We start from the raw sequence: 693716 nt of genomic DNA on the forward strand, positions 1-693716 counted from the left end.
TGCAGCACGTTCTAACAATCTTGAGTGTAAGAAGAATACATCTCCAGGATACGCCTCACGTCCCGGAGGACGACGTAAAAGAAGAGAAACCTCACGGTAAGCTACCGCTTGTTTTGATAAATCATCATAAATAATCAAGGCTGGACGACCAGTATCTCTAAAAAACTCACCGATAGCTGCACCTGCGAAAGGAGCATACACCTGCATTGGAGCAGGATCTGATGCGTTAGCCGCAACAATCGTGGTATAAGCAAGAGCACCTTTTTCTTCTAATACTTTAGCGATAAGAGCTACCGTTGAAGCTTTTTGTCCAATTGCCACATAAATACAATAAACAGGTTCCCCTGCATCGTAAAATTCTTTCTGATTCAAAATGGTATCGATACAAACAGTAGTCTTACCTGTTTGACGGTCACCAATTACCAATTCACGCTGACCTCTACCTACAGGGATCATCGCATCAATAGATTTTATACCAGTTTGTAAAGGTTCGGTTACCGGCTGACGGTAAATTACACCCGGTGCTTTACGCTCTAATGGCATTTCATAAGTTTCACCAGAGATTGGTCCTTTTCCGTCGATTGGTTCACCCAGTGTATTTACAACACGACCAACAATTCCTTCACCTACTTTTAGGGAAGCAATTCGCTGTGTACGTTTTGCTGTAGATCCTTCTTTAATTCCTTTTGAATGCCCTAACAATACAACACCAACATTGTCTTCTTCCAGGTTCAAAACGATCCCTTCAAGACCACCTTCGAATTCTACTAATTCTCCGTATTGCACATTTGATAGTCCGTAAACACGTGCAATACCATCACCTACAGTTAATACAGATCCAACTTCGTCTAAAGAAGCTGTTGCTTCAAATCCTGCAAGTTGTTGTTTTAAGATTGCTGAAACTTCAGCTGGTTTAACTTCTGCCATTTCTATTTAAGATTTTAGATGCCTGACTTAAGACCTGAGCCTTCACTTTAAGCACCCGCTATTATAATCACTTTATTATTTTGTTCGAGTAAAAAGAATATTTCCTTTATACTAGATACTTTTACTAAATTCTCTTTTTATATTTTCGAATTGATTTGCAATACTTGAATCATACTGTAAATCGCCTACACGAAGGATAAAACCTCCAATAATATCTTTATCTACTTTGTTTTGAATCGTCACCTGATTACTTCCGGTTAATTCTTTCACTTTAGAAAGCACTAACTCTTCAAGTTCCGGTGTCAATTCAACAGCAGTGGTAACATTTGCAACCTTTACACCTTTAGCTTCATTGTATAAGTCAATAAAACTTTCTGCAACATTGCCAAGTAGATCAATTCTTTTGTTAGCTGTTAATACTTCGATAAGGCCTTTGGTTACTTCCGAATTATTCTCGAATATTTTCACCAAGGCTGCTTTCTTATCTTCGGCTTTAACCACCGGACTTTTTAGCACATTACGCAATTCCTTACTCCCTTGAATGGTTTTATAAACGGACTGCATATCGCCAAAGATAACGTTCTCTAAATTGCTTTCGCTAGCATGTTCTAAAACCGCTTTTGCATATCGTATGGCTGCTCTGTTGCTCATTGGTTCCTTAATTTAAAGTTGCATTGTTCAACATATCTTTCACTAGATTCAATTGCTTGTCGTTTTTAGACAATTCGTCTTTTACAACTTTTTCAGCAATTTCTAATGAAAGGCTAGCCACTTGATTTTTGATTTCAGCAACAGCTGCTTTCTTTTCACTTTCGATAGCTACTTGTGCATTGGCAATCATTTTGCTCCCAACTTCTTGTGCTTCCTCTTTCGCTTCTGAAATCATTTTTGTCTTCAATTCGCGAGCTTCCTTCATCATAGCTTCACGTTCTGCACGGGCTTCTTGCAACAACTTTTGATTATCTGCCTGAAGATTTGCCATTTCCAATTTAGCTTTTTCAGCCGCATCAAGCGCATCTCTAATTCCTTGCTCACGTTCGTTTACCGCGTTTAATATAGGCTTCCATGCAAATTTCCGAAGCAAAAGAAGTAATAATATAAATACAACTGCTTGCCAGAAGAAAAGTCCAATCGAAAATTCAGTAATTAATTTTTCCATCTTGTAAAATCACGCTAGACGTGAGAATTAGTTAATGATACTTTTTGTTTAATCTAAAAATGACCCGACTCAAGTCGGAGTCCAAACCACCTCTTTTTAAGGAGAGGTCGAAATTGCAAAATAGCAATTTCGGCTTAGGTAATAAGATACATCCCTGTAACCAACCGTCACAGCGATGTATCTAATTGTTTTGATTATCCTGCGAAAATCGCGGCGAAACCAATACCTTCAATAAGCGCTGCTGCAATAAGCATTGCTGTTTGAATTTTTCCGTAAGCTTCTGGCTGACGTGCGATAGCTTCCATAGCTTTCCCACCAATCATACCAATACCGATACCGGCACCGATTACTGCTAATCCTGCTCCGATAATAGAAGGAATTACAGTACCTCCTGCTTGTACAATCATTGGAATTGTCATAATATATATATATTTAAAAATTAAACACTCAATTCAAGTTTATTGAAACACTTAGACTGGCTAAGCATTACAATAGGATCATGTCCTTATAAATGCGCTACTTCTCCGTCATGTTCTTCAGCATGCTCGTGAGTTTCACTTGCAAATCCGAAGTACAATGCTGCCAGCATCGTGAAAATATATGCCTGTAGCAACGCTACTAATATTTCAATTAATGAGATTGCGAAAGCTAGTCCGAAAGACAAAGTTCCACCAATCCAATTTTGGAATATGTAAATTAGACCTAATAAACTTCCTAATACCACGTGTCCCGCTGTCATGTTTGCATACAAACGAATAAGCAGTGCAAATGGCTTAATGAAAAGTCCTAAAATTTCAATAGGTACTAATATAATATAGATAAGGATTTTTCCTGCCCATGGCATTCCATCACCTAATGGATCAAAAACGTGCTTCCAGTAATCTTTAGTTCCGGTAAAGGTTGTAATCAAGAAAACGATGATCGCCAATGCTGTTGTAATTGCAATGTTTCCTGTTACGTTAACCCCAAGTGGCGTTAATCCGAACATATTCAGAAACCATATAAAGAAAAATACCGTTAATAGAAACGGCATATATTTTTTGTATTTCTGTTCTCCAATGTTAGCGATTGCGATATCATCTCTAATATAAAGGACGATAGGTTCGAAGAAACGCCCCGCGCCTTTTGCGATACCCCCATTCTTCGCATAACTCTTTGCCAAGCCCATAAATAATAGGATCATTAAAAGGGAGGTAAGCAACATCATAAACACCCCTTTTGTAATAGAGATATCAAGCGGCTTATCGTTTGTAGCGTGATCCTTATCGTCGTAGTTTATAGTTCCAGCGGCATCAGTTTTGTAGATCTTCGCATGGTCAATTTTGTAGTAGTTGCCATCAACTTCCGCAACTGTTTCACCGTGGTGAAATTTTGAAGAAGAGAACACTTTTAAACCGTTATCCCAAAGAATAATAGGTAATGGAAATCCAACATGATGCACCTCACCGGCATCATCGGTATAAGAATACAATCCAAAATCGTGAGAATCCAGTAAGTGATGCGTTACATAATCCTTAACATCCTGTTTTCTGTCTAGTTTCGCTTGCTTGTCCTGAGGTGTCTCTTTCGCACAGGAAAACGAAGTGAATGCTATAACTAATACTAAAAGTAATCGAACCAATATTTTTCTCTGCATTTCCGAACAAGTTAAAAGGTGTCCTTAAAATCGGTGCAAAAATACTGTTCTTTTACAGAAAGAAAAAACAATTTTATTTCTTTTTTTCTGAAGCTTTATCTTCGGAATAAGTCTGATTATTAAGTAGTTTGGAGAGATAGATCACTTCCAGTATTAAACAGACTGCGTAGGGCGTGAAAAACGCTGCAAATTCAGCGGTTTGCATAATTTCGTCTTTTTGATAAAAAGGATAAAAAATTAGAAAGAAAATTAGAAATTTTACACCACTTCCTGCCATAAAAATAAAGCCGGTGTTCAAGGATTGTTTATTTAGATGGGATTGTATCACCAATAATACAATCACAGCAAGCGCATAATTAAGCACATAAGACAATAAAATCCTATTATCTAATAGGTTCAATTCTAAGGTCCAAAGTATAAAAAGATGGACGCCAAAAACTAAAACGATTACTAAAAAAAGTAATATTATAAACGCATTTCTTTGCTTTTTCATAGCAAAATTAAGAATTCAGTCGATTGGTTTGTTTGACCACTAGAAATAAAGAAATTCCTACTCCGGCAAGTGTACATATAATGGTAAAAAGTTTTCCATCACTGTAATTGAGGTCCAGCCATTTGCCTAATTGCACAAAAAGATAGATAATAACTCCCATTTCAATGGCGATTGCAGATAGAACTGCCCATCGTTTGAGATTATTATTCCCTTTTTTGTCCATACTATTTTGAAGGTTCTGCCGCTTTCTTGGCACGTTGCTGGCGATCGAAGTGATTACTACCGGCAGTCGATTCATTTGGTGTGGCTGTTTGATTAACCTTGTTCTTTGCTCCACCTTTCATCGTGCAGCTCGCATTAAAAGTAGCGCCCGGCTCAACAGCAAGTTTTCCTACAACTACTTCACCATCAATGTGAGCAGTAGATTTAAGGCTTAAAGTTCCGGAAACATCTAAGTTTCCTTCAAATTTTCCTTCAATATCGGCGTTTTCGCAGGTGAGAGTTCCTTTAATAAAACCCGTTTTACCCAAAACAACTTTAGAGGGTGTGTTTACATTGCCTTCGATATGGCCGTCTATTCTAAAAAATCCCGAAGAGTGGATATCTCCTACGAGTTTTGTTCCTTCGTTTATTCGATTCTGTCCGGTGCCCGGCTCAACAACATTCTTGTCTTTTTTTTCTGAAAACATGGTCGTTTATTTTTGAGGATCAGGGTCCTTCTCTTCAGAGTTCCCTGGGTTTAAATATTTAGTTAGGTTTTTGTGTATTTGAATTGTCTTATAATTTGGGGAAGAGATTTCAAAATGTGTGTTTGTAATTTTATAGTCTTTATGTTCTTTTAACACTTCTCCAAATCCACGAGCTCCAAGCTTGGTGTTGAAACCATGAACTACAACTAGCTTTGTGTTTGGATCATAATAATCGATAGAAATGCTAAGGTTTGAATAATTAAAGAAGCCTAATGCCTTATCTAATTTTTCTTTTAATAGTTGCGCAGATTGTGTGTCATTCGCGCCAAACTGATAGATCATCTTGAAGTTTTTAGCCTCTTCATCCGACTCAAAATCCTTTTTAGCTAACTTCGGAATGACAGTCGAATAAATCGTCTGTGCCTGTTTCCCTTCTTCCGAATTCGGGTAGGTTAAAGAAACAAAATTTAATGCTTTTTTATAGGCTTCAAATCCCTGCTGACGCCCAATGGCAGTTGCCTTCAACAACTCCAACTTCGGAACGATATCATTTCCATTATAAGTGGTGATATACTCATCTGAAGTGTCGATCACCTGTTGATACTTCGAAGCTTCAAAATCTTTGTACAATTGTTTATACTTAAACTCCGGACTAGATTCGTCGGTAGCGAGCGAAGTGTTTGGATTACGAAGTATTTCCGCGTACCTGGAATCGCTATGATTATTTAAAATATCATTTTTGTATTGAGTGGCCAACGTACTATTCTCCAATTCCTCATAAATTCTGAAGAGATTGTATTTTGAAGGTAAAATCAGTCTTTCTTCAGGATTGTAAGTAAATAATTTCTCCAATCGGTTGGCCGCCAATTCGTATTCTTTGAATTTCTCTTTGTAAATCAAGCCAAGTTGATAATACGCGAAGTTACGCTCCTTACCTAGGCTGTCGATTACTTTCTGATCTTTTGGAATTCGTTTCAAATAGGTTTCCACATTAAACATTTCGTTCTCGGCTATTGGAGCCACCGGAGATGCTTCAACATCATCGACTGTTTCCAGACTACTCTTTTTGGCAGAACGTCTCCAGTTATCTTCCAATTTACGTTCGCCCCAAATTTTTCTGAATTCCTGCTTCCCATAAGAAACCGTAGATGAATTATAAAAATAAAATCTCCCACCTGCCTCTTTCGGATTGTCTTTTCCTGTTTTCGTATAAAATTCGTTATTAGCGATACTTCCTTCCGCTTTTGCACTTTCAATAGAATCTCTTACTGCCTTTGCTTTTAGTTTCTCTGTATACTCAGTAAAAAATGCAGTTTGTTGAGCTTCAGACATGGCTGCGATGCGCAAAATACTGTCGTTCATAGTTGCGATATCTTCATATTTGATGACATCATCCAAGTTCTCACGTTTCTTTTTGATACGTCTCCATTGACGCGAATTTTCTTCAAGACTTGTAAGCGTACTATCGTAATACGAACCAGCTCGTTTGTATTCGGCATTATTGAAATTGATTTCAGCTAAAGTCTGATAATCAACTGCTCTTAAAATAGCGTCACGGGTTACTGCTTTCAAAGACTTGTTGTAGTACGTTACCGCAGTATCAATAACCTTGCTGTTTCTATAAAATTCACCTATAGTGTAATAAATCTTGTCGAGAAAAGGTCTGTTTTCTCTGTCTTCTTCCAAATCGGCTAGCAGTTCTCGCAAGGCAATGCGATCTTCTTTTTCAAAGTCGAAATTATTGGCTTTTGCCAAATACGCATTGATCATATAAATTCGAGGAGATTTTCTGTTAAGTTCAATCACCTCATCAAATGCCAAATTAGCACTGTCTTTAATTCCTAGTTTGTTGTACAGTTGTCCTTTTATAAAAAGATATCTTCCTTCAAGCTCTCTATCCTCTACATTAGCTGCTGCCTGTTTCATAAATGGCAATGCTTCTTCAATAGAATCCATATTGATATATGCTTGTGCCATCATTGCTGAAGCATCTGCTAATACATCGTCCTCCAATTCATCCTTCTCAAACATTTTATGAAGATTTTCCAAGGCAACCTCTTCATTTTTCAGACGAATATTCGTCTTCGCTTTCCATATCTTCGCTATGTTAATACTGTTACTGGTTGGATATCTGTCTAAAATAAAATTAAAAGCATCCAATGCCGGTACAAATCGGGAGTCATAATAACGTGATTTACCCAATAACATATAGGCCTCATCGATTTGAGGATTATATTCTTTACCGTCGATGTATATAGAATGTTTCTGAATCGCCTTCACGGCTTTTTCTTCAGCCCTATTGAAATTAGGATCCTTTGCCTCTCCAGGCAACCCAAGACTCTCTTCAAGTTCAATTCTTTCTACCGGAAGAATCTCCCAAAAATTGTCGTTATAGGTAAGTGATAATTCTTGCTTTCCTTGGTCGTATGCAACGCCACCGTTATAAAGTGTATTATATTCGGCTGTCACTGCATGCACATTCCTATTTAAAAAGGTGTTTTTTTTGCGCGAACACGCTGCCAAAACTAAGACTGCAAGAAGTACGATTGTAATTTTATGTATGCCCTTCAAAATTCTATGAATTATTTGTTATACTAACTTAAAAGCTACGCTTTTAGTATAAAAACCGCTACTGGAACGGTAAAAATACACTTCTTTTTATTATCTCCTTAAAAATTGCTTTAAAAATTGAGAAGGTTTCCCGCTTCAATTGCTTTGTAAACTTAAATTCCTTTGTATTTTTACGCAAAAATATATAGCATCTTGAATACATTTCACACTTTAACCATTTCCGAAGTAAAACAAGAAACTCCAAATGCAGTTTCTATTACTTTTTCCATACCCGTTTCCCTTTCCGAAGCATTCTCATTTAAGGCGGGACAATACGTAACCATAAAGCATATCGCTGAAGGAACTGAGTTAAGAAGAGCCTATTCTATTTGTAGTCTTCCGGGCAGTGACAGCTTCACTATTGGTGTTAAAAGAGTAGAGGGTGGAAAGTTTTCAGGCTATGCAAACGACGTTTTAAAGGCAGGTGATACTTTGGAAGTTATGCCTCCGGGAGGAAAATTTGTACTTTCTCCTGTGGCAGATGTGGCTAAAAATTACGCCGCTTTCGCTGCTGGAAGTGGTATTACCCCTGTGCTTTCAATTATTAAAACGGCCTTATCGAAAGAACCTAATAGCACCTTTTTATTGGTGTATGGTAACAAGACAGCCGAAGACAGTATGTATTTGACGGACCTTGCAAGTCTTCAGGAGAAATATCCGAACCGTCTAAAAATACAGATGGTTTATAGTCGCAAGGAAGCTGATAATGCACTCTTCGGAAGAATAGATCGTTCTGTTGTGAATTTTCTTCTGAAAAACAAGTACAAAGACACTACTTTCAATGAGTTTTATCTCTGCGGACCAGAACCTATGATCGACGATGTGGCTTCTACTCTGAAAGAAAATCATATCAATACCAAACAAATTCATTTTGAACTTTTCACTACTTCTGAAGGAGATTTGCTAGTACAGGCTCACGATGGCACCACAACCATTACGGTAGTTTTAGACGATGAAACCGAAACTTTTAGCATGCCACAATCAAAATCGGTGTTGGATGCGGTTCTCGAAAATGATCTGGATGCTCCGTATTCTTGCCAGGGCGGAATTTGTAGCACTTGTATTGCTAGGATCAAGGAAGGTAAAGCCGAAATGCGAAAAAACCAGATTCTTACCGATAGTGAAATTGCAGAAGGTCTCATTTTAACCTGTCAGGCGCATCCAACAACAGCTACATTAATTATAGATTATGATGATGTGTAGATAAAATTTACTTAAAGTGAATTGTTAATTGCTTATTTGGTGAAGGTACTAAGCGGTAGCGTTCATTAATATTCGATACTTATAATTTCAAAAATCCTATCTTCAGTTGCAAGCTTTAAAACTGTTTGCTCTCCAACTTTCTTATTTATCAATATTCTGGCGATTGGTGAGATAAATGAGATTTTACCTTTTGAAATATCCGCTTCATCTACTCCTACAATTTGATATTGTTGCAGTTCTGTTTCTTTTTCAATTTTTAAGGTTACTAAAGCACCAAATCGTATTTCATTTTGTGGTTGTTTGTCAAGAGCTACAATTTTTGAGGTAGCAATTCGGTTACTCAACAATTGCAATTTTGCATTTATAAAATTCACAGCAATGCGTCTTTCTTTTTCATTCGCTATTTCTAGCTGGCTTATTTCATTAATGAACATTTCTTTTTCAGTTAATAGTTCATCCATCCCAACTTGAGTAACGTAATTTGTCATTCCTTCTGGCAAATCGGCTCTTGGTGGTATCATAGGAATTTCTTCCTGATCGTCTTCTTTAACAAATCCTCTACTCATGGTTTACTTCATTTTAATAACGACCTTTCCTTTAGTTCGTCCTTTATCAACATAAAGTATGGCATTTAATGCATCTTCTAAAGGAAATACTTTGTCAATATTCGTTTTAATTTTTCCTGTTTCTAAAAGATTGGTGACTTCATTGAGTTGCTTAACGTTGGCTCTCATAAGGAGAAGACTATAATAGGCAGACTTAAGCTTTATATTTTTGGTAATTTTTCTTCTTTTCCATGCTAAATAGAGTTTGGCAATTTTATTGAGTTTCATTCGGTTTGCAGTCTCTTTATCAACCGGACCGACAAGTGTGATTACTTTACCACCTTTTTTAATAACTTTAAAAGCGTCTTCAGTATACTGATTTCCAAGCGTGTCCAGAACCACATCTGCATCTTTTACAATGGTTTTGTAGTCTTCAGTTTTATAATCGATCACACGATCTGCTCCAAGTTCTTTCACCCATGCTACATTACTCGTACTTGTTGTGGTATAAACATAAGCCCCTTTTGCCTTTGCTAATTGAATTGCCAAAGATCCAACGCCACCGGAGCCTGCATGAATTAATATTTTATCACCCGATTTTAAATTAGCTCGTTTTAAAACTTGAGAAGCCGTAAGGCTAACCAGTGGTAAACTTGCAGCTTCCTCAAAGGTGGTGTTTTTGGGTTTTATACTTACAATGTTTTGCTTAACAGCCACAAACTCGGCAAAGGAACCTTGCTTATCTACATAGGCGTAAACTTCGTCTCCGATATTAAAATCTGAAACATTTTCACCTTTTCCCACAATTTTTCCACTTACATCATAACCCATTGTTGCTGGCAAGCTATATTTGCCAAGTCCTTTTAATTTGCCTTTTATAACTTTAATGTCTAACGGATTTACACTAGCGGCATAAGTTTCAATTAAAACTTCGTCTTTGTTTATTGTGGGTTTTTCAATTTCAGTAAATTTAATATTTTCTGAAATTTCTCCATATCCTATATGTTGTATGGCTTGCATAATCTATTATTTTTTAGCGTTATCAACTTCTTCTTTATTGAGACTTAAAAATTTTAAACCAAGAGCCAATAGAAGTATGGAAAAAGGAAGTATTGCTATTTCCCATTTGAGATTGTCAATGTTTACGAATACGACTTCAAGAAACTTTACAAAAAGAATAATGACAATCACCTCTGCAAGTACATTTTTTAAATGGCCAATATTTGGTGTTCTTATCCATTTTAATACGTTTTTTTCATCATCATACTTCTTGTTTGAAATGAACAAGGAATAAACACCATGTGCAAAAATGAATAGTACCAAGGCAATCAAAAATGTATCTAGAGATTTAATAAGATATGTAGTGGCAATATCTGCAGGATGTAAATGTGCTTTGTCTTCTGGTATGTAATTGAAGATAACTACCCTAAAAGCATTAACAGTTTTTAAAGCACCCACTATAAAAAGCAACAACGAACCAAGAAGTGAACCTATTATCGCAGTCCAACTTACATAACGAAATAAATAGAATATTTTTTTCATAATTGTTTGAAATAAAAAGAGGATAATTGAAACTAATTATCCTCTTTCAAAATTATTAGAATTTATTTAGATTGCTTTTGTTCCAGCTTCAGCAACTGCATGGTCATTTTCAACTGAACTTCCGCTTACACCAATGGCTCCAATAATTTCACCTTTGGCATTTTTAATTGGAATTCCACCTGGAAAAGTAATTAAACCTCCGTTAGAATGTTCAATATTGTATAAAGAGCCTCCTGGTTGAGATAATTCACCTACAATCCCCGTATTCATATCAAAGAAACGAGCTGTTTTTGCTTTTTTAATTGAGATGTCAAGTGAACCTAACCAAGCTCCGTCCATACGTGCAAATGCTACTAAATTTGCTCCCGCATCTACAACTGCAATGTTCATTTTAGTGTCTATTGCTGTTGCTTTTTGTTTTGCTGCTACTATTGCTTTTTCTGCTTGTGCTAATGTAATGTTCATAATGTATTGTTTTAGTATTGTTATTATTATGGTGCAAATATACCTTAAGAATTAGGGTATTGAGTTACCAAAACAGCTCAATAACTTATGAAAAAAGGTCAAATTATCGAGCTATCATACCATGTGGGTCAATAACAAACTTTTTAGCAACTCCGGTATCAAATTCGGCATAGCCTCTAGCTGCATCTTTCAGACTTATCACTTCTGCGTTTACTGCTTTAGCAATATCTATTTTTTCGTATAAAATAGCATTCATTAGTTGCCTGTGATATTTCATTGTGGGTGTTTGGCCAGTGTGAAAAGAATGGGATTTTGCCCAACCCAATCCAAAACGAATTTTTAGACTTCCTTGCTTTGAGGCCTCATCTGTAGCTCCTGGATCTTCCGTTACATACAAACCTGGAATTCCGATGGATCCACCAGCTCTAGTAATTGCCATAGCTTGGTTTAGCACAATAGCAGGCATTTCTTTTCCAGCATTTGCGCCATGCCCACTAGCTTCGAAACCTACACAATCCACAAAACAATCTACTTCGGGGATACCAACAATCATAGCAATTTGCTCTTCCACCGGAATACCATTGGTCAAATTAATGGTTTCGCAACCAAAACTTCTGGCATGAGCGAGACGTTGTTCATTAAGATCGCCTACTATGACAACGGCTGCACCTAATAACTGGCAACTTGAGGCACAGGCTAATCCTACTGGCCCTGCACCTGCAATATACACGATTGAACCAGCCGTCACACCTGCCATAACCGCTCCGTGAAATCCAGTCGGGAGAATATCGGTAAGCATAGTCAGACCCAATATCTTTTCCATGGCTTGATCCTTATCAGGAAATTTTAATAAGTTAAAATCGGCATAAGGCACCATTACATATTCTGCTTGACCTCCAACCCATCCTCCCATATCGACATATCCATAAGCGCCTCCCGCACGATCTCCATTGACATTTAAACAGATACCAGTTAGACCGTTTTTACAATTTCGACAACGACCACAGGCAACATTAAAAGGAACGGAAACCAAGTCTCCTTTTTTGATAAACTCAACGTCTCGCCCTAATTCTATAACCTCTCCTGTAATTTCATGCCCTAAAACCAGCCCTTTTTCGGCAGTAGTTCTTCCTCTAACCATGTGTTGGTCTGAACCACAAATATTGGTAGCAACAATCTTTAAAATAACGCCGTGTTCACACTTTCGATCTCCCAATGCTAGTTTGGGATAGTCTATTTCTAATAATTCTACTTTTCCTGCTCCCATATAGGATACGCCATGATTTTTACACATAATTTTCTGATTTTATTGTGATTAACTAATAATTTCAATTGAAACGAATTGAAAGTTACTGTTATTTTTTTGACTATCACTTATGAAAAAAGGTCAATACTTATGAGAAAAGGTCAGATAGTCTGTACTTAGAGAGGAATTAACTATCTAGGTTTGTTTATTTAGTTGATAATGAAGAATATGCAAAATACAAAAAAAATCGTCAAGCTTCTTTTGGACTGATTCCAAATTTATTCTTAAAGGCAATGCTAAAGTTGGAGAGGTTATTGTACCCATATTCCAAGTATATCTCAGATGGTTTACAAATTCCTTGCTCTAACGTTTTTTTGGCGTTTTGAAGTCGTTTGTTTTGTAGCCATTTACCGGGTGACTCCCTGTATTCCTTTATAAATTGCCTTTTGAAGGTAGATAAACTCATATTGCATAAAAATGCTATTTCTTCTAATTTTAAGTTAGAATGTATTTTACTTTCTACAATCTTTTTAAAAGAAGAGTTTTCTATAACGATTAGAGAGTGTAGATATAATTCAAATTTTCTTCCATATTTCTGCAGGAAATAAAGCATCAATTCTTCAAATTTTACGGAAAGGAGCGTCTCCATAAAAATCGCAGGCGCATTACTAATTGTTGATAATGAATTGAGATATGAGTTGATATACGCATCATTCTTAATAATAAAATATGGTGTTCCGTCTTTTACTACCTCATTGTTTAAACCATGCTTTTCTAAAAATTCTTTGAGTATTTTTTCGGAAAAAAAGAAAAGTTTACAATAATAACTTGTATCAACATCTAGCAGTTCAGTCCATAGCCAATTTCCTTTTTTTAGCAATAGTGATTGGTCTTTATTAACTGCAACCGACGTACCTGCGAAATGAACCTGCTTTTTCCCAACTTGTAAAAAGCTAAACATATTCATACCTAAATTAACCTTACTCTTAACAACATCACTGGTCATTTTAAAATCATATACAAATAAATCTGGACTTGCTGTTTTGTCCTTAATATAGATTTCAGGTATGTTTTCTATTGGCATTTAGAGTTCTTTCGGCTTATATATTTCGCTTATGACGCATTGTACAAGGCAGGTCTCCATCTTCCAAATATTGTTCGAAGCGACAACCCTTTCAAAGTTAGTCTTTTTTCAAATTATTTAGGAGTTGTACGAGTTTAAAAAAGGCAATCTAGACTTATTTCAAGGTTAAATCACAATTAATTTATAAGTAGATCCTCTAAGTCTCAATGTCTCCAGACAACCCTTTCAAAGTTTTTTACGTCTTTATAATAAATACCCACGCTGTTCATTTATTAAACAAGAAATCTTATGCTAGAAAATCCGAGAATCAATATTCGAATCAAACTTGCAGTTTTATGGACGTCATTGATGTTCTGTTATATTTATGGTGATTATTTTGAATTATATGCCCCCGATAAAGTCGAGAGTCTTTTAAACGGTATGAATATTTTGGATAGTCCAACGAAGTTGTTTTTCGCTTCTTTTATATTGGCGATTCCAGCTTTAATGATCTCGTTGTCCGTTTTTCTAAAACCAAAAATATGTAAATGGCTAACTATTATTTTTGGAGTTTTCTTTACGCTAGTGGTTACCGTAGTAGCAAGTACGGCATTATACGCTTGGTATACATTTTATGTATTCTACGCCGTTTTAGAAGCTTTGATTACAATAAGTATTGTCTGGCTTGCCTGGAATTGGCCTAAGGAAAAATTGTGATAACTTCAAGAAACCACTGCTTCTCGATACAGATTTTAATTCCCTGTTGGTCATTAAAATCCACTCCTTCTCGATACAGATTTTAATTCCTTGTTGGTCATTAAAATCCACTCGAAGTGACATCAAAGTATTCAGTTTCATGCTTCCAGCTTCCCGCCCCTTTTAAATAATCTCCATTATCTTCTTCGCCACTTCTTCCGAAGGAATGGTCGCAATGGCATCATCATAACCTTTTGGAAATTTATTACCATATACCGAAGTTGGCAACAACGGATACTTAGAACGATCTGCGAACAACTGATTTTCTGGAGCTTGCATAAAAGGAGCAAAACCTGCATGAGAATGCGTCACTCCCCATAAAGTTACCGTTGGTACTCCATACATGGCCGATAAATGTCCGTTGCCACTATCCATTGCCAACATGACATCGAGATTGGAAATCAACGCTAATTCTTCTTTAAGACTTAGTTTTCCAGCCACAGAAGAAACACTTTCGTAATGACTCTCAATCTTTTTTAAAACCGAAATTTCCTGGTCACCACCTCCAAATAGAAAGATTCTGTATTTGTTGGTGTTGTTTAAACTGGAGATGACTTCCTTCATCAAAAACAAAGGATACATTTTACTTTTAAAGGCAGCGAAGGGTGCGATCCCAATGAGTTTTTTTGGTTCTACTCCAATGAGTGCGTTTAATTGCGGACTTAACTTTTTGCGTTCCGGAAAATGATGTTTTGAAAGATCGATCTTTAAACTCAAGGCATCGAAAACATCTGCATAACGTTGGTGAGTGGTTTTTAAAGGCAGAAACACCTTATCCTGGGATCTCGTGAGCGCCTTTTTTTCTGCTCTTCCCTTATCGATTGTAGCTGTCGGAATTCCTTTAAGACTAAGATATTTTGTGAGGACCTTAGATCGAATCACAGAGTGTAAATCGGCTACTGCGTCTATTCCGAGATTCTTTGCTTCTTTGGCTAATTTTAAAAGCCCAATTCTTTTATGTTCGCCGTACACATCCGCCTCCAGAATTTCTAAATTCGGAATATCATCGAACAAAGGCTTGTAAAAAACTCTTGTAACGACTGTGATTTTAAGCGAAGGATAGGTCTGAGTAAGTACTCGTAATACAGGTATTGTCATCGCAACATCACCCAAAGCCGAAAGACGAATTACGAGTATGTGACCTGGATGTTTCATAGCGATCTGTTGTTACTACAGAAAATGAATCTTAAATCAATATATGAGAAAATACTATTTTTCGCCTCTTAAAACTGGGTTCAATTCGTCATCGTTGTACATTTTCATTTGCTTGTACACCTTCATATATTTTCTCCCAGCCGAAATATCTACCAACAATTGATCGATAGCAGTGCTTAAATCAACTCTTTGCTCCAAAAGAATGTTCAATTTTATTGCGCATGCTTCTCGATGTGCTTCTGTTGCATTGACGCGAGTGGTTTCTTCGTTCATATGATATACTTTTAGTGCAAGTATAGATAAGCGATCTACTCCCCATGCCGGACTTTCGGTATTAATCGTGGCGTCTTTATTTACAGACACAGCTTTATATTTGTCAAGAAAATAGCTGTCAACATATTCCACCATATCTGTACGATCCTGATTGGAAGCATCGATTTTTCTTTTTAAGGTAAGAGCTGCAACTGGATCAATTTGAGGGTCTCTAATAATATCTTCATAATGCCATTGTACTGTATCTATCCAACATTTTCTGTACAACAAATGCTCCAACAAATGCTTGTCTTTTTTGTAGGGATTAGAAAATTCCTGATCTACAGTGTTAATGACATGATATTTTACAATCACTTCTAGAAAAATTTTATTTGCTAATTCTGAAAACATGATATCTAATTTGTGCACTACTCTTGAAATGTGTTTAACTATTTTCTGAGCGCGATTTTATGAGATACAAAGGTATCATATTTTGTGTAAGATTTGATGCGGTATTTTTGTGAAGTATTTCTGAAACCTAACTAGAATCTTTCCTGTTTCTATAATCTAAACGAAAAATAAAATAGGATGTCTGGTAGCTTCGGAAGTATCCGTAACTCAATCAAATTCCGAGGTAATTGCAATCTTTCCGAAGCTAATAAACCCTATAAAAACAGCATTGATATAGGAAGTAAGGCGGCTAACCAAAGCAATAATTCTCTAAACCAAAATTCCTTACTGTTTTCGAGATAATTAGTAATAATTATAGCTAATGGGCCAATGATGAACAATAATTCGGAGCCATTTTTTAATGGGCTTGCCAAAGAAATGAAAACGCAAATAACAATCGCGATTAGTATTAAAACGGCATTCGGACGCTCTTTTTTTTGCATGGATGTCAATCTAAAAAACCGAAAGAGTCCCATCCACAATAACATTGTAATTACCAAGGTTGCAGGAAACAAGATGCTAGGGTCATTGTATGCCGAAAAATTCAGGCTAATCTCCGATTTCCATTCATAGAACCAAGCGAAGGAGTCGCTTATAAGAAAATTAATTGCAGTTGCTAAAACAAAAAGCGCGCATGCTCCTACAATAGGAATGAGTAAATCCTTGTATTTTAAGTTTCCCTTGCGAAATAAAGCAAGATATAAAAGCACGAATAATAATAGGCTCCAGAAGTAAAAGAACGACGCAAACATAACCCAAAGTGAGGCATCAAGAATTTTCTTTTCTATATTTTTTTCAGAAGTGAAAGTCAGAATGCGCCGTATTGCAAAAAGCATACAAACTGCTGCAACGACATAAGACTTTTCAGAGAAAATCTCGGGAACCGCCAATAAAAAACACGAAAAGAAGAAGATGGCGTAGGTGTTATTTTTCGTTAGACCGTTTTTGCGTATTATAAAATCCAGTAAGAGCATCATAAATACGGCAAACACTGAAAACAGTAGGTTTTCTATGATGCCGGTAATTTTAAGAGTATCATAACTTTCAGAAAAAGTCGCAAAAAAAGAGCTTACAAAAATAAAAATCCCCAGAATGAAGTAGTTAATAGGATTAGATTTACCGAAAAAGCTTGTAAGCATAAAGGTTAATTTATATTTTTGCTTTGTAAATATAAAGATATGAGTTGGAAAGCGATTTTTGAAGGGATACAATCTTTTACCGAAGATGTACTATTTATTCCATTAAATGCCCTACGTAGCGAAGAGTTAGATAACTGGTGGTTAGCAAATAGTGTTTCATGGATCTTAATGGCCATTGGATTTGTTGCCTTTCTTTATTGGATGAAGCAGTTGAAGACTTTTAACGATAACAATGAAGAGGATAAAACTTCTACTTCGCATCCTTATCTTTAAATTTCCTCTTTTTTAGAGATCAAAACCGATATCGGTTCTATAATACATCCTGTCAAAAGATAGTTTTTCTATGTTTTGGTAGGATTTTTTTATCGCTTGTCTGAAATCATTATCCATTGAAGTAACCGCGATAACACGACCTCCATTGGTCACTATTTTTCCGTCTTTTAATGTAGTTCCTGCGTGAAAAACAATTGAATCTTTTACGGTATCGATTCCGCTAATTTCCTTGCCCTTTTCGTATGCTTCCGGATATCCGCCAGAAACCAGCATTACTGTTGCAGCCGAACGGGAATCTGTTTTTAATTCAATTTCATTGAGTTTTTGATGGAAAGTCGCTTCAAACAAATCGACTAGATCGGTTTCTATTCGAGGAAGTACCACCTCTGTTTCCGGATCTCCCATACGAACGTTATACTCAATTACCATTGGCTCGTCGCCCACTTTGATAAGTCCAATAAACACAAAGCCTTTATAATCAATGGCTTCTTTCTTAAGTCCGTTGACCGTTGGTTTTACAATGCGTTCTTCAATTTTTTTCATCAACTGCGAATCTGCAAAGGGTACAGGGGAAATTGCACCCATTCCTCCGGTATTTAAGCCTTTATCACCTTCACCAATTCGTTTGTAATCTTTGGCGGTAGGAAGAATTTTATAATTTTCACCATCGGTTAACACAAAAACACTTAGCTCTATTCCGTCGAGAAATTCTTCAATTACCACTTTAGAACTCGCATTTCCGAACTTACTATGAGCCAGCATATTTTCCAGTTCCTGTTTTGCTTCGTCAAGATCTTGCAAAATGAGCACTCCTTTTCCTGCAGCCAAGCCATCTGCTTTTAGCACATAAGGTGCTGATAAGCTCTCCAGAAATTGTTTTCCTGCATCGAGAGATTCCTTTGTGAAACTGGCGTAAGCGGCAGTAGGAATGTTATGTTGCATCATAAACTCCTTGGCACGTTCTTTACTTCCTTCCAATAAGGCGCCTCGTTTTGACGGACCGATTAGCATGACATTTTTTAGGGAGTCTGTTTCTGCAAAATAATCTGCAATTCCTTCCACCAAAGGATCTTCGGGACCAACCACTACCATAGTAATCTCATTGTCGATAACACAATTTTTTATGGCTTCAAAATCGGTTACTGACAAGGCAATATTGGTTGCGATCGCTGCGGTTCCTGCATTTCCAGGGGCTACAAACAATTTGTCACAACGTTTACTTTGTGCGATTTTATAAGCAAATGTGTGTTCTCTTCCTCCGGAACCTAAGATTAAAATATTCATGCGGCTAATTTGAATTGTTTCTAATATTCCTCAAAGTGTTTCAGCTTCTTTTAAAGCTGTGAAGCTCTGAAACATGCTATTGAAAAATATCTTGCAAAAATATATCATTTTGAAGCGACCACCTTCCTTATCGTAAAGAAAATTGAAGGAGTTATTTGCGATTCCTTTTAACAAAGTGAACCCTAGCTTCGGCAAAGTTTGTAACTTTGAATTTTAATTTTCTCTTTTGAATTTATTCGAACTCACTTTGCGATTTAACGGCTTTCCAATTGCTGAGGCAAAACGGAAATTAGCGGCAATTCAAGCTATTTCAGAAGCTGAGTATGAAAATTATGTTCTTGATACCAGACAGACAATTGTAGAATATCACCTTAAGGAAAATTCTAATTATCGGGAATTCGTGGGTAAGTTAGACCGTTTTTCCTGGGAAGATATACCGGTAATGCAGAAATCGGATTTGCAAAAACCCTTGCAGGAACGACTTTCTAAAGGGTTTACTACAAAAAATAGCTACGTCAACAAAACATCAGGTTCTAGCGGGCATCCGTTTATTTTCGCAAAAGACAAATTTTGTCATGCGCTTACCTGGGCTGAGATTCTGAATCGCTTCGGATGGTACGGGATTGACTTCAACAGTTCGTTGCAAGCTCGTTTTTACGGGATTCCACTCGATACGCTGGGGTTTCAGAAAGAACGCTTAAAAGATCGTCTTAGCAGTCGTTATCGCTTTCCCATCTTTGATCTTTCCGAAGAAAAAATGGAAGGGTTTTTAAAGACTTTCCGAAGAAAAAAATTCGATTACATCAATGGTTATACCAGCTCTATCGTGTTATTTGCAAAGTTTCTAAAGCAAAAAGGCATCGTTCTAAAAGAGGTGTGTCCTAGTTTGAAGCAATGCGTAGTTACTAGTGAAATGTTGTACGAGACAGATAAAAAATTGATGGAAGCTACTTTCGGCGTTCCTGTGATTAACGAATACGGAGCCAGTGAGCTCGACCTCATCGCATTTACCAATCCGAAAGACGAGTTTGTTGTAAACAGCGAAACTCTCTTTGTAGAAATATTGGATGAGAATAACAAGACCGTGCCTCATGGCGAATCCGGTCGCATCGTGATTACTTCTTTGTACAACAAAGCGCATCCTTTAATTCGCTATGATCTGGGCGACACTGGGATTTTGTCAAAAAACAGCACTTTCAAAAAACCTATATTGCAGGAATTGGTAGGCCGTACTAACGATGTAGCTGTATTACCAGGAGGACGTACAGTTCCCGGACTGACTTTCTATTATGTCACCAAAAGTGTGATAGAAGACGATGGAAACGTAAAGGAATTTGTCATCGAGCAAACAAAATTAGATACTTTTAAAATTATCTATGTTTCTGAACAGATTTTAACTTCGGAAGAGATTGCGGATATTAAAAAAGCTCTTTTTACATATTTGGAGAATGATCTTACCCTCGAGTTTGAAAGAGTTACCGTGCTCGACCGAAAGAATCGCGGGAAACTAAAGCAGTTTATTTCGAGGATTTAGTCTACACCTACACTTATTTAAAGGAAATACACTAACGATTTGCCAGGTAGAGCCCTTCAACTGTGCATAGAATAGACTAAAGTCGTGACCTACATGATCCTCTCCAACATAAAGTTCTCGACTGCGCTCGAACAGACAGAAAAATCTTAATTTTTATAAGCCTCAATTTGCTTGGGGCGAACGAAGAAATACTCGAAAAAGAAACGGAGCAAATAGAGAGCCGATTTTGGCCATGAATAACCCAGATACTCTCTGTAGAACTTAAAATTATACTTAACAAGATCGAGTTTGTCGGAACTTATGGAGCCGCTTCGGACCCTGTAATAGGCAAGGTCTTCTTGTAATCCGAGTGCAGGTTTTCCACTCTTCTCGATCGCGTCCAACCATACTGCCCAGTCCTGTCTTTTACGAATGTTAGGCGCAATGATTTTACCTAAAACGGCAGCATTATAAATTCCCGTGAGGTTCCCAATATAATTATTGAGTCGCTGTTTTTTAAATGATAATTTAGGCAGTGCTTTAATACGTTTGCCTAGTTGAGTACCGGCCTCATCAATGTGCAAATAACTGGTAAATGAGACATTACAATCGTTGTCCAGCATAAACTGTAGTTGCTTTTGCAGCTTTTCGGGATGCCAAAGGTCATCGGAGTCTAAAAAGGCGATAAAGTCTCCCTTGGCGAGCTCCGTAGCCTTATTCCGGCATACTGCGGCACCAGCGTTTAAATCGCGTTTAAATAAATGAATCCGTTTGTCTTCCAAAGAAAAATTTTCAACAATTTCAACGGAAGTATCTGTGGAAAGATCATCGACAATTATAAGCTCCCAATTGGTATAGGATTGCTTTTGAATACTTATAATGGTTTCGGAAATAAAACGCTCGGCATTATAAAGAGGAGTGATAATAGAAACCAAAGGCTGCTTCTCCATTTTTAATAGGCTTTTTCTTCTCCGCGTAAGGCGTTATAAACAGTTTGGAAAACAATTTTAATGTCGAGAAGCAACGACCAGTTTTCCATATAAAATATATCGTATTTTACTCGATTAATGATATCATCATCACTTTCGACCTCTCCTCTATAACCACTTACCTGCGCCAATCCGGTGATTCCCGGTTTAATAAAATGTCGTACCATGAATTTATCAATTCGTTCGGCATACATATGTGTGTGACTTACCATATGAGGTCGAGGACCTACTACAGACATCTCTCCTTTAAGCACATTTATAAACTGAGGTAATTCGTCGATACTGGTTTTGCGAATTATTCTACCTACCCTTGTAACCCGTTCATCTTGCTTGGTTGCCTGATAGATATTAGCTAGCGGACTTGGTTTCATAGACCTGAACTTGTAGCAATAGAATTCCTTATAATCGAGGCCGTTCCGTTTTTGCTTGAAAAACACAGGGCCTTCAGATTCCATTTTAATTACTAAAGCCAATAAAGGTGTTAACCATGATAAAACCCCAACAATAATTGTCAGTGAAAGGATGATATCGAAACTTCTTTTTATGAACTTGTTAAAAGGTTCATCCATAGGAATCTTCCGAAGAGAAAGAATTGGTAAAACTCCATAGTAAGTAAAGTCCAGTTTCTTAGTGTAAATCTCCTTGTTATCTGGAAGGAATTTTAGAATTTTAAGGTTGTTGTCTGAAAAATCAATAAGTTTCAAAAGGTTCTCATTGTTTAATTCTGCAACCGAAGAATATATTTCGTCTATTCCATGCTCCAAAACATAGGCGAAACACTCTTCCAGCTCTACCTTGTTTTTTCCTCTCACGTCGAAAGTTCGCTCTAACTGATACCCTAATTCAGGCCGATCTAAAAAGAGTTTTCGTAATTGTTCTGTTTTTTGATTTAGACCAACAATGACCACTTTTCTTATGTTTCCCTTAAAGAAAAGTCTGTACTTTTTAAGTAGATAGTAAATCGCGAACTTGATAATACCAATACAAAGCATCACCAAACCGGCATACTCAAGAATACTTATTGGTTTTATTTTAAGTTCGTTGTAAAATCCGAAGAATGCGAATACAATCAATAAGAAAAAGACGCCTTGTTTTCCAAGGAGCGATAAAATCCTTGCAACATGTGTAAATCTATAGATCTTATAAAAATGTGACCTGACTGAAAATATGATCCAGGCGATGGAAATAAATAGTATGTAATTGAGGTAAATAAAATCCTGTTCGAAGAAATGATAAGCCATAGCGAGAATAATAGACAAGTCTATCCCGTATGAAATGGGTCTTAAAAACCCTGAATATCTTCCGCTTCTAAATATCATTCAACTACTTCTGTTTTTTCTATTTCTTCTTTTTAATTTCAGCCTGCAAAAATACAATTTGTTAGGCTTCTTCCGACTCTTTTATCGTTTTGTTTAAATTCCTACTATTTTCGGTAATCAACAAGATGAGAATCAGTCCTGCATAATACGCCCCTAACTGTCTATGAAAGATGTTTTCCATAAAACAATAAGCAATCAACACAACTACCAGTGCCGTGGCAAAGAACACTTTCCTATTACTAACAATCAGATACACTAAAAACCCGACAAACAGTATTAATCCTATAAGTCCGGTGCTTAGGTAAAAATCAAAATACTGGTTGTGGGTGTTATATCGATCTGACACAAAACGGTTCTTTTTTTGTGGATCTACAATTTTCTCTTCATAACAATCGGCCAAACGATCCTTGGTTTCTTTAAAGCCAATTCCGAAAAGATTAAGGCCTGTTTCTTCTGAAATCACTCCCGCACAATGCCAGACAATGGTTCTTATATCCCAGGTTAGTGTTTTCTTAAAAAAATTAGTTTCAGTATTTTGAGAAGATTTTAGAAAGTCCTGCTGGACAATCTCTTTGTTGAATTGTAGATAACCGAAAACCATTACGGTTAGTGCAATAACAGTAACAAGTATCCTTACTTTTTTCGTTTTCCCATAAAACTGCCTTGTAATCAAGACCGCCAATAAGATCAATAATGCAACTTTCGAAACTATCAATATTAAGAAAAGCAAGTTGATAATGATATAAACAACATAATATCGGTTCTCCGGATGGAATTTTGGACGAAGAAAATCAAAACAGATCAAAATACTAAGTACCGATAGAAATCCTAGATAGATTCGATCGATAAGTAAAGATTCAATCAATAATGGATAGCTTTTAAATAGTAATTCTTCGCTGGTATTGTATACAATTATAACATTAATCACCGAAAACAAGATGGTCGCTAATGACGAAAAAATAACGATCTTTTTGAGCTTGTCCACATTCCGAACAGGGAAGTAAAGAAGCAGCAATCCAAAGGCTATTAGTACTTTTTTAATAATATTAATATCTGTTTCCAATCTGCCTTGGATTAAAGCATTTCCGAGGAGAAACAAGATAAATCCCAATAAAATGAGAACTGGAATTGTTTTTACTTTCTGAATATCCTTTTTGGTAATTACAAAGGGGAAAGCAGCCACAAGGACTATTAGAAGTATATTTGGTAAGGCGCGTACATAATTATCGAAGGGTAAAATTAAGTACAACAGCAGAAACGCGTATGGATAAATGGCTCTAAGCAGTATTTTCATAAGGTCGTTTTTGCAATTTACTTCTAATCTGACACGCTTATACTATTTTATATGTTTTGAAAAATCCTTGTGCTCGCTTTTAAATAATTCTTCTTGCGACAAATTTTTGAAATAGTCGTATGTTAATTTCATTCCTTCTTCTCTGGAAACCTTTGGCTCCCAATTTAAGATTTTTTTCGCTTTTGAAATATCCGGCTGTCTTTGTAAAGGATCATCCTTAGGCAAAGGTTCATATATTATTTTTTGGGAAGATCCTGTTAGTTTAATGACCTCTTTCGCGAAATCTAAAATTGTGATTTCGTGCGGATTTCCAATGTTTACCGGTAAAGAATAGTCACTTAAAAGTAAGCTATATAATCCTCTTACCTGATCATCGACATAACAAAACGAACGTGTTTGTAAACCATCGCCAAATACGGTGAGATCCTCTCCACGAAGGGCTTGTCCTATAAATGCAGGTATTACCCTTCCATCATTGAGGCGCATTCTAGGGCCATAGGTATTAAAAATTCTAGCGATTCTAGTCTCTACACCGTGAAACCTGTGATAGGCCATGGTAATCGATTCCTGAAATCGTTTTGCCTCATCATAAACACCTCTTGGACCAATGGTATTTACGTTTCCGTAATACTCTTCTGTTTGTGGATGCACCAATGGATCTCCGTATACTTCCGAAGTAGAAGCAATTAAAATCCGTGAATTTTTCTCCCTAGCCAAACCAAGCAAGTTGTGAGTTCCTAACGATCCAACTTTTAGGGTTTGGATTGGGATTTTTAAATAATCTATCGGACTTGCAGGTGAGGCAAAATGTAGGATATAATCTACTTTTCCCGGGATGTGTACAAATTTAGTAACGTCGTGATGATAAAACTCAAAGAACTCATTTTTAAAAAGATGTTCAATGTTTTTTAAGTCGCCCGTTATTAAGTTATCCATTCCGATAACTTCGTATCCTTCAGAAATAAACTTATCACATAGATGAGAACCTAAAAACCCGGATGCTCCTGTTATTAAAACTCTTTTTTTCATTAGTTTATTTGTTTTCTTCCGACGGAAAAATAGGTGAAGCCTTCGCTTTCCATATCGTCTAAATTATATAAGTTTCTACCGTCAAATATAGCAGGTCGAATCATCTGTTCTCTTAATTTCTGAAAGTTTGGTGTTCTAAAAATACTCCATTCTGTACAAATAAGAAGCGAATCAGCGCCTTCTGTCGCTTCATACATTGAATTAGCGTAGTTTAGAGAATCTCCAAACATTTTTTTGATGTTCGGCATCGCTTCCGGGTCAAAAACGCTTAAATGAGCTCCTTTATCGAGCAAAGCTTTCATCATATAAAGCGATGGTGCTTCTCGTATATCATCGGTTTCAGGCTTAAAAGCCAGTCCCCATATTGCTATTTTTTTTCCTGAAACATCGTTGTCAAGATACGCTTCAATTTTTGGAAGTAAGGTCGTTTTTTGAGTGTCGTTTACTTCAATAACAGCGTCTAAAATTTTAAAATCATAATCTGAATCAGATCCTGCTTTCTGAAGTGCTTTTACATCTTTCGGAAAACAAGAGCCTCCATATCCTATTCCTGGAAACAAGAAACGTTTTCCGATTCGTGAATCAGTTCCCATTCCAACTCTCACTTTATCAACATCGGCGCCTACTTTTTCGCAATAATTTGCGATTTCGTTCATAAAAGTGATCTTGGTGGCTAGGAAAGCATTTGCAGCATATTTGGTTAATTCGGCCGATTTCTCATCCATTATAATAATTGGATTTCCGGAACGAACAAACGGGCTGTACAGTTTCTGCATTATTTTTGTTGCCTTTTCACTACTTGATCCAACAACGATACGCTCTGGTTTTAGGAAATCGTCCACAGCAAAACCTTCTCTTAAAAATTCAGGATTTGAAACCACGTCAAAATCACAAACTGCGTTCGCGGCAATTACTTTTTGTACCTTCTCGGCGGTACCAACCGGTACGGTGCTCTTATCGACAATAACTTTATACGTTTTTATTTTTTTTCCTATCTCTTCGGAAACATTTAAAACATAAGAAAGATCTGCAGAACCATCTTCGTCTTCCGGAGTTGGAAGTGCTAAAAATATAATTTCTCCATGCTCAAGACCTTCGTCTAAAGAAGTTGTAAATTTTAATCGATCGGCATTAATATTTCTTTCAAAGAGTACGTCAAGGTGTGGTTCGTATATGGGAACAACACCATTTTGCATTTTCAATACTTTTTCGGCATCAATATCTACACAAACTACTTCATTGCCTGTTTCAGCAAGACATGTTCCAGTTACTAATCCGACATATCCAGTTCCAACAACGGTTATTTTCATTTTTTTCTTTCTTTAATATAAATGGCCTCCAGGGAGGAAATTGTATTTTCTATGTTGAAATTCTTATCAAAAATTTCTAGTGAAGCATTTTCAAACTCAGTACGTTTTTGATCATCCTTTAAGAGTGAATCGACTTTATTTGCAAACTCCTTTACGTTTTCATCAAAAATAACATATCCATTGGTATTATGTGTAATTAAATCCCGGTTTCCATCGGCATCTGTAACGACACACGCCTTTCCTAAGGCAAGTGCCTCAATAACCGAATATGGTAGCCCTTCATAACGAGCGGTTGATATATATAATTTTGAGTTTTTGATAATGTTAAAAATATCTTCACGCTGCGTCCATTCCAGCAATGTAATATTAGATTCTAAATTATAGTTGGCTATAAGTGATTTCACTTGCCCCAAATTTGGTGCGTGATAACCTACCCCCATTAAAACCAAATGTATATTAGGTTTTGTTTGTTTGATTTGATGCAAGATTTCGATCATCAATTCAATATTTTTTTGAAATGATGGGCGTCCTACCGAGCAGATATAATCATCAGGCCAGGTTTTTTCAATACTTAAATTTGAAATATTATCAATTGCATTAATAGAGTTATTGAAAAGTAATACCCGATCAGTATTATATCCTACCTCTTCTAATGCTCTATTTTTTTCTGAATTGGAAGAAGCAAGGATCTTATTATTCCATTTTGAAAGAAATTTTTCCAAAGTAAGAAAGACATTCTTTTTAAATTTGGAATTGGCGCTTAAAAACGAATAGGCCTGTGGCGTATGTAGCACCGGAATATTGTTCATTTTACCTACAATTTTACCAATAACACCTCCCTTGGCGCTGTGTACATGAATTAATTCCGGCTTTTCGTTTTTAATAATTTTATTTGCTTCTTTAATTGCTTTGTAATCTTTGGAAGGGTTTATGTTCCTAATAATCGAAATTGGATAATTTTTTATGGGAATATTTTTATCGTTTAGAAAAGGTTCATTCTTATCAGAATCACCATGAATCACGATAGACTCAAATTTATCTGAATCGATATTCGCTAGAATTAATCTTAATGATACATCTACACCGCCAACTGCATGAAGAATATGGACAATTTTAATTTTCAAAGTATAGATGTTAAGAATATTAAATGAAGGCGCAAAAGTAAAAAAAACAAAGCTGAAAAATGTAAAATTTCAACTGTAAACTGTTATTCCTGAAAAACATCATTTCAACACCGCAACAGAAGGTTGAAATAATATTTATTTATTGGTTGATTTTGACAAAACTGGATTCCATATTAAAAGCGAGGTGATAACACAAAAGTAAAAAAGTCCTTGTTGCAATTCTAGATAGCTTTCTGTAATCATTGAAATAAACATAACTACGACAATTAAAATTCGGGGTAAGTTTTTGTTTTTTATTGTTGTCCTAAACAAAAGAATGAAAACGATTAATAGCCAAGTGATTCCAAAAACACCATATTGGATTATAACTGATAGAAATTGATTGTGTGAATTATATGTTGGTGGAATATCATAACCCTTTCGTTTATTTATAATAGCCAGAGGCTTTTTCTCAACTCCAGCACCTCGACCCAAAATCGGTCTTTCCTTAATTAAATCAATACTGGAGGTCCATATTTTTTCCCTCAATCCTATTTTATGATATTTTGCGCCAATTTCTGAAACTTGATCTCCGGTATTAAATCCTATTTTTTGAAGGGTATCATAAAATTTATCGTTCGCATACCTACTCTGATTAATCAAAACTATTGAAAAAAGCACGATGCCAATTAAAGTAACTACACTTCTTAAATTGAATAAGGTTTTAATATTTGATATAAAATATACCGCTATTATTAATACATATACAAACAGTCCTAAGCGAACCGCGAACAATACTATTACCGAGAGAAAGAGTATCCCGATAAAAAGTTTAAAGTTTTTAGAATAGTTTCCGAAGAGTAAAAAAACCAGCCCTGTATTTAAATACATAGCATCCTCTGGCATATATTTATGGTACATAGAATCCTGTAAGAAATTGTACCAGTTTCTATTATCGAAGTTGACAATGTAATTATACCCTAGCTTAAGCAATGAAAAGGCACAAAATGCGATAAGGGCATATAAGAAAACCTTTTTTGCTTTTTCAATCAATTCATTTGAAGGATTTACCAATAAAAAGAGCAATGGAACTAAAATAAAGGCAATGAGCCTTGACAATTTTTTAAAACTTTCAGGAAAGTCCTGGGAGTAAGAGAGGCTTACTGTAGCAAGAAGAAAATAAAAAAACAGTAGATAGAACTTTCTATTACCCGCTAATCGTTTCAGAAATCCCTTTTGAGATTTAAAGAAAAGAGCAAGAACTAATGCAATGCCTAGCACTATTGGAGATAATACATCTACAAAAGGCAAGACGGCAAAGAAAGTCAGAAAACTATAATCTGCAATTTTAGTTTTGGAGTTCTGGAAGGTGTGAGTCATTTTTTCTTTTTCTGAAATACACGTAAAATCCATAAACTACAAAAAAGAATATGGTAAAGTAAAGCTTATAAAAGTAACCCATAACAAAGGCATAAAGTACCCAGTTAAATAACTGATATGCTATAACTGATAAAAACCATGCGCCTTGAGTCATGAATTCTTTTAACATCCATCCCATTAATGCTAAGAAACAAATTGTTAAAAATGTATGAAACACTAAAGCCATTGAAAGGGGAAAGATTTGAAAAAGAATTCCTGGATAAGCATTTGTGAAATTATATCCTCCTTCGGCATTAGCATTCAAAACCATTTTTTTATCTTTTGCATATTCTTTCATCATAACTGGCATCCCATAAAGCAAGTCGGTTGGATTAAAAGATTTAGGGTTATCGTTTATAACATATCGCTCTGTCGCACCCCACAAAAGATGTCCTTGTAAGCCAAAAATTCTATAAACCATTGCTTCATTGGGATCATAAATTTGAATATTCGCGAAAGGTCGAGTCTCTTCGTATTTTGTATATGTTATTTGATACATGACCCCTACTAAAATAACGAAAATTAGAAACAAGGGTAGTAATGCTCTTTTTATATAAACTGTAAGATTTTTTCGATAATAAAAAACAAGTGGCAATAGGAAAGAATAAGTTCCAGCTAGAATTGGAGAGAATTTTTGTCCGATTAAAAAATTATACCCATAAAATAGGAATAACATAAAGATTGAAAATTTCTTATATTTTGGAAAGAGCACTCCCAAAGCAAATGGTATAAAAATTCCAGTATTTCCGAATATTTTATTCAAAAACGGAAGCCTAGAACTAGACCAATATGTAAAGCGGTCTACCGAAGAACTGAACATAGGCAATGGCGACAATGCAGCATTTAAAAGTAACAACGCCATGGAGATTATTACTATGACTACAAGTAAAGTGAGGTCAATATTTCTTCCTTTAGATACTAAATTGAATGTTGGCAGTTTCTTTTTATTAAAACTTTTAAAAGCCATTGCAATGATTATCAAAGTAAAAATGAAATACAGGACTGATAAGATTGTTGCGCCCGTAAAAAAACTATACCTACCTTGTTCGTTGATGTATATCCCTTGTTCCAAATAAATAAGGGATGGTATGGTACTAAAGGCTTGGTAAAAAATTAAACCGTACAAAAATGATAATGTAAAGCTATTCTTAGCATAAAAATAGGCAAAGACCCCGAAAAGCACTGCAAATAATATGTTTATTAAGAATTCCATTGACAGTTTTTTTCTAATTTAAAAATTTAAAGTTAAGCTTTTTAAACAAGGGAGAGAGTTCATCTTTCCTAAGCGGATATATATAAAACTCGAACAAATCTCGCTCTTCTTTTCGCAATTTTGAAAAGATATTAATCAGGGTACTTGAGTTAAAACTTGAAATATACGCACACTGAATTTCTTCAAAATACACTTCCTCTGATGTTTTTGTAGTATTTAAAAAAACAACTTCTTTTTCAGGAAAGAAATCCGATATATACTCTTTACTCAATCTAATCCCATTCCTATGAGGTTTATAATATATTTTAGAAACCGTGTCATAAAAATCTTGTTTACGCAATTCGGAGAAGTAATTTGCCAATTCTTTCAAAAAGTACTCATTTCCTACTATAGCCCCAAAAGCTTCCTGACCAATAATATATAATTCCGGTACTGGATTCTCAATAGTTTCTTTAATTATAGGGAGCTGCTTTGCGTTTTTGGAGACATAAGCCTCTTCCGGAAAAGTTAAATACTGCTCTACTACTTTCGAATATGCTGCACCAGAAGAATGACCCTCATATTCCTGAAACCGCAAACCATGCAATTTAGCAATCAGTTTTTTTAGTTTGAATTTTAACCCATCAATATTTGACATTGTGTGATTATAATAATTCAAGGTCCCATCTTCAACAACTACTATTTCAGCCTCCTTATTAAAATTAAAGAACAAATAATTGCTTAAAACATCTTCAATATAAGCCAGATAGATTCGACAAGGTTGATTCCTATAAGAATTCAGTTTTTTAACAATAACTGAATATTCCTTTACCTTAGAATACATTGTTTGCAATTGCTTATACTTAGAAACCGCATTGTTGTTAAATGAGACTTTTGAAACTATTGTATGGCTCCAAAGTTTTGCGTTATAGGTGATTCCTGCTCCGCAGATTAATACATATTCCCCCCCTTCGACGACTTTATTTATAAGCAGTGTTTCAAAGTTGTTTAGGTGATTTTGTCCTAATGCAAAAAATATGTGTTTCATACACTAAATGCTTTATTTTTAGCTGCATTTCTTCGCAGTAAATACATTAATACGGCAGTTATTAAAAATGCTCCAGCTGCACCATAAAGACCATAAAATTTGCATAGCCCGTAGGTAATAACAACATTTATAATTCCTGATATAACTACAATTTCAAGTAGTTTCTTTTCTTTGTGTTTTATATAAAGATAGGAATGATAAACTAATGAAATGTTCATTAAACACATTCCAACTGTAAACAATACAATCAACGGCCAATATGAAATAAACTCTGGTTTACCCTGCCAAATTAGGATCGGATACATAAAAATAAGTACTGCAAAAGATGCCACTAAAGAATGAACGATTAATAGTTTTTTAAAATTTTTCAATTTAGAATTGAAGTTGTCGCCTGTACTACTTTCTATTAAATCCGGCAGTTCGTATGAAACAACAATGGTGCTCACATAAATTCCAATTACCATAGCAAAATTTGAGTAAAAAGAAAAGATTCCCGCCGCGGCTTCTCCTAAAACTCCTTCGACTATATACCGATTCGAATATTCAATGATTTTTAAAAATATGGTTGCTACATAAAAGATCATACTAATTCGAATTCCCTTTAAAAGCCAATCCTTTTTAAAACGAATTGAACTTAACGCACTTGATATGATTTTCCAAAATAAAACGAAAGTTAAAAGAAGCGTCATAATATTGAACCACATCCAAATTAATAGAACGTCTCTAATTGTAACTTCAATTCCAACAGCATAAATTTGATATAACACAAACAATGTCCATCCAGCTACTCTCACGAATAATAATATATTCGCAACTAGTACCTTCTTAAAAGCCAAAAGAAGTCTATAAATTTCTTGGTTTAAGTGTTCGGTAATACAAATAATGATGAGTAAAAATGTAAAATCGGCAAAATAATCGATACTTGTAAATAGAAAATACCCAATAATTGTAAAGAGTAAATAACTAGTAACATATAGCGATAATGAAGTAAAAATCTTCGAGGAGGTATTTTCTTTATTTATTAAAATATCTCGAATCGTATAGTTATAAAAATCGAAACCCAATATGAAAATTGCAATGGTAATTGTTGTGGCCTGCAGAGAATAAACACCGTAGGTCTCTGTATCGAAGTATTTAGAAAGAATTGTGAAAATAATAAATTTAGATGCCATTGCCGATATCCTCAGAAAGAAAGATGATAATTTATTAAAGGGCAGGCTTCTAAGTTTAATTGGCATTTCTGAAACTTTCGATATTATTTTCTCGATTAAAGGAGTTGTAGCTGTTAGTTTTTAAAACTTTTTTTAGATAACCTTTCTCCTTTTTTTACATCACTACTAAATTTTTTCCCAAGTACTTCTTTATAATATTTTGGGTGCATTCCAAAACCAGGTCGGATTATTCTAATATTTTCTTCGGAAACTAATTCCCCGGCTTTACTGTCTTTAACCACATAAATAGATCTACTGAACTCTCGTCCCTTTTCTTGCTTTTTGGTTAAAGAATAATCTATTTTTCCAATGGCCATTTCAGCTTCACGCACTGCTTTTACCATTCCGGTGAATTCTTCCAGATTCATTGAAAATGAAGCGTCAGGGCCTCCAATTGCTCGATCTATAATGAAATGTTTTTCGATGATTTTTGCTCCAAAGCAGGTTGCAACCACCGGTGCTGTACTGCCCATAGTATGGTCAGACAATCCTGAAATTACACCATACCTTTCTGCCAGATCTTTCACCATAACCATATTTGCTTCTTCTATTGGAGCAGGATATGATGATGTACATTTTAACAATGCAATATTTTTATTTCCCATTCTATGACAAGCGTCCAAAGCCAACTCAATATCTTCAGTTGTCGCTATTCCGGTTGAAATAATAACAGGTTTCCCTTTTGAAGCTACATACTCTATTAAAGGAATATCGGTAATTTCAAAAGAAGCTATTTTATAAGCAGGCACATTAAGCTCTTCCAAAAAATCTACCGCTGATTTATCAAAAGGAGATGAAAAACAAATGAGTCCTTCGTCTTCTGCAACCTTAAAAAGTTCTTTGTGCCATTCCCATGGCGTATAAGCTTCTTTATATAGGTCGTGAAGATATTTTCCATCCCATACGGTTCCTTGTTTAAGCAGAAAATCATCAGATTTTGCATCTATGGTCATGGTATCTGCAGTGTAAGTCTGCAGTTTTATAGCATCAGCACCGGTTTTTTTAGCGGCTTTAATGGTTTCAATCGCTGTTTCTATGCTTCCATTATGGTTCGCGGATAACTCCGCAATTATGAAAACTTTGTTTCCAGTAAGGTCAAAATCTTTAATTTTCATTGTTCTAATTTATAATTCGCACTATGGAAAAAGCTTCAGCATAATTTTTCCCAACTACAATTCCCCATCTTTGAGCCTGTATTTTTAAAGCCTCAGGAGATCTGGGATGCGGATATCCTCTTTTTTCAAACTCGTAGGACTCCATTCCTTTTATTTTTGCGTCAATATCCTCTTCTAATACTTCCACAAAAAAGTTTGGTATAAAGTGTTTTGGATCTGTGGCTGCGCGCCATTCAGTTCCAGAAGGCGTTTCAAAAGAAATTATAGTCGTCACATTTTCATGTTCCAATGGACGCGTTGCTGTAACAACTGCTTCAAAAGTACGTTGGTGGTCTATGTTAACATCGCCTCCGTGATGTGTAAATATTACTGAAGGCTTGAAACTTTCCTTTTCTTTTTCTATGATTTTTACAATATCCAACAAAGCCACCGTATCGAATCGATTATCCGGAAAATCATAAACACCAACAGATTCATATCCAATAGCTTTTCTTGCAGACTCAATGTTTTCTTTATGGATTCTCAAGCTTTCTGCCCACTTCTCAGTATCTCTATTATCAGATCGTGATGTTATTCCTTCACCTAAAATAACAACCCTTATTTTGCATGAATAGGATTTGATCAATTTGTGCATAGTGGCTCCTAAACCCAATAACTCATCATCGGGATGTGCAACTACAACAAGTATTTTTTTACTTCTTAATGATTCTAACATTGGCTATTATTTCGTTGTTTGATGACTCTGTCGCATTGAAAAATTCGAATTTAAAAGATTCATTTTCAAGGTATGCATTTGGATAGCCCTCGCAGTCCAACATTCTAATATAATCATAAACCTCTTTGGTTTCAGAAATGCTTTCAATATTACTCTCTTCAGGTTTTCGTCTTTGAAACAATACTATCTCACCCTCTTGTTTTTTTGGTGATGGATTTTCTGAAACTATTTCTTCAATCATTTGTTCTATAATACTTGAACTACGTATAAAGATCTCTTCTGCAGTTCCGGATAGACTTAACGGCTTCTTTAAATATATATCTCCAGTATCCAATCCTTTTTCAACACGTAACGCTGATATTTTAGTTTCAGTTTTCCCTCTAACAATAAGATTTTGAAGCGGACTTCCACCTCTTCCATAAGGCAAATCTGTCATATGAAAAACGATACATTCGTAATTTTCATATATAGAAGCAGGAATGATATAGGACCAATGGGGTATAAAAATTTTCTCAGGTTTTAAATTTTCAAGATTAACAAGATTAAATTCTTCCTTTTGGTCTATTAAAACCCATTTAAACTCACCAAATTTTAATTTTAGTGCTGCGTATACCTGCTTATGCCATTTCTTTTCAGAAAGTACTATGAACGTCTTTTCCATTTTTTTTGATATACGTTTATATTTCCTTCATTCGTATTGGTAAAGCCGAGGTTCTCGAAAACTTTGCATGAACCTATGTTATCAACTTTTACAATTGCTTTTACGTCTTCCTTCAAATGTTCTATTCCGAGTTCAATAATTCTTCCTCCTAAACCTAAACCTCTGTATTTTGCGTCTATGGAATAATCGATTGTCCAATTGTCATCTGTCTTATCAAACCTAATTTGACCTAAAGGAAGTTCGTCCTTCTCCAATATAAGAATCTTAGTGTTTGCATCTTTAATTTTGTTTGAATACCATTTTTTATGGTTCTCCAGTTCTATTTTTTCTGAATTAAAAGCGTTTTTTCGCACATCCGGATCATTCGCCCAATCAAACAACAAGAGCATGTCTTTTTCATTTGCTGGTCGTAAACTGACTGAATATTTAAAAAATACAGCTTTAAATCGTTTTCCCGACAAGCCGTCAATCGTGACTTCCTTTTGTTGAGTTTTCGTTTGAAAAAACTTGTTAATAGCCTTTTTAAGGTCATTTTCACTAAAATGCTTAGTGTCTATTATTAAATCGGCTTTTTTGGCGCCATCATATAGAATACTTTGATTATCCACATAAGTACCAGCAATCACTGTTAATTTTAACGCTAGTGCTTCTAGTAAAATTCCGCTACAAGGTAAGATTGCCAATTGAGTCATTTTCATTAAGGAAATCATCTCATCTGCGTCGAGAGCTTCATGTATTTTTACATTTCTATGTGCCTTACTTAATAATTCTAAACTCGTTTTGTGACTATAAGAGGAGCCAACTACTACATTTATCTCATTGAAACGAGAATCATTTAATACGATAGATACAGTTTTTTCGGTTAGATTATTAACATCACTTCCCCCAAAACAAATAAATACCGAATTTTCCTTTTTTGGAAGTTTTGCTTTTTTTGCAGCTTCAATAAAAGGAGTTCTTAATAATACATAATCTAAACCAAGAGCAAATTTAGTATAAGGTTGAGCCTGATACATTGCTTTGGTAATATTTGGTGCGTGGTTTATAATTAAATCTGCATAGAATTCTTTATCAAAAACATCATCAATACATACTAGCTTATTTCCTTGCGATTTGATTCTCTTTTGAAATTCAGTGTTTAAACCATAATGATCTAAAACTACAGTTTCGTCACCTGTGAGTATTTTTATAAAATCGTCATTATTATCAATACACTTAACTTTAAATCCTTTAGATGTAAAGTCATTTGATATTTGTTCTGGAATATGAATGCAATAGAAGCTTATTTCAAAATCTGACAAAAGCATTTCGGCCAAAGCTGAACATCTTATAAGATGCCCTAGTCCTATATCTGTATTCCCGTCAGCTCGTATAAATAATTTCCGCTTCATTTTTCAGAATTTAAATCGATTGTACTCCCTAGAAACTGCCCTACTTTTGATTTACTTTTTTAAGGATTTGAGCCAATTCTAAATCTTCAAAATTATCAATATCAACTGCTCGTTTCCAATCGATTGGATGAAATCTATGCCCAGAACCGTAGAATGTTCCTTCGCTTTTTAACTTTTTAACATTGGCAATCCAAATGGCGCCTGTTGGTGAATAGAGTTCCGGCTGATCTTGCGACCTTTCCTTAACGGTGTCAAATATCCATTCTGGCTTACCACTTTTGTCTAGTTTAACAGCCCACCACGGGTTCATCCATGTGTATTTATAGCAGGATATCTGTAATTTTAAGTCGTTTTCTTTAAAATTTGAATATGCCTCAATTATATCTTGCTCATTTCTAAGAGGACAAACCGCAAATAATTGGATAACCTCATCAAAATACAATCCATTTTCCTCAAGTTGCCTAATTGTTGAGAGCGTCCCTTCGCTAACTGGACTATGATCGTCTGCATGCTGATCTCTTAAAAAGGGTACTTCTGCTCCGTGTTCTATGCTAACTTTTGCAATTTTTTCACTATCTGTACTTACAACTACTTTATCAAATAATCCGCTTTTCAATGCGGCTTCAATAGTCCAAGCTATTAAAGGTTTTCCATCAAAATCTATAATATTTTTATGCGGAATTCTTTTAGATCCACCTCTTGCTGGAATTATAGCAACTATTTTCTTTTTTACCAAATCGTCCATCCTCCATCAATTTTAATGTTTTCACCTGTAATAGGTAATTCTGCATTGTCAAGAAGCATTTTTATAGGGGGATAAATATCATCAAGCTTCAGCATTCTTGACAAGGGTGTTAAACGAGCATATCTTTTCTTAAATTCTACATCTACGCGTCCTTCAATTCCTCCATAGGATATTGTATTACACCTAATCTTTGAAGGAGCCAACCTTACCGCCAGTTCTTTTGATAAATGGATTTGAGCTGCTTTCGCGATTCCATAATTTATTGGAGATTGACCCTCGAAATTGTCATAAAGCTGCGGATTTGGAGCAACAGAACCATACATAGAACCAATAAATATGATATCTCCTACTTTATGTCCTTCATCAAGAATCTTATTGGTAATGAGGTATGGAATAGTCACTGCCATTGCAAATTCATCTTGAAATTGTTTAGCGCTTACTTTTCCATTGTTGTCTATTTTCAGATTATCCAAATTTCGGGCATTAAAAATAAGAACATCAAACTGAATAGAAATTTGACTCATCAATTCATCTTCAAAGTTTTCCGAAGAAAAATCAATTTCAATTACACTAACATTTTTGCGGTCAAGATGATTTTCATCTAATAAGTTATCTGCCTTCTCTTTGCTTCTTGTGGTAAAAACAACTTTATGGCCTTCATTAAGCATAGATTTAACCATATGAAATCCTAACAAACCTGTTCCTCCTGTAATTAAAATGTTAGCCATTGATTCCCTTTTCTATAATGTTAATAATTTCAAGTGTTTCATTCCTTGGGATTGGTAAATCGTTCTTCCCAATATTTAAGACAAAAGTCTCTAAGGATTTTTTGAATGAAGGAAAAGCGGATGTAAACCTATTCGTCTGTGCTTGTCCATTTGAACCAAAATATTTAATTTCAATAGGGCTAGAAAAAACACCATACGCACTAATAACTGCCGTAAGATTTTCCCATTCAACCAAGACTTTTTTTAATCCTTCGCGTTTATATATAACCTTAACATTGAGCAAATTTCCTCTACTCGGATTTCCAGCAATTATAGGCTCAATAACATGGATAGCGTATTTTTCCCAACTTTTAGGAACTGTAGCCTCGATAAAGTAAACATCTCCCAGAGTCTTGATTTGCTCTTCACTTAACAAAAGCTCAGTAGAATATCTTAAAGAAGAACAGGTGTAAAGCTGTCCTTCATATGTTTGATAGCTTAATATGTCTTGAGCCGTCTTTAAAGAGTACGCCAATGGTTTATCAATAAATATCGGTATTCCAGCCTGAAGAAATGATTTTGACATTCTTAAATGATTTTCGGCATCATCACGGGCTAAAAGAACGGCATCAACATTTCCAATCATATCTTCAAGTTTGTTGACAACATGTGGAATTTTGGCAGATTTAGCAATCATATTTGATTCTTCAACATCTTGAGACCAAACATGGGTAACCTCACCCAAATCCACTAGAAAGTCCTCGGGATATTTTTCTTCGGAAAGATATTGAGGTATAACAGGAAATGGACATTTAGACATCTCATCATGGTCAAAACCGTTAAAAATGGCCGCCCAGGAATAAGGATGTCCATTCCCTTCACTAATTCCGATAACGCCTAAATTTAATTTTTTCATGCCGTGGGCCACTTTGAAGGTGTTAAAATATCTGGATTGAAACTCATGTTCTTTGGTCTGTCCAGGATTAGAGCCTTATTAAGTCCTTCAATATTGGATTCTAATTGAGCCAAGCTATTTACTCCAAAAACTACACAATCAATATTTTCATTACTCAGTGCGTATTTTAAAAGTGAACTCGCAAGAGACGAACCTAATTTTTGTACTTCTTGAATTTCAGCTTTCACTGGCTCAAAGAATGAATGAAGTTCGCTGGTTTTCATAAAAAATAGACCTTGTAAAAAAACAGACCTCGTGTGTATTTCGCAGTTATATTTTTCTTTTAGCTCTAAAAAACCGGGGGCAAATCGGTTGTCAAAAAAATTATACGGTACCTGAATTAAATCTGGAATCATTTTCTTTTCTAACAATGCCCTTAATTCTTGTGGCTCATTAAATGAAAAACCAATTTTCTTTACTAATCCTATACTTTTTAATCTATTTAGTTCTTCCCATTGTTCACTGTTTTCGCATACATCTAAGGATCTATGAGCTAAATATCCATAAAGCGAATTTTGGTCTAAATTGGCCAGAGATTTCAATAATTGCTGTTCAATATTTAGTCCGGTATCCTTAAATGGGAGGAATTTCGAGACAATTTTAAAAGACTCTAAATTATTCTTTCCTAGCTTAATTTCACTTTCCCCATAACCAAAAGCGGTATCTAATATGTTGATTTGTTTTTGAGAGCAATACTCTAAAATATTACTTATCTCGCTTAATGGTGTGACACCTGTTGTATTTGAAATTCCATATTTTTGCCCAAACTGTACTGTACCTAAACCTATTTTGTTTAATAGATTCATAAGAAACTTTTTACCGTTTCAATTACATAATCCTGTTCATCATTAGTAAGACTCGGATACATAGGTAAGCTTATACATTTTTTATAATAGTTTTCTGCATTTGGGAAATCTCCTTCTTTCCACCCAAATTTTTTGTAAAATGGCATTAAATGTACCGGAATGTAGTGGATCTGTGCATAGATATTTTTAACTCTCAAGTGATCATATAAACCTTTTCTATCACTGACTTCAATTACAAAAAGATGATGAGCATTATATGCATCTTTGCTTCTCTTTTGTACTTTAATACCTTTGTTTTCTGAAAAAGACGCGTAATATTTTTCTGCTATTTCTTGTCGCCTTTCTAAGCCTTCATCTGCTCTTTTTAGCTGACTGTTCCCTAAAGCAGCTTGAAAATCTGTAATTCTATAATTATACCCTAGTTCCTGCATTTCATAATACCAACCACCCTGTAATTCGGGGTTTGGAAAATCTTTGATAAGATTCTCTCTAGTGATCCCATGAGTCCGCAAAACCAAAAGTTTTTCATATACCTCTTTACTATTGGTGGTAATCATTCCTCCTTCACCTGAAGCAATATGCTTTACTGGATGAAAGGAAAAAATTGCAGCATCAGCGTAGTTCGAATTACCACAACCTTGTTTTTGTCCTTTACTATCAATGAAAAAGCCTCCTGGTGCATGACAGGCATCTTCCAAGATCCACATTCCATATTCGTTAGCCAATTTTTTTAATTCTTCAAGATTGACAGGATAACCTGTAAAATCAACAGGAACAATACCCTTAAAATATCCTTTGGGATGCGCTTTTAATAACTTTTCTACTGCTTCTAATGAAATTGTATATGTTTCTGGATCTATATCAGCAAAATAAACCTCACCTCCACAATACAGAACACAATTTGCAGAAGCGGCAAAAGTAATAGGTGTTGTAATAATTCTATCGCCGGGCTCAATTCCTAAAGCCATAGCGGCTAAATGCAAGGCGGCAGTACCATTAGACACTGCTACAGCATAGCTTGAACCGATATAAGTAGCAAAATTTTCTTCGAACTCTGCTATCCTTGGGCCTTGGGTTAAAAAATCAGCCTTAAGAACGTCTACTACAACTTCTATATCTTCTTGAGTAATGTTTTGTTTTCCGTAAGGTATTGCTTTCATTATATGGTAAATGATGGGTCTACATATTTTTTTATTTGTTCACGTAAGGACTCTATTGTTTCCCATTCTGAGTTTGAGCCAGAATTGTAATAAAATCCTTCTTCAACACTTTTAGCATTGAAATTAGCAATATAATTTTCTAAATTGAAAATTGGTTTTTGTGGCAAAATTGCATAGTATTTGCCTAAATCCCAAGTGTTAAAAGAATCTGAAGCAGTTATCATCTCTTCATGTAGTTTTTCCCCTGGTCGAATACCCACAATTTTTAATTCACAGTCTGGAGCTATTGCCTTGGCCACATCTACAATTTTATAAGAAGGTATTTTTGGTACAAAAATTTCTCCTCCCCAAGCATTTTCTATAGCGTAAAACACCATTTCACAACCATCTACAAGACTAATGTTAAAACGCGTCATACGTTCGTCTGTAATTGGCAAAACTCCTTCTGCTTTTTTATCCAAAAAGAAAGGCATGACTGAACCATTAGATCCCATTACATTCCCATAACGTACTACAGAAAATTTTAGTTTTCTATTACCTTTTATATTATTTGCTGCCACAAAAAGCTTGTCTGAAGCTAACTTTGTTGCCCCGTAGAGATTTATTGGTGCCGCAGCTTTATCTGTTGAAAGTGCAACAACATTTGAAACGCCACAAGCAATCGCAGCATTTATAACGTTTTCAGCACCGAGAATGTTTGTTTTTATACATTCCATAGGATTGTATTCGGCAATATGAACATGTTTCATTGCCGCCGCATGTATTACAATATCAACACCTTCAAATGCACTAAAAAGTCTATCCTTATCTCTTACATCCCCTACAAAATATCTTATCGCAGGATACTTTGTGTCTGGAAATTCCATTGCCATCTGATAATGCTTCTGCTCATCTCTGGATAATATAACTAGTCGTTTAACATTAGGATATCTCTCGAAAATCAATCGTGTAAACTCTTTACCAAACGATCCGGTACCTCCCGTAATTAATACGGTTTTATCATTTAAATCTAACATTTAATTTATTTTTGAATAGTCTCCTAGTTTTAATCGTTGTCTTCTGCTAAAATTCTTAATTGCAAATAAAGAAATCGAAAAAAGAAAATGATTGAAAAGAAAACAACAAGTAGTAATGGAATTTTAATTATGCTTTTTATAGTTGCAAATCCACCTTCCAAAATATTATAATTTATACTTACAGGTTTTATAATCTCCCCTTCATCTTTACTCCTTTTTAATAACTCCAATTGATCTGTTAGTAATACTTGTTTATAACGAAATATACTGTAAAAATCGTTGTTGAAACTGGCATAAACCGGAGGGTTAGCTGAACTTCCATCACTGGCCGATGCTATCGATTTAATCACTGAATCAGCCTGAGCAAGCATTTTATCCGTTTCGGATAATCTTTTTGAAGTATTCTGAATATAAATATCCTGATATTGTTTAAAGTGCTCATTCTCATTCAAATAACTCAAAAGGCTATCCATTAATTTTTCTGAATCTTTACCCGCTATAAAAACCTTGAGTTTTTGATATTTATACTGTTTGCTTGTTGTCAAATCATCAACAAACTCTTTCATGTCCTGGTTTTCAAAAAGTATTCTGAATACATCAATGTTTTCACGTGACTTTGTGGTAAAACTATATATGTCAATGATTGGTTCTATTTCTATCTTTTTAACGGCTTTGTAATTATCTCCAAATACCATTTTTAAACCCAATGAATCCCCTGAGCGCATTTTGAAATTGAGTTCTTCCGTTTTATCGTAAAGATATTCAACACTCTCAAAATTTGGAATGACAATCAATCGATTTTCATAAACCTGTTTTGAATTTCGATCAAGAAAATATCCCAAAATAACACCCACTACTATGATTCCGATGAATAAGAATAGATACTTTTTGAAAAAAGCAATTACAAGAAAAAGTAACTTTGCTAATTTTTTAAAAAAACCACCAATCGATTTAAACAAATATCCCAAATCAACCTCTTCTGGTGAATTATGCTGTGTCATAAATAAGATTATTATAGATTACTAACTGTATTTTTTATTAATGATTGTAAGCTCCTAGTCCAATCCCTGTTTTTTATAGCCAAGTTTTTATTCGTCTTTGTATTATCCAAAATACTATACTTAGGTCTTCTCGCAAAAGTACGGTAATGGTTGGTTTTTGCAAGAGTTGTTTTTTCTAAATTAGAATATTCCAATATCTTTTTTGCAAAATCATACCAGGTCGCTTCTCCTTCATTGCTGAAATGATACAAGCCATAATCCTTAGAATTGGATTTAATAATTTGCACCAAGCAATTTGCAAGATCATTCGCGTTAGTCGGAGTCCCGGTTTGCTCTGTGGTGATGCTAAGCGATCGTCCTTCCTTTGCCCAATTTAAAACCGAATTCAGAAAGTTATGTCCATATTGAGAATACAACCATGAAGTTCTGATTATAAAGTACTTATCGCATATTTCCTGAATAAAAACTTCACCCTCTAATTTAGAAGCTCCATACACATTAATAGGATTCGTTTTGTCTGTTTCTTTATACGGAATCGAGCTTTCTCCATCAAAAACATAGTCGGTAGATATATGAAACAAGGTCGTATTACTTTTTTTACACGCTTCGGAAAGGTCCTTCACCCCATAAGCGTTGATGGCAAAAGCAGCATCCGATTCACTTTCTGCCTTCTCCACATTAGTGTAGGCCGCAGTATTAATGCAATAATCAAATGTATGCTGACTGAAGATTTTGTCAATCGAAGATTTTGAAGCTATATCTAAGTCGTTTCGTGTTGCAAATACCATCTCAAATTCAGGATAGGCCAGAAACGCGTCTTTTAAACACTGTCCTAATTGTCCGTTAGCTCCTGTTACTAGTATCTTTATCATGAAGTTACTTCCTTGAATGTAGGAAGTTGTTTGTCTTTTTCTGAAACTATAAATTCATTATCAGACAGATGCCAATTCAGTGCTAAGGTTGCGTCGTTGTAGATTATTCCACCTTCGGAAGGGCCATGATAGAAGTTATCACATTTATAGGCAAATACAGATTCTTCAGACAACGTAATAAAGCCATGTGCAAAGCCTCGCGGTACGAATAGTTGCATCTGGTCTACGTCATCAAGTATTACCGAAAAACTCTTTCCGAAGCTCACAGAATCCTTCCGAAGATCCACAACTATATCCAATACTTTACCTTTTATCACCCGAACAAGCTTCGCCTGAGCCATCTTTCCGGTTTGAAAATGAAGTCCTCGAAGCACGCCATAGGTAGATTTCGACTGATTATCCTGTACAAAGTCAATATCAAGTCCTGTAACTTCCTTAAAGGTGTTGGCGTTATAGGTCTCGTAGAAAAATCCGCGCTCATCCTTAAAAACTCTGGGTTCTAGTAAAAAGCAATCGGTAAGTGGTGTTTGTTCTATTTTCAAAGCTAGTCCAGTTGTATAAGGTGTTTTCCATAGCCACTTTTTAAAAGTGGTTCGGCTAATGCGATTAATTGTTCTTTGTTGATAAAGCCCATTTCATAGGCAGCTTCTTCAATTGCTCCAATTTTAAGCCCCTGACGTTCTTCAATCACTTCCACAAATTGAGCGGCTTGCATCAACGATTCAAAAGTTCCTGTATCCAACCAGGCCGTGCCCTTATCGAGTATACTCACATTCAATTTTCCCTTCCGTAGGTACACATTATTCACATCAGTAATTTCTAATTCTCCTCTGGCACTTGGCTTAATGTTTGCCGCAATTTCGACTACAGAATTATCATAAAAGTAGATTCCGGGAACTGCGTAATTGGATTTAGGATTAACCGGTTTTTCCTCTATTGACAAGGCTTTACCGTTGGCATCGAAATCCACCACTCCATAACGCTCCGGGTCATGAACATGATAGGCATATATCATTCCACCATCCGGATTGCTATTAGATTGAAGTAATTCTTTAAGTCCCGAGCCATAGAAAATATTGTCACCAAGAATCAGTGCTACTTTATCATTTCCAATAAATTCTTTACCAATAATAAAAGCTTCGGCCAGTCCATTTGGATCTGCTTGCTCAGCATACTTAAACGTACAGCCCAGCCTTTTCCCGTCGCCCAAAAGTTTTTCAAATAAAGGAAGATCCTGAGGTGTAGAAATAATTAAAATCTCTTTAATCCCGGCATACATAAGGGTTGACAAAGGATAATAAATCATCGGCTTGTCGTAAATCGGCATGAGTTGCTTACTTACAGCTAGGGTAATTGGGTGTAATCGCGTACCGGAACCTCCGGCGAGTATGATTCCTTTCATAGTCTATCTGTGTTTTTTAAATACCAGGCTATCGTTTTTTTGATTCCGCTTTCAAAATTCTCTTCGGCCTTCCAACCTAGATTATTTTCTATCTTATTGGCATCGATCGCATACCTAAAATCATGTCCAGGTCTGTCGGTGACAAACGATATTTGCTCTTTATACGACAACTTTTGTGGCTTCATTTCGTCTAATAGATCACAAATTGTGTGCGCTATATAAAGATTTTCTCGTTCGTTACGTCCGCCAATATTGTAAGTTTCACCAAGTTCTCCATTATCAATTGCCAATTTGATTCCGGTACAATGATCTTTCACATATAACCAATCCCGAATATTCTTGCCATCACCATAAATTGGTATAGGTTCTCCCGAAATTGCTTTTCTAATAATCGTCGGAATTAATTTTTCTTTATGCTGATTAGGGCCGTAATTATTGGAGCAGTTAGTAGTAACCACAGGCAGTCCGTACGTATGGAAGTAACTTCTGACAATAAAATCTGAGGATGCTTTCGATGCGCTATACGGGCTATTTGGTGCGTATGGAGTCTCTTCAGTAAAAAGCCCGGTGGCTCCTAAAGTTCCATAAACCTCATCGGTCGAGACATGTAAAAACCGCGCATCATTAAAGTCGGGTTTCAAGTCGTTAGGACCATTCATCCATAATTTGTAGGCTCCTTGTAACAAATTAAAAGTACCAACGATATTTGTTTCAATAAATGCTCCGGGGCCGGAAATAGAATTATCCACATGGGATTCGGCTGCAAAGTGAATCACTTTATTGAAGCGGTGTTTTTTAAACAATTCCATAATACTAGCTGCTTCACAGATGTCTATTTGTAGGAAATTGTAGTTAGGGTAGTGCGAAAATTCTTCGAGATTTCTTACATCTCCTGCGTAGGTAAGTTTATCCAACACGAATACCTCATCCTTGGTATCTTCTAGGATATATTGCACATAATTGGACCCTATAAATCCTGCGCCGCCGGTAACTAAGACTTTATTGTTTTCCAAAACTTTTTTTTAGATTAAGCTAAAATTGACCTTAACATTTTATCAGTGATTAGATATGTAGGTTTTACCCCACTTGCTCCCAATCCGCCGGATGCGAGTGTACTTCCGGTCTCTAAAGGGTTATCTGAGGCATAATATGCATACATTACCTTCACTTTTTCGTTGATACTTCCTCTTATTTTTGCCGCGGCTTGTATTGCCTTTTGATAGTGTGCACCCTCCATTTCGAGTCCAATTACATTCCATGTGGAATTATGAAAGAAACGAAGTACATCTCTGTTCTGTAAGGATGTTCCCAGAACGGTAATCATAGTTCCGGTACAAACTGCTACATCGTCATCTGCAAAATCACTCTTTTTCAGTTTATTTTTAAAAGGATAATTGTCTGCTGTCCCTTCAAATACGTGGGCTGAAGGGATCATGATGTCGCCTTTCCCTCCAACAAGTATCCCAGCTTTCCCCATAATAGAGATCGAAACTACGTCCAGAAAGTGTCGTGTACCATTTTCATATGGTTTTAACAGCTCATCCATTGTTTCATAGGCTTGCTCGCCAAAAGCATAATCCATTACAATAATAACTGGTTTCTTATCCGTTGGAGTGTCATTTCCGGAAGAATAGACAGTGTTATTTAACTTTGCTGTATCAAAAATTTGCACATCGATATTGGTTCCACTTGTGTCGTCAATAAAAGTCATGCCGTTCTTCTGCGCCAGTTTTAACACCTTATCACGCTGCTTATGACTCCCAGATTTGCTTAACAACTCGTACAGCTTCATACGATCCCCCGATTTTGCTTCCGAAGGAAGCGCTTCAGCGGCGAATAGCGTGTTCATTACACTGTGCATATTTGAACTTACAATATGTAATGGCCGTTTTAAAAGCCCTTTTTCGTCCAGAATATGCTTAATCTTTAATGCCCATCGTTCTCCATGTAAATGGTGTCCCAATCGCTCGCGTAACACGGGACTAAACGTAATTATCCTTTTGTTATCATCAACAATCTCCTCAATTGCCCTCTTTCCGAGGTAATAAATAATATTTAAAAAACGATCTTCATTTTTACTGTCGGCAAAGGCTCCATAGACTTCGCTAACCTCTTCGAATGTGCGTCCCAGGAAATTGGCGGTGTGCGTAAGTGCAATTTCTTTCTCCTTCTGCGTTAGCTTTCCTTCCTTTAATACCGCAGCTTCCAGCTTTTTCCAATCTCTTATAACCCCTCCCGATTCATCGATCATTACTTGCTTCATGATCTTATGCGATTCAATATACAAAAAGGTAAGGTGGGTTAGAATATCATAGATTTCAGAACGTCCACGCGTAATTTCAATGTTCATCTGCTCATCATCAATTCGATAGCAATTTCTTCTACGTTTGGCTGGAATTATCGCTTCAAAATGAGAGTTTTTATAGCCTTCGTCGCTTGTTAAGTTGATAAAACGACATTCTTCGATACCCATGGGCAATCGATCAATCACGTACAGCAAACCTTGTAATTCAATTTTATCTTCGGCAATAGACCCATAGATTTCAGGCCGTAGAATAAGTAAGGATTCTCGCAGACTATCTCCTGAAACGCCCATTGGCTTGTAAAACCCACGGTTGTATAAATGGCGCATGGTGATATAGAGCCTTTCAATGGCTCCCGTACTTTCCTGTGCTCGAGTTCTTGTATGTTTCTTTTTCTGAGTCATTGAATGCAAAGATAGTATTATTTTAAGCTTGTAATTGGATTAGTTGATCTGCAATTATACGGTCGTTAGAGAGCCTCGGCACTTTATTTTGGCCTCCCAGTTTTCCCTGCGATTTCATGAAATGATGAAAACTATCTTTTTTAAGGGCGGTTATTTTTAACGGTTGAAGCACCTTACCAGTGATCAAGTCTTTATAGTAGCTATTTTGTTCCTGCATTAAATTATCCAGCGTTAGGGCTATCTTCGGAAGGTCTTTCGGCTCCGTTTCAAATTCGACCAACCATTCATGATAAGGCAATTCGTTTTGCTTCGGAAGGATTTGCGGCGCCACAGTAAATTCTGAAATAGAAAATTGAAACTGTTGCATTGCATCTTGCATACTTTGTTCCACTTCCTTGCCTATAACATGTTCCCCAAAAGCCGAAATAAAGTGTTTTATTCGCCCGGAAACTATTACACGATAGGGTCTAGTAGAAGTAAATTGCACAGTATCTCCCAAATTATATGCCCATAATCCGGCGTTTGTAGAGATAATCATCACATAATTTACATCCGTTTTAACTTCACCAATGGTGAGTCGCCTTGGATTCTCGTCAAAAAAAGAGGCTGCTTCAACAAACTCATAGAAAATTCCGCTATCGAGCAATAACAACATCCCTTTCACATCTTGTTTATCCTGATACGCAAAAAAGCCTTCACTTGCAGGATAAAGCTCAATACTATCCACTTTTCTTCCGATTAATGCTTCAAATTTCGCTCGGTATGGTTCATAATTCACCCCGCCATAAATGAAAAGGTTGAAGTTTTTAAATAATGTTCCTACATCTTTTTGTGTGACCTTCCGAAGGCGTTCAAAATACATTTGAACCCAGGAAGGAATTCCGCTAATGACGGTCATATCACGGTCTTTGGTTTCTTCCACAATTACATCCACCTTGGTTTCCCAGTCTTCAATGCAATTGGTTTCCCAACTAGGTAGTCGGTTCTTCTGAAGGTAAGAGGGTACAAAATGTGCTACTATTCCTGATAATCTTCCAATTTTAACTCCGTTTTTTTCTGTCAGCTCCGGACTTCCTTGCAAAAAAATCATATTGCCATCTACAAAATCAGATTTCCCGGTTTCATGTATATAACATAGAATCGCATCTCGGGCTGCTTCCATATGAAAAGGCATAGATTCCTTAGTAAGCGGAATGTACTTAGCACCTGAAGTCGTTCCTGAAGTCTTCGCAAAATACAGTGGTTTTCCCGGCCATAGCACGTCGGCTTCCCCATCAACCATACGATTTACATATGACTTTAACGCTTCGTAATCCCTTATGGGTACGCGGTTCGCGAAATCTTTAGGTGATAAAATTGCTTCGAAATCGTGATCCCTTCCGAAGCTGGTATCCTTCGCATCTGAAATTAGAGAATTAAATACTTTTTGTTGTGTTTCAATCGGGTTCGATGCCCATTTATCGATTCGTGAAACTACAATCTTAGCGAAAATTTTTGCTCCAAAAGATTTTAAAGACATAGGCTATTAATCAAAATCAATGAAATTAGTTGGATTTATTGGGTAGCCATTGCTCCACAATTCGAAGTGCAAATGCGGTCCGGTAGTATGCTCACCACTATTACCTACGATGGCGATCACTTCACCCTCTTTTACTTGTTGTCCCTGCTGTTTATTAAGAACGGCGTTATGCTTATACACCGATAATAAATTATCTTTATGCTCCAAAATAATCACATAACCCGTTTCTGCCGTCCATTCTGCGAAGATAACCGTGCCATCTGAAGTGGCTTTCACCGGTGCATCTTTTACAGCAACAACATCTACACCGAAATGCTTTTTCAAGGGATCGTATTTTTCTGAAATCATGCCTTTAACTGGCGCAAACAATCTGTAGTTTACTTCAGAAACATTGGTTAATGGATTGTATTTATCCTCTTGAGCCACTTTGTCCCTTAGCAGTGAATCCTGCTTGGACGCTGTTAGAATAGCAATTGTTGTATCTCTCTTCGCAGCCTCGATGATCGAATCCTTGTTGAAATCAACCATTTTAACGTCCCCAGTGAGCACTTTGCGTATAGAAGCGACGTATTGCTCATTTATGGTAATAAGTCGCTGCAAAGAGTCTGTTTTGAAGGTAAGGTCGGTCGCCTTCTTCTTTAAAGCAGTAGAAGAATAGCCGGGAATATACTCTCGTAAGGGTGTAAATGCAATGAGTAATGTAGTAAAGCCAATTAGAAAAAATGCCAGAATTGTACTGAAAACAAAGACGTTAAGCCTGTTTAGCTTAAAGGAAAATCGTTCTTCAAAAGTGTCTTCATTAAGCACTACCAGGCGGTACTTATGAAGCAGCTTTTTCCTTATTTTTCTCGATCTCTTTTCTTTTTCAGCCATTTTTTGAGCTTGTGGATTACAAATATAAAATAAACTGCTTGGCCTGTACGCTAAACTTTATTTGAAAACGTTCTTTCTTAGTATTTCTTATTATCTTTGTGCTTTAAAATTAAATACAATGAGCTTAGCAATAATACCATTAGTGATAGGTTGGCCACAAATAGTGCTCATCGCAGTTGTAATATTACTGTTATTTGGTGGAAGAAAAATCCCTGAATTGATGAGAGGATTAGGAAGTGGTATCAAAGAATTTAAAGATGCTTCAAAAGAAGATGAAGCTGGAAATAAAATAGACGATAAAAAATAATTTCTTCTGAAATAAGAATCGTTTTATGGTTCTCTTCGGAATAAAAAACCCTGCTGGATACTGTATCAGCAGGGTTTTTTATTTTAGTCTTCTGAAAATGACAACGGTAAAATAAAGAGGGCTTAATTACTCCTTCCCTTCGAAGGGGAGGCCGGGAGCGGATGTTTTTAATTTATTTTTGCCGATTTCAGAATAGATTCCAACTCAAACTGAAGGTCTCTTTTTTCAACTGAAGGGGCATAGGTAAAGCCTTCCAGAATCAAATATCTATTGTGAGCTTCATCACGGATGGCATAATTAAGAAATGGTCCTGCCATAAATTGATCTTTTACCTGCCAAATTCCTTTTGTTTCGAATGCGGGTTTTCCATCTATCTCAGATGTAAAAAAGTAAGGTGCATAATCGTCTGCGGTCATAAAAACGCCATCATCCTCCACAGGAAGAAACTTCAAGCCAATTGAATCTCGCACTTTTATTATATCAGCAACGGTAGTACTGTCATTTCCTATCATATTGAGAGGTACTTGATAAACAATGATATTTGTGCTTCCCGACTTTAACTCTTTTCTTATCCAATAGAAATTATCTTCTGCCTTGGCGATATGGTATGCCGATGGAATTTTCATAGTAACTCCCATTTTTTCTCCCAGCGAATCCAATTTCATCATAGATACAGTAGTTCTACGTTGTCGTTCCTCAATTTCAGAATTAAGAAATGCTTTAATCATTCTGGCGTGATTCTCCTTTATTAATTTTGCTAATCCTTCCTTTGTAGTAGCGGTAACGAAAGCAATGGTTTGAGGTTTAGAATAAGCGTCTTTTTTTAGAATAACCGTATCCTCATTCGCCAGAGTAGCATGTAATACTAACCTATATTTACGCGCGAATCCCGTATAGGTTTCCGGCGGCATCTGATTCATAGAAAACAATGGCTCATCCTGAGGAAGTCCGTCTGCCGGAGCAGCAAAATAAGTTCTGATTTCTTCTCCAACCTCTCCATTCCAAAGATCGTTTGGAGTGATAACTTGTAAGGTATTGATATTTCCAAGTGATGTTGGTAAATAGGAATTGTCTTTCTTAGCCCCATCGTTGCAGGAAACTAAAAACAAAACTGTAAGAAGAGTGTAAAATATGGGTTTCATAAAGCGGTATAATATAGTTCTACTTTGCGATGGTGCTTCCACGCCTAACTTTTGAATACAAATTAAGGGCTTTGAAAAGGAATTTCCTTGAGAATAAAAGTAGAAAATTAACCTTTTTGAATTTTGAGTTTCGTGCCCGGTTTTAAATTGTTACCACTAATATCGTTCCAACTTTTAATTTTATCGACAGTAACACCAGGATATTTTTGAGAAATACTCCATAAAGAATCTCCGTTTTTAACGGTATAGGTGCTCGCAGTTTCATCTGCCTTAGGTTTAGCGCTGGATGTCTTTGGTTTAGATGAAGCTACTGTTTTTCTAGGATGAATGGTTAGTCTCTGACCTATTTTTAATCTATTACTCCGCAATCCATTCCATCGCATAATTTGTGATACTGAGACGCCATAACGGTTCGCGATTTTACCTAAATAATCTCCGCTTCTTACTCTATAACGAATACGATCTGATTGTTCCAATAATTCGGGCATTGCCTTTTCACGTTTATTGAATTCTGAATCGGCGTAGGCGTAAATAGCCTCCTCATTAGTTATGAATTTGCCTACCAAATCTACCGGTAAACGCAACATATACTCTTCATCTTTTACAACCGGAATAATCCCTAGTTTATACGACGGATTTAAAAACTCTAATTCCGCCAGGTCCATATTGGCTACCTGAGAGACTTGTTCTAATGATATTCTTTTCTTTACTCGAATTGTATCGGTTGCGATATAAGGAATTCTGGGGCCATTGCTTTCAAAACCATGTTCTTCGGCAAATTCGAAGATATACATGGTCGCCAAAAAAGCGGGTACATAACCTGCTGTTTCACGTGGAAGATGTGGTCTTAGATTCCAGTAATTGGTCTTTCCGCCAGATCTTCTTATGGCTTTAGAAACATTTCCGGGACCCGAATTGTAGGCTGCCAGCGCCAAATCCCAATCCTCTAAACTACCATAAAGACTTTTTAGATACTTACAGGCCGCTTCGGTCGCCAAAATAGGATCCGAACGCTCATCTACATACGAACTTACGTCCAATCCAAACATTTTACCGGTAGCGTACATAAATTGCCAAAGACCCGTAGCGCCAACCCTGGACTGGGCCCGTGGGTTTAATGCAGACTCGACAATGGCGAGATATTTCATTTCCAATGGTAAGTTGTGCTTATCAAGTTCCTGCTCGAACATAGGAAAGTAATAATCGCTCAATGCCATTAAGTTCGCAAATGATTTGCGACGATGTTTTAAATATCCCTTGATCACACTCTCCAAAGAAGGATTGTACTCTACGTTAAATGGAGTTCGTGCATTTAGTTCTTCAAGGCGTTGTTTCAGAAGTTCGGTGGGTAATTCTTCGTAGTCGACCGGCACAAAATTCTGATTGGAAACGAGACCATAAACTTCCTCAAATAATTCAGAATTATACAATTCCTTTAGCCAAAGACTGTCGTATTTTCTGGCATTTGCCATATCTTCCAAAGCAAAAACCATTGTGTCCTTTACTTTAGTTGCGATCACAGTTGTAGGTAAATCACTCGAAACTTGTTGAACGGTGATCGAATCTATAATTTGTATGTGTTTTTTCGGAAGGGAATCGGTTTTAACAACAACTTCTTGAGCCATGCTAACGCCAAAACTAAAAAGAAGTATACCAAGAATTGATTGTAGATTCATAGGGGAATTATAACGTAGGGAAATGTTTTAAATTTTGCTAAAAATAGGAAATTGAAATTTAAAGACAAATATATGTCACAAATAATTGAAAACTAAGCTTTTATATTGCTTATTAATCGAGAATTGCCTGAATTCCGGGAAGTGTTTTTCCTTCCAGCATTTCCAACATAGCACCTCCTCCAGTAGAAACATAACTAACTTTTTTGTCAAAATTGAACTTTTTAACAGCTGCAACAGAATCACCTCCACCCACTAACGAGAAAGCACCATTGGCAGTTGATGCTGCAATCGCTTTTCCCAAAGATATCGTTCCAGCGGCAAATGACTCCATTTCAAAAACACCCACCGGACCATTCCATAGGATGGTCTTCGATTCTTTAATGACATTAGCAAAAATTTCATTTGTTTTAGCACCAGTATCTAATCCCATCCATCCATCAGAAATTTTATCTATAGGCTCGGTCATTATATTGGCCATATCTGAAAAGCTATCGGCCACTATCGCATCTACTGGTAAATGAACAGCGACATTCTTCTTTTTCGCCATTTCAAGAATCTCTAACGCAAGCTCTTGCTTATCTTCTTCCACAAGCGAACTTCCAATACTTCCTCCTTTTGCTTTTATAAAAGTAAACGCCATTCCGCCACCTATAATAAGGTGATCTATTTTATCTAGAATATTTTCAATAATGGTTATTTTTGAAGAAACTTTTGCGCCGCCAATCACTGCTGTCACTGGTTTCACACTATTATTAAGAACCTTATTGATATTGTTTATTTCTGAAGCCAATAGTAAACCGAAGCATTTATCTTCAGGGAAAAATTCTGCAATAACAGCTGTAGATGCATGTGCTCTGTGAGCTGTTCCGAAGGCGTCATTTACGTAGATATCCCCTAATTTTGAAAGACTTTCAGCAAAATCTTTGTCGCCTTTTGTTTCTTCTTCATGATATCGAAGGTTTTCCAGCAAGATAATTTCACCCGGATGACAGGAACTAACGGCTTCTTCGGCCATCGGCCCCACACAATCATCAACAAAGCGCACACTAACGCCCAGAATGTCACTTGTAGTTTCGACGATATTTTTTAAAGAAAATTCAGCCTCTTTATTTTTTGGACGACCTAAATGAGACATAAGAATCACACAGCCTCCATCTTCAAGTATTTTAATAATTGTTGGTTTTGCAGCTTCAATCCGACTTGCATCTGTTACCTCTAAATCATCATTCAACGGGACGTTAAAATCGACTCTTATTAGTGCTTTTTTATCTTTAAAATCAATGTCATTAACTGTTTTCATAGGCTTCAATTGAGATGCAAATATAGCTTTTTTTTAGACCACAATTTGATTAGTTTTGTGAATGGATTTTTCCGAAGTCATAGGTCAGAAACACCTCAAGTCACATCTTATAAAAACCATTGAAAATGGCCGTATTCCACACGCTCAATTGTTTGTTGGGAATGCCGGAAGCGGACTGCTACCACTGGCCATTGCTTATGTGGCGGAATTACTTTGTAGTTCACATGAAAAAAGCAGCGAATCCTATAAAAATTGTAGAAAAAAGGTGGATAACTTATCGCATCCCGACCTACATTTTATTTACCCAGTAAACACTAACGATTCTATTAAAAAGAACGCCGTTTCAGCCAACTTTTCTCAGGAATGGAGAAGTTTTGTTCTCAACAACCCCTATGGATCACTGTTTGATTGGTTACAATCTTTAGGAATAGAAAATAAGCAAGGAAATATTAGTGTAAATGAAGCCCAGGATTTACTAAAAACCCTAGCTTTAAAGTCGTATGAAGGAGGTTATAAGGTAATGATCATTTGGATGGCTGATAAAATGAACACCGAATGCTCTAATAAAATTCTAAAAATTGTCGAAGAACCGCCTGCTAAAACATTGCTTCTTTTACTTACTGAAAGCGAAGAACAAATAATAACTACTATAAGGTCCCGATGTCAAAAAATCCAACTTCCATTGCTTTCGGAATCTGATATTCTTAATTCTTTAGTAGAGAAACGTTCAGTTCCAGAAGCAAAAGCCGCAAATATTAGCAGACAAGCGAATGGAGATTTTAATAAAGCCTTGCATATACTCGAAAACGACAGCGACGATCTTGTCTTCGAAGAGTGGTTTGTTTCCTGGGTTCGAACTGCCTTTAGAGCCAAAGGAAATAAAGGGGCCATAAATGAATTGTTGGTCTGGAGTGAATCAATCGCCGGAAAAGGAAGAGAAACACAAAAGAAATTTCTTTCGTACTGTAACGAAATATTTAGACAGGCCTTATTAAAGAATTATAAGGCTGACAGCTTGTTGTATTTTGAATCTGCCAATTCTGGCTTTTCAATCGAAAAATTTGCTCCATTTATACATCAGAACAATATTTTTGAAATTACCGAAGCTATCGAAGAAGCGAGCTATCATATTGAAAGAAATGGAAACGCGAAAATAATTCTAACCGATCTTTCCATCAAATTAACCAGGCTAATTCACAAAAAGGAATTGGCATAAGTACTATTTATTCAACATCTGGTTTGATATAAATAATTTTTATTGAAAACAATTGAAATCCGACGGCATATTAAGCCTGTTCCAGAAAATAAGGCGCTGATTGTCCAACGTCAAGTAAAATTCGTTTAAAACACCCTAAAAACGTCTAGTTTGCCTTTCTGAAGCAATAAATATGAGAAGAATACTCTTTTGTTCTAATTCCGGAGACATTCGACCACAAACCAACTAAAAGTGCCTTTATGGAAAAATTGTTCTTTGTTTTGTATTTCTCTGAAAGTAGGCTCACATAAAAAGAATCGAAATACATTGGTTTGATCTTTTCGAGTTTCATTTCCGAAGAAAATAATCCTTTCATTGACTCCTTAGAAAAATGCCATAAATGTCGGGGGACATCATAGGCCGCCCAAAATTCTTTATAATAGTTAGCATCGTAAGATTTATAATTCGGAACAGCGATAATTAAAACTCCACTCGGCTTCACCAAGGCTTCAATCTTTTTAATGGTAGTTTCCAAATCCGGAAGATGTTCCAAAACATGCCATAAGGTAACCACATCAAATTCGGAAGATTTAAAATCATCGATTTGCGATTTCAAATTCATGCCTTTTGAGTTTGCTAGCATGCGAGCTTTTTCATTGGGTTCTACTCCGGCAATTTCCCAATTTCGATCGGAAGCTAATTTTAAAAATTCACCAGTACCTGCGCCAATATCCAAAACGGAAGTCGTTCCATTATTTCGAGATTCAATTAAACTCATCTTAGATTCCAGGGCGTAGCTTTTAACTTTTTGATAGAGCCAAGCCATCAAACCTTTAGTGTCATCTGTATGAGAAATATAAGAGTCACTCTCGTAATACCTAGCTAAGTTTTCAGCTTTGGGTTGCGGAGATGTACACAGTAAATTCTTCTGGGGGTTGTATATTAAATCGAAAGACTCCCCACTAACAAGGAAGTCTTTTGTGCTCAAATGTTTTTTATTCTGAAGGTTTTCCAATTCTTTATTTTAAACGTTCCACGTGGAACATATACGCTAACGCCCCATATAGACTAACAACACGGAAATGTCGTTTGGAGAAACGCCACTTATACGTGATGCCTGTGAGATGGTTGCGGGTTGAATAGCAGTTAGCTTTTCCCTTGCCTCATACGATAAGGATTTCAGTTTCGTATAATCAAAATCTGAAGGGATCTTTAATCCTTCCAAACGATTTAATTTATCGGCATTATTCTTTTCCTTGTTTATATATCCGGCATACTTTACTTGTATTTCTGCCTGTTGTAAAATATCATAATCCAATTCATTTTCCGAAATAAACACATCGACATCTTCTATCTTTCGCATATCATCCATGGTGATTTCCGGTCTGGAAAACACCTTAAACATCTTATCACTTTGATGAACTGTTGCCGATTCCTTTGATTCCAAAATCGGATTTATAACTTCAGGAATAACACTTGTGTCTTTAAAAAACGTTACAAAAGCATCCGACTTTTTCTGTTTCGCTTCCATCTTTTTCATTCGCTCATCACTAGCTAAACCAATTTTATGCGCCATCGGTGTAAGTCTGAAATCGGCATTATCCTGTCGCAACAAGGTTCTATATTCAGCTCTGGAAGTAAACATTCGATATGGTTCTTCTGTTCCCTTCGTAATTAAATCATCAATCAAAACTCCGATATAAGCTTCATTTCTTTGTATGATAAATGGATCCTTTTCCTGTACTTTTAAGTGTGCATTTATTCCAGCCATCAATCCCTGAGATGCCGCTTCTTCATATCCAGTTGTACCATTAATTTGTCCCGCGAAGAACAAACCATCAACCAACTTTGTTTCTAAAGTATGCTTTAATTGCGTAGGCGGGAAATAATCATACTCAATCGCATAGCCTGGTCTGAAGAATTTTACATTCTCAAAACCTACCACCTGACGTAATGCTTTAAACTGAACATCCTCAGGTAAAGAAGTAGAAAATCCGTTGATATAATACTCAACTGTATTCCAACCTTCCGGTTCGACAAACAATTGATGTCTGTCTTTATCTGCAAATCGATTGATCTTATCTTCTATGGATGGACAGTAACGCGGCCCAATACTTTTTATGGAACCATTAAACATGGGTGAACGATCGAACCCTTCTTTCAACATCTCATGCACCAATGTACTAGTATAAGACATATGACAAGGACGTTGTGTTTTTAGTGCTTGTGTTTCATCTGAAAAAGAGAATTTTTCAGGTCTTTCATCTCCTGGCTGAATGAGCATTTTTGAAAAGTCTAAGGATCTACCATCAACTCTTGGAGGCGTCCCGGTTTTCATTCGGCCACTTTCAAAACCTAGATCGACCAATTCCTTTGTAATACCTGTAGAAGCAGATTCACCTGCTCGACCACCGCCAAATTGTTTTTCACCAATATGTATAAGTCCGTTTAGAAATGTACCGTTTGTAAGAACTACAGTTTTTCCCCGAACTTCTAAACCTAAAGAAGTTCGAACCCCGACAATCTTTCCATCTTCCACAATAATACCTGACACCATTTCCTGATAAAAATCAAGATTCTTCGTTTTCTCTAACATCAATCTCCAGGTTTCAGAAAAACGCATGCGATCACTCTGTACTCTCGGACTCCACATTGCAGGTCCTTTAGATTTGTTGAGCATCTTAAATTGTATAGCAGTCTTATCAGAAATAATCCCGCTATAACCACCTAGAGCATCAATCTCACGTACTATTTGACCTTTAGCAATTCCTCCCATAGCAGGATTGCAGGACATTTGCCCAATATTCTGAAGGTTCATGGTAATTAGCAGTGTGCTAGAACCCATATTTGCAGCCGCAGCCGCAGCTTCAGAACCAGCATGACCGCCACCTACTACAATTACATCGTACTCTTGTCCAAACATATTTTATAAAATGTTCCACGTGGAACATCGATTTCGTTAAAAGGGGTGCAAATATACGCTAAATTACTTATAATCAGCAAGTTAAATGTTTAAAATGTTGAATATCAGCTAACTACAGGAATGTTCGTGACTTTAATGCCGAATTTTCCTTTTCCCGCATCAAAGTCGCATCAGCTTTAGATTTATCTTTGTAACCACAATAGTGAAGTATTCCATGAATCATTACGCGGTGTAATTCATCAATAAAAGCAGTTTCAAAAGTCTTAGAATTATCCAGTACCCTATCAACTGAAATATAAATTTCGCCATGAATTTGCTTTCCGAGGGAATAATCGAAACTAATAATATCGGTAAGCGTGTCGTGGTCTAAAAACTCCTTGTTGAGATTATGAAGATAATCATCATCGCAAAACACATAACTAATATCTCCTTCTGCAAATTCTTCCGAAGCAATTATAGTCGAAATCCATTTTGAAACTTCTCCTTCTTGCTGAAGTTCATAATCTGTCTGACTCGAAAAATCAATCATCTTTAGTTTTAAAATAAGTCTGTACTTTCTGCTTATATTCCTGGCGCAAAGGTAAAGCCTCCCGATTCAAAATCTCTGTAGTATTGAAGTATTTTTTTACGTCTTCAGGCGACATTCTAAGTTTGTTTTGAAAACTGTTCCTGTTGGTTTGAGATTCTCGTTTAGTCTCTTGGCCTTGTTCAAAATCTGCTTTGTCCAATTTCAATAACTCATATTGCAATTCTAGCATCTTTTTAAGAGTTTGCTCATTAAACCCTTTATCTAACAACTGCTGTTCTACACCTTCCATTTGCCTCAAGAGGTCACTATTGCCTTTTAAACCTTCCTTGCTCAATCTGTCTTCTAATTGCTGTCTTAATTGCTGTTGTTGCTTATATATCTCATAGAGCTCGCCGTTCATGTCTTCATTATCTCCTTCTCCTTTACCCTCTTTTCCGTCCTTGCCTTCTTTTCCATCGCGACCATTTTCGCCTTCCTGACCTTCCCCGTCACCATCTCCATCACCTTCACCTTTACCTTCTCCTTCACCCTTGCCTTTGCTACCTTTACCTTCTTTTCCCTGTCCTTCCTTCTTTCCCTTTTCCATTCCTTCTTTCATTTTTTCTGAAAGACTTTCCTGCTTTTTAATAATGTCGGGTAACTGAAAACCTTGTCCGCCCTCACCATCACCCATTCCGGGTTTTCCCTTTCCACCACTACCCGAACCTTGTCCCATCATCTGCATCTGCATACTGTTAAGCAAATCACTCAATAAAATTGCCAATTCGTTGGCACCTGTAACAGTGTATTGCTGACTAGATATTCCCTGACTCATCTGGTTTTCTGCCAATCGCTCCAAAGACTTTTCGAGATTGTATTGAACATCGGTCAGCGACTCGTTGATTTTCGTACTAATTAAGGGCTGTCGTAATGATAAAGAAAACAAGCTGTCATCAATATGTTCGAAATTCAGTTTAAGGTCATTCTGTACATTCAACTTTTTCCCAAAGATCGGATTTCCATAATCCGTCTTCTTAAATTCTTTCATCAAATCTTCCTGTTCGAAAGAAAATACCACAAGGTTGTCGAGAATTTGTCGCAGCATTTCAACATCTTCTTCCAGGGTTTCCCCTTGTCCCTGTTTCATGCTCGCCTGCATCTTTTTACCCATCGCCTTCATCTTCTTCCCGGCTTTCTTCTGACTACCTTTCGCAGCTTCCTTCTTCTCTTGATCTAGGCTTTCAGTAGCCTTTTGCTGTTCTTTATCCACTTCTTGTTCATCACCCTTATCATCGGGCATGTCCATAGGTTTCTTTAATTCCTCATTTTCCTTTTCAAGTTCTTCTTTTTCCTTCTTATACTCATCGAACTTCTCGTTCAATTTCTCTTGCTCCTCTTTAGTGTTTTTTTCCTCAGGTTCGTCAGCTAGTTTTTCCTGCTCTTCTCCTAATTTAAAAATCTCTTCAGCCAATTTCTCAGCCTTTTTAGTTACATAATACCGCTTAGTTAACTCAAGTAGCTGCTCCAGATTCTTTTCCTGATTTTTATTCTGTTTGTCTAGTTTATCGAGTTTATCGCCTAATTCTTCCTTTTCTATTTTCTCCTGAAGTTTTTCTAACTCGTCCAAAAGCTTTTCATTCTCCTTAAGTTTCTCTTCGTTCTCTTGTAAGCGATCTTTTAGTTGTTCTTTGAAAGGATCTTTCTCTTCATTCTCCGGCTGAAAATTCTCCAAATTCTCTTTCAATTCTTTGGAAAAATTTTTCATCATTTCTTCCTGTTGCTTCTGCCTCTTGATGAAATTCTCAAGTTTCTTTTTGTCATTCCAATTCAGTTCCTTTTTCTCTTTCTGAGTTCTTTTCAGTTCTTCTAAAGTTTTATCCTGATCTTTTAATTGTTCTAAAGTTTTATCTAATCCTTTTATAGAGTTATCCTGATTCTGAAGCTGCTCATTCTCCAATTCATCTTTAGTTAATTTTCGGTACGAAAAAATTGCCGATTTACTGGATTTGTATTTATGAATAGCATCATTGTCGAACACTTCGAAATAGTATTCATAGGCCGTTCCTTCAGTGAGAGGCAAGTTCCCCGGGAATGTATAAACAAACTGATCAAAATTTGTTTTGTTTAACTGAAGCGGCTGCGATTTCATTTGTTGTTCTTCCCCTTCAGGAAAATAAACCAATCGCAGTTTTGTCAGCCCGTAATCATCACTCACACGTCCTAAATAATAGATTATCTGACTTTCGGTACTGTCTTGTTTTGATTGTACGTCTATTTCAGGATAGGCATCCTTTACCACCCCTAAAGTAAACGACAAATTTTCATAATCTTTTAATCGCTCGTTCGAAGTAGTAATGGCATAATCCAGTTTTGAATAAATCCCTTTCTGAAAATTGAATTGTCTGTCTTTTTCTGAAAATTGGTAGCTTGTATCTTTTACTTTCAATGCGACACTAGAAGTGTTTTTTGTATTTACATTCCAGGTGACTCTAGTCCCTTCAGGAACTGTTGCATTTCCGGAGCTTTTAAGCACTTCATCTCGTTTTCCTGTATAGCCGGGGTAATCAAGAACCATCTCGAACCCAAGTAAAGACGGGGTTTTAATCACGTCCAAGTGATAATCTTTAGAAGTGACTTTATTTCCAATTAATTTAAAATCAATTGCTTCCGAAGGTTGTAAAAAGGTGTATTCGAACATCCCCGGAGCAGTCTGTTGTAGATAGTAAGATTCATCGTTAAAACTTATGCTGGCATTTTCGGGCAATACCGTTCCTTCTGTTCGCACCTTGATAGTATAACTCTTGTTTTCTATAGCACTTAGCTCACTATTTAAAACATAAAAGCTGAAAGGTGCAGGTGGTTCATAAGCAGTATCGTAATTAACCACTCTTTTGTAGCTACTTGAAAAAGTATCTTTGTCACCTATCACACTTACCAAAACGAAAATAAGAACCGGGATGGCAGCATATTTTAGGTATTTAATGTTTTTTCTGAAGTTGATGGCGCTTTTAAAAGGAACCGGTTGTATTTCTGAAGCTTTTTGATCGATACTAGCCAAAAGCAACTCAGATTCTCGCTGATTCTGATTTAACTGTATGACATTCAACAACTTATCACTTACCTGCGGAAAATGACTGCCAATAATTGTTGAAGCTTCTTCGTGAGTTATCCCTTTCTGAAGCTTAAACAACTTAGCCAGTGGTTTTGCGATAAACCGAAAAAATAAGCCTGCTTCCACCACGACAAAAGTCCAGAAAAGAACCGTCCTTCCTGTTGGGCTTAACCATAGAAAGTACTCCACAAGTAATGTGAGCAAAAAGTATAGCAGTCCAATCGCGAAAAAAAGAATAGTTCCTTTAATCAACTCATTAGTATAGTACTTCTTTATAAATTGTTCCAGCTTTTGCTGAATGACGCCAAATGTGCTCATAGTTCAACTCCTTAAAAGGAAAACTTCTAAATTACAATTTTATTTCAACAGCAAAAATTACTCCACAAGCTATTCTACGATCATTTTTATGGTTGCTTCGGAAGTATTAGAAACAACATTCACAAAATAAACCCCAGCTGTGAAGTTATGATCTATTTCAAAAGTACTACTCGGGATATTTCTTTCAGAATAAACAATCTTCCCTATAGCATCAACAACTGTCACTGCGGTAATATCAATTTCTTCAGAAAAATTAAGAGAAAACCTGCCGTTGTTTGGGTTGGGAAAGAGTTGTATTCCAAATTCAGAAGAACTCAGATTCGGAATTGAGAGAATACTGTCATTTTCATAAACGATCACACTCCCTACATTACTTGAATTTATTTTCTTCAGGGGTACACCCACTGCAATTTTATTTCCAAGATCATTTATTGCAGTACACCAACCAAATGCTGTGGGCGGTGACTCATTAATGGTAGAAAGTGTCTCACCCGCCTGCATCCAAATTGATCCATCGTACCTAAAAACACGTGCACTACCATGGGGATCAGTCCCATCGAACGGAGCGCCAATTGACACAATATTTCCCAGTCTATTTAATTCTACCGACTGACCAAAATTACCACTTTCGACAGTACCCGGGATACTAGTGCCCAACTGATTCCAGATTGCATTTTGAAATTCGAAAACCTGAACTTTTCCATGGATATTGTTTTGGTTATGCCCCATGGATGAAATTGCTAGTATCGTTCCATTATCATTTAGGTCGATTGCACTCCCGCCAACAATACAATAACCCATAACTTCATCTTCATTCTCACCATAAATCGAATTTCCTTTTAAGGCCCAACTGTTACCATTAAACTCAAAGACCTCTACTTTGCCAGCATTTGAGCCTGCAGTATCATTTTCTGGTGAAGAAACGGCAATAATCTCACCATTATCACTTATTGAAACAGAGGTTCCTGTATTATCTTCATTGGCCGTCCCAACAATACGCTGACCTTTCAGTATCCATACGTTGTTGTCAATTTCAAAAACTTCTGCAAAACCAGGTGCTGAAACAAAAGCAGTAGTTTGATTCGCTCCAACAATTATCGTAGTTCCTGCTTCGTCAATCCCTACATCAATGCCATACCAATAATCTTGCTCAGCACCATATAATGTATTGCCTACTTGTACCCAAAAATCGTTCAGTAATTCAAAAACACGCACACCACCTGAGTATTCTCCATTAAACTCGTGATTCGAATTGCCAAGAATAATGTGTGTTCCCGAGGAATTCATTTGCACCCGTCCATCGCTTAGTCCATTACCGAGCAAACCTGGAATATCGTTGCCAATTTGTGTCCAAACATTATTCTGAAGCTCAAAAACTCTAACGCGACCTGCATTTGTTCCATTAATGAAAGAATCGTAAACAGCTACTACATCCCCTGTACCATTCATAGCTACGGAAGTCCCAGTGAAAAAATCATCGGTCTCTCCAAAAATTTCTTGTCCCAATTCTACCCATTGAGCCGTACAAATGGAGGCAATAGAAAATAATAATAAAGTGAAAAGAGTTTTCATACATCAAATTTAGATAGCGAAAGATAACAATTCCTACAAAATAGTCTCTTACATAATTATTACCTTTGCCGCTTCAATTAAGTTTCATCTTTTAAACAGTTTCTGTGCTTGCTGCAGATGACTAGGTTTAATTAAAAAAGATACCTGCTTTCGCAGGTAGTTATTATGTCTCAAAAAGTACGTGTACGTTTCGCTCCAAGTCCAACAGGCCCCCTTCATATTGGTGGGGTAAGGACCGCCTTATTCAATTATTTGTTTGCTAAGAAACATGGGGGTGATTTTCTATTGCGAATAGAAGATACCGACCAAAACAGATATGTAGAAGGCGCCGAAGATTATATCGTTGAAGCGTTAAACTGGATGAATATTCCTTTTGATGAAGGTCCAGGAAAGGAAGCCGATTGTGGTCCTTACCGCCAAAGTGAGCGTAAGGATTTATATAAGCAATACGCCGATGAGTTGATTAACTCCGGAAATGGGTATTATGCCTTTGATACTTCGGAAGAGCTTGACGCACACCGAAAAGATCACGAGGCAAAAGGAAAGACCTTTATTTATAATTGGCACAATCGTCTAAAACTAAAGAACTCTTTGGCTCTTTCTGAAGCTGAAGTACAAGAACTACTAAACAAAGGTACTGACTATGTTATTCGTTTTAAATCTCCGGAAGCTGAGACTTTGCATTTAAAAGATATGATTCGTGGAGATATTCAAATCGACACTAATGTATTGGATGATAAAGTGTTATTTAAAAGTGATGGGATGCCAACTTATCATTTAGCTAACATAGTTGATGATCATTTAATGAAAATCAGTCATGTGATTCGTGGGGAAGAATGGCTTCCTTCGATGGCATTGCACGTTTTATTGTATAGAGCTTTTGGGTGGGATGCGCCTCAGTTTGCACATTTACCTTTGATTATGAAGCCTGAAGGAAAAGGGAAATTAAGTAAGCGCGATGGCGATAAAATGGGCTTTCCGGTATTTCCTTTGGAATGGAAAACTGCAGATGGTGATGTTTTTTCAGGTTATCGAGAAGACGGGTATTTACCGGAAGCTGTGCTAAATATGTTGGCATTTTTAGGATGGAACCCGGGTACGGAGCAGGAAATTTTTAGTTTAACTGAATTGGTAGAAGCTTTCGAAATAGAACGTGTTCACAAGGCAGGTGCGAAGTTCGATCCCGAGAAAACGAAGTGGTTTCAGCATCAGTATCTTCAGCAAATGGACAACGATGTATTAGCTGCGCAATTCAAAGGTCTATTAAAGGAGAAAGAGGTTTCGACTGTGCTCAACCTGACATTGATAGTCTCTATGTTAAAAGAGCGGGCCACCTTTGTTGAAGATCTGTGGGAGCAAGGAAGTTTCTTTTTTGTCACTCCTGAAAACTATAACGAAAAAGCTTCAGCTAAAGCATTCAAGCCAGAAACACCCGAACTATTAAACAGTGTTTTAGACATTGTAAAAAGTACAGAAGATTTTTCCGCAGCAAATCTTTCCGAAGCTATAAAAGGATGGATCACTTCAAAAGATATTGGTTTTGGAAAAGTAATGATGCCTCTCCGACTTGCTTTAGTTGGTGATATGAAAGGCCCTGATGTTTTTGAAATTGCTTCACTTTTAGGAAAAGAAGAAACGATCAAGCGTATTGAGAATGCGTTAAAAGTAATTTAACTGCTTAAAAATAGAAGGTTGCAGCAAATACTATGGTGCTACTGTGACCTTCAAAATCCTTGCTCTCCAGACCCTGGTCGCTTAGTTTTCCAAGCATGTTTGAAACGCCATATTGGTACATAGCACTTAATCTAAATACTTCTAGTCCAGCTGTAATTCCAGCGGCAGCACGAAAATTAATTCTGTTGATATCCTGAATATCTTTCGCTGTTAGGGTAGAATAGCCCTCTAAAATGTAGTCGTTAAATCTATCGTTATCTACTTCTAACTTACTATTTACATTGAGGATAGGGCCAAATTCTAAACTCAGATGGTGTTTAATAATATTTAAACTTCCAAGTATTCCAACCTGTGCAGCCATTAAATTGTAATTTATAAAAACTGGATCGCCAGTTAGAATGGGTCTTCCCTGTATCCCAATATTACTATCGTAAAAGCTAACCCCAAAAATGAGGTCGAATGGTCCCCTGAAAGAACCTCTGGTTGTAAGTCCGCCCTCAAATCCATTTCCTTGTTCTGTCACCAAATTATCGGTATTAATGTCGAACAAGATGAGTCCTCCAGTTAAACCAATCCGGTTGTATTCTTCGTAATTTCGTTGTGCGTTCGCTTGTTGAAATAAAAGGAAACAAATAGTAACAAACGTAAGAGATTTAAGACTCATATAAGGATGGAATTTAGAGCTGATAAAAGTAGCTTTATTTTTGTATCTTCAAAAATGTAACCAATTTAAAAATTATAATATGGGATGGTCAATTTTATTAATACCTTTTTTACTGTTCGGATTTTTTGTTCTAATCGCTAGTGTATTTACCGTTAAGCAGCAAACATCTGCAATTGTAGAACGCTTCGGAAAGTTTTTAAGTATTAGAAACTCGGGACTTCATTTTAAAATTCCTGTTTTTGATCGGATTGCAGGAAGAATTAATTTAAAAATTCAGCAGTTAGATGTGATGGTTGAAACTAAAACGAAAGATGACGTTTTTGTTCGACTAAAGATTTCCGTACAATTTCAGGTGCTAAAAGAGAAGGTATATGATGCTTTTTATAAGCTTGAAAGTCCTCACGATCAAATTACTTCCTACGTGTTTGATGTAGTACGTGCCGAAGTTCCTAAAATGAAACTAGATGATGTTTTTGAAAGAAAAGATGATGTTGCCATTGCAGTTAAAACGGAGCTGAATGAAGCTATGATCAATTATGGTTACGATATTATTAAAACTTTAGTGACGGATATTGATCCGGATATACAAGTAAAAGCCGCTATGAATCGTATAAACGCTGCCGAACGAGAAAAAGTGGCCGCCGAATACGAAGCTGAAGCTGAACGAATTAAAATAGTTGCTAAAGCACGTGCCGAAGCAGAGAGTAAACGCTTACAAGGACAGGGTATCGCAGATCAACGACGAGAAATTGCCAGAGGACTAGAAGAAAGTGTAGATGTATTAAACAATGTTGGTATTAATTCTCAGGAAGCTTCAGCATTAATTGTGGTTACACAACACTATGATACACTTCAATCCATAGGAGAACATACCAATAGCAATCTTATTTTACTGCCTAATTCTCCACAGGCAGGAAGTAATATGTTAAATGAAATGATCGCTTCTTTTGTTGCGAGTAATCAAATTGGGGAACAGATGAAAAAGGACAATGAAGCAAAGGGTATTACCAATAAACAGAAAAGAACACCGCCGCCACCGAGAGCACCAGAAGGTGAAGATCTAACGTATTAAATCAAAAAACCCTTCAGTTAAACTGAAGGGTTTTTTTTGCTGGTAAACATCCCCTTAGGATTTGCGTCTTAAATATCTATTTATTGCAAACCCAATAATTGGGGTTAATAATTTTAAAAGAATTGCACTTGTTGTTAAGCTTCCAACAAGACCAGTTATCAGTTTAGATGGAGATAAGCTTTCTTTTGTCTCCGATAAGTTAAGTTTTAACTCTTCCTTATTGATTTCAGATTGCAACTGAAGTATTTTCAGGTCTTTATCTACCTCCTCGAATGTTCTATATCTCCTCATTCTTTTCCTCTTTCTTTTCCTCTTTGTTGGCCATAATACTAGTTAATACATCCGGCTCCGGATCTGAATCATTATCGAAGAAAATATCTGAAAACTTCGTCAGTATAAGTTTTTCAATTGATTTTTTACCAAATAGTAAAATGATCAGTATGATTAAAATATAAAATCCACCGACAATAAAATATCCAGCATATCTACTGTCAATGATATCTCCTAACCAAAGAGCCGCACCTACCGAAAAAAAGAATAAAACCAACAATAGAAAAATCCCTACTGTTAAAAAGGTTACCAAGGATATTACTGTCTTGGAAATGGTTTTAAAGGATCGAAGCTTATAATACTCCGAACTGTTTTTTAGGTACTCTTGTGCTTTACTCCCCGACTTTTCTATGTTGTCTGAAAGGGAATCAAATGCCATATTAAACTGTCGCCTTTTTTATTTTTGCTTTTGCATTAGCAAGAGTCGAATCCTTCTGAAGTCTTGCATTCTGTACTCGCAATGCTTCTAATTTCTCTTCCATTGCAACTAAAATGTCATCTGCCTTATAACTTGCAGAAGACAAAGTGCTTTCTAGTTTTTGCTCGAAGTTTAATCTTGCTTTCTGAGCTTTTTCACTTAAGTTTTCGGTCGTTGCCTTCACTTGTTTGTTAAGCTGTTTTTGAGCTTTTTTTGTCTCTTTGCTTATTTTGCTTCTGGTTTTTGAACCCTTATCTGGAGCGTATAAAATTCCTATTCCTGCTCCAATTGCTGCTCCTGTTAAGATAGCCAATAATGTTTGTCCGGTATTTGATGCCATGTTTTTTGTTTTAATTGATTAATAACTGTCTCTCAAAGATACAAATGTTAAAACTCAGGCATTGTTAATAACCGGTTAATAGTTGAATTACAATGTATAAAATTGTCTTAAAATCAGAGTTTTATAGCCAATTATTCTTAAACTCTTCCCTAAACAAATCATTCAATGTTAAAACCGTAACCCAATTAACTTTACTAATTCAGCTTTGCCCAGGAGTCACGAAGTGCGACCGTTCTATTGAAAACTATTTTATCTGGCCCACTATCTTTGTCAACGACGAAATATCCTAACCGCTGAAACTGAAATTTATCTTCCGGTTTTGCCTCTTGTAAACTGGGTTCTGCGTATCCGGTAATAACTTGAAGAGAATCCTGGTTTATAAACTCCATAAAATCCTTGTCCTTATGAGTATCCGGTGAAGGATCGGAGAACAAACGGTCATAAATTCTAACTTCAATTTCTAATGCTTCCTTAATAGAAACCCAGTGTAATGTACCTTTTACTTTCCGAAGAGAAGCTTCGCTACCACTGCCACTTTTGCTATCAAGGTCGTAGGTACAATGTATTTCTGTAATATTTCCTTCGGAATCTTTTACAACACTTTCACCTTTAATAATATAAGCATTCTTCAATCTAACCTCTTTGTCGATAGTAAGTCTGAAGTATTTTCTATTCGCTTCTTCTTTGAAATCTTCTCTTTCAATATACAATTCTCTAGAAAATGGTACTTTTCGGAAGCCAGCAGCTTCATCTTCCTGATTGTTCTCTGCATCTAACCATTCTGTTTCACCTTCAGGATAATTGGTAATCACCAATTTCACAGGGTCCAGCACTGCCATTACTCTTGGTGCTATCTTGTTTAAATCCTCCCGAACATTAAATTCCAAATGTGATACATCTATAAGATTATCACGCTTTCCAACGCCAATACTCTCAACGAAATTCCGAATCGATTCGGGTGTATATCCTCTTCTCTTTAAACCGGAAATTGTAGGCATACGAGGATCATCCCAACCGTTAACAACACCTTCTTCTACCAATCTAGCCAGTTTTCGTTTGCTAACCACTGTATGACTTAAATTCCTGCGGGCAAATTCACGCTGCTTAGGGCGTAGTTTATCACTATCGTACACTTGGTCCAAAAACCAATCATAAAGCTCTCTATGAGGCTGAAATTCGAGTGTACAGAACGAGTGAGATACCTGTTCTATGTAATCACTTTCGCCATGGGTCCAATCGTACATTGGGAATATTTTCCAATCGGTTCCCGTTCGGTGATGATGCTTGTGCAACGTTCTATACATTACTGGATCTCGCATCAACATATTAGGTGAGCTCATATCGATTTTTGCGCGCAAAACATGTTCGCCAGCTTCCGATTCACCATTCTTCATTTTCTCCAAAAGCGAGAGGTTTTCTTCAATAGGACGATCGCGAAAAGGGCTTGCGGTTCCTGTGGTTGTTGGAGTTCCTTTCTGTTGTGCCATAGCTTCGGAAGTTTGAGAATCTACGTAAGCTTTACCTTCTTTTATCAATTGAACAGCCCAATCATACAACTGTTGGAAATAATCTGAAGCATAACATTCGGTATCCCATTCAAATCCCAGCCATTCAACATCTCTTTTTATTGCATCGACAAATTCCTGTTCTTCCTTTGCCGGATTCGTATCGTCAAACCTTAGATTTACAGGAGCATTATACTTTTTTCCTAATCCAAAATTTAGACAGATAGCCGAAGCATGTCCAATATGCAAATAACCATTGGGTTCAGGCGGGAATCTAAATCGGAGTTTGTCCTTGGAATGTGTGGAAGATAAGTCGTCTTCAATGATATGCTCAATAAAATTGAGGGATTCTGTTTCGTTTGCCATAGTATAAAAATAATGCACAAAGGTAACTATTTCACTAATAACTTAACGCATTAAATACCCCAACTACAACGGGATTCGTATCTTTGCCAAAATGCCATTTATGAGTACCATACGTTTAAAAAACATAAAGATCTATGCTTTTCACGGTTGCCTAATTGAGGAAGGTAAAATTGGATCAGATTATTTAGTAAATCTTTCAGTAAAAGCCGATCTCACTCATGCTGCAAAGAGTGACGAGTTAAATGATACAGTTGATTATGTTCACCTTCAGAAAATAGTTAAAGTAGAAATGGCAAAACGGTCCAAATTACTAGAGCATGTAGGACAGAGAATTATTGACAGCATATTTACTCAACTTGAATTGGTTACCTCTGTAAAAGTAACTGTGGCTAAGGTCAACCCACCTATTGGAGGCGATGTTGCAGAAGTAAGTGTGACTATGAAAGCCAAACGGTAATTGAAATAAAATGCGGTATTTGTATTAATATTTTTATATTTGCAGCCATCTTTTGAGCCTCGGTTTAGGAGATTCCTGCCTTCGCAGGATTTTAAGGCATCATGGCCGAGTGGCTAGGCAGAGGTCTGCAAAACCTTCTACAGCGGTTCGAATCCGCTTGATGCCTCCAAAGAACCTTCAGTGAAAACTGAGGGTTTTTTTATGGAGTTGAGTGGTTATTCTACAGTGGTTCCCCCGAGGCGTCGGGGCGCTTGATGCCTCCAAAGAACCTTCAGTGAAAACTGAGGGTTTTTTTATGGAGTTGAGTGGTTATTCTACAGTGGTTCCCCCGAGGCTTCGGGGCGCTTGATGCCGCTACTATAGTTTCAGAAAAAATAAAACAAATTAATGGGATACATCTTCCACCGGTGGAATTGGTTTTTCTAAAGGATGTTCTTGTCCTGGAATTCGCTCAAGGCCTGCTTTCACTTCATTTGGAAAAATACCCTGTAATAACATTAATACACCAAAACCAGCGATAAGTATACTTACCCATTTTTTTGTTTTAAAGATAAAACGAGGCGTCATTTTACTTTTCAATTTTTTAGCTAAAGTTATCTTCAGAAGGTCGGTTGAGAAAAATGTAACTAGGACAGTAGTAAGAAACCAAAACACCCCGTTATCTGAAGTTGTTAATGCATTTGCCATTATAATTGTTCCTATCCAACCGGCTAATACACCAAAATTTACGAAATTGAGGAGAAAACCTTTCAGAAATAAACCTCCTAAATTCTTCTTTACGTTTACAGCGTAATGTTCCCTTGCTATTTTTATAAAAGATTTGGCAGTTCGGATATAAGATATGATTCCATAAGCGATTAAAACAGCACCTCCAAAAATGAGTAATCCTGGATCATCTTTTACTTTTTCAAGAATTTTACTTGTACTATAAAAGGCAATTAAAATAAAGATTATATCGGCTGCCATAGCCCCAAGATCGAAGAATAATCCTGCTTTAAAACCTTTGGTAATACTGGTTTCTATAAGTGTAAAAAAGACAGGTCCTATCGCAAACGCCAATAGGAATCCGTAAAATGCCGCATACAACAAACCATCAAACATATTTCGTAAAAATACAAATTTGTTTTTTCTGAAAGTGGCTTTCTAACGAATTATCGAATTAATTGATAACTCGAATCCTTCCTCCGGCAAACTTCTTTTTGTTTACTTCTTTTGGGTTACCGTAGATATCAATATCTCCTCCAGCAGTAACCTTTGCAGTAACTTTTTCCGAAGCATTTACTTCAGCTTCACCTGCTGCGGTCACTTTAACTGTAGTATCCTGAGTTTGTAGTTCTCTTCCCTCAAAAATTCCACCTGTGTTTAATACAATATTTTGACTTTCAGCCATACCGGAAGCTTCAATAATACCTCCCGATACGGCCTTTATTTCTGCATGATTCACTTGTAAACCAACTTTTATCCTTCCACCCTCCTGCGATCTCAACTCGATCTTTTCCTGTTCTATCGCTTCATTAGACACGATTTTGGCACCTTCATTAGCGTCCAGGATATCAATGCTTGTGTAATAGACCTCAACAAAGGTTTTGTTTCCGTCGAAACGCTCGTCGAGATTCATGCGTATTTTAAGTGTGCCGTTGTCATTTATCACCTTTACACTTTCCGTTTTTTCTCCTTTAATTGCTACCTGATTTACATCAGATTTAATAAAGTTTACTTCAATAAGATCATATACTTTGAGCTCATTAAAATCTCCGATATTTTTTTCAACTGTAGATTGTGCAAAAAGTGTTGCAGAAATAAAGAAGACTAATAAAAGTTGTGCTGATTTCATACCAATAGTTTTTAGTTTCTATAAAGACCTTTGAGTACTGGAAATGTTACAGTTAATTCTCGTAATCTTCTTTAGATCCCAGCATAATGAAGTCCAAATGTTTCTTTACCAGATCTGCATTTTTCACCTTCACATACACTTCATCACCCAGAACATATGTATTATTTGTTCGTTGACCCACTACAGCATACTGTTCCTGGTCGAAGGTATAATGATCGTCTCTTAAATCCTGTAAACGAACCATTCCTTCGCATTTATTAGAAACGATTTCTATATAAATTCCCCAATCAGTTACACCCGAAATTACTCCTAAAAAGTCCTGATCCTTGTGATCCTGCATATACTTAACCTGCATGTATTTTACACTGTCTCTTTCGGCATTAGCTGCGAGGTTTTCCATTTCACTGGAATGCCCACATTTTTCCTCATAATCATCCTGTTTGGCAGATTTTTTACCGTCTAAATATCGTTGTAATAATCGATGTACCATTACATCCGGATATCTTCTAATTGGTGAAGTAAAGTGAGTATAATAATCGAAAGAAAGTCCGTAATGCCCAATATTATTAGTAGTATACACAGCCTTACTCATACTTCGTATTGCCAAAGTATCGATTAAATTTTGTTCTTTTTTACCTTGTACATCACTCAATAATTTATTCAAAGATTGAGAAGTAGATTTTCTATCTCGCGTATCCAATTTATACCCAAAACGTTTGATTATATTCTCCAAAGCTGCAATTTTCTGATCATCCGGTTCGTCATGAACTCTATAAACAAAGGTCTTTTTCTCTCCTCCTTTATCGTGTTTTCCGATAAATTCGGCAACCGATCGATTTGCTAAAAGCATAAATTCTTCAATTAGCTTATTAGCATCTTTACTTTCTTTGAAATACACGCCGGCTGGATTACTATTTTCATCCAACTTAAATTTTACTTCCACTTTATCGAAAGAAATAGCACCATCCCGCATCCTATCTTTCCGAAGAATCTTAGCAAGGCGATCCATTTCTAAAATAGCCTCTGCAATTGGTTTATCTACCGCGTATTCTTTGTCGATAATCGAAATATCTGCAGGTATTTTTAATTGTAGATTATTATTATTTTGGTTTGAAGAATCATTTGTTTCAATAATATGTTGTGCTTCCTCATACGCAAATCTCGCATCACTGTAGGTAACCGTTCTTCCATACCATTTTTTAACAACTTCTGCCTTTTTATTCATTTCGAAAACTGCAGAAAAAGTGTATTTTTCTTCATTAGGACGCAACGAACAAGCGCCATTTGATAATACTTCAGGCAACATTGGAACTACTCTATCTACTAAGTAAACTGAAGTTGCTCTTTCGTAAGCTTCATCGTCCAGAATTGTTCCTGTTTGTAAATAATGCGATACATCTGCAATGTGAATTCCGATTTCATAATTACCATTCTCCATTGTTTCAAACGATAAAGCATCATCGAAATCCTTAGCATCTTTTGGATCAATCGTAAACGTCAGCGTTTTTCGCATATCCCGACGTTTTTTAATTTCTTCGGAATTGATTTTCGTATCTATCTTATTTGCGAATTCTTCAACTTCAGCTGGAAACTCATAAGGTAAACCATACTGTGCTAAGATTGAATGAATCTCTGTATTATGCTCTCCCGGCATTCCAAGAACTTTCAGAACAGATCCAAAAGGAGAATCGGCTTTTTCGGGCCAATCTTCCATAAGAACCAACACTTTTTCACCATTTTTAGCGCCATTGATTTTATTCTTTGGAACAAAAATATCGGTGTGCATTTTATGATCGGTAATATCCACAAAAGCGAAATTTTCCTGAACTTGAATAGTTCCTACAAATTCAGTTTTCTTACGTTCGATTATTTTAGTAATCTCACCTTCAGATTTACCTCCCTTTTTTCGTTTGAAAACGTAGACTTCAACAATATCACCGTTTAAGGCTTTATTTAGATTTTTATTGCTAACAAAAATATCGTCTTCCAGATCTTCAACAATAATATAACCTTGACCACGTCCTGCAATATCAACCCTTCCGGTATAATAATTTTTGGAAGGTGTAAGTATATATTTTCCCCTTTCAATTTCTTGAATGGTTCCTTTTCCTTGAAAATCTTTGAGTTTTTTAATGATTTGATTGCGGCTACTTGCATCGTCTACTCCTAATTTTGCTGCAATCTGTTTGTAATTGTATGGCTGAGAATGGTCCTTCCGAAGAATCGCTAATATGCTTTGTGAAAGGTTTCCTATTTTCTGTTTCTTAGCCGTTTTTTTATTTTTTGGCATTGTTTTAATTTAATTCCGGTAAAAGTACGCTTTCTAAATCAATAGAATAGCGATATTAATAAAGATTTAGTACCTTGTTAATGCCTCAGTAATGATAGTATGGAAGACTTTGAAACCATTGCAATATTTACTTTTCCCAGCGAATACGTAGTACTTAAATTACTTTTCGACCAGCACGAAATTCGGTATGTTTTTTTACACGAAACTATGATAGGTGTACTACCTTTTCACTCAAACGCTTTTGGCGGAATTAGATTACAGGTGCATAAAAACGATATAGAAGAAGCTAAACAAATTATGAGTGATCTCAATAATCCTTCAGAAATGAGAATTGTTTAAATCTTAGTTATCAACATCTATTACATATACATCTTTCTTTTTTTAAAAATTAAAATATAAAATGGTGATGATGATAGGGTGTTAATATGTAGTATAACTTTTTCTATGTTTCCTTTGAATGAAAGTTTTCGCTAGTTACAGATAGCTTATCAACAAGTTGTGAGTTGTATTTTCTTCTGAAAAATAAGTGTTTAGCATATTTAATGAACAACTGTTTATAACCTTGTTGAACAACTCATTTTTAATAAGATTTTTCATTAAACTTGTTTGAAAATTACAATTTAGACCTCATAAGTTGAACATAACTGAAGCAGTTAAAAATTGTATTATCTACTTATTAATTGGTATTGTAAATAAAAGGGAACTTAGCAACTTTAGTTTTAATAATCGCAACCTTATATATCAACAGCCTTGTTAACTAAATTGAGAGCTAAAGGTTAAGAACTAGTGAACGCTATGAAATTGAAATAATTTACTGTGCCAATCCCTTCTAATTGGGTACTTATTAGAACTAAAGAGTATATTTGTAAAAACTTTCAAGATGAAAATAGCAATTGGTAATGATCACGCTGGAACCGAGTATAAAAATACAATTTCAGATTTTCTTAAAAAGGAAGGTCATGAGGTTGTAAATTATGGAACCAATACTAACGATAGTGTAGATTATCCAGATTTTGTGCATCCGGTTGCCCAGGATGTTGAAAATGCAAAGGTAGATTTCGGAATTATTATCTGCGGAAGTGGAAATGGAGCGAATATGACTGCTAATAAACATCAAAAAGTTCGTTCAGCGCTTTGTTGGACTAAAGAAATTACAGCCTTAGCCAGAGAACATAATGATGCGAATATTTTAAGTATTCCAGCACGTTTTACAAGTGAACACCAAGCTGTGGAAATGGTTCAAACATTTTTAGACACTCCTTTTGCCGGTGGCCGTCATAAACTTCGTGTTGAAAAAATAGCCTGTTCATAACTATAATGTATGGCGCATTCTCATGATCATGCATCAACCGATTTAAAAGGTAGAAAACTTCTTGTTTCTATATTTTTAAATATTCTTATTACAGTGGCGCAAGCTGTTGGAGGTATCATTTCCGGTAGTTTGTCTTTACTATCCGATGCGCTTCATAACTTTAGTGATGTCCTTTCACTGATAGTGAGTTATGTAGCCGATCGCTACTCAAAAAAGGATGCTTCGACATCAAAGACATTTGGTTATAAGCGGGCTGAGATTATGGCGGCATTTATAAATGCTGCATCCTTAGTTATTGTTGCAATATATCTTATTTATGAGGCAGTGCTTCGGTTTCTTGATCCGCAAGAAATTGAAAGCGGGATTGTTATCTGGTTAGCATTATTAGGCATTATTGTGAACGGATTAAGTGTTTTATTGCTTCGGAAAGACTCTAAAGACAATATGAATATGCGTTCAGCATATCTGCATCTTTTTACTGATATGGCTGCATCTGTGGCTGTTTTAGTGGGCGGTTTGCTTATGAAATACTATGGTTGGTTTTGGGTAGATAGTGTTCTTACAGTTCTAATTGCCGCCTATCTATTAATTATGGGTTACGATTTATTAAAAAGCTCATATCGGGTACTAATGCTTTTTACACCTAAAGAAGTTGATCCTGAAAAAATAAATACAGCACTTTCAGTAATCCCGGAAATTAGTAATCTCCATCATATGCATATCTGGCAGCTCAATGAAAGTGAAACTCACCTTGAAGCTCATGTCGAATTTAAAAAAGATATCACTATTTCTGAATTTGATGGCATTTCAGAAGAAATAGAGGAGATTTTATTTCATAAATTTGGCATAAATCACGTGACAATTCAGCCGGAATACAACAAAGATGATCCCAAGGATATTATTGTACAGGATTAAGCTTTAAATCTAAGTCCTAAAGCAAGTCAATAACCACCTAGGATTTAGCTTAAACTAAAAATATATTTAAGACGGTTTAAAATGGATATAAGTATACAAGAGTTCGATGCGCTAGATATTTATGAGCTGTATGACCTGCTACGACTTCGTTCTGAAGTCTTCGTTGTTGAACAGGACTGTGTGTACCAAGATCTCGATGATAAAGACAGTAAAGCCTTACACATTATAGGTAAAAAAGAAGGTAGGGTTGTTGCTTATACCAGATGTTTTAAACCCGGAATCTATTTTGAAGAAGCGTCAATTGGTAGAGTGGTTGTAGATGAAAAAGAGAGAAAATACGGATACGGACATGATATTATGAAAGCCTCCATAAAAGCCATAAATGACCTATATAGAGTTAAAAAAATTAAACTTTCAGCTCAGACATATCTTATAAAATTCTACGAATCTCACGGATTTCAAACTACTGGCGAGGGATATTTAGAGGACGGTATCCCCCATATTGCAATGGTTACAGCTTGATGAGTTTTTTCTGAAGGTTTAAATCTTCGAGCATTTCCTGAGTGAATTTATAATGTCCTTTCCGCGTAATTATTTTGAAACGCTGATTTCGCATCCGTGAAATAACGTCTAAGAACCTCCATTTTGATTTTAGTAAAATGGGCTTTTTAGACTTCAAACTAATTTCAAAGTAATGCTTAATTCCTGCGCGTTCTGCGACTATATCCGGTGTGATAGTTTCATCACTACCTTTTTTGTGATAGGATTTTGGAGTTTCGAATCCTTCAAAATCGGCTTTAATGTTTTCGAAACCGTGATTTTCTAAATATGTAATTGAATCTTGGAGAATTTCTTCATTCTCAGCTTTATCTACTTGTACCATAACCTACATGATACGAAAAATAAGGTGGAATCACTGTTAACGCGCTGTTAACTCTTTTTTGAACGTACCTCTCGATTAAAAGGAATTCCTAATTGTACTCCAATATTTTCGTCATCAGTAAGATCTGAAATATCAAGTCCGTATTGTATTTGAGAAGTATCGCTATAAACAAAAGTACCAAACATCCTATCCCAAATAGAAAGCATGTTTCCATAATTAGAATCGGTCCATGGAAGTTGGTAGTGATGGTGAAATTTATGCATATCAGGTGTGACAATTACATAGCTAAGCCCTTTGTCCATCCAAATTGGCAAGGAAATATTGGCGTGAGTAAAGTAGGTGAAAATTACAGACAGTATGCGATAAAAGAAATAGAATGCAATTGGCATTCCGGTTATTATTACCGCAACCAAAGCAAAACTCTCACGGATAATAAAATCGAATGGATGATGCCTCGTTCCCGTGGTAGCATCCACATTTTTATCGCTATGATGAACAATATGAAGTCGCCACATCCATTTTACCTTATGCAGTAAATAATGAACACCATATTGAGCAATAAGATCTAAAATCATGATGGATACCAGTAATTTTATCCAAACAGGCGCTTCAAAAAGGTGTAAAAGACCAAATTTACTTTCGTCCAACCAAATAAAGATGCCCACGGTAGTTATTCCGAAGAGGGCATTGATAATCATTACAAATAGAAGTAAAACAAGGTTTGTTCTTGCATGTCGCCATTTTTTGTAGGGAAGCTTCACTAAGCTGTAATAACCTTCTAATAGCCAGAAAAACGCCAGACAAAAAAACACCCATCCGGCTTTCATCCAAATGGGCATGGTTTCAAAAAAGTTCAAAAAAGACTCCAAATTAGCTTTTCATTTTGTTTACTGATATAAATATAAAGCATGTCAGTTCGAGTGAATTGGAAAGAGCGTTACGAATTTCCAATAAGTATCGAGGACCAGCTTACTTCAATATTTTCTGATATCGTTTTTCGTTGTTCAAAACCGAAACAGCCTCCAAAATTTCAGGATTATGTACGATTTGATAATTATATAAACCCTCACGGTAGAAATAACGCTTCAGAATCTCATCTGAAAGTAAGGACATAATCTCTGCTTTTTTAGCAACAACAGCCTTGTCCTTGGCCAAATCAACAGCAGCCATTAATTGGTTATAACTCGCAGCAATTTCAGTGTTTAGATCATCATCTTCCGCGCGACGAAGCGCTTCTGCAAATTCTTTCTCGGTTTCCGTCTCATATTCGAAGCTATTGTTCTTCAGAAAACGTATAAATTTCTGAAATTCGGCTTCATCAAATTTAAAATTGTTCCAGTCGCTTAGTTCATGACCATAATAATATTCCGTGGCATAATCGAAAATAGCATTGTCTTTTAGCAAAGCCGTGGTCACCGGACTAAAAACAGCCGTTTCCAATTCAATATCAGGTAAAATTCCACCGCCGTCAAAAACGGTTCTACCCCCTTTAGTTTTGAACGAATTGTATTCTTTGGCATCCTTACGAACCGGATCACCATTTTCATCGCGATTCCAGTAATCTAAAGCCTGAATACATCTTCCACTAGGCGTATAATATCGAGAAATTGTAACCTTTAATTGAGTACCATAGGTTAGTTTTTTGGGACGTTGTACCAAGCCTTTTCCAAAACTTCTGGCACCCACAACTACAGCACGGTCCAAGTCTTGTAAGCCTCCTGAAACAATCTCACTGGCGGACGCACTTCGACCATTTACAAGAACAACCAGAGGAATTTCAGTATCTATAGGCTCGTTGCGGGTTTTATAGGTCTTGTTGTATTTTTCAATTACCGATTTCGTGGTCGTAATAACTTCGCCTTTGGGCACAAAAAGATTAACCACATCAATAGCTTCGTTTAAAAGTCCGCCGGGATTTCCTCTAAGATCTAAAATGATCTTCTTCGCTCCTTGAGTCTTTAATTCCTGAAGAGCCGCCTTGGTTTCGGAAGTAGTTTTACGGTTGAATTTTGTAAGAACGATATACCCAATATCATTGTTAATAAGCTTAAAAAACGGAACCGCGTGAACATCGATAGCCTCCCTTGTAAGTGTTGTAACATTTGTTTTTCCTTGTCTTAGGTATGTAAGTTCTACTTTAGAGCCCGGAGCACCTTTTAGTAATTCTCCCGCATCATCTTCAAAATCTGATACGTTCACAGCGCCAATTTTAATAATTTCATCACCAGCCTTTAATCCTGCTTTATCTGCCGGATAATCTTTAAAAGGCTCCATGATAATGATCTTTTTATCTATCGTTCTGGCCGTCGCACCTATCCCGGTATACACCCCTGAATTGTTGATTCGTGCATCTTCCACTTGCTGCTCATTCCAATATACGGTATACGGATCGAGATCGTCCAGCATTCCTTTTATCGCTTTATCCATAAGGGTTGCAGGCGTTACCTCATCCACATAATTCATGTTTAATTCCTTATATAGGGTAGTAAAAATTTCAATCTGTTTGGCAATTTCAAAGAAATCACTTTTAAAACTCACAGTTGTCAAAAGGATTCCTAAGGCGAGAATGGGTAGTAATATTTTCTTTTTCATAATGAGGTTTTTTAGCACCGATTTTAAAATAGGTGTTGATTTTTTTCCTTCGGAAGGAAACGAAACTGAATTACAATTTTTTTCTTGTGTACTTCGGAAGCGATTGAAACTGACTACTTTTTATTGCGTTTCAAGATTTTCCGAAGCACAAAAACAACTATCAATGCAACGACAAAAAGTGGCCAAAGGTATAAAACACCCAATAAAAATACTGAAACACCATCCCATCCACCTTTAAGGGAATTGATCATTTTCTGACCATAGGATTGTGTAATTCCCGTTTCTGCAGTCAATTTATAAAATTCTAAGCTAATAGTACTCATGGAAACCCGGTTTTCGAGAAATTGCAAACGTCCTTGTTTGGCTTCGATCTCTTCCCGAATAGTAGAAAGCTCCCTTTCTATCTCCAGCATTTCCTTTACATTTTTAGCTTGTTTCAACAATTCAAGATAGCGGTTTTCGAGCTCACGCTTTGCTTTTAAACGAGCCTGTAGATCTACAAATTCTTCGGAAACATCCTGACGATTAATCTCCTTTTGATCGAAATACGAAACGCCTTCAGAAATACCATCAATAAAAATTTGAAAACTCTCTGTAGGTACTCTTATCACCATATTCCGATACAATCTGTTATAGCTTTTCCCCGAATTATCACTTTGAATAAACCCTTTATACTGGCCCGCAACTTTTAAAATATTTGTTTGAGTTGCCTCCACATCTTTAGTTTCGAACACTAAGCGGGCGGTTTTAATGATTTTTTGTTCTTGAGGTGTTGGAACCAGACCTTGAGTAAAAGCGTCGTCTGAAGCTTCTATCATAGATACTTCCGATTCCGACATCTCTTTATGTGAAATTTCGTTTGTTTCTCCCAGAGGGCCGGGAGTGCTTGAGTTGTCGTTGCACGACAAAAGAATTACGAATAATAAAACACTAACTATTTTCATCCTCTAATTTTTTAAGCAAGGCTATCATGGATTTTTCCAATTGAGCATATTGCGGTTTATCTTTACCTACGAATAGAATGAGCAATGCAAAATTCTTGCCGCTATTTAACAAGTAATGAGGTTTTTGGAGACGGTAGACTTCGCGAAGTTGTCTTTTTATACGATTTCTAGTTACTGCGAATTTAAAATTACGCTTTGGTACCGCAAACGCAGCTCTTGTTTTTTGAGTGTTTTCGAGAGGAATAAAAATAAACTTAATAGGAAATTTTGAAAAAGACTTCCCCTCATCGAAAATTTGTGCGATGGTTTTTGAACTTTTTAGTTTTTCGGACGGAGGGAGACGAAAATTCATTGGGTAAAGGTACAATTTTAGGATAATAAAAAACCCCGTAATCTATGGAGAACGGGGTTTTTCAGAATTTAAAAAAAGAATTATTGCTCTTCGTAAATGTTATTTTCAGGATTGATATCTGCCATTCTAAGACTCGCGTCAATCATCATATTTCTTACTTTTTTACCATTGTTGATCTCGAAAACATATTCGGGATACGACCAGGCCCAATCACTTAAGACAACCCGTGTAAGATTAGGAAATGGATTCGGTTTTTCGGCACGTGCCATTTGTAACGGAATGTAAAAAGACTCCTGAGAGCCGTCTTCATACGTTACATAAAGATCGATAGGCATTGGCATTAGGCCATTTCTCCCTAGAGTTACCGTTGTTTTGTTGCCATCATTTACCACACTTTTTATTTCATAATCAATAGTGTTAGTAGTTTGAGTCCAGTCTGTTAAATACCAACCCAATTCGAATCCTGAAACTTTTTCAGCAACTCGAATGAAGTCATTCGGCGTTGGGTGCTTAAATGCGAAATCTTTAAAATAACGTTTAATTGTTTTCTTTAAGTTCTCATTTCCTATTACATATCCCAATTGTGCCAAAAACACAGATCCTTTTGAATAGGCGGTGATTCCATATGCACGATTACTGGCATAGCGATCCGCCTGTGTCGATTGTGGTTGTTCTTTACCACTCGTGGCCAGATATAAATAACCTCTGTAAGAACCTGCATGAGGGTTAGGATTTTCCTCCTTCATAATCACGTTCATGGCTTCATCAGAAATATAGGAAGTGAAACCTTCGTCCATCCATTCGTGTTTAAGTTCGTTGGTAGCCAATAAGAATTGAAACCAAGAGTGAGCCATTTCATGTGCAGTTACACCAACCAAACTTTCAAACTTTCGGTTTCCGGTGATTAAAGTACACATCCCATACTCCATTCCACCATCACCTCCTTGAATTACAGAGTACTGTTTGTATGGATAAGGACCAATGTTTTCATTGAAAAACACCATCATTTCGGCAGTTTTCGCTTGCAAATTTTTCCAATTCTCTTTTATCTCAGGATTGTCCTTATAGAAAAAATGAAGTTCAACATCATTCGGACCAGTAATCATATCATGAATATACTCGTTATCGGCAGCCCATGTAAAGTCATGTACATTGGGAGCTACAAAATGCCAGGTATATTTGCCTTTTTTAGGCTTCATGGTCTTTTGTCCTGGTAATGAATAACCGTGTCCAACGGCTGCAGGATTTTGTAAATATCCGGTACCTCCAATAGTATAGTTTTCATCAATTGTAATGGTCACATCAAAGTCACCCCAAACACCGTGAAATTCACGTCCGATGTAGGGATCGGCATGCCATCCTTCGAAATCGTATTCGGCCAATTTAGGGTACCATTGTGCCATAGACAAAGCAACTCCTTCGGCATTATCGCGACCACTTCTTCGTATCTGAAGTGGAACTTGTGCATCCCATTCCATTTTGAAAGTAGTACTTGCTCCGGGTAAAATAGATTTGTTCAAACTTACTTCAAGTACAGTTCCAACTACTTCATAATCTAAAGCAACTCCATCTTGAGTTAAAGAAAGTGGTTTGATAAAGCCAATTTCCGAAGGCATTAACTTCGCAATACGATCTGCTACTCGACCATCAGGATCTTCGATGGTTCGCGAACGAACATCCATCTCACTTCCCGGTTGAAAAGCATTAAAATACAAGTGATAAAAAACCCTGTTTAAAGTATCGGGTGAATTATTCGTGTACACTAATTCCTGTTTTCCTTTATACTGATGGGTTTTCACATCCATATCGATTTCCATCTTGTAATCGACTTTTTGTTGCCAGTAAGAGAAATTATTTTGTGCAACAGCCGGAGCCATTAGCACTATTGTTAATATACTGCTTAAAAGTAATTTCATTATTTAGACATTTTATCAGCCATAATCAAGGCGTTGTAAAGATTTACCATTTTTCCAGACTTCGAAATATTCGAAAAGTTGTCCTGGTTTGAAGGGTCACCACCAAGAATAACAGGTGAGTTTGATGATAATCCGCTATTCATTAAGATCTGCTTCACTTGTTTTGCTGAAAGGTTTGGGTATTGAGACCTTACAACTGCGGCAACACCAGCTACTGCTGGAGAAGCCATAGAAGTTCCCTGTAAGTATTCGTAAGTATTTAAAGGAGTTGAAGACCAGATTTTTACACCTGGAGCAAAAGCGTCTACATTCGATTTTCCAAAGTTAGAAAAGGTCGCTACCAATTCACTTCCGTATTTATAATTGAGAGCTCCAATTGTGATAAAAGTATCACCCATTTCAGCTCCGGTACCTTCTTGATCGTTCGGATAAACTTGTTTAGCATCTAAATTGATTCCTTCATTTCCAGCAGCGTTAACAATTAACACATCCTTTGAAGAAGCATATTTTATAGCATCCCAAACCCATTCAGGATGAGGAGAATAATATTTTCCGAAGCTGGTATTAATCACTTTTGCGCCATTATCTACTGCATATCGAATTGCGAGTGCGATGTCCTTATCGTACTCATCACCGTCAGGAACAGCACGAACTACCATGATTTCAACATTGTTTGCTACACCGTCCATTCCAATACCGTTGTTACGTTGTGCAGCGATAATTCCTGCTACGTGAGTTCCATGTTTAGCATCTTCTTTTTTAGGATCTGGTCCGTCAACATCGTTGTTACCGTAATATTTGTCATTTATATCTTCTGGATTATCTCCCAATACACTTCTAAAATTAGATGTCATACTAAAGTGAGAATCAAGTCTTCCACCAAAATATTCAATCCCTCCTTCAAGTTGTTCAATTACTTCCGGAACACTGCCACCAAAGCTCAGCATTTGCGTTAAGCTTGCGATTTGCTGTTGTTCCTCTTCCGAAGCATTTGTAATAGCATTTAAGTCTTTTGTAGTATAATCTGCTTTCCCTAATTTTTTAGTAATAGCGGCATGAGCCGGCTTTACCTGCGAAAGTATCTGTTCGTAACGCGCTTGATTAGCCATTGCCTCCTGAGCGTCTTTTTCGTATTCGGCCATTGCTTGTTGGTACATCGCGAATTCGGCTCTATCTGAAGCTCCAATAGAACTGTCAGTTTTTCCTTCATATTTTGGCTTAAGTTTCTTTATGATACGAACATACTCCATATTCTCGGCTACAATATCACCAAGAAAATTCCAGCCATGAATATCGTCTACGTATCCATTTTTATCATCATCTATACCATTTCCGGCTATCTCCTTTGGATTAGTCCAGATTATATTTTTAAGGTCTTCATGTTCGATATCAATACCACTATCAATTACTGCAACAATTACTTTCTGTCCCGTTCTTTTACTTAAGATTTCGTTATACGCCCTGTCAACACTCATTCCTGGAATAGTGTCTCGTAAAAGGTCGAATGCGCCCCATTTTTTGGTTTGAGATTCCGTTAAAGGAGCCACTTTCAATGGAAGCGTGTCTATATTAGCAATAGGAGTTGAAATAATGGGAGCTACACCTCCACCACAACTGGTAATAATTGCAGCAGCGGCTACAAGCAATGCAGATTTGAAAATTTTCATAAGATTCTTAATTAATTAAAAAGTTCGCTAAAAGTAAATGATTCATTCAGTCTTACACCTTTTTCAGTGTGTTTAACTGTAATTATTTGATTATGAGCATCATGCTCTAGAAATAAATAGTAATTATTGTCGGCAGCCTTATTCAGAAAAATCTCCTTTTCGGGCATGGTTAATAAAGGTCTGGTATCGTATCCCATCACAAAAGGAAGGGGTAAATGTCCGGCGGTAGGTAATAGATCTGCCATAAAAGCAACAGTTTTACCTTTATAATTGATTTGGGGTATCATTTGCTTTTCGGTATGTCCGTTTGCAAAGAAAATACTGAAATCCATTTCTTTTGCTTCGGAAAAATTCGCATCTCCATTGTTTTTTTCCGAAGAAAGAAAACTATGTGCATCGCCTACAAAACGCAGTTGACCACTCTCTTGCATAGGAAGAATGTTCTCTTTCAGAAAAGAAGCCTGCTCACGACGATTCGGCTTGGTTGCCCATTCCCAATGACGTTCATTACTCCAATAAGTAGCATTTTTAAAAGCTGGTTCGTAGCCGGTTCTATCTTTATTCCATTGTACGCTTCCACCACAATGATCAAAATGAAGGTGCGTCATAAAAACATCGGTTATATCATCTCGATGAAAACCATGTTTTTTTAAAGAGTCATCGATATTGAAATCACCCCATTGGAAATAATAACCAAAGAATTTATCACTTTGCTTATTTCCCATACCGGTGTCGATAAGAGTTAGGCGATCGCCGTTTTCAATTAGTAAACAGCGGGCTGCAATATCGATCATATTATTGCTATCTGCAGGATTGGTTCTGGACCAAAGGGACTTCGGAACAACACCAAACATGGCGCCTCCATCTAATTTAAAATTCCCCGCTTCAATTGGATATAACTTCATCTTCAATATTAGAAGTCGCAAAATACTAAAACTGTTGTAAATGAGGTAGGACGTTAAGGGTTTATTAAGAAAAAAGAACGTCCCAACGCCCTATAAAAACGCAATAATGAAATATTTTCTTTCCGAAGAGAACAAAAACAATCGAGAAAATTTGAAAACTAGTTAAGGAATTACTTCTCGCAGTCTTCTGCCAAAATCATATAAAGCTTTGATTTCTTTCACACCCGCGACACGTTCTTTACCAAAAACAAGCAGTGAAGCTCCATTCGATTCTACGTGATAATAGGGATTGCTTTCAAAAAATTGAACGATTTTATCACTAAAAAACATCTGAATTTCGGTGCGATTTTCACCTAGCAGATAAAAGCGCTTTGAGAAGTCACTATGATTGTGAATAGGAATATCTGCAAATCCGGCCAATGCATAAACCCGCTCCAAAAACCCCTCCCTGTCAAGTGTAAACTGTGGAATTTCATGATTCAATTTTATATGAAGCATAGTAGTTTTTACATTTTCCTTGGCTATAAATTCTCCTTCTGAATAATTGATATCAAAAATACGAAATGTGTTTTCTGTATTAAACAAACGGTTGTAAACGTTTTCAACTTTTTTAGTTCTAAAAAAATGAAAATTATCTAAAAAATGTGAATTCTGTGTCTTTTCTGATTCGTAATTAAGATTGAAATTGTCTGCTATTTCCTGAAGTGTTTTTTGCCTTTTCGTTAAATTACTCGTCAGGAATCCCAAGTCCGGGATCATTCTTCGCTGTGCAAAAGGATGGTTTGAATCTGCTCCATGAAGATCCAGACCAATCAATTCGAAATGACCGCCTCTTTTTAAGAACAGATCTTGATATCCATGAAGGTTTTCCATTACCGTGTGATCCACAAATTCGCAAATTGAAAAATCGACCACCACATCGGCACTTTCTGGAATGGCATTGAGCTTTTCTTTTAGTTTATAATAATTAAGAAAGCTGCAAAAATGTTTTACACTTAGATAGTAATTACCATTTTCCTCCCGGTACATAAGGACATTTGGTTTTAAGACATTTCTAAAAAACATCTGAAAACTTCTGTTCACGAGAATATGGAGGATAAATGTAACTAATACTCCGGCTGCTATACCTGTGATTAAATCCACAAATAGAGTGACAAATAGCGTTACGAAGAATATTATTAGCTGTTCTTTTCCCACAGAAAATATCTTCCGAATCAACTTTGGAGACGCTAATTTGTATCCAGTATATACTAAAATCGCCATTAACGCAGGTAATGGAATCCGCGTTAATTGGGTTGAAAACAACGCTATGAAAAGTATAAGAAACAGGGCATGTGCCATGTTCGAAGATCGGTTAGTACCTCCGTTATTAGCGTTCACCGAACTTCGGGCAATTACGGTGACTACATTAAGACCTCCTAAAAAACCACTCCCTATGGTTGCCAGTCCTAGGGCCTTGAGATCACGATTTACGTTGGACCTCCTTTTAAGCGGATCGAGTTTATCCACCGCTTTTATGCTTAATAAAGACTCTATACTCGCAATTAAGGTTAAAGCGAAAACACTGGCCCAAAAGGGGATGGTTGCAAAAAGTCCAAATTGCGGTGTTGGCAAATCTGATATAATTTCATTGGCCGAAGGAATTCCCGAAAGCATGTATATAGGAGATATGGGATTGGGTTGTTGTAAAATATATTCGTAGTAATAACTAAATCCGATAGTAATAATAACGATCCACATTGGAGCAGGAATCAGCTGCAGGTATTTATTGCGAATACGGGCATAAAATATCATGATAAGCAAGGAAATCACTCCTACGATAGCGGCATAAATAAGACCTTTATCCTGAAAGTGGATTACCGTTAGTAAGGTTTCAGGAATAGCAATTAAATAATCAATACTCGCTTCCAAAGACAACTTATTTGCAAGCATAATATGAAACTGTTTCCCTAAAATTATTAATCCAATTGCAGCCAACATCCCTTGAATGGCAGAGGAAGGGAAGAAATCTGCTAACTTTCCCATTCGTAAAAAGCCTAATAAGATCATCACTACACCCGAGCAAATAATCGCGGCATAAGCGCCTTCTAAACCAAGTGTGGTTACGGCAACAAGCACAACACCAACCATTCCGTTCCCGGGACCGGTAATTGTAATATGACTGCCTCCTAGTATCGATACGACCAACCCTCCAACCACAGCAGTGATAATCCCGGCGATAGGTGGTGCTTCACTAGCCATCGCTAATCCCAAACCAAGTGGGAGCGCGATAAGGCTTACTACAAACCCCGAGAATATATTTTTTGGGAGTGTACTTAGAAAAACTTTTATGGAGCTTTGTTTTTTACTCATTGAATAATTAACACATCTGTAGGTAATTCTGTGAGAATATGCTCAATGTCATGTGGAAAAAACCGATCCCAAAAGCCTATTTTTCCGGGGGCGTTCATCACAAGTAGATCTGCACGAACTACTTTAGCATAGTGCCCGATAGAATATCCCCTTTTTCCAAATATAGGCTGGGTTTTTATGTACATGTTTTTTTTATGCTCCTCAGGAATTGTTTCAAGGATCTCTTTTATTCGATAATCTTCTCGTCTGCGAAGTTTTTCTTTCATTAGCGTGGCTCTTCTCAAAGATTTGTCATCGTCAACCTTCACCGCAATTTCTTCTTGTGATATTTCTTCAACGATGGTAAGCTGCTCACTTTGTAGAGCGTGCCCCATATAAAATGCCGCGGCGATTGCATCTTGGGTTCTTTCGTCTTTTAAGCCGTTAACGACTATGTGTTTGCAAGGTATGCGCTCAATCGAAGGATTAATGTGCAATAACACAGAACAAAGCGCCTTACGAGTAATTTTACGTGCTATTGAACCGACATAATATTTTAGAAAATTTTCTCTCTGAAGCGCTCCAAGGATAAGCAAATCTACCTTTTTCTCAATTACACAAGCTAAAATGATTTCAACGGGATCGCCAGCTCTAAAAAGTAATTCGGTGGATATTCCTTCTTTAATAAAGGGTTCCAGAATTTCGTTTATCTTGCTTTTTTTCTCTTCGGAAGGCTCTCCAACGTGGATCAACACCAATTTTGAATTAAAAAAACCACTCAGACGTGCCGCCTCGTAAAGGTTAGCCTTCAAGTTGGGTGAAAAAGCTACTCCTATTGCAATGGTTTGAAAGGGGTTGGAGTTCAAGTGAGTTTTTTTGATTTTTTTGAAAGATAAGACTTTTTATAAAAACAGTTGGCAGATCGGCTTTTGATAATGTTTAGTTAAAATAAAAGCGCATATTTAAACAATTCCTGTAAATTTAATTTTTAAAGTTTAAAAGTAAAAAATGGTAGAATTAGCGGGAATTATAATATTGGGAATATTCGCACAATGGGTTGCCTGGAAATTTAAAATACCGGCAATCTTGCCACTTATTCTCATCGGATTATTTGTAGGTCCGATTTCCACCTTACTTTCTGATGACGGACAGCAATGGATCCAACCTATTTGGAACTCCGAAAAAGGTTTGTTCCCGGGAGATGGACTCTTTTATTTTGTATCGCTTGCTATAGGAATCATCCTATTTGAAGGAGGACTAACTCTAAAACGAGGAGAAATTACTAAAGTAGGTTCTGTTATTGGTAAACTTATTAGCTTAGGCTCGGCAATAACCTTTATAGGCGGTGCGCTAGCAGCACACTTTGTTTTTGGGTTAAGTTGGAAAATTTCTGTGCTATTTTCTGCCTTGATCATTGTAACCGGTCCAACTGTAATAACACCGATTTTAAGGAATATTCCTCTTAAGAAGGATGTTTCGGCAGTGCTTAAATGGGAGGGAATTCTCATTGATCCCATAGGTGCATTGGTAGCCGTTTTGGTGTTCGAATTTATCATTATTGAAGATCATTCAGGAGGATATACTAAGGAAGCCCTATTAGAATTTGGAAAAATCGTTCTTATTGGTTTTGCTTTCGGAATATCTGGTGGCTTTGCATTATATCAGGCCATAAAACGAAAGGTAGTGCCTCATTATTTATCAAATGTGGTTTCATTGTCGATGGTACTTATGGTTTTTGTCGTGAGCGACTTATTTGCTCACGAATCGGGTTTACTTGCCGTGGTGGTTATGGGAATGTTTTTAGGTAATAGTGACCTTCCAAATTTGAAAGAATTACTTTATTTTAAAGAGTCACTAAGTGTTTTACTTATATCAATCCTTTTTATATTATTGGCGGCGAACATCAGTCTGGATGATCTGTTACTTGTATATAATTGGCAAACAGCGGTACTTATGGCCATTATTATTTTTGTACTTCGGCCGTTAGGAGTTTTTCTAAGTACAGCAGGATCTACCTTAAAATTGAACGAGAAAATATTTATAAGTTGGGTAGGTCCAAGAGGTATTGTAGCGGCAGGGATTGCCTCTCTTTTTGGAACAAAACTAGTTCAAGCAGGTGAACCGGGTGCTGAGTATATCACACCCTTAGTATTTGCGGTAGTTCTTATCACAGTGCTTTTAAACGCTACGACAGCACGTTTTGTAGCAAAAATAGTAGGGGTGTTTCTGAAAGAATCTGAAGGAATCATGATAGTTGGAGCATCAAAAGTATCAAGACTTATAGCCAGCTATCTTCTGAAAAATAAAAGACATGTAGTACTTATTGACTCCAATCGTTTAAATATTGACAAAGCAAAAGAATTGGGCCTTGACGCGATTAATGCCAATATATATGTAGACGATCTCACAGACAATATAGAGCTGAGTGATGTTGGTTTCTTACTTGCAATGACTGGCAATGATGAAATTAACAGACAAGCTTTGAATCGCTTCGGAAAGCTTTTCGGAGAGAATGGAATGTATAGATTAATGACTACAGGAGAAGCTAATAACCCAAATTCAAACAATGCATCCTCCAAATTATTTTCGTTAAGTCATGATTACGTCAAGTTTTCGGAAGTAGCCAGAGATTTTCCTTCTATTCAGGAAATCAAAGTGAATAATAACAGTCAGTTCTCAAGAGTGCTTTCAATAATCGAAGAAGAGGGAAATGCTATTGCGCTGTTTTTAAAGAATTCTGAAGGACATCTCGATCTTATAGATGATCCTTCCGAAATGACAGTAGAAGCAGATAGTCATGTAGCTTATCTTGGAAAACCAATGGACTTTGAAGATGTCTTAAATGCCACAAAGGACGAAAATCAACTTAATCCGATAGAATAAAATAACATATCAATCGTTTTCTTAGCATATAAATTTATGATGAACCACAAATTTACCTTTCTAATTTTTGCACTATCCATTAGCTTTATAATCTCTTCTTGTGGTAATGATGACGGGAGGTCGTGTACGACTTGCAATTCAGATCAAACCCCCGATTTTACAGTCTGCCAGGAAAGTAACGGGAACGCGTCAGTCAATGGACAGGATACAGGAACAAATTATGACACCTACATTAGTGGGTTGGTGGAAGCCGGTGCGACTTGTGGCGGATAAGATTTGTAGGTTCAAATAACGTTAATCATAAGCTGTTTGATAAAAACTAGTGGTATTATTAAAGTGATTCCAAAGGTCAATTAAGTTTAAAATGTCAGTCTGAGCTTGTCGAAGACACTTATCGTTTGCATTTTGACCCCGAAACAATTGGGAAATGTGATAAAGTAAAATCAAATTAACGGTTAAAAACAATGACATCCAATGAGTTAGTCCTTTTCAAATATGATGTTTCTTGTATCAAGCTTTTACTTAGTTTAAAAGGGGAAAAACCCTGTTTTTTAAGAAAAAATTAAGAAATTTTTGCTCAACTTCTTGATTATCACAATATTTGCCAACTTAACGTAAAAACAAAAACATGAAAAAATTAATTTTTACAGCCTTGGTAATCGGATTAGTTGCAACTTCTTGTAAAAAAGATGATAATGGAGATGAAGGTAGCGGTGCTTGCCAAACATGTGTTCAAGCACAATCGGGTGCTTCGGTTGAGTATTGTGATAATGGTGACGGTACTTATTCTGCTACTACAAGTGGAACTACGATCAATTCAACTTTAGGAGGTCTAACATTTGGGGAACTTATAACCTCATTGGAACTTGCAGGTGTTGACTGTAATTAATTTCTAAAACAAAGTAAATAAAAAAGGCTGTCTATTAATAGACAGCCTTTTTTATTTATAATAGTTATTAGTCATTAAGCTTCAAAACAGCCATAAATGCTTCTTGTGGGATTTCTACATTCCCCACTTGTCGCATACGTTTTTTTCCTTTTTTCTGCTTTTCAAGTAATTTACGCTTACGAGAAATATCTCCACCATAACATTTAGCGGTTACATCTTTCCGAAGTGCTTTAACCGTTTCACGAGAGATGATTTTCGCTCCAATTGCAGCTTGTATTGGAATATCAAATTGCTGCCTTGGGATTAACTGACGTAATTTTTCACACATCTTTTTTCCAATGTCATAGGCGTTATCCTTGTGTAATAAAGCGGATAAAGCATCTACTATGTTTCCGTTAAGTAATACATCTACCTTCACTAATTGTGAGGTGCGTAATCCTATGGGTGAATAATCGAAAGATGCATAGCCTTTTGAAACTGTTTTTAATCGATCGTAGAAATCGAAAACAATCTCTGCCAACGGCATATCGAAAGAAAGTTCTACTCTCTCGGTAGTTAAATATGTCTGATTGGTAATTTCACCTCTTTTTTCAATACAAAGTGACATAACGTTTCCAACAAAATCGGATTTAGTAATGATAGTCGCTTTTATATAAGGTTCTTCGACACGATTTAAAGAAGAAGGTTCTGGTAAATCGGAAGGGTTGTTCACCAAAATAGGTGTTTCGGGATCTTTATGAGTGTATGCCTGGTACGAAACATTGGGAACCGTTGTGATTACCGTCATGTCAAATTCCCGTTCCAAACGCTCCTGAATAATCTCAAGGTGCAACATTCCGAGGAAACCGCAACGAAATCCGAAACCAAGAGCTGCGGAGCTTTCTGGTTGAAACACCAAAGAAGCATCATTAAGTTGTAATTTTTCCATAGAATTTCTCAATTCCTCATATTCTTCAGTGTCTACAGGATAGATTCCTGCGAAAACCATAGGCTTTACATCTTCGAAACCTTCGACCATATTAGTCGTAGGGTTCTTAGAATCTGTAATGGTATCACCTACTTTAACTTCTTTTGCTTCTTTAATTCCAGTAATTAAGTACCCTACATCACCGGTTTTAATTACCGTTTTTGGCACTTGTTTTAGTTTTAAAGTACCTACTTCATCTGCAAAATATGACTTGCCAGTGGCCATAAATTTAATATGTTGTCCTTTGGAAATTTCTCCGTTCAATACTCTAAAGTAAGTTTCTACCCCGCGGAATGGGTTGTAAACCGAGTCAAAGATCAATGCCTGTAACGATTGGTTCGGATCTCCTTTTGGAGGAGGAACTCGATCAATAATAGCGGTTAAAATTTCTTCGATCCCAACACCTGTTTTGGCGCTGGCCGGAATCACTTCTTCAGGGTCACAGCCCAAAAGATCTACAATATCGTCTGTAACTTCTTCTATATTGGCCGATGGCAGATCCACCTTATTCAAGACAGGGATGATCGTAAGATCGTTTTCGAGAGCCAAATATAAATTTGAGATCGTCTGTGCCTGTATACTTTGAGCAGCATCTACGATTAGTAAAGCGCCTTCGCAAGCTGCTATCGAACGAGAAACTTCGTATGAGAAGTCTACGTGACCCGGAGTATCTATAAGATTTAAAGTATATTTTTCACCCTTATGGACATAGTCCATTTGGATAGCATGACTTTTTATGGTAATACCACGCTCCCGTTCCAAATCCATACTATCTAATAGCTGATCTTGCTTTTCCCGGGAAGTAACTGTTCCTGTTGCATCCAACAATCGATCGGCCAATGTACTTTTACCGTGATCGATATGTGCAATAATGCAAAAATTTCTAATATTCTTCATATGCGTGTACCTTAGAGTACTTTGAGCTTGCAAATATAGCTTAAAAACTAAGCTTTCTTACCAAGATCTAATCAAGTAACGTAAATACTGTGACTTTTTTAGCAGAAAGATTGTAATATTTTTATGTTAGCTAATTATGATTGCTACCTTTGTAATCATTCAGTATAAGGAACGTAAGAAAAAGAAAAGATAAACCCAGTCAAAAAATGTCCGAAGCCGGCGGTTTCGCTATACAATTGTGAAAAATTATATCCTCTCCATACTGCTATTAACTGCAGTGAATATATTCTCACAAAGCGCTACTATTTCTGGTATCGTTGAGGGATCGGATGGGTTGCCCATATCTTTTGCAAACGTTTTATTGTACGAACTAGAAGCCGATTCAGCATTTACTGGTGTTACTACCGATGAAGACGGCAGTTTTCAGATATCCAATTTACAAGCAGGAAAATTTAAAATCAGTTTTAGTTTTGTGGGCTACGAAACTGTAGATCAGATAGTCGAAGTAGTTTCAGAAAAAAAACTCGGAATCATCATTTTAAATGAATCTACCGAATTTCTGGATGAAGCAATAGTTACCGCCAAGCGTCCTACCATTCAGAAAACAGCTGGAAAATTAGTGTTCAATGTTGAAAACACATCCGTGTCCGTTGGTAGCACGTTCGATCTGCTCAAAAAAACACCGGGAGTGGTGGTAATAGGAGAAAGTATAAAAATTAAATTTACCACGCCTACCATCTATATTAATGGAAAAAGGGTTTATTTATCTTCTTCAGAAGTGATTTCGCTGCTTCAGAATACAGATGCTTCAACCATAAAATCGATCGAAGTTATTACAAGTCCGTCGGCGAAATATGATGCTGAGGCAGGCAAGGTGTTAAACATAATTACTTCAAGAGCAATTTCTATTGGTTATAAAGGGAATGTTAACGGCAGGTATGAACAGGCAGAATTTCCGAAGTACAACTTTGGAACTTCTCATTTTTATAAGAATAAATGGATTAATTTCTACGGAAGCTATAGTTTTAGCCCACGGTTTGAAATTAAGGAGGATGATAATCATATTCGATATTTCGAACCGGACGGAAGCACAAATTCAATTTGGGAGACTAATTTTACCAGAAAAACCAGATCTAAAGCGCATCAAGCTAACATTATTGCCGACTTTAAACTTTCAGAAAAACAAACACTGGGGCTTACTGCTACCATATTTATATCTCCAAATATTTCGTATAAAAATAATGGAATAGCCGAAATTTTTAATTCTCAACATGAGCTCGATTCCATTTTTAAAACCCATAGTGTTCTGGAAAACGACACCGACAATCTATCTTATGGACTTAATTATACATTGGATTTAAACGATGAAGGATCCAAAATAACTGCGGCGGTCAATTATATTGACTACGATAAAGATCAAACACAAAATGTGGGAACTACTTATAGATTACCTAATGGTGTTTTTCTACGTAATAATAGTTTTTTCACGAATGCCCGTCAGCGAAGTAATATTATAACCGGACAAGCAGACCTTATCACTGCTTTATTTGGGGGAACAATTGAAGCAGGGATAAAGTACTCTGATACAGATACGGAAAGCGGCTTAGATTTTTTTGATATAGAAAATAGAATTCAAACATTTAATAAGGATTTATCAGATGATTTTAATTATAAAGAGAATATTTATGGTGAGTATTTAAGTTTTGCGAAAGAATGGGATAGTTGGAATTTTGAAGCAGGAATGAGAGGAGAATATACTCACATCGACGCGATATCACTTTCTTTAGGTAAAATCAATACCCAAAAGTATTTCGAATTTTTCCCTTCGGCATCATTAAATCATGCAATCAATGACAACAATAATGTAGGCGCCAGCTATAAAAGATCCATACACAGACCGAGATATCAAAGTCTCAACCCTTTCCGTTATTTTATAACCGAGAATAATTTTAATGGCGGTAACCCAGAATTAGTGCCGGCGATTGAAAGCACATTTACCTTGAGCTATAATTATAAGAATAAGTTGTTTATTGAAGCATACTATCAGGATATTGAAAACAATCTGGATATACTTACATTTCAAGATAATGAAAATAGAATCATTCGTAATATCGACAGCAATCTTATTAATGAGTTTCAATACAGCCTCGATATTATGTATTACGACAACCTTTTGCCTTGGTGGTTAGTTCAATTAACAACTTCGACCTTTTATCTCGAAAACAAATTCTTTTCCGTAGAAAGCGACGAAAACACCTACAGTAATAGCACCTTCGGGTTTTATGGTTATATCTATAACGGTGTTACACTCTCTAAAAAGAGCAATTTATCATCAGATATAACTGCGACTTATATATCCAATCTCATTTCCGGATCTTATAAGTATGAAAATCAGTTTAATCTATCTATTTCTTTCAGAAAAACGTTTTGGGATAATCGGGCAAGTATCAACATAGGCGTCGATGATATTTTCGACACCAATAATATCCCGCTAAACTCCAAATATTACAATCAGGATAACGGGTATTTTGCCAAGTCAGAATCCAGATTATTTCGTGTTGGTTTTCGGTATAACTTCGGAAACGCCCGCCTTCACGACAATAATAAGAACTTAAATACCGAAGAAAAAGACCGCTTGAACTAAAGAATGGTCTCTTTGCGTACTTCTACCATCTGAAGCTTTTTATTATTTTTTGATAGCGTTTTACTTTAATTTTCCTTCGCGTTCGCTTTGTCGGGTGAGAATATTTAGGTTTTACTCACTAATTAAGTTAATGGAATCCTAGGTAATATTTTACCTCTCCATTAGGAGAGGTCGGAACTGCTTTTTCGCAGTTCCGGGTGAGGTAAGTTTTTGGAATTTTAAGACCTTATGGCAGAGCCGTTAAGGTATTTTATTTATTTTTGCAGCAATTATGGCAAAGATTGGTGATATAGACGTTGGAGATTTTCCACTATTGCTTGCTCCTATGGAGGATGTGAGCGATCCCCCTTTTCGTGCACTTTGTAAAGAGCAGGGAGCCGATGTGGTTTATACAGAATTTATCTCTTCGGAAGGTCTTATTCGTGATGCTGCTAAAAGTGTTATGAAACTTGATATTTACGAAAAGGAACGCCCAGTAGGCATACAAATATTTGGTGCGATACTCGAATCTATGCTTCGAAGCGTGGAGATTGTAGAAGCAAGTGGCCCGGATATTATCGACATAAATTTTGGTTGCCCTGTAAAAAAAGTAGTGAGTAAAGGTGCGGGAGCTGGAATTTTAAAAGATATCGACCTTATGGTGAGCCTTACCGAAGCTATGGTAAAACACACAAAATTACCAGTTACCGTGAAAACTCGTCTAGGTTGGGATCATGATTCGATTAGAATCGTTGAGGTAGCTGAGAGGTTACAGGATGTGGGATGTAAAGCAATTTCTATTCATGGTCGCACCCGTGCTCAACTTTATAAAGGAGATGCCGATTGGGCCCCAATTTCCGAAGTGAAAAACAACTCAAGAATGCACATTCCAGTGTTTGGAAACGGCGACGTCGATACGCCTGAAAAAGCGATGGAAATGCGTGACAAATACGGTCTTGACGGTGCAATGATAGGTCGCGCCAGTATTGGCTACCCTTGGTTTTTTAAAGAGGTTAAGCATTATTTCAAAACCGGAACTCACTGTGCACCTCCAACAATGACAGAACGTGTAGAAGCGGCCAGACGCCACCTTCAGATGTCGATCGACTGGAAGGGTGAAAAGCTAGGTGTTTTTGAAACTCGCAGACATTATACGAACTATTTTAAAGGAATTCCAAACTTTAAGGAACATCGCATGAAAATGGTGACCAGTGATGATTCAGGGTCAGTATTTGCTGCCTTTGATGAGGTGTTGGAGAAGTTTGAAGATTTTCAGTTTGCAGCCTACTAACTCAGTAGTTTTTCTCGCACCCTGCTTGAAGCAATTTTTGAAGCGATAAGCCCAAGAATCACAATTGTTCCTAGTACTACCATTACATTTACTGCTTTTAGTTTTACCGGATAAGGTAGCGTTGAGGTTATATTAATGAATTCAAATTCTAGCTGTGCCCAAACTGCCAACACACCTAACAGAATTCCTAAAGTACCTCCAAGAGTTGTCATTAAAGTGCCTTGCAGAAAGAAAATACTCCTAATTTCTTGAAGCGTTGCCCCCATATTATAAAGGGTTTTCATGTTTTTCCTCTTATCGAGTATCATCATTATAATTGAACCAATTACATTGAATAGCGCAATTATAAGAACGAGTGTAAAAATAAGATAAACCGCGATGTTTTCGGTGTTAAGCATCTTGTAAAGGGCATCGTTTTGTTGAATTCGGTTTTTTACCAAAATGTCTTCAGAAAATACAGAAATAAGAGCTTCTTTCACTTTATCTTCGGAAGTGCCTGGCGACAATTTGAACTCTATTGAAGACAACTGAGTACTGTCTAAACGAAGTAAATTTCTAGCAAAATCAATATCTGAAAACACATATTTACTATTAAGATCTTCGTTAACTTCATAAATTCCTGATACTACGACACTTTCTTTATTGAACACTTGAGTCGGGTCCAGGGTTTGTCCGGTATATGGTTTGGGCACATAAATTTCCAGCAGGCTGCCATAATCTCTGGTGCCAAGCGACAGTTTTTGTGAAGTACCTATTCCAACAACGACTTCATTCTGATTGGGAATCAGCCATGAATCGTAAATCAAAATACTATCAACGGGATTAACAGCATCGTAATTAACATCGACACCTTTTATATATGCGATTTCGTTTTTTTCTCTGAAATGTAAAAATACACGCTCTTCAATTATTTTTGAATAAGCTGCTATTCCGGGAATTGCTTTTAATTTCTCTTCGGAAGCTTCAGAAAAAGTAATTGTCTTTCCACTAGCTGGAAACACTTTCAAGTCGCTATCGAACACGTTGGTGAACTGAAGACTAAAATCTTTCAGACCAGAAAAACCTGAAAGTACTATAAATAAAGACATAGCGCCCACAACCACTCCTATAGCGGCAATAATGGTGATTACATTGATGGCGTTGTTGCTGCTCTTTGAAAACAAATAACGTTTGGCAATATACAGCGGGAATTTCAACTTAAGATTTTTTGCGTTTAGATAAAAGTTCCGGATTTTTTATAGGATTATCTTCACCTTTTACAGCCCTGTCGATCGTTTCAATGTATTCGAGAGAATCGTCATTATAGAAAGTTAAATCGGGCATTTTTCGAAGCTGATGTTTAGTGAGCTGAGCGATTTGATGCTTAATTTTAGGCTTTACTTCGTTAAGTTCGGCTACAACTCCTACCGCTTTGTCTGATGGAAAAACACTTACATAAACCTTCGCGATGGAAAGATCAGTCGTGATACCTACCTTACTTACAGAGATAAGTATTCCTTGTTGCCCCATTTCTCGAAGCATGTTCTGTAATACGTTCGCAAGATCATTTTGCAGTACGCCAGCGATCTTTTTTTGTCTGTTGCTTTCTTCCATGGTGCAAAAGTAGTACAATATTTGCTTTTTAATGATTTATATAAGGTGTAGTTCAAATTGTAAGAGCAATCTTAACAGAAATTAGGAAACTTACTGAGCTTATATTAATTGGGAGGCTGAAAGATTTACTATTTTTGAATTATCACAAAATACATATGAACAAGATAGAGCACATTGGAATTGCGGTAAAGGATCTCGAAGCAGCAAACGAAATTTATAAGAATCTGTTGGGGTATGAGCATTATAAAACCGAAACTGTGGAAGGAGAGGGTGTAGTTACTTCATTTTTTAAATGTGGGGACTCTAAAATTGAACTCTTAGAAGCGACTCGTGATGATAGCCCAATAGCGGGATTTATTGAGAAAAGAGGGGAAGGAGTGCACCATATTGCATTTGCCGTGGATGATATTGAAGCTGAGGTTAAACGCTTAAAAGAATCTGGATTCAGAGTATTAAATGAAACGCCAAAAAGAGGCGCCGATAATAAATTAGTAGTTTTTTTACACCCAAAATCTTCACATGGAGTGTTAGTGGAGTTATGTCAGGAAATAAAGATTAACGACAAATAGTTTGGAAATTTTATAAAGAGCTTTACCTTTGCAAACTATTTTTGGCCCCAAGGCTCAGCGGGTTACCCGCAAAACCTTGCTTTTTGCAGCAAGTTGGGGCACTTACAAAGGCCTTAAATAGGTTTAGATTAGCAACTAAGTTCTTTTTAAAATATTGATCAAATATATAGGTCCTATAGCTCAGCTGGTTAGAGCACCTGACTCATAATCAGGGGGTCCATGGTTCGAGCCCATGTGGGACCACTATTAATTTACGCTCTTTGCATTAACAGTAATTTTTGTGTTCTACCTTTATTTGGTGGGCGAGAAGTTTATGCTGAGCGGAGTCGAAGTGAGCCCATGTGGGGCCACTATTAATTTACGCTCTTTGCATTAACAGTAATTTTTGTGTTCTACCTTTGTTTGGTGGGCGAGAAGTTTATGCTGAGCGGAGTCGAAGTGAGCCCATGTGGGACCACTATTAATTTACGCTCTTTGCATTAACAGTAATTTTTGTGTTCTACCTTTATTTGGTGGGCGAGAAGTTTATGCTGAGCGGAGTCGAAGTGAGCCCATGTGGGACCACTATTAATTTACGCTCTTTGCATTAACAGTAATTTTTGTGTTCTAATTTTATTTTGGAGGGCGAGAAGTTTATGCAGAGTCCCGTTATTTATCGTGATCGAAGTGATCATGTTTGTGACCATTTATTAGTTTTAGTTATTTGATTTTATGAATTATCGTTAGAGAATATAATTTTTATGCAAAAGCTACGTTCTAGTTTCCATAAATGAAGAAGACCTAAGATATTAGGAATGAACTCGATATTAAATATTAAATAATTGTAATTTTTGACAAAAACGGTATTATGTCGTTTTTTTTTGTACTTTGCCGACCTTTTAATAAGAGAAAAAGTTAATAAATCTGTTGATAAATTATTTTTTTTCTTTGTAGTTTAAAATAAATCATTACTTTAGCCGATAATATGCGACCCCAAATCGTTAAAAACATACTAGCCCCTGCAGCACTCTATTTATTTTCGTGTGCTACTATGCTTGGACAAGCCGACTCTGGCAGTTCAGGTCCGCCTGAACCTAGCCGAGGGCCAACTCCTCCAGAATTAGGACTTCCTATAGACAATGGCTTGCTTGTTTTGCTTATCGCTGGTTTAATTTTTGGAATTTACACCGCGAATAAGATAAGAGCTAAACGTACGGTTGCATAAACTTTTTTAGATATTTTCCGATAATATCAAACTCCAAATTTACTTCATCTCCAATTTTTAATGTGTTGAAATTCGTGTGCTCATGTGTATACGGGATAATTGCCACACTAAACTCAGATATTTTAGAGTCAACAACCGTGAGGCTTACACCATTAATGGTTATAGAGCCTTTTTCAACAGTCGTATTTCCTTGTTCACTTTGGTAGGAGAACGTATAACTCCAGCTACCGTCACAATCTTCGATCTTCTTACAAACTCCCACCTCGTCAATATGTCCTTGCACCATATGTCCGTCTAATCTATCTCCTAATTTCATGGCGCGTTCCAGATTAACCTTGCTTCCGACCATCAATTTCTTCAGATTTGTTTTATCGAGAGTCTCTTTGATAGCTGTTACCTTATAAATTTGATCATTGATCTCAACTACTGTTAGACAAATTCCATTATGTGAAACACTTTGATCAATTTTAAGTTCAGAAGTAATGCCACTAATCACTGAAATATTCAAGTTTTCACCCTCTTTAGTTAGATTCGTGATTTCGCCAATCGATTCAATTATTCCTGTAAACATGAATTCATTTAATTACATTTGTGTGGTAAAAGTAATAATAAGTACCCATTTAAACGTTTTTAAAGAAAGTCGAAATAGATTTGTTCGGATAATGAAAATTTCAAGCTCCAATGGAAGCAGATAAAATTCAGTTCAGAAAAAAATAGCAGCAAAACCGTAATGAGTAAACAGGATAAAATAATAGTTGGAATTTCAATTGGGGATCTAAATGGAATAGGCAGTGAAATTGTTCTTAAAACTTTTTTAGATTCACGAATGATGGATTTTTGCACTCCGGTGATTTTTGCATCGGTTAAGCTTATTTCATTTTTTAAAAAAGAATACGAGCTTGATATTAACTTGCATGGGATAGATTCTTTAGATGATATTATCCATAAGAAAATAAACGTGCTTAATGTGTGGAAGGAAACGGTTGATATTAACTTCGGAAAAGAGGATAAGACCATTGGTGAATATGCAGTTAAATCTTTGGCCGCAGCAGTTTCAGCCTTAAAAGAATCGCAAATTGATGTGCTCGTAACCGCACCTATAAACAAGTCTAACGTACAGTCTGAAACTTTTTCATTTCCGGGCCACACAGATTATTTAGCGAAAGAATTGGAAGGAGACAGCCTTATGCTAATGATTTCTGAAACTTTAAAAGTTGGTTTGTTAACGGATCATGTAGCGGTTAAAGATGTTGCAAAAAACATTACACGAGAACTTATCGAAAAAAAGATTAATACTATTCATCATACACTAATTCAGGATTTCGGAATTGAAAAACCAAAAATTGCGGTATTAGGAATTAATCCACATAATGGTGATAATGGTGTTATAGGAGATGAAGATGATACAGTTTTAAGACCTGCCTTAGACAACATTCGCAATAATGGAAAAACAGTCTTTGGTCCATATGCGGCCGACAGCTTTTTTGGTTCCGGGAATTACAAAAATTTTGATGTGGTAATTGCATCTTATCACGATCAGGGATTAATTCCTTTTAAAACTCTTGCCTTTGGAAGTGGTGTTAATTACACAGCTGGTTTAAAAAAGATAAGAACTTCTCCCGATCATGGCACAGCTTACGATATCGCAGGAACCAATACAGCAAATCCAGATTCCTTCGTAGAGGCTGTTTTCAGTGCGATAAAAATATTTGAAACCAGAAACGAGTACATGGAAATCTCCAAAAATCCATTAAAAACTAACAGGAAAAAACCCTTTGTAAAAAAGAAGTGATAAATTAATTTGCTATTCAATTAATTTTTTATCTTTGCACCCGCCTTATTCGTAAGGTGGTGCAGAAAAAACAGGTGGGAAAATGAAGGAACTGAAAGAATTTACGATTCCCTTCGTGGGATTAAAAACAGGAGAACACCGGTTTAATTTTGAAATTGGAAAACCGTTCTTTGAACATTTTGAGTATGACGAGTTTAATGATGCATCTATTAAGCTTGAAGTAGTACTGGATAAAAAAACTACTTTACTTGAATTTACACTCTTTTTTGAAGGGTCAGTAAACGTAAATTGTGATATAACAAATGAGCCCTATAATCAGGAAATCTCGGGAGATTATCACTTTGTAGTAAACTTTGGTGAAGAATTTAATGATGAGAATGAAGATTTGTTAATCCTACCTCATGGAAGTTATGAAGTTTGTATCCAACAATACATTTATGAATCTATAGTGTTAGGCTTACCTAGCAGAAGGATTCATCCAGGTGTAAAAGATGGATCACTAAAAAGTGACATACTCGAAAAATTAGAAGAATTGAGCCTTTCAGATAAAGAAGACAAAAAGTCGGACTCGAAAGGTAATACAACAGACCCACGATGGGACACATTAAAAAAACTATTAACGGATAAATAATATATAGTAATGGCACATCCTAAAAGAAAAATCTCGAAAACGAGAAGAGACAAGAGAAGAACGCATTACAAAGCTACAGCTCCTCAAATTGCTACCGATCCAACAACAGGAGAGGCACACCTTTATCATAGAGCTCACTGGCATGAAGGAAAACTTTACTACCGCGGACAGATTGTTGTTGACGCAGTGGAAGAAGTAGAGGCGTAGACTGAAAAATCTCCAAAAATTTAAACTCTCACAGACGATGTGAGAGTTTTTTGTTTTTTTACTTTCTAAAAGTCAAAAACAATTCAATTTTGGATCGTTTTTGATTAAAATTTAGTAATTTTCCTTCCCTTTAGAGACTTTTTGTACTCTTTTTGGTGAATTTAATTCAATTTTATGAGTACTATCACAGCAGCAATTACCGCTGTAGGGGGCTATGTTCCAGACTACGTTTTAACAAATCAGATTCTGGAAACAATGATGGATACCAACGACGAATGGATTACCACCCGTACCGGAATTAAAGAACGTAGAATTTTAAAAGATAAAGGCAAAGGAACTTCCTTTCTTGCCATTGAAGCAGCGAAAGATCTGCTTAAAAAAAGTAATACCGATCCAAAAGATATTGACCTGCTTATTATGGCAACGGCCACACCGGATATGCCGGTCGCAGCAACAGGCGTTTATGTAGCTACCGAAATCGGTGCCGTAAACGCTTTCTCTTTTGATCTAGTTGCAGCCTGTTCCAGTTTTCTCTTCGGAATGTCGAATGCAGCCAGATATATAGAATCAGGAAAGTATAAAAAGGTGCTACTTATTGGTGCCGATAAAATGTCTTCTATCCTTGATTATGAAGATCGTACAACTTCTATTATTTTTGGTGATGGTGCCGGTGCAGTACTTTTTGAGCCAAATACAGAAGGGTTCGGACTTATTGATGAGTACCTTCGAACCGATGGAGTTGGCCGACCTCATCTCAAGATAGATGCCGGAGGGTCAATTCTTCCAGCTTCAGCCGAAACAGTAGCCAATAAACAACACTATGTCTATCAGGATGGCAAAACGGTTTTTAAATTTGCTGTTTCTAATATGGCAGATGTTTGCGAAAAAGTAATGCTTAAAAACAATCTTAGCGGAGATGATGTAGACTGGTTGGTTCCACATCAGGCAAATAAGAGAATTATTGATGCCGCCGCAAGAAGGATGAATCTTCCAGAGGAAAAAGTGATGATTAATATTCATAAATATGGTAATACCACTTCTGCTACTTTACCATTATGCCTTTGGGATTACGAAAAACAACTAAAAAAAGGAGATAATTTGGTACTGGCCGCCTTTGGAGGAGGCTTTACCTGGGGTGCCATTTATTTGAAATGGGCTATAGATCCAATCCAATAACTAACAAAGTATATTTAAACCAAAAAAACATGGAATTAAAGGATATTCAAAACTTAATAAAATTTGTTGCAAAATCCGGAGCCAGTGAAGTTAAACTGGAAATGGAAGATATAAAAATTACCATTAAAACCGGAAGTGATGATCATAAAGGGGAGATGACTTATATTCAGCAAATGCCTTCTATGTCTGTTCCTCAGCAACAAATGGTAGCTCAGCCTCAGTCACAGGCGACTACATCGGAAACAAGTCCTGCTGCAACTGAAGACTCAAAATATGTGACCATAAAATCTCCAATTATTGGAACTTTTTATCGTAAACCATCTCCAGACAAGCCTATGTTTGTTGAAGTAGGTGATAATATTGGTACGGGGGATGTTTTATGTGTTATTGAGGCTATGAAACTTTTTAATGAAATTGAGAGCGAGATGTCCGGAAAGATCGTAAAAATATTGGTGGACGATGCGTCACCAGTTGAGTTCGATCAACCACTATTTTTAGTGGATCCTTCGTAATGTTCTAATCCTAATACGCTTCCAAAGTTTAGGGACTAATTCCATCGCAAGAAGGTTTATCTTTTCGACTTTAGAAGAGAATTAAAATTTCAGAAACGTATGTTTAAAAAAATATTAATTGCAAATAGGGGAGAGATTGCACTACGAATTATTCGTACCTGTCGTGAGATGGGAATTAAAACGGTAGCCGTATATTCTAAAGCAGACGAAGAAAGCCTGCATGTTCGTTTTGCAGATGAAGCCGTTTGTATAGGACCCCCACCAAGTAGTGAAAGCTATTTGAAAATTTCAAATATTATCGCAGCTGCCGAAATCACCAATGCCGATGCAATACATCCAGGTTACGGATTTTTAGCTGAAAACTCTAAGTTTTCGAAGATCTGTGCCGAACACAATATCAAATTTATTGGGGCTTCTCCCGATATGATCGATAGAATGGGTGACAAGGCTTCCGCCAAGGAAACCATGAAAGCCGCCGGAGTACCTTGTATTCCAGGAAGCGAAGGAATAATAAAAGATTTTGCTGAATGTGAAAAACTGGCAAATGAAGCTGGGTATCCAGTCATGTTAAAAGCTACCGCTGGTGGTGGTGGAAAAGGAATGCGTGGCGTTTGGAAAAAGGAAAATCTAAAAAAAGCTTGGGACGACGCCCGACAGGAAGCAAGTGCAGCCTTCGGAAATGACGGAATGTATCTTGAAAAATTGATTGAAGAACCACGCCATATTGAAATTCAAGTTGTTGGTGATAGCACAGGTAAAGCATGTCATTTAAGCGAACGTGATTGCTCAATTCAAAGAAGACACCAAAAATTAACTGAGGAAACTCCAAGTCCGTTTATGACAACTAAGTTGCGTAAGGATATGGGTAATGCCGCGGTTAAAGCAGCCGAATTTATAAAATATGAAGGTGCAGGAACAGTAGAATTTTTAGTGGATAAACACCGTAATTTCTATTTTATGGAAATGAATACACGTATTCAGGTGGAACACCCAATCACAGAACAAGTAATCGATTTCGATCTTATTCGTGAGCAGATTCTTGTTGCTGCCGGAGTACCAATTTCAGGAAAAAATTATACTCCAAAACTGCACTCTATAGAATGTCGTATTAATGCCGAAGATCCTTACAACGATTTTCGCCCATCTCCAGGGAAAATAACTGTTTTACATGCTCCCGGAGGACACGGAGTTCGATTGGATACTCATGTTTATGCAGGCTATACCATTCCTCCAAATTACGACTCTATGATTGCTAAGTTAATCACGACGGCTCAAACCCGCGAAGAGGCTATTAGCAAGATGAAAAGAGCATTGGATGAATTCGTAATTGAAGGAGTGAAAACGACCATTCCATTTCATAGACAGTTAATGGATCATCCCGATTATGTGGCCGGAAACTATACAACTGCCTTTATGAACGACTGGCATATGAATCCGCCGGAAGAGGAATAAATTAATAGTCGGCAGTTGTCAGTCACAGTTGGCAGTTAATTCCTTATACTGCCAACTGTGACTGAACACTGTTAACTTATGAATCTTTCTTATTGGGAACGAAAAAGCTGGTTTACCGACATCGATTTTGCCATAATCGGAAGTGGGATCGTGGGATTAAGCTGTGCTCTTTCTCTTCGGAAAAAGTACCCTAAGCATAAAATCGTTGTTTTTGAAAAAGGCATGTTGCCAAGTGGCGCAAGTACAAAAAATGCGGGCTTCGCATGCTTTGGAAGTCTTTCTGAAATATTAGATGATCTTAAAACTCATTCTGAAAAAGAAGTGGTTTCACTGGTTAAGAAAAGAATGGATGGGCTTCGATTATTGAGAAACACGCTAGGCGATGCGAATTTAGAGTATCAGGAGAATGGGGGTTATGAGCTATTTACAAAAGAAAATGAAGATCTTTTCGAAGCTTGTTACCATCAAATGAGCTATGTAAACGATTTATTAAAACCAGTTTTCAAGGATACTATTTTTTCAGTATCGGCAAACAATTTTGGATTTGGCAATGTTCACCCAAAGCTTATTTTCAATCAATTTGAAGGGCAGATTGACACTGGAAAAATGATGTTAGGCCTTGTTAAAAAAGCTTCAGAAGCATCGATATTAATTGTGAATGCTGCTGAGATTACTTCACTTTCCGAAGAAGAAAAAGAAGTAAGATTTCGGCTTAATCATTCCGAAGAAATTTCAGCAAAGAACATTTTAATTGCGACAAACGGATTTGCAAAACAGCTTTTAAAAGAAGATGTTCAACCCGCAAGGGCGCAGGTGCTCATTACAAAACCGATTAAAAATCTTCATATAAAAGGTACTTTTCATTTGGATAAAGGCTACTATTATTTCCGTAATATCGATAACAGAATTCTCTTTGGAGGTGGAAGAAATCTCGATTTTAAATCAGAGGAAACCACAAAAACAGGCCTTACTACAATAGTTCAGGATAGACTAGAAGAGATCCTTCGCACAACAATTTTACCAAATACTCCGTTTGAAATAGACCACCGTTGGAGCGGGATAATGGGCGTGGGACAACAAAAGAAGCCTATTGTAAAGCAACTTTCGGAACGAATTTATTGCGGAGTCCGTCTTGGAGGAATGGGCGTTGCTATTGGCAGTTCCATTGGGGACGAGCTGGCGAAATTGACTTGGAAAACATAGCGATCGAGCTTCAGTTCCAGAATGAGGAATCAAATATTTCAATTAGATGCTGAAAAGGGTTTTTACAATACTTTTTAAAACGATACTATGGTTTTTGGTGATCACGGTTTTATGGGTCCTGGTATATTCGATAGTACCTGTACCTTATACACCGCTAATGGCTATACGATCTTTTGAAGGCAATACTAATTATCAAACGAAACACAGTTGGACACCATTAAAGGATATATCATCCGAATTACAATTAGCAGTGATTTGTGCTGAAGATCAATTGTTTCTTGATCATAATGGTTTTGACCTGAAAGCTATTGAAAAAGCTTTTAATAATAATAAAACAGGAAATCGAATTAAAGGAGGGAGTACAATTTCACAACAAACCGCAAAAAATGCGTTTTTATGGCCCGAACGTAGTTGGCTTCGGAAGGGAATGGAAACCTATTTTACCTTTCTTATAGAAAATTTATGGACTAAAGAACGCATTCTAGAAGTATATCTGAATAGTATCGAGATGGGGGATGGAGTTTTTGGAGCGGCTGCTGCATCCAACTATTGGTTTCATAAACAACCAAAACATTTAAATCGTTATGAAGCAGCTTCAATTGCCGCCATATTGCCGAATCCCAGAAAGTTCTCTGCCAATCCCAGAACTGCTTATATTGAAAAGAGAAAGACATGGATTGTTAATCAGATGCGGAATTTTGGTACTTTTGTAATAGCTGAAAACTCAAGCAAATGATTTTAAAAGAGCTCAAGTCCGCCTTATTAGCACAATGTGTTCAAGAAGTGGAAAACCGACATCAAAAAATTAGAAAGACAATTTCTGATATCGAAGAATCCTTGCTGGAAGAATCTAAAAGTAGTAGTGGAGACAAACATGAAACGGGCAGAGCAATGCTTCAAATTGATCGCGAAAATGCCGGCAAACAGCTAAAAGAAATTGAAAGTTTACAGAGCCTGATTCCACGAATTGATATTAAAACGGTTTCAGATTATATTCGTCTGGGCAGTTTGGTTTATACCAATCAGGGCAATTATTTTATTTCCATTTCCATTGGCCTGGTTACACACAGTAAAACTAATTATATCTGTATAGCGCTTCATTCTCCAATTGGTAACTTCCTTGCTGCCAAGAAGAAAGGAGATTCTTTCGCCTTTAATGGAAAGGAATATAAAATTACTAGTGTTAAGTAAGCGTATTAAGGGTTCAGTTTTATAACAAAACAACTGCTGTTAATGCTCACTGGGCCACTTTGTGTATCAGTATCGCAGGTTGCGAACCAGGTGTATACATCATAAGGCAAATCGGGAATAGTCACAGAAATAGTTTCATTACAACTTGGAGTTCCCGGATTTACTGAACTTCCATTTAATTGAGCGGTAGTATACGTTCCATTAGCGTTGGAAATTCCAATGTTGATGATAGCACATGGAAAGACATCGTTGATATAAAAAGTTAAGTTTCCTTTTTCAATTGGTGGAGTATCATCTCCATCATCCCCTTTGTTACAACCAACGAACAATAATGAAAGTACTGTTCCGACTAAAAATAATTTTCTTGCTAACATGATTTTATAATTTAAGATTTCTCAAATTTCTAAAAATCACTTTTTTCGGAGGTGTCAAATAATGCGATTGGTGAAAAATTAGGACATATTTGGTGAATATTCTTGAGCTTATCTACAACATAGGAGACAGTAACCCTATGGTTTTCTCGATTAGCTTAACATACATAGGTCTATTTTTCCATGCTTCAAAATCAATTTGTTCAGCGAATTTTAAATCTTCGTAAAAGATCTCACTAAGTTCCTTTCCAATTTCCTCATCGTAGATAAGTGCATTTACTTCAAAATTCAGATCAAAACTCCTAATATCCATATTTGCAGTTCCCACGATGGATAGTTGCCGATCTGTGACCATTGTTTTGGCATGTATAAATCCCTTTTGATATAAATAAATTTCAACACCCGCCTTGAGTAATGGGCCATAATATGACCTGGCTGCATTATTTACCAATCTGGAGTCTGAAACTCCCGGAACCAACAGCTTTATATTAATTCCGCTTCCGGCTGCAATAATAAGTGCGTCCATTAGATTTTCTCCGGGAATAAAATATGGTGTTGTTATTAGTATTTCTTCTTGAGCAAGATGAATTGCCTGAATTAAAGAAAATTCAATATGAGGATGGTCTGAGTCGGGGCCACTTGCCGCTATTTGCGCCACTTTATTTTCTTGAGTTATATGTGTGTCGAATTTCGGAAAGTAGGCTTCATTTGGCTCTAATTTAGCTGCAGCGCAATAATTCCAATCTGTTATAAAGATATACTGAAGATAACTCACAACAGGTCCCTTTAGCTCGAGATGAGTATCCCTCCAATATAACTCTTTGCCGTCCTTGTTTACATAATTGTCGCTTACGTTAATTCCACCCACAAATGCGGATACACCGTCTATTACTATAATTTTACGATGGTTTCTATAATTGATTCGATTGGCGAAAGCATATAGTTTTATTTCATAGAATGGAAATATATCAACACCTGCTTCTCTCATTCTAGGCAATTGTTTCTTACGAATATTTCGACTGCCAAAGTCATCGTACATAAAACGAACCTTGACACCTTCTTTAGCTTTTTTGATAAGTATTTCTATAAATTCGCGTCCGATTTCGTCATCATTGAAAATGTAATACTCAATGTGGATGTGATTTTTAGCTGTTTCTAATATTTCAAATACCTTAGGGAATTTAGATTCTCCATTTACCAGTATTTTTACTGAATTATTTTCGGTTAATGGACTTAGACACTCATTGATCAAGAAGTTGATGAGTTTTTTGTTTTCTCGGACGGCCTTATTTCCGTTATCCAGTATTTTTGATGAGCTTAGTTTGATTCGATCTTCAATTTCTTGTTCCAGAAGCTCATTAACAATAAGCTTCTTATCGTATATTTTTCGTTTTCTATAATTAATTCCGAAGGAAAAATAAAGTAAAATTCCTACGATCGGCAAGAAGATTACAATGAGCAAATAAGCAAGTGTTTTAGTCTTATTGTGGGTATCGAAGATAATTCGAATACCGGTTAAGATTACAATAATAAAATAAACGACTTGCGCTATAAAGATCCAATTCATTCAATGTTTGTTTGGAGGACTGTTAATGGGGTAAATATTGCTTCGGAATAGGGTACTTATCAGATTCTTGCATCCAATAGATGTTCACGACCCACCATCGCTTACCGTCGTTTAGCATTTGAATACTGTTAATTCCTCTCATAAATGGTTTTGTGTCATTTACACTTTTAAACGATTTGTAAGTACTAAAAACTTGCGCGATATTTCCGAAGCTATTTACTTCCCGATTAATTTCTACTTCGTAAAAGCCTTGTTTTAAAAAATCATTGGCAATCTTGATGTATTCCTCTACAGACATATATCGGGTCTCGATAATGCCGTTTTTATCGTCGCCGGTTGGGATTAATTTAGCTTCCGGTTTAAACAAATATTGAAAAAGCTCCCAATTCCTTTCCTCATCTTTTTCTCCAGATATTACTTCATAAAGCGCATCCAGGGTACTGTCCATGCTTTGAACTTTATCAATATACTTTGTATCCAAATCTTGAGCAAAAAGTGTCAAGCTGAAAATAAAAAAGCAGATAGAAATGAAGAGTTTCATGATAATTTCAGGTATATCGTTAGTTCGGGTTTTATCTTTTCTGAATGTTCGAAAAATAGATCCTGACTGTTAAATCTACAGGCTATCAAATAATGAGTTCCTCTAAAGTACGATTTTTTTACTATAGCTGCTAAGTTGGTTTTGGTTTTTGAAAGTTTCAATTGATGTGGCAACAAAACTCTTTCCTTATTCTCTTCGGAAACGTCTTCCGAAGCAAAAAAATGGGAAGGTAAAATGGTAACTTCTCCAAAAAACCCAGCTTGATAGGGGGTATCGATTTCCCTGAAGATCTTTTCAGGAGAACCATAAGCTTCAATTTTTCCATCTTTCAGAATCAAAATAGTATCTGCAAAAGCCAATGCCTCCTCACTATCATGCGTGGCTGTGATACAGCTAATTTCATTTTTCTTCAAATAATTGAAAAGATCTCTTCTTAGGGCATTCTTCCGAAAGACATCGATGCTGCTAAAGGGTTCGTCCAATAGTAGTAGTTCAGGTTTATTTGCGAGTGCCTTTGCCAGTACAACACGCTGCTTTTGACCACCACTTAATGTTTTTACCATGCTTCTTTCAAAAGTTTCTAAATCCACCACCTTAAGGAGCTCCGCCACACGTTGATCATCACTTTCCTGATCTCTCCGATCAAGATGAGCGGCAATATTTTCAGAAACACTTATAAACGGCATAAGATCATATTCCTGAGCTACTAATTTTACAAAAGCTTCCCCCGGTATCAGATTGTGTTTTGGACCCCTCAATTGCTTCTTTTTCCAGAAAATTTTGCCATGTTCCAAATGCAACAGACCATAGATCAAGTGAAGCAGGGTTGACTTTCCGCAGCCACTTTCACCTAGAATAACCAAGTGATCGCCCATTTTCAAATTAAAGGAGATATCTTTTAAGATTTGTTGCTCTTTATATGAAAATGACTGAATATCTACTTTTAGCATTATTCGATGTTATCTGAATGAAAAAAAGCCCGCCTTAGTTATTAACCTGACGGGCCTGAGAATTTTAATTAATTGAAAAATTATTCTTTAATATCGTCATTTACTTTTTCTGGTAATACGTTGTATCCCATATTGTATAGCGTGAATCCGAAAATATCTGCATACTGCTCAATAGTCTTACTAACAGGCGTTCCAGCACCATGACCTGCATCAGTTTCTATGCGAATTAGTGTTGGATTGTTACCGGATTGATGCGCTTGTAATTCTGCGGCAAATTTAAAACTATGTGCCGGCACTACTCTGTCATCATGATCGGCTGTGGTAATAAGTGTTGCGGGATATTCTACTCCGTCTTTTATGTTATGAAGTGGAGAATATGCTTTAAGGTATTCGAACATTTCTTTATTGTCTTCGGAAGTACCAAAGTCGTATGCCCATCCGGCACCTGCTGTAAATGTATGGTAACGTAGCATGTCTAAAACTCCAACCGCGGGTAAAGCTACCTTCATAAGATCGGGTCGCTGTGTCATGGTAGCTCCCACCAAAAGTCCTCCATTAGAACCCCCACGAATCGCAAGAAAATCGCTGGATGTATATTTATTCGCTATCAGATATTCGGCTGCTGCGATAAAATCATCGAAAACATTTTGCTTTTGCATTTTAGTTCCGGCCTTATGCCATTCCTTCCCATATTCACCACCACCTCTAAGATTGGGTACAGCTAAAACTCCTCCTTGTTCCATCCAAACAGCATTAGCGATATTAAAGCTAGGTGTGATACTAATATTAAATCCGCCATAACCATAAAGGATTGTCGGATTCTTTCCGTTCATTTTTAACCCTTTCTTATAGGTGATTAGCATTGGCACCTTAGTGCCATCTTTGGAAGCATAGAATATTTGTTTGCTTTCGTAATTTTCAGGATTGAAGTCGATCTCCGGTTTACTGTAAACTTCAGAAGTACCTTTTTCGATATTGTATTTATAGATACTTCCAGGTACGACATAATTTGTAAAAGAGTAATAGAGTTCTTTTTCTTCTATTTTAGCACCAAAACCACCTACACTTCCTACGCCCGGTAATTCAACTTCACGAATCAATTTTCCATTATAATCATATTGCATCACTTTGGAAACTGCATCGACCATATATTCGGCAATGAAGTATCCTCCTGCGGTATTTGGTGAAAGGACATTTTTAGTTTCCGGTATTAAATCGACCCAGTTTTCAGGTCCCGGATTTGCAGCGTCCACGGTTACGATCTTTTTGTTGGGAGCATTCCTATTTGTAACGATATACAGTTTACTACCTACATTTTCAATAATATAAGAGTCGTAATCTGTGTTGTCCAAAATGGTAACAAACTTACTAGAAGGTTTGCTGAGGTCCTTGAGGAAAAGTTTATTTCCTGAAGTAGAAGTACTAGCTGTCACTTGAAGGTAGCGATTATCTTCACTAACACTTCCCCCAACATATCTGTGCTTTTCTGAAGCAATACCCCCAAAAACAAGTTGATCGTTTTTTTGTGACGTTCCTAATTTGTGGTAGTACAGTTTATGCTGATCGGTCTTGGCCGATAACTCACTTCCTTTGGGTTTGTCATAACTGGAATAATAGAATCCATCGTTTGCTTTCCATGCGAGTCCGCTAAATTTAATATCGATTAGTGTATCTTCTATGATTTCTTTAGTTTCGGCGTTCATTACTAGAATTTTTCTCCAGTCGCTTCCTCCTTCAGAAATACTGTAGGCAGAGACTTTACCGTCTTCAGAAAAACTTAAGTTTCCTAAAGAAATTGTGCCTTCTTCGTTAAATGTATTCGGATCTAGAAATACTTCGGCGGTATCGGGATCTTCTGCCGTTTTATAGCGATAAACAACATATTGATTTTGGAGCCCATCGTTTTTAAAGAAATAGGTATAATCACCTTCTTTAAAGGGTGCTCCTATTTTTTCATAATTCCATAATGATGAAAGTCGCTTTTTTAGTTCCTTACGAAAAGGAATCTTATCGAGATAATCGAAAGTTACTTTGTTTTCGGCCTCTACCCATTGAGAGGTTTCTTCGCTTCGGTCGTCTTCCAACCAACGGTAAGGATCCTTTACTTCGACACCAAAATAGGTATCTACTGTATCTACTTTTTTAGTTTCATTATAATTCACAATAATTCGGTCGCTTTTTGTAGTATCGTTTTTACAGCCTATAAAAATCACTGAAAGTAAAATAGCTAAAGATAATTTTTTCATTATTTAAATATTTACGATTGTAAAAGTAGTAAAAACTACCCTTTCAAAGTGTTATAAGATTTTGCTAAAATGAATCTATACAAAATCACACCATTAATAAAGAGTTTAAAGGTGTAGGTCAAAATTATTGTTTGAAACTATTATCTAGTTCCCGAAGCCATTAGTGGAAAAGTGGTCGATACACTTTCCAATGCTTATAAATTAAGACGACGTTGATAATGGCAATCACAAGTGCTCCACCAATTCCCGGGAGGTCCAGAAAAACATGGAACAGGAGAATATTTACCGAGATTGGCGCTAAAAGCAAAAGTGCGAACGGCACTGCTTTGTTGAATAACAATAGTAGTCCAATAATTATTTCCAATGCTCCCACAATTGGTAAAACATACCCTGTCGCTTGAAGCGATGACATAAAATCTGCTGCGTTTTCCGGCAATTGCGGCATAGTCATAAAGCTAAACTCTATAAATTTATTTAGGCCGAAAAAAAGTAATCCCAACGCAAGAAGAATGCGTAGGATCTTAGTAAAGGATGAATTCATATGAATGGCTTTTAAGTGTTATGTCTTACAATATACTTAAAAAAACAAAAATCGCCTTCAATTATTTGAAAACGAGTTTTGTAAGCGTAAAGAATATTTATTCAGGTGAAAATAGATCTGTAGGAGTCCCAATTCTTGTAAATCATATACGTATTTAAAATTGCTACCAAAAGAGCGGGACCAATATTAGGAATGTTTAGAAAAGCATGAAACAACACTATATTGACGGAGATAGGAACTAGCAGCAATAAAGCAAATGGAACCCATTTTTTTAGGATTAGAAGTAATCCTGCTACCGTTTCTGTTATACCCACAAGTCCCATTAAATAGCCTTTGTTAATGCTCTCAGACCAGGAATATCGCATGGAGTTAAATAAGTACTCAGCTTGTGGATACCCGGAAAAATCGAAATCGGGTAAAATCCAGAAGAATTTGTTAAGACCAAAAATTAATAACATAAGGCCTAATCCAATTCGAAGGATTGTATGGAAGATTTTCATATAAGTATTTTTATGGTTGCTTGGATTTAGACGAGCACTATAAGAAACACTTACAAATGATTTTAGTAGTTATACTAGTTTGTGCTTTACCAGATATTCGGCAATCTGAACAGCATTAGTTGCAGCTCCCTTGCGTAAGTTGTCACTCACAATCCACATATTTAATGTATTTGGTTGTGTTTCATCGCGACGGATCCGGCCTACAAAAACATCATCCTTGTCGTGAGCATATATTGGCATAGGATAGGTATTGGTGTCAGGATTATCCTGCACAGTGATTCCCGGTGATTCATGAAGTATTCTTCGAACCTCACCTAGATCAAAATCATTTAAAAACTCAACGTTTACGGCTTCGCTGTGACCTCCGGCTGTAGGAATTCGCACTGCGGTTGCAGAAACAGAAAAGGTCCGGTCATCTAGAATTTTCTGTGGCTCACGTGCTAATTTCATTTCTTCCTTAGTATACCCATTGGCTTCAAATACATCGCAATGAGGAATGGCATTTCTGTGAATCGGATAAGGATACGCCATTTCGCCTCCAATTCCGGCCATTTCATTTTCCATTTGTCGCACTGCTTTAACGCCAGTACCGGAAACCGACTGATAAGTTGAAACTACCACACGCTTCATTTTATATTTTTTATGAAGTGGTGCAAGCGCCAATACCAATTGAATCGTGGAACAATTAGGATTCGCTATGATTTTATCGTTTTTTGTGAGAAGGTGTGCATTTATTTCAGGGACAACTAACTTTTTGGTCGGGTCCATTCTCCATGCAGAGGAATTATCTATCACTGTGGTACCAGCTTCGGCAAATTTTGGCGCCCAACTTATAGAAGTGTCGCCGCCAGCAGAAAAAATCGCAATTTCGGGCTTAGCCTCGATTGCCTGTTGCATGCTTATAACTTTATAATTTTTACCTTTAAAACTCAATTCTTTACCAATTGATGCTTCAGAGGCGACTAAAAGGAGATCAGTTACAGGAAAATTACGTTCCTCCAGAATTTTTAACATGACTGCACCAACCATACCGGTGGCTCCAACAACTGCTATTTTCATAATCAAACGAATAAAGCCTCAAAAGTAGTAGATACTTTATGATTATTTCAGAATAAAAGCATAAAAATAACCCTCATCACTTTTTGGTGATGAGGGTTTATTAGAATTAGTAGTGTAGCGGTTAGCTATCATCTTTTCCCTTATGTGGGTAAGTTGTCAAAGATGAAGTTGAAATCTAATCAATACTTATTTTTTTCTTAATGCGTCTCGAATTTCAATAAGCAATTCTTCCTGTGTTGGTCCAGCAGGAGCTGCAGGAGCTACTACTTTAGGCTTTTTTGCTTTGTTGTAAGCTTTTACAATCATAAACAAAACAAAACCTACAATCACTAAATTAATTATTGCATTTACCCATTTACCATACATCACGGCATTTTCAGGTTTGGCTACAACTCCGTCTGCACCAACAACGGCTTCGTCTAAAACGACTTTCATATCGGCAAAATCAACGCCACCTGAGAAATGACCAACTACTGGCATCATGATGTCCGTTACAAAACCATTGACAACTAGGCCAACTGCACCGGCGAGGATAACGGCAATTGCCAAATCAATGACATTACCGGTCATAATAAAATCTTTAAATTCTTTTAACATGTTAATTATGGTTTAGGTGTTAATACCCCCCTAAAATAAGCAAAAAGAAAATCTGTTAACATAAGTATAAGAATTTTCCTATTTATTTTCGACAAATAACTCTTTTTACACGTTGAGAGACTGCGGTAATAAGCTCGTAACTAATAGAATTTATTGCATTGGCAAGAGATTCGGCAGTAGGATTTTTCCCAAATACAATGACTTCATCACCTTCCTTACAATCAATGTCACTCACATCGACCATAATCATATCCATACAAACATTGCCGGCAATAGGAGCCTTTTTTCCATGAATTGTCACCCAACCATTTCCATTTCCATAGGCGCGACTTAGTCCGTCCGCATGGCCAATTGGTAAGGTCGCGGTTTTCATAATTTTATTAGCTTTTAGACCACGATTATAGCCAACGCTTTCTCCTTTGTTTATCTCGTGTATTTGAGAAATCACTGTTTTTAATGTAGTTACAGGTGTAAGATGTTTATTCTGCTCGGGATCATTTCCAAAGCCATAAAGGCCTATTCCGGTGCGGATCATATCGAGTTGTGCTTCTGGATAATTTAAAACACCCGACGTGTTCACTACATGGAGCATAATAGGATTATTTATTTTTTTCTTGAGTTCTTCTGAAATGCTTCGGAAGGACTTCAATTGTTCTCTTGTAAATTCTTCTTCTGAAGCATCCTCACTGGCGGCAAGGTGAGAAAAAGCTGACTTCACCCGAATCGCTTCAGTCTTTGAAATAGTTTCAGAAATGAAGGAAATTTCATTCTTTCTGAAGCCCAACCGATTTAACCCTGTATTAAACTTTAAATGAACGGGATAGTCTTTTTGCTTCCTTTTTTCAGAAAAAGAAATAAAATCTGTCAGCATTTTTTGAGAGTAGATACTAGGTTCCAGGCAGCGGTCGATAATAACATCAAAATTTGCGGGTAGCGGGTGTAATACTAAAATGGGAGTTTCAATACCTGCAATTCTCAGCACTTCCCCTTCCGAAGCATAAGCCACAGCAAAATAATCTACTCCAAGCGAAACAAGTTCTTTCGCGACTGCGACTGCGTCACTACCATATCCGTATGCTTTTACCACGGCCATGATTTTGGTTTCTGGCTTTAATCCGGCAGTTATAAAATTGTAATTATTTGCCAGAGCGTTTAGGTCAATTTCAAGCGTAGTTTCGGTAGCTATTGGCATTTGTTATGCTTCTTTTTTGGTAGGAAATTCTTGAGGGTCTTTTACTTCAATCTTGCTTATTTTTTCCCGAAGCATGGCTTTGTAATATGCAGCTCTACTTAAAGGTTCGTAGTCTTCGGTTTCACCCAACAATACTAAATTATCACTTTTTGCTTTTCGGTAACTGTAATTGGCAAGATTTCCCGTTCGTGTACAAACGGCATGTACTTTAGTAACATATTCGGCAGTAGCCATAAGCGCAGGCATGGGGCCAAAAGGATTTCCTTTATAATCCATATCTAATCCGGCCACGATTACTCGAACGCCCCGATTAGCAAGATCGTTACACACTTTTATAATCTCCTCATCAAAGAATTGTGCTTCGTCGATTCCTACCACGTCGCAGTTATCTGCCAGAATAGGAATGTTTGCCGCTGCAGGCACAGGAGTTGACCGTATTTCATTACTATCGTGAGAAACAACATGTTCATCGTCGTAGCGAATGTCGATAGCAGGTTTAAATATTTCGACTTTCTGTTTGGCGAATTGGGCGCGTTTTAAACGTCTTATTAATTCTTCCGTTTTACCCGAGAACATAGAGCCGCAGATCACTTCGATCCAGCCAAATTGCTCTTTCTGATTTACAGTATTTTCGAGAAACATAGGTAAAAATAAATTGAAAATTGCTACACTTTAATTCGAATCCGGCAATGCTTCTTTTAGGAGCAAATCAGGATAATCGCCAATAAGTCTGCTGCCAACACAAGAAAACAAAAATAGTTGACGTTTACATAAAGGATGCGTAAATTTATAAAAACAAAACAGAGTATACGCGAATAATTTTAAAAGTTGTATTTCACTTAAAATCTTATCAAAGTTGTGAAGCCTTTTGGAAGCTAAATTTGCCCTTTAATTCTCTAAAAACGATTTAAAATCACCCCATGAAAAAGAAGATAAAGTCCCAGATAATCGCTTTGGCGAATGAATTAATCAACAAAGAAAATTCGTTGGATGTTGTCGATATGAAGCAAAGAGTAGGTAAACTTTATGAAAAATTGTCGATTCTTGAATATCTGGAAAAGCAATTGAAAGATGGATCAGAAGATGAAAAATCTAAATCTCTGGATTCTAAAAGCTTTAGGGAAGAAAACTGGTTTACCGAACCAGAACAGCTACCACAATCTGAACATAAGGATGATTTGGTAGAACCCTTGATGGAAAAGATTAAAGACATCGTAGCACAAATGCCTCAGGAGTCGCAACAGGTAGATTCGATGATTCAAGAGGTAATTTCAAAAAGTAATCATAGCAGAAATGATCTGGAAGAATTTGCCTCCAGATATCAGCAAACGCCTACTTTCGAGCGAAAAGAACCTGCGAAAGGCGTTGATGTAGCTGAGAAAAATGTTTCTGAATTATTTCCGAAGGACAAAAACACAAAACACTCTCCAACTTCGGTAGATTCGGTTTCTATAAAACCAAAATCAATCAACGATAGTATTCATAAGGGATTAAGCATTGGACTTAACGACCGTCTGGCATTTATAAAACATTTATTCGATGATAAATCTGAGGATTATACCCGGGTATTATCGCAGGTAAGCACAATGAAAACATACGAAGAAGCTGCTACTTTTATTAAAGGACGCGTAAAACCCGATTATAATTACTGGCTTGAGAAAGACGAGTACAGTGAGCGGTTTATGGCGATTGTTGAAAAAAGTTTTAACTAGAACTTCCAACCTATTCTAAACTTAGTAGCGAAGATCTTCAGAATCTATTAATACTAACCGAACCATCTATGAAAGCACAAAAAATAGTGTATTGGATCGCTACCTTTTTGTTATCGGCCTTGTTTTTATATTCTGCCGTTATGTATTTAAAAGACACAGCGGTAATTGAAGGCTACTATCAGGATTACCAATATCCTACTCATCTGGTTATTCCAATGGCGGTTGCAAAAATTCTTGCCGTGATCATGATCTTATGGCGCAGCAGTAAATGGCTTACCGAATGGGCTTACGCAGGCTTATTTTTTGATATGGCTCTGGCTTCACTCGCGCATTTTTATGCAAACGATTCTGAAATGACTTTGCCACTTCTTGGAATTATAGTATTATTAATTTCTTATTTCTTCGGAAAAGTAGTTCGAGAATAACCATGGGAAAATTATATCTGGTACCAACACCAATCGGAAATTTAAAAGATATTACCCTTCGAGCAATTGAAGTATTGCAGGAGGTAGATCTTATTTTGGCAGAAGACACTAGAACCAGCGCCAAACTTCTGAAGCATTTCGAAATCACTACGCATATGCATTCTCACCATATGCACAATGAGCATAAAACCACAAAAGGCATTGTAGATCGAATGCAAGCAGGTGAAAATATTGCCTTAATCAGTGATGCAGGGACTCCAGCCATCAGTGACCCCGGATTTTTACTCACCAGAGCCTGTGTAGAAGCAGGAATCGAAGTTGATTGTTTACCTGGAGCTACAGCATTTGTACCGGCCTTAGTGAATAGTGGATTACCTAACGATAAGTTTGTTTTTGAAGGCTTCCTTCCGGTAAAAAAAGGTCGACAAACCCGCCTTAAAGTCTTAGCAGAAGAAACCCGTACCATTATCTTTTATGAATCTCCACATAAATTATTGAAAACTCTTGCCCAATTAGTAGAATACTTTGGAGAAGATCGTAGTATTTCAGTTTCCAGAGAGCTCTCAAAATTACACGAAGAAACCATTCGAGGCACAGCAGCAGAGGTTTTAAAACACTTCGAAGAAAAACCTCCTAAAGGAGAAATAGTGATCGTGGTAGGAGGGAAGAAGTAAGTTTCTTTAAAGTTATATCTTTATGACGCTAAAAGAGAATCTTAGCCAATGCAAACTTTACTTAAAAATATTCGGGCATGTGAAATATGCAAAGCACATTTACCATTAGGACCACGACCAATTGTAGCAGCTCATCCCGATTCGCGGATTGTAATTATTGGGCAGGCACCGGGGACTAAAGTTCATAAAACTGGTGTTCCTTGGGATGACCCAAGTGGAAAACAACTTCGGAAATGGTTGGATGTTACCGACGAGCAGTTTTATAATGCTTCCAAAATAGCGCTTGTACCTATGGGATTCTGCTATCCAGGAAAAGGAAAAAGTGGAGATCTACCTCCCAGACCCGAATGTGCGCCTCAATGGCACGATCAGTTACTTCAGAAGATGCCCAATTTAGAACTTATCATTCTAATAGGGATGTATGCCCAAAAATATTATCTGAAAGAAAAAACTCAGAAAACACTGACCTTAACGGTTGAAAACTACCAAGAATACCTTCCGAAGTACTTTCCATTGCCACACCCTTCACCAAGAAATCGTTTTTGGCTCTCTAAAAACCCGTGGTTTGAAAAGAAAGTTATCCCAGTACTTCAGAAAAAGGTAAAAGAATTACTTACTTAGTTAATTACAAAAGCACACATTTGACCACTGACCACTGACCACTGACCACTGACCACTGACCACTGCCTCTTCTCGATATTATTTTTAATTCCCTCTTGGTCATCAAAAATCACTCGAAGTGACAAAAGAAGTTTTATTTTTTGCCTACAGCCTACAGATGTTTCCCTTCATTCCACCCGTGTTTTCCTAAGTATTGATCACCACTTTCCACGGCTCCGTCTTCAATACTTGTTCCCATAGAGTCGTTCCAGCGGTTGAGGTATCCAAAAAGGGAGATTACTCCCAGCATTTCCACAATTTCACCTTCATTCCAATGCTCGTAAAGCCTCTTTTTTATGACTTCATCCACATTATTTGGCACTTGAGACGCTTGTAATGAGAAGTCTAAAGCCGCTCTTTCCGCTTCTGAAAAAGCAGGATGAGTTCGGTATTCCCAAATATTATCGAGTTGTTCTTGCTCCGCTCCGTAGCGTTCTGCCGCTCGAATAGCATGCGCCTGACAATACCTGCATCCGGTTGCATTACTACTTACCCAAGCGATCATTCGTTTTAATGCAGAGGTTACTCGACCTTCATTGGCCATTACAGCCTTGTTAAGGTTTATGAACGCTTTACTTATTGCCGGACGATGCTGCATGGTGAGCACACTGTTGGGGCAAAATCCGAGAGTTTCGTTGAAGAATTCGGCTAATTTTTTGGTTTCGTCATCGTGATCGGGTGATAGTGGAGTTACTAATGGCATAGGATATTTTTTTGTAGGTTCCGAAAATACAAATACCCTTTTAAATACCCAATGATCAATGTTCAATATTCAATGCTCAATTCTTAAGTAGTTTAAATGTCGCTTCGGAAACTTTTAAGAAATAGAGTCCGTTGGATGCTTCAGAAAGATTGATATCTGTGTGAATGTCTGTTATTGTTGACTTCTGAAGGATTTTGCCACTCACATCGGTCACCACGAAAGTCATTTCCGAAGTGAAACCTGACATTGATTTTAAAGTAAAAATTCCATTTGAAGGGTTTGGGTAGAGAACGAAGTTTTCCAATTGGCTTTCAGAAACATCTAAAACGTCATTGTTTAAGCGGGCAATAACAAAATCTACAGGGCCAGAATACCAATATGTACATCCAGTGATCAAAATCTTATGGTCGGACTGCATAATTATTTCTCCACTTTCAAAGCCTAAGATCGTTTCTCCATTGCTCCCAAAAGTAGGATCCAATTCACCATCAGGGTCAAATCGAGTTAAATAATATGAGCCTATCTCGAACCCGAATTCATTCCCGCTAATTAGGATATTTTCATTTTCGTCTAGTAGCAACTTAAATGGGATTCTCGAAGGAACATCAATTGATTTTCTTCCGTTTGTTCCAAATGATATGTCGGGCTCACCATTAGGTAAAAATTGTGCTAGTATAGGATCACCTAGCCTAATAGCTGCTAAAATATTACCATTCGATTTTAAAGCAATCGTACCATAAAGCAATCCGGCAACGATATTAGTTGTAACAGTTCCGGCATTTCCGAAACTTGTATCCAACTGTCCGTTTTCCAAATACCTCTGAAACATCAATGTACGAAGATTGTTGGATTCTTGTTTTCGATATGCTATTAAGATTTTTCCATCAGGTTGTAAAACAAGGGGGAAAGCATAAGTCGGGTAATCGTTAATATAAGAAGTTACCATTCCATTAACTCCAAAACTAATATCCAGACTTCCATTTGATAAATATTTTGCCACTAATAAATATCTTGAATCTCCAACAGTACTAGTGCCACCTACAACAATTTTTCCATCTGGAAGTAATAGGGTTGAAGCTATTTCGTCAACTCCAAAATGAGTCTTTACGAGGCCATCGATTCCAAAAGAGGTATCAATGTTGCCGTTTTCAAGATAACGAACCATAATGATATCTTGTTCTCCGTTGGTATTGAGATAGGTGGCGGCGGTAATAATTTTTCCATCGCTTTGCTGATGTAACGAAGTATCTACATAGAATATGTATCCATGATCACTATCAAGGTCATGTACTACTTTTCCATTCGTTCCAAAAGTGACATCAAGATCTCCATTAGGTAAATAGCGAGCCAAGATGTCAATGTTGCCATACTCTGCAAAACCGAAACTCACGATTTTACCATCACTTTGCTGTATGATGGAATGACTTTGATCATGTTCTCCATAAAAGTCGGTAACAACAAAACCATTACCTCCAAAAGCAGTATCTAGCGTGCCATCCTGAGAATAAATGACCATCGAAAGGAGTGAGAGGAGTATAAGTTGAATGTTTTTATTCATAGTTTAATTTTTTATAAGTCGTAAAACAGTATTTCCAGCTTTAAGAAAATACATTCCGTTAGCAGCTTCAGAAAGATCGATTTCGGTGTTGCTGTATGTAATTGTTGATTTCTGAATAATTTTACCACTTACATCGTTCACCATGAAAGGAATTTCCGAAGAGAAACCAGAGATTGTTTTTAGTGTAAAAATTCCATTTGAAGGGTTGGGGTAGACTTGAAATTCCTTCACAATATTTTCGCTAACTTCAAGAGGGTCATTATGAAAACGTTGTAAGACGATATCAGTTTCTCCATTGTACCAGATGTCACTTCCCGCGACCAGTAATTTACCACTGTTTAAAACGATTGGATGAGCCGAACCTAACACATAATAATTGGTGCTAAACTGAAAAGTGGTGTCACTATTACCGGTAGAATAAAGTCTCATATAGAGTAGGTATAAGCCACCTTCCCAATCACTACTACTGTTATCAGAAATAATTCGTTGATTTTCCTGAATAAGCGCTCCATAATAATTTTCGATATAACCACTGTTACCAAAGCTTGTATCTAGACTGCCATTGGATTGAAGCTTCAACATTTTTTTAAAATCACGTTCCAAGATTTGATCCCAATAAATACAGCTTGCCAAAACACTTCCGTCATTAAAACTTAAGGCAGCACAGGAGTACTCTTCTTCAATTGGAATTAATGCATGACCATTAGTCCCAAAAGAAGTATCGATTGTTCCATTAGCAAGTACGCGCGCTATATAGTTGGACTCAATATTGTTTAGTGTTGTATTGTAACTAATAATACTATTTCCATTTTCCAGTAAATCAATGGATCTAACTTCTAAATTTTCCACTGAACTAAAAGGAATAGTCATGGTACCATTGGCCCCAAAAGTTACATCCACACTACCTTCTGAGAGATAACGTTTTAATACTAGATATCGATTACTTACACTGTTATTGTATCCTAATAGGACGATTTCTCCATTGTTGGTTAGAGAAAAACTGTTTACATGTCCTTCCGCTATTATAGGAAATAGAATGCCGTTTGTTGCAAAATCTATATCCAGCGTTCCATCTGCTAATAATCTTGAAACAGCATAGTCGACCCCATAACCATTGCTTAGGAGAATTTTATTATCACTTTGTGCCTTGACCTGTTTGTAGAATGAGCCATTTACAATATCCCCAATTATCACCCCTCCATCCCCAAAGCTGGTGTCGAGACTCCCATCTTCTAAGCAAACCATTAATAAATTGTCATATCCTTGCACACCATCTGTAAAACCCGCCATCACAATTCTATTATTTCCGTCTTCGGTTGCAGCCATTATATGTTCTGAATCACCTGCAATATCAATCGTCACAATACCATTATCACCAAAAGTGAGATCGGGACTTCCATCTTGTGAGAATACTGGATTAAAAAGAGAGAGGCATAAAACAAAAAGAAAGTAGAGATTCGGTTTCATAATAGTTGCTTTTAAAATAATAGACTACTAACCGGGGAGTAGTAAAAGGTAAGCATAAAATTTCAAAAATCTTGATTTAGGTTACGATTCGCATAAATTGAAAATCTATTTTGTAATTTTATAACTTCTGCTCCCTAAAAATACATTTTACTTATGCGTTGGACTCTTTCTCCCAAACCTGATCCTCAGTTAACGAACGATTTGGCAAAGTCTCTGGGTGTTGATTCAATAATCGCTTCTCTTTTGTTGCAACGAGGGATCACGACTTTTGAAGAAGCCAAAAAGTTTTTTAGGCCAAGTCTGGATGATCTTCATGATCCGTTTTTAATGAAAGACATGGACAAGGCAGTTTCACGAATCGAGCAGGCCATTGAGAACAATGAGAATATTCTTGTCTTTGGCGATTACGATGTGGACGGCACTACGAGTGTCGCTTTGGTTTCTTCTTTTCTGAAGTCTTATTATCCTAATGTTCATACCTATATTCCCGATCGCTATGAGGAAGGCTATGGTGTTTCCTATATGGGAATCGATTTCGCAGCCGACAATGATTTTTCTTTGATTATTGCTTTGGACTGCGGAATTAAGGCAATTGACAAGGTGTTATATGCTTCGGAAAAAGGGGTAGATTTTATCATCTGTGATCACCACCGCCCTGGCGCGAACATTCCTGAAGCGAAAGCGGTTTTGGATCCAAAGCGGGAAGATTGTGAATATCCTTACAAGGAATTGTGCGGTTGTGGTGTAGGATTTAAGTTAATTCAGGCGCTTGCTGAAAGAAAAGGACAAACTATCAACGATCTGCTACTTTATTTGGACCTGGTCGCTACTGCAATTGGCGCTGATATTGTTCCTATTACAGGTGAAAACAGGATATTGGCCTATTACGGGTTAAAAGTGATTAATAGTAATCCGCGGAATGGCTTTAAGGCAATCCTGAAGCAACTGAAAAAGACAACTCTTACCATTACCGATGTAGTTTTTATCATTGCACCTCGTATCAACGCCGCCGGAAGGATGAAACATGGAAATCATGCCGTTGCTCTCCTTACGGAAACAAATATGAAGATGGCTTTGCAGTTTGCTTCGGAAATCGAACAGTACAATAGTGATCGTAAAGAAGCCGACAAAAAGATCACAGCCGAAGCTTTGGAATTGATCACAACAAACAAAGAAGAAGATCGTAAAACGACAGTCGTTTACAACGAAAACTGGCATAAAGGTGTCATAGGAATTGTAGCTTCGAGGTTAACTGAAACTTATTATCGACCAACCCTTGTATTTACAAAAAGCGGTGAGAAATTGGCTGCTTCGGCAAGATCAGTGAAAGGTTTTGATGTTTATAATGCCTTGGAAAGTTGTTCAGAATATATTGAGCAATTTGGAGGTCATATGTACGCCGCCGGACTTACCTTATTGGAAGATGATTACGAAAATTTTAAGGCTGAATTTGAGAAGGTAGTTTCAGAAACCATAGACCCCAGACTTCTCATTCCAGAAATAAAAATAAATGCTGAGCTTAATTTTAATGAAATTACAGCAAAATTTTATAGAGTTTTAAAGCAATTTGCACCATTTGGCCCCGGAAATATGACGCCGGTATTTATGAGTAAGGAATTAACAGATACAGGTTGGGGGAAATGTGTTGGGGAGGATAAAACACATTTACGATTGACGATGCGGCAGGGAAAATCGAACCAGTTTGTGGGAATAGGATTTGGATTAGGTGACAAGGAATCGATTGCTTGTGAAGGGAAACCTTTTAACGCGGCTTATGTAATTGATGAAAACGAATGGCAGGGAAATGTAAGTCTCCAACTTCGCTTAAAAGACATAAAGGCTTAATTTAAAAAAACCGTATTTTTACCATAACCAACCATACCGATTAGTTTATGAAACAAATCATCATATTTCTGTTATTGATAATCGTAGGCCTTATAGGTTACGGTCAGTATAAAAAACACAAACGTTACTCTTTTTCGGAATACGAGTATAAGGTGCCGGACGGAATTGACGTGGCGAATGCCAATAAGGGACTTTTGCTCGATTATTATGAGGCAGTTGAGACTGTGAATGGATTTGTAGCAACAAAGTGGAGTGCAGAGAATATCGATGTGCGTAACCCTTCAGATGATGATGCAGAAGATATGGCGGCAGTTTCAGAATATCGAAATAGACTTGCGAATGTAAAGTTTTATGAAGCTCAGTTAGTAAATCCTAAAACTGAAGTTGCACCTGTTAAGGATTCTTCCGAAGCTGAAAAGAAAAAACAGTTGATTAAAAGTATATTTAATAGTAATCCAATAGGAAATTCATTGAGATTGGGAGAAAGAAGCGCGATGGTGTATGAAATTCAGGGTTTATTGATTGCCAAAGGAGACTCTATTGTGCACGACGGCTTGTTTAGAGCAGAGACATTCACTTCATTAAAAAACTTTGAGGAGAAGCACAAACTCTTTCCTGACGGGCGTCTGGACGCAATTACTTTAGAATATTTACTAAAATAGCTACTCGAATTTTTTGATTTCAAAGGTATTTCCGTCAAAAACGCCATAGGTGTATTGATGAATCCAATCGCCCAGATTGTAGTACATGGATTTATCACCAACTTCAATTTCCATTGATAGATGACGGTGACCAAAAATGAAATAATCGTAGTGTTTGGATTCTAATTTTCGTTTAGAGTACTGTGCCAACCATTCTTGTTCTGCACCTAAAAATTTCTTGTCATCATCGCCGGAGATCAGTTTGCTTTTAACCGACATATGCTGTGCTAATCGCATTCCTAATTCAGGGTGAAACCATCTAAAAAGCCAACGTGCAAATGGGTTGGTGAATAACTTCTTCATGCGTTTATAGCCTTTATCGCCAGGACCTTTACCGTCTCCATGCCCAATAAGGAATACTTTGTTGTTGAAAGTAAATTCTTTTACATCTCTATAGGTAGGAATATTGAGTTCTTTCTCGAAATAATCCTGCATCCATAGGTCGTGATTTCCTACGAAAAAATAGATTGGAATTCCGCTGTCACTAATTTCTGCTAGTTTTCCGAGGACACGCACAAATCCTTTTGGAACAACTGTTTTGTATTCGAACCAGAAATCGAAAAGGTCTCCTAATAAAAAAATTGCGGCAGCATCCTCCTTGACCTCATCCAGCCAGCGAACGAACTTTTTCTCACGTGGAAGACTAGCTTCGCGAGTGGGAGCACCAAGGTGATTATCGCTGGAAAAGTATATTTTTTTGCCTTCCGGAATTTGCATTTGGCAAAGATAGTGAAAGCAGTTGGCAAAATTGAAGGCTTATTTTTTGAAGCGTCTTTTTCTATATTTTGATCATGCTATAAATAAGGGCAACTCCATGTTCAGTAAATGCCATTGTAGGATAGCGCGTTCCACCCCAATTTGAAGAGGCAATTTGACACCTCAAGTTTGTCATCTCCTCCTTGGTAAGGATAAACATAAAATCTTCCGGGAAGCGATCCGGGTATCGTTTTAGAAGAATCTTTGATAAGATATTACCCTCGCTAATTGGATAGTTTGTTCGCATAATTTATTCAATAATGCGGGGAGTTGACGATTTAAACTGGAAGTATTAATTATCGGAAGCAAACCACTCTGCATAGCTACTAGCTGTTTCCTGAAGTCTCAAGGAGTGAAGTAATATTGACTTCGGAAGGCGGTTTTTAATCTTTTCAGCAAAATCGATTACCATCATTTCACTTGTAGGTTGATAATCCACTAGTAATACATTGTGACCGCGATCACTTAGCTCCTTTGCTAATTCTACATGTGGGGTATTCTTATTAAATACGGTTGCATGATCGAATACGTCAACAATTTCCTCTTTTACTATTTTTTTGAGGTCAGTAAAATCGATTACCATTCCGTATTTGACATTGTCGGAATTGTCAATAGGGGTTCCAATTACAGTAACTGATAGCCGGTAACTATGTCCATGAACATTTCTACATTTCCCATCATAGCCATATAAGGCATGACCGGTTTCGAAAGAAAAAAGTTTTGTGATTCGGATATTGCTCATAGTTAAATGCTTACTAATAATGCAGCTCAAGGACTTGAACGCAGAATTATAAGTTTCAAAGATACTATATTAGTCAGGAAACAGGCTTATTTTTTCCTTTTTGAAGAGGACTTTAAATAACGCCAGTGTTTGTATTTATTGTAGAGAAAAAGCACAACAACAATAAGTGCGAGGATCATAAACCCTCCTTTTCCCGTTAGATATTCAAAAAATTCCATAAAGGTATTTTATTTATTAAAACTTGAAAGTTAACGTCGTTTTTTAAATTTATTAAAAATCACGACACCAATCACTAATATGGCAATGATAAGCCAAAACCCAGGGCCTCCTATAAATTCTAAAACATCCATGGCATTAATTTTTGTAAATGTATTTAATTTTGAATTAAAGGAATATACTTGCGTTTAAATTTAACAACTAATGCAATAGCTCGGTATGCTACCCATGCTAAAATGGCACCCCAAATTCCTATAATCCCCCAATCCATATACTTGGCAAAATAAAGAAAGGGTATAAATCCAAGAAAGGTAGCTCCAAGCAACACATTTCGAAGATATCCCATTTCTCCTAAGCCTTTGAAAATTGCATCCAATGTAAATGCAATAGCACTAATGGGTTGACAAATTAGGACCATAAAAAAGATGCCGTTATATATGAGCAATACTTGAGGATCCTTGTTAAATAGACGCCCCAGAGGTTCATAAAATACAAGACCAATTATAATAAGTAGGAAAGAAACCACGATGTTGTATGACACAACTTTTTTTGTAAGCATCCAAAGGGATTTATAATTTCTTTCACCTAACAATTTGCCGCTTAAAATGTTTCCTGCGGCGCCATAACCATCGATGAAAAACGCAGTAAACAGCCAGATATTAACTGCGATAGCATGTGCAGCCATAAATTCCGTTCCTAATCCTGTTGCTTCCCGAACCGCCAGAAGTAACGCAATGTTAAGTGCGATGGAACGTATAAAAAGATTAAAACTCATAGTTACCAATCGCCGAACTTCCGGATGAAGCGGGAATCGAAGTTTTAATGAAACCTCGGTTTTTTTCAGAAGAAAAAACAATGCAATAATTGCCATTAATGCTTGTGAAATAAGACTTGCCCAGGCGGCTCCTTTAATTCCCATGGCAGGAATGTAGTCCTGAATACCATAAACTAAAGCGAAATCAAGCCCAATATTTACAGTCGCCCCTATTCCTGCAATAATCATTGGCCAGAATGTATTTTGAAGTCCTCGAAAGAGTCCAAATACTGCAAAAGTGAAGAGGGTTAATGGAAATCCCCAAACCCGGATATTGTAGTAATCTATACTGTATTCCAGAATGATTCCTTCTGCATTTAATAAGCTGAAAATCTCTTCCACAAAAAAATAGGTTGAAAAAAGAACGATGATGCTAAGAATGATATTGAAATAAATGGCTTGTGCCGGAAAGTTGTTAAGATCACTCAATTTGCCCGCTCCTAAATTTTGAGAAACAATAGCTGAAATCGCAGAACGCGTTTGTCCGAGAATCCAGATTAGCATTGAAAGAAAGGCACCGACAATTCCGACTGCTGCTAGTGATTCGGTACCAAAATCGGGTATGTTTCCCACGATAGCAGCATCGGTACTGGAAAGCACCGGCTCAGCAATACCTGACACTATCGCTGGAATTGCCAATTGCTGAATACGTTTGAAGGAGATGTTGGTTTTTTGCATTTCGAATTGCAAAACTACTCAATTAAGCTATTGTAGCCATCAAAATATGTCGGCATTCACAGTTATGAAATCACATTACTTTTTCATAGCAATAGAAAGGAAATTCACTCTGTTTAGGAAAGTAGATGTTCCCAAGTCTAGTATATCCACGTGCTTCATAAAATTTCTGGTTGCGCTTGTTTTGACTAAAAGTGTCGAGTCGAATTGAAGTGATCTTATTTTCCTGAGCGAGAGTTTCAGCAAAATCCATAAGTCTTTTAGCGTTTCCTTTTTTCTGAAAATCGGGATGAATTGCCACCCGATGTATGTAATACTGCTTGTTATCTTCAGATAACCAGGTGATATCATTGTATTCTGAATCTTTTTCCGAAGAAATAACCATACAACCTATTATAGTAGCTTCCGAAAGCAAGACATACAGTTCATCGCGTTCGATATCCTTCTGAAACGCCTGAGGATTAGGATAGTGATGGTTCCATTGAAAAATCCCTTCCGAAGCCATTTTAGCCCCACATGCACGAGTAATAGTTATAATTTGCTCAATTTCTGATTGTTTTGCCTTTCGAATCATTTTTAAAGAATTAATTTTGCATCTCAGATTTTAAAGATAATCGAATTTAAACAGTGATAGAATGTCTTTCTGCAATTTGTAGATCACAATTTATTACGGTTTAAGTAAATAATAATTACGGATGAAAAATATATTAGTTCCCATTGGGTCTTCAAAAAGTGCGGTTAGTAATTTGCAATATGCAATCGATTTGGCGCATGAAATGGAAGCGTATGTGTATTTAATTTCAGTATTTCAGGAAGTGTCGAAGGTGGGCGGACTTACAAAAGTGAATGCGATCATTAAGGAAGACACCCAAAACCGTTTAGATGAGGTGTTGGCACAGGTAGATAAAAAAGACGTCACCATTATTGCACATCCAATTAAGGGTTCATTTTTGGAGAGTATTAATCGGGTGAGCCAACATGTAGATATTGATCTTATGGTGCTTTCGCCTAGAAGTAATTCGATTCGTGAAGAAGTGTACTTAGGGAATGTTTCGGGGAAACTGCTGAAAGGGACAGATATACCAATCCTTATTGTTCCCGAAGGAGCGAAATTCAAACAGCCAGCATCCATGTTATTGGCCTTTAAAAACGGAAATTTTGAAAAGAAGAAAATGCTGGAACCTGTACGACAATTTACCAAACATTTTGGTACAGAACTGCATTTATTACATGTAGAAACTCCAGAAACGACCGAGGAGATGAAGGAAGTGAGTAAAAAACTTACCAAATTACAGACTTCGTATGCAAAGGCAGAAAATGGAACAACATATCAGGCTGTCTTAGCACATTACCACGATCATAATGCTGATATGCTTTGTGTTGTTCGAAGAAAAAGAGGCTTCTTTAAAAAGTTATGGGAAAAGAATGTGATCTTAAAAAAAGAATTTTATACCGATAAACCATTGTTGGTTTTACAGGTTCAGGATTAGAAATAGGCAATTTTATACATTGAGAAGTAAATTGTCTTAGATTAAATTTAAAAAGTGATATATTAAAAAGCAAGATTTTCTGATCTTGCTTTTTTTGTGGGAAATATCGGAGTTCCTTCGTCAATTTGCTCCGTTGTCGCAAAAGCTCAGGATAAACTTCTCCTTCGAGGCATTACTCTAAAAAAAAGGACAAACCATGAAGTTTGTCCTTTTCTGTGGAGAATATCGCCCCGAAATTTCGGGGGAACCGATGACACGAAATTGCATAAAAAAACCACAGCCTAAACTGTGGTTTTGTGGAGAATATCGGAGTCGAACCGATGACCTCTTGGCTGCCAGCCAAACGCTCTAGCCAGCTGAGCTAATCCCCCAATTTCTGAATAGAATGCGAAAGTAATAAATTTATTGATATGCTACTGTGCTTTTTAAAAATTCTATTGTCAAATCTGTCGCTTTTTTTAAGTCGGAAGGTAGTGTTTTCGATTCCCATGGATGGGAGGCACCAAAAACATGATCTCCACCTTCAATGATTTCCAGTCTGCTTTTAGGGTTCCAATCGTGCATGGCTTGCGCTTCCTTTAAAACGACATTTGGATCTTCACTTCCCTGCAAGATTAAATGTGGTTTTTTTAATTTCTGAAGGGCTTGTTTAATTGTGAAACGATCCTCATTTACTTTAAAGTCGTTATAAAACTGGATATTGTGTGGCATTTGTTGTTTGGTGCGACCGTTTTCAACATGTGTGATTCCGGTTTCTTGCCATGCATTAAATGCCGGACTACCTTCCTGAAACCTAGCTTTAAAATCTGAAACCCCAGCCCAGGTTACTACTTTGGAGATTCGTTCGTCTTCGACAGCTTTAATTAAAACGATGCCTCCACCACGACTATGTGCTATAAGGTTGATATTGGAGACATCAGTTTCAGTTTGGTAAGATGTTTCCGAAGTTAGAAAGTTAAGTACTCTATCGAGATCATCCATTTCCAAACTGAAGTTATTTTTAGCAAAAGCTTCCAGATCGGGAAAATCAATAGGCTGTTCTATTGTCCCTCCATTGTGTGAGAAGTTGAATTTCAGAAAAAAGAAACCTGCATCTGCAAAAGTTTCGGCCACTAAATTCCAGGCTCCCCAATCTTTAAATCCTTTGTAACCGTGGCAAAAGATTACAATAGGCTTGATTAATTTTGAAGCGTTGTAATAGACATCATAGACTATTGGTTTTTTGCCTTCTGCACTTAGGACTTCGTTTTTTCTTATAATCATTTTAAACTTCTTTTTCAATAAACGGAATTGTGGGATCACAGATTTCCATAATTAGTTTTTTAAGCTCAACAAGATAGAGCCCCAGTGTTTCCTGACTTACGAGCGAGTTTTTTTGGCCTCTCACTTCCAATTTTTCAGCAAATTTTAAGAAGCCCGCATTGAGATTTTTAAAAGATATGATACCCGCTTCAGCTTGGTCAATTGGGGATTTATCATTCATCATTAGTGCATATGCAAGTACCTGTATGACTTTACTGTATTTATAATCCAGCGAGATTTCTTCCCAATCCATAATCTCCAAATGTCCTTGTTCTACACGCCCTGTTTTGTAATCTACTATGCGCAATTGCCCATTGTATTCGTCCACTCTATCAACTTTTCCGCCAATATGAACGGGAAAATCCAACTCCGGTATTTGAATTTCAACTTTTAGATTTTGCTCTACACTGATAATTTTTATTTTATTCCCAGCTTTTAATTCCCCCAATTCGAAATTGATGAAGTTGGTGATATAGCGCTTAGCAACCTCGAAAACAATAAGGTTTTTACCTTTCGAAAAGTCACCGCCCTTGAATGTTCTTTTAAATTGAAGTCTCACTTCTGTATCGATATGTTGTTTCATATCCGAGAGCTTTTCCGAAGATAGAAAAGATCCTTCCAAGGGCTTATAAAAATTTTCTAGAGTGTCATGTACAATTGTACCTAAAGTATTCGCGGCTACTGTTTCTTCTACCTCTTCAAATTCTTTGATTCGCAATATTTTCTGAAAGTAAAAATCTAATGGATTACGTATATAACTTGTTAATGCAGAAGGTGAGAATCCTTTTTGAGCAATTTCACGTAACCTAAGCATCAAAGAATCTGTCTTAGCCACGGTTTTTAAGACTGAAGTGGACAGAGTTACTTCGGGAGACAAGACTATCTTATCAATTTTATGATTTGGAAGTTTGTCTATTTCAAGTTGAAGAATAAACCGACTTTTTTCGCCGGCATTTAGGCCGTCACTATGATTGCTATAAAGCAAATGAATATTTTGAGACCTGTGCAATAAATGATAAAAGTGGTAGGTATAAATAGCGTCTTTTTCGGAGAACTGTGGTAATCCAAATTGTTGTTTTAAATCGAAGGTAATAAAAGAAGCATTCGATTTCCCGGCAGGGATAATTCCTTCATTCACGGAAGTGACAATCACATTTTTAAAATCAAGGACACGGGTTTCCAATATCCCCATAATTTGAAGTCCGCTATACGCATCACCTTTAAAATCGAGCGTAGTGTGTAATATAAGATCGGTAAACAAACTGTGAACAGTTCGAACAGTTTTTAAATGCGAATATCGCTCATTTAACGCCGTTATTCTATTAAATATAGCATATAGATGATGGATTACAGTACGGTCCACCATATTGTCTGAATTGGCGTCTCTTAATTTATATATTAGTTCCGTACAATTTTTTAAGGCAATTTTACTGTTATTTGCCCAGTCTCCAAAAATGAGTTGGACTAACCCATTTTTACTATCGTCGAGCAATTCCACGAGATTTTGTACTGTTATATTCGACAGGTTTTGTGTGTTTATCTTTTCTGAAACAGATCTTGCATCAGTAAGCAATGATTGCATTGTTGGATGGTTAAGCAATGCAAGGACATCTTTATAGTAATGGCTTTGTCCGGAATGGAGATGAAAATTTAATAGGAGTTCAAAAAAGGTAGCCGTAGGAAAAGTTTTAAGGCCTACTCCCATGGTGATATTTACAGTAGTAATGTTCTTAGGCAACGAGTATAGAATGGGGATTAGCAGTTGCTCGTCGGCAAGTACAATAGCTGTATTGTCTAAATCTTCGGAAGTGTATTCTGAAAGGATTTCACCGACATATTTTGCTTGACCAATGTTTTTTTGAACCTCAATGATCTGAATGTTTTTTTCTTTCTGAAAATTATCTGCAATTATTTCAAGAGGATGTGATTGAAAATACTTCCATTCTCTATGGTAGTTCCTTAAAAATACCGAAGCACTATGTTGTTGATCGTTATACAAATAGGCATCAGTATCCCAATAGACCTTATTGTGTTCTAGTTCCAGTAATTCCTGAAATATGTGTTGTTCGGCTTTATTCAATGCGTTAAAGCCAATAAAAATGTGAATTTTGGAATTGTGTGCGTTGCGATAATATTCAATATCCTCTACTGCTTTTCTATACACCATTCCTTGATACCCTATTGACTCGTTCAACAGTGAAGTTTTAAGTCGGTCATAGAACTCATTCAAACTATTCCAGAACTTCAAGTAATTCTCTATTAGCTCGGTTTTCTGATCTTTTACGTACCAGTGATTGATATCCTGTATATTACTGAGATAATTAAAAAACGGTTTTGGATCTACTAGGAAACGATCAATTTCATTGAAATCGGCTAATAGTGTAGTAGCCCAGGAAGCGTAAGTTTCGAAGTCTTCTTTTTCCTGAATGGCATCTGTATGGAGATAAGCTTGATAACTTTTAAAGAGAAGTTCGGTGGAATCGATAATTTCCAATCCGGAAAGTTCTTCGATAAACTCTTCTATACTTATAATTTTAGGAGCGAAATAGGTTTCTGTAGCCGTTGTGCGTAATAGGTTCTTAAGAAAGCCGCCAGCGCGTTTACTAGGAAGTATAAACGTAATAGTTGAAAGATCCTTATGATCTTTTTTTATAGCAAGTAGTGTTTCTTGAAGAAATGTTAGCATGTTATAAAAATAAGAAACGCCTCCGGTTATGGAGGCGTTTCTATTTATTTATTTAGTGGGATTCTTATTTTCTCAAAGAAATCTCAACACGTCTGTTTTGTTGTCTACCTGCTTTGTTAGCATTAGTAGCAATTGGTCTAGACTCACCGTAACCGATAGAAGATAATCTGTTTCCGCTCATACCAATTGTAGTTAGGTATGTTCTTACAGATGCCGCTCTATTGTCAGATAACTTCTGATTCGTAGCGTCACTTCCTTGACTATCTGTGTGACCTTCGATCACAAAGTTCTCGTTAGGGTATTCTTTCATGATATCAGCGATATTTTGAAGAATAGCGTAAGACTCTTGACGGATAGTAGATTTTCCAAGGTCGAATAAGATAGTTTTAGAGTAATCATTCAATTGCTTGATGATTTCTACAGAAACTTCTGGACAACCTTTGTTTGCTACAGTACCAGGAACATCTGGACAAGCATCATCTTTGTCAAGTACACCGTCACCATCTTTGTCTGGCCATGGGCATCCTTTGTTAGCAGCAGGACCAGCTACATCCGGACAAGCATCAACATCGTCGTTTACACCGTCACCGTCTCTATCTAAGATAGGACAACCGTTATTTGATTTTGGACCAGCTTCAGTTGGACACTCATCTTGAGGATCAGGAATTCCATCACCGTCAGTATCAGGACAACCATTATACTCAGCTACACCAGGAGTGTTAGGACAAGCATCATTTCTGTCTTCGATTCCGTCACCGTCAGTATCAGGACATCCATTGTATTCTGGAAGACCTGGAGTTTCAGGACACTCATCGTCTTGATCGTAGATTCCGTCACCATCGGTGTCTTTTCCACCAAATTTAAACACTACACCAGCAGAATGTTGGAAGTGCTTTTGACCGTAAGTATCTTCGAAAGCGTGCTTGTAAGTAGATTGGAAGTTTAAAGCTAAGTTTTCACCTAACCAAAATCTAACACTAGCAAGAGCGTTAGCAGTTCCAAATCCGATATCGTCAACCCAAGTGTAACCTCCACCAATACCTAAAGATGGGTCAAACCATCCACCAGGACCGTTAAGAAGGTCTCTTAAGCTATATTTAATTTCACCATCTACACCGTAATAGGTAAGATCATCAACTGGCACATCACCAACTGTGTCAATTCTGTTGATAGTACCAACAGCAGCAAATGTGAATCCGCTACCAAGATATCTCCCGATAGACAATTTTGAAACCGATGGAAGAATATTCCAGTGGTCTTCTACGTTAAAATACTCATCGAAGAGTCCGCCACGACTGGCGCTATTGGTTGTTTGACCGTCTGCTAGTCCAATTGGGTAAAGGTCAACAGCGTTTACACCAACTTCGATTGCCCAAGGATTGTTTTCGTCCTGAGCATTTGCTACACCTACCATAAGGAAGAAAAGTGCAGCAACTAAAATACTGTTAAGATGTTTCATATTCGATTGTTTAATTTTTTTAAGTGTTAATAGAGGCAAAAGTAAGTTGTTAAAACTTATAAACAAAAGCAAATCTATTAAATTTTTTATAAATATCAAGGTATTTATTGGCAAATAAGTAAGATTAAGCTTTCAGAATTTCCAGTTGTTTCCCTATTTTAATAAATGCTTCTATAGCCTTGTCCAGATGCTCTTTTGAATGAGCAGCAGATAGTTGTACCCGAATTCTTGCCTTATCTTTTGGCACTACAGGGTAGAAAAATCCGATGACATAAATTCCTTCATCCAACAATAAATCGGCCATTTTCTGTGATAGTTTCGCATCGTATAGCATAACTGGTACGATTGCCGAATCTCCTTTAACGATATCGAAGCCAGCAGCAGTCATTCCTTTCTTAAAATAATTTGTGTTTTCCTGTAGTTTGTCACGCAGCGTTGTATCGGTGCTTAACATCTCGAACACCTTAATAGAAGCTCCTACTATAGCAGGTGCCAATGAGTTTGAAAAAAGATATGGTCTGGAGCGTTGTCGTAATATTTCAATAATCTCTTTTTTACCGGTTGTATAACCACCCATAGCGCCCCCAAGTGCTTTTCCTAAAGTTCCTGTAATGATGTCTATACGACCCATTACATTTTTTTCTTCCAAAGTCCCACGCCCCGTTTCTCCTATAAATCCAGCCGCATGACACTCATCGATCATCACCATAGCATCATATTTATCGGCCAAGTCACAAATTTTATCCAATGGAGCTACAATACCATCCATCGAAAAGACACCATCGGTTACAATAATTTTATGTCTTGCACCTTTCTCATTAGCAGCGATTAATTGTTGCTCCAGATCAGCCATATTACTGTTTTCGTAACGATATCTAGCGGCTTTACACAATCGCACTCCATCAATAATAGAAGCGTGATTCAATGAATCGGAGATAATCGCATCTTCAGGACCTAATAAAGGTTCAAAAACACCTCCATTTGCATCGAAAGCTGCAGCGTATAAAATGGTATCTTCCGTTTGGTAATAATCGGCAATTTTTTGTTCCAGTTCCTTGTGAATATCCTGAGTTCCGCATATAAATCGCACCGAGGACATTCCGAAGCCATGTGTATCCATAGCATCCTTAGCAGCCTGAATGACTTCTTTATTGGATGATAATCCTAAATAATTGTTGGCACAAAAATTTATTACTTCTTCTCCTGTCGAAATTCTTATTACAGCATCCTGAGGGGATGTGATAATCCGTTCTTTTTTATAAAGTCCGTTGTCCTTTATTTGTTGCAATTCCTGTTCTAAATGTTCTTTAATTTTACCGTACATAATTTAATTTTATTGCAGATATTACTTTGTTTTACATCCCGCATGTTACCAGAAATTCTAGTGCATTGCAGTATGGCAATTGACCCTCAATCTTTGAGACAAATTTATACTTTATTTATCACAATATTTGGTTGATTGGTATAGACCAATATTTTTTCTGAAACTTTTTTACCCATTTCTTCCAAAGCCTTAGCATAGCTGTTAATTTGATCTTCATGATGATAATCGGGAGTACCCGTTTTATAGTCCACGATAGTTACAAGATTATTGTCAAAAAGGTTTATTCGATCGGGACGCAATAACATGCCGGAAGCAGTAATAATATCTTTTTCATTTTCTGCATTTGCGGTAGCTTCAAATAGATGCCGAAGTTCGGGATGAGACACAATCGCCTCTACTTTTTCTCTGTAATTCGCGATAGATTCACTTGTGATAATTCCTCTTTCCAATATTCCTTCAAAAACAGTAACTATGTCTTCCGAAGCTATTATCATAGACATTATATCGTGCAATTCGTTCCCTAAAGCAATTGCTGCTTCCGCATCAGTATTCCAGAGTGAAGCCTCGTTTGTGATAATTTTTAGGTGATGATCTAATGGAGTGGTCGCTAAAAAAATAGGTACTTTGTTTACGGGGATTACTTTATTGTCCTTACTACTTATCCGTTCTGGTTTTCCAAATTCGTAGATTGAGGGCGCAGTTAAATTTCCTTCATATTGTTGTAGAAAATTGTCGAGAAGTTGATTATAAGTGGTCGTTAAGCTTACCTTTTTTCCAGGTTCTTCAGCAAAAATATAGAGTTGTTCTACCGCGCGAGTTAGGGTAACATATAATAAATTTATACTGTCCAATTCCATCATATTTTGGCGCTCCCGGAAGAGCCCATTACCTAATTCGCCAAAGCTTTCAAGTTCCTGATTGTATTTTATTTGTGTTTCACGGAAGCCCGAATTTTCATCCATATCAAGTGGAAACCATGCCATTTCGTGTTTGGAATTGTAAATTTTTAGATCGGCATAAGGAAATATAACAACTGGAAATTCAAGTCCTTTAGACTTGTGAATTGTCATGATACGAACAGCGTCATTACTTTCAGTGGCAGGGATAGAAGCCTTTTCCTTTTGAATTTCCCAATGATCTAAAAACGATATTTTTGTCGCTTGTGGCTTTTGTTCAAACTCAAAAACCAAATCCATAAAACTAAATAGAAAGGCATCTGCTTTTGACTGTAAATTAAGCTTTCTGATGCAATATTCACAACTTTCATATATGGATAACGACCTTATAATAGCAATGTTGAAATCAATCCCATACTCTTGCAATATTGCTTCAAATTCGTCATCTGATTTCTTTACCAATTCTGAAAAAAAGTGGTGTTTTTCCTTCGGAATATTTAGGTGCTCATGAAGGAAATCCAGCCATGCGATTTTTGCCTCATCGTTTTCAGGATATACACTGATTTTTAGCGCATTTACGATACATTTTACTAGAGAGGAAGATTGTAACATCAATGTTTCCGAAGAAATTACCTTAATATCATTTTCCATAAGATGTTTCCCTATGGTAATACCATCACTCTTAAAACGCGTTAATATACAAATGTCACTATGTGAAAAGCCCTTATTTATTAGCGCTTGTATCGTTTCTTGTATTTTAATAGCATAAACCTCATCTTTAGTTACCTTCACTTGTTTTTCTACAAACTCAATTTTAACATAGCCATCTTGTTTTGTAGTGAATTTTTGGTGGTTTCCGGTTATGTATAAATCTTTGTGTATGTTGTCGCCAAATACATCTGCTACATATGTAAAAAAACGATTGTTAAATCGAATAATCTCTTCACAACTTCTGTAATTTGTATCCAGATTTAATAACTTTTTTTCTACTGAGGGAAACGGATTTAGACCTCCATAAAGATCCATAAATTGTTCCGGAAGACCTCCTCTCCATCGATAGATAGACTGCTTCGCATCGCCTACCAACATTAGTGTTCCCGATTGTTGGTTCTGATCAAATTGAGATACTGCATTTTCTATTAATGGAATCATATTCTTCCACTGTAATTGTGAGGTGTCCTGAAATTCATCAATAAAGAAATGACGAAACTTTTCTCCAAGGCGTTCGTAAATAAAAGGCGCAGGCTGATCTTTTATTTCATTATTTATAAGTGCATTAAATTCGGAAATTGGGATGATATTCTTTTCTTCTTTAATCAATGAAATTTCGTGGTTAATTAAATTGATTACCGATAACTGGGTTAGGTTTTTTAAAATAGCATTTATAAGCTGTATCTGATGAACATTATTCTTTGATGAATCGAAGTTAGTTTTCAAGAAGTAAGCGATTTCATCAATGATGGCAGCGGTTTGGCCATCTACTCTTTTGGGATAAAGGGGTTTCTGGTCTATGTCTTCCTGCCATTTTGCAGAAAAATTCAAATCGGTCCTTCCGGATTCAAGATTTAGAAAATGTTTTGGTAAATAACTGCTGCTAAAATCATTGTGTGCTATGCCTCGGGTTTCGATTAAATTTAGAGTCTCTTGAGCGGTTTTTATAATTTTTTCTGAAAGATTCTTTTTCCGAAGCAGGAGTTGTTTTTTAAAAGCTGCAAAGTCACCTAGATTTTTGTCTTTTAATAAATTTAGGTGCGGAATTTCGTTTTCGACAAATAGAATTTTTGCCGTATTAATAATATCATTGGTGATATCCCACGACTTGTCATCATCGGCTTTTTCTAAGGCAAATTCTAGCAATACTTTTGTAATTTCCGGATCTTCTCCAGCCTTGTTTATTAATTGGTCAACGGCCTCTGAAAGTAGCAGTGAAGTATCTAAACTAACCTCAAAATTAGTGGCGAGCTTAAGATCTCTGGCAAAGGTTCGAATAAGTCGGTGATTAAAACTATCTATGGTTTCTACACTAAAACTCGCATAATGGTGAAGTAGATGTTTTAGAATTTTTTTTGCTTTTGCCTGGATTTCTTCGGAAGTAAGGTTTAATTCGGCTGCTATCTGAAGCAGCATTTCTGGCGGGGAATTTACTGCTTCCGGTTGAGAGAACGATACCAGACTATCGAGAATACGATCTTTCATTTCTGCCACGGCCTTATTCGTAAAAGTAATTGCCAATAAATGTTGGTAATAACCTTCCTTCGGAACCTGAAATAGCTGTGAGAGAAATTGTTTTACAAGGGTGAAGGTCTTGCCGCTTCCTGCCGAGGCGTTGTATATTTTAAAAGGGGTAGAAGTGTTCAAGCGGAGTTTTTTTACTAAATTAATGAAAAGTAAAGCTTAAAATGATGATAATTGAAAATATCTATAGTTCAATCAAAAATCTTATAAATTCTATAACATATTAAACCCAATCTTATACGTAACTTTGGATTAATTTATAACTTAAAACTTAGAATCATGTCATTTGAACTACCGCAATTACCTTATGCATTCGATGCATTAGAACCACATATCGATGAGCGAACAATGAAAATTCATCATGGAAAGCACCATCAAGGTTATACAGACAAGTTAAACAGTGCCATTGCAGGTACAGAGTTGGAGGGAAATAATATCGAGAATATCCTTTTAAATTTAGATAAAAGCAATAAAGCTGTACGTAATAATGGAGGTGGGTTTTATAATCATGGCCTTTTTTGGAAAGTAATGTCTCCTAATGGTGGAGGAAAACCTTCTGGAGAGTTGGCTAAAGCAATTGATGCGGAATTTGGGAATTTCGATTCTTTTAAAGAAGCATTTTCAAATGCAGCGAAAACGCAATTTGGTTCAGGTTGGGCGTGGTTATGCGTTCATAAAGGAGGAAAAGTTGAAGTATGTTCAACAGCTAATCAGGATAATCCATTAATGCCTGGAATAGGATGTGGAGGAGCACCAATATTAGGATTGGATGTATGGGAGCATGCTTACTATTTGCATTATCAAAATAAGCGTCCTGACTATGTTTCTGCTTTTTTTAATGTAATTAACTGGGAAGAGGTTTCTGCAAGATACCAGAAGAACAAGTAATATAAATCAATTTATATTAATTAAAACCGTCTTTCAATACTGAAGGACGGTTTTTTAGTTAGTAATGGTTTTGTGTCGTTTCGAAAGAATATTATAATAGGTAGATTGAACGTTGCAGCTGCTTAAGTATTTCAATTTCTTGGAATAACGAGCGACAATCAAGATTTTAAATGTAATAAAGCAAACAACTATTTTTGTGAGGATGAAGCGGCTCACTATTGATTTTTATACTTCGGACTTACATCAATTGGGCATTGTTAATTAGTCAATGATAAATGAACATTGATATTCGCTCGCCACCCCGACTTTAAATTTAGCGCATAAAAAAAGGTAAACAAGTGTTTTTGTGAGGGTGAAGCGGCTCACTATTGATTTTTATACTTCGGACTTACATCAATTGGGCATTGTTAATTAGTCAATGATAAATGAACATTGATATTCGCTCGCCACCCCGACTTTAAATTTAGCGCATAAAAAAAGGTAAACAAGTGTTTTTGTGAGGGTGAAGCGGCTCGCTCGTGATTTTTATACTTCGGACTTACATCAATTGAGCATTGTTAATTAGTCATTGATAATTGAACATTGATATTCGCTCGCCACCCCATCATTAAATTTAGCGCATAAAAAAAGGTAAACAAGTGTTTACCTTTTTTTGCCCCAAATCTACCATGAACTTAACCTACTTATGCTATGGTATGGTTCAAATATAATGTATTATTCAATTGTTAAATCCAACTTTTAGACCAACAACGTTTATTTTCGTTTAAACGTGAATTTTTTGATAATTCTTACAAAATCAGTGGAAATTATGAAGAAATTGGCAGGAATTCCTACGGTCCAATGTTACCTTAATGTTAAGTAAAGGTTACTTGAATGTTATTGGATGTCTATTTTTTGTATCTTTAAGCTTTAATATGAATGTTTTATGAAAAATGAAGATAAAAAAATCTATTTGTTAAAAGTAGAATGCTCAGCGGTAGAAATAAACAAGCATCGGAAAAAAAAGACTGTTCGTAAGATCGAAAAAAAGTATGTTTTTAGAAGTCTTGATTCTTTGAACGACAAAATAGAAAATCTAAATGGTTCAATTCCCGTATATGAGGAAACCTTAACCCGCAATTGGATTACCCAGTTTACATCGTACCTAAAAAAATATGGTGACAGTTGCAAAGAATCGTATCAGGCAATGCTCAGAACATAGTTGCTTGGCTATATAAAGAGTAAAAGATTCTGCTTTAGTCTTTAAGGAGATAATGCGGCTCACTAATGATTTGTTATTACATGGGCGTTTTAGTTGCTCATTGATAATTAGTCATTGAACATTCAAATTCGCTCGCCACCTTATCGAATCATAATTTTACAGAGTAAAATCAATTGTCCGGTGGACAATTGGATGAGATACCCGCATGAGCGGACGTAAGTGATGATTATAAAAAAGGCAGACTTTCGTCTTTAAAGAGATGATGCGGCTCGCTAATGATTTGTTTTTACTTGAGCGTTTTAGTTGCTCATTGAACATTCATATCCGCTCGCCACCTTATCGAATCACAATTTACAGAGTAAAATCAATTGTCCAGTGGACAATTGGATGAGATACCCGCTTGAGCGGACGTAAGTGATCATTATAAAAAAGGCAGACTTTCGTCTTTAAAGAGATGATACGGCTCGCTAATGATTTATTTTTACTTGGGCGTTTTAATTGCTCATTGAACATTCATATCCGCTCGCCACCTTATCGAATCACAATTTACAGAGTAAAATCAATTGTCCAGTGGACAATTGGATGAGATACCCGCTTGAGCGGACGTAAGTGATGATTATAAAAAAGGCAGACTTTCGTCTTTAAAGTGATGATACGGCTCGCTAATGATTTATTTTTACTTGGGCGTTTTAATTGCTTATTGATATTTAGTGATTGCTCATTGAACATTCATATCCGCTCGCCACCCCATTCAGATTTGGAAAATAAAAAAGGCAGACTTTCGTCTACCTTTTTTGCCCCAAATCTACCAATAACTTAACCTACTTATGCTATGGTATGGTTCAAATATATGTCAATAAGCTGTACTAAAAGAAGATTTTTCCTACTTTTAGATAAAAGGGTTTAATTTTCGATTAAAGACCTAATTTTGCTGGATTTCCAACAAATAATCTAATAAGCTCTTTCAGGATTACCTTCTATAAAGTTTATATAGGCTCTATTTACTACTCGATTACCTCCTACGGTTGGATAGTTTCCTGTGAAGTACCAATCACCAAGATTTTTCGGACAAGCCTTATGTAAATCGTCTACAGATTGGAAAATCAATTTTACTTTCGCATTGATGGTGTCATCGCTTAGTAAGGTTGAAATCTTATCTGAAATCTCTTCATCACTAAACGGTTCGTAGAGTTCCTTCACAAAATTTACCACCTTATTATCCTTCAATTCAGTTTGTTTCTTGCATTTTTTGTAGATTTCATCCACTATATCATATGTGCCACGATCCTTGTGTAACGCTAATGCAGCTTGAAATGCTATAAGACCTTCTAAACGGGCCATATCGATACCATAACAGTCAGGGTAACGAATTTGTGGCGCAGAAGACACGACCACAATTTGCTTGGGATTTAAGCGGTCCATCATTTTAAGTATACTTTTCTTAAGTGTAGTTCCTCTAACAATACTATCATCGATAATAACAAGATTGTCGGTTGGCTTTACTACCCCATAAGTTACATCATAAACATGGGCGACTAAATCATCACGGCTACTATCATCGGTAATAAAGGTTCTTAATTTGACATCCTTTATCGCAATTTTTTCCGTACGTATTTTATGTGCTTGTATTTGTAAAAGACGCTCGGGGGTAAGCGTTTCTTTCTCTTTTAAAATGGCTTCGTTTTTCTGTTTGTTTAGTTCATTTTGAGCCGCGTCTAGCATTCCGTAAAAGGAAGTTTCTGCAGTATTTGGTATAAAGGAGAACACAGAATTTTCTGTATCATAATTTATGGCTTCAAGTACTTTTGGCATTACCAATCGCCCTAGTTCTTTTCTCTCTTGGTAAATCTCTGCATCACTTCCTCTTGAGAAGTAAATGCGTTCAAAAGAACAGGATTTACGTTCTAAAGGGGGTAGTATTTCTGAAACACTCATGCTTCCGTCTTTCTTCAGAAGTAAGGCGGTGCCAGGGTCAATTTCTTTTACAGATTCAAATGGAACATTAAAGACAGTCTGTATTACGGGTCTTTCCGAAGCTACCACAATAACCTCATCATCCTTATAATAATAAGCCGGACGAATACCTGCCGGATCTCTTATTACAAATGCATCTCCGTGTCCAAGCATACCTGCCATGGCATATCCTCCATCCCAGTCCTTTGCAGATTTCCGAAGAATCTTAGCCAGATTCAGATTTTCAGCTATATAAGGAGAGGCTTCAATTTTTGTCATGCCCTTCGCCTTTGCTTTTTTGTAAAGTTTCCTAACCGCATCATCAAGGAAATGACCTATTTTTTCCATTACCGTAACGGTATCGGCTTTTTCCTTTGGGTGCATTCCAAGACGAATTAGATTATTAAAAAGCTCGGTAGTATTGGTCATATTAAAATTACCGGCGATAATCAGATTTCTGTGCATCCAGTTATTTTGACGAAGAAAAGGGTGAACGGCTTCTACACTATTTCCACCAAAGGTTCCATAACGTACGTGACCTAGAAATAATTCGCCCAGATAAGGAATCTGTTTCTTTTGTGCCGCGACATCCTCTTTTAGATTAGGATGGGCATCAAATTCATTGTTTATACGCTCATTAATCTGCGCAAAAATATCCTGTATTGGTTGAGCTGCATTAGACCGCACCCGACTAATATAGCGTTCGCCCGGATCTACATTAAGTTTGATACTTGCAAAACCGGCACCATCTTGTCCGCGATTATGCTGTTTTTCCATCATTAGGTACATTTTATTTACTCCGTAAAATGCTGTACCATACTTTTCTTTATAGAATTCCAACGGTTTCAATAACCGAACCATTGCAATTCCACATTCGTGTTTTAAAGCGTCGCTCATAATTATATTTCGGAAAAAATGATAATCAAAAAACGCCCCATAAGGGCGTATAATTTATGTTAATTCTATATCGAATTGTGTCAAGCTTTTAAATTGTTGCAAGCGTTGATGCACTTCTTTTTTGGATAATTTTAGCATCCTTTCAGTCCCGAATTTTTCTACACAGAAGGACGCCAGAGCCGATCCATAAATTAAAGCGGTTTTCATGTTTTCATAACTGAAATCACCTGTCTTTGCCAAATATCCCGAAAATCCACCTGCGAAGGTGTCGCCTGCTCCAGTTGGATCAAAAACTTCGGCCAAGGGCAAAGCAGGAGCATAGAAGATATCATCCTTGTGAAATAACAAGGCTCCATGCTCTCCTTTTTTAATCACTACATACTTAGGACCCATCTTCATAATTTTTGCGGCAGCTGTTACCAACGAATATTCTCCGCTTAATTGTCTAGCCTCCTCATCATTAATAGTAATGACATCTACCTTAGCAATAACTTTTTTGAGATCTTCTAACGCACAATCCATCCAGAAATTCATAGTGTCCAATACGATTAATTTCGGATTATTCATTTGCTCGATCACACCCATTTGGACGATTGGATGTAAGTTTCCTAACATAACTACTTCAGCATCCTTATATTCCTGAGGAACCACCGGATTAAAATCTGCAAGTACATTTAGCTCTGTCGCTAAAGTGTCTCTGGAGTTCATGTCGTTATGGTATTTCCCACTCCAGAAAAATGTTTTCCCCTCTTCTACAATTTCCAGTCCGTCAACATTCATTCCTTTTTCTTCGAGCATTGAGATGTATTCCTTCGGAAAATCACCGCCTACAACAGAAACAATCGCGCCATCCACGGCAAAATTAGAAGCACTAATACCTATATAAGTAGCAGCACCACCTAATATTTTATCGGTTTTTCCGAAAGGAGTTTCAATAGCATCAAAGGCAACGGTTCCAACAATAACAAGTTTACTCATATAAGGGCCCGAAAAGCCGGGTAACGATTTAATTAAGGGATAATTACAAGATTTTCGCTCACAATATTCTTATCTTCAGTGAACGAGGCTGCAAAGATAGGATTTTGTTACGTATTAATCAATGAAAAAAGAAGACTCTGTTCTTTGTAGAATTGAAAAATATTTTCCGATCTTTTTATACTATTTCCGCCCAAAATCGGCTGGAATTTCACCCCATGCTTTTGTTTCCCATTTTACGATAGTCGTAGTGTAGGTGTTATTTTTTAACCAGAATTCGGCTCTTGAAATAAGCTCAAACACTTTCTTGTTTTTTGCCGATTGTATCAATTTAGTATTGCACTTTTTCTTTTTAATCCACCCCATTGCAATTCGTGAATCGGTGTATAAAATTCTGTCGCTCTTTTGTTTTTGCAAGTATGCGAGACCGTGAACCAATGCCAAAAACTCCCCAACATTATTGGTGCCTTGTTGAAACGGCCCTTGATGAAAAAGTTGTTTATGTGTTTGTGTATCGATACCGCGATATTCCATAATCCCCGGATTCCCACTGGAAGCGGCATCCACGGCAATTGAGAACAAATTGGGCTCGCCAATTTTTGCCAGTTGATCTTTTGTAAGGGTTTTCTTCTTTGTGTTTTTCCCTTTATAATCTGCGTACTCTTTGTTATATGCTGTTTTAGCTTCGGCAAAGCTTTCGAATGATTTGTATTGTGCTCCTTTTACACCCTTTATAGAAAGTTGACATTCTTTCCAGCTTCCAAAAATACCAGCTGGATTTCCGAACCAAACCACATAAAACTTTTCTTTTTTTGCCATAGCTAAGAAGATATTTTATCTTCCCCCTTCTTCGAAGAAGGGGAATCGAGGGGAAGATGTTTTTTCCCTCATCCCCAGCCCTTCTCCCACTGAGAAGAGAGTGTTATTTACTTATTATTTTTTCTATCACCTTCGGAAACCATTCATATTCTAATTCATGTACTTTTTTAGCCACGGATTCTGGGGTGTCTTTTTCTGAAAGTTTTACGCTTTTCTGAAAAATGATAGCTCCTTCATCATAATGCTCATTCACATAATGAATACTTATACCCGTTTCAGTTTCTTTATTGGCTACTACTGCCTCATGAACATGTTGCCCGTACATTCCTTTTCCGCCATACTTCGGAAGCAATGCAGGATGCAAATTAATTACTCTTTTTGGAAACTCCTTCAGAATGTGTTCCGGGAATTTTAAGAGAAAGCCTGCGAGAATAATATAGTCTGTTTTTAAGGTAATTAGTTGTTTTAGAATGTTTTCCGAAGAAAAAAGCATTGCTTTGTCAAAATATAATACGCTTACATTCAGGTCATTAGCTCTTTTTAAAACTTTGGCATCCTTCTTGTTTGACAGCACTAGAACAACCTCAGCAATCTCACTGTGCTGAAAGTATTGAATTAAGTTTTGAGTATTGGTACCGCTACCCGAAGCAAAAATAACTATACGCTTCTTCATATTGAATTTGTTTCCGATTTTTGTTTGTAACCAAGTCCCGACATATCGGGATAGCTTTTACACTATCGCAAAGTTAATTTTTTAAAGGATAGATAAAACTACGGTTTCAATAAAATAAAGAAGCAAGTGCGAGAAATGTGCAATTCGTAGGTAAAAGAAAAACCTGGAACGAATTCACAGATCATTGGGTGTTTACAGAAGTAATTAATATAATAAATAACAAAAGTAAGGTAATAGAGTTTCACTTCGCTCAAAATTGTTTAAATTGGGTTCACATTTTAAATATTAAATGGTGTTTTCAATTAAAAAATTTTATTTTTGCCACTTATAATTAAATTAAAAAACAAGAATTATGTCAGACATTGCATCAAGAGTAAAAGCTATCATCGTTGATAAATTAGGTGTAGACGAGAACGAAGTTGTAAACGAAGCTAGCTTCACAAACGACTTGGGAGCAGACTCACTAGATACGGTAGAGCTTATTATGGAATTTGAGAAAGAATTTGATATTCAAATCCCAGACGATCAAGCTGAAAATATCGCTACTGTAGGTCAAGCAGTTTCATATATCGAAGAAGCTAAGAAATAATATTTCTATATGGAATTAAAGCGAGTTGTAGTTACAGGCCTAGGAGCCCTTACACCTATTGGTAACAATATTGAAGAATATTGGGACGGTTTAATAAATGGGAAGAGCGGTTGCGCACCTATAACGTATTTTGATGCTGAAAAGTTCAAAACCAAATTCGCTTGTGAAATCAAGGATTTCGATCCACTACAACATTTTGATAGAAAAGAAGCCCGAAAATTAGACAAGTTTGCCCAATACGCTTTAGTTTCAAGTGATGAAGCTATAAAAGATGCCGGATTTAACCTCGATGAGGTCGATAAATTCCGTGTTGGAGTTATTTGGGGAGCTGGAATTGGAGGAATCGAAACTTTTCAAGATGAAGTAATAAACTTTAATGAAGGGGATGGAACACCGCGTTTCAACCCCTTCTTTATTCCTAAAATGATAGCCGATATTGCCCCTGGTAATATATCTATCAAACATGGGTTTATGGGACCCAATTACACTACGGTTTCTGCATGTGCATCAGCGGCAAATGCGATTATTGATGCTTTAAATTATGTTCGCTTAGGACAGTGCGATATCATCGTAACCGGAGGAAGTGAAGCAGCGATAACCAAAGCCGGTGTTGGTGGTTTTAATGCAATGCATGCACTCTCAACCCGTAATGAAAGCCCTGAAACAGCATCCAGACCTTTCGATGCAACCCGTGACGGATTTGTATTAGGTGAAGGAGCTGGAGCGTTAATCCTAGAAGAATATGAACATGCTAAAAAGCGTGGCGCTAAGATTTATGCCGAAGTTGTAGGTGGTGGTATGTCTAGTGATGCATATCATATGACGGCTCCACACCCAGAAGGAATAGGAGTAGAGCGTGTAATGATCAATTGCTTGGAGAATGCCGGACTAAAGCCGGAAGATGTCGATACTATCAATACTCACGGTACTTCAACTCCATTAGGAGATGTGGCCGAGTTAAAAGCGATTACAAAGGTATTTGGTGATCATGCTAAAGATATTAATATCAATTCGACCAAGTCTATGACGGGTCACTTGTTAGGAGCAGCAGGTGCGATCGAAGCTATTGCCTCAATTTTAGCTATGAAACACGGTATCGTTCCTCCTACTATTAATCATACTACGGTCGATGAAAATATCGACCCATCTTTAAATCTTACCTTAAACAAAGCACAAAAACGCGACATTAAAGTAGCCCTGAGCAATACATTTGGCTTTGGCGGCCACAATGCTTGCGTTCTTTTCAAAAGACTGGAAGAGTAACAATCCATGGCTTCTATTAGAAACATATTTAATTCTCGCACCGAAAAGGACGAGAATTTTTTTTTAGAGGTAAAAAGGATCATTGGTTTTAAACCCAAAGATATCAGCATATACGAGAAGGCCTTTACCCATCGTTCTACTAATGAAAAAAACACCAAGGGGCAACCTCAAAATTATGAGCGCATGGAGTTTTTGGGTGATGCTATGCTTAGTTCGGTAATTGCGGCACATTTATTTAAAAAAGTTCCAGGTGGTAATGAAGGCTATCTCACTAAAATGAGATCGAAAGTGGTAAGTAGGGAGCACCTTAATGAATTAGGCCGAGATCTCAAATTGATTCGATATGTGAGAACTACTATTCCAATAGAACAATTTGGAGGAAACATACACGGTAATGTATTCGAATCTTTAGTTGGTGCCATTTATCTCGATCGAGGTTATAAGTACTGTGAAAAATTTATTGGGAAACGTGTTATTAAGCCCTATGTGGACATTCAAAAACTAGAAGGCAAAGTAATTAGCTATAAAAGTTTGTTCATTGAATGGTGCCAGAAACATAAAAAAAACTTCAAATTTTCGGTCTATGAAGATACCGGAAATGATGCGCTAAAGCATTTCGCTGTAAAACTTCAACTTGAAAATAAAGTGGTGGGAAAAGCAAGAGCAACATCGAAAAAGAAGGCCGAAGAAAGTGCGGCTAAGAGAGCATATTACAAACTTCAGACAAGAATAGACGGCGAATCTGATTGATGCTTTTTATTCTCATAACGAAAGGTTACTTTTACAATACAGATTAATTATTTCTTCTATAGATAACAATGAGCTAACCGTTCATTTGTCTTTTAATATTATCTTTCGGCTATGGCACTTTACAAAATTGTTTTGGATGATGATTTTAAGGAAGAATATTCCCTTATTGCCATTCATTGCAGTGAAGAAGCTTATAAAATGGCTTATTTAATGAACAAGTCACTTAATTGGCAATTGAAAAGAGAAAGTACAGATCTCGATTGCTCTAAGGATGGGTTGAAACATTCCTTTCCTTTATTTGTCTATGAGGATGTACAGCAATACATGACATGCCATCTTGTTGCAAACAAATGCAAGACTGTAGTATCACAAGATAAAAATACAGAAGGTTTATTTATCGGAGTTACTTCGGAAAGAATAGTGACTTCAAATTTGCTTCCTGAATACAAAAAAGTGGATTATTTTCTGAAAATCTTTTCAGAATTTGAAAGTATTCCACTTCGGAAGATCATTGCAGAAATTAATGAAATTACTCAGGTCATATCTGCCTATGAGGTAGCTTCAGAAACACTTAAATCTAAGAACAATTTAATATTTAACTAATGCCAAATCAGAAGAGAACAAAAATAGTAGCCACCTTAGGTCCCGCAACTTCAAAGCGCGAGACTCTGAAGCAGATGATACTGGAAGGTGTTGACGTTTTTAGAGTGAATTTTTCACATGCCAACTACGAAACAGTTAAAGAAAACATAGCCACAATTAGAGAACTCGGTAAAGAAACGGGAATAACAACCGCTATTTTAGCCGATCTGCAAGGTCCCAAACTACGTGTGGGCGTGATGAAAGAAGAGGTGGTTGTGGAGCCTGGCGATATCATTTCATTTTGCACAGGCAAAGAATTTGAAGGTACAGCCGAAAAAGTCTATATGAACTACGATAGCTTTCCGAAGGACGTAAAAAAAGGAGAAAACATTCTCCTTGACGATGGAAAACTTATGTTCAGAGTACTCGAAACTAATGGTAAGGATACGGTAAAAGCAGAAGTTATACAAGGCGGACCTTTACGATCTAAAAAAGGAGTGAATCTTCCAAACACCAATATCTCACTGCCCGCACTGACTCAAAAAGACAAAGAGGATGCTATTTTTGCTATTTCACTGGAAGTCGATTGGATTGCCTTGTCTTTTGTAAGACATGCAGAAGACCTACAAGAACTTCGAAAAGTGATCGAAGCTAACTGTAAATATAAAATACCAATCATTGCCAAAATTGAAAAGCCAGAAGCCGTTGCGAATATTGAAAAAATCGTTGCGTATTGCGATGGGTTAATGGTAGCAAGAGGTGATTTGGGTGTAGAAGTTCCGGCAGAAGAAGTGCCGCTAATTCAAAAAGAACTGGTGCGTACGGCTAAACGCGCGAGAATCCCTGTGATTATTGCGACGCAAATGATGGAAACTATGATTTCCTCCTTAACACCAACAAGAGCGGAAGTAAACGATGTGGCGAATTCTGTGATGGATGGCGCCGATGCTGTGATGCTTTCAGGAGAAACTTCGGTGGGTAAATATCCTGTGCAGGTAATCCAGAAAATGTCGAAAATTTTACGCAATGTCGAAAATTCACCTCTAATTCGTGTGCCTCAAGAACCACCACATATTCGAACCAACCGATATATCACAAAATCGATCTGCTATCATGCAGCAATCATGGCAAATGAAATTGAAGCTAAGGCCATTTGTACACTTACAAATAGTGGCTATACCGCCTTTCAGATCTCTGCCTGGCGACCTGCCGCACATATCCTTGTCTTCACTTCCAATTATAGAATACTGTCGAGATTAAATCTGTTATGGGGAGTAACCGCATTCTTTTACGATAAATACGTTAGTACAGACGAAACTGTGGAAGACGTAAACAGAATTGCCTACGACCGCGGATTTGTAACCAAAGAAGATTACTTAATTAACTTAGCAGCCATGCCAATTGTGGATAAAGGAATGGTGAACACTTTGAGGGTTTCACAAGTAAAATAGTGTCATTTAGCATTATTTTACTTCCCCGAATTAAAACTTTTAAAAAAAATCCCGCTCATAGGCGGGATTTTTTTTATCACTTTTGTGTTGTTTATTCTACCGTTTCTGTTTTTTCAATTTTCATTTTATCACCATTTTGAGTGATGGTCACATCGTAGCCGAAGTTTTTAGTTTTATAATGATATGCAATTTTTGTTAGTGCATCATCCTTTCTGTTCACAATTAATTCACTAGTCCAAACATCCTTTTCGGGCATTTTGTCTTTAATCACTTGTTCATCTTTTCCTGTAGGGTTTGGAAAGGCAAAGTCTTTTGGAAAGTCGAATAATCGTTGTGCAACAAAAAATGCTTCATGCCATTGATCTGTTGGTAATTCTAATGTTTCAATGTTTATAGGTTTGCTGGCCGTACCGCCAACGCTTTCAGAATAAACAACTGAAGGAAAAAGTGCTTTTAAGTCGTCTGCATATCCTTTGGCTTTGCTATTCTTTTCAGGAGGAAAAAACTTCGATAAATAACCATTAAAAGCGAATCCCTTTTTATGATTGAATTCTATTTCATCCATGGCGCCTTTTATTCCTCCAACGGTCATGGTATTATTATTTTCTGAAGAAATCACTTTTACTTTCGTACCATAAGGCATTTTAGCAACACGTTCACTATTCAGATTGTTGAATTCCCGAAGGCTGAGTCCGCTATACGCTGTGACGTATAAAAATTCGGGACTCGACATTTCTGAAGCCGTATCGGCCAAAGCAATATCAGCTGCGGTTGCTAAAGGTTGTACTTCTTTTGTTTCGGATTTGCAGGACACGAAAATTAAGGCCACTGCGAGAATTGAGAAAACTACTTTTTTCATAACATAAAGGGTTTAGAGTTAATAAAATTTATAAGTAGTTTTTTTACATAATATATTTGAAATAAGTTTTAAAATTCAAGCTTTAATTGAACATCAATCGATTTTTCAGGTTTAGCTGCCTTTTTCTTTTCGTTGTTGAGGTTTGATAATGAAATTCCCAATAAACGTACCGAATCTTTCATCGACGATTGAAATAACAATTCTTTAACAATCTCCATGATCAGCGCTGCCGCCGAAACATACATGTCTAAGGTCTTGCTTCTGGTTTGTAACGTAAAATCACTGTATTTAATTTTAAGGGTGATCGTTTTTCCTGCGATTTTACTTTTTAGAAGTCGTCGCTCCACCTCCTTGGCGATTTCTTCCAGTCGTTCGAGCATATAAATTTCACTGGCGATATTTTCATTAAACGTCCGTTCTGCTGCCAGAGATTTTTGAATCCTGGACGGTTTTACACTACCTTTTTGAATCCCTCGAACTATATTGTAATAATAACCACCGCTTTTCCCGAAATGCTCCGTAAGAAATTCTTCTGTTTTTGACTTTAAATCCATTCCTGTGAAAACCCCAAGCCGATACATTTTTTCCTTAGTGACTTTACCAACTCCATAAAACTTTTTAACGTCCAATTTTTCCAGAAACTCAATTACCTCTTCGGGAGGAATGGTTTTTTGTCCGTTGGGTTTATTGATATCACTAGCGACCTTGGCGACGAATTTATTTATTGAAATTCCTGCCGAGGCATTTAAACCGGTACGTTCTTTTATTTTGAGCCGAATTTCGGTTGCAATTAAAGAGGCACTCGGATTTCCTTTTTTATTTTCGGTAACATCCAGATACGCTTCGTCTAAAGAAAGAGGTTCGACCAGATCGGTATATTCATAAAAGATCTTTCGTATGGCAGAAGAAACTTCTTTATAGCGAGCAAAATCTGTTTTCACGAAAATAAGATGCGGACAAAGTCGTTTAGCCATTGCCCCACTCATGGCACTTCGCACACCAAATTTTCTAGCTTCGTAACTAGCAGCGCTTACCACGCCTCTTATTTCACTTCCGCCCACCGCGATTGCTTTTCCCTGAAGTTCGGGATTGTCCAATTGTGCTACCGACGCGTAGAAGGCGTCCATATCAACGTGGATAATCTTTCGTATAAGTATGGCGGCATCCATGATGTAAATTTAATATCTTTATATCAGAAACACTCGAAGTTATAAGAAGCTTAAAATCATTAATGAATATTGTTTTAAATGCCCAAAACAGCTATTATTTTAGGAGCCACAGGATTAACAGGAGGAATGTTACTCGACAAATTAGTATCGGATACTTCCTTTTCAAAAGTAAAAGTCTTTTCTAGGTCTTCCGTAGAAAAAAAACATCCTAAAATTGAAGAACATCTTATCAACCTCTTTCACTTAAAAAAACATAAGGCTGAATTTCAAGGAGATGTAGTTTTTTGCTGTATTGGGACTACAAAGGCTAAAACTCCCGATAAAGAAACCTATAAAAAGATCGACTACGGAATTCCTGTTGCCGCTGCCAAATTATGTAAGGAGAACGGAATTAATCAATTTATAGTGGTTTCAGCTATGGGAGCAGATGTGGAAAGCAGTATGTTTTATAATAAGGTAAAGGGTGAAATGGAACGCGATGTCCTGGCGCAGGGAATCGATAAAACCTTCATACTTCAACCCTCCATGATTGGTGGAAAAAGAGATGAAAAACGAATGGGCGAACACTTAGGAAAGATATTTATGCGAAGTTTTGGTTTTTTAGTTCCGAAGAAATACAAGATCATTGAACCGGAAACCATCGCCTTAGCGATGCGTAGGTTATCGAAGAAAGGTTATGACGAAACTATCATCACTTCAGAAAAAATAAAAGAAATTGCCAATGCTAGAAATTGAACGAAAATTTTTAGTGACATCAGATTCTTATAAAAAAGAAGCCTTCAAAAATAATCGAATCGTGCAAGGCTTTTTAAACACAAATCCCGAACGTACAGTTCGCGTGAGAATTAAAGGAGATCAAGGTTTTATTACGGTCAAGGGAATTTCAAACGAGGCAGGCACTATTAGGAAGGAATGGGAGAAAGAAATTACATTGGAAGATGCCGAAATGTTACTGGAATTATGCGAAGAAGGAGTGATCGATAAAATGCGATATGAGGTAAATGCAGGAAATCATATCTTTGAAATTGATGAGTTCTTCGGAAAAAACCTAGGTCTCGTAGTAGCAGAAATAGAACTTTCAGAAGAAAACGAAACCTTTCTGAAACCTTCTTGGTTGGGAGAAGAGGTTACTGGTCAAGTAAAATATTACAATTCACAGCTAAGTAAAAACCCATATCAATTATGGAAAAAATAAAGATAAAAAAGTACATTACTCTAGTCGTACTTCTATGCTTAATCTTCGTCGGCTGCAACACTAAAATGCATGAGGAGCATAGTCATACTGCCGAGCCATGCCCTGAAAAAGAAGTCAAATCAGCTTCAGAAATAAAAAAGGAGTTGACCGAAAAAGGTTTTCAAATCTTTGACTATGTCGATGATAAGACCGGAGATACCATCATCATGCAGCAATATTTCATGGCTTATCTCAAAAGAGGTCCCAATCGTTCACAGAGCAAAGAAGTTGCAGACAGCCTGCAAACACTGCACTTGGCACATTTAGGGCGAATGTATGAGGAAGGCTTTGCCGATATTTCCGGACCTTTTGGAGACGATCAGGATGTGAGAGGAATTACGATCTATAATGTTCCAACCATGAAAATGGCCGACAGCCTTGCGAATTTGGATCCTATGGTTAAATCAGGTAGGCTGATGATTGAAATTCGTCCTTGGTGGGCTGGCAAAGGATTTCCGTTGCGTTAGATAAGAGTTTTTAACGTACTTTTTTGATGATTTCCCTAATCAATTCAGCGTTCGATTCCATAAGAACGCCTTCTTCAAAAAAAGCGGAACTGTGCATAGAAACTTTCGGGGGATTGGTGAGCAGCTGTTTTTTCAGAGTTGCTGAAAAGTGAACGCTTGTAAATCCTGCTTCTTTAAATTCCAGTATATTTTGAAGGTTTATTCCGCTTCCTGGCATAATTGCTATAGTGGCTTCGGAAAGGTTTAGTAATTGTTTTAATAATACGATGCCTTCAATCGCCTTTGGTTGTTGCCCGGAACTTAGTATTCTGTTAACCCCTAATTTCTGAAGGATTTGCAATGATTCAAAAGGATCTCTGCACCAATCGAAAGCCCGATGAAAAGTCAATTCCATTTCTGCGCTAGCGTCTAAAAAACGTTTCACAGTGACTTCATCCACTTCATTTTCCGAAGTAAGCGCTCCACAAACCACTCCCGCACAACCCATCTTTCCGCAGAATGAAATATCCCGCAACATCACTTCGATTTCATCTTCAGAATAGGTAAAATTCCCACTCCTCGGACGAATAAGCACATGCACTGGAATACATAATTCAGACATCACTTTTTCTATCAACCCATATGAAGGAGTTAACCCGCCAACCGAAAGTTCTGTACATAATTCAATGCGATCGGCGCCTGCATCTTGGGCAGCCTTTGCACTGGTAAAACTATTTGCACAAATTTCTATTTTCATATTTTGTTCGGCTGAGCGCAGTCGAAGCCTCTTTTACTATTATATTACTTAATTACAACTTCATCAATAAAGGTCCAGGCATTATTTTCTGAACCTTGCGATCCCTCCGGAATCATACCGAAACTAGGAACTTTAATAAGTAGTTTTTTTGTCTTTACAGCTTCAAATTCTAGCAAAACTTCGACTATAGTTGTATCATTTTTAGGAGCAATCGCTACTTCAGAACTAACTAAATTACCATCTAAAAGTTCAACACAAAGACTTGCTTTTTTCGGCGCATATATCCATTGTCCGTTCGCATTATAAAACCGAAGAGCAACAGAATTCACCTCAGTTTCTTCAGGAAAATCGATTGAAATCTCTACATCATCTCCCCAGAAACCTAACCATTCCTTATCTCCATATCGGCTGTTACTACCTTGAATTCCGTTGATAAGCGCCTCTTTTCCTCCCGCACTATAAGAGGCATGAGGGTTAACATTTAAGTGAACTTTTCCCAAGATTCCTTTATGATAGTGAATTGTATCTGTAAATGGACGTCCTAATACTTTACCCACTTTATAGACCCTTGCTTTAATAACAGCATCTTTAGAAATTGGAATTGGCGTTTTGTATATTTTCTCTTCCGAGGCATTTAAAGAATAACGTATTTCCTTTCCTGAAGTAGGTGTTGTTAATTCATAAAGCACCTTATCATCTTCTTTTAAAACACGACCCTCAATTTCATACAAATGATTGGCATAATTGACTCTCAGGGCATCAAGTCGTTCTAAAAACGGTTCTACTCTTAAAAGAAAATTTGCATAATCTTCTTCAAGATTTTCCGAAGGACCACTCCAAACCACTTCGCTCATCGCCAGTATTCTGGGGAATACCATATATTCAACCTGTTCTTTAGTTGCTATGTATTCGGTCCAAATGTTGCCTTGAGCGCCCAAAATAAACTTAGAATCAGCAGCGTCTAGTTCATCGGGAATCGGATTAAAACTGAAGACTTTCTTTAATGGCAAATATCCTCCAATTGCCAAAGGTTCGTCTGAATTTTCAGATTGGTAGTAATCAAAGTAAGCGTGTGATGTAGGCGTCATGATCACCGGATGCTTTTGCTTGGCAGCTTCAATTCCGCCAGAGGTTCCACGCCAGGACATTACGGTAGCGTTGGGGGCAAGCCCGCCCTCTAGAATCTCATCCCAGCCAATAATCTTTTTTCCTTTGCTATTTAGAAATGTTTCTATCTTCTTAATGAAATAGCTTTGCAATCCTTTTTCGTCTTTTAGGTTGTGCTCTTTGATTAATTTCTGACAATGAGCGCAGGTCTTCCATTGCACTTTTGGTGCTTCATCACCGCCAATATGTATATATTCTCCGGGAAATAATTCCGCGACTTCTGTGAGAACATTCTCTAAAAAGGCAAATGTTTTTTGGTTCGGACAAAAGATGTTTTCGAAAACACCCCATTTAGTCGCTACTTTCACATCTTTCCCGTTGCAACATAATTCGGGATAGGCACTAATGGCTGCCTGTGCATGTCCGGGCATTTCGATCTCGGGAATAATAGTGACATTGTGCTTCGTTGCAAATTCAACAATCTCTTTGATGTCTTCCTGAGTATAGAATCCGCCATACCTTTTCCTATCGAATAGCTGTGGGTTTTCATTGTAATGTCCAATAAGCGTTTCGTCTCGATATGCGCCATTATTAGTTAGATCGGGATATTGCAATATTTCTATACGCCAACCTTGGTCATCGGTGAGATGCCAATGAAAATAGTTCATTTTTAGTAATGCTAAGTACGATATATATTCTTTGATAAATTCCTTCGGAAAGAAATGACGGGAAACATCCAAATGCATACCTCTGTAAGGAAATTTCGGTGCATCCTGGATTTTTAACTGCGGAATTACAGCCGTCTGATTATGAATATTGTTTTGTGTTTCAAAAAATACAGGAAGCAATTGTCGTAATGTCTGTACACCGTAAAAAGCACCTGAAGCATCTGAAGCTTTTATAATGATGTTGTTTTCTGAAACGATTAAAGAATAAGCTTCCATCGCTTGAGCTGCATCTTTTAAAATTTTAATCTGTGCCGTTTCTTCGGAAGCCTTTTCCATCGGGATTCCAGCTCCCATTTGAAGAAAGCCACTAAGGAAATTAGCAACTACCTCAAATTCTTGATCGGCAAATAGGGTAGTTTTATTATCTAATGTAAATGTCCCGTCCATTACCTCAATTTGCTGAGGTTTTGGAATTAATGCATTCGTGAGATCCGTTGTTGTTTCTGATTTACAACCAATTATTAGTACAGACACTAAAAGAAAAAGGATCACTTTTTTCATGGGTTCAGGATTTTATTGAGCGTTTTCATTTTTACGACAACTTCGGAAGCTTCGGTGTATAACTCAATCTCTTTTGCTTCTCCGGGCAGGAGATCGAAGAAGTTGTCACTAAAATCACCACGGCTTTCAGAAAATAAAAATACGTCTTTTTGAAGGGTTTCAGAAGTAAGGGAAATTAAAAAACCATAGCTCGTTTTCACTACGTCCATACTAATATCCTGTATTGGCAATTTCAAATCTTTAGGCTTTCCGAAGAAATAAACCTCTTTTAAATCCCCAAAATGAATCTCTGCATAACTGGCGTTTCTATCAAAATTGAGATCTTTAAGAAAAACTTCAAATACGATTTCATTTTTGTCATAAAAAGAATGCACCACTGCTGTACCTGATTCGAACAAATTCCTGCCTGAAAAATCACGAATTATCACAAACATATCGGCAGCCATTGAAGTGAGATTGTCATCTACTACCGCAATCTTCAGGATATTATTTTCAACTTTCGGAATAATTAAAAGGTTCTCAAATGCTTTTTTCACTTTGTAATGAAGCGCTTTCTCACGTCCTAGTCCGTCAATTCCCGACCAGGAAACTACCGGCCAACAATCGTTTAATTGCCAGTACAAACTTCCCATATTGTAAGGCTTCGCAAGTCTGTGCGCTCGAATTCCTTTGGTGATTCCGTAGGCTTGTAACAACTGACTCACATATACATAATCTTCATCGTTCTCGGGAACAGGAAAATCACGTTCCATATATTCGCGAATAAGTTGAAAACCTCTTTTGTGTTTTTGATGCGTCTCAAAAGCGGGGTGATCTAGATCGATATTCTCTTGCTCAGTAAAATATTGGATAGCTTCTATCGACGGAAAAGATTGAAATCCGAACTCACTCATAAACCGCGGTACTTGTTCCTCAAAGTGCTCGAACGGATACCCGTCGTGCCATACCCACCAATCATGGGCATCGCCTTCAAATTCAAAACGTTTATTACCCCGACCGTATTTAGGAGAGGTTTCCCAATAATCAATCGAAGGATTTAGACTATCCACCACTTTTGGAAGGATATGATTAAAAAGCGCATAGTATCCATTCCAGATTTCCTGCTTTTGAGTCTCAGTTTTACCATCTTTCCATCCCCATCGATGCCAGCCCTCACTATTTTCGTTATTACCACACCATAATGCAATGCTGGGATGCTGTCGAAGCCGTTTCACATTATCAATTGCCTCCTGCTTTGCATTTTCCAAGAAGTCGTCGTCGCCGGGATACATGGCGCAGGCGTACATAAAATCCTGCCAGAGAAGAATTCCTTTTTTGTCACAGAGGTCATAAAAAGCATCGTCTTCATAAACGCCGCCACCCCAGATTCGGAGCATATTCATATTTGCATCCACGGCCTGATCTAATAATGTTTCTCTTTGATGCTTTGTCACATCAGCTAAAAATATGTTCTGCGGAATGTAATTCGCACCCTTCATATACACAGGAATTCCATTGAGTTTAAAGTAAAAACTTTCTCCGATGCTGTCTTTTTCGGCAACCAATTTGATGGTGCGTAAACCCACTTTTTTTGAAATAGAATCAATAATACTATTGCCATGTTTTACATAAACAGTGATGTCATATAAAAAAGGTTCTCCTAGATTGTGAGTCCACCACAGCTTGGGGTTTTTAATCTGAAACGGAACAGCATATTCATCTTTTGAACCATAGACTTCAACACTTTGATTAAGACGTTCTCCGGTCGTATTATTTACAATTTCGATGGTATTGATGTCATGTTGAGGTGTGTCCAGATCGAGAAAGGCGGTTAGCGTTGCAAGTGAATCTAAAACATTAATTGATTCTGTCTTTAAAAACACGTCTTTAAGTCGGATGTTGTCGTAAGAAATGAGCGAAATATCTCGCCAAATACCCATAGTTTTTATGGTAGGACCCCAATCCCAACCATATTGAAATTGTGGTTTTCGTGTAAATACTCTTAGGCCTTCAGGAAGGGTATAATCGAGTTTATCTGCCTGGATTTTTTCGATAGAATCGGTGCTTTTAAAGATAATTTTAAGTTCATTTTCTTCGGAAAGGATATCGCTCACATCTGCTTCCCAGCTTCTGAAAGCATTATTTGCAGTGAGAATTAGGGAGTCATTCAGAAAAACAGAAGCATAGGTGTCGAGACCTTCAAATTTTAGAAAATGTTTGGTTTTTTTCTGAAGCGCTTCAGAAATAGTAAAGACTTTTTTGTACTGCCAGTTTTTTTCAGAAATCCACTGAATGGAATCTTCATTATTCAGTTTAAACGAATCTGGAATCTTTCCGAAGGACAAAAGATCGGTTTGCACCGTCCCGGGAACAGTAGCTTTTTGCCAATCATTGGAGTTTAATTCAGAAAATTGCCAATTATCATTTAATAATAAAGTATTATTTGAAGACTCATAGCAAGAAGTCAGCAGAAGGAGCAAGAGAAGAAAAGGAATTATTCTCATGCCACTAAAATAGGCATTAAGTTTGAGGCCGGAAATTCGCTTGGCAACTTTCCGATTAGGCAGCGAAATGATTTACTCTTCGATTGGGAAGTAAATAGGCATTTGTTCAGGCTTCACCAAAATACCTCGCAGATTAAAAATGATGAGATGATTTAGCATTTGTTGTGTACCGTAATGATTGTTAAAATCGGGGTTTGCTAAAATTTTATCGATTTTATAAAGATGTAATTGGCAGAAGAGCTCTAAGTTAACATCCTTTCTAATCTCATTGACTTTCTGGGCTTCCTCCAATAAACCTTGAATAATGTCGAAAACGATTGTCTTTTTATTGTTTTCATAGCAAATATGAGTGGCTACATGGTATTTTTTAAGTTCTGAATAGAAAGCAGGATCGTAAGAAAGTAATCTATTTATCCCGTAATGATAAATGAGGATAATTTTTTCAAGTGGTGAAATGATCTTTTCTAGAATTCGTCCGATTTTCTTAAAATGCTCACTAAAAATATAGTTAACAGTTTGTTCAATGAGGAGTTCCTTACTTCCGAAATGGACATATAGTGTCTTTTTTGAAATACTCAATTCATGCGCAATATCATCCATCGAAACACTCTTCACGCCATACTTTTTGAATAAGGCGAGTGTTTTTATAATAATTCTATCACGCTCATTTTGCATAGTGTTTCATCTTAAAAACAATCCCCGCACTGTATTGCTACAGCACAGGAATTATCAACCAACCAATCATGAAATCATTGTATTCTTTTTACTGCCATCCACCTCCAAGGGCTTCGTATAGGGTTACAACAGTTGATAGTTGTTGTAGTTTGCTATCTATAATATTGAGCTCTGCACTTAATGCGCTTTGTCTTGCAGTTAATAAATCTAAATAGTTGGCATAACCATTTTTAAGCAATTCTTCTGAATTTGCTTCGGCAGTACGTAAAGCTTCAACCTCGTTTTTTCTAAATTCAAATTTTTTAGTTTCGGCTTCATAAGAAAACAATGCGTTAGACACTTCACTACCTGCAACCAATAAGGTTTTCTTAAAATTTAACAACGAATTTTCTTGATTAGCAAGTGCGACTTCTGTTTGAGTTTTAAGGCTTCGTTGATTTAAAAGCGGTTGAGTTAAACCACCTACTACTGTAGCGAACAAAGAATTTATATTTAATAACTTATCTAATTCTAAACTTTGTAACCCTCCGGAAGCAGTTAATGTTAATGACGGATAAAGACTACTTCTAGCCACGTTTGTTAGCTCGAAATTTTTAATTAAGGCAAATTCGGCAGCCATAACGTCTGGTCTGTTTCTAAGCAATGTTGTTGGAACACCCAGCTTTATTTCTTGATCAATTTTTTGAAGATCCAAAGTGCTTCTATTAAAATCCTGCGACGCTTTCCCTAACAAAATACTTAGTGTATTTTCCGTTTTAAAAATGGCCGTCTCAATATCTACTTCTAATGCTCTTGCATTATTATATTGCGCTATATTTTGATCTACTGCAACCTGAGTTACTTGCCCTGCGTCTTTTAATGCTTTAATTGTTTCTACACCACTTTCTCTAGTTACTAAGGTTTGCTTTGTCACTTCTAACTGTGCATCGAGCGCTAATAAGTTGTAATAGGTATTTGCAATGCTGGAAATCAATTGTGTCTTCACGGCTTGATGCCCTGCGACATTTTGCAAATATCCTGCTTGTGATGCTCTTTTATTACTTCTTATTTTCCCCCATATATCAGCTTCCCAAGATAAGTTTGCAGTAATATCATAAGTATCTAAACTTCCATTAAATAAAGTGCCAAACTGACTGTTCTCTGAATATTCTTGATGTGTAAAGTTAGGGCCTACGCTTAATGTTGGCAAATAACCTGCCTTACCTTGTTTTGCATAAGCTTCGGCCGCTACTATTTGCTGAATTGCAATACGAATGTCCATGTTATTTTGCAGACCTTCCTCTATATATTGTTGAAGATATTGATCTGTAAATAAGTCTTTCCAAGATACCTCTGCTATTGAAATACTATCAGTTGGAAGGTTTTCGGTTCTATAAAGCGCTTCGGTTTCTATATCTAAATCCGGCCTAACATAATCCTTTGCTACAAAGCAACTTTGTAATGTTAAAGCAACGAATAGTAATAAAGCACCTTTGCTAAAATTTCTATGTTTTAAAATTGATTTCATCGTTTTATTCTTCAATAGTTTGAACTGCGGGTTTACTAGAAACTTTTTCTTGTAACCACTGAAATAATATAAATAAGATTGGAATTACAAAGACACCTAGGATGGTTCCAATAAGCATTCCTCCAGCCGCTCCTGTTCCAATTGAGTTGTTTCCTTCAGACCCAACACCTTTTGCTAACACCAAAGGCATTAATCCTAAAATAAAGGCAAACGATGTCATTAAAATCGGGCGTAAACGAGCCTTTGCTCCATGGATGGCAGCATCTACAATACTCTCTCCATTTTTTCGTCTTTGTAATGCAAACTCGACAATAAGGATGGCATTTTTGGCCAATAAACCAATAAGCATGATTAAAGCGATTTGGAAATATATGTTGTTTTCTAAGCCTAAAAATTTTGTGCTTATATAAGCACCAAATACACCAAATGGTAATGAGAGTACTACTGCAAATGGCAGTAAATAACTTTCGTATTGTGCACTTAATAAGAAGTAAATGAACAGAATACTTAGTATAAATATGAAGGTTGTTTGGTTTCCCGCATTAACTTCTTCACGAGTTAAACCAGAATAGGCAACTGTATAATTACTTGGCAGTTTTGCAACCTCTTCTTCAATAACTTTAATGGCATCTCCTGTACTAAACCCGTCGTTTGTTGCACCGGAAATTGAAGTAGAGTTAAATAAGTTGAAACGCGTTACCGATTGTGGACCATAAACACGTTTTAAATTTACAAACTGTGTAATTGGCGTCATTTCGCCTGTATCTGTTCTCACATACATGCTGTTCAAGGCGCTTTCATCTGCTCTGTCTTCTGGTAAAGCTTGAATGTAAACTCTAAATTGTTTTCCGAATCTAGAAAAATCTGAAGCATAAACTCCCCCAATATAACCTTGTAATGTTGAAAAAATACTAGTGATCGACACTCCTTTTTCTTTAGCTAAAGGCACATTAACTTCCATCTCGTATTGTGGATAGTTAGTGTTGAAGGCAGATGTGGCGTATTTAATTTCCGGGTGCTTCATTAAAGCCATAGTAAGGTCATTCTTGGCTTGATCTAAATCTGCAAATTCACCTCCAAATTTATCTAATAAATTAATCTCAAAACCAGACGAATTACCAAAGCCACGAATACTTGGTGGCGAAAAGAAAATAATATTAGCATCTGGAATTGTCGCTGCTATACCAAATAATTTTCCTGTAATAGCTTGCACTGAAAGAGAAGGGTCTTCACGATCTCCCCAATCTTCAAGTTTTATAATTCCAAAACCAAAATTACTACCAGCTCCACTAATTAAACTTCTACCTTTAATAAAATTTACACCAACGATTCCATCTATACCTTCAACTTTATCATATAATTGTCTTGCCACAGCATCTGTTCTGTCAAGAGATGCTCCTGGAGGCAATTCGATATTCGCAAAAATAATTCCTCTATCTTCATTGGGTACAAAACCTGTTGGTGTTGTATTTGCTGCCCAAAAAATTCCAACAATAGCAATGACTAATAATAAAACAGAAACAATTTTTCTTTTGTATAAAAACTGAAGTGATTTACCGTATCTATCTACTGTTGCATTAAACCCTCGGTTAAAAAGTGTGTAAAAACGTTTTAACGGACTTTTACCCTTTAGTTCTTCGTCCTCTTTATGCGGTTTTAATAACAAAGCACATAATGCCGGACTTAAGGTTAAGGCGTTTACTGCCGAAATCAGAATCGCAATGATTAGTGTCACACCAAATTGCTCGTAGAATACACCAGTTGGTCCAGTTACAAATGTTACGGGAATAAATACTGCTGCCATTACCAGAGTAATTGAGATGATGGCTCCGGAAATTTCATTCATCGCAGTAAGCGTCGCTTTTTTCGGGTTCTTTTCACCTTGATCCAATTTAGCATGAACAGCTTCAACAACGACAATGGCATCATCTACCACAATTCCAATAGCAAGTACTAACGCGAATAGCGTTAATAAGTTAATCGAATACCCAAAAACATTCAGGAAAAAGAAGGTTCCTATAATTGAAACCGGAACTGCAATTGCTGGTATTAAGGTTGAACGGAAATCTTGTAAGAATAGAAACACCACTAAGAATACTAGTAAAAAAGCTTCCAGTAAAGTAGTAACTACTTTTTCGATGGAGGCATTTAAAAATAAACTCGTATCATAGGGCACGAAAATATTTAAACCTTCTGGAAGGTCTTTTTCTACCGATTCTAAAGTAATTTTTATGTTTTCAATAATCTCTTGTGCATTTGACCCCTTTGTTTGGAAAATACCCATAAACACAGCCGGATGCCCTAAACTCATCGCGTTAGACGCATACGATTGTGCATCTAGCTCTATAGTTGCAACGTCTTTTAATCTTAAAAACTCTCCGTTTCCTAAGGCTTTAATTATAATATCACTGTACTGACTTTCATCTTTAAAACGACCACTATACGTTAATGTATATGAAAATGATTCTCCATTATTTTGACCTAGTGAACCAGCTGCTGCTTCTAAATTTTGCTCTGCTAATGCTGCAGAAATATCGGAAGGAATTAAACCGTACGATGCTAATTTTTCTGGATTCAACCAAATACGCATCGCGTAATCTTGTTGTGAGAATACACTAACATCTCCAACACCGCTAATACGTTGCATGGCTGGAATAACATTAATTTTTAAGTAATTCTGAATAAACGTAGCGTCGTAATCTTCGCTTTCAGAATACATAGATATAAACATTAATGCACTAGTTTCCTGCTTTTGTGTGATTATACCTGTTTGTGTTACTTCTTGAGGTAATAATGGCGCTGCTCTTGCAACACGGTTTTGTACATTTACAGCAGCGATATCTGCATCAATTTCTTGATCAAAATATACAGTGATTTCTGCTGCTCCTGTATTAGATGCAGTTGAGGTAATGTATGTCATACCTTCAACACCGTTAATTTGCTCTTCTATAGGAATGATAACACTCTCTAAAACGGTTTCTGCATTTGCTCCAGTATAACTTGCAGACACCTTTATGGTAGGGGGTGCAATATCGGGATATTCCTCTATGGGTAAGCTTGTTATACTGATAACTCCAAGTAAAACTATGATAATGGAGATTACTGTCGAAAGAACAGGTCTTTCAATAAATGTTTTTAACATGACTACTATTTTTGTTAGTGAGTGATTAGTTTTTAAATAATGTAGCGACCTGTTTAATGGCATCTTCAAAAGAAGTTTCTTGAGGAGAGATTACCATTCCGTTTCGTAATTTACCAACACCGGAAACTATTATTTTATCATTTTCATCTATACCAGATTCTACAACGTATAAGTTATCTACTGTTCCCTTAACTTGTAAAATTGAAGTTTCAACTTTATTGTTCTCACCAAGTTTAAAAATCATAATATTACCCTGTTGCTCAAATGTGGCTGTTTGAGGGACTACAATAGCATCCTTATACTCTATTGGAAATCTTATTTTACCGCTGTTTCCGTTGGTTAAAATTTCGTTTGGATTGTTAAAAGCAGCTCTAATTTTAATGGTTCCCGTACTTTGGTTTATCTGACCCGTACTCGTTTGAATTCGTCCTTTTTCAGAATACATTTTACCATTCGCTAAAATCAAACTTAAATCTGGTGAATTTTTAATACGCTCTGCTTTCGTTTTTCCTTCAGATCGTTGTAAGTGGTCTATGTATTGCGCTTCATTAAAACTAAAAAAAGCATATACTTGATCAATCTCACTAACTGTTGTTAAAGGTTTAGAATCACTTGGACTAATTAAAGCACCTTCTCTAAAATTAATAGAACCTACATAACCATCAATCGGACTTTTAATAGTTGCATAACCAATATTTGCAGAAACTCCGCTATAATTGGCTCTTGCTTGTGCTAAGTTGGCCTTAGCTGTTTCTAATTGGACCGGACTAATAATGTTTTTTTCGACAAGCGGAATCAATTTATCTACTTCTACTTGTGCTATATTAATACGCGCTTTGGCCGCGCCGGCATCCTGACTTAATGACTGTGTTTCTAATTTGAATAGCACCTGTCCTTTTCGTACTTTTTGACCTTCGTCTACAAACACTTTCTCAATATAACCTGATGTTTTAGCTCTAACGTCACTATTTACCATGCCTTCGATGGTTGCTGGATAATCTGTATATCCTGTTACAGTTTTGCTTTGAATTTTGGCTACAGGAAACGATGCAGGTGGTGCTTCTGCTGCTGGTTGATTTTGTTCTGTGTTTCCACAACTTATAACAACTAAAAATACACTTAGTGCAAGTAAGGTTGATACTTTATTATTTCTCATTTTATATTAGTTAAATATTGAATTTATTGTTTGCTAGGTTTGTTCTTAATTCTTCTACAGAAGCAGTAGCGCCATCTATAAATTTGATGTAATCATCATGAAAACTTAAATCAAATTTTTCATCTTCATTTTCAATGCTATTGTTGTTTATAGTTTCTTTGTAATTTTTTAATTCTAAATGTATCTCACGTTCTTCCTTCCATTTATTTATCATAAAGTCAATATGTTGAACAACCACGCCTCTATTAATTACAAAATATTTTTTTCGATCTCCTGTTTTTGTGAAATACTGAATTTTGTTTAAATCTTGCAAATGATTGAGGTGCGTAGAAATTGTACTTTTACTTGCGCAAAGGATAGTTACCATATCTTCAAAGGTGGTTCCTTTTTTACCTGTTAAAATTATATAAGATAAAATACGTGCTGCTACAGGCGCTAACTGTTCTCTGTTTTCTAAATGCACACCTAGTTTTTCAACTAAACTCATTTTTTTTTGGCAGATTTTTTCTTTCATTTTTATTTGCTTTATTACTGTTTAGTGAAAACAAAATATTCACTAGCAGTAAAACTCTATGCAAATTTATATTTTAGTTCGGAACAATCCGAACAAACCGAAGTTAAATAATTGTTAATTGTGTTATTTGGAGTTTTATAGTGAGGCTTTACTAATCTCGACCTGCTGTCTTAGCTCGTTACCCAATTGATCGGTAGCCGTTAAGAAATGCGTTCCCGATTTCGGACTAAGTGCTATCTCATGAAAGGTTTGAGTGCTCCCTATAAATTGGGAGTCTAAATACCAATATACCGTCGTGTCGGGCGATCGATGTGCCAACTTAAAAACAACCTCACTTAGATTTTCATCAAAATCTTTTGGAAGTAATATGGTTTCATTTTTCTTCGGAAAGATAAACTCCATTGTATGTTCTCCTTCTCTTAGACAGCCTTGAGCAAAATCTGGTAAAGGTTTATATTCGGGATGTTGGCTAGCATAATAATATTCCATAACAGGTGGTAGTGCAAACCAGCTTTTTTGTTTCATTTCTGAAAGTTCAAAGCATGATGAATTCACTCGTAGCTTTTCTGAAGCATCTAAAAATACCTTTTGATGGTAGGTACATGCGGTTGTCTTAATTCCCTCTTTCGGAATCCATTGAGAAGTAAAATCATCACAAAAAACACCGGCTAAATGTCCACTTTTAGTACAAACTTTCGCTTCAATCAACTCATCGTAAGGTGTCGCAAACCAATCTGATTTAGGAAGAACATCCAGCACGTCAAAAAGTATAGGTGCCGCAGTCTGAATTCCAGTGAGTCCCGGGCGCCCTTCTCCGTCTGCATTTCCTACCCAGACTCCAATTGCATATTTGGAAGTTACCCCAACCGCCCATGCGTCCTTAAAACCATAACTTGTCCCGGTTTTCCATGCAATGGGCTGCGAATTACTAAAAAAACTCCAATTCTCCTCTCCTTGTGGGCGATTTACTTTCTGAAGTGAGTTTAATGTATTGTAAATCGCTCCGGCATTATATAATGGAGAGCTGTTTCGAATCTTTCCGAAGTCCGCAACCTCATTCCGAATGTAAACTGGATCAATAAATTCGTTGGTTCTATATTCGCTGGAAGAGTTATTAAAAAATGAGAGACCAGAAGCCATTCCCGCATAGGCTTTGGTGATATCCCAAAGTGAACTTTCTGCACCTCCCAGAATTAAGGTAAGTCCGTAATAATCTGAAGGATGTGATATATTCGAAAAATTCATTTGTTGCAATTCATTGTAAAAACGTTCCAAACCATGGGATCTCAGCATTCTAACCGCAGGAATATTGAGTGATCGCGATAGCGCAACACTTGCCGGAACTGCACCACTAAATTTTTTATCGAAATTTTGAGGGCTATAGCCATTCACAATAGTAGGAATATCGGCAACTAATGTGTTTGGGAGCAATTCTCCACTATCTAACATCGCAGCGTATAAAAAAGGTTTTAAAATGCTTCCGGTGCTTCGAGACTTAGAAATGATATCAACATAATTGTTGTTTTCCCGGGTAGTGGGAGCATTGCCTATATACGCCAGAACTTCCCGACTTTCAATGTCCAATACCAATACCGCCAGATTGTTGATTTGATTCTGACTTAATATATTGTAGTGCTCTTTGCTTATTTGGTTTATTTTTTTCTGAAGGGAATAATCAATGGTACTTTGAATTCGCTCACCTCGATGCGATTGACGAATCTTTTCGGTTAGATGTGCTGCCAATTCGGGCAATGGAAATGGTTTTCCAGGTAAACGCTCGTCTAAAGCCAATTCATAAGTAGTTTGACCTATTATTTCTTTCTGAAACAACTTTAGTAAAAGACGATCTCTCTTTGTTTTTAAAATGCTTTCATTCTTTCCCGGAAAAATGAGCGAAGGCGCGTTGGGTAAAACAGCCAATGCAGCCGATTGCCCCCAGCTAAGTTCTTCCGAAGGAATTCCGAAATAGCGCCATGAAGCCGTTTCCAAGCCAACCACATTTCCACCAAAAGGAGCATAGGACGCATACAACCCTAGAATCTCCTCTTTCGAATAACCAGCTTCTAACCTTGTCGCTTGCACGATTTCGATAAGCTTTTCGCCATAATTTCGACCTTTATTCTTACGTGAAATTCGGATTACTTGTTGGGTTATAGTACTTCCACCTCGACGCTTATCGGTAGTTAGATTTCCCCAAAGTGCTTTCCCAATCGACACCGGATTAAATCCCGGATGCTTATAAAAATATTCGTCTTCAAAATGTAAAATAGATTGCTCAAAACGATAAGGCACCGAATCCATTTTTGGGAAACGCCATTGTCCGTCATCTGCAATTCGAGCGCCTAACATAATACCTTCTTTACTTTCTACAACGGTCGCGGTTGGAACATCAAATACTTCCGAAGGCAAACAAAAAAACCACAATACAAATCCAATAAACAAAAACCCAAGCTTGAATTTATGCTTTTTAAGATTAGATTTTATGTAAGTTTTTTTATTCATGTTTTAAGTCAAACCTCTTTTTTATTACATCTATTATAAATGATTAATCATTTTAATGATTAAACCTTCCTCTCAGCGGGAAAGGGCCGGGGTGAGGGACCTACTGCTCCACCGTCACCCAAATTCCTTTGTTCCGCGCATAATAATTATTATCGTACATAGCTTCCACTTGAGTTCCGGGTAAATAATATTTCCCGAGATACGAAGCGTTTAATTTTACTGTGAATGTTTTAGATTCCTGTCGGTTCAAATCGAAATAGAAATTCACTCTATCATCTCGTATATCTGTATATCTTGCCGATCCGGTTGCACCCCCACCATGTTCTGTAAAACTAGTGTTTACGATCTCCCATCCGCCTGGGAAAATCTTCGTTAGCGCAATATTATTTACCCAATCATTGGAGGTATTAGTAACAGTAACCTTCGCATTGATTTCTGATCCCTGACGTAAATTAGTTACGTCCAATTTTTTTCCTTCACCATCAAAATATTGTGCGTTGATACTTAGATTTCGTTTCTCTGCCAATTCATCTCCTAATGGAAGTTTTCCTTTCTGAATCAAAGTAACATAGACCACATTGCCTTTTTTGTTGGTAACGTTTACCGAGTTTTTTCCCATCGTAAGACCAATTTCTCTTTGCGCGACGGCTTTATCTGTAGTAAGCGAATTTGCCTTTCCATTTTTACTAAAAGTGAGCTCCATTGCTTTTCCGCCGTTCTTTTGAATCATTTTTGCCATTGCTAATAACCCATAGGATGTTTCCTGAGTACTATACCAGCGTTGAGACGACAACTCCTTCGCGAGTGAAATCGCCATATCACGTTGTCTCGGGTCTTCCGTAATGACCATAGTTTCTAACGCCATCGCTTTATTTCTAAAAGGCGATCCATAAGAGTAGTAATCGTATTGTAGAGGAACAAAGTTGATGTTTGCCTTCTGCGATAAGTCTGTTGCGACTTGCTTTTTACCTGCTAAAGCGTAGGCGGCTGCTAATCTCCACTTTGCGTCATTACTTAGATTTTTTGATTCGCGAAGACGATTCATAGCTGCTAACTCCGGCTGACCGGCGAGTGCCAAAGTATATAGACGATATGCCTGCGTTAGACTTTGATCGTATGGTGTGTCACTATTTCGCCATTGTCGCGCTGCATTTTTCTGATACTTCAGCCAATTACTCATAAATGTAATAGGTAATGCATAGCCTTTTTGTTTTGCTTCCAACATAAAATGCCCAGCGTAATTAGTGCCCCAATCATCAGCATTTCTTTCACCTGGCCAGTAACTAAGTCCGCCGTCGGTTCCTTGAAAATTACTCAACCTTTGAACTGCTCCTTTTATATTGTTCTCAATTTCTTGTTTTTTGTTGAAAGTGATATCGAAAACATCTGCTAAATATAATTGCGGGAACGCCCCTGAAGTAGTTTGTTCAATACAACCATGAGGATACTGAATTAAATATTCGAGTCGTTTTCCAAAATCCATTGGTGGAACTGTAGAGAATTCTAGCATCGCACCATTCGTTCCTGATACTCCATATGTGCTAAATTCTATATTTTGAGAACCATTTTCTGAAAGTGTAAATTGAGTTGTCTTTTGGGTTATCGGATTAGGGTTTTCAACATCAATTTCTACCTTATAAGAAGCTTTTTCACCATTACCTGAGGCTAAAACCTCTATAGTTTGAATGTTAGATGTTCCATTTTTCTCTTCGGAAGGAGTTGCCAATACTTCGAAGTCGAAATTTACAATCTGCTCTCCGGGTTCAGAGAATGAAATAGTTTTTGAAACTCCGTTAACTGGTTTCAGAGCGTCACCAAGCTTCAGAGAAACAGTAGCCGATTTTATTTTCTTCTCCATCGCAAATACCGTCACTGGAAGGGTGATTATTTCCCCAGGCGATAGTTTCCGAGGAAGCGATGCTAATACCATTAAAGGTTTCCGAACAGGAGTGGTTTTATCGGTTTTACCATAGGCACTATTTGGATTATTTCCGGCCACTATCATGGTACGAACCGAGCCAACATAATTGGGCATCGTAAGCTGATGTGTTGCTTTTTCACCTGCCTTCAGGCTAAAAGGACCTATATATCGAACCACCGGCTTAAAACGATCTGCCTTACGATTTTTTGCTCCCGCTGCTTCATCTCCACCACCAATGGCGTAAATATTATTTACACTTCCGGAGTATGCGCCAATCACGTAGTCGTATATATCGAAAGTTCGCACACCAAGTGCTTCCCGCGTATAAAATGCATCATGGATCTTTGGAGTTTCGAAACGGGTTAAATCTAACAATCCTTCGTCTACCATAGCAATAGTATAGGTCATGGCTTTTCCTTTTTCTTCGGAAACTTTTATCGAAAATTTTTCTTCAGGCTTCAACACTTCGGGCATTTCGAGTTTTGGATGAAGAACAGTCGATGGGTTTTCAACCAATAATGGGATCACACCGTACAATCTAATTGGTAAGTCGTTCTTTGTTTGTGCGTGTGGCTGAAGCAACGAGATATTGACATATACGTTGGGAGCCATATATTCTTCAAGCTTGATTGTTGCTTTGGTTTCACCTTTTTGAGTGGCGATCCATTGCGTTGACAAAACCTCTGTACCATTTTCAATACTTATCAAAGCTCGTCCTTCGCTTCCGGATGGGAACGTAATTACAGCTTCTTCACCAACATTGTATTTTTCTTTATCGGCTGAAAAAACAAGCATTTTAGAACTTTCAGAGTCGCCATCCATTGGTGCCTTCCACCAGTTGCGATAAAAATAGGTAATGCGCCCGGTTGCATGTCCGCTTTTTTTATCGACCACTCTAATTAGATATCGGCCGCCTTCCTCTTCAGGAATATTTACTGTGAAATTCGATTTCCCACTTCCATCGGTTGTTATTGTAAATTCTTTTACGGGCCGATGAACTGTGGAGTTTTCATAACGGGAAAGATTGTCACCGCCGCGGTTCCACCACCAGCGCCATTCTATTCTAAATACTTTTACTTCCAATTCTCTATTGCCTGCAGCATTTCCTTGTGCATCAACTGAAGCTAGATTAAAAACGGTGTTTTGATCCGTAAAGTAGGACCCATAACGATGGGCTTCAGGAGAACGGAGGCCAACAAAATGACTATACGGAGATAAATTTTTAGAAAACACATCTATGGAAAAATCGCCACCTCCTTCATAAACCTTGGTCAAAAAAGTAGCTCGTAGCATTCCCGGAGCTTTCTCGCTGAGGTCTAACTTCTGATTAAAATTAGCAATCCCTTCCGAAGATAAATCCATTTTTAAAATAGGTAATTCAACCTCATTAAAACTGCGAACAGGATCGTTAAAGGTATAATTAGGAAATTTAGTAAATGCAGTTCCCGTAGAACGTAGTGTCGCGTCCATTTCTATTTTTAAATTTCTGGCGGGAGAACCGTGTAACCATGTTGCCGTTGCAACTCCTTTTATAGGCTTACTAGCATCCAGGATCTCATCTTCGAAATCTAGCTTAATCTTTAGGCGGTTTGGTTTAATAGTGGCAACTTTCAAAGACGTGGCAAACTGAACGCCACCAACCGTTACTGTTGCATTCCATGTACCTGTTGGAGCGGTAGATTCGGTCGCAATAGGAAAATAGTAAAAATTTCCGTTTTCGCGAGCACCTTCCAATGTCGGTTTCGATGTTACTACAGAGGATGAAACTATGGTTCTTTGAACTAACTTTCCTCTGGCATCAGTTACTTCGAGTTTCACGGGATGATCTTTTGGTAATGGATTGGCAACATCATTCAATACAAAGGTAAGATGGATACTATCCCCAGGACGATGTACTCCTCTTTCAGAATATAAAAATCCTTTTAATCCTTTTTGCAGTTGCTTTCCTGAAACATCAAAATTACTAAGCGAAAGTGCATGGCCATCTTCCAATTTTAAATAGGCATAATTCTTTCCTTTTTGTGCCACTGCGAAGGCAATACTTCGATCACTATCGAAAAGTGCAAAGCCTTCAGAATCTGTTGTCACTGTTTCTATTAATTGCTGTTGGTAATTGTAAAGTTTAATTTTTACTCCGCTTTCAGGATTGGTTGTTAAGAGATTATTTGCAATAAAATGATAGGTTCGATTGTTGCCTTTTTTTACGATAAACCCAAGATCTGACCCCAATATATTGGTGCTTGCCATTCTATCTTCATTGTAATAGGCATTGTGGCAAGGGTTGTCCATTTGTTCCCAGTTGTAGGAATAATTACGCCAGTTATACAATTCATTATCCCAATACCGTTCTTCGCGTTCGTCTTCATCACCCGAGCCGTCGTCATTGTAACCACTCTCTTCGTAATAGTAATCGTCTTCGTAGTAATCTTCCGAATCATTGGAGGCAATATCGTTTGCGCCTGCATCACAATCATACAGGATATATTCCTTTTTAAAACTGAATTCCACTCTATATAAAGCACCTGGATCTGCCTTGAATAACTCAGATAGATTTAGTGCGTGTGCTTTCCATAGTCCGTCAGAATCTAGGTTTTTATTCTGAAGGGATATCGTTTTTTTTGCAATTCGTCTTCCTACAGTTCGTATGTTGTACGAATTATAATTGTCCAGATTCGAAGCCTGCATAAACTGAAGCATATTCGATTCATAAATCTTGATCACACGTACATCGACTGCGGAAAGATTAACAGCCTCAAAATTCAAGGGGGTTGAAGCGGCATTAGGTAGGATTACACCTTTAGAAAGTAAGCGAACCGCCGGTTTTAGCTGTTCGAAGGAAATTAATTCTGAAAACTCCTTTTTGAGCTTGAAATCTTCGGTGTTTGAAATCCCATTAAACAAGGTTACCCTCACGTTACCTATAATTCTGGTTGAAGGATATACAAAAAGCATATTACCATTGACTTCAAAACGAAGATTCTCGGCACCCTCTATCGAGACAAGCCCGGCAAAATTCTGATTTTCTTTTAATGGATCCGAAAAATTGATTTTCAGCGAAGCTTGTGGAGCCACAGTACTTTTAATACCAACGACCGTAAAATTATTCTGTCCTGGAATGGCGAATTTATTCTCTCCTTGGTTTTCGGCTTTTATTGCTTTTCCGTTCCATGAAATAATAATTTCACTATCATCTTTTTTTCGTTGAATACTGTCAATAACGAAGCTAAAAAAAGCAGCATCGTCTGCTTCCGAAGGCCATTTAACACTTAGTTTCTTATCATTTTGATTGGCTGTAACAAGTCGCTTGGCTTTCTCGAGAGAGATGATATCACTTGCTTCAATTGTTCCCTCGAGGTATTGCCATTGTTTGCTATAGGATTGCAAATTTTGCACGTTCAATTTAAATGCAGGCTTAATAGTTTTAAAAGCGAAAGTGTAATTTTTAAATTCCTGCCCAATATCATCGTAAAGTTTAGAGAGCTTAACGGTTACATGATATTCTGTGTCAGATTGCAGATGCTCTGTAGGTTGAAAAACAAGTGTTCTTCCGTTATCGATAGTGACTTTTCCTTCGGTTTTAGGACTTATCTTAAGATACTCTGAAGAAATTTCCTGGGATATTTCGAACTGTTCCAAAGGTTGAGCAAGGTCAATTCGGATGGCTTCAGAAATAGAAATGTTTCCATTGGTATTATACGAAATGAACTCTTTGAACTTAAAGAGATTGTCGGTGTCGGAAAGATCATTTTTCTTAGTACAGGAGGAAATTGCTACGATAAGCAAGAGAATGAGAACACGATGCAGAATTTTCATAAAAGATGGTTTAGAAATAATTAAAATTACGGTAAATAGTGGTTTTTCGCAATGGCAAAGCCATCTCAAAATTCCTACATATCTAGGACTTGAACGCGTAATTTATAGAATTAAGGGAGGGAGATATAGGCTGAAAACGAAAGATTTAATGAATATCGTATATCGATTTTAACATTTGGCAAGAGTTTAACAATTGGGCACAATATGTTGTAAGTATGCGAAAGACACTAACTATACTATAAATTAAAAGCTTACTCCTTATATATTCCAAGGGTTAGTTCCCCTTCAGAATTCATATGTGCGCGGTACATTCCGGCAGTGTTGAATTCCATAGCGACATTTCCATCTTTATCGATGGCAACAATACCACCATCACCACCTAAAGCGGGAACTTTCTTTTGTATTACCTCTTTGGCGGCTTCATTAAGTGAAACTCCTTTATATTCCATCATGGCGGAAATATCATGTGCAACCATTGCTCGGATAAAATATTCACCCCAACCTGTGGACGAAACTGCACAGGTGGCATTATTGGCATAGGTCCCAGCACCAATGATAGGTGCATCCCCAATCCGATTCCATCTTTTATTGGTCATTCCACCGGTGGAAGTCCCGGCAGCCAGATTTCCATTTTTATCTAAAGCAGCATAGCCGACCGTTCCGAATTTTGAGTTTTTAATGTACGGATCTTCAAAAACACTGCCTAGCTTTTTGGCTTTCTGCTTTTCTCTGTTTTTTATTTTCTGAAGCGATTGGAACCTATTTTCGGTGTAGAAGTATTCTGGATCTACAAGCAGGAAGCCTTTTTCCTGTGCAAAGATTTCAGCTCCTTTTCCACTTAGCATAACATGAGGGGAGTCGTTCATAACTACCAATGCAAGGCTTATCGGATTTTTAATTCTGGTAACTCCGGCAACAGCACCGGCATTTAAATCGGCACCATTCATGACTGAAGCATCCATCTCGTTGGTTTCATCATGCGTGAATACAGATCCTTTTCCAGCATTAAATAGAGGGGAATCCTCCATTACATTAATAGTTGACACCACGGCCTCCATTGAAGTTCCTCCGTTTTTCAAAATGGAGTAACCTACGTTAATTGCTTCAGTGAGTTTTACTTTATAGGCGTTCTCGAGCGAATCGCTCATATTTTCTTTTAGGATGGTTCCGGCACCTCCATGGATTACAATTCCGAAGTTTTGATCGGTTTTTGTCGTTTCAGAATGAGAATTTGAATCTTTTGAAGCCGTTTTTCTATCATTTTTACAGCTGAAAAGCACAAAAAGCAGGATTAAAAGTGTTAAAGTTTTATACATATCATATTTTATTTTGACAGTCAATTCTTTACAAGTATCGCATATATAATGCGGGATTTGTAGGAATTTTACTTGTAGGAATTATCGGATAAATCGAATTAATTTACGATTAAAGACATAATTAATACGATAAACTGTAATTGATGTAAGAAAATTCTTTACATTTGATTCAACATCATGCCCCAAATTTGATGCCCCCCAAATTATGAGACTACTACAACTTAACCTACTTGCAATGGTTTTTCTTTTTCTTGCAACTTCTTGTCAGAAAGATGAAAGCTTTACTTCCGAAGAAGCAAATTACACAATTGACCTAAATCTAGCTAATGAAACCGATTGGAAAATGGCAGATGAGATTTTGGTATTGGTAAATGAATATAGAAATACTCTTGGGCTAACTCCTATTATATCAGATAAACAATTCGCATCGGCTTACGCTGTAGATCATTCTCATTATATGATGGCGAAATCACAAATCAATCATGACAATTTTGGTGTTCGCGCACAGGCACTTAGAGATAACGGAGCCGAAAGAGTTGGCGAAAATGTAGCTTTTGGATACAATACCGCAGAAGCTGTTGTTCAAGCCTGGTTAAACAGCGAAGGCCATAGAGAAATTATAGAAGGCAACTTTTCACACTCAGGTTTTGGAGTGCTAAAGGCAAGCGATAACAGATACTACTTTACCCAACTTTTCTACAAAAAGTAATTCCCAACTTAACTTTTTCTTTTGCGTCAATTGCCTTATTTTTACGTGTACTCTTAAAAATAAGGCAATGGCAATTAGAAAACCTTTCAATCTAAATAAATGGATCGACGAAAATAGAGATCTGCTAAAACCACCTGTAGGAAATAAAAATCTTTATATAGATGCTCAGGATTACATAGTAATGGTCGTGGCGGGTCCCAACGCTAGAAAAGATTATCATTATAATGAAACGGAAGAATTATTCTATCAACTGGAAGGAAATATTCAAGTGATTATACAGGATAATGGAGAGAAAAGAGTATTGGAATTGGGTCCAGGGGATATGTATCTTCATCCTTCAAAAACACCACATTCACCGGTTCGCGGAGATAATTCAATAGGTTTAGTCATCGAACGCAAACGCGCCGGACAAGGCTACAAAGACGGTTTACTTTGGTTTTGTGATAATTGCAATAATAAGATTCACGAAGTCTATTTTGAATTACATGATGTCGAGAAGGACTTCCTTCCACACTTTAAAGATTTCTACAATTCGAAAGATCATCGCACCTGCAACAACTGTGGAACCGTAATGGAAACAGATCCTAGATTTACTGGAGAATAATATAATGATAGTATCAGACAGCCCTAATCCGTTTTACGTGTTTAGTTCATGGCTGCATGAACATATAACTTCTACAGCACTAAATCATCCCTCAGCCTGTGTTCTGTCAACAATAGGATTAGATGGTTTTCCAAATGCACGAAATGTTGCGCTAAAAGAACTGCAGCACCCATACCTTATTACCACAGGACCATTATCCTCACGAAAGGGTCAGGAAATTGATCAGAATCCAAAAGTTGCACTTACTTTTTGGTGGGATGAGAGTGGCCGACAAATAAGAATTCAAGGGGTCGCTAGCTTACTAGATGACCAATCCTCCGATTTTTATTTTTCCAATAGGAATAAAAACTCCCAGATAATTAGTGTTGCTAGTAAACAAGGAGAAATTTTGACCACTACAAGTTTGTTTCAAGATTCTATTGAAAAAACTAAACAAGAATTTAATAATAAAGAAGTGGTGAGACCACTCAATTGGGGAGGTTTTAAAATTGAACCACTGAGATTCGAATTTCTGGAATTTAAGGAATCCAGAGAGCATATCCGTACGTTATTCACTAAAAATAATCGAAACTGGAATGTTTGTATGTTACAACCTTAATAAGTCCCGTATCAAAACTTTATAAATTTTAAGCTTCATTTAAGCGAGATTTGTGCTTTCGTTTGTTCTTCGGAAAGACCTTCGTATTCATTTCAAATTCTATACAGTATTATGTACCTTTGCAAACTCATAATCTGAAGCGCTTTTTACAGCTTTCAGCAAAAATGAATTAAGAACAAAAACATAACAATATATGTCAACTGTAGCAACATCCTTCGGAATTGAAGAAGCATTACAAAAATTGGGAATAAAAGAAGTCAACCCGGGAACTTCAACTGGAAATAAATGGTTTTCAGGAGAAGATACCATTGCTTCTTATTCGCCAGTAGACGGAAAACTTATTGGTAAGGTAACCGTTACTACAAAAGAAGATTACGAAAAAGTTATGGAATCGGCCACTGCTGCTTTCAAAACATTTAGAACTATCCCTGCACCTCAACGAGGTGAAATAGTACGGCAGTTTGGAAATAAACTAAGAGAATTGAAAGAACCGTTAGGGAAGTTAGTTTCATACGAAATGGGGAAATCTCTTCAAGAAGGTTATGGAGAAGTTCAAGAAATGATCGATATCTGTGACTTCGCAGTTGGATTGTCTAGACAATTAAATGGACAGACGATTCCTTCAGAGCGTCCCGGACATGTTATGAGAGAGCAATGGCACTCTTTAGGTGTTGTAGGTATTATTTCTGCCTTTAATTTTCCAGTAGCCGTTTGGGCATGGAATACTGCCTTAGCATGGGTATGTGGTGATGTATGTGTGTGGAAAGCTTCGGAAAAAGCTCCTTTATGCTCAGTTGCTTGTCAGAATATTATTGCCGGAGTCTTAAAAGAAAATAATCTACCGGAAGGTATTTCTTGTATCATCAATGGAGACTACAAAATAGGTGAAATGATGACCAACGACACAAGAATTCCTTTAATTTCAGCAACAGGATCTACCCGAATGGGAAGAATTGTAGGTGCTAAGGTAGCTGAGCGCTTTGGAAAATCACTATTGGAGTTAGGAGGAAACAATGCAATTATCATTACTCCAACGGCCGATTTAAAAGTAGTGGTGCCTGGAGCAGTATTTGGCGCTGTAGGAACTGCAGGTCAACGTTGTACTTCTACTAGAAGATTGATTATTCATGAATCTGTTTACAATAAAGTTAGAGACGCCATTGTTGGTGCATACGCTCAAATTAAGATCGGGAATCCATTAGACGAAACTAAACATGTTGGTCCACTAATCGATAAAGACGCTGTGGCAATGTATTTGAACGCTATCGAAAAGGCAAAAGCTGAAGGCGGAAACGTTTTAATTGAAGGAGGCGTAGTAAAGGGAGAAGGCTTTGAAAGCGGTTGCTACGTAAAACCTGCGATAATTGAAGCAAAAAATCATTATGAGATTGTACAACATGAAACATTCGCTCCTATTTTATATCTAATGAAATACAGCGGGGAAGTTGAAAATGCAATTGATATGCAAAATGGTGTTGCACAAGGATTATCATCTGCAATCATGACAAATGAAATGAAAGAAGCAGAGAAATTCTTGTCGTATTCTGGTTCCGACTGTGGAATTGCGAACGTAAATATTGGAACTTCCGGTGCCGAAATTGGAGGTGCTTTTGGAGGTGAGAAAGAAACCGGTGGAGGACGTGAATCTGGATCTGATGCTTGGAAAGTATATATGAGAAGACAAACCAATACGGTGAACTATTCTGATGAATTGCCTCTGGCACAAGGGATTAAATTCGATTTGTAGTAATTGAAAAATCACATATTTCGAAAAACCCGTTTAACAATACCGTTGAACGGGTTTTTTTATTCTTAAAACGAATAAACATTCCTTTAGTGCTTACCGCCTGAAAATCAACAGTTTTATTTTGTAACTTAGAAGTACAGTAACCATTAACAAACCAACCTCATGGGTAAGAAAACGGTATATCTTCTGGGTATTCTGCTTACAATCCTCATTGGTACTTACTTCTATTGGAAACATTGTTGCGGCGGGAAATTAGCCGCTCAAACTGAAAAATCTGTAGTAAGCGATACCGAGAATAACAATGCGAACAGAGGGATCGAAGCAACGCTACGTAATTCTTTTAAACTAAGTGACCCGAACGGAAATTTTTCATTCCGAACTGACAATAATTTTAATTTTAATAGCTCAGATTTCAAGATTCTTTTACCTGTTTCTGAAGATCTAAATACAGGCATCGACGATTTACAGCTTTATTTAGATGAACATGAGGTTAAACAGATTGATATTACTGGATTGTATGCTTTGGCAGAAGATAATACCTCTGCTTTCCCAAATCTAGGAATGGCCAGGGCAACTTCAGTAAAAAATTATTTTGTTTCAAGAGGGATTGATGCTTCCCGTCTTAATCTCTTCGGAAAAAGTAGCGACGCCATAAGCGCAAGCGATAATATCTACTATGGCCCTTTGAATATCTCATTTTCTGAAGCCGGAATCTCTTCCGAAGAAAAAGAAAAAGAATCAATGAATGCATTGAAAAAAAGTATTCAGGACGATCCGTTGATTCTAAACTTTGCTAATGCTCAAACACAGATAAATCTTTCCGAAGCACAGCGTCAAAAGATTGCGGATATTGCGCGTTATTTGGATAAAGTCGAGGACGGAAAAGCTTTGGTTACAGGTCATACTGATAATACCGGAAGTAGAGAAGGAAATATATTAATCGGTCAAAAACGGGCTGATTTCGCAAAAAGCTACCTTATAAGTAATGGAATATCGGCAGCAAATATCGAATCCATCGGAAAAGGATCGGATGAGCCTATTGCTACTAACGATTCCGAAGAAGGGCGATCGAAAAACAGACGGACTGTAGTTACCGTAAATTAAATAAACTATAAACCTAAACAGATATTAACTATGGACTTGTGTATATTAATTCCATTATTGGTAGGCCTTATATGTGCTTTGCTTGGTTACTTATTGGGAAGAAGTTCTTCCGGAGATACTAAAGAAATATCCAGCGATATAGAACTTTGGAAAAACAAAAATGCGCAGTTAGAAAATGACCTAAGAGCTTGTAGATCACAACTTACTAAGGCTGATACCAAAGCCACAACAAAGGCTTCGACCACATCTTCGTTTGCCGCAACCACATCAACTGCTGCAGCTTCAATAGTTTTTAATGCTGCGGCTGCCAAGACAGTCTTTGGAAAAAAGGTGAAACAAGATGATCTTACCCTTGTTGAAGGCATCGGTCCTAAAATAAGTCAGTTGTTTCATAACCATAATGTTACTGCCTGGAAAGGACTATCTGAAACAAGTGTAGCTCGTTGTCAGGAAATATTAGATACTGGTGGGGAACGATATACTGTTCATAATCCGGGAACATGGCCAAGGCAGGCAAAAATGGCCTATGAAGGAAAATGGAAGGAATTAAAAGATTGGCAGGATATTCTGGATAAAGGAAAAGAGTAAATAGGATTTTTAATTTAGTTAATAGGCTGCCTGAGACGCAACATTTTTGTCAAACCTCACAATTAATTTGTCGGTTAGCCGGCATTGACAATTTGCAACAACCATCTTTCAGGCAGTTTTTTGTTAATTATTTTTTAAGCAAAAGGAAATTTTTAAACGACACCATTAGCTTCTACCCATTTAAATTTGGTAATATCTGTAGGCACGGCAATTCGTTCGGCAACACGCGTCATACGTGCCGGAAGCGTCATTAGATAATCACGGGCTTTTTCGGCCTCATCTGTTAGGGAATTCATTTTCCCGATCTCCCAATATTCATTTAATTTATCTAGAATATCTATATAATCGAATGTTGTATAAACGCCTAAGCGCTGTGCTGCGTTCGAGAAGTTCTCAAAGGCGGAAGCAATCCCATCCCCGGATTCACGAAGAAACTGAGCAGGCATCACAATTTTTTTCTTCATCATATCCTGAAAAGCCAGCATCATTTCACTGGGATCATAATCGAAAATAATCTTCACAAATTCGCGATACGCCAGGTGGTGTCGCATTTCATCTCCGGCAATCACAGTACACATTTTCCCCAACATTTTATTCCCTTTTTGTTTGGCTAACTGCCCAACTCGTTTGTGGGAAATGTTGGTTGCTAACTCCTGAAAACTTGTGTAAATAAAATTACGATACGGATCTCTGGCAGTGCCTATGTCAAAGCCATCATTAATTAAATGTTGTGTTGTTTTTTCAACTTCCCTCATATTCACCCTTCCGGAGAGGTATAGGTATTTATTAAGTGCATCACCATGGCGATTCTCCTCACCAGTCCAATGTCGAACCCATTTTGACCAGCCGTTATTAGCTACCTGATCTACTCCTTCTACATCCATCAGCCAGGATTCGTAAGTAGGAAGTGCTTCTTCAGTCACCATATCTCCAACTAGTACAACCCAAAAGTCGTAGCCTAGTTCTTTGGCTTCTTCCCTAATCTGAATGATGCCATCCATATAATTCTCCTGCTGTAAATTAGGAAGTAAGTCGCTAGGTTGCCAAATCTCCTCTACCGGGATAAGATATTTTTCCACAAAACTATCGATAGATTTCTCCACAGTTTTCATCACTTCCAATCGAATATTTTTTGTAGCCATTTTCTTATAATTAAGATTTTTTCAGAAACAATCTTAAATCCGAACCAAAAGGGGGAAATAGATGGAGTTTTAGAAGAAATTTGATTTTTAATAATCTATTAATCAAAGATAAAAAGAAAGGTTAAGACCCTTGTTTAAAAATCTCTTAATTTCTTCCCATTTCTTCGGGATATAGTGTCCAAACAGGTTTGCTTTGCCATATTTCTTTGCTTTCTGCGTCCAAAATGGATAAAGGACCTTTGAATGCGGCTCCTGTATCTACATTCCAAACATTGGCGAAATTGGTTGGTTTAGACTTTCCAACTCTAGTAACTGGTGTATGTCCAATAAAAATTTCATTGAAAAGTGAGAGCCGTTTTGGGTATTGTAGTTCTCCTAGTCTTAGTGATTGATCCATGCTATATGCCATTTCCCAAAGCGTACGGTCCCAATAGACATTTCGAGGGTAAAATTCATGCTGAGGCCCATGGATACTGGTAAAACCGGCGTGTACAAACAATCGATTTTTAGTATCTACATGATAATTCTCTAGCTTTTCCAAAAAATGCATATGTAGTTGTATCTCTTCTTCGGAAAGATTAGCATAGCTATACATACTTGAAATTCCACCACTGGCTAACCAGACTGGATTTTTGTCACCCTTTTTCAGAAAATTGTAAAGTAGTTCATCGTGATTACCACGTAAAAAGATGCAATTATTTGCTTCAGAAAAATCCAAAAGAAAGGCAATCGTTTCAGCATTATCGCTCCACCCATCCACATAATCCCCTACAAAAATGAAAAGGTCTTCCGAAGAGAAAGGAACCTTATCTAAAACTTCTTTTAGTGCATGTAAACCTCCATGTATGTCTCCAACTACATAAGTTCTAGCCATTTTGAGCAAATATTAAAATGACAGAAATAATGGTAATAATAAGTAAAATGAAAAGAAAAATTTTCCAAAATGAATACGGGCGTTGTCCCGAAACTATACCAGTTTGTCCATTCACAAAAAAGTTATATCGCTTGCCATTGAAGCTGTAAGCACTTATGTAAACAGGAAGTAGAATATGTTTAAAAGTTTCATCACTTAATCGCATGTTCAGCGAACTTACTTGCTGAGTGTCGCCGCCAATATCACGACAAGCCCAATTAGTTGCAATTACTTTTGCCTCCTTATTCGCTTCAAGATGTCCCTCTTTTAATGGAATAGTATATTTTTCAGTTACAAAACCAGCTAAAAAACTACTGTCAAATGGCTGTAGTGCCTGTAGATTCCATAATGCCACTTTTTTTGGTATAACTCCTGTTTTCTGTTTAGAAGCTTTAATTAAAGTATCGTCAACAAATCCATTTACAGAACCACTAGCGGGAGTCCATCGCGTTCTTCGTTCCTGTCGATTTTGGGTTACTCGCTTGCCATTTACCGTGGAAGTATAAGGAACAGTCACATAATAATAATCTCCACGTTGTCCAGTATAGTTTGCATAAAGCTGCGCATCGAAGGTCCAAAACGGCGAATAAAGCCCTTTAGTGTTCTGCGGATCGATAGCTGCTTTTTTTAGATTATTTGGCGCAAACCATAATCCGTCGACCCATTTTTTAAACACAGCATGTGCTTTTGCCTGATCAATCTGAAATGGAAGCACGGCTCCCGGAAGTATCCAATCTTCTTTGTAGGCATCTTCAATAATCAATGGCATACTGCAATACACGCAATGAAGTGATTTATAATTTTCCTCAATATGCTGATTGGCTCCACAATTCTTACAATGCAACATTGTTATTTCCTCACTATGTGATTGTGACCCCATTTGATTGAGATAAGGAGCTAATTCGAGTTCTTTAAAACTATCTTCGGAAGGGGAAATTTGCTGCGTATGTCCGCAATAATTACATTTCAGTTCGGTTGTCCCCGGGGCATAGGTAAGTTCTGCGCCACAATTGACGCAGGATTTTTTAAGTTCAGATTTTTTTGAAGTATTTTCTTGCATTTTAAGACAATGGAAGATTCTTTTTAATAATACACACCCCTTAATCCCCTCTTATTAGAGGGGAGACTTTACGACTCCCTCCTAATAAGGAGGGACTGAGGGAGGTGTTTTTTTTAAGATCCCGGAAGTGGTGGCGGAGTATTTCCTCCTAAAAAGGCCTTTAATTCTTCCACCTCCAGCAATGGAGACCAATTTGTCATTCCCTGTTTCCAGATTAAGCTGTCTTTATTCACCGTCCGATTTGCGAAAAGTGCCTTTAGCTGTTCGAAAGCAACCGGTCCGGCTTGCTGCCCATTGGCAGAGTAGAAATACTGAATTGCTTGAGGCATTGGAGGAGGCATCGTGTTTACTTGTTGCATTGGAGCCTGTTGTTGGCCTCCCATTTGAGGTGCCATCATACCGCCCATTTGTTGTGCGAGTACAAATCCCATTCCCATACCCATTCCGGCACCTGCTGTTCCACCTTCGTTGGTAGCTGCAGCTTCAATTGCCTTAGCAGTTTTAAACTTAGTTAATTTGTCAAGATCTATTTTGTCAAGTCGGCTGTATTCGAAGATCTCTTTTTTAAGATCTTCAGGCATGGATACGTTTTCAATAAAGAATTTCTCCAACGAGATTCCCACGCTATTAAATTCCGGCTGCATTACTTCCTTACAAGTTTCTGAAAGCTCTGTGGTATTAGCAGCATAAAGTTCGATAGGTAATTTGGCTTCACCAACCGTATCTGTAAAACGCGTAGCGATTAAACTTTTAAGATGTTCGTTGATTTCAAAATTGGTAAAGTTGTTATCGGTTCCAACGATGTCCACAATAAATTTACCAGCATCATTAATCTTAAAAGCATAAGATCCAAAAGCACGAATCTCTACAAGTCCGAAGCGTTCGTCGTTTAAAGTAATTGGGTTTTTGGTACCCCATTTTTCGTCGGTGAACAAATGTGTATTTACAAAATATACTTCAGCTTTGAATGGACTATCGAATCCGTATTTCCAACCTTTTAGTGTAGTAAGAATCGGAAGGTTTTGAGTGCTTAATGTATAAGTTCCGGGTTTGAAAACATCCGCCAACTGACCTTCATTTATAAACACAGCTGTTTGCCCTTCACGGACGATAAGCTTCGCATTGTTTTTTATTTCGTTTTGGTAACGTTCAAAACGGTGGCAGATAGTGTCGTCTGTGTAGTCCAACCATTCGATAATGTCTATAAATTCGTGACTTAGTTTTTCTTTAATCTTGTCGAAAATGCCCATGAGGTTTAAAGTTTAATAATTGAGGTTTAAAGATATAAAAATAGGATGGAAGTGTGTTAATTGTACTTCACTTTCCGAAGAATGCGAACCGATTCTTTAAAAGAATGATACACCTCATCACTAAAATTCTTCAGATAAGGTTTGGCTTCGAATAATTTTTCTTTGGCTTCTGAAAAATCGTTGAGATAACAAATTAAGTAGGTAGCCGGCAGCTTCCGAAGATCTTTTTCTTCCGAAGGGATTAAAGGAATATTCTTTTTTAATTTTTCAACCAAAGCGTTGTTGGAATTGTAAATATGAAAGAGCGTCTTTTTATTAAAACGGGGAGCTTCAAAAACGAGTTTAGAGTCAATTTTGTGAGAGCCGTTCTCCTCAAAACCAATGGTCACTTCTTCCAAGGGATAATAACGGAATTGGTTGTTTAAGCCTAAATGTACATATTCAGTGATCTTAAATTCATCTTCGGTAATTTCAATACTAACTTCATCAAGAGCCGAATAAAAAAGACGTACCTGCTCATTGATCAACTCAATATCCACACGAGAATAATAGGTTTTATCCTTTAGTTTTTTAATATTTCCCGCCCAGCAAACCACGAAAAGCTCTTTGAAAACCTTGTAGTGAGATTCCAGATCTTTGTGGCGATGGTTGATAAAATCGATCACTCCATCAAGGGTCAATTCTATATTATTTTTAGCGTTGTTCTCAATGGATTGTACTATTTCAGAATTCACATCTTTGATCTCAATATCGAAATCTTTTGGCATAGAAATACTCCCATCTCTCAAAAAAATAGAGCCTCCCCAATACTTCCAAATGTTTTTCCGAAGCGAAGTGATTTTACCATTAGGGCGAATGGTAACCAAGCCCACTACTTTGTCTGCTGGCAACTTAGGAAAAGCAACATTTTCATAAATTATCAAAGGTGCATTCGTGAGATAAGCATTGATGAGGTTTTGAATTTTACTATCATCGAAAAAATCGGTACCGGTAATCTCGTTGGTTTCGTCCTCTACTCCAATTACTATAAACGAATTGTTTTTTGGATTGCTATTACTTAAAGCGCAGATATGTTTTAAAAATTTGGCCTTTCCTTCCTTAGTCCCCAGATCGATTTTTCGCTTTTTATCATAGAAACTACTCTCATCGTTGTGAGCCAAAAGATTCTTGATTAAAAGTCGTTTGTTAATCATATCATTTCCCGCGGAGGCGGGAATCTATTTTTATTTTGTTGCTAAATTGAAAAAACCCTCACCTCGGTCCTCTCCCAGAGGGAGAGGAGGCTTGGTTCATTATAAGTTTTCAATTTAGGTTTTTTATATGTTACGTCTGTTTTACAATAATCGTTGCCCTCACCTCGGTCCTCTCCCAGAGGGAGAGGAGGGTTTATTGTTATCATTTTAATCAAATTTTAACCTCAGTCCTTAACCATGGGGAGAGGAGGGTTTATTTTTTATTCACAATTGTGCTGCTAGCTTGATCCAAACACATGACGGTGAGATCGGCAATATTCACATGTGGAGGTCGTGTCACTGCGAACCAAATAATTTCTGCAATATCTTCTGCTTGTAATGGTGAAAAGCCTTCATACACTTTATCGGCACGCTTGCTATCTCCTTTAAAACGCACTTCGCTAAATTCTGTTGCCACCAATCCGGGATTTATTGCACCCACTTTTATTCCTTTTCCGTTGAGGTCAATTCGCATTCCTTGATTAATCGCATCTACAGCATGTTTACTTGCACAATACACATTACCTTTTGGATAAACTTCTTTTCCAGCCGTCGAACCTATATTAATTATATGGCCACTTTTGCTCTTTATCATATTTGGTAGTACGGCCTTCGTCACATATAACAAACCTTTCACATTAATGTCCAGCATAGCATCCCAATCATCGACCGACCCATCTTGAATAGTATCCAGACCATGTGCATTCCCAGCGTTATTGATGAGAATATCTATTTCTGAAAATGCTTCGGAAAGACCTTGGATCTGTTCAAATACATGAATTCTATTTCGCACATCGAAATTTAGGACGTAGACTTCAGTGAATTTTTGCAATTCTGAAGCCAATGCATCAAGTCGTTCTTGCCGCCTTCCGCAGAGAATAAGTCGGATGCCATTTTTAGCAAATATCCTTGCCGTGGCCATCCCAATTCCTGAGGTCGCTCCTGTAATAAGTGCTGTTCTGTCTTTCATTTTTTGTTTAAAAGTAAAGTTTCTGAAACATTTGTTGAAGTTAAACACTAGTTAATTCAATCGTTAAAGCATGTTAAAGATTTAAAAGACTAATGAATTCTGAAATATGTTTACACCAAAATGTAAAATAACGAATAACTATGAAGAATTTAATAAAATTATCAGTTCTTACCATATTGTTACTTGGATTTGTAGCTTGTAGTGATGATGAAAATTCTAACTCTACGGAAGGTACTTCCAGAATGTCGGTAAAATTAGTAGATGCTCCCGGAGATTATGATGCGGTCTTTATTGATGTTCAAGATGTAGTCATAAAGTATAACGGAAATGAAAATGATGTCTCGATTGGAGCTATTAATGCCGGTGTCTACGATTTACTTGAACTTACAGCTGGGGTATCGGGATTATTAGTAGACGATGAAATCCCTGCGGGTTCTATTAGTCAGATTAGACTAATCTTAGGCGAGAATAATTCCATTGTAGTGGATGGAGAAACTATTCCATTAAACACACCTAGTGCGCAACAATCGGGTCTCAAAATACAGGTGAATGAAACACTTGAGCCCGGAATATTCTACGAATTTATACTAGATTTTGATGTAGAGCAGTCGATTGTAGCTCTAGGAAATGGTGGATATAATTTAAAACCAGTAATAAGAGCAAGTACTGTAGCTGAAACAGGTTCTATTTCAGGAAACGTACTACCTCTAGGCGTGCAAACGCTTATTACAGCGAACAATGGAGTGAATGAGATTTCTACTTATGTCAACCCAATTACTGGAGCTTTTGTATTGAGCGGTGTACCAGACGGCACTTACACTATAACTTTTGAAGCAGACATAGCTGTTGGCTTGCCAGTATTGGTTTTGGAAGATGTAGTAGTAACCAATGGAAACATTACAGCGTTAGGTACTGTTGATTTGAATCCTTAGACCGTAAAAAACACTTTTATAAGAGGTAAACACATTGTGTTTACCTCTCTTTTTTTAACCAAACCTTAACAGGGATTTTTGCAATAATTCTCCAATTTGCGAGTCTATTTAAACACCCCTAGTTCATTTGAAATAATCACAATATGGAACAAACAACAACTGCCCTGGATATTGGCGCGTTAAATGAAAAGATTGAAAAGGAAAGTGCCTTTGTAGACATTCTAACTTTAGAGATGAACAAAGTAATCATCGGTCAGAAACATATGATCGAACGCTTAATGATTGGATTGCTAGGACAAGGTCATATATTATTGGAAGGAGTCCCGGGATTGGCAAAAACACTCGCCATCAATACGCTGTCAAAAGCAGTACACGGAAGCTTCAGTAGGATACAGTTTACACCAGATTTACTTCCGGCCGATGTAGTAGGAACGATGATCTATAATATGAAACTGAATGATTTCAGTATTAAAAAAGGACCCATTTTTGCAAATTTCGTATTGGCTGATGAGATAAACAGGGCGCCTGCAAAAGTACAGTCGGCTTTACTAGAAGCGATGCAAGAAAAACAAGTTACCATTGGGGATAAAACTTTTATTCTCGACCGTCCGTTTTTGGTAATGGCAACTCAGAACCCAATAGAACAAGAAGGAACCTATCCATTACCTGAAGCACAGGTAGATAGATTTATGCTAAAAACGGTGATAAAATATCCCCAGATGGCAGAAGAACAACTTATTATTCGTCAGAATTTAAAAGGGGCTTACGATCAAATTAATCCTGTTGTGACTTTAGAACAAATTACCAGAGCGCAAGCTTCAGTTCGTGAGGTTTATATGGATGAAAAGATAGAGAAGTATATTCTAGACATTATTTTCGCAACTCGTTCTCCCGAAAATTACAGACTTGCCGACCTTAAACCGTTGATTAGTTTTGGGTCTTCACCTAGAGGTAGTATCAACCTGGCAATGGCAGCAAAATGTTATGCTTTTATCAAGAGAAGAGGTTATGTGATTCCTGAAGATGTTCGAGCTGTAGTTCACGATGTATTACGTCATCGTATCGGGATTACCTACGAAGCGGAAGCAGAAAATGTGACTTCAGAAGATATTATTAACAAGATTGTAAACGAGATTGAAGTACCGTAATCAGCGCCCAGTTTACAGTGTTCAGTAAGCGGTATTTAAAATTTACTCCAAACTGAGACTGCCAACTATTACTGCCAACTGTTTACTCAAAGGAAAATGGATACTAAAGAACTTCTTAAAAAAGTACGAAAAATCGAGATTAAGACACGTCGCTTAAGCGATCATGTGTTTGGTGGCGAGTATCACAGTACTTTTAAAGGTCGTGGGATGACTTTTAGTGAAGTGCGACAGTACCAGTTTGGTGATGATGTTAGAAATATCGACTGGAATGTTACTGCGAGATATAACGAACCCTTTGTAAAGGTTTTTGAGGAAGAACGGGAATTAACCTTGATGTTGGTTGCCGATATTAGTGGCTCGGAGTTCTTCGGAACTGACGCCCAATTCAAAAATGAAATTATTACTGAAATTTCCGCAACCCTTGCGTTTTCAGCCATGCAGAATAATGATAAGATTGGTCTCATCTTGTTTTCAGATGAGATTGAACTCTACATTCCTCCGAAAAAAGGAAAGTCACATGTGCTTCGAATCATTCGTGAATTATTAGAGTTTCAACCAAAAAGCAAAAAAACAGATATCGCAATGGCGTTGAAGTTTTTAAGCAATGTAATGAAGAAAAAGGCGATCGTTTTTGTGTTATCCGATTTCATCACCGATGGTTACAGAGATTCCTTAAAAATTGCAGCGAACAAACACGATGTTACGGGAATTCGAGTATACGATAGAAGAGAAGAAGAAATTCCTAATCTGGGAATGGTACAAATGCAGGACGAAGAAACAGGAGAGTTACTATTGGTAAATACAGCCTCCAAAGCGGTACGAAATAACTACTACGCCTACCACCGCGAGCGGGTTGATTATTTTCAGGAGGCATTTTTAAAGAGCGGAGCAGGAGCGATGAGTTGTCGGGTGGACGAAAGCTACGTCAAGAAATTACTAGGTTATTTTAAACGAAGAGGATAATAGAATTTAGAAATGGCGATGTACGATTTACGAAATAGGGTGTTTAATTTAAAGAGAAGAATTATGCTTTCTTTTCTCTTATGTCTAATCCCTGTTGTCTCTTTTTCTCAAGTAACTTCTTCCATCGATTCAACTAGTGTCAAGATCGGAGAAGAAATTCAGTATAGTATTCAGGTAATGGTCGACACGACAGATGTAGTTATCTTTCCTGAAGGACAAAGCTTCTTACCGCTGGAAGTAATCGAATCCTATAAGATAGACACCACCATTGAGCAGGCAAAATATCGCTTGATTAAAAAATACGGACTTACGCAGTTCGATTCTGGAAAATTTACGATTCCGGCGCAAAGAGTAATGATTAACAACAAAGCATTCGTGACCGATTCGACAAAGGTTGAAATTAGGGATGTTGTTGTTGACACGACTAAACAAAAAATGTTCGACATCAAACCCGCTGTAGATGTTGATCGCCCACCATTCGATTTTAAGAAATTCCTTCTTTGGGTAGTTCCTATACTTGCTATAATTGGGATTTTGGTTTTTATTTTCTTCCGAAGGAAAAAGCGAAAAGAAGCGAAGGAAGTCATTTTACCCCCTTACGAAGAGGCCATTTTTGCATTAAAAAAACTGGATGATTCTCATCTTCTGAAGGAGCACAAGTCCAAAGAATATTACTCGAATCTTACCGAAATTGTAAAACGCTATCTCGACAGGGAAGTTGACGACACTGTTTTGGAGAGCACAAGTGACGAGTTGATTGAACGACTCATTTTACATAAAGATGCAGGACATTTCGACTTTGACAGGGAGACGATTCGTCACTTAGATCAGATCCTTAAAAGAGCAGATTTGGTGAAATTTGCGAAAATGCAGCAAGCAGAAGGGCAGGCACAGGCAGATAGATCAACAATAGAAGAAATTATAAATGAAACACATGAGGTGATCCCCGAACCTACAGAGGAAGAATTGCTTGAAAACGAACAATATTTAGAAGCATTACGTAAGAAACGAGAACGTAAAAAATGGATGGTCGGCGCAACTACGCTGATTGGAGCTTTATTAGTAAGTGCTTTGGTTTATGGAGGTGTAAAAGGATTCGACAATTTGAAGGATTTGTTATTTGGAAATGAGATTCGTGAATTAGCTGAAGGGCGATGGGTAAAAAGTGAATATGGGAATCCTATGGTGATTATTGAGACACCAAAAGTACTTCTAAGAGCCGATATTCCTACGCCCGAAGGATTACAAAGCACTGTAAAAGATTTGAGTGTGTTTACACTCGGAAAAAAAGGAGATGATTTGTACATCGTACTTACCACTTCAAAATTCAGACAAGCGCATGAAGTTGATCTTCAGGAAACGCTTGAAAGTTCACTTACGGAACTTGAAAAAGGAGGTGCCAAGAATATGGTGGTAAAGCAAGATGAATTTGAAACAAATAAAGGAATTAAAGGCTTAAGAGCCTATGGTGAGTTTAATATTCAGGTCTCGAATAATGAAGTGCTTAAAGACGCTAGTTCCTATGAACTTTTATTGTTTGCCCAGCCGGAAGGGGTGCAGCAAGTGTTAATCGTATATAACGATGATGGGCGTTTCGCTGAAGGAATTAAGAAACGAATCGCAGAATCAATAGAACTTGAAATTTCAGAAACAAAACGCTAATGTTCGAAAATTTTGAATTTGTTAATCCGCAGTTTTTCTGGTTGTTTTTATTACTTCCGGCGCTAATGCTATGGTATTATATAAAACGAAAACAACAGACAGCAGCGCTAAAAATTTCCAGTATCAAAGGCTTTAAAACCGGTAAAAACTGGTTGGCAAGATTACGTCCGTTATTATTTGTACTTCGTTTGTTAGCACTTTCTGCTTTAATTGTTGCTATGGCGCGACCCAGAACGGTGGACGAATCTACACGAATTAAAACGACACAGGGAATCGACATTGTAATGGCGATTGATGTTTCTGCTTCCATGTTGGCAAGAGATCTAAAACCAAATAGGCTTGAAGCTCTAAAAACGGTTGCAGCAAGATTTATAAATGACAGACCCAATGATCGTATTGGTCTCGTTGAATACGCCGGCGAAAGCTATACAAAAACACCACTTACCAGCGATAAGACAATAGTACTTTCGGCCTTAAAAAGCATTGTTTACAATACTATAATTGAAGGTGGAACGGCTATTGGGTCTGGATTGGCTACAGCTGTAAATCGGTTAAAAGAAAGCCGTGCAACAAGTAAGGTAATTATTTTACTAACAGACGGAGTTAATAATACAGGTTTTATAGATCCTAAGATCGCAAGTGAATTAGCCGTGGAGTTCGGGATTAAGGTCTATACCATCGGACTTGGTTCTAACGGAATGGCTTTGTCGCCGATTGGCATTCGTGCAGACGGCGGATTTCAATACGGAAATGTGCAGGTAGAGATCGATGAGGCGCTTTTAAAGGAAATCGCTAAGATCACAGGAGGTCAGTATTTCCGGGCGACAAGTACGACCAAGTTGAAAGAAATTTACGACGAGATAAACAAATTAGAAAGAACCGATATTGAGGAGTTTAAATATACCAATTACGATGAGAAGTTTCGTCCCTGGGCGTTGTTTGCCTTAGGAATGTTAGCTTTCGATCTGTTATTGCGATACACGCTCTTTAGAAGTTTTGTATAGATTGTAAAAAAAGGGCAAAACATCCCCGCCTAGCCTCCCCTTCGAAGGGGAGGAATAGAGATTTGTTAATAGTGCAAAGCACTTTATGTTTAAGTAGAATAAATATTAGTTAATTAAAAAATATTAGAAAGTGTACCAATTAGAACAACCCATATATTTTTATGTTTTAATCGCCATTCCGGTGGTGGTGGTACTATTTCTATTGGTGGTTGTTTGGAAAAATCGCACTCAGACAAAGTTTGCGGACTATACCCTACTTAAGAAATTAAGTCCGAATCGATCGGTGTTTAAATCTGTTTTAAAAGTCTTGGTAGTTTGTCTCGCAATTGCGTGTATGAGTTTTGCACTGGTGAATCCGAAGATCGGGACCAAATTGGAAACGGTAAAAAGAGAGGGTGTGGATGTGGTATTTGCAATCGACGTTTCTAAAAGTATGCTAGCCGAGGACATTGCTCCAAACCGTATCGAAAAATCTAAACAGTTGGTTTCTCAGATTATCAATAGTCTTGCGGGAGATCGTATAGGGATTATTGGGTATGCAGGTAGTGCGTTTCCACAAGTACCAATTACCACCGATTTCTCTTCTGCTAAGCTATTTCTCTCTGGAATGAATACGGATATGGTATCTTCACAGGGAACCGCGATCAATGAGGCAATACGCATGGCTCAGACCTATTATAATGATGAAGAACAAACCAATAGAGTATTGTTTCTTGTTTCCGATGGGGAAGATCATGAAGGAAATGTGGCTGCAATAGCTTCCGAAGCAAATAAGATGGGAATCCGCATTTTTACTATTGGTGTAGGTACTTTGCAGGGCGCGCCGATTCCTTTAAAGAGAAATGGCGTTTTACAATCTTATAAGAGAGACCAAAATAATGAGCAGGTGATTACTCGATTAGGTGAAGAAACCTTAAAAGAGATTGCCAATGCTGCCGATGGCGAATATATTAATGGGACGAATACCAAAGAAGTGGTTGATAAGGTGCGTGATATTTTAAATGGCATGGATAAAAAAGAGTTTGATTCCAAGCAGTTTACCGATTTTAAAGATCAATTTCAGTGGTTTTTAGGTGGGGCATTGTTTTTGCTGATAATTGATCTCTTGTTGCTGGAAAGAAAAACAGCATGGTTAAAAAAATTGAATTTATTTAATGAACGCTAAGTCGAAAAATATGGAGAAGCTTATGATGCTGAAGACGGCTGTTTTGTTTTTTGTCTTCGGAATTATTTCTGTTGGCATCAATGCTCAGGACGCCGATGAGAAACGTAGTGAAGCTCGTCAAGCTCAGGAATTGCTGAGTGATGCGAGTCTTGCACTTCAGAAGGATAAGTTTGCTACGGCTGAAGCAGATTATCGTAGAGCTATTTCGCTGCATCCTTCAGAAGAAACCGGAAAGTACAATTTAGGAACAGCCTATTATGGAAAAAGTAAGAACGAAGAAGCTATGTCCCGCTTTAAGCAGGCTGCTTCCGTAGCTACAGAAAAAAAAGTTAAACATAAGGCATTTCATAATTTGGGGAATACCTATATGAACGAAAAAAAATACACCGAAGCGGTTGAAGCCTATAAAAATGCGCTTCGAAACAACCCTACAGACGACGAAACGCGCTATAATCTTGCGTTGGCAAAGGAGCTGTTAGAAAAGAATCCGCCTAAGGATGATAAGGGCGACGATCAGAATAAAGACCAAAACAAGGAAGATAATAAAGATCAGCAGGATAAGAAGGACCAAGGCGACAATAAGGAAGGGGATGACGGTGATCAAAAAGAAGATAAAGATAAGGGAGACCAAAAAGACGATAAGAAAGAAGGAGATGATGAAAAAGACAAAGGAAAACCTGAAGAACCCAAAGAAGGTGAAGGCGATAAACCCCAGCAACAACAGCAACAACCTGGAAAATTGTCTCCACAACAAGTGAAAAGTTTATTGGAAGCAATGAACAATGAAGAGGAAAAAGTACAGGATAAGATAAATGCTCAGAAACAAAAAGGAGCAAAGGTAAATCCGAATAAAGACTGGTAATATCATGAAGCTGAAAAATCTCATATACATCTTACTTTTTATGTTTGGCTGTGGCTTTGCACAGGCACAGGTAAACTTTGATGCCAAGGTGAGCAAAAAACGCTTGGGAATTAACGAACGTCTTCGAATCGATTTCGAAATGAATCAGGATGGCGATAATTTTAATCCGCCCGATTTTGATGGATTTCGCGTTGTTGGAGGCCCCAATCAGTCGGTGAGTAATTCCTGGATTAATGGGAAAAGAAGTTACTCTAAGACTTATTCTTATTTTTTATCGCCTCAGAAAAGAGGAAAACTTCGTATAGCACAGGCGACGATCGAAATTGAGGGTCAAACCTATAAAACTTTGCCAATGGACGTAGAAGTGACTGCCGCGGTTGAGGTGCCAAAAGATGGTAACAATGCCGAATATGTGGCTAGTGAGAATGTGCATTTGGTGGCGGAAGTTTCGAACGCAAATCCTTATTTGAACGAAGCGATTACTGTGGTGTATAAAATGTATGTTTCACATGATGTGAGTATTACTAGTAATTGGCGGGAAATTGACACTCCAAAATACTCCGATTTTTGGAGTCAGAATATCGATAATCAAGGAAGTTTTAAGATATATGAAGGCAAATACGATGGTCAGGATTACCGCTATGTAATTTTAAGAACTACGGTTTTGTATCCTCAGAAAACTGGGAAATTGGACATTGAACCTCTTACATTAGATGTGCCAATCGATGTTCCCGGAAACCGACGTGATCTTTTTGGACGTCGTTTAACCACCCGAGTAAACAAAACGATTTCTGCGGGTAATCGCACGATTAATGTAAAACCACTTCCTGTCGATGGTAAACCTGTAGATTTTGCTGGAGCGGTGGGTAGTTTTCAATTTAAGGTAGGAACTAATAAAACGGTTTTGGATGCCAATGAAGCATTAGAATTGACAACCACGGTATCGGGTACAGGAAACTTAAAATTATTTGAACTTCCTACTGCCAAACTTGCAAGTTCTTTGGAGGTATATGATCCTGAGCGTAACGAAAATGTGAGAACTAATCGTACCGGAATGACGGGTTCTGTGACCGAAACCTATACGGTGGTTCCGCAATACAAAGGGAATTACCCAATTCGACCGATTACTTTTTCGTATTTCGATCCTAAGACTGAAACTTATAGAACGCTGGCTTCGGATGAGATTGTGATCAATGTAGAAAATGGTCCGGTGACGGCCCAGAAGCAAAATGAAAGCCAGGATCCAACTATCAAACAAGAGATAGCGCTTTCGAAAGAGAATTTTAAATTTATAAAACTGAAGGCAAATCTTGAATCCATGGATAAGACTGTTTTCTTTGGATCGACCTTGTTCTGGTCCTTATTAGGAGGCCCTATTTTGTTGATTCCCTTGTTTATTATCGGCGGAAAGAAACGGAAAGAAAGGTTTGATGATGTGGAAGGAAATAAACTTCGGAAGGCAAACAAACTTGCTAAAAAATATCTTTCCGAAGCAAAGAAAAATACTGGAAATCAGATGGCGTTTTACAATGCGCTTGAAAGAGCATTACACAATTATCTGAAAGCGAAGTTAAACATAGAAACTTCCGAGTTTTCGAAGGAAGGGATTTCAAAATTACTCGCGGAAAGAAGTGTGGCTCCAGAAAAAGTGAACGAATTTATAGGCTTGCTTAAAAGTTGTGAGTTTGCTCGATATACGCCAACTTCAGACGTGACCATACAATCGGATTACAACAAGGCAGTTGAAGTTATTTCAGCCATAGACAAACAAATACAGTAAGCATTCCGAAGAAAATGAAAAAAATACTGTACATCTCAATCCTCTTATTTTCGGTCTTCTGCTTTGGGCAGAATAACCCTCTATTTGAGCAAGGAAAAGAACGTTATAAAGAAGGAAAATTTCAGGATGCCATCGAAAATTGGATGAAAATTCTAAAAGATGGGGAACATTCTTCTAATTTGTACTTTAACCTTGGGAATGCGCATTATAAATTGAATCAAATTGGACCGAGTATCTATTATTATGAAAAGGCTCTGCAACTAGATCCACTGGATTCTGACATAAAGACCAATCTTGCCTTTGCAGAAAACACTCGCATAGACGCCATAGAACCACTTCCGAAGACGATATTCGCAAAATGGCATAAAACACTGGCCGGAATTCTCGATTTTGATGGCTGGGCCATAGTATCGGTAGTTTGTTCCATGTTGTTCGTACTATTGTTTTTACTGTATTATTTCTCGGCATCTGAAAAAAGGAAGCGATTATTATTCGCAGGATCTTTGCTTTCCGTGCTTTTATTGTGCCTATCGCTAGCGATGGCATTTCAGGTGCAATCGGAGGTAAAGAACGATAAGCCTGCTATTATTTTTGCTGAAAGTGTAGAGGTAAAAAGCGAACCAAATTTAGGAAGCGCGGTTGCATTTAGACTGCATGAAGGCACCAAGGTTCAGGTATTGGCAGAAGACAACGACTGGGTGCGTATTCAGCTTGTAAATGGAAAAGACGGATGGATGCCAGTCAACGACTTAAAGAAGCTTTAGACAATAGGAGGCTGCTATTAATTAATTGAATCTTTTATAGCTGTTGCTTCGGAAGGGGTAGCGTCTTGATCTTCTTCAGGTTCTATGTTTCTTAGCTTATCCACTTCGGAAAGAAGATTCGGTAAAAAGATAGGTGCGATTGAAGCCACCGGTTCATAAAGAACAGAATCTGCTTTTTTATCTTCGGAAATAATCATACCACTAATATCGGTCGATGCATTTATAAACATAAATATCACACTGATAATAAATGCAAATTTAAGTACGTTGAAAACACCACCTAATATTTTATTGATAAACCCGAGAGCTGCGAAATCGGCAATTTTTGTTAGGAGCTTACCCGCTAATGATACTACGAAAATGATGATTAAAAAAGTAACTGCAAATGCAGCTAGATTCAAGGTTTGCTCACTCCAATCGAAGGACTTGGCAAGATAGGCACCGGCAAAGTGCGAAAAATAAATGGCGCCATAAACTCCGGCGATCAAGCCTACGAGGGAGGCAAGAGCAACGAACAGACCTTTTTTCCAGCCGGTATAAAAAGAAAACAAAAGAATAACTCCTAAAACGATATCTACCGCACTCATAGAAAATGGATTTGTGGTAAATATAGCAATTCTTGTAAAAGAGGAAAGAGGAAAGAGCAATAGGGGAAGAAGAAAGAAGTATGAGGAAAGATTCAAGATCCGTGTTTAGGAGCTGGAAAGTTTTATACTTTTAACAATCCAACAATCCAACAATCCAACAATCCAACAATCCAACAATCCAACAATCCAACAATCCAACAATCCAACAATCTAGTAGAAGTTTGATTCATTTTTTAAAACGATAGAACTATCTTTGCAACTTAGAAAAAACTATGGCTAGAGACGAACAATTGAAGGAACGCTGGGAGGCATTGGTAAAGATGCTAAGCGATCGTTTTGCAGATGGAGATCGACTCGATCTGGATGCGATAATTTATTTGGTGGGAGTTCAGGAATTGGGGCAATTGCATAGAAAGTTTAAGAAAGATGAGAAGATCAATCTAATGCATATCGCGATTTGTCGTTTGCTAGAACCTTTCGGATATTACGAGTTTGAGTATTTCGACGAAGCAGGTTGGCCACATTATAAAATGCTGGAGCAATTACCACCTTTAAAAGCAGGGGAACAATCCGTATTAATGAAAGATGCCATTGTGCAGTACTTTGTAGAAAAGGAAGTTATTGAATAATAAATAAAAGCGTAATTTTGCCTGCTGAAGAATAGTACCATGCTGGAAAAAATAAAACAACATATTGCCGAAGTAGAAGCGTTTACAGCCAATACAAAAGAGGATGTAGAGAATTTCCGTATTAAATACCTCGGAAAAAAAGGCTTGCTCAATGATTTCTTTGCGGAGTTTAAGAACGTCTCTAATGAGCAGAAAAAGGAATTCGGTCAGGTGGTAAATAAACTGAAGAATACTGCCGAAGAAAAGGTAGAGCTTTTAAAAGATGCGCTCGAGAACAAAGAGGAAGCAAAAGGCGTTTATGGCGATCTTTCCCGCCCAGGTGAGCCTATTGAAATTGGTTCCCGACACCCTATTTCCATTGTGAAGAATAAGATTATTGATATTTTCTCTCGCATTGGGTTCAATGTTTCTGAAGGTCCCGAAATCGAAGATGATTGGCATAATTTTACAGCCTTAAATCTTCCTGAATATCATCCGGCACGAGACATGCAGGACACCTTCTTTATTCAGACAAATCCCGATGTTTTATTACGTACCCATACCTCTTCGGTGCAGGTGCGATATATGGAGAATAATAAACCGCCAATAAGAACAATATCACCCGGACGTGTTTATCGTAATGAAGCAATTTCTGCGAGATCTCATTGCTTTTTCCATCAAGTTGAAGGTTTGTATGTGGACAAAGGTGTGAGCTTTGCAGATTTAAAGCAGACGTTACAGTATTTCACTACTGAAATGTTCGGTAAGTCGAAAATTAGACTACGACCTTCTTATTTTCCATTTACTGAGCCAAGCGCTGAGGTTGATGTGTATTGGGGACTGGAAACTGAAACCGACTATAAAATGACCAAGGGAACCGGATGGCTTGAAATAATGGGATGTGGGATGGTAGATCCAAATGTTTTGGAAAACTGCGGAATAGACTCTGAGGAATATTCGGGTTTTGCCTTCGGAATGGGAATCGATCGTATTGCGTTGTTACTACATCAGATTCCAGATATCCGAATGTTTAGTGAAAATGATATTCGCTTTCTTGAACAATTTAAAAGCTCACTTTAATCTCCAATTTTTTTAGAGAATAGTTATGAGAAAGGATATTGAAATTCCTGAGGTAAAAGACATCTATGTAGCTGCGGTTCTCGATTATAATGAGGATTTCGAAACCCACGATTGGAATGCTTATATCATTAACGATGGTGATGAAGCAATTGAAACAGTCCTGATTGTAGCACAAGGTTACGACGATAAGGATATGACCGCACCCATGCGACATTCCATTAAAATAGTGCCCGCAAAAGGATTCGCCAGAATAGAATTCCTTGAAGAGAGTGTACTTCGGCTTAATAACTTCTTTACAGTCACTTATTTTCAAGGCGACAAGATGTTTGATAAGCGATTCGAACTACCTGCCAACTCAGTAATGAGTGATAATGCTGTGACACTTCCCGTCATGGATAAAGAAGGGATACTAGCTCGCTAATTAATTCAACTTTTCTGTTAGTTTACTAAATACCTGTTTTGGGTCATTACCGTCATAAAGTATGTCGTAAACGGCATTGATAATGGGCGTTTTTGCTTTTTTCTTCCCCTTTTGTTGATTGAGGTTGTAGGCACTTTTTGTTGCGTAATAGCCTTCCGCAATCATACTCATTTCCATTTGAGCACTTTTAACGGTATACCCTTTTCCAATCATATTTCCGAACATTCTATTCCGACTAAAAACCGAGTATCCGGTAACCAATAGATCACCCAAATAGGCAGAATCGTTGATGTCACGCTTCATTTTATGTACCTTTTTCACATAGCGCTTCATCTCCCTTATTGCATTACTCATCAAAACCGCCTGAAAATTGTCTCCGTAACCAAGGCCGTGTGCAATTCCGGCAGCAATCGCATAAATGTTTTTTAACATGGCAGCGTATTCTGTGCCTTTCACATCATCGCTAATATTGCATTTTATATAATCGTTACTGAGGTTTTTAGATATTATTTTGGCCTTTTTTTCATCCGCGCAGGCAATAGTGAGGTAAGAAAGTTTCTCGAGAGCAACTTCTTCGGCGTGACAAGGGCCGGTGATTACGGCTATATCTTTAAAGGGAATTTTATAGTTCGTATAAAAATGATCCCCAACGATGAGACTTGTCTCGGGAACGATACCTTTTATGGCGGTGACAATCACCTTGCCTTTTAAAGAAACAGTAAGTTTTTGTAATTCTGAATCTATAAATGCCGAGGGGATTACAAACACCAAATAATCGGCATAAGTCACCATCTCATTGATGTCGTTACTCAGCCGAAGCTTTGACGTATCGAATTCAACCGAGCTCAAATAATTTGGATTGTGCGATCTTTTCTGAATGTGCTCCAAGGCAGTTTGAGACCGCATATACCAGCCTACTTCATCCAGATTGGAAGTCAGCATTTTCACAATAGCCGTCGCCCAACTTCCTCCTCCAAAAACTGCAAATTTAGGTTTCCCTGCCATAGTCGTGAGATTTAATTCAAAAATAAGGAAATAAGGGTCGAAATCTTTGAATTTTTATAGATAGGCACATAAAAATTAACATCCAAAATTACGGTTAATCAGATCCTCCCCTTTTTTTAAGGGGAGGTGCCAAAGGCGGAGGGGTCTTTTTTGGATGTTAAAAACCTACAAACAAGCAACTTACAATTATGGCACGTCTTTTGGAATTATCTAAACAGAAATAATAAAGAATCTCATTATGAAAACACTTAAATTAATTTTCAGCTTCGCAGTATTGGCAACGCTCTTTACATCCTGTTATCAGGAAGTAATAGTAGAAGAGCAACATTCAGATCCCGTACCGGTGATTACTTTGGAAGAAGTGCTTTCAAATTATGAGTTATGGTATGTGGATATTGAGCAGACAACGGGTAATGGGTCTATTCCTTTTATGCAGATTGCTTTTACGATGTCGTTTAGAAACGGAAACGTCTTCGCCAACAATAATTTGGTTGGAATCGGGGAGCAGGGAAATGGCTTCGGAATAAGAACCGGATACTATGACACTTATGGCTTCGATTTGGACATATCTGATGATATTGATGGCTTCTACAGTTTTGAAGTTACACGATTAAGCAATAACGAAATTGAACTCTATAACCGTTCAACGAATGTGTCTTATTTGTTAGTAGGTTATCAACGTGCTACCTTCGATTATGACAAGGTATTTTACGATAATATACATTATTTCCTACAAGAGTACAGCGCATGGGAAAAGACATTTACCAGCGAGTATGGTGCCATCAATGAATTCGACAATGAGAACTTCGTTCAGTTCTTGCCTGGAGGTGGTGATGGGAATTTCCAGAGCTCGCAGGATAACATTGGAACCAATATAAATAACCTGTATTGGGACTATAGTGGCATCTATAATGTGGACGATGTTCCGGGAAATTCTTACATGAAATATTTAACACTAGATTATGACTTCATGGGCAATGAATATTTCGATCTCAGCGTTATTAATGATAGAAAGATTGAATTGCTGCATCCGGCCTCAGGAACGGTTTATCAGTTCACCGGACGAGGATATATTCAGTATAAAAATAAAAGAAAGCTACGTGAATCAAAAGCTGCAATCGCTAAGCAAATGGTGAAGATTAGCAACTTTTAGATAACAATTTTTTGGTTGGTTAGTTAGTTGAAACCGCTCGCAAGTGTCATAACTTGAAGGGCGGTTTTTCTTTTAAATTTTATACTGTAAACAAATTGTCGAGTAAGTTTTAGTTTTGCTTCGAGCTTCCAGCCTCTTCTCGATACTATTTTATAATTCCTTGTAGTCATTCTAAAATCAAGCGAAGTGAGAAAGTAATCTTATTTTACTACTTACATCTACCTATAAAAATTCATCTCATCCAGATACTTCCAAACCGAATGTGGCAACATAGGACGAATATTCTTCCCGGCTGCGATTCCTTTTCTAATAAACGTAGATGAAAGCTCCATAATAGGAGCATCGACCTTGGTTATTTTTGAGTGATCCTTAAATTGAGTTTCTATTTTTCCTTCCGAAACTCTTGGATAAACGTAGATAGCATAGCGCTCTAAAATCACTTCGAAATTCTTCCATTTATGAAAGCTCTTTAAGTTGTCTTCTCCCATGATAAGGCAAAAATCGGCATCAGGATGTTGTTCTTCGAGATGTACTAATGTATTTACGGTGTAATTAGGTTGTTCGAGGTCAAATTCAACATTGCTAGCCTTTAGTTTGGGATAATCCTCCAGCGCGATTCGCACCATTGTCAGTCGATGGTTGTCGGCTAAAAGCGTGCTTTTTTTCTTATGTGGATTATGAGGTGTAACCACCATCCAAACCTCATCCAGATCACTAAACTCCACCATATAATTGGCAATGGTTAAGTGTCCTACATGAATGGGATTAAAGGTCCCGAAGTATAATCCTATTTTTTTCTGAAGACTCATTTGTTAGCTTTCATACTAATTGTCTGATGAAGAATTTCAATTTTCTATTCCTCTTCGGAATTCGGTTTTTTTGCTATAAATTCTGAAACCAAGGTTTTTGCCTCTTCCAATGCCGTTTCCAGGTCGTTATTCTCGATAATATAGTCAAATTGTGGAGCGGTCGCCAATTCGATTGAAGCTTTTGCGATGCGCATATTTATACGTTCTTCGCTTTCTGTTTTGCGTTTCTTCAAACGTATTTTCAATTCGTCAATGCTAGGAGGTTTCACAAATACAGCCAAGGTTCTATCTGGATATTTCTTTTTTATTCTCAATCCGCCAACCACGTCAATATCGAAGATCACGTTCTTTCCCATCGCCCAAATGCGTTCTACTTCTGATTTTAAGGTTCCGTAGAAATTATCACGATACACCTCTTCCCATTCTAGGAAATCGCTGTTTTTGATGTGTTGTTTAAAATCTTTCAGACTTATAAAATAATAGTCTTTTCCATGTTTTTCGTCTCCTCTGGCGTCTCTGGAAGTTGCCGAAACCGAAAAATCTAAATTAAGTTCTTCTTGCCTCAACAAATACTGAACGATGGTCGTTTTACCACTGCCCGAAGGTGCCGAAAAAACAAATAATTTTCCTCCCTTCATTACAATACATTTAAAGCCTGTTCCTTAATTTTTTCAAGCTCGTCCTTCATCTGCACCACCAATTGTTGCATAGCCGCAAAATTCGCCTTAGAACCAATGGTATTAATCTCCCGACCTATTTCCTGAGTAATAAATCCAAGTTTTTTACCATTCGAATCCTTAGATTGAATGCTTTCATTGAAATAGTTAAGGTGATTTTTTAGACGTACTTTTTCTTCAGTGATATCGTATTTTTCAAGATAATACACCAATTCCTGTTCGAATCTATTTTCGTCAACGGTTTCTTTAAGATCACTTACCGCCTTCCGAAGTCGTTCTTTTACCCCCTCAATTCTCTGAGGATCGATCTCGATGACATCCTCGAGCAAAGCAGCAATATTTTTGGAGCGCATTATAAAGTCATTTTCCAAAACTTTTCCTTCGTCAGACCTGTAATTATTAATGTTTACAAGTGCTTCATCTATTGCAGTTAGTATAATATTAAACTCCTCTTCGTCGATCTCTTCGCGCTCTGTTTTTAATGTATCCGGCATACGCATTGCCATTTTAAGCAATTCTACCTCTTCCCCATCCACGACAGACCGAAGCTGTTTCATATACTGTTTCACCACGGTTTCGTTAAGCTGTGTAGTAGTTTCCTCGCCGGTTACTTCAACATAAAGATTAAAATCCACCTTTCCACGAGTCAGCGATTTCGCAAGTTTATCGCGCATCACCAGTTCTTTTTCGCGATAAGAAGAAGGAACACGTGTGTTAAGGTCGAGACCTTTGCTGTTTAATGATTTTATTTCTACCGTTATTTTTTTTGAAGGTAGCTGTACCAAGGCTTTACCGTAGCCGGTCATGGATTGAATCATAGTTCGAATTTAGATTCGCAAAGGTACTAATTTTAGTATTGAGAAATTAAGATTCAACAGCATTTGGAATTGGATTGCCAAATACTAAGAAATATTGGAAAGAAGTAATCGAGGACAATTTGGCACAACCTATTGTATAAATTCTAATGCGCGTTTTTCGTTGTAATACAGCTTATTGTTTAAATGGAAGCCTACGTGCCCGCCATATTTTGGCATTTCCAAAAAGATGTTTTTAGATTTTTCGGCCAGTTCTTTTGGATAGCAATCGGGTGATAGAAAGCTGTCATTTAAGGCGTTGAGGATAAGCACCGGAATTTTTATACTAGATACATACTTTATACTACTACTTTTTTCGTAATAATCGTAGGCATCCTTAAAGCCGTGAGCAGGAGCCGTGTAAAGGGTATCGAAATCTAGAAGCGAACTAATTTTTTTATATTCTGAAGCCCCCATTTTTTCAGGAAACTTAAGCATCTTTCGTTTGTACTTTTTCTTTAGATCGAAGACAAAATTTTTGTTATATAACCAGTTTTCCGGCTTTTCTAAAGAATCCAATGAACCTTTTAATTGTAGTGGTGCGGATATGGCTACCCCTTTTACTAATTTCTTCGGAAGGGTTTTCTGCTCTCCCAGATATTTTAATACCAAATTGCCACCCAAACTGAAGCCAATTAGTGAAATTTCATCGTACTGATCTTTTTTCTGAAGTATTTCCACCAAAGTTGCAAGATCATCGGTTCTTCCAGAATTGTACGAATGATACTTTAAATTATCTTCCCCACTGCATCCGCGATGATTCATAGCAATTACATCCCAGCCGTTTTCGACCATAACTTTACCCTGTCCGGTAATATAACCTCGATGTGAATTGCCTTCCAAACCATGCAGTATAACAACCACTTTATTAGATTTCTTTTTAGCGAAGGACCAGTCGATATCCAGAAAATCACCATCAGGCAACGAAATACGCTCACGTTGCTGCTCTAATTTAGGAGTAGGTCGAAGCTTAGCCGAATAGATCGTTGAAAAATGACCATTTCGAAACGGAAAGGCGGGTTGATATTTACTTTCTATAATTGGCATACAAGCACTAAAAATTTTAACAAAAATCTATGCAAATATATTATGCAAGCATAGCAAAAGTAAAGTAAATTTGCATAAAAATTGATTATGTATACGAAAGAGTTTGAAATCAGATGGAGTGATGTAGATGCCAATCGTCATCTGCGTAATAGTGCCTATATAGATTTCATGAGTCATACACGCATGAGCTTTTTTATGGATATTGGTTATGGACAAAGAGAGTTGGCTCAGCTTAACTTAGGCCCCGTGGCATTACATGAGCATATGTATTACTTTAAGGAAGTGTTCCCGGGAACTCCTGTAAAAGTTTCCTTGCAATTAAAGAGTATTTCTGAAGACGGTATGTTCTTCGAGTTTATACATAACTTTTACGATGCTAAAGGTAGAAACGTAGCTCGTTGTGAAATGATGGGCGCATGGATAGATCTAACCACCCGTAAATTAACTGGTTTGCCAAAAGAACTTTTTGGTTATTTGGAAGGTCTCGATAAAACAGATGATTTTAGAATCATGACTAAGGAAGATACCCGAAGATTCGGACAAGTTCCTAAGGATTTAGTAACTGTATAATTAATTATCAATGTCCGATTGAGCCTGCCTGTTACACAGATTCTATCGGACATTTAGTTTGTTTTATATTTACGGTTGATCGTAGAAAAACTGCTCTTTTACAATTTTCCCATCTTTTACCTGATACACACCAATTTCGGCCATTGTACTGCGATGACCACTTGGTTTATGTGTTGTGTCCATTTCATGACGTACGCTAAACCAGTTGTCGGCAACGGTAGGTGCACTAGCCTTAGTACTATGAGTTTCGAAGGTTTCTTTCCACCATTCACCTTTTTTCTTAACTTCATCCATCCCTTTAGCTATAGGGTTTTCTCCGCCAGATTCTACACTTACGATATTTGGACTATACAATTCTTGGTAGCAACGTGCTTCTTGTCCGCTATTGCACCATTCTACAAGGTTGTTTGCGATTTCTTGAGTTTTCATTCTTGAGGTTTTTATATTAGGAAACTAAAGATACGAAATTGTAAAGGCTATAGTGTTAAGAAACCTTTAAGCTCTGAAGTTTTTAATCATCTAGATTATTTGGCTGTGCGAATCAATGATTTTTTTCGCGTGGAAAGAAATACCCCTATAAATATGAGTAGTGCGGCACCCAATCTTAGAGGGCTAAGCGTATCGGCACCTGCAAGGATCGCGAAGACAGCTGCTATAAGAGGTTGTAAGTAGATAAATGCACCAATGGTCGACGGACTTAGCTGTTTTAAGGCATAAATATTAAACAGATAGGTGAGTACAGTTGTAGCAATAACAACAAATACTAATTTCCAAATAGCATCGAAAGAAAGCTGCGTCCAGGCAACATCGTTGAACTCATTTATACCAATGGGAAGATTCATGATCAGCGCAAACAGAAAAAACAGCTTCATCAAGGTAATTGCATTGTATTTGGCCACTAATGGTTTTACCATAATGAGGTACACCGAATAGGAAGCTGCATTAACTATAAATAGTAAATTCCCCAGAGGGATATTGGGAGCGTTAACCTGAGTTTTTACCCCAAACAATATGAGCACAAGTGCACCCAGTAAACCGAGTCCAATACCAATCGATTTTAACCAGGTAATCTTTTCCTTCAGAAAAATGGCGGACAATATTAGAAGCAGTACTGGCGATAAAGTAATCACCACCGAACTATTGATAGGGGTTGATAGACTTAAGCCTTTAAAAAACATAAGCATATTAAGTACCATTCCGAAGAAAGCACAGGCAATAATTCGCAGCCAATCCTTTTTATCGATCTTTTCCGAAGCATAAAAAAAACTGATAATCCAAAAAACCACTGCTGCACCCGAAACCCGCAGGAGAATGAATCCATAAGGTTGGATAACATCCGGCATTAGACCTTTCGCTATGGTATGATTAATACCATAGATCGAACTAGCAAGTGTAGCTGCAATTAAAGCAAGAATGCGTACGTTCATTGGCTAAGAATTGATCGATATTTTAGCAGCATCGACGGTTTTTTTACTGTTGCCAATAAAAATTTCACTGCCATTTACAATCACAGGTCTTTTTAGAAAAGTGTAATGTTCCAGTATCATATTTCTATAATCCCGCTCTTCCAGTTTTTCATTTTTGAGGTTACGTTCCTTGTACAATTTTGCTCGTTTACTAAACAGCGCCTCATAGCTTCCAGCCAAACTGTGTAATTTTTCTAACTGTTTCACCGTAATCTCCTCATTTTTAATCTCCTGTTTTTCGAAGGAAGTGGGAAGTCCGACCTCTTTAATAATTCGTTTACAGGTATCGCAGGTGGCTAGATAATATACTTTTTGCATGGTGAAGAATTAAATGACTAAACAACCGCAAAATAACCTCTTTTATAAGGAAAATCCCTTAATTTTATCTAAAAATAACAGCTATGGACTTTAGTTTTGATACTACATTAAAAACCCGAATTATCTTTTTACAGCAGTTGGAGACGCTGTCTTTGGAACAATTAAATGCAATTCCAACAGGTTTTAGCAATAATATTTTTTGGAACATTAAGCATGTAGTAGTTACCCAACAGTTGTTGGTTTATGGCTTATCGAATTTACCAATGCAGGTTTCAGAAACCGAAGTCAATGCTTTTCGAAAAGGAACCAAGCCAAATCAAGAAGCTACTAAAGAAGATGTTGAATTGCTAAAAAATCAGTTGCTTTCAACCTTGGAACAGACAAAAAATGACTACAAAAACGGCATATTTAAAACCTATAATGAGTACACTGTTACAACAAAGTCAACGTTAACAAGTGCTGAGGATGCCATTATTTTTAATAATTTTCATGAAGGTATACATTTGGGTTACATTCTTGCCCTCAAGCATTTGATTTAAAAATTAAGAAAAGGCTCCACATCTTTTAATGGGATCTTTAATTCAATAGGTCCGTCGGCATAGCTCGCGATATCATATTGATTGTACAGCAAAAGCAATGCACTTTTTGAAACACCTATGGATTCGGGCAGGTGAAATTGATCGTTTTCAAACGAAAACCCGTTAGAATTGATATTTTCATTCTTGGCAATTCCGAATTTCTCTCTAAATCTTTCTTCAGCAAATTGAGTGAAGCGATTAATATCCTTTATAATTTCTTCGGAAGGAATTTCTTCTCCGGTTTGAGGGTCGATATTTAAAAATGAAAGCTTTTCATACCCATGCGCCCCACCTGTATATAGATATTTTCTGAAGCTTAATGAGATTAGATCTGAGGTGTGGAACATTTCAGAAACGGTAATTTCAGCGAAATAATCGGTTGCCATATCGGGAAATTCGGCGCTGTGTAGGCGGTAAGTCTTAATAAAATCTGTGGCAGCTTCGGAAATAGTTGCGGCATGGGCAATGCTATCGTCGCCAATATTAAGCGCCTCAATGATAAATTTATTGATCTTAGCGTTTATCTTTTCAGAAACTTCTCCTTCCGAAGAAACAGACAGATAATTTATAGTAATCTCCGGACAGCCAATGGTTTTACAGCTTTCAAGAGCGTTTTCTGTAAAGTTTTCCGAAGAAAAAACGACGAACGAATTCCTTTTACAACCATGGAGGGTTATTATTAGAACAAGTAGTAGGGCAATTTTATTATTCATTCGTTAAAAATACTCAAGATTTAATAATATAAGTTGAAACAGTTACTTTTGTTGCTTTAAAATTATATATGAAATTTAACACCAAAACGATACATGGAGGACAACATGATGTCGACCCTGCTTATGGCTCGGTTATGCCTCCTATTTATCAAACAACTACCTACTCTCAAACTACACCCGGCGGCCACAAAGGCTTCGAGTATTCCCGAAGTGGTAATCCAACCAGAGCGGCCCTTGAACGTGCGTTTGCGAGCTTGGAAAATGGAGAATTCGGACTAGCTTTCGGAAGCGGTTTGGCTGCGATAGATGCAGTTGTGAAATTATTGAAACCTGGAGATGAAGTAATTTCTACCAATGATCTTTATGGCGGATCTTATCGTTTGTTTACTAAGATCTATGAGGATTTTGGCATCAAATTTCATTTTATTGGAATGGAAAATGCCGCAAACATAGAGAATTTTGTAAATGATAAAACCAAATTGATTTGGGCAGAAACGCCTACCAATCCAATGATGAATATCATCGATATAAAAGCAGCAGCAAAAATTGCTAAAAAACATAAATTGTTGCTTGCCGTAGACAATACCTTTGCTACACCGTATCTGCAACAACCTCTTGAGCTTGGAGCCGACATTGTAATGCACAGTGCCACCAAATACCTTGGAGGGCACAGTGATGTAGTAATGGGCGCATTAATTGTAAAAGATAAAGAGCTTGCAGATCGGTTGTATTTTATACAAAATGCAAGTGGTGCGGTTTGTGGACCACAAGACAGTTTTTTAATGCTTCGTGGTTTAAAAACCTTACATGTACGTATGCAACGTCACTGTGAGAATGGAAAGAAAATTGCTGAATACCTTGGCAGCCATCCAAAAATTGAAAAAGTATATTGGCCAGGGTTCGAAAATCATCCTAATCATGCCATTGCAAAGTCACAGATGAATGATTTTGGAGGAATGATATCATTCGTTACTAAGGGGAACAATTATAAAGATGCTATTCACATCGTTGAGAACTTGAAAATTTTCACCCTGGCAGAAAGCCTAGGTGGTGTTGAAAGTTTGGCAGGACACCCAGCTAGTATGACACATGCGAGTATTCCAAAAGAGGAGCGTGAAAAGATAGGTGTTGTAGATGCCTTGATACGTTTAAGTGTTGGAATTGAAGATGCAGATGATTTAATTGCCGATTTGAAACAGGCTATTGGATAACTGAATATCATAAAATAAAATAAAAAGCCCGATTTCATTTGAAATCGGGCTTTTTTGTATGTTATTTAAAATACTAGCTTTTTTAATCCAGATAATAGATATATCCAAGATTTAACCAGTAGATCCAGTCGTTTGCTTTGTTTTCAGGTACTGCAACTACTCCGTTGTTCTCTAGACTTGGATTTAAACCATCGACCCAATTTGAGAAGTAATATTCCCAACGGCTGTCGAGCATTAAATCACTAACAGGTGTTAACTTATATCGAACCCCAATACTCGTAACAAAACTCCAGGTATTGCCCGGTTCTTGTTGAAAAGAGTTTAAATATTTTGGTGGAGTTGTAAGCGGAGTATTAAGTTGTCCTAAATCTGAAGATATCTCAGGATCGTAGCTTACCCAGTGAAATCCAAGACTAATAAACGGCGCAACCTTATAGGCTCCAGCGGCATGGTCACGAATACTCATTGGAAAGAATTCAAGTTGAGATCCAATTTCAAAAACTGTCGTCGACCCATGCATAGCACGTAACTGATCTGCAGTAATTGATGTTTGAGAAGGATCTACAAATTCACCGAAATGCTCCAAGTTTGTTTTATGGTAGTCAATTTCGTTCCGTATTTTAAAGTGATCGTTAAAGAATTTATCTTTTGTGTAGCAATTACAATCTGCTCTATAAGAGAAATTAAGGTAATGGACTAGACCAATACCAAATCCAACGTTTCCGGAATTTGTTTCGAAATCATTTCGAACACCGAAATCGGAGTAAAAAGCAACAGGACCGGTAATGAGTCCTACTTCGTGAGAGAAGCCAAATTGGCTATATACTTCCTGATTAGAAACAGCAAAAAGTAAAAATACCAATAGCAAAGTTCTGGTATTCATTGTAAATTAGGTTTAGATTGAGACGGAACAAATATATAAAAACATATGAAATGGGGAAATTTAATGTTGATATTTCGCTTATTTATATAATTTTAGCAAACTTTTTTTTACATATAACTTATATTTGCCTTCTAAATTAACGAAAACAATTTCAATAAATTATTTGATTTTAAAGAAAGACTAGATTGAATTTTGAAATTTTTCTTATAGATCAAAGTAATACTCTAATTAAAATGGGTTGTGGCCCAAAAAATATTAAACCAAAAATAAACAGATGAAACAAAGCATTAAAGAGTTCATTGCCGGAGTTGAGAAAATGAATCCCAATGAACCGGAATTTCTTCAGGCGGTTACTGAGGTGGCCGAAACAGTAATTCCTTTCATTGAAAAAAATGAAAAATATCAGGGAAAGAAATTACTGGAACGAATGGTTGAGCCGGAACGCACCTTAATGTTTAGAGTACCATGGACCGATGAAAAAGGAGAAATTCAGGTGAATCGTGGTTACAGAATCGAATTTAACTCAGCTATCGGACCTTATAAAGGTGGATTGCGTTTTCACCCATCTGTGAATTTGAGCATCTTGAAATTTTTAGGATTCGAACAAACATTTAAAAATAGTTTAACTACGCTACCAATGGGAGGTGGAAAAGGAGGATCCGATTTCGACCCTAAAGGTAAAAGTGATGCTGAAGTAATGCGTTTTTGTCAAAGTTTTATGACCGAACTTTCAAGACATATAGGGCCAAATACAGATGTGCCTGCAGGTGATATAGGTGTTGGAGGACGAGAAATTGGATATATGTTTGGACAATACAAGCGTATTAGAAATGAGTTTACTGGTGTTCTTACCGGTAAAGGTATGTCTTACGGTGGATCCCTAATTCGTCCTGAGGCAACTGGTTATGGAAATGTTTATTTTGCAAAAAATATGCTTGCAACTCAGGGAGAGAGCTTTAAAGGAAAAACGGTAGTAATATCGGGATCTGGAAATGTGGCTCAATACGCTGCCGAAAAAGTAATTGAATTTGGCGGAAAAGTGGTGACCATGTCAGATTCTGATGGATTTATTCATGATGAAGATGGTATCAACGAAGAAAAGTTGGCATACATCATGGAATTAAAGAATGAAAAAAGAGATAGAATTAAAGCCTATGTTTCAAAATATCCTTCTGCTAAGTTTAAAGAAGGTAAACGACCTTGGGCTGTAAAATGTGATATTGCACTTCCATGTGCCACTCAGAACGAGTTAAACAAGGAAGAAGCAGCTACATTGGTGAAAAACGGATGTATCTGTGTAAGTGAAGGAGCAAATATGCCTACTACGCCAGACGCAATTGAAGTATTCCATAAAGCAAAAATTTTGTTTGCCCCAGGAAAAGCATCAAATGCCGGTGGAGTTTCGACTTCAGGGCTTGAAATGTCTCAGAATTCGTTACGGCTAAACTGGACAGCCACTGAGGTTGATGAGAAGTTACATACTATAATGAACGATATTCATGCAGCTTGTGTAAAATATGGAAAAGACGGTAATGGATATGTGGATTACGTTAAAGGTGCAAACGTAGCAGGTTTTGTAAAAGTGGCTGATGCAATGTTGGCTCAAGGGGTAGTATAACGTTGCCTTGTTTTTAATAATAAAAAAGGTTGTCTCAGTATTGACAACCTTTTTCATTTATAATTTGCAATAAATAATATTTTAGATTGTTATCTTTTCTGAAGGAACCTCAGACCATATGAAACATTTAGTAACTATTATTATGATTTTGACTGCCGCAACTTTTTTGCAGGCTCAAAATTTTGAAGATTTATGGACTGGGCATTTCTCTTATGTTTCGGTGAAAAGTATTTCTCAGGGAAATGATAAAATATATGTAGCTTCTGAAAATGCTATTTTTACTTATGACCTCTCAACTCAAGAGGTAAGCACCATATCTACAGTTAACGGTCTTTCGGGAGAGTTAATCTCTACAATTTATTACAGTGAAGCTAATTCGGTTTTAGTAATTGGATATGAAAATGGATTAATGGAAGTCGTGATCGATGATGAAGAGAATATTCTTACCGTTGTCGATATTTTTGATAAAGCTAATATTCCTCCAGATAGGAAAAACATCAACCATTTTAACGAGTATAACAACAATCTTTATATTTCTACCGAATATGGAATCTCTGTTTTCGATTTGGCGGCTCTCGAATTTGGGGACACTTATTTTATAGGGGATTTAGGAGGACAGATTGATATTTCACAAACAACCGTAGAGGAACCCTATATTTTCGCTTCGACTTCAAACAATGGAATAAAAAGAGCGTTGGTAGAAGATGACGATCTAATCGATTACCAAAGCTGGGAGCCTATTGTTCCTTCCGGGGGATTCACAGGAGTTCAGAATTTAAATGGGGAGTTGTATGTTGCAAATACCGTGAATCAAGTCGCCAGAATGACTATTGATGGAACGTTGAACAATGTTGAAAATTTTCCATCAAATATTGTTGAATTCAACTCAAACGGGATTTATTTAACAATTGCTACCGCCTCTACAATAAAAGCATTTACCGCTGGATATGTGCAAGTAGCTGCTGTAAACAACTTACCCGAATTCGATTATGAATTGCAATCGGGATTTGCTTTTAATCAGATGATGTATCTTGGAACTACAGAAAATGGGATACTTGCTGTTCCCTTCGGAACAAATACTGCAGAGCAAATACTTCCCGATGGTCCTTTGTTTAACAATTCGTTTGCCATTGATGCTTCTGCAGGTCAACTTTGGACTGCCTATGGTGATGTCGACGTTGGTTATGATCCGTCGCCACCAGTCTTTAAAGGAATAAGCAATTTAAGAGATGGAGCATGGAATAACATCACCTACAGCGAATTGTTTGCGGAAGTTGGTAGAATTAACGAATTGGTTTATGTAACCATTAACCCGCAAGCGCCCAATGAAGTCTACTTTTCTTCCTATTCGAATGGATTGCTGAAAGTTGATGGCCTTGATGTTTTCACCTTGTTTAATGAGAGTAATGGATTATCACTTCCATTTAATGCTGCTGCAGGGATTCGTATTTATGGTTCAGATTTCGACAGACAAGGGAACTTATGGTTTGTACAATCACTTTTGAAGGAAGGCTTAATAAAAATGAGCCCCGGCGGACAGTTTCAAATGATCGATCTTACTCCTATTATTATCAATGAAAGTGAACAAGCGTTGTCTGATGTTGCAGTTAGCAGAGAAGGGAATGTATTCTTCGGTTCGGGAGAAAGTGGATTGATGGGTTATAATCCAAATACTAATCGTTTTAACAGACTAGAAGATGGAGAAGGAAACGGTAATATTCCTTTAAACAGCGTTAGGGCCTTATCGTTTGATGCTCAAAACAGACTGTGGATTGGTACTGCTAGAGGGTTGCGTGTATTATTTAATGTAGGTGGCTTCTTTGAACCGGATGCAGAAATTGATGCCCAGCCGATTATTATTTTAGAAGACGGGGTGCCACAAGAGTTATTGTTCGAGCTATTTATCTCAGATATCGAAACAGATGGTTCCAATAATAAATGGATAGCGACCTCGACTTCAGGCGTATTTCAGGTTTCACCTAATGGACAAGAGACTTTAAATAGATTTACAAAGAGTAATTCACCGCTTCCGTCGGATGTGGTGTTGGATATTACGATCGATCCATTTACAGGGACTGTGTACTTTGCCACACTTAATGGTCTCGTTGCATTTAAAGGTACTGCTACAGCTCCAAGGGATAATTTAGATGAGGTTTATGCTTTTCCGAATCCGGTGCGTCCCGGTTTTGAAGGCAATGTTACAATAGATGGATTAACAGCAGATGCCAATGTGAAAATCACAGACATTACAGGGAATCTTGTTTTCGAGCAAACTTCGGAAGGTGGGAGCGTTCTATGGGATACCACTGCTTTTGGAAAATATAAAGTGGCTTCAGGGGTGTATCTGGTGCTAATTACTACTGATGATGCATTGGAAACAAAAGTTTCAAAAATCATGGTGATCAGATAATGTTAGTTTCGACCAACGCAATTGTATTTTCAAGTTTAAAGTATTCCGAAGCCGATTTAATTGTAAGTTGTTTTACGGAAACTGACGGAATTAAAAGTTATCTACTCCGCGGCATTCTGAAATCCAGAAAGGGAAAACTTAAAAGCTCTTTCTTCCAGCCGCTTACACAACTCGAACTTATAGCTTTCCATAAAAATAAAGGCACTCTCGAGAGTATTCGAGAGGCCAAAGTGATCAACCCTTACCAAAGTTTACATACAGATATTGTTAAAACAGGAATGGTGATGTTTCTTTCTGAAATGCTTAAGAATTGCATTAAAGAGGAAGAAAAAAACGAATTACTTTATGAATATCTGGAACATGCTTTTTATTGGTTGGACCAGCATGATGAAATAGCAAATTTTCATATTCTTTTTCTTCTGAAATTATCAAGTCATTTAGGCTTTTATCCGGATGCGTCAGACATTGAAACTGAGTATTTTAATCTTTTAGAAGGATGTTTTCAGAAAATTGAAACCAACAATTACTGTCAAAACGGAAGCACCATCCAGTTTTTTAAAAGATTCTTCGGCATAAATTTTGATGGTATCAGCAGCATAAAATTAACCAAAAAAGAACGATTAGAGGTGCTTAATTTGTTGCTGACGTATTATCAATTACATTTGCAAGGCTATAAAAAACCAAAGTCTCTTTTAGTCCTTAACCAACTATTTCAATAAAGTATCTATGCGCTTACTAATACTTCTTGCTGTTGTATTTTTTCTACATCTAACAGCCTTTGCACAACAAATTCAAGTGGTGGAAAATGAAAGTCAGACCCCAATAATGGGAGTGGCGGTTTTCAATGAATCTAAATCTAAAAGTGGAATAACAGATTTCGATGGAAATGTAGATATTACCGCGTTTTCAGATTCTGAAATTATTGTTTTTCAGCATATTTCTCATCAATCTTTAAGCCTTAAAAAGAGTGAAATTGTTTCAGAAAAAAACATTGTTCACTTACAATTAAGTGCTAGTAATCTTGATGAAGTAGTGCTTTCAGTAGCTAAATTTGGACAAAATAAGCGTGATATTCCACAGCAAGTAGCAAGTGTTACCAGTGAGGATGTGCTATTTAACAACCCTCAAACAGCAGCCGATCTTTTAGAATCCACCGGTAAGGTTTATATTCAAAAAAGTCAGATGGGCGGAGGAAGCCCAAATATTAGAGGGTTTTCTACTAATCGTTTGCTAATTACAGTCGATGGCGTTCGTTTTAACACGGCAATTTTCCGAAGCGGAAATGTACAAAATGTGATTTCTATCGATCCATTTTCAATCGAAAGAACCGAGGTAATTTTAGGACCTGGATCAGTAGTCTATGGAAGTGATGCTGTAGGTGGCGTTATGAATTTTTATACTAAGAAGCCAAAATTCTCACTAGTTGAAGGCAGCTCATTTTCGGGAAATGCAGTGGCGAGATATGCCTCTGCAAGTGAAGAAAAGACCGGTCATTTCGATTTTAATATTGGCACTAAAGAATGGGCTTTTCTAACAAGTGTGAGCTATACAGATTTTGGGGATTTACGTATGGGGAAAAACGGCCCGGATGATTATTTACGAAATGAATACGTAGAAACTATCAATGGAGAGGACGTCCAAGTTGAAAACGATAATCCGCTTATACAGGTTGCGACGGGCTATCATCAAATCAATGCTATGCAAAAAGTTCGATATATGCCTTCGGAAAAATGGGATTTCAATTTGGGGCTTTTTTATTCTACGACAGGAGATTATCCAAGATATGACAGATTAATTCGTAAAAGAGGTGATAATTTAAGATCTGCCGAATGGTACTACGGACCACAAGAATGGCTCGCTGGAAACTTGCAAGCGGTAAATAAAGCCTATAATGAAGGAATCTACGATGAAAGTCTTATCACGATTTCGTATCAACGGTTTAAGGAAGGCCGGAACGACAGGGATTTTGGTGAAACGACACTTTTTGAAACTGATGAAAAGGTAACCGGTTATAGCGGTGCCTGGGATTTTGAAAAAGATTTGAATTTTGGGAAACTACATTACGGCGTAGAATATGTTTATAATAAAGTGAATTCTGAAGGCAAGAAAACTGATATTACAACGGGTGCTTCGGAAGAGGATGCCTCCAGATATCCGGATGGGTCTACCTGGCAGTCGCTAGCGGCCTATAGTAGTTTGCTTTATAAGTTAGCTGAAAATTTATCTCTTCAAGGAGGTTTGCGATATAATCATATTTTGGTAGATGCTACTTTTGATAATAGGTTTTATGATTTCCCTTTTTCCGAAGCAAATATCAATACAGGCGCATTAACGGGAAGCTTAGGGCTTTCTTGGAATCCAAATAAAGTTCTTGGATGGCGAATGAACTTCGGAACCGCTTTTAGAGCACCAAATATTGACGATGTAGGAAAAATTTTCGATAGCGAACCGGGAAGTGTTGTGGTCCCAAATCCTGATTTAAAACCTGAATATGCAACCACAGGAGAAGTTGGTGCCACATTAAATTTTGATAATGTTTTAAAATTTGACGCTGCTGTTTATGTGACGCATTTAAAGGATGCTTTAGTGCGTCGCGATTTTGAAATTGAAGGAGAGACTGTAATTGACTATCAGGGAGAACCTAGTAATGTTCAGGCTATTCAAAATGCAGCGAGAGCAGAAGTATATGGTTTTGAAGTGGGAATGGAAGTGAATTTTACTAAACAACTCAAACTAACCAGTCAGTACAACATCACAGACGGATTTGAAGAAGACGACAACGGAGATCGCAACCCTGTGAGGAGTGCGGCACCTCAATTTGGTAACAGTCATTTGATATTTAAAGCTAAGAAGTTAAAACTTGATGCCTTTGTGGAATATAATGGTCAGTTTGATTTCGAAGACCTCGCGCCATCACAACAAAGCAATGATTATTTATACGCAGCAGATGAAAATGGAAACCCGTATTCACCAAATTGGCACACTTTAAATTTGGCTGCACAGTACAACATTACAGCTGCACTTCAAATCAATGCAACACTAGAGAACATTTCTGACCAGAGATATCGTCCTTATTCCAGTGGAATAGCTGCTCCTGGCCGAAACTTAATAGTTGCGGCTAATTATACGTTTTAGAAATAACGAATGGCAAAAAAGGGAAAAGCAAAGAATAGTAAGAATAAAGCAAAGCATTCCAAATTGATGGACCGCAAGCAAAACAAACTCCGAAAGGAGAAGGAGACGCGGGCCACCAAATTAAAAGAGATTATCCAAAAAGCTAATAATACCCAAGGGCAAGATTTATAATTTATTCAGGATTGTCAGAAGAAGCTTCACGAGCTAATGGGACAGAATCTTTGGCTTTACCTAGTGCTTTATCCAGTATGAATAATGATTCGTTAGATGCTTTTAGACCTCCGGCAATTTTAAGTTTGTCCAGTAAATCCATGATTAATTTCTCCTCTTCAATTTGTTCTTTCACGAACCATTGTGCAAAATTATAGGTTGCCCAGTCTTTTTCCTCATGTGCAAGATTAACAATGCCGTAAATGGCAGTGGTATTATCAACCTCGTGGTTGAATGTTTTTTCAAAACAATCCTGTAAGTTTTTAGGGTCTTTTGAAGGGGCAGCTATAGCAGAAATTTTTGGTCTTCCACCACGTTCCATGATATACTGCATTACTTTCATCATATGATTTCGCTCTTCCTGAGCATGTCTAAATAAGAAATTAGCAATACCACCGTAGCCTTCACTATCGGCCCATGAGCCATACGATAAATAGACTTGTGAAGCTTCGGCTTCTTTGGTGATTTGCTTGTTTAAAATGTCTTCGATCTTTTTTGAAAGTCGGTTGGTATTCATAGTAGTCTTTTTTCTTTTAAGTAATAAAGTTACGACAACTAAGGGTGATTCTTAGTTAAAGAGTTGTTAGTGTTTGTAAAAGTGGGGTTAAAGTTTAAGGGTGCAGAAAACGATGAATATTTTGGTAAACAATTGATTTACATTTAATTGTGTAAAAATGATGAACAATTCCAAACACTTACAAGCGTTTGTAAACGACTATAAACGAAAGTAAGTGACTAACAACCAACTATTATTTTGAATGGTTTATATGTTTGTACCATTGAATCGTCGCTCTTAGGTTGTAGTGTACAGATAACTCTCAAGTTGCGATTCAGTTCGATAGATCTGCAGGACGAATCTGTAGATAATACTTAACTGTTTAATTATTAAAATTTAGAAATTATGAGCACACTTAGAAACAAAGTACAGTTGATTGGAAACTTAGGAAATGACCCGGAAATCGTAACATTAGAATCCGGAAAGAAATTGGCGAAATTTAGTATCGCTACCAACGAATCTTATAAAAATAAAGAGGGCGAGCGGGTAACCGATACACAATGGCATAATGTAGTTGCCTGGGGTAAAACCGCCGACATCGTAGAAAGCTATGTTACCAAAGGAAAAGAAATTGCTGTGGAAGGAAAATTAACCTCCAGAAGCTATGACGATAAGGATGGAAACAAGCGATATATCACCGAGGTAGTTTGCAATGAACTGCTGCTTTTAGGTAGTAAATAAGCAAAGAGAAATAGCATCGGAATTTAATGATTCCGGTGCTATTTTATTTTATGATTCTCTATTTTTACCGCCATGTTACAAACGACCTCAATCAAGGATGTATTAAAAAACTATTTTGGTTACGACAGTTTTCGTCCTAATCAGGAAGCAGTGATCTCAAACCTGTTGAGTGGTAAGGATTCTCTTGCAATTATGCCCACGGGCGGAGGAAAATCATTGTGTTTTCAGCTACCCGCTATTTATTTAGAAGGAACAGCGATTGTCATTTCCCCTTTGATTGCATTAATGAAGGATCAGGTAGATGCATTGCATACTAACGGGGTTAGCGCCGCATTTTTTAATAGCAGTCAGCCCGAACACGAGCAACAAAAAGTACTAAAAGATTTAGAAAACGGCGAATTGGATCTCTTCTATGTGGCTCCGGAAAGCCTATTTTTATTGGAAAATGTATTAGGAACGATAAAGATCAACCTCTTCGCCATTGATGAAGCACATTGTATTTCTTCATGGGGTCATGATTTTAGACCCGCCTACACCCGCCTAGGAACTCTCAAGAAACAGTTCCCGGATGTTCCCGTGATTGCCTTAACGGCCACAGCCGATAAAGCCACGCAAACAGATATTTTAAATCAGTTATCTATTCCCAAAGCCAAACGGTTTATTTCTTCCTTCGACCGTGCAAATTTATATTTAGACGTAAGAGCAGGGCAGAATAGAATAAAGCAGATTCTTGGGTTTTTGAAAAACAGAGCTTCCGAAAGTGGAATAGTTTATTGTTTAAGTAGAAAAAGCACCGAGAAGCTAGCAGACAAATTGAATGCTTCCGGTTTTGAGGCAAAAGCCTATCATGCCGGACTCTCTTCCGAAGAGCGAAATAACATTCAGGATGATTTTGTAAATGATCGCGTTCCGGTAATTGTTGCTACGATTGCCTTCGGAATGGGGATTGATAAAAGCAATGTTCGTTGGGTTATACATTATAATATGCCCAAGAATATTGAAGGATATTATCAGGAAATCGGTCGCGGCGGAAGGGATGGCTTAGCTGCACATGCGTTATTGTTTTACAGTTATGCAGATGTTATTCAGCTTCGGAAGTTTGCCGAAGGTACCGCGACTCAGGAGGTGCAATTGGCAAAACTGGAACGGATGCAGCAGTTTTCTGAAGCTTTGAGTTGTCGAAGGAAAGCGCTTTTAAATTATTTCGGTGAGTACATTTATGAAGATTGTGCGAATTGTGATATCTGCAAATCTCCTCCTCAGTATTTTGATGGCACCTTATTAGCCCAAAAGGTATGTTCGGTAATCACGCGATTAAAAGAACAGGAATCCATTGGGATGGTGATTGATGTATTAAGAGGCGCAAAAAATGCTACTGTTTTTAACAAAGGTTATCAGAATATCAAAACATATGGGGCTATTACGGATGTTTCATGGATTGATTTGCAACAATATGTCATTCAACTTTTGAATCAAGGCGTTTTGGAGATCTGGTTTCATGAGAACGGTAGATTACTTCTCACTCCTATGGCGAAAAGGATACTTTTTGAAGGCCACAAAGTACAATTGGCACATCTTGGTGAAAAACAAAAGCAGGAAGTTACAGCCGCTCCAACCGAAACTTCTACAAGTAATTTATTCGATAAATTAAAGTTGCTTCGTTCGGTGTTAGCTAAAGATCTGGGGGTTCCGGCTTATGTGGTTTTTAGTGATGCCAGTTTGAAGGATATGGAGGCGAAATTACCTCAAACAGAAGAGGATTTTTCGGAAATACTAGGAGTAGGAAGGGCTAAGTTAGAAAAATATGCAGCCTCTTTTCTGAAAGTGATTGCACAACATCAATCATTTCCGCAGAAAAAGAAAAAATCTAGAAAAAGAAAAGGGTCCAAAACCGAGACTCATATAGAAAGTTTCGAATTGTTTCAACAAGGACTTTCGGTTCAGGAAATTTCAGAGACTAGAGGATTAAAGGAAAACACCATCTATAGTCACTTAATTAAAGTCCATGAACTGGGAAGTGAAATCGACTTGCATCAGTTAATTCCTTCAGAAGAAATAGAAAAAATTCAAAAAGCGAGATTTGAATTAGAGAATCCGGCTGGATTGCGTTCTTACTATGAGTTTTTTGAAGAGAAGGTTCCTTATTGGAAAATTAAATTGGCATTTGCTTTAATAGATTAGAGTCCGGTAATACAACAAAAAACTATGAACCCAAGATGTTATTCTCTAAGGGTCCATAGTTTAATGACCAATCAACTTGCATTTTTACTTAAGCAACTGCTTCCGTTTCCAGTACGGGTGCTTGTGGAAAATCAATAGGAATTTGTGTGGTGTTGTTGATGTAATTTGAAATCGTTTTATCTCCAACCAGGGAAATAGTATCGATTAAATTTTCTTTCGAAAAACCTGCTGCGAAAAAATTATCTAGAATTTTTGCATCCGTATTTCCCCTGTTTTCAGTGATATTTCTTGCCAATGCAGCCAACGCATTAAATTTAGGATCGAAAGAGGATTTCCCGGCACGCAGCTCTAGAATTTCGTCCTCCGAAAATTTGTTCATTTTGGCAATAGCGGTATGTGCTGACAGGCAATAGAGGCAATCGTTTACTTGGCTAACGGCTAAATTAACAACTTCTTTTTCTCTCGAAGAAAGCGACGTTTTCGCATTGCTAAAATTAAGATAGTTTTCTAAGGCGTTGTCGCTATGGGCGTATGTGGCAAACAAGTTGGGGACGAAGCCGAGTTTAGATTGCAGCGAATCGAAAATTGCCTGATTATTTGTACTTACTTGGTCTCTTGTTGGAATATTCATTGTTTTCGTTTGTTTGAGTTCCGATTTAAATCGGAGCTGATTATTATTATATTTAAAGTCAAAGGTGTAACATAAAGCAGGTCAATTCAATGCATGTATTTCCTTACTTAATGTCAATTTTTCTTTAATTCAATTTAGTTTTGATTTATAAAAGGTCTCTCGGCATCGCAGTAATAGTCATGCAGACTGCTTTTTTCACAATGAGCTAAAGGATTAAATTTTTTGATTGCCTTTCCAGCTCCTTGTCGGAAAATTTCGATAAGATTAAAAAGAGAGATAATGTGTCCAGTGTTCATAATGATTGATTTTTAGAGTGAAAATTCGGTGGCTATATCGTGAAGTTTCCCGTGAAGGGAATTTTTTCTTGAAATTTCATAAAGCTTATTGTTGGTGCTCTCCTGCTCAAGATAAGTTTCGATTTGCGGAAGACGTTTTACTATAAAATTGGTGAAAGAAGTAACACTTTCACTTCTATTTGCAGCTTTTCGAATCATTTTTAAGTATTCCGATTTTTCTATAGAGTAATAGCTGTCTTCATAAAAAAACACTAAAACCTCTTCTGCTTTTTCAGCTTTCTTTATTTGATAACTAAATCTAAAATCTCTCAACGAAATTAGTTCAGTATTATATGCTGTAAGCAAACTTGATTTGATGTCCTGCTTTTTCACAACTGTTAAATACACAGGGGCCAAAGAGTCCTGATATTCCTGTGCTGACGTATGGAATGAAGCTGTTAAGACTAAAGTGATTACGATTAGGGTTTTAAATAGTGTTTTCATGAGTTTGTATTTTTTCTGAAATGATATCAGAATTAAACTTTAATTGAACACTACAAAGATGCGATGAATTGAGAGGTGAAAGAATGGACAGAATTCCCTAGAACATGTCGATTCTTCCCTTTTTAAAAAAAACGAATTAATTAATCGTGGATTTTAACCGAAAGTGAGTTGGAGAGCTCCCGGTTTGCTTTTTGAACATCCTACTTAAATGTGACGCATCATCAAAACCAATATCATAGGCAATTTCTTTGGAGGTTTTATTGGTATAAATAAACTGTCGCTTTGCTTCAAGTATAATACGATCATGGATAATCTTAAGGGGTGTTTTCTTTAATTTTGAAAAAATATTCGAAATAGTTTTTGGAGATTTATTTAGCTTGCCTGCGTAAAATGCAACAGAATGCTCTTTTTTAAAATGCGCTTCCACCAATAAATTAAACTGACGGACTAATTCTTGTTTATTATCTGTAATTGCTTCGGAAGCAGATTCGGATTTCAATAATCTTGTGGTTTTTATAATAAATCTGGAAAGCAACATGCGAAGCATTTCAGACTGAATAGCATCCTTATTCTCAAATTCTTCGATAAATACACTATGTAATGCACTATAGCTTTTTTGTTCTTTATCGTCCAATGGGATAATGGGGCTATACATATCTCCAAAGAATAGAGATCCGGCACAACCAACTTCTTTATCGTGATCCTGAATGCAATAAAAGGAACGATTAAATTGATAAACAATAAGATCTTTCCCAGCTTCAAACTGAAGAAACTGAAGGGGAGTTAGCGCTAAAATACTATGCTGTGGAATCCTAATAGGAATGTTATCTACGATTACTCTTGCCGAGTTTTGTCGGGCCCATATAAATGTAAAAACGCCAAGCTGTTCTCCAACTCGATATTTTTCTAGTAAGCTTTCGTCCCCTATCTGAAACATCGCTTCAGTATTGAATTCTGAAAATTTCATGATCATTATAGATATGTCGATTCTTCCTTCTAAAAATTACAACCTTAATAAATATTCTTTTGAAGTATAGCGAATTAGTGGTGTTAAAAGCAGCTTAGTTGCGCTTATTATCCCTCACCCCAGCCCTCTCCCGCTGAGAGGGAGTTATTGTTGGTCCCTCACCCCAGCCCTCTCCCGCTGAGAGGGAGTTATTTTTGGTCCCTCACCCCAGCCCTCTCCCGCTGAGAGGGAGTTATTTATAAAGCTTTAGTTGAATTCGTTTTCGGGCCACATCCACATCCAATACTTTTACGATGATTTGTTGGTGTAGATGCACATGTTCGCTTACATCCGAAACATAGGCATCTGCGAGATTTGAAATATGAATCAAACCGCTTTCCTTTATTCCTACATCAACAAAACAACCAAAATTGGTAATATTGTTCACGATCCCCGGGAGCAATTGCCCTTCATGTAAGTCGGTAATGGTTTTAATATTTTGGTTAAAAGTAAAGACCTTAGCTTCCTCCCGAATGTCAAGACCCGGTTTTTCCAACTCTTTCAAAATGTCTTTTAAGGTTGGAAGTCCGATGTTTTCATTGCAATATTGTTCCGCTTTTATTTTCTGAAGAATGGTTTTGTTACCTATTAATTCTGAAACTGCTACACTTTGATCTTTTGCCATTTGTTGCACCACCGAATAACTTTCAGGATGTACCGAAGAATCATCCAATGGATTTTTGGCCTCTTTAATTCGTAGAAATCCCGCTGCTTGTTCGAAAGCTTTGCCTCCCAAGCGAGGAACTTTTTTAATGTTATTTCGGGATGTAAATGCGCCCTGATCGTCTCGATAAGCGACTATGTTTTCTGCCAGTTTTGGACCAATACCCGAAACATAACTCAACAAAGAAGTGCTAGCAGTATTAATGTTGACTCCAACAGCATTTACACATAGTTCAACGGTAATGTCCAAGGAACTTTTCAACTTTGATTGATCTACATCATGCTGATATTGCCCTACACCAATGGATTTGGCATCAATTTTAACCAGTTCGGCTAAAGGATCCTGTAATCTACGACCTATAGAAACCGAACCTCGAACAGTAACATCGTAATTGGGAAATTCGTCTCTCGCAATTTTGGATGCCGAATAAATAGAAGCTCCAGCCTCGCTCACCACAAATACTTGGATGTCACGATTAAAGTGAATTCTTCTGATTATAGTTTCTGTTTCCCGGGATGCTGTTCCGTTCCCTATGGCGATTGCATCAATTTTATAGGCTTCAACCAGGGTGCTGATTTTTTTAATGGCACCGGTAGCATCGTTTTTTGGAGGATGCGGGTATATGGTTTCATTGTGTTTTAGTCCGCCTTGTGCATCTAAACAAACAATTTTACATCCGCTTCGAATACCCGGATCGATTGCAAGTACTCTTTTTTCGCCCAGAGGTGAGCCCAGTAATAGTTGTTTTAGGTTTTTGGCGAATACTTCAATTGCCGTCTGATCCGCTTTTTCTTTTGCTATACCTAGGGTTTCATTCGATAAAGCAGGAAAAAGAAGGCGTTTGTAAGCATCCTCGATCGCTAATTTAATTTGAGCGGCGCATTCATTGTTCGAACGAATTATGCGTTCTTCAATTTTATATAACGCCTTTTCATCATCGATCTCAATTTTCATTCTTAAAAAGCCTTCCGAAGTGGCTCTTAAAATGGCCAGTAATCTATGAGACGGAATTCGTGATAAACTCTCGTTCCAATCGAAGTAATCTCTAAATTTTTGAGCCTTCTCATCATCAGCTTTTGATTTTACCACCTTAGTTGCAATTACAGCAAAACGTTCCAGTTGTCTACGCAATGAATTTCGAACGTCAGTACGCTCGTTAATCCATTCTGAAATGATATGTCGGGCGCCTTCCAGTGCTTCTTCTTCGGAAGTGATTTCGCCTTTAATATATTTTAATGCTATTGAAGAAAGCCCTGAAACATTTTGGGTCATGATGATCTTCGCTAAAGGCTCCAGACCATTTTTTCTGGCAGTTTCTGCCTTTGTTTTCCGTTTCTTTTTGAAGGGTAGATATAGATCTTCGAGAGTTATAAGATCGGAGGTATCGTTTATTTTTTTCTGAAGCTCGGGTGTTAATTCACCCTGTTCTTCTATTGCTTTTAGAATGCTTGTTTTACGTTTTTCAAGCGCTTCAAACTGTTCTTTGTACTTTACAATTTCTCCAATTTGCACCTCATCTAGGTTTCCTGTTCGCTCTTTTCGATAGCGAGAAATAAACGGAATGGTGCAGTCTTCATTTAGAAGAGATACCGTATTTTTAATCCCTTCCGAAGGGAGATTAGTATTAGAAATTATATAATTAAAAAGCTGGTTCACAAGCAACGATTTATAGATAAAAAGTGTTAACCCAATGATTGGTATAGGTACGTTTTATTTACATTTTGATTATGCGATAATACTTATCCCGCATATCGAAAAATCCAAAATATAAACTGTCATTATGGAAAAAAACATCTTCAGCCGTGATGCGTTCAATATTTTTCTTATACTCTTGAATTCTATCAAAGACATCGGTCTCAACATCTTTCTTTACATAGTTAAAATCCTGGTCGAAGTGAGTGTTGAAAAAAGTAGATTTTGTTGAAGTATACAACGAATAAGAATAAAACGTTGGGTTGTATATCATAACGGTAACTGCACCACCAACGCCAAAAGACGCACCGCCGCCGCCCATCATCATCATACCTCCTCCTCCGGTTGCAACTTCTTTGTATCCACCTATGGTAGCGTTATAACCCATATCATCTTTGTAGGCGGTAATTCCTATTTTACCGCCAGAAACCTTTCGCAGAAACTTTGAAGTCTCTTCCATTTCTCGTCGGTTGACAAAAGGAATAGCCGTTGTCCCTTCTTGAATAATTGGAGAATTTTTTATGTCAATAGGAGTCTCTTTTTCTAAGTAATGCTCTTTAATAATTCCCCCATCGAAGTTTTTTACTTCAATCTGCATCTCCAAGTTACTACTTCCCAATTGAATGATATGATCGTCCAAAATAAAAGAGTTGTATCTATTAAACTCTTCTAATTTTCCTTTTGGATAATTATATTCACTAGACGTTAATTCTAAGGTTTCAAGATCAATAATGTACAATTTTGTGGCAGTCTCATCATCATCGTCGAAAGTTAAATAGAGCTTGTTATTTTGCTGGTAAAGTTTCGTTTGATTTGCAGCTTGCTCGATCGACGTTGGGACTCTATTGTCGATCTTTGTAATATTCGATTTCAATGGAGCCATAAACATAAAGACGTCTCTTTTTAATAGTCTCTGATTCTTTTCAGTTTTTCCGTCACCAATTTCAATCGTATTGATTATTTCAGCTTCCATTTTATCATTCAGAATACGTAAGACAAATTCGTTGTCCTTATTTGCTGAAATTATATAAAGCTGATTTTTATATTGAACCGTTTCTAAAAATTCTTCTTTGCCAAAATCAATTTCTATTTCCTGGGCTTCTCCCTTTTTTTTGTCAAAATCTAATAAAAGAAGTGCAAATTTTTGAAGCGATCTATTTGACGCCACCAAATAGTATTTATTGTCAATTATCTTGTACCCAAGAACATTGCTGTATTTGCTTTTTAGTGCATCTGTATCAAAGGAAGATATATTTTGAAAATCTTTGTCAAATAGCTTTGCATATACCTTCTTTTTTTCGATTAGTACAATGGCAAGATCTCCATTTATCGTGTTTGAGAACGAGTAGCTCTCTTTATGTTTTATTAAATAAACACTTTCCTCAATTTTAAAAGAAACAACTTCTTCCTGAGCATGACCAAAGGATATGACAAAAACGGTCATAATCAATAGGGAAATAAAATTTTTCATAAGTATGTTTTGGGGTAAAAATATTTTAGTTTATCGTCGCACCATTGTCAACACCGTCTGTGTCCGGATTCACAAACACCAATTTCCCATCGGGAGTTTCGGTCATTAGTATCATGCCTTCACTATCGACTCCACGTAAGGCTCGAGGTGCGAGATTCACTAAAACAGTTACTTTTTTACCAATAATCTCTTCAGCAGTAAAACTCTCTGCAATCCCCGAAACAATCGTACGTATAGCTATACCGGTATCTACTTTTAAAACCAATAACTTTTTCGCTTTCGGCATTTTCTCGGCTTCAATTATAGTACCAACCCTCATGTCTAGTTTGGTAAAATCGTCGAAAGTACAAGTGTCTTTTTGTGGTGTTATGGTTCTATTTGCTGCTTCATTCATCGCTTTACTGGCTTGTAATTTATCTAATTGTTTCTGAATTTGTTCGTCTTCTATTTTGCTGAAAAGTAGTTCTCCTTTTCCAATGGTGTGGCCGGTTGGGAGTAACTCTTGTTTTAAAGAAACATCATTCCAAGCTAGAGACCCCTCGACTGCGCTCGGGGAGACATTGAGCATTTTTTTCAACTTTTCCGAAGTAAATGGCAAAAAGGGTTCACTTAAAACTGCTAATACTGAAGCAATTTGCAATGCGACATACATAACAGTTTTTGTACGTTCCTCATCAGTTTTGATTGATTTCCAGGGTTCTTCGTCGGCTAGATATTTATTTCCTAATCTGGCGACATTCATGAGTTCCATTTGCGCTTCGCGGAAACGATATCTTTCTATCGAACTTTCAATAACGGCAGGATAGGCTTGTAATTCCTTCAAAGTTTGTTCGTCAACTTCAGAAAAATCTGAAGCTGCCGGAACTACGCCATTATAATATTTGTGGGTTAAAACAACCACTCTATTGATGAAGTTTCCGAAGATAGCCACCAACTCATTATTGTTACGCGCCTGAAAATCGGCCCATGTAAAATCATTGTCTTTAGTTTCAGGGGCATTTGCAGTTAATGCATATCGAAGTACATCCTGCTGATTAGGGAAGTCTTCCAAATATTCGTGCAACCAAACCGCCCAATTCTTACTTGTTGAAATTTTATTGCCTTCCAGATTTAAAAATTCATTAGCAGGCACATTGTTAGGTAAAATATAACTTCCGTCGGCTTTTAACATACTCGGAAAAATAATACAATGAAAAACGATATTATCTTTCCCGATAAAATGTAGCAATTTGGTGTCTTCATCTTTCCAATAAGGCTCCCAGTCTTTTCCCTCACGCTTAGCCCATTCTTTGGTGGACGAAATGTATCCAATGGGAGCGTCGAACCAAACATATAAGACCTTCCCTTCAGCACCTGGAGCCGGCACGGGAATTCCCCAATCCAGATCTCTAGTTACCGCTCTAGGGCGTAAACCGTCGTCGATCCATGATTTGCACTGTCCGTAAACGTTGGTTTTCCAGTCTTTTTTATGCCCTTCAACGATCCATTCTTTTAACCAAGGTTCATATTGATCTAAAGGCAAGAACCAATGTTTCGTTTCTTTTAAGGTTGGAGTCGCACCGGTAATGGCACTTTTTGGATTGATTAGATCGGTTGCATTATGAGATGTTCCGCAGTTTTCGCATTGATCACCATAACTTTCTTCAAAGCCACATTTTGGGCAGGTTCCTACAATAAAACGATCTGCTAAAAACTGATTAGCTTCAGCATCGTACAATTGTTCAGTTACTTCTTCGATGAACTTTCCGTCCTTATACAATTTTTCAAAAAAATCGGATGCTGTATCGTGATGAATTTTAGCAGAAGTTCTTGAGTAGTTATCAAAAGTAATTCCGAAGTCTTCAAACGACTTTTTAATGATAGCATGATACTTATCGACTACTTGTTGAGGAGTTATTCCTTCTTTTTTCGCCTTGATTGTGATTGGTACACCATGTTCATCACTTCCGCAGACAAAGGCCACATCCTTCCCTTGCAATCGTTGAAAACGTGCATAAATATCTGCTGGCACATAAACCCCTGCCAGATGTCCAATATGAACGGGACCATTGGTATAGGGTAATGCGGCTGTAATTGTATATCTTTTTGGTGTACTCATAATTCTTCAAATAATGCACAAATGTACCATTTTCATGAAGAATTTTTAGTTGCAAAGACCAACTAAAGACAAAGAATATGATCTATCTATTTTATCAAAATTGATTTGCTGTAAAATTGCCCACCGGTTGCAATTCTGTAGACGTATTGACCATATGCAAGACGGGAGTTGATCTGCGCTCTCACATCTATAGTATGCCTGCCGTTAAACAGTACTTCATTGGCAAGTACTCCTATTTCTTTGCCTAAAATATCATAGAGTCGAATATCAACATTGGCCGTCGCCGGCATGGAAATTTCAATGTAAGTTCGGTCGTTTTGATAGAATGGAGCATGAACCAGACGTGTTGTATTACTAAAATCTGAAGTGGATAATACGTTACAATCGAAACCAAGATCCATATTATCATAGGTCTGATTGAGTAAGATGAGATCCACGACTGAAGGATCCAAACAAAACCAATCGGTTAATACTGTAGAATACACATCTCTAAAGTCGGAGGTTGGGATTAGGTTATCATCTGCATCCCAAACACTTAAATCAGGGTGGTTACCAACAAACCCGCTACCATTTAGTCCTGAGCCAAATAGCATCACCGGAGAAGCGGCACCATGATCTGTACCATCTGAACCATTTTCGTAAGGACGTCGGCCAAATTCTGAAATGGTCATCGTTAATACCTTATTATCTAAGCCAGAACTGGCAAGATCGGTGTAAAAGTTTTTTATAGAATCGGCTAGATCTTCCAATAGAGCTCTATGATCGTCGACTTGGTTGGCGTGAGTGTCGAATCCGTTAAGGGTAACCATATAGACCTTGGTATTTAAACCTCCTTTGATCATTCGGGCGCAAATTGCTAACTGATTCGAAAGTTCTTCATCTTCATATGGTGCGTTATTAGTCGAAGCCATATAAGCATCATTTAGCACTTGAGAGTATAAAAATGTGGTGTTCGCAGTAGATCGCATAAACAACAATTTATCACCGTAAACACAATCGGGAACGTTTAAAACATCATGTACTGTGCCGTTTTCAGCAATAGCTGCTAACTGTGCCGGGTTCGCAACCGAGAAGGAATAATTGCTGTCATTTCCATCAAAAACAAGATTTCCAATCGAACCTATTTGAATAGCAGGCGGGTGTTCCGGGGGATTGATCAAATAGTCTGGATAGAGGTCTTCAAAATAACGTCCCCACCATCCCGTTGGTTCAAAATTTACTTCGTTTGTTGACGCCCATATTTCCGAAGAACGAAAATGCGATAAATTCTGTTGCGGATATCCTACTCCGTGAATCACTTTCATCTTGCCCTCACCCCAAACCGTTTCAAGGCTGTTCATGTAATTGGGAATTCCGAAATCGGCATTTAAGTTGATCAAGTCATTTTGCTGATGTCGAATCGTGGGTCTAAGATTGGCATAGGTTGCATAATCATAAACAGGGACAATGGTGTTAAGTCCGTCGTTACCACCTTTTAGTCTTACAATTATAAGAATATTGTCGTTGTCCACCTGTGATAAAGCAACCGATAATGGAGATGGTTTTGAAGCAGTTATTGCCGCACGGCCTAAAGTCATACTTCCTGCTCCTACTAAACCAAGTGCCTGAATAAATGATCTACGACTCCATGCTGAATGTTCTTTATCGTGAATATTTTTCTCGCTTTTAGCGCTATTTTTTTTGGGAATATCGTGGTTGTTACACATTGCGGTTGTTATTTAAGTTGAAATTCGGGCATTTTTCCAATATGCTGAAGTAGCAGTAACACCTGATAAGGTGCAGAAGACCAGCTAAGATTCCAGAGGCCCTCGTCATAATAGTTTTGAGGTACATCCCATTTAAATATGTCGGTCGCAATAGTATAGTCTAGTGGCGAATGCAAGGGTTTTGCCATAAAATGATCTACAAGAACTTGCGTAATGTAATTGGGATCTATACTATCGTTGGTAAGATCCCTTGCGAGATCGGTTAGTGTAAATTCATTCTGATCGAATAGAAACCAGATATAAAGATCCACTAACTGCCAACGTCCGGTTAAGGTCGAAGAATTAATCCAGGTTTCATCCCGTTGCCATCCCGATACATCTGGGGGATCATAAATATCCTGACCCATAAGACTGTTATAATATACTATGGTTTCGATGAGCTCATCATCGTAGTAAAAACCTGTTTCTTTTAGGTATGCAAGTATTACATCATACGGACTTTTTACGGTAACGCCTAAAGCACGCTCATTGAAAAAATGTTCGCTTTTAAAAAGCTGTTTTAATACAGGAACAATCTCAAAATCATTGTTAATAAATGTGTCCACCAATGGCTGGATAATATCCTGTTCAATAACGGCATCTACAGCCGGACTCACAAAAAAGCGATACAATTTTTCGCAGATATAAAAGGCGATTTCTTCACCACGCTCCTGAAACAGTAAGTTTATAACATCATCGTAGCCCCATTCTCCGGTTTGTCCGAAGATCGTTTTTTCTCCACTGTCGAAAGTACTGGGGTCGAAATAGATAATATCTCCATAATCGTTCCAGTGATTATATCCTGTTAGAGCACGAGCAGTTTCTACTATGTCTTCTTGAGTATAACCATTACCTTCCCCTAGTGTAAATAATTCGAACAATTCACGCGCAAAGTTTTCATTAGGATCGAATTGAGTATTTTGAAAGCCATTGAGATAAATGAGCATGGTGGAATTTACACCTACAGCTCTTACAAACTGCTTAAAATTCCCAACACAATTAAATTGCATGGTATTGTAATACTGAAAAGCATAGGGTGAGTGTCCGTAGGTCTCAAACTCAGTAACAAAATGATTCATCCAAAAAAATGTCATCCGACCTCGAAGATCTTCATTCATAAAATCATTAACCGTTTGAATTCTCCATTCATTAAAAAATGGAAAGTTTTGGTTTTCATAATCGGTAAAATCATTGTACGAATAATAGCCCCAGGGAGGTGCCGGCGTGGTGGGAAGATTAAAAGCGGTATCGACCAGCATATCTATAAAATCACCCGGAGACATAGCCAATGCGGCGTCTATTGTTTGTTGTGAAGCTCCAAATCCTAATCGTCTATAGGCATGTGTTACTTTAGTTGTATTCCATGGATCGGCTGTTGTTGGAATAAAAGGTGCGATAGACGCATCATTACAGGAGGGGGGAGTAGCTGTTATCATTGGTGGGAATCATGTTAGGTTGTGCATAAAGATATTGAAAATAAGCTAATTAGAATAAAAAGGATAGTTATTAAACCCGAAAAATTAAATTTTAGTATTTTCAAACTTTTAAATTTTACTATGAAAACCCCTACTTATTTATCGAAAGGAGATTGTGTTGGTATCGTTTCTACCGCCAGAAAAATTACTGCATCGGAATTGCAACCATTTTTAAATTTGTTGGAGTCCTGGGGGCTTTGTTATAAGTTGGGAAGGACAATTGATGCTTCCTATCATCAGTTTGCTGGTGACGATGAGCTTAGATCGCAAGACCTTCAGCAGTTTCTGGATGATGATGAAATCAAAGCTGTTTGGTGTGCACGAGGCGGCTATGGAACAGTTCGTTTTATTGACACGCTGGATTTTTCAGAGTTTAAAAAGAACCCAAAATGGATTATAGGTTATAGTGATATCACGGTTTTGCATTCGCATATTCATAACTTCGGAATAGAAACCCTTCATGCTAATATGGCAATGGAGTTGGATATTAAGACTGAAGCTACGCGGACTTCGGTGCATGATGTTCTCTTCGGAAAAGAGTACGGGAGCGAAATTGCTTCCGAAGAAAATAAACTAAACAGAATAGGCATGGCTGAAGGTGCATTGGTCGGTGGAAATTTATCGCTACTATATTCACTCATCGGAAGCCCTTCAGATATAAAAACCGACGGAAAAATACTTTTTATTGAAGATCTGGATGAAATGCTGTATCATATTGACAGAATGATGCAAAATCTGAAACGTACAGGTATGCTTAAAAATCTCGCAGGTCTTATTGTGGGAGGCATGAGCGATATGCGGGACAACACAATTCCATTTGGAAAAACTGCAGAAGAAATTATTAATGATGCCATCTCCGAGTATGATTATCCTGTGTGTTATCAGTTTCCTGCCGGGCATATTATGGATAATAGGGCCTTGGTTCTAGGTAGAAAAGTTATCTTAGAGGTAGAAAAAAAGAGTGTAAAATTGAGTTTTTAGAATAATAAATAAAGATCCCTGCCTGCGCTGGGAGTATTATGGCATATCATAACGAACTTGGTAAAATGGGAGAGCAGTTGGCTGTTAACTATTTGCTGCGGAATGGTTTTAGCATTTTGGAACGAAATTTTATATTCCAGAAAGCAGAAATTGATATCATAGCCCAAAAGGATGATAAGATAATTGTTATTGAAGTGAAAACCCGAAACAGTGCTTTTTTTGGGGATCCTCAGGATTTTGTTACCAAATCGAAAATAAAATTATTGGTGAAAGCTGCGAACGAATATTTAGTTTCTAATACCATAGAAAAGGAAGTGCGATTCGATATAATCGCTATTCTAAAAAACAAAAATATTGAGAAAATTGAGCATTTTGAAAATGCCTTTTATCATTTCTGAAGGAAATATTTAATGAACTAAACCGCTCACTTAAAACGTGAAATTACAACTTTAACGCGGCTGAAATTTCGCCTTTATGAGATCTCTAATCTTGTATAAAAGTATAATCTGAAGCAATACGGCCGGGATTAGAAAAATGTATCCCAACCACAACAAAAAAACCATTAAGAAAAAGAATCCGCTTGCAAGGGTTATTCCTCCAGTAATAGTGGCTAGTTTTCCAACAGATAAGTTTAGTCTTAAAAGAACAAATCCGAATATCAAACTTACTATTCCATAAAATAATGAATGAACGACAATAACATACTCTATATAGAATAATTCGGTGCAAAGAGAAATCATATCATATCCATAAAAAATGATATTGACTGAAATCATGGCGATCGCAGCGATTTTAAGCAAGTATTCTTTGAAGATGTTTCCCATTATGAAGAACCCACGCATAAAGTAAATATAACTACCCAGTATAATAAATTTTAGGCTTAAATAACCGGCTTTTCCAAAGATGAGATCGTCCTCATAATAGCGTGCGTAATCCACAGCAAACTCTATAAAACCTGTAAGAAAATAGATAAGTCCACAGATCCAGGCAATATTAAGATGGCTGGAATAAAACGAAGCTTCCTTGATGTCTTTTATTCCTGTAAGAAAAATAGCGGAGTCCTTTTTTTCTTCGGAAGTCGTTTGCATTGCTTCAAAATCGAAATCAAGAATATTGAAAATTGTTTTTAGGGTATAACTTCTAGGCGTCACTTCTCCGGCTTCGATTCGTTGAATAGTGCGCACATTAATATTACACAAGTCAACTAATTCTTCCTGAGTGAGTCCTTTTTGTTTCCGAAGCTCTATTATTTTGCGACCGAGTTCTGGCTGTTTCATTTATAGATCATTATTATGGCAATAGTACGATTGAACTAGAAATCGTGCAAAAAATTAGAAGGAATTTCACCCGACATTCACCCGACATTTCAGTCTGTACTCACAATAGAGGCTCAAAAATTGAATCGTTTTAACTAAAGATCTTTAATGATTATTTATTTTGACGGAGTGTTCAAAAGTTTTAATACGTCTTCAACCATTTCTGGTTTGGCGATGATCTGTTTGTCTTTATCAAGTACAAAGTAAGTAGGCGTTGCGTCAATACCGTAGTCATTACCAATTGGATTCTCCCATTTCCCTAAGCCAAGGATGTTGGTAAATTCAGGAAAGTCGAAAACTTTATTTTGCCAATCGTAAGGTTCGTCTTCAAGACCTATGGCGATCACCTTGAATTTCCCTTTTTCCAAAGTGGTTATTTTAGAATGTAATACAGGCATTTCGGCTAAACAATGAGAACACATGCTGCTCCAGAAAACAATAATATAATTTTCTGCCGTGTCTAACTTGTATAGAGAATTAGGAATTGTTTTACCATCAATGTCATCTTCCCAGTTAAAATCGGGTGCTTTTTCACCAATCGAAGTGTTTTTGAATATCGTAAGTTGTTCTGCAAGTTCTGTGTTGTTAAGAGATTTGCTCAAGGGAATTAAGTACTTTTTGGCAATATAGTTTGCGGTTTCAATTCTGTCGATATCGACGAATTTATTCCAGAGTTCCATTAAGAAAGCCTGCTGAAAGGGTTTTTCACCTTTCTGTAATTTTTTAAACACCTGGTCCATATTCTGTGCATAGGCGATGGGAACATCATCATCTTGACCTACATATACCGTGATATAGTTGAAAACAGTCTCCAATAAGAAATTAGACGATTGTAGGGTCGGATTTGTAAAATCTATATGATCAAAATAATGTTCTTTAGACTTTTCTATATAAGATTTAACAGTCACATTCTCATTAGGAATATATGGTCTGTTGGCAATAATAAAATTCAATACTAATTTATCTTTTGCTGCTGCTTCAAAGGCTCTTTGTTCTTTTTCTAATGTTTCAAAAGCTTCAGAAAGTTCTTTGCCTCCTTTAGAGAATTTATTCTTTATATCAATTTGTAATTTCTGCATTTCATATTGATATGCCGCCAGCAAACTATTCTCTTCCGAAGCTAAAAAACGGATGCCTTTTTCTTCATTGAATGTAAGCTCAATATCTTCTTTTCCGTCGTAAATAATGTCGAAATTATAGATGTCCTGAGGCAACGCATATACCAATCGATACATCCCCTTAGTAACTGTAGAATCAAGCATTAAGGTGAAATTTCCAATAGAATCGGTTTGTGTATCTGCGGCATACAAAGCGTTGGTCGGGGTGACTTTGTAAAGGATAGCCCATTTAAAGTCTTCTGCCGGTGAAAATGTGCCTTTAATAGTGTGCTGGGCAGAAGCTAAAAGGGGGAAAAGAAAGATGGTTAGGAGTGCTTTTTTATACATAATGAACAAATATAGTAAATGTAATGAGTGTATGCCTTAAACAAGAATTAGACCATAAACAATTCCAAAGATTTTAGCGCTTTATCGATCGAATTGATATGATCAAAAGTCATTAGCAATCTAAGTCCGGATCGTGTTTGTTTTTCTTTCATGGTCACTACTTTCGAATGACTTTGCACGTATTGAAGGACCTTTGTAAAAGAATGACTCTGATAAAAAGGACTTTGCTGATCGGCTACAAAATAACCCACCATTTTTCCTTTCTTCATCACAACACGTTCTAATCCCATTGCAATTGCGATCCACTTAATACGAACACTATTTAGCAGATCGTTGACAGGTGTTGGAATTTCTCCGAATCTATCTACCAATTCTTTTTCAAATTTCTCAAGGTCTGCTTCCTTTTTCAAATCACCCAATTTACTGTATAAATTAAGTCGTTCAGTGATGTTATTTACGTAATCATCCGGAAACAAAAGTTCAAAATCTGTGTCTATTACGGTTTCCTTTACGAACTCTTTTTTCTCATGTTCGGTCCCTTCGTATAGGTCTTTGAATTCTTTTTCTTTAAGTTCGTCTATGGCTTCCGCGAGAATCTTTTGATAGGTTTCGAAACCAATTTCGTTGATAAAACCACTCTGTTCTCCACCAAGTAAATCTCCTGCACCTCTTATTTCAAGGTCTTTCATGGCGATATTCAAACCACTTCCCAAGTCGCTAAATTGTTCAAGAGCAGTGATTCGCTTTCGCGCATCGTCGGTCATAGCAGATTCGGGCGGCGTAATAAAATAACAGAACGCTTTTTTATTACTACGCCCCACACGACCTCGCATTTGATGCAAATCTGAAAGCCCAAAATTATTGGCGTTGTTAATAAAAATCGTATTTGCATTGGGAACATCAAGACCGCTCTCGATAATGGTGGTTGAAACAAGCACATCGAATTCATTATTCATAAATGCGAGCATTAGATTCTCCAATTTTTTACCTTCCATTTGCCCGTGTCCAATTCCAATTTTGGCATCGGGGACAAGACGTTGAAGCATTCCTGCTACTTCTTTGATGTTTTCAATCCTGTTGTGAACAAAAAACACTTGTCCTCCACGAGATATTTCATAGCGCACAGCATCCCTTATGGTTTCTTCGGAAAAACGGATCACATTCGTTTCGATTGGATATCGGTTGGGCGGTGCAGTGGTAATGACCGACAAGTCCCGCGCAGCCATCAAACTAAACTGAAGCGTCCGCGGAATAGGAGTGGCAGTCAAAGTAAGGGTATCGACATTCTCCTTAATTGTTTTTAACTTGTCTTTTACCGCAACTCCAAATTTTTGTTCTTCGTCGATAATCAGTAAACCGAGATCCTTAAATTCTACCGATTTATTCACTAATTGATGAGTCCCAATTACGATATCCAACTTTCCTGATTTCAGATTTTCGATGACCGATCTTCTTTCCTTTGTAGTTCGGAAGCGATTGAGGTAATCTACATTCACCGGCATTTCAGATAGTCGTTCTGAAAAAGTTTTGAAATGCTGAAACGCAAGTATAGTTGTAGGCACGAGTATAGCAACCTGTTTTCCGTTATCGACAGCTTTAAAAGCAGCGCGAATAGCCACTTCGGTCTTTCCGAAACCAACGTCTCCACAAACCAGCCTGTCCATTGGAAGATCGCTTTCCATATCTCGTTTTACATCTTCGGTAGAAGTGATTTGATCGGGGGTATCTTCATAAATAAATGAGGACTCTAACTCCAATTGTAAATACGAATCGGGATCGAAAGCAAATCCTTTCTGAAGTCGTCGTTTTGCGTATAGCTCAATAAGATTAAACGCGATTAGCTTAACCCTGGCCTTTGTTTTTTGCTTTAAATTTTTCCAGGCAGCACTTCCTAATTTGTATATTTTAGGGGCTGTTCCGTCCTTGCCGTTGTATTTGGAAATCTTGTGAAGTGAATGAATACTGAGGTATAGAATATCACGTTCGCCATAAATAAGTTTGATGGCTTCTTGTTTTTTTCCTTCTACATCGATTTTTTGCAAACCTCCAAATTTTCCAATTCCATGGTCGATATGCGTAACATAATCTCCCACTTCCAGATTGGTTAGTTCTTTTAGAGTGATCGCCTGTTTTTTGGCGTAGCCATTTTTGAGTTGAAATTTATGGTAACGTTCAAAAATCTGATGGTCTGTATAGCAAACATTTTTACCATCATGGTCTATAAAGCCTTGATATAACGGAAAAACAACCGTTTCAAATTGGGTGACCATTTGTTCGGCATCTTCAAAAATGTCGTGAAATCGCTTGGCCTGCTGTTCGCTACTACAAAAGATGTAATTTTTATATCCATCGTCCGCATTCGTATTGAGATTGTCAATAAGAAGATTGAACTGCTTGTTAAACGACGGCTGCGGTTTTACATTAAAAGGTATATTGCTATTTGACGATGATAATATATTACTGTTGAGTCTAACAGAGGTGAATTCTGCTAATTGTTGTTTAAGTAAGGTTGAGGTACAAAACAATTCGACCGGAGGACTCATTTTAATTTCTCCTTGCTGGGCTTCAAAGGCAGTCGTGGCTTTTTGAAATAGTTTGTCGATACTGCTGCTGAACAATTCTTCATTTTTCAGAAATACAACCGTTTTTGAAGCAATATATTTTAGAAAGCTCTCCCGACTTTCCTGCATCATTTTATTTTCCACATTCGGGATGATGGAAATTTTCTTTAGTTGTTCCAGAGAGAGTTGCGTTTCTACATCGAAGGTTCGAATACTATCCACATCATCTCCAAAAAACTCGATCCGATAAGGTTCGTCATTACTAAAAGAAAACACATCTAAAATTCCTCCTCGGACAGAAAATTCGCCCGGTTCGGTGACAAAATCGGTGCGTTTAAAGCGATATTCGAACAAGACTTCGTTCACAAAATCGATAGAAAGATTGTCGTCTACAGCAATTTTTAGCGTATTCTTTTCAAGATCTTTTCGAGTAACCACCTTTTCGAAAAGCGCTTCGGGATAGGAAACGATAAGCGATGGTTTTTTACGGGAATTGATCCTATTAAGTACTTCAGAGCGCAACAAGATATTTGCGTTATCGGTTTCGTCAATTTGATAAGGACGGCGGTAGCTTCCGGGGTAGAACAATACATTTTGATCACCCAATAAATTCTCAAGGTCGTTGAGATGATAGGCAGCTTCTTCCTTATCGTTAAAAATTAGAAGAAATGGTTTTTCCGAAGTCTTAAAAACGGTGGCGATTACTATTGACAGTGATGAACCTGCTAAGCCCGAAACACTCAGTTTTTCTTGAGTTTCAGAAGCATTTTTAGGATCAGATTGGGCAATAGTTTCCCCTAGTTTCCTGGTTTTTGGAGACTGTGAAAAAAGCGAAGTAACAAGGGCTTTACTCATAAAAGAGGCAAAGATAGTACGTTGCTTTTAGTTTTACTCATTAGGAGCGCAATTTTATCATTTTGATAACACACATACCGTAAAGGATTGGTTAAATTTCTTGAATGGGAATCAAAGAATACGATGTTTTCGTGATCGGTACAGGTACAGCCGGAAAAACAGTTGCTATAGAATGTGCTGCCGAAGGGTTGAAAGTGGCAATAGCCGACAATCGGGAATATGGTGGAACGTGTCCTAATAGAGGGTGCGATCCTAAAAAAGTTCTAGTCGGAATTACAGAGGTGATTCAATTAGCCACAGATTTAAAAGGAAAAGGGATTACTACGGTTCCTGAATTAAATTGGCAAGAATTACAACAGTTTAAATCTACATTTACATCTGCAGTACCTGCTGCCACAGAAAAGAAATTAAAAAAGGCTGGAATAGATTTATATCATCAATCTCCGGAATTTTTAGACATGAACACCTTATCGGTTGAAGGTAAAACAGTGAAGGTTAAGAAAATCGTTATTGCCACCGGACAGAAATCAATGGAATTGAGGATTCCCGGTCGGGAGCATCTTTTACTAAGTGACGCCTTTCTTGACTTAGAATCCTTACCAGATAAAATGGTTTTTATTGGTGCGGGATATATTGGAATGGAATTCGCACATATTGCTGCCCGTTTTGGGGTAAAGGTCACAATCGTTGAGTTTGGGGCAAGTCCGCTTCAAAATTTTGAGAAAGACATAGTTGATCACTTAGTGTCAGCTTCAGAAGAATTAGGAATTCAATTTATTTTCAATGCTGAAGTAACCCAAGTTGAAAAGCTTAGGAAAAATTTCCGAATTACATTTCAGAAAAATGGCAAATCAGAAACCATCACCACACCTATGGTCTTTAACACTGCCGGCCGTGTCCCTTCTATTGATGAACTCGCACTTGAAAAAGGAAATGTAGCTTCAGAAAAAGGGGGTATATCGGTGAACGAGTATCTACAAAGTACAACCAATCCTTCTGTCTATGCCTGTGGTGATGTATCTGCCAGTGGATCCCTTCCTTTAACGCCTACATCTTCTCAGGAATCACGGATTGTGAGTTTGAATATTAGAAAAGGGAATCATACTAAAATGGATTTTCCTCCGGTGCCTTCGGTGGTATTTACCATCCCGCAATTAGCCAGTATTGGACTAACAGAGGCAGAAGCCAAAGAAAAAGGATATCAGTATCAAATAGAATATAAAAGTGTGCCCAAGTGGTTTAATGCCAAGCGCGTTAACTCTAGAACCTATGCTTATAAAACGATTGTGGATACAGATAGAAATCTGATTCTAGGCGCTCATATTATTGCCCCTCATGCAGGGGAGATGATCAATTTATTTGTTCTTGCTTTATGCGGAAAACTTAAACCTGAGGTATTGAAACAAATGATTTTTGCATATCCTACATGGGGGAAAGATATTAAAGGTATGGTTTAAGAATCGTTAATACTCAAGAAAACAATCGAGCAATTTTTCAATTTCATCTTTTGAATTATAGACATTTGGTGAAACGCGAATTGATTTTCCTCTAAAGGAAACAATGATTTTCTTTTCTGAAATTTTTTCCTTAATCTTTTCAAGCTTGTATTCTTCAGACGGAAAAATTCCGAATAAATGATGCGCACGATACTCAGGTTCTTCAATAAATATACCCAGATTTTGAATCCTTAGTATCGATTCTTCGGAAATTTCCCGGCAATAACTTTGAATTGCCTCTGGAGTCCAAAGAATTAACTGTCGGATTGCTTCGGAAAGCATTGGCACTAAATTAAAATTACTGGACTCACCTATATCGTAGCGCGCGGCTTTAGGCTTAAATAGCGGATTGTAATTTATAAGATTCGAGAAGTTTTCGGCACCTTCATGGTTCATCCAGTTATTGTCCAGTGGTACACCATGATCAAAACGTTCGCCAAAGTAGGCTACACCAAGGCTATAAGGTCCTAACAACCATTTGTAGCCACCACAAATAAGGGCATCAGGTTGAATTTCCTTTACTGAAAATGGAAGCGCCCCTACACTTTGAGTGCCGTCAATTATAAGATATGCATTCACCTCTTTAGATCGCTTCCGAATGGCTCTTAGATCGTACTTGGTACCATCGGCCCAATGAACATGTGGAATAGCAATACATTTGGTTTTTGAAGTAATCGCTTCCAAAATACGTTGGTTCCATAATTTACCACGGTCTTTTCCGATTTCCGGGGCATCGATAATCTTTAGTTTCACTCCTATCTCATCAACAAGCGCTGCCCAAGCGTAGTAATTACTTGGAAATTGTTCCTTTAAGAGAATAATTTCGTCATTTCTTCGGAAGGGAATATTTTTCAGAACGGTACCTATGCCAAATGAGACTGATGGTATGATGGCTATTCGTTGTGGATCATCACAGCCAATAAGTTGTGAAAATCTCTTCCGAAGTACTTCTTTATCACTAAAAAAATCATTTTCAGAGATTAAGTATGGCTGTGATTTTTTACGAAGCGCATCTAATCCAACTTGTTCAACCGATTTTAACTGAGGCGACATATAAGAGCCATTGAGATAAGTGATTTCTTCGGAAAGGCTAAAAAGATGTTTTTGATTCGGTATCATTAGCGTTTATAGTGTTGCATGATTTTAGTAAAGGGACTTGTTGAGCGATTTTTTATAGCATGTATTGCTGCACAACTAAGTAAAAAAGCTGCAGTAAAGATAGCAGTAAAAGTAACCGTTTGATTGCTGTCCCAGTTTGCTACGGCAATTGCTGTGAGTGCCCATGAACCAACTAAGGTAAATTCCCGCATATTGCGTTTCAGAATGACCAAGACATTAATAATTCCGGCAATTATTATCATTATTAGGGTCCAGGTAGTTTCAGAAATACCCCAACCATTCCAACCAATACTCGAAAGATAGGCCGAAACATTTGCAATGCTAGCGACGGTAACCCAACCACTATAGACAACAAAAGGCCACCAAAGAAAAAATATTACGGGGAGAGAGGCATCCCATAATTCCATTCGGTTTAGCAAAACAATTTTCAGTAAAGAAAATAAGAGTACAAAGATGGCTAGTATTGAAAACGCGAAATAGCCATATAACCAGAATAGTACCCAGACGCTATTTGCAATACACGAAAGGACAAACCACCAGCCGGTTGTTTCTATAAATGTATCATCTTTTACGGTCGTAAATAAACTCCGACTCTGATAAATGACGAAGCCAAAAAGAAGAAGATAGATCAACCCCCAAATTGAAAACGCATAAGTCGCGGGTGTAAATAACGTATGAACCGATTTTGAAACTTCTCCAATGGTCGTATTGTTTATAAGTCCGGTGTTTGAGAAATAATTGACAAGAATTACAATAACAAACAAGAGTATATTGGCAATTTGAAGTGTTTGTTTCATAGGTATTGATACAGCTTAGTTGCTTAAAATTACATAATTGGAAAGTAATTGCTTCGGAATTAAGGAAAGATTAAGGATATTGGTTGGAGTAAGGGATTTAAAATTTCTTAAAAGATTCCCTTGGGATACTCGGAATATTTGTAGCTTAGATTATATTTGCAGTATAAAATTTTACTATGGCATTTACAGACTTATTTGAGAGCGGAGAACACAGTAGAAATCTTGGACATTTCGCTTCTATTGCCAATCTTGCTTCGATCGACGGGGAAATTAACCCGGAAGAGGAAAAATTGTTAAGACGCTTTGCGAGAAAGCTTGATATCGATGAGATTGAGTACGAAGCTGTATTGAAAAATCCTTCGAAATATCCAATTAACCCACCAAACACTTCCGACAAACGTCTTGAGCGGATGCACGACCTCTTTGAAATGATATTTGTTGATCACACAATCGACGATCACGAACGATTTTTAATCGAGCGATATGCTATTGGTTTGGGTTATTCTGCAGATTTAGCGCAAAAACTAATTAAACGATCTATTAGTATCTATTCTGGAGGACTGGATCTTGAAGACTATAGATATCTTTTGAATAAAAAGTAAGCTTACTTTTTTAGTACGTTATCAATCTTTGCGAAAAGCTCTTTCTTGGTATAAGGTTTAGAAAGGAATTGAGATGCACCAGCTGCAATTACTGCATCTTGTTCATCTTTCATATTGCTGCCACTAACCACAAGGACTGGAAGTGTTTGTAGATTATTGTTGGAATTATTACGTAAGTGACGTAAAATTTCATAACCATTCATATCTGGAAGGTCCATTTTAAGAAGCACCAAATTATACTTTCTGTTTTCAATAAAATCAATTGCCTGTGCACCATCACGGGCAATTTCTATTAAATAGCCATCATCATTCGATAAAAAAGTTTTCATCATTAGCATTTGAGTGATCTCGTCGTTTTCGACTATTAAGATGCGCTTGCTAATTACAATCCCTGTACCTTTTGGAACAGATTTTTTCTTAGTTTCTTTCTTTTGTCTTTCTTCAAAGGGTATGGTAACTGCATAAGTGGTTCCTTCGCCAACAATACTTTCAACTTTTATTTGCCCCTGCATTAACCCTACCAAATCCTTTACTATTTTAAGTCCTAATCCTTCACCAATTGGTTTTATTTGGTCGAACTCTAATTGGTGATAAGAATCAAAAATAAAAGGAAGCTCCTTTTTTGGTATTCCTACTCCCGTATCTGAAATAACAATCGTAAAAAATGTTCTATTTAACTTATCGTCTTTTTTCTTAACCGAAAGATGAATGGAAATCCCTCCTTTTTTGGTATTTCTATATGCGTTTTCAATAAGATTGAATACTATTTGATTAAGTCTTGTAGGGTCTCCTAGTAATCGGATAGGTAAGTCATCGTCCATTTCAAGCTCTAACTGAACTTCTTTCTTGTCGTATTTTAACTTAAAATGCTTTACCAGACTGTTGAACACCTGAGAAAGACTAAAAGGAATATGTTTAACAACGGTGATTCCTTTTTCAATTTTTGAAATATCTAATAAATCATCAAGTAACACTTTTAAATGTGTACCTGTTTTATTCATGATATTTAGTGTCTCCTTTTGCTCATAAGACAGTTTGGTGTTATCGAGTATTTCCATGAATCCCAGCATATTATTCAAGGGGTTACGGATTTCATGATTAAGATGAGCTAGAAATTGATTTTTAAGGTCTTCTTTAGCAATAAGAATATCTCGTTCGAAGGATAGCTTGTGCTTTAGGATAGAGGCTTCGTTTTTTTCCTGTACCAGAGGTTGTGATTCTTGATAATGCGTTGTAAAATCGAAGATGAGAATTATAATCTTGCCATTTTCCGGGATAATATCTATATCAGCAATGATTATTTTTTCAGAGAATTGTAAATTGACACAGGGGAAATTAATTTTTTCTGAAAGCTTTTCAAAAAGAGGCAATATACCCTCAAAAAAGGGATGAACATCCTTGATGTTTTGAGATTTATGAAGCTTAAAAAGTGAATCTTCACTTTCAATTATGCTTCCTTTTAAATCTACTTCAACGATCTGTATTTTACGGTTGTAAATTTCATCTTTATATTTTCCTAACTCCATTATTACAGCATCTGTTTTGTGATCTTTTGAAACACATTTTCAACATTGTTTCCTTCCTTAGCACTCGTAAAATCGCAATCTTTATATTGTTCTTGTTCAAAGAATTCTTTGGCGTTTTCTGTGAGTAGTAAATCCGATTTGTTTCCTATTTTACACACCGGAATGGAAGGGAAATTATTTGCAAGAAAATCCATTTCATCTTCTAAGTTTTCAAAAGTTTCCGGTCGGGTGACATCAAAGACATAAAGAAAACCATGTGTTCCGGTTAAATATGATTTTCGAGCTTTTGAAATGGAAGAATTTCCTTCAATATCCCATATGATAAGCGTTACTTTCGCATCGTCGATCGTTACCACTTTTTTCTTCACTTGAACTCCAAGAGTTACAAGATAGTCCTCGCTAAACATACTGTCTACAAATCGCCGAACTAAACTCGTCTTTCCTACTCCAAAGTGACCTAATATTACAATCTTTTTTGATTGAGAACTATTCATTTTTTAAATTGGATTATATATAAATGGAAAATCGACACTAATATAGCCACAAATAATATTACTTAAGTGTTTTCTCTGATTTGATTCTCAGAAACCCAAAAATACGGTTATAAAACATTAGTTGCACCTATTTTTTTGAGATGCGCATTTAGCTGCTGTTGATTTTTCTGAGATTCGATGTTGTGGAGTTTCTCATATCGCTCTGAGTAGTTAAAAAGTATAAAGGCTAAAAAGCCATTTTCCCGCTTCACTGTTACATCACAATAGCACTTTTTATTATTGATATAGAAATTTACACAAGGGTAAACAAAAAAAGTTTTGTTGGAAGTAAGAAATTGCTCTTTTAAACTTTCAAAAAACGGATCTACTTCAAATAAATTAGAAAAAGATTCTAAATTATAAATGGTATTATTGCCTCCAATAATGGTTCCGTCAGGTTTAATGATGATCTCCTGAAGGACATCTAAAAATGGTTTTTCTATAGTAGACATAACGAGGGGGCGTTTTCGTTTATCTAAACAAGCAAATCTGCTTGAAAGATATTTCTTACAAATATATAATTTATTTTTTAAATGTTGAACTATAGAGATAAATTAGGGCGCTTATTCTAAATTGATTAGAAATCTTGATCTTCAATAAAAACGAATTTGGCTAATCGAGATCTATTTCTACTCCCTTTTTTATTTGTAACGCTTTTGAGTGTAGGATGGCAATTTTCGCTTCAATTTTATGAAAGATGGTGAGTTGATTGTTGTTTAAAGTTGTGTGTTTTAAGTCGTTTAAATCACTGATAATGATTTCCAATTCGCCTACTATTTTAGAATCAATACGCTCACGAATAAATTCCAAATACGCTCTTTTTTCTTCAGAATACTTGGTGTTGAGTTCATGTGCTTGTTCATTGAGCATTGCAGTTTTCTTTACCTGCGCTGCTTCGTGTAAATTTTGATAATGGTTGGAATAATCGAATAGTAGGATTGCTAAAAACCCCAATTCTTTTTTAATTGTAATATCACAAATCAGTTCCTGTTTTTCCATTTCTAATTGAACACAGGGAAATGCCAAACTAGTTTCATTGCATTCTAAAAGGGTTCTTTGCAAGCTTTCAAAAAAAGGATGAATCGTAAAGATATTCTCACCAAGCCTTAAATCAAAAATGGTATCGCTACTTTGTGTTATTTTACCATCCAAATTAGTATGAATCTCCTGAACCTTGTTAGAGAAAAAAGTGTTTCCTTGTTTATTCATTTGAACCAATTTTAAAAGCAATATGTCTAAAAATTTCCTCGACACCTTCTCCTGTTTTAGCACTGCAAAAACCATGAACTTTAAGATTCTTATTTGCTAGATATTCTTCTATACTACTTGAATCCTTTAGGTCATTTTTATTTCCAATGATTTTTAAACATACATTGGGGTAATTTTTTTCAATATAATCTATTTCTTCTCTCAGATTAAAATAGGTTACAGGCCTTGTAAGGTCAAATACATAAATAAAACCATCGGAGCCAATTAAGTAAGAAGTTCTGGTATTAGAAACTGAAGAAAAACCTTCCAGGTCCCAAATAATCATAGATAGTTTTTTACCGGAAGGAAGCGTGATTTCTTTTTTCTTTATCTGAACACCGAGCGTAGTTTTATAATCTACTTCGAACACGTTCGTCATAAATCGCCTGAGAAGAGACGTTTTACCAACGCCGAACTGCCCCAATAACACTATTTTTTTTGTACCCTCCATTTTTTAAAGAATTCAATTAAAACGCCATCAATTGCTTCTTTTGTTAAAGTAGAAATTCTAGGGGAGAGGCTTTTAGATAATTTAAGTAATCGATTTTCAAGTTTGTTTTCAAAACTTTTGGTGTATGTACCTGAAATAACAACTGCAATATAATAGGTGTGAAAATTTTGAATATGAATCGAATATAGCTCGTAATTAATCGCTTCTAGATCTTGTCCGCCACCTTCAAAAGCATCTTCAACAAAACTTTTAATTGCCGTAAGCATTCCGGAAATCATATCTTTATCGACCGTTGCCGTATGGCTAAGGTTACCTAACAAGATACCAGATCCTTTTTGTATAACAAACACTTCATTGACGTTAGGAGCATCAAGCTCACTAAGCATTAAATCGCTTTCTTTTACACCTGTGAATAGTGCGCGAAATTTTCGCTTAACGGCAACGACAGAAAAGGTGTCGTTAACCTTTCTATTCATGTTTTCAGACAGTAATTCTATTTCACTTTGAATATAGCGCTTAATCATTTTACCCATTATAGGGTATAATGCTTCGACTACCTGATCTTTGGATTCGGCGATCTGTTTTTTAAGTGTATCGGTTATAACAGGGCCTAAAGAAAGTGGAATTTCTTCCACAAAAAGTTTAAGCCTTTCTTCAATAATTGGATCCACTTTTTCCGAAAGTTTTTCCCTTCGTTCTATAGTATCTGTTATAGTCTCAATACGTCGATTTATGGCTTGAGCGACCTCTCTGTCGTCAATCAACAGAATGTCTCTTAGAAGCTGTAATTTGTCTTCTTTAACCATAAATTAATTGAAATGTACTATGAGATAATTTTTTCGCCTAGGTTGATAAGTAGCTTGCCAAGTTCTCTACGATCCATTTTCTTTTCTGAAAGAGAATCGGTTTTAGCAGCCAACGAATTTTCTAGGTCAGTAATGCGAATATTCACATCTGTACTAAGAGAATCAATAGATTGCATAAGTTCGTTTCGAACCTCATCTATGTAATTTTCAAGGGTTTCTTTTTTATTCTGAAGGTCCTTTTTGAGCGTGTCAAATTCAGTGTCATATTGAACCATATTTTCACCAAAAATAAGATTCTTGATCGCTTCAATTTTTGAAGCAGAATCTACAGATTCAACCTCTTTTGGTGGTGTAGTTTTTTTGCTCATTGTTACATGTTTGTTAACATAAAATTAAAAAAAAAATAGACAAATTAACTGTTTTCTAGGTTATTCTGCATTTTTCATAAACTCTTCTGCTTTTTCGACCATCAATTTACTTCCGCAGAAAAAAGGAACTCTTTGATGTAATTGTGTTGGCTTAATATCTAATATTCGCATAAATCCATTGCTGGCCTTAGCTCCCGCTTGCTCTGCAATATAAGCTATCGGATTGCATTCGTACAACAACCGTAGTTTCCCTTCAGGATCTTTGGATGTATTCGGATAAATATAAATTCCGCCTTTAATCATATTTCTATGGAAATCTGATACTAAAGATCCAATATACCGTGATGTATAAGGGCGATCACCTTCTTCCTGCTGACAGTATTTTATATAGTTTTTTACTCCCTGAGGGAAATGAATATAGTTCCCTTCATTTACAGAATAGATATTTCCGGTTTCAGGAAACCTCATATTTGGATGTGATAAATAATAGGTTCCAATGGCGGGATTAAGAGTAAATCCATTAACTCCATGCCCAGTGCTGTAAACGATCATTGTGGAAGTTCCATAAACAATATATCCTGCCGCGACCTGTAGATTTCCCGGCTGTAAAAAATCTTCCATGGTAACCGGAGTACCAGACGCAGTAACCCTTCTATAAATTGAAAATATTGTCCCTACAGAAACATTTACATCTATATTTGAAGATCCGTCTAATGGATCAATTAGGACTATGTATTTATTGTCGTTTTTTTCATTGCGCCCTTTAATTGTAATAAAATCATCTTCTTCTTCACTTGCAATCCCACAAACGATTTCACGATTGGTTAAGGTTTTAATAAAAACCTCATTAGCATACACATCCAGTTTTTGTTGGTCTTCTCCTTGAATGTTGGTTTCACCTGCGGTACCTAAGATGTCCACAAGTCCTGCTTTATTTACCTCATGGTTTACTACTTTGGCTGCTAGACGAATAGAGTTGATCAATCTGGAGAGTTCTCCAGAAGAATATTGAAATTCACTTTGATTTTCAATGATAAACTCTCCGAGTGTCTGATTTTTTTTAGGCATTTTGCTGTGTTGTAGTGAATTTCGAACAAATATCGGGATTTTTCAGAAATTGAACCGATATTTGTTTAGCAAAACACCATTTATGAATATTGAGATTCGAAAAGCCACTAAAGAGGATATGACAAAGGTGTTGGAGCTTATTACTGAACTGGCAATTTTTGAAAAAGAACCCAATGCTGTAGAAGTGACAGTTTCTGACCTCCAAAAAAGTGGATTTGGCGAGGATCCCATGTTCAAATGCTGGGTCGCAGAGGTAAATCGCGAAGTGGTGGGAATGGCCTTGGTATATTTTCGCTTTTCTACATGGAAAGGGAAAACTGTACATTTAGAAGACCTGGTCGTAAAAGAAAGCATGCGTGGAAAAGGAGTTGGAGAAGCTTTATACACTGAGGTAATGAAGTATGGACATTCCAAAGGCGTAAAAAGAATACAATGGGAAGTACTTGGTTGGAATGAAGGCGCCATTAAATTTTACGAACGAAGTGGAGCCCATGTTTTAAGAGATTGGCATGTGGTACATATGAGCGAAGAAGGAATTGAAAATTATATCAAAAAATAGGTTTCAGGCGAGTTTAGCTTTAATACCATAAAACAGAACTTTACTAGGTGATTAAAATATTCAAATTTGGGGGAGCATCGGTTAAGGATGCTAAGGGGGTGATAAATCTGGCCTCAGTTATAGAAACAACAGCAGAGAAAAACCTAATCGTCATTGTTTCTGCGATGGGAAAAATGACCAACAGCCTCGAAAATGTAGTTTCTAACTATTTTTCTAATGCTTCGGAAGTAGATGCTGCTGTAAGTGAAGTGTACAATTATCATCATAAAATTCTTTCAGAATTATTTCCAAATAGTTCTCATCCCGTTTATAAGGATATCCAGCAAATATTTAAGAAACTTACTTACTTTCTGAAAAATACGCGATCCAAAAACCACTCATTCGTCTATGACCAAATTGTTTCAGTTGGAGAATTAGCATCTACCACAATTGTTTCCGCATACCTTTCCGAAGTACATATAAAAAACACTTTTCTCGATGTTAGAAGCTGCATTAAAACGGATGCCAATCATCGTGATGCCAATGTCGATTGGGAGGTAACTCAGCAACAAATTAAAGCTCATGTGAACCCTAAAGGAATTACTGTAACTCAAGGATTTTTGGGAGCCGAAGACACCAATAATTTCACCACTACTCTTGGTCGTGAAGGGAGTGATTATACGGCAGCTATCTTCGGATATTGCCTAAATGCAGAAAATGTAACTATCTGGAAAGATGTTCCAGGAGTTCTAAATGCCGACCCGAGGTTCTTTTCTAAAACCCAGTTGCTACATCATATTTCTTACAGGGAAGCAATCGAACTTGCGTTTTACGGAGCATCGGTGATACACCCAAAGACATTACAACCCTTACAACGAAAGGAGATTCCTTTGTTTGTAAAATCATTTTTGAATCCGCTGGATCCAGGAACTTGCGTGGGTAAAGGAGTTACTTTAGATCCGAAAGTTTCTTGTTTCATACTTAAAAAGAATCAAGTACTGATTTCACTGCAGTCGCTGGATTTTTCTTTTATGATGGAAAACAATATAAGTGAGGTTTTTAATCTATTGCACCTTTATAAAATGAGGGTTGAGCTAATTCAAAACTCGGCCATTAGTTTTTCAGTATGTGTAGACAATAAATTTAACAATCTGGAACCTTTACTTTCAGAGCTTCGGAAGAAGTTTAAAGTGAAGTGGAATGAAGGGGTTACTCTTTACACGATACGCCATTCAAAACCTTCAGAAATAAAGGCGTTAACTGACAACAAGCTAGTTATGGTGAAGCAGGAAAGTAGAGATACTGTGCAACTGGTTATAAAGGAATAGTTAGATTGGTTTCGCTATATTTGTGACTCGTATCAACCTTAAAAAATAGATGGGATTAGTTACTGCAAAAGAAATTGCGAAGGCAATTAATGTCGATAAGTTCGGATTTGCGGGCACTACTATGGGCTGGGTATTGATGAAGATGCTCAATATTACCACCATGAACAAAATCTATGATCGCAATAAGCATTTAAACGATCTTGAGTTTATAAATGCACTTCTCGATGAATTCGAAATTAAGTTTGAAATTCCCGAAGAGGATCTTAAACGAATTCCTAAAACCGGATCTTTTGTTACAATTTCTAATCATCCATTAGGAGGGATTGACGGCATCCTACTACTAAAACTGCTTCTCGAACAGCGTACAGATTTTAAAATCATAGCAAATTTTTTATTGCATCGCATTGAGCCACTGAAGCCTTATGTAATGCCGGTAAACCCATTTGAAGAGCATAAAGATGCAAAATCCAGTTTACATGGTATAAAAGCTGCATTGACTCACATAAAGGAAGGGCACCCCTTAGGAATTTTTCCGGCTGGAGAGGTTTCTACATATAGAGATGGAAGATTACTGATAGACAAACCATGGGAGGAAAGTGCCATGAAGATTGTAAAAAAAGCCAATGTCCCGGTGTTGCCTATTTACTTTCACGCCAAAAACAGTAAAATGTTCTATCGATTGGCTAAGTTGAGTGATAAATTTAGAACGGCAAAATTACCGTCAGAATTATTGACGCAAAAAGATAGGGTAATCAAGGTGCGTATTGGGAACCCTATTTCTACAACAGATCAGGATGAACATCAATCTCTTGAAGAGTTTACAGAATTTCTTCGGAAGAAAACTTATGTTTTGGCAAATCCTTTTCAGAAGAAAAAATTATTGGATACCATCCCTAAGAACTTAAAACTTCCAAAGGCTCCAAAAAAAATAGCAGGTGCAGTTCCATTGGCCTCAATGGAAAAAGAAATAGAAATACTTCGCGAAAATGACAAGCGCCTCTTAGTAAGTAAAAATTATGAAGTGTTCTTGGCGCAGGCGGCTCATATTCCAAATATTTTGCAGGAAATTGGACGTTTACGGGAAATAACATTTAGAGAAGTTGGTGAAGGTACAAATAACGCGACCGATCTTGATAAGTTTGATTCTTACTACCACCATATGTTTTTATGGGATACTGAAGCTAAGAAAATGGCAGGTGCTTATCGAATGGGATTAGGGTCTAAAATATTTCCACAATTTGGAATAGACGGGTTTTATTTGCAGGATTTGTTTCGATTTGAACCGGAATTATATCCTATGATGAGTAAATCCATAGAAATGGGACGCGCTTTTATTATAAAGGAATATCAACTCCGCCCCATGCCATTGTTCCTACTTTGGAAAGGAATCGTGCATACTACCTTGCGTTTTCCGGAACATAAATTTCTTATTGGTGGTGTGAGTATAAGTAATAAGTTTTCTGAATTTTCGAAATCATTGATGATTGAGTTTATGAAGTCGAATTACTACGATCCCTATGTTGCTCAGTATATTAATCCTAAGAAAGAGTTCAAAGTAAAGCTGAAGGATGCCGATAAAGACTTTATCTTCGACGAAAGTGAAGCTGATCTTAACAAATTCGATAAAATTATTGATGAGGTAGAACCAGGAAGTTTACGACTGCCGGTGCTGATAAAAAAATACATCAAACAAAATGCGAAGGTGGTTGCGTTTAATGTAGATCCTTTGTTTAACAATGCAGTTGATGGCTTAATGTACATACGTATTGCAGATCTGCCCGAAAGCACCGTAAAGCCGGTGATGGAGGAGTTTCAAGAGGAACTGGAACGCAAATATGCCAACGGACAAAAAGAAGAAGAGTAAATATCCCCACATTTTTAATATTAAATTTCCTTGAAAATGATAGCTAAAACTATTGACGAGGTCATTGTACAATTAAATGAGATAATTGCTGCCGAAACACTAAATGGATCAGCAATGGCCTTCTTCCCTGTATTGTACAAAAAAGTGACCGTACGCATTAAAACCGGAATTGAATCCAATGAATTTGAAAATAACGCTCGAATGGAAAAGCTCGATGTGCTTTTTGCCAATCGATATATAGATGCATATCGACAGTCAACGAACCAAAAACCATGTTCCCTGAGTTGGACGAACGCATTTGGAGCCACAAAAGAGAAAAATCTGTTGATTATGCAACATTTGCTTTTGGGAATCAATGCGCATATAAATTTGGATCTAGGGATAGCTGTAGCTAAAACAGTTGAGGACGATGGAAATCTTATGGATTTTGAGAATGATTTTAATAAAATTAATGAGATTTTAGCGAGCATGGTTAATGATGTTCAGGATCGGATTGGGAAAGTATCTCCAATGTTTTATTTACTGGAAAAAGTTGGAAAGGGAAGGGAAGATAAAATTGCGTCATTTAGCATCAACATCGCACGCGACGGAGCCTGGTTGTTTGCAAACCAATATCACATAGCCAACGACAAAGAGTTCGAAATTGAATGTAGGGATAAAATTATTGGCGCTTTGGCTATAAAATTAACCACATCTAAAAGTTGGTTGCTGCGTTCAACTGTGAAGACTATTCGCTTTTTCGAAACTAAAAATGTTCAAAAAGTAATTGAAATCTTGAACGCTGCTTAGACTTATTTCAATGGCCGTTTTTTAATCATTCCGCCTTTGGCGTCCTTAATACTGTGCATTACAATAAATGCGTTCTTATCTATTTTATCCACTTCCGTTTGAAGTCTGGCAAGTTCGAGTCTTGTAATCAAGGTATAAATAATATCCGTATCCTTTAAACGGTCTCCTCTTTTACCAAAACCTCTTTTACCATTGTATATGGTACAGCCTCTCCCCATTTTTTCTATCACTGCCATACGAATGTCCTCACTAAAATCTGAGATAATAGTAACTCCAATATACTCTTCTATTCCCGATACCACAAAATCTACAGTTTTAGATGCAGAAAGATATGTAAGCATGGCATATAATGCGATTTCAACTGAAAAAATATAGGCAGCGACCCCAAAAATCAAGATATTAAAAACTAAAATAACATCTCCAATGGTTAGAGATGTTTTTTTACTGATAAATATTGCCAGAACTTCCGTTCCATCGATCACAGCGCCACCACGAATTGCGAGTCCGATTCCAGCTCCTAAAAAGAATCCTCCAAAAACAGCTATCAATAACTTATCATCTGTGATGATAGGGGCTTCAAAAAAGTGAACTGCAATTGCTAATCCTAATATGGCCAAAAGACTCCGAATCGCAAATTGACGCCCAATTGTTTTGAAACCAAGTATAATAAAAGGAACGTTTACGATGACTAAAAAAATCGCTAATGAGTAGCCTGTTACATCTGTAAGTATAAGAGAAATCCCTGTAACACCGCCATCTATAAAGGCGTTGGGTAAAAGAAAACCCTTTAATCCAAAACTGGCTGATGCTATTCCCAAAATGATTAAGAAGCTTTCTTTGAGTAAATGTCTAAACTCAACTAGTGTTTCCTTAAAAGTCTTGTCGTATTGATTATTAGGGTGCTGGCGATTTCCTTTTTTCAGCTTATTTTTCGTCGCCTGTGTTACAATATATTGGTAGATAAAATTCATCTTATTTTTTTACGAAGCTAGTAAAAAACAGTATGAATTTATGTGCAATCTTATATTATTACATCATGTTTTCAATGGCCGGTACAATAAAATCATTCATCATTTCATCCGAAAAACTATGTGCATTTCTATTGTTGAAATTTGTTGTGGTAATTACTACTGAAACATTGAGTTCGGGAATGGCTATCATTTTATTTCCGCCATTTCCAGCCATATAATATGCATCGTATTTTTTGTCTTTGCCAAAAGAATTAAGCCATATAAAGTAACCGTAATCAACATTCTCTCGCGCCGATACTTTTGGGGTTGTAGCTTTTTCAATCCAGGTTTCTGAAATAATTTGCTGTCCGTTCCATTTTCCTTTCTGAAGACATAGTTGTATCATTTTTAGAAAATCCCGACTTTTATATTCGCTACCTCCAGCCGTATTAAGAATCTTGGAAGGTGTATAATCAAGCTTATAGTCTGTAATCTCCAAGGGTGTTAAAAAATGCTTTTTGTAAAATTCATCGAGAGGAATTCCAACGGCAGTTTGCACAATTTCTGCTACAGCGGCTGCCTGAGCAGAAGAGTAGTGAAAAAATCGCCCAAAAGGCTGTTCAGACGGTGGCGGATTAAAAGGGTAGGATCGAATAGGCAAATCGAGCAAGAATTGCGTCCAATCTTCTATAAAATACATCCGCTCTTCATGACCGCGCGAAAAGTAGCTACTATCATCAGTCTCTAACATACAACTCATTGTGAGCAGGTCTTCAATAGTGATTTGCAGTTTCCGTGGATCTGGATTTTGAACCGGCAATTTATGCTTCAGATAATCAAAGATTTTATCCTTTTCCGAAGCTATAAAACCCTTGTCTATCGCAATTCCAGTGAGGAAGGTAGCAACAGTTTTGGTGCTGGAACGGGTGTTATGTTTACTGTCTTTGTTAGCATCATTGTAATATTTTTCAAATAGCACTTTTCCATTCTGCGAAATTAAAACGCTTGTAATTTGCTCGTAATCACCATTGGAAATCTTTTGATTCATTTGTGACAAGAGTTCTGTCGTTTTTTTGTTGGCTTCGGAAAAATCCAATTGGGCAAGTAGTGATTGACTTCCAATTAATAATGCGAATATTAATCTAAATAGCTTCATAATGATTGATGTTTATTTCTGAAGTGTAAATATAAACCACACTTTTTTCAGAAAATAGAATGAAATTAACATACGGTCAATTGCAACCGAAAATCTTTAGGGGTTTTCTGAAAATACAACTTAAAGGTACGTGTAAAATGACTCTGATCTGAAAATCCACAGAGATATGCAATTTCGGTGAGCGAATAGTTGGGGTTCATTAAATATCCAAGGGCTTGTTTAATCTTTTGTTGCCTAATATAATCACCGAGTGTAGTAGATAGATATTTGGGAATGGCTCTTGACAAATGAACCGGATGAACTTTCAAAGTGTCGGAAAGTCTTTGTAGGCTTAGATTCTCGCTATTTTCATGAATAAGGTCTTTTAAAGGAGCAATCCAGGATGGTTCTTTTGTTTGCTTCGGAATTTGATCAATATTGGTGCTCTCACATAACTGAAGCAACAACAAATCGATTGAAACTTTAGAGTAATTATCCCTGCAATTGAATTCGAAGTAAATCTTTGCTAATATATGGTGCAGACGAGGATCTTCAATTAAATTGCTTCCCTCCCAAAGGTCAACGTCAATTTTCTTCTCCTGAAACCATTTTCGCTCAAACTCGATATGAAAACCTCTGGCAGCCTTAGATTCCTTAGAGTTGAAATGTGGTTCCTGCCAATTGTGAAAAAGGAAACTCCCCGGCGGACAAGTGGTTTTTTGTTTTTTATTGACATCCAACATATCGCCTTGCAGAACATACATAAAATAAGGGTTTTCGTGAAAATGCCAATCAGTTTTGGGATGGAGATACTGGTATTCGGACAAGATGACGCCACTGCTGTCTACTTCCGAACGCATTTCACCGTAATAAGTACCTTTGGTTAGAATTTTCATTTAAATCCTTTCCTTAAAGATACATTTTATATTGAATTGTTACAGATAGTTACTTTTCAAGCTTCCAAAGATTGACTTTCTGCTCGAAGTTTAAATAGCCAGGAACGGTGATATGTTCTTTAACAAATGTAAATCCGAGTTTCTCTAATGTTCTGTTAGGTGCTGGATTGAGAGCATAAGGCTCGCAGTATAAAGTTTGTAACTGTAAATTTTTGAAAAAAACAGGAATAGATTGTTCTACTAGAGTTTTACCCAATCCTTTTTGTCGATTTTCAGACTCCCAAAGATGCAAATGCATATACGCTTCTTTCCCAAATTGGATTTGATTTACGTTGCAATGACCTACAGCGAAATCGTTCAAAAACCAAATTAAGGCGTAAGATTGTTTTTTATCTAAAGGAAGTTCGATTTGTTCGGTCAAGGATTTATAAAGGCTTTCTTCGGAAGGTAATTTTGTAAGGTCGGCACCCATCGCCAACATATGTGCATCGCTGGAATTTACCCAATAGTGTATTAAAGACGATACATCATTTTTGGTTATTTCACGTACTGAAAGCATAAATAAACTTAATTTCTTAGATTAAATTTACGATTTATTAGCGGTATTCAGGGTTTTCATAATTCCATCGAGTACCGTTATCCCATTCGGCTCTTGAATTCCCATAAGCAGGATATCCACCCTGCTCTTTCAGCATTTTTGCAAGATGTAGTAAGTTGTAGGTCATAAAAGTAGTATTTCGATTGGTGAAGTCGTTATGTTTCGCGTCACTTTCAGGATCCATATAACTTGGTCCCGGCCCTGCTTCTCCTATCCATCCACAATCGGCTTGCGGCGGAATACTGTATCCTACATGTTGCAGCGCATAAAGCATCCCCATTGCGCAGTGTTTAATGCCGTCTTCATTACCGGTAATAATACATCCTCCCACTTTACCATAGAAATAATATTGGCCTTTGTTATTTTGTAAACTGCTCATCGCATACAAACGTTCTATAAGTTTGGTCGCAACCGATGATTTTTCACCCAACCAAATTGGAGTTCCAATAATAAGTATATCGGCCGCATCCACTTTTTTCCAAATCTCAGGCCATTCGTCAATTTTTGCACCGTGTTCTTTCATATCCGGATAAACACCATAGGCAATTTGATGATCGACCAGGCGTATATTTTCGAAAGTAACACCTTCAGCTTTTAAAATATTCTGAGACACATCCATCAAGCCTCGGGTATGACTTTGCTGCGGAGAATGTTTTAAGGTACAATTGATGTAAAGAACGTTGAGATTAGTAAAATCTGGCTTTTTAGCAGTCATAATGTGAGTTTTACGTTAGATTAATTGAGTCGTTTTAAAACAACTATCCTTTCTGCTCGATTATATTCTGCTTCAGAATGTTGGTTTTAAGCTTTAAAAGTTTAATTATAAATCGAACACATCACCAAACTTAGCAACGTTAAAACCATTTTTAATCACAATTTTAAACGCATCACTATTGGTGTTCAAGACAGGATTGGTATGATTGAAATGGATAAATTGTATTTTTTGTTTTTCTTCGGAAGGGAGGTCTTTAAGAAGCTCCATACTTTCAATGATAAAGGGATGCGGTATTCCTGAAATATCCCGGCTGTTGATTTCATCTCCATGGTAAAAGGTAGCATCGATAAATGCGTAATCTACGGTTGAAATAACTTCTTTGATGGAGGAAGACCATTTTTCCCATTTATCGATATCGGGTATAAAAAGTGCCAATTTATTGGGTCCGGCAATAATAAAACCAACAGTTTCTGAAAATTCATCCCGATGTGGAACCTTGAATGGTGTAACAGACAATGAGGATGATAGCGTTATAGGCCATCCTTCTTTTAATTGTGAAATTGCAATATTACTATTTTTAACTAATTGACTCCATGGACCATTGGTTTCAAGATATTCTTTCATCCTTGGCATAGCAAAAACGGGTGCCGAATCGGCATTTGTCGCCTCTTTCCCTAAATACATAAGGCCACTGTAATGACCGATGTGTGCATGAGTTAAAAAGATTCCGTCGGGTAATTCTTTGTTGGAGGCGGTGATATGCTTCAGATGTTTTAGTTGTGTGCTAATGTCGGGAGTTGCTTCAAAGAGATAATTCTTGTTGTTTTTTGAATCAATTAAACCTAGTGATACCACCTTCCGAAGCGGATCGGGGTTTTCAAAAAATGAAGCACAACAGTCTTTATTACAGCCAATATGAGGTGAACCTGCATCCTGAAGAGTACCAAGTACAACCAGCGATGCTTCAGAAGTGGTACGTATAACTTCAAATGTTGTTTGTGATTGCTCGTTTTTTTCCGAAGCCTTTTCCGAACAACTTAAAAAAAGGAGAACAAAGGAGAAAATTAACAAACAACTTTTTATCACAGCAAAGATTTTCCTCTAAGATACCAAAAATGAAATATTTTTAATAATCAAATTTGATACAATTTGAGGAGTATTAAATAGGCTTCCTTTATTTTTTTAAACGAAGTAAAAACGTAGTTCCTTTATTGACTTCGCTTTCAACATCAATAGTTCCTTTCATCACTTCAATTTGATTTTTAGAGATAAAGAGTCCTACACCCTGACTATCTTCGTTGTTGTGGAAAGTTTTATACAATCCAAAGACTTTGGATCCATATAACTCCAAATCGATACCAATACCGTTGTCTTCAAATTTTAAATCAATGTAATTAGTAGATGAGGTAGCGGTTATGTTAAGAAATGAATTAGCTTGTGGGTTTCTGTATTTAATAGCGTTTGTTAATAGGTTTAAGATAATGCTGTCTAAATAAGCCGGAATGGCTTTAACTGTTACATCTTCATCTACGACGATATTTATAATAAAACCGGTTTTAAGAATATTGGACGCAATATTAACCATTACCTTTTCTATTGTCTTTCTAAGGTTTACGCTTCTAAGTTTTTCATTTAATTGTTTATTTATACTAACTACCTCGTTTAATTGTGTGATTGTTTCGTTAAGATTACTAGCCGCTGTGTTCAGTAAAGGAAAATATTCGTTGTCCGTGGCCTCTGGAATATCATCTTTCATTAGGTCCAAAAGCATTGTAAAATTAGCGGAATGAGATCGCAAATTGTGAGATGCAATATGAGCGAAATTTACAAGCCGTTTATTTTGTTCATTGGCAACATTTAATAGCGATTTTATTTTAATTTCCCCTTTCTTCTTTTCTGTAATATTTGTTATTTGAGCAACAAAATGGAGCGGTTCGCCGACATCACTTTTTACTAAGGAAACGGCTAAAAATGCCCACACGATACTTCCATCTTTGTGAATGTACCTTTTCTCTGTTTGATGAAATTCCGTCTCACCACTAATCAATTGTGATTTAAATTTTAGTCCTATGTTAAGATCGTCTTTATGTGTTAGATCCTGGAATTTTAAATTTATAAATTCCTCCTTAGAGTATCCAAGCATATCACAGAGACTTTTGTTTACCCTTAGCCAGGTCCCGTCTAGATCTACTAATGACATGCCGTTCGCAGCATATTCGAATGTCTTACTTAACTGTTCTTCTTTAAAGGCAATTATTTTCGTTGCTTTTATTCTGTCAGTAATATCCCGCATTAGACCATAAAGGCCTGTGCATTTATTGTTTTCGAAAATTGGAATTCCAATAGCTCTAACCCATTTGTTATTCCCTTTAGCAGTTTTAATTTCAACTTCTAAATCATATTTTTCACCCTTGTTTATGCAGTTTTCAAATTTAGTTTTAATGAGATTTAAGTTATCTCCTTCTTTATAAAACATCATAGCATTTTCAACAGTGGGTTGATAGGTGCTTTCTACTTCGTGGATGCCTTTGGTTGTTTTACACCAATCAAGTCGTCCGTTTTCCAAATTGAATTCCCAAGTGCCAATTTTAGCGGCTTCATTACTGCGTTCCAGCAGGTTTTTGTAATGTAATAAAGCTAAATGGTTTTCCTTTTGTTTTGTAATATCTTGATGTGACCCTGCGATCCACTCTGGTTTTCCATCTGAGGTATGGGAAATTATTTTACCCTTGTCATAGATCCAGACCCAATGCCCTTTTTTATGCTTCATTCGCGTCTCAGACTCGTAAAACGGGACTTGACCTTTAAAATGACGCTCTAAAAGCTTGGTCGCTTTTTCTAGATCTTCCGGATGGACTAATGACCTATACTTTTCTTCTGTCACAGGTTCAAGTTCCTCCAGTGTGTAACCAATTATTTGGGCCCAGTGTTCATTCAGGCGAAGTTCTTGAGTTTGCGCATTCCATTCCCAAGTACCAGTATGGGTTCCATCGATTATTGATTCGTATAATTTTAGTTTTTTACTAGCAGACTTCTGCTTGCTTATATACTTGGTAACGTTTGTAAGAGCTATAAGTAATACTGGATTTCCTTGGGCGTCGTAAGATTTTGCGCCTTTAGCGTCCATCCAGATATCGGAGCCGTTTTTATGAATGAATTTTATTTCTTTTGCAAAACTATCCTCACTTTCCCACTTTTTCACAAAGTTCTTGAGGTCTTTCATGAATAAAGAAAGATCATCACCGTTGACTAAAGATTGCCAGGAAACAAGATTAAATTGAAGTTCATTTTGGGAATATCCAAGTAATTTCCAAAAGTTTGAACTCATTGTGCCATTGAATGGAAATACGCTGCTGAGGATCCAAAAACCATCGTGTAAATTCCCTCTCATTGGTGAATTAACATCACTCAACGGGTAGGAATCATAACCAATTCTATTTCCAATATAATTACTCATATTTAACTGTGTAATCCCGAAAAATCGGGAGCGGGGATTTCATTAAACAGTAATCGTGTGTAAAAAGGTCAATGGACCTTAAGTTAATATTTACAAAAATACACAATTTAATCGATTAAAGTCAAATAATATCGATTAAAGTTAAATATAAGCTGTTTTCTTAGAAATAATGGTAAGAAAACTATTTTAGGTTAGAAGTTGCAAATTCCTGACAATATTCCTTAATTTCTTCTCTTGCAGTTACAAAAGCCTTAGCAATTTCCTCTTCAGTTCCTTTTACCTTAGAAGGGTCGTAAAAATTGTGGTGTAATCTCACAGCATTTTTAGAAGGGATGAACGGACAGTTTTCATTGGCGTGATCGCAGACAGTGATAATGTAATCGAAGTCTACTGTGGTATATTCATCTACGTGATTTGAAGTGTGGTTTGAAATGTCAATTCCGTCATCCAACATAGTTTTGACCGCGCCAAGATTGAGCCCATGAGTTTCTATCCCAGCGCTATAAATTGTTGCTTTCCCTTCTGAAAACTTCTTTAAATACCCATGTGCCATCTGACTACGACAACTATTCCCGGTACAAAGGACCAATACATTTTTCATAATTTTGATATTAATTAAAAGCTTGACTTCTTCGTTCCATTATTATATTATCATGCCAAATGTTATCTCGTTTTGCAATTTTTTCTCGCTCGCCTATTGTTCTGAAACCACAATTTTCATGTAGCTTAATACTAGCTTTGTTTTCTGAAAAAATTCCGGCCTGTAAAGTCCAGAAACCATTTTTTTCACTTTCAATAATTAAATGCATTAAAAGCATTTTGCCAAAACCTTTACCTTGACATTCTGGAGCAACATAGATGGTGTCTTCTGCCACTCCTTTGTAGACCGCTCGGTTAGATACCGCACTTAGTGCACACCATGCTTTTACTTGATCATTTTCCAATATAACGAATCTGGATATAGCTAAGAACTTCTTGTTCCAGGTGTCCCAATCAGGAATCTCCGTTTCAAATGTCGCTATCCCGCTTGAAATCCCAAGGCGATATATTTCAGATACCGCTGGATAATGTTCCTTTTGTAATGCAATTATTTTCATATTAACAGCAGCCACTTTCTGGCGAACAGCAAGAAGCTTCGGTCACTAATTCTGACGATTCTGGCAGGCCACAACTTTCTTTTGCTTTGCAATCTGTTTTTTCGACTGCTAATTTAATCACTAAACGACTCTCTTGTATTTCGAAATCGTTAACAAATAGTTGCGCTGTGTGAAATATAGCGTTGCCATATTCAAATTTCACTTCGGAAGTGAGATCGTAAGCCTTCATAGTTCCAACTTTCTTAAGAATACCGATGGCTTTATAAGTACCCATATATTCAGTATTGTTTATTTCTGAAGGGCTTTCCCATAATTGAATTATGGTTTCTTTCCAGGCATCAACACCCGCACCACAATCTACAGAATCGATTGAAATATGCTTTACTTCGGTGATATGATAATTGGCTCCTACAAATTGATTAGGGGCATATTCAAATAATAAGGCCTTATCTTTATTTGCTTCTAGTAGTTGTAATAGCTCTTGTGTTTTCATAATTAGAAACCGAAACTTCGGTGATTTAAGTTAGACTAAAGAGTTGAAGCCGGAAGTTTCAATCAATTAAATATAGACCTCCAGCGTTCTAAAAAATTAACAACATTTTTTTTCTGTTGTTTCAAAAAACTCATGAAATAATTCTTTTAAAGTTCCCAATCGCTCAGGATTAATTCGATAATATTGACTTTTTCCTTCAAACTTACTTTTTAGCAAACCCGATTTTTTAATGATTTGTAAATGTTGAGAAGTGGTAGGTTGCGAAAGTCGAATCTTTTCAGAAATATCTTTACACAAACAACCATCGCAATCTCCAATGTAATTTAAAATGGAAATCCGAGCAGGGTGGGACAAAACTTTTGCTAAATCTGCCAGTTGATTTACACTCATGGAATGAATATGTCTTTTAGATACGCCCATAATAAATGATTTGTTTTAAGTATTTCGATCTATCCCTTTACGGCTAAATCAAAATAAATTAATAATGTATATTGCAATATTACGATGTTAAAATGTAATAAAAAAGTCTTTGAGTGTTTTTCTCAAAGACTTTATATTTTTAGAACCAGCCTTTTTTACCAACCTGGTATGTCTGGTAGAATTCCTCGTCACTTTTGGTAAGATAAATAATCCCTTCGATCAATCCAATAATACCACCAATACCACAGGTCACAACGGTAATTACAATCTGGATAATCCCTTCCTGTGTATATCCTAAGATAAACTTATGAATTCCTAATGAACCAATTACGATGGCAAGAATTCCGGCGATAAGCTTTTTGTTTTCACCATTGTGCGTTGCCTCATTCCAATTTTCTTTAAACTCGTTTGCCGCATCTTTGGCTTCATTACCAAATTCTGTCGCCTTATCCTTTAGCTCATCTCCTAGGTTGTCTTTATTGTCTTCACTCATGATCTTTAATTGTTAGTTGATTAAATTATATCATAAAGCTACAAAAATTATAAGGACGCACTATCAATCGGTTCCCATAATTCTATTTTATTTCCTTCCGGATCCAGAATCCATCCAAATTTTCCATAATCGTACTCTTCAACTTTACCAACAATAGTGACGCCTTCAGATTTTAATAATTTTAGCAATTCATGAAGATTTTCTACCCTAAAGTTCATCATAAACTGCTTTTCACTTGGCTTAAAATAGTCTGTATCTTCCTTAAACGGACTCCATTGCGTAGAGCATTTATTCCCTTCTTCGTCCTTCCACCAGAACGTACAGCCATAATCATCGGTGTTTAAACCAAGGTGTTCGTTGTACCATTTCTTGATGTTCTTCGGATCCTTCGTTTTGAAGAAGAACCCACCTAATCCTGTAACTCTTTTTTTCATAAAATTAGTTTTACCATTTCTTCATATCGATCCACGATCTTTTTAGAAATTCAATTAATACTTCTTTATCTATATCATTCAATCTTTTAATATATAAGCAGCCTTTTCCGGTTTTATGCTTGCCTAAGGTACTCATTAGATCAGCTTCTTTTTCAAATCCGCTAATAGCATAAATCGATATATTTTGCTTTCTAGGAGCAAAACCAATTTTAAACCATTCTCCGGAAGAAGATTTGCCTTTATAGGTATATTTTCCAAAGCCTATAATGGAACTGCCCCACATCTTAGGCTTCTCTTCAGAAATAGTTTCCATAAGCTTCATTAACTCTTCGAAATCTGGGTAGCGATCTTCATCTTGAAATCCTTCAAGAAATTTTGTAACATTCGCCTCATTTTGTTGCGTTATCGGGGTGTACATAATTATTTTCGTTGCAGAATTATTGAGGAAATTAGAGAGATGATAAACCCTATCACCAAAACGGTCGATGCCATAATAGCGAAGTTCATAATCGGACTCATAAAAAGTTCTTTTTCAGCCTCAATTTCCGAACGTTTTATTTCAAACTCTGCTGCCGGCAGCTTTGCTTCTAGTTGTTTAAGGCTTTCGGCGTAGTATTCTGCAGTAAAATCAGGATTTATATATTTAACATATACAAGATCTAATAAGCCGAATGCAACGGCAGTGATCAGACTGATTAAAACTCCAATCAAAAGCGCCTTACCAAATGTAACTTTTCCGTTGTTCTCTTGGTCACGAAAATGCTTTATTCCGAAGAAAACAAAAGACAGTGAAATAAGCATCGAAACATAACCGATAATCTCCTGAGTAGAAAAATCTAAACCGCCTGCAAAAATTAAACTTGCAGAGAATAAGACACAAATTAATAAGGCTCCGTAAAGACCGTAACGTAGAATGGTTGCTTTCATAGTATTTAAGTTAATCGATTTACACAAAGCTACTTTCAGAAATCAATAACGGACTCATACTAAAGTACCAAAGTTCACAAACTTTAGTATTGTTTTACAGTTCGGGAATAATATTCAGGTCTTTTGCAATTTTTATAGCTTGTGTTCTTCTCTTCGCATCTAACTTTAGAAATAGTTTAGAAACGTGTGTTTTTATAGTGCTTTCTGAAACAAATAAGGTGTCTGCAATTTCTTTATTAGAGGCGCCTTTGGCAATTTCACATAAAACTTCGTACTCGCGCGAACTAATCTGAAGCTCTTCAATTTTCTGCTCATCAATTTCAATGGATTCCTGTGATTTCCGATTATTGAGCCTTTTATTAATAAACAATCCTATAAAGAAAAATACAATTGCCATCACCCCAATGGCGAGCTCAATCGATAAATCCCCTTTGTAAATGGCATAGTTACTCAACTTGAAAAGAACTAAAATTGCAAGTATAAGCGCGCCAAATATAAGGATGGTTTTTTCCATTATTTTCTTATGCTTCGGAAGAATTCCTAAAAAAATCTATCATTTTCTCGGCACTTACATAGGCGAGTTTTTTCTTACTTTCTTCCGTCCAACCGGCAATGTGCGGACTCAATAGTACATTGTCGAATGTCATTAAATCACGAAGTGCTGCCGGTAATTCTTCCGAAGAAAAAAGCGATTCGAACGATAGTTTTTCATATTCCAGAACATCTAAACCGGCGCCAAGAATTTTACCATTTCGCAAGGCCGAGACAAGGTCGGCAGTAACAACACTGCGACCTCTTGCCGTATTTATGAGCCAAAAGGGTTTTTTAAATGTTTCAATGAATTCTTTGTTGATCATTTTGTCGGTAAGAGGCGTCCAGGGCGTATGCAAACTGACCACATCTACCATTTCCTGAAATGTTTTTAGTGAAACCTGCGTGGCATCCTTATTGCCGACATTTTCCTTTATATCGTAACAAAGTACGCTGCAGTTAAAACCTCGCAACTTCTCGGCGAATGCCTTTCCCATGTTTCCATAACCGATGAGACCAATGATCTTTCCATCGATTTCGGTACCTCGATTGGATTCTCTATTCCACTGTCCGGATTTTACTTGCTTATCTGCGATATTCAGCTTGTTGAATAAGGATAGTAGCATTGCTAATGAATGTTCGCCAACGGCGTTTCTATTGCCTTCAGGAGCCGAAATTAAATGAATGCCTTTACTTTCTGCATAAGGTATATCGATGCTCTCAAGTCCGGCGCCCACTCTTGCAATACATTTTAATCGCTTCGCAGCATCCAAAAATTGCTTGTCTATAGAAAATCTGCTACGAATCACAATTCCATCGTATTTGCCAATAATTTTCTCAACATCCTCTTTAGACGCAGTATACTCTTCATGATTGGTGAATCCTGCTTTTTGTAACTCTTCTAAGAGTATTGGGTGGTTGTTATCCAGATGAAGTATTTTCACAATTAAATTTTTGGGTAGTGAGTCTGAGTCTTTTCGTCAATTACAGCACCGGTATGTGCCGTTGTTAGTTTTTCAAATAGCAACACATGTACTTCCTCTCCGTTTTTGGTCTTCGGACAGTGTTCTACGCCTTTAGGCACTACAATTATTTCACCTTCTTTAATTATTTCGGTTTTATTTCTGAAGTGCATTTCGAGTGTGCCTTTTTGTACAAAGAACAATTCGTCTTCATCATCATGTTTATGCCATATAAAATCTCCCTGAAGTTTTGCCAATAGCACCTGCATATCGTCTACAACAGCGATTTGATGAGGATGCCAATGTTTTTTGAAACTTTGAAGTTTTTGATGAATATTAATGGTTTCCATTGTTGCTTATTTTAAAAAGTGAATCTCAATTAAAGACATCATAGATACGAATCTTTAATTTTAAGATCGCTTAAACAAACAAGGTAAGAATTTCTTCGGGAATTTTTGTGGGACGAAGTGATTTTGCATCCAAAAAACACCAAAGTGTTTCGGCTTCAACAAGAGTCTTGTTATCGGTTGTCCTCGTTATTCTGTAATGGCGTTTGCTTTTTACACCTTCAGTTTCAGTAACCCAGGTTTCGATGCGCAGTTCCTCTTTTTCAAAGGCTGAAGCTCTATACTGAATGTTGTGACTTAGTACATACCACACATATTTTTCTCTAAGGGCTTCAGATGTTTTCGATTTCCAGTGTGCTTCAGCAATGTCTAGACACCATTGTAAATACACCAAATTATTTACATGACCTCTTTCATCAATGGCGGAGGCAGGGACCTGAAACTGCTGTGTAAATTTTTCCGAAGTCAAAACCCTAAAATGAGTTTTGCAATTAAAAAATAAGTTAGAATTCCGAAGACATCGTTACTAGTTGTAATAAAAGGACCGGTAGCAACTGCGGGGTCAATCCCGTTTCTGTCCAGGAGAATAGGGACAAAGGTTCCAATTAATGCTGCCATAATTATCACAGAAATTAGAGCGATACAAATGCTAATAGATTCGCTATAGGTAGTTCCGAAAATAAAATGACTTATGACAAGTACGACGATTGCGATACAAATACCGTTGATTAAAGCGAGCACAGATTCTTTCAATAAGCGTCTAATAATATGCCCTTTTATGGTGTCGTTTGCAAGTCCCTGAACTACAATGGCACTTGATTGTACGCCTACATTTCCCGCTGTCGCCTGAATAAGAGGAACGAAGAGTAGTAAATTTGGGTGGGAGAGAAAAATAGAATCAAACCCCGAGATAATACTTGCAGCTCCCAAACCACCTAACATCCCAATCATTAACCAAGGAAGTCTTGCTTTGGTAAGTTTCCATAAACTATCATCGGCTTCAACATCTTGTGAAATACCTGCGGCCATCTGGTAATCTTTCTCGGCCTCATCTTTTATAAAATCTAAGATATCATCGATGGTGATTCGCCCTACTAGTATGCCATTTTCATCGACCACAGGAATTGCTTCCAGATCGTATTTTTGCATGATACGGGCAACGTCTTCGTTTTCGGTATGAACGGTAACATAATCTACTTTTGGAATGTAAATCTCACTAATCTTGGTTTTTTCTGAAGCTGTTAAAAGATCTTTAAGTGAAAGTCGCCCTTTAAGTTTGCCTTCTTTGTCAGTGACGTAAATGGAATGAACACGGGTCACATTTTCAGCTTGACGTCTCATTTCTCGAACACAGCCTGCAACGGTCCAGGTTTCTTTTACCTGCACTAATTCCTTTGCCATTAGCGCCCCCGCGGTGTCTTCATCATAGGTTAGCAGCTCAACAATGTCGGCAGCATGCTCCTGATCTTTTATTTTTTGTATTACCTCTTTTTGGATATGATCATCGAGTTCTGCGATAATATCGGCAGCATCATCGGTGTCCATTTCTTCCAACTCATTCGCAATCTCTTTAGGTGATAATCGGTCTAGAATTTTTTCCCTAACATCATCGTCAAGCTCCATTAAGGCTTCGGAAGTGATATCGGTTTCAAGAAGTTTAACTAGATAAGTAGCCTCGTCGCTATTGAGCTCTTCCAGTAATTCGGCTATATCGGCGAAGTGGTATTCATGCAGTAACTCACGAAGGGCGTTGCCATCCTTTTGTGAGATGAGTCCTTCTATTTTCTCAATAAAATCATTCGTGAGTTGAAATTGCATCTTCCTCTAGTTTTAGTGTAAGTGCGATAAATTGCGGAACAGAAAGTTGTTCCGGACGTTGGCCAAAGATAGTATCTTCTTTTATTTTTTCTGAAAGATTGAAGGATTTTAAACTATTTCGTAAAGTTTTACGTCTTTGCTGAAATGCGGTTTTTACTACTTTGTAAAGCATCTTCTCACTACATGGGAGCGAAAAATCTTCTTTCCTGCGCAACCGAAGCACTCCGCTTTCCACTTTTGGTGGAGGGCTAAAAACTGTAGGCGGCACCGTAAAAAGGTATTCAGCATCGTAAAAAGCCTGAGTAAGTACCGAAAGGATACCATAGGTTTTACTGCCTTCACTAGCACAGATTCGCTTAGCAACTTCTTTTTGAAACATTCCCGAAAATTCTGGAATCTGTTCTTTGTTCTCTAAAGTTTTAAAAACGATTTGAGTTGAAATGTTGTAAGGAAAGTTGCCAATAATCGCAAATGATGTTTCTCCAAAAACATCCTTTAAGTCGGTACGAAGAAAATCGGCTTCTAGAAGCTGTAAGTTTTTATTGTGATAAGTCTTGCTCAAATAAGAGATGGATTCACCATCCAGATCCATTGCGATAACTTCAACGTCTTTTTCAATTAGATATTTGGTAAGAACGCCCATTCCCGGACCAATTTCCAGTACATGATTGTATCCTTCTAAAGTAAGCGAATCGCTTATTTTTTCGGCAATATGCTCGTCTTTTAAAAAATGCTGTCCCAGATGTTTTTTTGCACGGACTTCCTTACTCATGGATTGAATTTTATACGGTTTTCAATATAATACGCTTGGGTTTAAATATACAGTCTTTATCCCAAACTAGCCCAAAACTATTAGTTTAAAGTAGCTTTTTTGGATGATAATTTTATTAAAAATGTAGAAAATGGTTTATTCAGAAAACAACAACCATTGAGCGATAAAACCTACCTTTTTAACAATTATATGTAAGAAAATTCTTTTAATTGAAAAATACAAAATATATTCGTCAAGACGATATGGTTGTAATTGCCCCAAATCTACCTGGTTAAATTTCCAGATGATGAAAAAATATTACAGTGTACTCTTAGCAATTGCCCCATTTACATTTCTTTTTGCCCAACCTTCAGTTTTCAACTATGAAAGTAATCTTTCAGAGTATGATAATTTAGTCTATGATGTTGCCCTGAATGAAGATTCTCCGGGGAGCAATGGTTTTAGTTTTGTACTTGAAAATGTAAGTATCAACACAAAATATTCAGATTTTAGTTGTGGCTTGTTTAGAGGGAAGTTCATTTCTTATTCCGCTCGAAAAATAGGCGCGCTAGACAGAAAAGACAGACATACTAATGAACCTTTTACGAAATTATTCTGTTCTGATGTAACTGAAAATTGGAACATTGAAAGACCATTATTATTCTCATATCTCCTAAATAAGAATGAAAATTTGGGTGGGGTGGCATTTTCCGAAGATGAGAAGACTCTTTATTTTACTAAAAGCATTAAAGAAGATACACGTAAGTTTCAGTTATTTAAGGCAACTGCCGACGAAAAAAGACCGGGAAAATGGAAGGATATAAACGGAGTTCATTTTAATAACAGACAATATTCTATAGAAGACCCTTTTCTTTCACCTGATGGCACCATGTTATTCTTTGCTTCCAATATGCCAGGTTCTATTGGAGGATATGATATTTACCAAGCGAGTGTTGGTAAAGATGGGTCACTTGGTGAAGTGAAATCGGTGAGAGGAAATATTAATACAATAGAAGATGAAAAATTCCCACGGACGTCTGCAGATGGCAAGTATTTGTACTTCTCGTCTAAAGGACATGAAAATAATGGTGGATTCGACCTTTTTATGACAAGACGAACTACCCAAGGCTATAGCTCAGTTGTTAATTTAGGGAATACAGTTAATACGGAAAAAGATGAGATTGCATTCTTTCCTGCGGAAGAAAATATAGGTTTCATCACTTCCAATCGTGAAGGTGGTTTAGGAGGATATGATATTTACAAGGTGAGAGAATTCCATCCTGAGTTGCTTCAGAAATTAAACGGACAAGTGATAGATGCCAAAACAAACGAGCCACTTTCCGAAGCCTACCTACATATTATCGACGCTGATGGGGTTGAAATAAAACAACTTAAAACTGACAATGATGGGAAGTTTAATATGCCTATAAAAGCATTTGATGTGTATACAATTACATGCGAGAAGAGTTGTTTTAATTCTGAAACTATTCGTTTAGAAACGAACAATAAGAAAAGTGTGCTTCAACTTCAAATGAAACTCGAGAAGGAAATCATTGAGGTTGAAACTGTAGAGATGATTGTAAAAACCGATAAAAAATATCTAAAGGCAGATAATATTCAATTCGATTATAATAGTGCAGAGATCACTTCCGAAGCACAAAGTATCTTAAATACCATATATCAAACTTTAATAGAACAGCCCGAAATTCGACTGGAGTTAAACGCGCATACCGACAGTCAGGGAGATTTCGATTATAACCTGAAATTATCGCAGCGAAGAGCAAATTCGGCCATGTTATATCTCTTAGCTAAGGGAATTGATCAATCCAGATTAAATGCTTTTGGAAAAGGAGAATCTGAACCATTAATCGATTGTGAGCTTTGTACCGAATCACAACACGAAACAAATAGACGAATCGAATTTCTAATAATCGAAAGCAATTAACAACCAATTTCCATAATGATCAGTTTAAAGTAGCCGGTTACATAAAGTGGCCGGTTTTTTTGTAATATTCTAATTATTAGGTATTTAGTCGAATCTTAAAAAGTTGATCATTTTTAAGCATATTATCGAATATTTTTCGAGTTTAAAGATGAATAAATCGCCATTTGAAGAAATAACCTACAAAATATAAAGACAATTTTCAATATATTAATGTTAAAAAAACGTTAAATCAGCGATCCTTCCAAAACACATGAGTTCTAATGAAAACGGACCTAGCTACCATATTTAAGTACTTAAGCAGATAAACTCCTAAACAATAATAGCCAAATAGTTTCGTATGTACTCTGTGGCAGATTGTTAAAGCTCAATCGGGTTGTGAGTCCGATTTAATTTTAATTAGTTTGCCTCAACAAACAAACCTAATTTTAAATTTTTATCCCCCTAATGAAAATAATCCTCAAAAGTAGCCCAATTTATTTGGTGCTCATGTTTCTATTTTCTTCGTGTACCGAAGATTTAATTGAAACTCCACGTGTACAAGAATATGCAATCGATTTAAGTCTTTCCCTAGAAACAAATTGGCCGTTGGCTTACGAGATTCTGGATGGATTGAACACACATCGTGATTCTATTAATTTACCCACCCTAATCATGGATCAAACCTATGCTTCTGCTTTGGCTGTTGAGCATACCAAGTATATGATTAGCCAGAATACTATTAGCCACAATGGTCTAAACACACGAACTGCGGCGTTAATAAGCAAAGGAGCTACATTCGTTGGAGAAAATGTTGCCAAAGGATTTACCTCAGGTGACGCGGTATTGTTGGGATGGCTTGGAAGTCCAGACCACAAAGCTATACTCGAAGGAAATTACACGCATGTCGGCTTCGGTATTTTACAAGATGAAGAAGGTATTTACTATTATACCATGTTACTCTATCAATAGACCATTAAGGTTATTTATTGTTCACTTATTACTTCAAGCTCGGTTCTGAAGGCTACAAATTTTCCTTCGAACCGTTTGCTTTGAGTGCGTAATCTTGGTGCGTCTTCTGAATAGTATTTGTCTAAGGTCGATTTACTGTCGGTACGATATTGAATGGAGTACGTAATTCCGCCCATTTCTTCATTTATTTGAACTCTTGTCATCAAGGCTTTACTAAATTTTTTAGTCGCAAGCATATCTGGGATATGTTCAGACTTCATCCATTCAAGCCATTCATGATGAATGCTTTCTTCTATGTTGATAGTGACATTATAGATGTACATATTATGGAGTTTAGAAAGTGGAATTCTGTATTACTTTAATTAATTGCATCTCCCCGAAGCATACGATACCTTTTTCGAGCCTCGACAAAGTAGATGCTGTCGGCAAAATTATATATGAGCTTTTCGTAAAGATCCTTTGCTTTGTCTGGCTCATTTAAATGGTTTTCGTATAACTCTGCCAGTCGAAAATGCGCATCATCTGATAAGATATCGTCATTGTAGAATTCGATTAGTTTTAAATAATCTGCCTCGGCTTTTTCATATTGCTCTGTCTTTTCATAGAGTTCACCCTGTTTTAATAAGGCTTCATCTTCAATGCTTTCTCCTTTATGATTTATGATAATTTCATCGAGAACAGCAATGGCTTCTATGTTTTTATTCTGAAAAGATAGAAGATCAGCTCTTGCGTATTTTTTAAGTGCTGTTTGAGTTGAATCTTCCAACGAATTATCGCGGATCATTAAACTAAGCTCCATGGCGTCGTTTGCAATTAATTGTGAAGCAGACTTCCGAAGTACATCCAACTGCACTTGAGCCCATTCAAAATCGCCTTTAAAGTAACTGGTTTGAGCAACCTTAAATCTCGCTTCCTGTGCCAGAACATCACTTTGTACTTTTCTCTGAATTTGTGAATAGTAAATAAGCGCCTCATTAAATTTTTCGTCGAACACCAGAATATCGCCCAATTCCATCTTGATCCGGGCCTCCTGATAGGAAGTAAGTCTTGATTTTGATAATTTCTTTAGATTTGAAATTGCAATTTCTTTTTCCCCCATTTTAAAGGCCAGAAAATGATTGTAATCGATCTGAAGCAAATAGGTTTCCGCTCCGTCACCATAGGTTTCAAAAAGATCTTCGAATTGCTTTTTTACAGAAGCATATTCCTTTTCAGGAGTTGTTTTTAATGCAATTTGCAGCAGATATTGATAGCCTTGTAATTTGGCTTCAGGAGTAGCAGAATTATCAATAATAAACTCAACAACAGGAACAGCATTTTCGTAATCATCGTCGGCAATTGCAATTAATGCCAGGTCACCAAGACCTCTTAAATTATCTCCGGTTCTTTTGTATATGGCCTTTTCCTGTACAAAGGCTTTTTTGTATTCTTTTTGCTGAATAAACAACCAACTCAACAATTCGTTATATAAAATGCTAGGGTTTTTTTGTAGCTTCTGAAGCAGGGTCTTTCTAAGAATAATATTGGCTTCGTTTGAAGGGTCGTTCGTCACATACATACTAAAATTATGCTGCGCTATATTTTTTCCTGAAGGGTTTTTCTCAATGAGGTCGATGTACTTTACAAACATCTCTTCAACTTTACCCTGCTCTCCATAGATCCTGGCGAGTTGAATATTGTAATCCAGTGCTGGATTAATCACCATAGCATTTTCATAGACAGTTGCGGCATATTCCAACAAGCTGTAACTCTCAAATGCTTTACCCACATTATACACATAATTAGGGTATTCGTTAATCATATCGATCGCCTTCTTGTAGTTTTCGATCGCCTCAATATCTTTATTTTGAAGCGAAAAGTTATAGCCAAGATCCACGTATAGTTGCGGCATGATACGTCTCCCATTAATCTGATCTCTCAAAAGCTTTTCGGCAGTCACAAAATCTTCAAGCTGTTGATTTGTTTCTACCAAAGCCATAAAGTAATCAAGGCGTACCGGATTTTTTTCGTATAATTTTTCATACAAAGTGAGCGCTTTCTCAAACTCCCCCTGCTCAAAATAATTCTTAGCCAATAGATCGCTCTGCGCCATAGAAATGGAGCCTATTAGAAGAAAAATAAAAAGTACTAAAAAGCGCATTTGGTAAATATAAGGTTTTAGAGATGGAGTGAAAAGCAAAAATTGAGCCGTAGTCTTTTAGAAAAATGGACAATATTATTTATTCCATGATGCCCACAATATACAAACTAAAATAATTGCCTGTGATAAGATTCAAATCAACTACATCGTGCGAGCTATCATTAAATTTGTAAAGGGAATACCCAATTGTATGATTTCCAATAACGTTCACGCTTTGATTTATATTTGGGTCATGGAATGATTTACCCGTTACATGAACAAAAACATAATCATTATCAGGTGTTAGATCAACGATTGTATTTTGTATAAGATCTATTTCTACCGGAATAATATTTGTGGTTGAATTAACTAATCTAACGGCTAATAATTTATTTGGTTCAGTCGATTTAGACAATCGATAAGTACCTTCTTCAAAATTATTGAAATAATAAAGAGATGCGGTATTTGCGTTTAAGTCAATTTCAACCATATCGCGCTCATAATCCGAATCTATAAAAGTAGATCCATAATAAAGTTTATTATTAGACATGGTAACAGAAAGTATATACTGTCCAGAAGCTGGAGTTACTATTCCCGTGTCTATGACTTCAAAGGTATTGGGATCAATGTTGATTACATGATATTCGGGTTCAGAAGCATACTCATTAGGATTCAACAAACCTGTTAAAACTGAACTCTGTTCATTCCACACTAAAGCAGAAATTGCTTTATTCGGTCCAACAATCGAGTTCGGTAACTCTAAAGCAATTTCGCTGGTCTGCCCAGTGACTTTATCGTAAACTAATAGCTGAAGGTTATCAGCTAAATAATAGGTTGTTATTCCATAAATTTTGGTTGCAGTATTGCACAAGGTATGTGGAGTAATAGCCATTGACCCACTATGTGAAATGCTTCCAATTTCTAAAGTTTCTCCAGAAATATTGCCAATAGTATAAACGGTTCTGTTATTGGCAACAGCAATGTATTTATAATCATCGAGGCTTACAGAGAATGCACCCACCGTTTTACTTATGTCCTGGATATTAAGTGATACGGTTGAATTTCCATTTGGAAGTTGTGGAACTGCAACCTCAAGGGTCGATGGAGTTGCGCTTATGACACTAGCAGAAACACCATCGAAAGTAACTGTATTTTCCGAAGAGATGCTGCTAAAGTTTGTTCCACTAATAGTAATGGTATCTCCCACTTTCCCTTGCTCTGGGCTCATGGAAGAAATTGTGAAATCAAACACTTCAATCTCATCATCGACAACCACCACCACATCATTATCGGATTTACCGCACCCTAGGATAATTAAGCAAGTAAGGAAGCAGAAGAACAGAATATTGTTTTTCATAAAATATTATTAGTCAATCATATTAAAACCACAATACGGCACTAGAACTTCCGGAATTTTAATTCCTTCAGGGGTTTGATAATTTTCTAGAATTCCTGCTAAAACTCTAGGTAAAGCCAACGCACTTCCATTTAATGAATGAGCTAGTTTGTTTTTTCCATCGCTGTCTTTAAATCGTAGTTTTAAACGATTTGCTTGAAATGTCTCAAAATTAGAAACAGAAGAAATTTCCAACCAACGATCTTGTGCAGTAGAAAACACTTCGAAATCATAGGTAAGGGCCGATGTAAACCCTAAATCTCCTCCACATAATCGAAGGATTCTGTAAGGCAATTTAAGCTCTCTAAGTATGTCTTTTACATGATCAACCATGCCATCTAAGGCCGCATAACTGTTATCGGGATGCTCGATTCTAACTATTTCTACCTTATCGAATTGATGCAATCTATTTAGTCCGCGAACATGTGCTCCATAACTTCCGGCTTCTCTTCGGAAACAAGGCGTATATGCAGTACAAGTGATAGGTAGATCTGTAAGATTTAATAAATCCCCACGGAACATATTGGTTACCGGCACCTCAGCTGTCGGAATTAAATACAAATCATCCACTGTACTATGATACATTTGCCCTTCCTTATCAGGCAACTGACCCGTACCATATCCTGAAGCCTCATTCACCAAATGAGGAACTTGAAATTCGGTATAACCCGCTTCAGTGTTTTTATCTAAAAAATAAGAGATTAAAGCACGTTGTAATCGAGCTCCTTTGCCTTTGTAAACAGGGAACCCGGCTCCGGTAATTTTTACACCTAATTCGAAATCGATGATATCGTATTTTTTGGCAAGCTCCCAATGTGGTAATGATCCTTCTTTTAATACTGGAATTTCACCTTCCTTAAATACTTCTTCGTTATCGTTCTCGTCGGTTCCGGCAGGAACCAACTCATTTGGAATATTAGGAAGCGTATAAAGCAATTGTTCCAGACGGTCTGCGGCTTCATTTAATTGCTCCGTAAGCACTTTGGATTTTTCTTTTAATTGTCCGGTCTTTTCTTTTAGCAGATTTGCTTTTTGCGTTTCTCCTTTTTGAAAAAGCATCCCAATTTCTTTAGAAAAGTTATTGGACTGCGCTAATGTTTCATCAAGTTTTGCCTGTGTACCTCGTCTGTCTTCGTCCGCCTGAAGTACTTCCTCGATCACTTGTTTGGTATCTATACCTCTTTTAGCAAGAGCTGTGATCATTTTATCTTTGTGGTCGCGTATATCGTTTACTTGTAACATTATATTGAGCTTTTAAAGGCGTAAATTTACATAAATCGTTGATGTAAGCCACTCAAAATTGGACTCTTTTGAAGGAAATTATTGATCGGACTTAGGTCGTGGTGGAGGTTGCGGTTTTTTATGATAATCTTCAGGCGAAGGTAGAATCCATTCACTATGTTTAAATGGATGCCATTTTTGAGCGGCCAGATCGGTTTCAGGGTCTATAAGTTGAAAATATTTCCCGCCGTTTATTTTTATTCTTACATCCATATAAACAGAAACATCGCGACCTTCTTCGGCTTCTAAATTTTTAATACGTTGTGCGAGTTGCCATAGAATATCGGGTTTTGTCTTCACCGACCTACGTTGTTTTTTAGTTAGAAGCTTGCTGTGATCGTACCGTATGCGTTTTTGGGTCGCCTTATCTTCAGTGTAAATAGTTAGCATTCCGCCTTTGGATCGCAACATCATTCGCCAGCTAAGTCGGTGGCCTTCTTCGGTCCAAAGCACGTCATCTTTGAATGTCCAATGCCGCAATGGTAGTCCGATTTGGAATAAAAAGTAAATGGAAAAGACTGTTATTAGTAAGTTTTTATGCTTCGGAAGGATTATCTCATTTCCTGTATATAATTTTTTCTTCGGAAGAAATCGCTTCTGAAGAGTTTCCGAAGAAAAGAAAAATAAGGCGAAAGCTATCGACATATAAGGAAAAATCCCAATCTGAAATACAATAGAATTGAAGAGGTGGAAAAAGACCGATATTCCGAAGCCAAGCAAACGTGTCCGCTTCCAAAGTAGCAAAGGAACAATAAGCAGATCGAACAGAATTCCTACATAGGCGATCGAATAATGTACCCATTCCAATTGAAGGAATCCACCAATGAGTGAGTAATCCGATTTCCCTTTCATAAATAGTGCAGTGGTGGTGCCATCAAGCCAATCTGGATAGAATTTCGCAACCGATGCAAAGGTGTAAACGAGCCAAACCTGGAGAATAAGGATGAGCAATACCCAACGCGGCATCGAGGGGGATTTTAGTTCGGGATTGAGTTTCGCGTCTATTGAAAACCAACGATGTGCAGGAAGAAATGCCATGATCCAGCAGAGCAGCATCATGAGGTAATAATGGTTGTTATAAGAAGTTTTCTGAATTAAATACACTGCGGTCCACATAATCGCATAGGCCACCATACTAATTCGGTATTTATAGCCAAGCATCACCATAATCCCGAAAATGCCCATCACTGCAAAGTATGCATACATTCCAGGTCCAATAAGGTATTGCAGGAAATCGAATCCTATAAAATTAAAGGTGAATTCAGGTTCTACAACGTTTAATCGTACCCAGCCGGTGATGATGGCACCAAAAGCTTCGATGGCTATAAGTAAGCCAAAAAAAACTCTAAATAGAACGAGCCCTGTGTTGTCAATATGTTTAAAAAGAAACTTATTCACGACTTGCAATAAAATCTCTGGCGAACTTCTCATCTTTTTGAATCGCCAGTTTCAAATCTTCGATGTTTTCGAAGGTTTCTTCATCACGGATATGGGTGAGGAATTCAATTTTCAGGGTAGCATCGTACAAATCTTTAGAAAAATCCAGAAAGAAAGTTTCGATCGTTTTCTGATTATCACCTAAGGTTGGATTGGTACCTATACTAGTAATTCCGAAGTGATAAGTGCCGTCAATTTTTGCCTTTACAACATAGACTCCTTTCTTCGGAATCAATTTATAGGATTCTTTAATTTCGATATTTGCCGTTGGAAAATCCATAGTGCGTCCCAGTTCTTTACCCTTCACTACTTTCCCAGATAGCATAAAAGGGTAACCGAGAAAATCGTTGGCAGCTTCAATGGCACCTAATTTTAGCGCATTCCGAATCTTGGTGGAACTTACTGCAACATCGTCTAATTCCTGAGCATTTATTTCATCGACAGTGAAGCCATAGGTTTTTCCAAACTCTCTAAGGTCCTCTATATTGGCATTCCGATTTCTTCCGAAGCGGTGATCGTAGCCGATAATAATTTTTTTAGCGTGTAGGCTGTGTACTAAAATATCGCGTACATATTCTACAGCGGTAAGTCGGGAAAAGGCATGAGTAAAGGGGTGTACAATAAGATGATCCACTCCTAATTGTTCCAGCAGTTCTTTTTTTTCTGAAAGCGTATTGATGAGTTTAATATTGTTTTCCTTTTGGATCACCATGCGTGGATGCGGGAAAAACGTGAGTAGTACCGAATCTAAATCCTCCTTTTTAGCCGTTGCAACTAAGCGTTTTAAGATGGCAGTATGCCCAATGTGCACCCCATCGAAAGTGCCGATCGTCACAACACTTGGACGATCATTTTTATAAGTAGCAGCCGATTGATATTCTTTCACCTTATTTTCCGTTGTATAAGTTCATGGTATTTGTAATTCCAGCAAGACCAAAAGATACGATAATTTTCGACCCTTTTTCAAGACGTTCTGGTAAGGCTTTTTCTTCTGCTTCAGACCAGTCACCGAGTACATAATCGACTTGTCGACCTTGAGAAAATTCATCACTTATTCCGAAGCGGAATCTATTGTAATTGGTTGTTTGCAAGACATTTTGAAGATCCTTTAAACCATTATGGCCGCCATCGCTACCTTTGGTTTTCACACGGAAGCTTCCGAAGGGTAAATTTAGATCATCTGTAACGACCAATAAGTTTTCTAAAGGAATTATCTCTTTATCCAGCCAGTATTTCACGGCTTTGCCACTTAAGTTCATATAGGTACTTGGCTTTAGAAGAATAAAGGTTCTCCCTTTAAATTTGTAGGTCGTAATATCACCCAATTTGGCAGTTTCCCAAGTCAGTTCTTCTTTTTCGGCTAAAAAATCTAACATTTTAAATCCGATGTTATGTCGGGTGTTGTGATATTTAGGGCCAATATTTCCCAATCCGGCTATTAGAAATTTTTTCATAGATATTTCTTCTGAAGGGTTTTTTAATTCAAAAGTGTCATTCTGAGATGAGCTTACACTCGTAGAATTTTTATTATTCTTATGACCAAATAGTTTCCGAAGAAATGCAAACATAGTTTTGTGTTAACTTCGGTAAAAATAAAAAAAGCATCCCGAATTATCGGAATGCTTTTGTATTATAATATCTAGAAGTGAATTATTCTCCAGCAGGAGCTTCAGCAGCATCAGTAGCAGCATCGGCAGTTTCTCCTTCTTCTCCTTCTTCACCTTCAACAGCTTCTTCATCAGTTTCTTCATCTTCAACGGCAGTACGTGAAGTTCTAACCTGGCAAATTACAGTGTTATCTGCGTGTAAGATTGAAAATTTATCAGATTTTACAGCGGTAACGTACATTTTTGCACCAATCTTCATTTCGGTGATATCGGCTTCGATAAAATCCGGAAGATCTTTTGGTACTGCTTTCACACGAAGTTTACGACTTACTATACGTAATGTACCCCCATTTTTAACCCCACGTGAGTTTCCTATTACACGTACAGGAATTTCCATCATTACTTCTTTATCGTCGAAGATTTGGTAGAAATCCATGTGTAGGATACGGTCGGTTACCGGGTGAAATTGAATGTCTTGTAAGATGGCATTAACTTCCGTACCATCTTCTAAAGCGATTACAACTGTATGCACGTCTGGAGTGTATATCAAGTCTTTAAACGCCAATTCTGGTGCTGAAAAGTGAACAGGCTTATCTCCTCCGTATACTACGCAAGGAACCATTCCAGCATTACGTATGGCTTTGGTAGCTACCTTGCCCACGCTTTCTCTTTGAGATCCGTTGATTGTAATTGATTTCATTACTTAAAATTGTTATTATTAAACACTTTACTTTCTTGCAAAGCGGGTGCAAATGTACTGTTTTTTATGAGAAAAGGAGAAATAATAATAAGAAAATAATTGTAGGTAGGGAGTGGTTAATATTCATGAGGTCCCTCATCCCCGGCCCTTCTCCCGCTGAGAAGGGAGCTTTTTTGAAATTAAAATTTCATTGGTTATTTATTTGCCAAACTACTTCCTTTAAGTAGTGAGCTCATGTACTACATTAAAAACTTGGAGCTAATGGACTTGTTTCCGTGTACGCTTAGCATTACGTCTGCAAACAAGTTCGCACAGGTAAGTACACGAATCTTCTCACTTTCCTGACGTAAAGGAATAGAATCGGTTACAATTAGTTCTTCCAGTTTGGAGTTTTTAAGTTTTTCGTAAGCCCCACCAGATAGGATAGGGTGCGTACAAATAGCGCGAACGCTTAAAGCACCTCTTTCTATCATTAAGTCGGCTGCTTTTGTAAGTGTGCCTGCCGTATCTACCATATCATCTACTAGAACTACATTCTTACCCTGCACATCACCAATAAGTTCCATATGTGAGATAATATTGGCTTTTTCTCGCTGTTTGTAACAGATTACCACATCACTTTCCATTGCTTTTGAATAAGCATATGCTCTTTTTGAACCACCCATATCTGGTGATGCGATGGTTAGATTGTCGAGATTCAGGTTTTTCAAATAAGGCAAAAAGATGGTTGATGCGAAAAGGTGGTCTACCGGTTTTTCAAAGAATCCTTGAATTTGATCGGCATGTAAATCCATAGTGATAATTCGAGTAGCACCTGCTGTTTCCAGCATTTTTGCGACTAGTTTTGCCGCAATTGGAACTCGAGGTTTGTCTTTACGGTCCTGACGCGCCCATCCAAAATAGGGCAATACTGCCGTAATATGACGTGCTGAAGAACGCTTAGCAGCATCCAGCATAAGTAGCATTTCCATAAGGTGGTCACTGTTTGGAAAAGTAGATCCGATAATAAATACGCGACTTCCGCGCACCGATTCTTCAAATGAAGGCTGAAATTCTCCATCACTGTAATGGGAGGTTATTACATTTCCTAAAGGTATACCAAAAGCATTCGCAATATTTTGAGCTAGGTCCTGACTTTGCTTACAGGCAAAAATTTTAGGAGCGGGATTTTGTGATTCAGACATGTTTTAAATTGAGTTGGCTTGCTACAAAAGTAATTGAATCGGTAACGTATCAAAAAAAATGCTATCAGGAATTACTAACAATTTGTAAAGCAATTTGTGAGAGTGGCGACTTTCATTATAAAAAGGTATTTTTATTTATAAAATTGTCTATTTTTGCGGTCCAATTACACCAATGGTGGTCCCGAAGTATAGGGAGCTAGAAACGCTGGATTTTTTTCAATGTTTAATTAATTGCTCGAGTGGCGGAATTGGTAGACGCGCTGGATTCAAAATCCAGTGACTTCGGTCGTGCGGGTTCGATTCCCGCCTCGAGTACTGCATGGAAGCTGAGATGAAAATCTCGGCTTTTTTTTGTTTTGGAGTATTGCGGGTTCCCCCGAAGCATCGGGGCCGCCTCGAGTACTGCATGGAAGCTGAGATGAAAATCTCGGCTTTTTTTGATTAACTATTGAGTCTTGTATTTGCTTTTAAATAAAATTTAATTTTAAAAGCTTAATCAATCGGCACACCTGAATAAAACATTGTAATTACTGTTGCTTGCTCTGCTGCCGACAATCCTGAAGTAGAAATAGTTAATGAATTATAACTAAAAGGAAATTGAGCTGCCTCCTCGATATCGTAAAGATGAATCCGAGTATGGGACTGAGCCGGGTCGATTGGCCTTACAATTTGCCGATATTGTCCTTCAACTTCATCTTCTAAGACTTCGTATTCATCTGATGGTAAATTAGTGGCGGGGCCAGTATACCAACCATAGTCGAATGACATAGAAACAATACCGTTTGTTATATCTCCAACAAGAGAATCGATACCGGTACCTTCAACAACATAAAAATCTCCGGGAGCTGTGAATTCGTAACTGCCAATTTGTAGGGTTGTTGTTCCAACTTCAACCTCTGTATCATCATTTTTCTTGCAACTATAGTTTACAATTAGTGCGAAAACGATTAAAATTTTGGAAACATTTTTCATATTATTTTGTTTTTTAAAAGCGGCTTTTTATAATAATTTACGAATTTTTCTATCTAAAATAATGAAATAAAGTTATTTGACTTATTTCTGAAAAATAAATTTTCCATGGTACTCGTATGTTTCCGAAGAAAAACAAAGTCTACCACTTCTTCTTAAAATCACCTCTCGAAAAGTATTTTTCAATAAAGCAGTACATCAGAATAAAGAAATAGCGACTTCCCATTTCCCTCATTTTTAGTTTAGATTCGCCAAATTTTCGGTTCGTCCAAGAATTGGGCACTACGGTGTACGAGTATCCGCGAATTATAGCCTTGAGTGGCAGTTCTATGGTAAGATTAAAGTGAGGAGATAAAAACGGTTTGATTCCGTCAATGGTTTCCCGTTTATATAATTTGAAAGCATTGGTCGTGTCATTATATTCGATTTGCATTACGAAGCGGATGATCATATTTGCAATACGATTCACAATTTTTTTAAGCCATGGATAATCGATTAATTTACCACCTTTTATAAATCGGCTTCCAAAAACACAGTCGTAATTACCTTCCACCATAGTGTTGTAAAATCGAATAAGATCTTGAGGTGAATCGGACAAATCTGCCATCATTACAGCAACACAATCGCCACTATAACGCTCCAAGCCATAGGTAATCGCATACCCAAACCCATTGGGACCTTTATTGGTTTCAAATTTTAAGGAGGTATATTTTTTTTGCAATTCGGTTAATACTTCCACAGTATTATCTTTCGAATTATCATCCACCACAAAAATTTCCAGATCAATTGGAAGGCTGGAAAATGCATCGTCAATTCCCTTTATCGTTTCTGAAATAGATTCTGCTTCATTATATGATGGGATGACAACACTTAGCTTCATTACTGAATCCGATTTGTGAATTGTTCGAAAATCTGAGAAAGGATATCATTTACATTATAAGTATGCTTCCAGTCCGGGTAGTGTTTTTTGAACTTGCTTACGTCACTAATCCACCAAATATGATCACCAATACGGTTGTCTTCCGAATATTCATAATTCATTTTCTTGTTGGTAATTTTCTCACACATCTCAATAGCTTCGGCCATTGAACAGTTCGAAAAACGACCTCCACCGGCATTGTATACCTCGCCCTGCCTTGGATTCTGATGAAAATGCCAAAACATATTTACCAAATCCCAACTGTGAATATTGTCACGAACTTGCTTCCCTTTATATCCAAAAACAGTGTACTTATCGCCTGTAATGGCACATTTCATTAGGTACGATAAAAATCCGTGCAATTGAGTTCCGGAATGATTAGGACCGGTCAAACAACCTCCCCGAAAAACTCCAGTGTTGAGTCCAAAATACTGTCCGTATTCCTGTACCATTACATCTGCGGCAACTTTCGACGCTCCAAACAAGGAATGTTTTGTACGATCGATGCTCATAGACTCGTCAATTCCTTCTTTATAATACGCATGAGTTTCATCAATTTCCCAACGAGTATCTGTTTCTACAAGCGGCAAATAGTTGGGCGTATCGCCGTACACTTTATTGGTAGATGTAAATATAAAAGTGGCTTTAGGAGCGTGCTTTCTAAGAATTTCGAGCAAATTTAAAGTTCCGTTGGCATTTACCGTGAAGTCTGTGATGGGTTCTTTTGCCGCCCAATCATGACTAGGTTGAGCCGCAGTGTGGATAATCAATTTTATATCTGAACCATAAGGAGCTAAAACTTCTTCAAGTTTTTCTAAATTTCGAATATCGATAGCATGATGTTCAAAATTTGGAATACGATCTATTAGGCTTTCCGTTTTCCATTGGGTAGAAGCATTTTCGCCAAAAAAATACGCCCGCATATTATTATCGATACCAATAACTTTATCGAATTTAGAGGCGAAGAATTCAACAGATTCACTGCCAATAAGCCCGGAAGAGCCTGTTATCACACAAATACCACTCATTCTTTTTCTTTTTTCTGAAATGCATTTATATAGGTAGAAACACCCTCACTATTTTGGAGCGAAGGTATGGCTTTCAATTCTGGAAACCACACATAACAATTTGGGTCTATAATGTACAGACTGCTATCTTTTTTAATATCAGCCCTTTCAAGCAAGTCAGGCATTTTTTTTGTGTCCTGAATAAATACTACCGCTCCAAGCGAGCGATCACCCATGAAATTTGAAGGATACTTCCGAACGGAATCGTATTTTTTGAACCAATCCGGTACAATGAAGGATTTTCTTTTTGAATAAAAGGCAATTACGCTACTCCAATCATTTCCGAAGACAACAATACCACTATTCTCGGGGGCGTATTTATCAATAACATTACCTAAGATCAATGCTCTGGTTTTTAACGGGTCGAAGGACTTTTTTGTAAGTTCGAAATAACCATTATTAAATGCATAGAGATTATAACTAGCAAATGCTAAAATTAGGAAAGGGGCAATAGGAATTTTTTTGATTAGCTTCGGAAGTATTTCTGCTATTCCAATCGCAAGTGCGGCTAATAGAAAACAAGCGCAGGCCGTCTGGTAGTAATTGTGCACCACATGAAGGTTGGTGAAGATTAATATAGGTAGTACAAATAACAAAAGGCATACTAAAATTAACTTCCGGTTTTTTCCACCAACTATTAGTGAGATTATAAGAATCGCTAAGCCGAAGAATCCAGCGAGATTATCTTTTACTACGCGTTCCCAAAATAATAACTTTAGAGTTTCGCCATCTGTTCGTTGTTCTAACGTACCATAATTCCACCACGATAACGCTTTTGAAGTCAAACTGTTTCCAAAGGCACTTTCAGATTTAATAACATCGGTAAAACGAACCCAGAGCAATGCCAGAACCAACGGAATTAAAAACGAACAAATAACAAGTATCGTTTTTTTAGTAGATGGAAATTTAAATCCAACGGTTTTTAAATGCTGAAATAGTATTACAAAAGACATAATTAATAATACGGGTGCTGCGGTTGTTACCTTTTGTAACATCGCCAGGCTAGCAAATACGATGAACAGTACGACCGATTTAATAGTGACTTCAGCTTTTAAGAAGTCGAGAGAATAATTAACAGCCATTAAGGTAAAGAAAAGTACCGACGTCTCTATCATGAAGGTTCTACCCCAAAAAAGATACAACGGACTTGTCCAAAGTAATATTGCAAATACCCAGGCTACCTGTTTTTTCAAGGATAATTTTTGTCCAATTGCTACAGCCGGTAAGGCACAGAGTAGCAAAAATAAAAAGCTGATCACGCGTCCCGTGGCGCTTAACGATAGGTCGAATATTGATGATACAGAAGCAACGATCGCTTGATATATTGGAAACTCAAAAGGCAATTTCCACGGATAACCTCCAACAGGGGTTTCATAGGCAAACTTCCAACCTTCCTGAGTCATCCAAAAGGAGGTCAAAGCCGTTTGAGTTTGCCTGAAAGAATGCTGTTCCAACAGTGGTTGCAAAGCATAATCGAAGCTAATATATGCCGCGAAGAAAGCTGCAATCACCGCTAACAAAAATGCCCAGTTATTCTTAAGTGAAAATTGATTTTTAATATTGGAAACTTCTTCCATATAGAAATATTTAAGTCAGAAGTGGTTTTAATTGTTGTTCATTTTGTTGAATCCATTGATAAATATCCACAAAAATATTGGTAACACTCTTTGTGGGTTTCCAGGATGTTGCGGCTTCGATTTTGGTATTATCTGTAATGAATATCCGCAAATCGGCAGGTCTGTTTACTAATTCGGAAGCGATATCAATTTTATTTCCGGTGATTTTTTCACAGATTTGAGACATTTCAAGTAAAGATGCACTGTTTGCTAATCCGCCGCCTGCGTTGAAAACTTTCCCTAGAAATGGGTTCATATTTTGTATTTGAAGATCGACTAGATCGACTAGATCGTCTATGTGAAGCATATCACGAACTTGTTTTCCGCTGCCTCCATAACCGATATATTTAAGTGGTTTTTTCCAATAATGTCTGGCCATCCATAAAGTAACGACGCCCTGATCAACTTTCCCCATCTGACGAGGACCGGCGATCACTCCAAACCGGATTACTGATGCTTGAAGTCCATAAAAAGAAGCATATTCTTCAATAAATAGTTCGGAAGCCAATTTGGTAGCTCCATAAAAAGAACGGGCTCCATTTAAAGCTAATGCTTCAGAAATACCTAGGTGTGAAATCCCAGGGATGTTTTGGTTTTCAGAAAAGGAAAAACGAGTTTCATCTTCGGTAAACTTTGCAGATTCTATGGTTTCGATTGGATACACTCTGCTGGAAGAGAGAAAAATAAGCTTGGCATTGTGTTTTAAACAACTATTAAAACAATTGATCGAGCCGTTAAAATTATTGTTGATAATATAGGTAGGATCTGAGTCAAGACCGGCCAATACAGATGCTTCGGCCGATGCTTCAATAAGTAGATCGTAACCATTTATGGCATCTAAATCTTCTTTGTTTCGGATATCTCCATGTACAAATTCAATTCCTTTTTCTTTGAAATCGGCTAGGTTCATTTCAGATCCGCGACGCTTTAAATTATCGAAAGCGACGATTTCGAAGCTAGGATATCGCTGTTTTAATTGTAAACAAATAGAAGAACCTACAAAGCCGGCACCTCCGGTAACAAGTATTTTCATTGAGTTCAGTTAGGCGATTGGCTGTGCGATATAATCAAACAACTTTAAACCGCGGGATGAATATAGCTTCAAAAATAACAATTGAATTTGTTCTTAGTGCAGCTGAGGGAAAAAAGTATGATTTAATTTATTTTTTGAATAAAGAATAAAGAATAAAGAATAAAGAAATAGGGCTGAATTATTATTAACTAAACCTTTCGATAAAGGAAATGTAGTATAGAAGCCATTTTTTGATGATGACTATTGCTTTACAAACTTCTGAATCTGTTTCCTTGCTTCGGAAGTGATTTCGATAAAGTATAATCCAGCTGGAAGTGAAGAAACATTGAGTTCTTTCACGTTTTCATTTTCTGAAAGTACCGCTTGTCCCGACAGATTATAAACGGTCAGGTTTTCAATGGGAAGGTTTTCCGAAGTTACAAAAAGGGTTTCTGCAACTGGATTAGGAAAGATTGTAAAACTTACTCTGTTATTTTCCTGTAAGCCTAAAGCAGGAGCTAAATAAATAGCTTGGCTACCAAAATCGTTTATGATTGTTAATTGTCGATCACCACTGGTTGTGGTTGAAACTTCATAAGAATAAGCTTTGTCTACATCATCAAGGTAAATTCCGAAATGTTGATCACTAAAAATGTTGTTTTCATTGTTAGAGCAATTGGAAGGATAATATTCTAAACCATACAAAAAAATCGTGTCATCAGTGAACCAATGTGCCGACTGTGATATATTACCACAATGATGATTATAAAATACATAAACGTCCCAATCCCAATAAATAAGGAGTATAAAATTAGAGGTTTCATTGTTATTTGGCGCTTGATATTCAGTTCCATCAATAACAACTTTACTAATTGTCCAATCGTCCAATATTTCTTGCGCAAACGCTAAGTTGGCCAATAAAAGAATAGAAACAAGGACTATTTTTTTCATGGCTAATGCTTTACAAATTTTTGAATCTGTTTCCCTACTTCGGAAGTGATTTCGATAAAGTATAAGCCTGCCGAAAGTGAAGAAACATTGAGTTCTTCCACTTTTTGATTTTCTATAAGCACAGTTTGCCCGGAAAGATTATAAACGGTCAGGTTTTCAATGGGAAGGTTTTCCGAAGTTATAAAGAGGGTTTCTGAAACGGGGTTTGGAAAAACAATAAAGGTTACAAGCGAATTTTCATCAATAGATAAAACGAGAGGTTCTGTATTATAAATCGCTTGATCCCCATCAATGTTCGTCACGATTAAAGTTTTGGAGTCATTAGAATTGTGGATAATTTCGTAGTTCATTTCTGTTTCGGCATATGAATAATAAAAGGGACTATAAATAACGAAAAAATCTAAACAAGCTTGATTGGAACAAATGCCAAGTTGATAAGCAATGTAGAATAGTAATATAAATGTATCGTTCGAAGGTGCATAGTCAACTAGAAAAGCTTCAATATAATTATCATTTGGAAAATAAAAATAATCGACTCCAACTTCATTTCTAAACGTGCAAATAAGAGCTTGTGCAAGATGATTGGGAATATGATTTTCTCCATTAATTATTAGATTGTGGAGATGCCAATCCTCGTATATCTCAGGATTCTGCGCAAAAGTTTGTACACTTATTAAAATACAAATCAATAGAAGTAGTAATTTTTTCATGGCTAATGCTTTACAAATTTCTGCATCTGTTTCCCTGCTTCGGAAGTGATTTCGATAAAATACAATCCGGCTGAAAGTGAAGAAACATTGAGTTCTTCCACTTTTTGATTTTCTATAAGCACAGTTTGCCCGGAAAGATTATAAACGCTTAGGTTTTCAATTTGAAGGTTTTCCCAAGAGATAAAAAGTGTTTCTGAAACGGGGTTTGGATACATTTTAAATTTAACTATCGAATTTGCGTCAACTGAAAGCGGATAATCTTTAAAAATTGCATGACCAAAAAGGGGGGTTGAGCAATATAAAACCAGACCATTACTATCTGGGTTTATTTGGAATGCATACCAATGTAAAAAATCATAGTAATTATTCTCGAACATAGCATGAGTCGAATTTTCACAATCATCTGATGTTCGTGTTAAACCTGTCTCAGATAGTTCAAAATTTTGGTATGCATAGGTTCCTTCAAAAGTGTTGCAAGCCATGGTTCCACTAAACGACAAGGATTCAGTGATGGTTAAAGTGGGAGTAATTGGCGGATCAATTTCAGAAACAATATAAAGGTCGTCTAGGTCTGTAAGTTGAACTTCATAAAGATACCATGTTCGATACAAATCAGGGTCTTGAGCGAAACTTTGACCACTTATAAGTACACAAAAAGATAAGAGTAATAATTTTTTCATAGCGCAAAAAATTTGAGGGATAAGTTAAAGTTACAAATTTTTCAGCACTTTGTGTATCTTTGGGTAAACCTCGAAATTTTATCCCCAATGTCAGATTTTTGGCTCTTTTTCACCCTAGGCCTGGAGCATGTGCTCGACCTAAATGCCTACGATCACATCTTATTTTTGGTTGCCTTATGTGCTTCCTATTCTTTTGTTTCCTGGCGCAAGTTATTGTTATTAGTTAGTTTGTTCACCTTAGGTCATACGCTATCGTTAGTGTTGTCAAGTTATCAAATTGTAACTGTATCGGGTAGGTTGATAGAATTTCTAATACCACTTACAATATTAGTAGCTGCTATTTATAATCTGTTTACGGCTGGAAGATCCCAAAACACTAATAAACAACTCGTTTTGTATCTGGTTACCTTGTTTTTTGGGTTGATTCATGGCTTCGGATTTGCATCCTACTACAAAATGATTAATACCGAAGGGAATCTCATGCCCTTATTTGAATTTGCCTTGGGAGTTGAAATGGCTCAGATTATTATCGTGTTAATTGCACTTTTATTAGCGTATGTTTGTCAGACGTTTTTCCGTTTTAGTCAGAGAGACTGGGTGTTGGTCATCTCTTCAGTCGTTATTGGAATGGCGATTCCGATGCTGGTTGATAATTGGATTTTTTAGATTCAGAAGAGAGAAAAATGAAAAGCTTTCTGAAATAGTTAACACCACAAATTTTGCAAAACTGTAACTTCGAACTAATTTCGCTACTTATATATGTTTCTAATTATAAGATCTTTCATTCGATAAAATTGCTTTTAAAGTGTTAATAGCTATTTTCGTCTCAAATTAATTAAAGAATAAATGAATCAGAATTCCGAAAAGCAAAACCAATACGATATAGCATACTTACGAATGGCGAGAGAATGGAGTAAGCTCTCTTATTGCAAAAGAAGACAAGTTGGCGCGTTAATTGTGAAAGATAAAATGATTATAAGCGACGGATACAACGGTACACCTACCGGTTTTGAAAACATATGTGAAGATGATTCGGGCGATACAAAATGGTATGTATTGCACGCAGAAGCAAATGCAATTTTAAAAGTGGCGTCCTCTACACAGTCTTGCAATGGGGCTACTTTGTATATTACAATGTCTCCTTGCCAGCAATGTAGTAAGTTGATCCATCAGGCCGGAATTAAACGACTGGTGTATAATGTTGAGTATAAGGATAATTCAGGTATAAAATTTTTAAAGAAAGCAGGCGTTAGTATTACGTATATTGAGGATTTGGAAGTATAAAAGAGGAATGGGGTTTAAGAAAAAATATTTACCGTTGTTACTGGGTATTGCTGCGGCAGTAGGGGTTTTTATTGGGTCTAAGTTAAATTTTAACGATAAGACAGAGAAAATTTTTGCTACAAATTCGAAAAAGGACAAACTCAACCGACTTATAGATTATATCGACTACGAATATGTTGATCAGGTAAACACAGATAGTATCGTAGATGTTACTGTCAATGGAATTCTTGAAAATCTCGATCCCCATTCTGTTTATATTCCTGTTGACGAATACGAAGAAAATGCCGATGATATGCGAGGCAATTTTGTTGGGATTGGTATAAGTTTCTATCCCTATAATGATTCTATTGCCGTGATTCGCTCCATTAGTGGAGGCCCGGCCGAAAAAGTTGGAATCAAAGGCGGAGATCGTATTCTCTTTGCCGATGCCCATAAGCTGTTTGGTGAAGATACCGAAAGAGATAGTATCTCTGAATTCCTCAAAGGTGAGATAAACTCTAAAGTTAAGTTGAAGGTATTCAGAAAAGGGGAAGCAGCATTGCTGGATTTTACTGTGAAAAGAAAACGCGTGCCTTTGGTAAGCGTAGATGCCTCTTATAAATTGAATGAAGAACTTGGTTATATAAAAGTGAATCGTTTTTCTGAAACTACCTACAGCGAATTTGAAAAAGCGCTCGACAAACTTATAGATGAAGGAATTACAAAACTGGTATTGGATTTAAGGGATAACCCCGGAGGTTATATTGCTACTGCCGAACGTATTGTAGATGAATTTCTGGAAAATGATAAATTAATCCTTATCACTCGAAATAAGAACGGAGATGAAAATAAATCTTTTGCCACCCGACGCGGTGATTTTGAAAATGGTAAACTATATGTTCTTATCAATGAGAATTCTGCTTCTGCCAGTGAAATTGTGGCCGGGGCACTTCAGGATAACGATAAAGGAACCATTGTAGGACGCAGGTCGTTTGGAAAAGGATTGGTACAGCGTGAAATGGCCCTGGGAGATGGTAGTGCGGTTCGACTTACCATTGCAAGATATTACACTCCTACGGGGCGCTCTATTCAGAAGCCATACGGAAATGGAAATGAAGCCTATTATAGCGATTATGAAAAACGATATAAAAACGGAGAACTGATAAGTATCGATAGCATTAAGGTTGCAGATTCACTGCGATTTGTCACTCCTAAAGGAAAAGTTGTATACGGTGGAGGTGGTATAATTCCCGATGTGTTTGTGCCTAAAGATACCAGTGTAGAAAATGAGACCCTTCAATATATTTCCAGAAGTGGTTTTATGAGCTATTTTGTGTTCGAATACCTTGACAAACACCGGCATACGTTCGATGATATTTCTTTTACCGACTTCGCCAATGGTTTTGTGGTAGATAAAGAAATTGTAGACGGTTTCTTAGAGTACTCAAAATTCAGTGAAGCACGCCTTGATCTTAAGAAATATTCCGAAGCACTAAAAAAGGCTTTAAAGGCAAACATCGGACAACAATTATATGGTTCCAATGCTTTTGAATACATTTTAAATCAGGATGATCCTATGATCTTAAAAGTGTTAGAGTTGGAAAAGCCTAAGTTGTTGAAAGAGCAATAGGAATTATTTTTTCTTTTTCTCGATTTTCTTCGAGGTGAGTAAAATAAACAGCAGTAAGATAACACAGCCTGAAGCCAAGATTCCAATCGCGGCTACAGAACTTTCTCCTTCAAATAAATTATCGAAATCCAATTTTGTAGTATTAAAAATGGCAAGAGCAGCAGCCAGTGCAATTAGTATATATATAAATATTTTCATAGTCGTTTTCTTTAGTTAAACAGTTCCTGAATGTTAGAAGTGAACAGTTTCACTGCAATAGCCAGTAAGATTACTCCAAATATCTTTTCAATAATGGCAATTCCTGCCTTCCCTAAAATCCGCTGCAAACGCCCGGATGTTCTTAATACGATAAAGACAATCACAATATTAACGATAATAGCAATGATAATATTTTGAATATCGTACTCGGCTCTAAGTGCCAGTAATGTGGTTAAGCTACCCGGTCCCGCGACAATGGGAAATGCGATTGGAAATACGGTTGCCATGTCCATACTATCTTCGCTTTGTTTAAAAAGAGAGATGCCTAAAATCATTTCTAGAGCAATAAAGAAAAGTATAAAGGCACCCGCCACTGCAAATTCGTTTACGTTGATGCCAATAAGTTTTAGAATTTCCTCACCAATAAATAAGAATACAATCATCACAATAGCTGCAATAATAGCCGCACGACCACTTCTTATATTGATCGATTTATCTCGTAGCGATAGAATGACAGGAATACTTCCAATGATATCTATCACGGCAAAAAGCACCATGGTTGCTGTGGCGATTTCCTTAAAATTTAAATTCATAAGGCATGTAAAATTAGGCTGCAAAATTACGTATTAATGCTTGTAAACAAACAAAAATTAAGTTTTAGTTCTATGGTTTTTACTTCGGAAAAGAAATCGATCTATTTGGCGCCTTTCTTGGTTTTGCTTCGGAAAACATTTTATATTTGCAGCATGTTTCAATTAGGAAAAACAATCGTTTCCGAAGACCTTATAGAAAAGGACTTTGTGTGTAATTTAGGTGCTTGTAAAGGCGAGTGTTGTATTGCAGGCGAGGCCGGCGCACCTCTTTCAAAAGAAGAAATTATAATTTTGGAAGAAATTTATCCTAAGCTTAAGCCGTTTCTCCGTTCTGAAGGAATTGAGGCCATTGAAGCACAGGGAACTCACATTATATCTCCTCTAGATGAGCTGGAAACTCCCTTGGTAAACGGAAAAGAATGTGCCTATGTATCATTTTCTGAAAATGGCACTGCAGGCTGTGGAATTGAAGACGCTTATAATGCGGGGGCGGTAGATTTTAGAAAACCCGTTTCTTGTCATTTATACCCGGTAAGAGTTCAGGATTACAGCGAGTTTTCGGCTGTAAATTATCACAAATGGCCTATTTGTAATGATGCCTGTACATTAGGGGCTCAACTTAAAGTGCCTGTCTATAAATTTGTGAAGGACGCACTCATCCGAAAATTTGGGGAATATTGGTATGCCGAACTGGAAAAGGTGGCAGCCAAACACGATTACTAAGTCTATTTTAATGGATAATTTTTGCTTTGTTTTTTCATCTATCGAAGAATTCCTAAATTAAATTATAGGTCAGGATTAAATATCGACCTTTTTCTTCTCTTGTTACAAAGTTGACAGGCTTTGTTACATTTATGATATACTTCAAACTTCGATAAGAATAACTTTACATTCGATGCTTATTTTTCTAGCATTACTAGTTGATAATCATTAATTTAGCAATTAATTAACCATTTAAATTTTCAAATTATGAAAAAATTATTCCTTTCAATACTGGCTTGTAGTATACTTCTGGGATGTGATAATCCGGTTTCTAAAAAAATTAAAGAAGCCAAAGAAAATGTTTCGAATACTACCAGGGCAGTAAAAGAAATGACCAATCTTCAAGATGATATTGAAGAACTTCAAAATGTAGAACCCTTAACCAATGAAGATCTTAAGAAATGGCTTCCAGATGAAATAGACGGCATGAAGCGTATTAGCTATAAAGCCGGACAAATGGGAATGGTTCAGATAGCATCTGCAGAGGCAGTTTATGCCAATGAGGATAAAACCAGAAAATTTAAAATTGAAGTAATCGATGGCGCCGGACAAATGGGAGCAGCGGCGACTGCAGCAATGCGAATTATGTTTACACAAGAATTTGAGGAAGAATCTGAGTATAAAACGAGAAGAACTACAACTAAGAATGGCGTCAAAGCTATCGAGGAGTATCGTAAGAACAACAATAGTAGTACGATCGAATTTATGAAAGACAAACGGTTTTACCTAAAAGCAACCGGTACAAATATGTCTTTAGAAGAAACCTGGGATGCAATTGATGACTTAGATGCAGATGATCTAAGCTGATTTTAATAAAAAATTTATTTAGAAAAGGAGACGATTTTTAATGGTCTCCTTTTTTATTTTCTTGACTGCCTGCAAGAAGGAAGAATTGAAGTTAAAAATGCAAATCTGCGTTTTGAACACCAAATGGAAATATATTTTAATTAAAATTTTGTTTAAAATTTAAGTGCTAAAATTGGCTTCTAAAAAGGCATTAACCACCGTAAAACGGAAGCATCTGAGGCTTATCAACGACAAACTTTGCAATTGTTTATAACTCCAAGCTTTATGTTATAATTAATTGAAAATCAGCATATTATTGGTTTTGTTTAACAAAATGTTGCGAACACTTTAATTTAATGATGTTGAAAACTTTGTTGAAAACCTAAATCAGATTTTCCACTTATAACTATTATTATTTTCCATATTTGTTAGTCCCTAGTAACGACAATAAAATAAAATTTTAAAGCATAAGGACAATGAGCAAAGTAGAACCAATTTTGGAAGAGAATGAGAACAGATTCGTAATATTTCCTATTAAGCATCATGATATTTGGGAATGGTACAAGAAATCTGAAGCTAGTTTTTGGACTGCTGAAGAAATCGATCTTCACCAGGATCTTACAGATTGGACCAATAAGCTTAATGACGATGAGCGTTATTTCATAAAGCACATTCTTGCCTTTTTTGCAGCTTCAGATGGAATCGTAAATGAAAATCTTGCCGAGAATTTTGTAAATGAAGTTCAGTATAGTGAAGCGAAGTTTTTCTATGGTTTCCAAATCATGATGGAGAATATTCATTCTGAAACTTATTCGTTGCTTATCGATACTTACGTAAAAGACGAGAAAGAAAAAGATCAATTGTTTAATGCACTTGACAACTTTCCGGCTATTAAAAAGAAAGCCGACTGGGCATTGAAATGGATTGATAGTCCAAGTTTTGCTGAACGTCTTATTGCTTTTGCCGCTGTAGAAGGTATTTTCTTTAGTGGAGCTTTCTGCTCAATCTTTTGGTTGAAAAAGCGCGGACTAATGCCGGGACTAACTTTTTCTAATGAACTTATATCACGTGACGAAGGAGTACATTGCGATTTTGCCGTTCACCTTCACAATCACCACTTGGTAAATAAAGTGCCTAAAGAGCGTATTCGTGAAATAATTGTGGATGCACTTGATATAGAGCGAGAATTTATTACCGAGTCGCTTCCAGCGAGTCTTATTGGGATGAATTCTAAATTAATGACCCAATATCTTGAGTTTGTAACAGATCGATTATTGGTTGAATTACAATGTGAAAAAGAATATAACACATCAAACCCATTCGATTTCATGGATATGATTTCACTTCAGGGAAAGACCAACTTCTTCGAAAAAAGAGTTGCCGAGTACCAAAAAGCAGGTGTTACCAATATGGACAAAGAGTCGAACAAAATTAGTTTCGACGCAGATTTCTAAAAAAACCTTCCATCCTCAGAAGGAGATTTTATTATAATATTGATTACGTGCAATGTAGCAATTGTGCCTTAGAATTTATTTTCAAAAATTAAAATAACCTCGTAAAGATAAATATATGAATGTAGTAAAAAGAGACGGCCGGAAAGAACCAATAATGTTCGATAAGATCACCGCAAGAGTTCGAAAACTCTGTTATGGTTTAAACGAATTGGTTGATCCTGTGAAAATATCAATGCGGGTTATCGAAGGTCTTTATGACGGCGTTACTACTAGTGAACTAGATAATCTTGCCGCTGAGGTTGCAGCAACGATGACTACTTCTCATCCGGATTACGCCCGATTGGCAGCACGAATTTCCGTTTCTAACTTACACAAGAATACCAAGAAAACTTTTTCCGAAGTAATGATAGATTTATACGAGTATGTAAATCCTCGTACCGGAAAAGACGCACCTTTATTAAGCGATGAGGTTTATAAGGTGATCATGGATAATGCCGAAGAATTAGATTCTACCATTATCTACAACAGGGATTTTGGTTATGATTATTTTGGTTTCAAAACTTTGGAGCGTTCATATTTACTGAAACTTAACGGTAATATTGTTGAGAGACCTCAACATATGTTAATGAGGGTTTCTATAGGAATTCATTTAAATGATTTGGCTGCTGCGAAAGAGACGTATGAGCTAATGTCTAAAAAGTACTTTACACACGCGACACCTACTTTGTTTAATAGTGGAACACCGAAGCCACAAATGTCTTCATGTTTCCTACTTGCTATGCAGGATGACAGTATCGACGGTATCTACGACACATTGAAGCAGACTGCAAAAATCTCACAATCAGCTGGAGGAATTGGATTATCTATCCATAATGTTCGTGCAACGGGATCATATATCTCAGGTACAAACGGAACCTCCAATGGAGTCGTACCTATGCTTCGAGTGTTCAACGATACCGCACGATATGTAGATCAAGGTGGTGGAAAAAGAAAGGGATCATTTGCAATTTATGTAGAGCCATGGCATGCAGATATCTTCGATTTTCTGGATTTAAAAAAGAACACTGGAAAAGAAGAAATGCGTGCGCGTGATTTGTTCTATGCAATGTGGATTCCGGATTTGTTTATGAAACGTGTTCAGGAAGATGGCGAATGGACCTTGATGTGTCCTAACGAATGTCCTGGTTTGTTTAAGTGTCATGGCGATGAATTTGATGCCTTATACCATAAGTATGAAGCTGAAAATAAAGGACGTAAAACCATAAGAGCACGTGAACTTTGGGAGAAGATCATGGAATCTCAAATCGAGACAGGGACGCCTTATATGTTGTATAAAGATGCTGCAAATAGAAAGAGTAATCAAAAGAATTTGGGAACCATTCGTTCTTCAAATCTTTGTACAGAGATTATGGAATATACCTCTTCGGATGAGGTAGCAGTTTGTAATCTTGCATCAATCGCGCTTCCAATGTTTATTAAAAATGGGGAATTCGATCATAAAGAATTATTCCGCGTAACAAAGCGCGTAACTAAAAACTTAAATCGAGTAATCGATCGTAATTATTATCCTGTAAAAGAAGCTGAAAATTCAAATTTCCGTCATCGTCCGGTAGGTCTTGGAATTCAAGGATTGGCAGATGCCTTTATCATGATGCGATTGCCATTTACGAGCGATGAAGCCAAAAAGGTGAATCAGGAGATCTTTGAAACCTTATATTTTGCTGCTTTAACGGCCTCTATGGAAGAATCGAAAGTAGATGGACCATATCAATCTTACAAAGGATCGCCTATTTCTGAAGGGAAGTTCCAACACAATCTTTGGGGAATAGAAGATGAAGAATTAAGTGGTCGCTGGGATTGGGCTAAACTTCGGAAAGAGATTAAGAAAAATGGAGTTCGTAACTCATTGTTAGTGGCACCAATGCCAACCGCATCTACATCTCAAATCTTAGGGAACAACGAAGCATTCGAACCATATACTTCAAATATTTATACACGTCGAGTACTTTCGGGAGAGTTTATTGTTGTAAACAAGCATTTACTTGAAGACTTGGTAGCATTAAACCTTTGGAATGAAGATCTTAAAGAAGAGATCATGAGAGCCAACGGATCTGTACAAAATGTGGATGTTATTCCTCAGGAGTTGAAAGAATTGTACAAAACGGTTTGGGAACTTAGTATGAAGGATATTATCGACATGTCTCGTCAAAGAGGGTACTTTATTGATCAGTCGCAATCGTTGAATCTTTTTATGGAGAATGCGAACTACGCTAAACTTACTTCTATGCACTTTTATGCCTGGAAGAGTGGTTTAAAGACTGGAATGTACTACTTGCGGACTAAGAGTGCAGTAGATGCAATTAAGTTTACACTTAAAAAGGAAGTTAAAAAAGAACCGGTTGCAGCTATGGCTGAGGCCGAAGTCGATGCAACATCGGCGATCTCTAACAAGCCAATGACACCTCAAGAATTGAGGCAGATGCTGGCAAAATCGAAGGCCGCAGATGAGGATGATGACTGCCTAATGTGTGGATCTTAATTTAGGAATAATTCAAAGTAAAAAGGAAGACGAAAGTCTTCCTTTTTTTTATGGAAAGAATTTTCTAAACCTACGACAAAACCATAAAGAAAGAAATTTCGTACATTTATAAAAACCTACTTTTATGTTTACCATCTATCATGACCCCGGATGTGTTTTTTCAGTCACCTGTCTGGTTATTTTAAGAGCCTCAAATGCGGAATACAACAAGGTCGAATACAAAAAAGAACCATTTACGAGAGAGATTCTCGAGTTCATTATTAAAAGTTTAGGAGTTAAGGCTTCAGACTTAATTAATAAAAAGCAACGAACTTGGAAGTATTTGTATGAGCCTCTTGATTTAAATGATGAGGAGCTCATTCAGCTCATGATGGATAACCCCGATCTTATTGTGCGACCCATTATTGTAAGTGGAAATAAAGCCATTATAGGTAGACCGCCGGTAAATTTGATTCGCTTTATGAGAGAGAATAAGAAAGTTGCTTAAAGGCTTTTAATTTTTAATACTATCGGTTCCCAAGTATTGATCATCTTTATTATAATACCAGGCGCGATTTTTTGGCATTTTTATACCTTCTACGACCGTTTCCTCAATTAAGAGGATATATTCTCCTGCGTCTTTCCCTTTTCCGGAGGGATCACCTTTAAAAAACTGATAAATTTCCATGGCATAGTTTTCGGGATTAAAGTAAAAGTACCAAACATCGTTGCCAACCCCTTCATCGTAGCCGGCTTGAAGTACCAGATACTCTTTGCCTTTAAATTTCTTCCGAAGCACTTTTTCTGAAATGATAGTCCCCGGATCTTTAAGTTTCATGGGTAAACCGTATAAGTAGGTATAGTAATTTTTAAAAAGATTAGCTCTTTCGCAGCTTAGATTGTTTTCTTTTTTTATAGCTTCGGAAGGATCCGTTTCACCGTTAAATGCAATTTCACATTGGTCTGCGGTAATTGAATATTCTGTAGTTTTTGTGTCTCTAACTGCCTTCATATAGAAGTATTGCTTCGGAAGGTCTATCTGAACTTCACTAAGTCTTGAAGGTTTTTCGGGTGTTTCCGAAGAAATCAATAATGTTCCACTGAAGCTTTCCCAATTTCCGAAGGGATCGTGATACGCAATGGCCTTATCGAGTAAATCATTAGCCGATAGTTCTTGAGAGATTACAACAAACGGAAAAAGCAAAAGAGATAAGATTAGAGAACGGAATAGCATGTTGGCAGAATTTAATATTACTTTGTCACACTGCCCTGATACTTCAGGGGTCGAAGTGCTAGCGAGAAAAGTCTTCGACAGGCTCAGACTGACATATTTAGTCTTAATTGACCTTTGGAATCACTTCAATAAGTAATCATTTAATGTTAAATATACTCTTTTCAATATCCACAAAAAAATCATAGAGAAACCCCTCCTCCCTCGGCAGCTCCCCTTATTCCAAGGGGAGGATCTATTTATACGTACTTTTACCTTTTATCCTTGCTTATAGCTGGTATAATACTCTTCCATAAGATTCATAAGCGCCGAAACCAAGTCTTTGGTTTCCAATAACAGACTAAAATATAGCGTAGTGTTTTTAGGACTCGATTCTTCAGTTCTAGTACGTGCAATTTGTTTTTCAATTTTCTTCGATACAAAAGCAAATAGAACATCTTTTTTCTTTAAAACATCACCAATCTTCTCGATTTCTCTATTCGTAAAAATCGACTCAATCTCAACTAATAATTCATTCAACGACTGATCAATTTCCTGAAGATCCTTGATTTGATTGAAACGAAGCGCTTTATGATTATTGTTTACATGCTTATAACTGGCTTTCGAAATAAATTCCAGCGACTGAGTAATATCCTGAAGATATCCTAGTACAATGATGTAGAAGTTACTTCCGCGAACACTGGTTTCATCCAATTCTTTAATAAAGTAGAATACATTATCACGAAGTTCGTCTACTTCATCATTTAGCTTTTTAACACCTTTCTTACTCTTTTTAAGTTTAGCAGTATCCAACTTAGCGAGACCGCGAAGCATATCAGAATAGATCTTATTGGTACGACTAACAACATTTACAATGTTATCTGCACTCTCTTCAATAATTCCCTGAACCGTTTTACTTTCGGTTTTCTTAAGGCCAGTTTTATTAAGTTTCGCTGCACTTTTGTTTTTGTGAAGCATATAATTTCTTACTAGAAGTCCGATAGCCAAAAGAAGCAAGATAGCAATAGCGGCTCCTTTACCTAAGTAGATGATATAAGCCAATGTTCCAGCTGCCACAAAAGCACTGAAAGCCGTAAAGAACCAACCTCCAATTACATTAAGAACTCCAGCCACTCTGTAAACGGCACTCTCTCTACCCCAGGCACGATCGGCCAAAGAGGTACCCATTGCCACCATAAAGGTTACATAGGTTGTAGAAAGCGGTAATTTCATTGAAGTTGCAATTGAAATTAAGATTCCTGCTACCACAAGGTTTATTGAGGCCCTAATCATATCGAAAGCAGGAAGCTCGTATGTTTTGTGCTTAGGCATTGTTACTACTGGTTTTTCAAATCGGCTACTCAACTTATCCAGAGTTGCCGCTGGAAGTATAAGGCTAAGTCCGTTAGACAAGGTCGTGGCTCCTTTAACCACAGCACGCGATAACATATTAGGTTGGAACTTCTCATGTCCTTCACCCTGTCTTGATAGACCGATTTCAGTATCGGCAACTGTTCTGGCTTTTTTGGAAAACCATAAAGTCAATACCATAACACCTCCGGCAATAAATAATAACACCGGTTCTGCAGGTACCTTCTCTTCAAGAATACTCATTGAGAACGTAGTTGCCGCCTCACCCGATGCCATCCATGCTTCATAAGAGTGATATGCAGCCATTGGAACGCCTATAAAGTTTACAAGATCGTTACCTGAAAACGCAAGAGCCAATCCAAATGTTCCCACAGCGATCACTACGATCAAGATGCTTTTTTTGAAGATCTTCATAAACAAGAAAGAGAAAAGCGTCCAAAAAATAAAACTTACACCTATTATTAAAGGTGTTTGTTCGGCTAAAATGTCTTTAAAATCACCGTAGAAGGGAGTTCCCTTTAGTCCTTTTAGGAAGATAAAATACCCAATTGCTGTTAAGGCTACTCCTCCAAACAGTGCACCAAAATTCTTAATCTTATTTTCGTAGTGGAAAGTAAATACCATACGTGACAACCATTGAACCAATGCACCCACCGAGAATGCAATTACAACAGAGAGTAGTATCCCGGTAATGATTTCAGTGGCTTTTTCGGTGTTGATGTAATTACCAAGATTCGCCCAGGTTTCAGTTTCATTTGCTCCAATTTTTATTAATGCCATTACTACTGCAGCTCCCAATAATTCAAATACAATCGATACCGTAGTAGAGGTTGGCATTCCAAGGGTATTGAAGAAATCCAGCAATAATATATCAGTAATCATAACCGCCATAAAAATGATCATGATCTCGTCGAAATAGAATTCACCAGGAACGAAAATACCTTTTCTGGCTACCTCCATCATTCCACTGGAAAAAACGGCACCGATAAAGATTCCTAAGCTGGCAATGATCATTATCGTTTTAAACGATATTGCTTTAGAGCCTATTGCCGAATTTAGAAAATTAACAGCGTCATTACTAACCCCAACTACCAAATCGGCAATCGCCAAAACGGCAAGGGCAACTAACATTAACAAATAAATATTATCCATGTTTTGTGTTATTAAGAGCGGTGCAAATTTCTTATTTTAATTAAGATAATTTGTTACCAAATTGTTATTTTCTTTTATTAAAAATGAAGATCGAAGCCCAAGCGAAATTCAAGGCCATCATTCTTATTATCTAATTTGTTATAACTAAAATCACTTTGTACTTTTAATTTGTGACCCACAATATATTTCGAAACTCCAACTGTATATTGTTCCTGTATTTTTCTTTCTGTAACAGGATCGAAGTCCAACGTGGTAAAACGACCCACAACTTCATAATTACATTTAAATAGATATCCGGCCTGAAAATTAAAGGCGCTACCAGTCTCAACAACATCTCCGGTTTCGGTGATGCCATCGGTTTCAACAGCAATTGGTTTTTCCGCATCACGATTGGCATATTCTCCCATAAACGAAAAACCATTGTATTTAAACATTGCATCCACGAAAAACGTGGTGATATCGGTTTCATAGAATCCAGTTGTGGTCGCCATATAAGAACCTGCTCCGCTTCTTGTTTTAACGGCATTATTATTATAATCGTAGGTTGCTCCAAGCATTAATTTTGGCGTCTCTTCACGTTTTAAATCGCTTTGTGAATAATCACCACCGCCTTCAAATTCTCCAAAGGGAAGCATTTCAAACCTAGCGGTGTATTTATGACCGCCAAGGTTTCCACTGGTAATGTTTCTTCCTTCACCCTGAGAAATCGCTATTTTTTCACGTATTATAAAATTTTCTGAAAGATTGTCATGATGACGCAGCTGAAAACCAATATCGCGATCCAAGTTAAACCGACTGTTTAATAAAGATCGGTCGATCAACTGAAGGTTGGCTGATGAAACTACACGTTCCACATTTCCTGGAAGCTTGGTCTGTCCCACCCAGAGTTCAAAATTTTCATAAAAATTCCACATGATTACCGCATCCAGTATCATTCTGGGCGCATCACTAGTAAACTCGCTAGCCCCTGAAAGATCTCTATTTGATAATCCAAGTTCGATCTTGTACTTTAATTTAGGGGAATAGGCAAAACCACTAAATTTTAATCGCGCTCTTCTAATGAGGAAGTCTTGTTCTGGACTTCCATAAGTATCGCCGTTGTGATCCCATGCAGATGAAGCTCTAAACTGAATTCGGGGCGCAAATTTCACACTCCATGAACTGTCTTTTGCAACTAAATTAATCATCCCATTACCAAACTTCGATGAGGTAGTATCTTGTGCTTCAGACGTGTAAATGCCGGCTAAAAAAACCAACATCAAAGCGTAGCTTAATTTCATTAAGATCTCTTTAAGTTTTTGTCGCTGCAAAGAACCTAACTTAATTTAAATCTAATGTTTCGAAATTGTTATCATTTCATTTAGATAAGGCATATTGTCAAGAAGGCCACCCTAAAAAGGGCAGCCTAATTCACAATTAAATCTAGTCGACAAAAACTTAATGATCTAAAATGTGAGTTTTATGTCTAATGACTTCACAAAGAAAGACGATGATCGTGCATTAGGTGTGAAGCTAATATTAAAAAAACATTAAGGAGGTTTGACCGAATAGCTTTTCCTGCGAATAATTTTTTATTTGCAAAAAATTGATAGTCATAGTGATATAACTTTAATGTAAATTTAGAGTTAACTTAATCTCACTTAATTGTTAACTTAACTTCATCTTTTAAGATTTATGTCATTTTTAACAATTAGCACTTGGTAAAATATGATATCGACTGTTATATTTGCAGCAACCCACTTTCTATGCTAAAATCCATTGCGGCAATTTTTTTATCACTATCCTTATCATTCACGATAGTGGCGCCGACGATTTTATTGCTTTTCGACCTTGATAGTACACCTGTGGCTATGGTTGAAATTACTGAGGAAGAACTTCAAAAAAAGCCAAGTAAAGAAATAGAGCAGTCCAAAATACTGGATAACTTGAAATCTGAAGATGGTTATATAAGCTTCGGAAAGAATTCCGCGTTGTTTGGTAATTCACAATTTTTCATAACTTCCTTTAGTATGGAAGTTCATATCCCCCCTCCTGAAGCTATCGCTTAGTTTTAGTCTTTCAGAAAATAATGATAATACAGTCTTTTTGAGTTAAAAATGACTGATCTAAAATATGCATAACATTAATGAAAAATTTATTCAATTTTAAACATTTTAAAGGGGATCTATTTGGTGGTATTACCGCCGGAATCGTCGCCTTACCTTTAGCTTTAGCATTTGGAGTGAGCTCTGGATTGGGGCCTAGTGCCGGATTATATGGAGCAATATTTGTAAGTTTCTTTGCCGCTTTATTTGGTGGAACAAACACACAAATATCCGGACCAACTGCTCCTATGACTGCCGTGAGTATGGTAGTAATTGCAGGAATAATTGCGATTAATGATGGAAACATAGAAAAAGCGCTTCCTGCAATTTTAACTGTTTTTATTCTGGCCGGGCTAATGCAAATTGCATTGGGGCTTATAGGTCTGGGGAAGTATATAAAGTTTATTCCGTATCCGGTGGTGTCAGGGTTTATGACGGCAATTGGGATTATAATTTTAATCACTCAAATTCTTCCGGCTGTTGGTTATTATCCTAAAGAGGATGTAGAGTTTGTAGATCAATTTAAGCCTGAAGCCGAAGAATTGATTTTGACGAATATATTGAAAGAAGAGTCGGGAGAAGGAATTTTGGTTTTAGAGGATTTCAAAGAAACCATTAATAGAGCCGAATATATTTCGCAAGATGATATTTTAAAAGAATCCCAAACATTGGCGGCTGGTGAAGCCTCCGGTGTAATTGGCGCTATTAAGATGTTTCCAAGGGCACTTCAGAATATAAATTGGTTAGAACTATTGCTCGCGCTGGGAACAATTCTAATTATTTACGGATTTAAACGAATTACAACCGCTCTCCCAAGCACTTTAGTTGCATTGTTGGTTGTCTCCGGGATTGCTTATGGTTTCGGTTTAGATTACAGACCTATTGAAGAGATCCCAAGTGGATTGCCTATTCCAAATCTTGGTATATTTACTGGTTTTGATCTTGGAAGCATTACACCTTATATCTTTACTGCTTTAACGTTGGCGTTGCTTGGTGCAATTGATTCGCTACTTACTTCGGTAGTGGCAGATAATATGACGAAGACCAAACACAACCCGAACAAAGAATTGGTAGGCCAGGGTATAGGAAACAGTATTGCCGGTATCTTTGGTGGAATTCCGGGAGCCGGTGCGACTATTCGAACTGTTGTAAATATTAACTCAGGTGGAAAAACACGATTGTCGGGGATGGTTGCAGGAGTGTTATTACTCGTTATATTGTTATTACTAGGTCCTGTCGCCTCTCAGATTCCAGCAGCAGTTTTAGCCGGGATATTAATTACTGTGGGTATTGGAGTAATGGATTATAAAGGGCTGAAGGCAATTCCTTATATGCCAAAAGCGGAGGTTATAGTCATGATAGTCGTATTGGTGCTTTCATCAGTTTGGAATTTGGTGTATGCCGTGGGTATTGGTCTTGTAATTGCATCTCTAATGTTTATGAAGAAAATGGGAGACCTTACTTCGGAAAGATCTGATGTAAAATCATTGCTGAAGGAAAAGTATTGGGAAGATGAAATCAATTTTCCTAAAGCATTAAAAGAAGAGGTATATATTAAACATCTAAAAGGTCCTTTGTTTTTTGGATCGACAAGTGATTTCCAAAATTTGGCTACTCAAATCCCAAATCATGCAAAGGCAGTAATTATAAGGATGGGAAGGATGCAATATATGGATCAATCTGGATTGTATGCTATGGAAGATGTACTTGTGGACCTTGTAAAAAGAGACATAAAAGTGGTTTTTGTTAATGTCTTAAACCAGCCTAAGTATATGATGGAACGAATTGATATCATTCCGGATCTTATTCCGAAGGAAAGAATCTTTAAGACTTTTAATGAATGTCTAGTCTGGATTAAGGCAAATGTTGAGGATACAAAACAATAATCTGTTCGCTTAAATGAGAACTTTAATTTAGAAAAAAACAATGAAAGCACATACAAAAGAAACACAAGCGACAATGACCCCTGCAAAGGCATTGCACTATTTAAAAGAAGGAAATCAACGATTTCAGAATAACCTAAGCGCAAACCGTAACCTTTTACAACAAGTCAATGAGACCGTGGATGGACAATTCCCATTTGCAACGATTTTAAGTTGTATCGACTCGAGAGTTTCGGCAGAATTGGTTTTTGATCAAGGCCTAGGTGATATTTTCAGTATTCGAATTGCTGGTAATTTTATCAATGAGGATATTCTGGGAAGTATGGAATTTGCAAGTAAATTGGCCGGAACAAAATTAATTGTGGTTTTGGGTCATACTAGTTGTGGAGCTATTAAAGGTGCATGCGATCATGCAAGACTTGGAAATCTAACCAAACTTATTCAAAAGATCGAACCAGCAGTTGAAGCAGTTGAAGAGCCAAAAGATGAAAAACTTCGTAATTCTGGCAATTTGGAATTTGTAGATGCGGTGGCTGCAACAAATGTTCATTTGGCAATTGACAATATTAGAATCCACAGCCCTATCCTCGCAGAAATGGAAAAGAATGATGAGATAATCATTGTAGGTGCTATGTACAACATTAGTAATGGTGAAGTGACCTTCGGAATATAATCTCAGTTGTAATTAATATCAAAAAAGCCCGGTTCCATTATTTTGGAACCGGGCTTTTTTATACAGTATGATGCTGTTAGTTACGAGTCCATCCAGAACCCCAGCTTACATAGTTGGTGCCTGTTCCGTTGCCGTCGCCGCTAATAAAATCTTCTTCATTAAATGAAAATTCGGTATCGTTTTTCATTTTTAAAGTAACATCTGTAAAGATGACACCGCTTACAACTAAATCTCCATTAAGTACCCCTTGACCTGTTGGGCTGTTTCCGGTATCTCCGTCAAGATCGAAACCTTCTTCAAAACCTTGAATAGAAATGTTGTTGAAAATTCCTTGTGTTCCGGCTCTTAAACGGATAGCTTCATTAGCTGTTGCAGACCCTCTACCAACGATTGTAACATCAGTTACTGTTGGCTTTGACCAGAATACAGGGCTTGAATTGTTTCCAATATCCGTATTGTAACCATCTGCCTCAATGCCTTTATCGTGTTCTACTCTATGCTCGATATAGATATTGGTTAAATTTCCGGAATAACCTTCTGTCCAGTCTATCGAATCATCCTGAGCTCCAATTACCGAAATAAAACTAGCGTTAACCGTTCCGCCGAAAAACTCGATTCCGTCATCCTTTCCTTCAAAAGCCTGAATATTTTCTACGATAGTTCCGTTTCCTACTCCGTAGAAAGAGAATCCATTATTTTCGGAAGAAGCATCGGCTGCTCCACCAGAATATTCTACTCGTACATATCTCACTTTGCCTGAGCCATCGGCAATATCATCCCCACCGTATGGCAATCCGCCAATTTCACTGGTTGAAGTAGCCGAACCTCCTGCCACAGAATTGATTGGTGCTTTTCCAAGAAGGATTAATCCTCCCCAATCACCAGCGTTCGGAGTTGAAACAGCCGATGTCAATACCACCGGGCTACTTGCGGTTCCTTCAGCTAGTATTGTAGCTCCCTGAGCGATTGCGATATAAACACCAGCACCTGGATTTGCCTTAATAATAACCCCGGCAGGAATGGTAAGCGTCGTTCCTTCGGTCATAATCAATGCTTCTGTAAGCGTGTATTCTTTTCCTAATTCGAGCGTTAAACTTGTGGTTTTCACTCCTCCAATATTCGAATCGCTTGGAATCACTACATCTCCCCCTTGGTTGTTTTCGATTATAATTGGGGCAGTGGTATCACTTTCACATGAGGTAAATGCGAGTGCTGCAATGGCAAGACTCATAATTAAAACTTTTGTTTTCATTGGTTTTTGTTTTTAGTATTTATTATTGTTAAAATTCATATTTAAGTTGAAATGCGAGGTTCACACCTCTTTTATAGCTCGTTAAAGCAATGTCTTCTCCAGAACCGGTTTCGCGAATTCTTTCGATCGTTGGGTCCAGTAAGTTCTTTACACTAGCATTTAATTGGAAATTATCTCCAATCTGATTCTTCCAAATAAAATCTAATGCTGGAATTCCTTTTTCAATGATATTACCTAGTTGTCCCGATCCAATGGCATCGATACGATCACTAAAATAAGAGAAGACTAAATTGGCAATAGGCTTATAAACACCCAGTGTTGGACTATAGCTTAAATCTGCATTTAAGATGATTGGAGATGCTCCCTGAAGTTCTTCAGATCTGCTTTCTTCAAAAGTGGTTGAGAATAATCCTTGTGAACTCTTTAAATCTTGTTGGGTGTACATATATGTAGCATTAAATCCTGCCGAAAGTTGAGCCTTGTCTTCTGAATTGGAAATAATATTCTTTCTTATTTCTAGCTCAACGCCAAATACTTCCGCTTTATCTCCGGTTCTAAAGAATCGCTGAGTCCCGGTTGCATCATTTGCTATCACCTTATTTACCGGATCACTAATTTGTTTTGCGAAGACCGCTAAGGAGAAGATTTCACTTCTTCCGAAGAACCATTCGTACTTTAAATCGGCATTATAAATCTGTGAAAAAGAAGGATCGTTTAATAAATCCGGATTTCCACCCGCTCTTTGAGTTACATCTTCATAAACAAAAGGTGTTACTTCTTTAAATTCCGGGAATGAAACCGTTTTACTGAAAGACAGACGTAAGTTTTGATCTTCATTCAAGGCATATTTTACATTCAAACTTGGTAGAAGATAGGTTTCTTTTGCACTTCGGAAGCCGGGATCGGTAGGAAGCAAATTAATAACATCATATACAATCTCCTGACTAAGATTTTCAATGCGTAGCCCGGGAACAATGGTCCATTTTGAAGCTAATATGATTTCAGAATTGATAAATCCTGCCTGAACCTCTAAAGTACCTTTGTAGGTATTTTCAGGGTTTCCGGGAAGATTGGTGCTTCCTAAACCATTGTCATTATCAAGTGCGTTGATAACAAAGGTGTTATAAACGGAACCAATATTTTCTACATTGAAAACATCGTTTAAATTATTGACATCCAGCACTTCAGTATTTGGCTGAATTAAATCGTAACCGTATCTAATATTCTCAAAATTACGCTCTTTAGTACGTCCGTTAGACCCAAAATTTAGTTTGAATTTTTCTGAAACTGTATACCCTAGTTTCATGCGACCGTTTATTTCTTTGTCGTCTATCTTCTGAAAATATCTCTGATTGTCGAATTCAATATTACTGAAGAAGGATGGGTTTGTAGTTGGATCGTTGTCCAAAGCAAGGTCGTAACGCTCTAAACTAATTCGTTTTCGATCCGGCTGTCGGGAATCTACAACATTGTATCCTGCGCCCCATTCGAAATCAAGAATTTCATCCAGTTTATGACTTCCTACCAACTGATTTACAAAAATCATATCCTGATCAAACTGTACATTCATCTGATAAAAACCTTTATCTGTATCCAGATTGGCATCGCGATTCGCTCCTTGACCATCCGTTCCAAAATAGCCCACTTTGTCACTGGAACTATTAATGAATAATGAATTATAGCTAAGTTTATGGTCGCTATCAATTCTGAAAATAATGTTGGCCATTGCCGTAGATGTAGTCGAATATTCGTATTCTTCGGTTGCATCGAAACGTTTCTTTTCGGTAGTAGTGAAATCGATAGCTGGTCCTTCGCGATATTCGAAATTATTGTCGAAGGAGGCCGTTCCGAAGAAACTCAACTTTGTGTCATCGCTAAATCTAAAAGAAGTGCCACCTGAAAAACTTCCGTTAAAACGAACAGGGTTTCCAGCATCGACGGGATCGATACCATGCGATACAACTAAGGCAAATGGATTGTTGTTGTATCGATTGTAAAAACCAAATTTACCCGTTCCTTCACTTTTAAGGAATTCTTTATTGGCTGCTCTTGAATTTGATCCTGATCCTAATTCGAAATCAATAAACCCCTTTCCAGAGTGTTCTTTTGCAGTAATATCTACGTTTCCAGCGGCAAAGTCACCATAAAACTCGGTGCTATATGCCTTGCTTACCGCTACATTTTGTATTACTTCTGAAGAGAACAGGTTTAAATTCATGTTCTTTTTTTCAATATCATTTGAAGGAAGTGAAAGTTGATTGTAAGTTGTGTTTAGGTATCTGTCACCTAAGCCCCTCACATATACATTGCTTCCGCCTTCTTCACGTGAAACACCCGATATTTTGGTTACAGCTCCGGCGGCATCACTTACTCCTTTTCTGGCTAATTCTGCAGCACCAATACTCTGTTTAATGGTGACAGCTTTTTTCTGTTCTAATAATAGTGCTACTTCACTTTCCTTTTTAGTGGTAGTCTTTATTACCACCTCGTCTAAAGCTGCAGCACTGGCACTTAAAGGAACGTTAATAGTCGTAACTTTATCGGCTATAACAGCAGCTTCAAGTTCGATAGTGGTATATCCCACAAAACTATACTGTATACTATAGGATCCCGGGCTTAGATTTTCAAGTGAATAAAGCCCGTCGAAATCGGATGTTGTTCCTGTAGCTGTATCCTTAATAATTACATTTGCAAAAGGCAATGGTTCGTTATTATAATCCTTATCGGTTAATTTACCAACGATAGACCCTGTGCCTTGGGCAACAGTGATTGCCGTGAAACAAAGTAAAAGAATGTTTAAAAAATAGTTCATTTTCATAATTGATTTCTTGATGCAAAGATGCACCCGGTATGTAAAGACCGTGTTACTTAATAATTAAGAGTTCTTTATAGAAAGGTTATCTAGGTGTTAACTGAAATGGAGGTTTTTTACCAAGAATTGCTTTGTAAAATACTATCTTGCATCTCTAAAATTTCATGTATTATGATGCAATGGGAAGACCTACTGTCATTAAGAAGACAAGGCGATACGAACAAACGATTACGTATAGAGCAGGATGAGACCCGACTAGGTTTTGAGGTTGATTACGACAGGGTTATCTTTTCTTCAGCCTTTCGAAGTTTACAGGATAAAACACAGGTAATCCCACTTTCTAAAACCTCTTTTGTTCACACTCGCTTAACACATAGTTTGGAAGTTTCTGTAGTTGGACGTTCATTAGGGCGTACTATCGGGCGCAGTATTTTAGAGAAGCATCCCCATTTGCAAACGATACATGGGCATCATTTCAATGATTTTGGAGCCATAGTAGCAGCGGCAGCCTTGGCACACGATATTGGGAATCCACCCTTCGGTCACAGTGGTGAAAAAGCAATTGGCGATTATTTTGCCAATGGAAACGGAAAGCGATTTAAGGAGCAATTGAGTAAAAAGGAATATCAGGATCTAGTGGATTATGAAGGAAACGCAAATGGTTTCAGAATTTTAACCGAATCAAAGAATGGGGTAGATGGTGGTTTGCGTTTATCGTTTGCAACCCTCGGGGCCTTTATGAAATACCCAAAAGAATCTCTTCCGAAGAAACCTACAAAAGATATATGCGATAAGAAGTTCGGAGTATTCCAGACTGACTCCCGATTCTTTTCGGAGGTGGCTTTAGAATTGGGACTTCTGAAACGCGGAAATGCCGATGCACTCAGTTATAATAGACATCCACTGGCTTTTCTTGTGGAGGCTGCCGATGATATTTGTTATACGATTATTGATTTTGAAGACGGTATTAACCTGGGATTAATTGAAGAAGAATTCGCTCTTGAGTATCTAATAAAATTGGTGAAAGGTAGTATAAATACTGAGAAGTACGGTGCTCTGACAATGGCTTCAGACCGACTTGCTTATCTTCGGTCATTGGCGATTAATGTGTTAATTGCTGAGGCAGCTAGTATATTTATTGAAAATGAAGAAGCGATTTTAAAGGGAACATTTTCCGAAGCTTTACTCGATAAAAGTAGCTTCAAGGCACAAATTGATGATATTATTAAGATTAGCGTTGAAAAAGTGTATCGAAGTACCGAAGTGATTGATAAGGAAATTGCGGGATACCATATTTTAGCCACATTATTGGATGCATACACGACTGCCTTTGAAAATTTCAGTAATGGAAATCAAAGACATTACGACAAATTGATCCTTACATCTTTTGGTTCTGTTGTTTCTGAAAATGTTTCGGTGTACAAATTTTTAATGGAATGTTGCAGTTATGTTTCTATGATGACAGATGGAAATGCCTTACTTCATTTTCAGAAAATAAAAGGAAATTTGTAATAATTATTGTTTCAAATTACAGTCTCTACTATGGGCGATTAGGTCAATAGTCTCTAGGGTTTGTAGGGTATTGTTTTAGCAAGATTTTAATCAGAATTTGATTTAAAATGAGGCTTTATTATAATGAAAATTTGGAATTTCTCCCCATTGTTAAAATATTCCTCATTTTTTATGTTAAATGTTAAGATATTGCAACAAGTTTGTAAAGATTATGATATTTTTATGAACTCAAGAAAATTAAAATCAATCTTAGTGTGAGGTGCTGAGTTTATTATACATCTTATACGTTAATCGTAATCTTTTAAAATATGAAAAAAGTACTCTACTTACTGGCATTCATTACTGTTGGTTTTGCAAGCGCGCAAGACTTCAGTGGTGTAATTAGCTCTTATCTTAATAGCAATTCCGCCGAGCTGGGATTGCAGTCACAAGATGTTGGTGAAATTTCCATCAGCTCTGAAAGTTTCTCAAGAAGCATGAATTTGAATAACGTCTACGTTAATCAGATGCATAGCGGAATAGAAATTTTTAATTCTACTTCTTCCTTTGCTGTCAAATCAGGGAATGTAGTACACGCAAGTGTTTCGTTTACAGAAAACGTTGCTCAGAAAATAAACACGACTTCTCCAGTAATTACAGCACAAGCTGCTGTTACAAGTGCTGCGAGTGGATTGGGTATTGCTACTCCAACGAATCTTGTAGTTTTAGAAAACACAGGAGATAATTCTTATGTTTTCTCTAACGGTGGAATTTCTTTAGAGAATATTCCTGCTAGATTGGTTTTCCAAACTATAGAGAACGGCAATTTAAGATTAGCATGGGATCTTAGCATCTATTTGCTGGACGGAAGTCATTGGTACAGTGTAAGAGTTGATGCTGTTACAGGTACTGTAATTAACACCAACGACTGGGTTGTGAGCTGTAATTATAGTGGTGGAGATCACACAGCACATGCAGGTCAAAAGAAAAGTAGTGACAATGGATCTAGTGTATTGTTCGCTGAGAAAACATCTTCAGTTGTTTTAACTGAACCACGTTACAGAGTATTCCCTATTCCACTTGAGAGTCCAAATCATGGACCGGAGCAATTAGTATATAACCCTGCTAATGCAATCGCCTCTCCTTTTGGATGGCATGATTTTGATGGTGTTGTTGGTTCTGAATTTACAATTACCAGAGGTAATAACGTATGGGCTCAGGAAGATCAGGATGGTAACAATGGTACCGGTACATCTCCAGATGGTGGAGCAGATCTTCACTTCGATTTCCCTTTTGACTTCGATACAAATCCTGCAAACATGATTGATGCTTGTACTACAAACTTATTCTATATGAACAACATCATGCATGATGTAATGTTTCAATATGGTTTTGATGAAGAAGGTGGTAACTTCCAACAACTCAATTACGGAGGACTAGGATTAGGAAATGATTATGTACTTGCCGATGCTCAAGATGGATCTGGAACGAACAACGCAAATTTCGGTACACCTCCAGACGGACAAAGACCAAGAATGCAAATGTTTCTTTGGGATGGCGCAGGACCTCCGGGAACACCTTTAACAATTAATAATGGTCCATTAGCCGGTGATTATATTGCAATCCCTGCTGTTTTTGGTGCACCACTTCCAGAAATTCCTTTAACTGAAGACTTAGTAGTAGTAGTTGATGATGATGCAGGAACTTCAACAGATCCAAACGATGCTTGTGATACTATCCTTAACGGAGCTGATCTTAATGGTAAAATTGCGGTAATTAGAAGAGGAGATTGTGAATTTGGTTTCAAAGCATTGGCTGCAGAAACTGAAGGTGCAGTTGCGGTAATAGTAGTTAACAATGTAGCTGGTGATCCTATCCCAATGGGTCCAGGTGTTAATGGTGGTAGTGTAACCATTCCTTGTATTATGGTAAGTCAGGCAGATGGTGAGGCAATGATCACAGAATTGATGCTTCCAGCTGTTGTAAATGGATCTATATATGAAACTGGTCCTTATCAGATCGATGGTGATGTAGATAATGGAATTGTTGCTCACGAATACGGACATGGAATTTCAAATCGTCTTACTGCTGGTCCTTCTAATACAGGATGTTTAGGAAACCAAGAACAAATGGGTGAAGGATGGAGTGATTATATGGCACTTATCTTTACACTTGAGCAAGGAGATACAAGAGATGATTCTAGAGGAATTGGAACATACGCTGGTGGTGAGCCTGTAACAGGAGGTGGTATTAGAACCTACCCTTACAGTACTGACTTTGGTATTAATCCACATACGTACGATGATATTAAAACTGAAGTAGCACCTCATGGTGTTGGTTCTGTTTGGGCAATGATGCTTTGGGAAATGACATGGGATCTTATTGATGCTCGTGGAGGTACAATTGGAAATATTTATGATGGTGGTACTAATGGTGCCGGTAATAACTATGCATTGCAATTAGTTACCGACGGTATGAAGTTACAACCATGTGAGCCTGGTTTCGTTGATGGTAGAGATGCTATCTTACAAGCAGACATGATTGCTTACGGTGGTGAATTTAGATGTTTAATCTGGAAAGCTTTCGCAAGAAGAGGTCTGGGTGAAAGTGCAAATCAAGGAAGTTCTGGAAGTAAAAGTGATGGAACTGAAGCATTCGATATTCCTGGAGATTTACCAGCAGGAGACTGTGACCCACTTGCTACTATAGAGCATAACTACGACAACAACTTCAAAATTTATCCAAATCCATCTAATGGAAACATAACTATTGAATCTGTTGTAAAAGCTGGAGATGTAACAATTTCTATCATCGATCTTAATGGAAGAACAGTGTATACACAAGATGTTATTTTAAACAATGGTGTAAACATTAATGCTACTAACTTAAATGCTGGTATCTATGTTGTTCAAATTGATGGTGTAAATTATACTCACAATGCGAAATTGATTATCAAATAAGAATTCATCTTATTAATAAAGTAAAAAGGAGGCTGTTAAGCCTCCTTTTTTTATAGATATTGTTCAAGTGTTTGTTGTATTTTTTCTGAAGAGATACCCGATAGTTCTTGAAGTTCGGCTACACTGCCATGTTCGGGAAAACGATCCGGCACCCCCAGAATTACAAGTGTGTTAATGAAGTTATTTCTGGATGCGAATTCTGAAATACTGCTTCCGAAGCCACCCGAAATAACTCCATCTTCTACAGTTATTATGGTTTTATATTTTCTGAAAATAGTGTGAAGTAATTTCTCGTCCAAAGGCTTCACAAATCTCATATCAAAACACCCAATCTTTTCTGAAGCTGATGTATTTTGAATAGCCTCCATAGCATTAGTAGACATAGTACCCAAAGTAAGGATAGCGATCTTGCTTCCTTCTTTCAATGGTGTTCCTTCCCCAATGTTAATTTTAGAAAACGGCTGTTGCCAATCTAACATTCTGCCTCTGCCACGCGGATATCTAATCGCAATTGGCCCTGGTAATCCAAGTTGTGCGGTAAACATTATATTACGCAATTCGACTTCATTTCTGGGTGCAAAAATGATAATTTCCGGAATGCATCTTAAATAGGCGATATCGAAAATACCATGATGAGTTGGGCCATCTTCTCCCACTAAACCTGCGCGATCCAAACAAAATATTACCGGAAGTTTTTGAAGACAAACATCATGGATAACCTGGTCATAAGCGCGTTGCAGAAAAGTGGAATATATATTACAAAAAACAATATAACCTTGAGTGGCAAGGCCGGCAGCAAAGGTCACGGCATGTTGTTCGGCTATTCCAACATCAAATGCACGTTCAGGAAATGAGTCCATCATATATCTCAATGAGCTTCCGGAAGGCATTGCAGGGGTGATGCCAATTATCTTGACATTGTCTATTGCCAATTCTACGATGGTTTGTCCAAATACATCTTGAAATTTAGGAGGAAGTACTTCATTAGATTTTGGTAATAAGTCTCCAGTTTCGGCATTGAATTTTCCAGGCGCGTGATAGGTCACCTGATTTTCTTCTGCTTGTCGCAATCCCTTTCCTTTTTTAGTAATTACATGAAGTAATTTGGGACCTTCTATATGTTTTAATTTTTCTAGTTCAGAAGTCAATTTTTTGAGATCATGACCATCAACTGGCCCGGAATACTTGAAGTTAAGCGCTTCAAAGATATTATCGGTTTCTGGTGCGCCATTGAGATTTACCTTTGTGAAATAAGCCTTGAGTGCTCCAACACTCGGGTCAATTCCAATGGCATTGTCATTAAGGATAACCAGAATATTGGTATTTGTAACTCCTGCATGATTTAAAGCTTCGAAGGCCATTCCGCTTGCAATCGAGGCGTCTCCAACAACTGCAATATGTTGCCTTGATTGATTGCCATTAAGTTGCGAAGCAATCGCCATTCCTAAAGTGGCTGAAATAGCTGTGCTGCTGTGCCCCGTTCCAAAAGTGTCGTATTCGCTTTCGCTAATTTTAGGGAAGCCACTAATTCCATGTAAGCTTCGGTTTGTATGAAAAAGATCTTTTCGTCCAGTGAGAATTTTATGTCCGTAAGCTTGATGCCCTACGTCCCATACTAATTTGTCTTCTGGTGTATTGAACACATAATGAAGTGCAATTGTTAGCTCAATTACTCCCAAACTGGCACCGAGATGCCCTTCTTTTACGGCAACGATATTTATTATAAACTCCCTCAATTCTTTGGCAAGTTGGGGTAGATTCTCTTTGGAAAGTTTCCGAAGATCTACAGGAAATTGAATTGTATCTAGTAATTTTTTTGGCACCTAACAAAGATACGTTTATTAAGGAATTAGTTAATTAGAGGATAACGAAATTGCAATTTTATTAAATAATAACTAAAATATTCTTGAAGATTAGTTAGCATAAGATAATTTTGATATTTTTCTAAAGACTAAAGACTAAAGACTAAAGACTAAAGACTAAAGAATGATTCAACCTCATGACGATACGTATTTTATGAAACGGGCTTTGCAGGAAGCTGAAGCGGCTTACGACAAAGGTGAAATTCCGGTAGGGGCGATCGTGGTGATAAAGAATCAGATTATTGCCCGGGCTCATAATTTAACTGAAACACTAAACGATGTTACTGCTCATGCGGAGATGCAGGCAATTACCGCAGCGGCAAATTTTCTCGGGGGTAAATACCTAAAGGATTGTACCCTTTATGTCACTTTAGAGCCTTGTCAGATGTGTGCAGGAGCTTTATATTGGAGTCAGATATCAAATATAGTTTATGGAGCGAGAGATGAGCAACGAGGTTGTATTGTAATGGAAACTAAATTGCATCCCAAAACGGTTATGAAAGGTGGTATTCTGGAAAAGGAGGCTTCAGAAATAATGAAAAAGTTTTTTATTGAAAAGCGGAATTTAAACTAAAACTTTCAGAATAAAAAAACCCTCAAGAAAAATTAAATTCGAGAGGGCTAAAGTATTATATGTATATATCACTTAGTCGTGGATAACGCGAACCTGAGCCGCTACCGTTCCTTTTCTTCCTTCTTCTTCTACGTATTCTACTTTGTCACCTTCGTTAAGGGCTTCCCCATTTAAACCGGTAACGTGAACAAAAATGTCTTTTCCGGTTTCATCATTTGTAATGAATCCAAAACCTTTTGATTCGTTGAAAAATTTTACTGTTCCTTCCATTGTTGTAATAAATAAATTAATAAAATGTTGTTAGTTAAGTATAAATGTAGGGTTGTTTTTCAACAAAATAAAAAAATCTATAAAAAATAATTTGGATTTATAGCTTCTTGTCCTTCTGATAGTCCTGCATTTTTTCAATACTTTCCCTAGTTAGCATATAGTCTTTTACGCTTTTATTCTTCCAACGATGGTAAATAAAAGTAGGCATTAACACAAAAAATCCGGCCATAATTGAAAGTCCTATAATCAGGTTTCCGGTTGCCTCATCGTCAGGCTTCAAATAAAAACCAATACCTAAACTAATAAGTACAATAAGAAATAATATAGTTAGGAAATATTTCATGAGATTCTTTTTAATTTTTTCTTCGGAAGAAAAAGCACTCACCTTTATTTTTCTGAATAATCTTTCAACTTTCGTCTATAAGCGGTAAGTAATTTGGATTTTGAAACAAAACCATAATACGTGCCATTATAGATCACAGGCAAATTCCAGGCACCACTTGTTTCAAATTTGTTCATGATTTCTTCCATGGTATCTTCTTTGTAAAAAATCATCGCCGGCGCATTTTCAATAAGGTCGGTTGCCGATATTTTATCATATAACTTTTGGTCGAACATAATTTTTCTAAGGTCATTCAACAAGATGATCCCTAAAAATTTATTATCAGCATCTACGACAGGATAGATGTTCCTATTTGATTTTGCGACCGCATGATTTAGAATTTCGCCAAGTTTCATATCTGGGGTTATAGTAATGAAATTGCGTTCAATAATACGGTCTAATTCCATGAGAAGGAGCGTGTTTTTATCCCTATTGTATGTAAGTAAATCGCCCCTTAACGCTAATTCACGCGTATAAATAGTATGCTCCAACATATTTTTAGTAATTAAAAATGAGATTGCAACGGTGATCATTAATGGTACGAAAAGCTCATAGCCACCTGTAATTTCAGCAATTAAAAATATAGCGGTTAATGGGGCATGAATTACCCCGGCAATTAGCCCAGCCATTCCTATTAGAGTAAAATTAGCTTCAGAAACATGAAAGCCCAGTCCAATATTATTGATAACCTTTGCTACAACATTTCCAAGCGCACTCCCCATCACCATGGTGGGAATTATTACACCACCTACTCCTCCAGCAGCAAATGTAGTGGTCATCGCAATAGCTTTAAAAATGGTAATACCAAATAGCAGTGCAATAACTACCCAAATATTATCTGTATAGTTGTCGAAAGGGGTCGTGCCAAGAGCATCCATATATCGTCCTTCCAATAAATTGTTTATAAAACTTAGACCTTCTCCGTAAAGGGGTGGAATGAAATATAACATGATTCCTATGGCAAGTCCGCCTACAATAAGTTTGAGTAGGCGTGTTTTAAAACGCTCAAATAATTCGTAAATCGCAAAATACATTTTAGTAAAATAAATTGACGCAAAAGCGGTTCCTACCCCTAATATCATATAAAACAGAGTGTCTTCCAACATAAATTTATCGGTCACATCGAGATTAAAAAGTTGTTCGTCTCCTAAAAAGAAATAAGATGTAAGGACCGATGAAATTGATGCGATAAGTAGTGGTAATAATGAAGCAAATGTTAGGTCTAGACTAAAGACTTCAATTGCAAATACAATGGCAGCGATAGGCGATTTAAACATCGATGCCATAGCACCAGCAGTGGCACAAGCGATTAATAACAACCTTGTTTTCTTGTCTACTCGAAGTAATCTCCCCAAATTGGAACTTAAAGCAGAACCAGATGTAATTGCGGGGCCTAATAATCCTACCGATCCACCAAATCCGACAGTAAGAGGTGCAGTAATCAAAGTTTGATAAATCAATCTAGGAGACAATAATCCCTTTTGCCGTAATAAGGAGTATAAAAGTGATGGGATACTCCTTTTTATGAATGGAGGTACAGTGGGAGTCAATATTTTCGTAAAAAAATACTTCTTGATTAAGTACACAAATAGCAACCCAATAAAAGGAAGTATAAAATATAAATGATAATTGGAAATAATAATCCCATGTTCAAGAATGGACTGGATAGAAAACGTTATATTTTTTAAAGTAAGCGTGACGATCCCTGCCAACAAGCCTACCACAAAACTCATCACTAAGACAAAGTTGTCTTGAGAAATATATTTATATCTCCAAGTTAACATTCGGGTAAGAAACGACTTAGATTGCGGCATTGTATAAATTTAGCGATAAACAAGAAACAAACATCATTGTTTAATTTCAAAATGTTATAATCACTTCTTCCTAATAGCGGTTCTTTCTTTTTATTCTGAAGGATGTTAAACTTCAATTAAAATCCTCTAAAAGTTTAAAGATCTAGCTTAAGTTTTAATTCTTTTAATTGTGCTTTATCAATTGGTGCTGGTGCATCGATCATCACATCACGTCCCGCGTTATTTTTTGGGAAAGCGATAAAATCCCGAATCGTTTCCTGTCCACCTAATATAGCCGTAAGTCTGTCCAAACCAAAGGCAATTCCACCATGTGGAGGCGCTCCGTATTGAAATGCGTCCATTAAAAAGCCGAACTGTGCTTTCGCCTCTTCAGGTGTAAAACCAAGATAATCGAACATCATCGCCTGTGTCTTTTTATCGTGAATACGAATAGAGCCACCTCCAATTTCATTACCGTTTAGCACCAAATCGTATGCGTTTGCCTTTACCTCACCTGGCTTGGTTTCTAATAATTCCAACTGTCCGGGTTTTGGTGAAGTAAATGGATGGTGCATAGCGTGATAGCGCTTGCTGTCTTCATCCCATTCGAGTAGCGGGAAATCTATAACCCATAATGGAGCGAATTCATCTGCCTTTCGAAGGCCAAGACGTTCTGCTAACTCCATTCGCAACGCACTTAGTTGTGCGCGGACTTTATTTTTATCTCCTGAAAGCACACATATAAGATCTCCTTTTTGGGCTCCGGTTACTTCTGCCCATTTGGCAAGATCATCCTGATCGTAGAACTTATCTACGGAAGATTTATAGCTTCCATCATCGTTACAACGTGAATATACCATTCCAAGAGCGCCAACCTGAGGTCTTCTTACCCAATCGATTAATTTATCAATTTCTTTTCGAGTGTAAGAGTTTCCGCCGGGTACTGCGATTCCAACTACCAATTCGGCCTGATTGAAAACGTTAAACTCTTTATGTTGAGCAACAGCATTTAATTCTCCGAATTCCATTCCGAAGCGAATATCAGGCTTGTCATTCCCGTAACGCTTCATAGCATCGTCATAAGTCATTCTTGGAAATTCAGCTAGTTCTATATTCTTTATTTCCTTTATAAGATGCCTTGTTAGTCCCTCAAAAGTGTTTAAAATATCCTCTTGTTCGACAAAGGCCATTTCGCAGTCGATTTGCGTAAATTCGGGCTGTCTATCTGCTCTGAGATCTTCATCACGGAAACATTTTACAATTTGAAAATATTTGTCCATACCACCCACCATAAGCAGCTGCTTAAAAGTTTGAGGAGATTGAGGAAGTGCATAAAATTGCCCTTCATTCATTCGAGACGGCACCACAAAATCACGAGCCCCTTCGGGTGTTGATTTAATAAGATAAGGTGTTTCTACTTCAACGAAACCCTTTTCAGACAAATAATTACGAACCGCCATAGTCACTTTATGACGAAAAATTAGATTTTCGCGTACTGGCTTTCTTCTTATATCCAGATAGCGGTATTTCATCCTAAGGTCTTCACCACCATCAGTTTCATCTTCGATAGTAAAAGGTGGTGTTAAAGATTGGTTTAGAATAATCACTTCGGAAACCAATATTTCAATGTCACCGGTAACCATATTCGGGTTTTTAGATTCTCTTTCGATTACCTTTCCATGCACTTGTATAACAAATTCACGACCTAATTTTGAAGCAATTTCCATGACGGCTTTGGCAGTGCGTTCCTCATCGAATATAAGCTGAGTTATGCCATAACGATCTCTTAGATCTACCCAGATCATAAATCCTTTATTTCTGATTTTTTGAACCCAACCAGACAATGTTACTTCCTGATCGATATTTGAGGCGCTCAATTCGCCGTTTGAATGTGTTCTATACATTGTGATTAGTTATGCTTCCTTAATTTACTGAAAGCTGCAAATTTATAAAGATAATCATTGGAAAACATTATAAAAGTAAGAAAGAATCGACCAGACTTATATTTATAAAAGTTGATAAAATTGTGAGTAATATTCACATCTATGCATAAAGTTGACAATTTCTTTGTTAACTTGGGGGGAATTAATATAAAACCACTTAATTATGAAACAAAAAAACTCTTATCGCAGGAGCATTCTGCTTTTGTTACTTGTTTTACCTTGTTTTGTGTTCGCACAATCGACCCTTATAGGAAAGGTAAACAGTGATAAAGGTGAGACCGTCCCCTTTGCAAATGTTATTCAGAAAGGAACGACGAATGGTACCACCACTGGTATCGATGGTAATTTTACCATTGAGGTACCCAGTTTGCCAACGACTTTAGAATTCTCTTCTCTAGGTTATTTAACCGTGGAGTTGAGAGTTACAAATGCAACTCCTATAACAGTAACCATGGGCGAATCTGCTCAGGCACTTGAAGAAGTTGTGGTTACCGGATTGGCAACATCTGTAAAACGAACCAACTCAGCCAATGCTGTTGCCTCGATTTCAGCGGAACAATTAACAGGAACCACCCCGCCACCTACATTAGATGGCGCATTGTACGGGAAATTCGCCGGTGCGGTTGTTAACTCTAACTCGGGAGCACCGGGTGGAGGTATATCGGTTAAGCTTCGTGGAGCAACTTCTCTACAAGGAAATATTCAGCCACTGTATATTATAGATGGAGTCTATGTTGACAACTCTTCCATTGCAGCAGGATTAAACACAGTATCTGGAGCTGCTTCCGGAGGAAGTGCTTCAAACCAGGATAATCCAACAAATAGGATTGCCGATTTGAATCCAGAAGATATCGCGAATATTGAGATATTAAAAGGAGCTTCGGCTGCGGCGATTTACGGATCACGTGCAGCAGCAGGGGTAATTATTATTACCACAAAACGAGGGAAGGCTGGTGAAACTCAATTCAAATTCTCACAATCTGTTGGATGGGTAGAAGCTATAAACCTATTAGGAGTTAGAGATTATACGGCGGCGAGAGTTGAAGAAAGTTTTGGTGCAGCAGATGCAGCGCTTTTCGTAGCGGCTAGTAATGCAGGAACCTTGGTAGATTATGAAAAAGAAATCTTTGGAGAACATGGAATCGTTTCAAATTCCAATTTTAGTATGGCAGGTGGTTCCGATAAAACGAAGTTCTTTGCCGGAATAAGTCATAATAATGAGGCCGGAATTGTATTAAATACAGGTTACGAAAAAACCTCTTTCCGACTTAACTTAGATCACAAACCTCAAGATTGGTTGAAGTTTACGCTAAGTACAAACTATATTTATTCGTCTTCAGATCGGGGATTTTTTAACAATGATAATACTGGTACAACGATCGGTATCGCTTTAACGGCGACCCGACCATGGGATAATTTATTTCCGGATGCCAATGGTATTTATCCCGATCACCCGAACAACTCTTCCAATCCACTCCAAACAAGAGATTTGGTACGAAACAATGAAACGGTGAATCGTTTTATTATGGGAGGTACTGTGAATTTAGATATTTACAAAGCAGATAATTCGAATTTGGAATTGATTCTAAGAGGAGGTATGGATATGTACGCACAGAAAACACGTGCTATCTTCCCAAAAGAATTACAGTTCCAGAAGCTTACTAATGGGGGGTTAAATGGAGTCTCTTCACAAGGAGATACTCAAAATAAGAATTATAATTTATCTGGGTTTTTGGTGCATAATTATTTTACAGATAATGATATTAATTTCCGAACTCAAGCGGGTCTAACAAATGAATTTTTCGACCGAAATACAGTTTTAGTTACAGCAACCGGTCTTGTAGCTTCCGAAACGAATGTAGATCAGGCGGCGAACACAGGAGTTAATCAAACCCGAGTTCAGCAGGAAGATTCAGGATTTTTTGTACAAGAAGAGGTGAATTTTCAGGATATGTTGATTGCCACTATTGGTGTAAGAGGGGATAAATCTTCAAACAACGGTGATGCGAATAAGTTGTCCTACTATCCTAAAGGATCATTAGCGGTGAATATAAACGAATTCGGATTTTGGAAAGAAGATGGTGCTTGGGATCAGTTTAAATTAAGAGCTGCTTACGGAGAGGCTGGAAACTTCCCTCCACCCGGAGCATTGTTTACGTCCTATAATGCATTCTCTACAGGAGGAATTCTTGGAATTAGCCTTATTGGAGTAAGAGGAGATAAAAGTATTGTTTCAGAAAGACAAAAAGAACTTGAATTCGGTACAGATCTTTCTTTCCTTGATGGACGAGCTGGTTTAACTGCCACTTACTATATCAAGACAATAGACGACCTGATTTTACAATCTGCTTTAGAGCCTTCGACGGGATATACTTCAGAATTTGTAAATGCGGGTGCACTAGAGAATAAGGGAATCGAACTTTCGTTAGATTTAGTTCCCGTTAGAACAGAAAACTTTGAATGGAACCTCGGTATTAACTGGTTTAAAAATACTTCTGAAATCACACGATTAGATGTTGAACCTTTTAATATTGGTGCATTTGGAGCAGGTTTAGGTACATTTAGAATTGAAGAAGGTTCAAGTGCCACTCAAATTGTAGGAAGTTTTGCAGGAGAGCTTAGAGTAGTTGGTGATGCAGAACCTGATTTCCAAATGGGGATTAATAATAATTTGAGATATAAGAATCTTGATCTAACATTTTTATGGCAATGGAAAAAGGGTGGAGATAATGTAAACCTTACCACCTTATTAACGGATTTAAACAGAACGAGTCATGATTATGATGATATTACAGTAGATCCAGATGGACTTGTTGTTAACGGACAGTATCGCCCAGGTGCCGCTGCCGATGTGCATACTCAGGATGCTTCTTATTTAAGACTTCGTGAATTAGGATTGTATTACACAATTCCTAAAGCGATGCTTTCAGGAGTAATTGGAGGTACATTCGATTCCATAAGATTAGGATTTTCAGGATCCAATATTATCAATATTTTTGACTATAACAGTTACGACCCTGAAGTATCTAATTTTGGTGGAGGAACTATTTTTAGTGGAGTTGAGGTAACACCATTTCCATCTTCAAAAAGATACTTATTTCACGTAGCTGCTAACTTTTAAAAAAAATAAATTATGAAAAAATATTTATATAAAATCATGTTCTTCGCTCTGGTGCTGGTCACGACAGTTTCCTGTGAGGTTGAAGAATTTTCAGATCTAAACAATGCAGAAGTAGATGCATTTGAAGAAAACCTTACTCGTGGAGATCTACAGGATCTTGTGGGAGGTCTCTTATATAGTTCCCGTTTACGATTAGGGACTTATTATGACGATTGTGGTGTTATTGGAAGAGAGTTTTATCGTTTCTCTGGTTCAGATCCTCGGTTTACCGGAGATTTATTAGGTGGCGGAGAGCTTACCTTGGATAATAATACCTTCTATATCACGGCTCCTTGGGCAAGTCGTTACCTAACTGTAAAGAATGCCAATTTAATACTTGGGTTCTTAGATGGACAAGATACATCGGCTCAATTTACAACGGCAGAGGTAAATGCAACAAAAGGACTATTAAAGACCTTTATTGCTTATGAATTATTGCTAAACCTTAATTTAACTTATGAGAATGGTATCAGATTGGATGTGGCCGATGAAAATAATCTTGGTCCATTTGTTGGATATAATCAATCTTTGACTGGTATTCGCGCATTATTAGTGGAAGCCGCTAGTGATCTCTCAAATGGGGGCTCTGATTTTCCCTTTATTTTGTCATCAGGATTCAGCTTGTTTAATACGCCGGGTACATTTTTACAGGCAAATAACGCTATCGCAGCTCGTGTAGCGACTTACCAAGGAGATGCAAGTGCAACGCTTGCTTTCTTGAATAATTCGTTTATGGTAATGGATTCTGAGCAATTAAACTTAGGTATGTTTTATACATTCTCCTTAGATCAGACCGATATTGCAAATCCATTGTTCTTCTCTATTGAAGGACTTTCTGCTGCAAATGCAAGAATAGCGCAGCCTAATTTCGTTCCTGAAGCAGAGACAGGTGATAACAGACTTAGTAAGGTGGTTCTTTTAGACGATCCTATTATGCAGGATGATCTTTCAGGGAATTATGCTTTATTCAGATATACTAGTAATGTAGATGATATTCCTATTGTTAGAAATGAAGAGTTAATTCTTTTATATGCTGAAGCGAATATTACTATAAATCCTTCCGAAACAGTTAATGCTTTGAACCTTATAAGAAATAGTGCAGGTCTTCCAAATTATACTGGAACAAACGACCCGACTGCGCTTACTAATGAGATGCTTACACAGAGAAGATACTCTTTGTTTGCCGAAGGACATAGATGGATTGATATGAGACGCTATAATAAATTAGGCGACTTACCTATTGATAGAACTGCTGATGATGTTTGGGTTCAATTCCCAATTCCATTAACAGAAAATCAATAATTATTAATAGAGTATAAAAGAAAAACCCTTTCCAATTCGGAAAGGGTTTTTTATTGAAAATAAATTGAATGATATTATTATTCTGCAGGCTCAAGTTTTGTTTCATTACCTTCAGATGTAACAGTCTCCATATTTCTTTTTTTATGAATCCACATCTTCATACGCATGGCTATATAAAATAAAATAGGAACAACGATTAAAGTTAAGAAAGTAGCAATAAAAAGTCCATATATAACTGTCCAAGCTAAAGGTCCCCAAAATATTACGTTATCACCTCCCATGTATATTTTCGGATCAAACTCACTAAATAATGAGAAGAAATCTATATTTAGACCTATAGCAAGCGGTATTAACCCAAGAATAGTAGTGATGGCAGTCAATATAACAGGACGTAACCTTGCCTTTCCAGCTTTTATAATACTACTTAGCAAATCTTCTTTGTTTAGATATTCAGAATCATCCATATCTAATTCATTTTTCTTCCTGTCTATTAAAAGTTGTGCATAATCTAATAGTACTACTCCATTATTAACTACAATTCCTGCTAAGGAGATAATTCCCATCATGGTCATCATTATCACAAATGGAGCTCCCGTTATCACAATCCCTCCAAACACTCCAATAAAGCTAAGAAATATGGCAATCATGATTATCGTAGGCTTGGAAATTGAATTAAATTGGAAAATTAAGATTAAAAAAATCAGTCCGAGGCCACTAAAAAATGCTCCCATTAAAAACGTCATTTGTTTGTTTTGTTCTTCAATCTGGCCCGTAAAATCAATTTTTATATTCTCTGGTAATCCTTCAAAATTGCGCATTTCATTTTGCACTTGACTTACGACTGCACCTGCATCAGTATAGCCTGGAGCTAATGCTGAGTAAACCGTTACAACACGACGGGTGTCTCTATGTTTTATTGCACTAAATCCAGAAGTATTGCTTTTAGAAGCGACAGAAGAAATAGGTATTTCACGCATTTCACCTGAATTTGTTCTAAACGTCAAATTCTGATTAAAAAGAGCGCTATAATTATACCTGCTGTCCTTATTAAATCGAATATAAATATCATAATCTTCTCCAGCGTCTTTAAATATACCGGCTTTAGTTCCAAAAATAGAATTACGTAATTGTTGTCCAACCTGCCCAGCACTAACGCCTAGTTCTCCTGCTTTTTCTCTGTCTACCGTAACTTGCATGGCCGGTTTGTCTTTATTAACATCTATTTTAAGCTCATCGATTGCGGCAATATTTTTACTATTGATAAAATCCCGCATTTTTTCTGCGGTTAATATTAATTCATTGTAATCATCGCCTTCTAATTCAATATTTATTGGGGCTCCACTTGGGGGGCCATTTTGATCTTTCTCAACCGAAATCAATACTCCAGGATATATACCAACTAAAGCTTCTTGTACCTTTTGCCGCAAATGCTCACTATCTTCTCCTCTTCTAAATTTATATTCGCGCATTGAAGCAGTGATCTTTCCTTTATGAGGCATCTCAGCTGCAGAACCACCGTCGGTTTGGGGATTTCCAGCTCCTTCACCTACTTGAGAAACAGCACTTTCAACTAAAAAATTATAGTCTCCATCTCTATACTGCTCTCCATTTATTACTTTATATACTTTTTCTTCAATTTCGTTAGTAATAGCATTAGTTTTATCTATATCCGTCCCTTGCGGATACTCGATATAGACAATTATTTGATTGGGCTTATTGTCCGGAAAGAACTCAACCTTTGTTCTCTGTGTTGCGAGAGAAGCTCCAAAGGTTATAAACGCAACAATTAGTAAAAGAAATGTTCCGCCAATAACTATATAAGGGCGCTTCTTTTTAAATGCTGTAGTTAAATTACGTTCGTACCAATTTTCTAATTTGACTAAAGATTTTTTCTGAAATCTATTAGCCATTTTACGTATTATTAATCTATATACCCATAGCATTATGGCTGTAAAAATCATTAATGTTCCCAGAGCACGATACTCGCCACCAAATAACATAATGAGTATCCCAATTCCTCCAACAATGGTTGTAACTTTTATAATTTGATTAACCGGCATATCTTTATCTTCGGTAGTCATAAATTGAGAAACTAATACCGAATTAAAGAAAATGGCAACAATAAGTGAAGATCCTAATACTACGGATAATGTAATGGGAAAGTAAATCATAAACTGGCCCATTAGTCCAGGCCATAATCCCAAAGGAACAAAGGCCGCAACTGTGGTAGCTGTAGATATAATAATTGGAAATGCAATTTCACCAATTCCTTTCTTGGCTGCTTCAATACGGCTCATCCCTTCTTCGTCCATAAGCCTGTATACGTTTTCGACTACTACAATACCATTATCTACAAGCATTCCAAGACCCATAATTAGCCCAAAGAGTATCATAGTATTCATAGTATAGCCCAATTGGTTTAAAATCATTAAAGACATAAACATGGACATAGGAATAGCAAAACCTACAAATAATGCATTTCTAAATCCTAAAAAGAACATTAAAACTGTTACAACCAAAATAATTCCAAAGATGATATTATTGACAAGATCATCTACTTGACCTATTGTTTTTGATGATTGATCATTTGTGATAGTAACATTTAGATTGGGTGGAAAGACATTTTCTTTGGCATTTTTCACAATCAATTCGATCTGATCTGCTGCTGCAACCATGTTTTTTCCTGAACGTTTTTTTACATCGAGCATTACCACACGATCACCAAATTCTCTCGCAAAAGTGGTACGATCTTTTTCTTTGAAAGAAACGTTAGCAATATCTTTTAGATATACGATATTTCCGTTTTCAGATTTAACAACAAAATCATTTAAATCTGAAGGCGTATCAATTTCGCCAATAATACGAATGGTTCGTCTTTGTCCACTTGCAATAAAATTTCCTGCAGACATAGTCATATTACCATTACTAATGGCACTGCTTATATCTTGAAAACTAACAGAAGACGCCATCATTTTATAGATATCTACCGCAACTTCTACTTCCTTTTCTTGCGCACCTCTTATATCTACTTTTTTAATTTCGGCAAGATCTTCAATGTCATCTTGTAAATATTCTCCAAATTCTTTTAGCTTTTCTACCGTATAATCTCCGGATATATTAATATTTAAAATGGGCATTTCTTCAGACATGCTCAGCTCGAAAATATTTGGTTCAACTTTGGCATTATTAAAAGTTGGCCAATCTTCCCCAGAGGTTTCAGAATCTATTTCATCTTTTACTTTTTGCAATGCAAGTTCAACAGAGATACCTTCATCAAACTCAATAACAATCATAGAATAATCTTCTTGAGAGGTTGATGTAATTTCTACAACATTGCTCACTGTCTTCAATTTATCCTCAAGAGGATTTGTGATCAACTTCTCAATATCTTCAGCAGTATTTCCAGGGAACAAAGCGCTTACGTAAATCTTGGTTTCTCGTATTTCGGGAAAACTTTCTCTAGGCATACTAAAATAAGAGGAAATCCCATAAAATAATATTAACGACATTATAACATAGATCGTTGTCTTATTATTTATCGCCCACGATGAGAGTTTGAATTCTTTCTCAGTGTTTTTTTTCTTTTTCTCCATGTTCGTGGGATTAATAATTGATAATTTTTACTGTCTGACCATCTTTTACACTACGAGCACCTTCTACAATAATTTCATCACCGTTTTTTAACCCTTCTAAAACCTCAATAACATCGCCTTGAGTTTTACCAGTTTTAATAATTACTTGGGTTGCAATGGCTTTATTATCATTTTTTTCTTGAAGAACATAGATATATTGTTCTCCTTCTGCGTTTTCAGAAATAATACTTTGTGGAATTAAAAGGGCTTTCTCACTTGTGTAATCATTAATTTTTAGTCGAGCAGTTAAATTAGGTTTGATAGCTCCATCTTTATTAGGTACCGCAATTTCAATTTTAAATGTCCTATTATCTGGATTAATAAAGTCTCCCGTTTGTCTAATTTTTGCGTCAATTTCTCTGCCTAATACTGGAAAATTTACTTTAACATCTTTACCCACTACTACATCATTTAAATATGTTTCTGGAACATCAGTTTCAATATACATATCGCTTAAATTAACAATACGAAACAATTCTGTTTGTCCAGGAGATACCACGCTACCTTGCTCAGTAATTATATTGTCGATAGTTCCAGAGAAAGGAGCTTTGACACTCGATTTTCCTAACTGACTTTGCATTTGGCTAACAGCTTTTTGCTGACCTTCATAATTAGATTTCGCCTGTAGATATTGAATTTCACTTCCAATTTTTTGATCCCACAATCTTTCTTGTCGCTCAAATGTTGTTTTGGCAAGATCCTCCTGTATTTGTAATTGAGCCACTTGCTGTCCCATTCCACCATCATCAATAGTTCCTAATAATTGTCCTTTAGTAACTTTTTGCCCTTTTTTTACATACACGCGATTTAAAATACCGCCCATTTCTGGGGTAATTACTATGTTCTGTTTGGTTTCTACACTTCCTTGTAGTTCAACAAAATGGTTAAATGATTCTGCTTTTGCAGTAAATGTTGTAATTAAAGGTATTTTCTTTTCAGGATTTAACTCGTGAAGTTTTTCGTCGAGAAGTTTAATTTTATCGTGTATTTCTTGTTGCTGAGTAACAATTTCATCTCTTTTTTTCTGAATTGTCTCCACATCATTTGTGGCGATTACGCTTTCAATGGTGTTTTTTTCTTCGTTTCCACAAGAAGTGAAAAATAAGGCTGCTATAATTAAAGTTAGAATGTTTTTCATATTAATTCTCCTGATTGGCAGGTGTCATTTGGTTAAACTTTTTTTCCTTTTTATTGTATTTGGAAGTATCCTATTAAACTAAGCTCCAATCCTTAATTTAATATCTCCCTTTTATTTCATCCGAACTAATTCTCAGTTCCGGAGTATTCAAAATGGTTTCAATCTCGGCTTTGGAATTAATTAAATTCACCATAGACTGAATGTATTGTTGCTGTGCATTATATAATTGCGTCTGTGCCTGTCTCAAATCGAAACTGGTAGACAAACCTTCCGTAAATTTTATTTGGTTTTTGTTTTCAATTCGTTCGGCTAGACCAATGTTCTTCTTAGCATTTTCATAGTTCTCTAGAGAGAATTGATAGTTGCTCTTTGCAGTATTTAGCTCAAGCTTTATATTCTGCTTAGTTTCTTCCAATTGAGTTTCGGCCTGATCTAAAGCTATTTTAGTCCTCTGTGTAGCAGCACTTCGCATGCCACTACTAAAAATTGGAACATTGAGACTAACGCCTAATATCGAAGACTGATACCACTTTTGATCACCATTGAAAAATGAAAAATCCTCACTATTTGCTGAGGTTCCATAATTAACGAAAGCAGACAAACGCGGCATTGCTTTACTTTTTTCGAACTGCATTTCCAAATCTCGTTGTTCCGTTAAATTCTGTGCGATCTTGTAATCTACGTTTTTCTCAACATTCAAGGACGTATCCAATAACTCCAGACTGATATTTGAACTTGCAAGATCTTCCAGTTTGTCTTCAAAAATCACTGAAGTGTCAACATCCAAACCTAGTGCTACATTAAACATCTGCCTTGCAATAATGGTAGTACGGCGCGCATTACTAAGTTGAGTCTCAACATCCAGTAAGGTGATCTCCAACTGTTCTACACTTTCTTCTTCTGTTAATCCGTTCTCGAAAATCTTTCGGGTTTCGTATAGATTTTTATCTAAGTTCTCCTTATTTTTCTCAAATATTGATATTAGTTCTTCGGAAAGGATTACACTTCCGTAGGCATTAATAACCCCCTTTCTAACTTCCAGATTTGTTTTTTCGTTAATGTTTTCTGAATATCTTAGAAACGATTTTGAAGCTTTCAGACCTACGAGGTAGCTTCCATCAAAAATCAACTGATCTAAGGTTGCCACGGCTGAAGCATTTTGCTTAGTACCAAAGGTAATAGGTACAAATGTTCCAGGTTCCCCTCCTGCAATTTCTCCGGGTAATAAGGTGACCGGTTGTTTAAGATTATTGTTATAGGAAACATTACCACTTATTTGTGGTAGTCCCGTTGCTGTGGTTTCCCACTTTTGTTTCAGAGCTTTCGCAATATCACGTCTGGCATTGATAGCTGTATAATTGCTATCGATGGCAAAAGTGATTGCTTCTTCTAAATCAAAACTATATGTTTCATTTTGCTGTGCAAAACCGAGGTTCGACAGCAAGATAAAACTGAAAATAATACACTTTTTAAGCATTGGTTAATCGTTGTTTATAAATTTGTTTAGTGTTTGTAATCCCTCTTTTGTTACAATTCCCCTTAAATGATATTCCAGATAATTTTCCATTAACTGGGCTTTGGGGAATTTATCACTCGGAAAAAGTGAATCGTCTTTTAAATTTATAACCCCCATAAAATAGAGGCGCGATATAAAATTTACATCCAGGTTATCTCGGTAAAGTCCCTGTTTTACTCCTCTTGTAAGGTTTTTCAAGGTGCAATCTTGCATTTTGTCGAACTGCCTCGATTTTAATTTTTCAAAAATTTCCGGATAGTATTTTTGCAATTGATATTGAGGAGATGATTTTTCGTCTTTCAGCTGAATCATAGCGAACTTCTTTATTTCATAGAGCTCTTCAATGGGGTTCTTATCTAGTGCACAAATACAATCAATTCCATGAACTATGGTATCTAAAATAGATGTAGTAGCTTCACTAACAAGTTCTGTTTTGTTCTTATAATGAGCGTAAATGGTCTTTTTCGATATTCCCAGTTCGTTGGCAATGTCGTCCATTGTAACGCTTTTAAAACCTAGGTTTATAAAGAGTTCCGCAGCTTTCTGAATTATTTTATCTCTCATATTAGTCGGCAAATGTACAATAGGAAACTTAAAAAACAATAAAAGTTTCCAAAGTTTTATGCTTTTCTTAACATTCGTCGCTTTTGGTATTCAAAATATCTACCGAATTTTTACAATTAAGAGGCTTTCAATTGTATTTCTTGTGTTATTTTTGCAGCAAATTTTCCCGAATGATTCCATTAGAAAAATATAGTGAAGCATTATCACAGAAACTAGCAGCTACTGTTTCCGTGAAGGAACCTGAACAATTATATGGCCCTGTGTCGTATATAGTGTCGTTGGGAGGAAAACGCTTACGACCAATACTTACACTAATGAGCTGCGATTTTTTTAGCGGATCCTACGAAAAAGCTATGGATGCGGCAATCGCAGTAGAATTGTTTCATAATTTTTCATTGATTCACGACGATATAATGGATAATGCACCATTAAGAAGAGGCCAAGAGACCGTGCATGAAAAATGGGATATAAATACGGGTATATTGTCTGGCGATGCCATGTTAATTCTTGCATACCAACTATTTGAAAATTATGAACCTGCTTTGTTTAGGGATTTGGCAAAGTTGTTTAGTAAAACTGCTTTACAGGTTTGCGAAGGGCAACAATACGATGTGGATTTCGAAACACGGGATGATGTAACCTTGCCAGAGTATATTAAAATGATTGACTATAAAACGGCCGTTCTTATTGGAGCCGCTATGAAAATGGGTGCAATCGTTGCAGGTGCTTCGGAAAGCTGTACAGAGCACATTTATGATTTCGGACGCTATTTAGGAATAGCTTTTCAATTGCAGGACGATTATTTGGATGCCTTCGGAAATCCTGAGAACTTCGGAAAACAAGTAGGTGGCGATATTATTGCCAACAAGAAAACCTTCCTTTATTTAACTGCATTTCAAAACGGAAGTAAAAAACAAGCCGATGAATTGGTGAATTTGTTCAGCATTGAACCTAAGGACCCTTCAGATAAAATTGAAACCGTGAAACGTATCTTTCAAACTTCGGGAGCTTCCGAAGCTACCAAAAAAGAAATTATTCACTACACCGAAAAGGCAAATCAAGTACTCGAAAAGATCGATATTTCTTCAGAAAATAAAGAAGCACTGCGTGAATTTGGGAAATCACTAATGGCAAGAACAGTGTAAAAGAAATTAATATCTAATAGTTAAGCATTTCTTCTTCAATACTTAATTTTACTGTAAACTGTAAACTGTAAACTGTAAACTGTAAACTAAAAATATACCCTCACAAACGGAACATAGGCGTTCGCATAGACGCTTTTCACCGAATCGTACAGAAGGTCGTACCTAAGTCCGATTGTGAAATTTCCTTGTCGGTAGCCGACACCCACAAAAAGCGCTGGATACCAATAATCGTCATTGGGGCGTTCCAGGAAACCTTCATAGGCTCGGGAAACATGGAGTTCTTCAAATTCGGCGGACACCTGCAGCTGTGGAATTATATTGTAGAGTCCCAATATGCTACCTCCTAATATCGTAGAACTATAGAGATTTTTCTGAGAATTATAGGTACCGCTCAAGCCAACCCCAAGCGCGAATTGGTCGTTAAAGTCATAAATAGCACTAGGTGCCAAAGTCCCACTAAAAAATCCATCCCCGAAACTGAGTCCGATGCCACCGCCAAAATGAACATTCGACCAAAACAAAGATCTATCTTCCTGAGCATAGAGAGTAGTTGTACAAAGTAACAACAGAATAAACATCGTATTTTGTTTCAAATAATCGACAAAGAGGTTATTCATTAGGAATTATTTAAGAGTATTGCCCTATAAATATATAAAATCGACGAATGTAGTTTATGGATTTGTTGTATTTTTGTTGCGTTTTATAAAATACACTCTTATTTTCCTCCTATGGATAAATATTCGTTTCTTAATGCCATTCATCCTGCTTACATCGCAGAACTCTACGATAAATATTTACAATATCCCGACAGTTTGGAGCCTAGCTGGAGAGCTTTTTTTCAAGGATTTGACTTCGGAATTGAAAATGGATCGCTTGAGTCTTTAGGGATTGAGCAGAATGGGCAATCAATTCCAGATAATCTCTTAAAGGAATTTCAGGTCATTAAATTGATAGACGGATATCGAACTCGCGGACATTTGTTCACTCGAACAAATCCTGTTAGGGAACGTAGAAAATATGAGCCAACATTAGATATTGAAAATTTCGGGCTTTCTGAAGGTGATTTAAAAATGACTTTCAAGGCTGCGGAAGTTTTAGGTATAAAAGAAACCACGCTTGGAGATATCATCACTCATCTTAAAAGTATCTACTGCGATTCTATTGGAATAGAGTATATGTACATTCGGAAACCTGAAGAAATTCAATGGATCCAGGATAAACTGAATGTAAATGACAATCAGCCAAACTTTTCCGAAGAGAGAAAAAAGCACATCCTTAAAAAGTTAAATGAAGCGGTTTCTTTCGAGACTTTTCTTCATACAAAATACGTAGGACAAAAACGATTTTCCCTGGAAGGTGGAGAGAGTTTGATTCCTGCATTGGATGCTCTAATAGAAAGTGCAGCAGAAAAGGGAGTGAAGGAATTTGTAATGGGAATGGCTCATAGAGGTCGTTTAAGTACACTAACTAATATCTTCGGAAAAAGCGCAAAAGACATTTTTAGTGAGTTCGATGGGAAGGATTATGCACAGGATATTTTTGATGGAGATGTAAAATATCATTTGGGTTGGACTTCAAAGCGGAAAAGTGATTCTGGAAAGGAAATCAACCTTAATATCGCACCAAACCCATCACATTTAGAAACCGTTGGGGCAGTGGTGCAAGGAATTGCACGTGCCAAGCAAGACGATCATTTTAAAGGAAATGAAAAAGCGGTATTGCCAATTATTGTTCATGGAGATGCTGCAATCGCGGGACAAGGTATTGTCTACGAAATAGTACAAATGGCGCAATTGGATGGATATAAAACCGGCGGAACGATTCATATAGTTGTGAATAATCAAATTGGATTTACCACGAATTATCTGGATGCACGTTCTTCGACATATTGTACAGATGTAGGCAAAGTAACATTATCACCTGTTTTACATGTAAACGCAGACGACGTCGAAGCTGTGGTTCATGCCATGTTATTTGCATTGGATTTTAGAATGGAGTTTGGTCGTGATGTTTTTATAGATCTTTTAGGATATAGAAAATACGGACATAATGAAGGGGATGAGCCAAGATTTACACAGCCAAAGTTGTATAAAGCGATTGCGAAGCACGATAATCCTAGAGATATTTATGCCGAGAAGCTTAAAAAGCAGGGAATTATAGATGATAAACATACTGCAAAGTTAGAACAGGATTATAAAGAGAAACTGGAAGAGAATCTTGAAGACTCTCGTAAAGAGGATAAGACAGAAATTACTCCTTTTATGAAGGACGAATGGGAGGGTTATATCTATGCTGAGGAGGATAAAATGATGGAAGAAGTAGATACCAGCTTCGACTTGAAAGCTTTGGATGAAATCGCTGAGGTAATTACAAAGTTGCCAAAGGATAAAAAATTTCTTCGGAAGATATCTAAGTTGATTGATGCCAGACATCAAATGTACTTCGAAGATGATAAATTGGATTGGGCGATGGGAGAGCTTCTAGCATATGGAACTCTTTTGAAAGAAGGTCATGATGTACGAATGAGTGGTCAGGATGTGGAAAGAGGTACTTTTTCACATAGACATGCCGTTGTAAAAGTGGAGGATAGTGAAGAGGAAATAGTACTGTTGAATCAATTAAAAGGAGAACAGGCCAATTTTTATATTTACAATTCACTTTTATCAGAATATGGAGTGGTAGGTTTCGATTATGGCTATGCCATGGCGAGCCCAATAACACTTACTATTTGGGAAGCCCAATTTGGAGATTTCAGTAATGGCGCCCAAATTATGATCGATCAATATATTTCGGCAGCAGAAGATAAATGGAAGCTTCAAAATGGTTTGGTAATGCTATTGCCTCACGGATATGAAGGTCAGGGAGCAGAACATTCTTCGGCGCGGATGGAGCGTTATCTTCAGATGTGTGCGGCAGATAATATGTTTATTGCAGATGTCACGACTCCTGCAAATATGTATCATTTACTAAGACGACAACTCAAGGTAAAATACAGAAAACCTCTTATCGTTTTTACACCAAAGAGTTTATTGAGACATCCAAAGGTGTTATCGACTAAAGAAGAATTTGCAAATGGAAGTTTTCAAACCTTAATAGATGATCCCGAAGCGGAAGTAGCAAAAATCAAGACCCTTGTGTTTGTAAGTGGGAAATTTTACTACGATCTTCTTGAAAAGAAAGAGAACGACAAACGAAATGATGTTGCATTGGTGCGTGTAGAGCAATTGTTCCCATTGCCGGCTGTCAAAATGAGAGCGGTAATGACAAAGTATAAAAATGCAAAAGATGTTGTTTGGGCACAGGAAGAGCCACGAAATATGGGTGCCTTCTCTCATTTACTCTTACATTTTGAGGAGACTAAAAACTTTAGAGTATGTAGTCGTAAAATGTATGCTGCTCCAGCTTCTGGAAGTAGTGTCCGTTCAAAATTGCGTCATCAAAAAGTAATTGACAGTGTTTTTGATAAAAATAACGATCAGTAGTATTTCTGAAAGAATTGTTTTCAGAAAAAAGAAATAAATAATCAACGCTGCATAGCAGTAAAGTAATAAAAGTACTATGGCATTAGAAATGAAAGTCCCTTCACCGGGAGAGTCCATAACCGAAGTAGAAATAGCACAATGGCTTGTTGAAGATGGCGATTGGGTAGAAAAAGATCAGGCGATTGCCGAAGTCGATAGTGATAAAGCAACGTTGGAACTTCCAGCAGAGGCGAGTGGTATTATTACTCTTAAGGCTGAAGAAGGTGATGCAGTTGCCGTTGGAGCAGTTGTTTGTCTTATAGATACAGACGCAAAAAAACCTGGTGGCGGAGACGACACTCCCGAAACTTATAAAAATCCGGGAGACGAGAAGGGTGAAGGAAATGCTGGTCCGGATTTGGACAAGCAGGATGCTAAGAATAAAAATACAGGGGAGAAAGCTGAGGCACTAACACAGACGCCGTCTAAAAGCTCTACGCCTAATCAGCAACAAGACAATAAAACCTATGCTTCAGGAACGCCATCACCAGCTGCAAAGAAAATTCTTTCAGAAAAAGGAATGGATTCTACAGCTGTAAAAGGAAGTGGTCGTGACGGTCGTGTCACAAAATCTGACGCAGAGAATGCGACTCCTTCTATGGGAACTCCAGGAGCTGGCGGACGTGGTACGGAACGTAAGAAGTTATCAATGTTAAGACGTAAAGTCGCTGAAAGACTGGTAGCCGCTAAAAACGAAACTGCCATGTTAACAACCTTTAACGAGGTTGACATGAGCCCGATCTTTGAACTGAGAAAGGAATATAAAGAAAGCTTTAAAGAGAAGCACGGTGTAGGTCTTGGATTTATGTCATTTTTCACTTTAGCAGTAGTTCGTGCATTAGAGTTATTCCCGGATGTAAACTCTATGATTGACGGGGATTATCAGATAAAACATGATTTTAAGGATATATCTATTGCGGTTTCTGGTCCAAAAGGATTGATGGTTCCTGTAATTAGAAACGCTGAAAACCTAACTTTTAGAGGGGTAGAAGCAGAGGTGAAACGTTTGGCAATTAGAGCAAGAGACGGACAAATAACTGTAGATGAAATGACTGGTGGTACCTTTACTATTTCGAATGGTGGGGTTTTTGGAAGTATGTTGTCCACGCCAATTATTAATCCACCTCAGTCTGGAATATTAGGGATGCACAATATTGTTGAGCGCCCAATTGTACGAGATGGTGCTATTGCGATTGCTCCAATCATGTTTGTGGCATTGTCTTATGATCACAGAGTGATAGACGGGAGAGAATCTGTAGGATTTCTGGTAGCTGTAAAAGAAGCATTAGAAAATCCTGTTGAACTTTTAATGAATAATGATGTAAAAAGAGCTTTGGAATTATAGCAAAACATAATTCTTCAAAAACCCGGCTGAAAAGACCGGGTTTTTTTATGGATACAATTGAATTATATAATTTATAAGATTGAGAACTAAAATCGAAATAACAGAAAACACAAGTACCATAAAAACGATTCGTTTACCGCTTAATTGTTTTTTATCTTTTTCTTCTTCTAGCATATTTGAAAACATACTATAAATGTCGGAAAATTCTGATGAATGTAAAATACGTATTTACACGTAAATTTGAAGACGGGAATTACTAGATAAATTTTTGATGATGCTCTTTAGCCCAGATAAGTAGGCTGTTAGTCTTAGGCTCTAATTTTAGTTTGGTAATAATGTTACTACGGTGTTTTTCTACTGTCCTGTAGGAAATAAACAAGAGCGATGCTATTTCTTTATTCGTTTTATCGGTAGCAATGAGTTTTAAAATTTTCTTTTCTGAAGGTGTTAAGCCTGAAATATCACTGTTTTCAGGAAATTCATCCCCCAACAATTGAAGGATCTTCGGACTGAAATACTGATCTCCATTTGTCACGGTATTGATACAATTTTCGATTTCCTCTAATGCAAACTCTTTTAGCATATAGCCAAAAATGTTCAAGTCTTGAGCCTTTTGGTAAAGTTCCCTCTCCTTGTGTAGGGTGATGAGCACTATTTTAGTAGCAAGGCCATTGGATTTACAATTCTTAGCGATTTCAAGCCCCGACATAAATGGCATTTGAATATCGAGAATGGCAATGTCCGGTTTTTCTTGGGTTATTAAATTATAGGCTTCTCTCCCATTATTACCACTACCTATAAGATTGTACTGCTTTTCAATTAAAAAATCGTTGAGACCTTTTAACAATAGTGGATGGTCGTCTGCAGTAATGATGGTATGTTGATTCATTCAATTGGGAATTTAAACTCAAGCACTGTTCCATTTTCTTTTCTGGAGATAACCTTCATTTGACCATTTAAAAATTTAGTTCTTTCAAGCAATGTTTTTAAGCCCAGAGATTTTTTATCTTCATATTTCTCTGTAAAATCGAACCCTACACCATTGTCTTTTATAGAAATTACAATATTGCCGGTCATTTTTTTCACCAAAACTTTACTGGCTTCAGCTTTTGCATGTTTAATAATATTACTTAGACTTTCCTGAACGATGCGGTATATATTTACTTCTTCTTCAGGTGAAAACAGATTATCTATATTATCGATTTCCGAAGAGATAAACAAAGTAGTGTTTTCATCTATTTGTGTAAGCGTATGTTCGATCGCTTTTGTAATTCCAAGCTCCTGCAATGCAAATGGGTGCAGGTCTCTCGAAATATTTCGAACTTCTTCTATGGTATTATCTACCATTTTTTTGGTAGCGTCATCACCAATTGAAATCAGTTTATTTTTAATTAATAACAACTGCTGCCCAATACCGTCATGGAGATCCTTAGAGATTCGCATCCGCTCTTGCTCCTGAGACACCAGTAATTTCTGGCTAAATCCTTCCTGAAGAATTTTTTTACTTTTCAGGTTTTGTCGGTTCCGATACAAAAGAATCAATCCGAAGGTAAGCATAATTGCGAGACTCACAAAGAACATTAGATTTTTAAAAGTCTGAGTATCTTTTTCAAGCAATTGAATGTTAGTGTTTATTTCGACCAATTGTTTTTCTTTCTCCTGAGTTTCGAAAAGTGTTTGGTAATAGGCTAAAGAATTGACACTTAATTGGTTGTATAAAGAATCTCTAATCACCGAATAGCTGTCTTTATTCTCAAGGCTCTTCTTAAAATTGCCCATTGATTTGTATATATCAGATAGCATTAAATGAGATTCCATCGTTTCATCTTCGTCCCCTAAGCGCTCTGCATTTTCCAGTTTTTTCTGAGCGTAATACAAGCTACTCCTATAGTTTTTAACAGTCTTTAAATAGGTAGCTTTGGCTCCAAAATAAACAAGTTCAACCACATGGTCGCCAGCAAATTTACTGTATAAAGGTTCAATAAGATCGAGCTCTGTTTTTGCGTTTATGAGATCATTTTGGCTACTGTAATATTCAGAAAGTTTTGCATGAATATTAATGTACATATTGTTATTGTGCACTTCAGTGAGACTGGTCATTGCTTTTAAAAGGTATTCTAATTCTAATTTATGGTTTCCAATTTTACGATAGTCAAGCGCCTGATTGTAATATTCACGGGAAAGGTATTGCGTTAAATTTAGTTCGATTAACTTATCAATTAAGACATCCCGTTCTTGTTTGGCTAATTCATAAAAACCGTTGAGACTAAACATAGAAATAATCCCCTGACGGGCGTGGAGCATGTATTTATAGTCCTTTAAGCCCTCATAGTAGAGGTATGCATTGTTGAAATCTTCACCGGCAGCAGCGAAAATTCCTAAATTGACATTGGCTTGTCCTCTGAACAAGTAGGTGTCTGCTACATGGATCGAGTCTTCTTGAGAAAAATTTTCTAATGCTAATGTAAAATCCTTGACTGCTTCGTTTAAATCCAAGCTCCTATTTGCAACTCCTTTCTTTATGTAAAGACCTCCCAGTAAAAAACTATCTTTTATTTTATACTTATGGGCAATTACACCATTAAGTACATTTATGGCCTTTTCAGGATCTTTCTTGTTAAAGGTAAGAATCGATTGAAGGTTCATTGCTTTCCTGGCGGCAGCATCAAAACTATCAATCTTCTTGGCAAGCTCAATATATAAATAGCTGTAGATTATAAAGGTGTTGTCGTCTTTTCTGAAAGTTCGAATAAGGATTGAATCTATAGCCGCGAGGCGCTCCAAATCATTTTTACTCGAATCAACAATTTTTTCATAATGCTGGACATTTTGAGAAAATGATACAGTAGCAAAGAGAAAAACAATTGGTGCTACTATCAGATATTTTATAAGCATTATGCGATCTTCTTAAGAGGAATAAAAGTAATAAAATTATAGAGACTTAAGTTGTTACAGATCAGATTTCTATTTTACGTATAAGCAATTGCGTCCATAATCAATCACGCCTCTTCTCAGTTTTAGAAAATCTGCTCCAATAATTCCATGAATAGTTTGCTCATCGGTCTGCATTAAAGCTTCGTTTATATGACCTAAATCAAAAAGGACAAAATCCATTCCTTTAACATGCCAATTATCAATGGATAGCTTATTGTTTCTTGAAATTCTAGTGTCCATCCCTATTGCTCCGGCACCAGCCGCTTTTATTTTGCTTTCTTCACTAAGTAAATGAAAATGAGTAGTGCTTTTAAAGCCAATACAGCTTGTAGAAGCACCAGTGTCTAATATAAAATCGCCTTTAACACCATTTACTTTTGCTGAAAGCTTATAATGGCCTGTTGCCAGTTTTCTTAAGGGTATTCTGAAATAATTTTTTGCTTCCAGGAAGCCTCTCAATTGCGTCACGCTACTTTTTTTTGTAAAGATAGCAAACAAAATAAGTAGCTTTGCGATTATGTTAACAGATACTCATACCCATTTATATAGTGATGCCTTTGAAGAGGATAGAGAAGCAATGATGCAGCGTGCTTTTGACCAAGGGATTAGACGATTTTTTATTCCCGCGATCGATTCAGGATATACCCAATCAATGTACGATTTGGAAAAAGCATATCCCGAAAACGTATTTTTAATGATGGGGTTGCATCCTACTTCGGTTAAAGAAAATTATAAAGAAGAGTTGCTTCACGTGGAAGCAGAGTTCAAGAAACGTAGCTTCTATGCTGTAGGTGAAATAGGGATTGATTTGTATTGGGATACCTCAACTTTAGAAATTCAAAAAAAGGCATTCCGAAGTCAAATTCAGTTGGCTAAAAAGTATAAATTACCAATTGTTATTCACTGTAGAGAAGCTTTCGATGAAATTTTTGATGTTTTAGAAACTGAAAAAGATGATGATCTCTTCGGAATTTTTCACTGCTTCACAGGAACTTTAGAACAAGCTAAAAGAGCGATTTCTTTTCAAATGAAATTGGGCATTGGTGGGGTTGTGACCTTCAAAAATGGTAAGATAGATACTTTTTTAAATCAAATAGATCTGAAGCATATCGTATTAGAAACCGATTCTCCGTATCTTTCACCGGTACCATATCGGGGCAAGCGAAATGAAAGTAGCTACCTTTCTTTAGTATGTAAAAAACTGTCTCAGATTTATGGTCTTTCCGAAGAAGAAATTGCAAAAATTACTACTAAGAATTCTACAGAAGTTTTCGGAGTATAAAAAGGCGAATTAAGTAAGGCATATGGCAAATAATAAACCCAATATTCTTTTAATTTACACTGGTGGAACCATTGGAATGATCAAAGATTTTGAAACAGGAGCGCTACGAAATTTCAATTTTAATGATCTTCTAAAGCACATCCCGGAATTAAAACTATTAGATTGTGATATCGCCACCACTAGTTTTAAGGAGCCAATCGATAGTTCAAATATGAACCCAGCCTATTGGGTGGATATAGCTACGATTATAGAAGAAAAGTACGATGAATTCGATGGTTTTGTGGTATTACACGGAAGTGATACGATGTCTTATACCGCTTCGGCACTAAGTTTCATGCTAGAGAATCTAAGTAAACCTGTTGTGTTTACAGGATCTCAGCTTCCAATTGGAGATTTGAGGACCGATGCTAAAGAAAATTTAATTACTTCCATACAAATTGCGGCCTTACGTGAAAAAGGGCATTCTAAGATCACGGAAGTTTGTTTATATTTTGAATATAAATTATATCGTGCCAATCGAACCACAAAGATAAATGCTGAGCATTTTGAAGCCTTCGCTTCATTGAATTATCCGGCACTTGCCGAAAGTGGTGTACATCTTACTGTGAACGACAATGCTTTATTGGCGGTTAATAGACGAAAAAAGTTAAAGGTTCATAAAAGAATGGAGTCGAATATACTTCTTGTTAAGATGTTCCCGGGAATTGACGAAACCACGATTACTTATTTATTCGAGTATCCAGAGATAAAAGGATTAGTGCTTGAAACCTATGGAAGTGGGAACATTACCAATGAACTGTGGTTCCTGAAAGCACTAAAGAAATTGATGAGCAAAGGGATACCGGTGATAAATGTAACCCAATGTTCGGGAGGAAGTGTCGCTATGGGGCAATATGAAACGAGCATAGATTTAAAGAAGATGGGTGTAATTTCTGGGAAGGATGCAACTACAGAAGCTGCCTTGGCAAAATTAATGTACTTACTGGGGCAGGAAGTAACGACTAATAGTTTTAAAACAATTTTCGAAACATCACTAAGAGGTGAGATGCAATAAATAATAGGTAAAAATCTTTTTTGGCATTATTTTTTTTTTGTTATTTGCCATCCTGAGATTGAAATTAAAGAACTAGAGAGGTGGCCGAGTGGCTTAAGGCGCACGCTTGGAAAGCGTGTATACGGCAACGTATCGAGGGTTCGAATCCCTTCCTCTCTGCAAATTTTTTGATGTTATTTATAGTTGGATAACGATACTTTTTAGCGATATTGATTTTGTTTTAACATAAATGCCTTAAGAATCTTGATTTTCGTTCTAAGTTTTTATAAAATTACAATAAGATTGAACTATAGAATTACCGTTTAACAGGTTAAATTACTTTTCAGCTTATTATTACTAGGCTAATAGTCTTAATAACAGCAAATACGGGCTTGCGTCAAATATATTATTGCAGATTAATTAAATTATTTTATATCTTTAAACCTTTAACTAAAAACAAACTTTAAGTCGATAGCAATGAAAAAATTATTTACTATTATGGCAATTGCCGCATTAGTTTTTGCGGGAACCTTCACTGCAAATGCAGCACAGTCTATGCCAACCAGCACTCAAACCTTAACTACTGCAGCAACGGTTTCATTTGTACAAGATGAAGAAGCGGCAACTACTGAAGAGCCTCAAGGATGGCATCAGAAATTAAAACAACGTTTTATTGAAGGGGGTCCTAGTTTTATGGGGATTGTACTTTTATGTTTGATTCTTGGATTGGCCATCGCTATTGAAAGAATTATATACCTAAACCTTTCAACTACCAATACTCAAAAATTGGCTGAAAATGTGGAAGATGCATTGAATAGTGGAGGTATAGAAGCTGCCAAGGAAGTTTGTAGAAATACAAAAGGTCCTGTAGCATCTATCTATTATCAAGGTCTGGACCGTGCGGATGAGAGCATTGAAGCTGCCGAAAAAGCTGTTGTGGCTTATGGTGGAGTTCAAATGGGACAATTGGAAAAGAACGTTTCTTGGATTTCTTTATTTATCGCTTTGGCGCCGATGCTTGGTTTTATGGGTACGGTAATTGGTATGATCTTGGCTTTCGATAAGATTGAAGCAGCCGGTGACATGAACCCTTCTCTTGTAGCAGGGGGTATTAAAGTGGCACTTTTAACTACGGTATTTGGTTTGGTTGTAGCAATTATATTACAGATCTTTTACAACTATATCATTGCGAAAATTGACAGCATTGTAAATAGTATGGAAGATGCTTCTATCACATTGATTGATATGTTGGTAGACTACAAAAACAAACGATAATTTAAAAAATACCAAGAATGGGTTTACATAAAATATTAAAAATTATAGCATTGATCCTTAGTATTGGGGGAATTGTATTTCTTGCAATGATCGTAACTAAGGGTGATGATGCTATAAAAGCAACCGGAGAATACCTAGATGGGTTCTTATACGTAGCATATATTATTTTTGCTATCGTTCTTTTCTTTGTGGTCATTTTTGTTCTGAAAGGATTAATGTCCGGAAACATTAAAAACACGCTTATATCAATTGGTGCATTCTTAGCAATCGTCATTATATCTTATGTAATGGCAGATGGTGTAGAAACACCAATGAAGGATGGGAAAATACTATCGGCCAGTGGTTCGAAATTAGTTTCTACTGGATTGTATGTGTTCTATATGTTAGGTATACTTGCTATTGGAGCAATGATTTTTAGCGGATTTAAGAAAATTTCTAACAGGTAACAACATGGCAAGAAGAGCAACACCAGAAGTTAATGCAGGTTCGATGGCGGATATCGCGTTCCTCTTGCTTATCTTCTTTTTGGTAACGACGACCATTGAGAAAGATAAGGGGATCGCCAGACAATTGCCTCCAAACGAAGAAGTAACCGACCCGCCTATTATTAAGCAAAAGAACTTGTTCATAGTAAATGTGAATAAAAATGATCAATTGCTGGTAGAGGATAAATTGATGGAACTTAAGGATCTTAGACAGGCAGCAATTGCCTTTCTAGATAATGGTGGTGCGCCAGCCGGAAGCCCGGAACATTGTAACCATTGTAAAGGTAAAAGAGCCCCGGATTCATCAGATAATCCCGACAAAGCGGTAATATCTGTACAGAATGACCGACTCACTTCTTATAAGATGTATATCTCCGTTCAAAATGAATTGGTAGCAGCATACAATTTTCTAAGAAATAGAGAGTCGCAGCGGCTTTATGGATGGAAATTCACGGAGTTAAAAAAGGCTATCGACGAAGGAAGTTATGCAGGCAACGAAGAGGCTGCTAATTCAAAACTCGAGAATGTTCAAAAATTATTTCCTTTGAAGCTTTCCGAAGCAGAACCAAAATCGTCAGGAAAATAAATCAGGTAAACTATGTCAAAATTCACGAAGAAAAAAAGTAGCGAACTACCTGCGGTTAATACAGCATCCTTGCCGGATATTGTATTTATGTTGTTGTTCTTTTTTATGGTGGTAACCGTATTAAGAAATAACAACCTATTAGTAAAGAATGAGTTGCCGAAAGCAGATCAGGTTGAAAAACTAAAGAAGGATCGTTCGGTGTACATTTTTGCCGGTAAGCCAAGTGCCCGCTACCAAGATAAATACGGGAAAGAAGGAAAGATCCAAATAGGTGATAAATATACAGATGTTACAAATTTAAAATTCGCTCTTACTGAGGCAAGACAAAAATTACTTCCTGAACTTCAGGATAAAGTAATGGTTGCGTTAAAAGTTGACAAGGAAACCAATACAGGGCTTGTTACTGATATTAAACAGGAATTGCGGGATATAAATATGTTGAAATTGATATACATTACTTCACCCGGAACCGAAATAGGTAATTAAGATTTAATCCTTAATTATTATAGAAACGCCTTGTTCTGAATCGTCAGAAACAAGGCGTTTTTTTATTGAGCTATTCCAAAATTACGAGTATATTTAACCTATGTCTCTTAACTTTCGTCTCTTTTTCTTTTTTAACTTGCTATTTACTTCATTGGTAATAATAGCACAGGACACGACTGCTATATCTTCTGGCGATACTAAATATCGTGAGGATCAATTTTATATTGGTGCAACTTATAATCTTCTTTCAAATGTGCCTTCCGGGGTCAAAATTAGAGGCCTTTCCGGGGGCATCCAGTTCGGTTATCTAAGAGATATGCCGATCAATGAAAAACGCACATTTGCGATTGCAATAGGTGCTGGGTTTGGGTTTAATGAATACGGTCAAAACTTATTTATTGGGGAAGTGGAAGGCGAAAAATCAACTTTTACCGTTTTAAACGATGAGGATTTCAATTACAATCGCAATAGATTCAGTATTTCAACCATTGATCTACCTATTGAGTTAAGGTGGCGTGCCTCTACACCAGAAACCTATAAATTTTGGAGAGTGTATGCCGGCTTTAGAGTGGGCTATGCTTATTGGTATAAGGCAACTTTTAAACAAACTGGAAATAACGTAAATCAGACAAATATTCCTGAATTTGATAGATTACGACTCGGAACTACACTAAGCTTTGGTTATAACACCTTTAATTTTTTCGCCTATTACGGTTTGAATCCATTTTTTAAAGGCGCTGTCACTACTTCTGGAGAGGAGGTTAATTTTCAATCCATACGTGTCGGACTTATGTTTTACATATTATAACCAGAAGTTTAATAAAATTAACTGCGGAATTACCCCAACAAAAAAGCCGGCTATTAATTCTGGGTAGTTGTGTGAGTTTGTATGAAGTCTTGAGGATGCAACCCATCCATTTGCTATAAAGAAAAGGGCGATAGTTCCTAAAATGTTAATTTTAAAATGAACCCCTAAGGCAATCAAAAACATGGTGAGTCCCGCAACTCCCATTTGATGCAAACTTATTTTAAATTTAAGAAATACCAGTATTAACGCAGTGACAGCAGCGAATAAAATTCCCACAAAAAAATAATACAATTCCGGACTTTCATATGGGTCGAAAACCATCTTAATAATCAATAAAATAAGCAAACAGTGAATCATCAACGGGTATTTGCGCTCTTTTACCTCTATTAAATGAATGGATTGTACTATGTTCAGGTTTTTCAATAGAAAAAAACTTATTATCGGGATGAATAAGGTAATTATTGCGACAGCAAAAACACGTGCCCGCATTATATCAATCTCAATGAACCTTGGAGTTATCGAAAAATAAATAACACAGCCAATTAAAGGCATTAAAAGGGGATGCAGGATATATGCGCCAAAACGTAGGAAATAGTTCATTAAATCTCCTTTCTAAGACGTGCAACGGGTAAATCCAGTTGTTCTCTGTATTTAGCAATAGTACGTCGTGCAATGGGGTACCCTTTTTCCTTTAATATTTTGGCAAGTTTATCATCTGTTAATGGCTTTCTTTTGTTTTCTTCTCCAATAGTTATTTCTAGAATCTTTTTAATCTCCTTTGTAGAAACATCTTCTCCCTGGTCATTTTTCATCGACTCACTAAAAAAGTCTTTAATTAGTCGTGTACCATAAGGAGTATCGACGTATTTGCTGTTGGCTACTCGTGAAACCGTGGAAATATCCATACTGATCTTGTCTGCAATATCTTTTAAGATCATAGGTCTTAGTTTGCGCTCGTCTCCCGATAAAAAGTATTCTTCTTGCTGATGCATTATAGCATTCATAGTAACAAAAAGTGTCTGTTGTCGCTGTTTAATAGCATCGATAAACCATTTAGCCGCATCAAGTTTTTGTTTTATAAACTGAACCGCATCTTTTTGTGATCTCGACTTTTCTTTTGATTCCTTATAGCCCTTAAGCATATTCGTATATTCTCTTGACACATGTAATTCAGGCGCGTTTCTTCCGTTGAGTGTCAGTTCCAATTTTCCATCAACAATGGTTATTGCAAAATCGGGTACGACATGTTCAACCATTCTGGTGTTTCCTGAATAAGTCCCTCCGGGCTTAGGATTTAAACTTTCTACTTCATGAATGGCACTTCGCAGTTGGTCTTCAGATATGTCGAATTTCTGAAGTAGTTTTTTATAATGTTTTTTTGAAAAATGATCGAATGAATCCTCAAGTATTGAAATCGCAAGTGCTACAGCTGGTGTGGCTTCTTTCCGTTCCAGTTGAAGGAGTAAACACTCCTGAAGCCCTCTGGCACCGACACCTGCAGGATCCAGGTCCTGAACGATACAAAGAACCTTTTCAATCTTTTCTTCACTAGTATAGACATTTTGCGTAAAAGCCAGATCATCGACTATATCTATTAAATCACGTCTTATATATCCACTTTCATCTACACTTCCTACTAAAAACTTGGCGATTTCTTCTTCTTCCTCATCCAGACGATAGGTGCTAAGCTGTTGCATTAAGAATTGATTGAACGATGTTCCGGATGCATAAGGCATTTCTTTTTCTTCATCATCCGCACTATAATTATTTGCAGAAAGCTTATAAGATGGTGTCTCATCATCACTCAAATAATCGTCTACGTTGATCTCTGTTTCGATTACCTCAGTGCCATCGTTAAAGTCATCATCATAATCCTCATTGGAGAGATCTTCATCAAAGGGATCTCCTTCATCTTTTCCACCCTCTAAGGCCGGATTTTCATTCATTTCCTGCGAAATGCGTTGTTCAAACGCTTGCGTAGGCAGCTGTATCAACTTCATCAACTGTATTTGTTGCGGAGATAGTTTTTGAGAAAGTTTAAAATTAAGCTGCTGTTTTAACATAGGTATTTTAATGTACTCATAAAGTTAAAAAAAACTGGCTACTTAATATGTAAAAGCAGCCAGTTTTAATAATATGTTGTGATATTCCGAGGAAAGTTCTCTCTTTGTCAATGGATAAGTTTAGAACTCAGCATTACCCGGTGTTCTCGGATAAGGGATTACATCTCTAATATTCCCCATTCCGGTTACAAACTGTACCATTCGCTCAAAACCTAGTCCGAAGCCACTATGAACCGCAGTTCCAAATTTTCGAAGTTCTAAATACCACCATAATTCCTTTTCATCAATACCCATGGTCTCCATTTTTTGCTTTAACACATCGTAACGTTCTTCTCTTTGAGATCCTCCTACGATCTCCCCAATACCTGGGAAAAGTACATCCATAGCACGAACTGTATTTCCGTCGTCATTTAAGCGCATATAGAATGCCTTAATCTTTGCCGGATAATCAAATAAGATTACAGGGCATTTAAAGTGTTTTTCAACTAAGAAGCGTTCATGTTCACTTTGTAAATCTGCACCCCATTCGTCAATGATATATTTAAATTTTTTCTTCTGATTTGGTTTTGATCGCTTTAAAATTTCAATCGCCTCGGTATAGGTAACTCTTTTAAAATTATTGTCTACAATAAACTTAAGTTTCTCGCGCAATGCCATATCACTCCTTTCTGCCTGTGGCTTGCTTTTTTCATCCTGTAATAATCTATCTTCTAAAAACTCAAGATCATCTGCACAATTTTCAAGTGCGTAGTTTACAATATATTTTATAAAGTCCTCTGCAAGGTCCATGTTTGCATCAAGATCATTGAAGGCTACTTCAGGTTCTATCATCCAGAATTCCGCCAAGTGACGAGAAGTATTCGAATTTTCTGCTCTAAAAGTGGGTCCGAAGGTATATACCTTGCCCAATCCCATTGCGTAAGTTTCTGCCTCTAATTGCCCGCTTACTGTTAAGTTGGTTTCTTTTCCGAAGAAGTCCTCTTTATAATTAATATTCCCATTTTCATCCAAAGGCGGGTTTTTTGGGTCTAAAGCACTTACCCGAAACATTTCACCGGCTCCTTCAGCATCACTTCCTGTAATAATAGGAGCGTGCATATAATTGAAGCCGTTTTTTTGAAAATACTCATGAATTGCAAAGGCTAACTTTGAGCGCGTTCGCATTACGGCACTAAAAGTATTGGTTCGTACACGGAGATGCGCTTGCTCCCGAAGTTTTTCAAGAGAATGTCGTTTAGGAGATAAGATGGTGAGTTTTACATCTTCCGGATTGGCTTCACCCAATATTTCAACAGCCTCGACCTGTATCTCAACAGCCTGACCCTGTCCCTGACTTTCAACTAAAAGCCCTTTCACCTCAATAGCGGCACCCACTGTAATCTTTTTAAGTGTTTCTTCCTCAAATTTTTCGAAGTCGACAACACATTGAATGTTTTTAATAGTAGAGCCGTCATTTAATGCAATAAACCGGTTACTTCTAAAAGATCGCACCCAGCCTTTTACAATAACTTGATGTAGTGAAGGCTCGCTTTGTATTAATGTAAGTATTTCTGTATGCTGCATGGTTTTGTTTTATAAAGGCGTAAAGATAAATTTTTAATTGTGAAATCTCAATATTGAATGATCGAAGAGAATAATGCTGATTCAATTCCTTCAGAAGATGAAATAATTAGTTAGGATTTATTTCATCATCAACCTCAGTCTCCTCATCTTCATCATCCGGAATAATTTTAAGTGCCGGTTTCTTCAATGTCTCCTTATTGGCTATGCTCCTTTCGAGTGATAGTAATAGAGAAGGGAGTAAAAGTAAATTCGCTAACATTGCAAAAAGCAGCGTTGCAGATACCAAAGCACCTAAGGCTACAGTTCCACCAAAGCTGGAAATAGTAAAGACTGAAAATCCGAAGAACAACACTATTGATGTATAAAACATACTAACACCTGTTTCACGAAGTGCTGCATAAACAGATTTTTTAATCTTCCAATTGTTAGCAATTAATTCCTGACGGTATTTTGCTAAAAAGTGAATTGTGTCATCCACCGAGATCCCAAAAGCAATACTAAATACTAAAATGGTAGATGGCTTAATAGGTACCCCTATGAACCCCATTAGTCCAGCGGTAATAATAAGAGGCAATAAGTTTGGGATAAGTGAAACCAGGATCATTCGCATACTTCTAAACATCCACGCCATGAATAATGCAATTAATAAGATGGCCAGTGATAGTGAAATGATTAGATTATTAACCAGATATTTGGTTCCTTTCTGAAAAACAAGTGCCTTTCCGGTAATCGATACATCATATCTCTCTGGAGGAAATATTTTTATAATTTTTGCCTTTAGATCTTCTTCAATTCGGTCGAAACGCTCTGTTTCAGTATCACTCATAAAAGTGGTAATACGGGCATACTGACCAGTAGAATCGACATAACTAGAGAGCAGATTTGTGTTTTTTGCACTGTTCTTAGCATACGACAATAAAAAAGTTCGTTCCTGGCTGTTGGGTAATTGATAGTATTCGGGATTACCGTTGTAATAGGCCTGTTTCGAATATTTAACTAATTCTGCAACGGATAAGGGTCTTGAAAATTCCGGAAATTCTTCAATATATTCCTGAAGTTCGTCAATTCGTTTAAGTGTGGCCAAATTCATAACACCTTTTGGGCGTTTAGTATCGACAAGTATTTCCATTGGCATAATGCCTTTGTATTCCTTTTCAAAATAGCGAATATCCTTATAGAATTCTGCTTGTTTTGGCATGTCCTCAATGAGACTTCCGGATATTTTTATATTAAAAATTCCAATAATACTAGCACATAGTAATAAAATGGCCGAAATATAAATGGCAATTCGATGTCCACGCACCATTTTTTCCATCCAATTCACAAAACCATTAATCCATCCTTTATTTAGGTGTTTTAAGTGCTTGTTCTTCGGAACGGCCATATAACTATATAAAATAGGTATAATTAAAAGGCTGAGTAAAAAGATAGCAATGATATTTATGGAAGCAACGATTCCAAACTCTTTTAACAACTGACTATTAGTAAGAATAAATGTAGCAAATCCTGATGCCGTCGTTACATTGGTCATTAAGGTGGCATTTCCAACTTTAGTAATAACGCGTTGCAAAGATTTGGCCTGATTTCCATGTTGCTTGATCTCCTGTTGGTATTTATTGATCAAGAAAATACAGTTGGGAATACCTATTACAATAATAAGCGGAGGAATTAAAGCAGTAAGTACAGTGATCTCATATTGCAGTAATCCCAATATTCCGAAAGCCCACATTACACCAATTATAACGGTTACCATCGATATTAAAGTAGCACGGAATGACCTGAAAAAGAAGAAAAAGATGATGGAGGTTACCGCTAGTGCAGCCCCGATAAACATTCCTATCTCGTCAATTATATTTTGGGAGTTGAGGGTGCGTATATAGGGCATCCCGGAGGTGTGTACATTAATACCCGTTTCAGCTTCAAAAGCGCGGACTCTAGGGATTAATACAGTGTCAATAAACGCCTTTCGAACTGGAGTGTTTACAATATCCTTATGAAGATAAACTGCAGTCCGAACCGATTTTTTGTCGGGACTATATACCAGACCATTGTAAAATGGAAGTTTTGAGAAAAGCTCGTATTTATATTGCTTTAAATTTTCAGTAGTAAAAACAGTGTCATTTAAAAAAGGCACCATCTTAAAACCGGCTGAGTCAGTTCTTTTTTCTAGTTTCTGAAGATCACTCAATGCCAGTGTGAATTCTACGGCTGAAGCTTTTTTGAGATCATCGGACAAACGATTCCATGCCGAAAATTTTTCGGGTGTAAAAAGTGTTGAATCTTTTACTCCAAGAACTATTAAATTTCCTTCTTCTCCAAACTTGTCTAAGAAATTTTTGTACTCAAGATTGATCTCATGATCATCCGGCAATAAATTAGCTTCAGAATAGGTAAATCGCATATGTTTCCATTGCATTCCGAAGAAAACGGTAATAAGGGCGATCACAATAAGAATCAGTGTTCTATTCCGAAGAATAAATCGGGCAGTTGCACTCCAAAAACCAATACTGAAAAGTTTATTCAAGACTTATCTAATGTTACGAATTGGCAAAGGTATGAATAAGTTATAAGGAAGAAATATTTTTTGACCACATTTTCGGCCATTATAGCTTCAGATAGAAAGTAAATTTGAAGGCGATATTGTCTTCAAATTTAGGTAGGTGATAATAACCATAACGATACGCGAAACTGAGTCCGAAACCATAAAGTATCTTATTTATTTCCAGGCCAGATTCTGAGTAGAATTGCTCTAAAGTTTTAATAGGAATTCCAATGTGGGCATCCTTTTCTGAAAGATCTCCAAGTGCGTGTTTAGTAATAAAAACGAGCTCCGGCTGTATCTTTTTTGAAATATTAAAACGGCGAAGGCTATGTTTTACCTGAAGCGTTGTAAGTCGGTCCGAGAAAAACTCCCCAAAATACATGGTCTCGAAACTTCGCCTTCCTGCTACAGAAAAACGTTTCAGAACTGTACCTTTTGTTGGGCTATTAGGGTAGGCGTGAAACAAATGGGTTAAGGGAACATCTCCAGTTGCCAAAAGTCCTTCCAGTAAAAAATTAGTTGATGATAGATCGGTTCTTTTAATGTAATAATCCAATTTTAAGCCAAACTTAGTGTAATTGAAATCACTTTTAGTAATGCCTTTAATTCCTTGCGTTACCTGAGCACTAATTTTAGGAAAGCCATCAAAGTATTCTATTTTCCCATCATCGGTTGTAAAAAAATTGGTTTTAGGGCTTATACGCACAGATAGCGTAGTTTCGGCGATTTCGTAGCTGTCATAAATAATACCATCCTTCCAAAAAAGATAATTTTCGGTTTGTTCGATTCTACTTCGTGATAAGCGGGCCTCAGCGAGAAATTTTTTCGAAAATTCGTGTTGTATATTTGTTTGCCAGGATCGATGCTTATAGAATTGAGTTACGTTTACTAATCGCGGTTCAAAAACTGAATAGACTCTGGAATCGGTAAGATATTCAAAGGAACCTATTTCTCGTATGTCATCGGTGTAATAGAGGTTTACCCATGTATTTTTTTCTTCTTCTAAGCGAGCACTACCTCCTAATGAAAATTTCACATCTTCATCTTTAAAACCATAAGCTACATACCCACCAAATTTGTAGATTTCCGAAAGACGGTTATTGGTTACTCCTCCAACCCCTAAGCGAAGGCCTTCAAAATTGTTATACTTAACAATGTATTTGAGATCGACATCGAAAAAACCAATAGGGTAAAATCCGGTGTTAAACGGGTTTGCTTTTTTATTAGTATTTGTAGTATCCGGCTTTGTGGTAATTGCTGGTTCTTGCGCAAGTACGGAAAATCCCGTAAAGAGAAGAAGAATCAGTAAAAAGTTGCGCATACAATTTGTTTTTTATTGCAATCGGACTAAATTATAAATAAAGCGGCTATATGCCGCTTTGTTTAACTTTTTGAATGAAAACTTTACTTAAACTGTCATGATTTCTTTTTCCTTTTTGGTAAGAATTGCATCAATTTTGTTGATGTGTTCATCTGTCATCTTCTGGATATCGATTTCAACATTTTTTTGAAGGTCTTCGGAAATATCCAGGTCTTTTAATTCGCTGTTTGCATTTTTACGATCATTTCTTACACCGATCTTCGATTCTTCGGCTTCATGTTTCGCTTGCTTTGCCAAGTCCCGTCTCCGTTCTTCGGTTAAAGGAGGTACATTTATAATAATACTTTCACCATTGTTCATTGGATTAAATCCAATATTTGCCAAGTGAATTCCTTTTTCAATATCAGGGATCAAATTCTTTTCCCAAGGCTGAATGGTGATAGTCATACCGTCGGGAGTACTCACATTTGCTACCTGACCTAAAGGCGTAGGACTGCCGTAATAATCGACCATTACACCTGCAACCATGGATGGAGTTGCTTTACCTGCACGGATGTTGACAAATTTCTTTTCAAGGTGTAATAATGCATCATGCATTGCTTCCTTTGTACTATCGAGTATAAATTTAATTTCTTCTTCCATATTAATGTCAGCTTGAGACTGATATCTTTTTGCGTTAACGTTTAACCTTGTCTTGAAAAGCAAATACACGAAACGTTCAATAAAATATTGGTGTATTCGGCTTGCTTGACGTAGTCAATATAAGATTTTTCAATGATTTTTCAAAAATCGAGCCATTTATTGGGTTGCTTCAGAAGAGAAATTATTAGAGATTTACTTTCGTTCCGATTTTTTCTCCGGAAACAACCTTCATTAAATTGCCTTTGGTATTCATGTCAAACACTATAATAGGCAATTCATTTTCTTGACTTAATGTAAAGGCGGTAGTATCCATCACCTTCAAACCTTTCCGAAGCACATCATCAAAAGTAATAAAATCGAATTTTGTTGCACTTCTGTCTTTTTCAGGGTCGCTGCTATAGATTCCATCAACGCGTGTACCCTTTAAGATTACATCGGCGTGTATCTCGATAGCCCGCAATACAGCTGCCGAATCTGTAGTGAAATATGGATTTCCGGTTCCACCACCAAAAATAACAACGCGACCTTTCTCCAAATGGCGAATGGCTTTCCGACGAATAAACGGTTCTGCAACTTCGTTTATCTTAATAGCAGATTGCAATCTAGTTGGTATGTCTTCATCTTCAAGTGCCGACTGTAATGCTAATCCGTTAATAACGGTGGCGAGCATTCCCATATGATCACCTTGTACACGATCCATTCCGCGACTGGCTCCGGCAACACCTCTAAAAATGTTTCCGCCGCCAATAACTATTGCGACTTCAACTCCTTTATCGATAATTTGCTTTATTTCTTCGGCATATTCTTTAAGTCTTTCGGGATCGATACCGTATTGACGGTTTCCCATTAGTGCTTCTCCCGATAATTTTAAAAGAATTCTTTTGTAGTGCATAATTGAGGTTTGCTTAATAATTTATTCGGCCTATGCCATTGAACAAATGTTGCGCAAAAATAACGAAAAATCTTGTATGAAATATGCAAAATAAAAAAACCGTGTCCACAATTGTGAACACGGTTTTTATTTATTTAAAAAGCGAATCGTTATGCTAACGAAACTCTTTTGAATCCAACAACTGTTGCATCACCTTTACTAGCTACATAGCTGGCAACGCTCAACTTGTCGTCCATAATAAAGTTCTGGTCTAACAATGCTTTTTCATGATCCAAAGATGTGTTGTCTGAAATAAAACGCTCCATTTTTCCAGGAAGAATTTTGTCCCAGATCTGCTCAGGCTTACCTTCAGCTTTCAATTCTGCTTTTGCAGCTTCTTCAGCTTTAGCAAGAATCTCATCTGTTAATTGCGCTCTTGAGATATAAGTAGGCACATTTTTAAGTGTTTTTCCTAATCTTCCTAATTCGATATTATCCTTTTCAATAACTGCGATTCTGGCTTCAGTTTCAGAAGCTACGAATTCAGATGAAAAATCTTTATATGACAGTGTAGTCGCGCCCATGGAAGCAACTTGCATAGAAACGTTCTTAGCAACTTCAGCTGAGTTGTTTGTTTCTTTAGAAAGACCTGTTAAGGCACCAATTTTGTTTCCGTGAATGTAAGAACCTACGAAAGGAGCTTCTAAAGTTTCGAAACCACCGATTTCGATCTTTTCACCGATAACTCCAGTTTGCTCGATAAGCTTTTCAGCAACGGTCATTCCGTCGAAATTAGCAGCTAAAAGCTCATCTTTTGATGAAGTATTTAGAGCGATTTCGGCCATTTTTTGAGCCATTTCTACGAAAGAATCATTTTTAGCAACAAAATCTGTCTCACAATTTAAAGAAACGATTACTCCTCTATTGGCAGCTTCGTTTACTTTTGCGATAACAGCTCCTTCACTAGAATCTCTGTCGGCTCTTTTTTCTGCAATCTTTTGTCCTTTTTTTCTAAGGATGGCGATTGCCTCTTCCATGTTTCCTTCTGCCTCTACTAATGCCTTTTTACAGTCCATCATTCCGGCTCCGGTTTGTTTTCTTAAATTGTTTACTTCTGCGGCGGTTACTTTTACCATCGTGTTAAAGTTTATTAAGGTTATGATTAAAAAAAAGTCGTTTTAATTTATTCAGAAGAAAAAACAAAAACGACCTTTATACTTTATTGAATTGTTATTTTATTCTTCTTCTTTTGTAAGACCTGCTTTTTCCATGGTCTCACTTTTAGACTCAAGCTTTGTAGGCTCTTTAGCCTCTTTCATCGCTTTTTTATCTTCTTTATCTGTTGAAGGCACTTCAGCTTCTGCAGCTACAGCTTTTTTAACTTTCTTTTCTGTTTTTGGTGCTTTCTCTGCTTTAGGCTCATCATTGTCTTTACCCGATTTTCTTTCAGCAAGACCTTCGATGATTGCATTAGAAACAGCAGTCATGATCTTATCGATAGATTTTGAGGCATCGTCATTCGATGGGATTACATAATCAATAACACGAGGGTCACTGTTTGTATCTACCATAGCGAAGATTGGAATATTTAATTTTTGAGCTTCAGCAACTGCAATGTGCTCACGTGTAGTATCTACAATGAACAATGCTGCAGGTAGACGACTCATGTCACTGATAGAACCTAAGTTCTTCTCAAGCTTAGCACGAAGACGATCTACTTGAAGACGTTCTTTCTTAGATAATGTAAGGAAAGTCCCATCTGCCTTCATACGATCGATAGAAGCCATTTTCTTAACAGCTTTTCTAATCGTTACGAAGTTAGTAAGCATTCCACCAGGCCATCTTTCAGTAATGTAAGGCATGTTGGCATTCTTTGCTTTTTCAGCAACAATGTCTTTAGCTTGTTTCTTGGTAGCGACGAAAAGTACTTTTCTTCCGCTGGCTGCGATTTTTTTCAAAGCTTCATTAGCTTCTTCAATTTTTGCAGCAGTTTTGTAAAGATTGATAATGTGGATTCCATTACGCTCCATATAGATATACGGTGCCATGTTAGGATTCCATTTTCTTGTTAGGTGACCAAAGTGTACACCTGCTTCTAGTAAGTCTTTGACTTCTGTGTTGTTTGCCATTTTGTTTTAGTTTACGTTCTGTAATGTTTAGATGTCAATCTCTCCGCTAGGCGAATATGATTTAGATACTAAACTAATTGTCCAACCCGGCAGGATGGGACTAACAGCTGATTTAATAAAAAATTTATGAACTTGATAACATGTTTTGGGTACCCCGGTTGAGATACCCAAACATGTTGGGTATTAACGTTTCGAGAATTGGAACTTCTTACGGGCTTTCTTCTGACCGAATTTCTTACGTTCCACCATTCTTGGATCTCTTGTTAACAGACCTTCCGGTTTAAGGATGATTCTGTGTTCTGGATCTATTTCGCACATTGCGCGAGATAAAGCCAAACGAATTGCTTCTGCTTGACCAGTAATCCCACCTCCAAATACATTTACTGTAATGTCGAAAGTTTCTTCATTATTAGTAAGTACAAGAGGTTGTTTTACTTTGTATTGTAAGGTTGGCGTTGTGAAATAGTTTGCCAACTCACGTTTGTTGATAGTGATGTTTCCTTTTCCTTCGGAAAGGTACACACGAGCAACAGCCGTTTTTCTTCTTCCTATTTTGTGTAGTGTCTCCATTATCTAGTTAGGTTAAGGTTAATTTCTCTTGGCTTCTGTGCTTCCTGACCGTGACCAGTACCTACATATACCTTTAAGTTTCTGAAAAGATCTGCTCCTAATTTGTTCTTAGGTAACATTCCTTTTACAGCTTTTTCAATTACCCTTGCTGGGTCCTTTCCAAATAATTCTTTAGCGGTCAAACTTCGTTGTCCACCAGGATAGCCTGTGTGACGTATATACGTCTTGTCGTCCCACTTGTTTCCTTTAAGAACGATTTTTTCGGCGTTGGTAATAATTACGTTGTCTCCACAATCTACGTGTGGTGTAAAATTTGGTTTGTGTTTGCCACGAAGTAATTTTGCAACTTCACTGGCAAGACGACCCAATGTCTGGCCGTCCGCATCTACTAAAAGCCACTCTTTGTTTACAGTGTTTTTGTTAGCAGATACTGTTTTGTAACTCAATGTATCCATTTCGTTTTTTGTCAATAGGTTAATAATTCATTGATTCCCCTTATTTAAAGGGCTTAGTCCCTTTTATCGATTAATATCGCGTAAGAGGGGTGCAAATGTAGTACTATTTATTTGAATAACAAGGGGTGAGAATTTAATTTTCACTCGTTTTTCTTCGGAAGTATTTGGGAATGTAAAACCGTAAAATTACAAATGTAAAATGTAGAACTGAAAAGTGCCAAATTCATGATTTGCTTTAAGTTTTATAATTATTGTTTCACAAACATTTTTGTCATTATTTTTTCTTCGGAAGAAATCTGAACGTAATAAATGCCAGATGCGAATTTAGAAACATCTATTGTTTTATTGATGTTGCTGTTGGAAAGCTTTTTTATCAACGAACCTTTTGAATCGTAGATTTTTATCTCTGAAACTGAAAGCTCATCTGAAGCTATATTTAAAACATCTGTAGTGGGATTTGGGTAAAGACTTATGTTTGGTTCAAATATATTGTCAACAACCCCTAAATTTCCGTCAAGTCTAACCACCCAGTAATCATATAATCCAATAGCGTCTTCTGTTTTGTCACCTGAAATATTTGAATCTGAAAAGCCGGCAACAACATAGGACCCATTATTAGATTGTATTATAGAGTAAGCTGCCTCTCCACCATTTCCTCCTACAGTACTTTGTCCCTCAATTATTCCTTCTGAATTTAGTTTTACAACCCAATAGTCAGATAAGCCTTCAGAGTTTTCAGTTTTGTCGCCTGAAATATTTGAATCAGACCCGCTAGCTAAAATATAACCTCCGTCCATTGTTTGTATTATTGATTCAAGGAAATCCAGCCCATTCCCTCCAATCGTATTCTCCCATTGAATTTGACCGAAACTGTCTATTTTCACAACCCAAATATCACCATCGCCAATAGCGTTTTCTGTTTTATCTCCGGAAATATCAGACCATGAGGTGCCACCAAATATGTATCCTCCATCTGTTGTTTGAGATATACAATGAACGATGTCACTATCGCTACCTCCAATTGTATTCTGCCATGCTATATCACCTCCAGAGTTCAGTTTTACTGCCCAATAATCCTTTTCACCCATAGAATTTTCTGCTTTATCACCAGAAATGTTAGAAGAAGAATGACCACCGAGAATACATCCACCATCATCTGTACTGACAACCGAATATAGAGAATCTTCGTTATCTCCACCTATGGTATTATCCCATTCTATAATTCCGTTAGCATCTAACTTCACCACCCAATAATCCATTGCATGATTAGGACCAATTCTGTTTTCTGATTTGTCACCGGAAATATTAGAATCTGATGATCCTCCAATAAAATAGCCGTTATCTGGAGATTGAACTACTGAATATAACAGTTCTCGACTAGTTCCACCTATCGTATTTTCCCATTCAATAACGCCACTTGCATCAATTTTTACGATCCAATAATCTGATTCTCCCATGGCATCCTCAGTTTTGTCTCCGGAAATATTAGAGTTTGAAATACCTCCAAGGATATAACCACCATCCAAAGTTTGTTTAATGGAATACAAGTGATCATCAAAAGTGCCTCCAATAGTATGTTGCCATTCAATAGTGTCGTTGCTATCAAGCTTGACTACCCAATAATCTCCATTACCAATAGCATTTTCTGTTTTGTCTCCTGAAATATTTGATGTTGAACGTCCGCCAAGAATAGATCCACCATCAGTAGTTTTATCCATACAATATAGTCGGTCATCATCGCTACCACCGATTGTATTTTGTGAAAGTATATTTAGGTTTTGTGAGTAAGACAATGAAACTGATAAAAGCAATAAAAGAAAGGATAGTTGTTTTTTCATGGAACAATTTTTCACAATAATATAAAAGTTAATAGTAAAACTGCAAAATGTCAAGGCTATAATTTACTTGGTCCTTTTACATTTAGCCTTTAGAATTTTACATTTATTGTTTTTCATCGGAAGTAAACGTGACTCCATATAATAGTAGTAGTTCCTTCGAAGAAATACAGTTTGATAAAATTATTGGTTATATTTAGTATATCATGAAATATCTTCTGTTTGTATATATTTTATTAAGCGCTTGCATTGCTTCTTCCCAAATCGTGGTTATCCCAGATTCCGTTTTTAAAATTGCGCTCTTAGAACATGATCCAGTTATAGATATTAATGAAGATGGGGAAATCCAATTTTCGGAAGCAGAAGCTGTAACACTGCTACAATTAAATCATAAGGATATAGTTGATTTAACAGGAATTGAAGCATTTCTTTATGTAACAGATCTAAATGTCAATGGAAATCTACTTACTTCGGTTAATTTGTCACAGAATACAATGCTCCTACAACTCAATTTAAGTCAGAACCTACTTACTGAACTTAGTGTATCACAAAATGTGTTGCTCGAAGAATTGGAAATTCAGTTTAACGAACTCAATGCAATAGATATTTCTGAAGCAATAAACTTAAAACAATTACACGCTTCGCAGAATTTTCTCACCAGCATCGATTTAAGTAATAACCTTGAATTGGAGCGCTTAGTTTTAAATGATAATTCCTTAACGCAACTCGATCTTTCAAATCAATCGAACTTAAAATTATTAGAGCTTGTTGCCAATTCAATTACAGCATTAGATTTAACTCAAAGCACACCACTTAAGGTGTTGGATCTTTCTAATAACAATTTGTCCTCCATTGATCTTTCGAACAATACTGATTTAAGAGCTTTCCGAATGATGGCCAATCCATTAATATCAGAGGTTGATTTGTCTAATAACCATAATCTATGTCAGGTTTGGCTATCTCATAATGATGCTTTGGCATATATAAATCTTCAAAACGGAAATAATTTGGCTTTAGATGCTACCACACCTTGTAGTACAACAGTAGGAACAACCACATCTGGAGCTTCCTTAATTGAAAACCCAGCTTTGGAAATTGTTTGTGTTGACAATATTTTGTTCGCTGAGGAGCATTTTGACACTAGTTATCCTGTAGATTATATTGAAGACTGCCAATTGGGTCTAAATAATTATTCATTAGCTACGGTAGTATTGTACCCAAACCCGGTAGCTTCAGAATTAAATGTTACTGCAACGGGGATTATCGAAGAAATATCCGTCTACAATATGCTTTCTCAAAAACTACTTTCTCAAAACGTTTCAGCTTCAGAAGAAACTATAGACCTATCTCAATTATCGTCCGGAAATTATCTTGTTAATGTTCAAACATCGCGCGGCACGGCTGTTTTCAGAATAATAAAGAAATAATAAAATATTTCAACGAATTTGCAAAGTCTTCAGGCTAAAAAGGTCACTATTCCAAAAATTTCTTATTGTATTGTTCCATCCAAATTTGAGCTTCCTCCAGAGTATCAAAGGTTTTAAGTGGCATCTTAGAGAAATTCTCCTCAAACTTCACCATTTTTTTTGTAGTAGAATTGATTGCTACAATAGCAAAAGCTGTTAAATCAGGATAATACTCACATTGCATATAAGAAATAGGATTAATTGTGAAATCTGATGTACGATCGAATATGTAACCGTATTGTCTATCACCAAAATATTCTCTATAAATCTTGTGAAGCACAATTACCTTCGCTGTGTCAATAGCTACTCCCTGTGCGATTTTACAAACAACATAAGTGTCGTAAAAATCCAAAGTAGCAAAATCCAGTTTTTTTTGATGTATTAAAGTTGTCATGTAAAATTGATCTCTATATTCCTAATTTTATTATAAGTGGCATTATGTATCTATGATTGGTTTAATTTCAAATTCACGCCAATCATATTGTCAAACCGCAAGACCGCAAGACCGCAAAACCGCAAAATGAAAAAGGCAAGGCAAAACAATGATAGCATAACTTACTTTGACCTTTTACATTTAAAATTTTACATTCTTTACTCCACAGTCACTATCAAATCACCTTTCATCACCATCGTTCCTGGTTTAAGCGTTGCCGACTTAATTTTCCCAGCTTTAGTAGCAGTTACCGTAGTTTCCATTTTCATGGCTTCAATTATAAACAAGTGATCGTTCTTTTTAATCGCCTGACCTTTTTTAACCAATACTTTATATAGCATTCCTTGTAATGGAGCGCCAATCTGATTGGCATCGGCAGCGTCTGCTTTTTCGTTTTCCTCTTTTTTAATATTGAGCGAAGCATCCTTAACTTCCACAAATCGGTTTTCTCCATTCACCGAAAAGAACACAATTCGGTTTCCATCTTTATCTGCATTAGCGACCGATAAAAGTTTTACAATTATCGTCTTTCCCGGTTCCAGATCCACTAAAATTTCTTCACCAACTTTCATCCCATAAAAGAAATTGGGAGTTGGTAAGATAGCAGTACTTCCGTAGCGCTTATACTTTTCATGCGCCTGCTCAAATACTCTTGGATATAAACTATACGACAAGAAATCTTCAAATTCTATGGCTCGCGTGAAGCCTTTTTGGAATTTTTTCTGAAAAATCTTGTACTCGGCATCAAAATCTATAGGCTCTAAATGAGCATTGGGTCTGTCTGTGTATGCTTTGTTGTTTTTAAGCACTATCTTCTGAAGCTCTTTCGGAAAACCACCAATAGGTTGTCCCAGATCTCCTTTAAAAAAATTGATCACCGATTCAGGGAACGAAATTTCATGTCCACGCGCCATCACATCTTCAGGATACAGATCGTTAGTCACCATGAAAATAGCCATGTCACCAACTACTTTAGAACTCGGAGTCACTTTTACAAGATTCCCGAACATTTCGTTCACCCTACCATACATCTTTTTTACTTCATCAAATCGATCTCCTAATCCAAGGGCTTCTGCCTGCGGACGAAGATTCGAATACTGTCCACCGGGAATTTCATGCTGATATACCTCAGCAGTTCCAGCCTTTAATCCAGACTCAAACGGATAGTACATTTCGCGTACATCTTCCCAGTAGTTTGAAAATTCATTGAGTGAATTAATATCGAATTCGTGAGCTCTTTCCTGTTGTTTAATCATTTCCACTACCGAATTGAAATTGGGCTGAGAAGTGAGACCCGATAAACCTCCAAGTGCAACATCTACCACATCAACACCGGCTTCAATGGCTTTTAAATAAGTAGCAGATTGAATGGAAGAGGTATCATGTGTATGCAAATGAATAGGAATTTTGAGGGTATCCTTTAGCGCACCTACTAACTCTGTAGCCGCATAGGGTTTTAGAAGTCCTGCCATGTCTTTAATGGCGATCATATGTGCTCCTGCGTTTTCAAGATCCTTAGCTAATTGTGTATAATATTTTAGATTGTACTTTGTTTGTTTTGGATCCAGAATGTCCCCTGTATAACTAATAGCTGCCTCGGCTATACCACCCGTTTTATTCCGAACATAGTTAATGCTCGGTTCCATTGCTCTTACCCAGTTTAATGAATCGAAAATTCTAAAAATATCGATTCCGTTCTCCCATGATTTTTCGATAAACATTTCAATCAGATTATCGGGATAGGCTTTATACCCAACTCCGTTCGAACCACGAAGTAGCATCTGAAATAAGATGTTAGGCATTAATTTCCGAAGCTCTCGTAAACGAGTCCAAGGACTTTCATTTAAAAAACGCAAAGCCACATCGAAGGTTGCACCACCCCACATCTCTATACTAAAGGTGTTTGGGTGATTCTTAGCATAACTTTCGGCTACTTTTAGCATATCAAAAGTTCGCATACGCGTGGCCAACAAAGATTGATGTGCATCTCTAATCGTAGTGTCTGTATAGTGTATTTTCTTTTCGTCCTTTAACCAGGCACAGAACTTTTCAGGTCCCATTTCGGTTAACAAGTCTTTTGTTCCCTTCGGAAAAGCTGCATTAGGATCGAATTTTGGAATTTTAGGTTTTCTGAAGACTTTAGAACTATCCATTGTTTTCACATCTGGATTTCCATTTACGATTACTTCCCCTAAATATTGAGTAATCTTCGAAGTACGATCCTGTGATAATTTTATATCGAAAAGGACAGGAGTATTCTGAATAAAATTCACTGTTGCCTTCCCTTCTTTGAAGGTGTCATGCTGAATTACATTCTGTAAAAAGTGAATATTGGTCTGTACCCCTCGAATACGAAATTCTTTTAATGCGCGTACCATTTTACGAACGGCTCCGTCTAAGGTTCTACCATGAGCCGAAACTTTTACCAGCATGGAGTCGAAAAACGGACTCACACTATACGACTGATAAATACTACCAGCGTCTAATCGAATTCCCATACCCGAAGCACTTCTGTAAGTGGTAATCGTTCCATAGTCGGGCGTAAAATCGTTGGAAGGATCTTCGGTTGTTAAGCGGCATTGAAGTGCAAAACCATAGGTTGCCAACGAATCCTGATCGTATATTTTTATTTGTTGGTCTGAAAGTTTATAACCTCCGGCAACAAAGATTTGTGTTTTAATAAGATCAATTCCGGTGATCATTTCGGTAACTGTATGTTCAACCTGGATACGTGGATTTACCTCAATAAAGAATACATTGTCCTCACGATCTACTAAAAATTCGACCGTACCTACATTATTGTAATTTACTTCTTCGGCAATCGCAATCGCATATTTATAAAGCTCTTGTTTTACCTTATCTGAAACATTGAAAGAAGGAGCAACTTCTACCACTTTTTGATGTCTTCGTTGAACCGAGCAATCACGTTCAAAAAGGTGTCGCACGTTTCCGTGGTTATCAGCAACGATCTGAACTTCCAGATGTTTGGGATCTTCTACATATTTCTCCAGAAACATAGTGTCATCGCCAAATGCATTGAGAGATTCGTTTCTAGCCGAATCGAAATAAAGCTCAAGATGTTCCGCCTCACGAATAATTCGCATTCCTCTTCCACCACCACCGGATGCTGCCTTTAACATTAAAGGATATCCAATCGTTTCTGCTTCAGAAAGCGCGACCTTAAGCGATGTCAATTTCTTTTTATTGCTTTCAATAATCGGCACCTTACATTTTGTAGCGATTTTCTTGGCAGTGATCTTATCTCCCAAAGCATCCATAACCTCAGGGTCCGGACCAATAAAGATGATACCATTTGCTTTACATTTTCTTGCAAATTCAGAATTTTCAGAAAGGAAACCATAACCTGGATGAATTGCATCTACACCCTTCGATTTGGCTAAAGAAATAATTTGATCACTATTAAGGTAAGGCTTCAATGGCTCATGGTTTTCACCAATCTGATAAGCCTCGTCTGCTTTATATCGATGTTGCGAATACCGATCTTCGTAAGTAAAAATTGCGACGGTCTTGATATTGATTTCGGTACAAGCTCTAAGTACACGAATGGCAATCTCCCCACGATTTGCGACTAACACTTTCTTGATTTCCATGATATAACTATATTAAAATGTAACTGATTGTGAACTTTATGCTAAGATACAATTTGCTATGCACGCATAGTAAAATTTCAAGGTTTATTTCTGAAAAATTTCAATTACCTTATAATATACGGATTTTCATTTTTATAATTTCGAATGATGTAGTCTAGGGCGCTTTTTAGGATCTCACCCATGTTTGAGGATTTTTTGAATTTTACATCACCTGTCAATTTAAAAAGTTCCATTTTTAATTCTTTTATCTTTTCTTTAGTCGAAATGGCATCTGCCGTCATGCAACCCATTAGTTCCTTTAGGCGTTTTTTTTCGCTGGTAGCTCTTTTGGCTAAGAGCGATCGTTCTTCCCGTTTGTATTGCTCAATGGACTCTTCCTGTAACAACGCCAAGGTCATTTGAACGAGTTTATTGTTCTCTTTCAAAAATTGCGGCATATACACTTTAATATTGCCTTCAAAACTCTGCTGGTCAAAATCGATTGCTCTAATCCGGTATTGAATACGATCGAAATCGTGGGTGAGTACCATCACATAGTTATAAGCTCTCATATCGCCTAAAAGTCTTGTAAAACAACGCTCATTGAATTTTACAAATTCTTTAGCGATTTCTTTTTTATCTCTTTCCGAACAGAGGTCGAGATTGTTTGCGATAAAATCATCGCCGGGAATACCCGAAATATGTTCTTCGATTAAAGTGTTTCCATGTACTAAAAAATTGATATGATTGGGTGATAGAAGGTGTTCTAATTCCAGACCATAAACTCTGGAAGAATCCGCTTTTTTTATGTAAAGGAAGATATAATTGTCATTTAATATGTTCCGCACTTTTATTCTGAAAGGTTTCGTATTTCCGAAGGTACAATAGTCAATACTGTCGATATTCAAATAAGGCAGTATAATGTCACTTCCATCTGCATGGAGGATGTTGTACATTTTTTTTAAACTTGTCTGAATTTCCTCCTGCTCAAATTCTGAATAATATGCACTTACCCAAAGAGTGTCTTTTCCGTCCTTATCGAATATGGAAACCACGCCTTGAAACCGAAGCAGATCATCGTAATAGATAGGAATTTTTATGTTCCTTCCATGCTTGGTGAGATAATTCGACAAGCGTTCAGAAATCTCGTAGGCAGGTTTCTTTTTGGAAATGAGTTTCTTCATGTTTTGTTCTAGATAGTTCATAAAGATAAGCCATAAATTGTTGAGAATTATTTTATTTGAAATGTTAAAATTATCTTAAAATTTTTAATGAGCTGTCACGAACTCTTGGTGAATCAGTCTATTTATGTAAACCAATCATTATGCTTTCCAGTCGAATTCTGCATATAATAACTTTTTTATGTGTAACAAGCATGGCGTTTTCTCAAACCGAAGACACTTCCGAAGAAAAAGAACAAAAGATCGAAAAAAGATCTTATACCACCAATTCTATTGGCACTGCCGAAGCACCTAAAATTGATGGCGTTATTGACGAAACATCCTGGGATCTTGTAGAATGGACTTCAGATTATGTTCAAAACCAACCGGATAATGGCAAACCTCCTACCGAGCAAACCAAGATGAAAATAGTCTACGATGATAAAAACCTATATGTGGCTTTTGTTTGTCTGGATAAAGATCCCGATGGCATCGTAAAACGACTTTCCCGTCGTGACGGTTTTGAGGGTGACTGGGTAGAATTTAATATCGATAGCTATAATGATGATCGAACCGGATTTTCATTTACAATCAATGCCGCGGGTGTAAAAGGAGATGAATTTATTTCGAATAACGGTAATAACTGGGATGGCAGTTGGAACCCTATTTGGTATGTGAAAACACAGACCAATGCAGAGGGATGGACAGCAGAAATGAGAATTCCCTTGAGTCAGTTGCGCTTCGGAAATGAGGAAGAACAAATTTGGGGCATTCAGTCAACAAGACGTTATTTTCGTGCCGAAGAACGTTCCCTTTGGCAGCCAATTGCACAGAATGCACCGGGCTGGGTAAGTGAATTTGGAGAACTAAGAGGGATTAAAGGAATAAAGCCACAGAAGCAGATTGAAATTCAACCTTACCTACTTGGACAGCTGGATACTTACAAAGAAGAAGCAGGAAATCCTTTTCGCGACGGAAGTGATATTATGGGCACAGCGGGATTGGATGCTAAAATTGGAATTACAAACGACCTTACTTTAGATCTAACCATTAATCCGGATTTCGGACAAGTAGATGCAGATCCGGGAGCGATTTCATTGGATGGATTCGAGATCTTTTTTGAGGAACGACGCCCGTTTTTTGTGGAGAATAAAAACATCTTCGATTATAGTTTTGGAGGGAATCAAGATAACTTATTTTTCTCACGCCGTATAGGTAGAAGCCCGCAAGGTCGTACAACAACTGATTTCGACAAGGGTGAATTTGAAGATTTCCCCAATAATAGCACCATACTTGGAGCTGCTAAGTTTAGCGGAAAAACTAAAGGAGGCTGGTCTGTGGGAGTTTTAGAGAGTGTAACGTCTAAAGAATTTGTAGAAATCGAATTAGATGAAAGAGATGATATTATCAATGGATTGCCGGAAAAAGGAACATCTAGAAAAGAGTTGGTAGAGCCATTAACCAATTATTTTGTTAGTAGGATTCAAAAAGATTTCAACGACCGAAATAGTTACATTGGTGGAATCTTCACAGCAACAAATAGAGATTTGGAAGACAATATCATGTTTCTACATAAAAATGCATACAGTGGAGGCTTGGACTTTAAACACAATTGGAAAGATCGAAAATACTATCTTGAAGGTAGTGCGGTATTAAGTAATGTGAATGGTAGCGAAGAAGCTATTACCAGAACACAGCGATCTATTGTTCACCTTTTTCAACGTGTGGGTGCTGGCCATGTTGAGATAGATACTTCTAAAACGTCTTTAACCGGTACCGGAGGAAAGCTGGAGATAGGAAAGGGAAGTGGCGATTGGCAATACGAATTTGGAGGTAATTGGCGCTCTCCGGAGTTGGAGCTTAATGACCTCGGATTTCTACGACAAGCAGATGAAGTGAGACAATACTCAAGTGTAGTGCGTCTTTGGAACAAACCGACGAACTGGTATAGACGCGCAAATATATCGGCCTATCAATCTACCACTTACGATTTTGAAGGCAATTTCAACAATGTATATTACCAACTCAATGCGTATGCCAATCTGAAGAATAATTGGTTTGTGGAGGTGGGGTCAGAGAATAATGGGCATAATTTTGATAAATCAGATCTTCGAGGTGGTCCTCGAATTAGAAATAGTAATGATCATTTAGGGTATATCTATACGGGTACTGATAGCCGTAAGAAACTTAGTAGTACTATAGGGTATGTGTATGGTCAGGCAAGTGAAAATGCGTTTTCATTTACACGTTATGAACTTCGTTTCCAATACCAGCCACTTAATTCGTTACGTATAAATATGACAGCCAAATATGAGTCACGTCCTAACAAGACGCAGTATGTATCTCAGCAGGATTTTAACGATGTAACCCGCTACATTACTGGAGCCGTGGATTTTGAAACTATAAGTACTGTTTTAAGAGTAAATTACACTATCAATCCCAATCTTTCCATTCAGTATTATGGCGAACCATTTATTGCACGGGGTAAGTATTCAGATTTCAATTATGTAAAAGATGCTGGTGCCAAGAAATTGAGTGACAGAGTGCAACAATACCCAAACAATCAGATAACATTTGCAGATGAAACTTACTCAATTGATGAAGATTCTGATGGAACTACAGATTACTCTTTTGGCAATCCTAATTTCTCTGCGGCTCAATATAGATCGAATCTTGTAGTTCGCTGGGAGTATATACCGGGATCTGAAGTGTTCTTCGTTTGGTCTCAGGGAATCAATGGATTTGGTGATGGTTCGAATGACTTCGGAAAGATTATCGACGACCAGATCTTCCGTCAACAACCTCAAAATACTTTTTTAATCAAGGCCACATATCGATTTGTGTTATAGGGTACACGAGTTCGACGAATATGTGATGTCGTTGAGCGAAAACCACTTTTCTTGACCACTCTACTTTAGGAATTTCATCCTTTATGCTCTAGTTTTGACTTATACTTATAGTCGTAAATAACAATCAGTTAAGACTTTCGCTTCAAATACTATTATAGTACATGTTTGGCGTTCTTAGTTTTTTACTACTTGACAGGGTTTATGTTAAGAACGTTTTTAATTGAGTGCTTCTCATTCTGAGGAGCACTTTTTTTATGTTTTGATATTAATAGTGATTTTTATAATGATGAATCATTTTCTTTTTGTTTTTTTGCACCTCTAATTTTAAAAAAAAAGAAAATGAAAAATTTATTTATTGTTTTACTAATTACTTTAGTTTTTGTTGGTTGTAATAAAGATGACGATAACAACGACAATAACTCTTCTGTTGAAGGTACTTGGAAATTAACTGCATTTAATACTGAAAATGCTTACGATTTTAATGGAGATGGGACAGCTTCCACGAATGTAATGGATGAGACTGCCTGTTATCAGAATGAAACTGTAGAATTTACATCAAATAGTAGTGGTACTGCAACCAACAGGTCGTATGCTGATATTACTCTAGATTTGATAACAGGTTCTACTACAGAATACGAATATTCAGTTAATTGTGTTCCAGAAGTTGATATTGAAACGTTTACTTGGGCTCAGAACGGTAATAACGTAGTAATTACATCTTTCGACGGACCTTCTACGGCAACTCTTAACGGATCTGAACTTACATTTGTAATTCAAAGTGGATTCTTTGTAGATGTTGAAGATGGTTCAGGAGGTACAACTTCTATAACTGAAGATATCACTATTGTCTACACAAAACAGTAGTATTTATTCATATGAATTGAAAAGCCGAAAGAGAGATCTTTCGGCTTTTTTTATTTTAATGAGCTTCCAGCCAATTGTCACCCACTCCAATTTCAACATCAAGCGGTACTTTCATGATATAAGCTTTTTCCATTTCACTCTTAATCATAGTTTTCATAGCTTCTAACTCAGGTTTATAAACATCAAAAACTAATTCATCATGTACTTGTAATAGCATTTTGGTTTTAAAGCTCCCTTCGGAAAGTATTTTGTGAATATTGATCATTGCAATTTTAATAATATCGGCGGCACTTCCCTGAATGGGTGCATTCACGGCATTTCGCTCGGCAGCACCGCGAACCACCTGATTCCTTCCGTTGATGTCTTTTAAATACCTTCTACGCCCTAAAACCGTTTGTACATAACCATTGTCGCGAGCAAAATCTACCTGTTCGCTCATATAATTCCTAAGCTTTGGATATGTTTTATAATAGGTGTCGATCAATTCTTTGGATTCACTTCTTGATAGATCGGTCTGGTTGCTAAGTCCAAAAGCTGAAACACCGTAAATTATCCCAAAATTCACCGTTTTTGCATTGCTACGTTGTTCGCGGGTTACTTCTTCCAAAGAAATATTAAAAACTTTTGCAGCAGTAGAAGAATGAATATCTTCTCCATTTTTAAAAGCTTCGATCATGTTTTCTTCTTCACTTAACGCAGCAATAATACGCAATTCTATTTGCGAGTAATCGGCAGCGAGTAAAACATAATCTTTGTCCCTTGGAATAAATGCTTTTCGCACTTCCCGTCCACGTTCGGTACGAATAGGAATATTCTGCAGATTCGGATTGTTACTGCTCAAACGTCCCGTAGCCGCAACAGTTTGCATATAATCTGTATGAACCCTATTGGTAGAGGATTCCACTTGTTCTGGTAAAGCATCAACATAGGTGCTTTTTAATTTTGCAAGTCCGCGGTATTCCAAAACATCTCTAATAATCTTATGGTCTTTAGCAAGATAAGAAAGCACATCTTCAGCAGTAGAATATTGTCCGGTCTTTGTCTTTTTAGGTTTATCAATCAACTTCAGTTTATCGAACAAGATCTCTCCCAGCTGTTTTGGCGAAGCAATATTAAACTCTTCTCCAGCAGCTTCATAAATGTGTTTTTCCAGATTCAGAATATCTTTATCCAATTCTACAGAAAGCTTTTTTAAGAAGGCTTCATCCAGATTAATACCTTCCAATTCCATATCGGCAAGAACCCGTAACAATGGAATCTCGATCTCATCGAATAACTTTTGGATATTGGCTTCTCCCAATTCATTTTGAAAGTGTTCTTTTAGCTGAAGCGTCACATCGGCGTCTTCCACGGCATATTCCGTTTGTTTTTCAATTGGAATATCTCTCATAGACAACTGATTCTTTCCTTTTTTTCCAATGAGTTCAGTAATAGAAACCGGTGTATAATTAAGATAGGTCTCTGCTAAGACGTCCATATTATGTCGCATGTCGGGGTTGATTAAATAATGTGCCAACATAGTGTCAAATAATTTTCCTTTTACAACAACATTATATTTAGCGAGCACTTTAATATCGTATTTAAGATTCTGACCGATTTTTTCGATTTTTTCATCTTCAAAGAAAGGCCGCAATTGTTCCAAAAGATGCTGTGTTTCTTCTCTATCATCAGGACAGGGAAGGTAAAATCCTTTTCCTGCTTCCCATGAAAAAGCGATTCCTACCAGCTCGGCAGTCAGTGGATTCAATCCGGTGGTTTCGGTGTCGAAGCAGACACTTGTTTGTTTTAATAAGTTCTGAAGAAACAATTTTCTTCCAATTCCGGCTTGAACTGTCTGATAAAAATGCTCGGTGGTTTCAATAGTTTTTCTAGAGCTGTAAACTTCTGTCGCTACTGAAGGTTCGCTGTCTCCGCCAAATAGAGAAAATTGTCCTTGTCCAGCACTGGAAGAAATAGTCTTTTGCCCTCTCTGTCCTTTGGACATCTCTCCCAGAGGGAGAGAATTATTAGAACCTTTATTTGTTGATGGAGGTTGATGGGAAGTCCCCGGGGCGGCCATCGCCTCTATAGAAAATGCTTTAACAAAATTATCAGTCAATCTTCTAAACTCTAATTCTTCAAAAATCTTAGTAACTTCAGTAACGTCGGGTTCAGACATTTCAAAATCCTTCGCGTTAAATTCGACCGGAACATCCAGCATAATAGTTGCTAATTTCTTCGAAAGGAGTCCGAGTTCTTTATTTGCTTCAACTTTCTCCTTCATTTTTCCTTTCAGCTTATCTGTGTTTTCTAACAAACCTTCCATAGAACCAAATTCAGCCAGAAACTTCTTTGCTGTTTTTTCACCTACACCCGGTAACCCCGGGATGTTATCACTGCTGTCGCCCATCATTCCCAAGAAGTCGATCACTTGTAAAGGATCGGTCACTTCAAATTTCTTTCTAACTTCTGGAATTCCCCAGGTTTCATAGCCACCGCCAAAAACAGGTCGGTACATAAAGATATTTTCAGAAACCAATTGTGCAAAATCTTTATCTGGGGTCACCATAAAGGTTTGATACCCTTCTTTCTCGGCTTTTTTTGCAAGGGTACCTATTACATCATCGGCTTCAAAACCCTCTTTCACCATAATGGGAATATGCATGGCAGTAAGGATCTTTTCAATATAAGGGATGGCTAATCTTATGGCATTCGGAGTTTCATCTCTGTTGGCTTTATAAGCTTCATACATTTCGTTACGGGCATCACTTCCACCTTTGTCGAAGCAAACCGCCAAATGGTCCGGACGCTCTCTTTTAATAACATCGAGAAATGAATTCATAAAGCCCATGATGGCGGAAGTGTCCATTCCCTTACTGTTAATTCGTGGGTTTTTAATAAGGGCATAATAGCCACGAAATATTAAGGCATAAGCATCAATTAGGAAAAGTCTTTTTTTATCGGACATGAGTTGATTGTATAGTTAATGTAAAATTCAAATTGTCGAAGAAAATTGATTTATGAAGTTATAGGCAGCACTTCGACAAGCTCAGTGTGACAATTTGATATTCTTCTTTTCAAAAATAAAAAGAACCCTTCAGATAAAAGGGGTTTCGGAAAAAAGAATTTCAGAAAAAGAAAATAAATTAAGAATACAAACCGTAATTTTGAGGCCTTTAATTTATTAACTGAAAAACGGTTAGTTCGAAACAATCTATGGACAATAAATTCTCAATAGCAATACACGGTGGTGCAGGAACATTAGTAAAAGGTTTAATGACACCTCAGTTGGAAGAGGAATATAAAAATGCTTTAGATCTTGCACTGATAGCGGGATATGAAGTATTAAATCAAGGCGGAACCGCAGTTGACGCTGTTGAAGAAGCTGTACGTTTATTGGAAGATTCTCCATTGTTTAATGCTGGAAAAGGTTCTGTGTTTACTGCCGAAGGAACTCACGAAATGGATGCAGCCATCATGAATGGTAAAAATCGTAAAGCAGGAGCAGTTTCATTAATTACCGGGATTAAGAATCCGGTGTCACTCGCAAGGGATATCATGGATAATAGTTATCATGTTTTTTTAGCTGGGGATGGGGCTATGGAATTTGCAAAACAGCGAGGCTATATTCTCGAAACTCCGGATTATTTTTACGATGAGGTACGTTACCAGCAATGGCAGGGAATAAAGGATAGCGATAATTTTCAACTAGACCATAGTGCGAAAAAAGACGGAAAATTTGGGACAGTAGGCGCTGTTGCATGTGATAAGGAAGGCAATATTGCTGCCGCTACTTCCACCGGAGGTATGACGAATAAAAAATGGGGTCGTGTAGGGGACAGTCCAATGATTGGAGCCGGAAACTATGCCAATAATGCAACCTGCGCCGTGAGTTGCACCGGAAGTGGGGAGTTTTTTATAAGAGGTGTAGTTGCTTACGACGTTTCCTGTTTAATGGAGTTTAAAGGCTGGTCATTAGATGAGGCAGCTTCAGAGGTGATACACAAGAGAATTTTGGAAATTGGTGGAGATGGTGGTTTAATAGCCGTAGATGCTAAAGGAAATATTTCGATGCCCTTTAATACAGAAGGCATGTACCGGGCCTCAAAGACTTCCGAAGGGAAAAAGGAAATTGGTATTTATAAGGAGTAAGAAGAAAGGAGTAAGAAGTAAGAAGAAAGAATAAAGAAGTAAGATTGTCACTTCGAGTGATCTAAAAATGACTGTAAGGAGTTTTTGGATTGTATCGAGAAGGAGTGATTTCTTGGAGTGATAATGTAAAGTCCCGAAGCTTCGGGAGTATCGAGAAGCATTGATTTCAATACGGCTAAAACGAGTTTAGAAATTTGAAGGAGAAAAATAAATTAGGTGCTATTTTATTACTTTTAATATTTGCCCATTTAGAGACCAGACTCTCGTAAACTGCAAGTTGTTCTTCCCACATACTGCTATTGTTTTTCGGCGAATACTTTAAAATTATTTAGCCATTTCTGAGCTTGTTTCTCAAACATCTTCGGAAAAAATAGACCCAGCATTTTTGGAATAAAACCTCGAAAGGCGGTATACTCTCCTTGCGTTTCATATCTTGTTTTTGTAGGGCTTAACGAAGTAAAAGTCGATTTCAAAGTATTGTCCATATGCTTATGCTGATAGCTTGCATAAAACGACTCCGGAAGATTATTAGAGATGATAGTTTCAGTAAGTTCCATTTCTCCTTTTCCATGCTTATAGAACACTTTTGAAACGGCACCATTTTCACCTTTAAGACCATTTATGTACTCTTTTCGAATAAAACCTTCTTGATATTCTCCGAGATATTTTGGGTCTTTGAAGAGCGCTACCACTTTTTCTCGCGGTTGATCAATATCTATTAGGCCTTTGAACTTCATTTGGCAGTTGCTTTGCTCTAAAGTACTAATTTTTTAGAACTATTGTAGCCGGACACTATTTTGTAACATAGATACTTATGGAAGACACTGATGCTAATAAATTAAAGCGCTTGGGCGTCGGTCACTGAGAGTCCGATAGGAGACACTTTAACCCTTTTATTTTCTATGTTCAAACGATCTCCGTTTGCGAGGATGTGTGTTTTTAGATTGGTAAGTGACATAGGCGCCCCTTCTTCGACCTGCAAACGATTATTGTGCATGGCATTTCGGGCGTTAAAAACAATCACCATCCCTGATCCAATTACTTCAAATGTATTACGATCTTTTATTATAAGCCCGGTATCTTCTGCCAAACCAATACCAATTATTTTTGGAAATTTTGAGACTGCTTCCGCCAGCCTTCCGAAGCGCCCACGACGAATAAAGTGTGAATCGATGATTAGATCCGGAATAAAACCCATTCCTTCACCCATAAGAGTCGCACCTTTGGTAAACGCTTCTTTAATCCCACCACCTTTGATCATTTCGGCAGACATGCACATGGCACCGGCACTGGTACCGGCAATTACAAAGGCCTCATTGAGGTACCTGTTCATCATTATTTTATGCAGTTGTGTGCCGCCAATTTTTTCTGTGATCTTAGATTGATCACCTCCTGAGAACATTACACAATCTGCCTTTTTCATCAATTCGAGATTTTCGGGGCTCTCGCTTTGTTCTCGCTCCCGAATGTCCATAACATGTAAATTGGTACACCCAAGTTTGCTGAAAGCTTCAATGTAATTTGGGCCAACTTCGTCGGGAATACTTGATGCAGTTGGTATTATTATAATCATAGCATCTTCGCCACCACTTTCTTTCACCACTCTAGACAGGATGCCTTCTGTGATATATTCCAAATGATAAATTTCACTTGTTTCAATACCTTTATCTTCATTTCCTCCTATGGGGATTAAGGTTCCTTTTACGCTCATGCCATGATTTTTATAAGACGGCAAAAATACGTGTTTCGTTCTTAAAAAAAACATATATTTATAAACTTTCACCAGATTTAAAATCCGAACCATCATGAAAATAATCGAAATAAATGCAATGCGAGGCCCAAATTACTGGTCTGTTAGACGTCACAAATTAATCGTAATGGTGCTCGACCTTGAGAAAATGGAAGAGTTTCCATCTAATAAGGTTCCCGGTTTTAGTGATCGTTTAAAGGCAATGTTTCCGAGTATGTATTCGCATCGATGTAGTGAAGGCTGTGAAGGTGGATTTTTTATGCGGGTCGATGATGGTACATGGATGGGTCACATTATTGAGCATATCGCCTTGGAAATTCAGACGCTTGCCGGGATGGATACTGGCTTCGGAAGGACTCGCGACTATGGTGAAAAGGGGGTTTATAATGTGGTTTTTTCTTATATGGAAGAGACTGTGGGAAAATTTGCTGCTGAAGCTGCAGTACGTATTTGTGAAGCTCTTATCGCTGCTGAAGATTATAATCTGGAACCGGATATTCAGAAAATGAGAGAATTAAGAGAAGCTGAACGATTAGGGCCAAGTACAGGATCGATCGTAGAAGAAGCTGCCAGTAGAGGAATCCCGTGGATTCGTTTAAATAAGTACTCTCTTTGTCAGTTGGGATATGGTGCTAATCAAAAAAGAATACAGGCGACTGTAACCAGTGAAACCAGTAGTATTGGAGTGGAATTGGCATGTGATAAAGAAGATACTAAATACTTATTAGAGCAGGCAGAAGTGGAAGTCCCCAGAGGTGATATTATTAGCCGGGAAAGTAGTCTGGAGGAAGCCTGTCGTTACATTGGATACCCATTGGTGATTAAACCAATTGATGGAAATCACGGTAGAGGAATTACAGTCGATATTCAGAATTATAAAGATGCCGTTGTTGCATTTCACGCGGCAAAGGAGGTTTCGAGTAGAGTGATAGTTGAAAAATTTATTACTGGAGAAGATTATAGATTATTAGTGATTAATCATGTGTTAGTTGCAGCGGCAAAACGTACGCCTGCTCATGTTATTGGGAATGGAAAATCTACGGTTACTGAATTGATCGAGGAAGTGAATAAAGATCCCAGACGTGGTTACGGACATGAAAATGTACTTACTATGATCACTGCAAATGACCTGACTAAGACTATAATAAAGGATGCGGGCTATTCATTAGATTCAGTGATACCGGAAGGAGAATTATTACTTCTAAAAGATACCGCCAACCTGAGTACCGGAGGAACAGCCGAAGATGTAACCGATATTGTTCATCCTGCAAATGTATCAATGGCAGAACGTATTTCAAAAATAATCGATCTCGATATCTGTGGGATAGATATCATGACAAGTGATATAAGTCAGCCGCTTTCCGAAACAGGAGGGGCTATTCTAGAAGTGAATGCCGGACCAGGTTTCAGAATGCATTTAGCACCAACAACAGGATTACCGCGTAATGTTGCAAGTCCTGTGGTAGATAAATTATTCCCTAATCAGGGAGATACAGGAAGGATTCCAATTGTCGCTGTAACGGGGACTAATGGTAAGACTACGACTAGTAGATTAATTGCCCACATTGCAAAAATGAAGGGCTTTCGTGTAGGATATACCACCAGTGATGGAGTGTATATTCAAAACAGGCTTTTAATGAAAGGTGATTGTACAGGTCCCGCCAGTGCCGAATTTGTTTTAAAAGATCCAACGGTGAATTTCGCTGTACTAGAATGTGCTCGGGGCGGATTACTACGCGCAGGTCTTGGATTTGGTAAATGTGATGTGGCAGTTGTTACTAATGTGGAGGCAGATCATTTAGGTCTTAAAGGAATTTATACCGTAGAGCAACTTGCGAAAGTGAAGGGGGTAGTTCCTGAAACTGTACTTCCTGATGGTTACGCCATTTTAAACGCCGAGGACGATCTTGTGTACGAGATGAGAAGAAATATAAATTGTAACCTCGCTTTGTTCTCGATGGATGAAAACAATCCAAGAGTTCAAGCCTTGCAACGAATTGGTGGAATCACTGCCATTTACGAAAATGGGTACGTTACAATTTGTAGAGGAGCATGGAAGATGCGAATTATGAAGGCAGAGAATATCCCGTTAACTTATGGTGGGAAAGCTGCTTTTATGATACAGAATGTGCTTGCGGCCGTTTTGGCAGCGCATGTGAGAGGAATTAGTATAGAAGATATTAAAGCGGCACTTGAGACTTTTATCCCATCAGCTGCACAAACTCCCGGAAGACTTAATTTATTTGAATTTGAAAACTTTAAGGTTCTTTTGGACTATGCACATAATCCTGCCGGAATGCGGGCGCTTAAGAAATTTACTGATACCATAGATTGTACTGTAAAAGTTGGAATTATTGCCGGAATTGGTGATCGTCGACTTGAAGATAATAATGAAATGGGGGGAATAGCGGCTGAAATGTTCGATGAGATCATAATCAGACAGGATAAGCGACTAAGGGGAAAAACGGAAGAAGAGCTTATAAAAATGCTTAATGATGGAATCATGGCCAAGAATCCAAATAAGAAAACGACAATCATTCCTTCTGAAAAAGAAGCTATTACGTTCGCGGTTAAAAACGCTGTAAAAGGCTCGTTAATTATTTTATGTAGCGACGTGATCCCAGATGCATTAGATTTGGTGATGAAGTTTAAAGAGCAGGAATCGAGAGGGGAATTGGTATTTGCCGAATAGAGGCTCCTTGATAAGAATTTTTGCGTTATAATGACTCGTCCTTAAATAAGCGGATTAAAATCGGTCTTTTTATTATTTTCACTTGTGATAGATAAAGATGTACTCTTCGTAAAAAGAAAGATTCTAAATTTAAAACTGACGATCATTTTTCTCACATAAGATGATAGAATTACAATGAATATCCTTCAACAAAGTTTTGAGTTTTAAAAATCCTCAATAAAATATTGTGTTAAAATATATTGAAGTATTTTGCACTTTATCGGAAATATACGTATGTTTGTCCGATAATATGGATCTATTTGTTCGATAAACCTACACAATGAAAAAATATTTTAAATTTTCTGTAGTAAGCTTACTACTATTGTTTATTGCGCTAAGCAATATTGGATATGCCCAAGTTGGCGTTAATACAGCTTCACCAACAAAAGAGCTGGATGTAAATGGCGAACTAAGGATAAGAAACACCCCAGATGGTGACAAGTTATCCGACGTTTTCTTAAGCACAGATGCTTCTGGTAATGTTCAAGATCTTGGAACATTCCGAGAATTGGTTTATGCACATATGGAACAGCCAAAGGCCAGCAATCTTGTTGTACGCGCTACTGGTGGAACAGATTTAGTTTTTGGGAATGGCGATTGGGTAAACAATACGGGGACAACACTCCTTTTAAGTGAAGTCACCGATACTGCAAATCAATACGATCCATTGACAGGGCTCTTTACAGTAGGTGCCGGAAACGAAGGGTTTTACTATATTGAAGGCAGAGTAATCCTTGAAAATCTTCCGGAAGCATCTGCCGTTTTTGACGGAGAATCTGGACAATTTAGAATATTCTTTGGTTATAATTCGAGCTTTGCTTTAGCTCAAAGCTCAATATTGGACGTATTTAGAGGAAGAAAAATTAGTGGAGGTTTTGTTGGTCAAGACGCGAGAGTATATTCCTTTATCTATATGGAGGCAGGTGACAATATAAAATTAAGGTTTCATACGTATGGAACAATGAATATGAATTCCGACCCTGCTGGTCAAAATAATATTAAAATTATTAGAAATAGTTCGAGAATAGATATATATAGACTTTTCTAATTGAGACCCTTATATTACCACATTAATAAACATAATTCCTTTCCATTAAACTTTATGATTTAGTACTCGATTCTTTTAAATATTTCAGAATGTTTGATATATGATTTTCATATTTGTCTTACAAAAATGGCCTTTGTGAATAAACACTGTGCATATCTACAAATATGCAATCATGGTTTAGTGTGAAATTGAACTGAAATCCCTACTTTTAGTTAAATTATGAGTTGTCGCTACGCTCAGAATATAAATCTAATCTAAATTAATCGATACTTTGTAAGTGTCAAATTTTCTACAAATGAAAAGAATATTTCAAAGCTTATTTGTTGCCCTTTTCATAATGGCCTTTATACCATCTATATCAGCGCAGAGCATTACTCAGTACGATTTTCTGGAAGTTATTGTAATTCAAAAAGCGAACAATCGCGGTAAGGTTAAACGTATTAAAGTTGAGGAACAATCATCATTGGTAGGAAAAAATATTTCAATCGATGAAATTGAAGATATCGAGGAAACATCTACTTTATTAAATTATATGAATGCCGCAAACTGGGAGTTTGTTGATCGACAAGCTGTGGTTTCTGATGATAATGATCCGGTATGGATGAGTTATATTTTTAGGAAGCAAAAATGATAGTTTTATAGTATCAAGGCAGTCTGTAGAATTCCGTTTTTGTCATAGGATTTGCTAACAATGTCCATTTAATTTCTTTTGGGTAATGTGTATTAATAAAATACTCCGGATTGGTTTTAAACCAATACATATCCGGGTTTTGCGAACTGCCATGGCTTCGGGCAAGGGTTAAATCCAATAAATACCAGTGATTATCCAGCTTTACAACATTCCAGCTATGATCGGGATTGTTTTTTTTAGATGAATTGGAGGTATACTTTTTACTGAAACCATGCACAACTTCACTTCGAATACCGGCTTCTTTACACAGCTCCCTGAATAGAAATGCATATCCGCCGCAAAGTGCTTTTTTTCGTTTCAAAGCATTTTTCATCACATTTTCTTCGGAAGTATAGATCTCCTTTTGCAATTGAAAGTTGTTTCTTAATTCGTGATCATAAGAGATATTAGTTGCGATCCATCTGAAAATAGCAATGGCTTTATCTTGTTCAGTATGGCTTCGGAAAGTAATTTCTTTCGCTAATGATTTTATTTCTGAACTAAGCTTAGTAGGGTTTTTATGAACCACTTTATGAGCTTCTCTAGAAATAATCGGGCCGCCAATTTGCGCATGAGCTGAAACCCCAATAATCTGAAGTAGAAAAATAATTGAAAGGATATTTTTGATAATTATCATGCAGATTTGTTCGGTATATCATTAACGTATAATTTCAAATATTATTGAAAAACTATAAAGTGGTTCCTAAAAATCAGAATTTTAATTATCACTTTTTCAGTAACTTGTAGAAATGCATGGCTACTCGAAAACACCACTCGCAAAGAAACTGGGAATAAAAGAAGGATTTGTAATTTCCCTCATAAATTCACCAGAGCATTACTTTGATTTGTTCGAGGTTTTCCCGAATAACATTAGCCTTGAGAATAATCCTGTTACCGAATCACTTGATTTCGCACATGTGTTTTGTACTAGCTTTAATTGTTTAGAAAAAGAAACGAAACGCCTCAAACCATTATTGAAAAAAACCGGAATACTATGGGTGAGCTGGCCAAAGGGAACTTCAAAAATAGATACAGAAATAAATCGGGAGTCAATTCGATCTTATGTATTGGATCACATAGGCTTGGTCGATGTAAAGGTAGCTGCCATAGATGTTAATTGGAGTGCACTAAAGTTTGTCTACAGAATAAAAGATCGATAGAAAGTCGCAATAGCGATTGAGGCGGCATCCCCACCTACGCGTAGCGCTATGGTGGGATATAGCCGAAAGCGCGACCGTAAAGTAGTCGTAAAGCGAGCTGCGCTCTGCTTTATCGGCACTATACGGATTGCCCAAAAAAACAAAACCCTCACTCCAAAACTTCAGGAATGAGGGTCTATAATCTATCAGCGCGATTAGCGCGGTCTAATGTCTAGCAGAGCAAAGCTCGGTCTGATTTAGTATCTGTAATACTCAGGCTTAAAAGGTCCTTTTACATCCACACCGATATAAGAAGCCTGATCTTCACGAAGCTCAGTAAGCTCAACGCCTATTTTTGCAAGGTGTAAATAAGCCACTTTTTCATCCAAAATTTTAGGAAGCATATAAACATCGTTTTCGTATTTATCGCTAAATTTCCAAAGCTCAATTTGAGCTAGTGTTTGGTTTGTGAAAGAGTTACTCATCACAAAACTAGGGTGTCCCGTTGCACATCCAAGATTTACCAAACGACCTTCAGCCAAAAGGATAATATCTTTTCCATTTATGGTGTACTTGTCAACCTGAGGTTTGATTTCAACCTTAGAATTTCCGTGATTAGTATTTAACCAAGAAACATCTATCTCGTTATCGAAGTGACCTATATTACAAACGATGGTCTTGTCCTTCATCATTTCGAAATGCTTCCCTTGAACGATGGCTTTATTACCAGTTGTAGTAATTACAATATCGGCGTTCTTTAAAACAGTTTCCAGTTTTTTCACTTCAAAACCATCCATTGCGGCCTGAAGCGCACAAATTGGATCGATCTCAGTTACGGTAACGATAGAACCTGCACCTTTAAAAGAAGCAGCAGTTCCTTTACCAACATCACCATACCCACAAACTACTACACGTTTTCCGGCAAGCATAATATCGGTTGCACGACGAACTGCATCTACAGCACTCTCGCGACAGCCGTACTTATTATCGAATTTCGATTTAGTAACACTATCATTAATATTAATTGCCGGCATAGGAAGTGTTCCTTTTTTTACACGCTCGTATAAACGGTGTACTCCGGTTGTAGTTTCTTCAGAAAGTCCTTTGATGCCATCGGCAAGTTCCGGGAATTTATCTAATACCATATTAGTAAGGTCACCTCCATCATCAAGAATCATATTTAATGGCTTGCGATCTTCCCCGAAGAAAAGAGTTTGTTCGATACACCATTCAAATTCTTCTTCTGTCATTCCTTTCCAAGCATATACAGGTGTTCCAGTCGCAGCAATTGCAGCAGCAGCTTGATCTTGGGTAGAGAAAATATTACAAGAACTCCAAGTCACTTCAGCTCCTAAAGCTTGAAGTGTTTCAATTAGAACCGCCGTTTGAATCGTCATATGCAGACAACCTGCAATTCGTGCACCTTTTAAAGGTTGCTCGTTTTTATACTCTTCGCGTAAGGACATCAAACCGGGCATTTCTGCTTCCGCTAACTCAATTTCTTTACGTCCCCAATCGGCTAGGGAAATATCTTTTACTTTAAACGCTGTGTAAGGTACTGTGTTCGTTGACATATTTATTATCTTTATTCCCACCTTAGCGGAAATCTGTTAAAAATCAGTTTCGTTTTTCAGACTGCAAAAGTACATAATATCTACGATAAATCTATGCCTCTTTACAAAACTATAACAGTTAACGATCACACTAAAGTCCTCATTTGGAAGATAGAAGAATCCTTTGAAGCACTTTCTATTGGAATTTCGCTCACAGATCATTGTCGCATGCGTGTCGATGGAATGAAAAGTGATTTGCACCGAAGAGGTTTTATGAGTGTGCGCCATTTGCTCGCTTTGGAAGGATTTACAGATCATGATTTGTATTATGACGAAAATGGAAAACCTCATTTAACAGGCGATAAACATATATCTATTAGTCATTCTTATATTTTTTCGGCTATAATTGTGAGTGATGAAGAAGTGGGAATCGATGTGGAGAAACAACGTTCTAAAATCTTAAAGATCGCTCATAAATTTACACCCATAGAAGAATATAGAACCCTTGCCAATGATGATGCCATTATGAGAAAGCTCACGATTGTATGGTGTGCCAAGGAATCTCTGTATAAAAGTTTTGCCAATCCCGGTGTAAGTTTTATCGAACATATCTATGTTGAAGATTTTAGGTTAGATAGCGTAGAAACTACTGCGACTATTACGTTTAAAAATTTGAATGCTTCCTACGATGTTCATTTTATTGAGTTTGATGAATTCACCTTAGCGTATGCTTTGTTACAATAGTTGAGGTCTATGATATATTATCAATCTATTCTGAAGTTGGCTTCTGAAAAAAAGAAAGGGCTAGCAATTTTAATCGATCCAGATAAGTTCGATGTTTCTGAAGCCGCTGCTTTTCTGAAGCGAATTCCGAAGGAAACAACACATTTGTTCGTTGGTGGCAGCACAGTGGTTGCCCAATTAACTGAAGGCACCGTGAAAGCCCTTAAAGCTTTGAGTAACCTCCCTGTTATTTTATTTCCTGGGGATTATACCCAGATTACTAATCGGGCGGATGCTGTATTGTTCTTGTCATTACTTTCCGGAAGAAATCCCGAATACTTGGTTGGGCAACAAGTGAAATCGGTGGCGCAACTTCGGATTTCTAAATTGGAGATCATCCCAACAGCTTATATTTTAATTGACGGCGGACATGAATCGGCAGTGGCTCGGGTGAGTCAAACGAAGCCATTATCTCAAGATGATTTAGAAACAGTGATACATACCGCTTTAGCCGGACAGTATATGGGTGCGAAGTTAATCTATCTTGAAGCCGGAAGCGGCGCTAAGTTTTCTGTACAGCCCATGTTGATACGTGCGGTTAAAAGGGTATTGAACATCCCACTTATCGTCGGTGGCGGGATACGAAGTGACATCCAGAAACAGGCAGCTTTCGATGCCGGAGCCGATATGGTGGTAATGGGGACGGTGTTTGAGGAATAAGAAGTGAGAAGTGAGAAGTAAGATGAAAGATGATGGAAGCAAGAAGCCGGAAGTAGAAATCTCAAATCGTTGAAGCAACATTTTACAGGCAGTATTATTCCTTTACCTTTGAACGCTTAAATAAAAATCATGAATATCTCCGTTGAGCTTACTTTTAGTCCGTTGCAAGATGATTACGAAGCTGCGATTATCGATTTTATTAAAAGTTTGAGAGCCTCAGGGCTTAAAGTACTTGAAAATCCTTTGAGTACACAGGTTTATGGTGAATATGATGAGGTAATGAATCTACTACAGAAAGAAATGAAAACGGCATTGGAAGCGATTGAAAGAGGCTTACTTTATATTAAAATTGTAAAATCTGACAGAAGCGATTATGAGCCCCATTTTTGAGTTTCTCTTCGGACAATACAGTGGATATGATACGCTCGATATAGCACTTGAGATTATAGCGGTCATTTTTGGCTTTTTCTCGGTTTGGTTTTCAAAAGAAAATAACATCCTGGTCTTTCCTACAGGGATGATAAGCACGGCAATCTTTGTATATCTTCTATTAAAATGGACATTATTGGGAGATATGATGATAAACGCTTATTATTTTATAATGAGTGTTTATGGATGGTATATCTGGACAAGAAAGGTAGATGAGAGTCATGTTACACCCATATCGGTTGCCACTAAAAAAGAACATTTCTATTCGATTTTTATTTTTATTGCCACCGTTATATTTGTATTTGTGGTATATCAAGCCTTCGATAAATGGAACAATTGGACTGCCTATGTGGATGCCTTTACGACCGGAGTGTTTTTTGTAGGGATGTGGTTAATGGCAAAGCGTAAAACCGAAAATTGGATCTATTGGATTATTGGAGATATTATATCCATACCATTATATTTTTATAAAGGATTTACTTTTACGAGTATTCAATATCTTATTTTTACCTTCGTCGCAGTATTTGGTTATCTCGCATGGAAGAAACACTTAAACAAACCCGAACCGACGGGAATAATTGCTTAAAAGTAGTCTTTTTCGGACCAGAATCGTCCGGAAAGACTACAGTATCAAGACAGTTGGCGTCATATTTTAATACGGTATATGTACCCGAATATATGCGTGTATATCTTCAGAAAAAATGGGACGATTCTAAAGAAAAATGTACAAAAGTGGACCTGATGCCCATTGCAATTGGACAAATGAAGGCCGAAAATGAAGCTTCAGAAAAAGCAAATAAAGTATTGATTTGTGACACTAATTTACTGGAAATCAAGGTATATTCTGAATATTACTATGATGGATTTTGTCCTTCAGAAATAAAAAAATATGCCCAGGAAAATACATATGACCTTTACTTTTTGACGTATATAGACACGAAATGGCAAATCGATGATTTACGTGATAGACCCGATGAACGGGAGGAAATGTTTCGTATTTTTGAAGCTCAACTAATTGATTATAATCTCCGTTATGAAGTTTTAAAAGGCAGTCAGAATGTACGCTTTGGCTTTGCCGTAGAAAAAATTGAAAAATTGCTTAAGGAGAAAAAGAATGCTTACAAATAAAGATCTGCAGCAAATAGAACAACTCGGGCTGCATGAAAATATAATTTCAAGGCAATTAGATACCTTTATCAAGGGGATTCCTTTTACACATGTTGTAACCGCTGCTTCAGTTGGGAACGGTATTGAGGTAATTGGTTTAGAAGATCAGCACCGACTTATAGATCTTTACGATCATAAACGAGAAGGTTTAGACCTAGTTAAGTTTGTTCCTGCTTCTGGAGCTGCGACCCGAATGTTTAGCTTTTTGTATAAGTTTTTGGATGAATTTAATCCTGAAGAGCAGAAGTTAAAGAACTTTCTTAAATCGGGAAACCATAAACAACTGGAAATTTTTCTGGATTCGTTAAAAGAATTCGCCTTTGTAAGTGCTATCCGTAAAAAAGTTAAAAAACATTTTCCTGAATACAAACATGGGACCAAAGGAATGCGTGCTTACCTCTTTGTAAGTTTAATGTTGGGAAATAAAGGGTTGAATTTTAGTAAATTACCAAAGGGATTAATTCCTTTTCATAAATATTCCAAATACTCTACAACAGCCTTTGAAGAACAACTTTATGAAGCTGCGTTTTATGCGTCTTCTGGTAATGAGGTTTTTACACATTTTACATTTTCGAAAATTCACCTCCCTTATTTCAAAAATGAATTTGAAGGAGTTAAAAATCGTGTCAGCAAAAAGACAAAAAAGAAATTTCACGTCTCATATTCCTTTCAAGATAGAAATACAGATACCGTTGCTGTAACTCACGAAAATAAACCCATACGAAACGGTAACGGAGAGTTGATTTTCAGACCTTCCGGTCACGGTGCACTTTTAGAGAATTTGAATCAGGTCGATGCAGACCTAATTTTTATTAAGAATATTGATAATGTTGCCTCCGAAGACTCTGCCGAACATATCGCTTTTTATAAGAAAATGCTGGCGGGAAAATTGTTGTGGCTTCAAAAAAAGCTATTTAATTATCTGGAAATTTTATTAAGCGAGGATTTCAACATTGAAACATTAAAAGACATAAAATCGTTTCTATGGAATGAACTTAATATTAAGAATATTCCTGAAAGCATCACTGAAATTACAGCTATCTTAAACAGACCATTACGGGTTTGTGGGGTTGTTAAAAATACCGGGGCTCCCGGAGGTGGACCGTTTTGGGTGAAGAACGAATCTGGGAACATATCCCTTCAAATTGTAGAATTGGTTCAAATAGATAAAAACAATACCCACCAAACATCTGTGGTAAATGAGGCAACCCATTTTAATCCTGTCGATATTGTATGTGGCATAAGAGATTATAAAGGCAAGAAATTTGACCTTTCATTATTTAGTGATCCTGAAGCAGGATTAATTTCATCAAAAATCCAAAATGGAATTCCACTTAAAATTCTTGAATTGCCAGGGCTTTGGAACGGCGGAATGGCTTATTGGAATACGGCTATGGTGGAAGTGCCATTGAGTACGTTCAATCCTGTAAAAACTGTGAACGATCTGTTAAGCAAAGAACATCGTCCAAAATTATAATGAATGAATCACAGCTTCTTTCTGAAATTTCATTTAAGGCAATTCGAAATAGTGGCCCGGGTGGGCAACACGTGAACAAAACTTCTACTAGAGTTGAATTGAGCTTTCTTCTAAATACTTCGGAAGCGCTTTCAGAAACAGAAAAATTAAGGATTGAAAAAAAACTTGGTAATCGTATTTCTCAGGACGGATATTTGCGATTACAATGCGGTGAGACCAGAAGTCAGCATCGTAATAAGACCCTTGTGATTGAACGTTTTTTGGAACTCATTCGGAAAGGAATTAAGCTAGTTAAACCTCGAAAAAAAACCAAGCCGTCTAAAAACTCCATTGAACGCCGGTTAAAATCGAAGAAAAATCAGGCTTTGAAAAAATCAAATAGGAAACCGCCAAAATTTGATTCTTAAAACTACACAGAAACTGTATACAAATTATACAATTTAGCCTCGGTCTATACAGTTTTTCTTAAAACTAAATATTTTGATTTATTTATAATGTGCTGACATTGTGATGCTTAAATTGATTTTTGATAATACATAATCCTTTGGCACTAATTTTTCTTACTACAAATCAGAGTAAGAAAATTATAAAAATCAAAACAAACAAAAACATGAAAAAGTTATTTTTTGCCTCAGTATTCGCATTAGGAATGGTTACAGCTGTAAATGCTCAAACCGATGAAAAACAACCAACAGCTATGAACGAGACTCCAGTAAAGGCGATGGAAGTTTCTAATGTAAACGTGGCAGCACTTCAGGATTATAAGGAAATCAAAGCAACCGATTTACCACAAGAAGTGAAAGATGCCGTTGCAACATCTTACGATGATGCTACTATTGCAAACGCATATACCAATGAAAAAGGATTATTTAAGTTAGTACTTTCTGGTACTGAAGATGCAGATAGTTTGGACGATACAACCCAAACAGTTTATCTAAATCAAAATGGAGAATTTATAGAGAAGCAGTAAACTGCGGGTATTTAGATTCAATTCTCTAAGGAGTGTCCAATTGGGCGCTCCTTTTTTTATGATAATTTTAAACTACTTACTCTTTTATACTCCTTATTTTTGCCCAATGAACCGATAGGATGAAAAAAAGGATACTTATAGTAGAAGACGATATTGCTTTTGGAAAAATGATAATGGCATTTTTGGAGCGAAATAATTTCGAGGTCTCCTTATGTACCACCGGAAAGGAAGCCAGAGATCATTTAAATAAAAATACCTACGAGTTGCTAATTACAGATCTTAAGTTACCAGAAGATTCCGGTTTGGCTCTACTAGACTACTCAAAGAAAGTTACGCCAAGTACACAAATGATTCTAATGACCGGCTACGCAGATGTAACCACCGCTGTTGAAGCAATTAAAAAAGGAGCGTTAGATTATATTTCAAAACCTTTTCGTCCGGAAGAATTATTGATGATTATAGAACAAGCGACAGATCTTGTAATTGAATCATCTTCAAAAGTTGAGATTGGCCAGAAGAAACCTGATAATGAAAACAACCATGGTTTGCCCAATCGAGAGTTGTCGAGGGATCCAGGCACTTTTATAAATGGAATAAGTGAAGTTTCAAAAAAATTCAATGAATATTTAAAGCTGGTTGGTCCAACTCTTATGAATGTTTTACTTCAAGGTGAAAGTGGAACTGGAAAAGAAGTTGCTGCCAAAGCAATTCATGCATATAGTTCAAGAAGTAAAAATAATTTTGTGGCTGTAGATTGTGGAGCTATCCCAAAAGAAATCGCGGCCAGTGAGTTTTTCGGACACGTTAAAGGGAGTTTTACAGGTGCCGTAAACGATAAAACCGGACATTTTGAAGCTGCCAATAAAGGCACACTTTTTTTGGATGAGGTGGGTAACCTGTCTTACGAAAATCAAATACAGTTGTTAAGGGCATTACAGGAACGAAAAATAAAACCGGTTGGAAGTAATATGGAAATAGACGTAGATGTACGTATTATTACTGCAACAAATGAAGATCTGGTAAAAGCAGTTGCCCTTGGTAAATTTAGAGAGGACCTTTACCATAGGCTTAATGAATTTTCGATAGAAATTCCTTCGTTGAGAGATCGAAAGGATGATTTATTCCTTTTTACGCATCATTTTTTAGAACAAGCAAATGAAGCGCTCGGAAAAAATGTAATTGGACTGTCTAAGCAGGTAGAAGAAGCATTTAAGCGATATGCCTGGCCAGGAAATTTGAGGGAGCTTAAAAATGTAATAAAACGCTCGGTATTACTAACAAATTCAGATCTTATTCCTTTGGATGTCATTCCTCGTGAAGTACTTGTGGCGTCGAACACAGAAACGCCTGTAGTTGATTTCTCGAAAGAATCGAACGAAAAACAACTTATTATAAATGCATTAAAAGAGGCCGGGAATAACAAATCCAGAGCTGCGAAACTTCTTCATATTACTCGAAAGACATTATATAACAAGATTGCACAATATCAATTGAAGTCTTAAGAAATTTCAGATTCAATCTCTTCAACTAATACATTTAACTCTTTGTGTAGTGACCCGACTAGTTTTTTCAGTTTCTTTTCAGGTAAGTTTTGTGGTGTTGCGTGTTCTAATTGTTCCAAAATGGGAATGATCTTCTTGGCTTCCAATTGCCGCTTCATGGTAAGCATTTTATGAGAGACATTTGATATCGCCTCATAGTTATTGGTTGAAATGGCTTGTTCCAATCTAATTCTATCTTCTTCGGTTTCCTTTAGATAATCCTTTAATAATTTACAGAGGGCATCTTTATCTGATACAAATGATTTTAAAAGGGTCAAATTGTAAATGTTCGTGTTGTTGTTTTGAGGTGTTTCTGAAATAGCTTCGGAAGAATTTATGCTCTTCAAAGAAACTTTTTCCGGAAACAGTTTTATTAATGCGTCGATGAGTTGTTCCTTACTGAATGGTTTCCGAAGCATTTCAGCAAAACCTTTCTCAAGATAAATTGCTTTACCAATCTCCCTATTCCCAGTCATGGCAATTATAGGTTGATCTTTATAAGCTTCGAGAGCTCCATTTTTCATCTTTGTTAAAAGCTCGAAACCATCCATATTTGGCATTTGTATGTCCGTAAGTACAAAATCAAACTCTAAAGCCTCGGTATTTTGTGCTTTTTGGAGATCGGTACATGTTGTACTTTCTATTCCCATTTGAAGCAATACCTCTTCTAACAGACGTAACATGGACTGATCATCATCAAAAACCAATGCCTTTAATTCGAATGTTTGGATCGTGTTTTTCGGCTTATGAGCAGTATAGGTTTTCTTTGAAATTTTCAATGGAATTTGAAGCGTAAATGTGCTTCCTTTCCCTAAGACACTCTCTGCGATTAGTTTTCCGTGTAACAATTCACTAAGCTTTTTGGAAATAGCCAAGCCAAGTCCATATCCTCCAAACCTCTTTGCGGTATCCACTTCAGCCTGAGTAAACTCTTTAAAAATGCTTTGTATTTTCTCTTCGGAAATACCTATTCCTGTGTCTTGCACCGATATTTGCGCCAAGATAGTATCACCTTTTACCGTCCCCTTACTTGCTTTTACGGTAATACTTCCTTTCTCGGTAAATTTAAAAGCATTTCCAATTAGGTTATTCAATATTTGCTGAAGACGTAGTGGATCACCAATAAATAAGCTGTCTTTTAAGTCATCGTCCACGTAAACCTTTAACACCACTTCTTTATCAATGTGTAATTCTTTTGAAGCTTTTGCGGTTTGATTAATGAGATTTTCTAATGAAAAAGGGATTTCTTCGATCGTCAGTTTTCCCGCTTCCAGTTTTGAGAAATCTAATAAATCATCAACTAGTTTTGTAACGAAATTTGAGCTACTGGCAATTTGTTTTACATAATGTCGCTGCTTATCGGTAAGTGAAGTGTTCACCACTAATTCAGAATATCCTAAGATGGTATTGAGCGGCGTTTTTAAGTCATGACTCACAGTCGAAATTAACTGTTCCCGACTTTTTAGTAAATCGTCTGAATAATGTTTCTCCTCTTGTAGAATACGCTTGAGTTTTTCGGCCTTAAAGAAATCTGTGATAATTAGATATGAAAAGAGTAGAATAACGAGGCCCCCAATAATCCCTACAATTCTTAAAACAGATGAGGTTCGTTCTATAGCGATAATCCTGTTTGCTTCTTCAGCCTTCTTGTTTCTCTTAATTTCAGTGTCGAGGGCTGCAATGATTTTTCTTAATTGCTCTGAAATTGTAAGATCGTTTCCAATAAGTTCATTTTGTTTTTCTTCAAGAGATTTTCGAATTTTCGAATTTTCCCGTTTGGCTTCTCTAACAATGTAACGTGAGGCTGTGAGCATTGAATCTACAGTGTTTGCTTTTACCTTATTATCATCTTTGAGTACATCCGAATTAAACCAATCGGTGTAAGATTGCCAGAATTCCTGTTGTTTTTTAGAAAGTTTCGAAGGGTTATTAATCATTTCCTTCATAGAAGTTTTACCAATGGACTCTTCCAGTTTTTTAATTTCGTACAGGATATCATCTAAGGAAGAATCTTTACTACTTGTAATCTGTAGCAAACGGAGTTGTTCAATATTTTTATTCTTTTCAACTAGCAATGTCCTCACACAGTCAAGTTGTTTCACCTGATATTCATTTGCAGACAGTTTTTTGATCATTTCAATTTGTGCAAAGAGAGAATCGACTTTTAGTTGATATGTATCAAAGTCATCATCACTTTGAGTAAGTAGCGCGATTCGTGAAAATCCATCAGTTTCATAAACAGAATTGATCAAGGTTCCTGTTTCAATAAACTTTTCGTCTAATGATGTTTCAGAAGTATTACTTACATATTTTTCATATTCAGAATAGATGAACATACTCGCCACCAAGGCTAATGAGCCAATAACCAGGTAGCTCAGTATAATTTTGAAGGTAAATTTATTCTTCAGTCTGTTCATAATATAAAAATACTCACAAATTTAACGTGAACGACGCTCGTTTATGATAAAAATAAATAGTTCAGATAATAAGAAGTTGTATCTTTGCATCCATCTCAAAGGGGTGCTAATTTAATTAAAGTAGATTGGCTGAGATTATACCCATCGAACCTAGAACAGGTAATGCTGTTTAGGAAGCCAAGCGTAAAGAAAATGTCCGGTAGATATTTTTTGGTAAGGCGCGGGCCGACATAATTAAATTTTATGTCAGGCACGGGGAATTTGATTTAAAAGTAAGTCTGTCTTAGTTTATGACTTACAATTAATTTCAAAAATCATTTCATTATTTAATCAAATCACAGAATAATTACCCCTTTTATTCGTAACAAAACCATTACGAATGAAGCAGCTATTCATTGCTATTACCTTATTATTTTCGGCGGGATTAATCAATGCCCAAGAAAAAGTAAAAGACTCTCTATCTATTGAGAAGTTGGAAGAAGTAATTGTAAAATCTGTTCGGGTAGATGCCGATTCACCCATCACTCACTCTAATATTGAGAAGGAAGAACTGGAAGAACGTAATCTAGGACAAGACATCCCCTATATGCTTAACTATTTGCCATCTGTGGTAACTACAAGTGATGCTGGAGCAGGGGTTGGATATACGTATATACGTGTTCGTGGAAGTGATGCATCTCGAGTGAATGTAACCTTAAACGGAATCCCTTTTAACGATGCCGAGAGTCAAGGAACTTTTTTTGTGAACCTTCCCGATTTTACTTCTTCTGTTCAGAGCCTTCAGTTGCAGCGTGGTGTTGGAACTTCTACAAATGGATCTGGTGCTTTTGGAGCAAGCTTAAATATGCTTACAGACGGTGTTTCCGAAGTGGCCTTTGGAGAAATAGCAAACTCAATTGGTTCATATAAGACCAGAAAACACAATGTAAAATTCAGCACAGGATTATTAAATAATCATTTCGAAATTGCAGGTCGCTTATCTACGATTCAGTCTGATGGTTATATCGATCGTGCCGCCAGCGACCTGAAATCTTATTTCGTGCAAGGCGCCTATGTCAATAAAAATACTCTAATAAAAGCATTGGCTTTTGGAGGTCAGGAAATTACTTATCAGGCTTGGAATGGTATTGATGTAGAAACATTAGAAACCGATAGAACTTTTAATCCTTCGGGTATGTATACTGATGTAGAAGGCAATGTGCAGTTTTACGATAAGGAAGTGGATAATTATTCTCAAGATCATTATCAGTTGCTGTGGAATCAACGATTTAACAACAATTGGAGTACAAATGTGTCTTTTAATTATACTTACGGACGGGGTTATTTTGAGCAATATAAAGAAGATGAAGATTTTGAGGATTATGGTTTTGAGCCAATTGAAGTGGGAGGTGAAATTATAAACACCACCGACCTAATTCGTCGTCGCTGGTTGAACAATAATTTTTACGCAGCCAATGCCAATGTGAATTATAAAAATGAAAAGGTTGAGGTAAACGGAGGACTATTTTATAGTTATTATGGCGGTGATCATTTTGGAGAAGTAATTTGGGCTCAGAATGCTGGTGGCTCGGAAATTAGAGATCGTTACTATTCGGGGAATGGAGATAAGAATGAATTCACCGTTTTCGGAAAAATGAGTTATAGATTTAATGACCAATGGAGTGCTTTTGGAGACCTGCAAGGACGTTTTATTAGCTATCGCAGCAGCGGAATCACTTCAGATCTTTTCGAATTGAAAGTCGATGAAACATATAACTTTCTAAACCCTAAGGCCGGTGTTTCACTGCAACTAAATGCTAAAAATCAGTTTTATCTTTCCTACGGAAGAGCAAACCGGGAACCTAGAAGAAGTGATTTTGAACAGGGCATCTTTACAGCTGAAAAACTCGACGACTTTGAATTAGGATGGAGAATTACTTCAGAAAAAACCAAAATCAACACGAATCTTTTTTACATGGATTATAAAGACCAACTAGTACTTACGGGTGCTTTAGACGATGTTGGAGCTCCAATTCGTGCGACCAGTGGAAAGAGTTTCCGTTTAGGTCTTGAAATTGATGCCGATTTAAAAGTTTCAGAAAAAATTAAACTTTACCCTAATATCGCACTAAGTACAAATAAAAACGTTGATTTTGTGACACCCCAAAATGGGGAATTGGTAAATCTAGGCAATACGAATATCTCTTTTTCTCCGGAAATCGTTGTTGGGAACCGTATTGAGTTTAGCCCAATAGAAAAACTTCGACTCATTTTACTTTCAAAGTTTGTTGGAGACCAGTATATGGGGAATATCAACAGCGAAGTTTCTAAATTGGATAGCTACTTTATCAATGATTTTAATGTAGTGTACACTTTAGATAAGCTACCCTTGGTTCGTGAAATTGTATTTTCTGGCTTGGTAAATAATCTTTTTAATGTAAAATATGTGTCCAATGGATATTTCTATACCTTCGATGATGATTATTCAAATCCTGGTGTGATTTCAACTGTTGAAGGTGCAGGATATTATCCACAAGCAGAAATTAACTTTTTGGTAGGCGCGACCATTAAGTTCTAATTACTTATTTGAACTACATCGCCGGTACGAATGGCATTATACCGTTGCATCGGATACAAATTCTGATTTAACATATGCTGTCCGGTTATAATATTGTATTCGTTTGAGTCTGTAGTACATGGGCAGGTAGCAATAATTCCGTCAACTTCCATTTTAGAACAACCACTAGGAATGTGGTTTGGGTCACTGAGTTCGAAAGCAGCATATTGCTCGTTATTAATATTATAGACAACAATACCTTTTAATCCTTCACCAGCAAGCTCAATACTATTTCCAGTAAATTTAAGGGCATTGTACTGTGGTAGGTTTAAATTTAAAGTAATGCCTACCAATGGGTCCAATAAATATGGGTTATTATCATTAGGGCTATCATCTTTATTACAACCCGAAATTAGGAAACAAATTGAAAGGAGGATGAGAATATTTTTCATTGCAGATATAATTTTAATGTCAAAAGTAATACAATTTACAACACAAGTAATTTTTTAGTATATTTGTGTAACGAAATCCCGTCTGTGCATGGGATTTTTTGTATTTAAGGAATCGAATCCGATAGTACGTGATTTGTAATGTAAATGAATTAAACAAGTTTGTAATTGACAAACGAAAATATTATGAGTAAAGTATCTTATTATACAGCCGAAGGACTCAAAAAATTGAGAGAAGAGCTCGATCATTTTAGAGATGTGGAGCGTCCAAATGCGTCAAAGGCAATCGCCGAAGCACGTGATAAAGGGGATTTAAGTGAGAATGCCGAGTATGATGCAGCTAAAGAGGCTCAGGGTATGTTGGAAATGCGTATCTCAAAAATGGAGGAAACCTATGCGAATGCTCGACTTATCGATGAATCTGTCTTAGACACCTCTAAAGTATTAGTACATTCTAAAGTGAAGATCAAAAATCAATCGAATGGGATGGAAATGGTATATAAATTGGTTGCACAAAGTGAAGCTGATTTGAAAACCGGAAAAATTTCTGTGGATTCTCCAATCGGTCATGGATTGCTTGGAAAAAAAGTGGGAGACATCTCCGAAATAGAGGTTCCCAATGGAATTTTAAAATTTGAGATTTTGGAAATATCCAGAGACTAGTTATGGCAACTATTTTTACGAAAATAATTAACGGTGAAATTCCCTCTTATAAAGTGGCAGAGGACGAGAATTTTATTGCCTTTTTGGATATTAACCCTAATGCTAAAGGTCATACTTTGTGTGTGCCTAAACAGGAAGTAGACAAACTCTTTGATCTTGACGAAAATACCTATCTCGAATTAATGAAATTTTCGAGAAAGGTTGCTGAAGCCTTAAAAAAAACGGTGCCCTGCAAAAGAATTGGAATGGCTGTAATAGGTCTTGAAGTTCCTCATGTGCACGTACATCTTATTCCGTTGAATACGATGAGCGAAATGACTTTCACAAATAAGATTTCTATGTCTTCGGAAGCCCTTACAACACTTTCAGAAGAGATTCGGAAGCAACTTAGCCAAACTGTGTAAGCAGCACCAGAATTATTATCAGAATACCTATCCCAAGAAACATAAGTTTGAATGAAATTGGTTTTAGCTTCAATCCGCTTTTCATTGGAATAGCTTGCTTTTTGTGATACTGGTAAATACGATCTAAATCTTCTGTCCAGTTTACAGGATAAATCACCGACTTACATGTTTTACAATAAATCGTGTCTTTAACGTCTTTACCAACTTTGGAATAGAATTTACCAAGCTGTTCCTCCTGTACAAATGAAATTTCGAGACCGTCTTTCTTAGAGCACTCCGGACAATTATTATTTAAGTTCGCGATATGTAAGATATGTTCGGTGGTGTTCATTATAGTTCGTTTAAGCGTAAAGCAATTTCCATGGTTGTTCCTGTTCCCGGATTACTCTTTAGCACCCGAATTTTACCGTTATGGTATTCTGAAATAATTCGTTTTGCCAGTGAAAGACCAAGTCCCCAACCTCGTTTTTTACTTGTGTATCCTGGTTTAAAAATTCTTTTAAAGTATCTTTTCTGAATGCCTTTTCCTGTGTCATGCACATGAATTAATGCGTACTTGGATGACTGAAAGATCGATATAGAAATGGTGCCTTTTCCCTTCATGGCATCAATTCCGTTCTTAACGAGATTTTCGATCGTCCAACTATAGAGCTGCGGATTCAACTTTACATAAATCTCTTCGTCAGGGATGTCTAATTCAAATATAATTAATTTTGAACTTCTACTTTGTAAATAATCAAAAGCCGCTTTTGTTTGCACCACAAGATCTGTACGCTCTAATTTGGGAACCGAACCCACCTTCGAAAAACGTTCAGTTATGGTTTCCAGACGGTCAATGTCCTTCTCTATTTCTAAGATATAATTCGGATTAACATTTTCCGATTTTAATATTTCTGCCCATCCAACAAGCGAAGATAAGGGCGTTCCAATTTGATGAGCTGTTTCTTTCGCCATTCCTGCCCACAATTTATTCTGTTCAGAAGATTTCGATGTTTTATAGAAGAAATAGATGGCTGCTATAAATAGGAAAAGGATTAAAATCAGCGCAGCCGGATAATATTTCAACTTATTGATAATAGGCGAGTTTCCGTAATAGATAGTACCAAGGAGTTCGTCCTTATATCTTATTTCTATGGGTTTGTATTCTGAAGTGAATTGGGTAGCAAGTTTCTCTTTTTTTTCGACAGAATTTACCTGATTTTTTGGAATATTTCTTTCGGTATAAATTTGCTCCTTATGACTATAAACAAGCATTGGAGTTGTATGATTGCTTCGAATAACTTCTAATGCTGTTTCACTTATCACAGCATCTCTATCATCATTCTGAAGCTCTGTTTGTGCAGCAGCCCAAATCTGCATTTTACTACGCTCATTGTCCTTTAACTGATTAAAAAACGTATAAGTGTTAAATAATATAAGTCCAATGATAAGCAGGGAAGAAATGATAAATAACCAACGCGTAAGTATCGTGTAATTCTGCATAGATAAAGCAATAATTTTTGTAAATGTCACAATTTACAGGACATTTTTAGGCTATAAAGCACGTTTTTTTATTCGATAGTTTTAAAAGATACGTAGCTCGATAAATATAATGGAAATATGTTGATATTATTGTATAACCAAATTTTTACAAACATTTAGGATTCAATACATTTGCAGTCCATGATATCAATTAACCCACAGGAAATTAGCACAGCAAAACTACATGGTTACCTTTTGGGGGCGATAGCTCCCAGACCAATTGCTTTTGCGAGTACAGTAGATGCAGATGGTAATGTGAACCTTTCACCCTTTAGTTTTTTCAATGTTTTTAGTGCAAATCCTCCTATCATGATATTTTCTCCGGCTAGAAGGGTACGGGACAATACTACCAAACACACACTGGAAAATGTGATTGCCACCAAAGAAGTGGTAATTAATATCGTGAGCTACAATATGGTGCAGCAAATGTCTTTAGCTTCTACAGAGTATGCCGAGGGTGTCAATGAATTTAAAAAAGCAGGATTTACAGAAGCACCTTCAACACTAGTAAAACCTCCTAGAGTAGCAGAATCGCCTGTACAATTTGAATGTAAGGTCAACGAAGTGATTGCCCTCGGAAAGGAAGGTGGTGCCGGAAATCTGATTATTTGTGAAGTGGTACAATTACATATTGATGAAGCTATCCTCGATGAAGATGGAAGAATAGATCCAGTAAAAATCGATACGGTTGCTCGTATGGGTGGAAATTGGTATAATCGTGCCAAGGAAGGGATTTTTGAAGTGCCAAAACCTTTATCAACACTCGGAATTGGAGTGGATGCACTTCCGGAAGCGATTAAAAAAAGTAATATTTTTACCGGAAATGATCTTGGTATGTTGGCTAATGTTGAAAGCCTACCTATTGATTCGGAAGGATTTGCAAGTGCTTCAGAAGAAATTCATACCTTAGCACAGCAGCAGCTTTGTAACGGGAATATTTCCGAAGCCTGGAAAATTTTAACCAGCCGTTGAAAATCGAAAAATCAGTAAAAAATGAACGCGATGCCCATAAGAAAGGGCCTAGAATAAATAATAATTATAGATAACAGAAAATGGAATTACAAGGAAAAATCAAAATGATAGATGAAACTAAAACCTATGGAAATAATGGTTTTAGAAAGAGAGAGATGGTCATAACCACCGAAGAACAATATCCTCAACATATTCTTATTGAGTTCGTGCAAGATAAAACCGATTTATTGAACTCTTATCAGGTAGGAGCAAATGTAAAAGTAAGCATTAATGTTAGAGGCCGCGAATGGGTGAATCCACAAGGGGAAACTAAATATTTTAACTCTATTACCGGTTGGAGAATTGAAAATGTAGAGCAAGCTGCTTCAGGCGGGATGCCTCCAATGCCTCCGGTAGATGCTTTCGAACCAGCGAATGATCTTAATGAAGAAGAGCACGACGATTTGCCATTCTAATTAATTTTCGAAATGAAATTATTGAATCCCGCCTCTCAAAGCGGGATTTTTTTATTTTTATAAGATGAATATCACCCGTACTATCGAAGTAATATTTAATCGCTTTTTCCTCTTAAATCTTAAATCTTAAATCTTAAATCTGAATACCCAATGCATTACCTCGATCCGTTCATACAATTTCCACCACCTTCCGAAGCAGATCAGGACGGATTATTGGCCGTTGGAGGTGACTTGTCTGTCGAGCGTTTGTTATTAGCATATAATTCGGGGATTTTTCCTTGGTATGAAGATGGACAACCTATTTTATGGTGGAGTCCTGACCCAAGGATGGTGTTGCTTCCTGAAAAGTTGAAAGTGTCTAAGAGCCTTCAAAAGACTTTGAGACAGCAAAAATTTAGAGTAACATTTAACTCAGCATTTTCCGAAGTCATACAAAATTGTGCAAAAATAAAAAGAGATGGACAGGGTGGAACATGGATTACAAATGAAATGCAACGGGCTTATTCTGCTTTACATGAAATGGGACATGCACTATCTGTCGAAGTTTGGTTAGAAGGAGAATTAGTGGGAGGATTATATGGTATGGACCTTCCTGAGAAAAAAATTTTCTGTGGAGAAAGTATGTTTAGCCTTAAAAGTGATGCATCTAAAGTGGGATTTTATCATCTAATTGAAGCTTTAAAAAAGAAAGATTATAATCTAATCGACTGTCAAATGTACACAGCACACCTTGAAAGTTTGGGTGCTGAAGAAATGCCACGAAGTGATTTTTTAGAATATCTTATGTGATAGTGGTCAATGAGTTGCGGTTAATTTATCAAATTAAAGTATCTTCGAAAAATCAACTTATCTTCTATTATGCGCAACTTCTACTTTAAATTCATAACAATCATATTCTTGGTCATTTCCACTTCGCATGTCATGGCTCAGCAAAGCGAATTCCTTCCGAAGGGACTTTCCGAAGCAGAAAAAGAACTAATTACAGAATTTCAGTTTACCAGCAATCGTTTCACGCCGCCGCCCACAGGACCAGTGAGAGCAGCTGCCGAATGGGAGGAAGTCGAATATTTATTAGTTACTTGGGAGTCAAATTTTCAAGGAATACTTCGTCAAATCGTAGCGGCAGGAGTGCAGGAATGTAAGGTGATTATCACTACGCAGAATCAGGCTTCTGTTGAAAATTACTTAACGGCCGGAGGAGTTGATCTTAGTAATGTGAGTTTCCTTAATGAACCATGGAATAGCATTTGGATTCGCGATTATGCTGGAAATACTATCTACTCTGATGATGTTGGAGAACTTGCATTAACAGATTGGATCTATAATAGACCTAGACCCATGGATGATATTATGCCATCGGCTCATGCTTCTTTTACAGGAACAGATATTTATATAACGGATTCGGGGACCAACGATCTTGTGAACACAGGAGGGAATTATATGTCGGACGGATTAGGAAACGCCTTTGCTTCAAGTTTGATCTTAAACGAGAATGAAGCCGGAAATCCTTATGGAGTTTCGGTAAAAACTGAAGCGCAGATAGATGGTATTATGCAGGCGTATATGGGTATAGAAAATTATATAAAGATGGATGTGCTGCCTTACGATGTGATTCACCATATAGATATGCACATGAAGCTATTAGATGAGGAAACACTACTGGTGAGTCGTTATCCTTCGGGCGTGGCAGATGGTCCACAGATTGAAGCCAATATAGATTATGTTCTGAGCAATTTTCAATCGGTTTTTGGCACTCCCTACGATGTGAAATGGATTGATGCCCCTCCAAGTACGAGTGGGAGTTATCCGGACACAGGAGGGTATTACCGAACCTTCAGTAATTCATTAATTCTAAATAAAACTGTATTGGTGCCAACGTATCGTCCTGAGGTTGATGATCCAGCATTGGCCTATTATCAGGAATTGATGCCTGGATACAATATTGTAGGTATTGACGTGGATAATCCGGGAGAGAATCTTATTTCTCAATTGGGAGCGTTGCATTGTATTACCCATACTATTGGTGTGGAAGAACCACTTTGGATCGTACACCAGCCTATTGATGAAGCAATTTCGAACAGTAGTGTTCAAATAGACGCTATGATTAAGCATATTTCAGGAATTAATAATGCAAAGGTGATGTGGCGCGAAGAAGGATCGGGGACCTTTAATGAAACAGTAATGTCGTTTGTTAGCGATGATAATTGGACCGCCAATTTGAATATAGTCGAAACGAATGTTGAGTATTATATAATTGCAGAAGCAAATTCAGGAAAAACATTAGCACGACCTATTGTCGCACCGGCAGGTTATTGGACGATAGAAACCATGTTGCTATCTGTAAATGATTGGGCAGAACAACAAATTTCGTCGGCTTATCCAAATCCTACAACTGGCAAGGTGTTCTTTAATCTTGGAAAACTTGACGGGAATTTTAAGGTATCTATCTATAATATGTTGGGTCAAAACCTGTACACAAAATTTATAGAATCCGACGAAAAGGGGCAACTAGAAATAAGATTAAAAGAAAGCTGGCAAGGCACTTTGATCTTTACTTTTGAAGGAGATTTTGGACGAATTGTCAAAAAAGTTGTTAAGTTTTAATTGTCACAATAAATTTTAACAGATTAGACCGCAACATACTGCGGTTTTTTTTGTTCTATTGTATAACAAACCTAGTATTAATAATAATTTGTAGGAAATTTCCTTATTTCAAAGAATTTTCTTACTTTTATCAAGTAAATTTTAAAAACACCCACCCTATGAAAAGGTTTCCCCACCTTCTAGCTATTCTATTTGCTTGTTTTTCCATTTCAATTAGTGCTCAAACAAGCGCCAAGAAAAAAACCGATGTAAATAAAGATGTTGATGTTGTAAAGGTCTACGAACAGGTTGTCGTGGAAGGCTATGGCACCCCCTTTATTTATCAAGAACTCGCTAATGCTTATTACTTTAAAAATGAGTATACCAAGGCGAAAAAGTGGTTTGAAAAACTATTTAATGTAGAAAAACCGAAAGATGCCACTTTAGCGCATCGTTACAGACAGACCTTAAAGGCATTAGATCTTGAGGTAAATAACAATGAATATCTAGTGGCTTCAAACAGTCAGACCAACTAGAATTTAAACTTTATTGTACCTAAAACAACTAACCACATGGTCATTTACCATGCCGGTTGCTTGCATGTGAGCATACACTACTGTAGTGCCCACAAACTTAAAACCACGTTTCTTCAAATCTTTACTTAGTTTATCGCTAAGTGGCGTATTTGCAGGAGCGTTTTTTAATGAGGCTAGCTTATTTTTAATGGGTTTATGGTCTACAAATCCCCAAATGTACTTGCTAAAGCTTCCAAACTCCTCTTGCACTTTCATAAACGCAATTGCATTACTAACGGCAGCATTCACCTTTAACTTATTTCTTACTATTCCTGCGTCTTCCAAAAGAGAAGCTATTTTTTTGTCACCGTACATTGCTATTTTCTTATAATCGAATTGATCAAAGGCCTTTCTGAAGTTTTCTCGTTTCCTTAGTATGGTAATCCAACTTAATCCGGCTTGAAAGGTCTCCAGAATTAGAAATTCAAATAGAGTTCGATCATCGTAAACAGGAACACCCCATTCATTGTCATGGTATGCCATATAAAGCGGATCATTTCCACACCATCCGCATCTTTCTTTATCCATGTAGTTTAATTATAATTCATTAATTAGATTAAAGATAGTGGTTTTGTAGTATTTCTTCGGAAAAAATAAATCTCCTAATCCTGCCCTTGAAAGTTGTAAGTTATGGATCCAAGCTGCCTGATTTTATCTGAAGCTGTCGTAAAAATAGCTTGTCGCGCATATTCCAATGCACTATCAATTAGACATTCATTTTTGGTAGTAGAAGATGTGTCGTTATATGTGGCTTTAGTCACCTTCCCCAATGCATTTACTTCAATATTGATAACCACTTTGCCGTAATTACCACAGGTATAAACGGGATTTGGCAGATATAATTGATTTCTGTTCACCAACCGATAACTCACCGTACTATTTCTTTTTGAGGACGTAGATTTAGCTATTTCTTTATTCTTGTCGCGTCCATTAGAAATTTCTTTTTTTTCTTCGGAAACTTTTTTCTTTTCTTGAACAATTTTGGAGCCTTCTGCATCTCCGTCTGAATTAGTTTCAGAATTTTGTGCCTCCTGCTTTTGTCCATCTTGGTTTTCGTTAGGATCTAAACGATCTTTTTCCAATTCTGAGATAAATTTTTCGGCTTCATTAAAGGCTCTGTTGGTTTCAACATTAATATCACGTTTCGAGATAGCGGCAATTTCATCTTCAGGAATAATGTCTTCTTCGGAAAATTCTATATCAAAATTTTCTTCATTAACATATTCGTATTTTGAGAGATTTATGCTTTTGAAAGCAAGAAACAAAATTCCGAATAGCATTGAAGTGATAATCAAAGCGCGATATGAATAATTGAAGTTCACTAGTACAAGTACTGAAATTTTTGACTAAAATACATACAAACTCTTGATTTTAAGAGGAAATTAGGACTGTTTTAACGCCCTTATGTCTTTAGTCTAAAGGTTTTTCTTTTTTAAGGGCAGCTTCAAAAGCTTCAATTGAAATTGCTTTTTCCACATCAAACTCTCCAATTTTTGTTCTTCGCAATGCAGAAAGATGTGCTCCATTATTTAAAGATTTTCCAAAATCATAGGCTAGAGATCTAATGTAAGTTCCCTTACTACAAACCACTCTAAAATCAACTTTCGGGAGATCGATATTAGTAATTTTAAATTCTGAAATATTTATTTTTCGCTTCGGAATTTCTACCTCTTCCCCGGCTCTGGCAAATTCATAAAGTCGCTTTCCGTCTTTTTTTAAGGCTGAAAATATCGGTGGTTGTTGTTCGATATCTCCTATAAACTGATGTGTAGCCTGATATATCTCTTCCGAAGAAATCCCTGAAATATCAAAGCTTGCATTTATTTCAGACTCTAAATCATAACTTGGAGTTGTAGCACCTAAAGTAAAAGTCCCGGTATATTCTTTTACCTGCGCCTGATATGTATCAATTTTTTTAGTGAATTTTCCAGTACAAAGAATAAGTAGTCCGGTGGCCAATGGATCTAAAGTACCGGCATGACCAACCTTAATTTTTTTTAGTTGAAATTGTTTGCGAATTAACCATCTAATCTTATTCACCACCTGAAATGAGGTCCATTCCAACGGTTTGTCAATGAGAATTAATTGCCCTTCCTTATAATCTTCAACATCCATATTATTGGTATAATCCTACTGCGATGGCAATGACTCCTACAATAACGCAATAAATAGCGAAGTAACTCAGCTTACTCTTCTTAACTAACGAGATCATCCATGTACAAGCGATCAAGCCCGATACGAAGGCTGCAATAAACCCAAGTCCCATAGTTGAGAAATTTGCACTTTCTGCTGCTAAATCTCCACTTACAATGTCTTTGGCAATTTTTCCGAAGATAAGAGGAACTACCATTAAAAATGAGAATCTTGCGGCCTTACTTTTATCATTTCCCAATAAAACTGAAGTAGAAATAGTAGCACCACTTCGAGAAATTCCCGGGAGCATGGCAATGGCCTGTGAAATTCCAATAATAAAGGCATCTTTAAAAGTTACTGGTTTCCCTGTATTTTTAGATCTATCAGCTAACCATAGAAGAATCGCTGTTACAATTAACATGGCACCGACAAAGGCAATATTTCCCCCAAAAAAGGACTCTAATTGCTCTTCAAACAGCAATCCAATAATTACTGCGGGCAGCATAGAGACTATTATTTTTACAGTGAATTGTGTCTCTTCGTTCCACTTAAATTTTAATAATCCGGATATTATTTCCCAAACATCTTTTCTGAAAACCACCAAGGTACTTAAAGCAGTGGCAAAATGAAGTATAACAGTAAATAGCAAACTTTCTTCCGGTACAGAAGTGTCCCCTAAAATGGCTTTTCCTATTTCAAGATGACCACTAGAAGAAACAGGCAAGAACTCAGTAAACCCTTGAATAATTCCAAGGATAATTGCTTCCCATGCATCCATAAATTAATCGTTTTTGTTTGGATTCAATAGAATTGCGTAGACTTCGATACCAAATCCGATTATAATAATCATCGGAGCTAACCTAATGCGACGCCAGTTATAAATTTCGGGATTAAAGACATTAGGGTCGTCACTTCCACCTCCGGCCATTAGGATAAACCCAAGTACGATCACCGCGATGCCAATAAGCATAAACTTGTAGTTTTTGTGTTCAAAAACAAAGTATTGCTTTTCTGCTTCTTTTCGTTTTTTCTCTCCCATAATTAATCAATTCTGAATAAATACGCTTCTCTTTCAAAGCTTACTACACTATATGGTTACTAGTTTCTATGACTGTTTTAACGAGGTGCAAGATACCGTTTTTATTTAAAATAATCGCCTCAAGCGTCTGATGCATTGAGACTGCTCTTATCAAGTAAAAAAGCTAGATCCAGGCAACAATACTTAATAATAGAGCTCATCGGTTCTAAGGTTTAAGAAGCGTTGTGTAGCAAAATATGTGCTTAACCAGGTAATAAAAAGGCCCATTAGAAAAATAAATGCAAACAAGGCTCCTATCATAACTTTGTCCTGAAGCAACTGCAATTGTGGGAAGGTTTTGTTTAAGTAATAAAGCACTAAAGCCATTCCAATCATTGCCAACACAGCGCCCAACATCCCCAGCTTAACACTTTTCCAAATAAATGGCCGACGAATAAATCGTTTGGTGGCACCTACCATTTGCATGGTTTTTATCGTAAACCTTTTTGCATATACCGAAAGTCGAATCGAGCTATTTATGAGTAATACAGCGATAAATGTAAATAGAGAGCTAATAATTAAAACCCATAAACTTATCTTTTTTACATTGTCATTCAGAAGTGCGATTAAAGGTTTGTCGTATACGACTTCATCCACAAAATTCTTAGAAATTAATTCAGTTGTAATCTCTTCCAGTTTTTCAGGAGAGACATAATCGGCTAATAAATAAACGTCGATGCTATTCTGAAGCGGATTGTAACCCAAAAACTCCATGAAATTTTCTCCAATTGTAGCACTATGTTCTTCGGCAGCCTGCTCTTTTGAGATATATTCGGCAGTTTTAGTGTATTCTGCTAACGCCAGACTCTGTTTCAATTGGGTGATTTCAACCTCCTTGGCTGTATCTTTTAAATAAACTGTAAGTGCAATTTTTTCCTTAAAATGATCTGCTACTTTTTTAGTATTGAGTACCAAGAGCCCCAACAAACCTAATAGAAATAGTACTAAAGAGATGCTTATTACAACAGAGAAATAAGACGAGATAAGCCTGCGTTTTTGATACTTTTCAAAAGATGATGCCATAGATTGTAATTGATTGCCAGCACAAAAATACAAGGATTTTTGTATCTGTGATGTACTAACGATTAATCTTTCAAAATTGTTATAAATTACCTCCACTACTTTGACGTTTTGATCTGATATTTTTCAATAAGATCTATTAAAATTGCCCTACATTTGAAATTGTAAACGTGACCGATATCAATAGAATTCTACAGGATTTAAAAATTTCTCGCCCTGGATTGTGGTTTCCCACGATATGGATATATCTGGTGCCATTTAATTTCGATGATTCCTTTTGGACACATACCAACTTTTGGATTGGTTTCTTCTTTGTGACTTTCCCATTAAATTATTTAGTCTATGGCCTTAATGATTATAACGATATCGAAGCCGATTCGGTAAATGAACGAAAGGGGAATTTCTTGTTTGGCGCTAAGGCTTCCAAGGTACAACTGGCTTCAGTACCACTAAGAATTGCTGTTCTAATTTTACCATTTATTGTTTATTTTACTATTGTTGGCGGTTGGGAAATGCTGTTGTTGCTACTATTTATGATTGCAATAAATATTGCGTATAATTTTGAACCCTTCAGATTTAAAGAAAAACCTCCGTTTGAGATATGTATTCAAATCGGATATGTTTTCACTGCTTTTTTTAGTGTGTTATTAAATGATCTCAGTATGATCCCATGGCAGACAATTGTGTACTTATCGTTTTTTGCATTTCAGGCACATATCGCAGGGGAAATCATGGATATTGAACCTGATCGCCTAGCTGGAAAAAGAACGACTGCAACCCTAATTGGCAGAAAAAGAACAAAATTCCTAATGCTGTTCTTACTATTTATCGAAGTGATAATTTTAATCGTTTGGTTTGAAGATTATGTGTTGTCCGGATTTCTTGCAGTATTTGCACTTTGGTTGTTAATCGATGTGTTTTTTATATTCAAAGATGCCCCGTATAATTTGAATCAAATGAAATTGTTCGGGATTGCCATGAATGTTTCTGCGATACTTTCCATGATCTGGATATTGTACTCCGGAAAATTAATGCATCCAGTCTATTAATTACAATTAAGTTCAACACTTCTACTTAGAAATCCTAAATTTGCACCGATTTGCCCGATAAGGCAGGTCATCTTGAAAATCACAGCAATGAGCAAATATCACTTTAACGATTTAGAAGCCAAATGGCAACAATACTGGGCCGAAAATCAGACTTTTAAGGCAGAGAATAATAGTGACAAACCAAAATATTATGTATTGGATATGTTCCCTTATCCGTCGGGCGCAGGGCTTCATGTTGGGCATCCATTAGGTTATATTGCCAGTGATATTTACTCCAGATACAAACGTCATCAAGGCTTCAATGTGCTACATCCAATGGGCTATGATAGCTTCGGACTGCCCGCTGAACAATATGCAATTCAGACGGGACAACATCCGGCTCAAACCACCAAGGCTAATATTGAAGGTGGGATTGATAATCTGGGAAATAAAATTGAAGGTTACAGAAAACAGCTGGATCAGATTGGATTCTCATTCGATTGGAGTCGTGAAGTTCGGACTTCAGATCCTAATTACTATAAATGGACACAGTGGATTTTCATTCAATTGTTCGAATCCTGGTATTGCAAAACTCACGAAAAAGCTTTTCCAATTTCAGAATTAGTTAAGGTTTTTTCTGAAGAAGGAAATGAGGGTATCGTCGCTTCATGCGATTTGGATACTGCTACCTTTTCAGCCAAACAATGGAATTCCTTTTCCGAAGAGAAAAAAGAAAAAACACTGCTAAAATACCGACTTACCTACTTGGCGGAAACAGAAGTCAATTGGTGTCCGCAATTAAAAACGGTGCTCGCGAACGATGAGATTGTAAATGGCGTATCAGAACGTGGAGGTTTCCCGGTGATTCGTAAAAAGATGACGCAATGGAGTATGCGTATCACTGCCTACGCCCAACGGTTGCTGGATGGTCTGGATAAAATTGATTGGCCACAGCCTTTAAAGGATACTCAAACCAATTGGATAGGCCGATCGAAAGGAGCTAGTGTTACTTTTAAAGTAAAAGATAGGGATGAGGTTATCGACGTATTTACCACGCGCCCGGATACTATTTTCGGAGTGAGTTTTATGACTTTGGCTCCCGAACATGATTTAGTTGATGGCCTTACCACGATTGAGCAAAGAATTGACGTAGGAAAATACATCGATGCCACATCAAAACGAAGTGAACGTGAACGGATGGCAGATGTAAAAACGATTAGCGGTGTGTTTACAGGTTCGTATGCAGTACATCCTTTTTCTGGAGAGGAGATTCCAATTTGGATTGGGGATTATGTATTAGCAGGCTATGGAACAGGTGCCGTTATGAGCGTTCCTTGCGGGGATCAGCGGGATTACGATTTTGCTAAACATTTTGGTCTTTCTATTCCGAATATTTTTGAAGGTGTTGATATTTCTGAAGAAGCTTATTCTGATAAAGATAATACGGTAATCGCGAATAGTGATTTCCTAAATGGTCTCAGCTATTCTGAAGCAACCACCAAAGCGATTGAAGCATTAGAGGCTAAGAACGCAGGTGAAGGAAAAATCAACTATCGACTACGTGATGCTGTATTTTCACGCCAGCGATATTGGGGTGAACCCTTCCCGGTATATTATAAAAACGGGTTGCCTCAAATGATCGATTTAGAACATTTGCCGCTTTCACTTCCTGAGATTGAAAAATATTTACCCACCGATACTGGAGAGCCACCTTTGGGACGTGCTGATGTATGGGCATGGGATATTTCTCAGGCTGCAGTGGTTAGTAACCAGTTGATTGACCACAAGACAGTTTTCCCTTTAGAATTGAATACAATGCCGGGCTGGGCAGGTAGTAGTTGCTATATGTTCCGCTATATGGATGCGCATAATCATAAAGCCTTAGCTTCGGAAGAAGCGATGAACTATTGGGAGAATGTTGATCTGTATTTAGGTGGAAGTGAACATGCTACCGGACATTTATTATATAGCCGTTTTTGGGTGAAGGTCTTGAATGACCTTGGACATGTACCAGTGGAAGAACCTTTTAAAAAGTTGATCAATCAGGGAATGATCCTAGGGGAGAGTGCGTTTGTAAACCGAGTTAATTTTATTACGGATCACAAGGAATTGGGGCAACTATTACCTCGCAATTTGTTTATTTCCAATTCACAAAAGATTTCCTTTTTAGACACTAGTTATGAATTAGGTAATGATGAAGGATTTAAACGTTTAATACATGCCTATCTCGAAGAAAAAGGATGGGTTAATTCTTCGGAATTTGAAAAATTTAAGATTCAGATCGTGCCTCTTCATGCAGATGTTTCTTTAGTAAATCTGCAAAATGAATTGGACCTTGATGCTTTCCGAAGTTGGAGAGAAGAATTTAAAGATGCAGATTTTATTACTGAGACCGATGGAATTTTCAAAGTTTCACGCGAGGTAGAAAAGATGTCTAAATCCAAATACAATGTGGTTAATCCCGACGATATTTGTAAGCAATACGGTGCTGACACCTTGCGCATGTATGAGATGTTTTTAGGTCCGTTGGAGCAGGCAAAACCATGGAGTACTGCCGGGATTACGGGAGTACATAGTTTCTTGAAAAAACTTTGGAAATTATACTATAACGGAGCAGATGAAAGCTTGAATATTTCCGAAGAGAAGGCTTCAAAAGAAAGCTTGAAAATCCTTCATAAGACTATTAAGAAAGTACAAGAAGATATAGAGAACTTTAGTTTTAATACTTCAGTTTCCACTTTTATGATCGCCGTTAATGAGCTTTCTTCCCAAAAATGTAATTCTAAGGAAGTTTTAGAACCGCTATTAGTGCTGATCTCACCCTATGCGCCTCATATTGCAGAAGAATTATGGAGTAAAATGGGACATGAAAAGAGTATTTCGGCTGTGGCTTTTCCAAAATTTGATGCTTCACATTTGGTTGAAAGTAGTAAGGAGTATCCTATTTCTTTTAACGGAAAAATGCGTTTTACGCTCGAACTAGCCTTAGATTTGAGTAAAGATGACATCGAGGCTGCCGTAATGGCACATGAGAAAACACAGCAGTATTTGGAGGGTCGTACCCCTAAGAAGGTAATTGTTGTGCCGGGTAAGATCGTAAACATAGTAGGTTAAAAAATTGCACAGTATTTGCTATCTTTAATGCAAGCAATATACCTTAGATTAATAGCGATCTTTTGTGGATTGTGTTTGAATTAATAATTTAAAAGACCCGTCTTTGCGGGAGTAGATATGATAGGATATTATATTTTAGCAGGAATCATCTTTCTAGTAAGCATGTATGTGAGTAATAAACTTAAAAGTAAGTTTAAGCATTATTCTAAAGTACAATTGCAAAATGGAATGAGCGGTAAGGAAATCGCCGAAAAAATGCTCGCCGATAATGGGATCACAGATGTAAAGGTGATTTCGGTGGCGGGGCAACTTACAGATCATTATAATCCTGCGAATAAAACAGTAAATTTAAGTGAGCCTGTTTATATGGAGCGCAATGCAGCCGCAGCCGCAGTAGCAGCTCATGAATGCGGTCATGCAGTTCAACATGCCACGGCTTATAGTTGGTTAAAAATGCGATCTGCAATTGTTCCTGCTGTCGGAATTTCCTCGAAACTGTCGAATTTTGTGATCATGGCTGGTTTGGTTTTATCGGTCACTGGATCCATGATTGGAAATACTATTTTCTTAGTTGGGATTTTACTTTTTGCAGTAACTACGGCCTTTGCCTTTATAACTTTACCTGTAGAGTTTGATGCGAGTAATCGTGCGTTGGCATGGTTAGAGCAAAAAAACATGGTCACGCAAGAAGAACATGCTGGTGCCAAAGATGCTTTGAAATGGGCAGCCCGCACCTATGTGGTAGCGGCTCTTGGGTCTTTAGCCACCTTATTGTATTTTATAAGTATTTTCTTAAACCGAAGATAATTTAAGAATTCTGAAAATATATGTCAGGTCGAGTCCTTCGACTATGCTCAGGATAGACTAGAGTCGAAGAACTCCACCAGACAACCTAACTAATTTTTATTTCTGGATGCTTCGGAAGAAATTGATTGCTTTTACCCTACAATATTATCAGGATTATAGCCTAAATACATAGTTTCTTTCTCTTTGAAAATAATTCCGAAGTCTTCCAATTCCTTTAGAATAGGTTCGTATACCTCCTTGTTTATTGGAAGCTGAACTCCGGGAGTCGTAATTTCTTCATTGAGTATTTTAAGTGCAGCAATGGCGACGGGTAAGCCAACTGTTTTCGCCATCGAAGTATAGGTTTGGTCTTCACCTACCAATACCATATTGCTGTCGATTTGATGTTTTTTTCCATTAAGCTCGTATCCAAACTTATGGTACATAACGATCATGTCCTTGTCTTTTTTATCGAGCGTCCACTTATCTTCTAATATCTTCTGAAGTGCCATTGCTGGTGTAGCATCTTTTATTCCGATAAACTTGTCTGGATTAAAGATGTCCAGCTCCTCCAGTTTTTCCCACATAAGGTCGTCTTGCTCAATCTTCAAGTTATGCCGAAGCTTAAGTTCCACCGTATCTGTTGGTGAATAGGGTAGAAATGCGTTTACAAATGCACGGTAGGATAAATTTTCAGAATCTGGCATTATATAGCTATCATCTGTCATCCCTAATTGCACGAACATATTCCAAGCTTTACTAAACCCAACTCTTCGTATGGTACCTCTATAAAGCGTTAAAATATCTTTGAGTCCGTATACCGACTGGTATTTTAGTGAATTTCGATTGGCATAGACTTCAAATTTTCCATGACCTTCAATATCAATAAATTCTGTACGTCTAAACAATCTATGGTAAGGAATGTACTTGAATTTCGCTTCCTGTATAAACTCTGCCGCTCCACCTTGTCCTGCAAGTACCACATTTCTAGGGTTCCATGTGAATTTGTAATTCCATAAATTATTATCACTTTCCGGAGCGATTAAACCACCGGTAAATGATTCAAATAAAAGCATTTTTCCGCCTTGCGCACGAATCCTGTCTATCACTTGCATGGCGCTCATATGGTCTATTCCGGGATCGAGTCCGATCTCATTCATAAAAACCAGTCCTTTTGCTTTTGCTTTTGGATGGAGCATCTGCATTTGGTCACTTATATAAGACGCAGTCACCAAATGTTTCCCGAATTCAATACAATCTCTGGCTACTTCTATGTGGAAACGCGCGGGTAGCATCGATATTACTATGTCACTATTTTCAACAGCTTCACGGCGTTGGGGGTCATTGAAAACATCAAGTAGAATGCCTCTTGCATTTGGGTGGTCTGAAGTGAACTTTTGTGCATTTTGTATAGAGATATCGCCAATAGTGATAAATAACTCTTCAGCTTCAGATTTGTCTAATAAGTACTTTATTAAACTAGTAGCCGAGCGTCCTGCTCCAATGATTAAAATGTTTCTCATCCGTAGGTTTTTGGTTAACTTTGTAGCCTTAATCTTAATGCACGAAAGTACTAAAATGTATCGTACACTATGAATAAATTTGATAAAAAAATCGTGGTTGTTGCCTGTATTTTGGCTGCCATAACTATAGGGTTGGGAGCTTTTGGAGCCCATGGATTAAAAGAAATGTTGTCTCAAGAGTCTCTATCTACCTTCGAAACAGGGGTTCGTTATCAGATGTATCATAGTCTGGCCATCTTAATATTAGGCTTATCTACTCAAATACCTTCAAAAGTGAAGAAAATAGTGTTTTGGTTTTTTCTCTTCGGAATTATTTTCTTCTCCGGTTCAATTTATTTGCTTTCTATAAAACAACTGCTATCATTTAACGTTAGTTTTCTAGGGCCTATTACACCAATTGGCGGTCTACTTTTCATTCTAGGTTGGCTGCGATTGGGATATGGATTATTAACAATTAAAAGGGGATAATTATATTTTTTTAAAGAGATTTTCTCTATCAGATTTATTATTTTTGTACCCACAACAATTAAAACTAAGTATGGTCACTAAAAACCAAACTACGAAAACGATTTCGCTTAACAAATACGGAATCAAGAATGCCTCAGTAAAGTATCAACTATCCTCAGAGGAACTTCACAATGAAACATTAAGAAAGGATCAAGGCGAAGAAGCCGACAATGGGACTCTTGCAGTAAATACAGGAGAATTCACCGGTAGATCACCAAAGGATCGTTTCATTGTAAAAGACGATATCACCAGAGATAAAGTATGGTGGGGGAATATCAACATTCCTTTTCCTGTCGATATGTTCGATAGATTGTACGATAAGGTAACAAATTATCTTTCTGAAAAGGATGTTTATGTAAGAGATAGCTACGCATGTGCGGATGAGGCTTATAAGTTAAATATTCGGGTAATAACCGAGTATCCATGGTCGAATATGTTCGCATACAATATGTTTTTACGACCAACAGAGGCTGAGTTAGAGAATTTCGACCCTGAATGGCTCATTGTAAATGCACCTGGATTTATGGCCGACCCTGAAGTAGACGGAACTCGCCAACACAACTTCGCTATTCTTAACTTTACAAAAAAAATTGCCTTGATTGGTGGTACTGGTTATACCGGTGAGATCAAAAAAGGAATCTTTTCGGCTTTGAACTTTATTTTACCGGTCGATAAAAATACAATGCCTATGCACTGTTCTGCCAACGTTGGTAAGAATGGTGAAACAGCAATTTTCTTTGGTCTTTCAGGAACTGGTAAAACCACTTTGTCTGCAGATCCAAAAAGAAAACTGATAGGTGATGATGAACATGGATGGACTGCCGAAAATACTATCTTTAATTTTGAAGGAGGATGTTACGCGAAAGTGATTAATCTTTCCGAAGAGAATGAACCTGATATTTTTAACGCAATTAAGCCGGGTGCGATTCTTGAAAATGTAGTAATGGATGAGAATGGAGTCGTAGACTATGCAGATACTTCCATTACTCAGAACACTCGTGTAAGTTATCCTATTTATCATATTGATAATATTCAAGAACCTTCAATTGGTAAGAATCCAAAAAATATTTTCTTTTTAACAGCAGATGCATTTGGAGTATTGCCTCCAATATCAAAACTTACTCCAGGTCAGGCTGCGTATCACTTTATTAGTGGTTATACAGCGAAAGTAGCGGGTACGGAAGAAGGAATTAACGAACCAACACCTAGCTTTTCAGCTTGTTTTGGTGCTCCCTTTATGCCGCTGCATCCTACAAAGTACGCTGAGATGTTAAGTAAGAAGATGAAAGATGCTGGTGTAAATGTATGGTTGGTCAATACCGGATGGACAGGTGGACCTTACGGAATTGGAAGCAGAATGAAATTAAAATTCACACGTGCCATGATTACTGCCGCTTTAGAAGGAGAGCTTGGTGATGTGGAATATGTAAAGCATCCTATTTTTGGATTGGAAGTGCCTCAAAGTTGCCCAGATGTGCCTATGGAGGTTTTGAATCCGAAAGGAACTTGGAAAAACCAGAAGGCTTACGATATTCAAGCAAATGAATTGGCCGTATCTTTTAAAGAAAACTTCGCCAAATTTAAGGAGTATGCCAATGACGAAATAATGGCAGGAGCGCCTATTTCGAAATAAGTATCAGTTTAACTGTATAAAAAAAGCTTGCCAGAGATGGCAAGCTTTTTAATTTAGACTTTTCAAGTTTTAGCTCAAATAACCCTATCTCGAGTTAGATTACTATTTCTTATTATTAGCTTCTTTGATGTATTTTTCAAGTGCCATCGTCATCGAAGGTGTTTCTGGTGTCGGGGCCTGAATGTCGACTCTAAGTCCTTTTTCTACGGAAGCTTTTACGGTTGTATTACCAAAGACAGCAATTCGCGTTTCCTTTTGTTCGAAATCGGGAAAATTCTCGAATAAGGATTCAATTCCACTAGGGCTGAAGAAGACAAGGATGTCGTAATAAACATCTCTAAGATTGCTTAGGTCGCTTACCACAGTTTTGTAAAAAACAGATGGTTTCCAATCTACTTTCAACTCATTTAGTATTGTCGGAATTTCAGGTTTTAATTTGTCTGATGAAGGTAATAAGAACTGTTCGTTCTTATATTTTTTGATGAGTGGTGCGAGTTCAGAAAAAGTACGTTTTCCAACATAAATTTTTCGTTTTCTATATACCACATACTTCTGAAGATAATAAGCAACAGCTTCACTAAGACAAAAATATTTCATCGAATCGGGAACTTTAAATCTAAGTTCTTCCGCAATTCTGAAAAAATGATCCACAGCATTTCTACTTGTTAGAATGATAGCCGTAAATTTGGTAAGGTCGATTTTTTGTGAGCGAACATCTTTTCCGGAAACTCCTTCCACATGAATAAAAGGAATGAAGTCTATTTTAACCTTCTGTCTTTCAATTAGATCGAAATACGGAGAATTCTCCACCTTTGGTTCAGGTTGCGAGACTAAAATAGTTTTCACTTTCATATAATCAGGGTTTAATGGTCCTTACTACTTTATTGAAACGCCTTATATAAAATAATATAAGGTGAAATTTCAAGAGCGCAAAGATACAAAATAAAATAGAAGAAATTGCTTAAAATCAAATTTCCAAAAGTTTTATAACTGTTATACAAAGCGATACAATTAAGTAGTATGATTAAAACAACAAAAATGGTGATAAGATTTAAGGTTGGATCGACAGCATAAAAGAAAATAAGATTACCTATAAAAAGCAAAATCGACATTAAATTTCGATAACTCAGTTTTTGGTACAAATAAGAATTTATGATGGTATCCAGATTAAAAATTGTGCCAACTATCTTCTCAAGTATTAACTTGATAAGCACAAAAAAAGTATAAGCAGAACAAATCTGTACAAAGAGCCAAGGATTTGATTCTAATATATTCGGACTTTTTATTTTAACGTAAAGAAATATAAATAGGGATACAGATATTACTTGTGCAATAAATAGCAGTAAATTAAAAGGATGCTTTATGTCATCGTTTTTACCGTGTACAAAAAAGTACTTGCTGTTTAAAGGTAGCATAATAAATTCGTGAAACCTTCTGGGATAGCTTGACTTAGCTACAGCATATAGTACCAAACAACTAACTAGCAATAGTGTAATCCAGTCTAATGATTCGATATAACGTTCCAAGATATAGGAGCCTTTATTTTTTGCAAAGGTACTGCAAATTAAATCGTACTAAAAGAGCTTCAATTAGAAATTGACAGGCATATATTTTGCTAAAAAACGGTACATTTGCGTTAAAAAAGGAGCATGTCCAAAGCCTTAGTGGTGATACCTACTTTTAATGAGATCGAAAATATAGAACGGCTGCTTCGCAATATATTTGCTCTTCAGAGGAATTTCGATATTCTAGTGGTGGATGACAACTCTCCTGATGGAACGGCAGATGCAGTTGAAAAGGTGAAGGAAGACTTTCCAAATAATGTGTTTTTGTTAAAAAGGAAAGGTAAATTGGGATTAGGTACTGCCTATATCGCCGGATTTAAATGGGCTTTGGAAAAAGAATATGATTATATATTTGAAATGGATGCCGATTTTTCTCACAATCCGAACGATCTCATCCGTTTGTACAATGCGTGTGCCAGAGATGGATTCGACATGGCAATCGGCTCCAGATATGTGAATGGAGTGAATGTGGTAAACTGGCCAATGAGTCGAGTGTTAATGTCATGGGGAGCTTCAAAATATGTTCAATTTATTACAGGAATGAATATTTACGATACTACCGCCGGTTTTATTTGTTATAGAAGACAGGTGTTAGAGAAAATAAATCTTGATAAAATACAGTTTGTAGGATATGCGTTTCAGATTGAAATGAAATTTAAAACCTACCTCAGTAAATTTAAAATAAAAGAGGTGCCGGTGATTTTCACCGATCGAACCAAAGGTGAATCTAAAATGAGTTCGGGGATTATTTCCGAAGCGATTTTTGGAGTAATCACAATGAAAATAAAAAGTTTATTTAACAGTATCGACATTTAATGAATCCAATTTTAATTAAAAATGCTCAAATCGTAAATGAAGGCAAGATCCGAAGAGGAGATGTGCTTATTCAAGACGATCGTATTGCCGAAGTATCGGATAGTATTAGTGTTAAATCTGCCAATACCAAGGTAATAGATGCGGATGGCTGTTATTTGGTGCCCGGGATGATCGATGATCAGGTGCATTTTAGAGAACCGGGACTTACCCACAAGGCAACGATTGCAACAGAGTCTAAGGCTGCAGTAGCAGGAGGAATCACTTCCTATATTGAAATGCCCAATACTTTTCCACAAGCGACTACTATCGATTTATTAGAGGATAAATTTAAAATAGCAAGTGAAACTTCCTGGGCTAATTATTCGTTTATGTTTGGAGGAACCAACGATAATCTGGAGGAAATCCTAAAAGTTGATGAAAATAAAGTGGCTGGATTAAAGTTGTTTCTAGGTTCTTCAACAGGGAATATGCTTGTGGATGATCCGGATATCTTAGAAGAGATCTTTAGCAAAACAAAATTACTTATCTCGGCACATTGTGAAGATGAGGCGACTATTCGCGAGAATATGGCGAAATACACTGCCAAATATGGTGAAGATATTCCCATTGAAATGCATCCATTAATCCGAAGTGAAGAAGCTTGTTATATTTCCTCTTCAAAAGCCATCGAACTTGCAAAGAAAACAGGGGCGAGACTGCATGTGTTTCATGTATCTACCGAAAAGGAAACGCATTTATTCAGCAATAAAAAGCCTCTTTCAGAAAAGAAAATTACTGCCGAAGTATGTGTACATCATTTATGGTTTACCGATGAGGACTACAAAACAAAAGGGACCAGTATTAAGTGGAATCCTGCTGTGAAAACCCAAAAGGACAAGGATGGGCTTTGGAAGGCACTGAACGATGACAGGATAGATGTGATCGCAACAGATCATGCCCCGCACACTATGGATGAAAAGAACAATGTCTATACAAAGGCTCCTTCAGGAGGACCTCTTGTACAACATGCCCTTGATGCTTTGTTCGAAATGCATCACAAGGGTTATATTTCCGTGGAAAAACTAGTGGAGAAAACTGCTCATAACCCTGCGATTTTGTTTCAGATAAAAGACAGAGGCTATATTAAAAAAGGGTACAAAGCAGATCTTGTTTTGGTGAATCCACAATCACCTTGGACCGTGAATAAGGAAAACATTGCATACAAATGTGGTTGGTCTCCCTTTGAAGGCACTACGTTTAAGTCGAGAGTGACGCATACGTTCGTCAACGGAATTCTCGTATATGAAAATGGTAAATATCCAAATGCAAGTCAGCCGGAGCGACTAACTTTTAACCGCTCATGAAATATTTCCTTACTTTAGTTGTAATCTTGTTTTTTATAGGTTGTCAGGACGTAAAACGTCCGGAAAGACCTGAAAATTTAATACCTGAGAACGAAATGGTCGATATCCTTACTGAGGTATATCTAATCAATGCAGCGCGTAGTACAGACAATCGAGTGCTGTTAAAAAGTAAGATCATGCCAGATTCTTTTATCTATAAGAAATTTCGCATTGATAGTCTGCAATTCGCTGAAAGTAATGCATTTTATACTTCAGAATTGAATACTTATAATGGCTTGTTTATGAAAGTTCAGGAGCGTGTAGAGCTGTTGAAAATAAGAGTTGATAGCATTGCCGAAATTATTAAGAAGCGAGAAGAAGAGGAGAGACGTATAAAGGATAGTATTGACGGTGTAGAAACAGATACTACACAAATAAAGCAGAAAGATACTATTCAAGTACTTTCCGGATTGGGAGAACCAATTCAGAATTAATTTCCTTTTTTTAAGAAATTTTTTGAGACCCTTTCTAAGGTCTTAGGATAGGGTGTAAACTGAAAATCGAGTTCTTTTTCGATTTTGCATGCGTCGTAAAATGATATTTTGTACAAGGAATTGACAGTAGATTTAAGTAATTTTCGCTTGCTTCGGAAGAGAATATGCGACAGCCAATCTAATTTACTAAAAACTGTTAGCACCCATTTTGCAGCTTTTTTTCGTGGTGGTTTTTTATTTAGTTGAAGCGCAATTTCAGTCAGTAATTCTTTGTAATAAATACTTTTACTTACCAGTACAAAGCGTTCATTTTTAACGGGACTTTTCATTAAGGCAATCATAACTTTAACCACATCCTGCACATCGACAATTCCAATCCCGCCAATCGTGTAAAACGGAATTCCTTTGGCAACCGATTTAAAAATAATCCCGCTACCCGAATTCCAGTAGCCTGACCCTAGAATAATTCCGGGGTTTACAATTACCACATTTAAACCCTCTTGAGTACCTCGCCAAACTTCCATTTCGGCACCATATTTTGTGATAGAATACACACTATTCTTTTCTTCGGAATTCCATTCGGTAGCTTCAGAAATTGTGTCACCGTTAAGACCTGCTCCCATAGTTGCAATGGAACTTACATGACACAGTTTTTCAACCTTATTTGAAATACATAGATTCACCACATTGGCGGTACCTTCAATATTTGCTTTTTTAAGCTTGTAAAAATGTTTTACATCAAAACTAATATAAGCTGCTGCATGATAAACATGAGTGATATTTTTAAAGGCTTCGGAAAGAGACGGAACTTCGGTGATGTCTGCTTCAAACCAATCGATCTTTTTAAAAAGAGTTTCGGTAGCTTCTGAAGCTCCAGTATAATAATTAAAAACTTCTTTCACAGCTTCCAAATCACTGGATTTACGATGGATCGCCCTAACAGTTTCGTTGTTCTTCAGAAGAGAATACAACAAATGAGAACCTACCAAACCTGTTCCACCAGTGACTAAAATCATATCACGAAAATAGGTCATTTCAGAATGTTAAACTAGAATCCCCTTTTATCTTTTATAATATCAAACTATCTTTGCGCAAAAGATAAAAAATGCAGCTTAAAAATTTCGTCGAAGAGTTACAATGGAGAGGAATGGTACACGATGTGATGCCCGAAACAGAGGAGCATCTTATGGAACAAATGCGCTCCGCCTATATTGGCTTCGATCCTACTGCAGACTCATTGCATATTGGAAATTTGGTACCTATAATGTTGCTTTCTTTTTATCAACGTTGTGGCCACAGACCTGTAGCACTTGTAGGGGGAGCAACCGGAATGATAGGGGATCCTTCGGGCAAATCTTCAGAACGAAATTTATTGGATGAAGCTACTTTGCGTCACAATCAGGAGTGTGTGCGTACCCAGCTATCGCAGTTCTTAGACTTTACTTCCGGCGCGAAAAATGAGGCCGTAATGGTTAATAATTATGACTGGATGAAGGAATTCTCTTTTCTGGATTTTATTCGTGATGTTGGGAAACATATTACCGTGAATTATATGATGGCAAAGGATTCTGTGAAGAGCAGACTTACAGGAGATAATGTAGATGGAATGTCTTTTACTGAGTTTACTTACCAAATGGTGCAGGGCTACGATTTTCTGCATTTGTACAAAAACCTGGATTGCACCCTCCAAATGGGGGGAAGTGACCAATGGGGGAACATCACCACGGGAACCGAATTAATTCGCCGTATTGGTGGTGGCAAAGGCTATGCGCTAACCTGTCCATTGATAACCAAGAGTGACGGAAGTAAGTTCGGAAAGAGCGAAGGTGGTAATGTATGGCTGGATGCAAAAAGGACATCGCCATATAAATTTTACCAATACTGGCTGAATTCGAGCGATGATGATGCTGAAAAATATATTAAAATATTTACGTTTTTAGACAAACAAACGATCGATGGTCTTGTAGCTGAGCATCAAGAAGCGCCACATATAAGAGTGCTTCAGAAGCGTTTGGCGAAAGAAGTTACCACCACAGTACATGGGGAGGAAGCTTATGAAAAAGCAGTAAAAGCTTCAGAGATATTATTCGGAAAATCCACTTCCGAAGATCTAAAAATGTTGGATGAACAAACTTTTCTAGATGTTTTCGAAGGTGTGCCACAATCGGAATTATCCAAATCTGAATTGGAAAACGGACTTGATATCATAGCGGCATTAGCAGAGAAAACGGGTTTTTTAAAATCAAACGGTGAAGCGAGACGCGCTTTAAAGGAAAATTCTATTTCTGTAAATCGAGAGAAAGTTTCGGAAGGACATTCCTTAACCGCGTCAGACTTGATTAACAATCGTTTCGTACTTCTACAAAGAGGAAAGAAAAACTATTTTATACTAGAGGTAAAATAATATTAGATACAACTCAAAAAAAAGAAATCCCCGATAAACTTACGAATCGGGGATTTCTCAATAACCAACCAAACTATGAACAGGGTCTTAACATCCCTAGTTCAATAGTGCTTTCCAATTGGTGTCGGCTTTTTCTTTCATCATAGCCGATCCTTCTTTATTCCATTTTTTGAGGGTGTTTGCACCCCAGCTGTTGTAAAATAAATACAGCTTACCATCGATAATTTTATATGTTTTGGGGTTGATTCCTACTTTTTTTCCATCATCGGCTATGGCATAAGCACAATAGCCACCATACGCTGGAATATACATTTCCGGGTTTTTTAAAAACGCAGCTTGATTTGATTCACTGGAGAATTTATACTTTACACCCTGATAATCTGAAATGTAATTTTCATTACCTTCCATCGCACCATCATTATAGTACGCCACGACATCATAGCCTTCGGCAGCAAATCCATCTTTTAGATGTACGTCTTGTTGCGAAAACAAAGAAGCACTGAGAAAAAGAAATATTATAGTCGTAACTAACTTCATGACAAACTGTTTAGAACAACTAAGTCGGAAAATTTACTAATTACTTACAGATAGTTTGTCACCTCGGGATACGGTACCATAGAACTTACTAATAAGGCAATCCCGTCTTTAATAATTAAGGTGATGCTTATTAAAATAGCGACTACTAAAATCGCTACAGAAGTGTTGTTTTGCTGAATTTCCCTGAATTCGTTGACCCGTTTTGTAAGCATGGAAAAAAGTAAAAATACAGCTGCGTTGATAAGGATTGCAGCCACAAAGCCGATAAACAAATACAAGCCTGAATATTTTACAATGGACATGGCATTGATAGTTTCTTCATGAGTGGCAGCAATACGAATTACATTGGTAATCGAAGGCAAAATTTCACTCAGGATAATTCCTGTGGATAGAATTACGCCGGAAATAAAAATAGTCACCGCGAGATTATCGTGCGTGAGGTCGTCTTTCTTAAAAAAGAGTAATTTTAGAATTTTATATGAAATGAATAAGATCACTACTGTGGCAATGATGGATATAATTATTTCCAGAAGCGCGAGGGTAAAAAGTTGTGTATTCATAAGTTCATTATTTGCTGGTTAATACAATATTCCAGTGGGTTAAATTGTTAAAATTAGAAGGTAATACACCTGCTTGGTAATATTTGGCTGTGGTTTCCCATACTACATATTTTTTTCCTCGGAAAAGTTTTGATTTCCCTGTAGATGGAAGATTGATTCCGATTATAGAGTGCTTATAAAAATCACTGTTTAAAATGGCGACATCATAATTAAAATGGTTAAGGATCGAATAAATAAGTGCCGTTCTAGTGTCGCAATCTCCTTTCAAACTTTGTATAAATGAGACCGGATTCTGAATTCCGAATAAGACATTACCCACACAGCAATCGGGACATTTTTCCAGAATATCGCGAATTGAGGACTCATAGTAATCTGCCGGAAGACATTCTTCCTGGAACACAAAAGAATACGGAATGTCTTGAATGCAGCTCACTACCATCTCTGCAAATTCCATCTTGTTGAGTTGTTTCGCTGAGTTGATATCACTAAATGTTTTCATTACCAAATCTAACGCCGGACCATCGGTAGTATCTAAATGCTGATAAAGATTACCCCAGAAATTCCCACTTGGAGGAGGAATATAATTTTTCAGTTGGTCTTTTAAGCTGAAATAATCCGCTTGTCGAACGGTTAAGGGGCCGTTAAATCTATTTCCATAATTATCTGTCCAGTTTCGATTGCTGGTAAACACGGCTATAGTGTCATTCGCTTCTAAAATAATATCATGAGTCACGGTTTCTTCCGAAGAAAATTCAGGGCGATCGATTTCGAAATTAGTAATCAGATTTAGTAAATATCCACCTAGTAGTTTTATTCCGAAGAAAACAATGAAAAGTACAATTCCATGCCTAAAAAGCATTCGTAAGGGCGGTTTTCCTAAAAAGAGCGATGTAAGTATAAGTGAGAAAATGATTACGAAAATGAGTAGGAAAGTATCCGGTAGATCGATGATCGATTTTATCACTCCAAATCCAATGACGGTGATAACAATGGTGATAAATGTCCACAGACATCCATCGCTATTTGTCATTCGTTTTTGATTCATTAGAGCACCATTAAATTACAACCGCGAACATCGCTGTTGTCAAATCTACCTAAAATTTCGAAACTTCCATTCGCATGAGTTTTCCCTAGATCCTGAGTGGCAATAAACGAGCAGGAATAAAGATTGGCGAGATCAATTACATTAATTCCGCCGTTTCTTCCGTTAATTAAGGTGAGTGGATCTTCGGTGTCGCGGGTAAGGATTTTCATCCATGGCGGACAAGTAAAAAGACCATTTCCTTTGGAATATGCCTGCGAAAGTAATTCGGTCATACCGTATTCGCCGTGTATTTGTGATACACCAAATCCGGATTTTAGTATGTCGTGCAACTCTTCCTTTACCATTTCCCGTCGTTTTCCTTTCATACCACCGGTTTCCATAATGATGGTGTTTTTTAGCTTAAAAGACTGCTTCTCGATGATATCCAGCAAAGCGTATGAAACTCCTAAAAGAATCGTTTTTTGACCACTGCTATCGAGTTCTGTGACAGTTTTAATTAGCGCGTCGTAATTATTAAGGTAAAATCCGCTATAAGGGTGTTTACTCGCCTTTATAAGGTGCTCGGCCATATAGACAAGCGAAGAACCATCTCTCTCCAAATAGGACGGGAGAAGTGCAAGAATGACATATTCTGAAGGGTCGCCGTATGTATTTTTAAATGCTTCGGAAAAACTTTTCCGATAGAGACCAAGGTCGGCAACATGATGTTTACTAGTTATGCTTCCGGTGGTTCCGCTACTGGTGAAAGTTACTTCTGAAGTCTTTTCCGAAGCTATCACCTTTTGGCTTTTAAAGAACTGAATGGGTAAGAAAGGAATATCTTTAGTTCGATGAATTTTTGAAGGCTTCTTTTTTAAAAGATCGCAATATTGGCGGTAGACAAAGGTATTATTGTATTGAAACCTAAAAACCTCCAAAGCCCGTTTTTCAAAATCTTCGGAAGAAGCAATCGTAAAAATATCATGTTCCAGCATGGGGGTATTTCAGAAAAAGTAATTCAAAAATAAGCAATAAAAAAAAGCTTCTGCAAAAAACAGAAGCTTTAATAAATTGTATAAAAAGTAAGATTACTTAACGACCAATTTTTTAGTCATAGAAGTATTTCCTTGAGAGATCTTCACGATATAGATACCGCTGTTAAGGTCTGATATATCTAATCTGTCACCAGTTAAAGTAGTACTGATAACTTGCTTTCCTAAAACATCATAAACAGCCACATTTTTAGCACCTGAAGTTGTTGAAGAAATATTTACATAGCCTCTAGTCGCAGGATTTGGAAACATAGAAAATTGATCCTGAGCGAAATCCTGAGTACCAATTAACTGATCGAATACGATATTATCTAGATAGATAGCCTCCACTCCAGCGTTGATTCTAGCTTCTACAACAAGTTGAACGGTTGCACCGCCAAGAGTAGAAAGATCTACGTTTGCATTATTCCAAAAACCTTGAATCGCCAAGTCATTAATGTCACTTCCGGTAGTATTAAGAATGTCGATTTCTGTAGTATTGGTAAGGTCTTTAAGGTAGATTCTAAATCTGTCTGAACCAGATTCATTAACAGTTCCGTCACCTTCATATCCTGTGTCAGCGATGAAGTAATCCATAGTCAGGGTAATTACTCCTGTAGCTCCTGTATCGATAGCATCGAATTCTAAGATATAGTTACCATCGGCATCACTAATTTGATAACCTTGCGTACCATCTGTGTAAGGATCTGTTGCTGTAGGAGCAAAATCGGTAACTCCAACAAAATCTCCATCGGTAAGTCCTGAACCGGGAGTGTCGTAAGGTGTATATGAAGCATTGTATCCAATTTCGCCTGAAGTTGCGGCAAAATCAACAAATGGTTCATCTGTGTTATTAATCAAGTCATGTGCTACATTGGCGTCCCCGGTGTCAACATATTGGATAGTAAAAACTCCAGGTTCTTCAAAACTAGTACCTATTTGTGCAAAAGTTGTTGCGGCCATAAAAAAGGCAACAATTGTAGTAATTTTTTTCATCATAAGGTGTTTCTTAAATTAATGTGCAAAGATACATAATTCTAGATGCAATAGTGAGTAAAAGATTATTTTTGAAAAGGTTTAACAATTAAATAATATCCTACCGGTTTTATCAATTAACAAGCCACATAATGTTACCTAATCGTTAACAATTGTATGTGCTCTTTAAGGTAAAGAGTATTTAGTGTTATCTTTAGACCTTTGAAATTAGATCATTATTTATGAAGAAGAAGGATATTAGAATTTTACTAGTTGATGATGAGCCGGATATATTGGAAATAGTAGGATATAACCTGTCTTCGGAAGGTTATGAGGTCTTTACTGCGGCTAATGGAATAAAGGCGATAAGCGCTGCAAAAAAACATTTGCCACATCTTATAATTCTCGATGTAATGATGCCTGAAATGGATGGGATTGAAGCTTGTGAGAAGATTAGAAAGGTGCCCGAACTATCCCAAACTATCATTACCTTCTTAACGGCAAGAGGAGAAGATTACTCGCAATTAGCTGGCTTTGAGGCAGGTGCCGATGACTATATTACAAAACCTATTAAACCTAAAGTATTATTGAGTAAGGTGAAAGCTTTATTGAGACGATACAAAGAATCACACGATGAACAAGGATTAGTGAAACTTGGAGACCTTATAATAAATAGGGAAGAATATAAAATATCCATTGGTAAAAAAGAACTCGTTCTGCCACGAAAAGAATTCGAATTATTATCGCTCTTAGCTTCGAAACCAGGTAAAGTATTTAAAAGAGAGGATATCCTAGATAAAGTATGGGGAAATGAAGTCATTGTTGGCGGAAGAACTATAGACGTACATATTCGTAAATTACGTGAGAAGATAGGTGATACTAAATTTAAAACAATAAAAGGAGTTGGATATAAATTTGTCCTGTAATGGCTACCGATTTTAAAAAGACATATAAATTTGCAGGATATACTTCATCCTATATCACTACTTTTTTAACACTCGTAATGGGTGTTTTTTTTTATTATAATCAAACAATTAGTTATTGGTATTTACTTGCGTTTGCAATAATTTGTTATCTTATTTGTTTTTTTATTATTCAAAGTAGGGTTGAAAATTTTATCTACAAACGAATTCAGAAAATTTACGATGATCTTACCTTATTAGAGGCGACAAGCTTTAGTAAACAGCAAATTACCACAGATATGGAAACGCTAACTAAAGAAGTGGAGCGTTTTGCACAGAATAAGAAATTGGAGATCGAGTCCCTTAAAGGACAGGAAATGTATCGTAAGGAGTTTTTAGGGAACGTTTCACACGAACTTAAAACACCACTTTTTACAGTTCAGGGCTATATTGAAACACTTTTAGATGGTGCCATGAACGATAAAGCCGTACGCAAAAATTACTTGCAAAGAGCTGGAAAAGGAGTTGACAGATTAATTCATATCATCAAGGATCTGGACATGATATCCAAATTGGAAGCAGGGAACCTGGCGATCGAACCGAAACGCTTTAATATTATCGAATTGGTTCAAAACACCATGGATCAATTGGAGATGAAAGCCGAGAAGAAGAATATTCAACTTACGTTCGATATTATCTATAAGGATAGCATCTTTGTGAAGGCCGATCCCGAACGCATCCAGCAGGTGTTGCTAAATTTAATGGTAAATTCTATCAAATACGGTAAGTATGGTGGTACAACCGAAGTGAGTATCGAAGATCTTATAAAAAATAAGGTGATTATAAGAGTGACCGATAATGGCGAAGGGATTCAAAAGGAGAATATCCAACGTCTGTTCGAACGTTTTTACCGAGTAGATAAAACCGGATCTCGAAAAGAAGGAGGAAGTGGATTAGGACTTTCTATCGTAAAACACATTATGGATGCTCATGGTGAAAAGATCTATGTCGAAAGTCAGATTGGGATTGGATCCGAATTCTCATTTACCCTCGAAAAGGCGAAATAAGCTCGCAAAATCTGTAGTTGCTTTGAAATCAGTTAAACCCTTGTATAGTTTTAGTTGTTCCAGCTTTTCTATCTTGAAATTTTCTTGATTACAGGAGGGCACGATTCCAGTCGATTTAAGTCGTTTGGCAAGATATTTTTGTTCGTATTGTCCCGGTGTAGGAATAAAGAATGCTTTTTTCTCTAAAACGGCTAAATCAAGAATAGTGGTATATCCAGAACGTGAGAGGACTAATTCGCTTTCATTTATCGCAGTTTCAAGAGCTTCAGTTTGCATAAAATTTACCACGGTTATAGCATCTATAGTAGTTGTTTTTTGTTTATTTTCTACTACACCCTGAATTAGTAAAATCCTTTTTTCAGAATTTTTAAACATATCTAAGAGTTTTATTTCCAGGATACCGCGTTGAGGTTCGGGACCTGATAGTAGAATTAAAATATCATTTTTAATGGGAAGCTGCTGTTTTTTAAATCTTGAAATCGGTCCAATGTATTTTAAATTGAGTTTGGATTTAGTTAAATGCCCAAGACGACCGCTGAGATTTACCGGCTCATCGACATCGGGAACCCAACATTGGTCGTATTTTGCAATGATTTTCTGATGTATTTTACTTGTAAACCAGGTGGTGCGTCCGGTAAGAACATTAAGTTGATGTGTCATAAAAACGGAAGGGACTTCATTACTACGAATTCCCAATCGATTGTCACTTATTATACCTTGAATTTTCCCTTCGGAAACTAGTTTTTTTACTATTTTCTTTTCTGAAGTCATTGTTTTCTGAATGTTCGGAAGCTTCAGAATTAATTTCCACTTAAAATTTTTAGCCTTTTTTGTGTACGAAATGTTATAGGATGGTAATTCGACACTTTCTAAAGTTGGAAATTCTTTCCGAAGTAATAACAATGCCGTGCCGTCTGAAGCCAATAAAACCTGATAACCATGATCAATCAACGCACGAATAATCGGAATGCAGCGGGTAGCGTGTCCCAGACCCCAATGCAGCGGTGCAACCAATATGGTTTTGGATTTTATCATTAATTAGTTTTCAAGAAAACAAAAGTAGTGATAATAGCTGCCTTATAATATTTCCTTAGTTTTACCAAAAATTTAAATTTGTGGGAAGTAAGAATAAATTAAAGCGCTTTAAAGAGAACGAAACTTTCTCGAATGTCGTGCAGCCAACCCGCTTGGAAGCCGAAAACGACAGCCTGGATTTAAAGGGAAATTGGCGTAAGAATTTCTTTAAAAATAACAATCCGTTAGTGTTGGAATTAGGCTGCGGAAAAGGAGAATATTCGGTGGGACTGGCGCTAGCACATCCCGATAAGAATTTTTTGGGGATCGACATTAAAGGAGCTCGATTCTGGAGAGGCGCTAAAACAGCACTTGAAGACGGACTCGATAATGTTGGGTTTCTTCGCACCCAAATTGAACTTATCGACATGATGTTTGATGAGAATGAAGTAGATGAAATTTGGATCACTTTCCCCGATCCACAGATTAAATTTAAGCGAACAAAACATCGTCTTACCAATATGGAATTTTTGGATAAGTATAAAAAAATTCTAAAACCTGACGGTGTGGTGCATCTTAAAACCGACAGCGAGTTTATGCATGGATACACACTCGGATTATTACATGGATTGGATGAGGACATCGAATATGCACATCATGACGTATACGGCAACTCTCATTCACCTAAGGATGTGACTCAAATTCAGACGTTTTATGAAAAGCAGTATCTTGATGAAAACAAGAAAATCACTTACGTACGTTTTAAATTCCGTTATGAATAAAATTGGTATATTCACATTCCGAACCAAGCTTTCATGGCGCTAATTTTAAATTTTTTAGTAGGCTTTTTAGCAGCACTGATAGGTGTAATTCCGCCGGGATTGCTAAATATGTCGGCCGCGAAAATCAGCATGAAAGAAGGCCGCAAGGCCGCTGTTCTTTTCTCTATTGGTGTTTGTGTTACGGTTTTTATCCAAACGTATATCGCATTATTGTTCGCGAAATATTTGGATCATCATCCCGAGATCGTTGATATTTTACAAAAGGTAGCACTCGGTATTTTTATATGTATTACGATCTATTTTTTCTTTATCGCGAAGGATACACGAAGGGAGATTCCTGAAAACGGAAAACACTCGAAGACCAATCGTTTTTTCTACGGAATGCTCTTGGGAGCGTTAAATTTATTGCCATTTCCATATTGGGTATATATTAGTATCACCTTTGCAGGTTTTGGATGGTTTCAGTTTACGCAGCCTGAATTGTGGGCAGCGGTAATCGCCTCCGGATTGGGAACATTTGTAATGTTGATGCTGTATATTCAATTCTTCAAACGAAAAGAAGCTACTACAAAGATGAAGGTAAACATGAATTATATCATTGGCATTATCACAGCGACTATTTCGGTGATTACCTTTTTAAAAGTATTAAAAGAGATCTAATGAAAACTTCGGATGGGTTTTTTACACAGGTTCATGAAGTTGCAAAACTAATACCTTATGGAAGAGTGACCTCCTATGGTGCAATCGCCAGATATTTAGGTGCGGCAGGGAGTGCTCGTATGGTAGGTTGGGCAATGAATGCCTCTAGCAAAGATGGTGATGTTCCTGCGCATAGAGTGGTAAACCGCATCGGTCTCTTAAGTGGTAAACATCATTTCGATGGCACAAATTTGATGCAACAGCTACTTGAAAGTGAAGGTGTGAAGGTGAAAGAGCATAAAGTTCAAAGTTTCGAGTCCTTGTTCTGGGATCCTACAAAGGAGCTTTAGAATTTTCAATACTAAGTGTTCAAGAAAGTTAAATATTTCCTCCCCTTATTTTTAAGGGGAGGTGCCAAAGGCGGAGGGGTTATGATGATAAAAACATAAATTTTAGATCTTGATATCACTTATCACATCATAAATCAAATCAATCCAACAGCTTTAAAATCCAAACAAATACTCTTATATTTGCATTTTAGAATGATTCTAAATATTGTAGTTTATATTATATGAAAATCAGTAAACAAGATATTATAAAAGCATTGGAAACCATTACGGTTGCTGGGGAAGGAAAGAATATGGTTGAGAGTAGCGCCCTTGTCAATGTTGTTACATTTGCAGATGAAGTAATCGTGGATTTGAAGCTCAGCACTCCTGCCTTACATATTAAAAAACGGGCAGAAGCAGATGTGATAAAGGTGATACAGGAAAAAGTGAATGCCGATGCTAAGGTACAGGTAAACATCAAAGTAGAAGCACCGGAAAAACCACAAGGCGCTAATGCAAACGCAAATCTTATAAAAGGAAAACCCATTCCGGGAATTCAAAACATTGTGGCTGTGGCATCCGGAAAAGGAGGGGTTGGTAAATCTACCGTAACGGCAAACCTGGCTGTGACCTTATCAAAAATGGGGTTTAAAGTTGGAATTTTAGATGCAGATATTTACGGGCCGTCGATTCCAATTATGTTTGATGTTGCCATGGAAAAACCATTGTCTATAACTGTGGATGGTAAAAGTAAAATGAAACCCATTGAAAATTACGGAGTAAAAATACTTTCTATTGGCTTTTTCACCCAACCTGATCAAGCTGTGATTTGGAGAGGACCTATGGCTTCAAAAGCACTGAATCAACTTATTTTTGATGCTGCTTGGGGAGAATTGGATTTTATGTTAATTGATCTTCCTCCTGGAACAGGTGATATCCATTTAAGTATTATGCAGTCGCTTCCTATTACAGGAGCTGTGGTTGTGAGTACGCCTCAGACCGTTGCTTTGGCAGATGCCCGTAAGGGAGTAGCCATGTTTAAACAAGAAAATATCGATGTTCCGGTATTGGGTATCATTGAAAATATGTCTTATTTTACTCCGGAAGAATTGCCGGAAAACAAATATTATATCTTCGGAAAAGAAGGTGCTAAAAATCTTGCTGAAGATTTGGAAGTCCCATTTTTAGGCGAATTACCTTTAGTGCAAAGTATCCGTGAAGCAGGAGATGCCGGAAGACCGGCGGCACTGCAAACAGCATCACTATTAGAGGAAGCTTTCGAGTCTATTACAAGAAATGTAGTAGAACAGACCGTGAGAAGAAATGAATCATTACCCCCTACCGAAGCTATTAAAATTACCACTATGGCGGGATGTAGTGCAGTAAAAAAATAATATGACAACACAGGATAAAGAATTAACAGCAAAAGTAGAGGCAGCTCTCGATGAGATTAGACCTTTCCTTCAAAGTGATGGAGGTGATATTTCATTGCTCTCTATAGACAATGGAAAAATTGTAAAAGTACAGTTACAAGGAGCCTGTGTTGGATGTACGGTGAACCAGATGACTCTAAAAAGCGGTGTGGAAATGACGATTAAAAAACATGCTCCACAAATAGAAAGCGTAATAAATATAGAATAAATGATTGAAATAATTTTCCAATCTTAAAAGTCATTTTATTTTTACCGCAAGTAAAATTTAGCAGATAGTTTTATATGATTAAAACAGACATACTTATAATTGGCGCGGGACCTACGGGTCTTTTTACTGTTTTTGAAGCAGGCTTATTAAAATTAAAATGTCATTTAATTGATGCTTTGCCACAAGCTGGCGGCCAATGCTCAGAAATATATCCCAAAAAACCCATTTACGATATTCCTGCTTTCCCTGAAATTCTTGCAGGTGACTTAGTGGATAACCTTATGAAACAAATTGCCCCGTTTCAACCTGGATTTACCTTAGGAGAACGGGCAGAAACGATAGAGAAATTAGATGATGGGACATTTATTGTGACCACCTCTAAAGGAACAAAACACCATGCGCCTATAGTTGCAATCGCTGGAGGACTAGGTAGTTTTGAACCTCGAAAACCACCGATTCCTAAAATAGCAAATTATGAGGATAAAGGGGTAGAGTACATTATTCGTGATCCAGAGTTGTATCGAAATAAACGGGTTATAATTTCCGGAGGCGGTGATTCTGCGCTGGATTGGAGTATCTTCCTGGCAGATGTAGCAGAAAGTGTCGTACTCATTCACAGGCGTAACGAATTTCGGGGTGCCTTAGATAGCGTAGAGAAAGTTCAAGAGCTGAAAGATATTGGTAAAATAGAATTAATTACACCTGCCGAAGTAATAGAAATTATTGGAAAGGAAAAGGTACAAGCTGTGACTATTAAGCGGGGAGAAGATGAATTCGACAGAGCCTGTGATCATTTTATTCCGTTGTTTGGACTGGCACCTAAATTAGGACCTATAGCCGACTGGGGGTTAGAAATTGAAAAAAACGCCATTAAAGTTGATAATTCTTTGGATTATATGACCAATATTCCAGGCATTTATGCGATTGGAGATGTAAATACCTATCCGGGAAAATTAAAACTTATCCTCTGTGGTTTTCATGAAGCTACATTGATGTGTCAGAGTGCTTTTCAACGTATTTACCCAGAGAAACGATACGTTATGAAATATACCACCGTAGGAGGTGTTGAAGGATTTGACGGGACTAAAAAAGAAGCGCCAAAAGCTGTAATAAAAAGTATAACTTAATCGCGTGAGGGATTGAGCGGTATGTTTGAGCTCTTCTCTGTGCCAACGGCAAAAGAGAAAGCGAGTAGTGAAAGCCCGACCCGTAGAAGCATTTTATTAAAGTGAGTAATGACGATTAAGGGGCACGCCCAAATTATTAGTATGACTGATATTAAAATTACAATTATTGACCGTGAAGGAGTTGCTCATGCCATTGATGCACCTACCGATATGAATATGAACCTGATGGAGATTGTACGTTCGTACGAACTCGCGCCGGAAGGTACCATTGGGATTTGCGGGGGTATGGCGATGTGTGCTTCTTGTCAATGTTACGTTGAAAGTGATCATCAATTACCGGAAGTAACCGACGATGAGGACGCTATGCTAGCTGAAGCATTTAATGTCAAAGACAATAGTCGTTTGGGTTGCCAGATCCAGATGAGGCCGGAAATGGACGGTTTGATTGTCGAACTAGCACCAGAGGCCTAAAATTTTTCATTCAATTTTGTAGGAATTTTTCACTATCTTGAATCAATAACATAAATCTTTTGCTATGAGATATGTATTGATATTCTTTCTTTTCTCGACTTTTTTAAATGCTCAGGAGTTCTATCTACTTAACGGTGAGAATGAAATTTACACCTATGAGTATAGTACGGGAACCACCCAATTTGTTATCGCAGTCAATGTCCCTAGCTCATTACTTTTAACCGATATAGCGTATGCAGATGAAGACCATTTTTATGGAATTGATGCCAACGGAACAATTATTAACATCGATTTAGCAACAGGGGAATATGATACTGTTTATCAATGGCCCGGCGATTTATTTACAAATGGATTAGTGTATAATAATAATCACTTAACTTTTATCAATGCAGCTTTGAATGAATTGGTAGAATACGATATAAATGCGAATACCATTTCTCAAAAGCCTATAGGAACGGGTAATTCGGGAGATATTACTTATTATAAGGGTAATTTGTTATTTCAAGGTACCAATGTTGAAGATGTGCTTGCCTATGATGGAAATGTTGTAAAAAGTGTGGCTTGTGCAGATTCTATCGGATTGTGGGGAATGGCAAATTTTTCAACAAGCTGCGGTACTAATCTATTATTGGCTTTTGGCTCTGGTGGCAAAGTATGGGAATACGATATAGAAGGTCAGACTTATAGTCTAATTGATGATGTGTATTCAGCCGTTGGCGGAATTAATGGAGCCACTACGATCAATGAGCAATTTGCTTATGATTGTAACTTGGTTGCCCTTGAAGAAGTGTATTGTAAATTTCTTCGGGATGATTACGTCTTTGTTTGTGAGTATAATAACAATACGGAAATAAATAGTATTGGATATGTAGATACAGGCTATAACCACTATCCTTTAATCGAAATGGACCTTTCGGGAACTATCATTTTAGATATAGCTTTCTCTTCGGAAGGCTTGCTGTATGGAATCACTGACGGGCAGGAAATTATTCAAATTTTTGGTGATAGCACCACCGAAACTATTGCTCCCGTTGGCGGCATTGAAGGGTATAACGGACTTGTTGGAAATGCTTCAAACCAATTCCTGCTTATTGGAAGTACAGAGAATAAGGTGCTTACATTCGATCTAGCGACTAATTCGATTATTTCAGAATTTGAGATACCTGAAGGTTCTCCCGGTGACGCAACTTTTTTTAAAGGAAATCTACTGTATCAAGGTATGTTAAATGACTTTTATGCTTATGATGGTACAGACTCACAAACCGTTTTCTGTAACGATATTACACCATTTCGGGCGATTTCAAATCGTTTTGTAAATTGTCAATCGAACGATGTTATAGCAATTACAGATGACGGAGTATTATACCGATATCAGGTACAGGGAACTCCGGGATTGTTTTTCGAAAGAAATATTGCTTCTCAGGCTGATGTGATTTATGGAGCGGCAAACAGACTTGAGTATATGGCGTCTGTATGTACGCTTGTACCTTTGGATTATATAAATTGTGATTTGGGAGTTTCTGAAGCAACTTACTTAGAAATTGACCTGTATCCCAATCCGGCTAACAACGTTTTATATATAAATACACACAATTTTAGTGAGGTGCTTTTCTATTCTATGTATAGTATTGATGGAAAGCTATTGGCAAATGGAATTGTTGAGAACGAGTTGAGTATTCGGCAATTGGTTTCCGGGGTTTATTTTCTGAAACTTTACAACATCGATAAAACCGTATCGGCTATTAAGAGATTTATTAAGAACTGATTTTAAGCACGATGAGGTAGTTGAAGAGACCATCATATTAGAAAAACGTTGTAAATTCCTACAAAAGCTGTATATTTATACGGTCCTAAGAATTTTTATGTCTCCGCAAATCAAATGTTTACTTATATTCTCGCTGTTTTTCTTCGGAAATGTAACGGCTCAGGATAAGCAAATTGATAGTCTAAAAGTACTTCTCAGCGCAGAAATAACCACCGCAAAGAAAATAAACTTACTTGCCGATATTGGCGAAGCCTATTTCGATGGTCAAATTCAGCATGATAGCGCTTATTTCTATACTGAACAATCGTATAATCTTGCTAAAGACATGAGACACGAAGCAAGTGAAGGAAGAGCTTTATTTAATTTAGGATTAATTAATACCTCCTTAGGTCAGTTTGATGCTGCTCTTGGGAATTATAAACGGACAAGGGATTTGGTTTTAAAATTAAATTCTACGCGAAATTTAAGTGTCATTTACAGCAATATTGGAGGTCTTTATCTCGATATGGAAGATATGGAGGAGGCCAGATCGAATTATTTGAAGGCCATAGACATATCCGTACAGGATGGTGATAGCATAGGGCTTGCGATCGATTATATAAATTTGGGAGAGACTGAGTTTAAATCCGGGAATATTACAATGGCCAAAGAACATCTTGAATATTCTCTAGAGCTATCTAAACTGCTTCAAATTGAGTTTGCATCCTTACATCTTAATTATGCTAATGTTTTGTTGGCTTTCGATAAAAAAGATGAAGCTGAAACGCAGGCGCAACTTGCCTTAAAACTTTCAAAAGAAGAAGAAGATTTAAATGCCGAAAGTGATGCACATTATTTACTGTCCGATATTTACAGAACTAGTGGCGATTTCGAAAAAGCGCTGTTTCATTTTGAGAATCATGCAGCTATTAGTGATCGCTTAAATACTGCCAAAGAAATGAGCAAGGTCGAAATTCTACAATTAAAGGCCGAACTTAGTAAAAATAAAGACCAACTGAGTCTTATCTCCCAACGCGCCAAATTGATGAAAACGATTTATATTTTAGTAGCGCTAGGAGTGATTTTGATTACAGTATTACTATTTCGACAATTAAAAATTGTGAGAATGACTAATCAAATCCATGAGGTCCAGAAAAGACTGGTAAAAGGGGAGTTAGACAATCGGGAATTGAATAAACAAAATAGAAATGCATCTGCCTATGATGCTGCAGTTTCTCAAGATTTAGAATTGCAAAAAAAATAATGTACTTATTCCGTTTTATAATTTACTAATTTTTGAGGTCCTTCAAGTAGAACCCTTATAACTTTTAAAGTGCCGTCTTCACTGGTAGCAATTTGCCATTTGATCAAAGAAATTGCGCCGTTTTCTATTTCTAAACCAGTAATACTTCTTGGATGTACACAGCTTCCATCGTTAAAGTATGCAATCTCGCCAGGTTCCGGGAAACGAGGTCTGTGTGTATGTCCGGTAATGGTAAATATATTCTTATTATTAATAATCCATTTTTTAGTTCTTCTTTCAACCTTGATCAATTCGGTATAATTCCTTGCGGGACTTGTAGGGTCACTTATGCCAAAAACCTGAAGCTGCCTCCAGAGTGCACGTACCATAAAACGATTAAACTTCCAACCTTTATAATTCATCCAATCGGCTTGATGGCCATGCATAAAAAATAATTCTTGTTTGGATTCTTCATGTTCGAGAACCAAACCTTCTGTAAAGGTTATCCCAGGAAATAAGGGTTCATCTTGTCCTGTTACTTTGTTGAAATAGCTATATAGGTTTTTCTCAACAAAGCGCTGGTTTCTATATACCATATCGTGATTACCCACCACACGATATAAGCGATTTTCATTAAAAAAAAGGCGCATGAGGTCAAACACATTTTTGTGAGCTTCGAAGATAGATTTGAATGTGAGGTTTTCCCAAAGTTCGTCACCATCACCTATTTCACAATAGGTAAATCCATCGATAAAATAATGTCGAAGGGCATGATAATAAATATTTCTGTTGTTGGCGAAATCATCTGCAAAGCTATTATCCCCTCGATGACAATCACTGAAAATAATAAATTTGGAAGCATCGTTAAATGAAATGCGTCGCGCAGTTTCATATGCCCGACTTATCCTTTTTTGTGAAGACATAGGTTTTCTTTGTTTAAAGATACAATTTGACCCAATAATGCCAAACACCTTCCGAAGTTTAAGAACAAAAAAGGCTTCTCCGAGTAGAAGAAGCCTTTTAATACTAGTAGATTCTTTTTATTTAAAAGCGTTCAATCCGGTAATATCCATACCCGTAATTAAAAGATGAATATCGTGGGTTCCTTCATAAGTAATAACACTTTCTAGATTCATCATATGACGCATAATACTATATTCTCCTGTAATTCCCATAGCTCCCAGTATCTGTCTTGCTTCTCTGGCAATTTTCAAAGCCATATCAACATTGTTTCTTTTAGCCATTGAAATTTGTGCAGTTGTAGCCTTACCTTCATTTTTCAATTGTCCCAGTCTCAAGACCAACAATTGCGCTTTTGTAATCTCAGTGATCATTTCGGCCAGTTTCTTTTGTTGTAATTGAAATGCTCCAATTGGTTTTCCAAACTGAATTCTTTCTTTGGCATAACGTAAAGCAGTATCGTAACAGTCCATTGCAGCTCCAATAGCTCCCCAAGCAATTCCGTAGCGGGCAGAATCCAAACATCCTAATGGTGCTCCTAATCCTGATTTATTCGGCAATAAGTTTTCCTTCGGAATTTTTACATCCTGAAAAATAAGTTCTCCTGTCGCACTAGCACGTAACGACCATTTATTATGTGTTTCTGGCGTGCTGAATCCTTCCATTCCGCGTTCTACAACCAAGCCATGAATTCGGCCTTCTTCGTTTTTAGCCCAAACAACGGCTACATCACAAAAAGGAGAATTAGAAATCCATAATTTAGCTCCATTCAATAAATAATGGTCTCCCATATCTTTAAAGTTGGTTACCATGCCTCCCGGGTTAGACCCATGATCCGGCTCTGTTAATCCAAAAGATCCCATCCATTCTCCAGAAGCTAACTTAGGCAAGTATTTATTGCGTTGTGCTTCGTTACCGTATTTCCAAATAGGGTACATTACCAAAGATGACTGTACAGAAGCCGTAGATCGAACCCCACTATCTCCTCTTTCGATTTCCTGCATGATCAATCCGTAAGAGATCTGATCTAAGCCAGCACCGCCATATTCTTCAGGAATATATGGTCCGAAAGCTCCTATTTCTGCCAAGCCGGGAATAATGGATTTTGGAAACTCTGCATTTTGAGCTGCTTCTTCTATAATAGGAGAAACATCGCGTTTTACCCATGCACGAGCTGCATCTCTAATAAGTTTATGTTCTTCGGAAAGTAAATCGTCTATATTGTAATAATCGGGAGCTTCGAATAAATCTGGTTTCATCTTATTGGGTTTTTAATCGGCCCAAATTTAGGTATTGCCAACGAATAACCCATTTATTTCATTGAAAATCTTTTCCTTTTTTCGGAAACTATTTGTTTAAAAAGTCTGCCAACAAACGATGAAAATGATGTACTCCTTTTTCTCTGGTAGGTGAGAAACGTCCCGCTTTGTAAAATGCCGAATTTACCCCTCGTTGAACGTTCTCCACCACAAATTCGTCTTCACGTTCCACCTTTTCTAAAAGACTACCAGCACCTTTATCCATTTTTGAAGCATCATAAACATAGGTAATAAACGATACTTTTGTTCTTTGAAGTGACAAAGGTTTGACAATATTTACTGATAAACCCCAAGGATAAAAATTAAACATCATATTTGGGAAAACCCAATAGTAATAGGCAGCCACATTTTTTCCATGATCCGGATGCCCTTCCGGTAGATCGAATGTTTCGGTAGCATCGTCGGCATAACCAATCTGTAAATTACAATACTCGTATATTTCTGTGGTATAACTTCCGTAATCTAGCACATTGTTCAAGTCTTCGTGTACAAAGGGAACATGAAATCCTTCTAAATAATTATCACAATACAAGGCCCAATGCGCATGTACCAAATAATCCTTAGATAACGATTTGTTTTCTGTAAACTCTTCCAAGGGTAAAAAGCCAACTCTTTCGTTCATTTTTTTAATTACCTGCTCAAAATCGAAATGCGGATTCAATCCAGCAAATAAAAACGAACCCCATTTTTTCAAAGGAAATTTGTGGAGGTTATCACATGGTCTAGGAAAATCTTCTGCAGCTTCGAATTCGGGCATGCTTACAAAATTCCCGTTTAGATCAAATCGCCGACCGTGATACATACATACAAGTTTCTTAACTTTCCCTCCATTAAGTGCGACCAAATTACCTCTATGGGTACACACATTAGTTAGACAATTGATTTCATCTTCTTCATTCCGGGTTAGGAGCAAGGGTTCAGTAAGGTAGCCATCCAATAGTATAAAGGGATATACTGACTGTGCAAGAGGTACCAAATCTTCATTTCCAAGCCATTGCCAGGTTTTTAAGAAAACAGCGTCTTTCAAGGCGTCAAAAACTGTTTGATCTCTATAAAAAGAAGCTGGTAGCGTCTCTGCTTTTGTAATATCCGGGTCGATTGAAAACTTCATTAACTTTTAATTGTACATTTAGGTCTCAATAAATTTAAGTAATATAAAGTTAATCAGATGGATAATTCATGACTGAAGGCTCGAAACCTAAAAAAATTGGTCTCATTACAGCGACCTCCTTAGTCGTTGGTAATATGATTGGCTCTGGTATATTTGTGCTACCTGCTGCGCTCGCATCCTATGGAAGCATTAGTTTGTTGGGTTGGTTCTTTACTGCTGCAGGCGCCCTCATTCTAGCGAAAATATTTAGCAATTTCAGTAAAATTCTTAGAAGTAAAAGCGGCGGTCCTTATGTTTATTCCAGAGCGGGATTTGGTGATTTTATTGGCTTTTTGGTTGCTTGGGGTTATTGGATTTCTTGCTGGGTTGTTAATGCTGCAATTGCAGTTGCAATTGTTAGCGCATTGACAATTTTCTTTCCAATTCTGGAGACAAATTCAATATTGGCGGTCGTAATAGGATTGGCATTTATTTGGTTTTTTACCTGGATTAACTCAGAAGGAGTAAAAACTTCTGGGAAATTTCAAGTAGTAACGACTATATTAAAAGTAGTGCCGTTACTATTTGTTATTTTGTTCGGTGGATTCTTTTTTAGTCTTGATAATTTTCCTGAATTCAATACATCCAATCTAGGAGATTTTGATGCTTTTTCAACAGTTGGTGCTTTAACTTTATTCGCTTTTTTAGGATTAGAATGTGCGACAGTACCTGCGGCCAATGTAAAGGATCCAGAAAAAACAATCCCGAAAGCTACAATGCTGGGAACAACTATTTCGACCTTGATTTATATTTTGGGAACGGTGGTTTTATTTGGCATGTTACCAATAGAAAAACTGAGTACATCTCCTGCACCTTTCGCAGAAGCAGCGAAAATAATAGGAGGTGAATATGCAGGGTATTTTGTTGCAGGAGGTGCGGCAATCGCGGCAATTGGAGCTTTAAATGGATGGATTTTAATGATGGGGCAAATTCCAATGGCATCGGCGACGGACAAATTATTTCCTAGAATTTTTAAGAAAGAAAATAAAAATGGGGTTCCGATTGCCGGATTGGTTATCGGTAGCTTTTTGTCGTCCGTACTAATGTTAATGAATTATACAGAAGGTTTAGTAGAACAATTTGAGTTTATAGTATTGCTCACAACCCTCACTTGTCTTGTGCCATATTTGTTTACTGCCGCTTCATATGCGATGGTTGTCATTAACAAAAAGCTCTATGTTGGCTCGCCTGTATCAGTATTTGTGCTTTCAGGTCTTGGATTTGTATATTCCATGTGGGCCATTTATGGGTCTGGTAATGAGGCAGTGTTTTACGGCTTCTTATTATTGCTTTTGGGCATCCCGTTTTACGTATTAATGAAATGGAACAATAGAAAAGACTTATGAAAACAACGCATCATTCCGAATATTTAAAACTTCATTCACTTTTTATTAAACCTGCTAAGAATGCGTTTTTTTCGGAAGCCACCCTCCATGCTCAATGGGAGGAATTGAATTATTTAGAACAGCCCAAATTCAATTCAGCAATAGATGAATACAACATCTTTGAAGCGAAATTTTTAAAAGAGGATATTCAGATACATCATTTCCCAGCTGATGCAATGCTAACTATCGATTCAATCTATTGTCGGGATGCGTCAATCGCCACAGACTTCGGAATGATACTTTGCAATATGGGAAAGGCAGGGAGAAAAGGTGAGCCCGAAGTTCAAAAAGCAATTTATAAAAGTAAAAACATTCCTATTTTAGGTGAAATCAGATCGCCAGGTACTCTAGAAGGTGGTGATGTAGCCTGGTTGGATCAGAATACTCTTGCAGTAGGGCATACCTATAGAACGAATGAAGAAGGTATTTCCCAATTAAAAAATATGCTGGAACCAAAAGGCATAGAGGTCATCGTTGCAGAATTGCCTCATTTTAGGGGTGAGTCGGACGTATTTCATTTAATGTCTATTTTGAGTCCGGTAGATAAAGATTTGGCAGTTGTATATTCTCCATTAATGCCCATAAAATTTAGAAATGAACTTTTAAAACGAGGGTTTAAACTAGTTGAAGTCCCTGAAGACGAATTCGATTCTATGGGATGTAATGTATTGGCAATTTCTCCTCGAAAATGTATGATGGTTGCTGGAAATCCTAAAACGCAACAAAGACTTTTGGATGCTGGATGTTCGGTATTTGCCTATAAAGGCGAAGAAATTAGTGTAAAAGGGGGTGGTGGCCCAACTTGTTTAACCCGACCAATGCTTCGAAGTTTATGATCACATTTTCAGATAAAAATCTTTCACAAAATTTTTGTAGTCTTCAGTATACTTATGCCGCTCGATTTCGATAGTTAGGGATGAGATTTCTGTTGTTGTACTTCGGAAGGAAAAGCATATAAGACTTCTTTTTTCTTCGGAAGTAGCAGTGCCACGAACACGACAGATTCGGTTTGGGTATAATCCCGCTTCCGAAGCTAACGAAATAAAGTGTTCTTCTTCTTTCCTAGGAAGTATCAAAGCGAATTCTCCTTCTTTAGAAAGCAATGCGTGTACACAACCAATTAGGTGTTCAAAAGGCAGCGAATCTGTAAATCTTGCCATATCTCGAGCCTCACTTTCAGTTTTAAAATCTTCCGAATAGAAAGGAGGGTTCGAAATAATCAAATCATAGGTTTCGTCTATATCTGTAGCAAATTCCTGAGCGGAGGCATGATAACAATACAAACGATCTCCCCAGGGTGAGTTTTCAAAATTTTCGGTGCATTGTTCGAAAGCATCATTATCTATTTCGACGGCATCTATGGTTTCTGCAAAGCTGCGTTGTGCCATTTGTAAAGCTAATATACCTGTCCCGGCGCCTATATCTAGTATTTTTGAAGGATTGTTTTCCAAAGAAATCCAGGCACCAAGTAAAACGCTGTCGGTACCAATTTTCATGGCACAGCGGTCTTGTTCTATTGTGAATTCTTTAAATTGAAAAGGAAGAGACATATTAAAGGTACAGTTCGATCAAACCGTCGGGAACATCCAAAGAGATTTTTTTCACATCGCGATCAACATTTTTAATAAAAGTATCGATAACGGGAATTAGGATTTGCTTACCAGCTCTGTCTATTTCGAATAGTGCTTGAGAGGTAGCGTCGTTTACACCAGTAATTATACCTACCTCGCCAAAACTTTTATCTTCAACTGTAAATCCGATAATCTCATGATAGTAGAAACGATTTCCGGTAAGTTTAGGTAAAAAAGTAAGGGGCAAATAGAGGGCTGCACCCAAGAGTACATCTGCTTCTGCTTCGCTAGAAACATCTTCAAATTTGATACGTAATAGTAGCGATTTATGAAGTGAACTTTGTACAATAAAAAATGGAACCAGAATGTTGTGTTGTTCCACAAAAACTGATTCCATTTTGGTAAATAGTTTGGGTTCGTCCGTATCTAATTTTACGAGCAACTCCCCCTTAAAGCTGTATTTTTTTACGATTTTGCCTAAGTAGAAGCAATTCTCCTTTTGCATCGCTTAAAAAATTACTCTTTAGTTTCTTCTTTAGCTTCTTCAGCAGCTTGTTCAATTGGAGAACCTTCTGCAGCCGGAGCTTCTTCAGTTGTTGCTTCTGTTGCTTCAACAGCCTCACCTTCTTCGGCAGGAGTTTCTTCTACTTCAGGAGCAAGAGCAGCGGCAGCATCTGCAGCACGCTTTTCATTTACTGCTTTTTCAGCAGCCAATGCTTCAGCTTTCTCTTTTTCTTTAACATCAGAAAGTTTTGATTTCTTAGAATCAACAGTTTTTGCTTTTTCTTCTACCCAAGCATTGAATTTTTCTTCAGCTTGTTCTTCGGTTAATGCACCTTTACGAACACCACCAGCTAAATGATTTTTCATCATCGCTCCTTTATAAGAAAGGATTGCTCTTACAGTGTCTGTTGGTTGCGCTCCGTTTTGAAGCCATTTTACTGCTCCGTCCACGTCAAGTTCGATCTGTGCAGGGTTTACAGTTGGATTGTAGATACCTAATTTGTCAAGGTATTTACCATCTCTTTTTGAACGGGCATCGGCCGCTACGATCCAGTAAAAAGGTTTTCCTTTTTTACCGTGTCTTTGTAATCTAATTTTTACAGGCATATAATTAATTTTTGAGGTGCTCGACCTCGATTATAATTTAGCGTGCAAAGATACTATATTTTTTATTTGAAGCTCAACAGATTAAACTTTTTCTTTTACATTTGCTAAAACTCCCTAAGAATAAATATATTATGAAACGCCTGTTTTTTGTTTTTATAATTTCCATAGTAATTGTAGGTTGTGAAAATACTCAAGTTTACGACCCTGCTTTACAAGCGCAACTTGATAATGAATTATTTAGATCATTAGATGCCCAGGCAAAGGAAAATGAGGATGGTACCTATGTTATACAAGGTATCACACAGCATGAAACCCTTACTTTAAAGATTGCTACACTTCAGGTTGGCGAATATCAACTTGGAGGAACTTCTCCTAATTTTGCATCGTTCGAAAATTTTAATGGCGATACCTATTATACAAATCCGAATGGTGAAGGAAAAGTAACAATTTCAAGTTATGATCCGGCAGCTCGTATTGTAAGCGGGACGTTTAATTTTGTTGCTATAATTGAGGGAGTCGACACAATAGCTGTAAATAGTGGTGTCTTCTTTGAAGCTCCAATCCGTGTGCCTGAATTGGAAATTGATGATGATGATGAGCCAAATACAAATGCAGGAACTTTTGTTTCGTATATTAATGACAATCCGTTCAACCCGTTTAGTGTCTCTGCTGAAAGAGTTAGTAATGCGATTGTGATTAAAGGAAGCACTACAAACAGGGAGATTGTAATTAGACTGCCCTTGGATGTGGCTGCAGGAAATATAAGTTTACCTCACAATGGTTATTTTGCTTCATATGAAGACGGAGATGGAACAGAAACTGCAGTTTCCGGAAATATCATAGTATTCGAACATCTTCCAGCTTCAAATAAAGTTAAAGGTACCTTTTCATTTCAAACTGCAACAAAATCTATTTCTCTGGGGCAGTTTAATGTTTTCTATGAGTAAGTACTTGGTATAATTTCTATTAAAATTTAAAGCAAGTTCATTCGAATTGTTGCGTTTTGTCGAATTAATTTGCTTTTTGTCGATATATAGTGTAGGTTTGTTTCACCTACTTATACTATATATATTATGAAAAAGTTACTAGTCCTATTCTGTGCCTCAATTTTATTGATGTCATGTGAAAACACCGAAACCAATTCCCCAGCCCTACAAGCTAATGTTAAATCAGATTTTTTCAAAGCATTTTCTGCATCTGCCACCATGGATTCTGATGATTTATCACTCACTATTTCAGGCTTAACAGATAATCAAGGCATTGTATTATTTACGGAATGGCGTGGTCAGAAAACTTATAAACTAGGACCGGGTGCCAAAAGTTATGCAACTTTTACAGATACTGAGGGAACTTTTTACACAACAGATAGCGAAGGAAGTTCTGGTGAAATCACAATTACCGCGCGATCTGATCACCGTCAAGAAATTATTGGCGAATTTAATTTTACCGCAATTCGACCAGGTTTAGATACTGTTGTCGTGCATAACGGATTTTTCTATAAAGTTCCATTTAAATATGTGGATCCAATTAAGGATTAAAAATTTAAACACCAGTGTAAATCTTAAAAACTCCCAATCTTATATTGGGAGTTTTTTATTGGATATCGTTCAATTCACTTCATTATTCAGGTGATATTCAATCTAAAGCCGAATAAGGGTTAAACTTTGTTAAATAGTGCTAAGCTTCAGTTAAAAACTTTGTAAACACTAGTATTTACTGTAGTTTAAGATTGATCGAAAGAGGAAAGAGCAGAAGGTTCCAGTCGGTTTTTTAAAACTACATTCTGCATAATTAAATAGAAAAGATGATGAAGTATACAGAAAAAATGTCAAAAAGATTAAATGAATTACTTGAGAAAAATTACGATGCCGAAAAAGGGTATAAAAGAGCAGCTGAAATAGTTGACAATTCCAAATTGAAACAATTTTTTGAAAATCAGGCCCAATACAGAAACAAATTTGGGCATGAGTTAAAGACCGAAATTACGAACTTCGGTGAGACTCCTGAAAAAGGAACAAGTATAACGGCCGATGCCCACAGAGTTTGGATGAGCATAAAATCGACCTTTACGTCTAACGATGAAGAAGCAATTTTAAAAGAAGTTCAAAAAGGTGAATTAGCAGCTGTGGAAGAGTATAATGAAATTATTAACGATACTACGCTGCCTCCAACAACTAAAAGCATCCTTTCCAAACAACGTACGGGAATAGAAACCGCATTACAGAGCGTTAAGAACTTTGAAGTTATGGTTTCCTAATTCTTGAAACAATTACAAAATGCTATGAAAAAGAGAGACCGGATTAATTTCTGGTCTTTTTTTATTTGATGTTTTTTACCTTTTAATTTATTCACTTTTGAGATGGAAGGATCGAGAACAATTTTTACCTATCAGAATTTGTATTTATGTGAACAACTCTTCACAACTTTACACGCTAAAAACCCTCATCTTTTTTATTTTTACTTTCTGCCTCCGACGATCCGCTTTTGGCGGCGAGAGGAAGGCATTTAATGGGTATTTCAGCTTATTTAGAAATTCCGCAACTACTTTTTAGTTTAAACAAATTATCAGATGTACTTAATTTTTGATACCGAAACCACCGGTCTCCCACGGAACTGGAACGCTCCCTTAACCGACAGTGATAATTGGCCTCGCTGTATTCAGATTGCGTGGCAATTACACGATGCGATGGGAAATGTGATCGAGAATCAGGATTATCTGGTAAAGCCCGACGGATTCAACATTCCCTTCGATGCCGAGAAGATTCACGGTATTTCAACCGAGTTGGCCGAACAGCAGGGAATTTCCTTAGCGGAGATGATGGAGAAGTTTAACGAGGCGCTTTCCAAAACGAAATTTGTCGTCGGGCAGAACGTAGGCTTCGATCTTAACATCATGGGTGCCGAGTATCATCGCCTCGGGATGGAGAACCCACTTCCCGAACTACCGCTTTTGGATACTTGTACCGAAACTACTGCTCAGCTTTGTCAATTGCCCGGCGGACGAGGAGGAAAATTCAAGCTTCCTACCCTGACCGAGCTCCATGAATTTTTGTTTAAAATACCTTTTTCTGAAGCCCATAATGCAACAGCCGATGTAGAAGCAACGACCCGTTGTTTTTTCGAGCTTATTAGAAGACAGATATTTACTATTGAAGAATTGGACGTACAGCCGGATTATTTCGAAAATTTTTCCGAAGCCAATCCAAAACCAATCGAACTTATTGGTTTAAAACATATCAATCTCAAGAAAGCTTCAGAAAAGATCCGAAAGGAAATTGAAGCCTCGGTCGAAACCATCGAAATCTCTTCCGAAGAGATAAAAGAAAACATTGCAACTCTTGAAGAGACTCCTTTTTCACATCTTCACAATCATTCTCAATTTTCTATTCTTCAGTCAACCATAAGCACTCAGGATCTCGTGAATGCAGCTGTTGCCAACGATATGCCTGCTGTAGCCTTGACAGATAGCGGAAACATGATGGGGGCCTTTCACTTCGTGCGAGCTGTAAATACCTACAACGCGGGGCTTTCCGAAGAAGAACAACACAAAAGCTTAAAGGGAATTGTAGGTTGCGAATACTTTGTTTGTGAGGATCATCTTAATAAATCTCAAAAAGACAATGGCTATCAGATTGTCTTGCTTGCAAAAACTAAAAAAGGCTATCACAACCTCGCTAAAATGGCTTCGATCGCTTATACCGAAGGGTTTTATTATGTGCCGCGAATCGATAGAGAGGTCATAAAAAAATATAAGGAAGACATTATTGTACTTTCTGGTGGAATGTATGGTGAAGTGTCCAGTAAAATTTTAAATATTGGCGAGAATCAGGCCGAGGAAGCACTGCTTTGGTGGAAGGAAGAGTTTAAAGATGATTTTTATCTGGAAATTTTACGTCATGATCAGGAAGATGAGGATAGAGTGAACTCGGTATTGATCGATTTCGCCAACAAGCATCAGGTGAAGTTGGTCGCTTGTAATAACACCTATTATGTCGATAAGGAGAATGCCAATGCGCATGATATTTTGTTATGTGTAAAAGATGGCGAAAAGCAGGCAACGCCTATAGGTCGGGGTCGTGGCTACCGTTATGGTTTGCCAAATCAGGAGTATTATTTTAAGTCTCAGGAGGAGATGAAGGAGATTTTTAAAGACCTTCCGGAAGCCATAAGCAATATTTCTGAAGTGATAGAAAAGATAGAGTCTTATACCCTTGCTCGAGATGTATTGTTACCAAAATTCGACATTCCTGAAGAGTTTTTAGATTCTGAAGATGTAGCCGATGGAGGAAAAAGAGGGGAAAATGACTATCTGAAGCATCTTACCTTTTTGGGCGCCAAAAAACGATATGGAGACCTCACTCCGGAAATAGAAGAACGCATAAAATTTGAATTAAGTGTTATTGAGAAAACCGGTTATCCCGGGTATTTCCTGATTACGGAAGATTTTATTAGAGAAGCGCGCAACATGGATGTTTCGGTAGGTCCCGGACGTGGATCGGCAGCCGGTTCTGTGGTTGCCTATTGTTTGTGGATTACGAATATCGACCCAATTAAGTACGATCTGCTTTTTGAGCGTTTCTTAAATCCGGATCGTGTGAGTATGCCCGATATCGATATCGATTTTGATGATGAAGGTCGATCTAAGGTGATGGATTATGTGATCCAAAAATACGGCTCGAATCAGGTGGCACAAATAATCACTTATGGTACCATGGCAGCCAAATCTGCTATTCGTGATACTGCCAGAGTACTGGATCTACCATTGGGAGATGCCGATCGGATTTCGAAGCTGATTCCGAATATGACGAAGTTGAATAAGATCTTCGGAATGAGCGATCAAGAGCTTCGGAAGAAATTTAGAAGTGATGAACTACCCAAGGTAAATGAGCTCTTAAATCTTTCCGAAGGAAGCGATCTGGAAGCTGAAACTATTAATCAGGCGAAAATATTAGAAGGTTCGGTTCGTAATACTGGGATTCACGCCTGTGGGGTAATTATCACGCCAAGTGATATCACCGATTTCGTACCGGTTGCAACCGCCAAGGATAGTGATTTATACGTCACCCAATTCGATAACTCTGTTGTGGAGAGTGCCGGATTGCTGAAAATGGATTTCCTGGGATTGAAAACGCTGACTTTAATTAAAGACACGGTTAAACTTGTAAAGCACAAACACGATATTGATCTGGATCCGGATGAATTTCCGTTGGACGATGAAAAAACATACGAATTGTTCCAAAGAGGAGAGACGGTAGGGATCTTTCAGTACGAATCTGCCGGGATGCAGAAGTATATGAAAGAGCTGAAACCAACGGTTTTTGCTGATTTAATTGCAATGAACGCCTTGTATCGTCCCGGTCCGTTGGAATATATCCCGAGTTTCATCCGAAGAAAAAACGGAGAGGAAAAGATAGAATATGATCTTCCGGCGATGGAAGGTTACCTTAAGGAGACATATGGAATTACAGTGTATCAGGAGCAAGTAATGCTCTTGTCACAGAGTCTGGCAGGATTTACCAAAGGTGAAGCCGATGTACTTCGGAAAGCCATGGGTAAGAAACAAAAGGCGGTTCTCGATAAGATGAAGCCTCAGTTTATTGAACAAGCAGTCGAAAAAGGGCATGATGCCGAAAAATTAGAAAAAATCTGGAAGGATTGGGAAGCGTTTGCGAGTTATGCCTTTAATAAATCCCACTCTACCTGTTACGCCTGGATTGCTTATCAGACTGCCTATTTAAAGGCGCATTACCCGGCCGAATATATGGCGGCAGTGCTTTCAAATAATATGAGTGATATTAAGCAGGTGACTTTCTTTATGGATGAATGCAAACGGATGGGCATGGACGTTCTTGGTCCGGATGTGAACGAATCCTTTTATAAGTTTACGGTAAACGATCAGGGCAAAGTGCGCTTCGGAATGGGTGCCATTAAAGGAGTAGGTGGAAACGCCGTGGCTACTATTGTAGAACATCGAAAAGATGGAAAATACAAATCTATTTTTGATCTTTCAAAAAGAATTGACCTGCGTTCTGCTAACAAAAAAGCATTTGAAAACTTAGCATTAGCCGGCGGTTTCGACAGTTTCGATACTCATCGCGGACAGTATTTACACGACGACGGTGATGGAGTGATGTTTTTAGAGAAAGTGCTGAAATATGCCAATAAGTATCAGGAGACACAAAATTCATCACAGGTAAGTTTGTTTGGCGATGCTAGTGAAGTACAGATTCCCGAACCGGAAGTGCCACCATGTGAAGAATGGGGCACGATGAAAAAGCTGAAACTCGAAAAGGAAGTGGTAGGCGTTTACATTTCCGGTCATCCGTTGGATGATTTTAAAACCGAAATGAAGAGTTTTACCAACGCCAAAGTTTCAGATTTTAACGAGCTGGAGAAATATGTGAATCGCGAATTGTGTTTCGGAGGAATTGTAAGTGATGTCCAGCACCGGGAATCAAAGGCCGGGAAAGGCTGGGCGATTTTCACGGTGGAAGATTACGACGATAGTTATGAGTTTAAAATTTTCGGGGAGGAGTATTTAAAGTTGCGTCACTTTTTGGTACCTAACTCCTTTATACACGCCAGAGTTTTTGTGAAAGAAGGTTGGACCAACCGCGATACCGGTAAAAAAGGAGAGCCTAGATTACAATACAACAGCATGCAGTTATTGCACGATGTGATGGATACTCAGGCACGCAAACTCACCATCCAAATGCCTTTGGAAGAGTTAAAAGATGAAAAGATCGATATGCTAAAGGATTTGTTCACCACTCATAAAGGTGATAAACACTTACATTTTGTGATCTACCAATTGGAAGACAAATTGAAACTCAATATGCCAAGCAGGAAGCAGAAAGTGATGATCTCGAATGAACTGTTGGAAATATTGGATAAGGAAGAGATTAGTTATAGGTTGAATTAAAAAACGTTATTAACGTATAATACTGAGAATTTGGGCGTTCCCCGCTCGGAGCGGGTCGGGCTTTTCGCACTCGCTTTTTTGTTCCTATCGTCGCAATAAGAGCTCAAACAATTGCTTCAATCCCTAACGTAAAAGGGGAGGTTTTGGGTTTAGATTAGTTGTCGAAACTAAGCAATGTTTCGGTCGTAATAAAAGAGGATAAAATTTATTTAAACTTAATTTTTATGTTTATTCAAAATGGTTAAAAGCTAAACTGAAATTTTTAAGTTAAAACATTAATAATTAGGATATTAAATTATGTATTGGAGGCGGTTGGATAGAGGATTATTAAGGCAATAATTTAATACTTTTGTTAGTATTTTTACAATCTTATAAAAATAGAAAATTTAGGAATGAGTAATAAGAAGTTTACTTTTATTGATTTATTTGCTGGCTGTGGTGGTTTGAGTGAAGGATTCTTATCCTCAAATAAGTTTAAAGGATTAGCGCATGTAGAATGGGAACTACCCATGGTAAATACATTAAGAAAAAGACTTGAAACAAAATGGAAACACACTGAAGATGAAGCATTAAAACACGTTATCCATTTTGATATTCAAAAGACCAATGAACTTTTAAACGGCTCATGGAATATAGACACAAAGAGTCTCTATCAAAAAACGAATCATAATAGTGTAATCAATAAAGGTTTAAAAGGAATTATTGGTAATAAGAAAGTTGATTTTATTATTGGTGGCCCACCTTGTCAAGCATATTCAATTGCAGGAAGAGCTCAAGACAAAAACTCAATGAAAGATGATTATAGAAATTATTTATTTGAAAGTTTTGTTGAAGTTGTAAAAGAATTTCAGCCTAAAGCTTTTGTTTTTGAAAATGTTCCTGGAATGCTCAGCGCTGAACCTGGTGGTATTAAGGTAACAGAAAGAGTATATAAAGCTTTTAATGAAATTGGATATGAAATTACAACTCCAAAAAATTTAAAAAATAGAGTTTACGTTGCTGATGATTTTCAAGTTCCTCAAAAAAGGAGAAGATTAATAATAGTAGGAATAAAAAAAGATAGAAATTATGAGCTTAATGAATTGTATAAAAAAATTGATGTACAAAAATCAGAAAATAAAAAAAACGTAAAAGATGCACTTTTTAATTTGCCTACAATTAGCCCATTAAAAAAAGTAACTAAAGTTAAAGGTAAAAATGTTTCGCACAAACTAAATGAAAATGATGTTGAAATTATGCAACATGAACCTAGACACAGTAATGAGAGAGATGTAAGGGTTTTTAAAGAATGGGTTGAGAATGAAATGAATAAAAAAACTTTAAATGAGAAAATAGAGTTTTATAATAGATTATTAAATAAAGAATCAAAACACGCTAAGTATCGTAATTTAGAATGGGATAAGCCATCTCCAACTGTTGTAGCTCATCTTTATAAAGATGGTTTAATGTTTATTCATCCAGATTCTGAACAAGCTAGATCAATAACTATAAGAGAAGCAGGATTACTTCAATCATTTCCAATGGATTTTGAGTTTGTTGGAAGTAAAGGTTATTGTTACAAAATGATAGGAAATGCTGTTCCTCCTCTTATGGCAAAATCGATAGCAATAGGTATTAATGATTATTTTAAGAATATTAGTTTATGAAAATATTAGTTGCTTGTGAAGAAAGTCAAGCTATTACAAAAGAATTAAGAGCTTTGGGTCATGATGCCTATAGTTGCGATTTATTACCTTGTAGTGGTGGGCATCCTGAATGGCATTTCAACTATGACGTTTTTCAAGTAATAGAAGAAAATGGAGGTACTCTTCAAAATGGAAGCTTAGTAAATGATGGTTTAGATTGGGAATTAATGATTGCACACCCACCATGTACATTCTTAGCAGTTAGTGGTGCAAGATGGTATTATCACCCAGATGATAGCGGTATGCCAACATCTGAGAGAAGACCTCATCCAAGATTTCCTGACAGAGCTGAGCATAGAGAGGAAGCTGTAGAATTTTTCATTAGATTATGTGAAGCACCAATAGAGAAAATTGCTGTTGAGAATCCGGTAGGAATAATTAGTACAAGGTATCGAAAACCAAATCAAACTGTCCATCCTTGGATGTTTGGAGACGAAGCTTCTAAGTCTACTTGTCTCTGGCTAAAAAACTTACCATTATTAGAAGCTACGGATATTGTAGGTAAAGGTGAACGAGTAGTTTTAAGTAGTGGTAAAAGTTTACCTAAATGGTATTCGGATGCTTTAACTAATGCAAAATCTTCTGCAGAAAGAAGAACCTTAAGAAGTAAAACATTTAAAGGAATGGCAGAAGCCATGGCTTTACAATGGACTGTGCAATAAGAACATATGATATATTTAAAAAGAATTCAGAAACAGGATAAAGAAAAAAGCTTTTTTATTTTTAAAGAAGCTTTTGATAAGTTTTTTACTGAAAGTCCAAAAAATGGGACTAAAGAAGAAATTAATCTAATCTATAATAATACAGAGTCTAAAGCTCAGCTCCAAAATAATGGAGGAAGTGACTTTAGAATTATTTATTTTAAGAATAAAGCTACAGGTAAATCTAATAGGCCAAGTTATGAAGAAGGAGATCTTGTGGTATTCAATAAAAGAAATAATGTCTATAACTTAAATATAATTACACCTAGTAACAAAAAATACATAGAGCTAAATTCCCTTTTAGGCACAAATAACAATATAATGATTGAAGCAAAAAAATATTCCTTAAATCAAATATTATTTGGCCCTCCTGGAACAGGAAAAACGTATTCAACTATTCAAAAATCATTAGAAATTTTAAATCAGCACTCACTTGATTCTGATATTACTAATCGTATAATTGAAAACAGAGAAAAATTCAAAAGCCTTTTAAACAAAAGAATATTTTTTGTTACCATGCATCCTTCGTATAGTTACGAAGACTTTGTCCAAGGCTTGAAACCTAAGACTAACAAATCAGGATCATTATTCTTTGAACCTAAAGATGGTGTATTCAAAAATGTTGTAAAAAAGTCAAAAGAACTTTATGAAAACGAAGGAGAAGTAAGCGAGGTTGATATTGACAATAAAGATGTTTTAAAAATATGTTTCTTTTTATCAAAATTTAATACTAAGACCGATAAAAAAGCCAACTTATTTTTTGGAGACAAAAGCCCTGGAAAAGTATTTTCAAAAATTGCAGATAAATTTAATTTGAATACAAACTCTGTAAAAAACCACAGAGATAAATTTGATTTCCTTATGTCTGAAGATCGTAAAGGTTGGAAACCTAATAATGGCAGTAGCGATACTTTAGATAATTCTGATTTATGGCCTTATGATGATATTTATAAAGAATTAAAAGATAAAACATATGGGGAAGTTGAATCTTTAGTTGGTAAGATATATAAAAAGTCTTTAATCGTTAAAGATAAAATAGAAGATAATATCAATTTTGTAATAATACTAGACGAAATAAACAGAGCAAACATTTCAAAAGTCTTTGGAGAATTAATCACCCTTCTTGAAGAAGACAAAAGAATTGATGGAGAAAATGAGTTAACAGCAACTCTTCCGTCGGGAGAAGTTTTTGGTGTTCCTCCAAACTTATATGTTATTGGCACAATGAATACTGCAGACAAATCTATCGCTCTAGTTGATATTGCATTAAGACGAAGGTTTCAATTTGAAGCAATGTATCCTAAACCGGAAATTATTAAAGAATTTGGGAAAGGGGATGCTGCTGTTAAAACAGAAAAAGCTGGTTTTATGACAGTATTAAATACTCGTTTAAGGAAAGACAAAGGTGTCGATTTTCAAATTGGGCATGCTTATTTTATGAAAGACAATTCTTTAGCAGAAGTTATTAATCAAAATATCATACCATTATTGACAGAATATTATAGAAATGATCTTGACAAGGTTAAAAAAATAATGAAAGATCTAGGTAAACCTACAGATAATGATACTTGGGATACATTTGGTTTACTAGAATACAAATTATAATAATGTCTAAAACCATAAATCTTTTTGAATTTGTAAAATACTCTTGGAAGAAATCAGAAGAGTTAAAAGATTTACCTAAAAAAAAGAAGTTCTCAGATGAGCTAGAAAAAGTTCTTGATCATATATGGTTAGAGAGAAATAAATTTATACCTTCAGAAAATCTGTATTACCTTTCTAAATCTAAGAAACAACGTTTTATCGATTTTAGAAAAAATGAAATTGTACCAAGAAATTGGATTGGCACTATTCATTTCAGAGGAAAAGAAGATGAATATATCATTAACCTGCTACCCAAAATATTTCATAATGAGAATAAGAACCTAAATGAAATAGAAATAAACGGGATTTTTACTCATATTTTATGGTGGCTTACTGGAAGCGAAAAACAAAATTATTCTACTGTTGAAAATAGTTTAGAAGCTCTCGAATCTAATTTATTAGAGGTTATGGTTTATCTATTTTCTGAATATACTCTTGATGTTTTTTCAAGTAATTCTTACAACTACTATGAAACGGTTGAAGAAGATCTTCAAACAGTAAAAGGCTATACCGATTTTAATCAGTATGTCAATAATTATGCAAGAGGAAATCACCATATTATTCCTTGTGTGTATGATTCTTTTCAATATAATAATAAATTCAATCAGATAGTAAAATATGTTGCTCGTTTACTCAAAGATTTCACAAAGAATAAAATAACAAAAAGAAATCTTGAAGAGTTACTGTTTATTTTGGATGAAGTAGAATATAAAACCGTTACTATTGAAGATTGCGATCAGGTTATATTAAATCCCATTTATACTGAGTTTAAAACAATATTAGATAATTGCAAATTATTTCTTTCGTCTCTTTCTGTATATAAGTGGAAAGATGACTATAGTGTTTTTGCTTTATTGATTCCTTCTGAAAAACTATTTGAAAACTTCATCTTTAGTATACTTAAAAATAACCAAGGCGATCAGATAAAAAGAGTCAGTAGAAGTAGACCTGGTAGATCATATCTTGCAAAGCAATTACCGGACAAAAATAGATTTAAAATGCTCAGTGACATTGTATTAAAACTTGCTACTAATGACTATCTAATTTTTGACACAAAATACAAGAAAATCTACAACTCAAATATAGATGACGATGAATTAGACCCTATATATAATATATCTCAATCAGATATTTATCAAATGGTTTCCTATGCAATAGCTAGTGGTGTATCAAACATTGGTTTAATCTATCCTAGTCTTCCAAGTGAAGATAAAAATAAAGAACTTCCAATTTATGAAATAAGTGATGCGCTTTCTGATGGGAAATTGATAAGAATTTTCCCTTTTAAGGTAGATATTATTCATAGCAAAGGTTTGGAGTTTGAGGTAATCGGAAAGCTAGAAGATGTTTTTCTAGAGGCTAAAAATAAATTAATTGGCCAACTTCATACTGTTGTTGAAACAATTTATAATTTTAAAATTGAAACCACTAAATAACTCTTTACCAATATTTTACTTTTAAAGGTTCAACACAAATAAATTAGCATTATTACAAATAAACAATATGGATCGAGAAAATATAATTAAAATATTTAAAGTAAAAGTAAGGCCTGAACTTGATTTATATGGTGCTGATTTAACTGAAAATATTATTGAAAGTTTTATAAAAGACTTACCTGTCCAAATATCAATAGCAGGACAAATTTTTGAGTTGAACTCTTTAATAAAAGAAGAACTTATCAATCATACGAAAAAACAGTTTGGTTTTACAAGTGGCACACATGTTTATATAAAAGGCGCAGGAATATATAATGATAGTGAAGAAATTGAATTAGATAAAGAAAATTGGCACTATTACCTAAGGCATAAAAACTACTTAAAAGATAATGTCTTTAAAGATAATATTGATGTAGTTGAATCTTTAGATTATGAAACAGATCAAATCATAAAAAAATTTCCAAAACCTGACGAACATAATATTTTTGATAAAAAAGGGCTTGTTATTGGACATGTGCAATCTGGTAAAACAGCAAATTTCACACATTTAATATCTAAAGCTGCTTCGATAGGTTATCGATTTGTTATAGTATTAGCAGGAATGACAGACACATTAAGAATGCAAACCCAATTTAGATTAGATAAAGAATTAGTTGGGAGAAACAGTGCTGCAATTCCTAATTTAGAAACTATTCAATGGTTAAGAGGTGAAGAGAAATTTCATCCATTAACACAATTACCTGATAAAAGAGTAAAAAATGATAATGGTGACTTTTCTGCACCTATTTCAAATTTTTCAGATCATTTCGATACCACATCTGATGTAACAATAGCGGTTATAAAAAAACTAGCAAGAAATGGCACTAATCAGTTTCAATCAATATTAGGTAATTTAATCAATTGGATTGTAAGAGCATATGATGCTAACACTATCCAATCTGTACCTGTCCTTATAATTGATGACGAGGCCGATCAAGCAAGTATAGATAGTTCAGATGAAGATTCTGACCCAACAGTTATTAACCATGCTATTAGAAAACTAACAAGCCTTTTCCCTAAATCAGTTTATGTGGGTTACACTGCCACTCCTTTTGCGAACGTTTTTATAAATCCAGCAAATGATTATTTAGGCTTACCAGATCTTTATCCAAAAGATTTTATTTATACATTACCTGAGCCCGAAGAGTACTTTGGAAGTAGTCGCTTTTTTGGAATTAAAAATAAAGAAAATGAACTTGCGCTAATAGAACTTCTTGAAGCTAATGAGAAAGAAATTATAAATGATGAAGATCAAGAAATTACATGTAATTTAAGTAATGCTATTGATTCTTTTATTTTCTCCTCAATTATTAGAAAATATAGAGGCAATGATAAATTTTGTGGAATGATGATTCATACAGATCATAGAAACATTTATCATAATACTGTTTATTCTAAGGTTAGAGAATATATATCTAGTCTAGAGTGTGATTTAAATACTTTTGATAAATTCTCTGCTTTTAAAGTAAAAACACAAAGTATTGGTCGATTACAAGGTATAGTAAGCGATGTTCCTAATTATGAATATGTTGATTTTAAAAATAATTATGATACTATCCTAAATTATTTAAAACAAAAGAATGGTGACAAAACCACTAATATCAAAGTTATAAATAGCAGGGAAGATAAACTTGATTACCTCAATGAAGAATTAAAATATTTGATTTGCATTGGTGGAAACATTATGTCAAGAGGTGTAACGATAGAAGGTTTAACTATTACATATTATTTACGCGACACCTTAAACTATGACACTCTTCTTCAAATGGGAAGATGGTTTGGATTTCGTAAAGGTTATGAAGACCTATTACGTATTTACACAACAGAAAGAATTGCTAGACATTTTGAATATGTAATGGCAGTAGAGGATGACTTACGAAATGAAGTGAGAAGGTATATTGAAGAAGGCTTAACTCCAATTGATTTTGCCCCAAAGGTTAGAGCTCACATGAGAATGCAACCTACTGCTAAAATGGGTAATTCATCTTTAACTAAATCTTATTCACAGCAAACAATACAGACCATATATTTTAATAGAGATTTAAGTGTTTTAAATCATAATTATCAACTTGGCAAAAAGCTGGTTGAAAAATATCAAGATTCAATTGATAATACAGATAATTTCGATTACAAGTATATTGCAAAGAATTCAGAAATTGAAGACTTATTAAATTTCATAAAAACATATAAGTACGCTTCTTATAATTCCTTTGAATTAAACGATATTACAAAATATATCGAACAGCGCATTAAAAGTGGAGAAATTAAAAATTTTGACATTCTCATTTCTGGAATTAAGCAATTAAAAGAAGAAACTGAACCAACTCAATTAGGAGATTTAACTATCAATCCAGTAAAACGTAACTTACGTAAAAGTAAAGGAAAAGAACATATACAAGAAAACATTGTTAACATAGGTGTTATTTCGGATACTGCTGATATTAAAATAGCCAATGACAATGATAAATTAACTTTAATATTATATTTCTTAGACAAAAGACATTCCGATGCTTTTAATGAATCTGACGAGAATTATATGTCTGAAAAATTAAATTTTAATCCTATAGGCTTTACAGTTGCTTTTCCTAAAACAACCATTGCTAATGGTGAAATTGATTATTATCAACAAATATTTGAATAAATGATAGAAAACTATATTTCCAAATTAAGTTATACATCTTTAAAAGAAGATAAAATAGAAGCTTTAGAAATACCAATAGAGGGTTTAAAAACTTATATATATTATGATTACTCAAAGCAACTTCATTTTATTATAAAATCACAAGAAACTATTATTGAAAACAGAAAAGGTATAAAAGTAAAACACTCTACTTTAGATTTAATTGATTTTGGTAAAGATTCATTTATTGATATAATATGCACTCATGAAGATTTTAAAAAAGAATTTATTCAAATAGCTGAACAAATAATTAACCATTTCAAACAAAACAATGATATAGTAAAAGCTATAAAGTTTACAATCAATAAGTGGTATTATTTCTTTGAAAAAGATAGTAATGTTGACTTAAATGAATCTGATGTTAAAGGATTAATTGGAGAGCTGCTTTTAATTAAAAATTTATCTACTAAGAAAAGTTACAAAGAAATAATTAAAGCATGGAATGGTCCTGAAAGTGGGCTGAGAGATTTTAATTTTAATACTTTTGATATTGAAGTTAAAACTAGTTCAAAAGAGATAGGGCATGTTCATACTATAAACGGACAAATTCAATTAAAAACCGAAGACATTATACTATATGTTTATTCTGTAAGTCTAAAGAAAAGTGATTCTGAGAATTCTATTACATTAAAAAAATTAATAGACTCTATTTGTTTAGAAATTGGTGATGATGCTTTTTTACTCAATGATTTCTTTGAAAAACTTGAAAAAGTGAATGTTTTAGTGCCTAAAACAGAAAATTACAATCATTTCGCGTATGAGTTGAAAAACATTTTAACCATTAAAATTAACAAAGAAAATTTAGATCAATTTTTGATAGAGAATGAAAATACAAGAATATCAAATTTGAAATATGACTATGATTTTAATGGCTTAATAAACAGTGAAATACTATGAAATCAATAGTTAGTGATGTATACATTAAAAGACTAACTACTCAAGAATTAGGTTACAGAAGAGGAAGACTTATGACTGGTGGTTATTTTTATATATCTAAATCAGCTGTTGGTACATTCTTTAAAGAGTTGGACAAATATGTTTTAAATGATTTTTTAAAATTAGATTTCAACGACCCTTTAGAACCTAATAATATAATACAAGCCTCATATGTTTATCACAATGATAAATACGCGAGAGAAAATGGTACTAGAAATGAATATCGAATATATCACAATAGAGATATAGCAAAACACGAATTGCATTTTCAACCATTTGAAATAGTTGTTTTTATTAAAGAAAATGACGATAATTATAAAATAGAACATTTTACGCCTAGGAATAAGGAATATCAAATTTTACAAAAAGCAATAGAAGAAAGTAAAATCAGAGGAAATCATGCATTACTAACTAAAAGAAAATATTATGATTTAATATCAGCCTATAACTAATATCATAAATTAAATGTAGTTGGGTTTTTAAAAAAATATAATGTATAATTTTAGATTGGGTTCGCGTAACGATAAAATTTTACTTGTCGAAAATTTGGACAAACAAGATCCTGACTTTAACTCCGCTTTTACTGTTAAAACATATTATAGTGAAAAGTCCGTTACTGAAGAAGGTTGGAGTCATCAATTGATATTGCTGAAACCTAGTTCCACTGATAAAAGCTATAATGATATTATCATTTCGGAAGAGAATGCCTCAGATATGATAATTGTGGGTGAGTTTGTTGAAGTGCTCCATTAGAAGTTTAATCCTGCTTGATCAGAAATAGAAATGGACAAATTGATAGTGGGTAATATATTTAAAAATCAAAATTCTAAGTTAAAGAATCAATGCCCAACCAAAACCTCACATCCTACCTCACCCAAAAAGCTGGCCTCACTCAAGCTGAGGTCGACGAATTACAACCTTTGCTAAAATCTGGAAGTTTCAAAAAGGGTGAGAAGTTACTCAATGAAGGCGATATTTGTAAGGACTCTATTTTCGTGGAAAGTGGCTTGTTACGCACGTTTACCTTAGATGAATCCGGGAAGGAACATATCATTCAATTTGCACCGGAGAATTGGTTTACCGGAGATCGTGGGAGTATTTATTTTAATGATCCGGCCTATTTTAGTATTGAAGCGATTGAATATACGCATGCGGTTTTTGTGAATGATGCTTTTATCGATAAAGCTTCAGAAATAAGTGAGAATTTTAGGCAGCATAATAAACGGCTTTTACACAATCATATTCGGCATTTACAGAAACGAATTGATCTGCTTTTGGGTGCTACCGCAGAGACCCGTTATCTACACTTTACAAAACAATATCCCGATCTCTTGCTTCGGGTTCCCCAATGGATGATCGCGTCTTATTTAGGTATTACGCCTGAAAGCTTAAGCCGTGTTCGAAAAGAACTAGCCGATAAGAATTTTAAGAGAAGTTAGAAAGTTTCAGAGTTTCAAAGTCTCAAAGTCTCAAATATTCAAAGCATCGAGATTTAGGATTGAGTTTTTTCGTCTAGATTTTTCCTACCCGTACTGAAAAAGTTTTTTCGGGTGGGTGGGTTCGTTTTTTCATCAACCGCGCTCTGCCATAGCGGCTACGCGATGGCGCAGTGGAAAAAATGAACGAAACATGAATATTACATTGAGTCAAAAGTAAAAAACTTACTTCATCATCGCTTTTTCCAGTTTCCTATCCGGGATTACCCACATGATGGCTACGATTACAAATCCGGCAATGGAAATCCAAACGTTTACAAAGGCCAGCGGGATGGCAACAAGGTAAATTACAGTTGACAGGTTCTCTTTTACACCCATCTTTACAATAGTCTTCAACGGATGGTTATCGTCGTGAAATCGTAATAATGAAATCTCCAAAATGCGATAAGCAACCGAAGACATTAAGAGTACAACACCATAAAGTGCAATGGGGACGGCTGTTAATTGATGTTCGTTGATCCATGAGGTTGCAAAGGGAATCAAGGACAACCAGAAAAGTAGGTGTAGATTCGCCCATAAAATACCGCCGTTTACTTTTTCAGTCACCTGCATTAAATGGTGGTGATTATTCCAGTAAATTCCGACATAGATGAAGCTAAGTACATAGCTTATAAGTATCGGAAGTATATGCAAAATACCTTCTAAGGAAGGTTCTTCAGGGGCTTTCAGCTCTAATACCATAATGGTTATCACAATGGCGAGTACACCATCACTAAATGCTTCTAATCGTCCTGTTTTCATGGTTTAGGTTGTTAGTTGTGTTTATCTAAATTACGAAATTTTGATATATTTTAGAAGTTTCAGAAGTTTCAGAGAACCAAAGTATCAAAGTTTCTCAAATCTCAAATCTCAAATTGAGCATTGAACATTCAATTGTTTATATATGATATGATTTTGTTGGTTATAAAGACTAAAGACTAAAGAATCTCACATCTCCAGTCTCAAATCTTATGTCTCACATCTTAAGTCTAATCCTCCAAATACCCAAATTTCCCCATATTATAGTCGTTGATCGCTTCTTTGAGTTCATCTCTGGAATTCATCACGAAGGGCCCTTGTGCTGCAATGGGTTCGTTGATGGGTTCTCCTGAAAGAATGAGTACAACGGCATCTTCGGAAGCTTCTAATTTGAAATCCTCACCTTTATTTTCGAATAAAGCCAAATGATCTGTCGGGACTTCTTCCGAAGCATTTACGGTGATACTACCTTCGATTACTAATAAACAAGTGCTGTAATTGGCAGGAAACGAAAAATCGGCTACTGCTCCTTTTTCCAGGCGGGCGTTGAGCATATGCATGGGTGTAAATGTAGATGCAGATCCTTTTACGTCTTTGTAGTTTCCGGCGACCACTTCTATTTTTCCGTTTTTCTTCGGAAGGGTGTACACGTTGATATCATCTTTTGATAAAGCCTGATACTTAGGTGTTGACATCTTGTCTTTTGCAGGCAAATTCACCCATAGCTGCACCATTTGAAAGTCACCTCCTTCTTTACTGAAAGATTCTTCATGGTATTCTTTGTGTAATACTCCTGATGCGGCTGTCATCCATTGTACGCCTCCTTCACCAATGATACCGCCGCCACCACTACTATCGTGATGTGCCACTTTCCCTTTGTAGGCAATGGTTACGGTTTCAAATCCGCGATGCGGGTGTACTCCTACCCCTTTAGGTTTTTCTGAAGGCGGAAAATAGAATTTCGAATTGTAATCTAAAAGGATAAAGGGAGTCATTCGCTCCATGTCCAATCTGAATCCGCTAGGGATAAAATTATGCACTCTAAATCCGTCGCCTACAAAATGAGGTGGTCTTGGGGCTGCAACTAATTCTATGTTTTTAGTATTCATGACTTTATTTTTTAATAATATCAAAAATACAACGGACGATAAAAGTATGCATTGATGTATGGTAAGAAAGTTTGCTAGAAGAAAGAAGTAAGAATAAAGAAGCTGGGAGCAGGAAGAATGAAGCGGGAAGATAGTCTTTAGTGAGAACTTACTGTTCTTTTTAGGTTTAGTAAGCTCCATATTTTTAATTTTGCTCCCAGCTCCCAGCTCCCAGCTCCCAGCTCCCAGCTCCCAGCTCCCAGCTCCCAGCTCCCAGCTCCCAGCTCCAGGCAGGGATTGCAGTGGAAATCCCGCTCATGTAGTAGAGCAGAGCTCACTACACGGGCAGGCATAATGATAATTATAGTATTTAGTAATAAGTGTATTGTCTAAACTAATGTTAACCATATACTTTTTGGTATATTTATTGCCTATTTTTGTTTAGTAATTAAAATTGAAATTATGGCTTTAGAAATAACAGACGCAACGTTTGAAGAAACAGTATTAAAAAGTGACAAGCCCGTAGTGGTTGATTTTTGGGCAGCTTGGTGTGGCCCATGTAGAATGGTTGGACCGATCATTGACCAAATTAGTGAAGAATACGAGGGTAAGGCCGTTGTTGGAAAAGTAGATGTTGATGCGAATCAGGAATTTGCTGCCAAGTATGGTGTTAGAAATATCCCAACTGTATTGGTTTTTGACAAAGGTGAATTAGTAGGGCGTCAGGTTGGCGTTGCTCCAAAGAATGTATACGCAGAGGCGATTGATAAGCTTTTGTAGTTATTAAAGAGTTCTCTAACAAAAGTACTTAAGAGGATTCAGTAATTTTATATAGGAAAAGGTTCTCGTTTGGGAGCCTTTTCTTATTTTAGTGCCTTAACTAATCAAATGCTTGTCTGAAAGTCTTGACGGCATTGAAATCAGGTTTAGATCATATTAATAAATACCCGACTTTGATCGGGCTGACAATAAAATAGCATGGAAAAGAAAATGAAAGCTCAGGATTTAATAGATAATCAGCAATTGGAAGACAGAACCATATTTTTATGGGGAATGGTAGACGATAAAAGTGCGCGTCATGTAGTTGACAGGTTATTGTATTTGGATTCATTAAACAATAAAGAGATAAAATTTTATATTAATAGTCCGGGAGGCTATGTAACCAGCGGATTTTCTATGTACGATACGATTAGGTCGATAAAAAGTCCTGTGTCTACTATCTGTACAGGTTTAGCAGCTTCAATGGGAAGTATTTTGTTGTCTGCTGGTAAGAAAGGGCGTAGATTTATTCAGCCACATGCGCGAGTGATGATTCACCAACCCAGTGGTGGTGCACGTGGACAAGCAAGTGATATAGAAATTACAGCTCAGGAGATTATTAAAACCAAAGAGTTAAGTGCAAAGATTCTTGCAGATAATTGCGGACAGAAATTCGACAAGGTGATGAAGGATTTTAATCGCGATCACTGGATGGGAGCCGATGAGTCTGTGAAGTATGGTATTGTTGATGGGGTCATCTAGATATTAGACGTTAGATGTAAGATTTGAGACAAAGCTTCTCGATACATCCTCCAGAGGCGGACACTCGAAGTGAAAATATGGATATAGAGCACGAAATAAATGACTTCTCGATACTATCCCGATAGCTATCGGGATCACTCGAAGTGACAATATGAACATAGAAAACGAAATAAATCAGATAACCGGGTTTAAGAATCTGGAGTTACTCGCTACCCAAGTGGTGGAAGGGTTTATTTCGGGTTTGCATAAGAGTCCGTTTCATGGTTTTTCGGCCGAGTTTGCGGAGCATAAGATTTACAACAATGGTGAAAGCACGAAGCACATTGATTGGAAGCTTTATGCGAAGACCGATAAGCTTTATACAAAGAGGTACGAGGAAGAAACCAATCTACGTTGCCATATTATCATCGACAATAGTAGTTCGATGCATTATCCTAAACTGAAAGAATTCAGTATCGACTCACTTAATAAGATTGGATTCTCAGTTCTTGCAGCAGCTGCAATTATGAACTTGCTAAAGAGACAGCGGGATGCGGTTGGGATGAGTATTTATAGTGATAGCTATGAGTTTTATTCTTCGGAAAAAGGCAGTGAGCGACATCATCAGATGTTACTGGGGCAGATGAACGAGGCGCTAGAAAATCCGAAAGTTCAGGTTGAAACCAAAACCTACGAATACCTGCATTTGATTGCAGAAAAACTGAAGCGTCGATCTTTAGTATTCTTGTTTACAGATATGTTTCAGAGTGACACTGAAGCTGAGAAGTTGTTTGAAGCCTTGCAACATTTAAAGTATAACAAACATGAAGTGGTCCTCTTTCATACCTACGATAAGGAAAAGGAAATGAAATTTGAATTTTCGAATCGTCCGAAACGCTTTGTCGATGTTGAAACCGGGGAACACGTTAATTTATACGCCGACAACATTAAGGAAGACTATGAAAAGGCGGTTAAAAAATACTTCACAGATCTAGCGATGAAATGTGGGCTATACCGAATTAAATACGTTCCAACAGATATTAACGAACATTTCAATAAGATACTCACTACGTATTTGGTGGAGCGACAGAAGTTTGGCTGATGCATGAGAATGTTGCGTTTGCGTTTTTGTGGTTAAAAAAAGAAGCTAAAAAGTTGAAACTTAAATTTGATCGATTTCTTAGTAAGTGTTGAAAGCGTGTAGTTTAAAACAGCTTTGAAAAGAATTAAACCAAGTTATTGAAATTTTTAAAAAAATTGTTTGCGGATATGGATTGTAGTCTTATATTTGCACTCGCTTGTAGCAATATAAGCATGCTAAAAAGCCGAAAGGTGTAGCAACGGTCTGGTAGTTCAGTTGGTTAGAATACCTGCCTGTCACGCAGGGGGTCGCGAGTTCGAGTCTCGTCCAGACCGCTAATTAAAATGTTGTGTTGAAGTATTAATTAAGTTTAATACTTTGTGGTTTAAGAAATTAGACCGATGAGAAGCTTTTCCAAATGGAGAGGCTTTTTTTGTTTACAGGAACAGCGAGTTCCCCCGACGCTTCGGGGTCGTCCAGACCGCAATTAAAATGTTGTGTTGAAGTATTAATTAAGTTTAATACTTTGTGGTTTAAGAAGTTAGACCGATGAGAAGCTTATCCAAGAGCCTGTATCGAGCTGAGTCGAGATAGATGGGCTTTTTTTGTTTTAAGGGGGCGCTAGTTCCCCCCGACGCTTCGGGGTCGTCCAGACCTCTTTTATTCTCCGAAGCCTTGGCGAAGGAGAAAATTAAAATGTTGTGTTGTTCTCCTACGCAAAAGCTACAGAGAATGTGGTTTAGTCCCGATAGATATTGGGAAGAACCGATGAGAAGCTTATCCAAGAGCCTGTATCGAGCTGAGTCGAGATAGATGGGCTTTTTTTGTTTTAAGGGGGCGCTAGTTCCCCCGACACTTCGGGGTCGTCCAGACCTCAATTCCGCAACTAGTGCGGAATGACAAATCTAGAATTTGTCAATTAAAATGTTTTGTTGAAGTATTAATTAAGTTTAATACTTTGTGGTTTAAGAAATTAGACCGATGAGAAGCTTATCCAAGAGCTTATCCAAGAGCCTGTATCGAGCTGAGTCGAGATAGATGGGCTTTTTTTGTTTCTACTTAATTCATTATTCATTTCTCATAAGTCAAGTTTGACAAGGTTTTTTCTTGGAAAAGCTGTGCTTGTAATCTCAAATCTTCAATTATTAGTGCAATTCCAATTAAGAGAAAACCCAAAATTGGATTTGTTTCCTTATCTTTAATAGATTGTAAATCAAATAGTATGAAATCTTTTTACTTATTTGCCTTAGCAGCTTTTACTTTATCATTGGGGGTTAACGCACAATTCATCGAAGATGGTTTTGAAACCTATACATTAGGTGATATGAGCCTTCAAAATCCTGCTGTTTGGTCTACATGGTCTGGTATGCCAGATAATGGAACTAATATTTTGGTGGTTGACGATATAGTAAGTAGTGGAGTTCAATCTGGATATATTGGACCTCGATTAAGTCAAGCAGATGTTCAAGACGTTTTGTTATTGTTAGGAAACGTAAGTTCGGGTGACTATACAGTGACTTTTGACATGTTCGTTTCTGGTGGAAGTACGGCTTATTTAGGCATACAAGGTGAGACTGAAGATGCTGGAATGGGTTATCAAGGTGCTTATAATGCCGGTAGTGCTACTGGTATTAGTGGAATATTTATAGCTGGCAACTTATTTTTCAATGAGGATGGTTTAGAGCCTGGTGTATTTAGAGATGAGTTAGCAGATGAAACGGGTATTTATCCTGAAGATGCATGGTTCCCAATATCTTTCTATATAGATTTAGATGCATTAACCTATGAAATAACTATTGATGGAACATTAGTTCATGCTGTTCCTGTACCTTTTAATGATGGAGATAGTTTGGGAGCGATAAACTTCTTCTCTCCCGATGCTAACACCAACTTCTGGATAGATCATGTAGATTATTATGAAGGTAGTTTAGCAGGTATCGATGATTTCTCTCCTACAAATTTTAGTGTATATCCTAACCCAGTACAAGATGTATTGAACATCCGTACTGTTACATCGATAGATGCGATTGCTATATATGATATATTAGGAAAATTAGTTCTTACAACTACTCCTGACACTATTTCTTCAACAATGGACGTGAGTTCTTTTAACGCTGGAGTTTACTTGGTGAAAGTAACTATTGGAGGTGCCTCAAAAGTGGTGAAAGTTATCAAATACGAAAACTAGATTAAACATTTGTATATGTAAATAACAATCCTTTACATGAGCCTGTATCGAGCTGAGTCGAGATAGAGAGGTTTTATTCTATTGAATTATTCAGAAAACGAATCTTTATTTTACCAAATTTCAGGAAATACGAGAACGATTAAGTCCGGAATTTATTAATTCAATTAGCTCATCCATTTCAAATGGTTTTGATATAAAATAATCGGCTCCCGCTCCACTGGATTCTAGTTCGCCTGAAGGGTGTGCAGACATCATCACTATAGGAATATGTCTTGTTTTAGGTGTCATTTTTATTAGTCTACACGCATCACAGCCATTAGATCCGGATAATAACATATCCATTAAAATAAGATTAGGCTTGATTAATTGAAGATGCTCAATTATGTCGACTGTATTGTCTCGGGAAGAGACTTTCCAGCCATTTATGTCTAGCATCAATTCGAGTAGTGATAGTATATTCTCAGAATCCTCTACAATTAATATATGCGCTTTTTGTTTTTCCATGATTTTTTAGTTAGGTTTCTGAATAGGAATGGTAAAATGAAATATCGAGCCTTTACCTTTTTCGCTCTTAACACTGATGACACCATCATGTCTTTTAATAATATCTGCTGAAATATAGAGCCCAATACCAAAACCGGGGAATGTTTCTTCGTTTTTACCTTCTTCTCTGAAAAATCGATTGAAAATATTTTCTTGATTCTCTTTATTTATTCCAATTCCGAAGTCCTCGATAAAAACCGATGCTGTTTTATCATTAAAAATACTTTTTACTTCAATTTTTTTAGATTGAGGAGAATATTTTACGGCATTGTTGAGAAGGTTTACTGCTACTTGTCTAATTCGCTCTTTATCAGCATAAACATTTATGCTTTGTATATTTTTATATTCAATTCGATGACTAGGATTAACAAATTCACTTTCTCTAATTACTTCAGTGAGTAACTCATTTAAATTAAACGTCTCTTTAGTAAAATCGAGGCCTCCTGTTTTCATTTTGGAAAGGTCAAGAAGATCGGATATTAGTTTAGTGAGAACTCTAATCTGCTTATCCACTATGTCCAAAGAACTGATTAGTAATTTGTCGCCACTATCACCATATTTCCTTTTAAGCACTTGCGTATATCCTTTTATAGAAGTTACAGGTGTTTTCAATTCATGGCTCGCCATTCCAATGAATAAATCCTTTTGATGTTCTTGGGTTTTCATATCATGTATATCCATGCACGCGTGAATATAACCTTCAAATTTCCCATCTTCTGTAAAGCGAGGAACACCAATATTCGAAATCCAACGAAATGCTCCGTCATGCGCACGTATCCTATATTCTGCTCGGTATTCCTTGTGGGACTCAAACACTTTATCATACTGTGATCTGGTAATTTGCATATCATCGGGATGAATCTCCATTAGGGTATCGAGTCCTAAATACCTTTTTAAAGGGTGACCAGTAAAGTCCAACCACATTTTGTTGACGAATGTGATTTTTGCCTCGGAATCGGTCATTTTGATTAAGACGGGAGAACTATCCGCAACTTTTCTGAATCGCTTTTCACTTTCTTCTAACTTGCTGATTCCTTCGTGAATTCGCAACTCTGATTTTTTTTGCTCAGTAATATTGGGACTTGTCGTTGCCAGCGCAATTAGTTGGTTTGTTTTTTCGTCGCGGATGGCTAAACCATTCCATTTAATCCAGAACGGTTCTCCGGATTGTTCGTTTAGCAAACGGAACTCATCCGATACTTGATCTTGTTCAAATAATTTAGCAGTAAGACTTAATGCTTTGGAGAGATCTTCAGGATAAATGCAATCTTCAATCTTACGATCCTTAATGTTTTTCCATCCTAGCATCTTCATTCCAGCCGGATTAATGTATTTTACCCGAGAATCCAAACCTGCTAAACCTATAAACTCATTACTCTTGTCCACTATGGTACTAAGCATCTGGTTCTCTTTTGTAGCATTAAACTGTTCGGTAATATCCTGTACTATTCCATTGAAACGTGAGAGTGATTTATCGGCGTTGAACCAAACCTTTCCTATCGCTCGAACAATTCTTTCCTTCTTTACTTTTACAGGATTGAGCTGATAGGTAATATCGAACATTCCTCCTTTTTCATAGTCCATGGCATTTTTAACAGCCTCCTTAACCCTGTTCTGATCTTTATCAGCTATAACGTCTAAAGCTTCCAAGGGAGTGATTTCTGTTTTTTTTAGATTATACCAATTTCTTAGTCTCTCATTTCCCCTAAATGTTTTTAACTCAGGATGATAGTCCCAGGTAGCCAGATTTGCCGATTCAATAGCGAAATGAAGCTGATTTTTGCTGTCCTCCAATGCATTTAACGTCATCACTTTCTGTGTAGTTTCCATGCAAGTAACCCAAACTCCGGCTACGCTGCCGGATTCATCAAAGACTGGGCTGTAACTAAACGTCCAATATACATTTTCAACAGATCCGTTTCTATAGATTGGAATAAGTTGATCTTCACTCCAAGTAGCTTCTCCTCCTCCAAGAACCTGATCGATTAACGGTTTGATGATATCCCAGATTTCTACCCAGTAATCTTCACCTCGAGACCCCAAAATGTTGGGGTGTTTTCCTTCTTTTCCAAGACTTGGACGGTAGGCATCATTATAAAAACAGACATGGTCTGGTCCCCAAAAAAGAAATTTTGGAAATTTTGAATGTAAGAGAATACTTAATGATGTCTTAAGACTTTGAGGCCAGTATTTAGTCTCACCAATTAATGTTTCACTCCAGTTTTTAGAACGCATCAATTCGCCCATTTCTCCTCCACCTGAAAGAAAGGAGATATCATTTATTGCAGAAAAATTTTTCTTAACGGTTTTACCCATTGCTACCGATTGGTTATGTTTAATAAAGATAGCAATTAAATAAACAACCGTCACTTAAAGAATAGTAAGGGTAAAACAGAATCGGATTTTAAAAACCTTCAAGCTTGCTTGAGTTCAAGATCGACATTGCGTTAGACTTCTTGAGAAAAAGCCTTCTTTAATGATAAACAGCAAATTGAAATTTTAATCTACTTCACAACCCCCGAAATTTTTAACAAAACAGGTTTCTTGTCACCACTGCTTTGCAGATAGATTTTTTCATTGAAGGCACCACTTTTATAAGAGTTGAATACCAATTTTAGTTCAGATTTATCTCCAGGCTTTACAGCTTCTCCGGGAGCTGAAACTTTCATGCATACGCAGCTTGGCTGAATCATGCCTATAACCAATGGCTCGGTGCCATCATTGATAAATGGAAGTGTAAACTCTTTTTCAACTCCGGCTTCGATAGTTCCCAGGTCTATTTTGTTACTATCAAAAGTGATTTTTGAATTATTTTGGGCGAATGCGTTAGTTGCTAATGCTGCAATGAAAAAAATAGATAAAAGATATTTCATAATTAGATAATGTTTGGATACCCAGTAATTGAGTATGGTGAATTGAATTTAAAGATAATATATAATTTGTTCTCTTTATATTGAATGTCAATATTTTAGATAATACATAAAGTGTATAAGATTTGCTAAAATTTAATCGTCATCGATACTTCACTCAGTTTTACTTCAAAGGTCTAGATTCCGAATTAATTTTCAACACCTACTTTTTCAAGTAGGATTCTCAACAGTAGCTTTTGTATCTTTCAGCTTCAAATAAATTCGAATGATTTCAGAAGCAATAAAGAACAGAAGAGCTGTCTTTCCAGTACAATACAATAACGATGCCATTTCCAAAGAAGAAATAAAGGAAATCCTCGAAGCCGCAAATTGGGCACCTACGCATCGACGAACAGAACCCTGGCGTTTTAAAGTGATTTTGGGAGAGACCAAAGGAGAATTAGCCGGTTTCCTTGCGAAGACTTATAAAGAAAAGACAGAGAATTTTTCAGAATTCAAGTTTCAGAAATATCTAAACAACCCGAGAAAAGCAGCTTGTATAATTGCAATTTGTATGCAAAGGGATGCAAAACAAGCTATCCCCGAATGGGAGGAAATAGCAGCAACGGCAATGGCGGTTCAAAATATGTGGCTAATGGCTCATGAACTGAAAATCGGAGCTTATTGGGGTTCCCCCGGAATTGTAAAATACATGGATCAGTTTTTTGAAATGGCAGATGATGAGCGTTGTTTAGGCTTTTTCTATATGGGAAAATACGACGGTGAGCTTGATGCAGGGGTTCGTGCGACTTCTATAGAAGAAAAAACGGTTTGGTTGTGAAATAGAAACCCTCATCCCGGCCTTCTCCCAGGGGGAGAAGGGGTTATTTTTGGATCACATTGTAGCTAAAAGTGCCCTCATCCCGGCCTTCTCCCAGGGGGAGAAGGAGTTATTTTTGGATCACATTGTAGCTAAAAGTGCCCTCATCCCAGCCTTCTCCCAGGGGGAGAAGGAGTTAACTTTTAAACCAAGAGTTCCCAGTTTTCAACTACTTTATATATAAAGAGCCCGAGGTAGATTATGGTGGCGAAAAATTTGATAAATGTGGAGCCAAGGAAGCCGATAAACGATCCAAAAGCTGCTTTTACGGCTTGAGGACCTTCGGTTTTATTGAATATCATTTCTCCAATCAATGCACCAACAAATGGTCCAATTAGAATCCCGAACGGAATAGGTGCAATGATCCCGATTATAAGTCCGATGGTGGTGCCCCAGACTCCCGCGCGACTACCACCAAATCTTTTTGTACCCATGGCTGGGATAATATAATCCAGAATGTATAAGCTAATCGCCACTATTCCTGTAATTGTTATAAAAGTAGTATCGAAAGAGAGAGAAGGTGATAAATACAATACCACAAGACCCGCCCAACTTATTGGAACGCCTGGTAACACAGGGAGAATGCTTCCAATAATACCAATGAACATTAACAATAAGCCACCGATTAAAAAGATTGTATCCATGTGCTATAAGACTACAAAAAGTAGATTTGTTACAAACTTTATAACTAAATAATTAGTTTAAACTAAGTTTTTAGTTATATTTGAACACTGAACACCCCCGAAGCTTCGGGGCTTAATACTGAATACGGAACTATGAAACAACTCACAAAAGCAGAAGAAGACATTATGCAGATCTTATGGGAGATCGAGGAAGGGAATGTAGCGACCGTTATTGAACATTTTCCGGAACCCAAACCGGCTTATAATACGGTGTCTACAATTATCAGAATTCTTGAAAGTAAGGACTTTGTTGATTATCGAAAAGAGGGTCGTGGACATGTGTATTTTCCGAAGGTAAAAAAGACGGAGTATAGTAATCAATCGATGAAGAAACTCGTGGATGGCTACTTTCAAGGCTCATTTAAAAGTATGGTTTCTTTTTTTATGAAGAAGAACGACATTAGCATTCAGGAAATGGAGGCAATTTTGAACGATATCAATAAGGAAGAGAAATGATCCTGTACCTATTAAATATCATTATTTTTCAGCTGCTATTTTTAGTAGTTTACGATCTTTTTCTGAAGAATGAAACGTTTTTCAACTGGAATCGCTTCTACCTACTAATCACCCCCGTCTTAAGTATGATCGTCCCTTTAATTCAAATCGATTATATCCGGCAAAGCATTCCAGAACAGTTTGTGGTTACTTTACCCACATTGATTTTAGGTTCTACGGCTTCGGAAGGTATGTTAGCTTCGGAAACATTAGATTCCATTACAATTGTTGGCGATAAGGGATTCACTATTTCTGAAGTATTCTTGCTGCTATGGGCGGTCGGAATGTGTATTTGTCTACTGATTTTTGTATATAAACTTTATAAAATTTGGCTACTGAAGCAATCTGGAGAAAAAACTTCTATCGATGGAATCATGGTTTACTTATTACCTGAAACCGATACAGCCTTTTCTTTTTTCAACAGTATTTTCTTAGGCGAAATGCTTTCCGAAGCACAAAAAACAAACATCCTTCTACACGAACAAGTTCATATAAAGCATAGACATTCGATCGATCTCTTATTTTTTGAACTTCAACGAATCATCTTTTGGTTTAATCCGTTGATCTATGTGTTTCAGAATAAAATGATCCTGCTTCAGGAATTCATTGCCGACTCGAACGCTGTGATAAAAAATGGAAAAAGAGCTTATTATGAAGGATTACTATCTCAAGTGTTTAAAACTGAATCAATTTCAATAGTTAATACATTTTTCAAACAATCATTAATCAAAAAACGAATCACCATGTTACAAAAATCAAAATCCAGAAAAATTGTGCAACTCAAGTATTTGTTGTTGCTGCCCATCGTGGGAATGATGTTAGTTTATACCGCCTGTTCTAACGAACAAAAGGATATATCGTCCGAAAATGAGTTTGTCTCAGACACCGAAGTGATGGACAAAATCAATGAGCTAGCGGAAGCTATCATGAAAAAAGGAAATCTATCCGAAGACGAAGTGAAAGCCTTAAAATTTCTATCGATGGAAGCTAAACCGGGTGATAAAGTGTATCTGTCGGTGCAGGAGTATTTGGATGATACTGTAAATGCCGATGTGCCTTTTGCGGTAATCGAAAAGGGTCCAACGTTTCCTGGCTGTGAAGATTTAGAGAATGAAGTTGCTAAGAAGTGTATGTCGAAAAAAATCACAGAGTTTGTAGGAGCTAATTTTAACACCAAAGTTCCCGGAACCGAATCACTTTCCGGACGTCAAAGAATATCTGTAAAATTTAAAATTGATGCTTCAGGAAATGTAGTGGATGTGCAAGCTAATGCAGAACATAAAGAGTTAGAGCAAGAAGCAATTCGAGTAGTATCGTCTTTACCTAAAATGCTGCCTGGCGAACATCAAGGTAAGGCTGTAGGTGTATTGTATGCACTTCCAATAATATTTGCATTAAATTAATATTGATCTTTGGGTTAAAAAAAAGTCGAAATCGAATTGGTTTCGACTTTTTTTATACTTCTCAATTTAAAAGATCTTTATGCCACAAAGAATTAAGTTTCAGTAAATTTGTACATTCGACCTATATTTTCTGAAATGAAATACCCCTGGTTATTACTTTGTTTTTGTATCCTGTCAAGCTCTTGTCGGTACTTTGAAACGGAAAAGATTTCCACCGAGACTTTCTACGAAGAAGAGCTACAAACGATAGACTGGAAGGAAGTAGATCAATACCCTGCCTTCGAAGAATGTGAGAATCTATCAGAAAAAAACATTCAGAAAAGTTGTTTTGAAAATACACTTTCAAGTCATTTGCGACAAGCTTTCGATAAGCATAAAGCAGTAGCAATTCGCGACTTGAACGATACGGTAAGCCTCGCTTTTTCTATCGATAACAAAGGTAAGTTGCATGTAACAAGTATAAAAATGCCAGCCACCGTTCAAATTGAATTTCCCTTATTAAATTCCTGGTTAATGGAAGGAATAGACACCCTAAAACCTGTCGCCCCTGCTTATAAAAGAGGGGTGCCGGTAGCAACAGAATTTACCTTACCGATAGTGATAAAAACTACTGATTTATAGATTGAATTTGTAACCCAACGTAAGATCTACTGGAAATTCACCGTTATTATCAACTCCTATCGCAACAATATCGTTATATGAAAAGGTGATATAACCGTTTCCAATGGCGTAATCCGCCCCAATTCCGAAGGCAGCAGGTGTATTAAAACTTCCTCCCGAATTGTCAACTATCGTTATAATATTTGTATCGGGGTCCTGCACTGGAATTTCTTTTTTGGAATAGGTATATGCCAAAAATTTGGTATTTATAAACAGATCGAATTTCTGGGTTTTTACAATTTTAAATCTATAGTTTAATGAAAATTGAGTAAAAGCAGAGTTGTTATCCGGGTTCTTAAAAGTTTGCTTAAATCGAAAGACCATAGCATGTCTTTTTAAACGTACATTATCAACGATCTCAAAATCGACCCCGGCTACAGGCGTAATCGCATTGTTATCATTAGTTGTATAAGCGCTGTTTGAAGCTCCTGCAAATACTCCCAAACGGGTGTTTAGTTTGATGGATTTAGTTTCGTGTGAATAGTTGGCATCTTTTGCTTTGTTATATTTTATCACAAAGGCAGAAAGACCTGGTTTTGTTAAGTTCACATTAGCAACACTTACTTTAGCATCGTCGGTTTGTAGTCTAAGCGCTTCTTTAAATTCTTCCTGATAGCGACCATCAACCTTAGTGTTTTTAAGCTCTACTATATTATTTCCTTTTTTCGAAAAATAGCGATACTCACCTTCTACGGTATTCCATAACAAGGTAAGTGGACCTTCGATTTCGGTATATAGTTCGTAAGATTTCCCATCAACGGTATATTCTTGTTGGGCTTGAAGCGTGGTGACACATAACATTAACGCCAAGATGGTGCATGAAAGTAGGTTTTTCATAAGGGCTTGATTTAGTTAAGGCTAAAGGTAAAAAATAAATTCAATTTAGGCTTGTTTTTCGAATTTACGTCCTTTCCATTCATAAGTGCCGCTTATGCTTCCCAAAACGACTCGGATTACAAGCATGGGATAACTTAATGCACTTAAGATAAAGCGAAGTAGGTTGATCTTAGTTCCGAAGAATCCAGCGGTAGTTTTTAAAACGATATAATCCATGAAGAGTTTCAATACAAGAAATACGATAAAAACTGTCCAATGTTGAGGTCGATACAGACAATAAACAGGGATTATAAGTAAAAACACATTCGCTAAAAAAACCAGAAGTCCCAAAAGGGTCGAAAACGGATTTTTCTGTTTGGAAGTTTTCGACGCCCATCGAATTCTTTGATTGATAACATCTTCCCAACTTTTTTGTGGTTGAGTTACAACAATGGCGTCCTTAGATTTAAGATAACATACCTTTAAAGCGTCGTGTTTAATAAATTTTTCCATTAAAAATACATCATCACCACTGGCAATATGGTCGTTGCCAATAAAGCCTTTAACTTGATTAAAAACACTTTTTTTATATCCCAAATTTGCACCGTTACAAAGTAAAGGGCGACCTAATGCAAAACTTCCAATTGTAACCCCTTGCAGACTGAGTCCATCGAATTTCTGGAATTCCTCTAATAAACTATCATTAGACTCATAACGAACGGGAGCCGTAATCATCATTGGATTATTTTCTTGAATATAAGCATCGAAGGTTCTAAGCCAATTTTTAGGAAGTTCGCAATCGGCATCGGTGGTAAGGATCCATTCGTGTTTTGAAATGGTAATGGCAGCGGTGATCGCATCTTTTTTTGGGGAGGCGGAATGCCTTTGATTTTTTATTATACGAAATGATATATTTTTATTAGTTGTTTGCTCTAAAATAATTGTCTGTATAATAGCTTCGGAAGCATCCGTTGAGGCATCATCAATAAAGATAAATTCGAATAATTCAATTGGATAGTCAAGGTTTGAGATTGATTTTAATAGCTTCGGAAGGTTTTTAGCTTCATTCCGAAAAGGAATCAATACCGAAAAATGTGTTTGTGGCGAAATTCCTTCCGAAGAATAAATACTAAGCCTGAAAAAACCAATAAGAAGTACTATTAACGCAATACAGTAAGCCACTATAAGAAAGCAAAATAGATAGATCATACCGTCGCAGGTTTAAATCTAAGTACATAAAAGCTTCCCCAGATTGCGGGGATTACAAAATTGAGTAGCCACATAGTAAGCACGGTACAGAGTACAGTGAGTTCAGGATATCCCGCCATAGAGAACAGCCACACTGCAACTCCTCCCTTAACAATCACATCAAATACAAAAATTGTTGGAATAATCGAAACCAGTAAATACATGGAGAAAACCAGATATATATCAGAACTCGGTCGTGACTCACCACTAAATAGATACAATAGTAAAAGAAACAATGTGCTAAAAAGTATATATCGTACGAGTGAATAAAGCAACACTTTAAATTTGACCGAAAAAGGAATTTTTTTGATATACTTTTTCAAGTTTGAAACAGATAATCCCTTAACTAACAGTTCTTTCTCTTTGTAAAAGTATGCCAAAAACCCTATAATTAATAAGATTAAAAGGAGCATTGAGATTTTTAAAGGAGAAAAATTTAGCTTGTAAGTTTCTATAATATAGTTGATTCCAACCACTCCAAAGAATGTGGTAACCAACATTTGGGTGCCGTTGGTCACGAGATTTAACACTAAGATTTTTTTGCGTTTATCTTTTGAATAAAACATTGCTTTAGCACCGTATTCTCCAATACGATTTGGTGTTGCCAACGAGGCCGTTAGCGATGCAAGACTCTGTTTTACTGCTTCTACGAACGAAATGGGCTGTAGTGTAGAAACTATGGTTTGCCATTTTAAAATTTCAAATAACCAATTAGAAACTGCCAGAGCAATAATTATTACAAAGTAAATCGGTGAAATAGCTTTAGATTTTAGGATCACCAGAAAATCTGGAATTGAAAGCGCACTATCTGAAGTGAGCTTCACATAAATATATCCAAAAGTCACAGCTACTATTAATACCTTTAGGGCAGACAGTAGATATTGTTTAGATTTGTGGCGGGAGGGTATCATTTGGCTAAAATACTAAAGATATTAGTTATAATTATCCCAGTTTATAATTCCCAGAAACTAATTAAATAGTTTGATAGGCTTGAGCACAGAAAAGATCATATTAGGCATTGACCCCGGAACCACTATCATGGGTTTCGGACTCATAAAAGTTGTGGGAAAAAAGATGCAGTTTTTGCAGCTAAATGAGTTGCAACTTTCCAAATACGATGATCATTATGTGCGTCTAAAACATATTTTTGAACGCACGATAGAACTAATTGACACCTTTCATCCAGATGAGATTGCGATCGAAGCTCCTTTCTTCGGAAAAAATGTACAATCTATGTTAAAGCTGGGAAGAGCTCAAGGGGTGGCAATGGCTGCCGGACTTTCACGCGAAGTACCAATTACCGAATATTCTCCGAAGAAAATAAAAATGGCTATTACAGGGAATGGTAATGCGTCTAAAGAACAGGTGGCGAAAATGCTTCAGAGTTTGTTGGGATTAAAGGAATTGCCTAAAAATCTGGATAGCACCGATGGTCTCGCAGCAGCCGTTTGTCATTTCTATAATGGCAATAAAATCGATACCGGTAAAAGTTATACAGGTTGGGCGGCATTTGTAAAACAGAACGAGAAACGTGTTAAAAAATAACTAGAACATGAGGCGTATAATTTTTTATTAAGACCATAAATTTTATTTTCCAACCACCAACCACCAATCACCAATCACCAATCACCAATCACCAATCACCAATCACTTATCACCAATCACCAATCACCAATCACGATGTCCGGAATTTATATTCATATCCCTTTTTGCAAACAAGCCTGTCATTACTGTGATTTCCATTTTTCAACTTCATTAAAAAAGAAAGGTTCTTTGGTCGAAGCGCTTTGTGTTGAATTAGAGCTTCGGAAAGCTGAGTTACAAGAAGAGGTGGAAACAATTTATTTTGGAGGCGGAACGCCTAGTTTATTAGCTTCGGAAGAGTTAGCGGCTATTTTTGAAACCATTTATAAACATTACAAAGTTTCGAAAAATCCTGAAATCACCCTGGAAGCAAATCCAGATGATCTTTCCGAAGAAAAACTAAAAACGTTTAAATCTGCGGGTATTAATCGCTTGAGTATTGGTGTGCAATCATTTTTTGAGGAGGATCTGCAATTAATGAATCGTGCTCACAATGAAAAAGAAGCATTCGCCAGTATTGAAATGGCACAGCTTTTTTTTGAAAACATAAGTATCGATCTTATTTATGGCATTCCTGGAATGACTAATGAGCGATGGCTTAAAAATCTTGAAATTGCTATTTCTCTTAACGTACCACATCTGTCCTGTTATGCCCTAACGGTCGAACCAAAAACAGCTCTCGAGACATTTATTAAAAAGGGAATCGTGCCTGAAGTTGAAGATGGAGTAGCAGCCGATCACCACAAACTATTAATTGCTGAGACCTCAAAAGCCGGGTACGATAACTACGAATTTTCGAATTTTGGAAAAGATGGGTTTTATTCAAAAAATAACACTGCTTATTGGCAAGGGAAACCTTATTTGGGAATAGGACCATCAGCTCATGGTTACAACGGAAAAGAACGAAGTTGGAATGTGAGCAATAATACCATTTATATCAAAAAAATAAGAGAAGGTGAATTGCCTTTAACAAAAGAATTGCTCTCCATAAACGATCGTTTTAATGAATATGTAATGACCGGTTTAAGAACCAAATGGGGAATTTCAATGAAACGCGTCGAAACTGAGTTTGGTTCTGAATACAGAAAACACATTGATAATCAGTCAAAAAATCACATTAACAACGGAATTTTAAAATTCGATGGAGATATTTTAAAAATCACCGCCAAAGGAAAGTTTCTTAGTGATGGCGTTGCGAGTGACCTCTTTTTTATTGATTAGCCCATTCACTTGAGGTATTGGTAATAGAGCCTTGGGCAATCCAACCCAATATAGTCTGTCTATTTACATATGATTTAGAAGTCCTGCCTTAAATTCTATATCTAAAAAGGGTTTTACATTTCATTTCTATGTAAGTATTTCAGATTGTTGTATCTTGATATCTCTAAAAAACGCACCATGCTCGCTACTTTTAAGGTGGATAAAACACGTCAAACAGTCGATGTATCCAAACCTATTGATATTTCAATTCCTTTGGAAGCTTCAGAGCATAATCCCCTCGCCTGGTATCTTGACCTTCCGAAAATAGAGCCGGTAAAAATGGACGATTGGACGGGAAAAGTAAGTGAAGGTGCATCTGTTAATTTTAATAATATTTATTTTAATCCACACGCTCATGGAACACATACCGAATGTGTTGGACATATTACAAGTAAGTTTATTTCAATAAATGAACAGCTAAAAGAGTTTTTTTTTACTGCAGAATTAATTACAGTTTTACCTGAAACTATAGGGGAAGATCAATTAATTTCGAAACTTAAAATTGAATCGGCATTGGGAGATAATCGCCCGGAAGCATTGATTATACGAACACTTCCAAACGATACAACAAAAAAAAGCAGAAAATATTCTAATACTAATTGGCCGTATCTTCATCATGAGGCTGCAACTTTTATACGTGAAATCGGTGTAAAGCATCTGCTAATAGATCTTCCATCGGTAGACAAAGAAAAAGATGACGGTAAGCTACTTGCTCACAGGGCATTTTGGAATTATCCGAAGGCGCCAAGAATGGATGCCACCATTACAGAATTTATCTACGTTCCAAACTCAGTGAAGGATGACTCTTATATGTTAAACCTTCAAATTGCCTCTTTTAATAACGATGCTACTCCCAGTAAGCCCATCTTGTATAAATTTATTTCTTCTTTATGAAAACCACGCTCAAATTGGAGGAACTTGCCCAGTTTTTCTTCGGAATATTTTTGTTTTCCCAACTAGCATACGAATGGTGGGTGTTTCCGGCATTACTATTGCTTCCGGATGTAGGAATGTTGGGTTATTTAATGAACCCAAAGATTGGTGCGATGACCTATAATCTGTTTCATCATAAAGGAATTGCGCTAGCTATATTAATGATGGGTATGCTCTATTGGGGTGATTTTTATACATTAGTAGGAATTATTTTATTTTCCCATGCAGCCATGGACCGAGTATTTGGTTATGGTTTGAAATATGAGGATGATTTTAAAAACACACATTTAGGAAGGATAGGAAAGGACTAATATGGAATTACTCTTTATAGGATTGGCGGTAGGTGCGATCACGGCGTATTTTGTTTTCTTAAGATTTAGCAAAAGTCGGCGAAAAGGACGAACGCATCAACAATCGGTTATTTTGATGGAAAAGATGAGAAGTGTTTGCAAGCTTATCACGGTCGAAGGGAGTTTTTCTGAAATTTATTATTACGAAAATGTTCGTGAGAAGTGGATTCAGGCGATACTTGGCAAGAAAAAAGCTATATTATTGATCGAAGCTAAAGCGCACGTGGGTTTCGATCTAAATAAGATTCAAATGGAGTCTGATCCCAAAAAAAGAACGATAATCTTAACTAATTTTCCGCAGCCTGAATTGCTTTCGGTCGATACAGATTTTAAATATTACGATAAGAAAGAAGGATGGGCAAATCCGTTTACAAGCGCCGATCTTACCGAAATTACTTCCGAAGCTAAACAACATATCCTCGATAAAGTACCCGAAAGTGGCTTATTTGAGGAAGCATCCAAACAGGCTATGGATAGTATTCAACTTATGGAAACCTTGGTTGAAACTATAAATTGGAAACTCGATTTTTCTGCTTTAACGCTGGATAAAGGCATGATTAATTTACCTTCAGAAACAAAATGAAATATTATTTAAATCTCTTTTTGACGGTATTTTTTGCTACAACATCGGCGTTGATGGCTCAGGACTATGAACGCGTAGATGCGTCTATTTTATTATATCCTGAAACCTTTAAAGCACCAGAACAGTTAGCAAAATTTATAACCCGCGATTTCATTTCCGAAGAGGAAAAAGTAAGAGCAATGTACAGTTGGATTATTCAAAATATTGCATACGATCCCGATGAGTATAAAAAATTCAACTTCAATTTTAAAAACTACCGCGAGCGAAACGAAAAGGAAGAAAAAACCCGTGAGAAGATTATAGAACGAACACTTCAAAAAGGAATTGCTGTTTGTGAAGGTTATGCCATGCTGTTTGAAAAATTATGCGAACTTCAAGGGATAGAAAACTATCTGGTGCGAGGGGATATCAAGACCAATTTTAATGATATTGGAAGACCATTTAAGAAGAGTCATATGTGGAATGTGGTGGTTTTGGAAGGGAAACCCTATTTATTCGATGTAACCTGGGGCGCTGGAAAATACAGAAACAAATTTTTAAAAGAACCTTCGTATTTTTTCTATAAGACAGAACCCGAACTTTTCTTTAAAACACATTATCCCGACATGCAGGAAGATGCGTTTTTAGATCGTTTAGTATCGAAGGAAGTTTTTGCAAACATGCCATTAATTATTAAGGAAGAGATGAAGATGGGTGATATTGAAAGTCCGATGATGGGAATAATTAGTAGGGACGAATATTTTGATCAGATACTCTTTACTGTGAATTCTGAAACTATAGAAAATGTTAGTTATTCGTATGGAAGCGATACTCTTGAGGTACGTGATTTTGAAAGAAAAGGTGATCAGTTGAGATTTAGTATTCCGCTACAGCCGGGAGCCGATAATTTGCTGATTTATTTTGACAGTAAACCCGCCTTAGGATACAAAGTACAGTAATTATGAATATTGAAGAGTTCCGATCGTATTGTTTGAATAAAAAAGGCGTGACCGAGTCATTTCCTTTCGATGAGCAAACCCTTGTTTTTAAAGTGATGGGAAAGATATTTACCATTACAGGTTTGGAACGACTACCACCAGAAGTTAATCTAAAATGCGATCCAGAAAGAGCTATTGAACTTCGAGAAGAGTTCGACGGCGTTATCCGTCCTGGTTATCATATGAACAAACAACTGTGGAATACCATTGAAATTGAAGCCATTCCCAGAGATTTATTGTTAGAATTAATCGATCATTCTTACGATTTGATTGTTAGCAAATTAACTAAAAAACTAAAGGAAGAACTAGATAAGCTTTCTTAATCGTCGATTGACAATCTCATGTTTATAAGGTGAGGTTTAAAGCCCGCTTTCTCATAGGCTCTTATAGCTGGGGGATTGTCATTATAAACATCCAGACGAATTTCAGTAACATTGCGTTTCTTGCACCAATTAATTAGTGCGTCAAGTATCATTTTGTTCAATCCTTTTCCACGATGTTCCTTTGGCACAAACATAAAGCCCAAGTATCCTTGATATTTATGATCTAAGTAAGGCTTTGCCTCAACCATTTTTACATAGCCTGAAGCGACAATTTCTTCATTAATTTCAGCTACATACACTTCGGAAGAAGATGCCTTTATCAATTCTCCAATATCGTAATAACTGATTTTCTCCTTTTTTAGAGTTGGATCCATACTTCGTTCTGCAGCGATAACACCTTGTTCAAACTCTAAAAGAATTGGAAGGTCTTTTACCTTAGCTATTCTAACTTTTGCAACCATAACTTAACAGGACATATCGGCAACTATTTTCCATTCACCGTCGATCTTTTTGAAAATAATTATAAAAACACCATTCGCGTCTCCAACTTCTCGTTTTAGAAAATATTCACCCATTACCCAATAAGAGCCGGTATCGATTTTGGAAATATCGTTTATTTTAAAGTTTAAAATCCCTGAATGTGCCTTAGTTGGATAACTTTTTTTGTAGTTATCGAGCGTTTGTTGCCACCCTTTGGTGAGGCCGCTACTTCCATAAAATTTAAGTGAATCACTCTTCCAGTAACCTTGCATAAAGCCTTCCAGATCATTGGCAGACCATGCTTTTTCTTGTAGATTCAATACAGAAAGGATAGAGGCTTTGTCTTCAGCTTCCGTGGTTTGAGCACAAATGTTGGTGCCTGCTAAAACTAATAAAAGTATCAATATGTTTTTCATAATAGTATTGGTTTTCTGACTGGTATAGCAAAGTTGAGATTTATGTCTCAATATTCCTTAATTACATATCATTAATTAAAAGTAAGACTAAAAAGAAAAGTCACAATCAAAGGTGAGACAAATTTACAATCTAAATGCGCTTTTATCTGTGAGGATTTTTAAACATTGGGATAATAAATGGACTACATTTTGGAACGATTATGCAAAAACTATTTCATAAACTGAAAACTTCGACTAGAACACTATCGCCACTTCGTTTTTTATAAATAATTATAAAAGAGATGTTTAAACAATAAATATTGTATATTTAACATATCTAAATTTCAGCAATGACCAACGAAATGCCCCAAGCTTTTTCGTTTTGATTCCCAAATTTAATCCCCAATTTCATTCCTAATTGATATCTCCCCACAATCGTCCTTACTTCATTGTAGCAGCTTATTAAGGCAAAAGTTAAAAAATTGAATTTTCAACAATTATCAATATACTAACTAATCTTTATGCTTTATGAAAACTAAACACACACCAATTGGAGTACTAATTATCTTTTTATTATTAGTAAACACGGCAATTGTTAATGCTCAGGAAAAACCGGTTATACCGGCCTATGTAGCAGTCACAACAATGCATTGGAATATGGAAATGGAAGATTTTGACATGGACAAATGGAAGGCGACAGAGAAAGAGTATCTCGACAAGGTAACCATGAAGAACGAACATGTGCTAAGTTCATCTTTCTATCTACACTATTTCACTGCAGATAATTCTGAAGTAATCTATGTGCGAACCTACCCATCATGGGATGCCATCGATAAAGCCGTAACCCGTAATGAAGAACTTGAAAAATTGGCATGGCCCAATGAAAGTGCTCGTGACGCATATTTCAAGAAACAAGGAGCTTATTATTCCAATGAACATTCAGATGAGATTTATGCTCCAATTCCCGGTGCTAAATTACTACCTCAAGGGTCTAAAGAAGATTATATAACTTATGTACGGAAAAGTCATTTTGCGTTTCCTGAAGATGGTTCCCGAGAAGATTTCATGGCGCTAAGAACTGAAGGTAACGAGAAGATTATTCAAAAGAATGAATTTATTAGAGCGTATTATCCAAATGTTCATGCTTGGGGATCAGACAGGACCGAATTCATGGAAGCATTTTATGTTGACACCTTAGCCGATCTAGACAAGATGCTTGATAGACAAGGAACACTTGCCGAAGAAGCCTGGCCTAATGAGACTGCTAGGACAGCGCGAAATAAAAAAGTCTCTAAATACTTTACAGGAATTCATGGAGATTTTATTTATAGAAGGATTGGAGTATTGTCAAAATAATTCAAATTAATATTAAGTCTATTTGCGCGCGTCAACTCAATTCGCCCAAATAGACTTAATTTTTAGTATTGCATCATAAAATCTTCTGTAAAAACCGTCTTGAGTCGGAAAATCAGTTCCGAGGCGTTTGCTTTACTGAAAACCATAGGTGGTTTAATTTTTAATACGTTATAATCTGGCCCATCTGTGCTCATAAGAATTCCTAACTCCTTCATTCTGTCTGCCAAATAGGAAGCGTGTTCAGCAAGTGGGTTTTTATTAGCATCATTTAATTCGAAACCGAGAAAAAGTCCTTCTCCACGAACGTCGCCAATAATTGGAAACTCCTTCCGAAGCGATTGTAATTCGGACTTTAAATAGCCTCCCGTTTCTAAAGCATTTTGCTGTAGTTTTTCCTTCTCAATAACGTCAAGCACGGATGTTCCAATGGCGCAGGAGACCGGATTTCCTCCGAAGGTGTTAAAATATTCCATCCCCGTATTAAATTTCTCGGCAACTTCTCTAGTGCAGGCAACTACTGCCAATGGATGACCGTTACCAGCCGGTTTCCCCATGGTAACGATATCAGGAATTACGTCATAGAGTTCAAATGCCCAAAAAGTTTTACCCATTCGTCCGAAGCCCGTTTGCACTTCATCGGCAATACATAGTCCGCCGGCACTTCGAACATGCTTATAAACTTCCTTAAAATAATCTGCATGCGGGACGATTTGCCCGCCACAACTTATCATGGATTCTCCAATAAATCCGGCTATTCCTTCGCCATTTGCCTTTTGATGCTCAATATGTTTTTTGGCATAGGACGCATATTCTTTACCACTATTTTCCCCGGGATGGCGTCCTCGAAATGGATCCGGTAAGGGTAAAATATGGGTTGAAAGAGGTTGACCACTGCCACCTTTACCATCAAATTTATACGAACTAACATCCATAACGGCATTAGTGTTACCGTGGTATCCAACTTCGATAGCAAGAAAATCATTTTGACCGGTACAGATTTTAGCCATACGTAATGCGAGTTCATTGGCTTCACTTCCCGAATTCACAAAATGCAATACACTTAGTTCTTTTGGAAGTTTTTTCAATAATGCGTCGGCATACGATATGATGTTTTCATGTAAATAGCGAGTGTTTGTGTTAAGAAGCGCCATTTGTTGTTGCCCTGCTTTTACCACTTCAGGATGTTGATGCCCAACGTGGTTCACGTTATTTGCGGTGTCGAGATATTTTTTCCCGTCAGAATCTATTAAATACGCACCTTCACCTCGAACGATATGCATTGGTTTGCTATACGACAAGCTTAAACCTTTACCTAAATGTTCTTTTCTGAAAATTTTCATTTTTTCTTCGGAAAGATCTGCCTTTTCGGGAACGAGTTCTTCTAAAAATAGTAGCATAGGATTGGGGCAGACGCTCTTCCATACAGATTCCTCTGAAGGAAACGCGACGCCGGGAAAATTTTCTCCATTTCCCATCAAATCCATCATCAACTGAAAGTGTAAATGAGAAGGCCAGTTTCCATTTTCTGAAAAGGCACCAACATTTGCAATAAGATCACCTTGTTTTACATGCTGCCCAACTTTAAAACGTGAGAGTGAAGCTCTCGATAAGTGACCGTATAGTGTGTAAAATTTCTCTTGGTTGAAGGCATGTTCGATAATAATTGTGGGTCCGTAGTCTTTTACAAAATCGTTATCATGCAATATTACAATTACACCATCAAAAGGTGTATGTATGGGGGTTTCAGTAGGAATCCAAAAGTCAGTTCCTAAATGTACAGTTCGGTATTGCGGACCGTTGTTACTTTCACTTTTAAAAGCTTCGGTTGAATAAAAAGGTCTTGTTTCAAGATAACCATTGGCGAGTAGGGAATTCGGATTTTCTCTTTGTAACCGTTGCAATTTAAATTCCGATAAGGCCGGGTCGTTGTATTCCGAAGCATTCCCTAAAAATATACTACCAACACTCATGTCGATATCTGTGAGCTTATTAAAACTAAGTGTTGGAAATACATTAGAAAGTGATACTTTGTTAGTTAAAGCCCATTCTTTAAATTGGTCATAAGATGGATGTGCCGAATATCCACAAGTTTCTCTAAAACTATACAACGCAAAGTGCGGATGTATGGAGCGCCATTTTTTTAGCAGTAACCAAGCAGATTTTTCACTTATAGTATGGTAGTCTGAACTTCCAACTTCTTTTTTCCGAATAGTCGATTTTGTGACTGAAATAACAAGTCTTATCCCTACTAAAGTGTACAAACACTCTAATTCTTTTTCCGATAAAGGATAGTGTTTATTATATGCTTTTACAATATCCAAAGCAGCCGCTAAAGGATCGGGAATATCCATAATGGCGTAAGTTAACACTATCGCCAGATCGTTGATGGTTTGGGTGTAAACTGCATCACCAAAATCAATTATGCCTGTTACTTTCGGATTTTTTAAGTCTTCGGAGACCAGAATATTGTAATCGTTTGCATCGTTATACACCACACTTTTTGTTAGACTTTTATATGTGGTTTGTATATCTTCAAAACGATCTAGAAAACTCCCTACTAACTTTCGTTCTTCCGCAGTAAAAAGTTGTATAAAATCACGAGTCCAACGTACTTCGGCCAGATTCCATTGGGATGTATGCTTCGAAGCCGGATGTTCAAAATCTAATAATGCCTTGGTGATTTTCCCCGTTTGTTCGCCTAAATTATTTCTAAGCATTTCAGTTTTCGGATTCACTTTCGCCCAAAGCCGGCCATCGATCCAATTGAGTAATCTTATTTTTCGAACTGTCCCATCTTCGGAATTATAATCGCTTAGATATTTGCCGTCCATATTGGGAAGCACAGATGGTAGCTGAACATCCAATTTTTTTGATTGCAGGTGCTTTAGAAGTTCATTCTGAAATTCAAGGATATTGAGATCTTGATCCGTGGGAGAAATTTTCAGAAGATAATAGTCGCCTTCAGCTGTTTTTAGTTTAAAGTTTTCATCGGTATCACCGGGAAGTGTAAATGCTTCAGAAGTTATTCCGAAGAAAAGTAAAGCAATTTCCGAAGCTTTTTCCGAAGAAATTATAATCGCCATAGCATACAATTTAGACTAACAATATTAGTAAAATTTATGCAGCTTGTTCACAAGCAATATGATTGTGTTTAAAGATGGGTTTTTGGTAAATTCATTCATCGAAGGATATTGTAGATTCAACGAACTCAATGACGGATTAATCGATAATTGGTGTCCTTTTACATAAAAAGACACGTACTTTATAGCTAACTTACCTGTCAAATATGTCGAAAAAATTAACGATTCTTTTTCTGGAAGATGATATCATCGAAATCATGAAAATGAATAGGACTATTAATAAATTAGGACTTCCGCATCGTCTGCTCGAGGCTAAGAATGGGGAAGAAGCTATAGAATTATTGAAAAGTATTGAAGTGTTACCGGATATAATTTTACTCGATCTTAACATGCCAAAAATGAATGGTATTGAATTTTTGACTATTTTAAAAACAAATGAATTCCTACAGCACATTCCCGTGATTATGCTAACTACGTCGAATACTCACAGCGATCTCAAGGAATGTTATAAGATAGGAATTGCAGGTTATATGCTAAAACCATTAAGTTATAAGGAATATGTGTTTAAAATTGAAACATTGCTTGCTTACTGGAGTGCCAATGAATTAATATGACGATCATCTTATCGAATCTATTATGATAAAAACGATAAAACAATTAGAGAATGAACTTGTTTTTGAGCGGCAAGCGCGTAAGTTGGCTGAGGATCAATTGAAGGAAAATGAGTTAGAATACAACCGATTAATGAATCAACAGCTCGAAATTTTTTCGGACTTAGAAGAGTTGATTGTGGAGAAAGACAGAATGCTAAATGAACTGTGTAATAAGGTTGTAGACGCTTATTTTATTTTCGATATGGACGGAAATTTTCAAAAAATGAACACTTCTGCCTATGCGCTTTTTGAATTAAATAAGAAACAAAAGGGAAAAAACATAGAGAAGTTAGTATTAAAAGAAGATCATGTTAAGTTTAAAAACGGCTTGAAGACGATCAGGGAAAAGGGGGTTAAACGGAAATTTAGATTTAGAATTCACTCGAAGAACAATAATTATAAGCACTTAAGTATAAATGCTGGTGTTATGTATAATGAAGACGGGGAACCAATAGGAGTCCATGGAATTGCAAGAGATATTTCTGAAGAACTCGAAATGCGAAACAGCCTAATAGAATCTGAAAGCCGTCTTGATGCATTAGTGAATCATCTGGATAGTGGTGTATTTCTTGAAAATGAAAAAAGAGAGGCCGTTATATGGAATAAAAAGGCATTTGAGATCTTCAATATTCCGAAGGACTATAACTACAAGGGAAAAGATGTATCGGGCACGACAGATACGGTGAAAAGTTTTTTTAAGGATCCTGAAAAATTCGCGGTTCGAAATAAAGAAATTGCTGAAAACAAAACCTTGGTTACAGGAGAAAAGGTGAAAACAGCCAACGGAAAGTATATTGAGTTCAATTATATACCTATTTATAATGATGCTGAATTTAAGGGGAATCTCTGGACATTTAAAGACGTGACCACGAGAATGAACAGGGATGAACGGTTAAATATTGAGAAGCAAAAGTACGGGCGGATCATTGAAAACATGAATATGGGTTTTATAGAGTTAGATACAAATGAAACTATAACATTTGTAAATCAAGCGATCCTGAATATATCCGGTTACTCAAAAGAAGAGTTAATTGGAACAAAAGTACCAGATCTTTTTCCTATTAAGGAAGAGGTGTCTAATGCTAAACAAAGGATAGCAAATTCTAATGAAGGGGAATCTGAATCTTTTGAGATTAAAGTCAATAATAAGTTAGGAGAAGAACAGATATGGCTTGTGAGCTCATCACCAAGTTATGACAATAATGGTGAAATATATGGTGGAATAGGGGTGATATTGGACATCACTAAAACAAAAAATCTAGAACTTCAAAAACAAAATCTAGTAATCAATTTAGAAAAGCAAAGGCAGAAATATAGAAGTATTATAGCCAATATGAGTTTGGGAATGATCGAATATGACCCTTCGAATGCCATTACATTAGTGAATCAGAGTCTACTCGACATGTCTGGTTATACTGAAGATGAGGTTTTAGGGAAAAGTATATTGGAAATTTTTCAATTAGGGAAGCAGGTGGAATTTGCAAAACAAAAAATAGCGAATCGACGCAAGGGAATTTCAGAGTCTTTTGAAATTGAAGTACAAAATAAAAAAGGAGAAGAACGAACCTGGTTGGTAAGTTCAGCACCAAATTTAGATGAAAAGGGAGTGTTCACAGGAACAATAGGAGTGATTTTAGATATTACCGATAGAAAAAATCATGAGATTCTGAAGGAAGAGCTTTTGTTCAAACTAGAGAAGAGTAATAATGAACTCCACGAATATGCTCATATTGTTTCACACGATTTAAAATCTCCATTACGGAGTTTATTTGCACTCGTAAGTTGGTTAAGAGATGATAATACAGACAAATTAAATACAGCTAGTCTGGAACATTTGGACTTGATGGAAACGACGCTGGAAAAAATGGATCAATTAATAACAGATATTCTAAGTTACTCGAGTTTGTCTGAGGATACTTCGGAAAATCAAGAGGTAGATTTGAATGATTTAATGACTGAAATTGATAACATGTTGTATGTTCCGAAGCATATTAGTTTACAGGTTCTAAATAGGCTGCCTACTATCAAAGCAGACCCAACGAAACTTCAGCAATTATTTCAGAATCTTATTAGCAATGCTATTAATTATTCCGATAAACCACAGGGTTATATTTACTTAGATTGTGAAGATGAAGGTTCCAAATACCATTTTTCAGTACGAGACAATGGAATTGGGATTGAAACCAGATATTTCGATAAAATATTTGAAGTTTTCCAATCTCTAAGTGATGACACAGATTCATCAGGGATTGGACTGTCAATCGTAAAAAAGATCGTAACCTTATACGGAGGAGAAATATGGTTAGAGAGTGAAATGAGAGTAGGTACTACGTTTCATTTTACAATTAAAAAGTAAAAAATGCAGGAACATCCCAACCTTTTATATGTAAAAGAGCTCGCAAATGGCGATGAAGTATTTGAAAGTAAACTGCTTTCTGTTATTAAAAAAGAATTATTCGAAGAAATTGAAAACTATACAAACTGTTTTAAAAATGAACAATTTGTAGATGCGGCTATTATAGTTCATAAACTTCGTAATAAAATCAGTATCTTAGGTTTATATAAGGGATCCGAAATTGCTAAGGAACATGAAAACGATTTACGAAATGGAAATAATTCATTGCATTTAGTGTTTTTGGATATATTGGAAAATTTAACTCAATTTATGCACAACAAATAACCTCACGATGGAATGCATTATTATTGACGATGAAAAGACATCAAGAATTATTATAAATCAGCTTTGCGAATCATTAGACTCATTAGAGATCAAAGCAGAATTTAGTAATGCTATCGATGCAATTAAATATTTGAATAAATACGAAGTTGACCTAGTATTTCTTGATATACACATGCCCGGTTTTAATGGTTTCGATTTCTTGCAAACCCTTAAGACATCTCCAAAAATAATTCTAACAACTTCCGATACAAATTATGCTCTTAAAGCATTTGAATATGATAACATCGTGGATTATCTTGTCAAACCAATAACGCAGGATCGATTTACAAAAGCCGTTTTGAAAGCCGAAGCGCTTTCTGATTCTATAAAGTCGGATGAGCTCTCTGTACAAAGCAAATTAAACTCGGGAGACGATGAACTATTTGTAAATATTAATGGTCGTTTGGTAAAACTCCGTTTTGATGAAATTATTCTTGTAGAAGCGAAAGGGGATTATATTTTGATTAAAACAGACAATGAAAATTTCACCATACATTCCACGATGAAAAAGATTGAAGAAAAGTTGCCTGTCAATTCTTTTCTGAAAGTACATCGGTCTTTTGTAATAAATACTTCTAAAATAATAGATATAGAAAATAACTCTGTTCTAATCGGTAAAAATGTTGTACCGGTAAGTCGATCGAACCGATCTGAGTTAATGAAACGCCTTAATCTCTTATAAGATACTCTGCTCATATGCCAATTAGTTAGTTCAGGTATTGCGGTGTTAATAGTTAAGGTTTGCTGTAAAATTGCGGCAGTTCTGCTTCAACTTTTACTTTTCTCCATTCAACTTGCGTAAAGTGTTATTCGGCGAATTTTTCGCGAAACAGACCTAGTATGACCCTATTTTTACATCGTAGATAACATGATAGTTAGTTAATTTATTTACGAAAGAGTATGCCTATATTTATTTCGAACAATTAAGATTTTTTATCCCCACCTTGATTGTTTATCAGAAAGCTTCTCAAAACTGGGAAGCTTTTTTTTTAATTTTTCAATACGGGATAGTGACCAGATTGAGATTTAATATAGTTGCATATCCAGGAGTTTAGTATTGCAAATTTAAAAATTCGACTTATGCAAATTGGTATCGTAATTCAATGTTCTCAAATAAAAGACCATTTTCAATTGGATGCTTTAATTAATTTTTTAGCTCGCAACAACGAGTATGTTTTCTGTTTTGTAAATGATAGAAGTAATGTGCCGGTAGTTGTTTTATTGGAGGAGACAAAACACAGTACCGAATTGAACATACACATCATTAATGTTAAAAGAGGAACTACTATAGCTGAATCACTGCTATTTGGTATCGGGTATTTGTCTCGTAATGATGATGTAGATTATTATGGTTATATAAATGAAAATATAATAATCAGTCTTAAGGGCATGAAATGCCTAACGAAAGCTCTAATTACGAATGAAGATGTATCTATAGTTTTTGCACGAACAAGGAATGAAAAGATAAAATTGCAGCTTATAGATGATGAATGTGATATGGCTTCAACAGTAGATACTTTGAAATTTGATCGATATGGAGGGTTAAGAAGAACCATCACTTATGAAGCAGTTGTATTCACTAGTAGCATCATTCCGATTTTATTTACAGAGAGTTTTGTTTCCTATCAGTGTATGGATATTGAACTATTATTGCGTTTGAAATCGTTCGTAGGAAGAAAGAATATGAAGGGACATTTTCGAGTGGTAATAATTCAGGGAGTCGGCAGCACCAAAGAACAAAAGTTAAGTGCCACTGAATCCCTAAAAATGCTCTATATCTTTTACTTAAAATATGGTTTCTTTGATTTTTTGCGAGCAGATAAATCTAAAAGTTTACCCAGTATATCATCTTAAACCATTTTTCAATTTTACCAAGCACGTCATGGCAAATCAAAATCCGGAAAGTGCTTTTAAATAATTATAAGTAACAGATAGTTTATAAAATGCTTTTCTGTTTTTTATAAAATGCATCAGCTTGTAGTTGCATTAATTCCCTGGCTTTTTTACGTTTGTAATCATACAATTCCTGCTCTTCGGCTATATCAGCATACACTCGATTGTTGAGGTCTCGATCTGTAGTAACCAAGACTTCTCGCTGTGCTTTTTGTTGGGTAACCCATGAGTTCAGGGCACTTTCCTGTTCTTCGAGTTTTAAATCGTATGCACCTTTGGGAGATAGTAGTTTTGCTATAATTGGTGAGGTTTCAATGGCTAGAAAAAGCATAAAAATAAAAAAGGAAGGAAGCCAAGGTAACTTATCTAATGCATTCACCCGAGCCATTAATCCGTCGAAGCCATCTATCACTGGCTGCGTTTCTTCCACCTTTGCTTGATATTCGGTAGCAAGAGCTCCAATTTGCGTTTCAATCGCTATAATTTTATCATTATTGGATTCCTTTAAAGCTTGTAAATCGGCCAATGCAGCATCGTGCTTATCCCTCTTTTCCTGATATACCGGTCCTTTTCCTAGTAATTCGGTACCTTTTCTTCCCTCGGCCTCCGCTATGTATGTCTCGTATAGTGCATTGACCTCATTTTCTTTAGTTGTCACTTCACTTTTTAATGTTTCAATTTCGGCATCCAAAGCGGTCACTGCCGGAGTGTATTGCAAAGCTAGCTGGTCTTTATTTGCAAGTGTAAGCTCATTCTTTTGCTCTAAAAGGACTTGATTAATTTCCTTTTCAAAGATTTTTAACTCCAAAGGTTTTGCTATAACGATTGCTATTATTAATGCGAGCAGGATTCTTGGAGTGGCTTGCAAAAATTCATCGAAGAAATTATTCCTTTTTTTGATAGTAGAAACAATAAAGCGATCGAGATTAAATATAAGTAAGCCCCAGATCGAACCGAAGAAAACAGCGGTTAAATAATTATCGAATACTGTATAAAGGGCATATGCCGAAGCAATCGTAGCCATCACAGCTGTGAAAAATACAGTAGCCCCTATCCCGGCGAATTTGGTTTGTTCCCCGGCAGAGCATTCATCTAAAATGTCTGTATCTGCACCGGAGCAGAAGATGAAAAAGCGTTGTAACATATAATGCTGTTTTTAGATTGATGAATTTATATAACGCAAATAGTGACAGATTGTTACAAAAAAAAGCTCCGAAAATCGGAGCTTGTAATTTTAAAAATGAAATGTTTTGCACATTTATTTAGCAGCCATACTCACTTCCTAATAGCACTGATGGGATATCATGTGGAGTATCAACGGTCTTTATCTGAATAGATTTCTCTTTGTTTAATATTTTGAAAGCTTTTTCATTTGAAATCTCTTTGCCTTCGAAAAATATTTTTGCGCCGTTCTTAATCATTAGGTCAAGGAGTATTTTAGGATCCTCGATGTTAGGTTGAGGTCCAAACAATGGCATGTCTACAACAGTCATTATAAATGGACTGTTTTTCTCAATTGTAATTGGAGTTTTAGAAATTCTTACTGTAGGAATGCCTGAGTTTGTATTTTTACTTTCAATATTTAGGTTTTTATTCTTTTTTAGTAATTCTATTGCTTTATCTGAAGTAATTTTCTTGTCATCATGATAAAAAGTAGCTCCTTTTTTTGCCATACTTATTACGTGATCTAAGGGGCTTTCGGGTGCATCCGGCGTGGGCGGTGGTGGAGGAATATCGGAATCGCCATAATCGACTCCCTTTTTAACTTTTGGTGCCTTCGGTGCGTCTGGAGCAGGTGGAGGCGGTGGAATGTTTGGAAATGGTACTGCGTTTTCACGTTGCTTAGCAGACATTAAGTCGTATATATACTGCATTCGGGTTAATTCTTTCCCATTGATGCGCATATTATCCTGTGGCATCGTATTGTATTTTTTAGCCAATTTGTTATATTCTGCAATTTGCTCGGGAGTTGCATCATTATCAAGACTTCTCTTTACTTGTATTGGTACTTGTATGCTCATTCCGCTATTAGCCTTTGAGAAATGAGATTTTTTAAACTCTATATTCACTTTCTGAATAAAAGTCGGCGAGCTACTGGAGATAAGTATTGAAGGATTTGCATCGGTATAATCTGTTTCTTCCCAGTTCTTCGTGTATGCGTCTAGATCACTTTTAAGATTCTCAAGTACAGTGGCTTTTCCGTTAAACATGATCTCGTTTACAGTTATCATTAAGACAAACGTTTTTTCGTCATTATTGGCTGCGCCTTTTAGATATTCTTTTGTGTAATCTTCGTTATTCTTCGGAATACATTCTGGAAATGGTTGTGCTCCTTGTTTTTGTAAAGGAGACATATTTCTATAAATATCTTCTAATTTTTCTAATTCTGAAAGAGGCATGGTTCGGGCTGTCGGGTATTCCTCAAAGCGTGTATTCCAATATTTGGCCATGGAATTAAAAGTGATAATTTGTTGTGGTGTTGCCGTTTCTTGTGAAAACACTTGAGTAGTTTGTGGTTGTAAAGTTGTAATAGTTTTTGAACTACTAAAACCATAGAAAACAAGAACCACCAGAGGTAGTACCAATAGGCTTCGAAACCACACTGTTTTTTTTGATGTCTGATTTTTCATAACTGTGAATCGTTTTTTAATTGATAAATAATTGATTGAATGTGCCATCGATGGCGTTCGAACATTTGATGAGAATGTTAAGACTAATTGTTGATATTGTGTTGCGGGAACCTGGCGATTTAACACAGCCTGATCTGCCAGAAATTCGTGGTTAAGCTTTATTGCATTTTTTAAGAGATACATCAACGGATTAAACCAAAAGATTATCTGTAACAATTCCATAAGTATAATATCTACACTATGTTTTTGTTTGGCGTGGGTTTCTTCATGCCAGAATACTTCTTTTGGAAGTGCACCAGTTTCGTATCGCTGTCTATTGAAAAATATATTATTAAAAAAAGTATGTGGCGCTACCTCTTCGGAAAGAAGGACGTGATACAAGCCATTTTTAACAATTCGCGTATTTTTCTTAATCTTCTTTATAATGTGATGCAAGTTTAAACCGAAACGAATTCCGAAGATACCTACACCTAAAAAATACAGACTCCAAAGTGCATAAGGAATGTAATTGATAGTGTTTTCCGAAGAAATAGGGGTGATTTCATGCGAAGTAGTTGCAGTATAAACAGGCGTTTCAATCAATGGAATTTCCACATAAGTGGTAAAAGTGACTAATGGAATGAGAAATGAGAAGATGAGACCACCCATTAGATAGAAGCGTTTGAAAGTGTGCATTGAGCTATTTTCAAGTAGGGCTTTATAGAATAAATAAAAAAGACCCAGACAAACAGCCGATTTTAAGAGGTACCATTCCATAACTATTTGGTTTTAATTTGTTGATCAATTAAACTTCGTAACTTCTTTAATTCTTCTTTACTCAAATCGGTTTCTTCAGTAAAAAAAGAGGCAAACTGCGAAGCGCTATCGTTAAAAAAATTCTTTATAAGTCCGTTTACATGCTTCGAAAAATAATCTTTCTTTTTCACTAATGGGAAATATTCCCGCGATCTACCATATTGAATATAATCAACAAACTCCTTGTCTTGCATGCGCTTGAGAAGCGTCGCTACTGTGGTAGCTGCAGGTTTAGGGTCATCATGTGCTTCGATGAGGTCTTTCATAAAAGCTCGTTCCTGTTTCCAGAGGATTTGCATAAGTTGTTCTTCGGCGTTTGTAAGTTGCATATTGTTCTACAGAATTAGAATTAACTCTACAAACATAGAACAAATTATTTAATTCTACAAACGTAGAAATAAATAATTTTATTGTTTAAACAATAACGGTGTCAGATCGAGTGTTTTTTTGGAATGAAATGGAGGAAAAATGTATCGAGAACGGCTATTTTGATTGGAAAAGCGCTGTTCTCGATACAAAGTTCTTCCAGAATTTAACTCGAACTGACACGTTTTTCTTAACTCGAATTCACTTTTTTACGAAAAAAGTGAATCCTTAAAGCTTGGATTTAAGGGATGTTTTTACCTTTGTCTACAACTAATTAAAAAAGTCGATGGCAAGAGCTTCTAAAGTTTCTTGCTTTCGCAGGAATTTATGAGTTTAGAAAGACGATTAAAACAACGTAGTGATTCGAAATGTGAGTTTTGTGCTTCCGAAGAAAACCTAAAAGTATATGAAGTCCCAAAATCACCAAAAGGAGATTTAGAAGCAAATATTTTAATTTGTAACAATTGTTTTGGTCAGATTGAAAACCCGGAAACGAGAGATGCAAACCATTGGCGCTGCCTAAACGATAGTATGTGGAGCACTGAACCTCCTGTACAGATTATGGCTTGGCGCATGTTACAGAGAATGAGATCTGAAGGTTGGCCACAAGGCTTGCTTGATATGATGTATCTGGATGAAGAGATGATGGACTGGGCAAAAGCAGAGGGAGATGGTGTAGATAAAACCAATGAGCTGGTGCATAGAGATAGCAACGGAGTTATTTTGCAGGCAGGAGATAATGTGGTTTTAATCAAAGACCTTAAAGTAAAAGGATCTAGCATGGTTGCAAAACAAGGGACAGCAGTTCGCAGAATTTCCTTAGATCACGAGAATGAAACGTATATCGAAGGAAGAGTGGATGGGCAACAGATTGTGATAATTACGGAATACGTGAAAAAAATCTAACTAGCGCTATAGTATATATAAAAAGTCCGATGGAAAATAAACTCCATCGGACTTTTTATATGTCAAAACATACGTTATCGACTCATCTCAGTAAAATAATGATAGAACTGTGGAATGGTTTCAATTCCTTTAAGATAATTCCAAATTCCAAAATGTTCGTTTGGCGAGTGAATAGCATCACTATCAAGCCCGAAGCCCATTAAAATGGTTTTACTTTTCAGTTCTTTTTCGAATAAAGCTACAATAGGAATACTCCCACCGCTTCTTTGAGGAATTGGCGTTTTTCCAAATGTTTTTTCATAAGCTTTCTCGGCAGCTTTATAACCCAAACTATCTATTGGGGTTACGTATGCTTGTCCGCCGTGGTGCGGTTTTACCTTAACACGAACTCCTTTAGGAGCAATACTTTCGAAATGTTTTTTAAACAGCTCAGTTATTTTTTCCCAATTCTGATCTGGAACCAATCGCATGCTTATTTTTGCAAACGCCTGACTAGCAATTACCGTCTTGGCACCCTCGCCGATATAACCGCCCCAGATTCCATTTACATCCAGCGTTGGACGAATGGAATTGCGTTCGTTGGTGGTATATCCTGCTTCTCCATACACATCATCGATATCTAATGCTTTTTTATAGGCTTCTTTACTAAAAGGGGCCTCGGCCATTTTCGCTCTTTCTTCGGAAGATAACTCTTCCACAGCATCGTAAAAACCAGGAATGGTGATATGGTTATTTTCATCATGTAAAGAGGCGATCATCTTTGTAAGCACGTTGATTGGGTTAGCCACAGCTCCACCATACAAGCCACTATGTAGGTCACGTTTTGGACCTGTTACTTCCACTTCAACATAACTTAAACCACGAAGTCCGGTGGTAATTGATGGCACATCTGGCGCTATCATGCCCGTATCACTAATTAAGATCACATCATTTGCAAGCTTTTCTCGGTTTCGTTCTACAAACCAACTAAGACTTTTACTTCCAACTTCCTCTTCTCCTTCAATCATAAATTTTACATTACAAGGCAATTGATCTGTTGCTGTCATATATTCCATTGCTTTCACATGCATATACATTTGTCCTTTGTCGTCGCAACTTCCTCTGGCAAAAATTGCACCTTCCGGGTGGATTTCGGTCTTTTTAATCACAGGTTCGAACGGCGGACTATCCCAAAGATTCATAGGATCTGGTGGTTGCACGTCGTAATGACCATACACAAGAATTGTAGGTAATTTTGGGTCGATTAATTTTTCACCATAAACAATAGGGTAGCCAGGAGTTTCACAAATTTCAACCGAATCGCAACCCGCTTTTTCCAGGCTGATTTTAACTGCTACGGCTGTAGAAATCACATCTTTTTTATAGGCCGAATCTGCACTTATAGATGGAATTTTAAGCAACTCGATCAATTCATCAATAAATCGTTGTTTATGCTGTTCAATATATGTTTTTGCGCTTTTCATAGTTGCATTTTTTTGAAGAATCACGAAGATACCAAAAAAGTTATATTTCTATTAAAAGATAGTTTGTAAATTATAAATCTTGTTTATATTTGCACTCCTTTACGGAAACTACGAAGGCTATTGATTAGCATTGAGCGGGAAGTAAAGGAAATATCTACCGCGGGCGTGATGGCCCCGAAGTGTCGGGAGATAGACCAGCTAGTTTTTAACAAGGGTCTTTAAAGGATTTTATTATCTACCGCGGGCGTGATGGAATTGGTAGACATGCCAGACTTAGGATCTGGTGCCGCAAGGTGTGGGAGTTCGAGTCTCCCCGCCCGCACAATAAGAAAGCTTCTCAAAAACGAGGAGCTTTTTTTATGTAGTATTTTGAAAAAACTTGGGAGACGAGAATCCTGTCCTGAGCCCTTCGACTATGCTCAGGAGAGGCTCTAGTACTAATCGAAGAGAGTCTCCAAGTTTATCTTGAGCTTGACGAAAGGCCCGCACAGCAGAAAAGCTTCTCAAATACGAGGAGCTTTTTTTATGCAATTTGTTGAAAGAAATTAGGAAAGCAAACTTGAATTTTTACTGCTGAACACATTTTCTGTATAAAATTCTATTGGTCTTTAAAGGCTTCAGTTATGAACTGAAGCCTTTTTCCAATCTTAGTTTAAGAATGTTCATCCTAATTTTTTAAAGATGATTCCGGCAAGTAAACCAGTAATTCCGAAGAAAATAAGGTAAATAATAAAATTGATTAAAGTACCCTGGATATCTACAATTGTAGAAGTAGCGTAATCGATAAGACCCGCACCCAGGCCTAGCAAAAGAGTGATCCAGATACCAAAACTCAAACCACTACCCAATCCGAAATTTCCATTGGCCCATCTACTGTAGAGTGTAGAAAACGCAAATCCTTGTATTAGGCAACCTAGTATGAGATGTATCATATCGGGCGGATCTCTCATTATGTCACTAATTAGAATATGTGGTGTCAAGTAGGGTTCGGCGAGCAGACCCCATAAAAGAAATCCTCCGGCTAATCCCCAGATACTGGTAATTAGCGTGCTGACAATATTGGCTTTTGAAAACATATCGAACTGATTAAGTGGTTGTTAACTATAAATTTAACAATTAAATAAAGACGGTGCTTAAAAATATAGGCAATTGTACGCTGAAGATATTAACAAAAATTATTCGTGACCATTGTTGATCAATGTTTTGATGTCCGCCTTTTCTTGAGAAGTGATGGTGCCAGAGGTCGATGCATTTTCATTTTTCTTATGATGAATTTCATAATACATGCCAAAATGATCACTATCGAAATTACGAGTCCGAACCATTTTACCGACAAAAAGATCTTTTGAATGAAAAAGATGATCTAACGGAAATCGCATAAAAAAGTAGCCAGCATGATAGGTCGGAAAAAAGCCTCTTCCTATTCTTGGGTCTATCATATTCGTCATCTTTTTAAAGAGTCTCGTAACACGCGACCATACTACATCGTTCATGTCACCACAAACAATAGCAGCTAGGTTGGATTCTCGAATTCGTTTGCCGGTTATCATTAATTCAGCATCCCGTTCTTTGGAAGATTCATTTTCAGTAGGACTAGGCGGTGCAGGATGTAAACAGGAAAAGAAAACCTTAATAGTTTCATTAATTTCATATTCGAAAAAAATTGAAGGTACTTCCTTTTCAACTTGATATAATGTTTTGGTCGTCTGAAGCTTCCGCTTTGAATAGAGCAACATTCCGTAATAATTTTCCAGTGGAATTTTTATAGAATTCGGATAAAGTGCCTCAATTTCTGAAAGTCCAGATTCCCAATTTTCATTTCCTTCCATGACCAAAACTATATCAGGATCGAACTCATTTATAATCTCGATGAATTTACCGAAACTGGTATTCGTTTGTAAAACATTAGCTGCTAAAACCGATAACATACCATCGCTTTCGAACTTAGGCTTTTTACGTGGGTAGAACGAACTGTAAGGAAAGACTTTTACTATTTGGTACAAAGCGGCTCCTATAAGTCCGATTTTCAATGTCAAAGTAAAGATGGTGTGTGAATCATCAATAAAAAAGAGTAGCAAAAGACAAACAATTTCAATTACTATCGATTGCAATCGCACAAAATCGGCTGTTCTAAAAAACCAATGTGGATTTTCTATTGCAGGCAGAAAGGGAGTGATGATAAAAATAATACTGATAACATATAATACAACAGTCATAAGTATAAATGTAGCCAATTTTTCAGCTTAAAAAGGGTAGTTTTGCATACGGTTTTCAGAAAATAATCTATGCGAAAAAATATCGATACACTAGAATTGCCGAAAGACGAAATGAGGGAATATGGCTATAAAGTTGTGGACGCTATTGTTGAACATTTTTCCACACAAAATGATAAGTTCCCTGTTGTAGTTGGTTCGAGGGAGGAAATGGACCATCTTTTCTTAGAAGAAGCGCCGGAAAAACCTACAGACCCACAAGAAGTTTTGGATTTTGTTTTGAATAAGGTAATTTCAAAAAGTGCCATTGTTTCCCATCCTAAATCGTATTCTTTTGTACCGGGTCCAAGCAACTATATCAGTGCTATGGCAGATACACTTGCAACGGGATTTAACGTTTTTTCTGGTGGTTGGGCGGCCTCGCCTGCTGCGGCCGAACTTGAAATTGTTACTATGAACTGGCTACTTAAAATTTTCGGTTTCCCTGTAAAAAAAGGAGGTGGAATTTTTACAAGTGGTGGGTCAATGGCTAATTTAACAGCCATCGCTACCGCTCGTAGAATAAAATGTGGTGATGATTTTGCAAAAGCAGTAATATACCTTTCAGATCAAGCGCATTCATCTAATATAAAAGCAATTCGTGTTTTAGGGTTTAAGAAAGAACAAATTCGAATCATCCCAACCGATGCGGAGTTCAAATTTTCTATCAATAAACTTAAAAACGCCATTGCAAAAGATCGTTTGGAAGGCTTACAACCATTTTGCTTAGTTGCTACAGCTGGAACAACGAATACAGGAACTGTCGATCCATTATCCAGTCTGGCAAAGATTTGTAAGACTGAAAATATCTGGTTCCATATTGATGGTGCCTATGGTGGTGCAGCAATTTTGGCGAAGGATGGAAAAGCCCTTTTAAAAGGTATAAGTAAAGCCGATTCTCTAACCGTGGATCCTCATAAGTGGTTTTTTCAACCTTATGAAATGGGCTGCTTATTGGTGAGAAATAGTAAATGGTTAAAAAGTACGTTTACCGAAAAACCTGAATACTTACGTGATATTGAGGGAAATGAATCTGAAATTAATTTTTACGATCATGGTATTCAACTTACGAGGAGATTTAGAGCTTTAAAATTTTATATGTCCATCAAAACATTTGGTTTAAAGGCATTTAGAACAGCTATATCATATAACATTGAGCTTGCTGAAAAAGTAGAAGGTATCTTGCGTAAAAGCCCACATTGGGAAGTAATCTCTCCTGCTACACTTGCAGTAATAAACTTTAGATTTAATCCAATTGGTGAAAACTATAGCGAAAAAAAACTTGATAAAATCAATCAGTATATTTCAGAACAAGTGGTAGCTTCACAAGAAGCATTACTAGTTACCACGCTACTTAACGGCCAAGTAGTTTTACGCATGTGCTTAATAAACCCCAGAACGACGATAAATGATGTCAAAGAAACCTTGGCACAATGTAAAACGTTCACCAATATAACTTCTACTTAATTCTTTTTTGCAAAAAAATGTAATCCTTATTTTTGTATTTACTATATCTAAAAATATACCTATGAAAAAACATTTACTTCTTTTATTTACTTCTGTTCTTTTTGTGTTTCCGTTAGTTGCTCAAACATACACAACACCCAATACAGGAGTCACTTGGACACTTACCGATATTGCCAATGCAAGTCCTACGACTATTACGATTTCAGGTAGTGATTTTACCCTTCTTGAAAACCTAATCGTTGCTGAAAATGATACGGTTATCATAGACACTGATCTTAATTTAGGAGTTGAAGATGCCTTATTAATTACTGTTTTTGGTGCTTTTACAGTTTCGGCCGATGCAGTAAATATCTTCGGAATTGATCAAATTGCTTTTGAAGGTTTTCGTTTTGAAGAATTATCACAGATTAGTATTCAAAATACAAGCATAGAATACAGCGGTGGATTACGAGTTCTGACCGAAGATTTTTCGATTGATAATTGTACGCTCACTAATAATGTTGAAGGTGCCACAACTAGTGCTGTTATACAATTGTCGCGTGGGTTACCACAAATAACCAATAACACAATTACGTTTAATCAACTTGCTGCGATAGGATCTGCTGCCAATTCGGAGGTTTCAGCCTATATTTTCAATAATTATTTGGAAGGAAATAATCAAGAAAATTCGAATCGACCACAAATTAACTTAGGAACTACAAGAACAGATGCTCCTTTAGTTATTCTTGAAAATTCAATTATTGGTGATCGTAACCTGGATATGGTAGGAGGAATTGCTGTGGCGAATTTTACAGGAGGATCCATTAACACAGAAATCGATGGTAATATTATTCGAGATAACAGATATGGGATGACCATTCTTGGAAACAACGCTGTTGCATTGATTAGAGATAATATTTTTGAAGATAATGATACACAGGGTAATCCAAATTTAGGTGGAAGTGGGATTTCGCTAAATTCAACCGCACCGGGAATGGATGTCATAGCTCATGGTAATGAAATTAGAAGAAATTTATGGGGAATAACCCTAATAGGAGAAGCTTCCATCAATTTGGGAGATGGTACTACTAATTCACCTGGTGAAAACATTTTTTCTGAAAATGGAAATGGTGGTATCGTTTATGCGCTTTACAATAACACAGCAAACACTATCGAAGCAAAAAATAATTGTTGGGTAGAAGGTGTTGTAAATGATCTGGCCATCGCCGAATCTGTGATTTATCATCAGGTAGACGATGCTACTTTAGGCGAAGTACTTTTCGATCCGGTAGGTTGTGGAGTCTTAGGAGTTGAAGCAAATCAACTAGCAGATTTTAATTTTTATCCGAATCCGGCAAAGAATAGCATTCGTTTTACGAATAACATTGGGTTAAATAATATAACTATAATAGATCTTCAAGGGAAGGTTGTACAAAACGAAATAATTTCTAACAATACCAATGAAATAAGATTTATATTACCCTCAGGAGTTTATTTCGCGCGCTTTACCACCGATACAACCACTCTTGTAAAAAAACTACTTGTTGAATAATCGATAGTATTGTAGTCGCTTTAGTTCGTTAACTAAATCGTAAAAATAAAAAAGGTCGCAGCGTGAAAAAGGATTATGATGTATTAATTATTGGAGGAGGTGCGGCCGGATTTTTTACGGCTATCAACGCTGTAGAGAATAATAATTCACTAAGAGTTGCTATTCTGGAAAGAGGCAAAGAAGTACTCACGAAGGTTAAAGTGTCTGGCGGAGGTAGATGTAATGTCACCCACGCCGAATTTATTCCGAAGGAACTCACCGAAAACTATCCTAGAGGAGAGAAAGAACTTTTAGGTCCTTTTCACACCTTTATGACGGGAGATACGATTGGCTGGTTTGAAGAAAAAGGAGTTGGCTTAAAAATTGAAGACGACGGCAGAATGTTTCCTGAAACTGATTCTTCTCAAACTATTATTGATTGTTTTACTTCTGAAACAGAACGTTTGGGAATAGAAGTGTTAACTAATCATTCAGTAAAAGAAATTCATAAAACGGAACACGGTTGGGAGCTTACTACTTCTGAAGCAATATTCTCCTCAAGAAAACTTGTAATTGCATCAGGAAGTAATCCTAAGGTATGGAAAATGCTGGAAGCACTGGGTCATACTATCGAATCTCCAGTACCGTCGTTGTTTACCTTCAATATCAAGGACGATCGCATTACTGATTTACCAGGTGTTGCCACGCCTGCTTTTGTGACTGTTATCGACAATAATGGTAAACATTTATTAGAAAGTGAAGGCCCATTATTAATTACACATTGGGGAATGAGTGGCCCTTCGATTTTGAAACTCTCCGCTTGGGGAGCGCGACTTTTAGCACCTTCAGATTATCATTTTAAGATTAAGGTGAATTGGTTGCCGAATGTTTCCGAAGAAGAAATCATAAAAAACCTAAAGGAACTTAAAACCAATAATGCGAAGCAATTCCCGCATACGTATAGTCAGTTTGAACTACCCAAACGACTTTGGCAATCACTTTTGAAAGCAGCCGGCTTTAGGGAAGATCAGAAATGGGCGGATATTGGTCATCCATTAATTGATGAACTGGCTAAACAATTGGTTGCCGGGATTTTTGATGTGAATGGAAAAAGCACTTTCAAAGAAGAATTTGTAACTGCAGGTGGTGTAGAGCTTAAAGAAGTAAATTTCAAAACCTTCGAAAGTAGGATCCATAAAGGTCTATACTTTGCTGGCGAAGTCTTAAATATAGATGCCATCACCGGCGGATTTAATTTTCAGAATGCATGGACTGGTGGATTTCTAGTGGCAAAGGCAATTGCTGAGGCCTCCCCTCTAGAAAGAGGGGATTGAGGGGTGTGTTTTGAAATTTAAAGAGGATAATTTTACACCTCCCTCTGTCCCTCCTTATTAGGAGGGAAGTTAATAAATATGAAAGCATAGCTGCTATTTCCAAAGGGTTTAGGAAGCAAATAAGATTACCGAAGCTTCCCTTCAAAAATAGGGGATTGAGGGGTGTGTTTTGAAATTAAAAAAAAGCACTTTTACACCTCCCTCAATCCCTCTTTGTTAGGAGGGAGGTTAAAAAACATGAGAGTATAGTAGTCATATTCGAAAGATTTTGGTGTTAAGGGCGATTGCGAAAACTTCCCCTCTAGAAAGAGGGGATTGAGGGGTGTGTTTTAATAAGTTATTATGAAAATATATTATAATCCTAAACTAAAAGAGTTAGCACGACAACTGAGGAATAATGCTACAAAGTCGGAGATTAAACTTTGGAAATTTTTAAAAAGGGATCAGATGTATGGCTATGATTTTCATCGTCAAAAACCTATTGATGAATTTATTGCTGATTTTTTCTGTAATAAACTGCAGTTAGTTATTGAGTGCGATGGATATTCGCATGAAATTGTTGAAGTGTATCAGAAAGACCTTAGCAAAACAAAAAGATTAAATGAACTCGGAATAAATGTGTTGAGGTTCTCTGATGAACAAATAATGAATGATATTGATAACGTTATAAGGGTAATAGAAGACTATATTTTTAAATTTGAAGAGAATAGTTTTACACCTCCCTCAATCCCTCCTTATTAGGAGGGAAGTTAAGATTTAGGAAGGCATTAATTGGCTAGTAATGTATTATTTTAATGGTTTTTGATTGATTGGCTTCGGAAGTGATTGTCATAAAATAGATACCTCCTGATAGGTTGGAAACATCAATTTCATCAATACTTTGAGAGGCATTATACATTTGAAATAGGGTCTTACCCATAACATCTCTAAAGCTAACTTGCGTAATAAAACTTTCAGAATCTATAAAGAGTTTATCCTGAACAGGATTGGGATATACTTTGGTGTCGTTTAATGCTAACTCGGGTGTCCCTAAGGCGCCAACATTAAAACTATGGCTTACAGTATCACCATTATAAGTCGCTTCAAATGTCCATTGACCTTCCATATCGGCTGGATAATACCACATCCAATAGGCTATGTTTAAATCATCGACCAAAGCGTAATCCCATTCCTGGAAAATTGAATTGTTCGGTCGCGTAATTTTTAAATGTACGCTGGTACCAGCTCTTTGATCTGACAAATAAATACCATAATACACGTCAACACCCAGATCGAATTGATCACTTTCATTAGTAATTTCTGAATTCGGACAAGTTTCCCAATTTGGGAAGTAAGTGTGGGTTAGTACTGCGTTAATTCCTGTGTTGTAATATGGTTTTTGGGCCACCCACCAGCTGTCGCTGTTTATATTATTGCAAGGACCATTACTCGGGTCAATAAGTGAATTACCACTATCGTATACTTCAAAATGCAAGTGAGGCAAGGTAGAACTACCGGAGCTTCCAATAACCCCTAAAAATTCACCCCGACTTACTGTATCTCCAACTTCTTTGGAAGTAAGAGAACCGCTTTTTAGATGTAAATACCAGGATCGACTTCCGTCACTATGTTGTAGATACACGGCGTTCCAAGGATTATTGTTAAAGCTGCAATTTCTGTCGAAATTTCCATCTCCTTTGTAAATTATTTGTCCATCTGCGCCAGCTATAGCAATAGCCTGATTTCTATCCATTTGCTTCCACCAGAATGGCCATGAAATAATATCGAATCCACGATGATTATAACCATTGGAGGTATCGTAAGACCGAGTACCACAATCATAATCGCTTATTTGATTAGGAAAGGCCGGATTATGATCGACGTAGTTGGACAATGTCCAAATATTGTGGTAGTTAAAGCCACTTGCCTGTGCCATCGGCCAATCAAAGAGGGGATGTCCTCCCTCGGTATTTATAGGTACAAGCCTCCCCTCTAATTCGAGCTGTGCTACACTTGCATCAAGCAATAATTTAGTATGTGCTCTTTGAGTTTCGGTTAAACAGGGTTCTGAGTTTCTTGGAATTAGTACCTCCCCTCCGTAAGCTTCCGAAAAGCTGTTTTGTGCGAAGCTGATGTTAATAATTAGTATGCTAATCGCGGTGCATATGATGCGTATTTTTGAAGTCATAATAATATGTTTAGATAGTTAATTTCTTTTCTTTAAACCTCTGAAGCATTTATTTGCTTGACATAAGAATTATGATAAATGTAAAAAAGTATCTAAATCATGACGTCCCAAATATTCACATATAGTAAATATTGAGACTAATTTGTTGGAAGAGACTTGAATTGGGAAGGAGTATAACCAGTTAGTTTCTTAAAAGTGTTATTGAAGGTAGATTTAGAACTAAACCCTGCTTCTAGACCAATTGCGACCATAGTATATTTTTCAAAATCTGGATTTTTTAAATATTCTTTTGCCTCTTCAACCCTAAGTGAATTTATATAATCTGAAAAACTGATATTCAAATCCGAATTAATTATTCTGGACAAGTGGCCTTTGCTAATTTTCAATTCGTCCGCCACCGACTGTAATGTAATATTTGGGTTTAGATAATTTTTATCAGTAGCAAGAAAGGATTCTAAAGCAATAACATGCTCATTTTTACCTTTTTTTTCGACTATTGAGTATGCTTTTGCAGCTGAACTAAAAGCTCGAATATTTCTCCGTTCTTCATGAATTCCTATTTTGTGTATGCCAATATACCCAAGTAAATAGATTAGAGCCGACGTTACCATCAACATGATCAAGTAAGAGACTTCGGTTTGTAATATATAATTGGCTGTAAAGTAAATCCAGAAAAGGGTGGTAATAAATAATATGATCAAAAGTATTTTAAACCATAGTATTTGCATCTTAATTCTTCCACGGTCAAACAACTTATGTTTCTGCTCATATCTTCGAAGTTCGACTAGGGAAACTATAATGACTAATAGTGCCATGACTATATTTACAACGTCACCATAACCATCAACATTAAACATAAAGGAGTCCATGGATTGATTGAAAATGTGGTCTGTGGGGAAAAATAGAATCCCTAATTTATAGCTCAAAGCGCCTAAAATGACTATTAAAAAAGGTATATAAAGTAGTTTTTCAACGCCTCGAATACTATGCTCAGGATAGAGAAATATTACTACGAAAAAATATAAAAATGGTGGTTCTAAAAAGGAGAATGGAAGGTATATTAAATTATGCGTATCCTTTGTAATAATAGCGGCCTCCCAAAGAAAATCCTGTAAATTTGATACCGAAAGACAAAGAAGTAGTAATCCTAAATAAAAAGCGGCACGCGTCTTATGCTTATTAATTAATAATATAAACAAACTCAAAAACAACCCTTGAATAACCCCAGCTATAATTAGGCTACTATAGATATCTAAATCCAATCTTATATATTTTTGGGTATTAAATTCTAGGTTTGCTAGATTTTAAAGATAGTAATTATTTGGCATTCATTTTTTGAAATAAAGAAGTGTGTGCAATGATTTTTAAAAAAAAAGCTCCTTCAAACGTCCTCTCCTCAAAGCACGAACTGAAGGAAGCTTTTAAAAATAACTTAAAATAATTTACCACTTCTGAAGTGTTTACATTTTTAAAATATGTACTTTCTTACTCGATAATTTTAAGTTGTTTGTGTTCTCAAATCTATCCGTCCGTATGCCGACTGAAGCCTCGCCCACTGGAAGGTCAGGTTTAACGGATGAGCAAACAATTACTTGCTCATGTGTAATAGCGTTTGATTTTCATGACCTTTTTTAATTCGGATAGATTAGAAAAAGAAATATCCAACAGAGAATTGAATTACAGAGTTTTTAAATTCTTCTGAAGCATCGTCAGAATTATTGCCGTCTAGAAATCCCAAATTATAGCGAGCGCCAAAATTTATTCCGTTATCTAGCTTGTATCCTAGCCCGAAGACTAGACCTACATCAAGAGACTTTACATCATTTTTCACATCTTCTGTTTCACCCACCTTGTTCCCATCACCCGTTGTAGTTGGATTCAAATCATAATCATCTTCGTCGTACTTATTTTTGGCAGAAAGTAAAAAGCCAAATTGTGGCCCTACTTCCAGACTCAACTCATCCATAACGTAATATTTACCCATAATAGGCACATATAAATAGTTTAAGTTAAATGAACCGATATCTTTATAATTCGCGCCCTGACTTGAAAAGAGAAGTTCTGGTTGTACCGATAGTTTCTCTGAAATAGGAATTTCTGCCATTCCACCTAAATGGAAACCAGTTTTTCCTTTTATTGCCGGATTATCTCCTGTGATGGTTGAAAAATTGACTCCCGCTTTTGCTCCTATTTGAAGGCTTTTTGTTACAGATTTTTCTTGTGCATTAGCTTGAAATATAAAAACAAGAGCGATCATACTGAGTAATAATTTTTTCATAATGGTTGGTTTTAGTGATATTTAATTTTTAATAATTTTTATCGTTTCTGAAAGCCCTTCAGAAGTGCTCACTTCTATGAAATAAATGCCGCTCGCCTCTGAAATAGAAGAAACGATTTGATTTGTAGAATTATATCTTTCTGAAGAAATTATTTGCCCCAGCATATTAGAAATTTGAACTGTTACATCGGTATACTCCTTGCTAAGATTGATGGTGAAATTTCCATTTGTTGGATTGGGATAAACTGTAAATTCAGGTTCAAGATCCATTTCGTTCATACCAAGAGTAATAGTACAAACCGATGTGACTTGTACTGGTATAGTTCTTTCTGTGTTGGTCCCATCACCCAATTGACCATTGCCGTTAGATCCCACTGCCCAAACAGTGCTGTTATTCTTTAGGAAAAGTGAATGATAAAAGCCAGCTGCAATGGCACTAAGACCGCTTTGACCACTAACGGCTATAGGAATATCACGATCTAAATAGGTTCCATCACCCAATTGTCCTGATGCATTTTTACCCACTGCCCAACCGCTGCCGTCATCTTTAAGGAAAAGAGAATGATCTCCATTTGCTGAAATGGAGGTAATTCCGCTAAGACTGGTAATCTGCACTGGGATGTTTCTATCGATGTGAGTTCCGTCTCCCAATTGACCATAGCCATTATATCCTGCTGCCCAAACGGTGCCGTCACCCATAAGAAAAAGGGAATGTTCCGATCCAGCGGAAAAGGCGGTAATGCCACTAATGCCACTCACCTGTACTGGTATGTTTCTATCGGTATTGGTTCCATCACCCAATTGACCATCCTCATTATTTCCTACTGCCCAAATGGTACCGTCACCCTTAAAGAAAAGAGAATGTTTAAAGCCAGCTGCAATTGCGGTTATGCCAGTTAGCCCACTAACTAGTACAGGGGTATTTCTATGGGCGTTGGTTCCATCACCGAGTTGCCCAAAAGTATTCTCTCCCACTGCCCAAACCGTACCATCATTCTTAAGGAAAAGGGAATGAGCTCTACCTGTTGCAATAGCGACAATATCGCTAATACTACTCACTACAGGTATGTTTATATTGGTATTGGTTCCATTACCCAATTGCCCCACTCCATTATGACCTACACCCCATACGCTACCATTATCCTTTAGAAAAAGTGAATAATCTTCACCGCTTGAAACGGAGGTAATGCCGCTTAGGTTACTCACTTGAATAGGGATATTTGTACTTGTGTTAGTCCCATTACCTAATTGTCCATTAAAATTTAAACCTACTGCTTGGACTGTGGTGTTATCACAATTAAAGAGAGAATGCCCTCCCCCTCCGGTAATTTTTTGGGCATAGAGCGCAGTTGATGCCATTGCAGCGATAAGGATGAATGATAGATATAATTTTTTACTTGTTTTCATAATGTTTAGTTTTTAATAATTTTTATGGTTTCTGAAAGCCCTTCGGAAGTGGATACGTTTACAATGTAGATTCCCGTAGCTTTTTCAATTTCGAGTTGCAAATTATTTGTGTTCTCAAATTTTTCCGAAGCAATCACTTGTCCAAGCATATTGGTAATTGTTGTGTTTATTTCTGAATAGCTTTTCCCTAAATTGATGGTGAAACTTCCTGAAGTTGGGTTGGGGAATACCTTAGTTTGTAATTGATTTAAATATTCTTCAGCACTTAATGTTGATGAGAATTTTTGAATAAACAAATCCCCACCTGGATCAATGGCAGTAAGATTGGTAACCCCAGAACCTGGGTCAAAATCACCTGTGTTAGCAAAAGCACCTGATGAGTAAACTTCACCAATAGTAGAAATGTTTAGATTTTTAATGGCATTATACGCTGTTCCTCCTATTGCCAATGCATAAATAAAATTTGTATTCGCGTCTAGTTTTAGAATAAATCCATTATAATCTGCTTCGGGTGTCATATTAAAGACTCCACTATTGGGGTCAAAGTCAACCGTAGTGGGAAACGCCCCTGCACAATACAAATCTCCAGACGAATCGGCGGCGATATCCAGCCCCTCGTCAAATTCTGAACCTCCAATTCTTCTGGCCCAAATAAAATCTCCATTAGCGTTAAGTTTTTGGATAAAAATATCATTGGATCCAGCAGAAGTTAAATTGGTAATACCATTATTTGGGTCAAAGTCAATGGTTCCTGGAAAGCTGCCAATTGAATAAATGTTATCTAAATATACTTCCAATGCACCTATATAATCACCTGTGGAACCTCCGTAGCTCTTTGCCCAAATAAATATTCCATTTGTATCTAGTTTTTGAATATAAATGTCATCACTTCCATTAGATGTAAGATTTGCAATGCCAGCATTTGGGTCAAAATCTACTGTATCTGCAAAGTTTCCAGTAGAATACACATTTCCATTTTGATCCGTTTTAATGTCTACGCCATAGTCAACAAAAGCAGTAGATCCCATGCTTTTGGCCCATATAAAGTTGCCATTGGTGTCTAGTTTTTGAATAAAAATATCGGCGGAGCCATTGGAGGTCAATTCGGTACTTCCAACATTAGGGTCAAAATCTACCGTTCCAAAAAAGGAACCTGTGGTGTAAACATTATCGGCCAGATCTGTAGTAATAGAATAAGCAATTTCTCTTTCCGAACTTCCCATACGTTTTGCCCAGATAAAGTTTCCGTCACTATCTAATTTTTGAATAAATATGTCGCGTTCTGAACCAGGAGCCGTTAATTCAAAAGTCGCTGCACTTGGGTCAAAATCGACCGTTCCTGTAAAACTTCCAGTAGTATAGATGTTGCCGTTTGAGTCTAAAGTAATTGATTCTCCAGCGTCAAGTTCATTACTTCCCATTGCCTTTACCCAGAGAAAATTGCCGTTGGCATCTAATTTTAGAATATAGATATCCCCCAAACCATTTGAAGTTAAATTAAACACTCCAGAGCCAGGGTCAAAATCGGTAGTGTCCCTAAAAAAACCCGTGAGATACTCATTGCCGCTGTCATCCACTGCGGAAGAAACTAAATTCCCAAACGAGTTGAAAATACCACCGCTATTAATGCTTTTTGCCCAGTCTAAATTTTGAGCGACAGAGATATTTATTCCAAAAAAAAGAAAGCAAATAATTAAAATGTGGTTTTTCATAATGTTTAGTTTTTAATAATTTTTATGGTTTCTGAAAGCCCTTCGGAAGTGGATACGTTTACAATGTAGATTCCCGTAGCTTTTTCAATTTCGAGTTGCAAATTATTTGTGTTCTCAAATTTTTCCGAAGCAATCACTTGTCCAAGCAGGTTAGTAATTGTTGTGTTTATTTCTGAATAGGTTTCGCCTAAATTGATGGTGAACCTTCCTGAAGTTGGATTGGGATAAACTGCTATTGTAAGCTTACTGTCATTGTTTGGAATTCCTAATATTGCAGGTGATGTTTTAAAAATCCAATAATCATCCAGACCTTCATTGTTATCGCCCTTGTCACCAGAAATGTTACTGTCTGAGGAGCAGAACAACACAAAATCTCCACTAGCATCCTGCAGTATATACGTTCCAGATTCATCTGCTGAGCCACCTATTGAGTTCTGACTTATAATGCTTCCTGAGGCGTTTAAACGAACCAACCAATAATCGTAGCCACCATTGGAATTCTCAGTTTTATCTCCAGATATGTTACTGTTCGACCAACCAGCAATCAAGTACGTTCCATCTGCTAGTTGTTGTACATCGCGGGGATAATCAATTCCACTTCCCCCAATGGTGTTTTGCCAGATAATAGTTCCGTTCCCGTCCAACTTTATAATCCAATAGTCAAAATCTCCTTGAGAATTTTCGGTTTTATCACCTGAGATATTCGACCTCGAATAGCCACCAATAAGATAACCGCCATCTGCTGTCTGAATCAAATCTCGTAATAATTCGGTGTCAGATCCCCCGATGGTATTTTCCCATTGAATAGTTCCATTTGGATTTAATTTTACAATCCAATAGTCTTGTGCGCCTAAGCTGTTTTCCGATTTATCACCAGATGCAGGAGAAGTTGAAAAGCCGCCAATAATATAGCCGCCGTCGGTAGTTTGTTTTGTTGCTAAAACCGTATCAACCAAACTGCCGCCAATACTATTTTGCCATTCGATATCACCAACGCTGTCCAATTTCAAGATCCAAAAATCTCGTTGACCGTTTGTGGGGTCTGTCTTGTCTCCGGAAATATCGGAGTCCGAATAGCCGCCTATAATATAGCCACCATCGGTGGTTTGCTGTCCAAAGCATTGAAATTCCGGTTGTGCTCCCCCATAAGTATGTTGCCAGGTAATGTTTCCAGTACTATCCAATTTTAAGATCCAAAGATCTAGCCCGCCACGGGAATTTTCAGTTTTGTCACCCGAAATATTTGAATCTGAATTCCCCAAAACAATATAGCCTCCATCTGTAGTTTGCTGAATCACGTCAACATTATCTTCACCACTACCACCTATTGTATTTTGCCACATAATATTCCCCGTAGCATCTATCTTAACGACCCAAATATCTGTTCCTCCATTACTGTTTTCGGTTTTATCTCCGGATGCATTAGACAAAGAATAGCCCGCAAGGATATATCCTCCGTCTGAAGTCCGGTTTGGAGTTTGTAGAAAATCTGTGTTACTTCCCCCAATAGTGTTTTGCCATATTATGGCAGGATCCTGTGCGAATGCAGCCATAATTCCGAAGAGAAGAGCAGCAAAAGTAAATTTAGTTTTCATAAAGATTTAGTTTTAGGATTATACTATTACATCAGAATCATTTAAAATGTCATCAAATAATTCTTATATCAAAAAGTGGGGAAGATTAACGTTTCAAAAAGATTTCATTTCTGAAGGGGAAGTATGATAAAGGTAGCTTGATCGATTAATTGCAATGTCCAAGATATTCACATATGGTATATATTCAGACTACAATAGGAAAAAACGCCCCTTTTTACAAGGAGAATTCTGAAGTACTCATCACTCTAACACTAAGAGATAAATACTTATTTAGTGTTTCTTTTGAAGATTTCGATAACTATTACGAGTTCGAAACAATAGTAAAAAGTAAGCAGAAACGGAAAAGAAGTTTATTTTTGTTGATGTAAGACAAAGGCATTTATGGAAACTCAATTTATTCCGAAGAAATATACCCACGCACCATTAAAAGGAAGTGTTAGCTGGCAATCTCCCAGTAATATTGCCTTGGTAAAATATTGGGGAAAGTATGACGAACAATTACCTAAAAATGCATCCATTAGTTTTACGCTTAGTCAATGTAATACTAAAACAACACTTCATTTTGCGAAGGTAAACAACACGGGAATATTTAATTTTGAAGTTTTTCTCGATGGAAAAAAAACAATCGATTTCGAACCTAAAATTCAAAAATTCTTCGAAAGAGTAGAAGTGTATTTACCATTTCTGAAAGAATATCGATTTAAGATCGAAACTTCCAATAGTTTTCCACATAGCAGTGGGATTGCATCTTCCGCCAGTGGAATGAGTGCGTTGGCACTGTGCTTAGTGGATATGGAACGACATTGTCACCCTGTGCCTGTCGAAGGGTCTTTTGATGACCGAGGAGGCTTCGAAAATCTCAGCCTGACAAAAGATAACTTAAAAAAAGTCTCTTTTTTATCAAGATTGGGCTCAGGTTCGGCTTGTAGATCGATTGAAGGGGATTTAATTGTGTGGGGCTCGCATCCAAATATAAAAGGGAGTACTAATCTTTTTGGCACCAAGTATCCGTATAAAGTACACGATAATTTTAAGAAATATCAGGATACAATTCTTTTAGTCGATAAAGGTGAGAAGCAGGTAAGTAGTACTGTAGGGCACGATCTTATGCACAACCATCCCTTTGCCGATCAACGTTTTAAACAGGCAAATACTAATCTTTCTGCACTGATTCCTATTCTTGAAAACGGCGATTTGTCAGCATTTATTGAGATTGTTGAGAGCGAGGCGCTTTCACTTCACGCCATGATGATGACTTCCATGCCGTATTTTATTTTGATGAAACCTAATACCCTCGAAATTATTAATCGCATTTGGAATTTCAGAAAAAGCACGGGAAGTAGGGTTTGTTTTACATTAGATGCAGGTGCTAATGTACATATGTTATATCCTGAAATCGAAAAGAAAACGGTTTCAGAATTTATTAAAAAAGAGCTTGCTCAATTTTGTAAGAACGGTGAGTTTATTAACGATCAGCTAGGTTTTGGCGCAAGCCGATTTTAACTATTGAACCACCATTTTTGTAGTTGCAATCACTCTATCTTTCGAAGTAAGTTGTATTAAATACAGACCTCCCGAAAGATTGTCTCTTTTTATGTTACTTTCTTCGGAAACATTTGAAATACGATTTACTTCCTGTCCTAACATATTATAAATGCGAAGCGACATTGATTCAGAAGAGTTAGCGAATCCTTCCGAAGCATTCAAAATAACGCGAAATTCGTCCGTCACCGGATTGGGTTGTACATAAAAGTCTATTTCTTTCGACGCAAATTCAGAAACAGCTAAAACTTCTTCTACAACTCTTAATACCACCGTGGTATTATTACAAATGACGTCAAAAAGATACTGTGGTCCGCCTCCAAGTGTGTTAGTTACTTGGGCAGGTAAATTGCAAGAATTGATTTCGTTGGCGGTAATAACCGTAAACTCGTCCCCAATTTGAGGCGAATATGTTAAATTGATTAAAAAATCACCGTCTAGATCCGGAAAACCTGTAACCGAAATTACATCGTAATCACCCGGATTAGTCCCGGCAATGTCGAGTCTCAATTTGGTTTGCGGTGATAGGCTAAAGTTATTTACAAAATCCAATGTTCCAATCGATCCGTCTCCTGGCGAAATAGTCCCTGGAGTAAAAAATGGAGAAGTTATGTCATATACTCCGAAACCTGATATTTTGCCGTTTTCCAAATTATTGAATTCACCCAAAGCACTTAGAAAAAGAAATGTTTGGTTCTCTCCAATGTCGATAACTCCTTCGTTGTTCATTTCCAAAACAATATAACTGCCTCCCGAACTAGTACTTCCTACTTTCGTAAAAAACCCAGCATTGTTAAAAACCGGATTGCCCGTTTGATGAGTTAAATTACCACCTCCATTGAAGTGAAAAAATCCTGTAGAAGTATTGTCAATCGTAGGACTATCGATTAGTCGAAGAAAACCTATATTTATGATCGTTATTGTACCTTTATTAACAAGATGTGTGTTGGTGAGATGTTTTTCTTCAGTGGTGGTTAGAAGCATGCTTCCGTTATTTTCGATAAGATTTCCACCAATAAACCCACCTTCATTCCATAATAACATACCACTAGATTCGATTCGAAATACATCGTTGATCGTAACATCTGTTGCCAGCGTAAGTACTGCCTGATCTATGAGATCAAGTTTGTTCACTACCGTTGAATGATCGGCCATAACGACCAGAAAATTTTCCCCAATCACGACGTCACTACTGGAATCGGGAACTGTATTCGATGACCAATTTGCGGCATTAAACCAATTTTGATTACCTCCATTACCAGTCCAAATATGGGTTTGGGCCTGAACGGATGAAATAAGAATTAGAAAAAAGGCGCGTAGTGTGTAGTTGTTAAGTGTCATGGCGTATATTATTATTGTACCAGCATTTTTGTGGTAGCTATCACTTTACTTTCTGAAGTGAGTTGTAGTAAATACAGGCCTCCCGAAAGACTTTCTCTTTTTATGATACTTTCTTCGGAAACATTTGAAATACGATTTACTTCCTGTCCCAACATATTATAAATGCGAAGCGACAGTGATTCAGAAGAGTTAGCGAATTCTTCCGAAGCATTCAAAATAACGCGAAATTCGTCCGTCACCGGATTGGGTTGTACAAAAAACGAAATCGCTTCTGAAGTGAAATCTCCTATATCTAATAAAATGTCATTCACCCTTAATACAATGGCGTTTGGATTACAGTCTACTTCAAAAGAATAAGAATTACCATTAAAATTGGTCGCTACAAAACTTTGCATATTGCAACTACTATTGTTAGATGTAGTAAGAATTGTAAGTTCGTCTCCAATCGATAATTCCGACAATAAATTTAATTCAATGACGCCTTCTAAATTATCTGATCCGGTGAGTTCTATGACATCATATTCGCCGGGATTTGCGCCAGCTATGTCAATTTTTATGGTTGCGTTATTCCCAAAACTAAAATTATTCACAACTTCGAGAGTTCCTATTGTATTTTCACCACCCGGGGAATAAGAACCGTTATTTGTAAAATTCGCGGTTATGTCGAAAATCCCCGAACCCGAAATAACACCGGTTTCCATATTGTCTAACGTAATATTCCCTCCCAGGATCAAGAAGGTCTGGTCCTGTTCCGCATGGATTATGCCGGTATTGTTAATATCAAAAATCAAATAGAAGGTGCTAAATCCTGTTCCAGTTTGGATTTTTCTTATTACACCTTCGTTGTTTATTGTATTTCCTGTGTTTTCCTGTATCCAGGAACCAACACTATCAATTTCCATGATTCCAGTTGGTTTGTTATTGATCACAACTCCATTTGAAGCCTTATTTTGATTGGTTTGCACGATGGAAATCATTCCATAATTATTAAAAGTGATATTAGAAATTAATTTAAAATCGAAAGTAGTCATAGTAAACAGGCTGTTGTTCTCTATAATTCCACCGCCTTGTATCGTTCCACTCGTCCAATTCACAGTACAATCGGCGTTAATGTTCCATAAGCCCGAAAACAGCAAATTGTTGCTGAGCGTTAGGGAAGAAGTAGTATTCATCTCAATAGATTCGGCAGTGGCTATACTAGTGACAATTTCAACATTGAACCCGCTTGGTATCAACACAATACTATTCGATGATGGAACAGTTCCCGAATTCCAATTGGCACTGTTGAACCAATCGATATCACCTCCATTTCCAGTCCAAGTATGAGATTGAGCTAGCACAGTTGAAAAAAGAAAGAAGAAAAGGACTGGTAGCGTATAATTTTTTGTCTTCATGGCAGTTTAATTATAGTATCTCTAAATTACTAAATATCTGTATGGTAAGAGGCTGTTTATCCAAAATATAGGTTAATTATCGATAACAATTTGGGAAGAAGCAGTATCTTTGTCATAGGTTTTAACTATTTTATAAAAAACCTCTATTTTTATTTACACATTCAAAGCATATGCGCGGCCCCTTATTTTATTCCAAGATTTTATTGTTCGGTGAGTACGGTATTATAAAAGATTCGAAGGGATTATCTATTCCTTATAATTTTTACAATGGTGCTCTAAAAATTGACGAACATCATACAGTGGCTACACATAAATCTAATGATGCGTTAAAACGTTTCAGTACATATTTAGAACAGCTTCAGCAAGAAAAACCCGAATTGGTGACTTTCGATCTTACTGCTTTAAAGAATGATGTGACCAACGGCTTATATTTTGATTCAAGCATTCCTCAGGGTTATGGTGTAGGTAGTAGTGGCGCATTGGTTGCTGCTATTTACGACAAGTATGCTGCTAATAAAATTACAGTACTTGAAAATTTAACCCGTGAGAAATTACTTCAACTGAAAGTCATTTTCGCAGAAATGGAATCTTTTTTCCATGGAAAATCTTCAGGATTGGACCCTTTAAACAGTTATTTAAGTCTTCCAATACTAATAAATTCGCAAGATAATATCGAACCGGCTGGAATTCCTTCTCAAACAGAAAGTGGAAAGGGAGCGGTTTTTTTATTGGATAGCGGAACAACAGGCGAAACCGCGCCTATGGTGCAGATCTTTATGGAAAATATGAAACAGGAAGGTTTCAGAAATATGCTAAAAGATCAGTTTGTAAAACATACAGATGCCTGCGTTGATGATTTCCTTCAAGGGAATGTGAAATCACTTTTTGGTAATATTAAACAACTTTCCAAAGTGGTTTTAGAGAATTTTAAACCTATGATTCCACAGGAATTTCATAATCTCTGGAAAAAAGGGATCGATACAAACGCCTACTATTTAAAACTTTGTGGCTCGGGAGGTGGCGGTTATATGCTCGGCTTTACCGAAAACATTGAAGAAGCACGTCTTGCATTAAAAGATTATAAAATGGAAGTAGTCTACAACTTCTAAAGAAATTCTTAGTTACTTAAAAGATGTTAAGCAGAAAACAAAAACACTTTCTACTAAAGTTTTTCAGTTTGTTTTCGGTAGTAAGAGGCTATAATATCCTGGTTATTGTTGTCGCTCAATATCTAACCTCCATCTATATTCTTGCACCACAGCTACCTCTTAGGCAGGTGCTTTTTGATCCAAATTTACTGATGTTGGTGCTTGCTTCAGCCTGTGCTATTGCTGGGGGATACATTATAAACAGCTTTTACGATAGTGAGAAGGATCTTATAAACCGGCCTCGTAAAACCATGTTGGATAAACTCGTAAGTCAGCGGACAAAGTTGAGCGGTTATTTTGTGCTCAATTTCTTGTCGGTAATTTTCGCGAGTTATGTTTCTTTTAAAGCTGTTGTTTTCTTTTCCATTTATATCTTCGGAATCTGGTTCTATTCGCACAAGCTTAAAAAATACCCATTTGTGGGGAATATCGTAGCAGCTATACTGGCTGTTGTACCTTTCTTTGCGGTCTTCATTTATTATAAAAATTTCGCAATCGTCATATTTGTTCATGCGACCTTCCTATTTCTTATTATCTCTATGCGTGAACTAGCGAAGGATCTGGAGAATCTAAAGGGTGATTTGGCGCAAAATTATAGGACGGTTCCGGTGGTATACGGTGAGAATGTGTCTAAGTGGATGCTTACAATTTTAAGTGTATTAACCCTTATTCCTAGTATGTTGCTGATTTTTAAGTTTGAAATCGGTTATATGCATTACTACTTCTACGGAAGTATCATCGCATTAACTTTATTTTTAGTGGTTTTATGGAAATCTGCTCGTAAAATACACTATGTTGTACTCCATAACATCCTCAAGTTTATCATTTTAATGGGAGTTTTTAGCATCGTATTGATCGAAGTTGATGTGTTGCTAAATAGACTGCTTTAAGGGTAATTATTCAAGTATATAAGACTTTACAGGCACAATAACTATTGATTAGAACCTCCCCTCCTTTTTAAGGAGGGGTGCCGAAGGCGGGGTGGTTTTCTTCGGAATAATTTGCCAATCGATTTTCTTCGTACATTTAATATATGAGAAAAGAAAATCTACTAAAGGTCGCTATGGCTCAAATTTCACCTGTATGGTTGAATAAACCTGAAACCCTTCAGAAAATAAATGAATCCATTACTGAAGCCGGTAAAAATAAGGCAGAACTTATCGTTTTTGGAGAAGGTTTGTTGCCAGGTTACCCCTTTTGGCTGGCACTTACCGACGGAGCTCAATGGGATGAGAAATCCCAAAAAGAGTTACACGCGCACTATGTACGCAACGCTGTATGTATTGAAAAAGGAGACTTGGATTCCGTTTGTGTGCTTGCTAAAAAATATAAAATATCTATTTATTTAGGAATTATTGAACGCCCTCAGGATCGGGGAGGACATAGTTTATACGCCTCTCTAGTGTATATCGATAAAGAAGGAGCAATTCAATCGGTGCATCGTAAATTACAGCCTACTTACGACGAACGTCTTACCTGGTCACCTGGTGATGGAAATGGGTTACGGACGCATTCGCTAAAGCAATTTACCCTCGGCGGACTCAATTGCTGGGAGAATTGGATGCCTTTACCACGTGCCGCACTTTATGGACAAGGTGAAAATTTGCACATTGCTGTTTGGCCTGGAAGTAAGCGAAATACAAAAGATATTACTCGATTTATCGCTTTGGAAGGGCGTAGTTTTGTCATTTCTGTATCCTCTTTAATGACTTTGGAAGATTTCCCTTCCGCCACGCCGCATCTTGAAAAAATCTTTGAGAAAGCTCCAAAAGTGCTCGCAAATGGCGGTAGTTGTATTGCAGGTCCCGACGGTAATTGGATTGTAAAACCAGTGTTGAATGAAGAAGGTAACATTTATGCCGAATTAGATTTCAACCGCGTACTTGAGGAACGTCAAAACTTCGATCCGGTAGGTCATTATTCGCGACCCGATGTTACAAAACTACTTGTTAATAGAGAAAGACAATCGACGGTTACCTTCGGAAATTTTGATTCTCTGAAAGAATAAATAAATAAGTCCAAATTCTATTTTGAGAATAGGAATTTAGCGCAAAGTGCTGGAATTTGTGATTTCAGATATTGGTGCTTGAAAGCAAGTAGGCTTTCCGTATCTTTGCAAAAGTTTAATTTAAAAAATACCTGCCTTCGTAGGTAATATTATGAGCAGACAAGATAACAGTGGAAAAGGAAAAGCTTCAGGAAGAGGAGGAAATAATAGCCGAAATAGAAGCAGTGCAAGAGGGAATGCTCCTTTGAAATCAGAAGCGCCAAGAAAACAGACAGGAAGACAACAGGATCCGAAGGCAAAACCTTCATCTAAATTCAGTAAAAAAACCACAACTGTCGTAAATAAAGAGACTACCCCCGTTAAAAAGAATACAGATGGTGGGATACGACTGAATAAGTATATTTCTAATAGTGGAGTCTGCTCTCGTCGCGAAGCAGACACCTATATTGCAACAGGATTAGTAACCGTAAATGGAAAGATCATTAACGAAATGGGTTTCAAAGTGGCCTTAACGGACGATGTGAGATTTGATGGACGCCGCCTAAACCCTGAGCCTAACACCTATGTTTTACTTAATAAACCTAAAGGATTTTCAACTACAGATAGCAATAGCAAAGGAAATACCGTTATGGATCTCATTGCGAACGCATCTGTTAATAAAATTAAGCCTTTTGGAAGATTAGGACGCAATTCTACAGGCTTATTGTTGTTCACAAATGACGAACAATTTCGCCAAAAATTCACCAAAAAAGGAATGCCTAGACTGTTTCATATAGTTTTGGATAAGAACTTAAAGGCGCCCGATCTTAAGAAAATCGCCGACGGATTTAAAATCGATGGAAAATTAATAGAAGTCGAAGAAATTAGTTACATCACCAATGCTCCTAAAAAGGAAGTTGGTCTTAAGATCAAACATACAGGGAACAGCGTTATTCGAACTATTTTTGAACATTTGGGATACGATACAGTAAATATCGATTGTGTTACTATTGGGCCATTAACCAAAAAAGACCTTCCTCGTGGTCGCTGGAGACATCTCACTCAACAGGATGTTGACATGTTTGGACGTCTTTAGAATTTATATTTAAACTATAACTTTTCTGCCGAAGCGACACTTTAATTATGGACGCACCCATCAATTTTTATAATAAAGAAAAAGAATCCTTCGAAAAGGAGCTGGCTCTTATCAAAAAGAAGCTGGCTAGTTCGAGTGTTTTTAGGTTAATTGTTGCCTGTACGTTGATTTTTGCAGTGTATTATTTTTTCATCGATGCCAACATCGTAATTCCCATTGTGGTTGGTGGCATTGCCTTCTTTATCTTTTTAGTATCCAAACATTCGGACTTAAATCTGAAGAAGAATAAACTGGAAACCTTGATCGTTATCAATCAAACAGAGATTGATGTTTTGCAAGGCGATCTTTCGAAATTGGAAACTGGTAATGATTTTCAAGACTCGCAGCACGCGTTTAGCTACGATATTGATCTCTTCGGAAGGAATTCTTTTTTTCAATATGTGAATCGAACTGTATTAGCTTCGGGGAAACAACTTCTTGCGCACATAATTACTTCGAATACGACTGAAGCCATACAAGAAAAACAAGTAGCATTAAAGGAGCTTTCAGAAAAAATACGCTGGAGACAAAACTTTTCAGCAACCGGTAAACAAGTAAATGTTGAGATTGATTCTCAAAAGATACAGCATTGGTTGAAAAATCATGAACACTTTGTTCCTTCATTAATGCGAATTCTACCAACTGTATTTGCAGTTATATCAGTTACGCTTTTTATTCTGAATTATTTCGCGATAATACCACTTACTGTAACAACGACCTGGTTTTTTATAGGTCTAGGCATCACCGGAATCTATGTAAAAAAGATTAATATTTTTTATCAGAATGCAAGTAAGGCTAAAGACACTTTTAGACAGTATCATCAATTGCTGAAGCTTATAGAAACCGAAAAATTTTCGTCAGGGATTTTACTTGAGAAACAAAAAGAAATAAAATCGGATGTAAAAGCCGCATCGGCCATATTTTTGGAATTTTCAAAATTGCTGGATGCTTTCGACCAAAGAAATAATATGATGGTTGGCGTTTTTACAAATGCCTTTGCGCTTAGAGATCTTCAACTGTGTTATAAAATAGAAAATTGGATTACATCCTACGAAGAACGTGTTGCACATTGGTTTGAAGTGATTGCCTTTTTCGATGCATACAACTCTCTGGCGAATTATACATACAATCATCCAAGCTATACATTTCCCTTAATTTCGGAGGATAATTCGGTGATAACTGCAACCAATCTGGGACATCCGTTAATAGATAGTGCAAAGAGAATTGATAATGACATCCGAATCAATAACGAAGAATTTTTCATCGTTACCGGGGCAAATATGGCGGGAAAAAGCACCTTCTTAAGAACGGTGTCGCTTTCAATCATCATGGCGAATAGTGGACTTCCGGTTTGCGCAAAATCTTTCAGTTATACTCCTATCAAGTTGATAACAAGTATGCGAACCAGCGATTCCTTATCTGATGACGAATCTTATTTCTTTTCAGAATTAAAGCGACTCAAGTTTATTATTGACGAGATTGACCCAAAAGGGAAGGCTGAAAAATACTTTATTATCCTCGATGAAATCTTAAAGGGTACGAATAGCTTAGATAAAGCAATCGGTTCGCGAAAGTTTGTGGAACGATTGGTGAAGTCACAATCCACAGGTATTATCGCTACCCACGATTTGAGTTTATGTGAAATTAGTGATGCACTACCACAAGTGAAAAATCACTATTTCGATGCCGAGATAATAGCCGATGAACTTCATTTTGATTACCGTTTTAAGGACGGGATTTGTAAAAATATGAACGCTTCTTTTCTTCTGAAGAAAATGGATATTGTATAATGTCCTTCATTTAAATGAAAGGAAATCGCTTCCGAAGCAAAAAATTTACATAAAATTAATTTTCCTTTCAATTTTTTTTCCTTCATTTGTTCTCTATTAGCTGAATTTATTGAAACGTGTTTCTGTATTCGGGCTTTTGAACAATAGGAAGGTTGGTTCAAGAGCGATCTGCAAGGCGGATGACCGAATTTTAAAGCTAACTTCCATTTTTTCTGAACTTGAGGGTCCGGAATTTCTACAAAGGCTGGCGTACTGGCTGAACCCAATTCGTATCTGATATTTTGGGGGTACACTTATTTTACGTTATTTTATAAACCGAAACCCAAAAGGGATTTAATTTTTATATTACTCACTTAATTTTTCTCATGAATACCAAATACATTGATTTAATCAATCAAACCTATGATTTTCCGCAGGAGGAGTTCAATTTAAACGGGAATTCCCTAACTTTTCACGGGATCGACCTTATGGAACTTGTTTCTGAATATGGCGCTCCTTTAAAGTTTACATATCTGCCGAAAATCTCCGAAAATATACACAGAGCTAAGCATTGGTTTGAAGAAGCCATTAAAAAGAATGATTATTCGGGAACTTATAATTATTGTTATTGTACCAAAAGTTCACATTTTAAACACGTCCTTCATGAAGCATTGAAAAATGATATTCATATCGAGACTTCTTCAGCTTTCGATATTGATATCGTCGAAAACCTAAAGTTAGAAGGAAAAATTACCGATAAAACATTTGTGATTTGCAATGGTTTTAAAAGAGATCAATATGTGAAAAACATCACAAGGCTTATCAATAATGGTCATAAAAATTGCATTCCAATTATCGATAATTATGAAGAAATCGGTTTGCTTTCAGAAGGGATAAAAGGAAAATTTAAGGTTGGAATTCGAATCGCTTCGGAAGAGGAACCAAAATTCGAATTTTATACTTCACGATTGGGAATTGGTTATAAAAACATTGTACCTTTTTATCGAAATCAGATAGAAACAAATAAGAACGTGGAACTAAAAATGCTTCACTTCTTTATAAATACAGGTATCCGCGATACTGCGTATTACTGGAATGAGTTGGTAAAATGTTTGAAGGTATACACCAATCTTAAAAAGATTTGCCCCAGCCTCGATAGCCTGAATATTGGCGGTGGATTTCCTATAAAAAATTCGCTGGCATTCGATTACGATTACCAGTATATGATTGATGAAATTATCAATCAGATCAATATCACTTGCGAGGAAGCAGATGTAAAAGTGCCCAATATTTTTACAGAATTTGGTAGCTTTACAGTAGGCGAAAGTGGAGGTGCTATTTATGAAGTGCTATACCAGAAGCAACAGAATGACCGTGAAAAATGGAATATGATCAATTCGTCATTTATTACAACCTTGCCCGATACATGGGCAATTAGCAAGCGTTTTATAATGATGGCGGTAAATCGCTGGAACGACGAGTATGAGCGTGTTTTACTAGGCGGACTTACCTGCGATAGTGACGATTATTATAATAGTGAGCAACATATGGCGGCAATTTACCTTCCGAAGTTTAAAAAAGAAAAACCACTTTATATCGGCTTTTTCAATACCGGGGCGTATCAGGAAACTATTGGCGGATTTGGCGGTTTGCAACACTGTTTAATTCCTTCCCCAAAGCATATATTAATTGATAGAGATGCTGATGGAAACATCACGACAAAATTATTTGCAAATCAACAAACAAGCGAGCAATTGCTAAACATTTTAGGTTATGAGCACTAAGACGTACGCAGGCATCCCGCAGAAAAATGCGGCCCTGGAAACTTCAAAAATCGTATTAATTCCGGTTCCTTACGATGGGACCAGTACCTTCCAAAAAGGAGCAGATAAAGGCCCGGATGCCTTTTTACATGCTTCGGAAAACATGGAACTTTACGATATTGAAACAGAGAGTGAAGTATATTTACAAGGAATCTACCTGGCAGATCCGGTGACTGAGAAATCTTCACCTGAAGCAGTAGTTGAAGCAGTTCACAATGTGACAAAGGAACATATTATCAAAAATAAGTTCGTTACAGTTTTTGGTGGCGAACATAGTATATCTATTGGTACCATTAGAGCCTTTAACGAGTGTTTCGACGACCTTACGGTGCTTCATATTGACGCACATGCCGATTTGCGCAAGGAGTATCAAGGTACTTCCTGCAATCACGCCTGTGCCGTTTATGAGGCAAGTCAGAACACGAATTTAATTCAAGTGGGAATCCGTTCTATGGATGTGGCTGAAAAAAGGGTGATGGATCCTGAAAAGACTTGGTTTGCACATGATATGGCGACAGATGAGTACTGGATGGATAATGTAATTGAAGCCTTGGGAGATAATGTGTTTATTACTTTCGATCTTGATGCTTTAGATCCTTCAATCATGCCATCAACGGGAACTCCAGAACCAGGTGGTTTGTTTTGGTATGAAACCTTAGCATTTCTGAAACAGGTTTTTAAGGAAAGAAATGTGGTGGGATTCGATATTGTCGAGTTGTGCCCAAATGAAGCCGATAAATCTTCCGATTTTTTAGCTGCCAAACTATATTATAAAATGTTGAGTTATAAATTCTCTGAAACTGAAGAGGATCAAGAATACGACAGTAATTTTAACGATGCCAAAAAAGGAGTATCAAAATTAAACGACGAAGAAGATGAGTACTAAAGGTGCGATTTCAGAATTTATTCAAAAATATTATTTACACTTTAATGCTGCTGCATTAGTTGATGCTGCAAAAGGTTATGAGGAACAGTTAAACAATGGTGCTAAAATGTTGGTGTCATTAGCTGGTGCAATGAGTACCGCGGAACTGGGAAAAATATTTGCCGAAATGATACGTCAGGATAAGGTGCAGATTATTTCTTGTACAGGAGCAAATCTGGAGGAGGATATCATGAATTTAGTAGCACATTCCCATTATAAGCGAGTACCAAATTATAGAGATCTTACTCCTCAGGATGAATGGGAATTATTAGAAAAAGGCCTTAATCGGGTTACCGACACTTGTATTCCGGAGGAAGAAGCATTTAGAAGAATTCAGGAGCACATCGTGAAAATCTGGATGGATGCCGAAGCAAAAGGGGAGCGCTATTTACCACATGAGTATATGTACAAACTTTTGCTAAGTGGTGTATTAGAACAGCATTACGAAATCGATTTGAAAGATTCATGGATGTATGCTGCAGCCGAAAAAAATCTCCCAATTATCTGCCCGGGATGGGAAGACAGTACGATGGGAAATATCTTTGCAAGCTATGTTCTTAAAGGAGAATTGAAGGCTTCTACCATGAAAAGTGGTATTGAGTATATGACTTTTCTGGCAGATTGGTATACAGAAAACTCATCGAAAGGAATAGGGTTTTTTCAGATAGGTGGAGGTATAGCAGGGGATTTCCCGATTTGTGTTGTGCCAATGTTGTATCAGGATATGGAAAGAACAGACACTCCTTTCTGGAGTTATTTTTGTCAGATAAGTGATTCAACTACGAGTTACGGAAGTTATTCTGGAGCGGTGCCTAATGAAAAAATAACATGGGGTAAACTTGATATTCATACTCCTAAGTTTATTATAGAAAGTGATGCGACTATAGTGGCACCACTTATTTTTGCTTATTTACTCGATATGTAGAAATAATATTAGGCTGCGAATTGAATTTTAATTCGGTTTGCAGCCTAGTTATATCGAATAGCTGCTAAACTATGTACAGTGTTCAATCGTATCATATCGCCCAAAGTGTTAACATCAAGGCGGTGCGGAATAAATTTAAAGCTACGTTGCTTTTTGGCGACAGTGATGAGCTTTTTTATAAATTGAATGAAGAGCAATATTTCTACGTTTTTCAATTCGGAATTGTTAGTTTCTTTAATGTAAAAGCTTCGGAAGTAGAAGAGATTATTGGACAGATTTCTCCCTTCGGAAAAGAAAATGTAAGTGATTCTCTATCTGAAGATATTTCGGTAAATATTTCAGAAAAGATAGTAAAAGTAAATTTCGACAGCGTTACAATTCCTAGTTTCGACGAGGAAATGATACGTCTTATTATGCTACATACCTCTCAATCGGTGGCTTTAGATCGCTACGCCGAAGTGACCGGATTAATGTTAGAAGAGGCGAGTGTACATACAAAAACATTAGAAGACAAAGGACGTATATACATCTCCAAAAAGAAGTTGAAAATGCTAATTGGAAGAATTATGAACGTTAAAAACGGTATCTACGAGAATATGTATATTTTCGATTCTCCCGATCTTACCTGGCAAGATGAGCGATTGGCAAAATTGGATAATGATTTAAAACTGACCTTCGATCTTAAAAATCGTTATCGGAATATTCAGGATAGCATTGCAATTACTAAGGAAAACCTCGAATTGTTTAAGGACATTTGGGACCATAAAGAAAGCAGTACGTTAGAATGGATCATTATCATTCTAATTTTCGTTGAGATCATTGACCTTTTTGTGACAAAGATTTTGTAATTTAATTACATCTTAAACACTTGGGTATGGAAAATAAATTTCACGTTTCATTGCCTTGTATGCATATTGAGGCAACAGAAAATTTCTACAATAAAATTATTGGAGCCACCATTGGTCGTAAGGCAAAAAATTGGGTGGATGTCAATCTTTTTGGACATCAGATCACGTTTACAAAATCGGGAAAATTTAATTTTGAATATCCCAATTATATGTTTGAAAAGACCGTGCTGCCATCTTTTCATTTTGGAGTAATCATGGATAAAACAGAGTGGAACAATTTGTATGAAAAGCTCAAAGCGCATATTCATATTGATAAAACTCTTTTTTTATACGATCAAAATGGGGAGCATCAATCGTATTTTATTAAAGATCCAAACGGCTATGTAATAGAATTTAAATGCTTTTCGGCGGACAATTCTATTTTCAAATCGTAAGGACTTATAATCATGATAATTCATTTTTCGAATGCCTGTGAGGATCAAAAATTTCCCACAAGGCAAAAGGGATTATTATAGTGTATTCGAGGGCAACCAACCATAGATTTTCAGAAAATCCGTTCGCTCCATAAGCCGAATAACTTAAAAAAACCACAAAACTCCACACTATCGGAAATTTATACTTGGTAAAAATCGAAAGTAGCAAGGGTGTTGCGATATACCACGGATGTACAGTGGTGGACAATAAAAAATAGAAAGATACCGCAAAGAGCATCGCGTTTATAAGTTGTTGAGTGGTGTTGTTTTTTCTGAAAAATGCAAGTCCTAATGTGAACAGTAAAGTGATAATAGGAAGTATTTTTCCAACGGTGCCGATGATATTCCAACCCACAATTTCAAAGCCAACCCATCTTATTATATAATAGATACTGGCATTAAATTCGAAATTCTGAAACCAGAGAGCTATAGATTGGGAAAAGTTTGAAATAACCGATAAGGATTGTCCATTGCCACTCCCGATTGCAAGCGTAGTTAGAAATGGCAGAAATGTGAGAATTACTATGGCGATGGTAATAATATAGAAGGGTACAAGCTTTGAAATACCTAGCTTTTTCGAAGGCTCATTCTTTAAAAAATAGTGAAATAGTAAGGGTAGAAACAGTAATGGAAGGAGTTTCACTGAAACAGATACGCCCAGCAATATTGCTGCCCAAACCCATTTCCCTCTGTGCAATAAATAAATCGACCAGATAACGAAGAAGAGCATCACTCCTTCAAAATGAAGGTTTCCGCAAAATTCGATGATAATAAATGGATTGAGAAAATACCAGAATATGTTTTTTACAGGAAGATTTAAGACTTCAAGGAGTTTTTTTCCGAAGTACAAAATACCTAGATCTGCAAGCAGCAACATTAGTTTGAGTAAGACAACCGAACCCATAATACTTTTTCCGAAGAAAAATCCGGCAATGGCAAAAAACAACTGATTAACAGGAGGATAGTTGCTAAAATGACTTCCATTTAGATTGCCCATGCCTTGGTATAACTCGCCTGCCTGAGAGATAAGAAAGCCTGAACTATTAAATCCCGTTACAGAGCTTTCCATATACATTTGAGGCGTAAATGAATAAGGATTAATTCCTTCAATAAGCAATCTTCCATCCCATAGAAATCGATAAAAATCCTGCGATAAATTAGGAAGAACAAATAGCAAAACCAAACGAAAAACGATTCCTGCAATGACTAAGACCCCGAAATTCTTCCCTGATCTTTCTATGAGAAGGTAGCTAATTAAAAATAACAGTGAATAGATTGTGATTAAGTTCGTAAAGTCACTGCGAACTAGATCGTAACCAAATAGCGCGTATAATAACGCAGCAATTACTGCAAATAATATGAGAAGTCGCTTAGATCCAAAAAGAGTGGCCATAGTGATCATGAGATTTGGCTTGTGCGAAACTTATTAGTCCTGCCATTCTGCAATAAATAGGTTGGTATCTCTTCCGCCTCCATTATTACGATTGGAAGAGAAAGCAAGATATTTTCCATCGCTCGAAAATACTGGGAAGGCGTCGAAGGTTTCTCCATGTGTTATGCGTTCCAGATTTTTTCCGTCAAGGTCAATAAGATAAAGATTAAAAGGAAATCCGCGTTCGGATTCAAAGTTACTAGAGAACAGAATTTTTTTACCAGAAGGATGAAAAAACGGGCTCCAATTGGCGTTTCCAAGATTAGTGAGTTGCCTTAGTTCACTACCATCTGCATTACAAATATAGAGTTCCATTTCTGTGGGTTGTACCAGCCCTTGTGCCAAAAGATCTTTGTATTCTTTAATAGCTTCGGGAGTTTTAGGTCTAGATGATCTAAAGATAAGTTGAGTGCCATCTGGTGAGAAGAAAGCGCCGCCATCATACCCAAGTTCGTCGGTAATCTGTTGCACGTCACTACCGTCCAAATTCATTGTATATAACTCCAAATCACCACTTCGCATAGAAGTAAAAACTATTTTATCTCCTTTTGGTGAAACGGTTGCTTCAGCATCATAACCAGGTTCATTGGTAAGCTGACCGGTGATATTTCCTTCCAAATCTGCTACAAAAATGTCGAATGAATCGTATACTGGCCATACATATTTTCCATTTTTCCGAAGCGGAACTTCAGGACAATTGTCGTCAGTTAAATGTGTGGAACCATATACGAAATGCTTATTGTCGGGAAGGAAGTAAGCACAGGTTGTACGTCCTTTCCCGGTACTAATCATTGGTGGTTTTGAATTCGCGAAGTTTTCCGAAGCATTCATTAAAAACATTTGATCACATTCCAATCCCCATTCGTTAAAATTTGACTGAAATACCAATTGCTTATCATCAAAACTCCAATAAGCTTCTGCATTATCACCACCGAAAGTGATTTGACGAATCGACTTGAAGTGAATTTCTTCCGGATAAATCAAGCTGTCTTTCGCGGTTTTTTGCGTAGTTTGTTGTGTCTCTTCGGAAGTGTTTATAGTCGTGTTTTGTTCTTCTGAAGCATTTTTACATGAAAATACCAGTAACATGGCTAAAATAACGGGAATCACTCTCATAAATATGTAATTTTGTACAAAAATAGGAATATGCGTTCATTAATGATAGTTTTTATTGCCCTCATCCTTGCTTCCTGTAAAGATACCCAGATCAAGAAAGAAATTGGAATGAAGGATGATGTCTATATTCTGGCCAATGACAGTCTAAAAGGTAGACAAACCGGAACGCGAGAAGAGTTGATGGCAGCCTCTTATATTGAAAAAAGATTTAGGGAATTGGGTCTGAAGCCTAAGGGAAATATGGGAACATATACTCAGACTTTTACATTTCGATTAAGTAAGAATCCCCACGAACAGGCTGAGTACACAGAAATAGGGCTTGATAGCACGCTTACTGGCACCAATGTTATTGGATATATTGATAATAATGCCGAAAACACGGTTATTATTGGTGCACATTACGATCATTTGGGCATGGGAGGCGATGGATCCTTGTTTAGGGAAGGTTCCGAAATTCATAACGGAGCCGATGATAATGCCAGTGGTGTTGCCGTTATGTTGGATATTGTAAAGAGATTAATTTCAAATAACGATGCTCCAAAGGGTAAGACCGGATCTGCCCATCTTAATTCCAAGAATTATTTGTTTATCGCCTTTTCAGGTGAAGAAATGGGTCTATTAGGGTCGAATTACTTTTTAAAGAACCCTACGATCGACACAAAAAAAGTTAGTTATATGCTTAACATGGATATGGTAGGACGGCTAAACGACGAGAATACCCTTGCGGTTCACGGCGTAGGTACGTCTCCTATATTTAAACAGGTTTTATTCGCAAACAAAGGAAGTCTCAAAATAGCAGAGCATGAATCCGGAATAGGGCCAAGTGATCATACCTCTTTTTATTTGTCGGATATACCTGTATTGCATTTTTTTACCGGACAGCACAGCGATTATCACAAGCCAGGGGATGATTCGGAGAAGCTTAATTATAAGGGGATGCAGCTGGTTTCTGATTATATTTTTGCCATTGTTTCCGATCTGGATAAAGTTGGGAAATTGGTTTTCAGAAAAACGAAAAACGAAAGCGAGGATGCTCCTCGATTTAAGGTTGCATTAGGAGTTGTTCCGGATTATCTTTATACTGGAAAGGGAATGCGGATTGATGGTGTTAGTGATGACAAACCAGCGCAGAAAGCTGGACTTATAAAAGGTGATGTTGTTGTGCAATTAGGAAAAAACAAAACCCCCGATATGATGGGCTATATGAAAGCTCTTGCGAAATTTGAAAGTGGAGATAGTACGGTCGTGACCGTTGAGCGAGATGGTAAGACTATGGAATTTGCAGTAACATTTTAGTACAGTTTAAAAACTCCTGGCGATAATAAATCCGAAGGTGATATGCGCTTTTGTAGCTTCAGATTCTTTCGACACATAATTTTGTGCTAGTTTATAAGTATTACGACCTGCTCTGTATACGAACTCGTAGTTAAATAATACTAATCCCTTTTCAGCTTCTACCAAAAACACAGAAGAATCATGGCGTGGATGTCCTTCAAGCAATGAATTATGTAAAACCCTGCGATAAGCTGCCCCAAACGAAAAATAAAACTCCCGATCTAGAACCCCGATTTGATTGTATGCAGAGCTGCTAGTTATAGGGTTTCTTTTACCAAAATAGAGAACAGCTTCCGGTTGTAGATAGATGTCCTTAGTTCCAAATGCCAACGAAGGCTTTAATGCAATTCGCACACTCATAGGATTTAAAGCCAATTGCCATTCTTTTGCATAGGTAGTTTGAAAATTTATATGGACGCTGTTTTTTATTTGCGCTGCCCAAGGGGGTGTATCTATACCACCCGAACTATGGAAGAGACCTTGAAATTCTTCAGCGCCGGCAATGGGACCCATCATTCCCGTTCCGACTTTAAATAATAAGAATTCCGAGTTTCCTGCAAACGACCATCCGGTGCTTATTCCGAGGTAACCTACATAGGGACGATCGAAATCTTCTACTTTATTTGATTTGATATTATTGGGAGTGTAGTATTGTTGTAAAATTGCTATTTCCAGTTGTTCTTTTCCATTTGAAAAACTACTGTTTTTTAAAGCATTTCTATAGGTGATAAAACTACCAGTTGTATAGTAGCGGTCTCTGAAAACGAAAAAATCGTTATCATGTCTAAGTTCGATTTGATGTGTTGAAGTTTTAGCAATTGAGAGTGGTGTCTCATTTTTTTGAGCGCTCAGTAAGGAGCAAATCAAAAAAACAGAACATACCATAAGTAGTCTTGTATGTATCAAAACGAGGGGCATCGTTATATTGATTACAAGCGTTTGGGGGCTTTGCTATCAGTGGGCAAATATAGACTAAATTTATTTCTTTTAAATTTTGGAAGTGAGGCTCTTAAAAAAAACGAAACCAAAGCCAATAAAAAGCATCAAATGAAAGGGGAAGAGTCCGAAATCTCCACCTTGATCACCTACTACGAAAGCACTGTACATTCCGAAGCCGAAATATAGCATCAACACACCTTCAAAAATCACATTGGGGGAGATGTTTTTTGTTAAGTATTTATTGTCTTTCCAGCTGTCTTTTAAGGCTCCAATATTAAATTTAGGAGTTCGAATAAATTCACTTTTCTTACCAATGTGCCCTTCAAAAACAGCGATGGAATTATGAAGTGAAAAGCCCATGGCAATCGAAAAGAATGTGAAGAACATTCCAGTGTATTTAAGGAACATTTTAAAGCCGCCACCGTACATGATTTTATACATAAACCAGTAGCAGATAAAGAATATTATTGTACTTAGTACGAAAAAACTCATTACATAAAAGTATACTTTAAGATGTTCGTACTCATTTTTGATATAAAGCATAGGGATGCTTAAAATTCCAACGATAAGTACATTTAGAAACATGGTGCTGTTTAGTAAATGTAGTAAGCCGTGTACTTTGGTTTTAAATGGGAGGTCTTCATTTTTAATTACTCTTCCAGCCATTTTTTGGAAATTTTCTGCGCCACCTTTATTCCATCGAAATTGCTGAGATCGTGCAGCACTTATTACCACCGGCAATTCGGCCGGAGTTTCTACCTGTTCCAGATATTTAAACTTCCAGTGTTTTAATTGGGCACGATAGCTAAGATCGAGGTCTTCTGTAAGAGTGTCACCTTCCCAATTACCTGCGTCAAGAATGCATTTTTTTCTCCAGACACCGGCTGTACCATTAAAATTGATAAAATGCCCTTTGCTGTTTCGGCCTACTTGCTCGAGTGTAAAATGTGCGTCCAAGGCAAATGCCTGTACACGTGTAAGGATGGAGTAGTCTCTGTTTAAATGCCCCCATCGGGTTTGTACTACTCCTATTTCAGGATCTTTGAAGTATAAAATGGTGTTTTTTAACCAGTTTTTCTTCGGAAGGAAGTCGGCATCAAAAATTGCAATAAACTCACCTTTGGCGATTTTAAGTCCTTCTTTTAGAGCTCCAGCTTTAAAATTATTGCGATTCTCGCGAGTAATATGTTGAATGTCCAGTCCCGTTGCTTGCAACTCTTTAATCTGAGCTTTGGTTGAAGCAAAAGATTCGTCGGTAGAATCGTCCAGAACCTGAATTTCTAATTTATCCTTCGGATAATCAAGTTCCGAAATGTTATTAAGTAAGCGCTCCATAACGTACAACTCGTTATAAACAGGGAGTTGAATCGTTACATAAGGAATTTCATCTGGATCGTTAAGGTCGAATTTCGGACAATCATCCGCCTTTTTTCGGGCACTGAGGTAATTAAAGAGCAGGTTGAGTTGCGCCAGCGAATACAGAAAAATAAGTATAAGCGCGATAGAATAAACACAAATTATGATCCACTCTAATATCATTTTTTAAAGCTGTATTTAAAAATCCAACCCAGGATTTTAACGCCTGCAAATATAGCACCTTTTACCGTACCTGAAACTTTTGAAACACCTATTCTGTTCCTGTAAGGCACAGCCACTTCGATATATCTATATTTTCGCTTAAGTGCCTTCAATTGCATCTCAACGGTCCAACCATAGGTCTTGTCTTCCATTTCCAATGTGATCAATTTATTGTACTTGATAGCTCGAAAGGGACCTAAGTCGGTAAATCGGGAGCCAAAAAACAATGTCATTAATGATGTTGCAAGCCAGTTTCCAAAAAGCTGTGGTAATGTCATTGATCCTTTCTCACGTAATTTCCTTGTGCGTGCACCAATTACAAAGTCATAGTCAGAGTTTATTATAGGAGCTACGATATCGGTAAGTTTTTCGGGATAATCGCTATAATCTCCGTCTAGAAATACTACTATGTCTGGCGGTAATTTTTGTTGTGCGATATAATCCATTCCCTTCAAACAGGCATGGCCATATCCTTTTTTTTCTTCGGAAAGTACCGTTGCTCCCGCTGCTTTGGCTACATTCTCGGTCTCATCAGTAGAATTATTACTAATGACAATTATTTCATCAACGATTTCAGGGATATCGTTTATTACTTTTCCAATCGATGCTGCTTCGTTGTAGGCTGGAATTATGACTTTAATGATGTATTTCATTAATAAATTTGTATCCGGGATATCGAGCTGCGAATATCGTTAAAATATGATTACTAAAATTTCTCTGTTGTTAGACGAAAATTATGCTCCAACTAACAATTGATGCAAATTGAAATTTACCTTCTAGTTATTTACATATTCCATTAAATTCACATCGTTCCCTAATAAAATGTCATTTCCTTTAATTCGTCCTTCCAGAGGACCATTTTCAAGCTTTAAAACTCCTCTTGGGCAAACTGCCGAGCAAATTCCGCATCCAACGCAGCTTGAACGTACTATATTCTCACCTTTTTGTGCATAAGCACGAACATCTATTCCCATTTCACAATAGGTCGAGCAATTTCCACATGAAATACATTGCCCGCCATTTGTTGTAATTCTGAACTTGGAAAACAAGCGTTGCTGCATACCAAGTACAGCCGCCATTGGGCAACCAAATCGGCACCAAACTCTGCTTCCGAAGATGGGATAAAATCCTGTGCCAATAACACCGCTAAAAATAGCTCCAATTAGAAATCCGTAAGATTGACGTAAAGTTTCTGCTTCAAAAAGGAAGAGTGTTTTTCCTGTTGTAAAATGCATTCCCATTAAGGCAAGGATAATCACCAGGTAGCCAATTGCACCATATCGTGCATCTTTTTTAAGTTCCTCTCTTTTGAAGAACCAGATTCCGGCAAAAAGAACGGTAAGAAATACCGCAACCCCAATTAGAAAGATGTCTTTTGTCAACCAGTATTTTTCAGAATCATAGCCTAAATACGTTGAAATAACCGCAGTTGTCATCACAACCACAAAAACCAAAACACTATGAATTACCCATCGCTCAATTTTCCAAGCACTTTCACTTTTATCACTTAATTGTCTAAATGAATCACCCGCGGTTTCGGCAAGACCTCCACAACCACATACCCAGCTACAGTACCATCTTTTACCATATTTATAGGTTAGGATCGGGGTGATCACGAATATGGAAATGACACCAAAAATGAGCAAGCCAATACCAACATCTCCCGAAGAAATGAAAGAATCGACCCTGTATTGTTCGAAATTGTAATAGTTGAGCGGCCAGATATTTTTTAGATCATAATACGGTAAGTTAAAACTATCACTATTCATCCGAGCCATGAATTCCGGGATTAAAAAAGCAAAGGCAGTTTGGAAAAACATCACACTTATGGTTCGTATCTTTTCGTAGCGATTATTTCGATATTTCCAGATAAATTTAATTCCGAAGGAAAAAATAGCAACGGTATATAAAGTTCCATACACAAACCACTGACTTGCGGGATTGCCGCTTAACATCTTGCTTAGTGGATCGAAAAAGGAAATGATACCTGTATTATCCCCTTTTTCATTGAGACCAAGAAATTGAGGGAAAAAGTATAGAACTATGTAAAAGCTTGTGAGCAAGATTCCTGTTACCCATGCCAAATATCCGCGGCTGGTAATGGATTTAAACCAAATTCCGTCGTTTTTTATCCCCTCATGTTTGTTGGCATAAGCACCTTTTGCGAAAAGTACAATACCTGCAGTAATTGCGAATAAAGCTACCCATAACCACAATGGTTTGTTCGGGAATTCAAGATTGAAACCTGCTAGTAAAATTATCACCAATCCACTAAGACCAATCAATGTGGCAATCTTCTGCAATGTATTGATCGACTTAGGCGGTTCGCCAGTTAAAGACATATTTCGTTGGATTGCGCTCATATTATGTGGTTATAGGTTGATTTTGTTTAAATTCTGAAAGAATTTCACTTTCATATTTTTTGTAAAACTCAGGGTCAAAATTGGCCTGCTTCAGATTTTCTATTACGAAGTCGATAGAACGTTTTTCGTTTAACCATTGGTCCATCACTTCATGTTTCATTCTAATTCCGAAGGTATTTATACCCAAAAACTCACCAGTTTCTTTATGATATGAAACTGTAATACAGCGTTGGTCACTAGTACATTTCCAGTGGAACTGTGCCTCAGAATCTTTTCTTCTGTCTTTAGGTTGAACCCAACCGTAGGTCTGATATTCAATATCGAAAAATTTGGCACTATTAAACCAATGCCCAGGATTGTATTCGAAGGATTTTCCACAAATAGTTTGAGCAAGAGCTTCTCCCATCATTCTTCCGGTATACCATACTGCTTCAACCGGCGCACGGTTTCCAATGGTTTGCCTTTGTTGAGCACAGTCTCCAATAGCAAAGACATCTTCAACATTTGTCTCAAGTTTTCTATTCACCAAGATCCCTCGATCGGTATCTATCCCCGAATCTTTTAGGAATTGAATATTAGGCTTTACTCCGGTGGTAATTCCCACGAATTTACAAGGAATTTCTTCCTGTCCTTCTTTTAGAATAACCCCTTTTACATTTCCATTTTCATCGCCAATAATTTTATCAAGATTAGTTTCGTGTCTAAGGTGAACGCCGTGCGATTGTATATGTCGGGAGAGCATTTCGGCCTCTCCAGCGGGTAAGGCGTTGGTCCAAAAGGCATTTTCCCGTACCAACATAGTGACATGAATATTCCGGGTTCGGAGCATTTCTGCGAGTTCTACACCAATTAGTCCTCCTCCTACAATGACCGCATTTGGACATTCTTTATTATTTGGCGCAAACTTTTCTATGTCTTCCAGATCTTGTTTAGAAACCATTCCTCCAACGCCATTTAGATCGAGCCCTTCCCACCCAAAAGTGTTTGTTACCGATCCACAGGCGATGATTAGTTTGTCGTAGTTCATGGAGTCAGCTTCAGAAAATTGAAGTGTTTTAGATGCTGTATCTACGTTCTTTACTAGGCCTTTCTTCAGTTCGAGGCGGTTTTTTTTCCAAAATCCTTTTTCGTAAGGTTCAATATCGCGCCACCTCATATGCCCCATATATACATACATAAGAGCAGTTCGTGAGAAAAAGTGATCTGCTTCTGCCGAAATAATGGTGATTTTTTTGTCTGAAAGTTTTCGAATATGCCGGGCGGCAGTAACTCCTGCAATTCCATTGCCAATTATAACGATGTGCTCCATAAATTGAAAAGATTGTGTAGTATGTCGAACTTCAAGTTACGGAATTACACCAACACCATTATCATTTAGGAATAATAAAGGGAATGTTTTTTGTAAGTACTTCGGAAACAATTGCGACATAGACAACAATTAATATTTATATGAAACGATATCTTTTATTGACAGTAATTTTTTTCGCTTTCAGTTTTTCTGAAGCCGACGCACAAGTTTCGGATGCTTTTTTTCAGGATGGAACCGCTTTTTTCCAATCGAATGTAATTGATGGAAAGGTTGATTACAACGGGATTTATAAGAATCCGGAAACACTTAATAATTTGCTCAAACAGGCAGAGACATCTAAAGTTCCTCTTTCTAATACAAAAGAGTATCAGGCCTTTTGGATCAATGCATATAATCTCGCGGTAATTAAAGGAATCATCGACAATTACCCAATTGCCTCTCCTTTAGATAAAAAAGGATTTTTCGATGCCACGACATACAACTTAGGAGGAAAGAGCATTACTTTAAATGATATCGAAAACAAGATGCTTCGAGCAAATTTTGAGGATGCACGTTTTCACTTTGTGTTGGTATGTGGTGCGAAAGGTTGTCCGCCACTCATTTCAGAAGCATATACACCCAATAATATTGAAAAATTACTGGAACAGCAGACAATAAAAGCGATAAATAATAGTTCGTTTATAAGAGTGTCAGATGGTGGTGTGTCGATCTCTGAAATCTTCAAATGGTATAAAGAAGATTTTACGCAGAATGGAAGTTCAGAGGTAGATTTTTTAAACCGTTATATGAAAAAGAAGCTTTCTGAAAATGCTGAGGTAACCTACTATTCTTACGATTGGCGTTTAAATTCTAAATAAAACATTTACAAACAGACTTCCCGCCTGATGTTCGCTCATGTAGTGAACGTCAGGCAGTGGAAGCACAACTTCGCTTCGTTTCAAAATTTTACTCCATGTAAAAAGCTTCAGAAGATTCTTTATTTTTTCCGAAGAAAAAACTTAAAAGTTTATTCTCTCACTATCTAGACGTCTGACTTCCGGAATAAATTGTATTTTTCCGAAGCTAAAAAAACCTTCATGATTATAAGGCATCCTTTAATTTTACTACTTATATGCATACCCTTGTTTTATAGCTGTGCTCAGGGGGAAGCAAAGGAAATTTCAAAACAACATAAAATCAATGGAATAAGTTTTGTTGCTGCAGGAGATACTTTGCAACAAGATCATATTAAGCCTGTGTTAGATCTTAATGCGAATTATGCGGCCGTGATGCCTTTTGGATTTATACGAAGCCTCGACCATCCCGAACTTGCTTACAATGCCAATAGACAATGGTTTGGTGAGACTTTTATCGGTGTGAAACAATACGTTGACTTGTTGCATCATAATAAAATAAAGGTCATGTTGAAACCTCAAATTTGGGTATCGAAAGGAGAATATACGGGAAATGTAAAGATGGAAAATGAAGAAGCTTGGACACTATTAGAAAAAACATATTCCTCTTTCATCTTGGATTTTGCGAAGCTGGCAGAAGAGTCTCAAGTGGATATGTTCTGTATTGGAACGGAATTGGAAAAATTTATTGAGCACCGACCCGAATATTGGGAGCAACTTATAAAAAATATACGTGCGGTTTACAAAGGGAAACTAACCTATGCCGCCAATTGGGATGAGTATAAAAGGGTGCCATTTTGGAAGTCTTTGGACTATGTTGGAATAGACGCTTATTTTCCGGTTTCAGAATCAAAAACACCAAGTTTGGAAGAATGTAAAATTGGATGGATGCGCTGGAAAGAGGAACTGAAAGCGTTTTCAGAAAAAGAACAAAGACAAATTCTGTTTGCAGAGTATGGATATCGTTCTGTGGATTATGCAGGGAAGGAACCATGGAAAAGTGATCGTTCCATGACTACTGTTAATCTTGAGGCGCAGGTAAATACTACGCAAGCGTTATATGAAGAAGTTTGGTCTGAATCTTGGTTCGCCGGAGGGTTTCTATGGAAATGGTTTATTGACCATAACAAGGTTGGTGGAATTGAAAATTCGCAATTTACACCACAGAATAAACCAGCCGAAAATATGATTCGACAATTTTATCAAAAATAACTTTAGGTGTTACCTTTTTTCCTTCATCAAAGCTTGATATTCCTTTGCAAGTGATTTTTTTTGAGTCTCATTGAAGACTTTCCCTGCCAACTGAAAAAATGTATGCTCTTCCTCTTCCAGGTGATGTTCTACTTTTTCGCAAAGTTGTTTAGCATAGGTCAGCCAAGCGGAAGTCTCCATGTCGGCTTCTTCTACCTTTTCAATTAATTCGTCAATTTCGTGATGTTCTGCAATACCGTGTCTGGCGTGCACCTGCATCATATCATTATGTATTAATGGAGAATAAAAATGACGTTCTTCTGCATCTTCATGTGCATGGAGTTCAGACTTTAAGGCTTCAAAGAGTTGTTTGCGATCTTTCGATTTTCCTTCAGTTGCAAGGATCCTTTTACATAAATCTCTCTGTATATCGTGATCATCACGGATGGCTTCAAAAATGTTCATAGCTTTTAGATTAGTTATTTTCTGAAAAATACAGCCAAAATCGTAAAAGCACTGTTTAAAATATCATAAAATTTGTTAAACAAATCTTATTAATGAAATTTAATTGAATAGATATATAAATTATCATTCAATGGTGGTAATTTTAAGAAATTACAATTTACTCCAATAAATAAACCCGCCGAAAATAATATCCGACGGGCTTACTACGAAAAATAATTACTCCTCAATAATTATTCTCTTAGAGAACTTGATAAACCACTACTTTGTGCTCTTAGCGTATTATTTTCTTCGATAAGGCGATCTACTTTGGCATTTAATTCCTGAATCGCTTTTGTAAGTACCGGTATCATTTCAGAATAAGCAACACTTAACATTCCTGTTCCTTCTGCAGCCTCAACGATTTCTGGAACTAATTCCTGAATTTGCTGAGCCTTAAATCCTAAATGCACCTTATTTGTAACATCATCGATTAACTCGTAAGAAACTGGTGTCACTTTAAGAACTGTTTCTAGTCCGTAAGTGGTTTCAACTATATTTTCTTTAAGTCTGATATCTGAAGATGTGTTCGGACTATTCACTAAATACAGATTCGTAAACCTGTGATTTGCAGTTCCAAGGCTTGTAAGATTATTGAAACCCGGGCGAATTACCCCTTCCATAAAGGTGTAGACATCAAAGGTAGAACCTTCAATATCAAATGTCACGGAGTTCTTACCATTAGCATTGTTTGCGCCAACACCTGCTAATGCAGCACTTCCATTATTGGCGATATTTCCTGGTGTAATTGCAAATCTTGAGGTGTTGTTACCACCTGTATCTTCAATAATAAATCCGGCAAACATTGGAAATTCTGGTGATTCAAATTTAGCGATGTTCACATTTTCGGTAGTTTCTTTAACGTGAAGTGCATACTGTGGCTCAATACCAATCCCTAAACCTGTGTTGTTTAAACGCATATATTCCTCGTAGCTAGAATCTCCTGTACCTTCATCTAATGCTCCATCTTGTCCCCATGAGAAATATTCGTTGTCGTTTGTGTTATTATTGTTGTTGTCAATATTAAATGCCATTCCACCTCTTGAGCTTATTAAGCCATCACCAGAATTACCTCCATCTCTGGAAAGTGAAAGCATGTCAGTATCTATTGTAACACCGTTAGTACCATTATTAGCTACGTTAAAGTCCAAATTAAAATAGTTTAAATCAATGGTTCTATTTCCTGTAAGGGTTTGATCATTTGCTCCTAAATATGTATTGGTGTCAGAGTTTTTTAAAATCTCCCATGTAAGACCGTTAAAAACGTAAAAGCCTTCAGTAATAAGAGATCCAAGGTTGTAAACTACAGTCCCTTTCACAGGACCACCACCTAATGGATTAGCAATTGTCAATATATCTGCGATGCTCAATAGATTTGTTCTTGGAACTACTAAACCACCGTTTGCGCTACTAATATCTAAAGCACCTTGAGGGTTGGTAGTACCTATTCCAACTTGTGCAGTTACTGATATGGAAATAAACATTCCGAAGAGTAAGCTTACTATTTTATGATTTGGGTTTTTCATAAGTTTGATAATTAAGTTTTTACAGGAGTTTCTTGTTTTTCTAGTGTTATAATTAATTCGGTAGGTTTCGAATTTTTACAACTGTCATAAGAAATTTCCTACAAGTCAAATGTAAGGCATAATCTTATAATCATGCAAGTGATTTCCTACACTAAACATAAGATTATTAGATATTTACGATAAAGTGTAAATAATAATCGATAAAAAACAAATTATTTGTTGAATGGTAGAATTACTCGTTTAAAAGCATGGACAAATACTATGAATTGCATTGTTTTGATTAGATATGGTAGTTTCCGAAGGGAAATATTTTATAAAAAAACGCTAATATGAAGATATTGTGAGGTTTGAGCTTGTATTCTTATGGCTTCGGAAATGTAATTTTCAACAATTCAGTATCTTACTTATTGATTAATGCTTCGGAAGGACTTGGTTGCCCGGAAATTTTTTTAGTCCGAACATGATTGCAATAATAGGCATAGAGTTCCTCTGCATCTGCACCCAGCCATTTCTTAACATAAATAATCAGAAAGTGGTATTGAATGTTCCAGACACCTTTTTCTTCATACAAACGCGCTGAAGTGGTTAAACAATGTTGGATTACTGTATATTGATTTCTGGTATACAACTCATTAATCAAAATATTATCCTCATATATAATAAAGGACTCATCGTATCCGCCAATTTCATTGAACAACTCTTTAGTAATAAATTGAGATTGATCTCCACCGCGACAGGCACGCCAGGAAAATTTTGTAAACCATCCTGCTAGCCGCAGCCACCAATGGTTGCTATTAAACTTCATTTTGAAGCATCCGGCCAGATTGCCTTTTTCTACCTCATCCTTAATATAGGTATCAAAGTTTTGAGGAGGGAAGGAATCTGAATGTAAAAAATATAGAATAGATCCTTTGGCTTTTGTAGCTCCAACATTCAATTGCTTTGCTCTTCCCTTTTCTGAAGTTAAAAGTTGGATCGCTAATTTGGATGTTTCAGAAAAACGACTTACTAATAAGGGTGTTTGATCAGAACTCCCGCCATCCACCACAATAATTTCTATATCGTCCCGCTCTGAAACACTTTCAGAAAGATGATCAAGAAGCTTAATAATATTCGCAGCTTCATTCAATACGGGGATTACGATAGAAATCATGGCGTAAACTTACAAATTATATGCTTCGCAGACATTGATTGACAGTCGCCACTTATTTTTGTTCGTTTAAATTCCAGTCGTATTCCTTGAAGTTTATTGGAGCATTCGAATTCACCTTCGTTTTAGCGTATTGGTTCACATATCCAATTAGATCAGGCTCCCCATTTACTTTAAAATCTTTGGTGTAGAAATCAAAAATCTTAGAGAATTTTGGATTTGTAGGGTTAAGGTCATTTTTATCACTATTAATAAATTCCACCGTCACACGCTCCAATTGCTCATTTATTTTTGATGCCGTAAAAGCTTCATTCAATAATTTAGGACATGAATAAGATGCGCAGTTGATAGCAAAATGTATTCTGGGTTCGTTCATCTTCCGAAGCACCCCATTTTCTACCCCTCCCAAGGAAAGATTCCGATTTCCAATGGGAATAAATGCTTTAGTGAATGCTCCGCTAATATCTTTTATACTTTTTGTAGGGTAGTTGTCCAGAATGAGATCAACGGTATATGCGTTATAAAGGTTGATGTAGTAGGCTAGCAGCTCTTGAGTACTCCACTCATTATTGGGGTCGAATGATGATAATTTCGTTAAATATGAATCCAAAGCCTTTCGCTCACTTTGAAATCCCTTGTAATCCACAAAACCTTCTTTATTTACATATTTTTTAAGTAGCGTATTCCATTCACCATGATCTAGGTTTACTGCCGAATTTGCAGTAGTTGATGTAAGATTTTCAGTAACTTCTTTGGTGGGTTGACCTCCGCTGGTAATTCCTGCTGCTGTAGTAAGACTACAACTATTAAGAGTATATAGGAGGGATAGTAAAACGAATGTATTTATTGCAATTTTCATAATTATGATGTTATATTGAGGTTTACACATATTTACGTACAAGCTCAATTATTGGTTTTGATAGGATAAATTTCCTGCTGTATAAATTTCTTCGGAAAGCTTTCGTCTCCATGGAATCCTAGTTCAATATCACGCCCATTATGGGGAACATGATTGGTTTTGAAAAGATAGTCCCAAATACTTAAAGTTAAGCCATAGTTAACACCGTATTTTGTATGTTTTGGCAAGACTTTAGCATGATGCCAGATATGCATCTTCGGATTGTTGAAGATATATTTGAAGGGACCGTAATCCCATCCCAGATTGGCATGATTTAGATGTCCAACGGTTAAAGCGAAAAAATGCACAATGGCTACATCATCAATATTGAAGCCGCCAATAATGGCAATAGGAATATAAAGTATTGACTTATATACAATGGGTTCCATCCAATGATATCTTAGATGCGCCGCAAATCCCATTTCTTTTACTGAATGGTGTACCTTGTGAAAATTCCAAAGAAAAGGAACTCGGTGCAATAGTCTATGCGTATTCCACTGTACGAAATCTGAAATAAGAAAGAAGGCTAATAATCCAATGCCAAATGGCAGTTTGTTCACTTCAAATAATTGGAAATTAGAGACATGCAAATCTACGAGACCAAGGATGTCATTGAAAAAAGCTTCAGCCGTATTTGAAAGGAAAATTAGGACTATCAGATTCAGAAGAAAAAAATTAAAAAACATATAGAAGGTATCCAGCCAGAAGTCTTTTCGGAATATTTTCTGCTGCTTACGCCATGGAAATAATAGCTCCAATCCCCAAACAATCAAGGAAACAAGAATGAGTCCGTAGAAATAATTTTCCCAGTGAAAACGTGTGATCTCGCTAAGCAGGTAGTTCCAATATCCTGAATATGAATCTTTAAAAATGTCGAAATATTTTTCCATATATAATCTTAAGTACTGGTCGCTCTTAAGACCTTAAAATTACAAAAAACTGTTTAGAACTTTGAAAAGGATACCACTTAGTAATGCAGCAATGGGAAGGGTAAGCACCCAAGAGAGAAGAATTTTGGAAATCATTTTAGGATCGGCCTTTTTGGTTGCAGTACCAATACCAAAAATCGAACCTACTGATACATGCGTAGTGGAAACCGGCAAGCCATGAATACTGGCTGTGGTAACCAATAAGCCGGTTATCATATTGGCAGTAAATCCTTGACCATGATTCATTGGTGTGATCTTCTTACTCATTGTAATTCCTACTTTCTTTGCGTTAAGCAAACCACCTACTGCCATAGTTATTGCTACGGCTATCATTCCCCATTCAATATCTATGGTGTTAATTATAATAAGTAAGCCAACGATTTTTGGGGTATCATTAAGACCTCTTGCAAAACTCACAACTCCCGCACTAAGAAAATGAAGTGTGTCCAATACTTTTTGAGAGGTAATTCCCATGAGCTCCCCATTATAACTTTGAACACAGCCTTTTTTACAGGCGGAGACTTTGAGATTGGACTTGAATTGTAAACTGTTTTCAGAACCTACAAAAGCAGGTGAAATGGATTCTTCAGTCACACAAACACAACTTTTTTTGGAAACCCCTAGTTTTTTCCGAAGCTTTCTAAATATCAGATAGGCAATTAGACTTAATACTGCTGCCATTAATGGACTCAGAATTAACGGAAGGAGAAATGTCTTTCCTAGTTTAGCAAAGTTGAAATCGGCTCCTATTGCTACTACACCTGCGCCAAATAACGCGCCAACCAATCCATGAGTAGTAGAAATTGGCATTCCTATTTTTGTTGCTAACAGCACTGTTAATGCTGCACCTAAAGCTATTGAAATGGCAAAGACCGGATTTTGAATCAGAGTGTCTGGTACAAGTCCTTTTCCTGAAAAGTTCTTAACCAAAGTGCCGGCTAAGAATATTGCAGCTACTGAGCCCGCAAAAGTGGTTACGGTAGCCCAAATAATTGCTTTTTTATAATTGGTAGTCTTTGATCCAAATAATGTAGCAACTCCTTTAAAATTGTCGTTTGCACCATTGCTAAATGCAAGAAAACAGGCAGCGACAAAAAGGAGAGCAAAGATCATGTAGTTAGGTGTTTATTTATCTACGGAAAAAAAATGCTTCCGGTTTTATCAAATCCGAGATTTGGTTCATTCCTTTACTTCAATTTAGCAGCAACCCCCTCCATCGTAATGAAAGGTAGATTCACTGAAATAAATATCATCTCTACCAAGACTTTGAAGCGCTCCAGCTGTTTTATCACAAATTGCCAGTGGCTGATTTTTAAGCAAAATATGACCTAAATTGTCGTCAAAATAATCCTGATCTCCATAATAAATAGCTGCTTTTCCTGTAAAGATACAAGGGCCATCTTCAGGCATAGGGTCTTTAATAGCCGCTACTTCGATGGATTCAATATAAATCAACTCGTCTGTAGGATAGTTTTTAGGATCGAGAATACGATATGGCTTTCTTGCTCTAATCTCTATAGTTCCGAAGCCTGCATCGGTAAGTGCCTTAACATATTCTGCGATTGGTAAGCTTCCGCTAAGACAGAGAGCACGAAGTCTCGCGTCATTGCGAAGCGTTTCATTCATTGGTTGTTCGCAGGTAGGATCGCTCATTACCAATCTTCCGTGAGGTTTGAGTACCCGGTACATTTCTTCAATGGCTTTTTTAAGATCTTCAGCTTTAAAGATATTAAATAAGCAATTTTGAGCAGCAACATCGATCGAATTGTCCTCCACAGGTAAGTTAAGCGCATCTCCTTTTTTAAGATCCACGAATTCACTTTTAAACCAAGCATTCATTTCCTCCGCTTGTACAAAGTTTTTACGCGAAGCTTCTAGCATTTCATCTACCACATCGACACCCACTACACCGCCTTTCTGACGATTAAAATAGGCGAACTGTAACAATTCCATTCCGCCGCCAACACCAACATACAGGGTTTTCGGATTGTTGGTTAGATCACGTGCATTTACGGTGCTTCCGCATCCATAATTCATTTCCTGCATAATCTTAGGGATCTTAAGTCCGGGAAGCTCCCAAATAGGATTGGTAGTGCAGCAAAGCCCAACATCGGGAGTAAGTGCTGCTTCTTTATAAAGGTCGTGTGTAGCGTCTAAGTAGCTCATATTTTTAGTGTTCAGTATTCAGTATTTAGTTATCAGTGATCAGTGGTCAGTTTTCAGTGATCAGATTTCTGCCCACTGCGACTGTAAACTGTAAACTGATTATATTTGTTTAATTAATTCAGAAAAAAGTGTAATCATTTGTGGTTCTGCTTTACCTGCTTGTGCGATGATATCTTCAATATCAACCTTTTTTAAATTGTCCGGGTCGCATTCGTCGGTTAATACAGACAAGGCCGAAACCGGTAATCCCAGATGGTTAGCAACGATAATCTCAGGAACTGTACTCATTCCCACAGCATCTGCACCAATAATACTCAAGTATCTGTATTCGGCACGTGTTTCCAGTTGAGGTCCAACGACACTCGCATAGACTCCTTTATGAAGTCGAATATTGTTTTCTTTGGCAATCTCTTCTAGCTTAGCGTTCATATCCTTGTCATATGGCGCACTCATATCTACAAATCTTTCGCCCATTTTCTCAACGCCTTTAAAAGCTAAAGGTGAGCCTCCCTGAAGATTGATATGATCATCAATCAGCATGATTTCACCTTTTTTATAATCTTTATTAATAGCTCCGGAAGCATTACTCACTAATAATCTTTTTATACCCAATGCACGCATCACTCGCACAGGAAAAGTGACGTCTCCAAGTGAGTAACCTTCGTATAAATGGAATCTACCTTGCATTACAATGACCTTTTTTCCTTCCAAAGTACCATAAATCAACTTCCCTTTATGGAATTCGACTGTGGCTGTAGGGAAGTTAGGAATGTGATTATAGCTTATTTCGGCTATAATTTCAATTTTCTCAAGAATTTGCCCGAGCCCGGTACCTAATATGATACCTATTTCGGGAGAATCAAATCCGCGCTGGGTTAAAAATGCTGCGGATTCTTTTATGTATTTCTTCATATAAATGTTCGCTCTTAATTCTTAATTAGTTGCTTATAGTTGTCACAAATTTGTTTAATGCTTCAATGTCTTTCATGTCCTCATAATAATCAATATCATTACGAAGCGAAAGCTGAATATAGGTTTCATTTTTAAGATCTTCTAGTGTGTTTTGTAAAACACTATCCGTCCCCCAGTTTTTACCTTTAAATAAGGCAGGGAAGACTTCCTTCATCCCCAATAAATAATAGCCTCCATCCTGTGCAGGTCCAATCACAAGATTATTTGATGTTAACACTTGGAAAGCCTCTTCAAGATCTTTCTGTGAAAGATCGTACATATCGCTACCAATAATTATGGCAGACTCGTAACCCATGGAAAATACATCCTTAAAAGCGTTTTCCATCCGTATTCCCAGGTCCTCACCCAACTGTAAATGCTTTCTGTATACTGTATCGTCCCAGCTGTCATTTTTATAAATTGCTTCACTGTAAAACACAAACTTATCGACATTTAAGTTCTTTGTTATGTCGGCAGTATGCTTAAGAAGTACTTTATAAACCTCTAATGCAGCTGCGTCGCCAATAGTAGCTGCCAATCTCGTTTTACATTTTCCCAATTCAGGATTCCGGGTAAAAATAATAAGCGCCTTCTTTGAAGTTGGAAAGTGAAAATCTCCCACAAAATGCTTATCGTCATCCGTATTTTTATTTGCTAGCAACGCCATATAAAAAGTTAATTAACTGTATTGTAAATTTTTGTTCCTTTTTCTAGCCATTGACTCCAATGCTTATTAAAGGTATGTACATTTAACGTTTTTTTCTCTTCGGAATCTACCACAGGAAACTCTTTGTTTACCCATTCAAATATACCGCCATACAAGTTTCTGAGGTTCGTAAACCCTGCTTTTTTGAGCTTTTCAGCTATTTCCTCAGAACGAATTCCGAGCGAACAATATACAACGATTGGTATGTTTTTATCTTTTATTTCTTCGGAAACTCTTTCAGAAGAAAAACTATTAAACCCTATAAATCTAGCTGAAGGGATATGACTCACATCAAACTCCTCCTGCTCACGAGAATCGAGAATAATAACAGTATCGTTTAACTGAAGCATTCGTGTTTCTTCCGCAGAGATATAAGGAATACTTCTGGTATTGTATTGCGTTAACAAGTTATTCAGCGACTTTTGAGCAACCGCAGAAGCACAAACAAAAAGGATAACAATATGCAGAAAGAAGCGATTCATTCTATTTAATTCTAAAAGTCTTTTGAAATTATTCTGTAACGGCTCCCTGACAACTACTTCCTGCGCCAGCGGTACAACCGTAACAATGCTGTGAAATCATAATATTTCTGTCGTTTAATACAGTTTCATTATAATCTGAAATATGCTTTACCTTACTTGCTACCTTCAAACCAAGCATTTGATTGAAATCACAATCATACAACCAACCGTCCCAGCTAATCGAAATAGTATTGGTACACATTACATTTTTTACTGCAGTTGGGTTATAAGCGTCTACTAACTGATACATATAATCCTCGTAGTTTTCCGAAGCTATTAAGTAATCTAAAAATCGGGCAATTGGTAAATTTGTAATCGCGAATAGGTTGTGAAAATGTATTCCGAAGTCTTCCAAAAGACCATGTTTAAAATCTTTTTCAAGACCTGCCTGCTCTGGCGGGAGATAAGCACCATTAGGATTGTATACTAAATCTAATCGCAAATCGCTATCCGGCATTCCATATCCAATCGCATTAAGCTCCTGTAACGCTTTGATTGACAAATCGAAAACACCTTCACCACGTTGCTTGTCTGTTTTACCACGAGTCCAGTGCGGCATTGAACTTACCACATGAACATTATGCTTTTTAAAAAATTCGGGGAGATCGTAATATTTCTTATTCGCTCTTATAATCGTAAGATTACTTCGTACAATAAAGTCCTTTATACCAGCTTTACTTGCTTCCTCTACAAATCTGCGAAAATTTGGATTCATTTCGGGCGCTCCCCCGGTAAGATCCAGTGTGTGTGCACCGGTATTTTTGATTACATCAAGACACTGCTCCATGGTTTCCCAAGTCATGATTTCTTTACGGTCGGGGCCGGCATCCACATGACAGTGCTCACAAACTTGATTGCACATATAGCCCACATTAATCTGTAGGATTTCCAGCTTCTTAGGACGTAGTGGAAATTGATTTGTTTCTTTAATTTTTTTAGCAAAAGTGGGCAGTTCACCATCTCCAAAAATACCATTAGACAGTATTTCCAGTTGTCTGTTAGCATTTGCCAGTTCTGCTTCTCTTTTATGTAGGGATTGCTGTTTTATTTTTGACATCTAATCGAATTTCGACTTTTAAAATTGAATATTGGATTTCTCGTCTGTTTACGAGACTTCATTTGAAGGCGTGTTACAACCTACATTTCCAGTTTGTTAACTTTATTCATCATCATAGTTCCGTGAACCAAGGTAGCGCCGCTTCTTATTGCAGCACCAACGTGAATAGCTTCCATCATTTGTTCTTTAGTGACTCCTCTCTGAAGACTATCTTTTGTATATGCATCAATGCAATAAGGACATTGTTCGGTATGCGCTACAGCGAGAGCAATTAACGATTTCTCTCGGGCTGTAAGTGCACCTTCTTCAAATACTTTTCCATAATAATCGAAGAATTTTGTTCCTAATTCTTCACTCCATTCGGTGATTTGACCAAATTTTCGAAGGTCTGCGGGGTCGTAATAATTGTTGGCTGCCATATAATGTATAAATATGTACGGAAATTATTTCCTTTTGGTTTTACAATGAGGTAAATATAAGTAAGTAGTCTTTCTAAGCGAAAGAAGCTTACTAAAGTTTTATTAATTCTTTATGCTTCGGAATTACTTTTATTCTTAAAGATGTAAATGTTTTCTTCGGAAATAGACTCGAAATTTAATCGAAAGTATAGGCAAGTCCAGTTGACAAATCGTATTGAGAATTTGGAATTCCAAGTGCCGGCGCTGCGTCATAGGTAAAGGTATAGGTAGTTTTCATGGCGAAATTCTTGATGAGTTTAACCACTATTGATGACTGACTAGAAATACGATAATCACTTAATTCGGAAAACCTTGGCTGGTAGTAGGTTGTACTAGTCAGGCTAAGGTTATCTAATGGATATAAACTAAAAGAGAAATACGAACTCCCCCTTATATCACGCTGATCCGGGGTGACTCCGTCCGAAATTTCCTCATACTCGTACATAGCATGGACACCGAAATAGAATTTATAGTTCTCGTCTTCAGTAAGTTTAAAGCGAGGGCCTGTTCCCAATAATCCCCTAAAGTCAATTTTCGAGACCTTATTATATTGCCCTTGAATAAAGACTTCCCATGTTAATCGTGGGCGAAGGCGATAATTGTAGCGCAAATGAGAAATTCCGAAATTCTCAAATTTATCACCTTCAATTTTCTGAAATTCGATATCATTCTTAAATAAAACGAGGTGCTTGTCCATTTTATATTGGACATGGATTGAGTTTGAAATTGAAAAGAAGTCGTTGGTATTTCTTTTCAATGAAAAATTAAGCGATGCAGCTCCGGACCAACCTGAAGTATCCGTCACTTTCCGAAGCGATTCGGCATTTAAAATTTGTGAAGATACCGTTGTAGATAATGTCAGAAAAATGGCAAAAAATAAAAGTCTAAAATTCATCTAAATGTTTTGACTGCAAAATTACATAAATGGGGGAGATTTTAAAATTAGGGTTTTGTTATCTACCAAACGACACCATAAAAACAAAAAACTCCGAAAAACGTAAGTTTAAGGGAGTTGATGTGGTACCTCCAGCCCCGATACTTCGGGGGAACCAGGCTTATTTTTTTGATATTGTATTTTCAGAATTAATGGAATTCACACTATAATTCTAAAAAACAAAAAACAAAAAACAAAAAACTCCCAAAAACGTAAGTTTAAAGGAGTTGATGTGGTACCTCCAGCCCCGATGCTTCGGGGGAACCAGGCTTATTTTTTTAATATTGTATTTTCAGAATTAATGGACTTCACACTATAATTCTAAAAAACAAAAAACTCCCAAAAACGTAAGTTTAAGGGAGTTGATGTGGTACCTCCAGCCCCGATACTTCGGGGGAACCAGAGTTAATGTTTCGGTATTATACTTTCAGAATTAATAGTATGATACACCATAATTCTAAAAAACAAAAAACTCCCAAAAACGTAAGTTTAAGGGAGTTGATGTGGTACCTCCAGGAATCGAACCAGGGACACATGGATTTTCAGTCCATTGCTCTACCAACTGAGCTAAGGTACCTTACTTTCAATATTTTATTCTCAACAGTACTATCGTTCGGTTGTTGGATTTTCAGTCTCCCGATACTTCGGGACTCTACCAACTGAGCTAAGGTAGCTTTATTGAGAGCGCAAATATAAATCTATTTTATCGTTTGCAAAGCATAATGTCAATAATTTTTTTTGCAGATCTTCTCCAATTTAATAGAGTATTAACAAGTCCGTGGTGTTTCATATTGTATTTTTACGTCCTCATAAGTGCAAATGAACCTAATTATTGATGTTGGTAATACCCTCTTGAAGCTCGCCGTGTTTGAAGCGGACGAACTTCAACATAAAAAAACATGTATAAAAAGTGATTTCTTAGAGATTCTGGACACTATCACAGAAAACAATAAAGAAATTAAAAACTGTATTGTTTCGTCAGTTGGTGCTTTCACAAAGCATCAACTCTCACAACTTGAAGAAAAGTACCCCGTTAGTGTACTTACCCATGAAACCAAGGTACCTTTCAAGAATTTGTATGCTACTCCAAGTACATTAGGGGTGGATAGAATCGCATTAGTTAGTGCGGCCGCAGCACAGTATTCTGGAAAAAACGTACTTATTATTGATGCAGGCAGTTGTATAACATTCGATTTCTTAAGTTCAGAAAGTGATTATCTGGGAGGTGCAATTTCCCCGGGTGTTACGATGCGGTATTCCGCCTTACATAAGAATACAGCCAAACTTCCTCTTCTGGATCCAATATTGCCCAAATCATTGATTGGAAATACAACCAATACCTCAATTCATTCCGGAGTCGTTAATGGCGTTTTGAATGAAATAGATGGTACAATTGCGGCTTATAGAAATAATTATGAGGATTTAACAGTTATTTTAACAGGAGGGGATGCTCATTTTTTGCGTGATAGCTTAAAAAGTGACATCTTTGCCAACTCAAATTTTCTATTGGAGGGCTTAAATTATATTTTAGAACATAACAAATATTGATGTTGAAGCGAATTATTATTGGAGTATTGATCTTTGTATCAGGAATATCATTAGCTCAGGAAGGGACTACCTCTCCATATTCATTTTACGGAATTGGGATCCAAAAATTCAAGGGTACTGCCGAAAACAGATCAATGTCAGGAATAGGTATGCTGTCTGACAGTATACACTTAAACCTTCAAAATCCGGCATCTATTGCAGATTTAAGGCTGGTAAATTACTCTGTTGGAGGAAGCCATAAGTATGTAACTCAAAAAAATGCATCCGAATCTCAAAAAACTTCTACCACATCTTTAGATTATATTGCTATTGGTATTCCTATGGGTAAATTAGGAGCTAGTTTTGGATTAATTCCATATTCAGCAGTGGGATATAAATTACAATCTGTTGGAGAAGGTGTTATCACTCAGTCTTCCGGTGAAGGAGGCCTAAACAGGGCTTTTTTAACCTTTGCATACACCATCATGCCCGGTTTAAATATTGGAGTAGAAACTAATTATAATTTTGGAAATATCCAAAATGCAGTTTATACAAAAGTAGACGAAGTTGAATTAGGGACAAGAGTTATCAGTCGTTCTGATATTCGTGGTTTCAGTTTTAATTTGGGTGCCACTTACAAGACCATGGTTACTGATAACCTAGAATTGTCTTCAGCAATAAATTATACCCCTGGAACTAATTTTGTTTCAGAAAATAGTAGGGAAATATCTTCAATAGCAGTTTTACCATCAGGATTGTTAGTGCCTAGTCAATTCATAGATATTACAGATCCGAATTCAGATTTTACCTACCCATCACAAATTACTCTTGGAGCTGGAATTGGACAACCTAAAAATTGGTTTGCTGGTCTCGAATATACCAATCAAAAAACCAGTAACTTTACAAATAGACAAATACTTTCTGATCCTAATCAAAGTAATGTAAATTATGTGAATGCTTCCAAGTTTAAATTAGGAGGTTATTATATTCCAAATTATAATGCGATTGGGAATTATTGGAAGAGAATTATATTTAGAGCGGGAGTGCGAATGGAAGAGACCGGAATAAATATTGAAGGACAAGATATTAATGAGTTTGGCATATCTTTTGGAGTAGGACTACCTGCAGGAAGATTATTCTCCAATATAAATCTCGGATTTGAACTAGGAAAACGAGGAACAACAGATTTTGGATTGATACAAGAGAATTTTTTCAACACATTCTTAAGTCTGTCACTTAACGACAGATGGTTCGAAAAAAGATATTATGATTAAAACAGTAAACACTAACAGTATGAAAACTAAAGCAATTTTACTCGTAATGCTATTCGCATTCACTTTGGGGGGTAAAACCTTCGCTCAAGCAGATAATAAATGCTTTGAACTAGGTTCTTTATTTATAGAGCCTGCTAAAGCTAAAAACTATGAAACTGCCCTTCAACACTATGATCAGGTTGTTAAGGAATGTCCTACTTATAGTATGGCTACTTATCAATATGCAGTTAAAATGTTTGAACACTTTATTGAAAATGGCGATAAAAGTAAAATTGCTGATCTCGAACAAGCGTATAAATACAGAATTCAGTACTATCCTTCAAAAACCAAAGAAGGTGATGTCTTGTCAGATATCGCTCAAATAAAGTACGATAACAGTATCGGAACTAAAATGGAGCAGTTCAAAGCTTTCGATGATGCTTTCAAAAAAGATCCGGAAAATTTTACTAGTCCTAAAAGTATTTATACTTATTTCTCATTAGCAGTTGACTTACAAAGTACTGGAGAGATGGATGTGCAAAATGTATTCGATCTTTATGATGTAGTAACCGAAAAAATCGAAAAAGAAGAAAGTGAACTTGCTGTAAAGTTAACTAAGTTAACAGATATGCAAGATGCTGGTGAAAAATTAACCGGAAGAGACGAGAAGCGTTTAAGTGGTTATGAAACAAATCTTGGGTCTTATGGTAAAGTAAAAGGAAGTGTCGATGGAAAATTAGGTAAGTTGGCCGATTGTCCAAACCTTATTCCATTATATAATAAAGACTTTGATGCCAAAAAAGACGATATTGACTGGATTAAGCGTGCGGCAGGGCGTCTTTCAGGAAAAGATTGTACAAACGACCCTTTATTTATAAAATTGGTGAAGCAGCTAGATAGATTGGCTCCTTCGGCAGATACTAAGCTTTATTTAGGTCAGTTGGAAAAAGAAAAAGGAAATTCTGCTCAAGCTATTTCTTACTTCGAAGAGTCTGCAGGAATGCAGAGTGACCCTCGTAAAAGCGCAAGAATCTACTACAGAATTGCGGAAGAGAAACGTCAGAATGGACAAAGTGGACAAGCTAGAACTTATTACATGAAAGCCGTAGAATATCAGCCTTCTATGGGTAGAGCATATTTGAAAATAGCTAATATGTATGCTGCAAGTGCTAACAACTGTGGTAATACTGTTTTTGAAAAGAGAGCAATTTATTGGAAAGCTGCAGAGATGGCAGAAAAAGCCGCTCGTGTAGATGGATCAATCGCAGGAAATGCTAGAGCAACAGCTTCAAGTTACAGAGAGCGTGCTCCGCAAAAAAGTGATATCTTCGATGCCGGTATGGGTGGGAAGACGATCTCATTCAACTGTTGGGTTGGAGGTAGCGTGAGAGTTCCTAATCTATAAGATTCCGGGCGAAGTCCCGAACTGAATGAAAAAACACAAACATATTGTAAAAAGCGTGATGGCTCTATTTTTTGTCATCACGCTTTTTGCATGTGAAGGAAATTATAAAAATATTCAAAAGTTGAATTTAAAGGACAATGCTCCTTTTGCGGAAGGAAAGAATATTAACCTTAAATATACCGATTCGGGGAAGGTTGTTACCAATCTTCTGGCCGCTAGACTTTGGGATTACAGCAATATGGAATTTCCATATCAAGAGTTTCCCGACGGAATTGAACTACACTTCTGGGATGATGAAAAAGAGAGTACTGTAACCTCAGATTATGCGATTCGTTTTGATGAAACCGACATTGTGGATTTGCGAAAGAATGTTGTGCTGGTCACAAGCGATAGTCTGGTATTAAGAGCCGAGCAGTTATATTGGGACCAGAAAAATCAATGGGTATTTACCGACCTGCCTTATCAAATTAAATTTAAAGATGGTTCCTATAATGACGGTGCGAGGTTTGATTCCAGTGAAGATTTTACTAACTTCATCTCGCGGAAGAACCAAGGTGTTCAATTGATCGATAAAACAAAAACCGATGGCGAATAATATTTACAAACTCTTTGAATACGCATATTTGGCTATGGCTGCGTTTTCCGTATATATAGTGTACGAAAACTGGTCTGACAACCGAAACAGAGCTTATTTGTTTGCTTTTTTTGGGGTAGTTGCCATTTTTATGTTTTTCTTTAAAAGAAATTTTAGAAGAAAAATGGATGAGCGAAATAAAAAATAAGGTGTTATTGACATTTTTTTTTAAAGCTTTAGCCCTTAACATAACTCATAACTAACTCCTGTGGATTACAGTGTTTTTATAATCATTCTCATGTTAATTCTTTCCGCTTTTTTCTCTGGGATGGAAATTGCCTATGTTTCTTCCAATAAGATTCATATAGAAATTGAGAAAAAACAAAATAACTTTCTGGCAGGCGTTCTTAAGAAAATAACCAAACGCCCTTCTAAGTTTATTGCGACCATGTTGGTTGGTAACAATATCGCTCTGGTGATCTATGGATTCTATATGGGGGATTTGTTGATGCAAAGATTTCCTGTGGAAGGCTTTGCAGGTCTGCTTTTACAAACAGTTATTTCTACATTGGTTATATTGCTTACTGCGGAATTTTTACCGAAGGTGTTTTTTCAGATATATGCAAATAATTTACTGAAGATCTTCGCGGTTCCAGTTTACTTTTTCTACGTGGTATTTTCTTTAGTTTCTGAAACTATTATCTGGATTTCAGATCTTGTACTTAAGCTCTTTTTTAAAACAGAAGGAGATATGGTGCAGCTCAGCTTCAGTAAGATCGAACTTGGGAATTACATTTCAGAACAAATGGAAATCGTCGAGACACACGATGAAATCGATACTGAAATTCAAATCTTTCAAAATGCCCTGGATTTTTCCGAAGTAAAATCAAGAGAGGCTATGATTCCACGTACTGAAATGATCGCCGTGGATATTGAAACAGCGCCAAAAGACTTAACAAAGATTTTTATTGATACAGGTCTTTCCAAAATTCTGGTTTATAAAGATAATATCGATGATATTGTAGGTTATGTACATTCTTTCGAACTTTTTAAAAAGCCACAAAGCATTAAAAAAATAATCATGCCGGTTATTTTTGTTCCTGAGACTATGTTGGCCAAGGATGTACTTAATATTTTAAGTAAAAAACGAAAAAGTTTGGCTGTTGTGATCGACGAGTATGGAGGAACTTCCGGGATTATTACTGTAGAAGATATTATTGAAGAGCTGTTTGGTGAGATTGAAGATGAGCACGATAGTGTTGCTCTAATCGAAGAGGAACTAGGTGAAGGGAAATATAAATTTTCGGCACGACTGGAAGTCGATTATCTTATAGAGACCTACAAGTTGAATTTTACAGTAAGTGAAAATTACGAAACACTAGGGGGGATGATCGTTCACTTTAGGGAAGAAATCCCGGAACAAGGAGAAACTGTACAGATAGACCGCTATTCTTTTCATATTCTTGAAGTTTCCAACACCAAAATTGAACTGGTAGAAGTTACTCTTATTCCGGAAGATTAATAAAGGTTATTATCTAGATTTTTTGTCTCATGTTTTACTAAAATAGTGTGTTGTCCCATTTAATTTAAAACATCTAATCAAATCCCTCTGATACTGCATTTCATCTATTTTCTTCAATTCCTGAAAATATTCAAATTAACTTTTTTATTAATGAAGGGAAAATAGTATTTTCGCCCCCTGATTATTGTGAAGATTTTCCCTAAAATTCAGTCTTATAAAGAGTAAGCAGTAAAATAGGGACTAACATAATTCTTTCAAAATCGATTAGAATCGATAGTTAGAATGTAAAATTAAAGTACAAATGGCAATATTAAACAACATTAGAAAAAGAGGAGTCTTTCTTATTATCATCATCGCATTAGCGTTGTTCTCCTTCATTCTTGCAGATGTTATCCGTAATGGAGGTTTTTCCTCAAATAAATCACAAACAACTGTTGCAGTTGTAAATGGAACCGATATCGATCGGGAGAGTTTTATGCAACAAGTTGAAAATGTACAACGCCAGTTAGGACCAAATGGAACTACATCTCAGGCAATGAATCGAGTTTGGGAAACTGAACTTAGAAAAGTGTTACTTGAAGAACAGTACGAAAAATTAGGACTTTCTGCAGAGAAAGCTCAGATTGGAAGTGCTATGCGTCAAAGTCTTGCAGGAAACCCAACTTTCTTAAATGAAGCGGGACAATTCGATGAAGGAAAGATGCAGGAGTATATTGCTAGTATTAAAACTTCAAACCCGGTAGCATACCAACAGTGGTTGGATTATGAAAAGAGTGTTGAGGCAAGTGTACTACAAGACACATATTACAATCTTATAAAAGGTGGATTGAGAAGTACCTTGGCTGAAGGTGAGCAGGAATATCGTTTTGAAAATGATAAAGTGAATATAGAATATGTTCAAATTCCTTATACAAAAATACCAGACGGGGATGTTACTGTAACTGATGAAGAGATTAAAGCTTACGTAAAAGAACATTCTTCTAAGTACGAAGTTGAAGCTAAGGCAGATATTCAATATGTTACTTTTTCTGAAGAGCCTACGCTAGATGACGTAAATGATGCAAAAGCAGACATTGCAACGCTATTGAGTCCAAAGTATCAGTATAGCGATACGATCCAAGGATTTGCTAAGGCGGTGGATTTCGAAGAATTTGTAAATGCGAATTCAGATCAGCCTTATGTTGATAAATGGCAATTTAAAAAGGAGTTACCTCAAGAAGCTGCAGATTCTATAATGGCATTGAAAGTAGGTCAAGTATATGGTCCTTATAAAATAGGGAACAACTTTAACCTGAGTCGTATTGTTGAAACCAAACAATTGCCAGATTCTATTAAATCAAAGCACATCTTGGTTCGATTTGCCGGAACTTTAAGAGCAGCAGAAGATATTACACGATCTAAAGAAGAAGCACAAAAATTGGCAGATAGTCTTTTGACGGTAGTAAAAAGAGATAAAAGTAAATTTGATGTTCTAGCTGGTCAGTTTTCAGATGATACATCAAATAAAGATAAAGGTGGAGATTTAGGATATAACGCTCCCGGAAGAATGGTTGCAGCCTTCGATAACTTTACTATCGATAACAAACCAGGAACTGTTGGAGTAGTTGAAACTGATTTCGGATTTCATGTTATTTCTGTGGAAGATCAAAAGAATCTTCAGAAAGCAGTGAAAGTAGCTACAATTACTAAAGAAATTGAAGCATCTGAAAAAACAATGAGTGATGTATTTGCTCAAGCTTCTAAGTTTGAGTTGGGATCTCAAAAAGGTGATTTTTCAACCTTCGCGAAAGAACAAAATATAGAAGTGAAACCCGTAAATAAAATTGATCGAATGGATTCAAATATCCCTGGTGTTGGAAACAATCGTTCTATTGTAAACTGGGCATTTGAGGAAGACACCAATGTTGGAAATGTAAAGAGATTTTCAGTACCTAATGGCTACGTAATTGTTCAAGTAACAAGAAAATCACCTAAAGGATTAATGAGTGTTGCTGAGGCTTCAACAGCTGTAACGCCAATTCTTCGTAACCAGAAAAAAGCTAAGAAAATTCGTGAGTCAATTACAGGAACAGAGCTTAAGGAAATCGCGGCAAGTCAGAATGTAACAGTTCAAAATGCAACGGCCTTAACAATGGCTGCTCCTACTATTCCTGGTGCAGGTGCTGAGTTAGCTGTGGTTGGTGCTGCTTTTTCTAAGAAAGCTGGTGAGTCTACAGGACTTATAGATGGAAAAGCGGGTGTGTTTAAAGTGAAAGTGTTGGCGGTAAATAAGGCGCCAAACCTTGAGAGTTATACTACCTATGCAAATCAATTAAACGCCAAAATCACGCCTACAGTGAACAATGCGATCTTCAAGGCTTTGAAAGAGGGTGCGGATATCGAAGATAATAGAGCAAATTTCTTTTAAAAAGATATTTAAAACATATACAAACCTCTCTGAAGTAATTTAGGGAGGTTTTTTTATTTAACCATTTCCGAATAAGAAAGAACCGTACTATAACCTTTTTTTCTGAAGTAATCTCTATCTGCTTCATCACCAACAGCTAGTATAAAGTCTCCACCCCAGGCACCCAAGCTCTTTATAGAATTAGGATAATCTGAGAATAGCTGTTTCTTGATGGTTGGGATTTTTAGTATTTCTGAAATGAATTCTTCATGCTTCTGAAGCGATTGCTCAAAACTAGTTAGATCTTTAGTATCCAGAATAGCTCTGGTGATTGTACTTATCGTTTGAAGATGCTCTACACCCACTGAAGCGAGCCGGAAGCGATTAATCCCTTCTTTACTGTCCTGTTTTCTGTTTAGATAAACAAAAAACAATTTATCGGTGAAATTCCAATGGATCTTGATCTTTTCGATCTTCGGGTGTCCATTTTCAATTCTGTATAGAATAGGGCTATCGTTTTGAGCTGCAGCGATATCATAGCCACTGCCTCCAAAACTCTTATCTAATAATTTGAAAGCATCAACTTCTGCCCATTGCGCAATATTATTTATTAAAGTAGAAGAAGTTCCCAAACCCCATTGACGATCAAAATTTAAACGGCTAACTACTTCGTACCCTTTTGCATCATTCAAAAAACTTGGATTCAGCTGTTTGGCTACTTTAAGTATATTAAGCAGTGTTTCTCGAATGTTTTTGTTTTCTCCTGAAACATCTTCAAATTGAACAATATCGGATATTGTAAAAGTATCTTCGTACCAAATACTGTCGTCGACCGCAATACTTTTCCATGAAATACCGGCTTTTTCCGAAGCTAATATTTCCAGAGATTGTCCAAAACGAGAGGGGACGGCAAGCGCCTCGGCACCGGCTAATACCAAGTATTCGCCACTTAGAAGTAATTTACCGTTGCTATAGAATTTCCTTTTCAAATTAGTTACGTAAATTTTCGACAAAACTTTCAACCGAACTATGAGTCACCTGATGCTCAGTAAAAAAAGTTACAGCCTTCTCTTTTTCGAGTTCTGTGGCTTCCATTTGGTTCAAGATATTCATCAAATGCATTTTCATATGCCCTTTCTGGATTCCTGTTGTCACTAAGGACCTTATGGCAGCGAAATTTTGAGCCAATCCTGCCACCGCAACGATTTGCATTAATTGCTTGGCATTTGGTTTTTGTAAAAGTGTAAAGGCCAATTTTGTTAACGGATGTAAGGAGGTAAGTCCGCCCACGGTGCCGAGAGCCAATGGTATTTCAATACTAAAAGTGAAAATACCGTTTTCGACTTTGGCATCAGTAAGACTCGTATAGTTTCCATCTTTTGAGGCATAAGCATGCACTCCAGCCTCTACAGCTCGAAAATCGTTACCTGTTGCGAGAACGACAGCATCTATGCCGTTCATTATGCCTTTATTGTGAGTAACTGCACGTCTTGGTTCCACTTTAGCAATGTCGATCGCACGTACAAACTTTTGGGCGAAGACTGCACCATCAATATGTTTTGTAGTTAGATCTTCAACCTTACAAGAAACTTGTGCACGCACCAAACACTCAGGGACAAAATTGGATAAGATACTAAGGACTACTTCGGGTGATTGATTGCAATTCTTAAACGGGGTATAAGTAGATGCCTCTGTTTCAAAAGTTCGTGCAATTTCTTCAAGACAGCTGTTTATAAAATTGGCGCCCATTGCATCCAGTGTTTCAAAAGTGCAATGAAGTTGGTAATAACCGTTAAGTGCCTTGGTCGAATTTAGTAATACGATATCAATGAGTCCGCCGCCACGTTTTTGCATGTTTTTCTGAAGAGAAGCGATGCTTTCTATCAGTTTAGGTTTTACTTCGGAAAAGAACGTGCTAATATCAGATTGCTTTCCGAAGAAATTTACATGAACCTGTCCATTTTTCTGAGTGGAAATGACATTGGAAGTAAAACCTCCTTTATTCAACCAGAATTTTGCTGCATTACTCGCAGCTGCTACAACCGAGCTTTCTTCGATTACCATTGGTAACGTGAAAAGTGTGCCGTTGATTAGAAAATTTGGTGCGACTCCCAATGGTAGGTAATAGTTACTTATAGTATTCTCGATAAAATCATCATGAAGCTTTTGAAGTTTTTCATCACTATTCCAATATTTTTTTAGGGTAGCAATGGCAGTTTCGTCATTGCTAAAATGCGTTGTAGCTAACCACTCGAGTTTTTGTGCTTTAGTTTTTTTTGAAAATCCTGAAACGGGTTTGTACATATTTTGAAACATTGTAAAGGGCAAAGATAGCGTTATTGAGGAATTGGTATTCGAATAAAGTCAAATTTGCACTATTCATTGAAGCCGCAATTTTCAAAAATGCAGAAAAAGTAAAGTCAATTTCTTGTTTCCCGTTGAACTTCAGAAGAAACTATAAAAAAAGATCACTCATGGCATTACGTATTTTCTTACGATGGGAGATGATCTGTCTCAAAGTATCCATTCATAATACCTTCAGAAAAGAAAATAGAAAGCTGAGGATTCGTAGTGCATTTCGTCTTTAAAAATGCGCTATTTAACATAAAAACCCCAATACTTTCAAGAAATTTTAGTAAACTTGGCGTAACAAAAATTTAACATCTTGAATAGACATATTCTTACACGAATTTTAGTGCTGTTTCTTACTGCATCTACTACACTTTTAGCACAACAAAAAAACATTACATTAGAAGAAATTTGGGGAGGGTCTTTCCGGACTGAAGGACTGGATGTTCTGCGTTCTCTTAAAAATGGAGAGGAATATTCGGTACTTAATTACGACCAAACGGCGAAAGCATCTACCGTTGATGTTTACGATTATAAAAGTGGAAAGAAGGTAAAAACACTTGTAAATACCAACGATCTTGCCGGAATCGAGCATATTATTTCTTACGAATTTAGTAAAGACGAGTCCAAACTTCTTTTGGCAACCGAGCTTAAACAAATTTATAGACGATCGAGCTTAGGGACCTACTATGTGTACGATATAAAATCGAAGAAATTAGACCTTGTATCCACGAACAAAATTCAGGAGCCTACTTTTAGCAATGATGGGTCGAAAATCGCTTACGGTTTTGACAATAATTTATTTATAAAAAATTTAGCATCCGGAAAAGAGCAACAGATCACATCCGATGGGAAAAAGAACAGTATTATCAACGGTATCACCGATTGGGTTTATGAGGAGGAATTCGCTTTTGTAAGAGCCTTCGATTGGAACAAAGATGGATCTAAACTAGCATTTATCCGATTTGATGAGACTGAAGTTCCTGAATTTTCTATGGATGTCTACGGAAAAGAATTATACCAGACGCAAGAGGTATTTAAATATCCAAAAGCAGGAGAAGCAAACGCGAAAGTATCTTTGCATTTATATGATTTGGCAAGTGGCCAGACTTCAAAGGTCGATCTTTCGCAGTATAACAGTTATTATATTCCAAGAATCGAATGGACAGCAGACAAAGATGTGCTAAGTGCACAACTTACCAATCGACATCAGGATACGGTAGATCTGATATTTGTGGATGCGTCGAATAATACTTCGAAGCTTATTTTAAAAGAAACAGATAAGGCCTATGTTGACATAACAGATAATCTTACATTTTTAAATGACAACAGTTTTATCTGGACCAGTGAAAAAAGCGGTTGGAATCAAATTTACTATTACGACAAGACAGGAAAGCCGGTTAATCAAGTTACTGATGGTAATTGGGAAGTAACTAATTATTACGGTTTTGACCAAAATACCGGCCGAATTTATTACCAATCTACCGAGAACGGAAGCACTAACAGAGATGTTTATTCGGTGCTTCGATCTGGCAAGAACAAAGTGCGATTAAGTACGGAATCAGGGACTAATGCAGCCGATTTCAGTGCTGATTTCAGTTATTATATTGGTACATTCTCAAGTAGTGAAACTCCCTATGTTTACACATTAAACGAAGCAAAAACAGGAAAGCTTGTTAGGGAGATCAAAAACAACAATGAGTTAAAAAATAAATTGGCAACTTATAAGATGTCGCCAAAAGAGTTCTCTACAATAAATGTAAATGGTGAGGAGCTTAATATGTATACTATTAAACCTCAAAACTTCGATCCAAATAAAGAATACCCGTTATTTATGTATCAGTATTCTGGACCAGGTTCTCAGAGCGTTGCCAACCGTTGGGGAGGAGCGAACGATTATTGGCATCAAATGTTAGTTCAGGATGGGTTTATAGTTGTTTGTGTTGATGGAAGAGGAACCGGATTAAAAGGACGGGATTTCAAAAAAATGACGCAAAAAGAATTAGGAAAGTATGAAGTTGAAGACCAAATTGCAGCTGCTGAGAAGTTAGGTGCATTGCCTTATATAGATGCCGACAGAATTGGGATCTGGGGTTGGAGCTATGGTGGATTTATGTCGTCAAACTGTCTGTTCCAGGGAGCAGATACTTTTGCAATGGCAATAGCTGTGGCGCCCGTATCGAGTTGGAGGTTCTACGATACTATCTATACTGAGCGTTATATGCAAACACCTCAGGAAAATCCTTCTGGCTATGATGAGAATTCTCCAATTTCACATGTGGATAAATTAGAAGGAGATTATTTATTGGTTCATGGTAGTGCAGATGATAATGTTCATGCTCAGAATACCATGCGACTAGTGGAAGCGTTGGTGCAAGCTAATAAGCCTTTCGATTGGGCTGTTTATCCAGATAAGAATCATGGAATTTACGGAGGAAACACGAGATTACATTTATATAGTAAAATGACTCGATTTATAAAGGAATCTTTGGGAGAACCTAAGGACAATCTGATAAAAATTAAAAACTAAATCACTAATTTAATCTAAAATATATGGCTTCGACTTTACAACCTAAACAAAAAGAGTTATTCGGACATCCGGTAGGGCTTTATGTACTGTTTTTCACAGAAATGTGGGAGCGTTTTTCGTATTACGGAATGCGCGCGATTTTAGTACTTTATCTTGTAGCAGAATCAACCGGTGATAACGAGGGATTAGGTTGGAGTAATGGAGAAGCATTGGCCTTGTATGGCTGGTACACCATGTTAGTATATGTTGCATCTATTCCCGGAGGATGGATAGCTGATAAGTTTTTGGGTCAGAAGAAATCTGTGCTCTATGGAGGACTTCTGCTTGTAGCAGGTCATAGTATATTGGCAGTTGAGCAAATGTGGGCTTTTTATACAGGTCTTGGATTGATCATTGCAGGAGTTGGAATGCTAAAGCCGAACATTTCGACCATGGTTGGTGGATTGTACAAGCAAGGAGATATTAGAAGAGATAAAGGATTTACAATTTTCTATATTGGAATTAACATCGGTGCATTTTTATCGAGTTTAATCGTTGGTTATGTTGGAGAGGTTTACGGATGGCATTATGGATTTGGATTAGCTGGAATTGGTATGGCATTGGGCCTTATCCAATACCTTTTAGGACAAAAGCATTTAACCCATGTAGGTAATTATTCGGGTACTTCAGATAATCCTGAAGAAATAGCAGCAATGAAAAAGCCGCTTACAAAAATTGAAAAGGATAGAGTAGTTGTATTGTTTATTTCGTTCTTATTAGTAATTGTCTTCTGGGGTGCTTTTGAGCAAGCCGGTGGGTTGATGAATATTTATGCTTCAGAAAAGACAGACAGAATGTTAATGGGCTGGGAAGTTCCTGCCTCTTGGTTCCAGTCATTAAATGCAATGTTTATTATTATATTAGGAACAACCGTAGCGGGTTACTGGGCAAGCCGAAAGCTTAAAGGAAAGGTTTCTACCTCTTTATTTAAAATGATCATCGGATTAATTATTATGGGGACCGGTTTCTTTTTTATGACTGCCGCAGCAGCTCAGTTTAATAGTGATGGTTCTTCTGCAATGTATTGGTTAGTATTGGCTTATTTATTCCACACTGTGGGTGAACTTTGTCTTTCACCTGTAGCATTATCTTATATTACCAAATTAGCGCCATTGAAATATGCTTCATTAATGATGGGTATATATTTCGCAATGACTGGTTTTGGAAACAAACTCGCTGGTTTATTGGGAGAAGCTTCGGAAGATTTGGGAGAGTACACAATATTTACAGGAATCGCAGTTTTCTGTGTAATTTTTGGAATATTAGTGATGTTATTCAGAAAGAAATTAGAGCATCTAACACATGGTGCAGAAGATAACGAGCGTAAGATGATGGAGCAGGAGGGTTACGAACTAGCCGACGAAAAGATTAATTAATTTTTAAATAACTCTCCTATGAATACAGATATAGAAAATTTATTTAAAGACAAAGTTTTAGGGCATCCCGCAGGACTTTTTATACTTTTTTTTACCGAAATGTGGGAGCGATTTTCATTCTATGGAATGAGAATTCTCTTAGTGCTTTTTTTAACGGCACCGTTATTAAGCGATAATCCTGGTTGGGACTGGCCTCGCGAACATGCATTGGCACTTATTGGTACCTATGCTTCCTTACTATATTTAACACCAATTATTGGTGGATGGATAGCAGATAAAATTACAGGTTACAGAATGGCAGTGGTCATTGGATGTATAATTATGACCTTAGGCCATGCGTCCATGGCTATGGAGACAACAACTTCATTTTATTTAGGACTTGCACTTTTGGTGATTGGTACTGGTTTTTTTAAGCCGAATATTACTTCAATCATTTCTGAAATGTACAAAGGAAAGGAATCCAAAAAAGATGGCGCCTATACTTTATTCTATATGGGGGTGAATGCCGGAGCTTTTTTCGGAATGATGCTTTGTGGTTATTTGGCCGAAAATTTTGGATGGTCCTGGGGCTTTGGGCTTGCAGGTATTTTTATGTTTTTCGGAATGCTTCAGTTTTTAATGGCAAATAAAATTTTCGGTGAAATTGGTGCTAAACCTTCCAAAGTACATGAAGTGGAAATTCCACAAAACATAAATGAGGAAAGACCCGAATTACGTCAAGATGAAGACAATGTAGCGATCAAATTAAATCCGTTCACAATGTTTGATTACATTCTCATTGTATTATCGTCTGTTGGAGGTTTGTTGTATCTCTTCAACGATCCTATGGAAAAGATTTACGAAACATCATTGGTGCCCTTTGAGATTGGTGGAATGAGCGGAACAAACATCGTGGTTCTCTCAGCGCTGTTTATGTTCCTTATTCTATTGGTTACGCGTATTTCGCGGTATTTACCAATAGTTCGGGACCGACTTATTGCTGTGTCAATTTTTGGTCTTTTTACGGTTTTCTTTTTCGCATTTTTTGAGCAATCATTGGGATCGATGACGCTCTTTGCACAGGATTATACCAATAGAAATCTAACAGGGGATTCTGCAGCTATATTTAAGGTTGTAGATGCCCTTTTAACAACAATTCCACTAATAATAATTACCTGGGTAATTTATTTACTTGTCAAAAAAACCTATACAAGAATTGGTTTATCAAACATAGCATTGGTAATCGCTTTTTTAGGAATATGGGGATTAGTGATTTTCCGTTTGGCAGATAAGTTTTCACAAACAGAATTAGAGGTAGATGCTACTTGGTTCGGAATTCTTAACTCATTTTTTATTATTACGCTGGCTCCCATTTTTTCAAAATGGTGGGAAAGCAAGTACAATCCAAGTGCCGCAATAAAATACGGAATAGGATTAGTGCTACTTGGACTTGGTTTTGCCGTACTTTCATACGGTGCTTCAGATATTCCTTCGGGAGCTATGACAGCTTCAGTGAGTATGGTTTTCTTAATACTGGCATATTTGCTACACACTATGGGTGAATTATGCCTCTCTCCATTGGGTCTTTCTTATTTAAGTAAATTGGTTCCGGCACGTATGATTGGTTTTATGTTCGGGGTTTGGTATCTCGCAATTGCCGTAGGACAAAAAGCGGCAAATACAATGGGTGGAATGATTGATAAAATATCGGCAGAGTATTCTATGGGTACTTTCTTTCTAATTTTTACCCTGATTCCAATTGGAGTTGGATTGATTTCTATCATGTTAAATCCGGTGCTTAAAAAGTTAATGCACGGCGTTCGCTAGTGCACAATAGATTAGTAAAAAAAACGTTCCATTTTTGGAACGTTTTTTGTTTCATAATATTACGCTCGAAAAAACACAGTTAATGAATAAATTAGTACTTGTTATATTCTTATTGGTTGTAGGATCTGTAAGCGCTCAAAAAATTAATTGGATGTCGATGGATGAGGCACTAGCTGCTCAAACCAAAGTGCCTAAACTTATTATGGTCGACATGTATACTAATTGGTGCGGACCTTGTAAAATGATGGACAGAGATACCTTTAACAATCAAGATGTGGCAGATTATGTGAATGAACATTATTATGCCGTTAAGTTCAATGCTGAAGGAAATGATGTAGTAAATTTTAATTATCAAACCTTCTCGAATCCTGATTACAACCCCGCGAAGGCGAACAAGAGAAATGGATTACACGAATTTAGCCGTTATGTAGGTATTAGGGCATATCCAACCGTGGTTTTTATTAATAATGATATGGAAGTGATTACAGCAGTAAAGAGCTACCTAACACCACAAGGACTTGAATTATACCTTAAAGTATTTGCAACTGGAAAATATTTGAGCTTAACTTCTCAAGAAAGTTTCAATGCTTATTCGAAGAATTTTAAATCTGAATTTAGGGGATAGAAATTACCACTAAATACGACCTATACATTATGAAAAAAATACTACTACTTTTTATTATTCTTATTACCACAGGAGTCTCCGCGCAAAAAATACAATGGATGACCATGAATGAAGCTTTGGCTGCTCAAAAAGTAACGCCAAAGAAGATTTTTATGGATGTTTATACCGTCTGGTGTGGACCTTGTAAGATGTTGGATAAAAACACCTTTAGCAATAAAGATGTCATTGAATATGTAAATGAGCATTATTATGCTGTAAAGTTTAATGCGGAAGGAACTGAGGAGATCATTTTCGAAGATTTTACCTACACAAATCCTAATTATCAGGAAGGGCGAAAAGGTAGAAATGCAACGCACTTTTTTGCCGATGCCCTCAAATTAAGAGGATATCCGAGTTTGGTGTTTTTTGAAGCAGACGGAACTTTAATTCAGGCACTTCCAGGTTATAAAACGCCGCCACAATTAGAGGTATACCTAAAAATGATAGGAAGTGGGGATTATAAAAATGTTAATACCGCCGAAGCGTGGCAGGAATATCAGCAAAACTTTAAAAGTACATTCAAAGGGTAGCGTTTTTAGTTAAGTGTTTCTCTACTCGATGATGAGAGCTCCCTTATTGCCAGTATGGTGAAAAGGGAGCTTTTTTTGTGCACAGGTTTTCCGCCAACGGTTCACATAAGAAGTATAATTACTTCCATCTGCAACTACCAACTTCGGTTGCAAACTATCGATTAGTCGTTCTAAATGTAACTTCGGACTAGATGTGAGAATCACAATTGGTTTTTCTGAAATTTTTGGATATACACCTAAGCTGTCTAAAACGAGTATTATTTGGTTGTTGTATTTTAATACCTTCGGAAGGCTTGCTTCGGAAAGAACGCGAATGCCTTCAGTTTGGTAATAATCTTTGATTGGATAGTTGTATTGGTAGTTTGTTGTAGTATCGCTTCGGAAGAGACGCAACGCATCTCCTTGTTTGTAACCCATCAACGACTTTCTGCTCTTATGAAACACAACGAATTGATTTTCCGAAGAAGAAAAACGTTCCCAAATAAAACTGCTTGCTAATAAACTGAAGCATGCGAGTGTGACCATAATTCGCTTATAACTGAAGCGATTCAAAAGCCATAATAAGCTTATGAGTAGAGAATAAGTTGCTATGACTTTTGCTTCGGAAAAACGTATGCCTTCAAATAGAAATTGCTCCTGTCCCGCGACCCAACCTATAAATTTGTTTAACATATAAATGCAATAATGATATGTTTCTCCCAACCATAACGGAAGTTGATTAATCAACGACAGTAGTAGAATAACAATTCCACAACCGATTATAATTCCGAGGAAAGGCAAAAGAATAATATTACTAAGTAGAAACAATCCCGGAAACTGATGAAAATAGTACAAGGTTAAAGGAACAATTCCAATTTGAGCTGATAAACTAACTGTTGTGATGTTCCAAAATAATTTATCGAGATAATATCGAGGTTTGTAGATGCGCGAAATAACCGGATTTAAAAGCAATATGGATAGTACTGCCATATAGCTCAGCTGAAACCCAACATGGAACAACCACTTCGGATTTATAATTAGTAACACAAAAAAAGAAAGAAAAAGCGTATTTACCGAGTTGGTTTCTCTGCGGATAGCTGCTGCAAAGGCAAAAAATGAAAACATGGTCACCGCTCTTGTTACCGAGGGTGATAATCCGGTCAATAAAGCATAGCCCCAGAGACAACAAAAAACAAGTAAACCGTGAATTATAACGCCATGAGGCAGCCTTTTAAGCGGCTTGAAAAGATTGGATAAAAGGAGAAAAATAATTCCTACGTGTAGCCCCGAAACAGCCAAAATATGAACTGCTCCTGCAGCTGCATACTCTTTATACAACTCACGGCTTATGTCTTTTTTCTCACCAAGAATCAATGCCTGGATAATAGCCCGTTCGTTTTCACCAATAGAAGTGCGTTCTAAAGCGCTAATTAAGTGATTGCGCAAATTTTCCGCACGCCCTTTAATAGTGAGGGATCCGGAGCTTCGGTTTAGAATGTCATGTTTTGAAATTCTAAGTTGTTTGTAAACATCCAAAGTTTGTAAATAAGCACCATAATCGAATTGCCCGGGATTCTGTGGTTCGGGAATAGATTCAATTGTTGAGTTCAACAGAAGCGTCTCATCAATGCTAAGTTGTGCTATCGAATCTCTTTTCTGAACATAGAGAAGTGCTTTTCCATGACAGGATTTTCCTTCAATGGCATTAATTTCTACTATATATTTCGAATTAAAACGGTCCGGTTTCAGTTGATCTATAATTTTTAGTTGAATTGCAGAGGGACCAACATTGGTGGAAAGTTGTAAATAATGATTAGATCGGAAATCAGGTAATCGGGTTTGATAGTTTAAAAAACCTAACGTTAAGAAAATAAGACAGCTTAATATTCCAAATAGCACGTTTTGAAACAGCTGTTTTCTTGCGATAATCCAACTTAAACATAACAATAGAAAGAACCCAGTCACAATGGGAAACGAGAAGATAGAAATGTCGTTTACAAAATGTGAAAAACCAATGCCCAGTCCCATAAATAGGGAGAACATTATAACGGGAGTGTTGATAAACTTCATCCTCAAAGAAAGTATGAGGGGAATTGAAGTCTTCTAAAGATAGTAATTTTCTAGATAACGCGTTTTACTTTGACGAAGGCGTTTTTCCAATAATTTTCGTCCATAGAAGAAATAATAACGCCTCTAGATGTCGTGGAATGTATAAATAGAATTTCTCCAGGCTTAGCTTCCACAACGATGCCTACGTGATTGATCGCGTGACGTTTGCTGGTTTTAAAAAACACCAGATCGCCCTCGGTAATATCACTAAGTTGGACATCAACTCCTTTGGTGGCCATGTCCCGGGAGATCCTGGGCATTACCACGTTTTCCTTTTCAAAGGCTGTATATACCAAGCCCGAGCAGTCCATTCCATTAGAAGTTGTGCCACCAAATTTGTATCGCGTGCCTTCGAAGGTTTTAGCAAAATCGATAATATTTTCCAGTTTTTCTTGATTGGATTCTTTGGTAATTACCTCGTCGGCCTCGGTTCGGGTAATGACGATTTCTTCTTTGGATTCTCTTTTCTGAACGGTTCTTGTTCGATTGGGATTACCATCTTTACTAACGATAATCGTTTTGGTTCCTCGGTTTTTTGAACTTCCGCAGGAAACCAAAAATGTAACAAGTAATATTAAAAGTAGTATTTTTTTCATGTAGGGCATTTATGAAACGATGTTATAAATTTACTATATTTACTTGAATAGACGTAAGAAATGCTTTACAGAAATGCACTTTTATTAACTGGCTTATCAACAGACGATAGCATTCTTTATGGGTACATAACGATGGTTACTTTAGGAGTATTGTTTAACTGGTGGCTTCGGAAATATCCGTACTTCTTTAAAACCATTCTATTTTTCAAGCCCGAAACCTTTCAGAAACTACATTTATACACTTTGCAATTTTCTTCCGAAGAAAACAAACAATCATATGATATTGTTATACCGTGGTACAAAAAAGCCGTACTCATATTTGTTGGATTGACAGTAGCTTTTACTCCCTTCTATAACTTTGTAGAAACCCTGCGGCCAGAAACTTACTATTTAGCGAGCTGCTGTATTTGCTGAAATATAAGCTGTGCAGTTTTTTCACTGGCACCCCGACCTCCTAATTTTTGTTCCAGATCATAGTAATCTAGAAATAATTTAGCGCGTTGATAAGGATCAAGTATAGTAGTCAGTTCTTTTTGAAGACTTTTAGAATTAAAATCGGTTTGAATTAGTTCGGTAACAACTTCTTTGTCAAGGATTAAATTAACAAGTGAAATATACTTCAGATTGATTACTCGTTTGGCAATTTCATACGAAGCCCGACTTCCTTTATAGCAAACCACCTGAGGTACTTTAAACAAGGCAGTTTCCAGAGTGGCTGTTCCCGAAGTAACTAATGCTGCTTGTGAAACACTTAAGAGATCGTAGGTTTTGTTAAGCAATAGATGTACGTTTTGTTTCTGAATAAATGGGGAATAGAACTCCCGATCCTGGCTTGGAGCACCCGCAATTACGAACTGGTAATCCTTAAAGTTTTCCACTATCGATAGCATCACCGAAAGCATTTTTGTAATTTCCTGTTTCCGACTCCCGGGAAGTAAAGCGATAATGGGTCGCTCATCCATACCGTGCTCTTTCTTAAAAACTTTTGGGTCAACCTGATCTCGATTAGATATTGCATCGATCAAGGGATGTCCTACAAAATGGACCGGAAACTGATGTTTCTTTTCATAAAATTCTTTCTCGAAAGGAAGAATTACATACATTGCATCTACATCCCGCTTAATTTCTTTTATACGCCCTTCTTTCCAAGCCCAGATTTGTGGTGAGATATAATAGTGATTTTTATAGCCCTTTTTTTTGGCCCATTTCATGATTCGAAAGTTGAATCCCGGATAATCGATATAAATAATTACATCAGGTTGATACGCTTCAATGTCTTTCTTACAACGTGCGATATTTTTGAAAATAGTTCTCAGGTTGAAAATCACCTCTACAAAACCCATAAAAGCGAGCTCCCGATAATGCTTTACCAGTGTACCTCCAACTTTTTCCATAAGTTCACCCCCCCAGAAACGAAACTCCGCCTCTGCATCTTGCTGCTTTAGCGCTTTCATTAGGTTTGCTCCGTGTAGATCACCGGATGCTTCTCCTGCTATGAGATAGTATTTCATAGGATTTGTTTAATATTTACAACGACATTATTTAGGTATTATATAAAAATCAATCAACTTCTCTCTCTCTATATTCTTATTCATACAAAGACATTATGACTCCTTCCCTTTAAAGGGAAGGTTGGGAAGGGATGTTAAGACAAATCAATCTAATTGTTCCTATTACGTAATCGACACAATTAATTCTCTATAGCTTCAGACTACAAAAACTTTGAAATCAGAATTAATATTGCCGCTAAAATGGTTGCCATTAGCACTCCTCTTGCTCTGTAATATCGCTTTTTTTTCAGAAAAATAAAGAAAGCAGCTAAATTTAATAATGCTCCTAATGCGATAATATTTCCAAAAACATCCTGTTCCAGAGCGATTTCTAATGAGGTTTCCAAAGTGTATTTCGAAAAGAAGAACACGTAAAGATAACTTCCAATACAGTTGGCTATTATGCCAATTATAAATCCGATGCCTATTTCTTTTCCGATACTTTTATTCATCAGATATCCCAGGTATTTATGTCTTTAATAGCATGATGTGCTGTAAGATCGAATTGAACAGGTACAACAGAAACATATCCATTGTGCAATGCCCATTCGTCTGTGTCTTCGCCTTTATCATTGTTTACAAACTCGCCCGTAAGCCAGTAATAATCACGTCCCAACGGATTAGTGCGTTTATCGAAATTTTCTTCCCAATGTGCATTAGCTTGTCTGCAGACCTTGATGCCTTTAATCTCTTTTGAAGGTAATTTAGGGATATTCACATTGAGGACTACTCCTGTAGGCAGCCCGTTTTTAAGACATTGTTTTACCAATAGCTCAATATACTTCTTTGAAGGTTGAAAATCAGCTTCCATGGAGTAATCAAGTAGTGAAAATCCGATGGAAGGTATTCCCAAGGTTCCCGCTTCGACGGCCGCACTCATGGTACCGCTGTAGATCACGTTAATTGATGAATTACTTCCATGATTTATGCCACTAACACACAAATCTGGTTTCCGTTTTAAAATTTCATTAACTGCGAGTTTCACACAATCAACAGGTGTACCGCTGCAGCTGTATTCTGTTTGAGGTTCATCTTTCGCAACCTTCAGTTTATCACAATATAAGGTGTCATTGATCGTTATGGCATGACCCATTGCACTTTGAGGCGCATCTGGAGCCACCACACAAACATCTCCAATGGTATTCATTACCTCGATAAGTGTGCGAATCCCAGGAGCCGTGATTCCATCGTCATTGGTAACTAATATTAATGGTCTTTTTTTTGGCATAAATGTAAATTCAAAAAGCAAAAATACATTTATTAATTCTGAAAAGTGAATTCCGTTTTTTGAAATCTGAATGATCAATTATTTGTTTAACAAAAAATTAGTACCAATACTAACTATTGGCACGGTTTTTTGTATAATTTAGACCGGTAGTAATTAAGTAAGTTGAATAATATGCGAATAATGAAAACGAATTTTAAAGTATTGTTTTTAGCTGTTTTTGTGGCGGCCACCTCTTGTAGCTTCACAACTAAGCAGTTTGACGATCCAGATAAAGATAAACTCCTATTAGATCTTATTGCTTATGTATTGCAAAAAGGGCATTACGACTCTAAGGAGATAAATGATGAATTTTCTGAAGGTGTTTATACCGATTTTATAGATGGATTGGATCCACTTAAGCGATATTTCCTCGCTTCAGATATACAAGATTTTAGTAAGTATAAACTGGAAATCGACGATCAGATTAAAAACAAGGAGCTTACCTTCTTCGATTTAGTCTATACTCGATATATGAAACGTTTGGATGATGTGAAAGGAATGTATGAAGGAATTCTGGAAATTCCTTTCGATTATTCCGAACATGAATCCATAAACGTAGACTACGACCATCTAGAATATGCTACTTCAAATAAGGAATTAAAAGAACGTTGGAGAAAGCAACTTAAGTTTTCTACGATTTCTTCTTACTATGATTTGGTAGAAGAAGAGAAAACTAAAAGTGAAACTGAAACAGATTACACTGCAACATCTACAACTGAACTTGAGGAAAAGTCGAGAAATACCTCTAAAACATCCTTAAAAGAATATTTTGACTTTACCGATGATTTGGAGCGTAAAGATTATTTTGCGATATTCTTAAATACCATTGTTGAAGAGTTCGATCCACATACCAACTATTTTGCACCACCAGACCGCGATCGTTTCGATTTGCGTATGTCGGGTAAATTAGAAGGGATAGGAGCCAGATTGCAGAAGAAAAATGACTATATCAATGTGATTGAAATTATTAGTGGAGGTCCCGCTTGGAGAGGGGAACATATTGATGTTGGAGATATTATTTTGAAAGTAAAACAAGCAGACGAGGCGGATGCCGTAAGTGTAGTTGGTATGCGAATTGACGATGCTGTTAAACTTATAAAGGGACCAAAAGGCACTAAAGTTACTTTAACACTAAAACGTGTTGATGGAACTATTGAAGACGAAGTAATAACACGAGATGTTGTTGAATTGGAAGAGACTTGGGCGAAATCAACTGTAATAGAAAAGGACAATAAAAACTTTGGATTAATCAATTTGCCGGCCTTTTACTTTGATATGGAAAATTACAAGGAGCGAAATGCTGCAACCGATATCAAAAAAGAAATTCTGCGATTAAAAGAAGAAGGCATGGAAGGTCTTGTATTGGATCTAAGAGGTAATGGTGGTGGATCGCTAAGAACCGCCGTGGATATAGCCGGATTGTTTATCAAGGAAGGGCCTGTAGTTCAAGTGGCTTCAAGTGGTAAGAGCAAAGAAGTGCTAAAAGACAATGACGATGAAATTGTTTGGGACGGACCATTAGTAATACTAGTTAATGAATTATCGGCTTCGGCTTCAGAAATATTGGCTGCTGCCATGCAGGATTATAAGAGAGCTATTATAATTGGTAGCAAACAGACTTATGGTAAAGGGACCGTTCAGAATATGATCGATTTGAATCAATGGTTGCGTAAAAATGACCTTGGCGATATGGGCGCTCTAAAATTAACTACTCAGAAGTTTTATCGTGTAAATGGAGGCTCTACTCAGTTAGAAGGTGTAAAGAGTGATGTGGTGATGCCAGATCGTTACAGTTATATCGATGTGGGTGAGCGTGATTATGATAATCCATTGCCATACGATAAGATTGACGCCGCTAAATACGACATCTGGGATGGATATGTGGATTTTCAGGAAACCATTGAGAAAAGTAAAGCAAGAATGGCACAGAGTGAGCAGTTAAAATTGATCGATGATAATGCGCGTTACATTAAATTACGTCGGGATGAAATGGAAGTGAATCTCAATTTTGATGATTACAGTGCTGAGATCGCAAAGCGAATTGATGAGACTAAAAAATTCGATAGTATTGACTCTTATGATAATAAAATGAGCTACCGTTCACTTTCAAACGAAATTGAACTGATGAAACAGGACACTACTTTACGAGAAAAACGGAAGAGATGGCACAAAAATTTAGCCAAGGATATCTATGTAGAAGAAGCAGTTCATGTATTGGAAGATCTTAAAATTAATAATATTAAGGCCGGAAAAGTGGCTAATATTAAGAATTAGAAGTACAATTGCCTTTGATTAAAATTTGAGTTTGATAAGGATGAAATGTATATTTTTACATTGTGAAAACTACAAACACATCTAATCCAAGCGCAGGCGGACTTACAAAAATTGCGCTCCGAAAGTTTAAAAAGAACTTTTGGGGCGTTTTTAGTTTAGCTTTTTTGATTCTTTGTGTTCTCACAGCGATTTTCGCGTATGCATTGGCACCCGATAATTCTCAAAATGCCAATCAGATGCATCTTTCTATACATTCGAAATCACCCGGATTTAGGGTGAACATGCTTACGATACCGGCGGTTGTGGAACAAGAGGATGGTTTTACATCATTTTTCTTCGGAAGGAAGAACGCAGATGCAGAAATTCCTATATCCGATTTTAGTCTGAAGAACAATAAGCTTCAAATAATCGAATATACTTCAGATGGAACAGGAGGATTAGAGAAAGAATTTGATCTTTCCTATTTCCCTAAATCGGCTACGATTGAAGCTATTCCGAAGCAATATATTTCAGAAAAAAAATTCATATTAGGAACCGATAAATACGGACGTGATTTGCTAAGTAGGATGCTTATTGGAATTAGAATATCACTCGCAATAGGCTTTGTCGCAGTCTTTATCTCCCTTATTATAGGTATTACAATGGGAGCATTAGCCGGATATTTTGGCGGCAAAGTCGATGCGGCAATCATGTGGATTATTAATGTGACCTGGTCCATTCCTACCTTATTGCTAGTAATTGCAATTACACTAGCGCTAGGAAAGGGGTTTTGGCAGGTGTTTATCGCGGTCGGACTTACCATGTGGGTAGAAGTTGCTAGGGTGGTGCGGGGACAGGTAATGAGCGTAAAACAAATGCAATATGTGACTGCTGCAAAAGCTTTGGGATATAACAATTGGCGAATTATCACCAAGCATATTTTGCCCAATGCAATGGCACCGGTGATTATTATTTCAGCGGCCAATTTTGCAGGAGCTATTTTAATTGAAAGCGGTCTAAGTTTCCTCGGAATAGGAGCGCAACCTCCCATGCCTAGTTGGGGAGGGATCATCAAAGATCATTATACCTTTATCATACTAGGGAAGCCTTATTTGGCTTTAATTCCTGGACTTGCAATCATGAGTTTAGTAACTGCGTTTATGCTCATTGGAAACGCGTTGAGGGATGCCTTGGATGTACGGAACTAGCAAGGGTTTTATCAGTTCTCTTTCTATGTAAAAAACAGCAAATATCAAGAAAGACTTTAGTGATCGCTTGAAACGCCACATAGGAATCGCTACTTTTGGACAAAAATCAGCATGAACCGAAAGTATTTATACCCTCTTCTTATAATAATTGTCACGGCAGCACTCTATTATGGTGAAAAGTATGTAGATAGACAAAATGAAGCGTATCCGGATACTACTGGCAACAAGATTTTAAGTTCTTCGGAATTTGACGATAGTTTTCTTCCAACTTCAACTACCGGAGCAATTGTAAATCACACCTATTATTCATTATCCTATTCTGAAGCTCACGAACAGGCAGAGTGGGTGGCTTATTCGCTAAGCAAAAACCAATTGTCTAAAAACGACATAGAACGTCCGTATTTTGTGGAAGATCGATTGGTAAAAACCAAATCGGCCGATTGGCGTAACTACAAGAATTCAGGTTTTGATCGAGGTCACTTATGCCCTGCCGGCGATAGAAGATTTTCTTATGATGCCTATCACGAAACATTTTTAACGAGTAATATTAGTCCGCAGAATCATGAATTTAATTCTGGTATTTGGAATAGCTTAGAGCAGAAAGTTCGTTTTTGGGCAGAGAAATACGATGGCGTTTATGTAGTGACTGGAGGCGTGTTAAAAGACGGTTTGCCGGGGATAGGAGAGGAGTCTGTTTCTGTGCCGGAAGAATTCTATAAAATTATTTTGGATGCTTCGGAAGGGAACTATAAAGCCGTTGCATTTTTAATTCCGAATGAGGCGCAAAACGGTTCTTTTTATGATTTCGCTGTACCTATTGACACGATTGAAACCAAAACCGGCATCGATTTCTTTCCGAATCTTTCCGAAGCAATACAAAAAAAGCTGGAATCTAAAATAGATCTGAGTGCTTGGGGTAAAAGATAAGCGTTCCTTCTTTAATTCAGTCTGCCTTTCCTTCCGAAGAAAATAACAAAATAACTTAGGAATGAACGAAGTTGGAGGCATCAAGCCGAATAAAAATAAAGAGTAAAATAGTGAAACCCCATAATCCGGAACCTCCGTAACTAAAGAAGGGGAGAGGAATTCCAACCGTAGGAAAAAGTCCGGTAACCATACCCACATTTACAAAGAAGTGAACAAATATAATGGCCGCAACACTATAGCCATATACCCGGCTAAACTGATTTTTCTGTCGTTCTGCTAACACCAGAACACGTACTATGAGCGCGACAAAGAGAGCAATTACAAGTAGGCTACCTAGAAATCCCCATTCCTCACCTACCGTGCTGAAAATATAATCGGTATGTTGTTCGGGAACAAAATTACCTTTGGTTTGGGTGCCCTGTGTCCAACCTTTTCCAAGCCAACCTCCATTACCAATGGCAATCTCACTCTGATTTGTATTATACCCAATACCTTTAGTATCTGTTTCCTTACCAAGAACTATGTTAAAACGGTCACGGTGGCGTTGTTCGAACACATTATTAAAAATGTAATTTACTGAAAACGCGAAGGCAATACTGGCGATAGCGATAGTGATATATTTCACCAGATTTGGACGTTTTTTCCTTCTCTTAAGATAAATGAATATCGCGATTAGCACGACTCCTCCTGCAACCCATGGGAATCCGAAAGCAAGCGTACTTACAAACAATGCTGCTGCAAAGAAACCAAGTAAAAGATAAACAAAATGTAATCCTTCTCGATATAAAGGAAAGACAAAAGCAGCATAGATAAGCGCACTTCCGGGATCTGGTTGTGGGATTATAAAAAGAGCCGGCAAAGCAATTATTAGGAAAGTTCTAATCTGGTATTTGAACTCCTTCATATTCGTTTGCATATCGCTTACATACTTCGATAATGCGAGGGCAGTTGCGGCTTTCGCGAACTCACTGGGTTGAAGTCCAAAGGCTCCAAAAGAATACCAGGATGTGGCGCCATTAATGTTATTTCCAAAGACAAATAGTCCTAAAAGTGATACTAAAGATATTATATAAATTATACTGGCGAAGCGTTCATAGAACTTCGCATCTATTGCAAGTAAAAAGATAATGAGAACAATACTGAGTATGATAAATAGGAGTTGCCGTGCATAAATTTGGCTAAAATCGAATAAGCCTTGAGCCGAATCGCTCAACGATGCAGAATATATATTGATCCAACCAATTCCAACTAAGGCGAGATAGAAGAATATAGTAAGCCAGTCGAAACGTACGTTGCTTTTTCCTACCGCCATTAATTATTAATTTTAAATGGTTCGCCACTTAATGGCTTGGCGTATTCTTCTTCCAAACTTCCTTCCAAGACATAGCGTTCCATGTCTGTTCGGGTAATTTCACCTTTAATATATTTTTCGATCATAAGTCCGGCGATACGTCCGGCCCATCTTGAACCCCAGTATCCATTTTCTACAAATACAGCGATTGCAATTTTCGGATTGTCTTTAGGTGCAAAGGCAATAAAAACTGAATGATCGGTAAGTTGTACTCGCTTACCGTCTATTTTCGTGAAATTTTCGGCTGTTCCGGTTTTACCACAAATCTCAATATCCGGAATTCTTATATAAGCAGCGGTCCCGTAATGATACACATCATTCATTCCTTGAACAACAGGTTCAAAATTTTCTGGATCTATCGTGGTTTGTATCTTTTCATTATATATGGATGGAATGGTGTCTGCCAAGTTTATGTTCTTGATAATATGAGGTCTGTAATACCAACCTCGATTAGCAATCGCCGCTGTAAAATTGGCCATTTGAATAGGAGTCAATAAAACTTCTCCTTGCCCAATCGCATTTGAAATAGTGGCCGTAGCATACCATTTTCGTTCGGGATAATTGTAAACTTTGTTATAAAGTGCTGCACTCGGTATTTTGCCGGGGCGACCACTTGGCAGGTCGGTGCCCAGATAGTGACCCAGACCAAAACTCTCCAAATGTTTTTCCCAGTTGTCAATACCTTCTTGAGGAGTAGGGTACTTTTCTATAGATCTTCTATAGACGGTGCAAAAATAGGCGTTGCAGGAATTTGCGATTCCACCAATCATTGCTAACGGACTCTTATGGTGGTGACAACCAAGTTTTCTTCCTCTACCATAAACGTAGCCTCCATGGCAGGAAACCGTTTCTTTTAGATCAATAACTCCCTCTTGAAGTCCAATTAAGGCAGTGAGCGTTTTAAATGGTGATCCCGGGGGGTATTCTCCTTGCAATCCACGATCATATAAAGGTTTTGCAATACTATCGTAATACAATTTTGTGTAGTTTCTGGATCGATCTCGTCCTACTAAAAGTCCCGGGTCGTAATAAGGTGCGGTTATTAAAGCTAGTATCTCTCCTGTAGCGGGTTCAATTGCAACAATACCTCCTCGTTTATTTACGAATAGCTTTTCACCATATGCCTGTAATTGTTCATCGATAGTCAGCGTGATATCCTTTCCTCGCTCTGGAAGCGTGTCAAAAATACCTTCTTTAAATGGACCAATATCACGGTTAAAGCGATCTTTCTGTATATACTTTACGCCTTTTACGCCTCTAAGAACATCTTCATATTGTTGTTCCACTCCTTGACGACCAATTAATTCACCCATTTGATAATATGGATTTTTGGCGATGATTCGTGGGTTAACCTCTGCTATATAACCCAATACATTAGCCGAATGTTTCACTTGATAATCACGAAGGGATCGTTTCTGAATGTAAAAACCTTCATATTTAAACATTTTTTCAGAGAGATAGGCATATTCAGCTTTTGTAAGCTGCGGGATTACAACTGAAGGCAAACGCGGGGAATATACTCTTGCTTTTTTCAGAATTCCTTTTAAATCAACTTTCGAAATCTTTAGGAGATTGCAAAACTCTAGGGTGTCGAATGCTTCCACATCTCTTGGAATCACCATCACATCATACGACGGTTGGTTGGCCACTAATAATTTTCCGTTTCGATCAAAAACGTAGCCCCTTTGTGGGTAGTCGTAAATTATCTTAATTGCATTGTTTTCAGATAATTGTTGAAAAGAAGTATTGTAGATCTGAAGATAGAAAAGCCGCCCGGCAAATACAATTCCGGTGATTAAAACAAGGGACAGCAATAATAATTTTCTCATTCTTTTAGGGCTACAATGGTAGTTTTATTAAATTTTCAAAGAAATAGACATTTCTTCAAAACTTCAATTTTTACGACCAAACAGTAATAGGGTACAAAATATTAGTAGTATACTAAATATACTTGAAAATAACGTTGATTTTAGTAGTAACAGTATATGTGCTAGGCTAAAAATTTCGAGTGAAAACAGAATTAAATGATGTATGAGCACAATTAGTGTAATGTACATAATTCTTTCCGCGAGTGGAGCCTTATTAATCTTGACCATATTGTACTGATAACTAACACCAAAGGAGAATTTTAGGATCACGGGTCTTATATACGCAATTGCAACACATGAAGCTGCATGTATTCCTCCCGTGTCGCCAAAAAGATCAATACTTAATCCTAATAAGAAGCTAAGAAAAATAAGAAGTGTTTTATTGCCATCCAGAGGATAAACTAAAATAAAAATCACATATAAATAAGGATTTATATATCCTAAAAAGTTGATGTGATTTAAAAGTAGCACTTGTAAAAATACCAGGGATAGAAATCTAACTACATTTACAATGATCACGCTATTGTTCATCTTCTCCCTCTTTTTCCAATGTTTTTATCTCTTCCGCGTCATTGTTTTCAATAATGTATACGTGCTTTAAGTTGGTCATATCATTAAAAAGAAGCACATCCATGTTATAACTGTCATTTTCTCCAAGTTCAAATGCTTTAATCGTTCCTATTAGCAGTCCTTCCGGGAAGATAGTAGATTTTCCATCGGTGATTATGGTATCACCTATTTTTATCGGGGCTAGTCTGTTAACATCTGTAAGTTGAACTATATTCGGATCTTTTGTATTCCAGATAAGACTTCCGAAGTGATTAGAATTCTTCATCCTCGCATTGATCTGACTATTGGTGTTTAATATTGACTGTACCGTAGCGTAATTTTTAGAAACATTATTGACAATTCCAACGATCCCGGTAGACGAAATCACTCCCATATCCAACAAAATTCCATCTTTAGAACCCTTTTTTAAAGTCAGTAAATTCTTGGTTTTAGAATAGGTATTATTGATTACTCTGGCAGAAACAAAACTGTATTTTTTAGGAAGGGCACTGCTGTCTTTGATTTTTTCTTCGGAAACATTTTTATAGGATTCCAGCGCTTTTCGCAATCTAATATTTTCAGAAGTTAGATTTTTGTTTTCTTCTTCCAATCCGAAGTAACCGGTAATATCGCTTTTTACTGAATACACTCCGCCACTCAGAAAATTGGCAGAACTCATAAATTTAGCATGATGAAACGAATGTGATTGTATGGTTAATCCTAAACCACAAATAAACAAAGCAGCAAACAACAGGAAATTTTTATTCCGTATAAAGAAAAAGATAATCTGTTGCATGTGGTCTTATTCCTTTATTTTATCAATACGCTCTTGTATTTAGCGAGGTTCTTTAGGCAGATACCAGTTCCTCGTACAACTGCTCTTAAAGGATCTTCAGCGATATACACTGGAAGGTCCGTTTTTTGAGAAAGTCGTTTGTCCAGACCTCTTAGCATTGAGCCACCTCCGGCAAGATAAATTCCGGTGTTGTAGATATCTGCAGCAAGTTCTGGTGGAGTTTGTGATAGGGTTTCCATCACAGCATCTTCTATTCGAAGAATCGATTTATCTAAAGCTTTCGCAATTTCACGATATGAAGTTTGAACCTGTTTTGGTTTCCCGGTAAGTAAATCCCTTCCCTGGACATCCATCTCATCTGGGGGTAATTCCAGATCTTCGGTAGCCGCACCAATTTGAATTTTAATTTTCTCAGCAGTTCGTTCACCTACATATAAGTTATGTTGAGTACGCATATAGTAAACGATATCATTAGTAAATACGTCACCGGCCACCTTTACAGATTTATCACATACAATACCTCCAAGGGCAATTACCGCAATTTCTGTAGTTCCACCTCCTATATCCACAACCATATTTCCTTTAGGCTGCATAATGTCAACTCCAATACCAATAGCGGCTGCCATAGGTTCGTGAATTAAATACACTTCTTTTCCATTTACCCTTTCGGCGCTTTCTTTTACCGCTCTCATTTCTACCTCGGTAATTCCACTAGGAATACAAATTACCATTCTAAGCGAAGGTTTTAGCCATTTCTTTTTAAGTGCAGGAATATCGTTGATAAACATGTTTATCATTTTTTCGCTGGCATCAAAATCTGCTATTACTCCGTCTTTTAGAGGACGGATTGTTTTAATATTTTCATGTGTTTTTCCCTGCATCATCGCCGCCTCTCTTCCTACTGCTATTATTTTTCCAGTAGTGCGATCTCTGGCTACAATAGAGGGTGCATCCACAACGACTTTGTCATTATGAATGATAAGTGTATTGGCAGTACCAAGATCGATCGCAATTTCTTCAGTTAAGAAGTCAAAAAATCCCATAAGCTATTTGGCGGTATTGAAATTAAACGTGCTGAGTTCCAGTTATTTTGAACACTTTTAAAAGTTTTTTAAAAAAACATAAAAAAATAGTAATTGCCTCCAAAATTTCGTAAAAGTTTAAACTTTTCGATCAATAAAATTGAAAACTGCTCTCAAATCACAAATATATTAAAATTTAGTGCTTAAAATGACGTGTTCCGGTAAATACCATTGCCATTTTATGCTCATTACAGTAATTGATACTCAATTCATCTTTTATAGAACCTCCAGGTTGTATCACCGCTGTGATTCCTGCGTTGTCTGCTATCTCCACGCAGTCCGGAAACGGGAAGAACGCATCACTCGCCATTACCGACCCTTTTAGATCAAATTTAAAGTCAGTTGCTTTGTCGATTGCATGTCTTAATGCATCTACCCTAGACGTCTGTCCGGCACCGCTGGCACAAAGTTGTTTGCCTTTTGCTAAAACAATCGTATTCGACTTGGTGTGTTTGCAAATTTTCGAAGCGAATATCAAGTCTTCTAACTCACTTGCCGTTGGTTTATTGTTGGTGGCAGCAGTTAAATTTTCTGCGCTATCAGTAATTCCATCCTTATCTTGAACAAGCGCACCATTTAAACAGGTTCTAACTGTGGTTTTCGGTAATGCAACTTCTTTCTGAACTAATATTCTTCGATGCTTTTTCCCTTTTAAAATCTCAAGTGCTTTTTCTGAATAAGACGGTGCGATAACCACCTCGCAAAAAAGCTGGTGAATTTCTTCTGAAGTAGCCTCATCAATTTCAACATTAGAAATTAAAATTCCACCGAAAGCCGAAACCGGGTCACCCGCGAGGGCATCTAGATAAGCTTGTTTTACAGTGTCTCTTTGTGCAAGGCCACAAGCATTGTTATGTTTCAGAATAGCAAAGGTAGGCGCTTCACCTTGAAATTCAGACATTAGATTCACAGCCGCATCTACATCCAAAAGATTGTTATAACTCAATTCTTTTCCGTGTAAGGTATCGAACATGGCGTCAAAGTTTCCGAAGAAAAACCCTTTCTGATGCGGATTTTCACCATAACGAAGCACTTTTCCGTTGGTTTCGCTAATCTTCAATGCTGCAATACTGTGATCGCTGTTAAAATAGTTGAAAATTGCAGTGTCATAATTGGAAGAGATGTTAAACGATTTGGCAGCAAAATTACGTCTGCTTTCCAAGCTTATATTTCCATTGTCCTCGGAAAGGATTTCCAATAATTCGTTGTAATCTTCCATAGAAGAAACACAAAGGGTATCTTTAAAATTCTTTGCTGCAGCACGTATCAATGAAATACCACCAATATCAATTTTTTCAATAATATCTTGTTCCGAAGCACCAGAAGCAACCGTTTTTTCGAAGGGATATAAGTCTACAATCACCAAATCCAATTGCGGAATGTTAAATTGTCCCATTTCACGAACATCACTATCGTTATCCTGACGGTTTAAAATTCCACCAAAAACCTTGGGATGTAAAGTTTTTACACGACCTCCTAAAATTGAAGGATAATCAGTCACATCTTCAACAGCAATAACATCAATACCCAATTCATTGATAAATTTTTGGGTACCTCCTGTAGAGTAAATTATTACACCTTGTTCGTTAAGTTTCTTTACAATAGGGGCAAGTCCTTCCTTGTGAAAGACTGAGATTAATGCACTTCCTATTTTTTTTGTGTTGCTCATGGAATAGAATTTTTATCACCTGCCCTTGGCAGGAAGCTGCAAAAGTACATAATTACACAAGAAATTTGTAACATTAGTTATTAGAAAACGTCATATTAATCATTCCATTTAATTGACTTTAATCGCTGATGATTTGAATCGGTGATTACGAGTTTAAAATGATAAAGGAAATAGCCGTATTTTTATAGAAGAATACCAGAATTGTAAACCCGAACCAACCAATGTTAATTTATTTACGCGTCTTAAAAGAGAGTTTTAATTTTGCAATAAATGCACTTAAAAACAATAAGTTGCGTACTTTTTTGTCATTATTAGGGGTAACTATTGGTATTTTTTCCATCATTGCGGTTTTAGCGGCAGTTGATTCATTAAAAAAGGAGATTGAAGGGAGTATTAGTTCCTTAGACAATTCTACTATTTACTTAGGACGTTTTTCATTTGGTCCAACAGAAGTTCCACGCTGGAAGGCAGAGCAATTTCCGGATGTTACTTACGAAGAATACCAATATCTCAAACGAACAGTTCCGGATCTTTTTGCAGCCTCCTTTACTTTAAATGTTCCGGTGGCCACCATGAAATATGAGGATAAAACTGTGAGTAATGTGGAGATTGGAGCTATTACGAACGAGTATTATGATATTGAAGCATTAAAAATAGAACATGGACGTTTCTTTAATGAAGCAGAATCTGCCAGTGGGGTTGAGGTTGCTGTAATTGGTGACGAGATTGCAAATATTTTATTCGGTTCTCCCGAAGCTGCAATCGGACAAAAAGCGCGTTTGTATGGTCGTAATTTTATTATTATCGGTGTGCTTGAAAAAGAAGGTGCCGGATTGTTTGGAAACTCCAGAGATACTGCAGCTTATCTACCCGTAAATTCAATTCGAAAGATCTTCGGAAATAACAACCGTGCCTTGTTTCCATTTATCATTATTAAACCTGAAAAGGGAGCGGACCAGGCAGAATTTGTTGCTATTTTAGGTCAAAAGCTTCGTGCCTTAAGAGGCTTGAAGCCAGATGAGATTGATAACTTTTTTGTAAACGAGTTAAAAGGATTTACCGATTTAATCGATAATATCACAACAAATCTCAATATTATGGGATTAATTATTAGTGGATTTTCACTCTTGGTGGGTGGTTTTGGGATTGCTAATATTATGTTTGTGAGTGTGAAGGAACGCACCAATTTAATCGGAATTCAAAAGTCACTTGGAGCAAAAAATAAATTTATCATGTTTCAGTTCTTGTTTGAAGCGATGATCCTTGCTGTAATAGGTGGGTTAATAGGATTACTTCTGGTTTTTATCGTGTCTGTAATTGCATCCTCGTTTGCAGGGGATTTCGAATTTGTCCTTTCACCATTAAATTTATTAATAGGAACTGCTGTTTCGGCGGTAATTGGATTAGTATCTGGAATACTTCCGGCTATTTCGGCATCTCGTTTAGATCCTGTAGAAGCAATTAGAACCGGGATGTAGACTTTAATTTTAAACCTTTCAGAAAAAATGAAAATCATATTCGCAGCGATGCTATTCAATATGGCAAAAGTGGAAACGGCTATGTTTTTCGCTATGTTTGAAAGCCGAAATCAGATTAAATAAAGCATAGTTGAATAAGGAAGAAAATGAACGCGCTAATTGGGCCATTTGTCCCGAATGTAAGGGTCGCGGTAAGAAAAGCCAAAGGATTCGTAAAAAAGCAAAGTTTCAATACAAAAGGGCACTCGATCAATTTGAAAAATCAGAAGGTAAAGGGAAGGCTCCTGTCCGTCCTAAAGGTCACTTGTATTCATGCTTGAACTGTGACGGATCAGGGTTGCTTCGGTCCAATCTCCAACCAATAACAGATAAAGTAAACTTTCCACACATTGCTATCATTGGCGGAGGCATAAGCGGTGTTGCTTTGGCAGTGGCATGTTGGCATCGGGGTATTCCATTTACCATTTATGAGCGAGATAGTAGCTTCGATGCCCGGTCTCAGGGTTACGGACTCACGTTGCAGCAAGCTAGTAAAGCGATCGAGGGATTGGGACTTTTTACATTAAATGAAGGGGTGATTTCTACGAGACATCTGGTTCATACCACAGACGGTAAAGTAATAGGTGAGTGGGGGATGAGAAAGTGGTTACAGTCTAGTACAAAAACGTCTCCAAAACGCACCAATATGCATATCGCACGACAGTCTTTACGATTTAAGCTACTGGAGCAACTCAGAGGAAAAAGTATTGTGCAGTGGGACCACCAGTTGGTGGCTATAAAGGAAAGTAAAAATTCGGGTGTCAAGCTTAGTTTTCAAGTTGATGGAAAAGTGAAGACGGCTAAGGCTGATCTTGTGGTCGGTGCCGACGGTATACGCAGTTCGGTGCGTCGCTTGCTAATAGGAGAGGATGTTACTCCGTTAAGGTACTTAGGTTGTATGGTGATATTGGGCATCTGTCCTTTAGAGCTTATTGAATCTCTTAACAGTTCTTTGTTAGATTCGGCTACGGTCTTTCAGACTGCCAATGGGAATGAGCGAATTTATATGATGCCTTATACTTCAGATTCAGTCATGTGGCAACTTAGCTTTCCTATTTCAGAAAAAGAGGCTAAAGTTATAAGTGCTAAAGGAGCCAAAGAACTCAAAAAAGAAGCCTGTCGTAGAACGCAATGGCACGATCCTATTCCTCAGATTCTTGCTGCTACCAAGGAAGCTCAGATTTCTGGCTATCCGGTATATGATCGGGAATTGCTCACATCCGGATTGTTAGATACATGCGGTAAAGTAACGCTTATCGGAGATGCGGCTCACCCAATGAGTCCTTTTAAAGGGCAAGGGGCAAATCAAGCGCTCCTAGATGCGTTGGCATTAGCGAGGAAGGTCTTTTTAAAATGCGGTCCCTTTTCTGAATGGAGAGAAGTTGGAATAAGGCAAAGTGTATTAACTGAGTTTGAATCGAAAATGTTAGCTCGCACTGCGTCTAAAGTGAAAGATTCGGCTGAAGCTGCAAGATTACTACATTCTGAAATTGTACTACATGAAGGTAATGAACCGAGAGGACGGTGTTTAAAGAAAAGAGATGCTTAATAACCACATACAAATATTCGCAGTTTCTGATTAGAAAAAGCTTTAGTAAGATGTCATAAGTGTCCTATCCTAATGATAGAATAAATTATAAATAAGGGAAAAACTATGCCTATCAGTGAGATTTACAAAATTTTAGCAACCTGCTCATTGACCCACTCTAAGAAACGCTCGTCTTCCGGAGCGAATGGATTTTCGGTATGTGAATCAATATCGATTTGCCCAATATTTTTACCATCCTTAAATAGTGGAATCACAATTTCCGCCTTTACATACATGCTACAAGCGATGTAATTGTTTTGTGCCTTGACATCGGCGACGATAAAATTCTCATTCGATTCTGCTACTTGTCCGCAAATACCTTTTCCGAAGGGAATAACAGTATGATCTGTAGGTTCGCCAGCGAAAGCCTTTAAGTGTAATGTTCGGGCTGCTTCGTTAGCAAAGTAAAATCCTACCCAGTCGTAATATCCAATAGTGGATTGCAGCAGCTCACAAATTTCGGTCATACGCTGTGATGACGTTTCATTGTTATTTGCTAAAATGGTTGTTACTTTATGGCGTAGTGCGTCGAATGGCATTTTTCGTTGTTTTATGTAAAAGTATTTGAAAAGCGTTATAAACACCAAAATCAAATGCTGTATTTTTGTTAAAAATTGAAACATTTAATTGAAGGATCTTCTTGTAAAATATAAAAGTGTTATCCGATTTGTATTGCTTTTTATGGGTACTTACCTCATACTTAGTTTTACTTATTCTATGTATTTGAAGCTTTCTGAAGGAGGTTCGTATCATCCCGATTTGGTTACACATTTAGTCGCGAAACAAAGCACAACTATCATTTCCGGATTTGGTTACAATGCCGATATAGTTGCTCATGAAACAAAGCCACAGATGGTGTTGTACATGAATAACGAATATCTGGCGAGCATTATTGAAGGGTGTAATTCACTGAGTATTATCATACTTTTTATAGCATTTATTGTAGCATTTGCACAGAATTTCAAGAAAACGGCTCTTTATATTCTCGCAGGATCTGTCTTAATCTATGGGGTGAATATCATTCGAATTGTCATTCTTGCTATTCTCTTATTTCATTATCCTGAACAAGAAAAGTTATTACATGGTGTCGTCTTTCCCGCGATTATCTACGGAATGGTCTTTTTGTTATGGATGCTTTGGGTAAAAAAGTTGGTTCCAAATCAAACAGCTGCCGATGTCTAAGTTATTAAAAATAGCGGCTGTTTTAGTATTATTGTTCCTTCTGATGGGTATTCGTGGCTATGAAGATCAATTGTTCTATGATCCTTTGTTGACCTTTTTTAAATCCATTCAGGAGAAACCGATACTGCCGGAAATGGATCTGGTAATGCTATTTCTTAATGTAAGCCTTCGATTTGCAATGAATACGATTATTTCATTGGCGATTCTTTGGATTATTTTTCAGAATAAAGACATCGTTAGGCTTTCAGTTATTTTATATCTCGTTTTGATAATAGTGTTACTACCTGTATTCTTTGTGCTTGTAAATGCTTCGGAAGGAGGACAACACATGACGCTGTTCTACGTAAGACGATTTTTAATTCAGCCAATCTTTTTGCTGATATTAATTCCAGCGTTTTATTTTCAGAAGAAAAAGTAACAACAAATTTTAATATCTTTGCACTTCAGAAAAAAGAAAACTATGAAACTATTTAAGCTACTTACTATCGCCTTTGTGTTAACTGCTTTTGTTGCCTGTAATGAAGATAAAAAGAAGTCGGAACCTGAAGTAGTCACTGTTGAAGCCACTCCCCAAAAGACAGTTTACAGTCCTGCAAAAACTGAAGCAGAATTTAAGGATCCAAAGTTGGCAGATATGTTTGATTCATATATCAATTTAAAAACGGCACTTGTAAATACCAATAATGTGATCACATCGGGGGCTTCATTAGCTCTTATTAAAAAGATGAAAGATTTAGAAGCTGATAATGCTACTGTTATTGCTTTGGAAACCATTGCGAAGTCCAACGATATTGAAGAACAACGTAAGGAGTTTGTGGTGGTGACGACGACTGTTGAAAGTATGATAAAGAATCAGATAGCTTCGGGTACGATCTACAAGCAATTTTGTCCGATGGCTTTTGGAAACAAAGGAGCCTATTGGTTAAGCAATAGCAAGGATATTAAAAACCCTTATTTTGGTGACAAAATGCTAAAATGTGGGCGTATTACTGAAGAGCTTAAGTAAATTTTATAATAATCTTAAGTTAAAGGCGTAATTTTTATCTTATTTTTACATTAAATGAAAAAAGTAATCTCCATATTTCTATCTGTCTTGCTTTTAGTGAGTAGTAGTGGTATTGCCTATGCGCAACATTTTTGTGGTGATTATGAAATGCTTTCAGAAGTAACACTTGGGGAGAAACATCTCTCCTGTGGTATGACTATGACGAAAACACCATGTGCAAATGGTGAACAAATAGAAGACCCCAATTGTTGTGACAATCAATTCACGCAAATAGATACCGACGATAATTTTGCGAAAGCAAATTTTGATATTCAATTTAATCAGCATTTTGTTGCTGCATTGGTTTCCGTTTTTGTTCTATATGAAACTCTTGAACAAGAAGTTGAAAAAGATACTTACTTTGAGTATCAACCCCCTCCACTCGTCAAAGACATAGCTGTGCTTTACGAGACTTTCCTTATTTGATTTTATTACAATAACATCCAATCTGGATGTGCGCCTGCGTTTCTAAATTTTTGGAAACGTATTCACGGACTATGTACTAAAATTAATAAAATGACACATACTTATAGAATTGAGGATACATCCCATCACGGGTGTAGACCTTATATTAAAAAATCACTTGCTGTTGTTCAAACTCAGCGGCACCATGAAGATTCCATTTTCGGAATTATAACATCTTTTTTTATTAAAATCTTTACGAAGGAAGTGAACAAAAATGTTGGCAAAACTGATTGTTATAGTTCAAATCTTCATGATAAGAATCTTAAATAACCTTAATAATGGAAAAGATATATTACATAAAGAACATGGTTTGCGACCGCTGTATTTTGGTTGTTAAAGATGCGATGGAGGATGAATCATTAAAAGTAGAGAGTATAAAATTAGGAGAGGTTGTAATAGATTCAGAAGATCATGATGATGTTACAAACACCCTTGAAAGGATATTCGTTAATAGTGCATTTTCGCTGTTAACTAGCTCAGATTTGCAGCTAGTTGAAAATGTAAAAACTACTTTGATAAGACTGTTTGACGACCTCCCCCTTAATTTAAATGAAAATATTTCAAGTCTATTGGCAAGAGAACTGAATCAGGACTACTCGAAAATGAGCAAGATTTTTTCTACTAGGGAAAAAATCACAATCGAAAAATATTTTATAAAACTAAGAATAGAAAAGGTTAAGGAGCTTATTCAAAATGATGAGTTAAATTTTACAGAAATAAGTCAGCTATTGGATTATAGTAATGTAAATCACCTAAGCACCCAGTTTAAAAATAGTACTGGGAAGAATTTAACGCTATATAAGGTTAATAATAAAAATTTTAGAAACTCTTTAGACCGAATTTTATAGATAATAACCAAAATCTTAAATATGAGATTTTGGTTTGAGGTATAATTTTACAGAAAATTAAAATGTATCATGAAAAATACTATTATCATTTTACTATTACTAATGTCTGGCTTTCTCATGAAGGCGCAAAGACAGGCATCTGTTGAAGGAAATGTAGAGAACCTTCCGGTTCGTGAATATACGCTTGAAATTAAAGCGGAGAAAGTAAATAAAACCGGCAAGACGGTTTCCGGAATGACAATCAATGGTTCTACTCCGGGACCAACTTTAGAATTTACTGAAGGAGAGTATGCAGTTATTCATGTAACCAATAAGATGAAGGTAGAAACTTCAATACATTGGCATGGAATATTGCTGCCTAATTTCTATGATGGTGTCCCTTATTTAACAACGCCTCCAATTAGGCCGGGAGAAACATTTACCTACGAATTTGCACTCAACCAATCCGGAACTTATTGGTATCATTCACATACCATGCTTCAGGAACAAAGTGGGGTGTTTGGTGCATTGGTAATAAAACCTAAAGAAAAAACATTTGACTACGATCACGAACAAGTATTGTTGTTATCCGATTGGACCGATGAAAAACCTTTAGATGTTCTAAGAACCTTAAAACGTGGTACTGAATGGTACAATATTAAAAAAGGTACTGCGACGCCTTTAAACAAGGTGATTGCGAGAGGAGCATTTGGGGCTCAGGTGGATTTTTGGAGACAACGAATGGAAGGTGCTGATATAGCCGATATTTACTATCCCACTTTTTTAACTAATGGCCTTTCAACAGTAGAGTATCCTAATTATAAGCCCGGTGAGAAAGTCAGATTGCGAATAATCGATGGATCAGCTTCTACCTCATTTTGGCTGACTTTTGGTGGACAAACACCTCAATTAATTTCAGCAGATGGTTTAGATGTGCTGCCGGTTGCACACAATAAGACATTTATTGGAGTTGCAGAAAGCTACGATTTCATAGTTACAATTCCTGAGGAAGGTAAAATTGAAATCAGAGCTATGGCGCAGGATGGATCAGGTGTAACGACGGCATATTTAGGAGAAGGAAAGATTTTACCGGCAGAAATTGTGCCCAAACCTGACAAGATTGCTATGATGCAGCAAATGGCCAGTATGAAAATGAAAATGGGAGCGCACGCATTAAAATTTCAACCTGGAAAGGATGAACGCTATGAAATGAAAGAAGAATATGGCATGAAAATGAATCATTCAGAAGGTATGAAAATGGAAGGAATGGATCATTCGAAGATGGATCATTCCAATATGAAAGATATGAAGATGTCTTCCGAAGAGAATAAGGAAACAAAGCCCAAGGATAGTACTATGCAAATGGAAATGGATCATTCAAAGATGGATCATTCCAATATGAAAGATATGAAGATGTCTTCCGAAGAGAAAAAGAAAACCATGCCCAAGGATAGCACTATGCAGATGGAAATGGATCATTCAAAGATGGATCATTCCAATATGAAAGATATGAAGATGCCTTCCGAAGCGAAAAATGAAGGAATGGATAGTATGGAAGGAATGAGCATGAACCCCGAATACAATTACGATTATCTAAGATCTCCTGAAAAAACGAATTATAGTAAGGACGTTCCGGTAACTGAAATACTTCTTAATCTCACCGGAAATATGAATCGATATATCTGGAGTATGAACGGCGTGCCATTGTCTGAAACCGATAATATCAAAATAAAGAGTAATGAAGTCACGCGCATCACTTTTAACAATCTAACCATGATGCATCACCCTATGCACCTGCATGGACATTTTTTTAGAGTAATTAATAAAAATGGCGAGTATTCTCCTTTAAAGCATACTGTGAATGTTCCTCCAATGGAAGAAATCACTATTGAATTTTATGGTAATGAATATGGGGATTGGTTTTTTCATTGTCATATCTTATATCATATGATGAGTGGAATGACACGTGTTTTTAGTTATGACACTCCCCGTGATGATCGATTAAAAGCTTATCCGGTTTCAAATCTTATCGCGGAAGCAAACCATTGGTATTCCTGGGGGACCATAGATGGCGCTTCGCATATGGGGGAATTAAATTTGACAGCTTCGAATATTAGAAACCAATTTAATCTAATGGCAGAATACGGCTGGAATCAAAACGTAGAAGCAGAATTTACGTACGAACGCTATTTACACGATTACCTAAGGATATTTGGAGGAGTGAATGTGGAAAATGGGATGGAAGACAGTTTGGACGATCTTGAAGTAACAGCGGTTGCGGGTATTCGATATCTTACTCCTTATTTGTTTAATCTCGATGTGCGTGTGGATAATAAATTGCGACCACAGATAAGTCTTAGCCGGGAGATTATGATATTTCCGCGTACTGCTATCTTCGGAAGTTATGAATACCAAGTAGATTTAGGACTTGTTAATGATTTTGCGCCGGGAATTAATTATAGCGATGAGACTGTTTGGAGCGCAGGAGTGGAGTACTTTCTTTCAAAGAATTTTTCACTCATGGCGAGCTACGACAATAGATTTGGAGCCGGGGGTGGATTATCAGCGCGATTTTAAATAAAATTCAATAATTAATCTAAATATAAATAAATGAAAAAAGTAAGATTGACAATGGGAATGTTAGTACTAGCAGTACTAAGCCTAACCGCAATGTCTTGTAAAGACGCGAACAAGGAGCATGATAATGCCGATGGACATCATAATGAAGCGACAGAGCAAAATGATATGATGAAAAATGAAAGCATGAATACAGCTAAAAGCATGAATAAAATGGGACAGGATGACCACGCAGAGGCTGTATTGACCGATTATTTTATCTTGAAAGACGCCTTAGCTGCCGATGATAAAGCAAAAGCTTCGGAAGCCGGCAAGAAACTAGTAAGTACTTTAGGTGATTTTGATTACTCAACCTATTCGAAAGAGGAACAAACAGACCTTGAAGATATTATTGCCGATGCAACCGAACATGCAGAGCATATTAGTACTAGTGAAATGGGGCATCAAAGAGAACACTTTAAAATGTTAAGTAAAGATGTCATGGATATGGTAGCTATAACAGGATCAAAACGCAAAATGTATGAGCAATTTTGTCCTATGTACGATAATGGAAGCGCTTGGTTAAGTATGAGTAGTGAAATTAGTAATCCATATTATGGTAGTAAAATGCTGAAATGTGGTAGAGTTGAACGAGAAATCAACTAATTGAAATATCTGAAACTAATAGGGTTTATAATTTTGGTTGCGTTTGTAGGCATACAATTAGTGCCTACAGCGCTTAATAAAAGTGAGGTTGATTTGACAACTGATATTTCGGAAATAGAAAATACATCCGAAAATATTCAAATATTATTGTCCGAATCTTGCTATGATTGCCATAGTAACAATACCAACTATCCTTGGTATATTAAAATACAGCCCGTGGCTTGGTTTCTTGAAGATCATATAAAAGTAGGAAAAGCCGAACTTAATTTCAATGAGTGGGCTACCTATTCTAGTAGAAGAAAACGAAGTAAGCTAAAATCGATCATAAGTCAGGTTGAAAAAGATGAAATGCCGCTGTCGTCATATACTTTAATTCATAGAGAAGCAAAACTGACAAAAAGCGATAAAGAGTTAATCGTTCGATGGGCAAACCAAAGACTTGATTCAATAAATAATAACTAATTAGAAATTATGGAAAAAACTAATCACAACAATAAGAAAAGTACTTATTCGAAGTTTTTGTTAATGCTTTTGGCTTCATTTATAGCAATGTACATAACCATGTATTTGAATACTTATGAAGTTGATCACGTATATTTTAGTTTAACACGATTCTATATGTCTTGTTTGGGTATCGCAACGATGGCGGTAATTATGTTTTTATTTATGAAACATATGTACACAGATAAAAAGAAAAACATAGCCATTCTTGCCGGTAGTGCAATACTATTTTTTGGGGCATTATTTTTAGTGCGTTCCCAAAAGCCAATTGGAGACGTATTGTGGCTGAAAGCAATGATTCCGCATCATTCTATTGCAATTCTTACTAGTGAGCGAGCCGATATAAAAGATCCGGAAGTAAAAAAACTTGCTGATGAAATTATCGAAGCTCAAAAAAAGGAAATTTCCGAAATGAAAGCTGCTATTAAAAGGTTACAAGACCAATAAAATATAACGGCTAATACTGGGAATAGTTTTAAAAATTAAGGGGAATAAAAATGAAACACACTTATAAAATAGACGGGATGACCTGTAATGGTTGCCGAGCACATGTCGAGAAATCTCTTTCGAAAGTGGAAGGAGTTTCAGCAGTTGAAGTGGATCTGGAAAAAGGAGAAGCTTTAATTGAAATGACCTCACATATTCCAATCGAGGCATTTCAGAAAGAATTACAAAAAGAAAATGACCGATATTCCATTCATCTTCCCAGCGAAGTGAAGCATCACGATCATTCTAAAATGACTTCCGAAGCAAAGAAACCTAAAGGAGCAGGTACTGGCACTTTTTATTGTCCTATGCATTGTGAAGGTGATAAAACCTATGACAAAGCGGGAGATTGTCCGGTCTGCGGAATGGATCTTGTTGAAGAAATGAGCCTTTCAAACGTTTCATCTACACAATATACTTGTCCGATGCACCCCGAGATCATTCGTGATGAACCGGGTGATTGCCCAATCTGTGGAATGGATCTAGTTCCTATGAAAGCAGATGTTTCAGCAGAGGAAAAAAACTACAAAAAGCTGTTAAATAAATTTTGGATAGCGCTTGGTTTCACATTGCCAATTTTTATCATCGCCATGACGGAAATGATTCCCGGCAATCCAATGTTTAATATATTGGAATTAAAGTACTGGAACTGGATACAGTTTGCACTGTCACTTCCAGTTGTGTTTTATGCGACCTGGATGTTTTTTGAGCGTGCTTATCGGTCAATTAAATCCTGGAACCTCAATATGTTCACGCTTATTGGAATCGGCGCCGGAGTGGCTTGGTTGTTTTCTCTCTTCGGAATGCTTTTTCCAGATTTCTTCCCAGATCAATTTAAGACTCATGCAGGAACAGTGCACGTTTATTATGAAGCCGCCACTGTTATTCTCACCTTAGTATTAATGGGGCAAGTATTAGAAGCCAGAGCTCATAGTAAAACCAATAGTGCAGTCAAGGAACTTTTGAAGCTCGCTCCTAATAAAGCCATTCGGATTGTTGATGGTAAGGAAGAAGAAATTCATATTGATGAAATAAAGTTAGGAGATCTATTACGTGTAAAACCTGGGGATAAAGTTCCTGTAGATGGTGTAATTACTGAAGGGAGTAGTTCTATCGACGAGTCTATGATTACTGGTGAACCTTTGCCGGTGTCCAAGAATGAAGGCGACAAAGTGAGTTCAGGAACCATTAATGGAAAACAAACGTTTATCGTGAAAGCGGAAAAAGTTGGCAACGATACCTTGCTATCTCAGATTGTAGAAATGGTGAATAAAGCAAGTCGCAGTCAGGCGCCAATTCAAAAGTTGGCCGATAAGATTTCAGGATATTTTGTGCCTGTCGTTGTTCTTGTCGCTGCAATCACTTTTGTTATCTGGGCAATTTACGGCCCCGAACCGGCATATGTGTATGCTTTGGTGAATGCTATTGCTGTTCTAATCATTGCTTGTCCGTGTGCGCTTGGACTTGCAACGCCAATGTCAGTTATGGTAGGCGTTGGGAAAGGAGCTCAATCGGGTGTTCTCATTAAAAATGCGGAAGCTTTAGAGAAATTGGATAAGATCGATACTCTAATTATAGATAAAACGGGAACCATTACTGAAGGAAAACCATCGGTTGAAAAAATAGGTTTTGTTACTGGTGCTTCGGAAAAGGAAGTGCTTCAATATATTGTTTCGTTAAATAATTTGAGTGAACATCCTTTAGCTGAAGCTACCGTAAAATACGGGAAGGAGCAAAATTCCGAAGTCTTAAAAGCGACCGATTTTAATTCGGTAACAGGAAAAGGAGTTACAGGGGTTGTTTCAGGTAAAAAAGTGGCCTTAGGTAACGAAAAAATGATGGAAGAGGCTGGAGCTACCATATCGGAAACACTTCAGAAAGAAATAACGGCCGAACAACAAAAAGGTAAAACTGTTCCTTATCTCGCCGTAAATGGCAAAGCGATTGGTTATGTGGTGATTTCAGATAAAATTAAGGAAACTAGTAAGCAAGCCATAGCCGAGCTACAAAGAAAAGGCGTGGAGGTAATTATGCTTACCGGCGATAATCGTGATACGGCAAGAGCGGTGGCATCAGAATTAAACCTGAAAAGCTTCAAAGCTGAAATGCTCCCTCAGGATAAACTCGCTGAAGTAGAGCGATTACAAAAAGAAGGTCGTAAAGTAGCAATGGCAGGGGACGGAATTAACGATGCTCCCGCTTTAGCGAAAAGTGATGTCGGAATTGCTATGGGTACCGGAACCGATGTTGCAATTGAAAGTGCTGCAATAACCTTAGTGAAAGGTGATTTACAAGGTATTGTGAAAGCACGAAACCTCAGTGTAAAAGTGATGCGAAACATTAAAGAAAACTTGTTCTTCGCATTGATCTATAATACGTTGGGAATTCCAATCGCAGCCGGAGTGTTGTTTCCTTTCTTCGGAATATTATTGTCTCCGATGATTGCAGCATTGGCGATGAGTTTTAGCTCAGTTTCTGTAATTGCAAACGCGCTTAGATTAAGAACTGCAAGTATTGATTAAAACAAATTAGATGAAAAAAAGTATAGTAATTGGTATTGTCGCCCTTGTTCTTGGACTCTTTTTAGGCTATATGTTCTTCGGAACAAGTAGCTCGGAAGGGATGGAGGATACACATGATCATAGTAGTGAAGAAGCTTCAGAACAGATGTGGACATGTTCCATGCACCCACAAATAATGCAGCCAGAAGCGGGAGATTGTCCCATTTGTGGAATGGATTTAATTCCAGCCGAAGTAGACGCAGACGGATTGGCCGCGGAACAATTCAAACTTACTGAAAACGCCATGGCTTTAGCGAATATCCAAACGTCTGTTGTTGGTGGGGCTGAAGCTTTAGAAAATTCGTTAACGCTATCAGGTAAAATACAAGCGAATGAAGAGAACAATGCAGTTCAATCTTCATATTTTAAAGGAAGGATTGAAAAGTTACAAGTAAACTTTACAGGTGAAAAGGTAAGTCGTGGTCAGCTTTTAGCAACAATTTATGCGCCTCAATTAGTGGCAGCTCAGCAAGAGTTGATCACAACTGCTTCTATAAAAGCATCGCAACCACAGTTGTATCAGGCAGTACGAAATAAACTTAAACTTTGGAAAATTTCAGAAAATCAGATCGATCAGATTGAAGCCAGTGGGAAGGTTCGCGAGTATTTTCCTGTCTATGCAACCGTGTCGGGGACGGTTGCAGAAAAAATGGTTAACGAAGGGGATTATGTGGAGCAGGGACAACCGCTCTTAAAAATATCGAACCTCAATAATGTATGGGCAATGTTTGATGTATATGAAAATCAGATAGCACAACTTAAAAAGGGAGATAAGATTAGCGTTACTACCAATGCTTTTCCCGATAAAACCTTCGATTCTAAAATCGATTTTATTGACCCTGTGCTCAACACAAGCACCCGAACGGTAATGGTTAGAGTGGTATTAGATAATAAAGCAGATCTGTTTAAACCAGGAATGTTTGTGAAAGGGGAAGTGGTCGGACTTACAAGTACAAGTGGAAAAGCCACACAACTTTCAATTCCGGCGACCGCAGTTCTTTGGACAGGTGAACGTTCTTTGGTTTACGTGAAGCCACTAGCTAATCAATCTGTTTTCGAGATGCGGGAAATTACATTGGGGAACAAACAAGGTGAAAACTATCAAGTGTTAAGTGGCTTGTCTGATGGTGAAGAAATTGTGACTAATGGAACATTCACAGTCGATGCCGCCGCTCAGTTAAGGGGCAAGAAATCTATGATGAATAATGTAAAGTCTGAACGATCAACAATGCAAATGATGGATATGAAACTAACTGCCAAGTTTCAGAATGAGTTTGTGGCGGTCGTTGAAGACTATTTAGATTTAAAAGACGCTTTTGTCACTTCAAACCCTTCCGAAGTAAAAAAGGAAGCAAACAAAGTCTTAGGAAGCATAAATAAGGTTGATATTTCTTCCTTGGAGAAAATGGAAAAAGAACATATTGGAACGATACAACGAATGCTCATAGCAATTGTTGAAAACGAATCAATTGAAAATCAGCGAGATCATTTCATAGTGCTTTCCGAAAATATTATCGGAATTGCACAGAGTATGGATTCACTACCTGTGGAGATGTATGTTCAAAAATGTCCAATGGCAAATAATAACAAAGGGGCAGTTTGGTTGAGTGCTTCCAGCGAAGTGAAGAATCCTTATTATGGGGAGGCAATGCTTAGTTGCGGGAGTGTAATAGATACTTTAAAAAATTAGACATGCTGAATAAAAGTATCAAATTTCTTATTGAAAATAAACTAGTTGCTGTCTTGCTACTCGCTCTTTTCGTGGGTTGGGGGATTGTAAACTCACCATTTAATTGGGACACAGGAATTTTACCTAGCGACCCGATTGCGGTAGATGCTATTCCCGATATTGGAGAGAATCAGCAGATTGTATTTACGAAATGGGATGGAAGATCTCCTCAAGATATAGAAGATCAGATTACGTATCCATTAACGACCGCCTTGCTTGGAATTCCCGGAGTGCGCACCATTCGAAGCTCTTCAATGTTTGGAATTTCCAGTATCTATATCATTTTTGAGGAAGATGTGGAGTTTTACTGGAGCCGCAGTCGCATACTTGAAAAATTAAATTCACTTTCTTCGGGCTTGCTACCGGAGGGGGTAAATCCATCTCTAGGTCCGGATGCAACTGGTTTAGGACAAATTTATTGGTATACACTTGAAGGGCGGGATGCGCAGGGAAATGTGACTGGAGGCTGGGATCTACATGAATTGCGCAGTATTCAGGATTATTATGTAAAGTATGCATTGTCATCTGCCAGTGGTGTTTCTGAAGTTGCTTCAATAGGAGGTCATGTTCAGGAGTATCAGATCGATGTAAATCCGGAACTTCTCAAGCAGTATAAAATAGGATTGGATGCCGTTGTAAAAGCGGTTAAAAATAGTAATCAGGATATTGGCGCTCAGACATTGGAAATCAACCAAGCTGAATATCTGGTGCGTGGATTGGGGTATGTTCAATCGATTTCCGATATCGAAAATGCCGTTGTAGCTTCCGAAGATTTTACTTCGATAGTTGTAAAAGATATAGCCAAGGTAACACTTGGACCACAAGCACGAAGAGGAATTTTAGACAAAGAAGGAGCTGAGGTAGTCGGGGGTGTTGTTGTAGCGCGATACGGTGCAAACCCGATGGAAGTTATTAATAAAGTAAAGGAAAAAATAGCCGAATTAAAAGGAGGTTTGCCATCCAAAGAATTAAGTGACGGGCGAATTTCGCAATTAACGATCGTTCCTTTTTACGACCGAACCGAGTTAATTCAGGAAACGCTGGGAACCCTAAACGAAGCACTCACTTTAGAGATATTAATAACCATTTTAGTCATTATTGTGATGGTTTTTAATCTAAGGGCTTCAATTTTAATTTCCGGCTTATTGCCTGTTGCCGTGTTGATGGTATTCGTGTCCATGAAAATATTTGGGGTAGACGCAAATATCGTGGCACTCTCTGGTATTGCCATTGCTATTGGAACTATGGTGGACGTAGGGGTGATACTTTCAGAAAACATTATTCGACATCTGGATGAAAATTCTGAAGATAAACCAATTAATGTGGTCGTTTATAATGCAACAACTGAAGTTTCGGGCGCGATCTTAACAGCTGTACTAACTACGATAATTAGTTTTATACCAGTTTTCACCATGATTGGTGCCGAAGGGAAATTATTTCGACCGTTGGCATTTACAAAGACTATGGCGCTTACGGCTTCGTTAATTATAGCTTTATTTTTAATTCCACCTTTTGCTGCTTTTCTGTTTCGAAAAAGAAAGATGAAGTTCAATCTTCGTTTGATTTTGAATGGCATCTTGATACTTAGTGGAATAGTTGCATTGTTCTTTGGAATGTGGTTGGGACTTGTATTAATTGCCTTCGGGACTACCGGAATATTACAATTAAAAGGTTTTATCACTTCGGAAAGAGCTAATCTGATAAATATTATCATTTCGTCTGTTACTATCGTATTTCTTTTGGCTGAATACTGGAGGCCATTAGGATTGGATAAAAGCATCTTTTGGAACTTACTCTTTGTTAGCTTCATCTGTTTTGGACTTTTGGCAGTGTTTTGGGTTTTCAGAAAGAATTACACCAGAATCCTTCGCTGGGCGCTTGCTAACAAGGCATTGTTCCTCGCAATCCCAACAACAATCGTTGTTCTTGGAGTGCTTATTATGCAGAATACGGGAAAAGAATTTATGCCAGCATTAAATGAAGGTTCCTTTCTATTGATGCCTACATCCCTGCCACATGCTGGTGCGGAAGAAAATAAACGTGTTTTACAGCAGTTGGATATGGCAGTAGCCAGTATTCCGGAAGTTGAAACAGTTGTCGGAAAATCGGGCCGTACAGAATCTGCTTTGGACCCCGCACCACTTAATATGTATGAAAATATTATACAGTATAAGTCGGAATATATGATGATTGAAGGTAAAAGGACTCGTTATAAGCATGATGAGAACGGTTTTTTTGTGTTAAAGGATGGAGTTCTTTTCGAGAATCTAAATAAACCGGTAACTGACGACATTAGAGAAAAGACAAAGAATAATGGACAGACACTTCGGGTAGGCGTAAAAGTTTCGGGAAATCATCTTATCCCCGATGAAGACGGAGAGTACTTTAGAAATTGGCGCCCTGAAATCAATTCGCCAGATGATATTTGGAATGAAATTGTTAAGGTAACCAAATTACCTGGAGTTACATCAGCACCAAAATTACAGCCTATTGAAACCCGTTTGGTGATGCTGCAAACAGGAATGCGCGCTCCAATGGGAATAAAAGTAAAAGGGCAAAACCTAAAACAGATTCAAGATTTTGGGGTGCAGTTGGAGTCTATTCTTAAGGAGGCTGAAGGTGTGAAAAAAGAGGCTGTTTTTGCCGATCGTATTGTGGGGAAACCCTATCTCATAATAGATATTGAAAGAGATCGATTAACACGCTACGGACTTACAATAGATGATGTGCAACAGGTATTGCAAGTCGCGGTAGGAGGAATGCAAATTTCACAGACTGTTGAGGGACGAGAACGTTATGGTATTCGCGTGCGATATCCTAGAGAATTTCGATCTAATCCGGAAGATCTAAAGAATATATATGTGCCGACTTCCAAAGGTAATCCGGTACCCCTAAGTGAATTGGCAACCATCAAGTATCAACAAGGACCGCAGGTCATTAAAAGTGAAGATACTTTCTTGGTAGGATATGTGCTATTCGATAAGATTGATGGTTTTGCTGAGGTGAACGTGGTTGAAAATGCGCAGAATTTAATTAAAGATAAAATTGCGAAGGGCGATTTAATTGTCCCTCATGGTATAAATTATCGTTTTACAGGAACTTATGAAAATCAATTACGTGCTGAGAAAACACTTTCTGTAGTCGTGCCGTTGTCTTTAGTGATAATATTCCTGATTCTCTATTTTCAGTTTAAGTCGGTGTCTACTTCATTAATGGTGTTTTCAGGGATCGCTGTAGCATTTGCTGGCGGATTTTTAATGATCTGGTTTTACGGACAGGATTGGTTCTTGAACTTTAATTTTTTCGGTGAAAATCTAAGGGAATTATTTCAGATGCATCCTATCAATTTAAGTGTTGCAGTTTGGGTAGGATTTATCGCTTTGTTTGGAATTGCAACCGATGATGGTGTTGTGATGGCTACGTATCTTACCCAAACCTTTGAACGCAACTCGCCCGAAAGTAAGCGGGAGATTCACAACTCAATAGTCGAAGCAGGTGAAAAGAGAATACGCCCTTGCTTAATGACCACAGCAACCACCATATTGGCATTATTACCTATTTTAACGTCAACCGGAAGGGGTAGTGATATTATGATACCAATGGCGATACCAAGTTTTGGAGGGATGTTAATTGCGTTAATGACCCTGTTTGTAGTACCTGTGCTATTTAGCTGGCGCAAAGAAGTTCAATTAAAAAAAATAGCCCAATGAGAATAAATCTAATAACCTGTCTCGCATTGTTTGTAGTTGGAGTCTCGAATGCTCAGCAGCTCGAAAAATATATTGGAGAGGCTTTAACTCGCAATCCAGAATTAAAGGCGCTTGAAAAGAGCTATGAAATTGCTTCGGAAAAGGTTATAGAAGTGAACACTTTACCCAATACCGAATTTAGCGCCGGTTATTTTGTAAGTGAGCCTGAAACACGAACAGGAGCACAAAAAGCGCGATTTTCGGTTAAACAAATGATTCCTTGGTTTGGTACAATTACTGCAAGAGAAAATTATGTCTCTTCCTTAGCAGATACTCAATATATAGACAGTTCCATAGCAAAACGAAAACTGACTTTAGCAGTGACACAGTCGTTCTACAAGCTAGTATCGAATCAGGAAAAACAACAAATTTTAGTTGAAAATATCGAACTTTTGGAGACTTATGAAAAGTTGGCATTAACCTCAGTTGAGGTAGGGAATGCTTCGGCAGTCGATGTATTAAAGCTTCAGATAAGGCAGAATGAGCTCATGCAGAAGATGAAAATCCTTCAGCAAGATTTCCTGTCGGAAAGAGTTGCATTTAATTTGATGTTGAACCGTGATGAAAATTTAGACATAGAGACCAATGTTCGTTTCGAAATCCCTTCCGAAGCCGAAAATATCAACGTGGAAATTCTTGAAATACATCCGGAATTATTAAAGTTTGATAAGATGTACAAATCTGTTGAAACTTCCGAATTGGTAAATCAAAAGGAAACCGGACCAAACCTCGGATTTGGGTTAGATTATATTCCTGTCGCCGAGCGTCCTGATATGGATATGATTGATAATGGGAAGGATATTATTATGCCAATGGTTTCTATCTCAATTCCTATTTTTAATAAAAAATACAAATCGGTAAGTCGTCAGAATGAATTACGGCAACAGGAAATTACATCTCAGAAGGAAAACAAACTAAATACATTAAAAACCTTGCTAAATACTGCGATCGCAAATAGAATGTCAGCAGAAATTATGTTTGATATTCAATCTGTCAATTTGAAACAGGCGAAAGATGCGGAAGAAATATTGATAAAAAATTACGAGACTGGTGTCATCGACTTTAATGATATTTTGGATATTCAGGAACTGCAATTAAAATTTGAAATGGACCTTATTGGGGCAGTTCAAGAATATTATTTGCAATCGGCAGTTATCTATTATCTTGCGAAATAAATTAATTAATAAAGTGCAGCCCGTTACAGTAATCACGAATAGATTATTTTAAAAACCCAATTAAATAGATAAAATGAAACGATTACCTATACTATTACTCTTACTATTGTTTCCTCTTGTTTCAAGTGCACAAACAGTTTTGAACGGTTTAATCATGGAAGAAAATCCGGATGGAAAGGACATGGGCTTGTCGGGCGCCAATGTGTTTTGGCTCGATACCTCTATTGGAACTGTAACCGATCTCGATGGCGCATTCAGTATTCCTTATAAAGAAGAATACAGTAAACTCGTAATAAGTTATGTTGGTTATAAAACCGATACACTTACAGTTTCGACTAATAAACCTGTTAAACACTGGCTGAAATCCAACGCCAGTCTGGATGAGGTGGTTCTTAAATCAAGAAGAAAAGCTTCTTCCAGATCGTTTATTGAAGCTCAAAACGTAATCAACGTGAGTAGCGCAGAGTTATTGAAGGCGGCATGTTGTAATTTATCTGAAAGCTTTGAAACCAACCCTTCAATTGACGTTAATTTCGCAGATGCCATAACAGGTACACGACAGATTAAGATGTTAGGGCTTACGAGTCCATATACCTTAATTACAACAGAAAATGTACCTTCAATTCGAGGAGCAGCACAGGCGTACGGATTAAGTTTCATCCCCGGAACATGGGTAGAAAGTATTCAGATTACGAAAGGTGCGGGAAGTGTGGTAAACGGTTTTGAAAGTATTGCCGGACAGATAAATGCGGAACTTCAAAAGCCAACCACCGATGATCGAATTTTTGTAAATGCTTATGGTGCCGCCAATGGAAGGTTCGAGTTGAACACGCATCTTAATACAAATGTGACCGAAAAATGGAGCACAGGTTTGTATCTTCATGGGAACATGCGGGATGAGAAATTTGATGACAATAATGACTCTTTCCTTGATATGCCTTTGGCGAGACAGATCAATGTTATGAACCGCTGGCAGTATACGAATGGCGAAAAAGGTTTTGTGAGTTTTTTGAATTTTAGGTATTTGAATGATGAAAAACAAATAGGGCAGATCAATTTTGACCCGGACACGGATAAGGGAACTACCAATGCTTGGGGTGGAGAAATTGACACTCAACGTATTGATATTTCGGCAAAATTAGGGTATGTTAATCCAGAAGTTCCTTATGAAAGTATGGGTTTACAATTGGCTTACAGCAATCATGATCAGGAATCGTATTTTGGATTGCGTGAGTATAATATTGTTCATAACAGTTTCTATGGAAATGGTCTCTTTAACTCAATTATTGGTGATTCCCGTCATAAGTTTAAAACAGGTTTAAGTGCTACTTACGATGATTACAAGGAATTGGTTGAAGACACAAATTACGATCGCACTGAAAATTCGGTTGGTGGATTTTTTGAATACAGTTACGATAATTTAAGTGATCTAACAGTTACTGCAGGGCTGCGTCTTGATGTTCACAATTTACTTGGAACTTTTGTAACACCCCGTATACATGCCTTGTATAAGCCCTGGGATAAATCTGCATTTCGCGCCTCGATAGGTCGTGGTAAACGTAGTGCCAATATCTTTACCGAAAATCAAGGTTTGTTTTCAACCTCAAGAAATATAGTAATCCTGAATACGGGTGGAGAAATTTATGGTTTGGAGCCTGAAATTGCCTGGAATTATGGAGTTTCTTATTTACAGGGTTTTGATCTCTTCGGAAGAAGGGCCGATGTCACTTTAGATTTTTATAGAACCGATTTTCAAAATCAGGTGGTTGTTGATTGGGAGCAAACTAATGAAGTTAGATTCTACAATCTGAAGGGTGATAGTTTTGCGAATAGTTTTCAGATTGAATTCAATTATAATGTATTTGAGCGATTCGATATTCGAACGGCTTATAAGTTTTATGATGTTGAAACGCAATACGCTTCAGAAAAATTAGAAAAACCTTTAACGCCCAAGCATCGAATTTTTGGTAATGTTTCTTACGAAACAAGCTTGAAAACGAACGGGGCGCATTGGAAATTTGATGCGACTTACAACTGGCTTGGGGAGCAACGTTTTTCTAATAATAGTATAAGAGATTATTCGCCAACCGTAGCAACTGTTAATGCTCAGGTAACTAAAGTTTTTTCTAGTAAATTTGAACTATATTTAGGAGGTGAAAACATCACTAATGTAAAACAGGATAATCCTATTGTAAGTAGCGATAACCCCTTTGGACCAAATTTCGATACTTCTTTCGTTTATGGTCCAATTTTTGGAAGTAGTTATTACGCAGGATTAAGATTTAAAATATAAAAAAGATGAAAAAAGCAATTGCAATTATAGTATTAATGTTTGTTGGAACTGTGATGGTTGGACAGAATAAAAATGCTAAGGCCACCTTAGACGTGGACGGGGTTTGTATGATGTGTAAAGAACGCATTGAAAAAGCCGCGATTAAAACAAAAGGTGTGAAGTCTGCTGTTTGGAATGTTGAAACACACGAATTAAGTATTATCTACGACGAGCGGAAAGCAGATCTTGCGGCTATAAATCAAAGTATTGCCGATGTAGGACATGATACAAAAGAGATTAAGGCGACAGATGAAGCGTATAACAGCGTACATCCTTGTTGTTTATATAGGGATGAAGATGTGCAAAAGGATCATAATTAATAGCTAAAAGCTAAGAAACATATTTTTTAAAGTGCCTTTTAATTTATAATTAAAAGGCACTTTTTTTAGTTAAATTTTAGCTAATAGAAATATCACGTATCGATTTGTGATGTACATTTACTTAGTTATTTAAAAATAATAATTATGGCAACAGCTAAGTCAAACAGTAAGCCTCAAGCAAAAAAAGCTCCAGCGAAAGCTCCAGCTAAAAAGGCTACTCCGACTGCTTCTAAAAAGAAGTAATCCAGAGAAGGTTTATTCCGGTAAACCGCGTATTGGGAAAATATCCTGATAGAAATTTAGAAAAATTAAAAAAGAAGAAGCCATCCTTAAAACGGGTGGTTTTTATATTTTTACAATATGATACTGAAGCCGAAAATACTATTATATATAATTACGGTTGCCGTTTTAATCGCAGCAGTTGTTTGGGAGATCTATATGCAAAAATGGTTGGCATTTCAACCGGATGGAGGCGTTGATGTTATGCGGTCAGATCTTTTTGTGATATGGCCTGTGGTACTCACCCTCGTTTCCGTTTCGTTATTCCGAATATTTAAGAAAGAGGATTAATTCCCGGAAGGTAACTTCATTAATAAATTATCACAACTTTGTATTCCTTGTTGAGTGGCTTTCAGTTTAAGTCCAAAGGAACCATTCATACTCTGAATAATATTCCGTAATAACTTTTCGTCCGAAAAACCGAATTTCCCTTGTCGGACGGCATCGTAATCTACATTATTAATAAAATAGTCTCCTAGATATTCTTTGTGAATAATCTCTTGGCGTTCATAGTCCTTCATCATGATCTTATAATTAGAATAATGTGATTGAATCGCCTTTTTTAGTTCAAAATCTGTTATTAATTTCAAATCTCCCGAATTGATCAAAGTTTGATAGGTAGCATCGTTGGCTGCAAAATTTGATATAGCGGCGACACTAAAAATATCACGCGTAATTTGCATTTTTTCATTGCTGTCTGAACCTAAAATAGGAAGGATTTTTAATGTTGTTTCTATCTTTTTTTGAAGCTCTTCTTCAATTACTATGAGCCTTTCTCTATCTGCTTGAACATCATTTCTAATATTGATTAAATACTCTTTTCTCAAGCTACTATCCTTAGAGTTTTCTGCACATTTGTTAAGACTAAAGGCAATGGAAATACCAATTATTACAATTAGTATTTCGCCGATAGTATACTTCCAGTTTAGATTTTTCATAATAAAATGGTTGGTTGATTTAAAGCTATGAAATAATCAGTAGGTAGAAAAGAATAATTCGTTTGAACATCCCTCCCTTCCCGAAGTATCGGGACTCCCTTGCACCTCCGCTAAATGATTTCACCATATTCGAATAAAGGCGAATGTCTTTCAGCTTTAGCGCACAGGGTCAAAGGGAGGGAACTACTCTTGTGAATCGAAAATAGCCCCCTCTTCGGAAGAGGGGGTTTGGGGGAGATGTTTTTCTAACAATAAAGTTATTGATTAGTGTCTCTCCCTTCCCGAAGCTTCGGCACGTTCTTCTCAATAAGGGAACTGTTTGGTTTAGTGTATATAAAAAAGACCTCTGCTTTAAAACAGAGGTCTTCAGATTAAGAAAAAAAGTTTCTCTTTATTTATCCGTGGCGATTCGCCACCTACATCATTCCTGGCATTCCACCGCCCATTGGAGGCATAGAAGAATTATCTTCTTTAATGTCTACAAGAGCACATTCGGTTGTTAAGATCATTCCGGCAACCGATGCTGCATTTTCCAATGCGATACGAGTTACTTTCTTAGGATCGATAATACCAGCTTTCAACATATCTACATAGGTTTCTGATTTAGCATCATATCCGAAGTTTTTCTTTCCTTCAAGAACTTTATTGATTACAACAGACCCTTCTCCACCTGCATTTTCAACAATCGTACGAAGTGGTGATTCAATAGCACGAGCTACAATCTGTATCCCTGTTGCTTCATCTAATGTTTCCGTAGTTATTTTTTTAAGAACTTCGATAGCTCTTACCAAGGCAACACCTCCACCTGCTACGATTCCTTCTTCTACAGCGGCACGAGTTGCATGAAGTGCATCGTCTACTCGGTCCTTTTTCTCTTTCATTTCTACTTCGGAAGCAGCTCCAACATACAATACTGCTACACCACCCGCCAATTTAGCAAGACGTTCCTGAAGCTTTTCTTTATCGTAATCGCTGGTCGTACTTTCGATTTGAGATTTAATCTGATTTATACGCGTTTTAATGTCACTTTTGTTGCCAGCTCCATTTACGATAGTGGTATTATCCTTGTCGATAGTTACAGTTTCAGCCGTTCCTAACATCTCTAAAGTCGCATTCTCAAGTGTGAATCCACGCTCTTCAGAAATTACAGTTCCACCTGTAAGAATTGCAATATCTTCAAGCATTGCCTTACGTCTGTCACCAAATCCTGGTGCTTTTACAGCTGCGATTTTTAATGATCCTCTTAGTTTATTTACTACTAGCGTAGCTAATGCTTCTCCATCTACATCTTCAGCAATGATAAGAAGCGATTTTCCTTGTTGTACCAATGGCTCTAATACGGGAAGTAGATCTTTCATAGAAGAGATTTTCTTGTCGTATAACAAGATCATAGGTTTTTCCAATTCCGTTTGCATTTTCTCGCTATCGGTAACAAAGTAAGGAGATAAGTATCCTCTATCAAATTGCATTCCTTCTACAACATCCACATAAGTGTCGGTTCCTTTAGCTTCTTCAACAGTGATCACACCTTCTTTTCCTACTTTTCCAAATGCTTTGGCAATTAAATCCCCAATCATTTCGTCATTATTGGCAGAAATGGAAGCAACTTGCTTTATCATTTCAGAAGAGTTACCAACCTTAGTAGATTGTCTTTCGAGGTCTTTTACAATCGCTGCAACAGCTTTGTCAATACCACGTTTTAGATCCATCGGATTTGCACCTGCAGCGACATTCTTTAATCCTTCTTTTACAATTGCTTGTGCTAATACAGTGGCGGTAGTTGTTCCGTCACCTGCAAGATCATTGGTTTTAGAGGCTACTTCTTTCACCATCTGAGCGCCCATATTTTCAAGGGCATCTTCCAATTCTATTTCCTTGGCAACTGTAACACCGTCTTTAGTGACCTGTGGTGCGCCAAATGATTTACTAATAATTACATTACGCCCTTTAGGACCTAAGGTTACTTTTACTGCGTTTGCTAATGCGTCCACACCGCGTTTTATTCCGTCGCGAGCTTCTATATCAAATTTTATATCTTTTGCCATAATTAATTTTTAAAGTTTTTAAAAATTAAATCCCAAATTTTAATATCCAAACTCCAATAAAGGAAAGTTTAGACTTGAATTCTTTTGGAATTTGTTATTTATTTTTTTGAAATTTTCGAGTCATTATTTTTTAAATAATGGCGAGGATATCCTCCTCACGCATGATAAGATAATCCGTGCCATCGAATTTTAATTCACTACCTGAGTATTTTCCGTAAAGAACGATATCACCAACTTTTACAGTCATTTTATAATCTTCTTTCCCTTTCCCAACGGCCACTACCTTTCCTTTTTGTGGTTTTTCTTTTGCTGAATCCGGAATAAACAATCCAGATGCGGTCTTGGTTTCAGCTTCCTGTGGCTGTACAAGCACTCTGTCTGAAAGCGGTTGAATTTTTAATGCCATATTTTGTTATCTTTTAGTTTCCTGCCCTAAGACAAGGTGGGTTAAATTTTAAATTTTTTGTACTGAAACTTAATAGACATAAATAATGCCATCGCCTAAAAACTGACATATATAAACAAAAAATGCCAGCTTGTCATAAGCTGGCATCTTGTAATTTGTCAATTTAAATCCTAGTTATCTCCAGCCGGAGTATCACCTCCTGTATCCGCCGGTGGCGTATCGTTGGTTGTAGGTAATGTCGTTTGGATGGTATCATCGAAAGTTTTCGATTGTGTTGCATTCCCTCCCATGATCGGAATATTCGAAAGTAGGATTAATGCAATCATTATAATTGAAAGTGTCCATGTACTCTTATCAAGGAAATCGGTTGTCTTTTGAACTCCACCCATTTGTTGTGTTCCTCCACCTCCAAAAGATGAAGCTAATCCGCCTCCTTTAGGGTTCTGTACCATAATTACCACGACTAGTAGAAATGCTACGATCATGATTAAAATTAAAAATATTGTAAACGTACTCATTTTTCTTCTGTGTTTATCAGTTTCTCAATTGCCCGAATTTGGTCTGCAAAGAAACCACTTTTTTCGGGATATTTCAAAATTAATATTTTATATGCTTGTATTGCCTTGTTATAATTTTTTTGTTGCAAATAAACTTTTGCCAATGTCTCTGTCATTAGGGCTTCTGGAGCCTGTGTATAGGGAGAGGCTAAATTGGTGTTCTCAATTTTATCTTTTTTGAAGTCTTTAGATATTTGTTTAGGAGCTAATTTTGGTTTTTTCTGAATGAATTTTTCGATCAATTCAAATTTTCGATCTTTTTCTTCTTGTTGGTTATCAATTTGTTTTTCTTGTGGAGCAGTTGCTTTTGAAGCTTCCTCACGATCGATTGGCTTTGATTTAGTTAGTTGAAGCCATTCGCTAAAGGAATGCGTATCTTTTTTTGTGAATTCAAGAGGCTTGTCAATCTCTAATACTTCGGAAGGATCGCTTACTTCTTCTTTTAAATCTTGCTTCGGAAGTGATTTCTCCTCTATTTCTATAGATTCGATCTTTGTTCCCAATATTTCTGAAACTGCCTCAAGCTTGCGCTCAAACAGTCCGGGATCGAGTATAGCTTCTGCTTTCTTAAGCTCTTCCTTGATCCTGTCATCGAGTTCTATGCTCAACATTTCTGAAACATTTTCTGAAACGACTTCCAAATCATTTAAAGAAGTGTCGTGCTTCAGAATGGCCTGCGATATTTGATGCTGCATAAAACTTTCCGAAGTGATAAAATCGAAAAGAATATCCCTATCGGTAGTGTAAGCAGCGGTTACTTTTAAGGCATCATTGTATAAAAAACTATTCGCTTTCTTGAGTCCCTTTAATTGAAGCGCACGAGCACTTTGAAGATAAGGATAGGATTCTATCACCGAATCTAGCATTGCCATATCGTCCTCACTCAATTTTTGAGGATGTGAAAGCAGGTATGTATATTTTTCGGCTGTCAAAATATTACCAATTTGCTAATGATTTATTAAAAATGTCCTGCGTGATACGTTCAAAAATTACAGCGAGCGCATCGTCTAAAGTGCTGCCTGTGAGTTGCTGACTTCCGGGATAATCGAAATAAAACGAAAAACGTTGTTCAAAATCTTTTTCCGGAACCTTAGTGTTGTAAAAACGAACGTTCACTCCAATCGTTAGCCGGTTTTGTGCAGCGGTGATTTGGGCTGTTGCCGTTATAGGTGCAATATAATATTCTATAATCTCGCCCTCGTACACTAAATCGCCATTGGAATTTACCAGATCCAAACTCGTCTGATTGAGTAATAAATCCTGCAACAGCACCGTAAAGTCAAGTGCGATTCCCGGTTGTACAATAGGAGCGTTATTTTGAAAGTAATCTACCTGAAATGTCTTAGTGGTGCTATAATCAATATCGGCTCCTGTAAATGAATAAATACCGCAACCCTGTGTCACGCCAGCAATTATAAATGCAAAAATTAAGTAAGTTGCTTTTTTCATAAGGAATACCTGATGGCGATAGGGCTTATAATTATAAATTATATTGTTTAATTTTTCTATACAAGGTTCTCTCAGAAATACCCAACTCATCGGCGGCATCTTTACGTTTTCCCTGATACTTCTCGAGCGATTTTTTGATGAGTTCGAGCTCCTTTTGTTGTAAGGAAAGATTTTCCTCTTCTTCAACTTCTTCAGCAAAATCATATTTGTCATTACGTCCAGGAGATGCATTTTTAGCAAGATTCAGGATTTCAACATCACTGTTAGCTTCCGAAGAACTTTCAGCTTCAACAAATGAAGCAAGTTCCTCTTCTCCATTATCCTCTTCAGAATAGATTTTATTAATTAATGATGAATTTTCCTCCTTTACTTTTGCAGCATTGCCAGATTTCATCAACTCCAAGGTGAGTTTTTTTAGGTCGTTCACATCACGTTTCATATCGAACAGCACCTTATAAAGGATTTCACGCTCACTGCTAAAATCGCTTTCAGACTTTTTAGTGTTCACAACCGCCGGCAAATTGCTGCCCATATCTGGCAGGTAATGTTTTAAGGTGCTGTAATCAATTTCGCGATCTTGCTCCAAAACAGAAATCTGCTCGGCGACATTTCGCAACTGACGAATATTTCCACTCCATCGATATTTTAATAAGAGGTCCGTCGCATTATCATCCAGTCGAATGGTAGGCATTTTGTATTTGTTTGCAAAATCGGAGGCAAATTTCCTAAACAATAAATGTATGTCTTCACTTCTTTCCCGTAATGGCGGTAAATTGATCTCAACTGTACTTAAACGATAATAGAGATCTTCTCGAAACTTGCCTTTGTTAATAGCATCAACCATACGAACATTAGTAGCAGCGACAATGCGCACATCAGTTTTTTGAAGCTGTGAAGATCCCACTTTAAGAAATTCTCCGTTTTCCAAAACCCGTAACAATCTAACCTGTGTGGGTAAGGGTAATTCTCCGACTTCATCCAGAAAAATGGTTCCACCATCGGCCACTTCAAAATAACCACTACGGGTCGAAGTAGCTCCGGTAAAGGAACCTTTTTCGTGTCCAAAAAGCTCACTGTCTATGGTGCCTTCAGGGATCGCGCCACAGTTTACTGCAATATATTTTCCGTGTTTTCGATGTGATAATGCATGGATGATTTTAGGAATGCTCTCTTTCCCAACACCACTTTCCCCGGTCACTAATACTGAAATATCGGTCGGGGCAACCTGCATGGCTTTTTCCACGGCGCGATTAAGTTTAGGGTCGTTACCTATAATTCCGAATCGTTGTTTTGTCGCTTGTACATTTTCCATAAAAACTCCCTGTGAATGCCGGGATCTCAATTTTTAATAATATTCGTAGGTGAGTTTTTGGTATAAATCTCCATCATATATAATTTCTGCACTAACGGGATAATCCAAATCGTTGTATTGATAAGTGATGACTTTGTTCGGGTTTCCCGGCGGATATTCTTTTAAAGTCATATTATTTGCGGAGTAATAAAACTCGAAATAATCTGGTAATCTTGATAAGCTAAATCCATTATCTATTATAAGGTTTCTATAATTGGATTTCAGAACTTCATGAAGTGGATTAATTTTAGTGTCGTATTGAAAATTTAAAATATTTACTACAGATGCATATTGATATTGTTGACTCATTAAATTCCCATTTATAAAATTATAAGTGTTGACATGCGGGAATGTGGAAGTGTCATTCTCGCTAACCGTTTGCATAAGGTTATTTTCCGGACTAAATTTAAATGTTATGGTCGAAAATAATTGTGTGGCTATATAGACTGTCGCTTGTATGCTGTCTTGATAATGAGTGGATTGGCGATAAAGTCCTATCGATCCATCCGGATGGTATTTTATAATTTCTATAAGCCTGTTGGACGCATCGTATTCATATTCATGACGACTTAGACCCTCAATAGGTAAGTCATCTTTTCTTGTAATAAGTCCGAGATCGTTATAGGTAAGCTTTTGTATCCAAGGCTCGTCGTTCCCGCTTACTTCGTGTATCTCGATGAGTTTTCCTTCTTCGTCAAAATAATGATCATTTTGCATAATTTCTACTGTGGAAGTAGGACCAGTATGATATTGAGTAATTCCAAACTTCTTAATCTTTAATTCAGTGTTTTGTTGTTGTTCTTGTTCAACAACATCGTCGTTTTTCTTGCTGCAACTAAATAATACCAGAATGGCACACAGAAGTAGTAGTGATTTTTTCATAGCTTATTTTTTAAGTTTTTATTTCAAGATAACAATTTTTCTTAACATTTAATTGTTTTCTGAAAACCCTATAGCCTCCCCAATGAGCGTCGCACTTGTACAATCTTTAATTTTTACCATAACAAAATCACCGGCTTTGTAATGTTCTTTCGGAAACACAACTACTAGCGATTGCGGATTTCTTCCACTCCATTCGTTTTCGTTCTTCTTCGATTCGCGTTCAATCAAAACTTCTACGGTTTTTCCTAAAAATTGATTGGTTCGGTACGCTCCGTGTTTACGTTGTGCTGCAACAATTTCGGTGAGGCGACGTTTTTTTATTTCTTCTGAAACATCATCTTCAAATTTACGTGCAGCCATCGTACCAGGTCTTTCAGAATATTTGTACATATATCCAAAATAGTACTTTACTTGCTCCATTAAACTTAAGGTATTCTGATGGTCTTCTTCAGTTTCCGTAGGGAAACCAACAATCATATCTTGTGAAATTCCGCAGTTGGGAATAATCTCGTGAATTCTATCAACAAGTGCAAGGTATTCTTCCCGCGTATGCTGACGATTCATTTCCTTCAATATGCGTGTGCTTCCGCTTTGTACAGGAAGGTGAATATAATTGCATATATTATCGTGTTTAGCTACTGTATGCAGCACATCTTCGGTCATATCCTGAGGATTCGAAGTGGAAAACCGAATTCGAAGCCTTGGCTGCGCTTCAGCCACCATTGCCAACAAATTTGCAAAGGAAGTTGCGGTAGCCTGCTCCATTTCCGAAGCCTTTCCGAAGTCTTTTTTCAGTCCGCCGCCATACCAAAGGTAACTGTCCACGTTCTGTCCGAGAAGTGTAATTTCTCTGAACCCTCTTTCAGCCAGATCCTGTATCTCTTTTAAAATACTCTGTGGATCTCTGCTGCGTTCTCTTCCGCGGGTAAAAGGCACCACACAAAAAGTACACATATTGTCACAACCTCTGGTGATACTTACCAAGGCGTTAATACCATTGGTTCCAAGTCTTACAGGAGATATATCGCCATACGTTTCCTCTTTAGAAAGTACAACGTTCACAGCATCACGGCCTGCTTCAACCTCTTTCAACAAATTGGGGAGGTCTTTATAAGCATCGGGTCCCACGACCATATCGACGATCTTTTCCTCGTCCAGAAATTTCTCTTTTAACCGTTCGGCCATACATCCTAGTACTCCCACCTTCATTCCTGGGTTAATGCGTTTAACGGCATTGTACTTTTCGAGACGTTTTCGCACTGTTTGTTCGGCTTTATCCCGAATAGAACAGGTGTTTACCAATACCAAATCTGCATCCTCGAGTCGCTGAGTGGTATTATAACCTTGATCGGCCAGTATGGAAGCAACAATCTCACTGTCGCTAAAATTCATTTGGCAACCATAACTCTCGATAAATAATTTCTTACTGTTACCCGATTTATTTTTCAAGCTTAGAGCCGTGCCTTGAAGGGATTCGTCAATAATCTTTTCTTCCATATTCTTTTTCAAAATTGACCGCGATGACCATTAATAAATAAGGAGCTGCCTTTTTAAGCAGCGAACTGCAAAGATACAATTAAATTGGATTATGTGACAAAGTGGCAGAAACCTTTTTTGTAAATTTACTCCTGAAATTTAAAACATACATACCGTGCAAAAAGATATATTTCAGAAAATAGAAGAAGCCAAAAAACCAGATTTTGGTGATATACTGTCCAGAAGCTTCGAATTTTTTAAACTTGTTTGGAAAGAGGGATTGAAGCATGTTCTGGTTACAATTGTAGTATTGATTCCTGCTATATTGCTCATTTATGTCCCTTATATTATCTTTTTTATATCCGCAGGGGCATTCGATTCTCCCGGGTCTTATGATAACGTAGAACCAGATTTTGTTCGTTATATTCCCTTGCTTATTCTTTATTTTTTACTTGTTTTTGTGATTATGTTTTTTGCTCAAACTGTTGCATTTGCAATTACAGCTCATTTTTATAAAGTCTGTAAAAAGGTAGATACCGGGGAATCGTTCGAAACGGAGGGCTATTTTGAATATTTAAAAGGAGGTAATTTTAAAAAGATATTTCTACTTGCATTGGCGAGTTTCGGAATTGCCATAGGAGCAGCATTACTTTGTTATTTACCGTTATTTTATGTGATGGTGCCACTGCAGCTATTGGTCGTTATTCATGCTTTCAATAAAGATCTAAGTGTTTCAGATATTATAAAAGCGGGGTTTAAGTTAGGAAATAGGTTTTGGATTATAATTTTCGGACTTGTAATGATTTCCTCAATTATCGCCCAAGTTGGTATTTTACTTTGCTTTGTTGGTGTTTTTGTAACCGCTTATTTCGTTCATATTCCAATTTACTTTGTATATAAAGATACTATCGGATTTGATGACGAAATTGATCTCGACCCATTATTAATGTCTGTTTAGTTGAATATTTTTAAAAATTCACGGTTAATCGAATGAATTTTAAAACAAATTTTTTCTGTCCGTTCGAGCGCAATCGAGAACTTTAGCGAGCTTACTTTTAGGTGATTTCAGATTTAGTTAACTTGAATTTAGCGGAAGTGCTTGATATAAGCAATGGAATGATTAATAATTTTTTAGACCTTATGAGTGTCCCTAAAATTGTTGTCTTACAGTGTTAATTGAAGACTAATTTTAAGAAGGGAAAGGCAGTTATTAAAAAATTCACATACTTTTGTAGCCCAAACAAAAAAAGTATGGCTAAGAATTTAGTGATTGTAGAGTCCCCTGCGAAAGCGAAAACGATTGAAAAATTTCTAGGAAAAGATTTCAAGGTTTCTTCAAGCTTCGGACATATATCCGACCTGCCTTCTAAGGAGTTAGGAGTGGATGTAGATGGAGATTTTACGCCAAAATATATAGTGCCAAGCGACAAGAAAAGCTTGGTCAAGGAGTTGAAAGCTCAAGCCAAAAAAGCAGATATGGTATGGCTAGCGAGTGATGAGGATCGAGAAGGAGAAGCAATAGCATGGCATTTGGCCGAAGCTTTGGACTTAAAAGATGAAAAGACAAAACGTATTGTTTTTCATGAAATTACTAAGACCGCTATTTTAAAAGCGATTGAAAATCCAAGAAAGATAGATTACAATTTAGTGAACGCACAACAAGCCCGTCGTGTGCTGGATAGACTAGTTGGGTATGAACTTTCTCCCGTACTCTGGAGAAAAGTAAAAGGAGGTTTATCTGCAGGTCGCGTGCAAAGTGTTGCGGTTCGTTTAATTGTAGAACGTGAACGTGAAATTGAAGCCTTTTCACCGGTTGCCTCGTATAGAGTGGATGCCGAGTTTATTACTTCGGAAGGCAATAAATTTAAAGCAAAATTACCTAAGAATTTTGAAACTGAAGCAGAGGCAAAAAAGTTCTTAAATGAAAATATCGCCGCTAATTATAAAGTTTCAGATTTAGTAAAAAAGCCGGCAAAAAAGTCTCCGGCGGCACCTTTTACTACTTCCACAATACAGCAGGAAGCTTCTCGTAAATTATATTTTTCAGTAGGGAAAACCATGACCATTGCACAACGCTTGTACGAAGCGGGTCTTATCACCTATATGAGAACCGATAGTGTAAATCTATCGAACGATGCTAAAACGGCTGCCGAAAAGGAAATTTCTAGTTCTTATGGTAAAGAATATAGCAATCCAAGAAATTATAAAGGAAAATCGAAAGGTGCACAGGAAGCTCACGAAGCAATTCGCCCTACCGATATGTCACTTAAAACAATCGAAGGCGAGTACGATCAAGCGCGATTGTACGATCTTATTTGGAAACGTACCATCGCCTCTCAAATGAGTGATGCACAATTGGAACGTACCAATGTAAAAATTGAGGTCAATGGGTCTCAATCTCCAAAAGAGCATTTTACTGCCAATGGGGAAATGATAAAATTTGATGGATTTCTGAAAGTCTATCTTGAAGGAACCGATTTTGAAGAAGAAGAACAGGAAGGAATGCTTCCAAATCTTTCTGAAGGCGATCGTTTAGACAACGAATATATTACGGCTACAGAACGCTTTACCAGACCACCGTATCGATTTACTGAGGCTTCATTGGTAAAACAATTGGAGGAATTGGGTATTGGGCGTCCGTCTACCTATGCGCCTACTATTGGTACAATTATTAATAGAAACTATGTTGAAAAGGGTACCGTTGAAGGAGTTGAACGTGGTTATTTGCAACTCACTTTGGAGAATGAAACTGTTAAGGATAAAAATTTAACTGAGACAATAGGATCGGATAAAGGTAAATTAGTACCAACAGATATTGGTCTGATTGTAAATGATTTCTTGGTAGAGCATTTTTCTACTATTCTTGATTATAATTTTACTGCCAAAGTTGAGCAGGATTTTGATGATATCGCTGAAGGCAAAGAGGAATGGAAGAAGATGATGAAGGATTTCTACGGAAAATTCCACCCACGGGTAGAAGATGTTTCTGAGAATGCCGAACGTGAGAGTGGAGAACGAATTTTGGGAGATGATCCCGTATCAGGAAGACCAGTGCTTGTTCGTTTAGGAAAATATGGGCCAATGGCTCAAATTGGAGCACCCGATGACGAAGAGAAGAAATTTGCCAGTTTACGTCCCGATCAGCAGTTGCATCTTGTAACCTTCGAAGAGGTGATGGATTTATTTAAGCTTCCGAAGACATTGGGAATTTACGATGGGGAAGAAGTTGAGGTGAATAATGGACGATTTGGACCATATATAAGGTTGGATAAGAAATTTATATCGCTTCCGAAGGGAATGGACCCATTAGAAGTTGACATGGCAATGGCTAAAGAGCTAATTGAAGAGAAGAAAAAAGCAGATGCACCTATTGCATTTTATGATGAACTTCCAGTTCAAAAAGGTGTTGGGCGTTTTGGGCCTTTCATTAAATGGAACAGCATTTTTATTAATGTGAACAAAAAATATGATTTCGATAATCTTTCCGAAGCAGACATAGAAAAACTGATTGAAGATAAGAAACAAAAAGAAATCGATAAGTTGATCAACGAATGGCCGGAAGAAGGAATCCGACTCGAGAAGGCAAGATGGGGAAGATTTAACCTTATAAAAGGTAAGATAAAGATCGAACTACCAAAAACTACTAAAGTTGATAAGATCACGCTGGAGGAAGCTCAGGCAATGATCGAAAAGAAAACTCCTAAAAAGAAAAAGGCAACCAAAAAGAAAGCCCCGGCTAAGAAAAAGTAATGATCGATTTTCTTTCTCCAGTTTCTAAATCCGTAATCGCACATCGGGAAATACTTCCAGTTGGTGTTCTAGGAAAGCAGATTGCCGTGCATAGTGCACAGGGTGATTTGCCGGACTTTACCGATGTTAAATTTGCTATTTTAGGTATCAAAGAGAATAGAAATGACGTAGATTTTATTGGAGGCGTTGTTTCGTTCGATGCTTTTCGCAAAGCTTTATATTCACTTTATCCAGGAAACTGGTCACATAAAATTGTGGACCTGGGAGATATTGAACAAGGAGATACTGTCGAGGATACATATTTTGCTGTTAAAACTGTAACTGAAGCGTTGTTAAAAAAAGATATCATTCCGTTGTTAATGGGAGGAAGTCAGGATTTAGTCTATGCGCAGTATAGATCGTACGATACTCATGGTTCTATGGTGAATCTGGTAAATATTGATAATAAATTCGATTTGGGTGATGCAGAAGCTAATATTACAAATCATTCGTATGTAGGGAAGATTATTGTCGACACTCCGTATAATTTATTCAATTATAGTACGCTTGGATATCAGTCGTTTTTTAATCCGCCGGGTGAAATTTCCTTAATGGAGAAGCTTTATTTCGATGCGTATCGCTTGGGGGATGTAACAGCAGATATCACTGTTGTAGAACCAATAATGAGAGATGCTGATATCGTTACTTTGGATGTTACCACAATAAAAAGCTCAGAAATAAGTTATAAGAATACTTCAAGTCCCAATGGTTTTGACGGCAAAGAGATTTGTGCAATAGCACGATATGCGGGAATTAGCAACAGGGTAACCTCATTTGGAGTATATGAACTTAAAGATTTTAGTGGCGCGGAAAGCGGGTCAATGCTCGTAGCGCAGATTCTCTGGTATTTCATTGAAGGAGTAAACTTCAGGATTGCCGATGAGGATTTTAAGGATGAAAAACGATACACTACTTATAAAGTTCCTGTGGATGAGGAAATTTTAATATTCAAAAAAAGCAATATTACGGGTAGATGGTGGTTAGAAATGCCATTTATTTTAAATGTTAATAATAAATTAAAAAGGCGAACGTTATTACCTTGCACTTATGGCGAATATTTGAGTGCATGCAATCAGGAAATACCTGAACGGTGGTATAAAGCCCGTCGAAAGATTGAAGTATAACTAAAACAACGAACAGCGAGCATTTAAGGAATTTTTAAGAAAACTGTTGTTTTTCTGATTTTTTATAAATAGGTTTACGCCCTTGAATCTCGAAATTTAACCTAAATACCTATGAAGAAGTTTATTGCATTCACTGCGATTATTGCCTTTTTGTACAGTTGTAACTCATCAGATAGAGGAGAACTAGTCGGAGCAAAAGGTAAAAAATGGTATCCCGAAAAACCTTATGGAATGACGCTTATCCCTGGTGGGTCTTTTATCATGGGTAAGTCTGATGATGATTTTGTCGCCGTAAATGATGCCCCAACTAAAACTGTTACTGTCCGTTCATTTTATATGGATGAAACAGAAATAACGAATGCCGAATATCGTCAATTCGTAGAGTGGGTTCGTGATTCTACAGTACGACTACGTCTTGCTATCATGGCCGACGAAGTAGGAGCAACACCTGGAGACAGTGGTGTTGGTGATTTTGCTTTCCTGGATCAGGAAAACGAAGAAATGACTCCTTACGACCAATACATGTATGATAATTACTTCGGAATGGGAGAAGATTATTATGCGGGTCGAAAAATCAATAACAATATCGATCTAGTTTGGGATACTTCCGAATATCCAGATGAGTATTACTCAGAGGTAATGGATAGTATGTATATTCCTGCAGAGGAGGCTTACAATGGTCAGCGTACCATCGATGTTACTAAATTGAAATTCCAATACACTCATATGGATATTCAGTCTGCAGCGAGAGATCAGACTAAGAGAAGAAAAGATTTTATTAAAAAAGATACCGTTTCTATTTATCCTGATACCACGGTATGGATAAAGGATTTCAACTATTCTTATAACGAGCCAATGCACAACGATTATTTCTGGCACCAGGCTTATGGAGATTATCCTGTAGTTGGAGTTAACTGGAAACAAGCAAAAGCATTTTGTGCTTGGAGAACTTTGTATAAGAACTCTTATCAAAAATCTAAAAAACGTAACCATATAAACTCTTTCCGTCTTCCAGGTGAAGCGGAATGGGAATATGCTGCACGTGGTGGCTTAGCATCTGCAACCTACCCTTGGGGAGGGCCTTATGCTAAAAATGATAGAGGTTGCTTTATGGCAAACTTTAAACCTTTACGTGGTGATTACGCAGCAGATCAGGCACTCTACACTGTAGAAGCCGACGCTTATGAACCAAATGATTACAACTTGTATAATATGTCCGGTAATGTAGCCGAGTGGGTAGCTTCTTCATACGATCCAGCTTCTTACGAATATACATCAACAATGAACCCCAATGTAAATGATCCGACCAATGCGCGAAAAGTTGTTCGTGGAGGGTCCTGGAAAGACGTTGCTTACTTCCTACAAGTAAGTACACGTGACTATGAATATGCAGACTCAGCAAGAAGCTATATAGGTTTCAGAACTGTTCAGGATTATATGGGTACCGATGTTACATTGAACAAAAATTTTGGCGACGCCCGTTAATCTATTAAATAATAAAAACTTAAACTAAACTTAAACTAAAAACTATTGTATTATGGCACAATCAAGATCATCAAAGAAATTATTTAACATGGCTTACGGCCTTGGAGCATCTATTGTAATTTTAGGAGCTTTATTTAAAATCCTTCACTGGGAAATTGGTCCACTTAATGGTGGTATCCTTTTAGCAGTTGGACTTATTACTGAAGCGATCATTTTTGCTATCTCTGCTTTTGAGCCCGTAGATGATGATTTAGACTGGTCTTTGGTATATCCAGAATTAGCTGGCGGAATGGCTTCAGGTAAAAAGAAAGAAGCTCCGGAAGATGCACAAGGATTACTATCTAAGAAATTAGACGAAATGTTGAAAGGTGCTAAAATAGATTCAGAATTAATGAATAGCCTTAGTGACAGTATCCGTTCTTTCGAAGGTGCTGCAAAAGGAATGGCTCCTACTGCCGAAGCAATGAGTTCTACTAAAAAATACAGCGAGGAAATGGCCTTAGCTGCTGCACAAATGGAATCTCTTAACAGCCTTTATAAAGTACAGGTTGAGTCTACAAGTCGTCAGGCTGAAGTACAAGAGCGTGTTGCTGAAAATGCAGAACAATTAAAATCTCAAATGGCACATTTAGCTACAAACCTATCTTCACTTAACGGTGTTTATGGTGGTATGCTGTCTGCTATGAGTTCAAAAAATTAGGATAATTTCCATCTAACTATTAATTTAAAAACAAATTAACATGGCAGGAGGAAGTTTATCCCCAAGGCAAAAGATGATTAACCTAATGTACTTGGTTTTCATCGCAATGTTGGCATTAAACATGTCAAAAGAAGTATTATCGGCTTTCGGATTATTGGACGAAAAAATGAGCGAGGCGAATGTTGCAACTACACAACGTAATGTAGCGTTCATGGAGAACCTAGGAGAAAAAGCGGTTGAGCAACCTGAGCAATATGCTGCGGTAAAAGAAAAAGCTGATCAAGTAAATACGATTTCAGAAAGTTTAGATACGTATCTATCAGACCTTAAAGGTCAAATGATGGGAACTTTAAAGCCGGAAGAGGCAAACGATTATGAGGTTCAGGATAAGCCTGATTTCTTAGATCGAAGATTTTTCAACGGTGATAAGTTAAAGCCTGAAGGTCAGGAATTCTTAAATCAGATTAATACCTATAGAACTGAAATGGCTTCGGTACTAGGTGAAACATATCCAGATATTAAGAGTTCAATCGAGAAGAACTTTTCTACAGAACCGGTTGTAAATCGTGATGGTAAAAAAGTAGATTGGTTAAATTATAACTACGAGGGATTTCCATTAGTAGCTTCTAAAACCAAGCTTACGGCATTACAGAATGATATAAAAGTTACGAAGAATGAATTGTTGGCTAAAATGTTAGCAGGACAACAGGCTTCTGCATTATCATTTACACAGTATAACACCTTACTGGAGCAATCTAAATCGGCATTTTATGCTGGTGAAAAATTCGATGGTGGAATCGTATTAGGTCGTAAAGATCCAAATACAAAACCAAATAAAGTAGAACTTACTTTAGATGGTAGACCACTTTCTGCAGAGCAGTATACTATTGAAAATGGTAAAGTGAAATTAAACATTAGTGCTGGAGCAGCCGGAGATCATAAGATTGAAGGTAACTTAATCTTCTTACAAGAAGGTAAAGAAGTTGAAATTCCGGTAAACGTTGCGTTTGCGACTATTACAAAACCTAATTCAGCTGTTATTGCAGCCGATAAGATGAATGTAGTATATCGTGGTGTAGTAAACCCAATGACGGTTTCTATCCCTGGTATTCCCGACAATAAGGTTACGGCTTCGGGTACTGGTCTTTCGAAGGTTTCTGGAAGTAAATACAGCATGAGCCCTGGTGCAGGAAGAACTGTAACGATTACAGCTAGTGGTACGTTACCTGACGGAGCAAGAGTAAATACTCCGGCAGAATTTCGTATTAAAGATATCCCAAGACCTTCTGGAACCATTCGTGGGGAAGATGGAGATGGTGGATGTGTACGTATGCAACGCGAAGGTTTGGAAAAATCATCTGTTGGTGCTGTATTACAAGACTTCGATTTCGACCTTAAGTTAAACGTTACTGGCTTTAGTTTTAAAGTTTCAGGACAACCAACTGTAAAAGTAAGTGGAGGCCGACTTAATAGTCAGGCATCTGCAACCCTTAGAAGAGCATCACGTGGTGAAACGGTTCAGATCTTCGATATTACTGCAAATATTGCAAACAATTCAGGATACAAATTGAAGAAGATTTCTCCAATCTGTATAGAATTGACAAACTAGAATAAATTAGTATTTATGAATGTGAAAAATGTTGTTTTAAGTATTGTTGCCTTAATCATGGGTACGGTATGTGCAGAAGCGCAGATCAATATCCTGAATGCAGCAACACCAGAAGATATAGGCGTTAGGACGGAAGCTCAGATTGCCTACGATAATGATGTTCCATTGCCTTATGGGTATGTGGATGAGCGTGATGTACTGTGGTCTAAAACTACTTGGGAGATCATCGATCTTGATGAAAGAGTTAATTTTCCATTGTATTACCCTATTGACACGAACAATATTGGTGCAGAAAGACGCTCTTTGTATGATGTTCTTGTAAAGAATATCAAAAATGGTAAGATAGATGGTGTTTATGCCGATTCTTATTTTACCGAAAAGAGAAGTCTTCAGGATTTAGATGCCTCTTTAGTGTATCGCGATACAACCGATCTTGGGATCGATCAGTTTAATGCTGGTGAGCCTGTAGATGAGCAGTATGTACGTGAATTTACACTAGATGCAGGAGATATCGAAGAGTGGAGAGTACGTGGTTACTGGTATCTTGACAAACGTCAGGGTGAGTTGAAGTATCGCTTATTGGGAATTTGCCCGGTAGCCGGTGAAGCTCGTTCTAAAGCTTTTGAAGATGACGGTTTCGATAGTAGAGTTGAACTTTTTTGGGTATGGTTCCCTGGAGCGCGTGAAGTGCTTCACAATGCCAAAGCCTTCAATAGAAGGAATACATCTCAACCTATTTCATACGACCATTTGTTAAATTCAAGACGATTCCACGGAGTTGTTTATAAAGAAGACAATGTTCAAGGCGATAGAAACGTAAATGACTATGTAAACGATAATGCGTTAATGCAACTTCTCGAATCTGATAGGATTCTTGAATCAATTCGGAACATAGAGATCGATCTCTGGAACTACTAAACATTCAAACAGAATAATAGTTAAACCCTCCTTTACTTAGTAATGGAGGGTTTTTTTATATATCCACTTTTCACAAGAATTTAATGAGCTTCTTCCTATAATTCCTTACTATCTTTAAGCCATGAAACAAGTTGATTATATAGTTGTTGGTTTGGGTATCGCCGGAATCAGCTTCTGTGAACAATTGCAGCGACATGCTAAGAGTTTCGTCGCGGTTGATAGTGGATTAAATACGGCTACAAAGGTTTCTGGCGGGGTGCTTAATCCTGTAGTGTTAAAACGTTTTACCTTAGCCTGGAAGGCGAAGGAGCAGTTCTCTGGAAGTCTTCAATTTTATAAAGAGTTGTCCGAAAAGCTGGGTGAGAAGCTCCTTGTAGAAATGCCCGTATATCGTATTTTAAATAATGTAGAAGAGCAGAATGATTGGGTGGTAGCAAGTGATAAGCGAGATCTTTCTCCTTTTATATCTTCGGAAATTATTGCGAATATTAACCCCAATGTTATTGCTCCTCTTGGCTTCGGAAGCGTTCACAGTGCCGGAAGAATTGATCCTTCAGTTGTAGTAAGCAAATACAAAGCATATCTTCAAAAAAATGATTCACTCCTTTCTGAAACTTTCGACTACTCAGAATTTTCAGAAGTTTCCGAAACAAAAGAAAAATATACCGTTCGGTATAAAAATATAGTAGCGAAGAGAATAGTATTCGCTCAAGGTGCATTTTCTTTTGAAAACCCCATGTTTCCGAAGTTATTAACTGCTAAAGGAAAATTAGTGCTAATTCCTAATAAAGGTGAGTATATAATTATCAGCGCTCCCGAATTGCAATTGAATGTACTATTGAAGGGACCAGTATATGTAATTCCTTTGGGTAACGATACATATAAAGTGGGCGCTACGTACGATAGAGATAATAGTAAAACTGAGACTACTGATAAAGCGCGGGAGGAAATAGTAGCCAAGCTAAAAAGAATTATTCTCTGTGATTTTGAAATCATAGATCAGGAAGCCGGAATTCGCCCAACAACCATAGACAGAAGACCTTTACTTGGAACAACAATAGAAAAGCCGCATATCGCCTTTTTCACTGGCCTCGGAACTCACGGTATCCTGGGAGCCCCGTTTTTATCGGATGCGCTATACAATCATCTTGAAAACAATGTGAAGTTACCCGAAGAAATGGATTTAAAGCGATGGCTTCGTTAGGAAGCTGGAAGTTGGAAGTTTGAAGTTGGAAGAGTGAAAGTAGGTTCTCGATAATAATTAAAACTAGCTGCACCCGTTTTAATTCACTCGAACTGACCGATGTTTTATTATTTTTTTGTCACTTCGAGTGATTTTCAAAAACCCTGAAAGGTTTGAGAAAATAGTATCGAGAAGAAGTTGGAATCACACGAAAAAAATAATCTTTAACCAATAACCAATAACCAATAACCAATAACCAATCACCAATCACCAATCACCAATCACCAATCACCAACCTAGACCTTACTTTCATCAAACTTAAAAAATAAGTTGATCCATATATTTCTGGATGCTCTGGCAATCACTGGTAAGAGTAAGACTAAGGTAACCACGATTGTAATAAAGGTGGCCCCTCGATCAAGTCCGATAAAGAAAAATGCAATAACGAAAGCTGCGACCGCGACTGCAATTCCAACACCATAACTCACATACATAGCACCATAGAAAAAGGAGGGTTCAATCTTAAATTTGGTATCGCAATGTGAACAGCGTTCGTGCATTTTAAGTGTGTCTGAAATCTTGTAAGGATTGCTGTTTTTGTACAATTTACCCTCATGACAAACAGGGCAAGTACTATTGAAAATACTGTATAATTTAGAACCTTTCATATTTCTTTCTTCAGAAGATGGAGACCATTTTTTTTGCACAACAAAATTAAGCATCTTTGCAAAAATTTTAGGCCTCTAAATGCTAAATATTCACAATCTTTCAGTCTCCTTTCAGGGAGAATATTTATTCGAAAAAATTACCTTTCAATTGGGTGCAGGAACCCGCGTTGGTCTGGTAGGTAAAAACGGTGCCGGAAAATCCACACTCCTTAAAATTATTTCCGGAGAACAGGAATATGATGAGGGCGCTATCGCTACCGATAAGGAAACTTCAATAGGTTTCTTGAAGCAGGATATAGATTTTGAAAAAGGCCGTTCTGTGCTGCAAGAGTCTTACGAAGCATTCCGCGAAATTAAGAAGTTGGAAAAGCAACTGGAAGAAATTAACACCCAATTAGCCGAGCGTACCGATTATGAAAGTGATAGTTATCACGATCTCATGGTAGATCTTAATGAAGTACAACACCAATATGAAATTCACGGAGGATATAACTATCAGGGAGAAACAGAACGTATTCTTCAGGGACTAGGTTTTCAACGAGCCGATTTTGATAAACTCACCGAAACCTTTTCCGGAGGGTGGCGTATGCGTATTGAGCTGGCAAAATTACTGCTTCAGAACAATGACATTCTACTTCTCGATGAGCCAACAAACCACCTGGATATAGAATCTATTCTTTGGTTGGAAGAGTTTTTAAAGAACTACCCTGGCGCAGTTGTGGTGGTATCTCACGATAAAATGTTCCTTGATAATATTACCAATCGTACTATTGAAATTTCCCTCGGAAAGATCTACGATTATAACAAACCATATACTCAGTATTTAGTGCAACGCGGAGAGCTACGTGAGCAGCAATTGGCTTCTCAAAAGAATCAACAAAAGCAAATTGATCAGACCGAAAAACTTATTGAAAAATTTAGAGCCAAGGCAAGTAAGGCAACAATGGCACAATCGCTTATAAAAAAGCTGGATAAGATCGACCGTATCGAAGTGGATGAAGATGACAACAGTGTGATGACGCTTCATTTCCCGGTTTCTATTGTTCCTGGAAAGATTGTAATCGAAGGGCATAAGATATCCAAAAGTTATGGTGACAATGATGTTTTAAAAGGCATCGACCTCGTTGTTGAACGCGATACAAAGTTGGCATTCGTAGGACAAAACGGGCAAGGGAAATCAACCTTAGCAAAGATTATTGTTGATGAAATTCCACATGGAGGTACCATGAAACTCGGACATAACGTACAGATTGGGTATTTTGCCCAGAATCAGGCAGATTATTTGGACGGAAGTAAAACCGTGTTAGATACTATGATTGATGCCGCGAATGAAAAGAACCGTTCTAAAGTTAGAGATATTCTAGGTTCCTTTTTGTTTAGAGGCGAGGAAGTCGATAAATATGTACGTGTATTAAGTGGGGGAGAGCGAAACCGTTTGGCTCTTGCCAAATTATTGTTGCAACCCTTTAATGTTTTGGTGATGGATGAACCTACCAATCACCTTGATATTAAGTCTAAAAATGTACTGAAAGCGTCTTTAAAGAAGTTTGAAGGGACTTTATTGTTAGTTTCACACGATAGAGATTTCTTACAAGGCTTAACCAATAAAGTCTACGAATTTAAGGATCATAAGATCAAAGAATATCTGGGAGATATCGATTACTTTTTGGAACAGCGAAACCTTCAGAATTTGCGGGAGGCTGAAAAGCGTACTGTTATAGCTTCGGAAGGAAAAGCAAAAGCGTCTTCTAATAAGCAGTCGTATGAAAATCAGAAAAAGCAAAAATCTCTTACCAATAAACTCAGTAAAACAGAAGCTGCCATCAACAAATTGGAAAGAGAGATCAAAGCTATTGATGTTGAGCTAGCTGTGAATTACGATAAAACTGTTGCTCAGCCCGACTTTTTTGAGAACTATCAGAAGAAAAAAGATAAACTTACAAAACTCATGCAAGACTGGGAAGAGGTAACAATGAAGCTCGAAACGCTAGCGTAGTAGCTCCATTCTATTATACATACAACTTTCATTGAGGCTACGGATCTTTCCGAAGCCACCAGAAAAATCATCCAAATAAATAGGGGGATTACCTCTGTATTGCGTCCTAATAATTTCATAACTTGCTGAGGCATATCGCTTTATTAGACAAATTATGGAAAACAAAAACACCTTCAAACTCTGTATTACAATGGCAGGCGCTGTCTCGGCAGGCGCTTATACAGCCGGAGTGCTCGATTATTTAATAGAAACCCTGGACCTTTGGGAACAGGCAAAGCAGAAAAACAGGGACTTAGGGCAAAATCATCCCGATTACGACCATAGCATCCCGATACATAATGTGGAGATCGATGTGATAAGCGGCTCGTCTGCCGGAGGTATTTCAGGTACTTTGGCTATGGTTGCGATGGCCGATAAGAATTTTAAAAGCTACAACCGAAATAATAAAACAGGGGAAAATAACATTTTCTACAAAAGCTGGGTCGATATGGCCGATGATGAGCATAGCGACACATTAGAGAAGCTTTTAGATGAAGATGATCTGCGGGCAGATGGCGCCGTGAAATCTCTGTTAAATACGCTACCCATCGAAGTTATTGCAGATAGAGCATTAGGAATACGGGAACAGCGGAAAGTGCCCAATTATGCTTCAGATAGTCTGGATGTGATACTAACTACCACCAATCTTAGAGGTCTCAATTTTATGGTCGATTTCGATACAGATGGCACGGATACTTCCAAAGGAACAGTTATTACAAATCACGGCGGATTTCTACGCTACAAATTGATGAATGACAAATATAAGGTGGGAATACCGGAGAACGAGGAGGATTTATATTACGTTTTAGACATTTCTAAACAAAAGCATCTAGATTATTTGAAGGATGCTACTTTAAGTACTGCCGCCTTTCCTATAGGGCTAAAATCAAGAAAGCTAAAAATATCTTCAGAATACATAAAACGCTATCCGAAATATCTGTTTAAAAGTGCTAAAGGAATCAGAGCCTTGCTACCGGAAGACGATATTTATACGTTTAATTCGGTTGATGGAGGGGTTATTAACAACGAGCCTTATGGCATCGGACTAAAAGTACTGCGAGAGAAGCATAAAGAGATTTGTGATAATGAAAAGTATGCAGTGATTATGATTGACCCATTTCCAAATAAGGATAATGATATTGCCGAAACAGGGGACGGAATTATGGATATAGTAGGAGGTCTTGTTAAATCACTTCGGAATCAGGTGATGTTTAATCAGGATGGGATATTGGATGCATTGGATACGAGTGATCGTACCAAGTTTTTAATAGAACCTATGCGGAAAGTAAAAGTAGGCAACGAATGGGTGCGCCCTAAAAGTGATCTAGCGGCAGCTCCCATTGGAGGTTTCGCCGGATTTTTACATAAGGATCTTCGGAAACACGATTTTCAGTTAGGAAGAAAAAATTGTCAGACCTTTTTACGATACCATTTTTCACTTCCGGAGGAACAAATAAAAAGTCGACTTGGAACACAACCTTCACCTCGCTCCATAGAGAGATTTGAGTATTCAAATCCTCCTGGCGATCCCAATGGAAAGAAGTACTACCCAATCATTCCTGATATGCGGGTGCTTCGCAATTTTAATGAGCAATTGGATATTGCCAATTACGGAGAAGACGCCAAAATTGAATTGATTCCTTATCCGAAGATTTCATTTGATGATTTCGAGAAGAAGTATAAAAAACGAATTAAAAACAGGATTGGCTATCTTGTAAAATATCTGTTTAAATCGAACTTCCTAACCTCGCTGGCGAACTTCCTTTATGTAAAGAAGGCAGGATATAATTTCGTTCGGGATACTTTACACGATCAGTTTAAGGAGAATGATCTGTTACAATAAAAGATAATATATGTACGAGCACTTTTTTCAATGTCCCTATTGTTGGGAAGAGATATCGATGGTACTGGATCCTTCTGTGACTCAGCAAACCTATATTGAAGATTGTGAAGTCTGTTGTAATCCCATAGAAGTTAGCCCGCGTTTTGAAGGTGGCGAGTTAATAGCTTTCGAATGTAATAACATTGAGCAGTAAGAATAATGTAGGTCATAATCTTGAAAATTAAGACATTTCGACTGCACACAATGTGACAAATTGGTATAAATCCTTCTTTTTAGACACCCTCTAATTTAGCTCCTTCCCTCTGAAGGGTAGGTCGGGATGAGATGTTCACGCAAGTTATAAGTACAACACATATTACGCTGCAACGGCAACATTTATATAAAAAGATGATGCTTTCGACTATTTTGATTGTCGTCCTACTACACTATAAATGCACGTCAAGCTTGCCATTCTAATATTCCCAATAGTAAAGTGAGATATAATCGTTTCTATTGTAAAAATAAACTAGTGCCATTTTAACACTATTAACTAAGAATGAACAGTAAATTTGTTAATTAACGTCTATTTATTTGTGTTTTCGTCCAAATACATTTCAAATCAGATACATAACATGTAGGAAATACTGCACAGGGCATTATAGTCATTAACTTTGGGTAACTGACCAATTTAAATTATTATGTCTACCGTATTTAGTTTTTCTGACGATACCATCGGCTTCATTATTGAAGGCGTGGTTGACGATAAAACTATAGAAAATTTAAAGGAAAGCCTCGCTCTTAAACTTAAGGAATACAACTCCATTAATCTATACCTTGAAGATAGCGGCATCGAAAAGTTTAGACTTCAATCTGTGGTGACTCGAGCGCTCTTTCCTCTGGAAAATTCTAATAGCTTCGGAAAAGTTGCAATGGTATCAGATCGTCGTTGGATACACTTACTTTCTTCATTCAATAATTTATTCACACAATGTGAAATAAGGTGTTATACTTCAGAAAATAGGATAGAAGCGATGTCCTGGATTGCATCAAAATAAAGTTTCATTTTTGAAGCGAACTTTTTCGCTAATAACTCTTCAGAATTTAAAAGGAAATTTTCACTTCGTTTATATCAAAGCCCACGCTTAGATACCTATAAGACTTTTCTTTAATGCCTTATCAAGATTCAGCCAGATGTAATTAAAAAACGATTTTGTTTTATCAGGCATAACTTCAACTGTTACCTCGCTGAAATTCGAATTATCTTCTTTACTGTCATTTTCGATAAAGATATTGGCGATCGCAGAGAAGAGTTTGTTTTTCTTTTTACCATCCTTCCGAAGAATATTTATTTTAAAATTGTCATAGTTCAATTTAACATCAGAACGCGACATATTTCGATTCCCGTCGGTGGTCATATATACTTTATTCACTTCCCCGCTAAATTGAACACCGAGGTTTGGTTGCATAAATGAATTCATATCCTCAGCTGCCAAATGACCCATGTCTATTTTAAAAATGAAATGATCGGAGACGTCATTGACATCAAAGTTCCAATTCACGCTAACAGGAGTACTCTTCATTAAATTCGCTTGAATAGCAACTTCGGTTTTTACCGGTGCCTGATAGGTATTACTCACATTTTTCATTTGAACATTTAGCTTTTTAAATACAATTTCCCCACCCGAATTATCTGCTTTTACTCTCTCGCGATATTTAAGGAATCCATTTTGTATATCTACACTATCGATGGTAAGTTTAAAAGGCAGCTCTCTTAAAACCCTACTGTATAATCGTTTTGTATTTAAGTTATCCGCTACCAGTTTATCTCGAAAGACTTCAGCCGAAAGGTCTTTAACGCTCACCGCCGTACTTTTTGTGAAGAGTTCTCTTTGTTCGAAACCAAAATCTAAATTCCGAACATTCAGAGATTCCATGCGTACTGTAAAATGATCTCTTTCCACTGGGATTATTTCTGAAAGTTTTTGTTCAGAAACTTTGGTCCAAAGCCTAATATCGTTCGCAACTAACTGATGATCTTTTAGAGCGAAATTATGGGCCGTCAGATTTTCAAAAGAACTTACCTTCACAAATAACGAATCCGATTTAGCCTCATAATCACTATAGTTTAGAGGAATCCTGTTGGCAAGTGTTTCCGAAGAGATTAGAATATCATCAATCTCGACTGTAGCATTTTGCACATACAGTAATTTTTCGTTTTTATCGTTTTCGAAAATAGTGACAGTTGCATTGTCGATACTCAATTCATCGATTAGTACAGGTTTTATAAGATCCAGCACCGGAGTTCGAGTACTGTCTTTTACACGATTAAAATGATGCTTAAAATAAGTAATTTCCGATTTGAAAAGTTTAATGTCTTCTATATGAATTTCATCTGAAAACAGATAATCAAAATAGCTGATATCCTCTATAATGAATTCGGGAACCTTTACAGTTGTGTGAATAGCATCGGTTTTGGTATTTTTTATAGCTACGGAAACATTTGCATAGGTAAGGGTGCCGGAAAATATATTGAGAGAAAGCTCGTCATAGGAGACTATGAAGTTGGATGGAAGGCGAGAAGCCACAAAGTTTTCGACTTTGTTTTTGATAGTGTAATTGATAAACAAGACAGTAGTCAAAGCAACAACTACAACCGAAGCAATCGCCCAACTGGAGTAACGAAGTGTTTTCCTCATCAGTTAAAAATAAGCAACAACTTTCTGCCAACGAAATCTTTATGAGTTATTGTTAAATTTTAGCGAAACATAGCTTGGATAGAATAAAAAGGTTTGTATCTTTGCAGTCCAAAATAAATCAGTCGGCATTATGAACCGTAAGTTAGAAGCTAAGTTGATTATTTTGGAAGATTACATCGCGGGATAGAGCAGCATCCTTCGACTTCGCTCAGGACAAGGTACCTACCGGACTTGAGTAAAGAATAGAGATATAGATAATCGATATTAGTTGATCATAAATACACATCGCGGGATAGAGCAGTAGGTAGCTCGTCGGGCTCATAACCCGAAGGTCACTGGTTCGAGTCCAGTTCCCGCTACTACGAAAACCTCTTGGGAAACTAAGAGGTTTTTTTATTTACAGAATTTGAAGGTCTTTTTGGACCAACACATAAGCGCTAAGTTTGTTTTTAAAAGTTCCGATGCTAGCCTTCAAGAAAGTGCCCACTTTTTTTTAAATGAGATGGCGGCCGAAGTGTAACCACCTTCCGTCCCATCAACGAAATGAATGTGATTTTCCTTTCGATCTTGCACATAACATGACATTATGGAGGCATGAGTGACGTGAATGCCGTATATAATTTGGCCTTTTGTTTCCAATTTATCTAGATATTTAATGAGATTTGTAATTTGAATTTCGTCACCTTCCATCACTGTATTAATAGATCCGTCTATCATTAATGTATCTGATAGCTGACTTACCTTATTCAGATATTCCCTTCCATCTTTAAAAAACTTAAAGTAATAGCTTCCTAAACCAGTGATCAGCCAATTTTTAAGCAAATATGCTGCATTGTACTTGCCAATTCTTGCATACATTTCCTTTCTGATTTTTGAAATGGTTGTATTGAGGATAAGGCGAGGTGTAGAAATAGGTTGGCGTTCTTCAAAATCGCCAAAGATTTCATGTATTTTTTCAAGTATTGAAGCATACACTTTATTATGTTTCGATTCCTCCACACATGAAACTAATAAACAAATAACACGCTTGCTTTCATCCCTAGGTTGAATTTCATCCCAACGACATTCCATACCGGTAAGATTTACTCCTTCTGCAGAATTACGTGTTTTATAAGTAGTGGCACCTTTATCTTTAACAAGTCGTTCGGCATAATGTAATCCTGAACCAACGACAACCGGAACCGTTAAATAATCGTTCAATCGAATCTTGGCTAGCTTTAATTTCACTTTCTCAGCATAGATTTTTTTTACTGAAACTTCACCTACAAGCAAATCAAGATCCAGTATTTTTTTTATATGTACTCTATAATTCTCCAATACGGTTAAAACAGATTCGTGTATTTGCTGAGGAATAAGAAACGTGGCTCCGTCTCCTCCAAAGAAATAGGGTATTTGGTACTTTTTATCTAAGTTTTTAATTTCATTGAGTACAGCAATAATAGCTCCTGCAGCTGCTAGATTTACATCATTGTGTTGGCCTTGAGAGACCGCTTGAGTAGAACCGGAAATATCTGCTACAACAACATACCAAGTGTCCGGAACCTTCACGAATAAACGTTCATCCGATAAGAGAGAAGGTAACGCAATGCGATGAGTCGGCAAATTTTGATAAAACCGTTGTGTACTTTTTAGCATAATATTCCTTAAAACTATTCAAATTTATAAAATGCAACTAGGTCTTACCATCAATTGATAAAAGATTAAGAAAAATTTGTATTTTCTATTGTAAGTCAAATGTATCTAACTAAAAATTGTTCTGTATTGATACTAAAATGATTTCATAACTTTTCATCCCAGCTTAAACTCTCAACTCCCAACACCCATCACCCAACACCCAACTTCCCACTCCCAACTCCCAACACCCAACTCCCAACACCCAACTCCCAGCTTCCAACACCCAACTTCCCACTTCCCACTTCCCACTTCCCACTTCCAAATTCCAACACCCAACACCCAACAACCAAACCACGCTACTGCAAGCGATCTGCCACTCCTTCAGCCCAATCTTCGATTCGACTACCAAAACATTCCAAAATGGCATCTACCCCTAGTACGCTTCCCTTACAATTTCTACCTAGCATAGTTAAAAAGACATTTTCATTCTTTTTGGAAAGAATCACTACTCCATCTTTACGAGTGTCCACTCCTAAATTGGAGGTTACGGGGGAAAGTAAATCACTATTTTTCAGATTTACAATGAGGCCGCTATCGATTGCCACTAATTTCGGAGCATCTAAAACCGAATCAATCATTACATTATAGGTGTCTTTATTCTTTGCTTCGGAAAGCTCCCATCCATTTTCCACACATTTTATGTCGGGATCTCGAGCGTATCTAAGTTCCAGAACACCCTCGTTTGCGAGGGCTATCAATTGCTCAATACTTTTAACTGGCGGACCGTAAGAATACCGCTTCGTGCTTTCATCTAAAGTAACAATCTTTTCGATCACCTCTTCATCGAGCATACAATGAGAAAACAAGGCATACATCGTTGGTTGCAAATGTCGCCAAACCTGCCCTATGCAAAAATCTAGGCTAGGAGCTTCGGTTCCTCTTGCCATGGCAACTGTTTTCATCATATAATCTACAATAGGAAGTTTTGTGTTTAAAATAAGTGAATGCTCAAAACTCATATCATCTAACCAAGATTCAATGATGTTGCGTATATCCTGTTCGTCACTTTTAGTAGAAACAAGGGGATGATTTAAAAATATTGCTGCTGCGATTTCACTGAATGCCTTGAGTAAGAAAGTATGATCCTTTGTTTTTTTATGATCTGTAAGTGATTTGTTAATAGTGTCTCTAAAACCTTGTATTTGAGCATCGGTAGCTTCAAAAAACTGATCTACGTTATTTCCAAGAGGTTTCGGAACCATTGGTAGCCCATCTAATGAAAATGCAGCGATTTTTCCGACGGAATTATCAGAGGGTATATAAGTAAGCTTATCACCCTTCTCATTAGTTGTAAATGACGCTCCTTTTTCCACCGTAAGCATCCGAACCACGTCGATCATGGCCAATCCAAAACCACGTATTGCCACTTTGTGATGTGAGGCTACTTTTGTTTGTAGGTCTTTGCTGTAAGGATTGTCTATGAGTATATTAGGAGTGTTTTCACAATGTTTTTTCCATTTTTTAATCTGATCGTCATCGTAGGTAGATTGATGTCCTATGCTTAATAAGCATTCGTCACATTCATAGGTTTTTCCGGTGTCATCGACTAATAGTAATGAATTAGTTTCGGTTCTGATTTCTTTTACTTCAGTCTTAATAAGTGTATAAAGTTTTTGAGTTTCTAAAACCTTATAAATTGAATTGAATCGCTCATTAAGGTACCTGCCCATAATATTTCTGGGAGGAAATTGATCAACTTCTTCGGAAAGTTTGTGGTTATATTTTTCATCCATCCATTGGATATACGACGGAAATTTAGGAATGGTAAAGCTTTCGAAATCAATCTTCTCTCTTCCTTCCAGGTTTTTTAGCGCACGGTCGGAAATGTTTGACCAATTAGAATCTACCTGATCCAGTTTCCAAACCTGACCGGCACCGGGATATTTCTCCGGCTCGAAAATGAGACCACTTACTTCTGGCTGTGAGGTATATTTGGCGAGCGAAGCCATTAAATTTTCTAAACTGGCAAGTCCTCTAGGCCCACAACCAACAATGGCGATTTTTTTCATAGTTATTTATACAAACAGATACTTTTTAATATAATAAAATTAAGTTTATTTATTACTAAAATTGACGCGAGTACTAGAATTCCGAGGAAAATTTCGAACAATAATGATATATGCTCTTAAGAGGGTATTGAGAAGTCAATATTGAGATTTGAGATTAGAATAATCCTTATCTCTAGTATCTTTTATTTCCATACCATCACCCAACTCCCAACTCCCAACACCCAACACCCAACTTCCCGCTTCCCACTTCCCACTTCCAACATCCAACATCCAACAACCATCACCCATCACCCATCACCCATCACCCAACTTCCCACTTCCTACTTCTCACTTCCCACTTCCAGCTTCCAACTCCCATCACCCAACACCCATTTTTAACCCCGGCTTAAGAAAACCTTCCGTAAAATTCAAGGAGGTGAAACGTTAAACGCTTTCTTCTGTCTGAGTTCGATGGAATCGGACGAGTTAAGAAAGTGTAGTGATCCGACGTAGAATTTAGGATTGTTTTCTTCCGCCTAGACTTTTTTGGTTCTTTTTTCGGCAATGGAAAAATGAACGTATTAAAAATTGTATCGATTATTATGATCGATAATTCAAATGTAGTAAGAAGTTCAGGATGAATTCGGACGAGTTAAGAAAGTGTAGTGATCCGACGTAGAATTTAGGATTGTATTCTTCCGCCTAGACTTTTTTGGTTCTTTTTTCGGCAATGGAAAAAAGAACAGAATAATCTTTTTATAAACAGGCTTCTGTTCATTTCTTTTGCAATGCATTCCTCTCCTTCTTATGCGTTTCTCTCGCGATGCTCGTCGAACGCAAGGGATGCAGTCAAGAAACGAACCAAAGAAAACGACACCCACGCTAATGAATTTTGAAGGCGCTGCCTCCAAACCCCTGTCAAATATCCGCGCTCTCCTCCGTCGTGCTGAAACTCGGATATTTGTCAGGTATTCCAAGCTTAGGGAAGGAAACAAATTTTCAATTTATATTTGCTTACAGCTTACAGCTTACAGCTTATCGCTTACACCATTTTCAACCCCGGCTTCAGAAAACCATCCGTAAAAATTCAAGAAGGTGAAGCGTTAAGCACTTTCTTCTGTCTGAGTTCGATGGAATCGGACGAGTTCAGAAAGTGTAGTGATCCGACGTAGAATTTAGGATTGTTTTCTTCCGCCTAGACTTTTTTGGTTCTTTTTTCGGCAATGGAAAAAAGAACAGAATAATCATAGTATCCTTTATTAGAAAATAGAATCGAAATGCTTCGACAAGCTCAGCATGACATTATAATAATCAATAATCAATAATCCAAAAATCCAACAGAACATTTGTTCATTTCTTTTGCTTGTCCAAAAGAAACGAACCAAAGAAAACGACACCCACGCTAATGAATTTTGAAGGCGCAGCCTCCAAACCCCCGCCAAAAATCCGCATCCTCCTCCGTCGTCCTGCTCTCGGGTTTTTGTCAGGTATTCTACGCTTAGGGAAAGAAATAAATTTAGACAAGCATTCGTCAGCCTAGACTTTTTTGGTTCTCTTTTCGGCAACCATGCTCTGCCATAGCGGCTACGCGACGGCGCAGTGGAAAAAAGAACAGAATAATCATAGTATCCTTTATTAGAATATAGAATCGAGATGCTTAGACAAGCTCAGCATGACAGTGTAATCTTCAATAATCAATAATCAAACAGACCGGAAATCTAGAAATCCAAAAGAACATTTGTTCATTTCTTTTGCTTGTCCAAAAGAAACGAACCAAAGAAAACGACACCCACGCTAATGAATTTTGAAGGCGCTGCCTTCAAACCCCAGCCAAAAACCCGCGTCCTCCTCCGTCGTCCTGCTTTCGGGTTTTTGTCTGGTATTCCACGCTTAGGGAAGGAAACAAATTTTCAATTCAGATTTTGCTACCAACTACCAACTACCAACTACCAACTACCAACTACTAACTATTCACCACTCACCACTCACCACTCACCAAATCCAAAAACCCGCGTCCTCCGTCGTCGTCCTGAATCTCGGGTTTTTGGATTGGTATTCTACGCTTAGGGAAGGAAAAGAACAAATGCTCAATTATCAATTTTCAATGAGCAATTTATATTTTGATTACAGCTTACGTCCTTCTGCTCACTATTCACCATTCACCGCTCACTACCAAAAGAATTACCTAATTTGATTTATTGCTGCTCTTCTAGATATAAGTATCTTCGATCGTTAGAACACAACTTCAAATGGCAAAAGAAAAATCATGGCAACAACTCATACTGGCATTAATAAGAACATTCTTAGAAAATCTTGGACCAAAGCGAGCCAGAACTTGGCATCAACACGTGGTGCCTTATGAGGACGATTGGGCAGTACGACGAGAAGGTAACAAACGCATAACCTCCAAGCATAGAAAACAAAGCACCGCTATTCGAAAAGCAAAGAGTATTGCTAAAAAACGTAAAGCCGATGTGATTATTCACAGGGCGGATGGCACGATTAGAGAACGGATTGGGTTTGATTGATAGCGGATCCTCCTGAGATTTAAAAAGTAATTTATAAGGAATGAGAAGTAAATAGCTTTGAGCAATCTGTCACATACAGAATGTACGAACGACTCACTACAAACGCCCATCTCTAATCACTAATCACCACAGGAATCCCATTAATTGTTTTAAAAACCACCTCCGGATTCAGCCCTAAATAACCTGCCAATTCGCAGTAGCTAATCGGTTGGTGCCTTTCCTTTCCTAGTTTCTCACGTATAGTTTGCAGGATTTTTCGGGCGCTGCGCGCACCTTTCCCCGTAATAGCCTGAATATCGCTCGAATGTATACAAATACGCTGTTGTCTCATGTTTTGATGGTTTATGATACAAGCAAAATGTGGGGAAGTTTGCTTCGCATCAGATGGCACTTCATGTGGCATTAGCATACCGGACAACCGTGGTTATCGCGGTACTCCTGCATTTGCAGGCAAATACATAAGCGAAAGGGACAATAAAAAAAACATGCTATTTACTATGCATGCATAATATATAAACGTTCAAAACGCATATTTATTTTTATTTTCCTGAATTCATAGAATTTTCTTACATCCTGAGTTCCTTTATAAACATTTGATTTACATTTTACACAACTTTGTATAAAACTCCCATTCGAGTACATAAATTTTATTCAAATCATACCCCCTTCCCTTGAAGAAAGGGCAGGGGATGGATGTTTTTACACTATCACAAACCCGCGCTCTCCTCCGTCGTGCTGAAACTCGGATATTTGTCAGGTATTCCACCCTTAGGGAAGTAAAAAAAATGTTCAATTTTCAATGCTCAATTTACATTTTGCCTACAGCCTACAGCCTACAGCCTACACCATTTTCAACCCCGGCTTAAGAAAACCTTCCGTAAAATTCAAGGAGGTGAAACGTTAAACGCTTTCTTCTGTTTGAGTTCAATGGAATTGGACGAGTTAAGAAAGTGTAGTGATCCGACGTAGAATTTAGGATTGTTTTCTTCCGCCTAGACTTTTTTGTTTCTTTTTTCGGCAATGGAAAAAAGAACAGATTAAATGTTGTACTCTTCAATTGTAACGAGAATTTCGTATTTAAAGAAGCATTTTGTTCATTTCTTTTGCTTGTCCAAAAGGAACGAACCAAAGAAAACGACACCCACGCTAATGAATTTTGAAGGCGCTGCCTTCAAACCCCTGTCAAATATCCGCACCCTCCTCCGTCGTGCTGAAATTCGGATATTTGTCAGGTATTCTACGCTTAGGGAAAGAAATAAATTTAGACAAGCATTCGTCAGCCTAGACTTTTTTGTTTCTTTTTTCGACAACCATGCTCTGCCATAGCGGCTACGCGACGGCGCAGTGGAAAAAAGAAAAGAATAAAAATAGTATCCTTTAATTAAATCACGATGTACCGAAAAGCAACTCCTAGCACTGCACAATGAACAATTAAAAAACGGGTCTTTGTCACTTCGAGTGTTTTTTATGACCAGCGGGAATAAAAAATGTATCGAGCAGCTTCTCACCAATCACCAATCACCAATCACTACTCACTACTCACTGCTCACTGAATACTTCCTTCATAGCTTAAGTATGGCTTAAGTATGGATAGTGTATGGAGAGTGTATGGAATAACCATTTAGGAATAAGCACTCACTTTTGGCACCCTACGGCAAAAACGGAAAAAATGGCAAAAAACTGTCTAATAGCACCAATAAAGTACATTATGTCTACAAAGGGTAGGGAACGGAACTCCAAGCTTGCTACTTCCAAAAAAGCGTCCTAGGTTTACCCCGTTGGATGCCATTAATGCCAATAGCGTAATACTGCCGCTGCAGAGGTAGAGTACAAACAAAGGCAGGCGACAACACACATGAATATGAATCTAAAATTTAGAAATCATGGCAAAGCAAAGTAGTATTATTAAAATTGAAGGAACGATCGATGATCTTACCTTCTATAAGAGTAAAGACGGATACAGAATCCGAAGAAAATCGGGAGTGTCTAAAGACCGAATCGCAAACGATCCGGCTTTTGCAAGAACGCGTGAGAACGGAATGGAATTTGGCGAGATGGCTCAGACAGGGAAATTCTTAAGAAGAGCGGTCGTGGACCTCAGTGCGCAAATTTCCGACTCAAGCCTCGTAAGCCGTGTGGTAAAGCGGATGTCTAATATCAAGAAACTGGACACCACTTCTCCCCGTGGCTCGAGAAAAGTAGCGGTGGGACTTACCACACCTGAAGGGAAGTTAGAGTTAAAAGGCTTTGACTTTAACAGTGAAGCGCCTTTACAGGCTATTTTGCGAAAAGAGGTAGCCTTAGATCCCGCAACGGGAACCATCACTCTGGAAGATTTCCATGCCGAAAGGCAATTGGCAAGTCCGCAGGGGGCAACGCATGCGAGTTTCGTGGCGGGAATGGTAAACGTCAATTTTGAAACCGGGGAGGCAGACCTTAAGCTGAGTGCCGAGGTAGAAACACAGGTACATGCTCCTCCGGCAACGCTAACGCTACAACCCGATACGGTGCCAGAAGGCGATGGGGTAGTGCTCTATCTGTTAATGGTCGCTTTTCACCAGGAAATGAACGGGGAGATGTATCCCCTTAGCAACGGTGCTTTTAATGCCCTCTCTATTCTAGAGGTGCTGTAAAGTAAAGTTGAGCAAGTAAATGGAGGACGGGAAACCGTCCTCTTTTTTGTTTTGTGTCATACGTATTGCCCTTGATATTCCGAGGCATGAGGAATCTTTGCAATACGGAATACTAAACAAAGTTGGGTCAGGCTGCGCTGCATGACTGACGCGATTCCAATAAAAAGAAGCAGCCCAAATAAGAGCCATTAAGTCTACTTGGAGTAGCGAATGCAGCATTAAGGACTATGGCTGTCGAAATGCTCTTAAAAGCCCTTACTAGTTTGGAAAATTCTGCTGCTACAAAAGGAAGTTGTTTATTTTTAGAGTAAGACAGTGATAGCCAATCAAATGTCTAGTGTCGTAATATATTCACCAATAACTTTAAGTTCACTCATTTCATTTTCATCCAAGACAATGTTTTTATAAGCTGAATCGAAGGATAGTGGTTTTAGAATTATTGATTTATGAGACCAACCTTCATCAGTTATTACTTTTTCACTATGGTATGACTTTATTGTATAACCTGCACCAAAATCAGAATCTTGAGAATCGTAATGTTTGACTAGCACAATTTTACCTTCTCTAGAACCTCCAGGGTCTTTTTTAAATAAACACCAAGAACCATTTTCAATTTTCTTATTCATTGATTCACCAATAATTTGACATACAAAATAGTCTTCTCTTGCAGAGATATTAATTGGTAATTCTACCCATTTCTGATTCTCATATTCAGTTAGAATTTGCAAATCACTGAATTCACTAGCTGCGGCATAAATGTCAAATATTGGAACCGCATTTACATATGGTTTGACATCTGCAAAGGGTAATACTCTTAACTTACTTTCAGTCTCGAATGATTTAATATGATCTTTGAAATATTCTCGTAAATTTTTATCACAAGCATATATATAAGCACCCTTAATGCCTCTATACATTATCGTTTTGTAAATATTAATAATATATTCCTTAAGGTCTTCGATGTCATCTATGCCTCTTTTCCCGTTCTTGTCAAAGTATTTTGATTTATCAATTACAATTTGATTGGTAACTATATTATATGATATTTCTTCACCAAAGATAATTCCAGTATAATTCAAATCATATCCTTGAGTTGTATGTATACAGCCAACTTCTTTAAATGCGCTTTCTGAATTTATCCAATCTTTAACCGTTTTATTCCATTGTAATTTAACGCCATCAATTTCAATATCAATCGCATCGAGATCTGGTTCAGACTTTTTAGGGTCTGACAACCAAGGCCATGAATATCCTGCAACTAATCTACATAAACCATATTTTTTTTCTTTAATTGTTAGTTGCTCGTACATATCTTTCATGGAATCAAAGACAACTAGGTCATACTTTTCAGGAACGTAAAAACTTTTATTATCGCGTTTTATATTTAATAGGTCATCTACAAAAGTGATGTAATCATTTCCACCATTTGAGCGCATTTGAGACTTAAGCTCTATTTCAATAGTGTTACTTTCACTTATTAATTTATCAAAATGAGAGGAAGGAATGTCCGAAGGTTTAACAGACTGAGCTGAATCATAGAAGAATATTTGATTTTTGCTATTTGCAATTATCCAATCTAATTCAGTTCCAGTATCATCTAGACCTAATTTTCGATTGTTTTTCTTGAAAACACCCATCCAACCAATGTTTTTATATTGTCTTAAACGATGAGCCTCATCAATAATTAACAAGTCATACTTTTTCTTGAAAGTTTCTGAAGGGCTAATTATCATGGTTGACTTTAAATCAGGTATTTTTCTAAATACATTTTGTAAAGTTTTTCGTAAAGAACTCATTGCTACAACAAATCCTATTTCAGCATTAGGATATTTCTCTTTAAAAGCCCTAATTAAATTTATTTCTTGGATTTCATTATCACTAAAATCATCCATATTAGTATCTGAAACATCAGATCCGAGAAGTTTTATTAAATATGTTGCAAGAATAGTTTTACCAGTACCAGCACTACCTTTAATGAAAATTTTACTAGAGTCGTTTTCAGTTAATGCTTCAATAATTTCTAGAACAGAATTGTATTGGTCTTCATTAAGGGATTTATAAGGAGAGTATTTAAAAAGCTCAGAATTTTCAATTTCTTCAAGGGACTTACTTACTATTTTATTTTCAACTAGCTTGCTCCAAATATCCTTGAAAAGGTTTTTGTATAAATCTTGTTGATAGTAATTATGATTAATTAAACCATGATTACCATTTTGCAATTCATAAGTACCTTCTGAAGAAATGTATTGAATCAATTTTGATTCAATATCTAGGGTAGCAGATTTATTAAATTTATCAGATCCAATAATTGATATTTGATTAAAAGCATTAGCTTTTTTTGGATTAGCTAGATGGTTCTTAATCCGATTTGAAAAATTAGTTGATTCACCAACATAAGCAACCCTCTTACCCTCGTTTTGTATAAAATATACAAGAGGCCATTGGTTCTTAACCCAAGGATTATCATTTATTTTGTCTAATGAATTTTTGTTAAAAGCATATCGTTCAGAAATTTGTATTGATAAGTCAAAGAAAACACTCATAGATCAGTATACTTTTTAGCCGTTCCCTTAGCTTTATCAACAGGATATTTTTTGGCGTTTATTTTTATCTTTTCTTCTACGATATCGAATGGATTGAGCTTGTGCTTTTCAGCAAGTAGAAATGCGAAGGAAAGTATATCAGCAAGTTCTTCTTTTACTTTATTGATATCAACTTCTTCCGACTCCATTACTGTTTTCCATAAGTATAATTCGTTAAGTTCGGAGGCTTCTATTGAGATGGCAGTTGCAAGATTTTTAGAATCGTGAAATTGTTTCCAATCTCTTTTATCTCTAAAATCAATAAGCTTCGTAAGTACTTCGTTGTATCTTTCCATTTAATTATAATTAATTAAACCAAATATATGGTAATCTGTTGGCTAAGCGAAATAGTAACAAGTGATAAATTATATTAGTTGTTATGGGTAATGCTATCTCACATTTTTTACGATTCCCGATTGCTTGATTAAGTTTTGATAATCTTTAAATGCCGTTGCAAACTCCTCCGAAAATTCATAATTACTAAATTCATATTCTTCATTCAGCCCTGTGTCTGTAGATAATTTAATTTCACCATACTTAACAACTGGAATTTGATAATTACCCTTAAAACGTTTATCAGGTGTTCCGTTCTTATTAACTTTTGCCCAAGTTTTACCTATTACTTTTGAATCTTTTGGAATAGTTCCAGTTTCGGTGAATCGAACACTACGATGATAAAAATTTAATTCTTCAAAGCCTATAATTGCAAATTTGTGTTTTGAGGAAAACATAACAATGAAATTAGGGTAAAAATATAAATCTGCTCCGTTCGCGTTTTGAAAACAAATGGACTCAAAATCGAATTTAATATCTGGTAGAGTTTTAAATCCAAACTTCACTTCCTTTTTCTTTACTAAAGTACCAGCCGAAGATCTTGATTTTACTGCGTCTTGTTGACTTGCAGTCGTTATATCCCATGTTTTATGGGATGTTGTCAATTTTTTGAAACTCTCTAAAAGGTGTTTATATTTGAGTTCAAATTCTTCGTCGAAGTTGACATCAAGTTTTACGTAACAATTTTCAATTTGGGTTCTAAGTTGTGCAATGGCTTGTTTTTGTGCTGAAATATCAATTTTAATTTTTTCAGGAATTCCTTTTTTAAAGAGGCCATAGATTAATATATAGCTCGCGATCAACTTTAATTTCGTCGAAGATAATTTAGCTTTTATTTTCAGTGATTCTTGATTTAGCTCTTTTCTTTGCTGGTGTGCCAAGAAAATTGAATCTTTGATTCCTTGCATATCCTGACTCGTAATCTCTTGAACATCTGCGCTTATTATTTCTTTTTCTGCATAAACATATTGTTCAGAATTATTTATTTGCTTTTGTGGTTTTGCGTAAATGCTTCCAGTTAGTTTTTGCCTTTGGTAAATTCCCGTTCCCGGAATCCCGGTGTTAAGATAACTTCCGGACTTGCCCATAGTTATATTTGCACCTCTAACTCCTATTGATGTGCTAATTCCATTTTTACTCAAGTTCAAATGAACTCCAGGAATTATTTTAACTCTTCTTCGAAAACTCCAAGCCATATTTTATAAGTTTTTCATTAACGGATTTTTTTCGCACTACTAACAACTCGTTTGAATATGAATCCCAGATTCAGATAGGTCAAGAGGATTTAACAAGAGTTAATTCTTCAATTCTTAATGTCTGAAGCTGTATAATCCCAATACTTCTAAATGAACGCAAGTTAGCTCGGTTTTAAAAGAACAAGAATGATTAATTTTTTCACTGAACATTATACTGTTTACGCAATAGTTATGATTCTAATGTATTGTTGTATGTTGTTATAACTAGAAAATTATAAGTTCAAGATTTGATTTTAAATAAAGAGGATGTTTTGGGTGACCATACTTCGTTTTATCAATGCAGTATACTTTTCTATTTAGCATTTTAATTACTCGTTCATTTCGCATATGAAAATCTCCATTCACTCCCCAGGCTAAAACAACTTTATCAGCTTTATTAGCGATTTCCATTATCCAAAAATCATTCTTTTTACCAATTGGTTCATCCACTTTAAGTAGTTCTTTAGGATAGGGTGTCCTAAAAGCGAATAAATTTGTCATATAAAATCCACCGTAGCCCCAGGATTTTGAAAACGATATACATCTTCTCATTGTTGGGTCATTAATATTTTCATTTGCGGTAGAAGGGTTTAAACCAATAATATTAACTATGGGTAAATTGCTATCCCAAATTCTCCACAATGCATATCTGTAAACTCTATCATCAGAAAATGTAGCACTTGAATCAATCATTCTTAAATGCTCTGTATTTAATTTGTCGCTTATTTAAATCTACGTCTATAATACCTCCTTTATTCTTGTAGGTTTCTCGCCAAAGACTATATCCAGTTATAATAGCTTCATTCCATAATTCATAAGTTGCATTAGAGACTTCTAAACTTCTGGTTATTCTTTCTATCCATTTTAGAAGATCAAATGGCACGTACTTTTCTCTAGTAAAATAATCTAGATCACTTGCCTGTTCATAAATCATTGCAGACACTGCTTCTTCTAGATTAGCTGCTCTTGCACCATCTTCAACTTCATCAATAACTGGATTGTCTTTTCTTTTTCTACTCAAGAGCGACCTCATAACTGGGGACCATCCTAGTATTGTCATAAATGAAAGATGAATGACATCGTGAAATCTGTACCCATCATCAGAAAATGAATTATCAGTAACTCTAGAACCTAATTGTATTGATCCTCCATCCTTTAAATCAATAGAAACTCTAACTTTTCCTCGATCATCTTCGTCAATTCTAAAACTTGTTTTTCTAGGTAATTGTTGATCGACGGGATATCCATCATCAAAAAGTTTTAAATTTGATTTTTTGTTACCCCATCTTTTATTACATTTTTCAATATTGTCTAAAGCAACACTCTCTAATTCTAAATCTAGACAATTAGCTGCATTAGAAACATACCAAAGAATATCGCCCAATTTTTCGGCCATTTTTTTATTATGCTCAACTTCGTTAATATTTTGATGTCTACCTTTTTCATCAAATAGCCTAGACAACATGCCGATAGTTTCAGTTAAATTCCATATTGAACTAGTTAATGACCTTTCTATATCTACAAATTGATTAGTAAGTTTAGACTTTTCTTGATATTCATTAAATTTCATAATTAAATAGTTTTAAGTTTATACTCTTCAATGATATACAACGGTTAAGCAAAATAATCGTGGCACTTGGTTCAGCAAACATCATACTTTTCAGCTCAAAGGCCACGATAATTATGCAGTGTTGGCCATTCGTTATTTTTACTGTTGGGTATTAGTTATTTTTATTCCATCAAAAAAATAGTCTAATATATATTTATCAAACTCGTCTAAATTATTTGTCCTTTCTATGGTCATTTCTTTTCCAATCTCATTTAGATGTTCAACTACACTATGAATTGTCAATTCGCTATTGTAGAAATCAATAACATTCGATTCGTGTAGTTTTTTTGATATCATTCTTGGTAAACCATATTCCTCTAACTGAAATACCACCTTTGGAAGAAAAGCGTTAGAACACCACTTTATAAATTTAGATATATCATATTGTTTGTCCTTTAAAATTCTTTTTTGCAAGGTGTTTAAGTCGTTCAATAGGGCTGAAAATTTGTAAGTTACATTTCTTTCCAAAAGAAAGAATTTATCAATACCTACGTCATAATCTTCAAGCTCTTTTAATAATTTGGGAATTGATTTACTCCAATTATATGCCATAATCTTTATAAATTCAACAAAAGTCTTATAACCTGTATCCCAATTTCCTGGTTGCAATTTTAAAATCTTGTACAACAGCCTATCCCAATCTTGAGGTTTAAATTCATTTAAATAATATAATCCATTCCACTCAGTGGGATTCCTTGTTAAGTCAATTGCGATTGTTTTGATTAGTTCATAATTACTAGATTGAAATGCAGATTCGGCTTTTAGTTCTTCATAAACTTGGAAGCCTATAAGGTCACACATTTCATCATTGTAAATTTTCAATTTTGCCACTTGTTCCTTAGTCAGCAAACCTTCATATTTCGTATCATCTAAATCTCCCAATATTTCATCTGGGAACGGAATGTCTAGTTGAGTTTGACTTTCTATTGGCGGCACTTCTAGAATGTATATTTTGCCAATAAAATGTTTGAACATCCTGCCACCTCGCCCAATAATATTTTTATACGTGAAATCGTCTAGTTTTGCACTTCCTTTTCTATTTCGCCATATTATTACATTTTCCGCAGAAGTATTAACACCTTCTATAATTGAGGATGTCGAAATCAAGTTACGAATTCCCGTTTCTTCTTCAAACAGCTTTACTTGGATTTGACTTAATGAACGGTGTAATCTACCATTATGAACACCTATTTCGCGACTAATTAACTTTGTTAAACTCCAATTGACGTCATAGTTTTTAGCAAGCCACTGTGCGAACATTTCAAGAAGTTCATTTTGTACTGGTTCGTATGTATCAAGAAAAAGGTAAGTTAAACTGTCTATATTGGAATATGTACCTGCATAAATCAAAGATTTACCTCTGTTTTTGGAAAGGATTTCTAATAGTTTTACGCTCTTTTCCTCGTTGTTATTTATTTGATCATATAGTTCATGTTTCTCTAAAAAAACAGTATTAAAATCAAGTCTGATAAATTCCATGTCTTCTGTAAATGGATTGCTATCTATAGACGTGATATTTGGAGCGAGATAATATTTTTGATTAGATTTTGCACCAAGTCTTATCATTGCTCTGATTAAACTTGGTGATCTTTCTTTATCAAACTTGCTACTGGCTTTATAGAATTCATCAACAATCATTATATCAAATGATTCCACAATATTTATGTAATTCATTGCTCTTTCCTGCGGAAAAATAAAAATATTCTTATCTGACAATTCAACATCAGAGGTAGTTATTATTTTGTATTCGTGAGCAAATTTTTTATAGAGTCTTCTTCTAGTTTCATCGGTTAATGCTAAAGTAGGTACAATAATTAAAACATTGTGTGGTTTTTTGATTTTGATATAAGCATCAATTACAAAACTTTTTCCAAAACTGGTTGGTGCACTTACAGCAATATTTTTTCCTTCTAATAAGCTTTTGAGTAAAAAGGATTGCTCTCTATGGAGTGTTAATGGCTTTTCTTCGCCTACATCAACTTTAAAGGCATTATAAATGAATCTCTCTTCCCAATTTGATGTTTCTGGGTCCAAATAAGGAAAAAGTCCTGTTTCTCTAATTAAATGGTTTACTAATGGGTTGTAAGCTAATTCATTAGTGCTGTGGTAATCCAATAATTTAATAAGTTCTTGTCTAGCCTCGTTTTCTTGATTACCTATTAGAAGCTCGTTAATTATATGGCAACGGTCAAATACTTGTTCTTGCATATCTAATCTCTATAAGCTTTTGCTATTTGAATAAATTTTTCCACGATTTTATCCTTGTCCGCAACCGGAAAAAGGATTATATGAAATTTAATTTTCTCGTATAAATGTACATCTGAACATTTATGAATTTGTTTTTTGAAATATTGTGTTGCTCTCTCTTTGTGATAATCAATAATGTCTTGCTTATATTCGGCTGTCAAATCTGTCTCTAATTTAGTTTGCTCGCATTCATATAATAGTAAAATTGGAATATTTAGAATTGGTTTTATTTTATCGATTGATACATCTTGCGAAAGACTTGCTTTAATTTTAGATCTTAAATCATTAGAAATCTCGTCAAAATCATTGATGTCGCTTAGATTAGTAATTATACTATTCTCTTTTTTGATCTTCGCTAAACTTACAGAGTCCTTTACAGAGGCGACAATTTTGTCCAATCGAGCATTTTCAATAGTGTTATAAAATTTGGATTCTCCAAACCAAAGTGAAAATGAATCTTCTGATTCTACGACAATGTGAACACTATCAGAACCTTTAGCTTCATCTCCTGTATTTTGCTTATAAAAAATTTTCGGTACAATTGGAAGTGCAGAGTAGTGGTCCTTCATTATGCCATAAAGTACAATTTCAGCGATTTCACTACCTCTTCCTATTGCATCTAATGATTCGACTAGACGTAGTTTTTTGGCAGATTCTGTAAGAATTGAACCTGCACCATCATTCAACAAAGCTTGTCTTTCGTTTAGGCTTAATGCGGTTTCTTTAATATTATCCCAAACATAATTTTGAAATTTTTCATATCTCCATTCTCCGTTTTCGAAGTCATTGATTATCCCAAGAACTGATTTGTTGTTAGTTGGACTTAAAGTATCGTCTAACTTCACGTCATCAAATATGTTATTTACTATAATTTCAAACTTCATTCTCGATTATTTTAATGATGTCCAACTGCGGATATCGTTTATAACGGTATCAATATCCCTAGAGTTCTTATAAAATATCCACTAGTATTTCGTCCCAAGGTATATTACAACAAATATGTTATTCTTTATTATTAAAATCTTAATCTTCCCACCCACACAAGGTTCTTCCAATCTGTTTGGCATCTGATAACGTTACCGCATAAATATCGGTAGAGCAATTAGATAAACCCCTGCAGTTTTTGGCGTAATGATATTTTTTACTATAATTTCCTTTACAGATATAAACGTCTGAAACGGAAATAGTAAACCCCGATATAAAAAAGCTCAGAGTAGCAAGGCTGGTTAAAAGTAATGGGGTGGGAGTTGATGTTTTCATAATGGTATTTACAATGGTTCAATTTACTTATTTGGAGTGGGATTATTATTAAGGGTTATTACGTAGTTTTTTACTTTTCTTCTTTTTGGATCGCCATTCCCAAGGAGGGATTGAAGATGGGTCTTGCCATAAACCAATCTTTTCGTTTCGGGCATGATCTTCTAATTCTTGTAATAGGGTATCTTTCGAGTACTTTACAAAATGCCATGCCAATCCATTACGTAATAGTTCCTCATTTAATACCAAAGAATCATTATAATGTACTTTGGCGATCAACCGGCCATATCGATCGGTACTGGCAACTTCTACTATAATGTTCTTTCCAAAAACGGCATCCGATGTAAACTGTTTGGCCCGTTTGGAAAAAGCTTGTTTTTTCTCGGGACAGTCAATACTCGCTATGCGAATACGATGAATTATTGAATCTATTGTCATAAGCTTAAAAGTATCTCCGTCTGTGATGGCAATTACTTTGCCTGATAATACCTGAGAATAACTGTTCCATCCAATTAAAAAAAGTAAAATTAATGAGAGTAACGTACTACTTTTAAAGTTGATCATTTAATAGATAATCTAATTTGGTTCGGTTAATTTAGAATAAAATCCTTGATCACCTTGCTAACATTTGAAGATATATCAGAATTTTTTACTTTATATTTTTTTACACCCATATCTGAGAGCCAATTTGTCCAATAGGTTTCTATGATGTCAAGGGTATATGGGTTTTCAGGATTAACACTATTCACTCCTAAAACCAGCACCTCTAGATTCTCTAATCCCTCGTTAGCTTTTATGAAGCCTAATTTATTATTCTCAATTTTTTTCTTCCAATTTGAATTGTTCAAATTCAGTTTTTTGAGTGATATTGGTGTTAAATAAGATGTATGGTTTTTTTCATTCATCTCAGTTTTGTCATAATACATGTAGCCATCTGTCAATACTATAAGGATATTTCTATGACAATCAGATATTGAATAGTCTTTTACATCATCTTTAAAAAATCTCCATATATCAGAACCAGGGTAATCCTCAGGTTTTGTGGCATCCTGTTTCGCTAACTTGTAAAGTATTATGGGTTTTTTTCGGTACAACTCTTCAGTTAAGGAAATTTGAGCCTTCGGAGAATTTTTTGTGAACTGTATTTGCAAGTCTTTCGCTATTTCATTAATTTTTCCATTGCTAGGTTCAGGATTAAAAAAAAGCTGCATTCTATCTTGCAAAAGAATAAGCTTCTTTGATTTAATATGCGCTATAAATGTTTCAGCAATGCTGCTAAGATAAGCAGTATCTTTTTCAACAATTCTCTCATCAATAATTCGATCAGACAAATCTAAAAGTATACTTATGTTAAGATTATTTTGTTTGTTTTCAGCAATGTATTTTGGACAATCAAGGGAAATTGCTGTTTTAACATTAAGTAGCGACTTGTCAACTTTTTTTTCCGTCTTATCTTCCTGACATCCTATAATGAGGAATAAAAAAAAATAGAATAGTAGGGTTTGTATTTTCATAATTACAGTGTTTTTCGATAAACTTTATTTTGATAATCATCTGTGTCAAGATCAAGTTTTTTAACATGATTATCGTAGACCATTCTGGATTCAGATAAGTACTGATTGGTCTCGTCATGACCAAGGGCGATTTTTGATGATATACACTCCTGCCAGCCCTGCAGATATTCTGCGGATAATGCTTTGTAGTTTCTAATAGGTAAAATAAAGCCGTCAATAATATTTTCTAGCTCCGTACATCTAACTTTGATTTCATCCATGAATTTTTCTAGTGACAAGACTAGATCCTTTTGTTTACTATAAATATTGTTCAAATTTGATATATCATCTTCTATAGATTGAATAAACGATGCAACTTTATCTCTGTCAGCATGTTCTTTCATAACAAAATCGAAAACAAGTCCCCATATGATATAGGAAATGAATCCAGCAAAAATGATTACCCAAAAACTAGGACTTTGAAATGCCACAGCAATAGCATATGCTGGGTCTTCAAATGTTTTGTTTAGGTTGTATAATTTCTCATCAATTAAATAAGCTAGAAGGGCATCAAAAAGGAATGTAACAGCAAATAACATAGCTACCTTAATGATATTCATTATGCTTTTTGTATGTTGAAACATATGAATCAGATATCCTAAACCAAAAAAGACAAATGGAATAAAAAGTATAAATCCCAACTCTAATGGTCCTGCCGCATATGCTTCTTGCAATGCTTTGGGGTAAAACATACCACCAAATAGCTCTGTTGCGGGGTTAAATGTTCTAAAGAATGCAGAAAAGGAAGTGGATATATAAAAGATAAAAATGTAGATGCTTAAAAACGCTAGAAGGGTAAAACCAACCCAGAATTTAGCAGAAGATCGTTTGTCTACCGGGATTCCAAAATCAGATGGATTTCTTCTAACTTTTATAATATCTTTTTTTAATGTTTCAATTTTTGTTTCAATTTCACTCAAATTCTCTTTTTCCCTGCCGAGTTCGTCATTCTTATTTAAAAGTGTAGTTTTATTACCCTTTAATTCAGTAATATAAGGCTGTTTAAGTTTTGTTTGTTCATGGTCTTCTTCCTTACATTTATTCTCAAACTTATAGTAAATGGCATCTAAATTAGTTTTTAAATTCTCTGGTCTACCTTGACAAGATTTTGAGGAATTGTGACCGTCTTGATGAAAAGTTTTTCTCTGTTCATCGAGGGTTCCAGTGTTTGACGTATTCTCAACATCCTTTTTTGATTTTATTTGCGTCAGATTTTTTAGAATTCCCATACGTATATTTTAGTTTTCAAGTTCTTTCAATATTGTCTCCTTAGTTTTACTTTCTTTGGCACTCTGGATTAAATAATCAGCCAAAGTGGAGATATTCTCTTCGAGAAATTCAAATTTTCTGCAATATTTTTTTAACGCGTTATATTCGTCTTCCGTTACTATATTGTCAGCCCATATCATTTTAGCGAAATCAAAGAGATATTCGATTCGTTTTTCAACTGTATTAGGAATTGATACTACACCAGTATGAGAGATTAAAATATTGTCAAGTTCCTTTTTTGAAATTTCCCTTTCCTTAGCGAAATTGTAAAGTAATTGCATTTCTATAGGGCTGAAATCCTCATCAGATAGTGCAATTTGATATAATCGTAAGAAATGGCCTTTCAGCTCAGCTGAAATATTAGGATTTTCCATAGGTTTTAAAGTCATTTATATTATTTTATCTCGTTGATATTTTTTTGCTTCATCAGTATTATCAGTAGTTACTGGTGAATCATCTTCACTTTTTTTAATAGCTTCAATTACAAATAGTGCAGCGCAAACAAGATCAATAGGCATCCATATACCCTTTTGAAGTAGATATACTGGATAAACAGGGTTAAAAAGAATGGCAATTAACAAGAAGATGAATAACCAATGTAATTTTTTAAGATTTTCAACAACGACCAATAACGCTCCAATAAAAACGACTATCCGTAATAAGGTGTAATATTCTATTGGTAAGTTCAATAGGGCAAATAGTAACATGCCTGCGCATATTAATGAAATTAACCTATTTTTACTTTTAAGAAGTGTGACATTCATTCGAACAGGTGTAACATCCATTAGACTGTGTATAGGTTTTCTTGGCTTCATTTACAGCATCTTTACAATTACTATATTCGCCTAGATACTTTCTATTGTCAGAATTAGGAAGATACCTGCAGTCACTTTTGTGTACTTCATGATCTCCATTAGATTGTGCTTTTTTGTTTACGTAATACGTTGCCATATTTTTTTAGATTTAATTATTTAAAGTTATAGTCAGTAAAGCGTTTAACTTCACGAGATTACTTACGATGATTCTAATTGTTTATATAATCAATCATTATGGATTATGACAAACTGCTTAGAAAGCCTATGATTAGGCTGAAAAGAACTATAATACCAATAAATGTTAGCCAATTGCTTATAGCCGATAATCTTTTGTTGGCATACACTTGAGCAATCAATTGATATTCTCTTAATTCTCTGTCTGTATATTCTTTGACTTTATTGAAATTGATTGTCTTCATATTGTTAATCTAAAATTAGCTTACTGATTCTTTTTCATAAAAATCAACAGTTTTTAAAAGTTGATCTTCAAATAGATAAATGTCATCAATGCTTTCTATTAGTTCTCTTGATTCATTTTTATCCTTATCGAAGATTCCCAAGTATTTATTTCCTCCGTTTAAATGTAAACGACAGAGGGGTTTGCGGTTGTTGTCATCTAACAAGATTCCAAAATAAGATTGCGTGTCTCTGTGCACAATTCTGTTAGTTGGAAGTTTCCGTCTTAATATGGCAACGACAATCCTGTACCCTTCTAATTCTTCTTCGGTGGTAATAATTTTAAGGTCTTCTATAGGAACTTCAACTTTATCTTCCTGTTGTTTTTCAGCTTCTTTATTGATTGCCGCATTTAAACGGTCATTAACTTTTTCACTTATAGTTTGATTAAATGCCTTATGTACTACTTCAGTAAACTCTTCCATGACTTTTTCTGTAAGACGGCCTGAATATGCTCGGCTAGCAAAAATTCTTACAAACTCATGTGTAGGACTATTAACTTCATCATTAATTAGCTTTTTGATCTCACGCGTGTATTTCAATGAACTCGCATTTTCTACAATTGAGTTAACATCAAAATTTGATTTGTGAAACTTAGTGATTTCAATAATGTTATTATCCTTTAAATTAGTGATGTTAAACTCCAAGAACGGTTTTTGATCCATTTTGTTTGGCTCTTCTAAGTCAGTATAAAACTGATATTCTATACCATTTGTTAGTAGAGAAAAACGAGTTTTGGTCACATGGAAATAACGAAATAGTTGTGAGTTATGAATAGTTAGATCCTCTTTCCAATTTTTACATTCAACAATTAATATTGGAGTCTCATTCTGGAAAATGGCATAATCTACTTTTTCACCTTTTTTAAGTCCAAGGTCCGCCGTAAACTCTGGGACAACTTCAGTTGGATTAAAAGTATCATAACCTAGAATATTTATAAAAGGGAGGACAAATGCATGTTTGGTGGATTCTTCCGTATGTATTTTATCTTTCAGGAGATCAATTTTTTCTGCTAAAGCTTTAAGTTGAATTTGGAGTTCCATAATTTTTTATAATTAATAAATAATCGTCTTTAATTTTATAATGTTGAAAAACTAGTCTCTCATTTCTGCTACCAACTTTTGTGTAGCATCTTTTATAAAGATTTCCAGTTCATCTTTTTCTACACCTTCATATCCCTTTTTTTCTTCCTTTTCTTTCGCTTTTCTTTCTTTGGTTAATTCCTTCAAAGATTTTGAGATAACGCAGCCATCAACACAAGGGGTATAATTGAATTTATAGATTCCAGCAAATTCATTTGAGTTAATGAGGATTACCTTAAATTCAACGGAAGCGCCATAACGTTCATGGATAAAAGAACTTTCTATACGCTCGTCCCCGTTTTTATTAAAGTACTTGTTGGTCTTGTATATAACTTGGGGATTCAATTTGGTAAGTTCAATGATGAGATCGGTGTCCGACTTATCTTTTAGCTTTTCATAATCCACTGTATTTTCTTCATTACCTATAATCTGATTAAACAACTGTCGGTCTCTAACCACAAACCCACTAGCCAGCAATTGATTTTCAATAATATTATATAGGTAGTCTATGTTTTCATCTTCTGTTACTGTGTACGAAGAGGTATTCACCCGGAGCACGACCTTAGGATTTTTATTCGAATTAAGGAAATCTCGCAGCGATTCTGTATTCACTATATCATCTTGTTTATTTGAAAAACGAAGGGTTTTGGAAGTGGAACAGCCGCCTAATATTGCCATTAGAATTACTAAAAGTATTGATGTAACAATTTTCATGATTTAATAAGTTGGTTATTGAACTTCAAACCTACCTCGATAAAATCAAAAACCCTTACGGAATTCCGTAAGGGCATGCTGACTGATTTTTTAAAACTCCCCAGTTTTCGGAAAACAGCCAAACCACTACAAAGTTATGGGCTTTAAAGAGGGGTGTTTTACGGTTTTCCTTATTTTGGGAATGTTTATATAAGTCCGATGTCTTTTACAATAGCCACTAGATGAATAGCATTGTTGGCTTTGAAATGAATACGGAGCTTATTAAGTCTTTTTTCAATGGAACTCAAACTACTAGGAGAGATATGCTTGTCCTTCAACTGTTGGCTAATTTCATCCTGTGAATAGCCGTTCGAAAGTCGTTTTAGTAAATTGATATCATATTCGTCTATTTCTAATTGCAAATTGGCATGAGTAGCATTAGAAACTTGGGGTGAGGTATATTGCTGATTGTTATAAACGGCAGTGATGGCTTGTGTTAATTCGGTAAGGCCTTTTCTCCCTTTACAGACATAAGCATCCAAATGGTGTTCTTGGAGTAAGGATCGTGCTTTTTGAAGTCGGTCTTCCACCGAATAGACGATAATCTTAAAGCAAGGATTTTCCTTTTTTAACTGTGCGATAAGGCTTTCTCCTGAAGGAAATTTTTGTTCTCGATGATCGGTTTTAAATGAAAGGTCTGTAATTAATAAATCGAATGGGACTTGTTCTCTATCTGCTTTTTTAAGCTGAAGGTAAGCATCGTCGCAGTACTGTGTCTGTACGATGTCTTTCACCCCAAGCGTTTCAAGACAATTAAGTACGCCCTGATTGATACTCCCTAGATCATCTGAAATTAATACTTTCTGAAACATTTGCTATAGCGTCATTTTTACTTTAAAACCATTTCCTTTTTCAGATTCAAAAATAAGGGTTCCTTTTACAGTATGAATACGGTTTTCCGCATTCTGAAGCCCGTTGTTCTTTTTGAGGTCACAGCCCTTGCCATTATCACTATATGTAATTGAGATCTTATTATTTTCTTGCTGAAAACTGACCAATACCAAAGTGGCATCACTATGTTTTCGCATGTTCGTCATAAGTTCCTGCAATACTCTGTAGATTGTTGTTTTTTTGGCTTCTGAAACTTGCTTCCACGAGATTTTACTGCTATTTCTTGTGACAATGGATACGTTAGAATTCTGGTAAGTCAGCAATAAGTCGTTTAAAGTAGTTTCAAAATTATGGATTACATCCACGGCACTATTCTCTTTCGAGATGTCCCTTGTTTTAACATAAATGGATTCCAGATCATCAAGTAATGTTTCTGAATTGGTTGATGCGCCCTGAATCTTCGTCATCACCTGATAAACATCATTTGCTACTTCATCATGGACTTTTTTTGATATCCGGGTTTCTGTTTCATAAATTTCTTTAAGTTTCTGTTTTTTAAATCTTGATCGAAGTAAGAAATATAGGAATCCTGAAGCAACTAAAATGAACCCTCCAATAGACTGATAAAACAATGTAATTCTCTTCTGTTTTTCTCGTTGTAGTTCGCTTTCTAAAGTTTTTCGTTGTTCCTTTTCTACATTATATTTTGCGATCGCAAATTTATTGTCTCTTAATAGCTTCGCAGTATTTATGCTATCGTTCAATTTTCCATACTGTACAACTAATTTATCATTACTAAGTTCTAATAAATTAGTTAACGCCTGTAATTTATACTTCGGACTGTAGTTGTTTGCATATTCGTAACCAAGAACTGCATAATGTTTTGCCTTAACAATCTCATTTTTGTCTTTGTAATAATCCGTTAAGTGATTGTAGCTGGAAAAGGTGCCTGATACATCTTCTACTGCAATCCTTATTTCAAGGGCTTCAAGCATGTTTTTGATACCTTCTGGATTGTTTAATTTACCTTGAACTGACCCTAAATTATTCAGTGCCCTTGCGGTCCTTCTTAAATCATTTCGTAATAATCGTTCCTTATAAACTTTTTGATATTCTTCCTCAGCTTGGTTAAATTTACCTTGATCTCTATAAACATTTGCCATATTGTTTATAATTGAAATTCTATCCATTGAAGGATGAGAAATGGACAAGGTTTTTTCATAAACTTCAAGGGCTTTATCGTAATCGTGGAGCGCACGATAAACTATACCCAACTCGGTATTTAGTCTTATCTTATCTTCAATAAAAGAGCTTGGGCTGCTATTATAATCAATTAAATTAAGAGCTTCAGCAATTGTTTCCTCTGCTTCATGAAAAGCTCCTAATTCCGATTCTGCAATGGCTATCATTTGTAAATAGTATAAGGTAGAGATGGTATCTTTTAACCGGAAGCTTTGCTCTTTATGATTTCGAAAGAATGTATAACCTTTAATAAGATCATCATTATTTTTAGGTTCTAAAACTAATTGCCTGTTGTAAATGATACTATCGGGCGAAGATTGCTGGCCAATAACGGGAGAATTAATAAGCCCTATTATGAGAAAATAAAAAAAGAGGGACAAAATTCTATACGATTTCATCCCTCAAAGTTAAAAACTAATTTGATAGGTTATCTAATCAATTTTTAATTATCCTCCATTTCCTGGTGGTGGCGGTGGTGGTGGCGTATGATCATCGTCACCACAACAATCTTGATATGAGGTGTTTGTTCCTTCCGAAATACTTTGGGGTGTACAGGAAAAAAGTCCCAAATTGAGGGAAACCGTAAGTAATATTAGTGCTAATTTCTTCATTTTGTATGTGTTTTAGATAGGACATACCAATGGCTGTCCGAATGATTACTCAGTTATAATTGCGATGTAAATCGCTTAGTAAAAAGAGGAGAAGACGTCTTTCCCCAGTTGAGAAGTTTGGAGTGCAGAAGCAAAGTTTTATACTTACTTCTCATTGGGTATATCCCTTCGCTTCGCAGCTCCATTTTAGATTAGATACCTATCGCATTGCCTACAAAGACTATGTTGTGTATCTTTTCTGAAGCAAATAAATGAAGATGTAAACGGAAAGAATGGAAAGCGATTGGAAAGGTTTTGGAAAGTTTATTGAAAAGGATTTTCTAATGATTTTCGAAAAGAAGTTGTAATTTTCAACAAATGAAACGGGAGAGTAACATGCAGTATAAATTATTATCAATGGTATTCGAAAAAGCCTTGGAGGAGGGAGCGCCGAATACTAAAAATGGATTAGCGACCCATATACATAATACTATGGATGAAATGGGATTGAACCCCCCAACATCTAGAAGCATTGGCACCTACCATCAGAAATTAGGAACAAAAGAAGATTATAGTATTTCAAGAGAGATACTCAATGAGTTTTGCAAATATCTTGAATATGAAAATTATGGAGATTTCATAAATGCGAATAGCAATAAATCAACAAATGAATATCGATTTCGTTATGTGATAATTGTTTTGCTCGCTATTATTGGATTTTTTATTTACAACACCACGATAAAAAAATGCATGCGTTGGGATGGAATGCAATATATTAAAGTGCATTGTGAAGAAGAAAATGCTAAACCTACCGATCCAGGGTTACTTGCCAATTTTAGAAAATTGGAAGCGGATTGTAGGAAAGATTTCTTTTTTAATAAAGAAGGTGATCCGAAAGTATGGTATTACAAAGTGGGGGATAATGATCTTGAATTATACTCTTCCCCAGGTGTGCATCCTGTAAAGGGAAATGATCTAAGAAAGATTAATGAAGATATGATTAGAAAACATATTTGTCCTACTTATGACAATGATTAGTTAGTTAATCAAATAACTCATTTTTTGCTAAAAAGAAGGAATTTCAACTCAATTTCTTAATAAGTCAAGATTGCATGTTAATTGTTGGAAACAGCGATGGATTTTCCTCAATAATTTCAAAACCTGTTAAATTCAGATAAATGTTCCCTTATCATTTTTCGCTTTAATCTAATTCGGAACAGGTTTTACAGTAAGGCTTGTCTTTAATGTAATGCTTCCATTCTTCATGTGTTAAATTGGAAAGAAGTCTTTTACATATTTCATCAATTAATAAATTACCTTCTAACTTGTTTTGTTCTGATTCATTTTTCCAGATGTCCGAAACATCCCAACCTATCAGATGTCCATTAATGTCTATTCCAAATAAGACCTTATCAAATGGGTCAAAATATAAATGTGTTATTTCAGTAGGACTTAGTATTCTAAAAATTTCTTTCACTTGAGAAGTGTAGGTATACATTTGCATAAAGTGTATAACATTAGGACCTCCAATTTCAGATGAAAAGTAAACCTCACTATCATTCTGGCCAAAACCAACATTTCCAATACCACGCTTGTAGGTGAAAGTTTGCTCCCTATCAGTTGAAAATCTAAAGTTAAAAGCTTTACTAAAGTACATTTTGTTTATTGAGGTTCCTTGGCTTAAACCAGCGAGGTCTGTTCCGTTAACTACAAAATTTCCTTCAATGGAATAGTGCATGCTAGAAAACAAATCGTAGGGGAGGTAGACGTTGCTTTTTTCTATTCCAACGTTGGGATTCAATTCAAATATTCGAATAGTATCACCTTTCCATAGAGCAATTTCATTAGTCTTTCGAGGAGTTCCGATTGAAAATTCAGTCTTGGTTTTATTAATAGCGAAGTCAAATAATTCTGTTTGTATAAAGACTTCTTTCTTTTGTTTCCAATCATAGCATAGTAATTTACCTTCAAAATCCATTAGATATAAATAGGAGTTCTTATCATCAAAGTCTAATTTCTTACAGCTTACAGGGACAATAAATGAATTCTTTACTTGTGTTTTATGGTTATATGTTATAATTTCGGTTTGATTCGGAATTTGCTTTACAATGAGTAATTCATCACTATTTAAGAAAAATAGTTTCGATGCTTGTGGCACTCTAATTGATTTCTTTAATTCAAATGTTTTATTAACTTCAGATAAATAAATATCACCGTTTTTGAGTAAAATAGCAAAGTAATTTTCAGAATATGAAATAGGACTCATTGACATATGGACAACTTTTTCATCAAATATTCTTTTAAACATTTGCGGACCTAAAAAATAAATCCCAGAATTTAGTATAGATTCTGCATCTTTGTTTCTATTGATCTTGTAGGACTCAATAGCGAGTAACATCCTTCTATTGATGTTAAACGGATCGAAATCATTTGAGAAAAAATTATTGTTAAGCAATTCTTCATTTTTTACAAGTCCAATTAAATTTGACGCATAAAGTGTCTGAGCAGAATCGTTTAATCGTTTTAAAACTATCTCAGATTCATTTAATTCAATGTTTAAGTTCAAAAGAGAACTATCTAAATGTGATATTTTGTAGTTACGTTCAGAAATTAAATTGTTTTTTGTGTTAATTGAATCAGTTAATCCTATCTTTTGAATTTCTAGATTATTTTTCTGACCTACTAATTCTTTTTTTTCATCTTGTAAATTATCGATATCCTTTTTGAGTAGAAATGAATAGGTCACCCCAACTAAAATTCCGACAATGATAATGGCCATTACTGTTGCGCCTGCATTTCTAAGTACTTTGATCCTTTTTCGATAAACAAATGATCCAATAATTCTGTCAATAATCTTTTTTGATGGCTCCGAATCTTCCCAAGCATCTATTTTTTCTGAGGTAATAGCCAATCCTTTTAGAGTTTCAAAATATACTCCAAGTTCTTCGATGTGGTCAATTTTTATTGGTATTATCAGTCTATTCGTGTTTTTAAATTCAATGACTTCTTGTAACATAGCCTTTGACCGAAAAGCCTTGGGAGAAAGAATTATTACCATTGCAGAGCAACTTTTCAACGCATCCATTAGTGATTTAGGAATCTTTTCTCCTGGATGGTTATGAAATTGATCTAAGAAACAAAAATATTGCTTAGTAGACAATTGATTTGCTAAAGCAAGTGCGTAGTCTAATGAGTCGGCTCTTGAATATGATATAAAAATATCGTTACCTCTTATTCTATTTGTTCGCTCCTTAAACTTTTTAAGCATTATATATTCTGGATAATTTAAATTAAACTTTAAATAGGGGAAATTTTAAGAAATTTTGTTGTTGCCAACTGGTATGTATATAAAACAGGGCGTTTAGTAAAGTGCGTACTTACTTCTTGTAGCCTGAAATTGAAGCAGTGACAATTATACACTTGTCTTCTATACTTTAATTAGTCGGCGCTAAGTGATTCCAATACTTCGGAAAGAAACGCAAGCTTATGTTTTATATTACTAAAACCAATTTAGTCAATTAATTTTAGTAATCATAATGCTATTTGGAAAGAAGCCATGATAACATATACTTTGTTATGCTTTGTAATTACTTTATTCCTTTTGGAAGACCAAATGGAGGATTATCAAAACCAGGCAATTTTTTCATTGTTTTAGGATTGTAAGCCCAATGATACTCTAAATCAAAAGCTAATGATCGTGCCATACCATCAATTCCTGGAAATAAGGTGGATTCTGTTATATTTGATCGATATAAATCTCTCATAGCTTCGTCTCTAATATCCTTTTTTAAAATAATTTTCTTTATACATTTATCTCCATCAGGATAATAATTTAGCACAACAGATTCAAGAGTTTTGTCAAGCACACCAGGAACTACAAATGTTCCTGCTTGTGCAATTAACCTTTGATTCATTTTTTCAGGTTCTCCCATAACCAAAAAATTGTTAGTCCCAGGAAGAAAATTATTTTCATAACTGTTTTCAGTTCTCATCCACATTTCTTTTGGATTTAGTTTTGTGCCGTCCATTAAGGTAACTGTATCGTCGCGATCAAAATTAGGTGGAAAAATTGCCCAAACAGCAGAGTCAATGGTTGTTCTATGAATCGCGAAAAAGGCAGAAACATAAGGAGAAAATGAAAAGTCAATTAATCTAGTAGGAGTTCCGAAATGTTGCATTAATGCTAGCCATTCAAAAGCCTCATTATCATTAGGAAGGTGATTGAGAAAATGGTGTGCTTTTCTTTTAAAAATCCTTAAAAGTCTTTCCTCTTGATGAGACCACGCATCCTTATGTACTTTAAAAGATATTAAATATCTTGATAACGAACTTACCATCGGCCAGGATGCATTAGATTGGCCTCTGTAAATCCAACTATGCATGTTTTTAGAAGAAACTAGGTCTTTAAATTCATACCAGTCTTGAATTTCAATTACTTCCATATTTCTAAATTACTGTGGCTAACAATTTAATGAATGAATCGTAACAATAACGAAACTTGCAGGTTAAATTAACGACAATTACCCAATTCTCCTCTATGTTCTAATTTATCGAAGCAGCGTGAGAATTAAAAATCTAAGTTAGTTCCAACGATTCATGTTTTGATTAAAAGCAGTAATTTCAATTAAATAATCACTAAGCCATATCTGTAGATGCGGTGTTAGCGTTTTTATTTATTATGATGACCTCAGTGTGCACTTCCTTATCACCTTTCAAAATTATAAACCGACTATCTGTACGCATAAATTTTTGATCTTCAAATATGTGGATGACAAGCCTATATGTGCCTATAAAAATATTTGATATATCCCATTTTGGGTATTTTAAATCTATAACGTGTTTTTCTATTTCTTTCTCATCAAGATAAAGTTCCAATTTAAGTTCTTGATTAATTTTAAGATCAGTTGCTTTTATTTCAACATTAACTTTATTTGACTTAATAGCATTGTTTTCAGAGTCTTTTAAAAGACTTGCAATTTGAGCATCTGATTTGTTGAGTTTATCGCTAGCTTGCTTATTAAATTCGTCTAATTGTCCCGTAAATAGATCTTTCCAGTTATCTGTTTCAGATTTAATAATTTCTTTTAATTCATTGTCCAAATTATTTAAAATTTGAATTGCTGATTCGTTATTCGAGTTAATATTTACGAAGTTAATTAACCATTTTGCATAATACTTTGAACTAACAATTTCCATTTGGTTTAGTGTAATCGTGTATCGAATCCAACTTTTGGAATGTATAAATAACCTATCTGCTAGTAATAATAAAGTTGAGAGAATAAGAGAAATATAGCCAAGAGCATATAATGAACTCGTATCCAATGTATACTTTTTTGGTAATTCTACACTTGATAACAACGGAAGTATTAAACTTAATCCAAAAAAGCATAAAGCAGGAAGCAAATGCATCCAAGAACTTCGACGAGCTCTTTTGCGTTTTGTCAAATACCATGACAAGTATTTTCTTTTATAAGAAAGAATATATTCAAGATATGCTTTTACTTTCTCATCTGTAATCTCTGTTTCAAACCAGTTTTTTTCAATTATTGAGATGTCATTTTTCATTTGTCTATTTTAACACTTAATTCTTGTATCAAGAATCATGGTATTCTTACACTAAGAGCACTTAAAGATATAAAAATATATTCATATTCAGGAAGTTATGAATTTGGAGAGACCTATTTCAACATCCCTTCAACCAAGTTTCAACAAAAATTTATCAAATTATATGAGCCTATTATCCACTCAAAATTCACCTACTAACTCTCCCACATATAATTCCTTTTAAAGCATCTCATTAACCCAAAAATTCCCTAAATTACCCCTCATTATTTACTAACAAAGTGAACACGAAACTGAAGATGTTTTGGAACACGATTTAGTGATAAGGGATTGCCCTTTGTAGCCTGTTTAAAAAAATACTTACGAAATTATCATTTCTTTTTTAAGCGATTGCGGAGCATATATAGCACGCCTATTTCTTCTTTGGAAAGACGTTCAACGTCCTTAAGCAATTTGTTGATTTCTTCTTCAAAATAGTTAAGAGTCCGACCTTGAGTATACTCTTCTATTATTCGTGGATCAATATAGGAAGTTCTAGCAACCGATGGTGTATTTCCAAGACTTTCTGAAACTTGATTAACAGCCTCTTTAATATTTTCATCAAGCAATTTTTGATCCTTGCGATCAACTACTCCCAATTCGTCTAAGGCTATGGCAGCTATCATAGTTCCCGCCCAGGTTCTGAAATCTTTTGCCGAAAATTCTTCACCCATTACCTCACGAATATAAGCGTTTAAATCTTCACTCTTTACATCAACTATAGTATCGTCTTCATCAAGGTATTTAAAAACTTCATAGCCTGGCATGTCATCAATTTCCTGTACAATTTTAGCTAGCTTTTTATCAACAATATGTTTTTCTTGCTCTTGGTTCGATTTTCCGTTGTAGTTAAATAGTATTTCATCACCATTAATAGTAAGATGTTTGTGACGTAAAGTGGTTAAGCCATACGTGGCGTTTTCTTTTGAATAGCTATCGCTTCCCGGTCTAAAAAATGCGGATTCCAATAGTCGTAGCATGGTGGCCATCACTTTCTCACGATTTAACTTTCGCTTTCGCAAGTGTTGTCCCGTAACCCGTCGCATATGTTCTAATTGGTCCGCAAATTTGATGATACGATCAAACTTTTTAGCATTTTGTTTTTCTATATAGTTAGGATGATAAATATATTGTTTACGATCCTTATCATCTCTACCGGTCACCAGCAAATCTGCCTTTTTATTCTCGTCTATTTCTACATCGGTCCATGCTGGAGGTATCACAAGCGAATTTATCCACTCGCGGATACTTTCGTCTTTTATTGTTTTACCATTTTTATCCTTGTAGGTAAAACCTCTACCATGTTTTTTTCTGAAATACATAGTTAATTTTAATTTGTATTGAATATACAAAATTTACTGTATCGTTACAGAGTCTTGCCTTTAGAAAACCTTTCAAATAATTTCCCTTGTTTTAAATGCTACGAAGCTGATACCTTCGAACTCATTATTGTAGGATGATCACAATAAAAATGAAGCCTCTAAAGTGCAATTAATGAGCAGTCATGTTCAAATTTTTAAACTTAAATATAGAAACTGAGAGCAGAGATTGATTTTCTGCCATCTAATTTTAACATTTGAATGCTTCTATACCTAAGACTTGGAAACTGAAGTGATTGTTTTTTGTGAGCATCAACATAAACTTCGGAGTACTCAATGCAGGCTACCTCTGACTTAAAGAGTTGTTTTAAATCTTAGCACTGCAGTACATTTAATGGTAATCATATAAATATCGACTCTTAACAATTCACAATTACTTCTTTGCTCAGAAATTTTTATATTTAAGTAAAAAAGAGTTGTTATGCACAAACCACTTTTAGCTTTTAATGAAAATGGAATTTATTGCGAAGTTGCCAACGTCTATTTAGATCCATGGAAACCAGTAGATTTCGCAATAATTTCGCATGGTCATGCAGATCATAGTCGGTATGGTCATAAAAAATATATCACACATCACACCAACGTTCCAATAATAAAACACAGGTTGGGTGATATTAATGTAAGTGGCAGAAATTACAACGAAACTTTTACTATAAATAACGTAAAATTCTCACTGCATCCGGCAGGCCATATTATTGGTAGTTCTCAAATTCGCGTAGAGCATCGCGGAGAAGTTTGGGTGTTTTCTGGAGATTATAAATTAGAAGACGATGGTGTTGCAGTACCTTTTGAAGCGGTAAAATGTCATTCCTTTATTACAGAATGTACCTTCGGTTTACCTGCTTTTAAATGGACCCCTCAAAAAGAAGTTTTTAGCGATATTAATAACTGGTGGGAAACGAATAGAGAGGCAAAGCAAACTTCAGTTCTTTTTGGCTATTCCTTAGGAAAGGCTCAGCGTTTACTTAAATATTTAGATACAGATATTGGTAAGATTTACACCCATGGAGCCATAGAAAATATGACAGAAGTAATTAGACCCATGATAGATTTTCCGGAAACGACAAGAATTACAAGAGAAACAACGAAACAAGAATTATTAGGGAACATTGTTTTAGCCCCACCAAGTGCACATGGTTCTACATGGATTCGTAAAATGGTGCCTTATGTAACCGCTTCGGCAAGTGGTTGGATGGCTTTTAGAGGAGCGAGAAGACGTAGGGCTGTAGATCGTGGTTTTGTATTGTCAGACCATTGCGATTGGCAAGAATTGCTCACTGCTGTAGAAGCTACTGGTGCTGAAAAGGTAATCTGTACACATGGTTATACTGAAATATTTTCAAAATATCTAAGAACACTAGGTTTAGATGCACGAACAGAAAATACACAGTATGAAGGTGAGTTAAACGAGTCTGATACCAAAAAAGAAAGTGAGAGCGTAGCATGAAAAATTTTGCAGAATTAATTAGAACTTTAGACAGCACAACCAAAACGACCTTGAAAGTAAATGCGCTTTCAGAATATTTTAAAGAGGCAAGCGATGAGGATCGTGTTTGGACGATCGCCATTTTATCACATCGACGTCCGCCACGACCGGTTAACACAACCTTGCTAAGAATTTGGGCTTCCGAATTGGCAAATATTCCATTATGGTTATTTGAAGAATCGTATCATATTGTTGGTGATTTAGCCGAAACTATCGCATTGGTTGTTCCAACGTCTAATGAAAATAGTGAAAAATCACTCACACAATTTTTAAGAGAAATGTTAGCTCTTAAAAAAGAAACTGACGAATTTAAAAAGGAATATGTCACCCACAACTGGCGTAAACTTAATTATTACGAACGCTTTGTATTCACAAAATTAATTACTGGTGGATTTAGAATAGGGGTAAGCCAGAAGTTAATGACGAGGGCTTTATCTAAAGCCACGGATATTGACGAAGATATTTTAGCCTATAAATTAATGGGAAAATGGGATCCTAATACCATTTCATTCGAAGATTTAGTCTTAAAAGAAAGCGCTTCCGACTTCCTTTCTAAACCATATCCCTTTTACTTGGCTTATGGAATAGAAGGAGCTGTTTCCGATCTTGGCAATGTAAACGATTGGAGTTTTGAGCACAAATGGGACGGAATTCGTTCTCAGGTAATCATTCGTGAAGATGAATTATTTGTTTGGAGTAGAGGCGAAGAATTGGTAACCGATAAATATCCGGAATTCCATTCTTTTACAGCTGTCATTCCAAACGGAACAGTCTTAGATGGAGAGATTTTACCATTTCCAGATAATGAGATTGGTACATTTCAGGATTTACAAACCAGAATTGGTAGAAAAACAATAAGCAAAGCATTGTTAGCTAAAACCCCAGTGATTTTAAAAGCGTATGATATTTTGGAATGGGAAGGCAAAGATTTAAGACAACAACCTTTCATAAAAAGAAGAGCTATTCTCGAAAGCTTAATGAAGCGCTTAAGTGGCACTGAGCTACCCATATATTTGTCAGAAACAGTGTCTTGCGATTCTTGGGATGAAGTAGCTTCGGAAAGAGATCGAGCACGAGAAATGAGAAGCGAGGGACTCATGATAAAACGGAAAGATTCCACCTATCAAGTAGGAAGAAAGAAAGGCGATTGGTGGAAGTGGAAAACAGATCCTTTAACTATAGATGCCGTTTTAACCTATGCTATGAGAGGTCATGGTAGGCGTTCAAATTTATTTACAGATTATACCTTTGCACTCTGGGATGATGAAGAGAAATTAGTAACCTTCGCAAAGGCATACTCTGGTTTAACAGATTCCGAATTTAAAAAAGTGGATTCTTGGATTAAAAGGAATACCTTAGAACGATTTGGTCCTGTAAGAAGTGTTACTCCAGAATTAGTATTTGAAATCGCGTTTGAAGGTATCACTGAATCAAAAAGACATAAAAGTGGCTATGCAACACGTTTTCCACGAATTTTAAGATGGCGAAAGGATAAAAAAATAGCAGAGGCTAATAAATTAGAAGACTTAAAAGCATTAATGCTTACTTAATACATGAATAGAAAGGAATTAGAAGAAATAGCTCAAAGTTGGTTTGAAAGGCAGGGTTGGAAACCATTTCCGTTTCAAAAACAAACGTGGACTGCTTTTCTTCAAGGTAAAAACGGACTCTTAAACGCTCCCACCGGAAGTGGTAAAACCTATGCGCTTTGGGTACCAATTGTTTTAGAATCTATAAAAAAAAATCCTAACTATAAAACAAAACCACAAAAGGGATTATTGGCAATTTGGGTGACACCCTTACGTGCACTTTCCGTAGAAATTAAACAAGCAGCAGAACGTTTTGTAGAGGAATTAGAGATCCCGTTAACAGTTGGTATAAGATCTGGAGATACGTCACAAAAAGAACGTGCCGCGCAGAAAAGAAAGATGCCTAATTTATTAATTACAACACCAGAAAGTTTACAATTATTGCTTGCTGCAAAAGGGTATGATAAAATGTTTGAAAATCTAATTGGTGTGGTTGTAGATGAGTGGCACGAATTAGTAGGCAATAAACGAGGTGTACAAATGACGCTAGCTTTATCGCGATTACAAACAATTGCTCCTGCGATTCGTGTATGGGGTATTTCGGCAACTATTGGCAATTTAGAGCAAGCAAGAGATATATTACTAGGTACTAAAAGTGAGGTCATATCAAATTCTGTTTTAATAAAAGCGAAAATAAAAAAGAACATTTCAGTCGCTTCCATTCTTCCAAAAAAAATAGAAAAATTTCCCTGGCGAGGACATTTAGGCTTACATTTATTAGAAGACATAATTCCTATTTTAGAAAAAAGTCAGTCTACTTTATTATTTACAAATACAAGAGCGCAATGCGAAATATGGTTTCAAAAAATTTTAGAAAAGCATCCAGAATTTGCAGGAGATATTGCCATGCATCATGGTAGTATTAGTCGCGAAACCAGACTTTGGGTAGAGGAAGCTATTCGTACAGGCAATCTGAAAGTAGTGGTCTGTACATCGAGTTTAGATTTAGGAGTAGATTTTGCTCCTGTAGAAACTATTATCCAAATTGGGAGCCCTAAAGGTGTTTCTCGTTTTATGCAGCGAGCAGGAAGAAGTGGTCATCAACCGGGGAAAACAAGCGTTATTCATTTTCTGCCAACACATGCAATCGAGTTAATAGAAGCTTCTGCTTTGCGTAAGGCAGTAAAAAATAATGTTGTGGAGGATAGAGTGCCTCATCTCAATAGTTTTGATGTTTTAGTACAGTACTTAGTAACCTTAGCAGTGTCTAATGGCTTTTATCCAGACGAAATCTATCCAGAAATTAAAAGCACCTTTTGTTTCCAGGCAATCACAGAAGAACAATACCATTGGATTTTAAATTTTATAACACTAGGAGGTCAAAGTTTACAGGCGTATGATGAATATAAACGGGTAGAAATTGAACCTGATGGTAAATTTAAAGTAAATAGTAAAGCAGTAGCAATGCGTCATCGTTTGCAAATTGGAACAATTGTAAGTGATGCAGTTTTAACAGTAAAATATTTAAAAGGTGGATTTATAGGCTCTATTGAAGAATGGTTTATCTCTAAATTAAGACCAGGTGATGTCTTTACGTTCGCAGGAAAAAAACTAGAATTATTCCGTATTCGAAACATGCAGGTTTTAGTGAAAAAGTCGAAACAAAAAACCTCTAAAGTTCCCAGTTGGATGGGAGGACGTATGAGCTTTTCATCAGAGATGAGCGAATTACTTCGTGAAGAACTCTACATTGCGAATTCAGATTCCGCTAAAAAATCGAAAGAATTAAAAGCGTTAGAACCAATTTTTTTAAGGCAAAAACGTGAAAGTATTATTCCAAACAATGCAGAGTTTTTAATTGAAACATTTAAAACGCGAGAAGGGTACCATGCCGTTTTCTATCCCTTCGAAGGTTATTTTGTACATGAAGCGATGGGAAGTTTAATAGCCTATCGCATCAGTTTATTACTTCCTATAACATTTACGATAGCCTTTAATGATTATGGTTTCGAGTTACTTTCTGACCAACCAATAGATGTGCAAGCGATTATAGATAATAACCTTTTTACAAGTGATTATTTAAGAAGTGATTTAGAAAAAAGTATCAATGCTTCGGAAATGGCAAAAAGAAAATTTCGGGATATTGCTGTTATTTCAGGATTGGTTTTTACTGGATTTCCAAATAAACTAGTAAAGAGTAAACATTTACAATCGAGCTCTCAATTATTATTTAGTGTGTTTCAAGAGTATGAGCCAGAAAATTTATTGTTTCAGCAAGCATTTCGAGAAATGTATGAGCATCAATTAGAAGAAGGAAGACTCCAATCTGCATTAGAAAGAATCAATAACCAAACCATGGTCTGGAAGCAATGTGTAAAACCAACCCCTTTTTCTTTTCCAATAATTACGGATCGTTTACGTGCTAAATTATCTTCGGAAAAATTAGCAGACAGAATAAGGCGAATGACAATGCAATTAGAAAAATCTTGATTTGAAACCTATTTCTTCTCTATGAAAACACTAGAAATAAAATGTAATGACCAAAGCTTTATTCTGCACCCATTAGGTGTTGCTTACTGGAATGAAAAGAGCATTTTACTAATTGCAGATGTGCATTTGGGGAAGGTTACGCATTTTAGAAAACATGGTAGTGCAGTGCCACAAAATAGTATTTACCATAATTTTAATCAATTACAGGAAGTTGTTTCCTTTTTCAAACCTAAAACTGTTTGTTTTTTAGGTGATTTGTTTCACAGTTCTATAAACAATGAATGGTTGCTATTTAAAAAGTGGGTTAAACAATTAACCAGTGATGTTGTGTTAGTTTCTGGGAATCATGATATTATAGCTACAAATCATTACGATAAAATAAATATCAGCGTTAAAGAAGAATGGAAAATAGATTCATTCCTATTGACACATTATCCACAAGATGAAATTGGCTTTTTTAATTTTTCTGGGCACATCCACCCAGGCGTTGAGCTGTTTGGTTTTGGTAGACAAAGATTAAAATTGAGTTGCTTTTATAAGAAAGAGAACCAAATGATTTTCCCGGCCTTTGGCAACTTTACAGGTAACTTTATTGTGAAACCCACTTCAGAGGATAAGGTATTTGTAAATACCGCGGACGAAGTTGTTCAAGTTTACTAATAAAAACAAGCTTGGAATTGCGATTGAGATCTATGTTTAATTCATTGAGCCGGCAGGTTAGTTTCTTTTTTCAGTAATGGAAAAAGAAAGGAATAAATATAGTATAGGTTCTAAAGTCGAGAATCGCGATACTTTAACAAACTCAGCATGACATTATGATCTCCAATAGCCAACTTCCAATAATCCAATAATCCAATAATCCAATAATCCAATAATCCAACAATCCAACTTCCAGCTTCCAGCCATTTTAACCCCGGCTTAAGAAAATCTTTCATTCACAAAGAATCAAACCCCCTTCCTTCGAAGGAAGGGCAGGGGATGGATGTTTTTCACAATGCCTATAGAAAAGAATAATAGTATCCTTTAATTAAATCACGATGTATCGAGAAGCAACACCCAACACCCAACTTCCCACTTCCAGCTTCCAATTTCCCACTTCCAACACCTAACACCCAACACCCATCACCCATTTTTAACCCCGGCTTCAGAAAACCTTCCGTAAATATTCAAGTAGGTGAAGCGTTAAGCACTTTCTTCTGTTTGAGTTCAATGAAATTGGACGAGTTAAGAAAGTGTAGTGATCCGACGTAGAATTTAGGATTGTTTTCTTCCGCCTAGACTTTTTTGTTTCTTTTTTCGGCAATGGAA

Annotated in this window: 625 protein-coding genes and 9 tRNA genes (1 of these 634 only partly in view); 271 read left to right on the top strand and 363 right to left on the bottom strand. The window is 36.8% G+C overall.

Annotated elements, in window-relative coordinates:
• The 9 genes from atpA to porW all read right to left on the bottom strand — a co-directional run.
• A protein-coding gene (atpA, locus tag BXY75_RS01740; protein WP_121905973.1) for a F0F1 ATP synthase subunit alpha crosses the window boundary here: on the bottom strand, window positions 1-927 show its 5' portion. 654 nt of this gene lie to the left of the window's left edge; 927 of the gene's 1581 nt are visible here — the first part of the coding sequence; the start codon lies at window positions 925-927; the stop codon falls past the left edge of the window.
• Between the two features lie 111 nt (window positions 928-1038).
• Complete coding sequence (atpH, locus tag BXY75_RS01745; RefSeq protein ID WP_121905974.1) at window positions 1039-1578, bottom strand: ATP synthase F1 subunit delta; 540 nt, start codon at window positions 1576-1578, stop codon at window positions 1039-1041.
• Window positions 1579-1585: 7 nt separating this feature from the next.
• Window positions 1586-2086 carry a F0F1 ATP synthase subunit B gene (locus BXY75_RS01750; protein WP_121905975.1) on the bottom strand — a complete coding sequence of 167 codons (501 nt, stop codon included), beginning with the start codon at window positions 2084-2086 and terminating at the stop codon, window positions 1586-1588.
• Between the two features lie 194 nt (window positions 2087-2280).
• A complete protein-coding gene (gene atpE, locus BXY75_RS01755) occupies window positions 2281-2505 on the bottom strand; it encodes an ATP synthase F0 subunit C (RefSeq protein WP_245962902.1) in 225 nt (74 codons plus the stop codon).
• A gap of 86 nt (window positions 2506-2591) precedes the next feature.
• Window positions 2592-3722, bottom strand: coding sequence for a F0F1 ATP synthase subunit A (atpB, locus tag BXY75_RS01760; protein ID WP_121905976.1), 1131 nt, complete (start codon window positions 3720-3722; stop codon window positions 2592-2594).
• A 73-nt stretch (window positions 3723-3795) separates the two neighbouring features.
• Window positions 3796-4215 carry a DUF6168 family protein gene (locus BXY75_RS01765; protein WP_121905977.1) on the bottom strand — a complete coding sequence of 140 codons (420 nt, stop codon included), beginning with the start codon at window positions 4213-4215 and terminating at the stop codon, window positions 3796-3798.
• A 7-nt stretch (window positions 4216-4222) separates the two neighbouring features.
• Window positions 4223-4438, bottom strand: coding sequence for an AtpZ/AtpI family protein (locus BXY75_RS01770; protein ID WP_121905978.1), 216 nt, complete (start codon window positions 4436-4438; stop codon window positions 4223-4225).
• 1 nt (window position 4439) lies between these two features.
• Window positions 4440-4904, bottom strand: coding sequence for a bactofilin family protein (locus tag BXY75_RS01775; protein ID WP_121905979.1), 465 nt, complete (start codon window positions 4902-4904; stop codon window positions 4440-4442).
• Between the two features lie 6 nt (window positions 4905-4910).
• A complete protein-coding gene (porW, locus tag BXY75_RS01780; RefSeq protein ID WP_121905980.1) occupies window positions 4911-7475 on the bottom strand; it encodes a type IX secretion system periplasmic lipoprotein PorW/SprE in 2565 nt (854 codons plus the stop codon).
• Window positions 7476-7667: 192 nt separating this feature from the next.
• Here porW and BXY75_RS01785 point away from each other — a divergent pair, with 192 nt between their 5' ends.
• Window positions 7668-8717 (top strand): ferredoxin--NADP reductase, encoded by a 1050-nt coding sequence (locus tag BXY75_RS01785; RefSeq protein WP_121905981.1) that lies wholly within the window; start codon window positions 7668-7670, stop codon window positions 8715-8717.
• A gap of 65 nt (window positions 8718-8782) precedes the next feature.
• On the opposite strand, the gene BXY75_RS01790 is transcribed toward BXY75_RS01785, so the two are convergent.
• The 6 genes from BXY75_RS01790 to BXY75_RS01815 form a co-directional block, all read right to left on the bottom strand.
• A complete protein-coding gene (locus tag BXY75_RS01790) occupies window positions 8783-9283 on the bottom strand; it encodes a GreA/GreB family elongation factor (protein WP_121905982.1) in 501 nt (166 codons plus the stop codon).
• Window positions 9284-9286: 3 nt separating this feature from the next.
• Entirely contained in the window at window positions 9287-10282 is a 996-nt protein-coding gene (locus tag BXY75_RS01795; RefSeq protein ID WP_121905983.1) for an NADP-dependent oxidoreductase, read from the bottom strand.
• Between the two features lie 6 nt (window positions 10283-10288).
• On the bottom strand, window positions 10289-10804 hold the full coding sequence (locus BXY75_RS01800) for a YqhA family protein (RefSeq protein ID WP_121905984.1): 516 nt from the start codon (window positions 10802-10804) through the stop codon (window positions 10289-10291).
• A gap of 66 nt (window positions 10805-10870) precedes the next feature.
• A complete protein-coding gene (locus tag BXY75_RS01805) occupies window positions 10871-11269 on the bottom strand; it encodes a GlcG/HbpS family heme-binding protein (protein WP_121905985.1) in 399 nt (132 codons plus the stop codon).
• Window positions 11270-11372: 103 nt separating this feature from the next.
• Window positions 11373-12563, bottom strand: coding sequence for a formaldehyde dehydrogenase, glutathione-independent (gene fdhA / locus BXY75_RS01810; protein WP_121905986.1), 1191 nt, complete (start codon window positions 12561-12563; stop codon window positions 11373-11375).
• Window positions 12564-12765: 202 nt separating this feature from the next.
• Window positions 12766-13599, bottom strand: coding sequence for a helix-turn-helix domain-containing protein (locus BXY75_RS01815; protein ID WP_121905987.1), 834 nt, complete (start codon window positions 13597-13599; stop codon window positions 12766-12768).
• 288 nt (window positions 13600-13887) lie between these two features.
• Between BXY75_RS01815 and BXY75_RS01820 the strand changes: the two genes are divergently transcribed.
• Window positions 13888-14295, top strand: a complete 408-nt coding sequence (locus BXY75_RS01820; RefSeq protein WP_121905988.1) for a DUF6326 family protein — start codon at window positions 13888-13890, stop codon at window positions 14293-14295.
• 162 nt (window positions 14296-14457) lie between these two features.
• Here the strand turns inward: BXY75_RS01820 and BXY75_RS01825 are convergent, their stop codons facing one another.
• The 3 genes from BXY75_RS01825 to BXY75_RS01835 form a co-directional block, all read right to left on the bottom strand.
• Entirely contained in the window at window positions 14458-15489 is a 1032-nt protein-coding gene (locus BXY75_RS01825) for a glycosyltransferase family 9 protein (RefSeq protein ID WP_121905989.1), read from the bottom strand.
• 54 nt (window positions 15490-15543) lie between these two features.
• Window positions 15544-16152, bottom strand: a complete 609-nt coding sequence (locus BXY75_RS01830; RefSeq protein WP_121905990.1) for a DUF4254 domain-containing protein — start codon at window positions 16150-16152, stop codon at window positions 15544-15546.
• A gap of 254 nt (window positions 16153-16406) precedes the next feature.
• Entirely contained in the window at window positions 16407-17330 is a 924-nt protein-coding gene (locus BXY75_RS01835; RefSeq protein WP_121905991.1) for a DUF6427 family protein, read from the bottom strand.
• 39 nt (window positions 17331-17369) lie between these two features.
• Here BXY75_RS01835 and BXY75_RS01840 point away from each other — a divergent pair, with 39 nt between their 5' ends.
• A complete protein-coding gene (locus BXY75_RS01840; protein ID WP_121905992.1) occupies window positions 17370-17603 on the top strand; it encodes a DUF6341 family protein in 234 nt (77 codons plus the stop codon).
• Between the two features lie 12 nt (window positions 17604-17615).
• Here the strand turns inward: BXY75_RS01840 and purD are convergent, their stop codons facing one another.
• Window positions 17616-18887, bottom strand: coding sequence for a phosphoribosylamine--glycine ligase (gene purD / locus BXY75_RS01845; RefSeq protein ID WP_121905993.1), 1272 nt, complete (start codon window positions 18885-18887; stop codon window positions 17616-17618).
• Between the two features lie 226 nt (window positions 18888-19113).
• Between purD and BXY75_RS01850 the strand changes: the two genes are divergently transcribed.
• Window positions 19114-20421 carry an acyl-CoA synthetase family protein gene (locus BXY75_RS01850; RefSeq protein ID WP_121905994.1) on the top strand — a complete coding sequence of 436 codons (1308 nt, stop codon included), beginning with the start codon at window positions 19114-19116 and terminating at the stop codon, window positions 20419-20421.
• Window positions 20422-20567: 146 nt separating this feature from the next.
• Here the strand turns inward: BXY75_RS01850 and BXY75_RS01855 are convergent, their stop codons facing one another.
• The 28 genes from BXY75_RS01855 to BXY75_RS01990 all read right to left on the bottom strand — a co-directional run bounded on the left by BXY75_RS01855 (window position 20568) and on the right by BXY75_RS01990 (window position 49959).
• Window positions 20568-21350: a glycosyltransferase family 2 protein gene (locus BXY75_RS01855; protein WP_121905995.1), complete on the bottom strand. Its 783-nt coding sequence runs from the start codon at window positions 21348-21350 to the stop codon at window positions 20568-20570.
• A 2-nt stretch (window positions 21351-21352) separates the two neighbouring features.
• On the bottom strand, window positions 21353-22708 hold the full coding sequence (locus tag BXY75_RS01860; protein ID WP_121905996.1) for an exopolysaccharide biosynthesis polyprenyl glycosylphosphotransferase: 1356 nt from the start codon (window positions 22706-22708) through the stop codon (window positions 21353-21355).
• Between the two features lie 61 nt (window positions 22709-22769).
• Window positions 22770-24002: an O-antigen ligase family protein gene (locus BXY75_RS01865; protein ID WP_121905997.1), complete on the bottom strand. Its 1233-nt coding sequence runs from the start codon at window positions 24000-24002 to the stop codon at window positions 22770-22772.
• Window positions 24003-24044: 42 nt separating this feature from the next.
• Window positions 24045-25031 carry a UDP-glucuronic acid decarboxylase family protein gene (locus tag BXY75_RS01870; RefSeq protein ID WP_121905998.1) on the bottom strand — a complete coding sequence of 329 codons (987 nt, stop codon included), beginning with the start codon at window positions 25029-25031 and terminating at the stop codon, window positions 24045-24047.
• Window positions 25031-26341 carry a UDP-glucose dehydrogenase family protein gene (locus tag BXY75_RS01875; RefSeq protein ID WP_121905999.1) on the bottom strand — a complete coding sequence of 437 codons (1311 nt, stop codon included), beginning with the start codon at window positions 26339-26341 and terminating at the stop codon, window positions 25031-25033. Before BXY75_RS01875 ends, BXY75_RS01870 begins: the two co-directional genes overlap by 1 nt.
• Window positions 26338-27465 carry a glycosyltransferase gene (locus tag BXY75_RS01880; RefSeq protein ID WP_245962903.1) on the bottom strand — a complete coding sequence of 376 codons (1128 nt, stop codon included), beginning with the start codon at window positions 27463-27465 and terminating at the stop codon, window positions 26338-26340. The genes BXY75_RS01875 and BXY75_RS01880 overlap by 4 nt, the downstream gene beginning before the upstream one ends.
• Window positions 27466-27600: 135 nt before the next feature.
• On the bottom strand, window positions 27601-28824 hold the full coding sequence (locus tag BXY75_RS01885) for an O-antigen ligase family protein (protein WP_170152830.1): 1224 nt from the start codon (window positions 28822-28824) through the stop codon (window positions 27601-27603).
• Complete coding sequence (locus BXY75_RS01890; protein WP_121906002.1) at window positions 28793-30076, bottom strand: DUF6418 domain-containing protein; 1284 nt, start codon at window positions 30074-30076, stop codon at window positions 28793-28795. Before BXY75_RS01890 ends, BXY75_RS01885 begins: the two co-directional genes overlap by 32 nt.
• A gap of 13 nt (window positions 30077-30089) precedes the next feature.
• Window positions 30090-30899, bottom strand: a complete 810-nt coding sequence (locus BXY75_RS01895) for a polysialyltransferase family glycosyltransferase (RefSeq protein WP_147437214.1) — start codon at window positions 30897-30899, stop codon at window positions 30090-30092.
• 200 nt (window positions 30900-31099) lie between these two features.
• On the bottom strand, window positions 31100-32275 hold the full coding sequence (locus BXY75_RS01900; RefSeq protein ID WP_170152831.1) for a lipopolysaccharide biosynthesis protein: 1176 nt from the start codon (window positions 32273-32275) through the stop codon (window positions 31100-31102).
• A 113-nt stretch (window positions 32276-32388) separates the two neighbouring features.
• Window positions 32389-33429 carry a pseudaminic acid synthase gene (gene pseI, locus BXY75_RS01905; RefSeq protein ID WP_121906005.1) on the bottom strand — a complete coding sequence of 347 codons (1041 nt, stop codon included), beginning with the start codon at window positions 33427-33429 and terminating at the stop codon, window positions 32389-32391.
• A 4-nt stretch (window positions 33430-33433) separates the two neighbouring features.
• Window positions 33434-34144 carry a PIG-L deacetylase family protein gene (locus tag BXY75_RS01910; protein WP_121906006.1) on the bottom strand — a complete coding sequence of 237 codons (711 nt, stop codon included), beginning with the start codon at window positions 34142-34144 and terminating at the stop codon, window positions 33434-33436.
• The gene (locus tag BXY75_RS01915) at window positions 34122-34805 is read right to left on the bottom strand and encodes a formyltransferase family protein (RefSeq protein WP_121906007.1); all 684 of its coding nucleotides are present in this window, start codon (window positions 34803-34805) and stop codon (window positions 34122-34124) included. The genes BXY75_RS01910 and BXY75_RS01915 overlap by 23 nt, the downstream gene beginning before the upstream one ends.
• Window positions 34787-36196: a UDP-2,4-diacetamido-2,4,6-trideoxy-beta-L-altropyranose hydrolase gene (pseG, locus tag BXY75_RS17200; RefSeq protein ID WP_211331804.1), complete on the bottom strand. Its 1410-nt coding sequence runs from the start codon at window positions 36194-36196 to the stop codon at window positions 34787-34789. The genes BXY75_RS01915 and pseG overlap by 19 nt, the downstream gene beginning before the upstream one ends.
• A 40-nt stretch (window positions 36197-36236) precedes the next feature.
• The gene (locus tag BXY75_RS01925) at window positions 36237-36941 is read right to left on the bottom strand and encodes an acylneuraminate cytidylyltransferase family protein (protein ID WP_121906008.1); all 705 of its coding nucleotides are present in this window, start codon (window positions 36939-36941) and stop codon (window positions 36237-36239) included.
• Window positions 36926-37669, bottom strand: a complete 744-nt coding sequence (locus BXY75_RS01930; protein ID WP_121906009.1) for an SDR family oxidoreductase — start codon at window positions 37667-37669, stop codon at window positions 36926-36928. The genes BXY75_RS01925 and BXY75_RS01930 overlap by 16 nt, the downstream gene beginning before the upstream one ends.
• Entirely contained in the window at window positions 37662-38564 is a 903-nt protein-coding gene (locus BXY75_RS01935; protein ID WP_121906010.1) for a Gfo/Idh/MocA family oxidoreductase, read from the bottom strand. The genes BXY75_RS01930 and BXY75_RS01935 overlap by 8 nt, the downstream gene beginning before the upstream one ends.
• The gene (locus BXY75_RS01940; protein ID WP_121906011.1) at window positions 38561-39409 is read right to left on the bottom strand and encodes an aldo/keto reductase; all 849 of its coding nucleotides are present in this window, start codon (window positions 39407-39409) and stop codon (window positions 38561-38563) included. The genes BXY75_RS01935 and BXY75_RS01940 overlap by 4 nt, the downstream gene beginning before the upstream one ends.
• The gene (gene pseC / locus BXY75_RS01945; RefSeq protein ID WP_121906012.1) at window positions 39406-40569 is read right to left on the bottom strand and encodes a UDP-4-amino-4,6-dideoxy-N-acetyl-beta-L-altrosamine transaminase; all 1164 of its coding nucleotides are present in this window, start codon (window positions 40567-40569) and stop codon (window positions 39406-39408) included. Before pseC ends, BXY75_RS01940 begins: the two co-directional genes overlap by 4 nt.
• Window positions 40569-41585, bottom strand: a complete 1017-nt coding sequence (pseB, locus tag BXY75_RS01950) for a UDP-N-acetylglucosamine 4,6-dehydratase (inverting) (protein ID WP_121906013.1) — start codon at window positions 41583-41585, stop codon at window positions 40569-40571. The genes pseC and pseB overlap by 1 nt, the downstream gene beginning before the upstream one ends.
• A gap of 29 nt (window positions 41586-41614) precedes the next feature.
• Window positions 41615-42586, bottom strand: coding sequence for a hypothetical protein (locus tag BXY75_RS01955; protein WP_121906014.1), 972 nt, complete (start codon window positions 42584-42586; stop codon window positions 41615-41617).
• 11 nt (window positions 42587-42597) lie between these two features.
• Entirely contained in the window at window positions 42598-43458 is an 861-nt protein-coding gene (gene rfbD, locus BXY75_RS01960; RefSeq protein ID WP_121906015.1) for a dTDP-4-dehydrorhamnose reductase, read from the bottom strand.
• On the bottom strand, window positions 43455-44000 hold the full coding sequence (gene rfbC, locus BXY75_RS01965; RefSeq protein WP_121906016.1) for a dTDP-4-dehydrorhamnose 3,5-epimerase: 546 nt from the start codon (window positions 43998-44000) through the stop codon (window positions 43455-43457). The genes rfbD and rfbC overlap by 4 nt, the downstream gene beginning before the upstream one ends.
• A gap of 2 nt (window positions 44001-44002) precedes the next feature.
• Window positions 44003-44860 carry a glucose-1-phosphate thymidylyltransferase RfbA gene (gene rfbA, locus BXY75_RS01970; RefSeq protein ID WP_121906017.1) on the bottom strand — a complete coding sequence of 286 codons (858 nt, stop codon included), beginning with the start codon at window positions 44858-44860 and terminating at the stop codon, window positions 44003-44005.
• On the bottom strand, window positions 44857-45873 hold the full coding sequence (rfbB, locus tag BXY75_RS01975; protein ID WP_121906018.1) for a dTDP-glucose 4,6-dehydratase: 1017 nt from the start codon (window positions 45871-45873) through the stop codon (window positions 44857-44859). Before rfbB ends, rfbA begins: the two co-directional genes overlap by 4 nt.
• Window positions 45874-45887: 14 nt before the next feature.
• Window positions 45888-47567 (bottom strand): DUF6909 family protein, encoded by a 1680-nt coding sequence (locus BXY75_RS01980; RefSeq protein ID WP_121906019.1) that lies wholly within the window; start codon window positions 47565-47567, stop codon window positions 45888-45890.
• 22 nt (window positions 47568-47589) lie between these two features.
• Window positions 47590-49086 carry a GH3 auxin-responsive promoter family protein gene (locus BXY75_RS01985; RefSeq protein WP_121906020.1) on the bottom strand — a complete coding sequence of 499 codons (1497 nt, stop codon included), beginning with the start codon at window positions 49084-49086 and terminating at the stop codon, window positions 47590-47592.
• A gap of 6 nt (window positions 49087-49092) precedes the next feature.
• On the bottom strand, window positions 49093-49959 hold the full coding sequence (locus tag BXY75_RS01990; RefSeq protein ID WP_121906021.1) for a M23 family metallopeptidase: 867 nt from the start codon (window positions 49957-49959) through the stop codon (window positions 49093-49095).
• A gap of 118 nt (window positions 49960-50077) precedes the next feature.
• Here BXY75_RS01990 and BXY75_RS01995 point away from each other — a divergent pair, with 118 nt between their 5' ends.
• A complete protein-coding gene (locus tag BXY75_RS01995; protein ID WP_121906022.1) occupies window positions 50078-50266 on the top strand; it encodes a twin-arginine translocase TatA/TatE family subunit in 189 nt (62 codons plus the stop codon).
• 167 nt (window positions 50267-50433) lie between these two features.
• Here BXY75_RS01995 and BXY75_RS02000 read toward each other — a convergent pair whose 3' ends face one another.
• From BXY75_RS02000 to BXY75_RS02010, 3 genes are all read right to left on the bottom strand, one after another.
• Window positions 50434-51408, bottom strand: a complete 975-nt coding sequence (locus BXY75_RS02000) for a DUF4837 family protein (protein WP_121906584.1) — start codon at window positions 51406-51408, stop codon at window positions 50434-50436.
• 107 nt (window positions 51409-51515) lie between these two features.
• Entirely contained in the window at window positions 51516-53084 is a 1569-nt protein-coding gene (locus BXY75_RS02005; protein WP_121906023.1) for a LysM peptidoglycan-binding domain-containing protein, read from the bottom strand.
• A 112-nt stretch (window positions 53085-53196) separates the two neighbouring features.
• Complete coding sequence (locus BXY75_RS02010; RefSeq protein WP_121906024.1) at window positions 53197-54384, bottom strand: phosphoglycerate kinase; 1188 nt, start codon at window positions 54382-54384, stop codon at window positions 53197-53199.
• Between the two features lie 61 nt (window positions 54385-54445).
• Here BXY75_RS02010 and BXY75_RS02015 point away from each other — a divergent pair, with 61 nt between their 5' ends.
• Window positions 54446-55600, top strand: coding sequence for a DNA polymerase III subunit (locus tag BXY75_RS02015; protein WP_121906025.1), 1155 nt, complete (start codon window positions 54446-54448; stop codon window positions 55598-55600).
• Between the two features lie 145 nt (window positions 55601-55745).
• On the opposite strand, the gene BXY75_RS02020 is transcribed toward BXY75_RS02015, so the two are convergent.
• From BXY75_RS02020 to BXY75_RS02040, 5 genes are all read right to left on the bottom strand, one after another.
• The gene (locus BXY75_RS02020) at window positions 55746-56567 is read right to left on the bottom strand and encodes a class I SAM-dependent methyltransferase (protein WP_170152832.1); all 822 of its coding nucleotides are present in this window, start codon (window positions 56565-56567) and stop codon (window positions 55746-55748) included.
• Between the two features lie 63 nt (window positions 56568-56630).
• Complete coding sequence (gene mnmG, locus BXY75_RS02025) at window positions 56631-58502, bottom strand: tRNA uridine-5-carboxymethylaminomethyl(34) synthesis enzyme MnmG (RefSeq protein WP_121906027.1); 1872 nt, start codon at window positions 58500-58502, stop codon at window positions 56631-56633.
• 112 nt (window positions 58503-58614) lie between these two features.
• Window positions 58615-59031 carry an rRNA maturation RNase YbeY gene (ybeY, locus tag BXY75_RS02030; protein WP_121906028.1) on the bottom strand — a complete coding sequence of 139 codons (417 nt, stop codon included), beginning with the start codon at window positions 59029-59031 and terminating at the stop codon, window positions 58615-58617.
• On the bottom strand, window positions 59024-62440 hold the full coding sequence (locus BXY75_RS02035) for a DUF4175 family protein (protein ID WP_121906029.1): 3417 nt from the start codon (window positions 62438-62440) through the stop codon (window positions 59024-59026). Before BXY75_RS02035 ends, ybeY begins: the two co-directional genes overlap by 8 nt.
• A 69-nt stretch (window positions 62441-62509) precedes the next feature.
• Complete coding sequence (locus BXY75_RS02040; RefSeq protein WP_121906030.1) at window positions 62510-64012, bottom strand: T9SS type A sorting domain-containing protein; 1503 nt, start codon at window positions 64010-64012, stop codon at window positions 62510-62512.
• Between the two features lie 165 nt (window positions 64013-64177).
• Here BXY75_RS02040 and gltX point away from each other — a divergent pair, with 165 nt between their 5' ends.
• Complete coding sequence (gene gltX / locus BXY75_RS02045) at window positions 64178-65686, top strand: glutamate--tRNA ligase (RefSeq protein WP_121906031.1); 1509 nt, start codon at window positions 64178-64180, stop codon at window positions 65684-65686.
• A gap of 4 nt (window positions 65687-65690) precedes the next feature.
• Here gltX and BXY75_RS02050 read toward each other — a convergent pair whose 3' ends face one another.
• The gene (locus BXY75_RS02050; RefSeq protein ID WP_121906032.1) at window positions 65691-66350 is read right to left on the bottom strand and encodes a hypothetical protein; all 660 of its coding nucleotides are present in this window, start codon (window positions 66348-66350) and stop codon (window positions 65691-65693) included.
• Between the two features lie 79 nt (window positions 66351-66429).
• Between BXY75_RS02050 and BXY75_RS02055 the strand changes: the two genes are divergently transcribed.
• Entirely contained in the window at window positions 66430-67422 is a 993-nt protein-coding gene (locus BXY75_RS02055) for an SPFH domain-containing protein (protein WP_121906033.1), read from the top strand.
• Between the two features lie 54 nt (window positions 67423-67476).
• On the opposite strand, the gene BXY75_RS02060 is transcribed toward BXY75_RS02055, so the two are convergent.
• The 4 genes from BXY75_RS02060 to BXY75_RS02075 all read right to left on the bottom strand — a co-directional run bounded on the left by BXY75_RS02060 (window position 67477) and on the right by BXY75_RS02075 (window position 70381).
• The gene (locus tag BXY75_RS02060) at window positions 67477-67713 is read right to left on the bottom strand and encodes a DUF6327 family protein (protein ID WP_121906034.1); all 237 of its coding nucleotides are present in this window, start codon (window positions 67711-67713) and stop codon (window positions 67477-67479) included.
• A complete protein-coding gene (locus tag BXY75_RS02065) occupies window positions 67700-68131 on the bottom strand; it encodes a phage holin family protein (protein WP_121906035.1) in 432 nt (143 codons plus the stop codon). Before BXY75_RS02065 ends, BXY75_RS02060 begins: the two co-directional genes overlap by 14 nt.
• Before the next feature lies 1 nt (window position 68132).
• The gene (locus tag BXY75_RS02070; RefSeq protein WP_121906036.1) at window positions 68133-68510 is read right to left on the bottom strand and encodes a YtxH domain-containing protein; all 378 of its coding nucleotides are present in this window, start codon (window positions 68508-68510) and stop codon (window positions 68133-68135) included.
• A gap of 194 nt (window positions 68511-68704) precedes the next feature.
• On the bottom strand, window positions 68705-70381 hold the full coding sequence (locus BXY75_RS02075; protein ID WP_121906037.1) for a glutamine--tRNA ligase/YqeY domain fusion protein: 1677 nt from the start codon (window positions 70379-70381) through the stop codon (window positions 68705-68707).
• A gap of 100 nt (window positions 70382-70481) precedes the next feature.
• Here BXY75_RS02075 and folB point away from each other — a divergent pair, with 100 nt between their 5' ends.
• Window positions 70482-70838, top strand: a complete 357-nt coding sequence (gene folB / locus BXY75_RS02080) for a dihydroneopterin aldolase (RefSeq protein ID WP_121906585.1) — start codon at window positions 70482-70484, stop codon at window positions 70836-70838.
• A 95-nt stretch (window positions 70839-70933) separates the two neighbouring features.
• Window positions 70934-71007, top strand: a tRNA-Cys gene (locus BXY75_RS02085).
• 215 nt (window positions 71008-71222) lie between these two features.
• On the opposite strand, the gene BXY75_RS02090 is transcribed toward BXY75_RS02085, so the two are convergent.
• Genes BXY75_RS02090 through rnr form a run of 3 tightly spaced genes read right to left on the bottom strand, consistent with a single transcriptional unit; the run spans window position 71223 to window position 74962 of the window.
• Window positions 71223-71939, bottom strand: coding sequence for a LysE family translocator (locus BXY75_RS02090; RefSeq protein ID WP_121906038.1), 717 nt, complete (start codon window positions 71937-71939; stop codon window positions 71223-71225).
• Between the two features lie 58 nt (window positions 71940-71997).
• Window positions 71998-72672 (bottom strand): head GIN domain-containing protein, encoded by a 675-nt coding sequence (locus BXY75_RS02095; RefSeq protein ID WP_121906039.1) that lies wholly within the window; start codon window positions 72670-72672, stop codon window positions 71998-72000.
• Window positions 72673-72724: 52 nt separating this feature from the next.
• On the bottom strand, window positions 72725-74962 hold the full coding sequence (gene rnr / locus BXY75_RS02100) for a ribonuclease R (protein WP_121906040.1): 2238 nt from the start codon (window positions 74960-74962) through the stop codon (window positions 72725-72727).
• 99 nt (window positions 74963-75061) lie between these two features.
• On the opposite strand from rnr, the gene BXY75_RS02105 reads away from it, so the two are divergent.
• The 4 genes from BXY75_RS02105 to BXY75_RS02120 all read left to right on the top strand — a co-directional run bounded on the left by BXY75_RS02105 (window position 75062) and on the right by BXY75_RS02120 (window position 77711).
• Window positions 75062-75301, top strand: a complete 240-nt coding sequence (locus BXY75_RS02105) for a DUF2007 domain-containing protein (protein WP_121906041.1) — start codon at window positions 75062-75064, stop codon at window positions 75299-75301.
• Window positions 75302-75842: 541 nt separating this feature from the next.
• Entirely contained in the window at window positions 75843-76274 is a 432-nt protein-coding gene (gene rpiB / locus BXY75_RS02110; protein ID WP_121906042.1) for a ribose 5-phosphate isomerase B, read from the top strand.
• A gap of 9 nt (window positions 76275-76283) precedes the next feature.
• On the top strand, window positions 76284-77189 hold the full coding sequence (locus BXY75_RS02115) for a cation diffusion facilitator family transporter (RefSeq protein ID WP_121906043.1): 906 nt from the start codon (window positions 76284-76286) through the stop codon (window positions 77187-77189).
• A gap of 81 nt (window positions 77190-77270) precedes the next feature.
• On the top strand, window positions 77271-77711 hold the full coding sequence (locus BXY75_RS02120; RefSeq protein WP_121906044.1) for a GNAT family N-acetyltransferase: 441 nt from the start codon (window positions 77271-77273) through the stop codon (window positions 77709-77711).
• On the opposite strand, the gene BXY75_RS02125 is transcribed toward BXY75_RS02120, so the two are convergent.
• From BXY75_RS02125 to BXY75_RS02170, 10 genes are all read right to left on the bottom strand, one after another.
• Complete coding sequence (locus tag BXY75_RS02125) at window positions 77701-78072, bottom strand: hypothetical protein (RefSeq protein ID WP_121906045.1); 372 nt, start codon at window positions 78070-78072, stop codon at window positions 77701-77703. The two genes, BXY75_RS02120 and BXY75_RS02125, sit on opposite strands and share 11 nt — an antisense overlap.
• A 47-nt stretch (window positions 78073-78119) precedes the next feature.
• On the bottom strand, window positions 78120-78929 hold the full coding sequence (locus BXY75_RS02130) for a sterol desaturase family protein (protein ID WP_245962904.1): 810 nt from the start codon (window positions 78927-78929) through the stop codon (window positions 78120-78122).
• A gap of 112 nt (window positions 78930-79041) precedes the next feature.
• Window positions 79042-80664 carry a S41 family peptidase gene (locus BXY75_RS02135; RefSeq protein ID WP_121906047.1) on the bottom strand — a complete coding sequence of 541 codons (1623 nt, stop codon included), beginning with the start codon at window positions 80662-80664 and terminating at the stop codon, window positions 79042-79044.
• Between the two features lie 113 nt (window positions 80665-80777).
• Window positions 80778-81608 carry a DUF4349 domain-containing protein gene (locus BXY75_RS02140; protein WP_121906048.1) on the bottom strand — a complete coding sequence of 277 codons (831 nt, stop codon included), beginning with the start codon at window positions 81606-81608 and terminating at the stop codon, window positions 80778-80780.
• Window positions 81595-81975, bottom strand: coding sequence for a ribonuclease P protein component (gene rnpA, locus BXY75_RS02145; RefSeq protein ID WP_245962905.1), 381 nt, complete (start codon window positions 81973-81975; stop codon window positions 81595-81597). Before rnpA ends, BXY75_RS02140 begins: the two co-directional genes overlap by 14 nt.
• Before the next feature lie 65 nt (window positions 81976-82040).
• Window positions 82041-83876 (bottom strand): M1 family metallopeptidase, encoded by a 1836-nt coding sequence (locus BXY75_RS02150; protein WP_121906050.1) that lies wholly within the window; start codon window positions 83874-83876, stop codon window positions 82041-82043.
• The gene (locus tag BXY75_RS02155) at window positions 83876-85543 is read right to left on the bottom strand and encodes a S8 family peptidase (protein ID WP_121906051.1); all 1668 of its coding nucleotides are present in this window, start codon (window positions 85541-85543) and stop codon (window positions 83876-83878) included. The genes BXY75_RS02150 and BXY75_RS02155 overlap by 1 nt, the downstream gene beginning before the upstream one ends.
• A gap of 11 nt (window positions 85544-85554) precedes the next feature.
• Window positions 85555-86448: an MBL fold metallo-hydrolase gene (locus tag BXY75_RS02160; RefSeq protein ID WP_121906052.1), complete on the bottom strand. Its 894-nt coding sequence runs from the start codon at window positions 86446-86448 to the stop codon at window positions 85555-85557.
• A 162-nt stretch (window positions 86449-86610) separates the two neighbouring features.
• Window positions 86611-88800, bottom strand: a complete 2190-nt coding sequence (locus BXY75_RS02165; RefSeq protein WP_121906053.1) for a SulP family inorganic anion transporter — start codon at window positions 88798-88800, stop codon at window positions 86611-86613.
• Window positions 88797-89645 (bottom strand): universal stress protein, encoded by an 849-nt coding sequence (locus BXY75_RS02170; RefSeq protein ID WP_121906054.1) that lies wholly within the window; start codon window positions 89643-89645, stop codon window positions 88797-88799. Before BXY75_RS02170 ends, BXY75_RS02165 begins: the two co-directional genes overlap by 4 nt.
• 142 nt (window positions 89646-89787) lie before the next feature.
• Between BXY75_RS02170 and BXY75_RS02175 the strand changes: the two genes are divergently transcribed.
• The 3 genes from BXY75_RS02175 to BXY75_RS02185 all read left to right on the top strand — a co-directional run bounded on the left by BXY75_RS02175 (window position 89788) and on the right by BXY75_RS02185 (window position 92551).
• On the top strand, window positions 89788-91662 hold the full coding sequence (locus BXY75_RS02175; protein WP_121906055.1) for a cation:proton antiporter: 1875 nt from the start codon (window positions 89788-89790) through the stop codon (window positions 91660-91662).
• Window positions 91663-91698: 36 nt separating this feature from the next.
• Window positions 91699-91935, top strand: a complete 237-nt coding sequence (locus BXY75_RS02180; RefSeq protein WP_147437215.1) for a hypothetical protein — start codon at window positions 91699-91701, stop codon at window positions 91933-91935.
• A gap of 355 nt (window positions 91936-92290) precedes the next feature.
• Window positions 92291-92551: a hypothetical protein gene (locus tag BXY75_RS02185; protein WP_121906057.1), complete on the top strand. Its 261-nt coding sequence runs from the start codon at window positions 92291-92293 to the stop codon at window positions 92549-92551.
• 67 nt (window positions 92552-92618) lie between these two features.
• Here the strand turns inward: BXY75_RS02185 and lepA are convergent, their stop codons facing one another.
• Window positions 92619-94415 (bottom strand): translation elongation factor 4, encoded by a 1797-nt coding sequence (lepA, locus tag BXY75_RS02190; RefSeq protein ID WP_121906058.1) that lies wholly within the window; start codon window positions 94413-94415, stop codon window positions 92619-92621.
• Window positions 94416-94653: 238 nt separating this feature from the next.
• Between lepA and BXY75_RS02195 the strand changes: the two genes are divergently transcribed.
• Window positions 94654-97059: a TonB-dependent receptor domain-containing protein gene (locus BXY75_RS02195; protein WP_121906059.1), complete on the top strand. Its 2406-nt coding sequence runs from the start codon at window positions 94654-94656 to the stop codon at window positions 97057-97059.
• A 271-nt stretch (window positions 97060-97330) separates the two neighbouring features.
• The gene (gene dusB / locus BXY75_RS02200; RefSeq protein WP_121906060.1) at window positions 97331-98329 is read left to right on the top strand and encodes a tRNA dihydrouridine synthase DusB; all 999 of its coding nucleotides are present in this window, start codon (window positions 97331-97333) and stop codon (window positions 98327-98329) included.
• On the opposite strand, the gene BXY75_RS02205 is transcribed toward dusB, so the two are convergent.
• Both BXY75_RS02205 and rbfA read right to left on the bottom strand, forming a co-directional pair.
• The gene (locus BXY75_RS02205; RefSeq protein ID WP_121906061.1) at window positions 98326-99525 is read right to left on the bottom strand and encodes an ABC transporter permease; all 1200 of its coding nucleotides are present in this window, start codon (window positions 99523-99525) and stop codon (window positions 98326-98328) included. The two genes, dusB and BXY75_RS02205, sit on opposite strands and share 4 nt — an antisense overlap.
• Before the next feature lies 1 nt (window position 99526).
• Window positions 99527-99922 carry a 30S ribosome-binding factor RbfA gene (rbfA, locus tag BXY75_RS02210; protein WP_121906062.1) on the bottom strand — a complete coding sequence of 132 codons (396 nt, stop codon included), beginning with the start codon at window positions 99920-99922 and terminating at the stop codon, window positions 99527-99529.
• A 155-nt stretch (window positions 99923-100077) separates the two neighbouring features.
• Between rbfA and mce the strand changes: the two genes are divergently transcribed.
• The 3 genes from mce to BXY75_RS02225 all read left to right on the top strand — a co-directional run bounded on the left by mce (window position 100078) and on the right by BXY75_RS02225 (window position 101695).
• Complete coding sequence (gene mce / locus BXY75_RS02215) at window positions 100078-100491, top strand: methylmalonyl-CoA epimerase (protein WP_121906063.1); 414 nt, start codon at window positions 100078-100080, stop codon at window positions 100489-100491.
• A 169-nt stretch (window positions 100492-100660) separates the two neighbouring features.
• Window positions 100661-100734: transfer RNA gene (locus tag BXY75_RS02220), tRNA-Ile, on the top strand.
• Window positions 100735-101455: 721 nt separating this feature from the next.
• On the top strand, window positions 101456-101695 hold the full coding sequence (locus tag BXY75_RS02225; protein ID WP_121906064.1) for a hypothetical protein: 240 nt from the start codon (window positions 101456-101458) through the stop codon (window positions 101693-101695).
• Here the strand turns inward: BXY75_RS02225 and BXY75_RS02230 are convergent.
• Window positions 101676-102266 (bottom strand): riboflavin synthase, encoded by a 591-nt coding sequence (locus BXY75_RS02230; protein ID WP_121906065.1) that lies wholly within the window; start codon window positions 102264-102266, stop codon window positions 101676-101678. The two genes, BXY75_RS02225 and BXY75_RS02230, sit on opposite strands and share 20 nt — an antisense overlap.
• A gap of 159 nt (window positions 102267-102425) precedes the next feature.
• On the opposite strand from BXY75_RS02230, the gene pdxA reads away from it, so the two are divergent.
• The 9 genes from pdxA (at window position 102426) to BXY75_RS02275 (ending at window position 109859) form a co-directional block, all read left to right on the top strand.
• Complete coding sequence (pdxA, locus tag BXY75_RS02235; protein ID WP_121906066.1) at window positions 102426-103487, top strand: 4-hydroxythreonine-4-phosphate dehydrogenase PdxA; 1062 nt, start codon at window positions 102426-102428, stop codon at window positions 103485-103487.
• 82 nt (window positions 103488-103569) lie between these two features.
• Complete coding sequence (locus tag BXY75_RS02240) at window positions 103570-104118, top strand: YceD family protein (RefSeq protein ID WP_121906067.1); 549 nt, start codon at window positions 103570-103572, stop codon at window positions 104116-104118.
• Between the two features lie 9 nt (window positions 104119-104127).
• On the top strand, window positions 104128-104325 hold the full coding sequence (rpmF, locus tag BXY75_RS02245) for a 50S ribosomal protein L32 (RefSeq protein ID WP_121906068.1): 198 nt from the start codon (window positions 104128-104130) through the stop codon (window positions 104323-104325).
• Between the two features lie 174 nt (window positions 104326-104499).
• Complete coding sequence (locus BXY75_RS02250) at window positions 104500-105501, top strand: beta-ketoacyl-ACP synthase III (protein ID WP_121906069.1); 1002 nt, start codon at window positions 104500-104502, stop codon at window positions 105499-105501.
• Window positions 105502-105530: 29 nt separating this feature from the next.
• On the top strand, window positions 105531-106013 hold the full coding sequence (gene accB, locus BXY75_RS02255) for an acetyl-CoA carboxylase biotin carboxyl carrier protein (protein WP_121906586.1): 483 nt from the start codon (window positions 105531-105533) through the stop codon (window positions 106011-106013).
• A gap of 99 nt (window positions 106014-106112) precedes the next feature.
• Window positions 106113-107465 carry an acetyl-CoA carboxylase biotin carboxylase subunit gene (gene accC, locus BXY75_RS02260; RefSeq protein WP_121906070.1) on the top strand — a complete coding sequence of 451 codons (1353 nt, stop codon included), beginning with the start codon at window positions 106113-106115 and terminating at the stop codon, window positions 107463-107465.
• Between the two features lie 78 nt (window positions 107466-107543).
• Window positions 107544-108668 carry an NAD(P)/FAD-dependent oxidoreductase gene (locus BXY75_RS02265; RefSeq protein WP_121906071.1) on the top strand — a complete coding sequence of 375 codons (1125 nt, stop codon included), beginning with the start codon at window positions 107544-107546 and terminating at the stop codon, window positions 108666-108668.
• Between the two features lie 46 nt (window positions 108669-108714).
• Entirely contained in the window at window positions 108715-109404 is a 690-nt protein-coding gene (gene mtgA, locus BXY75_RS02270) for a monofunctional biosynthetic peptidoglycan transglycosylase (protein WP_121906072.1), read from the top strand.
• Complete coding sequence (locus BXY75_RS02275; protein ID WP_121906073.1) at window positions 109401-109859, top strand: 3-oxoacyl-ACP synthase; 459 nt, start codon at window positions 109401-109403, stop codon at window positions 109857-109859. The genes mtgA and BXY75_RS02275 overlap by 4 nt, the downstream gene beginning before the upstream one ends.
• A gap of 5 nt (window positions 109860-109864) precedes the next feature.
• Here BXY75_RS02275 and BXY75_RS02280 read toward each other — a convergent pair whose 3' ends face one another.
• From BXY75_RS02280 to BXY75_RS02330, 11 genes are all read right to left on the bottom strand, one after another.
• Window positions 109865-110233 carry a hypothetical protein gene (locus tag BXY75_RS02280; protein ID WP_121906074.1) on the bottom strand — a complete coding sequence of 123 codons (369 nt, stop codon included), beginning with the start codon at window positions 110231-110233 and terminating at the stop codon, window positions 109865-109867.
• A 112-nt stretch (window positions 110234-110345) separates the two neighbouring features.
• Entirely contained in the window at window positions 110346-111797 is a 1452-nt protein-coding gene (gene cls / locus BXY75_RS02285) for a cardiolipin synthase (protein WP_121906075.1), read from the bottom strand.
• Window positions 111798-111819: 22 nt separating this feature from the next.
• Window positions 111820-112245, bottom strand: coding sequence for a hypothetical protein (locus BXY75_RS02290; RefSeq protein ID WP_245962906.1), 426 nt, complete (start codon window positions 112243-112245; stop codon window positions 111820-111822).
• Window positions 112246-112334: 89 nt separating this feature from the next.
• Window positions 112335-113288 carry an ABC transporter ATP-binding protein gene (locus BXY75_RS02295; RefSeq protein ID WP_121906077.1) on the bottom strand — a complete coding sequence of 318 codons (954 nt, stop codon included), beginning with the start codon at window positions 113286-113288 and terminating at the stop codon, window positions 112335-112337.
• An 80-nt stretch (window positions 113289-113368) separates the two neighbouring features.
• Window positions 113369-115534, bottom strand: coding sequence for a prolyl oligopeptidase family serine peptidase (locus BXY75_RS02300; protein WP_121906078.1), 2166 nt, complete (start codon window positions 115532-115534; stop codon window positions 113369-113371).
• 160 nt (window positions 115535-115694) lie between these two features.
• Window positions 115695-116075, bottom strand: a complete 381-nt coding sequence (locus BXY75_RS02305; RefSeq protein WP_121906079.1) for a DoxX family membrane protein — start codon at window positions 116073-116075, stop codon at window positions 115695-115697.
• A 101-nt stretch (window positions 116076-116176) separates the two neighbouring features.
• Window positions 116177-116575 (bottom strand): DoxX family protein, encoded by a 399-nt coding sequence (locus tag BXY75_RS02310; protein ID WP_121906080.1) that lies wholly within the window; start codon window positions 116573-116575, stop codon window positions 116177-116179.
• 69 nt (window positions 116576-116644) lie between these two features.
• Entirely contained in the window at window positions 116645-117634 is a 990-nt protein-coding gene (locus BXY75_RS02315) for an aspartate-semialdehyde dehydrogenase (RefSeq protein WP_121906081.1), read from the bottom strand.
• Window positions 117635-117820: 186 nt separating this feature from the next.
• Window positions 117821-118231: a large conductance mechanosensitive channel protein MscL gene (mscL, locus tag BXY75_RS02320; protein WP_121906082.1), complete on the bottom strand. Its 411-nt coding sequence runs from the start codon at window positions 118229-118231 to the stop codon at window positions 117821-117823.
• An 82-nt stretch (window positions 118232-118313) separates the two neighbouring features.
• The gene (gene alr, locus BXY75_RS02325) at window positions 118314-119423 is read right to left on the bottom strand and encodes an alanine racemase (protein WP_121906083.1); all 1110 of its coding nucleotides are present in this window, start codon (window positions 119421-119423) and stop codon (window positions 118314-118316) included.
• 3 nt (window positions 119424-119426) lie between these two features.
• Window positions 119427-120065: a thymidine kinase gene (locus BXY75_RS02330; RefSeq protein WP_121906084.1), complete on the bottom strand. Its 639-nt coding sequence runs from the start codon at window positions 120063-120065 to the stop codon at window positions 119427-119429.
• Between the two features lie 278 nt (window positions 120066-120343).
• Between BXY75_RS02330 and BXY75_RS02335 the strand changes: the two genes are divergently transcribed.
• The 4 genes from BXY75_RS02335 to BXY75_RS02350 all read left to right on the top strand — a co-directional run bounded on the left by BXY75_RS02335 (window position 120344) and on the right by BXY75_RS02350 (window position 122855).
• On the top strand, window positions 120344-121135 hold the full coding sequence (locus BXY75_RS02335; protein WP_121906085.1) for a hypothetical protein: 792 nt from the start codon (window positions 120344-120346) through the stop codon (window positions 121133-121135).
• 68 nt (window positions 121136-121203) lie between these two features.
• Complete coding sequence (locus BXY75_RS02340; protein WP_121906086.1) at window positions 121204-121560, top strand: DoxX family protein; 357 nt, start codon at window positions 121204-121206, stop codon at window positions 121558-121560.
• Between the two features lie 2 nt (window positions 121561-121562).
• The gene (gene rsmI, locus BXY75_RS02345; RefSeq protein ID WP_121906087.1) at window positions 121563-122234 is read left to right on the top strand and encodes a 16S rRNA (cytidine(1402)-2'-O)-methyltransferase; all 672 of its coding nucleotides are present in this window, start codon (window positions 121563-121565) and stop codon (window positions 122232-122234) included.
• A gap of 48 nt (window positions 122235-122282) precedes the next feature.
• Window positions 122283-122855, top strand: a complete 573-nt coding sequence (locus BXY75_RS02350) for a uracil-DNA glycosylase family protein (RefSeq protein ID WP_121906088.1) — start codon at window positions 122283-122285, stop codon at window positions 122853-122855.
• 151 nt (window positions 122856-123006) lie between these two features.
• Here the strand turns inward: BXY75_RS02350 and BXY75_RS02355 are convergent, their stop codons facing one another.
• The 3 genes from BXY75_RS02355 to BXY75_RS02365 all read right to left on the bottom strand — a co-directional run bounded on the left by BXY75_RS02355 (window position 123007) and on the right by BXY75_RS02365 (window position 126622).
• Window positions 123007-123597, bottom strand: a complete 591-nt coding sequence (locus tag BXY75_RS02355) for a carboxymuconolactone decarboxylase family protein (protein ID WP_121906587.1) — start codon at window positions 123595-123597, stop codon at window positions 123007-123009.
• A gap of 76 nt (window positions 123598-123673) precedes the next feature.
• Window positions 123674-125155, bottom strand: coding sequence for a T9SS type A sorting domain-containing protein (locus BXY75_RS02360; RefSeq protein ID WP_121906089.1), 1482 nt, complete (start codon window positions 125153-125155; stop codon window positions 123674-123676).
• Window positions 125156-125158: 3 nt separating this feature from the next.
• Window positions 125159-126622 (bottom strand): T9SS type A sorting domain-containing protein, encoded by a 1464-nt coding sequence (locus BXY75_RS02365; protein WP_121906090.1) that lies wholly within the window; start codon window positions 126620-126622, stop codon window positions 125159-125161.
• Window positions 126623-126775: 153 nt separating this feature from the next.
• On the opposite strand from BXY75_RS02365, the gene recJ reads away from it, so the two are divergent.
• Entirely contained in the window at window positions 126776-128467 is a 1692-nt protein-coding gene (gene recJ / locus BXY75_RS02370) for a single-stranded-DNA-specific exonuclease RecJ (protein ID WP_121906091.1), read from the top strand.
• Between the two features lie 47 nt (window positions 128468-128514).
• Window positions 128515-129129, top strand: a complete 615-nt coding sequence (locus BXY75_RS02375; RefSeq protein ID WP_121906092.1) for a peptidoglycan-binding domain-containing protein — start codon at window positions 128515-128517, stop codon at window positions 129127-129129.
• On the opposite strand, the gene BXY75_RS02380 is transcribed toward BXY75_RS02375, so the two are convergent.
• The 5 genes from BXY75_RS02380 to BXY75_RS02400 form a co-directional block, all read right to left on the bottom strand.
• A complete protein-coding gene (locus BXY75_RS02380; protein ID WP_121906093.1) occupies window positions 129130-129885 on the bottom strand; it encodes a UDP-2,3-diacylglucosamine diphosphatase in 756 nt (251 codons plus the stop codon). It abuts the gene before it with no gap.
• Window positions 129886-129946: 61 nt separating this feature from the next.
• Window positions 129947-130171 (bottom strand): ORF6N domain-containing protein, encoded by a 225-nt coding sequence (locus BXY75_RS02385; protein WP_121906094.1) that lies wholly within the window; start codon window positions 130169-130171, stop codon window positions 129947-129949.
• A 45-nt stretch (window positions 130172-130216) separates the two neighbouring features.
• Window positions 130217-130666, bottom strand: coding sequence for a 6-pyruvoyl trahydropterin synthase family protein (locus BXY75_RS02390; RefSeq protein WP_121906095.1), 450 nt, complete (start codon window positions 130664-130666; stop codon window positions 130217-130219).
• A 373-nt stretch (window positions 130667-131039) separates the two neighbouring features.
• Window positions 131040-132374: an MATE family efflux transporter gene (locus BXY75_RS02395; protein ID WP_121906096.1), complete on the bottom strand. Its 1335-nt coding sequence runs from the start codon at window positions 132372-132374 to the stop codon at window positions 131040-131042.
• Between the two features lie 70 nt (window positions 132375-132444).
• Entirely contained in the window at window positions 132445-132945 is a 501-nt protein-coding gene (locus BXY75_RS02400; RefSeq protein ID WP_121906097.1) for a GNAT family N-acetyltransferase, read from the bottom strand.
• 121 nt (window positions 132946-133066) lie between these two features.
• On the opposite strand from BXY75_RS02400, the gene BXY75_RS02405 reads away from it, so the two are divergent.
• A complete protein-coding gene (locus BXY75_RS02405; RefSeq protein ID WP_121906098.1) occupies window positions 133067-133861 on the top strand; it encodes a universal stress protein in 795 nt (264 codons plus the stop codon).
• A 297-nt stretch (window positions 133862-134158) separates the two neighbouring features.
• Here the strand turns inward: BXY75_RS02405 and BXY75_RS02410 are convergent.
• From BXY75_RS02410 to BXY75_RS02435, 6 genes are all read right to left on the bottom strand, one after another.
• A tRNA-Ala gene (locus BXY75_RS02410) sits at window positions 134159-134232 on the bottom strand.
• A 31-nt stretch (window positions 134233-134263) separates the two neighbouring features.
• Window positions 134264-135124, bottom strand: coding sequence for an alpha/beta hydrolase family protein (locus BXY75_RS02415; protein ID WP_121906099.1), 861 nt, complete (start codon window positions 135122-135124; stop codon window positions 134264-134266).
• A gap of 1 nt (window position 135125) precedes the next feature.
• Entirely contained in the window at window positions 135126-137849 is a 2724-nt protein-coding gene (locus BXY75_RS02420; protein WP_121906100.1) for a PD-(D/E)XK nuclease family protein, read from the bottom strand.
• A gap of 64 nt (window positions 137850-137913) precedes the next feature.
• On the bottom strand, window positions 137914-139308 hold the full coding sequence (locus BXY75_RS02425; protein ID WP_121906101.1) for an OmpA family protein: 1395 nt from the start codon (window positions 139306-139308) through the stop codon (window positions 137914-137916).
• 124 nt (window positions 139309-139432) lie between these two features.
• Window positions 139433-140632, bottom strand: a complete 1200-nt coding sequence (gene kbl / locus BXY75_RS02430; protein ID WP_121906102.1) for a glycine C-acetyltransferase — start codon at window positions 140630-140632, stop codon at window positions 139433-139435.
• 104 nt (window positions 140633-140736) lie between these two features.
• Window positions 140737-143886: a UvrD-helicase domain-containing protein gene (locus BXY75_RS02435; protein WP_121906103.1), complete on the bottom strand. Its 3150-nt coding sequence runs from the start codon at window positions 143884-143886 to the stop codon at window positions 140737-140739.
• Window positions 143887-144042: 156 nt separating this feature from the next.
• On the opposite strand from BXY75_RS02435, the gene BXY75_RS02440 reads away from it, so the two are divergent.
• Both BXY75_RS02440 and BXY75_RS02445 read left to right on the top strand, forming a co-directional pair.
• Window positions 144043-144651 (top strand): superoxide dismutase, encoded by a 609-nt coding sequence (locus tag BXY75_RS02440; RefSeq protein WP_121906104.1) that lies wholly within the window; start codon window positions 144043-144045, stop codon window positions 144649-144651.
• Between the two features lie 925 nt (window positions 144652-145576).
• Window positions 145577-145852, top strand: a complete 276-nt coding sequence (locus BXY75_RS02445; RefSeq protein ID WP_121906105.1) for a hypothetical protein — start codon at window positions 145577-145579, stop codon at window positions 145850-145852.
• 951 nt (window positions 145853-146803) lie between these two features.
• On the opposite strand, the gene BXY75_RS02450 is transcribed toward BXY75_RS02445, so the two are convergent.
• The 4 genes from BXY75_RS02450 to purN form a co-directional block, all read right to left on the bottom strand.
• Entirely contained in the window at window positions 146804-148702 is a 1899-nt protein-coding gene (locus BXY75_RS02450; protein WP_121906106.1) for an amidophosphoribosyltransferase, read from the bottom strand.
• Window positions 148703-148756: 54 nt separating this feature from the next.
• The gene (locus tag BXY75_RS02455; RefSeq protein WP_121906107.1) at window positions 148757-149680 is read right to left on the bottom strand and encodes a PfkB family carbohydrate kinase; all 924 of its coding nucleotides are present in this window, start codon (window positions 149678-149680) and stop codon (window positions 148757-148759) included.
• A 180-nt stretch (window positions 149681-149860) separates the two neighbouring features.
• On the bottom strand, window positions 149861-150496 hold the full coding sequence (locus BXY75_RS02460) for a ribonuclease H1 domain-containing protein (protein WP_121906108.1): 636 nt from the start codon (window positions 150494-150496) through the stop codon (window positions 149861-149863).
• 103 nt (window positions 150497-150599) lie between these two features.
• Window positions 150600-151169, bottom strand: coding sequence for a phosphoribosylglycinamide formyltransferase (purN, locus tag BXY75_RS02465; protein ID WP_121906109.1), 570 nt, complete (start codon window positions 151167-151169; stop codon window positions 150600-150602).
• Between the two features lie 352 nt (window positions 151170-151521).
• On the opposite strand from purN, the gene BXY75_RS02470 reads away from it, so the two are divergent.
• The 5 genes from BXY75_RS02470 to pyk all read left to right on the top strand — a co-directional run bounded on the left by BXY75_RS02470 (window position 151522) and on the right by pyk (window position 155804).
• Window positions 151522-151758, top strand: a complete 237-nt coding sequence (locus tag BXY75_RS02470) for an acyl carrier protein (protein ID WP_121906110.1) — start codon at window positions 151522-151524, stop codon at window positions 151756-151758.
• 9 nt (window positions 151759-151767) lie between these two features.
• The gene (gene fabF / locus BXY75_RS02475; RefSeq protein ID WP_121906111.1) at window positions 151768-153021 is read left to right on the top strand and encodes a beta-ketoacyl-ACP synthase II; all 1254 of its coding nucleotides are present in this window, start codon (window positions 151768-151770) and stop codon (window positions 153019-153021) included.
• A 6-nt stretch (window positions 153022-153027) separates the two neighbouring features.
• Window positions 153028-153771: a ribonuclease III gene (gene rnc / locus BXY75_RS02480; protein WP_121906112.1), complete on the top strand. Its 744-nt coding sequence runs from the start codon at window positions 153028-153030 to the stop codon at window positions 153769-153771.
• Between the two features lie 111 nt (window positions 153772-153882).
• Window positions 153883-154374 (top strand): IPExxxVDY family protein, encoded by a 492-nt coding sequence (locus BXY75_RS02485; RefSeq protein WP_121906113.1) that lies wholly within the window; start codon window positions 153883-153885, stop codon window positions 154372-154374.
• Window positions 154374-155804, top strand: coding sequence for a pyruvate kinase (pyk, locus tag BXY75_RS02490; protein WP_121906114.1), 1431 nt, complete (start codon window positions 154374-154376; stop codon window positions 155802-155804). Before BXY75_RS02485 ends, pyk begins: the two co-directional genes overlap by 1 nt.
• Window positions 155805-155895: 91 nt before the next feature.
• On the opposite strand, the gene BXY75_RS02495 is transcribed toward pyk, so the two are convergent.
• Together BXY75_RS02495 and dinB are read right to left on the bottom strand one after the other, a co-directional pair.
• Window positions 155896-156663 carry an SH3 domain-containing protein gene (locus BXY75_RS02495; protein ID WP_121906115.1) on the bottom strand — a complete coding sequence of 256 codons (768 nt, stop codon included), beginning with the start codon at window positions 156661-156663 and terminating at the stop codon, window positions 155896-155898.
• 68 nt (window positions 156664-156731) lie between these two features.
• Window positions 156732-157832 (bottom strand): DNA polymerase IV, encoded by a 1101-nt coding sequence (gene dinB, locus BXY75_RS02500; RefSeq protein ID WP_121906116.1) that lies wholly within the window; start codon window positions 157830-157832, stop codon window positions 156732-156734.
• A 78-nt stretch (window positions 157833-157910) separates the two neighbouring features.
• On the opposite strand from dinB, the gene BXY75_RS02505 reads away from it, so the two are divergent.
• From BXY75_RS02505 to BXY75_RS02515, 3 genes are read left to right on the top strand one after another with little or no spacing between them, the layout of a single operon-like run.
• On the top strand, window positions 157911-158567 hold the full coding sequence (locus tag BXY75_RS02505; protein WP_121906117.1) for an NAD(P)H-binding protein: 657 nt from the start codon (window positions 157911-157913) through the stop codon (window positions 158565-158567).
• Entirely contained in the window at window positions 158554-159027 is a 474-nt protein-coding gene (locus tag BXY75_RS02510) for a CYTH domain-containing protein (protein ID WP_121906118.1), read from the top strand. Before BXY75_RS02505 ends, BXY75_RS02510 begins: the two co-directional genes overlap by 14 nt.
• A complete protein-coding gene (locus tag BXY75_RS02515) occupies window positions 159015-159533 on the top strand; it encodes a YciI family protein (RefSeq protein ID WP_121906119.1) in 519 nt (172 codons plus the stop codon). Before BXY75_RS02510 ends, BXY75_RS02515 begins: the two co-directional genes overlap by 13 nt.
• Before the next feature lie 10 nt (window positions 159534-159543).
• Here the strand turns inward: BXY75_RS02515 and BXY75_RS02520 are convergent, their stop codons facing one another.
• The 11 genes from BXY75_RS02520 to BXY75_RS02570 form a co-directional block, all read right to left on the bottom strand.
• Window positions 159544-160269: a copper homeostasis protein CutC gene (locus BXY75_RS02520; protein WP_121906120.1), complete on the bottom strand. Its 726-nt coding sequence runs from the start codon at window positions 160267-160269 to the stop codon at window positions 159544-159546.
• 44 nt (window positions 160270-160313) lie between these two features.
• Window positions 160314-162605, bottom strand: a complete 2292-nt coding sequence (locus BXY75_RS02525) for a beta-N-acetylhexosaminidase (protein WP_121906121.1) — start codon at window positions 162603-162605, stop codon at window positions 160314-160316.
• Complete coding sequence (locus tag BXY75_RS02530) at window positions 162602-165088, bottom strand: beta-mannosidase (RefSeq protein WP_121906122.1); 2487 nt, start codon at window positions 165086-165088, stop codon at window positions 162602-162604. The genes BXY75_RS02525 and BXY75_RS02530 overlap by 4 nt, the downstream gene beginning before the upstream one ends.
• A 72-nt stretch (window positions 165089-165160) precedes the next feature.
• Window positions 165161-165763: a TetR/AcrR family transcriptional regulator gene (locus tag BXY75_RS02535; protein ID WP_121906123.1), complete on the bottom strand. Its 603-nt coding sequence runs from the start codon at window positions 165761-165763 to the stop codon at window positions 165161-165163.
• 88 nt (window positions 165764-165851) lie between these two features.
• Complete coding sequence (locus BXY75_RS02540; protein ID WP_121906124.1) at window positions 165852-167270, bottom strand: efflux transporter outer membrane subunit; 1419 nt, start codon at window positions 167268-167270, stop codon at window positions 165852-165854.
• 4 nt (window positions 167271-167274) lie between these two features.
• On the bottom strand, window positions 167275-170412 hold the full coding sequence (locus BXY75_RS02545) for an efflux RND transporter permease subunit (RefSeq protein ID WP_121906125.1): 3138 nt from the start codon (window positions 170410-170412) through the stop codon (window positions 167275-167277).
• 25 nt (window positions 170413-170437) lie between these two features.
• The gene (locus BXY75_RS02550; RefSeq protein ID WP_121906126.1) at window positions 170438-171568 is read right to left on the bottom strand and encodes an efflux RND transporter periplasmic adaptor subunit; all 1131 of its coding nucleotides are present in this window, start codon (window positions 171566-171568) and stop codon (window positions 170438-170440) included.
• 10 nt (window positions 171569-171578) lie between these two features.
• Complete coding sequence (locus tag BXY75_RS02555) at window positions 171579-172082, bottom strand: GbsR/MarR family transcriptional regulator (protein ID WP_121906127.1); 504 nt, start codon at window positions 172080-172082, stop codon at window positions 171579-171581.
• Between the two features lie 135 nt (window positions 172083-172217).
• On the bottom strand, window positions 172218-174584 hold the full coding sequence (gene pbpC / locus BXY75_RS02560; protein WP_121906128.1) for a penicillin-binding protein 1C: 2367 nt from the start codon (window positions 174582-174584) through the stop codon (window positions 172218-172220).
• Between the two features lie 100 nt (window positions 174585-174684).
• A complete protein-coding gene (locus BXY75_RS02565) occupies window positions 174685-180318 on the bottom strand; it encodes an alpha-2-macroglobulin family protein (protein ID WP_121906129.1) in 5634 nt (1877 codons plus the stop codon).
• 251 nt (window positions 180319-180569) lie between these two features.
• On the bottom strand, window positions 180570-181634 hold the full coding sequence (locus tag BXY75_RS02570) for an isoaspartyl peptidase/L-asparaginase family protein (RefSeq protein WP_121906130.1): 1065 nt from the start codon (window positions 181632-181634) through the stop codon (window positions 180570-180572).
• A 205-nt stretch (window positions 181635-181839) separates the two neighbouring features.
• Here BXY75_RS02570 and BXY75_RS02575 point away from each other — a divergent pair, with 205 nt between their 5' ends.
• The 6 genes from BXY75_RS02575 to BXY75_RS02600 all read left to right on the top strand — a co-directional run bounded on the left by BXY75_RS02575 (window position 181840) and on the right by BXY75_RS02600 (window position 186984).
• The gene (locus tag BXY75_RS02575) at window positions 181840-182343 is read left to right on the top strand and encodes a CAP domain-containing protein (protein WP_121906131.1); all 504 of its coding nucleotides are present in this window, start codon (window positions 181840-181842) and stop codon (window positions 182341-182343) included.
• Window positions 182344-182410: 67 nt separating this feature from the next.
• Window positions 182411-182947 (top strand): 3-hydroxyanthranilate 3,4-dioxygenase, encoded by a 537-nt coding sequence (locus BXY75_RS02580; RefSeq protein WP_121906132.1) that lies wholly within the window; start codon window positions 182411-182413, stop codon window positions 182945-182947.
• 4 nt (window positions 182948-182951) lie between these two features.
• Window positions 182952-183545, top strand: coding sequence for a pyridoxine/pyridoxamine 5'-phosphate oxidase (locus BXY75_RS02585; protein ID WP_121906133.1), 594 nt, complete (start codon window positions 182952-182954; stop codon window positions 183543-183545).
• Window positions 183546-183738: 193 nt separating this feature from the next.
• Window positions 183739-185292: an L-piperidine-6-carboxylate dehydrogenase gene (gene amaB / locus BXY75_RS02590; RefSeq protein ID WP_121906134.1), complete on the top strand. Its 1554-nt coding sequence runs from the start codon at window positions 183739-183741 to the stop codon at window positions 185290-185292.
• Window positions 185293-185454: 162 nt separating this feature from the next.
• Complete coding sequence (locus tag BXY75_RS02595; protein WP_121906135.1) at window positions 185455-186396, top strand: OmpA family protein; 942 nt, start codon at window positions 185455-185457, stop codon at window positions 186394-186396.
• Window positions 186397-186426: 30 nt separating this feature from the next.
• The gene (locus tag BXY75_RS02600) at window positions 186427-186984 is read left to right on the top strand and encodes a hypothetical protein (RefSeq protein ID WP_121906136.1); all 558 of its coding nucleotides are present in this window, start codon (window positions 186427-186429) and stop codon (window positions 186982-186984) included.
• 152 nt (window positions 186985-187136) lie between these two features.
• Here the strand turns inward: BXY75_RS02600 and BXY75_RS02605 are convergent, their stop codons facing one another.
• The 6 genes from BXY75_RS02605 to BXY75_RS02630 all read right to left on the bottom strand — a co-directional run bounded on the left by BXY75_RS02605 (window position 187137) and on the right by BXY75_RS02630 (window position 193551).
• Window positions 187137-188126, bottom strand: coding sequence for an acyl-ACP desaturase (locus tag BXY75_RS02605; protein ID WP_121906137.1), 990 nt, complete (start codon window positions 188124-188126; stop codon window positions 187137-187139).
• Between the two features lie 145 nt (window positions 188127-188271).
• A complete protein-coding gene (locus BXY75_RS02610; protein WP_121906138.1) occupies window positions 188272-189000 on the bottom strand; it encodes a metallophosphoesterase family protein in 729 nt (242 codons plus the stop codon).
• Entirely contained in the window at window positions 188993-190099 is a 1107-nt protein-coding gene (locus BXY75_RS02615; protein ID WP_121906139.1) for a DNA helicase PriA, read from the bottom strand. Before BXY75_RS02615 ends, BXY75_RS02610 begins: the two co-directional genes overlap by 8 nt.
• Window positions 190100-190212: 113 nt before the next feature.
• Window positions 190213-191349 (bottom strand): SPFH domain-containing protein, encoded by a 1137-nt coding sequence (locus tag BXY75_RS02620; protein WP_121906140.1) that lies wholly within the window; start codon window positions 191347-191349, stop codon window positions 190213-190215.
• A 56-nt stretch (window positions 191350-191405) separates the two neighbouring features.
• Complete coding sequence (locus tag BXY75_RS02625) at window positions 191406-192542, bottom strand: ATP-binding protein (protein ID WP_121906141.1); 1137 nt, start codon at window positions 192540-192542, stop codon at window positions 191406-191408.
• Between the two features lie 253 nt (window positions 192543-192795).
• A complete protein-coding gene (locus BXY75_RS02630) occupies window positions 192796-193551 on the bottom strand; it encodes an SDR family NAD(P)-dependent oxidoreductase (RefSeq protein ID WP_121906142.1) in 756 nt (251 codons plus the stop codon).
• 140 nt (window positions 193552-193691) lie between these two features.
• On the opposite strand from BXY75_RS02630, the gene BXY75_RS02635 reads away from it, so the two are divergent.
• The 9 genes from BXY75_RS02635 to BXY75_RS02675 all read left to right on the top strand — a co-directional run bounded on the left by BXY75_RS02635 (window position 193692) and on the right by BXY75_RS02675 (window position 203831).
• A complete protein-coding gene (locus BXY75_RS02635; protein ID WP_170152833.1) occupies window positions 193692-194483 on the top strand; it encodes a DUF4382 domain-containing protein in 792 nt (263 codons plus the stop codon).
• A gap of 143 nt (window positions 194484-194626) precedes the next feature.
• On the top strand, window positions 194627-195631 hold the full coding sequence (locus BXY75_RS02640) for an AAA family ATPase (protein ID WP_121906143.1): 1005 nt from the start codon (window positions 194627-194629) through the stop codon (window positions 195629-195631).
• 96 nt (window positions 195632-195727) lie between these two features.
• Window positions 195728-196594, top strand: coding sequence for a DUF58 domain-containing protein (locus BXY75_RS02645; RefSeq protein WP_121906144.1), 867 nt, complete (start codon window positions 195728-195730; stop codon window positions 196592-196594).
• A 63-nt stretch (window positions 196595-196657) separates the two neighbouring features.
• Window positions 196658-198256 (top strand): DUF4381 domain-containing protein, encoded by a 1599-nt coding sequence (locus BXY75_RS02650; protein ID WP_147437217.1) that lies wholly within the window; start codon window positions 196658-196660, stop codon window positions 198254-198256.
• Entirely contained in the window at window positions 198256-199260 is a 1005-nt protein-coding gene (locus BXY75_RS02655) for a vWA domain-containing protein (RefSeq protein WP_121906146.1), read from the top strand. Before BXY75_RS02650 ends, BXY75_RS02655 begins: the two co-directional genes overlap by 1 nt.
• Window positions 199261-199390: 130 nt before the next feature.
• Window positions 199391-200425: a VWA domain-containing protein gene (locus tag BXY75_RS02660; RefSeq protein WP_121906147.1), complete on the top strand. Its 1035-nt coding sequence runs from the start codon at window positions 199391-199393 to the stop codon at window positions 200423-200425.
• A gap of 10 nt (window positions 200426-200435) precedes the next feature.
• Complete coding sequence (locus BXY75_RS02665; protein WP_245962907.1) at window positions 200436-201287, top strand: tetratricopeptide repeat protein; 852 nt, start codon at window positions 200436-200438, stop codon at window positions 201285-201287.
• A 4-nt stretch (window positions 201288-201291) separates the two neighbouring features.
• Window positions 201292-203067: a BatD family protein gene (locus tag BXY75_RS02670; protein WP_121906149.1), complete on the top strand. Its 1776-nt coding sequence runs from the start codon at window positions 201292-201294 to the stop codon at window positions 203065-203067.
• Between the two features lie 14 nt (window positions 203068-203081).
• Window positions 203082-203831: a tetratricopeptide repeat protein gene (locus BXY75_RS02675; RefSeq protein ID WP_121906150.1), complete on the top strand. Its 750-nt coding sequence runs from the start codon at window positions 203082-203084 to the stop codon at window positions 203829-203831.
• Between the two features lie 17 nt (window positions 203832-203848).
• Here BXY75_RS02675 and BXY75_RS02680 read toward each other — a convergent pair whose 3' ends face one another.
• Window positions 203849-204418, bottom strand: a complete 570-nt coding sequence (locus BXY75_RS02680) for a CvpA family protein (protein ID WP_121906151.1) — start codon at window positions 204416-204418, stop codon at window positions 203849-203851.
• Window positions 204419-204690: 272 nt separating this feature from the next.
• Here BXY75_RS02680 and BXY75_RS02685 point away from each other — a divergent pair, with 272 nt between their 5' ends.
• From BXY75_RS02685 to BXY75_RS02695, 3 genes are read left to right on the top strand one after another with little or no spacing between them, the layout of a single operon-like run.
• On the top strand, window positions 204691-205047 hold the full coding sequence (locus BXY75_RS02685) for a hypothetical protein (protein WP_121906152.1): 357 nt from the start codon (window positions 204691-204693) through the stop codon (window positions 205045-205047).
• A gap of 39 nt (window positions 205048-205086) precedes the next feature.
• Window positions 205087-206106 carry a phenylalanine--tRNA ligase subunit alpha gene (gene pheS / locus BXY75_RS02690; protein WP_121906153.1) on the top strand — a complete coding sequence of 340 codons (1020 nt, stop codon included), beginning with the start codon at window positions 205087-205089 and terminating at the stop codon, window positions 206104-206106.
• 25 nt (window positions 206107-206131) lie between these two features.
• The gene (locus BXY75_RS02695) at window positions 206132-206527 is read left to right on the top strand and encodes a hypothetical protein (RefSeq protein WP_121906154.1); all 396 of its coding nucleotides are present in this window, start codon (window positions 206132-206134) and stop codon (window positions 206525-206527) included.
• On the opposite strand, the gene BXY75_RS02700 is transcribed toward BXY75_RS02695, so the two are convergent.
• Window positions 206528-207532, bottom strand: a complete 1005-nt coding sequence (locus tag BXY75_RS02700) for an NAD(P)H-dependent glycerol-3-phosphate dehydrogenase (RefSeq protein ID WP_121906155.1) — start codon at window positions 207530-207532, stop codon at window positions 206528-206530.
• Window positions 207533-207770: 238 nt separating this feature from the next.
• Between BXY75_RS02700 and BXY75_RS02705 the strand changes: the two genes are divergently transcribed.
• The gene (locus BXY75_RS02705; RefSeq protein WP_121906156.1) at window positions 207771-208685 is read left to right on the top strand and encodes a nicotinic acid mononucleotide adenyltransferase; all 915 of its coding nucleotides are present in this window, start codon (window positions 207771-207773) and stop codon (window positions 208683-208685) included.
• A 218-nt stretch (window positions 208686-208903) separates the two neighbouring features.
• On the opposite strand, the gene nadD is transcribed toward BXY75_RS02705, so the two are convergent.
• From nadD to BXY75_RS02725, 4 genes are all read right to left on the bottom strand, one after another.
• A complete protein-coding gene (gene nadD / locus BXY75_RS02710) occupies window positions 208904-209494 on the bottom strand; it encodes a nicotinate (nicotinamide) nucleotide adenylyltransferase (protein ID WP_121906157.1) in 591 nt (196 codons plus the stop codon).
• Between the two features lie 44 nt (window positions 209495-209538).
• A complete protein-coding gene (gene gmk / locus BXY75_RS02715; protein ID WP_121906158.1) occupies window positions 209539-210132 on the bottom strand; it encodes a guanylate kinase in 594 nt (197 codons plus the stop codon).
• Entirely contained in the window at window positions 210132-210989 is an 858-nt protein-coding gene (locus BXY75_RS02720) for a YicC/YloC family endoribonuclease (RefSeq protein WP_121906159.1), read from the bottom strand. Before BXY75_RS02720 ends, gmk begins: the two co-directional genes overlap by 1 nt.
• 129 nt (window positions 210990-211118) lie before the next feature.
• The gene (locus BXY75_RS02725) at window positions 211119-212072 is read right to left on the bottom strand and encodes a YheT family hydrolase (RefSeq protein ID WP_121906160.1); all 954 of its coding nucleotides are present in this window, start codon (window positions 212070-212072) and stop codon (window positions 211119-211121) included.
• Between the two features lie 87 nt (window positions 212073-212159).
• Here BXY75_RS02725 and BXY75_RS02730 point away from each other — a divergent pair, with 87 nt between their 5' ends.
• The gene (locus tag BXY75_RS02730) at window positions 212160-212642 is read left to right on the top strand and encodes an acyl-CoA thioesterase (RefSeq protein ID WP_121906161.1); all 483 of its coding nucleotides are present in this window, start codon (window positions 212160-212162) and stop codon (window positions 212640-212642) included.
• 69 nt (window positions 212643-212711) lie between these two features.
• Here BXY75_RS02730 and BXY75_RS02735 read toward each other — a convergent pair whose 3' ends face one another.
• From BXY75_RS02735 to BXY75_RS02745, 3 genes are all read right to left on the bottom strand, one after another.
• Window positions 212712-213071: a nuclear transport factor 2 family protein gene (locus tag BXY75_RS02735; RefSeq protein ID WP_121906162.1), complete on the bottom strand. Its 360-nt coding sequence runs from the start codon at window positions 213069-213071 to the stop codon at window positions 212712-212714.
• A gap of 95 nt (window positions 213072-213166) precedes the next feature.
• Complete coding sequence (locus BXY75_RS02740) at window positions 213167-214069, bottom strand: DMT family transporter (RefSeq protein WP_121906163.1); 903 nt, start codon at window positions 214067-214069, stop codon at window positions 213167-213169.
• A gap of 3 nt (window positions 214070-214072) precedes the next feature.
• Window positions 214073-214426 carry an arsenate reductase family protein gene (locus tag BXY75_RS02745; protein WP_121906164.1) on the bottom strand — a complete coding sequence of 118 codons (354 nt, stop codon included), beginning with the start codon at window positions 214424-214426 and terminating at the stop codon, window positions 214073-214075.
• 83 nt (window positions 214427-214509) lie between these two features.
• Between BXY75_RS02745 and BXY75_RS02750 the strand changes: the two genes are divergently transcribed.
• On the top strand, window positions 214510-214965 hold the full coding sequence (locus BXY75_RS02750; protein ID WP_121906165.1) for a DinB family protein: 456 nt from the start codon (window positions 214510-214512) through the stop codon (window positions 214963-214965).
• Here BXY75_RS02750 and BXY75_RS02755 read toward each other — a convergent pair.
• Complete coding sequence (locus BXY75_RS02755; RefSeq protein ID WP_121906166.1) at window positions 214962-215717, bottom strand: DUF3298 and DUF4163 domain-containing protein; 756 nt, start codon at window positions 215715-215717, stop codon at window positions 214962-214964. The genes BXY75_RS02750 and BXY75_RS02755 overlap by 4 nt on opposite strands.
• Before the next feature lie 68 nt (window positions 215718-215785).
• On the opposite strand from BXY75_RS02755, the gene BXY75_RS02760 reads away from it, so the two are divergent.
• Complete coding sequence (locus BXY75_RS02760; RefSeq protein WP_121906167.1) at window positions 215786-216928, top strand: cystathionine gamma-synthase; 1143 nt, start codon at window positions 215786-215788, stop codon at window positions 216926-216928.
• 82 nt (window positions 216929-217010) lie between these two features.
• Here BXY75_RS02760 and BXY75_RS02765 read toward each other — a convergent pair whose 3' ends face one another.
• Window positions 217011-217811: a THC0290_0291 family protein gene (locus BXY75_RS02765; protein WP_121906168.1), complete on the bottom strand. Its 801-nt coding sequence runs from the start codon at window positions 217809-217811 to the stop codon at window positions 217011-217013.
• 274 nt (window positions 217812-218085) lie between these two features.
• Between BXY75_RS02765 and gdhA the strand changes: the two genes are divergently transcribed.
• The 4 genes from gdhA to BXY75_RS02785 all read left to right on the top strand — a co-directional run bounded on the left by gdhA (window position 218086) and on the right by BXY75_RS02785 (window position 224974).
• Window positions 218086-219429: an NADP-specific glutamate dehydrogenase gene (gene gdhA / locus BXY75_RS02770; protein WP_121906169.1), complete on the top strand. Its 1344-nt coding sequence runs from the start codon at window positions 218086-218088 to the stop codon at window positions 219427-219429.
• A 118-nt stretch (window positions 219430-219547) separates the two neighbouring features.
• Window positions 219548-221839, top strand: coding sequence for a type IX secretion system anionic LPS delivery protein PorZ (gene porZ / locus BXY75_RS02775; protein WP_121906170.1), 2292 nt, complete (start codon window positions 219548-219550; stop codon window positions 221837-221839).
• On the top strand, window positions 221839-222558 hold the full coding sequence (gene recO / locus BXY75_RS02780; RefSeq protein ID WP_121906171.1) for a DNA repair protein RecO: 720 nt from the start codon (window positions 221839-221841) through the stop codon (window positions 222556-222558). The genes porZ and recO overlap by 1 nt, the downstream gene beginning before the upstream one ends.
• Before the next feature lie 7 nt (window positions 222559-222565).
• Complete coding sequence (locus tag BXY75_RS02785) at window positions 222566-224974, top strand: TonB-dependent receptor (RefSeq protein WP_121906172.1); 2409 nt, start codon at window positions 222566-222568, stop codon at window positions 224972-224974.
• Window positions 224975-225146: 172 nt separating this feature from the next.
• Here BXY75_RS02785 and BXY75_RS02790 read toward each other — a convergent pair whose 3' ends face one another.
• On the bottom strand, window positions 225147-225701 hold the full coding sequence (locus tag BXY75_RS02790) for a ferritin (protein WP_121906173.1): 555 nt from the start codon (window positions 225699-225701) through the stop codon (window positions 225147-225149).
• A 384-nt stretch (window positions 225702-226085) separates the two neighbouring features.
• Between BXY75_RS02790 and BXY75_RS02795 the strand changes: the two genes are divergently transcribed.
• Both BXY75_RS02795 and recQ read left to right on the top strand, forming a co-directional pair.
• Window positions 226086-226421, top strand: a complete 336-nt coding sequence (locus tag BXY75_RS02795) for a single-stranded DNA-binding protein (protein WP_121906174.1) — start codon at window positions 226086-226088, stop codon at window positions 226419-226421.
• Window positions 226422-226493: 72 nt separating this feature from the next.
• Window positions 226494-228602: a DNA helicase RecQ gene (gene recQ, locus BXY75_RS02800; RefSeq protein ID WP_121906175.1), complete on the top strand. Its 2109-nt coding sequence runs from the start codon at window positions 226494-226496 to the stop codon at window positions 228600-228602.
• 88 nt (window positions 228603-228690) lie between these two features.
• Here the strand turns inward: recQ and BXY75_RS02805 are convergent, their stop codons facing one another.
• From BXY75_RS02805 to BXY75_RS02840, 9 genes are all read right to left on the bottom strand, one after another.
• Window positions 228691-229233, bottom strand: coding sequence for a carboxymuconolactone decarboxylase family protein (locus BXY75_RS02805; RefSeq protein WP_121906176.1), 543 nt, complete (start codon window positions 229231-229233; stop codon window positions 228691-228693).
• Between the two features lie 134 nt (window positions 229234-229367).
• The gene (locus tag BXY75_RS17080; RefSeq protein ID WP_170152834.1) at window positions 229368-229529 is read right to left on the bottom strand and encodes a hypothetical protein; all 162 of its coding nucleotides are present in this window, start codon (window positions 229527-229529) and stop codon (window positions 229368-229370) included.
• A gap of 12 nt (window positions 229530-229541) precedes the next feature.
• Entirely contained in the window at window positions 229542-230012 is a 471-nt protein-coding gene (locus BXY75_RS02810) for a hypothetical protein (protein ID WP_121906177.1), read from the bottom strand.
• Between the two features lie 136 nt (window positions 230013-230148).
• The gene (locus BXY75_RS02815; protein ID WP_245962908.1) at window positions 230149-230979 is read right to left on the bottom strand and encodes a helix-turn-helix domain-containing protein; all 831 of its coding nucleotides are present in this window, start codon (window positions 230977-230979) and stop codon (window positions 230149-230151) included.
• A 232-nt stretch (window positions 230980-231211) separates the two neighbouring features.
• The gene (locus BXY75_RS02820) at window positions 231212-233338 is read right to left on the bottom strand and encodes a Tex family protein (RefSeq protein WP_170152835.1); all 2127 of its coding nucleotides are present in this window, start codon (window positions 233336-233338) and stop codon (window positions 231212-231214) included.
• A 58-nt stretch (window positions 233339-233396) separates the two neighbouring features.
• The gene (locus BXY75_RS02825; RefSeq protein ID WP_121906180.1) at window positions 233397-234845 is read right to left on the bottom strand and encodes a hypothetical protein; all 1449 of its coding nucleotides are present in this window, start codon (window positions 234843-234845) and stop codon (window positions 233397-233399) included.
• A 25-nt stretch (window positions 234846-234870) separates the two neighbouring features.
• Window positions 234871-236943 carry a methionine--tRNA ligase gene (metG, locus tag BXY75_RS02830; protein WP_121906181.1) on the bottom strand — a complete coding sequence of 691 codons (2073 nt, stop codon included), beginning with the start codon at window positions 236941-236943 and terminating at the stop codon, window positions 234871-234873.
• An 86-nt stretch (window positions 236944-237029) separates the two neighbouring features.
• Window positions 237030-238649, bottom strand: coding sequence for a DUF1501 domain-containing protein (locus tag BXY75_RS02835; RefSeq protein ID WP_121906182.1), 1620 nt, complete (start codon window positions 238647-238649; stop codon window positions 237030-237032).
• A gap of 8 nt (window positions 238650-238657) precedes the next feature.
• Window positions 238658-240124: a DUF1800 domain-containing protein gene (locus BXY75_RS02840; protein WP_121906183.1), complete on the bottom strand. Its 1467-nt coding sequence runs from the start codon at window positions 240122-240124 to the stop codon at window positions 238658-238660.
• Window positions 240125-240244: 120 nt separating this feature from the next.
• Between BXY75_RS02840 and BXY75_RS02845 the strand changes: the two genes are divergently transcribed.
• On the top strand, window positions 240245-241144 hold the full coding sequence (locus tag BXY75_RS02845; protein ID WP_121906184.1) for a S66 peptidase family protein: 900 nt from the start codon (window positions 240245-240247) through the stop codon (window positions 241142-241144).
• 38 nt (window positions 241145-241182) lie between these two features.
• Complete coding sequence (locus BXY75_RS02850; RefSeq protein ID WP_121906185.1) at window positions 241183-241542, top strand: YraN family protein; 360 nt, start codon at window positions 241183-241185, stop codon at window positions 241540-241542.
• A gap of 51 nt (window positions 241543-241593) precedes the next feature.
• Here the strand turns inward: BXY75_RS02850 and BXY75_RS02855 are convergent, their stop codons facing one another.
• The 3 genes from BXY75_RS02855 to mfd all read right to left on the bottom strand — a co-directional run bounded on the left by BXY75_RS02855 (window position 241594) and on the right by mfd (window position 247321).
• Window positions 241594-242421, bottom strand: coding sequence for a helix-turn-helix domain-containing protein (locus BXY75_RS02855; protein ID WP_121906186.1), 828 nt, complete (start codon window positions 242419-242421; stop codon window positions 241594-241596).
• A gap of 155 nt (window positions 242422-242576) precedes the next feature.
• Window positions 242577-243905 (bottom strand): TlpA family protein disulfide reductase, encoded by a 1329-nt coding sequence (locus BXY75_RS02860; protein WP_121906187.1) that lies wholly within the window; start codon window positions 243903-243905, stop codon window positions 242577-242579.
• 47 nt (window positions 243906-243952) lie between these two features.
• Complete coding sequence (gene mfd, locus BXY75_RS02865; protein ID WP_121906188.1) at window positions 243953-247321, bottom strand: transcription-repair coupling factor; 3369 nt, start codon at window positions 247319-247321, stop codon at window positions 243953-243955.
• A 104-nt stretch (window positions 247322-247425) separates the two neighbouring features.
• Here mfd and BXY75_RS02870 point away from each other — a divergent pair, with 104 nt between their 5' ends.
• Window positions 247426-248778: a dihydrolipoyl dehydrogenase family protein gene (locus BXY75_RS02870; protein ID WP_121906189.1), complete on the top strand. Its 1353-nt coding sequence runs from the start codon at window positions 247426-247428 to the stop codon at window positions 248776-248778.
• Window positions 248779-248784: 6 nt separating this feature from the next.
• On the opposite strand, the gene BXY75_RS02875 is transcribed toward BXY75_RS02870, so the two are convergent.
• The gene (locus BXY75_RS02875; protein ID WP_121906190.1) at window positions 248785-249936 is read right to left on the bottom strand and encodes an aminotransferase class V-fold PLP-dependent enzyme; all 1152 of its coding nucleotides are present in this window, start codon (window positions 249934-249936) and stop codon (window positions 248785-248787) included.
• The gene (locus BXY75_RS02880) at window positions 249936-250733 is read right to left on the bottom strand and encodes a tryptophan-rich sensory protein (protein WP_121906191.1); all 798 of its coding nucleotides are present in this window, start codon (window positions 250731-250733) and stop codon (window positions 249936-249938) included. The genes BXY75_RS02875 and BXY75_RS02880 overlap by 1 nt, the downstream gene beginning before the upstream one ends.
• A gap of 176 nt (window positions 250734-250909) precedes the next feature.
• Between BXY75_RS02880 and BXY75_RS02885 the strand changes: the two genes are divergently transcribed.
• Window positions 250910-251335 (top strand): tellurite resistance TerB family protein, encoded by a 426-nt coding sequence (locus BXY75_RS02885; RefSeq protein WP_121906192.1) that lies wholly within the window; start codon window positions 250910-250912, stop codon window positions 251333-251335.
• Window positions 251336-251337: 2 nt separating this feature from the next.
• Here BXY75_RS02885 and BXY75_RS02890 read toward each other — a convergent pair whose 3' ends face one another.
• The 8 genes from BXY75_RS02890 to fbp form a co-directional block, all read right to left on the bottom strand.
• On the bottom strand, window positions 251338-252861 hold the full coding sequence (locus BXY75_RS02890) for an ATP-binding response regulator (RefSeq protein ID WP_121906193.1): 1524 nt from the start codon (window positions 252859-252861) through the stop codon (window positions 251338-251340).
• A gap of 2 nt (window positions 252862-252863) precedes the next feature.
• Window positions 252864-253355: a Rab family GTPase gene (locus BXY75_RS02895; RefSeq protein WP_121906194.1), complete on the bottom strand. Its 492-nt coding sequence runs from the start codon at window positions 253353-253355 to the stop codon at window positions 252864-252866.
• A 107-nt stretch (window positions 253356-253462) separates the two neighbouring features.
• A complete protein-coding gene (locus tag BXY75_RS02900) occupies window positions 253463-253846 on the bottom strand; it encodes a hypothetical protein (protein ID WP_121906195.1) in 384 nt (127 codons plus the stop codon).
• Between the two features lie 160 nt (window positions 253847-254006).
• The gene (locus tag BXY75_RS02905; RefSeq protein ID WP_121906196.1) at window positions 254007-254603 is read right to left on the bottom strand and encodes a hypothetical protein; all 597 of its coding nucleotides are present in this window, start codon (window positions 254601-254603) and stop codon (window positions 254007-254009) included.
• Window positions 254596-255093, bottom strand: a complete 498-nt coding sequence (locus BXY75_RS02910; protein ID WP_121906197.1) for a Rab family GTPase — start codon at window positions 255091-255093, stop codon at window positions 254596-254598. Before BXY75_RS02910 ends, BXY75_RS02905 begins: the two co-directional genes overlap by 8 nt.
• A complete protein-coding gene (locus BXY75_RS02915) occupies window positions 255072-255899 on the bottom strand; it encodes a cell envelope biogenesis protein OmpA (protein WP_121906198.1) in 828 nt (275 codons plus the stop codon). The genes BXY75_RS02910 and BXY75_RS02915 overlap by 22 nt, the downstream gene beginning before the upstream one ends.
• Window positions 255900-255916: 17 nt before the next feature.
• Window positions 255917-256267, bottom strand: a complete 351-nt coding sequence (locus BXY75_RS02920) for a fructose 1,6-bisphosphatase (RefSeq protein WP_121906199.1) — start codon at window positions 256265-256267, stop codon at window positions 255917-255919.
• A gap of 60 nt (window positions 256268-256327) precedes the next feature.
• The gene (fbp, locus tag BXY75_RS02925; RefSeq protein WP_121906200.1) at window positions 256328-257335 is read right to left on the bottom strand and encodes a class 1 fructose-bisphosphatase; all 1008 of its coding nucleotides are present in this window, start codon (window positions 257333-257335) and stop codon (window positions 256328-256330) included.
• A gap of 82 nt (window positions 257336-257417) precedes the next feature.
• Here fbp and BXY75_RS02930 point away from each other — a divergent pair, with 82 nt between their 5' ends.
• From BXY75_RS02930 to BXY75_RS02945, 4 genes are read left to right on the top strand one after another with little or no spacing between them, the layout of a single operon-like run.
• Complete coding sequence (locus BXY75_RS02930) at window positions 257418-257894, top strand: GNAT family N-acetyltransferase (protein WP_121906201.1); 477 nt, start codon at window positions 257418-257420, stop codon at window positions 257892-257894.
• Between the two features lie 50 nt (window positions 257895-257944).
• Window positions 257945-259201, top strand: a complete 1257-nt coding sequence (locus BXY75_RS02935) for an aspartate kinase (protein ID WP_121906589.1) — start codon at window positions 257945-257947, stop codon at window positions 259199-259201.
• 49 nt (window positions 259202-259250) lie between these two features.
• Window positions 259251-261065: a GNAT family N-acyltransferase gene (locus BXY75_RS02940; protein ID WP_121906202.1), complete on the top strand. Its 1815-nt coding sequence runs from the start codon at window positions 259251-259253 to the stop codon at window positions 261063-261065.
• A 36-nt stretch (window positions 261066-261101) separates the two neighbouring features.
• Window positions 261102-261854, top strand: a complete 753-nt coding sequence (locus tag BXY75_RS02945) for a DUF5995 family protein (protein WP_121906203.1) — start codon at window positions 261102-261104, stop codon at window positions 261852-261854.
• A 2-nt stretch (window positions 261855-261856) separates the two neighbouring features.
• On the opposite strand, the gene BXY75_RS02950 is transcribed toward BXY75_RS02945, so the two are convergent.
• The 21 genes from BXY75_RS02950 to rsmA all read right to left on the bottom strand — a co-directional run bounded on the left by BXY75_RS02950 (window position 261857) and on the right by rsmA (window position 277899).
• The gene (locus tag BXY75_RS02950; protein WP_121906204.1) at window positions 261857-262825 is read right to left on the bottom strand and encodes a YitT family protein; all 969 of its coding nucleotides are present in this window, start codon (window positions 262823-262825) and stop codon (window positions 261857-261859) included.
• 58 nt (window positions 262826-262883) lie between these two features.
• Window positions 262884-263960, bottom strand: a complete 1077-nt coding sequence (locus BXY75_RS02955; protein ID WP_121906205.1) for a serine hydrolase domain-containing protein — start codon at window positions 263958-263960, stop codon at window positions 262884-262886.
• A gap of 65 nt (window positions 263961-264025) precedes the next feature.
• On the bottom strand, window positions 264026-264835 hold the full coding sequence (locus BXY75_RS02960) for a helix-turn-helix transcriptional regulator (RefSeq protein WP_121906206.1): 810 nt from the start codon (window positions 264833-264835) through the stop codon (window positions 264026-264028).
• A 49-nt stretch (window positions 264836-264884) separates the two neighbouring features.
• Window positions 264885-265394 carry a GNAT family N-acetyltransferase gene (locus BXY75_RS02965; protein ID WP_121906207.1) on the bottom strand — a complete coding sequence of 170 codons (510 nt, stop codon included), beginning with the start codon at window positions 265392-265394 and terminating at the stop codon, window positions 264885-264887.
• A gap of 37 nt (window positions 265395-265431) precedes the next feature.
• The gene (locus tag BXY75_RS02970; protein ID WP_121906208.1) at window positions 265432-266148 is read right to left on the bottom strand and encodes a flavodoxin family protein; all 717 of its coding nucleotides are present in this window, start codon (window positions 266146-266148) and stop codon (window positions 265432-265434) included.
• 105 nt (window positions 266149-266253) lie between these two features.
• A complete protein-coding gene (locus BXY75_RS02975; protein WP_317125234.1) occupies window positions 266254-267234 on the bottom strand; it encodes an MBL fold metallo-hydrolase in 981 nt (326 codons plus the stop codon).
• A gap of 88 nt (window positions 267235-267322) precedes the next feature.
• The gene (locus BXY75_RS02980; protein WP_121906209.1) at window positions 267323-269605 is read right to left on the bottom strand and encodes a PAS domain-containing sensor histidine kinase; all 2283 of its coding nucleotides are present in this window, start codon (window positions 269603-269605) and stop codon (window positions 267323-267325) included.
• A gap of 181 nt (window positions 269606-269786) precedes the next feature.
• Window positions 269787-270206 (bottom strand): arsenate reductase ArsC, encoded by a 420-nt coding sequence (locus tag BXY75_RS02985; RefSeq protein WP_211331805.1) that lies wholly within the window; start codon window positions 270204-270206, stop codon window positions 269787-269789.
• A gap of 10 nt (window positions 270207-270216) precedes the next feature.
• Window positions 270217-270702: a GNAT family N-acetyltransferase gene (locus BXY75_RS02990; protein ID WP_121906211.1), complete on the bottom strand. Its 486-nt coding sequence runs from the start codon at window positions 270700-270702 to the stop codon at window positions 270217-270219.
• 1 nt (window position 270703) lies between these two features.
• A complete protein-coding gene (locus tag BXY75_RS02995; protein WP_121906212.1) occupies window positions 270704-271195 on the bottom strand; it encodes a DUF6428 family protein in 492 nt (163 codons plus the stop codon).
• Window positions 271196-271291: 96 nt separating this feature from the next.
• On the bottom strand, window positions 271292-271615 hold the full coding sequence (locus tag BXY75_RS03000) for an ArsR/SmtB family transcription factor (protein ID WP_121906213.1): 324 nt from the start codon (window positions 271613-271615) through the stop codon (window positions 271292-271294).
• Between the two features lie 139 nt (window positions 271616-271754).
• Window positions 271755-272108, bottom strand: a complete 354-nt coding sequence (locus BXY75_RS03005; RefSeq protein ID WP_121906214.1) for a TM2 domain-containing protein — start codon at window positions 272106-272108, stop codon at window positions 271755-271757.
• A 47-nt stretch (window positions 272109-272155) separates the two neighbouring features.
• A complete protein-coding gene (locus BXY75_RS03010) occupies window positions 272156-272542 on the bottom strand; it encodes a VOC family protein (RefSeq protein ID WP_121906215.1) in 387 nt (128 codons plus the stop codon).
• 10 nt (window positions 272543-272552) lie between these two features.
• Entirely contained in the window at window positions 272553-272960 is a 408-nt protein-coding gene (locus BXY75_RS03015; protein WP_121906216.1) for a DUF1801 domain-containing protein, read from the bottom strand.
• A 2-nt stretch (window positions 272961-272962) separates the two neighbouring features.
• A complete protein-coding gene (locus BXY75_RS03020) occupies window positions 272963-273469 on the bottom strand; it encodes a DUF4199 domain-containing protein (RefSeq protein WP_121906217.1) in 507 nt (168 codons plus the stop codon).
• Window positions 273470-273563: 94 nt separating this feature from the next.
• On the bottom strand, window positions 273564-273983 hold the full coding sequence (locus BXY75_RS03025) for a response regulator transcription factor (protein WP_121906218.1): 420 nt from the start codon (window positions 273981-273983) through the stop codon (window positions 273564-273566).
• Between the two features lie 7 nt (window positions 273984-273990).
• Complete coding sequence (locus BXY75_RS03030) at window positions 273991-274944, bottom strand: 2-hydroxyacid dehydrogenase (RefSeq protein WP_121906219.1); 954 nt, start codon at window positions 274942-274944, stop codon at window positions 273991-273993.
• Between the two features lie 2 nt (window positions 274945-274946).
• On the bottom strand, window positions 274947-275312 hold the full coding sequence (locus BXY75_RS03035; protein ID WP_121906220.1) for a cupin domain-containing protein: 366 nt from the start codon (window positions 275310-275312) through the stop codon (window positions 274947-274949).
• 70 nt (window positions 275313-275382) lie between these two features.
• Window positions 275383-275778, bottom strand: coding sequence for an acyl-CoA thioesterase (locus BXY75_RS03040; protein WP_121906221.1), 396 nt, complete (start codon window positions 275776-275778; stop codon window positions 275383-275385).
• Window positions 275775-277127, bottom strand: coding sequence for a magnesium transporter (mgtE, locus tag BXY75_RS03045; RefSeq protein WP_121906222.1), 1353 nt, complete (start codon window positions 277125-277127; stop codon window positions 275775-275777). Before mgtE ends, BXY75_RS03040 begins: the two co-directional genes overlap by 4 nt.
• Window positions 277105-277899 carry a 16S rRNA (adenine(1518)-N(6)/adenine(1519)-N(6))-dimethyltransferase RsmA gene (rsmA, locus tag BXY75_RS03050; RefSeq protein WP_121906223.1) on the bottom strand — a complete coding sequence of 265 codons (795 nt, stop codon included), beginning with the start codon at window positions 277897-277899 and terminating at the stop codon, window positions 277105-277107. The genes mgtE and rsmA overlap by 23 nt, the downstream gene beginning before the upstream one ends.
• 283 nt (window positions 277900-278182) lie before the next feature.
• Between rsmA and BXY75_RS03055 the strand changes: the two genes are divergently transcribed.
• Together BXY75_RS03055 and BXY75_RS03060 are read left to right on the top strand one after the other, a co-directional pair.
• Window positions 278183-279823 carry an OmpA family protein gene (locus tag BXY75_RS03055; RefSeq protein WP_121906224.1) on the top strand — a complete coding sequence of 547 codons (1641 nt, stop codon included), beginning with the start codon at window positions 278183-278185 and terminating at the stop codon, window positions 279821-279823.
• A gap of 444 nt (window positions 279824-280267) precedes the next feature.
• Window positions 280268-280771 (top strand): CAP domain-containing protein, encoded by a 504-nt coding sequence (locus BXY75_RS03060; protein ID WP_121906225.1) that lies wholly within the window; start codon window positions 280268-280270, stop codon window positions 280769-280771.
• A gap of 14 nt (window positions 280772-280785) precedes the next feature.
• Here the strand turns inward: BXY75_RS03060 and BXY75_RS03065 are convergent, their stop codons facing one another.
• The 9 genes from BXY75_RS03065 to BXY75_RS03110 form a co-directional block, all read right to left on the bottom strand.
• Window positions 280786-281094, bottom strand: a complete 309-nt coding sequence (locus tag BXY75_RS03065; RefSeq protein ID WP_121906226.1) for a DUF4286 family protein — start codon at window positions 281092-281094, stop codon at window positions 280786-280788.
• A 35-nt stretch (window positions 281095-281129) separates the two neighbouring features.
• Window positions 281130-282911 carry a tetratricopeptide repeat protein gene (locus BXY75_RS03070; RefSeq protein ID WP_121906227.1) on the bottom strand — a complete coding sequence of 594 codons (1782 nt, stop codon included), beginning with the start codon at window positions 282909-282911 and terminating at the stop codon, window positions 281130-281132.
• A 79-nt stretch (window positions 282912-282990) separates the two neighbouring features.
• Window positions 282991-284247, bottom strand: coding sequence for an IPT/TIG domain-containing protein (locus tag BXY75_RS03075; protein ID WP_121906228.1), 1257 nt, complete (start codon window positions 284245-284247; stop codon window positions 282991-282993).
• Between the two features lie 9 nt (window positions 284248-284256).
• Window positions 284257-285528, bottom strand: a complete 1272-nt coding sequence (gene serS / locus BXY75_RS03080) for a serine--tRNA ligase (protein WP_121906229.1) — start codon at window positions 285526-285528, stop codon at window positions 284257-284259.
• Between the two features lie 78 nt (window positions 285529-285606).
• Window positions 285607-286998: an HTTM domain-containing protein gene (locus BXY75_RS03085; RefSeq protein ID WP_170152836.1), complete on the bottom strand. Its 1392-nt coding sequence runs from the start codon at window positions 286996-286998 to the stop codon at window positions 285607-285609.
• Entirely contained in the window at window positions 286958-287890 is a 933-nt protein-coding gene (locus tag BXY75_RS03090) for a bifunctional riboflavin kinase/FAD synthetase (RefSeq protein WP_121906230.1), read from the bottom strand. Before BXY75_RS03090 ends, BXY75_RS03085 begins: the two co-directional genes overlap by 41 nt.
• A gap of 1 nt (window position 287891) precedes the next feature.
• Window positions 287892-288572, bottom strand: coding sequence for an aminoacyl-tRNA hydrolase (gene pth / locus BXY75_RS03095; RefSeq protein ID WP_170152837.1), 681 nt, complete (start codon window positions 288570-288572; stop codon window positions 287892-287894).
• Between the two features lie 82 nt (window positions 288573-288654).
• Window positions 288655-289311, bottom strand: coding sequence for a 50S ribosomal protein L25/general stress protein Ctc (locus BXY75_RS03100; protein ID WP_121906231.1), 657 nt, complete (start codon window positions 289309-289311; stop codon window positions 288655-288657).
• 239 nt (window positions 289312-289550) lie between these two features.
• On the bottom strand, window positions 289551-290495 hold the full coding sequence (locus BXY75_RS03110; RefSeq protein WP_121906233.1) for a ribose-phosphate pyrophosphokinase: 945 nt from the start codon (window positions 290493-290495) through the stop codon (window positions 289551-289553).
• 233 nt (window positions 290496-290728) lie between these two features.
• On the opposite strand from BXY75_RS03110, the gene BXY75_RS03115 reads away from it, so the two are divergent.
• Window positions 290729-290810 (top strand) — tRNA-Leu (locus BXY75_RS03115).
• A 177-nt stretch (window positions 290811-290987) separates the two neighbouring features.
• Here BXY75_RS03115 and BXY75_RS03120 read toward each other — a convergent pair.
• The 8 genes from BXY75_RS03120 to BXY75_RS03155 form a co-directional block, all read right to left on the bottom strand.
• Window positions 290988-291467 carry a hypothetical protein gene (locus tag BXY75_RS03120; protein WP_121906234.1) on the bottom strand — a complete coding sequence of 160 codons (480 nt, stop codon included), beginning with the start codon at window positions 291465-291467 and terminating at the stop codon, window positions 290988-290990.
• Between the two features lie 139 nt (window positions 291468-291606).
• Window positions 291607-292344 (bottom strand): glycosyltransferase family 2 protein, encoded by a 738-nt coding sequence (locus tag BXY75_RS03125; RefSeq protein ID WP_121906235.1) that lies wholly within the window; start codon window positions 292342-292344, stop codon window positions 291607-291609.
• Complete coding sequence (locus BXY75_RS03130; RefSeq protein WP_121906236.1) at window positions 292344-293411, bottom strand: NAD-dependent epimerase/dehydratase family protein; 1068 nt, start codon at window positions 293409-293411, stop codon at window positions 292344-292346. The genes BXY75_RS03125 and BXY75_RS03130 overlap by 1 nt, the downstream gene beginning before the upstream one ends.
• On the bottom strand, window positions 293408-295027 hold the full coding sequence (locus BXY75_RS03135) for a glycosyltransferase family 39 protein (RefSeq protein WP_121906237.1): 1620 nt from the start codon (window positions 295025-295027) through the stop codon (window positions 293408-293410). Before BXY75_RS03135 ends, BXY75_RS03130 begins: the two co-directional genes overlap by 4 nt.
• Before the next feature lie 10 nt (window positions 295028-295037).
• Window positions 295038-296099, bottom strand: a complete 1062-nt coding sequence (locus BXY75_RS03140) for an NAD-dependent epimerase/dehydratase family protein (RefSeq protein ID WP_121906238.1) — start codon at window positions 296097-296099, stop codon at window positions 295038-295040.
• A 240-nt stretch (window positions 296100-296339) separates the two neighbouring features.
• Window positions 296340-297029, bottom strand: a complete 690-nt coding sequence (locus tag BXY75_RS03145) for a T9SS type A sorting domain-containing protein (RefSeq protein ID WP_121906239.1) — start codon at window positions 297027-297029, stop codon at window positions 296340-296342.
• A gap of 2 nt (window positions 297030-297031) precedes the next feature.
• Window positions 297032-297739 (bottom strand): T9SS type A sorting domain-containing protein, encoded by a 708-nt coding sequence (locus BXY75_RS03150; protein ID WP_121906240.1) that lies wholly within the window; start codon window positions 297737-297739, stop codon window positions 297032-297034.
• Window positions 297740-297741: 2 nt separating this feature from the next.
• Complete coding sequence (locus tag BXY75_RS03155) at window positions 297742-298419, bottom strand: T9SS type A sorting domain-containing protein (RefSeq protein ID WP_121906241.1); 678 nt, start codon at window positions 298417-298419, stop codon at window positions 297742-297744.
• A gap of 87 nt (window positions 298420-298506) precedes the next feature.
• Between BXY75_RS03155 and BXY75_RS03160 the strand changes: the two genes are divergently transcribed.
• From BXY75_RS03160 to BXY75_RS03170, 3 genes are all read left to right on the top strand, one after another.
• Entirely contained in the window at window positions 298507-299085 is a 579-nt protein-coding gene (locus BXY75_RS03160) for a HupE/UreJ family protein (protein ID WP_121906242.1), read from the top strand.
• Window positions 299086-299265: 180 nt separating this feature from the next.
• Window positions 299266-299703, top strand: coding sequence for a deoxycytidylate deaminase (locus tag BXY75_RS03165; protein WP_121906243.1), 438 nt, complete (start codon window positions 299266-299268; stop codon window positions 299701-299703).
• Between the two features lie 7 nt (window positions 299704-299710).
• On the top strand, window positions 299711-301312 hold the full coding sequence (locus tag BXY75_RS03170; protein ID WP_121906244.1) for a S41 family peptidase: 1602 nt from the start codon (window positions 299711-299713) through the stop codon (window positions 301310-301312).
• 3 nt (window positions 301313-301315) lie between these two features.
• Here BXY75_RS03170 and BXY75_RS03175 read toward each other — a convergent pair whose 3' ends face one another.
• Together BXY75_RS03175 and BXY75_RS03180 are read right to left on the bottom strand one after the other, a co-directional pair.
• Window positions 301316-301510, bottom strand: coding sequence for a hypothetical protein (locus tag BXY75_RS03175; protein WP_121906245.1), 195 nt, complete (start codon window positions 301508-301510; stop codon window positions 301316-301318).
• An 11-nt stretch (window positions 301511-301521) separates the two neighbouring features.
• A complete protein-coding gene (locus BXY75_RS03180; RefSeq protein WP_121906246.1) occupies window positions 301522-302103 on the bottom strand; it encodes a MarC family protein in 582 nt (193 codons plus the stop codon).
• A 153-nt stretch (window positions 302104-302256) separates the two neighbouring features.
• Between BXY75_RS03180 and BXY75_RS03185 the strand changes: the two genes are divergently transcribed.
• The 5 genes from BXY75_RS03185 (at window position 302257) to BXY75_RS03205 (ending at window position 308131) form a co-directional block, all read left to right on the top strand.
• Window positions 302257-302826, top strand: a complete 570-nt coding sequence (locus BXY75_RS03185) for a DUF3109 family protein (protein ID WP_121906593.1) — start codon at window positions 302257-302259, stop codon at window positions 302824-302826.
• A gap of 246 nt (window positions 302827-303072) precedes the next feature.
• Window positions 303073-303672 carry a hypothetical protein gene (locus BXY75_RS03190; RefSeq protein WP_121906247.1) on the top strand — a complete coding sequence of 200 codons (600 nt, stop codon included), beginning with the start codon at window positions 303073-303075 and terminating at the stop codon, window positions 303670-303672.
• 455 nt (window positions 303673-304127) lie between these two features.
• On the top strand, window positions 304128-305105 hold the full coding sequence (locus BXY75_RS03195; RefSeq protein ID WP_121906248.1) for a ribonucleotide-diphosphate reductase subunit beta: 978 nt from the start codon (window positions 304128-304130) through the stop codon (window positions 305103-305105).
• A gap of 115 nt (window positions 305106-305220) precedes the next feature.
• Window positions 305221-307644, top strand: a complete 2424-nt coding sequence (locus tag BXY75_RS03200; protein ID WP_121906249.1) for a ribonucleoside-diphosphate reductase subunit alpha — start codon at window positions 305221-305223, stop codon at window positions 307642-307644.
• A gap of 124 nt (window positions 307645-307768) precedes the next feature.
• The gene (locus BXY75_RS03205) at window positions 307769-308131 is read left to right on the top strand and encodes an ArsC/Spx/MgsR family protein (protein WP_121906250.1); all 363 of its coding nucleotides are present in this window, start codon (window positions 307769-307771) and stop codon (window positions 308129-308131) included.
• Between the two features lie 6 nt (window positions 308132-308137).
• Here BXY75_RS03205 and BXY75_RS03210 read toward each other — a convergent pair whose 3' ends face one another.
• The 3 genes from BXY75_RS03210 to BXY75_RS03220 all read right to left on the bottom strand — a co-directional run bounded on the left by BXY75_RS03210 (window position 308138) and on the right by BXY75_RS03220 (window position 312636).
• Window positions 308138-308857, bottom strand: a complete 720-nt coding sequence (locus tag BXY75_RS03210) for a DUF6503 family protein (protein WP_121906251.1) — start codon at window positions 308855-308857, stop codon at window positions 308138-308140.
• A gap of 255 nt (window positions 308858-309112) precedes the next feature.
• Window positions 309113-311356, bottom strand: a complete 2244-nt coding sequence (locus tag BXY75_RS03215) for an inorganic phosphate transporter (RefSeq protein WP_121906252.1) — start codon at window positions 311354-311356, stop codon at window positions 309113-309115.
• Between the two features lie 77 nt (window positions 311357-311433).
• Complete coding sequence (locus BXY75_RS03220) at window positions 311434-312636, bottom strand: porin (RefSeq protein WP_121906253.1); 1203 nt, start codon at window positions 312634-312636, stop codon at window positions 311434-311436.
• 465 nt (window positions 312637-313101) lie between these two features.
• Here BXY75_RS03220 and BXY75_RS03225 point away from each other — a divergent pair, with 465 nt between their 5' ends.
• The 3 genes from BXY75_RS03225 (at window position 313102) to BXY75_RS03235 (ending at window position 315996) form a co-directional block, all read left to right on the top strand.
• Entirely contained in the window at window positions 313102-313404 is a 303-nt protein-coding gene (locus BXY75_RS03225) for a hypothetical protein (protein WP_121906254.1), read from the top strand.
• Between the two features lie 77 nt (window positions 313405-313481).
• Window positions 313482-315326, top strand: a complete 1845-nt coding sequence (locus BXY75_RS03230) for a SulP family inorganic anion transporter (RefSeq protein ID WP_121906255.1) — start codon at window positions 313482-313484, stop codon at window positions 315324-315326.
• Between the two features lie 40 nt (window positions 315327-315366).
• The gene (locus tag BXY75_RS03235) at window positions 315367-315996 is read left to right on the top strand and encodes a carbonic anhydrase family protein (RefSeq protein WP_121906256.1); all 630 of its coding nucleotides are present in this window, start codon (window positions 315367-315369) and stop codon (window positions 315994-315996) included.
• 76 nt (window positions 315997-316072) lie between these two features.
• Here the strand turns inward: BXY75_RS03235 and BXY75_RS03240 are convergent, their stop codons facing one another.
• Together BXY75_RS03240 and BXY75_RS03245 are read right to left on the bottom strand one after the other, a co-directional pair.
• Window positions 316073-317248, bottom strand: a complete 1176-nt coding sequence (locus BXY75_RS03240; protein ID WP_121906257.1) for a multidrug transporter — start codon at window positions 317246-317248, stop codon at window positions 316073-316075.
• Window positions 317249-317276: 28 nt separating this feature from the next.
• Entirely contained in the window at window positions 317277-320066 is a 2790-nt protein-coding gene (locus BXY75_RS03245; protein ID WP_317125236.1) for a TonB-dependent receptor, read from the bottom strand.
• Window positions 320067-320234: 168 nt separating this feature from the next.
• Here BXY75_RS03245 and dgt point away from each other — a divergent pair, with 168 nt between their 5' ends.
• The gene (dgt, locus tag BXY75_RS03250) at window positions 320235-321572 is read left to right on the top strand and encodes a dGTP triphosphohydrolase (protein ID WP_121906258.1); all 1338 of its coding nucleotides are present in this window, start codon (window positions 320235-320237) and stop codon (window positions 321570-321572) included.
• A 308-nt stretch (window positions 321573-321880) separates the two neighbouring features.
• Entirely contained in the window at window positions 321881-324511 is a 2631-nt protein-coding gene (locus BXY75_RS03255) for a T9SS-dependent M36 family metallopeptidase (RefSeq protein WP_121906259.1), read from the top strand.
• A 50-nt stretch (window positions 324512-324561) separates the two neighbouring features.
• Here BXY75_RS03255 and BXY75_RS03260 read toward each other — a convergent pair whose 3' ends face one another.
• The gene (locus BXY75_RS03260; protein WP_121906260.1) at window positions 324562-326334 is read right to left on the bottom strand and encodes a 1-deoxy-D-xylulose-5-phosphate synthase; all 1773 of its coding nucleotides are present in this window, start codon (window positions 326332-326334) and stop codon (window positions 324562-324564) included.
• A 163-nt stretch (window positions 326335-326497) separates the two neighbouring features.
• Here BXY75_RS03260 and BXY75_RS03265 point away from each other — a divergent pair, with 163 nt between their 5' ends.
• Window positions 326498-326947, top strand: coding sequence for a nucleoside deaminase (locus tag BXY75_RS03265; protein WP_121906261.1), 450 nt, complete (start codon window positions 326498-326500; stop codon window positions 326945-326947).
• Between the two features lie 72 nt (window positions 326948-327019).
• Here the strand turns inward: BXY75_RS03265 and BXY75_RS03270 are convergent, their stop codons facing one another.
• From BXY75_RS03270 to aspS, 4 genes are all read right to left on the bottom strand, one after another.
• Window positions 327020-327217, bottom strand: a complete 198-nt coding sequence (locus BXY75_RS03270) for a cold-shock protein (RefSeq protein ID WP_121906262.1) — start codon at window positions 327215-327217, stop codon at window positions 327020-327022.
• A gap of 97 nt (window positions 327218-327314) precedes the next feature.
• Complete coding sequence (locus tag BXY75_RS03275; RefSeq protein WP_121906595.1) at window positions 327315-327560, bottom strand: hypothetical protein; 246 nt, start codon at window positions 327558-327560, stop codon at window positions 327315-327317.
• 44 nt (window positions 327561-327604) lie between these two features.
• Window positions 327605-329413: a chloride channel protein gene (locus tag BXY75_RS03280; protein WP_121906263.1), complete on the bottom strand. Its 1809-nt coding sequence runs from the start codon at window positions 329411-329413 to the stop codon at window positions 327605-327607.
• A gap of 134 nt (window positions 329414-329547) precedes the next feature.
• A complete protein-coding gene (gene aspS, locus BXY75_RS03285) occupies window positions 329548-331296 on the bottom strand; it encodes an aspartate--tRNA ligase (RefSeq protein WP_121906264.1) in 1749 nt (582 codons plus the stop codon).
• Between the two features lie 202 nt (window positions 331297-331498).
• Between aspS and BXY75_RS03290 the strand changes: the two genes are divergently transcribed.
• The gene (locus BXY75_RS03290) at window positions 331499-334456 is read left to right on the top strand and encodes a SusC/RagA family TonB-linked outer membrane protein (RefSeq protein WP_121906265.1); all 2958 of its coding nucleotides are present in this window, start codon (window positions 331499-331501) and stop codon (window positions 334454-334456) included.
• 12 nt (window positions 334457-334468) lie between these two features.
• Entirely contained in the window at window positions 334469-335797 is a 1329-nt protein-coding gene (locus BXY75_RS03295; RefSeq protein ID WP_170152838.1) for a RagB/SusD family nutrient uptake outer membrane protein, read from the top strand.
• A 77-nt stretch (window positions 335798-335874) separates the two neighbouring features.
• On the opposite strand, the gene BXY75_RS03300 is transcribed toward BXY75_RS03295, so the two are convergent.
• The 4 genes from BXY75_RS03300 to BXY75_RS03315 form a co-directional block, all read right to left on the bottom strand.
• Window positions 335875-339390 (bottom strand): efflux RND transporter permease subunit, encoded by a 3516-nt coding sequence (locus BXY75_RS03300; RefSeq protein ID WP_121906267.1) that lies wholly within the window; start codon window positions 339388-339390, stop codon window positions 335875-335877.
• A 10-nt stretch (window positions 339391-339400) separates the two neighbouring features.
• On the bottom strand, window positions 339401-340567 hold the full coding sequence (locus tag BXY75_RS03305) for an efflux RND transporter periplasmic adaptor subunit (RefSeq protein ID WP_121906268.1): 1167 nt from the start codon (window positions 340565-340567) through the stop codon (window positions 339401-339403).
• A 97-nt stretch (window positions 340568-340664) separates the two neighbouring features.
• Window positions 340665-342044 carry a TolC family protein gene (locus BXY75_RS03310; RefSeq protein ID WP_121906269.1) on the bottom strand — a complete coding sequence of 460 codons (1380 nt, stop codon included), beginning with the start codon at window positions 342042-342044 and terminating at the stop codon, window positions 340665-340667.
• A 3-nt stretch (window positions 342045-342047) separates the two neighbouring features.
• The gene (locus BXY75_RS03315; RefSeq protein WP_121906270.1) at window positions 342048-342647 is read right to left on the bottom strand and encodes a TetR/AcrR family transcriptional regulator; all 600 of its coding nucleotides are present in this window, start codon (window positions 342645-342647) and stop codon (window positions 342048-342050) included.
• A gap of 170 nt (window positions 342648-342817) precedes the next feature.
• On the opposite strand from BXY75_RS03315, the gene BXY75_RS03320 reads away from it, so the two are divergent.
• On the top strand, window positions 342818-343792 hold the full coding sequence (locus BXY75_RS03320) for a polyprenyl synthetase family protein (RefSeq protein WP_121906271.1): 975 nt from the start codon (window positions 342818-342820) through the stop codon (window positions 343790-343792).
• An 86-nt stretch (window positions 343793-343878) separates the two neighbouring features.
• On the opposite strand, the gene BXY75_RS03325 is transcribed toward BXY75_RS03320, so the two are convergent.
• Entirely contained in the window at window positions 343879-344409 is a 531-nt protein-coding gene (locus BXY75_RS03325; RefSeq protein WP_245962909.1) for an alpha-ketoglutarate decarboxylase, read from the bottom strand.
• 111 nt (window positions 344410-344520) lie between these two features.
• On the opposite strand from BXY75_RS03325, the gene BXY75_RS03330 reads away from it, so the two are divergent.
• The gene (locus tag BXY75_RS03330; RefSeq protein ID WP_121906272.1) at window positions 344521-347274 is read left to right on the top strand and encodes a 2-oxoglutarate dehydrogenase E1 component; all 2754 of its coding nucleotides are present in this window, start codon (window positions 344521-344523) and stop codon (window positions 347272-347274) included.
• Window positions 347275-347350: 76 nt separating this feature from the next.
• A complete protein-coding gene (gene odhB / locus BXY75_RS03335; RefSeq protein WP_121906273.1) occupies window positions 347351-348658 on the top strand; it encodes a 2-oxoglutarate dehydrogenase complex dihydrolipoyllysine-residue succinyltransferase in 1308 nt (435 codons plus the stop codon).
• A gap of 256 nt (window positions 348659-348914) precedes the next feature.
• On the opposite strand, the gene BXY75_RS03340 is transcribed toward odhB, so the two are convergent.
• The 3 genes from BXY75_RS03340 to BXY75_RS03350 form a co-directional block, all read right to left on the bottom strand.
• On the bottom strand, window positions 348915-349547 hold the full coding sequence (locus BXY75_RS03340) for a response regulator (protein WP_121906274.1): 633 nt from the start codon (window positions 349545-349547) through the stop codon (window positions 348915-348917).
• On the bottom strand, window positions 349544-351553 hold the full coding sequence (locus tag BXY75_RS03345) for a sensor histidine kinase (RefSeq protein WP_121906275.1): 2010 nt from the start codon (window positions 351551-351553) through the stop codon (window positions 349544-349546). Before BXY75_RS03345 ends, BXY75_RS03340 begins: the two co-directional genes overlap by 4 nt.
• 69 nt (window positions 351554-351622) lie before the next feature.
• Window positions 351623-352060: a retropepsin-like aspartic protease gene (locus BXY75_RS03350; protein WP_121906276.1), complete on the bottom strand. Its 438-nt coding sequence runs from the start codon at window positions 352058-352060 to the stop codon at window positions 351623-351625.
• A 46-nt stretch (window positions 352061-352106) separates the two neighbouring features.
• Between BXY75_RS03350 and BXY75_RS03355 the strand changes: the two genes are divergently transcribed.
• The 8 genes from BXY75_RS03355 (at window position 352107) to BXY75_RS03390 (ending at window position 357547) form a co-directional block, all read left to right on the top strand.
• The gene (locus tag BXY75_RS03355; protein WP_121906277.1) at window positions 352107-352874 is read left to right on the top strand and encodes a TatD family hydrolase; all 768 of its coding nucleotides are present in this window, start codon (window positions 352107-352109) and stop codon (window positions 352872-352874) included.
• 22 nt (window positions 352875-352896) lie between these two features.
• The gene (locus BXY75_RS03360; protein WP_121906278.1) at window positions 352897-353928 is read left to right on the top strand and encodes an asparaginase; all 1032 of its coding nucleotides are present in this window, start codon (window positions 352897-352899) and stop codon (window positions 353926-353928) included.
• Between the two features lie 74 nt (window positions 353929-354002).
• Window positions 354003-354087: transfer RNA gene (locus BXY75_RS03365), tRNA-Ser, on the top strand.
• A 297-nt stretch (window positions 354088-354384) separates the two neighbouring features.
• Window positions 354385-355182, top strand: a complete 798-nt coding sequence (locus tag BXY75_RS03370; RefSeq protein ID WP_121906279.1) for a MotA/TolQ/ExbB proton channel family protein — start codon at window positions 354385-354387, stop codon at window positions 355180-355182.
• Between the two features lie 17 nt (window positions 355183-355199).
• Complete coding sequence (locus BXY75_RS03375; RefSeq protein WP_121906280.1) at window positions 355200-355628, top strand: hypothetical protein; 429 nt, start codon at window positions 355200-355202, stop codon at window positions 355626-355628.
• Window positions 355629-355632: 4 nt separating this feature from the next.
• The gene (locus BXY75_RS03380; RefSeq protein WP_121906281.1) at window positions 355633-356253 is read left to right on the top strand and encodes an ExbD/TolR family protein; all 621 of its coding nucleotides are present in this window, start codon (window positions 355633-355635) and stop codon (window positions 356251-356253) included.
• Between the two features lie 12 nt (window positions 356254-356265).
• Window positions 356266-356739 carry an ExbD/TolR family protein gene (locus BXY75_RS03385; RefSeq protein WP_121906282.1) on the top strand — a complete coding sequence of 158 codons (474 nt, stop codon included), beginning with the start codon at window positions 356266-356268 and terminating at the stop codon, window positions 356737-356739.
• A gap of 100 nt (window positions 356740-356839) precedes the next feature.
• Window positions 356840-357547, top strand: a complete 708-nt coding sequence (locus tag BXY75_RS03390) for a porin family protein (RefSeq protein ID WP_121906283.1) — start codon at window positions 356840-356842, stop codon at window positions 357545-357547.
• On the opposite strand, the gene BXY75_RS03395 is transcribed toward BXY75_RS03390, so the two are convergent.
• The 12 genes from BXY75_RS03395 to BXY75_RS03450 form a co-directional block, all read right to left on the bottom strand.
• A complete protein-coding gene (locus tag BXY75_RS03395; protein WP_121906284.1) occupies window positions 357542-358147 on the bottom strand; it encodes a hypothetical protein in 606 nt (201 codons plus the stop codon). The two genes, BXY75_RS03390 and BXY75_RS03395, sit on opposite strands and share 6 nt — an antisense overlap.
• Window positions 358147-359610, bottom strand: a complete 1464-nt coding sequence (gene rpoN, locus BXY75_RS03400; RefSeq protein WP_121906285.1) for an RNA polymerase factor sigma-54 — start codon at window positions 359608-359610, stop codon at window positions 358147-358149. The genes BXY75_RS03395 and rpoN overlap by 1 nt, the downstream gene beginning before the upstream one ends.
• 120 nt (window positions 359611-359730) lie before the next feature.
• Entirely contained in the window at window positions 359731-361173 is a 1443-nt protein-coding gene (asnS, locus tag BXY75_RS03405; protein ID WP_121906286.1) for an asparagine--tRNA ligase, read from the bottom strand.
• 106 nt (window positions 361174-361279) lie between these two features.
• Window positions 361280-363697: an efflux RND transporter permease subunit gene (locus BXY75_RS03410; RefSeq protein WP_121906287.1), complete on the bottom strand. Its 2418-nt coding sequence runs from the start codon at window positions 363695-363697 to the stop codon at window positions 361280-361282.
• 79 nt (window positions 363698-363776) lie between these two features.
• Window positions 363777-365036 (bottom strand): DUF5686 family protein, encoded by a 1260-nt coding sequence (locus tag BXY75_RS03415; RefSeq protein ID WP_121906288.1) that lies wholly within the window; start codon window positions 365034-365036, stop codon window positions 363777-363779.
• An 87-nt stretch (window positions 365037-365123) separates the two neighbouring features.
• Complete coding sequence (gene frr, locus BXY75_RS03420) at window positions 365124-365678, bottom strand: ribosome recycling factor (protein ID WP_121906289.1); 555 nt, start codon at window positions 365676-365678, stop codon at window positions 365124-365126.
• 184 nt (window positions 365679-365862) lie between these two features.
• Window positions 365863-366570: a UMP kinase gene (gene pyrH, locus BXY75_RS03425; RefSeq protein ID WP_121906290.1), complete on the bottom strand. Its 708-nt coding sequence runs from the start codon at window positions 366568-366570 to the stop codon at window positions 365863-365865.
• Between the two features lie 149 nt (window positions 366571-366719).
• The gene (gene tsf, locus BXY75_RS03430; RefSeq protein ID WP_121906291.1) at window positions 366720-367685 is read right to left on the bottom strand and encodes a translation elongation factor Ts; all 966 of its coding nucleotides are present in this window, start codon (window positions 367683-367685) and stop codon (window positions 366720-366722) included.
• Between the two features lie 99 nt (window positions 367686-367784).
• Window positions 367785-368678, bottom strand: coding sequence for a 30S ribosomal protein S2 (gene rpsB, locus BXY75_RS03435; RefSeq protein ID WP_121906292.1), 894 nt, complete (start codon window positions 368676-368678; stop codon window positions 367785-367787).
• 183 nt (window positions 368679-368861) lie between these two features.
• Entirely contained in the window at window positions 368862-369248 is a 387-nt protein-coding gene (gene rpsI / locus BXY75_RS03440) for a 30S ribosomal protein S9 (protein WP_121906293.1), read from the bottom strand.
• Window positions 369248-369703: a 50S ribosomal protein L13 gene (rplM, locus tag BXY75_RS03445; RefSeq protein ID WP_121906597.1), complete on the bottom strand. Its 456-nt coding sequence runs from the start codon at window positions 369701-369703 to the stop codon at window positions 369248-369250. Before rplM ends, rpsI begins: the two co-directional genes overlap by 1 nt.
• A gap of 248 nt (window positions 369704-369951) precedes the next feature.
• Window positions 369952-371541, bottom strand: a complete 1590-nt coding sequence (locus tag BXY75_RS03450) for a T9SS type A sorting domain-containing protein (RefSeq protein WP_121906294.1) — start codon at window positions 371539-371541, stop codon at window positions 369952-369954.
• A gap of 203 nt (window positions 371542-371744) precedes the next feature.
• Between BXY75_RS03450 and BXY75_RS03455 the strand changes: the two genes are divergently transcribed.
• A complete protein-coding gene (locus tag BXY75_RS03455) occupies window positions 371745-372965 on the top strand; it encodes a T9SS type A sorting domain-containing protein (protein ID WP_121906295.1) in 1221 nt (406 codons plus the stop codon).
• A gap of 46 nt (window positions 372966-373011) precedes the next feature.
• Here BXY75_RS03455 and BXY75_RS03460 read toward each other — a convergent pair whose 3' ends face one another.
• The 3 genes from BXY75_RS03460 to BXY75_RS03470 all read right to left on the bottom strand — a co-directional run bounded on the left by BXY75_RS03460 (window position 373012) and on the right by BXY75_RS03470 (window position 378211).
• Window positions 373012-373398, bottom strand: a complete 387-nt coding sequence (locus BXY75_RS03460) for a hypothetical protein (protein ID WP_121906296.1) — start codon at window positions 373396-373398, stop codon at window positions 373012-373014.
• 197 nt (window positions 373399-373595) lie between these two features.
• A complete protein-coding gene (locus BXY75_RS03465; RefSeq protein ID WP_121906297.1) occupies window positions 373596-377048 on the bottom strand; it encodes a pyruvate carboxylase in 3453 nt (1150 codons plus the stop codon).
• A gap of 104 nt (window positions 377049-377152) precedes the next feature.
• Entirely contained in the window at window positions 377153-378211 is a 1059-nt protein-coding gene (locus BXY75_RS03470; RefSeq protein WP_121906598.1) for a hypothetical protein, read from the bottom strand.
• 140 nt (window positions 378212-378351) lie between these two features.
• On the opposite strand from BXY75_RS03470, the gene BXY75_RS03475 reads away from it, so the two are divergent.
• Both BXY75_RS03475 and BXY75_RS03480 read left to right on the top strand, forming a co-directional pair.
• Window positions 378352-381036, top strand: a complete 2685-nt coding sequence (locus BXY75_RS03475) for a DUF5916 domain-containing protein (protein WP_121906298.1) — start codon at window positions 378352-378354, stop codon at window positions 381034-381036.
• A 339-nt stretch (window positions 381037-381375) separates the two neighbouring features.
• Window positions 381376-381900, top strand: a complete 525-nt coding sequence (locus BXY75_RS03480; protein ID WP_121906299.1) for a beta-barrel fold lipoprotein — start codon at window positions 381376-381378, stop codon at window positions 381898-381900.
• Between the two features lie 55 nt (window positions 381901-381955).
• On the opposite strand, the gene polA is transcribed toward BXY75_RS03480, so the two are convergent.
• Window positions 381956-384847, bottom strand: coding sequence for a DNA polymerase I (polA, locus tag BXY75_RS03485; RefSeq protein WP_121906300.1), 2892 nt, complete (start codon window positions 384845-384847; stop codon window positions 381956-381958).
• Between the two features lie 248 nt (window positions 384848-385095).
• Here polA and BXY75_RS03490 point away from each other — a divergent pair, with 248 nt between their 5' ends.
• Window positions 385096-386031: an isoaspartyl peptidase/L-asparaginase family protein gene (locus BXY75_RS03490; protein WP_121906301.1), complete on the top strand. Its 936-nt coding sequence runs from the start codon at window positions 385096-385098 to the stop codon at window positions 386029-386031.
• Between the two features lie 296 nt (window positions 386032-386327).
• Here the strand turns inward: BXY75_RS03490 and BXY75_RS03495 are convergent, their stop codons facing one another.
• A complete protein-coding gene (locus BXY75_RS03495; protein WP_121906302.1) occupies window positions 386328-386768 on the bottom strand; it encodes an SRPBCC family protein in 441 nt (146 codons plus the stop codon).
• A gap of 101 nt (window positions 386769-386869) precedes the next feature.
• Window positions 386870-387742 carry a cyanophycinase gene (locus BXY75_RS03500; protein ID WP_121906599.1) on the bottom strand — a complete coding sequence of 291 codons (873 nt, stop codon included), beginning with the start codon at window positions 387740-387742 and terminating at the stop codon, window positions 386870-386872.
• Window positions 387743-387836: 94 nt separating this feature from the next.
• On the opposite strand from BXY75_RS03500, the gene cphA reads away from it, so the two are divergent.
• From cphA to BXY75_RS03515, 3 genes are all read left to right on the top strand, one after another.
• A complete protein-coding gene (gene cphA, locus BXY75_RS03505) occupies window positions 387837-390473 on the top strand; it encodes a cyanophycin synthetase (protein WP_121906303.1) in 2637 nt (878 codons plus the stop codon).
• Between the two features lie 319 nt (window positions 390474-390792).
• Complete coding sequence (locus BXY75_RS03510; RefSeq protein WP_121906304.1) at window positions 390793-391560, top strand: hypothetical protein; 768 nt, start codon at window positions 390793-390795, stop codon at window positions 391558-391560.
• A 295-nt stretch (window positions 391561-391855) separates the two neighbouring features.
• The gene (locus BXY75_RS03515) at window positions 391856-392191 is read left to right on the top strand and encodes a hypothetical protein (protein ID WP_121906305.1); all 336 of its coding nucleotides are present in this window, start codon (window positions 391856-391858) and stop codon (window positions 392189-392191) included.
• Between the two features lie 13 nt (window positions 392192-392204).
• Here BXY75_RS03515 and BXY75_RS03520 read toward each other — a convergent pair whose 3' ends face one another.
• On the bottom strand, window positions 392205-392867 hold the full coding sequence (locus BXY75_RS03520) for a transglutaminase domain-containing protein (protein ID WP_121906306.1): 663 nt from the start codon (window positions 392865-392867) through the stop codon (window positions 392205-392207).
• Window positions 392868-392979: 112 nt separating this feature from the next.
• Here BXY75_RS03520 and BXY75_RS03525 point away from each other — a divergent pair, with 112 nt between their 5' ends.
• Window positions 392980-393390, top strand: a complete 411-nt coding sequence (locus BXY75_RS03525; RefSeq protein WP_121906307.1) for a DUF3052 domain-containing protein — start codon at window positions 392980-392982, stop codon at window positions 393388-393390.
• Window positions 393391-393626: 236 nt separating this feature from the next.
• Here BXY75_RS03525 and ahcY read toward each other — a convergent pair whose 3' ends face one another.
• Window positions 393627-394943, bottom strand: coding sequence for an adenosylhomocysteinase (gene ahcY, locus BXY75_RS03530; protein ID WP_121906308.1), 1317 nt, complete (start codon window positions 394941-394943; stop codon window positions 393627-393629).
• A gap of 93 nt (window positions 394944-395036) precedes the next feature.
• On the opposite strand from ahcY, the gene BXY75_RS03535 reads away from it, so the two are divergent.
• From BXY75_RS03535 to BXY75_RS03575, 9 genes are all read left to right on the top strand, one after another.
• Window positions 395037-395666, top strand: a complete 630-nt coding sequence (locus BXY75_RS03535) for a 4'-phosphopantetheinyl transferase family protein (protein ID WP_121906309.1) — start codon at window positions 395037-395039, stop codon at window positions 395664-395666.
• A gap of 9 nt (window positions 395667-395675) precedes the next feature.
• Window positions 395676-396365: a geranylgeranylglyceryl/heptaprenylglyceryl phosphate synthase gene (locus BXY75_RS03540; RefSeq protein ID WP_121906310.1), complete on the top strand. Its 690-nt coding sequence runs from the start codon at window positions 395676-395678 to the stop codon at window positions 396363-396365.
• 129 nt (window positions 396366-396494) lie between these two features.
• Window positions 396495-396755, top strand: coding sequence for a thiamine-binding protein (locus BXY75_RS03545; protein ID WP_121906311.1), 261 nt, complete (start codon window positions 396495-396497; stop codon window positions 396753-396755).
• Window positions 396739-397380 carry a nicotinamide riboside transporter PnuC gene (pnuC, locus tag BXY75_RS03550; protein WP_121906600.1) on the top strand — a complete coding sequence of 214 codons (642 nt, stop codon included), beginning with the start codon at window positions 396739-396741 and terminating at the stop codon, window positions 397378-397380. Before BXY75_RS03545 ends, pnuC begins: the two co-directional genes overlap by 17 nt.
• Window positions 397332-397922, top strand: coding sequence for an AAA family ATPase (locus BXY75_RS03555; RefSeq protein ID WP_121906312.1), 591 nt, complete (start codon window positions 397332-397334; stop codon window positions 397920-397922). The genes pnuC and BXY75_RS03555 overlap by 49 nt, the downstream gene beginning before the upstream one ends.
• Complete coding sequence (locus tag BXY75_RS03560) at window positions 397909-399438, top strand: DUF4301 family protein (RefSeq protein ID WP_121906313.1); 1530 nt, start codon at window positions 397909-397911, stop codon at window positions 399436-399438. Before BXY75_RS03555 ends, BXY75_RS03560 begins: the two co-directional genes overlap by 14 nt.
• Window positions 399438-399845, top strand: a complete 408-nt coding sequence (gene arfB, locus BXY75_RS03565; RefSeq protein ID WP_121906314.1) for an alternative ribosome rescue aminoacyl-tRNA hydrolase ArfB — start codon at window positions 399438-399440, stop codon at window positions 399843-399845. The genes BXY75_RS03560 and arfB overlap by 1 nt, the downstream gene beginning before the upstream one ends.
• Before the next feature lie 203 nt (window positions 399846-400048).
• On the top strand, window positions 400049-400408 hold the full coding sequence (locus BXY75_RS03570) for a hypothetical protein (RefSeq protein ID WP_147437218.1): 360 nt from the start codon (window positions 400049-400051) through the stop codon (window positions 400406-400408).
• Window positions 400409-400527: 119 nt separating this feature from the next.
• A complete protein-coding gene (locus BXY75_RS03575) occupies window positions 400528-401910 on the top strand; it encodes a sigma-54-dependent transcriptional regulator (RefSeq protein ID WP_121906316.1) in 1383 nt (460 codons plus the stop codon).
• Here the strand turns inward: BXY75_RS03575 and BXY75_RS03580 are convergent.
• Window positions 401907-404366, bottom strand: coding sequence for a hybrid sensor histidine kinase/response regulator (locus BXY75_RS03580; RefSeq protein ID WP_121906317.1), 2460 nt, complete (start codon window positions 404364-404366; stop codon window positions 401907-401909). The genes BXY75_RS03575 and BXY75_RS03580 overlap by 4 nt on opposite strands.
• A gap of 379 nt (window positions 404367-404745) precedes the next feature.
• Here BXY75_RS03580 and BXY75_RS03585 point away from each other — a divergent pair, with 379 nt between their 5' ends.
• On the top strand, window positions 404746-406923 hold the full coding sequence (locus tag BXY75_RS03585; protein WP_121906318.1) for a TonB-dependent receptor: 2178 nt from the start codon (window positions 404746-404748) through the stop codon (window positions 406921-406923).
• On the opposite strand, the gene BXY75_RS03590 is transcribed toward BXY75_RS03585, so the two are convergent.
• Entirely contained in the window at window positions 406920-407354 is a 435-nt protein-coding gene (locus BXY75_RS03590; RefSeq protein ID WP_121906319.1) for a hypothetical protein, read from the bottom strand. The two genes, BXY75_RS03585 and BXY75_RS03590, sit on opposite strands and share 4 nt — an antisense overlap.
• Window positions 407355-407537: 183 nt before the next feature.
• Between BXY75_RS03590 and greA the strand changes: the two genes are divergently transcribed.
• Both greA and BXY75_RS03600 read left to right on the top strand, forming a co-directional pair.
• Window positions 407538-408014, top strand: coding sequence for a transcription elongation factor GreA (greA, locus tag BXY75_RS03595; protein WP_121906320.1), 477 nt, complete (start codon window positions 407538-407540; stop codon window positions 408012-408014).
• 2 nt (window positions 408015-408016) lie between these two features.
• Window positions 408017-408418, top strand: a complete 402-nt coding sequence (locus BXY75_RS03600; protein WP_121906321.1) for an HIT family protein — start codon at window positions 408017-408019, stop codon at window positions 408416-408418.
• Here BXY75_RS03600 and BXY75_RS03605 read toward each other — a convergent pair.
• A complete protein-coding gene (locus BXY75_RS03605) occupies window positions 408402-408749 on the bottom strand; it encodes a hypothetical protein (protein WP_121906322.1) in 348 nt (115 codons plus the stop codon). The two genes, BXY75_RS03600 and BXY75_RS03605, sit on opposite strands and share 17 nt — an antisense overlap.
• Complete coding sequence (locus tag BXY75_RS03610; protein WP_121906323.1) at window positions 408749-409900, bottom strand: sensor histidine kinase; 1152 nt, start codon at window positions 409898-409900, stop codon at window positions 408749-408751. Before BXY75_RS03610 ends, BXY75_RS03605 begins: the two co-directional genes overlap by 1 nt.
• Before the next feature lie 180 nt (window positions 409901-410080).
• Here BXY75_RS03610 and BXY75_RS03615 point away from each other — a divergent pair, with 180 nt between their 5' ends.
• The 5 genes from BXY75_RS03615 to BXY75_RS03635 all read left to right on the top strand — a co-directional run bounded on the left by BXY75_RS03615 (window position 410081) and on the right by BXY75_RS03635 (window position 414485).
• Window positions 410081-410911, top strand: a complete 831-nt coding sequence (locus tag BXY75_RS03615) for a flavin reductase family protein (protein WP_121906324.1) — start codon at window positions 410081-410083, stop codon at window positions 410909-410911.
• 80 nt (window positions 410912-410991) lie between these two features.
• A complete protein-coding gene (locus BXY75_RS03620; protein WP_121906325.1) occupies window positions 410992-411366 on the top strand; it encodes a DUF3127 domain-containing protein in 375 nt (124 codons plus the stop codon).
• 150 nt (window positions 411367-411516) lie between these two features.
• A complete protein-coding gene (aat, locus tag BXY75_RS03625; protein ID WP_121906326.1) occupies window positions 411517-412155 on the top strand; it encodes a leucyl/phenylalanyl-tRNA--protein transferase in 639 nt (212 codons plus the stop codon).
• A 132-nt stretch (window positions 412156-412287) separates the two neighbouring features.
• On the top strand, window positions 412288-413970 hold the full coding sequence (locus tag BXY75_RS03630) for an agmatine deiminase family protein (protein ID WP_170152839.1): 1683 nt from the start codon (window positions 412288-412290) through the stop codon (window positions 413968-413970).
• Between the two features lie 158 nt (window positions 413971-414128).
• The gene (locus tag BXY75_RS03635; protein WP_121906328.1) at window positions 414129-414485 is read left to right on the top strand and encodes a hypothetical protein; all 357 of its coding nucleotides are present in this window, start codon (window positions 414129-414131) and stop codon (window positions 414483-414485) included.
• Between the two features lie 3 nt (window positions 414486-414488).
• On the opposite strand, the gene BXY75_RS03640 is transcribed toward BXY75_RS03635, so the two are convergent.
• The 6 genes from BXY75_RS03640 to BXY75_RS03665 all read right to left on the bottom strand — a co-directional run bounded on the left by BXY75_RS03640 (window position 414489) and on the right by BXY75_RS03665 (window position 418758).
• A complete protein-coding gene (locus BXY75_RS03640; RefSeq protein WP_121906329.1) occupies window positions 414489-415052 on the bottom strand; it encodes a DNA-3-methyladenine glycosylase I in 564 nt (187 codons plus the stop codon).
• A gap of 74 nt (window positions 415053-415126) precedes the next feature.
• Complete coding sequence (locus BXY75_RS03645; protein WP_121906330.1) at window positions 415127-415804, bottom strand: hypothetical protein; 678 nt, start codon at window positions 415802-415804, stop codon at window positions 415127-415129.
• A 130-nt stretch (window positions 415805-415934) separates the two neighbouring features.
• Window positions 415935-416639 (bottom strand): tRNA pseudouridine(55) synthase TruB, encoded by a 705-nt coding sequence (truB, locus tag BXY75_RS03650; protein ID WP_121906331.1) that lies wholly within the window; start codon window positions 416637-416639, stop codon window positions 415935-415937.
• A gap of 1 nt (window position 416640) precedes the next feature.
• The gene (locus BXY75_RS03655; protein ID WP_121906332.1) at window positions 416641-417435 is read right to left on the bottom strand and encodes an undecaprenyl-diphosphate phosphatase; all 795 of its coding nucleotides are present in this window, start codon (window positions 417433-417435) and stop codon (window positions 416641-416643) included.
• A 3-nt stretch (window positions 417436-417438) separates the two neighbouring features.
• Window positions 417439-417696, bottom strand: coding sequence for a DUF3098 domain-containing protein (locus BXY75_RS03660; protein WP_121906333.1), 258 nt, complete (start codon window positions 417694-417696; stop codon window positions 417439-417441).
• Between the two features lie 183 nt (window positions 417697-417879).
• A complete protein-coding gene (locus BXY75_RS03665; RefSeq protein WP_121906334.1) occupies window positions 417880-418758 on the bottom strand; it encodes a cell division protein FtsX in 879 nt (292 codons plus the stop codon).
• 167 nt (window positions 418759-418925) lie between these two features.
• On the opposite strand from BXY75_RS03665, the gene BXY75_RS03670 reads away from it, so the two are divergent.
• The 3 genes from BXY75_RS03670 to BXY75_RS03680 all read left to right on the top strand — a co-directional run bounded on the left by BXY75_RS03670 (window position 418926) and on the right by BXY75_RS03680 (window position 423704).
• Window positions 418926-419804 carry a UbiA family prenyltransferase gene (locus BXY75_RS03670; protein WP_170152840.1) on the top strand — a complete coding sequence of 293 codons (879 nt, stop codon included), beginning with the start codon at window positions 418926-418928 and terminating at the stop codon, window positions 419802-419804.
• An 87-nt stretch (window positions 419805-419891) separates the two neighbouring features.
• Window positions 419892-422897, top strand: coding sequence for a leucine--tRNA ligase (locus BXY75_RS03675; protein ID WP_121906336.1), 3006 nt, complete (start codon window positions 419892-419894; stop codon window positions 422895-422897).
• 117 nt (window positions 422898-423014) lie between these two features.
• Window positions 423015-423704 carry a zinc metallopeptidase gene (locus BXY75_RS03680; protein ID WP_121906337.1) on the top strand — a complete coding sequence of 230 codons (690 nt, stop codon included), beginning with the start codon at window positions 423015-423017 and terminating at the stop codon, window positions 423702-423704.
• Between the two features lie 131 nt (window positions 423705-423835).
• On the opposite strand, the gene BXY75_RS03685 is transcribed toward BXY75_RS03680, so the two are convergent.
• On the bottom strand, window positions 423836-425206 hold the full coding sequence (locus BXY75_RS03685; protein ID WP_121906338.1) for a saccharopine dehydrogenase family protein: 1371 nt from the start codon (window positions 425204-425206) through the stop codon (window positions 423836-423838).
• A 69-nt stretch (window positions 425207-425275) separates the two neighbouring features.
• On the opposite strand from BXY75_RS03685, the gene BXY75_RS03690 reads away from it, so the two are divergent.
• The gene (locus BXY75_RS03690) at window positions 425276-425674 is read left to right on the top strand and encodes a DUF423 domain-containing protein (RefSeq protein WP_121906339.1); all 399 of its coding nucleotides are present in this window, start codon (window positions 425276-425278) and stop codon (window positions 425672-425674) included.
• A gap of 70 nt (window positions 425675-425744) precedes the next feature.
• Entirely contained in the window at window positions 425745-427346 is a 1602-nt protein-coding gene (gene pckA / locus BXY75_RS03695) for a phosphoenolpyruvate carboxykinase (ATP) (RefSeq protein WP_121906340.1), read from the top strand.
• Between the two features lie 102 nt (window positions 427347-427448).
• Here the strand turns inward: pckA and BXY75_RS03700 are convergent, their stop codons facing one another.
• On the bottom strand, window positions 427449-428198 hold the full coding sequence (locus BXY75_RS03700; protein WP_121906341.1) for a uroporphyrinogen-III synthase: 750 nt from the start codon (window positions 428196-428198) through the stop codon (window positions 427449-427451).
• A gap of 29 nt (window positions 428199-428227) precedes the next feature.
• Window positions 428228-428872 (bottom strand): DUF4271 domain-containing protein, encoded by a 645-nt coding sequence (locus BXY75_RS17380; RefSeq protein ID WP_170152841.1) that lies wholly within the window; start codon window positions 428870-428872, stop codon window positions 428228-428230.
• A gap of 123 nt (window positions 428873-428995) precedes the next feature.
• Between BXY75_RS17380 and BXY75_RS03710 the strand changes: the two genes are divergently transcribed.
• The 3 genes from BXY75_RS03710 to BXY75_RS03720 are packed head-to-tail and all read left to right on the top strand — an operon-like array spanning window position 428996 to window position 431543.
• Window positions 428996-429727 (top strand): polyprenol monophosphomannose synthase, encoded by a 732-nt coding sequence (locus tag BXY75_RS03710; RefSeq protein ID WP_121906343.1) that lies wholly within the window; start codon window positions 428996-428998, stop codon window positions 429725-429727.
• The gene (locus BXY75_RS03715) at window positions 429727-431070 is read left to right on the top strand and encodes a dihydroorotase (RefSeq protein WP_121906344.1); all 1344 of its coding nucleotides are present in this window, start codon (window positions 429727-429729) and stop codon (window positions 431068-431070) included. The genes BXY75_RS03710 and BXY75_RS03715 overlap by 1 nt, the downstream gene beginning before the upstream one ends.
• On the top strand, window positions 431067-431543 hold the full coding sequence (locus BXY75_RS03720) for a DUF4296 domain-containing protein (protein WP_121906345.1): 477 nt from the start codon (window positions 431067-431069) through the stop codon (window positions 431541-431543). Before BXY75_RS03715 ends, BXY75_RS03720 begins: the two co-directional genes overlap by 4 nt.
• Here BXY75_RS03720 and BXY75_RS03725 read toward each other — a convergent pair.
• Entirely contained in the window at window positions 431540-432577 is a 1038-nt protein-coding gene (locus BXY75_RS03725) for an NAD-dependent epimerase/dehydratase family protein (RefSeq protein ID WP_245962910.1), read from the bottom strand. The two genes, BXY75_RS03720 and BXY75_RS03725, sit on opposite strands and share 4 nt — an antisense overlap.
• Before the next feature lie 71 nt (window positions 432578-432648).
• Between BXY75_RS03725 and tyrS the strand changes: the two genes are divergently transcribed.
• A complete protein-coding gene (tyrS, locus tag BXY75_RS03730; protein ID WP_121906346.1) occupies window positions 432649-433947 on the top strand; it encodes a tyrosine--tRNA ligase in 1299 nt (432 codons plus the stop codon).
• A gap of 96 nt (window positions 433948-434043) precedes the next feature.
• On the opposite strand, the gene BXY75_RS03735 is transcribed toward tyrS, so the two are convergent.
• The 5 genes from BXY75_RS03735 to BXY75_RS03755 form a co-directional block, all read right to left on the bottom strand.
• Window positions 434044-434484 carry a YHS domain-containing (seleno)protein gene (locus BXY75_RS03735; protein ID WP_121906347.1) on the bottom strand — a complete coding sequence of 147 codons (441 nt, stop codon included), beginning with the start codon at window positions 434482-434484 and terminating at the stop codon, window positions 434044-434046.
• Window positions 434485-434528: 44 nt separating this feature from the next.
• The gene (locus BXY75_RS03740) at window positions 434529-435044 is read right to left on the bottom strand and encodes a DUF350 domain-containing protein (RefSeq protein WP_121906348.1); all 516 of its coding nucleotides are present in this window, start codon (window positions 435042-435044) and stop codon (window positions 434529-434531) included.
• Between the two features lie 7 nt (window positions 435045-435051).
• The gene (locus tag BXY75_RS03745; protein WP_121906349.1) at window positions 435052-436089 is read right to left on the bottom strand and encodes a hypothetical protein; all 1038 of its coding nucleotides are present in this window, start codon (window positions 436087-436089) and stop codon (window positions 435052-435054) included.
• Window positions 436089-437063: a LuxE/PaaK family acyltransferase gene (locus tag BXY75_RS03750; RefSeq protein WP_121906350.1), complete on the bottom strand. Its 975-nt coding sequence runs from the start codon at window positions 437061-437063 to the stop codon at window positions 436089-436091. Before BXY75_RS03750 ends, BXY75_RS03745 begins: the two co-directional genes overlap by 1 nt.
• A 93-nt stretch (window positions 437064-437156) precedes the next feature.
• Entirely contained in the window at window positions 437157-438098 is a 942-nt protein-coding gene (locus BXY75_RS03755) for a T9SS type A sorting domain-containing protein (protein WP_121906351.1), read from the bottom strand.
• A gap of 218 nt (window positions 438099-438316) precedes the next feature.
• Here BXY75_RS03755 and BXY75_RS03760 point away from each other — a divergent pair, with 218 nt between their 5' ends.
• Window positions 438317-439000, top strand: a complete 684-nt coding sequence (locus BXY75_RS03760; protein WP_121906352.1) for a response regulator transcription factor — start codon at window positions 438317-438319, stop codon at window positions 438998-439000.
• Window positions 439000-440043, top strand: a complete 1044-nt coding sequence (locus BXY75_RS03765) for a sensor histidine kinase (protein WP_121906353.1) — start codon at window positions 439000-439002, stop codon at window positions 440041-440043. Before BXY75_RS03760 ends, BXY75_RS03765 begins: the two co-directional genes overlap by 1 nt.
• On the opposite strand, the gene BXY75_RS03770 is transcribed toward BXY75_RS03765, so the two are convergent.
• Window positions 440017-441078: a glycosyltransferase gene (locus BXY75_RS03770; protein WP_121906354.1), complete on the bottom strand. Its 1062-nt coding sequence runs from the start codon at window positions 441076-441078 to the stop codon at window positions 440017-440019. The two genes, BXY75_RS03765 and BXY75_RS03770, sit on opposite strands and share 27 nt — an antisense overlap.
• An 80-nt stretch (window positions 441079-441158) precedes the next feature.
• Between BXY75_RS03770 and trmB the strand changes: the two genes are divergently transcribed.
• The 9 genes from trmB to BXY75_RS03815 all read left to right on the top strand — a co-directional run bounded on the left by trmB (window position 441159) and on the right by BXY75_RS03815 (window position 449054).
• Window positions 441159-441839, top strand: coding sequence for a tRNA (guanosine(46)-N7)-methyltransferase TrmB (gene trmB, locus BXY75_RS03775; protein ID WP_121906355.1), 681 nt, complete (start codon window positions 441159-441161; stop codon window positions 441837-441839).
• Between the two features lie 33 nt (window positions 441840-441872).
• Window positions 441873-442499: a LysE family translocator gene (locus tag BXY75_RS03780; RefSeq protein ID WP_121906356.1), complete on the top strand. Its 627-nt coding sequence runs from the start codon at window positions 441873-441875 to the stop codon at window positions 442497-442499.
• Window positions 442499-442828: an MGMT family protein gene (locus BXY75_RS03785; protein WP_121906357.1), complete on the top strand. Its 330-nt coding sequence runs from the start codon at window positions 442499-442501 to the stop codon at window positions 442826-442828. The genes BXY75_RS03780 and BXY75_RS03785 overlap by 1 nt, the downstream gene beginning before the upstream one ends.
• Window positions 442829-443049: 221 nt before the next feature.
• The gene (locus BXY75_RS03790; protein WP_121906358.1) at window positions 443050-444201 is read left to right on the top strand and encodes an Mrp/NBP35 family ATP-binding protein; all 1152 of its coding nucleotides are present in this window, start codon (window positions 443050-443052) and stop codon (window positions 444199-444201) included.
• A 1-nt stretch (window position 444202) separates the two neighbouring features.
• A complete protein-coding gene (locus BXY75_RS03795; protein ID WP_121906359.1) occupies window positions 444203-444448 on the top strand; it encodes a NifU family protein in 246 nt (81 codons plus the stop codon).
• A 74-nt stretch (window positions 444449-444522) separates the two neighbouring features.
• Window positions 444523-445575, top strand: coding sequence for an NAD(P)/FAD-dependent oxidoreductase (locus BXY75_RS03800; protein ID WP_121906360.1), 1053 nt, complete (start codon window positions 444523-444525; stop codon window positions 445573-445575).
• A 141-nt stretch (window positions 445576-445716) separates the two neighbouring features.
• A complete protein-coding gene (locus BXY75_RS03805; RefSeq protein ID WP_121906602.1) occupies window positions 445717-446046 on the top strand; it encodes a 2Fe-2S iron-sulfur cluster-binding family protein in 330 nt (109 codons plus the stop codon).
• Window positions 446047-446110: 64 nt separating this feature from the next.
• Window positions 446111-447811: a T9SS type A sorting domain-containing protein gene (locus tag BXY75_RS03810; RefSeq protein WP_121906361.1), complete on the top strand. Its 1701-nt coding sequence runs from the start codon at window positions 446111-446113 to the stop codon at window positions 447809-447811.
• A 97-nt stretch (window positions 447812-447908) separates the two neighbouring features.
• On the top strand, window positions 447909-449054 hold the full coding sequence (locus tag BXY75_RS03815; RefSeq protein ID WP_121906362.1) for a tetratricopeptide repeat protein: 1146 nt from the start codon (window positions 447909-447911) through the stop codon (window positions 449052-449054).
• A gap of 5 nt (window positions 449055-449059) precedes the next feature.
• Here BXY75_RS03815 and BXY75_RS03820 read toward each other — a convergent pair whose 3' ends face one another.
• The 3 genes from BXY75_RS03820 to BXY75_RS03830 all read right to left on the bottom strand — a co-directional run bounded on the left by BXY75_RS03820 (window position 449060) and on the right by BXY75_RS03830 (window position 452423).
• On the bottom strand, window positions 449060-449956 hold the full coding sequence (locus BXY75_RS03820) for a metallophosphoesterase family protein (RefSeq protein ID WP_121906363.1): 897 nt from the start codon (window positions 449954-449956) through the stop codon (window positions 449060-449062).
• 117 nt (window positions 449957-450073) lie between these two features.
• The gene (locus BXY75_RS03825) at window positions 450074-451252 is read right to left on the bottom strand and encodes an acyl-CoA dehydrogenase family protein (protein WP_121906364.1); all 1179 of its coding nucleotides are present in this window, start codon (window positions 451250-451252) and stop codon (window positions 450074-450076) included.
• An 88-nt stretch (window positions 451253-451340) separates the two neighbouring features.
• Window positions 451341-452423, bottom strand: a complete 1083-nt coding sequence (locus tag BXY75_RS03830) for an SRPBCC family protein (RefSeq protein WP_121906365.1) — start codon at window positions 452421-452423, stop codon at window positions 451341-451343.
• 68 nt (window positions 452424-452491) lie between these two features.
• Between BXY75_RS03830 and BXY75_RS03835 the strand changes: the two genes are divergently transcribed.
• On the top strand, window positions 452492-453808 hold the full coding sequence (locus BXY75_RS03835; RefSeq protein WP_121906366.1) for an amino acid permease: 1317 nt from the start codon (window positions 452492-452494) through the stop codon (window positions 453806-453808).
• A complete protein-coding gene (locus tag BXY75_RS03840) occupies window positions 453805-454683 on the top strand; it encodes a dimethylarginine dimethylaminohydrolase family protein (protein WP_121906367.1) in 879 nt (292 codons plus the stop codon). The genes BXY75_RS03835 and BXY75_RS03840 overlap by 4 nt, the downstream gene beginning before the upstream one ends.
• Here BXY75_RS03840 and BXY75_RS03845 read toward each other — a convergent pair whose 3' ends face one another.
• The 3 genes from BXY75_RS03845 to BXY75_RS03855 are packed head-to-tail and all read right to left on the bottom strand — an operon-like array spanning window position 454684 to window position 456528.
• On the bottom strand, window positions 454684-455397 hold the full coding sequence (locus BXY75_RS03845) for a tRNA1(Val) (adenine(37)-N6)-methyltransferase (RefSeq protein WP_121906368.1): 714 nt from the start codon (window positions 455395-455397) through the stop codon (window positions 454684-454686).
• 1 nt (window position 455398) lies between these two features.
• Window positions 455399-455923: a ribosome maturation factor RimM gene (rimM, locus tag BXY75_RS03850; RefSeq protein WP_121906369.1), complete on the bottom strand. Its 525-nt coding sequence runs from the start codon at window positions 455921-455923 to the stop codon at window positions 455399-455401.
• An 11-nt stretch (window positions 455924-455934) separates the two neighbouring features.
• Window positions 455935-456528, bottom strand: a complete 594-nt coding sequence (locus BXY75_RS03855) for a 30S ribosomal protein S16 (protein ID WP_121906370.1) — start codon at window positions 456526-456528, stop codon at window positions 455935-455937.
• A 131-nt stretch (window positions 456529-456659) separates the two neighbouring features.
• On the opposite strand from BXY75_RS03855, the gene BXY75_RS03860 reads away from it, so the two are divergent.
• The 13 genes from BXY75_RS03860 (at window position 456660) to BXY75_RS03920 (ending at window position 474010) form a co-directional block, all read left to right on the top strand.
• Window positions 456660-457475, top strand: coding sequence for a DUF6252 family protein (locus tag BXY75_RS03860; protein ID WP_121906371.1), 816 nt, complete (start codon window positions 456660-456662; stop codon window positions 457473-457475).
• A gap of 126 nt (window positions 457476-457601) precedes the next feature.
• Window positions 457602-458066 (top strand): DUF6252 family protein, encoded by a 465-nt coding sequence (locus tag BXY75_RS03865; protein ID WP_147437220.1) that lies wholly within the window; start codon window positions 457602-457604, stop codon window positions 458064-458066.
• A gap of 266 nt (window positions 458067-458332) precedes the next feature.
• Window positions 458333-458785 carry a ferritin-like domain-containing protein gene (locus BXY75_RS03870; RefSeq protein ID WP_317125239.1) on the top strand — a complete coding sequence of 151 codons (453 nt, stop codon included), beginning with the start codon at window positions 458333-458335 and terminating at the stop codon, window positions 458783-458785.
• 312 nt (window positions 458786-459097) lie between these two features.
• The gene (gene dnaE / locus BXY75_RS03875) at window positions 459098-463450 is read left to right on the top strand and encodes a DNA polymerase III subunit alpha (RefSeq protein ID WP_121906373.1); all 4353 of its coding nucleotides are present in this window, start codon (window positions 459098-459100) and stop codon (window positions 463448-463450) included.
• Window positions 463451-463842: 392 nt separating this feature from the next.
• Window positions 463843-465096, top strand: a complete 1254-nt coding sequence (locus BXY75_RS03880) for a DNA cytosine methyltransferase (RefSeq protein WP_121906374.1) — start codon at window positions 463843-463845, stop codon at window positions 465094-465096.
• Entirely contained in the window at window positions 465093-465797 is a 705-nt protein-coding gene (locus BXY75_RS03885) for a hypothetical protein (protein WP_121906375.1), read from the top strand. Before BXY75_RS03880 ends, BXY75_RS03885 begins: the two co-directional genes overlap by 4 nt.
• Before the next feature lie 6 nt (window positions 465798-465803).
• Entirely contained in the window at window positions 465804-467441 is a 1638-nt protein-coding gene (locus tag BXY75_RS03890) for an McrB family protein (RefSeq protein WP_121906376.1), read from the top strand.
• A gap of 2 nt (window positions 467442-467443) precedes the next feature.
• Window positions 467444-468916 carry an McrC family protein gene (locus BXY75_RS03895; protein ID WP_121906377.1) on the top strand — a complete coding sequence of 491 codons (1473 nt, stop codon included), beginning with the start codon at window positions 467444-467446 and terminating at the stop codon, window positions 468914-468916.
• Between the two features lie 67 nt (window positions 468917-468983).
• Entirely contained in the window at window positions 468984-471596 is a 2613-nt protein-coding gene (locus BXY75_RS03900; RefSeq protein WP_121906378.1) for a Z1 domain-containing protein, read from the top strand.
• Window positions 471597-472532, top strand: a complete 936-nt coding sequence (locus BXY75_RS03905) for a PD-(D/E)XK motif protein (protein ID WP_121906379.1) — start codon at window positions 471597-471599, stop codon at window positions 472530-472532. It begins immediately after the preceding gene.
• Window positions 472529-473023 carry a DNA binding protein gene (locus tag BXY75_RS03910; RefSeq protein ID WP_121906380.1) on the top strand — a complete coding sequence of 165 codons (495 nt, stop codon included), beginning with the start codon at window positions 472529-472531 and terminating at the stop codon, window positions 473021-473023. The genes BXY75_RS03905 and BXY75_RS03910 overlap by 4 nt, the downstream gene beginning before the upstream one ends.
• Before the next feature lie 40 nt (window positions 473024-473063).
• On the top strand, window positions 473064-473324 hold the full coding sequence (locus BXY75_RS03915; RefSeq protein ID WP_121906381.1) for a hypothetical protein: 261 nt from the start codon (window positions 473064-473066) through the stop codon (window positions 473322-473324).
• An 89-nt stretch (window positions 473325-473413) separates the two neighbouring features.
• On the top strand, window positions 473414-474010 hold the full coding sequence (locus BXY75_RS03920; protein WP_121906382.1) for a Crp/Fnr family transcriptional regulator: 597 nt from the start codon (window positions 473414-473416) through the stop codon (window positions 474008-474010).
• A 222-nt stretch (window positions 474011-474232) separates the two neighbouring features.
• Here the strand turns inward: BXY75_RS03920 and BXY75_RS03925 are convergent, their stop codons facing one another.
• Together BXY75_RS03925 and BXY75_RS03930 are read right to left on the bottom strand one after the other, a co-directional pair.
• Window positions 474233-474808 carry a TMEM175 family protein gene (locus BXY75_RS03925; RefSeq protein WP_121906383.1) on the bottom strand — a complete coding sequence of 192 codons (576 nt, stop codon included), beginning with the start codon at window positions 474806-474808 and terminating at the stop codon, window positions 474233-474235.
• 227 nt (window positions 474809-475035) lie between these two features.
• Entirely contained in the window at window positions 475036-475914 is an 879-nt protein-coding gene (locus BXY75_RS03930; RefSeq protein ID WP_121906384.1) for a pirin family protein, read from the bottom strand.
• 441 nt (window positions 475915-476355) lie between these two features.
• Between BXY75_RS03930 and trxA the strand changes: the two genes are divergently transcribed.
• From trxA to BXY75_RS03960, 5 genes are all read left to right on the top strand, one after another.
• Window positions 476356-476673, top strand: coding sequence for a thioredoxin (gene trxA / locus BXY75_RS03940; RefSeq protein WP_121906386.1), 318 nt, complete (start codon window positions 476356-476358; stop codon window positions 476671-476673).
• Window positions 476674-476871: 198 nt separating this feature from the next.
• Complete coding sequence (locus tag BXY75_RS03945; RefSeq protein ID WP_121906387.1) at window positions 476872-477414, top strand: ClpP family protease; 543 nt, start codon at window positions 476872-476874, stop codon at window positions 477412-477414.
• 151 nt (window positions 477415-477565) lie between these two features.
• Window positions 477566-478495 carry a DUF58 domain-containing protein gene (locus tag BXY75_RS03950; RefSeq protein WP_121906388.1) on the top strand — a complete coding sequence of 310 codons (930 nt, stop codon included), beginning with the start codon at window positions 477566-477568 and terminating at the stop codon, window positions 478493-478495.
• Window positions 478496-478735: 240 nt separating this feature from the next.
• Window positions 478736-478809: transfer RNA gene (locus BXY75_RS03955), tRNA-Asp, on the top strand.
• A gap of 887 nt (window positions 478810-479696) precedes the next feature.
• Window positions 479697-480662, top strand: coding sequence for a T9SS type A sorting domain-containing protein (locus BXY75_RS03960; protein ID WP_121906389.1), 966 nt, complete (start codon window positions 479697-479699; stop codon window positions 480660-480662).
• A gap of 120 nt (window positions 480663-480782) precedes the next feature.
• On the opposite strand, the gene BXY75_RS03965 is transcribed toward BXY75_RS03960, so the two are convergent.
• From BXY75_RS03965 to BXY75_RS03975, 3 genes are all read right to left on the bottom strand, one after another.
• The gene (locus tag BXY75_RS03965; RefSeq protein ID WP_121906390.1) at window positions 480783-481166 is read right to left on the bottom strand and encodes a response regulator; all 384 of its coding nucleotides are present in this window, start codon (window positions 481164-481166) and stop codon (window positions 480783-480785) included.
• Between the two features lie 6 nt (window positions 481167-481172).
• Window positions 481173-483521: a sensor histidine kinase gene (locus tag BXY75_RS03970; protein WP_147437221.1), complete on the bottom strand. Its 2349-nt coding sequence runs from the start codon at window positions 483519-483521 to the stop codon at window positions 481173-481175.
• A 188-nt stretch (window positions 483522-483709) separates the two neighbouring features.
• Entirely contained in the window at window positions 483710-484078 is a 369-nt protein-coding gene (locus BXY75_RS03975) for a DUF1573 domain-containing protein (RefSeq protein ID WP_121906392.1), read from the bottom strand.
• Between the two features lie 262 nt (window positions 484079-484340).
• Between BXY75_RS03975 and BXY75_RS03980 the strand changes: the two genes are divergently transcribed.
• Window positions 484341-484895: a nitroreductase family protein gene (locus BXY75_RS03980; protein ID WP_121906393.1), complete on the top strand. Its 555-nt coding sequence runs from the start codon at window positions 484341-484343 to the stop codon at window positions 484893-484895.
• Window positions 484896-485077: 182 nt separating this feature from the next.
• Here the strand turns inward: BXY75_RS03980 and BXY75_RS03985 are convergent, their stop codons facing one another.
• Window positions 485078-485578 carry a DUF456 domain-containing protein gene (locus BXY75_RS03985; RefSeq protein WP_121906394.1) on the bottom strand — a complete coding sequence of 167 codons (501 nt, stop codon included), beginning with the start codon at window positions 485576-485578 and terminating at the stop codon, window positions 485078-485080.
• Window positions 485579-485710: 132 nt separating this feature from the next.
• Here BXY75_RS03985 and BXY75_RS03990 point away from each other — a divergent pair, with 132 nt between their 5' ends.
• The 3 genes from BXY75_RS03990 to BXY75_RS04000 all read left to right on the top strand — a co-directional run bounded on the left by BXY75_RS03990 (window position 485711) and on the right by BXY75_RS04000 (window position 488136).
• A complete protein-coding gene (locus BXY75_RS03990; RefSeq protein ID WP_121906395.1) occupies window positions 485711-486073 on the top strand; it encodes a BlaI/MecI/CopY family transcriptional regulator in 363 nt (120 codons plus the stop codon).
• A gap of 125 nt (window positions 486074-486198) precedes the next feature.
• The gene (locus tag BXY75_RS03995; RefSeq protein WP_170152842.1) at window positions 486199-487515 is read left to right on the top strand and encodes a M56 family metallopeptidase; all 1317 of its coding nucleotides are present in this window, start codon (window positions 486199-486201) and stop codon (window positions 487513-487515) included.
• Between the two features lie 135 nt (window positions 487516-487650).
• Window positions 487651-488136 carry a hypothetical protein gene (locus BXY75_RS04000; RefSeq protein ID WP_121906397.1) on the top strand — a complete coding sequence of 162 codons (486 nt, stop codon included), beginning with the start codon at window positions 487651-487653 and terminating at the stop codon, window positions 488134-488136.
• Here the strand turns inward: BXY75_RS04000 and BXY75_RS04005 are convergent.
• Genes BXY75_RS04005 through BXY75_RS04015 form a run of 3 tightly spaced genes read right to left on the bottom strand, consistent with a single transcriptional unit; the run spans window position 488131 to window position 491150 of the window.
• Window positions 488131-489012 carry a hypothetical protein gene (locus BXY75_RS04005; protein ID WP_121906398.1) on the bottom strand — a complete coding sequence of 294 codons (882 nt, stop codon included), beginning with the start codon at window positions 489010-489012 and terminating at the stop codon, window positions 488131-488133. The two genes, BXY75_RS04000 and BXY75_RS04005, sit on opposite strands and share 6 nt — an antisense overlap.
• A 45-nt stretch (window positions 489013-489057) precedes the next feature.
• Window positions 489058-490200 (bottom strand): glycosyltransferase family 2 protein, encoded by a 1143-nt coding sequence (locus BXY75_RS04010; RefSeq protein WP_121906399.1) that lies wholly within the window; start codon window positions 490198-490200, stop codon window positions 489058-489060.
• Window positions 490197-491150 (bottom strand): hypothetical protein, encoded by a 954-nt coding sequence (locus BXY75_RS04015; RefSeq protein WP_147437222.1) that lies wholly within the window; start codon window positions 491148-491150, stop codon window positions 490197-490199. Before BXY75_RS04015 ends, BXY75_RS04010 begins: the two co-directional genes overlap by 4 nt.
• 79 nt (window positions 491151-491229) lie before the next feature.
• Between BXY75_RS04015 and ruvC the strand changes: the two genes are divergently transcribed.
• The 7 genes from ruvC (at window position 491230) to BXY75_RS04050 (ending at window position 496249) form a co-directional block, all read left to right on the top strand.
• Complete coding sequence (gene ruvC, locus BXY75_RS04020) at window positions 491230-491784, top strand: crossover junction endodeoxyribonuclease RuvC (protein ID WP_121906604.1); 555 nt, start codon at window positions 491230-491232, stop codon at window positions 491782-491784.
• A gap of 135 nt (window positions 491785-491919) precedes the next feature.
• Complete coding sequence (hemW, locus tag BXY75_RS04025) at window positions 491920-493044, top strand: radical SAM family heme chaperone HemW (protein WP_121906401.1); 1125 nt, start codon at window positions 491920-491922, stop codon at window positions 493042-493044.
• A 177-nt stretch (window positions 493045-493221) separates the two neighbouring features.
• Window positions 493222-493977 carry a cyclase family protein gene (locus BXY75_RS04030; RefSeq protein WP_121906402.1) on the top strand — a complete coding sequence of 252 codons (756 nt, stop codon included), beginning with the start codon at window positions 493222-493224 and terminating at the stop codon, window positions 493975-493977.
• A complete protein-coding gene (locus tag BXY75_RS04035) occupies window positions 493974-494327 on the top strand; it encodes a DUF4260 domain-containing protein (protein WP_121906403.1) in 354 nt (117 codons plus the stop codon). Before BXY75_RS04030 ends, BXY75_RS04035 begins: the two co-directional genes overlap by 4 nt.
• Before the next feature lies 1 nt (window position 494328).
• Window positions 494329-494949 (top strand): DUF4230 domain-containing protein, encoded by a 621-nt coding sequence (locus tag BXY75_RS04040; RefSeq protein ID WP_121906404.1) that lies wholly within the window; start codon window positions 494329-494331, stop codon window positions 494947-494949.
• Window positions 494946-495887 carry a transglutaminase domain-containing protein gene (locus BXY75_RS04045; RefSeq protein WP_121906405.1) on the top strand — a complete coding sequence of 314 codons (942 nt, stop codon included), beginning with the start codon at window positions 494946-494948 and terminating at the stop codon, window positions 495885-495887. Before BXY75_RS04040 ends, BXY75_RS04045 begins: the two co-directional genes overlap by 4 nt.
• A 2-nt stretch (window positions 495888-495889) precedes the next feature.
• Window positions 495890-496249, top strand: a complete 360-nt coding sequence (locus BXY75_RS04050; protein WP_121906406.1) for an MmcQ/YjbR family DNA-binding protein — start codon at window positions 495890-495892, stop codon at window positions 496247-496249.
• Here the strand turns inward: BXY75_RS04050 and BXY75_RS04055 are convergent.
• Window positions 496246-496710 carry a GNAT family N-acetyltransferase gene (locus BXY75_RS04055; RefSeq protein ID WP_121906407.1) on the bottom strand — a complete coding sequence of 155 codons (465 nt, stop codon included), beginning with the start codon at window positions 496708-496710 and terminating at the stop codon, window positions 496246-496248. The two genes, BXY75_RS04050 and BXY75_RS04055, sit on opposite strands and share 4 nt — an antisense overlap.
• A gap of 3 nt (window positions 496711-496713) precedes the next feature.
• Window positions 496714-497145: a YybH family protein gene (locus BXY75_RS04060; protein WP_121906408.1), complete on the bottom strand. Its 432-nt coding sequence runs from the start codon at window positions 497143-497145 to the stop codon at window positions 496714-496716.
• 507 nt (window positions 497146-497652) lie between these two features.
• Here BXY75_RS04060 and BXY75_RS04065 point away from each other — a divergent pair.
• Window positions 497653-498480 carry a hypothetical protein gene (locus tag BXY75_RS04065; RefSeq protein ID WP_121906409.1) on the top strand — a complete coding sequence of 276 codons (828 nt, stop codon included), beginning with the start codon at window positions 497653-497655 and terminating at the stop codon, window positions 498478-498480.
• A gap of 62 nt (window positions 498481-498542) precedes the next feature.
• On the opposite strand, the gene BXY75_RS04070 is transcribed toward BXY75_RS04065, so the two are convergent.
• Window positions 498543-501563 carry an aminotransferase class III-fold pyridoxal phosphate-dependent enzyme gene (locus BXY75_RS04070; RefSeq protein WP_121906410.1) on the bottom strand — a complete coding sequence of 1007 codons (3021 nt, stop codon included), beginning with the start codon at window positions 501561-501563 and terminating at the stop codon, window positions 498543-498545.
• A 203-nt stretch (window positions 501564-501766) separates the two neighbouring features.
• On the opposite strand from BXY75_RS04070, the gene BXY75_RS04075 reads away from it, so the two are divergent.
• The 5 genes from BXY75_RS04075 (at window position 501767) to BXY75_RS04095 (ending at window position 506786) form a co-directional block, all read left to right on the top strand.
• Window positions 501767-502174, top strand: coding sequence for a response regulator (locus BXY75_RS04075; RefSeq protein ID WP_121906411.1), 408 nt, complete (start codon window positions 501767-501769; stop codon window positions 502172-502174).
• Window positions 502175-502196: 22 nt separating this feature from the next.
• Entirely contained in the window at window positions 502197-504569 is a 2373-nt protein-coding gene (locus BXY75_RS04080; protein WP_121906412.1) for a PAS domain S-box protein, read from the top strand.
• 3 nt (window positions 504570-504572) lie between these two features.
• The gene (locus BXY75_RS04085) at window positions 504573-504893 is read left to right on the top strand and encodes an Hpt domain-containing protein (protein ID WP_121906413.1); all 321 of its coding nucleotides are present in this window, start codon (window positions 504573-504575) and stop codon (window positions 504891-504893) included.
• 7 nt (window positions 504894-504900) lie between these two features.
• Window positions 504901-505614 (top strand): LytR/AlgR family response regulator transcription factor, encoded by a 714-nt coding sequence (locus tag BXY75_RS04090; RefSeq protein WP_121906414.1) that lies wholly within the window; start codon window positions 504901-504903, stop codon window positions 505612-505614.
• Window positions 505615-506012: 398 nt separating this feature from the next.
• A complete protein-coding gene (locus BXY75_RS04095) occupies window positions 506013-506786 on the top strand; it encodes a hypothetical protein (RefSeq protein WP_121906415.1) in 774 nt (257 codons plus the stop codon).
• A gap of 82 nt (window positions 506787-506868) precedes the next feature.
• Here BXY75_RS04095 and BXY75_RS04100 read toward each other — a convergent pair whose 3' ends face one another.
• The 3 genes from BXY75_RS04100 to BXY75_RS04110 form a co-directional block, all read right to left on the bottom strand.
• Window positions 506869-507969 (bottom strand): DUF4407 domain-containing protein, encoded by a 1101-nt coding sequence (locus BXY75_RS04100; RefSeq protein ID WP_121906416.1) that lies wholly within the window; start codon window positions 507967-507969, stop codon window positions 506869-506871.
• 118 nt (window positions 507970-508087) lie between these two features.
• Entirely contained in the window at window positions 508088-510211 is a 2124-nt protein-coding gene (locus BXY75_RS04105) for a M56 family metallopeptidase (RefSeq protein ID WP_121906417.1), read from the bottom strand.
• Window positions 510212-510213: 2 nt separating this feature from the next.
• A complete protein-coding gene (locus BXY75_RS04110) occupies window positions 510214-510579 on the bottom strand; it encodes a BlaI/MecI/CopY family transcriptional regulator (RefSeq protein WP_121906418.1) in 366 nt (121 codons plus the stop codon).
• Between the two features lie 364 nt (window positions 510580-510943).
• On the opposite strand from BXY75_RS04110, the gene BXY75_RS04115 reads away from it, so the two are divergent.
• Complete coding sequence (locus BXY75_RS04115) at window positions 510944-511522, top strand: PhnA domain-containing protein (RefSeq protein ID WP_121906419.1); 579 nt, start codon at window positions 510944-510946, stop codon at window positions 511520-511522.
• A gap of 74 nt (window positions 511523-511596) precedes the next feature.
• On the opposite strand, the gene BXY75_RS04120 is transcribed toward BXY75_RS04115, so the two are convergent.
• Window positions 511597-512985, bottom strand: coding sequence for a dipeptidase (locus BXY75_RS04120; RefSeq protein WP_121906605.1), 1389 nt, complete (start codon window positions 512983-512985; stop codon window positions 511597-511599).
• 240 nt (window positions 512986-513225) lie between these two features.
• Here BXY75_RS04120 and BXY75_RS04125 point away from each other — a divergent pair.
• A tRNA-Leu gene (locus BXY75_RS04125) sits at window positions 513226-513307 on the top strand.
• A 340-nt stretch (window positions 513308-513647) separates the two neighbouring features.
• Here the strand turns inward: BXY75_RS04125 and BXY75_RS04130 are convergent.
• Window positions 513648-514061 carry a hypothetical protein gene (locus tag BXY75_RS04130; RefSeq protein WP_121906420.1) on the bottom strand — a complete coding sequence of 138 codons (414 nt, stop codon included), beginning with the start codon at window positions 514059-514061 and terminating at the stop codon, window positions 513648-513650.
• Between the two features lie 99 nt (window positions 514062-514160).
• Entirely contained in the window at window positions 514161-515201 is a 1041-nt protein-coding gene (locus BXY75_RS04135) for an endonuclease/exonuclease/phosphatase family protein (RefSeq protein ID WP_121906421.1), read from the bottom strand.
• Window positions 515202-515270: 69 nt separating this feature from the next.
• Between BXY75_RS04135 and BXY75_RS04140 the strand changes: the two genes are divergently transcribed.
• From BXY75_RS04140 to BXY75_RS04155, 4 genes are all read left to right on the top strand, one after another.
• Window positions 515271-516704, top strand: coding sequence for a pyridoxal phosphate-dependent decarboxylase family protein (locus BXY75_RS04140; RefSeq protein WP_121906422.1), 1434 nt, complete (start codon window positions 515271-515273; stop codon window positions 516702-516704).
• A 61-nt stretch (window positions 516705-516765) separates the two neighbouring features.
• Window positions 516766-518235, top strand: a complete 1470-nt coding sequence (locus BXY75_RS04145) for a T9SS type A sorting domain-containing protein (RefSeq protein WP_121906423.1) — start codon at window positions 516766-516768, stop codon at window positions 518233-518235.
• A 62-nt stretch (window positions 518236-518297) separates the two neighbouring features.
• Window positions 518298-519548, top strand: a complete 1251-nt coding sequence (locus tag BXY75_RS04150; RefSeq protein ID WP_121906424.1) for a BaiN/RdsA family NAD(P)/FAD-dependent oxidoreductase — start codon at window positions 518298-518300, stop codon at window positions 519546-519548.
• Window positions 519549-519890: 342 nt separating this feature from the next.
• Window positions 519891-520289: an endonuclease domain-containing protein gene (locus BXY75_RS04155; protein ID WP_121906425.1), complete on the top strand. Its 399-nt coding sequence runs from the start codon at window positions 519891-519893 to the stop codon at window positions 520287-520289.
• 34 nt (window positions 520290-520323) lie between these two features.
• Here BXY75_RS04155 and BXY75_RS04160 read toward each other — a convergent pair whose 3' ends face one another.
• The 6 genes from BXY75_RS04160 to BXY75_RS04185 all read right to left on the bottom strand — a co-directional run bounded on the left by BXY75_RS04160 (window position 520324) and on the right by BXY75_RS04185 (window position 528707).
• Window positions 520324-521715 (bottom strand): peptidoglycan DD-metalloendopeptidase family protein, encoded by a 1392-nt coding sequence (locus tag BXY75_RS04160; protein ID WP_121906426.1) that lies wholly within the window; start codon window positions 521713-521715, stop codon window positions 520324-520326.
• A gap of 137 nt (window positions 521716-521852) precedes the next feature.
• Complete coding sequence (locus BXY75_RS04165; protein WP_121906427.1) at window positions 521853-522977, bottom strand: helix-turn-helix transcriptional regulator; 1125 nt, start codon at window positions 522975-522977, stop codon at window positions 521853-521855.
• Between the two features lie 383 nt (window positions 522978-523360).
• Window positions 523361-523993 carry a porin family protein gene (locus BXY75_RS04170; RefSeq protein ID WP_121906428.1) on the bottom strand — a complete coding sequence of 211 codons (633 nt, stop codon included), beginning with the start codon at window positions 523991-523993 and terminating at the stop codon, window positions 523361-523363.
• A gap of 21 nt (window positions 523994-524014) precedes the next feature.
• The gene (locus BXY75_RS04175; protein ID WP_121906429.1) at window positions 524015-525400 is read right to left on the bottom strand and encodes an RCC1 domain-containing protein; all 1386 of its coding nucleotides are present in this window, start codon (window positions 525398-525400) and stop codon (window positions 524015-524017) included.
• A 5-nt stretch (window positions 525401-525405) separates the two neighbouring features.
• On the bottom strand, window positions 525406-527112 hold the full coding sequence (locus BXY75_RS04180; RefSeq protein ID WP_121906430.1) for an SBBP repeat-containing protein: 1707 nt from the start codon (window positions 527110-527112) through the stop codon (window positions 525406-525408).
• A 5-nt stretch (window positions 527113-527117) separates the two neighbouring features.
• Window positions 527118-528707, bottom strand: coding sequence for a T9SS type A sorting domain-containing protein (locus BXY75_RS04185; RefSeq protein WP_121906431.1), 1590 nt, complete (start codon window positions 528705-528707; stop codon window positions 527118-527120).
• Between the two features lie 381 nt (window positions 528708-529088).
• Here BXY75_RS04185 and BXY75_RS04195 point away from each other — a divergent pair, with 381 nt between their 5' ends.
• The gene (locus BXY75_RS04195) at window positions 529089-530210 is read left to right on the top strand and encodes a diphosphomevalonate/mevalonate 3,5-bisphosphate decarboxylase family protein (RefSeq protein WP_121906433.1); all 1122 of its coding nucleotides are present in this window, start codon (window positions 529089-529091) and stop codon (window positions 530208-530210) included.
• Here BXY75_RS04195 and BXY75_RS04200 read toward each other — a convergent pair whose 3' ends face one another.
• Window positions 530211-531590, bottom strand: coding sequence for a T9SS type A sorting domain-containing protein (locus tag BXY75_RS04200; protein ID WP_121906434.1), 1380 nt, complete (start codon window positions 531588-531590; stop codon window positions 530211-530213).
• A gap of 11 nt (window positions 531591-531601) precedes the next feature.
• Window positions 531602-532984 (bottom strand): T9SS type A sorting domain-containing protein, encoded by a 1383-nt coding sequence (locus BXY75_RS04205; protein ID WP_121906435.1) that lies wholly within the window; start codon window positions 532982-532984, stop codon window positions 531602-531604.
• 170 nt (window positions 532985-533154) lie between these two features.
• On the opposite strand from BXY75_RS04205, the gene BXY75_RS04210 reads away from it, so the two are divergent.
• The 10 genes from BXY75_RS04210 (at window position 533155) to BXY75_RS04255 (ending at window position 543978) form a co-directional block, all read left to right on the top strand.
• Window positions 533155-534093: a mevalonate kinase family protein gene (locus tag BXY75_RS04210; protein WP_121906436.1), complete on the top strand. Its 939-nt coding sequence runs from the start codon at window positions 533155-533157 to the stop codon at window positions 534091-534093.
• A gap of 23 nt (window positions 534094-534116) precedes the next feature.
• On the top strand, window positions 534117-535022 hold the full coding sequence (locus tag BXY75_RS04215; protein ID WP_121906437.1) for a geranylgeranylglycerol-phosphate geranylgeranyltransferase: 906 nt from the start codon (window positions 534117-534119) through the stop codon (window positions 535020-535022).
• Window positions 535023-535165: 143 nt separating this feature from the next.
• Complete coding sequence (locus BXY75_RS04220) at window positions 535166-536140, top strand: carbon-nitrogen hydrolase family protein (RefSeq protein WP_121906438.1); 975 nt, start codon at window positions 535166-535168, stop codon at window positions 536138-536140.
• Window positions 536141-536291: 151 nt separating this feature from the next.
• Window positions 536292-537215, top strand: coding sequence for a pseudouridine synthase (locus tag BXY75_RS04225; RefSeq protein WP_121906439.1), 924 nt, complete (start codon window positions 536292-536294; stop codon window positions 537213-537215).
• Window positions 537216-537262: 47 nt separating this feature from the next.
• Window positions 537263-539044, top strand: a complete 1782-nt coding sequence (locus tag BXY75_RS04230) for a MutS-related protein (protein ID WP_121906440.1) — start codon at window positions 537263-537265, stop codon at window positions 539042-539044.
• Between the two features lie 365 nt (window positions 539045-539409).
• Window positions 539410-540807 carry a type III PLP-dependent enzyme domain-containing protein gene (locus BXY75_RS04235; RefSeq protein WP_121906441.1) on the top strand — a complete coding sequence of 466 codons (1398 nt, stop codon included), beginning with the start codon at window positions 539410-539412 and terminating at the stop codon, window positions 540805-540807.
• Complete coding sequence (speB, locus tag BXY75_RS04240; RefSeq protein ID WP_121906442.1) at window positions 540797-541732, top strand: agmatinase; 936 nt, start codon at window positions 540797-540799, stop codon at window positions 541730-541732. Before BXY75_RS04235 ends, speB begins: the two co-directional genes overlap by 11 nt.
• The gene (locus BXY75_RS04245) at window positions 541722-542696 is read left to right on the top strand and encodes a deoxyhypusine synthase family protein (RefSeq protein ID WP_121906443.1); all 975 of its coding nucleotides are present in this window, start codon (window positions 541722-541724) and stop codon (window positions 542694-542696) included. Before speB ends, BXY75_RS04245 begins: the two co-directional genes overlap by 11 nt.
• 71 nt (window positions 542697-542767) lie before the next feature.
• Window positions 542768-543544: an RMD1 family protein gene (locus BXY75_RS04250; protein WP_121906444.1), complete on the top strand. Its 777-nt coding sequence runs from the start codon at window positions 542768-542770 to the stop codon at window positions 543542-543544.
• A 26-nt stretch (window positions 543545-543570) separates the two neighbouring features.
• Window positions 543571-543978 carry a VOC family protein gene (locus BXY75_RS04255; protein ID WP_121906445.1) on the top strand — a complete coding sequence of 136 codons (408 nt, stop codon included), beginning with the start codon at window positions 543571-543573 and terminating at the stop codon, window positions 543976-543978.
• A 10-nt stretch (window positions 543979-543988) separates the two neighbouring features.
• On the opposite strand, the gene BXY75_RS04260 is transcribed toward BXY75_RS04255, so the two are convergent.
• Together BXY75_RS04260 and BXY75_RS04265 are read right to left on the bottom strand one after the other, a co-directional pair.
• Window positions 543989-545410 (bottom strand): mannosyltransferase, encoded by a 1422-nt coding sequence (locus tag BXY75_RS04260; protein WP_245962911.1) that lies wholly within the window; start codon window positions 545408-545410, stop codon window positions 543989-543991.
• 33 nt (window positions 545411-545443) lie between these two features.
• Entirely contained in the window at window positions 545444-546565 is a 1122-nt protein-coding gene (locus BXY75_RS04265; RefSeq protein ID WP_121906447.1) for a TolB family protein, read from the bottom strand.
• Between the two features lie 30 nt (window positions 546566-546595).
• Between BXY75_RS04265 and BXY75_RS04270 the strand changes: the two genes are divergently transcribed.
• Entirely contained in the window at window positions 546596-547861 is a 1266-nt protein-coding gene (locus BXY75_RS04270; protein WP_121906448.1) for a M28 family peptidase, read from the top strand.
• A 6-nt stretch (window positions 547862-547867) separates the two neighbouring features.
• Here BXY75_RS04270 and BXY75_RS04275 read toward each other — a convergent pair whose 3' ends face one another.
• From BXY75_RS04275 to BXY75_RS04295, 5 genes are all read right to left on the bottom strand, one after another.
• Window positions 547868-548767 carry a lipid A-modifier LpxR family protein gene (locus BXY75_RS04275; RefSeq protein WP_170152843.1) on the bottom strand — a complete coding sequence of 300 codons (900 nt, stop codon included), beginning with the start codon at window positions 548765-548767 and terminating at the stop codon, window positions 547868-547870.
• 120 nt (window positions 548768-548887) lie between these two features.
• Entirely contained in the window at window positions 548888-550378 is a 1491-nt protein-coding gene (locus tag BXY75_RS04280) for a cellulose synthase family protein (RefSeq protein WP_121906450.1), read from the bottom strand.
• The gene (locus tag BXY75_RS04285; protein WP_121906451.1) at window positions 550375-551070 is read right to left on the bottom strand and encodes a glycosyltransferase family 2 protein; all 696 of its coding nucleotides are present in this window, start codon (window positions 551068-551070) and stop codon (window positions 550375-550377) included. The genes BXY75_RS04280 and BXY75_RS04285 overlap by 4 nt, the downstream gene beginning before the upstream one ends.
• A 123-nt stretch (window positions 551071-551193) precedes the next feature.
• Complete coding sequence (locus BXY75_RS04290) at window positions 551194-552780, bottom strand: 4Fe-4S binding protein (protein ID WP_121906452.1); 1587 nt, start codon at window positions 552778-552780, stop codon at window positions 551194-551196.
• Between the two features lies 1 nt (window position 552781).
• Entirely contained in the window at window positions 552782-554089 is a 1308-nt protein-coding gene (locus BXY75_RS04295; RefSeq protein ID WP_121906453.1) for an NAD(P)/FAD-dependent oxidoreductase, read from the bottom strand.
• A gap of 140 nt (window positions 554090-554229) precedes the next feature.
• Here BXY75_RS04295 and BXY75_RS04300 point away from each other — a divergent pair, with 140 nt between their 5' ends.
• Together BXY75_RS04300 and BXY75_RS04305 are read left to right on the top strand one after the other, a co-directional pair.
• On the top strand, window positions 554230-554946 hold the full coding sequence (locus tag BXY75_RS04300) for a DUF547 domain-containing protein (RefSeq protein WP_121906454.1): 717 nt from the start codon (window positions 554230-554232) through the stop codon (window positions 554944-554946).
• Between the two features lie 219 nt (window positions 554947-555165).
• Complete coding sequence (locus BXY75_RS04305) at window positions 555166-556194, top strand: glycoside hydrolase family 113 (protein ID WP_245962912.1); 1029 nt, start codon at window positions 555166-555168, stop codon at window positions 556192-556194.
• A 9-nt stretch (window positions 556195-556203) separates the two neighbouring features.
• Here BXY75_RS04305 and BXY75_RS04310 read toward each other — a convergent pair whose 3' ends face one another.
• The 13 genes from BXY75_RS04310 to BXY75_RS04370 all read right to left on the bottom strand — a co-directional run bounded on the left by BXY75_RS04310 (window position 556204) and on the right by BXY75_RS04370 (window position 567793).
• A complete protein-coding gene (locus BXY75_RS04310; RefSeq protein ID WP_121906455.1) occupies window positions 556204-556638 on the bottom strand; it encodes a hemerythrin domain-containing protein in 435 nt (144 codons plus the stop codon).
• A 230-nt stretch (window positions 556639-556868) separates the two neighbouring features.
• Window positions 556869-558200, bottom strand: coding sequence for a tail fiber domain-containing protein (locus tag BXY75_RS04315; RefSeq protein ID WP_121906456.1), 1332 nt, complete (start codon window positions 558198-558200; stop codon window positions 556869-556871).
• A 400-nt stretch (window positions 558201-558600) separates the two neighbouring features.
• Entirely contained in the window at window positions 558601-559353 is a 753-nt protein-coding gene (locus tag BXY75_RS04320; RefSeq protein WP_121906457.1) for a TIGR04283 family arsenosugar biosynthesis glycosyltransferase, read from the bottom strand.
• 52 nt (window positions 559354-559405) lie between these two features.
• A complete protein-coding gene (locus BXY75_RS04325; RefSeq protein ID WP_121906607.1) occupies window positions 559406-560209 on the bottom strand; it encodes a DUF547 domain-containing protein in 804 nt (267 codons plus the stop codon).
• A 44-nt stretch (window positions 560210-560253) separates the two neighbouring features.
• Window positions 560254-561138, bottom strand: a complete 885-nt coding sequence (locus BXY75_RS04330) for a sterol desaturase family protein (protein ID WP_121906458.1) — start codon at window positions 561136-561138, stop codon at window positions 560254-560256.
• A 39-nt stretch (window positions 561139-561177) separates the two neighbouring features.
• Entirely contained in the window at window positions 561178-562290 is a 1113-nt protein-coding gene (locus tag BXY75_RS04335) for an inorganic phosphate transporter (RefSeq protein WP_121906459.1), read from the bottom strand.
• 84 nt (window positions 562291-562374) lie between these two features.
• Window positions 562375-563343 carry an arsenosugar biosynthesis arsenite methyltransferase ArsM gene (gene arsM, locus BXY75_RS04340; protein WP_121906460.1) on the bottom strand — a complete coding sequence of 323 codons (969 nt, stop codon included), beginning with the start codon at window positions 563341-563343 and terminating at the stop codon, window positions 562375-562377.
• 99 nt (window positions 563344-563442) lie between these two features.
• Window positions 563443-564255: a purine-nucleoside phosphorylase gene (locus BXY75_RS04345; protein WP_121906461.1), complete on the bottom strand. Its 813-nt coding sequence runs from the start codon at window positions 564253-564255 to the stop codon at window positions 563443-563445.
• A 25-nt stretch (window positions 564256-564280) separates the two neighbouring features.
• Entirely contained in the window at window positions 564281-564961 is a 681-nt protein-coding gene (locus BXY75_RS04350) for a TIGR04282 family arsenosugar biosynthesis glycosyltransferase (protein ID WP_121906462.1), read from the bottom strand.
• Window positions 564962-564969: 8 nt separating this feature from the next.
• Window positions 564970-565482, bottom strand: coding sequence for a rhodanese-like domain-containing protein (locus BXY75_RS04355; protein ID WP_121906463.1), 513 nt, complete (start codon window positions 565480-565482; stop codon window positions 564970-564972).
• 28 nt (window positions 565483-565510) lie between these two features.
• Window positions 565511-566578, bottom strand: a complete 1068-nt coding sequence (gene arsS / locus BXY75_RS04360; RefSeq protein WP_394347324.1) for an arsenosugar biosynthesis radical SAM (seleno)protein ArsS — start codon at window positions 566576-566578, stop codon at window positions 565511-565513.
• Between the two features lie 80 nt (window positions 566579-566658).
• Window positions 566659-566997, bottom strand: coding sequence for an arsenosugar biosynthesis-associated peroxidase-like protein (locus BXY75_RS04365; protein WP_121906464.1), 339 nt, complete (start codon window positions 566995-566997; stop codon window positions 566659-566661).
• A 175-nt stretch (window positions 566998-567172) separates the two neighbouring features.
• Window positions 567173-567793, bottom strand: coding sequence for a DUF481 domain-containing protein (locus BXY75_RS04370; protein ID WP_245962917.1), 621 nt, complete (start codon window positions 567791-567793; stop codon window positions 567173-567175).
• On the opposite strand from BXY75_RS04370, the gene BXY75_RS17240 reads away from it, so the two are divergent.
• A complete protein-coding gene (locus BXY75_RS17240; RefSeq protein ID WP_245962918.1) occupies window positions 567726-567935 on the top strand; it encodes a hypothetical protein in 210 nt (69 codons plus the stop codon). The two genes, BXY75_RS04370 and BXY75_RS17240, sit on opposite strands and share 68 nt — an antisense overlap.
• Before the next feature lie 539 nt (window positions 567936-568474).
• Here the strand turns inward: BXY75_RS17240 and BXY75_RS04380 are convergent.
• Window positions 568475-568547 (bottom strand) — tRNA-Phe (locus tag BXY75_RS04380).
• Between the two features lie 242 nt (window positions 568548-568789).
• Here BXY75_RS04380 and BXY75_RS04385 point away from each other — a divergent pair.
• From BXY75_RS04385 to BXY75_RS04415, 7 genes are all read left to right on the top strand, one after another.
• The gene (locus BXY75_RS04385) at window positions 568790-569518 is read left to right on the top strand and encodes a type III pantothenate kinase (protein WP_121906467.1); all 729 of its coding nucleotides are present in this window, start codon (window positions 568790-568792) and stop codon (window positions 569516-569518) included.
• Entirely contained in the window at window positions 569518-570771 is a 1254-nt protein-coding gene (locus BXY75_RS04390; protein WP_121906468.1) for a hypothetical protein, read from the top strand. The genes BXY75_RS04385 and BXY75_RS04390 overlap by 1 nt, the downstream gene beginning before the upstream one ends.
• A 19-nt stretch (window positions 570772-570790) precedes the next feature.
• The gene (locus BXY75_RS04395) at window positions 570791-572155 is read left to right on the top strand and encodes a tetratricopeptide repeat protein (RefSeq protein WP_245962913.1); all 1365 of its coding nucleotides are present in this window, start codon (window positions 570791-570793) and stop codon (window positions 572153-572155) included.
• A gap of 25 nt (window positions 572156-572180) precedes the next feature.
• Entirely contained in the window at window positions 572181-572750 is a 570-nt protein-coding gene (gene lptC / locus BXY75_RS04400; protein ID WP_121906470.1) for an LPS export ABC transporter periplasmic protein LptC, read from the top strand.
• Window positions 572740-572937, top strand: coding sequence for a hypothetical protein (locus tag BXY75_RS04405; protein WP_121906471.1), 198 nt, complete (start codon window positions 572740-572742; stop codon window positions 572935-572937). Before lptC ends, BXY75_RS04405 begins: the two co-directional genes overlap by 11 nt.
• A 60-nt stretch (window positions 572938-572997) precedes the next feature.
• Window positions 572998-574251 carry a hemolysin family protein gene (locus BXY75_RS04410; protein ID WP_262697273.1) on the top strand — a complete coding sequence of 418 codons (1254 nt, stop codon included), beginning with the start codon at window positions 572998-573000 and terminating at the stop codon, window positions 574249-574251.
• Window positions 574252-574552: 301 nt separating this feature from the next.
• Window positions 574553-576658 (top strand): peptidylprolyl isomerase, encoded by a 2106-nt coding sequence (locus BXY75_RS04415; protein WP_121906473.1) that lies wholly within the window; start codon window positions 574553-574555, stop codon window positions 576656-576658.
• 53 nt (window positions 576659-576711) lie between these two features.
• Here the strand turns inward: BXY75_RS04415 and BXY75_RS04420 are convergent, their stop codons facing one another.
• Complete coding sequence (locus BXY75_RS04420) at window positions 576712-577626, bottom strand: GYDIA family GHMP kinase (RefSeq protein ID WP_121906610.1); 915 nt, start codon at window positions 577624-577626, stop codon at window positions 576712-576714.
• A gap of 1 nt (window position 577627) precedes the next feature.
• Entirely contained in the window at window positions 577628-578941 is a 1314-nt protein-coding gene (locus BXY75_RS04425) for a hydroxymethylglutaryl-CoA reductase, degradative (protein WP_121906609.1), read from the bottom strand.
• Between the two features lie 361 nt (window positions 578942-579302).
• On the opposite strand from BXY75_RS04425, the gene BXY75_RS04430 reads away from it, so the two are divergent.
• The 5 genes from BXY75_RS04430 to BXY75_RS04450 all read left to right on the top strand — a co-directional run bounded on the left by BXY75_RS04430 (window position 579303) and on the right by BXY75_RS04450 (window position 585931).
• Window positions 579303-581516, top strand: coding sequence for a S9 family peptidase (locus BXY75_RS04430; RefSeq protein ID WP_394347325.1), 2214 nt, complete (start codon window positions 579303-579305; stop codon window positions 581514-581516).
• Between the two features lie 23 nt (window positions 581517-581539).
• Window positions 581540-582931 carry a peptide MFS transporter gene (locus BXY75_RS04435; RefSeq protein ID WP_121906475.1) on the top strand — a complete coding sequence of 464 codons (1392 nt, stop codon included), beginning with the start codon at window positions 581540-581542 and terminating at the stop codon, window positions 582929-582931.
• Window positions 582932-582949: 18 nt separating this feature from the next.
• A complete protein-coding gene (locus tag BXY75_RS04440) occupies window positions 582950-584737 on the top strand; it encodes a peptide MFS transporter (RefSeq protein WP_121906476.1) in 1788 nt (595 codons plus the stop codon).
• An 82-nt stretch (window positions 584738-584819) separates the two neighbouring features.
• Complete coding sequence (locus BXY75_RS04445) at window positions 584820-585362, top strand: thioredoxin family protein (protein WP_121906477.1); 543 nt, start codon at window positions 584820-584822, stop codon at window positions 585360-585362.
• Between the two features lie 29 nt (window positions 585363-585391).
• Complete coding sequence (locus BXY75_RS04450; protein ID WP_121906478.1) at window positions 585392-585931, top strand: thioredoxin family protein; 540 nt, start codon at window positions 585392-585394, stop codon at window positions 585929-585931.
• A gap of 21 nt (window positions 585932-585952) precedes the next feature.
• Here BXY75_RS04450 and BXY75_RS04455 read toward each other — a convergent pair whose 3' ends face one another.
• Window positions 585953-587980: a ComEC/Rec2 family competence protein gene (locus BXY75_RS04455; protein ID WP_121906479.1), complete on the bottom strand. Its 2028-nt coding sequence runs from the start codon at window positions 587978-587980 to the stop codon at window positions 585953-585955.
• Between the two features lie 50 nt (window positions 587981-588030).
• Window positions 588031-588615, bottom strand: coding sequence for a C40 family peptidase (locus BXY75_RS04460; RefSeq protein WP_121906480.1), 585 nt, complete (start codon window positions 588613-588615; stop codon window positions 588031-588033).
• A 60-nt stretch (window positions 588616-588675) separates the two neighbouring features.
• On the opposite strand from BXY75_RS04460, the gene BXY75_RS17000 reads away from it, so the two are divergent.
• Complete coding sequence (locus BXY75_RS17000) at window positions 588676-589029, top strand: hypothetical protein (protein ID WP_147437224.1); 354 nt, start codon at window positions 588676-588678, stop codon at window positions 589027-589029.
• Here BXY75_RS17000 and lpxB read toward each other — a convergent pair.
• The 3 genes from lpxB to surE all read right to left on the bottom strand — a co-directional run bounded on the left by lpxB (window position 589002) and on the right by surE (window position 591393).
• Complete coding sequence (gene lpxB, locus BXY75_RS04465; protein WP_121906481.1) at window positions 589002-590126, bottom strand: lipid-A-disaccharide synthase; 1125 nt, start codon at window positions 590124-590126, stop codon at window positions 589002-589004. The two genes, BXY75_RS17000 and lpxB, sit on opposite strands and share 28 nt — an antisense overlap.
• A gap of 200 nt (window positions 590127-590326) precedes the next feature.
• A complete protein-coding gene (locus tag BXY75_RS04470; protein WP_121906482.1) occupies window positions 590327-590617 on the bottom strand; it encodes a hypothetical protein in 291 nt (96 codons plus the stop codon).
• Window positions 590617-591393: a 5'/3'-nucleotidase SurE gene (gene surE / locus BXY75_RS04475; RefSeq protein ID WP_121906611.1), complete on the bottom strand. Its 777-nt coding sequence runs from the start codon at window positions 591391-591393 to the stop codon at window positions 590617-590619. Before surE ends, BXY75_RS04470 begins: the two co-directional genes overlap by 1 nt.
• 180 nt (window positions 591394-591573) lie before the next feature.
• On the opposite strand from surE, the gene BXY75_RS04480 reads away from it, so the two are divergent.
• The 3 genes from BXY75_RS04480 to BXY75_RS04490 all read left to right on the top strand — a co-directional run bounded on the left by BXY75_RS04480 (window position 591574) and on the right by BXY75_RS04490 (window position 595820).
• Window positions 591574-593706 (top strand): carboxy terminal-processing peptidase, encoded by a 2133-nt coding sequence (locus BXY75_RS04480; protein WP_121906612.1) that lies wholly within the window; start codon window positions 591574-591576, stop codon window positions 593704-593706.
• 62 nt (window positions 593707-593768) lie between these two features.
• Window positions 593769-594893, top strand: a complete 1125-nt coding sequence (locus BXY75_RS04485; protein WP_121906483.1) for an ABC transporter permease — start codon at window positions 593769-593771, stop codon at window positions 594891-594893.
• Window positions 594894-595004: 111 nt separating this feature from the next.
• Entirely contained in the window at window positions 595005-595820 is an 816-nt protein-coding gene (locus BXY75_RS04490; protein ID WP_121906484.1) for a DNA/RNA non-specific endonuclease, read from the top strand.
• A 55-nt stretch (window positions 595821-595875) separates the two neighbouring features.
• Here the strand turns inward: BXY75_RS04490 and rodA are convergent, their stop codons facing one another.
• The 5 genes from rodA to purH form a co-directional block, all read right to left on the bottom strand.
• The gene (rodA, locus tag BXY75_RS04495) at window positions 595876-597132 is read right to left on the bottom strand and encodes a rod shape-determining protein RodA (RefSeq protein WP_121906485.1); all 1257 of its coding nucleotides are present in this window, start codon (window positions 597130-597132) and stop codon (window positions 595876-595878) included.
• The gene (gene mrdA / locus BXY75_RS04500) at window positions 597132-599000 is read right to left on the bottom strand and encodes a penicillin-binding protein 2 (RefSeq protein ID WP_121906486.1); all 1869 of its coding nucleotides are present in this window, start codon (window positions 598998-599000) and stop codon (window positions 597132-597134) included. Before mrdA ends, rodA begins: the two co-directional genes overlap by 1 nt.
• 559 nt (window positions 599001-599559) lie before the next feature.
• The gene (gene mreC / locus BXY75_RS04510) at window positions 599560-600384 is read right to left on the bottom strand and encodes a rod shape-determining protein MreC (protein WP_121906488.1); all 825 of its coding nucleotides are present in this window, start codon (window positions 600382-600384) and stop codon (window positions 599560-599562) included.
• A 14-nt stretch (window positions 600385-600398) separates the two neighbouring features.
• Window positions 600399-601427 carry a rod shape-determining protein gene (locus tag BXY75_RS04515; protein WP_121906489.1) on the bottom strand — a complete coding sequence of 343 codons (1029 nt, stop codon included), beginning with the start codon at window positions 601425-601427 and terminating at the stop codon, window positions 600399-600401.
• 175 nt (window positions 601428-601602) lie between these two features.
• Complete coding sequence (purH, locus tag BXY75_RS04520) at window positions 601603-603135, bottom strand: bifunctional phosphoribosylaminoimidazolecarboxamide formyltransferase/IMP cyclohydrolase (RefSeq protein ID WP_121906490.1); 1533 nt, start codon at window positions 603133-603135, stop codon at window positions 601603-601605.
• Between the two features lie 221 nt (window positions 603136-603356).
• On the opposite strand from purH, the gene BXY75_RS04525 reads away from it, so the two are divergent.
• Window positions 603357-604613, top strand: a complete 1257-nt coding sequence (locus BXY75_RS04525; RefSeq protein ID WP_121906491.1) for an ABC transporter permease — start codon at window positions 603357-603359, stop codon at window positions 604611-604613.
• A gap of 130 nt (window positions 604614-604743) precedes the next feature.
• Window positions 604744-606201, top strand: a complete 1458-nt coding sequence (locus tag BXY75_RS04530) for an FAD-dependent oxidoreductase (protein ID WP_121906492.1) — start codon at window positions 604744-604746, stop codon at window positions 606199-606201.
• Window positions 606202-606323: 122 nt separating this feature from the next.
• Here the strand turns inward: BXY75_RS04530 and BXY75_RS04535 are convergent, their stop codons facing one another.
• Entirely contained in the window at window positions 606324-606779 is a 456-nt protein-coding gene (locus BXY75_RS04535) for a GAF domain-containing protein (RefSeq protein ID WP_121906613.1), read from the bottom strand.
• An 88-nt stretch (window positions 606780-606867) separates the two neighbouring features.
• On the opposite strand from BXY75_RS04535, the gene xrtF reads away from it, so the two are divergent.
• The 16 genes from xrtF (at window position 606868) to BXY75_RS04615 (ending at window position 626404) form a co-directional block, all read left to right on the top strand.
• Entirely contained in the window at window positions 606868-607422 is a 555-nt protein-coding gene (gene xrtF / locus BXY75_RS04540; protein WP_121906493.1) for an exosortase family protein XrtF, read from the top strand.
• A complete protein-coding gene (locus tag BXY75_RS04545) occupies window positions 607415-607840 on the top strand; it encodes an exosortase F system-associated membrane protein (RefSeq protein WP_121906494.1) in 426 nt (141 codons plus the stop codon). Before xrtF ends, BXY75_RS04545 begins: the two co-directional genes overlap by 8 nt.
• Window positions 607841-607882: 42 nt before the next feature.
• Window positions 607883-608428, top strand: coding sequence for a DUF3347 domain-containing protein (locus BXY75_RS04550; RefSeq protein WP_121906495.1), 546 nt, complete (start codon window positions 607883-607885; stop codon window positions 608426-608428).
• A 54-nt stretch (window positions 608429-608482) separates the two neighbouring features.
• The gene (locus BXY75_RS04555; protein ID WP_121906496.1) at window positions 608483-608893 is read left to right on the top strand and encodes an HYC_CC_PP family protein; all 411 of its coding nucleotides are present in this window, start codon (window positions 608483-608485) and stop codon (window positions 608891-608893) included.
• A 317-nt stretch (window positions 608894-609210) separates the two neighbouring features.
• Window positions 609211-609780: a helix-turn-helix domain-containing protein gene (locus BXY75_RS04560; protein ID WP_121906497.1), complete on the top strand. Its 570-nt coding sequence runs from the start codon at window positions 609211-609213 to the stop codon at window positions 609778-609780.
• A gap of 69 nt (window positions 609781-609849) precedes the next feature.
• Window positions 609850-612336, top strand: coding sequence for a multicopper oxidase domain-containing protein (locus BXY75_RS04565; RefSeq protein ID WP_121906498.1), 2487 nt, complete (start codon window positions 609850-609852; stop codon window positions 612334-612336).
• A 33-nt stretch (window positions 612337-612369) separates the two neighbouring features.
• On the top strand, window positions 612370-612981 hold the full coding sequence (locus tag BXY75_RS04570) for a DUF3347 domain-containing protein (protein WP_121906499.1): 612 nt from the start codon (window positions 612370-612372) through the stop codon (window positions 612979-612981).
• A complete protein-coding gene (locus BXY75_RS04575) occupies window positions 612982-613443 on the top strand; it encodes a heme-binding domain-containing protein (RefSeq protein WP_121906500.1) in 462 nt (153 codons plus the stop codon).
• A 9-nt stretch (window positions 613444-613452) separates the two neighbouring features.
• Window positions 613453-613929 (top strand): DUF305 domain-containing protein, encoded by a 477-nt coding sequence (locus BXY75_RS04580; RefSeq protein WP_121906501.1) that lies wholly within the window; start codon window positions 613453-613455, stop codon window positions 613927-613929.
• 50 nt (window positions 613930-613979) lie between these two features.
• Complete coding sequence (locus BXY75_RS04585) at window positions 613980-616490, top strand: heavy metal translocating P-type ATPase (RefSeq protein WP_121906502.1); 2511 nt, start codon at window positions 613980-613982, stop codon at window positions 616488-616490.
• Window positions 616491-616500: 10 nt separating this feature from the next.
• Window positions 616501-618219: an efflux RND transporter periplasmic adaptor subunit gene (locus BXY75_RS04590; RefSeq protein WP_121906503.1), complete on the top strand. Its 1719-nt coding sequence runs from the start codon at window positions 616501-616503 to the stop codon at window positions 618217-618219.
• A 2-nt stretch (window positions 618220-618221) separates the two neighbouring features.
• The gene (locus tag BXY75_RS04595) at window positions 618222-621968 is read left to right on the top strand and encodes an efflux RND transporter permease subunit (RefSeq protein WP_121906504.1); all 3747 of its coding nucleotides are present in this window, start codon (window positions 618222-618224) and stop codon (window positions 621966-621968) included.
• Window positions 621965-623182: a TolC family protein gene (locus tag BXY75_RS04600; protein ID WP_121906505.1), complete on the top strand. Its 1218-nt coding sequence runs from the start codon at window positions 621965-621967 to the stop codon at window positions 623180-623182. Before BXY75_RS04595 ends, BXY75_RS04600 begins: the two co-directional genes overlap by 4 nt.
• A 73-nt stretch (window positions 623183-623255) precedes the next feature.
• Window positions 623256-625475 carry a TonB-dependent receptor plug domain-containing protein gene (locus BXY75_RS04605; protein ID WP_121906506.1) on the top strand — a complete coding sequence of 740 codons (2220 nt, stop codon included), beginning with the start codon at window positions 623256-623258 and terminating at the stop codon, window positions 625473-625475.
• A 5-nt stretch (window positions 625476-625480) separates the two neighbouring features.
• A complete protein-coding gene (locus BXY75_RS04610; protein ID WP_121906507.1) occupies window positions 625481-625834 on the top strand; it encodes a heavy-metal-associated domain-containing protein in 354 nt (117 codons plus the stop codon).
• A gap of 360 nt (window positions 625835-626194) precedes the next feature.
• Window positions 626195-626404, top strand: a complete 210-nt coding sequence (locus BXY75_RS04615) for a hypothetical protein (RefSeq protein ID WP_121906508.1) — start codon at window positions 626195-626197, stop codon at window positions 626402-626404.
• Here the strand turns inward: BXY75_RS04615 and BXY75_RS04620 are convergent.
• The 9 genes from BXY75_RS04620 to miaB form a co-directional block, all read right to left on the bottom strand.
• Window positions 626401-627051 carry a DUF6090 family protein gene (locus BXY75_RS04620; RefSeq protein WP_121906509.1) on the bottom strand — a complete coding sequence of 217 codons (651 nt, stop codon included), beginning with the start codon at window positions 627049-627051 and terminating at the stop codon, window positions 626401-626403. The two genes, BXY75_RS04615 and BXY75_RS04620, sit on opposite strands and share 4 nt — an antisense overlap.
• A 416-nt stretch (window positions 627052-627467) precedes the next feature.
• Window positions 627468-629096 carry a chaperonin GroEL gene (gene groL / locus BXY75_RS04625; RefSeq protein WP_121906510.1) on the bottom strand — a complete coding sequence of 543 codons (1629 nt, stop codon included), beginning with the start codon at window positions 629094-629096 and terminating at the stop codon, window positions 627468-627470.
• A gap of 130 nt (window positions 629097-629226) precedes the next feature.
• Complete coding sequence (locus BXY75_RS04630; protein WP_121906511.1) at window positions 629227-629502, bottom strand: co-chaperone GroES; 276 nt, start codon at window positions 629500-629502, stop codon at window positions 629227-629229.
• Window positions 629503-629672: 170 nt separating this feature from the next.
• Window positions 629673-630020, bottom strand: a complete 348-nt coding sequence (secG, locus tag BXY75_RS04635; protein ID WP_121906512.1) for a preprotein translocase subunit SecG — start codon at window positions 630018-630020, stop codon at window positions 629673-629675.
• Window positions 630017-630991: a hypothetical protein gene (locus tag BXY75_RS04640; protein ID WP_121906513.1), complete on the bottom strand. Its 975-nt coding sequence runs from the start codon at window positions 630989-630991 to the stop codon at window positions 630017-630019. The genes secG and BXY75_RS04640 overlap by 4 nt, the downstream gene beginning before the upstream one ends.
• A 4-nt stretch (window positions 630992-630995) precedes the next feature.
• The gene (locus tag BXY75_RS04645; protein WP_121906514.1) at window positions 630996-631508 is read right to left on the bottom strand and encodes an LptE family protein; all 513 of its coding nucleotides are present in this window, start codon (window positions 631506-631508) and stop codon (window positions 630996-630998) included.
• A gap of 31 nt (window positions 631509-631539) precedes the next feature.
• A complete protein-coding gene (locus tag BXY75_RS04650; RefSeq protein ID WP_121906515.1) occupies window positions 631540-632820 on the bottom strand; it encodes a sigma-54 interaction domain-containing protein in 1281 nt (426 codons plus the stop codon).
• 33 nt (window positions 632821-632853) lie between these two features.
• Window positions 632854-633741, bottom strand: a complete 888-nt coding sequence (locus BXY75_RS04655; RefSeq protein WP_121906516.1) for a hypothetical protein — start codon at window positions 633739-633741, stop codon at window positions 632854-632856.
• Between the two features lie 48 nt (window positions 633742-633789).
• Window positions 633790-635238: a tRNA (N6-isopentenyl adenosine(37)-C2)-methylthiotransferase MiaB gene (gene miaB / locus BXY75_RS04660; RefSeq protein ID WP_121906517.1), complete on the bottom strand. Its 1449-nt coding sequence runs from the start codon at window positions 635236-635238 to the stop codon at window positions 633790-633792.
• 154 nt (window positions 635239-635392) lie between these two features.
• Here miaB and BXY75_RS04665 point away from each other — a divergent pair, with 154 nt between their 5' ends.
• From BXY75_RS04665 to BXY75_RS04700, 8 genes are all read left to right on the top strand, one after another.
• Window positions 635393-636175 (top strand): hypothetical protein, encoded by a 783-nt coding sequence (locus tag BXY75_RS04665; protein ID WP_121906518.1) that lies wholly within the window; start codon window positions 635393-635395, stop codon window positions 636173-636175.
• A gap of 293 nt (window positions 636176-636468) precedes the next feature.
• Complete coding sequence (gene topA, locus BXY75_RS04670) at window positions 636469-638967, top strand: type I DNA topoisomerase (protein WP_121906519.1); 2499 nt, start codon at window positions 636469-636471, stop codon at window positions 638965-638967.
• Window positions 638967-640130: a formimidoylglutamase gene (locus tag BXY75_RS04675; RefSeq protein WP_121906520.1), complete on the top strand. Its 1164-nt coding sequence runs from the start codon at window positions 638967-638969 to the stop codon at window positions 640128-640130. The genes topA and BXY75_RS04675 overlap by 1 nt, the downstream gene beginning before the upstream one ends.
• Window positions 640131-640241: 111 nt before the next feature.
• On the top strand, window positions 640242-641615 hold the full coding sequence (gene porK / locus BXY75_RS04680; RefSeq protein WP_121906521.1) for a T9SS ring complex lipoprotein PorK/GldK: 1374 nt from the start codon (window positions 640242-640244) through the stop codon (window positions 641613-641615).
• A gap of 52 nt (window positions 641616-641667) precedes the next feature.
• Window positions 641668-642315, top strand: a complete 648-nt coding sequence (gene porL / locus BXY75_RS04685; protein WP_121906522.1) for a type IX secretion system motor protein PorL/GldL — start codon at window positions 641668-641670, stop codon at window positions 642313-642315.
• A 40-nt stretch (window positions 642316-642355) separates the two neighbouring features.
• Window positions 642356-643924: a type IX secretion system motor protein PorM/GldM gene (gene porM, locus BXY75_RS04690; protein WP_121906523.1), complete on the top strand. Its 1569-nt coding sequence runs from the start codon at window positions 642356-642358 to the stop codon at window positions 643922-643924.
• 15 nt (window positions 643925-643939) lie between these two features.
• Window positions 643940-644842 carry a type IX secretion system ring subunit PorN/GldN gene (porN, locus tag BXY75_RS04695; RefSeq protein ID WP_121906524.1) on the top strand — a complete coding sequence of 301 codons (903 nt, stop codon included), beginning with the start codon at window positions 643940-643942 and terminating at the stop codon, window positions 644840-644842.
• A gap of 121 nt (window positions 644843-644963) precedes the next feature.
• Window positions 644964-646046, top strand: a complete 1083-nt coding sequence (locus BXY75_RS04700; protein ID WP_121906525.1) for an NAD(P)/FAD-dependent oxidoreductase — start codon at window positions 644964-644966, stop codon at window positions 646044-646046.
• A gap of 275 nt (window positions 646047-646321) precedes the next feature.
• Here BXY75_RS04700 and BXY75_RS04705 read toward each other — a convergent pair whose 3' ends face one another.
• The gene (locus BXY75_RS04705) at window positions 646322-646747 is read right to left on the bottom strand and encodes a DUF983 domain-containing protein (RefSeq protein ID WP_245962914.1); all 426 of its coding nucleotides are present in this window, start codon (window positions 646745-646747) and stop codon (window positions 646322-646324) included.
• Between the two features lie 25 nt (window positions 646748-646772).
• Between BXY75_RS04705 and BXY75_RS04710 the strand changes: the two genes are divergently transcribed.
• From BXY75_RS04710 to BXY75_RS04725, 4 genes are all read left to right on the top strand, one after another.
• Window positions 646773-648689 carry an ABC-F family ATP-binding cassette domain-containing protein gene (locus tag BXY75_RS04710; protein ID WP_121906526.1) on the top strand — a complete coding sequence of 639 codons (1917 nt, stop codon included), beginning with the start codon at window positions 646773-646775 and terminating at the stop codon, window positions 648687-648689.
• A 154-nt stretch (window positions 648690-648843) separates the two neighbouring features.
• Window positions 648844-650571: a patatin-like phospholipase family protein gene (locus BXY75_RS04715; RefSeq protein ID WP_121906527.1), complete on the top strand. Its 1728-nt coding sequence runs from the start codon at window positions 648844-648846 to the stop codon at window positions 650569-650571.
• Between the two features lie 10 nt (window positions 650572-650581).
• Window positions 650582-650764 (top strand): CPXCG motif-containing cysteine-rich protein, encoded by a 183-nt coding sequence (locus BXY75_RS04720; RefSeq protein ID WP_121906528.1) that lies wholly within the window; start codon window positions 650582-650584, stop codon window positions 650762-650764.
• Between the two features lie 484 nt (window positions 650765-651248).
• Window positions 651249-651605, top strand: a complete 357-nt coding sequence (locus tag BXY75_RS04725; protein WP_121906529.1) for a SpoIIAA family protein — start codon at window positions 651249-651251, stop codon at window positions 651603-651605.
• Between the two features lie 87 nt (window positions 651606-651692).
• On the opposite strand, the gene BXY75_RS04730 is transcribed toward BXY75_RS04725, so the two are convergent.
• Window positions 651693-653246 carry a hypothetical protein gene (locus tag BXY75_RS04730; RefSeq protein ID WP_121906530.1) on the bottom strand — a complete coding sequence of 518 codons (1554 nt, stop codon included), beginning with the start codon at window positions 653244-653246 and terminating at the stop codon, window positions 651693-651695.
• A gap of 286 nt (window positions 653247-653532) precedes the next feature.
• Here BXY75_RS04730 and BXY75_RS04735 point away from each other — a divergent pair.
• Window positions 653533-653605, top strand: a tRNA-Met gene (locus BXY75_RS04735).
• Window positions 653606-653717: 112 nt separating this feature from the next.
• Here the strand turns inward: BXY75_RS04735 and BXY75_RS04740 are convergent.
• The 4 genes from BXY75_RS04740 to BXY75_RS17205 form a co-directional block, all read right to left on the bottom strand.
• Window positions 653718-654881 (bottom strand): DUF3095 domain-containing protein, encoded by a 1164-nt coding sequence (locus BXY75_RS04740; RefSeq protein WP_121906531.1) that lies wholly within the window; start codon window positions 654879-654881, stop codon window positions 653718-653720.
• A 188-nt stretch (window positions 654882-655069) separates the two neighbouring features.
• Window positions 655070-655210, bottom strand: coding sequence for a hypothetical protein (locus BXY75_RS17090; RefSeq protein ID WP_170152844.1), 141 nt, complete (start codon window positions 655208-655210; stop codon window positions 655070-655072).
• A gap of 6 nt (window positions 655211-655216) precedes the next feature.
• Window positions 655217-656929, bottom strand: coding sequence for an FAD/NAD(P)-binding protein (locus BXY75_RS04745; RefSeq protein ID WP_121906532.1), 1713 nt, complete (start codon window positions 656927-656929; stop codon window positions 655217-655219).
• 135 nt (window positions 656930-657064) lie between these two features.
• Window positions 657065-657217: a hypothetical protein gene (locus BXY75_RS17205; protein ID WP_211331806.1), complete on the bottom strand. Its 153-nt coding sequence runs from the start codon at window positions 657215-657217 to the stop codon at window positions 657065-657067.
• Window positions 657218-659157: 1940 nt separating this feature from the next.
• On the opposite strand from BXY75_RS17205, the gene BXY75_RS04755 reads away from it, so the two are divergent.
• Window positions 659158-659436: a DUF2188 domain-containing protein gene (locus BXY75_RS04755; protein ID WP_121906533.1), complete on the top strand. Its 279-nt coding sequence runs from the start codon at window positions 659158-659160 to the stop codon at window positions 659434-659436.
• Window positions 659437-659548: 112 nt separating this feature from the next.
• Here the strand turns inward: BXY75_RS04755 and BXY75_RS04760 are convergent, their stop codons facing one another.
• Window positions 659549-659845 (bottom strand): hypothetical protein, encoded by a 297-nt coding sequence (locus tag BXY75_RS04760; protein ID WP_147437226.1) that lies wholly within the window; start codon window positions 659843-659845, stop codon window positions 659549-659551.
• A 1474-nt stretch (window positions 659846-661319) separates the two neighbouring features.
• Between BXY75_RS04760 and BXY75_RS04765 the strand changes: the two genes are divergently transcribed.
• Window positions 661320-662069: a hypothetical protein gene (locus tag BXY75_RS04765; RefSeq protein WP_121906535.1), complete on the top strand. Its 750-nt coding sequence runs from the start codon at window positions 661320-661322 to the stop codon at window positions 662067-662069.
• 326 nt (window positions 662070-662395) lie between these two features.
• On the opposite strand, the gene BXY75_RS04770 is transcribed toward BXY75_RS04765, so the two are convergent.
• The 19 genes from BXY75_RS04770 to BXY75_RS17095 form a co-directional block, all read right to left on the bottom strand.
• Complete coding sequence (locus tag BXY75_RS04770) at window positions 662396-664612, bottom strand: DNA/RNA helicase domain-containing protein (protein WP_121906536.1); 2217 nt, start codon at window positions 664610-664612, stop codon at window positions 662396-662398.
• Window positions 664609-664947 carry a nucleotide pyrophosphohydrolase gene (locus BXY75_RS04775; protein WP_121906537.1) on the bottom strand — a complete coding sequence of 113 codons (339 nt, stop codon included), beginning with the start codon at window positions 664945-664947 and terminating at the stop codon, window positions 664609-664611. The genes BXY75_RS04770 and BXY75_RS04775 overlap by 4 nt, the downstream gene beginning before the upstream one ends.
• Window positions 664948-665040: 93 nt before the next feature.
• Complete coding sequence (locus tag BXY75_RS04780; protein ID WP_121906538.1) at window positions 665041-666180, bottom strand: DUF4236 domain-containing protein; 1140 nt, start codon at window positions 666178-666180, stop codon at window positions 665041-665043.
• 264 nt (window positions 666181-666444) lie between these two features.
• Complete coding sequence (locus tag BXY75_RS04785; RefSeq protein ID WP_121906539.1) at window positions 666445-666912, bottom strand: DUF1643 domain-containing protein; 468 nt, start codon at window positions 666910-666912, stop codon at window positions 666445-666447.
• Window positions 666905-667789 (bottom strand): MazG nucleotide pyrophosphohydrolase domain-containing protein, encoded by an 885-nt coding sequence (locus BXY75_RS04790; protein ID WP_121906540.1) that lies wholly within the window; start codon window positions 667787-667789, stop codon window positions 666905-666907. The genes BXY75_RS04785 and BXY75_RS04790 overlap by 8 nt, the downstream gene beginning before the upstream one ends.
• 138 nt (window positions 667790-667927) lie before the next feature.
• Window positions 667928-670036 (bottom strand): DEAD/DEAH box helicase, encoded by a 2109-nt coding sequence (locus tag BXY75_RS04795; protein ID WP_121906541.1) that lies wholly within the window; start codon window positions 670034-670036, stop codon window positions 667928-667930.
• Window positions 670037-670038: 2 nt separating this feature from the next.
• Window positions 670039-670959, bottom strand: coding sequence for a HamA C-terminal domain-containing protein (locus tag BXY75_RS04800; protein WP_121906542.1), 921 nt, complete (start codon window positions 670957-670959; stop codon window positions 670039-670041).
• A gap of 424 nt (window positions 670960-671383) precedes the next feature.
• On the bottom strand, window positions 671384-671896 hold the full coding sequence (locus tag BXY75_RS04810) for a thermonuclease family protein (protein WP_121906544.1): 513 nt from the start codon (window positions 671894-671896) through the stop codon (window positions 671384-671386).
• 26 nt (window positions 671897-671922) lie between these two features.
• Window positions 671923-672846 (bottom strand): hypothetical protein, encoded by a 924-nt coding sequence (locus BXY75_RS04815; protein WP_121906545.1) that lies wholly within the window; start codon window positions 672844-672846, stop codon window positions 671923-671925.
• Window positions 672847-672848: 2 nt separating this feature from the next.
• On the bottom strand, window positions 672849-674114 hold the full coding sequence (locus tag BXY75_RS04820) for an MFS transporter (RefSeq protein WP_121906546.1): 1266 nt from the start codon (window positions 674112-674114) through the stop codon (window positions 672849-672851).
• 9 nt (window positions 674115-674123) lie between these two features.
• The gene (locus tag BXY75_RS04825; RefSeq protein ID WP_121906547.1) at window positions 674124-674543 is read right to left on the bottom strand and encodes a hypothetical protein; all 420 of its coding nucleotides are present in this window, start codon (window positions 674541-674543) and stop codon (window positions 674124-674126) included.
• Window positions 674544-674918 carry a DUF6804 family protein gene (locus BXY75_RS04830; RefSeq protein WP_121906548.1) on the bottom strand — a complete coding sequence of 125 codons (375 nt, stop codon included), beginning with the start codon at window positions 674916-674918 and terminating at the stop codon, window positions 674544-674546. It lies immediately after the preceding gene.
• Window positions 674899-675105: a hypothetical protein gene (locus BXY75_RS04835; protein WP_121906549.1), complete on the bottom strand. Its 207-nt coding sequence runs from the start codon at window positions 675103-675105 to the stop codon at window positions 674899-674901. Before BXY75_RS04835 ends, BXY75_RS04830 begins: the two co-directional genes overlap by 20 nt.
• Window positions 675106-675208: 103 nt before the next feature.
• On the bottom strand, window positions 675209-675388 hold the full coding sequence (locus tag BXY75_RS17010) for a hypothetical protein (RefSeq protein WP_147437228.1): 180 nt from the start codon (window positions 675386-675388) through the stop codon (window positions 675209-675211).
• 15 nt (window positions 675389-675403) lie between these two features.
• Window positions 675404-676468, bottom strand: a complete 1065-nt coding sequence (locus BXY75_RS04840; RefSeq protein ID WP_121906550.1) for a type I restriction endonuclease — start codon at window positions 676466-676468, stop codon at window positions 675404-675406.
• A gap of 51 nt (window positions 676469-676519) precedes the next feature.
• The gene (locus BXY75_RS04845) at window positions 676520-677221 is read right to left on the bottom strand and encodes a hypothetical protein (RefSeq protein WP_121906551.1); all 702 of its coding nucleotides are present in this window, start codon (window positions 677219-677221) and stop codon (window positions 676520-676522) included.
• A 185-nt stretch (window positions 677222-677406) separates the two neighbouring features.
• Window positions 677407-678072 (bottom strand): DUF5932 domain-containing protein, encoded by a 666-nt coding sequence (locus BXY75_RS04850; protein WP_121906552.1) that lies wholly within the window; start codon window positions 678070-678072, stop codon window positions 677407-677409.
• A 3-nt stretch (window positions 678073-678075) separates the two neighbouring features.
• A complete protein-coding gene (locus BXY75_RS04855) occupies window positions 678076-679731 on the bottom strand; it encodes a tetratricopeptide repeat-containing sensor histidine kinase (RefSeq protein WP_121906553.1) in 1656 nt (551 codons plus the stop codon).
• A 48-nt stretch (window positions 679732-679779) separates the two neighbouring features.
• On the bottom strand, window positions 679780-679944 hold the full coding sequence (locus tag BXY75_RS17095; RefSeq protein WP_170152845.1) for a hypothetical protein: 165 nt from the start codon (window positions 679942-679944) through the stop codon (window positions 679780-679782).
• Between the two features lie 357 nt (window positions 679945-680301).
• Here BXY75_RS17095 and BXY75_RS04860 point away from each other — a divergent pair, with 357 nt between their 5' ends.
• Complete coding sequence (locus tag BXY75_RS04860) at window positions 680302-680961, top strand: hypothetical protein (RefSeq protein WP_147437229.1); 660 nt, start codon at window positions 680302-680304, stop codon at window positions 680959-680961.
• 163 nt (window positions 680962-681124) lie between these two features.
• Here the strand turns inward: BXY75_RS04860 and BXY75_RS04865 are convergent, their stop codons facing one another.
• The 4 genes from BXY75_RS04865 to BXY75_RS04880 form a co-directional block, all read right to left on the bottom strand.
• Window positions 681125-683191 carry a toll/interleukin-1 receptor domain-containing protein gene (locus BXY75_RS04865; RefSeq protein WP_121906555.1) on the bottom strand — a complete coding sequence of 689 codons (2067 nt, stop codon included), beginning with the start codon at window positions 683189-683191 and terminating at the stop codon, window positions 681125-681127.
• Between the two features lie 319 nt (window positions 683192-683510).
• Window positions 683511-684365: an FRG domain-containing protein gene (locus tag BXY75_RS04870; RefSeq protein WP_121906556.1), complete on the bottom strand. Its 855-nt coding sequence runs from the start codon at window positions 684363-684365 to the stop codon at window positions 683511-683513.
• Window positions 684366-684558: 193 nt separating this feature from the next.
• On the bottom strand, window positions 684559-685488 hold the full coding sequence (locus tag BXY75_RS04875) for an SLATT domain-containing protein (protein ID WP_121906557.1): 930 nt from the start codon (window positions 685486-685488) through the stop codon (window positions 684559-684561).
• A 368-nt stretch (window positions 685489-685856) separates the two neighbouring features.
• Complete coding sequence (locus tag BXY75_RS04880) at window positions 685857-686846, bottom strand: DNA topoisomerase IB (protein WP_121906558.1); 990 nt, start codon at window positions 686844-686846, stop codon at window positions 685857-685859.
• A 478-nt stretch (window positions 686847-687324) separates the two neighbouring features.
• On the opposite strand from BXY75_RS04880, the gene BXY75_RS04885 reads away from it, so the two are divergent.
• From BXY75_RS04885 to pdeM, 4 genes are read left to right on the top strand one after another with little or no spacing between them, the layout of a single operon-like run.
• Window positions 687325-688350, top strand: a complete 1026-nt coding sequence (locus BXY75_RS04885) for a ligase-associated DNA damage response exonuclease (RefSeq protein WP_121906559.1) — start codon at window positions 687325-687327, stop codon at window positions 688348-688350.
• Entirely contained in the window at window positions 688347-689939 is a 1593-nt protein-coding gene (locus tag BXY75_RS04890) for an ATP-dependent DNA ligase (RefSeq protein WP_121906560.1), read from the top strand. Before BXY75_RS04885 ends, BXY75_RS04890 begins: the two co-directional genes overlap by 4 nt.
• Window positions 689940-689942: 3 nt before the next feature.
• Window positions 689943-692408, top strand: coding sequence for a ligase-associated DNA damage response DEXH box helicase (locus tag BXY75_RS04895; protein ID WP_121906561.1), 2466 nt, complete (start codon window positions 689943-689945; stop codon window positions 692406-692408).
• A gap of 21 nt (window positions 692409-692429) precedes the next feature.
• A complete protein-coding gene (pdeM, locus tag BXY75_RS04900) occupies window positions 692430-693068 on the top strand; it encodes a ligase-associated DNA damage response endonuclease PdeM (RefSeq protein WP_121906562.1) in 639 nt (212 codons plus the stop codon).
• A gap of 110 nt (window positions 693069-693178) precedes the next feature.
• Here pdeM and BXY75_RS17100 read toward each other — a convergent pair whose 3' ends face one another.
• Window positions 693179-693343: a hypothetical protein gene (locus tag BXY75_RS17100; protein ID WP_170152846.1), complete on the bottom strand. Its 165-nt coding sequence runs from the start codon at window positions 693341-693343 to the stop codon at window positions 693179-693181.
• Window positions 693344-693716 lie beyond the last annotated feature (373 nt).

The organism is Ulvibacter antarcticus, assembly GCF_003688405.1.
In the GTDB taxonomy this organism is placed as follows: domain Bacteria; phylum Bacteroidota; class Bacteroidia; order Flavobacteriales; family Flavobacteriaceae; genus Ulvibacter; species Ulvibacter antarcticus.

What these genes read in the sequence shown, in the direction of transcription:
- atpH (WP_121905974.1), bottom strand. Translation starts at nt 1,578, where the DNA reads ATGAGCAACAGAGCAGCCATACGATATGCAAAAGCGGTTTTAGAACAT.
- BXY75_RS01750 (WP_121905975.1), bottom strand. Translation starts at nt 2,086, where the DNA reads ATGGAAAAATTAATTACTGAATTTTCGATTGGACTTTTCTTCTGGCAA.
- atpE (WP_245962902.1), bottom strand. Translation starts at nt 2,505, where the DNA reads ATGACAATTCCAATGATTGTACAAGCAGGAGGTACTGTAATTCCTTCT.
- atpB (WP_121905976.1), bottom strand. Translation starts at nt 3,722, where the DNA reads ATGCAGAGAAAAATATTGGTTCGATTACTTTTAGTATTAGTTATAGCA.
- BXY75_RS01765 (WP_121905977.1), bottom strand. Translation starts at nt 4,215, where the DNA reads ATGAAAAAGCAAAGAAATGCGTTTATAATATTACTTTTTTTAGTAATC.
- BXY75_RS01770 (WP_121905978.1), bottom strand. Translation starts at nt 4,438, where the DNA reads ATGGACAAAAAAGGGAATAATAATCTCAAACGATGGGCAGTTCTATCT.
- BXY75_RS01775 (WP_121905979.1), bottom strand. Translation starts at nt 4,904, where the DNA reads ATGTTTTCAGAAAAAAAAGACAAGAATGTTGTTGAGCCGGGCACCGGA.
- BXY75_RS01790 (WP_121905982.1), bottom strand. Translation starts at nt 9,283, where the DNA reads ATGAGTAGAGGATTTGTTAAAGAAGACGATCAGGAAGAAATTCCTATG.
- BXY75_RS01795 (WP_121905983.1), bottom strand. Translation starts at nt 10,282, where the DNA reads ATGCAAGCCATACAACATATAGGATATGGAGAAATTTCAGAAAATATT.
- BXY75_RS01800 (WP_121905984.1), bottom strand. Translation starts at nt 10,804, where the DNA reads ATGAAAAAAATATTCTATTTATTTCGTTATGTAAGTTGGACTGCGATA.
- BXY75_RS01805 (WP_121905985.1), bottom strand. Translation starts at nt 11,269, where the DNA reads ATGAACATTACATTAGCACAAGCAGAAAAAGCAATAGTAGCAGCAAAA.
- fdhA (WP_121905986.1), bottom strand. Translation starts at nt 12,563, where the DNA reads ATGTGTAAAAATCATGGCGTATCCTATATGGGAGCAGGAAAAGTAGAA.
- BXY75_RS01815 (WP_121905987.1), bottom strand. Translation starts at nt 13,599, where the DNA reads ATGCCAATAGAAAACATACCTGAAATCTATATTAAGGACAAAACAGCA.
- BXY75_RS01820 (WP_121905988.1), top strand. Translation starts at nt 13,888, where the DNA reads ATGCTAGAAAATCCGAGAATCAATATTCGAATCAAACTTGCAGTTTTA.
- BXY75_RS01825 (WP_121905989.1), bottom strand. Translation starts at nt 15,489, where the DNA reads ATGAAACATCCAGGTCACATACTCGTAATTCGTCTTTCGGCTTTGGGT.
- BXY75_RS01830 (WP_121905990.1), bottom strand. Translation starts at nt 16,152, where the DNA reads ATGTTTTCAGAATTAGCAAATAAAATTTTTCTAGAAGTGATTGTAAAA.
- BXY75_RS01835 (WP_121905991.1), bottom strand. Translation starts at nt 17,330, where the DNA reads ATGCTTACAAGCTTTTTCGGTAAATCTAATCCTATTAACTACTTCATT.
- BXY75_RS01840 (WP_121905992.1), top strand. Translation starts at nt 17,370, where the DNA reads ATGAGTTGGAAAGCGATTTTTGAAGGGATACAATCTTTTACCGAAGAT.
- purD (WP_121905993.1), bottom strand. Translation starts at nt 18,887, where the DNA reads ATGAATATTTTAATCTTAGGTTCCGGAGGAAGAGAACACACATTTGCT.
- BXY75_RS01855 (WP_121905995.1), bottom strand. Translation starts at nt 21,350, where the DNA reads ATGGAGAAGCAGCCTTTGGTTTCTATTATCACTCCTCTTTATAATGCC.
- BXY75_RS01860 (WP_121905996.1), bottom strand. Translation starts at nt 22,708, where the DNA reads ATGATATTTAGAAGCGGAAGATATTCAGGGTTTTTAAGACCCATTTCA.
- BXY75_RS01865 (WP_121905997.1), bottom strand. Translation starts at nt 24,002, where the DNA reads ATGAAAATACTGCTTAGAGCCATTTATCCATACGCGTTTCTGCTGTTG.
- BXY75_RS01870 (WP_121905998.1), bottom strand. Translation starts at nt 25,031, where the DNA reads ATGAAAAAAAGAGTTTTAATAACAGGAGCATCCGGGTTTTTAGGTTCT.
- BXY75_RS01875 (WP_121905999.1), bottom strand. Translation starts at nt 26,341, where the DNA reads ATGAAAATAACCGTTGTTGGAACTGGATATGTCGGATTAGTAACTGGA.
- BXY75_RS01885 (WP_170152830.1), bottom strand. Translation starts at nt 28,824, where the DNA reads ATGACTCACACCTTCCAGAACTCCAAAACTAAAATTGCAGATTATAGT.
- BXY75_RS01890 (WP_121906002.1), bottom strand. Translation starts at nt 30,076, where the DNA reads ATGGAATTCTTAATAAACATATTATTTGCAGTGCTTTTCGGGGTCTTT.
- BXY75_RS01895 (WP_147437214.1), bottom strand. Translation starts at nt 30,899, where the DNA reads ATGTATTCTAAGGTAAAGGAATATTCAGTTATTGTTAAAAAACTGAAT.
- BXY75_RS01900 (WP_170152831.1), bottom strand. Translation starts at nt 32,275, where the DNA reads ATGGCATCTAAATTTATTATTTTCACAATTCTTTCTAAATACTTCGAT.
- pseI (WP_121906005.1), bottom strand. Translation starts at nt 33,429, where the DNA reads ATGAAAATTAAAGATTTTGACCTTACTGGAAACAAAGTTTTCATAATT.
- BXY75_RS01910 (WP_121906006.1), bottom strand. Translation starts at nt 34,144, where the DNA reads ATGTTAGAATCATTAAGAAGTAAAAAAATACTTGTTGTAGTTGCACAT.
- BXY75_RS01915 (WP_121906007.1), bottom strand. Translation starts at nt 34,805, where the DNA reads ATGGAAAAGACGTTCATAGTACTTTCTGAAAAGAAATGGCATAAGCAG.
- pseG (WP_211331804.1), bottom strand. Translation starts at nt 36,196, where the DNA reads ATGAAGCGGAAATTATTTATACGAGCTGACGGGAATACAGATATAGGA.
- BXY75_RS01925 (WP_121906008.1), bottom strand. Translation starts at nt 36,941, where the DNA reads ATGGACGATTTGGTAAAAAAGAAAATAGTTGCTATAATTCCAGCAAGA.
- BXY75_RS01930 (WP_121906009.1), bottom strand. Translation starts at nt 37,669, where the DNA reads ATGGCTAACATTTTAATTACAGGAGGAACAGGTTTGTTAGGATTTCAT.
- BXY75_RS01935 (WP_121906010.1), bottom strand. Translation starts at nt 38,564, where the DNA reads ATGAAAAAATTAAATTTAGGCGTTATCGGAATTAGTGAAGGGAATGGA.
- BXY75_RS01940 (WP_121906011.1), bottom strand. Translation starts at nt 39,409, where the DNA reads ATGAATCTATTAAACAAAATAGGTTTAGGTACAGTACAGTTTGGGCAA.
- pseC (WP_121906012.1), bottom strand. Translation starts at nt 40,569, where the DNA reads ATGAAAGCAATACCTTACGGAAAACAAAACATTACTCAAGAAGATATA.
- pseB (WP_121906013.1), bottom strand. Translation starts at nt 41,585, where the DNA reads ATGTTAGATTTAAATGATAAAACCGTATTAATTACGGGAGGTACCGGA.
- BXY75_RS01955 (WP_121906014.1), bottom strand. Translation starts at nt 42,586, where the DNA reads ATGACACAGCATAATTCACCAGAAGAGGTTGATTTGGGATATTTGTTT.
- rfbD (WP_121906015.1), bottom strand. Translation starts at nt 43,458, where the DNA reads ATGATAAAGATACTAGTAACAGGAGCTAACGGACAATTAGGACAGTGT.
- rfbA (WP_121906017.1), bottom strand. Translation starts at nt 44,860, where the DNA reads ATGAAAGGAATCATACTCGCCGGAGGTTCCGGTACGCGATTACACCCA.
- BXY75_RS01980 (WP_121906019.1), bottom strand. Translation starts at nt 47,567, where the DNA reads ATGACTCAGAAAAAGAAACATACAAGAACTCGAGCACAGGAAAGTACG.
- BXY75_RS01985 (WP_121906020.1), bottom strand. Translation starts at nt 49,086, where the DNA reads ATGTCTTTAAAATCTTTTGGAGCAAAAATTTTCGCTAAGATTGTAGTT.
- BXY75_RS01990 (WP_121906021.1), bottom strand. Translation starts at nt 49,959, where the DNA reads ATGGCTGAAAAAGAAAAGAGATCGAGAAAAATAAGGAAAAAGCTGCTT.
- BXY75_RS01995 (WP_121906022.1), top strand. Translation starts at nt 50,078, where the DNA reads ATGAGCTTAGCAATAATACCATTAGTGATAGGTTGGCCACAAATAGTG.
- BXY75_RS02000 (WP_121906584.1), bottom strand. Translation starts at nt 51,408, where the DNA reads ATGAAACCCATATTTTACACTCTTCTTACAGTTTTGTTTTTAGTTTCC.
- BXY75_RS02005 (WP_121906023.1), bottom strand. Translation starts at nt 53,084, where the DNA reads ATGAATCTACAATCAATTCTTGGTATACTTCTTTTTAGTTTTGGCGTT.
- BXY75_RS02010 (WP_121906024.1), bottom strand. Translation starts at nt 54,384, where the DNA reads ATGAAAACAGTTAATGACATTGATTTTAAAGATAAAAAAGCACTAATA.
- BXY75_RS02015 (WP_121906025.1), top strand. Translation starts at nt 54,446, where the DNA reads ATGGATTTTTCCGAAGTCATAGGTCAGAAACACCTCAAGTCACATCTT.
- mnmG (WP_121906027.1), bottom strand. Translation starts at nt 58,502, where the DNA reads ATGTTTGGACAAGAGTACGATGTAATTGTAGTAGGTGGCGGTCATGCT.
- ybeY (WP_121906028.1), bottom strand. Translation starts at nt 59,031, where the DNA reads ATGATTGATTTTTCGAGTCAGACAGATTATGAACTTCAGCAAGAAGGA.
- BXY75_RS02035 (WP_121906029.1), bottom strand. Translation starts at nt 62,440, where the DNA reads ATGAGCACATTTGGCGTCATTCAGCAAAAGCTGGAACAATTTATAAAG.
- BXY75_RS02040 (WP_121906030.1), bottom strand. Translation starts at nt 64,012, where the DNA reads ATGAAAACTCTTTTCACTTTATTATTATTTTCTATTGCCTCCATTTGT.
- gltX (WP_121906031.1), top strand. Translation starts at nt 64,178, where the DNA reads ATGTCTCAAAAAGTACGTGTACGTTTCGCTCCAAGTCCAACAGGCCCC.
- BXY75_RS02050 (WP_121906032.1), bottom strand. Translation starts at nt 66,350, where the DNA reads ATGAGTCTTAAATCTCTTACGTTTGTTACTATTTGTTTCCTTTTATTT.
- BXY75_RS02055 (WP_121906033.1), top strand. Translation starts at nt 66,430, where the DNA reads ATGGGATGGTCAATTTTATTAATACCTTTTTTACTGTTCGGATTTTTT.
- BXY75_RS02060 (WP_121906034.1), bottom strand. Translation starts at nt 67,713, where the DNA reads ATGAGGAGATATAGAACATTCGAGGAGGTAGATAAAGACCTGAAAATA.
- BXY75_RS02065 (WP_121906035.1), bottom strand. Translation starts at nt 68,131, where the DNA reads ATGGCATTTGATTCCCTTTCAGACAACATAGAAAAGTCGGGGAGTAAA.
- BXY75_RS02070 (WP_121906036.1), bottom strand. Translation starts at nt 68,510, where the DNA reads ATGGCATCAAATACCGGACAAACATTATTGGCTATCTTAACAGGAGCA.
- BXY75_RS02075 (WP_121906037.1), bottom strand. Translation starts at nt 70,381, where the DNA reads ATGGCAAACGAAACAGAATCCCTCAATTTTATTGAGCATATCATTGAA.
- folB (WP_121906585.1), top strand. Translation starts at nt 70,482, where the DNA reads ATGAGTACCATACGTTTAAAAAACATAAAGATCTATGCTTTTCACGGT.
- BXY75_RS02090 (WP_121906038.1), bottom strand. Translation starts at nt 71,939, where the DNA reads ATGTTTGATGGTTTGTTGTATGCGGCATTTTACGGATTCCTATTGGCG.
- BXY75_RS02095 (WP_121906039.1), bottom strand. Translation starts at nt 72,672, where the DNA reads ATGAAATCAGCACAACTTTTATTAGTCTTCTTTATTTCTGCAACACTT.
- rnr (WP_121906040.1), bottom strand. Translation starts at nt 74,962, where the DNA reads ATGCCAAAAAATAAAAAAACGGCTAAGAAACAGAAAATAGGAAACCTT.
- BXY75_RS02105 (WP_121906041.1), top strand. Translation starts at nt 75,062, where the DNA reads ATGGAAGACTTTGAAACCATTGCAATATTTACTTTTCCCAGCGAATAC.
- rpiB (WP_121906042.1), top strand. Translation starts at nt 75,843, where the DNA reads ATGAAAATAGCAATTGGTAATGATCACGCTGGAACCGAGTATAAAAAT.
- BXY75_RS02115 (WP_121906043.1), top strand. Translation starts at nt 76,284, where the DNA reads ATGGCGCATTCTCATGATCATGCATCAACCGATTTAAAAGGTAGAAAA.
- BXY75_RS02120 (WP_121906044.1), top strand. Translation starts at nt 77,271, where the DNA reads ATGGATATAAGTATACAAGAGTTCGATGCGCTAGATATTTATGAGCTG.
- BXY75_RS02125 (WP_121906045.1), bottom strand. Translation starts at nt 78,072, where the DNA reads ATGGTACAAGTAGATAAAGCTGAGAATGAAGAAATTCTCCAAGATTCA.
- BXY75_RS02135 (WP_121906047.1), bottom strand. Translation starts at nt 80,664, where the DNA reads ATGAAAAAGAAAATATTACTACCCATTCTCGCCTTAGGAATCCTTTTG.
- BXY75_RS02140 (WP_121906048.1), bottom strand. Translation starts at nt 81,608, where the DNA reads ATGAAAATAGTTAGTGTTTTATTATTCGTAATTCTTTTGTCGTGCAAC.
- BXY75_RS02150 (WP_121906050.1), bottom strand. Translation starts at nt 83,876, where the DNA reads ATGAAATTACTTTTAAGCAGTATATTAACAATAGTGCTAATGGCTCCG.
- BXY75_RS02155 (WP_121906051.1), bottom strand. Translation starts at nt 85,543, where the DNA reads ATGAAAATTTTCAAATCTGCATTGCTTGTAGCCGCTGCTGCAATTATT.
- BXY75_RS02160 (WP_121906052.1), bottom strand. Translation starts at nt 86,448, where the DNA reads ATGAAGTTATATCCAATTGAAGCGGGGAATTTTAAATTAGATGGAGGC.
- BXY75_RS02165 (WP_121906053.1), bottom strand. Translation starts at nt 88,800, where the DNA reads ATGAGTAAAAAACAAAGCTCCATAAAAGTTTTTCTAAGTACACTCCCA.
- BXY75_RS02175 (WP_121906055.1), top strand. Translation starts at nt 89,788, where the DNA reads ATGGTAGAATTAGCGGGAATTATAATATTGGGAATATTCGCACAATGG.
- BXY75_RS02180 (WP_147437215.1), top strand. Translation starts at nt 91,699, where the DNA reads ATGATGAACCACAAATTTACCTTTCTAATTTTTGCACTATCCATTAGC.
- BXY75_RS02185 (WP_121906057.1), top strand. Translation starts at nt 92,291, where the DNA reads ATGAAAAAATTAATTTTTACAGCCTTGGTAATCGGATTAGTTGCAACT.
- lepA (WP_121906058.1), bottom strand. Translation starts at nt 94,415, where the DNA reads ATGAAGAATATTAGAAATTTTTGCATTATTGCACATATCGATCACGGT.
- dusB (WP_121906060.1), top strand. Translation starts at nt 97,331, where the DNA reads ATGGCAAAGATTGGTGATATAGACGTTGGAGATTTTCCACTATTGCTT.
- rbfA (WP_121906062.1), bottom strand. Translation starts at nt 99,922, where the DNA reads ATGGAAGAAAGCAACAGACAAAAAAAGATCGCTGGCGTACTGCAAAAT.
- mce (WP_121906063.1), top strand. Translation starts at nt 100,078, where the DNA reads ATGAACAAGATAGAGCACATTGGAATTGCGGTAAAGGATCTCGAAGCA.
- BXY75_RS02225 (WP_121906064.1), top strand. Translation starts at nt 101,456, where the DNA reads ATGCGACCCCAAATCGTTAAAAACATACTAGCCCCTGCAGCACTCTAT.
- BXY75_RS02230 (WP_121906065.1), bottom strand. Translation starts at nt 102,266, where the DNA reads ATGTTTACAGGAATAATTGAATCGATTGGCGAAATCACGAATCTAACT.
- pdxA (WP_121906066.1), top strand. Translation starts at nt 102,426, where the DNA reads ATGAGTAAACAGGATAAAATAATAGTTGGAATTTCAATTGGGGATCTA.
- BXY75_RS02240 (WP_121906067.1), top strand. Translation starts at nt 103,570, where the DNA reads ATGAAGGAACTGAAAGAATTTACGATTCCCTTCGTGGGATTAAAAACA.
- rpmF (WP_121906068.1), top strand. Translation starts at nt 104,128, where the DNA reads ATGGCACATCCTAAAAGAAAAATCTCGAAAACGAGAAGAGACAAGAGA.
- BXY75_RS02250 (WP_121906069.1), top strand. Translation starts at nt 104,500, where the DNA reads ATGAGTACTATCACAGCAGCAATTACCGCTGTAGGGGGCTATGTTCCA.
- accB (WP_121906586.1), top strand. Translation starts at nt 105,531, where the DNA reads ATGGAATTAAAGGATATTCAAAACTTAATAAAATTTGTTGCAAAATCC.
- accC (WP_121906070.1), top strand. Translation starts at nt 106,113, where the DNA reads ATGTTTAAAAAAATATTAATTGCAAATAGGGGAGAGATTGCACTACGA.
- BXY75_RS02265 (WP_121906071.1), top strand. Translation starts at nt 107,544, where the DNA reads ATGAATCTTTCTTATTGGGAACGAAAAAGCTGGTTTACCGACATCGAT.
- mtgA (WP_121906072.1), top strand. Translation starts at nt 108,715, where the DNA reads ATGCTGAAAAGGGTTTTTACAATACTTTTTAAAACGATACTATGGTTT.
- BXY75_RS02275 (WP_121906073.1), top strand. Translation starts at nt 109,401, where the DNA reads ATGATTTTAAAAGAGCTCAAGTCCGCCTTATTAGCACAATGTGTTCAA.
- BXY75_RS02280 (WP_121906074.1), bottom strand. Translation starts at nt 110,233, where the DNA reads ATGTTAGCAAGAAAATTATTTTTAGTCGGAACAGTACTTTCATTATTG.
- cls (WP_121906075.1), bottom strand. Translation starts at nt 111,797, where the DNA reads ATGAATTGGATCTTTATAGCGCAAGTCGTTTATTTTATTATTGTAATC.
- BXY75_RS02290 (WP_245962906.1), bottom strand. Translation starts at nt 112,245, where the DNA reads ATGGACAGTACCCTGGATGCGCTTTATGAAGTAATATCTGGAGAAAAA.
- BXY75_RS02295 (WP_121906077.1), bottom strand. Translation starts at nt 113,288, where the DNA reads ATGCTAAAAGTAGATATTCAGTCATTTTCATATAAAGAGCAACAAATC.
- BXY75_RS02300 (WP_121906078.1), bottom strand. Translation starts at nt 115,534, where the DNA reads ATGAAAAAATTATCTTTAGCTATTTTACTTTCAGTGATTTTTATAGGC.
- BXY75_RS02305 (WP_121906079.1), bottom strand. Translation starts at nt 116,075, where the DNA reads ATGAATTCATCCTTTACTAAGATCCTACGCATTCTTCTTGCGTTGGGA.
- BXY75_RS02310 (WP_121906080.1), bottom strand. Translation starts at nt 116,575, where the DNA reads ATGAAAATCTTCCATACAATCCTTCGAATTGGATTAGGCCTTATGTTA.
- BXY75_RS02315 (WP_121906081.1), bottom strand. Translation starts at nt 117,634, where the DNA reads ATGAAAATAGCAGTTGTTGGAGCCACCGGTATGGTTGGTGCAGTCATG.
- mscL (WP_121906082.1), bottom strand. Translation starts at nt 118,231, where the DNA reads ATGTTAAAAGAATTTAAAGATTTTATTATGACCGGTAATGTCATTGAT.
- alr (WP_121906083.1), bottom strand. Translation starts at nt 119,423, where the DNA reads ATGCCAATAGCTACCGAAACTACGCTTGAAATTGACCTAAACGCTCTG.
- BXY75_RS02330 (WP_121906084.1), bottom strand. Translation starts at nt 120,065, where the DNA reads ATGTTTCTCGAAAATACTGTAAATCAGAAAGAGCAATTTGGCTGGATC.
- BXY75_RS02335 (WP_121906085.1), top strand. Translation starts at nt 120,344, where the DNA reads ATGAAAAAGAAGATAAAGTCCCAGATAATCGCTTTGGCGAATGAATTA.
- BXY75_RS02340 (WP_121906086.1), top strand. Translation starts at nt 121,204, where the DNA reads ATGAAAGCACAAAAAATAGTGTATTGGATCGCTACCTTTTTGTTATCG.
- rsmI (WP_121906087.1), top strand. Translation starts at nt 121,563, where the DNA reads ATGGGAAAATTATATCTGGTACCAACACCAATCGGAAATTTAAAAGAT.
- BXY75_RS02350 (WP_121906088.1), top strand. Translation starts at nt 122,283, where the DNA reads ATGCAAACTTTACTTAAAAATATTCGGGCATGTGAAATATGCAAAGCA.
- BXY75_RS02355 (WP_121906587.1), bottom strand. Translation starts at nt 123,597, where the DNA reads ATGCCATTAGTAACTCCACTATCACCCGATCACGATGACGAAACCAAA.
- BXY75_RS02360 (WP_121906089.1), bottom strand. Translation starts at nt 125,155, where the DNA reads ATGAATAAAAACATTCAACTTATACTCCTCTCACTCCTTTCGATGGTC.
- BXY75_RS02365 (WP_121906090.1), bottom strand. Translation starts at nt 126,622, where the DNA reads ATGAAACCGAATCTCTACTTTCTTTTTGTTTTATGCCTCTCTCTTTTT.
- recJ (WP_121906091.1), top strand. Translation starts at nt 126,776, where the DNA reads ATGCGTTGGACTCTTTCTCCCAAACCTGATCCTCAGTTAACGAACGAT.
- BXY75_RS02375 (WP_121906092.1), top strand. Translation starts at nt 128,515, where the DNA reads ATGAAACAAATCATCATATTTCTGTTATTGATAATCGTAGGCCTTATA.
- BXY75_RS02380 (WP_121906093.1), bottom strand. Translation starts at nt 129,885, where the DNA reads ATGCAAATTCCGGAAGGCAAAAAAATATACTTTTCCAGCGATAATCAC.
- BXY75_RS02385 (WP_121906094.1), bottom strand. Translation starts at nt 130,171, where the DNA reads ATGCGAACAAACTATCCAATTAGCGAGGGTAATATCTTATCAAAGATT.
- BXY75_RS02390 (WP_121906095.1), bottom strand. Translation starts at nt 130,666, where the DNA reads ATGAGCAATATCCGAATCACAAAACTTTTTTCTTTCGAAACCGGTCAT.
- BXY75_RS02395 (WP_121906096.1), bottom strand. Translation starts at nt 132,374, where the DNA reads ATGCAAAAAACCAACATCTCCTTCAAACGTATTCAGCAATTGGCAATT.
- BXY75_RS02400 (WP_121906097.1), bottom strand. Translation starts at nt 132,945, where the DNA reads ATGATTCGAAAGGCAAAACAATCAGAAATTGAGCAAATTATAACTATT.
- BXY75_RS02405 (WP_121906098.1), top strand. Translation starts at nt 133,067, where the DNA reads ATGAAAAATATATTAGTTCCCATTGGGTCTTCAAAAAGTGCGGTTAGT.
- BXY75_RS02415 (WP_121906099.1), bottom strand. Translation starts at nt 135,124, where the DNA reads ATGATTATAAGAAAAAACGAAGTCCTAAGTGCAGAAGGCAAAAAACCA.
- BXY75_RS02420 (WP_121906100.1), bottom strand. Translation starts at nt 137,849, where the DNA reads ATGCTAACATTTCTTCAAGAAACACTACTTGCTATAAAAAAAGATCAT.
- BXY75_RS02425 (WP_121906101.1), bottom strand. Translation starts at nt 139,308, where the DNA reads ATGAAACATCTTAACAGTATTTTAGTTGCTGCACTTTTCTTCCTTATG.
- kbl (WP_121906102.1), bottom strand. Translation starts at nt 140,632, where the DNA reads ATGTACGGTAAAATTAAAGAACATTTAGAACAGGAATTGCAACAAATA.
- BXY75_RS02440 (WP_121906104.1), top strand. Translation starts at nt 144,043, where the DNA reads ATGTCATTTGAACTACCGCAATTACCTTATGCATTCGATGCATTAGAA.
- BXY75_RS02445 (WP_121906105.1), top strand. Translation starts at nt 145,577, where the DNA reads ATGAAAAATGAAGATAAAAAAATCTATTTGTTAAAAGTAGAATGCTCA.
- BXY75_RS02450 (WP_121906106.1), bottom strand. Translation starts at nt 148,702, where the DNA reads ATGAGCGACGCTTTAAAACACGAATGTGGAATTGCAATGGTTCGGTTA.
- BXY75_RS02455 (WP_121906107.1), bottom strand. Translation starts at nt 149,680, where the DNA reads ATGAGTAAACTTGTTATTGTTGGAACCGTTGCCTTTGATGCTATTGAA.
- BXY75_RS02460 (WP_121906108.1), bottom strand. Translation starts at nt 150,496, where the DNA reads ATGGCAAAAAAAGAAAAGTTTTATGTGGTTTGGTTCGGAAATCCAGCT.
- purN (WP_121906109.1), bottom strand. Translation starts at nt 151,169, where the DNA reads ATGAAGAAGCGTATAGTTATTTTTGCTTCGGGTAGCGGTACCAATACT.
- BXY75_RS02470 (WP_121906110.1), top strand. Translation starts at nt 151,522, where the DNA reads ATGTCAGACATTGCATCAAGAGTAAAAGCTATCATCGTTGATAAATTA.
- fabF (WP_121906111.1), top strand. Translation starts at nt 151,768, where the DNA reads ATGGAATTAAAGCGAGTTGTAGTTACAGGCCTAGGAGCCCTTACACCT.
- rnc (WP_121906112.1), top strand. Translation starts at nt 153,028, where the DNA reads ATGGCTTCTATTAGAAACATATTTAATTCTCGCACCGAAAAGGACGAG.
- BXY75_RS02485 (WP_121906113.1), top strand. Translation starts at nt 153,883, where the DNA reads ATGGCACTTTACAAAATTGTTTTGGATGATGATTTTAAGGAAGAATAT.
- pyk (WP_121906114.1), top strand. Translation starts at nt 154,374, where the DNA reads ATGCCAAATCAGAAGAGAACAAAAATAGTAGCCACCTTAGGTCCCGCA.
- BXY75_RS02495 (WP_121906115.1), bottom strand. Translation starts at nt 156,663, where the DNA reads ATGAAAAAAGTAGTTTTCTCAATTCTCGCAGTGGCCTTAATTTTCGTG.
- dinB (WP_121906116.1), bottom strand. Translation starts at nt 157,832, where the DNA reads ATGGATGCCGCCATACTTATACGAAAGATTATCCACGTTGATATGGAC.
- BXY75_RS02505 (WP_121906117.1), top strand. Translation starts at nt 157,911, where the DNA reads ATGCCCAAAACAGCTATTATTTTAGGAGCCACAGGATTAACAGGAGGA.
- BXY75_RS02510 (WP_121906118.1), top strand. Translation starts at nt 158,554, where the DNA reads ATGCTAGAAATTGAACGAAAATTTTTAGTGACATCAGATTCTTATAAA.
- BXY75_RS02515 (WP_121906119.1), top strand. Translation starts at nt 159,015, where the DNA reads ATGGAAAAAATAAAGATAAAAAAGTACATTACTCTAGTCGTACTTCTA.
- BXY75_RS02520 (WP_121906120.1), bottom strand. Translation starts at nt 160,269, where the DNA reads ATGAAAATAGAAATTTGTGCAAATAGTTTTACCAGTGCAAAGGCTGCC.
- BXY75_RS02525 (WP_121906121.1), bottom strand. Translation starts at nt 162,605, where the DNA reads ATGAAAAAAGTGATCCTTTTTCTTTTAGTGTCTGTACTAATAATTGGT.
- BXY75_RS02530 (WP_121906122.1), bottom strand. Translation starts at nt 165,088, where the DNA reads ATGAGAATAATTCCTTTTCTTCTCTTGCTCCTTCTGCTGACTTCTTGC.
- BXY75_RS02535 (WP_121906123.1), bottom strand. Translation starts at nt 165,763, where the DNA reads ATGCAAAATGAGCGTGATAGAATTATTATAAAAACACTCGCCTTATTC.
- BXY75_RS02540 (WP_121906124.1), bottom strand. Translation starts at nt 167,270, where the DNA reads ATGAAATCAATTTTAAAACATAGAAATTTTAGCAAAGGTGCTTTATTA.
- BXY75_RS02545 (WP_121906125.1), bottom strand. Translation starts at nt 170,412, where the DNA reads ATGTTAAAAACATTTATTGAAAGACCTGTTCTTTCGACAGTAATCTCC.
- BXY75_RS02550 (WP_121906126.1), bottom strand. Translation starts at nt 171,568, where the DNA reads ATGAGAAATAATAAAGTATCAACCTTACTTGCACTAAGTGTATTTTTA.
- BXY75_RS02555 (WP_121906127.1), bottom strand. Translation starts at nt 172,082, where the DNA reads ATGAAAGAAAAAATCTGCCAAAAAAAAATGAGTTTAGTTGAAAAACTA.
- pbpC (WP_121906128.1), bottom strand. Translation starts at nt 174,584, where the DNA reads ATGAATAAAAAAACTTACATAAAATCTAATCTTAAAAAGCATAAATTC.
- BXY75_RS02565 (WP_121906129.1), bottom strand. Translation starts at nt 180,318, where the DNA reads ATGAAAATTCTGCATCGTGTTCTCATTCTCTTGCTTATCGTAGCAATT.
- BXY75_RS02570 (WP_121906130.1), bottom strand. Translation starts at nt 181,634, where the DNA reads ATGTATAAAACTTTAACACTTTTAATCCTGCTTTTTGTGCTTTTCAGC.
- BXY75_RS02575 (WP_121906131.1), top strand. Translation starts at nt 181,840, where the DNA reads ATGAGACTACTACAACTTAACCTACTTGCAATGGTTTTTCTTTTTCTT.
- BXY75_RS02580 (WP_121906132.1), top strand. Translation starts at nt 182,411, where the DNA reads ATGGCAATTAGAAAACCTTTCAATCTAAATAAATGGATCGACGAAAAT.
- BXY75_RS02585 (WP_121906133.1), top strand. Translation starts at nt 182,952, where the DNA reads ATGATAGTATCAGACAGCCCTAATCCGTTTTACGTGTTTAGTTCATGG.
- amaB (WP_121906134.1), top strand. Translation starts at nt 183,739, where the DNA reads ATGTCAACTGTAGCAACATCCTTCGGAATTGAAGAAGCATTACAAAAA.
- BXY75_RS02595 (WP_121906135.1), top strand. Translation starts at nt 185,455, where the DNA reads ATGGGTAAGAAAACGGTATATCTTCTGGGTATTCTGCTTACAATCCTC.
- BXY75_RS02600 (WP_121906136.1), top strand. Translation starts at nt 186,427, where the DNA reads ATGGACTTGTGTATATTAATTCCATTATTGGTAGGCCTTATATGTGCT.
- BXY75_RS02605 (WP_121906137.1), bottom strand. Translation starts at nt 188,126, where the DNA reads ATGGCTACAAAAAATATTCGATTGGAAGTGATGAAAACTGTGGAGAAA.
- BXY75_RS02610 (WP_121906138.1), bottom strand. Translation starts at nt 189,000, where the DNA reads ATGGCTAGAACTTATGTAGTTGGAGACATACATGGAGGTTTACATGCA.
- BXY75_RS02615 (WP_121906139.1), bottom strand. Translation starts at nt 190,099, where the DNA reads ATGCAAGAAAATACTTCAAAAAAATCTGAACTTAAAAAATCCTGCGTC.
- BXY75_RS02620 (WP_121906140.1), bottom strand. Translation starts at nt 191,349, where the DNA reads ATGGGCATTTTCGACAAGATTAAAGAAAAACTAAGTCACGAATTTATA.
- BXY75_RS02625 (WP_121906141.1), bottom strand. Translation starts at nt 192,542, where the DNA reads ATGATTAACAAACGACTTTTAATCAAGAATCTTTTGGCTCACAACGAT.
- BXY75_RS02630 (WP_121906142.1), bottom strand. Translation starts at nt 193,551, where the DNA reads ATGAAAGACAGAACAGCACTTATTACAGGAGCGACCTCAGGAATTGGG.
- BXY75_RS02635 (WP_170152833.1), top strand. Translation starts at nt 193,692, where the DNA reads ATGAAGAATTTAATAAAATTATCAGTTCTTACCATATTGTTACTTGGA.
- BXY75_RS02640 (WP_121906143.1), top strand. Translation starts at nt 194,627, where the DNA reads ATGGAACAAACAACAACTGCCCTGGATATTGGCGCGTTAAATGAAAAG.
- BXY75_RS02645 (WP_121906144.1), top strand. Translation starts at nt 195,728, where the DNA reads ATGGATACTAAAGAACTTCTTAAAAAAGTACGAAAAATCGAGATTAAG.
- BXY75_RS02650 (WP_147437217.1), top strand. Translation starts at nt 196,658, where the DNA reads ATGCTTTCTTTTCTCTTATGTCTAATCCCTGTTGTCTCTTTTTCTCAA.
- BXY75_RS02655 (WP_121906146.1), top strand. Translation starts at nt 198,256, where the DNA reads ATGTTCGAAAATTTTGAATTTGTTAATCCGCAGTTTTTCTGGTTGTTT.
- BXY75_RS02665 (WP_245962907.1), top strand. Translation starts at nt 200,436, where the DNA reads ATGGAGAAGCTTATGATGCTGAAGACGGCTGTTTTGTTTTTTGTCTTC.
- BXY75_RS02670 (WP_121906149.1), top strand. Translation starts at nt 201,292, where the DNA reads ATGAAGCTGAAAAATCTCATATACATCTTACTTTTTATGTTTGGCTGT.
- BXY75_RS02675 (WP_121906150.1), top strand. Translation starts at nt 203,082, where the DNA reads ATGAAAAAAATACTGTACATCTCAATCCTCTTATTTTCGGTCTTCTGC.
- BXY75_RS02680 (WP_121906151.1), bottom strand. Translation starts at nt 204,418, where the DNA reads ATGAGTGCGGTAGATATCGTTTTAGGAGTTATTCTTTTGTTTTCTTTT.
- BXY75_RS02685 (WP_121906152.1), top strand. Translation starts at nt 204,691, where the DNA reads ATGGCTAGAGACGAACAATTGAAGGAACGCTGGGAGGCATTGGTAAAG.
- pheS (WP_121906153.1), top strand. Translation starts at nt 205,087, where the DNA reads ATGCTGGAAAAAATAAAACAACATATTGCCGAAGTAGAAGCGTTTACA.
- BXY75_RS02695 (WP_121906154.1), top strand. Translation starts at nt 206,132, where the DNA reads ATGAGAAAGGATATTGAAATTCCTGAGGTAAAAGACATCTATGTAGCT.
- BXY75_RS02700 (WP_121906155.1), bottom strand. Translation starts at nt 207,532, where the DNA reads ATGGCAGGGAAACCTAAATTTGCAGTTTTTGGAGGAGGAAGTTGGGCG.
- BXY75_RS02705 (WP_121906156.1), top strand. Translation starts at nt 207,771, where the DNA reads ATGAAAACACTTAAATTAATTTTCAGCTTCGCAGTATTGGCAACGCTC.
- nadD (WP_121906157.1), bottom strand. Translation starts at nt 209,494, where the DNA reads ATGAGTCTTCAGAAAAAAATAGGATTATACTTCGGGACCTTTAATCCC.
- gmk (WP_121906158.1), bottom strand. Translation starts at nt 210,132, where the DNA reads ATGAAGGGAGGAAAATTATTTGTTTTTTCGGCACCTTCGGGCAGTGGT.
- BXY75_RS02720 (WP_121906159.1), bottom strand. Translation starts at nt 210,989, where the DNA reads ATGATTCAATCCATGACCGGCTACGGTAAAGCCTTGGTACAGCTACCT.
- BXY75_RS02725 (WP_121906160.1), bottom strand. Translation starts at nt 212,072, where the DNA reads ATGCCAATTATAGAAAGTAAATATCAACCCGCCTTTCCGTTTCGAAAT.
- BXY75_RS02730 (WP_121906161.1), top strand. Translation starts at nt 212,160, where the DNA reads ATGTATACGAAAGAGTTTGAAATCAGATGGAGTGATGTAGATGCCAAT.
- BXY75_RS02735 (WP_121906162.1), bottom strand. Translation starts at nt 213,071, where the DNA reads ATGAAAACTCAAGAAATCGCAAACAACCTTGTAGAATGGTGCAATAGC.
- BXY75_RS02740 (WP_121906163.1), bottom strand. Translation starts at nt 214,069, where the DNA reads ATGAACGTACGCATTCTTGCTTTAATTGCAGCTACACTTGCTAGTTCG.
- BXY75_RS02745 (WP_121906164.1), bottom strand. Translation starts at nt 214,426, where the DNA reads ATGCAAAAAGTATATTATCTAGCCACCTGCGATACCTGTAAACGAATT.
- BXY75_RS02750 (WP_121906165.1), top strand. Translation starts at nt 214,510, where the DNA reads ATGGACTTTAGTTTTGATACTACATTAAAAACCCGAATTATCTTTTTA.
- BXY75_RS02755 (WP_121906166.1), bottom strand. Translation starts at nt 215,717, where the DNA reads ATGAATAATAAAATTGCCCTACTACTTGTTCTAATAATAACCCTCCAT.
- BXY75_RS02760 (WP_121906167.1), top strand. Translation starts at nt 215,786, where the DNA reads ATGAAATTTAACACCAAAACGATACATGGAGGACAACATGATGTCGAC.
- BXY75_RS02765 (WP_121906168.1), bottom strand. Translation starts at nt 217,811, where the DNA reads ATGAATACCAGAACTTTGCTATTGGTATTTTTACTTTTTGCTGTTTCT.
- gdhA (WP_121906169.1), top strand. Translation starts at nt 218,086, where the DNA reads ATGAAACAAAGCATTAAAGAGTTCATTGCCGGAGTTGAGAAAATGAAT.
- porZ (WP_121906170.1), top strand. Translation starts at nt 219,548, where the DNA reads ATGAAACATTTAGTAACTATTATTATGATTTTGACTGCCGCAACTTTT.
- recO (WP_121906171.1), top strand. Translation starts at nt 221,839, where the DNA reads ATGTTAGTTTCGACCAACGCAATTGTATTTTCAAGTTTAAAGTATTCC.
- BXY75_RS02785 (WP_121906172.1), top strand. Translation starts at nt 222,566, where the DNA reads ATGCGCTTACTAATACTTCTTGCTGTTGTATTTTTTCTACATCTAACA.
- BXY75_RS02790 (WP_121906173.1), bottom strand. Translation starts at nt 225,701, where the DNA reads ATGAATACCAACCGACTTTCAAAAAAGATCGAAGACATTTTAAACAAG.
- BXY75_RS02795 (WP_121906174.1), top strand. Translation starts at nt 226,086, where the DNA reads ATGAGCACACTTAGAAACAAAGTACAGTTGATTGGAAACTTAGGAAAT.
- recQ (WP_121906175.1), top strand. Translation starts at nt 226,494, where the DNA reads ATGTTACAAACGACCTCAATCAAGGATGTATTAAAAAACTATTTTGGT.
- BXY75_RS02805 (WP_121906176.1), bottom strand. Translation starts at nt 229,233, where the DNA reads ATGAATATTCCAACAAGAGACCAAGTAAGTACAAATAATCAGGCAATT.
- BXY75_RS17080 (WP_170152834.1), bottom strand. Translation starts at nt 229,529, where the DNA reads ATGAACACTGGACACATTATCTCTCTTTTTAATCTTATCGAAATTTTC.
- BXY75_RS02810 (WP_121906177.1), bottom strand. Translation starts at nt 230,012, where the DNA reads ATGAAAACACTATTTAAAACCCTAATCGTAATCACTTTAGTCTTAACA.
- BXY75_RS02815 (WP_245962908.1), bottom strand. Translation starts at nt 230,979, where the DNA reads ATGAAATTTTCAGAATTCAATACTGAAGCGATGTTTCAGATAGGGGAC.
- BXY75_RS02825 (WP_121906180.1), bottom strand. Translation starts at nt 234,845, where the DNA reads ATGAAAAATTTTATTTCCCTATTGATTATGACCGTTTTTGTCATATCC.
- metG (WP_121906181.1), bottom strand. Translation starts at nt 236,943, where the DNA reads ATGAGTACACCAAAAAGATATACAATTACAGCCGCATTACCCTATACC.
- BXY75_RS02835 (WP_121906182.1), bottom strand. Translation starts at nt 238,649, where the DNA reads ATGTGTAACAACCACGATATTCCCAAAAAAAATAGCGCTAAAAGCGAG.
- BXY75_RS02840 (WP_121906183.1), bottom strand. Translation starts at nt 240,124, where the DNA reads ATGATAACAGCTACTCCCCCCTCCTGTAATGATGCGTCTATCGCACCT.
- BXY75_RS02845 (WP_121906184.1), top strand. Translation starts at nt 240,245, where the DNA reads ATGAAAACCCCTACTTATTTATCGAAAGGAGATTGTGTTGGTATCGTT.
- BXY75_RS02850 (WP_121906185.1), top strand. Translation starts at nt 241,183, where the DNA reads ATGGCATATCATAACGAACTTGGTAAAATGGGAGAGCAGTTGGCTGTT.
- BXY75_RS02855 (WP_121906186.1), bottom strand. Translation starts at nt 242,421, where the DNA reads ATGAAACAGCCAGAACTCGGTCGCAAAATAATAGAGCTTCGGAAACAA.
- BXY75_RS02860 (WP_121906187.1), bottom strand. Translation starts at nt 243,905, where the DNA reads ATGTATAAAAAAGCACTCCTAACCATCTTTCTTTTCCCCCTTTTAGCT.
- mfd (WP_121906188.1), bottom strand. Translation starts at nt 247,321, where the DNA reads ATGAGTAAAGCCCTTGTTACTTCGCTTTTTTCACAGTCTCCAAAAACC.
- BXY75_RS02870 (WP_121906189.1), top strand. Translation starts at nt 247,426, where the DNA reads ATGGGAATCAAAGAATACGATGTTTTCGTGATCGGTACAGGTACAGCC.
- BXY75_RS02875 (WP_121906190.1), bottom strand. Translation starts at nt 249,936, where the DNA reads ATGATACCGAATCAAAAACATCTTTTTAGCCTTTCCGAAGAAATCACT.
- BXY75_RS02880 (WP_121906191.1), bottom strand. Translation starts at nt 250,733, where the DNA reads ATGAAACAAACACTTCAAATTGCCAATATACTCTTGTTTGTTATTGTA.
- BXY75_RS02885 (WP_121906192.1), top strand. Translation starts at nt 250,910, where the DNA reads ATGGCATTTACAGACTTATTTGAGAGCGGAGAACACAGTAGAAATCTT.
- BXY75_RS02890 (WP_121906193.1), bottom strand. Translation starts at nt 252,861, where the DNA reads ATGGAGTTAGGAAAATATAAAGATGAAATTTACAACCGTAAAATACAG.
- BXY75_RS02895 (WP_121906194.1), bottom strand. Translation starts at nt 253,355, where the DNA reads ATGAATAGTTCTCAATCAAAAAAGATTGTAATATTAGGTCACTTTGGA.
- BXY75_RS02900 (WP_121906195.1), bottom strand. Translation starts at nt 253,846, where the DNA reads ATGTCTACTATAGAAAAACCATTTTTAGATGTCCTTCAGGAGATCATC.
- BXY75_RS02905 (WP_121906196.1), bottom strand. Translation starts at nt 254,603, where the DNA reads ATGAATAAACAAGGAAACACTTTTTTCTCTAACAAGGTTCAGGAGATT.
- BXY75_RS02910 (WP_121906197.1), bottom strand. Translation starts at nt 255,093, where the DNA reads ATGGAGGGTACAAAAAAAATAGTGTTATTGGGGCAGTTCGGCGTTGGT.
- BXY75_RS02915 (WP_121906198.1), bottom strand. Translation starts at nt 255,899, where the DNA reads ATGGTTAAAGAAGACAAATTACAGCTTCTAAGAGACATTCTGTTGATT.
- BXY75_RS02920 (WP_121906199.1), bottom strand. Translation starts at nt 256,267, where the DNA reads ATGAGCAAAAAAACTACACCACCAAAAGAGGTTGAATCTGTAGATTCT.
- fbp (WP_121906200.1), bottom strand. Translation starts at nt 257,335, where the DNA reads ATGCCTAAAAAAAATCAGACACTCGGAGAGTTTATCATTGAAAATCAA.
- BXY75_RS02930 (WP_121906201.1), top strand. Translation starts at nt 257,418, where the DNA reads ATGAATATTGAGATTCGAAAAGCCACTAAAGAGGATATGACAAAGGTG.
- BXY75_RS02940 (WP_121906202.1), top strand. Translation starts at nt 259,251, where the DNA reads ATGGGATTAGTTACTGCAAAAGAAATTGCGAAGGCAATTAATGTCGAT.
- BXY75_RS02945 (WP_121906203.1), top strand. Translation starts at nt 261,102, where the DNA reads ATGATAGCTAAAACTATTGACGAGGTCATTGTACAATTAAATGAGATA.
- BXY75_RS02950 (WP_121906204.1), bottom strand. Translation starts at nt 262,825, where the DNA reads ATGAATTTTATCTACCAATATATTGTAACACAGGCGACGAAAAATAAG.
- BXY75_RS02955 (WP_121906205.1), bottom strand. Translation starts at nt 263,960, where the DNA reads ATGAAGCTATTTAGATTAATATTCGCATTATTAATTGGAAGTCAATCA.
- BXY75_RS02960 (WP_121906206.1), bottom strand. Translation starts at nt 264,835, where the DNA reads ATGAAAATTCTAACCAAAGGTACTTATTACGGTGAAATGCGTTCGGAA.
- BXY75_RS02965 (WP_121906207.1), bottom strand. Translation starts at nt 265,394, where the DNA reads ATGCTTTCAGTACGTGAAATAACCAAAAATGATGTATCGTCTTTAATA.
- BXY75_RS02970 (WP_121906208.1), bottom strand. Translation starts at nt 266,148, where the DNA reads ATGACTGCTAAAAAGCCAGATTTTACTAATCTCAACGTTCTTTACATC.
- BXY75_RS02980 (WP_121906209.1), bottom strand. Translation starts at nt 269,605, where the DNA reads ATGAGTAATTATATTGGAAATAGAATTGGTTATGATTCCTACCCGTTG.
- BXY75_RS02985 (WP_211331805.1), bottom strand. Translation starts at nt 270,206, where the DNA reads ATGAAAAATGTATTGGTCCTTTGTACCGGGAATAGTTGTCGTAGTCAG.
- BXY75_RS02990 (WP_121906211.1), bottom strand. Translation starts at nt 270,702, where the DNA reads ATGAAAATAATTGCATTACAAAAGGAACATTATCCAGCGGTATCTGAA.
- BXY75_RS02995 (WP_121906212.1), bottom strand. Translation starts at nt 271,195, where the DNA reads ATGAAAACACAAGAGCTATTACAACTACTAGAAGCAAATAAAGATAAG.
- BXY75_RS03000 (WP_121906213.1), bottom strand. Translation starts at nt 271,615, where the DNA reads ATGGGCGTATCTAAAAGACATATTCATTCCATGAGTGTAAATCAACTG.
- BXY75_RS03005 (WP_121906214.1), bottom strand. Translation starts at nt 272,108, where the DNA reads ATGAGTGAAGACAATAAAGACAACCTAGGAGATGAGCTAAAGGATAAG.
- BXY75_RS03010 (WP_121906215.1), bottom strand. Translation starts at nt 272,542, where the DNA reads ATGAAAAAAAGAGTTACAGGATTAGGTGGGTTCTTCTTCAAAACGAAG.
- BXY75_RS03015 (WP_121906216.1), bottom strand. Translation starts at nt 272,960, where the DNA reads ATGTACACCCCGATAACGCAACAAAATGAGGCGAATGTTACAAAATTT.
- BXY75_RS03020 (WP_121906217.1), bottom strand. Translation starts at nt 273,469, where the DNA reads ATGAAAGCAACCATTCTACGTTACGGTCTTTACGGAGCCTTATTAATT.
- BXY75_RS03025 (WP_121906218.1), bottom strand. Translation starts at nt 273,983, where the DNA reads ATGGAAAAAACCATCCTTATATTTGGCGCGCTTATACTTGCAATTTTA.
- BXY75_RS03035 (WP_121906220.1), bottom strand. Translation starts at nt 275,312, where the DNA reads ATGGAAACCATTAATATTCATCAAAAACTTCAAAGTTTCAAAAAACAT.
- mgtE (WP_121906222.1), bottom strand. Translation starts at nt 277,127, where the DNA reads ATGCAATTTCAACTCACGAATGATTTTATTGAGAAAATAGAAGGACTC.
- rsmA (WP_121906223.1), bottom strand. Translation starts at nt 277,899, where the DNA reads ATGAGTAAGGAAGTCCGTGCAAAAAAACATCTGGGACAGCATTTTTTA.
- BXY75_RS03055 (WP_121906224.1), top strand. Translation starts at nt 278,183, where the DNA reads ATGATGAAAAAATATTACAGTGTACTCTTAGCAATTGCCCCATTTACA.
- BXY75_RS03060 (WP_121906225.1), top strand. Translation starts at nt 280,268, where the DNA reads ATGAAAATAATCCTCAAAAGTAGCCCAATTTATTTGGTGCTCATGTTT.
- BXY75_RS03065 (WP_121906226.1), bottom strand. Translation starts at nt 281,094, where the DNA reads ATGTACATCTATAATGTCACTATCAACATAGAAGAAAGCATTCATCAT.
- BXY75_RS03070 (WP_121906227.1), bottom strand. Translation starts at nt 282,911, where the DNA reads ATGCGCTTTTTAGTACTTTTTATTTTTCTTCTAATAGGCTCCATTTCT.
- BXY75_RS03075 (WP_121906228.1), bottom strand. Translation starts at nt 284,247, where the DNA reads ATGAAAAACAATATTCTGTTCTTCTGCTTCCTTACTTGCTTAATTATC.
- serS (WP_121906229.1), bottom strand. Translation starts at nt 285,528, where the DNA reads ATGTTACAAGTAAACGATATACGCGACCACAAAGATAAAATGATCACA.
- BXY75_RS03085 (WP_170152836.1), bottom strand. Translation starts at nt 286,998, where the DNA reads ATGAGAAGTTCGCCAGAGATTTTATTGCAAGTCGTGAATAAGTTTCTT.
- pth (WP_170152837.1), bottom strand. Translation starts at nt 288,572, where the DNA reads ATGTTTGCATTTCTTCGGAAACTATTTGGTCATAAGAATAATAAAAAT.
- BXY75_RS03100 (WP_121906231.1), bottom strand. Translation starts at nt 289,311, where the DNA reads ATGAAATCAATTACAATCAACGGATCTCAAAGAGAAAGCGTGGGCAAG.
- BXY75_RS03110 (WP_121906233.1), bottom strand. Translation starts at nt 290,495, where the DNA reads ATGTCTGAATCACAAAATCCCGCTCCTAAAATTTTTGCCTGTAAGCAA.
- BXY75_RS03120 (WP_121906234.1), bottom strand. Translation starts at nt 291,467, where the DNA reads ATGAAAAATGTTTCCAAAATTTTAATCGTTTTCGCACTAATTGTAAAC.
- BXY75_RS03125 (WP_121906235.1), bottom strand. Translation starts at nt 292,344, where the DNA reads ATGAAGCTAAGTGTTGTCATCCCATCATATAATGAAGCAGAATCTATT.
- BXY75_RS03130 (WP_121906236.1), bottom strand. Translation starts at nt 293,411, where the DNA reads ATGAGTGGTATTTGTGTGATAACAGGCTCTTCCGGGCTTATTGGCAGT.
- BXY75_RS03135 (WP_121906237.1), bottom strand. Translation starts at nt 295,027, where the DNA reads ATGGAAGAAGTTTCCAATATTAAAAATCAATTTTCACTTAAGAATAAC.
- BXY75_RS03140 (WP_121906238.1), bottom strand. Translation starts at nt 296,099, where the DNA reads ATGAAAATACTTGTTACCGGAGGTGCCGGCTTTGTAGGTTCTTCTATT.
- BXY75_RS03145 (WP_121906239.1), bottom strand. Translation starts at nt 297,029, where the DNA reads ATGAAAAAAATAGTCCTTGTTTCTATTCTTTTATTGGCCAACTTAGCG.
- BXY75_RS03150 (WP_121906240.1), bottom strand. Translation starts at nt 297,739, where the DNA reads ATGAAAAAATTACTACTTCTATTGATTTGTATTTTAATAAGTGTACAA.
- BXY75_RS03155 (WP_121906241.1), bottom strand. Translation starts at nt 298,419, where the DNA reads ATGAAAAAATTATTACTCTTATCTTTTTGTGTACTTATAAGTGGTCAA.
- BXY75_RS03160 (WP_121906242.1), top strand. Translation starts at nt 298,507, where the DNA reads ATGTCAGATTTTTGGCTCTTTTTCACCCTAGGCCTGGAGCATGTGCTC.
- BXY75_RS03165 (WP_121906243.1), top strand. Translation starts at nt 299,266, where the DNA reads ATGAATCAGAATTCCGAAAAGCAAAACCAATACGATATAGCATACTTA.
- BXY75_RS03170 (WP_121906244.1), top strand. Translation starts at nt 299,711, where the DNA reads ATGGGGTTTAAGAAAAAATATTTACCGTTGTTACTGGGTATTGCTGCG.
- BXY75_RS03175 (WP_121906245.1), bottom strand. Translation starts at nt 301,510, where the DNA reads ATGAAAATATTTATATATATACTAATTGCACTGGCTGCTGCTCTTGCC.
- BXY75_RS03180 (WP_121906246.1), bottom strand. Translation starts at nt 302,103, where the DNA reads ATGAATTTAAATTTTAAGGAAATCGCCACAGCAACCATGGTGCTTTTT.
- BXY75_RS03185 (WP_121906593.1), top strand. Translation starts at nt 302,257, where the DNA reads ATGTTTCAATTAGGAAAAACAATCGTTTCCGAAGACCTTATAGAAAAG.
- BXY75_RS03190 (WP_121906247.1), top strand. Translation starts at nt 303,073, where the DNA reads ATGAAAAAATTATTCCTTTCAATACTGGCTTGTAGTATACTTCTGGGA.
- BXY75_RS03195 (WP_121906248.1), top strand. Translation starts at nt 304,128, where the DNA reads ATGAGCAAAGTAGAACCAATTTTGGAAGAGAATGAGAACAGATTCGTA.
- BXY75_RS03200 (WP_121906249.1), top strand. Translation starts at nt 305,221, where the DNA reads ATGAATGTAGTAAAAAGAGACGGCCGGAAAGAACCAATAATGTTCGAT.
- BXY75_RS03205 (WP_121906250.1), top strand. Translation starts at nt 307,769, where the DNA reads ATGTTTACCATCTATCATGACCCCGGATGTGTTTTTTCAGTCACCTGT.
- BXY75_RS03210 (WP_121906251.1), bottom strand. Translation starts at nt 308,857, where the DNA reads ATGCTATTCCGTTCTCTAATCTTATCTCTTTTGCTTTTTCCGTTTGTT.
- BXY75_RS03215 (WP_121906252.1), bottom strand. Translation starts at nt 311,356, where the DNA reads ATGGATAATATTTATTTGTTAATGTTAGTTGCCCTTGCCGTTTTGGCG.
- BXY75_RS03220 (WP_121906253.1), bottom strand. Translation starts at nt 312,636, where the DNA reads ATGAAATTAAGCTACGCTTTGATGTTGGTTTTTTTAGCCGGCATTTAC.
- BXY75_RS03225 (WP_121906254.1), top strand. Translation starts at nt 313,102, where the DNA reads ATGCTAAAATCCATTGCGGCAATTTTTTTATCACTATCCTTATCATTC.
- BXY75_RS03230 (WP_121906255.1), top strand. Translation starts at nt 313,482, where the DNA reads ATGAAAAATTTATTCAATTTTAAACATTTTAAAGGGGATCTATTTGGT.
- BXY75_RS03235 (WP_121906256.1), top strand. Translation starts at nt 315,367, where the DNA reads ATGAAAGCACATACAAAAGAAACACAAGCGACAATGACCCCTGCAAAG.
- BXY75_RS03240 (WP_121906257.1), bottom strand. Translation starts at nt 317,248, where the DNA reads ATGAAAACAAAAGTTTTAATTATGAGTCTTGCCATTGCAGCACTCGCA.
- BXY75_RS03245 (WP_317125236.1), bottom strand. Translation starts at nt 320,066, where the DNA reads ATGAAAATGAACTATTTTTTAAACATTCTTTTACTTTGTTTCACGGCA.
- dgt (WP_121906258.1), top strand. Translation starts at nt 320,235, where the DNA reads ATGCAATGGGAAGACCTACTGTCATTAAGAAGACAAGGCGATACGAAC.
- BXY75_RS03255 (WP_121906259.1), top strand. Translation starts at nt 321,881, where the DNA reads ATGAAAAAAGTACTCTACTTACTGGCATTCATTACTGTTGGTTTTGCA.
- BXY75_RS03265 (WP_121906261.1), top strand. Translation starts at nt 326,498, where the DNA reads ATGATTCAACCTCATGACGATACGTATTTTATGAAACGGGCTTTGCAG.
- BXY75_RS03270 (WP_121906262.1), bottom strand. Translation starts at nt 327,217, where the DNA reads ATGGAAGGAACAGTAAAATTTTTCAACGAATCAAAAGGTTTTGGATTC.
- BXY75_RS03275 (WP_121906595.1), bottom strand. Translation starts at nt 327,560, where the DNA reads ATGAAATATTTCCTAACTATATTATTTCTTATTGTACTTATTAGTTTA.
- BXY75_RS03280 (WP_121906263.1), bottom strand. Translation starts at nt 329,413, where the DNA reads ATGCCGCAATCTAAGTCGTTTCTTACCCGAATGTTAACTTGGAGATAT.
- aspS (WP_121906264.1), bottom strand. Translation starts at nt 331,296, where the DNA reads ATGTATAGAACACATTCAAACGGCGAATTGAGCGCCTCAAATATCGAT.
- BXY75_RS03290 (WP_121906265.1), top strand. Translation starts at nt 331,499, where the DNA reads ATGAAACAAAAAAACTCTTATCGCAGGAGCATTCTGCTTTTGTTACTT.
- BXY75_RS03295 (WP_170152838.1), top strand. Translation starts at nt 334,469, where the DNA reads ATGAAAAAATATTTATATAAAATCATGTTCTTCGCTCTGGTGCTGGTC.
- BXY75_RS03300 (WP_121906267.1), bottom strand. Translation starts at nt 339,390, where the DNA reads ATGGAGAAAAAGAAAAAAAACACTGAGAAAGAATTCAAACTCTCATCG.
- BXY75_RS03305 (WP_121906268.1), bottom strand. Translation starts at nt 340,567, where the DNA reads ATGAAAAACATTCTAACTTTAATTATAGCAGCCTTATTTTTCACTTCT.
- BXY75_RS03310 (WP_121906269.1), bottom strand. Translation starts at nt 342,044, where the DNA reads ATGCTTAAAAAGTGTATTATTTTCAGTTTTATCTTGCTGTCGAACCTC.
- BXY75_RS03315 (WP_121906270.1), bottom strand. Translation starts at nt 342,647, where the DNA reads ATGAGAGATAAAATAATTCAGAAAGCTGCGGAACTCTTTATAAACCTA.
- BXY75_RS03320 (WP_121906271.1), top strand. Translation starts at nt 342,818, where the DNA reads ATGATTCCATTAGAAAAATATAGTGAAGCATTATCACAGAAACTAGCA.
- BXY75_RS03325 (WP_245962909.1), bottom strand. Translation starts at nt 344,409, where the DNA reads ATGAATAACCTCTTTGTCGATTATTTGAAACAAAATACGATGTTTATT.
- BXY75_RS03330 (WP_121906272.1), top strand. Translation starts at nt 344,521, where the DNA reads ATGGATAAATATTCGTTTCTTAATGCCATTCATCCTGCTTACATCGCA.
- odhB (WP_121906273.1), top strand. Translation starts at nt 347,351, where the DNA reads ATGGCATTAGAAATGAAAGTCCCTTCACCGGGAGAGTCCATAACCGAA.
- BXY75_RS03340 (WP_121906274.1), bottom strand. Translation starts at nt 349,547, where the DNA reads ATGAATCAACATACCATCATTACTGCAGACGACCATCCACTATTGTTA.
- BXY75_RS03345 (WP_121906275.1), bottom strand. Translation starts at nt 351,553, where the DNA reads ATGCTTATAAAATATCTGATAGTAGCACCAATTGTTTTTCTCTTTGCT.
- BXY75_RS03360 (WP_121906278.1), top strand. Translation starts at nt 352,897, where the DNA reads ATGGCAAATAATAAACCCAATATTCTTTTAATTTACACTGGTGGAACC.
- BXY75_RS03370 (WP_121906279.1), top strand. Translation starts at nt 354,385, where the DNA reads ATGAAAAAATTATTTACTATTATGGCAATTGCCGCATTAGTTTTTGCG.
- BXY75_RS03375 (WP_121906280.1), top strand. Translation starts at nt 355,200, where the DNA reads ATGGGTTTACATAAAATATTAAAAATTATAGCATTGATCCTTAGTATT.
- BXY75_RS03380 (WP_121906281.1), top strand. Translation starts at nt 355,633, where the DNA reads ATGGCAAGAAGAGCAACACCAGAAGTTAATGCAGGTTCGATGGCGGAT.
- BXY75_RS03385 (WP_121906282.1), top strand. Translation starts at nt 356,266, where the DNA reads ATGTCAAAATTCACGAAGAAAAAAAGTAGCGAACTACCTGCGGTTAAT.
- BXY75_RS03390 (WP_121906283.1), top strand. Translation starts at nt 356,840, where the DNA reads ATGTCTCTTAACTTTCGTCTCTTTTTCTTTTTTAACTTGCTATTTACT.
- BXY75_RS03395 (WP_121906284.1), bottom strand. Translation starts at nt 358,147, where the DNA reads ATGAACTATTTCCTACGTTTTGGCGCATATATCCTGCATCCCCTTTTA.
- rpoN (WP_121906285.1), bottom strand. Translation starts at nt 359,610, where the DNA reads ATGTTAAAACAGCAGCTTAATTTTAAACTTTCTCAAAAACTATCTCCG.
- asnS (WP_121906286.1), bottom strand. Translation starts at nt 361,173, where the DNA reads ATGCAGCATACAGAAATACTTACATTAATACAAAGCGAGCCTTCACTA.
- BXY75_RS03415 (WP_121906288.1), bottom strand. Translation starts at nt 365,036, where the DNA reads ATGCGCAACTTTTTACTGATTCTTCTTCTCTTTACGGGATTTTCCGTA.
- frr (WP_121906289.1), bottom strand. Translation starts at nt 365,678, where the DNA reads ATGGAAGAAGAAATTAAATTTATACTCGATAGTACAAAGGAAGCAATG.
- pyrH (WP_121906290.1), bottom strand. Translation starts at nt 366,570, where the DNA reads ATGCACTACAAAAGAATTCTTTTAAAATTATCGGGAGAAGCACTAATG.
- tsf (WP_121906291.1), bottom strand. Translation starts at nt 367,685, where the DNA reads ATGGTAAAAGTAACCGCCGCAGAAGTAAACAATTTAAGAAAACAAACC.
- rpsB (WP_121906292.1), bottom strand. Translation starts at nt 368,678, where the DNA reads ATGGCAAACAACACAGAAGTCAAAGACTTACTAGAAGCAGGTGTACAC.
- rpsI (WP_121906293.1), bottom strand. Translation starts at nt 369,248, where the DNA reads ATGGAGACACTACACAAAATAGGAAGAAGAAAAACGGCTGTTGCTCGT.
- rplM (WP_121906597.1), bottom strand. Translation starts at nt 369,703, where the DNA reads ATGGATACATTGAGTTACAAAACAGTATCTGCTAACAAAAACACTGTA.
- BXY75_RS03450 (WP_121906294.1), bottom strand. Translation starts at nt 371,541, where the DNA reads ATGAAAAAACAACTATCCTTTCTTTTATTGCTTTTATCAGTTTCATTG.
- BXY75_RS03455 (WP_121906295.1), top strand. Translation starts at nt 371,745, where the DNA reads ATGAAATATCTTCTGTTTGTATATATTTTATTAAGCGCTTGCATTGCT.
- BXY75_RS03460 (WP_121906296.1), bottom strand. Translation starts at nt 373,398, where the DNA reads ATGACAACTTTAATACATCAAAAAAAACTGGATTTTGCTACTTTGGAT.
- BXY75_RS03465 (WP_121906297.1), bottom strand. Translation starts at nt 377,048, where the DNA reads ATGGAAATCAAGAAAGTGTTAGTCGCAAATCGTGGGGAGATTGCCATT.
- BXY75_RS03470 (WP_121906598.1), bottom strand. Translation starts at nt 378,211, where the DNA reads ATGAAGAAACTCATTTCCAAAAAGAAACCTGCCTACGAGATTTCTGAA.
- BXY75_RS03475 (WP_121906298.1), top strand. Translation starts at nt 378,352, where the DNA reads ATGCTTTCCAGTCGAATTCTGCATATAATAACTTTTTTATGTGTAACA.
- BXY75_RS03480 (WP_121906299.1), top strand. Translation starts at nt 381,376, where the DNA reads ATGAAAAATTTATTTATTGTTTTACTAATTACTTTAGTTTTTGTTGGT.
- polA (WP_121906300.1), bottom strand. Translation starts at nt 384,847, where the DNA reads ATGTCCGATAAAAAAAGACTTTTCCTAATTGATGCTTATGCCTTAATA.
- BXY75_RS03490 (WP_121906301.1), top strand. Translation starts at nt 385,096, where the DNA reads ATGGACAATAAATTCTCAATAGCAATACACGGTGGTGCAGGAACATTA.
- BXY75_RS03495 (WP_121906302.1), bottom strand. Translation starts at nt 386,768, where the DNA reads ATGAAGTTCAAAGGCCTAATAGATATTGATCAACCGCGAGAAAAAGTG.
- BXY75_RS03500 (WP_121906599.1), bottom strand. Translation starts at nt 387,742, where the DNA reads ATGAGCGTAAAAGGAACCTTAATCCCCATAGGAGGAAATGAAGATAAA.
- cphA (WP_121906303.1), top strand. Translation starts at nt 387,837, where the DNA reads ATGAAAATAATCGAAATAAATGCAATGCGAGGCCCAAATTACTGGTCT.
- BXY75_RS03510 (WP_121906304.1), top strand. Translation starts at nt 390,793, where the DNA reads ATGAAAAAATATTTTAAATTTTCTGTAGTAAGCTTACTACTATTGTTT.
- BXY75_RS03515 (WP_121906305.1), top strand. Translation starts at nt 391,856, where the DNA reads ATGAAAAGAATATTTCAAAGCTTATTTGTTGCCCTTTTCATAATGGCC.
- BXY75_RS03520 (WP_121906306.1), bottom strand. Translation starts at nt 392,867, where the DNA reads ATGATAATTATCAAAAATATCCTTTCAATTATTTTTCTACTTCAGATT.
- BXY75_RS03525 (WP_121906307.1), top strand. Translation starts at nt 392,980, where the DNA reads ATGCATGGCTACTCGAAAACACCACTCGCAAAGAAACTGGGAATAAAA.
- ahcY (WP_121906308.1), bottom strand. Translation starts at nt 394,943, where the DNA reads ATGTCAACGAACACAGTACCTTACACAGCGTTTAAAGTAAAAGATATT.
- BXY75_RS03535 (WP_121906309.1), top strand. Translation starts at nt 395,037, where the DNA reads ATGCCTCTTTACAAAACTATAACAGTTAACGATCACACTAAAGTCCTC.
- BXY75_RS03540 (WP_121906310.1), top strand. Translation starts at nt 395,676, where the DNA reads ATGATATATTATCAATCTATTCTGAAGTTGGCTTCTGAAAAAAAGAAA.
- BXY75_RS03545 (WP_121906311.1), top strand. Translation starts at nt 396,495, where the DNA reads ATGAATATCTCCGTTGAGCTTACTTTTAGTCCGTTGCAAGATGATTAC.
- pnuC (WP_121906600.1), top strand. Translation starts at nt 396,739, where the DNA reads ATGAGCCCCATTTTTGAGTTTCTCTTCGGACAATACAGTGGATATGAT.
- BXY75_RS03555 (WP_121906312.1), top strand. Translation starts at nt 397,332, where the DNA reads ATGGAAGAAACACTTAAACAAACCCGAACCGACGGGAATAATTGCTTA.
- BXY75_RS03560 (WP_121906313.1), top strand. Translation starts at nt 397,909, where the DNA reads ATGCTTACAAATAAAGATCTGCAGCAAATAGAACAACTCGGGCTGCAT.
- arfB (WP_121906314.1), top strand. Translation starts at nt 399,438, where the DNA reads ATGAATGAATCACAGCTTCTTTCTGAAATTTCATTTAAGGCAATTCGA.
- BXY75_RS03570 (WP_147437218.1), top strand. Translation starts at nt 400,049, where the DNA reads ATGAAAAAGTTATTTTTTGCCTCAGTATTCGCATTAGGAATGGTTACA.
- BXY75_RS03575 (WP_121906316.1), top strand. Translation starts at nt 400,528, where the DNA reads ATGAAAAAAAGGATACTTATAGTAGAAGACGATATTGCTTTTGGAAAA.
- BXY75_RS03580 (WP_121906317.1), bottom strand. Translation starts at nt 404,366, where the DNA reads ATGAACAGACTGAAGAATAAATTTACCTTCAAAATTATACTGAGCTAC.
- BXY75_RS03585 (WP_121906318.1), top strand. Translation starts at nt 404,746, where the DNA reads ATGAAGCAGCTATTCATTGCTATTACCTTATTATTTTCGGCGGGATTA.
- BXY75_RS03590 (WP_121906319.1), bottom strand. Translation starts at nt 407,354, where the DNA reads ATGAAAAATATTCTCATCCTCCTTTCAATTTGTTTCCTAATTTCGGGT.
- greA (WP_121906320.1), top strand. Translation starts at nt 407,538, where the DNA reads ATGAGTAAAGTATCTTATTATACAGCCGAAGGACTCAAAAAATTGAGA.
- BXY75_RS03600 (WP_121906321.1), top strand. Translation starts at nt 408,017, where the DNA reads ATGGCAACTATTTTTACGAAAATAATTAACGGTGAAATTCCCTCTTAT.
- BXY75_RS03605 (WP_121906322.1), bottom strand. Translation starts at nt 408,749, where the DNA reads ATGAACACCACCGAACATATCTTACATATCGCGAACTTAAATAATAAT.
- BXY75_RS03610 (WP_121906323.1), bottom strand. Translation starts at nt 409,900, where the DNA reads ATGCAGAATTACACGATACTTACGCGTTGGTTATTTATCATTTCTTCC.
- BXY75_RS03615 (WP_121906324.1), top strand. Translation starts at nt 410,081, where the DNA reads ATGATATCAATTAACCCACAGGAAATTAGCACAGCAAAACTACATGGT.
- BXY75_RS03620 (WP_121906325.1), top strand. Translation starts at nt 410,992, where the DNA reads ATGGAATTACAAGGAAAAATCAAAATGATAGATGAAACTAAAACCTAT.
- aat (WP_121906326.1), top strand. Translation starts at nt 411,517, where the DNA reads ATGCATTACCTCGATCCGTTCATACAATTTCCACCACCTTCCGAAGCA.
- BXY75_RS03630 (WP_170152839.1), top strand. Translation starts at nt 412,288, where the DNA reads ATGGCTCAGCAAAGCGAATTCCTTCCGAAGGGACTTTCCGAAGCAGAA.
- BXY75_RS03635 (WP_121906328.1), top strand. Translation starts at nt 414,129, where the DNA reads ATGAAAAGGTTTCCCCACCTTCTAGCTATTCTATTTGCTTGTTTTTCC.
- BXY75_RS03640 (WP_121906329.1), bottom strand. Translation starts at nt 415,052, where the DNA reads ATGGATAAAGAAAGATGCGGATGGTGTGGAAATGATCCGCTTTATATG.
- BXY75_RS03645 (WP_121906330.1), bottom strand. Translation starts at nt 415,804, where the DNA reads ATGCTATTCGGAATTTTGTTTCTTGCTTTCAAAAGCATAAATCTCTCA.
- truB (WP_121906331.1), bottom strand. Translation starts at nt 416,639, where the DNA reads ATGGATGTTGAAGATTATAAGGAAGGGCAATTAATTCTCATTGACAAA.
- BXY75_RS03655 (WP_121906332.1), bottom strand. Translation starts at nt 417,435, where the DNA reads ATGGATGCATGGGAAGCAATTATCCTTGGAATTATTCAAGGGTTTACT.
- BXY75_RS03660 (WP_121906333.1), bottom strand. Translation starts at nt 417,696, where the DNA reads ATGGGAGAGAAAAAACGAAAAGAAGCAGAAAAGCAATACTTTGTTTTT.
- BXY75_RS03665 (WP_121906334.1), bottom strand. Translation starts at nt 418,758, where the DNA reads ATGGCATCATCTTTTGAAAAGTATCAAAAACGCAGGCTTATCTCGTCT.
- BXY75_RS03675 (WP_121906336.1), top strand. Translation starts at nt 419,892, where the DNA reads ATGAGCAAATATCACTTTAACGATTTAGAAGCCAAATGGCAACAATAC.
- BXY75_RS03680 (WP_121906337.1), top strand. Translation starts at nt 423,015, where the DNA reads ATGATAGGATATTATATTTTAGCAGGAATCATCTTTCTAGTAAGCATG.
- BXY75_RS03685 (WP_121906338.1), bottom strand. Translation starts at nt 425,206, where the DNA reads ATGAGAAACATTTTAATCATTGGAGCAGGACGCTCGGCTACTAGTTTA.
- BXY75_RS03690 (WP_121906339.1), top strand. Translation starts at nt 425,276, where the DNA reads ATGAATAAATTTGATAAAAAAATCGTGGTTGTTGCCTGTATTTTGGCT.
- pckA (WP_121906340.1), top strand. Translation starts at nt 425,745, where the DNA reads ATGGTCACTAAAAACCAAACTACGAAAACGATTTCGCTTAACAAATAC.
- BXY75_RS03700 (WP_121906341.1), bottom strand. Translation starts at nt 428,198, where the DNA reads ATGAAAGTGAAAACTATTTTAGTCTCGCAACCTGAACCAAAGGTGGAG.
- BXY75_RS03710 (WP_121906343.1), top strand. Translation starts at nt 428,996, where the DNA reads ATGTCCAAAGCCTTAGTGGTGATACCTACTTTTAATGAGATCGAAAAT.
- BXY75_RS03715 (WP_121906344.1), top strand. Translation starts at nt 429,727, where the DNA reads ATGAATCCAATTTTAATTAAAAATGCTCAAATCGTAAATGAAGGCAAG.
- BXY75_RS03720 (WP_121906345.1), top strand. Translation starts at nt 431,067, where the DNA reads ATGAAATATTTCCTTACTTTAGTTGTAATCTTGTTTTTTATAGGTTGT.
- BXY75_RS03725 (WP_245962910.1), bottom strand. Translation starts at nt 432,577, where the DNA reads ATGACCTATTTTCGTGATATGATTTTAGTCACTGGTGGAACAGGTTTG.
- tyrS (WP_121906346.1), top strand. Translation starts at nt 432,649, where the DNA reads ATGCAGCTTAAAAATTTCGTCGAAGAGTTACAATGGAGAGGAATGGTA.
- BXY75_RS03735 (WP_121906347.1), bottom strand. Translation starts at nt 434,484, where the DNA reads ATGAAGTTAGTTACGACTATAATATTTCTTTTTCTCAGTGCTTCTTTG.
- BXY75_RS03740 (WP_121906348.1), bottom strand. Translation starts at nt 435,044, where the DNA reads ATGAATACACAACTTTTTACCCTCGCGCTTCTGGAAATAATTATATCC.
- BXY75_RS03745 (WP_121906349.1), bottom strand. Translation starts at nt 436,089, where the DNA reads ATGAATCAAAAACGAATGACAAATAGCGATGGATGTCTGTGGACATTT.
- BXY75_RS03750 (WP_121906350.1), bottom strand. Translation starts at nt 437,063, where the DNA reads ATGCTGGAACATGATATTTTTACGATTGCTTCTTCCGAAGATTTTGAA.
- BXY75_RS03755 (WP_121906351.1), bottom strand. Translation starts at nt 438,098, where the DNA reads ATGATGAAAAAAATTACTACAATTGTTGCCTTTTTTATGGCCGCAACA.
- BXY75_RS03760 (WP_121906352.1), top strand. Translation starts at nt 438,317, where the DNA reads ATGAAGAAGAAGGATATTAGAATTTTACTAGTTGATGATGAGCCGGAT.
- BXY75_RS03765 (WP_121906353.1), top strand. Translation starts at nt 439,000, where the DNA reads ATGGCTACCGATTTTAAAAAGACATATAAATTTGCAGGATATACTTCA.
- BXY75_RS03770 (WP_121906354.1), bottom strand. Translation starts at nt 441,078, where the DNA reads ATGATAAAATCCAAAACCATATTGGTTGCACCGCTGCATTGGGGTCTG.
- BXY75_RS03780 (WP_121906356.1), top strand. Translation starts at nt 441,873, where the DNA reads ATGGCGCTAATTTTAAATTTTTTAGTAGGCTTTTTAGCAGCACTGATA.
- BXY75_RS03785 (WP_121906357.1), top strand. Translation starts at nt 442,499, where the DNA reads ATGAAAACTTCGGATGGGTTTTTTACACAGGTTCATGAAGTTGCAAAA.
- BXY75_RS03790 (WP_121906358.1), top strand. Translation starts at nt 443,050, where the DNA reads ATGAAAATCAGTAAACAAGATATTATAAAAGCATTGGAAACCATTACG.
- BXY75_RS03795 (WP_121906359.1), top strand. Translation starts at nt 444,203, where the DNA reads ATGACAACACAGGATAAAGAATTAACAGCAAAAGTAGAGGCAGCTCTC.
- BXY75_RS03800 (WP_121906360.1), top strand. Translation starts at nt 444,523, where the DNA reads ATGATTAAAACAGACATACTTATAATTGGCGCGGGACCTACGGGTCTT.
- BXY75_RS03805 (WP_121906602.1), top strand. Translation starts at nt 445,717, where the DNA reads ATGACTGATATTAAAATTACAATTATTGACCGTGAAGGAGTTGCTCAT.
- BXY75_RS03810 (WP_121906361.1), top strand. Translation starts at nt 446,111, where the DNA reads ATGAGATATGTATTGATATTCTTTCTTTTCTCGACTTTTTTAAATGCT.
- BXY75_RS03815 (WP_121906362.1), top strand. Translation starts at nt 447,909, where the DNA reads ATGTCTCCGCAAATCAAATGTTTACTTATATTCTCGCTGTTTTTCTTC.
- BXY75_RS03820 (WP_121906363.1), bottom strand. Translation starts at nt 449,956, where the DNA reads ATGTCTTCACAAAAAAGGATAAGTCGGGCATATGAAACTGCGCGACGC.
- BXY75_RS03825 (WP_121906364.1), bottom strand. Translation starts at nt 451,252, where the DNA reads ATGAAACCAGATTTATTCGAAGCTCCCGATTATTACAATATAGACGAT.
- BXY75_RS03830 (WP_121906365.1), bottom strand. Translation starts at nt 452,423, where the DNA reads ATGAAGTTTTCAATCGACCCGGATATTACAAAAGCAGAGACGCTACCA.
- BXY75_RS03835 (WP_121906366.1), top strand. Translation starts at nt 452,492, where the DNA reads ATGACTGAAGGCTCGAAACCTAAAAAAATTGGTCTCATTACAGCGACC.
- BXY75_RS03840 (WP_121906367.1), top strand. Translation starts at nt 453,805, where the DNA reads ATGAAAACAACGCATCATTCCGAATATTTAAAACTTCATTCACTTTTT.
- BXY75_RS03845 (WP_121906368.1), bottom strand. Translation starts at nt 455,397, where the DNA reads ATGTCTCTTCCTTTTCAATTTAAAGAATTCACAATAGAACAAGACCGC.
- rimM (WP_121906369.1), bottom strand. Translation starts at nt 455,923, where the DNA reads ATGCAAAAGGAGAATTGCTTCTACTTAGGCAAAATCGTAAAAAAATAC.
- BXY75_RS03855 (WP_121906370.1), bottom strand. Translation starts at nt 456,528, where the DNA reads ATGCCTGTAAAAATTAGATTACAAAGACACGGTAAAAAAGGAAAACCT.
- BXY75_RS03860 (WP_121906371.1), top strand. Translation starts at nt 456,660, where the DNA reads ATGAAACGCCTGTTTTTTGTTTTTATAATTTCCATAGTAATTGTAGGT.
- BXY75_RS03865 (WP_147437220.1), top strand. Translation starts at nt 457,602, where the DNA reads ATGAAAAAGTTACTAGTCCTATTCTGTGCCTCAATTTTATTGATGTCA.
- BXY75_RS03870 (WP_317125239.1), top strand. Translation starts at nt 458,333, where the DNA reads ATGATGAAGTATACAGAAAAAATGTCAAAAAGATTAAATGAATTACTT.
- dnaE (WP_121906373.1), top strand. Translation starts at nt 459,098, where the DNA reads ATGTACTTAATTTTTGATACCGAAACCACCGGTCTCCCACGGAACTGG.
- BXY75_RS03880 (WP_121906374.1), top strand. Translation starts at nt 463,843, where the DNA reads ATGAGTAATAAGAAGTTTACTTTTATTGATTTATTTGCTGGCTGTGGT.
- BXY75_RS03885 (WP_121906375.1), top strand. Translation starts at nt 465,093, where the DNA reads ATGAAAATATTAGTTGCTTGTGAAGAAAGTCAAGCTATTACAAAAGAA.
- BXY75_RS03890 (WP_121906376.1), top strand. Translation starts at nt 465,804, where the DNA reads ATGATATATTTAAAAAGAATTCAGAAACAGGATAAAGAAAAAAGCTTT.
- BXY75_RS03895 (WP_121906377.1), top strand. Translation starts at nt 467,444, where the DNA reads ATGTCTAAAACCATAAATCTTTTTGAATTTGTAAAATACTCTTGGAAG.
- BXY75_RS03900 (WP_121906378.1), top strand. Translation starts at nt 468,984, where the DNA reads ATGGATCGAGAAAATATAATTAAAATATTTAAAGTAAAAGTAAGGCCT.
- BXY75_RS03905 (WP_121906379.1), top strand. Translation starts at nt 471,597, where the DNA reads ATGATAGAAAACTATATTTCCAAATTAAGTTATACATCTTTAAAAGAA.
- BXY75_RS03910 (WP_121906380.1), top strand. Translation starts at nt 472,529, where the DNA reads ATGAAATCAATAGTTAGTGATGTATACATTAAAAGACTAACTACTCAA.
- BXY75_RS03915 (WP_121906381.1), top strand. Translation starts at nt 473,064, where the DNA reads ATGTATAATTTTAGATTGGGTTCGCGTAACGATAAAATTTTACTTGTC.
- BXY75_RS03920 (WP_121906382.1), top strand. Translation starts at nt 473,414, where the DNA reads ATGCCCAACCAAAACCTCACATCCTACCTCACCCAAAAAGCTGGCCTC.
- BXY75_RS03925 (WP_121906383.1), bottom strand. Translation starts at nt 474,808, where the DNA reads ATGAAAACAGGACGATTAGAAGCATTTAGTGATGGTGTACTCGCCATT.
- BXY75_RS03930 (WP_121906384.1), bottom strand. Translation starts at nt 475,914, where the DNA reads ATGAATACTAAAAACATAGAATTAGTTGCAGCCCCAAGACCACCTCAT.
- trxA (WP_121906386.1), top strand. Translation starts at nt 476,356, where the DNA reads ATGGCTTTAGAAATAACAGACGCAACGTTTGAAGAAACAGTATTAAAA.
- BXY75_RS03945 (WP_121906387.1), top strand. Translation starts at nt 476,872, where the DNA reads ATGGAAAAGAAAATGAAAGCTCAGGATTTAATAGATAATCAGCAATTG.
- BXY75_RS03950 (WP_121906388.1), top strand. Translation starts at nt 477,566, where the DNA reads ATGAACATAGAAAACGAAATAAATCAGATAACCGGGTTTAAGAATCTG.
- BXY75_RS03960 (WP_121906389.1), top strand. Translation starts at nt 479,697, where the DNA reads ATGAAATCTTTTTACTTATTTGCCTTAGCAGCTTTTACTTTATCATTG.
- BXY75_RS03965 (WP_121906390.1), bottom strand. Translation starts at nt 481,166, where the DNA reads ATGGAAAAACAAAAAGCGCATATATTAATTGTAGAGGATTCTGAGAAT.
- BXY75_RS03970 (WP_147437221.1), bottom strand. Translation starts at nt 483,521, where the DNA reads ATGGGTAAAACCGTTAAGAAAAATTTTTCTGCAATAAATGATATCTCC.
- BXY75_RS03975 (WP_121906392.1), bottom strand. Translation starts at nt 484,078, where the DNA reads ATGAAATATCTTTTATCTATTTTTTTCATTGCAGCATTAGCAACTAAC.
- BXY75_RS03980 (WP_121906393.1), top strand. Translation starts at nt 484,341, where the DNA reads ATGATTTCAGAAGCAATAAAGAACAGAAGAGCTGTCTTTCCAGTACAA.
- BXY75_RS03985 (WP_121906394.1), bottom strand. Translation starts at nt 485,578, where the DNA reads ATGGATACAATCTTTTTAATCGGTGGCTTATTGTTAATGTTCATTGGT.
- BXY75_RS03990 (WP_121906395.1), top strand. Translation starts at nt 485,711, where the DNA reads ATGAAACAACTCACAAAAGCAGAAGAAGACATTATGCAGATCTTATGG.
- BXY75_RS03995 (WP_170152842.1), top strand. Translation starts at nt 486,199, where the DNA reads ATGATCGTCCCTTTAATTCAAATCGATTATATCCGGCAAAGCATTCCA.
- BXY75_RS04000 (WP_121906397.1), top strand. Translation starts at nt 487,651, where the DNA reads ATGAAATACCCCTGGTTATTACTTTGTTTTTGTATCCTGTCAAGCTCT.
- BXY75_RS04005 (WP_121906398.1), bottom strand. Translation starts at nt 489,012, where the DNA reads ATGAAAAACCTACTTTCATGCACCATCTTGGCGTTAATGTTATGTGTC.
- BXY75_RS04010 (WP_121906399.1), bottom strand. Translation starts at nt 490,200, where the DNA reads ATGATCTATCTATTTTGCTTTCTTATAGTGGCTTACTGTATTGCGTTA.
- BXY75_RS04015 (WP_147437222.1), bottom strand. Translation starts at nt 491,150, where the DNA reads ATGATACCCTCCCGCCACAAATCTAAACAATATCTACTGTCTGCCCTA.
- hemW (WP_121906401.1), top strand. Translation starts at nt 491,920, where the DNA reads ATGTCCGGAATTTATATTCATATCCCTTTTTGCAAACAAGCCTGTCAT.
- BXY75_RS04030 (WP_121906402.1), top strand. Translation starts at nt 493,222, where the DNA reads ATGCTCGCTACTTTTAAGGTGGATAAAACACGTCAAACAGTCGATGTA.
- BXY75_RS04035 (WP_121906403.1), top strand. Translation starts at nt 493,974, where the DNA reads ATGAAAACCACGCTCAAATTGGAGGAACTTGCCCAGTTTTTCTTCGGA.
- BXY75_RS04040 (WP_121906404.1), top strand. Translation starts at nt 494,329, where the DNA reads ATGGAATTACTCTTTATAGGATTGGCGGTAGGTGCGATCACGGCGTAT.
- BXY75_RS04045 (WP_121906405.1), top strand. Translation starts at nt 494,946, where the DNA reads ATGAAATATTATTTAAATCTCTTTTTGACGGTATTTTTTGCTACAACA.
- BXY75_RS04050 (WP_121906406.1), top strand. Translation starts at nt 495,890, where the DNA reads ATGAATATTGAAGAGTTCCGATCGTATTGTTTGAATAAAAAAGGCGTG.
- BXY75_RS04055 (WP_121906407.1), bottom strand. Translation starts at nt 496,710, where the DNA reads ATGGTTGCAAAAGTTAGAATAGCTAAGGTAAAAGACCTTCCAATTCTT.
- BXY75_RS04060 (WP_121906408.1), bottom strand. Translation starts at nt 497,145, where the DNA reads ATGAAAAACATATTGATACTTTTATTAGTTTTAGCAGGCACCAACATT.
- BXY75_RS04065 (WP_121906409.1), top strand. Translation starts at nt 497,653, where the DNA reads ATGAAAACTAAACACACACCAATTGGAGTACTAATTATCTTTTTATTA.
- BXY75_RS04070 (WP_121906410.1), bottom strand. Translation starts at nt 501,563, where the DNA reads ATGGCGATTATAATTTCTTCGGAAAAAGCTTCGGAAATTGCTTTACTT.
- BXY75_RS04075 (WP_121906411.1), top strand. Translation starts at nt 501,767, where the DNA reads ATGTCGAAAAAATTAACGATTCTTTTTCTGGAAGATGATATCATCGAA.
- BXY75_RS04080 (WP_121906412.1), top strand. Translation starts at nt 502,197, where the DNA reads ATGATAAAAACGATAAAACAATTAGAGAATGAACTTGTTTTTGAGCGG.
- BXY75_RS04085 (WP_121906413.1), top strand. Translation starts at nt 504,573, where the DNA reads ATGCAGGAACATCCCAACCTTTTATATGTAAAAGAGCTCGCAAATGGC.
- BXY75_RS04090 (WP_121906414.1), top strand. Translation starts at nt 504,901, where the DNA reads ATGGAATGCATTATTATTGACGATGAAAAGACATCAAGAATTATTATA.
- BXY75_RS04095 (WP_121906415.1), top strand. Translation starts at nt 506,013, where the DNA reads ATGCAAATTGGTATCGTAATTCAATGTTCTCAAATAAAAGACCATTTT.
- BXY75_RS04100 (WP_121906416.1), bottom strand. Translation starts at nt 507,969, where the DNA reads ATGTTACAACGCTTTTTCATCTTCTGCTCCGGTGCAGATACAGACATT.
- BXY75_RS04105 (WP_121906417.1), bottom strand. Translation starts at nt 510,211, where the DNA reads ATGGAATGGTACCTCTTAAAATCGGCTGTTTGTCTGGGTCTTTTTTAT.
- BXY75_RS04110 (WP_121906418.1), bottom strand. Translation starts at nt 510,579, where the DNA reads ATGCAACTTACAAACGCCGAAGAACAACTTATGCAAATCCTCTGGAAA.
- BXY75_RS04115 (WP_121906419.1), top strand. Translation starts at nt 510,944, where the DNA reads ATGAGTTTAGAAAGACGATTAAAACAACGTAGTGATTCGAAATGTGAG.
- BXY75_RS04120 (WP_121906605.1), bottom strand. Translation starts at nt 512,985, where the DNA reads ATGAAAAGCGCAAAAACATATATTGAACAGCATAAACAACGATTTATT.
- BXY75_RS04130 (WP_121906420.1), bottom strand. Translation starts at nt 514,061, where the DNA reads ATGTTTTCAAAAGCCAATATTGTCAGCACGCTAATTACCAGTATCTGG.
- BXY75_RS04135 (WP_121906421.1), bottom strand. Translation starts at nt 515,201, where the DNA reads ATGACTGTTGTATTATATGTTATCAGTATTATTTTTATCATCACTCCC.
- BXY75_RS04140 (WP_121906422.1), top strand. Translation starts at nt 515,271, where the DNA reads ATGCGAAAAAATATCGATACACTAGAATTGCCGAAAGACGAAATGAGG.
- BXY75_RS04145 (WP_121906423.1), top strand. Translation starts at nt 516,766, where the DNA reads ATGAAAAAACATTTACTTCTTTTATTTACTTCTGTTCTTTTTGTGTTT.
- BXY75_RS04155 (WP_121906425.1), top strand. Translation starts at nt 519,891, where the DNA reads ATGAAAATATATTATAATCCTAAACTAAAAGAGTTAGCACGACAACTG.
- BXY75_RS04160 (WP_121906426.1), bottom strand. Translation starts at nt 521,715, where the DNA reads ATGACTTCAAAAATACGCATCATATGCACCGCGATTAGCATACTAATT.
- BXY75_RS04170 (WP_121906428.1), bottom strand. Translation starts at nt 523,993, where the DNA reads ATGAAAAAATTATTACTCAGTATGATCGCTCTTGTTTTTATATTTCAA.
- BXY75_RS04175 (WP_121906429.1), bottom strand. Translation starts at nt 525,400, where the DNA reads ATGAAAACAAGTAAAAAATTATATCTATCATTCATCCTTATCGCTGCA.
- BXY75_RS04180 (WP_121906430.1), bottom strand. Translation starts at nt 527,112, where the DNA reads ATGAAAAACCACATTTTAATTATTTGCTTTCTTTTTTTTGGAATAAAT.
- BXY75_RS04185 (WP_121906431.1), bottom strand. Translation starts at nt 528,707, where the DNA reads ATGAAAACTAAATTTACTTTTGCTGCTCTTCTCTTCGGAATTATGGCT.
- BXY75_RS04195 (WP_121906433.1), top strand. Translation starts at nt 529,089, where the DNA reads ATGGAAACTCAATTTATTCCGAAGAAATATACCCACGCACCATTAAAA.
- BXY75_RS04200 (WP_121906434.1), bottom strand. Translation starts at nt 531,590, where the DNA reads ATGACACTTAACAACTACACACTACGCGCCTTTTTTCTAATTCTTATT.
- BXY75_RS04205 (WP_121906435.1), bottom strand. Translation starts at nt 532,984, where the DNA reads ATGAAGACAAAAAATTATACGCTACCAGTCCTTTTCTTCTTTCTTTTT.
- BXY75_RS04210 (WP_121906436.1), top strand. Translation starts at nt 533,155, where the DNA reads ATGCGCGGCCCCTTATTTTATTCCAAGATTTTATTGTTCGGTGAGTAC.
- BXY75_RS04215 (WP_121906437.1), top strand. Translation starts at nt 534,117, where the DNA reads ATGTTAAGCAGAAAACAAAAACACTTTCTACTAAAGTTTTTCAGTTTG.
- BXY75_RS04220 (WP_121906438.1), top strand. Translation starts at nt 535,166, where the DNA reads ATGAGAAAAGAAAATCTACTAAAGGTCGCTATGGCTCAAATTTCACCT.
- BXY75_RS04225 (WP_121906439.1), top strand. Translation starts at nt 536,292, where the DNA reads ATGAGCAGACAAGATAACAGTGGAAAAGGAAAAGCTTCAGGAAGAGGA.
- BXY75_RS04230 (WP_121906440.1), top strand. Translation starts at nt 537,263, where the DNA reads ATGGACGCACCCATCAATTTTTATAATAAAGAAAAAGAATCCTTCGAA.
- BXY75_RS04235 (WP_121906441.1), top strand. Translation starts at nt 539,410, where the DNA reads ATGAATACCAAATACATTGATTTAATCAATCAAACCTATGATTTTCCG.
- speB (WP_121906442.1), top strand. Translation starts at nt 540,797, where the DNA reads ATGAGCACTAAGACGTACGCAGGCATCCCGCAGAAAAATGCGGCCCTG.
- BXY75_RS04245 (WP_121906443.1), top strand. Translation starts at nt 541,722, where the DNA reads ATGAGTACTAAAGGTGCGATTTCAGAATTTATTCAAAAATATTATTTA.
- BXY75_RS04250 (WP_121906444.1), top strand. Translation starts at nt 542,768, where the DNA reads ATGTACAGTGTTCAATCGTATCATATCGCCCAAAGTGTTAACATCAAG.
- BXY75_RS04255 (WP_121906445.1), top strand. Translation starts at nt 543,571, where the DNA reads ATGGAAAATAAATTTCACGTTTCATTGCCTTGTATGCATATTGAGGCA.
- BXY75_RS04260 (WP_245962911.1), bottom strand. Translation starts at nt 545,410, where the DNA reads ATGGCCACTCTTTTTGGATCTAAGCGACTTCTCATATTATTTGCAGTA.
- BXY75_RS04265 (WP_121906447.1), bottom strand. Translation starts at nt 546,565, where the DNA reads ATGAGAGTGATTCCCGTTATTTTAGCCATGTTACTGGTATTTTCATGT.
- BXY75_RS04270 (WP_121906448.1), top strand. Translation starts at nt 546,596, where the DNA reads ATGCGTTCATTAATGATAGTTTTTATTGCCCTCATCCTTGCTTCCTGT.
- BXY75_RS04280 (WP_121906450.1), bottom strand. Translation starts at nt 550,378, where the DNA reads ATGATATTAGAGTGGATCATAATTTGTGTTTATTCTATCGCGCTTATA.
- BXY75_RS04285 (WP_121906451.1), bottom strand. Translation starts at nt 551,070, where the DNA reads ATGAAATACATCATTAAAGTCATAATTCCAGCCTACAACGAAGCAGCA.
- BXY75_RS04290 (WP_121906452.1), bottom strand. Translation starts at nt 552,780, where the DNA reads ATGAGCGCAATCCAACGAAATATGTCTTTAACTGGCGAACCGCCTAAG.
- BXY75_RS04295 (WP_121906453.1), bottom strand. Translation starts at nt 554,089, where the DNA reads ATGGAGCACATCGTTATAATTGGCAATGGAATTGCAGGAGTTACTGCC.
- BXY75_RS04300 (WP_121906454.1), top strand. Translation starts at nt 554,230, where the DNA reads ATGAAACGATATCTTTTATTGACAGTAATTTTTTTCGCTTTCAGTTTT.
- BXY75_RS04305 (WP_245962912.1), top strand. Translation starts at nt 555,166, where the DNA reads ATGATTATAAGGCATCCTTTAATTTTACTACTTATATGCATACCCTTG.
- BXY75_RS04310 (WP_121906455.1), bottom strand. Translation starts at nt 556,638, where the DNA reads ATGAACATTTTTGAAGCCATCCGTGATGATCACGATATACAGAGAGAT.
- BXY75_RS04315 (WP_121906456.1), bottom strand. Translation starts at nt 558,200, where the DNA reads ATGAAAAACCCAAATCATAAAATAGTAAGCTTACTCTTCGGAATGTTT.
- BXY75_RS04320 (WP_121906457.1), bottom strand. Translation starts at nt 559,353, where the DNA reads ATGATTTCTATCGTAATCCCCGTATTGAATGAAGCTGCGAATATTATT.
- BXY75_RS04325 (WP_121906607.1), bottom strand. Translation starts at nt 560,209, where the DNA reads ATGAAAATTGCAATAAATACATTCGTTTTACTATCCCTCCTATATACT.
- BXY75_RS04330 (WP_121906458.1), bottom strand. Translation starts at nt 561,138, where the DNA reads ATGGAAAAATATTTCGACATTTTTAAAGATTCATATTCAGGATATTGG.
- BXY75_RS04335 (WP_121906459.1), bottom strand. Translation starts at nt 562,290, where the DNA reads ATGATCTTTGCTCTCCTTTTTGTCGCTGCCTGTTTTCTTGCATTTAGC.
- arsM (WP_121906460.1), bottom strand. Translation starts at nt 563,343, where the DNA reads ATGAGCTACTTAGACGCTACACACGACCTTTATAAAGAAGCAGCACTT.
- BXY75_RS04345 (WP_121906461.1), bottom strand. Translation starts at nt 564,255, where the DNA reads ATGAAGAAATACATAAAAGAATCCGCAGCATTTTTAACCCAGCGCGGA.
- BXY75_RS04350 (WP_121906462.1), bottom strand. Translation starts at nt 564,961, where the DNA reads ATGGCGTTGCTAGCAAATAAAAATACGGATGACGATAAGCATTTTGTG.
- BXY75_RS04355 (WP_121906463.1), bottom strand. Translation starts at nt 565,482, where the DNA reads ATGAATCGCTTCTTTCTGCATATTGTTATCCTTTTTGTTTGTGCTTCT.
- arsS (WP_394347324.1), bottom strand. Translation starts at nt 566,578, where the DNA reads ATGTCAAAAATAAAACAGCAATCCCTACATAAAAGAGAAGCAGAACTG.
- BXY75_RS04365 (WP_121906464.1), bottom strand. Translation starts at nt 566,997, where the DNA reads ATGGCAGCCAACAATTATTACGACCCCGCAGACCTTCGAAAATTTGGT.
- BXY75_RS04385 (WP_121906467.1), top strand. Translation starts at nt 568,790, where the DNA reads ATGAACCTAATTATTGATGTTGGTAATACCCTCTTGAAGCTCGCCGTG.
- BXY75_RS04390 (WP_121906468.1), top strand. Translation starts at nt 569,518, where the DNA reads ATGTTGAAGCGAATTATTATTGGAGTATTGATCTTTGTATCAGGAATA.
- BXY75_RS04395 (WP_245962913.1), top strand. Translation starts at nt 570,791, where the DNA reads ATGAAAACTAAAGCAATTTTACTCGTAATGCTATTCGCATTCACTTTG.
- lptC (WP_121906470.1), top strand. Translation starts at nt 572,181, where the DNA reads ATGAAAAAACACAAACATATTGTAAAAAGCGTGATGGCTCTATTTTTT.
- BXY75_RS04405 (WP_121906471.1), top strand. Translation starts at nt 572,740, where the DNA reads ATGGCGAATAATATTTACAAACTCTTTGAATACGCATATTTGGCTATG.
- BXY75_RS04415 (WP_121906473.1), top strand. Translation starts at nt 574,553, where the DNA reads ATGGCAATATTAAACAACATTAGAAAAAGAGGAGTCTTTCTTATTATC.
- BXY75_RS04425 (WP_121906609.1), bottom strand. Translation starts at nt 578,941, where the DNA reads ATGTACAAACCCGTTTCAGGATTTTCAAAAAAAACTAAAGCACAAAAA.
- BXY75_RS04435 (WP_121906475.1), top strand. Translation starts at nt 581,540, where the DNA reads ATGGCTTCGACTTTACAACCTAAACAAAAAGAGTTATTCGGACATCCG.
- BXY75_RS04440 (WP_121906476.1), top strand. Translation starts at nt 582,950, where the DNA reads ATGAATACAGATATAGAAAATTTATTTAAAGACAAAGTTTTAGGGCAT.
- BXY75_RS04445 (WP_121906477.1), top strand. Translation starts at nt 584,820, where the DNA reads ATGAATAAATTAGTACTTGTTATATTCTTATTGGTTGTAGGATCTGTA.
- BXY75_RS04450 (WP_121906478.1), top strand. Translation starts at nt 585,392, where the DNA reads ATGAAAAAAATACTACTACTTTTTATTATTCTTATTACCACAGGAGTC.
- BXY75_RS04455 (WP_121906479.1), bottom strand. Translation starts at nt 587,980, where the DNA reads ATGAAGTTTATCAACACTCCCGTTATAATGTTCTCCCTATTTATGGGA.
- BXY75_RS04460 (WP_121906480.1), bottom strand. Translation starts at nt 588,615, where the DNA reads ATGAAAAAAATACTACTTTTAATATTACTTGTTACATTTTTGGTTTCC.
- BXY75_RS17000 (WP_147437224.1), top strand. Translation starts at nt 588,676, where the DNA reads ATGCTTTACAGAAATGCACTTTTATTAACTGGCTTATCAACAGACGAT.
- lpxB (WP_121906481.1), bottom strand. Translation starts at nt 590,126, where the DNA reads ATGAAATACTATCTCATAGCAGGAGAAGCATCCGGTGATCTACACGGA.
- BXY75_RS04470 (WP_121906482.1), bottom strand. Translation starts at nt 590,617, where the DNA reads ATGAATAAAAGTATCGGAAAAGAAATAGGCATCGGATTTATAATTGGC.
- surE (WP_121906611.1), bottom strand. Translation starts at nt 591,393, where the DNA reads ATGCCAAAAAAAAGACCATTAATATTAGTTACCAATGACGATGGAATC.
- BXY75_RS04480 (WP_121906612.1), top strand. Translation starts at nt 591,574, where the DNA reads ATGAAAACGAATTTTAAAGTATTGTTTTTAGCTGTTTTTGTGGCGGCC.
- BXY75_RS04490 (WP_121906484.1), top strand. Translation starts at nt 595,005, where the DNA reads ATGAACCGAAAGTATTTATACCCTCTTCTTATAATAATTGTCACGGCA.
- rodA (WP_121906485.1), bottom strand. Translation starts at nt 597,132, where the DNA reads ATGGCGGTAGGAAAAAGCAACGTACGTTTCGACTGGCTTACTATATTC.
- mrdA (WP_121906486.1), bottom strand. Translation starts at nt 599,000, where the DNA reads ATGAGAAAATTATTATTGCTGTCCCTTGTTTTAATCACCGGAATTGTA.
- mreC (WP_121906488.1), bottom strand. Translation starts at nt 600,384, where the DNA reads ATGCAACAGATTATCTTTTTCTTTATACGGAATAAAAATTTCCTGTTG.
- BXY75_RS04515 (WP_121906489.1), bottom strand. Translation starts at nt 601,427, where the DNA reads ATGGGATTTTTTGACTTCTTAACTGAAGAAATTGCGATCGATCTTGGT.
- purH (WP_121906490.1), bottom strand. Translation starts at nt 603,135, where the DNA reads ATGAGCAACACAAAAAAAATAGGAAGTGCATTAATCTCAGTCTTTCAC.
- BXY75_RS04525 (WP_121906491.1), top strand. Translation starts at nt 603,357, where the DNA reads ATGTTAATTTATTTACGCGTCTTAAAAGAGAGTTTTAATTTTGCAATA.
- BXY75_RS04535 (WP_121906613.1), bottom strand. Translation starts at nt 606,779, where the DNA reads ATGCCATTCGACGCACTACGCCATAAAGTAACAACCATTTTAGCAAAT.
- BXY75_RS04545 (WP_121906494.1), top strand. Translation starts at nt 607,415, where the DNA reads ATGTCTAAGTTATTAAAAATAGCGGCTGTTTTAGTATTATTGTTCCTT.
- BXY75_RS04550 (WP_121906495.1), top strand. Translation starts at nt 607,883, where the DNA reads ATGAAACTATTTAAGCTACTTACTATCGCCTTTGTGTTAACTGCTTTT.
- BXY75_RS04555 (WP_121906496.1), top strand. Translation starts at nt 608,483, where the DNA reads ATGAAAAAAGTAATCTCCATATTTCTATCTGTCTTGCTTTTAGTGAGT.
- BXY75_RS04560 (WP_121906497.1), top strand. Translation starts at nt 609,211, where the DNA reads ATGGAAAAGATATATTACATAAAGAACATGGTTTGCGACCGCTGTATT.
- BXY75_RS04565 (WP_121906498.1), top strand. Translation starts at nt 609,850, where the DNA reads ATGAAAAATACTATTATCATTTTACTATTACTAATGTCTGGCTTTCTC.
- BXY75_RS04570 (WP_121906499.1), top strand. Translation starts at nt 612,370, where the DNA reads ATGAAAAAAGTAAGATTGACAATGGGAATGTTAGTACTAGCAGTACTA.
- BXY75_RS04580 (WP_121906501.1), top strand. Translation starts at nt 613,453, where the DNA reads ATGGAAAAAACTAATCACAACAATAAGAAAAGTACTTATTCGAAGTTT.
- BXY75_RS04585 (WP_121906502.1), top strand. Translation starts at nt 613,980, where the DNA reads ATGAAACACACTTATAAAATAGACGGGATGACCTGTAATGGTTGCCGA.
- BXY75_RS04590 (WP_121906503.1), top strand. Translation starts at nt 616,501, where the DNA reads ATGAAAAAAAGTATAGTAATTGGTATTGTCGCCCTTGTTCTTGGACTC.
- BXY75_RS04595 (WP_121906504.1), top strand. Translation starts at nt 618,222, where the DNA reads ATGCTGAATAAAAGTATCAAATTTCTTATTGAAAATAAACTAGTTGCT.
- BXY75_RS04600 (WP_121906505.1), top strand. Translation starts at nt 621,965, where the DNA reads ATGAGAATAAATCTAATAACCTGTCTCGCATTGTTTGTAGTTGGAGTC.
- BXY75_RS04605 (WP_121906506.1), top strand. Translation starts at nt 623,256, where the DNA reads ATGAAACGATTACCTATACTATTACTCTTACTATTGTTTCCTCTTGTT.
- BXY75_RS04610 (WP_121906507.1), top strand. Translation starts at nt 625,481, where the DNA reads ATGAAAAAAGCAATTGCAATTATAGTATTAATGTTTGTTGGAACTGTG.
- BXY75_RS04615 (WP_121906508.1), top strand. Translation starts at nt 626,195, where the DNA reads ATGATACTGAAGCCGAAAATACTATTATATATAATTACGGTTGCCGTT.
- BXY75_RS04620 (WP_121906509.1), bottom strand. Translation starts at nt 627,051, where the DNA reads ATGAAAAATCTAAACTGGAAGTATACTATCGGCGAAATACTAATTGTA.
- groL (WP_121906510.1), bottom strand. Translation starts at nt 629,096, where the DNA reads ATGGCAAAAGATATAAAATTTGATATAGAAGCTCGCGACGGAATAAAA.
- BXY75_RS04630 (WP_121906511.1), bottom strand. Translation starts at nt 629,502, where the DNA reads ATGGCATTAAAAATTCAACCGCTTTCAGACAGAGTGCTTGTACAGCCA.
- secG (WP_121906512.1), bottom strand. Translation starts at nt 630,020, where the DNA reads ATGAGTACGTTTACAATATTTTTAATTTTAATCATGATCGTAGCATTT.
- BXY75_RS04645 (WP_121906514.1), bottom strand. Translation starts at nt 631,508, where the DNA reads ATGAAAAAAGCAACTTACTTAATTTTTGCATTTATAATTGCTGGCGTG.
- BXY75_RS04650 (WP_121906515.1), bottom strand. Translation starts at nt 632,820, where the DNA reads ATGGAAAATGTACAAGCGACAAAACAACGATTCGGAATTATAGGTAAC.
- BXY75_RS04655 (WP_121906516.1), bottom strand. Translation starts at nt 633,741, where the DNA reads ATGAAAAAATCACTACTACTTCTGTGTGCCATTCTGGTATTATTTAGT.
- miaB (WP_121906517.1), bottom strand. Translation starts at nt 635,238, where the DNA reads ATGGAAGAAAAGATTATTGACGAATCCCTTCAAGGCACGGCTCTAAGC.
- topA (WP_121906519.1), top strand. Translation starts at nt 636,469, where the DNA reads ATGGCTAAGAATTTAGTGATTGTAGAGTCCCCTGCGAAAGCGAAAACG.
- BXY75_RS04675 (WP_121906520.1), top strand. Translation starts at nt 638,967, where the DNA reads ATGATCGATTTTCTTTCTCCAGTTTCTAAATCCGTAATCGCACATCGG.
- porK (WP_121906521.1), top strand. Translation starts at nt 640,242, where the DNA reads ATGAAGAAGTTTATTGCATTCACTGCGATTATTGCCTTTTTGTACAGT.
- porL (WP_121906522.1), top strand. Translation starts at nt 641,668, where the DNA reads ATGGCACAATCAAGATCATCAAAGAAATTATTTAACATGGCTTACGGC.
- porM (WP_121906523.1), top strand. Translation starts at nt 642,356, where the DNA reads ATGGCAGGAGGAAGTTTATCCCCAAGGCAAAAGATGATTAACCTAATG.
- porN (WP_121906524.1), top strand. Translation starts at nt 643,940, where the DNA reads ATGAATGTGAAAAATGTTGTTTTAAGTATTGTTGCCTTAATCATGGGT.
- BXY75_RS04700 (WP_121906525.1), top strand. Translation starts at nt 644,964, where the DNA reads ATGAAACAAGTTGATTATATAGTTGTTGGTTTGGGTATCGCCGGAATC.
- BXY75_RS04705 (WP_245962914.1), bottom strand. Translation starts at nt 646,747, where the DNA reads ATGCTTAATTTTGTTGTGCAAAAAAAATGGTCTCCATCTTCTGAAGAA.
- BXY75_RS04710 (WP_121906526.1), top strand. Translation starts at nt 646,773, where the DNA reads ATGCTAAATATTCACAATCTTTCAGTCTCCTTTCAGGGAGAATATTTA.
- BXY75_RS04715 (WP_121906527.1), top strand. Translation starts at nt 648,844, where the DNA reads ATGGAAAACAAAAACACCTTCAAACTCTGTATTACAATGGCAGGCGCT.
- BXY75_RS04720 (WP_121906528.1), top strand. Translation starts at nt 650,582, where the DNA reads ATGTACGAGCACTTTTTTCAATGTCCCTATTGTTGGGAAGAGATATCG.
- BXY75_RS04725 (WP_121906529.1), top strand. Translation starts at nt 651,249, where the DNA reads ATGTCTACCGTATTTAGTTTTTCTGACGATACCATCGGCTTCATTATT.
- BXY75_RS04730 (WP_121906530.1), bottom strand. Translation starts at nt 653,246, where the DNA reads ATGAGGAAAACACTTCGTTACTCCAGTTGGGCGATTGCTTCGGTTGTA.
- BXY75_RS04740 (WP_121906531.1), bottom strand. Translation starts at nt 654,881, where the DNA reads ATGCTAAAAAGTACACAACGGTTTTATCAAAATTTGCCGACTCATCGC.
- BXY75_RS04745 (WP_121906532.1), bottom strand. Translation starts at nt 656,929, where the DNA reads ATGAAAAAAATCGCCATTGTTGGTTGTGGGCCTAGAGGACTTGCCAGT.
- BXY75_RS17205 (WP_211331806.1), bottom strand. Translation starts at nt 657,217, where the DNA reads ATGGGTGATGGTTGTTGGATGTTGGATGTTGGAAGTGGGAAGTGGGAA.
- BXY75_RS04755 (WP_121906533.1), top strand. Translation starts at nt 659,158, where the DNA reads ATGGCAAAAGAAAAATCATGGCAACAACTCATACTGGCATTAATAAGA.
- BXY75_RS04760 (WP_147437226.1), bottom strand. Translation starts at nt 659,845, where the DNA reads ATGCTAATGCCACATGAAGTGCCATCTGATGCGAAGCAAACTTCCCCA.
- BXY75_RS04765 (WP_121906535.1), top strand. Translation starts at nt 661,320, where the DNA reads ATGGCAAAGCAAAGTAGTATTATTAAAATTGAAGGAACGATCGATGAT.
- BXY75_RS04770 (WP_121906536.1), bottom strand. Translation starts at nt 664,612, where the DNA reads ATGAGTGTTTTCTTTGACTTATCAATACAAATTTCTGAACGATATGCT.
- BXY75_RS04775 (WP_121906537.1), bottom strand. Translation starts at nt 664,947, where the DNA reads ATGGAAAGATACAACGAAGTACTTACGAAGCTTATTGATTTTAGAGAT.
- BXY75_RS04780 (WP_121906538.1), bottom strand. Translation starts at nt 666,180, where the DNA reads ATGGCTTGGAGTTTTCGAAGAAGAGTTAAAATAATTCCTGGAGTTCAT.
- BXY75_RS04785 (WP_121906539.1), bottom strand. Translation starts at nt 666,912, where the DNA reads ATGATTGATTCAAGTGCTACATTTTCTGATGATAGAGTTTACAGATAT.
- BXY75_RS04790 (WP_121906540.1), bottom strand. Translation starts at nt 667,789, where the DNA reads ATGAAATTTAATGAATATCAAGAAAAGTCTAAACTTACTAATCAATTT.
- BXY75_RS04795 (WP_121906541.1), bottom strand. Translation starts at nt 670,036, where the DNA reads ATGCAAGAACAAGTATTTGACCGTTGCCATATAATTAACGAGCTTCTA.
- BXY75_RS04800 (WP_121906542.1), bottom strand. Translation starts at nt 670,959, where the DNA reads ATGAAGTTTGAAATTATAGTAAATAACATATTTGATGACGTGAAGTTA.
- BXY75_RS04810 (WP_121906544.1), bottom strand. Translation starts at nt 671,896, where the DNA reads ATGATCAACTTTAAAAGTAGTACGTTACTCTCATTAATTTTACTTTTT.
- BXY75_RS04815 (WP_121906545.1), bottom strand. Translation starts at nt 672,846, where the DNA reads ATGAAAATACAAACCCTACTATTCTATTTTTTTTTATTCCTCATTATA.
- BXY75_RS04820 (WP_121906546.1), bottom strand. Translation starts at nt 674,114, where the DNA reads ATGGGAATTCTAAAAAATCTGACGCAAATAAAATCAAAAAAGGATGTT.
- BXY75_RS04825 (WP_121906547.1), bottom strand. Translation starts at nt 674,543, where the DNA reads ATGACTTTAAAACCTATGGAAAATCCTAATATTTCAGCTGAGCTGAAA.
- BXY75_RS04830 (WP_121906548.1), bottom strand. Translation starts at nt 674,918, where the DNA reads ATGAATGTCACACTTCTTAAAAGTAAAAATAGGTTAATTTCATTAATA.
- BXY75_RS04835 (WP_121906549.1), bottom strand. Translation starts at nt 675,105, where the DNA reads ATGGCAACGTATTACGTAAACAAAAAAGCACAATCTAATGGAGATCAT.
- BXY75_RS17010 (WP_147437228.1), bottom strand. Translation starts at nt 675,388, where the DNA reads ATGAAGACAATCAATTTCAATAAAGTCAAAGAATATACAGACAGAGAA.
- BXY75_RS04840 (WP_121906550.1), bottom strand. Translation starts at nt 676,468, where the DNA reads ATGGAACTCCAAATTCAACTTAAAGCTTTAGCAGAAAAAATTGATCTC.
- BXY75_RS04845 (WP_121906551.1), bottom strand. Translation starts at nt 677,221, where the DNA reads ATGAAAATTGTTACATCAATACTTTTAGTAATTCTAATGGCAATATTA.
- BXY75_RS04850 (WP_121906552.1), bottom strand. Translation starts at nt 678,072, where the DNA reads ATGTTTCAGAAAGTATTAATTTCAGATGATCTAGGGAGTATCAATCAG.
- BXY75_RS04855 (WP_121906553.1), bottom strand. Translation starts at nt 679,731, where the DNA reads ATGAAATCGTATAGAATTTTGTCCCTCTTTTTTTATTTTCTCATAATA.
- BXY75_RS17095 (WP_170152845.1), bottom strand. Translation starts at nt 679,944, where the DNA reads ATGAAGAAATTAGCACTAATATTACTTACGGTTTCCCTCAATTTGGGA.
- BXY75_RS04860 (WP_147437229.1), top strand. Translation starts at nt 680,302, where the DNA reads ATGAAACGGGAGAGTAACATGCAGTATAAATTATTATCAATGGTATTC.
- BXY75_RS04865 (WP_121906555.1), bottom strand. Translation starts at nt 683,191, where the DNA reads ATGCTTAAAAAGTTTAAGGAGCGAACAAATAGAATAAGAGGTAACGAT.
- BXY75_RS04870 (WP_121906556.1), bottom strand. Translation starts at nt 684,365, where the DNA reads ATGGAAGTAATTGAAATTCAAGACTGGTATGAATTTAAAGACCTAGTT.
- BXY75_RS04875 (WP_121906557.1), bottom strand. Translation starts at nt 685,488, where the DNA reads ATGAAAAATGACATCTCAATAATTGAAAAAAACTGGTTTGAAACAGAG.
- BXY75_RS04880 (WP_121906558.1), bottom strand. Translation starts at nt 686,846, where the DNA reads ATGTATTTCAGAAAAAAACATGGTAGAGGTTTTACCTACAAGGATAAA.
- BXY75_RS04885 (WP_121906559.1), top strand. Translation starts at nt 687,325, where the DNA reads ATGCACAAACCACTTTTAGCTTTTAATGAAAATGGAATTTATTGCGAA.
- BXY75_RS04890 (WP_121906560.1), top strand. Translation starts at nt 688,347, where the DNA reads ATGAAAAATTTTGCAGAATTAATTAGAACTTTAGACAGCACAACCAAA.
- BXY75_RS04895 (WP_121906561.1), top strand. Translation starts at nt 689,943, where the DNA reads ATGAATAGAAAGGAATTAGAAGAAATAGCTCAAAGTTGGTTTGAAAGG.
- pdeM (WP_121906562.1), top strand. Translation starts at nt 692,430, where the DNA reads ATGAAAACACTAGAAATAAAATGTAATGACCAAAGCTTTATTCTGCAC.
- BXY75_RS17100 (WP_170152846.1), bottom strand. Translation starts at nt 693,343, where the DNA reads ATGAAAGATTTTCTTAAGCCGGGGTTAAAATGGCTGGAAGCTGGAAGT.